At 65.1% G+C, this 922,746-nt stretch carries 792 protein-coding genes, 13 tRNA genes, 3 rRNA genes and 12 pseudogenes (2 of these 820 only partly in view); 562 read left to right on the top strand and 258 right to left on the bottom strand.

Going from position 1 to position 922,746, the window contains the following annotated elements:
- The 4 genes from HF684_RS13180 to speB (HF684_RS13165) form a co-directional block, all read right to left on the bottom strand.
- Positions 1–1,583, bottom strand: the 5' portion of a protein-coding gene (locus HF684_RS13180; protein WP_169252826.1) for a thiamine pyrophosphate-binding protein. 94 nt of this gene lie to the left of the window's left edge; the window shows 1,583 of its 1,677 coding nt (coding positions 1–1,583); the start codon lies at positions 1,581–1,583; its stop codon lies beyond the left edge, outside the window.
- A gap of 293 nt (positions 1,584–1,876) precedes the next feature.
- Positions 1,877–3,403 carry a sodium:solute symporter gene (locus HF684_RS13175; protein WP_211167996.1) on the bottom strand — a complete coding sequence of 509 codons (1,527 nt, stop codon included), beginning with the start codon at positions 3,401–3,403 and terminating at the stop codon, positions 1,877–1,879.
- Positions 3,404–3,427: 24 nt separating this feature from the next.
- Positions 3,428–5,131, bottom strand: a complete 1,704-nt coding sequence (locus HF684_RS13170) for a thiamine pyrophosphate-binding protein (RefSeq protein ID WP_169252825.1) — start codon at positions 5,129–5,131, stop codon at positions 3,428–3,430.
- Between the two features lie 2 nt (positions 5,132–5,133).
- Positions 5,134–6,144, bottom strand: coding sequence for an agmatinase (gene speB / locus HF684_RS13165; RefSeq protein WP_169252824.1), 1,011 nt, complete (start codon positions 6,142–6,144; stop codon positions 5,134–5,136).
- Between the two features lie 144 nt (positions 6,145–6,288).
- On the opposite strand from speB (HF684_RS13165), the gene HF684_RS13160 reads away from it, so the two are divergent.
- Positions 6,289–7,710: a PucR family transcriptional regulator gene (locus HF684_RS13160; RefSeq protein WP_169252823.1), complete on the top strand. Its 1,422-nt coding sequence runs from the start codon at positions 6,289–6,291 to the stop codon at positions 7,708–7,710.
- A 69-nt stretch (positions 7,711–7,779) separates the two neighbouring features.
- Here HF684_RS13160 and HF684_RS13155 read toward each other — a convergent pair whose 3' ends face one another.
- From HF684_RS13155 to HF684_RS13125, 7 genes are all read right to left on the bottom strand, one after another.
- Complete coding sequence (locus HF684_RS13155) at positions 7,780–8,967, bottom strand: histidinol-phosphate transaminase (protein WP_169252822.1); 1,188 nt, start codon at positions 8,965–8,967, stop codon at positions 7,780–7,782.
- A 70-nt stretch (positions 8,968–9,037) separates the two neighbouring features.
- Positions 9,038–9,817 carry a hypothetical protein gene (locus HF684_RS13150; protein WP_169252821.1) on the bottom strand — a complete coding sequence of 260 codons (780 nt, stop codon included), beginning with the start codon at positions 9,815–9,817 and terminating at the stop codon, positions 9,038–9,040.
- Positions 9,814–11,004: a VWA domain-containing protein gene (locus HF684_RS13145; RefSeq protein ID WP_169252820.1), complete on the bottom strand. Its 1,191-nt coding sequence runs from the start codon at positions 11,002–11,004 to the stop codon at positions 9,814–9,816. The genes HF684_RS13150 and HF684_RS13145 overlap by 4 nt, the downstream gene beginning before the upstream one ends.
- Positions 11,001–11,966: a VWA domain-containing protein gene (locus tag HF684_RS13140; protein WP_248278941.1), complete on the bottom strand. Its 966-nt coding sequence runs from the start codon at positions 11,964–11,966 to the stop codon at positions 11,001–11,003. Before HF684_RS13140 ends, HF684_RS13145 begins: the two co-directional genes overlap by 4 nt.
- Positions 11,966–12,418: a hypothetical protein gene (locus tag HF684_RS13135; protein WP_169252818.1), complete on the bottom strand. Its 453-nt coding sequence runs from the start codon at positions 12,416–12,418 to the stop codon at positions 11,966–11,968. The genes HF684_RS13140 and HF684_RS13135 overlap by 1 nt, the downstream gene beginning before the upstream one ends.
- Positions 12,405–13,289 (bottom strand): DUF58 domain-containing protein, encoded by an 885-nt coding sequence (locus HF684_RS13130; protein ID WP_169252817.1) that lies wholly within the window; start codon positions 13,287–13,289, stop codon positions 12,405–12,407. The genes HF684_RS13135 and HF684_RS13130 overlap by 14 nt, the downstream gene beginning before the upstream one ends.
- 12 nt (positions 13,290–13,301) lie before the next feature.
- On the bottom strand, positions 13,302–14,297 hold the full coding sequence (locus HF684_RS13125; RefSeq protein WP_025778733.1) for a MoxR family ATPase: 996 nt from the start codon (positions 14,295–14,297) through the stop codon (positions 13,302–13,304).
- A gap of 258 nt (positions 14,298–14,555) precedes the next feature.
- Between HF684_RS13125 and HF684_RS13120 the strand changes: the two genes are divergently transcribed.
- From HF684_RS13120 to HF684_RS13095, 6 genes are all read left to right on the top strand, one after another.
- The gene (locus tag HF684_RS13120) at positions 14,556–14,711 is read left to right on the top strand and encodes a hypothetical protein (protein ID WP_169252816.1); all 156 of its coding nucleotides are present in this window, start codon (positions 14,556–14,558) and stop codon (positions 14,709–14,711) included.
- Positions 14,712–15,132: 421 nt separating this feature from the next.
- A complete protein-coding gene (nrdH, locus tag HF684_RS13115; RefSeq protein WP_025778731.1) occupies positions 15,133–15,378 on the top strand; it encodes a glutaredoxin-like protein NrdH in 246 nt (81 codons plus the stop codon).
- Between the two features lie 2 nt (positions 15,379–15,380).
- Entirely contained in the window at positions 15,381–15,794 is a 414-nt protein-coding gene (gene nrdI, locus HF684_RS13110; protein ID WP_169252815.1) for a class Ib ribonucleoside-diphosphate reductase assembly flavoprotein NrdI, read from the top strand.
- A 5-nt stretch (positions 15,795–15,799) separates the two neighbouring features.
- Complete coding sequence (gene nrdE, locus HF684_RS13105; RefSeq protein WP_248279217.1) at positions 15,800–17,926, top strand: class 1b ribonucleoside-diphosphate reductase subunit alpha; 2,127 nt, start codon at positions 15,800–15,802, stop codon at positions 17,924–17,926.
- Positions 17,927–18,072: 146 nt separating this feature from the next.
- Positions 18,073–19,044: a class 1b ribonucleoside-diphosphate reductase subunit beta gene (gene nrdF / locus HF684_RS13100; RefSeq protein ID WP_062862062.1), complete on the top strand. Its 972-nt coding sequence runs from the start codon at positions 18,073–18,075 to the stop codon at positions 19,042–19,044.
- A 219-nt stretch (positions 19,045–19,263) separates the two neighbouring features.
- Complete coding sequence (locus tag HF684_RS13095) at positions 19,264–21,618, top strand: FdhF/YdeP family oxidoreductase (RefSeq protein WP_248278940.1); 2,355 nt, start codon at positions 19,264–19,266, stop codon at positions 21,616–21,618.
- Positions 21,619–21,823: 205 nt separating this feature from the next.
- Here the strand turns inward: HF684_RS13095 and HF684_RS13090 are convergent, their stop codons facing one another.
- The 6 genes from HF684_RS13090 to sdhC all read right to left on the bottom strand — a co-directional run bounded on the left by HF684_RS13090 (position 21,824) and on the right by sdhC (position 27,578).
- Positions 21,824–21,994, bottom strand: a complete 171-nt coding sequence (locus HF684_RS13090; protein ID WP_164742818.1) for a hypothetical protein — start codon at positions 21,992–21,994, stop codon at positions 21,824–21,826.
- Positions 21,995–22,361: 367 nt separating this feature from the next.
- Positions 22,362–23,588 carry a serine hydrolase gene (locus HF684_RS13085; RefSeq protein ID WP_169252813.1) on the bottom strand — a complete coding sequence of 409 codons (1,227 nt, stop codon included), beginning with the start codon at positions 23,586–23,588 and terminating at the stop codon, positions 22,362–22,364.
- 603 nt (positions 23,589–24,191) lie between these two features.
- Positions 24,192–24,980: a succinate dehydrogenase iron-sulfur subunit gene (locus tag HF684_RS13075; RefSeq protein WP_169252812.1), complete on the bottom strand. Its 789-nt coding sequence runs from the start codon at positions 24,978–24,980 to the stop codon at positions 24,192–24,194.
- Positions 24,980–26,740, bottom strand: a complete 1,761-nt coding sequence (gene sdhA / locus HF684_RS13070; RefSeq protein ID WP_169252811.1) for a succinate dehydrogenase flavoprotein subunit — start codon at positions 26,738–26,740, stop codon at positions 24,980–24,982. The genes HF684_RS13075 and sdhA overlap by 1 nt, the downstream gene beginning before the upstream one ends.
- 9 nt (positions 26,741–26,749) lie before the next feature.
- Positions 26,750–27,199, bottom strand: a complete 450-nt coding sequence (locus tag HF684_RS13065) for a succinate dehydrogenase hydrophobic membrane anchor subunit (RefSeq protein WP_025778711.1) — start codon at positions 27,197–27,199, stop codon at positions 26,750–26,752.
- Between the two features lies 1 nt (position 27,200).
- Positions 27,201–27,578 carry a succinate dehydrogenase, cytochrome b556 subunit gene (sdhC, locus tag HF684_RS13060; RefSeq protein WP_081770431.1) on the bottom strand — a complete coding sequence of 126 codons (378 nt, stop codon included), beginning with the start codon at positions 27,576–27,578 and terminating at the stop codon, positions 27,201–27,203.
- Positions 27,579–27,923: 345 nt separating this feature from the next.
- On the opposite strand from sdhC, the gene HF684_RS13055 reads away from it, so the two are divergent.
- The 5 genes from HF684_RS13055 to HF684_RS13035 all read left to right on the top strand — a co-directional run bounded on the left by HF684_RS13055 (position 27,924) and on the right by HF684_RS13035 (position 33,292).
- A complete protein-coding gene (locus HF684_RS13055; protein ID WP_025778708.1) occupies positions 27,924–29,033 on the top strand; it encodes a mannose-1-phosphate guanylyltransferase in 1,110 nt (369 codons plus the stop codon).
- Between the two features lie 223 nt (positions 29,034–29,256).
- Positions 29,257–30,429, top strand: a complete 1,173-nt coding sequence (locus HF684_RS13050; RefSeq protein ID WP_169252810.1) for an amidohydrolase — start codon at positions 29,257–29,259, stop codon at positions 30,427–30,429.
- A gap of 120 nt (positions 30,430–30,549) precedes the next feature.
- Positions 30,550–31,716, top strand: a complete 1,167-nt coding sequence (locus HF684_RS13045; RefSeq protein WP_248278939.1) for a BMP family ABC transporter substrate-binding protein — start codon at positions 30,550–30,552, stop codon at positions 31,714–31,716.
- A gap of 35 nt (positions 31,717–31,751) precedes the next feature.
- A complete protein-coding gene (locus HF684_RS13040; RefSeq protein WP_169253924.1) occupies positions 31,752–32,855 on the top strand; it encodes an adenosine deaminase in 1,104 nt (367 codons plus the stop codon).
- Complete coding sequence (locus tag HF684_RS13035; protein ID WP_248278938.1) at positions 32,852–33,292, top strand: hypothetical protein; 441 nt, start codon at positions 32,852–32,854, stop codon at positions 33,290–33,292. Before HF684_RS13040 ends, HF684_RS13035 begins: the two co-directional genes overlap by 4 nt.
- A gap of 284 nt (positions 33,293–33,576) precedes the next feature.
- On the opposite strand, the gene HF684_RS13030 is transcribed toward HF684_RS13035, so the two are convergent.
- The 4 genes from HF684_RS13030 to HF684_RS13015 all read right to left on the bottom strand — a co-directional run bounded on the left by HF684_RS13030 (position 33,577) and on the right by HF684_RS13015 (position 37,122).
- Entirely contained in the window at positions 33,577–34,884 is a 1,308-nt protein-coding gene (locus tag HF684_RS13030; protein ID WP_169252809.1) for an FAD-dependent monooxygenase, read from the bottom strand.
- A gap of 149 nt (positions 34,885–35,033) precedes the next feature.
- The gene (locus HF684_RS13025) at positions 35,034–35,744 is read right to left on the bottom strand and encodes a hypothetical protein (RefSeq protein ID WP_169252808.1); all 711 of its coding nucleotides are present in this window, start codon (positions 35,742–35,744) and stop codon (positions 35,034–35,036) included.
- Positions 35,745–35,934: 190 nt separating this feature from the next.
- Positions 35,935–36,624, bottom strand: a complete 690-nt coding sequence (locus HF684_RS13020) for a GNAT family protein (RefSeq protein WP_169252807.1) — start codon at positions 36,622–36,624, stop codon at positions 35,935–35,937.
- Between the two features lie 3 nt (positions 36,625–36,627).
- Positions 36,628–37,122, bottom strand: a complete 495-nt coding sequence (locus tag HF684_RS13015; RefSeq protein WP_025778695.1) for a MarR family transcriptional regulator — start codon at positions 37,120–37,122, stop codon at positions 36,628–36,630.
- A gap of 197 nt (positions 37,123–37,319) precedes the next feature.
- Between HF684_RS13015 and sucC the strand changes: the two genes are divergently transcribed.
- The 3 genes from sucC to HF684_RS13000 all read left to right on the top strand — a co-directional run bounded on the left by sucC (position 37,320) and on the right by HF684_RS13000 (position 40,887).
- Complete coding sequence (gene sucC / locus HF684_RS13010; RefSeq protein WP_169252806.1) at positions 37,320–38,489, top strand: ADP-forming succinate--CoA ligase subunit beta; 1,170 nt, start codon at positions 37,320–37,322, stop codon at positions 38,487–38,489.
- 18 nt (positions 38,490–38,507) lie between these two features.
- Entirely contained in the window at positions 38,508–39,404 is an 897-nt protein-coding gene (sucD, locus tag HF684_RS13005) for a succinate--CoA ligase subunit alpha (protein WP_169252805.1), read from the top strand.
- A 403-nt stretch (positions 39,405–39,807) separates the two neighbouring features.
- Positions 39,808–40,887, top strand: a complete 1,080-nt coding sequence (locus HF684_RS13000) for a beta-eliminating lyase-related protein (protein ID WP_169253922.1) — start codon at positions 39,808–39,810, stop codon at positions 40,885–40,887.
- Between the two features lie 6 nt (positions 40,888–40,893).
- Here the strand turns inward: HF684_RS13000 and HF684_RS12995 are convergent, their stop codons facing one another.
- Positions 40,894–42,210, bottom strand: coding sequence for an amino acid permease (locus HF684_RS12995; protein ID WP_169252804.1), 1,317 nt, complete (start codon positions 42,208–42,210; stop codon positions 40,894–40,896).
- Positions 42,211–42,291: 81 nt separating this feature from the next.
- Here HF684_RS12995 and HF684_RS12990 point away from each other — a divergent pair, with 81 nt between their 5' ends.
- Positions 42,292–43,266: a helix-turn-helix domain-containing protein gene (locus HF684_RS12990; protein ID WP_169252803.1), complete on the top strand. Its 975-nt coding sequence runs from the start codon at positions 42,292–42,294 to the stop codon at positions 43,264–43,266.
- Here the strand turns inward: HF684_RS12990 and HF684_RS12985 are convergent.
- Positions 43,238–43,648, bottom strand: a complete 411-nt coding sequence (locus HF684_RS12985) for a universal stress protein (protein WP_025778682.1) — start codon at positions 43,646–43,648, stop codon at positions 43,238–43,240. The two genes, HF684_RS12990 and HF684_RS12985, sit on opposite strands and share 29 nt — an antisense overlap.
- Positions 43,649–43,945: 297 nt before the next feature.
- On the opposite strand from HF684_RS12985, the gene HF684_RS12980 reads away from it, so the two are divergent.
- The 6 genes from HF684_RS12980 to HF684_RS12955 all read left to right on the top strand — a co-directional run bounded on the left by HF684_RS12980 (position 43,946) and on the right by HF684_RS12955 (position 51,478).
- Positions 43,946–44,740, top strand: coding sequence for a DeoR/GlpR family DNA-binding transcription regulator (locus HF684_RS12980; protein ID WP_169252802.1), 795 nt, complete (start codon positions 43,946–43,948; stop codon positions 44,738–44,740).
- Positions 44,737–45,996 (top strand): PfkB family carbohydrate kinase, encoded by a 1,260-nt coding sequence (locus HF684_RS12975; protein ID WP_169252801.1) that lies wholly within the window; start codon positions 44,737–44,739, stop codon positions 45,994–45,996. Before HF684_RS12980 ends, HF684_RS12975 begins: the two co-directional genes overlap by 4 nt.
- Positions 45,993–48,035: a fructose-specific PTS transporter subunit EIIC gene (locus HF684_RS12970; protein WP_169252800.1), complete on the top strand. Its 2,043-nt coding sequence runs from the start codon at positions 45,993–45,995 to the stop codon at positions 48,033–48,035. The genes HF684_RS12975 and HF684_RS12970 overlap by 4 nt, the downstream gene beginning before the upstream one ends.
- A gap of 38 nt (positions 48,036–48,073) precedes the next feature.
- Positions 48,074–49,744 carry a phosphoenolpyruvate--protein phosphotransferase gene (gene ptsP / locus HF684_RS12965; RefSeq protein ID WP_169252799.1) on the top strand — a complete coding sequence of 557 codons (1,671 nt, stop codon included), beginning with the start codon at positions 48,074–48,076 and terminating at the stop codon, positions 49,742–49,744.
- 121 nt (positions 49,745–49,865) lie between these two features.
- Entirely contained in the window at positions 49,866–50,147 is a 282-nt protein-coding gene (locus HF684_RS12960; RefSeq protein WP_169252798.1) for an HPr family phosphocarrier protein, read from the top strand.
- Positions 50,148–50,200: 53 nt separating this feature from the next.
- The gene (locus tag HF684_RS12955; protein ID WP_169252797.1) at positions 50,201–51,478 is read left to right on the top strand and encodes a methyltransferase; all 1,278 of its coding nucleotides are present in this window, start codon (positions 50,201–50,203) and stop codon (positions 51,476–51,478) included.
- Between the two features lie 76 nt (positions 51,479–51,554).
- Here HF684_RS12955 and HF684_RS12950 read toward each other — a convergent pair whose 3' ends face one another.
- The 4 genes from HF684_RS12950 to HF684_RS12935 form a co-directional block, all read right to left on the bottom strand.
- Complete coding sequence (locus tag HF684_RS12950; RefSeq protein ID WP_169252796.1) at positions 51,555–52,526, bottom strand: hypothetical protein; 972 nt, start codon at positions 52,524–52,526, stop codon at positions 51,555–51,557.
- Positions 52,523–52,870, bottom strand: a complete 348-nt coding sequence (locus HF684_RS12945) for a PadR family transcriptional regulator (RefSeq protein ID WP_169252795.1) — start codon at positions 52,868–52,870, stop codon at positions 52,523–52,525. Before HF684_RS12945 ends, HF684_RS12950 begins: the two co-directional genes overlap by 4 nt.
- Before the next feature lie 226 nt (positions 52,871–53,096).
- The gene (locus HF684_RS12940; RefSeq protein WP_169252794.1) at positions 53,097–54,452 is read right to left on the bottom strand and encodes an amino acid permease; all 1,356 of its coding nucleotides are present in this window, start codon (positions 54,450–54,452) and stop codon (positions 53,097–53,099) included.
- A 10-nt stretch (positions 54,453–54,462) separates the two neighbouring features.
- Positions 54,463–56,145: an amidohydrolase gene (locus HF684_RS12935; RefSeq protein WP_169252793.1), complete on the bottom strand. Its 1,683-nt coding sequence runs from the start codon at positions 56,143–56,145 to the stop codon at positions 54,463–54,465.
- A 128-nt stretch (positions 56,146–56,273) separates the two neighbouring features.
- On the opposite strand from HF684_RS12935, the gene HF684_RS12930 reads away from it, so the two are divergent.
- The 4 genes from HF684_RS12930 to HF684_RS18825 are packed head-to-tail and all read left to right on the top strand — an operon-like array spanning position 56,274 to position 57,923.
- The gene (locus tag HF684_RS12930; protein WP_169252792.1) at positions 56,274–56,936 is read left to right on the top strand and encodes a TetR/AcrR family transcriptional regulator C-terminal domain-containing protein; all 663 of its coding nucleotides are present in this window, start codon (positions 56,274–56,276) and stop codon (positions 56,934–56,936) included.
- A complete protein-coding gene (locus tag HF684_RS12925; RefSeq protein WP_169252791.1) occupies positions 56,933–57,439 on the top strand; it encodes an ASCH domain-containing protein in 507 nt (168 codons plus the stop codon). The genes HF684_RS12930 and HF684_RS12925 overlap by 4 nt, the downstream gene beginning before the upstream one ends.
- Positions 57,436–57,741, top strand: a complete 306-nt coding sequence (locus HF684_RS18830) for a maleylpyruvate isomerase family mycothiol-dependent enzyme (protein WP_248278937.1) — start codon at positions 57,436–57,438, stop codon at positions 57,739–57,741. Before HF684_RS12925 ends, HF684_RS18830 begins: the two co-directional genes overlap by 4 nt.
- The gene (locus tag HF684_RS18825; protein ID WP_248278936.1) at positions 57,738–57,923 is read left to right on the top strand and encodes a hypothetical protein; all 186 of its coding nucleotides are present in this window, start codon (positions 57,738–57,740) and stop codon (positions 57,921–57,923) included. The genes HF684_RS18830 and HF684_RS18825 overlap by 4 nt, the downstream gene beginning before the upstream one ends.
- Positions 57,924–57,927: 4 nt before the next feature.
- Here the strand turns inward: HF684_RS18825 and HF684_RS12915 are convergent, their stop codons facing one another.
- A complete protein-coding gene (locus HF684_RS12915) occupies positions 57,928–58,368 on the bottom strand; it encodes a DUF1772 domain-containing protein (protein ID WP_169252790.1) in 441 nt (146 codons plus the stop codon).
- 114 nt (positions 58,369–58,482) lie between these two features.
- Here HF684_RS12915 and HF684_RS12910 point away from each other — a divergent pair, with 114 nt between their 5' ends.
- Positions 58,483–59,130 (top strand): MerR family transcriptional regulator, encoded by a 648-nt coding sequence (locus tag HF684_RS12910; RefSeq protein WP_211167995.1) that lies wholly within the window; start codon positions 58,483–58,485, stop codon positions 59,128–59,130.
- Here the strand turns inward: HF684_RS12910 and HF684_RS12905 are convergent.
- The 9 genes from HF684_RS12905 to HF684_RS12865 form a co-directional block, all read right to left on the bottom strand.
- Positions 59,108–59,449, bottom strand: coding sequence for a hypothetical protein (locus tag HF684_RS12905; protein ID WP_169252789.1), 342 nt, complete (start codon positions 59,447–59,449; stop codon positions 59,108–59,110). The genes HF684_RS12910 and HF684_RS12905 overlap by 23 nt on opposite strands.
- 35 nt (positions 59,450–59,484) lie before the next feature.
- Positions 59,485–59,949 (bottom strand): GNAT family N-acetyltransferase, encoded by a 465-nt coding sequence (locus HF684_RS12900; RefSeq protein ID WP_169252788.1) that lies wholly within the window; start codon positions 59,947–59,949, stop codon positions 59,485–59,487.
- 273 nt (positions 59,950–60,222) lie between these two features.
- Positions 60,223–60,307, bottom strand: a tRNA-Leu gene (locus tag HF684_RS12895).
- A 142-nt stretch (positions 60,308–60,449) separates the two neighbouring features.
- Positions 60,450–60,923: a thioredoxin-dependent thiol peroxidase gene (bcp, locus tag HF684_RS12890; protein ID WP_169252787.1), complete on the bottom strand. Its 474-nt coding sequence runs from the start codon at positions 60,921–60,923 to the stop codon at positions 60,450–60,452.
- A gap of 161 nt (positions 60,924–61,084) precedes the next feature.
- Positions 61,085–62,854: a biotin carboxylase N-terminal domain-containing protein gene (locus HF684_RS12885; RefSeq protein ID WP_169252786.1), complete on the bottom strand. Its 1,770-nt coding sequence runs from the start codon at positions 62,852–62,854 to the stop codon at positions 61,085–61,087.
- A 3-nt stretch (positions 62,855–62,857) separates the two neighbouring features.
- Positions 62,858–64,546, bottom strand: coding sequence for an urea amidolyase family protein (locus HF684_RS12880; RefSeq protein ID WP_169252785.1), 1,689 nt, complete (start codon positions 64,544–64,546; stop codon positions 62,858–62,860).
- Entirely contained in the window at positions 64,543–65,358 is an 816-nt protein-coding gene (locus tag HF684_RS12875) for a putative hydro-lyase (protein WP_211167994.1), read from the bottom strand. The genes HF684_RS12880 and HF684_RS12875 overlap by 4 nt, the downstream gene beginning before the upstream one ends.
- Positions 65,355–66,146, bottom strand: coding sequence for a 5-oxoprolinase subunit PxpA (locus HF684_RS12870; RefSeq protein WP_211167993.1), 792 nt, complete (start codon positions 66,144–66,146; stop codon positions 65,355–65,357). Before HF684_RS12870 ends, HF684_RS12875 begins: the two co-directional genes overlap by 4 nt.
- On the bottom strand, positions 66,143–67,315 hold the full coding sequence (locus HF684_RS12865; protein ID WP_348981452.1) for an NRAMP family divalent metal transporter: 1,173 nt from the start codon (positions 67,313–67,315) through the stop codon (positions 66,143–66,145). The genes HF684_RS12870 and HF684_RS12865 overlap by 4 nt, the downstream gene beginning before the upstream one ends.
- A 338-nt stretch (positions 67,316–67,653) precedes the next feature.
- On the opposite strand from HF684_RS12865, the gene HF684_RS12860 reads away from it, so the two are divergent.
- Complete coding sequence (locus HF684_RS12860) at positions 67,654–68,292, top strand: GntR family transcriptional regulator (protein WP_169252784.1); 639 nt, start codon at positions 67,654–67,656, stop codon at positions 68,290–68,292.
- 347 nt (positions 68,293–68,639) lie between these two features.
- Here the strand turns inward: HF684_RS12860 and HF684_RS12855 are convergent.
- From HF684_RS12855 to HF684_RS12830, 6 genes are all read right to left on the bottom strand, one after another.
- Positions 68,640–68,715 (bottom strand) — tRNA-Lys (locus HF684_RS12855).
- A 224-nt stretch (positions 68,716–68,939) separates the two neighbouring features.
- Complete coding sequence (locus HF684_RS12850; protein WP_135808739.1) at positions 68,940–69,260, bottom strand: co-chaperone GroES; 321 nt, start codon at positions 69,258–69,260, stop codon at positions 68,940–68,942.
- Positions 69,253–69,537, bottom strand: coding sequence for a DUF3618 domain-containing protein (locus HF684_RS12845; RefSeq protein ID WP_025778633.1), 285 nt, complete (start codon positions 69,535–69,537; stop codon positions 69,253–69,255). Before HF684_RS12845 ends, HF684_RS12850 begins: the two co-directional genes overlap by 8 nt.
- Before the next feature lie 96 nt (positions 69,538–69,633).
- A complete protein-coding gene (locus HF684_RS12840) occupies positions 69,634–69,816 on the bottom strand; it encodes a hypothetical protein (protein ID WP_169252783.1) in 183 nt (60 codons plus the stop codon).
- Between the two features lie 6 nt (positions 69,817–69,822).
- Positions 69,823–71,442, bottom strand: coding sequence for a hypothetical protein (locus tag HF684_RS12835; RefSeq protein WP_169252782.1), 1,620 nt, complete (start codon positions 71,440–71,442; stop codon positions 69,823–69,825).
- Between the two features lie 210 nt (positions 71,443–71,652).
- Entirely contained in the window at positions 71,653–73,323 is a 1,671-nt protein-coding gene (locus HF684_RS12830) for a hypothetical protein (protein WP_169252781.1), read from the bottom strand.
- 227 nt (positions 73,324–73,550) lie between these two features.
- Here HF684_RS12830 and HF684_RS12825 point away from each other — a divergent pair.
- The 4 genes from HF684_RS12825 (at position 73,551) to HF684_RS12810 (ending at position 78,098) form a co-directional block, all read left to right on the top strand.
- A tRNA-His gene (locus HF684_RS12825) sits at positions 73,551–73,623 on the top strand.
- Between the two features lie 184 nt (positions 73,624–73,807).
- Positions 73,808–74,653: a PfkB family carbohydrate kinase gene (locus HF684_RS12820; RefSeq protein WP_169252780.1), complete on the top strand. Its 846-nt coding sequence runs from the start codon at positions 73,808–73,810 to the stop codon at positions 74,651–74,653.
- A gap of 108 nt (positions 74,654–74,761) precedes the next feature.
- A complete protein-coding gene (locus HF684_RS12815) occupies positions 74,762–75,679 on the top strand; it encodes a dihydrodipicolinate synthase family protein (RefSeq protein ID WP_248278934.1) in 918 nt (305 codons plus the stop codon).
- Positions 75,680–75,893: 214 nt separating this feature from the next.
- Complete coding sequence (locus HF684_RS12810; RefSeq protein ID WP_169252779.1) at positions 75,894–78,098, top strand: choice-of-anchor I family protein; 2,205 nt, start codon at positions 75,894–75,896, stop codon at positions 78,096–78,098.
- A 157-nt stretch (positions 78,099–78,255) separates the two neighbouring features.
- Here HF684_RS12810 and HF684_RS12805 read toward each other — a convergent pair whose 3' ends face one another.
- A complete protein-coding gene (locus HF684_RS12805) occupies positions 78,256–79,074 on the bottom strand; it encodes a siderophore-interacting protein (protein ID WP_169252778.1) in 819 nt (272 codons plus the stop codon).
- A gap of 193 nt (positions 79,075–79,267) precedes the next feature.
- Positions 79,268–80,599, bottom strand: a complete 1,332-nt coding sequence (locus HF684_RS12800) for a glutaminase (protein ID WP_169252777.1) — start codon at positions 80,597–80,599, stop codon at positions 79,268–79,270.
- An 89-nt stretch (positions 80,600–80,688) separates the two neighbouring features.
- Between HF684_RS12800 and HF684_RS12795 the strand changes: the two genes are divergently transcribed.
- Complete coding sequence (locus HF684_RS12795; protein WP_169252776.1) at positions 80,689–81,552, top strand: hypothetical protein; 864 nt, start codon at positions 80,689–80,691, stop codon at positions 81,550–81,552.
- A 5-nt stretch (positions 81,553–81,557) separates the two neighbouring features.
- Positions 81,558–82,283 (top strand): hypothetical protein, encoded by a 726-nt coding sequence (locus HF684_RS12790; RefSeq protein ID WP_169252775.1) that lies wholly within the window; start codon positions 81,558–81,560, stop codon positions 82,281–82,283.
- A 94-nt stretch (positions 82,284–82,377) separates the two neighbouring features.
- Here HF684_RS12790 and nhaA read toward each other — a convergent pair whose 3' ends face one another.
- From nhaA to HF684_RS12775, 3 genes are all read right to left on the bottom strand, one after another.
- On the bottom strand, positions 82,378–83,634 hold the full coding sequence (gene nhaA, locus HF684_RS12785; RefSeq protein WP_248279216.1) for a Na+/H+ antiporter NhaA: 1,257 nt from the start codon (positions 83,632–83,634) through the stop codon (positions 82,378–82,380).
- 525 nt (positions 83,635–84,159) lie between these two features.
- The gene (locus HF684_RS12780; RefSeq protein ID WP_169252774.1) at positions 84,160–85,743 is read right to left on the bottom strand and encodes a SulP family inorganic anion transporter; all 1,584 of its coding nucleotides are present in this window, start codon (positions 85,741–85,743) and stop codon (positions 84,160–84,162) included.
- Positions 85,744–85,809: 66 nt separating this feature from the next.
- The gene (locus tag HF684_RS12775; RefSeq protein WP_169252773.1) at positions 85,810–86,544 is read right to left on the bottom strand and encodes a DUF2993 domain-containing protein; all 735 of its coding nucleotides are present in this window, start codon (positions 86,542–86,544) and stop codon (positions 85,810–85,812) included.
- A 132-nt stretch (positions 86,545–86,676) separates the two neighbouring features.
- Between HF684_RS12775 and HF684_RS12770 the strand changes: the two genes are divergently transcribed.
- The gene (locus tag HF684_RS12770; RefSeq protein ID WP_169252772.1) at positions 86,677–87,597 is read left to right on the top strand and encodes a hypothetical protein; all 921 of its coding nucleotides are present in this window, start codon (positions 86,677–86,679) and stop codon (positions 87,595–87,597) included.
- A 5-nt stretch (positions 87,598–87,602) separates the two neighbouring features.
- On the opposite strand, the gene orn is transcribed toward HF684_RS12770, so the two are convergent.
- Positions 87,603–88,238, bottom strand: a complete 636-nt coding sequence (gene orn / locus HF684_RS12765; RefSeq protein WP_282433902.1) for an oligoribonuclease — start codon at positions 88,236–88,238, stop codon at positions 87,603–87,605.
- A 167-nt stretch (positions 88,239–88,405) separates the two neighbouring features.
- On the opposite strand from orn, the gene HF684_RS12760 reads away from it, so the two are divergent.
- The 3 genes from HF684_RS12760 to HF684_RS12750 all read left to right on the top strand — a co-directional run bounded on the left by HF684_RS12760 (position 88,406) and on the right by HF684_RS12750 (position 92,983).
- Positions 88,406–90,025 (top strand): hypothetical protein, encoded by a 1,620-nt coding sequence (locus HF684_RS12760; protein ID WP_248278933.1) that lies wholly within the window; start codon positions 88,406–88,408, stop codon positions 90,023–90,025.
- 157 nt (positions 90,026–90,182) lie between these two features.
- Positions 90,183–91,136 carry a tetratricopeptide repeat protein gene (locus tag HF684_RS12755; RefSeq protein WP_169253913.1) on the top strand — a complete coding sequence of 318 codons (954 nt, stop codon included), beginning with the start codon at positions 90,183–90,185 and terminating at the stop codon, positions 91,134–91,136.
- Between the two features lie 194 nt (positions 91,137–91,330).
- Positions 91,331–92,983: a hypothetical protein gene (locus tag HF684_RS12750; RefSeq protein ID WP_248278932.1), complete on the top strand. Its 1,653-nt coding sequence runs from the start codon at positions 91,331–91,333 to the stop codon at positions 92,981–92,983.
- A gap of 148 nt (positions 92,984–93,131) precedes the next feature.
- Here the strand turns inward: HF684_RS12750 and HF684_RS12745 are convergent, their stop codons facing one another.
- Both HF684_RS12745 and HF684_RS12740 read right to left on the bottom strand, forming a co-directional pair.
- Positions 93,132–93,524 (bottom strand): hypothetical protein, encoded by a 393-nt coding sequence (locus tag HF684_RS12745; protein ID WP_025778594.1) that lies wholly within the window; start codon positions 93,522–93,524, stop codon positions 93,132–93,134.
- A 149-nt stretch (positions 93,525–93,673) separates the two neighbouring features.
- The gene (locus HF684_RS12740) at positions 93,674–94,024 is read right to left on the bottom strand and encodes a hypothetical protein (RefSeq protein WP_139468900.1); all 351 of its coding nucleotides are present in this window, start codon (positions 94,022–94,024) and stop codon (positions 93,674–93,676) included.
- Between the two features lie 114 nt (positions 94,025–94,138).
- On the opposite strand from HF684_RS12740, the gene HF684_RS12735 reads away from it, so the two are divergent.
- The 10 genes from HF684_RS12735 (at position 94,139) to HF684_RS12690 (ending at position 107,283) form a co-directional block, all read left to right on the top strand.
- A complete protein-coding gene (locus HF684_RS12735) occupies positions 94,139–95,350 on the top strand; it encodes a cysteine desulfurase family protein (RefSeq protein ID WP_169252771.1) in 1,212 nt (403 codons plus the stop codon).
- Complete coding sequence (gene mnmA, locus HF684_RS12730) at positions 95,347–96,561, top strand: tRNA 2-thiouridine(34) synthase MnmA (RefSeq protein WP_169252770.1); 1,215 nt, start codon at positions 95,347–95,349, stop codon at positions 96,559–96,561. The genes HF684_RS12735 and mnmA overlap by 4 nt, the downstream gene beginning before the upstream one ends.
- 66 nt (positions 96,562–96,627) lie before the next feature.
- Positions 96,628–98,679, top strand: coding sequence for a prolyl oligopeptidase family serine peptidase (locus HF684_RS12725; RefSeq protein ID WP_169252769.1), 2,052 nt, complete (start codon positions 96,628–96,630; stop codon positions 98,677–98,679).
- A complete protein-coding gene (locus HF684_RS12720; protein WP_248278931.1) occupies positions 98,672–99,760 on the top strand; it encodes a hypothetical protein in 1,089 nt (362 codons plus the stop codon). Before HF684_RS12725 ends, HF684_RS12720 begins: the two co-directional genes overlap by 8 nt.
- Entirely contained in the window at positions 99,757–101,985 is a 2,229-nt protein-coding gene (ligA, locus tag HF684_RS12715) for an NAD-dependent DNA ligase LigA (RefSeq protein WP_169252767.1), read from the top strand. The genes HF684_RS12720 and ligA overlap by 4 nt, the downstream gene beginning before the upstream one ends.
- 124 nt (positions 101,986–102,109) lie before the next feature.
- On the top strand, positions 102,110–102,595 hold the full coding sequence (locus tag HF684_RS12710) for a hypothetical protein (protein WP_169252766.1): 486 nt from the start codon (positions 102,110–102,112) through the stop codon (positions 102,593–102,595).
- 153 nt (positions 102,596–102,748) lie between these two features.
- Complete coding sequence (gene gatC, locus HF684_RS12705; protein ID WP_169252765.1) at positions 102,749–103,054, top strand: Asp-tRNA(Asn)/Glu-tRNA(Gln) amidotransferase subunit GatC; 306 nt, start codon at positions 102,749–102,751, stop codon at positions 103,052–103,054.
- A 1-nt stretch (position 103,055) separates the two neighbouring features.
- On the top strand, positions 103,056–104,558 hold the full coding sequence (gatA, locus tag HF684_RS12700; protein WP_169252764.1) for an Asp-tRNA(Asn)/Glu-tRNA(Gln) amidotransferase subunit GatA: 1,503 nt from the start codon (positions 103,056–103,058) through the stop codon (positions 104,556–104,558).
- Complete coding sequence (gene gatB, locus HF684_RS12695; RefSeq protein WP_169252763.1) at positions 104,555–106,036, top strand: Asp-tRNA(Asn)/Glu-tRNA(Gln) amidotransferase subunit GatB; 1,482 nt, start codon at positions 104,555–104,557, stop codon at positions 106,034–106,036. The genes gatA and gatB overlap by 4 nt, the downstream gene beginning before the upstream one ends.
- 212 nt (positions 106,037–106,248) lie before the next feature.
- Positions 106,249–107,283 carry a hypothetical protein gene (locus tag HF684_RS12690; protein WP_248278930.1) on the top strand — a complete coding sequence of 345 codons (1,035 nt, stop codon included), beginning with the start codon at positions 106,249–106,251 and terminating at the stop codon, positions 107,281–107,283.
- Positions 107,284–107,297: 14 nt separating this feature from the next.
- Here the strand turns inward: HF684_RS12690 and def are convergent, their stop codons facing one another.
- Positions 107,298–107,870, bottom strand: coding sequence for a peptide deformylase (def, locus tag HF684_RS12685; RefSeq protein ID WP_169252762.1), 573 nt, complete (start codon positions 107,868–107,870; stop codon positions 107,298–107,300).
- A gap of 383 nt (positions 107,871–108,253) precedes the next feature.
- Here def and cysK point away from each other — a divergent pair, with 383 nt between their 5' ends.
- The 11 genes from cysK (at position 108,254) to HF684_RS12630 (ending at position 121,934) form a co-directional block, all read left to right on the top strand.
- A complete protein-coding gene (cysK, locus tag HF684_RS12680) occupies positions 108,254–109,180 on the top strand; it encodes a cysteine synthase A (RefSeq protein WP_025779366.1) in 927 nt (308 codons plus the stop codon).
- 147 nt (positions 109,181–109,327) lie between these two features.
- Complete coding sequence (gene epsC / locus HF684_RS12675) at positions 109,328–110,005, top strand: serine O-acetyltransferase EpsC (protein WP_248278929.1); 678 nt, start codon at positions 109,328–109,330, stop codon at positions 110,003–110,005.
- A 342-nt stretch (positions 110,006–110,347) separates the two neighbouring features.
- A complete protein-coding gene (locus HF684_RS12670; protein WP_169252760.1) occupies positions 110,348–111,547 on the top strand; it encodes an LLM class flavin-dependent oxidoreductase in 1,200 nt (399 codons plus the stop codon).
- Positions 111,547–112,257: an NAD(P)H-dependent oxidoreductase gene (locus HF684_RS12665; RefSeq protein ID WP_248278928.1), complete on the top strand. Its 711-nt coding sequence runs from the start codon at positions 111,547–111,549 to the stop codon at positions 112,255–112,257. Before HF684_RS12670 ends, HF684_RS12665 begins: the two co-directional genes overlap by 1 nt.
- A 1-nt stretch (position 112,258) precedes the next feature.
- A complete protein-coding gene (locus tag HF684_RS12660; RefSeq protein WP_169252759.1) occupies positions 112,259–112,726 on the top strand; it encodes a MarR family transcriptional regulator in 468 nt (155 codons plus the stop codon).
- A 110-nt stretch (positions 112,727–112,836) separates the two neighbouring features.
- Entirely contained in the window at positions 112,837–113,781 is a 945-nt protein-coding gene (locus HF684_RS12655) for a 2-hydroxyacid dehydrogenase (protein WP_169252758.1), read from the top strand.
- Between the two features lie 190 nt (positions 113,782–113,971).
- Entirely contained in the window at positions 113,972–115,684 is a 1,713-nt protein-coding gene (gene ilvD / locus HF684_RS12650) for a dihydroxy-acid dehydratase (protein WP_169252757.1), read from the top strand.
- Positions 115,685–116,183: 499 nt separating this feature from the next.
- Positions 116,184–117,167, top strand: a complete 984-nt coding sequence (locus tag HF684_RS12645; protein WP_169252756.1) for an ABC transporter permease — start codon at positions 116,184–116,186, stop codon at positions 117,165–117,167.
- Between the two features lies 1 nt (position 117,168).
- Positions 117,169–118,086, top strand: a complete 918-nt coding sequence (locus tag HF684_RS12640) for an ABC transporter permease (protein ID WP_169252755.1) — start codon at positions 117,169–117,171, stop codon at positions 118,084–118,086.
- Positions 118,079–120,184 carry an ABC transporter ATP-binding protein gene (locus tag HF684_RS12635; RefSeq protein ID WP_248278927.1) on the top strand — a complete coding sequence of 702 codons (2,106 nt, stop codon included), beginning with the start codon at positions 118,079–118,081 and terminating at the stop codon, positions 120,182–120,184. The genes HF684_RS12640 and HF684_RS12635 overlap by 8 nt, the downstream gene beginning before the upstream one ends.
- Positions 120,185–120,236: 52 nt before the next feature.
- Positions 120,237–121,934 carry an ABC transporter family substrate-binding protein gene (locus HF684_RS12630; RefSeq protein ID WP_169252753.1) on the top strand — a complete coding sequence of 566 codons (1,698 nt, stop codon included), beginning with the start codon at positions 120,237–120,239 and terminating at the stop codon, positions 121,932–121,934.
- 120 nt (positions 121,935–122,054) lie between these two features.
- Here the strand turns inward: HF684_RS12630 and HF684_RS12625 are convergent, their stop codons facing one another.
- Complete coding sequence (locus tag HF684_RS12625) at positions 122,055–122,636, bottom strand: PH domain-containing protein (RefSeq protein ID WP_169252752.1); 582 nt, start codon at positions 122,634–122,636, stop codon at positions 122,055–122,057.
- Positions 122,637–122,692: 56 nt separating this feature from the next.
- Here HF684_RS12625 and HF684_RS12620 point away from each other — a divergent pair, with 56 nt between their 5' ends.
- Positions 122,693–123,634, top strand: coding sequence for a D-2-hydroxyacid dehydrogenase family protein (locus HF684_RS12620; protein ID WP_169252751.1), 942 nt, complete (start codon positions 122,693–122,695; stop codon positions 123,632–123,634).
- An 85-nt stretch (positions 123,635–123,719) separates the two neighbouring features.
- Positions 123,720–125,366 (top strand): benzoylformate decarboxylase, encoded by a 1,647-nt coding sequence (gene mdlC, locus HF684_RS12615; protein ID WP_169252750.1) that lies wholly within the window; start codon positions 123,720–123,722, stop codon positions 125,364–125,366.
- Positions 125,367–125,494: 128 nt separating this feature from the next.
- Here mdlC and HF684_RS12610 read toward each other — a convergent pair whose 3' ends face one another.
- Entirely contained in the window at positions 125,495–126,316 is an 822-nt protein-coding gene (locus HF684_RS12610; protein WP_169252749.1) for an aldo/keto reductase, read from the bottom strand.
- A gap of 133 nt (positions 126,317–126,449) precedes the next feature.
- A complete protein-coding gene (locus HF684_RS12605) occupies positions 126,450–127,820 on the bottom strand; it encodes a PTS transporter subunit EIIC (RefSeq protein ID WP_169252748.1) in 1,371 nt (456 codons plus the stop codon).
- Positions 127,821–127,936: 116 nt separating this feature from the next.
- Between HF684_RS12605 and HF684_RS12600 the strand changes: the two genes are divergently transcribed.
- Positions 127,937–128,170 (top strand): PTS glucose/sucrose transporter subunit IIB, encoded by a 234-nt coding sequence (locus tag HF684_RS12600; protein WP_169252747.1) that lies wholly within the window; start codon positions 127,937–127,939, stop codon positions 128,168–128,170.
- 123 nt (positions 128,171–128,293) lie between these two features.
- On the top strand, positions 128,294–128,746 hold the full coding sequence (locus HF684_RS12595) for a PTS glucose transporter subunit IIA (protein WP_169252746.1): 453 nt from the start codon (positions 128,294–128,296) through the stop codon (positions 128,744–128,746).
- Between the two features lie 56 nt (positions 128,747–128,802).
- Here the strand turns inward: HF684_RS12595 and HF684_RS12590 are convergent, their stop codons facing one another.
- On the bottom strand, positions 128,803–129,321 hold the full coding sequence (locus tag HF684_RS12590; protein ID WP_169252745.1) for an adenine phosphoribosyltransferase: 519 nt from the start codon (positions 129,319–129,321) through the stop codon (positions 128,803–128,805).
- Positions 129,322–129,408: 87 nt separating this feature from the next.
- On the opposite strand from HF684_RS12590, the gene HF684_RS12585 reads away from it, so the two are divergent.
- Positions 129,409–130,023 carry a protein-L-isoaspartate O-methyltransferase gene (locus HF684_RS12585; protein ID WP_169252744.1) on the top strand — a complete coding sequence of 205 codons (615 nt, stop codon included), beginning with the start codon at positions 129,409–129,411 and terminating at the stop codon, positions 130,021–130,023.
- A 2-nt stretch (positions 130,024–130,025) separates the two neighbouring features.
- Here HF684_RS12585 and HF684_RS12580 read toward each other — a convergent pair whose 3' ends face one another.
- The gene (locus tag HF684_RS12580) at positions 130,026–131,879 is read right to left on the bottom strand and encodes an ABC transporter ATP-binding protein (RefSeq protein WP_169252743.1); all 1,854 of its coding nucleotides are present in this window, start codon (positions 131,877–131,879) and stop codon (positions 130,026–130,028) included.
- Complete coding sequence (locus HF684_RS12575) at positions 131,876–133,666, bottom strand: ABC transporter ATP-binding protein (RefSeq protein ID WP_248278926.1); 1,791 nt, start codon at positions 133,664–133,666, stop codon at positions 131,876–131,878. Before HF684_RS12575 ends, HF684_RS12580 begins: the two co-directional genes overlap by 4 nt.
- 391 nt (positions 133,667–134,057) lie before the next feature.
- On the opposite strand from HF684_RS12575, the gene HF684_RS12570 reads away from it, so the two are divergent.
- The 4 genes from HF684_RS12570 to HF684_RS12555 all read left to right on the top strand — a co-directional run bounded on the left by HF684_RS12570 (position 134,058) and on the right by HF684_RS12555 (position 139,174).
- Positions 134,058–135,992: an acetolactate synthase large subunit gene (locus HF684_RS12570; protein WP_169252742.1), complete on the top strand. Its 1,935-nt coding sequence runs from the start codon at positions 134,058–134,060 to the stop codon at positions 135,990–135,992.
- Positions 135,989–136,504, top strand: coding sequence for an acetolactate synthase small subunit (ilvN, locus tag HF684_RS12565; protein ID WP_025779412.1), 516 nt, complete (start codon positions 135,989–135,991; stop codon positions 136,502–136,504). The genes HF684_RS12570 and ilvN overlap by 4 nt, the downstream gene beginning before the upstream one ends.
- 124 nt (positions 136,505–136,628) lie before the next feature.
- Positions 136,629–137,660, top strand: coding sequence for a ketol-acid reductoisomerase (ilvC, locus tag HF684_RS12560; protein ID WP_169252741.1), 1,032 nt, complete (start codon positions 136,629–136,631; stop codon positions 137,658–137,660).
- A gap of 344 nt (positions 137,661–138,004) precedes the next feature.
- The gene (locus HF684_RS12555) at positions 138,005–139,174 is read left to right on the top strand and encodes an IS30 family transposase (RefSeq protein WP_169253832.1); all 1,170 of its coding nucleotides are present in this window, start codon (positions 138,005–138,007) and stop codon (positions 139,172–139,174) included.
- Between the two features lie 147 nt (positions 139,175–139,321).
- Here HF684_RS12555 and HF684_RS12550 read toward each other — a convergent pair whose 3' ends face one another.
- The 6 genes from HF684_RS12550 to HF684_RS12525 form a co-directional block, all read right to left on the bottom strand.
- Positions 139,322–141,037, bottom strand: coding sequence for an ABC transporter ATP-binding protein (locus HF684_RS12550; RefSeq protein WP_169252740.1), 1,716 nt, complete (start codon positions 141,035–141,037; stop codon positions 139,322–139,324).
- A gap of 3 nt (positions 141,038–141,040) precedes the next feature.
- Positions 141,041–142,714, bottom strand: coding sequence for an ABC transporter substrate-binding protein (locus HF684_RS12545; RefSeq protein ID WP_169252739.1), 1,674 nt, complete (start codon positions 142,712–142,714; stop codon positions 141,041–141,043).
- Between the two features lie 115 nt (positions 142,715–142,829).
- Positions 142,830–143,828, bottom strand: coding sequence for an ABC transporter permease (locus HF684_RS12540; protein WP_169252738.1), 999 nt, complete (start codon positions 143,826–143,828; stop codon positions 142,830–142,832).
- Entirely contained in the window at positions 143,825–144,814 is a 990-nt protein-coding gene (locus HF684_RS12535; protein WP_169252737.1) for an ABC transporter permease, read from the bottom strand. Before HF684_RS12535 ends, HF684_RS12540 begins: the two co-directional genes overlap by 4 nt.
- A gap of 224 nt (positions 144,815–145,038) precedes the next feature.
- Positions 145,039–145,938 (bottom strand): LysR family transcriptional regulator, encoded by a 900-nt coding sequence (locus HF684_RS12530; protein WP_169252736.1) that lies wholly within the window; start codon positions 145,936–145,938, stop codon positions 145,039–145,041.
- Positions 145,939–145,966: 28 nt separating this feature from the next.
- The gene (locus tag HF684_RS12525; RefSeq protein ID WP_169252735.1) at positions 145,967–147,148 is read right to left on the bottom strand and encodes an NAD-dependent formate dehydrogenase; all 1,182 of its coding nucleotides are present in this window, start codon (positions 147,146–147,148) and stop codon (positions 145,967–145,969) included.
- 246 nt (positions 147,149–147,394) lie between these two features.
- Here HF684_RS12525 and HF684_RS12520 point away from each other — a divergent pair, with 246 nt between their 5' ends.
- Together HF684_RS12520 and serA are read left to right on the top strand one after the other, a co-directional pair.
- Positions 147,395–148,687 (top strand): GNAT family N-acetyltransferase, encoded by a 1,293-nt coding sequence (locus HF684_RS12520; protein WP_169252734.1) that lies wholly within the window; start codon positions 147,395–147,397, stop codon positions 148,685–148,687.
- A 127-nt stretch (positions 148,688–148,814) separates the two neighbouring features.
- Entirely contained in the window at positions 148,815–150,407 is a 1,593-nt protein-coding gene (serA, locus tag HF684_RS12515; protein WP_169252733.1) for a phosphoglycerate dehydrogenase, read from the top strand.
- Positions 150,408–150,430: 23 nt separating this feature from the next.
- On the opposite strand, the gene HF684_RS12510 is transcribed toward serA, so the two are convergent.
- Positions 150,431–151,147, bottom strand: coding sequence for a phosphatase PAP2 family protein (locus tag HF684_RS12510; protein WP_169252732.1), 717 nt, complete (start codon positions 151,145–151,147; stop codon positions 150,431–150,433).
- Entirely contained in the window at positions 151,144–151,995 is an 852-nt protein-coding gene (locus HF684_RS12505; protein ID WP_025779420.1) for a CoA ester lyase, read from the bottom strand. Before HF684_RS12505 ends, HF684_RS12510 begins: the two co-directional genes overlap by 4 nt.
- 301 nt (positions 151,996–152,296) lie before the next feature.
- Here HF684_RS12505 and HF684_RS12500 point away from each other — a divergent pair, with 301 nt between their 5' ends.
- The 11 genes from HF684_RS12500 to HF684_RS12450 all read left to right on the top strand — a co-directional run bounded on the left by HF684_RS12500 (position 152,297) and on the right by HF684_RS12450 (position 165,041).
- Positions 152,297–153,334 carry a 3-isopropylmalate dehydrogenase gene (locus HF684_RS12500; protein WP_169252731.1) on the top strand — a complete coding sequence of 346 codons (1,038 nt, stop codon included), beginning with the start codon at positions 152,297–152,299 and terminating at the stop codon, positions 153,332–153,334.
- A gap of 177 nt (positions 153,335–153,511) precedes the next feature.
- Entirely contained in the window at positions 153,512–154,603 is a 1,092-nt protein-coding gene (locus HF684_RS12495) for a branched-chain amino acid aminotransferase (protein ID WP_169252730.1), read from the top strand.
- A 264-nt stretch (positions 154,604–154,867) separates the two neighbouring features.
- Positions 154,868–156,358 (top strand): MFS transporter, encoded by a 1,491-nt coding sequence (locus HF684_RS12490; RefSeq protein ID WP_169252729.1) that lies wholly within the window; start codon positions 154,868–154,870, stop codon positions 156,356–156,358.
- A gap of 69 nt (positions 156,359–156,427) precedes the next feature.
- The gene (locus tag HF684_RS12485) at positions 156,428–158,110 is read left to right on the top strand and encodes a DUF222 domain-containing protein (RefSeq protein ID WP_169252728.1); all 1,683 of its coding nucleotides are present in this window, start codon (positions 156,428–156,430) and stop codon (positions 158,108–158,110) included.
- A 78-nt stretch (positions 158,111–158,188) separates the two neighbouring features.
- On the top strand, positions 158,189–158,851 hold the full coding sequence (locus tag HF684_RS12480) for a GNAT family N-acetyltransferase (RefSeq protein ID WP_169252727.1): 663 nt from the start codon (positions 158,189–158,191) through the stop codon (positions 158,849–158,851).
- 74 nt (positions 158,852–158,925) lie between these two features.
- Complete coding sequence (locus HF684_RS12475) at positions 158,926–161,133, top strand: prolyl oligopeptidase family serine peptidase (RefSeq protein ID WP_169252726.1); 2,208 nt, start codon at positions 158,926–158,928, stop codon at positions 161,131–161,133.
- Between the two features lie 10 nt (positions 161,134–161,143).
- Positions 161,144–162,223, top strand: a complete 1,080-nt coding sequence (locus HF684_RS12470; protein ID WP_169252725.1) for a biotin/lipoate A/B protein ligase family protein — start codon at positions 161,144–161,146, stop codon at positions 162,221–162,223.
- Positions 162,202–162,990 carry a peptidase E gene (locus HF684_RS12465; RefSeq protein ID WP_248278925.1) on the top strand — a complete coding sequence of 263 codons (789 nt, stop codon included), beginning with the start codon at positions 162,202–162,204 and terminating at the stop codon, positions 162,988–162,990. The genes HF684_RS12470 and HF684_RS12465 overlap by 22 nt, the downstream gene beginning before the upstream one ends.
- Before the next feature lie 130 nt (positions 162,991–163,120).
- Positions 163,121–163,906 (top strand): FAD-dependent thymidylate synthase, encoded by a 786-nt coding sequence (gene thyX, locus HF684_RS12460; protein WP_169252724.1) that lies wholly within the window; start codon positions 163,121–163,123, stop codon positions 163,904–163,906.
- Positions 163,907–163,966: 60 nt separating this feature from the next.
- Positions 163,967–164,545, top strand: coding sequence for a hypothetical protein (locus HF684_RS12455; RefSeq protein WP_169252723.1), 579 nt, complete (start codon positions 163,967–163,969; stop codon positions 164,543–164,545).
- A gap of 61 nt (positions 164,546–164,606) precedes the next feature.
- On the top strand, positions 164,607–165,041 hold the full coding sequence (locus HF684_RS12450; protein ID WP_169252722.1) for an HIT domain-containing protein: 435 nt from the start codon (positions 164,607–164,609) through the stop codon (positions 165,039–165,041).
- A gap of 74 nt (positions 165,042–165,115) precedes the next feature.
- Here HF684_RS12450 and HF684_RS12445 read toward each other — a convergent pair whose 3' ends face one another.
- From HF684_RS12445 to hrpB, 3 genes are all read right to left on the bottom strand, one after another.
- Positions 165,116–166,171, bottom strand: coding sequence for an alcohol dehydrogenase catalytic domain-containing protein (locus tag HF684_RS12445; protein WP_169252721.1), 1,056 nt, complete (start codon positions 166,169–166,171; stop codon positions 165,116–165,118).
- Between the two features lie 115 nt (positions 166,172–166,286).
- Positions 166,287–167,291, bottom strand: coding sequence for a 3-methyladenine DNA glycosylase (locus tag HF684_RS12440; protein WP_248278924.1), 1,005 nt, complete (start codon positions 167,289–167,291; stop codon positions 166,287–166,289).
- Between the two features lie 61 nt (positions 167,292–167,352).
- A complete protein-coding gene (hrpB, locus tag HF684_RS12435; RefSeq protein ID WP_169252720.1) occupies positions 167,353–170,145 on the bottom strand; it encodes an ATP-dependent helicase HrpB in 2,793 nt (930 codons plus the stop codon).
- Between the two features lie 129 nt (positions 170,146–170,274).
- Between hrpB and HF684_RS12430 the strand changes: the two genes are divergently transcribed.
- The 5 genes from HF684_RS12430 (at position 170,275) to HF684_RS12410 (ending at position 174,336) form a co-directional block, all read left to right on the top strand.
- Positions 170,275–171,081, top strand: a complete 807-nt coding sequence (locus tag HF684_RS12430) for a fumarylacetoacetate hydrolase family protein (RefSeq protein ID WP_169252719.1) — start codon at positions 170,275–170,277, stop codon at positions 171,079–171,081.
- Positions 171,082–171,152: 71 nt separating this feature from the next.
- Positions 171,153–172,619, top strand: a complete 1,467-nt coding sequence (gene gltX, locus HF684_RS12425) for a glutamate--tRNA ligase (RefSeq protein ID WP_169252718.1) — start codon at positions 171,153–171,155, stop codon at positions 172,617–172,619.
- Between the two features lie 2 nt (positions 172,620–172,621).
- A complete protein-coding gene (locus HF684_RS12420; protein ID WP_169252717.1) occupies positions 172,622–173,950 on the top strand; it encodes an alpha/beta fold hydrolase in 1,329 nt (442 codons plus the stop codon).
- A gap of 204 nt (positions 173,951–174,154) precedes the next feature.
- Positions 174,155–174,226 (top strand) — tRNA-Gln (locus tag HF684_RS12415).
- Positions 174,227–174,263: 37 nt separating this feature from the next.
- Positions 174,264–174,336 (top strand) — tRNA-Glu (locus HF684_RS12410).
- A 163-nt stretch (positions 174,337–174,499) separates the two neighbouring features.
- Here HF684_RS12410 and HF684_RS12405 read toward each other — a convergent pair.
- Both HF684_RS12405 and HF684_RS12400 read right to left on the bottom strand, forming a co-directional pair.
- Positions 174,500–175,222 carry a DUF4282 domain-containing protein gene (locus HF684_RS12405; RefSeq protein WP_169252716.1) on the bottom strand — a complete coding sequence of 241 codons (723 nt, stop codon included), beginning with the start codon at positions 175,220–175,222 and terminating at the stop codon, positions 174,500–174,502.
- Positions 175,223–175,440: 218 nt separating this feature from the next.
- Entirely contained in the window at positions 175,441–176,469 is a 1,029-nt protein-coding gene (locus HF684_RS12400; RefSeq protein ID WP_169252715.1) for an aldose 1-epimerase family protein, read from the bottom strand.
- A gap of 120 nt (positions 176,470–176,589) precedes the next feature.
- Between HF684_RS12400 and galT the strand changes: the two genes are divergently transcribed.
- The 3 genes from galT (at position 176,590) to HF684_RS12385 (ending at position 180,045) form a co-directional block, all read left to right on the top strand.
- Entirely contained in the window at positions 176,590–177,780 is a 1,191-nt protein-coding gene (gene galT / locus HF684_RS12395; protein ID WP_169252714.1) for a galactose-1-phosphate uridylyltransferase, read from the top strand.
- A complete protein-coding gene (locus tag HF684_RS12390; protein ID WP_169252713.1) occupies positions 177,777–179,087 on the top strand; it encodes a galactokinase family protein in 1,311 nt (436 codons plus the stop codon). The genes galT and HF684_RS12390 overlap by 4 nt, the downstream gene beginning before the upstream one ends.
- A 118-nt stretch (positions 179,088–179,205) precedes the next feature.
- On the top strand, positions 179,206–180,045 hold the full coding sequence (locus tag HF684_RS12385) for an alpha/beta hydrolase (RefSeq protein ID WP_169252712.1): 840 nt from the start codon (positions 179,206–179,208) through the stop codon (positions 180,043–180,045).
- A 100-nt stretch (positions 180,046–180,145) separates the two neighbouring features.
- Here the strand turns inward: HF684_RS12385 and HF684_RS12380 are convergent, their stop codons facing one another.
- The 4 genes from HF684_RS12380 to HF684_RS12365 form a co-directional block, all read right to left on the bottom strand.
- The gene (locus tag HF684_RS12380; RefSeq protein WP_169252711.1) at positions 180,146–180,424 is read right to left on the bottom strand and encodes a hypothetical protein; all 279 of its coding nucleotides are present in this window, start codon (positions 180,422–180,424) and stop codon (positions 180,146–180,148) included.
- Positions 180,425–180,441: 17 nt separating this feature from the next.
- Positions 180,442–182,139 carry a sodium:solute symporter family protein gene (locus HF684_RS12375; protein ID WP_169252710.1) on the bottom strand — a complete coding sequence of 566 codons (1,698 nt, stop codon included), beginning with the start codon at positions 182,137–182,139 and terminating at the stop codon, positions 180,442–180,444.
- Between the two features lie 149 nt (positions 182,140–182,288).
- Positions 182,289–183,047 carry a DeoR/GlpR family DNA-binding transcription regulator gene (locus HF684_RS12370; RefSeq protein ID WP_169252709.1) on the bottom strand — a complete coding sequence of 253 codons (759 nt, stop codon included), beginning with the start codon at positions 183,045–183,047 and terminating at the stop codon, positions 182,289–182,291.
- 7 nt (positions 183,048–183,054) lie between these two features.
- Complete coding sequence (locus HF684_RS12365) at positions 183,055–183,771, bottom strand: IclR family transcriptional regulator (protein ID WP_025777351.1); 717 nt, start codon at positions 183,769–183,771, stop codon at positions 183,055–183,057.
- A gap of 175 nt (positions 183,772–183,946) precedes the next feature.
- Between HF684_RS12365 and leuC the strand changes: the two genes are divergently transcribed.
- The 7 genes from leuC to HF684_RS12330 all read left to right on the top strand — a co-directional run bounded on the left by leuC (position 183,947) and on the right by HF684_RS12330 (position 191,136).
- Positions 183,947–185,431 (top strand): 3-isopropylmalate dehydratase large subunit, encoded by a 1,485-nt coding sequence (gene leuC, locus HF684_RS12360; RefSeq protein ID WP_169252708.1) that lies wholly within the window; start codon positions 183,947–183,949, stop codon positions 185,429–185,431.
- A gap of 17 nt (positions 185,432–185,448) precedes the next feature.
- Entirely contained in the window at positions 185,449–186,048 is a 600-nt protein-coding gene (leuD, locus tag HF684_RS12355; protein ID WP_169252707.1) for a 3-isopropylmalate dehydratase small subunit, read from the top strand.
- A 205-nt stretch (positions 186,049–186,253) separates the two neighbouring features.
- Positions 186,254–187,570, top strand: a complete 1,317-nt coding sequence (gene murA, locus HF684_RS12350; RefSeq protein ID WP_169252706.1) for a UDP-N-acetylglucosamine 1-carboxyvinyltransferase — start codon at positions 186,254–186,256, stop codon at positions 187,568–187,570.
- On the top strand, positions 187,567–188,340 hold the full coding sequence (locus HF684_RS12345) for a lysophospholipid acyltransferase family protein (protein ID WP_169252705.1): 774 nt from the start codon (positions 187,567–187,569) through the stop codon (positions 188,338–188,340). The genes murA and HF684_RS12345 overlap by 4 nt, the downstream gene beginning before the upstream one ends.
- A complete protein-coding gene (locus tag HF684_RS12340) occupies positions 188,337–189,350 on the top strand; it encodes an NAD(P)H-dependent glycerol-3-phosphate dehydrogenase (protein ID WP_169252704.1) in 1,014 nt (337 codons plus the stop codon). Before HF684_RS12345 ends, HF684_RS12340 begins: the two co-directional genes overlap by 4 nt.
- Before the next feature lie 45 nt (positions 189,351–189,395).
- Positions 189,396–189,929, top strand: coding sequence for a YbhB/YbcL family Raf kinase inhibitor-like protein (locus tag HF684_RS12335; protein WP_025777345.1), 534 nt, complete (start codon positions 189,396–189,398; stop codon positions 189,927–189,929).
- Between the two features lie 91 nt (positions 189,930–190,020).
- Positions 190,021–191,136 (top strand): D-alanine--D-alanine ligase family protein, encoded by a 1,116-nt coding sequence (locus tag HF684_RS12330; RefSeq protein ID WP_169252703.1) that lies wholly within the window; start codon positions 190,021–190,023, stop codon positions 191,134–191,136.
- Positions 191,137–191,177: 41 nt separating this feature from the next.
- Here the strand turns inward: HF684_RS12330 and HF684_RS12325 are convergent, their stop codons facing one another.
- On the bottom strand, positions 191,178–191,702 hold the full coding sequence (locus HF684_RS12325) for a DUF3515 domain-containing protein (RefSeq protein WP_169252702.1): 525 nt from the start codon (positions 191,700–191,702) through the stop codon (positions 191,178–191,180).
- A gap of 32 nt (positions 191,703–191,734) precedes the next feature.
- On the opposite strand from HF684_RS12325, the gene thiL reads away from it, so the two are divergent.
- Genes thiL through rsmD form a run of 4 tightly spaced genes read left to right on the top strand, consistent with a single transcriptional unit; the run spans position 191,735 to position 197,123 of the window.
- Positions 191,735–192,769 (top strand): thiamine-phosphate kinase, encoded by a 1,035-nt coding sequence (gene thiL / locus HF684_RS12320; protein ID WP_169252701.1) that lies wholly within the window; start codon positions 191,735–191,737, stop codon positions 192,767–192,769.
- Between the two features lies 1 nt (position 192,770).
- The gene (locus HF684_RS12315; protein WP_169252700.1) at positions 192,771–194,387 is read left to right on the top strand and encodes a DAK2 domain-containing protein; all 1,617 of its coding nucleotides are present in this window, start codon (positions 192,771–192,773) and stop codon (positions 194,385–194,387) included.
- Positions 194,384–196,531: an ATP-dependent DNA helicase RecG gene (locus HF684_RS12310; RefSeq protein ID WP_169252699.1), complete on the top strand. Its 2,148-nt coding sequence runs from the start codon at positions 194,384–194,386 to the stop codon at positions 196,529–196,531. Before HF684_RS12315 ends, HF684_RS12310 begins: the two co-directional genes overlap by 4 nt.
- 10 nt (positions 196,532–196,541) lie before the next feature.
- Positions 196,542–197,123, top strand: coding sequence for a 16S rRNA (guanine(966)-N(2))-methyltransferase RsmD (gene rsmD / locus HF684_RS12305; RefSeq protein WP_169252698.1), 582 nt, complete (start codon positions 196,542–196,544; stop codon positions 197,121–197,123).
- A gap of 85 nt (positions 197,124–197,208) precedes the next feature.
- Here the strand turns inward: rsmD and ehuA are convergent, their stop codons facing one another.
- The 4 genes from ehuA to ehuB are packed head-to-tail and all read right to left on the bottom strand — an operon-like array spanning position 197,209 to position 200,388.
- Entirely contained in the window at positions 197,209–198,015 is an 807-nt protein-coding gene (gene ehuA / locus HF684_RS12300; RefSeq protein ID WP_169252697.1) for an ectoine/hydroxyectoine ABC transporter ATP-binding protein EhuA, read from the bottom strand.
- A complete protein-coding gene (gene ehuD, locus HF684_RS12295) occupies positions 198,002–198,661 on the bottom strand; it encodes an ectoine/hydroxyectoine ABC transporter permease subunit EhuD (RefSeq protein ID WP_169252696.1) in 660 nt (219 codons plus the stop codon). The genes ehuA and ehuD overlap by 14 nt, the downstream gene beginning before the upstream one ends.
- Positions 198,658–199,488 (bottom strand): ectoine/hydroxyectoine ABC transporter permease subunit EhuC, encoded by an 831-nt coding sequence (gene ehuC / locus HF684_RS12290; protein ID WP_169252695.1) that lies wholly within the window; start codon positions 199,486–199,488, stop codon positions 198,658–198,660. Before ehuC ends, ehuD begins: the two co-directional genes overlap by 4 nt.
- A gap of 21 nt (positions 199,489–199,509) precedes the next feature.
- Complete coding sequence (gene ehuB, locus HF684_RS12285; protein ID WP_169252694.1) at positions 199,510–200,388, bottom strand: ectoine/hydroxyectoine ABC transporter substrate-binding protein EhuB; 879 nt, start codon at positions 200,386–200,388, stop codon at positions 199,510–199,512.
- 116 nt (positions 200,389–200,504) lie between these two features.
- On the opposite strand from ehuB, the gene HF684_RS12280 reads away from it, so the two are divergent.
- The 9 genes from HF684_RS12280 to HF684_RS12240 all read left to right on the top strand — a co-directional run bounded on the left by HF684_RS12280 (position 200,505) and on the right by HF684_RS12240 (position 206,795).
- Positions 200,505–201,263 (top strand): GntR family transcriptional regulator, encoded by a 759-nt coding sequence (locus HF684_RS12280; protein WP_169252693.1) that lies wholly within the window; start codon positions 200,505–200,507, stop codon positions 201,261–201,263.
- A gap of 116 nt (positions 201,264–201,379) precedes the next feature.
- Positions 201,380–201,841 (top strand): hypothetical protein, encoded by a 462-nt coding sequence (locus HF684_RS12275; protein ID WP_169252692.1) that lies wholly within the window; start codon positions 201,380–201,382, stop codon positions 201,839–201,841.
- Between the two features lie 25 nt (positions 201,842–201,866).
- Positions 201,867–202,373, top strand: coding sequence for a pantetheine-phosphate adenylyltransferase (coaD, locus tag HF684_RS12270; protein ID WP_169252691.1), 507 nt, complete (start codon positions 201,867–201,869; stop codon positions 202,371–202,373).
- A gap of 3 nt (positions 202,374–202,376) precedes the next feature.
- Complete coding sequence (locus HF684_RS12265) at positions 202,377–203,564, top strand: MFS transporter (protein WP_169252690.1); 1,188 nt, start codon at positions 202,377–202,379, stop codon at positions 203,562–203,564.
- A 74-nt stretch (positions 203,565–203,638) separates the two neighbouring features.
- Positions 203,639–204,202 (top strand): DUF177 domain-containing protein, encoded by a 564-nt coding sequence (locus HF684_RS12260; RefSeq protein WP_248278923.1) that lies wholly within the window; start codon positions 203,639–203,641, stop codon positions 204,200–204,202.
- 2 nt (positions 204,203–204,204) lie between these two features.
- Positions 204,205–204,408 carry a 50S ribosomal protein L32 gene (gene rpmF, locus HF684_RS12255; RefSeq protein ID WP_025777330.1) on the top strand — a complete coding sequence of 68 codons (204 nt, stop codon included), beginning with the start codon at positions 204,205–204,207 and terminating at the stop codon, positions 204,406–204,408.
- A gap of 4 nt (positions 204,409–204,412) precedes the next feature.
- Positions 204,413–205,117, top strand: a complete 705-nt coding sequence (gene rnc, locus HF684_RS12250) for a ribonuclease III (RefSeq protein ID WP_025777329.1) — start codon at positions 204,413–204,415, stop codon at positions 205,115–205,117.
- Between the two features lie 60 nt (positions 205,118–205,177).
- Positions 205,178–206,113 (top strand): bifunctional DNA-formamidopyrimidine glycosylase/DNA-(apurinic or apyrimidinic site) lyase, encoded by a 936-nt coding sequence (gene mutM, locus HF684_RS12245; RefSeq protein ID WP_169252689.1) that lies wholly within the window; start codon positions 205,178–205,180, stop codon positions 206,111–206,113.
- Positions 206,114–206,399: 286 nt separating this feature from the next.
- Complete coding sequence (locus tag HF684_RS12240; protein ID WP_169252688.1) at positions 206,400–206,795, top strand: DoxX family protein; 396 nt, start codon at positions 206,400–206,402, stop codon at positions 206,793–206,795.
- Between the two features lie 240 nt (positions 206,796–207,035).
- Here the strand turns inward: HF684_RS12240 and HF684_RS12235 are convergent, their stop codons facing one another.
- From HF684_RS12235 to HF684_RS12225, 3 genes are all read right to left on the bottom strand, one after another.
- Positions 207,036–207,518 (bottom strand): hypothetical protein, encoded by a 483-nt coding sequence (locus HF684_RS12235; RefSeq protein ID WP_169252687.1) that lies wholly within the window; start codon positions 207,516–207,518, stop codon positions 207,036–207,038.
- A gap of 385 nt (positions 207,519–207,903) precedes the next feature.
- On the bottom strand, positions 207,904–209,727 hold the full coding sequence (locus HF684_RS12230; RefSeq protein ID WP_248278922.1) for a BCCT family transporter: 1,824 nt from the start codon (positions 209,725–209,727) through the stop codon (positions 207,904–207,906).
- Between the two features lie 139 nt (positions 209,728–209,866).
- A tRNA-Asn gene (locus tag HF684_RS12225) sits at positions 209,867–209,939 on the bottom strand.
- Positions 209,940–210,026: 87 nt separating this feature from the next.
- Here HF684_RS12225 and smc point away from each other — a divergent pair.
- From smc to HF684_RS12135, 18 genes are all read left to right on the top strand, one after another.
- Positions 210,027–213,572, top strand: a complete 3,546-nt coding sequence (smc, locus tag HF684_RS12220) for a chromosome segregation protein SMC (protein ID WP_169252686.1) — start codon at positions 210,027–210,029, stop codon at positions 213,570–213,572.
- 238 nt (positions 213,573–213,810) lie between these two features.
- Entirely contained in the window at positions 213,811–214,212 is a 402-nt protein-coding gene (locus tag HF684_RS12215) for a hypothetical protein (RefSeq protein WP_025777325.1), read from the top strand.
- 159 nt (positions 214,213–214,371) lie between these two features.
- The gene (gene ftsY / locus HF684_RS12210; RefSeq protein ID WP_169252685.1) at positions 214,372–215,514 is read left to right on the top strand and encodes a signal recognition particle-docking protein FtsY; all 1,143 of its coding nucleotides are present in this window, start codon (positions 214,372–214,374) and stop codon (positions 215,512–215,514) included.
- Between the two features lie 162 nt (positions 215,515–215,676).
- On the top strand, positions 215,677–216,897 hold the full coding sequence (locus HF684_RS12205; RefSeq protein WP_169252684.1) for an ammonium transporter: 1,221 nt from the start codon (positions 215,677–215,679) through the stop codon (positions 216,895–216,897).
- 387 nt (positions 216,898–217,284) lie between these two features.
- Positions 217,285–218,898, top strand: a complete 1,614-nt coding sequence (gene ffh, locus HF684_RS12200) for a signal recognition particle protein (protein ID WP_169252683.1) — start codon at positions 217,285–217,287, stop codon at positions 218,896–218,898.
- A 157-nt stretch (positions 218,899–219,055) separates the two neighbouring features.
- Positions 219,056–219,487, top strand: a complete 432-nt coding sequence (gene rpsP / locus HF684_RS12195; RefSeq protein ID WP_169252682.1) for a 30S ribosomal protein S16 — start codon at positions 219,056–219,058, stop codon at positions 219,485–219,487.
- A 1-nt stretch (position 219,488) separates the two neighbouring features.
- The gene (locus tag HF684_RS12190; RefSeq protein WP_039210974.1) at positions 219,489–219,719 is read left to right on the top strand and encodes an RNA-binding protein; all 231 of its coding nucleotides are present in this window, start codon (positions 219,489–219,491) and stop codon (positions 219,717–219,719) included.
- 178 nt (positions 219,720–219,897) lie between these two features.
- Positions 219,898–220,398: a ribosome maturation factor RimM gene (gene rimM / locus HF684_RS12185; protein ID WP_169252681.1), complete on the top strand. Its 501-nt coding sequence runs from the start codon at positions 219,898–219,900 to the stop codon at positions 220,396–220,398.
- Positions 220,399–220,499: 101 nt separating this feature from the next.
- Positions 220,500–221,318, top strand: coding sequence for a tRNA (guanosine(37)-N1)-methyltransferase TrmD (trmD, locus tag HF684_RS12180; protein WP_169253903.1), 819 nt, complete (start codon positions 220,500–220,502; stop codon positions 221,316–221,318).
- A 173-nt stretch (positions 221,319–221,491) separates the two neighbouring features.
- The gene (rplS, locus tag HF684_RS12175) at positions 221,492–221,833 is read left to right on the top strand and encodes a 50S ribosomal protein L19 (RefSeq protein WP_025777317.1); all 342 of its coding nucleotides are present in this window, start codon (positions 221,492–221,494) and stop codon (positions 221,831–221,833) included.
- A gap of 31 nt (positions 221,834–221,864) precedes the next feature.
- Positions 221,865–222,488, top strand: a complete 624-nt coding sequence (lepB, locus tag HF684_RS12170) for a signal peptidase I (protein WP_169252680.1) — start codon at positions 221,865–221,867, stop codon at positions 222,486–222,488.
- A gap of 313 nt (positions 222,489–222,801) precedes the next feature.
- Positions 222,802–223,509 (top strand): signal peptidase I, encoded by a 708-nt coding sequence (gene lepB, locus HF684_RS12165; RefSeq protein ID WP_169252679.1) that lies wholly within the window; start codon positions 222,802–222,804, stop codon positions 223,507–223,509.
- Positions 223,509–224,321: a ribonuclease HII gene (locus tag HF684_RS12160; RefSeq protein ID WP_169252678.1), complete on the top strand. Its 813-nt coding sequence runs from the start codon at positions 223,509–223,511 to the stop codon at positions 224,319–224,321. Before lepB (HF684_RS12165) ends, HF684_RS12160 begins: the two co-directional genes overlap by 1 nt.
- Complete coding sequence (locus tag HF684_RS12155; protein ID WP_025777313.1) at positions 224,318–224,635, top strand: DUF2469 domain-containing protein; 318 nt, start codon at positions 224,318–224,320, stop codon at positions 224,633–224,635. The genes HF684_RS12160 and HF684_RS12155 overlap by 4 nt, the downstream gene beginning before the upstream one ends.
- Positions 224,636–224,858: 223 nt before the next feature.
- A complete protein-coding gene (locus HF684_RS12150; RefSeq protein WP_248278921.1) occupies positions 224,859–225,224 on the top strand; it encodes a YraN family protein in 366 nt (121 codons plus the stop codon).
- Positions 225,221–226,867: a YifB family Mg chelatase-like AAA ATPase gene (locus tag HF684_RS12145; RefSeq protein ID WP_169252676.1), complete on the top strand. Its 1,647-nt coding sequence runs from the start codon at positions 225,221–225,223 to the stop codon at positions 226,865–226,867. Before HF684_RS12150 ends, HF684_RS12145 begins: the two co-directional genes overlap by 4 nt.
- On the top strand, positions 226,864–228,093 hold the full coding sequence (gene dprA / locus HF684_RS12140; RefSeq protein WP_248278920.1) for a DNA-processing protein DprA: 1,230 nt from the start codon (positions 226,864–226,866) through the stop codon (positions 228,091–228,093). The genes HF684_RS12145 and dprA overlap by 4 nt, the downstream gene beginning before the upstream one ends.
- A 27-nt stretch (positions 228,094–228,120) precedes the next feature.
- On the top strand, positions 228,121–229,191 hold the full coding sequence (locus HF684_RS12135) for a tyrosine recombinase XerC (RefSeq protein WP_169252675.1): 1,071 nt from the start codon (positions 228,121–228,123) through the stop codon (positions 229,189–229,191).
- Positions 229,192–229,254: 63 nt separating this feature from the next.
- Here the strand turns inward: HF684_RS12135 and HF684_RS12130 are convergent, their stop codons facing one another.
- Positions 229,255–230,322 carry a D-alanyl-D-alanine carboxypeptidase family protein gene (locus tag HF684_RS12130; protein ID WP_248278919.1) on the bottom strand — a complete coding sequence of 356 codons (1,068 nt, stop codon included), beginning with the start codon at positions 230,320–230,322 and terminating at the stop codon, positions 229,255–229,257.
- Positions 230,323–230,871: 549 nt separating this feature from the next.
- On the opposite strand from HF684_RS12130, the gene rpsB reads away from it, so the two are divergent.
- From rpsB to HF684_RS12085, 9 genes are all read left to right on the top strand, one after another.
- On the top strand, positions 230,872–231,780 hold the full coding sequence (gene rpsB, locus HF684_RS12125) for a 30S ribosomal protein S2 (protein WP_169252674.1): 909 nt from the start codon (positions 230,872–230,874) through the stop codon (positions 231,778–231,780).
- Positions 231,781–231,813: 33 nt separating this feature from the next.
- Positions 231,814–232,641, top strand: coding sequence for a translation elongation factor Ts (gene tsf, locus HF684_RS12120; RefSeq protein ID WP_169252673.1), 828 nt, complete (start codon positions 231,814–231,816; stop codon positions 232,639–232,641).
- Positions 232,642–232,853: 212 nt separating this feature from the next.
- Entirely contained in the window at positions 232,854–233,606 is a 753-nt protein-coding gene (pyrH, locus tag HF684_RS12115; protein ID WP_248278918.1) for a UMP kinase, read from the top strand.
- A 209-nt stretch (positions 233,607–233,815) separates the two neighbouring features.
- Complete coding sequence (frr, locus tag HF684_RS12110; RefSeq protein WP_169252672.1) at positions 233,816–234,373, top strand: ribosome recycling factor; 558 nt, start codon at positions 233,816–233,818, stop codon at positions 234,371–234,373.
- Positions 234,373–235,395 carry a phosphatidate cytidylyltransferase gene (locus tag HF684_RS12105; RefSeq protein ID WP_169252671.1) on the top strand — a complete coding sequence of 341 codons (1,023 nt, stop codon included), beginning with the start codon at positions 234,373–234,375 and terminating at the stop codon, positions 235,393–235,395. The genes frr and HF684_RS12105 overlap by 1 nt, the downstream gene beginning before the upstream one ends.
- 111 nt (positions 235,396–235,506) lie before the next feature.
- Positions 235,507–236,811 (top strand): 23S rRNA (adenine(2503)-C(2))-methyltransferase RlmN, encoded by a 1,305-nt coding sequence (gene rlmN, locus HF684_RS12100; protein ID WP_348981380.1) that lies wholly within the window; start codon positions 235,507–235,509, stop codon positions 236,809–236,811.
- 100 nt (positions 236,812–236,911) lie between these two features.
- Entirely contained in the window at positions 236,912–237,472 is a 561-nt protein-coding gene (locus HF684_RS12095) for a DivIVA domain-containing protein (protein ID WP_025777300.1), read from the top strand.
- Complete coding sequence (locus HF684_RS12090) at positions 237,465–238,139, top strand: hypothetical protein (RefSeq protein ID WP_169252670.1); 675 nt, start codon at positions 237,465–237,467, stop codon at positions 238,137–238,139. Before HF684_RS12095 ends, HF684_RS12090 begins: the two co-directional genes overlap by 8 nt.
- Before the next feature lie 109 nt (positions 238,140–238,248).
- Entirely contained in the window at positions 238,249–239,226 is a 978-nt protein-coding gene (locus HF684_RS12085; protein WP_248278917.1) for a putative protein N(5)-glutamine methyltransferase, read from the top strand.
- Between the two features lie 126 nt (positions 239,227–239,352).
- Here HF684_RS12085 and HF684_RS12080 read toward each other — a convergent pair whose 3' ends face one another.
- Positions 239,353–240,552, bottom strand: a complete 1,200-nt coding sequence (locus tag HF684_RS12080) for an acyl-CoA dehydrogenase family protein (protein WP_169252669.1) — start codon at positions 240,550–240,552, stop codon at positions 239,353–239,355.
- Positions 240,553–240,721: 169 nt separating this feature from the next.
- Between HF684_RS12080 and dxr the strand changes: the two genes are divergently transcribed.
- Both dxr and HF684_RS12070 read left to right on the top strand, forming a co-directional pair.
- A complete protein-coding gene (gene dxr / locus HF684_RS12075; protein ID WP_248278916.1) occupies positions 240,722–241,942 on the top strand; it encodes a 1-deoxy-D-xylulose-5-phosphate reductoisomerase in 1,221 nt (406 codons plus the stop codon).
- A complete protein-coding gene (locus HF684_RS12070; RefSeq protein ID WP_169252667.1) occupies positions 241,939–243,492 on the top strand; it encodes a site-2 protease family protein in 1,554 nt (517 codons plus the stop codon). Before dxr ends, HF684_RS12070 begins: the two co-directional genes overlap by 4 nt.
- Before the next feature lie 120 nt (positions 243,493–243,612).
- Here the strand turns inward: HF684_RS12070 and HF684_RS12065 are convergent, their stop codons facing one another.
- Positions 243,613–245,013 (bottom strand): serine hydrolase domain-containing protein, encoded by a 1,401-nt coding sequence (locus HF684_RS12065; protein ID WP_169252666.1) that lies wholly within the window; start codon positions 245,011–245,013, stop codon positions 243,613–243,615.
- A gap of 294 nt (positions 245,014–245,307) precedes the next feature.
- On the opposite strand from HF684_RS12065, the gene ispG reads away from it, so the two are divergent.
- Positions 245,308–246,471 carry a flavodoxin-dependent (E)-4-hydroxy-3-methylbut-2-enyl-diphosphate synthase gene (gene ispG, locus HF684_RS12060; protein WP_169252665.1) on the top strand — a complete coding sequence of 388 codons (1,164 nt, stop codon included), beginning with the start codon at positions 245,308–245,310 and terminating at the stop codon, positions 246,469–246,471.
- Between the two features lie 81 nt (positions 246,472–246,552).
- On the top strand, positions 246,553–247,434 hold the full coding sequence (locus HF684_RS12055) for a DUF4081 domain-containing GNAT family N-acetyltransferase (protein ID WP_169252664.1): 882 nt from the start codon (positions 246,553–246,555) through the stop codon (positions 247,432–247,434).
- 122 nt (positions 247,435–247,556) lie between these two features.
- On the opposite strand, the gene HF684_RS12050 is transcribed toward HF684_RS12055, so the two are convergent.
- Together HF684_RS12050 and HF684_RS12045 are read right to left on the bottom strand one after the other, a co-directional pair.
- Positions 247,557–247,973 (bottom strand): RNA-binding S4 domain-containing protein, encoded by a 417-nt coding sequence (locus HF684_RS12050; protein WP_169252663.1) that lies wholly within the window; start codon positions 247,971–247,973, stop codon positions 247,557–247,559.
- Complete coding sequence (locus HF684_RS12045) at positions 247,973–248,863, bottom strand: NUDIX hydrolase (RefSeq protein ID WP_248278915.1); 891 nt, start codon at positions 248,861–248,863, stop codon at positions 247,973–247,975. Before HF684_RS12045 ends, HF684_RS12050 begins: the two co-directional genes overlap by 1 nt.
- Positions 248,864–249,069: 206 nt before the next feature.
- On the opposite strand from HF684_RS12045, the gene HF684_RS12040 reads away from it, so the two are divergent.
- Positions 249,070–250,917 carry a proline--tRNA ligase gene (locus HF684_RS12040; RefSeq protein WP_169252662.1) on the top strand — a complete coding sequence of 616 codons (1,848 nt, stop codon included), beginning with the start codon at positions 249,070–249,072 and terminating at the stop codon, positions 250,915–250,917.
- A gap of 51 nt (positions 250,918–250,968) precedes the next feature.
- On the top strand, positions 250,969–251,736 hold the full coding sequence (locus HF684_RS12035) for a TSUP family transporter (RefSeq protein ID WP_169253897.1): 768 nt from the start codon (positions 250,969–250,971) through the stop codon (positions 251,734–251,736).
- A 68-nt stretch (positions 251,737–251,804) separates the two neighbouring features.
- Here the strand turns inward: HF684_RS12035 and HF684_RS12030 are convergent, their stop codons facing one another.
- The gene (locus tag HF684_RS12030) at positions 251,805–252,824 is read right to left on the bottom strand and encodes an aminoglycoside phosphotransferase family protein (RefSeq protein WP_169252661.1); all 1,020 of its coding nucleotides are present in this window, start codon (positions 252,822–252,824) and stop codon (positions 251,805–251,807) included.
- Entirely contained in the window at positions 252,821–253,816 is a 996-nt protein-coding gene (locus HF684_RS12025) for a hypothetical protein (RefSeq protein WP_169252660.1), read from the bottom strand. Before HF684_RS12025 ends, HF684_RS12030 begins: the two co-directional genes overlap by 4 nt.
- Before the next feature lie 179 nt (positions 253,817–253,995).
- Between HF684_RS12025 and HF684_RS12020 the strand changes: the two genes are divergently transcribed.
- The 21 genes from HF684_RS12020 (at position 253,996) to HF684_RS11920 (ending at position 277,464) form a co-directional block, all read left to right on the top strand.
- Positions 253,996–254,460: a ribosome assembly cofactor RimP gene (locus tag HF684_RS12020; protein WP_169252659.1), complete on the top strand. Its 465-nt coding sequence runs from the start codon at positions 253,996–253,998 to the stop codon at positions 254,458–254,460.
- Positions 254,461–254,597: 137 nt separating this feature from the next.
- Entirely contained in the window at positions 254,598–255,560 is a 963-nt protein-coding gene (nusA, locus tag HF684_RS12015) for a transcription termination factor NusA (RefSeq protein ID WP_169252658.1), read from the top strand.
- Between the two features lie 73 nt (positions 255,561–255,633).
- A complete protein-coding gene (locus HF684_RS12010) occupies positions 255,634–255,909 on the top strand; it encodes a YlxR family protein (RefSeq protein ID WP_101553794.1) in 276 nt (91 codons plus the stop codon).
- 130 nt (positions 255,910–256,039) lie between these two features.
- Positions 256,040–258,943: a translation initiation factor IF-2 gene (gene infB / locus HF684_RS12005; RefSeq protein ID WP_169252657.1), complete on the top strand. Its 2,904-nt coding sequence runs from the start codon at positions 256,040–256,042 to the stop codon at positions 258,941–258,943.
- 190 nt (positions 258,944–259,133) lie between these two features.
- Positions 259,134–259,568, top strand: a complete 435-nt coding sequence (gene rbfA, locus HF684_RS12000; RefSeq protein ID WP_169252656.1) for a 30S ribosome-binding factor RbfA — start codon at positions 259,134–259,136, stop codon at positions 259,566–259,568.
- Positions 259,569–259,759: 191 nt separating this feature from the next.
- The gene (locus tag HF684_RS11995; RefSeq protein WP_169252655.1) at positions 259,760–260,635 is read left to right on the top strand and encodes a ligand-binding protein SH3; all 876 of its coding nucleotides are present in this window, start codon (positions 259,760–259,762) and stop codon (positions 260,633–260,635) included.
- A gap of 12 nt (positions 260,636–260,647) precedes the next feature.
- Complete coding sequence (truB, locus tag HF684_RS11990; RefSeq protein WP_169252654.1) at positions 260,648–261,616, top strand: tRNA pseudouridine(55) synthase TruB; 969 nt, start codon at positions 260,648–260,650, stop codon at positions 261,614–261,616.
- A gap of 100 nt (positions 261,617–261,716) precedes the next feature.
- Complete coding sequence (locus HF684_RS11985) at positions 261,717–262,337, top strand: hypothetical protein (RefSeq protein WP_169252653.1); 621 nt, start codon at positions 261,717–261,719, stop codon at positions 262,335–262,337.
- Complete coding sequence (locus HF684_RS11980) at positions 262,327–262,698, top strand: hypothetical protein (protein WP_169252652.1); 372 nt, start codon at positions 262,327–262,329, stop codon at positions 262,696–262,698. The genes HF684_RS11985 and HF684_RS11980 overlap by 11 nt, the downstream gene beginning before the upstream one ends.
- A gap of 101 nt (positions 262,699–262,799) precedes the next feature.
- Positions 262,800–263,738: a bifunctional riboflavin kinase/FAD synthetase gene (locus tag HF684_RS11975; protein ID WP_169252651.1), complete on the top strand. Its 939-nt coding sequence runs from the start codon at positions 262,800–262,802 to the stop codon at positions 263,736–263,738.
- A 91-nt stretch (positions 263,739–263,829) separates the two neighbouring features.
- Positions 263,830–264,099: a 30S ribosomal protein S15 gene (gene rpsO / locus HF684_RS11970; protein WP_169252650.1), complete on the top strand. Its 270-nt coding sequence runs from the start codon at positions 263,830–263,832 to the stop codon at positions 264,097–264,099.
- Positions 264,100–264,487: 388 nt separating this feature from the next.
- Positions 264,488–266,710 (top strand): polyribonucleotide nucleotidyltransferase, encoded by a 2,223-nt coding sequence (locus tag HF684_RS11965; RefSeq protein ID WP_169252649.1) that lies wholly within the window; start codon positions 264,488–264,490, stop codon positions 266,708–266,710.
- Between the two features lie 62 nt (positions 266,711–266,772).
- Complete coding sequence (locus tag HF684_RS11960) at positions 266,773–268,086, top strand: pitrilysin family protein (RefSeq protein ID WP_248278914.1); 1,314 nt, start codon at positions 266,773–266,775, stop codon at positions 268,084–268,086.
- Positions 268,087–268,162: 76 nt separating this feature from the next.
- Positions 268,163–268,768, top strand: a complete 606-nt coding sequence (locus HF684_RS11955; RefSeq protein WP_169252648.1) for a TetR/AcrR family transcriptional regulator — start codon at positions 268,163–268,165, stop codon at positions 268,766–268,768.
- Between the two features lie 114 nt (positions 268,769–268,882).
- Positions 268,883–270,079 carry a Glu/Leu/Phe/Val dehydrogenase dimerization domain-containing protein gene (locus tag HF684_RS11950; RefSeq protein ID WP_169252647.1) on the top strand — a complete coding sequence of 399 codons (1,197 nt, stop codon included), beginning with the start codon at positions 268,883–268,885 and terminating at the stop codon, positions 270,077–270,079.
- A 4-nt stretch (positions 270,080–270,083) separates the two neighbouring features.
- On the top strand, positions 270,084–272,186 hold the full coding sequence (locus HF684_RS11945; protein WP_169252646.1) for an acetate--CoA ligase family protein: 2,103 nt from the start codon (positions 270,084–270,086) through the stop codon (positions 272,184–272,186).
- Between the two features lie 2 nt (positions 272,187–272,188).
- Positions 272,189–273,823, top strand: coding sequence for a thiamine pyrophosphate-binding protein (locus HF684_RS11940; protein ID WP_169252645.1), 1,635 nt, complete (start codon positions 272,189–272,191; stop codon positions 273,821–273,823).
- Between the two features lie 70 nt (positions 273,824–273,893).
- Entirely contained in the window at positions 273,894–275,060 is a 1,167-nt protein-coding gene (locus HF684_RS11935; RefSeq protein ID WP_169252644.1) for an acyl-CoA dehydrogenase family protein, read from the top strand.
- Between the two features lie 211 nt (positions 275,061–275,271).
- A complete protein-coding gene (locus HF684_RS11930; RefSeq protein ID WP_101553700.1) occupies positions 275,272–275,898 on the top strand; it encodes a superoxide dismutase in 627 nt (208 codons plus the stop codon).
- A 361-nt stretch (positions 275,899–276,259) separates the two neighbouring features.
- Positions 276,260–277,006: a 4-hydroxy-tetrahydrodipicolinate reductase gene (gene dapB, locus HF684_RS11925; protein ID WP_101546919.1), complete on the top strand. Its 747-nt coding sequence runs from the start codon at positions 276,260–276,262 to the stop codon at positions 277,004–277,006.
- Complete coding sequence (locus HF684_RS11920) at positions 277,006–277,464, top strand: tetratricopeptide repeat protein (RefSeq protein ID WP_127364576.1); 459 nt, start codon at positions 277,006–277,008, stop codon at positions 277,462–277,464. The genes dapB and HF684_RS11920 overlap by 1 nt, the downstream gene beginning before the upstream one ends.
- Here HF684_RS11920 and HF684_RS11915 read toward each other — a convergent pair.
- A complete protein-coding gene (locus HF684_RS11915; RefSeq protein ID WP_169252643.1) occupies positions 277,427–278,707 on the bottom strand; it encodes a heparan-alpha-glucosaminide N-acetyltransferase domain-containing protein in 1,281 nt (426 codons plus the stop codon). The genes HF684_RS11920 and HF684_RS11915 overlap by 38 nt on opposite strands.
- Positions 278,708–278,775: 68 nt before the next feature.
- On the opposite strand from HF684_RS11915, the gene HF684_RS11910 reads away from it, so the two are divergent.
- On the top strand, positions 278,776–279,657 hold the full coding sequence (locus HF684_RS11910) for a neutral zinc metallopeptidase (RefSeq protein WP_169252642.1): 882 nt from the start codon (positions 278,776–278,778) through the stop codon (positions 279,655–279,657).
- Between the two features lie 48 nt (positions 279,658–279,705).
- Here the strand turns inward: HF684_RS11910 and HF684_RS11905 are convergent, their stop codons facing one another.
- Entirely contained in the window at positions 279,706–280,449 is a 744-nt protein-coding gene (locus tag HF684_RS11905) for a class I SAM-dependent methyltransferase (protein WP_169252641.1), read from the bottom strand.
- Positions 280,450–280,599: 150 nt separating this feature from the next.
- On the opposite strand from HF684_RS11905, the gene HF684_RS11900 reads away from it, so the two are divergent.
- Entirely contained in the window at positions 280,600–282,636 is a 2,037-nt protein-coding gene (locus HF684_RS11900) for an FAD-dependent oxidoreductase (RefSeq protein WP_169252640.1), read from the top strand.
- Positions 282,633–283,256, top strand: coding sequence for a TetR/AcrR family transcriptional regulator (locus tag HF684_RS11895; RefSeq protein WP_169252639.1), 624 nt, complete (start codon positions 282,633–282,635; stop codon positions 283,254–283,256). The genes HF684_RS11900 and HF684_RS11895 overlap by 4 nt, the downstream gene beginning before the upstream one ends.
- A gap of 38 nt (positions 283,257–283,294) precedes the next feature.
- Here the strand turns inward: HF684_RS11895 and HF684_RS11890 are convergent, their stop codons facing one another.
- A complete protein-coding gene (locus tag HF684_RS11890) occupies positions 283,295–284,608 on the bottom strand; it encodes an AAA family ATPase (protein WP_169252638.1) in 1,314 nt (437 codons plus the stop codon).
- 175 nt (positions 284,609–284,783) lie between these two features.
- Between HF684_RS11890 and dapA the strand changes: the two genes are divergently transcribed.
- Positions 284,784–285,707 carry a 4-hydroxy-tetrahydrodipicolinate synthase gene (dapA, locus tag HF684_RS11885; RefSeq protein WP_169252637.1) on the top strand — a complete coding sequence of 308 codons (924 nt, stop codon included), beginning with the start codon at positions 284,784–284,786 and terminating at the stop codon, positions 285,705–285,707.
- A 34-nt stretch (positions 285,708–285,741) separates the two neighbouring features.
- Complete coding sequence (locus tag HF684_RS11880) at positions 285,742–287,388, top strand: ribonuclease J (RefSeq protein ID WP_169253895.1); 1,647 nt, start codon at positions 285,742–285,744, stop codon at positions 287,386–287,388.
- A gap of 321 nt (positions 287,389–287,709) precedes the next feature.
- Here HF684_RS11880 and HF684_RS11875 read toward each other — a convergent pair whose 3' ends face one another.
- A complete protein-coding gene (locus HF684_RS11875; protein WP_169252636.1) occupies positions 287,710–289,581 on the bottom strand; it encodes an L-lactate permease in 1,872 nt (623 codons plus the stop codon).
- Between the two features lie 281 nt (positions 289,582–289,862).
- On the opposite strand from HF684_RS11875, the gene aceB reads away from it, so the two are divergent.
- Positions 289,863–291,467 (top strand): malate synthase A, encoded by a 1,605-nt coding sequence (gene aceB / locus HF684_RS11870; RefSeq protein WP_169252635.1) that lies wholly within the window; start codon positions 289,863–289,865, stop codon positions 291,465–291,467.
- Positions 291,468–291,627: 160 nt separating this feature from the next.
- The gene (locus tag HF684_RS11865; protein WP_169252634.1) at positions 291,628–292,782 is read left to right on the top strand and encodes an FAD-binding oxidoreductase; all 1,155 of its coding nucleotides are present in this window, start codon (positions 291,628–291,630) and stop codon (positions 292,780–292,782) included.
- Positions 292,783–292,784: 2 nt separating this feature from the next.
- Here HF684_RS11865 and HF684_RS11860 read toward each other — a convergent pair whose 3' ends face one another.
- Together HF684_RS11860 and HF684_RS11855 are read right to left on the bottom strand one after the other, a co-directional pair.
- Positions 292,785–293,246: a universal stress protein gene (locus tag HF684_RS11860; protein ID WP_169252633.1), complete on the bottom strand. Its 462-nt coding sequence runs from the start codon at positions 293,244–293,246 to the stop codon at positions 292,785–292,787.
- Positions 293,247–293,259: 13 nt separating this feature from the next.
- Entirely contained in the window at positions 293,260–294,765 is a 1,506-nt protein-coding gene (locus HF684_RS11855; RefSeq protein ID WP_211167991.1) for a CitMHS family transporter, read from the bottom strand.
- Positions 294,766–294,908: 143 nt separating this feature from the next.
- Between HF684_RS11855 and HF684_RS11850 the strand changes: the two genes are divergently transcribed.
- Both HF684_RS11850 and HF684_RS11845 read left to right on the top strand, forming a co-directional pair.
- Entirely contained in the window at positions 294,909–296,681 is a 1,773-nt protein-coding gene (locus HF684_RS11850; RefSeq protein ID WP_169252632.1) for an ATP-binding protein, read from the top strand.
- Positions 296,681–297,337, top strand: coding sequence for a response regulator (locus HF684_RS11845; protein WP_169252631.1), 657 nt, complete (start codon positions 296,681–296,683; stop codon positions 297,335–297,337). The genes HF684_RS11850 and HF684_RS11845 overlap by 1 nt, the downstream gene beginning before the upstream one ends.
- A gap of 244 nt (positions 297,338–297,581) precedes the next feature.
- Here the strand turns inward: HF684_RS11845 and HF684_RS11840 are convergent, their stop codons facing one another.
- Positions 297,582–298,835, bottom strand: a complete 1,254-nt coding sequence (locus HF684_RS11840; protein WP_282433938.1) for an MFS transporter — start codon at positions 298,833–298,835, stop codon at positions 297,582–297,584.
- Between the two features lie 234 nt (positions 298,836–299,069).
- Here HF684_RS11840 and HF684_RS11835 point away from each other — a divergent pair, with 234 nt between their 5' ends.
- The 14 genes from HF684_RS11835 (at position 299,070) to dapF (ending at position 312,755) form a co-directional block, all read left to right on the top strand.
- Positions 299,070–299,654: a winged helix-turn-helix domain-containing protein gene (locus HF684_RS11835; protein ID WP_169252629.1), complete on the top strand. Its 585-nt coding sequence runs from the start codon at positions 299,070–299,072 to the stop codon at positions 299,652–299,654.
- On the top strand, positions 299,644–300,447 hold the full coding sequence (locus HF684_RS11830) for a class I SAM-dependent methyltransferase (protein ID WP_169252628.1): 804 nt from the start codon (positions 299,644–299,646) through the stop codon (positions 300,445–300,447). Before HF684_RS11835 ends, HF684_RS11830 begins: the two co-directional genes overlap by 11 nt.
- A gap of 429 nt (positions 300,448–300,876) precedes the next feature.
- Positions 300,877–303,657, top strand: a complete 2,781-nt coding sequence (locus HF684_RS11825; protein WP_348981379.1) for a DNA translocase FtsK 4TM domain-containing protein — start codon at positions 300,877–300,879, stop codon at positions 303,655–303,657.
- 125 nt (positions 303,658–303,782) lie between these two features.
- On the top strand, positions 303,783–304,475 hold the full coding sequence (gene pgsA / locus HF684_RS11820; protein WP_169252626.1) for a CDP-diacylglycerol--glycerol-3-phosphate 3-phosphatidyltransferase: 693 nt from the start codon (positions 303,783–303,785) through the stop codon (positions 304,473–304,475).
- The gene (locus tag HF684_RS11815) at positions 304,468–305,010 is read left to right on the top strand and encodes a CinA family protein (protein WP_348981378.1); all 543 of its coding nucleotides are present in this window, start codon (positions 304,468–304,470) and stop codon (positions 305,008–305,010) included. The genes pgsA and HF684_RS11815 overlap by 8 nt, the downstream gene beginning before the upstream one ends.
- Positions 305,011–305,187: 177 nt before the next feature.
- Positions 305,188–305,517 carry a helix-turn-helix transcriptional regulator gene (locus HF684_RS11810; RefSeq protein WP_062244061.1) on the top strand — a complete coding sequence of 110 codons (330 nt, stop codon included), beginning with the start codon at positions 305,188–305,190 and terminating at the stop codon, positions 305,515–305,517.
- Complete coding sequence (locus tag HF684_RS11805; protein ID WP_025779743.1) at positions 305,517–305,744, top strand: DUF3046 domain-containing protein; 228 nt, start codon at positions 305,517–305,519, stop codon at positions 305,742–305,744. The genes HF684_RS11810 and HF684_RS11805 overlap by 1 nt, the downstream gene beginning before the upstream one ends.
- Positions 305,745–305,807: 63 nt before the next feature.
- Complete coding sequence (locus tag HF684_RS11800) at positions 305,808–306,215, top strand: VOC family protein (RefSeq protein WP_169252624.1); 408 nt, start codon at positions 305,808–305,810, stop codon at positions 306,213–306,215.
- A 191-nt stretch (positions 306,216–306,406) separates the two neighbouring features.
- Complete coding sequence (gene recA / locus HF684_RS11795) at positions 306,407–307,498, top strand: recombinase RecA (RefSeq protein ID WP_025779746.1); 1,092 nt, start codon at positions 306,407–306,409, stop codon at positions 307,496–307,498.
- Positions 307,479–308,546 (top strand): regulatory protein RecX, encoded by a 1,068-nt coding sequence (locus HF684_RS18820; protein ID WP_248278912.1) that lies wholly within the window; start codon positions 307,479–307,481, stop codon positions 308,544–308,546. The genes recA and HF684_RS18820 overlap by 20 nt, the downstream gene beginning before the upstream one ends.
- Positions 308,547–308,581: 35 nt before the next feature.
- A complete protein-coding gene (miaB, locus tag HF684_RS11785; protein WP_169252623.1) occupies positions 308,582–310,078 on the top strand; it encodes a tRNA (N6-isopentenyl adenosine(37)-C2)-methylthiotransferase MiaB in 1,497 nt (498 codons plus the stop codon).
- A gap of 1 nt (position 310,079) precedes the next feature.
- Complete coding sequence (locus HF684_RS11780) at positions 310,080–310,745, top strand: hypothetical protein (RefSeq protein ID WP_169252622.1); 666 nt, start codon at positions 310,080–310,082, stop codon at positions 310,743–310,745.
- Positions 310,746–310,751: 6 nt separating this feature from the next.
- On the top strand, positions 310,752–311,672 hold the full coding sequence (miaA, locus tag HF684_RS11775) for a tRNA (adenosine(37)-N6)-dimethylallyltransferase MiaA (RefSeq protein ID WP_169252621.1): 921 nt from the start codon (positions 310,752–310,754) through the stop codon (positions 311,670–311,672).
- Positions 311,673–311,765: 93 nt separating this feature from the next.
- Positions 311,766–312,755, top strand: coding sequence for a diaminopimelate epimerase (gene dapF / locus HF684_RS11770; protein ID WP_169252620.1), 990 nt, complete (start codon positions 311,766–311,768; stop codon positions 312,753–312,755).
- A 2-nt stretch (positions 312,756–312,757) separates the two neighbouring features.
- On the opposite strand, the gene HF684_RS11765 is transcribed toward dapF, so the two are convergent.
- Positions 312,758–313,372, bottom strand: coding sequence for a methyltransferase (locus tag HF684_RS11765; protein ID WP_169252619.1), 615 nt, complete (start codon positions 313,370–313,372; stop codon positions 312,758–312,760).
- A 131-nt stretch (positions 313,373–313,503) separates the two neighbouring features.
- Here HF684_RS11765 and hflX point away from each other — a divergent pair, with 131 nt between their 5' ends.
- Positions 313,504–314,976, top strand: coding sequence for a GTPase HflX (gene hflX, locus HF684_RS11760; protein ID WP_169252618.1), 1,473 nt, complete (start codon positions 313,504–313,506; stop codon positions 314,974–314,976).
- The gene (locus tag HF684_RS11755) at positions 314,973–316,943 is read left to right on the top strand and encodes an ATP-dependent DNA helicase (protein ID WP_169252617.1); all 1,971 of its coding nucleotides are present in this window, start codon (positions 314,973–314,975) and stop codon (positions 316,941–316,943) included. The genes hflX and HF684_RS11755 overlap by 4 nt, the downstream gene beginning before the upstream one ends.
- Positions 316,944–317,036: 93 nt before the next feature.
- On the opposite strand, the gene lexA is transcribed toward HF684_RS11755, so the two are convergent.
- The gene (gene lexA, locus HF684_RS11750) at positions 317,037–317,792 is read right to left on the bottom strand and encodes a transcriptional repressor LexA (RefSeq protein ID WP_025779759.1); all 756 of its coding nucleotides are present in this window, start codon (positions 317,790–317,792) and stop codon (positions 317,037–317,039) included.
- Positions 317,793–318,026: 234 nt separating this feature from the next.
- Between lexA and HF684_RS11745 the strand changes: the two genes are divergently transcribed.
- From HF684_RS11745 to HF684_RS11695, 11 genes are all read left to right on the top strand, one after another.
- On the top strand, positions 318,027–318,365 hold the full coding sequence (locus HF684_RS11745; protein ID WP_025779760.1) for a LysM peptidoglycan-binding domain-containing protein: 339 nt from the start codon (positions 318,027–318,029) through the stop codon (positions 318,363–318,365).
- A 129-nt stretch (positions 318,366–318,494) separates the two neighbouring features.
- Positions 318,495–319,673 carry a histidinol-phosphate transaminase gene (locus HF684_RS11740; protein WP_248278911.1) on the top strand — a complete coding sequence of 393 codons (1,179 nt, stop codon included), beginning with the start codon at positions 318,495–318,497 and terminating at the stop codon, positions 319,671–319,673.
- The gene (gene hisB / locus HF684_RS11735; RefSeq protein WP_169252615.1) at positions 319,670–320,266 is read left to right on the top strand and encodes an imidazoleglycerol-phosphate dehydratase HisB; all 597 of its coding nucleotides are present in this window, start codon (positions 319,670–319,672) and stop codon (positions 320,264–320,266) included. The genes HF684_RS11740 and hisB overlap by 4 nt, the downstream gene beginning before the upstream one ends.
- Positions 320,263–320,865 (top strand): hypothetical protein, encoded by a 603-nt coding sequence (locus HF684_RS11730; RefSeq protein WP_169252614.1) that lies wholly within the window; start codon positions 320,263–320,265, stop codon positions 320,863–320,865. Before hisB ends, HF684_RS11730 begins: the two co-directional genes overlap by 4 nt.
- Positions 320,862–321,563, top strand: coding sequence for an imidazole glycerol phosphate synthase subunit HisH (gene hisH, locus HF684_RS11725; protein ID WP_169252613.1), 702 nt, complete (start codon positions 320,862–320,864; stop codon positions 321,561–321,563). Before HF684_RS11730 ends, hisH begins: the two co-directional genes overlap by 4 nt.
- A gap of 58 nt (positions 321,564–321,621) precedes the next feature.
- On the top strand, positions 321,622–322,359 hold the full coding sequence (gene priA / locus HF684_RS11720) for a bifunctional 1-(5-phosphoribosyl)-5-((5-phosphoribosylamino)methylideneamino)imidazole-4-carboxamide isomerase/phosphoribosylanthranilate isomerase PriA (RefSeq protein WP_169252612.1): 738 nt from the start codon (positions 321,622–321,624) through the stop codon (positions 322,357–322,359).
- A gap of 4 nt (positions 322,360–322,363) precedes the next feature.
- Positions 322,364–323,218: an SseB family protein gene (locus HF684_RS11715; protein ID WP_248278910.1), complete on the top strand. Its 855-nt coding sequence runs from the start codon at positions 322,364–322,366 to the stop codon at positions 323,216–323,218.
- A 46-nt stretch (positions 323,219–323,264) separates the two neighbouring features.
- Positions 323,265–324,611 carry a M20 family metallopeptidase gene (locus tag HF684_RS11710; RefSeq protein ID WP_169252610.1) on the top strand — a complete coding sequence of 449 codons (1,347 nt, stop codon included), beginning with the start codon at positions 323,265–323,267 and terminating at the stop codon, positions 324,609–324,611.
- A 63-nt stretch (positions 324,612–324,674) separates the two neighbouring features.
- Positions 324,675–326,327 (top strand): AbgT family transporter, encoded by a 1,653-nt coding sequence (locus HF684_RS11705; protein ID WP_169252609.1) that lies wholly within the window; start codon positions 324,675–324,677, stop codon positions 326,325–326,327.
- A 13-nt stretch (positions 326,328–326,340) separates the two neighbouring features.
- Entirely contained in the window at positions 326,341–326,715 is a 375-nt protein-coding gene (locus HF684_RS11700) for a VOC family protein (protein ID WP_169252608.1), read from the top strand.
- A 15-nt stretch (positions 326,716–326,730) separates the two neighbouring features.
- Positions 326,731–327,294 (top strand): GNAT family N-acetyltransferase, encoded by a 564-nt coding sequence (locus tag HF684_RS11695; protein WP_169252607.1) that lies wholly within the window; start codon positions 326,731–326,733, stop codon positions 327,292–327,294.
- A 72-nt stretch (positions 327,295–327,366) separates the two neighbouring features.
- On the opposite strand, the gene HF684_RS11690 is transcribed toward HF684_RS11695, so the two are convergent.
- The gene (locus tag HF684_RS11690; protein ID WP_348981377.1) at positions 327,367–328,392 is read right to left on the bottom strand and encodes an NAD-dependent epimerase/dehydratase family protein; all 1,026 of its coding nucleotides are present in this window, start codon (positions 328,390–328,392) and stop codon (positions 327,367–327,369) included.
- A gap of 65 nt (positions 328,393–328,457) precedes the next feature.
- On the opposite strand from HF684_RS11690, the gene HF684_RS11685 reads away from it, so the two are divergent.
- The 3 genes from HF684_RS11685 (at position 328,458) to HF684_RS11675 (ending at position 330,112) form a co-directional block, all read left to right on the top strand.
- Positions 328,458–329,144: a TetR/AcrR family transcriptional regulator gene (locus HF684_RS11685; RefSeq protein WP_169252605.1), complete on the top strand. Its 687-nt coding sequence runs from the start codon at positions 328,458–328,460 to the stop codon at positions 329,142–329,144.
- Between the two features lie 135 nt (positions 329,145–329,279).
- Positions 329,280–329,753 carry an SRPBCC domain-containing protein gene (locus HF684_RS11680; protein WP_248278909.1) on the top strand — a complete coding sequence of 158 codons (474 nt, stop codon included), beginning with the start codon at positions 329,280–329,282 and terminating at the stop codon, positions 329,751–329,753.
- Positions 329,750–330,112, top strand: coding sequence for a metalloregulator ArsR/SmtB family transcription factor (locus HF684_RS11675; protein ID WP_169252604.1), 363 nt, complete (start codon positions 329,750–329,752; stop codon positions 330,110–330,112). The genes HF684_RS11680 and HF684_RS11675 overlap by 4 nt, the downstream gene beginning before the upstream one ends.
- Before the next feature lie 158 nt (positions 330,113–330,270).
- On the opposite strand, the gene HF684_RS11670 is transcribed toward HF684_RS11675, so the two are convergent.
- Positions 330,271–330,642: a DUF1844 domain-containing protein gene (locus HF684_RS11670; RefSeq protein ID WP_025779781.1), complete on the bottom strand. Its 372-nt coding sequence runs from the start codon at positions 330,640–330,642 to the stop codon at positions 330,271–330,273.
- A gap of 300 nt (positions 330,643–330,942) precedes the next feature.
- Here HF684_RS11670 and infC point away from each other — a divergent pair, with 300 nt between their 5' ends.
- The 4 genes from infC to HF684_RS11650 all read left to right on the top strand — a co-directional run bounded on the left by infC (position 330,943) and on the right by HF684_RS11650 (position 333,408).
- Positions 330,943–331,572 carry a translation initiation factor IF-3 gene (infC, locus tag HF684_RS11665; RefSeq protein WP_169253891.1) on the top strand — a complete coding sequence of 210 codons (630 nt, stop codon included), beginning with the start codon at positions 330,943–330,945 and terminating at the stop codon, positions 331,570–331,572.
- Between the two features lie 100 nt (positions 331,573–331,672).
- Positions 331,673–331,879: a 50S ribosomal protein L35 gene (gene rpmI, locus HF684_RS11660; protein WP_101553737.1), complete on the top strand. Its 207-nt coding sequence runs from the start codon at positions 331,673–331,675 to the stop codon at positions 331,877–331,879.
- 127 nt (positions 331,880–332,006) lie between these two features.
- Positions 332,007–332,396 (top strand): 50S ribosomal protein L20, encoded by a 390-nt coding sequence (gene rplT, locus HF684_RS11655; protein WP_025779787.1) that lies wholly within the window; start codon positions 332,007–332,009, stop codon positions 332,394–332,396.
- Positions 332,397–332,586: 190 nt separating this feature from the next.
- Positions 332,587–333,408: an RNA methyltransferase gene (locus HF684_RS11650; RefSeq protein WP_169252603.1), complete on the top strand. Its 822-nt coding sequence runs from the start codon at positions 332,587–332,589 to the stop codon at positions 333,406–333,408.
- Between the two features lie 153 nt (positions 333,409–333,561).
- On the opposite strand, the gene HF684_RS11645 is transcribed toward HF684_RS11650, so the two are convergent.
- Both HF684_RS11645 and HF684_RS11630 read right to left on the bottom strand, forming a co-directional pair.
- Positions 333,562–335,007: a sodium/solute symporter gene (locus HF684_RS11645; protein WP_169252602.1), complete on the bottom strand. Its 1,446-nt coding sequence runs from the start codon at positions 335,005–335,007 to the stop codon at positions 333,562–333,564.
- Positions 335,008–336,158: 1,151 nt separating this feature from the next.
- Positions 336,159–337,403, bottom strand: coding sequence for a membrane dipeptidase (locus tag HF684_RS11630; protein WP_248278907.1), 1,245 nt, complete (start codon positions 337,401–337,403; stop codon positions 336,159–336,161).
- A 204-nt stretch (positions 337,404–337,607) separates the two neighbouring features.
- Here HF684_RS11630 and HF684_RS11625 point away from each other — a divergent pair, with 204 nt between their 5' ends.
- Positions 337,608–338,633 (top strand): AsnC family transcriptional regulator, encoded by a 1,026-nt coding sequence (locus HF684_RS11625; protein ID WP_169252599.1) that lies wholly within the window; start codon positions 337,608–337,610, stop codon positions 338,631–338,633.
- 228 nt (positions 338,634–338,861) lie between these two features.
- A complete protein-coding gene (locus HF684_RS11620; RefSeq protein WP_248278906.1) occupies positions 338,862–339,230 on the top strand; it encodes an RNA methyltransferase in 369 nt (122 codons plus the stop codon).
- Between the two features lie 500 nt (positions 339,231–339,730).
- Here HF684_RS11620 and HF684_RS11615 read toward each other — a convergent pair whose 3' ends face one another.
- The gene (locus HF684_RS11615) at positions 339,731–340,849 is read right to left on the bottom strand and encodes a TIR domain-containing protein (protein WP_169252598.1); all 1,119 of its coding nucleotides are present in this window, start codon (positions 340,847–340,849) and stop codon (positions 339,731–339,733) included.
- Between the two features lie 462 nt (positions 340,850–341,311).
- Between HF684_RS11615 and HF684_RS11610 the strand changes: the two genes are divergently transcribed.
- Positions 341,312–341,971 (top strand): pentapeptide repeat-containing protein, encoded by a 660-nt coding sequence (locus HF684_RS11610; RefSeq protein ID WP_169252597.1) that lies wholly within the window; start codon positions 341,312–341,314, stop codon positions 341,969–341,971.
- A gap of 21 nt (positions 341,972–341,992) precedes the next feature.
- Here the strand turns inward: HF684_RS11610 and HF684_RS11605 are convergent, their stop codons facing one another.
- The 3 genes from HF684_RS11605 to HF684_RS11595 are packed head-to-tail and all read right to left on the bottom strand — an operon-like array spanning position 341,993 to position 345,283.
- Positions 341,993–342,466 (bottom strand): hypothetical protein, encoded by a 474-nt coding sequence (locus tag HF684_RS11605; RefSeq protein WP_169252596.1) that lies wholly within the window; start codon positions 342,464–342,466, stop codon positions 341,993–341,995.
- A gap of 54 nt (positions 342,467–342,520) precedes the next feature.
- Positions 342,521–343,615, bottom strand: coding sequence for a MerR family transcriptional regulator (locus HF684_RS11600; RefSeq protein ID WP_169252595.1), 1,095 nt, complete (start codon positions 343,613–343,615; stop codon positions 342,521–342,523).
- 33 nt (positions 343,616–343,648) lie between these two features.
- The gene (locus HF684_RS11595) at positions 343,649–345,283 is read right to left on the bottom strand and encodes an acetolactate synthase large subunit (RefSeq protein ID WP_169252594.1); all 1,635 of its coding nucleotides are present in this window, start codon (positions 345,281–345,283) and stop codon (positions 343,649–343,651) included.
- A 248-nt stretch (positions 345,284–345,531) separates the two neighbouring features.
- On the opposite strand from HF684_RS11595, the gene pheS reads away from it, so the two are divergent.
- The 7 genes from pheS to HF684_RS11560 all read left to right on the top strand — a co-directional run bounded on the left by pheS (position 345,532) and on the right by HF684_RS11560 (position 355,308).
- Complete coding sequence (gene pheS, locus HF684_RS11590) at positions 345,532–346,575, top strand: phenylalanine--tRNA ligase subunit alpha (RefSeq protein ID WP_169252593.1); 1,044 nt, start codon at positions 345,532–345,534, stop codon at positions 346,573–346,575.
- A gap of 1 nt (position 346,576) precedes the next feature.
- Positions 346,577–349,162, top strand: coding sequence for a phenylalanine--tRNA ligase subunit beta (gene pheT / locus HF684_RS11585; protein ID WP_169252592.1), 2,586 nt, complete (start codon positions 346,577–346,579; stop codon positions 349,160–349,162).
- A gap of 216 nt (positions 349,163–349,378) precedes the next feature.
- On the top strand, positions 349,379–350,230 hold the full coding sequence (locus tag HF684_RS11580) for an SDR family oxidoreductase (protein WP_248278905.1): 852 nt from the start codon (positions 349,379–349,381) through the stop codon (positions 350,228–350,230).
- A gap of 142 nt (positions 350,231–350,372) precedes the next feature.
- Positions 350,373–350,903, top strand: coding sequence for a GIY-YIG nuclease family protein (locus HF684_RS11575; RefSeq protein ID WP_169252590.1), 531 nt, complete (start codon positions 350,373–350,375; stop codon positions 350,901–350,903).
- Between the two features lie 16 nt (positions 350,904–350,919).
- Positions 350,920–351,612, top strand: a complete 693-nt coding sequence (locus HF684_RS11570) for a DUF6308 family protein (protein WP_169252589.1) — start codon at positions 350,920–350,922, stop codon at positions 351,610–351,612.
- Between the two features lie 418 nt (positions 351,613–352,030).
- On the top strand, positions 352,031–354,457 hold the full coding sequence (gene pabB, locus HF684_RS11565) for an aminodeoxychorismate synthase component I (protein ID WP_211167989.1): 2,427 nt from the start codon (positions 352,031–352,033) through the stop codon (positions 354,455–354,457).
- Positions 354,454–355,308 carry an aminotransferase class IV gene (locus HF684_RS11560; protein ID WP_169252588.1) on the top strand — a complete coding sequence of 285 codons (855 nt, stop codon included), beginning with the start codon at positions 354,454–354,456 and terminating at the stop codon, positions 355,306–355,308. Before pabB ends, HF684_RS11560 begins: the two co-directional genes overlap by 4 nt.
- On the opposite strand, the pseudogene HF684_RS11555 reads toward HF684_RS11560, so the two are convergent.
- Together HF684_RS11555 and HF684_RS11550 are read right to left on the bottom strand one after the other, a co-directional pair.
- Positions 355,206–356,011, bottom strand: a pseudogene (locus HF684_RS11555) (transposase); the annotation flags it as partial. The gene HF684_RS11560 and the pseudogene HF684_RS11555 overlap by 103 nt on opposite strands.
- Positions 356,012–356,383: 372 nt before the next feature.
- On the bottom strand, positions 356,384–356,695 hold the full coding sequence (locus HF684_RS11550; protein ID WP_062861908.1) for a hypothetical protein: 312 nt from the start codon (positions 356,693–356,695) through the stop codon (positions 356,384–356,386).
- A 107-nt stretch (positions 356,696–356,802) separates the two neighbouring features.
- Between HF684_RS11550 and HF684_RS11545 the strand changes: the two genes are divergently transcribed.
- A complete protein-coding gene (locus tag HF684_RS11545) occupies positions 356,803–357,744 on the top strand; it encodes a helix-turn-helix domain-containing protein (protein WP_169252587.1) in 942 nt (313 codons plus the stop codon).
- 365 nt (positions 357,745–358,109) lie between these two features.
- Here HF684_RS11545 and HF684_RS11540 read toward each other — a convergent pair whose 3' ends face one another.
- Positions 358,110–358,823, bottom strand: a complete 714-nt coding sequence (locus HF684_RS11540; protein WP_169252586.1) for an amino acid racemase — start codon at positions 358,821–358,823, stop codon at positions 358,110–358,112.
- A 110-nt stretch (positions 358,824–358,933) separates the two neighbouring features.
- Here HF684_RS11540 and HF684_RS11535 point away from each other — a divergent pair, with 110 nt between their 5' ends.
- From HF684_RS11535 to dctP, 4 genes are all read left to right on the top strand, one after another.
- Positions 358,934–359,971 carry a LysR family transcriptional regulator gene (locus HF684_RS11535; protein WP_169252585.1) on the top strand — a complete coding sequence of 346 codons (1,038 nt, stop codon included), beginning with the start codon at positions 358,934–358,936 and terminating at the stop codon, positions 359,969–359,971.
- Positions 359,971–360,468 (top strand): TRAP transporter small permease, encoded by a 498-nt coding sequence (locus HF684_RS11530; protein WP_169252584.1) that lies wholly within the window; start codon positions 359,971–359,973, stop codon positions 360,466–360,468. The genes HF684_RS11535 and HF684_RS11530 overlap by 1 nt, the downstream gene beginning before the upstream one ends.
- Positions 360,465–362,069: a TRAP transporter large permease gene (locus HF684_RS11525; RefSeq protein ID WP_169252583.1), complete on the top strand. Its 1,605-nt coding sequence runs from the start codon at positions 360,465–360,467 to the stop codon at positions 362,067–362,069. The genes HF684_RS11530 and HF684_RS11525 overlap by 4 nt, the downstream gene beginning before the upstream one ends.
- 141 nt (positions 362,070–362,210) lie before the next feature.
- Positions 362,211–363,488, top strand: coding sequence for a TRAP transporter substrate-binding protein DctP (gene dctP, locus HF684_RS11520; protein WP_169252582.1), 1,278 nt, complete (start codon positions 362,211–362,213; stop codon positions 363,486–363,488).
- A 390-nt stretch (positions 363,489–363,878) separates the two neighbouring features.
- Here the strand turns inward: dctP and HF684_RS11515 are convergent, their stop codons facing one another.
- The gene (locus tag HF684_RS11515) at positions 363,879–365,168 is read right to left on the bottom strand and encodes a hypothetical protein (RefSeq protein ID WP_169252581.1); all 1,290 of its coding nucleotides are present in this window, start codon (positions 365,166–365,168) and stop codon (positions 363,879–363,881) included.
- 473 nt (positions 365,169–365,641) lie between these two features.
- On the opposite strand from HF684_RS11515, the gene HF684_RS11510 reads away from it, so the two are divergent.
- Entirely contained in the window at positions 365,642–367,657 is a 2,016-nt protein-coding gene (locus tag HF684_RS11510) for an AarF/UbiB family protein (protein WP_169252580.1), read from the top strand.
- A gap of 55 nt (positions 367,658–367,712) precedes the next feature.
- Here HF684_RS11510 and HF684_RS18815 read toward each other — a convergent pair whose 3' ends face one another.
- From HF684_RS18815 to xsc, 8 genes are all read right to left on the bottom strand, one after another.
- A complete protein-coding gene (locus HF684_RS18815; protein ID WP_248278904.1) occupies positions 367,713–368,609 on the bottom strand; it encodes an ATP-binding cassette domain-containing protein in 897 nt (298 codons plus the stop codon).
- Positions 368,609–369,523 carry an ABC transporter ATP-binding protein gene (locus tag HF684_RS18810; protein ID WP_248278903.1) on the bottom strand — a complete coding sequence of 305 codons (915 nt, stop codon included), beginning with the start codon at positions 369,521–369,523 and terminating at the stop codon, positions 368,609–368,611. Before HF684_RS18810 ends, HF684_RS18815 begins: the two co-directional genes overlap by 1 nt.
- Positions 369,520–370,434 carry an ABC transporter permease gene (locus tag HF684_RS11500; protein WP_211167988.1) on the bottom strand — a complete coding sequence of 305 codons (915 nt, stop codon included), beginning with the start codon at positions 370,432–370,434 and terminating at the stop codon, positions 369,520–369,522. Before HF684_RS11500 ends, HF684_RS18810 begins: the two co-directional genes overlap by 4 nt.
- Positions 370,431–371,471: an ABC transporter permease gene (locus tag HF684_RS11495; RefSeq protein ID WP_211167987.1), complete on the bottom strand. Its 1,041-nt coding sequence runs from the start codon at positions 371,469–371,471 to the stop codon at positions 370,431–370,433. The genes HF684_RS11500 and HF684_RS11495 overlap by 4 nt, the downstream gene beginning before the upstream one ends.
- Before the next feature lie 2 nt (positions 371,472–371,473).
- The gene (locus HF684_RS11490) at positions 371,474–373,042 is read right to left on the bottom strand and encodes an ABC transporter substrate-binding protein (RefSeq protein WP_169252579.1); all 1,569 of its coding nucleotides are present in this window, start codon (positions 373,040–373,042) and stop codon (positions 371,474–371,476) included.
- Positions 373,043–373,144: 102 nt separating this feature from the next.
- On the bottom strand, positions 373,145–374,089 hold the full coding sequence (locus tag HF684_RS11485) for a GTP-binding protein (RefSeq protein ID WP_169252578.1): 945 nt from the start codon (positions 374,087–374,089) through the stop codon (positions 373,145–373,147).
- Positions 374,090–374,093: 4 nt separating this feature from the next.
- Positions 374,094–375,743, bottom strand: a complete 1,650-nt coding sequence (locus HF684_RS11480) for an amidohydrolase (protein WP_169252577.1) — start codon at positions 375,741–375,743, stop codon at positions 374,094–374,096.
- Positions 375,744–375,938: 195 nt separating this feature from the next.
- Positions 375,939–377,759 (bottom strand): sulfoacetaldehyde acetyltransferase, encoded by a 1,821-nt coding sequence (xsc, locus tag HF684_RS11475; RefSeq protein ID WP_169252576.1) that lies wholly within the window; start codon positions 377,757–377,759, stop codon positions 375,939–375,941.
- Positions 377,760–377,966: 207 nt separating this feature from the next.
- Between xsc and HF684_RS11470 the strand changes: the two genes are divergently transcribed.
- The 3 genes from HF684_RS11470 to HF684_RS11460 all read left to right on the top strand — a co-directional run bounded on the left by HF684_RS11470 (position 377,967) and on the right by HF684_RS11460 (position 381,517).
- Positions 377,967–378,785, top strand: a complete 819-nt coding sequence (locus HF684_RS11470; protein WP_169252575.1) for an IclR family transcriptional regulator — start codon at positions 377,967–377,969, stop codon at positions 378,783–378,785.
- A 63-nt stretch (positions 378,786–378,848) separates the two neighbouring features.
- A complete protein-coding gene (locus tag HF684_RS11465) occupies positions 378,849–379,799 on the top strand; it encodes an AAA family ATPase (RefSeq protein WP_169252574.1) in 951 nt (316 codons plus the stop codon).
- On the top strand, positions 379,799–381,517 hold the full coding sequence (locus HF684_RS11460; protein ID WP_169252573.1) for a cobalt chelatase: 1,719 nt from the start codon (positions 379,799–379,801) through the stop codon (positions 381,515–381,517). Before HF684_RS11465 ends, HF684_RS11460 begins: the two co-directional genes overlap by 1 nt.
- 145 nt (positions 381,518–381,662) lie before the next feature.
- Here the strand turns inward: HF684_RS11460 and HF684_RS11455 are convergent, their stop codons facing one another.
- The 8 genes from HF684_RS11455 to HF684_RS11420 all read right to left on the bottom strand — a co-directional run bounded on the left by HF684_RS11455 (position 381,663) and on the right by HF684_RS11420 (position 391,860).
- Positions 381,663–383,234 (bottom strand): APC family permease, encoded by a 1,572-nt coding sequence (locus HF684_RS11455; protein WP_169252572.1) that lies wholly within the window; start codon positions 383,232–383,234, stop codon positions 381,663–381,665.
- Positions 383,235–383,249: 15 nt separating this feature from the next.
- On the bottom strand, positions 383,250–384,329 hold the full coding sequence (locus HF684_RS11450; protein WP_248278902.1) for a phosphotransacetylase: 1,080 nt from the start codon (positions 384,327–384,329) through the stop codon (positions 383,250–383,252).
- A 10-nt stretch (positions 384,330–384,339) separates the two neighbouring features.
- A complete protein-coding gene (locus tag HF684_RS11445; RefSeq protein WP_248278901.1) occupies positions 384,340–385,731 on the bottom strand; it encodes an aspartate aminotransferase family protein in 1,392 nt (463 codons plus the stop codon).
- Positions 385,732–385,888: 157 nt separating this feature from the next.
- Positions 385,889–387,397 (bottom strand): PLP-dependent aminotransferase family protein, encoded by a 1,509-nt coding sequence (locus tag HF684_RS11440; protein ID WP_169252570.1) that lies wholly within the window; start codon positions 387,395–387,397, stop codon positions 385,889–385,891.
- A gap of 12 nt (positions 387,398–387,409) precedes the next feature.
- Positions 387,410–388,303, bottom strand: a complete 894-nt coding sequence (locus HF684_RS11435; protein ID WP_169252569.1) for a universal stress protein — start codon at positions 388,301–388,303, stop codon at positions 387,410–387,412.
- Between the two features lie 122 nt (positions 388,304–388,425).
- A complete protein-coding gene (locus HF684_RS11430) occupies positions 388,426–389,208 on the bottom strand; it encodes an IclR family transcriptional regulator (protein WP_169252568.1) in 783 nt (260 codons plus the stop codon).
- A 13-nt stretch (positions 389,209–389,221) separates the two neighbouring features.
- Entirely contained in the window at positions 389,222–390,592 is a 1,371-nt protein-coding gene (locus tag HF684_RS11425; protein ID WP_169252567.1) for an MFS transporter, read from the bottom strand.
- On the bottom strand, positions 390,589–391,860 hold the full coding sequence (locus HF684_RS11420; protein ID WP_169252566.1) for a hydroxyacid-oxoacid transhydrogenase: 1,272 nt from the start codon (positions 391,858–391,860) through the stop codon (positions 390,589–390,591). Before HF684_RS11420 ends, HF684_RS11425 begins: the two co-directional genes overlap by 4 nt.
- 271 nt (positions 391,861–392,131) lie before the next feature.
- On the opposite strand from HF684_RS11420, the gene HF684_RS11415 reads away from it, so the two are divergent.
- A complete protein-coding gene (locus HF684_RS11415) occupies positions 392,132–393,052 on the top strand; it encodes a patatin family protein (protein ID WP_169252565.1) in 921 nt (306 codons plus the stop codon).
- An 81-nt stretch (positions 393,053–393,133) separates the two neighbouring features.
- Here HF684_RS11415 and speB (HF684_RS11410) read toward each other — a convergent pair whose 3' ends face one another.
- Together speB (HF684_RS11410) and HF684_RS11405 are read right to left on the bottom strand one after the other, a co-directional pair.
- Entirely contained in the window at positions 393,134–394,090 is a 957-nt protein-coding gene (gene speB, locus HF684_RS11410; RefSeq protein ID WP_169252564.1) for an agmatinase, read from the bottom strand.
- 49 nt (positions 394,091–394,139) lie between these two features.
- Positions 394,140–395,483: an MFS transporter gene (locus tag HF684_RS11405; protein ID WP_169252563.1), complete on the bottom strand. Its 1,344-nt coding sequence runs from the start codon at positions 395,481–395,483 to the stop codon at positions 394,140–394,142.
- A 117-nt stretch (positions 395,484–395,600) separates the two neighbouring features.
- Between HF684_RS11405 and HF684_RS11400 the strand changes: the two genes are divergently transcribed.
- A complete protein-coding gene (locus tag HF684_RS11400; protein WP_169252562.1) occupies positions 395,601–397,121 on the top strand; it encodes a PucR family transcriptional regulator ligand-binding domain-containing protein in 1,521 nt (506 codons plus the stop codon).
- 322 nt (positions 397,122–397,443) lie between these two features.
- On the opposite strand, the gene HF684_RS11395 is transcribed toward HF684_RS11400, so the two are convergent.
- Positions 397,444–398,214, bottom strand: a complete 771-nt coding sequence (locus HF684_RS11395) for an IclR family transcriptional regulator (RefSeq protein WP_169252561.1) — start codon at positions 398,212–398,214, stop codon at positions 397,444–397,446.
- 76 nt (positions 398,215–398,290) lie between these two features.
- Here HF684_RS11395 and HF684_RS11390 point away from each other — a divergent pair, with 76 nt between their 5' ends.
- Genes HF684_RS11390 through HF684_RS11375 form a run of 4 tightly spaced genes read left to right on the top strand, consistent with a single transcriptional unit; the run spans position 398,291 to position 402,377 of the window.
- Positions 398,291–399,271, top strand: a complete 981-nt coding sequence (locus HF684_RS11390; protein ID WP_169252560.1) for a 2-dehydro-3-deoxygalactonokinase — start codon at positions 398,291–398,293, stop codon at positions 399,269–399,271.
- Positions 399,264–399,878, top strand: a complete 615-nt coding sequence (locus HF684_RS11385; protein ID WP_169252559.1) for a 2-dehydro-3-deoxy-6-phosphogalactonate aldolase — start codon at positions 399,264–399,266, stop codon at positions 399,876–399,878. The genes HF684_RS11390 and HF684_RS11385 overlap by 8 nt, the downstream gene beginning before the upstream one ends.
- Positions 399,879–399,913: 35 nt before the next feature.
- Complete coding sequence (dgoD, locus tag HF684_RS11380; protein ID WP_169252558.1) at positions 399,914–401,062, top strand: galactonate dehydratase; 1,149 nt, start codon at positions 399,914–399,916, stop codon at positions 401,060–401,062.
- Between the two features lie 10 nt (positions 401,063–401,072).
- On the top strand, positions 401,073–402,377 hold the full coding sequence (locus HF684_RS11375) for an MFS transporter (RefSeq protein WP_169252557.1): 1,305 nt from the start codon (positions 401,073–401,075) through the stop codon (positions 402,375–402,377).
- 3 nt (positions 402,378–402,380) lie between these two features.
- Here the strand turns inward: HF684_RS11375 and HF684_RS11370 are convergent, their stop codons facing one another.
- The 4 genes from HF684_RS11370 to HF684_RS11355 form a co-directional block, all read right to left on the bottom strand.
- Entirely contained in the window at positions 402,381–403,073 is a 693-nt protein-coding gene (locus HF684_RS11370) for a hypothetical protein (RefSeq protein ID WP_169252556.1), read from the bottom strand.
- A gap of 114 nt (positions 403,074–403,187) precedes the next feature.
- Positions 403,188–403,871 carry a hypothetical protein gene (locus tag HF684_RS11365; protein WP_039206751.1) on the bottom strand — a complete coding sequence of 228 codons (684 nt, stop codon included), beginning with the start codon at positions 403,869–403,871 and terminating at the stop codon, positions 403,188–403,190.
- Between the two features lie 128 nt (positions 403,872–403,999).
- Entirely contained in the window at positions 404,000–405,049 is a 1,050-nt protein-coding gene (gene mcrC, locus HF684_RS11360; protein ID WP_169253885.1) for a 5-methylcytosine-specific restriction endonuclease system specificity protein McrC, read from the bottom strand.
- Positions 405,046–407,271: an AAA family ATPase gene (locus HF684_RS11355; protein WP_248278899.1), complete on the bottom strand. Its 2,226-nt coding sequence runs from the start codon at positions 407,269–407,271 to the stop codon at positions 405,046–405,048. The genes mcrC and HF684_RS11355 overlap by 4 nt, the downstream gene beginning before the upstream one ends.
- A 125-nt stretch (positions 407,272–407,396) precedes the next feature.
- Here HF684_RS11355 and HF684_RS11350 point away from each other — a divergent pair, with 125 nt between their 5' ends.
- Together HF684_RS11350 and HF684_RS11345 are read left to right on the top strand one after the other, a co-directional pair.
- Positions 407,397–410,273: a PD-(D/E)XK nuclease family protein gene (locus HF684_RS11350; RefSeq protein WP_169252555.1), complete on the top strand. Its 2,877-nt coding sequence runs from the start codon at positions 407,397–407,399 to the stop codon at positions 410,271–410,273.
- Entirely contained in the window at positions 410,270–413,725 is a 3,456-nt protein-coding gene (locus HF684_RS11345; RefSeq protein ID WP_169252554.1) for a UvrD-helicase domain-containing protein, read from the top strand. The genes HF684_RS11350 and HF684_RS11345 overlap by 4 nt, the downstream gene beginning before the upstream one ends.
- A 740-nt stretch (positions 413,726–414,465) precedes the next feature.
- Here HF684_RS11345 and HF684_RS11340 read toward each other — a convergent pair.
- The 6 genes and pseudogenes from HF684_RS11340 to HF684_RS11315 form a co-directional block, all read right to left on the bottom strand.
- Positions 414,466–415,653, bottom strand: a complete 1,188-nt coding sequence (locus HF684_RS11340) for a GIY-YIG nuclease family protein (RefSeq protein WP_169252553.1) — start codon at positions 415,651–415,653, stop codon at positions 414,466–414,468.
- Positions 415,650–417,611, bottom strand: a complete 1,962-nt coding sequence (locus tag HF684_RS11335; protein WP_248278898.1) for a DEAD/DEAH box helicase — start codon at positions 417,609–417,611, stop codon at positions 415,650–415,652. The genes HF684_RS11340 and HF684_RS11335 overlap by 4 nt, the downstream gene beginning before the upstream one ends.
- A gap of 8 nt (positions 417,612–417,619) precedes the next feature.
- A complete protein-coding gene (locus tag HF684_RS11330) occupies positions 417,620–418,432 on the bottom strand; it encodes a type IIL restriction-modification enzyme MmeI (RefSeq protein WP_348981373.1) in 813 nt (270 codons plus the stop codon).
- 75 nt (positions 418,433–418,507) lie between these two features.
- Positions 418,508–419,902 (bottom strand): annotated as a pseudogene (locus HF684_RS11325) (IS1380 family transposase).
- 144 nt (positions 419,903–420,046) lie between these two features.
- On the bottom strand, positions 420,047–422,044 hold the full coding sequence (locus HF684_RS11320; RefSeq protein WP_169252550.1) for a DNA methyltransferase: 1,998 nt from the start codon (positions 422,042–422,044) through the stop codon (positions 420,047–420,049).
- A gap of 163 nt (positions 422,045–422,207) precedes the next feature.
- The gene (locus HF684_RS11315) at positions 422,208–423,182 is read right to left on the bottom strand and encodes a quinone oxidoreductase (RefSeq protein WP_169252549.1); all 975 of its coding nucleotides are present in this window, start codon (positions 423,180–423,182) and stop codon (positions 422,208–422,210) included.
- Positions 423,183–423,226: 44 nt separating this feature from the next.
- Between HF684_RS11315 and argC the strand changes: the two genes are divergently transcribed.
- The 7 genes from argC (at position 423,227) to argH (ending at position 430,803) form a co-directional block, all read left to right on the top strand.
- A complete protein-coding gene (gene argC / locus HF684_RS11310) occupies positions 423,227–424,336 on the top strand; it encodes an N-acetyl-gamma-glutamyl-phosphate reductase (protein ID WP_248278897.1) in 1,110 nt (369 codons plus the stop codon).
- Positions 424,333–425,511, top strand: coding sequence for a bifunctional glutamate N-acetyltransferase/amino-acid acetyltransferase ArgJ (argJ, locus tag HF684_RS11305; protein ID WP_169252547.1), 1,179 nt, complete (start codon positions 424,333–424,335; stop codon positions 425,509–425,511). Before argC ends, argJ begins: the two co-directional genes overlap by 4 nt.
- Positions 425,508–426,536: an acetylglutamate kinase gene (gene argB, locus HF684_RS11300; protein WP_248278896.1), complete on the top strand. Its 1,029-nt coding sequence runs from the start codon at positions 425,508–425,510 to the stop codon at positions 426,534–426,536. The genes argJ and argB overlap by 4 nt, the downstream gene beginning before the upstream one ends.
- Complete coding sequence (locus HF684_RS11295; RefSeq protein ID WP_169252546.1) at positions 426,533–427,783, top strand: acetylornithine transaminase; 1,251 nt, start codon at positions 426,533–426,535, stop codon at positions 427,781–427,783. The genes argB and HF684_RS11295 overlap by 4 nt, the downstream gene beginning before the upstream one ends.
- Before the next feature lie 29 nt (positions 427,784–427,812).
- Positions 427,813–428,733, top strand: a complete 921-nt coding sequence (argF, locus tag HF684_RS11290) for an ornithine carbamoyltransferase (RefSeq protein WP_169252545.1) — start codon at positions 427,813–427,815, stop codon at positions 428,731–428,733.
- Positions 428,730–429,254 (top strand): arginine repressor, encoded by a 525-nt coding sequence (locus HF684_RS11285; RefSeq protein WP_211167986.1) that lies wholly within the window; start codon positions 428,730–428,732, stop codon positions 429,252–429,254. The genes argF and HF684_RS11285 overlap by 4 nt, the downstream gene beginning before the upstream one ends.
- A 127-nt stretch (positions 429,255–429,381) precedes the next feature.
- The gene (gene argH, locus HF684_RS11280) at positions 429,382–430,803 is read left to right on the top strand and encodes an argininosuccinate lyase (RefSeq protein ID WP_169252543.1); all 1,422 of its coding nucleotides are present in this window, start codon (positions 429,382–429,384) and stop codon (positions 430,801–430,803) included.
- 93 nt (positions 430,804–430,896) lie between these two features.
- Here argH and HF684_RS11275 read toward each other — a convergent pair whose 3' ends face one another.
- Positions 430,897–431,853 (bottom strand): LysR family transcriptional regulator, encoded by a 957-nt coding sequence (locus HF684_RS11275; protein ID WP_169252542.1) that lies wholly within the window; start codon positions 431,851–431,853, stop codon positions 430,897–430,899.
- A gap of 103 nt (positions 431,854–431,956) precedes the next feature.
- Here HF684_RS11275 and HF684_RS11270 point away from each other — a divergent pair, with 103 nt between their 5' ends.
- From HF684_RS11270 to HF684_RS11245, 6 genes are all read left to right on the top strand, one after another.
- Positions 431,957–432,991: an MBL fold metallo-hydrolase gene (locus tag HF684_RS11270; protein ID WP_169252541.1), complete on the top strand. Its 1,035-nt coding sequence runs from the start codon at positions 431,957–431,959 to the stop codon at positions 432,989–432,991.
- 70 nt (positions 432,992–433,061) lie between these two features.
- A complete protein-coding gene (locus tag HF684_RS11265; RefSeq protein WP_248278895.1) occupies positions 433,062–434,378 on the top strand; it encodes an MFS transporter in 1,317 nt (438 codons plus the stop codon).
- Between the two features lie 123 nt (positions 434,379–434,501).
- Positions 434,502–434,873 (top strand): helix-turn-helix transcriptional regulator, encoded by a 372-nt coding sequence (locus HF684_RS11260; RefSeq protein WP_169252539.1) that lies wholly within the window; start codon positions 434,502–434,504, stop codon positions 434,871–434,873.
- Entirely contained in the window at positions 434,848–436,080 is a 1,233-nt protein-coding gene (locus HF684_RS11255) for a HipA domain-containing protein (protein ID WP_169252538.1), read from the top strand. The genes HF684_RS11260 and HF684_RS11255 overlap by 26 nt, the downstream gene beginning before the upstream one ends.
- 166 nt (positions 436,081–436,246) lie before the next feature.
- Positions 436,247–437,533, top strand: a complete 1,287-nt coding sequence (gene tyrS / locus HF684_RS11250; RefSeq protein ID WP_169252537.1) for a tyrosine--tRNA ligase — start codon at positions 436,247–436,249, stop codon at positions 437,531–437,533.
- A 315-nt stretch (positions 437,534–437,848) separates the two neighbouring features.
- Complete coding sequence (locus HF684_RS11245; RefSeq protein WP_169252536.1) at positions 437,849–438,250, top strand: YccF domain-containing protein; 402 nt, start codon at positions 437,849–437,851, stop codon at positions 438,248–438,250.
- Positions 438,251–438,259: 9 nt separating this feature from the next.
- Here the strand turns inward: HF684_RS11245 and HF684_RS11240 are convergent, their stop codons facing one another.
- Positions 438,260–439,102, bottom strand: coding sequence for a formate/nitrite transporter family protein (locus HF684_RS11240; RefSeq protein WP_169252535.1), 843 nt, complete (start codon positions 439,100–439,102; stop codon positions 438,260–438,262).
- A gap of 626 nt (positions 439,103–439,728) precedes the next feature.
- Between HF684_RS11240 and HF684_RS11235 the strand changes: the two genes are divergently transcribed.
- The 6 genes from HF684_RS11235 (at position 439,729) to HF684_RS11210 (ending at position 448,553) form a co-directional block, all read left to right on the top strand.
- Positions 439,729–441,257 (top strand): 16S ribosomal RNA (locus HF684_RS11235).
- 417 nt (positions 441,258–441,674) lie between these two features.
- Positions 441,675–444,794 (top strand): 23S ribosomal RNA (locus tag HF684_RS11230).
- Between the two features lie 188 nt (positions 444,795–444,982).
- Positions 444,983–445,101 (top strand): 5S ribosomal RNA (gene rrf / locus HF684_RS11225).
- Together the 16S, 23S and 5S rRNA genes form the textbook arrangement of a ribosomal RNA operon.
- A gap of 67 nt (positions 445,102–445,168) precedes the next feature.
- Entirely contained in the window at positions 445,169–445,570 is a 402-nt protein-coding gene (locus tag HF684_RS11220) for a hypothetical protein (protein ID WP_169252534.1), read from the top strand.
- 244 nt (positions 445,571–445,814) lie between these two features.
- Positions 445,815–446,423: a hypothetical protein gene (locus HF684_RS11215; protein ID WP_169252533.1), complete on the top strand. Its 609-nt coding sequence runs from the start codon at positions 445,815–445,817 to the stop codon at positions 446,421–446,423.
- A gap of 324 nt (positions 446,424–446,747) precedes the next feature.
- The gene (locus HF684_RS11210; protein ID WP_169252532.1) at positions 446,748–448,553 is read left to right on the top strand and encodes a BCCT family transporter; all 1,806 of its coding nucleotides are present in this window, start codon (positions 446,748–446,750) and stop codon (positions 448,551–448,553) included.
- 123 nt (positions 448,554–448,676) lie between these two features.
- Here HF684_RS11210 and HF684_RS11205 read toward each other — a convergent pair whose 3' ends face one another.
- The 3 genes from HF684_RS11205 to HF684_RS11195 form a co-directional block, all read right to left on the bottom strand.
- A complete protein-coding gene (locus HF684_RS11205; RefSeq protein WP_169252531.1) occupies positions 448,677–450,239 on the bottom strand; it encodes a GMC oxidoreductase in 1,563 nt (520 codons plus the stop codon).
- A 46-nt stretch (positions 450,240–450,285) separates the two neighbouring features.
- Positions 450,286–451,764 (bottom strand): aldehyde dehydrogenase family protein, encoded by a 1,479-nt coding sequence (locus HF684_RS11200; protein WP_169252530.1) that lies wholly within the window; start codon positions 451,762–451,764, stop codon positions 450,286–450,288.
- A gap of 813 nt (positions 451,765–452,577) precedes the next feature.
- Positions 452,578–453,204, bottom strand: coding sequence for a hypothetical protein (locus HF684_RS11195; protein WP_169252529.1), 627 nt, complete (start codon positions 453,202–453,204; stop codon positions 452,578–452,580).
- Positions 453,205–453,384: 180 nt separating this feature from the next.
- Between HF684_RS11195 and HF684_RS11190 the strand changes: the two genes are divergently transcribed.
- The 24 genes from HF684_RS11190 (at position 453,385) to HF684_RS11075 (ending at position 478,566) form a co-directional block, all read left to right on the top strand.
- Positions 453,385–454,365: a hypothetical protein gene (locus tag HF684_RS11190; RefSeq protein ID WP_211167985.1), complete on the top strand. Its 981-nt coding sequence runs from the start codon at positions 453,385–453,387 to the stop codon at positions 454,363–454,365.
- On the top strand, positions 454,362–455,339 hold the full coding sequence (locus HF684_RS11185; protein WP_248278894.1) for an HAD-IIA family hydrolase: 978 nt from the start codon (positions 454,362–454,364) through the stop codon (positions 455,337–455,339). The genes HF684_RS11190 and HF684_RS11185 overlap by 4 nt, the downstream gene beginning before the upstream one ends.
- The gene (locus HF684_RS11180) at positions 455,336–455,566 is read left to right on the top strand and encodes a hypothetical protein (protein ID WP_169250775.1); all 231 of its coding nucleotides are present in this window, start codon (positions 455,336–455,338) and stop codon (positions 455,564–455,566) included. The genes HF684_RS11185 and HF684_RS11180 overlap by 4 nt, the downstream gene beginning before the upstream one ends.
- The gene (locus HF684_RS11175; RefSeq protein ID WP_248278893.1) at positions 455,563–456,369 is read left to right on the top strand and encodes a TlyA family RNA methyltransferase; all 807 of its coding nucleotides are present in this window, start codon (positions 455,563–455,565) and stop codon (positions 456,367–456,369) included. Before HF684_RS11180 ends, HF684_RS11175 begins: the two co-directional genes overlap by 4 nt.
- The gene (locus HF684_RS11170; RefSeq protein ID WP_211167984.1) at positions 456,366–457,307 is read left to right on the top strand and encodes an NAD kinase; all 942 of its coding nucleotides are present in this window, start codon (positions 456,366–456,368) and stop codon (positions 457,305–457,307) included. The genes HF684_RS11175 and HF684_RS11170 overlap by 4 nt, the downstream gene beginning before the upstream one ends.
- Entirely contained in the window at positions 457,308–459,011 is a 1,704-nt protein-coding gene (recN, locus tag HF684_RS11165; protein WP_169252527.1) for a DNA repair protein RecN, read from the top strand.
- 15 nt (positions 459,012–459,026) lie between these two features.
- Complete coding sequence (gene steA / locus HF684_RS11160; RefSeq protein ID WP_169252526.1) at positions 459,027–460,262, top strand: putative cytokinetic ring protein SteA; 1,236 nt, start codon at positions 459,027–459,029, stop codon at positions 460,260–460,262.
- On the top strand, positions 460,259–461,251 hold the full coding sequence (locus HF684_RS11155) for a copper transporter (protein WP_169252525.1): 993 nt from the start codon (positions 460,259–460,261) through the stop codon (positions 461,249–461,251). The genes steA and HF684_RS11155 overlap by 4 nt, the downstream gene beginning before the upstream one ends.
- On the top strand, positions 461,248–462,117 hold the full coding sequence (locus HF684_RS11150; protein ID WP_169252524.1) for a hypothetical protein: 870 nt from the start codon (positions 461,248–461,250) through the stop codon (positions 462,115–462,117). Before HF684_RS11155 ends, HF684_RS11150 begins: the two co-directional genes overlap by 4 nt.
- Positions 462,114–463,892: a lipid II flippase MurJ gene (locus HF684_RS11145; RefSeq protein ID WP_169252523.1), complete on the top strand. Its 1,779-nt coding sequence runs from the start codon at positions 462,114–462,116 to the stop codon at positions 463,890–463,892. The genes HF684_RS11150 and HF684_RS11145 overlap by 4 nt, the downstream gene beginning before the upstream one ends.
- Positions 463,889–465,037, top strand: coding sequence for a glycosyltransferase family 4 protein (locus HF684_RS11140; RefSeq protein ID WP_169252522.1), 1,149 nt, complete (start codon positions 463,889–463,891; stop codon positions 465,035–465,037). Before HF684_RS11145 ends, HF684_RS11140 begins: the two co-directional genes overlap by 4 nt.
- A gap of 33 nt (positions 465,038–465,070) precedes the next feature.
- Positions 465,071–466,207 carry a glycosyltransferase gene (locus tag HF684_RS11135; RefSeq protein ID WP_169252521.1) on the top strand — a complete coding sequence of 379 codons (1,137 nt, stop codon included), beginning with the start codon at positions 465,071–465,073 and terminating at the stop codon, positions 466,205–466,207.
- A gap of 26 nt (positions 466,208–466,233) precedes the next feature.
- Positions 466,234–467,895 carry a CTP synthase gene (locus HF684_RS11130; RefSeq protein ID WP_211167983.1) on the top strand — a complete coding sequence of 554 codons (1,662 nt, stop codon included), beginning with the start codon at positions 466,234–466,236 and terminating at the stop codon, positions 467,893–467,895.
- A 118-nt stretch (positions 467,896–468,013) separates the two neighbouring features.
- Positions 468,014–468,796: an NUDIX hydrolase gene (locus HF684_RS11125; RefSeq protein ID WP_248278892.1), complete on the top strand. Its 783-nt coding sequence runs from the start codon at positions 468,014–468,016 to the stop codon at positions 468,794–468,796.
- Positions 468,797–468,802: 6 nt separating this feature from the next.
- Entirely contained in the window at positions 468,803–469,753 is a 951-nt protein-coding gene (gene xerD, locus HF684_RS11120) for a site-specific tyrosine recombinase XerD (protein ID WP_169252519.1), read from the top strand.
- 38 nt (positions 469,754–469,791) lie between these two features.
- Entirely contained in the window at positions 469,792–470,661 is an 870-nt protein-coding gene (locus tag HF684_RS11115; protein ID WP_169252518.1) for an AAA family ATPase, read from the top strand.
- A gap of 62 nt (positions 470,662–470,723) precedes the next feature.
- A complete protein-coding gene (locus HF684_RS11110; RefSeq protein ID WP_169252517.1) occupies positions 470,724–471,626 on the top strand; it encodes a ScpA family protein in 903 nt (300 codons plus the stop codon).
- The gene (scpB, locus tag HF684_RS11105; RefSeq protein WP_101546246.1) at positions 471,623–472,276 is read left to right on the top strand and encodes an SMC-Scp complex subunit ScpB; all 654 of its coding nucleotides are present in this window, start codon (positions 471,623–471,625) and stop codon (positions 472,274–472,276) included. Before HF684_RS11110 ends, scpB begins: the two co-directional genes overlap by 4 nt.
- 17 nt (positions 472,277–472,293) lie before the next feature.
- A complete protein-coding gene (locus tag HF684_RS11100) occupies positions 472,294–473,154 on the top strand; it encodes a pseudouridine synthase (protein ID WP_169252516.1) in 861 nt (286 codons plus the stop codon).
- Positions 473,151–474,239: a prephenate dehydrogenase gene (locus HF684_RS11095; protein WP_169252515.1), complete on the top strand. Its 1,089-nt coding sequence runs from the start codon at positions 473,151–473,153 to the stop codon at positions 474,237–474,239. Before HF684_RS11100 ends, HF684_RS11095 begins: the two co-directional genes overlap by 4 nt.
- Positions 474,236–474,895 carry a (d)CMP kinase gene (gene cmk, locus HF684_RS11090; protein WP_169252514.1) on the top strand — a complete coding sequence of 220 codons (660 nt, stop codon included), beginning with the start codon at positions 474,236–474,238 and terminating at the stop codon, positions 474,893–474,895. The genes HF684_RS11095 and cmk overlap by 4 nt, the downstream gene beginning before the upstream one ends.
- Positions 474,892–476,403, top strand: coding sequence for a ribosome biogenesis GTPase Der (gene der, locus HF684_RS11085; protein WP_169252513.1), 1,512 nt, complete (start codon positions 474,892–474,894; stop codon positions 476,401–476,403). The genes cmk and der overlap by 4 nt, the downstream gene beginning before the upstream one ends.
- A complete protein-coding gene (locus HF684_RS11080; protein ID WP_248278891.1) occupies positions 476,404–477,798 on the top strand; it encodes an AI-2E family transporter in 1,395 nt (464 codons plus the stop codon). It abuts the gene before it with no gap.
- Between the two features lie 141 nt (positions 477,799–477,939).
- On the top strand, positions 477,940–478,566 hold the full coding sequence (locus HF684_RS11075; protein WP_169252512.1) for an L-threonylcarbamoyladenylate synthase: 627 nt from the start codon (positions 477,940–477,942) through the stop codon (positions 478,564–478,566).
- Between the two features lie 183 nt (positions 478,567–478,749).
- Here HF684_RS11075 and HF684_RS11070 read toward each other — a convergent pair whose 3' ends face one another.
- From HF684_RS11070 to HF684_RS11050, 5 genes are all read right to left on the bottom strand, one after another.
- The gene (locus HF684_RS11070; RefSeq protein ID WP_169252511.1) at positions 478,750–479,454 is read right to left on the bottom strand and encodes an ABC transporter ATP-binding protein; all 705 of its coding nucleotides are present in this window, start codon (positions 479,452–479,454) and stop codon (positions 478,750–478,752) included.
- Positions 479,454–480,221 carry an ABC transporter ATP-binding protein gene (locus tag HF684_RS11065; RefSeq protein ID WP_248278890.1) on the bottom strand — a complete coding sequence of 256 codons (768 nt, stop codon included), beginning with the start codon at positions 480,219–480,221 and terminating at the stop codon, positions 479,454–479,456. Before HF684_RS11065 ends, HF684_RS11070 begins: the two co-directional genes overlap by 1 nt.
- Positions 480,222–480,223: 2 nt before the next feature.
- Positions 480,224–481,339, bottom strand: a complete 1,116-nt coding sequence (locus HF684_RS11060; protein ID WP_169252509.1) for a branched-chain amino acid ABC transporter permease — start codon at positions 481,337–481,339, stop codon at positions 480,224–480,226.
- Complete coding sequence (locus HF684_RS11055; RefSeq protein WP_169252508.1) at positions 481,336–482,202, bottom strand: branched-chain amino acid ABC transporter permease; 867 nt, start codon at positions 482,200–482,202, stop codon at positions 481,336–481,338. Before HF684_RS11055 ends, HF684_RS11060 begins: the two co-directional genes overlap by 4 nt.
- An 87-nt stretch (positions 482,203–482,289) precedes the next feature.
- A complete protein-coding gene (locus tag HF684_RS11050; protein ID WP_169252507.1) occupies positions 482,290–483,504 on the bottom strand; it encodes an ABC transporter substrate-binding protein in 1,215 nt (404 codons plus the stop codon).
- Positions 483,505–483,951: 447 nt separating this feature from the next.
- Here HF684_RS11050 and HF684_RS11045 point away from each other — a divergent pair, with 447 nt between their 5' ends.
- Together HF684_RS11045 and HF684_RS11040 are read left to right on the top strand one after the other, a co-directional pair.
- Entirely contained in the window at positions 483,952–484,695 is a 744-nt protein-coding gene (locus HF684_RS11045) for an SDR family oxidoreductase (RefSeq protein WP_169252506.1), read from the top strand.
- Between the two features lie 51 nt (positions 484,696–484,746).
- Positions 484,747–485,946 (top strand): acetyl-CoA C-acyltransferase, encoded by a 1,200-nt coding sequence (locus tag HF684_RS11040; RefSeq protein ID WP_169252505.1) that lies wholly within the window; start codon positions 484,747–484,749, stop codon positions 485,944–485,946.
- A 247-nt stretch (positions 485,947–486,193) separates the two neighbouring features.
- On the opposite strand, the gene HF684_RS11035 is transcribed toward HF684_RS11040, so the two are convergent.
- The gene (locus tag HF684_RS11035; protein WP_248278889.1) at positions 486,194–489,157 is read right to left on the bottom strand and encodes an HNH endonuclease signature motif containing protein; all 2,964 of its coding nucleotides are present in this window, start codon (positions 489,155–489,157) and stop codon (positions 486,194–486,196) included.
- Positions 489,158–489,451: 294 nt separating this feature from the next.
- Between HF684_RS11035 and HF684_RS11030 the strand changes: the two genes are divergently transcribed.
- Together HF684_RS11030 and HF684_RS18805 are read left to right on the top strand one after the other, a co-directional pair.
- Positions 489,452–490,768: an MATE family efflux transporter gene (locus HF684_RS11030; protein WP_169252504.1), complete on the top strand. Its 1,317-nt coding sequence runs from the start codon at positions 489,452–489,454 to the stop codon at positions 490,766–490,768.
- Positions 490,765–491,685: a GNAT family N-acetyltransferase gene (locus tag HF684_RS18805; RefSeq protein WP_248278888.1), complete on the top strand. Its 921-nt coding sequence runs from the start codon at positions 490,765–490,767 to the stop codon at positions 491,683–491,685. The genes HF684_RS11030 and HF684_RS18805 overlap by 4 nt, the downstream gene beginning before the upstream one ends.
- Before the next feature lie 94 nt (positions 491,686–491,779).
- On the opposite strand, the gene HF684_RS18800 is transcribed toward HF684_RS18805, so the two are convergent.
- Together HF684_RS18800 and HF684_RS11010 are read right to left on the bottom strand one after the other, a co-directional pair.
- Entirely contained in the window at positions 491,780–493,255 is a 1,476-nt protein-coding gene (locus tag HF684_RS18800) for a M1 family metallopeptidase (RefSeq protein ID WP_248279212.1), read from the bottom strand.
- Complete coding sequence (locus HF684_RS11010) at positions 493,248–497,273, bottom strand: Pls/PosA family non-ribosomal peptide synthetase (RefSeq protein WP_211167982.1); 4,026 nt, start codon at positions 497,271–497,273, stop codon at positions 493,248–493,250. Before HF684_RS11010 ends, HF684_RS18800 begins: the two co-directional genes overlap by 8 nt.
- A 257-nt stretch (positions 497,274–497,530) precedes the next feature.
- Between HF684_RS11010 and HF684_RS11005 the strand changes: the two genes are divergently transcribed.
- The 5 genes and pseudogenes from HF684_RS11005 to HF684_RS19005 all read left to right on the top strand — a co-directional run bounded on the left by HF684_RS11005 (position 497,531) and on the right by HF684_RS19005 (position 502,235).
- Entirely contained in the window at positions 497,531–498,745 is a 1,215-nt protein-coding gene (locus HF684_RS11005; RefSeq protein ID WP_169252502.1) for an amidohydrolase family protein, read from the top strand.
- A 223-nt stretch (positions 498,746–498,968) separates the two neighbouring features.
- The gene (locus HF684_RS11000; RefSeq protein WP_169252501.1) at positions 498,969–499,472 is read left to right on the top strand and encodes a VTT domain-containing protein; all 504 of its coding nucleotides are present in this window, start codon (positions 498,969–498,971) and stop codon (positions 499,470–499,472) included.
- A 195-nt stretch (positions 499,473–499,667) separates the two neighbouring features.
- Positions 499,668–500,669: pseudogene (locus HF684_RS18950) on the top strand (sodium:proton antiporter); the annotation flags it as partial.
- Positions 500,670–500,703: 34 nt separating this feature from the next.
- A complete protein-coding gene (locus tag HF684_RS18945) occupies positions 500,704–501,063 on the top strand; it encodes a sodium:proton antiporter (RefSeq protein WP_348981451.1) in 360 nt (119 codons plus the stop codon).
- The gene (locus HF684_RS19005; RefSeq protein ID WP_348981450.1) at positions 500,970–502,235 is read left to right on the top strand and encodes an MFS transporter; all 1,266 of its coding nucleotides are present in this window, start codon (positions 500,970–500,972) and stop codon (positions 502,233–502,235) included. Before HF684_RS18945 ends, HF684_RS19005 begins: the two co-directional genes overlap by 94 nt.
- Before the next feature lie 84 nt (positions 502,236–502,319).
- On the opposite strand, the gene HF684_RS10985 is transcribed toward HF684_RS19005, so the two are convergent.
- Positions 502,320–502,396 (bottom strand) — tRNA-Pro (locus HF684_RS10985).
- Positions 502,397–502,626: 230 nt separating this feature from the next.
- On the opposite strand from HF684_RS10985, the gene gcvH reads away from it, so the two are divergent.
- The 4 genes from gcvH to HF684_RS10965 are packed head-to-tail and all read left to right on the top strand — an operon-like array spanning position 502,627 to position 506,035.
- Positions 502,627–503,031 (top strand): glycine cleavage system protein GcvH, encoded by a 405-nt coding sequence (gcvH, locus tag HF684_RS10980; protein ID WP_169252499.1) that lies wholly within the window; start codon positions 502,627–502,629, stop codon positions 503,029–503,031.
- Positions 503,031–504,134, top strand: coding sequence for an FHA domain-containing protein (locus tag HF684_RS19000; RefSeq protein WP_169252498.1), 1,104 nt, complete (start codon positions 503,031–503,033; stop codon positions 504,132–504,134). The genes gcvH and HF684_RS19000 overlap by 1 nt, the downstream gene beginning before the upstream one ends.
- 10 nt (positions 504,135–504,144) lie before the next feature.
- Positions 504,145–504,630, top strand: coding sequence for a bifunctional nuclease family protein (locus HF684_RS10970; protein WP_169252497.1), 486 nt, complete (start codon positions 504,145–504,147; stop codon positions 504,628–504,630).
- A 10-nt stretch (positions 504,631–504,640) separates the two neighbouring features.
- The gene (locus HF684_RS10965) at positions 504,641–506,035 is read left to right on the top strand and encodes a 3-deoxy-7-phosphoheptulonate synthase class II (protein WP_169252496.1); all 1,395 of its coding nucleotides are present in this window, start codon (positions 504,641–504,643) and stop codon (positions 506,033–506,035) included.
- 114 nt (positions 506,036–506,149) lie between these two features.
- Here HF684_RS10965 and HF684_RS18940 read toward each other — a convergent pair whose 3' ends face one another.
- Positions 506,150–508,264 carry a PASTA domain-containing protein gene (locus HF684_RS18940; protein ID WP_169252495.1) on the bottom strand — a complete coding sequence of 705 codons (2,115 nt, stop codon included), beginning with the start codon at positions 508,262–508,264 and terminating at the stop codon, positions 506,150–506,152.
- Positions 508,261–509,364, bottom strand: a complete 1,104-nt coding sequence (locus HF684_RS10955; protein ID WP_169252494.1) for a LysM peptidoglycan-binding domain-containing protein — start codon at positions 509,362–509,364, stop codon at positions 508,261–508,263. Before HF684_RS10955 ends, HF684_RS18940 begins: the two co-directional genes overlap by 4 nt.
- Positions 509,365–509,490: 126 nt before the next feature.
- Here HF684_RS10955 and HF684_RS10950 point away from each other — a divergent pair, with 126 nt between their 5' ends.
- Positions 509,491–509,841 (top strand): Rv2175c family DNA-binding protein, encoded by a 351-nt coding sequence (locus tag HF684_RS10950; protein WP_169252493.1) that lies wholly within the window; start codon positions 509,491–509,493, stop codon positions 509,839–509,841.
- 42 nt (positions 509,842–509,883) lie between these two features.
- Here HF684_RS10950 and HF684_RS10945 read toward each other — a convergent pair whose 3' ends face one another.
- Together HF684_RS10945 and HF684_RS10940 are read right to left on the bottom strand one after the other, a co-directional pair.
- Positions 509,884–511,158, bottom strand: a complete 1,275-nt coding sequence (locus tag HF684_RS10945) for a polyprenyl synthetase family protein (RefSeq protein WP_169252492.1) — start codon at positions 511,156–511,158, stop codon at positions 509,884–509,886.
- Positions 511,155–511,721: a hypothetical protein gene (locus HF684_RS10940; protein WP_248278886.1), complete on the bottom strand. Its 567-nt coding sequence runs from the start codon at positions 511,719–511,721 to the stop codon at positions 511,155–511,157. The genes HF684_RS10945 and HF684_RS10940 overlap by 4 nt, the downstream gene beginning before the upstream one ends.
- A gap of 60 nt (positions 511,722–511,781) precedes the next feature.
- Between HF684_RS10940 and dinB the strand changes: the two genes are divergently transcribed.
- From dinB to HF684_RS10925, 3 genes are all read left to right on the top strand, one after another.
- Complete coding sequence (gene dinB / locus HF684_RS10935) at positions 511,782–513,017, top strand: DNA polymerase IV (RefSeq protein ID WP_169252491.1); 1,236 nt, start codon at positions 511,782–511,784, stop codon at positions 513,015–513,017.
- Between the two features lie 131 nt (positions 513,018–513,148).
- On the top strand, positions 513,149–513,556 hold the full coding sequence (locus HF684_RS10930; protein ID WP_169252490.1) for a DUF3040 domain-containing protein: 408 nt from the start codon (positions 513,149–513,151) through the stop codon (positions 513,554–513,556).
- 49 nt (positions 513,557–513,605) lie between these two features.
- Entirely contained in the window at positions 513,606–514,304 is a 699-nt protein-coding gene (locus HF684_RS10925) for a YdcF family protein (RefSeq protein WP_169252489.1), read from the top strand.
- A gap of 181 nt (positions 514,305–514,485) precedes the next feature.
- Here the strand turns inward: HF684_RS10925 and HF684_RS10920 are convergent, their stop codons facing one another.
- The 3 genes from HF684_RS10920 to HF684_RS10910 are packed head-to-tail and all read right to left on the bottom strand — an operon-like array spanning position 514,486 to position 519,285.
- On the bottom strand, positions 514,486–517,014 hold the full coding sequence (locus HF684_RS10920) for a DUF3488 and transglutaminase-like domain-containing protein (RefSeq protein WP_169252488.1): 2,529 nt from the start codon (positions 517,012–517,014) through the stop codon (positions 514,486–514,488).
- Positions 517,011–518,291, bottom strand: coding sequence for a DUF58 domain-containing protein (locus HF684_RS10915; protein ID WP_169252487.1), 1,281 nt, complete (start codon positions 518,289–518,291; stop codon positions 517,011–517,013). Before HF684_RS10915 ends, HF684_RS10920 begins: the two co-directional genes overlap by 4 nt.
- 4 nt (positions 518,292–518,295) lie before the next feature.
- Positions 518,296–519,285 (bottom strand): AAA family ATPase, encoded by a 990-nt coding sequence (locus HF684_RS10910; RefSeq protein WP_169252486.1) that lies wholly within the window; start codon positions 519,283–519,285, stop codon positions 518,296–518,298.
- A 460-nt stretch (positions 519,286–519,745) separates the two neighbouring features.
- On the opposite strand from HF684_RS10910, the gene mraZ reads away from it, so the two are divergent.
- The 22 genes from mraZ to nrdR all read left to right on the top strand — a co-directional run bounded on the left by mraZ (position 519,746) and on the right by nrdR (position 545,701).
- Positions 519,746–520,177: a division/cell wall cluster transcriptional repressor MraZ gene (gene mraZ, locus HF684_RS10905; protein ID WP_101553353.1), complete on the top strand. Its 432-nt coding sequence runs from the start codon at positions 519,746–519,748 to the stop codon at positions 520,175–520,177.
- A gap of 180 nt (positions 520,178–520,357) precedes the next feature.
- On the top strand, positions 520,358–521,323 hold the full coding sequence (gene rsmH, locus HF684_RS10900; protein WP_169252485.1) for a 16S rRNA (cytosine(1402)-N(4))-methyltransferase RsmH: 966 nt from the start codon (positions 520,358–520,360) through the stop codon (positions 521,321–521,323).
- Positions 521,320–521,886: a hypothetical protein gene (locus HF684_RS10895; RefSeq protein ID WP_169252484.1), complete on the top strand. Its 567-nt coding sequence runs from the start codon at positions 521,320–521,322 to the stop codon at positions 521,884–521,886. The genes rsmH and HF684_RS10895 overlap by 4 nt, the downstream gene beginning before the upstream one ends.
- Positions 521,887–521,961: 75 nt before the next feature.
- On the top strand, positions 521,962–523,743 hold the full coding sequence (locus HF684_RS10890) for a penicillin-binding protein 2 (protein WP_169252483.1): 1,782 nt from the start codon (positions 521,962–521,964) through the stop codon (positions 523,741–523,743).
- Positions 523,743–525,314 carry a UDP-N-acetylmuramoyl-L-alanyl-D-glutamate--2,6-diaminopimelate ligase gene (locus HF684_RS10885; protein ID WP_248278885.1) on the top strand — a complete coding sequence of 524 codons (1,572 nt, stop codon included), beginning with the start codon at positions 523,743–523,745 and terminating at the stop codon, positions 525,312–525,314. Before HF684_RS10890 ends, HF684_RS10885 begins: the two co-directional genes overlap by 1 nt.
- Position 525,315: 1 nt before the next feature.
- The gene (murF, locus tag HF684_RS10880; protein ID WP_169252481.1) at positions 525,316–526,779 is read left to right on the top strand and encodes a UDP-N-acetylmuramoyl-tripeptide--D-alanyl-D-alanine ligase; all 1,464 of its coding nucleotides are present in this window, start codon (positions 525,316–525,318) and stop codon (positions 526,777–526,779) included.
- Positions 526,779–527,867, top strand: coding sequence for a phospho-N-acetylmuramoyl-pentapeptide-transferase (mraY, locus tag HF684_RS10875; protein WP_169252480.1), 1,089 nt, complete (start codon positions 526,779–526,781; stop codon positions 527,865–527,867). Before murF ends, mraY begins: the two co-directional genes overlap by 1 nt.
- Entirely contained in the window at positions 527,860–529,383 is a 1,524-nt protein-coding gene (murD, locus tag HF684_RS10870; protein WP_169252479.1) for a UDP-N-acetylmuramoyl-L-alanine--D-glutamate ligase, read from the top strand. The genes mraY and murD overlap by 8 nt, the downstream gene beginning before the upstream one ends.
- Position 529,384: 1 nt before the next feature.
- Complete coding sequence (ftsW, locus tag HF684_RS10865) at positions 529,385–530,926, top strand: putative lipid II flippase FtsW (protein ID WP_169252478.1); 1,542 nt, start codon at positions 529,385–529,387, stop codon at positions 530,924–530,926.
- Between the two features lies 1 nt (position 530,927).
- A complete protein-coding gene (gene murG, locus HF684_RS10860; RefSeq protein ID WP_169252477.1) occupies positions 530,928–532,028 on the top strand; it encodes an undecaprenyldiphospho-muramoylpentapeptide beta-N-acetylglucosaminyltransferase in 1,101 nt (366 codons plus the stop codon).
- Between the two features lie 2 nt (positions 532,029–532,030).
- Positions 532,031–533,446 (top strand): UDP-N-acetylmuramate--L-alanine ligase, encoded by a 1,416-nt coding sequence (gene murC, locus HF684_RS10855; protein ID WP_169252476.1) that lies wholly within the window; start codon positions 532,031–532,033, stop codon positions 533,444–533,446.
- 5 nt (positions 533,447–533,451) lie between these two features.
- Positions 533,452–534,207, top strand: a complete 756-nt coding sequence (locus tag HF684_RS10850) for an FtsQ-type POTRA domain-containing protein (RefSeq protein WP_169252475.1) — start codon at positions 533,452–533,454, stop codon at positions 534,205–534,207.
- A 238-nt stretch (positions 534,208–534,445) separates the two neighbouring features.
- Complete coding sequence (ftsZ, locus tag HF684_RS10845) at positions 534,446–535,633, top strand: cell division protein FtsZ (protein WP_169252474.1); 1,188 nt, start codon at positions 534,446–534,448, stop codon at positions 535,631–535,633.
- Position 535,634: 1 nt separating this feature from the next.
- Positions 535,635–536,393 carry a peptidoglycan editing factor PgeF gene (gene pgeF / locus HF684_RS10840; RefSeq protein ID WP_169252473.1) on the top strand — a complete coding sequence of 253 codons (759 nt, stop codon included), beginning with the start codon at positions 535,635–535,637 and terminating at the stop codon, positions 536,391–536,393.
- 78 nt (positions 536,394–536,471) lie between these two features.
- Complete coding sequence (gene sepF, locus HF684_RS10835) at positions 536,472–536,993, top strand: cell division protein SepF (protein ID WP_169252472.1); 522 nt, start codon at positions 536,472–536,474, stop codon at positions 536,991–536,993.
- Between the two features lie 95 nt (positions 536,994–537,088).
- Positions 537,089–537,388, top strand: coding sequence for a YggT family protein (locus HF684_RS10830; protein WP_169252471.1), 300 nt, complete (start codon positions 537,089–537,091; stop codon positions 537,386–537,388).
- 303 nt (positions 537,389–537,691) lie between these two features.
- Positions 537,692–538,492: a DivIVA domain-containing protein gene (locus tag HF684_RS10825; RefSeq protein ID WP_169252470.1), complete on the top strand. Its 801-nt coding sequence runs from the start codon at positions 537,692–537,694 to the stop codon at positions 538,490–538,492.
- Positions 538,493–538,616: 124 nt separating this feature from the next.
- Positions 538,617–539,153 carry a signal peptidase II gene (locus HF684_RS10820; protein ID WP_169252469.1) on the top strand — a complete coding sequence of 179 codons (537 nt, stop codon included), beginning with the start codon at positions 538,617–538,619 and terminating at the stop codon, positions 539,151–539,153.
- A complete protein-coding gene (locus HF684_RS10815; RefSeq protein WP_169252468.1) occupies positions 539,146–540,069 on the top strand; it encodes an RluA family pseudouridine synthase in 924 nt (307 codons plus the stop codon). Before HF684_RS10820 ends, HF684_RS10815 begins: the two co-directional genes overlap by 8 nt.
- A gap of 191 nt (positions 540,070–540,260) precedes the next feature.
- A complete protein-coding gene (gene dnaE, locus HF684_RS10810) occupies positions 540,261–543,818 on the top strand; it encodes a DNA polymerase III subunit alpha (RefSeq protein WP_169252467.1) in 3,558 nt (1,185 codons plus the stop codon).
- Positions 543,819–543,890: 72 nt separating this feature from the next.
- Entirely contained in the window at positions 543,891–545,201 is a 1,311-nt protein-coding gene (hisD, locus tag HF684_RS10805; protein WP_169252466.1) for a histidinol dehydrogenase, read from the top strand.
- Positions 545,202–545,203: 2 nt separating this feature from the next.
- Complete coding sequence (gene nrdR / locus HF684_RS10800) at positions 545,204–545,701, top strand: transcriptional regulator NrdR (protein ID WP_025777954.1); 498 nt, start codon at positions 545,204–545,206, stop codon at positions 545,699–545,701.
- Positions 545,702–545,952: 251 nt separating this feature from the next.
- On the opposite strand, the gene HF684_RS10795 is transcribed toward nrdR, so the two are convergent.
- Complete coding sequence (locus tag HF684_RS10795) at positions 545,953–548,184, bottom strand: ATP-binding domain-containing protein (RefSeq protein ID WP_169252465.1); 2,232 nt, start codon at positions 548,182–548,184, stop codon at positions 545,953–545,955.
- A 188-nt stretch (positions 548,185–548,372) separates the two neighbouring features.
- Positions 548,373–549,125 (bottom strand): fused MFS/spermidine synthase, encoded by a 753-nt coding sequence (locus HF684_RS10790; protein ID WP_248278884.1) that lies wholly within the window; start codon positions 549,123–549,125, stop codon positions 548,373–548,375.
- A gap of 288 nt (positions 549,126–549,413) precedes the next feature.
- Between HF684_RS10790 and HF684_RS10785 the strand changes: the two genes are divergently transcribed.
- On the top strand, positions 549,414–550,586 hold the full coding sequence (locus HF684_RS10785) for a DUF4192 family protein (protein WP_169252463.1): 1,173 nt from the start codon (positions 549,414–549,416) through the stop codon (positions 550,584–550,586).
- A gap of 237 nt (positions 550,587–550,823) precedes the next feature.
- Positions 550,824–552,254: an RNA polymerase sigma factor gene (locus tag HF684_RS10780; RefSeq protein WP_248278883.1), complete on the top strand. Its 1,431-nt coding sequence runs from the start codon at positions 550,824–550,826 to the stop codon at positions 552,252–552,254.
- 72 nt (positions 552,255–552,326) lie between these two features.
- Here the strand turns inward: HF684_RS10780 and HF684_RS10775 are convergent, their stop codons facing one another.
- Entirely contained in the window at positions 552,327–553,175 is an 849-nt protein-coding gene (locus HF684_RS10775) for an N-acetylmuramoyl-L-alanine amidase (RefSeq protein ID WP_169252461.1), read from the bottom strand.
- A 126-nt stretch (positions 553,176–553,301) separates the two neighbouring features.
- On the opposite strand from HF684_RS10775, the gene HF684_RS10770 reads away from it, so the two are divergent.
- The gene (locus tag HF684_RS10770; RefSeq protein WP_169252460.1) at positions 553,302–555,413 is read left to right on the top strand and encodes a DNA topoisomerase IV subunit B; all 2,112 of its coding nucleotides are present in this window, start codon (positions 553,302–553,304) and stop codon (positions 555,411–555,413) included.
- Positions 555,414–555,488: 75 nt separating this feature from the next.
- Here the strand turns inward: HF684_RS10770 and HF684_RS10765 are convergent, their stop codons facing one another.
- Positions 555,489–556,382, bottom strand: coding sequence for a M56 family metallopeptidase (locus tag HF684_RS10765; protein ID WP_169252459.1), 894 nt, complete (start codon positions 556,380–556,382; stop codon positions 555,489–555,491).
- A gap of 18 nt (positions 556,383–556,400) precedes the next feature.
- Positions 556,401–556,763, bottom strand: a complete 363-nt coding sequence (locus HF684_RS10760) for a BlaI/MecI/CopY family transcriptional regulator (RefSeq protein ID WP_039210305.1) — start codon at positions 556,761–556,763, stop codon at positions 556,401–556,403.
- Between the two features lie 243 nt (positions 556,764–557,006).
- On the opposite strand from HF684_RS10760, the gene HF684_RS10755 reads away from it, so the two are divergent.
- From HF684_RS10755 to cydC, 3 genes are read left to right on the top strand one after another with little or no spacing between them, the layout of a single operon-like run.
- On the top strand, positions 557,007–558,578 hold the full coding sequence (locus tag HF684_RS10755; protein WP_248278882.1) for a cytochrome ubiquinol oxidase subunit I: 1,572 nt from the start codon (positions 557,007–557,009) through the stop codon (positions 558,576–558,578).
- A gap of 12 nt (positions 558,579–558,590) precedes the next feature.
- Entirely contained in the window at positions 558,591–559,613 is a 1,023-nt protein-coding gene (gene cydB, locus HF684_RS10750) for a cytochrome d ubiquinol oxidase subunit II (protein WP_169252458.1), read from the top strand.
- Positions 559,610–563,215, top strand: a complete 3,606-nt coding sequence (cydC, locus tag HF684_RS10745) for a thiol reductant ABC exporter subunit CydC (protein ID WP_169252457.1) — start codon at positions 559,610–559,612, stop codon at positions 563,213–563,215. Before cydB ends, cydC begins: the two co-directional genes overlap by 4 nt.
- Positions 563,216–563,217: 2 nt before the next feature.
- Here the strand turns inward: cydC and sepH are convergent, their stop codons facing one another.
- The gene (sepH, locus tag HF684_RS10740; RefSeq protein WP_169252456.1) at positions 563,218–564,339 is read right to left on the bottom strand and encodes a septation protein SepH; all 1,122 of its coding nucleotides are present in this window, start codon (positions 564,337–564,339) and stop codon (positions 563,218–563,220) included.
- A gap of 283 nt (positions 564,340–564,622) precedes the next feature.
- Between sepH and HF684_RS10735 the strand changes: the two genes are divergently transcribed.
- Entirely contained in the window at positions 564,623–565,735 is a 1,113-nt protein-coding gene (locus HF684_RS10735) for a ferrochelatase (protein ID WP_169252455.1), read from the top strand.
- 67 nt (positions 565,736–565,802) lie between these two features.
- Here HF684_RS10735 and HF684_RS10730 read toward each other — a convergent pair whose 3' ends face one another.
- A complete protein-coding gene (locus HF684_RS10730) occupies positions 565,803–566,030 on the bottom strand; it encodes a hypothetical protein (RefSeq protein WP_169252454.1) in 228 nt (75 codons plus the stop codon).
- A 286-nt stretch (positions 566,031–566,316) separates the two neighbouring features.
- On the opposite strand from HF684_RS10730, the gene HF684_RS10725 reads away from it, so the two are divergent.
- Entirely contained in the window at positions 566,317–566,616 is a 300-nt protein-coding gene (locus HF684_RS10725) for a DUF4193 domain-containing protein (RefSeq protein WP_039210296.1), read from the top strand.
- Between the two features lie 139 nt (positions 566,617–566,755).
- Here HF684_RS10725 and HF684_RS10720 read toward each other — a convergent pair whose 3' ends face one another.
- Positions 566,756–567,211, bottom strand: a complete 456-nt coding sequence (locus HF684_RS10720; RefSeq protein WP_169252453.1) for a DUF3093 domain-containing protein — start codon at positions 567,209–567,211, stop codon at positions 566,756–566,758.
- Between the two features lie 64 nt (positions 567,212–567,275).
- On the opposite strand from HF684_RS10720, the gene dut reads away from it, so the two are divergent.
- Genes dut through HF684_RS10705 form a run of 3 tightly spaced genes read left to right on the top strand, consistent with a single transcriptional unit; the run spans position 567,276 to position 568,988 of the window.
- Positions 567,276–567,749, top strand: coding sequence for a dUTP diphosphatase (gene dut / locus HF684_RS10715; protein ID WP_211167981.1), 474 nt, complete (start codon positions 567,276–567,278; stop codon positions 567,747–567,749).
- 6 nt (positions 567,750–567,755) lie between these two features.
- On the top strand, positions 567,756–568,604 hold the full coding sequence (locus tag HF684_RS10710) for a DUF3710 domain-containing protein (RefSeq protein ID WP_169252452.1): 849 nt from the start codon (positions 567,756–567,758) through the stop codon (positions 568,602–568,604).
- 6 nt (positions 568,605–568,610) lie between these two features.
- Positions 568,611–568,988 (top strand): OB-fold nucleic acid binding domain-containing protein, encoded by a 378-nt coding sequence (locus HF684_RS10705; RefSeq protein ID WP_169252451.1) that lies wholly within the window; start codon positions 568,611–568,613, stop codon positions 568,986–568,988.
- A 69-nt stretch (positions 568,989–569,057) separates the two neighbouring features.
- Here the strand turns inward: HF684_RS10705 and HF684_RS10700 are convergent, their stop codons facing one another.
- Entirely contained in the window at positions 569,058–569,744 is a 687-nt protein-coding gene (locus HF684_RS10700) for a TrkA family potassium uptake protein (RefSeq protein WP_169252450.1), read from the bottom strand.
- The gene (locus tag HF684_RS10695; RefSeq protein ID WP_169252449.1) at positions 569,741–570,415 is read right to left on the bottom strand and encodes a TrkA family potassium uptake protein; all 675 of its coding nucleotides are present in this window, start codon (positions 570,413–570,415) and stop codon (positions 569,741–569,743) included. Before HF684_RS10695 ends, HF684_RS10700 begins: the two co-directional genes overlap by 4 nt.
- Before the next feature lie 136 nt (positions 570,416–570,551).
- Here HF684_RS10695 and HF684_RS10690 point away from each other — a divergent pair, with 136 nt between their 5' ends.
- Both HF684_RS10690 and HF684_RS10685 read left to right on the top strand, forming a co-directional pair.
- Positions 570,552–572,462, top strand: coding sequence for an APC family permease (locus HF684_RS10690; RefSeq protein ID WP_211167980.1), 1,911 nt, complete (start codon positions 570,552–570,554; stop codon positions 572,460–572,462).
- Positions 572,463–572,469: 7 nt separating this feature from the next.
- Positions 572,470–573,855 (top strand): TRAM domain-containing protein, encoded by a 1,386-nt coding sequence (locus HF684_RS10685; RefSeq protein WP_169252447.1) that lies wholly within the window; start codon positions 572,470–572,472, stop codon positions 573,853–573,855.
- Positions 573,856–573,870: 15 nt separating this feature from the next.
- Here the strand turns inward: HF684_RS10685 and HF684_RS10680 are convergent, their stop codons facing one another.
- Positions 573,871–574,065, bottom strand: a complete 195-nt coding sequence (locus HF684_RS10680; RefSeq protein ID WP_101553389.1) for a hypothetical protein — start codon at positions 574,063–574,065, stop codon at positions 573,871–573,873.
- 311 nt (positions 574,066–574,376) lie between these two features.
- Here HF684_RS10680 and acnA point away from each other — a divergent pair, with 311 nt between their 5' ends.
- Both acnA and dxs read left to right on the top strand, forming a co-directional pair.
- Positions 574,377–577,061: an aconitate hydratase AcnA gene (gene acnA / locus HF684_RS10675; protein WP_169252446.1), complete on the top strand. Its 2,685-nt coding sequence runs from the start codon at positions 574,377–574,379 to the stop codon at positions 577,059–577,061.
- A gap of 660 nt (positions 577,062–577,721) precedes the next feature.
- Positions 577,722–579,662, top strand: coding sequence for a 1-deoxy-D-xylulose-5-phosphate synthase (gene dxs, locus HF684_RS10670; RefSeq protein WP_169252445.1), 1,941 nt, complete (start codon positions 577,722–577,724; stop codon positions 579,660–579,662).
- 60 nt (positions 579,663–579,722) lie between these two features.
- On the opposite strand, the gene HF684_RS10665 is transcribed toward dxs, so the two are convergent.
- Entirely contained in the window at positions 579,723–580,874 is a 1,152-nt protein-coding gene (locus HF684_RS10665; RefSeq protein WP_248278881.1) for an HRDC domain-containing protein, read from the bottom strand.
- Between the two features lie 17 nt (positions 580,875–580,891).
- Positions 580,892–581,506, bottom strand: a complete 615-nt coding sequence (locus tag HF684_RS10660; protein ID WP_169252443.1) for a DUF3000 domain-containing protein — start codon at positions 581,504–581,506, stop codon at positions 580,892–580,894.
- A gap of 168 nt (positions 581,507–581,674) precedes the next feature.
- Here HF684_RS10660 and hemE point away from each other — a divergent pair, with 168 nt between their 5' ends.
- From hemE to hemQ, 3 genes are read left to right on the top strand one after another with little or no spacing between them, the layout of a single operon-like run.
- Positions 581,675–582,721, top strand: a complete 1,047-nt coding sequence (hemE, locus tag HF684_RS10655) for a uroporphyrinogen decarboxylase (protein WP_169252442.1) — start codon at positions 581,675–581,677, stop codon at positions 582,719–582,721.
- A 4-nt stretch (positions 582,722–582,725) separates the two neighbouring features.
- Positions 582,726–584,165, top strand: coding sequence for a protoporphyrinogen oxidase (gene hemG / locus HF684_RS10650; RefSeq protein ID WP_169252441.1), 1,440 nt, complete (start codon positions 582,726–582,728; stop codon positions 584,163–584,165).
- A gap of 22 nt (positions 584,166–584,187) precedes the next feature.
- Positions 584,188–584,898 carry a hydrogen peroxide-dependent heme synthase gene (gene hemQ / locus HF684_RS10645; RefSeq protein ID WP_169252440.1) on the top strand — a complete coding sequence of 237 codons (711 nt, stop codon included), beginning with the start codon at positions 584,188–584,190 and terminating at the stop codon, positions 584,896–584,898.
- Between the two features lie 125 nt (positions 584,899–585,023).
- Here hemQ and HF684_RS18775 read toward each other — a convergent pair whose 3' ends face one another.
- Positions 585,024–585,311, bottom strand: coding sequence for a hypothetical protein (locus HF684_RS18775; RefSeq protein ID WP_248278880.1), 288 nt, complete (start codon positions 585,309–585,311; stop codon positions 585,024–585,026).
- 142 nt (positions 585,312–585,453) lie between these two features.
- Here HF684_RS18775 and HF684_RS10635 point away from each other — a divergent pair, with 142 nt between their 5' ends.
- Positions 585,454–585,930, top strand: a complete 477-nt coding sequence (locus tag HF684_RS10635) for a MarR family transcriptional regulator (RefSeq protein WP_169252439.1) — start codon at positions 585,454–585,456, stop codon at positions 585,928–585,930.
- 4 nt (positions 585,931–585,934) lie between these two features.
- On the opposite strand, the gene HF684_RS10630 is transcribed toward HF684_RS10635, so the two are convergent.
- The gene (locus tag HF684_RS10630) at positions 585,935–586,468 is read right to left on the bottom strand and encodes a GNAT family N-acetyltransferase (protein WP_248278879.1); all 534 of its coding nucleotides are present in this window, start codon (positions 586,466–586,468) and stop codon (positions 585,935–585,937) included.
- Between the two features lies 1 nt (position 586,469).
- Positions 586,470–586,919, bottom strand: coding sequence for a peptide-methionine (R)-S-oxide reductase MsrB (gene msrB / locus HF684_RS10625; RefSeq protein ID WP_169252438.1), 450 nt, complete (start codon positions 586,917–586,919; stop codon positions 586,470–586,472).
- A 156-nt stretch (positions 586,920–587,075) separates the two neighbouring features.
- On the opposite strand from msrB, the gene HF684_RS10620 reads away from it, so the two are divergent.
- Positions 587,076–588,275, top strand: a complete 1,200-nt coding sequence (locus HF684_RS10620) for an alpha/beta hydrolase (RefSeq protein ID WP_169252437.1) — start codon at positions 587,076–587,078, stop codon at positions 588,273–588,275.
- 10 nt (positions 588,276–588,285) lie between these two features.
- Here the strand turns inward: HF684_RS10620 and HF684_RS10615 are convergent, their stop codons facing one another.
- Entirely contained in the window at positions 588,286–590,991 is a 2,706-nt protein-coding gene (locus HF684_RS10615; RefSeq protein WP_169252436.1) for a penicillin acylase family protein, read from the bottom strand.
- Between the two features lie 33 nt (positions 590,992–591,024).
- Complete coding sequence (locus HF684_RS10610) at positions 591,025–591,879, bottom strand: DUF817 domain-containing protein (RefSeq protein WP_169252435.1); 855 nt, start codon at positions 591,877–591,879, stop codon at positions 591,025–591,027.
- A 138-nt stretch (positions 591,880–592,017) separates the two neighbouring features.
- Here HF684_RS10610 and HF684_RS10605 point away from each other — a divergent pair, with 138 nt between their 5' ends.
- Both HF684_RS10605 and HF684_RS10600 read left to right on the top strand, forming a co-directional pair.
- Positions 592,018–593,868, top strand: a complete 1,851-nt coding sequence (locus HF684_RS10605; protein WP_169252434.1) for an N-acetylmuramoyl-L-alanine amidase — start codon at positions 592,018–592,020, stop codon at positions 593,866–593,868.
- Positions 593,869–593,925: 57 nt separating this feature from the next.
- A complete protein-coding gene (locus HF684_RS10600; protein WP_169252433.1) occupies positions 593,926–594,600 on the top strand; it encodes an NAD(P)-dependent oxidoreductase in 675 nt (224 codons plus the stop codon).
- Between the two features lie 9 nt (positions 594,601–594,609).
- On the opposite strand, the gene HF684_RS10595 is transcribed toward HF684_RS10600, so the two are convergent.
- Together HF684_RS10595 and HF684_RS10590 are read right to left on the bottom strand one after the other, a co-directional pair.
- A complete protein-coding gene (locus HF684_RS10595; RefSeq protein WP_169252432.1) occupies positions 594,610–595,203 on the bottom strand; it encodes a hypothetical protein in 594 nt (197 codons plus the stop codon).
- A 31-nt stretch (positions 595,204–595,234) separates the two neighbouring features.
- Positions 595,235–596,077 carry a L,D-transpeptidase family protein gene (locus HF684_RS10590; protein WP_169252431.1) on the bottom strand — a complete coding sequence of 281 codons (843 nt, stop codon included), beginning with the start codon at positions 596,075–596,077 and terminating at the stop codon, positions 595,235–595,237.
- Between the two features lie 60 nt (positions 596,078–596,137).
- Between HF684_RS10590 and HF684_RS18665 the strand changes: the two genes are divergently transcribed.
- From HF684_RS18665 to HF684_RS10570, 4 genes are all read left to right on the top strand, one after another.
- Positions 596,138–597,358 (top strand): DUF6636 domain-containing protein, encoded by a 1,221-nt coding sequence (locus tag HF684_RS18665; protein ID WP_211167979.1) that lies wholly within the window; start codon positions 596,138–596,140, stop codon positions 597,356–597,358.
- A 220-nt stretch (positions 597,359–597,578) separates the two neighbouring features.
- Positions 597,579–599,354 carry a 2-isopropylmalate synthase gene (gene leuA, locus HF684_RS10580; protein ID WP_101553407.1) on the top strand — a complete coding sequence of 592 codons (1,776 nt, stop codon included), beginning with the start codon at positions 597,579–597,581 and terminating at the stop codon, positions 599,352–599,354.
- A gap of 86 nt (positions 599,355–599,440) precedes the next feature.
- On the top strand, positions 599,441–600,169 hold the full coding sequence (gene recO, locus HF684_RS10575) for a DNA repair protein RecO (RefSeq protein ID WP_169252430.1): 729 nt from the start codon (positions 599,441–599,443) through the stop codon (positions 600,167–600,169).
- Positions 600,166–600,942 carry an isoprenyl transferase gene (locus tag HF684_RS10570; RefSeq protein WP_169252429.1) on the top strand — a complete coding sequence of 259 codons (777 nt, stop codon included), beginning with the start codon at positions 600,166–600,168 and terminating at the stop codon, positions 600,940–600,942. Before recO ends, HF684_RS10570 begins: the two co-directional genes overlap by 4 nt.
- Before the next feature lie 183 nt (positions 600,943–601,125).
- On the opposite strand, the gene HF684_RS10565 is transcribed toward HF684_RS10570, so the two are convergent.
- Positions 601,126–602,928 (bottom strand): DEAD/DEAH box helicase, encoded by a 1,803-nt coding sequence (locus HF684_RS10565; RefSeq protein ID WP_169252428.1) that lies wholly within the window; start codon positions 602,926–602,928, stop codon positions 601,126–601,128.
- A gap of 395 nt (positions 602,929–603,323) precedes the next feature.
- Between HF684_RS10565 and HF684_RS10560 the strand changes: the two genes are divergently transcribed.
- From HF684_RS10560 to HF684_RS10545, 4 genes are all read left to right on the top strand, one after another.
- Positions 603,324–604,706, top strand: a complete 1,383-nt coding sequence (locus HF684_RS10560; RefSeq protein WP_169252427.1) for a glycine--tRNA ligase — start codon at positions 603,324–603,326, stop codon at positions 604,704–604,706.
- A gap of 99 nt (positions 604,707–604,805) precedes the next feature.
- Positions 604,806–605,375, top strand: a complete 570-nt coding sequence (locus HF684_RS10555) for a transposase (protein ID WP_169252171.1) — start codon at positions 604,806–604,808, stop codon at positions 605,373–605,375.
- Between the two features lie 8 nt (positions 605,376–605,383).
- Complete coding sequence (locus HF684_RS10550) at positions 605,384–606,250, top strand: IS3 family transposase (RefSeq protein WP_248279204.1); 867 nt, start codon at positions 605,384–605,386, stop codon at positions 606,248–606,250.
- A 162-nt stretch (positions 606,251–606,412) separates the two neighbouring features.
- Entirely contained in the window at positions 606,413–607,732 is a 1,320-nt protein-coding gene (locus HF684_RS10545; RefSeq protein ID WP_169252426.1) for a YibE/F family protein, read from the top strand.
- A 79-nt stretch (positions 607,733–607,811) separates the two neighbouring features.
- Here the strand turns inward: HF684_RS10545 and HF684_RS10540 are convergent, their stop codons facing one another.
- Positions 607,812–609,203, bottom strand: coding sequence for an aspartate aminotransferase family protein (locus tag HF684_RS10540; RefSeq protein ID WP_169252425.1), 1,392 nt, complete (start codon positions 609,201–609,203; stop codon positions 607,812–607,814).
- The gene (locus tag HF684_RS10535; protein ID WP_169252424.1) at positions 609,200–609,685 is read right to left on the bottom strand and encodes an Lrp/AsnC family transcriptional regulator; all 486 of its coding nucleotides are present in this window, start codon (positions 609,683–609,685) and stop codon (positions 609,200–609,202) included. The genes HF684_RS10540 and HF684_RS10535 overlap by 4 nt, the downstream gene beginning before the upstream one ends.
- Positions 609,686–610,110: 425 nt before the next feature.
- Here HF684_RS10535 and HF684_RS10530 point away from each other — a divergent pair, with 425 nt between their 5' ends.
- Positions 610,111–611,439, top strand: a complete 1,329-nt coding sequence (locus tag HF684_RS10530; RefSeq protein WP_211167978.1) for a M24 family metallopeptidase — start codon at positions 610,111–610,113, stop codon at positions 611,437–611,439.
- A gap of 19 nt (positions 611,440–611,458) precedes the next feature.
- Here the strand turns inward: HF684_RS10530 and HF684_RS10525 are convergent, their stop codons facing one another.
- Positions 611,459–612,847 carry an L-lactate permease gene (locus HF684_RS10525; RefSeq protein WP_169252423.1) on the bottom strand — a complete coding sequence of 463 codons (1,389 nt, stop codon included), beginning with the start codon at positions 612,845–612,847 and terminating at the stop codon, positions 611,459–611,461.
- A 61-nt stretch (positions 612,848–612,908) separates the two neighbouring features.
- Between HF684_RS10525 and HF684_RS10520 the strand changes: the two genes are divergently transcribed.
- From HF684_RS10520 to HF684_RS10480, 9 genes are all read left to right on the top strand, one after another.
- Positions 612,909–613,457, top strand: a complete 549-nt coding sequence (locus HF684_RS10520; protein WP_169252422.1) for an XRE family transcriptional regulator — start codon at positions 612,909–612,911, stop codon at positions 613,455–613,457.
- 234 nt (positions 613,458–613,691) lie between these two features.
- Complete coding sequence (locus HF684_RS10515) at positions 613,692–615,368, top strand: ATP-binding cassette domain-containing protein (protein WP_169252421.1); 1,677 nt, start codon at positions 613,692–613,694, stop codon at positions 615,366–615,368.
- Positions 615,369–615,457: 89 nt separating this feature from the next.
- Positions 615,458–616,645, top strand: a complete 1,188-nt coding sequence (gene dusB / locus HF684_RS10510) for a tRNA dihydrouridine synthase DusB (protein WP_169252420.1) — start codon at positions 615,458–615,460, stop codon at positions 616,643–616,645.
- Between the two features lie 2 nt (positions 616,646–616,647).
- Complete coding sequence (locus HF684_RS10505; protein ID WP_169252419.1) at positions 616,648–617,955, top strand: deoxyguanosinetriphosphate triphosphohydrolase; 1,308 nt, start codon at positions 616,648–616,650, stop codon at positions 617,953–617,955.
- Between the two features lie 3 nt (positions 617,956–617,958).
- A complete protein-coding gene (gene dnaG / locus HF684_RS10500; protein WP_169252418.1) occupies positions 617,959–620,013 on the top strand; it encodes a DNA primase in 2,055 nt (684 codons plus the stop codon).
- Positions 620,014–620,091: 78 nt separating this feature from the next.
- Positions 620,092–620,736 carry a TetR/AcrR family transcriptional regulator gene (locus HF684_RS10495; RefSeq protein WP_248278878.1) on the top strand — a complete coding sequence of 215 codons (645 nt, stop codon included), beginning with the start codon at positions 620,092–620,094 and terminating at the stop codon, positions 620,734–620,736.
- Positions 620,737–620,747: 11 nt separating this feature from the next.
- The gene (locus HF684_RS10490; protein WP_169252416.1) at positions 620,748–622,544 is read left to right on the top strand and encodes an MDR family MFS transporter; all 1,797 of its coding nucleotides are present in this window, start codon (positions 620,748–620,750) and stop codon (positions 622,542–622,544) included.
- Positions 622,486–623,451, top strand: coding sequence for a D-2-hydroxyacid dehydrogenase (locus HF684_RS10485; RefSeq protein ID WP_169252415.1), 966 nt, complete (start codon positions 622,486–622,488; stop codon positions 623,449–623,451). The genes HF684_RS10490 and HF684_RS10485 overlap by 59 nt, the downstream gene beginning before the upstream one ends.
- On the top strand, positions 623,448–624,035 hold the full coding sequence (locus HF684_RS10480; RefSeq protein WP_248278877.1) for a hypothetical protein: 588 nt from the start codon (positions 623,448–623,450) through the stop codon (positions 624,033–624,035). The genes HF684_RS10485 and HF684_RS10480 overlap by 4 nt, the downstream gene beginning before the upstream one ends.
- A 287-nt stretch (positions 624,036–624,322) precedes the next feature.
- Here HF684_RS10480 and HF684_RS10475 read toward each other — a convergent pair whose 3' ends face one another.
- Positions 624,323–625,750 (bottom strand): glyceraldehyde-3-phosphate dehydrogenase, encoded by a 1,428-nt coding sequence (locus tag HF684_RS10475; RefSeq protein ID WP_169252414.1) that lies wholly within the window; start codon positions 625,748–625,750, stop codon positions 624,323–624,325.
- 55 nt (positions 625,751–625,805) lie between these two features.
- A complete protein-coding gene (locus tag HF684_RS10470) occupies positions 625,806–626,843 on the bottom strand; it encodes a YhjD/YihY/BrkB family envelope integrity protein (protein ID WP_169252413.1) in 1,038 nt (345 codons plus the stop codon).
- A gap of 126 nt (positions 626,844–626,969) precedes the next feature.
- Between HF684_RS10470 and HF684_RS10465 the strand changes: the two genes are divergently transcribed.
- Entirely contained in the window at positions 626,970–627,764 is a 795-nt protein-coding gene (locus tag HF684_RS10465; protein WP_348981371.1) for a DedA family protein, read from the top strand.
- A 15-nt stretch (positions 627,765–627,779) separates the two neighbouring features.
- Here HF684_RS10465 and HF684_RS10460 read toward each other — a convergent pair whose 3' ends face one another.
- Together HF684_RS10460 and HF684_RS10455 are read right to left on the bottom strand one after the other, a co-directional pair.
- A complete protein-coding gene (locus HF684_RS10460; RefSeq protein ID WP_169252412.1) occupies positions 627,780–628,823 on the bottom strand; it encodes a glutathione S-transferase C-terminal domain-containing protein in 1,044 nt (347 codons plus the stop codon).
- A gap of 238 nt (positions 628,824–629,061) precedes the next feature.
- Positions 629,062–630,870 carry an AMP-dependent synthetase/ligase gene (locus HF684_RS10455; protein ID WP_169252411.1) on the bottom strand — a complete coding sequence of 603 codons (1,809 nt, stop codon included), beginning with the start codon at positions 630,868–630,870 and terminating at the stop codon, positions 629,062–629,064.
- 189 nt (positions 630,871–631,059) lie between these two features.
- On the opposite strand from HF684_RS10455, the gene leuS reads away from it, so the two are divergent.
- On the top strand, positions 631,060–633,975 hold the full coding sequence (gene leuS / locus HF684_RS10450; RefSeq protein WP_169252410.1) for a leucine--tRNA ligase: 2,916 nt from the start codon (positions 631,060–631,062) through the stop codon (positions 633,973–633,975).
- A gap of 101 nt (positions 633,976–634,076) precedes the next feature.
- Positions 634,077–634,910 (top strand): ammonia-dependent NAD(+) synthetase, encoded by an 834-nt coding sequence (gene nadE, locus HF684_RS10445; protein WP_169252409.1) that lies wholly within the window; start codon positions 634,077–634,079, stop codon positions 634,908–634,910.
- Positions 634,911–634,913: 3 nt separating this feature from the next.
- Here nadE and HF684_RS10440 read toward each other — a convergent pair whose 3' ends face one another.
- Positions 634,914–635,630, bottom strand: a complete 717-nt coding sequence (locus tag HF684_RS10440) for a hypothetical protein (RefSeq protein WP_169252408.1) — start codon at positions 635,628–635,630, stop codon at positions 634,914–634,916.
- Between the two features lie 96 nt (positions 635,631–635,726).
- Between HF684_RS10440 and HF684_RS10435 the strand changes: the two genes are divergently transcribed.
- The 5 genes from HF684_RS10435 to holA all read left to right on the top strand — a co-directional run bounded on the left by HF684_RS10435 (position 635,727) and on the right by holA (position 642,279).
- On the top strand, positions 635,727–637,034 hold the full coding sequence (locus tag HF684_RS10435) for a UDP-glucose/GDP-mannose dehydrogenase family protein (protein WP_169252407.1): 1,308 nt from the start codon (positions 635,727–635,729) through the stop codon (positions 637,032–637,034).
- Positions 637,031–637,906, top strand: coding sequence for a DegV family protein (locus HF684_RS10430; RefSeq protein WP_169252406.1), 876 nt, complete (start codon positions 637,031–637,033; stop codon positions 637,904–637,906). The genes HF684_RS10435 and HF684_RS10430 overlap by 4 nt, the downstream gene beginning before the upstream one ends.
- A gap of 127 nt (positions 637,907–638,033) precedes the next feature.
- Positions 638,034–638,912, top strand: a complete 879-nt coding sequence (locus HF684_RS10425; RefSeq protein WP_169252405.1) for a ComEA family DNA-binding protein — start codon at positions 638,034–638,036, stop codon at positions 638,910–638,912.
- A 112-nt stretch (positions 638,913–639,024) separates the two neighbouring features.
- A complete protein-coding gene (locus HF684_RS10420) occupies positions 639,025–641,235 on the top strand; it encodes a ComEC/Rec2 family competence protein (RefSeq protein ID WP_169253868.1) in 2,211 nt (736 codons plus the stop codon).
- A gap of 60 nt (positions 641,236–641,295) precedes the next feature.
- The gene (gene holA / locus HF684_RS10415; protein WP_169252404.1) at positions 641,296–642,279 is read left to right on the top strand and encodes a DNA polymerase III subunit delta; all 984 of its coding nucleotides are present in this window, start codon (positions 641,296–641,298) and stop codon (positions 642,277–642,279) included.
- 130 nt (positions 642,280–642,409) lie between these two features.
- Here holA and rpsT read toward each other — a convergent pair whose 3' ends face one another.
- The 3 genes from rpsT to HF684_RS10400 all read right to left on the bottom strand — a co-directional run bounded on the left by rpsT (position 642,410) and on the right by HF684_RS10400 (position 644,397).
- Positions 642,410–642,670 carry a 30S ribosomal protein S20 gene (gene rpsT, locus HF684_RS10410; RefSeq protein WP_025777880.1) on the bottom strand — a complete coding sequence of 87 codons (261 nt, stop codon included), beginning with the start codon at positions 642,668–642,670 and terminating at the stop codon, positions 642,410–642,412.
- A 246-nt stretch (positions 642,671–642,916) separates the two neighbouring features.
- The gene (locus HF684_RS10405; RefSeq protein WP_169252403.1) at positions 642,917–643,531 is read right to left on the bottom strand and encodes a type II toxin-antitoxin system PemK/MazF family toxin; all 615 of its coding nucleotides are present in this window, start codon (positions 643,529–643,531) and stop codon (positions 642,917–642,919) included.
- A 101-nt stretch (positions 643,532–643,632) separates the two neighbouring features.
- Entirely contained in the window at positions 643,633–644,397 is a 765-nt protein-coding gene (locus tag HF684_RS10400; RefSeq protein WP_169252402.1) for an endonuclease/exonuclease/phosphatase family protein, read from the bottom strand.
- A 184-nt stretch (positions 644,398–644,581) separates the two neighbouring features.
- On the opposite strand from HF684_RS10400, the gene lepA reads away from it, so the two are divergent.
- Positions 644,582–646,450, top strand: a complete 1,869-nt coding sequence (gene lepA / locus HF684_RS10395; RefSeq protein ID WP_248278876.1) for a translation elongation factor 4 — start codon at positions 644,582–644,584, stop codon at positions 646,448–646,450.
- Positions 646,451–647,680: a radical SAM family heme chaperone HemW gene (hemW, locus tag HF684_RS10390; protein WP_169252401.1), complete on the top strand. Its 1,230-nt coding sequence runs from the start codon at positions 646,451–646,453 to the stop codon at positions 647,678–647,680.
- An 86-nt stretch (positions 647,681–647,766) separates the two neighbouring features.
- On the opposite strand, the gene HF684_RS10385 is transcribed toward hemW, so the two are convergent.
- The 3 genes from HF684_RS10385 to HF684_RS10375 form a co-directional block, all read right to left on the bottom strand.
- Positions 647,767–648,468: a DUF4870 domain-containing protein gene (locus tag HF684_RS10385; RefSeq protein WP_169252400.1), complete on the bottom strand. Its 702-nt coding sequence runs from the start codon at positions 648,466–648,468 to the stop codon at positions 647,767–647,769.
- Positions 648,469–648,553: 85 nt separating this feature from the next.
- A complete protein-coding gene (locus HF684_RS10380) occupies positions 648,554–649,246 on the bottom strand; it encodes a DUF4870 domain-containing protein (protein ID WP_169252399.1) in 693 nt (230 codons plus the stop codon).
- Between the two features lie 151 nt (positions 649,247–649,397).
- Positions 649,398–650,261, bottom strand: a complete 864-nt coding sequence (locus HF684_RS10375; protein WP_169252398.1) for a DUF3097 family protein — start codon at positions 650,259–650,261, stop codon at positions 649,398–649,400.
- Positions 650,262–650,421: 160 nt separating this feature from the next.
- Here HF684_RS10375 and hrcA point away from each other — a divergent pair, with 160 nt between their 5' ends.
- The 8 genes from hrcA to zapE all read left to right on the top strand — a co-directional run bounded on the left by hrcA (position 650,422) and on the right by zapE (position 658,489).
- Complete coding sequence (gene hrcA / locus HF684_RS10370; protein WP_169252397.1) at positions 650,422–651,462, top strand: heat-inducible transcriptional repressor HrcA; 1,041 nt, start codon at positions 650,422–650,424, stop codon at positions 651,460–651,462.
- A 127-nt stretch (positions 651,463–651,589) separates the two neighbouring features.
- The gene (gene dnaJ / locus HF684_RS10365) at positions 651,590–652,705 is read left to right on the top strand and encodes a molecular chaperone DnaJ (RefSeq protein WP_169252396.1); all 1,116 of its coding nucleotides are present in this window, start codon (positions 651,590–651,592) and stop codon (positions 652,703–652,705) included.
- Positions 652,702–653,463 (top strand): 16S rRNA (uracil(1498)-N(3))-methyltransferase, encoded by a 762-nt coding sequence (locus HF684_RS10360; RefSeq protein WP_169252395.1) that lies wholly within the window; start codon positions 652,702–652,704, stop codon positions 653,461–653,463. Before dnaJ ends, HF684_RS10360 begins: the two co-directional genes overlap by 4 nt.
- 100 nt (positions 653,464–653,563) lie before the next feature.
- Positions 653,564–654,598, top strand: coding sequence for a PhoH family protein (locus HF684_RS10355; RefSeq protein ID WP_211167977.1), 1,035 nt, complete (start codon positions 653,564–653,566; stop codon positions 654,596–654,598).
- The gene (gene ybeY / locus HF684_RS10350; RefSeq protein WP_169252394.1) at positions 654,595–655,083 is read left to right on the top strand and encodes an rRNA maturation RNase YbeY; all 489 of its coding nucleotides are present in this window, start codon (positions 654,595–654,597) and stop codon (positions 655,081–655,083) included. Before HF684_RS10355 ends, ybeY begins: the two co-directional genes overlap by 4 nt.
- A gap of 8 nt (positions 655,084–655,091) precedes the next feature.
- Entirely contained in the window at positions 655,092–656,399 is a 1,308-nt protein-coding gene (locus HF684_RS10345; protein WP_248279209.1) for a hemolysin family protein, read from the top strand.
- Position 656,400: 1 nt separating this feature from the next.
- Positions 656,401–657,339, top strand: coding sequence for a GTPase Era (era, locus tag HF684_RS10340; RefSeq protein WP_169252392.1), 939 nt, complete (start codon positions 656,401–656,403; stop codon positions 657,337–657,339).
- Positions 657,340–657,481: 142 nt separating this feature from the next.
- Positions 657,482–658,489, top strand: a complete 1,008-nt coding sequence (gene zapE / locus HF684_RS10335) for a cell division protein ZapE (protein WP_169252391.1) — start codon at positions 657,482–657,484, stop codon at positions 658,487–658,489.
- Positions 658,490–658,563: 74 nt separating this feature from the next.
- Here the strand turns inward: zapE and HF684_RS10330 are convergent, their stop codons facing one another.
- Positions 658,564–659,040 carry a TIGR02611 family protein gene (locus tag HF684_RS10330; RefSeq protein WP_248278875.1) on the bottom strand — a complete coding sequence of 159 codons (477 nt, stop codon included), beginning with the start codon at positions 659,038–659,040 and terminating at the stop codon, positions 658,564–658,566.
- 136 nt (positions 659,041–659,176) lie between these two features.
- On the opposite strand from HF684_RS10330, the gene HF684_RS10325 reads away from it, so the two are divergent.
- From HF684_RS10325 to HF684_RS10245, 17 genes are all read left to right on the top strand, one after another.
- Positions 659,177–659,249, top strand: a tRNA-Gly gene (locus HF684_RS10325).
- A gap of 26 nt (positions 659,250–659,275) precedes the next feature.
- Positions 659,276–659,346, top strand: a tRNA-Cys gene (locus HF684_RS10320).
- 30 nt (positions 659,347–659,376) lie between these two features.
- A tRNA-Val gene (locus HF684_RS10315) sits at positions 659,377–659,448 on the top strand.
- Positions 659,449–659,485: 37 nt separating this feature from the next.
- Positions 659,486–659,557 (top strand) — tRNA-Val (locus tag HF684_RS10310).
- A gap of 357 nt (positions 659,558–659,914) precedes the next feature.
- A complete protein-coding gene (locus tag HF684_RS10305) occupies positions 659,915–661,219 on the top strand; it encodes a DUF4190 domain-containing protein (RefSeq protein WP_169252390.1) in 1,305 nt (434 codons plus the stop codon).
- 196 nt (positions 661,220–661,415) lie between these two features.
- Positions 661,416–663,422, top strand: a complete 2,007-nt coding sequence (thrS, locus tag HF684_RS10300; protein WP_169252389.1) for a threonine--tRNA ligase — start codon at positions 661,416–661,418, stop codon at positions 663,420–663,422.
- Entirely contained in the window at positions 663,419–664,024 is a 606-nt protein-coding gene (locus HF684_RS10295; RefSeq protein ID WP_169252388.1) for an HIT domain-containing protein, read from the top strand. The genes thrS and HF684_RS10295 overlap by 4 nt, the downstream gene beginning before the upstream one ends.
- Entirely contained in the window at positions 664,021–666,063 is a 2,043-nt protein-coding gene (locus HF684_RS10290; RefSeq protein ID WP_169252387.1) for a S9 family peptidase, read from the top strand. Before HF684_RS10295 ends, HF684_RS10290 begins: the two co-directional genes overlap by 4 nt.
- A 130-nt stretch (positions 666,064–666,193) precedes the next feature.
- Positions 666,194–666,673 (top strand): NUDIX domain-containing protein, encoded by a 480-nt coding sequence (locus tag HF684_RS10285; protein WP_169252386.1) that lies wholly within the window; start codon positions 666,194–666,196, stop codon positions 666,671–666,673.
- Between the two features lie 113 nt (positions 666,674–666,786).
- The gene (locus HF684_RS10280) at positions 666,787–667,539 is read left to right on the top strand and encodes a YebC/PmpR family DNA-binding transcriptional regulator (protein ID WP_169252385.1); all 753 of its coding nucleotides are present in this window, start codon (positions 666,787–666,789) and stop codon (positions 667,537–667,539) included.
- Positions 667,539–668,135, top strand: coding sequence for a crossover junction endodeoxyribonuclease RuvC (gene ruvC / locus HF684_RS10275; protein WP_169252384.1), 597 nt, complete (start codon positions 667,539–667,541; stop codon positions 668,133–668,135). Before HF684_RS10280 ends, ruvC begins: the two co-directional genes overlap by 1 nt.
- Positions 668,136–668,199: 64 nt before the next feature.
- Positions 668,200–668,796: a Holliday junction branch migration protein RuvA gene (gene ruvA / locus HF684_RS10270; RefSeq protein WP_169252383.1), complete on the top strand. Its 597-nt coding sequence runs from the start codon at positions 668,200–668,202 to the stop codon at positions 668,794–668,796.
- Complete coding sequence (ruvB, locus tag HF684_RS10265; protein WP_248278874.1) at positions 668,793–669,869, top strand: Holliday junction branch migration DNA helicase RuvB; 1,077 nt, start codon at positions 668,793–668,795, stop codon at positions 669,867–669,869. Before ruvA ends, ruvB begins: the two co-directional genes overlap by 4 nt.
- A gap of 81 nt (positions 669,870–669,950) precedes the next feature.
- Positions 669,951–670,526: a preprotein translocase subunit YajC gene (yajC, locus tag HF684_RS10260; RefSeq protein ID WP_248278873.1), complete on the top strand. Its 576-nt coding sequence runs from the start codon at positions 669,951–669,953 to the stop codon at positions 670,524–670,526.
- A 38-nt stretch (positions 670,527–670,564) separates the two neighbouring features.
- Positions 670,565–672,706: a protein translocase subunit SecD gene (gene secD, locus HF684_RS10255; RefSeq protein WP_248278872.1), complete on the top strand. Its 2,142-nt coding sequence runs from the start codon at positions 670,565–670,567 to the stop codon at positions 672,704–672,706.
- Positions 672,703–673,719 carry a protein translocase subunit SecF gene (gene secF, locus HF684_RS10250; protein ID WP_169252382.1) on the top strand — a complete coding sequence of 339 codons (1,017 nt, stop codon included), beginning with the start codon at positions 672,703–672,705 and terminating at the stop codon, positions 673,717–673,719. The genes secD and secF overlap by 4 nt, the downstream gene beginning before the upstream one ends.
- Before the next feature lie 20 nt (positions 673,720–673,739).
- On the top strand, positions 673,740–676,037 hold the full coding sequence (locus HF684_RS10245; protein ID WP_169252381.1) for a bifunctional (p)ppGpp synthetase/guanosine-3',5'-bis(diphosphate) 3'-pyrophosphohydrolase: 2,298 nt from the start codon (positions 673,740–673,742) through the stop codon (positions 676,035–676,037).
- Here HF684_RS10245 and HF684_RS10240 read toward each other — a convergent pair.
- Both HF684_RS10240 and HF684_RS10235 read right to left on the bottom strand, forming a co-directional pair.
- Positions 676,016–676,570, bottom strand: a complete 555-nt coding sequence (locus HF684_RS10240; protein ID WP_169252380.1) for a hypothetical protein — start codon at positions 676,568–676,570, stop codon at positions 676,016–676,018. The two genes, HF684_RS10245 and HF684_RS10240, sit on opposite strands and share 22 nt — an antisense overlap.
- 122 nt (positions 676,571–676,692) lie before the next feature.
- Entirely contained in the window at positions 676,693–678,045 is a 1,353-nt protein-coding gene (locus HF684_RS10235; protein ID WP_169252379.1) for a DUF349 domain-containing protein, read from the bottom strand.
- 119 nt (positions 678,046–678,164) lie between these two features.
- Between HF684_RS10235 and HF684_RS10230 the strand changes: the two genes are divergently transcribed.
- The 51 genes and pseudogenes from HF684_RS10230 to HF684_RS09980 all read left to right on the top strand — a co-directional run bounded on the left by HF684_RS10230 (position 678,165) and on the right by HF684_RS09980 (position 736,610).
- Complete coding sequence (locus HF684_RS10230) at positions 678,165–678,809, top strand: MBL fold metallo-hydrolase (protein ID WP_169252378.1); 645 nt, start codon at positions 678,165–678,167, stop codon at positions 678,807–678,809.
- Positions 678,810–678,960: 151 nt separating this feature from the next.
- The gene (hisS, locus tag HF684_RS10225) at positions 678,961–680,295 is read left to right on the top strand and encodes a histidine--tRNA ligase (RefSeq protein WP_169252377.1); all 1,335 of its coding nucleotides are present in this window, start codon (positions 678,961–678,963) and stop codon (positions 680,293–680,295) included.
- A 58-nt stretch (positions 680,296–680,353) separates the two neighbouring features.
- Positions 680,354–682,135: an aspartate--tRNA ligase gene (gene aspS / locus HF684_RS10220; RefSeq protein WP_169252376.1), complete on the top strand. Its 1,782-nt coding sequence runs from the start codon at positions 680,354–680,356 to the stop codon at positions 682,133–682,135.
- Positions 682,135–683,538: a replication-associated recombination protein A gene (locus tag HF684_RS10215; protein ID WP_169252375.1), complete on the top strand. Its 1,404-nt coding sequence runs from the start codon at positions 682,135–682,137 to the stop codon at positions 683,536–683,538. Before aspS ends, HF684_RS10215 begins: the two co-directional genes overlap by 1 nt.
- Before the next feature lie 66 nt (positions 683,539–683,604).
- Positions 683,605–685,194, top strand: coding sequence for a cation:proton antiporter family protein (locus HF684_RS10210; protein WP_169252374.1), 1,590 nt, complete (start codon positions 683,605–683,607; stop codon positions 685,192–685,194).
- Between the two features lie 315 nt (positions 685,195–685,509).
- Positions 685,510–686,109: a 30S ribosomal protein S4 gene (gene rpsD, locus HF684_RS10205; protein WP_101553457.1), complete on the top strand. Its 600-nt coding sequence runs from the start codon at positions 685,510–685,512 to the stop codon at positions 686,107–686,109.
- 206 nt (positions 686,110–686,315) lie between these two features.
- The gene (gene alaS, locus HF684_RS10200) at positions 686,316–688,970 is read left to right on the top strand and encodes an alanine--tRNA ligase (protein ID WP_169252373.1); all 2,655 of its coding nucleotides are present in this window, start codon (positions 686,316–686,318) and stop codon (positions 688,968–688,970) included.
- Positions 688,967–689,443: a Holliday junction resolvase RuvX gene (gene ruvX, locus HF684_RS10195; protein WP_169252372.1), complete on the top strand. Its 477-nt coding sequence runs from the start codon at positions 688,967–688,969 to the stop codon at positions 689,441–689,443. Before alaS ends, ruvX begins: the two co-directional genes overlap by 4 nt.
- Complete coding sequence (gene mltG / locus HF684_RS10190; protein ID WP_169252371.1) at positions 689,440–690,576, top strand: endolytic transglycosylase MltG; 1,137 nt, start codon at positions 689,440–689,442, stop codon at positions 690,574–690,576. The genes ruvX and mltG overlap by 4 nt, the downstream gene beginning before the upstream one ends.
- Before the next feature lie 3 nt (positions 690,577–690,579).
- Positions 690,580–691,500 (top strand): shikimate dehydrogenase, encoded by a 921-nt coding sequence (locus tag HF684_RS10185; protein ID WP_169252370.1) that lies wholly within the window; start codon positions 690,580–690,582, stop codon positions 691,498–691,500.
- Between the two features lie 13 nt (positions 691,501–691,513).
- Complete coding sequence (locus HF684_RS10180; RefSeq protein WP_169252369.1) at positions 691,514–692,293, top strand: prepilin peptidase; 780 nt, start codon at positions 691,514–691,516, stop codon at positions 692,291–692,293.
- A 10-nt stretch (positions 692,294–692,303) separates the two neighbouring features.
- Positions 692,304–693,503: a chorismate synthase gene (gene aroC, locus HF684_RS10175; RefSeq protein ID WP_169252368.1), complete on the top strand. Its 1,200-nt coding sequence runs from the start codon at positions 692,304–692,306 to the stop codon at positions 693,501–693,503.
- Positions 693,500–694,138, top strand: coding sequence for a shikimate kinase (locus tag HF684_RS10170; protein WP_101553463.1), 639 nt, complete (start codon positions 693,500–693,502; stop codon positions 694,136–694,138). Before aroC ends, HF684_RS10170 begins: the two co-directional genes overlap by 4 nt.
- 171 nt (positions 694,139–694,309) lie before the next feature.
- On the top strand, positions 694,310–695,431 hold the full coding sequence (gene aroB / locus HF684_RS10165) for a 3-dehydroquinate synthase (protein WP_169252367.1): 1,122 nt from the start codon (positions 694,310–694,312) through the stop codon (positions 695,429–695,431).
- 148 nt (positions 695,432–695,579) lie between these two features.
- Positions 695,580–696,140 carry an elongation factor P gene (efp, locus tag HF684_RS10160; RefSeq protein WP_025777834.1) on the top strand — a complete coding sequence of 187 codons (561 nt, stop codon included), beginning with the start codon at positions 695,580–695,582 and terminating at the stop codon, positions 696,138–696,140.
- Positions 696,141–696,551, top strand: a complete 411-nt coding sequence (nusB, locus tag HF684_RS10155) for a transcription antitermination factor NusB (protein ID WP_169252366.1) — start codon at positions 696,141–696,143, stop codon at positions 696,549–696,551.
- A gap of 108 nt (positions 696,552–696,659) precedes the next feature.
- A pseudogene (pyrR, locus tag HF684_RS10150) lies at positions 696,660–697,210 on the top strand (bifunctional pyr operon transcriptional regulator/uracil phosphoribosyltransferase PyrR).
- The gene (locus tag HF684_RS10145; protein ID WP_169252365.1) at positions 697,207–698,187 is read left to right on the top strand and encodes an aspartate carbamoyltransferase catalytic subunit; all 981 of its coding nucleotides are present in this window, start codon (positions 697,207–697,209) and stop codon (positions 698,185–698,187) included. Before pyrR ends, HF684_RS10145 begins: the two are co-directional and overlap by 4 nt.
- Positions 698,180–699,493: a dihydroorotase gene (locus HF684_RS10140; protein WP_169252364.1), complete on the top strand. Its 1,314-nt coding sequence runs from the start codon at positions 698,180–698,182 to the stop codon at positions 699,491–699,493. The genes HF684_RS10145 and HF684_RS10140 overlap by 8 nt, the downstream gene beginning before the upstream one ends.
- Entirely contained in the window at positions 699,478–699,972 is a 495-nt protein-coding gene (locus HF684_RS10135; RefSeq protein ID WP_101553468.1) for a hypothetical protein, read from the top strand. The genes HF684_RS10140 and HF684_RS10135 overlap by 16 nt, the downstream gene beginning before the upstream one ends.
- Entirely contained in the window at positions 699,969–701,129 is a 1,161-nt protein-coding gene (gene carA, locus HF684_RS10130) for a glutamine-hydrolyzing carbamoyl-phosphate synthase small subunit (RefSeq protein WP_169252363.1), read from the top strand. Before HF684_RS10135 ends, carA begins: the two co-directional genes overlap by 4 nt.
- Positions 701,130–701,141: 12 nt before the next feature.
- Positions 701,142–704,417 (top strand): carbamoyl-phosphate synthase large subunit, encoded by a 3,276-nt coding sequence (gene carB / locus HF684_RS10125; RefSeq protein ID WP_169252362.1) that lies wholly within the window; start codon positions 701,142–701,144, stop codon positions 704,415–704,417.
- Complete coding sequence (gene pyrF / locus HF684_RS10120) at positions 704,417–705,262, top strand: orotidine-5'-phosphate decarboxylase (protein ID WP_169252361.1); 846 nt, start codon at positions 704,417–704,419, stop codon at positions 705,260–705,262. Before carB ends, pyrF begins: the two co-directional genes overlap by 1 nt.
- A 175-nt stretch (positions 705,263–705,437) precedes the next feature.
- Positions 705,438–705,749, top strand: a complete 312-nt coding sequence (gene mihF, locus HF684_RS10115; protein ID WP_025777825.1) for an integration host factor, actinobacterial type — start codon at positions 705,438–705,440, stop codon at positions 705,747–705,749.
- A 19-nt stretch (positions 705,750–705,768) separates the two neighbouring features.
- Positions 705,769–706,332 (top strand): guanylate kinase, encoded by a 564-nt coding sequence (gene gmk / locus HF684_RS10110; RefSeq protein WP_025777824.1) that lies wholly within the window; start codon positions 705,769–705,771, stop codon positions 706,330–706,332.
- Between the two features lie 12 nt (positions 706,333–706,344).
- A complete protein-coding gene (gene rpoZ / locus HF684_RS10105) occupies positions 706,345–706,680 on the top strand; it encodes a DNA-directed RNA polymerase subunit omega (RefSeq protein WP_227492527.1) in 336 nt (111 codons plus the stop codon).
- Positions 706,677–707,957 (top strand): bifunctional phosphopantothenoylcysteine decarboxylase/phosphopantothenate--cysteine ligase CoaBC, encoded by a 1,281-nt coding sequence (gene coaBC, locus HF684_RS10100; protein WP_169252360.1) that lies wholly within the window; start codon positions 706,677–706,679, stop codon positions 707,955–707,957. The genes rpoZ and coaBC overlap by 4 nt, the downstream gene beginning before the upstream one ends.
- Positions 707,954–709,159, top strand: coding sequence for a methionine adenosyltransferase (gene metK / locus HF684_RS10095; protein WP_169252359.1), 1,206 nt, complete (start codon positions 707,954–707,956; stop codon positions 709,157–709,159). The genes coaBC and metK overlap by 4 nt, the downstream gene beginning before the upstream one ends.
- Before the next feature lie 12 nt (positions 709,160–709,171).
- On the top strand, positions 709,172–711,226 hold the full coding sequence (locus HF684_RS10090; protein WP_169252358.1) for a primosomal protein N': 2,055 nt from the start codon (positions 709,172–709,174) through the stop codon (positions 711,224–711,226).
- A 29-nt stretch (positions 711,227–711,255) separates the two neighbouring features.
- On the top strand, positions 711,256–712,188 hold the full coding sequence (gene fmt / locus HF684_RS10085) for a methionyl-tRNA formyltransferase (protein WP_169252357.1): 933 nt from the start codon (positions 711,256–711,258) through the stop codon (positions 712,186–712,188).
- A gap of 5 nt (positions 712,189–712,193) precedes the next feature.
- On the top strand, positions 712,194–713,651 hold the full coding sequence (locus tag HF684_RS10080) for a transcription antitermination factor NusB (RefSeq protein WP_169252356.1): 1,458 nt from the start codon (positions 712,194–712,196) through the stop codon (positions 713,649–713,651).
- A gap of 3 nt (positions 713,652–713,654) precedes the next feature.
- Positions 713,655–714,317, top strand: coding sequence for a ribulose-phosphate 3-epimerase (gene rpe / locus HF684_RS10075; RefSeq protein WP_169252355.1), 663 nt, complete (start codon positions 713,655–713,657; stop codon positions 714,315–714,317).
- Between the two features lie 50 nt (positions 714,318–714,367).
- Positions 714,368–715,033 (top strand): nicotinamide mononucleotide transporter family protein, encoded by a 666-nt coding sequence (locus tag HF684_RS10070; protein ID WP_169252354.1) that lies wholly within the window; start codon positions 714,368–714,370, stop codon positions 715,031–715,033.
- A gap of 98 nt (positions 715,034–715,131) precedes the next feature.
- Positions 715,132–715,395: a phosphoribosyl-ATP diphosphatase gene (locus tag HF684_RS10065; RefSeq protein ID WP_025777815.1), complete on the top strand. Its 264-nt coding sequence runs from the start codon at positions 715,132–715,134 to the stop codon at positions 715,393–715,395.
- A gap of 52 nt (positions 715,396–715,447) precedes the next feature.
- Complete coding sequence (gene hisG, locus HF684_RS10060; protein ID WP_025777814.1) at positions 715,448–716,287, top strand: ATP phosphoribosyltransferase; 840 nt, start codon at positions 715,448–715,450, stop codon at positions 716,285–716,287.
- Between the two features lie 7 nt (positions 716,288–716,294).
- On the top strand, positions 716,295–716,729 hold the full coding sequence (locus HF684_RS10055; protein ID WP_231488506.1) for a PH domain-containing protein: 435 nt from the start codon (positions 716,295–716,297) through the stop codon (positions 716,727–716,729).
- A 2-nt stretch (positions 716,730–716,731) separates the two neighbouring features.
- Positions 716,732–717,937 carry a CaiB/BaiF CoA-transferase family protein gene (locus HF684_RS10050; RefSeq protein ID WP_169252353.1) on the top strand — a complete coding sequence of 402 codons (1,206 nt, stop codon included), beginning with the start codon at positions 716,732–716,734 and terminating at the stop codon, positions 717,935–717,937.
- A 12-nt stretch (positions 717,938–717,949) separates the two neighbouring features.
- Positions 717,950–719,452, top strand: a complete 1,503-nt coding sequence (locus tag HF684_RS10045) for a carboxyl transferase domain-containing protein (protein WP_169252352.1) — start codon at positions 717,950–717,952, stop codon at positions 719,450–719,452.
- A 9-nt stretch (positions 719,453–719,461) separates the two neighbouring features.
- A complete protein-coding gene (hisF, locus tag HF684_RS10040) occupies positions 719,462–720,226 on the top strand; it encodes an imidazole glycerol phosphate synthase subunit HisF (RefSeq protein ID WP_169252351.1) in 765 nt (254 codons plus the stop codon).
- Positions 720,223–720,579, top strand: coding sequence for a phosphoribosyl-AMP cyclohydrolase (hisI, locus tag HF684_RS10035; protein WP_169252350.1), 357 nt, complete (start codon positions 720,223–720,225; stop codon positions 720,577–720,579). The genes hisF and hisI overlap by 4 nt, the downstream gene beginning before the upstream one ends.
- Positions 720,569–722,122 (top strand): anthranilate synthase component I, encoded by a 1,554-nt coding sequence (gene trpE / locus HF684_RS10030; protein WP_248278871.1) that lies wholly within the window; start codon positions 720,569–720,571, stop codon positions 722,120–722,122. The genes hisI and trpE overlap by 11 nt, the downstream gene beginning before the upstream one ends.
- Before the next feature lie 4 nt (positions 722,123–722,126).
- Positions 722,127–722,675: a Trp biosynthesis-associated membrane protein gene (locus HF684_RS10025; protein WP_169252348.1), complete on the top strand. Its 549-nt coding sequence runs from the start codon at positions 722,127–722,129 to the stop codon at positions 722,673–722,675.
- A gap of 96 nt (positions 722,676–722,771) precedes the next feature.
- Positions 722,772–723,041 carry an HGxxPAAW family protein gene (locus HF684_RS10020; protein WP_101553490.1) on the top strand — a complete coding sequence of 90 codons (270 nt, stop codon included), beginning with the start codon at positions 722,772–722,774 and terminating at the stop codon, positions 723,039–723,041.
- Positions 723,038–723,835 (top strand): indole-3-glycerol phosphate synthase TrpC, encoded by a 798-nt coding sequence (gene trpC, locus HF684_RS10015; protein ID WP_169252347.1) that lies wholly within the window; start codon positions 723,038–723,040, stop codon positions 723,833–723,835. The genes HF684_RS10020 and trpC overlap by 4 nt, the downstream gene beginning before the upstream one ends.
- Before the next feature lie 125 nt (positions 723,836–723,960).
- On the top strand, positions 723,961–725,175 hold the full coding sequence (trpB, locus tag HF684_RS10010) for a tryptophan synthase subunit beta (protein WP_169252346.1): 1,215 nt from the start codon (positions 723,961–723,963) through the stop codon (positions 725,173–725,175).
- A complete protein-coding gene (gene trpA, locus HF684_RS10005) occupies positions 725,172–725,963 on the top strand; it encodes a tryptophan synthase subunit alpha (RefSeq protein ID WP_169252345.1) in 792 nt (263 codons plus the stop codon). Before trpB ends, trpA begins: the two co-directional genes overlap by 4 nt.
- Complete coding sequence (locus tag HF684_RS10000; RefSeq protein WP_169252344.1) at positions 725,960–727,006, top strand: prolipoprotein diacylglyceryl transferase family protein; 1,047 nt, start codon at positions 725,960–725,962, stop codon at positions 727,004–727,006. Before trpA ends, HF684_RS10000 begins: the two co-directional genes overlap by 4 nt.
- Positions 727,007–727,191: 185 nt before the next feature.
- A complete protein-coding gene (gltB, locus tag HF684_RS09995; RefSeq protein WP_169252343.1) occupies positions 727,192–731,892 on the top strand; it encodes a glutamate synthase large subunit in 4,701 nt (1,566 codons plus the stop codon).
- On the top strand, positions 731,885–733,348 hold the full coding sequence (locus HF684_RS09990; protein ID WP_169252342.1) for a glutamate synthase subunit beta: 1,464 nt from the start codon (positions 731,885–731,887) through the stop codon (positions 733,346–733,348). The genes gltB and HF684_RS09990 overlap by 8 nt, the downstream gene beginning before the upstream one ends.
- Before the next feature lie 127 nt (positions 733,349–733,475).
- Positions 733,476–735,023 carry a pyruvate kinase gene (pyk, locus tag HF684_RS09985; protein ID WP_169252341.1) on the top strand — a complete coding sequence of 516 codons (1,548 nt, stop codon included), beginning with the start codon at positions 733,476–733,478 and terminating at the stop codon, positions 735,021–735,023.
- A 213-nt stretch (positions 735,024–735,236) separates the two neighbouring features.
- Positions 735,237–736,610, top strand: coding sequence for a dicarboxylate/amino acid:cation symporter (locus HF684_RS09980; RefSeq protein WP_169252340.1), 1,374 nt, complete (start codon positions 735,237–735,239; stop codon positions 736,608–736,610).
- Positions 736,611–736,993: 383 nt separating this feature from the next.
- On the opposite strand, the gene HF684_RS09970 is transcribed toward HF684_RS09980, so the two are convergent.
- Positions 736,994–737,075, bottom strand: a tRNA-Leu gene (locus HF684_RS09970).
- Between the two features lie 230 nt (positions 737,076–737,305).
- Here HF684_RS09970 and HF684_RS09965 point away from each other — a divergent pair.
- Complete coding sequence (locus HF684_RS09965) at positions 737,306–737,887, top strand: response regulator (RefSeq protein WP_025777798.1); 582 nt, start codon at positions 737,306–737,308, stop codon at positions 737,885–737,887.
- A gap of 161 nt (positions 737,888–738,048) precedes the next feature.
- Here the strand turns inward: HF684_RS09965 and HF684_RS09960 are convergent, their stop codons facing one another.
- Positions 738,049–738,510, bottom strand: a complete 462-nt coding sequence (locus HF684_RS09960) for a PaaI family thioesterase (protein ID WP_169252339.1) — start codon at positions 738,508–738,510, stop codon at positions 738,049–738,051.
- Positions 738,511–738,552: 42 nt separating this feature from the next.
- On the opposite strand from HF684_RS09960, the gene polA reads away from it, so the two are divergent.
- A complete protein-coding gene (gene polA / locus HF684_RS09955) occupies positions 738,553–741,216 on the top strand; it encodes a DNA polymerase I (RefSeq protein ID WP_169252338.1) in 2,664 nt (887 codons plus the stop codon).
- A 107-nt stretch (positions 741,217–741,323) separates the two neighbouring features.
- The gene (locus tag HF684_RS09950; RefSeq protein ID WP_169253860.1) at positions 741,324–741,755 is read left to right on the top strand and encodes a maleylpyruvate isomerase N-terminal domain-containing protein; all 432 of its coding nucleotides are present in this window, start codon (positions 741,324–741,326) and stop codon (positions 741,753–741,755) included.
- An 8-nt stretch (positions 741,756–741,763) separates the two neighbouring features.
- Here HF684_RS09950 and HF684_RS09945 read toward each other — a convergent pair whose 3' ends face one another.
- Positions 741,764–742,603: a class I SAM-dependent methyltransferase gene (locus HF684_RS09945; protein WP_169252337.1), complete on the bottom strand. Its 840-nt coding sequence runs from the start codon at positions 742,601–742,603 to the stop codon at positions 741,764–741,766.
- A 206-nt stretch (positions 742,604–742,809) separates the two neighbouring features.
- On the opposite strand from HF684_RS09945, the gene rpsA reads away from it, so the two are divergent.
- The 5 genes from rpsA (at position 742,810) to HF684_RS09920 (ending at position 750,818) form a co-directional block, all read left to right on the top strand.
- Positions 742,810–744,294 carry a 30S ribosomal protein S1 gene (gene rpsA / locus HF684_RS09940; protein WP_025777794.1) on the top strand — a complete coding sequence of 495 codons (1,485 nt, stop codon included), beginning with the start codon at positions 742,810–742,812 and terminating at the stop codon, positions 744,292–744,294.
- Between the two features lie 46 nt (positions 744,295–744,340).
- A complete protein-coding gene (locus HF684_RS09935) occupies positions 744,341–746,164 on the top strand; it encodes a hypothetical protein (protein WP_248278870.1) in 1,824 nt (607 codons plus the stop codon).
- A 9-nt stretch (positions 746,165–746,173) separates the two neighbouring features.
- Positions 746,174–747,349 carry a dephospho-CoA kinase gene (gene coaE / locus HF684_RS09930; protein WP_169252335.1) on the top strand — a complete coding sequence of 392 codons (1,176 nt, stop codon included), beginning with the start codon at positions 746,174–746,176 and terminating at the stop codon, positions 747,347–747,349.
- 90 nt (positions 747,350–747,439) lie between these two features.
- On the top strand, positions 747,440–749,572 hold the full coding sequence (gene uvrB / locus HF684_RS09925) for an excinuclease ABC subunit UvrB (RefSeq protein WP_169252334.1): 2,133 nt from the start codon (positions 747,440–747,442) through the stop codon (positions 749,570–749,572).
- 187 nt (positions 749,573–749,759) lie between these two features.
- Entirely contained in the window at positions 749,760–750,818 is a 1,059-nt protein-coding gene (locus HF684_RS09920) for a TerC family protein (RefSeq protein WP_169252333.1), read from the top strand.
- A gap of 132 nt (positions 750,819–750,950) precedes the next feature.
- Here HF684_RS09920 and HF684_RS09915 read toward each other — a convergent pair whose 3' ends face one another.
- Entirely contained in the window at positions 750,951–751,241 is a 291-nt protein-coding gene (locus HF684_RS09915) for a YciI family protein (RefSeq protein WP_169252332.1), read from the bottom strand.
- Positions 751,242–751,306: 65 nt separating this feature from the next.
- Here HF684_RS09915 and HF684_RS09910 point away from each other — a divergent pair, with 65 nt between their 5' ends.
- From HF684_RS09910 to secG, 10 genes are all read left to right on the top strand, one after another.
- The gene (locus HF684_RS09910; RefSeq protein ID WP_169252331.1) at positions 751,307–753,802 is read left to right on the top strand and encodes a DUF3516 domain-containing protein; all 2,496 of its coding nucleotides are present in this window, start codon (positions 751,307–751,309) and stop codon (positions 753,800–753,802) included.
- Between the two features lie 58 nt (positions 753,803–753,860).
- Complete coding sequence (gene uvrA / locus HF684_RS09905; protein ID WP_169253859.1) at positions 753,861–756,731, top strand: excinuclease ABC subunit UvrA; 2,871 nt, start codon at positions 753,861–753,863, stop codon at positions 756,729–756,731.
- A 5-nt stretch (positions 756,732–756,736) separates the two neighbouring features.
- Positions 756,737–758,596, top strand: a complete 1,860-nt coding sequence (uvrC, locus tag HF684_RS09900; protein WP_169252330.1) for an excinuclease ABC subunit UvrC — start codon at positions 756,737–756,739, stop codon at positions 758,594–758,596.
- Between the two features lie 78 nt (positions 758,597–758,674).
- Positions 758,675–759,571 carry an RNase adapter RapZ gene (gene rapZ, locus HF684_RS09895; protein ID WP_169252329.1) on the top strand — a complete coding sequence of 299 codons (897 nt, stop codon included), beginning with the start codon at positions 758,675–758,677 and terminating at the stop codon, positions 759,569–759,571.
- Between the two features lies 1 nt (position 759,572).
- Entirely contained in the window at positions 759,573–760,568 is a 996-nt protein-coding gene (gene yvcK, locus HF684_RS09890; protein ID WP_169252328.1) for a uridine diphosphate-N-acetylglucosamine-binding protein YvcK, read from the top strand.
- Between the two features lie 25 nt (positions 760,569–760,593).
- The gene (gene whiA, locus HF684_RS09885; protein WP_025777783.1) at positions 760,594–761,577 is read left to right on the top strand and encodes a DNA-binding protein WhiA; all 984 of its coding nucleotides are present in this window, start codon (positions 760,594–760,596) and stop codon (positions 761,575–761,577) included.
- A 9-nt stretch (positions 761,578–761,586) separates the two neighbouring features.
- Positions 761,587–762,588, top strand: coding sequence for a type I glyceraldehyde-3-phosphate dehydrogenase (gene gap, locus HF684_RS09880; protein ID WP_169252327.1), 1,002 nt, complete (start codon positions 761,587–761,589; stop codon positions 762,586–762,588).
- On the top strand, positions 762,585–763,802 hold the full coding sequence (locus tag HF684_RS09875) for a phosphoglycerate kinase (protein WP_169252326.1): 1,218 nt from the start codon (positions 762,585–762,587) through the stop codon (positions 763,800–763,802). Before gap ends, HF684_RS09875 begins: the two co-directional genes overlap by 4 nt.
- A gap of 14 nt (positions 763,803–763,816) precedes the next feature.
- A complete protein-coding gene (gene tpiA, locus HF684_RS09870) occupies positions 763,817–764,602 on the top strand; it encodes a triose-phosphate isomerase (protein ID WP_169252325.1) in 786 nt (261 codons plus the stop codon).
- A 55-nt stretch (positions 764,603–764,657) separates the two neighbouring features.
- Positions 764,658–764,903, top strand: coding sequence for a preprotein translocase subunit SecG (secG, locus tag HF684_RS09865; RefSeq protein WP_152346380.1), 246 nt, complete (start codon positions 764,658–764,660; stop codon positions 764,901–764,903).
- A 95-nt stretch (positions 764,904–764,998) separates the two neighbouring features.
- Here secG and HF684_RS09860 read toward each other — a convergent pair whose 3' ends face one another.
- Genes HF684_RS09860 through tkt form a run of 3 tightly spaced genes read right to left on the bottom strand, consistent with a single transcriptional unit; the run spans position 764,999 to position 769,808 of the window.
- Positions 764,999–766,630, bottom strand: coding sequence for a glucose-6-phosphate isomerase (locus tag HF684_RS09860; RefSeq protein WP_169252324.1), 1,632 nt, complete (start codon positions 766,628–766,630; stop codon positions 764,999–765,001).
- A complete protein-coding gene (tal, locus tag HF684_RS09855; protein ID WP_169252323.1) occupies positions 766,627–767,730 on the bottom strand; it encodes a transaldolase in 1,104 nt (367 codons plus the stop codon). The genes HF684_RS09860 and tal overlap by 4 nt, the downstream gene beginning before the upstream one ends.
- On the bottom strand, positions 767,727–769,808 hold the full coding sequence (tkt, locus tag HF684_RS09850) for a transketolase (protein ID WP_169252322.1): 2,082 nt from the start codon (positions 769,806–769,808) through the stop codon (positions 767,727–767,729). The genes tal and tkt overlap by 4 nt, the downstream gene beginning before the upstream one ends.
- 225 nt (positions 769,809–770,033) lie before the next feature.
- Here tkt and HF684_RS09845 point away from each other — a divergent pair, with 225 nt between their 5' ends.
- Both HF684_RS09845 and HF684_RS09840 read left to right on the top strand, forming a co-directional pair.
- Positions 770,034–770,591: a hypothetical protein gene (locus HF684_RS09845; RefSeq protein WP_169252321.1), complete on the top strand. Its 558-nt coding sequence runs from the start codon at positions 770,034–770,036 to the stop codon at positions 770,589–770,591.
- A gap of 10 nt (positions 770,592–770,601) precedes the next feature.
- Complete coding sequence (locus tag HF684_RS09840; RefSeq protein WP_169252320.1) at positions 770,602–771,588, top strand: heme o synthase; 987 nt, start codon at positions 770,602–770,604, stop codon at positions 771,586–771,588.
- A gap of 155 nt (positions 771,589–771,743) precedes the next feature.
- Here the strand turns inward: HF684_RS09840 and HF684_RS09835 are convergent, their stop codons facing one another.
- From HF684_RS09835 to HF684_RS09820, 4 genes are read right to left on the bottom strand one after another with little or no spacing between them, the layout of a single operon-like run.
- Complete coding sequence (locus HF684_RS09835) at positions 771,744–772,154, bottom strand: VOC family protein (protein ID WP_248278869.1); 411 nt, start codon at positions 772,152–772,154, stop codon at positions 771,744–771,746.
- 16 nt (positions 772,155–772,170) lie between these two features.
- Positions 772,171–773,073, bottom strand: coding sequence for a COX15/CtaA family protein (locus HF684_RS09830; RefSeq protein WP_248278868.1), 903 nt, complete (start codon positions 773,071–773,073; stop codon positions 772,171–772,173).
- 8 nt (positions 773,074–773,081) lie between these two features.
- The gene (locus HF684_RS09825) at positions 773,082–773,813 is read right to left on the bottom strand and encodes an ABC transporter permease (RefSeq protein ID WP_169252317.1); all 732 of its coding nucleotides are present in this window, start codon (positions 773,811–773,813) and stop codon (positions 773,082–773,084) included.
- On the bottom strand, positions 773,810–774,727 hold the full coding sequence (locus tag HF684_RS09820) for an ABC transporter ATP-binding protein (RefSeq protein WP_169252316.1): 918 nt from the start codon (positions 774,725–774,727) through the stop codon (positions 773,810–773,812). The genes HF684_RS09825 and HF684_RS09820 overlap by 4 nt, the downstream gene beginning before the upstream one ends.
- Before the next feature lie 137 nt (positions 774,728–774,864).
- Between HF684_RS09820 and HF684_RS09815 the strand changes: the two genes are divergently transcribed.
- From HF684_RS09815 to HF684_RS09770, 10 genes and pseudogenes are all read left to right on the top strand, one after another.
- A complete protein-coding gene (locus HF684_RS09815; protein WP_169252315.1) occupies positions 774,865–775,584 on the top strand; it encodes a helix-turn-helix domain-containing protein in 720 nt (239 codons plus the stop codon).
- Positions 775,581–777,011 carry a Fe-S cluster assembly protein SufB gene (gene sufB / locus HF684_RS09810; RefSeq protein ID WP_169252314.1) on the top strand — a complete coding sequence of 477 codons (1,431 nt, stop codon included), beginning with the start codon at positions 775,581–775,583 and terminating at the stop codon, positions 777,009–777,011. Before HF684_RS09815 ends, sufB begins: the two co-directional genes overlap by 4 nt.
- A 40-nt stretch (positions 777,012–777,051) precedes the next feature.
- Positions 777,052–778,227, top strand: coding sequence for a Fe-S cluster assembly protein SufD (sufD, locus tag HF684_RS09805; protein WP_169252313.1), 1,176 nt, complete (start codon positions 777,052–777,054; stop codon positions 778,225–778,227).
- A 2-nt stretch (positions 778,228–778,229) separates the two neighbouring features.
- On the top strand, positions 778,230–778,547 hold the full coding sequence (locus tag HF684_RS09800) for a non-heme iron oxygenase ferredoxin subunit (protein WP_035320342.1): 318 nt from the start codon (positions 778,230–778,232) through the stop codon (positions 778,545–778,547).
- Positions 778,548–778,574: 27 nt separating this feature from the next.
- On the top strand, positions 778,575–779,330 hold the full coding sequence (gene sufC / locus HF684_RS09795; protein ID WP_101553527.1) for a Fe-S cluster assembly ATPase SufC: 756 nt from the start codon (positions 778,575–778,577) through the stop codon (positions 779,328–779,330).
- Entirely contained in the window at positions 779,330–780,580 is a 1,251-nt protein-coding gene (locus HF684_RS09790; RefSeq protein WP_169252312.1) for a SufS family cysteine desulfurase, read from the top strand. Before sufC ends, HF684_RS09790 begins: the two co-directional genes overlap by 1 nt.
- A 16-nt stretch (positions 780,581–780,596) precedes the next feature.
- Positions 780,597–781,076, top strand: a complete 480-nt coding sequence (gene sufU, locus HF684_RS09785) for a Fe-S cluster assembly sulfur transfer protein SufU (protein WP_169252311.1) — start codon at positions 780,597–780,599, stop codon at positions 781,074–781,076.
- Positions 781,069–781,404: a metal-sulfur cluster assembly factor gene (locus tag HF684_RS09780; protein WP_025778421.1), complete on the top strand. Its 336-nt coding sequence runs from the start codon at positions 781,069–781,071 to the stop codon at positions 781,402–781,404. The genes sufU and HF684_RS09780 overlap by 8 nt, the downstream gene beginning before the upstream one ends.
- A gap of 176 nt (positions 781,405–781,580) precedes the next feature.
- Positions 781,581–782,036: pseudogene (locus tag HF684_RS09775) on the top strand (ribonuclease H); the annotation flags it as partial.
- Between the two features lie 179 nt (positions 782,037–782,215).
- Positions 782,216–783,814 (top strand): ABC-F family ATP-binding cassette domain-containing protein, encoded by a 1,599-nt coding sequence (locus HF684_RS09770; protein WP_092013696.1) that lies wholly within the window; start codon positions 782,216–782,218, stop codon positions 783,812–783,814.
- A 51-nt stretch (positions 783,815–783,865) separates the two neighbouring features.
- On the opposite strand, the gene HF684_RS09765 is transcribed toward HF684_RS09770, so the two are convergent.
- The 3 genes from HF684_RS09765 to HF684_RS09755 are packed head-to-tail and all read right to left on the bottom strand — an operon-like array spanning position 783,866 to position 785,525.
- Positions 783,866–784,771 carry an SURF1 family protein gene (locus HF684_RS09765; protein WP_169252309.1) on the bottom strand — a complete coding sequence of 302 codons (906 nt, stop codon included), beginning with the start codon at positions 784,769–784,771 and terminating at the stop codon, positions 783,866–783,868.
- A complete protein-coding gene (locus tag HF684_RS09760) occupies positions 784,768–784,980 on the bottom strand; it encodes a hypothetical protein (protein ID WP_025778416.1) in 213 nt (70 codons plus the stop codon). The genes HF684_RS09765 and HF684_RS09760 overlap by 4 nt, the downstream gene beginning before the upstream one ends.
- Entirely contained in the window at positions 784,977–785,525 is a 549-nt protein-coding gene (locus tag HF684_RS09755) for a DUF3099 domain-containing protein (protein WP_169252308.1), read from the bottom strand. The genes HF684_RS09760 and HF684_RS09755 overlap by 4 nt, the downstream gene beginning before the upstream one ends.
- 130 nt (positions 785,526–785,655) lie before the next feature.
- On the opposite strand from HF684_RS09755, the gene HF684_RS09750 reads away from it, so the two are divergent.
- The 3 genes from HF684_RS09750 to HF684_RS09740 all read left to right on the top strand — a co-directional run bounded on the left by HF684_RS09750 (position 785,656) and on the right by HF684_RS09740 (position 787,787).
- On the top strand, positions 785,656–786,366 hold the full coding sequence (locus HF684_RS09750) for a beta-ketoacyl-ACP reductase (protein WP_169252307.1): 711 nt from the start codon (positions 785,656–785,658) through the stop codon (positions 786,364–786,366).
- Positions 786,367–786,513: 147 nt separating this feature from the next.
- A complete protein-coding gene (gene fabI, locus HF684_RS09745; protein WP_169252306.1) occupies positions 786,514–787,272 on the top strand; it encodes an enoyl-ACP reductase FabI in 759 nt (252 codons plus the stop codon).
- A gap of 8 nt (positions 787,273–787,280) precedes the next feature.
- The gene (locus tag HF684_RS09740; RefSeq protein WP_169252305.1) at positions 787,281–787,787 is read left to right on the top strand and encodes a histidine phosphatase family protein; all 507 of its coding nucleotides are present in this window, start codon (positions 787,281–787,283) and stop codon (positions 787,785–787,787) included.
- A gap of 124 nt (positions 787,788–787,911) precedes the next feature.
- Here the strand turns inward: HF684_RS09740 and serB are convergent, their stop codons facing one another.
- Together serB and HF684_RS09730 are read right to left on the bottom strand one after the other, a co-directional pair.
- Entirely contained in the window at positions 787,912–788,589 is a 678-nt protein-coding gene (gene serB, locus HF684_RS09735; RefSeq protein ID WP_169252304.1) for a phosphoserine phosphatase SerB, read from the bottom strand.
- Positions 788,586–789,320: a hypothetical protein gene (locus tag HF684_RS09730; protein WP_169252303.1), complete on the bottom strand. Its 735-nt coding sequence runs from the start codon at positions 789,318–789,320 to the stop codon at positions 788,586–788,588. The genes serB and HF684_RS09730 overlap by 4 nt, the downstream gene beginning before the upstream one ends.
- 44 nt (positions 789,321–789,364) lie before the next feature.
- Here HF684_RS09730 and HF684_RS09725 point away from each other — a divergent pair, with 44 nt between their 5' ends.
- The 5 genes from HF684_RS09725 (at position 789,365) to HF684_RS09705 (ending at position 793,680) form a co-directional block, all read left to right on the top strand.
- Positions 789,365–790,150: an ABC transporter ATP-binding protein gene (locus HF684_RS09725; RefSeq protein WP_025778409.1), complete on the top strand. Its 786-nt coding sequence runs from the start codon at positions 789,365–789,367 to the stop codon at positions 790,148–790,150.
- A 2-nt stretch (positions 790,151–790,152) separates the two neighbouring features.
- Positions 790,153–790,989 (top strand): sulfite exporter TauE/SafE family protein, encoded by an 837-nt coding sequence (locus HF684_RS09720; protein WP_169252302.1) that lies wholly within the window; start codon positions 790,153–790,155, stop codon positions 790,987–790,989.
- A gap of 142 nt (positions 790,990–791,131) precedes the next feature.
- Entirely contained in the window at positions 791,132–791,896 is a 765-nt protein-coding gene (locus HF684_RS09715) for an RNA methyltransferase (RefSeq protein ID WP_169253858.1), read from the top strand.
- A gap of 33 nt (positions 791,897–791,929) precedes the next feature.
- Entirely contained in the window at positions 791,930–792,877 is a 948-nt protein-coding gene (locus HF684_RS09710) for a virulence protein RhuM/Fic/DOC family protein (RefSeq protein WP_169252301.1), read from the top strand.
- A gap of 32 nt (positions 792,878–792,909) precedes the next feature.
- Entirely contained in the window at positions 792,910–793,680 is a 771-nt protein-coding gene (locus HF684_RS09705; RefSeq protein WP_248278867.1) for a phosphatase, read from the top strand.
- 81 nt (positions 793,681–793,761) lie between these two features.
- Here the strand turns inward: HF684_RS09705 and HF684_RS09700 are convergent, their stop codons facing one another.
- Positions 793,762–794,313, bottom strand: a complete 552-nt coding sequence (locus HF684_RS09700) for a YbaK/EbsC family protein (protein WP_169252299.1) — start codon at positions 794,311–794,313, stop codon at positions 793,762–793,764.
- Positions 794,314–794,490: 177 nt separating this feature from the next.
- Here HF684_RS09700 and HF684_RS09695 point away from each other — a divergent pair, with 177 nt between their 5' ends.
- Positions 794,491–794,745, top strand: coding sequence for a type B 50S ribosomal protein L31 (locus HF684_RS09695; protein WP_009375892.1), 255 nt, complete (start codon positions 794,491–794,493; stop codon positions 794,743–794,745).
- A 152-nt stretch (positions 794,746–794,897) separates the two neighbouring features.
- Here the strand turns inward: HF684_RS09695 and HF684_RS09690 are convergent, their stop codons facing one another.
- From HF684_RS09690 to HF684_RS09680, 3 genes are read right to left on the bottom strand one after another with little or no spacing between them, the layout of a single operon-like run.
- Positions 794,898–795,722, bottom strand: a complete 825-nt coding sequence (locus tag HF684_RS09690) for a PfkB family carbohydrate kinase (protein WP_101555989.1) — start codon at positions 795,720–795,722, stop codon at positions 794,898–794,900.
- A 45-nt stretch (positions 795,723–795,767) separates the two neighbouring features.
- Positions 795,768–796,232: a tRNA (cytidine(34)-2'-O)-methyltransferase gene (locus tag HF684_RS09685; protein WP_169252298.1), complete on the bottom strand. Its 465-nt coding sequence runs from the start codon at positions 796,230–796,232 to the stop codon at positions 795,768–795,770.
- A gap of 38 nt (positions 796,233–796,270) precedes the next feature.
- Positions 796,271–796,939, bottom strand: coding sequence for a class I SAM-dependent methyltransferase (locus HF684_RS09680; RefSeq protein ID WP_169252297.1), 669 nt, complete (start codon positions 796,937–796,939; stop codon positions 796,271–796,273).
- A 247-nt stretch (positions 796,940–797,186) separates the two neighbouring features.
- On the opposite strand from HF684_RS09680, the gene HF684_RS09675 reads away from it, so the two are divergent.
- The 6 genes from HF684_RS09675 to HF684_RS09650 all read left to right on the top strand — a co-directional run bounded on the left by HF684_RS09675 (position 797,187) and on the right by HF684_RS09650 (position 807,311).
- On the top strand, positions 797,187–798,842 hold the full coding sequence (locus HF684_RS09675) for an HNH endonuclease signature motif containing protein (protein ID WP_169252296.1): 1,656 nt from the start codon (positions 797,187–797,189) through the stop codon (positions 798,840–798,842).
- A 39-nt stretch (positions 798,843–798,881) separates the two neighbouring features.
- Positions 798,882–799,700, top strand: a complete 819-nt coding sequence (locus HF684_RS09670; protein WP_248278866.1) for a DNA recombination/repair protein RecA — start codon at positions 798,882–798,884, stop codon at positions 799,698–799,700.
- Positions 799,690–801,315: a DNA polymerase Y family protein gene (locus tag HF684_RS09665; protein ID WP_169252295.1), complete on the top strand. Its 1,626-nt coding sequence runs from the start codon at positions 799,690–799,692 to the stop codon at positions 801,313–801,315. Before HF684_RS09670 ends, HF684_RS09665 begins: the two co-directional genes overlap by 11 nt.
- 47 nt (positions 801,316–801,362) lie before the next feature.
- Entirely contained in the window at positions 801,363–804,782 is a 3,420-nt protein-coding gene (locus HF684_RS09660) for an error-prone DNA polymerase (protein WP_169252294.1), read from the top strand.
- Between the two features lie 170 nt (positions 804,783–804,952).
- Positions 804,953–806,275 carry a PLP-dependent transferase gene (locus HF684_RS09655; protein WP_169252293.1) on the top strand — a complete coding sequence of 441 codons (1,323 nt, stop codon included), beginning with the start codon at positions 804,953–804,955 and terminating at the stop codon, positions 806,273–806,275.
- A gap of 1 nt (position 806,276) precedes the next feature.
- The gene (locus HF684_RS09650; RefSeq protein ID WP_169252292.1) at positions 806,277–807,311 is read left to right on the top strand and encodes a homoserine O-acetyltransferase; all 1,035 of its coding nucleotides are present in this window, start codon (positions 806,277–806,279) and stop codon (positions 807,309–807,311) included.
- A 178-nt stretch (positions 807,312–807,489) separates the two neighbouring features.
- Here the strand turns inward: HF684_RS09650 and HF684_RS09645 are convergent, their stop codons facing one another.
- Positions 807,490–809,529 carry an acyl-CoA dehydrogenase family protein gene (locus HF684_RS09645; protein WP_169252291.1) on the bottom strand — a complete coding sequence of 680 codons (2,040 nt, stop codon included), beginning with the start codon at positions 809,527–809,529 and terminating at the stop codon, positions 807,490–807,492.
- Complete coding sequence (locus HF684_RS09640) at positions 809,526–810,137, bottom strand: TetR/AcrR family transcriptional regulator (protein ID WP_169252290.1); 612 nt, start codon at positions 810,135–810,137, stop codon at positions 809,526–809,528. The genes HF684_RS09645 and HF684_RS09640 overlap by 4 nt, the downstream gene beginning before the upstream one ends.
- A gap of 58 nt (positions 810,138–810,195) precedes the next feature.
- Between HF684_RS09640 and HF684_RS09635 the strand changes: the two genes are divergently transcribed.
- The 5 genes from HF684_RS09635 (at position 810,196) to HF684_RS09615 (ending at position 815,465) form a co-directional block, all read left to right on the top strand.
- On the top strand, positions 810,196–811,485 hold the full coding sequence (locus tag HF684_RS09635; RefSeq protein ID WP_169252289.1) for an acetyl-CoA C-acetyltransferase: 1,290 nt from the start codon (positions 810,196–810,198) through the stop codon (positions 811,483–811,485).
- Entirely contained in the window at positions 811,482–812,834 is a 1,353-nt protein-coding gene (locus tag HF684_RS09630) for a 3-oxoacyl-ACP reductase (RefSeq protein WP_169252288.1), read from the top strand. Before HF684_RS09635 ends, HF684_RS09630 begins: the two co-directional genes overlap by 4 nt.
- The gene (locus HF684_RS09625) at positions 812,834–813,682 is read left to right on the top strand and encodes a MaoC/PaaZ C-terminal domain-containing protein (RefSeq protein ID WP_248278865.1); all 849 of its coding nucleotides are present in this window, start codon (positions 812,834–812,836) and stop codon (positions 813,680–813,682) included. Before HF684_RS09630 ends, HF684_RS09625 begins: the two co-directional genes overlap by 1 nt.
- An 84-nt stretch (positions 813,683–813,766) precedes the next feature.
- A tRNA-Leu gene (locus tag HF684_RS09620) sits at positions 813,767–813,854 on the top strand.
- Positions 813,855–814,157: 303 nt separating this feature from the next.
- Positions 814,158–815,465 carry a M20/M25/M40 family metallo-hydrolase gene (locus tag HF684_RS09615; protein WP_169252286.1) on the top strand — a complete coding sequence of 436 codons (1,308 nt, stop codon included), beginning with the start codon at positions 814,158–814,160 and terminating at the stop codon, positions 815,463–815,465.
- Here HF684_RS09615 and HF684_RS09610 read toward each other — a convergent pair.
- Positions 815,419–816,444, bottom strand: a complete 1,026-nt coding sequence (locus HF684_RS09610; protein WP_169252285.1) for a DMT family transporter — start codon at positions 816,442–816,444, stop codon at positions 815,419–815,421. The two genes, HF684_RS09615 and HF684_RS09610, sit on opposite strands and share 47 nt — an antisense overlap.
- Before the next feature lie 4 nt (positions 816,445–816,448).
- Entirely contained in the window at positions 816,449–816,652 is a 204-nt protein-coding gene (locus HF684_RS09605) for a DUF5703 family protein (RefSeq protein ID WP_248278864.1), read from the bottom strand.
- Between the two features lie 37 nt (positions 816,653–816,689).
- Here HF684_RS09605 and HF684_RS09600 point away from each other — a divergent pair, with 37 nt between their 5' ends.
- A complete protein-coding gene (locus HF684_RS09600; protein WP_169252284.1) occupies positions 816,690–817,403 on the top strand; it encodes a histidine phosphatase family protein in 714 nt (237 codons plus the stop codon).
- 61 nt (positions 817,404–817,464) lie between these two features.
- Here HF684_RS09600 and HF684_RS09595 read toward each other — a convergent pair whose 3' ends face one another.
- On the bottom strand, positions 817,465–818,301 hold the full coding sequence (locus tag HF684_RS09595; protein ID WP_169252283.1) for an undecaprenyl-diphosphate phosphatase: 837 nt from the start codon (positions 818,299–818,301) through the stop codon (positions 817,465–817,467).
- A gap of 69 nt (positions 818,302–818,370) precedes the next feature.
- Between HF684_RS09595 and HF684_RS09590 the strand changes: the two genes are divergently transcribed.
- The gene (locus tag HF684_RS09590; protein WP_169252282.1) at positions 818,371–819,285 is read left to right on the top strand and encodes an aldo/keto reductase; all 915 of its coding nucleotides are present in this window, start codon (positions 818,371–818,373) and stop codon (positions 819,283–819,285) included.
- Positions 819,286–819,333: 48 nt separating this feature from the next.
- Here HF684_RS09590 and HF684_RS09585 read toward each other — a convergent pair whose 3' ends face one another.
- The gene (locus tag HF684_RS09585) at positions 819,334–819,594 is read right to left on the bottom strand and encodes a hypothetical protein (protein WP_152346427.1); all 261 of its coding nucleotides are present in this window, start codon (positions 819,592–819,594) and stop codon (positions 819,334–819,336) included.
- A gap of 57 nt (positions 819,595–819,651) precedes the next feature.
- Between HF684_RS09585 and HF684_RS09580 the strand changes: the two genes are divergently transcribed.
- The 3 genes from HF684_RS09580 to mshC are packed head-to-tail and all read left to right on the top strand — an operon-like array spanning position 819,652 to position 822,354.
- Positions 819,652–820,215 carry a DUF3090 family protein gene (locus HF684_RS09580; protein ID WP_025778382.1) on the top strand — a complete coding sequence of 188 codons (564 nt, stop codon included), beginning with the start codon at positions 819,652–819,654 and terminating at the stop codon, positions 820,213–820,215.
- Positions 820,216–820,221: 6 nt separating this feature from the next.
- Positions 820,222–821,034, top strand: coding sequence for an SCO1664 family protein (locus tag HF684_RS09575; RefSeq protein ID WP_169252281.1), 813 nt, complete (start codon positions 820,222–820,224; stop codon positions 821,032–821,034).
- A gap of 60 nt (positions 821,035–821,094) precedes the next feature.
- A complete protein-coding gene (gene mshC / locus HF684_RS09570; protein ID WP_169252280.1) occupies positions 821,095–822,354 on the top strand; it encodes a cysteine--1-D-myo-inosityl 2-amino-2-deoxy-alpha-D-glucopyranoside ligase in 1,260 nt (419 codons plus the stop codon).
- A 42-nt stretch (positions 822,355–822,396) separates the two neighbouring features.
- On the opposite strand, the gene HF684_RS09565 is transcribed toward mshC, so the two are convergent.
- Positions 822,397–823,227: a PAC2 family protein gene (locus tag HF684_RS09565; protein WP_169252279.1), complete on the bottom strand. Its 831-nt coding sequence runs from the start codon at positions 823,225–823,227 to the stop codon at positions 822,397–822,399.
- Between the two features lie 22 nt (positions 823,228–823,249).
- Here HF684_RS09565 and HF684_RS09560 point away from each other — a divergent pair, with 22 nt between their 5' ends.
- On the top strand, positions 823,250–823,924 hold the full coding sequence (locus tag HF684_RS09560) for an HAD family phosphatase (RefSeq protein ID WP_169252278.1): 675 nt from the start codon (positions 823,250–823,252) through the stop codon (positions 823,922–823,924).
- Between the two features lie 3 nt (positions 823,925–823,927).
- Here the strand turns inward: HF684_RS09560 and HF684_RS09555 are convergent, their stop codons facing one another.
- Positions 823,928–824,737 (bottom strand): PD-(D/E)XK nuclease family protein, encoded by an 810-nt coding sequence (locus HF684_RS09555; protein WP_169252277.1) that lies wholly within the window; start codon positions 824,735–824,737, stop codon positions 823,928–823,930.
- A gap of 127 nt (positions 824,738–824,864) precedes the next feature.
- On the opposite strand from HF684_RS09555, the gene HF684_RS09550 reads away from it, so the two are divergent.
- From HF684_RS09550 to arc, 3 genes are read left to right on the top strand one after another with little or no spacing between them, the layout of a single operon-like run.
- Positions 824,865–826,025 (top strand): site-2 protease family protein, encoded by a 1,161-nt coding sequence (locus HF684_RS09550; RefSeq protein ID WP_169252276.1) that lies wholly within the window; start codon positions 824,865–824,867, stop codon positions 826,023–826,025.
- Positions 826,026–826,070: 45 nt separating this feature from the next.
- On the top strand, positions 826,071–827,141 hold the full coding sequence (locus HF684_RS09545) for a tRNA (adenine-N1)-methyltransferase (RefSeq protein WP_169252275.1): 1,071 nt from the start codon (positions 826,071–826,073) through the stop codon (positions 827,139–827,141).
- The gene (gene arc / locus HF684_RS09540; protein WP_169252274.1) at positions 827,138–828,790 is read left to right on the top strand and encodes a proteasome ATPase; all 1,653 of its coding nucleotides are present in this window, start codon (positions 827,138–827,140) and stop codon (positions 828,788–828,790) included. Before HF684_RS09545 ends, arc begins: the two co-directional genes overlap by 4 nt.
- Before the next feature lie 8 nt (positions 828,791–828,798).
- On the opposite strand, the gene HF684_RS09535 is transcribed toward arc, so the two are convergent.
- Positions 828,799–829,203: a DUF3054 domain-containing protein gene (locus tag HF684_RS09535; protein WP_169252273.1), complete on the bottom strand. Its 405-nt coding sequence runs from the start codon at positions 829,201–829,203 to the stop codon at positions 828,799–828,801.
- A 32-nt stretch (positions 829,204–829,235) separates the two neighbouring features.
- Between HF684_RS09535 and dop the strand changes: the two genes are divergently transcribed.
- From dop to HF684_RS09500, 7 genes are all read left to right on the top strand, one after another.
- Positions 829,236–830,765 (top strand): depupylase/deamidase Dop, encoded by a 1,530-nt coding sequence (gene dop, locus HF684_RS09530; RefSeq protein WP_169252272.1) that lies wholly within the window; start codon positions 829,236–829,238, stop codon positions 830,763–830,765.
- Between the two features lie 11 nt (positions 830,766–830,776).
- Positions 830,777–830,968, top strand: a complete 192-nt coding sequence (locus HF684_RS09525; protein WP_025778371.1) for a ubiquitin-like protein Pup — start codon at positions 830,777–830,779, stop codon at positions 830,966–830,968.
- A gap of 1 nt (position 830,969) precedes the next feature.
- Entirely contained in the window at positions 830,970–831,767 is a 798-nt protein-coding gene (prcB, locus tag HF684_RS09520; protein WP_169252271.1) for a proteasome subunit beta, read from the top strand.
- Between the two features lie 34 nt (positions 831,768–831,801).
- A complete protein-coding gene (gene prcA / locus HF684_RS09515) occupies positions 831,802–832,491 on the top strand; it encodes a proteasome subunit alpha (RefSeq protein ID WP_169252270.1) in 690 nt (229 codons plus the stop codon).
- A complete protein-coding gene (pafA, locus tag HF684_RS09510; protein ID WP_169252269.1) occupies positions 832,492–833,895 on the top strand; it encodes a Pup--protein ligase in 1,404 nt (467 codons plus the stop codon).
- 64 nt (positions 833,896–833,959) lie between these two features.
- A complete protein-coding gene (locus HF684_RS09505) occupies positions 833,960–834,913 on the top strand; it encodes an FKBP-type peptidyl-prolyl cis-trans isomerase (protein ID WP_248278863.1) in 954 nt (317 codons plus the stop codon).
- Between the two features lie 44 nt (positions 834,914–834,957).
- The gene (locus tag HF684_RS09500; protein WP_152346442.1) at positions 834,958–835,332 is read left to right on the top strand and encodes an FKBP-type peptidyl-prolyl cis-trans isomerase; all 375 of its coding nucleotides are present in this window, start codon (positions 834,958–834,960) and stop codon (positions 835,330–835,332) included.
- Between the two features lie 140 nt (positions 835,333–835,472).
- On the opposite strand, the gene HF684_RS09495 is transcribed toward HF684_RS09500, so the two are convergent.
- Positions 835,473–836,606 (bottom strand): DUF3866 family protein, encoded by a 1,134-nt coding sequence (locus HF684_RS09495; protein WP_169252268.1) that lies wholly within the window; start codon positions 836,604–836,606, stop codon positions 835,473–835,475.
- Positions 836,607–836,646: 40 nt separating this feature from the next.
- Between HF684_RS09495 and HF684_RS09490 the strand changes: the two genes are divergently transcribed.
- The 5 genes from HF684_RS09490 to HF684_RS09470 all read left to right on the top strand — a co-directional run bounded on the left by HF684_RS09490 (position 836,647) and on the right by HF684_RS09470 (position 842,463).
- Positions 836,647–837,669: a WYL domain-containing protein gene (locus HF684_RS09490; protein ID WP_248278862.1), complete on the top strand. Its 1,023-nt coding sequence runs from the start codon at positions 836,647–836,649 to the stop codon at positions 837,667–837,669.
- The gene (locus HF684_RS09485; protein WP_169252267.1) at positions 837,653–838,540 is read left to right on the top strand and encodes a WYL domain-containing protein; all 888 of its coding nucleotides are present in this window, start codon (positions 837,653–837,655) and stop codon (positions 838,538–838,540) included. The genes HF684_RS09490 and HF684_RS09485 overlap by 17 nt, the downstream gene beginning before the upstream one ends.
- Positions 838,541–838,626: 86 nt before the next feature.
- A complete protein-coding gene (gene tatA, locus HF684_RS09480; RefSeq protein ID WP_169252266.1) occupies positions 838,627–838,911 on the top strand; it encodes a Sec-independent protein translocase subunit TatA in 285 nt (94 codons plus the stop codon).
- A 56-nt stretch (positions 838,912–838,967) separates the two neighbouring features.
- The gene (gene tatC, locus HF684_RS09475; protein ID WP_169253854.1) at positions 838,968–839,750 is read left to right on the top strand and encodes a twin-arginine translocase subunit TatC; all 783 of its coding nucleotides are present in this window, start codon (positions 838,968–838,970) and stop codon (positions 839,748–839,750) included.
- Positions 839,743–842,463: a DEAD/DEAH box helicase gene (locus HF684_RS09470; RefSeq protein WP_169252265.1), complete on the top strand. Its 2,721-nt coding sequence runs from the start codon at positions 839,743–839,745 to the stop codon at positions 842,461–842,463. The genes tatC and HF684_RS09470 overlap by 8 nt, the downstream gene beginning before the upstream one ends.
- Positions 842,464–842,517: 54 nt before the next feature.
- On the opposite strand, the gene secA2 is transcribed toward HF684_RS09470, so the two are convergent.
- Both secA2 and HF684_RS09460 read right to left on the bottom strand, forming a co-directional pair.
- Entirely contained in the window at positions 842,518–844,779 is a 2,262-nt protein-coding gene (secA2, locus tag HF684_RS09465) for an accessory Sec system translocase SecA2 (protein WP_169252264.1), read from the bottom strand.
- A gap of 42 nt (positions 844,780–844,821) precedes the next feature.
- Entirely contained in the window at positions 844,822–846,534 is a 1,713-nt protein-coding gene (locus tag HF684_RS09460) for a 5'-3' exonuclease H3TH domain-containing protein (protein WP_248278861.1), read from the bottom strand.
- A 76-nt stretch (positions 846,535–846,610) separates the two neighbouring features.
- Between HF684_RS09460 and HF684_RS09455 the strand changes: the two genes are divergently transcribed.
- A complete protein-coding gene (locus HF684_RS09455) occupies positions 846,611–847,537 on the top strand; it encodes a metal-dependent hydrolase (RefSeq protein ID WP_169253852.1) in 927 nt (308 codons plus the stop codon).
- Between the two features lie 306 nt (positions 847,538–847,843).
- The gene (locus HF684_RS09450) at positions 847,844–848,608 is read left to right on the top strand and encodes a polyprenol monophosphomannose synthase (protein WP_248278860.1); all 765 of its coding nucleotides are present in this window, start codon (positions 847,844–847,846) and stop codon (positions 848,606–848,608) included.
- Positions 848,609–848,714: 106 nt separating this feature from the next.
- Here HF684_RS09450 and HF684_RS09445 read toward each other — a convergent pair whose 3' ends face one another.
- Both HF684_RS09445 and HF684_RS09440 read right to left on the bottom strand, forming a co-directional pair.
- Positions 848,715–849,056, bottom strand: a complete 342-nt coding sequence (locus tag HF684_RS09445) for an RNA polymerase-binding protein RbpA (protein ID WP_169252262.1) — start codon at positions 849,054–849,056, stop codon at positions 848,715–848,717.
- 121 nt (positions 849,057–849,177) lie between these two features.
- Positions 849,178–849,942 (bottom strand): glycerophosphodiester phosphodiesterase family protein, encoded by a 765-nt coding sequence (locus tag HF684_RS09440; RefSeq protein ID WP_169252261.1) that lies wholly within the window; start codon positions 849,940–849,942, stop codon positions 849,178–849,180.
- A gap of 56 nt (positions 849,943–849,998) precedes the next feature.
- On the opposite strand from HF684_RS09440, the gene HF684_RS09435 reads away from it, so the two are divergent.
- The gene (locus HF684_RS09435) at positions 849,999–850,328 is read left to right on the top strand and encodes a hypothetical protein (protein ID WP_169252260.1); all 330 of its coding nucleotides are present in this window, start codon (positions 849,999–850,001) and stop codon (positions 850,326–850,328) included.
- 235 nt (positions 850,329–850,563) lie between these two features.
- Positions 850,564–851,400 carry a septal ring lytic transglycosylase RlpA family protein gene (locus HF684_RS09430; RefSeq protein WP_169252259.1) on the top strand — a complete coding sequence of 279 codons (837 nt, stop codon included), beginning with the start codon at positions 850,564–850,566 and terminating at the stop codon, positions 851,398–851,400.
- 29 nt (positions 851,401–851,429) lie between these two features.
- Here HF684_RS09430 and HF684_RS09425 read toward each other — a convergent pair whose 3' ends face one another.
- Entirely contained in the window at positions 851,430–852,365 is a 936-nt protein-coding gene (locus HF684_RS09425; protein ID WP_169252258.1) for a WYL domain-containing protein, read from the bottom strand.
- 63 nt (positions 852,366–852,428) lie between these two features.
- Between HF684_RS09425 and HF684_RS09420 the strand changes: the two genes are divergently transcribed.
- The 9 genes from HF684_RS09420 (at position 852,429) to HF684_RS09380 (ending at position 861,369) form a co-directional block, all read left to right on the top strand.
- Complete coding sequence (locus HF684_RS09420; protein WP_169252257.1) at positions 852,429–853,415, top strand: SDR family oxidoreductase; 987 nt, start codon at positions 852,429–852,431, stop codon at positions 853,413–853,415.
- Between the two features lie 104 nt (positions 853,416–853,519).
- Positions 853,520–854,878, top strand: coding sequence for an NAD(P)/FAD-dependent oxidoreductase (locus HF684_RS09415; RefSeq protein ID WP_169252256.1), 1,359 nt, complete (start codon positions 853,520–853,522; stop codon positions 854,876–854,878).
- Position 854,879: 1 nt separating this feature from the next.
- Positions 854,880–856,403: an APC family permease gene (locus tag HF684_RS09410; RefSeq protein WP_169252255.1), complete on the top strand. Its 1,524-nt coding sequence runs from the start codon at positions 854,880–854,882 to the stop codon at positions 856,401–856,403.
- The gene (locus HF684_RS09405) at positions 856,400–856,807 is read left to right on the top strand and encodes a helix-turn-helix transcriptional regulator (RefSeq protein WP_169252254.1); all 408 of its coding nucleotides are present in this window, start codon (positions 856,400–856,402) and stop codon (positions 856,805–856,807) included. Before HF684_RS09410 ends, HF684_RS09405 begins: the two co-directional genes overlap by 4 nt.
- A 10-nt stretch (positions 856,808–856,817) precedes the next feature.
- Positions 856,818–857,237, top strand: coding sequence for a VOC family protein (locus HF684_RS09400; RefSeq protein WP_211168123.1), 420 nt, complete (start codon positions 856,818–856,820; stop codon positions 857,235–857,237).
- A gap of 5 nt (positions 857,238–857,242) precedes the next feature.
- Positions 857,243–859,615 carry an excinuclease ABC subunit UvrA gene (locus HF684_RS09395; protein WP_248279190.1) on the top strand — a complete coding sequence of 791 codons (2,373 nt, stop codon included), beginning with the start codon at positions 857,243–857,245 and terminating at the stop codon, positions 859,613–859,615.
- 170 nt (positions 859,616–859,785) lie between these two features.
- Entirely contained in the window at positions 859,786–860,253 is a 468-nt protein-coding gene (locus tag HF684_RS09390) for a transglycosylase family protein (RefSeq protein ID WP_282433931.1), read from the top strand.
- Positions 860,254–860,506: 253 nt separating this feature from the next.
- Positions 860,507–860,650: a hypothetical protein gene (locus HF684_RS09385; protein WP_169252251.1), complete on the top strand. Its 144-nt coding sequence runs from the start codon at positions 860,507–860,509 to the stop codon at positions 860,648–860,650.
- 200 nt (positions 860,651–860,850) lie between these two features.
- The gene (locus HF684_RS09380) at positions 860,851–861,369 is read left to right on the top strand and encodes a hotdog fold domain-containing protein (RefSeq protein WP_169252250.1); all 519 of its coding nucleotides are present in this window, start codon (positions 860,851–860,853) and stop codon (positions 861,367–861,369) included.
- Positions 861,370–861,406: 37 nt separating this feature from the next.
- Here the strand turns inward: HF684_RS09380 and HF684_RS09375 are convergent, their stop codons facing one another.
- Complete coding sequence (locus HF684_RS09375) at positions 861,407–861,919, bottom strand: hypothetical protein (protein WP_169252249.1); 513 nt, start codon at positions 861,917–861,919, stop codon at positions 861,407–861,409.
- A gap of 133 nt (positions 861,920–862,052) precedes the next feature.
- Here HF684_RS09375 and HF684_RS09370 point away from each other — a divergent pair, with 133 nt between their 5' ends.
- From HF684_RS09370 to HF684_RS09350, 5 genes are all read left to right on the top strand, one after another.
- Entirely contained in the window at positions 862,053–862,799 is a 747-nt protein-coding gene (locus HF684_RS09370; RefSeq protein WP_025778344.1) for a DUF5058 family protein, read from the top strand.
- A 9-nt stretch (positions 862,800–862,808) separates the two neighbouring features.
- Positions 862,809–863,546 (top strand): hypothetical protein, encoded by a 738-nt coding sequence (locus HF684_RS09365; RefSeq protein ID WP_169252248.1) that lies wholly within the window; start codon positions 862,809–862,811, stop codon positions 863,544–863,546.
- Between the two features lie 94 nt (positions 863,547–863,640).
- Entirely contained in the window at positions 863,641–864,882 is a 1,242-nt protein-coding gene (locus HF684_RS09360; RefSeq protein WP_169252247.1) for an amidohydrolase, read from the top strand.
- Entirely contained in the window at positions 864,879–866,312 is a 1,434-nt protein-coding gene (locus HF684_RS09355; protein WP_025778341.1) for an amidase family protein, read from the top strand. The genes HF684_RS09360 and HF684_RS09355 overlap by 4 nt, the downstream gene beginning before the upstream one ends.
- A 169-nt stretch (positions 866,313–866,481) precedes the next feature.
- The gene (locus HF684_RS09350; protein ID WP_025778340.1) at positions 866,482–866,997 is read left to right on the top strand and encodes a ferritin; all 516 of its coding nucleotides are present in this window, start codon (positions 866,482–866,484) and stop codon (positions 866,995–866,997) included.
- Positions 866,998–867,146: 149 nt separating this feature from the next.
- On the opposite strand, the gene HF684_RS09345 is transcribed toward HF684_RS09350, so the two are convergent.
- On the bottom strand, positions 867,147–868,079 hold the full coding sequence (locus HF684_RS09345) for an AEC family transporter (protein WP_025778339.1): 933 nt from the start codon (positions 868,077–868,079) through the stop codon (positions 867,147–867,149).
- A gap of 82 nt (positions 868,080–868,161) precedes the next feature.
- Between HF684_RS09345 and HF684_RS09340 the strand changes: the two genes are divergently transcribed.
- Positions 868,162–868,632 carry an Hsp20/alpha crystallin family protein gene (locus HF684_RS09340; protein ID WP_025778338.1) on the top strand — a complete coding sequence of 157 codons (471 nt, stop codon included), beginning with the start codon at positions 868,162–868,164 and terminating at the stop codon, positions 868,630–868,632.
- 51 nt (positions 868,633–868,683) lie between these two features.
- Here HF684_RS09340 and HF684_RS09335 read toward each other — a convergent pair whose 3' ends face one another.
- Positions 868,684–869,418 carry a class I SAM-dependent methyltransferase gene (locus HF684_RS09335; RefSeq protein WP_025778337.1) on the bottom strand — a complete coding sequence of 245 codons (735 nt, stop codon included), beginning with the start codon at positions 869,416–869,418 and terminating at the stop codon, positions 868,684–868,686.
- A gap of 129 nt (positions 869,419–869,547) precedes the next feature.
- On the opposite strand from HF684_RS09335, the gene HF684_RS09330 reads away from it, so the two are divergent.
- Positions 869,548–870,807, top strand: a complete 1,260-nt coding sequence (locus HF684_RS09330) for an aminotransferase class I/II-fold pyridoxal phosphate-dependent enzyme (protein ID WP_025778336.1) — start codon at positions 869,548–869,550, stop codon at positions 870,805–870,807.
- Between the two features lie 86 nt (positions 870,808–870,893).
- Here the strand turns inward: HF684_RS09330 and HF684_RS09325 are convergent, their stop codons facing one another.
- Genes HF684_RS09325 through HF684_RS09315 form a run of 3 tightly spaced genes read right to left on the bottom strand, consistent with a single transcriptional unit; the run spans position 870,894 to position 875,700 of the window.
- Positions 870,894–871,748 (bottom strand): 3-hydroxybutyryl-CoA dehydrogenase, encoded by an 855-nt coding sequence (locus HF684_RS09325; RefSeq protein ID WP_025778335.1) that lies wholly within the window; start codon positions 871,746–871,748, stop codon positions 870,894–870,896.
- Positions 871,749–871,799: 51 nt separating this feature from the next.
- Positions 871,800–872,306: a peptide deformylase gene (locus HF684_RS09320; RefSeq protein WP_169252246.1), complete on the bottom strand. Its 507-nt coding sequence runs from the start codon at positions 872,304–872,306 to the stop codon at positions 871,800–871,802.
- Positions 872,299–875,700, bottom strand: coding sequence for a pyruvate carboxylase (locus HF684_RS09315; RefSeq protein WP_169252245.1), 3,402 nt, complete (start codon positions 875,698–875,700; stop codon positions 872,299–872,301). The genes HF684_RS09320 and HF684_RS09315 overlap by 8 nt, the downstream gene beginning before the upstream one ends.
- A gap of 175 nt (positions 875,701–875,875) precedes the next feature.
- On the opposite strand from HF684_RS09315, the gene HF684_RS09310 reads away from it, so the two are divergent.
- Positions 875,876–876,721, top strand: coding sequence for a ParA family protein (locus HF684_RS09310; protein ID WP_025778332.1), 846 nt, complete (start codon positions 875,876–875,878; stop codon positions 876,719–876,721).
- Positions 876,722–876,919: 198 nt separating this feature from the next.
- Here HF684_RS09310 and HF684_RS09305 read toward each other — a convergent pair whose 3' ends face one another.
- Positions 876,920–877,471: a MerR family transcriptional regulator gene (locus tag HF684_RS09305; protein ID WP_228278467.1), complete on the bottom strand. Its 552-nt coding sequence runs from the start codon at positions 877,469–877,471 to the stop codon at positions 876,920–876,922.
- A 279-nt stretch (positions 877,472–877,750) separates the two neighbouring features.
- Entirely contained in the window at positions 877,751–878,587 is an 837-nt protein-coding gene (locus HF684_RS09300) for a lysophospholipid acyltransferase family protein (RefSeq protein WP_248279189.1), read from the bottom strand.
- 105 nt (positions 878,588–878,692) lie between these two features.
- Here HF684_RS09300 and HF684_RS09295 point away from each other — a divergent pair, with 105 nt between their 5' ends.
- From HF684_RS09295 to HF684_RS09285, 3 genes are read left to right on the top strand one after another with little or no spacing between them, the layout of a single operon-like run.
- A complete protein-coding gene (locus HF684_RS09295; RefSeq protein ID WP_169252244.1) occupies positions 878,693–879,481 on the top strand; it encodes an alpha/beta fold hydrolase in 789 nt (262 codons plus the stop codon).
- A 28-nt stretch (positions 879,482–879,509) separates the two neighbouring features.
- Complete coding sequence (locus HF684_RS09290) at positions 879,510–879,962, top strand: hypothetical protein (RefSeq protein ID WP_101593529.1); 453 nt, start codon at positions 879,510–879,512, stop codon at positions 879,960–879,962.
- A gap of 47 nt (positions 879,963–880,009) precedes the next feature.
- Positions 880,010–881,767: a DEDD exonuclease domain-containing protein gene (locus HF684_RS09285; RefSeq protein WP_169252243.1), complete on the top strand. Its 1,758-nt coding sequence runs from the start codon at positions 880,010–880,012 to the stop codon at positions 881,765–881,767.
- On the opposite strand, the gene trpD is transcribed toward HF684_RS09285, so the two are convergent.
- On the bottom strand, positions 881,735–882,856 hold the full coding sequence (trpD, locus tag HF684_RS09280; protein ID WP_101555223.1) for an anthranilate phosphoribosyltransferase: 1,122 nt from the start codon (positions 882,854–882,856) through the stop codon (positions 881,735–881,737). The genes HF684_RS09285 and trpD overlap by 33 nt on opposite strands.
- Before the next feature lie 284 nt (positions 882,857–883,140).
- On the opposite strand from trpD, the gene HF684_RS09275 reads away from it, so the two are divergent.
- From HF684_RS09275 to HF684_RS09260, 4 genes are read left to right on the top strand one after another with little or no spacing between them, the layout of a single operon-like run.
- On the top strand, positions 883,141–883,710 hold the full coding sequence (locus tag HF684_RS09275) for a heme-copper oxidase subunit III (RefSeq protein ID WP_101555224.1): 570 nt from the start codon (positions 883,141–883,143) through the stop codon (positions 883,708–883,710).
- A gap of 57 nt (positions 883,711–883,767) precedes the next feature.
- Positions 883,768–884,553 carry a cytochrome c gene (locus tag HF684_RS09270; RefSeq protein WP_169252242.1) on the top strand — a complete coding sequence of 262 codons (786 nt, stop codon included), beginning with the start codon at positions 883,768–883,770 and terminating at the stop codon, positions 884,551–884,553.
- Positions 884,554–884,602: 49 nt separating this feature from the next.
- The gene (locus HF684_RS09265; protein WP_169252241.1) at positions 884,603–885,646 is read left to right on the top strand and encodes a Rieske 2Fe-2S domain-containing protein; all 1,044 of its coding nucleotides are present in this window, start codon (positions 884,603–884,605) and stop codon (positions 885,644–885,646) included.
- On the top strand, positions 885,643–887,268 hold the full coding sequence (locus HF684_RS09260) for a cytochrome bc complex cytochrome b subunit (RefSeq protein ID WP_169252240.1): 1,626 nt from the start codon (positions 885,643–885,645) through the stop codon (positions 887,266–887,268). Before HF684_RS09265 ends, HF684_RS09260 begins: the two co-directional genes overlap by 4 nt.
- Before the next feature lie 57 nt (positions 887,269–887,325).
- Here HF684_RS09260 and HF684_RS09255 read toward each other — a convergent pair.
- Positions 887,326–887,826 (bottom strand): annotated as a pseudogene (locus HF684_RS09255) (transposase); the annotation flags it as partial.
- 64 nt (positions 887,827–887,890) lie between these two features.
- Between HF684_RS09255 and HF684_RS09250 the strand changes: the two are divergent.
- The 3 genes and pseudogenes from HF684_RS09250 to HF684_RS18770 form a co-directional block, all read left to right on the top strand.
- Positions 887,891–888,196, top strand: a complete 306-nt coding sequence (locus HF684_RS09250) for a transposase (RefSeq protein ID WP_169252239.1) — start codon at positions 887,891–887,893, stop codon at positions 888,194–888,196.
- A 42-nt stretch (positions 888,197–888,238) separates the two neighbouring features.
- Positions 888,239–888,946 carry an IS3 family transposase gene (locus HF684_RS09245; protein WP_282433930.1) on the top strand — a complete coding sequence of 236 codons (708 nt, stop codon included), beginning with the start codon at positions 888,239–888,241 and terminating at the stop codon, positions 888,944–888,946.
- Between the two features lie 276 nt (positions 888,947–889,222).
- A pseudogene (locus HF684_RS18770) lies at positions 889,223–889,321 on the top strand (IS5/IS1182 family transposase); the annotation flags it as partial.
- A gap of 192 nt (positions 889,322–889,513) precedes the next feature.
- On the opposite strand, the gene HF684_RS09235 reads toward HF684_RS18770, so the two are convergent.
- From HF684_RS09235 to HF684_RS09220, 4 genes are read right to left on the bottom strand one after another with little or no spacing between them, the layout of a single operon-like run.
- Positions 889,514–891,823 carry a heavy metal translocating P-type ATPase gene (locus HF684_RS09235; RefSeq protein WP_169252236.1) on the bottom strand — a complete coding sequence of 770 codons (2,310 nt, stop codon included), beginning with the start codon at positions 891,821–891,823 and terminating at the stop codon, positions 889,514–889,516.
- Positions 891,813–893,882 (bottom strand): cytochrome c oxidase assembly protein, encoded by a 2,070-nt coding sequence (locus HF684_RS09230; protein WP_169252235.1) that lies wholly within the window; start codon positions 893,880–893,882, stop codon positions 891,813–891,815. Before HF684_RS09230 ends, HF684_RS09235 begins: the two co-directional genes overlap by 11 nt.
- A 50-nt stretch (positions 893,883–893,932) precedes the next feature.
- Complete coding sequence (locus HF684_RS09225; RefSeq protein ID WP_169252234.1) at positions 893,933–894,709, bottom strand: M56 family metallopeptidase; 777 nt, start codon at positions 894,707–894,709, stop codon at positions 893,933–893,935.
- Between the two features lie 11 nt (positions 894,710–894,720).
- The gene (locus HF684_RS09220; RefSeq protein ID WP_169252233.1) at positions 894,721–895,071 is read right to left on the bottom strand and encodes a BlaI/MecI/CopY family transcriptional regulator; all 351 of its coding nucleotides are present in this window, start codon (positions 895,069–895,071) and stop codon (positions 894,721–894,723) included.
- Positions 895,072–895,251: 180 nt separating this feature from the next.
- On the opposite strand from HF684_RS09220, the gene HF684_RS09215 reads away from it, so the two are divergent.
- Positions 895,252–895,863, top strand: coding sequence for a DUF5134 domain-containing protein (locus HF684_RS09215; RefSeq protein ID WP_169252232.1), 612 nt, complete (start codon positions 895,252–895,254; stop codon positions 895,861–895,863).
- Between the two features lie 335 nt (positions 895,864–896,198).
- On the opposite strand, the gene HF684_RS09210 is transcribed toward HF684_RS09215, so the two are convergent.
- Together HF684_RS09210 and HF684_RS09205 are read right to left on the bottom strand one after the other, a co-directional pair.
- Positions 896,199–897,323, bottom strand: a complete 1,125-nt coding sequence (locus tag HF684_RS09210; RefSeq protein WP_169253850.1) for an IS701 family transposase — start codon at positions 897,321–897,323, stop codon at positions 896,199–896,201.
- Between the two features lie 57 nt (positions 897,324–897,380).
- Positions 897,381–898,260, bottom strand: a protein-coding gene (locus tag HF684_RS09205) for an IS5 family transposase (protein WP_169253849.1) whose coding sequence is annotated in 2 segments (ribosomal slippage) — positions 897,381–897,902 and positions 897,904–898,260 — 879 coding nt in all. Because the reading frame shifts where the segments join, the coding sequence is not laid out codon by codon here.
- An 86-nt stretch (positions 898,261–898,346) separates the two neighbouring features.
- Between HF684_RS09205 and HF684_RS09200 the strand changes: the two genes are divergently transcribed.
- From HF684_RS09200 to HF684_RS09150, 12 genes and pseudogenes are all read left to right on the top strand, one after another.
- Positions 898,347–898,655 carry a transposase gene (locus tag HF684_RS09200; protein WP_169252231.1) on the top strand — a complete coding sequence of 103 codons (309 nt, stop codon included), beginning with the start codon at positions 898,347–898,349 and terminating at the stop codon, positions 898,653–898,655.
- A gap of 47 nt (positions 898,656–898,702) precedes the next feature.
- Positions 898,703–899,137 (top strand): hypothetical protein, encoded by a 435-nt coding sequence (locus HF684_RS18660; protein ID WP_211168099.1) that lies wholly within the window; start codon positions 898,703–898,705, stop codon positions 899,135–899,137.
- Positions 899,138–899,739: 602 nt separating this feature from the next.
- Positions 899,740–900,075, top strand: coding sequence for a hypothetical protein (locus HF684_RS18765; protein ID WP_248279188.1), 336 nt, complete (start codon positions 899,740–899,742; stop codon positions 900,073–900,075).
- Positions 900,076–900,198: 123 nt separating this feature from the next.
- Positions 900,199–901,107, top strand: coding sequence for a reverse transcriptase domain-containing protein (locus HF684_RS18760; protein ID WP_248279206.1), 909 nt, complete (start codon positions 900,199–900,201; stop codon positions 901,105–901,107).
- Positions 901,108–901,213: 106 nt separating this feature from the next.
- A pseudogene (locus HF684_RS09185) lies at positions 901,214–901,357 on the top strand (IS3 family transposase); the annotation flags it as partial.
- A 96-nt stretch (positions 901,358–901,453) separates the two neighbouring features.
- Positions 901,454–902,852 (top strand): annotated as a pseudogene (locus tag HF684_RS09180) (IS30 family transposase).
- 7 nt (positions 902,853–902,859) lie between these two features.
- Positions 902,860–903,147: pseudogene (locus HF684_RS09175) on the top strand (IS3 family transposase); the annotation flags it as partial.
- Positions 903,148–903,277: 130 nt separating this feature from the next.
- Entirely contained in the window at positions 903,278–904,192 is a 915-nt protein-coding gene (locus tag HF684_RS09170) for a cytochrome c oxidase assembly protein (RefSeq protein ID WP_248279187.1), read from the top strand.
- 114 nt (positions 904,193–904,306) lie between these two features.
- A pseudogene (locus HF684_RS09165) lies at positions 904,307–905,499 on the top strand (IS3 family transposase).
- A gap of 8 nt (positions 905,500–905,507) precedes the next feature.
- Positions 905,508–905,996 (top strand): hypothetical protein, encoded by a 489-nt coding sequence (locus HF684_RS09160; protein WP_169252229.1) that lies wholly within the window; start codon positions 905,508–905,510, stop codon positions 905,994–905,996.
- Positions 905,993–906,439, top strand: a complete 447-nt coding sequence (locus HF684_RS09155) for a hypothetical protein (RefSeq protein WP_169252228.1) — start codon at positions 905,993–905,995, stop codon at positions 906,437–906,439. The genes HF684_RS09160 and HF684_RS09155 overlap by 4 nt, the downstream gene beginning before the upstream one ends.
- A pseudogene (locus tag HF684_RS09150) lies at positions 906,436–907,287 on the top strand (ATP-binding protein). Before HF684_RS09155 ends, HF684_RS09150 begins: the two are co-directional and overlap by 4 nt.
- Positions 907,288–907,627: 340 nt before the next feature.
- Here HF684_RS09150 and HF684_RS09145 read toward each other — a convergent pair.
- From HF684_RS09145 to HF684_RS09120, 6 genes are all read right to left on the bottom strand, one after another.
- Complete coding sequence (locus HF684_RS09145) at positions 907,628–908,029, bottom strand: cytochrome c oxidase subunit 4 (RefSeq protein ID WP_169252227.1); 402 nt, start codon at positions 908,027–908,029, stop codon at positions 907,628–907,630.
- The gene (ctaD, locus tag HF684_RS09140) at positions 908,026–909,720 is read right to left on the bottom strand and encodes a cytochrome c oxidase subunit I (protein WP_169252226.1); all 1,695 of its coding nucleotides are present in this window, start codon (positions 909,718–909,720) and stop codon (positions 908,026–908,028) included. The genes HF684_RS09145 and ctaD overlap by 4 nt, the downstream gene beginning before the upstream one ends.
- Positions 909,717–910,589: a cytochrome c oxidase subunit II gene (gene coxB, locus HF684_RS09135; RefSeq protein ID WP_169252225.1), complete on the bottom strand. Its 873-nt coding sequence runs from the start codon at positions 910,587–910,589 to the stop codon at positions 909,717–909,719. The genes ctaD and coxB overlap by 4 nt, the downstream gene beginning before the upstream one ends.
- 110 nt (positions 910,590–910,699) lie before the next feature.
- The gene (gene aat, locus HF684_RS09130) at positions 910,700–911,377 is read right to left on the bottom strand and encodes a leucyl/phenylalanyl-tRNA--protein transferase (RefSeq protein ID WP_169252224.1); all 678 of its coding nucleotides are present in this window, start codon (positions 911,375–911,377) and stop codon (positions 910,700–910,702) included.
- Positions 911,378–911,406: 29 nt separating this feature from the next.
- A complete protein-coding gene (locus tag HF684_RS09125) occupies positions 911,407–911,760 on the bottom strand; it encodes an iron-sulfur cluster assembly accessory protein (RefSeq protein WP_025778316.1) in 354 nt (117 codons plus the stop codon).
- A gap of 79 nt (positions 911,761–911,839) precedes the next feature.
- Positions 911,840–913,216 (bottom strand): dipeptidase, encoded by a 1,377-nt coding sequence (locus HF684_RS09120; protein ID WP_166824860.1) that lies wholly within the window; start codon positions 913,214–913,216, stop codon positions 911,840–911,842.
- 23 nt (positions 913,217–913,239) lie between these two features.
- Between HF684_RS09120 and HF684_RS09115 the strand changes: the two genes are divergently transcribed.
- Positions 913,240–913,851, top strand: coding sequence for a DUF3043 domain-containing protein (locus HF684_RS09115; RefSeq protein WP_169252223.1), 612 nt, complete (start codon positions 913,240–913,242; stop codon positions 913,849–913,851).
- Here the strand turns inward: HF684_RS09115 and HF684_RS09110 are convergent.
- Entirely contained in the window at positions 913,826–914,932 is a 1,107-nt protein-coding gene (locus HF684_RS09110; protein WP_169252222.1) for a quinone-dependent dihydroorotate dehydrogenase, read from the bottom strand. The genes HF684_RS09115 and HF684_RS09110 overlap by 26 nt on opposite strands.
- A 122-nt stretch (positions 914,933–915,054) precedes the next feature.
- Between HF684_RS09110 and HF684_RS09105 the strand changes: the two genes are divergently transcribed.
- The 3 genes from HF684_RS09105 (at position 915,055) to sucB (ending at position 919,965) form a co-directional block, all read left to right on the top strand.
- A complete protein-coding gene (locus HF684_RS09105; RefSeq protein WP_101555234.1) occupies positions 915,055–916,530 on the top strand; it encodes a leucyl aminopeptidase in 1,476 nt (491 codons plus the stop codon).
- A gap of 153 nt (positions 916,531–916,683) precedes the next feature.
- A complete protein-coding gene (gene lpdA, locus HF684_RS09100) occupies positions 916,684–918,072 on the top strand; it encodes a dihydrolipoyl dehydrogenase (protein WP_169252221.1) in 1,389 nt (462 codons plus the stop codon).
- Positions 918,073–918,093: 21 nt separating this feature from the next.
- Positions 918,094–919,965 carry a 2-oxoglutarate dehydrogenase, E2 component, dihydrolipoamide succinyltransferase gene (gene sucB / locus HF684_RS09095; protein ID WP_169252220.1) on the top strand — a complete coding sequence of 624 codons (1,872 nt, stop codon included), beginning with the start codon at positions 918,094–918,096 and terminating at the stop codon, positions 919,963–919,965.
- A gap of 61 nt (positions 919,966–920,026) precedes the next feature.
- Here the strand turns inward: sucB and HF684_RS09090 are convergent, their stop codons facing one another.
- The gene (locus tag HF684_RS09090) at positions 920,027–921,436 is read right to left on the bottom strand and encodes a hypothetical protein (RefSeq protein WP_169252219.1); all 1,410 of its coding nucleotides are present in this window, start codon (positions 921,434–921,436) and stop codon (positions 920,027–920,029) included.
- 158 nt (positions 921,437–921,594) lie between these two features.
- Here HF684_RS09090 and lipB point away from each other — a divergent pair, with 158 nt between their 5' ends.
- Positions 921,595–922,233 carry a lipoyl(octanoyl) transferase LipB gene (gene lipB, locus HF684_RS09085; protein WP_169252218.1) on the top strand — a complete coding sequence of 213 codons (639 nt, stop codon included), beginning with the start codon at positions 921,595–921,597 and terminating at the stop codon, positions 922,231–922,233.
- Positions 922,234–922,243: 10 nt separating this feature from the next.
- Positions 922,244–922,746 carry the 5' portion of a lipoyl synthase gene (gene lipA, locus HF684_RS09080; RefSeq protein WP_101555239.1) on the top strand. It continues 550 nt past the right edge of the window, so the window shows 503 of its 1,053 coding nt (coding positions 1–503); its start codon is at positions 922,244–922,246; its stop codon lies beyond the right edge, outside the window.

Genomic DNA, 922,746 nt, shown 5'->3' with positions numbered 1-922,746 from the left:
GGACGAGCCTTCCACTCCTCGACGATCTCGAGATCGGACAGGGATCGGACGACGACGCCGTGTCCGCCGGCGGCCGTGGCCAGGGCCGCGAAGTCGATCTCGTCGATGAGCATGGGTGACTTCTCCAGGCCCTTGAGCCCGTACAAGTTGACCTCGGCGCCATAGGCCGCGTCGTTGAAGACCACCGCCATTCCGCGACCGTCGGCGACCCGGATCGCGGTGTCCAGGTCGGACAATGCCATGGCTCCGCCTCCGTCACCGCTGGTCAGCACGATCGTCGACTCCGGGTTCGCGCGGGCGGCTCCGGCGACGGAATGCCAGCCGAGTCCGATCGATTGGAACGCGGTGCCGACCATCGCCAGCCGGTCCGGTGCGCTGGGTTCCCAGAACATGTTCGCCCAGGCGATGAAATGTCCGCCGTCGGAGACGACGACCCGATCCTTCGGCAGAATCTCGCCGAGGCGGCTCGCCGCCGCACGAGGATCGAGCCGTCCGTCCCCGGCGAGCTCCGACCCGACGACGTAGGCACGGTCGGCGGTGGTGTCGACGGAGTCGTGCCAGCGCGGAGCGCCGCTGTCCGAATATTTCGCACCGTCGATTCCGGTCGACTTCAGCCGTGCCACGAGCTCGGCGGCAGCGAGCGTCGCATCGGCTCGGATGAAGCCGCCGACGCGGGCGTTCGTGGCACGGTCGTCGGTGTCGATCTGCCACACCGTCGTCGAGGGATGGAAGAGGTCTCCGAAACGCATCGTGAACTGATTGAGCGAGGCTCCGAAGACCACGGCGACATCGGCCTCGCGGACGCGGTCCATCGCGGCCGGGGCGCCGAAGCCGCCGGCGACTCCCAGGTCGTGTTCGGCAGCCGGGAAGATATTGCGGCCCAGCGCGGTCGTCACACTCAGCGCACCCGTGAGCTCGACGAGTTGACCGAGCTCGTCACTGGCTCCGGCCAACCAGGCTCCGCGACCGGCGAGCAGCAGCGGTCGATTCGCCGCGGCCAGATCTGTGGCGAGACGATCAATGGCCGCATGAGCGAACTCCCCGGTCGGAGCCGTCGGTGCCGGACGACTGGGACCGGGGACGGCTGGAATCTCACCGAGCTCCAGAGTCGCGACATCGTAGGGGATCGCGAGCACCACGGGCACCCGGTAGGTCTGCGCGTGCTCGATCGCGGTCACAGTTGCGGCGGCCGCATCGACCCGACCGACGGTGTACGTGCGCACACCCACCGCCGAAGCCATGGCGATCTGGTCGACGTCCCACGGCCGCGGACCCGATGTCGGCTCATCCCCGACGACGAGGACGAGGGGAACTCGGGCTTGGGCCGCCTCGGCGAGAGCGGTGAGCGTATTCGTGAACCCGGCACCATAGGTCGTGGTGGCGGCGGCGATCCGCCCGGAGGTGCGGAAGTGGGCGTCGGCGGCGACGACGGCTCCGGCTTCGTGGCGGACGGCGGTGTAAGTGGCAGAAGTGCCGCGCAGCAGGGCGTCGAGGAAGTAGGCGTTGCCGTTGCCCATGAGGCCGAAGACCTCGTCGATGTGGGCGGCGAGAGTGTGCGCGACGTGCGCGGAAGTATGAGCCATGGCTGGCCTTTCGCGAATGAGATATGGAAACGAGGGATCCATATATGTCTCACACGCGCGACTCGGCGGCTTCGTGCCCCTTTTTCGGACACCGGCTGAAGAGCCGCTCGCCCTGGGCGCCCTTTTCCGGGGGCTGTTGCGGACGGCTCAGCCTGACTCTTCGAATATAGGTGACTGTGGCCTGAGGCACCAAGTCGAGCGACGTCCCGGCACGCAGATCGCACCCGCCCAGAACTACCTGACGGCGGCCCAGCAACCTCGCGCGAGGTTGCTGGGCCGCCGTCAGGTAGTAATCAGCGGTTGATGCGTTCCTTCCAGGCGGCCATGACCTCGGGGGAGGTCGGCTTCGATGCGAAGGACCCGACGAGGTAGCCGACCAGCGAGGCGATGAGGCCGAGGTAGATCGCCTCATTCGAGTAGATGCCCATCGTGATCATCACGACCACGGTGGTCACGGCACCGAGGATCATGCCGGCCATCACGCCGACGATCGTGCCGCGCTTGAACACGAGGCCGCCGAGAATCGGGATGAACAGGCCGGCCACCAGCAGGTTGTACGCCACGGTGAGGGCTTCGACGACGCTGGGCATGATCATCGCGAGCACCAGGGTGACGACGCCGAGCACGATGAGGTAGATGCGCGAGTCGCGCACCTCGTCACCGGTCTCGCGCACCAGCGACCGCACGAGCGTCGACCTCGCACTCGTTCCCGAACCGGTTCCATTCGCCGAGGCGGCCGACCCATCCGTCGCTGCGCCGTCCGCAGACGATCCGGTCGAGGCCGGCACGATGTCCTTGCGGGCGAGGATCGGTTCGACGATGTCCTGGCGGCAGACGGTCGAGGCGGCCATGAGCGAACCGGACGCCGTCGACATCATTGCGGCCAGCGCCGCAGCCAGCACGATTCCGCCGAGCACCGGCGACATGGAGGCATCGACGACGGCGGCGAACACATCGTCCTGGACCTCGATGCCGGGCACGATCGTCGTCGCGGCCATGCCGATGAGCGCACCGGCCGCGGCGTAGAGCAGGCAGTAGACGCCTGCGGAGAATCCGCCCCACCGGGCCACACCCGGGCTGCGGGCGGTGAACACGCGCTGCCAGATGTCCTGGCCGATGAGCAGACCGAGGGTGTAGATGAGGATGTAGCCGAGGATCGCCTGCCAGCCGATGCCCACCGGTGAGGTGTGCGATTCGGGCAGCGAGGAGAACAGCTGACCGATGCCCCCGGACTTCGAGAGCACGAGCGGCAGCATGATGAGGAAGATGCCGATCGTCTGGATGAAGAACTGCACGAAGTCCGTCAGCGTGATCGACCACATTCCGCCGAGCATCGAATAGAGGATGACGATGCCGCCGCCGATGAGCACCGACCACACCTTGTTGAGGTCGAACAGGGTATGGAAGACCGTCGCGTAGGCGACCGTCGACGTCGTCGAGATCATCAGACCGTAGGCGGTCATGATCGCTCCGGAGACGAACCGGGAGCCCCTGCCGTAGCGGAGTTCGAGCATCTGCGAGACCGTGTAGATCTCGAGCTTCTGAATCTTCGGCGCGAAGAACAGCGACAGCGCGATGATGCCCAAGCCGATCGACAGCACGAGCCACATGCCCGACAGTCCGGCCGTGTAGCCGAGGCCCACACCGCCGATCGTCGACGCGCCGCCGAGGACGACGGCCGACATCGTGCCGGTGTAGAGCAGCCCGCCGAGGCGGCGCCCGGCGACGAGGAAGTCCTCCTGGTTATGGGCCTTGAATCGGCCCCAGACTCCGAATCCCACCATGGCGGCGAGATAGATGATGACAATTGCAGAGTCCACGGTGACCCTCTCTGTTGGATCGGCTCAGTGACCGACGGTGATGTGAATGGCGGTGGGCACCCGGCGATCGAGCGCCTCGGCGATGGCGGCAGGCAGGGCGGAGTCGATGTCCGCCTCGGCGATCGTCACCCCGGCCCCGCCCATGGACTGACCGAGCTTCGCGAAGTCCGGGCGGGCGAGCCTGACGGCGAAGGGTTCGATGTCGCGGTCGACCATCTGTCCTTCGATCTCCGCGTATCCGCCGTTGTCGACGACGACGAAGGGGATGCCCAGTCCCAGCTCGGCCGCGGTCATGAGCTCCTGGATGGAGAACATGGCCGCACCGTCGCCGAGGATGCACACGACCGGACGTGCAGGGTCGGCGAGCTTCGCCCCGAGCGCGGCGGGAATGCCGTAGCCCAGGGTGGCGAATCCGGGCATGTAGAGCAGCTGGTCGGGTGTGCTCGCCGTCAGGGCGTGCACGGTGCCGTCGTAGGTGACCTGCGAGGAGTCACCGGAGATGACGACGGTCGATCCCGCTCCCTCTTCGACGAGCCGGGTGACCCTGGCGCCGATCGCGTCGAAGTCGAAATCGGTGGCCCAACCCTCCCGGATCCGGGCGACCCGAGCGGCCCCGGATTCCTTCGCCGAGGCGGCCGATCCGTGTCGTTCGGACGCATCCGTCCCGGCATTCCTCGCCGAGGCGGCGGTGGCCGGTGCGGACTCGAGCGCGCTCATGAGCGCGGTGAGGAACTCGCCTGCGTCCGCGCAGGCGAGGATGTCCCCGGGCAGGTTCTTGTTCAGCTGGTCGGGGTCGATATCGCAGCGTATGACGGTCTGTGAGACCGAGTCATCACGGACGCCGATGTGCGTCTGCGCGCCGATGACTCCACCCCACAGATCGGAGTCGGCCAGTTCGGATCCGAGCACGATGAGCACATCGGCAGCCGCGGACTCGGCCTGCACGCTGGGGAAGCGCACGTTCGAACCCAGTGACAGCGGATGCGTCTCGGACACGATGCCCTTGCCGTTGGCCGTCGTCGCCAGGGGAGCGTCGAGGGCCTCGATGAGACGGGCGACCTCGGCGTGAGCGCGCCGGGCTCCGCCGCCGGCGATGACCAGCGGGCGCGTGGCCGCACTGATCGCCTCGGCGGCGCGGGCCACGACATGATCGTCGAGTCCGGGGCGGCGTCCCGCGAACGGGACCGGAACGCTGCCGTTCCATGCCCCCTCGAGCACGTCGAGGGGTACCTCGATGTGCACGGGTCCGGGACGGGCCGAGTCGAACATGGCGAACGCCTCGGCGACGGCCTGAGCGGCGCCTTCGGCGGTGCGGGTGCGCTGGGAGGATACGAGGAGGTGACCCACCGCCCCGGAGGAGTCCTTCGTCTCGTGCAGCATGCCGACGTCGGCGCGTTCGAACCCGGTGGGCACACCGGGGGAGAGGATGAGCATCGGGCGGGACTCGGCATAGGCGGTCGCGGCGGCGGTGATGACATTCGTCAGTCCCGGCCCCGAGGTCGTGATGACGACCCCGGGCTTGCCGGAGACGAGGAAGTACCCGTCGGCACCGTAGCCGGCTCCCTGCTCGTGCCGCGGTGTTACGGCGCGGATCCCGAACTCCGGCAGATGCCGATAGAACTCGAGATTGTGGGTGCCGGGGATGCCGAAGATCGTATCGACACCGTGGGCGGCCAGCGTCGCCACCACCGCGCGACCGCCGTTCCGGACGTTGTGTTCGTCGTTCATGCTCAGACTCCGAGTGCGCTGCCGGACGGGCCGGAGGGCGCCGTGATTCCGTTGTTCTCCGCCGCCCACAGGGACAGGATCTCGTAGCCGACATGGGCGGCGGCGAGTCCGGTGACCTCGGCGTGATCGTAGGCCGGGGCGACCTCGACGATCTCGGCGCCGACGACACCCAGTCCCTGGAGTCCGCGGATCGAATTGAGCAGCTCTCGGCTGGTCATTCCGCCGGCCTCGGGGGTGCCGGTGCCGGGAGCGGCCGCCGGATCGAGGACGTCGATGTCGACGGAGATGTAGACAGGGGCATCACCGAGTCGCTTGCGCATGCGGGCGACGACGTCGGCGACAGAGGTGAACTGGTAGTCGTCGCTGCGGATGATCTGGAAGCCGAGCACCTCGTCGTCTTCGAGGTCCTTCTTCCCATAGAGGGGACCGCGGATGCCGATGTGCATCGACGCGGTCATATCGATGAGACCCTCTTCGCTGGCACGACGGAACGGAGTGCCGTGAGTGTAAGGCGCACCGAAGTAGGTGTCCCAGGTGTCCAGATGCGCATCGAAGTGGAGGACGGCGATCTTCCCGTGCGTCTTGTGCAGGGAACGCAGGTTCGGCAGCGCCAGGGTGTGATCCCCGCCGAGGGTGAGCAGCTTGGCGCCATCGGCGCGCATCGCGTCGGCGTTGGCCTCGACGGTGGTGATGGCCTCTTCGATGTCGAAGGGGTTGACGCCGAGGTCACCGCAGTCGGCGACCTGCTGCCAGGTGAACGGGTGGACGTTCGTGGCCTGGTTGTAGGGGCGCAGCAGCTTCGAGGACTGGCGGATGTGAGCGGGTCCGAAGCGGGCGCCGGGACGGTAGCTGACGCCGGCGTCGAAGGGGATGCCGATGACCTTGACGTCGATCTTCTCGCCGGGACGCTCGGCTTCGACCTCGTCGATGCGAGGCAGCAGTCCGAACGTCGGGGGGCCCGCGTAGCGGGGCGTCTTGCTGTAGTCGGCAGGGCCGAGCGGCTGAGACGTCACTGGCTTCTCCTTCGTCGTGGCGGCTGACCCGACCCCGATGGGTCGGAGGTTGTGTCCTCAGCCTAGGACCTGGGTCACACAACACCGATATCCAGAGCGGCGCAATTGAACTCAGTGCTGTCCAGCGTGGATAGAATCGGGTGCATGGTCACCTTGGAACAGATCTGGTCACGCACAGAACTCGCGCTCGACGTCATCGTCGATTCGCCCACCGCAGCTGAGCAGAATGTCACGATCGTCCATTCCTCGGAGCTGCCGGAGGTCGACGAATGGCTTGCCGGCGGTGAGGTGCTGCTGACGATCGGGGTCGGCCAGGACCTCGGCGGGGACACGGTCGCGGACTATGTGCGCCGCCTCAAGGCTGTCGGCGTGCATGCGCTCGGCATCGGTCTGGGCTCCGACCTGCCGTGGCAGCAGGTCCCGCCGAAGCTCGTCGCCGCCGCGCAGGAGGCGGGGCTGGCGCTGTTCGGAGTGCCCGAGCCTGTGCCGTTCGTCGCCGTCGTCGATGCCTTCACCCGGATGCGTGAGGCCGAGACCAACAGGGAGTTGACCCGGGCGAGCAGCGCCGCACGTCGTTTCGCGACCGCGTTGGCCGGTGAGGGGCCTGCTGCTCTCGTGGCCGATCTGGCGGAGACGCTGGAGGCTCCGGTTCGGTTCGTTTCGCCCACCGGGCGGGCGTTGAGTGGGGACGATGCCGAGGCCGACGTGCGTTCGGCGCTCATCGAGGAGTCATTGAAACCGACGGCGGGACCTCGACTGATCCGCACCGGTTCGCGGATCGTCGAGGCCGTTCCGATCGGCGGTGACCAGCCGCTCGGGTGGATTCTCACCCCCGCCGAGGCGGTCGGATCTCCGAAGACACGTGCCCTGCTGCTGTCGACCGCCTCGGCGCTGTTGGCGATGTCGTTGGCGGATCTGCCCGTTCCCTCCGGTCGGTCGCTGCTCTTCGACACCGATCTGGCCGATGGTGAGGCGCGCGGGGAGTGGACGCGGGTGACGGGTCTGGCGCCGGTGGCGACGGTGGGGATGCTCATCTTCGGCGGTGTCCGCGGCGACTCCGCCGAACGCCTCATCGCCGATATCGTCGGGCGGAGTCTGCTCACCCGCACCGGTTCGCTGCTCGGGGTCGTGGGGGCGCAGGAGCGCGGGCTCGATGAGCTGGTGGCGAAGGCAGCCGAGGTCACCGGCCTGGACGTGCTTGCGGAGAAGAGACTTCCGTTGGGGCAGCTCCATCACACGTGGATGCTGTGGCGGACGCAGCACGAATCCGAGGCGTCCGAGGTCAGGGCGCTGCTCTCGGCCGTCGATCAGGAGGCTGCCGACCGGTTCGTCGATCGGGTTCTCGGCGAGCTCTTTCGGGCCCGTGGTGGTCAGGAGCTGTTGGAGACTCTGCGGGTGTTCATCGCCGCCTCCGGGGCGCGGGAGCGCATCGCCGCCGAATTGGGAGTCCACCGGCATACGGTGCGGGCACGGTTGGTGAAGATCGAGAAGCTGCTCGGCCGTGACCTCTCCCGTGCCGAGACGCGGCAGGCGGTGTCGATGGCCCTCGAACTCGCCGAACTCTAGGCTCACCTCTCACAGACTGCCCGGCACAGTGTTCTGTGCGGCAGTGTTCTGCACGGCTGTGCTCGCTGACTACTCCTCGAAGTGTTCGATGCGGAAGCGTTCGGCGATCTCAAGCACCCGGGCCAGCGCTTCGTCCTCGCCGATGCTGATGCGCACACCGGCACCGAGGTTGCGCACCGCCACGGCCTGCTCGACGCAGGCATCTTCGAAGGCATCGGATTTCTCACCCAGCGGCAGCCAGACATAGTTCGCCTGTGCTTCGGGCACGTCCCACCCCTGTTCGCGCAGAGCGGCGGCGAAGGCATCGCGGGTCTGTGCGATCTCGCCGGCCCGCTCGAGCACGTCGTCCCAGTGATTGAGGGATTCGAGGGCGGCGGCCTGGCTGAGGTCGGTGACGCCGAAGGGGATGACGGCCTTGAGCAGTCCTGCTATGACCGGCGGATGGGCGACGGCGTAGCCGACGCGCAGTCCGGCTAGTCCGTGGGCTTTGGAGAAGGTGCGCAGCAGTACGAGGTTCGGATAGTCGCGGACAAGACCGAGTCCATCGGCTCGCCCGGGTGCGGTGGCGAACTCCCAGTACGCTTCGTCGAGGGCGACGAGGACGTGGGCAGGCACTGTGTCGAGGAAAGCGCGGACCTCGTCATCGCGCAGCACCGGGCCGGTCGGATTGTTCGGTGAGCACAGGATGATGAGGCTGGTGGCCTCGGTGATCGCCGCCGCCATCGCGGCGAGGTCGTGACGGCCGTCGGCTGTCAGCGGAACTTCGTGGCGGGTCGAACCGGCGAGCCCGGTGGTCTGCGGGTACATCTCGAACGACGGCCACGGATAGATCGCCTCGGTGGTGGCGTCCGAGGTGATCTGGGTCAGCGCGACGAGCAGTTCGCTGGCTCCGGTGGTCACGACGAGCTGATCGAGTCCGACCCCGAGGCGGTCGGCCAGTCCCTGACGCAGGGCCCGTGCGGCATCGTCGGGGTAGAGCGCGGGGTTCGTCGCGTGAGCGACCATGGTCTCGAGGACCGCCGGCAGGGGAGGCAGGAAGTTCTCGTTCGAGGAGAGCTTGAACGACTCGAGACCCTCGACCCGGCGGGGAGGCTTGCCCGGAATATAGGGCGGGAAGGTCTCCAGAGCGGCCCGCAGTCGCGGTGACGGTGCCGAGGGAGCGGACGCCGAAGCGGCGGAGCCGGATGCGCTCGAGGACGACGATCCGGGCGCAGAGGACGAAGCAGGATCTGAGGCGGCGGGGTCGGAGACGTTCATGAACTCATGATGTCACAGGGCAGCGGTGCCGCAGCCTCTCGCCCGAGCGACCGGAGGCCCGCGCCGGCGATCACCAGGGTTTCTCCGGGGTCGACCGGCCGCCGTCGCCGCCTGGGCCCTGCTGTCGCTGTTGCCGTTCGGAATCCTCACGGCGTTTCTCCAGCTCGTCACGCTTCTTCTCACGTTCGGACTTGCCTGAGGAATCGTCCGGTGTCTTCTCCTCGTCGGAATCCTGGCCCTCGTCTCCGGAGGATTTGTCGTCGGAGTCCTGATCATGCGAATCCTCGTCATCGGACTCGCTGTCGTCGGTTCCCTCTTCCTTGGCCTTCTCGCCCTGCTTCTTGTCCTCGACGCGTTCCTTCGCCTGGTTGCTCTTCTGCTTCTCTTCGCTCTTCTTCGGCTGGCATTCCTCGGGTGCGTCCTCGAGTGTCTTCAGCGATCGGTCGTAGAGCTCCTGCGACTGGTCGGGGTCCTGCGAGGCGATCTGATCTGCCTGCTTCTCGTAGACATAGGACAGGTTGACCCGCACCGCACACTCGGCCGAGGTCGGAGCGATCTCCAAAGCGGATTCGAGGTCGGTCTGGGCAGCATCGAAATCGCCGACGGCCGCCTCGGCGGTGCCGCGGTTGAAGTAGCCGATGTGACGTTGGAACGGGCTGACCCGAAGGAACGCCGTCGCCGCCTTCTTCGCACCGGGGAAGTCATTCGAGGTGTATCGGACCTGCGAGGCCGTTCCGAAATAGGTGGCCATCGCGATATAGCCGAACACCAGGGCGAATATGGTGCCGAGGATGAGGTTGATCTTCGTGATCCGGCGCCGCCGTGACCACAGGTTCTTCACACGGTTCATCGCGGACCTCTCCGGTAGGGCGCCGATTGGTGAGGCGACGGCCCATGAGGAACCGCCTGATGGGGAACGGGCTGCTGGGGGACCTGCTGGTAGGGAACTGGGCCGCCGGAACCGGGCGGACCGCCTCGGCGAGGGCGCTTCGGGGTGATCGCCTTGAGGCGAAGATATTCGCGGACTCCGAAGACGAGCTCCACGGTGATCCACGCGAAGACGAGGATGAGCGGGACCCAATAGTATTCGTCGACGGTGACCCGGCCGTCCTTCTTCACCAGGGCCTGATCGTATTTCGGAGCGGTGTAGACGCTGGAGATCGCACCTGTTCCGTCGCGGTGGTGGTAGTCGACGCCGAGGTCCGAGGCGATCCGGCGCAGGTTGCCCTCGTCGATCATCGAGATCCCGGGTTCGCCGTTGCGGTCCTCGATGTATTCGGGTGGTGCCTGATCGTCATCGGGGTCATCGGGGTCGCCGATGCCGGGCGCAGTGCCGGGATCACCGACTCCGGACCCGTAGCCGAACGGCTGGCTGTCGCGCATCTTCCCGCCTTGTTCGGTCCCGTATCCGAAGACGGCTCCACTGTCGATGCGGGAGGCGAACGATGACCACGACTCCGGATTCTCCGAGACGGTCTGCTCACCGTCGCCGAAGTAGAATACGACGTTCTTGTTCTCCGGGCGGTCCTCATCGTTCGACGTCATCCGCTTCTCGAGCTCCTCACCGGCCTCGGTGATCGATGAGCCCCTCGAGTTCATCGACGACTCGGGTTCGAGGACGTCGACGGCGGAGGCGAAGGCGGCGTGATCGGTCGTCAGCGGCATCACGGTGGCTGCGGTCGACGCGAAGGTGATGATGCTCAGCCGGGTGCCGGGGAAGGCATCGGCGAGTTCGAGCATGTCCTCCTTGACCCCGGTCAGGCGTGTGTCGTTCCCGTCGAAGTCCTCGGCGGCCATCGACGTCGTGACGTCGACGACGAAGTACACATCGGCTCGCGCCTCGTACTCCTCGGTCGAGGATTTGATGGGGGCGCCGGGGCGGGCCAGAGCGAGCGCGAGCAGGGCGACGACGCCCATGCGGGCGAACCACCTCCAGCGCGGACCGTCGCCGCGGATGGCCGGGATGATGCACACGGTGAGCAGGGCGAGGACGAGGACGCCCCAGCCGAACCAGGTGAACACGGGATCGAAGATCATGATTTCGTCCTCCATGCCAGCACGAACACTCCGGCGAGGCCGAAGACGGCGATGCCGAGCGGAACCATCGGCATGTCATGGACGATCGTGTACGACCGCCCGGGGGTGTTCGCCGCTTCCTGGCTCTGGATCTCCTCGACGATGCGGTCGATCGTCGAGGCCGAGCCCATGTCGAACTGTTCGCCGCCGGTGCGGTCGGACACGGAACGCAGCTCCTTCGTCTGAGTGGTCGTTAGCACCGAGGGAGGGGAGAGGCTGTAGACGCGGACCTTCGCGTCGACGGCGATATCGGCGGCTTCGTTGAGTTCGAAGAGCGGCTCACCGGCGAGCATATTGTCCGTGGCGAAGATGATCGACCGGGACCGGTCCTCGTCCTGCCGGTCGAAGTTGTCGACGCAGCTGACGAGCCCGTCGCCGATGAGTGAGGAGCCGCCGATGTTCGGGGGCGAGGTCGACCATGAGTAGTCGGTGCCCTCGGCGCCCCAGGTGCGGAACCCCTCCTCGGCCTCGGCGAGGTAGTTCTGGACCATGTCGTAGTCGTCGGTGAGCGGGAATGCGGAGACCGCGGTGGCGTTGAAGACGGTCAGTCCGATGCGTTCGCCGTCGAAGCGGTCGACGAGTTCCTGGTAGGACTCGAGCAGATCGGCATCGTAGCCGAGCATCGAGCCGGACACGTCGAGGCAGAGCATGACATCGCGCATCTTCCGTTCCGGGTTGACCGTCTCGATCCAGGCCGGGCGAGCGATTCCCGCCAGCGCGGACAGTCCGGTGAGGACGACGACGCCGAGGAGGGCGACCGTGGTCACCAGCCGTCTGCGCATGGCTCTGCGGAAACTCGGCAGGCTCGTCATCCGTCCGCTGTGGGCCACGGCCAGTGAGGACTCCGTCTGCTTCGGACGGCGGAAGAAGTAGACCGCGGCTGCGGCGAGGACCAGCAGGATGAGCGCCAGCCACCAGAACATCAGGACCATCGTGCCACCAGCTTCCTGGCTTCGGCGATCTGCGGCTGCAGGCCCGCCGGCTCCGCTTCGGCGAACTCCGCCTCGTAGAGGCCGAGCAGGCAGTCGGCGAGGTCGTCGAGACCGGCGACGGCCGCATCGCGGTAGGTCAGATGTTCGGCTTTGACGCCCCACGCATCATGGGCGAATTCGCGCACGATCACTGCCAGCTCCTGTGCCGATTCGCGCACGTCCGCGGACTCGTCGCTCAAGCCCGTCTCCACCGCGCCGATGCGGGAGAGGTAGGTGCTGCGCACGGGAATCGGGATGCGCGGGCCTGCCGCTGCGGTGACTCCGGCCGCGGCGCGGAAGAGCGGGGCGAAGAAATTTCCGAGCACCAGCAGCAGCACGAAGCAGGCCGCCACGTACCACGCCGGTGAGACCTCCAGGGGCCCGATGAGCTCAGCGGGGCCCACGGCGGTGCCTCAGCAGAAGAGTGTGCAGTCGGCCGAGGGCCGACTTCGGATGGTCGATTTCGATATGGGAGATCCCCAGTTTCGCGAGAAGGTCGTTCCGCTGCTGACGGCGGGCCGCCTCGGCGAGGGCGAATTCCTGTCGGACCTCCGGTTTCGTCATCACCGAGGTCGGCAGCCCGCGGTCGGGGCGGGCGACGTCGAACGGCGCCGAGGCGGCCGGCAGACCCGCGAGGTCCGCGTCGGTGATCGTGATCCACAGGACCTCGTGTTGGGCGCGCAGTCGGCGGATCGTCGCTTCGGCCTCCGGCCCCAGCGGAGCCTGATCGGAGATGACGACCAGCAGCATCCGATGGTTGATGTGGCTGGTGATCCACTGCAGCTGGGTGTTGATCGACCCGGGGGAGGCGGTGCCGGTCTCGGCGAGGATCTGCTGCAGGAGGTGCTCGAGGTGGGCCTCGCTGCCTTTCCGCGGGGAGGCGGTGGTGTGACCGGCATGTCCGTGGATGAGCATGACGTCGTCGGCATGACGGACGGCGAGGTAGCCGACCATTCCGGCCATCAGGATGGCCAGGTGGCGTTTGTCGGCACCGGCGGAGGTCACGGCGTCGAAGTTGCGGGAGGTGTCGACGACGAGTCCGAGGATGTGCCTGCGGTGGGCGACATAGCGTTTGACCAGGGGCTCGGTGTGCCGGGCCGTGGCTTTCCAGTCGATGTCGCGGATCTCGTCACCGGGGATGTAGTCGCGCAGATCATCGAAGTCGAGGCTGTGGCCGTGGAAGACCGAGGAGTAGTCCCCGTCGAGGAGGCGCCGGGTCCGCCGGTGGGCGTGGATGGTCATCCGCGCCTTGATGCGATTGAGCAGGACAGTCATGGGTATCGCCGCTCAGGGGGTGGGCACGGCCATGAGGAGGGCATCGACGATCTGGGCGCTCGTGATGTTCTCGGCGGCGGCTTCGAAGCCCAGTTGGATGCGGTGGGCCAGTACTCTGTGGGCGAGGTCCTTGATGTCTTCGGGGATGACGTAGTTGCGGCCGCGGATCATCGCCAGCGCCCGGCCGGCGTTCGTGAACGCGATGGAGGCACGCGGACTGGCTCCGTATTCGATGTATGGGGCGAATCGCCCGAGGTACTTCGTCGTATTGCGGGTGGCGTGGACGAGCTCGACGAGGTAGCGGGTGATGGCCGGGTCGATGTAGACGGTGCGGGCATAGCTCTGCATGGTCACGACATCGTCGAGGGTGCAGGCCGGATCGGGCACCGAATCCTTGTCGAAGACTCCGGAGTCGAGGCGGGAGAGGATCTCGACCTCCTCGCCGGGGTTCGGGTGGGTGAGCAGATCCTTGATCATGAACCGGTCGAGCTGGGCTTCCGGCAGCTGGTAGGTGCCCTCCTGCTCGATCGGGTTCTGTGTGGCCATGACGAGGAAGGGGCGGGGGAGTTCGAAGCGTTTGCCCCCGATCGTCGTCTGCTTCTCCTGCATGGCCTCGAGCATCGCCGACTGAGTCTTCGCCGATGACCGGTTGATCTCGTCGAGGAGGACGATGTTCGCATGCACGGGGCCGAGCACCGTATTGAACGAGCCCTCATGCGCGTTGTAGATCTGCGAGCCGATGATGTCGGCCGGCAGCAGGTCAGGAGTGCACTGGATGCGGGAGAACTGTCCGTCCACGGCATTGGCCAGCGCGGCAGCGGCCGTGGTCTTCGCCAGACCCGGCACGCTCTCCAACAGCAGGTGACCGCTGGAGAGGAGCCCGATGAGCAGGGATTCGCGCAGGCGCTGCTGCCCGACGACGAAATGGTCGAGGTAGGACTCCAAGGCCTTGAGGATCGTCTGTGCGTGCGCGATCTCCTGCGTGTTCGCCGGTGCCGTTGCCGTCATGGTCCCTCAGTCTCTCGGTGTCACTGGTCGCTCGGTGTCGCTGTGGTCGTCAGTCACGCAGTGCGGTGCGTTTCTGTGGTCTCCAGCATATTGGGTGGCGCTGACACGCAACAGCCGTCGACGTTGCAGTGCTGACACACTTCCGACTCCGGCTCGGTCGACCGCCCGGTCGCAGAGCCGGTCGCAGAGGATCTGCCACTGCCCGTTCACAGCCGGGCCATCTCATGTCAGGACCGATCTGTAATGTCGATGAGACAGATGACGGTCAGGGAGGAGGTGCGAAGCGAAACCCGGAGAAATCCGGAGGAGATCACCGTCACCGAGGCGGCCGACCCGGTCCGTACCGAGGTTGCCGACCCGGTCCGCACGACAGGCGGTGCCTCGGTCCCTGCGACCGGTGACGAAGCGATGTGATGATCGCCTCCGCTCCGACGTGACCGGTGCCGCACGAACGAGTTCGGAATCGTCGGACGAGGGGTCCGCGACATGCCCACAGGCAAAAAATTTTCCTGTGGAAAGCGGTGGATAACGCGGGCGGAACAGCGGCCGAAAATCGGCCCGGAAGCCGCCGATGCCAGCGTCCGCGCAGGTGATCGAACTACACGAGTGTCGTTCACAGCCTGTGGACGAATGTGGACGGTGATGACACAGGGTGTGGAACCTTCGAATGACACTGGTGTAACACTGGATATAGGGGTAAGGTCTAACCCGAACACAACATCTAGTGGTCACCCCTGAGCCTGCGCCTGGTGATATTCATCATGATCGAGCAGTTGACGGGACACGGTCACAGCCATCAGAATGCCGAACTGCACAGCAGATTGAAGGAGTCGTCATGATCACCGTGTACACCAAGCCAGCTTGCGTCCAGTGCAACGCCACCTACCGTGCTCTCGACGCCAAGGGCCTGAAGTACAAGTCGGTCGATCTCAGCGTCGACGAGAACGCCCTCGATGTAGTCAAGGCGATGGGCTACATGCAGGCTCCCGTCGTCGTCACCGACAACGACCACTGGTCGGGCTTCCGCCCGGACAAGATCGCCACCCTGACCGGCGAACAGTCTGCGTCCGTCGTGGCCTGACAATGCTGCTGGTCTACTTCTCTGCCAACTCCGAGTACACGCACCGCTTCGTCTCGAAGCTGCGTCACCCGGCAGTGCGGTTGCCGACGTTGACCACGGAGCCGACGCTGCGAGTGGATGAGCCGTTCGTTCTCGTCACCCCCACCTATGGGGCCGGTCGCAATCGCGGGGCTGTTCCCAAGCAAGTCATCAGATTCCTCAATGTCGAAGAGAACCGCCGTCATCTCGTCGGTGTCATCGGCGCCGGAAACACGAACTTCGGCGAGGACTACTGCCGCGCGGCCTTCAAGGTCGCGGCAAAGTGTCAAGTACCCCTCATGTATCGAGTCGAACTCCTGGGCACTCAGGAAGATGTCGACGCTGTCAACCTAGGATTGGACAAACTGTGCGCGAGCTCGCTGAAGACCGCAATGTAGAGGACATCATCCGCGAAGAGACGGATCTGGATTACCACGCGCTCAACGCGATGCTGAACCTGTACGACGAGGACGGCAGGATCCAGTTCGAACGTGACAAGCAGGCTGCCCGTCAGTACTTCCTGCAGCACGTGAACAACAACACCGTCTTCTTCCATAACCTCAAGGAGAAGCTCGACTACCTCGTCGAGAACGACTACTACGAGCCCGAGGTCCTGGACCAGTATTCGTTCGAGTTCATCGAACAGCTGTCGACACGCGCCTATGATCAGAAGTTCCGCTTCCAGACCTTCCTCGGTGCGTTCAAGTTCTACACCTCCTACACGCTGAAGACCTTCGACGGGAAGCGCTACCTCGAACGCTTCGAGGACCGTGTCGTCATGGTCGCTCTCTTCCTGGCCCGTGGCGACGAGACGCTGGCCACCCAGCTCGTCGACGAGATCATCGCCGGGCGGTTCCAGCCGGCCACCCCGACGTTCCTCAACGCAGGCAAGAGGCAGCGTGGTGAGCTCGTCTCCTGCTTCCTGCTGCGCATCGAAGACAATATGGAGTCGATCGGCCGCTCCATCAACTCTGCGTTGCAGCTGTCCAAGCGCGGCGGCGGTGTGGCCTTCGCTCTGACGAACATCCGTGAGTCCGGTGCCCCGATCAAGAAGATCGAGAACCAGTCCTCCGGCGTCATCCCCGTGATGAAGCTGCTCGAGGACTCGTTCTCCTACGCCAACCAGCTCGGAGCGCGTCAGGGCGCCGGTGCCGTGTACCTGCACGCCCACCACCCCGACATCTACAAGTTCCTCGACACCAAGCGCGAGAACGCCGATGAGAAGATCCGAATCAAGACCCTGTCCCTGGGTGTTGTGATCCCTGACATCACCTTCGAACTGGCCAAGCGCAACGAGGACATGTACCTCTTCAGCCCCTACGACGTCGAGCGCGTCTACGGTGTGCCCTTCTCCGACATCAATGTCACCGAGAAGTACACCGAGCTCGTCGACAACGCGGCGATCAAGAAGAAGAAGATCAACGCCCGTGAGTTCTTCCAGACTCTGGCCGAGATCCAGTTCGAGTCCGGGTACCCGTACGTGATGTTCGAGGACACCGTCAACAAGGCGAACCCGATCGACGGCAAGATCATCATGTCCAACCTCTGCTCGGAGATCCTCCAGGTCTCCGAACCCAGCAAGTACGACGATGATCTCGGCTACGACGTCGTCGGCAAGGACATCTCCTGCAACCTCGGTTCGCTCAACATCGCACTGACGATGGACTCGGACAACTTCGGTCAGACCATCGAGACCGCGATCCGGGGACTCACCGCTGTCGCCGAGACCTCGAACATCCAATCCGTGCCCTCGATCGCCCGCGGCAACGACATGTCGCATGCCATCGGCCTGGGGCAGATGAACCTCCACGGCTATCTGGCTCGGGAGCACATCTACTACGGCTCCGATGAGGGCCTGGACTTCACGAACATGTACTTCTACACCGTCGCCTACCACTGTGTGCGCGCGTCGATGGAGATCGCGAAGGAACGCGGTGAGACCTTCGCCGGCTTCGAGCGGTCGAAGTACGCCACCGGCGAATACTTCGACAAGTACACCGATGAGGCCTGGCAGCCGCGCACCGCTCGTGTGGCCGAACTGTTCTCCGCAGCGAACGTGCACATCCCGACGCAGGACGACTGGCGAGAGCTCAAGGCTCAAGTGGCCGAGCACGGCATCTACAACCAGAACCTCCAGGCCGTGCCGCCGACCGGTTCGATCTCATACATCAACAACTCGACCTCGTCGATCCACCCGGTGGCCTCGAAGATCGAAATCCGCAAGGAGGGCAAGGTCGGCCGCGTGTACTACCCGGCTCCCTTCATGGACAACGACAACCTCGAGTATTACCAGGACGCCTACGAGATCGGCTACGAGAAGATCATCGACACGTATGCCGAGGCCACGAAGCACGTCGACCAGGGCCTGTCGCTGACGCTGTTCTTCATGGACACCGCTACCACTCGTGACATCAACAAGGCGCAGATCTACGCCTGGCGCAAGGGAATCAAGACCATCTACTACATCCGGCTCCGGCAGCTTGCTCTGCAGGGCACGGAGGTCGAAGGCTGCGTCTCCTGCATGCTCTGATCAACGGAATCGGCGGACCGATGTGAATCGGTCCGCCGGCTTCATGCGGGCCCCATATCACCGGCCGGGCCCGCGCATATGACTTTCGTCTGCCGCGCAGACAACTCGTACTCACGACGAACAGCACTTTGGGAAGAGAGAAAGCGTTGGAGAATCTGACTCTGGCATCGCATGTGGACGCCATCAACTGGAACCGCGTCGTCGATCCGATCGATGATGAGGTCTGGGATCGCCTGACCGGCAACTTCTGGCTGCCGGAGAAGGTCCCGCTGAGCAACGACATCCAGTCCTGGGCGACTCTGACCGATGATGAGAAGACGCTGACGATGCGTGTCTTCACCGGTCTGACCCTGCTCGACACGATCCAGGGCACTGTCGGTGCGATCTCGCTCATCCCGGATGCGGTGACCCCGCACGAAGAGGCCGTGCTGACGAACATCGCATTCATGGAAAGCGTCCACGCGAAGTCGTACTCCTCCATCTTCTCGACCCTGTGCTCGACGAAGGAGATCGACGAGGCCTTCCGCTGGTCGCGTGAGAACAAGTACCTGCAGTCCAAGGCAGACATCATCCTCAGCTACTACCGGGGTGACGATCCGCTCAAGCGCAAGGTCGCCTCGACGCTGCTCGAGTCCTTCCTCTTCTACTCCGGCTTCTACCTGCCCATGTACTGGTCGGCACACGCCAAGCTGACGAACACCGCTGACCTCATCCGTCTGATCATCCGCGATGAGGCCGTGCACGGCTACTACATCGGCTACAAGTACCAGAAGGGTCTGGAGTCGCAGTCCGAGGAGCGCAAGCAGGAGCTCAAGGACTACACCATGAACCTCATGTTCGAGCTCTACGAGAACGAGGTCGCCTACACCCACGACATCTACGATCCGGTGGGCCTGTCGGAGGACTGCAAGATGTTCCTCCACTACAACGCCAACAAGGCGCTGATGAACCTCGGATACGAAGCGATGTTCCCCAAGGAGGTCACGAAGGTCAATCCTGCGATCCTCGCGGCGCTCTCGCCCGGCAGCGATGAGAACCACGACTTCTTCTCCGGTTCGGGTTCGTCCTACGTCATCGGCAAGGCCGAGAACACCGAAGACGACGACTGGGACTTCTGAGTTCTCGGTCCCGACCTCGCGCGGCCCATCCAGGCACAGAATGCTTGGGTGGGCCGCTTCTGCATTCCCAGTCGTCGAATCGCCCAGGTGCGCGACCCAGGAGCGTATTCCCGAGAGTCTGACCGGAATGCGAGATTATCGCTCCGTGGCTCTGAGCCGCCGACCGTGCTCGGATAGGATCGTTCAACAGTTGTTCTCCGAGGTCAGAGGTGATCGTCAGTGTCGAACGTGCGTGGACGTCGAGTCGAATTCGATGATATTGACGAGAACGACCTCGTCATCAGCGAACCGAAGACTGCGGCAGCCGGACTCAAAGCCGTCGAAGTGGCTTTCGAACGCGGACTCAGACAAGGCGGTGCGAGCCGGACCGTACGGTCGATGTTCCGGGTCAACCAACCCGACGGCGTCGACTGCCCGGGATGTGCGTGGCCGGAGTCGATCACCGGTGATCGGAAGAAGATCGAATTCTGCGAAAACGGCGCGAAGGCTCTCGCCGAGGAGAACACGACCCGCGTGGCGACACCCGGTTGGTGGGAACAGCACCCGATCTCCGTGCTCGAAGAGAAGACGGAGTACTGGCTCGGCCAATCCGGTCGCATCACTCATCCGATGATCATCCGCGAAGGCGAGTCGCACTATTCGCCGATCTCCTGGGCCGAGGCGTTCGAGACCATTGCCGACCACATCCGTGCCACGGAGCCCGATCGGTCGGTCTTCTACACCTCCGGTCGGACGCCCAATGAGACGGCATTCCTCTACCAGCTGTTCGCACGCAGTCTCGGCACGAACAATCTTCCCGACTGCTCGAACATGTGCCACGAGTCCTCAGGAACCGCGCTGTCTCCGACGATCGGAATCGGCAAGGGAACCGTGTCACTCGAGGATCTTGAGCAGGCCGAACTCATCTTCGTCGTCGGACAGAACCCGGGGACGAACCATCCGCGCATGCTCGGTACGCTCGCTGAATGCCGGCGCAACGGCGGCAAGGTCGTCGCGGTCAATCCGCTGCCCGAGGCGGGGCTTCTCCGCTTCAAGGATCCGCAGACGCCCAAGGGCCTGCTGGCCGACGGGGAGAGGACGAGTGACGAATTCCTCCAGATCCGCGTCGGGGGAGACCAAGCGCTCTTCCAGGCGCTCGGTCATCTGCTGCTGAAGAAGGAAGCCGAGGCCCCGGGGACAGTCATCGACCAGGAGTTCATCGAGTCCTCCACCGACGGCTTCACCGCCTATGCGGAAGCCAGACAGGAGCTCAACTGGGCGGAGATCGAACTCGCCACCGGTCTTGAGCGCGCCGAGATCGAACACGTTGCGGACCTGCTGGCGAAGTCGCGGGCGACGATCTTCTGTTGGGCCCTGGGCATCACACAGCAGCCGCATTCAGTCGACACCATCAAGGAGATCATCAACCTGCTCCTCCTCCAGGGCAACTTCGGGAAGCCCGGGGCCGGGGCCTGCCCGGTGCGCGGGCACTCGAATGTCCAGGGCGACCGTACCTTCGGGATCTGGGAGAAGCCGAAAGAGGACTTCCTGCAGCGCCTCGATGCCGAGTTCGGCATTGAGGCTCCCCGGAAGCACGGCTATGACTCCACAGAGGCGATGCACGCCATGGCCCGCGGAGACGTCGACGTGTTCGTGTCCTTGGGCGGGAACCTGGCCATGGCCAACTCGGATACCGCGGCCATGGAGGCCGGACTCAGACGCACCGGACTCACCGTGCATATCTCGACGAAGCCCAACCGCTCTCATGTCGTCCACGGCAAGACATCGATCGTCCTCCCCACGCTCGGACGCACCGACAAGGATGACAAACATCCTTCGGGAGCACAGTTCCTCTCGGTGGAGAATTCGATGTCGGTCGTCAGCCGCACCCAAGGTCGGCTCGAACCGGTCTCCGATCACCTCCTGGCTGAACCGGTGCTGCTCGCCCGGATCGCCGAGGCGGTCTTCGGACCTGATCACGTCATCGACTGGAAGGCGATGGCTGAAGACTACGATGTCATCCGCGACCGCATCTCGCGGGTCGTGGAAGGCACCGAGGAGTTCAACCGGCGAGTGCGGGACAAGTACGGCTTCGTTCTGCCCAACCCGCCCCGCGACACACGGACTTTCGCGACGGCCGAAGGACGGGCGCAGTTCAGCACCCGCGAACTCGAGTATCTGCTGCCGCCGGAGGGGCACCTGGTGCTGCAGACGATGCGCTCACATGATCAGTACAACACGACGTTCTACGGGCTCGACGATCGCTATCGGGGCATCTCGGGCGGGCGCAGGGTGATTCTGATCAATCCAGCCGATCTCGGCCCCGCCGGTGTCGACGACGGTCAGCTCGTCGACGTGATCTCGGTCTTCAACGGGGAGGAGCGACGGGCGGAGAAGTTCCGGATGGTTGCCTATCCGACAGCGCGCGGCTGCGTCGCGGCCTACTATCCTGAGGCGAACGCGCTGGTTCACCGGGATCTCGTGGCCAGAGAGTCGAACACACCAGGATTCAAAGCCGTGATGGTGCGGTTCGAGCCACGCGCCGATGAGGAAGAGTCCGCAGAGATCCACAGCGTCGTCGACGCGCAGGCGTGAAATGCAATCGAGCCGACGGGTCTGCAGGTCTGCGTGAGCGCCGCTGTCGCCCGTCGCCGGGTCCAGACGACTCCCGGGTGAATGACAGACGCCCACCTGCTGCGTAAAACCCGGCAGCAAGTGGGCGTCTTCTCAATCAGTCCGGATCAGGCCGACCCGATCGGGGTCGTGCCGATCCCGGCAGATCAGAATGACCGGGGTCCGGTCAGGCGGCGGCCATCGGCGTGATCTCACGCAGCGAGGTGCCGGTGAACAGCACGAGACGGCCGGTCGCATCTTCGATCGTGATCTCACCAGGAGCCTGACGGCTGATCCGGGGATCGATCATTCCTGCGTGTGCGAGTCCGCGCTGGACCCACTGTGGGAACTCAGACATGGTTCCCTCCTTTCTTCAGTTGTGAATAGCAGGCATCGACGCGCGCTATTCTTCAGGTTCTCGATACGGCGATTGGGTGATCGCCATGGGGATCTGCGATTCGAAGAGACACAGTGTCCGGAACATTCATCTGCAAAGTCGAACCACGATCGGGGCCTGCGACTTCAAAAGCTTGTCGTCAGGAGCAACGCAACGATCGGTTCGATGAATGCGGACAACTTCGAACGCAAAACACAATCGTAACGCGCCCAAGATCAGGTTGTCCAATTGGGGTCAGAGAGTTCGACTCAGGTTCGCGAATACCCTCGCCGAGGCGGCACCGAGTCCGCGCTCCGACCGACCCCTGACGAGGTCGGGCATCGCGTCGTCAGCGACGGCCCTGCATCCGCGCCCGGACTCGCACCCACAGCACGACGGTGGCGATGAACAGCACGGTACCGCCGGCCAGAAGGACGAGAGCCAGGGGATTGTCCAGCGCCACACCAACAGCCTGGGACGTCATCGACGGCTGCGGATCATCTGACTCCTGGGAATCCGCCGCACCGCTCGCATCCGAATCCGCGCCACCGGCATCACTCGAGCTGCCGGTGGCGGTCGGGACCGCCTCGGCGGTGGCCTGAACCCCGACGGGAACGGTCTGCAGCGATTTCGGGTTCTTCTGGGCGAAGTCCCATTCGAGCAGGTCGACGGCGGCCTGACGCGAGTTGTTGTCGATGCCGAGCATCGTCGCGACCACACGGTGCCCGTCGCGCTCGGCCACGGCCACATACGAACCCTTCGCGGCCCGGGTGAACCCGTTCTTCAGACCCAGCCCGCCGTCGACCTGGCCGACGATCTTCGTGTGATTCTGGATCTCGTAGCCTTTGAACTTCTCTTTCGTCTGCGGGTTCTTCCCGCCCGGGAACTTGTATGTCTCCGTGCCGATGACCTTCATCAGGTAGTCGTCCTCGCACACCGCCCACGCGAGCTTCATGAGGTCTTCGGCGGTCGTGTACTGGCCTTTCGCGTCCAGGCCCGAGGTGTTCTTCGCCTGCGTGTTCGACATGCCCAGTTCCGCGGCCTTCTCGTTCATCAGCTTCACGGCCTTGTCCTGCCCGCCGGCTGCCCGTCCCAGAGCATTCGCCGCATCATTGGCGCTCGACATCAGCATCGCGTGGAAGAGCAGATCGATCGAGTACTTGTTCGTCTGCATGAGACCGACCTTCGTCCCATCGACTTCCATGTCCTCGAACTCCGCGGTCACCTTCTTCTTCTTGTCAGCGAACTCGTCGACGAGCGCGAGAGCCGTGAGCAGCTTGATCGTCGACGCCGGAGCGTGCCGCTTCTCCACGTTCTTCGCCACGTGCAGCTCCCCGGAATCGAGGTCGCCCACAAGCCAGGACGTGCCCGTCGGCTTCGGGGGCTTCGCGCCGTCACCGAGGTCGTCGGGACTGACATACGCCGGTGCTGTCGACTCCGCCGGCTGGGACACCGCCTGCGCGGGTGCGGGGGAGTGGACGAGCTGGGCGGCGAGCACCAGCAGTGCGGCAGCGAAGCCGAGGACGCGCAGGAGCACGGCGCGTGGTGAGGAAGCAGTCGAGCGGGTGAAACGCATGCGCCCCAGTCTACTTTCGCCTCAGGCAGCTCGTCCTCAGGATTCCCTCACAGGGACGAACCGTCACCGAGGCGTCTCCACCGGCGCGGCCTCCACCGGCGCGGCACCCGCCGGCGCGGCACCCGCCGGCGCGGCACCCACCGGCGCGGCACCCACCGAGGCGTCTCCACCGGCAGAGGTGCCCTCCCTGCGACTCGAGTGAGCTTTTGGTACAGATTCTTTCGGACTGCTCAGGTTCCTCACTGTGCATTTGAGAGAACTGTGGACCGTAATCCGGCTGGAACGCTGTCGAAGCGGCTGGACCACTTCCGCAAAAGCACAGTTGAAGTCCAGTGGCACATGTTCAAATCAGTGCTCTCTGACTTCAACCGTGTATTTGAGGAAGTTGTCCCCTCCTCACCGCGGCCGCACCCTCACCGTGGCGCCCGACCCACCGCAGCGGCACCCCACCCAACGAGGCGGCGCCTCTCCCCGAGGCACCCCACCCACCGAGGCTGTACCCCACCCACCGAGGCTGTACCCCACCCACCGAGGCCGGGCAGACGAAAGCGGCCCCGCACCGTGTGGTGCGGGGCCGCTGCAGTCTGACTTGCGCTTACGCGATCAGAATGCGCGCTGCAGGATCGCCTGCTTCACCTCGGCGATGGCCTTGGTGATCTCGATGCCGCGAGGGCAGGCCTCGGTGCAGTTGAAGGTGGTGCGGCAGCGCCACACGCCTTCCTTGTCGTTGAGGACCTCGAGGCGCATGTCTCCGCCTTCGTCACGCGAATCGAAGATGAAACGGTGCGCATTGACGATCGCGGCCGGACCGAAGTACTGGCCGTCGGTCCAGAACACGGGGCACGAGGAGGTGCAGGCTGCGCAGAGGATGCACTTCGTGGTGTCGTCGAAGGCCTCACGCTGTTCGGCCGACTGCAGACGCTCACGCGTGGGCTCGTGTCCCGAGGTGACGAGGAACGGCATGACCTCGCGGTACGACTGGAAGAAGGGCTCCATGTCGACGATCATGTCCTTCTCGAGCGGAAGGCCCTTGATCGCCTCGACGGTGATCGGCTTGGACGTGTCGAGATCCTTGAGCAGCGTCTTGCAGGCCAGGCGGTTGCGGCCGTTGATGCGCATCGCATCGGAACCGCAGACGCCGTGGGCGCAGGACCGGCGGAAGGACAGCGAACCGTCGATCTCCCACTTGATCTTGTGGAGGGCATCCAGCACTCGGTCGGTGCCGTACATCGTGACGTTGTATTCCTCCCAGTGCGGCTCCGAATCGACCTCGGGGTCGAAACGAGCGATCCGGAAGGTGCAGTCGAAGGACGGGATGGACCCGCCTTCGCCGGACACGTGGGTCGGCAGGTCGATCTTCGACGCTGGCTCTGGGGTGGTATCGGTGCTCATCAGTACTTACGCTCCATCGGCTGGTAACGGGTGACGATGACGGGCTTCGTCTCCAGACGCATGCCCTTGATGCCGTCGGTCTCCGCTTCGGGATCGAGGTAGGTCATCGTATGGTGCATGAACTTCTCGTCGTCACGATCCGGGAAGTCCTCGCGGAAGTGTCCTCCGCGCGATTCCTTGCGGTGGATGGCGGCGACAGAGATGACCTCGGCGAGCTCGAGCAGGAAGCCGAGCTCGACGGCCTCGAGCAGATCGAGGTTGTAGCGCTTGCCGCGGTCCTGGATGCCCACGTTGTTGTAGCGCTCGCGCAGCTTGGCGATCTCGTCGAGAGCCTCACGCAGCGTCTCATCGGTGCGGAACACCTGGACGTTGGCGTCCATGATGTCCTGCAGGTCCTTGCGGATCGCCGCGATGCGCTCGGTGCCGTCCGAGGTGCGCATCTTCTCGAGCATCTCGACGACGTCGGTCGCCGGGCTCTCGGGCAGCTCCACGAACTCGGCGGTCTGCGCATATTCCGCAGCGGCGATGCCGGCACGCTTGCCGAAGACGTTGATGTCGAGCAGCGAGTTCGTGCCCAGACGGTTCGAACCGTGCACGGACACGCAGGCGCACTCACCAGCGGCGTAGAGGCCGGGGATGACGGTGTCGTTGTCGGCGAGCACTTCGGCTTCGATGTTCGTCGGGATGCCGCCCATCGCGTAGTGCGCGGTCGGGAAGACCGGCACCGGCTCCGTGTAGGGCTCCACACCGAGGTAGGTGCGGGCGAACTCGGTGATGTCCGGCAGCTTCTCGTCGATGTGGGAGGGCTCGAGGTGGGTGAGGTCGAGCAGGACGTAGTCCTTGTTCGGTCCGCAGCCGCGGCCCTCGCGCACCTCGTTGGCCATCGAACGAGCCACGATGTCACGCGGAGCGAGGTCCTTGATCGTCGGGGCGTAGCGCTCCATGAAGCGCTCACCCTCGGAGTTGCGGAGGATGCCGCCTTCACCACGTGCCGCCTCGGAGAGCAGGATGCCCAGGCCGGCGAGACCTGTGGGGTGGAACTGGAAGAACTCCATGTCCTCCAGAGGGATCCCGCGGTTGTAGGTCACGGCCATGCCGTCACCGGTCAGGGTGTGCGCGTTCGAGGTGGTCTTGAAGACCTTGCCGACACCGCCGGTGGCGAAGACGACCGACTTGGCCTGGAAGACGTGGATCTCGCCGGTGGCCAGTTCGTAGGACACGACTCCGGCCGGGCGCTTGACCCCGTCGACCTCGGTCATGAGGAGGTCGAGGACGTAGAACTCGTTGTAGAACTCCACGCCGTGCTTGACGCACTGTTGGTAAAGGGTCTGGAGGATCATGTGACCGGTGCGGTCTGCGGCGTAGCAGGAGCGGCGCACGGCGGACTTGCCGTGGTCGCGGGTGTGTCCGCCGAAGCGACGCTGGTCGATCTTGCCCTCGGGGGTGCGGTTGAACGGCAGCCCCATCTTCTCGAGGTCGAGGACGGCGTCAATGGCTTCCTTGGCCATCACCTCCGCGGCGTCCTGGTCGACCAGGTAGTCACCGCCCTTGACGGTGTCGAAGGTGTGCCATTCCCAGTTGTCCTCTTCCACGTTCGCCAGTGCGGCGCACATTCCGCCCTGGGCGGCACCGGTGTGCGAACGGGTGGGGTAGAGCTTCGTGAGAACGGCGGTGCGGGCGCGTTGGCCCGACTCGATCGCCGCACGCATGCCGGCGCCGCCGGCGCCGACGATGACGACGTCGTAATGATGTACCTGCATGTTTCTCCTTTAGGCCTTGCAGAACTCAGCCAGGACCGAGGGGTCCGCTCCGGCCGGGCAGGGATCGAACGTGAAGATGACGAGCGTGCCGAGCACGATGACGATGACCGAGGCGATGTAGAGGATCACCTGCAGGGACATGCGTGTGCCGGGCTTCTCGGAGTAGTCCATGATGATGGTGCGCAGACCGTTGGTGCCGTGCAGCATCGCCAGCCACAGCATGAGCAGATCCCAGATCTGCCAGAACGGGCTGGCCCACTTGCCAGCGACGAATCCGAAGTCGATGGCCTGGACGCCGTCGCCGGCCCACAGGTTCACGAACAGGTGGCCGAAGATGAGGATGACGAGGACGACGCCGGAGATGCGCATGAACAGCCATGCGAACATCTCGAACTTCGAGCGCGTCGACTTGTGCCGGGAGTAGCCGGTCCGCGGAGCCGGAATGGATGTTGTGCTCATGTCAGCCTCCGAAGGTGTGCATCAGCTGGCGGGGAATGAAGGCGATCATGATGATGAGCCACACAACCATGACTCCCCAGAACAGCTTCTTCTGATTTTTCGGGCCACTCTTCGAGAAATCGACGAGAATGACGCGCAGACCGTTGAACGCATGGAATGCGATTGCGGCGACGAGCGCGATCTCACCGAATGCCATGACCGGTGTCTTGTAGGTTCCGATCACTGCGTTGTAGGCCTCGGGCGAGACGCGGACGAGGGCAGTATCGAGCACGTGGACCAGAAGGAAGAAGAAGATTCCGACGCCTGTGACGCGATGCGCGACCCAGGACCACATTCCTTCGTTTCCTCGGTACAGAGTGCCCGTAGACGCTTTGGCCACGGAGCATCCTCCATCTTGATAATTCGGGTGTGTACGTCTAGAAACTACGCCGAAGACCGCTTCCGTGCCAGTCGAGACACGGCTGAGCGTCCCGGATCACACCGCAACCCTGGCAATTCCCTCAAAACTGGGATTCACCGTCTCACGGAATTTCATTTACATCACAGTCGTGTGCTCTAAATTGTCTCGTTCTCGTTCTGACCTGGACGGCCCGGGAACCCGGGAGCACCATCGCCGAGGCGGTCCTGAGGTGGGGAGATCCCCACCGGGTGCCTGTGGTTCGGCTCATCCGACACGGCGGGCAACCTCGGGGAAGGCGTGCCCGAACTCTGAGACACTGAATCCGTGAACACGCACTTCCACGCCATCATCCCCGCCGGCGGATCCGGAACGCGCCTGTGGCCGCTGTCTCGCCGGGCGACGCCGAAGTTCCTCCACGATGTCCTCGGTCTCGGTCGCAGCCTCATCCAGGCCACCTGGGATCGGGTCGCGCCGATCGTCGGCGACGACAGAGTCTGGGTGGTCACCGGCGAGAGCCACTTCGATCAGGTCGCCGAACAGCTGCCGCATATCGCCCGCGGCCAGATCATCGCCGAACCCTCACCGAAGGATTCCGCTGCCGCCATCGGGCTGGCCGCCATGCTCATCGCCCGCGAGGATCCCGAGGCCATCGTCGGATCGTTCTCCGCCGATCATTCGATCACGAACGTCGACGAATTCCGGCTCGTCATCGATCAGGCCGTCGCGGCCGCGGAGACCGGAGACATCGTCACGGTCGGCATCATGCCCCGCAATCCCGCCACGGCCTACGGCTATATCGAGACCGGTGACCTGCTCGGACTCGACGGGGCGCCCACGGCCCGGCGGGCGCTGGCATTCGCGGAGAAGCCGGAGGCGAGCACGGCTCGTCAGTATGTGAACTCCGGACGCTACCGCTGGAACGCGGGCATGTTCATCGCCAAGGCCTCCGCCCTGCTCGACATCCTCGCCGAGGAGGACCCGCCGCTCTATTCGGGGCTGGCCCGGATCGCCGAGGCCTGGGACACCCCAGATCATGACGAGGTCCTCAGTGCCGTGTGGCCCGGACTGGAGAAGCGAGCCATCGACTATGTGGTGGCCGAACCGGCAGCCGCAGCCGGTCGTGTCATCGTCATCCCCGGTGACTTCGGCTGGGACGACGTCGGCGACTTCGATTCGGTGGCCAGGCTGCGCCAGCCGGTGCCCGGGGAACCGCGGGGAGTGATCTCGATCGGCGGGAACACCGACCTGCTCGAGGTCGATGCCTCGGGAGTCGTGTTCTCCGAAGGACCGCGGACGGTGGCCATCGTCGGGCTCGACGACCTCGTCGTCGTCGACACCGACGACGTCCTGCTCATCACCTCCCGCTCACACGCCCAGGATGTGAAGAAGGCCGTGTCCCTCGCCGGTGAGCGCGGACTCGACGAACTGCTCTGATCCTGGAGGGCCGTCTCCGGAACCGGGCGGATCTGTACCCTGTCGTGCACGGCAGGGGTGGGCGGACGTGAACGGGGCGGTCGCCTCGGCGAGGGTGGGAAAGCAGGACGCGAAGTATGTCGAAATTGGTCGCAATGGGCACATTTATGACATCGAGTGCCTAACATGGCTTGAAATGTTCGACATCGCCCATCCCCGACCTCCCCGCTCTGAAGGACCCGACGTGATCAGCTCGACAATCGCTGAGATCGGTGCTGAACTCATCGATTTCCGCCGCGACATCCATGCCCATCCGGAACTGTCCTTCCAGGAGTTCGAGACCACCGACAAGATCGTCGCCCGCCTCGAGGCCGCCGGCCTCAAGCCCCGGCGCCTCGAGAGCACCGGAGTCGTCTGCGACATCGGCGACGGGCCGGTGGCCGTGGGGCTGCGCGCCGATATCGACGCCCTGCCGGTCGATGACCTCATCGATGAGGAATTCCGGTCCACCGTGCCCGGCGTCGCCCACGCCTGCGGCCACGACGTCCACCTGACCTCCCTCATCGGTGCCGGCATCGCCCTGCAGAAGATCCACGAGACACGGCCCGGCGGACTCGGCGGCCGGGTGCGCCTGATCTTCCAGCCCGGTGAGGAAGTCACCCCGGGCGGTGCCCTGCGCGTGATCTCCCAAGGCGTGCTCGACGACGTGCCCGAGGTCTACGCCGTCCACTGCGACCCGAACGTCGACATCGGCAAGGTCGGTTCGCGCATCGGCGCCATCACCGCCGCCGGCGACACCGTCATCATCCGCCTGTCCGGTCACGGAGGGCACACCTCGCGTCCGCACCTGACCGAGGACCTCGTCTACGCGCTGGGCAAACTCGCCACCGATCTGCCCTCGACCCTGGGCCGGCTGATCGACCCGCGCCACGCGATCTCTCTGGTGTGGGGCGAGATCAGCGCCGGCCATGCCGCGAACGTCGTCCCCAGCGAGGGGATCCTGCGCGGAACTCTGCGGTGCCTCGACGTCGACGGCTGGAACCAGGTCGCCGAGGTGCTGCCCGAGCTCGTCGACCGCATCGCCGGACCCTACGGAGTCGAGGTCGACCTCGAACATCGCCGAGGCGTCCCACCGGTGGTCAACACCGAAGACCAGGTCACCCTCATCGAATCCGCCGTCCGCGGGGAACTCGGCGAGAACTCGGTGCAGCTGACCCCGCAGTCCATGGGCGGGGAGGACTTCGCGTGGTACCTCACCCACTGCCCGGGAGCGCTCATCCGTCTGGGCACCCGGACACCCGGCGGCATCACCTACGACATCCACCAGGGTGATCTGCTCATCGACGAACGTGCCGTGGAGATCGCCGCCCGCGTGTTCACGGCCACCGCGCTCAAGGTCCTCGACCGCGACCGGTGATGGCCCGGCGGCTGATCGCCCGCACGCGGTCGGCCGCCGCTGCCCTCTGACCTGCCACGTGATCTGCCACGGACGATGTCTGATTACGCCGTGTCAGGGTGGGCCGATAATCTTGGACCCATGAGGATGAGAGCCCGAACCACGCAGATCGCCGCGCTCGCCGCGGTCGGCGTCCTCACGCTCAGCGCCTGCTCCGTCACGGCCCCCGAAGCCCTCGAAGAGGAACGGCTGGGCTGCCTCGTCTCGGCCCCGGCCGGCTTCGACGATCACTCCGCCGGTGCACTCACCCTCGAGGAGACGGAACTGGCCCGCGGGGCCGGGGTCTTCTCAGGCACCTCGAGTCAACGCGTCTCGGGTGGGTCGGCCACCTCGGCGGCATTGGATCGGATGCACGGGCACGACTGTGCACTGACCACGGTCATCGGCCCCGGCGGAGCGGACGAACTCGCGGACTTCGCCGCGGCTCACCCCGACGACCTGTTCCTCGGGGTCTCGCCCGGCACCGACGACCTGCCGAAGAACGTGCTGAGCATGGATTTCGACCTCGTCCCACCGGCGTACATCGCCGGCTTCACCGCGGCCACTGCCTCGGAGACGGGAAAAGTCGGCATCGTCGTCTCGCACGGATTCCCGCAGGCCGACCGCATCCTGGCCGCCTTCGACGCCGGTGTCGATCTGTACAACAAGGAGAAGGACGAGGACCTGCCGAAAGCGGAGTCCTACCATCCCTCCTCGGACCGGGCCGCCTCGGCGAACGGTTCGCCGCGGGCGATCGACGACACCCGCGACGCCGGGAAGGACTACTTCGAACGATCCTTCGACGCCGATGTCGACGTGCTCGTTCCGTTCGGATCGGCGGCCGCGATGGGAGTGGTCACCTCGGCGGATGAGAAGCGGACCGACCTGACCGCGGCCACGGAGGACCCGGAGAGCGGGGACGATGGGCCGAGCCTGCCGAAGGTCATCTGGTACGGCACCGCGGGCGGGTTCTCGAAGGCGATCGTGGCCACCGTGGAGCCGAACGTGCGCCGCGGACTGCGGACGATGTTCCCCGATTGGCCGCAGAGCAGGAACCCCGACGAGGTGGCCCCCGCCCCGAAGACGGAGCCGGAGGAGATCGGCGGCTTCGAAGTCAGCGAGCGACGGTACGAGGGCACGATCGACAACGGCGGGGTGCGGATCGTCGCCGAGGACGGATTCCTCTCCCGTGTCTCCGACGCCGGACGGGGGATCACGGACCTGCGGGAGCGGATCAAGAGCGGGGAGATCGACCCGGAGAAGGGATGAGGGGCGCACGCCGCATCGGATAAGCTGAGACGGTGATGAATGTACCCGCCGGCGTCGCATCGGACGACCCCATCCTGCAGCTGCCCAAAGTCTCCCTCCACGATCACCTCGACGGCGGTCTGCGCCCGTCGACGATGCTCGAGCTGGCCGACTCGATCGGCCACACCCTGCCCGCCACCGATGCCGAGTCGCTGCGCCGGTGGTTCTCGGAGTCCGCGAACTCCGGTGACCTGGTCCGCTACCTCGAGACGTTCTCGCACACCGTGGCGGTCATGCAGAGCGAGGACAACCTGCGCCGAGTGGCCAAGGAATGGGTCCTCGACCAGGTGGCCGACGGCGTCTTCTACGCCGAAGCCCGGTGGGCTCCCGAACAGCACCTCGAAGGCGGACTCGAACTCGACGCCGTCGTCGAAGCCGTCCAGGACGGTCTGGAGGCCGGCGTCTCCGAGGCCGCGGCCGAGGGCAAGTACATCCGCGTCGGCCAGCTCATCACGGCCATGCGGCAGGCCGACAACTCCCTGGCGATCGCCGAACTGGCCATCCGCCATCGCGAGAAGGGCGCGGATTCCGGTGTCGTCGGATTCGACATCGCCGGACCCGAGAACGGCTTCCCGCCGTCTGCGCACCTCTCCGCCTTCAACGCCCTGCATCAGGCGTATGTGCCGGTGACGATCCATGCCGGTGAGGCCGCCGGCAAGGAATCCATCCACGAGGCGGTCACCATCTGCCACGCCCAGCGTCTGGGCCATGGTGCGCGCATCGTCGAGGACATGGACATCGTCGACGGTCAGGGGCAGCTCGGCAGCCTCGCCGCCTGGGTCCTCGACCAGCAGATCCCGCTCGAACTGTGCCCGAGCTCCAACCTGCAGACCGACATCGGCGGCACCATCGCCGGACACCCGATCACAGGACTGAAAGACCTCGGCTTCGCCGTCACCATCAACCCGGACAACCGCCTGATGTCCGGCACGTCGGTGTCACGAGAGATGCGTCTGCTCGTCGACGAGGCCGGCTGGAACCAGACCGACCTCGAATGGGCGACGGTCAATGCTGTGACCGCGGCCTTCCTGCCGTTGGATGTGCGTGAGCGCATGCTCGATGAGATCCTCATCCCCGGATTCGCCCGGGTGACCATTTGAGCTCACGCAATGGCCGGACCGCAGGCTCCGGTGCCTCACCGGAGCCTGAGGGGCACGGGATTCCGACCCCGCAGGCGATGCTGCTGCCCGTCATCGTCCTCGGCATCCAGGCACTGGCCCTGATCGGTGCGGCGGTGTCGTTCGTCATCACGGCGATCACTGCCGGACCGCTGGCGGCCTCGCTGATCGGTCTGGCCGTCATGTTCCTCATCTTCGCCGCCGGTGTCGGCGCCGCGGCCCGGGGCGCCTGGCGCCTGCACCGGTGGGCGCGTCCGGCGGCGATCGCCTTCGAACTGCTCGTCATCGTCTTCGCCTTCAGCGTCATCGGCGGTTCCCTGCTGCTGGGACTCGCCTGCCTCGTCACCGCGATCGCCGTGATCATGGGCTTCTTCCTGCCCCCGGTCGTCGACGCCTACAACCGCGCCCTGACCGATTGAGCCGGTTCAAGCAGGTGCTCGTCCGAACATAGGTCGCTTTCGGATACTTTTCTCGCGGCGAAAGTATCCGATAGCGACCTGAGTTCTGCGCTGAGTATCTGTTGGCGACCCAAGTTTTTTCGAGTTCGAGCAGCTGGGGCGGCCCGACGCTGCTGGGAGAATGCGTTAACTGTGCGCAGATTGCCAAAATCCGGCGGTCTGACGGGCAATCTGCGCACACTTAACTCGCGTCAGCGGGGCTGACCGCAGCAACGGATCCGCGGTCAGGTCAGAGCCCGGCAGCATCACACCTGCGGCGGCGACCATTTCTGGACGCTCGCAGCCTGAGCGGCGATGAGTCGTGAGGGAATCGCTGAGAAGATCGCATTGCGCAGCCTCGCCAGCAGCGGCGATTCGAGTTGGAACATCTGCCCCATGAGGCGGGACTTCTGTGCGATCGACTGCGTCCGCGGGCGGCGCAGGGAGTCATAGCGGCCCAGTGCTGCAGCGAGGTCTGGCGGTATTGAGACGCTCGGGCTCGCACTGTGGTCCGGTTCCTCACCGTTGCGAGTGCGCGCACTGTGGTCCGGGTTCACGCCGGCGCGAGTGCCCGCACCTGTGGCCGCTTGCTCTTCAGCTCGTCCGAGCCGGCTCGCCCCAGATCCCGGAGACTCCCCGAGCAGCGGGGTGAGCAGGACAGTGAGCGTCGCCGCATCTTCGAGAGCCTGGCCTCCGCCTTGGCCGAGGTTCGGTGTCATCGCATGTGCGGCATCCCCGAGCAGCACGACGCGGCCGCGGTGGAACCTGGCCAGCCGGCGGGAGAGGTCGGAGATCGCGGTGCGGCGGACCGCCTCGGCGTCGGTGGCGGCGATGAGCTCGGCGATGGGGGAGTGCCAGCCGGTGAACATCTGCAGCGCGGTGGCCTTCTCGTCGGCGGAGATCGCGTTCTCGGGCATGTTCGCCACCGCGAACCAGTAGACACGGCCGTCGGCCAGCGGGGCGATGCCGAAGCGGCGTCCGCGCCCGACCGATTCCCCGGCCTCGCCGGACAGCGCCACCGGCACCGAGGTGATGCCCCGCCACGCCGAATATCCGGAGTACCGCGGTGCCACCGGTTCACCGTCGACGACGGTGCGGATCCGGCTGTGCAGACCGTCGGCGCCGATCACGAGGTCGAAACGTGCAGGTGCATCGAGGTGCGAGGATTCGGGTGTGACAGTCAGCGTCCCATCGAATGCTGCCGAGGCCACCTCGGCGTCGGTGCGCACAGTCCCAGGAGCCAAAGCATCGAGGAGGATGCGGTGGAGGTCGGCACGGTCGACGATGCGCAGCGCACCGACGGCCTCGTCGGGCACCTGCACGATCCAGCGTCCATCGGCGCGGCGCTGACCTGCAGCGAAGCCTTCGACACTGGAGTCGGTCACGGCGTCGAAGGCTTCGCGCAGGCCGAGCGTCTCCAGCGCGGCGAGACCGTTGGCGAAGATCGACAGCCCCGAACCGCCGGCTCGCACCTCGGGGGCACGTTCGAACACGGTGACCTCGGCGCCGGCTCTCTGCAGTCCCACGGCCGCCGAGAGCCCGCCGATTCCAGCTCCGATGACAGCGATTCTCATAGAGTCATCGTCGCATGCAGGGCGGTGGGTGGTGACGCCGCCGGCTGATCATTGGTACGCGTCAAGTGTGCGCAGATTGCCCAAAACCGGCCTCAGAATGGCAATCTGCCACCACTTGACTCGTACCGAGGCGAGGCGGAGCCCCGAGTTTACTGGAGGAACTCTCCGCAGGCTTCGGTGAGGAAGTCGCCGGCGACTCCGCCCTCTTCTCCGAGGCTGATGGCGGTCTTCTGGATGCCCCACCACACGCGAGGCGAGCCGCCCCACTGCTGCCGGAATTCTTCGCGACGGCCGGGATCCTCGGCGAGGTCATCGGCGGCCAGCCCGATGCGGTCCTGAGCGTCATCGGCGGTGCAGCGCTTCTCGTCGTCCGGGCCCCTCGGGTCGAGCTCGGGGATGTCCTCGTCATCGACGGTTGTCAGCGTGTACGCCGAGTTGCCGATCTCTTCGACCTCGAAGGTGCCGTGGATGAGCAGGAACGGGGACGCCTCGTCATCGACGTTCTTCGCATCGACGGTGACGCTGACGCTGTCGGGGCTGTCGGCAGTCACTGTCGTCTCGCCGGAATCGGGGACCTCGGGGTTGCCGGTGTGCACGTAGACCTTGAGGTAGGCCTCGGTGTCCTTCTCGGCCGCCTCGGCGAGGCCCTGCCACAGCGGGTCGGTGTCCTTCGCCCCACCCGGCGAGGAGTCGACGATGGACACCTTCGGCGCATCGTCCGGCGTCTCGATCGGGGTGACTTCTTCCTTGCTCACCGAGGGGCGCGGCTGGGGCCGGGTCTCGTTGGGTGTCGCCACGCAGGCCGTCGTCGTGGCGGCAAGCGCAGCGGCGGACAGCAGGGCAAGGGGGCGAAGTCGCATGGTTCCTCGAGGTGTCGTCAGCGTCCAAGTGATATTGCTTCCAGCCTAATGTGCGCGAGGGCCCGCGCCGAGGTGGACGCGCGGCGAGGCGGCGAAAGCGGCGCGGGCGCGAGGCTGCTGCGCCGGAGCGCGAGGCTGGGTCCTGACGCCACAGACCTGAAGTCCGGCCGCGCCGTCCAGCCCTGCCGACTCAGCCGCGGCGTGCTGCGGCGATGAGTTCGCGCAGGCTCTGCCGCTGGGCACCTCCGGCATCGAAGTTCGCTTCGTCGAGCCACTTGTCATATGCCGATCGCAGGGCCGGCCACTCGCTGTCGATGATCGAGAACCATGCGGTGTCGCGGTTGCGGCCCTTGTACACGAGGTGCTGCCGGAACACCCCTTCGAAGGTGAACCCGAAGCGTTCGGCGGCCATCTTCGACGGAGCGTTCGCGTCATCGCATTTCCACTCGAATCGACGGTAGCCGGAGGCGAAGGCGAGATCGGCGCAGAGGAAGAGCGCCTCGGTGGCCGCCCGCGTCCGGGCCAGCCCCGGGCCCCAGAGGATGTGCCCGATTTCCATGACGCCGTTGACTGCGTCGATGCGCATGAGCGCCTGCCGGCCCTCGGCCCGACCGGTGGATCGGTCCACAACGGCGAAGAAGAGGGGATCGGACGAGGTGGCCGCCTCGTCGATCCAGGAATCGAAATCGCTGCGTTCGGTCTGCGGTGTCTGCGGCAGGTATCGGAATCGCTCCTCGATGCCGTCGGGTGCCGAGACCGCAGAGAAGAGCGCATCGCCGTGGACGGTCGGATCGATGGGCTCGAGGTCGACATATCGACCGTGGACGGGTTCTCGCCGAGGCGGCTGTGCGCCCGGGAAATTCGTGAGGTCGTCGTGCATGGCTCAATCCTCGCTGCCGTCGAATCCGGTGGACAGCTCGCGCAGAAGTCCGGCGAGTTTGCGGCTGCCGGCGGGGGTGAGTCCGCTGAGGATCTCTCGCTCCTTCACCAGCAGATCGGCCAGGGCGGAATCGACGGTGGCACGGCCGCTCTCGGTGAGGTGGACGAGCACTCCGCGCCGATCGCCGGGATCGGGGCGGCGTTCGACCCAACCGCGGGCGACGAGCCGGTCGATGCGATTGGTCATGGTGCCGCTCGTGACGAGTGTCTCCTGCAACAGAGTCGAGGGGGAGAGCTGATAGGGCTCACCGGCTCGACGGAGGGCGGAGAGCACGTCGAAGGCCCAGCCCTCGATTCCGTAGTCGGAGAAGCTCGACTTCCGTGCCAGGTCCAACTGTCTGGCCAGACGCGAGACGCGGGAGAGGATCTCCATCGGGGAGACGTCGAGATCCGGACGCTCACGTCGCCAGGCTGCGACTATTCGATCCACTTCGTCCATGAATCGATTTTACGTCCATATCAAGAATCTTGAGAGCAAAGATACTTTTTGACGAGAGATTCCTTACTCTCAGGGTCCGTTTAACCTGCAGGTTTGGATGGACGGGTGCGTTTGGGAATATGGTTGTCCTTGGTTGTTGCATCCGTCAACGAACCTGCAGGGGCCAACCACCCGGCAGCAGAAACGAAGGAATACACGTGGATCTTTTCGAGTATCAAGCACGTGACCTGTTCGAGAAGCACGGAGTGCCCGTGCTCAAGGCCCAGGTCGCGACGACGCCAGAAGCAGCGAAGAAGGCAGCCGAGGATCTTGGCGGCGGAGTCGTCGTCGTCAAGTCACAGGTCAAGATCGGCGGCCGTGGAAAAGCCGGCGGCGTCAAGGTCGCCAAGAACCCCGATGAGGCCGAGGCCCGCGCCAAGGACATCCTGGGACTCGACATCAAGGGCCACATCACCGAAAAGGTGATGATCGCCGAAGGTGCCGACATCGCTGAGGAGTACTACTTCTCCGTCCTCCTCGACCGGTCCAACCGCACCTACCTGGCCATGTGCTCGAAGGAAGGCGGCATGGAGATCGAGCAGCTGGCCGTGGAACGTCCGGAAGCGCTCGCCAAGATCCCCGTCTCCGCCATCGACGGCATCAACGATGCCAAGGCAGCAGAGATCGCCGAGGCGGCCGGCTTCGACGCCGACACCGCCGCGAAGATCGCCCCCGTGCTGACCAGCCTGTGGACCGTCTTCGAAAAGGAAGACGCCACCCTCGTCGAGGTCAACCCGCTGGTCAAGACCGGTGCCGGTGACATCATCGCCCTCGACGGCAAGGTCTCGCTCGATGACAACGCCGACTTCCGCCACAAGGAGCACGAGGAGCTGCGCGACATCAGCGCAGAGAACCCGCTGGAACTCAAGGCCAAGAAGCTCGACCTCAACTACGTCAAGCTCGACGGTGAGGTCGGAATCATCGGCAACGGCGCAGGACTGGTCATGTCGACCCTCGACGTCGTCGCCTACGCAGGTGAGAACCACAGCGGCGTCAAGCCCGCGAACTTCCTCGACATCGGAGGCGGCGCCTCGGCTGAGGTCATGGCCAACGGACTCGACGTCATCCTCGGCGATGATCAGGTGAAGTCCGTCTTCGTCAACGTCTTCGGCGGAATCACCGCCTGTGACGCTGTGGCCGACGGCATCGTCAAGGCCCTCGAGATTCTCGGCGACCAGGCCACCAAGCCGCTCGTCGTCCGCCTCGACGGCAACAACGTGGAAGAGGGACGCGCCATCCTGCAGAAGGCAGCGCACCCGCTCGTCACGCTCACTGACACGATGGACGGTGGAGCCGACAAGGCCGCCGAACTGGCTGCTGCCAAGTAAGGAAAGGTCTTTACAACAATGTCTATCTTCCTGAATTCCGATTCGAAGATCATCGTCCAGGGCATCACCGGCGGAGAGGGCTCGAAGCACACCGCTCGTATGCTCGCCGCCGGGTCGAACGTCGTCGGCGGTGTCAACGCCCGCAAGGCCGGCACCACCGTCAAGCACAACGACCAGGCTGGCAACGAGGTCGAACTCCCCGTGTTCGGGTCCGTCGCCGAGGCGATGGAAGCCACCGGCGCTGACGTGTCCGTGGCCTTCGTGCCCCCGGCGTTCTCCAAGGACGCCGCGATCGAGGCCATCGACGCGAAGATCGGTCTGCTCGTCATCATCACCGAGGGCATCCCCGTGCAGGACTCGGCAGAGGTCTGGGCCCGTGCGCAGGCGGCCGGAAACGCCACCCGCATCATCGGACCAAACTGCCCGGGCATCATCACCCCCGGTGAGTCGCTGGCCGGCATCATCCCGGCCAACATCACGAAGAAGGGCAAGCTGGGCCTCGTCTCGAAGTCCGGCACCCTGACCTACCAGATGATGTACGAGCTGCGTGACCTCGGCTTCTCGACCGCCATCGGCATCGGCGGAGACCCGGTCATCGGCACCACGCACATCGATGCGCTCGAAGCCTTCGAGGCCGATCCTGAGACCGAAGCCATCGTCATGATCGGCGAAATCGGCGGAGACGCCGAAGAGCGCGCCGCCGCCTTCATCAAGGAGAACGTGACGAAGCCGGTCGTCGGCTACGTCGCAGGCTTCACCGCTCCCGAGGGCAAGACCATGGGCCACGCCGGCGCCATCGTCTCCGGCTCCTCGGGAACCGCTCAGGCCAAGAAGGAAGCCCTCGAAGCCGCAGGCGTCAAGGTCGGCAAGACCCCGACCGAGACCGCCGAGCTCATGCGCGGACTCCTCGCCTGAGTCGCGTGAGACACAACCGCTGCTGAGGGCGGGCCAGCCGATTTCGACCGGCTGGCTCGCCCTCAGTGCATACCAGCTGGCTCAAAGTGCAGGCGCACGGCATAAATGCTCTGCTCCTGCACTTTGAGCCAGCTGCTGTCTGCGGAGGATGAACTGCGCCGATTGTGGCGGTGCGCAACAGCTGGTTCAACGTGCGGGCGCAGAGCACACATGCCCTGCGCACGCACGTTGAACCAGCGGGTGTATGCAGAGGAGCGTGCCGCCGGTGACTCCACTCCGGACAAGTCGCCGCGCGCGGACCGCACTGCACACCTCGCGCGGCACGTACTAGTCTGAGATCGTGAACTCCCAGACACCTGATCAGACAACGCCGTCGACGAACCCCGCGGACACTCTCCCCGACATCGGCACCGCCGCCCCGCCCGTCGACACCAGACCGGCCGCGCACCCGCGCAACTTCGGCTCCGACAACTGGGCCGGAGTCCACCCCGAAGTCATCACCGCCATCGCCGAGGCCAACGTCGGCCACACACCCGGCTACGGCGGCGACCCGTGGACGCAGCGTTTCCACGACATCATGGCCCACCACTTCGGGCCCGAGGCCCAAGCGTTCCCCGTCTTCAACGGCACCGGCGCCAATGTCCTCGCCCTGCAGTCGGCGCTGCCGCGCTGGGCCGCGGTGATCACGGCCGCCTCGGCGCATATCAACTACGACGAAACCGGAGCCCCGGAGAAGGTCGGCGGGCTCAAGATCGTCGGTGCCGCCACCGAGAACGGCAAACTCACCCCCGAGACCATCACGGGGGCGATCATCGGCCGTGGCCACGAACACAATGCGCAGCCGCTGGCCGTAAGCATCTCCCAGTCCACCGAATGGGGCACGACCTACACCCCGGAGGAGATCGCGGCGATCGCGGCCACCGCGCACGAGAACGACATGATCCTCCACGTCGACGGGTCCCGACTCGGCAATGCCGCCGCCCACCTCGGCGTCGGCCTCGGTGACATCACGACTTCGGTCGGAGTCGACATCCTCAGCCTCGGCGGAACGAAGAACGGCCTGCTCGGTGCCGAATCGGTCGTCATTCTGAACCCCGACATCGGCCACGGAATGCGCTTCCTGCGCAAGATGAACCTGCAGCTGGCCTCGAAGATGCGCTTCCTCTCCGCTCAGCTCAACGCGCTGTACGAGGGCGACCTGTGGCGCAACTCCGCCACCCGGTCGAACACGATGGCGCAGCACCTCGCCCACAGACTCGCCGAGGCGGCCGAGCGCGGCCGTGTCCCCGGGCTCGAGATCGTGCAGAAGGTCGAGTCGAACGTCGTGTTCGTCCGGATGCCCGCCGAGGTGGCCGCGCGGGCCCGGCAGACGTTCGCCTTCGCGGACTGGCCCTTGGAGAGGGACATCGTCCGCCTCATGTGCGCGTTCGATACGACGACCGAGGACGTCGACGCCCTCGTTGCCGCCATTGTCGGGGACTGAAGGACCTCACGCTCGGCTTCGGGCCCGGGCGAGCGTGACCGCACCTGCGACGAGGAAGACCGCGACGGGAAAGATCGCGCGGGGCCCCGATGCGATGAGCGACCACGCCATGAGCGGGATGAGCGCGAGATTGGCTGCACTCCACACCCGCAGTCCTGCGGTGCGGACGTAGGCGAGGATGCACATGATGTAGATGATGACGAAGACACCGCTGGCCGCACCGATCATGTCGACGACGAGATCCGGCTTCACCAGGAGAATCACCAGCGACACCGTGAATCCGACGCTGAGGACCAAGGTGGCCCGACGCGGCGTCGCACCGGATTCGACGGCCAAGGACCGGGGCAGAATCCGCTCCGTCGCCGCCACAGCGACGATGGTGGCCACGCCCCTGGTCCAGGCCACGGCATTGAGCGTGATCGCCAGGATCCCCATGGCGGCCAGGACGCTTGCGGCAACTCCTCCCCACGGCGTTGACCGCAGAGCGTCGACGATCCCGGTGACCGGATCGACCTGGCTCGACTGCGCCTGAACGGCCACGGTGAGGGTGAGGACGAGGACCAGCAGAAGGACCAGCGAGATGATCGCCACCGGGGCGAAGTCACGCCGTGGATCCGGCAGCTCACGGGCGAGGAAGGTGAGATTCTCGAAGCCGATGAAAGCCCAGAACGCGATGAGCGCCCCGGCAGGGACGAGAGCCAGCTCGGGTATGTCGGGGACGACGTCGGGCGTTCTGCTCGGGTGCAGCAGAGACCAGGCGACGACCGCGACGATGGCGATGACGAGGACCACCGCGCCGACGCGCTCGACAGTGCTGCCCAGCGACCGGCCGCGCAGATTGACGATGACGGCGAAGGCCATGAGCACGGCGGCGATCGCGATCTCGGGAACGTCGATGGCCAAGATGGCCGTGAGGTTCCGCGCCGCCATCACGGACCCTGAGGGCAGTCCGACGACTACGACCATCGAGAACATGAGGGGGACCATCGCCGCGGGACGACGCCCCAGCCCGGTCCTGATCGTCTCGCGAAGAGGATCGGCGCTGTGCCCGGAGACGATGACGGTGTCGCGGAAGAGCATGAGCATGGGCAGGCAGACGAGCGCCGCGATGATCCAGGTGAGAGCGGCCGCGGCTCCGGACTCATGAAGGACAGCGGCCGGCACCGCGATGAGTCCGGCTCCGACGACGGATGACAGACCTGCGGCGACTCCCGGTCCGAGTGACCAGATCCTGGCCCACCCCGTCGAGTGCCCGTCGGGGGGCCTCGGCGCGGACGATTGTGATGCTGCGACCGAGGTCGAAGAGGTGCGTGGTGAAGTCATGACTCCACTCAACCGTCGATCGCAGAGAACCACGAGTGTCTTAAACGACACGTCTCACCGGTTTTCGGTCATAATGGGACGATGTTCACCGCAGCAGTGCTCATCAGAGACGGACTCTCCCTCTTCGAATTCGGCGTCACGGCCGAGGTCTTCGGGATCGACCGCACGGAAGTCGGGTCACCGCCGATCGACTTCCGCGTCTGCTCGGAGGGCGGACCGCGCTGGTTGGAGACCAAGCACGTCTCCGCAGTGAGGATCGAATCCACGCACGGTCTCGAGGGCCTGAGCGGAGCCGACGTCGTCATCGTCAGCGCCAGCCTGCCCCACACCGGCACCGAGGCGGAACGGGCGGCCCTCCGCCGTGCCCATGCGGAGGGAGCTGTGATCGTCTCACTGTGCAGCGGTGCCTTCCTTCTCGCCGGTGCGGGTCTCCTCGATGGGAGTCAGGCGAGCACCCACTGGCTGTTCGCCGACCAATTGGCACGGGATTTCCCACGCATCGACGTCGTCGAGGCCAACCTATTCACCGATGCCGGGCAGATCGTCACGGCCGCGGGCACCGCTGCGGCGATCGACGCCTGTCTGCACATCGTCCGACGCGAGATCGGAGCGACGACGGCGCGATTGATCGCGCGGAGGATGGTCGTCGCACCGGCCCGCAGCGGAAACCAGCTGCAGTTCGTCGAGCGGCCGGTTCCCGCAGCCGCCGATCAGGGGCTCTCGGCCACGCTCGAGTGGGCGGCGAGCCGCCTCGGCGAGGACATCGACGCACCCGCCCTGGCCCGGCACGCGAACGTGTCCGTACGGCAGCTGGGCAGGCGGTTCCAGCAGGAGCTCGGAACGACACCGCTGCAGTGGATCACCCAGGAGAGGATCCGCGCAGCGCAGGAGCTGCTCGAGGTCAGCGATCTGTCGATCGAGGCGATCGGGCGGAAGGTCGGCTATTCGTCGGCGACCCAACTGCGTGAGCACTTCCGCCGCTCGGTCGGGACGAGCCCCTCGCAGTATCGGGAGTCCTTCGCCGCGGCTACTTCTTCTTCCGTCGGTCGACCTTGACGGAGACGACGGGGACATCGGAGTCGAGGATTATGCGCTGAGCAGTCGAGCCCATGATGAGCTTGCCGACGGGGGAGCGGCGGCGTGATCCGATGACGATCATGCGGGTGTCGGAGGTCGCCTCGGCCAGCGCCAGCAGCTCTTCGACGGGATCGTTGCCGCGGAGGAACTGAAGGATCTCGTGGGAGACCTCGGAGGACTTCAGAGTCTCCTTGAGCTCCTCGATGTCTTTGCTGGTGGCGACGCCGCGTTCGTCGGGGGTCTCACCGATTCCGGCATTGAGCACGACGAGGACGTCGTCGAATGCGCGGGCCTGCTCGATGCCGAATTCGACAGCGGCCTTGCCTTCGGGCGAGGGGGAATAACCGACGAGGATTGTCATGATCTCTCCTGGTGCGACATTGGACGAAGCTCTCTCAACTACTAGCATATCCGCCCTGTTCGGACGGGTGGCTGTTCACTCCGCAGGGAGGGGCTCCGCAGCTGATCCGCCGACTGCCGATCCCCTCGCCGACGCTACTCTGCTTCGTCTGCATGAACGAAATGTTGGAATAATTGGGTATATGTTGGTACGTGATTGACAGCACGTGAATAGAGTCCTACGATCAGTCAAACCAACAGATAGCCACGTGGTTATTCGCCCGAACGGCGATGAGCCGCGAGTAGGAAAGGGCCGGACGTGTTCGCTGAAGAACGGCAACGACGCATCGCTGAGCTGGTCAGCGAAGCAGGCCGGGTCAATGTCACCGATCTGGCCGCCGATTTCGACATCACCACCGAAACCGTCCGACGCGACCTCGCCGCACTGGAAAAGGCCGGAGCCCTCCAACGCGTCCACGGGGGAGCCGTGCCGTGCCGTCCCCACAGCCTCGAAGAGCCGACCTTCGGCGACCGTGAGATCCACAACCTCGATGAGAAGACCGCGATCGCCCGGTCCGGACTGAGCCTGCTGGAGGAGACGATGAGCATCTCCCTGGACGGCGGCACGACCTGCGCGGCCCTCGCCCGGGCGATCGCAGACGAAGCCACCGCCCGCCAATCCGCTGGACAGTCCCCACGACAGCTGCGCGTGATCACCAACTCCCTGTCCGCCATCGACAGTCTGGCCGGTGCTCCCGGCGTCGAGATCTTCGTCCTGCCGGGCCGATTCCGCCCGGTCACTCGGGCCATGGTCGGACCGCAGACGATCACGGCCATCGAAGGCCACCGAGTCGATCTCGCGGTGCTCGGGACCAACGGTCTCAGTCACGACGGCGTCTCCACGCCCGACCACGATGAGGCGGCGACGAAATCGGCGTTCGTGCATTGCGGACGCAGGGTCGCCGTACTCGCCGACTCCGCGAAGTTCGACGCCGTCTCCCTGGTGCGGTTCGCCGAACTCGACCAGATCGACGTCCTCATCACCGACGACGCGCCGGAAGAGCCGTTGGCAGCCCATCTGGAGACCGCGGAAGTCGAGGTCGTCACTCCATGATCCTCACCCTCACAGCCAACCCGAGCCTCGACCGGACCATCGAGCTGTCCGGGCCGGTCCACCGCGGCCAGGTGCAGCGCGCCGTCTGGGCCGGACAGCAGCCCGGGGGCAAGGGAGTCAACGTCTCCCGCGCCGTGGCGGCCGCCGACCGTGACACCTTGGCGCTCCTGCCCGGAGACAACGACGACCCGGTGCTCACCGGCCTCGACGCGATCGGACTGGCCCATCGCTCGGTTCCCACCGGCACTCCGCTGCGGTCCAATATCACCGTCACCGAACCCGACGGCACGACGACGAAGATCAACGAACCAGGCTCGCCTATGAGCCTGCAGACCCAGAACGCACTGCTCGACCTCGTGGCCGATCAGGCCGCCGACGCGAGCTGGGTCGTCCTGGCCGGTTCGCTGCCGCCGGGAGTCGACGATGACTTCTACGCCCGCGCCATCGAGCGCATCCGGCAGCTTCCTCAGCCGCCGCTGATCGCCGTCGACACTTCCGGCGCTCCTCTGGCTGCGGCCCTGCTGGCCTCACCGGATCTCATCAAACCGAATGCCGAAGAGCTCGCCGAGCTCCTCCACGCCGCAGGGCTCCTCAACGCCGCAGGGCTCCAGCGCGATGCCGGACTCCTCCACGGCGCGGGATTCAACGACGATGCCCGGGCGCACGGCGACAGCGGAGTATCCGATCCGAGCAACTCGGCCGAGCCGCACCAACCCGTCGGCTGTCGCGACGCGGCCCAACCTCTCGGGACCACAGAACCGCTCAATACCGCAGACCTGCACGCGATCGCCGACCGGCTGGAATCCTCACCGCAGCTCACGGCCCGCGCCGCAGCGACCCTGCTCACGGCGCGCGGCCCCCACCCACGATCGATCCTTGCGACCCTGGGTGCCGGCGGTGCGGTTCTCGCTCAGCCGGGGACTGCATGGCATGCTCAGCATCCGCCGATGGACGTCGTGAGCACCGTGGGCGCAGGTGACTCCACTCTGGCCGGGTACCTGCTGGGACTGACCGGCGGTTGCGAACCCGGTGCGGCCCTGGCACAGGCGGTCGCCTATGGAGCCGCGGCCGCCCGCCTGCGCGGCACCGGAGTGCCGAGCCCGGAGGATGCCCGGATCGACGCGGTGACTGTCATGCCGCTGACGGCATCCGCAGCAGCACCTGCGGGCAAGCCCACAGCACCGGCAGGCATCCCCGCCGACGCATCTTCCCATCGACATGAGGGCACAGCCCCCGACGCCGAGGAGGCACGATGACATCGCTCATCACAACAGAACTGGTGATCCTCGACGCGGATCAGGGGACGGAGTCGTCCGCTGTCATCCGCGCTCTGGCCGCCGCGATCGCCGAACAGGGGCGTGCGAACTCCGCAGACGGACTCGCGGCCGCGGCGATCGCCCGCGAAGAGAAGACCCCGACAGGTGTGCCCGGCGGCATCGCCATCCCCCATGCCCGCACCGAGGCGGTCACCGAGCCCAGCCTCGCAATGGCCCGGCTGAATCCGCCGGTCGACTTCGGTGCCAAGGACGGCCCCGCGGACCTCGTGTTCATGATCGCCGCCCCCGAGGGTGCCGGGAAAGACCACCTCAAACTCCTGTCGACACTCGCTCGGTCGCTGGTGAAGAAGGACTTCGTCGCCTCCCTGCGCGCCGCCGCGACCGCGCAGGAGATCGTCGACCTCGTCGAAACCGCCCTCGGCATGCGTGAGACGCCCGAAGAGCAGACGACCACCACCGAGGCGGACCACCCCCGCCGGGTCATCGCCGTCACCGCCTGCCCGACGGGAATCGCCCACACCTATATGGCTGCCGACGCCCTTGCCCAGGCCGGGTCCGAGATGGGCATCGACGTCGTCACCGAGACCCAGGGATCGAGCGGCACGACCCCGATCGACCAGTCCGTCATCGATGCCGCCGATGCCGTCGTCTTCGCCGTCGATGTCGACGTCCGCGACAAGGCTCGGTTCGCCGGCAAACCCTATGTGCAGGCGCCGGTCAAGGCCGGAATCGATGATCCTCAGGGCCTTGTTCGCAAGGCCCTCGCCGAGGCGGACGCCCCGAACGGCCACCGGCTCACGACCGCTCACGCCGCCGACGACTCTGCCGACGCGCAGTCCGGCTCCCGTGAAAGCGTCGGCGCTCACCTCAAGCGCGTGCTGCTGACCGGTGTCAGCTATATGATCCCCTTCGTCGCCGCCGGTGGTCTGCTCATGGCCCTGGGGTTCCTCCTCGGCGGATTCGACATCCCCGACTACGCCGAGGACATCGTGCTCGGCAACTCCCTGTGGAACCTCCCCACCGAATACGGTGACCTGGCGCTCGGACCCGTCGGCGCCTACCTGGGCGCCGTGGCCTTCCAGATCGGCAACTTGTCGATGAGCTTCCTCGTCGCCGCTCTGGCCGGATACATCGCCTACGGCATCGCCGACCGTCCCGGAATCGCTCCCGGCTTCACCGTCGGCGCCGTCGCCGTGCTCATGGGCGCCGGCTTCATCGGCGGCATCATCGGCGGACTGCTCGCCGGCTATATCGCCCACTGGATCGGCTCCTTCGCCGCACCGAGGTGGCTGCGCGGGCTCATGCCCGTCGTCATCATCCCTCTGGTGGCCTCCCTCGTCTCTTCCGGCCTGATGTTCATGGTCCTCGGTGGACCGATCAGTGCCCTGACCACGGGCCTCGACTCCTGGCTGAGCTCGATGACCGGAACCGCCGCCGTCGTCCTCGGGCTCATCCTCGGCGCGATGATGGCCGTCGATCTGGGCGGACCCGTCAACAAGGTCGCCTACTCGTTCGCGGTCGCCGGTCTCGCCGCCGGCTCCGTCGACAACCCCGTGCCGTGGGAGATCATGGCCACGGTGATGGCCGCCGGAATGGTTCCGCCCCTGGCCATGGCGCTGGCCACCGCCGTGCGCCCGCGCATCTTCTCTCAGGCGGAGAAGGAGAACGGAAAGGCCGCCTGGCTGCTCGGCGCCGCGTTCATCTCCGAAGGCGCGATTCCCTTCGCCGCCTCCGATCCACTGCGCGTGATCCCCGCGTCGGTCGTCGGCGCCGGCGTCACGGGCGGCATGACGATGGCCTTCTCCGTCACCAGCCAAGCCCCGCACGGCGGAGTCTTCGTCTTCTTCGCCATCGACTCGTTCCTGCTGTTCCTGGTCTCCATCGTCGTCGGCACGATCATCAGCGCCGTGCTGGTGCTCGCGCTCAAGATCCTCGTCCGCAGGGGCGGAGCGTCTGGCCCCGACGAGGCGAAGCCGGCCGAACCGGTATCGTCGAACGCTGACGCCACACGAGTCTGAACGCTCTCACCGAAGAGGCAAGACAGGAAGGAATGGGGATGTCCGCAGAGTTCTCAGGCATCGGAGTCGTACCCGGACGGGTCATCGCCCCGGCGCTGACCATGCCCGACCCCGTGTCCGCACCCGTGGCGAAGCCCGCCCCGGCCGATCCCGAGGCGGAGGCGAACAGGATCCGAGAGGCCTCGGCCGCCGTCCACGCCGAACTGCGTGAGCGCGCGGAGTCCGTCACGGGAGATGCCCGTGACGTGCTCAAAGCCACGGCACTCATGGCCAAGGACCCTGCCTTGGTGAAGACGGCGATCAAACGCCTGTCCGAGACCGATGCGGAGACCGCGATCTGGACGGTGGCCGCCGAGACCGCTGCGCAGCTGGAGAAGCTCGGCGGCTATATGGCCGAACGCGCGGCCGACGTCCTCGATGTCCGTGCCCGCCTCGTCGCCCATCTGCGCGGAGTGCCGGCCCCGGGCATTCCGCATTCGGTCGAGCCCTTCGTGCTCATCGCCGCCGATCTCGCTCCCGCCGACACCGCGACTCTCGACCCGGAGCTGGTGGTCGGACTCGTCTGCGCAGAGGGCGGACCGCAGAGCCACACGGCCATCCTCGCCCGGTCGATGGGCATACCCGCAGTGGTCGCGGCCGCCGGTGTCCGCGAGATCACCGACCACACCCCCGTCTTCGTCGACGGCGGCGCCGGCATCCTGCGCACCGAACCCGGAGCGACGGAGACCGGCCTCGTCGAGTCATGGACGGAGACGGCCGGCCGGCTGCAGTCCTTCACCGGACCCTGTCTCCTGAGCGACGGCACCCGGATTCCACTGCGTGCGAATGTCGGCGACGGCGCTCAGGCACAGTCTGCGGCAGCCGCCGGTGCCGAAGGCGTCGGTCTGCTGCGCACCGAGTTCTGCTTCCTCGACCGTGACACCGAACCCAGCATCGAAGAGCAGGCCGAGGCCTATGGGCAGGTGTTCGCGGCCTTCGACGATCACAAGGTCGTCGTGCGCACCCTCGACGCCGGAGCCGACAAACCTCTGCCGTTCCTCACCGACGCCGATGAACCGAACCCGGCCCTGGGCGTACGCGGATTCCGGACCAGTCGCCGGGCTCAGGGCGTCCTCGAACGTCAGCTCGAGGCGATCGCGCTCGCCGCCTCAAGGCATGCGGTGACCGTCCACGTCATGGCTCCGATGATCGCCACCGCCGAGGAGGCCCGACAGTTCGCAGACCTCGTTCGTGCGGCAGGACTCCCCACCGCCGGTGTCATGGTCGAGGTTCCCGCGGCAGCGCTCCAGGCGGCCACGATCCTCCAGGAAGTCGAGTTCGCGTCCATCGGCACGAACGATCTGACCCAGTACGTCATGGCCTCCGACCGCATGCTCGGCGGTCTGGCCGAACTCAGCGACTCGTGGCAGCCGGCAGTCCTGCAGCTCATCGGCATGGCCGCCGCCCAAGGTGCTGTGGCGGAGAAGTCGGTGGGCGTGTGCGGTGAGGCCGCGGCCGATCCGGCGTTGGCCGTCGTGCTCGTCGGCCTCGGAGTCACCAGCCTGTCCATGGCACCGCGGGCCCTGCCGGCTGTCGCCGAGGTGCTGTCCGGTGTCACCCTCGACCAGGCGCAGCAGATCGCCCGCCGTGCACTCGCGGCTCGCAGCGCCAGCGATGCGAAGGCCGCGGTCCGAGCCGAACTGCCGATCCTCGACGAACTCGGATTGTGAGTCCGGCCGTCGGGCGAGTGACCCCGTGACATACTCAGCACCACCACAGACACTACCCACAGGACATGCCGAACCACCGGTCCGGCCGAACCACGGTCGGACTGACAAGGAAGGACAGAAAATGGCAGAGACCATCGCAACAGTCGGAAGCACCGTCGGCCTGCACGCCCGTCCAGCAGCTCTGCTGGCCGAAGCCGCCGCAGACTATGACCTCGAGATCACCATCGCCCTGGAGGGCGAACCTGCCGAGGACGCCCTCGACGCGGCCAGCGTGCTCTCCCTCATGGGCCTCGGCGCGGAATACGGTCAGAAGGTCGTTCTGCGTACCGAAGGTGACGGAGCCGACGAGGCGCTCGCCAACCTCAAGCAGCTCATCGAGACCGATCACGACGCCGAAGGCTGAGCGGCACGCAAGCGAGGAGGCGGCAACCGGTCCGCTCAGTCTAGACTGAGCGAATGCCCGCCTCCCTGCTGCCCTCTGACTCCGCCGCCGCCCACCGCAGCCGGGATCTGCTGGCGGTATTCCCTCAGCTCAGCGATGTGCCCGGTCTGCCGCAGGCGCGCATGCTCATCGACTACGTCATCGGTCGCCGCCTCGGAGTCCTCGACGTCTCGGGCCGGGACACCGAAGGCACCTTCGTCGCCGCCGAACTCTCAGCCGAGGTCCCCGAGAACCTCATCCTCGTCGATGATGCGCACGGTCTGCAGGCGACCCTGCTCAGCCGTCTGACCCAGGTATGCACATACAACGACCGGCTCGACGAGGCACGGACTTTGGCCGCAGCGGTCGAGTCCCTGGCCGGAGCCGGCGAATCCGCGGGAGTCGCCGGAGAGGCCGGTGCCGAAGCGGCCCCCGTACTGGCGGTGAGCGAGCTCAATGAGATCGCGGGACTGGCCGAACTCGCGGTGGGGGAGACGTGGGCAGTCGTCAACGCTCCGAAGGCGGTGAATGCGCTCACCGAGACGATCGCGGTGCTGCAGCCGTTGGCGAGCACCATCATCGTCATCGGCCGCAGCGATGCGATGAGCCGCGGCGTCAACAAGGAACTTGCCCGCGGCTTCGGTCGGGTCGATGTCTCGCCCGGGGTCGGCAAGCACCGGATGATCATCGGCAGCCGCCCCCTGTCCTCTCCGAGCCTGCCGGAATTCCCACGCCGCGGAGTGATCACCCATCGCGGTGTCGGTGAGCTCGAAGTCCGCGCACATGGGGCCTGCTTCTCCGGGACGAAGAGCGATGAGGGCTCGGAGCTGCTCATCGACTCACTGCTGGGACTGCTCCCAGGTGGGGCGCCGGAATCTGTGCTCGACCTCGGCTGCGGCAACGGCTGGCTGCTCACCGCGGCCATTCGGGCCTCGGGGGCGAATACGGGACTCGGCGTCGATGTGTCGAAGGCGGCGGTCGCCTCGGCGAGGGCCACAACGGAGGCGAACGGAGTCGACGTCGACATCATCCTCGGTGACGCCGCAGATCCGGGAGAACCGGCGCTCGCGAACTTAGGCGAATTCGATGTCATCCTGCTCAATCCGCCGTTCCATCAGGGAACGGCCATCGAGACAGAGACGGCCGCGGCGCTCATGGCCACGGCCGCCGAGCATCTGGCTCCGGGCGGGCAGGCGCTCACGGTGTTCAATTCGCACCTGCGCTACCGGGAGCGCCTCGAATCGATCATCGGACCGAGTCGGCAGCTGGCCCGGAACAAGAAGTTCACGGTCATCGCCAGCCGCCGCGACTGAGACCTCTCGGTAACTGTGCGACCGGGACGGCTGGTGTGCGACCGGGACGGCAGGTGGCCGTCCCGATCGCACAACGTCACCGACGATTGCGGCGATAGATCCGCCAGGTGCTCACCTGATCCCAGACGGTGATGATCCAGATCGCGATGACCGTGATGATCTGCTGGATGTCGGCGTTCGCGGTGTTCGTGAGCTCGGGGTGGAGGACCGGCTGAGTCAGCAGCGCGATGGTGAGGAAGACGGCCATGGCGACATCGACGATCCCGCCGATGATGGCCACGGACGGTTTCGCCGAGGCGGTCGTGAACTTGATGATCTCGACTGCGGCCATGAGCGCGAGGAAGGCCCAGTAGCCGAGCAGCCAGCCGACGCCGAGGTCGGGGTTGACGAACGTCTCCCCATCGTTGAGGTGGCCGACGTAGAGCAGAGTCGTGGGGATGAATGGGATGGCTGCCAGGGCGACGATGAAGACCAGCCCGAGCCCCGCCTCGGCGCGGATCTGCTTGCTGTGGGAGTCACGTCGGTCGAGGTCATCGATCGTCCATGTGCCCGACTTCCGTTTGCGCATCGCCTCGGCTGCGCCGCCGTCCGAACTACGGTCGCCGAGGCCGATGATGATCGTGATGACGGCGAAGGCGGTCAGCAGCGCGGTGACGGTGCTGCCGACGGTCTTGCCGATCAGTTCGCCGATCTGGACGTCGGGGGAGGTGGCGAGAGTGACCACGACATTCGTGAGAATGGCCAGCAGGCCGACGGCCGGCAGGATCCAGCGCAGGCTCCAGAGGAAGAGCGGGTACGATTTCGGGCCGATGAAGTGCTGTGGTGAGTTCGAGTACTCCCGCGACAGCGCGACGGGATCGCCGAGCTCTTCGAGGACCTCGCGTTCGATGGCGGCAGTGTGGTCCGGGGACGTGTCCGCATCCTCGCCGAGGCGGGCGTCGACCATGTCGTCGATCGTGGCGGTGATCTCGGCGGCGATGTCCGGGCGGGACTCTTCGGGGAGGTGGCGGGTGACGTTGTCGACGTAGATTTCGGTGAGCGCACTCATGGTGTGCCGTCCTTCCAGAGCTTGGTGATGCTGGAGTCGAGTTCGAGCCAGTGGCTGTGCAGTGCGGCGGCGACTTCGGCGCCGCTGTCGGTGAGTGTGTAGTACTTGCGGGGGCGGGCTTGTTCGGTATTCCAAACCGATGTGAGCAGCCCCTGCTTCTCGAGCCGCCGCAGCAGGGGGTAGAGGGTGTTGGCTTCGGTGGCGATGCCGGCTTCGGTCAGCGTCGTCAGCAGCGAGTAGCCGTACTGCGGCCGTCGACAGGCGACGAGGCTGGCGAAGACCACGGTGCCGCGTCGCAGCTCCTGTTCGTGGGTGGCCAGAGCCTTGTCTTCATCCTCGTTCATGCATCACACGATAGTGTGTGTCACACACTATTACAAGAGGCGGGGTATGAGGAATGTGGCAGAAGCATCGGGCCGACAGTGCGCCGAGCGCGGATCTGATGTGTCCGTGCGCCGCACTTCGCTATTGACCGGAGGGGTGGAGAGTGAGTGCTGCAGTCATTGAACTGAGCACGGCGACGGCGGTGAGGGCCGGCGCTCCATCGGCGGAGCAGGGCCTCAGTGATCGCTATTCCGTCAGATCGAGCATCGGCGTCGAGCGCCGGAACCCGCGGGTGACGACGGCGAGATAGGCGATGCCGATGAGCAGCCAGATCGCACCGATCAGCAGAGTCCGGGGCGAGAGGCTCGTCCACAGCCACAGCGTGAGGCAGAAGCCGATTCCCGGCAGCACGATGAAGCTGAAGACTGCGGCGCCTCCGCGCCTCTTCCCATCGATGACGAAGTGCTTGATGACGGAGAGGTTGACTGCAGAGAACGCGATGAGCGCGCCGAAGCTGACCATCTCCGAGATGAAGCCGAGATCGACGGCAAGGGCGAGCAGAGACACCAATCCGACCGCGAGCGTGGCGAGAACCGGGGTGTGGAATCGAGGAGAAAGGCGACCGAAGAACGACTTGGGCAAGACTCCGTCGCGTCCCATGGCATACAGGATGCGGGAAACCGAGGCCTGCGAAGTCAGAGCCGAGCCACAGGCGCCGGCGACGTAGGCGGCGGTGAAGAAGATTGTCAGGAACTGGCCACCTGCGGCCGCCATGACGTCGAGCGCGCCGGAGTCGACGTCGGTGAAATCGTTCGATGGGTAGGCGAGTTGAGCGAGGAAGGACAGGGCGATGTAGATGAGTCCGCCGGTGACGGTGGCGATGATGATTGCACGAGGTACAGTGCGCTTTGCGTCTTTCGCCTCTTCCGACAGCGTCGACACGGCGTCGAATCCGAGGAAAGACAGGCACAAGATGGCCGCACCGGCCATCACATTGCCGAAGCCATCGGCGGTTCCGTCGCCGGTGAACGGCGCTGCGAGATCGACAGTTCCCGTCCCGGTCATCGACGCAATCCCGAGCCCTGCGAAGGTGAAGATGAAGATTGTCTGGGCGGCGATGATGACGACATTCGCCCTTGCTACGGACACGATGCCGATGATGTTGAGGACAGTGACGAGGGCGATTGCGGTGACGACGAAGATCCATGCCGGGATCATCGGGAATGCGGCCGAGAGGTAGATGCCGATGACGAGGTAGTTGATCATCGGCAGGAACAGGTAGTCGAGCAGCAGTGCCCACCCGGCGACAAAGCCGATACCCGCCCCGAAGCTCTTCTGCGTATAGGTGTAGGCGGATCCCGCGAATGGAAGTTCGGCTGCCATCTTCGCGTACGATCTGGCGGTGAATACCATCGCAAGCAGCGTGATGACATAGGCGAGGGGAACTCGGCCTCCGGTGACCTGGGTGACGATGCCGTAGGTCGTGAAAACCGTGAGCGGCACCATGTAGACGAGTCCGAAGAACACCAGGGAGGGGACTCCGAGTGCTCGTTTGAGTTGACCTTGGCCGTCCGTTCGGTGGTCGGTTGTGTGTTGGGGCATGATGGTCCTTTCAGGCCCTCGAATACACGGCAGTGCCGCCGAGGTAGGTGGTGCGGACCGGCAGCAGTGCCAGTTCGCGCGGGGTCAGGTCACGCGGATCGAGGTCGAATCGAATGAGATCGGCGCTCGCTCCGACCTGAATGGCTCCCCACGGTTCGGGGGAGGCGTCGGCGAAGGCCTGGTGAGCCACGGCCGCCGAGTAGGAATCGAGAGCACGGTCGACGTCGACGATCTCCTCCGGAATCCATCCGCCGTATGGTTCTCCCGCCTCGTTCTGCCGGCTGGTGCCGATTGCCAGCCCTTCGACGGGTGTGCCAGAGGTGCACGGCCAGTCCGAGCCGAAGGACAGGTGCCCGCCGCTGTCGAGGATCGTTCTCATGCGGTACTGCTGCCGGGCCCGATCCTCGCCGAGGCGGGGGACCGTGAGCACAGTCATGAGGTCATCGAGTTGTGCCCACAAAGGCTGCATATTGGCGATGACCCCAAGGTCTGCGAACCGGTCGAGATCAGCCGATTCGACGAGTTGAGCGTGGGCGATGACCGGCCGTCGGTCGCGTGGCCCGTTGGCGGCGATGGTGGACTCGATGGCGTCAAGGGCCTGCCGGACGGCGGCGTCGCCGATAGCATGGATGTGAACTTGGAAGCCAGCGGCGTCGACGGCACGAACCGCCTCCGCGAGAGTGTCTGCCTCCCACACCCGCAGACCGTGGCTGTGCAGGGAGGAGCAGTACGGTTCGAGCAGCGCTCCGGTCTCGTTCTCGACGACGCCGTCGGCGAAGAACTTCACCGTCTGGGCAGTGAGCATCTGATCGGCGAGTTCGTCCACGCGTAGTCGCGCCTCGATCATCGCCGGCAGCTGCTCGGCGAAGCGGCGAGGGTCGGCATAGAAGGCGAGATTGAATCGGATCGTCAGCCGCCCCTGCCTGGCAGCCGCAATGTAGGTTTCGACATCGGCTGGCTCGACCCATGCATCCTGGACCCACGTGACTCCGCGCTGCAGATAGTAGTCGGCCGCCCGTTCGAGGGAGCGCAGGCGCATCGACTCGTCCAGCGGCGGGCGGACGGCATCGACGAGGTCGACGGCTCCCCATTCCCGCAGTGTTCCCAGAGGTGAACTGTCACCTCGACGGGGGATCTCACCGAGTTCGGGTTCGGGCGTGCTCGCGGTGATGCCGGCGAGTTCGAGGGCGCGAGAATTGCACCATACCGTGTGGTAGTCCCAGGCGCGCAGCACGACGGGACGATCGGACACGGCCTCGTCGAGCCAGCGGGCGTCGAAGAGCCCGCCGTCGACGAGGCTGCCGTCGTAGGAGGCGCCGGTGATCCATTCGAGGTCAGGGTTGGCCTCGGCGAAGCGTCGCACTTCGGCGATGATCTCGGCGACGCTGGCGCACGAGCGCACCTGCGGACCTTCGGCTTCGAGCCCGCCGAAGATGGGATGGGCATGACCATCGGCGAAGGACGGCATGAGGAAGCCGCCGCGAAGGTCGACCGTTTCGATATCGACTGACTCGCCGGCCACAGGCTCGTGTGGGTCGGCGAGCGACGGAGACGATGGGGGAGTGCTCAGCTGTCGGGCCACCTCGGCGGATCCGATCGCGATGATGACACCGTCGTGGACCAGCAGTGCGTCAGCGGGCTCTCGTCCGGCCCCGAGCCAGATGGTGCCGTTATGGAAATGCGTCGATGCCAATTCGGTTCGTCCCCGCTTCTCTGCGTGTGATCTCTGGTCCACTGCCGAATACGAACAGTGTTCGTATCTGTGACTGGGAACACGATACACTCTTCGAAAGGTTCGGGGAAGAGGAAGTCGAGGCCAGTGTGAGACTCAATCGGGAGCGGCTCGTCGATGCTGCGCTCGCCCTCGTCGATGAGGAGGGCGCCGAGGCGCTGTCGATGCGGACTCTGGCGGCTCGGGTCGATCGTCAGGTGTCATCGCTGTACAACCATATATCCGGTCGTACCGCACTGATCGAGGCGATGCGGGCCCGCATCGTCGCCGAAATCGACGTCACGCCGTTCGCCTCGGCTGAGCAGACTGCGTTGGGGACGACCGAGTCGAGGCAGACTTCGGAGTCGGTCCCGTGGGATGCGGCGCTCGAGTGCTGGGCACGCTCGTACCTGCACGCTTTCTCCGCGCATCCGAATCTCATCCGCCTGCTCGCGACGACGTCGATCGGCGATCTGTCGACGTATCGGATGTACGACACTGTGGTGGCTGGACTGCGCCGAGGCGGCTGGCCCGAGTCGAGGACCGTGGCGGTCATGCGCACGGTCGAGGCTCACATCCTCGGGTCGGCGCTCGACATCATCGCCCCCGCCGACCTCATTGCTCAGGACTCGGCTGACGAGCGGTTCGCGTCGATTCGTGCGGCGCTCGATCCGGGGTTCGCGGGCACCTCTTCGGCGACGGCCGCGTTCGAATTCGGGCTGCGCGCTCTCATCGACGGGCTGCGGCTGCAGCTGGAGGCGATTGCATCGTGATCGGTGAGTCGCCCGAGCAGTTCTGGGAGCTGGCGCAGAAGACCCGGCCCGACCTTCCCGGCGAGATTCCAGAAGCCTGGGCCTTCGGTGCGACTCCCGAGCATGCGGATGACCTCCTCGCTCTCGTGCTGTCCGGGACGAAGACGGGCACCGCCTCGGCGCTGTGGGACATCGAAGCCGACGGCGATTCCGTCCCCGAGGTGGGCGAACTGAGCATCATCCTCGACGGCCGGGGCCGACCGAGAGCCCTCATCGAAACCACGGCGATCGACATCGTGGCCTTCTCCGCAGTGACCGCCGAGCATGCCCATGCGGAAGGGGAGGGCGACCGAACCCTGGCTGCCTGGCGCGACATCCATGAACGCTTCTGGAGCGAGCACGGACGGCGTGGATTCTCGCCCGAGATGCCGGTCGTGTGTGAACGTTTTCGGGTGCTCTTCGGAACGGCCTGCGATGCGCCTGACGGCGAGTCCGGCGACTGCTCACGTGGGAAGAGCGCATGAGCGAAACCGAATACTGGGACCTCATCCACGCGGAGCGCGCACGCCTGGCCGATCTGCTGACGACTCTCGGAACTGAGCAGTGGGCGCACGCCACCCTGTGCACGGAATGGTCGGTCGAGCAGGTCGTCGCCCACCTGACCGCCGCGGCAAACACCGGGCGGTGGGCCTGGATCCGCAGCATCGCCCGAGCAGGTTTCGACCCTGCAAAGCACAATGCGCGACTGCTCAAGCGCCGCCTCGGTGGCTCACCGGGGGAGACTCTTGCGAAGTTCCGCGACTCGCCTCGAAGGATTTCGCTGTGAACTCGAAGACCCTGGTCAAAGGGCTGAGACTCAGCGCGGTCGACGCCGACTTCGAATGCGGAAGCGGGCCGCAGGTGGCTGGTCGTCTCCTCGATTTCGTTCTGGCCATGGCCGGCCGTCCGGAGGCATTGGCAGACCTGACCGGAAGCGGGGCCGCCGAACTCCGGCGACAGATGGACTGAAACCTCAGTCGAATCCGACGACTCCGACCGTGACAAGGACGAAACCGAGCAGCTGCAGAGTTGCGCGCACGATCTGGAAGACGTCCCACCGTCTGCGCATGGCGATGAATCCCTCGGGAGCGGTCTCCTCGGTGATCCGTCCCGTTTGGGAATTGATCGGGACGTTCCCGACGATCGTCACGACCAGAGCGACGCCGAGGCTGATTGCAGCCGAAACCAGCCAGGCGTTGGGCTCATCGATGGCGACGATGATCGCCAGAGCAGTCGCCGCGGTCATCCCCACCGGCATCACCCGGCCGAATGTCTTCAGCAGGCCCTTCTCCATGATGAGCTGATCGTCCGTCGCCAGCCGACGGATCACCGGGTGGACCAAGGCGGCCGACCCGAACTCCGCTGAGCCGACGAAACCGGTGACGAGGACCGCAGCCAATGCGAAAGCGTCCATGGCCCCTCCTTCTAATAGGTAGTTGGACTATCCATAATAGATAGTAGAGGTATCTGCTAAGGTCGAGCAAGATCAGACACACAAAATTGCTGGCGGTGCCGGGAGGAGATGGCGATGCAGGAGCCGACGGACAGGCCGGAGATGAGGATGGCGGAGCTGGCCCGCCGTTCGGACCTCAGTGTGCCGACCATCAAGTACTACCTGCGAGAAGGGCTGCTGCAGCCGGGACGACGGACGAGCGTGAATCAAGCCGTCTACGATCGAACTCATCTCGAGCGGCTGCGCCTCATCCGGGCCATGACGTCGGTGGCCGGACTGCCCTTGGCGAAGGTGCGAGCCGTCGTCGGTGCGGTGGACGGACAGGCTTCGGAGATCGAAGCGATGGGCGTCACCCAGGACGCGCTCGTCGGCGAGGCCGAGACGGACGATGCCGCTGCCTCGGCGATACTCGACCGTGCGATCACCGCGCGAGGATGGCGCTGCGCGTCCTCATCGCCGGCTTATCGGGCGGCTGTGAACGCGGTTGCCATGTTGTCCGAAGAGGGCCTGACTCCGCTCCTCGATCGGCTCGATGCCTATGTCGAGGCGGCAGAAGACGTCGGCCGGACCGACCTCGATGCGATCGGCGACGCAGTCAGCATGGAGGAACGGATTCGCGGAGTCGTCCTCGGCAGTGTGCTGCGCACACCGTTGCTCGAGGCGTTGGTCCTGCTTGCCCAGCAGCACTTCGCGCAGGATCTCACTCGCTCGGAAGAAAGCTGATCGGGAACAGCTCCGTCCTGGCGATGACGCGGTCGCGATCGGCGGCCTGCGCCTGACGTCGCGGATCGGCCAGGTAGGAATCGAGCGCTCCCGGGGACTCGAACCGATAGAACTGCACCTCGTCGGGACGCCCTTGGGCCCCGTCGCTCTTGGCACGATTGACGACGCGACCTCCGTGCTCGGAAATCAGCGCGAGAACATCGTTCTCGTAGGCTGTCAGTGCCTCAGCCTGCCCTTCGCGTGCCCACAGCAGGCAGCACAGAAGCACCTCGCGGTCAGCGCCGGTTTTCGCTGAGCTTGCCTGTTCTTCCGGCTCCACCGAGTTCGGCCTCTCCTCACCCGGCAACTCCGTGCTCACGACTCCGTCGGCTTCGCGTCGTAGGTGAGCCAGTTCGTCTTCGCTGCGACATCGTCGTAGAGCACCTGAGCCTGAGCGTTGTCATCGGCGGTGATCCACCGGACCACCGAACAGCCTTCGGACGAGGCGATCACCTGCAGTCGGGAGATCAAGGCACGGCCGACACCTCGGCCGCGCGCATCGGGATCGGTGAAGAGATCGTCGAGCCAGATGCCGACGCTGCCTGTCGATGGACGCGAGAAACGACGGTAGTCGGCGATTCCGACGATCATTCCGTCCGCCTCGGCGACGAGTCCCTGGCACTCGTGTGCGGGGTCGGTCAGCCACGACCACACGCGGGAGACGACCTCCTCGGATGGTTCCAATCGGTAGAACTCGCGGTAGGCACGGAAAAGCTCTTTCCACCGGGCCTCGTCGGCAGGCGCGGTGGGGCGGATCGTCGGAGCCGGGGACGTCGTCATCGGCAGTCCTCTCACTAGGTTCGGTGCAGCACTGACCACATTACGTTCTCCGCATCTGTTCGCGTACAGGCGTCAGGAACTGGTTCTGGGCGGCGATGCACGAAATGTGGCGTGGCGCCGCTGGCTCGGTCGGCAAGCGGAGTTCCGGACGATGTGTGCTGAAAGTGTGCGGCAGATTCCGCACGGATCGTCCGGAACTCGCCGCATGCGGCTCACTATGAGACAGAAAAGTGCCCCGGGGCGGAAGCGTGTCGACTTCCGCCCCGGGGCCCGTGGTACGCGAGAGGGGACTTGAACCCCTACGTCCGAAGACACTGGAACCTAAATCCAGCGCGTCTACCAATTCCGCCACTCGCGCTCTAGCCACCGCGGATGCGGCCGCGCCGCCCTCAAGATTAGCAGGGGCGGCCCGAGTTGCTGAAAACTCGGGCCGCCCCGATGCTCAGGCCACGATCGCGCCGGCGCCGCTGCCTGGGCAATGCGACGAAGTCGCGGTCGACTCAGGCTGCGTCGATGCCGAGCTCCTTGCGCACGCGGGCGACGTGCCCGGTGGCCTTGACGTTGTACTGGGCGAGTTCGACCTTGCCCTCGGCATCGACGACGACGGTCGAGCGGATGACGCCCTGGACGACCTTGCCGTAGTTCTTCTTCTCGCCGAAGGCACCCCACTCGGTCATCATCGTCTTGTCCTCATCAGAGAGGAGGTCGAAGTTGAGCCCCTCCTTGTCGATGAACTGCTGCAGCTTCTCCGGCTTGTCCGGGGAGATGCCGACGACGGCGATGCCGGCGGCCTTGAGTGCCGAGAGCGAGTCCCGGAAATCGCAGGCCTCAGTCGTGCAGCCCGGGGTCATAGCGGCCGGGTAGAAGTACACGACGACCCGCTGACCTCGGAAATCGCTGAGGCTCACGGACTTTCCGTCCTGGTTGACGAGGGTGAACTCCGGGGCGGTGTCGCCGACCGACAGACGTGACATGAATGCTCCTCCTGGTTGGGGTGGTCTCCGACTTGGAGAACCATCGCTGACCACCACTCTATTCCGTTGCCGGGCCCGATGCCTCGACCGATGCACGCAATCACCTCGACCGATGTACGCAACCACCTCGACCGATCCTTTCGCCGAGGCGGCCCGCCGACTCAGTCGACCCGTGCGATGGTCTGTCCGACCGCCACGACGTCGCCGACGGCCGCGACCTGGCGCAGCGTTCCCGCGACCGGGGCTTCGACCCGGGTCTCCATCTTCATCGCCGACAGCACCGCGACCTCGTCACCGGCCGCCACCTGCGCGCCGTCCTCGACGAGGAAATCCACGAGGCTGCCCGGCACGGGCGCGGTGACATCCCCGGCACTCGCCGAGGCGGCTCCACCATTCCCAGCAGCACCGACCGCACCGCCCTGGCCGGTGTTGCCCTGACCGGTCCCACCGACCGAGCCGAGGGCTGCGAGCAGCCCGGCGGGCAGTCCGATGGTGGTCAGCTTCCCGTCGATCTCGATCGACATGCGCTGCATCTGACCGTCGGCCACCGGGGCCGGGCGTTCCTGGGTCTCGAAGCGCGGCAGCAACTCGGCTTCGATCCACTGGGTGTGGATGCCGTCGACACCGGCGACGCCGAGACCGGTGAATGCCTCATCACGCAGGATCGCCAGAGAGCACGGCACCACTGTGGCTGGGCCCTCGACGTGGAGCTCCTTCGCCGCTGTCACGGTGCGCGCGATCGCCTGCTCACGGTCGGGACCGTGGACGATGAGTTTCGCGAAGAGTGAGTCGAAGGCCGGCTGCACGGTGTCACCGGCACGCACACCGGAATCCCAGCGCACACCGAGGCCGCCGGGCACATCGAGGACATCGATGCGTCCCGGAGTCGGGAGGAATCCGCGGCCGGGATCCTCGGCGTTGATGCGCAGTTCGATCGCATGACCGACCGGCTGCGGGGTCGACTCCAGCGACAGACCGTGGCCGAAGGCGATGCGGAACTGCTCGGCGACGAGATCGACCCCGGAGGTCACCTCGGTGACGGGATGTTCGACCTGCAGTCGGGTGTTGACCTCGAGGAACGTCATGGTGCCGTCGGCGGCGAGCAGGAATTCGACGGTGCCGGCACCGCGGTAGTCCACCTCGGCGCAGATGGCTTCGGCCGAACGGTGCAGACGTTCGCGCTGCTCATCCGTCAGCCCCGGGGCAGGTGCTTCCTCGATGAGCTTCTGGTTGCGTCGCTGAGCGGAGCAGTCGCGGTCACCGACGGCCACGACCCGGCCCCGACCGTCGCCGACGATCTGGACCTCGACATGGCGGGGACGTTCGAGGTACTTCTCGACGAAGCATTCGGGTCGACCGAAGGCCTCGACGGCCTCACGGGTGGCCGATTCGAAGGCATCGGCCACCTCGGTCAGCTCGTGGACGATCTTCATTCCGCGCCCACCGCCGCCGTGGGCGGCCTTGATGATGATCGGCAGTCCCGCCTCGGCGGCGAAGGACTCGACCTCGGCTGCGTTCTCCAAAGGGCGGTCGATGCCCGGCGCCAAGGGGGCGCCGACCTTCTGCGCGAGCTGACGGGCGGTGACCTTGTCGCCGAGGGCGGTGATCGTGTCCGCGTTCGGCCCGATCCAGATCAGCCCGGCGGCTTCGACGGCGGAGGCGAAGTCGGCGTTCTCGGACAGGAATCCGTAGCCGGGGTGGACGGCATCGGCGCCGGCGGACTTCGCAGCGGTCAGGATCGCATCGATGTTGAGGTAGGTCTCACCGGCTGTCGTCCCGGGCAGGGCGAATGCTTCGTCGGCGAGGCGGGCATGCATGGCGTCGGCGTCCTGATCGGCGTAGACAGCCACCGAGGTGTGCCCGTGCTGGGCGCAGGCGCGGATGATGCGGACGGCGATCTCGCCGCGGTTGGCGATGAGGATTCTCGACATTGTTCAGCCTTCGTTCTCGTTGGTGCGGGGTGCTGCTGAGGTGCGGGGTGACTCGGCCGGGCGGGTGTTCGGCGTCGGTCGGGCAGAGGTGGTGAACCGCAGTTTCACACCCGGAGGCAGCTGTGCGGCGAGGTCGAGATCATCGACGCTGGCGATGATCGGGTACCCGCCGGTGAGCGGATGGTCGGGGCCGAAGAGGACCGGCTGACCGTTCGGCGGAACCTGCAGGGCACCGGTGACCGCGCCCTCGCTGGGCAGCTCACCGGTGCGGGCCCGCTCGAGCGGAACCTCACCGGACAGGCGCAGGCCCACCCGGTCGGATTCGTGGGTGACCGTCCATACCTGTGACAGCAGCGTGTCGATTCCGGCCTCGGTGAACCAGTCCTCACGCGGTCCCAGGGTCACCGTGAGCGTCACCGTTTCACCCGGCTGCGGAAGGTTCCGCGGCGGTGTGGGAGTGGGATCGACGAGGTGGGGCGCCGTCCGCGGATCGTGCACACCCACCGTGGTGTCCTTGTCGACAGCGGCTGGACCGAGCCCGGCAAGGGTGTCGGCGGAGCTGCTGCCGAGTGCCGTGTCGACATCGATTCCACCGCGCACGGCGAGGCAGCGGCGGACTCCGCGCTCGGTCGGTCCGAGTTCGAGTTCGTCCCCGTCGGCCAGGGCAAAGGCCTCGCCGAGGCGGGGTGTGAGAACCGTGCCATCGGCAGCGGTGACGGTGATCGTTCCGGTGGCGCCGGTGACCGCGGCGACGCCGTCACCCGCTGAGCGCAGGAGCACTCCGCCGCCGAAGCTCTCCAGTCCGGCGGCGGTCTTAGCGTTGCCGACGAGACGGTTGGCGTCAGTCAACGCGGAGCGGTCGGCGGCACCGGCGGCGGAGACGCCCATCGAGGCGAAACCGGGCCGCCCGAGATCCTGGACGAGCAGCTGCAGACCGGGGCGCAGGATCTTCAGGGAGTGTGGGGTATCAGCGCTCGCCGCCGAATCCGACGGTGAATCTGTCGCCGAAACCGCATCTGCATCCGATGCGTCCGTCGCAATCTCGACGATCTCCCGCCCCGCCTCGGCGAACTTCACGATCGTGCCGGGTACGAACAGGGCTGGGGGCTGTCTGTCGAGATCCCACAGTGTCGCATCGGTGCGTCCGATGAGCTGCCAGCCGCCGGGGGAGGAGCGCGGGTAGACGCCGGTGAACTCGCCGGCCAGAGCCACCGAGCCCACGGGCACACGCGTGCGAGGGGACGAGCGGCGGGGAACGTCGAAGAGCTCGTCGTCACCGGCGAGGTAGCCGAAGCCGGGAGCGAAGCCGGCGAACGCGACCTGCCAGGTCGCGGCCTGGTGGCGGTTGATCACCTCGGCGGGGGAGACGGAGAGGAGGTCGGCCACCTCGGCGAGGTCGTCCCCGTCGTAGCGGACTTCGATCGTGACCTCCCGGGCCGTATCCGAGACCGACTCGGTGTGCCCGAGCCCGCGCACCGCCTCGGTCAGCGTCTCGGCACTCGTGCGTGCGGGGTCGAAGCTCAGCAGCACTGTGCGGGCGGCCGGGATGAGTTCGGTGACGCCGGGCAGATCAGCGGCTTCGAGGCTGTGGTGCAGGGCCATCGTCGCGGGCAGGTCGGCGCACTCGACGAGGAGGTGGCGCCTCGAGGCGGTGTGGAAGGTCAGGGTGTTGGCCAGCGGGGTCGAGGTCATTGGCGGTAGGTGTCTTCCGGCTCGTCGGTGATGAACATCTTCCCAGGTGAGTGTGTGATCGCGAAGGGAATTCCCGAGGCCTGGATGGCTGCCTGCGGGGTGACTCCGCAGGCCCAGAACACGGGAATGTCGCCGTCGTGGATGACCGGGGCGTCACCGAAATCGGGCGCGTCGAGGTCAGCGATGGCGATCTGGGACGGGTCGCCGATGTGGATCGGGGCACCGTGGACGGCGGGGAAGCGATCGGTGATGCGCACCGCCTCGGCGACCTGGGTTGCCGGGATCGGGCGCATGGACACGACCATGTCTCCGCTGATCCGGCCGGCCGGGCGGCAGGCCGTGGTCGTGCGGTACATCGGCACATTGCGACCGGCTGCCTGGTGGCGGATCGGGATGCCCGCCTGACTCAGACCGTTCTCGAAGGTGAACGAGCAGCCGATGAGGAACGACACGAGGTCCGGGTGGGTCTCCCAGGCCCCGGTGGCGTCGGTGACTTCGTCGGTCAGGGCGCCGTTCTCCCAGATCCGGTAGCCGGGGATGTCGGTGCGGATATCGCTGCCCGGCGCCAGCGCGGATGCCAGCTGTCCGGGTTCGAGGACGTCGACGACCGGGCACGGCTTCGGGTTGCGTTGGGTGAACAGGAGGACGTCGAAAGCCCAGTCCGCGGGCACGGAGATGAGGTTGGCCTGGAGGAGTCCCGGTGCCATCCCCGAGGTGGGGCCGTCGAATCCTGCCCGGATGCGGGCACGGGCTTCCGCGCCGGCAGCCCGCATCGTGTCCATGGCGGTGGTGCCTGTGGCGGCAGCGTTCATCGTCCGGCTCCGGCGAAGGCGGCGATCGCAACACCTTCGGATTCGAGGAGGTCGCGGGCGGCTCGGGCCATGTCGATGGATCCCTGGCTGTCGCCGTGGAAGCAGATGGACTGAGCGTCGACGTCGACGAGGCTGCCGTCGATGGCTTCGACCTGTCCGGTCTGGACGAGCCGGAGGACGCGGGCGGCCACGGCTTCGGGGTCGTGAAGGACCGCGTTCGGCTCCGACCGGGAGACCAAGGACCCGTCGGGATTGTAGGACCGATCGGCGAAGGCCTCGGCGGCGACGGTCAGTCCGGCTTCGGCGGCGACGCGGTTGGCCACGCTGCCGGCGAGTCCCAGAAATACGAGGGAATCATCGATGGCTTTGACGGCGTCGACGACGACCTTCGCCTGCGCCTCGTCGTGGACGATCGCGTTGTAGAGACCGCCGTGGGGTTTGACGTAGGAGACATCTCCGCCGACGGCCGTGGTCAGTCCGATGAGCGCACCGATCTGGTATTCGACCTGGGCCTGCAGGGTGGCTGCGGGCACGTCGAGGGCGCGACGACCGAAGCCTTCGTAGTCGTCGTATCCGGGGTGGGCTCCGATGGCGACTCCGCCCTTCGTTGCGGCGTCGACGGTGGCGCGGATGCCTTCGGGATTGCCGGCGTGGAACCCGCAGGAGACGTTGGCGCTGGTGACGAGGCCGAGCATGGCCGCATCGTCGCTGACGACGCGGTCGGGCACGTTCTCCCCGAGGTCAGAGTTGAGGTCGATTCTCAGTTCGCTGTTGACAGACAATGTCATCCTCCGATTCCGATCATGGCGAAGATGGGGCCGATGGACTGTGTGGCCGTGTACCACGTGACCAGTGTTGCTGCGGTGCCGATGATGAGCAACCACTTCGGGTACTTGTCAGTGCGCAGCAGGCGCGGCCTGAACCAGCCGATGTACATGAAGATCGTCAGACCGATCGGCAGGATGAGGCCGTTGAAGCCGCCGACGAAGACGAGCAGAGTGGCGGGTGCCGTGCCGAGGGCGAGGTAGACGATGAGTGAGACGACGATGAAGGCCACGGTCGCCAGCTGCAGCGGCCAACCGCCCTTGAGTCGCGTGGAGAAGGCGGAGAGGAAGGTCGCGGAGGTGTAGGCTGCGCCGATGACCGAGCTCAGTGCCGCGGCCCAGAAGATGGCGCCGAAGATGCGCATTCCCGCATCGCCGAGGACTGCGGCGAAGGCCTGACCGGCGGGGTTCGCCACGCTCGAGTCGAGGTCGAGGGCGACTCCGGAGGCGACGACGCCGAGGATGGCGAGGAAGAGGACGTAGCGCATGACACCGGTGACGATGATGCCCGACAGCGCCGAACGCATGACCGAACCGGCGTTCTCCGGGCCGGTTTTGCCCGAGTCGAGGTAGCGGTGGGCACCCGAGTAGGTGATGTAGCCGCCGACGGTGCCGCCGACGATCGTGGTCACGGTGGCGAAGTTGATGGTGTCGGGTGCGATCGACTGTCTGAGCGCCTCACCGACGGGCGGATTGGAGACGATGGCGACGATGCAGGTGAGGATGATCATCCCGATGCCGAGGACGAGGACGACGGTGTCGACGACCTTTCCGGCGCGTTTGAACAGGAAGATGCCGATCGCGAGCACGCCGGTGAGCAGTCCGCCGAGTTTCGGGTCGATGCCCAGCAGTGCGTTGAGGCCGAGCCCGCCGCCGGCGATATTGCCGATGTTGAAGGCCAGTCCGCCGATGACGATGAGGACGGACAGGAGGATGCCTGACCCCGGCACGGCCGAGGAGGCCAGCTGGGCCGCGCGCTTGCCCGAGGAGGTCACCATCCGCCAGATATTGAGCTGGATGGCGATGTCGATGAGGATCGAGGCAAAGATCGCGAAGGCGAAGGCCGCCCCCATCTGAGCCGTGAAGGTGGCCGTCTGGGTGATGAAGCCCGGACCGATCGCCGAAGTGGCCATGAGGAAGATGGCCCCGACGATCGCGCTGCGGCTGATCTTCGAGCCGATCTCACTCGAGGCATTGCCGCGTCCCGACGCGGTCGCGTCCGACGAGCTCGATTCCGGCGGTTGGGATTCCGGTGCGTGTGACATGGGAGTCTCCGACTGTCTGGTGGTCATGAGGTCCTTCGCGTGCGCCGATGGGGTGAGGACAGCGATGTCTGTGTCCTGGCACACGTGAAGTGGTAAACAATCTAGCACTTATTGTTGAACAAACATAGACGGAGGTCACATTTTTCTTCGTGAGATTGTGGACGGGCATATGGGAGTTTGCGGCGGCGGTTCAGTAGGATGGAGAGGTGAATCACGATTCGTCCCTGGTCAACAGGCTCACTGACCGTCTCATCGCGGGAGAGCTGCGCCCTGGTGAGCGGCTGTCCGAAGCTGCGCTGGCGAAGGAGTTCGATGTTTCGCGCAATACCCTGCGCGAGGCCTTCCGAGTGCTCGGGGAGCAGGGCCTGGTCACGCACATCCCGCACCGTGGCGTCTCCGTGGCGTCGCCGAACACGGCCGATGTCGTCGATATCTACCGAGTTCGCCATCACGTCGAGTGCTCTGTGCTCGAGCACGCTCCGCGCAACCATCCGAACGCCGTGAGGATGGAGGCGGCTGTCGACGCCGCCGAGAAGTTCGCCGCCGAAGAGAACTGGCTCGAGGTCGGGACAGCGAATATGGAGTTCCACAATGCCGTCGTTTCGCTCTCGGACAGCCGGCGGCTGATGCAGTCGTTTTCCAATGTGCTCGCCGAGCTGCGATTGGCGTTCCTCAAGGTCGAGGTCCTCGACTTCCTCCATGCACCGTTCATCGGTCGCAACAAAGAGGTCGTCGAGGTCTATCGCACGGAGGGGTCCGAGGCTGCGGCGACGATCCTCGGCGCCTACCTCGGAGATTCCGAGCGGCAAGTGCTCGGCGCCTACGCCCGCGCGGGACAGGACTGAACCGGGCCCGGCCCGTGCCGAGAGCCGCTCGTCCTGCCCCTGACCGGAGCCGAATCTGCTGGCAGCCCACCTGAAGTCAGACAGCACAGTTTCAAACATGGGCCTTTCGACTCAAACGGTGCCGCCGCCATCCAAGGGCCGGGCCGTGCGGCTCGCGAGTGGTCCCCAACCAGGACGCCGCCGCAGCAGGTGCAATCCGGCGAATCGGTCCACCCTGCTCTGGATGGCACATGGAGGAACCTGGTGACGTGAGAGCAGGGTGAGTCGAACTTGAAAGCAGGGTGGCCGACAAGGGTGAATGCGAAAGAACCGCTCCCGACGTGATGTCAGAAGCGGTTCTCAGTCTGTGGTGCGCCCCCCGGGACTTGAACCCGGAACCCACTGATTAAGAGTCAGTTGCTCTGCCAATTGAGCTAGAGGCGCGTGCCGCGCACGTTGCGCAACGAGAATTAATATTACTCAGGTGTCGACCGATCATGCAAACCGAGATCGGCCCATATTCGATTTTGTGATGAAGGTCGCAAACCCCTGGTCAGAGTCCCTGTTCCAGCGATCTCTGCGACTCGGAACCCACTGATTGAGAGTCTAGTTCCGGGCCCAGCCGGCGCGGCGTTCTCATCACCGACGCTCGTACGCCCGGCGGCATCTCAGAGATACATTCCGGAACTCGACTGCTCGGCCGGTTCGGAGATCGCGTGGACGTCGCGCTCACGCAGCAGCACATACGCGCGTCCCTCGAGCTCCACCTCAGCGAGTTCCTCAGGGTCGTAGAGGACGGTGTCGCCGAGGTTGGCCTGCCTCACATGCGGGCCCGCGGCCACGACCTTGCCCCACACGAGGCGTCTGCCCATGCTGGCGGTGGCGGGAATGACGATGCCCGCCGAGGATTTGCGTTCCCCGGCTTCCTCGCTGGGTTCGAGCAGGATCCGGTCATGGAGCATCCGGATCGGAAGTGCGGCATCAGCCACGCTTGCGACCGGAGAGTCCGACGACGAGGGCGGCCACACCGAGGACGGCGCCGGCGCCGAGTGCGATGATCTCGGGCTTGGGGGAGCCGTCTTCCTCGACGACCTCGGACTTCGCCTTGTTGACGGCGCGCGTCGCCAGCACCTTCGGGTGGATGCGGCCGACGAGCTCGTCGATGTTCTCGGCGATGCGCTCTTCGCGCAGTCGGATCGACTCCGCGAGCTGCGCGGTTGTCGCCTGGTCGACGGTCACATCTGAGGTGTAGACGTTGTCAGTCATCGGGTCGAGTCCTCCCGGTCGAGAATGCTTTGCTGCGTCTGTGACCTTGTGCCACAGTGCTTCGCTGTCCAGCTTAGCGGCTGGGCACTGCGAGTGTCAGATATCGGCCGCGGTTCGACGGAATCTTACGATCTCGACGTTCGCGTCGGCGGGCATCGTCGGGTAGTGGCCGCGGAGACCGGCGATATACCGCTCCAGCCCACCCGAGCGGGTGAGGTCGAGATCCTCAAGCCGCAGTTCGTCGATTCGCTTCACCATCACCGAGGCGAAGAGGTCCATCCGGCCTCAGTCCTGTTTTCCGCGGCGACCCATGAGGTAGATGATGAACCCGACCGCGGCCATGCCGGAGGCGGCGAGGACGAAGACGGGCCAGGAGCTGACGATCGTGGAGATGATGGATTCGCCGAACGAGGTCGCCGGATTCTGATTGGCCCGCGGAGACGGCTGATCTCCACCCGTGATGAGATCCGTATCGTCTTCGGGTGCCGGCTCCTCGGGGTTGCGTGGCACCGGGTCCGAATAGTCGGGGCGCTTGGTGTTCTCGCCGTCACCGGGCAGCCATTCGTCACCGGCGTTGCCGGGAATGGTTTCGCGTTCGTCGTCCGGGGAGCCATTGCCGTTCGACGGGTCGGGGGTGGTGCCGTCGGCGTCGGAGGCTCCGACCGATGAACCAGTACCGTCCTTGTCCGAATCCTTCTCTTCGTCCTCGTCGGAATCCGAGCTGTCGGAATCGCTGCTGCGAGAGCCGTCGGAGCCCGAACCGGTGTCGGCGTCGGTTTCTCTGCCGCCGGAGTCCGAGTCGCCCGAGGTGTCCGCACGATCGTTCGATCCCGAATCCGATGAGGTGCCGCCATCGGTCGAGGTGGTGCTGTCATCAGAGGTGTCGCTGTCCGACGACGCCCCGTCCGTGCCGGCGTCGCGGTCGCTCGTGGAGCCGTCGTCGGAGGTGACACCGTCCTTGTTGGCGGTCTTGCTGCCACCGGTGTCGCTGTCGGCAGTGTCGCCGTCGGACGAGGTCGAGCCATCCGCCGTCGGAGCGGTATCGCTGTCTTTCGAGCCGTCCTCATCGGCGCCGGCGGTCGAATCGGCGGAGGACGAGCCATCCGGGTTGCTCGATGCTTCGGCGCCGTCGTCGTCGGGGTACTGCTGACCGTCGGCGACTATCTGGCCTTTGTCATTGACCGTGAAAGTCCATTCGGGTTCCGGCCCAGAGGGAGCGAACTCTTCGAAGTCCATCGCATCGGTCTGACCGTCGGCAACGATCTGACCTTTGTCATTGAAATGGTATTCAGTGGGTGCTGCTGCAGCGGTCGCTTCTGCAACGGACTGCCCGCTGTCGTCGGTGTCCGAATCATTCATAGCCGATTCAGCGGCATCGCCGGTGGACGATTGCGCGGGAATCCGCTTCATCTCCTGTTTCGGAGCTTCGAAGGACTTCCCGACCCAGCTCTTCGGCAGGGTACCGGCGCCTTCTTCCTGGTCGTTGGCCGGAACGGACAGTTGATGGCCGACGATCTGCCATTCGGCGGTGAGTTCACCGTCGATTTCGCAGGGTTCGTCCGAGGTCCACTCCTGATCCTTGCAGGCCTTGTCACCGTCGTCATCGGGACCCGGATCTGGGTTGTCGTCGGCCTCACCCGAGACGTCGGTTACACCGTTGTCGGCGCTGCCCGAATCGGCGTCGGTGGCGTCCACGCTGTCTGCCGTCGAATCTGCGTCATCACCTGAAGCGGAATCTGTTCCCGCAGAAGCATCAGCCTCGGAACTCGTACTGGCGTCGGCCGTGGGGGTGGGACTCGGTTGGGCGAGTGCGGGAGAGAACGTCGCCGAGATCGGCAGTGCTGCCAGGGCAAGCGCGGCGCCGATTGCGGCGGCTCTGCGGCTGAACCTGAGTGAGACTGGCACTACGTTCCTTCGCGGTGGGGATTCCGACTTCATTGGGTCAAGGGGACATGACGTTCAGACACATCGGGCACTATCTTAATGTCTTGGCCAGATGTGTTAAAGCCGTAGGCGTGTTTCGCCGTGGCGCGGGATCCGTGACAGGACGGCGGTTCAGAGCCGAAGCCCCGTGGCCGACGTTCCCTCCCGGGAACCGGCGACCTGTGCCGGGAGCTAGCGATCCTGCGTCTCGGACTTCTTGGTATAGGCCCGAACGGTCGAGTCGTTGCCGAGGACCAGAGCCTCGTTGCCTTCATCGACGACGGCCAGCAGGTCGGTGTCTGTCTTGAACGCCTGCTTTCCGGCGAGCAGGCATGAGGTGTTCGTGTCCATCGTGCAGGGCACGATCGTTCCGCGCGGTTCGGAGAGATGGATGTCGCGGCTTGAGACGTCCATGAGCAGCAGACCCGACTCGAGGTCGAAGAGATAGGGACCGATATAGGCGCGCTTTCCGGCTTGTCCGCGCACCCAGGACTGCTCGCCGACGATGTCGGTCGTCGTGGTCACGGTCGAGAGGATCGACCCGTCGTCGAGGGAGTGGACGACGAGTTGGATCCTGTGGCCCGAATTCGTCGAAGCACCCTGCTCGCCCCACAATGTGATCGCCTTGCCGTGGCCGGCCGAGATCCAGTCGATGATCTTCAGGTCGTCGCCGGGGCTTTCGAGTTTGATGCTGCGCTCGTCGCCGGTCTTGATGTTCTTCGCCTTGACCGGACCGTTCCAATCCGAGCTGAAGAGTTCATCGTCGTCGATGGCCATCGGTGTCGAACCGGCCTGCGGGGTGGGCACGTCTTCCAGTCCGTCGGCGCCGAACGTCGAGAGCTTGTTGCCCGATTTGATGAGCACGCTCTTGCCGGCCGAAGTGATGCGTGCGTTCTCCGGCAGCTGGTAGGTCTTCGGCTTCGACTTCCCGTCGAAGAGCGCCTCGGCGGTATCGCCCGACTGCCACAGCAGGGCCGGCCGCCCGTCGATGACGGTGTCGACGGCGAAGGTCGGGGACTCGTCGATCTTGGCCTTGTACCGAGACCGGCCGGTGTCTGCATCGAGGACCTCGAGGCGGTTGTCGTTGACGAGGAGGACTCCGCGGTCGGAAGCCGTCACGGAGGCGCGTTTGGGCACCTCGGCTTCCCATGCCGGGGAATTGTCGTAGCTGGGCACAACGTCTTGGGTCTTGTCGACGGAGAGTTCGGAGGCGGGGTTGACCTGCTGTTCCGAGCCGATCGTCTGCGGGGTGTCGGGGGAGTCGACGGGGACGATGTTGGGAACGACGAATGCGCCGATCATGAGGATCGCCAGACCGATGAGCACGAGCCCGGGGACGGTGATCTTCTTCAGCCGCTGCGGACGTTTGCGGGCCGACCGTCTGCGCACCGGGGTCTTCTTCACCGTCGGCGTGGCCGGCGCGGCCGGTCCGGAGAACGGGGTGCCCAGCGGGTAGCTGTCACCGTTCGACCCCGGTGAGTCGTCCTGAGGCGCGAAGCCGTTCTGCCTGCCCGCGGGCTGGCCGTTCGTGCTCTGGTCCTTCGAATTCCGGTCGGAACGCTCCGGAAGTCCGGCCGACTGCGCCGAACCATCCGCGGACGCCACGGTGGACGATTGGTCCATGGTCGCCTCGGCACCGGTGTCCTGCGTGGGGGCTGCCCCGACTTTCCCGTTCTCATCGATGCCGATCTCGGTCTTCTTCGACCCATCGTCGATCGTCACGGTTAGGGGAGTCGCGGTCTCTTGGGCATAGTCGCCGAGGTAAGAGATGGCCTGCCCGGTGTCCGAATAGCGACTCGTCGCCCCGTTGAGGGTGATGTAGGTGAACCCGTCGTCAGAGACGGAGATCAACGCACGAGGCATGTACAGGGTTCCTTGAAAATTATCGAGGACAGGGCCGAGTCAATACTAATGAATGTCTGGGGGTGCTCCTACCCGTTGTCCGAAACCGTTATAGATCGCTACTGAATCGTTGCACGTAATGAGATCTGCGTCTCATCGGGCTCGAGGGGCGATTCTGGTTTGCCCGGGTCAGGCGGGAGCGGTTACGATATATCTTGCTGTCTGCGCCTTGAGGCGCAGCGCATGTGGTGGGTATAGCTCAGCTGGTAGAGCGCCGCGTTGTGGTCGCGGATGTCGCGGGTTCAAGTCCCGTTACTCACCCCGATCGGAAAGCCCCGTGATCTGTGCGAACGGATCACGGGGCTTCTTGCATTCCCACCGTGTGCCCACGATCGGCAGCGGTTTCCCACCGTGTGCCCGCCCTTGCCGACCGGGCACCGGCACATTCCATCCTCGATCACCGACGGTCATCGTCGGCCCGCCCGCGATCGTCGATAATGAGACCATGACCATCGACTGCTCCCTGACGGTCGTCGGCAGCATCAACGCCGACATCACCGCCACCACCTCCCGACTTCCCGCCGCCGGTGAGACCGTGGGAGGCGGCCGACTGTCCCGTTCGCCCGGTGGGAAGGGCGCGAATCAGGCCGCAGCTGCCGCCCGCCTCGGTGCGCGGACCCGCATGATCGGTGCGGTCGGCCCAGACTCCGATGGCAAAGCGATGCTCGAAGCCCTTCGTGCCGCCGGAGTCCGGACCGATGACATCGCCGAGGCGACCGCCGAGACCGGGACCGCGCTCATCATGGTCGACGCCGCCGGTGAGAATCAGATCGCCGTGTGCGAAGGTGCGAATGCTTCAGCCAGCCTCGCGGGAATCGAATTCGGTGCCGACGAGGCCGTGCTCACTCAGCTCGAGATCCCCCTCGACCTCATCGTCGAACTGGCCCACCGTGTGCCCGGATTCCTCACCGTCAATGCCGCTCCCGCCCGTCCTCTGCCCGCCGAGGTGGTCGATCGTGCCGATCTCATCATCGTCAACGAGTACGAATACTCCCATCTGCCGCAGCTGCAGACCGCGCAGCTCGTGGCCGTCACCTATGGGGCGAAGGGATCGGCGCTGCTGCACAGAGGCCAACAGATCGCCTTCGCCGAGGCGCTGGAAGCGACCCCCGTGAGCGCAGTCGGCGCCGGAGACGCATACTGCGCGGCCCTCACCATCGGTCTGACCAGCGGAATCGAACCGGAACGCGCACTGCGGGCAGCCAACGCCGTGGGTGCTGCGGCCGTGGAAGTCGCCTCCGCCCAACCGGAGTTCGACATATTCGAGACGTACCTGTCCGCACTCGAGTGACCTGGCAGACTGAACGCAGACGGACCCATCCGCTGCTGCCGCCCGAGGCTCGTTGCCGCCACACAAGGTTCGCGCCATCGGTGGCCCACGTCCACCCGAGGAGGACCATTGACGAACACCCACGACCTGTCCCTGTTCACCGGGCTGAGCGCCTTCCCGCTGACTCCGCTGAAGGATGATCGCCTCGACGAGGATGCCTTCGTCGGACTCATCGAACGCCTCGTCCTCGCCGGAGTCGACTCGATCACAGCATTGGGCTCGACCGGTTCGTACGCGTATCTCGACACCGACGAGCGTGCCCGAGTGGCTGCATTGGCGGTCGAATCCGCTCTCGACATCCCCGTCTTCATCGGCGTCGGGGCGCTGCGGACGAGGGATGTGCTGGCCAATGTCGCCTCGGCCGAAGCCGCCGGAGCGCAGGGACTGCTGCTGGCGCCGGTGAGCTATCAGCCGCTGACCGAGGACGAGGTGTTCGCCCTCTTCCGCGCGGTCACCGAGGCCACCGACCTGCCCGTCGTCGTCTACGACAACCCCGGCACCACGCACTTCACGTTCACCACCGAGCTCTACTCACGCCTGGCGGCCCTCGACGGAGTGGCCTCGATCAAGATCCCCGGAACCCCGGCCTCACCTGCCGGATGGGAAGAGCGCATCGGTGAGATCCGGGCCGCCATCGGCGAGGAGGCGACCATCGGCATCTCCGGCGACGCTCATGGTGCTGAGGGTCTCATCGCCGGCTGTGATGCCTGGTACACGGCCGTCGGCGGCACCATCCCCGAGCCGCTGCTCGAGATCACACGAGCCGTGGAACTCGGCAATGCGCAGCTGGCCCGCGAACTCTCCGCCGAGCTGCAGCCGCTGTGGGATCTGTTCACCGAGTTCGGCGGAAGTCTGCGCGTGAGTGCCGCCCTCGCCGACCATCTCGGGCTCGTGGGTTCAGACAGCCTGCCGCTGCCGGTCCGCGATCTCGACGCCGCAGCGAAGCGGAAAGTCGCCGAGGTGGCCGAGCGCCTCGATCTCGGCTGACCCCGAACCGCGCCGAGCGCTGACGTCTCCGCCGACCGCGCACCGCACACCCTGGTACAGCGATGGCAACGTGAGCGCTCGGCGAGACTTCGCCGCGCCGGACGAGTTCACCATCCGTCCATCTGCGGTTCGGAACCGGTCCACTCCGGGTGACTACGAATGAGTGCTTGCGGGTTCAATCGGCCCGCGACGCCCAATCGATCCCGGAGAACCGATGACGATCCCACTGTCCGCGAAGTCGCTGACGGCTTCGACCGCCGCCCTCCTGATGGCCACCGGCTTCACCGTCGGCGGCACGGTGCCAAGCACGAGCCCAGTTCACGCCGCGGAAGTGGACTCTCCGATCAGCTCCTCGGCCTCGGACGCGCAGATCGACATGGGTTTCCTCGGCTCCCATGAGACCGGACAGTTCGACGAATCCGCCGCTGAGATCACAGCCGTCCACGGTGACACGGTCTTCACCGTGAATGCCCAGGCCGCCACCGTCGACGTCATCGACGCCTCGGACCCGACAAGCCCGACGAAGGTCTCCGAGATCACCGGCACGGGAGTCGCGAACTCGATCTCCGTCCGCGAGGACGGCCTCGGCGTCATCGCCCTCGAGAACGAGGACAAGACGCAGTCGGGAACCGTGATGTTCTTCGACGCGAACGACCCCGCGGCGGACATCCTCGGCGAGGTTCCCGTCGGATCCCTGCCCGATATGGTCACCGTCACCCCGGACGGCACCCACGCCCTGGTCGCGAACGAGGGCGAACCGGCCGACGATTTCTCGACCGACCCGGAGGGCTCGGTGTCCGTCATCGATCTCCCCGCCGAGGTGGCCGCCCCGTCGGAATCGGACGTGCACACTGCGGACTTCCACGAGTTCGAGGACGGCGGTGCGAAGACGCTGCCCGAGGATGTGCGGATCTTCGGACCCACACCCGAAGACGACCTGCCGATCTCGCGCAATCTCGAACCCGAGTACATCACTGTCGCAGGTGAGAAGGCCTACGCCACTCTGCAGGAGGCGAACGCGATCGCGGTCGTCGACATCGCCACGGCCGAGGTGGAGGAGATCCTCCCGCTGGGGTTGAAAGACCATGGTCAGGCCGGCAACGGTCTCGACTCCTCCGACCGGGATCCCGAGGATGCCCCGACCGTGAACATCACCGAATACGAGGGTCTCAAGGGTGCGTATATGCCCGACACGATCTCGACGTTCACCTCCGGCGGCACCGACTACCTCGTGACCGCGAACGAGGGCGATTCGCGGGAGTGGGGTGAATTCGTCGACGCGGCCAGGGTCAAGGACCTCGGCGAGGACGGACTCGCGCCGGTGTGCGAGACCTCGCCGCTGGCCGACAAGCTCGGCGACGAGGATCTCGGGCGACTGAACATCATCACCGATCTGGGCCTCAACGACGCCGGTGACTGCTACGAGGAACTCGTGGCCTTCGGCGCCCGCTCGTTCTCCGTGTGGACGACCGATGGGAAGCTCGTCGCCGATTCCGGGGACGAGTTCGAGAGGCTGACCGCCGAGGCGGTGCCCGAGTTCTTCAACTCCAACCATTCCGAGTCGAACCTCGAGGGACGCAGCGACGACAAAGGCCCCGAGCCCGAGGCGCTGACCATCGGTGAAGTGGGGGAGAGGACCTACGCTTTCGTCGGCTTCGAACGCATCGGCGGAATCGCCGCCTTCGATCTCAGCGAGCCGAGCGCACCGAAGTTCGCGACCTACTTCAACAACCGGGACTTCTCGGTCTCTGTCGAGGACGAGATCGAGGACGCCTCGGATCCGGCCGCGCTGCTCTCGAGCGCCGGTGACCTCGGGCCGGAGGGCATCACGTTCCTTAATGCGGACGAGTCGCCGACGGGAGAGGCTGCGCTCGTCGTCGGCAACGAGGTCTCGGGCACGACGAGCCTCTACTCGGTCGCCGATCTCGCGAACGACGGGGGCGACGGCGACGACGAGAATGCCGGCGCTGATGACGCTGCCGGCGCTGATGCTGCGGGCGCGAATGTGGATGCGAGCGCGAATGACACCGCCCAGGCCGATGCCAGCAGCGAATCTGACTCGGGCAGCGAATCGGACTCGGCCGCCGACGGGACGGGCGCTGACGGGACGGAGTCGGACAGCGGCTCGAACACCGGGGCTGGCAGCGGCTCGAACACCGGCGCCGGCAGCGACTCGGCAACCGGCTCGAACACCGGCGCTGGCAGCGACTCGGCAACCGGCTCGAACGCAAGCGCCTCCGACGCAGGCCCGAACGCAGATAGCTCCGAAGCCTCCAGCGCATCCGACGCTGACGCCGACGGTGGCCCGCTGCCACGCACCGGCGCTGACCTCGGCCAGTACCTCATCCTCGGCGGCATCGCTGTCGGTCTCATCGCACTCGGCGCAGCGGCCTTCTTCCTCGCCCGCCGCCGCAGCTGACACCCGGTCGCACACGACCGCCGACCGCTCAGCTCACCGCCGACCGCTCGCCCTGTGCCGTGGGCTGTCGACGGCAACTCGAGCGGTCAGCGGCGGCGCTGACGCTGACTCGAGCGGTCGACGGCAACTCGAGCGGTCGGCGTGACCGACAGGGAAATCAGTCGATCTGGCCGATGGGTTCGCGCTTCTCGGCCTGGAACTGGTCCTCGGCGCGGCCGCGGGCCCAGTAGGCGGAGATCGACAGTGACTCCCGCGGCACTTCGCGGTCCTTGAGGATCGTGCGGATCGACTTGATCGTCTCGCGCTCGCCGTGGGCGAAGACTTGCGGAGCGCCAGCGCGCCATTCGAGCCCCTCAACTGCGGCAATGAGCTCTTCGTCCGAGTCCACCCATCTCACTTCGATGCCCGCGGGTGCTGCGGGCAGAACGCGATCGGCTTCGTCGGTGACACACGCGAGAACGACCCCGGTGGCTCCGGCAGGCATCGCCTCGAGGGCAGAGCTCACGGCCGGGATCGCGGAATGGTCGGCGATGAGCAGATGCCAGGCGGACTCGGCAGCGGGGGCGTACTTTCCGCCCGCTCCGGAGAGGACGAGTGTGTCCCCGGGCTGCGCGCTCTTCGCCCAGGGCCCGGCGATTCCGTCATCGTCGTGGATGACGAAGTCGATGCTCAGCCACTTCTCCTCCACGTCGATCTCCCTCACCGTGTAGGTGCGCCGGCTCGGCAGCTTCTCGGGAGACTGCTCGCGAAGCTGCGCCAGATCATAGGGCGGGGCGAGCTCATGCGCCGGATCGGCGAAGAGGAGTTTGACGTACTTGTCGGTCGCATCGTTCGAGCTGATGTTGTCGAAGGTGTCGCCGCCGAGGCGGAGCCGCACCAGATGCGGGCTGACCTCGGTCCTGTCGAGGACGGTGAGCACCGCCTGCCCGCGGGCGGGGCGTGCGGTGCGTTCGGGGGTGTCGGGTGCGGTCGTCACAGGCGGCCTTTCTCAAACGGGGTGCCCCTGAACGCTCACGGTCGGTCTCTGAGTGCGGAGCCGCCTCGGCGCAGGGGTTCGGTAAGGCTCACCTTATCAAATCCTTGCGGGCCGTCCAGAGCCGCCGTCAGCCGGGCCGGTCGACCAACTGCCGTCGCCGTCAGGTGGGTCAATCGACCGCCCAGAGCCGCTGTCAGTGTGCCCGGTCGGCCATCTCCCGTCGCCGGTCGTCGCGGATGCGTTTGAGTCCCTTGACCGATTTGAGCGAATCGAGGATCTGCACGCCCGGAAGTGCGGAGTTCGGTCCCTTGCACTGCATCATGTCATCGGGGTCGAGCAGCACCACGCGGATCCCGTCGTCCTTCATGCGCGACAGCGCTTCGGTGAGCATGCTCCGGGCCACGGAGTTGATCTCGTTGACTCGGCGCAGGTCGAGGACGAAGGTGTTCGTGCTGGAGCCGGGTTCGTCCATCGTGCGCAGGACGTTCTCCGAACCGCTCCACTGGATGAGGCCCTGCAGGCTGCAGATGCGGACCATCTTGCCCTGTGCGTCGACGAAGCGACGGTCACGGCGGATGATCGACCGGGCCGGTTCCGGCGCATCCATGATGTGCAGACTCAGACGGTCGGAGAGGTCCTGGAAGATCTTCGCTCCGCGGACGCTCGTGCCGTGCCTGTCCAGGCGCGGGGAGAACGTGGCGATGCCGACCTGACCGGGCATGACACCGAAGACACCGCCGGACACGCCGCTCTTGGCGGGAATCCCGATCTCCGTCATCCAGTCGCCGGCTGCGTCGTACATGCCGCACGTCATCATGACTGCGAGCACCTGCCGGTTGACCCTGGGTGAGAGCACCTGTTCGCCGGTCAGCGGGTTGATGCCGCCGCCGGCCAGCGTCGCGGCCATGATGGCGAGGTCTTTGACGGTGACGGTGATCGCGCACTGTTCGATATAGCCGCGGACCACCTCGTCGGGGTCGTCGTAGAAGATGTCGTAGGAGCGGAGCATGTTCGCAATGGCGACGTTGCGGTAGGCCTCACGCCACTCCCCGTCGGCCACCGATTCGTCGATCGACAGCTCCCGGCCGGCGAAGCGGGAGAGACCCGCGCGCACGATCTCGGTGCGTTCGGCCAGTCCTGCACCGGGATCGCCGAGGAGTGAGTGGATCGTCATGGCCCCGGCATTGATCATCGGGTTGAGCGGGCGGCCTGACTTCTTGTCCAGCGAGAGCTCATTGAACTTCTCACCGCTGGGTTCGACGCCGACGTTCTCCAGCACTCCGGCCAGGCCCTCCTGTTCGAGGGCGAGACCGTAGATGAAGGGCTTCGACATCGATTGGATCGAGAACTCGAAGTCGGCGTCGCCGGAGGTGTATTCGAGGCCGTCGAGGGTCGAGATGCAGATCGCGAGCTTCTCCGGATCCGCTGCGGCGAGGTCCGGGATGTAGTCCGCATTCTCGCCGGACCGGTCTGGTCGGAAACGGTCGAGCGTCTCATCGAGGAAATCCGGGATGGGCGATCGCATGGCACCTCCTGCTTAAGTTGTGGTCGGTTGTTCCAGGACTGGCACCGCTCGTGCCTCCGCTGACACCGGCCCGATATTACGTTGGAACCATGACACGGACCAAGTTGCTCCTCCTCGTCGGCCTCGCATTCACCGCGGTCGCTGTCGTCGTCATCGGCGTGATCGTGACCGCGCTGGTGCTGCGGTCCACACCGCCCCACCGTGGGACCACGAGGCTGTCCGAGCATGCGCTGACCCCGCAGGAGACCATCACCGAGGTGGCCCCGCACAGAGACGGGACCGTGCAGATCCGCCAAAGGCTGATCTTCGAAACCCCACCCGAGAACGGACAACCTCTCGGTCTGTGGATCAGTGATGCAGGAGTGGGAGAAGATCCTCGGACCGGCCGCCGGCTGGCGATGATGCCGAAACTGTCGTCGCTGAGCGCAGTCGAGTTGAGCACTTCCGACGATTCGACTCAGGACTCACCGAAGACCCTCGGAGAGCTGAACATCGACGTCGACGAGTCGGAGCGGAAAGGCTTCGACCATCCGGCGGTGCACGTCGAATTCACCCCGCAGGATTCCGACGGAGGGTCCGTGCAGTGGAGTGAAGGCCGTCATGTCGTCGAGTTCGAATACGCCCTCGACGATGTGTTCATCTCCGCTGCCGACGAGGAGTTCTTCGCCGTGCCCGTCCCCTCGATCGGCAATGGTCAGCCCGCGCAGCAGACGCATACTTTCGACATCGACACCGGCGGTCCCGTCTACTGTCCTGCCGACAACGTCGACTTCGACCTCGGCGACGGCTGTGACGCTGAAGCATTCGCTCGGGTCGATGATGCTGATGACTCTGGTACCGGCGCGCACGTGGTCTGGCGGGAGTTCCTGACCGACAGCCACGAAATCATCGCCTTCACCCCTCCTGCAGGAATGACGGCGTCCCCGATCCCCGCATATGAAAGGCAGGGCTGAGCGAGATGAGGCAGAGATTCGGACGCCGTCGCGCGTTCTCCATTACGGCGGCGCTCGCAGCGGCCGTGACGATCACGGCTGTGATCGCAGCGCCCGGCGGTGTGGACGCCGCGCCGAACCCGCTGCGCAGCAAGTCTGCTGTGCACACCGTCAGCATCGCCGCCGATGGCAGCTACTCGGTGCGGATGGACACGAAACTCGAGCTCGCGCTCGATACGGCATGGGGGTTCGGCGGGGAAGTCCACGATGGATTCCGTCTGCCCGACACCGAGTCCCTGCTGCCTCCGTACCTGCGGGCACAGTATTCGATTCCGCAGGGAACCATCGATTCGACGGCAGGCGAGGCGCACATCGACAAGGAGCTGCATTCCGTCGATATCGACTTCTCCACGGACAGGCTCCCCGCAGGATCTCACCGAGGTGTCCTCGACTACGAGGTTGCCGGAGCAGCGGTGCCGGCCGCGGACCTGAACGGAGAACAGGACAGCGGCGTCGTCGTGTACGTCCGTCCCCTGGACCGCGGAGACCTCGTCATCGAGTCAGCAGCACCGATCACCGCCGTCGACTGTGAGGTCTTCGCTCCGCGCGGCCAGTCATGCGGAGAGAAGAAGGGAGAGTCCTGGACAGTGTCGGGTGAGGAGCTGCTGCGCGATCACACTGTCATCGACGCAGTCCGGATCACGATCGACGCCGACCCGACAGCAGTGCCGACGCCGGACATCGATTCCTGAGGCGGCATGGCCGGCGGCGCTGTCGAGGACCGTGTCGAATTCCAGTGCGACAGTCTGTGACGGAACCGGCGATCGTCCGATGCGCATTTGCAGGTCAACGGGCTCGCTCACGCCTGAGACCGGCAAGGAGCGCCTGAGACCGGCGACGGTGGTGGGCGTTTCGGGCCGTGAGGATGAGCGCGGCGAGTACGGCCGAGAGCAGCGAGGCGCTGAGAACGGCGACCTTCGCAACGTCGTGTTCGACCGAACCGGCGGTGAAGCTGAGTTCGGCGACGAGGAGTGAGACGGTGAAGCCGATGCCGGCAAGCAGCCCGATGCCGGTGAGGTCGGCCCAGCGCAGACTGGGGTCCACACCCGCGGTGAACCGGGTGACCAACCACGTGGAGGCGAGGATGCCGACCGGCTTGCCGACGATCAGTGCCGTCATGATCCCGTAGGTCAGGGGATGGGAGAACGCGGAGGCCAGACCGTGGAATCCTCCGATATCGACACCGGCGGCGAAGAAGGCGAAGACCGGAACGGCGAAACCGGCCGACAGCGGTCGGATACGGTGCTCGAGCGCCTCGGCGAGGTCGATGGAGCGAGCGTGTTCGTCACCGGCCGTGCGTGTCGAGCTGCGACCGACGACGGCGGGGATCATGAAGCCCAGCAGCACTCCGGCGATGGTCGCGTGGACACCGGAGGCGTGCATGAGCGCCCAGGCGACGAGGCCGAGTGGGAGAAGAACGACCCATGCTGCCCAGGCCCGGTCGACGAAGACGCGACGGAAGCGGTGTGCGACGAGTCCGAAGACGATGGCGACTCCGAGTGCCGCGGCGAGGGGGAGAATCGCGATGGTCTCGGTGTAGAAGATCGCGATGATGGTGATCGCCAGCAGATCGTCGACCGCGGCCAGGGTGAGCAGGAAGAGGCGCAGCGCCTTGGGCAGGTGGGAGCCGACGATCGCGAGGACGGCAACGGCGAAGGCGATGTCGGTCGCGGTGGGGATGGCCCAACCGCGCAGCAGCTCCGGACGGGTGAGCAGAAAGGCCGCGCAGATGAGGGCGGGGACGAGGACTCCGCCGGCCGCCGCGGCGATCGGGACGACGGCGGTGCGGAGACGCCGCAGGTCACCGCGGGTGAATTCCGCCTTGAGTTCGATGCCGACGAGGAAGAAGAAGACTGCGAGCAGTCCGTCGGCGGCCCATTGTCCGATGCTCAGACGCAGGTGCCAGGGCTCATAGCCGAATTCCCAGTCGCGGATTGCGAAGTATGCAGCCGATGCGGGTGAGTTCGCCCAGATCAGAGCGGCAGCAGCGGCGATGAGGAGCAGCGCTCCGCCGACGGTGTCGCGGCGGAGTGCCCGGAACAGCTGCTGTCCCGGGGTGTTCGGTGAGGCGGATCGTGAGGTGGTTGCAGAGGTGGTGGTCACAGGGATCCCGTTCGTGGTCGGCAGACAAGAGAGTTCGACCCGAAGAGTGGATGTGCAGACAGAGCTCAGTTCGGCGACGCTGAGCGTACGTGCGTGATTCGAGCGGACGTCGTCGGCTCGGCAGATGAGAACTGTCGGAGCGTCACATCAAGGGTCGGAGCGGAAGATCTCCGCGTGCGAACGGCTGTGTGCCCGACTGCATCTCGCCCCACGAAGTGATGTAGCCGTTGGTGCCCGAGTGCGGGAGAACCCACACTTTCGGGCGGAAAGCGGCATTGCGCATGGCGGGAGACATCTCCCACAGTGTAGCCGACCGGCGGCGCGCCGTGCCAACGAGACTTAAGTGGGTACAGATTGCTCGTTTCGGGCGCGAAAATGGCAATCTGGCCCCACTTATCCTCGGGAACCGGGCCCTGTACCGGAGGGAACCGGGCTCGGGTGGCCGGATTCCGCCTCGACGGGCAGCTATCCCAGCCCACCGGAGAGCCGCGCGTGAAGCGTCTCGGTGTACGCGTTCATACCGGTGATCTCCACACGCGTGCCCATGGCTTCGTACTTCGTGACGATCGCATCGAGGGCGGCCACGGTCGACGCGTCCCAGACATGCGATTCGCTCATGTCGATGACGACCCGATCGGGATCATGCGTATAGCGGAACTGAGTGGTCAGATCATTCGAGGAGGCGAAGAAGAGTTCGCCGCGGACCGCATAGCGGGCGACCGCTTCGGCGGAGGCGGAACCGGTCTCGTTGCGCTGGGCGACCGGAGATTCCGCATCGACCTGATCGTCCGGGGCACCTGCCACGACCGTGCGTTCGACCGTGACGAAGTGTGCCACCCGCCGAACGAAGAGCACACTGGCCACGAACACGCCGACGACGACGCCGATGGCCAGGTTGCCGGTGGCGACGACGACCGCGACGGTGGCGATCATCACGAAGGTCTCGGACTTCGGCAGCATCGTAAGCGTCGAGGGGCGGATGGAATGCCAGTCGAAGGTGTCGACGCAGACCATCATCATGATCGCCGCGAGCGCGACCATCGGGATCATGCCCACGATGTCGCCGAGCACGACGACGAGGATGAGCAGGAACGCACCGGCCATGAACGTCGAGATCCTGGTCCTCGCCCCCGAGGCGCGGACGTTGATCATCGTCTGCCCGATCATCGCGCAGCCGCCCATGCCGCCGAAGAGACCGGAGATCATGTTCGCGGCTCCCTGACCCCAGGACTCGCGTGTCTTGTTCGAGTGCGTGTCGGTGATCTCGTCGACGAGTTTCGCCGTCATGAGCGACTCCATGAGGCCGACCAGAGCCATGGCCAGCGAGTAGGGGGCGATCGTCGTGAAGGTCTGCCAGGTCAGCGGGATGTCAGGAATGAAGAGTTCGGGCAGGCTGCGCGGCAGTTCGCCCTGGTCACTGACGGTGGGAACATCGATGGCGAAGACGATGACGATGCCGGTGATGACCACGATCGTGATCAGCGGTGCCGGTACGACCTTCGTCAGCTTCGGCATGAACACGAGCACGACGATGCCGATGGCCAGGAGCGGGTAGACCATCCACGGCACCCCGATGACGTGGGGGACCTGGGCCGCGAAGACGAGGATCGACAGGGCGTTGACGAACCCGACCATGACGCTGCGGGGGATGAATCGCATGAGCTTCGCGACCCCGGCCACGGCCAACAGGATCTGGAATATGCCGGCGAGCATGACGGTGGCGATGAACATGTCCATCCCGTGCTCGCGGGCGACGGGGGCGATGACGAGCGCCACCGCTCCGGTCGCCGCGGAGATCATGGCCGGACGTCCGCCGAGGAACGCGATCGAGGTGGCCATGACGAACGCGGAGAACAGCCCGACCTTCGGGTCGACCCCGGCGATGATCGAGAACGCGATCGCCTCGGGGATGAGGGCCAGCCCCACGACGAGTCCGGCCAGAACCTCACGGGTGAGCAGCCTCGGAGAGGTCAGTGCGGTGAGGACGGTCGGATCGGGTCGGTAGCGGTGGGAATCGTCGGCGGTTTCGGCGGGAATGGGAGTCGTCACGACCGGAACATTACCCGATCGCCGAGGCGGCCCGACCCGACCGTGGTCGCCCAGGTCCGCAACCGGTCACTGCAGGCTGACCCCGGATCCGTGGAGGCTCACCTGCAGTCCCGCCTCGGTGGCGGTGATGTCGGTGAGCTCGAGACCGGCGGGCAGGAAGTCGAGATCGATGACGATATCGGAGATCTCCGAGGTGAGGAACCCGGGCAGGCGGTCGAGGGAGAACTCCGCCGAACCCAGCTTGATCGTCGTCGCATCGACGACGGCCCGTCTGCCGTCGGCCTTCGGGTCGATGCCCACGAGCAGATCCTGACCGAGCATCGACCCCTTGAGGAAGAGCTCACCGTCGACGGTGGTGAATGTCATCCCCTCGGGCAGGTTCGCATGCTCGGCGGCGAGCTCGTCGAGGGTCGAGTGGGGGAGCACCGCGGTGCCGTCGACGGTGCCGATCGGCTTCGACCCGTTGGTCGGAACGTCGTAGAGCTTCGCATCGACGTCGGTGAAGTCGACGCCTTCATAGGTGGCCTCATCGGCGGTGACATGCACGGAGTTGAGTTCCCTCGACGCCAATTGGGTGAGGATGGGGAAGCCCTCGACGGAGACCTCGGCGTCTCCGTAGTCGGCAAGACCGTCGGCGATGCGCTGCTCCGTGGTGTAGTCGACGATGCGGTCGGCAGCGATGATGCCGATGATGAGGGTGAGGACGACGACGACGGCGGAGACGATGAACGTCGTCCGCCGGCGGCGACGTCGAGGCCGCTCGTTCGGCTGCGGGTACTGAAGAGTCTGCGCCGTGGTCATGGGCTCCATTGTTGCGCACTCGCCGACGAGTCCGGCAATCGTGCTGCGCCGGCCCCGGTCTGGTTCGCATGGCGCCGACGGTGGACGCGCATACCCATTTACCTGGGACGGGACCGCCCATAGGATCACGATATGGATTCCCAGCGCACACAGAACATCAGAACGGTCTCGTCCCGCATCAACTCCTTCCACTCGTCGATGTACTTCTCACAGACGGTCGGCGCCGAATATGCCAAGTACGGGCTCGAACCCGGTGTCGAAGGCAATATGGCCGCACGTTCGGCTCCGCTGGGACGGGTGAATCCCGGAGTCGTGTCCGCCGCGTACTACAACTACTCCGCGAACTTCGTCGCCGGAATGCTGCCGCGCCTGTGGGAGACGGTGACCCCGGAGCAGATGGTCCAGGCCCGCTTCGACGCCGTGAGCGCATACATGGCCGAACTCTTCGACGATCGTGACGACATCGCGCTGCTCACCGAGGCGGCCGACCAGATGACCCAGACTCTGGCCCCCGTGCTCGCCGCCATGGACTTCTCCGGCCGCACCCTGGCCGCCGCCACCGCCGATGTCATCGGCAGCCACCAGGGGCGCACCGCGTTCGAGAAGTTGTGGGACGTGGCGACCATAGCTCGCGAATTCCGCGGCGACGGCCATGTCGCCTCACTCGTCACCGCTGGTGTGCCCGGAATCGACGCCCTCATGCTCGACGTCGCCACCGGCGCCGGATTCCGCCCGCGGGCGGCGCAGAAGACCCGCGGCTACACGGATGAGGAATGGCAGACCGCGCAGACGAGGCTCGCCGAGGCGGGGCTGATCACCGTGGACAAGGACGACCGCGGGCATGACCTGCCCACCATCACCGAGGCGGGGCGTGACCTGAAGGAACAGGTCGAGGCCCTCACCGACGGTACTGTTGCAGCCGCGTGGTCGGTCCTCGACGATCGGACGATCGAATCGCTGCTCTCGCCGAGCCGGGATCTGCTGCGCGTCATCGCGAAGTCAGGTGCCTTCCCGTCGAACATCTTCGCCCGCCCCGAGAAGAAGGCCGGCTGAGATGGTCAGCCCTCGTCGGACGCGTTCGCCTCGGTGAGGGTCGAAAAGCTCTCGGCCACCTCGGCGGCGATCGATTTCGCTTCATCGGAGCTCGGTCCCTCGGCGGAGAACACGGCCTTCCGGTAGTACTGGAGCTCGATGATCGAATCGATGATGTCCCCGAGTGCGCGGTGATTGCCGTGCTTGGCCGGCGCCTGGAAATAGGCGCGCGGGAACCACTGCTTGGACAGTTCCTTGATCGAGGAGACGTCGATGATCCGGTAGTGCAGGTAGTCGACGAGTTCGGGCATCTGCTTGGTCAGGAAGACCTTGTCGGTGCCCACGGAATTGCCGCCGAGCGGGGCCTTGCCCGCCTCGGGGACATGCTTCTTCACGTATTCGAGGACCTTCGCCTGCGCCTCGGCGGCGGTGGTGCCCGCGTCGAGTTCGGTGATCAGCCCCGAGGTGGTGTGCATATTCGTGACGAACTCGTTCATGTTCGCCCGTGCATCCGCCGAGGGCCTGATGACGATGTCGATTCCCTCGTCGAGGGGGTTGAGCTCGAAGTCGGTGACAATCGCGGCCACCTCGATGAGTTCGTCCCGCACCTCGTCGAGGCCGGTCATTTCGCAGTCGATCCACACAATTCTGTCGTTGCTCACCCGCCCAGCTTAGGCCAGGGGCAGGTGATCGGGACATTCCGGGGTGGGCGTGTGAACGTCGACACACACTGAGCGTGCGCACAAAGGCGATGTCCGGCATGTGACTTAAACTTGAAAAGTCCCCGAACTGGGGTGCCATTTTTGCTCGGCTGAGGGAAGGTACGCACGTGCGTTACACATTCGCTGTGATTCTCATGGTGGTGGGTGTCGTCGTCGGTGGCCTCGGCATCCTGCAGAAGACCCTGTGGGCGCCGGAGGATACGATCACTGCCACCGCGCAGATCGACGCCGACAAACCGGCGGTCATCGTCGACCCCGGAATGCTCAACCTCTACGAAACCCCGACCACACTGACGGCCAAGGGCAGCGGCGACCTCACGATCGCCCAGGCACCGATCGAGAACGTCGAAGCTTGGGCAGGACAGTCCGCCTATGACCGCATCACCGGACTCGCCGAAGGCGGCAAGCTCACGACCAAGGCGACCGACGGTGAAGGCACGGTGCCCAACCCGGCGGGGGCCGATCTGTGGCAGTCGGAAGTCACCGGCACCGATTCGGTGGAACTGGAATGGAATGACGACGCCAACCGGACCGGCTTCCTCATCGCCGGCGACGGCGAAGCCGGAGCGGTCGAATCCGTGACGCTGACCTGGCCCAACCACGCAGATACCCCCTGGGCGCTGCCGCTGATGATCATCGGCGGTGTCGCCTTCATCAGCGGCGTCGTCCTCCTCGTCCTCGGCGCGAACAATTCGAAGAAGGAAGCGAACCGACGCAAGGCACGGCAGGAACGTCGCCGCAAACTCGCCGAATACGGCACCGCCTTCGCCGTCGTCCCCGTGCTCGCGCTCAGCGCCTGCGGGCCCGAAGAGCTGCCGAAGCCCGAACCCTCCGAGGCGCCGAGTTCAGCGGCCGCGGGAGTCACCGACGACCAGGCCAAGCGGATCCTCGACTCTGTCGCCACCGACATCACGGCCGCGGACAAGAAGACCGATAAGAAGGCGCTGGCCGAACGTGCCGCCGGCCCCGCTCTCAAACAGCGTGAAGACCTGTACAAGGTCAAGGAGAAGGTCGAAGACCAGAAGATGGCACCGGCCGTGGCCAGCGACGAGATCGTCGCCAACTACACATCGGCCACCGACGCCTGGCCGCGCGTGACCAGCCTGATCACCTCTGCCGGAGGGAGCTCGCAGCTGCTCGTGCTGACCCAGGAGGACCCGCGCAGCGACTACAAACTGTGGTCGCAGACCCAGCTGACAGCCGGCACGAAGCTGCCCGAACTGCCCGACTCGCGTCAGGGCGCGACGATGCTCGAGCCCGGATCCAAGGACTTCGTCACGACTCCGGAGAAGGCCGTCGCCGACTACGCGAAGGCCCTCGGCAGCGGAGCGGACTCGAAGGAAGCGAAGAAGTTCGACTCCGATGACTTCTCGAAGTCCATCTGGAAGAACCAGAAGGAGCAGAAGGCCAGCGCCGAAGAAGGCAAGGCCGAGGTGAAGTACAAATACACTCCGGGCAAGGAACTCGTCGCTCAGGGCACCGCCGGCGACGCCGCCATCGTCACCGGAGTCATCGACGCCGAATCGACGATCAGCCCCGAATCGAAAGAGGGACGCACCGGCACCCTGACCCTGTCATCGCCGCAGAAGGAGCTCGTCGGCTCCGCGTCGACCAAGCAGCCCGTGACGACGAAGACGACCCAGGTGCTCACCTTCCTCGTGCCCAAGGACGGCAAAGTCAAACTCATCGGCGGACTCGAGACTCTCGCCGGAGCCGAAGCAGGCTGAGGCGGCAGGGCCGGCACCGTGGCGTCCTTTCCCCGACGGCTGAGGAAATAGCCGCAGACGCACCGGTGTTGATACGTTCTGTTGGAAGAGCATGGACCAGGTGCGTCACGGTATTCGCCGAACCCACCGACCGCGTCACAAAGGAGACCACGTGTCAATGGATCCCTCGCAGGAGAACGCACAGCCCGATCAGGGACTCGACCTGTCGGCGGTGCGCAGCAAGAATATGCCGGCCGGACAGGGCGGGCAGGCCGGTAGTGCGGGTGCCGGCGGTGGCCAGGCTGGAGGGGACCCGAACGCGGTCGCCGTTCCGGGACTGGTCTTCGACGTCGACGAATCGACCTTCACCAGCCTGGTGGCGATGTCCGATCGCGTGCCCGTCGTCATCGACCTGTGGGCCGAATGGTGCGAACCCTGCAAACAGCTCTCTCCGATCCTCGAACGCGTCGTCACCTCCTATGGGGGACGTCTGGTGCTGGCCAAGGTCGACGTCGATGCGAACCCGCGTCTGCAGCAGGCCTTCGGAGTCCAGTCGATCCCCACGGTCGTCGCGCTCATCAAGGGCCAGCCCGTCCCGCTGTTCCAGAGTGCTCTGCCAGAACCGCAGGTCCAGGCTTACTTCGACGAACTGCTCAAACTCGCCGGTGAGAACGGCGTGACCGGGCACGCCGTCACCGGGGAAGCCGAATCCGAACCGGCCGGTCCCGCCCATCCAGAGGCCGAAGATGCACTCGCCAAGGGCGACTTCGACACCGCCGAGAACCTGTTCAAGGCCGCGCTGGCGAACTCACCGGCCGATGAAGAGGCGAAGTTCGGTCTTGCCCGGGCCGGGTTGGGACGCCGTCTCATCGACCAGGAGCCGGCCGACCTCATCGCCGCCGCCGATGCCGATCCCAAGGACGTCGAGGCCGCGAAGGCAGCCGCTGACGCCGAAGTCGTCAGCGGCAATGCCGCCGGTGCGTTCAGCCGACTCATCTCTCTCATCCGCACCACCACGGGCGAAGAGAAGGAATCCCTGCGACTGCGTGTCCTCGATCTCTTCGAGGTCCTCGGCGCCGATGACCCAGCCGTGACCAAGGCACGGACCGCACTCATGAGGGCACTGTTCTGATCCAGCGAATCCGACTCATCACCGCCATTCTCTTCGGCGTAGCGGCACTCACGCTCGCCGGACTGGTCATCTCTGCGCTCTCGGTCGTCGGCACCGACGAGATCACCGAGACGCCGGCCTTCACAGTCAGGGACGGGGCCTACGCCGTCGTCCTCGACGAGGCGATCGTGCCCTACTCGGGTTCGAGTGTGACCGTGACGGCGAAGAACTCGAAGGGCACGGAACTGTTCGTCGGAACCGCCAGCGGGGTCGACGCCGACAGCTACCTCGACGGAGTGGCGCAGGAGCAGATCAGTGATGTCTCGTTCCCGAACTCCGCCTCCCATCGGTTCACTCCCGGTGATGAGAAACCGGAGGCCGATATCGCCGACCGCGACTGGTGGATCAGCACCGATACGGGACAGACGGTCGCGAAGACCTTCGACCTCGATGCTCAGCCGCAGGTGCTCGTCATCGCCCCTGCGAACTCCGATGACAGTCTCGAAGGAACGACGGTGAGCCTCCAGATGCGCGTCAAGGGTGTCTTCGCCCTCAGCCTGCTCGGCATCGCCGGCGCGATCATCCTCGCCGGGTTCTCCGTGTTCTTCTTCATGCGCTGGTGGGCCTCACGCATCCGCCCGCCGAAGAAGGACGCCGGACGGCCGGACATCAGCGGACCGGAGGGTGGCGGGCCCGCGGGCGGCGGCAGCGGACCCCACGACGGCGGCGAAAACGGTCCCTCGGGCGGCTCCGGCCGCAGCGGCCGGGGACCGGCCGCTGACCACGCGGTCAAGGGCGAGCCGGGACCGGCGACTCAGCCGATCTCGACGGTGCAGCCGGACACGGCCGGCCAAGCGCCGCCTCGGCGACGGGATCTGCGGAACCGACGGTCCTTCCGCGCCGTGACGGCCTCCGTCTTGGGCACCGGACTCGTGCTCAGCGGCTGTGCGAACATGCCGATCGCCAAACCCAGCAGCCCGGACACCACCCCGTACGAACGCACCGCGGTGCGACCCGGCGAGGCCGGGAAGTTCATGACGAACTACACGGAATCGCTGGACAAGACCCTCGGGGACAAGGGCACCGACCTCGATAAGATCCAGGCGGCACCGCTCATCGACCACACCCGCGCGCAGATCCAGATCGCGGACAAAGCGAAGCAGAAGCTGCGTGCGCCGAACTTCACCGAAGTCGTCGCCGGCAGCCCGAACTTCACCGAATACCCGATGTGGTTCTACGCCTTCGGCACCGCGGACAAGAAGTCCACGGACGGCGACAAGCAGCTGACCCAGGTGATGCTGGTGACGCGGGAGTCGGCATCGACCGATCCGCTCGTGCGCTCGGCATCCTATATCCCCGCTGACCAGATGCCGACGCTGATGGCCGATGACAGCGGAGCCGTGGAGGAGGGCCCCGAGGACTTCGCCGACGATATGACGACCGCCTCCGATGACGTCTCGTCGTTCCTCGTCGACGGCAAGGCGAAGTCAGGTGGCCCCGACGGACTCAAGGAGGGCGGTTTCAAGGGATTCCGCGACTATGTGGGTGACCTGCGGGACAAGGACTCCGGCTTCGATAAGGTCGACGTCGACTGCAAGCCCTATGAGGACCTCAAGTTCGAGGACATGACCTTGAGCACCGAAAACGGCGCGATCGGAATGGGCGAAGTTCGCTGCACGCTGACGATCAAGGCACCGTCGGACTACGCACTCGACCTCGGCGACACCGTCGAGGCCGTGAAGACGAACGACAAAGAGGGCGACACCATCAAGGTCGACACCGCGCACCCCTATGTGCTGATGAGGACCGGTGACGAGCTCACCGCCGTCGCCACCGACTGGAACGTCCTGTCCTCCAAGGTGGAGTGACCCGCGCTCAGCCGCGGTGGGCGTGGTGCGTCAACACCAGCGGGTTCGAAATTCATACGCACTGATCGAGATCACGGCATATGCACTTTGAACCCGCTCATGCGCGATTCAGCCGCGGCTTGCGCGACTCAGCCGCGGCTTGCGCGATTCAGCCGCGGCTGGCGCGGCGGCCGACGCGCAGCAGCCACCACAGACCGATGAGCGGCAGGAGCAGCGGAATATAGCCGTACCCGCTGCCGAAGTTCGACCACACCGACGGCTTCGCGAAGTCCTCGGGATGGGTATGGCTGAGGATGCCGACGACGATGACACCGACGAATTCGATCGCGCAGGCGGCGACGGCGATTCGGTGTGAGACCCGGTTGCCGATGACCAGGCAGACCGTGGCGAGGATGTAGATCACCGCAGCCATGGCGGACAGCGAATACGCGATCGGCGCGACGTCGAACTCGCGGATGAGCTGGTAGCCCGCCCGAGCGGTGGCCGAGAGCGCGAAGACCCCGTACACCGCCGTCAGCGCCCGTCCCGGTCCGGTATGCATCGCTGAGTACGGCGACCGTCCGGTCTTTCCCCTCGCCGAGGCGGCCGTGGAGTCCGCATCGTCTGCTGACTTCGCGTTGCCTGCCGTGTTCGCGTTGCCTGCTGAGTTCGCATCGTCGGCGGAGTCCCCGCCGAACCGATTGCGCCTGGTCACTGCCAAATCTGGTCCAATCTCTCGATCATCACGATCACCGTCAGTCCTGCCGCGGCCAGGACTCCCGGCCCCCAGCGGCTCAGTTCCGCGAACGCCCAGAACCCGGCCAGCGCCATGACCATGATCGCCGTGATGATGTAGCCGAAGTAGAGCAGCGGGTCGACATCATGTGTGGAGCCGAAGGTCGCGATCGAGATGATCAGCTGCACGATGAGCAGCAGCAGAAGCAGAGCGGCACCGCCGAGCAGGGCCTTGCCCGCCGGACGGTTGCGGATGGTCTCGACGATCGACCACAGGGTCAGGATGCCGGTGGCGGCATAGAGGACGATGGTGAAAACGGTGAACACCCGACCCAGTTTAGTCGGCCATGCCGGCGGGCAACTCGTCCGGAGGTGCCGCTTGGCGGGTGAGATGCCGCACGGATCCTGGCCGTAGCGCGGCTCACGCCCTAAAATTGCAGGGTGCCCATCTATCTCGATCACGCAGCCACCTCGCCGATGCCCGCCGAGGTGCTCGAGGTGTACACGAAAGAGCTGGCCCGCCGCGCCAACCCTTCCGCCCTGCACGCGGTCGGCCAAGCCGCGCGGATGCGCATCGAAGAGGCACGCGAGGTCATCGCCCGCGCGGTCGGTGCGGCCACCTCGTCGGAGGTGATCTTCACGTCGGGCGGCACCGAAGCGGACAATTTCGCCCTCAAGGGCCTCTACCTCGCGCGCAACAACGGGACGTTCACGGAGCCTGCGCGCCCGCGGGTGCTGACGACGACGATCGAACATCCCGCGATCCTCGAGACCGTGGAGTGGCTGGAGAGCCTCGGCGCCGAAGCCGTCTACCTCGACGTCGATGAGACCGGACGACTCGACCTCGACGCGGCACTGACCGAACTGCGCCGCGACCCAGAACGCACCGCGCTCATCAGCGTGATGGCCGCGAACAACGAGATCGGCACTCTGCAGCCGATCGCCGAGATCGGGGAAGCCGCCGCCGAACTCGGCATTCCTTTCCACATCGACGCCGTGCAGGCGCTCGGGCAGATCCCGCTCGACTTCGCCGCACTCAAGGCGACGGCGATGACGATCACCGCGCACAAGATCGGCGGCCCCGTCGGCATCGGCGCACTCCTGCTCGACCGCGCGGCGTCCCCGACGCCGATCCTCCACGGTGGGGGACAGGAGCGCAGCGTGCGCTCGGGCACCCTCGACGTCGCCGGTGCGGTGGCCTTCGCCGCCGCCGTCGATCTCGTCACTGCAGACCTCGAGCCCCGGGCGGCACGACTGTCGGGGCTGCGCGACCACCTCATCGACGGAATCGAATCGAGCATCGACGGGGTCAGGCTCTCCGGCCCGCGCGGAGCGGACCGCCTGCCGGCCAACGCCCACTTCACGTTCCCGGGATGCGAAGGCGATTCTCTGCTGTTCGGCCTCGATGCCAGGGGATTGGCCACCTCGACGGGTTCGGCCTGTTCTGCCGGTGTCTCCCGTCCCTCCCATGTCCTCTTGGCCTGCGGTCTGGATGAGGACAGCGCCCGCACCACCCAACGCTTCACACTCGGTCACGATACGACCGAAGCCGATGTCGACGCCCTGCTCGCGGCCCTGCCCGAGGTCGTCGACCAGGCACGCCGAGCCGGGATGGTTTCGGCAACACCCCGATGGATGCAAGGAGCATCATGAGAGTACTCGTCGCCATGTCCGGCGGAGTCGATTCCTCCGTCGCAGCCGCCCGTGCCGTCGACGCCGGACACGAAGTCGTCGGCGTTCACCTCGCCCTGTCCCGGATGCCCGGGACCCTGCGCACCGGATCGCGCGGCTGCTGCACGATCGAAGACTCCCGCGACGCCCACCGCGTGGCGGGAATGCTCGACATCCCCTTCTATGTCTGGGACTTCTCCGAGAGGTTCAAGGAAGACATCGTCGATGACTTCATCGCCGAATACGCCGCCGGACGCACCCCGAACCCGTGCATGCGCTGCAATGAGCGCATCAAGTTCGCGGCCCTCCTCGACCGCGCCCTGGCGCTCGGCTTCGACGCCATCGCCACCGGCCACTATGCCGAAGTGCTCCGCGATGACGAGGGCCGGCCCGAACTCCATCGCGGTGAGGATCTGGCGAAGGACCAGTCGTACGTTCTCGGTGTGCTCACCTCCGACCAGCTCGAGCACTGCTACTTCCCGATCGGGGCGACCGCGTCGAAGGCCGAAGTGCGCGCCGAGGCGGCCGAGCGCGGTTTCTCCGTGGCCAACAAGCCCGACTCCTACGACATCTGCTTCATCCCCGACGGGGACACGAAGGCGTGGCTGGCCGACAAGATCCCGATGCGTCCCGGACTCATCAAGGACTCCGAAGGTGAGGTTCTCGGCGAGCACGACGGGGCGATGACGTACACGATCGGTCAGCGCAAGGGCCTGGGCATCGAGAAGCCCGCTCGTGATGGCAAGCCGCGGTTCGTCACCGGCCTCGACCCGGCGACGAACACCGTCACCGTCGGGTCGCGCGCCGACCTCGCGGTCTCGCATCTGACCGGCATCCGCACCTCCTGGGCCGGAGCCGCACCCTCGGACATGGGGGACACCCCGGAGACCGGCATCGACTGCGAAGTGCAGATCCGTGCCCACGCCGATCCGGTGCCGGCCCGTGCCTGGCTCGGCGAATTCGTCGCCGAGGCGCCCGAGCATGAAGTCAACCCCATCGTCGACGAGGTCGAGGTGCCTGCCGCACGTCCGGCCGGGCAGCTCATGTACGTCGACGTCGATGAGGAGCTGTCCGGAGTGGCTCCAGGCCAGACCGTGGTCATCTACCGCGGCACCCGTGTGCTCGGCCAGGCCACCATCGACTCTACGGCGAAGGACCGCATCACCCCGGCACCCGAGTTCGCCGGAGCCTGAGCCGCTTCCGCAAGTCGAGGCGAGGGCTTCGGGGCCGATGTCGGCCACTGGCGATACTCTGGGGGCATGAAGGAAAGTCCCCAAGATGTCGTCACGGCACCTTATGGAACCTGGTCTTCACCTCTGGGCGCTGCCGAGGTGGCGGCCGGTGCCGCTCCGATCTTCGATGCCGCCTTCCGCGGAGACGAGGTCTTCTACTCGACGAAGATTCCCGCCGAGAAGGCCCGCACCGGCCTCGTCCGTACGTCACTGTCACGTCCGGGAGAGCGTGAGCAGGTCATTCCGACCGGGTTCAACATCCGCTCCGCCGTCCACGAATACGGGGGAGCCTCGTGGGCTCTCGACCAGAGCAGCGAGGTCATCTACTTCGTCAACGCCGCTGATCAGCGTGTCTGGCAGATCATTCCCGGGCGAGCCCCACACGCGCTGACCCCGGACACCTCGGGGCGGATCCGCTACGGGGATCTGCACATGAGCCCGTGGGGGCTGCTATGTGTGCGCGAGGACTGTCGGTCCACCCGTCGTGAACGCGCCATCGTGCTGCTGACCAAGCACGGGACGACGAATGTGCTCTCGACCCACTCGCATTTCATGGCCTGGCCCAGGCTCTCACCCGACGGCAGCACCTTGGCGTTCATCGGCTGGGAGCACCCGAACATGCCGTGGGACGGAACCACCCTGTGGCTGGTCGATGTGCGCACCCCGGCCACACCTGCGGTCGCCGTGCTCAGCGGTGACGGGATCGAACGCCCGCGCAGGTCCGATCCGGGATTGCCGAGTCCGACCGACCCGGGAATCTCGCTGCTCCAGGCGGAGTTCACGTCAGATTCGTCTCTCCACGTCATCTCCGATCACGAAGGGCACTGGGCGCTGTACGGCCTCGACATCGACCCCGTCGCCGTGCGTCCCCTGGTCACCGACGACCGTCAGGCGCCGGCGCCCGAAAGAATCGGATTCGACCGGCTGCGACCGGTCATCGACACCGGCGAGGAGATCGGCGGCGCCCTCTGGCAGCTGGGCACCCGGTGGCACCTCAACGACGGAGATGAGGTGTGGGCGCATTCTCAGGCGGCCACCGCAGCACTCGTGCGCCGCCCGCTCAGCCCTTCCGCCACAACGATGAGTCCTTCCTCCCCGCCCTGGGAGACCATCGACACGACGGGGGAGACCTTCGGCACGATCGAACTCCTCGACCTCGGACGCACCCACCTGCTGCTGACGGCGAAGTCGACCAGGCGTCCTGGCGTCCTCTACGCCGTCGACCGGGTGACCGGACTGTTCACGGAGATCGCCAGCGAACGCCTCGACACCCATCAGGGCTACTATTCCCGCCCGAGCGTCGGCGAACTCGGGGGAGTGCCCGTCGTCATCCACCCTCCCCACAATCCTCGCTTCGCCGCCCCCGTCGACGAACTCCCGCCCTTCGTGGTCTCGATCCACGGCGGACCGACGGGACAGGCGACCCCGGAGATGACAGCCCGCACGAGCTTCTTCACCTCCCAGGGCATCGGCGTCCTCGAGGTCAACTACGGCGGGTCGACCGGATTCGGCCGCGCCTGGCGTGACCGACTGCGCGGCGGATGGGGAGTCGTCGACGTCGAGGACACCGTCGCCGCCGTCAACGGTCTCATCGCAGCCGGACTCGCCGACCCGAACCGCATCGCCATCTCCGGAGCCTCATCGGGCGGATGGACGGTGCTGTCCGCCCTGGCCTCGACGAACGTGTTCGCCTGCGGCACCTCGTATTTCGGAGTCACCGACCTCATGCGCTTCGTCGTCGACACCCACGACTTCGAATCCCACTACATCGACGGCCTCGTCGGACCCTGGCCCGCAGCCCAGGACGAATACATCACCCGTTCGCCGATCCGCCGGACCAGCGATATCACCGTGCCCGTGGCCGTCATGCAAGGCGACCGCGACCCGATCGTCCCACCCTCACAGGCCCAGGAATTCGTCGATACACTTCAACTGGCCGGAGTGGAGTACATTTACCGTCTGTACAAGGGCGAATCCCACGGCTTCGTCCGCGCCGAAACCATCATCGATTCCCTGGAAAGCGAGTTCGGATTCTATGTCGACGTCTTCGGAATCCCCCGCGCCCACCAGCATGGCTGACCGCGTTCTGCCCGCCGCCACGACCCCGGGAATCTGGCTGCCCGGAGCCCGTGATCCGCACCGTAGCTATATTGCGACCAGCCCGGTCCGAGAGGCCGCGGCCGCCGGCTTCGACATCCTCGCCGACCAGCTTCCGCCGGTGCCCCTGACCGCCCACCGGTCCGAAGACCGGTGGGGCGCCGATGCCATCGGCCGCGCCGTCGGCCTACTCACCGAACTCCACGTCGACCGCACGTCCTACGGGTGGCGGCTGACCGCCTCGGCGGGCAAAGACGAACGGCTCGAGGACTCCGCCCTCATCGAAGCTTTCGACGCGATCGCCGAATACGGTGGGTCCCGGCCCGGGCAGGTCCAGATCAGCCTGCCGGGACCGTGGACGCTCGTGACCGCGCTGAGCCTGAGCTCCGGTGCCCGCGTCCTCGGCGATTATGGGGCCCGCCGCGATGTCGTCCAGGCCTACGCCTTCGGCATCGCCGCCTTCACCGATCGCATCGCGGGCTTGGGCATGCAGCCGACCGTCCGCCTCGTCGAAACCCGTCTGACCCCGGTCCTCACCGGCACCTGGCCGACCGTGTCCGGGTGGGCGAGCCTGCCCGCCATCAGCGAAACCCAGGTGTGGGCAGCGCTCGAATCCACACTGCGCCACCTCCCTCCCACCGTGCTCGCCCTGCCGGACCTCGAGCCCTTGCGCCTGCAGGGCAAGGAGATCCCCGCCGCCGAGGCTGTCCGCCGCACCGGCGTCCGTTCCGTGTCAGTGCCGTTGGCTAGCCTGAGACCACACAGCTGGGAGCAGCTGGCGATTCTCGCCGAGGCGGGGCTCGGCACCTGGATCCACCTGCCGACCGAGGCCGGTGGGCGATCGGACGCGGTCAACCATTGGTGCGAACGGATCCGCACTCCTTGGTCGCGCATCGGCATGGGGGCCGCGAGTCTGCGCGAATTCGGGATCATCGCCGGGCCCGAACTGCCGATGACCCACCCGCCGCTGCTGGAGGACCAGCTGGGGATCGGACCCGAGCACAATCGGGGAACCATGACCATCGCCGCCGGCCTGCGGCGGGCTCTTGAGGAGATCGAATGACCACGACACCGGAGAACGCCGACTCATCGACGCCCGAGCACCAGACCTCGGATTCGACCACACTCGACCTGGGCGGCGTCGACCTCACCGACGCGACCGCTCGCGCTCAGGCTCATGCCCAGCTGACCGAGAAGATCGAGGAGCTGCGGGCCGCCTACTATCAGGACTCCCTGCTCGTCTCCGACGCCGAGTATGACGAACTCGTCCATCGTCTCGAAGACCTCGAGGCGCAGTTCCCCGAACTCGTCACCGACACCTCGCCGACGCAGACAGTCGGCGGCGTCGTCGATACCTCGACCTTCGACCCGGTCGAACACATCGGTCCGATGTACAGCCTCGACAACGTCTTCGACTACGACGAACTGCGAGCTTGGTACGAGCGGGTGCGGTCGGCCACCTCGGTGAAGTCGAAGTTCCTGTGCGAACTCAAGATCGACGGACTCGCCGTCAACCTGCTCTACCGGAACGGCGAACTCGTGCGGGCGGCGACCCGCGGCGACGGACGCATCGGTGAGGACATCACCGCGAACGTGCGCACGATCTCCGATATCCCGCACCACCTCGATACCGAGCACCCGCCGGCCGAGGTGGAGATCCGCGGTGAGGTGTTCTTCCCCGTCGAGGACTTCGCCGAACTCAATGCCTCGCTTGTCGCCGAGGGCAAGGCCCCCTTCGCGAATCCGCGGAACTCCGCGGCCGGTTCGCTGCGGCAGAAGGACCCGGCCGTCACGGCGCGTCGGCCCCTGCACATGCTCGTCCACGGAATCGCCGTGTGGACGCCGGCCGACGATTCGCATCCCGAGCCTGCCCACCAGTCCGAGGTCTACGAACAGTTCCGGTCGTGGGGTCTGCCGATCAGCGACTATTTCAAGGTTCTCGACACCGTCGATGAGATCGAAGACTTCATCGCCTTCTACGGCGAACACCGTCACGACGTCACCCACGAGATCGACGGAATCGTCATCAAGATCGACGATATCGCCGTGCAGGAGGCGATGGGCTACACCTCTCGCGCACCGAGGTGGGCGACCGCATTCAAATACCCGCCCGAGGAGGTCACGACGAAGCTCATCGACATCCAGGTGCAGGTGGGTCGGACCGGGCGAGTGACCCCATTCGCCGTGATGGAACCGGTGACCGTGGCCGGGTCGACCGTCGAGCGGGCGACCCTGCACAACGGATACGAGGTCAAACGCAAGGGTGTGCTCATCGGCGACACCGTCACCCTGCGCAAGGCCGGCGACGTCATCCCCGAGGTGCTCGGCCCGGTCGCTGCCCTGCGGGACGGATCCGAACACGAATTCGTCATGCCCACCCACTGCCCGTCCTGCGGGACCGAGCTCGGTGAGCAGAAGGAAGGCGACAAGGACCTGCGGTGCCCGAACTCACGGTCCTGCCCAGCGCAGCTGGCCAATCGCATCTTCTACCTCGCCTCCCGTGCGGCCTTCGACATCGAAGCCCTCGGCGAGGAGGCCGCGCTGGCGCTGACGGCACCGGCCGAACCGGATACACCTCCGCTGACCTCGGAGGCCTTCCTCTTCGACCTCACTCCCGATGATCTGCGTGATGTCAAGATCTGGCGGAACAAGAAGTCCAAGGGTGTGGAGACCGGCGAACGAGAACTTGTGCCCTACTTCTTTACCCGTGGAACCGCGAAGAAGCCGAGCGCTCCGAGCGCGAACACGAAGAAGCTCTTCGACGAATTGGAGAAGGCAAAAGATCAAGAACTGTGGCGGGTGCTCGTCGCCTTGTCGATCCGCCATGTCGGACCGACAGCCGCACGGACCCTGGCCGCGAACTTCCGCACCCTTGAGGCCATCCGTGAGGCCAGCCTCGAGAAGCTGTCGGCCGTCGATAGCATCGGTCCGACGATCGCACAGAGCATCCGCGATTGGTTCGAGATCGACTGGCACAACGAGATCGTCGACACTTGGGCGGCAGCCGGGGTGCGGACGGAAGACGACGAAGTCGAGGCCGCCGCGCAGACCCTCGAGGGGCTGACGATCGTGGCGACCGGATCGCTGAGCTCGTTCACCCGCGATGGCATCAAGGAGGCGATCCTCGGCGCCGGCGGCAAGGCAGCGGGATCGGTGTCGAAGAAGACCGACTATGTCGTCGCCGGTGAGAACGCCGGGTCGAAGTTGGACAAGGCGGAGTCGCTGGGCGTGCCCGTCCTCGACGAGGACCAGTTTCGGGTGCTGCTGGAGACCGGCAGCCTCGACTGAGGGAATACATCTCGGTTCCCGGAGGTTCCAAGGTGCGGCTGTGTGCTCATTCGTGACCGAACTCGAAGTCGGGGTTCAGACTCAGTCAAGCTCAGAGACAGCTTCGAGTGGAAGAGTGTGGGACATGAGATGGATCCCCAAAGTCCTCGCCGGTACCTGCGTGGTCGTCGCCGCGGCCCTGACCGCGGTTCCCGTGACTGCGGGCCTGGCCGACCTGGTGCTGGGGCCGGGACCGAACAGCACCAAACGCAATGCTCAGCCCGCTCTGACGTCCATGCGCACTCCGGGGCCTTCGGTCACCGGCCGTACCGAGGAGTCGGCGACTGCGTCCGACCCCGTCTCGACGGATGGCCATGAGGTCATCGAAGGCACCATCGTCGACGATTCGAGTCCGGCCGGTGCCCTGTCGTCCGGCTCATTGTCGACCGGCACGGAACTCGTCGCGGCCACCGTGGCCGACGCCCGGACCCGCATCGCCGATCTCGCCGCCGACCTCCAGGCCGGAGTCTCAGCCGGAGAGTTCACCCAGGCCGACGCCGACCGCGTCGTGGCCGACATGGCCGGATACATCCACGGCACCCGCACCTGGCCCGAACGCCTCACCCCCTGACAATTACTACCTGACGGCGGCCCAGCAACCTCGCGCGAGGTTGCTGGGCCGCCGTCAGGTAGCAATGGGGGAAGGTCACAGCGGGGCTTCGGAAGGGCGCCCCGCGGAGAGACTAGACTGGGGGCGAGTGAAAACGACGATGAAAGGCAGGGAATGACGGAGTCTTCCGCAATCACCCCCGAACAGGTGGAGCATCTCGCTTCACTGTCTCGGATCGCCATGAGCGAAGACGAGCTGAAATCGCTCGCCGGTGATCTGAGCACAATTCTGGGAAACGTCGCCAGGGTCAACGAAGTGGCCGGCGACGATGTGCCCGCAACCAGCCACCCCATCCCGCTGACGAACGTCATGCGCCCCGACGTCGTGGGCGAGACGCTGACCAGTCAACAGGCTCTGGCCTCGGCCCCGGCCGCCGAGGACGACAAGTTCCTCGTCCCGCAGATCCTCGGGGAGGAATGAGATGACCGCACTGACGAACAAGAGCGCCCTCGAACTCGCCGCAGGACTGAAATCCGGCGAGTTCTCCTCCGTCGAGGTCACGCAGGCTCACCTCGACCGCATCGCCTCCACCGAGGATGACTTCAACTCCTTCATCACCGTCACCGACGAACTCGCCCTGGAGACGGCGAAGACCGTCGACGCCAAACGCTCCGCCGGTGAGGACGTCCACGCCCTGGCCGGTGTTCCGGTGGCGCTGAAAGACCTCGTCGTCACCGAAGGCACGCGTACGACCGCCGGGTCGAAGATGCTCGAGAACTGGGTTCCGCCCTACGAATCGACCGTGCACACCTTGGTCAAGGCCGCCGGCCTGCCGGTGCTCGGCAAGACCAACCTCGACGAATTCGCCATGGGATCGACGACCGAGCACTCGGCCTTCGGCAACACCCGCAACCCGTGGAACCTCGACCACGTGCCCGGCGGTTCCTCGGGAGGCGCGGCCGCAGCACTGGCCGGTTTCCAGGCCCCGCTGTCCGTGGGCACCGACACCGGCGGATCCGTCCGTCAGCCCGCCGCGTTCACCGGCACCGTCGGCGTCAAGCCGACCTACGGGTCGATTTCGCGCTTCGGCATCATCGCCATGGCCTCGAGCCTCGACCAGGTCGGACCGATGGGGCGCAACGTCGCCGACGCCGCCGCCTTGCACGAACTGCTGGCCGGACACGATCCGCTCGATTCGACGTCGCTGCCCGATGCGGTCGGCGGGTTCCTGACCGCCGCCCAGACCGGCGAGCTCAAGGGCAAGAAGCTCGGCGTCATCAAGCAGCTGGCAGGTGAGGGATACCAGGACGGAGTCCGCACCGCGTTCACAGCGGCGCTGGAAACCGCGGCCGCAGCAGGTGCCGAGATCGTCGAGGTCGACTGCCCGTCGATCTCCTACGCCCTCGACGCCTACTACCTCATCATGCCCTCCGAGGTGTCGTCGAACCTCGCCCGCTACGACGGCATGCGCTACGGCCTGCGCGTCGAACCCGAGTCGGGTCCCGTCACCGCCGAGACCGTCATGTCGGCCACTCGTGCCGCCGGCTTCGGCGATGAGGTCAAGCGACGCATCATCCTCGGCACCTATGCTCTGTCGGCCGGTTACTACGACGCCTACTACGGTTCGGCGCAGAAGATCCGCACCCTGGTCCAGAACGACTTCGCCAAGGCCTTCGCCGCGGCAGACGTCCTCGTGTCCCCGACCGCTCCGACGACCGCACTGAAGTTCGGTGCGGAGAAGGCCGCCGACCCGATGGCCCTCTACCTCGGCGACGTCGCGACGATCCCCGCGAACCTCGCCGGAATTCCCGGACTGTCCCTGCCCGCGGGCCTGGCCGATGGTCTGCCCGTCGGCTTCCAGATCCTGGCTCCGGCCCGTGAGGACGTCAAACTCTACGAGGTGGCCGGCCCCCTGGAAGCCGCACTCGAATCCGTCGGCGGACGCGTGCTCGACACTCTTGCGGAAGGACTGAACGCCAAGTGAAATACGAAGACGCGATCAAGAAATACGATCCGGTCATCGGCATCGAGGTCCACGTCGAGCTCGGCACCGCGACCAAGATGTTCGACGCCGCCCCCAACACCTTCGGCGGGGGACCGAACACGAACGTGACCCCCACGTCGCTCGGCCTGCCCGGGTCCCTGCCCGTGGTCAACGAGAAGGGTGTCGAGTACGCGATCAAGATCGGTCTGGCGCTCGGCTGCGAGATCGCCGAGACCTGTCGGTTCGCCCGCAAGAACTACTTCTACCCGGACGTGCCCAAGGACTTCCAGACCAGCCAGTCCGATGAGCCCATTGCGGCCGAAGGCCAGGTCGAGGTCGAGCTCGAGGACGGCACCATCGTCACCGTCCCCGTCGAGCGCGCCCACATGGAGGAGGACGCCGGCAAGAACACCCACGTCGGAGGGGCCACCGGCCGCATCCAGGGCGCCGACCATTCGTTGGTCGACTACAACCGCGCCGGTGTGCCGCTCGTGGAGATCGTCACCCACCCGATCACCGGGACAGGGGAGAGAGCCGCCGAGGTGGCCGCCGCCTATGTGCGCACGCTGAGGGACATCTTCCGCGCCCTCGACGTCTCCGAAGCCCGCATGGAACAGGGCAACGTCCGCGCCGACGTCAACGTGTCGCTGCGGGAGAACCCCGAAGCACCGCTGGGTACCCGCACGGAGACGAAGAACGTCAACTCCTTCCGCTCGATCGAACGCGCCGTGCGCTTCGAGATCGCCCGCCAGGCGACCCTCCTCGAGGCGGGGGAGAAGGTCGTCCAGGAGACCCGTCACTTCCACGAGGAGACCGGAGAGACCTCGTCGGGACGACCGAAGTCCGACGCCGACGACTACCGCTACTTCCCCGAGCCGGACCTCGTTCCGCTGCAGCCCTCCCGCGAATGGGTCGACCAGCTGCGGGCGAGCCTGCCCGAGCTGCCGGCGCAGAAGCGTCGCCGCCTCCTCGGGGAATGGAAGTTCTCCGACCTGGAGATGCGCGACATCGTCAACGCAGGACTGCTCGAAGCCATCGAAGACACCGTCACCGCCGGAGCGAAGCCGGCCGCGGCACGCAAATGGTGGACCGGTGAGGTCGCCCGCCTGGCCAACCAGGAGGACAAGCACCCCACCGAGATCGTCACACCCGCCCAGGTGGCAGGACTCGTCGATCTCATCGATGAGGGCAAGCTCAACGACAAGCTGGCCAAGGAAGTGCTCACCGGAGTCTTCGCCGGCGAAGGCGAGCCCGCCGAGGTGATGAAGGCCCGCGACCTCGAGATCGTCGAGGACACCGGGGCACTCGAAGCCGCCGTCGAGGAGGCCATCGCTGCCAACCCCGATGTGGTCGAGAAGATCAAGGGCGGAAAGATGCAGGCCATCGGTGCGCTCATGGGCCCGATCATGAAGGCCACCCGCGGACAGGCCGATGCCGGAAAAGCCAAGGACCTCATCCTCTCCAAAATCAATGGCTGAGTTCAGGTCCGAACTGATCCTGGTCGACGTCGGCGCCTGACAGTGCCGAGCAGGACTCAGGATTGATCCAGCCACACCCTCTAGACTGTGCGTCCAAGGGAGCCGACCGGGTTCCCGAGCATGGCGGAGGGTGTGGCTGTTCGCATTCCCCGCAGCCGATGGCCCGCCAGGACAGGGCCAAGAGCGTGACCCACACGCGTGGAGGTGAAGCGGTGTCTGAGTGGAAATCGCTGTGGAAGAGCGAATGCGGGAAGTCCGCGCCGATCTACCGGGTGCTCGTGCCCGACAGCGTCAACGAGGCGGTGCTGCGCGCTTGGAGTGCCCGCGGATACCGCTACACGGCCGGAGCCCCGAGCGCGATCATGCTCACCGGTGGGATGAGCCGGAACTTCTTCCGCTCCAGCGTCCTGTTCAAGGGCGGCACCGCCGCCGGCACCGCCGTGACCGCGGGATTCGCGGCTCCCGGAGGACTGGCTCTGGTCTCGGGATTCGCCGATGCCGCACTGACCTTCGGCGGGATGGGTGCGGCCACCGCCCTGGGGACCGGAATCTTCGCGGCCGTCACCGGCCCCAAATACTTCCGCGATCCGAAGCGTCTGAGCCGGAAGAACCGACGCAAGGTCGCCGCCGCCCAGTGGGTGACCCCGGCCAGCCTCGGCTATCTGCCCGGGCGCAAGGAAGGCCGCGACACCGACGAGCAGCGCCTGTTCCATCTCGCCGTCACGATCGCCCGCAAGATCGTGCGCACCCGCGCCTGGACCCATCCGATACTCAAAGACCACGTCTCCCGCGTCGACCTCGACCATGCGGTGGCCTCCATCGGCGTGCGGCTGCAGGAACTCGTCAGCCTCCGCGAGGAGATCGAGGGCATCCGTGATGCGGGGACCGCGAAGTCGGTGGAGACCTATCTGTCGAAGCTGGCCGTCGCGTTCTCGTCCATGGCACGCCGCGTGGAGTCGATGCACGACTACTACGAGCGCCTCCTCGAACTCGATCAGCAGCTCATGCTGCTGCACAACTCCGAACGCTCCCGCGAGCTCGGTGACCGGGTGCTCGACGTGCTGTCTCGCACCGCCGCGGACGATTCCGCCGATTGGCAGTTCAGGGAGCTGCGCATCGACGCGGACTCGCAGTCGTCGATCATCTCCGGACTCGTTGCCGAACTCGATCAGACCGCCGATGACTTCGACGACTTCGACACCCGGTTGGCCGCAGCTCAGAAGTCCGTGGACGAACTCGAGGCTTAAGCTCGGCTCCCGGTTCAGTGACCGAAGGGGTCGGGGTCGACTCCCGGCATCCATGACAGGCCCGGCTGGTTGTAGCCATGCGCTTCCTGGGCCTTCTTCCACTTCTTCGACCAGCGCTTATCGAGGCGGTCGACGTAGAGGGTTCCCTGCAGGTGGTCGTATTCGTGCTGCATGATGCGCGCGAACCACCCGTCAGCGCTCAGGGTCACCGGTTCGCCTTTCTCATCGAAGCCGTTGACGGTGACTCTGTCGGCACGTTTGAGGGGGAAATCGAGACTCGGCACCGACAGGCACCCTTCGGTCTCATCGTCGGGATCGGGACGTGTGTCGGGAACCTTCGAGGCAATGAGCACGGGATTGACGAAGGTGCCGCGACGACGCACACCATAGTCGTCATCGGCGTTGTACACGAAGATGGACTTGCCGACGCCGATCTGCGGTGCGGCCAGTCCGACACCGTTGCTGGCGTCGAGTGTCTCGTGCATGTCCGCGACGAGTTCGGCAAGGTCCTCGTCGAACTCGACGATCTTCTCGGCACGACGATGCAGAACGGGCTCGCCGCAGACGACGATGGGATGAATAGCCATGAGGATAATCGTATCGGTCACCGGAGACCGTCTCAGCCTCAGCCTGACGGCCATGGTCGGGCATGAGCGTCAGGGAGAGCCGCCTCGGTGATCATGTCCGCCGATTGCTCAGCGGTTGTTGCGAATCGGACCTGCGGCAGATGGATAGATATGCGACCGCTCCCAGCCTGTGATAGGGAACGTCATATAGTTTCGCCGCCAGCGAACACAGATTGTTGAGCAACATATCTGGGAACACGTTCAGCGTCGGCGTGGTTATGATGAAGACAAGCCGTCTCGGACCACGAGATGAAAGCTGTCGCTCAACGCTTGCCGGAACAGCTCTGCCGAGTGGTGAGAGGCCTGTGACGGCGGGTGCACACAGAAGCGTGAAAGGACTTACTTTGACCATCTTCAACAACGTCTCCGATCTGGTCGGCCGTACTCCGCTGATCCGCGTCAACAAGGCCAGTGAACGCTCCGGCGCCGAAATCGTTGCGAAGCTCGAATCGTACAACCCGGGCAACTCCGTCAAGGATCGCATCGGTGTGGCGATGATCGACGCAGCCGAGAAGTCCGGCGAACTGCAGCCCGGCGGCACGATCGTCGAAGCCACCTCCGGCAACACCGGCATCGCTCTGGCGATGGTCGGCACCTCCCGCGGCTACAAGGTCAAGCTGACGATGCCCGAGTCGATGTCGAAGGAACGTCGCGCCCTGCTGCGCGCCTTCGGTGCCGAACTCGTCCTCACCGACAAGGCCGAAGGTATGAAGGGGGCAGTGGCCAAGGCCGAAGAGCTTGCTTCCGACGGCGCCGTCCTCGTGCGCCAGTTCGAGAACCAGGCCAATGCCGAGATCCACAAGGCCACCACCGGTCCAGAGATCCTCGCCGACACCGACGGCAAGGTCGACATCTTCGTCTCCGGCATCGGCACGGGCGGAACCATCACCGGCGCGGGAGCCGCGCTGCGTGAGGCCAACCCGGATGTGAAGATCATCGCCGTCGAGCCCGCCGCTTCGCCGCTGCTGACCGAAGGCACGGCCGGACCGCACGCGATCCAGGGCCTCGGCGCGAACTTCGTGCCCAAGGTGCTCAACACCGATATCTACGACGAAGTCGTCGATGTCGACAACGACGACGCCTTCGAGCGGGCTCGCGCCGTCGCTCTCGAAGAGGGCCTGCTCGTCGGCATCTCCTCCGGCGCCGCACTCTTCGCTGCCGAGAAGGTCGCGTCTCGACCGGAGAACGCCGGCAAGCGCGTCGTCGTCATCATCCCCAGCTACGGCGAGCGGTATCTGTCTACTCCGCTGTTTGCCGAGTACATGGACTGACTCCATGGCAGCGGCACGAGGGCGTCAGACTTCGGTTTGGCGCCCTCGCTGTCTGCAGAGTCCGATGTCGGACCGCTGCGGGAATTCTTCCGCCCGGATCCGACTTGCACGAGACAGACCGAGACGAATGAGCAGGGGGAGTCAACGATGAAGGCACTGTGGGCAGCGGCCGCGGCGGCCGCCGGTGCGGCAGCCTATGGGCTGAGCCGACCCGGTGTGCGCGAGACGCTCAAAGAAGACCTTGAGACGGTGAAGCGGCGAGATCCGGCGGCGCGCAATGATTTCGTCTCATTGGTGTCCTACCCGGGGATGCATGCCATCTGGGCCCACCGCGGACTCCACCGCCTGTGGCAGCACGATGCTGGAAAGGTGCCCGCGCGACTGATGTCCCAGCTGGTGAGGACGCTGACCGGTGTGGAGATCCACCCGGGGGCGCAGATCGGGCGTCGCTTCTTCATCGACCACGCCAACGGCGTCGTCATCGGCGAGACCTCGGAGATCGGCGACGACGTCATGCTCTATCACCAGGTGACCCTCGGCGGCACATCGATGGCACAGGCGAAGCGCCACCCGACGATCGGCAACCATGTGCTCGTCGGCGCCGGGGCGAAGATCCTCGGCCCGGTCGTCGTCGGCGACAACTCCGCGGTCGGAGCCAATGCCGTCGTCGTCAAGGACGTGGCGGCCGACTCGAGTGCCGTGGGCATTCCCGCGACCGTGCGCCCGAAGAAGAAGGTCGGCGCCGCCTCGGCGAAGGCATCTGCGGATGACGGTTCGGTGAAACACCCGGATTTCGTCCTCGAGGACCCCGCGCTCTGGATCTGAGGCGGCTCCTGCTGCCGGACAGACGGCGGCTCCTGCCTGCGGGCGTCAAAAGCGGCTCCTGCCTACGGGCGTCAAAAGCGGCTCCTGCCTACGGGCGGGAGCCGCTTGTCGTGCATTGTCGGGTCGATCCGCGGTGAGAATCGGGCTGGAACCACCGGGGATCGACCCGACAATCGACCGCTTGTGGTCATGGCCACGCCACCCACCCAGGTGGCTGCCCGCGGCCGGGAATACTTTTGACACCACTTCTGTTAATATTTCAACTAGTTACTTCAAAATTGAAGTGAGTTCGATCAGCAGGGCGGCCGCTCAAGCCGCAGGAGCTCAGACGCAGGAGGCGCCATGGAATTCGGAATCTTCACAATCGGCGATGTCACCACCGACCCCACTGACGGCACCACCGTCAGCGAACACCAGCGGATCAAGAACACCGTCGAGATCGCCAAGAAGGCCGAGGAGGTCGGACTCGACGTCTTCGCCACCGGTCAGCACCACAACCCGCCCTTCGTGGCGCCGGCGAATCCGCCGATCCTGCTGGCCAACATCGCCGCGCAGACGCAGACACTCGAACTCTCCACGGCGACGACGCTCATCACCACGACCGATCCCGTGCGCATCGCCGAGGACTACTCCTACGCTCAGCACCTCTCCGAAGGTCGCATCAGCCTGATCATGGGCCGCGGCAACACCGGTCCCGTCTACCCGTGGTTCGGCAAGGACATCCGTGCCGGCATCCCGCTGGCGGTCGAGAACTACAACCTGCTCTACCGTCTGTGGCGTGAGAAGAACCTCGACTGGGAAGGCAAGTTCCGCACTCCTCTCAATGGCTTCACCGTCACCCCGACCCCTCTGGACGAGGTCCCGCCGTTCGTGTGGCACGGGTCGATCCGCAGCCCCGAGATCGCCGAACAGGCCGCCTACTACGGCGACGGGTTCTTCCACAACAACATCTTCTGGCCGACCTCGCACACCGCGCGGATGGTTCAGCTCTACCGTCAGCGCTATGAGTACTACGGTCACGGCACGGCCAGCCAGGCGATCGTCGGCCTCGGCGGTCAGGTGTTCATGCGCAAGAACTCCCAGGACGCCGTCCGCGAGTTCCGTCCCTACTTCGACAACGCCCCGGTCTACGGCCACGGACCCAGCCTCGAGGACTTCTCGACGCAGACTCCGCTGACCGTCGGGTCGCCCCAGCAGGTCATCGAGCGCACCCTGAGCTTCCGCGACTGGGCCGGAGACTACCAGCGTCAGCTCTTCCTCATCGACCATGCGGGACTGCCGCAGAAGACGGTACTCGAGCAGCTCGACCTCCTCGGCGAAGAGGTCATCCCCGTTCTCCGCGAGGAGTTCGCGAAGGGCCGCCCGGCAGACGTCCCCGATGCCCCGACGCACGAGTCCCTCGTCATCCGCCACCGCGAAGGCCGGGATCCGATCCCCGGCGGCGGAGAAGGATCACGCGCCTTCGAGGACCGGCAGGCACGCGCTGGCGAATCCGCCGGGAACGACGCCCAGAATGCGACACGGGAAGGAGCCGACCGCTGATGAGCACGAAGACGATGAACATCGTGGCCGTGACCACCTCGCTCAGCGAGGATTCGACCACGCTCAAGCTCACGAACCGGATCCTCGGTCAGGCCGCCTCGGCGGGGGAATCGGTGGGCATCGACGTGACCACGGACGTCATCAACGTCCGCCGCCTCGCCACTGCGCTCACGGACATGACCCTGACAGGGTTCCGCTCCGAAGCGCTGGAGACGGCCTTCGAGACCATCGCCGCGGCCGACGCCATCGTCACCGTCGCGCCGGTGTACAAGGCCGCCCCCGTCGGTCTGCACACCCTGTTCTGGCAGCTCATCGACGACAAGGTGCTGAGCCGCAAACCCGTGCTCATCGCCTCCACCGGCGGCACTGCCCGGCATTCCCTGGCCGGAGACGCCGTGCTGCGGCCGATGCTGTCCTACCTCAAGGGCATCGTCGTGCCCACGACGGTCTTCGCCGCGACCGACGACTGGGGAACCGTCGAAGGCGGCCGGGCGCTGACCGCCCGGATCCGTCAGGCGGGGGAGGAGCTCGTGTCCCTGACCGCAACGATCAGCGGGGCCGGAAACGACGACCTCGCCGAGGTGGCCGACCCCGATCCGCGCGATAGTGCAGGGGCGGGTGCGGCCCCGGGTGCCTCGGCGAATCGCGGATTCGTCGACGAATTCGACCCCGCGAACGTCACCCCGTTCGCGCAGCTGCTCGAGGGCTGAGATGACGGAGATCAGATTCGGGCTTGGGAGGGAGGCGCTGGCGCAGAACGCGTGGCGAACCTATTTCGAGACTTCGCAGCGCCTGCGTCAGGCCCTCGAGGCCCAGCTCAAGGACGATGCGGGCCTCGATGTCAGTGACTACAACACTCTGCTCCTGCTGTGGGAGGCGCCGGAGCGGACGCTGACGATGAGCGCCCTGGCGAAGAAGCTCGTCTTCTCACCCTCGCGGCTGAACTATCGGATCAAGGTCCTCGTCGAGGCGGGACTGGTGACGAAGACTCAGTGTCCCGGGGACGGGCGTGCTCACAATGTGGCGCTGACCGAGGCGGGAGCGCGGGCGTTCCTGTCCGCCGGCTCTCAGCACAAGAGCTATGTCGACGAGGTCTTCTTCGACCATGTCAGCGACGCCGAGCTAGAGGTGATCGAGGCCGTCTTCACTAGGATCGGGAAATCGCTGCCCGAGAACTGAGGACGGTGTCGGCCGAGGGGTGAGGTGGGCCCCGCCCGAGAACTGAGGCCGGTCATCTCAGAGTGACGAACGTCTCGGCATGGTCCGAGACTGCGTGCCACAATGAGGGCATGTCCATCACCACAATCGCCTTCCCGAACTCCGAGCTCCGCAATCGTGTGATCGCTCAGATCCCCGCTCACCAACGTGCCAACGTCGACCTCGTCGTCTTCTCCGACGCCGAACGGTCGGCCAAGCTCAGCCGTGACGATGTCGACGTCGTGATCCTGCCATACCTGAATTCTGGGCCGACGATCGAGCTGCTCGACGAGCTGCCCAATCTGCGTATGGTCATCACGCAGACGACCGGATACGACCCCGTCGCCCACCTGCCCGAGCGTGGAATCCAGGTCGCGACCGCCTCCGGTGTGCATACGGGAGGCACCGCCGAGCTCGCGCTGGCGCTGACCCTGGCCAGTCTGCGCGGAATCGACGACGCCGTGCGCTCGCAGGTCTCGCGGGTGTGGGAGCATCACCGCTACCGTTCGCTGCAGGACCGACGCGTGATGATCATCGGCGTCGGTGAGATCGGCTCGGCCATCGCCGACCGCTTCGACCCCTTCGAGGTCCAGCTCACCCGCGTCGCCTCGACCGCGCGTGAGGACGAGCGCGGGAAGATCCACGGCGTCGACGAGCTGCCGAGGCTTCTGCCCCACACCGAGGTGGTCGTGCTCATCACGCCGCTCAACGAAGGGACGCACAACCTCGTCGACGCGGAGTTCCTCAGCCTGCTTCCCGACAATGCGCTCATCGTCAACGTCGCCCGCGGCAAGGTCGTCGATACGGACGCACTCGTGGCAGAGCTTGCCACCGGACGACTCCATGCCGCACTCGACGTCACCGACCCGGAGCCGCTGCCGCGCAACCACGCGCTGTGGGGGACCCCGAACACCCTCATCACACCTCACGTCGGAGGCGATACCTCGGCGTTCGAACCACGAGTCGTGAAGATCCTCGCCGCGCAGGTCAGGCGGATCAACGACGGTGAGCAGCCGGTCAATCTCATCAAGGCCTGAGGCGCGGTCAACAGCAGGCCAGAGCTGCCGCGCACAGCAGGCCTGAGACGCGGTCAATAGGTCACGCGGATCTGACCTAAGCAGGACCCTGACATAGCTCTGCGGTCGGACTCCCGCATGGTGCCCAGAAGAGGTTCCACCATGCGAGAGTCCGGCATGCGGATGCTGAAATCGGGCGTAGCATGCCTGCATGAGCATCGATACAGACACCACCACTCCCGACATCAAACCCCGTTCTCGCGATGTCACTGACGGTCTCGAAGCCACCGCGGCACGTGGAATGCTTCGCGCCGTCGGCATGGGCGACGACGACTGGGTGAAGCCGCAGGTTGCGATCGCGACCTCGTGGAACGAGATCACCCCCTGCAACATGTCGCTGCAGCGTCTCGGTTCGGCCGCCAAGGAAGGCGTCCACGAGGCCGGTGGCTTCCCGCTCGAATTCGGCACCATTTCCGTCTCGGACGGAATCTCGATGGGCCACGAGGGAATGCACTACTCGCTGGTCTCACGTGAGGTCATCACCGACTCCGTCGAGACCGTGATGAGCGCCGAACGACTCGACGGCTCCGTGCTCATGGCCGGCTGTGACAAGTCGATCCCCGGAATGCTCATGGCATCCGCCCGCCTGGGACTGTCGAGCGTCTTCCTCTACAACGGTTCGATCATGCCCGGAACCGCGAAGATGGAGGACGGCTCGGAGCGGGAGGTCACCCTCATCGACGCCTTCGAAGCAGTCGGTGCCTGCCGCGCCGGCACCATGTCCCAGAAGGACGTCGACGCCATCGAGCGCGCCGTCTGCCCCGGCGAGGGTGCGTGCGGCGGAATGTACACAGCGAACACGATGGCCTCGGCTGCCGAGGCCATGGGCATGTCACTGCCGGGTTCGGCCGCTCCGCCGGCCATCCACCGCAACCGCACGATGTTCGCCCGCAAGTCCGGCGAGGCAGTCGTCAACATGCTGCGCCAGGGCATCACCACGAAGGACATCATCACCCGCGAATCGCTCCACAATGCGATCGCCGTGGTCATGGCCTTCGGTGGTTCCACGAACGCGGTTCTCCACCTGCTGGCCATCGCGCACGAGGCCGGAGTGACGCTGGAGCTCGACGACTTCAACCGCATCGGCGACAAGGTCCCGCACCTGGGCAACGTCAAGCCCTTCGGCCAGTACGTGATGAATGACGTCTTCAAGATCGGCGGCGTTCCCGTGATCATGAAGGCCCTCCTCGACGCCGGTCTGCTCAACGGCGACTGCCTGACCGTGACCGGCAAGACCGTGGCCGAGAACCTCGAGTCGATCAACCCGCCGGACCCCGACGGGAAGATCCTGCGTGCGCTCAGCAACCCGATCCACGCCACCGGCGGCCTCACCGTGCTGCAGGGATCGCTGGCTCCCGAAGGTGCCGTCGTGAAGTCCGCGGGCTTCGACGCCGACGTCTTCGAAGGCACCGCTCGCGTCTTCGACCAGGAGCAGCCGGCAATGGACGCCGTGCTCAACGGAGAGCTGAAGAAGGGCGACGTCGTTGTCATCCGCTACGAAGGGCCCAAGGGCGGACCCGGAATGCGCGAGATGCTCGCGATCACCGGCGCCATCAAGGGCGCGGGCATCGGCAAGGACGTCCTGCTGCTCACCGACGGTCGCTTCTCCGGCGGTTCGACCGGTCTGTGCATCGGCCACATCGCCCCCGAGGCGGTCGACGGCGGTCCGATCGCGCTCGTCGAGGACGGGGACAAGATCACCGTCGACATCGCGGCACGCTCGATCGAACTCCACGTCGACGAGGAGGTGCTGGCCGAGCGTCGCAAGTCCTGGACGCTGCCCGAGAACCACCGCCTGACCGGTGTGCTCGGCAAGTACGCGAAGCTCGTGCAGTCGGCGTCGAAGGGCGCGGTCTGCTTCTGAGCCAGTTCAAGGCCTCTTGCTGACGCAGTCCGCTTCCGGGTGACGCTCGGCGGCACGGGCCGAATCCACCATCGCCGAGGCGGTGCAGACGTGAAGTCTGCACCGCCTCGGCGATTTCGTTGGGGAACGCCGCCGATCACAGCATGGGCCGACATGACCGTGCGACACGGAACGACAGTTACCGAAAAGTTACTTCGGCGTGTCGCGCGGATTTCCGGGGGACACGCGGCCTTGTCGCAATCGGTACTGCAGGAGACGTTTGTGCGGTGGGTCACATGGGGATACAGTGCGAAATATGCTCAGTCGTTTATGAGGAGCCATTGAGGCTCCTCACATCTCGACTGGCCTACGCACCGAATACCCCAAAGGACCCTTGATCGTTGATGATTGTCACTTCCTTCCCGATTCGCCATGAGATCTATTCGCAGCTTCCCGGCCCGATGCACCATTCCGCGGACCACAGTGAGGACAGCCTGATCGCGGTGTCGTAGTCGGCACCATGGGAAAATACGTTCTGCGGCGGTTCATCAACTACTTCATCCTCGCGTTCATCGCGACGGTCACCGCCTACATCACCTCCAGCTCTTTCATGGATCCGGCCTCCCGGTACCGCGGTCAGAATCCGCCGCTGTCGGAGGCATCGATCCAGGCCATCCTCAACAGCCACGGCACGAATCCCGACGTCCCGGTCCTCGAGAGAACATGGGACTGGCTGACGAACATCTTCCTCCACGGTGACTTCGGCACCACGGTGCACAACTCTCCGGTGCTGCAGGAGATCCTCGTCCGCGCCGGTGTCAGCCTCAAGCTCCTGCTCATCGGTTCGATCATCGGAGCCCTGCTCGGTGTGATCCTCGGCGTGTGGGGAGCCGTCAGGCAATACAAGGCGTCTGATCAGACAGTGACCTACGCGTCCTATCTCATCATCGCCACTCCGACGTTCGTCATCGGTGTGCTCCTCATGATCATCGCGACCGGTTTCAACAATATGATCGGCACGACGCTCATCCGATTCTCGGGGGACTATTCGGCGAATATCGACCCCGGGTTCCTCCCCTGGTTCACCGACCAGGTGTCACATATGCTGCTGCCCACGTTGGCACTCGTGCTCATGGGCGCCGCGACGTACTCGCGCTACCAGCGTTCGGTCATGCTCGACGTGCTCGCCTCCGACTTCATCAGAACCGCACGCGCCAAGGGGCGCACTCGCAAGACCGCGCTCGTCAAGCATGGAGTGCGCGTCGCGCTCATTCCGATGTCGACCTACTTCGCCTACGCTTTCGGCACGCTGGTCGCGGGCTCCTCGATGCTCGAGGTCGTCTTCTCCTGGAACGGTATGGGCCAGTTCACCATCAACTCCATCCTGCAGTCCGATATCAATGCGGCAGCAGGCTCCGTCCTCTTCGTCGCAGTGCTCACGCTGCTGGCCTCGACCCTGTCGGAGGTCCTCTACGCCGCACTCGACCCGAGAGTGAGGATCTGAAATGGCAACAGACATCCCGATCTCCACGCAATCCGACGCCGAGGTGGTGCCGAAGCGTGCGAAGCCGACCTCCCGGGCGATGCTCATCTGGCGGCGGCTGCGCTCGACCCCGCGTTTCTGGGTCGGTGGAATCCTGCTCGCGTTCTTCGTTCTCTTCGCCCTGTTCGGCAACACCATCAACATCTACTCGCCGACGGACCAGGACGTCTTCGCCCTCAACGAAGGCCCGAGTGCCCAGCACTGGTTCGGCACCAACACGATCGGTCAGGACATCTACGCCCAGACCGTGGTCGGACTGCAGAAATCCCTGCTCATCGGCATCATCGCCGGTCCGGCCGCGAGCATCCTGGCAGCGATCATCGGCTCTGCGGCCGGGTACTTCGGCGGCCGCGTCGAGGCGGTCATCGTGTGGTTCATCAACCTTCTGCTCGTGCTGCCCTCGTTCTTCATCCTCGTGCTCATGGCACCTCTGCTGCGGCAGCTGTCCTGGATGGCCATCGTCGTCTTCCTCGTACTCTTCGGATGGATGATCATGGCTCAGGTCGTCCGCAACCAGACCAAGGCGATCAAGGACCGCGACTTCGTCCGAGCCGCTCGATACATGGGGGTGTCGACGCCGAAGATCCTCAGCCGCCACATCATCCCGAACGTGGCCTCGATCCTCATCGTCGATGCGACCCTCGGCGTCGTCTCCGCGATCATCGCCGAGACCTCGCTGAGCTATTTCAACTTAGGGATCCAGAAGCCCGACGTTTCGATCGGCACGCTGCTGGCCGACGGTTCAGGGGCCGCTGCCACCCGCCCCTGGCTGTTCGTCTTTCCCGCAGGCGTCCTCGTGCTCATGCTCTTCGCCATCAGCCTGATGGCCGATGCCCTGCGCGATGCGATCGATCCGACCTCAGGAGCCAACCGTGACTGAAACACTTGACATCGATCTCAACTCCGTCAACGCGGCTGAACCGATCCTCGAGGTCAGGGATCTGACCGTGACCTTCCCCAACACCAAGGGCGACGTCCACGCCGTCCGCGGGGTCGACTACGAGGTCAGACCGGGCGAATTCCTCGGCATCGTCGGCGAATCCGGTTCCGGCAAATCCGTGTCCTCGATGGCAGTGATGGGGCTTCTTCCCTCGACCGCACAGATCGCCGGCTCCATCCGGTACCGCGGGCAGTCGCTGCTGGATATGAGCGACCATCAGATGTCGCAGCTGCGCGGCCGCGAGATCGCGATGGTCTTCCAGGACCCGCTGTCGGCTCTGACCCCCGTCTATACGATCGGCGAACAGATCTGTGAGGGGCTGCTCATCCACGACCCGGGCCTGTCGAAGGAAGCGGCGAACGAACGAGCGATCGAACTGCTGGAGATCGTCGGCATCCCCGGAGCGCAGCGGCGGGTGAAATCGTACCCGCACGAGTTCTCCGGAGGCATGCGTCAGCGCGCGATGATCGCCATTGCGATCGCCAATGACCCGGACCTCATCATCGCCGATGAGCCGACGACCGCCTTGGACGTGACGATCCAGGCTCAGATCCTCGACGTGCTGCAGAAGGCGCGCGAGATCACCGGTGCCGCGATCGTGCTCATCACCCATGACCTCGGTGTGGTAGCCGGAAATGCGGATCGGATCGCAGTCATGTACGCCGGTCGGCTCGTCGAGACCGGGGGAGTGGAGCAGGTCTTCCACCGCCCGCAGATGCCCTACACGACAGGACTGCTGCGGTCTGTGCCGAACCTCGCGACCGCGGGCACCCAGCGACTCGTTCCGCTGGAGGGCAAACCGCCGTCGCTGTCGAATCTGGCCCCGGGGTGCCCTTTCGCACCGCGCTGCCCGATCGCGGTCGACAGGTGCCGCGAGGTCGAGCCCGATCTCGTCGAACACGGAACCCCCGGAGTGCAGGCCGCCTGCCACCGTGCTGATGAGATCGCCCGGGGCGATCTGGCGGCCAAAGACATCTACCCGCGTCCCGACCCGGTGGCGACTCGGGTGAGAGACGATTCGGCGCCGAACATCCTTGAGGTCACCGGTCTGCAGAAGCACTTCCCGCTGCTCAAGGGTGCAGTGTTCAAACGACAGATCGGCACGGTGAAGGCCGTCGACGGAATCGACCTCGAGATCAGGACCGGTCAGACTCTCGGCCTGGTCGGCGAATCCGGCTGTGGGAAGTCGACGACGATCGGCGAGGTTCTGGAGATGGTCGCTCCGCAGAAGGGGAGGCTGGTCATCAACGGCATCGACGTCGCGGACCTGAATAAGCGCGAACGTCTGGCCATGCGCAAAGACGTCCAAGTCGTCTTCCAGGATCCGATGGCCGCGATCGACCCGCGTCTGCCGGTCGGCGAAGTGATCGCCGAACCGCTGACCGTGCATAAGGTGCCGGCCAAGGAGCGCAACGACAAGGTTGCCGAGATGCTCGAACTCGTCGGTCTCGATGCGTCCATGGCCGAGCGCTACCCGCACGAGTTCTCCGGCGGTCAGCGGCAGCGCATCGGGATTGCTCGGGCGCTGGTGACGAATCCGAAGCTGCTCGTCCTCGACGAACCCGTCTCGGCCCTCGACGTCTCCGTCCAGGCCGGTGTGATCAATCTGCTCGAGGACCTTCGAGACACATTGGGACTGTCCTATCTGTTCGTCGCCCACGACCTCGCAGTCGTCCGACAGATCTCGGACTTCGTGGCCGTGATGTATCTCGGTCGGATCGTCGAGTACGGCGAATCCGCTGCTCTCTATCGTCACCCGCAGCACCCCTATACCAGGGCGCTGATGTCGGCGATTCCGGTACCCGACCCCGAGGTCGAACGCTCACGCGAACGGGTGCTGCTCACCGGCGACCTGCCGAGCCCGACCGATGAGATCTCAGGGTGCAACTTCCGCACCCGCTGCCCGCTGTTCACCCTGCTGCCGGAAAGCGACAGACAGCTGTGTCTGAACGACGACCCCAGTCCTCGTCCGCTCGAAGGCGGCCTCGTCGCCTGCCACCACGCGGAACGGAGCCGAGAACTCGAGTCTGCGGACTGATCTCACCCCACCAACCCACCTCGAGGAACACAACACAGGAAATGAGGAACTCATGAGAATGAGGAACAAGGCGACAATGGTCGTCGCCGCGACCGCCGCACTGGGCCTGGCACTGTCCGGCTGCCAGCAGGCGAACAAGGACTCCGGCGGCGTCGACAGCGAGCAGGCCGACAAGGAGATTTCCGGGCTTCCGACCACCGACTATCAGAAAGCCGCCTACGACGAGGTCAAGGACGGTGGAACGCTGACCTACCCGATGACCGAGATCCCCGCGAGCCTCAACTACTACCACGCCGACGGCGCGCACGTGGACAACAACAACCTCTACGGGACGTCATTGGGCGGACCGGTCAGGATCAAAGACGACGGCACGTGGGAAGTCGACAAGAACTACGCCGAGAGCGTCGAGGTCGCCAGCGAGGATCCGCTGGTAATCGATGTCAAACTCAACAAGGACGCCGTCTGGGAAGACGGCACCCCGATCGACGTCGATGACTACAAGGCCTTCTGGAAGACTCAGAACGGTTCGAACAAGAAGTACGAGGTCGCTTCGACCAAGGGCTTCGAAGACATCGAGAAGATCGAATCCGGCGAGGACAAGTACGATGTCAAGGTCACGTTCAAGACACCGAACATCGACTGGCCGAACTACATCGGCGCGTTCCTGCCCGATGAGATCTCCGAGGACGTCGACGCGTTCAACAAAGACTATGTGAAGAAGGTCCTGCCCTCGAACGGCCCATTCAAGGCGAAGAAGGTCGACAACAAGTCCGGTGTCATCACCATGGTCAGGAACGACGAATGGTGGGGCCAGGAGCCGAAGCTCGACAAGGTGATCTTCAAGGTCGTGTCCCAGGCGCAGCAGGCTCAGGCCTACGCGAACAAGGAGCTCGACCTCGTCGACGTGGGAACCGACGGCGACTCCTACACGACCGCCGGCAAACGTGACGACGGCGAGATCTACAAGTCGCAGGGAATGCAGTGGACTCACCTGACGATGAATGCCGAGAAGGGGGCGCTCAAGGAGCAGGAGGTCCGCGACGCAATCGGACACGCGATCAACCGCGAAGCCATCGCTCAGGCCGCCATCGGTCCCGTCGAAGCGCCCGTGACTCTGGTCAACAACGTCACCTTCATGCCCGGCCAGGAAGGCTATCAGGACAACACCGACGGCAGCCTCGAATTCGACCAGGAGAAGGCGAAGAAGATCCTCGACGACGCCGGCTGGACCGAAGGCGATGGAGGCGTGCGTGAGAAGGACGGCGAGAAGCTCACGTTCAAGATCGTCGTCCCGGCCGATACCGCCTCGAACGCACAGCGTGCCGAACAGGTGATGAAGGACCTCAACGAGATCGGCTTCAAGATCGAAATCGAGACCGTTCCCGTGGCCGCCTACTTCGCCGACCACGTGCTCAACGGCAACTTCGAGATGGCCACGTTCACCTGGGAGGGCACGGCTTTCCCGATCTCCTCGGGATCGAACCTGTTCTACCCCGCGGACTCGGAGCAGAACTTCTCGAAGATCTCCAGCGATGACATCGGTGAGAAGTTCAAGGAAGCGACGAAGACTCTCGACCCGGCCGAATCGAAGAAGCTGGCCAATGAGGGAGACGCCGCCGTACTCAAGCTCAAGCCTCTCATTCCGATCTACCCGACACCTTATGTCTGGGGCGTCCGGGATGACGTCGTCAACCTCGGTCCGCGGCAGCTCGAAACGCCGGACTGGACGACGATCGGCTTCAAGAAGTGATGCACTCGGCTTCACGAAGTGATGCACTGATCGATTGAAGCCATCCGAGACTGCCGGCCCCGTGGGATCACGTTCCCCACGGGGTCGGTCTTTCTGTGCCCGGCTGACAGCCGAGCGGGATCAGATGAATCCGATCGCCACCAGCAGCACGAGCACCAGAGTCACCCCGATGACGCCGAGGCTCCACCGAGTGCGCACGTCCTCGGCATCGGCGGACAGGCCGTTTCGCACGGCCGTTCCGGGAGCATCCGCGAGGGTCTGCTCCCAGCGGCGCAGCAGCTCGAACGCCGGATGATTGTCCGGAGACTCCGGTCGAGTTCCGCCGGTCAGCCCGGAATCGATCTTCCTCCGCGGCAGTCCGGGGGCGTTCCACGGGCGAATGGTGCGCGTGGCCCCGTCCGCCGAAGCTGTTTCGATCGTCACGACAGACCCCAGCCGAATATCACGGATTCGGGTGTAGGGCACCGATGTCGTGCGCAGGATCTCTCTGACCTCGACTTCGTCGGTTCCGACGACGAGTGCCGGCCGCCAGAGCACGGCGAATGCGACCCAGCCGATGAGCACAAGGCCGGGCCCGAAGCGACCGACGGTCTCCCACGCTCCGCGCAGGAGAGCGTCACCGAGGAGGAAGGCGAGGAACGCCCACACGATGACCGTGATGATAGGGCCGCTGCGTTGTCTCAGGATGATCGGTGCACTCACCAGCCCAGCCTATCGGCTCTAGGATGTAGGTCACACGACTTCAGGAGAGGAACACAATGCGCATCGTCGTTCTCGATGATTTTCAAGAGGTGGCAGCCACATTCGCGGACTGGAGCGGTCTCGACGCCGAGGTCGAGTTCATCTCGCGCCCGATCGTCGACGACGATGACCTGGTGCAGGTCCTCACCGGCGCCGAGGTGGTCGTGGCGATGCGGGAGCGAACCGCCTTCACCGCCGGTCGGCTGCAACGTCTGCCGGATCTGCGTCTGCTCGTGACCACGGGGCGGGTCAACGCCTCCATCGACGTGCAGGCGGCGCGTGCGCTGGGGATCGTGGTCTGCGGAACCGAGTCGACCACCTCGGCGACACCTGAGCTGACCTGGGGACTCATCCTCTCCGTCCTGCGCAGCATCCCGGCCGAGGATGCCGCCGTCCGAGGCGGCGGCTGGCAGTCGAGCGTCGGGGGAGACCTCGACGGGCACCGCCTCGGCGTGGTCGGTCTGGGACGACTGGGAACGAAGGTCGCGCGGGTCGGCGCTGCCTTCGGCATGGACGTCGTGGCGTGGAGCCAGAACCTCGATGCCGAACGGGCCGACGGCCTGGGCGTGCGCTCCGTGAGCAAGGACGAACTGTTCTCCACCGCCGACGTGGTCACGATCCACTACAAACTCAGCGACCGCAGCCGAGGACTCGTCGGCGCCGCCGAGCTCGAGACGATGAAGCCGGGCAGCATCCTCGTCAACACCTCGCGTGCCGGTCTCATCGACACCGACGCACTCATCGCCGTGTTGGAAGCAGGTGGGATCCGGGGCGCCGGACTCGACGTCCACGACGAGGAGCCGCTGCCGGTCGATCACCGTCTGCGCAGCACCCCGCGGACCGTGCTCACCCCGCACCTGGGATACGTCACGGAGGACACGTATCGGATCTTCTTCACGCAAGCCGTCGAGGACATCGCCGCCTGGATCTCAGGAGAGCCGATCCGCGTGCTCGGCTGATGCGCCGACGGCTATGGTGAGCAGAGAGGGACGCCACACAACTCGGCCCCTCCGCGCGAGAACTATGAACGAAAGCAGAGGCACAATGGCCGATCAATCCGACAGCGGCGCCGGTGAAAAGACAGTCCTCGACGCGAGTCTGGAGGTCTTCCGCGCCCACGGGATGACGACGATCTTCGGCAACCCGGGCTCGAACGAGCTGCCGTTCCTCGCCGGACTCGGCGACGACTTCCGATTCGTCCTCGGTCTGCATGAACAGGCCGTCGTCGGCATGGCCGAAGGATACGCACGCGCCACGGGAGCCCCGGCGCTGGTGAATCTGCACGCCGCCTCGGGGTCGGGCAACGGCATGGGCGCCTTGACCAACGCTCACTACGGCCACGTTCCGCTGGTCGTCCTCGCCGGTCAGCAGGTGCGCCGCACCGTCGGACAGGAGACGATGCTCGCCAGCGTCGATGCCTCGACGCTGCCCGCCCCGCTGGTGAAGTACGCGCACGAGCCGCTGTCGGCACTCGACGTGCCCCGCACGCTGTCGCAGGCGGTCTTCGAGGCAACCACACAGCCGAGTGGTCCCGTCTACGTGTCCGTTCCGCTCGACGACTGGGACCAGTCGGCGCTTCCCGACGACGAACTGTTGGCGCAGCGGTCGGTGACGACGACGGGCACCATGCCGGAGTCGCTGCGCCGCGAACTCACCGACGTCCTCGACGAGGCACGGAACCCTGCCCTCGTCCTCGGGCCGCAGGTCGATGCCGCCGCCGTCGCTGATCCGACGGTCTATGAGGACGCAATGGTGCTGGCCGAGCGCCTGAACGCCTCCGTCTACGTCGCACCCTCACCGACTCGCTGCCCGTTCCCGACCACCCATCCGAACTTCGAAGGCGTCCTCGTCCCAGGTATCAAGTCAGTGCGTGACCGGCTTGCCGGCCACGACGTCGTGCTCGTCATCGGAGCCGCCACCTTCCGTTACCACCGCTGGGAGCCGGCGAACTATCTGGAGCCGGGCACCGAGGTCATCCAGATCACCCAGGACCCGCGGGAGGCGACACGCGCACCGTTCGGCCGCGCCGTCGTCGCGGATACCGCAACCGCGCTCGCCGACCTCGCGGCAGCGACGACGGACCGAGGAACTCGCCGAGGCGATCGCGGGTCCCGAGTCGTCACCGCCCCACCGCGGTCAGAGTTGGGAATGTCCGGCACCGAGGTGCTCGCCGTGCTCAACGATCATGTCGACGACAGCGTCGTGTACGTCAATGAGACGACCACCCTCGACCTCGACTACCTCGAGCGGATCGTCATCGACAGGCCGGGCATGTACCACTTCCCGGCCTCGGGCGGACTGGGCTTCGGGTTGCCAGTCGCCGTGGGGCTGGCCATCGGCGACCCGGAGAAGACCATCGTCGCCACCGTCGGTGACGGCTCCGCGAACTACGGGCTCACCGCTCTGTACACGGCGGCTCAGTTGGGCACGAAGACGATCTTCGTCATCGTCAACAACTCCGGCTACGGTGCGCTCTCCGGATTCGCCGAGCGCATGGGAGTTCCTGACACCCCGGGCCTGACCTTGGGCACGATCGATTTCGTCTCCCTGGCACAGGGGTACGGAGTCCCAGCCCGCCGGACCACGACGCGGGAGGAGTTCGAGACCGCCTATCGTGAGGCGCTGCATGCCGACGGACCGGTGCTCATCGATGCCGTCGTCCTCGGCGTCGACGGCCGACCGGTGGAGTGACAGAACGACGAAGCCGCCGGAGAGTCGGAACTCTCCGGCGGCTTTCGCTTTGCTCAACCGGGCTCGTCGGGCACGACCGAGGGTCGGGGAGGGCCGCCTCGGCGAGGTATCGGTCGAACCCGACTCGGTCAGTTCACCTCGGCAGGATCGCCGGAGACGCGGCCGCCGTTTTCGAGCGCGTCGATGGCTGCCACCTCGGCGTCGGTGAGTTCGAAGTCGAAGACGTCGAAGTTCTCATGCATGCGGTCGCGGTTGTTCGACTTCGGGAAGACGACGTGGCCCTTCTGCAGGTGCCAGCGGATGATCGCCTGGGCCCAGGACTTCTCATGGGCGGCGGCGATCTCACCGATGACGGTGTTCGCGTAGTCGACCTTGCCCTGGCCCAGCGGACCCCAGGCTTCGATCTTGATGTCGTGCTCGGCCAGCAGCGGACGGGTCTCGACCTGCTGGAACTGCGGGTGGACCTCGATCTGGTCGACGGCCGGGATGATGCCCGTGTCGAGGATCTCCGGCAGGAAGCGGTGGTCGAAGTTCGAGACGCCGATCGAGGTGGTCAGACCCTGATCCCGGTAGCCGGGGAAGGCCTCCCAGGTCTCGACGGAGTTCTTGTTCGCCGGGGTCGGCCAATGGATGAGGTAGAGGTCGACGTGGTCGAGGCCGAGCTTCTCCAGGGATTCTCCGAGGGCCCGCTTCGATTCTTCCGCGCCGTGGCGGTCGTTCCACAGCTTGGTCGTGATGAAGAGTTCGTCACGGGCGATTCCGGACTTCGCGATGGCCCGGCCCACGCCTTCCTCGTTGCCGTAGACGGCGGCGGTGTCGATGTGGCGGTAGCCGACCTCGAGAGCGTCGGTGACGATGCGTTCGGTCTCGTCGGGGTCGACCTTGAAGACGCCGAAGCCCAGCTGCGGGATCGTCTTGCCGTCGTTGAGAGTGAGTGTGGGAACCGTCAAGGTGTCCGCCTTTCGTCACGTGTGCACTGGTCAGGACGGATCCGAAGCTGATCGGGTCCGCCGGTTCGGCACCCGGTGAGAGCGCCGAACCGAGACTATAACGTCACCGGGACCCGGAGCATTCCATGGACGGTCAGCTTCGGCCCTCGTCCTGTGCACGCTTCTTGCCCGTGGACTCCTCGGCGGCGATCTGAGCCTCGTCGAAGACCGACGGGGCCTCGGTGCCGGACTCGGATTCATCCTCGCGACCGGGGGTATGCAGATTGAATTTGATGATCGCCCACCGGAAGAGGAAGTAGTAGATGACGGCGTAGCCCAGACCGATGACCAGCAGGAGCAGGACGGGGCCGATGCCGCCGGACAGTTCCGACGCCCGGCCGAGATTGAGCAGATAGTCCAACGCACCGGCGGAGAACCCGAACCCGGATTTGATGCCGAGCGCATTCACCAGCGCCAGTGATGTGCCGGTGAGCACGGCGTGGACCGCGTAGAGCGGGAATGCGACATAGGCGAAGGCGTATTCGAGCGGCTCCGTGATTCCGGTGATGAAGGCCGTCAGCGCCACCGAGAGCATGATGCCGCCGACGACCTTGCGGCGCTTCGGGTGCGCGGTGCGGTAGATCGCCAGAGCCGCAGCGGGAAGCGCGAACATCATGATCGGGAAGAAGCCGGTCATGAACGACCCCGTCCAGTCTGCCGTGCCGTCCACACCGGAGAAGAAGCAGGTGATGTCGCCGTGCGCGGTGTCCCCCGAGGAAGTCGTGCACGAACCCAGCTGGAACCAGGGCAGATTGTTCAGCAGGTGATGCAGCCCGAACGGGATGAGGAGTCGGTTGATCGTGCCGAAGACGAACCCGGTGCCCGGATTGGCTCCGTGCTCCATGAGGAAGCCGCCCACGCCCTTGTTGATGAGGGCGTCGAAGACGGGGTAGATGAGCGCCATGATCACGGCGATGACCATCGACGCTACCGCAGTGACGATCGGGACGAAGCGGCGACCGCCGAAGAAGCCGAGGTAGGTCGGCAGTTTGATCCGGTGATAGCGCTGATAGAGCAGGGCGGTGATGATGCCGACGACGATTCCGCCGAGCACTCCGAAGTTGATGACGTTCTCACCCTCACCGTTGTCCGAGCCGAAACTCGGAGCCATGGCCGTGAAGACTCCGGTGAGGACCATATAGCCGACGACGGCGGCCAGTGCCGTGGAGCCGTCGGCCTTCTTCGCGAAGCCGATGGCCACACCGACGGCGAAGATCAGCGGCAGGTTGTCGAACAGAGCCGAACCGGCGGCCGCGAAGACCGTCGCCACCGGCAGCAGCCAGTCGGCGAACTGGCCGAGCCCGTCGGCGCCGAGCATGTCCGGCTGGCCGAAGCGCATCAGCAGAGCCGCGGCGGGCAGCACGGCGATCGGGAGCATGAGGGAGCGGCCGACGCGTTGGAGCTGGGCGAACCCTGGTATCGCCTTCCTGCGCTTCTTCGGTGCCTCAGCGGATGCGGTGGTCATCGGGTTCCTCCTCGGAAGTGGGGTCGTCGGGCACGAGTCGACGTAGACTTGTGAGCCAGATCGCAGAACGTGAAATCGACGCCGGCGCATGGGTGCCGGAGATGAAGGTGACAGACATGGACAAAGCAGCGCAGATCCTCGCCGGACTGGGCGGTGCCGACAACATCGACGACATCGAAGCGTGCATCACTCGCCTGCGCGTCGAGGTCGACGATGACTCTCTCGTCGACGAACAGGCGCTCACGGCTGCCGGCGCCTTCGGCGTGGTGGTGCAGGGAAGCGCGGTCCAGGTCGTCGTCGGTCCGGAGGCGGACAACCTCGTCGATGACATCGAAGACCTCATGGGCTGAGTCACGTCTTCGTCTCCTCTGCTCGCCGGTGAGCATCTGCTGGTCGACAGTGATCCTTGTCTGTAGTCTGAGGTCAGTCTAGGCGAAGTACAACTGATTTTGGAGAAAGGCGGCCTGCTGACTATGGCAGTCACGATCGCTGCACCCATCACCGGCACGGTGATCCCATTGACGGAGGTTCCCGACCCCGTCTTCGCGAAAGCGCTCGTCGGCCCCGGAACGGCCATCGACCCCGGCGAGGCCACGACCCTGACGGTCACGGCTCCTGTCGCGGGAAAGCTGACGAGTCTCAAACCCCACGCCTTCGTCATCTCCCACCGGCCCGATCAGGGTGTGCTCGTTCACCTGGGCATCGACACCGTTCACCTCAAGGGCGCTGGTTTCACGCTCCGTGCCGAGGCCGGGCAGCAGGTCGAGGCCGGCGAAGAGATCATCGTCTGGGACTTGGCAGTCGCACGGGAGGCGGAGAAGTCCGTGATCGTTCCGGTCGTCGTCCTCGAAGCCGACGCCGAGAACCTGACCCTCACCGAGGCGGGGCCGATCTCGACCGGAGACACCCTCATCCGAATCGGCTGAGGATGTCCGAGTCAGCTGCGCCGCATCTACGACACGTGCAACTGACTGTGCTCTCCTCACTCGACGAAGAGGGTGTGAACCTCGCCCGTATGCTCGCGCCCGCCGAGCGCAGTGAGCTCAAGGACGACGGCTGAGCCGATGACTTCGGCGCCGAGATCGGCGACCAGTGACTGAGCAGCTGTGAGCGTCCCGCCGGTGGCGAGGATGTCATCGATGAGGAGGACGCGCTCGCCCTTCTCCAGGACATCGGGCCCTTCGATTGTGGCGGTGCCGTATTCGAGGGTGTACGACACGGCAGCCGCCGGGCGGGGGAGCTTTCCGGCCTTGCGGATCGGCAGGATTCCGACTCCTGTCATCGCGGAGATGGCACCGGCGAAGAGGAAGCCGCGGGCCTCGAGCCCGCCGACGATATCGAACTGACCTGCGAACGGTTCGATGAGCGCCTCGGTGACGGCCCTCATCGCCGGACCATCGGCGAGCAGCGGAGAGATGTCGCGGAAGTCCACTCCCGGTTCGGGATAGTCAGGAATCGAGGTGATGAGGCTCTGGGCGCGGGAGAGATCAGATTGGGTCACGGCACAACGATACTCGGTGGCCATTGTGCCCTCAGCGCAGATCGGCAAAATGGGAGGTACCGAAGACGGTGGTGGATCGGAGGAGCAATGACATCGGATGCGACGTACGACCGAATCGCCGAGGCGTTCGCCCGGGTTCCGCGCGAACCCTTCCTGCCGGTGACGGAACGACAGAACGCCTCCGGCAACGTGCCCCTGCCGATCGGGCACGGACAGACGAACTCGCAGCCGAGCACCGTCGCGGACATGCTCCGGCTGCTTGATCCGCAGCCGGGTGAAACCGTCCTCGACCTCGGATCAGGCTCCGGGTGGACCTCGATGCTGCTCGCCGTCCTCGTCGGGCCGGCCGGGCAGGTGCTCGGGGTCGAACGGCATCCCGAGCTCGTCGACTCCTCGCAGGCGGCCATCGACGCCGTCACCGCTGAAGCCCCAGACCAGGAGACCCTCGCCGAGGTGGCCATCCACGCAGCCATTCCGGGTGCCCTCGGTCTCCCGGCTGAGGCCCCGTTCGACCGGATCCTCGTCTCCGCCGGGACAGAGACACTGCCCGACCAGCTCGTCGATCAGCTGGCCCTCGGCGCCACGATGGTCATTCCCGTCGCAGGGGAGATGCTCCGAGTCGTCCGTGACGGGCCCGGTGCCGACGAGCTGACGATCACTCGTCACGGGTGGTATCGATTCGTGCCGCTGATCAGCGAGTGACCTCACACGAGGGAGTCTCGCCAGGCCTGGTGCAGCTGCGCGAACTTCCCGGTGCCGGAGATGAGTTCGTCGGGTGTCCCGTCCTCGATGATCCGACCGGATTCCATGACGAGCACGCGGTCGGCGATCTCGACGGTGGACAGGCGGTGGGCGATGATGATCGCGGTCCTGCCCTCGAGCACCGTGGCCAGAGCGTTCTGCACCAGCCGCTCGGACGGGATGTCGAGGTGAGCGGTCGCCTCATCGAGGACGACGACATCCGGATCGGCGAGGAACACCCGGGCGAACGACACGAGCTGACGCTGTCCCGAACTCAGTCGGCCGCCGCGCTTCTTCACATCCGTGGCATAGCCGTCGGGCAGTCGGCGGATGTACGCATCCAAACCGACGGCGGTCGCCGCCGCCACGACTGCCTCGTCGCTGGCACCAGGATCGCCGATGCGGATGTTGTCGGCGATCGTGCCGGCGAAGAGGAACGACTCCTGAGTGACCATGACGACCGACGACCGCAGCTGTCCGTCATCGAGGTCACGCAGATCCACCTCGTCGAGGGTGATCCGTCCAACGCTGGGGTCATAGAACCGGGTGACGAGCTTGACCAGGGTCGACTTGCCCGCGCCGGTGGCGCCGACGAGCGCGACGATCTGCCCGGCGGGGATGTGCAGATCGAAGCGGGGGAGGACATCGGGTCCGTCGGCGTAGGCGAAGCGGACGCCGTCGAGATCGAGGGAACGACCAGTGGCGGGACGCGTGGGTGCGGCGTCATTGTCCGCAGACGGTGAGTCACCGTTCGCGTGCGTAGGCAGAGCCTGCGGCTGGGTCGGCTCGACCACCTCGGGGTCGGTGTCGAGGACCGCCGCGATCTTCTCCAACGCCGCCGAGGCGGACTGGTAGAGATTGAACGCCTGGACGAGTTCGTCGAGCGGGCCGTAGAAGCGGCGCAGGTAGAGGATGAACGCGGCGAGCACGCCGATCTGCGTCCACCCCTCGATGACGAGCCACGCACCGATGACGATGATCACCGTCTGGGTGATGTTGCCGATCAGCCGCGTCCATCCGGCGAACCAGGCCACCCCACGCAGGGCATCGGTGTTCGCATCCCGATACCGCGCATCCTGATCGCTCAGCGTCCCGCGCCGCTCGGGCTGACGGCGGTACGCCTGCACGGCGCGGATGCCGCCCATCGTCTCGACGAAGTGGACGATGACCTTCGCGATCGACGTCCGCGTCCGCCGGTAGGCGCTGCGCTGAGTCGAATGTGCGGCCTTCGTGATGAAGAACAGCGGCACGAAACCGGCGAAGACGACGATCGCCAACGGCACATCGAGGACGACGAGTGTGACGGCGATGAACAGCATCTGCAGCACCGCCAGCGCCGTCTCGAACAGAGAATACGACAGGAACTGCTGCACCGATTCCATGTCCGAGGTTTGCCGGGACACGAGCCGACCCGAGGTCGACTTCTCGTGATAGCCCAGGTCCAGACGCTGCACATGAGTGAACATCCGCTCGCGCAGGGTGAAGAGGATCTTCTGTGCTGTGATCCCGACGAGCCTCGTCGAGGTGAAAGCCAGAATCGCCGAGGCGACCGCGGAGACCACGAAGAACGTGACCGCCCGAATCAGCGGACCCATTTCTCCGTCGATGGCGGCGGGCACGCCCTGATCGAGGGCATCGGCGATGAACACCGGCCCGATGACCATGAGGGCCGCGGTGAGGACGACGATGACAGCGAGGAAGATGATCATCGCCGAATGCGGCCTGACCAGCGACATCAGCAGGGCGCGGGCCTTCTTCGCAATGTCCGGCGGAAGAGACTCGATCTCGTCGTCGCTGTCGAGACGGGGCATGCTCATGGTGTCCCTCCTTCCGTCGCCGAGGCGGCCGCCCCCGGATGCGTGTGCGCCTCGGTGTGCGCGCTCGCCCCCATGAGTTCGCGGTAGAGCTTCGAGAACTCGAGCAGCTGTTCATGGGTGCCCAGGGCCGCGATCCGGCCCTCATCGAGCACGGCCACCGCATCGGCCAGCGCCGCAGTGGAGGGGCGGTGGGCGATGATGAGAGTCGTCGAATCCGGCAGGATCTCCCGCAGGGCTCGCTGCACCCGATCCTCGGTGTCGACGTCGACGGCCGAGAGCGGGTCGTCGAGGACGAGGATGCGCGGACGGCCGATGACAGCGCGAGCCAGGGCGAGGCGCTGACGCTGACCGCCGGACAGTGACAGACCCTGTTCGCCGACCTGCGTATCCAGCCCCTCGGGCAGGCGGGAGACGAAATCCTTCGCCGCCGCGATCTCGAGGGCCTCCCAGATCTCTTCCTCGCTCGCCCCCGGGGCGCCCATCTCGACGTTCTCGGCAACCGAGGTCGAGAACAGGATCGGATCCTCGAAGGACACGGACACGAGGTGGCGCAGCTCATTGACCGGCATGTCCCGGATGTCGACGTCGTCGATGCTCACCGTGCCGGCGGAGACGTCCTGGAGCCGGGGCACCAGCGACGCCAGCGTCGTCTTGCCCGAGCCCGTCGCCCCGACGAGGGCGAGGGTCTGACCGGGTTCGATGGTGAGATCGAGGCCCCGCAGGGTCAGTCGCTTCGTATCGGCGAAATGGAAATCAACATCGGCGAAGCGCAGCCTCCCGCGGTAGTGGCCGACTTCGGGGGCATCGTCGACACCGCCGTCGGTGTCTGTGATGTCGTGGCGGATGTCGATGACCTCCCAATACCGACCGGCGGCGGTCAGCGCCATGAGTGCATCGGCGAGCAGGAAGCCGAGCATCTCGATGGGCATCCGCAGCACCATCGAAATCGTCACCGCCGCCACGACCGTGCCGATCGTCGTCCAGCCTTCGATGACACCCCAGGTGCCCACGGCGACGATCGCGGCCTGAGCCAGGGTCGGCAGCAGCAGGAGCACGCTCCACAGCCAGGAGTCGAGCTTCGCTTTGCGGACCTCCAGGGACTTCAGCCGGGTCGAGATCTCGGCGAAGCGCTCGGCGGCCCAGGGGGAGCGGCCGAAGGACTTGAGGATGCGGATGCCCTGGATGGACTCCTCGACGTCCGTGGTCAGTTCGCCCATGGTGTCCTGCGACCGGCGGGAGGTTTCCCGATAGTGCTTCTCGAAGACGGCGACCGCGATGATCGCCGGCACCGCCATGAGGATCATGATCAGACCGAACACCGGTTGCATGATCACGAGCATCACCGTGCCGACGGCGAGCACGATCGGTGTGGACAGGAGGAAGGGCAGCCCGAATGCGAAGAAACGTCGCAGCTGGGACAGATCATTCACCGCGCGTGAGAGCAGCTGGCCGGACTCCCAGGAATCATGGATCGCCACCGAGGTGTACTGGAGACGATCGAACAGGCGCGAACGCCACGTCACCTCCCAGTGGGAGACGACGGGAGCGACGACCATGCGTCGGGCCCACATGCCGACCGCCTCGGCGATGCCGATGAGCAGCACCCCGAGGACCGGCAGCCACAGGGCGGACAGATCTCGATGGGCGATGGGGCCGTCGACGATGTGGCCGGTGATTACCGGGACGACGAGCTGGATTCCGTTGGCCAGGAGAGTGAGGACGAGCACGAGGACGTACACGCCGATGCGGGAGCGGAGATCAGGCCAGAAACGGAGGAGGGGGCGCACGAGAATCCAGCCTAGTCGCAGACTGTGACCTATTCCACGAATCCGGCAAACGGACTTCCCGTTTCTCTGTGCGCTGAATATCACCGGGTGCGCTGAACATCGCTGGCCGACCGACGGCCGGTGGGGAGGTGTCGATGCAGCGCCGCCTCGGCGAATCTCGCATGTCAACCATTTTCAGTCTTGAATGTTGGGACGAACGATGACGAGGTTTGACACCCTCGAGTGCTGCGGGGAACTATTGAGGCATGACTCACCTTCTTGTCGTCGTTATTCACCAGCGCGCGGATCTTCCGTAGCCTGTCGAGACGACACGTTCCGCGCGCCCCTACCGAATCCGGAGGGGCTTTTTTCATGCGGAGATGAGAAGGAAACCTAGGAAGGATAGGAATCGATGGCAGCCAAGCCCTCGACCGCGAAGGACACGGGCACTCAAGCCGCGTCCGCGCCGGTCACAGCCACACCGTCCAGCATTCGCCGCAACACCGGCCCGGAGGTCCTGACCGGCGCGCAGGCGATCGTCCGCAGCCTCGAGAAGCTCGAGGTCGACACGGTATTCGGGCTTCCCGGCGGCACCATCCTTCCCACCTATGACCCGCTGTTCGAGACGGAGAAGATCCGGCACATCCTCGTCCGCCATGAGCAGGGCGCCGGCCATGCGGCCGAAGGCTATGCGGCGGCATCGGGCAAGCTCGGCGTGTGCATCGCCACCTCCGGCCCCGGCGCGACGAACCTCATCACGGCCCTGGCCGATGCGCACATGGACTCCGTGCCGATGCTCGCGATCACCGGTCAGCAGGCTTCGTCGCTGCTCGGCACCGACGCCTTCCAGGAAGCCGACATCGTCGGCATGACGATGCCGGTGACCAAGCACAGCTTCCTCGTCACTCGCGCCGAGGACATTCCGGCGGCGCTCGTCAACGCCCACCACATCGCGACCACCGGCCGTCCCGGCCCCGTGCTCGTCGACATCACCAAGGATGCGCAGACCGGCACGGCTCCGTTCGTCTGGCCCGAGGAGCCGGTGCTGCCGGGATACCGTCCGATCCTCAAGCCGCACGCCAAGCAGATCCGCGAGGCCGCGCGCCTGATGTCCGAGGCTCAGCGCCCCGTGTTCTACATCGGCGGCGGAGTCATCCGCTCGGAGGCGGAGAAGGAGTTGCTGCGCCTGGCCGAGGCCACGAACATCCCCGTGGTCACCACGCTCATGGCGCGCGGCGCCTTCCCCGACTCGCATCAGCTGCACCTGGGCATGCCCGGAATGCACGGCAGCGTGCCGGCCGTCACCGCGTTCCAGAAGGCCGATCTGCTCATCGCGATCGGCGCCCGCTTCGACGACCGCGTGACCGGAAAGCTCGACTCGTTCGCCCCGAACGCCCAGGTCATCCACGCCGATATCGACCCGGCCGAGATCGGCAAGAACCGCGAGGTCGATGTGGCCATCGTCGGCGATGCCCGCGAGGTGCTCTCCGAGATGCTCGCAGAGATGCGCAGCAAGTTCCCCAAGGCCCTGGAGCGTCAGCGCGAACCGTGGTGGCGCTTCCTCAACCGTCTCAAGCAGACCTATCCGCTCGGCTACGAGACGCACGGCGAACTGTGCGATCCGCAGTACGTCATCTCCCGGATCTCCGCGCTCACCGGCCCCGAGGCGGTCTATGCCGCAGGAGTGGGACAGCACCAGATGTGGGCGGCTCAGTTCGTCGAATTCGAGCGCCCCAAGTCCTGGCTGAACTCCGGCGGACTCGGCACCATGGGCTATTCCGTGCCCGCGGCCATGGGTGCGAAGGTCAGCCAGCCCGACCGTGTGGTGTGGGCGATCGACGGAGACGGCTGCTTCCAGATGACGAATCAGGAACTGGCCACCTGCGCGCTCAACAACATCCCGATCAAGGTTGCGATCATCAACAACTCGTCGCTGGGCATGGTTCGCCAGTGGCAGACCCTGTTCTACGACGGCCGCTACTCGAACACCGACCTCAACACCGGCCACGAGACGATCCGCATCCCCGACTTCGCCAAACTGGCCGAAGCCTACGGCTGTGAGGCGATCCGCGTGGACCGCAACGAGGATGTCGATGCCGCGATCGAGAAGGCGCTGTCGATCAACGACCGGCCGGTCGTCCTCGACTTCACGGTCCCACCGGATGCGATGGTGTGGCCGATGGTCGCGGCAGGCGTGTCGAACGATGAGATCGAGTACGCCCGCGGCATCCGTCCCGAGTTCGACGGAGAGGGCGAAGAGGAAGCCGAGGCCGCGATCGCCGAGGCCGCAGCGAACGAAGACGGCACGGTGCGTTCCGTGGCTCAGATCGAAGGAGGCCTGGAATGAACAACAGCCGGCACACACTCTCTGTCCTGGTCGAGAACAAGCCCGGCGTGCTCACCCGGTTCACCGGGCTCATCGCCCGCCGCGGCTTCAACATCCACAGCCTCGCCGTCGGCGTCACCGAGCACGAAGAGCTCTCGCGGATCACCGTGGTCGTCGACGTCAACGATGTTCCCCTGGAGCAGGTGACGAAGCAGCTGAACAAGCTCGTCAACGTCATCAAGATCGTCGAGCTCGAACCCGAGTCCTCGGTGCGTCGTGCGCACATCATCTACAAGGTCAAGGCGAATGCGGCGACACGGCCGCAGGTCGCCTCGGCGGTGGAGATGTTCCGAGCGAAGATCGTCGACGTCGGACCCGATTCCGTGAGCATCGAAGCCACCGGTGAGCTCGGCAAGGTCGAAGCGCTGCGCGAGGTCCTCGAGCCCTTCGGGATCAAGGAGATCGTGCAGTCGGGAACCGTGGCCATCGGCCGCGGGGCGAAGTCGATCACCGACCGTGCCCTGCGCAGCTGACGAACACCGCGCAGCTGATTTCGCGTTCCAACTTGTGGAACCCCGCTCATCTCAAAACGTGAGCAGCAATACCGAACTGTGAAACAATGGGGACATCACCCCGTAATCCGAAGGAGCTAGAACTATGGCAGCAGAACGCTATTACGACGACAATGCAGACCTGTCGATCATCCAGGGCAAGAAGGTCGCCGTCATCGGCTATGGCAGCCAGGGCCACGCCCACTCGCTGAGCCTGCGCGACTCCGGCGCTGAAGTCCGCATCGGTCTCAAGGAAGGCTCGCCCAGCCGCGACAAGGCCACGGCCGAAGGCCTCGAGGTCGGAACCCCCGCCGAGGTGGCCGCATGGGCCGATGTCATCACCATCGCCGCACCCGACCAGGTTCAGGCCGAGATCTTCAACAACGAGATCAAGGATCAGCTGGCTCCCGGCAAGACCCTCGTGTTCATCCACGGCTTCAACATCCGCTACGACTACATCAAGGCTCCCGAGGGCGTCGACGTCATCATGGTCGCCCCGAAGGGCCCGGGCCACGTGGTCCGTCGTGAGTTCGTCGACGGCCGCGGTGTGCCCGTGCTCGTCGCCGTCGAGGTCGACGCCTCCGGCAAGGCCTGGGACACCGTCCTGTCCTACGCCAAGGGCATCGGCGGCCTGCGCGCCGGCGGCATCAAGACCACCTTCACCGAGGAGACCGAGACCGACCTGTTCGGTGAGCAGACCGTGCTCTGCGGCGGCGTCTCGCACCTCGTCCAGTACGGCTTCGAGACCCTGACCGAGGCCGGCTACCAGCCCGAGATCGCCTACTTCGAGGTCCTCCACGAGCTCAAGCTCATCGTCGACCTCATGGTCGAAGGCGGCATCGCCAAGCAGCGTTGGTCCTGCTCCGACACCGCTGAGTACGGCGACTACGTCTCCGGCCCGCGGGTCATCACTCCCGAGGTGAAGGAGAACATGAAGGGCGTCCTCGACGACATCCAGAACGGAAAGTTCGCCGAGCGCTTCATGAACGACCAGAAGAACGGTGCACCGGAGTTCAAGGAGCTGCGCGCCAAGGAAGAGCAGCACCCGATCGAGTCCACCGGCCGCGAGCTGCGCAAGATGTTCGCATGGCTCAAGGACTCCGACGACGACTACACCGAGGGCACTGCCGCTCGCTGATCCCTTCGCCGAGGCGGACCTCCCGATTCCTCCGCCGCAGGCTCCGCACAGGGCAGAGGTGCGAAGAAGGAGCCCCGGACACCACGGGCGGGTTCTAGCGATCCCCGCAACACCTTGAACTTCAAGGAGTTGCGGGGATCGTGTCGTTCAATGAGTTGAAAGAGAAGTTTCTCGAGACGCTGAGGCGTTCGGACATCGGGATCTCAGCCGCCGCTCGCGAGGTCGGTGTCAACCGGAACACCGCGTACGGGTGGGCACGGCGGGTCGGGATCCGTGGACGTGGGGTCAGGGGAAACGGTCCTCACCCTCGTAAGTCTGAGTACATGCAATTACGCGCCGATGGCATGTCGCAATCAGAAGCAGCGGCCAGAGTTGGCGTCAACGTGCGCTCAGCGCGGGACTGGGACCAGGGTGTCCGGCATGTGAGTAACTCGCGTATCTATCCCGATGGCACCGTAATCGATTACAACACCGGTATGACTATGCAGGTAGAAGTTCCCGCCCTGCCGGCGGTGGAGGCCGTGCTCCATCCCCGGTATCTCTCGCTCGAGGAGCGGGAGACGATCGCTGACCTGTATCGCAGTGGCATGAGTCTGCGCGCGATCGGTCGCGTGCTGGGAAGACCTGCCTCGACGATCAAGCGTGAGCTCGATGCTCGTTCTGAGGAAGGCCGCTATCAGCCCTACGTCGCCCATCGTGCCTGGGCAGCGTCGAGGTCCAGGCCGAAGTCCTCGAAGCTCGTCACCCACGTGTCGTTGCGGGAGTACGTGCAGGAGAAGCTGTCGGTACGGTGGTCGCCGGAGCAGATCAGCCACACTCTAAGGAAGGAATTTCCCGACGACGAGAGTATGAGAGTGAGCCCGGAGACGATCTATCAGGCGTTGTACATCCAGGCCCGCGGTGGGCTCAAGCGCGAGGTCGCGGAGGCACTGCGGACCGGGAGGACACGCCGGAAGCCGCGCAAGCATCCCGGCCAGCGCACGCCCAGATTCATCGACGAGATGGTGATGATTTCGGAGCGGCCGCCCGAGATCGAGGACCGCGCGGTGCCTGGCCATTGGGAAGGCGATCTGATCGTCGGGCCAGGCAGTGCTTCGGCGATCGTGACGCTGGTGGAGCGAACGACTCGATACGTGCTCCTGGGGCATCTACCCGGCGGGCACACCGCCGGGGAAGTCCGTGACGTGCTCACCGGGTTGATCGGTACGCTGCCAGAGCATCTGCGGGGGTCACTGACCTGGGACCAGGGCACCGAGATGGCAGCGCATAAGCAGTTCAGCATCGCGACTGGGGTTCCGGTCTATTTCTGTGATCCGCACTCACCCTGGCAGCGGGGCAGCAACGAGAACACAAACGGGCTTCTGCGCCAGTACTTCCCGAAGAGCACGGACCTGCGGCCGTACGGGCCTGAAGACCTTGAGCACGTCGCTCAAGAGCTCAATGGTCGTCCACGCAAGACGCTCGACTGGGATACCCCAGCCGAGCGTCTTCGTGATTTACTGATGATGTCTTAACCATCAGGTGTTGCGAGGACCCCTAGAAACTGCCACGAGGTGTCCGGGGCTCCTTCGCATCCATGCCGGCAGATTCCGGGAGATGGGCCCGATCGTTGTCGTCCGACCTCGCCGAGGCGGCCGTGCCCTATGCGGCCAGTCGAGACCCTATGCGGCCAGTCGGGCCGCACGTCTGGCGGCCTGGATCTCCGGGTCGGGGACCGGTGCGGAGTCGATGAGTTCGCGAGTGTAGCTCTGCTGAGGGCGCGTGAGCACCTGGGAGGCAGAGCCCTGTTCGACGATGTGACCGTCCCGGAGCACGACGACAGTGGAGGCGAGCTGTTCGATGACCGCGAGGTCGTGGCTGATGAACAGGCACGCGAACTCGTGGGCGTCGTGGAGTTCGGCAAGCAGCCGCAGCACGCCGCGTTGGACGGAGACGTCGAGGGCCGAGGTCGGTTCATCGGCGATGAGCAGCTTCGGCTCCAAGGACAGGGCACGAGCGATGGCCACGCGCTGTCGCTGTCCGCCGGAGAGTTCGTGCGGATAGCGGGAGGCGAAGTCCGCCGGCAGCTGGACGTCATCGAGGAGTCCGGCCACTCGTGACCTGATCTGCGCGTGGTCGAGGCTGCGGTGGACGCGCAGCGGTTCGGCGATCTGCGCTCCGACCGTCCGCCGCGGGTTGAGCGAGCCCCGCGGATCTTGGAAGACCACGCCGATATCGGCTCGACGCCGGCGCTGCCGTCGGTTCGGGCGAGTGCTCACCCGTTGACCGTCGACGAAGGCCCGACCGGTCGTCAGCTTCTGCCCGCCGGTGAGGACGGTGGCGATCGTCGACTTGCCCGACCCGGATTCGCCGACGAGTCCCGTGATCGAACCCGCCGGGATCTGCAGGTCGATGTCATCGACAGCAGTGAACGGTCCGGCCGAGGTCCGGTGCACGACGCTCGCGGAGCGGAGTTCCGCGGCAAGCGGGGCAGGCCCTGTTACGGACGGCGTCTGTCCGCTCGGTGCCGACTCACGGTCGGTCAGAGCAGCGGCGCCGAGACGGGGGACAGCGGCGAGGAGCTGCTTCGTGTACTCCTCCCGCGGGGCGGAGAAGAGCCTGCGCACCTCACCGGTCTCGACGATCCGTCCGTCCTTCATCACGGCCACTTCGTCGGCGATGTCGGCGACGACGCCCATATCGTGGGTGATGAGCAGGACGGCCTGCCCTTCCTCGCTGGCCTGCCGGCGCAGCAGGTCGAGGATGCCCGTCTGCACTGTGACGTCGAGGGCCGTGGTCGGTTCGTCGGCGATGAGCACGCGCGGTGCATTGATCGTGGCCAGGGCGATCATCGCTCGCTGCAGCTGACCGCCGGAGAGTTCGTGCGGATAAGCCCTCATGACCCGCTCCGGGTCGTCGAGTCCGACCTTGGCCAGTTGGGCGCGCACGCGGTCGGTGACGGAATCTCCCGCAGCGGGTGTCGCTCCACCCGTCGAGGAGCCCGCGTGGGGACGGTGAGCGCGGACCGCCTCGGCGATCTGATGGCCGAGGCGGAACATCGGATTGAACGCGCTCATCGGCTCCTGGAACACGATCCCGATCTCCGCACCGCGCACGGAGCGCAGCCGGTCCGCATCGATTCCCACCAGGTCGATCCCCTCCGACCCGGTCCTGGCAAGTCGTACGGAACCGGTCTGTTCGGCCGCCCCGGCCAGCCCGAGCGCGGCCAGCGCGGTCACGGACTTGCCGGATCCGGACTCGCCGACGAGGGCCAGGATCCGTCCCGGCACGAGGTCGAAGGACACATCCCGGGTGATCACACGGTCGCCGAAGGATACGGAATGCCCACGGTAGGACAGGGCCGCCTCGGCGGGGGAGAGTTGCGGATCGGCAGCCATGGATCAGCCCTTCAGCGAGGCCTTGAAGTAGACCGGGTAGGCAGGGAAGTCGCCGATGACGAAATTCTCCACATTCGATCCGTGCAGGTAGGAGTTCTTGTTGTAGGTCAGCGGCACGATCGGAGCGTCCTCCATGATCGTCTTGTCGGCCTCGGCCCAGATCTTCTGCGCCTCGGTCGGATCGACGGTCTCGGTGGCCTGCTCGATGAGGGCATCGACCTTGTCGTTGTCGTAGTGCGAGATGTTGTAGTTGCCGTTGCCGATCTGCGAGGAGTCGAACAGCGGGGCGATATTGCCGTTGGCCGAGGGGAAGTCCGGCTGCCACGAGCTCAGCGCGAGATCGAAATCGCCCTTCGCATCCGTGGCGTCGGCGGAGAACGTATTCGAGTCGACGGACTTGATCGTCACCGTGATGTCGACACGGGCCAGAGCCTCCTGGATCGCCTGGGCCTCGGAGACCGAGGTGGCGTCATTGGCGACGAGCAGCTTGAGCGTGCCGAGCTTCGCACCCGATTCCTTGAGCAGCGACTTCGCCTTGGCCACATCGCCCTTCGGGTCGGCCTTGTACAGGTCGTACTCCTCACGTCCGGGAATGCCCGGAGTGATGAGTGTTGTGGCGAAATCGCCGGAGATCTCACCGCCGGCGGCGATGCGGAAGGTGTCCTTATTCACCGCGTAGTTGATCGCCTGGCGGACCTTGACGTCGTCGAGGCCCTTGGCGTCGTTGTTCATCGCGAGGTAGGACAGGGCTCCGGGGCCGGAGGTGACGAGGCGGGACTTCGCGCTCGGGTCATTCTGCACCTGCGCGAGCTGGGCGGCGGGCACGAAGCTGGCGGAGAAGCCGTCCTTCGCATCCCCGGAATCGGAGATGAGCGCCTGCGCGGTCACCGAAGCATCCTGGCCGAGCTTGAACACGACCTCATCGGGACCGGCGGTGCGCACCGGGTCGGTCTTCTCGTCCCAATTGTCGTTGCGGGTCAGCACCGCCTCGGCGCCGGACTTGTTCGATTCGACCTTGTACGGTCCGGAGGCGATCGGGTCGAGCCCGTACTTGCCGGGATCGTCCTTGTCCTCGGGCACGGGAGAGAAGGCCGGCATCGAAGCGATCCACGGGAAGTCGCCGAAGGCCGAGTCGAGGTGGAAGACGATGGTCGTGTCATCCGGGGTTTCGACCGAGTCGAGTTCCTTGCCCTTGAACGGGCCCGTGTAGTCATCTCCGCCCTGCAGCAAGGTCTTGTGGTAGCTGAGACCGCCGGAGAGCTCGGTGGAGAAGGAGCGTTCGATGCCGTACTTGATATCGGCCGAGGTGATGTCCGAGCCGTCCTCGTACTTCAGTCCGTCCTTGAGTGTGAAGGTCCAGGTCTTTCCGTCGTCGCTGGACTTTCCGGTGTCGGTGGCGAGGTCCGGCACGACTTTCGCCTGCTTCCCGGGCTGGATGTCCCAGGTGGTCAGACGGCGGTGGACGAACGACAGGGACGTGATCGCCAGGCCCTGGCTCTTGCCCGGATCGAAGTCCAGGTCAGGGGCGTCGGAGAAGATGTTGAGAGTCCCGCCCTTGGTTGTGTCGCCGAGGGTATTGGACTCTCCGCCGTCTTCGTTGAGCTCGGGGTTGGCGTTGCACCCGGTGAGGATGAGCCCGAGGGAGAGGGTCGCGGCGATGAGTGCCGAGCGTTTCATGATGTGCCTTTCGATGGTGTGCGAAGCGCGATGAGTGATGATGGTGCGGCGATGGTCGGGTGGTGCGGACATCGGTGCCGAGGCGGCCCTGTCCGCATGTGCACACGTGACCCGATCATCGGCTCGCCTTGATCCGTGGGTCGAGGACCGAGTAGCTGAGGTCGGCGATCAGGTTGGCGATGATGACGACGGCCGCGGCGAAGAGGGTGACGCCGACGATGACCTGGATGTCGAGGTTCGTCACCGCCTCGAGCAGGAGGGTGCCGACCCCGCCGAGACCGAAGACCTTCTCCGTGATCACGGCCCCGCCGAGCAGGCCGCCGATGTCGATGGCGAAGAGCGTCGTCAGCGGCAGCACGAGGTTGCGCAGACCGTGCTTGCCGATCACCGTCGACTCGCGCAGACCCTTCGCCCGGGCGGTGCGGATGAAGTCCTGGCTCATCACCTCGAGCATCTGCCCGCGGGTGAGCCTCGCGTAGATCGCGCCGTTGGCGATCGCGAGGACGATCCAGGGCAGGATGAGGTGGAACGCCCACATTCCCGGATTCTCCGTGAACGGCACGTAGCCGCCGATCGGCAGCACGTTGAGGGTGAAGCCGAAGAGGAGGATGCCGAGCAGCCCGAGCAGGTAGGTCGGCGCGGAGATGCCCGTGATGGCCGCACCCATGACGGTGCTGTCGATGAGCGTGCCGCGCTTGAGGGCGGCGATGAGACCTGCGGCGATGCCGCCGAGGCCCCACAGGACGGCAGCGCCGAGGGTGAGAGAGAAGGTGATCGGCAGCCGCTCGAGGATGAGGTGTGTGACCGAATCACGAAGACGGAAGGAGTAGCCGAAGCACGGGGCGTTGCAGTGGATCGCTGCCTGGCCCTCACCATACGTGCGGCCGCCGACGATGCCGCCGAGGAAGTCGACGAGCTGCTTCCACCAGGCCTGGTCGACCCCGAGGTAGCGTTCGACCTCGGCCAGACGCTCGGGTGAGCAGGGCTTGCCGCACGAATACTGTGCCGGGTTCGCGGGCATGAGGTAGAAGATCGCGAAGCACGCGGCCGCGATGATGAGCAGGACGAGGATGGCGCCGAGGAGGCGGGAGCCGATGAATTTCGCGCGGATCATGCCTGCCCTCCCGCGCTCAGGGGATCGGTCGATACCGGCGCAGCGGTGGGGGCCGCCTCGGTGCCGGTGGTCGTGGAGGTCTCCGCCTCGGACGGGTCGAGGGCATCGCGGAGCCCGTCGCCGAACATGTTGAAGCCGAGTGTGACGAGGAAGAGCGCCATACCGGGGAAGATGAGGTACATGGGATCGACCTGGACCCAGCTGATGGCATCGGAGATCGATCGCCCCCAGGACGGGGTCGGCGGATTGACGCCGACGCCGAGGAAGGACAGAGCCGCCTCGGCGCCGATCTTGCCCGGGATCGACACGGTCGTGAAGACGATGACGGTGGCGAGGATGTTCGGGGCGATCTCGCGGACGATGATGCGGATCGTGCCGGTGCCCTGTGCGGCTGCGGCGCGGACGAATCCGCGTTCGCGCAGGGACAGGGTCTCGCTGCGCACGACGCGGGCGACCTGCGGCCAGCCGAAGAAGCCGATGACGAGGATGAGCAGGAGAGGTCGGGGCACGCTGGCGGGCACGGTCGCCGACAGGGCGATGGCGAAGATGAGGAACGGGAAGCCGAAGATGATGTCGGTCAGCCGCGAGAGCAGCCGGTCGGCGATGCCGCCGTAGAAGCCGGCGGCGAGTCCGACGATGACGCCGATGACGATGGACACCGCGGTGGCGGCGAGCCCGATGAGCAGGGACACCTGCGCGCCGTAGCTGACGATGGCGAACAGATCCCGGCCGGTGCGGGGTTCGACACCGAACCAGTGTTGAGCACTTATGCCGCCCAGCGGCCCTACAGGGGCGGTGTCGGGACCGAGGGCATCAGGGTGGTAGGCGTACGGGCTGTTGCCGGTGATGGCGGAGAAGAGAGGTGCGAGGAGCGCGAGGGCGACGAAGACGATGACGAGCACGAGGCCGATGACGGCGGGGCGTGATCGCCTCAGGCGCGTCCATACGGAGCTGCGTCGAGCGCGCGGCGGTGTTGCCTGGGGCATATCCTTCTTCCTGCTGGATGAGCTCGTACCCTCGTGGGACCGAGAGGTCCGAATGATCGGAGGGTGCCCTCAAGCGAACGGAGTGGTAATTTAACTGCTCAACAATTATGGCCCCTGAATCATTCCTGGGCAAAGTCTGAGGTCAGGCTCAACGGATGGGGCTCTGCGGTGGGCCGGGACGCATGGTGCACCGCAGTCGGTGCTGTGGCGGGTGCGGGGGAGTTTCAGCGTTGGAGCGTGGCCGCGGACTCCAGGGCGGCGACCACCGCGGGCAACGGGTGCGCCGCGAGACGGACGAACGCCAGCGGCATCGTCACCGACGGTGACGTGAGCGGGAGCGACAGGATGGGAGAGTCCGAATCGACCGAGTCGAGCACCGACCTCAGCGCGGTCGTTTCGGGGACGACCGCAGCCCAACGGCCGGTGGCGACGAGCGCCAGAAGCGCCTCGATCGAGTCGGCTTCGACGGTGGGCTGAGGTTCGACTCCGCGGCCGAAGAGCGCGGAGTCGAGGATCTGGCGTGCCCGCATCGCAGGAGTGAGCAGGCACAGCGGCACATCGGCGAGCATCGCTCCGGTGACGATGCGAGTGTCGACGGGGAAGAGTCCGGGGGAGGCGATGATCACGCTGGCCACCTCGGGCAGCGGGGTGGAGACGATATCGTCCCCGTCGGCGGCGGAAGGGTGGATGATTCCGCCGTCGATGTCGAAGGCGCGCAGCTTCGCCACGACCTCGGCACTCGACATCCCGGTCTGCAGGCGCGTGTGCACGAACGGATGGTTCGCCCCCAGCGTGGAGACGAGCTGCGCCGAGGCGGCCGTGCCCGAAGGGATGGAGGCGATCGTCGCCTGCCCCGTCAGACGTCCGCGAGCGGCGGTGAGCTCAGCTGCGAGAGCGTCCCGGTCGGCGACGAGGCGCTGTGCCCAGGGTAGGGCGAGTTCGCCCTCGGGAGTGAGGCCCTCGTAGTTGTGGCCGCGACGCACGAGCGGGACCCCGAGCTCACGTTCGAGTTTGCGCACTGCATCGGACAGCGTCGACGGCGAGACATAGCAAGTCGCCGCCGCTCGCCCGAAGTGCTCTTCCCGGGCGAGGGCGACGAAGTACTCGAGTTGGCTCAGCAGCATGGCGCAAGCCTAAGTGATCTCACCGCTCTCAGACGGCGGCAACCTCCTGCTGGGCGTAGGAATGCGCGCCGGTGCCGGCATAGTGCCCGCCTTCGACGATGAGGTACTCGGGGCGGATCGGACGGTCGGCGAACCAGTCCTCGAGGATCTCGCGGGTGCCTGCTGCGTATTTCGCTTGCGACGGCAGAGATGCCCCCGAGGTGTGAGTCGTCATCGCATTGTGCGCCATCGACCGCCACGGATGGTCGGCCGGGGCCGGCTGCGGATCCCACACGTCACCGGCATAGCCGGCGAGCTGTCCCGATTCGAGGGCGCGGACGACAGCGTCCCGATCGGCGATCGCGCCGCGGGCCGGATTGACGATGTAGGAGCCGCGGCGCATCGTCGCCAGCAGCTCATCGTTGAGCAGACCGCGGGTCTGCTCGGTGAGCGGAGCATGGACGGTGAGGACGTCGATGTGTCTGACGAGGTCCTCGATGCTCTCGTGGAAAGTCAGTCCGTACTGCTCCTCGTACTCGGCCGGCAGACGGTGACGGTCCGTGTAGTGGAGGCGGACGCCGAACGGAGCGAGCCGCTCGGCGACCGCCCGACCGATGCGCCCGGCGGCGAAGATGCCGACGTCGAGGCCTTCGACGTCGTAGGAGCGTTCGACGGCATCGGCGATGTTCCAGCCGCCGTCGACCGAGATCTCGTGCTGCCGGACGAAGTCGCGGACGAGGACGAGGATCTGCATGACGGCATGTTCGGCCACGGCGATCGAGTTCGAGTAGGTCACCTCGGCGACGGTGATGCCGAGCGCGTTCGCCGTATCGAGATCGACGTGATCGCTGCCGATGCCGGCCGTGACGGCGAGTTTGAGGTTCTTTGCCTTCGCCAGTCGCTCCGGGGTGAGGTAGGCGGGCCAGAAGGGCTGGGAGATGATGACATCGGCGTCGACGAGTTCACGGTCGAACACGGAACCCTCACCCTCCTTGTCGCTGGTGACGACGAGTTCGTGGCCGGCACCTTCGAGATACGCGCGCAGGCCCAGTTCGCCGGAGACGGAGCCGAGCAGCTGACCGGGCACGAAGTCCGTGCCCTCGGGGCTCGGCAGCGTCTGGCCGTTGGGATAGTCGGGAAGGGCGGGAATGGTGTCCCTGGCATAGTCCCGAGGAAACTGCGGGTACCCGTCGACCGGGTCTGGGAAAAGGACGAGCAGCACTTTGGCCATGATTCTTCTTTCGCATATCGGCGTGACTCTCACGTCGCATTGTCACGCTAAGTCCGTCGGCTGCGGATGTTCCAGCGGTTATCTCCGGTCGATCATTCGGTGCCGCCGGATGAGGGCATGGCTGTTCGGATCACATCGGAACTGTCGAGCGAGGGCGGCGCGGTCGAGGCGCGGCGGATGCGCGGCGGATCGCAGATGCCGAGCGGCAGAGGAGCCAATCACTGTGATGTGAACTACTGTGGACACGTGACGAACTACAGATTCGAAGACTTCAAGCCGACCATCGACGCGTCCACCGGCGAACCGGACGAGCGCACGAAGGGCTATTTCGCCTCGACGAGCGTGGGCTTCCATGACCCCAGGTCGACCGATGCGGCCCTGCTCAACCGGGTCGAGCGGGCGATCGCCGATGGGCGCAACCTCACCGCCGTCTACGCGGATCAGGAGTTCGAGCACGGCCTCGACGCCTCGATCCCGGTGGCGACGTTCGCGTGGTTCGAGAAGCTCGTCAACGTCGGCGGGGGACGGCTGGTGCCCGGGCACCTCATCACCTGGATCACGGTGCGCCCGACCCATCGCCGGCGCGGTCTGCTGCGGTCGCTGATGACCACGGACCTCGCCGAGGCGAAGGCGAACGGCTACCCGTTCGCCGCACTGACCGCCACCGAAGGCGGAATCTATTCGCGCTTCGGCTTCGGTGTGGCGACCTGGCTGCGTTCGATCGAGGTCGACACCTCGCCCGGCTTCAAGATGGTCCGCGAACCCGATCGCCGCGTCGAGATGTGCCTGCTCAGCGAGCTGCGCGAACTGGCTCCGAAGATCTACGGCGAGTTCATGCGGACCTCACCCGGTGCCATGGAGCGTCAGCAGACCTACATCGAACGCGCCACCGGTGCCCTCAATACTGAGACCGGCGAACAGGACCGGGGTGTGCGCGCGGCCCTGCACTTCGACGAACAGGGCGAGCCCGACGGCTATGTGTCCTACAAGTTCGCGGGCTGGTCGAAGACCCCTCCGACCGTCGACATCATCGACTTCGTGGCCGTCACCGATGCGGCCTACGCCTCGCTGTGGTCATTCCTCGCCGCCATCGACCTGTCGACCCGCGTGACCTTCGGCGAGTCCGCCGAATACTCGCCGCTGCCGTGGCTGCTCACCGATTCCAGGCGTGTGAAGACCGTCGCGAGCGAGGACAACATCTGGATCCGCATCCTCGACGTCAAGGCTGCGCTCGAGGCCAGGCCCTGGTATGTGCCCGGGACGCTGACGATCGACGTCGACGATTCCCTCGATCTCGCCGGTGGACGCTTCACGATCACCTCGGACGGTGAGAACGCCGAGGTGACCCCTGCCTCCGATTCGACTCCGGCTGACCTGGGACTCGGCATCGCCGAGCTCGGGTCCCTCTACCTCGGCGGCGCCGATCCCGTCATCCTCGCCCGGGCCGGGCGCATCGAAGAGCAGACACCGGGGTCCGCTGTACTGGCCAGCGCCATGTTCAGTCTGGGCCGGGCGCCGTATTCGCCGAACGGCTTCTGAGCGCGCCACGGATTCTGAGCCTGCAGCACTGTCTGTTGAGCGATTGTTCCCAGAATCTGAGACCTTGTGAAGGATTCCTGAAAGTCTCATAAGGTGGACACGTCCCGGACGCAACAGGAGGAAATCAGTGCCCAAGCCCGTCGTGCTCATCGCCGAAGAACTGTCACCGGCCACCATCGAAGCTCTCGGAGGAGACTTCGAGATCCGTCACACCGAGGGCGCCGACCGATCCCAGCTCCTGCCCGCCATCGCCGACGCCGATGCGATCCTCGTCCGGTCGGCCACGCAGGTCGACGCCGAAGCCATCAACGCTGCGAACAACCTCAAGGTCATCGCCCGCGCCGGAGTCGGACTCGACAATGTCGACGTGCCCGCCGCCACCTCGGCGGGTGTCATGGTCGTCAACGCTCCCACCTCTAACATCATCTCCGCAGCCGAGCTGACGATGGCCCACATTCTGGGATCCGCGCGGTACTTCGGCGCCGGCAACACCTCGCTGAAGGCGGGGGAGTGGAACCGGAAGAAGTACACCGGCGTCGAACTCTACGAGAAGACTCTGGGCATCGTCGGCCTCGGCCGCATCGGCGGACTCGTCGCCGAACGCGCGAAGGCCTTCGGCATGCGTCTGGTCGGCTACGACCCCTACATCACTCAGGCCCGAGCGGCTCAGATGGGCGTCGAGGTCCTCGACCTGCCCGGCCTGCTCGCCGTGTCCGACTTCGTCACCGTGCACATGCCCAAGACGCCGGAGACGGTCGGCATGATCAGCACCGAGGAGCTCAAAGCCGCCAAGCCCGGCGCCCGGTTCATCAACGTCGCCCGCGGCGGCATCATCGACGAGGCGGCCCTGGCCGAGGCCGTGGCCAACGGCGAGGTCGGCGGCGCCGGAATCGACGTCTGGAACGTCGAACCGCCGGAGCACTCGGCACTCATGGATCTCGACGCCGTCAACGTCACCCCGCATCTGGGCGCCTCGACTCATGAGGCCCAGGAGAAGGCCGGCGTCGCCGTGGCGAAATCTGTGCGCAAGGCCCTGGCCGGGGAACTCGTCCCCGATGCCGTCAATGTCGCAGGCGGCGCCATCCACGAGGATGTGCGTCCGGGTATCCCCCTGGCCGAGCGTTTGGGCCGTGTCGTCAACGCTCTGGCCGACTCCTCGGTCACGCACTTCAAGGTCGAGGTCAACGGAGAGATCGCCGACAAGGACGTCTCCGTCCTCAAGCTCTCCGCGCTCAAGGGCCTGTTCAAGGACGTCGTGTCCGACCAGGTCTCCTATGTCAATGCTCCGCTGCTGGCCGAAGAGCGCGGAATCGGCGTCGAACTCGTCACGGATCCGTACTGCGAATCGTTCCGCAACATCACCCGCCTGACCGCGACGACGAGCACCGGGCAGCGCATCTCGGTGTCGGGCACCGTGACCGGTCCGAAGCTCGTGCAGAAGCTCACCGAGGTCGACGGCTACTCGCTCGAGATCGAGCTGACGGACAACCTGCTCATCTTCCGCTACGAGGATCGGCCGGGAATCATCGGTCAGCTGGGTCTGGCGCTCGGCGCGAACAACGTCAACATCGCCGGAATGCAGGTCTCGCCCGCATCGACGAGCAACGAGGCGCTGTCCGTCCTGGCCGTGGATTCGGTCGTCTCGGACGAGGTCGTCAACGCTGTCGCCGGTGCTGTGAACGCCTCGGCCTTCACCGGCGTCTCACTCCAGGAGGACTGAGACCCTCACACAGGAGGACCCGTTCACCCCGCAAGCCAGAGAGCGAAGCGGGGTGAGCGGGTCCTCTGTGCTGTCAGGGTCCAGAACTCGTCGACGAGAACGGCGACGGCGATGCCGATGAACGCGCCGGCGATCGTGTCGGTGAGCCAGTGGACCTGGAGCGCGGTCCGCGACCACATCATGGCAAGGATCCAGACTGCGGCGAGGATGAACGACCAGTGGAAGCCCATCCTCGGTGCCCGAGCTGCCGGTGCCTGAGCTGCTGGTGCCTGGGCGGCTGATCCGCGCAGCTGATGGCGACGGCAGGCGATGATCGCCAGGCTCATGGCCAGTGCGGCAGCGCCCATCGAGTGTCCCGAGGGGTAAGAGAAACCCAAGGACTCGTAGAGCTGATCGCCGGGGCGCAGGCGGGTGACGACGGCCTTGAGGATCTCCGAGGCGGCGATGCCGGCCAGCATCGTCGTGACGAGGACGATCGCCGTGCGCAGGCGTCTGCGCAGGATGAAGAAGCCCGTGAGCAGCGTGGTGCAGATGACCACGCCGGTGCCGCCGCCGACCTCGGCGAGGACGACGGCGATCCAGTACGGCACCGAGCCCTCAGTGAGGCCGACGAGTTCCAGCCAGGACTGATCGATCGGGGTGGGTCCGATGCGCTCGAGGTGCAGCCACAGTCCGAAGGCGATGACGAACAGGACGGCGGGCAGTGTTGCCCACAGCAGCCAGGACTGCTGTCGGCTCAAGCGTTCCAGAGGCCGTAGGTATCAGCCAGGGACGCGATCTTCTTCGCACGGGCCAGGCGGGGCAGGTAGGAGCCGTCGGTGATCTCGGATCCGCCTTCGGCGGCTTCGAGCATCTGGCGGGCCCAATCGCGTTCGTCCTCGCTCGGGCTCATCGCCTCGTTGAGGGTGTTGACCTGGTCGACTGTGAGCACGAGCTTTCCGGTCATGCCCATCATGTGAGTGACCTCGGCATCGGCCCAGACCTTCTCATCATCGGCATCGGCGGCCGATGGCCCGTCGATGGGGCCGGGCAGGCCGCCCATGCGGGAGGCGATCGTCAGGCGCGAACGGGCATAGGCCAGGGCCATCGGGTCGCCGGAGAAACCCGTGTCCTTGCGGAAGTCGTTCGTGCCGAACGCCAGACGGAAGGTGCCGGGCGCCTCGGCGATCTTCGTGGCGTTCTCCACTCCGCGGGCCGATTCGAGGAGTGCGATGACCGGCAGGCCCGCCTTCGCCCGCATCGCGGTATAGGAGACCTGCTCGGGCCGTTCGGTCTCCGGGAGCATGACTCCGCGCAGACCGGGCAGCATGGCGATCGCGGCGAGGTCATCGTCCCAGAATTCGGATTCCATCTTGTTGATGCGCACCCAGGCCGACATTCCGTTCTTCAGTGCGCGCACGACATTGTCACGTGCCGCAAGCTTCTTGTCGTCGGCGACGGACGCTTCGAGGTCGAAGATGACGGAGTCCGCTTCCGACGTCTGCGCGGGAGTGAAGATCTCCTCCTTCGCAGCGTTGACGAGCAGCCAGGACCGGGAGAGTTTGGCGGGCAGAGCTGCGGCACGGGCGTTGCGGATGGTCTCGGTCAATGATCGACTTTCTCTCGGGGCTGTTTCTGCGTGGCCCCCACGGGGTTTGGGGTGCTGTATCCATCTTCGTCCCTGCGGCGCCGGATGTGTAGCCGAAAACAGGGTTTGAGACGTGAAATTGTTCATGACCGCACACGGATCGCGGGGTCTGCGCAGGGGACGGCAGGCTTGGCCCGTTGGAGAGGCGCCGCGTTCGGGTGCCGGAGGTCGCTCCGCCGCCGTGCCCGTGAGCGCCGCTGACGATGGTTCACATTGTAAGACGCCGTAGTTGCATCGTGAGATGGGGTCGTATTCTGTGAGCATGAAGTTCTCAATCGCAGTCATGCCCGGAGACGGAATCGGCAACGAGGTCGTCCCCGAAGGCCTCAAAGTCCTCCGCCGCGCCATCGAGGTGTCAGGCGAGCCCGTCGAGCTCGAGCTCACAGACTACAAGGTCGGCGCCCAGCGCTTCCACGAGACCGGTGAGACGCTCACCGACGACGAGCTCGAGTCGCTGCGTGGACATGATGCCATCTTCTTCGGCGCCTGCGGAGATCCGTCCGTGCCTTCCGGCGTGCTCGAGCGCGGAGTGATCCTCAAGATGCGCTTCGGGCTGGGGCATGCAGTGAACCTGCGTCCCTCGAAGCTGTTCTCCGGAGTCACCAGCCCGCTGGCCGATCCCGGAAAGATCGACTTCGTCGTCGTCCGCGAGGGCACCGAGGGCTCATACACCGGATCCGGCGGATCGGTGCGCACGGACACCCCGCAGGAGGTCGCGACCGAGGTCTCGGTCAACACCTGGTACGGCGTCGAGCGTGCGGTCCGCGACGCCTTCGCCCGGGCTCAGGCGCGGAGCAAGAAGCTCACCTACGTGCACAAGCACAATGTCATGGTCCATGCCGGTCACCTGTGGCGTCGCGTGGTCGAGAAGGTCGGGCAGGAATTCCCCGAGGTGGCCGTCAACTACGAGCACACCGATGCGTGCACGATCTACATGGTCACGAATCCCGAGCGCTACGACGTCATCGTCACCGACAACCTCTTCGGGGACATCCTCACCGACCTCGCAGCCGCGGTCACCGGCGGAATCGGTCTGGCCGCCTCGGGGAACCTCAACGTCGAAGGAACGGCGCCGAGCCTGTTCGAACCCATTCACGGTTCGGCTCCGGACATCGCCGGCCAGCAGATCGCGGACCCGACCGCGTCGATCCTCTCGGGGGCGCTCATGGCCTCCCACCTGGGACTCGAGACCGTGGCCAAGGCGATCGAGACGGCCGTCGAAGCCGACCTCGCCGAGCGCGACGGAACGAAGCGGTCCACCTCCGAGGTGGGCGACGCGATCGCGGCACGCCTCGGCTGACCGGATCGACCGCCTCGGCGAGCGGCGGATGGGTGACGACGGGGTCACCTCTGCGAGGATGAACCCAATCGAGCGACACCCGTGTTCAGGGTCGACGACATCACCCCGGTGCGGCGAGCGCCGGGGTGATGGACTACCCTGAAAGTGTCACTCATCACAAGTGAGAAGAGAGTTTTCATGACAGATTTCACCGTTCTTAAGAACCTCCAGCCGCAACCCGAGCTGGTGCGCGAGAACATCAAGAAGGATCCCGGCTTCGGCCAGTACTTCACCGACCATATGGCGCACATCCGTTACACGGTCGATGACGGTTGGCAGGGACACGAGGTCCGGCCCTACGGGCCGCTGCTGCTCGACCCGGCGGCCGCCGTTCTCCACTACGCCCAGGAGATCTTCGAAGGGCTCAAGGCCTACCGTCATGCCGACGGTTCGGTATGGACGTTCCGACCCGAGCGCAACGCCGCGCGCATCAACCGCTCCGCCGAGCGTCTCGCGCTGCCGCAGCTGCCCGAAGAGGACTTCATCAACTCGCTCAAGCAGCTGGTCAGCCTCGACCAGGCTTGGGTTCCGACGCCGGAGTCGGACGCCGATGAGTCGAGCCTGTACCTGCGGCCGTTCATGATCGCCACGGAGCGGTTCCTCGGCGTGCGGGCCAGCCACGAAGTCGACTACTACGCCATCGCATCCCCGGCCGGGCCCTACTTCTCCGGCGGCATCAAGCCGGTGTCGATCTGGCTCTCGCCGAAGCTCAAGCGCGCCGGCGCGGGCGGCACCGGCTTCGCCAAGTGCGGCGGCAACTATGCATCGTCGCTGGTGGCGACCAATGAGGCGGCTGCAAAGGGCTGCCAGCAGGTCCTGTTCACCGACTCGGTGGAGAACAAGTACATCGACGAGCTCGGCGGCATGAACCTCATGCTCGTGACGAAGAGCGGCAAGCTGCTCACCCCGGCGCTGAGCGATTCGATCCTCGACGGCGTCACCCGTCGTTCGCTGCTCGAACTGGCACCGCAGCTCGGACTCGAGGCCGAAGAGCGTCAGATCTCCATCGAGGAGTGGCGCGAGGGGGCGGCCAGCGGCGAGATCGTCGAAGCATTCGCCTGCGGCACCGCTGCCGTCATCACGCCGATCAGCAAGCTCGTCAGCGAAGACTTCACCATCGACCACGGTGAAGAGGCCGGTGAGAAGACCATGGAGCTGCGCAGGACGCTGCTCGGCATCCAGTACGGGCGTGTCGAGGACACGAACAACTGGCTGGTGCGTCTGGCCTGATCAGACGGACCTCGCTGGTCTGGCAGGCGTTGTCTGATCCGATAGGCAGCGTCTGATCTGGACGGCAGTGTCTGATTTGGACAGCATTGTCTGATCTGGACGTCGGTGTCTGATCTGGACGTCAGCCGGGCACGCTCTTGAGGCGGGCCGCTGCGAAGAGATTCGCGGCGGCCCGCCTTCTGCTTTCCGCTCGTCGCTCACCCGCTGTCCACTGCGCCGCGGATGTTTTACTCAGTTGTGCGTAAATTGCGGTACTGTGGCCTCGTGCACACGACCACCTCGGCGTCGGTTCCGACAGCCTCCGAAGTCATCGCCCACCTGCCATGGAAGTGGCGCACCCAGGGTGCCATCTTCATCATCGGCGGGCTCGGTTTCATGTTCGACGCCTGGGACGTCGCTCTCAACGGATTCCTCATTCCGCTGCTCAGCGACTATTGGAGTCTCAGCCTCGGCCAGGCCGCATGGATTGCGACCGCGAACCTCATCGGCATGGCACTGGGTGCCTTCATCTGGGGCGGCATCGCCGATGTCATCGGGCGCAAGAAGGCGTTCACTCTCACTCTGCTCGTCTTCTCGATCTTCACGGTCGCCGGAGCATTCGCCCCCGCATATGGTTGGTTCATCCTCTTCCGCTTCCTCGCGGGATTCGGTCTGGGCGGATGCATCCCTGTCGACTACGCCCTGGTCGGGGAGTTCACGCCCAGCCGACATCGCGGACGCGTGCTCACCGCAATGGACGGCTGGTGGCCGATCGGCGCCTCGCTCTGCGCGTTCGTCTCCGCCTATCTGCTCGGTTTCGGGGACTGGCGGCTGATCATGCTCGTCATGATCGTTCCCGCCCTGCTCACCGTCGCCGTGCGTTTCGGGATTCCGGAATCACCTCTCTATCTCGCATCGGTCGGCCGGTACGTCGAAGCCGACGTGATCATCAGACGACTGGTCGAGCGCACGGGCGCCGACGTCACCGAGTGGACCCACGAACCGGTCGGCGATGCTGCCGCGACGCCGGCGGCCGGTGACGATGCAACCCCGGCGCATGCTGAGCCCGACGCGGATCGGAGCACGGCGAGCCCTGCCGCGGCGCGGACAACGCCGACCTCGGACGCGGGACCCAAGGTCAGCGGGCAGCTGCGAGCAGCCAGCGGTCAGCTCGTGCAGCTGTGGCAGCACTCAGCCAAGACGACCCTCGTCGCGTGGTCGCTCTTCGTCTCCGTCCTCCTTGTCTACTACGCGGCACTGACATGGCTTCCCGGAATCCTGAAGAAGCAGGGGCTAGCCGATCAGGCGGCGTTCCTCGTCACCGGGTCGATGACTGCTGTCGGCATCCTCGGTGTGATCGTCTCCGCGCTCATCGTCGAACGATTCGGTCGCAAATGGGTGCTCGGAGTCTCGGCGATCGTGGCCGCGATCCTCCTGATCGGATCTGCCGTATTCATCGAAGCCTCCGGCGCCGAACTCACCTGGACGGCGAAGGCCGTGATCATCGGCTTCGGCTTCGTCATTCAGATCGCGATCCCGACCCTGTACACCTATGTCTCCGAGCTCTACCCGACCCGACTGCGCGGTTCTGGTTTCGGCTGGGCTTCTGCGGCGTCGCGTCTGGCCACGGGAATCGCCCCGATCGTGTTCGGGGCGTTCATGTGGCCGGTGCTGGGCCTGACCCTGACGTTCGTCCTCACCGGAGCTCTTGTCGTCGTCGCCGTGGTTCTGATGAGCTTCATGGCACGAGAGACGACCGGCGAAGAATTGAGCTGACTAGTGGTCTGACCAGTGTAGATGCGTTCGGCAAATGTCGTGTCAGTGCCGACAGGTAGTGTTCTGGACATGGAGGCAAAGCAGGTTCCAGACGCACTCACCGAGATCCTTCGGTGGCGCGACTGCCTGTCCGAAATGCCTCCGGCCGCGACCGAGGAAGAAGCGATCGATCGCATCACGGCTCTTGAGGAACTGACCTCCGCATGCGCCGCCGCACAGGCCCGCGAAACCCTGACATTCGATATGCACCGAAAGAATCGGGAGGCCGAAGACGGTGTCCCGAGCAAGAAGCAAGGACTCGGGGTCGGCGCGGAGATCGGCCTGGCCAGAAAGGTCTCCCGACACCGCGGCAACGCGTTGCTCAAATTCTCACGGACCCTGCTCCTGGATCTGCCCAATGTCTACTCGGCAATGAAGGGCGGAGACATCTCGGAGGAGAAGGCACGCACTGTCGCAAAGGAGTCCGACTGGCTTCCACGTGAGAAGAAGCACGAGCTCGACGAGCGGATGGCCGAACGCCTGGCCGAGGTGGGAGTCAGACGACTGGGCAACGAGGTGAGGGCCCTGGCACAGAAACTCGACCAGCAGGCGGCGGTCGACCACCTCGAACGCTGTGTTGGAGAGCGCTCGGTCAGCGTGCGTCCGGCACCGGGAAACATGGCTTATCTGACCGCTCTGCTGCCGATGTCGCAGGCCGTTGCCGCATTCGCCAATCTCAAGAAGTCGGCTCAGACCGTGACCGCCACCGGCAAAGCCGACGGCCGTGGTCAGAATCAGATTGCTGCGGATCTCTTGGTCGAGCGACTGACAGGGCAGGCTGCCGCTGCGGCCGTGCCCACAGAAGTCCACCTCATCATGCAGGACAGCAGTCTGTTCGGGCCCGGAGAAGAATCGGCATGGTTCCCCGGGGTCGGCCCGATCCCGGCCCAAGCCGCCAGGAACGTCGTTGCCGAGAACGAGGCCGCCACCTTCATCCGCAGGCTGTACACGCGGCCGGAAGACGGTCAGCTCGTGCGGATGGACTCCCGCCGCAGGGAATTCTCCGGGCTGCTTCGACGCATGGTCGTCTTCCGCGACGACGTCTGCCGTTCGCCCTGGTGCGAGGCACCCATCCAGCACGCCGATCATGTCGACGCGGCCGCTGCCGGCGGGGAAACAGACTGGGACAACTCTTCTGGATTGTGCGCCGCCTGCAACTATCTCAAGGAACTCAGCGGGTGGCGCCATAAGGCGACAGCCGAGGCCCTCGAGGTCGTCACACCGACCGGTCACCACTACAGGACCCGAACCAAACCGCTCAGCGGTCCCGATCCCGGGTGCGCCTCTGGTCAGGACGAAGGTCGTGGTGCGAGGCATGGCCCCGGCGAACAGGATCCTCCTGATCAGCAGCATGATCGGGAACGGCAGCAACTTCCCGGCCGACAACATGGCCCCGAACCGGGACGAGATACCGGGGAAGCAGCGGCAGAGAGGACGGCGACACCGGGCGACGGGGCTCGCGCCGCGCCGCCGGGCGACAGCGACTGTGCCGGAGCGCCGGATGACGAAGCCCGCGCCGTACTGCCGAGTGCCGATCCCGAATTTTCGGTGATGATCCCATGGCGATACATTCGCCGGACCTCGCAGCCGACAACCATCGATATCGGTGGGTCGAGTGTCGGAATCGACATCGTCGATGCCGATGAACGGCCGATGAGCCCAACCGAAGAACTTCTCCGCGCCGCAATCGTCGAACACAGACGCAGGCTGTGAACCGAGTCTGCCGCGGCGACGGCAAGTGGTCACCGAAAGTTCAACTGCCCGCTCCATGACGAGACTATAGTGATAGTCATGAACGACCTCACCGGGCAGCCGTCGCCCGCCGGCCATTGCGCGCGGTCCGGCCACGCGGACGACCCCGCGGTCGAAATCGTGTGGGGGATGCCGGCGGGGATGGGTCCACTGTGGCAGGGCGTGCCCTCGGGGCCGGGAATCCGCGGTGTCCTGCCACCCCGCAGCGAGGTCGAAGCGCTCTATGGGGCCGCTGCCGCCGAGCCGCCGCTGAACGAGGACCCGAGGTTTGCGGCACTGTTCGCCGATGTCTACGACGTCTCCGTCCGCAAGGGACAGGTCCTCATGACGTTGACCCGGACCCAGCCCGACGGGCAGCTGAGCTCATTCGCCTACGGCCACCATTGGAGGTGGGAGGAGCAGAAGTATCCGTGGGCATTTGAACTGCAGAGCCGCCTCGGCGAGGCTTCGACCGAACTCGAAGCGACCTTCGCACTCAACCTGCTCGCCCGTGATCCGAAGCGGCGCGATCAAGGTCTGGGACGGCGCACCCTGCAAACCTGGATCGGAGAGGTCGGTCACTACGGCTGCTGGCTGCAGACCGACGATATCGACAGTCCGGCACGCCGCCTCTACGAAGAACTCGGCTTCTCAGAACTCGGTCACGGCCCCGAAGCCCCCAACGGTCAGCCCGGCCTGGTCATGTTCCGCAGCCCGCGGTGAGAACTGCACGTGAGAAGAATTCCTCGTCAGCGGCACCACGTGGCTGTGTCAGCAGCGGTCACTAGGATGGGACCATGCGCGAAGAAGACTCACCGACAGCGGCCCCGACGACGAGTGCCGAACTGCCCGACGACGAAAACCTCTGGCTCGAAGACATCTCCGGCGAGCAGCAGATCGCCTGGGTGAAGAACCAGAACACGAAGACCCTTGACCGATTCCACGACGATCTCTTCGACACCATCTCCGGCGAACTGCGCACCGCGCTGGACTCCGATGATCGCATTCCGATGGTCACCAAACGCGGCGACCACTTCTTCAACTTCTGGCGCGATAAGACCAACCCGAAAGGTCTGTGGCGACGCACCACATGGGAGAGCTACCGCACGGACTCACCCGCCTGGGATGTGCTGCTCGACCTCGACGAACTGGCGGCACAGGAAGACACAGCTTGGGTCTGGTCAGGAGCGATGGTCCGGCGCAGCGACAATCGGCGCGCCCTCGTCCTCTTGTCCCCGGACGGAGGCGACTCCCACCGAGTCCGCGAATTCGACCTCGACGACCGCACCTTCGTCGACGGCGGCTTCGACATCCCCGCCGCCAAGACACGACTGGCCTGGCTCGACGATGACACCGTCCTCGTCGCCACCGAGACCGACGCCGACTCACTGACGACCTCGTCGTATCCTCGCCAAGCCAGAGCGCTCCGCCGCGGTCAGAACATCGACGAGGCCCCGATCGTCGCCGAAGTCCCACGTGATCATGTGGCGATCTTCGTCGGCAGCGACATCCGCCCCGACACCGGGGCCACCGACCGCGCCGTCATCATCGACGCCATCGACTTCTTCAACTCGACGATGAGCTTCCTCGACCTCGCCGACATCACCGGCGCAGACGGTTCGCTGTCAGCCGAACCGACGACTTGGGCCGACGCGCTCAACCGAGTCGACGTTCCCACCGACGTCGAAGTCGGCTTCGACCGCGACCTCGTGCTCTTCCGTCCGCAGTCGAGGTGGAAGTCCACCACCACCGAGGTGGCCGCCGGCGGCCTGGCCATCGCCGATATCGATGCGGTCAAGGCAGGCGAGATCACTCCGCGCGTGATCTTCACCCCGGACGCCCGCACCTCGCTGCAGTCCTTCACCTTCACCCGCGACTACCTCGTCCTCGAGCTGCTCGCCGACGTGCAGTCGAAACTCACGGTCCTCGACCTGAACAACGACTTCGTCGAGTCCACCCTGCCCGGGGTGCCGGCCAACCATATGGTCGGACTCGGCGCGGTCGACAAATACGATCCGGCCACCGCCAACGACTTCTGGATGGTCAGCACCGGCTTCCTCACGCCCTCGACGCTGTCGTACGGAACTCTGGGCCCCTCTGACGAAGCTGCGGGAACGGACTCCGAGAAGTCCACCGCCGAGGTGATCAAATCGGCGCCGGCGATGTTCGATGCCGAAGGGCTCAGCGTCGAGCAGCACTTCGCCACCAGCGCCGACGGAACGACGATCCCGTACTTCCAGATCGGATCCGACGACCTCGTGCTCGACGGCGACAATCCCACACTGCTCGACGGCTACGGCGGATTCGAAGTCAGCCGCACACCCGGATACTCACCCGTCGTCGGCATCGGCTGGCTCAGCCGCAGCACCACCGGAAGTGCCATCCCGACAGGCCGCCGAGGCGTCTATGTCCTCGCGAACATCCGCGGCGGAGGGGAATACGGGCCTGAGTGGCACACCTCCGCGATGCGAGAGAACCGCATGCGCTGCTATGAAGACCATTCGGCCGTGGCACGCGATCTCATCGCCCGCGGAGTGACGAGCCCGAAGAGGCTCGCCTGTGCCGGCGGATCCAATGGGGGTCTGCTGGTCGGCAATATGCTCACCCAGTATCCCGAGCTCTTCGGCGCAGTCTCCTGCGGAGTTCCGCTGCTGGACATGGCCCGGTACACGAAGCTCAGCGCCGGCTATTCATGGAAGGCCGAGTACGGCGACCCGGATGTGGCCGAGGACTGGGCGTTCATCAGACACTTCTCGCCCTACCACCTCCTCGAGGACGGACAGGACTATCCGCCGGTGCTGTTCTGGACGGCGACGTCGGATGACCGGGTGGGACCGGTGCAGGCGCGGAAGATGGCCGCCCGGATGCAGGCGCAGGGAATCGAGAACGTGTGGTTCTTCGAAGACACCGAAGGCGGTCATTCTGCGGCTTCGGACAATGAGCAGACCGCATTCACCCGGGCGCTGAGCTACCGGTTCATGTGGAACGCACTGACAGGGGAGTAGGTTGGCAGATATGACGAACGAGACGCAGCACTTCCACGGCGAATACAAGGTCATCGGCGGCAAACTCGTCGTCGCCGATGTCACCACCGACGGTAAGACCATCACCGAGGTGAAGATCTCCGGTGACTTCTTCCTCGAACCCGAGGAAGCCTATTTCGACCTTGCCCCGGCCCTCGTCGGCGCCAGCGTCACCGCCGACAATGCGGCGCTGCGCGGCCGCCTCGACGAGGCTCTGGCCGGATACGGAGCGGATCTGGCGATGCACGGCTTCTCCACCGCCGATATCGCCACGGTCGTCCGTCGCGCCCTCGGCTCGGCCGCGAACTTCACCGACTTCGACTGGCAGGTCATCCGCGGAGAGGTGCTGCCCACTCAGCTCAATGTGGCGCTCGACCAGGTGCTGCTCGAAGAAGTCGCGGCAGGTCGTCGGCAGCCGACCCTGCGGTTCTGGGAATGGGAGGACACAGCCACCGTCATCGGGGCCTTCCAGTCCTACGTCAACGAACTGCGCCCCGAAGGTGTGGACAGGCACGACGTGCAGGTCGTCCGCCGGATCTCCGGGGGCGGAGCAATGTTCATGGAAGGCGGCAACTGCATCACCTATTCGATGTTCGTCCCGCCTGCCCTCGTCGCCGGTCTCGACTACGAGGAGTCGTATGTGTTCCTCGACCAGTGGGTGCTCGCGGCGCTGAAGACTCTCGGAGTGGAGGCGTTCTACAAGCCGATCAACGACATCTCCTCGACCGGAGGCAAGATCGGCGGTGCCGCACAGAAGCGCAATCGCGACGGCACACTGCTCCACCACGCGACGATGAGCTATGACATCGATGCGGACAAAATGGTCGAGGTGCTGCGCATCGGCGAAGCGAAGATCTCCGACAAGGGAGTGGCGAGTGCGAAGAAGCGCGTCGATCCGCTGCGGAGTCAGACCGGTGAGGCACGCAAGGACATCATCGATGTCATGGCCGACACCTTCGCCACCCGCTATGGGGCCACCTACGGTACCTACACCGAGGAGGAGCTCAAGCGGGCCCAGGAACTCGTCGATGAGAAGTTCGGGACCGAGAAGTGGACGCACCGGGTGCCGTGACGGCGGGCCCCGGCCCGATCGCCGCGGCGGTCGAACCGTTCCGCGGCACGATCGTCGCCCTCGGCGGCGGTGGGTTCTCGATGTCCGAGACCGGGGAATCGGCCATTGATGACGAACTTCTGCAGATGGCGAGTCGGCGAAGCACCGCATCCGATCTCCCAAATGTCTGCTTCGTCCCGACGGCATCCGGCGACAGCCGCGATTACATCGACAGGTTCGAAGCGGCTTTCGGAGGACGAGCCCAGACCCATGTCCTCTCCCTGTTCGGGCAGGCTCCGTGGGACTACCAAGATCCGGCGATGCTGCTCGACATGGACCTCATCTACGTCGGCGGCGGCTCGACGGCGAACCTGCTCAGCCTCTGGCGGCGGCACGGCGTCGACCAACGGATGAGAGAAGCGGCTGCCGGCGGCACGATCCTCGCCGGCATCAGCGCCGGAGCGAACTGCTGGTTCGAGGCATCCTCGACGGACTCGTTCGGTCCGCTGGCCCCGCTGGACGATGGGCTCGGATTTCTGCAGGGGAGTGCCTGCCCGCATCTCCACGGCGAACCCGGCCGGGAAGCCTCCTTCCGGAAATGGATCGCCGACGGCATCCTGCCGGGCCCGGGAACCGCCATCGACGACCATGCCGCGGTCGTCTACGTTGACGGCAGAGCCACCTCGGTGATGGTGGAATCCGACGGCGCAGCCGCGTATTCGGTCGACGAACACGGCCGACTCCGGGCCTTGAACGAATACGCACGGCCGCGGGCCGCCGAGGAATGAACGGCGAGAGCTCCCGGGCTGCCACCACTGACTGACGAATCGAGAAGAGTTTCGGGACGGACGGGTGCGGAATCAGCGGCGGTGGTCTGTAGGATTGGGAACCAATCACGTCCCCTGCACAAGGAGAGCCATGCGCCAGGTCGAACCGTCCGTTGAACTGCTCGCCAAGCCCGATATCGATTGGGAAGCGATGAGGACTTACCTCGATGAGGTGGGCGGAACTTCCTGGGCCGATCGCGTCGAGGATGCGGAATCTCCCGACGCCGAGGATCTCCTCGAGTTCTCCGGACGCATGTGCTACCGCTCGTGGGAGCCGGGCCTCAACCCGAACGTCTCTCGCGTGCGCACCGATTCCGCGCAGTACCTCGGCAATGTCGTGAAGTCCCAGCACGGATCCGTTCTCGAACACGCGAACTTCACCTTCGTCCTCCACAACGTCTCGCGCGTGCTCACCCACGAGCTCATCCGCCACCGCGCGGGGTCGGCGTTCTCGCAGGAATCGCTGCGTTACGTCCGCCTCACCGACATCCCGTTCTGGTTCCCCGAGTGGGCACGCGAAGACCCCGAACTCATGGAACGCAGCCTCCAGGTCCTCGACACCCTCGAGGAGCACCAGAAGTGGATGGCCGAGCACTTCGAGCTCGACGAGGAGGGTACGAAGTTCTCGCACAAGAAGCACATGACCTCGTTCATGCGCCGCTTCGCCCCCGAGGGACTGGCTACCGGCATCGTCTACACCGCGAACCTGCGTTCTCTGCGCCACGTCATCGAGATGCGAACTGCGAAGGGCGCCGAAGAGGAGATCCGCCTCATCTTCAACAAGATCGGTGAAGTCATGCGCGAGGAGGCTCCGGCGGTCTTCGCCGACTACGAAGTCGTCGACGGAGAATGGATCCCCGGCACCCGCAAGGCCTGAGGCTCGCCACCACCAGCCGCACCTGACGCCGACGTCAGACAGATTCCAGGAGGACATGCCATGGCAGATATCTACGCAGCTCAGCTCAACCCCGGCAAGCTCGACGTCGTCAGCGACTGGGTGGCCGAGCAGGATTGGGCCGCTGAGCTCGATCTCGAGGCGAATCCGCTCGAGGCCGTCACGGCGTACCGTTTCGACGACCCCATCGGAGAGGTGGGCATCGAGGTGCACATCGTGCGCAGCGGCGATCAGCTGCTGCAGGTGCCGCTGACCTACCGTGGGGCACCGCTCGACGGCGCCGACGAAGCATTCGTGGCGAACATGGAGCATTCGGTGCTCGGCAAGCGGTGGGTCTACGCCGGCATGGGCGACCCGCTGTTCCGGCAGCGCCTCGACCACACCATCGCCACCGCATCGACCGCGGCGAAGCAGTACCGCGTCGACGCTGAGGGCAATCGGGGAGAGGAGATCACCGATGTGGCCCACGCCTTCGGCACCGGACCGCTGCCGGGTGCCGGCGACGTCGAGATCCTCTACCGCCTGTCGCCCGAATCGCCGGCGGAGAAGTCCGACGCCGGTCTGCTACTCGGTCGGTGGGAGGGCCAGGACACGAACGTCGTCCTCGCCATCATGGTCTGACGGGGATCGGCACTGCCTGATACGGCCCAATCAACTCACCGCGGGGGAGGAACCGGAAGCGATGAGCAGCGACTGCATCTTCTGTCAGATCGTCGCAGGTGACGCGCCGAGTGCGCCGATCGCCGAGACCGCAGCGACGTTGGCGTTCATGGACATCCAGCCAGGGTCGGACGGGCATCTGCTCGTCGTGCCGAAACGGCACAGCACTGATCTGCGGGACATCCCGGCAGACGACCTGGCGGCGGTGGCGCTCGAGTCTCAGCGCATCGCCAAGCACGCCTATTCGGCGTGGGATGCGGACGGCGTCAATCTCCTCAACTGCTGCGGTGCCGATGCCTGGCAGTCGGTCTTCCACTTCCACATGCATGTGATTCCGCGCTACCGGGACAAGGGCAAGGACCGCCTGCGGCTACCGTTCGAACCCGGCGTCCGCGGGGATCAAGAGCTCATCGGCTCCCTGGCCGCGAGCATGCGGGAGTCGCTCGACGCGGAGTGAGTCATTGCCGTGATCGCCGGCGTTGTGCTCGACCTCGCCGAGGCGACGCACAGTGTCCGAGTCCCCGGCCGTTCTCACCGCGCCAGGTCGATGATCGTCATCCCCGCCGCAGCGGCGGGGGAGCCCATGGCCTCCATCGCCGCCGGTGCCTCGTCGAGTCCGATGACAGTGGTGACGAGATCCTGCGGGCGCAGCCGTCCCTGCACGACGAGGTCGACGAGCTCCGGGTACTCGGCCGCGGCCATTCCGTGCGAGCCGAGCACGCTGAGTTCGAGCGCGATCACCCGCGGCAGGTCGACGACCGGTTGGTCGGGCAGCAGACCGATCTGCACGTGCCGGCCCAAGGGTGCCAGAGCTCCGATCGCCGCCCGGATCGTGTCCTCCCGGCCCAGCGCATCGACGGTCACGGCCACCCCGTCAGGATCGGTCGACGCGAACTGCGCGACCACCTCGGCGCTCAGCTCCTCGGGACTGAGATCGCGAGCGTTGACGGTCCGCGCGGCACCGAACTCACGGGCGGACTCCAAGGCCGCATCGCTGACGTCGACGGCCACGACCGTCGCACCGAGGGCACGGGCGATCATGATCGCAGACAGTCCCACCCCGCCGCAGCCGAACACGGCGACCGTCTCGTCCGCGGCAAGCCGAGCCCGTACGCGCAGACCGTGGAAGGCCGTGGCGAATCGGCACCCGAGACCGACGACGGCCGCGGCAGGCAGATCCTCGGGCACGGCCACGAGGTTCGCATCGGCATTGTGGATGACGACCCGCTCCGCCCACGACCCGAAATGCGTGAATCCCGGCTGCGTCTGATCGGGGCACACCTGCGCATTGCCCGAAATGCACCACCGGCAGCTCCCGCACCCGCACACAAAAGGAACGGTCACCCGCTGGCCGGGGCGGAACTGCTCCACACCGACCCCCGCCGAGGCGACCCGACCCACCAGTTCATGCCCGGGTACGTGGGGGAGAGTGATCGTCGAATCGTGGCCGGACCACGCGTGATGATCGCTGCGGCACACCCCGGTGGCTTCGACGTCGATGACGACGCCGGCATCGGGGGCAGTGGGAGCGGGAATCTCCTGCAGCCGAGGGCGGACGGAGAACTGATCGAAGACGATGGCGCGCATAACGCCGATCGTAGGCCGCGTGCCCTGCGCAGGCCGAGCCTGTCCGCTCTGTGGCGGGCGGAGTGACGAGGCGCCTCCGACTCAGCGCTGATGGCTTCCGGCAGCCGCCGACTTCTCAGCGCGGATGAACTCCGGCGACTGCCAAAGCATCGAGCAGTCGAGCCCGCAGCGCCTGCGCCCTGGCCGAAAACGCGCGTTGCCGCTCCATGTACTCGGCCTTGCCCGCCGCGGTCTCGACGGCGACGACCCCGTAGCCCCATCCGCGCAGGTCATAGGGAGAGGCCTCCATGTCCAGAGTGCGGATATCGAGGGCCAGATCGAAGCAGTCGACGACGAGGTCCGAATCGGCGACCGGTGAGATCTTCATCGCCCACTTGTACAGATCCATCCCCGCATGCAGACACCCGGGCTGCTCGTTGCCGACCATGCCCTCACGGCTCGGCTGCAGGGTGTTGAGCGGCCGGGCCGGTGCGGTGAAGAAGCGGAACGCATCATGATGCGAGCACTGGATGCGGTGGCCTTCGACCACGGCATCGGTCTCGGCGGGGCTCAGACGCAGCGGCACCTGCTGATGACGGCGCTGCTCCTCGGTGAGTCGGTAGACCATCGCCCACTCGTGAATGCCGAAACACCCGAAATTCGCCTCCCGATTCAGCGTCGACGACAGCAGGGAGGCGATGAACTTCGCCCCGTCCCCACGATCGGTCCGCCAGGACTCGAGGTCCACCTCGGCGAGATTCCGGTCCTCGTCGATGAGGTACCAACGCCGGTCGAAATATCGGTGATCGGCCGCCTCGGCGAGTTCGACGCGCACCCCCGGCCCGGGATGCCATTTCTTCAGCTGCCCGACCTTGAACGGGTAGTAGGTGAAGAGGAAATCCTCGACCGGATGGGACTCCTGCCGCATCCGCCGTTCGATATGGGCATCCGTGCGTTCGGCGATCCGATCTTCGTGCTCATCACGCAGCCCGCGCCAGTGAGAGGCGGCAATGACACCGTCACCGAGGCGGCCGGCCGGTTCGTCGGTGCGCTTGTTCGCCGCAGCGATCGGGGCCACCGCCGACGAGGCGGTCGCCGCAGCGATCGGGTCGGCAGTCGTGGTCGATGGCGCGGAAGTCACCGCACCATTGTCCCAGACGACGGCCGGGCCCGCATGCGCGCCGGGCCCGGCGATGAGTCGGTCAGCGGCCCGAGCGCTTTGTGCCCTTCGCCGCTGGAGCGTTGAACGGGTCCTCCGGCCACGGGTGCTTCGGGTAGCGACCCCGGTTCTCGGCTCTGACATGGGCATACGCGTTCGCCCAGAACGATGCGAGGTCGGTCGTCACGGCCAAGGGCCTGCGCGCCGGGGAGAGCAGATACATGGTGACCGGCACCCTTCCGTCGCAGATGCGCGGCACTTCGGTCCAGCCGAAGCATTCCTGGAGTTTGACCGCGAGGATCGGGCTCGGGATCTCGGCGCGCTGGGGTGAGGTCGGAGACTCATCGTCGGCTCGGGAGTCGTCGTCCGCTCCGGACGCGGCCTGCGGCTCGATGAGATCGGGGTCTGAGTACTCGAGGCGGATCGCGGATCCGCTGGGCACTGTGATGTGGGTCGGGGCCAACTCGTCGAGCCGGGCCGCTTCGGGCCACGGCAGCAGGCCGCGCAGGGCGGAGACAAGATCGACCCGGGCAGGGTCGGAGCCCTTCGCGATGCGGTCGAGCACATCCGGGCACCACTGATCGAGCGTGGCGGACAGGTGCTCCCACGTCACCTCCGGCCAGGGCTCCCCGACGACCGCGCGGAGCAGACCGAGCCTGGCCCGCAGGTTCTCGAATGCCTCGGACGGCAGCAGAACCTCGCGGGCACCTCGTTCACGCACTGATGCGGCGATGGCGCGGCGTGCGAGCTCGGGCCCGGCCTGGATCGGGGTGGACGTCAGTTCGATCCCGCCGAGGCGGCTGCGCCGAACCGCGCGGACCTTCCCGGACTCGAACGTCGCCGACTCCTCCGTGTGCAGCAGCCCGGCACCGGCGAGTTCCGCGGTATCGACGTCGATGGGCACGGCAGATCGGATGATCGCACGCGAACCGGCCAGACCCACCTCGGCGATGGCCAGCCACCGACTGCCCTGCAGAGAGGAGTCACGCGGCAGGCTCGCCGCAGTGCCCGAAGCCAGCAGATAGTCGGAGTCCGAAGCACTGCGCAGCCGTGCGATCTGCAGGGGATACGACAGTGCCGTGACGAGTCCGAGATCCTCGGGTGTCAAAGATGTGGCGGAATTGCCGCCGCAGTCTCCCGAGCCTCCGCCATCGCCGTCCGAGGCGAATTCGCGGGCGATCGACGCGAACCGTCTGCGGTCCTGAGCGAATCGGGCATCTCTGCTGCGCCGCAGTTGACGCATCAGAGCGGAGAGATCGGCGCCGGGAGCCCGCTGATCGGATTCGATGACGGCGATCGCCTCGGCCGCACGAACGGGGTCGAGCAGCGCTGCCCCGTCGAGGAGGCCGCGTGCCGCCCACACCGAGGCGGGAATCGCCGCGATCACCCGCCCGGTCTCGGTGACGCGGAGATCCGAGACTTCAATTTCCGAAGCATCTGTGGCCACCTCCACGGCCCCCAAAGCCACAAGATTGTCGACCGCCTGCCGCTTGGGGCCGGCCGGCAGCGGATCGGGCAGGAGGGCCTCGTCGCCGCCCCACGTGGCTAGGGCCAACACCGCGGAGGTGAGATCGGAGGTCGCGATTTCGGGTGGAGTGTGCTCGGGCAGGCTCGCCCAACCGGACTCTGACATGCAGCGATACGCGACGCCCGGTCCCTGCCGAGCGGCACGGCCGGAACGCTGCGTGCCCGAAGCCTTCGACTCGCGCATCGTCACCAGCCCCGACATGCGCCGCCGCGTATCCAAGCGCGGCCCCCGGGAGAGCCCGGAATCGACGACGATGCGCACTCCGTCGATCGTCAGCGCCGATTCGGCCACCGACGTCGAGACGATGACCCGCCGGTTCCGCCCCACGCCGGTCGAGCCCGGATCGACCGGGCGCAGGATCGCATCCTGCTCCTTCGCAGGCGTTCGGCCCGTGAGAGTGTGCACCTCGATCGCAGCAGAATCCGAACCACCACCTGCGCTCGCCTCCAGACCTGTGCCCGCCTCGGCACCTGTGCTCGAGCCCACACGACGCCGCACCCGGGAGGCCACCTCGTCGACCTCACGTGCCCCTGGAGCGAAGACGAGCACGTCCCCGGCGACGTTCTCCTCGAGCGCGCGCACCGTCACCGCCGCCAGATGATCAAGGAAATCCCAGGTCACACCTCGCGCATCGAGCGACCGTTCCTTCGCCGGTGCCCACCGGACCTCCAAGGGATGAGTCTCGGCGGCCACCGACAGCAGAGTCGCCGGTGCCTGCGGCCCGTCCCCGAGGCGCGCGGCCCACAGTCGCGCATCCAAGGTCGCAGACATGATGACCACAGCGAGGTCCTCACGCAGATCTGCCAACTCCCGGCACATCGCGAACGCGAGATCCGTATCCAACTGCCGCTCGTGCACCTCATCGAGGATGACTGCCGCGACGCCGGTCAGTTCCGGATCGCGCAGCAGCCGTGACAGGAGCACACCCGTGGTGACGAATTCGATGCGCGTCGCGGTCGTCGTCCGCGACTCACCGCGGACGGTGAAACCCACCACCTCGCCGAGGCGGGTCCCCGTCAACGATGCGAGCCGCCTGGCCGCGGCGCGGGCAGCCATCCGCCGCGGTTGGGTGACGATGATGCGGCCCGGGAGTTCGGCACCAGCCGAACCTCCGGAGAACCGGGCCACGTGCTCGGCGATCATCGGCGGCACCACGGTGGTCTTACCGGTTCCGGGAGGAGCCTCCACGACCACTCGCGGGAAGGGGGCCGCCTCGGCGAGGCTCAGCTCTTCGATGAGCGCGGCGGCGGGCAATCCGGCCCCGATGCGGGCGAGATCGAAGGTGTGCGGGACGTGCGGATCGGGCATGACACCAGTCTCTCAGCAGGGCGGTCAGGCCCGCACATGGGACGCCGCCTGAGGATCTGCGGGGACCCGATCACGGTTCGAGGTGCACCGACGCGCGGAAGGCACCAGGCACTGACTAGACTGGGGCACATGCGTATCGCCAGATTTGTCCATCAGGACGAGCCCAAATACGGAGTCGTCGAAGGTGAAGTCCCGCCGATCACCGACGGCAGCTGGGACACGTCGGGTCTCGAACTCGCCGTTCTCGACTCCGACCCATTCTTCTCTCCGGCCCAATCGACAGGGGAGAGGCTGAAGATCGAGGATGTGCGTCTGGTCAGCCCCATCCTGCCGCGTTCGAAGGTCATCGGCGTCGGCCGCAACTTCGCCGACCATGCCGCCGAGCTCGGCAATGAAGTGCCGGTGTCCCCCCTGACCTTCTTCAAACCCAACACCGCCGTCATCGGCCCCGGCGACCCCATCCGCCTGCCCGCCATCAGCGAATACGTGAGTTATGAGGCCGAACTCGCCGTCATCATCGGCCGGGTGGCCAAAGGTGTGAAGGCCGAGAACGCCAACGACCACGTCCTCGGCTATACCGCCGGAAACGATGTCACCCTGCGCGACATCCAGAAGGCCGACAAGCAGTGGTCACGGGCGAAGGGCTTCGACACCTCCTGCCCGCTGGGCCCGTGGATCGAAACCGAACTCGACGTCGACGACCTGAATATCCGCTCCTGGGTCGACGGAGACATCAAGCAGGACGGGACCACCGCCGACTTCATCTTCGATATCCCGACCCTCATCGAGCACCTGTCCGAGACGATCACCCTGCTGCCCGGCGATGTCATCCTCACCGGAACCCCGGCTGGCGTCGGCCAGATCGTGTCCGGCAACCGCGTCGACATCGCCATCGACGGGCTCGGTGTCCTGTCGAACCCGGTCATGGACGCCTGAGAGCACCACACCAGCAGCGCCACCGCGCACACCACAGACTCACACCCGAGAAGATCACGCAAAGGACAATCGTGAGCGTCACAGTTCGTTTCTGCCCATCACCCACCGGCACCCCGCACGTCGGCATGGTCCGCACAGCCCTATTCAACTGGGCCTACGCCAAGCACACCGGCGGCAAGTTCGTCTTCCGCATCGAAGACACCGACGCGGCACGTGACTCCGAAGAGAGCTTCGGACAGGTCGTCGAGGCCCTCAAATGGCTGGGCCTGGACTGGGACGAAGGCATCGAGGTCGGCGGCGTCAACGGACCCTACCGCCAGTCGCAGCGCGGCGAGATCTACGCCGAGGTCATCGAGAAGCTCAAGGCCGGCGGCCATATCTACGAGTCGTATTCGACGAACGAAGAAGTCGAAGCCCGTCACAAGGCGGCAGGCCGTGACCCGAAGCTCGGCTACGACGGCTACGACCGCGACCTCACCGACGAGCAGAAGGCCGCCTTCCGCGCCGAGGGGCGCGAACCCGTGTGGCGCGTGCGCATGCCCGATGAGGACATCACCTTCACCGACCTCGTGCGCGGAGACATCACCTTCAAGGCCGGAACCGTGCCCGACTTCGTCGTCGTCCGCGCGAACGGCCAGCCCCTGTACACCCTGGTCAACCCCGTCGACGACGCGCTCATGGGCATCACCCACGTGCTCCGCGGCGAAGACATCCTGTCCTCGACCCCGCGTCAGATCGCTCTCTACGAACACCTCAAGGCCATCGGCATCGCCGAGGCGACCCCCGAATTCGGCCACCTGCCCTACGTCATGGGCGAGGGCAACAAGAAGCTGTCGAAGCGGGACCCCGAATCGAACCTGTTCCTCCACCGCGAGAACGGATTCATCCCCGAGGGGCTCATCAACTACCTCGCGCTGCTCGGCTGGTCCATCGGACCCGACCGCGACGTGTTCAGCGTCAAGGAATTCACCGAGGCTTTCGACATCCACGATGTCCTGCCCAACCCGGCCCGCTTCGACGTGAAGAAGGCCACCGCCATCAACGCCGACCACATCCGCCTCCTCGAGCCGGGTGACTTCCGTGACCGTCTGGTGCCCTACCTCCAGGCCGCCGAGGTGCTCCCGGAGTCCCCGACGGATGCTCAGCTGCAGGTCCTCGACGAGGCGGCACCGCTCGTGCAGACCCGCATGAAGCTGCTCGGCGAAGCTCCCGATCTGCTCGCGTTCCTCTTCACCTCGGACACCGACCTGACCATGGCCGAAGACGGACTGAAGACGCTCAAGGACTCCGCCCCCGAGGTGCTCGCCGCCTCCATCGAGGTCCTCGAAGGACTCGACGAGTGGACGACGGCGAAGCTCGAAGAGGTGCTCTCAGTCAAGCTCGTCGACGAGATGGAGATCAAACCGCGCCTGGCCTACGGACCCCTGCGGGTGGCCGTGTCCGGACGCAAGGTCTCCCCGCCGCTGTTCGAGTCGATGGAGATCCTCGGCAAGGACTCCTCGCTGACGCGCCTCAAGGCACTCGCGGCGCAGCTGTGACCATGGTCGAGCAGAAGAACTGGACCCGTGGGGGACTGCACTTCCGTGACGTGACGGTCACCGTGCCCTTCGACCATTTCGGACGGGCCGGGGACGCCGCCTCGGCGGGGGAGAACGCTGTGCCGGCCGCCTCGGGGACGGTGAATCTGCCGGACACGATCGACGTGTTCGCCCGGATCATCGCCACCGAGGCGGACAGCCGGAAACCCTACCTCGTGTACCTGCAGGGCGGGCCCGGCGTGGAAGCCCCGCGCCCGGGCATCGCCGGCGGAGCCAGCGGTTGGGTGAAGCGTGCCCTCGAGGAGTTCCAGGTCGTCATGCTCGACCAGCGCGGAACCGGACGATCGAATCCGATCGGCTCGGTTGATGGGGCCATCACCGGACTGGACACGGTGGGGGAGGACCCGGCCGCGATCGCCGAGGCGCTGTCGTTCTTCCGCGCCGATTCGATCGTCGAAGACGCGGAGATCCTGCGCGGCCACCTCGGGGCGGATACCTGGTCCCTGCTGGGGCAGTCCTTCGGCGGCTTCACGACTCTGCGCTATATCTCCGCGCATTCGAGTGCCCTTCACGAGGTGTACTTCACCGGCGGTCTGCCGGCGATCGGCCTCGATCCGGCGACCGTCTACGGACGGACGTGGGAGGGCATGATCCGCAAGTCCGAGCAGCACTATGCGGCGTTCCCCGGTGACCGTGAGAAGATGCGCAGTCTCGTCGAGCTCGCGTCCGTCGGGGACGGGCTCGCCCTGCCCGGGGGTGCGCGTGCGACTCCGGAGCGGATCCGTCTGCTCGGGCACTTCCTCGGTGCCTCCGATGGTCCGGAGAAGCTGCACTATCTGCTCGACCTCGATTTCTCTTCGGCAGCGTTCCGGCACGACCTCGCCGCGTCTCTGCCGTTCTCGGGGCGCAATCCGCTCTACGCTGTCATCCATGAGTCCTGCTGGGCCGACGGCACGGTGACGAACTGGGCGGCCAGGCGGGCGATGCCCGATGCCGTCCGTGAGGATCCGACGCTGCTGGCCGGCGAACACGCCGGGCCGGAGTCGCTGCACGAAGACCCGGAACTCGCCCCCTTCGCCGAGGTGGCCGAGCTCGTCGCTGCACGTCAGTGGCCTCGTCTCTACGATGTCGACGCTCTGCGGGCCGCCTCGGTGCGCGGTGCTGCGGCAGTCTACTTCGACGACGCCTACGTGCCGGTGGAGTATTCGCTGGCCACGGCCGAGCACCTGTCCGGGGTGCAGCCGTGGGTGACGAACGAGTACGAACACAACGGCCTGCGCGCCGACGGGTACCGAGTCCTCGACCGGCTCATCGGCCTCGCCCGCGGGTGAGGCCGGGGCCCGCCGGGGCAGGCAGACCGAGCCTGCGCGCGCGGGACTACAGGGCCTGTCGGCAGACCGGTCCCGATGAGCGTGGTGTGTTAAGAAGGTCACACTGAAAATGACCCTCTGAGATTTGTCCGGAGGCGGGGTGCTTGTGTAGAGTTATATCTCGTTGCTCAGGGAAATCTCCTCGGGGATGACCTTGAAAAACATTGGGCTATGGTGTAATTGGCAGCACGAGTGATTCTGGTTCATTTAGTCTAGGTTCAAGTCCTGGTAGCCCAGCGGACACAGTCTGGATCAGTCCAGGAGTGTTGTTCTGGCCCCCGTCGTCTAGTGGCCTAGGACGCCGCCCTCTCAAGGCGGTAACGGCAGTTCGAATCTGCTCGGGGGTACGGTTGAGCCCCGCATCGAATTTCGGTGCGGGGCTCACTCTAATTCACGGGCTTTCCTGCACCGTGTCAGCATCCGCGGGTTCAAGATTCATATGCACTGATTGAGATCACCACTTCTGCACATTGAAGCCGCTCCTGCGCCAGAAATACAGGGCGCAGCGAGTCAGCGGGAGACCGAGTCGGCGATGCGCTTCGTGTGCTCGGCCGTCTTGATGTTGGAGACGATGAGCTCGAGCACGAGACGGACGCCGATGACCCACAGCGCCGGAATGATCCAGCCGAAGATGATGGCGATCAGCAGCGGCCAGATGCTGAAGCTCGGGCCGCCGGTCATATATGCCGAGGCCGTACCTGCTGCGATTCCCGTGGTGATGCCGGCGATGATCGTCCCGAGGTACGACAGGACCGCGACCACGATCGCGATGATGTAGATGAAGCCCGCCCACTTCACCGCGATGAAGTTGTCGAAGCGGATGTCGAACAGCGACTTGAAGAACCCGGCCTGCTGGGGTGTCGACTGCGGAGCCTGACCATACGCTGGCTGACCGTACGCGGGCTGACCGTAGGCCTGCTGCTGTGCCGCTCCCTGCGAGTAGGCGCCCTGCTGATAGGGATCCTGCTGGTAGGCACCGGGCTGGGAATATCCGCCCTGCTGGTACTGCTGCCCCTGTGCCTGATAGGCATTGGGATCGTAGGTGCCCTGCTGATAGGTGGGCTGGTCGGGCTGGAACTGTGCGTTCTGACCCTGTTGCGCTGCCTGATCGTCCTGGCCTGGCTGGTCGGGCTGGGCGTTCTCAGGCTGGTCTCCCGCGCCGGGGTTCTGGCCGTCGAGGTTCTGCTCAGCCGAGCTGCTGTTCGGGTCGTTCGGGTTCTGTGGTGTCGACATGGTGTCCCTCTCGAGAATGGAACGCACCCAGGGCAGGGCACGCTCGCCTGATATCTGCCTGTCATCGCAACCTATCAGGATGCGCCGATCCGCGGCAGGGCGACTGTCATTTTGGAAGGAAGCACGAAGTGTTGACTCAGCCCGTAGCTCGTAGCTCGTAGCTCGTAGCCCGTAGCCCGTAGCCCGTAGCCCGCAGGTCGAGGCTGAGGTGGGAGGTGCTAGGTGTCGGAGTCGGCAGAAGCACCGTCAGGAGCGGCCGAACCGCTGCCTGAGATAGGCGAGCCCGAATCGGCAATCCCGTCGTCGACCCTGGTCAAAGCGATGCTCCACTCGACGGCAAGCTCGTCACCGGGGGCGACGACGTCGAAGGCCTCGCCGGCCGCGCCGGCGGCGAACGCATTCGGAGGGCACGTCATCGGCTCGATCGCAATCGCCCGACGAGCCAGATCCTCATTCAGGCCGTCGCCCGTGCACGCTTGCCAGGTGCGGAACCCCGGCCCCATCCCGACGACGACCTCGCGCAGATCGGCACCCTTCAGTCGTGCCCGAGACCACCCGTCGTCCCCGCGCCGAGGTGAGTCGTACGCATCATCGAGGATCGTTCCGCCGATCAGGCGCAGCGCCCGGAAGTCCTTGCACACCATGCACGCGGAATCACCGGAGGCATGATCGGCCGGAACCGCGGTGCCGTCATCGAAGGGGCGCACGGCGGTGGGGATGAGCCGCTCATCGGTCTCATACCAGTGGGCAGCGGGAATGACGAGCTGAGCCTCGTCGACGAGTTCACCGTCCCCGGGCGAGAGCCACGGGTGAAATCCGAAACCGAACGGCGCGGGAGCCGACCCCGTGTTGCGGGCACGTGCGCGCATGCGCAGCTCCGCCTCGGCGAGTTCGACATCCACCCGCAGGCCGAACGCGAAGGGATACCCCTCTGTCGGCTCCAGCGAGTATTCGAGACTGACCGTCGACTCGGTGCGCTCGACCACGGACCATTCGACGTCGGCGACGAGGCCATGCAGAGCAGTATCCCGCTCGGGCTCGGTGATCGGCAGCCGGTGGCTGTCGCCGGCGAAGTCGTAACGACCCCCATCGATCCGATTCGGCCAGGGAGCGAGCACGGCCCCGTCGAAGGCATTCATCGGCACCACGATCGGCCGATCGCCGACGCTGAAGCGAACCAGGCTCGCGCCGATGGGGGACATGACCGCCGTTGACTCGCCACAGGCGAGTTCGATGGTGGCGGTCATGGGTCTCCAAAGGGGCTCGAGTGCGGGAGGTGCGGTTGCAGGTATTGTACGCCGACCGCGCCCAATCGAGCCGCCAGGTGTTAGCATTATGATCGAAAATGATAACTTTTGGGAGGTCTGATGCCGGCGTCGCATCAAAAGGCGAACCTGTCCGATGGTCGTGAGATCCTGTTCTTCCAGGACCCCGACTCACATGTACCGACGATCGTCGCTGACCCCCGGCCGAAGGATTCGCGACCCGACAGCGGCACCCTGCGCTTCGACCTCCTCACCGGAGAATGGGTCGCCGTGGCCACGCACCGGCAGACCCGCACCCACCTGCCCGCCGCCGCCGAATGTCCGCTGTGCCCGTCGACGCCGGACCGTCCGACGGAGATCCCGGCCGCGGAATTCGACGTCGCCGTCTTCGAGAATCGCTTCCCCTCCCTCGGCCCCGGCCTCGGTGATGTTCCGTCCCATCAGGAGGTCGACACCGCTTTCGCCGAGGCGGCCGCCGACTCCGCCGAAACCGTGACCTCTGCGCTGTCGGGACCGGGATACGGCCGCTGCGAAGTCGTCGTCTTCTCCGCGGAGCACACCGGCTCCTTCGCAGGACTCGGCACCGCACGCGCCCGCACCGTCATCGACGCCTGGGCCGACCGGACCGCAGAACTCTCAGCCCTGCCGGGCATCGAACAGGTCTTCATGTTCGAGAACCGCGGGGAGGAGATCGGGGTGACGATGAACCATCCGCACGGACAGATCTATGCTTACCCCTATGTCACCCCGCACACCGCGATCACCTCGGCCCGGGCGCATGACCACCTGCGCCGGACCGGACGACCGCTGCTCGGCGATGTGCTCGCCTTCGAACGCGAGGCGGGGGAGCGGATGATTCTTGAGACCGATCACTTCTCCGCGTTCGTGCCCTTCGCGGCCCGCTGGCCGATCGAAGTCCACCTCGTTCCGCACCGCCAGGTGGGAAGCGTCGACGAGCTCGACGACACCGAACGCGACGACCTGGCGCGCGTCTATCCGGAGGTGCTGCGACGCATCGACGGACTCTACCCGAGCCCCACACCGTATATCGCGGCCTGGCACCAGGCGCCGGTCAACAGTGCCGACCGCAGCGCCGAATGGCTCCGCCTCGAGATCACGAGCCCGCGGAGGGCTGAGAACAAGCTGAAGTTCCTCGCCGGTTCGGAGGCAGCGATGGGCGCCTTCGTCGGCGACGTCTCCGCCGAGGAGACCGCAGCCAGGCTGCGTGCGGTGACCCCGGATCCCCTCGCCGGACCCGCGGATTCCCTCGCCGAGGCGGAGGCCGGTCGATGAACGCCGAGACGTCGACGACGGTGGCCGCGCCGACCCCCGAGCACCTCGCCGAGGAGTTCGAGGCCCTGTTCGGGTACCGGCCGCTCGGATCCTTCCGTGCGCCCGGGCGGGTGAACGTCATCGGCGAACACACCGACTACAACTTGGGCTTCGTCCTGCCCATCGCCATCGATCGGGCCGTGTACGTCGCCATCGGCCGGCGACCCGACAACTTCGCTGACGGGCGAGACGTGGACGTGGCGGGTCGCCGGGGCGAGCACAACGCAGAGGACACGGGAACCGTGGAGCCGCCTCGGTGCGGGGAGAGCATCCGCATCGTCTCCGACCATCGCGATGACACCGGCCAGCGTCTGTCCGGCCAGTTCGCGGCCGCTGACCTTTCGCCGGGTGCCCTGCCCGGCTGGCTGAGCCACCCCGCGGGCGTCGTCGACGAGATCGCGAAGACCACGGGCACGATCGTCGGCGGAGTCGACCTCTATATCGAATCCACCGTGCCCGTCGGTGCCGGACTGTCGTCATCGCACGCACTCGAAGTTGCGGTGCTCATCGCCCTCGACGAGGTGTTCGGCCTCGGCCTCGACGACCGAGAGAAGGTCCTGCTGACACAGCGAGCCGAAAACGACTTCGTCGGTGCGCCGACGGGAATCGTCGACCAAGCTGCGTCGATCATGACCGAGGCCGGGCATGCGCTCTTCCTCGACTGCCGTGACCTCAGCGCTCGCCAGATTCCCTTCGACCTCGACGCCGAGGGGCTGCGACTCCTCGTCATCGACTCGAAGGTCTCGCACTCGCACAGCGAAAGCGGGTACGGCGCCCGGCGGAGGACCTGTGAGGAGTCCGCCGCGATCGTCGGCGTCGACAGCCTGCGGGAACTCGCCGACGACGTCGACCTGAGCGAACTGACCGAGGAGCAGCGCAAGCGCGTGCGACACGTCATCGCCGAAAACGCTCGGGTCCGCGCCACCGTCGAACTGCTCGAGGACAACGAGCGATCAACCGGCGACGAACATGACGCGCGCATCCGTGCCCTCGGCGATCTGCTGGTGGCCTCCCACGAATCCCTGGCACACGACTACGAGGTCTCCTGCGTCGAACTCGATGTGGCGGTGGCGGCCGCGATGGGAGCGGGGGCACTCGGAGCGCGGATGATCGGCGGCGGCTTCGGCGGTTCGGCGATCGCGCTCATCCACGCGGACCGGGTCGACGCAGTCGGCGACGCGGTCACCGCGGCATTCGCCGAACACGGCTACCGGACGCCGGACATCTTCGCCGTCAGCGCGGGGCGGGGCGCGGCTCGGTTCGACTGAGCGATGATCCTTCGGGGACGCTGGCTGTTGTGGTCCGGGCAGGCGTTGACCACCCGAACCTCCACGGTTCATGCTTGAACCTCAGGTGAGGATGGACTCGGAGGGGCGGGGGAGCGGCATGGATAACTGCGACGTCAATGGGGTGAGCCTCGGCGTCGAGGAGTTCGGCGAGGCTGATGCGCCGCTGGTTCTCTGTCTCGGCGCTCCGACGATGCTGTCCTGGCCCGATGCCCTGTGCGTGCAGCTGGCTGCGCAGGGACGCCACGTCGTGCGCTGCGACCTTCGCGATGCCGGAGCTTCGAGCCATGGTGACCTCGAATCACCGGACTACACTCTGCGGGACCTCGCCGCCGATGCCGCCGAGCTCGCTCGGGCCTTCGACGGCCGACCCGCTCATCTGGCGGGAATCGGCATCAGCGGAATGGTTGCGCAGGTCGCGGCTCTCGACCATCCGGATGCGTTCTCGGCACTCACTCTCATCGGCACCCGACCGGTAGCGCCCGGGCCCGTCGACGACGATCTGCCGGATCATGATGAGGCCACGATGGGCCCGCTCTTCGCCCGACCGCAGCCGGACTGGACGGACGTCGACTCGGTGGCGGACTTCATGGTCGAAGGTGCGAAGATTCTCGGCGACGACCCCGCGGAGGCCCGCGACGTCGCAGCCCGGATCTGGGGACGGACGCAAGGCGATGACCCGGAGTCTCACTTGGCCGATCAGCTGGGAATGGTGTTCTCCCGCCTCGACTGCCGGCCACGCTGGCGAGAACGACTGCCGCAGCTGCGGGTGCCGACGTTGGTCGTGCACGGTCGACTCGATCCGTTCTTTCCTGTCGGCAATGGAGAGGCGCTCGCACGGGAGATTCCCGGGGCCCGACTGCTGACCCTCGAGAATGCCTCGCGGGCCGTTCCGGCCGCGGACGTCCCTGAGGTCGTCGGCGCGATGGCCGCGCTCTGATCCGTTGCCTGCGCCCTGAGCCCGCACCACCTGGACTCGGGCTTGGGCCGCCTCGGCGACGGAGTCAGTCTGGTCCGATCTCCGAATGCGAGGGCGGGTGTCAGTCGGTGCCAGGCGCGCCTGCGGCGTCGTCGGGTGTCTCGACGATGCGGAGCGGACGCAGCCGCGCCCAGATGAGGAAGACGGCCGCGGCGATGACGAGACCGATCCCGGTCCATAGGTTCGCATCGACCCCGCCGGTGCGCTCGGCTTCGTCGGGAGTGAAGCCGACGATTCCGGCGATCGTGAGGATGATGCCGAAGATCGCCAACAGCGCACCGATGAAGTTGCGGACGTCGAAGGCGCCTGCGGTCTTGGTCTGTTCGTTGGAATTGCTCATGGGAATCACGGGCTCCTTCAGCCGAATGTCACGTTGAGGATGATGACGAGCACCAGGGCGACACCCGCGACGGGCACGGGGCGCTTCCAGAACGGCGCCTTCGGTTCGCCGAGGTCCTCGAAGTCGGACTTCGGGGTCTCCGAGTAGACGAGTCCGCGCAGCTCCGCAGCCGGCTTCGGCGTGGTGAACAGGGTGACGATCACCGACAGGACGATGTCGACGACGAACGCCGTGCTGGCCGCGAGGAATGCGGCACCCTGACCGGGCAGGTCGAGGACTCCGGTCTCGGCGAGGATGAACACGAACACGGCAGACAGCGTGCCGCCGACGAGGCCGACCCAACCGGCGGTCGCCGACATCCGCTTCCAGAACATACCGAGGATGAACGTGGCGAACAGGGGGGCGTTGAAGAAGCCGAACAGCGTCTGCAGGTAGTCCATGAGGTTGGAGAAGTTGCCCGCGATGAGAGCGGTGAAGATCGCCACGACGCAGGCGCCGATCGTCGCCCACCGGCCGATCTTGAGGTAGTAGTCGTCCTCGCGGTCCTTGACCACGTACTGCTGCCACAGGTCGTAGCTGAAGACCGTGTTGAACGCGGAGATGTTCGCGGCCATGCCGGCCATGAACGCGGCGAGCAGGCCGGCGATCGCCACACCGAGGAGACCGTTGGGCAGGACCTCGCGCATGAGCAGCAGGAGCGCATCGTTGTACGTCACGCCCGTCTGTTCGAGCGCGGTCGCCTCGTCGATGGAGGCCGAGATCTCCTTGAACTGCGTCATCTGCGGCACGAGCACCGCGGCGATCATGCCGGGGACGACGACGATGAAGGGGATGAGCATCTTCGGGAACGCGCCGATGATCGGCGTCAGGCGCGCGGCGTTGATCGACTTCGAGGCCATGGCGCGCTGGACCTCGACGAAGTTCGTCGTCCAGTAGCCGAAGGACAGCACGAAGCCGAGGCCGAAGACGATGCCGACGACCGAGAGCACGGGGTTCGAGAAGCCGGAGAGCTGCTCGCCCGGCCAGCTGCTCAGCTGTTCGGCGCCGAGCATTCCGTCATTGCTCACCTTGTCGACGAGTCCGTCCCAACCGCCGACGCGGTTGAGGCCGATGAGGGTGAGCGGCAGGAGAGCTGCGACGATGACGAAGAACTGCAGCACCTCGTTGTAGATGGCCGCGCTCAGCCCGCCGAGGGTGATGTAGGACAGGACGATGGCGGCGGCGACGATGAGGGTGATCCACAGGGGCCAGCCGAGCAGGCGGTTGACGATCGTGCCCAGCAGGAACAGGTTGACGCCGGCGATGAGCAGCTGTGCGACGGCGAACGACAGGGCGTTGACGAGGTGGGCGCCCGTGCCGAAGCGTCTGCGCATGAACTCCGGAACCGACCGGACCTTCGAGCCGTAGTAGAAGGGCATCATCACGACACCGAGGAACAGCATCGCCGGGACCGCGCCGATCCAGAAGTAGTGCATCGTCGGCATGCCGTATTGGGCGCCCGTGGCGGACATGCCCATGATCTCCACGGCGCCGAGGTTGGCCGACACGAACGCGAGAGCCGTGACCCAGGCCGGAAGGCTCCGTCCGGAGAGGAGGAACTCGATGCTCGAGGAGATCCCGCGTTTGGCGAACCACCCGATGCCGAGGACGAAAATGAAGTAGATCGCTATCAGCAGATAGTCGATCCACTGTGCGTCCAAGCGGATTGCTTCCAAGGTTCCTCCATATGCGTCAGTGCACGGCTTCAAAATGCGTCAATGCATGGATGCGTGTGGTGTGCGACACCCGAGTGGACACTTTAGAGGATTGTGAGCCTGATCGCTAGTGATCGAACTTGAACATTTCTGATCGTTTGCCCGGCTGGTCAGACGACCTCGACCTCGACGCCTGCCTCGCGCAGGGCCGTGAGCTCGGATTCAGAGCTCTTCGAATCGGTGATGAGCTGCTGGATCTGTTCGGTCGGGACGGTGAGCACCGACGACCGGAGCCCGACCTTCGTGTGATCGACGAGCGCGGTGACGCGTCCCGCCCCGGCGGCCATCGCCCGATCCGTGTCGGCGACGGGGAACGCCGGCGTCGACAGACCGAAGTCCGCGGCCAGACCGTTGCCGGAGAGGAAGACGGTGTCGGCGCGCAGCCCGAGCAGCTGAGACACCGTGCCGCCGCCGACGAAGGCGCGAATGGAATGGCGCAGCAGACCGCCGACGACGATGACCTCGTTGTCGGGGGAGGAGACCATGGCCTCGGCGACGAGCAGCGAATTCGTCACCACGCGCAGACCCGAACGCGTCACGAGCTCCTTGGCCAACAGCTCGGTCGTCGTTCCCGGCCCGAGCGCCACGACATCGCCGTTGCGCACCTGCGCCGCCGCAGCGCGCGCGATCGCAGTCTTCTCGGCCAGCGCCTGCTCGAGCTTCTCCGCATAGCTCGACTCCCGCGCGCTCGAGGCAAGCACGGCACCGCCATGGGTGCGAATGAGCCTGCCCTCCTCGGCGAGCTGATCGAGGTCACGGCGGATGGTCACGGCCGAGGTGTCGAGCTTCTCCGACAGGGAGGTGATGGAGACGGCGCCGTCTCTCTCGATCGTGTCGACGATGATATTGCGCCTCTGGGCGGCGATCATGGGCCGCTCAGCCGCGCACGAGTGCTTCGGTCAGCGCACGCGCGGCGTCGATGACCGACTTCGCGTGCAGCCGACCCGGCTGGCGGGTGAGCCGGTCGACCGGTCCGGAGATCGAGACCGCGGCGACCACGCGGTTGCTCGGCCCGCGCACGGGGGCCGACACCGAGGCGACGCCGCGCTCGCGTTCGGCGATCGACTGAGCCCAGCCTCGGCGACGGACCCCGGAGAGCATGGTCGCGGAGAACCGGGCACCGCGCAGGCCCGTGTGCAGACGGTCCGGCTCCTCCCAGGCCAGCAGCACCTGAGCGGCAGAGCCGGCGCGCATCGACAGGGTCGCACCGATCGGCACGGAGTCGCGCAGACCCACGGGGCGCTCGGCCGCGGCCACGCACAGACGCAGATCGCCCTGGCGGCGGAAGAGCTGAGCGGACTCACCCGTCTGATCGCGCAGCTGACCCAGAACGGGCCCGGCCGCGGCCAGCAGGCGGTCCTCGCCGGCGGCCGAGGACAGCTCGGCCAGGCGCGGCCCGAGGACGAAGCGTCCCTGCAGGTCGCGGCCGACGATGCGGTGGAATTCAAGGGCAACAGCCAGGCGGTGGGCAGTGGGGCGTGCCAGTCCGGTCAGCGTCACCAACTCGGCGAGAGAGGCGGGGCCGGCCTCAAGTGCGGAGAGAACCATTGCGGCCTTGTCGATGACCCCGACGCCGCTACCATTGCTTGTCATAGGCACCATTGTGCGCGTCTCAGTGGGCGAGATGCAAGTTCGCATTGCGATACGGGCGAGTAGATTTCGAATACGCACTCACTCCAGTGCGCACATCGCAATTCATCGACGCGCCGTACCTCGGCCCGTCAGGTCTACATCGGGTGCAGAGATCCCTGCACCGGCGGGAGGAACCATGCCACGCACATTGGCCGAGAAGGTCTGGGCCGATCACGTCGTCTCACGAGGTGTTGACGGTGCGCCGGACCTTATCTACATCGACCTCCACCTCGTCCACGAGGTGACCAGCCCGCAGGCCTTCGACGGACTCCGACTCGCCGGGCGCCCCGTGCGCCGCCCCGACCTCACCATCGCCACCGAGGACCACAACACCCCAACGTGGGACATCGACAAGCCGATCGCCGAACCCACCTCGGCCACGCAGATCAACACGCTGCGCAAGAACGCTGAGGAATTCGGCATCCGCCTGCACAGCCTCGGCGATGCCGACCAGGGCATCGTCCACGTCGTGGGACCGCAGCTGGGCCTGACCCAGCCGGGCACCACCGTCGTCTGCGGCGACTCGCACACCTCCACCCACGGCGCCTTCGGTGCGCTCGCCTTCGGTATCGGCACCTCCGAGGTCGAACACGTGCTCGCCACCCAGACGCTGAGTATCAAGCCCTTCAAGACGATGTCGATCACCGTCGACGGCGATCTGCCCGAGGGCTCGAGCGCCAAGGACATCATCCTCGCGATCATCGCGAAGATCGGCACCGGCGGGGGACAGGGCTACGTGCTCGAATACCGCGGTTCGGCCATCCGCCAGCTGTCGATGGAAGCCCGGATGACGATCTGCAACATGTCGATCGAAGCCGGCGCCCGCGCCGGAATGGTCGCCCCCGATGAGACGACCTTCGACTACGTCAAGGGCCGACCGCATGCCCCCGAGGGCGAAGACTGGGACGCGGCCGTCGAGTACTGGAAGACCCTGTACACCGACGAAGGCGCGGAATTCGACGCCGAGGTGGTCCTCAAGGCCGAAGACATCGAACCGTTCGTCACGTGGGGCACGAACCCCGGCCAGGGCCTGCCGCTGTCGGCTTCCGTGCCCAGCCCCGACGACTTTCATGATGAGAACGACAAGGCGGCCGCAGCCAATGCGCTGGCCTATATGGGGCTGACCCCGGGCACGCCGCTGCGCGAGATCGAAGTCGACACCGTCTTCCTCGGCTCCTGCACGAACTCCCGGATCGAAGATCTCCGGGCCGCCGCCGAGGTGGTCCGCGGACGCAAGAAGGCCGAGAACGTCCGCTTCATGGTCGTCCCCGGCTCCGCGAAAGTCCGCCTCCAGGCCGAAGACGAGGGCCTCGACGTCATCTTCAAGGACTTCGGCGGCGAATGGCGCTTCGCCGGCTGCTCGATGTGTCTGGGCATGAACCCCGACCAGCTGGCCGACGGCGAACGCTGCGCCTCGACCTCGAACCGCAACTTCGAGGGCCGCCAGGGCAAGGGCGGACGCACCCACCTGGTCTCCCCGCTCGTGGCCGCGGCCACCGCAGTGCGCGGCACCCTGTCCTCACCGGGTGACGTCGCCGACCTCCCGCGGGACGCCGAACCCGTGGAATGGGCCGACGACCGCCTGTCCCTGACCCTGACGCCCGTCTCGACGAACGACTGAAGTAGGAGGAGACCGCCATGGAAGCGTTCACCACCCACACCGGCATCGGCGTTCCTCTGCGCCGATCCAATATCGACACCGACCAGATCATCCCCGCGAAGTTCCTCAAGCGCGTCACCCGCACGGGCTTCGAAGACGCCCTGTTCTACCGCTGGCGGACCAGTGACGACTTCGTCCTCAACGACCCGAACTTCGCGTCCGGCTCCGTCCTCGTCGCCGGCCCCGATTTCGGCACCGGATCCTCGCGTGAACACGCCGTCTGGGCGCTCAAGGACTATGGCTTCCGCGTCGTCCTGTCCTCTCGCTTCGGCGACATCTTCCGGGGCAACTCCGGCAAGGAGGGCCTGCTGGCCGCCCAGCTGGAACAGGCCGACATCGAACTGATCTGGAAGATCCTCGAGAACCATCCCGGCACCCCGATCACCGTGGATCTGAACGAGAAGACCGTGACATGCGACACCGTCACCGTGTCCTTCCAGATCGACGACTACACGCGCTGGCGCCTGCTCGAAGGTCACGACGACATCAGCCTCACCCTGGCCAGGGAAGACGAGATCGTCGCCTACGAATCCTCCCGCTTCGCCTTCAAGCCCACGACCCTGCCCGCCAAGGTCTGACCCTCGCCGAGGCGGCCCACCGCCGCCATCGGACCCCCACCGAGGCGGCCCGCCGCCACGGTCGGACGCGACCTCGGCGCCGGCTCAAGCGAATCGGTGGGATACCGTCGGCTGGGTTAGTCTAGGACGGTGCCCGCCGCAATCAGCGGGCACCGTCTCCGGGTGGAAGCCCGCCCGGATCCGATCATCGGAATCAGGGAGGAACATGCTCGAAGTACGTGGGGGAAACCCGCTGGACGGCACCGTCCGCGTCCGCGGCGCCAAGAACCTGGTGCCCAAGGCGATGGTGGCCTCTCTGCTCGGCGAGACCCCGTCCGTGCTGCGCGGCGTGCCCCAGATCCGCGACGTCGAGATCGTCACCGGACTCCTCGAACTCCACGGAGTCCGCGTCACCTCCGGCCCCGACGGAGACCAGCCCGACGGCGAACTCCATCTCGACCCGGCCGAAGTGGCTCAGGGCTCGATCGTCGACATCGACGCCCACGCCGGATCCTCACGTATCCCGATCCTCTTCTGCGGACCTCTCCTGCACAGCCTCGGCCAGGCATTCATCCCCGACCTCGGCGGCTGCCATATCGGCGACCGCCCCATCAACTTCCACCTCGATGTGCTCCGCAAGTTCGGAGCCGAGGTCGACAAGACCCCCGGCGGCATCATGCTCAAGGCGCACAGCCGCCTGCAGGGAACCAAGGTCGAACTGCCCTATCCCTCCGTCGGAGCCACCGAACAGGTGCTGCTGACGGCGGTGCGCGCCGAAGGCGTGACCGAGCTGCGGGGTGCGGCCATCGAACCGGAGATCATGGATCTCATCGCGCTGCTGCAGAAGATGGGCGCGATCATCACCGTCGACACCGAGCGTGTGGTGCGCATCGAAGGCGTCGACACCCTCCGTGGGTTCATCCACCGCGCCCTGCCCGACCGCAACGAGACCGCGTCCTGGGCCTCGGCGGCACTCGCCACCGGCGGAGACATCTTCGTCGCAGGCGCCAGCCAGCCGGAGCTCATCACCTTCCTCAACGTCTTCCGCAAGATCGGCGGCGAATTCGAGGTGCAGGAGAACGGCATCCGCTTCCGCCATCCCGGCGGCAAACTCCGATCCTTCGCGTTGGAGACCGACGTCCACCCCGGCTTCATGACCGACTGGCAGCAGCCGCTGGTCGTCGCGATGACTCAGGCCGAGGGGCTGTCGATCATCCATGAGACCGTGTACGAGAACCGGTTCGGCTTCACCGACGCCCTGCGTGATATGGGTGCGCAGATCCAGCTCTACCGCGAATGCCTCGGCGGCACCCCCTGCCGCTTCGGGAGGCGGAACTACCAGCACTCGGCCGTGATCTCGGGGCCCACCGGCCTCACGGGCACCCGCATCGACGTCCCCGATCTGCGCGGCGGCTTCAGCCACCTCATCGCCGCGCTGGCCGCCCGTGGCACGAGCGAAGTCCATGGCATCGAACTCATCAACCGCGGCTACGAGAACTTCCTCGACAAGCTCATCGGACTCGGCGCCGAGGTGTCCGCATGAGGGCTGAACCCTCGCCCCGGGCCGCCCACGAGCCGAAGCCCCTCGTCGCGTTCGACCCCGCCTCGGTGCGCTCGCAGAACCGGGCGGGCACCGTCGCCGCCACGGCGGCCTTCGGACTCATGCGCACGGCCACGAGGATGAGCGTGCGGGGGACCGAGCACCTGCCGCCGGCCGGGACGGGCATCATCGCCGCCGCGTACCACGCCAACCATCTCGACCCGATCCTCGTGGGACTGGCGCTCAAGCGCCACGGACGGATGCCGCACTTCCTCGCGAAGTCGACACTGTTCACAGGTGCCCTGGGCGTCATCCTCAAGCGCATCGGGCAGATCCCGGTGCTGCGCGCCTCGGCGCAGGCCGGGGACTCCCTGGCATATGCGAAACAGGCCCTGGCCAACGGGCAGACCGTCGTCATCTATCCCGAGGGCACCTTGACGAAGGACCCGCAGCTGTGGCCGCAGCACTTCAAGACCGGCACCGCTCGGCTGGCGCTCGAGACCGGAGCCCCGATCATCCCCGTCGCCCATTGGGGACTGGACACGGTCTACCCGCGCGGACAGAAGAAGGTCCGCTTCCGTCCCTTCAGCCACGACTCGGTCGTCGCCTTCGGTCCCGCCATCGACTATTCGGATCTGTGGGATCGCCGGGATGAGAAGAAGACGATGGGCGACCTCTCCCAACGAGTGAAGAACACCGTGGCGGCGATGGTGGCCGAACTGTCCGAACGCGAACTGCCGCAGCGTTTCACAGCTAAGGAGTCTGGCGAATGAGCGTCGACAAGATCACCGTCCTCGGAGCCGGATCGTGGGGAACCACCTACGCCGCGGTCATCGCCGACGCCGGTTTCCCCGTCACCCTGTGGGCTCGCCGCCCCGAGGTCGCCGCGGAGATCAACTCCACGCACACCAATGAGCGCTATCTGGGCGAACGGGTTCTGCCCGAGGGGCTGAGCGCCACCCCTGACGACATCGCCGCCGTCACCGATGCCGAGGTCATCGTCCTCGCCGTCCCCGCCCAGACCCTGCGGGAGAACCTCACCCGCTGGAAGCCGCACCTGCGTGAGGGGGTGAAGCTCGTGAGCCTGATGAAGGGCATCGAGGTCGACACAGGAAAGCGCATGTCCGAGGTCATCGCCGAGGTCGCCGAGGTCGCCGAATCCCAGATCGCCGTCGTCTCGGGCCCGAACCTCGCCCGTGAGATCGCCGACCGGCAGCCCACCGCCACCGTCGTCGCCTCGTCCGACATCACCACCGCCGAGGTGGTCGCGGAGATCAGCGCGAACGCGTACTTCCGGCCGTATACGAACACCGATGTCGTCGGCGTCGAGATCGGCGGTGCGATCAAGAACATCATCGCCCTGTCCGTGGGCATCGCCGACGGGCAGAAGCTCGGCGACAACTCGAAGGCCTCGATCATCACCCGCGGTCTCGCCGAAACCTCTCGCCTGGCCGCGGCCATGGGCGCCGAGGCGCACACTCTGTCCGGGCTCGCCGGACTCGGCGACCTCGTGGCCACCTGCGCCTCGCCCCTGTCACGCAACCGCACCTTCGGGCGCCACCTCGGTGAGGGAATGAGCCTCGAGGACGTCATCGCCCACACCTCACAGACAGCCGAGGGTGTGAAATCCGCCCCCGCCGTCCTCTCCCTGGGCCGACGCAACGGCGTCGACCTGCCCATCACCGAGGCGGTCTGCGCAGTGCTGAACGGACAGCTGCAGGTTGACGAACTCGCCGGATTGCTGTTGTCTCGGAAACGTAAGCACGAAGGACCGCCAGCCTGAGGCGAAGCCCGTCTCAGGCCGATCGCTGGACAATAAGGAGCACCCATGAGCGCCAACTCACCGTTCTTCAACCTTCCCGAACTTCCGACCTTCACGCTGACCAGCACCGACATCGACGACGGTGGAGTGCTCAGCGGCCCCCAGCTCTCCGGCGCCATGGGCGTGCCCGGCGGTGAGGACGTCTCCCCGCAGCTGTCGTGGTCCGGTTTCCCAGCAGAGACCAAGGCCTTCGCCGTGACCTGCTATGACCCCGACGCTCCGACGGGGTCGGGCTTCTGGCACTGGGTCGTCACGGACCTCGACGCCTCGGTGACGAGCCTGGAGGCCAATGCCGGCGATCCGGCCGCCGACCTCCTGCCCGGCGGAGCCGTGACTCTGCGCAACGATGCCGGCGAACCCCGCTTCGTCGGTGCCGCCCCGCCGCAGGGCCACGGACCGCACCGTTACTTCTTCATCGTCACCGCTCTGGCCGAACCGCTGGGCATCGACGAATCCGCGTCACCTGCCTTCGCCGGCTTCAACATGTTCTTCAAGGGCATCGGCCGCGCGTGGCTGGAATGCACGTTCGAGGTCAAGTGAGCTAGAGTCTTTCAGTCCGCGCACACCTGACCTTCTGTGCGCACCCCGTGTCCGGTCCCAGTGCGCGGGAGTACCAGTTCAAAGGAAACTCATGGCAGACAACGATCACCGGCCCCGTGTCGCAGTCCTCTTCGGAGGCCGTTCGAGTGAGCACTCCGTCAGCTGCGTCACCGCGGCCGGAGTGATCGGTGCCATCGACTCCCAGGCCTTCGACGTCCTGCCGATCGGCATCACGAAGACCGGCGTGTGGCGAGTCGTCGACGACTGGGCGAGCATGCGCTTCGATCCCGAAGCCATGCCCGAAGTCACGGACGACGGCACCGAGGTGATTCCTCCGGTCTCCGCCGACGGGGCTCCTTTGCTGCACCGGGATGCCGAGGGCACCTACACCGAACTGGGTGCGGTCGACGTGTTCTTCCCTCTCCTGCACGGACGCTTCGGTGAGGACGGAACCCTGCAGGGACTGTTCGAACTCAGCGACACGGCGTTCGTCGGCTCCGGAGTGTTCTCCTCCGCTGCGAGCATGGACAAACACTTCACGAAGTCGCTCATGGCTCAGGCCGGCATCCCCACCTGCCCGTGGGAGCTTGTGACCGAGACGATGTGGGCCGCAGACCGCGCCGAGGCGGAGAACCGTGTGGCCGGGCTCGGCCTGCCCGTCTTCGTCAAACCCGCCCGCGCCGGATCGTCCATGGGAGTCAGCCGGGTCGCCGAGGCCGCCGACCTCGAAGCCGCCCTGCTCGGTGCCTTCGAACACGACTCCAAAGTCATCGTCGAACCCGAAGTCAGCGGCCGTGAGGTCGAATGCGCCGTGCTCGGTTCCGTCTATGACACGGAGCTGCGCGTGTCCGCACCGGGGGAGATCCGCGTGAGCGGAGATCATTCCTTCTACGATTTCGATGCCAAGTACCTCGACCTCGCCGCCGCTGAGGTCACGTGTCCGGCCGACCTCGACGAGACGGTGACGGCCCGGGTTCGGGAGCTGGCCGCCTCGGTGTTCCGCCTCTTCGACTGCACCGGACTCGCCCGCGTCGACACTTTCGTCACGGACACCGGAGACGTCGTCATCAACGAACTCAACACCCTGCCCGGGTTCACCCCCACCTCGGCGTACCCGTTCATGTGGGCGCAGTCGGGACTCGACTACTCCGAACTCATCGGCGAACTCATCTCGATCGCCCTGATCGACCACTCCCGCGCGAAGTGAGGCGCCCGCCGCGGCGCAATCGCGTCCGCGGCGGGCGGGCTCTAGTCGGTGATGTCCTCCGCGCCGACGCATTCGTGCTCCGGCGGGATCTTCGACAGTGTCGGTGAGATCGCGGCGAGCACATCGTTGCCGGACTCGGCCTTGCGGTTGACGAGCACCTCGACGGCCGGTGTGCGACCGTAGCTGGTGAACCTCCACGTCGAATCGTCGTCGTCCACCGGCTTCGAGATCCAGTCGACCCCGGACACGCTCACGCACTGATCGGTCGTCGGGCCGGGAGGAGTGACTCCGCAGCGCAGCACCGCGACATTGGGATCTCCCCACGCCTTCGTGCCCTGCGAAGAGGTCGTGCGAGCCTTCTGACCAGAGATCTCATCGGGAAGGGTGAGCATGATGTCGGCACACTTCGGATTCGCCGCGTCCTCGGCCGGTTCGACGATGACGGTGCGCGAACACCCGGTGACTGCGAGTCCGGTGAGCACCGTGGCCAATGCGACGACGGTGAGAGAACGACGACGGTGCGCGGGTTGGGCGTTACGGCGCGTCGAAGCAGAGCGAGATCTCATAGGACTACCGTATCGCCCGATAACCTGGAGCCATGACCCGACTGTCCGAACTTGGCGAATCACACATCATCTCCCGCGTGCTCACCCGCAATCCCAGCAGCACGCACGTGATCGTCGGACCCGGAGACGATGCGGCCGTGACCGCACCGGACGGTCGGCTCGTCTCGACGGCGGACATGCTCGTGGAGAACGAGGACTTCACCCGTGAGTGGTTGGACTGGGGGCGGCTCGGAGTCAAGGCAGCGGCCCAGAACCTCGCCGACGTCTGCGCCATGGGTGCGACCCCGCACGGACTGCTCGTGTCCCTGGCCGTTCCCGATGACACGGACATCGCCTGCCTCGAGGCCCTGTACGCCGCTCTCATCGACGAAGCGGCACGAGCGGGGACGGCTTTGGACTGCACCGTGCCGATCATCGGCGGGGACCTGTCCTCGTCGAGCCTCATCGTCATCGCCATCACCGCGCTCGGGACGGTGGACGAAGACCACGAGATCCTGCGCTCCGGTGCCCAACCCGAAGACGCGCTCTACCTGGCCGGGACCGTCGGGCGAGCGGCCGCCGGGCTCGACCTGCTCTTCGCCGGAGCGCGACGCGACACCGTCGGACCTGAGCTCCGCTCCCTCATCGAGACCCAACTGGCGCCACGGCCCGACTACGCGGCACTGGCCACGATCGGAGCCTCGGCGATGATCGACGTCTCCGACGGACTCAGCCTCGACCTCGCCCGAGTGGCGACCGCCTCGGGGGTGGGAATCGACCTCGAGTCGGCCCTGCTCCGCGACCTCATCGACCCGCTGCTGCCGGCGGCCGAATTCGTGCTCGACGCCCGAGCGGCGAGTGGGCCAGGCGATGCGAACGGTACGGCCGGTACGGCCACGACGGCGGAGGACCTGGCACTGTCCTGGGTCCTCGACGGGGGAGAAGACCACGGCTTCGCCGCGTCGGCGCCGTCGCGTCAGGACCCTGGAGTAGGCTGGCGGAGAATCGGAGCGATCCGCACCGGAGACGATGTCAGCCTCGACGGCACCCCCGTGCCGGCGAGCGGTTTCAGCCATTTCGGGAAGTGACATGAGCAACGCCATCAGCCTCAACGGTCGTCTGGCCGCGCGCTGGGCCCGCCGCGCGGTCGACCGGCTGCGCAAGGAGCGCACCGAGATCGACGAGCTCAACGTCTTCCCCGTCCCCGACGGCGACACGGGCACGAACATGTACCACACCCTGCGCGCCGCCTACCTCGCCGTCGAAGAGCTCACCGGACCCGTCACCCTCCCCCAGGTCGTCGCCGCACTCGCCGCCGGAGCCGGACGCGGCGCCCGCGGCAACTCCGGACTCATCCTCGCCGTCGCCCTGCAGGGAGTCGCCGATGCCCTGGCCGGGGTCACCGTGGCCACCGCCGACGCCATGGCCACCGCCCTGGAGACCGCCTCCGACCGGGCCCGGGCCGCCGTCGCCCGCCCCGTCGACGGCACCATGCTCACCGTGCTCGACGCCATGGCCACCGAGGCCCGCGAGCGCGCCGACGACGGAGCCGAGCTGATCGACGTCATCGCGGCCGTGCGCGAACGCTCCCGGTCGGCCCTGCGGGAGACCACCGGACAGCTCACCGTGCTGCGCGAGGCCGAGGTCGTCGACGCCGGATCGACGGGAATCGTCGAACTCTTCGACCTCCTCTACGCCACCGTCACCGGCCGCACCCCGCAGGATTCGATGCTCGCCGAGGTGGCCCGCGCACCGAAGATCATCCACGAAGCCACCGCGGACGAACTCGAGATCGTCGCCATCCTCGCTGATACCCCCGCGGACTCGCTCGCCGAGGATCTCGACCGCCTCGGCGGGACCTCCATCGTCATCAACGCGGCCAAGGTCCACGTCCACGTCGCCGACGAGACGACCGCCGCGACCGTCATCGACCGCCTCGGCGAATATGGGATCGCCCGGCTCGATATGGAAGACCTGCGGATGCACGAGCAGGAAGGGGAGACGAAGCTCATCGCCCTGGTCAAGGGCACGGGGCTGCTCATGCACACTGCGCTCAACGGAGCCACGGCGCTGACTCCGGAGGTGGGGGACCTGTTCGAGACGATGTCCGAACTCGTCGCCGCCGAGGACCGGGAGGTCATCGTCATCCCCGGCTCCACCTCGGCGCTGAAGTCCCTGACCGGGCTGGGCGCGCATGTCGTGCGCTCCCGCAACGTCGGCACCCTGCTCTCGGCACTGGCCGTCTACGATCCCTTTGCTCCGGCGGCGGAGATCTTCGCGGACATGACCGAAGCCGCCGCGGGCACGAGAGTGGGCACGATCTATTCGGCCGATCAGCTCGCCTCCGACCCGCCGACCGGCATGCTGCCGGTCGTTGCCGAGGAGAGCGCGGGCGCGGGTCCGGGCACGGGTGCTGGCCCGAGCGGGGGCACGGCGGTGGCGGCTCATCCGGCGCAGTTCTACCGGGTCTTCATCGAAGGCCGCGCGAAGACCCAGAGCACGGAGCTGCGGACCTTGGTCGAGAAGCTCGCCGATCGGCTGCTCGGGGCCGGGGGAGAGCTGCTCACCGTCGTTTACGGACCCGACTGCGCACCCGAAGTGCTCGACCATCTGCGGGACTGGATCCAGAAGTCACATGAGACCGTCCACTTCCAGGACATCGCTGCCCGAGACTCCGGGGTGCTCGTGATCATGGGGGTCGAATGAGGACCCGGCTCGAAGACAACTTCCGGCCGGCCGATCGGAAGAACCTGGCCCAGCGTGGGGTCCATTCGGTCACCGACCTCTTCCGCTTCTTTCCCCGTCGCTACCTCGTGCCGGGGGAGCACACGGAGCTCGGAGATCTGCCGCTGGGTGAGACCGCGATCATCCAGGCCGAAGTCATCAAGGTCGAGACGCGGCGGATGAAGCAGCGGAAAGGCACGATCACCGAAGTCATCGTCCATGACGGAACACAGTCGATGAAGATTGCGTTCTTCAACCAGCATTGGTTGGGGAAGGCGCTGAAGCCGGGACTGACCGTCGTCTTCGGCGGCAAGGTGGAATCGTTCCGTGGGCAGCTGACCCTGGCGTCTCCGGTGTGGCTCAACCGCACCGAGGATGACCATGAGTGGACTCCCGAGGACCTCAACTCGCCGTTCCCCATCTACCCGGCCGTGAAAAAGATCGCGCAGTCCCGGCTGTGGAGTTCGATCAAGACCCTGCTCACCGTCGCCGGTCCCGAGGAGTTCGAGGATCCGCTGCCGAAGGGGCTGCGGGACGCTCATGAGCTGCCGGATCTGCGCACCGCGCTGGAGGACATGCATCGGCCGCGGACGATCGATGACGTCGAGCGGGCCCGGCTGCGGTGGAAGTGGGAAGAAGCGCTCGCCCTGCAGACCGAGTTCGCCGCCCGAAAGGCGAAGCTGGCTGACGAGAAGGCGACACCGCTGCTGACCCAAGGCGCGAAGAGTCGCCGCTTCGATGCAGACCTGCCCTTCACTCTCACCGCATCCCAGATCAGAGTGGGTGAGGAGATCGCTGAGGACATGGCCGCGGACCGGCCGATGCACCGGCTCCTCCACGGTGATGTCGGCTCCGGTAAGACCCTCGTGGCGCTGCGGGCTATGCTCACCGCGGTCGATTCCGGCGCCCAAGCCGCCATGCTCGCACCCACCGAGGTGCTCGCCACTCAGCATTTCCATTCGATCCAGACTTTCCTCGACGAGCAGATGGCGCTGTCTCCGCTGCTGTCCGATGATGATCAGGTGACAGTGGCGCTGATGACCGGGTCGATGCCGGCGAAGGAGCGTCGCGAACTCGCCCTCGACCTCGTCGCCGGCAACATCGACCTCGTCGTCGGCACGCATGCGCTGCTGTCGGAGTCGACGATGTTCTCCGACCTCGGCCTCATCGTCGTCGACGAACAGCACCGGTTCGGTGTCGAACAGCGGGAAGCGCTGCGGGCCAAGGGCGGGGACACGACCCCGCATACGCTCGTGATGTCGGCGACGCCGATCCCGCGCACCGTGGCGATGACGGTCTTCGCCGACCTCGACATCTCGACTTTGAAGGAGATGCCGGCCGGTCCGAAGGACATCGCCACTCATGTGGTGCCGATCGTCGACCATCCTGCATGGTACGTCCGGGTGCGGGAGCGCATGCGGCAGACCGTCGAGGCGGGGAAGGGAGTCTTCGTCGTCTTCCCGCGAATCGAACCGACGGACATCGAGGATCCGGAATCCGGGGACGTCGTCGGACAGAAGCAGGGCATCGAGGACATCACGCGGAAGCTGTCTGAGACCCCGGAATTGGCTGGTCTGACGTTCGGTCTGCTGCACGGGCGGATGTCGACGGCGGAGAAGGACCGGGTGCTTGCGGACTTCGTCGGAGGCGACATCGAGATCCTCGTCTCGACGACGGTCATCGAGGTCGGCGTCGACGTGGCGCGGGCGACGATGATGGTCATCATCGAAGCCGAGAACTTCGGTGTCGCACAGCTGCACCAGCTGCGCGGACGCGTCGGCCGTGACGGCAGCTCTGCCATGTGCTTCCTGCTCACCGAGATGAGCGCTGAGGATGAGAGCTATGGACGGCTGCAGGCCGTGGCCGAGACGCTCGACGGATTCGCCCTGGCCGAATACGACCTCGACTCCCGCGGCGAAGGCGATGTGCTCAGCGGCTCCCAATGGGGCGGATCCTCGCTGCGGCATCTGTCCATCCTCCGCGACTCCGAGATGGTTGCCGAAGCGAAGACGATCGCCGAGCAGATCGTCGCCGTCGACCCCACCCTCGAGGCGGTGCCTGCGCTCAAGGCCTTCATCAGGCGCGTCCTGCCCGAGGACGACGCGCACTTCATCGAGGCAGGCTGAGGAGGCAGACATGAGAATCATCGCCGGAGCACACAAGGGCGCCAGACTGTCGTCACCGTCGGGTGCGAACACCCGACCGACGTCCGACCGGGTCAAGGAGTCCCTGTTCTCCATGCTCGACGGCTACGGGGTCGTGCCGGCCGCGAACGTCCTCGACCTCTTCGCCGGTTCCGGAGGGCTGGGCTTCGAAGCGATGTCGCGGGGAGCCGCACAGGTTGACTTCGTCGATTCCTCGCTCGCTTCGATCCGCTCGCTGCAGGCCAATGCGGACAAGCTCGGCCTCGACCACTCCGCGACAGTCCACGCCGGGGACGTGCTCCACTTCCTTGCCGGGCTGCCCGGACCGGAGAATCCGGAGTCGCGGGTCTTCGACCTCGTGTTCATGGACCCGCCCTACCCGTTGGGGGAAGACGCTGTCACGCAGATCCTCAGGCGTCTGCGCACACACCTGGACATGGAGTCCATCGTCGTCGTCGAACGTGCCGCGCGCTCGCCGGAGCCGATGATGCCCGACGGGCTCGAAGTCTTCCGCGCGAAGACCTTCGGCGAGACCGCGATCCACTTCGTCCAGCTCGCCGGCGAGGCGGACTGATCTATCAGCTTGGTGAACCTGCAGCAGCTCGGCGCAGGGACCAAGCTGCTGCAGGTTCACCAAGCTGGCACTGAAGTTTCAGGGCTCAGAGCACGCTGGAGAGGAACTTGCGGGTGCGTTCGTGCTGCGGGTTGTTGAAGATCTGATCCGGCGGACCCTCCTCGAGCACCTGACCGCCGTCGAACATCATCACCCGGTGTGAGACGTCGCGGGCGAACTGCATCTCGTGGGTGACGAGCAGCATCGTGATGTCCGTGGTCTCGGCGATATCGCGCAGCACTTCGAGCACGTCGCCGACGAGTTCCGGGTCGAGCGCCGAGGTGACCTCGTCGAGGAGGAGGATCTCCGGGTTCATCGCCAGGGCCCGGGCGATCGCCACACGCTGCTGCTGACCGCCGGAGAGGCGAGTCGGGTGCGCCTCGGCCTTGTCGGCCAGGCCCACGCGTTCGAGCAGCTCCTTGGCTTCTTTGGTCGCGTCGGCCTTGGACTTGCCGAGCACGTGGACGGGGGCTTCGATGATGTTCTCGAGCACGGTCATGTTCGGGAACAGGTTGAACTGCTGGAAGACCATGCCGATGCGCGTGGTCATCTCACGGGTGCGCTTCTTCGGCAGCTCGACCCGCTTGCCGTCGCGCTCTTCGAACGTCAGCGGCTGACCGTCGACGAAGATGTATCCGCCGGTGAGCTCTTCAAGTGTCATCACCAGGCGCAGGATCGTCGTCTTGCCCGAACCGCTGGGTCCGATGAGGGTGACGCGTTCGCCGGGAGCGACCGTGAAGTTGAGATTCTTGAGCACGGTGGTCGGACCGAAGCTCTTCTCCACGTCGGTGAACTCGATCGCCGGTGTGCCGGGGTTGGGCGATGTGGCTGGGGTGTTCTCAGTAGGTGGCAAGGCGTCGATCCAATCTCTGAATGAGCAGTGAGGTCGGGTAGCTGGCGGCGAGGAAGATGATTCCGGCCAGCGTGAAGGCTTCCGTGTAGGCGAAGGTCGAACCGCCGAACTCCTTCGCAGCCGTGACGAGCTCGACGACGGAGATCGCGAACAGGAACGGTGTGTCCTTGAACATCGCGACCGCGTAGTTGCCCAGCGACGGGATGGTTGCCCGCAGCGCCTGCGGGAGCACGATCGCGGTGAACGTGCGCACCGGCGGCAGCGACAGGGCGGTGGCCGCCTCGAACTGTCCCGGCGGCACCGCATCGATTCCGGCTCGGTAGCTTTCGGACATGTAGGTCGAATAGTGGATGCCGATGACGATGAAGCCGACGACGAGAGCCGGGATATCGACGAGCCCCGGGATGTCCGAGAACGCGTAGTAGACGAACAGCAGCTGGACGACCAGCGGGGTGTTGCGGATGAACGCGACGATGAGACGGACGAGCCAGTTGATCCACCGTGGCAGTCCGCGGATGGCGACGGCGAGGATGAGGCCGAGGATCGCGGCGATGACGGTGCCGACGACGGTGGCGATGAGCGTGTTGACGAACCCGCGCAGCAGGATCGGCAGCGCTTCGGCGGCGAATTCCCAGTTCCAGATCACAGGTTGCCTCCCTGACCGGAGAAGGGTCCCTTGGTGGGATCCGTGCCGGTGCCGTGGTTGGCACCCTCATTCGCTGCAGCGTGCGAGGCGAGCCGGTCGCGGCGCACGGCATCGGCGCGAGCCGCACGCCTGGCGTCGCGACGATCGGTGCGCGAGTTCGGGCGCCTGCGACCCAGCGCAGCTGTGGCCCTGCGTTCGAGGAAGTTCATGAATTCCTGGAGCAGCCAGGCCAGCACGAAGTAGATGAGGAGACCGATCGAGAACGCGAACATCGTGTCACCGGTCGACTGGCGCAGCTGGCCGACCTTGTCGGTGAGGTCGGAGAGAGTGATGAAGGAGACGACCGCCGTGCCCTTGAGGAGTTGGATGAGCAGGGTTGCGATCGAAGGGATCATGAGCGCCCAGGCCTGCGGGAAGATCACACGGATCATCCGGCGGGTGGGGGAGAGGCTGAGTGCGATCGCGGCTTCCCACTGCCCGGGGGCCACGGTCTTGATGGAGGACCGGACCACCTCGGCGGAATAGGCTCCGTAGTTGAGCGCCAGCGCGCCGATGCCACAGGCCATGGGGTCGAGGTCGGCGCCGAGGAGCGGCAGCACGTAGAACAGCCAGAACAGCTGGACGAGCAATGAGGTGCCGCGGAAGAATTCGACGATGATGCGCGCCGGGATGCGCAGCCAGGCACTCGGCGAGGTCATCGTCAGACCCAGGATGAGGGCGATGAGCACGGCCCCGATGCTGCCGAGAACCGTGAGGATGATGGTTGTCTGAACTCCCTCCCACAGCTGTGGGAGGAAGTTCAGCAACGTCGTGATGTTGTCGTTCATGGTGCTGGAGTAGGTGCCGACTCAGGAGTCAGCGGTGGGAAGTTCGCCCTTGCACAGCTGATCGGTCGTGATCGAACCGTCGGGGCGCTCCTCGGCCGTGAACCCGTAGTCGCCGACAGCGTCGAGGTAGGCGTCCTCGTCGGAGATGATCTTGTCCAGCCCCTTGTTCCACTCGTCGCGGAGTTCGTCGTCATCGGTGCGGAAGACTGTGGCGCCGGCACCGACCTGCGGGACCCCGTCGATCTCCTGGACGAAGGATTCGCTGACTTCGACACCGGCATCGGCGTTGTTCTTCGCCATCCAGTTGAGCGAGATGGCGGTCAGCGCAAAGACGTCGGCGCGACCGGTGGTCACTGCGTCCATGCCGTCCTGCGGGGTGCCGACCTGCTGGGTCTTGATGCCGAGGTCTTTCGCATAGTCGGACTCGATGGCGCCGGTCATGGTGGCGAGCTTGACGCCTTTGTCCTTGACGTCGTCGAGGTTCTTCATGCCGTCGAGCTTGCCCTCCTTGGTCATGAGGGCGGTGGTGTACATGAACTCGGGATCGCCGAAGGCGGCCTGCTCGCAGCGGTCGGGCAGGATCGACATACCGGCCGAGATCGCGTCGAAGCGATCGGCGTTGAGACCGGGGATGAGGGATCCGAATTCGGTGTTGACGCCTTCGACGTCGTCGACGCCGAGCTCCTTGAACACGGCCTTCGCCAGGGAGACGGAGGCGCCCTGGAGCTCACCGCCCTCTTCGAAGCTGTATGGGGCCTCACCGGCGAAGCCGACAGTGATCTTTCCGTCGTCGATGGCCTTCTGCAGAGTCGACTTGTCCGAGTCGCTTCCGCCGCAGGCACCCAGTGTGAGCGTCAGCGCGAGGATCGAAGTCGCGGCGGCCAGTCCTTTGAGTTTCATATGCTGTTCCTTCCTTGAACGTCGACACATCAACGTGACGTGCGTCTCTGGAACAGTATTCAATACTCATGTTGTCCGAATGTCACACTGTCTGACAACGTTATATGATCGTGACCGTGACGAATTCTCCTACTTCCGAGCTGCCGGTGCTGCGCAAAGTGGTCCGGGCCTCGACGATCGACCTCATCGTCGACCAGATCCGCAACGCCATCTACTCCGGGTCGCTCGAGCCCGGTCAGTCGATCAACGAAGTGCGCACGGCCGAGCTGCTCGAGGTGTCACGGCCGTCTCTGCGGGAGGCCCTGCAGCGACTCATCAGCGAAGGCGTGATGACCCATGCTCCGGGGCGAGGTGTACATGTGAGGCGGATGCGCACCGCCGATATCGACGATGTCTATGCCGTGCGCGAGGCCATCGAATCGCAGGCGGTCAAGCTCGTCATCAGGCAGGGTCGGTCCACGTCACGGATCGGTACGGCGCTGCGAGAGCTCGAGCACGCCATCGAGGACAACGTCGCGCGCACGATCGGCGACGCCGACCTCAACTTCCACCATTCGATCGTCGCGTGCTCCGGATCGGCGCGGCTGACCGACCTCATGAAGGTCTCGATGGTCCACACCCGGCTGCTGTCGCTGTCCGATAAGCGCGGCTACGAGGTCCGGTGCGATCTCGGCGACAGCCACCGCAAACTCGCCGAGGCGGTCGCCGCCGGTGACGAGCCCCGTTCCCTGGCCATCGTCGCGCGGATCATGGCCGAGGCCGCCTCCCGACTGCACGGGCCCGGTGACGGTTTCGACGCTCGGCTCGTCAGAGGCCACGACGATGAGTCGCCCGCCGACGACCAGTGGCTGCGACTGCGCGAGCGGACGCAGTAGGCCATCACTTCCGCAGGCGGCTCCGGGGTTCTGCGCAAAGGCGGCCGAGTCCTCACGTCCGGATATGGCGTACCGTAGAAACAGGCAACGTTGCTTCATTCCGGACGGAGGTGCCCGTGACTGCGCGAACGAGTTCGAGTTACTGGTCCTTTGCCACAAGGGCCTGGCTCATCACCGTCGCAGGCATTGTGATCGGACTCCTGGGCGCGTGTTTCGTCATGGTCGCGTGGGCGGTGATCATGGTCTGGTTCGGCATCATCTACATCATCGCCTTCACCCTGGCGCTGGTCATCGTGCTGCTTGTGCCGACGAAGACCCGCGACGAGTCGCGGGCGGCGCGACAGTTCTGGTGGTTCGTGGCAGTCAGTGCGATCGCAGTGGTCCTGACTCTGATCTACTCTGCAGTCAACGGTGCGCTCTTCAGCGGCACTCCGACCGGTACGGTAGTCGCGATCCAGTTGGCTCACTCGGGGATCTTCATCGTCGCCTCGGTCCTCGTCGCAGTGGTCTGCACTGTGGTGCGGGCGCGCAGGGCCGTTCGGCTCGAGCGCTCACACCCCGAGACCACACGCGCCTGATCGGGGCAGACGATACGATGAGGGCATGAAGGTCGTCTGCCCCGGTTCCTATGACCCGATCACCATGGGTCATCTCGATATCATCGCCCGCAGCTCTCGGATGTTCGAAGAGGTCGTCGTTGCGGTCGTCCACAATCCTTCGAAGTCCGGTCGCTTCGACCCGGAGGTCCGCGCGGACCTCATCCGTCGATCCCTGACCGAGGACGAACGCACTCAGGGCGCACAGAACATCACGATCGATCTCGTCTCCGGAGGCCTCCTCGTCGACTACTGCACGAGAATCGGCGCCCCCGCCGTCGTCAAAGGCCTGCGCTCGGGCACCGACTTCGCCTACGAACTGCCGATGGCGCTGATGAACAAACACCTGTCCGAGCTCGAGACGATCTTCGTCCCCGGCGACCCGAAGTTCGAACACGTCTCCTCCTCACTCATCAAGGAAGTCCACGGAGGCGGCGGGGACATCGAAGGCCTCGTCCCCACCTCGGTGCTCGACGCCCTGCGGGGAGACATTCCCGGCGACGGCGCTCGCTGAGGGATGGGCGCGGCGACTCCAGCCAACCGGGCGTGGTTTCCCGGCCTCGTCATCCATACCGTGCTCGCGCACGCCACCTACAACGGCGTCCGCGTCCTCATCTCCTACCGCACCCTCGAACTCGGCGGAACGGGGTTCGTCCTCGGTCTGATGACGGCCGTGTACTCGCTCGTCCCACTGCTCACCGCCCTCTTCATCGGCCGCCTCGTCGATCGGGGCTACGCCACCGCGGTGCTGTGGACGGGAACCGTGCTGTCCGTCCTGCCCGTCGCGCTCGCGGCCATGGCCCCCAACCTCGGCGTGCTGCTGGTCGCCACGATGAGCCTCGGCGTCGGACAGCTGCTGACCACGGTCGCCTCCCAAGCGCTCATCCCGCAGAGTTTCCCGGCGGCCCAGATGACATCGAAGTTCGGCCACCTCACCCTCGGCGTCTCGATCGGGCAGACCATCGGACTGCCCCTGGCGGGAATGGTCGCCGACGCGACCTCCGGGCAGGCACACATCACGAACGCCCTGTGGTTCATGACCGCGGTCTCCGCGCTCACCCTCATCGCCGCCGTCATCGTCATGCTCCGCGGCAGGACTCCGCACGTCTCCCGCGCCGAGGCGGCCGAAGGGGCGCAGACGCCGTGGGCGCTCCTGTCGATCCGGGGGATGAAACCGGCGATCTTCGCGTCCATGGCCACGCTCGCCGCCGTCGATCTGATGACCGCCTACCTGCCGCTCATCGGGCAGCAGAACGGACTGTCCGTGACCACGGTGACCTGGCTGCTCGCCCTGCGCACCCTGGCCTCGGTGGTCTCACGGCTCTTCATCGGAAGCCTCACGGCCAGGTGGCGGGACCTGTCTCTGCTGTGGACCGCCTCGGCGATAGCCGGCATCAGCGTCGTCCTCATCCCCGTGTTCAGCCAACCGTGGACGCTCGGGGTGCTGCTCGCGGTCGCGGGATTCTGCTTCGGGCTCACCCAGCCGCTGACCATGTCGTGGGTGTCCGCGCTGGCCGATGCGAAGAATCGGGCCGCGGTGCTCTCGATCCGCCTGGCGGGCAACCGACTCAGCCAGGTCGCGATCCCCTCGGCCGCCTCGGCGCTGACGATCGTCGCCGGCTCCGGGATCGTGTTCACGATGTCCGGAGCGCTGCTCCTCATCGCCGGGGCAGTGACCTGGCGCAATCATCACGAACGATGGTGACGAGGAACACCTGCACGGCCGATGAAGACCGATTGGTAATGACCGCTGACAATGATTAGAATGGTGAGTCGCGTGTGAACGCAGGAGCGACATCCTCAAACGCACCAGGAGGACAGGGCATGAAGGACAGATCTGAATTCGTCTATGATCTCAGATCCATGGGATTGCTCGGTCATCCGGGTGAGTGGGAACGGGTGAACACCACCTTGTCGGCTCCAGCGGATCTCAAGATCGAAGTGATCGGGGTTGCGGAAGGTTCACCACTGACGCTCGAGCTGATGTTCGAGAGTGTGTCGGAGGGAATCTACGTGTCGGGCACAGTCTCGGCGACGGCCCGCGGCGAAGACGCGAGGACGCTCGAACCCATCGAGCTGCCTATAGATGTGGACATCCAGGAGATGTACGTCTATGAGCAGGCCGAAGGGGACGAAGACTCCTACGTCATCGACCGGGATCAGCTCGACCTCGAGCCCGCGATCAGAGACGCCGTCGTGATGGCTCTGCCGTTCAATCCCTCGCGGGATGAGAGCGAGGAGTTCAGCTACACCCTGGGGGAGGACCTCGAGGTGGACGAGGACGAATCCGAATCGCCGTTCGCATCATTGAAGAATCTGTTGGAAGAGAAGAAAGAGAGCTAGACGTGGCTGTTCCGAAGCGTAAATTGTCGCGCAGCAACACCCGCCACCGTCGTTCGCAGTGGAAGGCCAAGGCTCCGAACCTGGTCAAGACTGTGGAGAACGGTCGCGTTGTGTACTCGCGCCCCCACCAGGCCAAGGTCGTCGAAGACGCAGCCGGCACCCCGCTGTACCTCGAGTACAAGGGCCGCAAGGTCGCTGACGTCTGAGACTGTGGACACTGACACCACAGCAGCACTGAAGAAGAGTCTCGGGATCGATATTGATCCCGAGACTTTTCGTCTCGCGCTCACGCACCGCTCCTTCGCCTTCGAGGCCGGTGGCATCCCCACCAACGAGCGCCTCGAGTTCCTCGGCGACTCCGTTCTGGGCCTCGTCGCCACCGAGTCGCTGTTCTACGACAACCCGGACCTGCCCGAAGGCCAGCTGGCCAAGATGCGTTCGGCCGTCGTCAACACGCGCGCCCTGGCATCGATCGCCCGCCGACACGGCATCGGCGAGCACATTCTTTTGGGCAAGGGTGAGGAGCTGACCGGAGGCCGGAACAAGGACTCGATCCTCGCCGACACGGTCGAGGCCCTCATCGGCGCGACCTTCGTCTCCCGCGGACGCGAAGAGGCATTCGCCTTCGTCCACCGACTCATCGACGGAATGCTCGACGACGCGGTCAACCTCGGCGCGGGGATGGATTTCAAGACCACCCTGCAGGAAGCGGCTGCCGACCTCGATCTCGGTGCGGTGAGCTACGAGATCACCTCGGCCGGGCCCGACCATGCGATGGTCTTCACCGCCACCGCGATGCTCGGGGCGAACAACTGGGGCGCCGGCGACGGATCCTCGAAGAAGGCCGCCGAAGCCGCGGCCGCCGAGGTGGCCGTCAAAGCCATCCGCACCATCTACCCGGACTACCGGCGCTGAGACTCACCGTGTACGTGAGGTCTTTCTCGGGTCTTCGCGCTCTGCTGGGGCAGCCATCTGATGCCTGAGCTTCCCGAGGTCGAAAGCGTCCGTCGCGGCGTCGACGAATGGACGGCCGGAACCACGATCACCGGCGCCGAGGTGGCCGACCCCCGAATTCTGGGCACGACGTCCCAGCGGCGCATCGATCCGTCCGCGGTCTCCGGGTTCGTTTCGGCCGTGACCGGGGCGCACATCCTCAAGGCCGAACGGCGCGGGAAGTTCATGTGGCTGAGCCTGGGGGAGGGGACTGTGCTTGCCTCTGAGCCGGGCTCGGGGGCCTGCTCGCCGCCGAGGCCCGAGCTCGGCATCCTCGTGCATCTGGGCATGAGCGGCCAGCTGCGCGTCCATTCGCCCGGCGAGGAGCTCCACCGGCACACGCGCGCGGTTCTGCACCTCGACAGCGACCGCGAACTGCGCTTCGTCGACCAACGGATCTTCGGCCATATCGGCGTCCAACCTCTCGTCCACGGGTACGGGCGCCTCGTCCCCGCCTCGGCGATCCATATCGCCCCCGATCCGCTCGAACCCGCGTTCGATCCGGAACGGGTCGTGGCGGAGCTTAAGAAGAAGCGCACGGCGATCAAGGCCGCGCTGCTCGACCAGACGGTGGTCAGCGGGATCGGAAACATCTACGCCGACGAGGCGCTGTTCCGGGCGGGGGTCCACCCCTTGGCGGTGCCGACACGGACACGGAAGAGCCGCCTGACCGCGGTCCTCGAATCCGCAACGAAAGTGATGAGCGACGCCCTGGCCGTGGGCGGGACGAGCTTCGACGCTCTCTACGTCAACGTCAACGGCGAATCCGGGTATTTCGATCGGGCTCTGCTCGTCTACGGGCGCGGCGGACAGGAATGTGTGCGCTGCGGGACCGAGATCGTCAAGATCACCGTCGGCGGGCGCGGAACCCACTACTGCCCCGTGTGCCAGAAGGCCCCACGGTACCGTCTGCGGTGAGGACGCTGGGGTGGCCCGGCCTCCGTGTCTCCGGCGCGCTGCACCCCAGCTGCCGAGAGCATCCCGCACCGTTGCTCGCAGTCCCTCGCCTTCGCCGCAAGTCCTACAGGCAACGGTCCATCGGTCACCGGCAGGGGCATTATGCACCGCTGCAGCGCGGTGCAATGAAACTCAGGGTGATGGATGCCGGGCAGGAGAGGCTGTCGAGACCTCCGGCTTCAACGCAGTGAAGCGTAGACTCGGGCGAGAAGTCGCCACCTCGGTGCTCAGGCGGAGAGGAATGCTCATGTTCACGGTTCCAACGATCGTTGCAGGGATCGTACTCCTGCTCGTCAGGGCGGTTCTGACCGTGGCTTTCGTCCGCGAGTTCATGGTCAAGGCCAAGGATATTCCGCGGTTCGCCGAGGCGGATGGGCTCAACGTTCCGACCGCATGGTTCGTCGCCATCGCCGAGCTCGCCGCCGCAGTCTCATTCGCCACCGGCGTCCTCGCTCAATGGGCCGGTCTCGGCGTGGTCGTGCTCATGCTCATCACGACGAGCCTGCACGTCTTCAAATGGCACTCGAAGTACTGGGCCTCGGCGGGTGGTCCCGAATACGACCTGCTCCTGTTGGTGCTGGCTGCCGTCATCACTGCATTCGGTGCCGGACCGATCGCCATTCCGGCACTGTTCGGGATGTGACAGCGACGGGATTCGGCCGGCTCAGGACGAATGTGTCGGCCGTTCGGATGCGATGGTGCCCTGTTCGTTGAGGATGTCGCCGAGCATCGCATAGAGACGCGCAGCGCACGGACGGTGCCTCGAGTTCTTGGCACCGATCATCGATCTCGTCGAGTGCCTCTCCGCGGCAGCGCGCCACGAAGAGGATGAACTCGACGAACACGGACCAGGTATCGTCGGCTTCGGCAGGACGCTGTCCCGCTATGGAGCCCAGGGCGTCCTCGCGAGATACGCCTTGTGGCCGTCGATGAGAGCTCTCTGCGCCTCGCAGTGGTCGGGCGGGGTGAGTATGTTCGCAGGGTTCGTCGGAGACAACCACAGCGAGTCGACCTCGACGATCCGACCGTTTCTGAGCCGCGCGGCCGCTGCCAGCCGAGGACGAGACCCTGGCGCGGGGATGAGAATGCGGTCGAGATCCCGCCAGGCAATCCGGCGGGGTCTGCCGGTGAATCCGCACCAGATGAACTCCTCAGGTGTGATCTCGAGTCGGGCACGAGCACCCAAGTGGAAGTTCACCCAGGCGCCGATGAGCAGGATGACCGGGCCGAAGAGGAAGAGGAGAAGTGCCGGTTCGGCGAAGATCGCCAGGATGATTACCGTGATGAACGCGAGAATGGCCATCACGACGAGCATCCAGCCGATGAACTTCGAGATGTTGCCCTCGCGTCTGATGACAACTTTCATCTGATCAGGCTTCGCCCTTCGCTCGGGTCATGGCGGGCAATCTGCAGCGTCGATGTCGTCACGATTCGATATCCTATCCGGCTGGGGCGCGAATCTGTCGACCAGGAGGCGTTTGTCTTCCCGGAAGCATCGGGCACCGACGGTCTCATGTCCTACAGCTGCGAGCGCATCCGTCACCGTTCGCGGCAAATCGCACCGATGCAACGCGGTGATTGGGCGCGAACGGTGACGGATGCCTCTGGCCGGCCGCGGAGATGGCGGTGCGTACCCGGCGCGCACCTCGGCGACGAGAATACGGCAACTTCCTCCCCTCCAAACTACCTGACGGCGCCCCAGCAACCTGGCGCCAGGTTGCTGGGGCGCCGTCAGGTAGCAATTGGGGGTGTCAGCTGTTGGTGGTGGACTTGTCCGCCGACTCGGTGCTGGAGTCAACACGCGAATCGCCGGCGGCATCCTCATCCTCGTCCTCGACCTGGAGTTCCGAGGTCTCGAGTCCGAAGATCTCGCCGTCGTACGCGTCGACCGCGGTGGCCACAGAGGTCTCGAGCACGTGCGCGGCCAGCTGCTCCTGGATGATGAGCGGATCCTTCGACAGGTCCTTCCAGACCGCCACGCACAGCAGCAGCATGACGATGACGAACGGCAGGGCGGAGACGATCGTGATGTTCTTCAGTCCGTCGAGTGCCTCGGCGGGATCGTTGCCGCCCGCCAAGAGCATGACCGCAGCGACGGCACCTGTCGCGGTGCCCCAGAAGATGACGAGGCCCTTGCCCGGCTCCTGCATGCCGTTGGCCGACAGGGTGCCCATGACGATCGACGCGGAGTCCGCGCCGGTGACGAAGAAGATCGCAATGAGGAGGACCGTGACGATCATGAGGATGATCGCGATGAGGTTCGGCAGCGGCAGAGCGCCGAGGAGGTCGAACAGGATCGTGTCCATGTTGATGTCCGGTTCGCCGTCGACGACCGTCGCCAGCGCCTTGACCGTGCTTTCGCCGCGCTCGGCGCGTTCCTGGATGCCGATGGCGCCCCCACCGAAGATCGCGAACCAGATGGTCGAGACGACCGAGGGAACGATGAGCACACCGGTGACGAACTGACGAACGGTGCGTCCGCGGGAGATGCGGGCGATGAACAGGCCGACGAAGGGCGACCATGACACCCACCAGGCCCAGTAGAAGACCGTCCACGACGACAGCCACTCGTTGACACCCTGACCTTCGGCGGCGGTCCGGGACGCCAACTGGGGCAGATCCTGGATGAACGAACCCACCGAGGAGGGGACGACGTTGAGGATGAACAGCGTCGGTCCGCCGATGAAGACGATGAGGGCGACGATGACCGCGAGCACCATGTTGATGTTCGACAGCCACTGGATGCCCTTCTCCACACCCGAGACCGCGGAGACGACGAATGCAGCGGTGAGAATTGCGATGATGATGACGAGCACCGGGGAGGAGACCTCGGACATGATGCCCGCCGACTCGATGCCGCCGCCGATCTGGATGGCGCCCAGACCCAGCGAGCAGGCCGAGCCGAACAGAGTCGCGAGGATCGCAAGGATGTTGATGACCTTGCCGCCGATTCCGTTGACTGCGCGTTCGCCGAACAGCGGGGTGAACATCGAAGAGAACAGCTGTGAGCGTCCCAGACGGAACGAACCGTAGGCCACGCCGAGACCGACGATGGCGTACATCGCCCACGGGTAGAGGGTCCAGTGGAACAGCGTCGTGCCCATGGACGTGCCCATCGCCTCAGGAGTGGAGCCGTCGACGGTGTTCGGGGGAGGGGACATGTAGAAGAACAGGGGTTCGCCGACCGCGGAGAACACGAGGCCGATGCCCATGCCCGTGGCGAACATCATCGCTATCCACGAGGAGGTCTTGAACTCCGGCTTCTCATCGTCGCGGCCCAACGGGATCCGGCCGAAGCGCTTGAGCGCGACGACGATGACGAAGATCGTGAAGATCGTGGCGGCGATGACGAAGAGCCATCCGAAGTTGTCCATCACGCCCGTCAGCAGCGTGCCCGCCACATTGCCGAGGCTTTCGGGGGAGACGAAGCCCCAGATGACGAATGCGACGGCGAGGATGCCGGCCGCGAAGAAGACCACCCTGTCCAGGCCCTCACGTTTGAAAGGGCGGAGCGCGGTCGTCGGATTCTTCAGATGCTCGATGAGCTCTTGAGTCTTTGAGTGTTCACTGCTCATAGTGATGAGCCGATCGGAGCAGGCCCTCGGTGGAGCAGTGGAGGACGGGCCACCGCCTCGGCGTTCCTTCCTTGACGGGACTGCATCGGACAAGTGGTACAAGCAAAGGCCCTGTCGGTCACGACAGGGCCTTTCCCAGCTCCCCCGGCTGGGCTCGAACCAGCGACCCTTCGATTAACAGTCGAATGCTCTGCCAACTGAGCTACGGAGGAAAAATGCGCAGTCGTCCACGCACGAGGAGAAACTCTACCAAAAGATTCGGGATCTCGCCGCCGCCTGCGGATATGCTGGGTGCCAATATGCATCTCAAAAGCCTGACACTGCGGGGATTCAAGTCCTTCGCCTCGGCGACGACCCTCCGATTCGAGCCGGGAATCACCTGCGTCGTCGGACCCAACGGCTCGGGCAAATCCAACGTCGTCGACGCCCTGTCCTGGGTGATGGGCGAGCAGGGTGCGAAGAATCTGCGCGGCGGAAAGATGGACGACGTCATCTTCGCCGGAACCTCGAAACGCCAGGCCCTGGGACGCGCCGAGGTGACTCTGACCATCGACAACACCGACGGAGCCATCCCCGTCGACTACACCGAGGTGACCATCTCGCGGACCCTGTTCCGCACCGGCGGATCCGAATACGCCGTCAACGGTGCCCCGGCCAGGCTGCTCGACATCCAAGAGCTGCTCAACGACTCCGGCCTGGGCAAGGAGATGCACGTCATCGTCGGTCAGGGCCGCCTCGATGCGATCCTCCACGCCGACCCGCTCGAGCGCCGCAGCTTCATCGAAGAGGCGGCCGGGGTGCTCAAGCACCGACGCCGCAAGGACAAAGCGGTCCGCAAACTCACCGGACTGCAGACGAACCTCGACCGGCTCACCGATCTGCGCACCGAACTCAACCGGCAGTTGGGACCCCTGGGGCGGCAGGCCGAAGCCGCCGCGAAGGCCGCGACCGTCCAGGCGACCCTGCGTGACGCCACGGCCAGGCTGCTCGCCGACGATGCCGTGCGGATGCAGTCCTCCCTGGCCTCGACGAGCGAGGGCGAAGACCACAGCGACCGCATCACCGAACTCGACCACCGCCGCACCCGCACCGAGGCGCGCCTATCGGAGATCGAAGCCCGTCTGTCCGAACTCGACTCCGAACTCGACGTCCAACGCACCGCCGAATCGCGGACACAGACACAAGTCGTGCGCGCCCAGGGACTGAGCCGACGTGCCGAGGACAAACGCTCCCACCTGCTCTCGGAAGTCACTAGCTTGGGGCAGAGGGAAGCGAAGTCACCCGAAGAGCTGCGCGCCCAGGCCGAACGCAACCGTTCCGAACTCACAGAGGCCGAAGAGGCCGTGACCGAGAGGGCGACTGCGCTCGAGGCCAGCCAGCAGCGGAAGGACGAGCTCACCCAGGCGCTGCGCAGCGCCGAAGACGAGGTCAAGGCCGCACAGATCGCCATCACTGAAGCGGTGAAGAACCGCTCCGCCCTGCAGTCGAAGCAGACCCAGGCGGCCGAGCGGATCACCGACCTCAAGTCCCGGATCGAAGCCAACCGTGCAGAGATCGACACCGTCACCGACCGCATCGCCGAGCGCAGCAGGGACCTCGAAACCGCGGAGACCGGAGTCGAGGACGTCGAGGCCGGTGAGACCGAACTCGACTCCGCGTACGAGGCGGCGCAGGAGAGCCTCGAGAAGTTGGAGACCGAACGCACCGGCCTGCAGGAGCAACGGGCGCAGGTCGCGTCCGAACTGTCCTCGGCGAAGGCCCGTGCGGAGGCCCTGGCCCTGGCCCTGGGCACCGCCTTGGAAGCCGACCTCGACGACATCGTCAACGCCGAACTGCCGGGGGTGCGCACCGCCGTGACCGAACGGCTGAGCGTCGAGCACGGCTTCGAAATGGCCGCGGCCGCCGCGCTGTCGACCACGGTCTCCGGCGTCATCGTCGATGACAGCGACGTGGCGCTGGCAGTGCTCGACCACCTCGGCGAGGACACGAACGTGTCACTGACGATCCCCGCCGGGGTCGAATCAGCGACCGGGAAGGGCGGTGGAAGTGCCCTCGAGGCGCTGCCGGAGCTGCCTGCCCTGGGCGACCTGCGCTGGCTCTCCGAGGTCGTCGACAGTGACGTCCCCGAACTGCGGACTCTGGTGGCGCGGGCCCTGCACGGAGTCGTCTGCGTCCCCGACGCGCGCACCGGAATCGAGCTGACCGAATCCCGACCGGAACTCACCGCCGTCACCGTCGCCGGGGAAGTGCTCACCGCGACCCGCATCAGCCGGGCCCGCACCGCCTCGGGCACACGCCTGGCCTCACAGACCGCGCTCGAGGACACCCGGTCCCAGATCACCGACCTCGAGGACCGGGCAGGCAAGCTCGACGCGTCCCTGCAGGAACTCGAACCGCGCTTGAGCGCAGCGCGAGAGGAATCGGCCGCGGCGCTCGACGCTCTCCACTCCTCCGATGCGAAGATCATGGCCGCCGCCGAGGAGGTCTCTCGCATCACCGGTGAGATCGGCGTGGCCCGCACTCGACTGCAGCGCGCGCAGGAGAACGCCACCGAACTCGACGCCCGCCTGACCGCCGCAGAACGCGACTCTCAGTCGGCCGCGGCGGCACTGGCGTCCGCCGCCGAGGTCGACGAAGTCGTCGACACCGCTGCCCGGGACGAACTCAGCGCCCAGGTCGCCCAGGCCTCGGACGACCTCGTCGAAGCCCGCATCAGCCACCGATCGGCTGCCGACCGGGCCCGGTTCCTCAGCGACCGGGTCGACTCCCTCCTGCGAGCGGCGAAGGCCGAAGAAGCGGCGCGGGAGCAGACGCAGCGCGCGATCGCGAAGAAGAAGCGCGCGGCCGCCTCGGTGCAGCTCATCGCCGAGACGGCGGCCGACGCCGCCGAGCTGGCCACCTCCACGGTGGCCGAACTCGGTGAGGCGATCCAGGTCCTCGTCGACGAACGCGGCGGTCTGCGCGAAGAGAAGGGCCGCCTCGGCGAGGAATTGGGGTCGACGCGAACCCAGCTGCAGAAGCTCAAGGACGCCGCCGCCGAGGCGGAACTGGCGAAGGAGCGATTCAGGCTGAGACTCGAGGAGATCGCACACCGGTCCGAAGAGGAGACGGGGTTGGGCATCGACCGCCTCATCGACGAATTCGGGCCGCATCTGCCCGTCCCGTCATTCGATGAGGACGTCGAGGATCGTCCGTATGTGCGCGCCGAGGTGGAGAAACGGCAGAAGCAGGCGGCCTCCCAGCTCAAACGCATCGGCACGGTCAATCCGCTCGCGCTCGAGGAGTACGAGGCGCTGAAGGAACGGCATCAGTTCCTCGAGAAGCAGATCGCGGACATCGAATCCTCGCGCAAGGACCTCATGCAGCTCGTCGAGGAGGTCGACCGGCACGTCGAACGCGTCTTCGCCGAGGCCTATGCGGACACGGCGCGGGAGTTCGAGGACATCTTCTCCCGTCTCTTCCCCGGTGGTGAGGGCGCACTGAGCCTGACCGATCCGAACGATATGCTCACCACCGGCGTCGACGTCCACGCCCGCCCGGCCGGCAAGAAGGTCAAACGCCTGTCTCTGCTCTCCGGCGGCGAGCGGTCGCTGGTCGCCGTGGCCATGCTGGTCGCGATCTTCAAGGCCCGGCCGAGCCCGTTCTACGTCATGGACGAAGTCGAAGCGGCCCTCGACGATCTCAACCTCTCGCGGCTGCTCACGGTGTTCAAGGAGCTCCAGGACTCCTCGCAGCTCATCGTCATCACCCACCAGAAGCGGACCATGGAGATCGCCGACGCCCTCTACGGCGTGACGATGCACGGCGACGGAGTGTCGAAGGTCATATCGCAGCGGATTCCGTGAACCACGGCACCCGGTCTGCCCGCCGCGCCCGAGGTGACGGGCCCGCCGTGAGGACACAAGGCCGTTTGACGGTGACGTCCAGGACAGTCCCAGCGAATTTTGCAACAGCGCTCCGGCGGGCGAGCACAATTGTCGTCGCCGGGGACTATAGACTTGGGCCGAGACACAGGTAATCGAAGAACGTGAGGAGCGAGACGTCCATGGCCGAGGCTGCTGTGCTGCGAGGTGGCTCGAGGGCATGAATTCGGTACTTGTCGTCATCGTCGGACTGGCGATCTCCTTCGCTCTGGCACTCGTCGTCGTCCTCCTCGTGGCTCTGCCCGGCCTGCGCGCCGAAGGACGCCTGCGGTACTCCTCCGACGTGCAGCGTTTCCGCCTGCCGCCCGAGTGGACCGGCTACGACGACGAAGTCCACGAGTTCTTCGGCCACGACGACGGCACCTCGCACCTGGCGACGAGAGAGCAGGCGGCGGTGACCGCGATCCGCGACCACTCCTATGTGCTGCGCCCCCAACCCCGACGCCACGCCGCACCCTCACTCATCACGGTGCGCCCGCGCACCCGCCACTGGAAGATCCCCGAATCGGGAACCGGGTGGAAGACCACCGCCGGGCTGCTCTTCGGCAGCCGCGGGTCCTGACCTTCGCACCCACGGTCTCGAGCGCTCGAGGCCGACGACAACGGAGACCGCGCCGACTGATTCCGGCGCGCTCAACAACACACAGACACCACCGGAAGAATCCGGGAACTCGAGTGCCGGCGGACTTGACGGCGGCGCTCAAAGGAGGACGGAAGAACCATGGATCAGCCGATCATCTTGCTCATCGTCGCGGCGATCGTCTTCGCTCTCGTCGTCGCGCTGGGCATCTCGCTGCGCGTCAACGCCCGGAAGAAGGGGCTGGATGAGCGGCGCGGCATCGATGCGGAGGTCACCGGTGAGCTGAGCATCGATGACGTCGCCGAGGCGGTCGAGAAGGACAGAGCCGAAACGCGCGGATCCGAGGTTCCCACCGAACCTGCCAGCCGCCTCGTCCGACTGCGCGAGCGCCTGGCGAAGTCGAACTCCGGTCTCGGCCGTGGGCTGCTCAACCTCCTCTCACGCGACAACCTCGATGAGTCCGCCTGGGAGGAGATCGAGGACACGCTCATCCTCGCTGACGTCGGCGTCGAACCGACGACCGAGCTCGTCGATCGCCTGCGCGAGCGCGTCAAGGTGCTCGGCACCCGGGATCCCGAAGAGGTCCGCGGGCTGCTGCGCGAAGAGCTCATCACACTCGTCGACCCGACGATGGACCGGTCGCTGGCCGACACCGGCAAGGGCGACGACCCCTCCGTCATCCTCGTCGTCGGAGTCAACGGCGCGGGGAAGACGACGACGGTGGGCAAGATCGCCCGCGTGCTCGTCGCCGAGGACAAGTCCGTGCTGCTCGGAGCCGCGGACACCTTCCGTGCCGCCGCAGCCGAACAGCTGGCCACATGGGGCGAACGCGTCGGCGTCGAAACCGTCCGCAGGGACGAAGGGGCCGACCCCGCCTCGGTGGCGTACTCAGCCGTCGAGAAGGGGCAGGCCGACGGCACCGACGTCGTCCTCATCGACACCGCCGGGCGTCTGCAGAACAAACGCGGACTCATGGATGAGCTCGGCAAGGTCAAGAGAGTGGCCACCCGCCCGCTGGGGGAGGGCCACGAGATCGACGAAGTGCTCCTCGTCCTCGACGCGACCACCGGGCAGAACGGCATGCAGCAGGCGAAGGTCTTCGCCGAGGCGGTCGACATCACCGGAATCGTGCTCACCAAGCTCGACGGCACCGCGAAGGGCGGAATCGTCGTCGCCGTCCAGCGTGAGCTCGGCGTACCGGTCAAGCTCATCGGCCTCGGCGAAGGCGCCGACGACCTCGCACCATTCACCGCCGAAGGATTCGTCGACGCGCTGCTCGACTGATTCCGTCGTCATTTCTCGGCCGGGTCTCACCCTTGTATCTGCTGGGTGAGACCCGGCTTGTCACATATCGGAAACATGAACGACTCACCTCTGTGACATCCGTCATGGAGACTGTGTCTGCCCGGTTCGACCCGGAACCGGCATAGACAGATAAGAGACGACATGGAACTCGATGCAGTGAATGTATGGATGATGGTCGCCGCGGGTCTGGTTCTGCTCATGACCCCCGGTGTGGCCTTCTTCTACGGAGGAATGACGCGAATCACCTCCGCCATCAACATGATGATGATGGTCTTCTCCGCGATGGCCGTCGGCGGCCTCGTCTGGGTCCTCTTCGGATACGGGCTCAGCTCCGGGGACTCCATCGCCGGGATCGTCGGCGATCCGCTGTCCCAACTGGGTCTGGCCGATGCCGTGGCCAATGAGCCCGAATCGCTCATCTCGATCGGCTACGGTTCGACCTTCGCGATGATCGCCATCGCCCTCATCGCCGGAGCCGTCGCCGACCGCGCGAAATTCTCGACCTGGCTGGTCTTCTCCGCCGCGTGGGTGACCCTGGTGTACTGCCCGCTGGCCTTCATGGTCTGGGGCGACGGACTGCTCACCGAATCCGGTGCCATCGGCAGCCTGTTCGGCCCCGCCATCGACTTCGCCGGAGGCACGGTCGTGCACATCAACGCCGGCATCTCCGCGCTGGTCCTGGTCGTGGTGATGGGCCGCCGGGCCCGGTTCTCGACCCCGCACAAGCCGCACAACATCCCGATCACCGTGCTCGGAGCCGCCCTGCTGTGGTTCGGCTGGTTCGGCTTCAACGGCGGTGCCGCCTCGACGATCGAACAGGGCGGCCTGATCTGGATCAACACGCTGGCCGCACCGGCCGCCGGCATGATCACCTGGATCATGATCGAACGGATGCGGGCCTCGCGGCCCTCGAGCATCGGCAGCGTCTCCGGTGCCATCGCCGGACTCGTCGCGATCACCCCGGCATGTGCGAATGTCGACCCCTACGCGGCCGTCCTCATCGGCGTCGCCGCCGGCGCGGGAGCGATCTTCGCCGTCGAAGCGAAGAACCGTCTGCGCTACGACGATGCACTCGACGTCGTGGCCGTCCACCTCGTCGCCGGAGTCATCGGCACCGTGATGATCGGCTTCTTCGCCTTCCCACACGAGGACGGGCCGGCCGGCCTCTTCTACGGCGGCGGTCTCGAACTCCTCATCGCACAGGTGCTCGCCTGCCTTGTCGCGGTCGTCTTCGCCGGAGTCGTCACCCTGGCCATCTCGCTGGTCCTGCGATCGACGATGGGTCTGCGGATCGACCCCCGCGAGGAACTCGAGGGAATCGACGCCTTCGAACATGCCGAACAGGCCTATTCGTTCCGCTGAACACCCCAGACGCCCGTCAGGGGGCCGGTCGGTCTCGCCGGCCGCCTCGGCGGGGGAGAGTGCGAAGTCGTGCTCAGCGAATGCCTCGGCACAGGTGGAAGCAGACCGCCTGAGCCGAGGCATTCGGCCGTCCACACGCCCGCGGACGGCAGGGCCGCCTCGGGGTCGGCATCTGTCACCGGTAGTGGCACCTCCTACAGGTGCTGCGGCATCTGTCACCGTTGGCACCACAACACCCCGATGCAATGGGGCGATTCAGCGGGAACGGTGAGGGATGGCCGCAAGCGGGGCCGGTTCGGGGAATTGTCAGCGGCCGCGGTTTCAGCCGGACCCGGGTGACTTGCTAGTCTAGAGAGTCGACCAAACCATCGTGAAGAAGGCTTGTACGTGTTTAACTCTCTGTCCGACAGGCTCACCGCGACTTTCAAGAATCTGCGCGGGAAGGGCCGGCTGTCCGAAGCCGACGTCGATGCCACCATCCGTGAGATCAGACGTGCCCTGCTCGACGCCGACGTCGCCCTGCCTGTCGTGCGTGCCTTCACCGGCCGGATCCGCGAACGCGCCCTGTCCGAGGAGGTCTCGGCCGCGCTCAACCCCGGCCAACAGGTCGTCAAGATCGTCAACGACGAACTCGTCGGCATCCTCGGCGGGCAGACCCGTCGCCTCAACTTCGCCAAGCGTCCGCCGACGGTCATCATGCTCGCCGGCCTCCAGGGTGCCGGTAAGACCACCCTGGCCGGAAAGCTCGCCCACTGGCTGAAGTCCGAGGGCCACCGTCCCATGCTCGTCGCCGCCGACCTGCAGCGGCCCAACGCCGTCAACCAGCTCCAGATCGTCGGCGAACGTGCCGGTGCCGTGGTCTATGCCCCGGAGCCGGGCAACGGCGTGGGCGATCCGATCCAGGTCGCCACCGACTCGATCGAGGTCGCGAAGTCCAAACTCCACGACGTCGTCATCGTCGATACGGCCGGCCGCCTCGGCATCGACGAGGAGCTCATGGCCCAGGCCGCGGACATCCGCAGCGCGGTCAACCCCGACGAGGTCCTCTTCGTCATCGACGCGATGATCGGTCAGGACGCGGTGAAGACCGCCGAGGCGTTCCTCGACGGCGTCGACTTCACCGGCGTCGTGCTCTCGAAGCTCGACGGTGACTCCCGCGGTGGTGCCGCGCTGTCCGTCGCCGAGGTGACCGGGAAGCCGATCATGTTCGCCTCGACCGGCGAATCGATGAAGGACTTCGAACAGTTCCATCCGGACCGGATGGCCGACCGGATCCTCGATATGGGCGACATCATGACGCTCATCGAGCAGGCCGAGAAGAACTTCGACGAAAAAGAGACCGAGAAGCTCAAGAAGAAGGTCGAATCCGGCGAGGACTTCGACCTCAACGACTTCCTCACGCAGATGGCGGGCCTGAAGAAGATGGGCTCGATGAAGAAGATGCTGGGCATGATGCCCGGCATGAGCCAGTACAAGGATCAGCTGGCGAACTTCGACGAGCGTGAGGTCGACCGGGTCGAAGCGATTGTGAGATCGATGACACCGCAGGAGCGCTCCAACCCGAAGATCCTCAACGGCTCCCGTCGTGCCCGCATCGCCAAGGGCGCCGGCACCACGGTCACCGCGGTCAACCAGCTCATGGAGCGCTTCACTCAGGCGCAGAAGATGATGCGGTCGATGACCCGTGGCGGCGGCGGAATGCCCGGAATGCCCGGTGGCGGCGGTATGCCGCAGATGCCCGGAATGGGCGGAATGCCTGGTGCCGCGGGTGGAAAGAAGAAGAAGCCCGCAGGGAAGAAGAAGGGCCGCAAGGGCGGTCAGTCGGGCAACCCGGCCAAGCGTGCGCAGGAGGCGCAGGCGCTGGCCGATAAGAAGGCGGGCAAGACCCAGGACCCGGTCGGTTCGGCCTTCGGCGGAGTCGACCTCGGCGCCGATGAGGAATTCGACCCGGCGAACCTGCCCAAGGGCTTCGGGGGAATCTTCCCAGGTGGCAAGAAGTAGAGGCTTCTGGCACAATTGACTCTTGTACTTTTGCTCTCGGTCCGGGCCCTCTCATCCGCGCCGAAGTGATAGTCCGAGCCGCGGCTTCCAGCAGATCAACCCCACGATTCTTCTGGTACAGCTGTGCACACAGAACACAAAAGGAGACACCACTAAAGTGGCAGTCAAAATTCGTCTGACCCGCATGGGCAAGATCCGTGCACCCTTCTACCGCGTCGTCGTCGCTGATTCGAAGACTCGTCGTGACGGTAAGGCCATCGAGCAGATCGGCATCTACCACCCGACCCGTGAGCCTTCGGTCATCGAGATCGATTCCGAGCGCGCACAGTACTGGCTGTCGGTCGGCGCACAGCCGAGCGACCAGGTCAAGGCTCTGCTCAAGCTCACCGGTGACTGGCAGAAGTTCAAGGGCGAGGGTGAAGCGGTCAACACCGTCAAACCGCAGCCGGAGAAGGAAGCCTACGTGGCCCCCAACGCCGAATCGGTGATCAAGGAAGCCATCACGCAGAAGGGCGGCAAGTCCGCTGACGTTGCCGAGGCTCCGGCCGAGGAAACAGCTGAGGCCGCTGAAGAAAGCGCTGAAGCCTGAGATGTTGCCTGATTCGCTCGAGCATCTGGTCCGCGGAATCGTCGATCATCCCGACGACGTCTCCGTTCGTTCGCGTTCGTCGCAGCGCGGTACGACCCTCGAGGTCCGGGTTCACCCCGAAGACCTCGGCCGGGTCATCGGCCGTGCAGGCAGGACCGCCAAGGCCCTGCGCACCGTGATGAACTCGCTGGCCGGCCGTGAGTCGGTGCGAGTGGACCTCATCGAGGCGTAATTCCGACATCCGAGAGGGGATGCAGTGCCGATGCGCTGCATCCCCTCTCGTGCATTCATCCGCCGGTCGCCGACTACACTGGTGCCAGAACACGGCGGTCCGCCGGCTGACCGCAAGAGAAGTCATCCGGGCGCATGATCGGCCGGACAGACAGTGACAGCACACTTCGAGGAGCAGTATGGACACGGTGATCGCCCGGCTGGGCAAGCCGCACGGAATCAAAGGCGAATTCACCGTCGAGGTGCGCACCGACCGACCCGAGGAACGGCTCAACCCCGGTGAGACCTTCGCCACCGATCCCGATATCGGAGTGCTGACGCTGAAGTCGGCTAGGTGGCACCGCGACCGCCTGCTCTTGGCCTTCGACGAGGTCCCCGATCGCAATCGTGCCGAGGAGATCCGCAACACCCTCATCCTCGCCGAGGCGGACGACGTCGAGGACGAAGCCGATGCCTGGTACCTCGATGACCTCATCGGGCTCAAGGTCTATGAGAACGACGCCCTCGTCGGCGAGATCGTCGACGTCACCAACGGCACCGCCCAGGATCTGCTCCATATGAAGCACGCGGACGGACACGTTGTGCTCATCCCCTTCGTCACCGAGATCGTGCCCGACGTCGACATCGACTCCGGCCGCATCAGCGTCACCCCGCCCGCCGGCCTCTTCGACGCCGAATGAGCGAACTGTCCCCGATGACCGACGACGACACCCCCGCCGAGGCGGTCGGACCGGACCCTGTGACCCAGGGTGCGGCCCCCGCCGAAGCGGTCCGACCTCAGATGTCGATCGACGTCGTCTCGATCTTCCCCGAATACCTCGCCGGTCTGCAGCTCTCGCTCATCGGCAAGGCCGTCGACCGCGGCCAGCTGAGCCTGGACGTCCACGACCTGCGGGACTTCACCTTCGACCGGCACAACACCGTCGATGACTCGCCCTACGGCGGCGGAGCGGGAATGGTCATGAAGGCCGAACCCTGGGCCCTGGCTCTCGAGCACATCCTGGCAGGTCGCGGTAGCGCTGCGGAGGGCGAAGGCCCGGAAAGTGCTCAGACTGCGGGTCCTCCAGCCGGCGGCAAGCCGACGCTCATCGTGCCCAGCCCTGCCGGGCAGGTGTTCGATCAGCGCATCGCCGAGGATCTCGCCGCCCGCGACCACCTCGTCTTCGCCTGCGGACGCTACGAAGGAATCGACCAGCGCGTCATCGATTGGGCTGGGGAGCACTTCGATCTGCTGCCGATGAGCATCGGCGACTATGTGCTCAACGGCGGCGAAGTCGCTTCGATGGTGATGATCGAAGCCGTCAGTCGCCTCATCCCCGGCGTCATCGGCAACCCCGAGTCGCTGACCGAGGAGAGCCATGAAGACGGACTGCTCGAATACCCGATCTACACGAAGCCGGCGAACTGGCGCGGACGTGACGTGCCCGAGATCCTGCTCAGCGGCAACCATGCTGCGATCGCCCGGTGGCGACGTGACCGACGTCTCGAACGCACCGCAGAAGTCAGACCTGATCTGCTCGAGAGACTCGATGACCTGAGCAAGGACGACCTTGCGGCGCTTCAGCGGTTTGAGTCTGAGCGCTCAACCGTGACAGAATAGAGCGTCGCGTTTGTTGGCACTCACCTGCTTCAGGGGGATGAGTGCCCACGGTGGCCCGCCGCATCGTTTCGGCGGGTCGACGGGGAGAGATCCCGACAGACGATCCAGCTACCGGTTCACCGGTCCGATATGCGTGTCCTCGACCTGAAGCAGGGGCCACAGGAGAAACCACAATGCAGAAGCTCGATGTTGTAGATGCAGCCTCGCTGAAGTCTGACGTTCCCGAATTCCGCCCGGGCGACACCCTCAACGTTCACGTCAAGGTGATCGAAGGTTCGCGCTCGCGTATCCAGGTCTTCAAGGGAATCGTCATCCGTCGCCAGGGCGACGGCGTTCGCGAGACCTTCACCGTTCGTAAGATCAGCTTCGGCGTCGGTGTGGAGCGTACCTTCCCGGTGCACTCGCCCAACGTCGACAAGATCGAGGTCCTCACCCGCGGCGCAGTGCGCCGTGCGAAGCTGTACTACCTGCGCGAACTGCGCGGCAAGGCTGCTCGCATCCGCGAAAAGGCCTGATTTGCCCGGCACTGTGGGAGATGATCACACGGTGCCGAACAGACATGAAGACGCGACCTTCGGGTCGCGTCTTCTGTCTTCGGCACGGTTCTGGAAGACGATTGCTGCGATCGCCGTCGTCATCATCGTCCTCGGCGGATCGATCCGCGGGTTCGTCATCCAGCGCTTCACCATTCCGAGTGCTTCGATGGAGCCGACGCTCAAGGTCGACGACTCGATCACGGTGTGGCGTCCGGATGCCCTGCGGGGTGACCTCCAACGCGGAGACATCGTCGTCTTCGACGGTCGCGGATCGTTCGTCGACGATGCGCTGCCCACACCTCTGCAGAAGATCGGCTCGTGGGTCGGACTCGGCCCCCGGGACGTCTACTACGTCAAACGCGTCATCGCCGTCGGCGGTGACAGCCTCGAATGCTGCGACGCGAAGGGGCGTCTGCTGCTCAACGGCAAACCTCTGCGCGAAGACTATGCCCCCACCCCAGCCTCGGCGGTGGAATTCTCCATCGAAGTCCCCGACGGCACCATGTGGGTGATGGGCGACAACCGCAATGAATCCGCCGACTCCCGGTCGCTGCTGGGACGGCCCGGTGGGGGATTCATCCCCACCGATCGGGTCATCGGCCCCGTGATCGGACACGGCTCCTCGATCGACTGAGCGCCGCCTCGGTGAGGGCGGGTCCAAAGTGCAAATGCGGTGATTTCGATCGGTGCGTATGATCTTCGAACCCGTGGGAGCTGACACGCGGTGCTCATACTCCCGTCCCGACCTCTGACACGCGAGGTCGGGAGCCCGCCTCGGTGAGGGGAATTCGGCGTCATCTGAGCCTTGCGCGGACGGCTGAGCGTTCGCACTCAACTGCACTGCGGCTGAGCGTGAGGCTCCGGTCGTGCTGATACGCTCGGTTCAGTCCGCAGCCGCAGTGCTGATCCGAACAGCCGCAGTCCTGGTCCGATGTGAAAGCGAACGAATGACAAGCGAATCCGAAGCTTCCCCGCCACCCGCCTCGAAACGGTTCGCGCGCGGGCTGCTGGAGACCCTGGCGATCATCGTCATCGCCCTGCTCATCTCGACGGCGCTGAAGACGTGGGTCGTCCGCGCGTTCTACATCCCGTCCGAATCGATGATGACCACCCTCCAGGTCGATGACCGGGTCCTCGTCAACCAGCTGGCTCACCGCTTCGGACCCGCCGACCGCGGCGACATCATCGTCTTCGACGACCCCGATCATTGGCTCTCGGCGGCCGAGACCGCCGAATACACGCCCAACCCGATCCTCGAATTCATCGGATTGGCCCCCGCGGACTCGGGCAATCAGCTGATCAAACGCGTCATCGGCGTCGGCGGTGACACGATCAAGTGCTGCGACGCCGAAGGTCGCCTGCTGGTCAACGGCGAACCTATCGACGAATCCTACCTCGATGCGGGCACCGCCCCCTCGGAGGTCGAATTCGAAGTCACCGTGCCCGAGGGCCACTACTGGGTGATGGGCGACAACCGCGGCAACTCCGCCGATTCCCGCTACCACATGGACACCGACCCCTATGTGGCCGAGGAGGACGTGGTCGGCACCGTGTTCCTCATCAACTGGCCGTTCAAACACTTCAGCTGGGTCTCGACCCCCGACGAGGTCTTCGCGGACGTGCCGGACACCGCCGAGGGAATCACCGGGAACTGATGGCCGCACGTGGACTGACCGACCTCAGCGTCGAACGCGGACTGCTCAGCGAGGGATTCGATTTCGTCATCGGCGTCGACGAGGTGGGCCGCGGCGCTCTGGCCGGGCCCGTCGGTGTCGGTGTCGCCCTGTTCGATCTGCGCGCCCTCACCGCCGCCGAGGTACCCGCCGGCATCCATGACTCGAAGCAGCTGAGCGCGCAGTCGAGGCAGGAGGCCACCGAGCGAGTGCGATCGTGGGCGACCGTCGCGGCGGTGGGGTCGACGACTCCTGCCGAACTCGACGAGGTGGGGATGACGATGGCCCTCAACCTCGCCGGACGCCGCGCCATGATGTCGATGCTCAGCGATTGGGCGGACCCGCGTTCCGAGGGTCATTGTTCGATCGGTTCCGAACAGAACGGTTCGGGCGGAGTCGATGTCGATGGCAGAGCCGCCTCGGTGGGCGAATTCCCTGACCGTACGATGGTGCTCCTCGACGGCCGCCACGATTGGCTCTCGGCCCCACTCACCCTCGATTGCCTGGGGATATTCGGAGACTGTGCCGACCTCGAACTGCCGCCGGTGCGCACCGTGATCAAGGGCGACGGCTCGGTTCCGGCGATTGCGGCGGCAAGCATCGTGGCGAAAGTGGCACGCGACGAGACGATGATCGCCCTCGCCGAGGCTCATCCGCACTATGGTTGGGAATCGAACGTGGGATACGGGACGGTGAAGCACCGACAGGGCATCGCCGAACTCGGCCCCAGCATCCACCACCGGAGAAGCTTCCGCCTGAGCGCGGACTCAAGAGCGAAGGAGGGCCTGTCATGAGTGCCGATGATCTTGACGACTACGAAGCGCAACTCGAACTTGCGCTGTACAAGGAATACCGGGACGTCGTCGGTCTCTTCGCCTATGTCGTCGAGACCGAGCGTCGGTTCTACCTCGCCAACCACGTCGACCTCAAGGCCCACAACGACGCCGGCGACGTGTACTTCGAACTCACCCTGCGCGACGCCTGGGTGTGGGACAGCTACCGATCGGCACGGTTCATCAAGACCGTGCACGTGCTGACGTTCAAGGACGTCAACATCGAGGAGATCGCGAAGTCCGATCTCGAACCGCCGACGGCGATCCGCGGCTGAGGCGGCTTCCTCACATCATCGGCGGAGCCTGGGCTCGACCACTCGCGCACCGATCGCTGTGGACGCCGCTCTGACTTGACCGTCGTGGGCCTGTGGACGGTCGGGCGCCGTCCACAGGCCCATTTTCTGCTCTTCCGCACAGCCACGGCGTCGTGGTCATCTGACCGACATGGGACGGATACGAACACCCGGTCGGACACGAGCGTCGAAGAGCACGCGGACCGTGAAGGGCCTGCGTAAGCAGGCGCTCGGCAGCAGGGGAGAGGACCTCGCGGTCGCATTCTTGGAGGACGCCGGTCTGGTCGTTCTCGAACGCAACTTCCGGTGCGCGCGAGGAGAGCTCGACATCATCGCCCGCGACGGTGACACCGCGGTCTTCGTCGAGGTCAAGACACGGCGCACCGCACTGCTGGGATCACCGCTGGAAGCCGTGACCCGAACCAAACTCGTCCGCATCCGCACACTGGCCGGGATCTGGCTGAGCGGGCAGGACGAATACTTTCCGGCCACGCGCATCGATGCGCTCGGAATCATCATGGAACCGCGCGTCCAGTACTTCCACTGCCCGAACATCCAGGTCGACTCATGAGCGAGGGGGTCCCGGGACAGGAGGAACCGCCGTTCGAGCAGGCCGAGCCGGTCGAACCGCTCGAGCCGGACGAACAGGCCGGGGCCGACGATGTCGAACCCGCCTCCTCGGCGCACACCATCGGACGGGCCTCCGCCGTGGCACTGTGGGGGCTGACCGGGAAGATCGTGTCGATCGAAGCCAGCGTCAGCGCGGGGCTGCCCGGAATCGACATCGTCGGACTGCCGGATGCCTCGGTGAGCGAATCGCGCAAGCGACTTCGGGCGGCCCTGGCCTACCTCGGAGAACCCGTCGCCACAGAACACCTGACAATCAATCTCACCCCTGGAACAGTGCCGAAGATCGGCACCGGATTCGACCTCGGCATCGCCGTCGCCGTGCTCAGAGCACTGTCCCTGATCACCACCGAGGACACCGGCAGCGTCATCCACTGCGGTGAGATCGGGCTCGACGGCAGAATCCGTCCCGTCACCGGGGTGCTCCCGTCCCTGCACACAGCGCTGCAGGCCGGTTTCGACCGGTTCGTCGTCCCCATCGGCAATGCCGACGAGGCACGGCTCATCGGACGCGCCAGAGTCCTCCCGGTCGCCTCTCTGGCCGAGGTGGTCAATGCCTATGGCGGATCGATGGCCGTACCTGCACTGCCGGCGGTCCTCGACATGGACCAACCTGTCCCCGTGGCCCCGGAACTCCACGATCTCTGCGAAGTCCAAGGACAGGCCGAAGGGCGATTCGGCCTCGAAGTCGCCGCCGCGGGCGGGCACAACCTGCTCATGCGCGGCACACCCGGAGCGGGCAAGACCCTGCTCGCCCAGTGCCTGCCCGGAATCCTGCCGCCGCTGAACGACGATGAAGCCGTCGAGGTCGCCGCCGTCCGCTCGCTGCGCGGCGAACTCGACGGCATCGACGGACTCGACCACCGGCCCCCGTTCGAAGCACCCCACCACCGCAGCACCGCCTCGGCGCTCATCGGCGGACGCCGACCCGGAACTGTCGGAGTGCTGAGCCGCGCCCACCGCGGGGTGCTGTTCATGGACGAAGCTCCCGAATTCTCCCGCGACGTCCTCGAAGCCCTGCGGCAGCCGATGGAATCCCGTCGCGTCCACATCCACCGTGCGTGGGGATCGATGGTGCTTCCGGCCTCGTTCCAACTCATCATGGCCGCGAACCCCTGCCCCTGCGGGGTCGGGATGGCCGGGGTCGGTGCGGACTGTCGATGCACCCCTCTGGACAAACGCCGCTATCGCAATCGGCTGTCGGGGCCGCTGCTCGACCGAGTCGACCTGCAGCTCGAACTCTTTCCCGTCTCCCCGGCCGACCTCCGCCTCGGCGGGGACCAGGAGACGAGCGCCACAGTGGCGGCCCGCGTACTCGACGCGCGGAACCGGCAGGCCGAACGCTTCGCCGACTGCGACTGGAGGCTCAACGCCGAAGCGCCCGGAACCTGGCTGCGCGACCACTTCGCACTCACACCGGCAGACCTGTCCGATCTCGACCGGGCGCTCGACACGGGCCGGATCACCATGCGCGGCTATGACAGGGTGCTGCGTGTCGCCACTACTCTGGCTGATCTGGCCGGGAAACCCGGTCCCGACCCCGACACGATGAGAACGGCGCTCGCCCTGAGGACGCAGGAGTCATGACCATGAACACTGATGAGGACGTCCGCGCAGCCATCGCCTCACTGCTGCGCATCGGTGAGCCCGGCGACGGTCTGCTCAAACGGCTCGTCGACGGAATCGGTCCGGTCGCCGCCCAAGGGATCATCATGGCCGTCGGCCGCGGTGAGACCACCGCTCACGAAGCCGTCCACGGTCTGACAGTCACCGGCACCGAGGCGGCCGAACACGGGCAGATGCCCGAGGCCATCGACCGGTGGGCGGTGCGAGCCGGGGACGTCGAGACGAGAGGGGATGATCTGGACAAGATTGCGAGAATCGGCGGCCGACTGGTCATTCCCGATGATGACGAGTGGCCCCGAATGCTCGACGACCTCGGTCCCGCAGCACCCTTGGGTCTGTGGGTGCGGGGAGCTGCCTCCCTCAGCACCGTCCTGGCTCGAGCCGTTGCCGTCGTCGGGGCCAGAGCGGCCAGCAGCTACGGAACCAAATGCGCCTCTGACCTTGCATGGGACCTGGCGGCTCGCGGAATCACCGTCGTGTCCGGAGGCGCATTCGGCATCGACGCAGCCGCCCACCGAGCCGCCATCGCCAGGGAAGCGCCGACGGTGGCATTCATGGCAGGGGGAGTCGATCGCTTCTATCCGGCGGCGAACGCCGACCTGTTCGAACAGATCCTCTCCACCGGCGCCATCGTGTCCGAGACGGCACCGGGAATGACGCCGATGCGCCACCGGTTCCTGCTGCGCAACCGACTCATCGCCGCCTCGGCGCAGGTCAGCGTCATCGTCGAAGCCGGTTGGCGCAGCGGAGCACTCAACACCGCGCGGCATGCCCTCGAACTCTCCCGGCAGGTCGCGGCCTTCCCCGGGTCCGTGTACTCGGCGTCGTCGACCGGGGCCCACAAGCTCGTGCGCGAGCACGAAGCAGAACTCGTCACCTGCAGCGACGATGTCATCGCACTCATGGACGACGAGACTCCGGCGCTCTTCGACGCGACCGCGGCGGGCGCCGCCGCAGAGAACGGAGAACGTCCGCCGCCTCCCGACCCCCGTGAAGCGCTTGATGAGCGGGAGAAGATCTGCCTGAATGCGCTGACCGTATCGAAGCCGCTCGACGTCGGGACCATCGCCTCTCGGGCAGGACTGACGATCGCAGATGCGCTCAATTCGCTGACTACTCTCGACCTGGCCGGAATGGCCGAACGCCGCGACACCGGGTGGGTGAAACTGCGCACGTCCCGCGGCTGAGCCCGACCGTCCACGTATCCTGGGGGCGTGAGCACATCTTCGACCGTCGCCGAGGTGGTGACAGGCTATGCCGACCACCTGCGGTCTCGTGACGTCTCCGAGCACACTGCTCGTGCCTACGTCGCCGACGTCTCCGACTTCCTCGACCACGCCGTGCACTCGACGAAGCTCCGGCGCGGGACCGAGGGTGGACACCCGTCGACGACGTCCGGCGCACGCATCGATCTCGCCTCCGTCGAACTCGATGATCTGCGTTCCTGGCTCATCACTCTCGACGACGCCGGTGCCGCGAAATCGACGGTGGCTCGCAAGATCGCCGCTGTTCGCTCCTTCTTCGCCTACGGTGTGAGCAACCTGGGACTGTCGAACAACCCGGCGGCACGTCTGCGGACTCCGAAGAAGGACTCCCGGCTGCCCACCGTGCTCAAACCGCAGCAGGCCGCCGACCTCATCTCCGCTGCCGAAGGCCCGCGAACCGGAGACACCGACGCGAGCGATTCGGCGGCTGGAGGCGCCACGACGGGCGCCACGACGGGCCCCACGACGGGCGACACGGCACAGGGCGACACGGACAAGAGCGACCCGCTCGACGCGGCCAAACGCATCCGCGATGCCGCGATCCTCGAAATGCTCTACGCCACCGCGATCCGCGTCTCCGAACTGACCGGACTCGACCGCAGCGACATCGACGACCGCGCATCGATGATCACCGTGCTCGGCAAAGGCGACAAAGAACGTCGCGTCCCATTCGGCGCCCCGGCACGCAGAGCCCTCGACGACTGGCTCGCCACCCGCGACCTGTTCGCCGGTCCCCACAGCGGCGACGCACTGTTCCTCGGCGTCCGTGGAGGGCGCATCGGTGCGCGGCAGGTGCGCGAACTCGTTCACCGCTACGGCTCCGACGACCCCAGTGCTCCCGACATCGGACCGCACGGTCTGCGGCATTCGGCGGCCACGCATATGCTCGATCGCGGGGCCGACCTGCGACAGATCCAAGAGCTGCTCGGCCACTCCACGATGAGCAGCACGCAGATCTACACCCAGGTGTCCATGCAGCGGCTGCAGGACACCTACAGGCGCGCTCACCCGCGAGCCTGAGACCCACCGTGACGCACTTGGCCGGCAGAGCCATGGCGGAAGCGTCGGCCTGACCGAGGCGCTCTACTTCCGGAATTCCCAATGCCACGGCTCGGGCAGCGACCCCGTCTGCCGCGCCCAACCGGGATGGATCCACCCGAACCTCGGCGCATTCGTCCGCATCCACTGATGTTGCGCGGTGCCGAAGGAATTGATCCCGCTGCCGAGGTCGACCGCCAGCGCCCACCCATGATTCGACGTTCCCGGTGTCGCCGCCATCCGCCCTTTCCGCCGTTTGAGGATCACCTGCGTGGCGTAGTCCCGGTAGGCGTCGGTGACCGAGATCGGGGCACCGAACCGAGCCTCGAACGCTGTCGAGAGCCGATCGAAGGCCGCTTGAGCATCGCAGCGCAGCATCTGCCCGGGAGCCGACTCCAACGCACACATCGCCGAGGCGGGAATCCGCCCATTGCGGTGACCGCCCCACGCTCCGGCACCGGAGGCGGTCGAATCCCCGCCTCCTCTCGGTTCTTTCGCAGGCTTCCGCGACAGAGGCAGCAGCGCAGACTTCTCCTGACCGAAGAACTTGCCCGGATCGACGTACCTCTTATCGCTCGCGGCCGGCCATGCTCCGATGTGCAGGCACGAACGCCGACAGTGGCCACCGCTGCCCACCGTGCCGATCTTCTCGCCGGCGGCAAATCCCTGACCCTTCTCCAACGACGTCGCGGCCGGCTGGAACGTGAGCACATGACCGGACTCGGTGAGAATGCTGACGGTCGCAGTCCCCGCCACCGTGCCGGCAAAGCGGATCGTCCCTCCCGTCGGTGCCCGCAGCGGTTCGCCAACGACTGCGAGCACGTCGATTCCGCGATGGCCGGTCAGCCACGGCTTGTCCGGAGGATCGAATGCTTCGATGATCTCCATCGCCGGCACCGGTGTGACCCAATTCGTCGGAGCACTCCTCGGCATACCGCCCTGCTGCATTGTCGACGTAGGGGCCGCGGCGCTCGCCGTCGGGGGAGTGCCCGTGAGCACAAGTGCCGTTGCGATGATCGCGGCAAGAAGCAGTGACTGCGGTGAGCGCAGGCTTGAGCGTCTCGCTCGAAGGCGGAACAGCAGGCGGAGGCGGTCGAGCGCGAAGTGAGTCATGGGAGCATGCAAACCCGTCGCGCAAGGTCGTGTCATCCGCGAGTATCACCCCTGTGGACGATCCGCCTCCCTCCACAAGGCGCCGACGTTCGAGTCGCACGCCAGTCCACAGGAAGCGATGGTCGAGTGCACCGAATCGACGGCGATTCAGGTCCCCACGACCGACGGGACCGGTCGCCGCGGCTCCCACTCCACCGAACGATCCACAGCTGCCGACGCACGAGTCGATGCGTTGATCCGCATCGGTGGGCCGCCTCGGCGGGGGATCGACCGTGATTGGAAATGACTTGCCCAACCGGGATAGACTAAGTCCAGCAGAAGCGTGTCTTCTGACTACGCGTATCCGAATTCTTCTCCTTCCCGTGGTGCAGGCAGCCGTCAGGTGTGCCTGTGGGGCGGACGAACCGGGTACCAGGAATCAACCGAAAATGTCATCGACGCATCCCGTCGATCGAATCGACGCGGACCATTAGGGGTTCGCTGTGAGCACGATCGACGCGCGCGTGACGTAAAAGCACCCCGAGGGTGCACAGAAAGGAGGGCGTCGGCATGGCCGTCGTCACCATCCGCCAGCTGCTCGACAGCGGCGTTCACTTTGGACACCAGACCCGTCGTTGGAACCCGAAGATGAAGCGCTTCATCTTCACCGAACGCAACGGCATCTACATCATCGACCTGCAGAAGTCGCTGGGCTACATCGACAACGCCTTCGAATTCGTCAAGGAGACCGTTGCCCACGGCGGCTCGATCCTCTTCGTCGGCACCAAGAAGCAGGCCCAGGAATCCATCGCTGAGCAGGCTCAGCGCGTGGGCCAGCCCTACGTCAACCAGCGTTGGCTCGGCGGTATGCTCACGAACTTCCAGACCATCTCGATGCGTCTGCGCCGGCTGAAGGAACTCGAAGAGATCGACTTCGACGACGTTGCAGGTTCCTCGCACACCAAGAAGGAACTGCTCATCCTGCGTCGCGAGAAGGACAAGCTCGAGAAGACCCTCGGCGGCATCCGCGACATGCAGCGCACCCCGTCGGCCGTCTGGATCGTCGACACCAAGAAGGAACACCTCGCGGTCGACGAAGCCAAGAAGCTGGGCATCCCGGTCATCGGCATCCTCGACACCAACTGCGACCCGGACGACGTCAACTACCCGATCCCGGGCAACGACGACGCCATTCGCTCGGTCTCGCTGCTGACCCGCGTGGTCGCCGACGCCGTGGCCGAGGGCCTCATCGCCCGCCACTCCTCGGACGACGCCAGCGGAGAGAAGAACGTCTCCGCCGTCGAGCCCATGCCCGAATGGGAGCGCGAGCTCCTCGAAGGCAAGACCGAAGAGGAGCCCGCCGAGGCTGCCGCTCCGGCTGCCGACGCCGCTGAAGCCGCTCCTGCCGCTGAAGCCGAGAACGCTGAAGCTGCTCCTGCCGCTGAAGCCGCCGACTCCACCGAGTCGACCGAGTCCTGATTTCGTTTAACTCCACCATCCTGAGGAGAAAGAATGGCAAACTACACTGCCGCTGATATCAAGGCACTGCGCGAAAAGACCGGCGCCGGAATGATGGACGTCAAGAAGGCTCTCGACGAGGCCGACGGCGACCAGACGAAGGCCATGGAGGCCCTGCGCATCAAGGGCCTCAAGGGCGCCACCAAGCGCGAAGGCCGCTCGACCTCCGACGGTCTGGTCGCGACCTCCGTCGAAGGCGGAGTCGGCACCATGATCGAGCTCAACTCGGAGACCGACTTCGTGGCGAAGTCCGAACCGTTCGTCAAGCTCTCCGAAGAGGTCCTCGAACTGGCCGTGGCGAACAAGGCCGATTCTGCCGAAGCGCTGCTCGCCGCCGAGACCGACGGCAAGCCCGTCTCCCAGTTCATCACCGAATCCGGTGCCTCGCTGGGCGAGAAGGTCGAACTGCGTCGCGTGGGCCGCGTCGAAGGCTCCAAGGTCGCCTCCTACCTGCACCGCACCAACAAGGACCTGCCCCCGCAGGTCGGCGTGCTGCTGGCATTCGAGGGTGACGACGAGACCGTGGCACACGATGTTGCCGTGCACATCGCCGCCATGGCCCCGAAGTACTTCTCCCGCGAAGACGTTCCCTCCGATCTCGTCGAGAACGAACGTCGCATCGCCGAAGACACCGCGAAGAACGAAGGCAAGCCCGAACAGGCTCTGCCGAAGATCATCGAGGGTCGCGTCAACGGCTTCTTCAAGGAGAACTGCCTGCTCGACCAGGGATTCGCCAAGGATCCCAAGCAGTCCGTGGCCAAGGTGCTCGAGGCTGCGGGCGTCAAGGCCACCGGCTTCCTGCGCTTCCGCGTCGGAGCCTGATGCACCACTGACCGTGAAGCAGACTGATCTCTGCTTCCCAGGTTCACCGAGTGAGTGAGAACTCACCGGCGAAGCGGGGTCGGACCAATCGGTCCGACCCCGTTTTTCGCTAGACTGACCCAGACGCCCGATCACAGGCACCCGATCAGCGAGGCCCGAACACAGTGACGATCCCACCGGGTACAGACCTGCCCGCACGGAAGAAGGACTTTATGACAAGCACCCCTGTTCACGAATCCAGCTACGCCAGCCGCGCGGTGCGCACTCATCGCCGCCGTGTTCTGCTCAAGCTCTCCGGCGAGGTCTTCGGCGGCGGCAAGATCGGCGTCGATCCCGACGTCGTGGCCGCAGTCGCCCGCGAGGTCGCTCCCACCACCGAGGATGTCGAGGTCAGCATCGTCGTCGGCGGCGGCAACTTCTTCCGCGGAGCCGAACTCTCCCAGCGCGGCATGGACCGCACCCGCGCCGACTACATGGGCATGCTCGGCACCGTGATGAACTGTCTGGCCCTGCAGGACTTCCTCGAACAGGCGGGTGTCGACACCCGCGTGCAGACCGCGATCCCGATGTCGCAGGTCGCCGAATCCTATATTCCCCGCCGCGCCATGCGGCACATGGAGAAGAACCGCGTCGTCATCTTCGGCGCCGGCGCCGGACTCCCGTACTTCTCCACCGACACCGTCGCCGCCCAGCGCGCACTCGAGGTGCACGCTGATGAGGTCCTCATCGCCAAGAACGGTGTCGACGGCGTCTACACCGCCGACCCCAAGGTCGACCCGAACGCCGAGAAGATCGCCGAGATCAGCTACCAGGACGCCCTGCAGCGCGGTCTCAAGGTCGTCGATGCGACCGCCTTCAGCCTGTGCATGGACAACAAGCTGCCGATGCACGTCTTCGGGATGGAAGGCGACGGCAACCTGCGCAAGGCCATCATCGGTGAGAAGATCGGCACGGTCGTCCACTGAGACACGGACCACCGAGGCGGACATCTCCGCCGAGGTGGCCCGACACCGAACGCAGGCGGGTCCTCACAGCGTGGAACCGTCGCCATCGTGGCGGCCGGCCGCCTGGCATCCACGCAGGTGAGAACATTCCTGTGATGTTTCGGTGCGGCATTTTTCAGTGATGACCCATAGAATGAACCCAAAGCTTTAAGAGATGGAAAGAGGCAACCGTGATTGAAGAGACACTGGCCGAAGCCAGAGAGAAGATGGACAAGGCCGTCGAATTCACGCAGGAGGACTTCGCGTCGATCCGCACCGGACGCGCCAATCCCGCACTGTTCGCCGATATCGAGATCGACTACTACGGTGCTCCGACGCCGCTGCAGCAGCTCGCCTCGTTCCAGACGCCCGAGGCTCGCACGATCCTCGTGACCCCCTACGACAAGGGCACGCTGACCGATATCGAGACCGCTCTGCGCAACTCCGACATCGGCGCGAACCCTGCCAACGACGGCAACGTCATCCGCGTCGTCCTCCCGGACCTCACCGAGGAACGCCGTAAGGAGTACGTCAAGATCGTCAAGGGCAAGGCCGAAGACGGCAAGGTCTCCATCCGCAACATCCGCCGTCACGCCAAGGAGACGCTCGAACGCATCAAGAAGGACGGCGAGGCCGGTGAGGACGAGGTCACTCGCAGCATCTCCGAGCTCGACGATCTGACGAAGAGCAAGGTCGACAACGTCGACAAGCTGCTTGCGCAGAAGGAAGCTGAGCTGCTCGAGGTCTGATGATCGCCGTGACTGGGTCCGACAGCCCCGCGACTGATCCGGCTCCCCTCGGGGAGCCGGATCAGTCGGGCGAGGCCGCGCGGGTTGAGACCCCTTTCCCCAAACGTCGAGACCTGCGCAATTCGGACAAGCCGTATTCGCCCGACGATCCGGAGTCGAACCCCACCGCCGAGGCGGCTGCCGCCGACGCCGATCCGGAACCGAAGGACTACGGACGGGCCGGACGGAACCTGCCGGCCGCGATCGGCATGGGACTGCTCATCGGCGGCGTAGTGCTCGCGTCCCTGATCTTCCTGCCGATCTCCTTCCTCTTCATCGTCCTCGTCGGCATCGTCGCCGCCATGTGGGAGCTGGCGAACGCGCTGTCACGGTCCGGCTCCCTGGTCTCCCGTGTGCCGACTATGGTGTCGGCCGCCTGCATGGTCGTGGCCACCTTCATCGGCGGCCGTGAAGCCCTCTGGGTCACCTTCGCCGCCAGCGCCGGAGCAGTCATGCTCTTCACGATGGTCGAGCGTCGGAAGAACGCAGTCAAAGACGTCTCGCTCTCCCTCTTCGCTCTCACCTACGTCGGCCTCATGGCGTGCTTCATCGTCTACATCCTCACCCAGCCGGACGGCAACTTCTACGTCATCATCTTCCTCGCCGCCGTCGTCGCCTCCGACACCGGCGGCTACGTCTTCGGCGTGCTGTGGGGCAAGCACCCCATCGCACCGCGGATCTCTCCGAAGAAGTCCTGGGAGGGCTACCTCGGCTCCACCGTCTTCGCCGCAGCGGTCGCAACGGTCCTGGCGATCACGGTCGTCGGCGCCCCGTTCTGGACCGGGCTCGTCATCGGCGCGGTGATTCCCGCTTTCGCCACCCTCGGCGACTTCAGCGAATCGATGATCAAGCGCGACCTCGAACTCAAGGACATGGGCACCCTGCTGCCCGGCCACGGCGGTGTGATGGACCGACTCGACTCGATCCTGCCGACCGCCCCCGTCGCGCTCGTCCTCTTCTCGGTGCTGCCGGGCTACCTCTGACCGGCCCGCGGCGCAGATCGTGCAGGCGTCCTCTGACCCGCTGGGTTCGGGCCCGCCCGACGTGGCGGCTCGCACACGACAGGCGCGCGCCGAACATGAGACAATGGCCGTGTGAGTTCTCAAGCAGGCAGAAGGCAGACCAGGCCCGTCGTCGAACATGCCGACGGCACGACATCGAAGACCCCGATGCGCGATGGCCGTCCCCTTCTCAACTTCAAGTCCGCACGGGTCAAGCAGCCGCCTCAGCATCTGGCCGATATGACGATGGACGAACGCATCGCCGCGGTCACAGAGATGGGACTGCCCGCCTTCCGGGCCAAGCAGATCTCCACCCATTACTTCAGCCACTACGTCACCGACACCGAGGCGATGACGGACCTGCCCAAGGACAAGCGGGCAGAGATCCAGGAACGGTTCTTCCCGCACCTGCTCACCGAGGTGCGCCGCCTGCGCACCGAGAACGGCGACACCATCAAATTCCTGTGGCGCCTCTTCGACGGGGCCCTCGTCGAATCTGTGCTCATGCGCTATCGCAACCGTGTCACCCTGTGTGTGTCCAGCCAGTGCGGCTGCGGAATGAACTGCCCGTTCTGCGCCACCGGCCAGCAGGGCCTGACCAGGAACATGTCCACGGCCGAGATCGTCGAACAGGTCGTCCGGGCCAACCAGGTCATCGCCGCCGGCGAACTCTCCGAGGCTCCGACGTCGGATATGCCCGGTGCCGGCGAGACCGCGCTCGGTGCGGAAGCCGACGATGACGATGCGGCGGGGGAGTCCGCGTTCGACCCGGAGGCGACGGCCGCCTCGGCGAACGGACCCGAACGGGTCTCGAACATCGTCTTCATGGGCATGGGCGAACCCCTGGCCAATTACAAGCGCGTGATGAACGCGGTGCGCCGGTTCGTCGGACCGAGCCCCGAGGGGCTGGGCATGTCGGCCAGGCGGATCACGATCTCCACGGTCGGGCTCGTGCCCGGCATCAACAAACTCGCTGCCGAGGACATCCCCGTCACCTTCGCACTCAGCCTGCACGCTCCCGATGACGAGCTGCGCGATGAGATGATCCCGGTCAACACACGGTGGAAGGCCGACGAGGCCATCGACGCCGCCTTCAACTACTACCAGGTGACCGGACGGCGGGTGAGCATCGAATACGCGCTCATCAAGGACATGAACGACCACGCCTGGCGTGCCGAACTGCTGGCGAAGAAGCTCAACGCCCGCGGACGCGGCTGGGTCCACGTCAACCCGATCCCGCTCAACCCGACCCCGGGGTCGGTGTGGACGGCCTCCGAACCGGACGTCGCCGACGAATTCGTCCGCCGCCTCATCGATCAGGGCATTCCGACGACGATCCGCGATACCCGCGGCTCCGATATCGACGGCGCCTGCGGACAGCTCGCCGCAGCCGACTGATCGACGCCCGGATCGGCACCCGCCGACCGCGGCCACGCAATTTCTGCGGCTTCCATCTATCATGGTGGAAACACCACAGCCACTCGCTTCTGGAGGAGACATGGCGGACACGACTTTCCCTCGAATGTCCGGATGGAAGAACGGATACGACCCCAAGCAGGTCGACAGCTTCTTCAAACGCGCACGTGAGTCCTTCGAACGGCCGACGCCGCAGCCCGGCGACCTCGACTCCCGGGCGGTGCGCACGGTCGGCTTCGACCTCGTCCGCAAGGGCTATCACGTCGCCGTCGTCGATGCCGCGCTCGACCGTCTCGAAGACGCATTCGCCAAGCAGGCCCGCGACCGCCTCATCGCGCAGTCCGGTCAGGACGCCTGGGTCTCCGAACTCACCCGGGTGGCCGCGTCCCTGCGGGGACGCCTCGTCCGTGAGCCCGGGGAGCGCTTCGACAACCCGCCTCCCGGAGTCATCGGCTACGACATCACCCAGGTCGACGACATGTGCGACAAGGTCAACTCGTACTTCACGCAGGGAGTGGCGATGAGTGTTGACCAGGTCCGCCGCGTGCTGTTCAAGACCGCGAAAGGCAAGAAGGCGTACAACGAGGACCAGGTCGATGCGTTCATCGACCGCGTCGTCGAAGTGATGGCCTCCGTTGACTGATTTCCACTACTTCGCGGTTCCGACCGCGACCGATCCCGGCACGCTCAACCCGGTGTACGAGCTTCTCGACTTCCCGATCGCGATGGGCCGGGCCGAGGACATCGTGCTGACCGGTCCGGCACCGGAGAAACCGCTCGTCGACGGTCGTGAAGTCACCGATCCCCGCCTGGTCAAGGCCCTGTCCGTCCCGGTCGAGCTCGACCGCGCCGAGGTGCTCGACCGCAGTTCGAAGCTCGCCGGAGTGCTCCGGGCCATGGGTGTGGTGCCCGAATCCGGAGCCCGGCTCACCTTCGCCGAGGATGTCCCGCCGTTGGCGCGGGCGCTCGGTGTTCTTGCTGCCGCCCGGATCGGGCTGGTCGTGGATCTGCGAGCAGGGGCTGCGTCTGACTCTGCTTCAGACTTGGTTGTTCTCCATGCCATCGAAGACGCACCGAACGAGCCGGGTCGCGCCTCGGTGCGCGTCACCCGTTCGCGCTTCGAAGGCGTCGGCGTGACCATCGGCTCCGAGACCGCGAACCTCGACCAGGCGATGCGCGACTCCCGCGTCGAATTCGCAGCCGTAGTGCCGCTCGACCCGCAGCGCACTCTGCTGCTCACCGACGACGGTGATCTTGAGGCGGCTTCGAGCCTCGACTGGTACCGCGCCGAGGTCCTCTCTGCTTCCTGAGCCCCGGACGTCTGGGGGCTTCGACACCGATGATGGTGTCGACGATCCGGCCTCTGCGGACCCGCGGCCTGCGGACCCGCGGTCTGCTGATCTGCGTTCGGCTGAGACGGTGGCTGCCCTGCGCGCGGCCGGCTGTGTCTTCGCCGAAGACGAAGCGGCGATCCTCCTCGAGGCAGCGACCGCGTCTGCTGTCGACTCGCCCACGGTCGACGGGCCCGCTGTCGACGGGTCTGCTGTCGACGGGTCTGCTGGCGCTCATGCTGCGCCGAGACTCGGTGAGCTGGTGGCTCGTCGCGTTGTCGGCGAACCCCTCGAGCAGATCGTCGGTTGGGTCGATTTTGCGGGCTTGCGATTGAACGTTGAGCCCGGAGTGTTCGTGCCGCGGCAGCGGACCGCTCTGCTCGCGACGGACGCGGTGTCCGCGGTTCAGCGGATGGTGGACTCACGAGGGAACAGGCCGGAGACCAACTCACGAGTGAACGGGGCAGAAGCAGAAGCCGGCGTCGCGGCAATGCGACCTGTTGTGCTCGAAGCGTTCTGCGGTGTCGGTCCGGTCGCCTCGGCGGTGGCCGCGTCGGTGCCGGGGGTCGATATTCACCTCGGTGATGCGCAGGCGGAGGCTGTGGGTTGTGCGGTGGGGAATGCCGAAAGCTGTGTTCACACGGGGGAGTTCGGCCGGGCAGGCGAATCAGTGCCGGCACTTGAGTCCGGCACCACCGTGAGGGGCCATCTCCTCGACTGCCTGCACGGACTGCCCGACTCACTGCACCAGTCGATTTCGGTGATCGTGGCCGTCCCGCCCTACGTTCCTGAAACTGCGGCCGATTTTCTGCCCCATGAGGCCCTCGACTTCGAGCCGCGCACCGCTCTATTCGGCGGACACGACGGACTCGACCTCGTGCGCCGGCTCATCACGGAGTCACTCGACTGGCTGGCCCCTTACGGAGTGCTGCTCATCGAACTCGGGCAGGATCAGGCTGCCGAGGCCACCGGCCTCGCTGCCGAGCGGGGGCTGGAAGCCCAGAGCCACCTCGGCGAGGACGACCACACGGCCGTCCTCGAACTGCGCCGGGGCCACTGGAACTGACAACGGCCGGTTGCGTTCCGACTGGCTCAAAGTGTCCGTGCAGTGCATTAGGGCTGTGCGCGCGCACTTTGAGCCAGTCGGTGGGTGGGTGCCGCCGGCGCCCCGGCCCACCCCTGGAATTGAGGTTCAGTTCGCGAAGGCGTTGATTCCGGTCATCGTCCGACCCAGGGTCAGCTGGTGCACCTCGTGCGTGCCTTCGTAGGTGAGCACGGTCTCGAGGTTGACCGCGTGACGCAGCGGCGGGTACTCGCTTGTGATGCCCGACCCGCCGAACAGGGCGCGCAGGTCACGGCAGACGTTCATCGCGGTATCGACGTTGACCATCTTGCCCAGGCTGATCTGCTCCGGACGGACACCCTTCTCCGAGTCCTTGAGCTTACCCAGATGCGCGGCGAGCAGAGTGATCTGCGAGTACTGGCCGAAGGCCTTCGCCAGCTTCTGCTGAGTGATCTGGAAGGAGGCCAGAGGACGATCGAACTGCACACGGGTGCCGGTGTACTCCAATGCGGAGAGCAGGGCATCACGGGCCGCGCCGGTGACACCGAAGACGATGCCGTAGCGAGCCTCGGACAGGCAGGACAGGGGTCCCTTGAGTCCCTTGGCCTTCGGCAGCATCGCGTCCTCGGGCAGACGGACGTTGTCGAGGACGATCTCACCCGTGATGGATGCGCGCAGCGAGATCTTGCGGTGGATCTCCGGGGTCTGCACACCCTCGGTGTTCGAGGGGACGACGAAGCCGCGGACGACGTTCTGGCCCTTGTCGTCGACCTCCTCGGTCTTGGCCCAGACGACCATGACGTCGGAGACCGGGGAGTTCGTGATCCACATCTTCGCGCCGTTGAGGATCCAGTCGGATCCGTCCTTCTTCGCGGTCGTCTTCATCCCTGACGGGTCGGAGCCGACATCGGGTTCGGTCAGGCCGAAGCAGCCGATGGCCTTGCCGGCGGCCATCTTCGGCAGCCATTCTTCCTTCTGTGCTTCCGATCCCCAGTGGTGGATGGCGAACATCGCCAGCGAGCCCTGCACGGACACGAGCGACCGCAGACCGGAGTCGACGGCTTCGAGCTCCCGGCAGGCCAGTCCGTACTGAGTCGCCGTCGAACCGCCGCAGCCGTAGCCGTCGAGGTGCATGCCGAGCAGACCGAGCTCGCCGAGTCCTTCGGCCAGTTCGCGAGCGGGGATGGTGGCGTCGAGGAAGTAGTCGCCGATCTTCTCCCGGACGTTCTCGTCCAGCCACTTCTTCACGATCGACGCGAATTCGAGGTCATCGGGCTCGAAGACCGAATCCAGTCCAAGAATGTCGTCAGGGCTCAGCGTTGTGCTCATATCCATCTCTTTCGCCATTGATTCTTCTCACTCACTGTTTCACCGGAGCGCGGTGGACAACCGGCGCATCCGAACCACAAGATTTCCGCGGCTCCCTGGGTGGAGATCGATGCGACACACACGAACGTGTCGAGTCATTTCCCAGAGAACTTTGGCATCATCGGTTGGCGTGAGTAAACGTGGTTTCATTGTAGTCGGCTCAACCGGTTCGGTCGGCACCCAGGCCCTTGACGTCCTTGCCGAACACCGGGACGAGCACGCGATCGTCGGCTTGGCCGCCGGTTCCCGGCTCGACCTTCTCATCGAGCAGGCCCTCGATTTCCACGTTCCCGTCATCGGGCTCACCACGCCTCCCGCCGGAGGAGAGACCGAGGTGCGTGCGCGACTGACCGAGTTGGCTGCCGAGCGGGGGATCGCCGATCCCGTCGACGCCATCCACCTCGGTGACGACGCCGCCGAGGCGGTCGCAAGCTTGACCGCGGACATGGTCCTCAATGCGATCACCGGTGCCGCCGGTCTCGGCGCGACCCTGGCCGCTCTCGAGCGTGGCACGGATGTGGCCCTGGCGAACAAGGAATCCCTCATCATCGGCGGGTCCATCGTCCTCGACGCCGCTCGTGTCTCCGGGGCCCGGCTGGTGCCGGTCGACAGTGAGCACTCCGCCATCGCCCAGGCGCTGCGCGCCGGCACGTATGGGGAAGTCAGCAAGCTCATCATCACCGCGTCGGGCGGACCGTTCCGCGGAATGACCCGCGATGCCCTGCGTCGGGTCACTCCCGCCCAGGCGCTCAACCATCCCACCTGGTCGATGGGGTCGATGATCACCATCAACTCGGCGACCCTGGTCAACAAGGGCCTCGAAGTCATCGAAGCCCACCTGCTCTTCGGCATCGACTTCGACCACATCGAAGTCGTCGTGCATCCGCAGTCGCAGATCCATTCGATGGTCGAGTTCAACGACGCCTCGACGATCGCGCAGATCTCCCCACCGGATATGCGCCTGCCGATCTCCTATGCTCTGGGCACCCAGGACGACGGAACGACGAAGCGACTGACCTCGGGCGCCGTGCCGCACAATTGGGGCCAGCCCATGCACTGGTCGTTCGAACCGGTCAACCATCTCGCCTTTCCCGCGCTCGGCCTGGCCATCGACGCCGGTAAGAAGGGGCGCAGCTACCCCGCGGTGCTCAACGCCGCCAATGAGGAACTCGTCGCCGCGTTCATCGCCGGTGACATCGCCTTCACCGGAATCGACAAAGGTCTGGCCCGAGCCCTGGCCGCCCACGAACCTGCGGCCGAACACACGGTGGAGACCGTGCTGGCCGCCGACGCCTGGGCCAGGGACTTCGCTCGCGCCGACGTCGCCGAACAGAACGGGGGCCGCCGATGACCGTTGTGCTCTACATCGTCGGGATCATCCTGTTCCTCATCGGCATCTCGATCTCGATTGCGCTGCACGAACTCGGCCACCTCACTCCGGCGAAGAAGTTCGGAGTCAAAGTCACGCACTATATGGTCGGCTTCGGACCGACCCTGTTCTCCTTCCGCCGCGGTGAGACCGAATACGGCATCAAAGCGTTCCCCCTCGGCGGGTTCATCGCGATGCCGGGAATGTACCCGCCGGAAGGGGCCACGAAGTCCCGCCATGAGACAGCCGCCGCTGGACAGAGAGGCGGTGCCGCCGGCATCGTCGTCGACGGCGGGGTCGACGGAACGGCGGGCCGCCTCGGCGAACCGGACGGGGCGCTGGACTCAACGGACAACGAAACGGCGGGCCGCCTCGGCGAGGGGACGGATGACGCCGACGCCGCACCGCTGCGTCGGGACCGGAAGAAACGGAAGGGGCGGCTGTTCGAGGACACGATGGCCGATGCCCGGGAGTTCTCGAATCAGGAGATCGAGCCGGGGGAGGAGCACCGGACGTTCTATGCGCTCAGCGTGCCCAAACGGCTCGTCGTCATGTTCTCGGGTCCCTTGGTCAACCTCGTCCTGGGCATCCTCATCATGGCGATCTCGCTGCTGGGCATCGGTGTGATCACTCCGACGACGACTGTCCAGACCGTCGTCGAATGTGCGGTGCCCGCCTCAGAGGCGCAGCAGCGTCCCGCGTCGGAGCAGAACACCTGCCGTGACGACGATCAGCTCACACCCGCGTGGGAGGCCGGGATCAAACCGGGGGACGAGATCACCGCGATCGCCGGCGTCGAGACGAAGGACTGGGACCAGCTGTCCTCGGTCATTAAGGACCATGCCGGCGAACGCGTCGACGTCGACTTCATCCGCGACGGTCAGGCCGAGACGGTGACGGTGCCGATCATCGCCACCGAACGGCCGAAGGTCGACGACGCGGGCAAGACCATGCTCAACCCGGACGGGACTCCGCAGACCGAGACCCAAGGATTCTTCGGCGTCGGACCGGTGCAGAAACGCCAGTCCCTGCCGCTCGATGAGTTCCCCGGCGCCGTGTGGGACCAAGTCTCGGGAGTCTTCCATGCGATCCTGACGCTGCCGGTCAAACTCGTCGATATCGGCGAGGTGGCCGTCGGGACGAAGGACCGCGATGCCGAGGGACTCGTCGGCATGGTCGGCGTCGGCCGCATCGCCGGTGAGATCGTGTCCACCGACCAGATCGACGTCGTCGACAAGGCGCAGATGGGGCTGGGCATGCTCGGCTCGCTCAACATCTTCCTCTTCGCGTTCAACATGATCCCGCTGCTGCCCCTCGACGGCGGACACATCGCCGTGGGCCTCTACGAAGGTGCGCGCCGCCGCATCAACCGGTGGCGCGGACGCGGGCTGGTCGGTCCCTTCGACACGGCCAAACTGCTGCCGCTGACGTATGTTTGCATCGGACTGATGCTGTGCATGACGGCGCTGCTCGTCTACGTCGACCTCGTCAAACCCATCACCCTCGACGCGATCTTCAACTCCGGCGGGTAGGTCGGGCCGCTCCGGCGGGTAGGCCGGACTGCGCCGGCAGGTAATCCGGTCCGGGCTGGCAGAGTGGGCTCATGGGACGCTCGGGCGAGTGGATTCACGGGCCGGCGCGGGCTGTCGAACTCAGGAACTGAGGGTGATCGCCTGCACCTCGCCGAGGTGATTGAGCCCGACCGTGATCGTGGACTTCGCCTCGGCTGTGCCCGGCACCGTGACCACTCCGCGCAGCGGGGAGACCATCTCGAGGTCCGCCTCGGCGAGGGGACGGTCGAGCTGCTTCTCCGCCCGCCACCGGGCGAAGCGCTCCCGCCGCTCGTCACGGGGCTCGTCGAGGTCCATGTTCACCCCGAAGATCGCCTCGGCGACGGTGTCGTCGAAGTCGTTGACGAGGTTCGCTGCGGCCATCACGGTGTCGATCTGGGCTCGGCCTGCGGGGCAGCGGGGCACCGGCCCCGAGGTGGCCCGCCGTTCCAGCCTTATGCCGTGGTGTCCTGTGGCTGCCGCCCAGCCGAGGTCGAGCGCGTCTTGGACGACCCGCTGCGCCGGATAGTACGTGGTGTTGCCGAGGACGACGAGGCTCAGCCCCAGGTCGGGGAACCAGCGCATATGTGAGCCGTACCCGGGGTAGCCTCCGGAGTGACAGACGACGCGGCCCAAGCGCGTGTCCAAGCGAGTTTCGAGCCCATACCCGTAGCTGAGAGTCTCCGCGTGATAGTCGCTCGTCTGGATCTCCATGGTCCGTCGTGGCTGCTGGTCGTCGGTCAGTATCCGCGACAGGGACCCGGGAGCGTAGGAGTCCACGCGATCAAGGGCGTCGAGATGCGCGCCCATCCATGTGCCGATGTCGTTCACGGTGGAGATGATCCCGCCGATGGGGGAGAAGATCCCGGGCCCGGTGAGTTCGGCCGGGTGGAGGCCACCGCCCAGATCGACTCGGTGACCGGGCGCCAGGTCCGGGAAGTCGTTGTGGTCGAAACCGGTGCGAGTGAGTTTCAGGGGATCGACGATCTCCGCGGACACGAGTTCGGTGAACGCCCTGCCTGTGACCGCCTCGGCGACCATGCCGAGAAGCGCATAGCCGAGGTTCGAATACTCATAGCCGGTGTCGGCTGGGGCGCAGGCGATGGCGCCTCTGTGCAGCCATTCGGTGAGCTCGGCCGGAGTCATCGCCTCCATCCGGTCGGCCCACGGGTCGTCCTTCGTGAAACCGGTGCTCATCGTCAGGGCCTGCCGGCAGGTGCGGTCGGCGATGGCCGTGTCGGCCAACTCGGGGAGCAGGACAGAGAAGGGAGCGTCGAGATCGAGTCCGTCGGCGGCGAGGACCCCGATGGCCGCGGCCGTGAAGGACTTCGTCATCGAAGCGATCCGGTACGGAACGTCGGCGTTGACGGTTCGGGCAGGGCCGCCTCGGCGAAAGATTCCCCACGCCAGGGATCCACCCTGGTCGTCGAGCTGCTGTGCTTCGGCATCGAGAGCCGCAGACATCGCCTCGACATCGGGTTCGACGAATCCGGGTGTGCTCACAGGGCTGCTCCTTCGTGCCGATGTCAGGTCACCTTCACACTACCGTCAGCCGGTGACACAAGTGCGGGGCAGTCGGACGCGGAAGCGGTGCGGCCGAAGTCGTGTGTCACTGGGTGCGCCCCGCGGACAGGCACGGGTCGCGCCCTGCGGACAGGCACGGGGTGCGCCGCGCGGACGGACAGCTCTGTGTCAGTGCGAGGTCCTACAATGGTGATGGTTCGCACAATCCGGGTCCCGCATCGGCGCCGGCTCGGACATTGTGGCTGGTCACCAGCCTGACTGAAGGGATCCTTCGTGACATCGGTCAATCTCGGAATGCCCGCACCGCCGCCTCCCGTGCTCGCTCCGCGGAGGAAGACGAGGCAGATCAACGTCGGAAAAGTGGGCGTCGGGTCCGAATCCCCGGTGAGCGTGCAGTCGATGACGACGACGCAGACGACGGACATCAACGGCACCCTGCAGCAGATCGCCGAACTCACTGCCGCCGGCTGCGATATCGTGCGCGTGGCCTGTCCCACCGCCGACGACGCCGCGGCCCTGCCGATCATCGCCGGCAAATCCCAGATCCCCGTCATCGCCGACATCCACTTCCAACCCAAATACGTCTTCGCTGCCATCGACGCCGGCTGTGCGGGAGTGCGCGTCAACCCCGGAAACATCCGCAAGTTCGACGACCAGGTCAGAGAGATCTCGAAGGCCGCCGCCGAGGCGGGCGTGTCCATCCGCATCGGCGTCAACGCCGGCTCCCTCGACAGACGGCTGATGGACAAATACGGCAGAGCCACGCCCGAAGCGCTCGTCGAATCCGCCTTGTGGGAGGCGTCCCTGTTCGAAGAACACGGATTCTATGACTTCAAGATCTCCGTCAAACACCATGACCCGGTGATCATGGTCCGCGCCTACGAGCTGCTGGCCGAGCGCGGCGATTGGCCGTTGCATCTCGGCGTCACCGAGGCGGGGCCCGCCTTCCAGGGCACGATCAAATCCGCCACCGCCTTCGGACACCTGCTGGCCGAAGGCATCGGGGACACCATCCGCGTCTCCTTGTCAGCTCCTCCGGCCGAGGAGGTCAAGGTCGGCAACCAGATCCTCGAATCCCTCAACCTGCGGCCCCGGAAGCTCGAGATCGTCTCCTGCCCGTCCTGCGGGCGTGCGCAGGTCGACGTGTACACGCTCGCCGAACGCGTCACCGCCGGACTCGAAGGCATGGAGGTGCCGCTGCGGGTGGCCGTCATGGGGTGTGTGGTCAACGGCCCCGGTGAGGCCCGAGACGCCGATCTCGGTGTGGCCAGCGGCAACGGCAAGGGGCAGATCTTCGTCAAGGGCGAGGTCATCCGAACCGTGCCCGAATCCGAGATCGTCGAGACCCTCATCCACGAGGCCAACCGGATCGCCGAGGAGGCTGCGGGGCAGTCCTCCGGTGCTGCGTCGGGGCCGCCTGAAGTCACCGTCGGGTAGGTGCGATACCTTGTGAGGACGAACAGATACATGGTCCACCCATTGGCCCATGCTGATGGCTGAGAAAGAGTTCAGGGGCACATGGCGCTGAGGATCGCACGACTGGAACATCAGCACACCCGGTGGCTGACGGACCTGCTTGCGCGCAACCCCTGCGAGAACGTCTACCTCATCTCCCTGCTCGAAGTCACAGGTACGGCCCGCTTGGGCTCCCCGGCCGGCACGCTGTACGGAATCTTCGACGGTGACCGTCCCGTCGCCGCCTACTGGGTGGGCGGCAACATCATCCCGGTTGCGGCGACTCCGGCGACGAACGAGGTGCTTGCCCGCAAGCTCGATGCCGACGGGCGCGTGTCCTGCTCACTCATCGGCAACCGGTCGGTCATCCTCGACCTCCAGCAGCGACTCAATTGGGGGCGTCCGCGGGGAGTGCGCGAACGGCAGCCTCTGCTGGCCATCAGCTCCGACCCTCAGGTCACCCCCGACGAGCACGTGCATCGGGTGACCCTCGACGACCTGGGTGCGGTGTTTCCCGCCAGCGTCGACATGTTCACCAAAGAGGTCGGATTCTCACCGATTGAGGACGGCACCGCCGGATACCTCTCGCGGGTGCGCGGGATCATCCGAGGCAAGAACTGCTATGCCCGGATCTCTGCGACCCTGCCCCAAGGAGGCGCGGTGCCGAGGTGGCCGGCCGAAGAGCAGGACGAACAGGTGCTGTTCAAGGCCGATATCGGCATCCGTGCCCGCCGCATCGTCCAGGTCCAAGGGGTATGGGTCCATCCCGCGGTGCGCAATCAGGGGCTCGGGGCCGCGGGCATGGCCGCAGTCGTCCAGCGCACCCGTGACAAAGGCCATTCCACGGTGAGCCTGTATGCCAATGACTACAACGAGACGGCGCTGCGCATGTACGCCCGTGTCGGCTTCGAACAGGTCGGCACCTTCGCCACCATCATGTACTGACCTTTCGGGTGATGTCACCGACCGCTCGAGTTACCGTCGCTGTATCACGTTATGCGGTGAGCGGTCGGCGGTAACTTGAGCTCTCGGCGGGCGGGGACGATCCGCGGTGAGCTGTCGGCGGATCAGTCGCGGCGGTTGCGCGACCGGGGCTTGGCCAGATCGCCGAGGAACTTCTCCATCTCCCGGCGGTCCTTCTTCGTCGGACGCCCCAGCCCTTTGTCGCGTCGGGGCACGAAGCCGCGCAGCGCGGGATCGGGCGGGGGAGTGAGGTCCTCATAGCACTGTACGGCGATGGAGGCCTGCATCCGGGTGGGGATGAACCCGGTGATCTTCCAGATGAACTCGGACCCGGCCTTGCGCACCCGCACCTCTTGGCCGATCGTTACTTTCTGCGCGGCCTTGACCCGCTGACCGTCGACCTGCACATGTCCGCCACGACACGCCTGAGTGGCGAGGTTGCGGGTCTTGAACATCCGCGTCGTCCACAGCCATACGTCGACGCGCATGTGCTTGCCCGCATCTCGGTTGATCTCGGTCATCAGCGAAGACCGTCCGGAGAATTCGGGCCGGCAGGGCGGGTATCGGCAGTGTGCGTGACCGATGAGTGCACGCCGGCAGAGGCATCGTCGGGGGACTGGATCCGGGTGTCGGCACGCAGCGCCAGAGCCGACCGTCGGGTGAATGTCTGCGCCGGACGTCCTCGCCCCTGGCTGACGGCCTCCCCGGTGGGATCGAGCAGAGGCAGCATGGTGCGACGGAACGTATCGGCCTGCAGGCTCTCCCCGGCGACGATCTCATGGAGTTCGCGCAGCTGCCGCAGCGAGAACTCCTTCTCCAACAGCCCGAAAGGATCCGGGGTGCGCTCGTGAAAGGCCCGCAGGCGGTGCACGGCCACGCGCACGATCTCCTGATGTTCGGCACTGAGCTCATGAACGTCGTGGACGGGCACGAGCTTCCTGCTGTGGACGGGGGAGTCCGGGTGATCGGAATCCGACTCCGCAGACTCAGGGTCGGCGGCCTCGGGGAGGGCTGCCTCGGTGGGGGACGTCTGGGCTCCCTCGGTCGCAGCATCCGGCACGGCCGCCTCGGTGGGGGTGTCATCCTCGGCGAGCCCGACGTCGGCGGCGGAGAGCACATCGAGATGGGCCACGGAGATCACCCAGCCGCGATCATCACGGTCGGGCTGGTCGAACACGTGCAGCTGGACGGGGGCGCGGTCGACCAACCGGGCCTTCTCACGCAGACAGCGGGCGACGGCCTCGGCGAGGCGTTCCTGCGGACGCAGAATCGACCCGGGCAGCTGCCACACCCCGTCGCCGGGATGGGTCATGAGAACATGCAGGCCGCGGCCGGGCACGGGGCAGAGGACCGCGGTGTCGACCGCGACCGAGGGCCGCGGGAACTGCGTGAGTTGGCTGGGATCAGGCATGCTCTTCGTATCGTTCGGACTCGTCATTTCAGCGGGGACCGGGCGGGGCACCGGACGGCCCCGACCAGTGCTGGACTTCGGTGCTGCAGCCCCCAGTCTAATTCTCTTCCCCCAGGTGACGAATCCGCGCCCGTACCGATTCCCTCCGCTTCGCCCGCGTGCGATAGTGTTCGATCTGAGTCTTGACAAGTTGAGGAGATTTACCCATGGCCCTGCGCATGTCGTCCCTGTTCGTGCGAACCCAGAAGGAGGACCCGGTCGGCGCCGAGGTGGCCAGCCACAAACTGCTGCACCGTGCCGGATACATCCGCAGGTCGGCGCCGGGAATCTACACGTGGCTGCCGTTGGGCCTGGCCGTGCTGGGCAAGATCGAAGCGATCGTGCGCGAAGAGATGGCGCTCGCCGGCTCCCAGGAAGTCCACTTCCCGGGGCTGCTGCCCGCCGATCCGTACAAGAAGTCCGGCCGGTGGGAGGCCTTCGGGCCCGATCTCTTCCATGTCAAGGACCGCCGCGAGAACGACTACATCCTCGCGCCCACCCATGAGGAGGTCTTCACCCTCCTGGTCAAGGACCTCTACTCCTCGTACAAAGACCTGCCGCTGTCGATCTACCAGATCCAGACGAAGTACCGCGACGAAGCCCGCCCCCGCGCCGGCCTGCTGCGCGGACGCGAATTCATCATGAAGGACGCCTACTCCTTCGACATCGACGACGCCGGACTCGACGCCTCCTACGAGGCCATGCGCGTGGCCTACCTGCGGGCCTTCGCCCGCCTCGGCCTGCCGTGCCTGCCGGTCAAGGCGACCCCGGGCGCCATGGGCGGCTCCGGAACCGAAGAATTCATCTACCCCTCCGAGGTCGGCGAGGACACGTTCGTGAAGTCGCCTGGCGGATACGCCGCGAACGTCGAGGCCGTGACCTCGATTGTGCCCGAGGCGATTCCCTACTCGCAGTCGCCGGCCGCGCATGTCGAGGACACCCCGGACACCCCGACGATCGAGACCCTCGTGGCCGCGGCGAACGCATCGCACCCGCGCTCCGATCGCGAATGGACGGCCGCAGACACGCTGAAGAACGTCGTCTGCGCCGTCACCCACCCCGACGGCACACGCGAGATCATCGTCATCGGCCTGCCCGGTGACCGCGAAGTCGACCTCGACCGGGCCGCCGGCACCGGAATGCTCGGCGACGGTGAGGTCGACCTCGAGGCCGCGACCGCCGAGGATCTCGCCGCCCATCCGGAGCTCGTCAAGGGCTACATCGGACCCGGCAACTCCCTCGATGCGCCGGTGCTCGGCCTCGAATCTGCCTCGAAGATCCGCTACCTCCTCGACCCCCGCGTCGTCGACGGCACCCGCTGGATCACCGGCGCCAATGAGCCCGGCCGCCACGTCTTCGACCTCGTCGCCGGACGCGACTTCACCGCCGACGGCACCATCGAAGCCGCCCAGGTCGTCCTCGGCGATCCGGCGCCGGACGGCTCCGGTCCGCTGGAGCTGGCCCGCGGTGTCGAGATCGGTCAGATCTTCAAGCTCGGCCGCAAATACGCCGAATCCCTCGACCTCAAGGTGCTCGACCAGAACGGCAAGGCGACCACCGTGACCATGGGCTCCTACGGCCTCGGCGTCACCCGCGTCATGGCCTGCATCGCCGAGGAATACCATTCCGAGGACGGACTCCTGTGGCCGCAGCACCTGGCCCCGGCCGATGTGCACATCATCGTCGCCGGCAAGGGAGAGGAGATCGCCGCAGCCGCCGAGAAGATGACGACCGAACTCGAAGCCGAAGGTGTCAGCGTCCTGCTCGATGACCGCCACAAGGTCTCGCCCGGGTTCAAGTTCGCCGATGCCGAGCTCATCGGCATTCCCACCGTCATCGTCGCCGGCCGCGGTCTGGCCGACGGCGTCGTCGAGGTCCGCGACCGTCTGGCCGGGGAGAAGTCCGACCAGCCCGTCGCCGAGGTGGTCCCCGCCACCGTGGCACGGGTGCGTGAGGCGTATGCGAAGGCCGCAGCCGCAGCCGACGCGGCGGTCAGCGCCGACCAGAACGCCTGAGCCGCCTAGGTGTTCGACGCCCTCGCCGGAGGCATCGACGTCACCTGGACGATGCTCCTGTGGCTGCTCGCCGCGGGAGTCCTGGCCGGGTGGATCGATGCCGTCGTCGGCGGGGGCGGGCTGATCCAGCTGCCCGCGCTGCTGCTCGTGCCGGGGATGAGCCCCGTCCAGGCGGTCGCGACGAACAAGATCGGGTCGATTGCGGGCACGACCGCCTCGGCGATCACCTATCTGCGCACGATCACCCCGGACCGGTCCGCGACGATCCCGGCCGCGGCCTCGGCGTTCGTGGGCGCCGTGCTCGGGGCGAAGCTCGCGACCTTGGTGCCGGCTGAGGCGTTCACCCCGATCATCCTGGTCGCGCTCATCGGGGTCGGGATCTTCACCGTGCTCAACCCGAGCCTCGGGGCCGACGCCACCCTGCGATTCGGGGAAACGTCGAAACGCCACCATGCCCTGTCGTGGCTGATCGGGCTCGTCATCGGCATCTACGACGGGGTGCTCGGACCGGGCACGGGATCGTTCCTCGTCATCGCCTTCGTCTCGATCATCGGATTCTCATTCCTGCAGGCCTCGGCGACGGCGAAGGTCATCAACTGGGCGACGAACTTCGGAGCGCTCGTCTACTTCATCCCCGACGGCCAGGTCGTCTGGCTGCTGGGCGTGGTCGTGGCCATCGGCAACGTCACCGGCGGAATCTTCGGCGCCCGCACCGCGCTGGCGAGGGGCTCCGGGTTCGTCCGTGTCATCTTCGTCATCGTCGTCTCCGTGCTGATCCTCAAGCTCGGCTTCGACGTCATCGCCACCCTCATCCACTAATTGCTACCTGACGGCGGCTCAGCAACCTCGCGCGGGGTTGCTGAGCCGCCGTCAGGTAGCAAGTGGGGTCAGCCGATGGGTTTGAGGGCGTGGGCGTTGACTCCGGCGACATCGGCGCCGGACAGGGCGCGGGCCACCCACAGGGAACGAGCCGCATCGGCCAGGCTCGAATTCGACCCGCCGGAGGCTGCGCGCAGGTACCAGAACATGTTCGTGACCTCACGAGCCACGGTCGCACCCATCCCGTACTGCGGATCGACGCCGGCACACAGTGCCAGGTCCGTGGCGAAGCCGCGCAGCCACGCCGCCTGCGCCTGCGGATGATCCGAGGGGATCTCGGCCAGGCGGTTCCACAGGATCGGGGCCAAGGTGTACGCCGTCGGACCGGCCAAGGGCTGCGGATCGATGGCCTTCCATGTGGAGATGCCCGTCGGATCGGGATTGCCGGCGAGGATGTTGTAGTAGTGCAGATCGGCATGGATGAGCCAGCTCTCATCCGACGAGGCCAGGGTCTGCATCCAATTGCGGGCGAACGACAGCAGCAGGGAATCGTGCGGACCCGCCTCAGACCACCCGGTCAGCAGCGCGGCATCGGCATCGAACGAGTTCAGCCACCCGGCCACGACATCCTGGACGCGCAGGAACTCCGAGGTCGCCGGAATCTCCAGGGACCGCTGCAGGGCACCCCAGATCGGTGGCACATCGGCTAAGGGAAGCACCGAGAGATTGTCCTTCGTACGCAGCCGCTCCTGCAGAGTGACCCGGAAGCTGCGATCATCCCGGATGACCCGCACCGCCCCGTGCCCGTTCCACATCTTCAGCGCCCGCAGCACCTGCGCATGCGCTGCCGTATGCGCCGAGGTGGGAGCCGCGAACCGCAGCACCCCCTGATAGTTCTCCTGCGTGAGCACCGGAATCACCAAGGACTCGCACCCGGCCCATGGGGCGCCGGGCACATCGTCGAAGCGCAGCTTCCACCGGTCGAGGAGCTCATTGGCCATATAGTCGAGCGCCGCAACCCACGAATCGGTGCGGTATTCGCCGATGATCTCGCGCGTCGCACGGTAGAGAACCGGTGGAACCTTCACTTGTGCACCTCCGCCTGCCCGGGTTCGTCGTAGGTGAAACGCAGCGGCTGCGGATCGGCGAATGCCATCCGTGTCCGGGCCGATTCCCACAGCCGCAGAATCGCCGAGGCGTCCGCCTCCAACCAGGGCAGAAGTGCCGACGCGATGCCGTCCTCGAGGGAGAGTGCGAGGTCCTTCGCGGAGTCCGCGTCCGTCGGGGTGGGGTCGAGCTTCCACGCCGAGGCGGCCGGATCGGCCGTGTGCTCACCGAGGCGTTCGAGCATCTCCCCGGACAGAGCACCCAGGGATTCGAGCCGAGCCAGCGCAGCTGTGCGTTCGTGTGACTTCGAGTCGAAGTTCACGGCGAGCCGCTCATAGCCGTACGCGGCCGCCCGCGACTGGTTGAGGATCGCGTTGTACATGTCTGCCTGCCCCGCGGGCACTTCGCTTTCGGAGTCGTTCGTCCCAGCATCCGCGTCGGCCTTGCCGGTGGCGCTGGGCGACGCCGTCGACTCATCGCCGCGGTCCGAGCCGTCGAGCTCCTCACGCCCGGCGCGGATGAGTTCGGCGGCGGTGGTGATGATCTCCGGCTTCTTGGCCCCGGCGACCAGGGCCAGACCTGTGGCCACATCGGCCAAGACCGGAATGAGACCCGATCCCAGGGAAGTCGAGGCCTCGAACACGACGCGGGAGGCCACCTCGGCGGCTTGGACGAAGGTCCGTGCATCCTCGGTCGGGGGTGCCTCGGTGGCGAATTCTGTCGGCGGATTCCATTCGGGACCGATCGCCGCAGCGAATGCGGCGAGGTCCTCACCAGCGGTTTCGGGATCCCCTGCGCCGGGGGAGGCGGAGTCGAAGATGCGGGCGAGACGATCGCGCAGCTGCTGGGTGGCATCCAGCGTGGGGATCTCCGGATCCTGATCGAGTCGCAGGCCGCAGGCGGTGAGCAGGCCCAGGCTCAACCCGCCGACGCCGGCAGTCAGCAGGCCGCGGCGACTGACGGGAAAACGCATACGGCAATCCTATCGGATGCCCCGTCAACGCCGCGGGACGCCCGAACCAGGTCGAAGGCTTAACCTCGACGGCGCCTGTCGCTTAGGGTGGGTGAGAACACGGCGGTCGCACACGTGCACGGTGCGCCGGCCCCGCGCCCCGCCTCGGCGAGGGGAGAGGCCAGAGAAATGGAGGAGACATGGACGAAGACGTCGAGCGGATCAAGGGCCTGCTCGCCCCGCCCCTGCAGGATGCGGGATTCCACCTCGAGACCGTCAAAGCCGTCGCTGCCGGACCACGGCGCACGCTCACCGTCGTCGTCGACCTCGACGAATCGAGCACCGATCCGATGTCGATGGAGAAGATCGCCGAATCGACGAAGATCGTCGGCGACGCCCTCGATGAGGTCGAGATCTTCCGGGACAAGCCCTATCAGCTCGAGGTCACGAGCCCCGGTGCCACCCGGAAGCTCGAGACCCCCCGCCACTTCCGACGCGTCATCGGCCGGCGCCTGGAGATCACGACGAAGAAGGACACCTTCAAGCTCGACCTCGCCGAGGTGGGGGAGAGTTCGATCACGGGCACGGACCCCCAGCGCAAGGAGTCGAAGACGGTCGACCTCGGCGAGATCCGCAAGGCTCAGGTGGAACTGAAGTTCCGCTGAGGCGAACCTCACGCTCCGCCGGCGGCGAGGTCGCCCCAGCACGGACAGAGTGCGGGCGCGGACTGGGATAGACTGTTACGCCTGCATAAGTGAACACAGACAATTCAATGCTCGGTTGAGCGAGAGAGGATTTAGACATGGACATCGACCTCAATGTTCTGCGCGTGATCGAACGAGAGCGTGAGATTCCGCTGGAAACCCTCATCGAGCTCATCGAACAGGCGCTCTTCCTCGCCTACCAGAAGACCGAAGGAGCCTGGCCCGACGCCCGTGCCGAACTCGACAAGTCCACCGGTGAGGTGCGCATCCTCGCCGTGGAGTTCGACAACGACGACAACCCGATCGGCGAGTTCGACGACACTCCCACCGGCTTCGGCCGCATCGCCGCCCAGACCGCCCGACAGGTCATCCACCAGCGGCTGCGCGATGTCGAGGACGAGACCCTGCTCGGCACGTTCAAGGGCCGCGAGGGCGAGATCGTCTCGGGCATCATCCAGCAGGGCCGGGACCCGCAGATGGTCCAGGTCGACATCGGCGACGTCGAGGCGGTGCTGCCCCCGCACGAACAGGTCCCCGGCGAGACCTACGCCCACGGCACCAGACTGCGCGTCTACATCGCCGATGTGCACAAGGGCACGAAGGGCACCTCGGTCACCGTCTCCCGCACCCACCCGAACCTCGTGCGCCGACTCTTCGCCCATGAGGCCCCGGAGATCGCCGACGGCACCGTCGAGATCGTGTCCCTGGCCCGCGAGGCCGGCCACCGGACGAAGCTCGCCGTGCGCGCCACGAAGCCGGGAGTCAACGCGAAGGGATCGTGCATCGGCGAGCTCGGCTCACGTGTGCGCGCGGTGATGAACGAACTCGGCCAGGAGAAGATCGACATCGTCGACTACTCCGACGACCCGGCGAAGTTCATCGCCCACGCGCTGTCCCCGGCCAAGGCCAGGAGCGTCGAGATCCTCGACGCCGCCGCGCAGGAATCCCGTGCCGTCGTCCCCCTCGACCAGCTGTCCCTGGCGATCGGCAAGGAAGGGCAGAACGCCCGCCTGGCGGCCAAGCTCACCGGTTGGAAGATCGACATCGTCGCAGGCGAGTAGCCTTTCGCAGTGATCGGCACCACTGGCCCCCCTTGGCGCGAGCGGGGGTGCCGGTGCTGTAGAATCATTCATTGTGAATGTTGGTGATGGACCCGTAAGGACGTGCATCGCCTGTAGGCAGAGGGCCGGTCGGGACGAGCTGACGCGCTTCGTGTTCCGCCCCGATCAGCATCCCGCCGTCGTCCACGACGTGTCAGCGACACTGCCGGGACGTGGTGCGTGGGTGCACCCCGATGAGAAGTGCCTGAACAGGGCCCTGACCACTGCCGCCTTCGCTCGATCCTTTCGAACGAAGATCACCGCCTCGGACCTCCCGAGGCCGGACACCGAACCCAAAGAGAACGGGTAGCCGAATGGATGACAAGTTGTGAGTGTCGCACGATGACACCCAGACGGAATTCGAGAGAGCAGTGAAATGAGTACTGCTCTTCATTGATGAGGTTCTTTCCTGACCGGGAAAGAACCCGGACAGGAGAACTGTGGCAAAGCCCCGTGTCCATGAGCTCGCGAAAGAGCTCGGCACAACAAGTAAGAACGTCCTCGAAAAGCTCCAGGACATGGGCGAATTCGTTCGCTCCGCCTCTTCGACGCTCGAAGCGCCCGTCGTGCGCCGCGTGAAGGAGGCATTCGCCGAATCCGCTTCCGCCGACGGTGGGAAGTCGACCGGCGCGAAGAAGGCCACCAAGCCGGCCGCGAAGCCCGGAGCCCCGAAGCCCGGTGCGAAACCCGCACCCAAGCCCACCGCGAAGTCGGCTGCCAAGCCGGATGCTGCGAAGTCTGCCGGCTCGGCGAAATCGGCCCCCGCCGAGGATGCCGCCCCCGCTGCGAAGTCCGCACCGAAGCCCGGCGCCAAGCCGGCCGCTCCGAAGGCCGATCCGACCGAGGCTCCCGCGGCCAAGCCGGCTGCCTCCTCGGCGCCGAAGCCCGGCGCCCCGAAGCCGTCTGCCGCGCCCAAGCCCGGCGCCCCGAAGCCCGGAGCACCCAAGCCGGGTGCGGCGAAGCCCGGCGGCCGCGGTGCCGGACGTCCCGGCAACAACCCCTTCGCCTCCTCGCAGGGAATGCCGAAGCCCGGCCGCGGACCCAAGTCCGGCGGTCGCTCCGGCGGTCAGGGCGGCCAAGGCGGTCAGGGAGGCCAGGGCGGCCGCCCCGGCAACAACCCGTTCGCCCCCTCGCAGGGAATGCCGAAGCCCGGTCAGAAGCAGCGCTCCGGCGGTGACGAGACCTCCGGCGGCCCGCGTCCGGCACCACGCCCGGGCGCACCTCGCCCGAACCCGTCGATGCTGAAGAACTCGGCGCTGAACAAGCCCGCTCCCGGCCGCGGTCGCGGCGGCGGACGCGGAAATGCGCCCGGCGGTGCACCCGGTGCACCGGGCGGCGCTCCCGGCGGTCCTCGTCGCGGACCCGGCGGCGGTCCAGGTGGTCGTGGTTCAGGTCGCGGTCGCGGAAGCACACAGGGTGCATTCGGCCGCGGCGGCGGTCCCCGTCAGAAGGGACGCAAGTCGAAGCGGGCGAAGCGCGCAGAGCTCGAGCAGATGCAGGCTCCGTCGGTCGGTGGCGTCACCGTTCCGCGCGGAGACGGCAACACTCCGCTGCGTCTGCGTCGCGGCTCCTCGCTGGCCGACTTCGCCGAGAAGATCAACACCGATCCGACGAACCTCGTGACCGTGCTCTTCCACCTCGGTGAGATGGCCACGATCACCCAGTCCCTCGACGAGGCGACCTTCGAGGTCCTCGGCGAAGAGCTCGGCTACAAGATCGAGATCGTCTCGCCCGAAGACGAAGACCGTGAGCTGCTGGAGACCTTCGACATCGACCTCGACGCCGAAGCCGCAGAAGAAGACGATGAAGACCTGCAGGCACGTCCGCCGGTCATCACCGTCATGGGTCACGTCGACCACGGTAAGACCAAGCTGCTCGATGCGATCCGCTCGGCCAATGTCGCTTCCCGCGAGGCCGGCGGAATCACCCAGCACATCGGTGCCTACCAGGTCGAGGTCGACCACGAGGGCCAGGAGCGCAAGCTCACCTTCCTCGACACCCCCGGTCACGAGGCGTTCACCGCCATGCGTGCCCGTGGTGCGAAGTCGACGGACCTCGCGATCCTCGTGGTCGCCGCCGATGACGGCGTGATGCCGCAGACGATCGAAGCTCTCAATCACGCTCAGGCGGCCGACGTGCCGATCGTCGTGGCCGTGAACAAGGTCGACAAGGACGGCGCCAACCCCGCCAAGGTCATGCAGCAGCTGACCGAGTACAACCTCGTGGCCGAGGAATACGGCGGCGAGACCATGTTCGTGCCGATCTCCGCGCTCAAGCGCGAGGGCATCGACCAGCTGCTCGAGTCCGTGCTGCTGACGACCGATGCTGCGCTGGACCTGCGGGCGAACCCCGACAAGTCCGCTCGCGGCATCGCGATCGAAGCCAAGCTGGACAAGGGCCGCGGTGCGGTTGCCACCGTCCTCGTCGAGTCGGGCACCCTGCGTCAGGGCGACGCCATCGTCTGCGGCACCGCCTACGGACGTGTACGTGCGATGTTCGATGAGAACGGCAACGTCGTCGAGGAGGCCGGACCCTCCCGCCCCGTGCAGGTGCTCGGTCTGTCGTCCGTCCCGCGTGCCGGTGATTCGTTCATCTCCACCGACGACGATCGCACGGCCCGTCAGATCGCTGAGAAGCGTGACGCCATCGAGCGCAACGCCGCTCAGGCTCGCGGTCGCAAGCGCATCAGCCTCGAAGACTTCACGAAGGCTCTGGCCGAGGGCAAGGTCGACATGCTCAACCTCATCCTCAAGGGTGACGTCTCCGGTGCCGTCGAAGCACTCGAGGATTCGCTGCTCAAGATCGATGTGGGCGACGACGTCGACCTGCGGATCATCCACCGCGGCGTCGGTGCGATCACGGAGAACGACATCAACCTGGCCACGGTCGACAACGCGATCGTCCTCGGCTTCAACGTCCGTCCGGAAGCGAAGGCTCGCGACCTGGCCGACCGCGAAGGCGTCGACGTCCGCTACTACTCGGTCATCTACCAGGCGATCGACGACATCGAGTCCTCGCTCAAGGGCATGCTCAAGCCCGAGTACGAAGAGGTCCAGACCGGTACTGCGGAGATCCGCGAGGTCTTCCGCTCGTCGAAGTTCGGCAACATCGCCGGTTCGATCGTCCGCGACGGCCTCATCAAGCGGAACTCGACCGCTCGCGTCACCCGCGACGGAATCGTCATCGGCGACAACGTCCACATCGAATCGCTGCGCCGGTTCAAGGACGATGCGACCGAGGTCCGCGAGGGCTACGAGTGCGGTATCGGACTCGGCAAGTTCAACGACCTGCGCGTCGGCGATATCATCGAGACCTTCGAGATGCAGGAGAAGCCGCGCGACTGATCGGTCGCCGCGCGAGTCACATCCGCCTGATCGGAGCGCAGCAGCGCACCCGAGGAGACGGATGGGACTGACACCGTGAGTCGACGGCTCCGGTCGGCCCCCGAACGGGGACCGGCCGGAGCCGGTTCGATTCCACCGCTAATATAGGGCCGGAAGAGTTGTTCCGGCCCCGAACAGAAGGACACGTACCATGGCAGACTCGACACGGGCCCGCAAGATCGCCGACCAGATCAAGGTCATCGTCGCCAGCACCATCGAGCGCAAGCTCAAGGACCCCCGCCTCGGCTTCGTCACCGTCACCGATGTGCGCGTGACCGGCGATCTGCAGCACGCCACCATCTTCTACACCGTCTACGGCGACGACCAGGACCTCGTCGGCACCGGTCATGCCCTCGAGTCCGCCAAGGGGTTCATCCGCTCCGAGGTCGGCAAGGGACTGACGATCCGTCTGACCCCGAGTCTCGAATTCATCGCCGATGCCGTCCCCGAGGCGGCCGCCCGTCTCGACGGACTGCTCGCTCAGGCCGCCGCCGACGATGCCCGCGTGGCCGGGCTGGCCAAGAACGCGCAGCATGCAGGTGAATCCGACCCGTACAAGAAGACCGACGACGCCGACGAGGAGTGATCGCTGCATCCGGCTGGCCAGATCATCGCTCCTGGTCATCGGGGGAGAGCGGCAGAACGTCGGCCGAGGGTCGGATTTGAGCTTCGTCACGTCGCGAAAAAAGTTCTCGTAACAGTTTTGTTATCTTTCCGAGATGTCGTAGACTTTTTGCGGTAACGAAATGATTACGACTCTGTTAAGGGAATTCTGCATTGGGTAAGCACTCCTCACCGAAGCCGTCGTTCGCGAAGCAGCTGATCCGGGACCTGGCTCCCGGCAAGCGCCCCGCCGGCCGACGCGCAGCGAATGCGCCGTCCTCGGCGACTTCCGTGCTGGCGACTGTCAAGCAGCGTCCCGTCGTCGCCGCGATCGCCGTCCCGGCAGCCGCGACCGCCGCCGTCGTCGGTTCGACCGTCGTCATGGGACCGCCCGAGTCCGGCAACGTCACCACCGAGGCAGCATCGACGACTCCGGAGGAGTCGACCACTGCCTCGACCCCGAGCCAGAAGGAACTCGACGCCGAACGCAAGAAGGCCGGCGAAGAGTACCTGGAGAAGGTCAAGGACGACCCGAAGTACAAGAACAAGACCTCGAAGACCGACCTCGAGGTCAAGGCTCCGCCGAAGCCCGAGCCGACCGCCGAATCCTCGGCCGCTGAGAAGAAGAGCGACGATTCGTCCTCCGCTGAGAAGTCGGGCGATGAGAAGTCCTCCGGCGGCGGCACCTCCTCGGACACCTCGGCTCCGCCCTGTAGCGTGTCGTCGTCGATCGAGTCCGGTCTGCTGCCGAACGCCGTCAACGGCTACCGTGCCGTCTGCGCGAAGTTCCCCGAGGTCAAGACCTTCGGCGGGCGTCGACCCGGCACCGGTTCGGACCACAACACCGGAGAAGCCGTCGACATCATGATCACCGGCTCCACCGGCGACCGCATCGCCGATTACCTCATCCAGAACCAGGGCGCCCTCAACGTCAAGTACGTCATCTGGAAGCAGCGCATCTGGATGCCCGGACAGGGCTGGAAGGGCATGGAGGACCGCGGAGACGCGACCGCCAACCACTTCGACCACGTGCACGCGTCCTTCAACTGATCGTCGGACCCAGTGAGCGATTCTTCCCCACAGGGCGTCCTCGTCTGCGACAAGCCGCAGGGGCTGAGCTCCCACGGTGTGGTCTCCCGCATCCGCCGCTGGTTCGGGACGAAGAAGGTCGGCCACGCCGGTACTCTCGACCCGATGGCCACGGGCGTGCTCGTCCTCGGCCTCGGCCGCGGCACCAAGCTGCTCACCTATATCACCGGAGTCTCGAAGACCTATTTCGCCACCATCCGTCTGGGGTCGTCGACCCCGACCGATGATGCGGATTCCGACCCCGATCGCTTCGCCGACCCGGCCGACCTCGCTCGTGTCGACACCGCGGCCATCGAAGCCGCCGTGGCCAGGCTGCGCGGCCCCATCGACCAGGTGCCCAGCGCCGTCTCGGCGATCAAGGTCGACGGCAAGCGCTCCTACGCTCGCGTCCGCGCCGGCGAGGACGTCGAACTCAAGGCCCGTCGCGTCGAGGTCTCGGAATTCCAGATCATCGACCTCCGCTTCGCCGCGGAAGAAGGGCACATCGACGTCGATGTCGAAGTCGACTGTTCGTCCGGGACGTATGTGCGCGCCCTGGCCCGCGATATCGGCACCGACCTCGGCGTCTTCGGCCACCTCACCGCGCTCAGGCGGACGCGCGTCGGCGATTTCCACATCGACCAGGCCGTGACCCTGCCCGAGGACCTCGACGTTCCCGCGCCCGCTCTCATCTCCCTCGCCGAGGCGGCCCGCACCCTGCTGCCGGTCGTCACCGTCGACGCCGGTCGGGCCAGGGCGCTCATGCAGGGGAAGACTGTTCCTGCCGGCGACTGGCATGCCGACCCCGCCCCCGACGCTGTTGGCCGGGCCGCCGCCGACACCGGCGGCTCAGAGAACCGCGAAGTGGCCGTCGTCTGCGACGATGCGCTCGTCTCCGTGGCCGAAGTTCGTCGCAGCGGCGGGCTGAAGTCACTGACCGCCTTCGCCATCGACCTCGCCTGAACGGGACCCGGCTGATCCACTGAAACAACGAACAATGTTGTATTGGATGAATACAATCAAAATGCTTGTATCTTTCGGTGTCATCTGATCTACTTGTCCTATGTTCGTCTTGACCATCGACCAGCAGGACTCGCGCTCACACGCCGACGCGGTGCCCCGAATCCTCGAGGTGCTCTCGCCGATCGAGGCGATCGTCCCCTTCGCCCGCACCATCGGTGACGAGGTCCAAGGGGTTCTCGACGACCCTGATGCCGTCGCCGAGGCGGTCCGCCGCATCGGCATCGACGCCGGCTGGCATATCGGGATCGGAATCGGCGAGGTCGAACGGCCCCTGCCCGAGACCACCACCGAGGGCAGGGGAGCGGCGTTCTACGCCGCCCGTCAAGCGGTCGAGGCGGCGAAGTCCGCACCTGCAAACCTCGTCGTGAGTGCCGACCCGGACAGTGACCATCGCGGCCTGGCGGAGGCGGCCCTGCGCCTTCTCATCAGCACGCTGACCGAGCTGCGCAGCCACTCCCGCGGCTACGTCGGATACCGCCTCGACCACCCCGACGCGACTCAGGCCGAGATCGCCGCGGAGTTCGACGTCTCCCAGCAGGCCGTCTCCCGCGTGCTGTCGGCCGGTCCCGCCGACATCGTCTCCGGCGCCGAACACCTGGCTCGGCATCACCTCGACCGCCTCCAACGAGGCCTGTCGGAAGGTGCCGCACATGTGGACTGAGGTGCTCGTCGCCATCGCCGCCGCCCTCGTCGCGGCGCTCATCGGCTGGCCGCTCGTGCCGCTCCTCCTTCGCCTGACCCATTCGGGTCCGGGAGCCAAACCCGAACGGACCGGGGCCGAGGATGTCGAAGTCCTGCGCGGCGGACTGTGGATCGGCATCGTCGAGCGTGCACTCATCGCCGGAGCCATCGTGCTCGGACGGCCCGAACTCATGGCCGTGGTCATCGCGGTCAAAGGACTCGGTCGCTTCGCGGAGATCAAATCCTCGGCGGCAGCGGGGGAGCGGTTCATCATCGGCACGTTCGTCTCCATCGCCCTGGCCTCCCTCCTCGGCGTCATCGGCTGGGCGATCGTGGCCTGACCAGGGTCTCCCGAGTCTTCCCCGCCTCGGCGAGGTCCGGGTTAGGAGGCGGAAGATGTCTGCGATAATCTGAATCGGTGCACGGAAGGAGCGAATGTCTGGTGGAGCTGTATCACGGACTCGGTGAGGTCGAGGTCGACGCTGTCGGCACCGTCGTCACCCTCGGCAACTTCGACGGCGTGCACCGCGGACACCAGACGGTCCTTGCCGCCGTCGCCGCCCTGGCCAGGCAGGATGGCCTGCGCTCGATCGCGATGACCTTCGACCCGCACCCGCGCACGGTCCACCGCCCCGATGACCCGACCGTGATGATCACCTCGACCCGGCAGCGCGCCGAGCTCATCGCCGCCACCGGAATCGACGGCCTCCTCATCCAGCCCTACGACCTCGACTTCGCCGCCCAGTCGGCCGAGGAGTTCGTGCGCAGATATTTCGTCGAAGCCCTGCGCGCGAAGATCGTCGTCGTCGGCGACGACGTCCGCTTCGGGCGTGACAACGAAGGCACGATCGAGACCCTGCGCAGCCTCGGCGAGAAATTCGGCTTCCGAACCGAGACGATCGACGAGGTCGGGCGCGGGGGCCGGTATTCGTCCTCCCGGATCCGGGAACAGCTCACCGCCGGTGATGTCGCCGAGGTGGCCGATCAGCTCGGCCGCTACCATGCACTTCACGGCACCGTCGTCCACGGTGATGCCCGCGGACGCGATCTCGGCTTCCCGACGGCGAACCTCTCCGAGAATCCCGACGGGCTCGTCCCCGCCGACGGCGTCTATGCCGGATGGGCGACGTTCAACGGTGAGGACCAAGCGTACCCGGCAGCGATCTCCGTCGGCACGAACCCGACCTTCCAGGGGCAGGTCCGACGGGTCGAGGCGTACGTGCTCGACAAGGAATTCGGCGAATTCGACGTCTACGACCGTGAGATGACTCTCGAATTCGTCTCCCGCATCCGCGGGCAGGTCGCGTTCACCGGGATGGACGACCTCGTCGTGCAGATGCATGAGGACATCGCCGATGTGCGCGAAGTCCTGCATACCTGATAAGCTGATCTCTGCCGTTTTCACCGGCCGCGGTCCCATAGTGCAGTGACTTCAGGTCCCTGCGCCGCGCAACGACACGAAGGAGAACTCCATGGCTCTCGATACCGCTGTGAAGCAAGAGATCATCAAGGAATATGCAACTCATGAGGGCGACACCGGTTCTCCCGAGGTCCAGGTTGCACTGCTGACCCGCCGGATCACCGACCTGACCGAGCACTTCAAGGATCACAAGCACGACCACCACTCGCGTCGTGGCCTGCTGCTGCTCGTCGGCCAGCGTCGCCGCATGCTCAAGTACCTGCAGAACGTCGACATCGAGCGTTACCGTTCGCTCATCAAGCGCCTCGGCCTGCGCCGCTGATTCGACTCTGCTGATCAGCCCCGTCTGATCGGATCGTGTCGAACAGTTCGGAAGCGTCCCACCTCTCGGTGGGGCGCTTTCGTGCTTCTGCGGTAGACTCATGCGTGGACGCACATGCCATGGACGTTTCGGTCTTCGGTAGTGGCCTCCGGAGGAATGCGCGCCGACACCGACTTGCAGACGCAAGCGGCTGCCGGCACCGGTTCCGTGGGCCCCGATCGATGACCGGCGTGGATCCATGCATCGTCCACTGCCAATATCCCGCCGGAAGGGCGCGGGGTCTCGCACTGCGCAACGCAGTGCGCTGCCTCGTGGCGTCGAGGGACCACCCTCGAGCGCTGCAGATCGTGCGATGACCGCCGCGCACCGGCACAAACTAGGAGACTACGTGGGACTCAACCCTGAATCCGCCGTTGCCCATATCGACAACGGCAGCTTCGGCAAACACACCATTCGCTTCGAAACCGGTCGGCTGGCCCAGCAGGCCGCCGGCTCCGCCGTCGCCTACCTCGACGACGACACCATGCTGTTCTCGGCCACCTCGGCCGGCAAGAACCCCCGTGAGGGCTTCGACTTCTTCCCCCTGACCGTCGACGTCGAAGAGCGCATGTACGCCGCCGGCCGCATCCCCGGCTCGTTCTTCCGTCGCGAGGGACGCCCCTCGACCGACGCGATCCTCACCTGCCGCCTCATCGACCGCCCGCTGCGTCCGTCCTTCGTCAAGGGCCTGCGCAACGAGGTCCAGGTCGTCGTCACCGTGATGTCGGTCAACCCCGACCACATCTACGACGCCCTGGCCATCAACGCCGCTTCGATGTCGACCCAGCTGTCCGGTCTGCCGTTCTCCGGCCCCATCGGCGGTGTGCGCATCGCGCTCATCGACGGCCAGTGGGTCGCGTTCCCGAACCACTCGCAACTTCAGGACGCCGTGTTCAACATGGTCGTCGCCGGTCGCGTGGTCGGTGACGACGTCGCCATCATGATGGTCGAGGCCGAAGCCACCGACAACGCCATCGACAAGATCAAGACCGGCGCGCAGGCCCCCACCGAGGAGGTCGTGTCCGAAGGTCTCGAAGCCGCGAAGCCGTTCATCGCCGAGCTCTGCCGCGCGCAGTCCGAACTCGCCGATCGTGCCGCGAAGCCGACCGTCGAATTCCCCGTCTTCCGCGACTACGAGGACGACGTCTACGAGGCCGTGAAGGAACTCGCCGAGGCGAAGCAGACCGAGAACTTCACAATCGCCGACAAGCAGGAGCGCGAAGCCGCCGGCGCCGCCCTCCTCGACGAGCTCTTCGAGAAGCTCGGCGAGCGCTTCGAAGGCCGTGAGAAGGAGATCGCGAACGCGCTCAACGCGCTGACCAAGCAGGTCGTGCGCAAGCGCATCCTCACCGAGCAGGTCCGCATCGACGGTCGTGGGCTCAAGGACATCCGTCCGCTCACCGCCGAGACCAACGTCATCCCGCGCGTGCACGGTTCGGCCATCTTCGAACGCGGCGAGACCCAGATCCTGGGTATCACCACGCTCAACATGCTCAAGCTCGAGCAGACGATCGACTCGCTCTCACCCGAGACCTCGAAGCGCTACATGCACCACTACAACTTCCCGCCCTATTCGGTCGGTGAGACCGGTCGTGTGGGCAGCCCGAAGCGCCGCGAGATCGGCCACGGAGCGCTGGCCGAACGCGCCCTCGTGCCCGTTCTGCCCAAGCGTGAGGACTTCCCGTACGCGATCCGCGAGGTCTCCGAGGCCCTCGGTTCGAACGGTTCGACCTCGATGGGTTCGGTCTGCGCCTCGACGCTGGCCATGCTCTCGGCCGGTGTGCCGCTGCAGGCGCCCGTCGCCGGCATCGCCATGGGACTCGTCTCCGATGTCATCTCCACCGACCAGGGTGAACAGACCGCGTACGCGGCTCTGACCGACATCCTCGGTGCCGAAGATGCCTTCGGCGATATGGACTTCAAGGTCGCCGGTACGCGTGACTTCGTCACCGCGATCCAGCTCGACACCAAGCTCGACGGCCTTCCCGCCTCGGTGCTCGGTGCCGCACTCAAGCAGGCCCGCGAAGCACGCATGGTCATCCTCGACGTCATCGCTGAGGCCATCGACGCCCCGGCCGAGATGGCACCGACGGCACCGCGGATCATCTCCGTGAACATCCCCGTCGACAAGATCGGTGAGGTCATCGGGCCCAAGGGCAAGATGATCAACCAGATCCAGGAGGACACCGGCGCGGACATCAGCATCGAAGACGACGGAACCGTCCTCATCGGTGCCACGGACGGACCGGCCGCCGAGGCCGCCCGCTCGATGATCAACGCGATCGCGAACCCGCAGGTTCCCGAGGTCGGCGAACGCTACCTGGGCACCGTGGTCAAGACGATGAGCTTCGGCGCATTCGTCTCACTGACCCCGGGCAAGGACGGCCTGCTGCACATCTCCGAGCTGCGTAAGCTCAACGACGGCAAGCGCGTCGAGGATGTCGAGGACGTCGTCGGCGTGGGCCAGAAGGTCCAGGTCGAGATCACGAAGATCGATGACCGCGGCAAGCTCTCGCTGGCTCCGGTCACCGACGAAGACGAGAAGTCGGACGAAGAGGGATCAGACAACTGATACTGAAGAGTTCGCACACCGGGGAGGGCAGCCGAATCGATCGGTCCGTCCTCCCCGGTGGTTTGACGCTGACCACCGAACACATGCCGGGCCTGGCCTCGGAGACGATCGGGATCTGGGTCGCCGCCGGGTCCCGCGACGAATCCGCCGAGACCGCCGGCTCGACGCATTTCCTCGAACACATGCTGTTCAAGGGCACCGGGTCGAGGGATGCGAAGTCCATCGCTGCGGCCTTCGACCGCACCGGCGGGGATTCGAATGCGATCACCGCCAAGGAGCTCACCTGCTACTACTCCCGGTGCCTGGTCACGGACCTGCCGAACATCACCGGGCTGCTCGTCGACATGGTCTCGAACTCCCAGCTCGATACCGAGGAGTTCGAGCGCGAGCGCGGAGTCATCATCGAAGAGCTCGCCATGTCCGCCGATGATCCCGGGGACGTCCTCTTCGACGACTTCGATTCCCTGGTCTTCGGCACGCATCCGCTGGCCCGGCCCGTGGGTGCGACGAAGGATCAGATCCGCGTGCTCGGCCACCACACGGTCATCGACCACTATCAGTCGACGTACATTCCGCCTCGCCTGGTCATCGCCGCCGCGGGCGGTGCGACTCATGAAGAGGTCCTCGCGATGGTTGAGGATGCCCTCGCCGAGGCGGGGCTCGGGTCCCGTGCCGATGTCTGGTCGGGTGCGGGGAACGGCATTCACGGTGGGGACTCGGTGGACACCGGCGACGCGGACGGCGGGGCCGCCTCGGTGGCGAAAGGCTCGCACCTCGGTGGGGCCGCCCGGGTGCGTCCTGAGTTCCACTCCGGGAAGTCGCATACGGTCAAGGACATCGAACAGCTGGGCATCATGCTCGGCTGCGAAGGTCTGGAAGAAGGCCATGACGACCGGTTCATCTACTCGGTCATGCTGACCATGCTCGGCGGCGGAATGTCGTCGCGGCTGTTCCAGAGCGTGCGCGAGGAGCGTGGACTGGCCTATGCCGTGAACTGTGTGGCCAGTCAATTCACGGATACCGGCACCTTCGGCATCTACGCCGGCTGTACGGCCGAGAACGCTCAGGCCGTCGTCGACCTGGCCATGAGCGAATGGGACCGTTTGGCGCAGGAGACGCCGAGCCAGTTCGAGCTCGACGAGATCGTGTCCCAGCTCTCAGGCTCGATGGTGCTCGGTCTCGAGTCCTCTGCGGCGCGGATGAACCGTCTCGCGCGGTCGGAGATCTTCGGGCTGCCGCTCGAATCGCCGATGGACCTCATCGAACGTGTCCGCTCGGTCACGGCCGAGGACGTCAGCGAGATGGCCGGGCGGCTGCTGTCGCGGCCCAAGGCTCTGGCCCTGGTCGGACCGGCTGCCGAGGTCGAACTGCCCTGAGCGCGTCGCCGCGTCCAGAGCTTCGGCTCTCGGACGCGGGACGCCCGCCAGCAGGAACGTAGAGGGGACAGGCGAGATGGCGAGGAAGAACGCAGCGGTCCGTCGGGAGGAGATCCTGGCGGCCACGGTCGAGGAGATCGAGGCGACGGGTCTGCGCGGGCTGCGCGTCTCCGACGTCGCTGCCCGTCTGGGTTTGAGCGCCAGCCTCGTCATCTACCACTTCGAGACGAAGGAAGCCCTCGTGGCCGAGGCCTTCGACTTCGCCGGGCGCCAGGACATCGACCACGCCAGGGAACTGGCGGCCGGGGCTGCCTCGGCGAGGGGGAGTGCATCCGCTCTCCAGCGATTGCGGGACGTCGTCGGCTGGTACCTGCCCCGCGGGTCCTCGCGCAGCTGGAAGATCTGGATCGACGGCTGGTCGGCCGGACTCGTCGACGACGCTCTGCGGTCGACATTCGCCGCTCTCGACCAGGAGTGGAAGTCGATCCTCGTGGGCCTCATGGACGAGGCCATCGCGGCAGGCGAATGCTCGGCCCCGGACGGCGGCACCGAGGCGGGTGCGACCCGGGTACTGGCCTTCCTCGACGGTCTGGCGATCCAGGTGATGGTCAATTCGCAGGCCGTCGACACTGAGGCGCTGAGCGCCTGGGTCGACGACTTCCTCCGCCGCGAGCTCGGGTGAGCACGCCCCTTGACGTGGTGGGCATCGCGCCGTCAGACTTGAGTCGTACACGTTACTGAATAGCGATTCAGTAAGACTTGGACGTCATCTGCTCCCGACTCTCCTGGAGGCCCCATGTTCATGGACATCACCTGGCAGGACTCTGTCACCGGCGCGGCAGGCTATGTCGTCATCGACACCCTCGTGCGCGGCACCGCGTCGGGCGGACTGCGCATGCGCAAGGGCTGCTCGCTCGACGAAGTGCGCGGACTCGCCCAGGGGATGACCCGCAAGGAAGCCATCCACCTCCGCGAGGGACGACACTATGTGCCCGTCGGCGGTGCCAAGGGTGGCATCGACTTCGACCCCCGCGCACCCGGAGCCAAGGACGTCCTCGAACGCTTCCTCGTCGACATCAATCCGATCATGCACGCCTACTGGGCTCTCGGCGAAGACCTCGGTGTCCGCCAGGACGACATCGACGAGATCCTCGACCGCCGCGCACTCGGCTCAGGACTGTCCGCCGTCGACAAGCTCGTCGACGATCCGGCCGCCGTCGAAGCCCGCGCGGACAAGGCGTTCTCCACCATCGTCGACGGCCTCGCCCAGGACGAACTCGTCGGCGGTCTCGGCGTGGCCACCTCGGTGCTCGCCGCCCTGCACGACGCCGGCCGCGACCCCGGCGAATCCACAGCCGTCATCCAGGGATTCGGCTCCATGGGCGGAGCCACCGCCCGCTACCTCGCCGAGGCGGGACTGCGCATCGTCGGCATCGCCGATGCCGACGGACTCGTCACCAACCCCGCGGGACTCGACGTCGAAGCGCTGCTGACCACCCGCGACCAGTTCGGCGGCATCGATCGCGCAGCGCTGCGCCCCGAGGACCGTGTCGGCGATCGTGACGACTGGCTCGCCGCCGCCGCCGACGTCCTGATCCCTGCTGCGGTGAGCTACTCGATCACGCCGGACAACTGCGACCGCATCACCGCCTCACTCATCGTCGAGGCCGCGAACATGCCCGTCCTGCCCGCAGCCGAAGAGACGCTGCTGGCCCGCGGCGTCACCGTCATCCCGGACTTCCTCGCGAACTCAGCGACGAACGCCTGGTGGTGGTGGGTGACCTTCGGCGATGTCGACGGCAGTTGGGACGACAGTCGCGCCATCGTCACCACCACCCTGTACGACCTCACCGCCGAAGTCCTCATCGCCGCCCGCGACCAGGGCATCAGCCCCCGGGCGGCAGCCCAGGCGAAGGTCGATGCGAACCTCGCCGCACTCCACGCGGCCTCTGCCGAAAACACCGCCGCCCCCGCCTCGGCGCTGGAAAGCTAGCGACATGGACGCGTTCTTCGATCCCGGCAGCGTCGCCGTCCTCGGGGCCTCGAACGATTCCAGCAAATGGGGTTTCTGGCTCGCCGCCGGAGCCCTGCGCGGATCCGAGCGCCGCCGCGTCTACCTCATTAACGCCACAGCCGCCTCGATCCAGGGCCGGCCGACGTCCGCTCGCCTCAGCGACCTGCCGGAGACCCCGGAGCTGCTCGTCATCTCCGTGCCCGGCCCGACCGTCGGGGGAGTCGTCGCCGAAGCACTCGAGAACGGAGTGCGCGCCTTCCTCATCATCTCCGCCCGCGTCCCCGACGCCGACGCATTGGCTGCCACGATCCGTGAAGCCGGCGGCCGCCTCATCGGCCCGAATTCCTTAGGTCTCGTCGACTCACACGCTGATCTGCTCCTGGCCTGGGGCAATTTCACCCCCGGAAGTCTCGCCGTGGTCACCCAGAGCGGACAGCTCGGCACGGAGATCGCCACCCTCGCGGCCCGCAGCGGACTCGGCATCTCCCGGTTCGCGTCGATCGGCGGCCAATCCGACGTCCGCGCCGCCGAGGTGCTCACCACCCTCGTCGACGACCCCGCCACCGCTCAGGTCGCGCTCTACCTCGAATCCTTCACCGGCGGCGGCGCCCTCGTCTCGGCCCTCAAAGCCCTGCGCGCCGCCGGGAAGCCGACGATGATCCTGACCACCGGAGCCTCCAGTGCAGGAGCGCGACTGGCACGATCCCACACCGGGTCGATGACCACGGCCATGGACACCATCGACGCCGCCTGCCGGGCCGCCGGCTCCATTCGCCTGACCACCCCCGGCCAGCTCGTCGAACTCGCCGGATTCTTCGCCTCGGCCTGGTTGCCGAACGGCCCGCGCATCGGTGTGCTCTCCGACTCCGGCGGGCAGGGAGCGATCGCCGCCGACACGGCCGAGAGCTGGGGTCTCAATGTCACCGAGCTGACCCCGACCACGCGACAACGTGCCGCCGGAATCCTCACCGACGCCGACCACATCGACAACCCCATCGACCTCGACGGCGCAGGGGAGAAGAACCTCGACGTCTACGCGGACCTCGCCGAGGTGCTGCTGGCCGACGCGGACATCGACGCCGTCGTCCTGTCCGGATACTTCGGCTGCTACGGCGAGGACGTCCCCGACCTCATCGACCGGGAACTGGCCGTCGTCGACCGGTTGGGTGACCTCGTCGCCGAGGCGAAGAAACCCGTCATCGTCCACTCGATGAGCGCATCCTCGCCGGCCGTCACCCGACTCTGGGAGCTCGGCGTCCCCGTCTGCACCTCCATCGAAGCGGCCATGCGCGTGCTCGCCCGCGCCGGCTTCTACGCCGCCCATTCGGGCCGGCTCACCGAATCACTCGAACTCACCGGCCCCGTCACCCCGTGGGGCACCGGATACGCCGCTGCCCGAGCGGTGATCGAGGACGCGGGGATTCCCGTCCCTGCCGCTGTGACCGTGGGCAGCGTGGGCCCGGGGGAGACCCGTGCACCCGCCGAGGCGGTCCTGGATTCCGGACTCAATCCACCGTTCGCGCTCAAGGCCGGATGGCCTGCCCACAAGACCGAGGTCGGGGGCATCGCGCTGGGGCTGAACGACCTCCACGCGGTCGAAACGGCGTATGCGGACATGGTGGGCCGCCTCGGCGAGGGTGAGTACATCCTCGAGGAGATGGACACACGTGACCATGTCGTCGAGATCCTCGTCGGGGGTCGGCAGGACGAGAACTTCGGGCCGCTCGTCATCGTCGCCGCCGGCGGGACGGAGACCGAACTCTTCGCCGACACGTGGCTCGAACTCGCCCCCGTCACCCACACCGAAGCCGTCGACATGATCGCGCGGCTGAGCTGCTCGCGGCTGCTCACCGGATGGCGGGGCAGGCCCGCCGCGGACATCGACGCCCTGGCCGAGGTCATCGTCGCGGTGTCCCGACTGGTGGCCGGGAACAACGCCATCGCCGAAATCGAGATCAACCCGGTGCGAGTCGCCCCGGACGGCGCCCTGGCTGTCGACGCACTCGTCGTGACGACGGACAACCCGCCAGCGGAGAACGTGTCAGCAGCCTACGTGTCAGCAGAGAACCCGAACAGCGAGGACTGAGAATGGACCAGACGACCATCACCGGCGGGGCGCATCTGGCTCGCGCACTCCAGGCCGAAGGGATCACCCGTGTCTTCGGTATCCCCGGCACCCACAACCTCGAGATCTTCGCGCAGCTGAGTGCCGCCGGAATCGACATCGTCTCACCCCGCCACGAACAGGGCGCGGGCTATATGGCCGACGGCGCCGCCCGCGTCACCGGCGAGGTGCAGGTCGTCGTCACGACCACCGGACCGGCCGCGCTCAATGCGCTCACCGCACTGCTGCAGTCCTTCACCGACTCCGTACCCGTCCTCCTCATCACGCCGGGCATGCCGCTGACCCACCCCGGCCGCGGCAACGGGCTCCTCCATGAGGTCCGCGATCAGTCCGCGGCTCTCTCAGCCGTCCTCACCGAGGTCATGCGGGTCACGAGCCCCGGCGAGGTGTCGCTGGCGGTGGGGCAGACACTGTCGGCGATGCGTTCGGGGCGGACCCGTCCGGCCGCAATCGAGATCCCGCTCGATCTCATCGAAGCCGCCGGCCCCGGAACACGCCACCCGTCCGTGACCCGGGCACTGCCGGCTCCCGTGCCCTCAGCGATCGATGCCGCCGCCGAGGCGATCGCCGGTTCGACGCGACCGCTCATCATCGCCGGCGCCGGAGCTCACGGAGCAGGAGAGGAGGTCGCAGCGTTGGCGGAGACGCTCGGAGCGGGAATCGTCCTGTCGTCGAATGCGAAGGGACTCGTCGATGACCGCGCCGAGACCACCATCGGCGCCATCGGGGTCCTCGAACTGCTCCCCGAGCTCACGGGCGATGCCGATGCGGTCATCGCGATCGGCACCGAACTGGCCCCCAGCGACTTCTGGCCGGAACCGCTGCCGCTGCCCGACACCGTTGTGCGCATCGACATCGACGAGGTGCAGATGCTCACGAACGCTGACGTCAGCCATCCGATCCTCGCCGCCGCGAAGGACGCGACTGCGGCATTGAACGAGCGGATGTCCGTGCTGCGGACGGAGTCCGCGACCTTCGCCGCACGGGACTGGAGGGCCGGCTGGAAAGCAAGGGCCGCCTCGGCGATGGAATCCGACGGCCGCCCCTGGGCCGATCTCTCGACGGCGCTCACCGCGTTCGCGGAGACCGACGACTCTCCGCTCATCGTCGCGGCGGACTCGACGATGGCCTGCTACTACGGGGTGCAGACCGGATGGAAAGCTCGCCCCGGTGACCGGTTCCTCTACCCGGCAGGGGCGGGCACGCTCGGCTTCGGTCTGCCCGCCGGAATCGGTGCGAAACTCGCTGCTCCACGGGCCAGAGTGGTCGCGGTCGAAGGCGACGGGGGATCGATGTTCACGATCGCCGAACTCGCCGCAGCCGTCCAGGCAGGCGTGCGGATGAGCCTCATCATCGTCGACAACGGCGGGTACGGGGAGATCCGCAACGAGATGGACGACCGCGGGGACACCCCGTCCGGGGTGAGGCTGACCGGACCGGACTTCCCGGCGCTGGCGCAGGCGATGGGGGCGCGCGGGGTCCATGTCGACGGGGCAGATGCGCTGCTGGCCGCTCTCACCGAGGCGGAAGCAGCAAATGGTCCGACACTCATCCACATCACCGAGGATTCCCGGGCCGGAGCGGACATGCTCGACTGACTGGGGACGAGGGACGTCAGTCGGGCGCAATGGGGCGCCCGACCTCCACTGACAATGCGAAGGAGAACCGATGAACTACACACCGTGGCCGCTGACCGATGAACAGCACGACATCCTCGACCTCGTGCGCGGATTCGCTCACGACACGATCCGACCGGCCGGTCGCCGCGTCGACGAAGCCGACACCGAATCGCCCGTCGACATCTTCACCGCCGCCGCGAAGCTCGGGATCACCGACTTCATGATCCCCGAGGAATTCGGCGGCGGCGGATTCACCGATGTCTTCACCCAATGCCTCGTCCAGGAGCAGCTGTGCTTCGGGGATCCGGGCATCGGGAACTTCGTGTGCTCGAACGGCTTCTTCGCCGACCCGATCCTCGCATTGGGCACGCCGGAGCAGAAGGAGGAGTGGCTGCGACCTCTCACGGGGCCGGAGCCGAAGATCACGGCGCTGGCGACGACGGAACCCGGCTCCGGATCGGATTCGGCGTCGATTATCACCCGGGCGGATGCCGTCGACGGCGGGTACGTGCTCAACGGGCAGAAGGCCTGGATCTCGAACGCGGGGCTCGCCGACTTCTACGTCGTCTTCGCCAAAACCGACTCCTCGCAGCGTTCGCGCGGGATCAGCGCATTCCTGCTGCCGCGGGAGACCGAGGGGATGGAGTTCGGGGCGCCGATGAAGAAGATGGGACAGCGGGCCATCGTGTGTCGGGAGATCTTCCTCTCCGACGCATTCGTGCCCACTTCGGGCCGCCTCGGCGAGGAAGGGCAGGGCTTCTACGGACTCATGCGCACCTTCGACATCTCACGGGTGGTGCTCGGGGCTGCGGCGCTCGGCACGGCACGGGCGGCCTTCGAATATGCGCGTGACTATGCGCGAGAGCGCACGCAGTTCGGGACGAAGATCATCGATCACCAGGCCGTGGCGTTCCGGCTGGCGGATATGTCCTCGCGGATTGATGCGGCGTGGCTGCAGGTGCTCAATGCGGCGCGGATGCTCGACGCCGGTGACGCCGTGGATCGGCAGCAGATGACGGCCGCGGCGGCCATGGCGAAGCTGAATGCCTCGGAAACGGCGATGTTCTGCACGTGGGCGGCCGTGCAGACCCTCGGCGGATGGGGGTATTCGCGAGAGCATCCCGTTGAGCAGTGGATGCGCGATGCCAAGCTCGAGGAGATCGAGGAGGGCACCTCGGACATCATGCGGCTGCTCATCTCACGCAACCTCGGGTGAAACCGTCACCGGCACGCAGGTGACGGTGGCAGGCTGACGTCGGGGCCGCCTCGGTGAGGGTGTCAGTCTTTCCGGACGGGTGTCGAGGTGTCACCTCGCGTCATATGGAATAGGTTGTCGGATCCCCTTGTTGTCCGAGATGAGACCCTGGGATAGGGTCGAAATGAAGCCACCGATGTGGTGGTCATCAAATCTGATCAGGAGGAATCTCATGGCTGAGCAGTACACACTTCCGGAACTGCCCTACGACTACTCCGCTCTTGAGCCGCACATCTCGGCTCGCATCATGGAGCTGCACCACGACAAGCACCACGCCACCTACGTCAAGGGCGCCAACACCGCCGCCCAGCAACTGGCCGAAGCTCGCGAATCCGGCAACCTCGCGAATGTGCCGAAGCTGACCCGCGACCTCGCGTTCAACCTGGGCGGTCACGTCAACCACTCGATCTTCTGGAACAACATGTCCCCGGACGGTGGAGACAAGCCGGTCGGTGAACTCGCCGCAGCCATCGACGACCAGTTCGGTTCGTTCGACAAGTTCCGCGAGCACTTCACCACCGCGGCCACCACGATCCAGGGCTCCGGCTGGGCCGTCCTCGTCTACGACCAGCTCGGCGGGAACCTCTTCATCGAACAGCTCAAGGACCAGCAGTCCGACATCCAGCTCGGCGGCACCCCGGTTCTGCAGCTCGACATGTGGGAGCACGCCTTCTACCTCGACTACCAGAACGTCAAGCCCGACTACGTCAAGGCTTGGTGGAACATCGTCAACTGGGCCGACGCCGGCGCACGTTTCGACCGCGCAGTCGCTCAGACCAAGGGCCTCCTCCTCGGCTGACACCCCAATTGCTACCTGACGGCGGCCCAGCAACCTCGCGCGAGGTTGCTGGGCCGCCGTCACGTTGTTCGGGGGCGCGGAACGGGCACCGGCGGAGCGGCGGCTGGACCCCCAACCGCGGATAGGGTGACCGAATGAGTGCAACCCTCCGACCGAGCTAGAACTACCCGACGGGGGCCCAGCAACCTCGCGCGAGGTTGCTGGGCCCCCGTCAGGTAGTAACAAGAGTGTTCGGAGGGTCACAGGATGTGATGAGACCCGTTCAGGGTCGCTAGACTGGCTGGCGGAGATCTTACCGGTCGTCTCGCCTCGTTCCGACCGGCACTTCTCACAGGGATCATCGCACAAGGAGTCACAGCATATGAGCATTCGCGTAGCCGTCATCGGAGCCAAGGGTCGGATGGGATCCCACGCCGTCGATGCGATCAACGACGCCGAAGGACTCGAACTCGTCGCAGCCCTGGGCAGCAGCGACTCGCTGGAGACCCTGCTTGAGCAGAACATCGACGTCGCCGTCGAACTCACCGTGCCGAAATCCACCGAGGACAATGTCCGCTTCCTCGTCGAGAACGGCATCGACACCGTCGTCGGCACCACCGGCTGGGACAACGACCGTCTGGCCCGTCTCGAGGACACACTGAAGGATCACCCCAAGACCGCGGTGCTCATCGCCCCGAACTTCTCGATCGGTGCCGTCCTGGCCATGCGCTTCGCCGAACTTGCGGCCCCCTACTTCGACTCGGCCGAGGTCGTCGAGATCCACCACACCCGCAAACTCGACGCCCCGTCCGGCACGGCGAACCACACGGCCCAGCGCATCGCCGCCGCCCGCAACGCCGCCGGCCTGCCGGCCGTTCCCGACTCCACCGAATCCGATCCGCAGGGAGCCCGCGGCGCCGTCATCGACGGAATCCACGTCCACGCCATCCGTCAGCAGGGCATGAACGCCCACGAAGAGATCCTCTTCGGCTCCGACGGCGAAGCCCTGACCATCCGCACGGACTCGCATTCCACCTCGGCGTTCATGCCCGGCATCGTCACCGCCGTGCGGTCCATCGCCGACTACACGGGGCTCATCCACGGCCTCGAGAACATGCTCGACCTCTGATGTCGAAGGCCAAGATCGGGGCGATCATCGTCTCCGTCGTCCTCGTCTTCTACTTCGTCCTCATGGGCCAGCGGGCGTGGATCCTCGTGCGCGAACCCGCGATGATCCCCACGATCATGGGCATCGCCCTGTTCGTCCTGCCCGTCATCGGCGCCTGGACGCTCATCGTCGAACTCGTCTTCGGTGCCCGTACGGAGAAGCTCGCGCGCATCCTCGGGGAGGAAGGCGGACTGCCCGTCGACGACCTGCCCAGGACACCGGGCGGGAAGATCATCCGCGAGGCCGCCGACAGGGAATTCGTGAAGTACCAGGCCGAAGCCGAGGCAGCCCCCGAGGACTGGCGGTCCTGGTTCCGGCTCTCGTGCGCCTACGACGCCAGCGGCGACCGCAAACGGGCCCGCGCCACGATGCGCAAGTCGATCAGTCTCTTCCGGGATGGTCAGAAGCAGGGGGCGTAGGCCCCGGCGACGCCGCCCGAATGACCGCTGCGATCCCGCCCTCGAGCGGGCCGCGTGTGTTGACGAACGCTTTCCACACCAGCGGCAGCAGCACGAACGTGAGTGCGTGGATGACGTACTCGAGCGTCTGTTCGCCCGTCGTTGCGGACTCTTCCATCGGATTGCCGACGATCTGCGACCGCGTGATCTCCAACAGCACCACGTGTGCCGAATAGACACTCAGCGGCATCGACCCCGGTGCCGACAGCGGTGCAAGCACCCACGACCGGCGACCCAACAGCAGCGCCGCAGCTTGGCAGGCGGCGATCGTCATCATCGCGGTGCCTCCTGTGGAGAGCAGATCGAACGGCGTGCCCGAATGCGGACCGGCGATCGCCAACCACCACCATGACGTTGCCGGAGTCACCCCGTAGCTGCCGGTGAACAGGGCCGCCGTGAGGTCCGTGCCCCACATCTGCGACACCTCCACGAGCGCGGCATCGCCGCCGAAGACATTGAGCAGAATCCACGAGGCACCGCGACCGGCGACGTAGAGTCCGAGTCCGGCCGTGAACAGCGCGCGCAGGTGCTGGCCGATGTCGAGCTTCGCCACGGCCATGCCGAGCAGAATGTATGACAGCCACTGCAGCACCGGGTAATAGCCGGTGAGGAACAGGTCGGTGAGCATCGTCCCTGGTGTTGCCAGGTCGAAGAATCCCATCGGCAGGTAGCTCGGTTCGAGGAGGAATGTCGAACGCACCCACATCGACACGATCGGGGAGACGACCATCCAGACTCCGGCGATCGCGAACAGCGCACCGGCCCGCAGACGCAGGAAGAACAGCGCAAGCGCGAACATGATCCCGTAGTTGACGAGGATGACCGCGAGCAGTCCGGAGATCGACCCGAGGCACAGCCCGATGAGGACGATGGCCGCCGCCCGGATGAGCACGCTCGGCGCCGCATCGCGCAAGCGGCCCGATTCCGCCATCCGTGACCGGGTCGAGAGCACCAGAGAACAGCCGGCGAGGACGGCGAACAGCGCCGAGGCGCGCCCGGCGAAGATCGCTGCCCAGGTCGGCATCCCCGTCTCGTCGCCGAGCGCGAAGATGTGCGTGACCATCATCGCCAAGAGTGCGATCCCGCGGGCGACATCGAGTCCGATGAGGCGACCGTCGGGGCTGAGCCGACGGGCAACCCTCGCCGAGGTGGCCGTGGAGTCTGCGTCGTGCGCTCGGTGAGGTTCCGCCGGGTGAGAGCTCATGGAACGATTCTCACACGACTTCACATCTGCTCGCCTGCCCTTGTCCGCTCCCGGGGTATCTTTATGCCATGACCTTCAACCCGAACGCCGATATCAGCGGCAACAGGACGAGCAGACGCGGTCGCAACACCGCGATCGTCGGGGGTGGCGGCGTGGGCATCGTCGGCTTGCTCGTCTTCCTCATCGGACCGCTGCTCGGCGTTGATGTCACCGGGCTGATGGGTGGAATCACTCCGGACGACGGCGGCAGTCAGAATCAGTCGAGCGGGGCGAGCATGTCCCAATGCGATACGGGTGAGGACGCGAATACGAACATCGACTGCCGAATGGCCGGAGCGCAGGTCGTTCTCGACGACTATTGGGCTCAGCAAGTGGACGGCTACGAACCGCCGGCGATGACACTGGTCGACGGTCAGACCTCGACGGCCTGCGGAACCGCTTCGAACCAGGTCGGGCCGTTCTACTGTCCGGCCGATCAGGGCGTCTACATCGATCCGAGCTTCTTCGACATACTGCGTCAGCAGTTCGGTGCCTCGGCCGATGAGCTCGCCCAGCTCTACATCGTCGGTCACGAATGGGGTCACCACATCCAGAACATCACCGGCGTGATGAGCGAGCACCCGAACAACGGCACCGGACCTGCGAGCAACGGCGTGCGCACCGAACTCCAAGCCGACTGCTACGCCGGTGCCTGGCTCGGCAAGGTCACCACGCTCACCGACGACAACGGCACTGCGTACCTTGAAGAGCCCACGAAGGAACAGCTCGACGATGCCCTTAATGCGGCCTTCGTCGTCGGCGACGATCACATCCAAGAGCTGTCCGGTTTCGTCAACCCGGAATCGTTCACCCACGGCTCGAGCAAGCAGCGCCAGAACTGGTTCACCACCGGCTACAACGAGGGTCTGAACAGCTGCGACACCTTCGCCGTCTCCGGCGATCAGTTGTGATGCGCAACTTCGCGAAGTGTGATGATCCGACTGCTGCTGGCGGCATCATCAGGAACCGGCAGTGGCGATGAACAGCCATCCGCGGCTAGGAGCGTAGGGGAGATCGTGTACCTCGACCCTGGTGAATCCTGTTTCCGATAAAGTCTGTCCGAGCACAGATCTTGGTCTGAACCGCAATGTGGACGTCGAATCGATGCGTTCCCCGTCGAGGTGGAAAATCGTTGGTGAAACAAAGGTGACGAACTCACGTTCCACATTCGTCGTCTCGATCCATTCCTCGACCACGCCCAAATCCCCGAGTTCGACTGTGCGGTGAGTGGCTTCTTTGGTCCACCGCTCCCAAGCTCGGTCCGCTGGATCACGTGTTTCGAACACCAGCCTTCCCCCGGTTCGAAGGCACAATCGGATTGCGCGCAGTGTGGAAAGCCACTCTTCGTTGTCGAGGAAGACCTGTGCGACATTCGCGGTCATCGTCGCCATATCGAAGGAGTGCCTCCGGGCGTTGTCGTCGGCCACGTCGGAAGCTGTACCGATGACAAGCTCGGCTGAACCGGGTTTCAGTTTTGGCTGTGCGACCTGCAAGGATGCTGCAGCCGGATCGACGCCGAGAGCACTGACATCCATGTCGACGAGCCGAGCGATGAACTCCCCGGTGCCGCACCCCACGTCGAGCACAGTTTCCGCTCCGAATTCGGTTGCCAGGTTCACATACGTTTCCAGGTCCGATCGGTCAGGATCAAGAGGGTCATAGACCTGGGCTAGCCGGGAATGTGAAAAGCAGGCGTCAGGCATAGCTTCAGGGTAACTGCAGGAAGCAAGTGAAGCACTCGATTTACGTGAGCCAACCCTTGCCCGCGTTCGTCATACGGTGATATGAATAACTGAGTCGGCCCCGTCGAGGGGCAGTCACCCGGCCCCACCCGCAAGTGATCAAGGATGATCATGTCTCAGCTGTTCCCGCACCTCTTCGAACCCATCACCATCGGCTCCACGACGATCCGCAACCGCATCGTCTCCTCCGGCCATGACACCGTCCTCGACGATCACGGCCACATCGGCGACGACCTCGTCGCCTACCATGAGGCCCGCGCGAAGGGTGGAGCCGGACTCATCGTCCTCCAGGTCTCCGGCGTCCACGAAACCGCCCGCTACACCAGCCACGTGCTCATGGCCACCGACGAATCCTCCGTCCCCGGATACCGGGCCGTCGCCGAGGCGGTCCACCGTCACGGGGCCACGATCGTCGCTCAGCTCTTCCACCCCGGCCGCGAAGTCATGGACGGCGAGCGCGGAATGGCACCGCGCGCCAAGGCCCCGAGCGATGAACCGCAGGAACGCTTCAAGGTCGTCCCCGAAGCGCTGACCACCGCTGAGGTCAGAGACATCATCGCCGGCTACGGGCATGCCGCGCGGCGCATCGTCGAGTCCGGAATCGACGGCGTCGAGATCGTCGCCAGCCACGGCTACCTGCCCATCCAGTTCTTCAACCCCGCCGTCAACACCCGCACCGACGAGTACGGCGGCAGCCCGGAGAATCGTCGCCGGTTCCTCGCCGAGGTGGCCCAGACCGTCCGCGCCGCCGTCGGACCCGACATCGTGGTGGGCGTGCGGATCTCCGGTGAGGAGAAGACCGAGGGCGGCCTCGTCGCCGCTGAGATCCTCGACCTCATCGACCACCTCGACTCCCTGACCGCCGACGTGGCCGACGCAGCCGACGTGGCCGACGCCGTCGACGGCGTCGACTGCCTCGACTACTTCTCCATCACCGCCGGCGATTCCTCCACCCTGCAGGGCGCCGTCCACATCGTTCCCTCGATGCAGATCGACCCCGGATACGCAACGAACCTGTCCGAGCAGGTCAAGAAGATCACCGACAAGACCGTCATGGTCGCCGGCCGCATCAACCAACCCCACGAAGCCGAAACCGCGATCGCCGAAGGCCGCACCGACATGGCGATCATGACCCGCGCGATGATCTGCGACCCGGAGATCGCGAACAAATCCGCAGCCGATGAGGTCGATGAGATCCGCGCCTGCATCGGCTGCAACCAGGCCTGCATCGGCCACTTCCAACAGGGTGTGCCGATCTCGTGCATCCAATACCCCGAATCAGGTCGTGAGCTGACCTTCCTGCCCCGCCCGACGGTGCGCACCCGACGCAAGGTCCTCGTCATCGGCGGGGGACCGGCCGGACTCAAAGCCGCAGCGGTCGCCGCCGAACAGGGCGACGACGTCGTGTTGTGCGAGAAGGAGCCCCACCTCGGCGGGGCGGTGCTGCTGGCTCAGGAACTGCCGTACCGGTCCGAGTTTGGGGGAGCGGCGACGAACCTGTCCGCCGAGGCGGCCCGCGCCGGCGTCGACATCCGCACCTGCGTACCAGCCACCCAGGACCTCATCACCGAGGTGGCCCCCGACCATGTCATCATCGCCACCGGTGCCGAACAGCGCATGCCCGCCCTCGAGATCGCCGACGACGCGTTCGTCATCGGCGCCCGCGACTATCTGCGGGAGTCCCCGGACCTGCCGGTCGGGCGCGTGCTCGTCACAGACTGGAAGGGCGACTGGATCGGACTCGGCATCGCCCTGCGCCTGGCCGAAGCCGGACGCCAGGTGACTCTGGCGACCGCGGCGAACTTCGCCGGTGCCGCGATCCAGCAGTACACCCGCACCCTGCTCGTGTCCCAAGCGCTGCGGACCGGTCGGGTGCAATTCGTCAACGACGCTCGCCTCGTCGGCGTCGATGCTGACACCGGCTACCTGCAGTCGACGCTGTGCGAGGTCGTCCACGAGGTCGACGGCGTCGCCGCGACGATCGTCTCCGGTGCACCGCGATCGGTGCCGGTCGACCTCGACTTCGGGACCGCCTCGGTGACGGTGATCGGCGACGCCCTGGCCCCGCGCACGGTCGAGGAAGCCGTGTACGAAGGTCTGACCGCGGCGACCGATCTGGCCGAACGACGAGAACCGGTCACGGCATGAGCCCCCGTCCGGCTCAGCCTCCCGAGCAGGCCGAGGCGAAGAAGTTCGCGATCATCCAGGCGACCCTCGACGCCATCGTCGCCAAAGGTCCCGCCGCGGTCCGGCTCGGGGACGTGGCGAAAGCAGTCGGCATGTCCATCGGCACCGTGCAGTACTACTTCGAGTCCCGGGACGACCTGCTCGCCCAGGCGTTCTCCTTCCATACCGCGACGGTGCTGCTGCACCTCGAGGAGATGGCGAAGCCAGGCGATGACCCTCGCGGTCGACTGGCTCGCTATCGCCTGCACGATGCGTTCGCGGCAGTCCATGGGGTGGGAATGCACGAGCAGCGGTCGCGGATCTGGCTCGAACTCGTCACCGCCGCGCGCACGGACGAAGGCCTGCAGAACTGTGTCGATGCCGTGTTCGACGGATGGCGGAAGCTGTTCCGGACGGTCGTCGATGATGGGCTGAAGAGGCACGAATTCGGGCTCTTCCAGCTCTCCGCCGCCGAGGTGGTCGACACGTTCGTCGCCATCATCGACGGATTCGACCTGGCCACCGTCGCCGGTCACGGTCCCGATCCGTCCACGATGACGCGGATCCTCATTGAGACCGCGGACCGCCTGCTCGAAGGGTAGGGGGCACCGCGCCCGCGCGACGGGTGGGCGCGGCCGTCTCACAGCCGCGCGATCGTCTCCACGTCTTCGCCGAACTCCCGGGCAGTCTCCTCGGACACCGTCGCCCGCGTCGCCCGCAGTGCCTCGAGATAGTCATCGGTCGAAAGCACATCCGACCGAGAGGAGATATCGACCTGCTGCTGCCGCAGTGACGAGGCCAGAGCTTCCTGCGAAGCACGCCGGGCAGCGTATTCGATATCGGCCGGGGTCAGACCGTCACTGGCATTGACGAGCACGTCGAGATCGACACCGGCGATCGTGTGCTCGGGAATGTAGCGCGACCAGATCGCCTCCCTGGCGGTGGCATCGGGCAACCCGATGGGAATGACGTAGTCGAAGCGTCCATGCCGCAGGAACGCCGCATCGAGGGCGCGGACGAAGTTCGTCGCACAGATGAGCAGCCGGCCCTCCCGATCTCGAAACTGACCGACCTGCTTGAGCAGCTCATTCGTCACACCCTGCGTCGGCGACGGCGGCTCGCCCCCGCGCTTCGACGCGATCTCCTCGACCTCATCGATGAACACGACAGCATGCTCGAGCTCATTGATCTGCTCGAACGTTGTCCGCAGACCTGCGGCCACACCACCGGGCTCACCGGACAGACGCGACGGGAACACCTCGACGAACGGCCAGTCCAACCGCGACGCCACCGCCTTCGCAAATGTCGTCTTCCCCGTCCCCGGCGGACCGAAGAGCATCACCGCCCGAGGCGGGACGACCCCGAAATGATCGGCGAGATCCGGTTCGGCCAAGGGCACGACGAGGCGGTCCTCGAGCATGTCCTTCTCCTCCTGCATCCCGCTGACCCCGTCCCAGAGGTGGCGCGGCAGGATGCGTCCGCCCACCGTTTTGAGACAGTCGAGCTCACGACGTTGGACGGGCAGGTGACGCTCGACGTACTTCAGCCCGGACCGGGCCTCGAAACCGTTGGCGACCAGACCATCGCAGGCCGACGTCCCCGCGGGAACGAGCATCGACAGCTTCCCCAAGCCCAGCGGCATGAGACGGCGTTCGAGCGCATCGAGCAGCCCCGCCTCGGCGCGGGTGCCCTGCTCCGGATCGGCACGGACCGCCTCGAGGACATGGAAGAACACGAGAACCCCCTGCCCGTGGGCGGCGCGGCCGACGGCGGCACCGACGATCTCCTCATCGCGGACAGCCACGACGGCCTGATTGCGCTGGCAGGCGGCCAACACCTCGGAGAGCGGATAGAGCGGGGGAGCGGCCGAGGATTCCGGGACGGCGGCTTCGAAGAGACGGATGATTCCGTCGAGATCATCATCATGGAAATCGCGGATGCGGGTGCGGGTCATCGAAAACTCCTGTGTTTCGGTGGCGGGCAGGGCACAAGCGTAGACGATCAGACGGACACAGGTGTGATCCGTCTCTCACCGTGACCGCATGAGCGCCGCAGACGAGGCGAACGACACCCGCAACGCGGGTGGACCACTGCACTGATGAGACGACGTGGGCGGTATCCTTGGGTCTATGGCGATTCTCGGTGATCAGGCAGCAGCGACTGCCATTGACGCGTTCGGTTCCGTCGGCACGGCAATGGTGACCCCATTCAAGCGCGACGGCAGCATCGACTATGCGTCCGTGGAGAAGGTGGCGAACCACCTCGTCGAGCTCGGCAACGACATGCTCGTCGTCTCCGGCACCACCGGCGAATCACCGACGACGACCGACGACGAGAAAGTCGAACTCATCCGCGTCGTCCGCGGAGTCATCGGCAAGCGGGCGAAGATCGTCGCCGGCACCGGCAACAACGTCACCGCACACACCATCGACCTCTCCCGCCGCTCGGCCGATGCCGGAGCCGACGGGATCCTGCTCGTCACCCCGTACTACTCGAAGCCGACCCAGCCGGCGATCGAAGCCCATATGCGCGCGGCCGCCGACTCCACCGACCTGCCGGTCATGCTCTACGACATTCCCGGCCGCGCCGGTGCCCCGATCATCACGGACACCCTGCTGCGACTCTCGGACCACCCGAACATCCTCGCGGTCAAGGACGCCAAGGGCGACCTCTTCGCCTCCTCGTTCGTCATGAACAACTCCTCGCTCGTGTACTACTCCGGCGAGGACGCCCTCAACCTGCCGCTGCTGTCCCTCGGCGCGCTTGGACTCGTATCCGTGGCCGGGCACGTCTGCTCGGACCGGTTCGCCGCGATGGTCTCCGCAGTGGCGAACAACGACCTCAATACCGCCCGCACCCTCTCCCGCGACACCGCGGACGTGGTGGATGCGCTCATGAACCACATGCCGGGAGTGATCTCGGCGAAGGCCGCTCTGCAGGCCCAAGGAATACTCGACAACCGCGACGTGCGTATGCCGCTGCTCCCAGCTGATGAGGATCAGATGGCGTTCGTCGCCGCCCAATTGACCAGGAGTGGTTACCTCAGTGAATAATGCATTGACCCAAGAACTGTCCCTCCCGCCGAAGATGGACAGAGAAGCCGTCCGCATCGTCGCGCTCGGCGGACTCGGCGAAGTCGGCCGCAACATGACCGTCTTCGAATACCACGGCAAACTCCTCATCGTCGACTGCGGTGTGCTCTTCCCTGAAGAGGACCAGCCCGGCGTCGACCTCATCCTCCCCGATTTCTCCTACCTCGACGACCGCCTCGATGACATCATCGGCCTCGTCCTGACTCACGGCCACGAAGACCACATCGGTGCCGTTCCCTACCTGCTGCGCCGCAAGGGCGACATCCCGATCCTCGGTTCGCAGCTGACGATCGCGCTCATCGAAGCCAAGCTCAAAGAGCACCGCATCAAGCCCATCACCCGAGTGGTGGCCGAAGACGATGCCGACCAGCTCGGTCCCTTCGACCTCGAGTTCGTCGCCGTCAACCACTCGATCCCCGACGCCCTGGCCGTGTTCATCCGCACCGGCGCCGGCAACATCCTGCACACCGGTGACTTCAAGATGGATCAGCTGCCGCTCGACGGCCGCATCACCGACCTGCGCGCCTTCGCCCGCCTCGGCGAAGAAGGTGTGGACCTGTTCATGACGGACTCGACGAACGCCGAGGTCCCCGGCTTCACTGCGCTGGAGAAGGACATCGGGCCCGTGCTCGAGAACCTCTTCGGCACCGCCGAGCGCCGGATCATCGTCGCCTCGTTCTCCTCCCACGTCCACCGCGTGCAGCAGGTGCTCAACGCCGCCACCGCCCACGGCCGCAAGGTGGCCCTCGTCGGCCGCTCCATGGTGCGCAATATGAAGATCGCCGAAGACCTCGGCTACCTCAACGTGCCAGCCGGAACGCTCATCGACATCAAGAAGGTCGACGACTACCCCGAGGACCAGATCGTCCTCATGTGCACCGGCTCCCAGGGTGAGCCGATGGCCGCCCTGTCGCGCATGGCCAACCGCAACCACCGCGTCGACGTCGGCGACGGCGACACCGTCATCCTCGCCTCCTCGCTCATCCCCGGCAACGAGAACTCCGTGTTCAAGGTCATCAACGGCCTGATGAAGCTCGGCGCGCGAGTCATCTCGAAGGCCGACGCGAAGATCCACGTGTCCGGCCACGCCTCCGGCGGCGAGCTGCTCTACTGCTACAACATCGTCAAACCCCGCGGCGTCATGCCCGTCCACGGCGAATGGCGTCACCTGCTGGCCAACGCCCGCCACGCCGAGGCGACCGGAGTCGACCCGAACAACATCGTCCTGGCCGATGACGGCTGGGTCGTCGACCTCAAGGACGGCCACGCCGAGGTCGTCGGCGCTGTCGACTGCAACTACGTTTTCGTCGACGGTTCGTCGGTTGGTGAGATCACCGAGGCGGACCTCAAGGATCGCTTGGTCCTGTCCGGCGAGGGCTTCGTGACGATCTTCATGGCCGTGAACTCGCAGACGAAGTCGCTCATCGCCGGACCCGAGATCCACGCCCGCGGTGTAGCCGAGTCCGATGACGTCTTCGACTCGATCGTTCCGAAGGTGCAGAAGGCCGTCGAGGATGCCCTGCGTGACGGCACCACCGATCAGTACCAGCTCCAGCAGGTGGTGCGCCGCACCATCGGCCGCTGGGTGTCGTCGAAGCTGCGCCGCAAGCCGATGATCGTCCCCATGGTCGTCATCGTCTGAGACTCCGTCGGCGGTCGGCTCCGTCGGCGGTCGGCTCGACTGTCGGTCTGCTGCGCCGACGAACCCACGAACGCCCGCAGGTGCCTGAAGGCCCTGCGGGCGTTGTCGCGTTCCGGACGAATCGCCTTTTGATCGGCACATCGCGTTTGAACCCGATGACTGGATCAGAAGGCGATGACTCCTGTGCCAAAAGGCGATGACACCCGGTGCGGGAACGATTCGCGCGGACGGCAGCGTCAGGTGCGGGAACGATTCGCGCGGACGGCAGCGTCAGGCGCGGGAACGATACGCGCGGACGGCAGCGTCAGGCGCGGACGGCAGTCAGGTGCGCGTGGTGGGCTCCGGATCGTCGTCGGCCGTGCCTTCGCTGCCACCGGCCGCCGCCCCGACGCCGACCCCGGGAAGCGGCTTGCCCGGTGAGCGGCGGAGCATCACCACGACGACGGCGAGGCCGACGATGATCGCGGTGAGGACGACGGTGCCCGCATTGAAGCCCAGGCCGTTGAGGCCGATGAACGCCAGAGCGCCCGCAGTCAGCGAATAGACGAGCATCGGGATCGACGTCCGCCGGATGAGCTCGCCTTCCCGACCGATGAGTCCCACCGTCGCCGAGGCGGCCACGACGTTATGGACGGCCACCATGTTCCCAGCGGCGCCGCCGACCGCCTGAGCCGCGACCACGGTCTCGGGACTCGCCGCACCGATCGCGGTGCCGGTGGAGAACTGGAACTGGGAGAACATGACGTTCGAGACGGTGTTCGAGCCCGCGACGAACGCACCCAGAGCACCGACGAAGGGGGCGACCAGCGGCCAGGCGTCGCCCACGGAACTGGCGGCTGCCTCGGCGAGGGTGACCGGCATCGAATCCAGGCCGGCACCGTTGTAATCGGCACCGGAGTTGATGAACACGCGCACCAGCGGCAGGGAACACAGCAGAGCAACGGCAGCGCCGGCGATCTGCGAACCGGCGATCTGCCAGGAGCCTGCGATCTGCTTCCTCGTCATCCGGTGGATGAAGTACGTCAGCCCGCACGCGAGGACGAAGATCGCCCCCGGCGACCACAGCAGATCCATGTTCTGACTGATCGGGGTGCCGAAGATGTTATCGATCTTGATCACGGCCGGACCGGTGAGGAACTCCTTGATCGCGGGCACATTGCGTGTGACGAGCAGCAGAGCGACGACGATGAGATAGGGCGACCAGGCGCGGGCCAGTGACATCTTCTTCGTCAGCTGCGCCTTCTCCTTGTTCGGGTCGACGGTGCCCATCCAGATCGCCGGCCACGCCTCACGCGGAGCGAAGTCCCAGGTCTTCTTCGGCATGAGGAAGCCCATCCGCGAGGTCGTCACGACGATGGCCAAACCGATGAGTCCGCCGAGCAGCGACGGGAACTCGGGTCCGAGCACATTGGCCACGATGAGATAGGGGACGATCATCGCCACGGCTGCATAGATCGCGAACGGGGCGATGGCCAGACCGTCGGCGAAGCGCCGATTGGCACCGAAGAACCCAGTCATCAGGCACGAGAGCAGCAGCGGGATGAGAATGCCGCAGCAGGCGTGGATGAGCGCGACCTGGGTGGCGGTGTGAGCGACGAACTCGGCCTGGCCGAGGCCGAGCTGACCGGCGCGTTCGGCGACATCGGCCGACATCGAGCCGTCCTCCTGAGACAGTCCGGTGCCGATGCCCACGACCATCGGGGTGCCCACGGCACCGAAGCTGACCGGAGTCGACTGAATGATGAGACCGGCGAGGACCGCGGCGATCGCAGGGAAGCCGAGGGCCAGCAAGAGCGGGGCGACCACGGCCGCCGGAGTGCCGAAGCCGGCGGCACCCTCGATGAAGGAGCCGAAGAGCCATGCGACGATGATGACCTGCACGCGCCGGTCCGGGGAGATCGCGATGAAACCGGAGCGGATCGTCTCGATCGCCCCGGACCGGGTGACCGTAGCCAGCAGCAGAAGCGCGCCGAAGACGATCCACAGCAGTCCGATCGCGACGAGGAGGCCCTGGACGACCGATGCGCCGATCGTCACCCACTCGATCTGCCAGGCGAAGTTCGCCACGAGCGCGGCAGCGATCAGTCCGATCGGCATGGCGTATTTCGCAGGCCAGCGGAAACCGATGAGAAGGATTCCGGCCAAGAGAATGGGGGAGAGGGCCAAGAGAGCTGCAACAGCGAGGTTGTCCACTTTTCAGTCCGATCCGCGGCGTCGTTGCCGCATCGGCGAGTCCATGAGCGATGTCCCCCTTATCCTCTCCAGCCGCCTGGGCAGAGTCAATGAACACACGGTCTCGAATGCAGGATAGGGTTTGACGAGACGTGCATCACCTCATATTCTTTCGTGGTGTGAACATACATTTTCACAATGTGAAAGTTTCGCAGTCAAAACCCCGTTGACCAGCGAACATATCGCATCACCAGATGTGGATAAGGACGCAGCACCGATGTGCTGACTAAGGAGAACCATCGATGACCGCTCATATCGAAAACCTGGACATCCCGGCCGGGATGGAGATCACCGGTGAGCTGCCGGACGGGGCTGAGAAGGTCCTCACGCCCAAGGCGCTTGAGCTCATCGTCGATCTGCACCGGAAGTTCAACGGCGACCGCCTCGAGCGCCTCGAGGCTCGCAAGGTACGCCAGGCCGAGATCGCCGCAGGCAAGGATCTCGACTTCCTCGAAGAGACCGCTGAGATCCGCAATGATCCGTCCTGGCAGGTCGCACCCCCGGCACCCGGCCTCGAAGACCGCCGCGTCGAGGTCACCGGCCCCACCTACAAGAAGATGACGATCAACGCGCTCAATTCCGGCGCGAAGGTGTGGCTGGCCGACCAGGAAGACGCGAACACCCCGCAGTGGGATTCGGTGATCCAGGGTCAGATCAATCTGCTCGACTCGCTCAACCGTGAAATCGACTTCACCTCGCCCGAGGGCAAGGAATACACGCTCGCTCCCGATGAGGAGCTGCCGACCATCGTCGTGCGCCCCCGCGGCTGGCACATGCCCGAGAAGCACATCCTCATCGACGGTGAGGAGACCTCCGGTTCGCTCGTCGACTTTGCCCTGTACTTCGCGACCGCCGGTCAGATCCAGATCGAGAAGGGCCGCGGCCCCTACTTCTACCTCGCGAAGATGGAGAGCCACCTCGAGGCCCGCCTGTGGAACCAGGTCTTCGAACACGCCGAGGATGCCTTCGGCCTGGCCCGCGGCACCATCCGCGCCACCGTGCTCATCGAGACCTACACCGCGGCCTTCGAGATGGAGGAGATCCTCTTTGAGCTGCGTGAGCACTCCGCCGGACTCAACGCCGGCCGTTGGGACTACATCTTCTCCGTGATCAAGAACTTCCGCTCCCGCGGCTCCGACTTCCTGCTGCCGGATCGTTCGGACGTGACGATGACGGTGCCGTTCATGCGCGCCTACACCGAACTGCTCGTGCGCACCTGCCACAAGCGCGGGGCGCACGCCATCGGCGGAATGTCGGCGTTCGTCCCCTCGAAGGACGAAGCCGCGAACAAGGCCGCCTTCGACAAGGTCCGCGAGGACAAGTCGCGTGAGGCCTACAACGGCTTCGACGGCTCCTGGGTCGCCCACCCCGGAATGGTTGCGCTCTGCAAGGAGGTCTTCACCGAGACCCTCGGCGACAAGCCCAACCAGATCGACAACAAGCGCGAAGACGTCGACGTCTCCGCCGCCGATCTGCTCGACGTGAAGTCGACCCCGGGTGCGATGACCGAGGCCGGCCTGCGCACCAACGTGTCCGTCGGCATCCAGTACCTGCGCGCCTGGCTCGAAGGCAACGGCGCGGTCGCCATCAACGGACTCATGGAGGACGCCGCGACCGCCGAGATCTCCCGCTCCCAGGTGTGGCAGTGGCTCGACGCCGGAATCACCCTCGACTCCGGTAAGAAGGTGACCAACGAGCTCGTCGAGCGCATCGTCGCCGAGGAGGTCGCCAAGCTGCCCGGTGACGACGCAGGCTGGAAGGACGCCACCGACACGTTCGTCTCGGTCGCCCTCGACCCCGAGTACGTCGACTTCCTCACCCTGCCGGCTTACGCCCGCATGCCGTGACCTGGCGCCGCTGACGACACCGAACGCCCTCGAAATCTGTGCTCCGAGCACCGATTTCGAGGGCGTTCTTCGCTAAGCTCGACATACACACGCAAGCGACGGTTCCGGATCGACCCGCAGGTGGGAGGTGCCGATGACGGATGGATTGACGGAGGTGGGGATGAGCCTGAGCACAGACGAACTGCCCCGTCTGGCCAGTCCCAGGGGCATCGCGGAACTCTCCGAACTCATGGCCCGCGCCCACGCCGAGCACCGCACCGTCGCGGTGTTCGGCGGCGGCACCGCCTTCGATGACCATCCGCCTGTCTCCACTCCCGGGCTGCTCATCGACCTGACATCGATCGCCGAGGTGGGCGACCATTCCGGCGACACGATCCGGGCCGGAGCCGGAACCCGGATCAGCGCCCTGACCAGGTTCGCCGCCCAATCGGGACAGGAGATCCTCGCTGATCTTCCCCGCGACCGCATCGACGCCGGCGCCACGCTGGGCGGAATGATCGCCACCGCGGCCACCGGGCCCCGCAGTCTGCGCCGCCCCCGGCTGGTAGAGACCGTGGAATCCGTGACGGTCGTCGCCGCCGACGGGACCATCGCCCGCACCGCCGAAGGGCTCCACCCGGATCTTGGCCGTCGCGCTCTGCCGCGCCTGGTCACCGGATCCTGGGGGACCCGGGCGATCATCGCCGAAGCCGAGATCCGTCTGACCGGGCGGCCCGAAACGCAGGGATTCGTATGGATTCCCGGCACCGAGGCGGCCTGCGACCTTCTGACCGCCCGTCGCGTTCCCGACGCGGTCGTCATCGAACGCCCACCCGGTTCACCTGTGGCAACAGTGGTTCTCATCGAAGGGGAGACCGACGACGTCGTCGGCGAAATCGACCACCTCGCAGACCGGATTCCCGGCGCGACCCCGTGCGCGGAACCGGAATGGTGGGGTCGCAGAGCGCGCCTGGCCGCGACCATCGAGCTGTCGGTGGCACCGAGCTTCATTCCGACCCTCATCGATGCCGTGACCCGCCTGGAGACGACGATCGGCTATCCGCTGCAGCTGCGCGGCAGCGCGACCGGCGTGTTCGAACTGGGCATCGGAGCGCCGGAATCCGAACCGGGAGTGGCCACACGCGTGGCCCTCGAGCATCTGCGCAGCTTCGGCCTGCACTGCATCGCCGCCCGGCTGACCCACGCACCCGCGCCGGTCTGGGACGAGGTCGACGCGTGGGGTCCGCAGCCCGGACGGGCAGGTCTGCGCGAGATCAAGACTCTGATCGACCCGCACGGAATCCTTGCCCCGGGCCGCGGAATCGCCGGGATCTAGCCTTATTTCACCAACAGCACCGGGCACTCGGCTTCGAGGATGACCTGCTGTGCGCTGGAGCCGAGCAGCAGCTTGACCACCGGCGAGCGTCGCTTCGTGCTCATGACGATCAGCGCCGCATCGTGGTCGGCGGCGAGACCGAGGATCTGCTCGGCCGGGTCGGGACCGGCACGGTGGACGGCATAGTCGAGCTCCGCCTCGGCGAGGGCGGCACCCAACTTCGTGCACTCGGCCAGGGGAGAGGTCGACGGGGCGGTCGTCGTATCCGTGCCGAACACGACGGCCTGCACCGCCGCGTGCTCGCGGCGTGCCGCGGCGATCGCCTGCTCGAGCACTGCGTCAGAGGAATCGGGACGCAGCGCCAGGACCACGGTGCGAGACGCCGAACCGATGCCCGGTGACGCGGTGACCTGCCGAGACGGAACGGGGAAGCGGGGCTGTGAGGTCGAGTAGAGATCAGTCATCTGGGGCCTCCGCTCAGCCGATTCCGATGACGCCGACGGCCACACCGACTGCGAGCATGACGAGGGCGACGATGAGCGCCCGCCACAGCACCTTCTTGTGGTGATCGCCGAGTTCGACGCCGGACAGCGACACGAGCAGCAGGATCGCGGGCACCAGCGGTGACTGCATGTGCACGGGCTGGCCGGTGATCGAGGCGCGGGCCATATCGGATGCGGAGATGCCGAAGTGGGAGGCGGTCTCGGCGAGCACGGGCAGGATGCCGAAGTAGAAGGCATCGTTGCTCATGAAGAACGTCATCGGGATCGACAGCAGACCGGTGATGACGGCCATGTAGGGTCCCATCGAGTTCGGGATGACCTCGACGAGCCATTCGGCCATCGCGTCGACCATCCCGGTGCCGGACATGACGCCGGTGAGCACGCCTGCGGCCATGACCATGGCCACGACGGAGATGATCGCAGTGGCGTGGGAGGCGAGCTCCTCCTGCTGGTCCTTCATCTTCGGGAAGTTGACGATGAGTGCGATGACGGTGCCGATCATGAACAGGTACGGCAGCGGCAGGATGTCGATGATGAGCAGGACCATCACGGCCACGGTCAGGGCCAGGTTGAACCAGAACAGCTTCGGCCGCAGGGTTGCGCGGTTGGGATCGAGTGCGGTGTTCGTCAGGCCCGAACCAGTTCCGGCGGATCTGTCAGCGTCGCTTCCGGAGGCGGGTCCCGCCTCGGTGGTGGTGTCATCGTGCGCCGAGGCGGCCGACCCGAATCCGTGTCCGTGTCCAACCGTGGTCGCACCGTTCCCGGTGCCCGCGGACGAACCCGCGGTCGTGCTGGCTCCGGCCACGGCGCCGACGAGGTCCCTGCGACGGTTCGATCCGCGGTCGGAGGCCCAGGCGACTCCGTTCTTGGCCAGGCGGCGGCGTTCGGAGATGCCGAGCACGTAGGCGAAGACGAAGCAGACGAGCAGGCCGGCCACCAGGGAGGGGACCATGGGGACGAAGATCTCGTTCGCGTCGATCTGCAGCGCCGAGGAGGCTCGGGCCGTCGGTCCGCCCCACGGGACGATGTTGAGGGTGCCGTTGATGAGACCGGCCACGCAGGTGAGCACCACCGGCGACATCTCGAGGCGCTGGTAGATCGGCAGCATAGCCGCGGTGACGACGATGAACGTCGTCGATCCGTCGCCGTCGAGCGACACGGCACCGGTGAGCAGCGCAGTGCCGAGGACGACCTTGACGGGGTCGTTGCCGGCAACCTTGAGGATGAACTCGACGAGCTTGTCGAAGAGGCCGACGTCGATCATGATGCCGAAGTAGATGATGGCGAAGAGCAGCAGCGCTGCCGTCGACGACATCGAGGCGATCGCGTCCATGACCATCTCTCCGATGCCCAGACCGGCCCCGGCGAAGAGGCCGAAGATCGTGGGCACGAGGATGAGTGCGAGGATCGGCGAGAGTCGTTTGGTCATGATCAGTGTCATGAAGACGGCGATCATGGCGAAACCGAGAATGACAAGCACGAGCTTCTCCTTCGAAGGCGAATGTGAGGCTCGAAACACCGTAGGGCCCAGATCACGGGCCGCGCGCGCTTGTGTGCACTGATGGCGTTTAGATCGTTGACCGCCTTTTGCGCATTTCGCTCAAACGCGGCTACGCTGAACGCGTGTCCCGGCCCCACCGTTCGTTCTCCCGACGTGTGCTGATCTCTCAGCTCGCGCTCGTCATCGTGATCCTCGCCCTGGTCACCGGGGTGTTCGCGTGGATGGGGGCGCGCACCGTCACCGAGGTGACCGAGACGAAGGCGCTGGCCACTGCCCGCACGCTGGCGATCGATCCGGACGTCCGAGCCGCCGCCACGCAGGCCTCGGCCGAACACGCCGATGAGCCCGATGAGCAGATCGTGGAATCGATGTTGGCGATCACCGGCGATCTGCGCGACCGCTCGGGGATCAGCTTTGCCGTCATCACCGACGATCGCGGCATCCGACTCACCCACCCCGACAGGTCGAAGATCGGGCACAAGGTCTCGACGTCGCCGGATGAGGCGCTGGCCGGGCGCGAGAACGTCTCCCACGAATCCGGAACTCTGGGCGAGACGGTGCGGGCGAAGGTCCCGATCTATTCGACCGAGGACGGAGAAACTGTCGTCGGTGAGGTCTCGGTGGGCATCTTCGCCTCCGTGCTCGATGCCGATGTCCGCCGCGAACTCATTCTGCTCGGCACTGTCGCCGTGCTCGCTTTGGCGCTCGGCGGAGTCGTGTCGGTCATGCTCGGACGCCGGCTGCGCAGGGAGACGCTCGGCGTCGGACCCGAAGAGCTCGCCGAGATGGCCCGCGACCAAGGAGCCGTGCTCCACGGCCTCGACGACGGAGTGCTCGGATTCGACACGAACGGGAAACTCACCCTGAGCAATTCGAATGCGAAGGAGCTGCTCGGCGCCGCCTCGGTGAGGGAGAACATTGCGGCCGAGGCGATCGACGTCCCCGACGAGATCACCGCGCTCATGGCCGAAGCCCCGGCGGACGGGGCGCTGCGGCGGCGGATCACGATCGGCGACCGGATCCTGCTGGCCACAGCCGTGAGGGTCCAGCGCGACGGGGTCTCCGTCGGCGGGGTCGTGACCGTCCGCGACGAGACCCAGATGCTGACGATGGCGCGCCAGCTCGAATCCGTCACCGCCATGGCCCGGGCCCTGCGCACTCAGCGTCACGAGTTCGCCAACCGGCTGCACACCGTGCTCGGCCTCGTCGACACGGGCGCGACCGATGAGGCCCACACCTATCTGTCCTCCCTTTTGGGCACCGGACCGATCACGACCCCCGTCGAGGACATCGACCTCATCTCCGACCCGTACCTGCGGGCCGTCCTCGAAGCGAAGGGGACGACCGCCGCGGAGGCGGGAGTGACCCTGGCCGTGACACCGGACTCCCTTGCCGTGGGCGCGGTCCGCGACCCGGAAGCGGTCACGCTCATCCTCGGCAACCTCATCGACAACGCCGTGCGCGCGGCCGTGGCGGGGCAGCGATACGCCGGGGACGGGGGCCGGGTCGAAGTGGAGGTGCTCAGCTCCGGGACGGAACTCCACGCGGTCGTCACGGACACCGGCGACGGGATCGACGACGAGGTTGCGGGACGGATCTTCGACGAGGGTTTCACGACCTCGCCGGCCGCCTCGGCGCCGGACTTCGGGATCGGACTGACCACGGGAACCGGCACCGGGGACGGTCACGGGCTCGGCATCGGACTTGCGCTCTGCCGCCGGGTCGCGCAGAAGGGCGGGGGAGAGGTGTGGCTCATCGACGGACACGATCCGGGCCTCGGAGGGGCGAGCTTCGGCGTACGCCTGCCCGATGCGCTCGACGACCCAGCCGACGTCGGCGACGCGGGCGATGTGACGGCCGCCGACGATGATTTCCCAACTGATGAGGAGAGATGATGGTCAACGTTCTCGTGCTCGATGACGACTTCTTCGTCGGGCAGATCCATGCCCGCTATGTGGACGAGGTGCCCGGCTTCACGGCGCTCGAACCCGTCCGCGACCTGAAGACAGCGCGCGAGATCATCGCCGAGCATGACGTCGACCTGCTTCTCGTCGACTATGTGCTGCCCGAGGGTACCGGTGTCGACCTCATCCGCGAGACCGATATCGATGCGATCGTGCTCTCGGCGGTCACGGATCCGCAGGTGGTCCGCTCGTCGCTGCGGGCGGGAGCGATGACGTACATCGTCAAGCCCTTCGCGGCCGAGGTGCTGCAGAACTTCCTGCGCCGGTACGCGAGGTTCCTCCGCTATTGGGAGCGGGAGAAGGTCGGTCAGGCCGACCTCGAGCGGCAGCTTCGCAACCTCCATGATGCTGCGGCCGTCGGCGGAACCGGGGCGAGCCCGGCGGGATCGTCGACGACGACGCGGATCCTCGCCGCACTCGAGGAGGCGAGCGGTCCGATGACGGCACTCGAGGTCGCCGAGGCGGTCGGTGCCTCCCGGGCGACCGCGCAGCGGCATCTGGCGAAGCTTGCCGAAGCCCGCACGATCACGGTGTCCCTGCAGTACGGGTCGACGGGTCGGCCCGAGCACCTCTACTCGACCCGCTGAGGTGGGGCGGGCTCGTCTCGGTCACTCTCGATCAGCGGCTTCGGCGCTGCCTGGCCGGAGTGCTTCTGCCGCGAACGGACTGATTCTTCCCCCGAACGGCTTGATTCTTCGCCGAACGGCAAGTTAAGTGTGCGCAGATTGCCAAAAATGCGCCGAAAACGGGCAATCTGAGCCCACTTATCTCGCTCAACGCCAGGAGCGTTTCGCTCTCAGGGAGATTCGACCCCGTCAGACGTGCCTCTTCTCACTGTCGTGCGGTTGTTTCGTCGCTGTTGAGCAGATCGAGTTCGCGGGGAAGTTCGCGCATCCGCAGCAGGCGGGAGGCGAGCACCGGAAGTGAGCCGAGCAGCGCACAGGCCGCCAAAATCCACATCGTCGTCGTCACCCCGAGCCAGTCGCCGAGGATGCCTGCGAGGAAAGCGCCGAGCGGCATCGGCCCCCACACGAGGAAGCGGATGGAAGCGTTCATCCGGCCCAGCAGCGGCTTCGGGCACAGACGCTGGCGGAAGCTCACCTGCGCAATGTTGTAAACAACGACCGCCCAGGTCACAAGGAACCAGCTGATCAGCAGGGTCGGCAGTGCGGGCAGAACGGTCGCGAGCGGGACACCGAGGAAGCAGAGGCCGCCGATCAGCGCGGACAGGGCGATGCTCGTTCCTTCGCCGAGGATCTTCTGCACCCATGCGGCAGAGAGCGCACCGAGGATGCCGCCGGCCGAGGCGACGGACATGATGATGCCGAGCTCGACCTGGTGGAGTCCCAGCGTGGTGAGGGCGTACAGCACGAAGAGAGCGAAGATGCCCGACGACGCGAAGTTCGTCAGACCTGTGCACGCGGTGATCCGGCGCAGCAGCGGGTGGCCGATGACGAAACCGAGTCCCTCGCGGATCTCGGCGACGAGTCCGGCCCGCACCTCGGCCGGCCGTGGGGTTTCGCGGTGTCGGATGAGCCCGACGAGGATGCTGGAGAGTCCCATGCAGATGCTCGTCAGTCCCACGGTGAGCGGGGCCCCGATCGCGGTGACCAGTCCGGAGGCAAGCGTAGGGCCTGCGACTCCGGCAGTCTCCTGGCTGGCTTGGAGCTTGCCGTTGCCGTCGGAGATTGCCTCGCTGTCGACGAGCTCGGGCAGATAGGACTGATTGGCGATGTCGAAGAAGACACTGACGATTCCGACTCCGGCCGCGACGAGGTAGAGCTGGACCATGCTCAGGGCGCCGACCATCCAGGTCACCGGGATGGTCAGAAGGATGGCGGCGCGGATGATGTCGCCGGAGACGATGACCAGTCTCTTCGGCAGACGGTCGACCCAGGCCCCGGCGGGCAGGCTGATGAGCAGGAACGCCGCAGTTTCCAGGGCTGCGAGCACTCCCATTTCGAAGGCGTCGGCGTGGAGGATCTGCACGGCGATGAGGGGCAGGGCAAAGAGGACGAGCTCGGATCCGAACACAGAGACCGTGTCGCCTGCCCACAGCTTCATGAAATCGCGGTGTCTCCACAGCGAGACGTGTTTCGGCCGCTGCGATGAAGCGGGACCGTGCTGCTGTTGTGGTTCGCTCGACGGCGGTTGGTCGGATGTGGCCATGGCTCTTCCTCGAGACGGCGGGCGGAGGATCAATGATTGAGCGTCAGTGATTGAGGGTTGCCAATCAGTAATGCTCCATGATCGATTGGGAAAAGTCAATCACTTTAGGGGATTGATTGACTTCTCCCGATCACTCGCTAGCGTTGAGGCATGAACGATGACACTCCTGCGGCCGGGCAATCGCCCGACCCGAGTTCGACAGGGCAGACACCCGCCGCGGCCTCCCTCGCCCGAGCAGTCGAGCGCCGGGACGCCACCGAGGCCGAGGCCAAAACGCTGGCCTCGAGTATTCGCATCCGAATCCTGCGGCTGTGCCTGGACGAAGCCCTGAGCAATCGTGAGATCGCCGAGGCGACCGGCCTCAATCCCGCGACCTCGCTCCACCACGTGCGGATGCTCGCCGACACCGGCTTCCTCGAAGCGCAGGAGGCGCGGCGGGGCAAGCGCGGGTCCAGGGAGATCCCGTACCTCGCCACGGGCAAAAGCTGGTTCCTCAACACCGGCGATATGACGACCGAAATGCTCGAGGCCTTCACCGCCGAATTCACCGCCGCACCGTATGAGGAGCGGACGATGGGGCGGATGGCCGCGATGCTCACCGAGGATGAGGTTGAGGAATTCCGGTCGCGGATCGATGAGCTGTTCGAAGAGTTCCGCAGTCGGCGCAAGAAGGACGGCGCCACTCAGTGGGGTCTGTTCATCGCCATGCATCCGAGTGATCCGCATGCCCGCTGACGGCGCTCGGAATCCCGCTGATGACGCCGGGGACAGCTATGTCGACGCGCGCTGTGCGGCCGTCTATGACATCTTCGAAGGGCCCGAACGGGACGACCTCGACGTCTACGCGGCGATGGTCGAGGAGTTCGGGGCCGCCTCGGTGGTGGATGTGGGATGCGGAACGGGCACGTTCGCCACGATGCTCGCCGGTCGGGGAGTGGAGGTCGTGGGCGTCGATCCCTCGGCGTTGGCGTTGGACGTGGCGCAGTCGAAACCCCATGCCGGCAAGGTGACGTGGGTCCACGGGATCGCAGCGGACCTGCCTCCGCTGCAGGCCGACATGGCTTTCATGACAGCCAACGTGGCGCAGGCGATGCTCGGAGATGAAGCCTGGCCGGAGACGTTGACGGCGATCCGCCGGAGACTGTCGCCGGGCGGACTCCTCGTCTTCGAATCACGCGACCCCGAGAGGCAGGCGTGGCGGGAATGGACGAAGGTGAACACCTATTCGACGGCCGAGGTTGACGGTGAGGGGACAGTCGAGTCGTGGGTGGAATTCGACGCCGCGCACGGCGCGTTCGTCGACTTCTTCGGAATGTTGGTCTTCGAACGGGACGGCCGCCGCGTCGAACAGCAGAGCCGCCTGAGGTTTCGTGACCGCGCTGAACTGACGAAATCACTGGAGGACGCCGGATTCGTCGTCGAAGAGATCCGTGATGCACCGGACAGACCGGGCCGCGAGTTCGTCTTCATCGCTCGAAAGACCCAATGGAACTATCTGCAGGATGTCGACCTGGATCAGCCACGCTGATTCTGCCGCGAACGGCAAGTTAAGTGTGCTCAGAATGCCAGAATGTCTAGGAAAACGGGCAATCTGAGCACACTTAACTCGCTCACGGCCGCGAAATCGCACTAGGCGAGCCGTCTCGGCCACGTCGGCCCGCCGGTGGCGGAGACGATCGAACCATCGAAGGAGCGAGCTCTTGCAGGCGTGGAGCCGGGTTTGGGCGGTGACACGCGGGGCGGAACATCGCCCCTGGTGGCACGCCGAAACCTGCGGATTTGCTGGGCAGGAGCGCAATATCGTCCTAAGATGAGAGACATGGCGACCAGAACGACTTCCCCCGCTTCTGGTTCCGGGAAACGCACAGCGCGCAAAAACGCTGGTCGGTCCGGTCAAGCGGGGACCGAAGAACCCGGGACAAACGTTGTCACCGGTGCATGGAGGGGAGTGGCCCACATGGCCGGAAACCGTGCGCGAAAGACTCTCAGCGACGAACCGACCGATCAATCACCGACGAAGCGGGACGGCACCGCGTTCTTCCTCATCGGACTCTCGATCATCATCGCCGCCTTCGAATGGTGGAACATCCCCGGCGCGATGAGCGACGCCGTCCGCGGAATCGTCGAAGGCACCTTCGGCCGAGTGGCACTCGCCCTGCCGGTGGTCTTCACCTGCTATGCGATCCGCCTGTTCCTGCGCGGCGACGACAACCGCGGCAACAACCGCATCCTCATCGGGATGATCTTCGGTCTGCTCGCCGCCTCGGGGCTGGCCCATATCGCCGCCGGCAACCCGACCTTCACGAACTCCCGCGAAGCCATGGCCAACGGGGGAGGCGCCCTCGGATTCGTCGTGTCCTCGCCGCTGGTCGTCGCGACCACCGTCTACGTCGCCGTGCCGCTGCTCGTCCTCCTCGGGCTGTTCTCCCTGCTCGTGGTCACCGCAACCCCGGTGCGCGCGATTCCCCGCCGACTCACAGACCTGTACTACCGACTCACCGGCGGTGCCCGACCCGCCACCGACGCCGAGGCGGCCGAGACCAAACAGTCCGACCTCGTTGCCGAGAACGGCCGCACCTCCGACCTCAAACCCGTGATGGGCGCCAAGCGCCGCAGTCGGAAGAAGAAGACCGAGATCCCCGATGCCGACTCGGATGCCGCCGACGACGACACCGCTACGAAGGCCTACGACAAGGCCTACATCCACGAGGACGACGTCAGCGACGAAGAGGCCGACACCACCCGGATCGAGACCAGCCCGGAGCCGAAGCTCAAGCCCGGCCAGCGCCGCCCCACCAAGGCCGAACGCGAGATGGCCGAGCTGAAGAAGACCATCGGGATGGACGACGACGCCGCGAACCAGGCGAAGAAGTCCGAGCCCGCTGCCGCCTCGGCGCCGGTGCCGATCACGAACGCACCTGCACCTCCACCCACGGAGCAGCTGCCCGAACGCGTCGAGCAGCTCACCCTGGCCGGCGATGTCACCTACACCCTGCCCGCCTCCGACAACCTCCAGCCCGGACCTCCCGCCAAGGAACGCTCCGAGGCCAACGACCGTGTCGTCGAAGCCCTGCGCGATGTCCTCGAGCAGTTCAAGATCGACGCCGAGGTCACCGGGTTCTCCCGCGGACCGACGGTCACCCGCTACGAGGTGGAGCTCGGCGCCGGTACGAAGGTCGAGAAGGTCACGGCCCTGTCGAAGAACATCGCCTACGCCGTGGCCAGCGCAGATGTGCGCATCCTCTCGCCGATCCCCGGCAAGAAGGCCATCGGCATCGAGATCCCGAACACCGACCGCGAGAACGTCGCCCTCGGCGACGTGCTGCGTTCGAAAGCCGCCCGCAAGACCGACCACCCCATGGTCATGGGCGTGGGCAAGGACGTCGAAGGCGGATTCGTCGTCGCCGATCTGTCGAAGATGCCCCACCTGCTCGTCGCCGGTGCCACCGGTGCCGGTAAGTCGAGCTTCGTCAACTCCATGATCACCTCGATCATGATGCGCGCGACCCCCGACGAGGTCCGCATGATCCTCGTCGACCCCAAGCGCGTCGAGCTGACGATCTACGAAGGCATCCCGCACCTGATCACCCCGATCATCACGAACCCGAAGAAGGCCGCCGAGGCGCTCGAATGGGTCGTGCGCGAAATGGACGCCCGCTACGACGACCTCGCGAACTACGGCTTCAAGCACGTCAAGGAGTTCAACAAGGCCGTCCGCGAGGGCCGCATCCAGCCGCCCGCCGGGTCCGAACGCGTCCTCCAGCCCTACCCGTACCTGCTGGTCGTCGTCGACGAGCTCGCCGACCTCATGATGGTCGCCCCGCGCGACGTCGAAGCCTCGATCCAGCGCATCACTCAGCTGGCCCGTGCCGCCGGCATCCACCTGATCCTCGCCACGCAGCGACCCAGCGTCGACGTCGTCACCGGTCTCATCAAGGCGAATGTGCCCTCGCGTCTGGCGTTCGCAACCTCATCGCTGGCCGACTCGCGAGTCGTGCTCGACCAGCCCGGCGCGGAGAAGCTCATCGGTCAGGGTGACGCCCTGTTCCTGCCGATGGGTGCGGCCAAACCGATGCGCGTCCAGGGAGCCTGGGTCAACGAATCCGAGATCGAGAAGGTCGTCGAACACGTCAAGAGCCAGCTGACCCCGAACTACCGCGAAGACGTGGCCGTCGAAGCACCGAAGAAGCAGATCGACGAGGACATCGGAGACGACCTCGAACTGCTGCTCCAGGCGATCGAACAGGTCGTGACCACGCAGTTCGGATCGACCTCGATGCTCCAGCGCAAGCTGCGCGTCGGCTTCGCCAAGGCCGGTCGCCTCATGGACCTCATGGAGTCCCGCGGCATCGTCGGACCGTCCGAGGGATCGAAGGCCCGCGATGTGCTCGTGCGCCCCGACGATCTGCCCGGCACCCTGGCCATCATCAAGGGCGAGACCCCGCCCGACGGTGATTCGTCCGGCGCGGCGGCCGACGCCCCGACCGACGGGGGCCAGGGCCACGGCCAGTCCGGATCCGGGCACGCCTCGGCGGCCGGGGACTACGACGAGGAGTTCGACGACGACTACGGGGACACCTCCCACGGCTCGGCGTCGTACAGCTCAGCATCGTCCGACCGATACGCGAACGGAGTCGGCCATGCCGGCGACCTCACCGTCGGCGACGTCGACCCGGAGACCGGGCTCGAGGTCGTCGAAGCCGCAGGAGAGGACGCCTGGCAGCTCACCGGCCGCTGATCTGATCCGAACCCCACCCCTCGCCGAGGCGGCTCACCGTTGCGACGGTGCGCCGCCTCGGCGATTGTCGTCGTCATTCCCACGGTTGGAATGATCTGCTCAGCTCACTCCGATAGGCTGGATGCGTGAACGATCGAGTCGAGGCCGGAGCCTCCCAGCAGCCCGCAGCAGAACCGAGTCCGTGGAACATTCCGAACGCACTCACGGTGCTGCGCATCCTCATGGTGCCCCTGTTCCTCGTGCTCCTGCTGACCGACGGCGGCAACGATGTGACCCTGCGCTGGTGGGCGCTCGTCGTGTTCCTGCTGGCCATGTTCACCGACTTCGTCGACGGCTACCTGGCTAGGCGGAACAACCTCATCACGAACTTCGGCAAGATCGCCGATCCCATCGCTGACAAATCGCTCATGGCAGCCGCACTCATCGGTCTGGCGATCATCGCCGAACTGCCCTGGTGGGTGCCCGTGATCATCCTCGTGCGCGAATTCGGCATCACCGTGCTGCGGTTCTTCATGATCCGCATTGCTGTCATGCCCGCCTCGCGCGGCGGCAAGATCAAGACCGTGCTGCAGACGGCGGCGATCGGGCTGTTCCTGGTGGTCTTCCCGCTCTCGGACGTGCTGCCCTCCGTCGTCTCCGTCATCCTCCTCGTCGTCGCCTGGATCATCATGGCCGCGGCCATCGTCGTCACCATCGTCACCGGCGTCGACTACTGCGTGCAGGCGGCGAAGCTGTACAAGGACGCGAAGAACGGCAACGGCGGGGATGCGCCGAGCGCTGGGGACACTCAGACCGGCGGGGACACGCAGCGTGGCTGAGTCCGAGCTCATGGCGACCGCGCGTCGCATCATCTCCACCTGTTCTCAGCTGGGGATCTCGCTGGCGTCGGCGGAATCGCTGACCGGCGGACGCTTCGTCGCCTCGCTCGTCGACGTGCCGGGAGCTTCGGCAGTGGTGCGCGGGGGACTGGTCACCTACGCCACCGACCTCAAGGCGAGCCTGGCCGGAGTGAATGCCGACCACCTCGAGGAGACCGGACCGATTGACCCGGTCGTCGCCGCACAGATGGCTGTCGGCACGGCCGTGCAGTGCGTCGCCGACATCGGGATCTCCTGCACCGGGGTCGCCGGTCCCGATCCGCAGGACGACAAGCCCGTCGGACTCGTCTACACCGCGATCGCCTTCGGCGGGAAGGCGAAGGTCTTCGAACACGAGTTCACCGGTGACCGCGATGCTATCCGCAGCCAGACGGTACAGGCGATGGCGGTCAACCTCGACGAATTCGTGCGCGAACTCGCCTTCGGGCCCGAGGCCGGGCAGGCGTCGAATGCTGGCGAGGACGCCGCGGAATAAGTTCGTCTGCTGTGGGGTTGACCGGGTGATGACCATCGGACGAAAATTCTCCAAAGTCTTCGAATGGACTGGCAATACCATCCGCTCGGGGCACCAGGTTGGTGCTGTGTCACGGCCAGGTTGTAAGGTTGTTGGAACTACATTGACGGGACGCGCTGACAAAGGGAGGGCCGCGTTATGTTACTGAGAGTCGAAATCGGCGACGCACTACGTTCCGCCCGCCGTCGTCAAGGACGCACCCTTCGCGATGTCTCGACCGGGGCCAGCGTTTCGCTGGGCTACCTCAGCGAGATCGAGCGCGGACAGAAGGAAGCCTCATCGGAGCTGCTGTCGGCGATCTGTGAAGCACTCGATCTGCCGCTGTCGGCACTGCTGTCGTCCGTGTCCGATCGCTTCGCACTCGAAGAGGGCGTGCAGATCCCCGACACCATTCCGCAGGAGCTCTCGGACAAGATCCTCGGTCACCCCGAGGGATACTCTTCTCCGCGGCTGGCTGCCAAGCCCTGATGCGGCACACGCTCTACTGGATCCTCATGAACGAGGAGTTCGGTGAGGCTCGTGCCGCCTCCCTGCACACCGACCTCACTCTGAGCTCATTGGGCTCACGAACCGCGGCGCAGGCATTCGAAGCCGGCGTCGAACCCCGCGATATCTGGATCGCCGTGTGCGACTCCATGGGCGTTCCCGAATCCCGTCGCCTGGGCAAGGAGAAGCCGCGCTCGACTCCGTTCTGATTTCTCGCAGCTGCGCGAAACCTTCTCTGTCGGCGCGATGTCGGCCGAGTGTAGACTGACCGCATGAATCAGGCCGTCCCGTTCATCACCTTCCAGCCCAGCCGCGGCCAGAGCGCCGCCGAAGCCATGGAAACCTATGTCGAACTCTTCGCGGACGGGCGAGTGATCCTCGACAATCGCTACGGTCCCGAGGGACCGGGTGCCGAGGGCACGGTCATCATGTCCGAGATCGAGATCGCGGGGCAGAGACTGCGGTTGAGCGACAGCTTCGTCGCTCACGAGTGGGACATCACCCCTGGTGTCTCGCTCATGGTCGACTGCGAATCGGCCGAGGAGCTCGAACGCCTCTTCACCGCACTGAGCGCGCAGGGGACTGTGTTCATGCCGCTCGACGACTACGGGTTCGGACCGTTCGGATGGGTGGGCGACCGCTTCGGTCTCACCTGGCAGCTGGGCCTGGCGTCGGCCTAGATTCCGCGGAGACACGCGACACACCCGAATATATAGAACACCTGTTCCCATGTGGGTTATCCTGGTGAGGAATCACGGGACCTGTGACCATGAGTGGCTGGTTATCCACGGGGGAATCGCTTCCTCTGTCGTTATGTCAGTGCCATCTTCTAGCCTTGGTCTCAAAGGAAAAGCAACGAAGAGGAGACGTCATGGCACGTACACCCAAGAACCTTCAGGTTCCCACCGGCGGCGACAAGTCGAAGGCACTCGAAGCCGCAATGGGCCAGATCGATCGCAACTACGGCAAGGGCGCGATCATGCGCCTCGGTGACGGTGTGCGTGAGCCCATCGCCTCCATCCCGACCGGCTCGGTCGCACTCGACATCGCGCTGGGCATCGGCGGTCTGCCGCGCGGTCGCGTCGTCGAGATCTACGGTCCGGAATCCTCCGGTAAGACGACCGTGGCTCTCCACGCCGTGGCGAACGCTCAGAAGGCCGGCGGAATCGCCGGGTTCATCGATGCCGAGCACGCACTCGACCCCGAGTATGCGAAGAAGCTCGGCGTCGACACCGATCAGCTCCTCGTCTCCCAGCCGGACACCGGTGAGCAGGCACTCGAGATCGCCGATATGCTCATCCGCTCCGGAGCGCTGGACATCATCGTCATCGACTCCGTCGCAGCCCTGGTGCCCAAGGCCGAGATCGAAGGCGAGATGGGCGACAGCCACGTCGGTCTGCAGGCCCGCCTGATGTCTCAGGCCCTGCGTAAGATCACCGGTGCCTTGGCCCAGTCGAAGACCACCGCGATCTTCATCAACCAGCTGCGTGAGAAGGTCGGCGTCTTCTTCGGTTCCCCGGAGACCACCTCGGGCGGTAAGGCACTGAAGTTCTACGCCTCCGTGCGCATCGACGTCCGCCGCATCGAGACCCTCAAGGAAGGTCAGGACGCGGTCGGCAACCGAACCCGTGCGAAGATCGTGAAGAACAAGGTCGCTCCGCCGTTCAAGCAGGCCGAGTTCGACATCCTCTACGGCCACGGCATCTCCCGCGAAGGCAGCCTCATCGATATGGGCGTCGACAACGGCATCGTGCGCAAGTCCGGTTCCTGGTTCACCTATGACGGCGATCAGCTGGGGCAGGGCAAGGAGAACGTCCGCAACTTCCTCCGCGACAACCCTGGCCTGGCCGAAGAGATCGAGCTGAAGATCAAGCACAAGCTGGGTCTCATCCAGGTCGACGAACCCGAGGACGGCGCCGAGGCGGCCGGAGAAGCACAGACGGATGACGTCGAAGTCTCCTGACGCCTCGTCGACTGACGACGAGTACACCGGCCACGAGCCCACCGCAGCGACTGACACGGTCGGTGCGAGGGACTCCGGTCGGAACGACTCGACTCAGACCGAGACGCTCTCGCAGCTGCGCAGCGCAATCTCGGAGATCGACCAACGTCATGCCGAAGGGGAGGCCGGATTCTTCGCCGGTCTCTCCGGCCTCGACGACGATGATGTCACCGGCGGCAATGGTCGATCCGGCAGCCGAAAGAGTTCGGCGTCGCGTTCCGGAGGGGGCTCGGGGACGCAGTCGGGGAAGTCTTTACGAGCGGGGTCGAAGGTCGGCACGACAGCCGGTTCCACGGGCAAGAAGAACTCCAGCGGCTGGAAGCGACAGCAGCAGGAACCGGACAACGGGTGGGTCGAAGGCGGTACCGACTCGACTCCGGACTTCATCGACGTTCCTGATTTCCTTGCCGCCGAGAATGATGGTCCAGATCTCCTGGCGAGCGATGGCAATGCCGCGACAGACTTTCTGGATGACAGCGACGGCCCACCCGACTTCGCTTCCGGTCCCGGGCTGAGCTTCGATGAGGACGAGGACGAGGCACCCGACTTCGATGCGGACTACGCCCAGGCGAAGAAGACTGCGATGAACATGCTCGCCATGCGCGATCACTCCAGCGATGAACTGCGCAAGAAGCTCCTCAAACGCGACCTCATGCCCGAAGCGATCGATGTCCTCATCGAGAAGCTCAAGAACTCGCGGCTGCTCAACGACGAAGAGTTCGCGCACCGTTTCGCACGGGCACAGCGCGAGAACCGGAAACTCTCCCGGTCCGTGCTCAAACGCGAACTGAGCAAGAAGGGCATCAGCCCCGAACTGGCCTCCGAGGCCGTGGCCGACATCGACGGCGAGGAAGAGCTCGCCCGCGAAGTCGCCGAAAAGAAGGCCGCCTCCACGCGGCGTCTCGACTATGCGGTGCGGGAGCGTCGGATCCTCGGCATGCTCGCCCGCCGCGGCTTCCCCTCGGCGATCTGCATCAAGGTCACACGCGACGTGCTCACCGACGACTGAAACGGCACCCGGGGAACGGCTAGAATAGGTGCGCCATGACTGAACTGATTGAATCCCCGACGACATCCGGTGCCACCCCTCGCAGCTACGAGGTCAAGACCTACGGATGTCAGATGAACGTGCACGACTCCGAGCGTCTGTCCGGACTGCTCGACGACGCCGGCTACGTTCAGGCGAACACCGACGACCAGGCCGACGTCGTCGTCTTCAACACCTGCGCCGTCCGCGAAAACGCGGACAACCGCCTCTACGGCAACCTCGGCCAGCTCGCGAAGGTCAAGGAGAACCATCCCGGTCTCCAGATCGCCGTCGGCGGATGCATGGCACAGAAGGACCGCGACACGATCGTGAAGAAGGCCCCCTGGGTCGACGTGGTCTTCGGCACCCACAACATGGGTTCCCTGCCGGCTCTGCTCGAACGCGCCCGCCACAACGAGGAAGCGCAGGTCGAGATCCTCGAAAGCCTCGACGTCTTCCCCTCCACCCTGCCCAGCCGGCGCGAATCCCAGCACTCCGGGTGGGTGTCGATCTCGGTCGGCTGCAACAACACCTGCACCTTCTGCATCGTCCCCAGCCTGCGCGGCAAGGAGAAGGACCGCCGTCCCGGCGACATCCTTGCCGAAGTCGAAGCACTCGTCGCCGACGGAGTCGTCGAAGTCACTCTGCTCGGCCAGAACGTCAACTCCTACGGTGCCGAATTCCGCGACAAGGGCGCGTTCGCGAAACTGCTGCGCGCCGTCGGCAACGTCGACGGGATCGAGCGGGTCCGCTTCACCAGCCCGCATCCGGCTGCCTTCTCCGACGACGTCATCGACGCAATGGCAGAGACCCCGACCGTCATGCCGCAGCTGCACATGCCGCTGCAGTCCGGTTCGGACACGATCCTCAAATCCATGCGGCGGTCCTACCGGACCAAGCGGTTCATGAACATCCTCGACACCGTGCGCGAGCGCATCCCGCACGCGGCCATCACCACCGATATCATCGTCGGCTTCCCCGGAGAGACCGAAGAAGACTTTCAAGGCACGATGGACATCGTCCGCCGTGCCCGGTTCTCCCAGGCTTTCACCTTCCAGTACTCCATCCGCCCCGGCACACCCGCGGCGACGATGGACAACCAGGTGCCGAAGGACGTCGTTCAGGAGCGGTTCAAACGCCTCACCGCACTCCAGGACGAAATCGCCTGGGACGAGAACAAAGCCCAGATCGGCCGTGAGGTCGAGGTGCTCGTGACCAAACTGCCCCACGCCGATTCCCCCAGGCTGAGCGGTCGTGCCGAAGACAATCGACTCGTCCATGTCGGAATCCCCGACGGCGCCCAGATGCCTCGGCCCGGCGACTTCGTCACCGCGACCGTCACCGAAGCGAAGCCCTACTTCCTCCTCGCCGATTCCGGGTTCTCCGTGCGCCCTTCCCGCGCCGGTGATGCCTACGACCGGGCACAGGCCGACAGCTGCGGTGCACCGAGCCCCGGCCAGAGTGCTGCCGGCACGACGAATCTCGGCATGCCGACCATCCGCGCCCGCGGCTGAGATGGGCGCCTTCGCCGTCATCCCGGCAGCTCCTGTGCTGCTCGAGAACATCGACCGCAGCGAAACCACTCGTATGGTCGAACTGCGGACCGCGCTCCACAACACCGTGAGGTCGCAGTCCGACTGGGCGCTGCCCATCGAGACCCTGCCGCCCGTGGCCGGGCTCGGCGGTTGGGGGATCGACCGTGGAGTCGATACTCGCACAGGTCGGTTTCTGGCCGGAGCCGACTGGGTCGACACCGTTGACGCCCTGACGGGGGAAGAACGCAGACTCGCCGAGGCGGCCGACCCGGCCATCATCGTCGCGATCCTTCACGCTCACGCCGCCGGCGTCGGCACCGGCCCACTCGGATCGAGCGAGAATCTTCTGCTGCCCATCGACCTGTCGGGAGCCGCAGCTGAGGACGCACCCCTGGCCCCGATCGACGGCGCCGCAGACTTCGATGACGCAGTCGTGGAGACACTCACCTCCGGGCCCACGCTCGACACCGCAAGACTGGTCGAACTCAGTGAGCGCGCGGAGACCATGGCCGCGAATCTCAGCGTGCTTGCCGCAGGAATCCGCCACGTCGTCGACCACGGTGCTCGGGTGTCGACGCTGGAACCGGTTGTCGACGAACCCGTTCACGACGTGCGGACACTCTGCGGCACCGGAATCTGGGCATGATCGCCGATGGCTGAGGATAACGCGCCGATCATCACCGTCGTCGGAGCCACCGCCACCGGGAAATCGGACCTTGCGCTGGATCTGGCCGGCCGCCTCGGCGGGGAGATCATCAACACGGATTCGATGCAGTTCTACCGAGGGATGGACGTCGGCACAGCGAAGCTGCCGGTCGATGAGCGGCGGGGGATTGCGCACCATCTCATCGACATCCTCGACATCACCGAAGAGGCGAACGTCCAGGACTTTCAGACGCGTGCGCGGGCGGCGATCGCGGACATCCGGGGGCGCGGACTGCGCCCGATCCTCGTCGGCGGGTCCGGGCTCTACGTGCGTGCTGCGGTCGACCATATGGAGTTCCCGGGCACCGACCCTCAGCTGCGGGCCCGCCTTGAGGCCGAGGTCGCCGTCGACCGGTGGGCGCTGCATCAGAAGCTGCGCGAACTCGACCCGAAAGCGGCCGAGAAGATCACCGTCAACGACCAACGACGCATTGCGCGAGCCCTCGAAGTCATCGAACTCACGGGGCGTCCGTTCAGCGCTCAGCTGCCGGACTACCAGGAGATCGAACCGACCCTGCACCTGGGTTTGAACATGGACCGAGCCGTGCTTCACGAGCGCATCGCCACTCGCGTCGACCTCATGTGGGATCACGGGTGGGTCGACGAAGTGATTCGGCTCCTCGACGCCGGACTGGCCGAAGGCAAGACGGCGTCGCGCGCCATCGGGTACGCACAGATCCAACGCCACCTGTCCGGAGAGCTCACCGCCGCCGCGGCGAAGGACGAGACGACGATCCGCACCCGGCAGTTCGCACGTCGACAGGACACCTGGTTCCGTCGTGATCCGCGCATCCACTGGATCGACGGCAGCGCCGCCGACGCCGAGCAGAACCTGGCGGCCGCCCTCGACGTCCTGGGCGGGCACTGACGACATAGCGGCCGAGCTCGATGTGGCGGCCGCGCTCGACGTGCTGAACGGGCACTGAAGACCTGAGCCGACCGTCCCCGATAGGATGGAGTCATGAGCACTCCGGATACCCCGTTCGCCGCCTGGTCCGATGTCACCTTCGTCAAGGGGCACGGCACCCAGAACGACTTCGTTCTGCTCTCCGACGACGACAGCAGGCTGGAGATGCATCCGGAAGCCGTCGCCACACTCGCCGACCGGCGGGCCGGACTCGGCGCCGACGGCATCATCCGCATCGTCCGCTCCGCCGCCAGCGGCATCCCGGGGGCCGCCGAACAGGCTGACGCCGGTGCCGAATGGTTCATGGACTACTACAACAGCGACGGCAGCCTCTCCGAGATGTGCGGCAACGGCGTTCGCGTCTTCGCCCACGCGCTCGTGGCCAGCGGCCGCGTCTCCGCCGAGGCCCGCGACATCCTCGTCGGCACCCGCGACGGAATCAAGACCGTGCGCACCACCCTCAACCCGGCTCTCGGCGTCCAGACCGGAGACGATGTCGTCGACACCGGCACGCCCGGGCCCGGATCTGCCAGCGACGCCTGGTACACGATCGACATGGGGGAATGGTCACTCGACCCGTCAAGCAGCGTGCTCGTGACCACCGGAGGCATCGAGGTCGCCCGACCCGGATTGCGCGTGTCCACCGGCAATCCGCACACCGTCGTCGCTCTGGCCGAGAATTCCGAACTCGCCGCCGCCGACCTGCGTGATGCCCCCGTCCTCGACCCCGTGCCCGCACAGGGCTCGAATGTCGAATACATCGTCATGGAACCGGCCCGATCCGATGTGGCCGGGGGAGAAGGCGCCCTGCGCATGCGCGTGTTCGAACGCGGCGTCGGCGAGACCCGCTCCTGCGGAACCGGAGCCTGCGCGGCAGCGATCGCAGCCCACCACTGGGCCGGCGAGCAGTCACCTCTGCAGTGGAGAGTCGACGTGCCCGGCGGTCAGCTGCGCATCGAAATCGAACCCGATGCCGAAGGAACGAGCGGGCGCGTCAGCCTCGCCGGACCCGCGGTCCTCGTCGCCAGCGGCACGATCAGCTGAGCTCAGCCGCGCTCGACCGTGAGCACGCGGAAGCCCTTCGACGATCCCGTGCGCACGACCTCGAAGCTGTCACCGAGCATCCCGGCGATCCACTTCTGCAGGGAATCGGCACCGAGGTTCTTCGACACGACGAGATCGGCGCGACCGCCCGGCGCCAGACGCGGCAGCCAGGTCTCCAAGAGCTCATGCAGCGCCTCCTTGCCGATGCGGATCGGGGGATTCGACCGGATCGCGGCGAACTGCAGGTCGGCGGGAACATCGGCGGCGGTGACGGTGTTGATCGAATCGAGACCCAGCCTGCGCGCATTCGCCGCGGTGGTCTCCAGGGACCGGGAGTTGACGTCGAGTGCCCACACTCGCACATCCACCTCGGCGTCCTGGGCATCCAAGGCCGTGTGCAGGGCGATCGGCCCCCACCCGCAGCCGAGGTCGAGGATATCGCCGGCCGGCGGCTGCGGCAGATGCCGCAGCAGCACAGCCGTGCCGAGGTCGAGGCGGGTGGGTGAGAACGTGCCGGATACGGTTTCGACGGTGACGGCGCGGCCGGCCAGATCGAGGTTGAGTTCCCGCGACTTGGCCTCGCTGCTCGGCGATTCGGTGAAATAGTGCTCTGACACCGTTTCAGTGTAGACGGCTGTGGGAGAATTGATGGACACCACCGTCGGTGCGCACCGGTGCGAGACCGGTGCGAGGCATGACGACGTCGGCACGAGAAGTCCCGTGCGGACGGCAGAGAACAAAGGAATGAATGACGTCTGAAGACAAAGAGCGTCGCAATGCGATGCTCGACCGTGTGCTCTCCCGAGGCGCCCAAGCCCTCGACGATCACGACACCACCCCCGAGGACGACCAGTTCGACCTCGCCGAGCGCGCCGCGCTCACCCGCGTGGCCGGGCTGTCCACCGAACTCGAAGACATCACCGAGGTCGAATACCGTCAGGTCCGCCTCGAACGCGTCGTCCTCGCCGGGATCTGGAACACCACCCAGGCCGAAGCCGAGAACTCGATCCGCGAACTTGCCGCGCTGGCCGAAACCGCCGGTTCCGACGTCCTCGACGCGCTCATCCAGCGCCGCGACAAGCCGGATCCCGGCACCTTCCTCGGCAAGGGCAAGGCCGCCGAGCTCGCCGAGGTCGTCGCCTCCGTCGGCGCCGACACCGTGATCATCGACTCCGAACTCGCTCCCAGCCAGCGGCGTGGACTCGAGGACGTCATCAAGGTCAAGGTCGTCGACCGCGTCGCGCTCATCCTCGACATCTTCGCCCAGCATGCGAAATCCCGCGAAGGCAAGGCCCAGGTCGAACTCGCCCAACTCGAATACCTCCTGCCGCGTCTGCGCGGTTGGGGTGAGTCGCTGTCCCGGCAGGCCGGCGGTCGTGTCGCCGGCGGTGCCGGAATCGGCTCTCGCGGGCCCGGTGAGACGAAGATCGAACTCGACCGTCGCCGCATCCGTGCGCGCATGTCGAAGCTACGCCGGGAGATCAACGCGATGGCGCCGTCTCGAGAGACGAAGCGGAAGAACCGCGCCCGCCACCATGTGCCGTCCGTCGCGATCGTCGGGTACACGAACGCGGGCAAGTCCTCCCTGCTCAACCTGCTCACCGACGCCGAGGTGATGGTGCAGAACGCCTTGTTCGCCACCCTCGATCCGACCGTCCGGCAGGCCAAGACTGCCGACGGCATCGTCTTCACCTACACCGACACCGTGGGGTTCGTCCGCAACCTGCCCCACCAGCTGGTCGAAGCCTTCCGTTCGACCCTGGAGGAGGCCGCCGGTTCGGATCTGCTCCTCCACGTCGTCGATGCCTCCCACCCGGATCCGCACGGTCAGATCCAGGCCGTGCGCAATGTGCTGGGGGACGTGGAGACCGGGGACATCCCCGAACTCCTCGTGTTCAACAAGGCCGATATCGCCGAGGAGGCTGTGATCACCGGCCTGCGCGCGGAGTACCCCGACGCCCAGTTCGTCTCCGCCGTCTCGAAGGAAGGGATCGACGACCTCATCGAGGCCATCGAGAACCGCCTTCCCGTCCCGGATATCGACATGACCGTGCTCATTCCCTATGAACGCGGTGACCTCGTGTCGAAGATCTACGCCCTCGGCACGGTCGAACACGAATCGCACGGCACGGAGGGCACCAGCCTGCAGGCGAAGGTGCCGACCGAACTCGTCGACGAACTGCGCGAATTCCAACGTCCGGACCTGGTCATCGACGAGTGAAAGCAGTCGAGAACCTCCTCGAATCCGCTGTCGGCGCCATCGGCGGATCGCCACGCGAGGGTCAGCAGGAGATGGCGCAGGCGGTCGCCTCGTCGCTGGACAAGGGAATCCATCTGCTCGTGCAGGCGGGAACGGGCACCGGCAAATCGCTGGCGTACCTCGTCCCGGCGGCCGAATACGTCACCCGCACCGGCGGGAAGGTCGTCGTGTCCACTGCGACCCTGGCCCTGCAGACTCAGATCATCCACCGCGACCTGCCCCGGCTGTTCAAGGCCGTGAAGAAGGACCTCGACCCGCTGCCCCGAGCGGCACTGCTCAAGGGGCGGCGGAACTATGTGTGCAAGCACAAGCTCGCCGGCGGATACCCCGACGAGGGTGAGGGCATGCTCTTCGACCTCGGGGCCGACGCCGAGGCGGGACGCAAACCCACCGAACGTTCGGGTCTGGGGGAGGAGATCCAGCGGATCCGCACCTGGGAGAAGACCACCGACACCGGCGACCGTGACGACCTCCTGCCCGGTGTCAGCGATCGCGCCTGGTCACAGGTGTCCGTCAACGCCTTCGACTGCCTCGGATCGAACTGCCCGCTGTTCACCGAATGCTTCGCCGAAATCGCCCGGAACAAAGCCGCCGAAGCCGATATCGTCGTGACGAACCATGCCCTGTTGGCCATCGACGCCTTCGGGGAATCGAACGTGCTGCCCGAACACGATGTCATCATCATCGACGAGGCCCACGAGCTCAAGGACCGGGTGACCAGCGCCCTGTCCGGGCAGATCAACACGAGCATGCTCTCGGCGGCGACGAGCTCCGTGCGCAAACACACCACGGTCCAGGACGGGGTCGTCTCGCTGCTCGATTCCGCCGCGGCGGCACTCGAACGCGCCCAGACCTCGGTGCCCGAGGGACTCATCCTGCATATGAGCGAGGCGCTCGGACTGGCCCTGGCGCAGATCCGCGACTCCGCCCGCCAGATCATCAACGACATCGGCGGCAAGACCGACGACGCCGATGCCGGACGGCAGATGGCCAAGGCTCGCTGTCAGGAGATCTTCGAACTCGCCGAACGCTTCTGCGACCCGGGCAAGAACGACGTCATCTGGCTCTCCCGGTCGACGTTCAGAGAGAAGGAGACGACGAACCTGGTCGTCGCACCCTTGAGCGTGGCCGGCACCATGCGCAATGGGATCTTCGAGGAATCGACGGTCGTGGCCACCTCGGCGACCCTGTCCCTGGGCGGGAACTTCGACGCGGTGGCCGCTTCGTTGGGACTCTTCGGACCCGACGCCCCGAAATGGGACAGCCTCGATGTCGGATCACCCTTCGACTACGGCAAGCAGGGCATCCTCTATGTCGCCTCCCATCTGCCCAAACCCGGCCGCAGCGGGCTGAGCGAGGAAGCGCTGACCGAGCTCGCAGAACTCGTCGAGTCGTCGAACGGCGGTGCCTTGGGGCTGTTCTCCTCGCGGGCGGCGGCCAATGCGGCAGCCGAACACCTGCGGACGAAGTTCGACTTCCCGATCCTGCTCCAAGGCGACGACGGACTGCCCGCGCTGGTCTCACAGTTCACGGCCGATGATCAGACCTGCCTGTTCGGGACGATGTCCCTGTGGCAGGGAGTCGACGTGCCGGGACGGACGAACCGCCTGGTGATCATCGATCGTCTGCCGTTCCCACGTCCGGACGACCCGCTCATGCAGGCACGGGCACGCGATGCCGACCAGCGTGGAGTCAACGGCTTCATGGCGGTGTCGGCCACGCACGCCGCCCTGCGGCTGGCTCAGGGGGCCGGTCGCCTCATCCGCTCGACCGGTGACAGGGGAGTGGTGGCCGTGCTCGACTCGCGGCTGCGCTCGGCCCGGTATGCCGGGTTCCTCGTCAATTCGATGCCGAGGATGTGGCCGACGACGAACTCCGGCCTCGTCCGCACAAGCCTGGCCAGACTGGCCGAAGCTGACGAGAAGTGAGGCAGACGGTGCTGAGCTCCGCCGGATGACGCAGAAGCGCCCGCGACCAACCGTGGTCGCGGGCGCTTCTCAGTTCGAAGGCGGGGCGGAGGATCAGAGGCGGCGGATGACCGCGACGACGAGGCCCATGATCTGTGCGTAGGTGCCGTCGATGGGTTCGTAGTTCTCGTTCTGCGGCATCAGCCACTGCTGACCGGCCTTGCGCTTGAGCGTCTTCACCGTGGCCTCGCCGTCGAGGAGGGCTGCGACGATCTGACCGTTGTCGGCGGTGTGCTGCTTGCGCACGACCACCCAGTCGTCGTGGCAGATGGCGGCTTCGATCATCGAATCGCCGACGACCTTGAGCAGGAACATCTCTCCGGAGCCGACGACCTGCGTCGGCAGGGAGAAGACATCGTCGACCTCCTGCTCGGCCAGGATCGGGCCGCCGGCGGCGATGCGTCCGACGACCGGGACCTGCACGGTGTTGTTGGCCAGCTCCTCGTACTTCGCGCGCTCGGCCTCTTCCTCTTCGAACGGATTGACCACTTCGATGGCACGCGGGCGCTTCGGGTCGCGGCGGACATAGCCGAGGCGTTCGAGCTGGGAGAGCTGGTGGGCGACGCTGGAGAGGGACGCCAGTCCGGCGGCTTTGCCGATCTCGCGCATGCTCGGCGGGTAGCCGTTGGCTACGACGGCGCGTTCGATGGTCTCGAGGACGAGACGCTGGCGGGGAGTCAGGCGGAAGTCGCCCTCACCGGATGACCCCTCAGGGATCTGGACCACGTCGTCATCGCTGCGAGCGGCTGCGATCTCGGTGGCAACATCTTCGTTGCGAGGCCTGCCTCTGCCTCGTTTGTTCTGAACCACTGCTCGTTCCCCTTCGTTCTATTCCCTGCCGCTGAACGCCGTGATCTCCGCTTCGAAGATTCTCGTGTCAGTGCCGACTGAGATGGTTCTGACAGATCAATCAACAACGCTGGTTCCCTCTCATTGTCGCATAGATGTTCGAGTTGGACTGGACATTTGTTCGATTGGCATGTTGAATAGAACAGACGTTCTACCGATTACTGGTGGAATCGTACGAATGAAAGAGGTAATGCGATGTCTGCACAGAACACCGAGCTGCGCCTGACCACTCGTGGACGCCAGGCTGTGCGCCTTCTCCGGACCCTGCTCGTCGCTCTCGTCGTCATCGGCGGAGCGGTCCTCCTCGCCACCCAGTCGTTCTCGGCCGCTGCCGTCGCCGAATCGGAGACGGAGAGCATCGGCATCGACGCCGAGGCGGTCGTCGTCGGTGAAGGCGAATCGCTGTGGACCGTAGCGACGAGTCTCGGCATCGACCGCGACACCCGTGATGTCGTGGCCGACATCGTCGAGATCAACCACCTGGACACCCCGACCGTTCACCCCGGCCAGACCCTCGACGTCCCCGTCCGCTGAGGTCGAGGCCGGCTCGGCCGGCAGGGCGCCGGCCACGGGCCGACCCGTCCGATCGGGTGAGCCGACCGGCGCACCTCGATGCCCGACCCGCCGCCCGGGCGGCGGGGGCCTCTCGGTAGAATGGTCGCCGTGGGAAACATCGAATCTCTGCCAGTGCGCTCCGACCTCGTCGGCCAAAAGCCCTACGGGGCTCCGCACCTCAATGTGCCGGTCCAGCTCAACGTCAACGAGAACGCCTATCCGCTGCCGGACGTCGTTATCGACAGCATGCGTTCCGCCATCGACGACCATTTCGCGGGACTCAACCGTTATCCCGATCGCGAATTCACCGCACTGCGCGAACATCTCGTCACCTATTTGGACGGTGTGAACGAACGTGCGGGGGACACCGTCGACCTCGACCCCTCCATGATCTGGGCCGCCAACGGTTCGAATGAAGTGCTCAGCCATATCGTCCAGGCCTTCGGCGGACCGGGCCGCACGGTCCTCGGGTTCACCCCCTCCTATTCGATGCACCCGCTCATCACTACGGGCACGGGTGCCGAATGGCAGCACGTCGAACGCAAGGACTATTTCACTCTCGATGCCGAGACGGTCGCCGCCGAGGTGGCGCGGGCGAATCCGGACATCGTCTTCCTGTGCACTCCGAACAATCCGACCGGCACCTCGATCGGCCTCGACGTCATCGAAGCCGCCTACGACAATTGCGCAGGGATAGTCATCGTCGATGAGGCGTACGCGGAATTCTCCCGCCCCGCCAAGTCCTCGGCGATGACTCTGCTTGACGGCCGGCCCCGCCTCGTCGTCTCCCGCACCATGAGCAAGGCCTTCGCCTGTGCCGGACTGCGTTTGGGCTACGCCATCGCCGCCCCCGAGCTCATCGATGTCCTCCGCCTCGTCCGCCTGCCGTACCACCTGTCCGAGGTCACTCAGGTGCTCGCCTGCACGGCACTCGAACACGCGGAGCTGCTGCTGGGCAACGTCGACCGACTCATCGACTCGCGCAACCGCATGTCGAGCCACCTCGCCGAGGCGGGCTTCACCGTCCACGACAGCGATTCGAACTTCGTCCTCTTCGGCAACATCGCCTCACCGGCCGAGCTGTGGCAGAAGCTCCTCGACCGCGGAATCCTCATCCGCGATATCGGCATCACCGGCCACGCCCGCGTCAACGCCGGCACCGAGGACGAGACCGAAGCGTTTCTGACCGCCATCGACGAGATCCTCGCCGACGACCCTGACCTCCTCGCGGACCGTCCGCAGTCTCCGACCCCGTCATCAGCCGCCCCGACGAAAGGCACTCCATGAGGCAGGCCCAGAACTCACGCACCACCTCCGAGTCAACGGTGTCCGTGTCCGTCAACCTCGACGGCACCGGCACCTCGAACATCTCGACTTCCGTGCCGTTCTTCGACCATATGCTCACCGCCCTGTCGAAGCACTCGATGATCGACCTCGACATCACCGCCACCGGCGATACGCACATCGACGTCCACCACACCGTCGAGGACACCTCGATCGTCCTCGGCCAGACCATTCGCGAAGCACTCGGCGACAAGGTCGGCATCCGCCGCTACGGCTTCGCCGCCGTACCGCTGGACGAAGCACTGGCCCAGTGCGTCGTCGACGTCTCCGGTCGACCCTACTTCGTCCACGAAGGTGAACCCGAAGGCCAGCAGTACCACCTCATCGGCGGTCACTTCACCGGTTCGATGACCTCCCACTCACTGGAATCCATCGCCTTCAACGGCGGACTGACCGTCCACCTCGACCTGGTTCGCGGCCGCGACCCGCACCACATCGTCGAAGCCGAATTCAAGGCCTTCGCCCGCGCGCTGCGGCAGGCCGTCGAGACCGACCCACGGAGCAACTCCGTTCCCAGCACCAAGGGAGTCCTGTGAGCACGACCGTCATCGTGACCCCATTCGGGGTCGCCCAGCAGCTGGCCGCCGCCTGCGTGCTGTCGAACATCTCCGGCACCATCGTGCCGATCGGCGAGTTCAGCGGCATCGTCCTCGCCGACACCGATGTCAATGCCGGCAACGAGGCGGCCGCGGCGATCTCGAAGCTCGCCGGCAAACATGAGGTCCTCCTCCTCGTGCGCAGCGAAGAGCAGATCGACGCCGGCCACTTCCGCCACGGCGCCCGAGAATCCGATGTGCCGGCCGGACTGGCACTGAAGAACCTCCCCGATGTCCTCGAAGGGCTGCTGCTCGAAACCGTTGCCGCAGACGACGTCGAAGGCAGCATCAGAACCGATTCGATGACGAAGCTGCAGGCCAGTGCGGCCACGATGAGTCCGGGCCGGGCGGCCATGGCGCGCACGGCGCTGCTGTGGATCATCGCTGCCGTCCTCGCCGGACTCGTCACCGCCTTCGGCATTGCGTTGGCACTGGGCGGGAACACCATCGCCTGGGTCGTCGCCGCGCTCAGCGTCATCGTCCTCGGGTTCTCCCTATGGAGGATCTGGTCGGTGCTGAGCAAGGGGGCGAAGCGATGACGACGGTCGCCGTCCTCGACTACGGAGCCGGCAATGTCCGCTCCGCCGTGCGTGCGGTCGCCGCGGCCGGTGCCGAGGTCACGCTCACGGCCGATCACGATGTCATCAACGACTCCGACGGACTGCTGGTCCCCGGCGTCGGCGCGTTTTCGGCAGTCATGGCCGGACTGGAGAACGTCGGGGGAGTCGACCTCATCCGGGACCGCCACGAACAGGGGCGACCGCTGCTCGGCATCTGCGTCGGCCTCCAGGTGTTCTTCGCCCGCGGCGTCGAACACGGAGTCAGGACCGAGGGCATCGGTCTGTGGCCCGGTGCCGTCACAGGGCTCGAAGCACCGGTCATCCCGCATATGGGATGGTCGAAGGTCAACGCTCCCGCAGACTCGGCCATGTTCGCCGGCATCGGAGACGAACGCTTCTACTTCGTCCACTCCTACGCCGCGACCGAGCCCCCGGCGAACGCGACGGTGACGACCGCCCGCCACGGCAACGACTTCATCGCCGCTGTCGAAGACGGAACCACCTGGGCAGCACAGTTCCATCCCGAGAAATCCGCCGAGGCGGGCGCCAGGCTGCTGCGAAACTGGCTCGCCTCGTTCGCCGCCGACAGCAGCACCGGTGGTGGTTCCGGCAGCACCAGCGATTCCGGCAGCACCAGCGATTCCGGCAGCAACCCCACAGACCCACTCAGCTCCTGACCGAGCACACCGACTATGGTTGCCTCAAACCCCGTGGCACCCTGGCAGAAAGGTCACAATGACAGACAGTTCGAACAAGCTGGTCCTCCTCCCCGCCGTCGACGTCGCCGACGGCAAGGCCGTCCGCCTCGTCCAGGGCGAAGCCGGAACCGAAACCGACTACGGCTCACCCATCGACGCCGCCCAGGACTTCGAGAGCCGTGGCGCCGAATGGATCCACCTCGTCGACCTCGACGCCGCCTTCGGACGCGGATCGAACTCGGATCTGCTCAACCAGGTCGTCAAGGCTGTGGGGATCAAGGTCGAACTCTCCGGTGGAATCCGTGACACCGAAAGCCTCGAACGCGCACTCGACACCGGAGCCGAGCGCGTCAACATCGGCACTGCCGCCCTGGAGAACCCCGACTGGACCGCGGAGATGATCTCGCGCTTCGGCGATCAGGTCGCCATCGGCCTCGACGTGCGCGGAACCACCTTGGCCGCCCGCGGCTGGACGAAGGACGGCGGAGACCTCTACGAAGTCCTGAACACCCTCGAAGCCGCCGGCTGCTCCCGCTACGTCGTCACCGATGTGCGCAAGGACGGCACCCTGAAGGGTCCCAATGTCGACCTGCTCAAGGACCTGGCGCAGAAGACGGACTCTCCGATCGTCGCCTCCGGCGGAGTCTCGAGCCTCGATGACCTGCGTGCCCTCCGCGAACTCGTGCCCTTCGGCGTCGACTCCGCGATCGTGGGCAAGGCACTCTACGCCGGCAAGTTCACCCTGGAAGAAGCCCTCGAGGTCGCAGGACGGTGAGCCGGTGAGCACGCACTCGCACGAGCCGCGCCAGCCGGACGAGCCGGGCCACTCGCCCGAGCCGCACGAGCCCCGGTCCGCCGCATCTGCCGACCAGGCAGGCGACGCCCACGCCCCGACGGATTCCGCCGGTCAGGCGTGGGCGGGCCGGGACCTCAAACCCAACCCGTTCTCCGGTGACACCGGGCTGGCGGATGCGGCCCTGCTGGAGGCCCTGACCCAGGTCGCTCAGGCCCCCCTGGATCCCGCCGCACACCAGCAGGTCGTCCGGGCTCTGTCCGGGGCCAGGCTCTACGCCCCGATCGTGCCGATGGCTCTCGACCAGGAGATCGGGGAGAACGGGCTGATGGCCGACAACTCCTCGGAGATGGCGATGGTCCGTCTGCAGGCCGAGGACGGACGCGAGTGCACCCCGGGATTCTCCGGAATCCCACCTCTGACCGCGTGGCATTCGGGCGCCCGTCCCGTGCCGATCGAGTCCGAACGGCTCGTCCTCGGGGCGATCGAGGCCGAATCCCAGCTCGTCGTCCTCGACCCCGGGGCCGAGTCCTCATTCCTGCTGCGCCGTCCGGCGATGTTCGCGTTCGTGCAGTCCCAGCCCTGGACTCCGTCCTGGGCCGACGCCGAGGTGGCCGGGCGTCTGCGTACCATCGCCGAGTCCTTTCCCTGGTTGGCTCGGATCGGTGTGAGCCCCGGCAGCAACAGCGTTCACCTCGGTGGGCCGGAGCTCGGCATCACGCTCGGCGTCGAGTCCGAGGTGGCCCCTGTTGAAGTGCGCCGGTTCCAGGAGGCCGTCGCCGGTGACGAGGACCTCGTCGCGAAGATCGATTCCCTGGCCATCCGCGTCGTCGAAGTCTGACTGTTTCGGGCGTGTCAGATCGGCAGGGCACCTATGCTTATGACCCATGAGCGAAATCCGTGACCTCAGCCACTCGACCGCGCCGGACGACAGCTACCTCGACGAGATGGCCCGGCAGACCCGGGCTCGGGCCGAGCAGGCCGCCGAGTGGACCTCCGACTTCACCGGCGCCTCGGAGACGAACCGGTCGGGCATCGCTGCGGGTCTGAACGCAGCCGAGGACGACCTCACGGACCTGCTCCACACCATCCACGGCCTCGCCGAGACCGCCTTCGAAGAATTCGATTCGGTCGCCGCGATCGCCTCGGTGCTGGACAATCACGGAGTCGACGTCGAGACCGGCCTCTACGGTGTGACGACGACCCTGCGCGCCACGACCGGTTCGGGTGACGGGCGCACGATCGCGATCCTCGCCGAATACGACGCCCTGCCCGAGATAGGCCACGCCTGCGGGCACAACATCATCGCCACCGCCGGAGTCGGTGCCTTCCTCGCCCTCCACGCCCTGTACGAGAAAGACCCTGCAGCCGTGCCGGGCACCGTCGTGCTGCTGGGCACTCCGGCCGAGGAAGGCCATTCGGGCAAGGAGGTCATGGCCCGGGCCGGTGCCTTCGACGGCATCGACGCTGCCATCATGGTCCACGGCTACGGATACGACTGCGCCGACCAGGTGTGGCTGGGACGTCGCCTGCTCAAGGTCACGTACTCAGGGGTGGCCGCCCACGCCTCGGCGCAGCCCTTCATGGGGCGCAACGCCCTCGACGCGGCGAACCTCTTCTACCAGGGGCTCGGTCTGCTGCGGCAGCAGATGCCGCCGATCTCCCGCCTGCACGCGGTCATCACTGACGGCGGAACGAGACCGTCGATCATCACCGAATCCGCGACCGTGCAGTGCTACGTCCGCTCGAAGTTCCCCGAAACGCTCAAAGAGCTCTCCGACCGGGTCGAGGACGCGGCGAAAGGTGCCGCACTCATGACCGGAACCGGCGTCAGGGTCGACTGGGACGACCACCCGCCCTCGCTGCCCGTGCGCACGAACCAGGCGCTGACCGCCCGTTGGGCCGAACACGAACAGACCCGCGGGCGCCAGCCGCTGCCCGCCGGCGTCCTCGACGAATCGATTGCCGCGTCCACGGACTTCGGCAACGTCTCCTACAGGATTCCCGGCATCCATCCGCTGATCAAGACCGCCGACGCCGAGGTGGCCCTGCACACCCGTGAATTCGCCGAGGCAGCGCAGACCCCGGCCGCCGAATCCGCGGCACTCGACGGGGCCTACGGACTTGCGTGCACCGCCCTGGACTTCCTCGCCGACGATGCCCTCGCCGCCGAGGTGACCGCAGAGTTCGACCGTGAGGGCGGAGCGATCGATGTCGAACACTTCTTCGACTGAACTCGCCGCGTCACCGCGCGCAGCACACCATCGAGCCCTTTCGATCGATAAGAAGGACTGATCATGTCAACGACGACAAACGGCAGAGTCGGCTTCGGCCAGAGAACGCTCGACTGGATCGAACGCATCGGCAACAAGCTGCCCGAACCGTTCACCCTGTTCCTCGGGCTGTTCATCCTCACCGGGCTCGTCTCCACCGCCATGGCCCTGGCCGGAGTCTCCGTGTCCATCCCCGGCACCGAGGACACCGTGGCGATCAAGGGCCTGTTCACCGGTGAGGGTCTGGCATGGCTGACGACGACGATGGGGGAGAACTACATCGGGTTCCCGCCGCTGGCGACCGTGCTGCCGATCCTTCTGGCCGTCGGCGTCGCCGAGAAGTCGGGGATGCTGGCCGCCGCCGTGCGCATCGCGTTCGGCAAGAGCCCGAAGTGGCTGCTGCCCTATGTCGTCGGTTTCGTCGGCGTCGTCGGCTCGATCATGGCCGATTCCGCGTTCGTCATCATCCCGCCCCTGGCCGCGCTCGTGTTCAAGGCCGCGGGACGGCACCCGATGGCCGGCCTTATCGGCGGGTTCGCCGCCACCGGAGCCGGCTATTCGACGTCGATCGTGCCCACCAGCCTCGACGCACTGTTCGCGGGCATCACCACCTCGGTGATGGATACGCTGCCGAACACCGACTACACCGCGGTCAACCCGGTGTCGAACTACTACTTCAACATCGCCTCGTCGATCGTGCTGGCAATCATCGCCGGCTTCATCATCGACCGGCTCATCGAACCGAACATGGTGCGCAAGGGCGTGCCGCGTGAGTATGCGAGCGCCTCGGGGAGCGGCTTGGCGCGGGAATACCGGGCGCCCGACAGCCCCTACGGGGACACCTCGGCGACATCAGAGGATCAGTCCTCGGGCGATTCCCATGAGTCCGAGACCACCGAGATCAAAGCGGAACTCGAGCCGGAGGAGAAGAAGGGGCTGATCTGGGCGGTCGTCGCGGCGCTCGTCCTCACCGCGGTGTTCCTTGTCGCATTCCTCCTCCCGGCCTCGCCGTGGCGCAATGAGGACGGCGGATTCCTCCCGAAGTCACCGCTGCTGTCGTCGATCGTCTTCATCGTCTTCGCCTACTTCATGCTCATGGGCGTCGTCTACGGCTTCGTCGTGCGCACCGTGCGTTCGATGAACGACCTGGTGAGGATGATGAGCCAGTCGATCATCGACATGATGTCTTTCCTCATCCTCGCGTTCATCCTCGGCCAGTTCATCGCCCTGTTCAATTGGACGGGCATCGGTTCGTGGATCGCCGTCGCCGGAGCCTCGGGGCTCGAGGCGATCGGCCTGACCGGGCTCGCGGCAGTCATCGGGTTCATGCTCCTGGCCAGTGTGCTCAACCTGTTCATCGTCTCCGGGTCGTCGATGTGGACGCTCATGGCTGCGGTGTTCGTCCCGCTCTTCGCCCTGCTCGGCTACGAACCGGCGTTCATCCAGGCGGGATTCCGCGTCGGCGACTCGGCCACCCAGGTCATCACCCCGCTCAACCCGTACATGATCGTCCTCCTCGGCCTCGTCCGCCGCTACGAACCCAATGCCGGACTGGGCACGGTGATCTCACGGATGTTCCCGTTCGTCATCCCGTTCTGGCTGGCCTGGGCCGTGCTGCTGACGATCTGGTTCGTCTTCGACCTGCCGCTGGGTCCGGGCAACGGGATCCGGCTGTGAGTTTCGGTTGCCCATGGTGAGTCGAATCAGCGATCTTATCGTCAAAACCCCGGACCCGGCTCGGTTGAGCCGATTCTGGTGCGCAGCTCTGGGGTATGAGGTGACGGCCACAGACGAAACCGGAGTCGCGATCTCCGGAGCGTCGAATGCACCGACGATTCTTTTCGAACGATCGAGCGATTCGTTTGGGGACAACAATCTGCATCTCGACCTTTGTCCGACTGACCGCAGCCAGGCGGACGAGCTCGAAAGACTTATGGCTTTGGGTGCGACGAAGACTGATGTCGTGCCACAAGGAAGCTGGCAGGTCCTCGCGGATCCGGACGGCAACAAGTTCTGTCTTATGGCGAAGCGCATCCCAGCGGAGCCGGACGACTTTCACCATTGAGGAAGAGTCCTAACTGTGGGTGAAACCGAAGTCGAATACACGATACTGAGATCAGCCAGCGAGATGCCGTTGCCCGCGGAAGTTCGTGACCTTTATGCCGCCGCTGCTGCGAAGCCGCCATTGAATGAAACATCACAGACAGCGCAAGTGTTCGCAGCTCTCTTTGCCAACGCGCTGGACCGCAATGATGTCGTAGCCGTTTCAGCGCGACGTCACGATCAGCTTGTCGCCTTCGCTTACGGCCACCCGTGGAGATGGAAAGAACAGCACGACGAATGGGGAGAAGACCTCAGGGTCCGTCTCGGCCAACAGGCGTCTGCCATCGACGACTCCTTCGCCCTCTTCCTTCTCGCGTGTGACCCATCTGTACAGCGACGCGGTCTCGGTCGGAAGCTTCTCCTGAAATGGCTCGGCGCGATTGAGCAAGTGTCGGTATGGCTTCAGACGACTGACATCGATACTCCAGCGCAACGGCTATATCGCTCTGTCGGCTTCGAGGCGATCGGGAATGGTCCGAAAGCCCCGAACAAACTGCCGAGCTTAGTCATGCTGAAGCCACTATCATCGAGTACCCGGTGAAGTCTTCGGCTCAGCCACTGACGTTCAAAAGGTGTTTGACCTGGCTTCAAGAACGCCGTCTGACGCTGGAGATCACAGACCTTGCTGGGGCAGATGGACTGATTCGCCGCGAGACAATGGCCCGAGCATCTGCCGCACGCCCTCCCGCCAGTCGGTTGTGCCGACCTTCTCTGCCAACTCGCTGGAGGAGATGACACAGGGTTCGTACCAGATCGGGGCCAGAGCGTTGAGCTCGTAGAAGGAACGTTCGAACACTCCTGCCGCACGGGTCGCCCAGCGCGGCACCGTGGTCGGGCGCTTGTGCTTCTGCCCGAGGGCATCCGCGGTGAAATCGGCGATCTCGGCCAGAGTCGGGTTCGACGCCGGGGCGATCCGCAGCTGATGCGTCCCCGCGGGGACGTCATTCAGATCCTCTGCCGCTTGGATCATGGCGGCCGCGTAATCGGCGATGACGGTGATGCCATGCGGCACGTCCGTGCGTGCGGGCACATAGACCCGGCGACCCTGACCGATCGGGTCCGTGATGCACATGCGCACCACTGACGACCACTTCTCTGCAGTTCTGCCGAGCAGGTCCCCGGCGATGACGCTTGCACAGGTCGCCGGATGGGTTTCCCGTGCTTCGATCAACCGCTGCCGAATCCGTCCCTTGTCGTCGACCGGGGCAAAAGGGGAGTCTTCGGTGATTGGGGAGTCGAGGCCGGCGAAGGCATAGACCGACTCCGGGAAGACCACAGGAATGTCGAGTTCGGCCGCAGTGTCGAGGACCGCCGCATCGAGCCGGGGGAGGATCTGCTCCCACTTCCGACTGTCATAGGGCGCATGCGCGCAGGCGAAGATCACATCGACACCGGCGGCGGCCTTGGCCAACTGTGTGCGGTCACTGGCATCGGCCCTGATATGGGTGGGGGTGCCGGATGAGTTGCTGCCGGAGCGGGTGGCGATGCGGACGGTGACTCCGACGTCCGTGAGTCGGGCGGCGATCTCTGAACCGATCTGTCCGTTTCCGATGATGAGTGCTGTTCTCATAGCGAGTCCTTCCGATGATGTTCTCATGATTGAGAGAGCGGTGCTCTCGGAATTCAGCGTAGGCCGCATGCGTCGACAATTCAAGAGCAGTGCTCACTATTGTTATCTTTGCTCTCGGATCGTAGGGTGAGGTCATGACAGAGACGACTCCACGACAGCGAGCCCGAATCGAGACGGAAGCCCAGATCACCGCGATCGGCAACCGGATGGTCGACGACGACGGAGTCGACGGGCTGTCGCTGCGCGCGATCGCGCGAGAGCTCGGGGTCGTCTCCAGCGCGGTCTACCGCTATGTGAAGAGCCGGGATGAGCTGCTGACCATTCTCATCCGCGATGCCTTCACGCAGATCGCCGATGCCGTCGATGACGCGCTGGCGGGGGAGCGGAGCGTGAAGGCCCTCGCGCTGACCATGCTCGAATGGTCGCGCGCGCACCCGAATCGGTGGGCGCTCATCTACGGCACCCCGATCGCTGACTACAAGGCTCCGCGAGAGGAGACCGTGGTGCCGGGGACGCGCATCATGGTCGCGCTCGCGGAGCTGGTGGCGGAGGATGGTCGAGTGTCGGAACGGGCATCCGCGCCCCAGTCGGGCAAGGCCGGTTCGGTGACTCAGGGTCCTGAGAGTGCACTTGCGCCGCTGCGTGCGGGCCTCGAGGAGCTCGGCCTCGACTACTCGGACGGGACGATCATGAGAACCGTGACCATCTGGGTCGCTGTCATCGGTCTGATCAACGGTCTTCGGTTCGGCCAATTCGGTCCGGGGTTCGACGAAATCGAAGGTGAACTCATGCGCGGAGTCATCGGCAACCTCGGTGAATGAACCGCGGGACGGGGTGGGAATCGGCGGCCGATCGATGTATGAGGGTGCAACTGAATGGTTGCACTTTGGCGGGGTGCGAGATAGAGTCATCGCCAACGGGGCCCAGTGCCGATCTCACCGACGAGAGGAACCATCGTGACCGAGGACGACGTACCCATCACTGCGGATGATGTGCCTGACGAGATCGTCCGCAGCATCCACATCGACGCTGACGCGCGAACTGTGTGGGACATCATCAGCGAACCCGGCTGGTTCATCAATGACGGCAACTACACCGAGCATGACATCAGTTCTGAGGGCGGTGTCTCTCGGGTGGTTGACCCGAACGTCGGCGAATTCGCCATCGGCACGGAGGAGCTCGACCCGCCTCGTCGTGCCGTATTCCGCTGGCTCGGCGGGACACCCGGACCGTTGGAGGACTTTCCCAACAACACGATCGTTTTCACCATCGAGCCAGAGGGGCAGGGCGTCCTGCTCACCGTCCGTGAGAGTGGGTTCGCCCGGCTCAGCGACGATGCCGCCGAGCGACGCCGGCGATTTGAGGAGAATGCCGAAGGCTGGGTCGAAGAGCTCGCGGTGGCGAGGGGACTCGCCGTGTCGGCGAGATGAATTCTGCAGACGATTCCGTTCAGCACAGATTGCTGTCGGACGAGGCGGATCTCGTCTTCAAGGCGCTGGCCGACCACACGAGACGCCGCATCCTGGTACGGCTGTCCCAGTCGCCCGATGACGCCGGCGCCGTGGCACGTGATCTCGGGCTGAGCCGACAGGCCGTGTCCAAGCAGCTGCGGATTCTCGAGAGCGGAGGAATTGTGAGTTCGGCGACCCGATCATCCCGACGCGTGCACTCGGTGAGTCCGTCGCAGATCCGCGAAGTATCCGATCTGCTCGGTGTCGTCGCCCAAGGATGGGATCGTCGCCTCCGCGGCATCAAGGCGCAGGCGGAGCGAATAGATGAGGATCCCTGATCCGTCAACAATGCTTCGTCTTCGGAGTCACCTCGTAGCCGAGACGCTGCACCGGAGATTCGGCGGACTCGGTGGGCCATCCTCCCCGGCGATCGGCTGGGCCACAGACGAAGGCGGCCCCCGACGAATGGTCGGGGGCCGCCTCGGTGATGGATGTGTCAGCGGACGGGGCCGGTGAACTTCTCTCCGGGGCCTTCGCCGGGGGCGTCGGGAATCTCCGAGGCCTCGCGGAATGCCAGCTGCAGGCTGCGGAGTCCATCGCGCAGCGGGCGGGCGTGGTGGTCGCCGATCACGGTGGCGGCACCGGTGACGAAGCCGGCCAGCGCGGTGATCAGCTTGCGGGCCTCATCGAGGTCCTGGAGGTCGGCGCCGTGGCCTTCGGCGGTGTCCTCGGCCAGGCCGCACTTGACGGCGGCGGCGGACATGAGGTGGACGGCACTGGAGGTGATGACCTCGACAGCGGGGACCTCGGCGATGTCGCGCGTAACGTCGGCGATCGCCTCGGCGGGAACAGATTCTTCAGAACTCATGCCATAAGCTTGACATATAAATCAACGCGGCGATCACACCAGGGCCTCGATGTGCGAAGAGTCATGAAGCGTAGTACACTGGTAGCTGGTGCGAAGCGGAGTCTGTCTCCCACCTTGATCGCGAAGAGCGATCGGGTCCAAAGATCTGTCCTTCGGGCATTGTCCGAAAGGCTGCAGATCGAGGTGTATTCACTGAACGTACGTCTACCGTACTGCTCGTGTGTGCAGGCTCCCTTGGCATGTGTCAACGGGAGCCTTTTTCGTTGCCACGACCACATTTGAGCAAAAAGGAGTGAACACATCAGCGAGACGCGCATCAATGACCGGATTCGGGTTCCCGAGGTCCGGTTGGTCGGACCCAATGGTGAACAGGTCGGTATCGTTGCCATTCGCAAGGCACTCGATCTCGCCGCTGAGGCAGGTCTCGACCTCGTCGAGGTAGCCCCACAGGCGAAGCCACCCGTAGCCAAGCTCATGGACTACGGAAAATTCAAATATGAATCTGCCCAGAAGGCCAGAGAAGCTCGGAAGAACCAGGCGAACACTGCGCTGAAGGAGATCCGCTTCCGTCTCAAGATCGACGAACACGATTACGAGACGAAGAAGGGCCACGTCACCCGCTTCCTCGAAGGCGGCGACAAGGTCAAGGTCATGATCATGTTCCGCGGACGTGAGCAGTCCCGCCCCGAGATGGGCATCAAGCTGCTCAACCGCTTGGCCGAAGATGTGTCCGACCTCGGCTCCGTTGAGTCCTCACCGCGAGTCGACGGACGCAACATGGTGATGGTCATCGCCCCGCACAAGTCAAAGTCTGACGCCAAGGCGGAGGCCCGGAAGGCATCGGCTGGTGCCAAGGGCAAGTCCGCTGAGGTGAAGTCCCGTCGCGATCGGGTCGCTGCCGAGAAGAACTCAGCTCGCCCGGACGCGTGAAAAATTAAGTACGTCGCGTTCCAGGCCCGTCCTGGACTGTGCGTGTGAAGTAGTTGCAGGCGGTCGACGTCGGCAACGAATTGCAAAGGAGAACGGCACTATGCCGAAGCAGAAGACGAACAGCAGCGCCAAGAAGCGCATGCGCGTGACTGGCAGTGGCAAGATCATGCGTGAAGGCGTGAACAACCAGCACAAGTTCGAGGGCAAGACCTCGGCTCGTAAGCGCCGCGTGTCCACCGACCAGGTCATCACCGGTGGCGACCGCGCCAAGGCCCGCAAGCTTCTGGGCAAGCTCAAGGGCAGGTGAGACCCCTTTCGGGTCTTCGCTTTCCGGCAGCAGCCGGGAACTCCCACGGGCAGTCGACATCGGCTGTCTCAGCTTGAACCAGAGTCCGGCACCGCCGGCAGATACGAACTTTTCAAAGGAGTAACACGTGGCACGTGTGAAGAGAGCGGTCAACGCTCACAAGAAGCGCCGGGTCATCCTCGACCGGGCAAGCGGCTACCGCGGACAGCGCTCGCGCCTGTACCGCAAAGCCAAAGAACAGGTCATCCACTCGCTGGTCTACAGCTACCGTGACCGTCGCAAGCGCAAGGGCGACTTCCGTCGTCTCTGGATCCAGCGCATCAACGCCGGCGCCCGCGCCAACGGCATGACCTACAACCGTTTCATCCAGGGCCTCAAGGCCGCTGGAGTCGAGGTCGACCGTCGCATGCTCGCCGAGCTCGCCGTGAACGACTCGGCCACCTTCGCGCACCTGGTCAAGGTCGCCAAGGATGCTCTTCCTGCTGACGTCAACGCAGCGAAGACCGACGCCGCCTGAGCAGCGTCGACTCAAGACTCCGGTCACACAGTGACTGACCGATCGCCTCGGTGATCGACGACGGCCCCGAACTGCAGGTTCGGGGCCGTCGGTCGTTCTGTCGGGGCCCGCCTGGTCCCCAGATCGGCTCCTGTCTCCTCAGCCACCACTTCTTCCACTTCAGCACTCAACGGATCGAGAACACGGTTTCATGAAACTCCCTGACGTCATCTCCTCGCCTCAGTCGAAGCGGATCAAGAACGCCGCGAAGCTGCTCAAGCGTCGCGACCGCAAGGCCACGGGGCAGTTCCTCGTCGAGGGTCCGCAGGCCGTGCGGGAGGCACTGGCGCGCAAGGGCGCTGTCGTTGAGCTCTTCATCACCGAGGAGGCCGCCGCGGAGCATCCCTCGTTCGTCTCCGCGGCGAAGCACGGCCGCATGCAGTGCAGCATCGTCACCCCCGAGGTACTCACCGAGCTCGCATCGACCGTGAACTCCCAAGGTGTCGTGGCCGTGTGCAAGACCCTGGACGTGGAGCTGACCTCGGTGCTCGACAAGGAAGCTCAGCTTGTCGTCGTCCTGTCGCAGGTGCGTGATCCGGGCAATGCCGGTACGATCATCCGACTGGCCGATGCCGCGGGAGCCGATGCCGTGGTGCTGACGTCGTCGTCGGTGGATGTCTACAACGACAAGGTCGTGCGCTCGACTGCCGGCTCGCTCTTCCACATTCCCGTCGTCACCGGAGTCGGCCTGTCCGAGGTCACCGAACTGGCCCGTGCCCGCGGCCTGCAGGTGCTCGCCGCCGACGCCAACGACGAAGCCCACGATCTTCACCACCCGTGGGATACAGGCCTGGATCTCACCGCACGGACCGCCTGGGTCTTTGGAAACGAGGCCTGGGGGATGAGCGCCGAGGATCTGTCGTTGTGTGATGCGTCTGTCGCTGTTCCGATCTACGGCTCGGCCGAAAGCCTCAACCTCGGCACCGCTGCCGGGGTCTGCATTTACGAGAGTGCTCGCAACCAGCGGATGTGAACGGCTGGGCGGAGGCATCGAAACCAATTCGTGGTGGTACCGAGCAGAATCGGAGGAGGGATCAAGCTCTGGGTTTTCGCAGGCGGATTCCGCCTCCCGATCGGCGGACTTCCTCGCCAGACCTGCAACGTCTTCTAAGCTATCGGCGTTGTATTAGGTTCGAACTTTGTCTGGTTGGTCGAAGAAGGGTTCCAATGTCTGTGGCTCTGGCCTCTTCGTTAGCGGCGACACAATCGCCATAGCTAGCACGTTGACGATGATTCCTGGTACCACTGGCGCGAAATACGGCTGGCCGATGAGATACCAGATCAAACAGACCGAGAATCCACCCACCATGGCGGTCATTGCCCCCGCAGTGTTCGCTCGTTCCCAAAAGATCCCCAACACTAGGGGAGCGAACACTGTCGAACCGACTAGCGCAGCATAGGCAAGAACAATGAATTGCACTACATCGAGTTGCATGAATGTGAGGAGAATCGGTAGCGCTCCGAAGACGATCGTGGCTATCCGTGCCGTTCTTAGGCGTTGTCTCTCTGTGGCTTGCGGACGCAGAATCTTCCCATAGAGATCATGGGAGAATGCCGGACCGATCACTAGCAACACCGAGTCAACGGTGCTGAGTACAGCAGCCAGTACTGCGGTGAGCATCAATGCGCCGAGGAAGCTCGGCAACACCTCAGTGGCGAAGACGCTAGATGCTAGGTCGGGCGATTCTAAATCGGGGCTGATGATTCGCATTGACATGCCGATTATTGCCACGCAACCGAATGTGATCATTGTGAAGAAGACGGCGACGAGTGAGCCACGAGCACATGTTTTCGCATCCCTCATCGCATAGAACCGCATGAGGAGGACCGGGGCCACCATTGCTGCAAATCCGAATCCCATGACAAAGCCCAACAGATCGACCCAACTATAGTTCCAACCAGCGAACTCAGCGCCAATGTCGTTAAACTCTGTTGGTAGTTCGCCGATGCCACCAGCCGCGTGGATGGCGACTGGTACCCCAATGACAACGGCCAGGCTCATTACGATCTGCTGGACGAAGTCGGTCCGCATCACTGCGGTCATTCCGCCCACCACGGTGTAGATCACGATGAAGACCATGAGAATCGTTGACCCCCAGTAGAAGGGGATGTCAAAGATCTGTTGGAAGACGATTCCTCCTGCCTGATACTGCGCAGACAGGAAGATCAGATACGACCCGATCAGCAGTACGGTGATTACAACGCGAGGTAGTTTCTGTCCATACCGGTCACCGATGAAGTCAGGAAAGGTCAATGCCCCCGTTTTATCGATGTATCGGTGGAGACGCGGCGCGATGACGAATCCGGCGAATATGAAAGCTAGCCAGATTCCAATAGTGGGCATGAGGAACGATGAACCGGTGAGATAGTGGATCCCCATCGTTCCGACGAACGTTCCTGCGCTCATTTGGGTCGCGGCGATGCTCGCTCCTCCTACCCACGCTCCCATGCCTCGCCCCGCGACAAGGAAATCTTTCTCTCCTGATTGGGACTTCGCGCTTCGCAGCCCTTCAATGAGGACGACGATCACGAAGATCGCAAAGACGATGATGAAGACTGTCGTAAAAGACATGATCAGGATTCCAATTCGTTGTGATCATCGGCCGATCGAGACTTTGGTGTCTCACCGGTGGAAGGCTGATTGGACGAGCCGTTGAAATAGATCGATTGGAGGATGAGTCCTCCGATCATGATTGCGAACCCGAAGAACATCCAAATGACAACAGGTTGGCCAAATGTTTGTAGTAATTGCATGGCAGTGACTTCTCTTTCTGATGTGGTCAATCGTTTATCGGTTAGTCGTCATTGACCAAAGCTAATCGACCGCAAGGACAATTCTTCCGAATCCCTCGGAGGGAGATAGTCGTTGGTGAGCCCTCTGCACAGAACCGAATGAATAGGTGGAATCTACCGTCGGTTTCAATCTTTTAGTCGAGACCATTCTCGTCGCAGCGTGAAACTGCCGTATGCCGTTCATCGGCGCCCCGACGATCGAACGGTGGTGCTGATAAATTTCGCGGATGCTGATCTCGACAGAGTCTCCGGTTGCTGCACCGCACGTGGCTAGGCGACCACCGGTGGAGAGGGCATTGATAGAGCGTTTCCAGGTCGCGGCTCCGATAGGGTCGACAACAACATCTACTCCACGACCCTGTGTGAATACAGCCAACTCACTCACCCAATCGGGATTTGAAGTGTCGACCACGATCTCGGCTCCCATCGCGGCGAGACTGAGCTCGGCCTTACCGCGATGACGGGTCCCAGCGATGACCTTCGCCCCGGAAGCGACAGCGAGATGTATCGCAGCTTGTGCGACACCGCCCCCTGCACCCCATCGACATCCTCACCCATCAATTTGTAGTGTCCACACATCGTTGTGTCACCTGAGCGGCATCTCGCACAGGCATCGCACGAGAGGCCGGGATATATGACGACAGGTTCACCCACCTGGAGATCTGTGTTTGCAGTCTTGCCGACATAGACAACAGTGCCTGACGTGTCAGCGCCCATGACGTGGGCAGCCTTTGTGGTAGCCGGATCCCAGGTCCTGAAATTCCTTGGCGGATCGCGATATCTAACCAATTTAACGCTGCATGCGAAATGTTGACGCTTACCTGTGAATCATCGCCGGTACTAGCAGGAATGTCAGCGATTGTTAGTACGCTTGGACTTCCGAACTCGAATATCTGTATCGATTTCATCAATATCGACGATGTCCGACGTTCACCAGATGAAGTTTAGCGCCCGCAGGGTATTGCTGCTGATCACCTTGACGATGTCCTCATCTGAGTACCCATGCTTGACGAGCCAGCCGACGATGTTGAAGAAGCATTCAGTAGGGTTTTCCATTCCTGATACGTAGGGCATCTTGGGATAGTCCGGTGCGGCAGTGGCATTGTGAACTCCGAGGTTGGAGGCGAACTCATCATGAAGCCCGACGTGGTCGCCATACAAAGTGTCCGGCCCAAAGGACACGTGGTCGATCCCCATGAGTTCGACGCAGTACTCGAAGTGATCCATCACCGAGTCAATCGAATGCTCAATATGATCATGAGAGAGTGAGGTGTGGGGCGCAGCTTCAAGACCGATTACTCCACCTGACTCTGCGCACGCCTTGAGCACCTCATCCGGCTTCATGCGTTTCGTTGGCCAGATTGCCCGTGCGCCGGCATGAGTGATGAGCACAGGTGCCTCAGAATGTTCGATGGTGTCGAGGCACGTTTGGTCGCTCGAGTGGGATACATCAATGGCGATGCCGAGCTGATTCATACGTTTGACTGCCTGACGGCCGAACATGGTCAGGCCGCCGTCCCCGGGCTCTTTGAGTCCGCTGCCTAGTGCATTCGACTCAGAGTAGGCGATCCCCATCGAGCGGATTCCGAGGCCGTAGAGGATGTCGAGACGGTCTAATTCGTTCTCGATTGGTGTCGCGGCCTCAAGGCTCATTACGAGAGTCACGTTGCCGGTTTCATGAGCTTGGTTGATGTCTTCAGCGTTCCGACACAAGGTGACGAAGTCCTGGTGTGCGATATCGCTCAGTCGCATTCCCAAGTCATAGATGACGTCGTCGAACTTCCAGCCGAACTTGCTCGTCACACAGGCTGTTCCGTCCATCATGTTGTCGAACACAACAGTCATCCCTGATTTGGCAAGCCCCGCGTAGCCGGTCCGCTGGCGACCGGTGCGGTTGTATGCACGAGTCTCAGACATGTCTTCTGGAAATACAGTTGGATGATCGTGAAGACTAATCACGATGTTATCCCTGAGCAGCTGCGCCGTACGCTGCGCCTCGACGTCGTCAAGATCTAGGTCGTGCTTTGGTGCTCGATCGAATTCGGGCGCGAGTTTGAAATCGATGTAGTCGACTCCGGCTTCTAGGTACTCGTATGACTTGTATCCGCCGTATTTCTTCAATTCGAAGACTGACTCTTTCTTGTCGTGCGAAATCATGTTGTCTTCTTTCTCCATTTCCCCTGCGCCAGTGCGTGGGTGTCGGCGGTGACCGTAGCGTCGGCCACCTGCGTGATGTGCGTTCCCTTGTGGGACCGCAATCCGGAACGACGGATCGTCCTGAGAGGTGTATTTACGTCTCATAGACGATTCGGATGACGGACCGGATTCATAAAGCATTACTGAAAGACTGATTCCTGTCAATGGTGTGAGTATGGGAACATGATTGTCATGGTTCGAAATGACACGATGGCCCGTCTTCATCCGCATCGTCCGCGAGCAGGGAAATCGGGGGAGTCGGCCGTCCTTGATGAGGTCGACAGAAAGATCGTGGCTGCCCTGCAGGTTGCTCCCCGTGCCTCGTGGGCGCGAGTGGCCAATGTTCTAGAACTATCTGAGTCGGTCGTATTCCGGCGAGGGAAGAAGCTACTTGATTCTGAAGTCGTACAGGTTTCGGCGTTGCCTGATCCGACTCTGACTGACCGCGGCTTTCCGGTCCTGGTTCGCCTGCGGTGCGAGGTCGGGGAGGCTTACTCAGTGGCACGAGCCATGGCTGCCAGGCCCGATACGCGTCTAGTTCTTGCGCTGGCCGCCAGCTATGACGTTCTGGTCGAATTGATCGTGCCGACTCGGCATAGCCTTGGGGACGTGCTGCAGGAGGGTTTCAAAGACGTATCGGGAATAGTCGAGAGTGAGAGTGCAACGGTAATACGCAACTTCAAGACCTCATTCGACTGGGCGCGCGCATCTGTTGGAAGTGATCTAAGCCAGCTTGACGAGAAACGCGCGTGCTCGGAACTCAATCGCACCGTAGACGAGAGCGATTTGAAGATCATCGAGATTCTGGCTGGCAATGGTCGCCTGAGTTATAAGACGGTAGGCGAGATAGCCGGTCTGAGTGAATCTTCAGTGCGGCGAAGAGTCGACGCGCTACTGGACAACGGTGCCTTTCAATTTGCGACATATGTTGAGCCTGATCTACTTGGGTTTAATGCTCCGCTGTTCGTGTGGTTTGACGTTGACGCTCGTGATCTGGAGGGCGTTGCCGCCAGACTCAGCGCATTGCCCGAGGTTAGGTATGTGTCTGCCACGACAGGGAAGTCTCAATTGGCCGCTGAGATTCTCAGTCGGGGGATTGACGATATATATGATCTGACCACCTCAGAGATCCTGGGAGTCGACGACGTCAAGCGCGTGGACGTGGGGCTAGAGGTGCGGTCGTTCAAGCGAGGGTTTATGATTCGATGAATCATCGATGACTGAATCAAGCATTGAGGTTGGCTTTTTGTCAACTGGACTTTTGTGCCCGGTCCAATTGGCGCCTTGGTCGGATGCCCACTGCGTCCTCTTGTTCAGCCTTGTTGCCCGCTGGTACTTTCGGGAATTGATGACAATGTTCGTACTTGCAGTTTTCTCGGTTGCATGGCTTCCGAAGAGCTTATCGATAGTCGTAGTTTTGTCGTCGTCCTGTCATAGGTGTGCGACCCCGGCAATGCGGGAACGATCATTTTACTCGCCGATGCAACTGGCGCTGATGCTGTGGTGCTGACGTCGTCGTCGGTGGATGTTTACAACGACAAAGTCGTCCGCTCGACCGCCGGTTCGCTCTTCCACATTCCCATTGTCACCGGTGTCGGTCTGTCCGAGGTGACCGAGCTGGCGCGGGCCCGTGGACTGCAGATGCTCGCGGCCGACGCCAATGACGAAGCGCACGATCTTCACCACCCGTGGGACACCGGCCTGGATCTGACCGCACGGACCGCGTGGTGCTTCGGCAACGAAGCCTGGGGGATGAGTGCGGATGATCTGGAGCTGTGCGACTCATCTGTTGCCGTCCCGATCTAGGACTCGGCTGAGAGCCTCAGCCTCGGCACTGGCGCAGGCGTGTGCATCTACGAGAGTGCGCGCAACCAGCGCATGTGAAGGGTTCTAGGAATAGGCTTACAGCCTTTGCTGGTTGGGCTTTTCGGGACCGGGCCAGAGGTTAATGATCGAATGAGTCGGTTCCTTGGAACGCTGCGCAATTTGATCCTCGATCCACACCTCGTGATTTTCCAGGATCTCCTTGTCCAGAACATGGAGATTAAATTGACTCAGCATCGGCTATTTGTCTTGGCCCGACGTTCCTCCACTAGCCAGTCCTGCAGCTACTCCGCCAGTCCACGGTCTGTTGTACAGAGGTACGTTAAGCGACTGGAACATCCTGTCGCGTGTTTGTTCCTCTTCATGGGTGAAATTACAGCCAGAGGATCAGTGCTCGCGGCAATTTGTGGTAGTCCCTAGGTTCTTGAAGGTCCGGTTCACCTGAATCGCTGGGTACGCGTAAGTTGGCAGTTGTTCTGGACTCATATCACGCCTTCGCGATGTAGGACCTGACGGATCTCGTCAAAGGCGGCTTTGATATTCCCCTTCGGGTAGCGAATTTGGCCGATTCCCTCGATATTAGAGAACTCTTCACACCCCTCTTCAAGAAGAACGATAGCCTTCATCCAACCCAGTCGTCCCTGGAACAGTCCAACTTCGTGAATGACATTCGCGCGAGCTACGGCTTTCCCTTCGGAGTTCTCGTCCTCGGGAGTCATTACAAGGAAAGCAATACTTGCATTATCGAGCATTTCTAGTAGACGTTCTTTTACGCTCATGCCCGCGGTCGGTTTCCTATCAAAGACCTCCCAACCAAGACCCTGGCCACTGAGCCAAACACCCAGCTTGAGGTACTCAGCCGAGGCTCCACCATGTCCTATGAAGACTTTGCTTCCCAGCTGGATGACCGCTCTTTGAGTCGTTGCTTCGTCGCCTTCGAGGTGCTTCCCGAGTCTCTTGCAGACTGTAGCAAGTTCTCTCGCCACCAAGAACGGTGACTTGAGTTTCCGTACGGTTGCAAGTGCGATCTGGTGTCCTGCTGGCTGGGCTCCACCTTCTAGTGCCTGTGCATCCCGAGTCATGATTTGGCCCGTTACTCCGCGCATCTGGAGTCGAGCTAAAGAATCTGCGTCTGGAAGTATGATGTGCTGCAGCTCCTCGACGTTCTCTTTCACATAATCGTCACAGGGGATCGGAACCTTCGCCGCAACTGATCGAGCCCGTTGAATGAGTTCCTCCACTTCCGAACCGGTTGCGTCAGACTGCTCTCTAAGCCTGTTGAGATCGGGATTACCAGCCCGCTCCTCAATCTTGGCCACCACCTCATCAACCTGGTGGATCTCCCACTCGCCCGTGGTGCCTTGGAACATGCCGAGCAAGCCCCATTCACGACTAAACATCGCGCCATTCGGCGGAGCCTCGAAGCCTTGGTAATACACATTCGCTTGGTAGCCCAAATTGGACTTCGACCAGGACCTCCCGATCTCTTTCGCAGCATTTTCGAGGGCATCAAGTGGTTGAGTATCGAGGCTAGACTCTCGATCGGCAATTTCGGATGCTTCTTCAGCGATCGCGATAAACTCAGCGCTACGATCAGTCATATTGTGCAGTCTACTCGTGCGGAGAGCTTGTGCAGCAGGGTTACAAGACGCTCCAGATGGAGTCGTTGCCGCATCCACGATCTGGAGCAAACCGTTGTGTATTAGTATCCTTATTCCGTGACGCTAATGTGACCTGATGTTTTCTGGCACACGGCAGTGCCCCGATAGCCTAATCGAGCACGATCAGCTCGGGCAGCGGGGACTTGTTCTCCCCTCGAGGTGTACGTTCCATTCCGCGAAGGGTTCCCAGGTGTAACCGTCAAAGCCAGCGAAGCAGCTCATATACGAACCGTCGACCTCTTGACCGGCATCGGCTGATTCGTCGGCGGCGACGGGCATCGACAGGATCGTTGTCAATGGCTACATGGTTGCCGTCTAGTGGTGGCGAAGTCTGCAAGACAAGAGACTGCGGTTGAAGACATTGCACGTGGCAGTGTCGGAAATAGCGGTTAGGGTGGGCGCATGGTGACTTCAGCTCCGCGCCCACCGAAGCTCAGCCTCGGTGACCTGGTCCCGGGATATCTCGGCGATTTCGGTCCAGAGGAATTCCTCGAAGGCATGGAGTTCACCGACCTCGACCTCGCCGAGGCGGACGCCACCCAAGCGACGTTCCTCGACTGTCGAATGACGAACGTGAACTTCGGCGATGCCGAGGCTCAGATCGACCTTAGCGGAGTCAGGATCTCCGGAACGGAGATCACGGACTGCCGCGCCGACACCTGGACGATACCCCGTGGAAACCTGCTGCACACTGACGTTTCCGGTACGCGGATCGGTGCCGGCGTTGCCTATGACAGCGTGTGGGAGAAAGTGCGATTCACCAACTGCCGCATCTCCTACCTCAACCTGCGGGAGTCGAAGCTCACCGACGTCGAATTCCGGGACTGCAAGATCGACGAGATCGACCTCGACCGAGCGAAGGCCAGCCGGGTCGCATTCCCGGGAAGCAGCGTCGGCGTCTTTCAGTGCGAAGGCGCCACCCTCGGCAACGTCGACATCCGGGGACTGGAACCGCACAAGATCTCCGGAGTCCATTCCTTGCGCGGAGCGATCATCGACGACACTCAGCTCATGCTCTTCGCTGAACTCTTCGCTTCTGAACTCGGTATCTCCGTGGAGTGAGCACCCACAGGCCGGCGAGCACTACGAACCACCGGGCGCCGAGTCGCGGCGAGCGGTCTCGCGCCGGTCGATGGCTGCACGTACCTCGTCGATCGCAGTGCGGATCATTCGTCCGTAGCCATCATCGGGCAACGCCTCGCTGCGTTCCTCGGCGGCGCAGATGTGCTCCGCCGCGGCACCGAATGCACTCAGGCAACGGAAGTTGTCGGCGATATTGAGGTGGAGGCTGGGGTAGAAGCCGGCGACCTGGAGCGACTGGTGGTGGGCCTGTGCACGTTCATCACTGAGCGAAGCTGCGGCGTCGAGAGCACGAATGTCCCAGATGAGGGCCTCAGCAGGATGATCGAGGAGATCAGCGAGATAGTGCGCAAGCGTGCAGTGATGGAACGGATCCCCGGTGGGGCCGACCTCTTGCCAGAGGCTGACCAGCTGGCGCTGAGCCGTGCCGACGTCGCCGGATCTCCCGAGTTCGACGGCTCGGCCGATCGTCTCCATCGTCGGCTCGGCCGATCGTCTCCATCGTCGGGTCGGGTGCGGCTGGTGTGGAGTTCATGGTGGTCTGTTCCTGTCTGTGTCAGTGGGCGGGGCCTGGCACGGCATGAGGACGGTGGTGAAGTCTCCGTCATCAGCTGAGCGCAGGACGACCGGTTGATCCGACGCAGTGACGTCGAGGATGAGATCGTTTCCGAGCGCATTGGCCACGGCCGGATGCAGCGTCGTCAGCTCGAACCACAGCGTGAGTTCAGAGCCGTCACCGGTGCCGTCGATGTCAACGGAGTCGGCAGGGTGTAGAACCCGCACCCCGCTCGCAGAGAGTCGCAGACCGACCTTATCCGGGGCCTGCCGTTCCATCGTCTGCAAGAGCTGCCGGCGGTCGACCATGCAGTGGTGGACAGCTGTCGGCAGGGACGAAAAGAAGTCGGAAGTATCCGGAAACGGCTCATCGATCAACGTGCACTGGCTCATAGTGCCGTCATCGAGCACGACGCGCAGGACATCGTCTCCTGCCTCGAGAGTCACTGTGGGGCTTCTGCGGATCGCCGAAACGGCGGTCCGCAGGGCATGGCCCGATACGGTGCCGGCCCATGTCGTGCCCGCCGACCGGCTCGGCACCAGTGTGCGACTGGTGAAACGATAGCGATCCGTCGCCGCCAGAGTGAGGGCATCCGGTTCAATGCTGAGGCGAACACCGTTGAGGACGGGGAAGTCGGGGTCATCGGCAGTCGTCGCCAGAAGCTGGTCGACAGCCGCGGCGAAGACGGGCCCGGAAAGAGTGCACAGTGATGTCGAAGCCTCCGACTGCAGAGACTCGGAGAGGCGCGCGGCCACATGCTGCAACCGCGCGTTTTCAGCCGACACCCTGCGCAAATGGTCGTTGAGAAGCCTCAGCGATTCCGTCGAATCCGACGCAGATTCGGCCGCGAAGAACCGAGAGACGTCGGACAACGGCATTCCGAGCTCACGCAGCTCTCGCAACCGCTGTGCAGCAGCCACCTGCGCATCACTGTAGAAGCGATATTCGGTCTGGGCGTCGACATGGTCAGGGCGGAGGACGCCGGCATCGTCGTAGAATCGCAGCGCGCTTGCCGTCAGCCCCACTATTCGGGCGAACGTCCCGATTGGCATCAAGTCAGAAACAGTCACCCGAACATTGTCCGGCTTCAACTGACTTGAAGGTCAAGACCGCTGCCCCAACTCATCGATGAGCACCCGCTTGTTCTCCGAATAGTCGACGGGCACGACGACAATGTGCACACCGCCGACAGAGAACGCGTGCTCCAAAGCATCGCTGATGCTGTCGACATCCTTAACGCGGGTGCCGGTGGCCCCATACGATTCCGCATACTTCACGAAGTCGGGGTTGTCGAACGTCAGACCGAAGTCCGCCATCCCGTCCGCGGCCTGCTTCCACCGGATCATGCCGTAGGCGTTGTCCTCGAGGATGACCACGACGAGGTCTAGCCCGAGCCTGACAGCGGTCTCCATCTCCTGACTGTTCATCATGAACCCGCCGTCGCCGACCACGGCCATGACCCGACGCTCCGGGTAGGTCAGCTTCGCCCCGATCGCCGAGGGCAGCCCGGCGCCCATCGTCGCCAGAGCATTGTCGAGCAGCAGGGTGTTCGCCCTGGTCGTGCGGTAGTTGCGAGCGAACCAGATCTTGTACATCCCGTTGTCCAGGGCCACGATCCCATCGGTGGGTACGACGTCACGGACTTCCTGGACGATCCGCTGCGGGATGAACCGATCCTCATCGGCTCCCTCGTGGATCTTGATGAGGATCTCATCACGCATCGGCAGGAGCGCCTCGGCGGTGGGCACGGGACCGTCGAGCACCTCGGCGAGCTTGTCCAGGGACGGTGCCAGGTCACCGATGACCTCGAACTGCGGGAAATACACCTGCTCGACGATGGCGGGACGATACCCGATGTGCACGACCGTCGGCCCGTTCTCATCCATCGTGAACGGCGGCTTCTCCGTTGTATCGTGGCCGATGGTGACGATGACATCGGCGGCATCGATCGCGTCGTGGACGTAGTCACCGGACGTCAGCGCCGCCGTACCCATGTACAGATCCGACGCGCCCGTCACCGACCCCTTGCCCATCTGCGTGGTCACGTAGGGGATGCGCATCCCGGCGACGAAACGCGACAGAGCCTCACTGCACGACGCCCGGGACGCATCCGCACCGAGCATGAGCAGCGGGTTCTTCGCCTCCCTGATGACGTTCGCGGCGTTCGCGATCGCCGTGTCCCCGGCGACGGGCCGACTGTTCGTATGCGGTTCGATGAGCTCGAATCCGTCGACCGGCATTCCCGCGATATCCTCGGGCAGTTCGAGATGCACCGGTCCCGGACGCTCGGCCTGGGCGGCGCGGAACGCCTCACGGACCATCGTCGGAATCATCGCCGCCGAGCTGATCTGCTTGCTCACCTTCGTCAGCGGATCCATCGTCGCCACCGTATTGACCATCTGGAACGCCGCCTGCTCGGCCGTGCGGATGCCCTTCTGCCCGGTGATCATGATGACCGGCATCCCGCCGAGGTGGGCGTACGCAGCCCCGGTCGCCAGGTTGAGTGCCCCCGGCCCCAAGGTCGTGAGCACGACCCCGGGTTTGCCGGTCAGCCTGCCGTAGGTGGCGGCCATGAACGCGGCCGCCTGCTCATGCCGGGTGAGGATGAGTTCGATCGATGAGTTCCGCAGGGAGTCGACGAAGTCGAGGTTCTCCTCGCCGGGAATGCCGAAGATCCGCTCGACGCCTTCGTTCTCCAGGGCTCTGACCATGACATCTGATGCACGTTGTGTCGTCATGTGCCCGACCCTACGCCTCACGCGGCTCGATCCCTATGACCGACCCCACACCACCGTCACCGAGGCGGCCCACCCACCCAGCGGACGTGCGGAACCGCGGGGCCACCTCGGCGAAGGGAACGCCCACCGAAGCGGCCCACCTACCCAGCGGACGCCGCCCCAGGTCCCGGCGGGGGAGACGATAGACTGGCAGTCGAAGAGAAACGACGTCCCCTCAGCTGCGGGCAAGTACGGACAAAAGGACATTGATGACAGACCAACTCGACCCCTTGGACGAGTCGGCCGTGAAGCAGGCCGTCGACGCGGCACTCAAGGCTTTCACGGATGCGACGACTCTCGACGAGCTCAAGCAGGCGAAGATCGACCACACCGGCGACAAAGCCCCGCTGGCGCTCGCCAACCGAGCCATCGGCTCACTCGACAAGGCCGATAAGGCCGCCGCCGGCAAGATCGTCGGCAAGTCCAGGGGAGCGGTCAAGCAGGCCCACGACGTACGCCTGGCCGAACTCGAAGCCGAACGCGATGCGGCCGTGCTCATCGAAGAGGCCATCGACGTCACCCTGCCCACCGACCGTCGCCGCCTCGGCGCTCGCCACCCGCTGTCCCTCATCCAGGAACAGGCCGCGGACTACTTCGTCGGCCTCGGCTGGGAGGTCGCCGAAGGCCCCGAGATCGAATCCGAGTGGCTGAACTTCGACGCGCTCAACTTCGGCCCCGACCATCCGGCCCGCCAGATGCAGGACACGTTCTTCGTCGATCCCGCCGACGCCGGACTCGTCCTGCGCACCCACACCTCACCAGTGCAGTCACGCTCCCTGCTGCAGCGCGGCGTGCCGCTCTACGTCGTGTGCCCGGGCAAGACTTTCCGCACCGATGAGCTCGACGCCACCCACACCCCGGTCTTCCACCAGATCGAAGGCATCGCCATCGACAAGGGCTTGACCATGGCCAACCTGCAGGGCACCCTCGACGGCTTCGCCCGCGAGATGTTCGGCCCGGAGTCGAAGACTCGCCTGCGCCCGAGCTTCTTCCCGTTCACTGAACCGAGCGCGGAGATGGACTTCTGGTTCCCCAACAAGGTCGGCGGACCCGGTTGGATCGAATGGGGCGGCTGCGGAATGGTCCACCCCAACGTGCTGCGCGCCGCCGGCATCGACCCCGACGTCTACCAGGGCTTCGCCTTCGGCATGGGCATCGAGCGCACCCTGATGCTGCGCGAGGGAATCAACGATATGCACGACATGGTCGAAGGCGATGTGCGCTTCTCGGCCCGTTTCGGAATGAAGGCTTGATATGCGCGTCCCACTGAACTGGCTGGCCGACTACGTCGATCTCCCAGCCGAGACCGATCCCCATGCCCTCGCCGCCGAATTCGCGTCCATCGGACTCGAGGAAGAGGACTTCTTCGGACCCGAGATCACCGGCCCACTCGTCGTCGGCCGGGTCCTCGAACTCGTCAAGGAAGAGCACTCGAACGGCAAGACCGTCAACTGGTGCCGCGTCGACGTCGGCCCCGAACACAACGAAGCCCAGGATGATCCGAAGGACCCGCAGCCCGGTCCCGAGGTGCCCAGCCGCGGCATCATCTGCGGTGCCCACAACTTCGTGCCCGGCGACCTCATCGTCGCCTGCCTGCCCGGAGCAGTCCTGCCCGGTGACTTCAAGATCGCGGCACGCAAGACCTACGGCCACAAGTCCGATGGCATGATCTGCTCGGCCAAAGAGCTCGGCCTCGGCGAGGACCACGACGGCATCATCGTCCTGACTGACCTCGGCCTGACCGGTGAGCCCGGCGATGATGCGATCGCGCTGCTCGGCCTCGACCAGGTCACCCTTGACGTCAACGTCACCCCCGACCGCGGCTACCAGCTGTCGATTCGCGGCATTGGACGCGAATATGCGCAGATGAAGGGGCAGAAGTTCACCGATATCGGTTCCGCCGAGGTGGCTCCCACCAACGCGGCCACCGACGATGGCTTCCCGGTGTCGGTTGAGGACAACAACCCCATCAACGAGGTGGCCGGTTGTGATCAGTTCACCGCCCTTCAGATCACCGGTCTGGATCCTCAGGCGAAGACTCCGTTCTGGATGCAGCGTCGCCTGCAGCAGGCGGGAATGCGTCCGATCAGTCTGACCGTGGATGTCACGAACTACGTCATGCTCGAACTCGGCCAGCCTCTGCACGCCTACGACACTGCGCTGCTCGGTGACGAAATCGTCGTCCGCCGTGCCACCGCCGGCGAGAAGTTCACGACCCTCGACGATGTCGAACGCAAGCTTGACCCCGAGGACCTGCTCATCACCGACCGCGGTTCTGGTGCGACTGGCAAGGCTGGAAAGATCATCGGTCTGGCCGGCGTCATGGGCGGCGCCGAGGTTGAGGTGAACGACCAGACGACCGACGTCGTCATCGAGGCCGCTCACTTCGACCCGATCTCCATTGCTCGCACTTCGCGTCGACACAAGCTGTCCTCGGAGGCCTCGCGTCGTTTCGAGCGCGGAGTCGACCCGAGGCTCGGGCCTGTGGCCGCACGTCGGTGCGCGGACCTGCTCGTCGAACTCGGCGGCGGAACGCTCAGCCCTGCGACCACGCAGGTCGGGCAGGCTCCCGAGCCGACCGTCATCGAACTCCCGGTCGAGCGCGTGGACTCGCTTGTCGGTGTCGACTACACCACCGCCGAGGTGACCGGACTGCTCGAAGGCATCGGCGCGACCATCGATGTCATCGGCAAGGACCGTCTGGCCGTGACCGTGCCCAGTTGGCGCACGGACATCACCGACGCTGTCGACCTCATCGAGGAAGTCGCCCGTACCGGCGGCTACGACCGCATCCCATCCATCCAGCCTGCCGCCAGGGCAGGCAAGGGACTGACAGTGGCGCAGAAGACCCGCCGTCGGATCTCGAACCTGCTGGCCGCCGACGGGTTCACCGAGGTGCTGTCGTACCCGTTCACGAACGAAAAACGCGACGATCAGCTGCGGCTGGATGCCGACGACGTGCGGCGCAAGCATGTGCGTCTGGCCAATCCGATGTCCGAAGACCTGCCGCTCATGCGCACCAACCTGCTCTCGACGCTGGTCGACCTCGTGGTTCGCAACCAGGGCCGCGGAGCGAAGGACGTCGCACTCTTCGAGGCCGGACTCGTGTCCACCTCGGCAGGTCTGCCTGAGGGCCCCGGGCCGCGTCACCTGCCCGGATACCACCCGAGCGATGACGAGCTCGAGGCGATCTACGCCTCGGTGCCGCACCAGCCCTACCACTACGCGGGCATCATCTCCGGCAATGCGGAGATGCCCGGCGTCTGGGGCAAGGGCCGTAAGGCCGAGGCCACCGACGTCATCGACACCGTCCGTCGGATCGCTGAGACAAACGGCCTCGAGGTCACCGTCGAGGCCGACCAGATCGCTCCGTGGCATCCGGGACGGGCTGCGAAGTTTGTCCTTGCCGACGGTCAGGTGCTTGGCCATGCAGGTGAGCTGCACCCGAAGGTGTGCGAAAACCTCGGCCTGCCGGCGCGGACCGTCGCCTTCGAGATCGACCTCGACGCACTGCTGGCCCAAGACGACCTGCGAGCCTGGGACGGCGCTCTGTCGACCTACCCAGTCTCCCGCCAGGACGTCGCGCTCATCGTCGATGCCGAGCTGCCGACGCAGACTCTGGCCGCGACGCTGCGTGAAGGTGCCGGGGAGGAGCTCGAACTGCTAGAGACCTTCGACCTCTACACCGGTGACCAGCTGCCCGAGGGCAAGAAGTCGCTGGCGTTCCGCCTGACCTTCCGGGCCCCGGATCGTACGCTCAAGGCCGATGAGGCCTCGGCGATGCGTGAAGCGGCGACGAAGCTGGCCGCCGAGCGTCACGGCGCTGAAGTCCGCAGCTGAGAACAGTGCGTCACAGAGCCCGGTCGACCGTTACAGTGGTTCGACCGGGTTCTGTCGTATCCGCGCCGCGCGCCGCGCGCCGCGGCATCGAGCCCGAGAGCGACCGACCACGCGGCGGTGTGAATCCGCATCGCGCGCCACGACAACTGACCACCCGCAGTCGACCAAGAAAGTGGAGTCCCGACCATGTCCGAGAAGCTGCCTTACGGAACAAACATGCCGACCACCGACGGAACCTCTGAAGCGACCGCGGTTCCGTCCGAGACGATCGCGCTCATCACCGGCGGCGCCCGCGGAATCGGGCGTCATCTGTCCGAGGCGTTTGCGAAGGCTGGCTATGACGTGATCGTCACGGCCACCTCGGCGGAGAAGGCGGAAGCTGCTGCTGATGAGATCGCTGAGGCGACCGGGGGAGCGGTGACCGGTGTCGGTCTGCGCACTGATGACATCACCGCGGTGAACCAGCTGCGTGACTCTGTCGCCGAGCTCGAGAAATCGACGGGGAAGCGTCTGCAGGTGCTCATCAACAATGCCGGGCGCATCGAGTCGACCGAGGGGCCGTTGTGGGACGCCGATCCGGAGAGCCTCAAGGACGTCGTCGACGCGAACGTGCTCGGCGTCGCGCTCATGATCAACGTCTTTGCACCCGTATTGATGGCGGGCGCCCAGGCGACCGGCCGTCTCAGCCGCATCATCGACCTCAACTCGGGATCGGGGGCGAAGGGCACGCCGGCGTATGCAGTGTACTCGGCGTCGAAGGCAGCACTGTTCCGCATCGCCGACTCGGTCGTTCACTTCGGGCATGACAAGGGACTGCGTATCTTCGAGATGGCGCCGGGCGTCGTCGAGACAGCCATGACGAAGTCGATGCCCGTCCACGATTTCCGCCAGGGTGACGACTGGACCTCAACCGAGCAGGTCACCGGACTCGCGCTGGCTCTCGCATCGGGAACCTTGGACGCGTTCACTGGGCGATACGTCCGTGCCGGTGCGGATACGGAGGAGTCACTCCTCGTCGAGGCAGCCGATGGCCTGTCGGACACGACTCGACGGCTTGTGCTCGGCTGAGGCACTCATAGCTACGTCGTCGATTGCCGGTAATGAACGGACCGGGAATCCTCAGACAACTACACATTCTGCGCTCAAATATGGTTAGTCTTGAGCCAAGGTGAGGCCAGGACTGAAGACAACTCAAAGGAGAGTCGAGTTTATGATTATTGGGGCGTACGGACTGTTCTGGGAACAAGGGTTAGTTGAATGGGACGCTCGACCTTGGCGACTTCTAGGACGGCGAGGTCTGAACTCGGGAAGTCTCCGGATTGTTGATTTCAGGAGAGCGCGAGGTGTCTACATTCTTTATAACGACGTCAATGTCTACTATGTGGGGCTCGCAGTTGGAGCCAACGGTATTGGAAGTCGAATCCGCGACCATCTCGATGATGAGCATTCTCAATTGTGGAACCGGTTCTCCTGGTTTACCTTTGATTCTCCTGATGGCGAAGGAGCTATCGGTGACGACGGCGTAGAAACTGTGACTCAAACCTACAACGGAGTGGAGAATCTTGATACCAAAGATTTGATTCGCGATCTGGAGGCACTGCTACAGCAGGCGATGCAACCCCTGGCGAACAAAGCGATGACCAAGTTTGCTGATGGCGAAGAATGGTATCAAGTCGCCAGCCGTGTTCCTGAAGTCCTGTTGTTCGAACACTTGGCTCCACGGCTTCGACCGCGTCTCTGAAGAAAGCGAGTGTCTCATGGCCGACATTGACAGCGCCTTCCCCGAAGTCAGTTCCGACACGATAGATTTCGCTAAGAGTAAGTGTCTACTAGTTCTCCGGGACGATTTGACCCCTGGACGAGTCCGTCGGTATTACGACGCTAATACAAATTACGCTGGTTCCACCTTTGCTGGTCTTGAGCCAAATGTCTCGGACACAATCACTGCGACCGATCTGTTGGCGGTAACCACGCTGTCAGTTGACATTCCGGTACTAGCAGTGCGGCGAATTCTTGAAGACGAAGCCACCCAGAACGAACTCCGTGTTGCACTTGGGTCTCTCCCCACCTGTTCGCTTGAGGACACAGTTGAGCACGACTTTCCAGCAATGCAAGTATTTTACGACTTGGTCAAGTCGCTGCTGGCAAGAGCGGATACCAAAAGTTCGAATGCATGGGTGACAGCTAGCAAGATCACTGCACGAAAACGGCCAGGCTTGTTTCCGGTGCGAGATAACGTCGTGTGCAAGTTGCTGGGAATCGATCGTCTTGGTGATCGTGCGAAGGACTGGATTGTATTCCGTGAGTTGATGCGGGATAAGGAAGTACGTGCGGCTCTGACTGCCACAGTGTCAAAGGCAGAAGCTTTGAAGGACGAGCGGGTAGTTAGGTTTGACGTTCAACCGCTGAGGCAATTGGACGTAGCCCTCTGGACAGCCGAATCAAAATAGTCGGCTCGGGCTTCGCCGGTGAAGCGGGTAGAGCCCTCGTCGTGAAGGCTTAAATACCGACTATTTCAATGGTGGCTCTTGCCAAAGTGACCTATTGTGGCTTCCGTCGGCGGTTGCGGAGAATCGGAATCATCAGAACGAGTGCGCCGATGATGGGCAGCAGTGCCCAAAGCGGGTACCGGCCGCTGTTCGGGTCGGCCAGGAAAGCCACGTTCACGATCAGCCCGATGCCGAGAAGAATCCACCCAGTCAATTTCAAAGCTGTGAACACCGACGTCCTCCTGTCTCATTGGGTGTGATCGTGAGCGACGCTACCAGCTGCGCTTGTCTGTGGAATACGATTATTCCTGCCTCACATCCACGACGCACGGACGTCTGGATTCGATGAGGTGCCAGAGCTGCGTATGAGGAGGCAGGCGTGATCCGGACTCTGCTCATCGACAATGCCGATTCGTTCACGCTCAATCTTTTTCACCTCCTCGCCGAGGTGAACGAATGTGCGCCGACGCTTGTGCCCAATGATTGGACCGAGTTCGAACTGAGCGTCCTCGACGAATTCGACAATGTTGTCATCTCGCCTGGGCCAGGAACACCAGAAAGATCGGCAGACTTCGGCATTTGCGCCGAGGTGATCGAGCATTCCACGATCCCGGTACTTGGCGTATGCCTCGGCCATCAAGGCATCGCTCATGTGCACGGGGGAGCCGTGGTGCACTCTCCGGAGCCTAGACACGGTCGGGTCTCGGCGATCCGGCATACCGAGACCGAGTTGTTCGCCGGGATCCCCTCGCCGTTTTCGGCGGTGCGGTACCACTCCCTCGCAGTGACCGACTTGCCCGATTGTTTGGAGGCAACAGCGTGGTCCGAAGACGGAGTCATCCAAGCGCTCCGGCATCGGTCCAGGCCACAATGGGGAGTCCAGTTCCATCCGGAATCGATCGCCTCCGATGAGGCTCGGACCCTGCTGCGGAAATTCGCCGAGCTTACTGCGGCATGGAACCGGGGGACTGAGCATCAGGATGACGGTTCGGTCAATGAGGCGTGGGATGGCGAGGAGATTGTCTCGAAATCTGACCTCCTTGCAGGGACGTGCGCAGCGCTCAATCGGTCCGAAGCGACTCCCCACCCTGCTGACGATCGGCACCACTACATTCTCGACACCGATGTTCTCCCTCAGACATTCACCGACGAACGTCTCTTCGCCGAGCTCTTCGGTGACGAACCTGAGGCAGTTTGGCTCGACGGAAATTTACCTGGCAATGACTCGTCCCGGTTCTCGATCATGGGTGCGCCGTCCGGTCCGCTGAGCAAAGTAGCGACTGCCTCTGTGTCGGAAGGGACTGTCGAAGTCCGATCGGCCAGTGGCGAATCAAAGAGCTTCATTCAGTCGTCCGGATTCTTCGACTGGCTCGATATCGAGCTCGCTAGCACGACTGTCTCAGTGTCAGGCACAGAGGATGAACCGCCCAGCGCAGGATCCGAAACCCCCGACATACGTGCGGACAACCACGATCTGCCGTTCGATTTCCATCTTGGGTGGGTCGGCTATCTCGGCTACGAGCTCAAGACCGAGGTCGGCTCGCCGAACCAGCGCGAATCCGACCTGCCTGACGCCGTCATGATGTTCCTCGACCGCGCCCTCATCATCGACCACGAGACCGAGCGCATTCACCTTTTAGTGCTGCGTCGTGACGACGACCCCGCAGGCCGCGCGACAAACCAGGAATGGCTCGACTACACACGCACGCGGATCGCATCGATCCCCACCGATGAGGTCACTGGCGCTCATCAGCCGAGCACCGCCTCGGCGAAGGCGGACATCACAAACCCGGCGAAACGCCGCGATCCAAACCTCGTGGCACGGAACAGTCGGCACGAGTACCTCGACCTCATCGACCAAGTGCAAGAGAAGATCACCGATGGCGAGACTTACGAAGTCTGTCTGACGAACATGCTCGAGGGCACCGTCGATCCGCATGCGTCACCACTGGAGATGTATCTGCGGCTGCGTGAGGACAATCCGACGTCGTTTGGGGCGTTCATCCGCACGCGAGAGGCGGTGATTCTCAGCACCTCACCTGAGCGGTTTCTGCGGATTGGCGCAGACGGCCGGGTGGAGTCGAAGCCGATCAAGGGCACTCGTCCCAGGGGAGCGACACCGGCCGAGGATGAAGCGATCAAGGCTGAGCTGGCCGCTTCGGTGAAGGATCGGTCGGAAAATCTCATGATCGTCGATCTCGTGCGGCACGACCTCGGACGCACGGCCGAGCTGGGATCGGTGCAGGTGGACACGTTGTTCGGGATCGAGTCGTATGCGACGGTGCATCAGATGGTCTCGACGGTGAGTTCACGCTTGGCCGAGGATGCTAGCCCGGTGGCGTGTGTGCGGGCGGCGTTCCCACCAGGGTCGATGACTGGGGCGCCGAAGCTGCGGACGATGACGACCATCGAAGAGCTCGAGGCCGGCCCGCGTGGGGTGTACAGCGGAGCAGTCGGGTATTTCTCGCTCGGCGGTGCCGTCGATCTCAGCGTCGTCATCCGCACGCTCGTCGTTCAGGGTGAGACTCTGAGTTACGGGGTCGGCGGAGCGATCGTCGCACTCTCGGATTCCGAGGAGGAGTACGAGGAGACAGTGGTGAAGGCGGCTCCGGTGCTGAGGTTGCTCGGTGGAGTGGAGTTCCCCGGCGAGGTTGTCGTTCATGCGAACGCCCCGTCCGAACTGAGGACACATATCCATTCGACTGAGCAGATAGGCGATGCTGACGTCCACACCATGATCCCCGCCGAGGAGGCCGGACCGACCGATACCGCTGTGGCCGAATACTCGGGTGGAGTTGAGCGATGAACGTGTGGCTGTGGAATCAACAGGATCACCGTTTCGAGGAGCCTACGACGGATATCAGCTCATCGAAGCTGATGGCCGCCGATTCGTGGCTTGTTGAAGACGGGCGGGTACGAGCGTTCGACCTCCATCGGACACGGTTCGGTGATGCTGCTGCGCAGGTGGGGATGGGTGATGCGATCACCGACGAATTTTGGGCGGCAGTGGTCGAGAAGATCTCGGCGAAGGGGGAGTGGTTTCCGCGCGTAGATGTCCTCGACGTTTCTCCTGACGCCGAACGTGAGTTGGCATTCCGGTTGCGACCAGCACCGACTCGGACGCAGGAGTTGAAGGTTCTCATCCCGCCATATTCCGACCCGCGAATCACTCCGAATCGGAAAGGCCCGGACATCGCTTTGCTTGAGCGTGTGCGGGAGGAAGCCGGTGAGCAGTACAGCTGTGACGAGGTATTGCTCATCAACGGGGACGGGTACGTCATCGAGGGAGCGACGACGAGCCTGCTGTGGTGGGATGAAGAGACGCTCTGTGCACAGGACCCGGAGTTAGGCGCACTGCCGGGAGTCACCTCGGCGGTGATCCTCGAGGAGGCCCGCGCTCGGTCGGTTCCGATCGAGTTGCGGCGAGTGCGGCCCGAGGAGCTTATGGAGCACGAAGCATGGCTCGTCAACGCGCTCCACGGGATTCGGCGAGTGAGCGAACTCGTTGACGGGCGTGACCTTCACGACAGCGTGCAGCGCGGCGATGAGCCGAATCAGATTTGGGCTGGGCATAGAGGCGGGCCCCATGCGGATGCGGTCCGGCTCGGCCGTTGGCGTGAATGGTTGGAAACGATTAGGGTCGCTCCGGGCATGTGAAGGCTCCGGGCGATGTAGTTGGTCAGCTTGCGGAACCCGAGTGCGGAGCCGCGCAGGTGTTCGAGCCGTCCGTTGAGCGCCTCGGTCGGCCCGTTGCTGGTGCCGGGTCGTTCGAAGTAGGCGAGCTGGTAGACGCCCCAGGCCGCCTCGACCTCGACGTGAGCGTCATCAACGAACAGCGCGCGTAGCCTGTCGCTCTGCTTGTCGGTGAGCAGGTCCGCGCCGGTGTGCAGCGTGCGCCGCGACTTGTAGAGCGGGTCGTCCCTGAACCCACGGTGCCCGTGGATCGCGGGTTGGACCCGGCGCCGGCACCTGTCGAGGGCGTCACCGGCCAGGCGCACGACGTGGAAGGGATCCATCACCGTGACCGCGTCCGGGATCTCCTCTGCAGCGGCGGTCTTGAACCCGGTGAAGCCGTCCATCGCGACCACCTCGACCGCGTCACGGAAGGCGTCGTCGCGGTCGGCGAGCCAGGTCTTGAACGCCGCCTTCGACCGGCCCTCGACCATGTCCAGCAGCCTTGCTGGGCCGGCGCCATCGCGGACCGGGGTGAGGTTGATGATCACGGTGACGTACTTGTCGCCACGCCTGGTGTGGCGCCAGACGTGCTCATCGACGCCAATGACCTTCACGCCCTCAAACCGCGTGGGTCGTTGATCAGCAGCCGCTTGCCTTCAGCCGGGACCGCGTTGGTGGCGGTGTCCCCCATTCTCGGCATTTGCGCAGGTCAGCGGCTCGTTCGCCCAGGGGAAGCATCAAGCGATAGACGCAAAGCCGACGTGATTAGGTCGTCGGTTCGATTCCGACAGGCGGCTCCGGCGAACAGCCCCTGACCTGCGGAAACGCAGGGCAGGGGCTGTTCGGTTCTGGTGGTTGCGCGATGCGCTGGCCTCACGGCTCTGCCCGACACCGACGTCGCTCTCCTCTGCGACGGACCCCTCGCGGGCTGAGCGCTCGCGGCCGCCATCCTGTCCGTGTGCCGATAGGCCTCGCACCGCTCGGCAACGCAGCATGGCGTTGCGTCGCGACCTGGCGACGGGCTCGGCGGGGCGCGATCGTCTCGTGCGTTGGCGGACTACGGGAGCTTGGACGCGAGGACGTCGGCAGCCAGGATCTCGGGTGCTGCGCTGAGGAGGTGCTGGTTGGCCATCAGGGCTGCGACGATGGCGCCGTTGGCGTGGGCGTCGCGAGCGGCCTCGTCGGGGAATGCATCGAAGATCCAGAAGGTGTCGGCGTCGGTCCTGACCGCGAACCAGACAATCGTTCCTACTTCTTCGTTGGCGAGTGCGACAGCGCCGGCGAGCAGATCGGCGACCGCGTCGTGCTGTCCATCGGCCGCGACGATCTTGGCGACGAAGGCATACGGAAGTGATGCGGGTGTTGACATGAGGGACTCTCCTTGAAGTCGTGTTTCTTCGTGTGACGAGTTCAGCTTATGACGAGCGAGGGTCGGTGGGTAGTGGCGTATACGGCAGTATTGCTATTGTTTACGTCATGCGTATTGGACTGATCGCGATTGACGGCTGCTTCGGTTCGGCTATCGCGTCGATCATCGACATCGTGCGGGTGGCCGACGGAGCCCGCGGCGATGTCGACCCGCGGATCGACCCGATCGAACTCGCTATCCTCGGACCGAAACGGCGAGTGGCCACGACGGCATCGATGACCCTGTCGGTGGACCACCCACTGTCGGAGTCCGCAGAGTTCGACGTGGTCATCGTCCCTGCGCTTGGAACCCTTACGGCCGCCGCTACCAACGACGCCCTCCAGAGCCGAGATGCTCGTTCGGTCATCGCCTCGCTCGGGCGCCTCGACGAGGCGACCACCCGGATCGCCGCGGCGTGCACCGGCGTGTTCGCTGTCGCCGAGACCGGACGGATGCATCATCGGCGGGCGACGACCAGCTGGTTCCTGGGGCCGGAGTTCCTGAAGCGCTATCCGACCGTCGCCCTCGATCTCGACACCATGGTCGTGGCCGACGGGAACCTCGTCACCGCCGGCGCCGCGTTCGCCCACATCGACCTCGCGCTCTCACTCGTGCGATCGATCAGCCCCGACCTGGCCCAACACGTCGCCAAGCTCCTCATCATCGACGAGCGCCCGTCGCAGGCGGCCTTCGTCGCCTACGAACATCTCCGGCACGAGGACCCGATCGTCGTTGAGTTCGAACGCTTCGTGCGCGCCCGCCTGGACGAACCGTTCAACGTCGCCTTCGTCGCGCAGTCGCTCGGCACCAGCCGGCGCACACTCGAACGACGAGTCCGTGCGGCGCTCAACCTCACTCCGCTCGGCTTCGTCCAACGGCTTCGCATCGAACGAGCTCGGCACCTCTCAGCAACCACGGACCTCACCTCCGCCGAGATCGCGCTACGGGTCGGCTACGCGAACGCCGAGACTCTGCGCTCCCTCCTGCGTAGGGAGCGACGCCGTTCCTGACCTATCGCCATGCCTGTAGCCGGTGTGCTAGTGCTCGACTGGAACCACCTCTCAGCACGTCGCGTAGCCGCTCCTGCGTCGCCCCTGGACGACCCACTCGACACGCCCGCAGCACAGGCCATGTGACGTGTCCCGGCTTCCGGAACGGTCGGGGTCGGGTGGCTGTGATGTCGCTGCGTTCTCGTCGAGAGGATCAGCAGACCCGATCAGAGTCGATTGGGATAAAACGCGAAGGAGGTCAGGTCAGGGCGGCCGAAGCCGGCCGGCGGGGCAGCGTCGGACACTCCATTTGAAGGCGCACCGTTCTTGACCGATGCGTTTTGGCTCGTGGCGATCACCGTTCCGATCGTCGCAGTCTCCGATGTTCAATGCCGAATGGTTACAGGCTCGTCCGCCATTATCCACTCGACGATTGCGGAAACATGAGCATCGACCGAGTCGAGGGCCGGTAGGGGAGCGGTCTCCGGTGGGACGAGCAGGCCGATCTCCGTGCACGACAGGGCCACAGCGTCAGCGCCACGAGCCTTGAGGTCGTTCATGATCTCGACATAGCGAGCGCCCGATTTGTCCGTGAAGATGCCTTGGGTGAGCTCATCCCAGATGATCTGGTCGACCTCAAGGCACGTCTCCTCATCGGGTACCAGAGTCTTGATACCCTGCGCTTCGAGCCGGCCCGTGTAGAAATCCTCCAGCATGGTCCATCGGGTGCCCAGAACGGCCAAAGTTGAGTATCCCTGTCGCTTCGCCATCGTCGCGATCGAATCGACCATGTGAATGAAAGGCGCATCGACTGAGGCCTCGATCGCCGGGGCGCACTTATGCATGAGATTGGTGGCAATCGCGACAGCTTCGGCGCCGCCATCGACTAAACGCTTCGCCGTCGCCGTCAGGGATGCATCATTACCTGCCCAATCGTTGGCCTCCTGCAGCTCCCGGATGTCCGCGAAGTCGCACGAGTCGAGGAGGATCTGCGCGGAATGATGACCGCCGAGCTTTTTGGCCACGGCATCGTTGATCTTCGTGTAGTACTCGATGCTCGAATGCCAGCTCATTCCACCCAGCAGACCGATCCTGCGCATACTCGAACTCCTCAACTCGGCAATGACTTCAACGCGACTGCTTCCAGTGTGGTGCGCATCATCCACCTCCGGTAGACCCAGTTCCCTCTGCTCTGACATAAGCTGGACTTATGTCTACTGTCTTCGAACAGGCTCTCGACCTCGGCGAGCCCAAACGTCTCCTGATCTTCGGCGCCATCGCCGAATTCGGCAGCATCGGTGGCGCCGCCCGTGAACTCGGCTGGTCCCAACCAGCACTGTCCCAGCACATGACTGCGCTGGAGAAGGACCTCGGGGTCACCCTCTTCGACCGCACCCCGCGAGGCATCCGCCTCACCACCGCCGGCCAACTTGCCCGCATACGCGCCAACGAGGTGGCCGCCTCGGTGACGGGGTTGCGCAGTGACCTGGCGAAAGCCTTCGGACTCGGTGGACGCAATGTCCGCCTTGCAGGCTTTCCCAGCTTCGTCATCGGTCCACTGGCCGCGGCGCTCGGCAGGCTCGAAGCCAATGCGGGCACAAGTACGGACTCACCGCTTCACCATTCGTACGAAGTCTCCGAGGCCGAACCGCCCGAAGCGCTGCGTCTGCTCGATGACGGTGACATCGACATTGCCTTTCTCTTCCATCACGAAGACGAAGTCCCGCCCGAGCTGGCCGGACACATGACCGTCGACCTCGGCGCCGATCATCTCGACTTGCTCGTGCCCGAACGCTGGAATCGTGCCGGGCAGATCCAACACCTCAACGATGTTGCCGAACTGCCGTGGATCATGGGATGCGTGCGGTGCCGATCTACTGCCGAACGCCTCTGCCGCACCGCTGGTTTCGAACCCCGGACCCGGCACATCACCGATAACCCGGGCGCCATCCAGTCCCTCGTCTCCAATGGACTCGGTGTCGCGCTGCTGCCCCGCAGCGCCCGCCGCTACTCCCAGATCCCCGGCATCGACCCGATCGCCCTTGCCGAGGCCGGTGCCCGCAGAGTCACGGCGATGATCCCCGATGGACTGGCAGCCACCTCCGAAGTCGTCGACCTGATCGATGCGCTGCGGGCTGCCGACGTCACCGGCGGTGGGGCAGACGCTGCGACCAGCACCCAAGCAGAAGCATCAGCGACCGGTACTACCGCCACCAGCACCTTGACCGACGGCTACAGTGACTCCTGATGAGTACGTTCACCAAAGTCCTCGATAGGTGGCTGACGGTCACCACGGCCGCGGCGATCATCGTGATGATGCTCCACACCGTCACCCACGCCCTGGCCCGGTCGATCTTCCACGCCCCGATCTACGGCACCAACGAGATCGTCGAATACTGGTACCTGCCCATCGTCGCGCTGCTCGGCATCCCGGCCGCGCAGCTGCAGAAGGAACACATCACCGTGACCATGGCCATCGAGCGTGCGAAGCCGGCCACCGCCGCTCTCTTCACCGTGTTCGCGTGCATCCTCGGTGCCCTCGTGTCCGCGGCCTTCGCCTGGTTCGGGCTGATGAAAGCCCTGGAGAACACGGCGATCGGATCAACCGCCGACGTCTCCGCCGTCATCACCTGGCCCGTGTACTACCTCGTGCCGATCGTATTCGTCCTCCTCGTCGTGCTCTATATTCTCGATGCCGTCGCCATCCTCCGCCGCCGGCGCACCGAAACAGGGGAGGAGCAGTGAACGCCAACACCGACCTCACCGGTGCATCCCTACCGCCAGAAGACTCAAACACATCGAACTTCACCGGCGCCACCACCCAGAAACCAACGACAGCGCTCCTCCCAAGTGGCTCCCGCCGCGATCGCCCCGGCGCTCTCGCCCTGACCATCGGATTCGGGCTTGTCGCCGTCTGCCTCGTCGGTCTCTTCACCAGCCCGAGCGCGGCCATCGGGGGAGCCTGGTGCATCGGAATGATGCTCGTCCTCCTCTTCCTCTCCGTACCGGTGGCCATTGCATTGTCCGTGCCGTCGATCATCGGCGTCTACGCGGTGTCCGGCATCCCGGCGACGATGAACATCCTCTCCACCGCCCCGTTCAGCGCCGTCTCCGATTGGTCGATGAGCGTGCTGCCCATGTTCATCTTCATGGGCATGGTGCTCACCCAATCAGGACTCTCCGGCAAGGTCTACCGCGTCGCCGACCACTGGTTCTCCTGGTTGCCCGGAGGAATCGGCATCGGCACCACCTTTGCCGGGGCAGGACTGTCCGCGGTCACCGGCTCGACCATCGGCATGACTTACGCTCTCGGCCGGGCAGGCATCCCCGAAATGCTCAAAGCCGGCTACGACCGCCGCATGGCCGTCGGCACGATCATGGTCTCTGGCATGACCGGCAACCTCATCCCACCGTCGATCCTCATGGTCGTCTACGCCGGCATCGCCTCCGTCCCCGTCGGCCCCGCCCTCATGGCCGGAGCCGTCCCCGGAATCCTGCTCGCCGTCTGCTTCGCCGTCTTCATCTTCGCCATCGGCGTCATTGCCCCGAAACTCGTCGGCCGCGGCCAGAACGCCCAGACCGCCACTGACGCAACAGACTCAACCGACACCACCCGCCCCACAACCACCTGGCGCGACCGCTTCACCTCCCTGACTAGCGTGTGGGGCTTCGCCGTCATCCTCGTCGTCCTCTTCGGCGGCATGTTCTCCGGCATCTTCACCCCCACCGAGGCCGGAGCCGCCGCCGCACTCTGCTCCCTGCTCCTCTGCTTGTGGGAAAAGCGAAACCAGAATCCGTGGCGAAAGATCGCGGAATCGGCCATGGATACGGTGGCGGCCACCTCGGCGATCTTCTTCATCATGATCGGCGCGACCATGCTCACCAGCCTGCTCGCCATCACCGGACTCGCCCCCATCCTCACCGGCCTCATCACGGACCTCGGACTGTCGCGGATCGGATTCCTGCTCGTCCTCATCGTCCTCTACATCGTCATGGGCATGTTCTTCGACACCCTGTCGATGATGCTGCTGACTATCCCGATCCTCCTGCCCGCCCTCGAGGCGATGGGCGTGAGCCCGCTGTGGTTCGGAGTCTTCGTCGTCCTCCTCGGCGAGTTCGCTATGGTCACCCCGCCGGTCGGCATCATCCCCTACATCGTCCACTCGATCGCGAAGAACCCCGAGGTCAACCTCGGTGCCACGGTCACGCTGCGCGACATCTTCACCTCCCTGCTGTGGTTCTTGCCCGTGGCCGTGGTCTTCCTCATCCTCATGATCACCGTGCCCGGAATGACCGAATGGCTGCCCGACCTCATCAGCCGCACCAGCGGCGGAATGGCCGGATAACCCTCGCCGAGGCGGCCGTGCCCATCCGTGCCATGTGTCGTCTGTGTGGCTGCCGCAGGGTGTGAGCGGACTCATGGTTAGGGTGACCTCATTCAGGCATATGATTGGAGGGAATTCTCAGCTCTCGTTCAAAGGAGTCCCATGAAGCGCATCCGCACGGCAGCACGCCCCGCCAAGGCCATCGCGGCGGTCGCATCCCTGGCACTGTTGGCCGGGTGCGCCGGTTCCGTCGGCGGCGACGGCTCGGGTTCAGGAGACTCCGCGGGGGAGGGCTTCGCCTATGACGCCTCCCAGGATGAGATCGATGAGGCTCTGGCCGATCTTGACCCGGTGACGATCAAGTTCCAGCCTTCGGCGATGTCGGAGAAGTCGATCCTCGCGCCGAACGGACTCGACGTGAAGAAGGCGATCGAGGAACGCTCGGGCGGAAAGATCACCGTCGACATCGTATGGGGCCAGGCGATCGCCAGCTACGCCGACGTCGATGACGCTCTGGCTGATGGGCGAGTCGATCTCGCGTTCACTCTGCCGTCGTACACCCCGGCCGAGTACCCGGCCTTCGACGCGATCGGCACGGCCATGTCGACGTTGCCGTCCTCGCCGGTGGCCAGCGATCTGGCGGCGAACGCGGCTGGCGTGCAGGCTGCGTGGGAGACGCCCGAAGTGCTCGAGGAGTTCGAGAAGAAGAACCTCGTTCCGCTCATCCCGATGCTCGCCGCGGGTGGGTACTCGACGATGTGCTCGAAGCCGATGACCTCGCTTGATGATTGGAAGGGCAAGCAGGTGCGTGTCGGTTCGGCTGCAGCGGGCAAGCAGGTGACCGATCTGGGCGCGACTCCGGTGTCGCTGTCATTCCCCGAGACCTATGAGGCGCTGCAGCGCGGAACCGTTGACTGCGATCTCGGTCAGTTGGCTCCGAACGTCGAGGCCGGCACCTTCGAGGTGGCCCCGAACATCGGTGTCGCCTCGGATGCGGGCATTGCTCGCTCGGCCGGAGCGATCACGGCGGGAAAGAAGTATTCGGACCTGCCGGTGGCTTACCAGCAGGTCATCTTCGACTCGATGTCGACGACGCTTAGCACGATGATGGAGGTCGTCATCGGAGCGAAGGCGCAGGCCGTCGAGCAGGCGAAGGACAACGACGGTTCGGTCGAGCCCTTCGACGATGACGTGCAGAAGCAGATGGCGAAGTACGCGAAGACCCTGTCGGATAAGACGGCGGAGAAGGCAGGCGTCGCCGACGCGCCGAAGACGCTGGGCACCGCTGGTTCGGAGTGGGCGAAGTCCGTGTCCGAGCTCGGCTACGACGACAAGGGCGACTTCGCCTCACTCGATGAGTGGTATCCGGAGGACGCGAACTACGACAAGTTCGGCGACGAGCTGTTCGAGAAAGTCATGGCCGAGCATCGGCCGGGGTAATTAGCCGAGTCTAGAGTTCGGCGACCCGCGCCTCGAGTTTGAGCTGGGCCCGTTCGAATTCGGTCCCTTTGTTCGCGGAGTGTGCAGTTGAGATGAGACTTGGGAATCATGGTCGGCCATCCACGGACAAAAGCGGAATCATTCAGACCTGTCTTTGCAGTCAAATTTTCGCAAGACAAAGCGGATGTGTCGGTTCCTATGGAAACGATGAATGCTGTCGGCGCCCACCAGGGGGGAGAACTCGAATTTGCCACAGTTTCTTCACGATAGCGGAACGTATGACCTATCAGGCGAATAGTTCGGCATTGCTCGGAGCTTGAGTCATCTTGTGGACCCCATGGCCGGGTCTCAACTAAATTTTCGAGTTTGATTCGATCTGTTGATGACTGGTCATAGTTGAAACCAACCTATTTTGGGGCCGTAGAAAGCTACCAGCAGCAGCGCCAAAGCTTCCACGATGGCCACAAGTATTGGAATTACCCAGCCCGCAATGTGCAATCCTCCCGAACGGTCAGAGGAGTACTTTCGATGCCAAGTAGCACTTGCGGACAGAAATAAAGCTACGAACGGTATGGGACTGAATAGGATTGCCGATCCTGCCAGAATTCTCCAGGTCTCGCTATCCGAGCGATGGTGCTCCTTCTCCCGCTCATATCGTTCTCTGAGAAGTCTAATTTGGGTACGTGCGAAGTCCAACATGGCTGCGGGGTAGTCTCTTTTGATTCGCAGCGTGCAGAGAAGTGTCACTGTGGCAAATGACGGAACTGCAACCAGCATTCCGTAGGCGATAGGCGGTATGTAATCCTCTGGTCCAGCGGACGATCTTACAAAGGGCAAAGCAAGGATTATGGACTGTATGGAGACGAGCGTAATTGCAAGCACCGGGAGGAGGACCTGGAAGATTGCTTCCATGACCCTGCCCCGAAGGATTGTCGGTATTGCCTGAGTACTGACAATGATTAGACCTGTTGTGCATAGGCTCGACAACACTGCAAATGCGAACGTAAGCAATCGTTGCTCAATGAGCATCCAGGCAACCCCAGTGCCAACCGCGACAAGTAATGAACCGAAAATTATACTGTTCAAGATCAGTGCTGCACGCGGCCTGTTCCGAGCCATTCCGTGAATTTTCACCTCTGTGGCCCTCAGGGAATCGATTCTTGCCTGTCTAAGTTTCTGAGCGAGTCGTTCCTTGCGGGCTTCTTCTGAAACTATGGTTACTGCATCAGAAGCAAAGATCAGTGCAAGTACCGCCACAAGTGGAATCCCGATGGCTGAGGCAAGGTTCAGGGTCCCCGAGGACGTCGACGATACAATGCTGTCAATTAGCACGTAGGGGACAAGGAATGCCGAGCCGACTGCGATTAAGGTAGCGACGGGTCCCCAGAATTGGCGTTGTGAGACGGCGTCGTCCTTTGTGAATCTCTCAGGGTCGCGAGGAAGTCGTAGGAAGACTTGGACCGCAACGGCGGCAGTGATTAAGAGAGTAACAGCAACCCCTGCGGCTTCAAGATTTGCTGAAGGGTACGGGATTGTGGGCGTCGATGTGCTCGCACTTGTCTTGTTTGAAATCAATGCAAGAAACCACTGGATGGCATATAGCGTTCCAGCTGCCACGCCAACAAATCGGAACGTTGAATACATCGACCGCGAGTACTGATCAATCTCGCTGTCTGGCAATTGAGACTCCACCCGGCTGGGGTTGGTCGATCGCTTTGCTCTACGGCGTCTTTTCAAGATGTATCGCTGTCCCCCTGTCATCCAACCAGTATATACAATGTGACTTGTGCTCTTGCTCGTCCGAGCGTCGAATACCATCAGCTCTGTGAAGTTCTATGAGGCGGACGCTACAGGTTCGACAGCTGCGCGGCTGTCTGCAAAAGTCGAGCGAAAGGTCCGATCCGCGAATGAGCATATGAGAGGAAATGCGGCTAGCGCGCGAGCTGCCGGCGCGGACAACAATCAGCATCACGAGATCTGGAGACGTTGGATTGCCACTTGGCATTAGCGATGTTCACGTCTACTGGTCAGCATGCTCCAATGCAAATTTCCGTTGGGTTGTTCCGGCATCTATTAGGCTGGTCACTGTGTCCAGCTTCGGCCCGCCTCCCGTGGACGGCGGCGCGGACCACACACGACGGAAGGGCTGACGGGTGACGATCCTCTACACCATCGGACTGGGCGTCCTCAGCGCGCTCATCGTCGGATTCCTCGTCCGGCGGATGATGATCACCGGCACCGGGGCCGCCCGCAACACCATCGTCTCTCTCATCATGGGCCTCTCGATCTGGCCGATCACCCTCCAGGCGTACAAACTCCTCGGCATCTCCGAGTCCGATCAGTACCCGAACCTGTCGATGAGCTTCCCGGCGATCATGGTGTTCCTGCTGCTCTTCGCGTGGTTCATCGTCATCCAGATGTTCGTCCTCCTGGCGATCGAACTCATCATGCCCTCGGGTACCCTGAGCTCACTCATCCGCAACGCGCCGAAGATCCCCACCTGGTACCGCCGCGTCAACCGCCTGGCCCAGATCCAGTCGATCCTCATCAAATTCGGCCTCTCCCGCTACCTTCGACCCAGAATCCCCACCCTCCGTGTCTCCCTCCGCGAGATCGCCGCCACCACTCGCGACGCCCTGGCCGCCTCGGGGGTCACGTTCATCAAGCTTGGCCAGTTCATCGCCACCCGCGGTGACATGATCCCGCACGAATTCGTCGAGGAGTTCTCCACCCTCCAGGCCGGGGTGAAGCCCGTTCCCTTCGCCGAGGTGAAGGACCAACTCGAGGCCGAATGGGGCCGTCCCGTCGCCGAGGTGTTCGCCGAGTTCGACGAGAAACCCTTCGCAGGTGCCTCCGTCGCCCAGGTCCACCGCGCCGTTACCTGGGAAGGTCGTGTGGTCGCGGTGAAAGTGCAGCGACCGAAGATCCGCAAACAGGTCCGAGCCGACTGCGATATCGTCCTCACCCTGGCCGACCGGCTCGACCGCACCACCGACTGGGCGAAGAAGATCGGCATCGCGAAGCTCGCACGCAGCTTCGTCGATTCCCTGCAGGGTGAGCTCGACTACCGCGGCGAACTCGCCCACATCGAAGCCCTCCGCCTCGCCGATGAGACCGGTCGGTCGACGACGAAGACCGAGTCAGTCGTTCAAATCCCTCACGTGTACAAGGAGCTCTCCGGCCAGTTCGTCATCGTCATGGACCTTGTCGAAGGTTCCCCTCTGTCCCACGGCGCCGAGGTGGTCGACCACCTCTCCGAAATCGCGCGCAGAGAGATCGCCCAGGACCTCTTCCTCATGGTCGTCCGCCAGGTGCTCGGCAAGGGCATCTTCCACGCCGACCTCCATGCCGGAAACATCGTCGTCTCGAGCGCGGGCCGTGCTGGCCTCGTCGATTTCGGTGCCGTCGGACGCATCGACAAACGCGATCGCAGGGCAATCGCACTGCTGCTCATGGCCTTCGATTCGCAGAACTCACAGGCGGCGACCGCTGCAATCCTCGAACTACTCGGCACGCCGAGTGAGGTGAACCTGCGCGAGCTGCAACGTGAGATCGGACAGATCATGCTCAAGTATGGCGATGGTGCCCCTGGCTCGACCTCAGCGGCGCTGTTCGGCGAGCTCATCGATTTCGTCGTCGACTTCGGATTCCCGATGCCGGCCTCCGTGGCGACGGCGTTCCGTGCCATCAGCACCCTCGAAGGGTCAATCACTCGCCTCGTGCCGGAGCTCAACCTGCTGGCGCTGGTGACTCAGAACGGTAAGACGTTGCTGCGCGAGGTCGGGGGACTGGGAGTCGACCGACACGAGATGACGCTCTACGCTGCTGCGACCGCACCGCAGATCGCCGAGCTGCCCGGCCAGATCTCGCGCATCGCCGGGCATCTGCAGGACGGTACTCTCGACGTCGGCACGAGCGGACTAAACATTTCAACGATCAAGAATCTGCTGGTCTCGACCGTCGAGCAGTTCATTCAAGTGATCGTCTCGACCGCTCTCATCCTCGGCGGAGTGATCCTCATGGCCGCCAACTTCGGGCCGGCGTTGGCACCAGAACTCAAACTATTCACGTACTTTGGCGCCTGGATGCTCCTTGCCGGCAGCGTCATCGCGGCGCTGGTTCTCGCGCCGGCGCTTAGACAGCGCATGACGTGGGAAGGGCTGGGGTAGCCGCCACCGGCTGAGGACTCCCCACCAGTCCTCCGCGTCGATGGCACTTGGGCACCTATTCGGTTGCCACGAAGTGGCCGCCTCCCAGATCCTGAAGTGTCACCTTTTCAGGTCCTTGATCCTCGGGCCAGACAGGGCTGGGAATTTCGCCGGCGATGAGGGCGCGCTCTCGTCGTTGTCCCGGGTCTGCGATCGGGGCGGCATCCATGAGGCGCTGAGTGTACGAATGCTGAGGGTTCTCGAATACCTGTCGTCGCGGGCCCATCTCGACGATCTGCCCGAGGTACATGACGGCAACGCGATGAGCGATACGTTCGACGACTGCCAGATCGTGGCTGACGAAGAGATATGACAGGTCGAGATTCTGCTGCAGTTCGATCATCAGGTTGAGCACCGTAGCGCGCACAGACACGTCGAGCGCGGAAACCGCTTCATCGGCGACGATGAGGCTCGGATTGAGTGTGAGCGCACGAGCGATGCAGATGCGCTGCCGCTGCCCGCCGGAGAACTGGTGCGGGTACTTCCGCATGTCGTCGGCACTGAGCCCGACGAGTTCGAACAGCTCGGCGACACGGTCATCGGGATGGCTGTTCGACGAGGCCCGGTTCAGTCGCAGCGGATCGCCGACGATCTTGCCCACGGTCTTGCGTGGATTCAGACTGGCGAAGGGGTCTTGGAAGATCATCTGGAGATGACGACGGTGCGGCCGCAGACCCTTCGTGCCAAGGTCGGTGATATCAGTGTCGAGCAGTCTGATCGTTCCGCTGTCGGGTTTCTGCAGTCGCATTGCCAGATTCGCCAATGTGGTTTTGCCGCACCCGCTCTCACCCACGAGGGCGAAGGTCTCTGCTTTGCCGACATGGAAGCTGACATCCTCGACGGCGTGGACGCGCATACCGCCAGAAATCGAGAAGCCCTTGATCAGATTTTCGACTTCGAGAATTCTCGCCATCAGGAGACCTCTTCCTTATCGAGATGAAACAGCGCGGGGGAGTCGGTGCCGTTCATCGAGCCCAGTTTCGGAACAGCGCTCAAAAGCTTCTTCGTATATGGATGCTGAGGATTGTGGAAGATGTTCTGCACGCTGTCGGTCTCGATCTCATGTGACTTCCGCATGACCAGGACCCGGTCGGCGATCTCGGCCACGACACCCATATCGTGGGTGATGAAGATGATCCCAGCGTCGAGGTCGTCCTTGAGCTCGCGCAGCAGAGCGAGGATCTGTGCTTGGATCGTTACATCCAAAGCGGTCGTCGGCTCATCTGCGATGAGGATTCGTGGTTGGCATGCGAGAGCCATGGCAATGACCACTCGTTGCCTCATTCCGCCTGACATCTGATGGGGATACTGGCGAGCGCGTCGCTTCGGTTCAGGGATGCGCACTTTTTCCATGATTTCGATGACGCCCGTCTTGGCTTCACGGCGAGACATTCCCTTGTGGACCCGGAGAACCTCGGCGAGCTGATTGCCCACCGAATAGACCGGATTTAGCGAAGTCAACGGCTCCTGGAAGATCATCGAGATGTCATTGCCGCGGATAGTGCGCATCGTCCTTTCCGCCGCAGTGCGCAGATCGACGGTGTCACCGTTTGCTCGAGAGAACCTCATCTGGCCGTCGGTGACCTTTCCCGATGACGACAGCTCGACGAGACGCATGATGGCAAGGGACGTGACCGACTTACCCGATCCTGATTCACCGACGATGGCTAGGACCTCTCCAGCACTGACGTCGAAGGATATGTCATCGACGGCAATGTTGTCCTGGAACTTCACGGACAAGTTCTTCACGGACAGAATCGGTGTATCACCCCCGCCGTGTTCGTGTGTGGCTCCGATGGAATCAGCAGTGAGCGTTGCGGTGTTCATCGTTCACGTCCTTTGGGGTTGAGGGCGTCGTTGAGGCCGTCGCCGGAGAGGCTGACACTGAGGACAGCAAGGAAGATTGCCAAACCGGGGAACGCCACCGGCCACCACGCAGTGAGCATCTGTTCACGGTTGTTGCCGAGGATCAGTCCCCAACTCATCGTGTTCGGATCACCGAGACCAAGGAAGCTCAGCCCTGCCTCAAAGAGCATTGCCTGACCGATGACGAGGGTGGACATGACGACGATCGGCGGCAGAGCGTTGGGCAGGATCGTCTTCATGATGATCCAGAAGTCCCCGGCACCTGCAGCACGATCATTCCTGACATAATCGAGTTCGCGAATCCGCAGGAACTCCGCTCGAGTAATGCGCATCGTCGCGGGCCAACTGACGACTCCGATAGCGATAGTGATGGTCAAGAGGCTCGGACTGAACAGAGTGACGAGGACCATGGCGAGCAGCAGCGGCGGCAGGACCTGGAAGAACTCGGTGATGCGCACAGCGACAGAGTCTGCCCAACCGCGATGGTAACCGGCGAATCCCCCGAGGATGATTCCAATGGTCGTCGATAGGATGGCGGCCACCACACCGACGAGCATGGTGGCTCGTCCGCCGTAGAGGAGTTCAGCGAAGAGATCACGTCCCAAGGCGTCAGTTCCCAGCAGCAGATCGGACTCTCCGGGCGCTTCCATCGGGATGCCGACGATTTCGAACGGATTGTTCGGATAGATCATCGGCCCGAAAGTAATGGCGAGCAGGATGATTGCGAGGAGTGAAAGGCCGACGAGGGCCACCCGGTTGCGCCGGAACAATGTCCACGCCGTCGTCGGACGTTTCCTCTTCTGCGTCGCCGCGGTGGGCGGCTCTTCGGGCTGGTCTTGACCGGTGCCCGGCAATGACATGATGTCGGTCATTGTGGCCCTCCTGAGATAGCGATTCTGGGATCGATGATGCGGTAGGCCACATCTGTGACCAGATTGGCGATGATGACGAGCACGGAGCTGGCCAGGAGGATCCCGAGAATCACGGGCGTGTCTCTGCGGAGGATCGATTCGAGCAGGAGTGAACCGAGTCCCGGCCAATTGAATACGACCTCGATGAGTACCACGCTCGAAAGCAGCGCACCGACATGGAGTCCGAGCAGAGTGACGACTGGCAGCACAGCATTACGCAGCGCATGCTTGAAGATGACGACTTTGCCTCCCAATCCTTTTGCCCAGGCCGTGCGGATGTAGTCGGAGTCGAGGACCTCGAGCATGCTCGTGCGTGCCGTGCGGCTGTAGAGCGCCACATAGATGAGTGCCAAAGCAGTGGCCGGGAGGACAAGATGCATCGTCGTATCCCACATCTGCGGAAGGGTATGCGGGGAGACAATGATCGAGTTCATTCCCTGGATCGGGAAGATGGGAATGGCGATCGACAATGCCAGGAGCAGGAGCACTGACGTCCAGAACACCGGAGCGGCAAAGCCGACGAGGGCGATGACCGTGACGAAGTAACTGAGAATCCCTTGTGGTTTGATCGCGGCGACGACTCCGAGCAGCGTGCCGATGATGAGTCCAGCGAGCATTCCGGTTCCGGCGAGGAGAACCGTGGGGTACAGCCGCTCACCGATGAGAGCCGTGACGTCCTGGCCGAAGTAGAACGAATAGCCGAGGTCGAAATGGGCGATCTGGACCAGGTAGTGCCAGAGCTGAACGATGAGCGGATCGTTGAGCCCGTAGGCTTCTCTGATCGATTCGAGCTGTTCGGGAGTCGTGCCGCCGGATTCGCCGGCGATGACGGTGGCAGGATCGCCCGGAGCGAGGTGAATGAGGATGAAGTTGAAGATGATGACTGCGAGCAGGAGGAGGACAGCCTGGGCGATACGGGAGGCAATCGAGCGGCCTCTGGCCAGCGCCATGCTCCTGCGTCCCTTGAGCTTGATCTTCGGTGGGGCGGTCAATGACATGGTCAACCTTCTATCGAGGTGTCGAGCAGCGGCGACATGATGCCGAACGGGCCATTGGGTGGATTCTTCACAGCGTTCGAATAGATGTTGCGGTACGTCTGATTCTCAAGTGGAAGCACGGGAAGCTCATCGGTGAGAATCTTCTGGACCTTCGAATAGTCGTCTTTGCGTGTCTTTTCGTCAGGCGCGGCGGCGGCCTTCTTGAATAGCCGGTCGACGTCCTTATTGCAGTACTGGGACATGTTCGCCCACAGAACACCCTTCTTGATGTTGCTGCACACGTAAGTGCGTTCGACTCCGACTGCCGGGTCGCCCCAGTTCCAGACATTGTCGAGCGTCATATCGTAGTCGTAGTTGGACACACGACTGCCCCACGTCGGTTCGTCTGCGGAACTGCGGATTCTGACGATGACTCCGACTTCTTTGAGATTTGCTTTGATGGTCTCGGCCACACTCGACGCCATCTCGGCGCTTCCAGGAAGGTAATCGAGCTGGATGGTGAATCGCTTGTCGTTTTTGTCGAGCGGGTATCCGGCGTCGTCGAGTAGGTCCGCTGCTTTGTCGAGATCGCGGTCATAGCGCGGCATCGATTCATCGAAGTAGGGGCTGCCGCTGGCGATCGGACTCGTTGCAGGCTCGAACTGTCCGCGGTGGAGTTTGTTGGTGAGATAGTCACGATCGATCGCGTAGGCGATCGCCTGCCTCACCCGCTTGTCGGAGACATACGTGCTCTTCACATTGAACCCGAGCCAGGAGATCGAGCCGATGCCCTCGTACCCCTTGTCCGCGACCGTGATGTCATCGACGTTCCCCAGGCGGGAGAGAACAGATGGGGTGTTCGTGACCATCATGTCGACCTCGCCCTTCTCCGTAGCCAGGGCAAGAGTGTTCTCATCGCCGATGATCTCGAAGAGCACCTGTCTGGGTGCATCGTCGTTGGGCAGGAAGAAGTTATCGACCTTGTCGAGCACGATGCGTTTGCCTTCGATATTGCTGGACAACCGGTAGGGGCCCGAGCCGACCACATCGTGCGCGTTCTGCGGATGGTCGGCCACCGTGTCATCGCTGCCGTAGACGTGCTTGGGGATGATGGGAAGGAATGGCGGGCTCATCGCCATCATCAGCGCGGGATGCCGTCGGGACATCTTGATCACCACGGTGTGTTCATCGGGGGTCTCGACCTTTGTGACTGGTCCGAAGAGGTTGGCGCCGAACGGGTGTTCCTTCTTCACCACACCGAGCGAAAACGCCACATCCTCGGAAGTGATGGGCTGTCCATCGTGGAATTTCGCATTCTCGACCAGATGGAGGGTCATCGTCTTCCCATCAGCTGATTCCTTCCAGGACTTCGCGAGATACGGCTCGGGTTCGAGCTTGTCGTTGAGTCGAATCGGGCTGGCGAACAGCTGCGTACCAGGGGTGGCTGTCGCCAGCCCGGATTGGACAGCAGGATTGAGGACACGTGGTGCCGACCGGGTGCCGAAGATGAAGGTGTCATCGCTGGTGCCGACCAGTGCTGACGGCGCGGCGCAGCCGCTCGCCGTGAGTGTCAGCGCTGCGGCGATCGCCAAGGCCGGCGTGATCCTGCGGGCCGTCGGACGCCGTCGCGGTCTGTCCGCGTGGTTCCTTCTCCGGATGAACTTCATTGTTCCCTTTCTCACGGTTGTCAGCGGCTATTCGCCGACCTGTCCGTGAAGTGCTCGTGCCAATTCGTTCACTGGTGCGGGAGTTTCGGTATGGCTGCCGACGGCTATGAGGACGAGGTGCCCGGGTTCCGTCGAGTCGGCGCCGCCAGAGGCGACCTCATCGGTCGCGCATCGCGTACCGTCGTATTGGATGAGGAATCGGCGTCCTGTGTGCCGGCTGTCGGGAAAGATTCCCTTGGCGCGGACGAAAGTCTCCGGAAGTCTCTGCACCAGTGCACAGAGTCCGTCCGGATCGATTGCCGAAGCGGTCGTGATCGTCCACGAACTGTGGTCCTGTCCGGCATGGTCAGAGGCAGACGCATGCTTGGAAACCGTTGGATCCTCCGCTGGGCCTTTCCGCTGCTGCGTCGGCTCTCCAGGCAGGAGTTCACTGCGGTCGATGACTGCGGCATCGATTCCAGGCTGAGAGGTCAGCCATTCCGTGACTTCTTGCACCCTCTGGTCGTCGACGAGGTCGGTCTTCGTCAGCAGCAGCCTGTCGGCGCCACGCAATTGTGAAAGCACTGTTTCGCCCACCCATTTGCGGTTGACGTCCCGGCGAATCGACGTGACATCCGCACAGACGACGACGCCGCCCCTGGAGAAACCTGGATGATCTCCCCAGCGTGCTACGACATCAGGTTGGCCTACTCCACTGACTTCGACGAATACAGATGTCGCCGGGGGAGTCGCGGACTTGATTGCCTCGATAGCTGCAGCCATTCCATCTGAGAGATCGCAGCAGATGCAACCGTTGGAGATCTCCACCATTCGGCCGTCTCTGGAACCGACGATCTGGGCGTCGATATTGACGGTGCCGAAGTCATTGACGATGACGGCTGTGCGCTCGCCGTCACGCCGATCAAGGATCTCGTTGAGGAGGGTCGTCTTCCCCGCACCGAGGTAGCCTCCGATCACTGTCAACTCGGTCACGGGTTCACCTGACCGCCGAGAAATGTCGACCGGCAACGACGGTGCCGCGGACCGTGATCTCACGCAGTTCTGATGGTGAGCATTCGTATGGATCTCGATCGAGGATTGCGAAGTCCGCGAACTTACCTGATTCCAACGTGCCGACGAGGTGGTCGAGCTTGAGCATGTAGGCTGCACCGATCGTCACAGCGTCAAGAGCATCGGGCACGCTGATTCGTTCGTGTTCGCCGAGGATCCTGCCGCTGGGCGTGGCACGTTCGGCTGCGTAGGACGCCGTCGCCAAGGGATCAAGTGGAGTGATAGGTGTATCGCAGTGGAACGAGATCGGCACTCCGATGCGCAGCGCGGTGGCCGCGGCATCCATCCGCTCGGCACGGTCGGGTCCGAGGATGAGATCGCGGTGCTGGTCGCCCCAGTACCAGATGTGGTTCGAGAAGATGTTCGCACACATGCCCAGTGCCTTCATCCGGCGATACTGCGCAGGTGTGGACAACTGGCTGTGTGTGACCGTGTGGCGGTGGTCCCAACGTGGAACCTCCCGCAGTACTTGTTCGACGGTGTCGAGGTAGAGCTCGGTCGCCTCGTCGCCATTGCAGTGGACATGCACGAGTGCACCGGCCGCGTGATAAGCGCGGAACGCTGTGTAGAACTGTTCGGGGGAGGACAGCCAGATGCCGTTGTCGTCACCGGAGATGTAGCCGGGATCTTGGAGTCGCGCGGTGAAGCCCTGGATGGATCCATCGAGGAAGAGCTTGACCCCGCCGAGGCGGACCTTGTCGGTGCTCGTCGTCGCCAACTCCGCGACTCGCTCGGCTTCGTCGGCGGCGTCTCCGTTGCCGCCCATCCCACCCCCGCGGTGGAACAGGGACAGCCGAACTGGATATGACTCATCATCGATGATGTCGCGATGTGCCTCGAGATCTCTTGTGAGCACGAACGGATTTCCGAGGTCGGCAGCTGTTGTGACGCCGTGGTTGCAGGCGTCGGCTCCGAAATTCCGTAATGCGGACGCGCTGAATTCTCCACCCAGAACTGACGTGGCGCTCTTAACGAGAGCGATCGCCGGCGGCTCCTGCAGCTCACCTGTGGGCTCACCGGCTGAATCTTTGACAACTCCCTCGACAGGGCAGTCTCGGTCGATGCCTTCCTGCCTGAGCATTTCGGAGTTGACGGTGGCGAGGTGACCGCTTTGATGCATGATGAAGATCGGACGCGTATTCGACACGGCGTCGAGGTGTCGGCGGTCGAGTCGATCGCCAGGCAAGAAGATCGGATCGAGGCCCCAGGCGCGCAGAACCTCGCCCTCGTCGAGTTTCGAATCGGCTTCCCATAGCCTCTCTTGGACTTCTTCGATGCTCGTGCAGCCGGTCCAGATCTTTCCGTCAGGTCCCTTCCGCGTGAAAAAGCCGATGTAGGTCTGCTCCCACATTCCGCCGCTTTTCGCATGCGCGTGGGCTTCGACCATTCCGGGGAAGATCACCGAGTCCGCGTAGCGATCGTCGATGCGTGACGGTCCATGGGCCTCGAGTTCGTCCAGCGAGCCGATGGCTCGGATACGGGAACCGCGAACCATGATCGCTTCGGCGCTCGGACGCGCGGGGTCAAGCGTCCGCACCAGTTTTGCGGGATAGATGACTTGCTCGGACGAATCCATCTTTGTGGCCAGCCTTCTGCGGACTCGTCGTCGACGAACCGCGGTTTGGAATTAGAGAGGTTAAGCATTCGTTTCGGCAGTGACGCCAGACCTGGGGTCATGAGTCGACGTCACCAGGGGTGATGGTGTTCGGGCACCGAAATGTAGGCGGCGCCCGAACACCACCGGCCAACAACGGCCATGGCGACTACACGATCACACGTAGTCCTTGTACTTATCGAGGGTGCGAACCGGCTTGCGCAGAGCATCGCGGCGGAAGGGATCGCCGAGCTCCTTCGTGCACATGATCTCGATGACCGTGGTCTTGCCTTCGTTCATCTGAGCGTCCACGGCCTTCTGCAGGGCCGGGCCCACCTCGGCGAGATCGTCGACGACGATGCCGTCGGCTCCCATCGACTCGGCCATGGCTGCGAAGCTCTCACCATTGTCGAGCTCACCGGCGATGAAACGATGACCGTAGAACTCCACCTGATTCTTCTTCTCCGCACCCCACTGCCGATTGCGGAAGACCACTGCGGTGACCGGAATGTCGTGGCGGACTGCGGTGAGCACCTCGACCATGCTCATCGCCCAGGCGCCGTCACCGGCGTAGGCGATGGCCGGACGTTCGGGGGCGGCGCGCTTGGCACCGATGATCGTCGGCAGCGCGTAGCCGCAGTTGCCGAAGCTCATCGGAGCGAAGAAGCTGCGGGGGCGTTCGAAACGCAGGTAGCTGTGGGCGACCGAGTTGATGTTGCCGATGTCGGTGGAGACCATGACGTCGGCGGGCATCGCCTTCTCGAGCTCGCGCAGCACCTGACGTGGATGCAGCCAGTTGCCCTCCTCTTTCTCCGCCTCACCGATGGCGTCGAGAGAGAACTCGTCCTTCTCATGAGTCCAGGAATCGAGCTCGGCCTCCCAGGCATCTTTCTCCGCCTTGATGAGGCCGGCACGCTGGTCCTTCGTGGCGTCGCAGGCAACCTCGCGGGCGTTGAGACGGGCGAGGAGATCCTCGGCGACGGCCTTGGCGTCACCGCAGATGCCGACATCGATCTTCTTGACCAGACCGAGCATCTTCTGGTCGGCATCGACCTGGATGATCTTCGCATTGGTGGGCCAGTAGTCGAATTCGTACTGGGGCAGTGTGCCGAACGGTCCGAGACGGGTGCCCAGCGCGAGGACGACATCGGCCTGGTTGATCAGCGTCATCCCGGCCTTCGAGCCTTGGTACCCCAACGGTCCGGCCCACAGCGGGTGGCTGGCGGGGAACGAGTCGTTGTGCTGGTAGCTGTTGACCACGGGCGATCCGAGGCGCTCGGCCAAGGCGATGCACTCATCGACGCCGTCGGCCATGACGACACCGCCGCCGGAGACGATGACGGGATTCTTCGCCGAGGCGAGCAGTGCTGCTGCCTCTTCGAGGGACTCCGTACCACCGGGTCCGCGGTCGATCTTCTGCGGCTGGGGAATCTGCGGATCGCATTCCCCGTAGAAGAAGTCACGGGGGATGTTCAGCTGGGTCGGACCCATCTCCGACTTCGCGCGGTCGAAGCAGCGGGCGGTGAATTCGGACATGCGGGACGCATTGGACACATGTCCCTGGTACTTCGTGAACTCCTGGAACATCGGCAGCTGATTCGCCTCTTGGAATCCACCGAGTCCGATCGAGTTCGTGCCTGCCTCCGGGGTGACGATGACGACCGGCGAATGTGCCCAGAAGGCAGCGGCGATCGCTGTCACGCAGTTCGAGATGCCCGGCCCGTTCTGACCGGTGACCACCCCGTGACGTCCCGATGCGCGGGCGTAGCCATCGGCCATGTGCGCGGCTCCCTGTTCATGGACCACGGGAATGAAGTCGATTCCGGCGGGGGCGAAGATGTCCATTGCGTCCATGAACGCCGAGCCCATGATGCCGAAGATATCGGTGACACCGTTGGCCACCATCGTTTCGACGAAGGCCTCTGAGGAGGTGATCTTCTGAGTGGTGACCGCGTCGCTCAGCGCCGCACTCTCGGTTCGATCGGCCAGTTCCGTCATCGCAACGTCTCCTGTTCGTCCTAGGACCACTGCCTTGTGGTCTCGGTTTTGTGTTCATTTCACTTTGAAAAGCGGAACACCTCGAATCTATGAGTCGAGCTCCTCGGGTGTCAATAGAGTTCCGTAAAAGATTTCATTTGGTACGATAATTCGAGACAGGGTGATTTTCGGGACGTGGCCGACAGCGGGCCGGAGAGGTAGGAGACCATGGATGATCTGGCTGAGCCTGGGTTCGACGAAGGCGTGTCACTCGCCGGTGAGACTCCGGCACTGAGGCTGGTGTCGCTGTTGGAGTTCATCTCTACCCGCGACCAGATCTTCACGCTTCAGTCTCTCGTCGTGCAGACAGGGCTGCCCAAACCCACCCTCCACCGGATGCTCCAGCAGCTCGAGGGTGCGGGACTGCTCACCCGGCACAGCGACGGCCGCCACTACGGCACCGGAGCGAGACTGCGGAGAATGGCTGAGGACGTTCTGCTCAATGACTCGAGACAGGGAGCGCGGCGGATGATCCTCTCCCAGCTGTCCGAGGAGGTCGGTGAGAGCTGCAACCTCACCGCAGTCTCCGGCGATGAGGTCATCTACCTCGACCGGGTTGAGACCTCACACCCGCTGCGCGTGCATCTCGAAGCCGGCAGCCGTGTGCCGATCCATGCCTCGGCCAGTGGGAAGATGATCGCCTCCCAGTACGGGGAGACGCCGCGCCGCAGGCTGCTGACCAGTTCACTCTTGAGGGAGTTCACGCCGCACACTCTCACCGATCCCGCAGAGATCGAGGCCGAGCTCGATGCGGCTCGACGCACTGGGTATGCCCTTGATCGGCAGGAATACCTCGAAGGTCTCGTCTGCCTTGCCGTGCTCATTCCCACCGACATCGGTCGGTCCAATCAGGCACTGGCAGTTCAGGCCCCCGTGATCCGAAAGTCGATCGACGATCTCGTCGAACTCCTGCCGGTGGTCCGAGAAGCCGCTCAGCGCATGGCTGTGCTCGATGAGATCGATCGCGCCGACGAGAACTCGGCCTGAACCGCGGCCGGTCGACCGGCTGCCACAGTGAGGCTGAACCACAACCAGGAAAGGACGGCGCTCATGGCCGACGTTTCAACACTGCGAGAACTGTTCGGCATCGATGCCGACATGCCCGTGCCGATGCTCGAGGACGACAGCGATCTGATCCCGCGCATCGATGAGAACTACCGCTTCGACCCTGAGGTGACTCGAGCGATCCTCGCCGGGTTCTCCCACGGATCCCGTGTGCTCGTGCAGGGACTGCACGGGACAGGGAAGTCCACGCACATCGAACAGATCGCCGCCCGCCTCAACTGGCCGCTCATGCGCGTCAACCTCGACGGGCAGATCTCGCGGTCCGACCTCGTGGGCAAAGACCAGGTCGTCATCGAGGACGGCCAGCCCCGCACTGCCTTCGAAGAAGGTGTGATCCCCTTTGCGCTGACGAGGCCGATGGCGCTGGTCTTCGACGAATACGACGCCGGCCGCCCAGAGGTCATGTTCATCATCCAGCGCCTGCTCGAACGCGATGGCCTGTTCACCCTCACCGAGCAGAACCGGGTCATTCGGCCGCATCCGCACTTCCGGCTCTTCGCTACGGCGAACACGGTCGGCCTCGGCAACGTCAACGGCCTCTATCACGGAGTCAATCGGCTCAACCAGGCTCAACTCGACCGGTGGAACATCATCGCCTCACTTGACTATCTCGACCCCGCCGAGGAGCTCCTCGTCGTCACCGGACAGGTGCCGGAGGCAGCGGCGAAGCTCGGCGAGGAGACGGTGGCGACGATGATCGAGGTGGCGCAGCTGACGCGCAGCGGTTTCGCCGCCGGCGACGTCTCCGCTCTCATGTCACCGCGCACAGTCATTTCCTGGGCGGAGAACTCGGTGATCTTCGGTGATGTCGAATTGGCGTTCCGGTTCTCCTTCCTCAACCGCTGCGACTCGACCGAGCATCCACTCGTCGCGGAATACTACCAACGCTGCTTCGGCGGTGAGCTCGACCTCGACCACGCGGCGACGGCAAGCTGATGACTGATCTCGGTCAGCAGTCGGCGATACCGCGTTCGGCCCGAGAGGAACACGACCTCGAACGGCGGCTGGCCTCGGTGTTCAGGGCGCTGAGCCAGGACGCTGACGTCGACCTGTGGGCGCACCGACCTGCCGATGCGAACGGTCTGCTGCCGATGAACGCGCCCCATCTCTACCCTGACCCTGCCCGATCCGAGCTGCCCTCCCTGCGCGGAGCCACGGACGCCATGGCCATGCGTCGAAAGTGGAGTGATCCCGAACTTCACCGACAGATGCTCCCCGCGGCGCGGGAAGAACGCCTCATCGTCGAGATCCTCGAACAGTTCCGGTGCGAATCCCTGGCTCGACAGGCAGGCGTCTGCAGCAACCTGTCTCAGCGACATGCGCACTGGCGCAGCGAGTATCTGCGCAGCCGTCTGCACGAAACCCACCTCGGCATGCTTCTGTACACGGTCATCCTCGTCACCCGGTCGGTCGTGAATCGCGAGCCGATCGGTCGGGAGGACTCCGACCTGGTCGAAGAGTCCCGGTTCGAACTCTCACCCGATCTCGGGCCCTTCCTCCTTCCCCTGCGCAATAGCCGACACGATCAGCGGGCCTTCGCCGAGGTGGCCCGCGACCTCGCGCGCACGCTCGCCGGCCGGATCGCCGCCGTCGAAGAGCGAGAAGGCACGCGGTCCGGGGCGCGCGAGCGTCACGCCGCCCCGAGCCTGCCGTTGGTCTTCGACATCGCCGAGGATCTGTTCGCTCCCGTCCCGGAAGAAGGCGGTGGGCAGCTCCACCTCGCCCGCGGCTACCGGGCGTGGACGACGCGGTTCGACCGTGAATCGACCATCGCCGAGGTGGTCCGGACGGAGAGTCTGCGCAGCGGCCGGACCGCCATCGCCGCCGAAACGGCACGTCGGTCGGTGCCGTTGGCGCCGGTCGTCTCCCGCCTGCACGGTGTCGTCGAGGCAGCCAAGGAGGCTCATGAACTCGTCGACTCCGAGGACGGGGTCCTCGACCCCTCCCGGCTGACTCGGCTGATCACCTCTCCTGGCGACCCGCGCGTCTTCCGCGGACGTTCGCAGCGGGCCGAGGCCGATTGCGCCGTAACTTTCCTGCTCGATCTCTCGGGGTCGATGAAACCTCATGCGCTCGGACTCGGCGCGCTTCTCGACGTCCTCGTCAGGGCCCTCGACCGGTTGGATGTGAGCACGGAGATCCTCGGGTTCACCACCAACGCGTGGAACGGCGGACGCGTGAGAAACGAATGGAAGAAGGCCGGCTCGCCCGAGCGGCCGGGGCGGCTCAACGAACTCCATCACCTCGTGATCAAGTCCGGAGCGTCCTCGTGGCGGCGGACACGCACCCACCTCGGCGGGCTGCTCAAGACCTCGCTGTACCGGGAGGGCATCGACGCCGAAGCCCTGCGTTGGGCGGTCGACAGACTCCGCAGTCAGCAGGCGGCGAAATCGGCCGTGGTCGTCATCAGCGATGGTCTGCCCGCCGACTCTGCCACCGCCGTCGCCAATGGTGACGACTACCTCGCCCGGGACCTCGAGACGACGGTGGCCGGTCTGCGACGGGCCGGCGATATCGGCATCCTCGGCGTCGGCATCGGCACGGACCCCGGTCTCATCTACCCCACCAGCGTCGAACTCGATGCCGAGTCTCTGGGGGACCGGGCCTCGGTGCGGGCGATCGTCGACGGACTCTGCACCGTCCTCAGTCGCTGAGTCCACGCCGAGCCGGACGAGACGTCGGGTTTCCTGGTCTGGACACCCACCTCGGCGATCGAACCGACGACAGCGGTCGGCCCGCTGCCAGTGATTCCTGGCAGCGGGACGACCGCTGTGCTGTCCGGGGCTGTCCGGAATCGTCTCAGCCGTCCGCGGACAGGCGTCCTTCGCGGCGCAGCTGAGCGCGTTCGCTGAACCGGGTGACGGCTGGGCGATCATCACCGAAGACGAGGCGATCGACCTGATGATCGGTGAGTTTCCTGTTGTGCCGGATCCGGGAGAGGAAGAACACGACTCCGATGACGATCCAGACGGCCAGGGCGATGAGCGACTGCGGTCCCAGCGCACCGGGAGACCCCGGGATGAGCAGGAGCAGCATGAAGACGATCGCGATGACCGCGCCGACACCGGAGAGCACCTTCTTCGTCGTCGAGTACATTCCCGGCAGAGCCTTGGGATCCCGCGCCTCATGGGTGGGGCGGAAGATCCGGAATGCGCACAGACAGGTGTAGAGGTAGGCGATCGTCACGCCGATCGAGGACATGTCGACGACCCACGTCAGCGCCGCGCGTCCGAACCACGGGCTGATGAGGCAGACGATGAGGACCGCGATGATGCCGACGTAGGGGGTCTTGTGCTTCGAATGCAGGCGGGCGAAGATCGGCGGGATCATCTGTGCGCGTCCCATGGCCATGAGCACTCGGCTGGCCGAGACGTAGAAGCCGTTGAGGCCGGTGCTCACTCCCATGGTGATGGCGATTGCGAGCAGCAGCAGCCCGGAGCCGCCGATGACGCCGGTTACCGCGTCGGCGGTGCCCCAGGCCGATCCTGAATTGGCCAGGGCCTGCCACGGTTCGGCCATTGATACGGACACGATCATCGCCATGTAGAGGGCCGCAGCGGTGACGATGGCCAGGACGATGAGGCGCAGCGCCTTGGACGGTGAGAAGTCGAACTCTTCGGCCGCCTGCGGAACGTTGTCGAAGCCGATGAAGGCCCAGGGAGCGATGGCGACGATCGCGATGATCGCCGCGACTGGGCTGACGCCGTCGGGCAGCGCGGGAGACATATTGCCGAAATGGGTCGTCGGGCTGGCGATCACGGAGATGATGATCGCAGCGACCGCGATGATCATCAGCACGCAGGCCCAGTACTGGACACGACCCGACAGGGCCGTGCCGCGGATGTTGAGGACGGCGAAGACGACCAGTGCTGTCACCGAGATGATGATCTCCGGCAGATACACGTCCCACCCGGCGACCGTGTAGAGATAGCCCTGCTCGATGACCGAGGGCATGATCTTGCGGAACAGCAGGGCCAGGGCGGAGGCATTGAGTGCGACGATGCAGACGTAGCCGAGTGTGAGGAACCACCCGGCGAAGAAGGCATGCACGCGTCCGTAGCCGATGAGTGCATAGGCCAGCTCACCGCCGGAGACGGGGAAGGTGCGGATGAGGAAGCCGTAGCTGACGGCGATGACGAGCATGAGCCCGGCACCGATGGTGAATCCGGCGAGTGTGCCCAGTGGACCGCCCATGGCCAGCCAGTCGGTGGGGAGGATGAATGCTCCCCACCCGACCGCCGAGCCCAGGGCGATGGCGAAGACCCAGCGAGGCTTGAGCGTCTTCGCCATCCTCTCCGGCTGCTGACCGTCCCCGGCCCCCGGCGGTGAGGAGGCGACGTTCTGGGGTGGGTTCTCTATTGATTTCGACATGGCACCTTACTTTCGTCACTTCGTTGTGAAGGTATGGGCAGTGGATGTGGTTCGCTGTTGGGCGTCTGCCGCAGGAGTGAGCGCCTGCAGGCAGGTGATGAGACCGACGTTGACGATGTCGGAGACGCTCGCCCCTCGAGACAAGTCATTGATCGGGGCGGCGAGGCCCTGCAGGAGGGGGCCGAAGGCGGCAGCTCCGCCGAGGCGCTCAGCGATCTTGTAGCCGATGTTTCCGGCTGCGAGATTGGGGAAGACGAGCACGTTCGCGTGGCCGGCGACTGCGGAGTCGGGGCACTTCGACTTCGCCACGGATTCGACGATGGCTGCGTCGAACTGCAGTTCGCCGTCGACTTCGAGTTCGGGGCAGCGGCTGCGAATGTGCTCGATGGCCAGTCTGACTCGATCGATGTCGGAGTGTTGGGCCGAACCGGCCGTGGAGAACGAGAGCATCGCCACGGACGGATGCTGATCGGTGATGGCAGCGAAGGTTCTCGCTGTGGCGATGGCGATCGCCGAGAGCTGCTCGTCGTCGGGGACCGGGATGACCGCGCAGTCCCCGAAGCCCAGATACCGTCCGTCGCGCAGGCGCATGAGGAACGAGGAGCTGAGCAGAGACGAGTCCGGAGCGAGCCCGACTATCGACAGCCCGGCCCGAATGACATCGGCGGTGGGCCGGTCCGCGCCGGCGACCGCCGCATCGGCCAGTCCTTTCTTGACGGCGGCGGCGGCGAGGAAGACGGGATCGGTCAGCCACTGCTCGGCGAGTTCGGGACGCTTCCTCTCTGCGCTGCTGCGGATTCTCTCCCCGGCCGGGCCGGCGGCGAGCCTTGCCGGATCGTCGACGGACCAGCCGTCGGCATCGGTGATGCCGAGTTTCCTCGCGCGGTTCCTGACCTCGTTCCCGTCGCCGATCAGGATGGGCTGGACGCCCACCCCGGCGAGGGCGCCGGCAGCGCGGAGGACACGCTCGTCGTGGGACTCGGCGAGGATGATCCTCGGTCGAGACCCGCGACTGCGCAGCCCGAGCATCCGATCGCGAAGCATCGGGTCGATCGCCACGGGCTCGAGCTCGCGCGCTGCCGGCGTCTTCAACATGGTGCGTGCCTCAGACCGCGGCCGACAGGGCAGATACGCCGAGGTGCTTGTCGACGGCCCCCATGACGTGGTCGACCTTGTCGAGCAGGTCGTCGAGGACGGTCTGGTCGGCGACAAGCGGCGGCGAGAGGACGAGCATCGTGGCCCCGCGGTTGTCCGGGCGGGTGATGAGTCCGACTTCCTTCATCGACGTCGGGATCACTTCGGTGAGCACCTGCTTCGAGGCTTCGGGAGTCAGCTCGGCCCCGGTGTCGCGGTCGGCCATCATCTCGATGGCGTAGAAGAATCCGGTGCCGCGGTATTCCCTGATGCACCGGTAGGATTCGGCGATCCGGTCCAGACCGTTCTGAAAATACGGCTCGAGGCTGCGGACGTTGCCCGGAATGTTCTCCGTCTCCAGCGCCGTGAGGTTCGCGCTGGCGACAGCAGTGGCGACCGGATGACCGCCCCACGTGGCACCGTGGGTGAAGACCCCGGCACCAGGGGAGTCGAGCAGCGCCTCGGCCAGGGGCTTGCGGATGATGACTCCGCCGAGGGGGAGGTAGCCCGAGGTCGAGCCCTTGGCGAAGGTGATGAGGTCGGGGACGACGTCGAACTTGATCGAGCCGAACCACTCGCCCAGACGCCCGAATCCGGTGATGACTTCGTCGGCGACGAGGAGGATCCCGTGTTCGTCGCAGATCTTCCGCAGCTCCTGCCAGTAGCCCTCGGGCGGGACGAGGGCTCCGCGTGAGTTCTGGACGGGCTCGGCGAAGAGGGCGGCGAAGGTGTCGCCACCCTCCCTGTCGATGAGTTCTCTGATGGCCTGGATCGAGGGCAGATCAGCCGCGGTGCCCCCTGCCGGAACCTTTTCGCCGAGGGTGTTGGGCACGTGGAAGACGCCGGGCATGAGTTCGCCGAAGGGCTCCTTGTACGCGGGGATGCCTGTGACGGCGAGAGCTCCGAGGGTGGTGCCGTGGTAGGCCATGTTTCGGGCGATGATCTTCGTGCGTTCGGGCTGTCCCTGCGACCGGTGGTATTGGCGCGCGAATTTGACGGCGGATTCGACTGCTTCGGAACCCGAGTTCACGAAGAAGACGGTATCGAGGTCGCCGGGGGCATGGCCGGCGATGCGGGTCGCCGCATCCACTGCGGCAGGGTGGGCTGAGCCCCAGTTGGTCCAGTAGGACAGACGACTCATCTGCTCGTAGGCGGCAGTGGGGATGTCCTGGCGACCATGCCCGATGTTCACGCAGAACAGTCCGGCCAGACCGTCGAGGTACTTGTCGCCCCGCTCATCGGTGAGGTAGCTCCCGTGGCCTTCGACGATGATCGGGAGATCAGCGTCGTTCCACACCTTGCCGGTGGTGAAGTGGGGAAAAAGGTGCTGCTGGGCACGATTTGCATAATCCGAGATCGTCACGCGAACCCTCCATTCGAACTGTCTGGGTCGGTACGTCGAGGCGTCCCGACTCCGGCACTCCTTCGTTGGTGTGCTTGACATCACTCTCGCGATTATCTGGTTCCGAATGAAGTCCCAGTCCGTTGCGAGTTATTTGGTGCCAGTTGGCAGGGGAGGGTCAGTGGTCGGTGAGGGTTGCGTCGATCGCCTCGGCGAGAAGTCGCACACCGGGTTCGATGGACCGGAGATCGATGGCCGCGAAGCCGAGTCTGAAGTTGTTCCGGTGGCATTCTGGGGAGAGGAAGAACGGATCACCTCTCTCGATCACGACGCCTCGGCGCAGGCATTCGTCGGCGAGGATCTTCGCGTCGAGGCGGGCAGGCGCTTGGACCCAGACGCTGACACCGCCGGCAGGAAAGGGCACTTTCCACGGCAGATGCTCATCGAGCGCGGATGTGAGCGTTTCCCATTTGGTGCGCAGTTGGGTGCGGCGGCGCGAGATGGTCCGGTGGTACTGGCCGGAGTCGATGAGCAGCGCCATTGCGCGTTGAGTGTGCCCGGGGACGTGGCGGATGGAATAGCGTCTGTGGGTGCGCATACGGTCGATGAGCTCCGGTTCTGCGACGATGTAGCCGAGGCGCAGGCCGGGGGCGAGGAATTTGGAGAATGAGCCCAGGTAGATCACATGCTCGGAATTGGGCAGGGCCCTGAGCGCCGGCGTGGGTTTGCCTCGGTAGCGGAATTCCGAATCGTAGTCGTCTTCGATGATGAGCGAGTCGGTCTCGCGCATGGTCGTCAGCAGCTGGGTGCGGCGCGACGAATCGAGGGTGACGTTTGTGGGGCTGTGATGGCTGGGGGTGACATAGACGAGGTCGAGTCTGTTCGGGGGCGGGATCATTCCACGATCGTCCACCTGCAGCGGGAACAGCTGCCCGCCGACGCGGGCGAAGGCGTGTTTGGCATCGACGTATCCGGGGTCTTCGACGCCGACGGTGGTATTCGGTCCGACGAGCAGCTGCGCCAGAAGGTCAAGTCCCTGTTGTGAGCCTGCCGTGATGAGGACATTGTCGGGATCGACGTGGATGCCGCGACTGGGCAGCACACGTTGACACAGCAGCCTGACCAGCAGCGGATCATCCTCGTCGATGGCATCGCGGACCGAGAACTGCAGATGTTCGGGTTCCATGGCGGTGCGCAGGGCTCGGGCCCAGGCGAGTCGTGGGAATTCCTCCGCATCCACCTGTCCGGCGACGAACGGGTAGGGGTAGGTCTGCCAGTTCTTCGTCTTCGTGATCTCCGGTAGGTGGATATCTCGGACAGGGCGAATCTTCTTCTCCCAATCGATGGGCGCATTCGTTCGGCGGGTGCCGTCGCCGTCAGTGATGGCATCGTCGAGCAACTTGCTGTTGATGAAGTGCCCGCTGCGGGGCCGTGCTTCGATGAGCCCCGTCGCCACGAGTTCCTGGACGGCTGCGTTGACGGTGTTGCGTGAGAGCCCGAGCTCATGTGCCAGGTCTCGGGATGACGGGAGCGCCACATCGGGGCTGTAGGCGCCGGAGAGGATCTGGTGTTCGAGCGCTCTGCGCAGCTGCCGGTAGAGCGGCTCCTTCGACCGATGTGAGATCTCGATGGGGGCTCGCAACGGCGCTTGGTCGTGGCTGCGGTCGTTGTCGGAAGGTGGTGTCATTGCTCGGAGGGTCTACAGTGCCAAGGTGTTCGTGTTCTCGCCGTACCCGACCGGGTAGCGAGGAATCACGACCATGGGAACGGGAATGCTGCGTAGCATCTTGTTGGCGGTGGCGCCGAGGAACAGCGACTTCGGTTGTGCGAGTCGGCTCGAACCGATGATGACGATCTCGCTGTCGTCCCAGCTCAATCTCTCGACCGCGGAGTCGACGGATCGCCCGTGGGCGACATCGACCATGACTTCGACCGCATCGTCGACCTGCTGGGACGCGCTCAGCAGCAGCCCTCGGGCATGGTCGGACGGTGAACGTCCGTCCGGTGAATGAGGCGGTGCGTCCAAGCCGATGAGCGAGACGAGTCGGAGCGGAACGTCGTGACGGACCGACGAACTGACGGACACGTCGAGGACTGCCTCGGCGCCGACTCGCGTCCCCATCGCACATGTGAGCCGTGTCAGTCTGCTCGGAGGGAGATAACCCGACGGAGCGAGCGCGACGGGGACCGACGCGGAATGCAGCAGGGCATTGGCCACGGACCCGACCGTGAACCTTCTGAGCGGGCCGCGGCTGGCTGCCCCGACGATGATGAGGTCGCACGGTCCGGCGGATGCGATGTCGAGCAGGCCTTCTGCCATCGAATCGGCGAAGTGGATGGTGGCTGTGGACGTGATCGTCTTGGGGATGAGGTCGATGACCTTCGACAGACCCTCCTGCGCTGTGTCCTTGCGCAGCTGTTGGAACTCTCGCTCCTGAGCTGTCTGCGCGTGTTCAGGCTGTGGCCCCCGGATCACGTGGACGAGTTCGATTGCGACTCTGTGCGGAGCGACGACTGAGCGTGCCAGAGTGAGGGCCAAAGAGACGGCGTCTCTGTCGCGTCTGTCCAGAGTGATTCCGACGACGTAGCGCATTGAGTCTCCTTTGACCTGGTGCTCTGTATCTGTGTGGGGCGCGTCTTCCGCGTCCCGATTCGACTATAGGTCAGCCCCCTGGCCGCCGACAAAGCGCAGGTCAGAGACTTGAAGAGTGGCTCTCACATCGACAGCGGATGGTCGACGGGTAGGAACCGGGAGACCTCTTGAGCGGCTCGGACTGCATCGGCTCCGAGCCGATGGAGGCGGTCGTCGTCCATTCTCACCGTCGGGCCCTGGATCACGATGGCGGCCTGCGCCTGGCCCTTTGCGTCGAGGACCGGGGCGCCGACGCAGCGGACGCCGTCGACGTTCTCCTGGTCGTCGATGCTGAAGCCGCGGGTTCGAGTGGAGCGGATCTCGGATCGCAGATCCTCGCGTGTGCTCAGCGTCCGGGATGTGACCGGTTCGAGCGCCTCGGGCAGGGCGTCCAGATAGTCGCCTGCATTGTCGGAGAACGCAAGGATCACCTTGCCCGAAGCGGTGGCGTACAGAGGAAAGCGGGCACCGACGCGTTGGACGAAGCGCAGGGGAAGGGTGGATTGGACACGTGTCATGACAACGGATTCGGCCCCGTCGCGGATGGCGAGGTTGATGGACTCCTCAGTCATCTCGTTGAGCCGTTCGAGGAACGGGATCATCTTGTCGATTCCGAAGCTTCGCTGCGCCGCTTGACCGAGAAGCACCGCACCGCTGCCCAGGTAGTAGGCGTCGTTCCACGGGTTCTGAGCGATGAGACCTTCGGCCAGCAGCGCTCTCGCGATGCGATACACGGTGCCGGAGGACAGCCCCAGCTCCTCGGCGATTGAGGAGAGGGGCAGATCCGCCTCGGTGTCGGCGAGGAGCTTGAGAATGTTCAGCGCACGTCCGACAGCCTGAGTGCCTGCTGGATGCCCATTCACCATGCGCGTGAGCCTATCAGGGGCCGACCGTCTCCTGGGGGCTGCGCTCAACGTGTCTGTTATCTTCCCCATCGTCGGTGAACATGTCTCTGCGTCGGATCAGTATGGCCGAGACCGCACTGATGACGGTGACGGCAAGGACGTAGGCCATGATCGAGCCAAGGTGGCCGTCACTTTCTCTGAGGAGGAAGGAGAGGATGAGCGGTGTCATCCCCGAGGCGACGATGCCCGAGATCTGATAGACGACCGAGATTCCGCTGTAGCGGATCCAGGTGGGAAACAGTTCGGCGAAGAGTGAGGCTTCCGGCGCATAGACGACCGGATAGACGACGCCGAGCACGACACCGATGGTGATGAAGATGAGCACCGGGTTGCCGGTGCCGATGAGCAGGAGGGCCGGGTAGGTGAGGACGCCCAGTGCGATGACACCGAGTGCGTACATGCGCCGTCGGTCGAAGCGATCGGAGAGTCTGCCCATGAGCGGGATGACCCCGACCATGATGACCGCACCGACCATCACCGCCGTCAGGATCGTTCCTTGTCTGACGGCAAGGCTCGTCGTGGCGTAGGTGATGATGAAGACCGCCCAGAGGTTGAAGGCGACGCCTTCGGCCCACCGTGCGCCCATTCCCAGCAGGATGTTTCGCCGGCTCTGCCTGTCTTTGGCCAACTCCATGGCGGGAATCACCGCGCGGGCTTCTGCCTTCTCGAGCTTGGCGAATGCGGGTGTCTCCATGACTTTCAGCCGGATGAAGAGTCCGACGCCGACGAGGACGGCGCTGAGCATGAAGGCGACTCGCCATCCCCAGCTGAGGAATGAGTCATCGGACATCACTGCTCCGAGAAGGGCGAACACACCTGTGCCGAGGACCAGACCGACCGCGAGGCCGATCTGCGGGAAGCTGCCGTAGAGGCCGCGTTTGCCTTTCGACGCGTATTCGACCGCCATCAGCACAGCTCCGCCCCACTCGCCTCCGACGGCGACGCCTTGGGCGATTCGACAGGTGACGAGGAGCAGGGGAGCGGCGAAGCCGATCGTTGCGTGGGTGGGAATGACGCCGATGAGGAAGGTGGCGATGCCCATGATCATCATGGTGGTCACCAGAGTCTTCTTCCGCCCGACCCGATCGCCGATGTGGCCGAAGACCAGTCCGCCGATGGGCCGTGCGACGAATCCGACGGCGAAACTGGCGAAGGCGAGAATGGTGCCGATGAGCGGATCGTCGTTGGGGAAGTAGAGTTTGTTGAAGACGAGCCCGGCGGCCATTCCGTAGAGGAAGAAGTCGTACCATTCGACGGTGGTTCCGACGATGCAGGACATCATGACGACGCGGATGTCCTTCTTCGTGAATGAATTGACGTCAGTTGGTCGGGGACCTGTACTCATAGTGACTCCCGGAAGATTCCTGTCAGCGCTTCGCGAGTGACCGGACGGGGCACGACGGCCATCTGTCGAGTCTGTTTGAGCGTGCCGTCGACGAGTTCGTCGATGTTGTCTTCTGTGTATCCGAACGTGCGCAGTCCGCTCGGCATGTCGATGTCGCGCATGAGTTCGGAGAGAACGTGGGCAAGAGCTTCTGCTCCATCAGTGCGTGTGAAGGTCTGACCGCTCAGCAGCTCTGCGGCACGAAGGTGCCGGTCGGGGTCGGCCGGGTAAGTCCAGCGGAAGACGGCGGGGGCGGTTGCCGAGACGGCTTGGCCGTGGGGGACCATGACCATCTCGGGATACCCTTCGGCCTGATAGTTCTCGACGGCCCCGGCGATGGGGTAGGCGTTGGCGTGGGGGAGATGAGTGCCGGCGTTTCCGAATCCGGTTCCGGCGGATGCCGAGGCCAGGGCCATCTGGCTTCTCGCGTTGATGTCGCGGCCGTTCATCACGGCTTTGCGCAGGTTGCGTCCGACGAGTCTGAGCGCCTGTTCGCACCAGATGTCGCTGATGGGGTTCGAACCGCAGAAAGCCGGTCGTTTCGTGGGGTCGTTCGGGGCCGGTTTCGCGTCGAAGGCAACGCTTGTGTAGCTTTCGAGCGCATGAGATAGGACGTCCATTCCGCTGGCCGCTGTGACCTGGGAGGGAAGGGAGACTGTGGTCAGGGGATCGACGATCGCCATCGATGGGCGTAGCCGGGCATGGCTGATCGCGGCTTTGAGGTGCATGTTCAGAAAGTCGATGACGCAGATCGTCGTTGATTCGGAGCCGGTGCCTGCAGTGGTCGGTACGGCGATGAGGGGTTTCAGCGGCAGCCAGGGAGCGGTGCCTTCGCCGATGGGCGGTGTCACGTAGTCGAGAAGTTCGCCGGGGTGTGTTGTGAGCAGATTGACGGCTTTCGCTGTGTCGATCACGGATCCACCGCCGATGGCGACGTAACAGTCCCAGTCCTTCTGTCGCGCCCACTGCACTGCGTAGTCGATGCTTTCGTTGGTCGGTTCGATGCCGACCTCGTCGAAGATGTCGGCCGAAATGTCTTTGTCTGCGAGCTGCTGGACGACGTCATCGGGTATGCCGGTGGCGCGGACGTGAGTGTCAGTGATGATGAGGCATGAATGTGCGCCGAATGTCTTGATGTCTGAGTAGAGCTCGTTGAGAGAGCCATTTCCGAACTTCAGGGGTGGGGCGGCCCACGTAAATACGGATTCGTTCTGCTGAGATGTGCCCATGCTGATGCTCCTTTGCATTCACATGTGGGAAGATTCCCCACATTGTGTAACGACCTTAGAAGTTGAGAGCGAGAATGTGAAGCACTTCACAAGAGAAATTGGGCTGTTCGACCGCGAGCGAGGCAGACAGAACGGCATCGGTAGCCGTCTGACCAGCTGATTTCTCCGTCACCGGAAACAGGGGAGAAGCCGGGAAATTTCGGTGGCGACCACTTGGCTTGGCATGCTGGCGAATGAACTCGACCGGATGATCATCGTTAAGATGGCTGGCATGAAGGAAGCCTCGACCTTGACGCGAATCAGCGATACCGCTCTCATTTTCGAAGGTGGAGGCATGCGAGCTTCGCTGACCAGTGCCATGGTCGTCACACTGCTCAAAGCAGGACTGTCCTTCGACTGGGTCGCCGGAATCAGCGCCGGAGCATCGAACACGGTGAACTATCTGTCTGGCGATGCGTGGCGGGCCCGCCGGTCTTTCGTCGAGTTCGCTGCCGACGAGCAGTTCGGAGGCTTCCGGTACTTTGCGCGTGGCCAGGGCATGTTCAATGCTGAGTACATCTACCAGCAAGCTGGTGGGCCGAACGAGGCATTGCCGTTCGACTGGGAGGCGTTCCGGGCGAGCACAGGGGATATGCGGATCGTCGCGTTCGATTCAGAGTCCGGCGAGGACGTGGTGTGGTCGAAGGAGGACACACCGCACATCGATGACCTCATGGTTCGAGTCCGTGCTTCGTCAACGATGCCGGGTCTCATGCCTCCGGTGCACCTCGATGGGCACGTGTACGTCGACGGCGCGATGGGCGAGGACGGCGGAATCGCGTTGAGCCAGGCTCAGCGCGAGGGTTTCGAGAAGTTCGTCATTGTGCTGACCCAGGAACGTGGTTACCGGAAGGAGCCGCAGCGGTTCCCCGCAGTCTTTCGCGGCATCTTCCGAAAGTATCCGGCCTTGGCTGATGCGCTGCTGACGAGGTGGAAGCGCTACAACGAAACCCGCGAACGCATCTTCGAGCTCGAAGCGGAGGGCAAGGCACACGTCTTCGTCCCCGACCGCATGCCGGTCGACAACAGTACGCGTGACCTCTCGCGGCTAGCTGCTGCTCATCGGATGGGGTTGTCGCAGGCACGAGGGGAGTTGTCGGCGATGTTGGAGTTCATTGGGGTGACACTTCCGGCAGCCGAAACCGGCAGATGAGCCGACCCGTCACCGGGCAGTGCCGCCGACGGGCCGATTCGGTCTGAGACGTCCTCAGAACCGAGTGCTCATCCAGAGACGTCAGTCGCTCGGAACGTGACTGAGCAGTCCCATAATGTCGAAGACGACAGTGGCAGCAGCCAACGATGTAGTGTCGGCGTGGTCGTAGGCGGGGGAGACTTCGACCACGTCTGCGCCTACGATATTCAGCCCCTTGAGCGACCGAAGCATTCTCAGCAGCTCGCGAGAATGCAGACCGCCCATCTCCGGTGTCCCGGTACCAGGGGCGAAAGCGGGATCGAGCACATCGATGTCGATCGACAAGTAGACAGGGGTATCGCCGATTCGCTCTTGGACTCGACGGACCGCCTCGGGGACTCCGATGTCGTCGATGTCCGAACAGCGGATGATTTGGAAGCCGAATTCGTGGTCGCGGACGAAGTCTTCCTGGTCATAGACCGGACCGCGAATGCCGACATGCATCGACCGGTCCTCGATGAGGAGGCCCTCTTCGAATGCACGGCGGAACATCGTGCCGTGGGTAATCGGCTCGTCGAAATAGGTGTCCCACGTGTCCAGGTGGGCGTCGAAATGCAGCAGTGCGACAGGGCCATGCACCTTCGTCGTGGCCCGAAGCAGGGGAAGCGCCACGGTGTGATCGCCGCCGAGGGTGATCACCGTCTTGTCCTTGCCGACAAATCGGTCTGCCGCTCTTTCGATCTGCGCCACGGCCTTCTCATTGTCATAGGGGGTGCAGGCGATGTCCCCGGCGTCGACGAACTGCGCGGTCTCGACGGGAGTGCAGTCGAGTTCGACATGGTAGCCCGGACGAAGGAGTCGGGATGCCTCCCTGATAGCAGACGGGCCGAAGCGAGCGCCCGGTCGAAATGATGTTCCGCCGTCGAACGGGACTCCGACGATGGCGACGTCGTAGTCGGGCACCGCTTCGAGCTGGGGGAGGCGGGCGAACGTGCCGAGACCGGCGTAGCGCGGAACTTCGGTTGCCTCGACTGGGCCGATTGGGGTATGTGTGACCATGAGTGTCTCCTTTTTTGGGTGTGCTTCGATGGGTTCTGGGGTGTTCGTTCTACGCTGCGGACTCGTGGGTTGCCGTCGAGGACAATGAGCGATTCGCAGTCTCGGGAGCGAGGATGATCGTCGCGATAAGTCCGATGAGGCTGATGCCCGCCCCGATTGCCAGCGACCCCGACGCTCCGAAGTTGATGATGGCCAAGGGCATGAGATACGTGCTGACGGCGCTGCCGATCCGGCTGACAGACGTGCCTATGCCAACGGCCGTCGCTCGGACCTCGGTGGGGAACAGCTCATTGGGGTAGACGATCTGGAGGAAGTTCGCCGATCCGGAGGCGATTGCGAAAATCGCGAGCATCACGAACAGAGTCACCGAACCTGCTGCCGGGATGAAGATCGGGATGGCCAAGACCACTGTGGCGAGGAGGAACGAGTAGAGCAGCAGCTTTCTGCGCCCGATCTTCTCCACCAGCCACAATCCTGGAATGCCTCCCACGACGAAGAGGGCGGAGATGATCAGCGAACCGCCGTAGAGATTGGCGTCTCCGGTCATTCCGAATGATGCCAGAAGTTCCGGGGCGAATGTGTAGACGGCGAACATGGGGATGACCTGCATCGTCCAGAAGACAGCGACGAATACCGTGCGTTTGAGATATGGGTGGCGGAAGACGGTGAGGAAGTTCGCCCTCGGGGCATCGTCTTCGACGGTCTCTCCCAAGTCTTCCAGCTCGTACTGCTCACCGTAGACCTTCTTGACCACGGCGCGTGCTTCGTCGTTTCTCCCCTGAGACAAGAGCCATCGGGCCGATTCCGGTGAGCCGAGGCGGAAGAGGAGTGTGATGATGGCGAAGAGCGCAGGAGAAATCAGGAGGTACCTCCAGGCATCTGGACCGATGTCCCGGAGGAGGAAGGCGACGAAGAATGCGAAGGCGGCGCCGATCGCCCACATCACGAAAGTGAATCCCAGGAAGCGGCCCCGATGCCGGCGGGGAAGGTATTCGGCCAGCAGTGAGGTCGCTATCGGATAATCGGCGCCGATCGCCGCGCCCAGCAGGAATCTCCACAGCACAACCTGCCACACTTCCGTCGACAGCCCCGACAGCAATGAGAAGACGGCCAGTGCGAGAAGATCGATGACGTACATCTTCTTCCGCCCGATCTTGTCGGTCACCCAGCCGAAGACGGCCCCGCCGGCGAAGATGCCAATGAGGCTCGCCGCTCCGAGCAGCCCTACTTCGGCGGGGGACATGTTCAGTCCCGGCTGCAGGGTGATGAGAGCGATCCCGACAATGGAGAGGGCGTAGCCGTCGAGGAAGGGTCCACCCGACGAGAAAAGCGTGAGCTTGTAGTGGAATGCCGTCAATGGCGCGTCGTCAACCGACCGAGCTGTCATGGACATGTGATTTCTCTCTCTTCGGGGTGTGTCTTAGTCCAAGGATGTCGAGTGTGGCGGCAACACGAAAGAATCGCGAGTATACAAATTAGACTGTCTTGTAGACATATGTATAGTGCTTTCATGGCTATCACTGTCGGCGAGCTCATCGCACTGCCCGAACTCCAATTGACCCTGCTTGCGGGCAAGGGAGGAACCGAGCGCACGGTCGAATGGGCTCACACCAGCGACCTCCCCAACCCGTGGCGATGGGTGGGTGCACGCCAGGCTCTGCTGACCAATGGCGGCGCGATACCGACCGCCGCCGACGACCAGATAGCGTGGGCACGGAGTCTCGCCGAGCGCGAGGTCTCGGGAGTCGGCATCGGAGCCGAGATGGGCGGTTCTGATCTCACCGATGAGCTGCTCGAGGTCTGCGACGACCTCGACCTGCCCCTCTTCTCCATCCCTTACCCATTGCCGTTCGTCGCTGTCGCCCAGGCAGTGGCCGAATCGGCGACGCTGGCCCAGACCCACCGTCTGCGGATCATCTCGCGACTCTACGATTTCATGAGCCGTGACCAGACGGAGTCTCTGACCGGTGCCGAGGCGGTGTCCACCGTCGCGGACATCATCGGTCACGAGATCGCGATCATCGATGACCATTGCTGGGACTCCTGGATTGCCAGCGAAGCATTGCCCGAGTGGGTTCCGCAGCTTGTCGAGCAGCGCGGGAGGTCAAAGCGGATCAATGTGCCTACGGTGTGGGAATCCCCATCGGCTGAGGTCGCTCATCTCGTGCCGCTGGGCACACTTCCGGGAGCCTTGGCGGTTTTCAGACGAAGCCACACCTCGAGTTCGGATCAATCGACGCTCTTGCACGCCGCCTCTGTGCTGGGGACGGCGCTGTCGCGCCGGGAACTGCAGGCGATGCACGTCAATCGTGTGCACAGCGAATACCTCAGCCGCATCCTCATCGATCAGAACCGGTTCGGCTTCGAGAGCTCCGGCTGGATGCATCAGCTCGGCTATTCGGGGCAGGTGGAGGCGGTCACTCTGTTGGGTCCTCCGTCTCGACGTGAGTCCACGGTGTCGCGACTTCAGCGGCACGGTGTCCGCTTGGAGGTGACCTTGCAGAACGAGCGGCATCTGCTCGTAGTTCAGCACAACGATTTGGCCACGACTCTCGAACATTGTTTGGAACCGCAGGTTCGCGCCGGGATCGGGCTCGCGGTCGACACCGGCGTAGTACATGAGTCGCTCAAGCAGTCGCTGTGGGCAGTCAAAACTGCTCCCGCCGACGCGTCCGCGTCGATCGTTCACTATGATCCGGCAACGCCGTGGATGGGATTCCACGACCCGCAGGCGGGAGAGGACTTCGTCAATCGGATCCTCGGACCTCTGCTCGACGACACACCGTCCCACGCCATGCTCATCGAGACCTTGGACGTATATCTAAAAGAGAACCGTTCACCGCAGAAAGCGGCGCAGCACCTCGTCGTTCACCGGCAAACCGTCATCCAGCGGATGAAGAAGGTCGAGGCGGCACTCTCGGTCGACCTCGCTGACACGGCAGTCATCGCTCAGTTGTGGGTGGCGATGACGGTCTACCGTGCTCTTGGAGACTCGAGGGCCTCGGGTCAGTTTCATAGAAGTAGGCGGTGAGCGTCTCGGTGGCGGACCCGGTCGATCGCACGATTCGTGTCGGTGACCTGCGTGATCTCTTGTTCGTCGACGGTGTGAATTTCTGAGGACTGCGATATTTGACTGTCAGGGGTCATCGCTATCGACTTTGCTTCTGGTGTTGAAGTGATGTGGTTGGACGGGCAGGTGTACGTGGCTGGTCATTTGGGAGTACCGGGAGTTCCTGGAGGACGGGCGCAACGCGAAGGCCTCGAGAGACTTGCGATTGCTCTGATCCTGGTGTCCAAGTATCGGAGTTCCTGCGCCGATATTTCGGGGCCAATCGAGGAATTTTCCAATACCGCTACCTGTACCCCAGTTTCACCGAAATCTCTCGCGCAGCCGACTTCATCACCGGAACCAGCGCCTGCATTCGATCCTTCGGCATAAATGGACGTGTGGCTGACAGCGAGATTCCAGCGACGATCTCCCCGCTGCCGTCTCGAATTGGAGCGGCCACACACCGGATGCCTGGTTCATTCTCTTCCAGATCGAACGAAGCCCCATCGCGCGTATAGCCGTGCATTCGTTGGATGAACGACTCCACCGCAGACGAATCTGCCTCAGGATTCTCCGCAACAAAGAGCCGCTCCCATCGATCTTCCTGTCCTAGCAACAGCGCTTTCCCGACGCCAGTCCGGGTCAATGGCATCCGGTGGCCGATGCGCGATCGCATCTCCGCCCCACGCGTGCCCGGAATCTTGTGGAGATAGAGCACCGACTCCCCATCCTCGACCGAGAGATGGATGGTGTCCTGCGTCCGTTCGGCCAAAGCCTCGAGGCTCTCTCTGGCGACTACTGGCAGTGGATCCTGGTTGAGCGCGGTGAAACCAAACTCGATGAGCGTGGGCCCAAGCCGGAACTCCCCAGGCGACCCATGACGCAGATAGCCCATCTGTACCAACAGCTGAATCATGCGGTGCGCGCTCGACCTGCCAAGACCCGTTGTCTCGACCACGGCTTTCAATGTCGTCGAGCCGTGCGCCACTGCACTGATGATCTGAAGGCCCCTGGCCAGGGTCTGTGTGCCCTGCGGAATGGTGTCACTCGAACGTGTCCCAAAGTTCTCGGTCATTCCACCAGTATGTCATCTATCCCACATATAGGGACAACGGTGGCGCATGATGGAACACCACCCCATAGTGACTTCTATGGCAAACCTGGCACCACCTGAGGCCCCGCAGATGATCGGCCTCGACTGGGGGACAAGCTCACTGCGAGCATTCCTCATCGGCAACGGCGGAGAGATCCTCGCCGAACGCACCGGCCCAGACGGAATCATGGCCGTCGGCCCGGACTCCACCGACCCGCGCGGCGACTTCTCCCACATCGCGGAATCCATCATCGGTGACTGGCTCGCAGACTTCGGCCAACTCGCGGTCCTGGCCAGCGGCATGATCGGCTCAACCCAAGGAATCGCCGAGGCGGGCTATCTCGATCTGCCGACCGATCTGGGAGATCTCGGCAAGCACCTCACGACAGTTGAACTCGGCACCATCGACCTCCGCATCGTCCCCGGCCTGCAGAAGACCGCGAGCGAGACTGACGCTCCCGATGTCATCCGCGGTGAAGAGACCCAGCTGCTCGGACTGCTCACTCCCGAACTCACAGAACAGCGCACGGTGGTCCTTCCCGGCACCCACACCAAATGGGTGGCCTGCGAGGGAACTCGCGTCACCGATTTCTCCACCTCGATGAGCGGCGAGATCTTCGGCCTGCTGAGCACCTCGTCGATCCTCGCCCGTCTGGCCGAACCCACCGAGGGCTTTCACCTCGAAGCCTTCGACTGGGGAACTCAGGTCGGTGCTGATGACCCCGCCGCCCTCACCTCGTCACTCTTCTCCGCCCGCACCTGGGCCCTCGAAGGGCGCCTGCGAGCCGACGAGGTCAACGACTACCTGTCAGGAATGCTCATCGGCGCCGAGGTGGCCAGCCAGGTGACGCCGAACACCGAATCTCCCGCCCCGGTCATCATCTGCGGATCAACGAGCCTCACCCAACGCTACTCACGCGCACTCAACCGACTGGGCCGGGAAACTGTCGTCGCGGATCCACGCGCGGCCGCCACCGGACTCTTCCGCATCGCCGAACACTCCGGCCTCGTACCGACTAAGGAGAACGCCCATGCCTGACTCTGTTCCCACCGGCCTCATCGCCATCCTCCGCGGGGTCCGCTCCGACGAAGTCCTCGACATCGCCGAAGGCATCGTCGACGCCGGCTTCTCCGCCATTGAGGTCCCACTCAACTCGCCCGACCCGCTGGCTTCGATCTCCGCCCTGGTTGAAAAGTTCGGAGATTCGGTTGAGATCGGCGCCGGCACGGTGCTCACCGCCGACCAGGTCCGCGAGTGCCGACAGGCCGGTGCCCGCATCATCGTCGCCCCCGACACCGATCGAGACGTCATCACGACCGCGCTCGAGCTTGGGCTCACCCCATACCCAGGTGCTGCGACCCCGACCGAAGCGTTCGCCGCAGTCAAAGCCGGCGCCACCAACGTCAAGCTCTTCCCCTCCTCGGCGGTGGGAATCAGTGGAATGAAAGCCTGGCGCGAAGTCCTTCCCAGCGGCACCGAACTCTTCCCAGTCGGGGGAGTCGGAGCCGACAATGCAGCCGAGTGGCGAAAGGCTGGCGCAGCCGGCCTCGGCCTCGGCTCCTCCCTTTATCGCCGAGGCGACCGCCCCGACGACGTCCGCACCCAAGCCCAGGCGATCGCCTCGGCGTGGGCCCAATCCATCTGACATCAACGACGATCACCGAACGAAAGGCAAGAACAATGAAGATCACGTCGATGACGACGTACACCGTGCCGCCGAGGTGGCTGTTCCTCAAGATCGAAACCGACGAGGGGATCGTCGGTTGGGGTGAGCCGATCATCGAGGGCAAGGCAGCCACCGTGGCCGCCGCCGTCGATGAGCTCTCCGATCTGCTCATCGGCAAGGACCCCGCGAACATCGAAGACCTGTGGACGATCATGTACCGCGGCGGCTTCTACCGCGGCGGGCCGATTCTCATGAGCGCGATCTCTGGCATCGATCAGGCACTGTGGGACATCAAGGGTAAGGCGCTTGGCCAACCTGTGCATCAGCTCCTCGGCGGGAAGGTCCGGGATCGGATCCGCACGTATTCATGGATCGGCGGTGATCGTCCCGGCGATACGGCGGCGGCTGCGCTGGAGACGAAGAACCGCGGCTTCACAGCGGTGAAGATGAACGCCACCGAGGAGCTGCAGTTCATCGATTCCTACACTAAGGTCGATCAGGTCCTCGAGAACGTGCAGGCGGTTCGCGAGGCCACGGGTGATGACTTCGGCATCGGCATCGACTTCCACGGTCGCGTGCACAAGCCCATGGCCAAGGTGCTCATCAAGGAACTCGAACCGTACCGGCTCCTCTTCATCGAAGAACCTGTACTGTCCGAGCACTTCGGTTCGCTGCGTGATGTCATGGCGAATACACCGACGCCAATTGCATTGGGGGAGCGGCTGTTCTCCCGGTGGGACTTCCGCGAAGTGATCGCTTCCGGTGCCGTGGACATTATTCAGCCTGATGTCTCCCACGCCGGTGGCATCACCGAGACGCGGAAGATCGCGATGATGGCCGAAGCCTACGATGTGGCGCTCGCTCTGCACTGCCCGCTCGGGCCGATCGCGCTTGCCGCTTGCCTCCAGGTCGATGCCGGCAGCTACAACGCCTTCATTCAGGAGCAGAGCCTGGGCATCCACTACAACACGAGCAACGATCTGCTCGACTACGTCACCGATGCCTCGGTCTTCGACTATGACGACGGCATGATCACGATCCCGAATGGGCCCGGACTGGGCATTGAGGTCAACGAGGAGTACGTCATCGAGCGCTCGACCGAGGGCCATAGGTGGCGCAACCCGATCTGGCGTCACGCCGACGGCTCCTTCGCGGAATGGTGAGGAGAAACCAATGCCGAAGCTCGACAATCTCACAGTCACCAATCCGACCCGAATCCGCTACATCATCGCGGTTCTGCTCTTCATCACCGTCGTCATCAACTACATGGACCGCGCAAACCTGTCCATCGCGATGCCGGCACTGTCCCAGGAATTCGATCTCACCACGGGGCAGCAAGGTCTGCTGCTCTCGGCGTTCGGATGGACCTACGCGGCTATGCAGTTGCCCGGCGGGTGGCTCGTCGACCGAGTCCGGCCACGTGTCCTCTACGCCTCCTGCCTCGTGCTGTGGTCGCTGGCCACATTGTTCATGGGCATGTCCGGCGGCTTCGTCGCACTCATCATTCTGCGACTGATGGTCGGCGGCTTCGAAGCACCCGCGTACCCGATCAACAACAAGGTCGCGACCGCGTGGTTCCCCGAGCGTGAACGCGGACGAGTCATCGCTTTCTACACGTCCGGTCAGTTCATCGGGCTCGCGCTGCTGACCCCGGTGTTGTCGTGGCTGCAGACAGTGCTGACTTGGCATTGGGTGTTCATCCTCACCGGAGTCGTCGGCATCATCTGGGCGGCGATCTGGTGGTTCGTCTACCGTGAGCCGCGCGACAAGGCCGGCGTTAACCAGGCCGAGATCGACCTCATCGCCTCGGGCGGAGGACTTGTCGATGTCGAGAGTGGGGTGAAGAAGGAGGCCAAGCCAAAACTCAAATGGTCTGACGTCAAGGTCGTGCTGACGAGACGGAAACTGTGGGGAATCTACCTCGGGCAGTTCTGTCTGACCTCGACATTGTGGTTCTTCCTCACCTGGTTCCCGACCTACCTCGTCGACTACCGCGGAATGGACTACATCGAATCAGGCTTCATGGCATCGCTGCCGTTTGTTGCCGCGCTCGTCGGTGTGTTGCTTTCCGGTACGGTTTCGGACCTCATGGTCAAGCGGGGTCTGTCGCTGGGGATGGCACGAAAGCTGCCGATCATCATCGGTCTGGCGATGACGGTGTTCATGCTCGGCGCCAACTACACGGACTCGTCAGCTCTCGTCATCGTGTTCATGTCGATCGCATTCTTCGGCAACGGCTTCGCGTCGATCACCTGGTCGCTGGTATCAGCGTTGGCACCGGAACGACTCTTGGGTCTGACGGGCGGCATGTTCAACTTCATCGGCAACCTGTCATCAATCGCCACTCCGATCGTCATCGGATTCCTCGTCACTGACGTCGACTTTGCGCCGGCGTTTGTCTACATGGCCGCGATTACGATCGTGGGCGTGCTGTCGTACGTGTTCCTCGTCGGCAAGGTTGAGCGCGTCGAAGAATAGGGACTACTTCAAACTCCGGGCGATCCGTCGGTTGCGGGCTTCAATGAACTCATTGTTCGCCTGCAGATAGTCGATGAGGTCGCCCGGAGTCTTTGGCACAGCCGGGGTCGAGAAGTCATCGAAATGATGAAAAAACCTGATCCGCGAAGCTCGGCTGTCCCAGAGGTCGTCGAGAAGGAAGAACTCGACGTACTCGTGGAAACTCGAGAACAACGCGAAGAAGTCGGCGTATCGCTGCAGTGCGGCTGACAATGGGCTCGCGTCACCACGATAGTGACGGCGGATGCACTCGAGAGTGAGGTCGAAGCGGTCGGCGATGCGCGGGTGGAATCCCCGGGCACCGTTGATTGTGGCAGCCCCATCGACGCGATTGCCAGGAAAGATGATCGCACTGCCGATCGTGTAACCGAGATCAGGTGGTAACGATTCGGACGGAATCTCCTTCAGAATTTTGGCGGCGCGCCCCTTCAACCATGTAGTAATTGCGTCACTGGAAAGCGGGAATCGTCCGAGCCTTGACTCGTGCAGAAGATAGACGCTTTCACTCTTCGTGAGTGTGAAGGTATGGCCTGACGACAGTTGCTTGCTCCAGAGAATTTGGTGATATTCGCGCAGCGTCGGGCTGAGGAGGTCGGGGTCCTTTCCTGCTGGCGTGTCATCGCGAAAGTCAAAGGTGACGTCAATCTGAGTTGTCATGTTTCAGGTCGCAGTCTTGGTTGTCGGTGTGCAACTGGTTCCTAAGACGCCAGTTTCGGCTGGTTGCACTGTGCCGATGCGAAGGACAGCAACAATCCGTCCAGTTTGGCAGACTCAGTCAGTGAGTTCCCGTCCAGATGCGGCCCTCCACGCAATGTGGTCAAGTGCCCGAGGGTCGACGTTCATAGTTTTCGCCGTTTCCGTAATCAACTCGACTGCGCGCCGGCCATCCAACTCGGTCTCTTCACCAAGGGCGTGCGCAAGGAATCGGAGGATCATGCGGTCAGGTTTGACTGAAGGCATCCCCGCGAGAATGAGCAAGTAGTTATAGGTGACTCCCGAGCTTTGGCTGGGCAGACGCTTCCACTTCCGCATGACGTCATTGTCGAGTGGGTTGTCCTCCACTTTGGACCTCAAGTCGGGGACCGTATCGATACCGAGTTCGGTCATGAGTCCGGCAGCTTGTTCGATGATCTCAGCCTTCAGCTGAGCACCGGGCCGAGTATTCGCAGGCTTGAGGTTATGCGCGATCGTTGTTGCCCACTCACGAGCGCCTCCGGCCTCCTTGATAGACCTAGTAAGCGCCTGCGCCCCGTCATTCTCACCACCCGATTCTTTGTATCGTTCGATCACATTGACCACTGATGAGTAATGGGAACCCGTTGAATAGATAGAGTCGATGATGCACAATGCCAGGCTGTTCGGATATCCGTCGGGAGTCGTCCACACAGTCGGATCACCAAGGTTGGTCTCGCAGTACGTGACCAGCGTTTTGATCTCAGCGTCGGTGACAGTCATGTTTCAATCCATTCTCTTGGAAGCTCGATGTCTATAACACTACAGCTGGCCTCTGGCACACGGACATGAAGCGCGAATCAACGTGCTTGAACTGGCTTGTTTTTCGAGAGGACAACTGCTCACACGAATCAATCTAGCCAAGTCGTGAGCTCTTCAAGCTGCGCACGAAGCATGTCCCAGCGCAATTTGAGGTCCAAGGTACGTGCGGCTATTCGATTGCCTTGAATGGTGACGTTGAGGTCGGGTTGTAGACCCGCATCGGTTCTTGCGTAGAGCAGTATTCCGCTGACTGATCCGTTTCGACTGACATCTGCGTTCTTCGTGTACGCCAGGATCTGATAGATATTAGCTGAGTGGATGGAGCTTTTGCCGTAATGGCTCACCTGCATAGTTTTGGAATAGTACTTAGCATCGATGATGACCGTGCGGCCCCCTCGCCGCAGCGTGATGTCCGTATACATCGCCGGCAACTGGTCTGTCCCTGACGCGTGCTCGCCGTCGATATCCCATCTAACCTTTGCCGCCGCCGGCGAGAGCTCGGGATGGTGAAGTCGGAAATACTCCAGGAGGAAACGCTCATACAGGCTGCTCATCGCCTCGTCGGTCACCCAGGACAAAAGGCTATTGGCCCCAGGCTCCTCAGTCGGCAGAAGTCCACGAATGACGAGTTCACAAGTGCCCATAAGCATGCGATAAGAGGCACTGGAACGACTGAAACTCAGTTGGTTCCAACGAATGCTCGCAGGCGCAACCTGATCGACTGAATCGAAATACGGCAATAGTCGGCGAAGAGCGTCCTGCCGTTCTCTCGAAACCGAACCCTTACGGATCAAGAGAATCATGACGCATTTGAGAATCCGATTGTGGAGCGTGTCGAGCTCATACTCGTCGAATTCGCAAACGACGCGTCCGCGAACCATCGACAGTGCCGCCGAGGTGCGAGTGAGGTCGATCCGGCCCCGGACGGTGGCGAGTTCCTCCGATCGACGACGGTAATCACGATGAAGACCTCGTTTGACCTGGGAGCCGATACCGCGAATGAGAATCTCGGCGAACAGATCATGGATGGTATCGAAGTCCTCACCAGCGAATCGATCCCGACCGTTTTGGTGTATGTCTCTGAACGCGTACGCCATCATCACGTACACATTCCGGACGACGATGGATCGGTCTCTCACTCGATTGCGGCTCTCAGCGCGATAGCCCACTGGTCAGCCTTGGAGGGTTCGTCGAACCAGTATTCTTCGAGCAAAGGAACAAGTTCATCTTCGACAACCGACTGCAGCCAGCCCGCAAGCTCCTCCTCATCTGATTCGAGCCCAGGAGGAATCGACAAGTAGCTGTGACCGATTGCGAAGCCGTGGCCAAGGGCCGGATCAGCGGTGATTTCGGCATTGAGCTCAATGACTCGCTCAACGAGCCGGTCGAACGGCCGGCTAGCAAGTGCTTTCTGGCGACTAGCGAACCCCTCGGTTCGGAAACCTGGGGCCATTTCGAAGAACCCGAAGCGGCGACGCAACGCATAGTCGAGAACAGCGAGGCTGCGGTCAGCAGTGTTCATCATGCCAATGATGTGAACGTTGGGTGGGACCGAGAAACTCTCGTCTTTGTAGAGAAGCCTGAGCTCAGTCCCACGTTTATCGCTCTCGATGAGCATGAGCAGTTCTCCGAAGATCTTGGAGATGTTGCCTCTGTTGATCTCGTCGATGATGAAGAAGTAGGGGCGGGTTGGATCGTCTGCTCTCGCGTCTTCGCAGAATCGGTAGAACGGTCCTTCGGTGAGAGTGAACCCGCCGGATTCTCTCGGACGATACCCCATGAGGAAGTCCTCATAGGAATAGCTCTGATGGAATTGAACGATTTGGACCCGGCTGCGGTCCTGTTCTCCGATTACTGAATATGCAAGTCGTTTCGCGGCGTAAGTCTTTCCCACCCCAGGAGGTCCGGCAAGAATGACGTTCTTTTTGCGAATCAGCAATGACCTGAGTCTTAAATACCGCTCTTCAGGCAGGAAGACGTCCCTGAGGAAGTCATCACGGGTATACGCGCGGATGTCCTTTGGCTGGTCGCGTGCCTCCGGCTCGTCTTCACCGACGATGAGTGCTTCCAGCTGTTCAATGAGGTCATGCTGTGAAGTGATGTCGGTGAGAGTCTTCAAAGGCGCGTCTCGCGTGAGCGCCCATTGTCCTTTATGCGTCCAGTCCACTGAACGAACGTGTCGATATTCGCTGCGGTCATGATCGTATCGAGCTTCCGAAGTGACCTGGCCGCGCCCGAGAACCTCACGTCGCCCACTCTTGACGTAGACCACGTCGCCAATCTCGATCTCGTTCTGAAACTGCCACAGCGCAAGGACACTATTCTTCAGAGAACCCCCGGTGCTGTCGGCATCAAGTGCATGACGGATCTCTTCCCGGTTGCTGTATGCGGAAAGGTTTCCGAGGTCATCCCAGCCGATGGCCATGATCTTCGTCGAGTGGAATTCGTTCCATTTTGATGCCTGACGGCCCGGCGCATAAAGCCAATAGCGCCGAGGTCGTGGTTCCGTCAACTCGTCTGCAGACTGGTCTGAGGCAGCCACATTTGGCGCGGGTTTCCACTTGTCCTTGACACCATCGCTCCAGAAGTCGAACTCCCCGTCGATCTCCTTAGCCAGTGAAGTGCGGATCGCGAGGAGGTCTCGGTCAATGTGAGCGGGAGTGTCTCCGCTGGCGCCGTTGACCCGGTCGGCAAAGGCATCCCGAATCTGTTTCTTCTGGTTGGCAGATGGGATTGGCTCGAAAAGCTCCGGATGAGCGAGGAACTGCAATGTGTTGCGCATGTCAGTACGGTTGTCGCCGGAGTCGATCATCACCTGTTGCAACTGCCACGGATCTGAATGAGCGGCGGCACGGTCGTCTTCGGAGAGTTTGTTCCAATGGATGATGAAATCGGCTACCCAGGACAGATGGTCACTGATGGCACTGAGGTAGTAAGTACTGGGTTCGAACCCACCGATTTCTGACGGGCGAGCCAACCATTCGGACATCGGTTCGGGGATGTGCGCTGGGGGATCCAGCAATGCAAGGAGATCCTCAACATGTTTTCGCCTGGTCGCAGGAAGGATTCCGTTCAATGGGAGTTCGCGGAGAAATACGAGCTCGGCAGCCAGCAGTACCACTGCACGCGAAGCTCCGGCGAGCTGTACACCTAACTTGTCCCACTGGGACATATTGCTGCCGGGACTCGGATCAGTCTGGACCCTTGACCGAAGGTCCTCCGCCGCGGCCGCGGTCCAGATTTCTACCGTGGGGTCGATGACTGACTGCTTGTCACCGAGCATATGGGAGATCAGCTCACCGGCTTGGTGCGCAATATTCATGTCGAGCTGACGGCGGGAAGCGGCGGTGTCGTTGTCCATAGCTCAACTGTAGTGCTTGGCGAACGGTCTGCCGCATACGTACAAAACGCGATTCGCGAGTGGCCGTTTGGTGAAACCCCACGCCCCTACTACTGTCGTGATCAAGTAAGCCGGAAGGAGCAGGGATGCGCATTGAGTTTGGCTGTACCCTCGACCGAGCACCATGGCAGTCACATAGCAGTACGCATGACTCAAGCAACGCCGGCACCACCGTCGTCACCGGCCCGCTCGGTCTCTTCGGCATCCTCCAGACTCGGCTCGGGACGACACGCCCTACGGTCGAGCGACCGGTGCGGATCGCGCAGTACCGCTCCCTTCTGGCTCAGGCTGACCACTCCTGGTATCGACGGTCATTCGCTAACGATCCATGGAACACCGCCCACCACCTCCTGCAGCTGCGCGACGACGCGATCGAAGCCGGATGGCACCCGACCTCCGACGACCAGGAATACACCGCCCACCCGCGCCTAGACGCCTTGGCCACCGTCGAAAAGCGCGTCGTCCTCGGGTCGCCCCACGACCCGACCGCGACTCTGGCACCGGGCCGCGCGGACGACCTGAGAGAAGTCCTCGAATTGCTCCGATTCCACGGCACGAACTGGCCTCTTGGCATCGACACGATCGAGCTCCGCGACCGACGCAGCGACCTCCCACCGGTCTGGAAGAACATCGTCGCAGCTCTGAACGGCGCCGGCGTCACTATCGCCGATGCCGGCCCCAGTACCGAGACTCCGAAGCTCACTATTGTCCGTGGCCGGGAAGAATGGTCTATCGCCGAGGCGGCCGCTCGCTACCTCGCGAATGTGCCCGACCGTGAGCGGATCTGCATCATCGCCGGTGATTCCACCACGGTCCTCGACCAGCAGCTGGCACGCCGGCAGGCTCCGGCACTGGGTGTGCCGAATTCGTCGCCGACGACTCCGTCAGCACAGGTTCTGCCGGTCTTTCTCAGCGCCGTCCTGCCCCCGACAGACATTAGACGAGTCGCCGAATTCCTCCACCTCTCCTTCGGCTCCGACGGCGCCGAGACACCGGCGCTGACTCTCGTGCCGCGATCGGTCTCGTCCACGCTGCTCGGCGCACTGACTCAAGAACCCGGAATCTCCGGGGACCCCGCGTCGGCGTGGATGAAGGCGCTCGAGACACTGAAGGCTCGCGCGTACGAGGACCCCGACACAAGCGCGACAGCGAGGGAGACCGCGCAGACCCTCGACAGCATCCTGCGAGTCTCCCCGCCAGAGATCGTCGAAGACCACCTCACGCTCGACTCCTTGCAGCCAGCCCTCGACTGGCTGAGCACCCGTCTACGCAAGCTCACTCTCCGCCAGCAGCAGACTGCCCAAAGCTCACACAGCACGACCGCTACATTCCTCGCCGAGGCATCGAACCATATCGCTTCTTTCCGTGCCGTTCTCACGGCACTGGACGTCGACACCCTGCGGGTCCGAGAACTCTTCGACATCGCTGAATCGTGCGCCCCGCAGTCGGCTCATGCGCCGGCCAGTGCTCACGCCGCCGCATGGACCGTGGTTAACGACCCGTCTGAGGTTCCCGCTGACGCAGAGACGATCGTCTGGTGGTCATCGCGCCGCACCACACAGTCCGAGGCCGAGACCTGGGACCCCGCAGAGGTCGAGGCCCTCACCGCGGCAGGCTGCCAGATCTCGCCGACCACCGAACGCGAACGGCTCCGTCAGGCAGCCGAACTCAGAGGACTCCGCTCGGCCCAGACGCTCCTGTGCTTCTGCGCCGACACAATCCGCGGAGAAGTAGTCCCCCTCCACCCTGTACTGTCCCGACTTGCCGAAAACCTGTCGGCCGCCGATCTCGAGCAATTCGAAACGCAGTCCGTCGATGCGGTTCTCACCCATCCCACGATCGCTAAGCCGGTGGCCACACTGATCGACGACGAATCATGGCGGCTGAACAACATCACCGTCGCGACCGACCGTGCCGCACCGGAACACATCGAACCGCCAGAGAAAGTCTCGCGCACCCTCGACGGCGACTTCACTCACCTTCTGCCAGAGACGCTCTCCTACACGCAGATCGATCAGCTGCTCAGTGACCCCCTCGAGTGGACACTCAACCGAGCACTCGGTCTTTCACACGGGTATACGTTCGACATTCCCACTGACAATCGGATGATCGGCACACTTGTCCACGCTGTCGTCCAACATCTCGTCGACGCAGGAGAAACGCGCGGCGACAGTATCCCCACACTCCCGGCGATTGCAACGACTTTCGACCAACTGGTCCCGAGATTCGCCTCGGAGCTCCTCCTGCCCGGCCAGCTCACCCGCAGAAACACGATCCGTTCCACAGCGCTCGCCTCACTCACACACCTGTTCACAGCGCTGCAGGACAGGAGAGTACACCTCACCGCCGCCGAGGCAGAATTCACCTATGACTGGACCCTCATCATTGCCGGCACTCCAACAGTGATTCCCCTGCGCGGCCAACGTGACCTCGAAGGAACATTCGACGACGGGCGTCTAGCAATCGTCGACCTCAAATGGGCGAACTTTGATAAGAGATACCGGACGATGCTCGACGACGGTGAAGCCGTCCAGCTCAGCGTCTACTCCCGCACGGCTGATACCCCGACCGGAGCGAAACCGCTGACCTCGTATTTCATGCTCAAACAAGGCCGATTCGTTTCGACAGACTCCGCTCTCGACCCGAACTTCACCGGGGGAGGAGCCGACAGCTTTGATGACAAAGGGAACGGCCTCGGCGGAGACCCCGCCGGACTCTGGCCAATCATCCAACGGTCGGTCGAAGCAGCGCTGACACACATCGCCACAGGACGCTTCGGTTCGCCGAGTGGCGACGTCCACGCCGAGCTGCAAACCGCGCCAGGAGTGAAAAACACCGAGGTCGACAAGGCTCTCAAAGCTCTCAAGAAAGCGGAACTGGCCGAGCAGCGACTCTTCGTCATCAAGCCGCAGTCCTATAGCGACTTCAACCTCATCTATGGCATCGCGGGAGACTACTCATGAGCGTCCACGTCATCACCGCCTCGGCGGGATCTGGCAAGACCTACCGCCTGACCGAGGTGCTCTCGCAACGGCTCTCACAACCAGCGACGCCAGGGGAGTCCCCACTACGAGCGAGTGAAGTCATCGCCACCACCTTCACCGTCCGTGCCGCCGCCGACCTCGTCGAGAAGACCCAGAAGCGCCTGCTCGATGACGGCAACATCGCTGCTGCCGAAGAGATCAGCACCGCACTCATCGGCACCATCAACTCGATGTCCGGCCGGCTCGTCACCGACTACGCCATCGATGCCGGCTTCTCCCCAGAACTGCGCGTCCTCGACGAAACCGAACAGGAGATCGTTTTCGCCGCCGCGGTCGACGAAGTGGTTGCCGAAGCCGAAGCAACTCACCGGGACCTCCTCCTGCGCACAGGGCACAACGGCGGCCCTGAGGACCAAGGCTCCTGGGGCCACGGTCCGATCGTTTGGTCACGACTGGTCAAGGCAGTCGCAGAGGCTGCACGGGCGAACCACCTCGGAGAGGATGAACTGCGGTCCTCCGCCTGCGCCTCGGCGGAACTGTACCTTTCGGCACTGCCGGAGAGACGTTCCGACGAACGACAGACCTGGCGTGATTGTCTGGCCAGCGACATCGAGGAACTTCGCACCGCGCTCAACAGCGCTCTAAACGATGTGCCGCAGCCGGACGAATCTCGTGTGACCGTGAAGAAGGGCAGCATCGCCAACGTCGAGGGCAGCCTCATCACGCTCGATCATTTCCTGCGCGACGTCGATTCCCACGCCGAGGAGGCCGACCCCTTCGCACGTATCCCGTGGTCGACATGGGCGAAGGTGGCAGAGGCGAACTATCCGACCGCGCCGGGCGGAAAGAAACCGGGCAAGGTCCCGCTCGAGATCCTCGAAATCTCCAGCGGTCCACTCGTGTCCGATCAGCTGCTGGCCAACAGCGCCTTTCACAATGACATCGAGGCGCTCATCAACCTGGTCATCGACACCGCGATCGCCTCACTGAGCGCATACGAGGAACAGAAGAACCGCCTCGGCGTGATGGATTTCGTCGATCAAGAAGTCCGCGCGCTCCACCTGCTCCAGTCGAACGAGCGGGTGCGATCATCGATCGCCTCCCGGTACCGTCTGCTGGCCGTCGACGAGTTCCAGGACTCTTCTCCCATTCAGCTAGCGATCTTCATGGAGCTGGCCGACCTCGTCGACGAGGTCATCTGGGTCGGGGACCGCAAACAGGCCATCTACGGCTTCCGCGGTGCCGACCCGGACCTGATGAATGAGGTCTTCTCCGCACTCGTCGACGGCACGACGGAACTGGGCACGGCCACCTCGGAGAACCTCGGCGCCTCGTGGCGATCAACGGATGCGCCCCTCGAACTGTCGAATACTTTGTTCGGTCAGGTGTTCTCCGACCAAGCGATCAACGAAGTGACACTGAGCATCCCACCGCAGCGCGAGCACCTGCGCAGCATCGGTAGCAGAGAACTGTGGGTTCCGAACTCGGACAAAGGAAAGGACGCGCAGTCGGACAGTCGGATGGTGCGAACCATCGCCGAGGGAGTCACCGACCTTCTCCGGCGCTCGCCTCAGCTGCCGGATGGTCCTGTCAGCCAAGGCGATATCGCGGTCCTCATGCGAACGAACTCGCAGGTGGCTTCCGTCGTCAGCGAGCTTCGAGCGCGAGGCCTCCGCGCGGTCGGGTCGACGACTGATCTGCTCTCGACGAGGGAAGGGCAGTTCGTCGCCGCCGGGCTGGCCGCAGTCGTCGATCCCGACGACAGTGTGGCTCTGGCCGAGCTCGTCACCCTGATGCCCGACCACAGCAGGCACGACACGTGGTTCGAGGACATGGCGAGGATCACCGATAAGGAACAGCGACACAAGCATCCGCAGGAATGGTGGCTTGATCCGACTCTGACCGCCCTGTCCGATCTGGCTGTCAATGCCGCCCACCACTCGTCGGTCGAACTGCTGCTCGCGATCATCGACTCGCTCGACCTCCCGCAGAGAATCAAGTCCTGGACGACTCCGGAATCGCGTTTGGCGACACTGGATGCGTTGTGCCAGATCGCGGGCGAGTACGAGGACGCGGCTCACCAGACACGGATGCCGGTGACGCCCGCAGGACTGCTGGATCATCTCAAGGAAGCAGCTACAGCCTACGAGCAGACCTCGGCTCACGACGCCGTGCTGGTGACGACCATGCACCAGTCCAAAGGGCTGCAGTGGCCGGTCGTGGTCGTCGGCATTCCGATCCAGAAGGACTATGGGCACCGGGAGATCAATGTGGAGAAGGCCCCGGTCTTCGACGCCCGACGACCCCTGGCGAACCGCTCACTGCGCTACCTGCCGGGAGTGCTCAAGAACTATGGGCCGCTGAAGCAGCGACTCGGTGAACTCGACGTGGTCAGCCGAGCACAGGAAGCTGAAGATCGAGAGACGGCACGTCTGCTCTACGTCGCGCTCACCCGGGCTGAGTGCCACAGCATCATGGCATTCGGCGATCCTTTGGGCAGGCGGAACGTACTCAGTGCATCGGTGGACGACGAGCTCCTGCAGTGGGACGTTCCTACAGCCACGGGAGGCGATTCCATTACTGTGAACGAAGCCGGCACGATGCAGATCGCTGCCCGGCACCGAACAGACGCCGATGGCAGCGCAAACCCGGATACTCTGCCGATTCGTATCAATGCATATTCACTCGAGGCTGAGGACGACAGCGAGCAGTCGCTCGAACCGTCGGCTCCGTCCTTCTACGCAGCTACGGACATCCCTGCCCGGCGACCGGCTGAGACGCTGCTCCATCTTCCAGCACGGTTCACCGCCAGCGGGGTACCTTCCGACGGTGTCAAAGCTGATGTGGCACTCATTGCCGACCTGGGGGCGCCGTTAGTCGCAAAGGGAGGCAAGGATTGGGACCGGATCGGTGATGCCGTGCATGCCTATCTTGGTCTGCCGCTGAGCAAACTGCCGCACGAAGCCGCTTACGAAGCGGCCGAACGGATCCTGTCCCGGTGGGACGCAGGCCGTGTGCTAAATCCCGAGACTCTCATTGAGGTGGGACGCCGGTGGACTGGGTGGATCGCATCAACGTACCCCGACGCCGAGGTGGCCACGGAGTCCCCAATCGCGTGGCGCAATGATGATCGCCAGGTAATGGAGGGGTGGATCGATGCCCGGTTGGTGCTGCTGAATGGCGAACACATCCTCGTCGATCACAAGACCTATCACGGTGCGGACCCGGTCGGACATATCCGCGAGAACTACCTCGGCCAGCTGGAAGTATATGCGCAAGCATTGCATGCGACTGTCGGCCGAGTCCCCGAGCGGGTTCTCATTCATCTGCCGCTGCTTGGTGCCATTGCCGAGGTCCGCTTGCCCGTTGCGCAGGCAGTTCCGAGCACTAGCGGTACCCGCATAAATTTTGACACTTGGAAACGTGATTAGTTGGCACTGGTGATACCGATTGTCCTCGCCTTTTTCGTAAGCGAGAAGGCCACTGCCAAGATCCGTAAAGAATGTCGCGAGTTCTTCCTCCCATCCGGCAACGCGGGATCGGCCCGTTCAGGCTCCGAGTTCGAAATCAGGCTGTGTAACAAATCGATACAACGGGCCATCGCCAGCAAATGCGTCGATTGGGGCCGCCACGAGGTGATATTCCGTTCCATTCCAACCGGAAATTCAATGCAACAGTTCGTAGTTTTCGAAGACACAGCGATTACACGCCCAAATATTAACCAGTATAGACCTCGGGCATGGACGCGATAATGCTTTGTTGAGCTTCGCCAACCGTATCGACGATTCACTAATGACAACGTAATACATGAAATTGTTCGACGGGGTCTGAGGCAACACCGTTGAGCCTGACGAAGTCAATCTGACCGTCCACGTTCAAATCGCTAGCGTCTACGCAAAGAACTTCGTTACACAGGTGCTACCGAATACCGCTTGCGAACACGACAGGGATTTTTCCCCATGATAAGTCTCAATTTTGTTACCCAAATCCGAGACACTTAACACACTGACCAATAACAACATGCTCGGTAACCCCGAAAACCTCACCTACTAGTGCAAGTCTGGTTCAACGATATGGGCTACGATAGCCTATCGACGAATCTCCGGTGGATCGATGCGGGATCTGGGAAGAGCTCCTGCATTACATAGTGTGGTTGGGCCGGAGGCGGGCGTCAGTTGCGCTCCACTAGTCGTTGGGATGCGGCGTCGTAGGAGCAATTGACGATCTCGCCGGAACCGATAAGGTCGATTGCCTGGTTGATTACAGGCAGCGGCACGCTGAACCATTCTGACGGCTCGTACACCCGACCTTCCTTACCGACCTGACTGACCCGTAGTCGAGACGGCGCAAAGACTCGGTGCAACAGATGCTCGAGGGTCGAGGTTTTGAGGTTGTACGTGCGGTAACTAGCGACGATCTCTACAGGGGCCATCAAGTAGGTTGGCTCGTGCTCGGCTCGGGCAATGCGCTTTTCAACCGGACCGCGAGAAAAGCCGATTTTGTAGAGATTTGGGATGTTGGTGATCTGCGGGTCGTCGCTAAGGGATCGCAGCACGTACACGTACCCAGTCTGGACATCTTCAGCAAGCACCGATTCGAACGAGGTCGGCACAACGGCCTGTCCGTCCTTCTCACCCATTCGGATACCAAGCGACTGCCGATACATCGATGACTCAGTGCCGTTTTCGAATATAACACGCAGGCGTTCGCGCCGGTTCTCTCGAACTGTGGACTTCTTGTACTCCGGCTCACCAACCTCTGCGACGAACAGCATCACCCCGCGTAATATGAAGAACGAGCCCTCGACGATGTGCTGTTGCCCGGGGAACGGAACGAGCTTCGCCACGCCATCAGCTAGTTCACGGTGCTTTGCCTTAAACAAGTGCTCGAAGTTCTCGAAATCTGTTGCCTTCTTTCGCTTCGCCGCGTCGAAATCTTCAGCAGGACGCTTCCGCGCAGGCAAGGTAGAGACATCGAGAACTCCCGACTCGTCTTCGAGCAGGTCGAGCTCATCTCCGTCGAGCAGGTCATCGAGTGATGCGGGTGGCTCGGGTACCGAGAGTAGATCGAATTCGTCGAGATGTGTGAGCGCTTCGTGCTTCTCGTCGTTAGCCAGGATTCCATCGAGTCTTGCTCCAAGCTTGCGCTCGGCGATTTCTCGAGTGGTTGAGCTCGGAGCCCGCCCCTGTCGGCGGCGAAATTCCACGATCTCCAGGAATGCTCGCTCGAGGCGGTCGTTGGAGGTGACCTTGGCTGTCTTCTCCGGAGTATCGAGCAGTCCGTCGGTGTCGGAGTCGAAAAGTGCTGCAAGAGCATCTTCAATCACGGATGTGGACGCCGTGTTGTCCCGCTTGCTCATTGGTCGCCTTCCATTTCCTCAGTGCGTTCTTGGGCTCTTCGCTGTTGCTTAAGCCGTTGAAGGAATAACAGCACTTCTGCATAGTGTTTCTCTTTGGGATCGCTAGATTTGCGGTCGGGCCGACGGCCGTTTACCTTGGCCCACTGTTGAATTTTCGGCCATATTGCCACGGCTTCCTCTTCGCTTATGTCCACCCGTGTCGCGGCGATCGCGCCTTCGATAATCCGAAGCACCGAAGGCGTCACGGATTTCGATATGACCTCGAACGCGCGCTGGAACGGGTTCACGGAGTCGATGAGGTTGATGCTCATATCGTCGATGTTGACGAACTTCTCGGCCATCTTCACGAGCCTCTTGTCTCCGAACTCTCGGATTTCACCGTTCTTGATGACGGAGTCCACAACCACCTGCTGGCGTAGTTCTTCGACTTGAGCCTCGTCCAGGTCAGGATAGCGGTCACGGATGATCTTCGGAATGAGGACTTTGTTCGTCGTCTCCGGGTCGACGTGTCCTACGGCGGCACGGGCAAAGGTCTCGTCTTGCAGGATGTTCGCCTTAAGGTCGTTTAGGTCCGTCTCGACAATCTGCTTGACCCGCTCGGACGAGGGCTCCTTAAATCCTTGGATTTTGATCGTGCCGGGTTCGGCTAAGTCCTCGTTGCCGCGTTTGGTCATGAAGTCGAGGTTCGGAGCAAGCACCTGCTCCATTAGTAGCGAGGCTGTGATTGCTTTGAGGATGTTGTTCACTGACACGGTCACTTCACCCTGCTCTGCATCAGGCTGGGCGATGAGGTTTGTGAACTGAGCATGGCTCTTGCCTGGGCTATCGCGGGTGACACGGCCGATGATCTGGATGATCTCGGTCAGCGAGGCCCGGTAGCCAACGGTCAACGCATGTTCAGCGTACGGCCAATCGAACCCTTCCTTCGCCATACCGAGGGCGAGGATGATGTCTGTCGCATCACGGTCCTTCGACGCTATGGACGCGAGATAGTGAAGTGTGTTCGCGCGTCTCTTCGGGTCGGAGTCATCGACGAGATCCGCGACCCTCAGTATCTTCCCGGTGTCTTTCCGGCGGATGTGGATGATTCCGGTGTCATCTTCGGTGTCGAGGTAGTCGCCGATTGTGTCGATAATCTCCCCGACCTCGTTGATCTTATCCTTCGTTGATTCACCGCTATTGACGTTGGGGATATGGACGATTGTCTTCTTATCCAGGTCCAGGACCTCGTGGATCGCCTCAGTATAGCGCCCCTGGTAGAAATGATGCCCTATGCCTAGTGACTTGAGATGCTGGTAGCCATTGAGTTGATCGTAGTAGTTGAACGTGACCGCGGTGAACTTGGCTTCATCCTGAGCTGCAAGGACGGGAATGGAATCACCGCGGAAATACGAGCCGGTCATCGCGACGATGTGCACGTCAGAGCCGGCCATGACTTCTCGCAACAGTGCTCCCAGCCGGCTGTTCTCGGTGTCGGCGGAGACATGATGGAATTCGTCGATCGCGAGCACAGCACCGTTGAAGGCGTCGGGTGCAAGTCTCTCGAACGCGAACCGTAACGTGGCGTGGGTGCAGACCAAGATGGCGCTTGGGCCGTTCAGGAAGTCCACGAACGCATCGACCTTGCCCGCCGGTGACCCAGGGGTACACAGGTTATGCTCGGGCTTGATCTCCCAGTCTGCGAAGAAACCGTCGGCCGTCAGCTTCGTGGAGGAGAAAGACGCGCCGATCGACCGCTCGGGAACGGCGACAATCACCCTATTTCGGCGTTGGTTGTATAGCTTGTCCAGAGCGACGAACATGAGCGCACGGGATTTTCCCGAAGCTGGTGGTGCTTTAATCAGTAGGTGTTGGGCGCCACGCTTTTCAAAAACGCGGCGTTGCATCTCGCGCATGCCGAGCTCGTCGGTGTGCACCGAGGAGCCTGTTTGGGCATACGTTACATCGACAATGTTCACGCTGGCTCTCACTTCCGACGTTTCTTCTTAGGGTTCTTTGTCTCTTCCTCGGCGGACTTCTTTTCGTACAGGGCGAACAAGTCGGAGAGCCGCTCTTCGTCTGTCTCGTACGGCCTTTTCGAGTAAATCGAGTCCACTAGATCGTCGACGGTCTTGTGAGCTGCGCGAAGGTCATCGGGCATCTTGTCGGGGTCATAGAGCACCGCGAGAGTCTTCTCACAGTGGTACTCACGTACATCCAGCACACGAAGGGCCGCCGTGGTTAACTCCTCCTTCATTCCATTTGAGACGGGCAACATTGGAAAGGTGTTGTACACGAGTGTGTTGGAGTAGCGAGGGTCTTCTTTAAACTTTCCGCCGACAGAGCGCGCCCAGGCCATGTGCATTCGGGAAGTTATGAGGGAAAACAACCAAAGCTCCGCCCCATAGACTGCGAATGCCAGATCGGATATTAGAGTATCTGAATCCATCATACCTATTGGTAGGTAATCACGGCGTTCCGAAGAAGACTTCGGAACAAGAATAAATGGTTCTGGTGAGTAACTCCTGAATCCGAACCGCCATGGCGTTTGAGCTAGTTTTTGCGTTTCTTTACGGTCGCGACCCTCGCGAAATTCCTGGACCCTTGAAATACGTTGTGAAATCTCGGGGACTCTGAGTGCATCCGCCTTAGCTTCATCAGGGATCCAGAGTGCGAACCGGTCGAGTCCTTCCACAAACTCCTTAGCCTTGATCCACCGATCTGCTTGATGTCCGGGGGCTCGCTCGGATTCGAGCGCGGAATCGGTGAGCGGGCAGGAGACATTGCCCCGGTCTCTCACCAGTCTCTTCCACAAAAGTTTCCGAAAGTCTCCTCCAGACCTCGCGGCATCGCGCTCGAAGCAGGAGCGAATCGGTCAGGACAATTCTGTCCTTGGTGGGCTCAACGCTGCTTGCCAGAGTCGTGAGAATTCTTCTGCCCACGGCCACTTCGTCGGCAGATGCAGGATCAGTTTCCTGGCCCGGTGAGCTATTCGAGCCGGAATGCTGATGATGCGTGCCCGCAGCGTCGGGGCGCGGACTTTGCTCATCCGTCCACCGATGAGTCCGGCAGCGGCTCGCAGCAGGTTGTGAGTGATCGCTGCGATCGTCACCCACGCCGCGTTGGCGTTGAACACTCCGGAAGGCATATGCGCCAAGGCCCCGTTCTTCAGCTCTGCATTGATCTGCTCGATGATCGCGTGCTTGCGGTGCATGTGATCAGCAGCAACAGTGTCGAATCGATCTTGGTCGACGGTGGTGAAGAATGCGTGATACCGGAACAAGTCGAACAATGGGTCTTGCCCACTCATGCGTTTGGTTTCGTTGAGTTCAGGGATACGGCGGACCACCAAACGCCCCGTCGTTTGCAGTGCCTTTTCTTCGAGGTGAACGCGGTGAACGGGACCTCGGCGACTTCAGCCTTGCTGATCCAGGCCCCGGAGTCCTCGTCGTAGATCGCTTCGGGGTATTCGATGCCAGTCCATGCGTCGTCGCCGATCGCCCCGATCGCTGCCTTGACCCTTTTGTCCATGCGCACGGTGATCGACAACATCAGCCCCGGCATCCCGAGCGGCCTTGGTCACGGACGAGGAATAGTACGCCGAATCAGCACGCACCAGCACCGAAGCACCAGAGTTGATTCGGATTGTGGTCGCCACGGCATCGGAGACGAATTTGTCAGCACCCCGGGCTGACGAGGTCGAACCCTTGCGCAGGCGTTGACCGACGATGATCTGGCTGGAGTTGTCGGTTGAGGCTGTCGCCAACAGTGCGTTGAGTCCGCGGCTGCCTTGGTAGCCGAACCCGGCTCCCTGCTTCGACGCGGAGTGAACGTCGATGACTGTGTCATCGACATCGACGACGATCATCGACGCCTGCGCGTTGCCCCGGTCGGTGGGTAGCAGTGGTGTGTGCGCGTTGAGGTTGGTCAGGAAGCGGGAGGAGATCGCGTCGAGTTGCCTCACGTGGCCGAAGGCGAACGAACGCAGAAACGACCCCAGAGTCGAGGGAGCGTAGACACGGTCAAAGAGGTGTTTCATGCCGCCGTGGCGGAGAATGTTCATATCATCGATCGAGTCAGCCCCAGCAGCCATTCCCGCGACCAGTGTGGCCAGCTTCGGTGCCGGGTTCGCGCCCTTATCAGCCCCGGTCGTCGTCACGGTCAGACGGTCTTCGGCGAGGTCTGGCAGCCCGGCCTTCTGGGCAAGGCCCATGATTGGGACCAGCCCGGTGGTCGCGGTGAGATTCGCGTCGTCGAAGGAATGGGACACAGACGCGGGTGTGTGATTGAATAGCACCTGAGAGGTGCCCCTTTCTGGGCGGGATTGGTTGACTTAGAACATCACCATTTTCCCAGTTCAGGAGGGGCATTTCCATTTCATGCGCGGCTTGATCCGACTACTCGCATCGGTGGATCAAGGCTTAGTCCCAACAAACTTCTTAACGAAACCTGCGGCGGCGGGATCCGCCATCAGATTGTCCGCTTCCTTTCTGCTGAGTATGAGGTTTCCATCATCGATAGGCATGCTTCCCGAATGCATAGGGGGGAGGCCATTCCGGGGCTTTGTGGACTTTTCGACTACTATGTTGCTGGCGTCCACTAGGTACCCATTGATGTTACCGGCGCTTACTCGCAGGCCGTCGATGTAGAGGAACTTTGAGGCCTTGGAAATATTTCTAAGACTGATAACGGCCACCGTGACGCCAGCATTTCGTTTGGCATTATTCTCCCACTTAAACGGGGTGTAGGCATAGCCGATCTCAAGTCCCTTGGCAAAAAGCGCGGGGAACATCATGCCGACGTGCTCGCCTTGGACTACTGAGTCAGTTGTGACGAAAGCTAGCTCGGCTCGAGAATTCCTAATATAATCTGCGCCTTTCGTGAACCATAATGCTACGTAATTCAGATTTTTGGGGTATGAATTACCTGCGAATGCGAAGGCATAATCTGCCTTCTGATCGGCGGTCTGCTTTTTGGCTCCGTAATACGGAGGGTTACCAATTAGGTAAATTTCTGATTTGCGGTCATTTGGGCAGATCGAGTTCCATTCGATTCTGTTCGCGTTTCCCGCCGTGATATTGCCTGCTTCCCGAAGTGGGATGAGTGGGATTGAGACGTTGAACTTCTCCCTGAACTCCGCGTTCATCTGGTGTTTGGCGATCCACAACGACAGTATCGCGACCTCTGCTGCGAAGTCGTCGATCTCGATTCCGTAGAAGTTTTCGATGTTGATTCTGGATTCTGCAAAGAGCACCTGGTGCTTGCTGTCAAGCTCGGCGAGCCGCTCTAGGATTGCGTGCTCAAGCTTGCGCAGTTCCTTGTAGGCGATGACAAGGAAGTTTCCCGACCCGCAGGCAGGGTCGAAGATCTTGATCTCGCTAATTCGGTCGAGGAGCATCTCGAGCTTTTTAACCGAATCGAATCCGAAGTCCAGCTGCTCTTTGAGTTCATCGAGGAACAGCGGTTCTATGGTCTTGAGGATGTTCGGCACTGAGGTGTAGTGCTGACCGAGGCCGGAGCGTGTTCCTGGGGTGACGATCGACTGAAACATGGAGCCGAAGATGTCAGGGTTGATCTCCCGCCAGATGAGTGTGCCCAAGTCGATGAGCTGCTGGCGGGCCGTCTTCGTGAAAGCAGGGACGTTCTCTGAATTTTTCACAGCGAACAGCCGCCCGTTCACATACGGGAAGTCAGCCAGGTATGGCGGTTTGTCAGCCCGGTTCTTTGTGTCCAGCGCGGTGAATAGATCGGAGAGGAACTCATCGACGTCGGAGCCATCGATCTGGGTGTGCGATCCGACAGCATTCGTGAACTGATTGGCCGTGAAGATGCCGGTGTCTTCGGCGAAGAAACAGAATAGCAGTCTGGTGAAGAAGACGTTAAGTGCATGCCTGCCGTGCGGGAGGGCCATCAGGTCGGGGTTGGCAGCCAGGAGTTCGTCAAACAGCTTCCCCATCCGTTCGGCGGCCTTGACGTCCGCGTGTGCTTCTGCGACATATTGTGCCTTCTCCATTCCAGCCCACGGGAGAAAGAAGGTGAAGTGCTTGTCGATATCGTGGATCGGGATCGCCAGATTATCGCCGGTCTTCATGTCGACGGCGACGAATTCGGCGTAGTTGGTGACAACGACAAACCGGGGGTTAAACCGGACTACGTGAGCCGCTTTGCGCAGTTCCTCGATCTCGGCAAGGGGGTCACCGGTTGCCTCACGGAAGTAGACGACGTTTTTCTGCGCGATCTCGCAACTTGGGTCCGCTGCGACATTGAGCGAGCCGTTCCGCAACCTGGTGACGTTTCCCTTGGGTTTGCCGTACGCTAGCAACAAGTCGAAGACTATGTCGCGATCGTAGGACTCCTGCGCGCCCAGTCGAGCAACCCGTTCCTCGACCGTCTTGAGGTTTAACCTCGCCACACTAGACCACCTGTTCAACGACGTACATGTCAGTTCATAGAGTATCCGCTGGTTGACATGTTTGGGGCTGCTGTGTGAGCCAGCGCCAGGGTCTGCCGCCGGTCGTCGGGGTCTGGTGCGATTAGTAGTTTCACAATTTAAAGGCTTCGCTCTCCCCGTTGAATCACACCGTCAACACAACCTTGCCGGTCGTCTTTCGACCCTCCAGGGCCCGATGCGCATCCGCAGCATCGGCCAGCGCGAACGTTGCACCGACGCGGAAGTTGAGCCAGCCGTGTTCGATGCCGTTGAAGAGCATCGCCGAACGCTTCGCCAGTTCCTCCGAGCTGCGGACGAACCATGCCAGCGACGGTCGCGAAAGGAAGATTCCGCCCGAAGAGTTCAAACGCTGAATGTCGAACGGCGGCACCTGTCCCGACGCCCCTCCGAAGAGCACCATCGACCCCAACGGCTTGATCGACGCCAGCGACGCATCGAACGTGTCCTTGCCGACACCGTCGTACGCGACATCGACGCCCTCACCATCGGTGAGCTCCTTGACCTTCGCCGTGATGTCAACGCCCTCGCCGTAGAGGAACACGTCATCCGCGCCAGCCTTGCGCGACAGCTCCGCCTTCTCGTCCGTGCTCACCGTCGAGATGACATTGCCACCCAAATGCTTGATGATCTGTGTGAGCAGCAGACCCACACCACCGGCACCCGCGTGAACGAGCGCCGTCTGTCCCGGCTTGATCTCATGCGAACTCGTCGCCAGGTACTGCGCCGTCAGACCCTGCAGCGGCATCGCCGCAGCCACCTCGGCGGATACACCCTCCGGCACGCGCAGAAGAAAGTCCGACTTCACGACGACCTGCGTCGCATACGAACCCGGGCCCTCGTGCCATGCCACACGGTCACCGACCTGCCAGCTCTCAATGCCCTCGCCCACCTCGGCGATGTATCCCGTGCCCTCGACGCCGACGACATGCGGGTACTCCATCGGATACACACCCGAACGACGGTACGTGTCGATGAAATTCACGCCCGCAGCCTCGACGTTGACGAGCACCTCACCGGGACCGGGCTTCGGAGTCTCGATCTCACCGAACTCCAGGACCTCCGGTCCACCAGCCTGCATCGCACGAACTGCCTGGGTCATGACGCCTCCTGCATATAAATTAATTGCCTGGTATGGTTATACATATGAACGATCTTACGGTTGCCGTCTCCGGTGCCACCGGATACGCCGGGGGAGAGGTCCTCCGGCTGCTGAGCACTCACCCCCACTTGAACGTCACCACGGTGTGCGGACATTCCACCGCGGGTGAGAAGCTCGGCCGACATCAACCCCATCTTCCCCGATTGTCTGACCTCGTGGTCCAGGAGTCCACCGCCGAGGTGCTCGCCGGCCACGATGTCGTCATCCTCGCGCTCCCGCACGGACAGTCCGGACAGATCGCCGCCGAACTCGAATCCACGAGCCCGGACACCCTCATCATCGACCTCGCAGCCGACCACCGGCTCATCAGCGCGGCTGCTTGGGAGAAGTTCTACGGCTCCGCGCACCAGGGCACCTGGACCTACGGTCTGCCCGAGCTGCTCACCGCCGGCGGCACCAAACAGCGCGAGGCGCTCAAGTCCACGAAGCGCATCGCCGTGCCCGGCTGTAACGTCACCGCCGTGAGCCTCGGACTCGCACCGCTCATCCAGGCCGGACTAGCGGCGCCCGCCGGACTCAACGCGGTGCTGGCCAATGGTGTCTCCGGTGCAGGCAAGGCGCTCAAGCCGCATCTCACCGCCGCCGAGGTCCTCGGCAATGCCTCGCCCTATGGCACGGGTGGCACGCACCGGCACGTTCCCGAGATCGAACAGAACCTCAACGGCGTCCTCGGCGTCGACGCCGCCGACGGCCCCACCCGCATCTCATTCACCCCGACACTCGTGCCCATGGCCCGAGGCATCCTCGCGACCATCACCGCCGACGCTGGCGAAGCCGCACCACGCAACGCCGAAGGCCTCCTCGACGCTGCGGCACTCAAGGAGCAGCTGAACGCTGCCTTCGACCAGGCCTACGCCGGCGAAGCCTTCGTCCGCGTCCTGCCCGACGGCCAGTGGCCACAGACCGCTGCCACCACCGGATCGAACGTTGCGCAGATCCAGTTCACCGTCGACGAACGCGCGGAGAAGCTCCTCGTCGTTGTCGCACTGGACAACCTTGTGCGCGGCACGGCCGGACAAGCCATCCAATCCATCCACCTGGCCCTCGGTCTCAACGAGACCACCGCCCTTCCCCTCGAAGGAGTCGCCCCATGAGCGTGACCGCCCCACTCGGCTTCACCGCCGCCGGACTCACCGCCGGACTCAAACCCTCCGGCACCAAAGACCTCTCCCTGGTCGTCAACAACGGACCCGACACCGTCGTCGCCGCCGTCTACACCTCCAACCGGTGCAAGGCCAACCCCATCCTGTGGTCCCAGAAGGCCTCCGCTAACGGGCAGGCACGCGCCGTCGTCCTGAACTCCGGGGGAGCGAACTGCTACACCGGCGACTTCGGCTACGGGACGACGACCCTGACCGCGCAGACCACCGCCGAACTCCTCACCGAATCCGGCATCACCACCCCAGCTGAAGACGTGCTCGTCTGCTCCACCGGACTTATCGGCGTCGGTGGTCAAGACTTCCGCGACTCCATCGTGAATCACCTCGCCCCACTAGTCGCGGCCGCCGACACGAGCGTCGAAGCCGGTCAGTCCGCTGCCGAAGCGATAATGACCACCGACACCGTCGCAAAAGTTGCCACCCGCACCGGTTCCAGCGGGTACACGATCGGCGGCATGGCCAAGGGCGCGGGCATGCTCGCACCGGGGCTGGCGACCATGCTCGTCGTCATCACCACCGACGCCAAGCTCGACCAAGCGACTCTCGACCAAGCGCTGCGGGCTTCGACGAGCCAGTCCTTCGACCGACTCGACACCGACGGCTGCATGTCGACGAACGATACCGTCATCCTCATGTCGTCGGGCGCCCACGAAGCCGCCGTCGATACGGACGAGTTCACCACCCTGCTGCGCGAACTCTGCCTCGACCTCATGCACCAACTCCACGTCGACGCCGAAGGCGCCCACCACGACATCGCCATCACCACCAAAGGTGCTGCCAGCGAAAAAGACGCCGTCGAAGTCTCCCGGTCCGTGGCCCGCTCGGCCCTGTTCAAGGCCGCGATCTTCGGGGAGGACCCGAACTGGGGTCGCGTCGTCGCTCAGGTGGGAACCACCTCGGCGGATTTCGATCCCACACAGATCGACGTGATCATCAACGGCGTCCAGGTGTGCACGGCATCTGGCCCCGACGAAGACCCCGCGAACGTCACGTTCGAGCGCACCGTCGACGTCGTCATCGACCTCCACGCCGGCGACGACACCGCCACCGTGTGGACCTCGGACCTCACCCACGACTACGTCGAAGAGAACAGCGCCTACTCCTCATGAACACCCCCGTCGACATGTCCACGAAATCCACGGCCGCCCGGCTCGCCGCCGCCCAGGTCAAGGCCGAGGCCCTGACCGAGGCACTGCCCTGGATCAAGACCTTCGCCGGTGCCACGATCGTCATCAAATACGGCGGCAACGCCATGGTCTCCCCGGAGCTGCAGCAGTCGTTCGCCGATGACATCGCGTTCCTCCGCTTCGCCGGCATCCGCCCCGTCGTCGTCCACGGAGGCGGCCCCCAGATCTCTGCCATGCTGAAACGCCTGGGCATCGAATCCGAGTTCAAGGCCGGACAGCGCGTGACCACCGAGGAGGCCGCCGAAGTCATCCGCATGGTCCTGTCCGGCCAGGTCAACCGCGACATCGTGTCCCGGATCAACCAGAACGGTGACGCCGCGATCGGCCTGTCCGGTGAAGACGCCGACCTGCTGCTGGCGAACAAGGCCACCGCCGAGGTGGACGGGGAGACCATCGACCTCGGCCGGGTGGGCGAGATCGCCCAGGTGAATACGACAGTGCTCACCGAACTCCTCGATGCCGGACGGGTGCCCGTCATCTGCTCGATCGCCTCGGAAATCGGGGGAGAGGCGGGGAAGCCGCTGAACATCAATGCGGACCTGGCCGCCTCGGCGGTGGCGAAGGCGCTCAAGGCACACAAACTCATCATGCTCACCGATGTGCCCGGCCTCTACGCGAACTGGCCGGACACGTCCTCGCTCATATCCCGCATCGACCCGGACAAGCTACGCGAACTCCTGCCCTCGCTCGACTCGGGCATGATCCCGAAGATGACCGCGGCGCTCGAGGCGATCGAGCACGGGGTCAAGCAGGCCCACATCATCGACGGCCGGATGGCGCATTCCCTCCTCCTCGAGGTCTTCACCTCGGAGGGCATCGGCACCATGGTCGAAGACACCATCGTCGAACCCGCACCGCTGGGCGACGGGCACCAGGCGAACCCCGCCGAGGCGGCCCCGACGGACGGTTTGAACGCTAGCAACGACAGCAATGGAGGACGTTCATGACCGAGACGACCGATCAGACTTCGACCGGGCAGGGTTCCGATCAGGCCCAGACGTGGCGGGACGATTTCTCCCGTGTGCTGTCCCCGGTATTTGGGTCCCCGCAGCTCGACATCGTCCGCGGCGAAGGCTCCTATGTGTGGGATGCCTCGGGCAAGCAGTACCTCGACCTGCTCGCCGGCATCGCCGTCAACGCCCTCGGCCACTGCCATCCCGCGTGGGTCAGCGCCATCACCGAACAGGCCTCGACGCTCGGCCACATCTCGAACTTCTTCACCTCCCCGGCCCAGATCGGCCTGGCCGAGAAACTCCACGAGATCCTCGACCTGCCCGCCGGATCTGCCGTGTTCTTCTCGAACTCGGGGACCGAAGCCAACGAGGCGGCCTTCAAGATGGCCCGCCGCGCCGCCGGCGGGGGACGGCCCTTCATCATCGCCGTCGAAGGCGCCTTCCACGGCCGCACCATGGGCGCCCTCGCGCTGACCGCGAAGGAAGCGTACCGCGCTCCCTTCGCTCCCGGTGTCCCCGGCGTCGTGCACGTGCCCTACGGCGATGTCGAAGCACTCGAAGCGGCGATCAATGAGAACACCGCCGCTGTGTTCGTCGAACCAGTCCAGGGTGAGGTCGGCGTGCGGATGCATCCGGCCGGCTACCTCACCGCGGTGCGCGAACTGACGACGAAGGTCGGGGCGCTCATGGTCCTCGACGAGGTGCAGTCGGGCATCGGCCGCACCGGTTCGTGGTTCGCCCACCAGGATCCCGAGATCGGCGAGGGCGTCACCCCGGACATCATCACCTCGGCGAAGGGGCTCGGCGGCGGCATGCCGATCGGCGCGACCATCACCGTCGGCGACGCGAATACTGGTCTGCTCGAAGCCGGACAGCACGGCACGACCTTCGGCGGCAACCCTCTGTCGTGCGCCGCCGGACTCGCCGTGCTCGAGACCATCGAGAAAGACAACCTCCTCGACCACGTCACCGAGATCAGCGACTGGCTCAAGCCTCAGCTGGCGAAGGTCGACGGGATCGGTGAGATCACCGGTAAGGGACTGCTCCTCGGGCTCGAACTGACACCTGGCGAGGACGGCCAAGTTCCGGATTCGAAAGCCGTGGCTGCCAGGGCACTCGAGGCCGGGTTCATCATCAACCCCGTCGCCCCCGGTCGCTTGCGCCTCGCCCCGCCGCTGACCATCACCACGGACGAGCTCACTCCGTTCGTCGACGCCCTGCCCGGGCTCATCGCCGGCTGAGACCCACCCAGACTTTCGAAGGACACCTCATGACACGCCACTTCCTCAAGGACACGGACCTCAGTCCGGCCGAGCAGACGCAAGTCCTCGACCTCGCCGTCGAGCTCAAAGCCGCTCCCTACTCGCGGACCCCGCTGGCCGGCCCGCAGACCGCCGCGGTCATCTTCGACAAGACCTCGACGCGCACCCGGGTGTCGTTCGCCGCCGGCATCGCCGCGCTCGGCGGGCAGCCGCTCATCATCAACCCCGGTGAGGCGCAGCTCGGGCACAAGGAATCCATCGCCGACACCGCCCAGGTGATGTCGCGGATGGTCTCGACGATCATCTGGCGCACCTACGCGCAGGCCGGCCTCGAAGAGATGGCCGAATACTCCTCGGTGCCCGTCATCAACTCGCTGTCCGATGACTTCCACCCCTGCCAGATCCTGGCCGACCTGCTCACCATCCGCGAACACCGCGGCGACGTGGCCGGCCAGACCATGACGTACTTCGGCGACGGGGCGAACAACATGGCCAACTCCTACGCCCTCGGCGGAGTCAACGCCGGCATGCACGTGCGCATTGCCGCCCCCGCCGGATACCAGCCCGACGCCGCCATCGTCGCCGAAGCCGACGCACTCGCGGCCGACACCGGCGGATCGCTGACCGTCACCGACGATCCCGTTGCCGCCGCCACCGGCGCCGACGTCCTCGTCACCGACACCTGGGTGTCCATGGGCCAGGAGGCCGCCGGCCGCGACGACGAGGCCTCACCGTTCACGAAGTTCCAGGTCAACCAGGAACTGATGAACTTGAGCAACGACGCGATCTTCCTCCACTGCCTGCCCGCCTACCGCGGCAAAGAGGTCACGGCCGAGGTCATCGACGGCCCCGCCTCGGTGGTCTTCATTGAGGCCGAGAACCGCCTCCACGCGCAGAAGGCACTCATGACCTACCTCCTGGAGCGATGATGGCCGAGCCGAACAGCAGCGCCCCGCTGACGAAGACCGCCCGCCAGCAGAAGATCATCGATCTCATCACCCGCCAATCCGTGCGGTCCCAGATTGAACTCGCCGAGGCGCTCGCGACGCAGGGCATCACCGTCACCCAAGCGACCCTGTCGCGCGACCTCGCCGAGGTGGGGGCCGTGAAGATCCGGTCCACCGCGGGATCCGTGTACGCCGTTCCCGGTGAAGGCGGGGACCGGTCCCTGCAGCAGTCGACGGGGGAGAGCCTCGATGCGAAGCTGCCGCGGATCCTCGAGGAGCTGCTCGTCTCCGCGGTCTCCCAGGACAACACGGTCGTGCTGCGTACCCCGCCCGGGGCCGCACAGTATCTGGCCTCGGCGATCGACCGGTCGTCGATGGTCGGCATCTTCGGCACTCTGGCCGGCGACGACACGGTCCTCGTCATCGCCGATGCCGCCGTCGGGGGAGCGGCCGTGGCCGAGACCTTCCTCGAATACGCGGCCGGAGGACTGGCCGAGGGGTGAGTCTCGGCCAGTGCGGCCGGGAACCAAGCCGGCCGCCTCGGCGAGGCAAAACTGGAACAATGACAACTGAGTTTCTTCATTTCAAAGAACGGGCCGGCGCATTCGTGCTGGTGGGAAAGGACGATCTGTGAGCGAACGACTGAGCCTGTGGGGCGGACGATTCTCCGACGGTCCGGCCGATGCGCTGGCCGCACTGAGCAAGTCCACGGACTTCGACTGGCGCCTGGCGAAGTACGACATCGCCGGTTCCAAGCCCCACGCGAAGGTCCTCCACCATGCGGGACTACTCACCGATGACGAGCTGTCGGGGATGCATTCGGCTCTCGACGAGCTGCTGCGTCAGGTTGAAGCCGGCGAATACGTGGCTGCCGAATCTGACGAGGATGTGCATTCGTCGCTCGAGCGCGGACTCATCGAGATCGCCGGTCCCGAGCTCGGCGGGAAGCTGCGTGCCGGACGGTCCCGCAACGACCAGATCGCGACGATGGGTCGGATGTACCTGCGCGACCATGCGCGTGAGGTCGCCGGTCTCGTCCTCGACACTGTCGAGGTGCTGGTCGCTCAGGCAGAAGAGCATCCCGAGGCGCCGATGCCTGGACGCACGCACCTCCAGCACGCTCAGCCGGTGCTGCTGGCGCACCATCTGCTTGCCCATGCGTGGCCGCTGCTGCGCGATGTCGCCCGCTTCGTCGATTTCGATGCGCGCGCCGGTGTCTCTGCGTATGGTTCGGGTGCTCTGGCCGGGTCGTCGTTGGGGCTCGATCCGCAGGCTGTGGCCGCGGATCTGGGGTTCAACGATTCGGTGGAGAACTCCATCGACGGCACGGCGTCGCGTGATGTCTTCGCCGAGTACCTGTTCATCACGACGATGATCGGAATCGACCTCTCGCGTCTGTCCGAGGAGGTCATCGCGTGGGCGACGAAGGAGTTCTCGTTCGTCACCCTCCACGATGCGTATTCGACGGGGTCGTCGATCATGCCGCAGAAGAAGAACCCCGACGTCGCCGAGCTCACTCGCGGTAAGTCGGGCCGTCTCATCGGTGATCTCACCGGTCTGCTGTCGACGCTCAAGGCGCTGCCGTTGGCGTACAACCGGGACCTGCAGGAGGACAAGGAGCCGGTCTTCGACGCCACAGACACTCTCGAGCTGCTGTTGCCGGCGTTCACCGGGATGGTTGCGACGCTGAAGTTCGATACCGAGCGCATGGCGTACCTTGCTCCGCGCGGATTCGCGCTGGCCACGGACATCGCCGAGTGGCTTGTGCGCGAGGGCGTGCCGTTCCGTGTCGCGCATGAGCTCTCGGGAGCGTGCGTGCAGCTGGCCGAGTCGCGGGACATCGAGCTGTGGGATCTCTCCGATGAGGACTTCGCGGGGATCTCACCGCACTTGACGCCTGACGTGCGCGAAGTGCTCACGACGCTCGGATCGATCGATTCGCGGTCGGCAAAGGGTGGCACGGCTCGCTCGGCCGTCGATCAGCAGATCTCCAACGCGAAGGCCGAAGTTGCTCGCCTGCGCGAGTTCGCGGGGTCGGCTCGCAGCGTGTGAGTTTGCAGCTCGGCGTGTACCGGGCGGTGCATCGGATCTGAGTGCCGTCCAGCCCGACCGTCGGCCGGGGGACTCGGCGCGTTCGAATGATGCTCAGCCCTTTACGCGGCCCGGTTCATCCGCGTCGTTCCACCGGTGGGGATCGGTTTCGGACGCGGTCCTGCGCAGGATGTCCAACGCCGCAGTGAGCTTCTTCGACAACCTCGCTCCGGCCATCGTCGCTCCGACGATCGTGTTGGCGAATTCCGGGTTCGTCACCGGCAGATAGCGCACCGGCATGCCCTGAAATGTCCGCGTGTCAGGGTGAGGAACGGCATTGGCCAGGGAGAATCCGAGGCCCCAGCCCACCATCGACCGGATCGTCTCCGCGTTGGGGATCAGCCAGCGCACGGTCGGCTCGTAGCCGACCCCACGGATCTGACTGACGAGCAGGTCGGCTGTCGGCGGAGAATCGAGCAGGATGAGCGGGTCGTCGATGAGTTCGGCGATATCCACTCCATCCTTGCTCGCTGCAGGATGATCGGCGGAGACGAGGGCATGCAGCTGCACATCGGCGAGGTCGTGTCGGGTGATCCCCTCGATCTGAATCTGCTTGCGATACATGACAGCGACATCGACCTCCCCGTCGAGGACCATCTGCTGCATGGTCATGGGATGAGCCTCGACGAAGCTGAGATCGATCTGCGGATGCCGCCTGACGAAATGAGAGGCAGCGCCCGGCAGCATCCGAGGCGCTGCCGTCGGAATGCAGCCGATACGCAGAGGCCCCTGCAGGAGAGACGACTCGTCATTGAGCGATTCGACGGCATCCGAGACGGTCGACAGGATCTCCCTGGCGTGCATACCGAACTCCCGGCCGGCACTCGTCGGGCGGGCACGCCGCGCGGGGCCGCGTGCGATGAGCGTGACTTTGAGCTTCTTCTCCAACTGCGCGAGTGCCGCAGAGACCGTCGCCTGAGACACGCGGCACTCCTTTGCCGCTTCGCTCACCGAGCCGCGGTCGAGAACGGCGAGAAAGTACTCGAGCTGGCGAAGCGTGATGTCAGTCATAGCTTGAGTCTATATTGAAGCAAGCAAAAATTTGCTTTTCTTTTTGATTCCGACGGAGAAGACTGGAGAGGTCAAAGACGCAACAAGTCGAAAGTGCCAGCTCATGAACGATTCGAAGATGAAGATAGTCACCCTCGGTACCGCCGGTGGCCCACGCTGGTGGAAGGGCGACGCCAAAGATCGAGCAGGGATCTCGACCGCGATCGTCGTCGAAGACCGCTTCTACCTCGTCGATGCCGGCCACGGCGTCGGACGCCGCACACGTCAGGCCGGTCTCGAACTCGGCGACCTCGGCGGAGTCTTCATCACCCATCTGCATTCGGACCACACCATTGATCTTCCGTCGCTGGTGGTGTTCGGAATGCACGAACTCCAGCACCGAGTCGACACCCCGGTTCCCCTCCTCGGGCCCGGCGACCGCGGCGCGCTGCCTCCGACCTCGCCGCGCGCAATCGTCCCGCCCACGCCCGTCGCGTCGGCGAACCCCACCCCAGGCATCACGGACATGTTCACCAACATCGTCGCGGCCTTCGCCACCGACCTCAACGATCGCGTGCTCGACTCCCTGCGACCATCGCCGGAGAGCCTCTTCGACCCCCGCGATATCGCGATCCCACAGGACATCGGATACCACCCCAATACGGCTCCGACCCCGGAGATGGAACCCTTCGTCATCTTCCAGGACGAACTCGTCACGGTGACCGCCATCCTCGTCGAACATCCGCCCGTGGCGCCCGCCTTCGCCTTCAGGTTCGACAGCGAACACGGGTCGGTGACCATTTCGGGCGACACCTGCGAAACCGCCAACCTCGTCAGACTTGCACAAGGAACGGACCTGCTTCTCCACGAAGCAATCGACTTCGACTGGGTCGACCAGATGTATGCGCACCGTGACGACGACGAAGGCAGAGCCTCCAGAGACCACCACTACAAGTCCCACACCTCTGTCGCCGGAGCGATTCGAGTCGCCAACGCGGCACAGGCGCGAACGCTCGCTCTCCACCATCTGGTGCCCGGGTCCGCCGATGACTCCGTCTGGCACAAGGGGCAGACAGAATTCGCCGGAACCTTCCTGGTCCCCGAAGACCTCGACACCATCAATATCGCCACTGTGGCCCAACCAGCACTGAGGAGCTGACTGAAATATGCACGACAACAAAGATGTTGTTGACAGAGACGGCCTCCAGACCTCGTTGAGGACGCCCGAGATGAGACGAATCCTCACCTCGAGCTTCGTCGGCTCGGCCATCGAGTTCTACGACTTCATCCTCTACGCCACCGCCTCCTCGATCGTCTTCGCTCAGCTGTTCTTTGCCGGTCTCGGTCCCGGACTCTCACTCTTCGCCTCGTTCAGCACTCTCGCGGCCGGCTACTTGGCACGCCCGCTCGGCGGAGTGATCTTCGGCCACTTCGGCGACCGGGTGGGTCGGAAGAAGGCCCTGATCGTCTCCATGGTGATGATGGGGGCGGTCACCGTGGTCATCGGACTCATGCCGCCGACCGCATCGATCGGAATGATCGCTCCGGTATCGCTGTTCACACTGCGCATCATCCAGGGAATCGCCGTCGGCGGCGAGTGGGGCGGCGCGGCACTGATGGCACTCGAGCATGCGCCGAAGAAACGGCGCGGTCTGGCCGCGGCGTTCGCCAATGCCGGTGGTCCGGCGGGTGCGATCCTGGCGACGCTCGTGCTGTCGCTGACAGCGACACTGACCGGTGAGAACTTCGTGACATGGGGCTGGCGTCTGCCGTTCCTGCTCTCGGCCGTGCTCATCGTCGTCGGTCTCGTCATCCGTCTCAAGGTCAGCGAAACGCCTGCCTTCCAGCAGCTCGAACACGAGAGCGAAGAGAGAAAGGTCCCGCTGCTGACAGTGTTCAAGGACTACAAGCGGCAGGTCCTCATCGCTCTCTTCGCGACGATGACCATCTATGTCACCCAGGGTCTGACGACCGTGTGGGGCGTATCGGTCGCGGTCGCCGCAGGAGAAGACAAATCCGACGTACTCAACTGGAAGGCAGTCGGAGCGCTGACCACTCTGATCGTGACGTTCGTGGTCGCACGACTGAGCGACAGGATCGGACGAAAGCGATCTCTCATCGGCGCCCACATCGTGGCTGCGGTCCTCGCCGTGCCGATCGTGATGCTCATCGTCAGCGGTGAGCTCCACCAGTACGCTGCCGCAATCATTCTCGGCAACGGGATTGTGCAGGGCTTGTGCTACGGGCCGATTGCGGCCTATGTCTCCGAACTCTTCCCGCCTGCCGTACGATACACCGGCGCATCCGTCGGCTATCAGCTCGCCGCAGCGCTCGGAGCGGGACTGTCACCGATGATCGCCTCGGCCCTCATCATGGTTCCGGGAGCCGGGCCCTACCTCATCGGTGGGGTCTGGGCACTCTTCGCCGTAGTCGGAGCAGCAGCCGTTCTGGTCAGCCGTCCCTTTCCGGAAAGTGACCGGAACCCCGAGCCGCCGGTCGGAGAATCCGACGTCGAGCCGGTGCTCGGACGGACTGCAAACAGCTGAGTCAGGGCAGTGAGGATGTGGGGCACGAGTGCGTGAGTGGGCAGGTGGGCGGAGGTTCTCGGCCCGGGTGCCAGATGCGGCAGCAGTGTTCCCATACGGGAACACGGCGACTAAAATCGGGGTATGGAGACTCGTCCGTTCATCGACACCCCGGAACGACTCGCGACAGTCGTTCATCGGGCGCGGACGGAACTGGGGTGGACTCAAGCAGAGTTGTCCCAGCGCGCCGGTGTCGGTCGACGTTTCATCGTCGATCTGGAAGGCGGTCACCCCCGGGCCGAGATCGGTTTGGTGATGACCGTACTGAAGACCCTCGGCCTGTCGCCTCGAGCAGTGCCTGCTATTCCGCTGTGGGCGTTCCATGACGACGGCACGCTTAAGGATGAATACCGGAGATTCAGCGAAGATTCCGGGGGACAGCACTTACACCATCAAGAGCACGATGATTCCAACGTCTCTGAGTTGACGCGTGCACTGGGAGCCAGCCATCGCTGAGACTGCGCTGGAAGTGTTCAAGGATGGTCGCCATCTGGGGCAATTCCGGCGCGGTGCTTCGGGGCCCGTCAGCTTCGCCTACGATCGAGACTACGAGGGTCCGCCGATTTCGCTGTCCCTGCCGCTCGACGGCGGAGCGACCAGGAACGCTGCCGAGCGGTTTCTCGACAACCTTCTTCCAGACAATGTTCGGGTTCGCGGCCGCTGGGCCCGACAACTGGGAACGACCGAAGAGCCATTCGAGTTGCTGGCTCATATGGGCGAGGATCTTGCGGGTGCTCTTGTCCTCAACCCTGAAGGTCAAGCGCCTGACTCAGGATCCGCAGGCGCCGTCATCGCAACTGACGACCAGATCGCCGATCGCATCGCATCGATCATTCACGACCCTGACGCCTGGCTTGCCGCGGAACAAGTTGGGTCGACACGTCTGTCCCTGGCCGGAGCGCAGGGAAAATTCACACTGGCTCGTATCGGCGACGATTGGTTCTGGCCTTCTGCCGCCGTGCCGTCTACCCACATTCTCAAACCGGCGATGCAGCGACTTGAACAGGTGCCCGAGGCAGAAGCTGGTGCGCTCACTCTGGCTATTGAACTCGGCCTGGATGCTCCGGTCGCCAACGCAGTGAAAATTCGTGGGCAGTCGACATTCATCGTCGAACGTTTCGACAGAGATACGGCGCAATCGGTCGCTCGTCGCATTCACACAGAGGACTTCGCCCAAGCCGTCGGGCGCTCACCCGATCAGAAATACGGAATGTCACCGGAACAGATCATCGAGGTGCTCGGACGGCATGCGGCAGAATCCGAGAAGTATCGTTTCATCCGGTTGTTGGCATTCAACGTCTACCTCGGCAACGCCGATGCGCATGCCAAGAACTATTCGGTGTTCCTCGACGATGAGATTCGTCTGACTCCGCTTTACGACGCGGCGCCGACACTCGTATGGCCGACCTTGACCGACGATCGACTGGCGATGAAGGTCGGCGGCGCGTTGCGCAGCTCTGAAGTGCAGTTCGCCCACTGGCGGAAGCTCGCGAACAGAACTGACCTCGACGAGGACACGGTTGTCGGCATCGCCGAGGAGATCGGGCGAGGAATCAGGGACCGTTCCTCCGCAGTCTTCGAAGGTGCTGGCATGTCGGCGGAGATGCTGCACCGATTGGAGTCAGTGGTACGCAGCACAACCCGCCACCTTCCCAGAGGATGACGAACATCGCGAAGATCTCTTCGCAGATCAGCCCGACGAGTGGGGTCCGGGCTGAAGGGCCGCTTGGTGATTCAAGGAGGACGCGGGAACAGCCGCCTCGGCGAACACGTAGAATTGACCCCGTCGGTTCCGCGCCGGCACAGACCACAGATTCGAAAGGACCGAAGTGACCGACATCTTCAGTGAACTCAAGGCCCGCGGGCTCGTCGCAGTTTCCACCGACGAGACCGCCCTGCAGAAAGCCCTGGCCGAGGAGTCGCTGACCTATTATGTCGGTTTCGATCCGACGGCCCCGAGCCTGCACATGGGCAACCTCGTCCAGCTGCTCACCGCCGCTCGCCTCCAGCGGGCCGGACACAACCCGCTCGCCCTCGTCGGCGGCGCCACCGGCCTCATCGGCGACCCCCGCATGTCGGGGGAGCGGACGCTCAACCCGCGTGAAGTCGTCGAGGAATGGGTCGCGAAGATCCGCACCCAGGTCGAGAAGTTCCTCGACTTCGACGGACCCAACGCCGCCCAGATCGTCAACAACCTCGACTGGACTTCGAAGCTGTCGGCCATCGACTTCCTCCGCGACATCGGCAAGCACTTCCCGGTCAACCGGATGCTCGCGAAGGAATCCGTCTCCGCCCGCCTCAACAGCGAAGCCGGCATCTCCTTCACCGAGTTCTCGTACCAGATCCTCCAGGGCAACGACTACCTCGAGCTCAACCGCCGCTACGGCTGCTCTCTGCAGACCGGCGGCTCCGATCAGTGGGGCAACCTCACCTCGGGCGTCGACCTCATCCGCCGCGTCGAGCAGAAGTCCGTCCACGCCCTGGCCACCCCGCTGATCACGAAGGCCGACGGCACGAAGTTCGGCAAGACCGAATCCGGCACCGTGTGGCTCGATTCGTCGCTGACCAGTCCGTACGCGTTCAGCCAGTTCTGGCTCAACGCCGACGACCGCGACGTGGTGAAGTACCTCAAGGTGTTCTCGCTGCGTCCGCTCGACGAGATCGAAGCCATCGAAGCCGAGTTCACCGCCGCCCCGCACACCCGTGTGGCGCAGAAGGCCCTCGCCGAGGATGTCACCACCCTTGTCCACGGACGCCAAGCCTACGAGCAGGCCATCGCTGCCGCCTCCGCCCTCTTCGGTGGGGGAGAGCTCGCCGGCCTCGACGCCTCGACGCTGGGTGCCGCAACCTCCGAGCTGCCCCGCGGTGAGGTGTCCGCGACTCAGTTGGCCGAAGGGCTGCCGATCGCCGATGCCTTCGTCACCGCCGGCATCGTCAAGTCCAAGGGCGAGGCCCGCCGTGCCATCAAGGACGGCGGCGCCTACATCAACAACGTCAAGGTCGCCGACCAGGAGCAGACCCTGACCTCGGCCGATGTGCTCTCCACGGAAGCCGGGGGAGTCGTTCTCCTGCGCCGCGGCAAGAAGACCCTCGGCGCCGTCGATATCGTCGGCTGAGCAAACCGCAGACCCTGACAATGCCGCGTCCTCCTCTGTCGGAGGGCGCGGCATTGTCATATTCACGACGATTGGATCCGTCCGACAACGGGAAACCTTGTCATCGGCGAATACAAATTAGCGGGTTGTAGAGGCAACGTCGGCTGCGGCATTGCGGCTAGGGGAATGCAGTCAGTCAGCGTGCGCCCTGGCAGCCTGCGGTCAACCGGACCGGCGATGTGGGGCCATCACCATGGAAAAGCATGCGGTCATCGAGCAGACTGGCAGATGACGGACAACCGCACGAATACCGACTGACGAACGCACGAGGAGATCATGCGCACCCTGCTCAACATCATCTGGTTCATCTTCTCCGGCCTCTGGCTGGCACTCGGGTACTGGGCCGCCGGCATCATCGCCTGCATCTTCATCGTCACCATCCCCTGGGGCATCGCGTCCTTCCGCATCGGCAACTATGCACTGTGGCCCTTCGGACGCGAAGTCATCGAGACCCGCCCGGCGGGAGTGGCGACGACCCTGGGCAACATCATCTGGCTCATCGTCGCCGGAGTTTGGCTGGCCATCGGCCACGTCATCACCTCGATTCCTCTGTTCATCTCGATCATCGGCATCCCCCTCGGCTGGGCGAACATCAAACTCATTCCCGTCTCGCTCATGCCCTTGGGCAAGCAGATCGTCGACAGTGATCGGCTCATGCCCGGCTACCGGGGCGTGTAAGACAGGGGCTTAAGAACTCTGCTCCTCGAGTTCCTCGAGAGAGATGCTGCCTTTGCGGACTGCCCACAGCACGCGACGAGTGCGCACAATCCGGGGCAGGGTGATGATCAGCAGACCTCCGAGCATGTTGAGCGGGATCACGATTGCGAACCACTGCAGGAAGTCGAAAATCGAAATATCCGCGCCCGCCATCATGGCGGCGAAGATGACGATCGCATTGATGGCTCCGTGCAACATGCTGACTCCGATCACCAACAGGCCGGTGATCATACAGACGATCGCCTTGACGACATCATTCGACGTTCCCTGCTGCATACGGGTCGACAAAGTGATCGTCGCGCCGGCGAGAAGTGAGAGAGCGAGCATGACGATGAGCGAAGACTGGTTGATATAGCCGAGCGCCATATCCGCGATCGTCTTGTGATAGTCCGGGAGGGCGATGACGATCAGCCAGGCGAAGACCGCGCCGCCAATCAGGTTTGTCACGAGGGTGGTCAACCAGAGGCGAAATACCTGTACCCAATTCGCCTGGCCGGCGATGACGGCGTTGATCGGGAGGAGGAACTCTTCGGTGAATAGCTCCGAATGCGCGAGCTTCAAAGCCAATAGGCCGATGCCGAACGCCATCCCTGCCAGAATCTCCGACCCGGTTGCTTGCTTGACGAGCACCATGGCCAATATGCCGAGACCGACATCGATGCCGCCGAAGAGCCCGGTGACTATGAGTTCCGGCCACTTCCGGTTGAGCCGCTTGGCACCCTCCGTGACTGTATTTGCCGCCTCGTCGATGAGGGCGTCTTCAAGATCGAGGTCGTTTCGGCCAAGTCGTTCTCGCTGCTCTTTCTGAGTCATCCCGTCAGTGTAGGGGCTGGGACGACCCGAAACGCTGGGAATCACCTGCACGGCGAGGGCCAGGGACTGCCGTCGGCGAGAACCTGGCGGGGCTCGGGAGCCGTGCTGCTGTGCCTGTGGAAGTAGGTGTGAAACCGGGTGTATACACCCGGTGACGGGTGTCACAGCAAGATTTCCGTTCTCGAGTTGCACGTCGCCTCTGGGGTGGTCTAGAGTTATATCTCGTTGCCCCGCCGGAAACGAGGTTCACGGAACACCGTTTCTACCGGGTCTGACCAGGACAAACACAGTTTGATCCAAGTGTTCAGGCGATCGGGTGGGTGACAGGAAAATGAAACTGATACCCCCAGTGAACACACTGTCTTTGTGGTGTGGTGATGGGTGTGTGTTTGTGGTTTGAGAATCCAATAGCGTGTTTGTTTGAACAAGTTGTGATGCCAGAACAATTTATTTTCTGGTAAGACAATCACCTGGCCAAACATTGGTTCACTCCTGGTGGGTGGTTCTTCGCCGAACCATCTGCTGTGTGGGGTGGATGGTGTGTTTGGTCAGTAATTTTATGGGTCAACCTTCTCACCCCGTGAGGGGTTGGCTGTCTTGCTGGGATTCATTCGTGACATAAGTTTTTTATGGAGAGTTTGATCCTGGCTCAGGACGAACGCTGGCTGCGTGCTTAACACATGCAAGTCGAACGCTGAAGCCAGAAGCTTGCTTCTGGTGGATGAGTGGCGAACGGGTGAGTAACACGTGAGTAACCTGCCCCTGATTTCGGGATAAGCCTGGGAAACTGGGTCTAATACCGGATACGACCATCCCTCGCATGAGGGTTGGTGGAAAGTTTTTCGATCGGGGATGGGCTCGCGGCCTATCAGCTTGTTGGTGGGGTAATGGCCTACCAAGGCGACGACGGGTAGCCGGCCTGAGAGGGCGACCGGCCACACTGGGACTGAGACACGGCCCAGACTCCTACGGGAGGCAGCAGTGGGGAATATTGCACAATGGGGGAAACCCTGATGCAGCGACGCAGCGTGCGGGATGACGGCCTTCGGGTTGTAAACCGCTTTCAGCAGGGAAGAAGCCGTAAGGTGACGGTACCTGCAGAAGAAGTACCGGCTAACTACGTGCCAGCAGCCGCGGTAATACGTAGGGTACGAGCGTTGTCCGGAATTATTGGGCGTAAAGAGCTCGTAGGTGGTTGGTCACGTCTGCTGTGGAAACGCAACGCTTAACGTTGCGCGTGCAGTGGGTACGGGCTGACTAGAGTGCAGTAGGGGAGTCTGGAATTCCTGGTGTAGCGGTGAAATGCGCAGATATCAGGAGGAACACCGGTGGCGAAGGCGGGACTCTGGGCTGTAACTGACACTGAGGAGCGAAAGCATGGGGAGCGAACAGGATTAGATACCCTGGTAGTCCATGCCGTAAACGTTGGGCACTAGGTGTGGGGGACATTCCACGTTCTCCGCGCCGTAGCTAACGCATTAAGTGCCCCGCCTGGGGAGTACGGTCGCAAGGCTAAAACTCAAAGGAATTGACGGGGGCCCGCACAAGCGGCGGAGCATGCGGATTAATTCGATGCAACGCGAAGAACCTTACCAAGGCTTGACATACACTGGACCGTTCTGGAAACAGTTCTTCTCTTTGGAGCTGGTGTACAGGTGGTGCATGGTTGTCGTCAGCTCGTGTCGTGAGATGTTGGGTTAAGTCCCGCAACGAGCGCAACCCTCGTTCTATGTTGCCAGCACGTGATGGTGGGAACTCATAGGAGACTGCCGGGGTCAACTCGGAGGAAGGTGGGGATGACGTCAAATCATCATGCCCTTTATGTCTTGGGCTTCACGCATGCTACAATGGCTGGTACAGAGAGAGGCGAACCCGTGAGGGTGAGCGAATCCCTTAAAGCCAGTCTCAGTTCGGATCGTAGTCTGCAATTCGACTACGTGAAGTCGGAGTCGCTAGTAATCGCAGATCAGCAACGCTGCGGTGAATACGTTCCCGGGCCTTGTACACACCGCCCGTCAAGTCACGAAAGTCGGTAACACCCGAAGCCGGTGTCCCAACCCCTTGTGGGAGGGGGCCGTCTAAGGTGGGACTGGTGATTGGGACTAAGTCGTAACAAGGTAGCCGTACCGGAAGGTGCGGCTGGATCACCTCCTTTCTAAGGAGCACACATCAGAACCCCAACAACAGAAACCGTCCGTGTTTCTGGTTGGGAGCTCAAGGGTGGAACATCACTTCTTTCGCTCATACCTTCCAGCGTGGTGTGGCCTGTGTGCCATGACGACGGTGGTGATCGGGTGGGCTAGAACTGACACGTTATTGGGTCCTGGAATCACAAACCCCAACCATGGGTTGGGTGTGGTTTCAACCAACAGGACCAACCCGACGGCCAAACAGCAGCGAAATGGTGTTGTGTGGTGGCCGGTGTTTGGTAGTGGTTTGAGAATCGTATAGTGGACGCGAGCATCAAACAACACAAGTGTTGTTGATGTAATGTGATTTTTCTTGTCATCATCTAGTTGAGGTGAATGAAACAATTTTTCGCGCACACGAAGCCAATTCCTGAAAGGGGGTTGGGTGAGTGTGTAAGAGCGCATGGTGGATGCCTTGGCATCAGGAGCCGATGAAGGACGTGGAAATCTGCGATAAGCCTCGGGGAGCCGATAAACAGGCGTTGATCCGAGGGTCTCCGAATGGGGAAACCCCGCCACTCGTGAGGGTGGTGACCCGTGTCTGAATATATAGGGCATGTGGAGGGAACGCGGGGAAGTGAAACATCTCAGTACCCGCAGGAAGAGAAAATAACAATGATTCCGGGAGTAGTGGCGAGCGAAACTGGATGAGCCTAAACCTTGTCAGTGTCAAGCGTGCTGGTGTTGCTGTCAGGGTGTTGTGGGGTGTGCATGGTCCGGTTCAGCATGACTGGTCCGCGATTGGTGTTGGTGTAGTCGAACCTGGTGGGAAACAGGACCGGAGTGGGTGAGAGTCCCGTAGACGAAACATTGACCTGTCGTGGTGTGTGCGTTGCCCGAGTAGCACGGAACTCGTGGAATTTCGTGTGAATCTGCCAGGACCACCTGGTAAGGCTAAATACTTCCTGATGACCGATAGCGGAATGAGTACCGTGAGGGAATGGTGAAAAGTACCCCGGGAGGGGAGTGAAAGAGTACCTGAAACCATGTGCTTACAATCCGTCAGAGCAGTATCTTGATGACTGTGATGGCGTGCCTTTTGAAGAATGAGCCTGCGAGTTAGCGGTGCGTGGCGAGGTTAACCCGTGTGGGGTAGCCGTAGCGAAAGCGAGTCCGAATAGGGCGAATTGAGTCGCGTGTCCTAGACCCGAAGCGGAGTGATCTAGCCATGGGCAGGGTGAAGCGTGTGTAAGAGCGCGTGGAGGCCCGCACCCACTTCAGTTGAAAATGGAGGGGATGACCTGTGGTTAGGGGTGAAAGGCCAATCAAACTCTGTGATAGCTGGTTCTCCCCGAAATGCATTTAGGTGCAGCGTTGCGTGGTTCTTGCTGGAGGTAGAGCTACTGGATGGCTGATGGGCCCTACCGGGTTACTGACGTCAACTAAACTCCGAATGCCAGTCAAGGTTCAGCGTGGCAGTGAGACAGTGGGGGATAAGCTTCATTGTCGAGAGGGAAACAGCCCAGACCATCAACTAAGGCCCCTAAGCGTGTGCTCAGTGGGAAAGGATGTTCAGTTGCGAAGACAACCAGGAGGTTGGCTTAGAAGCAGCCATCCTTGAAAGAGTGCGTAATAGCTCACTGGTCAAGTGATTGAGCGCCGATAATGTAGCGGGGCTAAGTACACCGCCGAAGTTGTGGCAGCACCACGGTTAGCCGTAATGGTGTGGTGTTGGGTAGGGGAGCGTCGAGTTGCCGGAGAAGCTGCCGTGTGAACGAGTGGTGGAGGCGATTCGAGTGAGAATGCAGGCATGAGTAGCGAAAGACGGGTGAGAAACCCGTCCACCGGATGACCAAGGGTTCCAGGGCTAGGCTAATCCGCCCTGGGTAAGTCGGGACCTAAGGCGAGGCCGACAGGCGTAGTCGATGGACAACCAGTTGATATTCTGGTACCGACACACAACCGACAGTACCAAAACACACGATACTAACCCCGTCGCTCACCCCTGACATCTTCGGATGTTGGTCTGGGTGAGAAATGGGGGACCTGAGTGTGGAGTCGGTAAGCGTGAGGTGTGACGCAGAAAGGTAGCCAGGCCGTGCGATGGTAGTCACGGTCTAAGGTTGTAGCACGTGGGGGTAGGTAAATCCGTCCCCACAAGTGTGTGAGAGCTGATGGGCGCCCCACAATTGGTGGGGTGATCTGGTGATCCTCTGCTGCCGAGAAAAGCATCGACGTGAGGGTGTGTGTTGCCCGTACCCTATAACCGACACAGGTGGTCGAGTAGAGAATACTAAGGTGATCGAGAGAATCGTGGTTAAGGAACTCGGCAAAATGCCCCCGTAACTTCGGGAGAAGGGGGACCATCCCGGTGAACCCAACTTGCTTGGGGATGTGCTGGTGGTGGTCGCAGAGGCCAGAGAGAAGCGACTGTTTATTAAAAACACAGGTCCGTGCGAAGATGTAAGTCGATGTATACGGACTGACGCCTGCCCGGTGCTGGAAGGTTAAGAGGACCTGTTAACCCTTTGGGGTGAAGCGGAGAATTTAAGCCCCAGTAAACGGCGGTGGTAACTATAACCATCCTAAGGTAGCGAAATTCCTTGTCGGGTAAGTTCCGACCTGCACGAATGGCGTAACGACTTCTCTGCTGTCTCAACCACGAACTCGGCGAAATTGCATTACGAGTAAAGATGCTCGTTACGCGCAGCAGGACGGAAAGACCCCGAGACCTTCACTATAGTTTGGTATTGGGATTCGGTGTGGTTTGTGTAGGATAGGTGGAAGACTGGGAAGCCTCGACGCTAGTTGGGGTGGAGTCGATCGGTGAAATACCACTCTGACCATAGTGGATTCCTTAACTTCGGACCCTGATCGGGTTCAGGGACAGTGCCTGATGGGTAGTTTAACTGGGGCGGTTGCCTCCTAAAGAGTAACGGAGGCGCCCAAAGGTTCCCTCAGCCTGGTTGGCAATCAGGTGTCGAGTGTAAGTGCACAAGGGAGCTTGACTGTGAGACGGACGTGTCGAGCAGGAGCGAAAGCTGGGACTAGTGACCCGGCCATGGCTTGTGGAAGCGTGGTCGCTCAACGGATAAAAGGTACCTCGGGGATAACAGGCTGATCTTGCCCAAGAGTCCATATCGACGGCATGGTTTGGCACCTCGATGTCGGCTCGTCGCATCCTGGGGCTGGAGTCGGTCCCAAGGGTTGGGCTGTTCGCCCATTAAAGCGGTACGCGAGCTGGGTTTAGAACGTCGTGAGACAGTTCGGTCCCTATCCGCTGCGTGCGTAGGAAATTTGTGGAGGTCTGTCCTTAGTACGAGAGGACCGGGACGGACGAACCTCTGGTGTGCCAGTTGTTCCGCCAGGAGCATGGCTGGTTGGCTACGTTCGGGATGGATAACCGCTGAAAGCATCTAAGCGGGAAGCCGGCTCCGAGATGAGATTTCCAACTGACTTTTGTCAGGGGAGGTGTCCTATAGATGATGGGGTTGATAGGCCGGGTATGGAAGCACTGTGAGGTGTGGAGTTGACTGGTACTAATACACCGATCACTCATCAACTTTTCCCTTTTGTGGGGTTGGTGTGTGCGAGAGAGTGTTTCTGTGAGTAATCTTTTCTGGTTGTGATGAGAGAATGCGCCCTTGTGGGGTGCGCATGACATTGTTTTTGGTGTTCGCGTTCGCTGTGCGGTTCTTGGACCACTACCGCTGACAATCCTTGTGGGTTGTGGTGGTGGTCTGTGTGGTTTTGCGGTGGTGATAGTGGTGGGGAAACGCCCGGTTAACCGTTCCGATCCCGGTAGCTAAGCCCATTCGCGCTGATGGTACTGCAACTTGGTGGTTGTGGGAGAGTAAGTGACTGCCGCAATAATTTTTGGGGTGATGGCCTCGTTCGATCCTTCGTGGGTTGGGCGGGGCCATCACTGTATTCACGGATGGACACGATGACGATGACAATTGACGCGCTCAAGGCCGAACTTGCTCGCACCGGCGAGGTCGCGATCGGCTTCAGTCGCACGAAGCAGTTTCTGCGCAATCCAGCTGCTTTCCTCCGATCGCCTCGGTCCGGCCGTCCCGCACCTCAAGTGATCGTCAATGACTTCGGGCTGTGGGCTGCTGTCGACGGCTTTCCCGATGGAGGCGTGCCATGGAGTCGGATTCTCGAAGTCCACATCGCCAAGGTGAATGTCAGCGCCTACATCGACGTGAGCATCAGGACACCGGATACTCCCGACCGGCGACGGACGCTGCGCCTGCCGCACATGCTCACGATTGACCCGGAAACCCTCGCCAAATGGATTGTCATGGAACTGATGGAGCGCGGAAACCCGATCTGAGGGCCGGGCGTCGAGTCCACGCTGGACCCACTGAACCAGTGTCCGTGTACTGCTGAACTTCCGCGTACTGCTGAACGGGCAGTGCCGGAATGTTGAACGTGTTCCGCTCCAGAACGTGCGAAGTGTTCTTCTCCCGAGTTGCAGGTGCTTGTCGACGGGCGTGTGTCGTGTCACGATGAAGCTGTCCGCTGGGCCGGATGCAAGTGAATAGCGACATCCGAATAGACAGCAAGGGAGACACCGCATGAACGCAACAACCATGATCTGGATTGTCGTCGCGATCGTCGTGGTTCTGATCATCGTCGGGATCATCATCGCAGTCAGCCGCAAGGCGGCAGTGAAGAAGCGCGAACACCAGCGGGAACAGGCCGCGCAGATTCGGCAGGAGGCTGCCGAGTCCGAACACGATGTTCGTGCCCGAGAGGCCGAGGTCGAGAAGCAGAGAGCTGAGGCCAAACGCGCGAAGGCTGACGCCGACGCACGGGCGGCTGAGGCTGATCGTCAGGCTGCACAAGCCGAACAGCTCGACTCGGAAGCGGCTAAGCGGGAAGAAGCTGTGAGAGCAGAGCGTCTCGAGCATGAACGCCGACTGCAACGTGCCGACGAGCTGGATCCGGATGCACCAGAGGCCACAGCCGACTCCCGCCGGTCGGATGACCCTGTCCAACAGCACGACGTCCGTGCCGACGGCTATCCGCCGGAACATGGTGTTCACCCACGGGCCGAAGACTCGGTGGCCGACGAGCACGGACCTCGCGCCGACCGTCATAGCGCGCGAGACCCCTACGTTGGGAACGACCGACGACTGGACCCTCCCGAGGGCCATGGAGATACCGACACGCCGAAACACTGACACACCTGCCTGCAGAGCAGACAAGCCATCTTGAGTCTGACAAGCCATCTGAGGCAAATATGCCATCTGAGGCAGGCCAGTCATCTCCGGCACACGAACAACCGGAGACAGAGCAGACGGTGCCCGAACCCCATACGGTTCGAGCACCGTCTCGTCGTTCTCGGACTGCGGGGCGCACCAGGCCATGGGGGAGTGTACAGGGTGGGCCGCCTCGGCGAGGGAATGCGCCCGAACGCAACGACACGGATTTGTGACAACCGATTTTGTTGATACGGTGCGACGCTTCTGTAGTGTGGGCGGCAACAACTCTACGGAAGGTACGCCATGCTCGACAAACTGCACGATGCATTGAGACTTCGCACCAACCCGGCCATCTTCTTCTCCTCAGCGGCCGTGATCATCATCTTCGTCCTCGGGACGATCTTCTTCACCGATCAGATCGACGCCGGCGTCTCGGTCGCCTCCGACTGGCTGCTGACGAACCTCGGCTGGTTCTACATCCTCGGCGTCACCGTCTTCGTCGTCTTTCTCATCTACATCGCCGCATCCCGATACGGACGAGCGAAGCTCGGCCCCGACGACGAACCACCGGAGCACTCCAACGGTGCCTGGTTCGCCATGCTCTTCGCCGCCGGAATCGGTTCGATCCTCATGTTCTGGGGCGTGGCCGAACCCGTCAGCCACTTCGGCGACCCGCCCCGTGCCTCCCTCGGAATCGAACCCGGCACGCCGGCCGCAGCCGTCGACGCCATGAACTTCACGTACTACCACTTCACCCTGCACACCTGGGCGATCTTCACTCTGCCCGCACTGTGCTTCGCCTACTTCATCCACAAGCGGAACCTGCCGCCGCGCGTGAGCTCGATCTTCCAGCCCATCCTCGGTGAGCGCATCCACGGACCCATCGGCAAGACGATCGACGTCGTCGCCATCATCGGCACCGTCTTCGGCATCGCCGTCTCGATCGGCCTGGGCACACTGCAGATCAACGGCGGGCTGGCCCAGGTCATCGGCATCCCCGAGAACGCCCTGTGGCAGCTGATCATCATCGGCGTCGTCTGCGGGCTGGCCACGATCTCGGTGTCGCTCGGCCTCGACAAAGGCATCAAGATCCTGTCGAACCTCAACATCGTCGTGGCGGTGCTGCTGCTCGTCTTCATCATCGCCTTCGGACCGACCCTGTTCATGGCCAAAGGCGTCTTCGAATCCCTCGGCACCTACATCCACCAGCTGCCCGAACTCGCACTGTGGAACGACACGTTCGCGAACACCGGATGGCAGAACACCTGGACGGTCTTCTACTGGGCGTGGACGATCACCTGGTCGCCGTTCGTCGGCATCTTCATCGCCCGCATCTCCCGCGGACGCACCATCCGCCAGTTCGTCATCGGCGTCCTCGCCATTCCCTCGGCGTTCTCGATCCTGTGGTTCGGCATCTTCGGCTACGCCTCCTTCGACATCGAGCTCAACCAGGGTGGGGGACTGGTCGACCGAGTCGTCGATCAGGGAGACATCCCAGGTGCGCTGTTCGCGTTCCTCGACCACTACCCGCTGGCCGGCCCCATATCGGTGATCGCGATCGTCCTCGTGATCATCTTCTTCGTCACCTCGGTCGACTCCGCGGCGCTCGTCGTCGACACCATGAACAACGGCCACGAAGACTTCAACCCGCTGCCGCAGCGGATCTTCTGGGCCCTTGCCGTCGCCGTCGTCACCGCGGCCCTGCTGGTGTTCTCCGGCACCGGCGGACTCGAAGCCCTGCAGTCGACGATCATCCTCGTCGGGCTGCCGTTCTTCATCATCGCCTACTTCCAGATCTACGCTCTCATGCGCGCCCTGCGTGAAGACGCCGGCATCCTGCCGCGCGTGCGCATGCGCCGCTGGAAGAAGGTCCTGCCGCCCGAAGAGGTCGAACGCCGACAGGGCGATGACGAACAGTTCGGACACGAATATGACGACGATGAGGAAGTCGTCACCGAACCCGAAGCGGTCGAACCGGCACCGAAGTTCCGGGACCCCTACGTCGAAATCGGTCGAGAGAAGAAGGGCCGGCGCGAGGGGACACTGGCCAGTCGCACAGGCAGCCGCTCGAGCAGTCGCGGACAGGGAAAGGGAGATGACGCGGACTGAGGCTGACCGGTCCGAACGCGACTCTGATCGTCGCGGCCGGATATGACGAAGGGGGCGCTGCACTGGCAGCGCCCCCTTCTCATGTCTTGAGGTCAGATGAAATGGTCAACCGACCGGCTCAGATCACTGACCGTTCTTGATCATCTCTGCGCACTTCTCACCCATCATCATCACGGTGATGTTCGGGTTGACCGTGGTGATCTCCGGCATCGCCGAGGCGTCGACGACGCGCAGACGGTTCACACCCTTGACCCGAAGCTGCGGATCCAGCGGCGACATCTCGTCATCAGGTGCTCCCATGCGCACCGTGCCGACCGGGTGGTAGACGGTGTTGTGGGTGCGGGTGATGTAGTCGGCGATCTGCTCGTCGGTCTGGACGTCCTTGCCGGGGAACAGCTCCTCGCCGGCCCATTCGGACATGGCGTCCTGGGCGACGATCTCACGGGCCTTCTTGATGCCGGCGACCATGACGCGCATGTCGTGGCCCTCCGGATCGGTGAAGTAGCGGGGATCGACCTTCGGCTTGTCTCGGAAGTCCTTCGAGCGCAGACGCACGGTGCCGCGCGACTTCGCATGTGTGACATTCGGGGTCAGGCAGAAGGAGTTCTCCGAGGTGTTGTAGCCCTGGCGCAGGGTGTGCATGTCGAAGGGCACCGAACCGTAGTGCATCATCAGGTCGGGACGGTCGAGCCCCTCCTCGGTGGGGGAGAAGATGCCGATCTCCCACCACTGGGTGGAGTCCTCGACCATGGGCTTCTTGGCCTCCCACGAGATGACACCTTCCGGGTGATCGCCCAGGTGCTCGCCGACTCCCGGCGAGTCGACGCGGGCCTCGATGCCGACCTCGGCGAGGTGGTCCTTCGGGCCGATGCCCGAGAGCATGAGCAGCTGCGGGGTGTTGATGGCGCCGGAGGAGACGATGACTTCCTTCTTCGCCTCGATCCGGTTGGTCTTGCCGAAGGCGTTGTTGACCACGAGCACGGCCGTGCAGTTGTCGTTCTCGTCGAACTCGAGCTCCTTGGCCTGAGTGTCGGTGAGGATCGTGAGGTTCTCGCGGTCGAGGATCGGGTGGAGGTAGGACACCGAGGACGACGAGCGGGTGCCGTCGTCCTTGCGGTTGACCTGGAAGAAGTTCGCACCGTTGATGACGGTCTGACCCTCGTTGAACTGCACGCGGGGGATGCCGGCCTGCTCGCAGGCGTCGAGGAGAGCGATGCCGCAGGGGTCGACCGGGGGCACGTTCATCAGGCTGACCGGGCCGTCGTGGCCGTGGTGGTCGCCGGGCAGCTCATTGTTCTCGAGCTTCTTATACAGGCCGAAGGTGTCCTTCGAACCCCACCCGGTCGCGCCGTGCTTCTCTTCCCAGTCGTCGAGATCCTCGCGCGGAGCCCAGAAGGCGATGCACGAGTTGTGGGAGGAGCAGCCGCCGAGCACCTTGGCGCGGGCGTGGCGCATATGCGAGTTGCCGTTCTCCTGCTCTTCGATCGGGTAGTCCCAGTCGTAGCCGGATTCGAGGAGCTCCATCCAGCGGTTGAGCTGAAGGACGACGTCCTTGTCCGTGTCGGTGGGGCCGGCTTCGAGGAGTCCGACGGTGACCTCGGGGTCCTCGCTCAGCCGGGCTGCGACCGCGGCACCCGCGGAGCCGCCGCCGACGACGACGTAGTCAAAGCTATGAGTAGTCTTCACTGTTCATCTCTCCTTGTTGAGGTAGGCGTCTGCAGGCTGCGACTGATCACTTGGTGTGGTCGGGGAACCAACCGGTGACTGCCGGTTCGAGGTTCTGGTAGATGTGCTTGGCTTCCTGGTACTCGGCGAGACCCGTGGGTCCGAGCTCGCGACCGAAGCCGGACTGCTTGTACCCGCCCCATTCGGCCTGCGGCAGGTAGGGGTGGAAGTCGTTGATCCAGATGGTGCCGTGGCGCAGACGCTGAGCGACCAGCTGGGTCTTGCCCGCATCCTGGCTCCACACGGCTCCGGCGAGACCGTAGTAGGTGTCGTTGGCGATCTCGACGGCCTCGTCGACGGTGGAGAAGGTCTCGACGGTGACGACGGGACCGAAGGCCTCATCGGAGACGACGGACATTCCGCGCTTGACCTGGTCGAGCACGGTCGGCAGGTAGTAGAAGCCGTCGGCCAGATCGCCTTCACCGAACTTGCCGCCGCAGCGCAGTCGGGCACCTTCGGCCACACCCTTCTCGACATAGGCATGCACCTTGTCGCGGTGTGCCGCAGAGATGAGGGGACCGGTCTCGGCGTTCTCATCGAAGGGGCCGCCGAGGCGGATCTGCTCGGCACGTTCGACGAGGCGGTTGACGAATTCCTCGGCGATGGATTCTTCGACGATGAGTCGGGCACCGGCCGAGCACACCTGACCGGAATGGACGAACGCGGCGTTGAGCGCATTGTCCAGGGCCGCCTCGAAGTCGGCATCGGCGAAGACGACGTTCGGGTTCTTGCCGCCGAGTTCGAGGGCGATCTTCTTGATCGTGTCCGCGGCATTGCGTGCCAGCAGGCGACCGGTGACGAGCCCGCCGGTGAACGAGACCATGTCGATGTCTTCGTGAGTCGACAGCGGGGCACCGGCATCGGCACCCGCACCGAGGATGAGGTTGCCGACTCCGGCCGGCAGCCCGAGCTCGTCAAGCACCTGCATGGTGAGGATCGCGGTGTGCGGGGTGAGCTCGGCCGGCTTGAGGACGAAGGCGTTGCCGGCGGCGATGGCCGGAGCGATCTTCCACGCGGCCTGCAGCAGCGGGTAGTTCCATGGGGTGATGAGTGCGCAGACGCCGAGGGGTTCGTGCACGATCTTCGAGGCCACGGTGTCGGTTCCGGCATCGACGACGCGTCCGGCATCGTTTGCGGCGAGCTTGCCGAAGTAGTCGAAGCAGTTCGCGATGTCGTCCATGTCGATCTGCGATTCGACGAAGCGCTTGCCGGTGTCGAGGGACTCGGCACGCGCGAACTCGTCCTTGCGCTCACGCAGCACGGCGGCGAACTTCAGCAGCAGGTCGCCGCGTTCGCTGGCAGGAACCGATGACCAGACGCCGGAGTCGAAGGCACGGCGGGCGGCCTTGATCGCCAGCTCGGTGTCCTCAGGGCTGGCTTCGTCCACCTCGGCGACGAAGCTGCCGTCGGCTGGATTGTGGATCTTCCGGGTTCCACCGTTGACGGCTGAAACCCACTGTCCGTCGATGAAGAGTGTGTTCGGCACGATTTCTCCTTTTCCTAGCGGGTGAACGAGTAGCAGTTCTGTTGAGTCGAGCGGTCTGTGCCGTCCGAAGTCACGGCGGTGCATCCCAGCCTGGTTCGGCTCCGAGGATTCGGAGCGGCGGTTCCAGGCCGTGCGGGTGCAGGCCGTGTGAGTCCGGGCCGTGCGGGTGCAGGCCGTGCGGGTGCAGGCCGTGCGGATGCAGACGTAGCAACAGCTGCAGAGCCGACTGCCGGCGTGTGCCGGCCGTCTGACCTGCGCGGCGACTGGGCTCTGGGGTACCGACTCGCATGCTTCCGGCAATCACAATAGGCGAAGACCGGGGCCGAACGCGCAATCCGATGATGCTGGTCACACAGGCCAGTGAGATTGGTCATCGCCTCATGGGAGATTATCGCCACATGGGAGATTGCGGGGGACAGCCGAGCATCCAGGCCGAAAATTCTGATCGTGGAATCGCGGAGACATCCGTCATCCGCACAATGAGCTTCCACGTCAGGTGTCATTCATCCCCTGGTGTCGAGGCGGCGCGGGCACCCGCTGCCGCCGGACGTCTTCGATTGCCGTCGGCCGTTCCACTGGAGTCGCCTTGATTCTAACAGAGCGCTGAGGCGGTGACCTGGGCCTCGACGTGCACAGCAGCGGGCACGACGATGAGCGTGAACGGACCGCCGACGTGTCCCCGCCCACACGGCGACGAAGCAGTATGTGGACTAGAATAGAGCGGAACACCGAAAAGACTTCATAGGGAGAATCGTGGCCCAAGGGGATTCGCGAGACAGCCAGGACAACCGCCGCGCAGATGGCGGTCGCCGCTCAGATCGCGACAACAATCGCAACCGTCGACCGGACAACCGGGACGGCCGCGGGCCACGCCAGTCCGACCGCCGAGGCGGTTACCAGGGCAACCGTCGCAACGACGATGACCGTCGCGGCGGCTTCAACCGTGACCGTCGCGATGGCGATGACCGCCGTGGTGGGTTCAACCGTGACCGCCGTGACGACGATCGTCGGGGCGGATTCAATCGAGACCGCCGTGATGACGACCGACGCAGCGGCTACCAGGGCAATCGTCGCAATGACGACGATCGACGCGGTGGCTTCAATCGCGACCGTCGCGACGGGGACGACCGTCGTGGCGGATACCAGGGCAACCGTCGGAACAACGATGACCGCCGAGGCGGTTACCAAGGGAATCGTCGTAACGACGACGATCGCCGAGGCGGCTTCAATCGCGACCGCCGGAACGACGATGACCGTCGGGGTGGCTACCAGGGCAACCGCCGGAACGATGATGACCGTCGTGGAGGTTACGGCCAGAACCGCCGGAACGACGATGACCGTCGGGGCGGCTTCAACCGGGACCGCCGTGACGGTGACGACCGTCGAGGCGGCTACCGCGGAAATCGACGGGACGACAACCGTGGAGGACGCGGCGGCCACGGCCGGGGCGACAATGATCGTCGTGCCTCTCGCAAGACCGACACCGGCGACTACGCACGCGAACAGCGCGCCCGCCGCCCGCGGATCCAGGAACCCGAGATTCCCGACGGCGTCACCGGTCGCGAACTCGACAAAGAGATCTCGTCACAGCTGCGCACCCTCGACAAAGAGAACGCCGACATGGTCGCCAAGCACCTCGTCGCCGCCGGCGGGCTGCTCGACCTCGACCCGGAACGCGCCCACGAGCACGCCAAGGCCGCCATGGCCCGCGCCGGCCGTGTCGCCGTCGTCCGCGAAGCACTCGGCATCGCCGCGTACTACGTGGAGAACTACGACGAAGCCGTCCGCGAACTGCGCACCCACCGTCGCATCTCCGGCTCGAACGACAACATCGCGCTGATCGCCGACGCCGAACGCGGCCGCGGCAAGCCCGAGAAGGCCCTCGAGCTGCTGAAGACCTCCGAGGAGCTCGACCTCGACGCCGACACCCGCACCGAACTCGTCATCGTCGCGGCCGGCGCCAAATCCGACCTCGATGACATCGCCGGAGCGCGCCGACTCATCGAAGCCGAGGACTTCACTCAGAAGCCCAGCGGCGGACTCGTCCGACTCATGGCCGCCTACGCCGAGGTGCTGCGCATCGACGGCGAAGGCGAACTCGCCGACAAGTACGAAGAGCTCTCCCGCCGGACCGCCAAGGCGACAGGCACCCTGTTCGGCGACGAGGTGCCGGACCTCAACGCCGGCGTCGAGATCGAAACCGTCGACGAGGTCGACGACGAACCCGCAGCTGCCGAAGCCCAGACCTCCGAAGCCCAGACCTCCGAAGACGCCGACGGTGAAGCCGCCTCCGAGGAAGCCGCCGAAGAGGCAGCAGAGGCTGAGACCGCTGAAGCTGCGACCGACTCGGCGCCCGAAGCTGATGTTGCCGACTCGGCATCCGAATTCGATTTTGCCGAGGACGCCGAGCCAGAGACCGAAGCTCCGCCAGCAGCACCGAAGTCGAAGACGCATGTCTCGGCGAAGGAATTGAAGTCGGTCACAGTCACCGACGATGAGATCGAAGCCGAACTCGACGAGATCCTCGCCGACGCCGGTTCCGACGCCGACGCAGACGCCGAGTCTGGGACGACAGCAGCCGAGGCCGACGGAGACCAGTGACACTGACCGCCGAACAGGACAGCACAGCAGATGGGCGCCCGCCCGAGTCCCCGGGTACGCCCATCGACTGCGTCCTGTTCGACCTCGACGGAGTCGTCTACCACGGCACCCACGCCATCGACGGAGCCGCCGACGGCATCAACTGGCTCCACTCCCAGTCGATCCCGGTCAGCTACGTCACGAACAACGCCACCCGCACCGCCGTCGCCACCGCCGAGAAGATCACCGGAATGGGTGTCGATGCCTCCGCAGACGAGGTGACCACCTCGGCGCAGGTGCTCGCCGAACGCCTGGCCGAACGCTTCGGACCCGGTGCGCGCGTCCACCTCCTCGGCACGACCGGACTGCGCATCGCACTCGACGATGCCGGCCTCGACATCACGGACTCACCGGACGCGGAACCCGTCGCCGTCGCCCAAGGACTCGACCCGGAGATCGACTACGCGAAGATCGTCCGCACCTGCGAGATCATCCGCTCCGGCGCCGAATGGTGGGCGAGCAACCCCGACTTCTCCCTCCTCACGGAGACCGGGAAAGTCCCCGGCAACGGTGCCTTCGTCGAACTCATCGCCCGACTCACCGACTCCACCCCCGTCATCGTCGGCAAACCCGCCCCGCACATGATGGACTTCGCGGCCGGCCGCCTCGGTGCGCACCGCCCGCTCATGGTCGGCGACCGCCTCAACACCGACATCGAAGGCGGCTGTGCCGCCGGAATCGACACGGCCCTCGTCCTCACCGGAATCCACGACATCCACGATGCCCTGCGCACAGGACCCGAGAGCCGACCGACCTTCATCCTGCCGAATCTGCGCGGACTCGAAGCCCTCATCACCGGAACCGACCGCGGTGAGTCCGCCCGGATCGAAGCCGAACTCCAGCGTGCATGGGCAGCCATCGATGCAGGGGAGACCGACGCCGAGGCGGTCCTGGCCGACGGTCGCCTGCCCCGCCGGATCGGTCAGGACTCATGAGCGAAACCCCGCGACCGACCCCGACACCCGGCCCGACACCGACCCCGACACCGAACCCGACACCCGGCACTAACTCCGCGCCGACCCCCGCCTCGGTGAGTGGGGACGTCCCGGTCGAGACATGGCGGGCCGGCCTCGCCGCAGCCAGAGAGGCACCGGCAGCCGAGCGCCACGGACAGCTGAACTCCCTGCTCGACGACCTCGACGCCCAGGTGGGCTCCTTGTGAGCAGACTCGACCGGGCACTCGTCGACCGCGGGCTGCTGAACTCCCGCTCCCGCGCCGCCCGCGAAATCGCCGCCGGCCGCGTCAGCGTCAACGGCCGCTCCGCGACCAAAGCCTCCCAGGACGTGAGAGACGTCGACGACATCACCGTCACCGAACCCGACCCCTGGGTCGCCCGCAGCGCCCACAAACTCCTCGGCGCCCTCGACGCCTTCGACCTCACCGACCGACTCAAGGGTCTGACCGCCCTCGACGCGGGAGCCTCCACCGGCGGCTTCACCCAAGTCCTCCTCACGCACGGAGTCGCGCACGTCTGGGCCGTCGACGTCGGCCACGACCAACTCGCGCCCATACTCCGCGACGACCCGCGCGTCCACGTCCGCGAAGGACTCAATCTGCGCGAACTCGCCGACTCCGACGTGCCCACCGTCGACCTCGTCGTCGCCGACGTCTCCTTCATCTCCCTGCGCCTGCTCATCGGCCCGCTGCTGGCCGCCACCGCTGCGAGCGGGGAACTCCTCCTCATGGTCAAACCCCAATTCGAACTGGCCCGTGCGTCCCTGGACAAACACGGAGTCGTCACCAGCCGGGACAGACGCCGCCGCGCCATTGACTCCGTCCTCGAGGCGGTGACCGACAACGGCGCCCGCGTCACCGACATCGCCCCCTCACTCCTGCCGGGCCCGAGCGGGAATCGAGAGTACTTCCTGCGTGTTCGCCCAGGCCGAACACACCACCAGTCCGATAGGCTCGACCAAGCAGACATCCCCGCCCACCTGGACGAAATGATGAGAGGAGAGTCGTGACCAGACACATCATGGTGCTGCTGCACCCCCAACGTGATGAGTCGGCCGTGGCCGCCGTCAGTGTGTTCAAGGCCCTCCTCGACGACGGCGTCACCCCCGTCGTCCTCTCCGACGAGATCGTCGGCATCCGCGCCCGCCAGGCCGAAGCCGTCGACGACGAACCCATCCTCAACCACTGCACGATCATCGACCCCTCCGAACTGGGGGAGTGGAAGAACGCCTGCGAACTCGTCATCGTCCTGGGCGGCGACGGCACGATCCTGCGCGCCGCCGAACGCTTCCACGGTTCCGGCGCCCCGCTCATGGGCATCAACCTGGGCCACGTCGGGTTCCTCGCCGAAAGCGAGAAGGAAGACCTCGCCGAGGCGGTCCACCGTGCCTCCCAACGCGACTACTCCGTCGAGGAGCGGCTCGCCCTCGACGTCTCCGTGTGGCACGAAGGCGAGAACATCTTCAACGCCTGGGCGCTGAACGAGGCGACCATCGAGAAGACCTCGAAGTCCCGGATGATCGACGTCGTCCTCGGCGTCGACGCCCGCCCCGTGTCCTCCTTCGGCTGCGACGGCGTCATCCTCGCCACCCCCACCGGCTCGACCGCGTACTCGTTCTCCGCCGGCGGACCCATCGTCTGGCCCGAGGTCGAAGCGCTCATCCTCGTGCCGATCTCCGCCCACGCCCTGTTCTCCAAACCGCTCGTCGTCAACCCGACCTCCCGCCTCGGCGTGGAGATCTCCCAGATGAACCCCGAATTCTCCGCCGTGCTGTGGTGCGACGGCCGCCGCGCCCTCGAACTGCCGTCCGGGGCCCGCGTGGAAGCCACCCGGTCGAAGTCGCCGATCCGGCTCGCCCGCCTCCACACCGGCCCGTTCACCGACCGACTCGTCGCGAAGTTCCGCCTGCCCGTCTCCGGCTGGCGAGGACCGATCAAGGAGGCCTGAATGATCTCCGAACTGCGCATCTCCCACCTCGGTGTCATCGCCGAAGCCGCCGTCGAACTCGACACCGGCTTCACCGTCGTCACCGGTGAGACCGGTGCGGGCAAGACCATGTTCGTCTCCGCCCTGTCCCTGCTCATGGGCCGCAAGGTCGGCTCCGGAGTCGTGCGCAAAGGCGCGGAGAAGGCGGAGGTGGAAGGCATCTTCACCGGAGTCTCCGAACCCGTGCGCGAGCGCATCGAGGAAGCCGGCGGCAGCGCCGACGACGAGGCGATCATCTCCCGCACTGTGGCGCTGAAAGGCCGCGCCCGGGCGACGGCCGGCGGGCGCACCGTGCCGATCTCCGTGCTCACCGACATCTCCGCGGACCTCATCACCCTCCACGGCCAGTCCGAACAGCTGCGCCTCAAGGGCGCCGCCCAACAGCGGCAGCTCCTCGACGCCGCCGGTGGTGCTGCTCTCGCCGAGGTGGCCGAGCGCTACCGTGCCGCCTTCGAGACCTGGCGCGAGACCGAGGCCCGCGTCAGCCGCATCAAGGACTCCACGGCCGCCCGCCGCGAACGCATCCTGTGGCTGCGCGGCTGCCTCGAGGCCATCGACAAGGTCCGCCCCGAACCCGGTGAAGACGAGACCCTGGCCGCACAGTCGGCGAAGCTCGGCGCCGCCGCCGAGATCACCCGCGCCGTCGGCGCCGCCCACGACCTGCTGCTCGGTTCGGAGATCGACGATGCCGGAGCCGCTGTCGACCTCGTCCACCAGGCCATCAGCACGATCACCGATGTCGAAGGCTCCGACAAGGATCTCGTCACCATCCGCGAAGCCCTGGGCGACGCCGTGCTGCGGCTGTCCGACTCCGCCGCGGAACTGTCGAACTACCTCTCCGGATTCGACGAACTCGGCGAGACCTCGCTGGAGGAGACCGAGGCCAGGCGCGCGGAAATCGGGACTCTGGCCCCCTACGGTCAGGACGTCGCCGAAGTCCTCGACTTCGAAACCCGATCGGCCGCGGAACTCGCCGAACTCGAAGCCGAGGACCGTGATCTCGACGGACTCGACGCCGAGCTCGCTGAAGCCCGCGAGACCATGGAGGCGGCCGCCTCGGCGCTCACCGAGATCCGCAAGGCCACCGCAGACGAATTCTCCGCCGCCGTCAGCGAAGAACTCGCCGCCCTGTCGATGCCGAAGGCCTCGGTCGCCTTCGAGATCTCCGAACGCGAACCCACCACCCACGGGGCCGACGAGGTGCGGCTGACCTTCGCCGCCCACGAATCCTCCCTCCCCGATGACATCGCGAAGATCGCCAGCGGCGGTGAGCTCTCCCGCGTCATGCTCGCCATCGAAGTCGTCCGCGCCGCCAGCGAATCCATCCCCACCTACGTCTTCGACGAAGTCGACGCCGGAGTCGGCGGCAAGGCGGCCGTGGAGATCGGCCGCCGCCTGGCCAAGCTCGCCCGGGGTGCCCAGGTCATCGTCGTCACCCACCTGCCCCAGGTCGCCGCGTGGGCCGACACCCACGTGACCATCGTCAAGGACGATGACGCCGAGACCGTGCGCTCAGGTGTGGCGGAACTGACCGATTCCGAACGCGTCGTCGAACTCTCCCGCATGCTGGCAGGCATGGACGACTCCGCCTCGGCGAAGGCCCACGCGGCCGAACTGCTCGACAACGCACGGCAGGTCAAGGAGGCCGGCGTTGGCAGCAGATGAGAGAATGAGCGGACCATGAAAGTGCGCAGACACCGTGAGAACCTCACCGCACCCACCCGGTCCGGTCCCGCCCCTGCCCGTCTGGACCGACGCACAAAGGATCTGACGAAGCGCCTGCAGGCCGGCGACATCGCCGTCATCAAACACTCCGATATCGACCGCATCTCCGCCGAAGCCCTCGTCGCGTGCCGGCCGGCAGCGGTGATCAACGCCGACAAATCGATCTCCGGCCGCTACCCGAATCTGGGCCCGAGCATCATCGTCGACGCCGGCATCCCCCTCATCGACGCCGCCGGAGCCGAGATCTTCGACACGGTCGACGAGAACGCCGAGATCTCCATCGACGGCGCCACCGTGTACGCGGGCGAGACCGAGGTGGCCACGGGCGTCCTGCAGACGGCCGAGACGATCGCCGAGGATATGCACGCCGCCGAGGCGGGAATGAACTCCGTGCTCGTGGACTTCATCGACAACACGGTCGAATACATCCGCAAGGACTCCGACCTGCTCTCGGCCGAACTCGTCGTGCCCGAGGTGAAGACGACGTTCACCGACCGGCATGTGCTCATCGTCGTCCGCGGATACCACTACAAGGAGGACCTGGCGATGCTGGCCTCCTATATCCGCGAATACCGGCCGCTGCTCATCGGCGTCGACGGCGGAGCCGACGCCATCATCGAAGCCGGCCACCGGCCGGACATGATCGTCGGAGACATGGACTCCGTGTCCGACACCGCCCTGACCTCGGGCGCCGAGATCGTCGTCCACGCCTACCGTGACGGCACGGCACCGGGCACCGAGCGGGTCGAAGCCCTCGGAGTCGACTGCGTGGCCTTCGCGGCCTCGGGCACGAGCGAAGACATCGCCATGCTCCTCGCCGATGACAAAGGGGCCGAACTCATCGTCGCCGTCGGCACCCACGACACCGTCATGGAGTTCCTCGACAAGGGTCGCAAGGGCATGGCCTCGACCTTCATCACCCGCCTGCGCGTGGGATCGAAGCTCATCGACGCCAAGGGCGTGTCCCTGCTCTATCGGCAGCGCATCTCCAGCCTGCAGCTGGCCGTGCTCGTCGTCGCCGGGCTCGTCGCCCTCGGAGTGGCGATGACCGCGACCTCGGCCGGACAGACCTTCCTCGGCCTCATCGGCGCCCAACTCGACGGCCTCTTCGGCTGGATCGGCTCCCTCTTCGGCGGCGACCCCGCAGCATCGACCGACTCCGCCGGCCTCATCCAAGGAATAGACCCGTGATTGATTTCCGCTACCACCTCGTCTCCCTCGTCTCGGTGTTCCTGGCGCTGGCCGTCGGCATCGTCCTCGGCGCGGGACCGCTGAAGGAACCGATCGGGGAGTCCCTGCAGAGCCAGGTCGACGCCCTGCGCACCGACCGCGACAACCTGCGCTCGGATCTCGACGCGGCCAAGGGCAATATCGACAAGCAGAACGAGTTCGTCACGGCCGCGGCCCCGGAACTCATCGGCGGCATCCTCGACGGGCAGGAAGTGAGCATCATCGCCGCCCCCGACGCGGACTCCGAACAGGTCGAAGAGGTCAGCAACCGGGTCAAGGAAGCCGACGGCACCATCGCCGGTGACGTCTCGTTCGTACCGAACACGCTCAGCCTCGCCGATTCCACACAGTTCCTCAAGACGCTGCGGACCCTCGTCCCCAGCCTGCCGAAAGATGACTCGACCGCGATCCGCGCCGCCCTCGTCATCGCCCTGACCGGTGACGCCTCGATGCTCGAGGACGAGGACAACCAGGCGGATGCCGAGAAGCAGGCGGCGAAGCTCTACGACGCCTTCGTCGAAGCCGACCGTCTGCGCACCGACACGGACCACAAGACGACCTCGCTGTTCATCGTCATCGACGATGAGAACTCGACCCTGGCCGAGGACACCGAGCCCAGCCCGCAGAACTCCGACGACAAGGGCACCCGCACCCTCGTCACCGACTTCATCACCGCACTCACCGCCGAAGCCACCTCGGTGGTCGTCGCCGGCGACGCCGGATCGGCACAGAACGGACTCGTCAACGTGCTGCGGACGGAGAAGTCCCGCGCCAGCACGGTCGACGGACTCGGCCTCGGTGCCGGCCCCGTCATCACCGTCCGGGCCCTGGCCTCCGGAGAGGCCGGAACCCACGGACACTTCGGATTCGCCGAGGACGCCGAAGGCATCCTGCCGGGCAAGACCGAAGAGACGTCGTCCGAGGACACGCAGAAGGGAGACGAGAAATGATCCGCTCCATCGTCAGCACCGCCGTCGCCGGACTCGTCGGCTTCACCGCGACGAAGGCCGTGCTCGGCTCGCGGCTGCGCACCCACGACTCCGTGGTGCGCACCAACCACGCCGGACGCGACGTCTCACTCGCCGAAGGACCCGCCGTCGCGACGGGACTGCTGGCCGGCAGCCTGCTCATCGAAGACTCCCGCCAGAAGGCGGCGACCCTGCTGGCCACGGCCGCGGCCGGCGGTCTCGGCGCGGTCGACGACTTCTGCGAATCCGGGTCCTCGAAGGGACTGCGCGGTCATCTGTCCGCACTGGCCCGTGGTCAGATCACGACCGGGACGATCAAGATCACCGGCATCCCACTCGCCTCGATCGCTGCCGCCGCGATCCTGCGCAGCCGCACTCGCCCGGCCGGGCTCTTCGGCTCCACGCACTCGACAACCGACCGCCCCTGGTACGCAGCCGCCGCGGATGTCATCGTCACCGGGGGAGTGATCGCGGGCTCGGCGAACCTGTTCAACCTCCTCGATCTGCGTCCCGGTCGGGCACTCAAGGCCGGAGCGCTGACCCTGGCGTTGACCGAGCACGACCGCCGCGTGTCCTGGGCACCTGCCGGGGCGATAGCCGGAGCCACAGCCGCCGCGTGGCCCGACGACCTCGCCGGTGACGCGATGCTCGGCGACACCGGCGCCAACGCCCTGGGCGCGGCGATCGGCGTGATCCTCGCCGAAACCGCCACCCCGGCACAGCGACGCCTCATCCTCGCCGTCCTCGCCGGACTCACCCTGGCCAGCGAGAAAGTGTCCTTCACCTCCGTCATCGAATCGACCCCGGGACTGCGGGAGATCGACTCGTTCGGCCGCGAGGTTCAGTGAACAAGCTCGTTCGAGTCCTCGCCGCCACGGCGCTGCTCGTATCGATCATCACCCTGCTGACCCGACTGGTCGGCTTCCTACGCTGGCTGGTGTTCTCGGCAACCGTCGGCGCCGGCACCGTCGGCACCGCCTACCAGAGCGCGAACCAGGTCCCGAACATCCTCTTCGAGGTCGTCGCCGGCGGGGCCCTGGCCGGGGCGGTCATCCCGCTGCTCGCGGTTCCCCTGGCCAGATCGGATCGAGAGACCGCCGGACGCATCGCCTCCGGCCTGCTGACCTGGGCGATCAGCGTGACCCTGCCGCTGTCGATCCTGCTGGCCGTCTTCGCCCCGCAGATCGCGAGGATCCTCGTCGATGAGAAGACGAGCGCCGCGGGAGTGCAGGCGACCGTCGAGCTGCTGCTCATGTTCTCCCCGCAGCTCGTCCTCTACGGAATCGGCGCCGTGCTCACCGGAGTGCTGCAGGCCCACCGCAAGTTCCTGTGGCCGGCGTTCGCTCCGCTGCTGTCCAGCCTCGTCGTCATCGGCAGCTATATCGCCTACAGTGCCGTCGGCGGCAGCGACGACACCTGGCAGACCCACCTCGGTTGGCTCGGCTGGGGCACCACCGTCGGTGTCGCCGCCCTCGCCCTGCCGCTGGCACTGCCGATGGCCTCGACCGGGCTGAAACTGCGCCCCACCTTCTCGTTCCCTCCCGGCGTCGCCCACCGTGCGCTGCGCCTGGCCGGAGCCGGAATGTCGGCCCTGCTCGCCCAGCAGGCTGCCGTGCTCGCGACCCTGAGCCTGGCGAACCATTCGGGCGGGGACGGCACGCTCGTGCTCTTCAGCTACATCAACGCCGTCTACCTCCTGCCCTACGCCGTGCTCGCCGTGACCGTGGCGACCGTGATCTTCCCGACCCTGTCGACCTGGGTGGGTCGATCCTCCGACCCCGAGGCGACCGCTGAGCGACGTGGACAAGCCGGGGTGCGCCTGCGCTCGGTGACCTCGACGACGACGGCTCTCATCATCGCCATCGGCGGACTCGGCGCGGTCATCCTGCTCTCGGCAGCAGGCCCCCTGCAGACCTTCTTCATCGCCATCGACGCCGAAAGCGAATCCGCCGCCCCCTTCGACTCGATGGCCACGGCGATCATGGTCATGGCCCTGGCCGTGCCGGGCTGGTCCTTCGTCGCCTGGGGCACTCGCGTCTTCTACGCCCTCGAACGCTCCCGCCACTCGGCCGCCGCCACGACGACGGGGTGGATCCTCGTCATCGTCGGCATGATCGGAGCCATCCTGGTCGCCGGTGCGAACGGGAACCCCGGTCTGACCCTCATCTGCATCTGCAGCGGCTATGTGCTTGGCATGACCGTGGCCGGAGTGTTCCTGCTCGTGAATATGCGCCGCGTCCTCGGTCCCACCGGACTCGCCCTCGTCGGGCGTCGGTCGCTGCTCGCGCTCGGGGCCGCCGTCGTCGCCGGCACCGCCGGAGTCGTGACCTCGCAGTGGCTCGGGGGACTCTTCGACAACTCCGCGAGCTCGGCCGTCATCGCCGGAATCGTCGCCGCCCTCCTCGGCTGCGTGGTCTTCGGACTCATCGTGCTCGTCATCGACCGCGGATTCCTCGGCGAAGTCCGCCGTCTGCTGGCCGACCGCAACCGGGCCGGCGCCAACGACGAGACGACCGCGCATGCGACCGGCGCGCACAACAGCGACCACGGATCCAGTCGCAGTGACCCTGGAAGCAGCAGCGACCACGGACCCAACGACACCGACAGGGAGGAAGACTCATGAGGATCGTCTTCGCCATCGGCACCTCGACCGGGGGAGTCGGCACCCATGTGCACGCACTCGCCCGTGACCTCGCCGCCGCCGGCCACGAGATCGGCGTCATCGGACCGGCCGCCACCGACGAACACTTCGGCTTCTCCCTGCTGCCCGGAGTCCGGTTCGGCGTCCTCGAACTCGGCACCGGAATCGGCGCCTCCGACGCCGCCCTCGTCCGCCGACAGCGCACACTCCTGCGCAGCTTCGCCCCGCAGATCGTCCACGCCCACGGTTTCCGGGCCGGGCTCATCACCCTGCTGACCCTGCGCACGCTGAAGACCCGCCCAAGGTTCGTCCTCAGCCTCCACAACCAGGCCAGCGGACAGGGACTGCGCGGTCGGGTCGAAACCCGGGTCGAGACGATGCTCGCCCGCGGAGCCGACCTCGTCCTCGGCGCCAGCGCCGACCTCGTCGACCGTGCCCGCGAACTCGGTGCGCAGACCGCCCGCTTCCTCCCCGCCGCCGCTCCCGAGCTGACTCAGGTGTCCGCCGAGGCGGCCGCCGCCACCCGTGCGGGACTGGCCGAGGAATTCGACTTCGACTCCGGGGCACTCATCGTCCTCGCCGTCGGTCGCGTCGCCGAACAGAAGAACTACCCGATGCTCGTGCGTGCACTCGCCCGCCTCGGGGCGGGGGACCGGCAGGGCGAGATCGTCGCCCTCATCGCCGGTGCCGCCGACGATGAGGTGCTCGCCGATGTCCGCGCCCAGTACGCCGACGCGGCAGCCGCTTCGGCGATTCCGGCCCTGCATTTCCTCGGACCCCGCGACGATGTCGCCGAACTCGCGGCCGCCGCGGACATCTACGCACTCACCAGCGTCTGGGAGGCCCGGGCACTGGTCCTCCAGGAAGCGCTGATGACGGGCAAGGCGATCGTGGCCACCGCCACCGGCGGCACCGCCGAACTCGTCGGCGACGCGGGGATGCTCATCGACCATGATGACGATGCCGCCTTCGCCGCAGCCGTGGCCGAACTCGCCGTCGATCCCGCCCGCCGCGCCGAACTCGGGACGAGAGCCCGGGCACGCGGAGCGGAGCTTCCCGATGAGAGGGAAGTCGCCGAAGAACTCGCAGGTCTTTACACGGAACTCGTGTCTGCCCAGGTAGGCTAGAACCAGCGTCGAACGAAAGAAGAGGATGAGGAAATGAGCGAATCCGGCGAGGTCAACCCACTGAGCGCAGACACCAGGATTCTGCACGTGCTCGCCGATACCACCGGTCCCGTCGTCGAAGTGGCGAAGCTCGCCGTGCTCGGTCACCTCCGGGCCGGTTTCAAGGTCGCCGTCGCCGCGCACCGGTCTCTGCTGGGGACCTTCGGAGTCCCGGAGGAGCTGGCCGGCGAATTCCGCGAGATCGAGCTCACCGCCCGTCGTCGACTCACGACCGCTGACCCCGGTTCCGCCTTCACCCTTCACAAGTACTACCAGCACGTCGACATCGTCCACGCACACGGACTGCATGCGGCGACGCTCGCCGGGCTGGCCTTCACCGGTCTGCCCGCCCGCCTGCACCCGAAGGTCGTCGCCACCATCGAATCCTTCGACTCCGCGAACGTCATCGAGAAGACCGGAGCCGAGATCGTCGGCCGCACGGCCACCGCGGTCCTCGGCACGACCGAACCCGTCGTCGACTACTACGGCGGCCGCGTCCCGGTCGTCGAACGCGCCGAACTCGTCCACCCGGACATCGACGTCGACCTCACCGTGCGCACACCGCGCGCCGAGGTCCGCCGCGAACTCGGGCTCGCGCAAGGCACCTGGATGGTCGCCAGCCCAATCGCGCTGCGCGACCACACGGCCCTGGCGACCGTCCTCGACGCCGCCGACCAGATCAACCAGCGCCGCCGTGACCGCAAGGTCGTCTTCGTCCTCACCGGCACCGGCAAGGACCGCTCGACGATCTCCCGCGAATTCGCCGACCGCGGCGTCCTCGTGGCACCGGCCGGAGACCTCGTCGATGTCGCGGCCGCCGCCGATGTCGTCATCGCCAGCGAGACGATGACCGGTCTGTCCCACGAAGACCTCATGCAGCTGTCGAAGCCGGCGGTCTTCATCGGCAGCGAACGCCGCGCCGGAATCTGGGGAGAGGCCGCGCAGGCCGTTCCCGCCGACGACACGGAGGCGCTGCTGCGTGAGATCAATCATCTTCTCGATGATCCGGCCGGACGCGGAACCTCCGCCGTGGCGGCGAAGAAGCGGGTCATCGACGTGAGCAACGGTGCGGCGATCTCCGAGACGCTGCTCGATCTGTACGCCGAGGTCGACGCAGTCTCGGATTCGTGAGCCGGACTTTGATAGAATCAAATCCCGTGGTGAATCGAACTGGCCCTGGCGGCACACATACGGCAAAGCACATCTTCGTCACGGGAGGCGTCGCCTCTTCGTTGGGCAAGGGTCTGACGGCATCGAGCCTCGGCCATCTGCTCACTCAGCGCGGCCTCACCGTGGCCATGCAGAAGCTGGATCCCTACCTCAACGTCGATCCCGGCACCATGAACCCCTTCCAGCACGGTGAAGTCTTCGTCACTGAGGATGGTGCCGAGACCGACCTCGACATCGGCCACTACGAGCGCTTCCTCGACAATGACCTCGACGGTGCGGCGAATGTGACCACCGGGCAGATCTACTCCTCGGTCATCGCGAAGGAGCGTCGCGGCGCGTACCTCGGCGACACCGTCCAGGTCATCCCGCACATCACCGACGAGATCAAGGCGCGGATGCGCGCCCAGGCCGAACGCCCCGAGGCGGACCGTCCCGATGTCATCATCACCGAGATCGGCGGCACCGTCGGCGATATCGAATCCCAGCCCTTCCTCGAGGCGGCCCGCCAGGTCCGTCACGACATCGGCCGGGACAACGTGTTCTTCATCCACGTCTCCCTCGTGCCCTACCTCGGGCCCTCCGGAGAGCTGAAGACGAAGCCGACCCAGCACTCGGTGGCCACCCTGCGCTCCATCGGCATCCAGCCCGATGCGATCGTGCTCCGCTCCGACCGTGAGCTGCCGGATTCGATCCGGGCGAAGATCGCCGGCGCCTGCGACGTCGAGACCGACGCGGTCGTGTCCTGCGTCGACGCCCCGAGCATCTACGACATCCCGAAGGTCCTCCACGACGGCGGCCTCGACGTGTTCGTCATCCGCAGCCTCAACCTGCCCTTCCGCGACGTCGACTGGACGAAGTGGGACTGGGTACTCGAACGCGTGCACAACCCGTCCCGGGACGTCACCATCGGCATCGTCGGCAAGTACATCGACCTGCCCGACGCCTACCTCTCCGTCACCGAGGCGCTGCGCCACGGCGGCTTCGCCAACGACGCGAAGGTCAGGATCAAATGGATCCAGTCCGATGACTGCTCCACCGAAGCCGGCGCGGAGGCGGCCCTGTCCGGCCTCGACGCGATCTGCGTGCCCGGCGGCTTCGGCATCCGCGGCATCGAAGGGAAGCTCGGCGCACTCGAGTACACCCGTACCCACGGTATTCCGACCCTGGGCCTGTGCCTGGGTCTGCAGTGCATGGTCATCGAATACGCACGCAATGTCGCCGGGCTCGAGGCCGCGTCGTCGTCCGAGTTCGACCCCGAGACCACGGTTCCGGTCATCGCGACCATGGCCGAGCAGCTCTCGATCGTCGAAGGCGAAGGCGACCTGGGCGGCACCATGCGCCTGGGCACCTACGAGGCGAAGCTCACCGAAGGCAGCGTCGTGGCCGGCGTGTACGGGGAGACGACGATCAGCGAACGGCACCGTCACCGCTACGAGGTCAACAACACCTACCGCGAGCAGATCGCCGAGGCAGGACTCGAGTTCTCCGGAACCTCACCGAACGGTGAGCTCGTCGAATTCGTCGAGCTCCCGCATGATAAGCACCCGTTCTACGTCTCCACGCAGGCGCACCCCGAGCTGAAGTCGCGGCCGACCTCACCGCACCCGCTGTTCGCGGGTCTGGTCGCCGCCGCACTCGAGCGGCAGTGACCCTTGTCCATCCTCACAGCGAATGCCGTCGGCGCCAGCGCCGGCGGCATTCGCCGTTCCACCACCGTCGAGTTCAGCACCGTCGAGTTCAGCACCGTCGATTTCAGGGAGAGCGCCGATGAGCACAGACCATGAGATGAGCACCGACCATGAACAGCCCCTCGCCGACGAACCGGTGATCCCGCCGATCACCTCCTCCGCGGTCGTCTTCGAAGGCGCGGTGTGGGACATCCGCAAGGAGACCTTCGACCTGCCCGAGGCCTCCGGGCTCGTCCGCGATCTCATGGCGCACACCGGCGCTGTCGGCATCGCCGTCGTCGACGACCACCAGCGGATCCTGCTGGCCCAGCAGTACCGGCACCCCGTCCGCGCCCGACTGTGGGAGGTTCCGGCCGGTCTGCTCGACATCCCCGGCGAGGACCCGCTCGACGCGGCGAAGAGGGAACTCATCGAGGAGGCCGACCTCACGGCCGCACACTGGGACGTGCTCAGCGACTCGTGCCTGACCCCGGGCGGCAGCTCCGAGACGATGCGCCTCTACCTGGCACGTGGGCTGTCCTACGTGCCCGAAGCCGACCGTCACGAACGCGGCGAGGAAGAGGCAGGGTTCCGCTTCGCCTGGGTCGGCATCGACGACGCACTCGAGGCCGTGGCCGACGGGCGGATCACCAACGCGATCGCTCAGCTGGCGATCTTCCAGGTCGACCGGGTGCTGCGCGCCGAAGCAGCGGGAGCACCGGTCAAGCTGCGTGCCGTCGATGCGCCGAGGCGACTCGTCGACGGTCGCCCCGACTTCGGCCGCGGTGCCACCGTCGAGACGACCGGTTCGGCCACGACGGAGACGACCGGTGCCGGTGACGGGGAGAGACCGTCAACACAGACCGGCGCGGGCGAGGACTGAGACCCTATGGCTCGGCACGGCGCCGAACTCCTGCCGGACGACCTCCCCGAGGACCTGCGGCGCGCATTCGAGTCCTATCTCGCCTCCCTGCGCTTCGAACGGGGACTGTCGATGAACTCGATCGACGCCTACGCTCGTGACCTCGCCCGGTACGGAACCTGGCTGACCGACGACGGGGTGGGCCGCCTCGGCGAAGTCGATCGACAGAAGGTGGAGAACTTCGCTCTTCACCTGCTCGATTCGGGACTGGCACCGCGGACTCGGGCACGCGCGCTGGTCGCGGTGCGCCGATTCCACACCTTCGCACTGGGGGAGAACCTCGCGCCGACGGATCCGGCCTCCGAGGTCAGTCCACCGCAGGAAGGACTGCGGCTGCCCAAGGCTCTGGCGCTCGACGAGATCGAAGCGATGATCGCCACCACCGACGGTGAGGAACCGGTCCAGATCCGGGCCGCGGCCCTTCTCGAACTCCTCTACGCCACGGGGGCGCGCATCTCCGAAGCCGTGGGCGTCGACCTCGACGATCTCGACCTCGACTCCGGGCTCGTCCGGCTCTACGGAAAAGGCGGGAAGGAGAGGATCGTGCCCTTCGGATCCCACGCCGCCCGAGCCCTGGGTGCCTGGGTGTCGCGGGTGCGGCCGTCGATGGCGGCGAAGGCGAGATCCTCGGCTCCCGCCGGGGCTCTGTTCCTCAACGCCCGCGGCACCCGACTCTCCCGGGTCTCGGCATGGCAGATCGTCAAGGACGCCGGTGAGGCGGCGGCCATCGGGGCCGAGGTGTCTCCGCATACGTTTCGGCACTCGTTCGCCACGCATCTGCTCGAAGGCGGAGCGGACATCCGCGTCGTCCAGGAGCTGCTCGGCCATGCCTCGGTGACGACGACGCAGATCTATACGAAAGTCTCCGAGGAGACACTGCGGGAAGTGTACGCGACCTCGCACCCTCGGGCGCGGTAGGGTTGGACGTAGAGCAACGAAAGGTGGCCATCCGAGAGATGAATACGCAAGAGGCGTTGGATATCCCCCAGCAGAGGTCGGCAGCAGGCGAGCCCCAGGACTTCCCGGAGCCGGCACCCCTGGCGTCGCACGGACCCGCCCGCATCATCGCGATGGTCAACCAGAAGGGCGGGGTCGGCAAGACCACCTCGTCGATCAACCTCGGTGCGGCCCTGGCCGCGTACGGCCGCAAGATGCTGCTCGTCGACTTCGACCCGCAGGGCGCCCTGTCCGTCGGACTGGGACTCAACCCCTATGAACTCGACATCAGCATCTACAACCTGCTGATGAACCCGCGACTGGACCCGCACGAAGTCATCGTGGGAACGGATTTCGACAACATCGACATCCTGCCGGCCAATATCGACCTCTCCGCCGCCGAAGTCCAGCTCGTCGGCGAGGTCGCCCGCGAGCAGGTGCTCGCCCGCGCTCTGTCGAAGGTCGCCGACGAATACGATGTCATCCTCATCGACTGCCAGCCCTCGCTGGGGCTGCTCACCGTCAACGCCCTGACCGCCGCCCACGGCGTCGTCATCCCGCTCGAGACCGAGTTCTTCGCCCTGCGCGGTGTCGCCCTGCTCGTCGAGACCATCGAGAAGGTCCAGGACCGACTCAACCCCTCACTCGAGGTCGACGGCATCCTCGCCACGATGTTCGACTCGCGGACCCTGCACTCGAAGGAAGTCATGTCGCGAGTCACCGAAGCCTTCGGCGACAAGGTCTTCGAGACCGTCATCAATCGCACCGTGAAGTTCCCCGACGCCTCCGTGGCCGCCGAACCGATCACGAGCTTCGCCCCGAAGCACGCCGGATCCGAAGCCTACCGTCGACTGGCCCGGGAGCTCATCGCCCGCGGAGGCGCACCCTGAGCGACTCCGCAGTCCACGAGGAGGGGGCGGCCCTCGTTCCGACCGAGGCCGACTCCGGCGAGGTGGTCGACGCAGGCGATGCGTCCGCAGGCGCAGACTCCGGCGATGACGCCGCGCAGGGATTCCAGGTGCGGTTGGAGAACTTCACCGGCCCTTTCGATCTGCTGCTCGGTCTGATCTCGAAACGCCGTCTCGACGTTACGGAGATCGCGCTGGCCGAGGTGACCGATGAGTTCATCGCCTACACCACCGAGCTCAAGGATCAGGCGAACCTCGCCGAGATCTCCCAGTTCCTCCTCGTCGCCGCGACCCTGCTCGACCTCAAGACGGCCCGGCTGCTGCCGCACGAAGAGGGTGAAGAGGTTCTCGACCTCGAGCTGCTCGAGGCCCGAGACCTCCTCTTCGCGCGACTGCTGCAGTACAAGGCGTACAAGTCCGTGTCCGGTTATCTGGCCGAGGCGATGGCCGCCGGTTCCATCCGCGCCCCACGCGATGTCGACCTCGAGCCCCAGTTCCAGGACGTGCTGCCGCCGCTGGAACTGAACATCGGGCCCGGTGAACTGGCCGGAATCTTCGCCACCGTGCTCCAACGCGATCACACCCCGCCCAGCGTCGCCGTCGACCATATCCACTTACCGCTCGTGAGCGTCTCCGAGCAGCGCGGGCATATCCTGTCCCTGCTGCGCGTCGGAGACGTCGACTTCCAGGACCTGCTCGAAACGGCCGAGAACACCCTGGTCGTCGTCGCGAGATTCCTCGCCCTGCTCGAACTGTTCAAGGTCGGCCTCTGCGACTTCGACCAGCCCGAACCCCTGGGGCGGCTGCTCATCCACCGGACCGAGATGAACGAAGACGGAGTCGACCTGCGCACCGAAGGCGACTGGAGCGGCGACGAAGCCGCAGATCGCGACCAGGATGCGAACGACGACCTGGCTGCGACCAACACTGGGGGGAGCGCAGAATGATCGATGACGAGATCCTCGCCGGCATCGAGGCCGTGCTCATGATCACCGATTCGGCCGTGACCGCCGACGACCTCGCAGGCTCCCTCGGCCTGGACGAAGACACCGTCCTCGAAGCCATCCGCATCCTCAAGGCCGACTACGACGGGGATGAGGACCACCGCCAGCGCGGGTTCGAGATCCGTCACGTCGCCGGCGGTTTCCGCATCTTCTCCCGCGGCGACTACCACGAAGTCGTCAAGGACTTCCTCACCGCCGGGCAGAGTGCGAAACTCTCCCAAGCCGCACTCGAGACGCTTGCGGTCATCGCCTACCGGCAGCCGATCTCCCGGCCCCGCATCGCCGCCATCCGCGGAGTCAGCGTCGACGGCGTCATCCGCACCCTGCTGCTGCGCGGACTCATCGTCGAAGCCGGCAAGGAGGCGACCACCTCGGCGCTGCTCTATGCCACCACGCCGCAGTTCCTCGACACGATGGGGATGAACGCGATCGACGATCTGCCGGACATCGCCCCTTACCTGCCCGAAGACGCCGACGTCGCCGAACTCGGCTCACAGGACACCGAAGTGCTCGCCGAGATCGACGGCGCCCTCGACGACGATCTCGACGACGATTCCGATTCGACCGCCGAGATGTCACGAGTCGCTGATTGATTTGAGAGAATGGATGTATGAGTCCCTACCGTGATCACCGCGCCCCCGGCGGGCGCCAGAACCGACCCAGCCGAAAACAGCGCGCAGCGACGGCCAATCAGGCCTCCAGCAGCGGCGGGTCGGGAGCCGGTCAGACATCGGACGCCCACGTCAGCGGGGGTGTGCGGCTGCAGAAAGTGCTCGCCGAGGCGGGCCTGGGATCACGTCGTGCCTGCGAGCAGCTCATCGTCGACGGCCGCGTCGAGGTCGATGGCAGCATCGTCACCGAGCTGGGCACCCGGATCGACCCGGAAACGCAGTCCGTGTACGTGGACACAGTGAGAATTTCGACACAGACCAAGAAGGTCTACCTCGTGCTCAACAAGCCCGCGGGAGTCGTGTCGACCATGAGCGACCCCGAGGGCCGGCCCTGCCTGGCCGACTATGTGCGCAACAACAACGAGCGCCTCTTCCATGTCGGCCGCCTCGACACGGAGACCGAAGGCATCATCCTGCTCACCAATGACGGGGAGCTGAGCAACCGGTTGGCCCACCCGCGCTACGAGATCCCGAAGACCTACCTCGCGAAGGTCAAGGGCCAGTTGGCGAAGGACGCCGGAGCCATCCTCAAGGCCGGAATCGACCTCGAGGACGGCTTCGTCAAGGTCGATGATTTCAAGCTCGTCGATTCGACTCCCGGCAAGTCCGTCGTCGAACTCACCCTCCACTCCGGCCGCAACCGCGTCGTGCGCCGCCTGCTCGCCGAGATCGGCCACCCGGTGGAGCGCCTCGTGCGGCTGAAGTTCGGACCGATCGTCCTCGACGAGCAGAAGCAGGGCAAGATCCGCCCGCTGCGCTCCGATGAGGTCGGCGCACTGTTCGAGGCCGTCGGTCTGTGAGAGTCCATATCATCGGCACCGGCCTGCTCGGTGCCAGCCTGGGGTTGGCGCTGAGCGCCGAAGGCCATCAGGTGACCCTCGAAGACACCTCGCCGACCGCGCAGCAGCTCGCCGCGGACCTCGGTGCCGGTCAGGTCGGTGCACCCGAACACCCGGACATCGTCGTCGTGGCCACCCCGCCCGACGTCGCCGCGCGCGTCATCGCCGCAGCACTCGAGGACTACCCGAACGCCACGGTCACCGATGTCGCCAGCGTCAAGACCCGCCTGCTCGAAGCGGTGCGAGAACTGGTCACGGGCACTCAGCTCGATCGCTACATCGGCTGCCATCCGATGGCCGGACGCGAGAAGTCCGGGGCGATCGCCGCCCAATCGGACCTGTTCACGGCCCGACCCTGGGTGATCTGCTCGGATGAGGACACCCCGGCCGACCGCCTCGGCGAGGTCATCGCCATGGCCGAGGACTCCGGCGCCTCCGTGCTCCACCTGGATCCGCGCATCCACGATGCCGCGGTCGCGAAGGTCTCGCACGTGCCGCAGATCATCTCCTCCCTCGTCGCCTCGCAGCTGCGGCATGCGCCCTTGGAGGAGATCTCGCTGGCCGGACAGGGACTGCGCGATGTCACGCGCATCGCCGCCTCGGACCCGGGGCTGTGGACGCAGATCCTGACCGGGAACGCCGAGGAGGTCCGTTCCGTACTGGTCGATCTGCGCACCGAGCTCGACGAGGTCATCGGCGCTCTCGAACTCGGCCCCGGGTCGACGGGGCTGCTCGCCAAGGCGATCGCTTTGGGCAATGAGGGACACGACCGGATTCCCGGCAAGCACGGGCAGCCGCCGACCACCTATGCTGTTGTCACGATCCTGGTTCCGGATACGCCCGGAATGCTGGCCCGGCTGTTCAAGGACATCGGCGACCTCGGCGTCAATGTCGAGGATTTCCGGATGGATCACGCCTCCGGTCGGAAACTGGGCATGGTCGACGTGTCCGTGGTCCCGGCCATCCAGCAGGAGCTGGAGATCGGATTGCTGTCGAAGGGATGGCAGATCCCCGAATCCGCCATCGAGAAAGAAGGAACTGCATGAGCGTCGTAGCCATTGACGGACCGTCCGGAGTGGGCAAGTCGAGCACCGCCAAGGAGGTGGCGCGTCGGCTGGGCTGCCAGTACCTGGACACCGGTGCGATGTACCGGGCGATGGCGTGGCTGTGCCTCAACCGCGGGGTCACCGACCCCGTCGACGTGCTCGAGCAGGTGCGCGGTGCGGATCTGGAGATCTCGCTCAGCCCCGACGAATTCTTCGTCTCCGTCGACGACATCGACGTCACCGAGGACATCCGCGGTGCGGACGTGTCCGCGAACGTGCAGACGGTCTCCGGCGTCATCGACGCCCGCGAGGAGCTCATCGACATGCAGCGGGCCTATATCGCCGCCGCACCCGAGGGCATCGTCGTCGAAGGCCGGGACATCACGACCGTGGTGGCCCCCGACGCCGATGTGCGCATCCTCATGACCGCCCGCGACGAGGTCCGTGTGGCCCGTCGGGCGAAGGAAGTGCACGGCAATGCCGACGCCGAGGCGATCGCCGCCACCCAAGACCTCGTCACGGGCCGTGACGCCAAGGACTCCGCCACGACGAGCTTCCTCGAGGCCGCCGACGGAGTGTACACACTCGATACCAGCGACATCGACTTCGACCAGGTGGTCGAGACGGTGCTGCAGCTGGTGAAGGACTCACAATGAGCGAATCCGAATTCCATGAGACACCCGACGACGACCTCGTCGACCGTGTCGAGAGCATCAGCGACGAGGAGGCCGAGCAGCGGGCGACCGCGCTCGAGGCCGGACTCGAAAGCTATGAGCTCGAAGACGAGGACCGTGCGCTGCTGCGCGCCTACGGCTTCGACGAGGACGAAGACGAGGCCCTCGGCGCCGCACCGGTGCTGGCCGTCGTCGGTCGCCCCAACGTCGGCAAGTCGACGCTGGTCAACCGCATCCTCGGCCGCCGCGAAGCCGTCGTCGAGGACGTTCCGGGCGTCACCCGTGACCGGGTGAGCTACCGGGCGGAATGGAACACGAAGGAGTTCACCCTCGTCGACACCGGCGGGTGGGATCAGGACTCGAAGGGCATGGCCTCGCGGATTGCGATCCAGTCCGAGATCGCCGTAGACATGGCCGATGCGGTCCTCCTCGTCGTCGATGCCACGACCGGTCCGACCTCGACCGATGAGATGGTCGTGAAGATGCTGCGCCGGAAGAAGAAGCCGGTCCTGCTGGCCGCGAACAAGGTCGACGACGAACGCGGCGAACTCATGGCCGCAGAACTCTGGGGCTTGGGCCTCGGCCAGCCGTGGACCGTCTCGGCTCTGCACGGTCGGGGAGTCGCCGACCTGCTCGACGAAGTGCTGACGATCCTGCCCGAGGTCTCGGCCGTCGACACCCGTGTCGAAGAGGGCGGACCGCGTCGGGTGGCCCTCGTCGGTCGTCCGAATGTCGGCAAATCCTCCCTGCTCAACCAGCTCATCGGTACCGACCGGGTGCTCGTGGACAACGTCGCCGGCACCACGCGTGACCCCGTCGACGAGCTCATCGAGCTCGGTGGGAAGCAGTGGCGCTTCGTCGACACCGCCGGCATCCGTCGTCGAGCCCATCAGGCCAGCGGCGCCGACTTCTATGCCGCGCTGCGGACACAGACCGCGCTCGAACGCGCCGAGGTGGCCCTCGTCCTCCTCGAAGTGCAGGAGCCGCTGAGTGAGCAGGACGTCCGCATCGTCACGACCGCCGTCGAGGCGGGACGCGCCGTGGTGCTGGCGTTCAACAAGTGGGATCTGCTCGATGACGAACGTCGCTTCTACCTCGAACGGGAGATCGAACGGGACCTCGGCCATGTGGCGTGGGCACCGCGCGTGAACATCTCGGCGAAGACCGGACGTCACGCGGAGAAGCTCGTGCCGGCGATGGAGACCGCTCTCGACGGCTGGGACACTCGCATTCCGACGGGACGGCTCAATGCGTTCCTCGGTGAGCTCGTCGCAGCCAACCCGCACCCGGTGCGCGGTGGTAAGCAGCCGCGCATCCTCTTCGGCACTCAGGCGCAGTCGCGTCCGCCGAAGTTCGTGCTCTTCACCACCGGTTTCCTCGATCCCGGTTATCGTCGGTTCATCATCCGTCGTCTGCGCGAGACCTTCGGCTTCAAGGGCACCCCCATCGAGGTGTCGATGCGCATCCGTGAGAAGCGTCGGGGACGCTGAATGAACGAGGACGAGCAGACGACGGCATCGGGCGCCGCTGACAGTGCGGCCGGATCGCCCGGCGATGCCGCAGGCCCGGTCGAGTCTGCGCCGTCCTCACGACCGGTGACCGGATCGAATTCCGAGCCCGCGGGCCCGGTGGCGGGGACGGCCGCCTCGGTGGGGAACGCTCCCGGTTCGGCCGCCTCGGTGACGGTGGGATCTTCCTCCTCCGAAACCGAATCGAGCGCGGCACTCACCACAGCGCCCGGAGTCGCACCCGGCTCCGAGCCTGGCTCCGAACCCGGCATGGCAGGCGAGGCACGACCCTGGCATGCGCGGCCGCCGGCGCGAGCGCTGATGATCGCGGTGACGCTGGCGGGGCTGGCCTATGCGCTGATGTTCGTCCGCGGACTCCAGGACATCGTGGCTCCGGTCTTCCTCGCCCTGAACTTCTATATCGTCGTCTACCCGGTGCAGCGGCTGCTCACCAGGATCAAAGTGCCGCGGGCGATCGGGGCGTGCATCTCGGTCGTGCTCGTGCTGTGCATGATCTTCGCGTTCTTCGGCCTCACCGCGTGGTCGGTCGCCGAACTCGTCATCCTCATCCCCAGCTACAGCTACGAACTCGCCGCCACGTACCAGAATGCGCTGGCGCTGCTGTCGGACATCGGAGTGACATCCTCGGTGATCCAGCAGCAGCTCTCAGGTTTCGACGTCCGCTCCGTTCTCGACGCCATCTACCCGCTGCTGACGAATCTGTCGTCGGTTGCGGGCCTGCTGACCACGGTTATCATGGCCGTGTTCTTCGTGGCGATGGATTCGATGGGCATCGACAAGCGGATGGCGATGCTGCTCGACGTCAAGCCGTCGCTGTCGGCGTCGATCGGCGACTTCGCCAGCGGTGTCCGCCGATACTGGGTGGTGGCGACGGTCTTCGGCCTCATCGTCGCATTCCTCGACGTCATCGCCCTGGCGATCATCGACGTCCCGCTCATCTGGGTGTGGGGCGTGCTCGCATTTCTGACGAACTACATTCCGAACATCGGTTTCGTCATCGGTCTCGTCCCGCCCGCTCTGCTGGCGCTGGTCGACAGCGGTTGGCAGTCGGCGCTGTGGGTGGTCATCGCCTACAGTGTGCTCAACTTCGTCATCCAGGCGATCATCCAACCGAAGTTCACCGGCGAGTCGGTGGGTGTGACCCCGCTGATCTCGTTCCTGTCCCTGCTGTTCTGGGTGTGGATCCTCGGCTGGCTCGGCGCCCTGCTGGCGCTGCCGGCGACCCTGCTGATCAAGGCTCTGCTGGTCGACGCGGACCCGAAGGCCAGATGGGTCAATATCCTTCTCGCCTCCGATCCGGACACCGGACGCGCCGAACTGGTCAAGGGCCGGAGGAAGCATCAGGCTGCGCACTGACGAGCCAGCGGGGGCGACAAAAGCGTTCGGCAGATGCGGTCTGAGACTGCCCGCGGTCCGGCGAATCCCACATTCTCGCTTTTCCCGTCCCTAGTCGCCTCGACCCCTCGCACTGTGGCGGCAGAGTGGTTAGCATGAAGTATGGCGACACTACTGAATATCCATCCGGAGAACCCGCAGGACCGACTGATCGAGAAGGCCGCTGAGTCACTCAGGAACGGTGGCCTGATCGCCTATCCCACGGATTCCTGTTATGCCCTCGGCTGTGCCTTGGACAACAAGGACGGCATCGAGCGGATCACTCGCATCCGACAACTCGGTTCGAAGCACCATTTCACACTCATGTGCCACGACTTCGCCCAGCTGGGTCAGTTCGTCATCGTCGACAATTCCGACTTCCGTGCCATCAAGTCGATGACGCCGGGACCGTACACGTTCATCATGAAGGCGACGAAGGAAGTTCCGCGCCGGATGATGCACCCGAAGAAGCATTCGGTGGGAGCTCGGATCCCGCAGAATGTCACGGCACTCGCACTCGTCGAGGCGATGGGGGAGCCGATCCTGTCCTCGACGTTGCTGCTGCCCGACGATGAGGATCCGCTGACCCACGCCGAGGATGTCATGGACCAGCTCGGCAATGACCTCGACATCGTCATCGAGTCCGGAGCCCCCGGAGTCGTGCCGACTTCGGTCATCGACTTCACAGGCAAGTACCCCGAGGTGGCTCGCGTCGGAGCCGGAGACGTCTCGCGGTTCCTCGACGAGTGAGCCGCCAAGGTCGGTCGCACTGAGCTGGCCGGAGTGCCGATTCACGGCTGATCACACGCCGGATCGACGGACCGGAACGATCCGGCAGACGAACTCAGCGAAATCTCGCCGAGGTGGCCGAGCCGCCTCGGCGAGATCTCATCCGCACCGGTGTCCTTCTCAACGGGTGGGACCCGTGCGCCGTCAGAGTCCGAGGTAGGCCGCCTGCACGTCAGGATTGTCGAGCAGCCGGGAGGCATCATCGGCGAGGACGATCCGCCCCTCAGCGAGAACGTATCCCCTGTGGGCGATTGCCAACGATGCCTTCGCGTTCTGCTCACTGAGCAGAACTCCGATGCCGTTGCGATTGATCTGGGCGACCGACTCGAGGACCTGCTCGACGACGATGGGAGCCAGGCCCATCGACGGCTCATCCAGGATCAGCAGGCTCGGATCCGACATCAGTGCCCGACCGATCGCGACCATCTGCTGCTGTCCGCCGGACAGTGAGCCTGCCGGCTGTTTGGCTTTCTCCTTGAGGATCGGAAACATATCGAGCACGTCAGCGTAGATCTCTTCGGTACGAGAACCGTTCCGGTGAGGATATGACCCCAGACGCAGATTCTTCTCCACCGACATCTTCCCGAACAGGTGACGGCCCTCGGGGCAGTGCGCGATACCGGCCTTGACGATGGCATTCGCGCGAGCTCGATGCAGCGGCTGCCCCTCATAGGCGATCGAGCCGGTACGGACCCGCATCAGTCCGCTGATGGTCTTGAAGAGAGTCGTCTTGCCTGATCCGTTCGCTCCGAGGACCACGGTGAGCTCTCCGGGCTGCGCAGTGATGCTCACGCCGTGGAGCACATCGGCGGCATCGTATCCGGTGCTGACATTGTCGAGCGTGAGCATCAGTTCTCCTCCTGTGCTGTCGAACCGAGATAGGCGCGGATGACATCCGGATTCGACTGGATCTCCGCCGGTGCACCGAGCGCCAGCTTCTGGCCGTGATCGAGAACGAGGATCGTGTCCGCGAGGTCCATGATCATCGTCATCTTGTGTTCGACGAGCAGGACGGAGACCCCTCGCTGCGGCAGGGAGCGGATGAGGTTGCCGAAGTCGACGGTCTCCTCTTCGGGGATGCCGCCGGCCGGTTCGTCGAGCAGCAGCAGCTCAGGCTCCGTGGCCAGGGCCATGGCCACTGCAGTGCGCTTCTGCACCTCCTGCGGAACATTGGACGCCAGATCGTGCCGATACTCCGCGACCCCGCAGAACTCGAGAGCTTCCATCGCCTTGTCCTCGTTGATGCGCGATTCACGACGGTGGCGAGGAGTGTGGAAGACAGCGTCGAAGACATTGGACTTCGAACGGACGATCCGACCGGCCAGGACGTTCTCCAACAGGGTGCTGTCATCGAACAGATTCGTCGTCTGGAATGTGCGCGCGATACCGCCGGCGACCGTACGGTGCGGGGACGAATGAGTGATGTCCTCACCCTTGAAAGTGATGGTCCCCGCGGTGGGCCGATAGAAGCCGTGGACGAGGTTGAACAGCGTTGACTTGCCTGCTCCGTTGGGACCGATGACAGCGGTGATCTGGCCTTCCTCGACGTCCAGGTCGACGTCCTTGACCGCATCGAGTCCGCCGAAGCGCTTACCGAGGTCTCGTATTTCAAGCATTGTCATTTCGTCTCCTCGGAAGAGGGGGAGCCTCCGGTCCGGCCGACACCCGAGTCGACCCCGTCGGCGACGGTCCGTGCGCGGTGGTCGCCTGTTCCGCCGGGGGCCGAACCACCTGTCGAATCGGGACCGTCGTCGGCGCCGCGGGCAACTTCGGCCCTGCGTCGTCGATTTCGTCTGTCGACGAACCCGCCGAGGTAACCGACGATTCCCCGCGGTGCGAAGATCACGAGGGCGACGATGATGGGGCCCAGAACGATGAATCGATACGCCTGGAAGTCCTGGAACAGTTCGAACAGGAATGTCACGATCATGCTCCCGAGCAGGGGACCTGCGACAGTGCCCATTCCTCCGACGAGGATGAACATGAGGAATTCGAAGGTCTTGTCGATCGTCGCCGAATCGGGTCCGATGAAGCCGACCACGGATGCGTAGAGACCTCCGCCCATCCCTCCGAAGACAGCGGATGCCGCGAAGGCGAGCTGTTTGCTGAAGCCGACACGCACACCGATCGCATCCGCGAGATCTTCACTCGTTCTGATGGTCAGCAGCGTGCGGCCCACGCTCGAGCGCCGAACCGCGTACGTCGTGTAGACACAGACGAGCAGAACGGCGAAGACGAGGTAGAACATCGCAGTGGGCGATTCGAAGTCGATGAGTCCTCCGCCTTCGGGGAACTTCACATTGTTGACTCCGGAATGTGCATGAGTGACGGACTCCCAGCGGCTGATGACGAGGAAGATGATGAAGCCGATGGCCATGGTGAAGATGGCGAAGTATTCGTCCTTGGTCCGCAGCGCAATCAGCCCGCAGAGGTAGCCGATGACAGCGGTGCCGATCACGGACACGCAGAAGGCAGCCCAGAAGGACCAATCGTAGTCGGTGGTGAGCAGCCCCACCCCGTAGGCGCCGATGCCGAAGAATCCGCCTTGAGCCAGATTCAGCTGACCGGTGAAGCCGAGGATGATGTTGAGACCATAGACGGCGATCGCCGCACACATGCCTACGGTGATCACCCGCATCGTGTAGTTCTCCTGCCCGAACGCCAAGGGTGTGAGGCCGAGCAGGATGATGACGGCGATGGTGCCGATGATTCGAGGGTTCTTCACTGAGTTCATCGCTGCACCGCCTTCGTGAACAGTCCGTTGGGCTTGATGGCCAGCACGGCCACGAGAACGACGAATGCCACGGCCTCGCCGACCGCGGAGGAGATGTAGGTCGCTGTCATCGTTTCGGCGATCGCGAGTGCGAATCCGCCGACGATGGCCCCCGGAAGAGATCCGAGTCCGCCGAGGATGATGATGGCGAACACCTTGAGGTTGAGGGCGTCTCCCATCGTCGGTGACAGGAGGTTGATCGGTGCGACGAGTCCCGCCGCGATGGTTGCGAGCACGGCGGACAGGCCCAGCGTCAGCATCGCGACCATCGACGGGTTGATGCCGACGAGCGATGCACCGACGCGATCCTGTTCGATCGCTTCGATCGTCTGACCGTGGATGGATCGTTTGATGAACCACGCCAGCAGCGCCAGCACGATCACAGCGGTGACGATGATGACGATGCGCTGGGCAGAGATCTCGGCGCCGAGTATTCGCAGTTCGCCGGTGATCGGAGTGTCCATGCGGCGGAAGTCGGCGCCCCAGATCGCTTGAGCCAGTGCCTGGAAGAAGAACATCGCACCGACTGCCGCAATCATGTGGTGAGTGTGCGGGGAGTTGCGCAGGGGGTGGAATACGAGACGTTCGAGCCCGACGCCGACGATGAAGAGCATGAGCGCCGCGATGCCGATCGCCGCGATATAGGGGACACCGACGGTTGTGAGGAAGAAGTAGGTGATGTAGGCGCCGAGCATATACAGCGCACCGTGAGCCAGGTTGGGAATGCGCAGCACTCCGAATACCAAGGTCAGACCGATCGCGGCCAGGCAGTAGACGCCGCCGAGCGCAAGGCCGTTGAAGAGCTGTTGGATGAAGAGGGTCATGATGATTCGGGTCCTCTGCAGGCATGAGTGCGGCCCGGGTGAGGCGCACGGACGCGCCTCACCCCTGAGAGATGCCGCTGGCGGAGATTACTTGTCGTCGGATGCCTGTTCGATCGGCACCTTCGTGTATTCGCCGTCCTCATCGAGGAAAGTTGCCTCCAGGTCGGGGTTGAGGAGGTGACCCTGCTCCGTGATCTCATCGGGGAAGCCATTGACTCTGTATTTGTCATCGACATCCGGCAGTGCTTCTCCGATGGCTTCCCTGATCTTCTCGGGGTCGTCCGTCGTGCCTGCAACCTCCATCGCCTTGGCGATGATCGCTATTCCTTGGTAGTTCAGTGCCGTTTCGCTGGTCGGGACCTTCTTCTCTCCGGCCTTCTCGGCGAACTTCTTCAGGAAGTCTTCGGTGCCCGGATCCTGATATTCGGAGACGGGCAGAACTCCGACCGAGTTCTTGAGATTGTCGAGCTCCGTCACCGTCGCCATCTCATCCAGTTTCGCCTGGTCCATGACGAGGAAGCTGCCTTCGAAGCCCTGCTTGCGAGCTTCTTCCATGATCAGAGCGGTCGGCTGGGATGGTCCGCCGACGAAGATCGCGTCGGGCTTCTCGGCCAGGGCTTTCGAGACGGGCCCCGCGAAATCGGACACGGTGGCATAGTCGATGCTGTTGTCTCCGCCGACCTTTCCGCCGGCGTCGCTCCACGCGCCTGTGATCGACTTGGTCCACTGCTGCCCGTATTCACTCTGAGTTCCGAGCAGAGCGAGCTTCTTGCCTCCGTGTTCCATGGCGGTTTCGGAGAACTCCGTCGCGTAGGATTCGAAATTCGGGGGAATCATCATCGTCAGAGGATTGTCCGCCTGCACGATCGCGGGATCCGAGGTGTACGCGGAGATGAGGAAGTTCGATCTGCCGCTGTTGATCTGCTGAATCGCCTTGATCGCTCCGGCATTCGGGGAGACGACCACCGGGGCCTTGTCCTGGTCGGCCAGTCGTTGAGCATTGCTGGCGGCAGTCGACGGTGCGTATTTGTCGTCGAGGGACTTGAGCTCCAGAGTCACGGGCTCGCCATCGACCTCGACACCGTCCGCATTGAGATCGGCGATGGCCATTTCGAGGCCGATCTTCACGTTCTCACCGTACGCGGCGCCTCCACCGCTGAGCGGTCCGGTGTAGCCGATGACGACTGAGTCGCCCTCACCCGAGCCGCCACCGCCTCCGCACGCTGTGGCGGTCAAGGCGATGGCACCCATGATTGCGGCTGCCGAAAGTCTGCGGCGGCAACTTCGCGAGACAGAGTTCATCTTTTCTCCTTTGAAAAGCTCTTGGAACACGTTTGCTCCACACGTTGCCCGAGCGGTCGTCAGTGACGGTACTCGGAGTCGTCGTCAATCCGTAATGGACTTCGACTGATGTGAACACTTCCAAATCACTCTGGTGAAGTCAATGGTTTTGAGATAGATTTTTGAACGTTCGATAATCTTCGGGTGCGGGCCTGGCCTGGAGGGCATAAGGCGAGGTCGGGCGACATGTGCGCAGAATCGTCGGGAGCTGTTTCGGGTCGCTGACGCGTTCGAGGCGGGTCTCTGTCTGAAAGGTGAGCAAACAATCGTTCAGTGGCGGATCTGGTCTACAGTGGGCATAACTGCATGCGAGATCTGTGTCACATCAGGTCCGATGCGGACGCGAACCGCAGTTGATGACTCGGTTCCCCTCGGCAATGACGCAACATCATCTTTAGGAGCGTGTTCATGACTCGTACAGCAATCGTCACCGGCGGAGGCCGCGGCATCGGAGCCGCCATCGCCAAGCAGCTCGGAGCCGACGGACTCAAGGTCGCCGTCCTCGATATGGGTCCGACCGACGAGACCGTCGCCGCCATCAAGGGCGCCGGCGGCGAAGCTCTCGGCCTCGAGGCCGATGTCTCCGACGAAGATTCGGTCGATGCTGCGGTCAAGCAGGTCGCCGAGACCCTCGGTGCGCCGACCGTGCTGGTCAACAACGCCGGCATCCTGCGCGACAACCTCCTGTTCAAGATGACGCACGAGGAGTTCAACAAGGTCCTCTCCGTCCACCTCGGCGGAGCATTCCTCATGGCGCGGGCCGTGCAGTCCTACATGGTCGACGAGAAGTTCGGTCGCATCATCTCGATGTCGTCGACCTCGGCTCAGGGCAACCGCGGACAGACGAACTACTCCGCCGCCAAGGCCGGTATTCAGGGCATCACGAAGACCTGGGCGATCGAGCTCGGCAAGTTCGGCATCACCGCGAACGCCATTGCCCCCGGCTTCATCGAAACCGACATGACCAAGGCCACCGCCGAGCGCGTGGGGATGGGCTTCGAGGACTTCGTCGAAGCTTCGGTCAAGCAGATCCCCGTGGCCCGTTCCGGAAAGCCCGAGGACATCGCTCACACGGCATCGTTCCTCGCCTCCGAAGGCGCCGGATTCGTCTCCGGTCAGGTCATCTACGTTGCCGGCGGTCCGAAGGACTGATCGCCGCCGTCCTCGCGACGGGTTCACGAACATCTTCGAAAGGTGAGAACTATGAGAGAAGCAGTCATTGTGTCGACGGCCCGCACGCCGATCGGCAAGGCCTACCGTGGTGCCTTCAATGACACCCAGGCTCAGGAGCTGGCCGGCCACGCGATCAAACACGCCGTGGAACGGGCCGGTCTCGAAGGAGGCGAGGTCGAAGACGTCGTCTTCGGTGCCGCTCTGCAACAGGGCAGCCAAGGAACGAATGTCGCTCGGCAGGCGGCACTGCGAGCCGGCCTTCCTGTCACGGTTCCCGGAATGTCGATCGACCGGCAGTGCTCATCCGGGCTGATGGGCATCACGACCGCGGCGAAGCAGGTCCTCTTCGACGGCCAGGAGATCGCCGTCGGCGGTGGCGTGGAGTCGGTGTCGCTGGTCCAGAACGACAAGATGAACATGTTCCGGGCCAAGGATCCGTGGCTCGAAGAGCGCATCCCGGGTATCTACTACCCGATGCTGGCGACCGCCGAGGTGGTCGCCGAACGCTACGGTGTCAGCCGTGAGGCGCAGGACGAGTACTCCCTGTCCTCGCAGCAGCGCACCGCCGCTGCTCAGGAAGCCGGTCGGTTCGATGACGAGATCGTGCCCCTGCCGACGACGAAGGTCGTCGTCGACAAGGAGACGAAGGAGACCTCGCGTCAGGATGTGCTTCTCGAAGCAGACGAGGGCAATCGGCCGTCGACGACGCTCGACAGCCTTGCCGGACTCAACCCGGTTCTCGAGCCCGGTGTGGCGTCGAAGGTTCCGAGCATCACCGCCGGCAACGCCTCTCAGCTCTCTGATGGAGCCTCCGCTTCGGTGGTCATGTCGAGCGAAGAAGCCAGCCGTCGCGGGCTCGAACCGTTGGGCATCTATCGCGGCATGGCCGTGGCCGGCTGCGAGCCGGACGAGATGGGCATCGGTCCTGTGTTCGCCATTCCGAAGCTGCTGAAGACCCATGGTATGTCGATCGATGACATCGGGCTGTGGGAGCTCAACGAGGCGTTCGCTGTCCAGGCACTGTACTGCCGTGACCGGCTCGGCATCGACCCGGAGAAGTACAACGTCGACGGCGGCGGCATCTCTGTGGGGCACCCCTACGGAATGACCGGTGCCCGGCTTGTCGGACACGCCCTCATCGAGGGACGTCGTCGCGGAGTGAAGTACGTCGTCGTCACGATGTGCATCGGCGGGGGACAGGGAGCTGCCGGACTGTTCGAAGTCTGCTGAGGCATTCCCTCGGCCGCTGCGCAAGAGCGAAGGGCCGACGATATTCGAGTCGATTCTGACCGGATGTCGTCGGCCCTTTCTGCGTCGACGAGCGGTGTGGATGCCGACTTCTCGCCGGTGGTCTGCCGACAGTGAGCCGTCAGCGGTGATGAAGTCGTCGTAGTCGGACGTCAACGGAGGCTCGTTGCGCAGGACACCTTGCCCACTGCGCAGGACACGAGTCCTTGTCCACAGCGCAAGACACCTTTCAGAACGGTGGAGGTTCGCCGGAGTCCCAGAACCAATCGCGCAGCTCCGAGCCGTCCTCATCGTCTGGCAGGGCGCCGGACGTTTCGCCGGTTCTGCTCGGCGCAGACACCGGTGTGAATGCGCAGAGATCCCCGGCAACGAGTTCCCTCCAGCCGGGGGTGCCTTCGGTCGCCGCTGGTTCAGGGCATTCCCGCGCCCGTTTTCGATCGCCGGGAGCCGGGTGCTTCGCGTCTGCACCGCCGCTCTGGGCCGTCGATGGCTCAGTGCCAGATCCCCGCTCAATGTCAGATCCACGCTCAGTGTCAGAGTCACGCTCAGCGCCAGTATCACTTTCGGGCGCTGTCGCATGGTCGTGGGCAGATGGATCCTCTGTGCTCGACTGCTCCACTGTGACCGCTCGGCACTGTCGTGCGAGGCCACTGCCGAATCGTTCGAGGAACAACCGGGCATGCTCGACGCTGATGGGGTTGTCCGGTGAGACGACCTCCACGGTGACACCCTTGCGGAAGACATACTCAAGGTGGCCGGGCTCGGTCATCCGCACGTCGAAACTGCCGTTGGTCTTCTGCTGGTGATGCGCCTTGCAGAGACAGTGGAGGTTGCCGAACCGGGTGAGACCGCCCTGGGTAGGGTCGGAGTGATTGAACGGGTCAATGTGGTCGACCTCTGTCACCTCAGCTGGTTGAGTGCAGCCGGGGAATGTACACGTCACGAACTGGGCGACGAGCGTCTTGCGCACGCTGTTGGGAATCGCGTAGGACGTGGCCTTCGCGTCGACAGGTGTTCCGGTCGCCGGGTCGGTGAGCAGCCTGGTCCATGTGGTGGAGTAGCCGGCGACTCGTCGTGCCATGTCGGCAGGGATCGGCGACCCGTTTGGAAGCATGCCCGCCAGATCACACACCTCACCTGAGGTCAGCGGTACGTCAGAGCCTGTGGGCTGTGCTGTTGGGGTGATCGGGGGCGCCGGTGACTCGGTGAGAAGCGGCGGAGCTGAGGCGTCCGTCGTCGGTGGCGGTACCTCGACGGCTGACGGCGGATCTGAGGATTGCCCGGTCAGTAGTGGTGCACCTGGGGAATCGCTGCTCAGCGGCGATGCACCCGGGGGATCCGTGGGCGGCAGCGGAGGACTGCCGTCTTCCGACTGGAATTGGCTGAGCAGCGTCAGCAGAGGAACGGTGATGAATGTGCTGGCCTGATTCGCGAGCCAATACTCGCTGGTCGGCATGTCCAGGAGGAATTCGAAGCTGATGCGGCGCTCGCCGGCATCGAGGACGGGACTGCCGAATGCGTCGACAGCGCCGGCTGCTGCAGCAGCGGGGCCCTCGGCGGCGGGGCGAGCTCCGCCGGCACGAGAGCCGATGAGAGCCGAGAGCGATTCGGCAGTGTCGTGATCCGTCGTGCTGTTGCAGCCGAGGATGGCCTCGAGCAGTTGGGACTCGAAAGTGCGACCTGCCGGAGTGATAGGCGCATTGGAGCCGGACTCGCTCTGTGCTGTGGCTCCCGAATCGGTCGACGCAGCTTGCGTCGGTGCCTCGTAACCGTTTTTGTCCATGTCGTCGAATACCCGCTCGATGTAGTCGAGCAGGGCCTCGCCTTCGTGCATCGGGGTGCCGTCGGGGCCGGCGAAGAGGCCGTCGAGAGAGAAATCGGAGCTCGTCGACGAACCGTCTGCGTCATTGGTGCTGATGATGCGCAGTTTCAGCTGAGGACGCGTGCGCGTAAGGATGTCGAACATCAGGGCAGAGATCGACCGTTCCTCATCAAAGCAGTCGCCTGCCTTGAGCTGGCTCGAGAACGCACTCGTATTGTTCTTATGGACGGCGCGGCAGAACGCGTCGAGCCTACGGAAGCACGCTTGAAGCTCCGGAGCGGGACCGGTCAGAGTGAGGTAGGCAGTTCCGTCATCGCCGGTGCTGAAGTCGACTCGACGCCGCAGCGATACGCTCTTCAATGTATCCTCGGCCGGCTGAAGCGCGGCGATCTTCAGCACGACCGAACGTTTGAACGTCTCGATCGTGATGTCGGCGCGCCTGTGGGCCAGATAGTCGTCGAGCGCCGGCAGATGCTCGAAGTGCAGGTCTCGGCACGCGCGAGTCACACAATCGACATGCTCGATCGTGAAGTCTCCATCCAGGCAGCGTTTGAGGAATCGCGGAAGCCCGTGCGCCAGCGTCATCGACGACGTCATGTGCTGGAGCGACCTGCTCGTGGTCGCGCCGAGCAGGCTCGAGTACACGCCAGCCTCAGTCGGCTCGATATTGCTGCGCAGCCATGCGAAGAAGGTCATTTCCGGGTCAAAGCCTGGAAAGTCAGGCAACAGAGCAGGATCGGACAGGAACTCCTCGGCCAACTTCCGGACTCGACGGAGACGGCGACCGGCGGCACGGTCCTTCTTCGGCCCAGCGCTGATGCCGATCTTCGTTCCCGATTCGGCTTCGACCTGAGCCACAGCTTGTGTCCACGCCAGATTCTCTCGGTTGGTCCAGGCCCTGCGAGGGGAGAAGAGGTCGTCGGAAGGGAGGTCGACTGCGCAGATCTTCTGGTCGATGGCGTCCCAGTCGTGGCTTCGGTGCGAGCCGACGGCACCGCCGGCCGCTTGAGTCTGAGCCCTCTTCTCGCCGAGGGCAGCAGATGTTCTGCCGGTTTCAGGCGAGGAGTAGCGGGTACAGGTCTCGGTGAATGATGCGAACTCATAGACTGCGTCCGGATGGCATCCCAGGAGCCCGAGAGCATAGGCAACATCCTGTGCAACGGCACGACTGGTGGCGACCATGGAGTGGATCTGCGCGAGGCTGCTCTGCGTATAGGCATCCAGCAGGTCGACGAGGTCACTGTCTTCGGCCTCTTCCATGCGACGCCCGTGCGCACGACGGTACTGGGACAGGGTCCGACTGTCTGCCTCGGGTGAGGGAGCGGCAGGCAGGAGCGACGTCCGTCCGTCGTTGTCTCCGAAGTTCTTCATCGGTTTCTCACCTCTCCACGCCTCTGTGGAAGTCGCTCGTCGGGAAATCGCCTATCTCAATTATATGATCTGCAGCCACATATTGATGTCACAATACGACTACAAATAGAACAAAAGGCGATTATTGATCGACCATGACCTATTCATTCTCATCCTCGGCGATGCTGCTCTGTTTGTCCTCCGACTCTACAGTTCGGCACTGACACGACAGTGCGATCGAGGTGAGACCGCCTTCGCGCAGGGGCGATCCTCGGCACTCGGGCCCAGCGAGACCGGTTCGCTAGAATCAGGGACGTGGCAGCGATCGACAAAGACATTCTCCGTTTGGCTCTTCCCGCGCTCGGGGCCCTGATCGCCGAACCCATCTTCCTGCTCACGGACACGGCCATGGTCGGCCACCTCGGTGCCGGTGCATTGGGATCGCTGGCGATCGCCTCCACAATCCTGCAGACGGTGCTCGGTCTGATGATCTTCCTCGCCTACGCCACCACACCGCGTGTGGCCAAACGGATGGGATCGGGGGACCGGCCGGGCGCGATCACGGCCGGGTTCGACGGAATCTGGCTGGCACTGGGCACGTCCATCCTGCTCATCATCGTCGGAATGCCCCTGCTGAGAACTGCGATCGAGGCGTTCGACCCGGATCCGGCGATCACGGAGGGCGCACACTCCTACCTCGCGATCTCATGGTGGGGTCTGCCATTCATGCTCATGGTCATCGCGGCCACCGGACTGCTGCGCGGACTCCAGGACACGAAGACCCCGCTGGTCGTCGCCGCTGCCGGGTGCATCGCCAATATCGGCCTCAACGCCTTCTTCATCTACGGGCTCGACATGGGGGTCGCGGGATCGGCGATGGGCACGGTCCTCGCGCAGGCCGCAATGTGCGCGGTCTACCTCACCATCTCCGTCCGCGCGGCCCGCCGCCTCCACGCCGGCATCCGCCCCGACTGGACCGGCGTGTTCACTTCGGCGAAGACCTCCGGGTGGCTGCTGGTGCGCAATGCCTCGCTGCGTGCCGCCCTCATTCTGCTCGTCTTCCAGGCCACGGCGATGGGCACCACGGACCTCGCCGCGATCCAGGTCGCTCAGAGCATCTTCTTCGCGCTTGCGCTCGCCCTCGACTCTTTGGCCATCGCCGGCCAGGCGATGATCGGCCTCGAGCTGGGCGCGAAGAACACCGCGGCGGTCGCCGCGATCAACCGCCGCCTGTGCCTGTGGGGGATCGTCTTCGGCATCGTCGTCGGCGTCGTCCTGTTCGCTGGGTCCGGGATCATCCCCCGTGCCTTCGCCTCCGAACCTGCCGTGGTGTCGGCGCTGGCCGCACTCTTGCCGGTGCTGGCACTGAGCATGCCGATCGCAGGCTTTGTCTTCGTCCTCGACGGCGTGCTGATGGGAGCCGAGGACGCGAGATACCTGGCTCTGGCACAATTGGTCGCTGTGATCGGATATGCGATTCTGCTCATCCCGATCATCAGCATCTGGCCGGGAGCAGCCGGGCTCTGGGCCGGATTCTGCATCGGATTCGTCGGTTTCCGCGCCCTGACCCTGGGCTGGCGAGTACGCAACCGGGCGTGGATCGAACGCGCCGTCGAGAAAGGAATCTCATGAACGCTGCCCACACTGACGCTCATGATTCGCAGGACACCTCCGCCGACTCGCGGAACACCCCCGCCGATTCGCAGAACACCTCCGCCGAGGCGGTCGCCGCCTCCCTGCGCGGACGGATCCGTCCGCTTCCCGCCGAGACCGATGACGAGACCTTCCTGCCGTTCCTCGACCTGTGCTTCAACTGGTCGATGGACAAACCCCGAATCGAACTCGAGGACCTCCGATACCGCAGCGATGCCGTCTTCTACTACCGCGGCTGGGGCCGCGAGGGAGATATCGCCGTCGCCGCACACGCCGAAGCCGACGCGCAGTCGCCGATCGTCGGACTTGCGTGGGTGCGTCTGGCAGATATCGAGGACGTCGTCGGCAAAGCCGATGAGCGGGTGGGCGGAGACTTCGCCTCTGCCCTGGACAAGACCGGCACCGAGGTGGTCCGCAGCGAAGTCGTGCCCGACGGCGAAGCCGGGGCGACGGCTGAGGACCAGCGCGATCCAGAGGCCCAGAACGATGCGGAGGCCCAGAACGATGCGGAGGCCGGGGCCGGCACCGAAACCGGTCAGGGCGGTCAGGCCGACGACTCAACTGCCGAGCCGACTGGCTCCGATCCGGCAGCCGCCGAACCGACACCGTCGGATGAACAGGCGCCGTCGGATGAACAGACGCCCTTCACCGGCTACGGCTGGGTGGCGGCGGACATCCCCGAACTCTCGATGGCAGTGCTGCCCGACCACCAGGGGCAGGGCATCGGCGGAGCCCTTCTCGACACGGTCTGCGCGCTGGCCCGGATGAGCGGCTTCCCTGCGGTCAGTCTGTCCGTCGAAGACGGCAATGGGGCGGCGAAGCTCTACGCCGACCACGGATTCGAGCCCGTCGGACGCAACGGCGACTCGGACGTGCTCGTCCGCAGGCTCGGCTGAGGCGCAGTCAGCGCCGCCCGAAGCAGGCGGGCCTCGGCCGAGGTGCAGCCAGCTCTTCAGCCATTGACCCCTCTAGGGAAGCTCCGGATCCCCTCTACGGAAGCTCGGGAAGTTCGAGCTCCTCGAGCCAAGGGCGGACCACCTCGGCGATGTCGCGCTCTGTCGTCTCGGAGAAGCAGCGGATGAACTCCTCGGTGCTCACCGACGAATGCCGGTACCGCTTCGTCCACTCGCCGACGGCGGCGAAGAAGTCCGCATCGCCGAGCTCACGGCGCAGGGCATGCAGGCACAGCGCGCCGCGCTTGTACACGCGGTCGTCGAACATGTCCGGCCCGCCCGGGTCGCCGAGCAGAATATCCTGCGGCTGAGCGGACAGCTCCTCCCACCACTGCCTGGCACGTTCATCGGCACTCGCCCGCCCGGACTCCTCCGACCACAGCCATTCTGCGTAGCAGGCGAAGCCCTCGTTGAGCCAGATGTCGCGCCAGCGAGATGGGGTGAGCGAGTTTCCGAACCACTGGTGCGCCATCTCGTGGGCGACGAGGCGCTCGGCCTCCCACTCGGGACCCAGATGATTGGGCCCGAGCACGGACAGGGGCTGCGACTCGAGCGGAATCTCGAGCACGTCATCGGTCACGACCACGTCGTAGACGTCGAACGGGTAGGGGCCGAAGCGTTCGATGAACAGGTTCATCATTCCGTGCTGGACACCGAGGCGCGCGACGGCCACATCCCAATGATCGTCGGCATAGACGCCGAGGGGAACGGGGGACTCGGTCCGGCTGTGCGTCGAGCGCCCGCCTGAAGAATCGTGAACAGACAAGTCCTTGCCGGCAGCGTCGGCGACTCCTCGGGCAGCACCGGCGACTCCTCGGGCGGCGCTCGACAGGGCATCTCCGGCCGATCCCGCGACGGCGTCCTTCGCAGCGCCGAGGACTGCGGCGCCGACCCCGGTGGCTCCGGAGCTCAGCGGGATCTGACCGTACCGGTACCGACCGATCTGCACCGTCGCCAGGTAGGTCGCCAGGGGAGTCGTCGATTCATACGTCCACCGTGTCCGCCCGGCCTTGCGGGTCTTCTTCGTCAAGGACCCGTTGGACACCACCGTGTACTCGGACTCGACGAGCACCGAGATGCGGTACTGGGATTTGTTCGAGGGATGGTCATTGCACGGGAACCAGGTCGATGCGCCGACGGGCTGACCGGCCACGAGCACTCCGTCTTCGAGCTCCTCCCAGCCGATGTCACCCCAGGTGCCGATCGCCGGTTCCGGATTGCCCGTATAGCTGATGTCGATGACCACCGGCTGGTCGCTGCCCAGCGTCGGGGTCGTCAGTCGCAGCTTCTTCCCCCGGGCGGAGAAGCGGACCTTCTTGCCGTTGACGCTGGCCTTGGTCACTCGCAGTCCCGTGAGATCGAGGACGATCGATGAGGTGTCCGTGAGCACCCGGCCCTTGAGCACCGCCCTGGCCGCCAGCCGGTTCGGGCCGATGCGGTAGTCAAGGTCGAGATCGTAGTGGTCGATGCGAAGGTCAGCGTTGCCGACGCCCTGGGTATAGGAATCAAGCATGCGATCGGCTCGATCGGAGTCCGTCGGGGCCTGCGGCGTCCCGGCCGGTGTCGCAGCCTGCTTCTTCGCGGCCGTCGCAGCCTGCTTCTTCGCGGCTTTCTTCGCTGAGTGAGGGAAGTTCTGGGGCATCCACCCAGGGTATGACAGGATTGCCGCTGAAATAGGCATGGGCCGGCACGAACTCCCCGCGCATGACCAGAGACGTCGCTCCCACCGTGGCGTTCTCACCCAGCGTGGATGCCGGGAGGATGACGCTGTTGGGCCCTAAGGTGGCGCCGGGATCGAACCGAACGGAATCGAGGCTCATCACCCGATCATGGAACAGGTGAGTCTGGACCACACATCCGCGGTTGACCGTCGAGTTGTCCCCGAGTTCGACGAGGTCGGCCTCCGGCAGCCAGTAGCTCTCGCACCACACACCGTGACCGATCCTCGCGCCCATCGCCCGCAGGTACCACACGATCGCCGGCGTCCCCACGGCATTCCGAGTGAACCAGGGGGCGGCCACGAGTTCGACGAAGCAGTCGGCGACCTCGTTGCGCCAGATGAATGACGACCACAGCGGATGCTCCCCGGGACGGATGGGGCCGACGAGGATCCATTTCGCTGCCACGGCCAGTCCCGCCGCCACAGCACCTGCGGCCATCATCACGATGCCCGAGGTGAGCAGGGCCAGCAGCACCGAGGCGAGGAATGTCGTCGACTCTGCGGCCACCCCGCCCGGCAGCCCGAGGAAGAACCAGATGGTGAGGACGACCCCGGTGATGAGCACACCGCCGGCGATGATCGAGGAGATCCGCAGCGTCTCCCAGAAGGCACGCGCGGCCCTGACCCCGAAGGTCGGGGCATAGGTGAGCGACTCGTCGGATTCCACGGCCGCGCGGCGCAGCTGCACCGGGGGAGAACCGAGCCACGACGACCCCTTCTTCGCCTTCGCCGGCGTAGCCGAGAGCACCGCGACCAGGGAGTTCTTCGGCACCCTGCGGCCGGGGGAGGCGATGCCCGAGTTGCCGAGGAAGGCGCGCTTGCCGACCTTCGCGCGACCGGCCCGCATCCAGCCGTGGCCGAGTTCGTAGCTGGCGACCATGGTGTCATCGGCAAGGAAGGCGCCGGCGGCGATCGTCGTCATCTTCGGAACGAAGACGACCGTCGAGATCTCCGTGCCCGGCCCGACCTTCGCACCGAGGAGGCGCAGCCACCACGGGGTGAGCATCGACGCGTAGAGGGGGAACAGGAGGTCCCGGGCCATGTCGAGCAGACGCTCGGTCGCCCACACCCGATAACCTCTGGCCGAACGGACGGGGAACTCGCCTTCGTCCATGCCGATCGCCAGAATCCGCACCGCGATGAGGACCAACAGGGCCGTGGTGACGAACCACAGACAGGCGACCACGGGCGACCACGCCGCGAGCAGCCAGGGAGACTCGACGACCTCGATCCCGGAGACCCCGAGCATGAGGGCGATGCCCGGCACCACAGCCAGGTACGGCAGGAGCGCATTGATCTGGGAGCCGACGGCATAGAACAGGAACGGCAGACGTCGCCTCGGCGGGGGAGCCGGCCAGGACTTCTTCGCCTTCCCGACGCGCACGGCCGGTGAACCCGAGTAGATCTGGTTCTTCCGCACCCGCCCGGTCACCGCCGATCCGGCTTCGACTAGGGCCCCGACACCCACCTCGGCGCCGGGCATGAGCGTCGATCGGGCACCGATCGTGGCATTGCGACTGATATCGATGCGTCCGATGCGCAGCAGATCCCCGTCGACCCACCAGCCCTTGAGATCGACCTCGGGTTCGACGGCAGCGCCTTCGCCGAGGGTGAGGAAACCGGTCACCGGCGGCACCGAATGCAGATCGGCATCGGGCCCGATTCGGTTGCCCAGCAGCTTCGCGTACCAGGTCACCCAGGGTGCGCTCGCCACCGAGACCGCCGCAGCGAGATCCGCGATGTGTTCGGCCAGCCACAGGCGCTTGTGCACCCAACCCGAGCGCGGATAGACACCGGGTCGGATCCCGATCATGAGCAGCCGTGCCGCTCCTGCCGAGATGAGCATCCGCCCCCATGCGGTGACGAAGACGAGGAAGAGGACGGCGACGACCGGCCACGGAGTCAGCGGCAGATCCGCGCCCAGACTCACGCCGAGGTTGGCGAGCACCATCGCCAGCACCACCCACCGGACCCCGCCGAGGATGTGCACCGGAATGCCGAGCAGCACCTGGAAGGCCTGCATCCCCCGGGAGGTCCGGGTGATCGTGCGCTTGGGACCCGTCGGTCCGATCCCGGAGCCCTCCTCACCGAGGCAGAGCCCGGCCAGGGCACCGAAGCGCGGATGGGCGTAGACATCGCCGACGGTGACGCTGGGATGGCGAGTGCGCAGACGGGACACGAGCTGGGCCGCACCCAGGGAACCGCCGCCGGCGGTGAAGAAGTCCGTATCGCTGCCCGGACGGGCACCGAGGACCGCGGCCCACTGCTGCCCGACCCACTCCGTGTCCTGGTCGAAGACCTCATCGGATCCGGCCGCCTCGGCGCCGGCATCGAGCGGCCAGGGCAGGGCATTGCGGTCGACCTTGCCGGAGGTCTTCGTGGGCAGGTCCGCGACGAGAGCCAGACGGGGAACGAGCGCGGCAGGCAGTTCGTCGCGCAGCCGCGCCTCCCAGGAGGGAAGATCGGCTTCACCGGCACCGGCGCCGGGGGCGAGATAGCCGATGAGGACGTCCGTGCCGGCAGCGGTCTTCTTCACCGCGGCTGCGGCACCTTCGACACCGGGCAGGGCCTGCAGGGCGGCATCGATCTCGCCGAGTTCGATGCGCCTGCCGCCGAGCTTGATCTGCTCATCGGCACGGCCGACGAAGATGAGCCCGGCCGGATCGTTGACGACGAGGTCGCCGGACCGGTACGCCCGGTCCCAACCGAGACTCGGCATGGGGGCGAACTTCTCGGCGTCCTTCGCCGGATCGAGGTAGCGGGCCAGTCCGACCCCGCCGATGATGAGTTCGCCGGTCTCGCCAGCGGCGACGGGCACTCCCTCGGCATCGACGACGGCGAGGTCCCACCCTTTGAGCGGCAGGCCGATGCGCACCGGCTCGGACCCGTCGAGCATGGCCGCGCAGGCGACGACGGTCGCCTCGGTGGGACCATAGGTGTTCCACACCTCGCGGTCGTCGTCGCGCAGCCGGCGGCCGAGATCGGGCGGACAGGCCTCTCCGCCGAAGATGAGGAGGCGGACATTGTCGAGACTCTCCGCCGGCCACAGTGCGGCCAGGGTCGGCACCGTGGAGACGACGGTGATCTGCCGAGACGACAGCCACGGGCCCAGATCCATCCCGGACTTCACCAGTGCACGCGGGGCCGGGACCAAGCACGCGCCGTGCCTCCACGCCAGCCACATCTCCTCACAGCTGGCGTCGAAGGCCACGGACAGTCCGGCCAGCACGCGATCGCCGGGACCCAGCGGCTCCGCGATACAGAACAGGGCCGCCTCGGCGTCGACGAAGGCCGCCGCCGAACGGTGAGTGACGGCGACGCCCTTCGGGGTGCCCGTCGATCCGGAGGTGAAGATCACCCAGCAGTCGTCATCGGGGGTGGGGGAACGCAGCTCCGAGCGATCGCGGGGCCCTCGACCGGTGCGGGATTCGATGTGTGGTCCGGCGGTGATCACTCCGGTCACGGCCGCCTCGGCGAACACGGTGCGCGCGCGTTCATCCGGGTCGTCGACGTCGACGGGAACGTAGGCCGCGCCGAGCATGAGCGTGGCCAGGGTCGCCAGATACAGGTCCACGGACCCCGAGGGGACACGGATGCCGACCTTGTCCCCGGGCCCGATTCCGGCTGCGGCCATCTCCAGTGCGAGATCGCGGATCGCGGTGATGAGCTCGGAGTAGCTGAGCACGCGAGCGCCGTCGTCGAGGGCAGGCTGATCGGGATGAGCAGCGGCCGACTCGAGGAGGACGTCGATGAGGGTGCGGTCCTCACGGGGCCGTACGGGGGACGGGAACTGCGGTGCGTATTCTCTCACGTGTCTTCCGGGTCGATCGGGAGCTGACTGGTGCCGGGCCGACCGGCATCGCCGGTGACCGTAGCCGACGAAGGTGTCGCGGACGTGAATTCGGGTCGGGACGCGAATGGTGCGCATTCCGGTCCAACTGTCCGATCCTATCGTCAGCGTTCTCGTGATCAGCGCGCAGATCGTCACGGAGCGGGCGTCCGTGATAGATGTGAGTAGACGACCGTCCACGGTCGACCAGCTGACTTTCAATGATGAGGAGCACGCCCATGGTCACAGTTCTCACCCACGCCACAGTCTTCGACGGAACCCGCTTCCTGCCCGGCACTCGGGACGTCGTCATCGACGGAGGACGGATCGCCTCGGTGACCGAAGGAGGGCAGGGCTCGCACAACGCCGGAGACGAGCACATCGACTGCACGGGACAGACGATCATTCCCGGAGTCATCGACTGCCACGTCCATCTCACGAGCTCCGGCGCGGCAGCCACCTCGAACTTCCACGACCCGTTCTCGCTGCAGTTCTATAACTCCGTGAAGAATATGGAAGCCACCCTCAAGGGCGGAGTGACGACCGTGCGCGACGCCGGCGGCACCGACCTCGGCGCGAAGGTCGCCATCGAGACCGGCGTGGTGCGCGGTCCGCGACTGACGATCGCCGTGAACATCATGTCCCAGACCGGCGGGCACGGGGACTTCCACCTCGTCTCCGGAGCCGAATCCCCGTTCCTGGCCCCGCACCCGGGCCGTCCGTCGGGAGTCGCCGACGGACTCGAAGAGGTGCAGAAGAAGGCCCGGGAGCTGCTGCGGGCCGGAGCCGACCACATCAAGATCTGTTCGACCGGGGGAGTGCTGTCCCCGCGGGACGACCCGCGGCACTCGCAGTTCACAGAAGCCGAGATCTCCGTCATCGTCGCCGAGGCGGCCGCCCAAGGTGCCCATGTGATGTCCCACGCGCAGGGCGCACCGGGAATCAAGAACGCCGTGCGCGCCGGGGTGCGCTCGATCGAACACGGCATCTATCTCGACGACGAAGCCATCGACCTCATGCGTGAGCACGGCACCTTCCTCGTCCCCACCCTGCAGGCCCCGCAGGCCGTCATCAAGGCCGCCGATGCCGGTGCCGGTCTGCCTGCCTCCGTCGTGGACAAGGCCCGGCGCGTCGTCGACGCCCACCAGGAGTCGATCGCCCGGGCCCACGAGGCGGGAGTCCCGATCGCCCTGGGCACCGATGCCGGAGTCGGCCCGCACGGGCAGAACCTCGAAGAGATCAGCCTGCTGGCCGAGGTGGGACTGTCCACGACGGAGGCGCTCGCCGCCGGAACCTCCGTGGCCGCCCGTCTGCTCGACGACGATCGGGTCGGGCGGATCGGTGAGGGCGGGCTGGCCGACCTCGTCGTCGTGGACGGTGACCTGCGCACAGCCGACGTCCGCGGAATCGAGGACCGAGTCAACGCCGTCTACCTCGACGGTGCGCTCGTCTGAGCGGTTGATCGACGAGCAATGTCGCCGAGGAACGCCGCCGAGGCGGTACGCCCGGTTCGTCCGTCTGCGTGGGCACGGCCGCCTCGGCGAGTGAGATCGGTCTCGACCGAATGCTCAGTGAGGCAAACCTAACCTAATGAGGTTATGATGGGAGCGACCGATCCATCAGTCCGCAGCACGTCACTGCGGCGGGAATGCCCAGAGGGAGGAGTGCCGCGCACCGATGAATCCGCTCGACTGGTCGTTCCCGATCGCCGTGACCTGGCTGATCATGTTCGGCATCATCATCTGCCGCGCCGGCGGCACCTTCCTGCTCGGTCGCTTCGCACGCAGGGGAATCCGCAGATTCGCCCGGGTCGAGAGAATCATGGCCGGACCCAAATACCGTCGCGCCGAGGACACGATCGACCGCTTCGGGGCTCCCGTCGTGGCACTGAGCTTCCTCACCGTCGGACTGCAGACGGTGGTCAACCTCGCTGCCGGAACCACGGGGATGCGTTACCGCCGCTACATACCGGCGCTCGTCGTGGGCGGATCACTGTGGGCGCTCATCTACTCGACCGTCGGGTTCCTCGGCTTCACAGCGGTGGCCCGGGCCTACCAGGCCGAACCGGGACTCACCGTCGGGCTGGGGCTCGTGTTCGTCATCGCGATCATCGGTCTGCTCATCGGACTGCGCAGGGACCGAGACCCCGCCGAGGAGTCGACCTCCGCCTCGGCGAACTGAACGGCACCCCTGCTGACTTGCCGACCGCTTCGGCGAACTGAACGATCTTCGTCCGAGGCTCTCTGCGTCCGTGCGACAAGCAGCGTCCGTGCGGCAGACCGTGATCCGAAGCGGTGTACGAATTCAGTAGAGTGAGACTGCGTCAAGGTCGACGGGACGAGGCTGCTCGTCGACAGTGAGTAAAGGAGTCCTCGGATGGTCGTGGCCTGGTGGAGCATCATTCCGTTCGTTCTGCTTCTCGGATGCATCGCGGTGCTCCCGCTCATCCCCGCCACGGAGAAGATCTGGGACCGCAACCTCGTCAAGCTCATCGTCGCCCTCATCCTCGGCGTGCCGATCGCCGTGTGGTTCCTGCTCAGCGGGGAGACGACGACCGTCATCCACGCGCTGCTCGAGTACTTCCAATTCATCATGCTCATCGGCAGCCTCTTCGTCGCCTCGGGCGGGATCTTCCTCGTCGGCGACATCAAGGCGACACCGCGGAACAACACGATCTTCCTCGCCGTCGGCGGTGTGCTCGCCTCGTTCATCGGCACCACCGGCGCGGCGATGCTGCTCATCCGCCCGATCCTCAACACGAACCAGGACCGCAGGCACCGCACTCACACGGTCATCTACACGATCTTCATCGTCGCGAACTGCGGTGGTCTGCTCACCCCACTGGGCGATCCGCCGCTGTTCCTCGGCATGCTGCGTGGAGTCCCCTTCGAATGGACGTTCGGGCTGTGGCCGTACTGGCTGTTCGTCAACGCTCTGCTGCTCATCAGCTACTTCGCCCTCGATACGAAGATGTATGCGAAGGAACCGGTCGAGGCCCTGGCCAAGGACGCCGAGCATGCGACGAAACTCGGCCTGCGCGGTGCCAGCGGTCTGCTGTTCCTGGCGATCATCATCGTCGCCGTCGCGTTCGTCCCCTCGGTCGACCTGCACGCGATCGACATGGGACATGCGAGTGCTTCGGACTTCGTGCCGTGGCGCGAACTCGTCATGCTCGTCTCCGCGGCGACGTCGTTCCTCGTCGGTGATCGCGGTGCCCGGTTCAACCTCAACAAGTTCACGTGGACGCCGATCCTCGAGGTCGGAGCGCTCTTCATCGGCATCTTCCTCACGATGATGCCGGCCCTGGCCTACCTCGGCCAGGTCGCCCACGCCCACAAGATCCCGCTGGGCGAGATCTCCCTATTCGTCTTCACCGGCGGTCTCTCCTCCGTCCTCGACAACGCCCCGACCTATGTCACCTTCTTCGAGATGGCCGCTCAGGTGCCCGGCGAACCGAGAGTGGCGGGTGTCCGAGACCCTGCTCATCGCGGTCTCGCTCGGAGCCGTCATGGGCGGGGCCATCACCTACATCGGCAACGGACCGAACTTCATGGTCAAATCCGTCGCGGATTCGGCGCACGTGGCGATGCCGAGCTTCGGCGGCTATGTGTGGTGGTCGCTGCGCCGCCTCGCACCGATCCTCGCCTCGATGGTGCTCGTCTTCATGGCCGACTCGCTGTGGTGGAGTCTGCTCGGAGTCCTACTCGCGCTCGTGATCCTCGGACTGGCCGGGCGAGACCTGCGCGCAGCGAAAGCCGCGAAGGCCGCGTGAGGGCCGCGGCCGGAGTCGGCCTCTACTTCACCGGCAACGGGGCCGTCTTCGCGGCTCTCCTGCCGTGGTATCCGCTGCTGGTCGACCGACTCGGGCTGAGTTCCTGGCAGTTCGGCTTCGTGGTCGCCTGCTTCGCCGCCGGATCGCTGCTGTCCTCGGCCCTGCCTGCCGCGCTCATCGCCCGATTCGGAGCCCACCGAGTCGTCATCGGAGGGACTGTGATGCTCGGTGCGGCCGCTGCGGCGACGGTCTGGTCGGTCAATGGTGTGATGATGGCGAGCTGCCTCCTCCTGCTGGGCTGCTGCGATGCGATCGTCGACGTCGCGCAGAACGTCGTCGGCATCTCCATCCAGGAGAGATCAGGTCGCACGATCCTGTCATCGATGCATGCGCTGTGGAGCCTCGGGGGACTGCTCAGCGGAGCCGCTGCGACCGCAGCCGCCAGCTCCGGCGCCGACATGCGGGTGTGGCTGGCGCTCATCGGCGTCGCGACCGTGCTCATCACCATCGTGGGACGTTGCCTCATCGGCGGCTCTGCCTCACCGAGACGGATCGCCGGCTCCGACGCCGACGATGGGAGAGGCGGCAAAGATGGGGCGGCCCGCCCGAAGCGAGCGATCATGGTGGCGGCGCTGCCGTTGGCGATCGTAGCGATCTGCGGTGCCTCGGTCGAAGATATTGCGAACAACTGGGCGGGGCTGGCCGCGGTCGAACTCGCGGACGTTCCGGCCGCCTCGGCGGGGATCGCCTTCAGTATCGTCATCGGCAGCCAATGCCTCGGACGGTTCAGCGGGGACGTGCTCGTGGCGAAGTTCGGGGCCGGCCGGATCGCGCGCCTCGGGGGCGGCCTCATCGCTCTGGGCGGGGTCGGCGTCATCGCGGCCCCGGAGCCGATTCTGCTGCTCGTCTCGATGGGGGCGCTCGGATTCGGCTCGGCGACGCTCGTGCCCGGTGCACTCGGCGCGGCCGGTCGACTGTCCGGCGTCGGCCGGGCCGGGGGAGTGACGCTGGTGAACTGGCTGATGCGAGTCGGCTACCTCGGCACGAGTCCGCTGGTCGGGGTCGTCGCCACGGGAGCCGGACTGCGATGGGGTCTGGGCATCCTCGTGTTCATCGGCATCCTGACGATGGTCTTCGCGCGCCGTTTGGACGTCCGAAGCGATGAGCGATGATCTTCTCAGGCAACGAAAAATGTGCCGCACCTTCGTATGAACGAAGTGGCGACACATTCTCTCAGAAGCGGGTGGTGACCCTGGTGGTCGGGCTAGCGGGATTTGAACCCACGACCTCTTCACCCCCAGTGAAGCGCGCTACCAAGCTGCGCCATAGCCCGTTACCGTACTCCCTCGTGGGCAACGAGAACTAGCTTATACCGATCGGGGGTCAACTGCCAAAACCGCGTTCCGTGACCTTCGAAAAACAGGTATCATCCCAGGTAGATACCGAAGAAGCGGGACGTGCAGAGGCCTGTCAGGGTGACTCAGTAACATTTCCGTTTCGTGATTGTTATGAACGTGGCCCAGGCGGCTATGCTTGGTACACCGACAAACTAGAGGAGTCGACATGGCAGATCTGGATTATCCAGTATCTTTGCGGTACTCGCGCGACCACGAGTGGGTTGCGACCACGGAAGACAATGCAGTAGTCCGTGTGGGTATCACTGATTTCGCCCAGGAACAGCTGGGTGACGTCGTCTATGTCGACCTGCCTGAAGCCGGGGACTCGGTCACCGCAGGGGAGTCCTGTGGCGAAGTCGAGAGCACGAAGAGCGTCTCGGACCTGATCGCACCTGTGTCGGGGACCATCACCGAGGTCAACGACTCACTCGACGATTCACCTGAGACCGTGAACTCGTCGCCTTTCGAGGACGGGTGGATGTATCTCGTCGAACTCAGTGACCCCGCACAGCTCGAATCGCTGATGGACAGCGAAGCGTACAAAGAGCTCATTCAGAGCGAGGAGGCGTAATGTCGCAGAATCACGATCAGAATCGTCCGACTCCCTCGCAGCCCTGGTATGACAACGGACAGGTCCCGCAGTCGAAGAAGTTCCCATTCGGAGCCGGAAACGGCAACGGCGGTGACGAGTCGGCAACTCGGATGAACCCTCAGGTCGACCAGAACGGCCAGGGGAACACTCCGCCCTTCGGGCAGCAGCCGGCCGACGGAGCCCCGCAGGCGCCGCAGTACGGCAACGGTCAGAACTACGGCGGCACCCCGCAGGGCGGACAGAACTACGGCGGCACGCCCCAGGGCGGACCACAGTACGGTAACGGTCAGCAGTTCGGCGGCACCCCGCAGGGCGGACAGAACTATGGTGCGTCCCAGCCGGCCAACCAGCCCTATGCCGGACAGGGTCAGGGCAGCCAGGGCCAGCCCCAATATCAGCCTCAGCAGAATCAGTATCCGCCGCAGAACTTCGGCCAGCCGCAATCCGGTCAGCCGCAGGGCAGCCAAGGTCAGCCGCAGTACGGAAACCAGCCGCAGCAGGGTGGCCAGCCGCGGCAGGGCGGCCAGCCGCAGCAGGGCGGCCAGCCGCAGTACGGCTCGAACGGCGCCGGCCAGTACGGTCAGTTCGATCCCAACCAGCAGCAGGGAAGCCAGCCCGGCCCCGGTCAGTACGGTCAGCCACAGTCCGGTCAGCCCCAGGGTGCGCCGACGGGCGGCGGTCAGGATCCGATGAATGATTCGGGCAGCCAGCAGTTCCAGGGAATCCTGGATCCGCATACCGGTGAGATCCACCCGGTGCCCGACCTCGAAGGTCTGCAGGACGCCGATGCTCTGCTCGTCGTCGTCTCCGGGCCGGACTCCGGTTCGCAGATTCTGCTCGACACCGATGTGGTCACCGTGGGCCGCAGCCCGAACGCCGACATCTTCCTCGATGACGTCACCGTCTCGCGCAAGCATGCCGAGTTCATCCGTACGCCCAGCGGTTTCACGCTGCGCGACACGGGCTCGCTCAACGGCACCTATGTGGGGCGTCAGCTCATCGACTCCATCGAACTGCAGAACGGAGCCGATGTGCAGATCGGCAAGTTCCGAATGATCTTCCAGCAGCGTCCGCGCTCCTGACCGGGGGATAATGTCAAAAGTCGAAGTCGAGGTTGTCGGCGTCCGCATCGAAATGCCCGCCAACCAGCCGATTCTGCTGCTCAAGGCCAGCGAACCTGCCTACTACCTGCCGATCTGGGTCGGAGCGATCGAGGCCAATGCGCTGTCGATCGCACAGCGGGGGCTGACCCCGCCCCGCCCCATGTCGCATGCTCTGCTGCTCGACGTCCTCGAGAAGTACGACGCCGAGCTGCAGGATGTGACGATCACCGGCAAGGACGGTCAGATCTTCCTGGCCGAGCTGCACACGAACGACGGGAAATCGATCTCCGCGCGCCCCTCGGACGCGGTGGCTCTGGCGTTGACAGCGCACTGCCCCGTCTTCGTCGAAACACAACTGCTTGAAGAATCCGGAATCGAAGCCCCCGAGGCCGATGAAGAGGAAGTCGCACAGTTCAGAGACTTCCTCGACAACGTCTCGGCCGAGGACTTCGAGACCGGTACCGAAAATCCATGAAAGTGAAACAGTGAGTCTCCACACCGATCCGGTCCTGTCCAACAGAGAAATCGCCGCTGCCGGCCACGACAATCTCCGCGGTCTCGACGACTGGCGAGAAATGGATCCGAAGCAGCAGCCGACGTATCTCGACAGCGCCGCCCTCGACGAGGTGCTCACCGATCTGCGCAGCTCGCCTCCGCTGGTCTTCGCCGGAGAAGCCGATGTGCTCAAGCAGCGGATCGGCGCCGCCTCACGCGGTGAGGCCTTCGTCCTGGCCGGAGGAGACTGCGCCGAATCCTTCGACGGAGCCCAGGCGGACAAGATCCGGGCTCGAGTCCAGACGGTTCTGCAGATGGCGGCCGTGCTCACCTACGGCGGTTCGATGCCCGTGGTCAAGATCGGCCGCATGGCCGGTCAGTTCGCGAAGCCGCGTTCGGCCGATATGGAGACGCGTGATGGGGTCACCCTGCCGTCGTTCCGCGGCGATATCGTCAACGGCTACGAGTTCACGGAGGACTCCCGCCGTCACGATCCGGAACGTCTGCTCAAGGCGTACCATATCTCCGCCTCCACGCTGAATCTCATCCGTGCGTTCACCCAGGGAGGCTTCGCCGATCTGCGGTTCGTCCACGATTGGAACCGCGGTTTCCTCGCCTCGAACCCCGGCTACCAGCGCTACGAACAGACCGCTGCCGAGATCGACCGTGCCATCCGCTTCATGGATGCCTGCGGAGCCGACTTCGACGCGCTCAAGACCACCGAATTCTATGCCGCCCACGAGGCGCTGCTGCTCGAATACGAACGGGCACTGACCCGCATCGACTCGCGCACCGGTGACGCCTACGACGTCTCCGGCCACTTCCTGTGGATCGGTGAACGCACGCGCGAGATCGACGGTGCCCACGTCGACTTCCTGTCGAAGGTGCGCAACCCCATCGGCGTCAAGCTCGGGCCGACGGCCACGGCGGACGACGCTCTGGCGCTGGCCGAGAAGCTCGATCCGGACGCCGAGCCTGGCCGCCTGACCTTCGTCACCCGTATGGGTGCCTGTCAGATCGGCGAATCGCTGCCGGCCCTGCTGTCGGGAATCGGCGACCGCCTGCCGCACGTGACCTGGGTCTGCGACCCGATGCACGGCAACACGATCACCTCGAACACCGGGTACAAGACCCGCCGCTTCGAAGACGTCATGGCGGAGGTCGAGGGATTCTTCACCGCCCATGCCGACGCGGGCACGATCCCCGGCGGACTGCACATCGAACTCACCGGTGATGACGTCACCGAGATCATGGGCGGAGCCACGGAGATCGACGACGAAGGTCTGCGTCGCCGCTATGAGACCCTCGTCGACCCGCGCCTCAACCACGATCAGTCGCTGGAGATGGCGTTCCAGGTCGCCGAATACCTGACTCGCCGGAAGTAACAGCCACAGCTGACAATGCCGGGGGCTCCGCAGAATCTCTGCGGAGCCCCCGGCATTGTCGTCGGACCGACGGCATACCCCGTCCGACCGACCGTCGTGCCTGACCGACGAGTCCTATGTGTCCGAGTCGTCCTTCTTCTCGTCGTCGGACTTCTTGTCCTTGGAATCGTCCTTTTTCTCATCCTTCGAGTCGGAGTCGTCCGTCTTCTCCTTGCCCTTGGACACGCGGACGATGATGAGCGAATTCGCCGGCTTCGCCTCGGTGCTCTTCGGGAACTGCGAGACGACCTTGCCCTTGGGCACGTCATCGGAGAACACCTCGTCCTTGCCGACGCGGAATCCGCGCTTGGCCAGGGTCGCATAGGCAGCGTCGAAGGTCAGTCCTTCGACGTTGGGAACCGGGATCGGAGCGACACCCTTGGACACGACCAGATCGATCTTCTCGCCCTTCGACAGCTTCGTCCCGGCTTTCTGCGATGCCGAGATGACGGTGTCCTCGGCGACCGTGTCGCTGTACTCCTCCTCGACCTTGCCGACGGAGAGGCTGACCTTCTTCAGCGCGTCCTCTGCTTCGTCGCGGCTCATGCCTGTGAGCTTCGGCACAGCGAATTTCTCCTCACCCTTGGACACGACGACCGTGACGGACGAGTCGGGGGCGAGTTCCGCTCCGCTGACGGGTTCGGTGCCGATGACCGTGCCGGCGGGCACCTTGTCGTCGAAGACTTCCTTCGGCTCGGCCCTGAGGTCGTTGTCCTCCAACTGCGAGGTGACCTCGTCGACGGGTTTGCCGGCGAGTTCGCCGGGGACGATGGATGTCGGTGCCGGCAGGTTCGCGATGACGAACCAGGCGACCAGAGCGAGAACCGCGACCACGGCGACGAGTCCCGTCAGCATGCGGCGTCGGCGGCGTCGGACAGGGGAGGGACTCGCCGAGGCGGCCGCGGAGCCGGCGACGATCATGGCCGGGCCGCGGCGATCGGATTCCGAATCCTTCGATTCCTGTTCGTCCTCGGTGTCCTCTCGATCACCGGAATCGTCCGAGTCTGCAGGCTCGTCGGAAGCGGCGGAGTCCGCAGCATCGGCGTCGGGGGAGACAGCGGTGGCGCTGACTCCGGCCGCGGCCGCTGCGGCACCGCCACCGAGGACTCCGGCTCCGGGCGCAGCCGTGGCGGCCGCACCGGCGACATTGTCCGGGTCGTCGTCTTCATCGTCGAGATCAGCTGCACCGGTGTCCGCCTCGGCGTCGTCCTCTTCGCCTTCGAGATACGGGATCTCGTCGGTGCGGGAGCGCTTCTCCTTCGGCGCTTCCTCGCCGAGATCGATGCTCGCAGTGAGCATGGGGGAATGCTCACCGGCCGCGATCTGCGGATCTCCGAGGTCGAGCTCGGCCTCGGTCATCTCCGCACGTGCTTCGGCCAACGCCAGTCGGAACTCGGCGGCATCGGCAGGGCGGTCCTCGGGATCCTTCGACGTCGCCCACAGCACGAGTGCGTCCAGGCGCGGGCTCAGTCGGGCGACGACCTCCGACGGCGGCGGAACCGTGTCGTGGACGTGCCGGTAGGCGACCTGGATCGGCACATCGTCGGGGTAGGGCTGTGCGCCTGTGAGCATCTCGTAGAACATGATGCCGACCGTGTACAGATCGGTGCGGGCATCGGCCCCGGCCCGGGTGACGAGTTCGGGAGCAACATAGCCGACGGTGCCGATGAGGGTCTTCGTCGTCGTCGCCGTGGTCACGGCGCGCGCCAGACCGAAGTCGGCGAGCTTGACCTGACCGTCGGTGCCCAGCAGCACATTGTCGGGTTTGAGGTCACGGTGGATGATGCCCGTCGAGTGCACGGCCTCCAGTGCGGCGAGGATCGCGTCGAGGACGACGATCGCCTGTCTGGGGGTGAAGGTGCCGCGGTGCTTGAGCTCACGGCGCAGCGTCACCGACGGCAGGTATTCCATGACGAGGTAGACGATATCGCCGTCGCGGGCCTGATCATGGATGGCCACGAGGTTCGGGTGGGTGAGGCGACCGGCGTTGATGGCCTCTCGGCGGAAGCGTTCGACGAAGGTGTCATCGGAGATGAGGTGTTCGTGCATGACCTTGATCGCGATCTCACGGTCGAGACGCAGGTCGGTGCCGCGGTAGACCATGGCCATGCCGCCGCGGGCGATCTTGGCATCGATGCGGTACCGGTCGTTGAGCACCGTGCCGATGAGGGGATCTCGGCGGGCGGTCACAGGGCCTCCTGCAGACGTGCACGCTGCAGCTGGACACCGCGGACGAAGGCCTTCGTCTCCGGCAGCAGTCCGTCGGCGCGAACCGAGCGCAGGTCCTGGTAATAGCCGGCGATGGCTTCGTTCTCCGATTCGGCGGTTTCCATCAGCCAGCCGAGGATGACGGTGCCGGCGACGATATTGTCGTCGATATCGAGCAGATCGAGTCCGCGGCCGACGATATCGGACGCCCAGCGACCGGATCGGGGAGTGATCTGCATGATGCCGATCGCATTGCCGGCCGAGACCGTCGTGTGCTGGAAACCTGATTCCTGTGCGGCAACGGCCTGCATGAGGGCAGGATCGGCGCCGAGTTCGACGGCCAGTGAAGCGACGAGCAGCTTCGCCTGCGCCGGTGCCGGATGGCGGCGGTGCAGCAGGGTGTATTTGTTCAGCCGTGCCGCGTGGAGCACCGCGGGGCGGATGCCTTCGACCTGCGCGCTGGCGGCGACGCGGGGGATGTCACGAGGCGCTTCGGGTGCGGTGCGACGCGGGCGGGCCGTCGACGGGCGAAGCAGGAGGAGCTCGCCGACCGTGATGAACGAGTCATCGCCCATGGCGTTGGCCCGCCGCAGGGTCGCCGGTGAGATTCCGTGGCGTGCGGCGATTCCCTGCAGGGTCTCACCGGGGGCGACGACGTGAGAGGGATCATCATCGGGCAGATCGTTCTTCTCCGGCAGAGACAGGACCTGCCCTTGATGAAGGTTCTGACGCGGCGAGATCCGGTTGAGTTCGGCCAGTGCAGGCACGGAGACGCCGTGTTTGCTGGCCACAGCGTAGAGGGTGTCGCCCTGCTTGACCTTGTAGGTGCGGCCGCCGTGGGTGACGGGCACGGTCGCACCCGCGGTGCCCGAGATCCACTGTGGGCCGGTGCTCGAAGCGACCGCCGTGTCCGCGTCATCGGAGTCGTGGTCGGATTTGGTGGTGGGTGCCACCTCGGTGGGGGATTCGTTTTCGGGGTCGACTCGTTCGGCTCCTGGGATCGGACCGGTCGAATTCACCTTCGATGCGGCGCGGATGTCAGGAGCGGCGGTGACGGGCCTGTGCCGTCGCGGTCGTGTCATCTGTCACCTGTTGACTTCATGTCGAGTGGGGATACGATCCCCAGCCTAACGAGTGGGCGGGCTCGACCCGAGCATTCGGCACCGCATGGCGGGGTGTTTCTGCCGAATATTGCTACGCTTGAGGGTGTGAATACCGAAGAACTCGTCCAGGACTGGGCCCCGCTGCCCGACATCGCAGAACTCACCGGGCTCGGCATCTCCCAGGTGCGGAGGCTGCTCGAAGACGGCGCCATCTGCGGAATCAAGATCGGCGATCCGAAGGTTCTGCGGATCCCGTTGGCCTTCTTCGTCGACGGTGAGGTCGTCAAACCGCTCAAGGGCACCCTGCATACCCTCTACGACGCCGGATTCGATTACGAAGAAGCCATCGTGTGGCTCTTCACCCACGACGAATCCCTGCCCGGCCGGCCCATCGACCTGCTTCGCGCCGGCAACAAGAAGGAAGTGCGCCGCCGCGCTCAGGCCCTCGCGTTCTGATCTGCGCCGCGCACTCGAGGTGCGCAGGACCGTTCGTCGGGTTCAGCTGGAGCGGTAGCTCAGCGCCCTCGCGAATCCCTTGAGTCGCTGCTGCGCGGCCGGACCGATGCGCACTCGCGCCGAGGCGGCCGCCTCGGACGGTGAACCGGTCGCTACGCCGACTCCTGCCCACGTATCGACGATCGTCGCTGCGTGGAGATGTTTGTCCGCGATGAAGGATTCGACGGCGGCGAGACCGCCCGAGTCCGAGATCATGCCAACGCATTCGGCCACCTCGGCGTCGGTGAGATCCGGATCGCCCAACCGTGCGGCGAGGACCTCGAGCCGGTCCGCTGGGATCCGGGAGGCCGTCTCGGCGATGAGCACGGTCCGCTTGCCCTCGCGGATGTCGTCGCCGGCGGGTTTGCCCGTGGCCTCTGGGTCGCCGGCGATGCCGAGGACGTCATCGCGCAGCTGGAATGCCTGACCGAGGGGAAGACCGAAAGCGGAGATCTCCTTCAGCTGCTCGCTGTCCGCACCTGCCAGGGCCGCTCCGAGCAGGAGCGGCTGCTCGACCGAGTACTTCGCGGACTTGAAGCTGAGCACCTCCCACGCACGATCGGCGATCCGGGCGTCGCCGAGGGGGATGACCTCGGCGAGCACATCGAGGTACTGGCCGACCATGACGTCGCGGCGCACGACCCCGCGCAGTTCGCGAGCCGAGCGGCTGTCGCCCAGGGTCTCCTGCGAACGTTCGAAGAGCTCCTCGCTCAGTGCCAGACAGATATCGCCGATGACGATGGAGGCGGAGACACCGAAGGAGGCGCCGTCGCCGTGGAAGCCGGAGCGCTGGTGGCGGGCCTCGAACTGACGGTGCAGGGCGGGCCGGCCGCGCCGGGTGTCCGAATTGTCGATGACATCATCATGGATGAGCGCGGCGGCGTGGAGCAGTTCGAGTGAACCTGCCGCCTGGGCCAGACCCGCGATGACGTCGGCGGAAGGGCCCGTGTCCGTGCCGGCACGGACGTCTCCGCCGGCGAGCTGGAAGCCCCACCACAGCAGGACGGGACGGATCCTCTTGCCGCCGCGGGTGAACTCGATGAGAGCGTCGCCGATCGCCGTCGCATCGGGTGAGATCGCCTCGAACTCTGCGGCCTTCTCGGCGAGGAAGGCCTCCAGCTGGATAGACACCTCGGCGGCGATGGATTCGGGAGAGTCGAGAGCCTCGACGAGGGCAGGAGGGGCAGTCGTCGCGGCGGATGACGAGGGCACGGCCGCCGGCGAGGGCACGGCGGGGTCGGCGTTGTTGCCGGGCGTCGCAGAATGATGTGAGGTCATGAACCGATGTTTCCGCCGACGGTGACGATCGAATTCGCTTTGTCCTCGGAATCCTCGGCGACTGTGACGACGAGGACGCTGTCATTGTCTTCGTGCTTGAAGTTGACCACACGGGCGCTCTTCGTCTTCACCTCATCTCCGAGGCGTTCGAAGTCGGCCTTGCCGAGCTCCTTCTCGTAGAACGCGAAGACGTCCTTGGCATCGGCCTCGGCGCGCAAGGTGAGGCTGACCTGTTCGGGCAGCTTCTTGTCCTTGTCGTTGTGGGCGTTGACGATCGACGCGGAGAGCACCTCGGAGTCCGGATACGGCTTGATGTATTCGGGCAGATCCTTCACATCGTTCGAAGTACCGGGGTCCGAGCCTGTGGCCTCGGTCGATGCTTCGGCCGAAGCAGCCTCGGACTCGGCAGAAGCGGCTTCGGACTCGGCCGAGGCCGCGGAGGTCGAGGTCTCCTGGGAGGCCGAAGGGCTCGATTCGGCCGTGTCTCCACCGGTTCCCGAACAGCCCGCAAGTGCGAGAGCGGCGACGATGGGCAGTGTCATGACAGCGGTGCGCGATACCATGCTTCAAGAGTACCTGGACTGTTCGGCGGAGCCGAAAGGAACGAGCGCGAGGAGCAGGCGATGAGTCGGAAGCAGCTGGCACGATCCGGAGGTGATCTGAGCCGACTGGGCACGGACGACGCCGGTGCCACCATGCTCCACCTCGACATGGACTCGTTCTTCGTCTCCGTCGAGCTGCTCAGCCGTCCGCACCTCGTCGGCCGTCCCGTCATCGTCGGCGGGCGCAGCGGCCGCGGAGTCGTCGTCTCGGCCAGCTATGAAGCGCGAGAGTTCGGGGTGCACGCGGCGATGCCGATGTCGCGGGCCATGAATCTGTGCCCCGTCGCCGAGGTGATTCCGCCCTCCCATGGCCAGTATTCCTCCTACTCCCGCCAGGTCTTCGATCTCGTCGCCGAGGTCACCCCCGATGTGCGTCAGGTCAGTGTCGACGAAGCCTATATCGACGTTGCCGGAGCCGTGCGACGGCTCGGCTCTCCGGTGGAGATCACCACGCAGCTGCGTGCCCGGATCCGGGAGCGGACGGGTCTGAGCGCCTCGGTCGGCATCGCCGTCAGCCGGGTCGTGGCCAAACTCGCCTCGACCAGGGCGAAGCCGAACGGTCAGCTGCTCGTGCCCGTGGCTGCGACCCAGGAATTCCTCGACCCGATGCCGATCGAAGCTCTGCCGGGAGTGGGGGAGAAGACCCAGGCAGGATTCTCCCGCTACGGAATCCGTCTCATCGGCGACCTCGCCGCCGTGGACGAGGACTGGGCCGCACGCGTCTTCGGCGCCCACGGCCATCAGCTGTGGCGGGCCGCCCACGGACGGGACTCCTCCGGTTTCGACCAACAGGCCAGAGAACACTCGATCAGCGCGGAGAACACCTTCGGCGAGGACATCTGGGACATCGCTGTGCTCGAACACGAACTGCTGCGCCTGGCCGACAAGGTCGCCTACCGGGTCCGTGCGGAGGGAAAGGTGGCCACGAGCCTCGGACTGAAGTACCGCCTCGGCGATTTCACCACCCTGTCGAGATCGGTGACCCTGGCGGCTCCGACGGATCTGGCCAGGGAGATGTACGAAGCTCTGCGCCCCGCCCTGCGCACGTTGCGCGAACAGCGCTCTCAGGGAGTCAGACTGCTCGGAGTCAGGGCTGCCGGGCTCAGCGATTTCGCCGTCACGGGACGACAGGCCACCTTGGACGAACCAGTTCATTCCGGACGCGACGCCGAGGTCGCCCTCGACGAGGTGAGACGCCGATTCGGCAGCGAAGCGATCTCGCAGGCCTCGCTTCTGCGCAAGCGTCCCGACGGCTGAGAGCGGGTGAGCGGGAGCACAGTCTGAAGACCCCGTGGGAATCCGGCCCCTGACGGCCCCCGGAGATGTTTTTTCGAGCCTCAGAGACTATGATTGAGTGAAAGACTTGAGTAGCGAAACGGGGGTTCGAGATGCCACTCTCCGATCACGAACAGCAGCTGTTGGACCAACTGGAGAAGCAGCTGCGCAGTGAAGACCCTCGTTTTGCCCGGAATATCTCGGAAACCCAGGCCGCAGCCACGGGGCCCGGGTTCTCCGCCAAGCGCTTCGTCCTCGGGATTCTCGTCGCTCTCGCCGGACTGGCCGCGACGATCCTCGCGATCTCGCTCGTCTCCAGTTCCGTCTGGTGGATCGCACTCGGCGTCGTCGGGTTCGGCCTCATGGTCGCCGGAATGTACTGGGCGTTCAGCCGTCCCGGTCATGTGCACACGACTCAGACGGACTCTCGGAATTCCGGAGGCAAGAGCGGCGCCAAGGGCAACTCCGGGTTCATGGGCCGGATGGAAGACCGGTGGGAGAAGCGCCAGCGCGGCGAATGATCCCGATCTCGGCGATCAAGGCACTCTCGATATGAGGGTGCCTTTTTCAATGCCGATCCGCTTGCTCGTGAGTGCCGGTTCAGTCCTTGCCGTCAGTGCCGGTGTCTTCGTCTTCGCCGAGGCGGCCCACTGGCGATCGAGTCACCGCCGACTGGGAGACTACGACGTCGCCGGTCCCCGCAGGCGCCGCAGCGGCCGGCACGCGAGTCGTCACACAGAGACCATGCGGACGGCGGGCAGCGACCAGATCATCGTGGTCCTCGGGTATGCCAACCGCGGGCAGCGGCCGAACGGAATCAACCGATTCCGGGCTCGGGCCGGTCTGCGATCGATCGATCCGAGGGCACACTCGACCCTCCTCATCTTCTGCGGGGGAGCCGTCGCGGGCAGAACGTCGGAGGCGCACATCGTGGAGAGCTTCGCCCGTGAGGAACTCGGCTTCACCGACAGATCGGTTCTGGAAGCGCAGAGCACAACCACGTGGGAGAACATCGCCAACGCGCTCCCGATCATCGATCGGGAACTCACCCCTGCCACGACGATCAGCATCGTCTCGAACTCCCACCATGCCGAGAAGGCGCGCGACCACCTGTGGCAGATGCGCCCGGACCTGGCACGACGACTGGTCCGCGGCGGAGACTACCGATTCGGAGAACATCCGCTGGTGAAGCCCATCGCCGCCGTGCGCGGCCTGCTCGCCCTACGTGCGCACGATCGAGAGAACGCGAAACACGCGGCAGGGCACTGAGGTCCCACGCTCTCGCACTGAGCTCCCAGGCTCTTGGAGTCTGCGACGAGCCGCCTCGCGGGGACGAGAGAGCGGCGAGCCTGTCGTGGAGGATGAGGAAGCGCAGAGGCGGCCCCGCAGGACCGCCTCTGCGCTCACCGGCCAGGATCGTCAGGTATCGGCCAGGATCGTCAGCTCATCGTCATTTGGGACGATTGAACAGGCTGGCCGGCCAGATCTTCGCCGAGATCCGACTGCCCGGCGTGGCCCGCTCCGACAGGTCCGTACTGACCTCGTCGACGAGCGCGCGTACCTCCGAGTCATCGAGGGACTCGGTCGAGGCACCGTAGCGCTGGGCTTCGAGAGCATCGACGAACGCTCCCAGGGCCGAATCATCACGGCCCGTCTCGGTCGGTGATGACGGAGCCGGACTGCTCAACCGTCGCAGCCGTTCATCCGAACGATCAAACGTCGAGGAGCCGGCGCCTTCTGCGCTCTGAGCGGCGGCACCGGAACCGGCACCCGCCTCGGCGGCGGACTTGCGCACGGGTTCGCCGGTGTACGGATCGATCTCCGGCGCCGTGGAGCCGGCATCCGTACCGGCCGAGCTCGAAGCATCGGCGCCCCCGCCGCCGGCGCCACCGGCAGCTCCGGCCGCTGGGACGGCACCGGCGAGCACGAGCTCGTTGAAGCGCAGAGTCCGACTCGAATCCAAGCTCTGCCCGTAGTCGGTGGCCAGAGCACGGACCTCTGTCCACACCGCTTCGAGGTTCTGCGGATCCTTCGTGCGGCGTGAGCGCAGGATCGAACGCCAGATCGCGGGCAGTGCGGCGAGCAGCAACAGGACGAGCACGATCACTGCGCTGCCGATGACAGTGCCCAGGTTCGAACCTGCCGGCTCCGCGGCCTGAGTGCTCGTCTCCTCCTCGGTGGGCTCGTCGGAGCCACCGGTCGGCGAGGCGGACTCGGTCGGCTCCTCGCTCGGGCTCGCCGACTCCGATTCCTCGCTGTCCTCCTGCTGGCCGGCTCCATCGGCGAGAGTCCACTTCGGCGGATCGCCGGCCGGCCCGCCTGGAGTGGGTTCGAAACGCACCCAGCCGGCGCCTTCGAAGTACAGTTCCGGCCAGGCATGCGAATCCTGCATGCTCACATCAGTGCCGTTCTCGGACTCGTCCCCGCCGGCGTATCCGACGCCGATGCGGGCCGGAATCCCCATCGTCCTGGCCATGATGGTCATGGCCGAGGAGAACTGGACGCAGTAGCCCTGCTTCTCGGCCAGGAAGTCCGAGATCGCATCGCCGCTGGCCCGTTCGGGAGCATCGAGCGAATACTCGAAATCGCCGCCGCGGAAGTACGCCTGCAGCAGGACCGCGGCCTCCCACTGGTTCTCGGCATCGGCGGTGACCCGCTCTGCCGTCTCCTTCACGCTCGGCGGCAGGGAATCGGGGACGGCGAGTTCGGTCTCGAAATCGCTCTCGGACACCGGAGTCGCCGACTGCAGATCCTCGACATCGGGATTCGGGGACAGATAGTCCATCGAATACTGCAGACCACCGGTCTTCTCACCGTTGCCCACGATCGTCAGGGTCTTCTCGTCGAAGATCCACCGACGGCCCAGATCCTTCGGCTGCTGCGGGGCATACGGAGACGGCAGGTACTGCTGGTCGTAGTTGTCGCCGACGGCGACGTTGATCGTCTCTTCCGTGAAGTTCGTGTCCCTGGGCATCCCCGCCGGCCACGGCATGCCGTCACTCGCGATCGCGAAGGGGTCGAGGCTGAATGGACTCGGTGCCCAATTCTCTCCGTCGAAGTCGTCGATCGAAGTCAATCGAATCGGATCGGCGTCCTCGTCCGTCGTCTGATAGCTGAAGAGGGTCGCATCATCACGATCACCGAGGTTCTGGCGCAGGTTGAGGAACGGGTTCGTCACCGTCAGATCGCCCTGGCCCTTCGACGCCCGATCGGGCAGGGTCGGCACCGGCGGCAGCAGAACGGGCAGGCCGATGCCGATGGCCAGAGCCACAGCACCGGCGAGGATCGCCGTCATCCCTCCCCGCCACCGGGTCGCGGGCAGATAGGGGCTGAGCATGAGCAGCAGGAACGCCGCCAGGATGGCGACCACATGCCACCATTTCACTTCCTGCGCGGCGAAGTAGACGGGGATCATCCACAGCACGAGCAGCAGCACGCCACCGACCTTCGGCGCCCGCAGATCCGAGACGAGACCGTCGATGAGGATCGTGATGAGGGTGAAGGCGATCGTGAGCATCGCGATGAATCCCGGAGTGCTCGCGGCCGGGGGAGCGGTGGCATAGAGGTCGCTGACCCCTTCGGAGAGCAGATCGATCACCGCCCCGAAGGACCCACCGGTCGGGATGAACCCGAGCAGCAGCGAATCCCCGGCGCAGACGACGAAGACCGCAATGAGGCCGGCCACGCACTGGGCGATGACCGCGGTGCCGGTCGAACGCAGTGCCGGGACGGTGCGGAACACGGCGCCGACGATGACGACGACGGCGACGGCGACCAGCACTGGCGGCAGCCAGGCGAAGTCCCTGAACACCGCCGACACGGCGAGTGCGGTCAGAGCCATGGCGATGAAGACGACGATCGCTTCGAGCCAACCGGTGCTCGGCCGCTCATCGCTGGTCGACACCGGCGCCGAACGATCCTGCGCCGGGGGGCCGGAATCGGCTCCGTACGGACGGGTGTCAGGAGTGTCGAGGCTCATCGGCGCACCCCCTGCGGTGTCGCGCGCGCACCTCTGGGAGTCGCAGCTGCGCCTCCCGGCGTCGAGGAGGCGCCGCCGGCACCGGTTGTGCCCGGTCCGGGGTCGGCCGAGGTCCGTCCGGTGCCGCTGCGAGAGCGCTTGGTCTCGAAGGTCGTCCACGACTCCGGCAGATCTTCGCTGAGACCGAGCATCGTCAGATCGTCGATCTCGCTGAGCGTGCGCAGAGTCACCGGCACACGACGGGAGAAGTGGGAGGCGAGTTCCTGTCCGCGCTGATCACCGACGGAGCAGATGACGATGTGATTCGGGTTGTCGTGCGACGGCAGTTCGACCCTGCCCGGGCGCACAAGGGCGGTCAGAAGACGCAGCTTGTCGATCTCGCGGGCTCCTTTGAATCTGATCTGGTGTCCGGGAGCGACGACATTGACCTCGTAATCGGACTTGAGGAACGCGGTTCCGGCTGCGGTGGCCGCGGCGAGCAGGAACTCGATCTCGAGATCGCTCGGCTCCTCGGCACCCTCATCGGCGACGAGGTCGATGAGGATGAGCGCATGGAGCGTCTCCTCATCGGCTTCGTGTCGGACCATGAGCTCGCCGGACTTCGCCGTCGAGGGCCAATGCACATGCCGCAGGTCATCGCCGGGCACGTACTCACGCGTGTGGAAGTCCCGGGTGGTGTGTCCGGTGCGGACCTTGCCGTCATCGAGGCGGGCGGGCCGGATCGACGAATCCTGCGGAATGCGCGCGGCCAGGATCGGCACGGACACGGCCACGGGGAAGGCCCCGTGGACCTTCTTCTTCATCTTCACCAGGCCGAAGGGCCCGAACACGGTGATGAGGACCGCATCGATCCCGGTCACGCCGCGGCGGTTGGGGGTGAAGGACGTCAGCACCGTCTGCGAAGCCCCATGAGCCAGAGCCGGAACATCACCGGAGGTGGAGTCGCCGAAGCCTTCGGCCGGAACGAAGTCGATCGTCGCGGCCGGCATCGCGAGCTGACCGATGTTGGTCACGCGCGCCTGCACTTCGACTTCTTTGCCCTCGGCGGCCAACGGGTAGCGGTTGTGCGAGGGCGACAGCGCCACCTCGTGGAGGTTCGTGCTCATCGTGATCGACACCCGCCGGGTGCCCCACAGGATGAGCAGCGCCGAGAGCAGGACCAGGCCGAGCAGCAGCAGACCGGCCGGAAGCAGACCGGGCAGCGCGAAGCGGTAGGCCGTGATGATGAGGGCCGCCCCGGCCAGGACGAAGATGATTCCCGAAGTGCTCAGTCGCATGCGGTCACTGGTTCGTCGAGACGGGCACGCGGGACAGCACCCGACCGATGAGGTCGGCAGCCAGCTCCGCGTCGTCTCCGTCGCGGGGGATGATGCGGTGGGCGAGGATGTACGGGGCCAGAGCCTGCACATCGTCGGGGGTGACGAAGGTGCGTCCCGACAGGGCCGCGCGAGCCTTCGCCGCGCGCAGCAGGTGGACACCGCCGCGCGGGGAGCTGCCGAGCAGGATCGCCTGATCGCCGCGGGTGGCATGGAGGATCGCCACGATGTATTCGCGCAGCGCCCGGCTCGCCGAGACGTGGCGGACGATCGTGCGCGCCTGGGTGATCTGCTCGAGGTTCGTCACCGCGGCGGCGGTCTCGAGGGGATCGTTCTGGATCTGGTTGTCCAACAGGTCGACCTCATCGGACGTCGCCGGGTATCCCAGGGAGATGCGGGTGAGGAAGCGGTCGCGCTGCGCCTCGGGCAGAGCGTAGGTGCCCTCCATGTCGATCGGGTTCTGAGTGGCGACGACGATGAACGGAGTGGGCATCGGATAGGTCTGCCCGTCGATCGTCGCCTGGCCCTCGGCCATGCACTCGAGCATCGCCGACTGCGTCTTCGGGGACGCGCGGTTGATCTCATCGGCGATGACGATGTTCGCGAACACCGGGCCCTGCCGGAACTCGAAGTGGCGAGTCTCCTGGTTGAACAGGTTCACGCCCACGACGTCGGTGGGCAGCAGGTCCGGCGTGAACTGGATGCGGCGCACGGAGCCGTCGACGACCTTGCCCATGGCACGGGCCAACAGGGTCTTGCCGACGCCGGGGACGTCTTCGAGGAGGACGTGTCCGCCGGCGAGCAGCGCGATGAGCGAGAGCCCGACGGCCTCATCCTTGCCTTCGAGGACCGCGTTCATCGCTGTGCGTGCCCGCGAGGTCAGATTCTGCACCCACTCGATGTGTTCGGCGCCGATCACGGAATTGGTCTGTGTACCTTCTTGGCTGGTCGACATACCCTCTATTGTCCCTGAAAGCCGGCACCCCAGCCACACGAGATTCTTTCAGCTTCGTCACCCCCGTCTCCGGCCTCTCCCAGCTGCTCCCCGAGGCGACCCCCACTCCACTCCCCACCCACCTCCCCACTTTCCTCCACGCGGACCCTCCACTTTCCTCCCCGTTCGCCTCCACCTCGGTGCGGGGGATCATCCGCGATCCGCGGATTCTCGCGGATCCCTGCCGTTCTCGCTGCTCTCGCCGAGGCGGACCACCCCTTGTGTGAACGCACTGAATCCCGCCCGTCCGACACTCTCGCGACGCGCCTTCGGGAAATTTTCCCCACTTTCCTCCACCTATCTGACCTGGGAAAACGTTCGTTTCGTCGTATCGTTTGGATCAGAAGCTGGAATCCGTGGAGGGAAGTGGAGTACTGTGGTTGCTATCGGAGCCGATGGGTTTCGAAAGGGGTGAGACGACATGTTCTTGGGCACTCATATGCAGAAGCTCGACGACAAAGGTCGCCTCATCCTGCCCGCAAAGTTCCGCGAGGAGCTGTCGCCCGGACTCGTTCTGACCCGTGGCCAGGAGAACTGCCTCACCCTGTTCCCCACCACGGAGTTCGAAGCCGAGCACGCGCGAATCCAGAACGCGCCGAAGACGAATAAGGAAGCCCGCGATTACCAGCGTGTGTTCCTGTCGGCGGCATTTGCGGATCAACCGGACAAACAGGGACGCATCACGGTCCCGAACATATTGCGGCAGTACGCATCACTGACCAGGGAAGTCGCAGTGATCGGCATGGGAAACCGAGTCGAGATCTGGGATGCACCGACCTGGGAGGACTACCTCGTCGGCGCTCAGCAGGCCTTCGCCGAACGCGAAGAGGAGGTGATCCCCGGAGTGATCTGATTCTGCTCGGGCTTGATCCTTGCCCGCCGTGCTCGAGTTTCGGGGAACTTCCCCGTTTCCGAAGCTCGGACGTCCTGACACACTTCCCCGGTGGCAGGGCCACGGCGGTCAAGGTTCTGGCTCCAGCAGCGCACACGCAGCACACGCCCCGAAACACGCACCCACACGAAGGACCCACGCATGACAGCTCAGCAGCACGTACCGGTGCTCCTCGAGCGCGTGGTCGAACTCATCGGCGTCGGCGTCGAAGCCGCTCGCAGAGCCGGGCTCGCCCCGGTCGTCGTCGACGGCACCCTGGGAATGGGCGGGCACGCAGAAGCCGTGCTCACGGCCTTCGACGATGTCCACCTCGTCGGCATCGACCGGGACCTGCAGGCCATCGACATCGCCACCGAACGTCTGGCCCCCTTCGCCGATCGCACCGACATCGTCCACGCCGTCGACGATGAGCTGCCCGACGTCCTCGCCGACCTCGGCATCGAATCGATCAGCGCGATCCTGCTCGACCTGGGAGTCTCCTCCCTGCAGCTCGACGAAGACGAACGCGGCTTCTCCTATTCCCGACCGGCGCCCCTGGACATGCGCATGGACCGCACCCAGGACCTCACCGCCGCGACAGTGCTGGCGACCTACTCCGAAGCCGAGCTGCGCCGCATCCTGCGCGAATACGGCGAGGAGAAGCTGGCCGGCAGGATCGCGAAGATCCTCGTCACCGACCGGACCCACACTCCATGGGAGACCTCGGACCAGCTCGCGGCCATGCTCTCGCGGGTGATCCCGCAGACGAAGAAGCGCTCCCACCCCGCCAAACGCACGTTCCAAGCCCTGCGCATCGAGGTCAACGACGAACTCGGAGTGCTGCGCACCGCGCTGCCTGCGGCCCTGGAAGCGCTGCACCTCGGGGGAGTGGCCGTCATCGAGTCCTACCAGTCGCTGGAGGACACGATCGTGAAGAAGACCTTCCGGGCGGCCACGACCTCCTCGGCACCGCCGGACCTGCCGGTCGTCCCCGAAGAGCACCAGCCCTGGCTGGCGGAGATCATCAGAGGCGCCGAAATGGCCGATGAGCACGAAGCAGAGACCAACCCGCGGGCGGCGAGCGTCCGCCTGCGGGCAGTGCAGAAGATCAGGGAGGCACGATCGTGAGGAATTCTCAGGCGACCGCGGGTCAGCCCCACTTCACCGAACGCTCCCGCCGGCTCGAAGAAGCCGGTGGTCAGCAGGGCGGAGCGAAGCTTCGGCTGCTCAAGTTCGAACTGCCGAAGTCCCGTCTGCCCTTCTCGATGCTGTGCGTGGGGATCCTGTTGGCCGCCCTGGTGGCCGTGCTGCTGCTCAACATCTTCGTGGCCAACACCTCCTACAAGGTCGACCAGCTGACGAGTCAGAAGGAAGCCCTGGCCGAACAGAAGGACCGCCTCGTCGAGGACAACTCGTATCGCGAGTCCCCGCAGAACATCGCCCTGGCCGCCGAGGAGCTCGGCCTCGTCAGGGATTCCTCCCCGGAGTTCCTCGATGCGAAGACCGGGAAGATCATCGACGCACCCGGCATCGACGTCAGCGGTGAGAAAGAGCCCACAGTCGTGCCCGGCCCGCGCGCCGATACACGCGATGACATCCGACCCAATCTACGATCGGATGAGAAGCTCCCGGTCGTCGGGGGCAGCCCGAGCCAGGACGTGGCGGCTCCGAGCCAGGAGGCACCGAAGTAGTCCGAGCTCACCGGGACCGGGGAACGGCCTGACCGAATCATTCGCCGACCACACCAAGGACCGAGGACTCAAGCAATGGGCTCACGCACAACCCGACTTAAGAGGAAGCGCAAGGGCGATGGCCCCAATCTGCGCCTGCGGATGGGCTTCATCGCCGCAGTCTCGATCCTCGTCCTCCTCATCACCTCCGTCCGGCTTGTGTCGATCCAGGGCATGGACTCGATGAAGCTGGCAGAGAAGGCACTGTCGAACCGGCTGGTCACCCGGACGCTGCCGGCCGATCGCGGACAGATCCTGGCCGCCGACGGCACCGTGCTCGCCGACAGCGTGTCCCGCTACCAGCTCGTCGTCGACCAGCAAAACGTCGCCCAGTACGAAGTCGACGGCGAACTCGTCGGGGCCTGGGGAGCAGCCGAAGCCCTGTCGAAGCCGCTGAACACCGACCCCGGTCTGCTCTACCCCAAACTCGTCGGCGACAAACGCTGGAACCCCGTCGCGAAGGGACTGACCGCGGAGACCTGGCGTGAGGTGAAGAAGCTCGAAGTCCTCGGAATCTCCGCCGAGGAGTACTCGGTGCGTTCGTACCCCGCCGGCGGAGTCGCCGGCAACCTCGTCGGCTTCCTCAGCTCCGACGGCACGGCCCAGGCCGGACTCGAGATGGCCTACGACGAACAGCTGTCGGGCACGGACGGCCAGCAGCAGTACGAGCGCGGTGCACGCGGAGAGATCATCCCGCTCGGCGACAACAACATGAAGGACGCCGTCGACGGCCAAGGTCTGCAGACAACCATCGATCCCGCGATGCAGTACTACGCCCAGCAGGCCATCGAGGAGCAGCGGAAGAAGCACAAAGCCGAATCTGCATCCATCGTCATCAAAGAGGTCAAGACGGGACGCATCATCACCGCCGCAGACGCTCCCACGGTCGACCCGAACTCGCCGGGCAAGGTCGACGGCAACGACCGCGGTTCGCGCATCTTCACCGATGTGTTCGAACCGGGTTCGACCGCGAAGATGGTCACCGCCGCGGCGCTGCTCGATCAGGGGCTCGTCACGCCCGAACAGGAATTCACCGTCCCGGACAAGTGGAAAGCGCCGAATGACGAAGAGTTCCGCGACTCCCACGAACACCCCGATGAGAAGCTCACCTTCGCCGGGATCCTCGCCGAATCCTCGAACACCGGCACCATCCTGGCCGGAAAAGAGCTCACCGAAGCCCAGCGCTACGCATACATGAAGAAGTTCGGCTTCGGTTCCGGTTCGGGCATCGGCTTCCCGGCCGAGACCTCGGGCATCCTCCACCCGTACGAAGAATGGGACGGACGCACGAAGTACACCGTGATGTTCGGTCAGGGAGTGGCCGCGAACGCACTGCAGACCACCGACGTCATCTCCACCATCGCCAACGGGGGAGTCCACGTCCCCTCTCGACTCGTCGACGGAATGATCACCCCCAACGGCCGCACCATCTCCACCCCCGCCGGAGAGAAGGAGCGGGTGGTGAGCAAGAAGGCCGCCGACGAGACCCTGCGGATGCTCGAAGGCGTCGTCGCCGAAGGCACGGGCAAGTCCGCCCAGGTCTCGGGCTACCGCGTCGCCGGAAAGACCGGTACCGCGCAGGCACCGGCAGCAGAAGGCGGAGGCTATGACGGCTACACCGCCTCGTTCGTCGGCGTCCTGCCCGCCGAAGATCCCGAACTGGCGATCTCCGTGACTTTGCAGCGGCCTCGGAACGGCTACTACGGTGGACAGGCCGCCGCTCCCGTCTTCTCCGATGTCGCGGGCTTCGCGATGCGGCATCTCAAGATCCCACCGTCGACGCAGAAACCAGATCTGCCCGCTCGAGAATGGAAATGATGCGCTTCTCACAGCTGCTGCCGATCGCACCCGGCACCCTCCACGGTGACCCCGAGACAGAGGTCACCGGAGTCTCCCATGATTCCCGAGCGGTCTCACCCGGTCAGCTCTACGCCGCCCTGCCGGGCGCGAACGTCCACGGTGCGAAATTCGCTCCCGAACTCATCCGCGGCGGGGTCGACGCCATCCTCACCGACGACGCGGGCTGGCAGCTCATCACCGATGCACTGAGCGCGGACGAGGCCGGCCGGCAGCTGCTCGAAGGCGTCACCGCTCTCATCGTCGAAGCCCCCCGCGCCGTGCTCGGATTCGTCTCCGCCGCCGTCTACGGGACCACCTCGGTGCCGGAGCTCATCGGTGTCACCGGAACGAATGGAAAGACCACGACGACCTATCTGGCCGACGGGATGCTCGAGGCACTGGGGCACCGCACCGCCGTCATCGGCACGGTCGCCATCCTCATCGCCGGGGACACCGTGCCGAGCGTGCGCACGACCCCCGAAGCCCCCGAACTGCACGCTCTGTTCGCGAAGATGCGCGCGGCCGAGGTCGACACCTGTTCGATGGAGGTCTCCTCCCACGCGCTCAGCCAGCATCGTGTCGACGGGGCGCACTTCCGCGTCGCCGGGTTCACGAATCTGTCCCAGGACCATCTCGACTTCCACAACACGATGGAGGAGTACTTCGAGGCGAAGGCACAGCTGTTCACCCGCACCTTCTCCGATCAGGCCGTCATCGTCGTCGAGGACGAATGGGGTGAGCGGATGGTCGAGGCCGCGCAGGTGCCCGTGCGCACCTTAGGACGCGACGACCGCAGCCGATGGCGCATCGAACACACCCCGGGCGTCTCCGACTTCGTGCTCCATCTCGACGACGGACGAAGCATCCGTCTGCGTTCACCGCTGCCCGGTGACTTCAACGTCACGAACACGGCCCTGGCCGCTTCGATGCTCATCGAAGCCGGTATCAGTGCCGCGGACATCGATGCGATCGGCCGCAGCTTCGCGGTCACGGTGCCGGGACGGATGGAGATCATCGACGTCTCCGGACCGCGGGCCCTCGGCGAATCCCACCCCGAGCTCCTGCCGCGGGCCATCGTCGACTATTCCCATACCCCTGATGCGATCGCGAAGGCGCTTGCGACCCTGCACGCCGACTCCGACGAACTCATCATCGTCTTCGGCGCCGGAGGCGACCGGGACCGCGGCAAACGCTTCGGCATGGGGCAGGCGGCGGCACGCGAGGCCGATGTGATCGTTCTCACCGACGACAATCCGCGCACCGAGGATCCCGACACGATCCGCGCCGCCATCAGGCAGGGAATCGACGCCGAGGTGGATGCGGGCCGGGCCCGTGTGAAAAAGATCATCGAGGTCGCCGACCGCGGTGCCGCCATCGATGAGGCGATCGCGAAAGCAGACCCCCGCGCCACCGTGCTCATCGCGGGAAAGGGGCATGAGACAGGCCAGACCGTGGGCACCACGGTCACCGATTTCGACGACCGGGCCAGGACACGCTCAGCGCTGTCCATGCGACTGGGCGACGCACAACCAGGTAAAGTTCACAGATGATATGAAGCGACTGACTGCAGCCGAGATCGCAACCGCCCTGAGCGGCGAGTTGTACGGCATCGACCCCGAGACCCCATTGACCGCCGGTGTGGTGACCGACTCGAGAGAAGTCGGACCCGGCGATATCTACGTCGCCCGCCGAGGCGAAAGCTTCGACGGCATCGAATTCGCTGCCGCCGCCGTCGAGGCGGGAGCGGCCCTGATCATCGGCGAATCCGTCCCCACCATCGACGATGAGCCGCTGCCGGTCGTCGTCGTCGCCGATGCCACCGAAGCGCTCGGCCAGCTGGCCAAGCACAGCATCGAAGGCCTGCGCGCAGACGGCGAGATCACCGTCATCGCGATCACCGGCTCCGTCGGCAAGACCACCGTGAAGGACCTCGCCGCCGACCTCCTCGCAGGTGCTGCCGAGACCGTGTGGCCGCCGAACTCCTACAACAACGAGGTCGGCGTCCCGCTGACGGCCCTGCGGGCGGTCGAGTCCACCCGTTTCCTCGTCCTCGAGATGGGAGCCCGGTCGATCGGCAACCTCGCCTATCTGACCAGCCTCATCCGGCCCGATATCGCCGTCGAACTCGCCGTGGGCACCGCCCACTCCGGAGTCTTCGGGTCGATCGAGAACACCGCTCGGGCCAAGGCCGAGCTGGTCGAGTCGCTGACGGCCGGATCCACCGCCGTGCTCAACGCCGACGACACCCGCGTGTCCGCAATGCGTGAGGTCCTCGCTCCCGACGTGTCCACCCTGTGGTTCTCACAGCGTGAGTCCCTGCCCGAATGGGTCGGGGCCGACGACCGGGTCGTGCGCGGCACCTCTGTGTCCACGGATTCCTCCGGTCACCCGACGTTCACCCTCACCCTGCCCGGTGAAGAGCCGCGGGATGTACGACTGGCGCTCATCGGCGAACACCACGTCGGCAACGCTCTGGCGGCAGCCGCCATCGCCCACGCCTGCGCAGTGTCGACGAAGTCGATCGTCACGACCCTGTCGACCTCCTCGGCGGCCAGCCGCTGGCGGATGGAGCTCATCGACTCGCCGACGGGTGTGACCGTGCTCAACGACGCCTACAATGCGAACCCCGAATCCATGCGAGCCTCCCTGAAGACCCTGGCCTCGATGGGCCGCGGTGACGAGGAGACGAGCCCGCGTCGCACCTTCGCCGTGCTCGGCGAGATGCTCGAACTCGGTGATGAGTCGGTTTCCGCGCACTCGGACATCGGCGAACTCGTCGTGCGCCTCAACATCACTCGCACCATCGTCGTCGGTGACGGCGCCAAGCCGATCTTCAACGCTGCGAACCTCGAGGGCTCCTGGGGCAACGAGGCGGCCTGGGTCGCCACCGCGGCCGAGGCGAGGGATCTTCTCAATTCCGAACTCGCACCCGGCGACATCGTCCTGTTCAAATCCTCCCGCGACGCCGGTCTGCGCTACCTGGGAGACGAAATCGCCGGAGTATCGGGGGCCTGATGATTGCCGTACTGCTCGCAGCCTGCCTGGCTCTCATCTTCGCGCTCGTCGGCACCCCGCTGTTCATCCGGGTGCTCGTCAGGAAGGGGTACGGCCAGTTCGTCCGTGACGACGGTCCGACCTCGCATGCGACGAAGCGCGGGACCCCGACCATGGGCGGCGTCGTCATCATCGGCGCCGCGGTGCTCGCCTACCTGCTCGGACATCTGTTCACCGGTTCCGTGCCCACGGCATCGGGTCTGCTCGTGCTGTGGCTGGCTGCGGGACTGGCGGTCGTCGGGTTCCTCGACGACTTCATCAAGATCAAGAAGCAGCGGTCGCTGGGCCTGCGCCCGACACCGAAGCTCATCGGCCAAGCCTTCGTCGGAATCTCCTTCGCCGTCCTCGCCCTGCAGTTCCCGAACTCCTTCGGCGAGACCCCGGCGTCGACGAAGGTCTCGTTCATCCGCGACACGAACCTCGACCTCGCCTTCGGCTCAGCGATCCTCGGGCTCATCCTGTTCGTCATCTGGGCGAACCTGATCGTCACCGCCGTCTCGAACGCGGTCAACCTCACCGACGGGCTCGACGGTCTGGCCGCCGGTGCCTCGGTGGTCGTCTTCGCCGCCTATGTCGTCATCGGCACCTGGCAGTCGACGCAGAACTGCAACCTCATGTCCGAGGCCACGAATGCCTGCTACTACATGCGCGACCCCCGTGACCTCGCGATGGTCGCCGGGGCCATGGCCGCGGCCTGCTTCGGCTTCCTGTGGTTCAACACCTCCCCGGCGAAGATCTTCATGGGCGACACCGGTTCGCTGGCCATCGGCGGTGCCTTCGCCGGACTGGCGATCATGTCGCGCACCGAGCTGCTGCTCATCGTCCTCGGCGGACTCTTCGTCATCATCACCCTGTCGGTGATCATCCAGGTCGCTTCCTTCAAGACCACCGGCAAGCGCGTGTTCCGAATGGCGCCGCTCCAGCACCACTTCGAGCTCAAGGGCTGGGCGGAAGTGACGATCGTGGTGAGATTCTGGATCATCGCCGCCCTCTTCGTCATCGCCGGAATCTGCCTGTTCTACGCCGACTGGGTGGCCCGCGTTGGCTGATGACCCCACCACCCCCAAGGAGATCCCGGCCGCGCTCAGTGGCCCGAGCTCATCCTTGGCCGGACTGCGCATCCTCGTCACCGGCCTCGGCGTGACGGGATTCCCCGCCGCCGTCCACCTCGGCGAACGCGGCGCCGACGTCATCGTCATCGACGGCGACGACACGGCCGATGTCAGCGAGAAGGCGCAGATCCTCGAGGTCTTCGACGTCGACATCCGCCGGGGTCCCGAACACGTCGAGACTCTGCCCGAGGGCGAGCTCGACCTCGTCGTCACCTCGCCCGGATGGCGCCCCGACCAACCCGTGCTCGCGGCCGCAGCAGAGGCCGGCATCCCCGTCATCGGTGAAGTCGAACTCGCCTGGCGGATCCGCGGGACGAACGATGCCAAATGGCTGGCCATCACCGGCACGAACGGCAAGACGACGACCACGACGATGCTCGAGTCGATGCTGCTGGCCGCTGGGCTCAAGGCCAAGGCCTGCGGCAACATCGGCACCCCGCTGCTCGAGGCGGTGCTCGAACCCGGGCTCGAGGTTCTCGCGATCGAACTCTCGAGCTTCCAGCTGCACTGGCAGGAGTCGATGAGCGCCGACGCCGCGGCCGTGCTCAACATCGCCCCCGACCACCTCGACTGGCACGGCAGCGCCGAGGCCTACGCGGCAGACAAAGCGAAGATCTTCCACAATGCGAAGCTCGCCTGCGTCTACAACTGCGCCGACGAGGTGACCCTGCACATGGTCGAGGACGCCGACGTGATCGAAGGAGCCAAGGCCATCGGCTTCACCACCGGTGTGCCTCGCCCCGGCGAACTCGGCGTCGTCGACGATCTGCTCGTCGACCGGGCCTTCATCCCGCAGCGCTACTCCTCGGCCGCCGAACTCGCCTCCCTCGACGATGTGGCGGCCTCCACCGGCGTCGCGGGGTCGCGGCCGGCCCCGCACCAGGTCGCCAACGCTCTGGCCGCCGCCTGCCTGGCACGCGCGATCGACGTGCCCGGTCAGGCGATCGCTGCGGGACTGCAGAACCATTCGCTCGGAGCGCACCGCATGGTCACCGTCGCCGACGCGGACGGCATCCGCTGGGTCGACGATTCGAAGGCGACGAACACTCACGCCGCGAATGCCTCACTGGCCGCGTTCGACTCGATCATCTGGATCGCCGGGGGGCTGCCCAAAGGCGCGGACTTCACTTCTCTGTTCGCCGACCACCGCGACCGGCTCAAGGCGCTCGTGCTCATCGGCTCCGACGACTCGGCCTATCGCGAGGCCATCGCCGCGACCATCCCCGGCCTCGACGTCGTCCGCATCGAACCGGCCCTGGCCGTGGATTCGGGAGTCCCGAAGCGCCGCGGCGAGGCGGTCGCCGCGGCCGCCGTCGACGCTGCCGCGGCCTTGGCCGAACCCGGCGACACCGTTCTGTTGGCACCGGCGGCCGCGAGCATGGACCAGTTCCTCAACTACAACACTCGCGGCGAACTGTTCACCGAGGCCGTCAACACGCACCTGGAGCGCTGAGATGGGACGGCAGGCCACCGCGAAGGCGGATGAACGTCGCCGCCGCAAGCGTGCGAAGACGACTGTCTCCGCAGCGACTCCGTCGACGTCGAAGAGCCTCGGAGCGACCGCGACGAAGCCTGCGGACGTGAAGTCCGCCACACGGACCCGTGCGGGGAAGTCCGCCGCCACGGAATCTGCCACGAAGACCGCCACGAGGAAAGCCGCCGGCGGGAAGAATCCGGCGAAGGCAACCGGGAAGAAACCTGCGAGGAAGCCGGCGAAGAAGCCTGCGAAGGTCGTCGGGAAGAACACGACCGCCTCGGCGATCCGGAACGCATGGGATCATGTGCGCGGTGACGTCTCCGGACTCTCCGCTCATCCGCTGACGACCTACTTCCTCATTCTCGTCTCCGTCGTGCTGCTCACGGGGCTGGGCCTGGTCATGGTGCTCTCCGCCTCATCGATCACCTCCTACGACGGGGGAGCAGGCTCATCGTTCGCCTATTTCAACAAACAGGCGATGTTCGCCGGCGTCGGCCTCGTCCTCATGTACATCGCGAGCCGGATGTCGCTGCAGTTCTGGAAGCGGACCGCCTGGTTCGCGATCATCGGCGGCCTCGCCATGCAGGCAGCGGTCTTCATCCCGGGCCTCGGCAAGGAGACGAAGGGCAACGCGAACTGGATCGGCGTCGGCGGATTCCAGATCCAGCCCTCGGAGTTCCTCAAGGTCGCCCTCGCCCTGTGGCTCGGCTTAATCCTGGCCCAGAAAGCCGGGAAGATGACCACCTTCGGCCACGCCATGATCCCCGTCGTTCCCGGAGTCCTCGCCGCCGCCGGACTCGTCGTCGCCGGCAACGACCTCGGCACCGGCCTGGTCATCATGGCCATGGCGATCGTCTGCCTGTGGGTCGGTGGGTTCCCGATGAAGTACTTCCTGCTCCTGGGCAGCGTGCTCGCTGCGGCGGTCACCTTCTTCGTCCTCAGCTCCCAGAACCGTCTCGACCGCATCCAGGCGATGCTCACCGGACATGCCGATCAGTCCGCCGCGGACACCATGGGGCAGGCGTGGCAGTCCAACCACGGACTGTTCTCCCTGGCCTCGGGCGGATGGCTGGGAGTCGGACTCGGCGCCAGCCGTGAGAAATGGTCCTGGCTGCCCGAAGCCCACAACGACTTCATCTTCGCCATCATCGGAGAGGAGCTGGGCCTCGTCGGCACCCTCGTCGTCATCCTCATCTTCGCCGTCCTCGGCTTCGGGATGGTCCGGGTGGTGATGCGCTCGAACAGCCTCATGGTCCAGGTCGCCACCGCCGGCTTCTTCGCCCTCATCATCGGCCAGGCCGGAATCAACATCGGCGTCGTCACCGGAATGCTGCCGGTCATCGGTCTGCCTCTGCCGTTCGTGTCCTACGGCGGCTCCTCGATCATCGCCTCGCTGCTCGCCGTCGGTGTGGTGCTGTCGTTCGCTCGCACCGAGCCGGGCGCCGAGGCGGCCATCGCCGCCAACAGGGATCGCCTGCGATCCTCGCTCGCCGTGCTTGCCCGCAAGAAAAGGAAATGAGATGACGAACATCCTCCTCGCCGGTGGAGGCACCACCGGCCATATCTCGCCGATGCTGGCGATCGGCCGTGAGCTGGCCCGGCAGCACCCCGATTGGGATGTCGTGGCGCTGGGCACCCCCGACGGGCTCGAGGCCGAAATCGTTCCCCGCGCCGGATTCGAGCTGCTCACCATCGACAAGGTGCCCATGCCTCGGTCGCTCAGTCCCGCCCTGCTGAGGTTCCCGTTTCGCTTCCGCGGCAATATCTCCGCCGTCAAGCAGATCATCTCCTCCCGCGGCATCGACGCCGTCGTCGGCGTCGGAGGCTACGTGTGCCCACCGGCGTTCCTCGCCGCCAAACAGGCGAAGATCCCACTGATCGTCCACGAAGCCAATGCGAAGCCGGGAATGGCCAACCGCCTCGGCGCCCGACTGACCACAGCGGGTCGCGTCGGCATCACGTTCCCGGACACGCAGCTGCCGGGTTCGACTCTCGTCGGCATGCCCATGCCCACCGAGATCACCGATCTCGACCGTGGCGACGAAGGACGGCGTGCAGGATTCCGTGCCGATCTCGGTCTGCGCGATGACCGCCCTGTCCTCGTCGTCACAGGCGGCTCCTCCGGGGCACGAAAGATCAACGAGGCCTTCCTCGCCACCGCGACCGCATGCCAGGAGGCCGGCATCCAGGTCCTCCACATCACGGGAGCCGGAAAGGGCGAAGCGCTGCGCGAGGTCGCATCCGAACTGAGCGACTACCACGTCGTCGATTATGTCGACGGAATGCACCGAGCCTACGCGGTCGCCGATCTTCTCGTCGCCCGCTCCGGAGCAGCCACGGTCTCCGAAGCCACGGTCGCCGGCGTCCCCGCTCTCTACGTGCCCCTGGCAATCGGCAACGGCGAACAGCGCCTCAACGCCTCCGGCAGCGTGAGCGCCGGCGCCTCGCTCATGGTCGACAATGCCGACTTCTCACCGTCGACGGTCGTCGAGACCATCCTGCCGCTGCTCGCAGACGAATCGCGACTCGCGCAGATGAGCCGAGCGGCACTGAACCTCAACTACCCCACCGATGCCGCGGCCCGCATGGCCGCCATCGTCAATCGCGCGTTGGAAGGCTGATCATGACCTCTGCGAACACGAGCCCTGCGAGCATCGTTCCCGTCGGCGAGCTCGGAGCCGTCCACTTCATCGGCATCGGCGGTTCGGGAATGTCCGGAATCGCCCGGATCATGGTCATGAACGGGGTCGACGTCTCCGGCTCCGACGCGAAGGAATCCAACGTCGTCGATGTTCTCCGGACCTTGGGCGCCACGGTCACGATCGGACATTCGGCCGAGAACCTCGGGGCAGCCGACACCCTCGTCATCTCCTCGGCCATCCGCAAGGACAACCCCGAACTCGTCGAAGCACAGCGACGTGGGCTGCGCATCCTCCACCGCTCCGGGGCTCTCGCCTCTCTCATGGTCGACCGGCGAGCCGTGGCCGTGGCCGGCACCCACGGGAAGACCACGACCACGTCGATGACCACCGTGGCACTGCAGGCCTGCGGAGTCGACCCGTCCTTCGTCATCGGGGGAGTGCTGTCGACGACGGGCACGAATGCCCACCTGGGCACCGGAGACGTCTTCGTGGCCGAGGCCGACGAATCCGACGGGTCGTTCCTCCTGTACGAACCGGCGATCGGCATCCTCACGAACGTCGAAGCCGACCACCTCGACCACTACGGGACTCCGGAGAGGGTGCGCGAAGCCTTCATCGAATTCTGCGACGGCATCCAAACCCGGGGCGGAACGATCATCGCCTGCGCCGACGACCCGGGATCCCGTGATGTCGCCCTGCACTCCCGCGGCCAGGGCGCCGACGTCGTCCTCTACGGCACTTCCGTCGACGCCGATCTCGTGCTGCGCGACCTCGACTCCGGAATCGGCTCGACCTTCGTCCTCGACCTGCCCGGCCGCGACGACGAGCTGCGGGTCGAACTGCGGCAGCCGGGCATGCACAACGCGCTCAACGCCACCGCCGCGATCGCCGTGGCCCACAGCCTCGGCGCCGATGTCGAACGCGCGGCCGCCGGGCTCGCCGGCTACGGGGGCACGCGCCGGCGCTTCGAAGAACGCGGCATCGCGGCCGGAGTGCGCGTCATCGACGACTACGCCCACCACCCGACCGAGGTCCGTGCGGTGCTCAGCGCCGCCCGCGGAGTCGTCACCGACGGCGGACGGGTCTGGGCGATCTTCCAACCGCACCTGTATTCGCGGACGATGGAATTCCGGGAGGAGTTCGGACAGGCCCTCGGCCTGGCCGATGAGGTCGTCGTCCTCGACGTCTTCCCCGCCCGCGAAGATCCCGTGCCGGGAGTCACCGGAGCGCTCATCGCCGACAGGGTCCCGCACGGGAACGTGACCTTCTTGGAGTCCTTCGCCGAGGCGGTCCCGTTCGTCGCGGCACGGGTGAAGCCCGGTGATCTCGTGCTCACAGTCGGAGCCGGCGACGTGACGATCCTCGGACCCGAGCTGCTGAGCGCACTGGAGGGCTGAGGCCCATGGTGCCGCTTCCCCCGGCCCGGTCCGGAGACAACTCCACCGCCGACCTCACCGGAGTCATCCGGGCCCGCCGCCGGCAGACCTGGCGTCGACGCCTCATCGCCATCGGCATCGTGGCCGCGCTGATCGCCCTCGTCGCCGTCGCCTGGTTCTCACCCCTGCTGTCCCTGCAGAAGGTGCAGGTGAGCGGCAGCGAGCTGATCGACACCGACACGGTCAGCGATTTCGTGCTCGACGGTCAAGGCGGCAGACCCCTGCCGCAGGTGCGCCCGGGTGCGGTCGAGGACTCCGTGCTGGGGGAGTTCCCGAAAGCCGAAGCCGCCTCCGTCCACTATGCCGGCCCCCGGGCCCTGAAGATCGACATCACGGACCGCACCCCCGTCATCGCGATCGAAGGCGCATCCGGCTACCGTCTCTACGACTCCGAGGCCGTCGATCTCGGCACGGTCGACACAGCGCCCAAGAAGCTCACCGTGCTCAGCGGCGGCGGACACCAGCCGGACCGAGAGACCGTCGCCGCGGTGATCCGCTTCATGGGCGATCTGCGACCGGAGCTCAGGCGTCAGCTGGTGACGATCGAGGCCGAGGACTCCATGAGCCTCAAGGGGCGACTCGACACCGGCAAGCAGAAGGCCACGGTCGTCTTCGGCGATTCGACCGACTCCAGCCTCAAGGTGCGCACCGCCGCCCAACTCGCTGCCGAAGGCCGTACCGAGATCGACGTCTCCGTGCCCTCGGTACCCGTGACCGACTGATCCTCGGTGCGCACGAGCAGCGGTCCGGGACGCCGCCCGTTCGCACCGCACGGGGCAGCCACTGCGATTGCCGCCGTTTGGCCCCGACACACCGGGTGTGAAGTTTGGCCGAACCCCGACACTCCGGCGAGAATGGTTGCAGTGAGATTGCCCCGCCCAATAGCCTCAGGGCAGAGAACACAGACCGAATGCGCACGCAGACCCTGCGGAGCGCAAGCGCTTGAGACGAGGAACCGACTTGGCTGAATTCCCACAATCCGGAGCGGACATCAAAGTTGCCGGAACCGGCGGCGGCGGTGTCAACGCTGTACAGAGGATGATCGACGTCGGCCTGCGCGGCGTGGAGTTCATCGCAATCAACACCGACGCCCAGGCTCTCGTCCTCTCCGACGCCGATGTCAAGCTCGAGATCGGCCGTGACCAGACTCGCGGACTCGGCGCCGGCGCGGACCCGGAGATCGGCAAGAAGGCAGCCGAATCCTCCGAAGACGCCATCCGCGACGCACTCGAAGGTGCGGACATGGTCTTCGTCACCGCCGGCGAAGGCGGCGGCACGGGAACCGGCGCCGCCCCCGTCGTGGCCCGCGTGGCCCGCTCGCTCGGCGCACTGACCATCGGCGTCGTCACCCGACCGTTCACCTTCGAGGGACGCCGTCGTTCCGCGCAGGCAGAAGCCGGAATCGCGGCTCTGCGCGAAGAGGTCGACACCCTCATCGTCATCCCCAACGACCGTCTGCTCTCGATCTCCGATCGCAGCGTCTCCGTCGTCGAAGCATTCCGCTCCGCCGATGAGGTCCTGCGCTCCGGTGTCCAGGGCATCACCGACCTCATCTCGGTCCCGGGACTGATCAACCTCGACTTCGCCGACGTCAAGTCGGTCATGCAGGATGCCGGCACTGCGCTCATGGGCATCGGTGCGGCAACCGGCGACGACCGTGCCGTGCAGGCCGCCGAATCCGCCATCGCCTCCCCGCTGCTGGAAGCCAGCATCGACGGCGCCCACGGAGTGCTCTTCTGCATCACCGGCGGCGGCGACCTCGGACTCTTCGAGGTCAACGAGGCTGCACGCCTGGTCCAGGAGGCCGCGCACCCCGAAGCGAACATCATCTTCGGCGCGGTCATCGACGACAACATCGGCGACGAATGCCGAGTGACCGTCATCGCCGCCGGGTTCGACAACACCTCCCCGAATGCGGAGGTCGCCGGATCCGATCAGATCCCCGCGCCGATCCCGGCCGCCGCTCCGGCCGAGCCCGAGACAGAGTCGCCCGTCGTCGCCGAACCCGAGACCGAAGCGCCGGAGGCCGATGAGCCGGCACCTGCCCCCCGCCGCAGCGAGGAGCACCAGATTCCTGCCTCCCTGCCGGGCGAACGGAGCAGCTCGAACTTCGACTCCGACCTCGATATCCCGGATTTCCTCAAGTAATATGCTGCGCTCGAGGTTCGTCATCCCGGGCGGACGCACCGCCCACGTCGCCTTCACCGATCGGCACGGCGGCTATTCGAGCGGGGACTTCTCCTCGTTCAACCTCGCCCGCCACGTCGGAGACGATGACGAACTCGTCGCAGCCAACCGAGCCGCTCTCGCTCAGGTCATCGGCCTGAGCGGCGAGCGGCTCTCGTTCGTCTCCCAAGTGCACGGAACCGATGTGCACATCATCAGCGACGAAGCACAGCTGCGGCAGGAACCGGTCGAGGCCGATGCCCAGCTGACGACCGTGTCCGGAGTGGGCCTGGCGATCATGGTCGCCGACTGCACCCCGGTGATGCTCGCCGACGCCGAGGCGGGCGTCATCGCCGCCGTCCATGCGGGACGCCCGGGAATGGCCGCGGGTGTGATCGGCTCGACGATCGCCGCAATGCGCGACGCGGGCGCTCGGGACATCCATGCAGTCATCGGACCGTCCGTCTGCCCTCGCTGCTACGAAGTCCCACCGGAGCTGAGGAGCGAGGTCGCGGCGATCGAGCCGACAGCCGCCTCGGTGTCGGTCACCGGCACACCGGCCCTCGACGTTGCCGGAGCGGTGGCCGAACAGCTGCGCCGGGCCGATGTGGCCATCGATCACTTCTCACGCACCTGCACGAAGGAATCCGAGGATCTCTTCTCCTACCGCCGGCAGAAGCGCACGGGGAGGTTCGCCGGGATCATCTGGCTGCAGGAAGAAAAGACCGCGACACACCCATAGGACTCACCGGACCGGATGCCCGGGTGCGATAGTTTGGGCGACAGGTGAGCAAGTGCCGAAGTCCGAGGAGCTTTAGACATGTCAGCAATCAAGAAGACGCTGGAATACCTGGGTTTCGTCGAAGAAGAGGACGAGACCACCACCCAGCACACCGACCGTCGTGAACCGGCGCGCCGCGACCGCGAGGTCGTCGAGACCTTCGACGACGTCGACGACTCCGACGCCCCGGCGGCAGCGGAAGAACGGACCCCGGCCCCGGTGACGCCGATCCATCCGTCACCGATCCGTCCCGTAGACACCCCGGCGCCAGGAACCTCAATGAATCGCATCAGGACCATCCACCCCCGCAGCTACAACGACGCCATGGTCATCGGCGCCGCCTTCCGCGAGGGCACCCCGGTGATCATGAATCTCTCGGAGATGGACGAGAACAACTCCAAGCGTCTCGTCGACTTCTCCGCCGGCCTCATCTTCGGTCTGCACGGCTCGATCGAACGGGTCACGAACAAGGTCTTCCTGCTCACCCCCGAGAACATCGAGGTCGCCGGCGAGAACGAAGCGGATTCGGACACGCAGGCCAGCTTCTTCAACCAGAGCTGAACGGCGCCTGGACACTCTCAACTCGTCCTCAGCTGGAGCCGATAGGCTGAAGCCTCAGAACTCTCAAGCAACAACGAAAGGCGCGGGGGACCCACGTGGCCATCATCTTCTACATCCTCGGTACAGCGCTGAGCCTCTATGTGTACGTGCTCCTGGCGCGCGTGGTGCTCGACCTGGTCCAGGTGTTCTCCCGCGACTGGCGGCCCACCGGCTTCCTCCTCGTCCTCGCCGAGATCGTGTACACACTCACCGATCCGCCGCTGAAGCTGCTGCGCAGGATCATTCCGCCGCTGCGTCTGGGGCAGGTCTCGCTCGACCTGGGATTCATCGTCCTGCTCATCGGCATCCAGATCATCGCGTCGGTGTTCTTCAACCTCTCGCACACCTCCGCCTGATGCCCTCGCCGCGGTGACCTCGGCTGACGAATCACTGTGAATGGGCACCGGGAATCGCCTCCGGATCTCTTCGGTCGGCTATCGTGAATCGTTTGCGTGATGACCGGATGGATGGTGAATATACTCACCATAATTGGCTGTCCGCGTGCTCGGCTTGTTAGCCTCGGATGCGGAAAACTTCGTCATTGAATGCGAGACACGCCATTACTGCGGGACAAAACTGCAGGTGTTACGCTAATGTGACGTTGAAGCCGTCCTTCGGGGCGGCAGCGTAATGAATGTAGATCGACTGAAGGTGACCTCATGGCGCTCACGCCTGAAGACGTAGTAAACAAGCGGTTCCAGCATGTGAAGTTCCGCGACGGGTACGACCAGGACGAAGTCGACGATTTCCTTGATGAGGTCGTCGTTGAGATTCGCCGTCTCTACCAGGAGAACGACGAGCTGCGTCAGAAGCTCTCCACCGCCGAACAGCGTGTGAAGGAACTCGAAGCCGGCGGCGCCTCCGCGGCACCGGCAGAGGACATCGACGCCACTCAGGCGATGCCCGCAGCCGTTCCCGCACCCGAAGAGAAGGAAGAGGCTCCGGCTCCGGCCGAGGCACCTGCCGCTCCGGCACCGGTCGAAGAGACCCCGGCCCCGGCCGTCAAGGAAGCCGCTCCGGCCCCCAAGGACAGCTCTGCTGCACCTGCTATGGCAGCCGGTGCCGCCGGTGGAGCCGCGGGTGCCGGTCTCGGCGCTGCCGTAGCGGGCGACGGAGACGCTCATGGTCTCATCGCTCTGGCTCAGCGCGTCCACGACGAGCATGTCGCCGAAGGTGAGCGCAAGCGCGACGAGCTCATCAAGGGCGCTGAGAAGGAAGCAGCCGACATCGTCGGCAAGGCCGAATCCAAGCGCGACGAGACGCTGTCGACCCTCGAATCGCAGAAGTCGACGCTCGAGCGTTCGATCGACCAGCTCTCGAACTTCGAGCGCCAGTACCGCACTCGCCTCAAGAGCTACCTCAACGATCAGCTGCGTGACCTCGAGAACTCCACGAGCCTGGCTCCGGAGACCCTCGACGGAAACGGCCCGCTGGGCGGTTCCTCGAACCACAAGCTCTGATCCCAGCGCACCAGCGACCGAGGTCCGGGAACTCTGCGGAGTGCCCGGGCCTCCGTCGTGTCCGCACACTCCGCCGCCACACGCCTGCATCCGGCACCGTCGGCAGTGGTCTAGAATGAACCAAATGAACGATCCTGCCTCACGGGTGAAACGACCTCGCGCCGCCATGATGGTCCTGCTGTTCACAATCGCAGCATCAGTGCTCGTGATCGATCAGTTCACCAAGTTCCTCGCCGTCACCTTCCTCGAAGACGGGCCTCCGGTTCCGGTGATCGGCTCCCTGGCCGGATTCACCTTCTACCGCAACCCCGGAGCCGCGCTCGGCCTCGGGTCGAATGTGACGTGGATCTTCCCGATCATCGCCGTCGGCGTCTTCATCGCCATCCTCGTGATCTCTCGCAAGCTCGGGTCGCGGGCCTGGGCGATCGGCCTCGGTCTGCTCTTAGGCGGACTCTTCGGCAACCTCGTCGACAGGCTCTTCCGCGAACCGTCGTTCCTGCACGGCGCCGTCGTCGACTTCATCGATCTGTCTCTGTTCATCTGCAATGTCGCGGACATCGCGATCTCCGCCGCCGCAGTGACCCTCGTCATCGTCAGCCTCAGGGGCATCGACATCGACGGATCGGACTCCACCCGCGTGAAAGAGGACTCTCATGACTGAACGTTCCATCCTCGTCCCCGAGGGACTCGACGGCCAGCGCGTGGACGCTGCGATGTCGAAGCTGCTCGGTCTCTCCCGCACTGCGGCCGCCGATATCTGCGCCGACGGGGGAGTGGAGATGTCCGGGCGCCCGGTCATCAAATCCGATCGCGTCATCGCCGGTGAACGACTCGACATCATGATGCCCGAGCCGAAGAAGCCGCTCGAGGTCGTGCCCGATCCCGTGCCGGGAATGCGCATCGTCCACGACGAAGATGCATTCGTCGTCGTCGACAAGCCCGTCGGCGTGGCAGCACACCCGGCCCTCGGCTGGACCGGACGCACCGTCGTCGGCGGTCTCGCCGCAGCAGGATTCCGCATCGCCACCTCCGGCGCGCCCGAACGTCAGGGCATCGTGCAGCGACTCGATGTCGGCACGTCGGGACTCATGGTCGTGGCGAAGAGCGAATACGCCTACAGCGTGCTCAAACGCGCCTTCAAGGAACGCACGGTGGAAAAGACCTACCATGCGGTCGTGCAGGGACTGCCCGACCCTGTGCTCGGCACCATCGATGCCCCGATCGCCCGGCATCCCAAACACGACGGACTCTACGCGGTGCGCACCGAAGGCAAGAACGCGATCACCCACTACGAAGTGATCGAAGCCCACCGCCGTGCCGCACTCGTCGAGGTCCACCTGGAGACCGGACGCACTCACCAGATCCGCGTCCATTTCTCCGCCACCAAACATCCCTGCGTCGGCGATCTGCCCTACGGCGCCGATCCGGTGCTGGCGAAGGAACTCGGACTGGAACGCCAATGGCTGCATGCCGTCAAGCTCGGTTTCCACCACCCCGATACGCAGAAGTGGGTCGAATTCGAAAGCGGGTACCCCGAGGACCTGCAGACCGCGCTCGACCGCATCCGGCCGCGCTGACACCGGTGGCCGGCCCCGCCGCCCACTGCCTGTGCCGGATCCCGGCTGCTGCGCGACACGCCGCGCTGAACTGCGCGAGCAGGAGCCCCGGTGCCACGTGCCGGGAACAACACTTCCGGGAGCCGTCTTCCGAACGGTCGATGGACTAAGCTGGAACGGCAACACCGGCAACTTCAGGAAGGCGGCGCCCAGTGCCGAACGAGGACTTCGTCCACCTCCACGTCCACACCGAATACTCCATGTTGGACGGTGCGGCGCGCCTCGCCGATCTGATGGCGGCGACGAAGGCATCGGGGATGTCCGCGATCGCCACGACCGACCATGGATACCTGTTCGGCGCCTTCGACTTCTGGTCTCAGGCGACTGCCGCCGGAATCAAACCCATCATCGGCGTCGAAGCCTATGTCACCCCCGGCACCGACCGCCGGGACAAGACGCGCGTGAAGTGGCGCACCGACGAATCGCAGAAGAGCGATGATCTCTCCGGCGGTGGTCTCTACACGCACATGACTCTGCTGTCTCGGAACAATACGGGCATGCGCAACCTGTTCAAGGCATCATCGTATGCCTCCCTGGACTCGGTGACCGCGAAATGGCCCCGACTGGACCAGGATCTGCTCGAGAGCTATTCCGACGGACTCATCGCCACCACCGGCTGTCCCTCGGGCGAGGTGCAGGTGCGGCTGCGGCTGGGGCAATACGAAGAAGCCAAAGCGGCGGCCGGGAAGTACCGTGAGATCTTCGGCAGGGACAACTACTACGTCGAACTCATGGACCACGGCCTGTCCATCGAGAAGAGGGTGACGAAGGACCTCATCCGACTGTCGAAAGAACTCGACATTCCGCTGGTCGCCACCAACGACCTCCACTACACGCACGAATCCGATGCGAAGGCGCACGAGGCCCTGCTGGCCATCCAATCAGGTTCGAAACTCATCGAACCCACCTACGATCAGGGCGGATCGCGCTTCGCCTTCTCCGGCTCCGGCTACTACCTCAAGACTCCCGCAGAGATGCGGTCACTGTTCAGGGAATTCCCCGAGGCCTGCGACAACACCCTCGAGATCGCCGAGAAGTGCGAAGTCTCCTTCGACACCTCGGCGAACTACATGCCGAAGTTCCCGTGCCCTCCCGGCGAGGACGAGACCTCGTGGCTGATCAAGGAGGTCGCGAAGGGACTCGACTACCGGTACCCCGGCGGTGTTCCCGACGACGTCCGCAGGCAGGCCGACTACGAACTCGACATCATCATCTCGATGGGCTTCCCCGGCTACTTCCTCGTCGTCGCCGACTTCATCAACTGGTCGAAGGACAACGGCATCCGCGTCGGGCCCGGCCGTGGTTCGGGTGCCGGCTCCATGGTCGCCTACGCGATGCGCATCACCGATCTCGATCCGCTCCAGCACGGACTGTTCTTCGAGCGCTTCCTCAACCCGGACCGTGTGTCCATGCCCGACTTCGACGTCGACTTCGATGATCGTCGCCGCAGCGAGGTCATCGACTATGTGACCGAGAAATACGGCGACGAGCGTGTGGCGATGATCGTCACCTACGGCACGATCAAGACGAAGATGGCACTGAAGGACTCCGCTCGAGTCCTCGGCAAACCCTTCTCCATGGGTGAGCGGCTGACGAAGGCTCTGCCGCCTGCGGAGATGGCCAAGGACATTCCGCTCAAGGACATCGAGGACCCGGAGTCCAAGCGCTATAAGGAAGCCGGGGAGTTCCGCGAACTCGTCGACGCCGATCCGGAGGCCCGGGAGACCTTCGAGACCGCCAAGGGCCTGGAAGGGCTGAAGCGACAGTGGGGTGTCCACGCCGCCGGTGTCATCATGTCCTCGGACCCGATCATCGACGTCATTCCGATCATGCGGCGGTTCCAGGACGGACAGGTCATCACCCAGTTCGACTATCCGACCTCTGAGGGCCTCGGGCTCATCAAGATGGACTTCCTGGGGCTGCGGAACCTCACGATCATCTCCGACGCAGTGGAGAACATCAAAGCCAACCGGGACCACGAACTCGACCTCGAGCACCTTGCCCTCGACGATCCTGCCGCGTACGAGCTGCTGACCCGGGGTGACACCCTCGGTGTGTTCCAGCTCGACGGCGGCGGCCTGCGTGCCCTGCTGCGGATGATGAAGCCGGACAACTTCGAGGATATCTCCGCGACCCTGGCGCTCTACCGCCCCGGGCCGATGGGCGCCGACTCGCACACGAACTATGCCCTGCGCAAGAACGGTCTGCAGGAGGTCACCCCGATCCACCCGGAGCTCGAGGAGCCGCTCAAGGAGATCCTCGACACCACCTACGGTCTCATCATCTACCAGGAGCAGGTGATGGCGATCGCACAGAAGGTCGCCGGCTACTCGCTGGGACAGGCAGACATCCTCCGCCGCGCGATGGGCAAGAAGAAGAAGTCCGAGCTCGACAAGCAGCAGGTCGGATTCTTCGGCGGAATGAAGGAACGCGGCTATTCCGAAGCCGCTGCCCAAGCCCTGTGGGACATCCTGCTGCCGTTCTCGGACTACGCGTTCAACAAGGCGCACTCGGCCGCCTACGGCGTCGTGTCCTACTGGACCGCCTATCTCAAAGCTCACTACACCGCCGAATACATGGCGGCCCTGCTGACCTCGGTCGGTGACAACAAGGACAAGCTCGCGATCTACCTCAACGAGTGCCGCCGGCTGGGCATCACCGTGCTGCCTCCGGACGTCAACGAATCCGCGCTCCACTTCACCCCGGTCGGCACCGATATCCGCTTCGGCATGGGCGCGGTCCGCAACGTCGGCGCGCACGTCGTCGAGGGCATCGTCGAGGCCCGCGGCGAGAAGGGCGCCTACACCTCGTTCACGGACTTCCTCGACAAGGTGCCCAGCCACGTGTGCAACAAGCGCACGATCGAATCGCTCATCAAGGCCGGCGGTTTCGACTCGCTCGGCCACAGCCGTCGCTCACTCGTCGAAGTCCACGAGGAGGCCGTGGACTCGGTCATCGGCGTCAAGAGGCAGGAAGCCAACGGACAGTTCGATCTCTTCGCCGGGCTCGGCGGGGGAGACGACTCACCGGGCTTCTCCGTGACCATCCCGGACCGTCCGGAGTGGGAGAAGAAGGAGAAGCTGTCCTTCGAGCGTGACATGATCGGTCTCTACGTCTCCGACCACCCGCTCAACGGGCTCGAAGGTGTGCTGGCTGCCGAATCCGATGCCTCCATCGCCGAGGTGGTCGATCCGGAGTCGCACCGCCATGACGGATCCCAGATCAAGGTCTGCGGAATGATCACCCAGGTCACCCGCAAGGTGTCGAAGAACTCCGGGCGTCCCTATGCGATCGTGACCGTGGAGGATCTCGAAGCCGAGATCGAGGTGATGTTCTTCGGCGACACCTACGAGCCGGTGGCGAGCCTGTTGGCGACCGACCTCGTGATCTCCCTGACCGGTCGCATCCGCACCTCAGATGACCGTCCGACCTCGCTGATGGCGATGTCGATGACGATTCCCGATGTCACCGACCCCAACGATCGGCCGCTCAACCTCATCATGCCGATGGAGAAGGCAACCGAGGAGATGGCGTCGAAACTCAAACGGATCCTCGAATCCAACAAGGGGCAGACGGACGTCCACATCACTCTTTCTCAGCCGGGACGGCAGACGATCATGCGCCTGGATCGGTCGATCCGAGTCGATCCGAACCCGAGCCTCTACGGCGACCTCAAGGCTCTGCTGGGCTCCCGCTGCTTCAGCGTCTGAGGCGCGACCGCCGAGACCGCCCTCGTCCGCACTGCGGGCCGGGGGGCCTGCAGTGCTGCTGCGGAGACTAGAATGGTGCGGGTGAACATTCTGGACTTCCGTGGTGAGACCCTCAACAAGCGATTCCTGGCGCAGAAGCTGCCTCGGGCCGCCGAGACCCATGCCGATATCGAACGACGAGTCGCCGACCTGCTCGACACCGTCGCCGGCGGGGGAGCAGCCGCGGTGAAGGACTTCACCGAACGCTTCGACGGGGTCCGTCCCGAGGCTCTGCGCGTGCCGGCCTCGGCGCTGGCCGAGGCCGCAGCCGAACTCGATCCCGCGGTCAAGGCCGCACTCGTCGAATCCATCGCCCGGGCCCGGACGGTCGCGGCCGATCAGCGTCCCGACGACGTCCGCACCGAACTGGCCTCCGGCGCCTTCGTCACCACCCGCCACCTGCCGGTCGAACGAGTCGGACTCTACGTTCCCGGCGGACTGGCCGTGTACCCGTCGACGGTGATCATGAACGTCGTGCCGGCACAGACCGCCGGTGCACACTCATTGGCGATCGCGAGCCCGCCCCAGAGCAACGGCCTGCCGCACCCCACCGTGCTCGCCACCGCACACATCCTCGGCGTCGACGAAGTGTGGGCGATGGGCGGAGCACAGGCGATCGGCGCCCTGGCCTACGGCTTCGACGACGGTGAGGAACTCGAACCCGTCGACCTCATCACCGGTCCCGGGAACGCCTATGTGGCTGCGGCGAAGTCCCTGGTCCGTTCCCGGGTGGGCATCGACGCGGTCGCCGGACCCACGGAGATCATCATCCTCGCCGACGACCAGGCCGACCCGCGCTTCGTCGCCGCCGACCTCATCAGCCAGGCCGAACACGACGAACTGGCCGCCTCGGTGCTGGTCACCGACTCCGTCGATCTCGCCGAGGCGGTGCAGAAGGAGCTGGACGTGCAGGTGCCGCAGGCGATGCACACCGAACGGATCGGGACGGCTCTGGCCGGTCGACAGTCAGCGATCGTCCTCGTCGACGATCTCGACGCCGGGATCACCGTGGTCAACGGCTACGCCGGAGAGCACGTCGAGGTCCACACGGCCGATGCGGAAGCGGTCGGGGCACGGATCACGAACGGCGGAGCGGTCTTCCTCGGCGATTGGGCACCGGTGTCGCTCGGTGACTACTGCGCCGGGTCGAATCACGTGCTGCCCACGATGGGCACCGCCGCTCACGGTTCGGGGCTGGGTGTGCACTCATTCATCAAGGTCAGCCAGGTCATCGACTATGATCGACAGGCACTGTCCGAGGTGGCCGGGCACATCGGTGTTCTCGCCGCCAGCGAACAGCTGCCGGCCCACGGGCGGGCTGTCGACATCAGGTTCGAGGAGTAGAGATGCGCTGTCCGTTCTGCCGTGAGTCCGATTCGCGGGTTGTCGATTCGAGGACCAGCGAAGACGGCGCAGCGATCCGTCGGCGTCGGCAGTGCCGTCACTGCGGTCGTCGCTTCACCACGATGGAAGCCACGAGCCTGTCGGTGATCAAACGCTCCGGAGTCACTGAGGAGTTCTCCCGGCAGAAGATCATGTCCGGTGTGCGCAAGGCCTGCCAGGGACGCCCGGTCAGCGACGATGATCTCGCGAAGCTCGCACAGCGGGTGGAGGAGAACATCCGGTCGCGCGGAATCGCGGAGATCGACGCCGATGAGGTGGGGCTGTCGATCCTCGAACCGCTGCGGGAGCTCGATCAGGTCGCCTACCTGCGCTTCGCCAGCGTCTACCAGGGATTCGATTCGCTCGAAGACTTCGAGGCCGCGATCGATTCGCTGCGTGCCGATGCGCTGCTGCAGTCCGGGCAGACCCGCGAACCCACTCCCGACGACTTCGCCGACTGAGCGTCTGAGGTCTGCGCGCGACCGGATCCTGAGACAGCTGAGATTTCTGTCGGAAATCTCCGTTTCGAGTACCGCGGTACAGAAATAGTTGTGTAGTATTGAAAGTGCGCGCTACGGCGCGCGGCCGCTTGCGGTTCGGAGGGGAAGCCGAACCCAAGCGGCCTTTCACTTTCACCCCTATTGCTACCTGACGGCGGCCCAGCAACCTCGCGCGAGGTTGCTGGGCCGCCGTCAGGTAGCAATAGGGGTGGTCAGCCGGCTCGGCGGATCGCCTCGGCGGAGAAGAGCTCGGTCAGTTCCGTGGACACGGACGCCAGCACACGCAGACGTTCCGTCGTTCGGGTCAGCGCCACATAGAGGCCGCCGACGCCTTCCTCACCGCCGACCGGGGAGATGCGGCCGGGCTCGACGATGATCACCGCATCGAACTCGAGGCCTTTGGCCTGCTGCGGGGTGATGAGGGCGATCTGATGGTCCAAGCCCGTGACCGACCGTCCGAAATCGAAGTCCGCGATCGCCTCGGCGATGGGATCGATGAGCGCCTCATCAGCGATGACGGCGATCTTCCCACCTTCGGCGGCGGACACCTCGGCCGCGACCGCGCCGGGGAGGGCGGCCAGCAGCTCGGATTCGTCGGCGAAGGAGTCCAGCTGCGGATCCGAACCGCCCTGACGCACCGACTCGACGAGCTCGAGCTGCGGGAAATGCCGATGCAGGTAGCGGTTGGCCAGATCCATCACCGACTGCGGAGTGCGGTAGGAGACCGTGAGCACCTGGAGAGCGAAACGGTCGCCGACGAACTCGGTGAGGATCGATGACCAGGTGCGGGCGTTGTCGACCTGCGAGGACTGTGCGAGGTCGCCGACGACGGTGGCCGACTTCGACGGCACGCGGCGGAAGAGGACCCGCCACTGCATCGGGGACAGCTCCTGCGCCTCATCGACGACGAGGTGGCCGTACGTCCACTCCCGGTCCTCGAGGGCGCGTTCGGCCAGGGTCATCGCCGGGCCCTGCTCCTCCCAGCGGGACGCGAGCGTCTCGGCGGAGACCATTCCGCCGGTCTCGGTCATATCGACGACGGCTTCGGCGTATTCGCGAGCCGAGTCATCCCGCGCCTGAGTCTGCTGAGGCGCGGAACCGAGAAGCTCGGCAAGCTCGTCGAGCAGGGGCACATCGTCGACCGTGAACTCATCCCGACGCTGCTCGAGCAGAATCGACTGTTCGGCGGGTGTGAGGAGTTTGCGAGCCGCGGCCTGGAGTTTGTGCGGTCTGCCCAGCAGAGAACGCAGAGCAGCCGCGGGACCGATGGGGAACCACGCGAGGTTGAGGGCGCGCCGGACGTCGACGGACGACCGCAGGTCCTCAAGCAGTTCGGGCAGCCGCTCGCCGGCCGCATCCATCCCCATCTCACGGGCGAGATCCTCGGCGAGGATCTTCAGCAGCCCGGTGACGAAACCGGTGCGGGCGGCATTGTGCGGATCTCCGCTGCGACGAGCCCGATCGCGCGCGGACTGCACATCCTTGCGACGCAGCACGATCGTATGCGAACGCACCCGCATCTCGACGTCGTTGTCGGGGATGCGCTGATAGTTCGCAATATGGTTCTTCAGCACCCGAGCCATGACGGAGCGGCCCTTGATCTCGGCTGCTGCCGGTGCATCAGCGGCATCCGTGTCGAGTCCCGGATACAGCTGCCCCGGGGTGAGCAGGACGGCCCCTGTCTCGCCGAGGCTGGGCAGAACCTTCTCGATGTACTTGAGGAACACCGTCGACGGGCCGACGAGGAGGACACCGGACTTCGCGATGCGCTCCCGATGACGGTAGAGCAGGAACGCGGCACGGTGGAGAGCGACGGCGGTCTTGCCGGTGCCCGGACCGCCCTGGACGACGAGGACGCCGGAGAGCGGACGGCGGATGATCGCGTCCTGTTCGGCCTGGATGGTCGCGACGATATCGCCCATCCGACCGGTGCGGTGGGTGGTCAGTGCTGCGAGCAGAGCACCTTCACCCTGCAGGTTCGACCGCTGAGTGTCATCGAGTGCGTCGATGTCGAGCACATCGTCTTCGATGCCGGTGACCAACCGGTTGGCGGTGACGAGGTGACGGCGGCGGGCGATGCCGTCGGGATTGGCGGCCGTCGACTGGTAGAAGCGTTCGGCGGCCGGAGCCCTCCAGTCGATGAGGATCTGCTGACGCTGATCGTCGGTGAGTCCGATGCGGCCGATATAGGTGGGGCCGTCCTCATCGACGATGTCGAGGCGACCGAAGCACAGTCCCTCCTCGGCGCCGTCGAGACGGATGAGCTGATCTTCGTACAGCGTCGCGAAGGCATCGCGTTCGGTGCGGTGCTGGTGATTGCCTCCGACCTCGGAGATCCTCACCGTCCCCAGGCGGGCTGTCGTCTCCTCCCGGAGCTCATCGAGGCGGGCATAGAGCTCGTCGAGCTTGGTCTGCTCGACTCGAATTTCTGAAGTTTCGGTCATCTCACCTTCTTGGGTCGGCATTCAATTATGCCGAACTTTGCCCGGTGTCTGTAGTCGCAGCGTCATTTCGGACCGGGGCGTACCTCACAATCGGGCCGTGGGCACGCGCGCGGCGTCAGAGACGCAGGCGGGAGCGCAGGCAGTCGAACGAGTCAGAGCCCCGAGGGAGAACGCCGGCGTGTGCGAGGTCATATGCCCAGGCGGGAGCGCAGGTCGGTTCCGGCCAGGAAGGTCGCGGAGGAGGCGGCGGTGCGCAGACTCCGGTCGAGGCCGGCCGTGTCGAGTTCGGAGTGGGAGGCGAGGACGACGACATTTCCGCGCCGACGTCCCTTGAGGATCGCCGGTTCCGTGGCGGCGGCAAGATGGGCGAAGTGCTCGCCGAGGCCGCGGAGTTCGGCCCTGAGAAGACGGTGGTCGCCGGGGTCGGGCACATTCGCGACGTAGAGGCCGGAGTCCTTGACCGCCTCCGCGCAGGAGGTGAAGAACTCGAACGTCTGCAGGGTTGTGGGAACCGAGTCGTGGTCGAAGGCATCTCGGACGAGGACGTCGAGGGTGTCGGCTCTGAACTTCCCGATCTCCACCGCTCCGTCGCCGGCGCGCAGGGCCAGGGCGGGGGAGCGGGGCAGGTCGAACCAGTCGCGGGCGAAGTCGAGCAGCTTGGCGTCGATGTCGATCGCCGTCTGCTTCGACCCCGGTCGTGCCGAGTTCAGCGCCCGGGCCAGAGCGCAGCCGGCGGCACCGATATGTGCGGCCCGGAGAGTGCGGTGAGGGAGCTCGACGTCGATGATGCGTCGCATCCAGTCCAGGTACTCGAAATCCAGACGCTGCGGATCGGACAGAGTGATCGACGACGACGGGACTCCGTTGACATGGAGCACATAGGAATCGGCCTCGCCGTCGAGCTTCTCCAGCCGGGCCTGACCCGTCGAGATGTCGACCACTTGAGAACCAGGTGCTGTGTATATCCGTCTCTTCGCCACCCCTCACTTGTATGCCAGTGAGGCGATTGAGGCAATTCGGCGCAGATTCTCGTGGGGACGGCGGTCGTGACTCATCCATCTGCGCCCTGTGGACAGGATCTTCGTCTCCACAGGCGCCGGACGGGGCCTGGAGGAACGGCCTCGGGATCGGCTGGAGTGGGGGTCAGACAGGAGGCCCTCTCATGGGCCTCATCGCAGGCACGGGAACCGCCGCAGCCGGCAGGTTCCGACCCGACCAAGGAGGACGCAGTGAAGACACCGGCCCGCACGCCCGAGGACATCATCGGGATCATCCCCCACACCCTCGGCTACACCCCGCAGCGCAGTCTCGTCGCCGTCATCGTCGGCACCGAGAACAACGGGGCCCAGACCAGTTCGACGACGCTGCGCATCGACTTCGACCGGGAGAGCGCGGCACAGACGCTGTCCGAAGGCGGCGGCTGGTACGCCGACCTCATCATGCGCGCGGGCACGGTCAGCGGCGTCTTCCTCGTTCTCTACGATGACGACTACCAGCCGGTCAGCGCCTTCGGCCTCGGTGCCGACGCGGAATACGCCGAGGTTCACCGTGGTCTCATCCGGGCGGCGATCGACGAGTTGGCCATGACCTTCGCCGCCAGAGGCGTCGACACTCTCAGCGCCTGGTGGGTCAACCAGGAGCACTTCGGACGCATCGACGAGGACGGCTATGACTGCACACCGCTGATCGACGCAACCACCTCGGCGTGTGCCACGGAGCTCGTCGCCGGCGGATCCAACCCCGTCGCCGATCCGGTGGATCTCGTCATCTCACCCATGCCCGCCGAGGCCTTCGCCGACAGCCGCCGCGGACACGCCGAGGAGTGGATGGGCACGGACGAGGCCTTCGTGGTCCTTGCCGAGGTCTATCCGCGCTTGGATGTGATGCGGTGCGAGGAGGAGGCGATCGACGAGGCGCGCATCCACGATCTGATGGACCTGCCGACCGTCATGGCGCTCGACACTCTGCTCGTCGAGATCTGGTCACGGGACGCCCTGGAGATGATCCTGAGCTTCGACCATCCGGATTTCCCGCCGTCGGTGGTCAACGGTCTCGACGGGGAGGAGCTGTGCACGATGAGTCGGCGCATCGTCTCCCAGGCGCAGGCTGCGCAGCAGCTCGTCGGCCTCTCCTCGCGTGCGCCGCGGCCGCGAGACATCATGCTCACCATCGCCTTCCTCAAGGACTACCTGCAGGCCGGGCACCCGCAGGCGAGGGCCAACGCCTATGCCGTCATCGCCTGGTTCGAATGGGCGCTGGGCGGATCGACGATCGCGCTGAATTATGCTCGTGCCGCGATCGAGCTCGAATCCGAACACGGACTGGCCGAACTCATCGTCGGCGCGGTCGACATGGGGTGCCTGCCTCGTTGGCTGACTGAGACACAGCGCACGACCATCTGAACGATGCTGTGTGATCGCCGCGGTCACCGAGTGAACGGCCCGGACGGATCGCCGCGGAGCCTTCGAGGTCCGATTCGCAAAGCAGGGAATAACGTGAGAAAATTAAGCGTTGACCCAGTCATTGCATGATGGGCGAGCTATGCGTGCCCGCCCCGGACCGTACGCGGACCACTTGACTTGGGTCTTAGTACTGTCCGAATGCATGGGGAAGTTTCAACGCTCGCGAAAGGTGAACACGTGCCCAGAGTCGACAAGGAATCCACAACGGTGACGGAGAAGTCGGAGGGAACGGCCGGCACGACCTCGACCGGTGGATCCAAGACCACTGCGGCGTCGAAGTCCACTGCGAAGAAGACGACCGCTGCCGGAACCAAGAAGTCCGCGACCGCGAAGTCGACGACCGCGAAGTCGGCTGCCGCAAAGACCGAGGCAGCTGCGTCGAAGAAGACGACTGCTGCGAAGAAGACGACCGCAGCGAAATCGACGGCTGCGGCGAAGACGACCACGACGGAGTCCACCGCCGCCAAGGAAGCCACGAAGGCGACCAAGGCGAAGAAGGCCGACGACGTCATCGACACCACCGAGGAAGTCGAACCGGCCGCGGACGCTCTGGCTACAGAGGAGAGCCCCGCCGAGGCGACCGAGACGAAGAACTCGGAAGAGAAGGAGAAGAACGCCGCCGTGGCCGAGGCCGGAGGCTTCATCGTCTCCGACGCCGACGAAGAGGATGCGCCTGCCCAGCAGGTCGTCTCCGCCGGTGCGACCGCGGACCCGGTCAAGGACTACCTCAAGCAGATCGGCAAGGTGGCGCTGCTCAACGCCGCCGAGGAGGTCGACCTCGCCAAGCGCATCGAGGCCGGAATGTACGCCGAGCACCTGCTCGACGGCGGAGAGGTGACCGAACCTCGCGAGACGATGGACTACAAGTGGATCATCCATGACGGTCGCATCGCGAAGAACCACCTGTTGGAAGCCAACCTCCGCCTCGTCGTGTCCCTGGCCAAGCGCTACACCGGCCGCGGCATGCTCTTCCTCGACCTCATCCAGGAGGGCAACCTCGGCCTCATCCGCGCCGTCGAGAAGTTCGACTACACGAAGGGCTTCAAGTTCTCGACCTACGCCACGTGGTGGATCCGCCAGGCCATCACCCGTGCGATGGCCGACCAGGCGCGGACGATCCGCATCCCGGTGCACATGGTCGAGGTCATCAACAAGCTCGCCCGTGTGCAGCGCCAGATGCTGCAGGACCTCGGTCGCGAACCGACCCCGGAAGAGCTCGCGAAGGAACTCGACATGACACCCGAACGTGTCGTCGAGGTCCAGAAGTACGGCCGCGAACCCATCTCACTGCACACCCCGCTGGGTGAAGACGGCGACTCGGAGTTCGGTGACCTCATCGAGGACTCCGAAGCCGTTGTGCCCTCGGACTCGGTGAGCTTCACCCTCCTCCAGGAGCAGCTGCACTCCGTGCTCGATACGCTCTCGGAACGTGAGGCAGGAGTGGTGTCCATGCGCTTCGGACTCAATGACGGGCAGCCGAAGACCCTCGACGAGATCGGCAAGGTCTACGGCGTCACCCGTGAGCGCATCCGCCAGATAGAGTCGAAGACGATGGCCAAGCTGCGCCACCCGTCCCGCTCGCAGGTGCTGCGCGACTACCTGGACTGAGGCCAGTCTCGAGGTCTGCTCGAGGTGAGAAGAGCGGAACGCCCCTGGGAACTTCCCAGGGGCGTATCCGGTTCAGAACCAGTCGACGACGCCGTCGAACAGGGCGTCGGCGTACTTCTCCTGCCCGGACTTCGACTCCATGAGCTTCGCCTCAGACGGGTTGCGCATCTCTCCGCATTCGACGATGACGGCGGGCACCGAAGCATTGTTCAGACCGGCCAGGTCCGGCCTCCGGCTGATCGCGTCCTGTCCATAGGCCCTGTTCGGGGTGAACTCCTCACCCATCGACCTCCCCACCGATTTCGCCAGATCCACGGAAGCCTTCTCGGTCTTCTCATTCTCACCGGGATCGGCGACGATGATGTGGAAGCCCTTCACCGCACTGGACTCGCTGCCGTTGGCGTGAATGCTCACGAGCAGATCCGCATCGTCGGCGAACGTCCCGCGCTCGTCCACACACGGTCCGACTCCCGTGTTGTCCTTGCGGCTGAGCACGACTTCGGCCCCGGCATCCGTCAGCGACTTCTCCAGCTTCCTCGCCACGGCCCACGTGAAATCGGCTTCCGGATAGTCGGAGCTCGTCGACGTGCCCGTGGTGTTGCACGCCTTCGTGCCTCCGCGACCGTCGGGCACCTGCCGATTGATCGTCTCCGGATGGTCCGCATTGCCGCCGTTGTGCCCGGGATCGACCGCGATGACCTTCCCTGTCAGGTCCGCATCGTCGGCCCGCGCCGAGGCGGTCTCCGACTCTGGACTGTCGTCGCCGTCTGCGGCGTCGTCGGCTGATGCGGACTCACCGCTGGACTCGGCTGCCTGAGTGGTCCGTCCGGGAGCGGCCGAATCCTGGGAGCAAGCCGACAGGCCGGGCAGACAGAGAGCGACAGAGGCGAGGAGGCTCGGCACGAGGAGACGATGGCGCATGGCTCCATTCTTCCAGCTGCGGGGCGCCCATGGTCGAGCTCGTCCGGATGGATTCCCGACACGAGCCGCAGAGAATAGGGTCCTGCGCGCGCAGCGATTAGAATTTAATCGAACGAGAGGAATTGTGTGGAAGACGAAAGCTACGGCGCCAGGCACCTGTCCGTCCTGTCCGGTCTTGAAGCGGTACGCAAGCGACCCGGCATGTACATCGGCACGACCGACTCCCGCGGTCTCATGCACTGCCTGTGGGAGGTCATCGACAATTCCGTCGACGAGGCCCTCGGCGGATACGGATCCGAGATCCTCATCGAGCTCGCCGCCGACGGCTCGGTGGCGGTCACCGACAAGGGCCGCGGCATCCCCGTCGACATCGAACCGAAGACCGGGCTGACCGGCGTCGAGGTCGTCATGACCAAACTCCACGCCGGCGGCAAGTTCGGCGGCACGTCCTACGCCGCTTCGGGCGGACTGCACGGAGTCGGCGCCTCGGTCGTCAACGCCCTGTCCGCTCGCCTCGACGTCGAGGTCACCCGCGGATCGAAGGTGCACAAGATGTCCTTCCGCCGAGGCGTTCCCGGACGCTTCGACGACTCCTCCGGCACCCCGAGCCCGGACAACCCCTTCGAAGCCTTCCAGGAACCGACCGGCCTCGACATCGTCGGCAAGGCCAAGCGCGGAGCCACCGGCACCCGTGTCCAGTATTGGGCGGATCCGCAGATCTTCCTGTCCAAGGCCCAGTTCGACTACCCGCATCTGGTCGAACGTGCTCGTCAGACCGCCTTCCTCGTTCCCGGACTCGAACTGCGCATCGTCGACCGGCGTGGTGTCGTCCGTGACGAGACCGGCGCCGTCATCGAGGAGCGCGAAGAGGTCTTCAAGTTCGACGGCGGAATCACCGAATTCGTCGACCATCTCTCCATCGACCCCCCGATCACCGACACCTGGCGTCTGCAGAACACCGGCACCTTCAAGGAGACCGTCCCGGTCCTCAACTCCTCGGGTCACCTCGAATCCAAGGAAGTCGAACGGGAGGTCGGCGTCGATATCGCTCTGCGCTGGGGGACCGGTTACGACACGAAGCTGAAGTCCTTCGTCAACGTGGTCGCCACCCCGCAGGGCGGCACCCACCTCGCCGGGTTCGAGCAGGCCTGCCTGAAGGCGATGCGCAAGGCCGTCGACGCTAACGCGCGCAAACTCAAGGTCGGCAAGGACAAACTCGAGAAGGACGATGTGCTCGCCGGCATCACCGCCGTCGTCACCGTGCAGCTGGCCGAACCCCAGTTCGAGGGGCAGACGAAGGAGGTCCTCGGCACCGCCGCGGTGCGCCAGATCGTGGCCAAGACCGTCGAGACCCAGCTCGGCGAGGTGCTCGCGTCGACCAAGCGCGCGGAGAAGCAGCAGGCAGCTGTGCTCATGGAGAAGGTCGTGGCCGAGATGAAATCGCGCATCTCTGCCCGCACCCACAAGGAGAACCAGCGACGCAAGACCGCGTTGGAAGCCTCCTCGCTGCCGGCGAAGCTCTACGACTGCCGCGACAACGGAGTGGAGAACACGGAGCTGTTCATCGTCGAGGGCGACTCGGCGATGGGCACGGCGAAGGCCGCCCGCAACTCCGATCATCAGGCCCTGTTCCCCATCCGCGGGAAGATCCTCAACGTCCAGAAGGCGACCTTGGCCGACATGCTCGCCAACGTCGAATGTTCGGCGCTCATCCAGGTCATCGGCGCCGGTTCGGGACGCAGCTTCGATATCGACGCCGCCCGCTACGGGCGCGTCGTCATCATGACCGACGCCGATGTCGACGGCGCGCATATCCGCACCCTGCTGCTGACTCTGTTCTTCCGGTACATGAAGCCGCTGGTCGAGGCCGGTCGCGTCTTCGCCGCCGTGCCGCCGCTGCACCGAGTCGAGGTCGTGACGAAGCGCGGAACGCCCAATGACATCGTCTACACCTACACCGAAACCGAGCTCCATGCTCTGCTGAAGAAGCTCGAGAAGCAGAAGAAGGCCTATAAGGAACCGATCCAGCGGTACAAGGGTCTCGGCGAGATGGACGCCGACCAGCTGGCCGAGACGACCATGGACCCGAGCATGCGCACCCTGCGTCGGGTGACGATGGCCGATGCCGAGATGGCGGAGAACACCTTCGAACTCCTCATGGGATCATCGGTCGGACCGCGCAAGGAGTTCATCGTCTCCGGCGCCGCCGTCCTCGATGCCGAACGCATCGACAGCTGAGAGTAACGACCGAGTCAGCACCGATGCTGAGTCAGCACCGACTCATCTGAGCCCGGGCCGAACGCCGGCCCGGGCTCAGATGCCGAATGCCGAGGGCGTGACGATGAGCAGGGTCGGCAGGAGCAGAAGCAGAACTGCCAGCCCGATCGACATCAGGCGCACGGGGATCCGCGCCGGATCCAAGGGGCGTGACAGGCGCAGGATGCGCTGAGCGGACAGGTCGCTGCGATGCTCGGGACTGATCGCTGCGGCTGAGCTGACCGCCCGGGCCAGGATCTGCGGATCGACATGGTCACGCGCCTGATCATCGGCCATGAGCTCGATGAGTCGATTCACCGAATTCAGCCCGATGGCCGTGGCCGAGAAGTACGGCAGGGCCCGATGCCATGCGGCAAAGGGGATGACGAGCACATCGTGCCGGAAATCCAGATGGGCCCGCTCATGGGCGATGACGGCGGTGCGTTCGTCCTCGTCGAGGGCCTTGAGCAGACCGGTGGACAGGACCGCGGTGCCCTTCCGCGGCCCCTTGGGCAGACAGTAGGCGACGGCTTCATCGGTGGTGATGATGCGGGTGTCAGGGTAGGCGATCGACGGTTCGCTGAGCAGATGGAGGATCTCGTCGTGGCGCAGGCGGGTCTTCCGCGCCGAATAGAACGTGAGGACCAGACAGCCGAGCAGCCGAGCGATGAGGACTACGGCGATGACGAGGAAGATCCACGCCAGGAGCGACAGCTGGGTGTGGTCCTTGCCCCGCATGAGATCGAAGAGTCCCTGGGGGAGACTCGTCGTGCCCGGGGCGACGGCGAAAGCGAGAGCGGCGCCGATGAGCGACAGGCCACCCGAGAGTCCGACGGCCTGCCACAGGACGACCTCGGAGATCGGATCACCGCGGAAACGAGCAAGTGCCGCAGGAACAGGCCATGCCAGCAGAAAAGCCAGCACGGCCAGAATGATTCCCACGATGGTCATTGAGGTGACCGGCCTGGGTCAGGACTGCGTCGAGTGATTGCGCCCGAGCAGATTGCGCAGCGCCTTGGTGTCGGCCTCCGAGACGGTGCCGAGGAAGCGGGCGAGCACAGCCTGACGATCCGGTGCCTGAGACAGCATCTCGGTCATCAGCTCCGCCACGTGATCCTCACGGGTCGAGACCGCGATGTAGCGGTGCGGACGGATGCTGCGATCGCGAGTGACGAATCCCTTCTTCTCGAGCCGAGACAGAACCGTATGGACCGTCGTCAGCGCGAGCTCGCGGTCCGAGAGGACTTCGCGGAGCTCGGCGGCACTCAGCCCGTCATCGTGGACCCAGATGGCGTCCATGACGCTGCGTTCGAGTTCACCCAGTGTTCCCACAGTTCTTTCGCCCTCAATTTCTTTGTCGGTCTGATCGCCCCAGTATATCTCTACAGTCTGTCGAATTCCACACAGACACCTGATCTTCGGCCCAGTTGCGGCCCTGGCCAGGCGAACGTGCCCCAGCGCATAATTGGAACCGGGAGTCTTGAATGATGAAACCGTGACAGCGGCGTTTCTACGAACTGTAGAATTCTACGTGACGTAGAAACGCTGCTCGCGTGAAACCTGAATGGAGCACCCATGGAGCTGGACCCGGTCCTCATCGGACGGTGGCAATTCGGAATCACAACGGTCTACCACTTCTGGATGGTGCCGTTGACCCTGGGGCTGGGCATGCTCGTGGCGATCCTGCAGACGATCTACCACCGCACCGGCAACGAGGTGTATCTGCGGAGCACGAAGTTCTTCGGCAAGCTCTTCCTCATCAACTTCATCATGGGAGTGGCCACCGGCCTGGTCCAGGAATTCCAGTTCGGCATGGCGTGGAGCGAATACTCCCGCTTCGTCGGCGACGTCTTCGGCGCACCTCTGGCGTTGGAGGCCCTGCTGGCCTTCTTCCTCGAATCGACGTTCCTCGGCTTGTGGATCTTCGGCTGGGGCAGACTGCCGCGGGCGGTCCACCTCGGTTCGCTGTGGCTGGCCGTCATCGGCACGTGGGTCTCGGCCTATTTCATCATCGTCGCGAACTCCTGGATGCAGCATCCCGTCGGCGTCGAGATGGTCGACGGCCGGCCGGTGATGACCGACGTCTGGGCGGTGCTCGGCAACAACACCGCCATCGCCGCCTTCACGCACACGATCTTCGGCGCCCTGGCCGTCGGCGGTTCCTTCCTCCTCGGCATCTCGTGGTACCACCTCTACCACCGGCGCAAGGACGGAATCGACACCGTCGGAGCCGACGGCAAGGTCATCGTCGGTTCCTCGAAGAAGATTCCCGGACGGGACAAGACAGACCATGCGGTGTGGATCAAGTCCCTGCGCATCGGTGCGATCGTCGGTGTCCTCGCCTTCGCCGGCGTCTCGATCACCGGTGACGTCCAAGCCAAGCTGATGTTCGAGCAGCAGCCCATGAAGATGGCCTCCGCCGAGGCGGCCTGCCACGACGGCACCCAATTCTCCGTTCTCACGATCGCCGACCCCTCGTCGAATGACTGCGACGGCGTGGAGAACATCTTCGAGATCCCCGGTCTGCTGTCGTTCCTGGCCAATGGGGACTTCGACACCCCCGTCCACGGTGTGACGACGCTGCTGCCCGAATACCAGGAGCGCTATGGCACCCACATCCCCGACGACCCGCGCTACGGCGAACACGCCGGCGAACCGATCGACTACCAGCCGATCATGATCGTCACCTACTGGGGCTTCCGGATGATGATCGGCTTCGGCGCCCTGGCCGCCGGGGTCTGCGTCATCGGACTGTGGCTGGCCCGCAAGGGCACGGTGCCCGAGTCCAAGTGGCTCAGCCGCGGCTTCGTCCTGGCCATCACGACACCGTTCCTCGCGAACTCGGCCGGATGGATCTTCACCGAGATGGGCCGTCAGCCCTTCGTCGTGGCCCCGAACCCGGCCCAGCTCGACGGGGTGTATATGTACACCCAAGCGGCGCTGTCACCCGAGGTGACACCGGCAATGCTGCTGTTCTCACTGATCAGCCTGGCCACCGTCTACGGAATTCTGATGGTCGTCGAACTGCGACTGATCACGAAGTACGTCAAGGGCGGAGTCGCCTCGGCGATGCCCGAACTCGACCAGACGAATACGAAGCCCACGATCACCGACAACGGCGACGACGTCCTGTCGTTCGCGTACTGAGGGAAGGTCACGATGGAAATCCTCGCCACAATCTGGTTCGTCCTCATCGTCGTGCTCTGGATGGGATACCTCTTCCTCGACGGCTTCGACCTCGGTGTGGGCATGATGATGCCCTTCCTCAGTCGCAGCGAACGCAGCAAACGCGTTCTGCTCAACTCGATCGGCCCGGTCTGGGAGGGCAACGAAGTCTGGCTGATCACCGCGGCCGGAGCGATGTTCGCCGCCTTCCCGCACTGGTACGCCTCACTGTTCTCCGCGCTCTACATTCCCCTGACGATCTGCCTGCTCGCACTGATCTTCCGCGCCGTGGCCATCGAATACCGCGGCAAGGGGCACTCGCAGCGGTGGAAGTCCTTCTGGACCTGGGCCGTGGCCGTGGGCTCGGCCGGAACTGCCGTCTGCATCGGAGCGATGCTGGCGCTGACGACCATCGGGCTGCCGCTCAATGATCACGGCGATATGGTCGGCGGCCCCTTCGCCTGGATGTCGTGGCCGGCGCTCGTCGGCGGCCTCGGCGGACTCGGCTTCTCCCTGGCCCACGGGCTCATCTTCCTCGGACTCAAGACCCAGGGCGAAGTCCGGGCACGGTCGCGGCGCTGGGCCGGGAGGATCATGCTGCCGGCGGCGATCCCGTTCCTCATCTGGTTCGCCTCCTCGATCACTCAGCGGACCTGGCTCGTCGTTCCGGTGCTCATTGCGATTGCCGCGCTCATCGCCGCGTACTTCGCGGTGCGCGCCGGAGCCGAGAAGAGAGCGTTCATTCTGCACGGGATCTATCTCATCGCAGGACTGGCAGCGGTCTTCTCCGGTGCCTTCCCGAACGTTCTGCCCTCGACGCTCGACCCGTCGAACTCGCTGACGATCGGTGCAGCCTCGTCGTCGGACTACACCCTGAACGTCATGCTCATCGTGACGATCGTGATCCTGCCGATCATCATCGCCTACCAGATCTTCAGCTACCGGATGTTCCTCGGCCGCATCGCCGAGACCCACATCCCCGAAGCGCACAAGCTGCCGGTGGCGATCCGATCGTGAGCTCGCCCCTGTCGATCCTGCTCGAACTGCCGACCGGTCGGCGGGGGCTGGCACTCTCGGTGTTCTCCGCCCTGTGTCGGGCGGTGGGGATCGTCCTCATCGCCGAAGCGCTGGTGCGCGCCATCATCGGCCACAGCGTACCCGGGGTGTGGGTGTTCCTCGGCGCCCTCGGTGCACTGCTGCGCGGCGGCGGTCTCTGGCTCGACCGCAGTTTGGGCACCACCTTGGCCGCTGAATCGAAACAGGGTCTGCGTCGCTCGATCCTTTCGGGTCTGCTTCGCGGGCGGGGACGCCCGCGGACGAATGCGGCGGTCACGGTCACCCGCGGAATCGACGATCTCGATGACTACTTCACCACGGTGGTGCCGGCCCTGACCGCGGCCGCCGTGGTGCCCATCGTCCTGCTGGTGCGCATCGTCTTCAGCGACGTCCTCTCCGCGGTCATCATCGCGGTATGTCTGCCGCTGGTTCCGGTGTTCATGGTGCTCATCGGCCGTTATACGGCGGAGTCGACCTCGGCGACGCTGGCGGCTCTGGAGCGGCTGTCGGATCATCTGGCCGAACTCGCCGAAGGGCTTCCCGCGCTCATCGGCCTCGGGCGTTCACGTGATCATGCGGCTCGGCTGCGGGAACTGGGGCAGCGCTACCATGCGGCGAACCTGTCGACGCTGCGCATCGCGTTCCTCTCGAGTCTGGCGCTCGAGCTCATCGCCACGATCTCGGTGGCACTCGTCGCCGTGGTCATCGGTCTGCGCCTGGTCAACGGGACGATGGACCTGGGCGACGGCCTGCTGGTCCTGCTCATCGCGCCCGAATGCTTCATTCCTCTGCGGGAGCTCGGCGCCGGCTACCACGCGAGCGAGAACGGTCGCGAAGCGCGGGGGAGAGCCCAGGCGCTGATATCAGAGACTCAGACGGCAGCCAGCCGACCGACGACGGCCGCTGCCACCGAGGCGACGGCTGCCGCTGAGGCGACGGCCGACCGGGGACATGCGCTCAACACCACCGGTCGGCCGGGTGAGCAGCGCGTTCTCTATGCCGACGGCACGCTCATCACCTGGTCGGGCGCCATTGACGCTCAGCCGGGCGTGACGACGATCAGCGGCCGGTCGGGGACAGGCAAGACCACTGTGCTCGGTGCGCTGGTCGGCAGCCTGCCGGCCGATGCGCACTCCACTGTCGTTCCCGTTGCTGCAGCCTATGTGCCGCAGGCTCCACGGATGTTCGCCGAGACCATCGGTGCCGAACTCGCCCTCTTCGGACTCGACGAGGACAGAGCGCGGTCGGCCCTGTTCGCCGCGGGGCTGCCCACCGATCTGCGGGTGCAGACTGCGGCGCTGAGCCCCGGCCAGCAGCGCCGGCTGGCGCTGTTGCGTGTGCGGCACCGCCTCGGTGATGGGGGCGGGCTGCTCGTCCTCGACGAACCCACCGCCCACCTCGATGCCGACAATGCCGACATCGTCATCGCCATGATCGCCGAGGCGGCCGCCACCAACCGGGTGGTCCTCGCCAGCCATGACGTACGGGTTCGCGCCCTGGCCGACACCGAGATCCGCCCGGAGAAATCACGAATCGACGGGGCCGAGACTGCGGAGTCGGCGACGGCGGCGGAGTCGGCGGCTGCGGCGGAGACCGCAGCCGCAGGTCAGCGGTGGAGCTCCGCTGCGGAGGCTCCCGCTACACAGACCAGGGACGACTCCGGTCCGAAAAGTCTGCTGGGTTCGGGCAGCGGGCAGCGAGATCGGACGCGTGCGAAGCCGCAGTCGCGAGACCGAACCGATGCCGAGCGGCAGTCGGGCACACAAGCACGGACGGGAACCGAAGCCCGGACAGCGGCACTGCGCCGGCGGTGGTCTGTTCTGAACTCGAGTCTTCCGCTCTTCACCCCGACCATGCTGGTGGCCGCCCTGACCGCGTGCGCGTCCAGTCTCGCGGCCATCGCCTTGACCGCGGTCTCTGCATGGCTCATCGTCGAAGCCTCCTACCAGCCGCCCATCATGCTGCTCATGGTCGCCATCGTCGGCGTGCGCTTCTTCGGGCTCAGCCGGTCCGTGCTCCTCTATGCCAGCCGACTGAAGCTGCATTCGGCGATCTTCGCCGCCCTCACGCGACTGCGCACCCGACTGTGGGAGCACTTCGAGCGTGTGGGCATGAGTGATCGGCGTCTGCTCACCTCGGACTCGGCGCTGCGCGCCATGGTCGCTGACGCCGATGACGTCCGCGACTTGGTGCCCCGGACTCTGTTCCCGCCTCTCGTCTCCGTCCTGGTCGTCATGGGTGTGAGCATCACGGCGGCACTTCTCCACGTGGAGTCTCTGGTCTGGCTCGTCCTGCTGGGCGCCGTCAACCTCATCATCGTCCCGATCATCGTGATACGGGCAGAGAGCCGCTTGGCGCACGGAATCCGGGAGGGGCGCAATCAGATCCTGTCCGCACTCACGCGCGCTCTCAACGCGAAGGACGATCTGCGTACGAACCGGGTCGACACTGAGGTGATCGGCCAGTTGGCGGAGCTCGAACACGATCTCGCAGCGAAGCAGAAGGCGTCCGCCCGCAATTTCGGCCTTGCCCAACTGTGGCTGCAGCTGAGCACCTTCGCCACCGCAGTCATCCTGGCGGTGTCCACGGACGCTCCGACCGAGATCGTCGCCGTGCTCTCGCTCATGGCGCTGGGACTGGGCGAAGTGTTCGCCTCGGCGCTCGAGGCATTCCGCCAACTTCCCGCCCTGGGATCGGCACTGGACTGTCTGCCCGATTCAGACAATGCGGAGGCCCGCGAAGCGGAGGTGTCGGGACCCGACGCCGAGAGAACAGCTCCTGCCGCCGGAACGACGGCCGAAGAGATCGACGATTCGTCCCGCCACTGTGACCCCGCGGCCGAGCTCGTCGGTGTCGACGCCCTCGAATTCGATGAGATCACCGTCGGATGGGACGACCGGGCGGTCGTCGCAGGGCTCGGCCTGCGAGCCGAACGCGGACGGTGGACCGTGCTGTGCGGCGACAGCGGAACCGGAAAGACGACGAGCCTGAGCGTGCTCCTGCGGTTCCTCGACCCCTGGTCCGGAAGCTACCGTGCCTGTGACCGGACCGGGGTCGGCCACGATATGCTCACACGCTCACCAGCGGACCTGGTCGGCCGCATCGCCTGGTGCCCGCAGGAAGCACATGTCTTCCGATCCACCGTGCGCGGCAATCTCGCCCTGGCGAGGCAGACGGTGCCCGGAGACGACGAGATGGCCATCGCGCTGAGAGCGGCAGGGTTGGGCGACTGGGCCGACGCCGCGGGGCTCGACCGGTGGGTCGGCGATCACGGTACGGAGATCTCCGGTGGTCAGCGCCAGCGATTGGCGGTGGCCAGAACCCTGCTGACCGGTGCCGACGTGATCGTCCTCGACGAGCCGACGGCACACTTGGACGATGAGACGGCACGGCTGCTCATCGACGACCTGCGCGAGAACCTCCGCGATCGCACGGTCGTCATGGTCACTCACGACAGGCGACTGATCGCGGATGGCGATGAGGTCGTCGACCTCGGCACAGTCGAACCGGGTGCAGCGGACCTCGGCTCACGCGATCCCGAGGGCGAACACTCGAGAGTCTGAGGTCAGTCCCGCTTCGACCCGAACATGATCTCGTCCCAGCTCGGGATCGAGGCTCGCGAATTCTTCTTCGACTTCGGCTTCGAGTCCTTCGCCGACGCAGAGTCCTTGAAATCATCGGAGTGATCGCTCACCCCGGGCTCATTGAGCAGCGAGAGCTGATTCTCATCATCGAAGACACCGACCTTCTCAGTCGGCTCCTGCGGTTCCTCGGCAGAGGCAGCCGCATCCTCGAAGGCGAAGACCTCGTCATCGGCGGCGGCTTCGGGCTGACCGGGAGCGGTGTGCGCCCCCTGCGGGTGAGTCTCGGGATCCTCGGTGACCGCACGCAGACGGGTCCGCGGCTCCTCCTCGGTGTGGCGACGCTTGCGCAGGTTCTCCAGAATCCGGCCGGTCTCAGCTTGGTGATCGCGGGCCTGCTGCGACGGAGCCGAACCGGCGGTGGGGCGGACCGGTCCGTCCGCGGCGATCGACGCGGACGACTGATCGGTGCGCGGGAGGACATCGACCTCCTCGGTGCTCCTCTGACGCTCCGCACCGCTGCCGTAGTTCGGGATCGGTCCGGTGTCGGTGGGGCCGGAATCGGCGAGCCACTTCGCCTCGTCGTCGATCGGGGTCAGCGATCGGCGGTAGTAGTGCCAGCTGGCGGTGCGGACTCGATCAGCGGCAGTGAAGCTGAGCTGGATGTACCAGTTGCCGTCCTGCTGCTTCCAGGAATCCCATTCCATCGTCTCGATATCGACATCACGCATCGCCAGACGTTCCTGGCACAGCTCGATGAGCGGAGTCGGCTCACCGTTGGGATCGTGGTCGGAATAGATGGGATGACGGCTGGCGAGGTAGGCGGTGCGTTCGCGTTCGGCCATCGCCGGACCTACGTAGGTGCGCACATATTCGAGATCGGCTCCGGTGGTGGCCACGACCTCTTCGGCGTCCATGCCGCCGCGGATCATGGCCTGGATCTCCTTCGGGCGCACGGGAGCCTCGGGCTTGGACTGGGAGCGGTCCCTGCGGACCGCGGCGATGAGAGCCTCATCGAGGACGACTCGGTACTGAAGCCCGTTCTCGTCGTTCAACAGCAGATGAGTGCCGTCTGCGTTGACTCCGTTCAAGATCAGTTCACGCATTGCCTTAAGCTCCTTTGTCGCGTCTCTTGAAGATCGTGTCACGTTCGGCGCGTCGCGCCGGGCAGATTTCCGCGCGAGTCGCGAAATCACAGGCCGGATCGACCGCCGGCAGAGGGAGACTGTGAGACCGGCCACGGTTGAGTCGGGCGTGAACCCGGGGCCTGAACAGTTGACAGCGGCACGGCAGGCGTGGTCCGACCCGATCCGGTCTGCACCGTGAGTGGGCACGGCTCACTCTGTGGACAGCGGGCCGAGTTGAGGTGCAGTCTGTAAGATCGAAACCGTGAAAACGACTGCACCCATCGACGCCCTGGTCCTCATGTCATTCGGCGGACCGGAGGCCCCAGAAGAAGTGGTTCCATTCCTTCGCAACGTCACCGCCGGCCGCGGGATTCCCGAGGAGCGGCTCGAGGAGGTGGGGGAGCACTATTTCGGCTTCGGAGGGAAGTCTCCGATCAATGATCAGAACAAGGCGCTGCTGGCCGCGCTGCGCGACGAACTCGATCGTCGCGGGATCGAGACTCCGCTGATCTGGGGAAACCGCAACTGGGACCCCTATCTCACCGATGAGGTCCGCACCCTGGCGAAGGACGGTGCCACACGGTTCCTCTCGATCGACACCTCCGCCTACTCGTCCTACTCGTCGTGCCGTCAGTACCGTGAGGACTTCGCGAAGACGATCGACACGCTCAAGGACGAGGGCCTCACCGTCTCGATCGACAAGATCCGTCAGTTCTACAACCACCCCGGCTACGCCGACGCTTGCGCGGACTGTCTGAACGAAGGACTCACCGACTTCCGGAGCAAGGTCGGACAGATGGACTCGGCCAAGCACCGGATCCTCTTCGTCACCCACTCGATCCCCAACGTCATGCAGGACGCCTCCGAGGTGACGACCAACGGCTACCGTGCCCAGCACGAAGAGCTCATCGACCATCTCGTGGGGCGCATCGATCAGGCCGATCGTGTTCCGGCCGAACTCGTCTACTGTTCGCGTTCGGGCTCGCCCGAGGTGCCGTGGCTCGAACCCGATGTCAACGACCGGATGACCGAACTCGCCGAGGAGGGGGTGACCGGTGTCGTGCTCGTGCCCATCGGCTTCATCTCCGATCATATGGAGGTCGCCTTCGACCTCGACACCGAGGCGAAGGAGACCGCCGCAGAGCTCGGGCTCGACTTCACCCGAGTGGCGACTGTGGGCACCCACGACGCCTTCGTCAAGGGCCTCGTCGATCTCGTGGAGGAGCGTATCGCTCAGCTGCGCGGAGATGACATCGACGCTCCGGCCCTGCCCGGGACGAAGGCCCTGGTGCCCGGCAGCGGAGCCTGCAGCATCGCCTGCTGCCGCGGTCGCATCGAACGCGCGACCTATCCGAACTGGGCCATGGCGAACTGAGGCCCGGAGCCGAAAGAGCCCTCCCTCACCGAATCGGTGAGGGAGGGCTCTTTCTCTCGATGTTCTCTCAGTTATCCTCGGGGGCCGGGATGACCGGCAGGGCACCTGTCTCGGCCTGGATCACCTCGGCGATGGGACCGGTGTCGACATCGTTGCGACCGGCCAGTTCCATGAGGTTCTGCAGGTCGTCGATGAGGTTTTCGACGAGGAAGTCGTCACCGGCAGACCGGGCCTCGTGAATGCGATGACGGACATCATCGATTCGGGTGTCGAGCTGATCAGCGAATTCACTCATTGTGGATCCGTCCTTCCTCGGGCCGCCTCCACAGGGGACGAACCCGGTAATCTACCGACAGGCAGTGCTGTCGGTGCTGTCCATCACAAGCATTCTTGCAGAGCTCTTCGTGAACTCTATGTGTGCTCTGTCCATGCAGACAAGCTGGTGACGAGAATCACCGCATCCGGTGTTCATTCCATCTTGCCAACGGCAAGCATACAGTGCACAATGCTGGGGACACATCTCGGAAGAGGAGAATAGTTCCTCTTCGGCACCCCCTCCGGACAGAGAGCGATGAGGCCATATGGCAACAGACTACGACGCACCTCGCAAGCAAGACGATGAGATCAAAAGCGATTCGATCGAGCAGCTCAAGGCCCAGCGTTCCCAGGCTCAGGCGAGCAAGATCGACGAAGACGAGACTGCAGTAGCCGAAGGCTTCGAACTTCCGGGTGCGGACCTGTCGAACGAAGAGCTCTCCGTTCGGGTCCTGCCCAAGCAGAACGATGAGTTCACCTGCATGGAGTGCTTCTTGGTCCGCCATCGTTCGCAGCTTGCGACGGAAGAGGGCGGGATCCCCATCTGCACGGACTGTGCAGGCTGAATCGCTTCTCTTCTCGAAAACGGACCGCGCCCTCAATTGGGTCGCGGTCCGTTCTTCTTCTCCAATTGCTACCTGACGGCGGCGCAGCAACCTCGCGCGAGGTTGCTGCGCCGCCGTCAGGTAGCAATAAGGGGCGGGGTTAGGGGGTGAGGGCGGCTGCGAGTTCGTGGGGGCGCCGTGATGAGACGAGCCAGTACGGGGTGGGGTCCGTATCATCGTCGAGATCGATGCGGACGACGGACTTCGCCCACGGGCGGATCTTGAGGAAAGCGCGCGCATCGAGATCGACACCGCGGGCCCGGCGGGCCTCCTCGCCGTCGAAGGCGACCGCGCGAGGGACGAACCTGCGGTCGATATGCGCTTCGCCCACGAACAGCTGACGTTCGGTGACGATGATCGACAGCGTCAGCGAGTTGAGCCACCAGGCGAAGAGGATGAAGCTGATGACGGGAAGGATGACGGTGCCGAGCTGCCAGACGGGCATGACCATGAGCGCCGTCGACAATGCGGCCACCACGACGAGGATCCACATGCCGATCGAGGGACGGACCTTCTCCTGAAAGACCACATGGGTTCCGGATTGAGTTGCTGCCATGGGGCCATTGTCCCATAGCGAGAAGTTTGGCCACGCTCAGGCTGGAGCGTTAGAGTGCTTCTTTGTGACGGAAACCGTGAAGATCAACCTCCAGCTCCTCGACGCGGGCATGAGCGCACCCGCCTACGCGCATGCGGGCGACGCCGGGGCGGACCTGCGTTCGACGATCGACTTCGTCCTCGAACCCTTCGAACGCCGTGTCGTGCCGACCGGAATCGCGATCGCCCTGCCGGAGGGCTATGCGGCCTTCGTCCACCCGCGTTCGGGGCTGTCGAGCAAGCACGGGGTCACCGTCGTCAACGCTCCTGGCACCATCGACGCCGGATACCGCGGCGAGATCAAGGTGCCGCTGATCAACCTCGATGCGAAGACCCCGCTGCGCGTCGTCCGCGGCGACCGCATCGCCCAACTCGTGATCCAAGCGATCGCCCACGCCGACTTCGACATCGTCGAATCCCTTGATGACAGCGCCCGCGGCGCCGGGGGATTCGGATCCACCGGCGGAATCGACGCCGGCCTCAGCGAAAAGGAGAAGTGAGGACTCATGGGACTGTTCTCCCGGTTCAAGAAATCCACACCGACGACCGATGACGACGTCCGTACCGACGACGAACTCACCGACGACGATGAGCTCGACGCCCAGGACGCCGACACCGACACCGAGGCTGTCGACAGCGCAGACGAAGACGCCGATATCGACGCGGCCGAGTCCGACGACGCGGCCGAGTCCGACGACATCGACGAGGAAGAGGCGCTGCTGGAGAAGTCAGCACCCTTCGACCGGTCCGACAACGGCCCGTTCGACATCTCCGAGGAGTATCCGGAACATGACCGCCTCGACCTCGGCGCACTCAAGGTGCCCGTCGTCGACGGAATGCAGGTGCGTCTGGACACGGACGATGATTCTCAGCGCGTGCTGGCAGTGACTCTCATCCACGACGGCGGAGGCATCCAGTTGCAGGCGTTCGCGACACCACGGTCCGAGGGCCTGTGGAACACGGTGCGCAGTCAGCTCGCCGAGTCCGTGACCAAACAGGGCGGGGAATCGACCGAGCTGCACACCTCGCTCGGCAGGGAACTGGCCATCGAAGTTCCGGCGAAGACGGAATCCGGCCGTCCCGGCAAACGCGCCATGCGCTTCGCCGGCATCGACGGACCACGCTGGTTCGTCCGCGCCGTGTTCTCCGGCAAGGCCGTGACCGATGACGAGGTGCGAGCCGAACTCTCCGCACTCTTCCGCGGAGTCGTCGTCGACCGCGGTCAGGAGGCCATGGCTCCCCGCGAGCTCATCGCCCTGACCGCCCCGCAGGTCGACCAGGGCGAGACGGAGGAGAAGCACGAAGACGAGCTCAACCCCTTCGAACGCGGGCCCGAGATCACAGAGGTCCGCTGAGCGGCGATGCGGAACCTCATTCCCCGCCTCGTGCGCGAGTTCGGATCCCGTGAGGCCGAGGCTCGGGCCGATCTGCGCCTGGTCAGTCAGATTCCCGGCGTCATCCCGGTCGAAGAGTTAGAGGCGCGAAAGACCTCACGCATCGCCGGAGTCGTCTCGGCGACGACCCAGTCATGCAGCGCCGACAGTCCCAGGCTCGATGTCACCGTGGCCGACGGCACCGGCGAAGCCCGCGCCCAATTCCTCGGACGTCGCGAGATCAGCGGCATCCGTCCCGGATCCCTGATCGTCTTGGAAGGACGATTCTGCGGAAAGGACGGAGTGCTCACCGCACACAATCCCGTCTACGAACTCGTGCAGACGCGCGACGACTCCGAGGACTGACCGGTCTGCAGCCACCAGACGGTCTCCACCGCCGAGTCGTCGCGGACGCTCGCGGATGACTGAGCCGCCTCAGCCCTCGGTGTTCTCGTCGGCTGTCGCGGTCTCCTGCAGCAGCGCGAGCAGCGCCGACTCCTGATCGGGGGAGGAGAGGAAGAACAGTTCGTCTCCGGCTTCGATGACGTCATCGGCACTCGGGGCGAACGCCCGCGAATTGCGGATGATCGCCACCAGCACGGTATCGAGCGGGAAGGTGATCCCGCCGACGCGCTCGGCCACGAGCTCGGCGTTCTCGTGCACGGTGAACTCGAGCAGCCCTGCCTGACCGCGTTCGAAGCTCATGAGGTGGACCAGTCCGCCGACCTCCACTGCTTCCTCCACGAGTGCGGTCATCAGGCGCGGAGTCGACACGGCGACATCGACGCCCCAGTTGTCGTCGAAGAGCCATTCGTTCTTCGGGTTGTTCACGCGCGAGACGGTCCGCGGCACCCCGAACTCGGTCTTCGCCAGCAGGGAGAGCACGAGGTTGGTCTTGTCATCTCCTGTCGCGGCCACGACGACATCGGCCTCCTCCAGCCCCGCCTCGGCGAGACCGGCGAGCTCGCACGCATCGGAGAGCAGCCATTCGGCGCCCGGAATGCGCTCATGCCCCAGCGCCTCCTTGCTCTGATCGATGAGGAGGACCGTATGGTCCTTGTCCAGCAGCTCCCTGGCCACCGAGCGTCCGACGGAACCGGCACCGGCGATGATGACTCTCATTCTTCTTCCTCCACGGTTCGCACGGGCTGATCGAGGATCCGTTCGATCTCGCCGAGGCGGTCGACCGGAGCCATGAGATGAACGAGATCTCCGTCCTGGAGGAGCAGATCATCATGGGCGACGATGCCCTCGGACAGACGGGTGACATAGGCGACCCGCGCCTTGGTCCGTGTTTCGATCTCCTTGATCGGACGCGCCACCCAGCCAGGATCCAGATGCACCTCCGCCAGGACGAGTCTGCCCGAGGGGTCACGGTATTCGGTGATCGACCCCTGCGGGACGAGCTTGCGCATCACCTGCTCGGCCGTCCACCGCACGGTGGGCACGGTGGGGATGCCGAGCCGTTCGAAGACCTGCGCCCTGTTCGGGTCGTAGATGCGGGCGGCGACATTGCTCACGCCGAAGGTTTCGCGAGCGACACGCGCGGCGAGGATATTCGAATTGTCACCGCTCGAGACGGCGGCGAAGGCGAAGGCTTCGGCGGTCTTCGCCTGGGACAGGGTCTCACGGTCGAATCCGACCCCCGTGATCGTCGAGCCGCTGAAATCCCGACCGAGCTTGAGGAACGCGTCGGGATTCCGGTCGACGACTGCGACGGAGTGCCCATTCGCATCGAGGGCTTTGGCCAGGGACGCCCCGACTCGGCCGCAGCCCATAATCACGAAGTGCATGGGTAATCCTTCCCGCAGTGATCTACCATTGGTTGCCGTGGCCAGCAGTTTTTCTGATGCCGTCAAAAGACTACTCGTTGGACGGCCCTTCCGCAGTGAGGACAGGCGTGCGCCTGCGCTGAAGAAGCGCATCGCGATGCCCGTCTTCGCCTCTGACATGCTCTCATCGGTGGCCTACGCCCCCGATGAGATCCTGCTGGCACTGTCACTGACCTCACTCGTGGCCCTGACCGTGGCCCCCTGGATCGGTGTGGCCGTCGGCATCGTCATCCTCGTGATCGTCGCCTGCTACCGCATCAATGTGCGTGCTTACCCCTCCGGTGGGGGCGACTACGAGGTGGCCTCGAAGAATCTCGGCTCCGGGGCCGGTCTCGTCGTGGCCGCGGCTCTCCTCGTCGACTACGTGCTCACCCTGGCCGTGTCGATGACGGTCTTCGCCGCCTATATCACCACGGCCTTCCCGATGCTCGCGCCCTACCGTGTGCCCGTGGCCATCGTCGGCATCCTGCTCATCTGCTTCGCCGGTCTGCGCGGCTCACGAGCCACTCCGATGCTGCTGGCCGTGCCGACCTACCTGTTCCTCGGTGCCGTGTTCCTGACGATGTCGGTCGGTCTCATCCGGGTCGGACTCGGCGACACTCCGCACGCTCAGACCGCCGACTACACCGTCGTGCACAGCAACATCGGCGACCAGGCGACTCTCGGCCTGGCCACGGTCCTCATCGTCCTCCGTGCGTTCTCCTCCGGAGCCGTCGCTCTGGCCGGAGTGCAGACCGTGGCCACAGCGGTACCGGCCTTCAAGAAGCCGCGCGGCAAGAACGCCGGCAACACCCTGCTGCTGTCGGGGCTGCTCGCGGCCCTCATGCTCACGGGGCTGACCTATCTGGCATCGGTCACCGGCATCAAATACGTCGACGACCCGCATATCTACCTCGTCCGCGCAGACGGCAGCCCGGTCAGCGCCGAATACGAACAGGAACCCGTCCTCGCGCAGCTCGCACACGCGATCTTCGACAACGCGCCGGCGATGTTCTTCATCGTCGTGCTCATCACCGCGCTCGTGCTCATCGCCGCGGCGAACACCGCGGTCGAGGGCTTCCCCGGACTGGCCTCTCGACTGGCCCGCGATGAATTCCTGCCGCGGCAGCTGGCGACGAAGGGCGACCGCCTCACCTTCTCCAACGGCATCCTGCTGCTGGCCGCGGCCGCGATCGTCCTCGTCATCGCCACCTCCGCCTCGGCGACGGTGCTCATCCAGCTCTACCTCGTCGGGGTCTTCGCCAGCTTCGTCCTCGGCCAAGCGGGCATGGTCCTGCACTGGCGCAAACGCCTGCGCCTGGTCATCGACTCGAAGACCCGGATGCGCATGCACCTCAACCGGGTCGTCAACGCCGTCGGCTGTGTGCTCGCTGCCGGTGTCCTCATCGTCGTCATCGTCTCGAAGTTCCTCGCCGGAGCCTGGCTGGCCGTCGCCGCCATGGCCGGGCTCTACCTCGTCATGGGGGCCATCCACCGTCACTATTCGCGAGTGGCCCGCGAGCTCGCCCCCGACGCTGATGTCAACTCGCGGACGATTCCGTCGAACACCCACGCCATCGTCGTCGTCAGCGAAATCGACAAACCGACGATGCGGGCGCTGTCCTACGCTCGGGTGACCCGGTCGAGCCAGCTCGAAGCCGTCACCGTGGCCGTGGACGAAGAGGCCGCGGCCGGTCTGCAGAAGAGGTGGAACGAGATGGAGCTGCCGGTGCCGCTGACGGTGCTCGGCTCGCCTTACCGCGAACTCGTCCGCCCGATGCTCGCCCATATCCTCGCCATCCGCCGCAGATCGCCCAGGGACCTCGTCATCGTCTACATCCCGCAGTTCGTCGTCGGTCGTTGGTGGGAGCACATCCTGCACAACCAGGTGGCTCTCAAGCTGCGCACCCGACTGCTGCTGGTGCCCAACGTCGTCGTGGTCTCCGTACCCTGGCGACTGAAATCCTTCTCCCGACAGTACGGCGGAGACGGCCCAGATGCCGACACCTCGCTGTACAGACAGGCATAGAACACGCATGAGCGACACCTCGTCTCCCGCCCGGGAACTCAACCTCGACATCGAGGCACCGGCGGCCGGCGGCACCACCATCGCCCGCCACGATGGCCAGGTCGTCTTCGTCACCGGTGCCCTGCCCGGTGAGAAGGTCCGAGTCCGCACCGAGGCGGGACCGCCCGCCCGATTCCTCCGTGCGACCGTCACCGAGGTGATCGAGGCCTCTGCCCATCGCGTGCCCGACCGTCGCCTCGACTACGCACCCGGCGATTCGGCCGACGGCTCCGGTGCGGGATCCGCTGCGGGCAACGGTGGACGGCCCGTGCCGGGGTCGGCCGGATTCGGCGGCATGGAATTCGCCCATGTCGACCTCGCCTACTCCCGCACGCTCAAAGCCGAGGTGCTTCACGACCAGCTCAAGCGCATCGGCCACATCGACGCCGACCCCGAGGTGCTTGCCGCACCGGGTGAGACCGACGGCACGGACTGGCGCACACGCGTGCAGCTGGCCGTCGACGATGCCGGCCGCGCAGGAATGGTCGCCCCCCGATCTCACGAGGTCATCCCCGTGACCGCGCCGCCCCTGGCCGCCGGGCCCCTGCACGAGCTCGACATCGCGGGGCTGCATGCGCCTGGGGCGCGCCGGCTCGAATTCGCGTGGGCCGGTGACCGCGGTGCGCTCATCGTCCGCGGGCAGCCCACCGCGCAGGTCCTCGACGCAATCGAATCCTGGCTGCCGACCTCCTTCTCACTCCTCGCCGAGGCGGCTGAACCCGAGAGCGGCCATAGCCGTGGCCGCGGTGGTCGTCACCGTGGGCGCAGGCGCGCCCAAGCGCCTACTCGTCCGCTGCGAGTCCTCCGCGGTGAGGCCACCCTGACCGAAACGGTCGACGGTCATGACTTCACCGTCGGCGCAGACGGCTTCTGGCAGGTCCACCGGAGCGCAGCCGCACTGCTCAGCTCGGAGGTCGTCACAGCACTGCCTGCCGATGTCGAGGCGATCACCGACCTCTACTGCGGGGTCGGACTCCTCGGCATCACTGCCGCCCGGGACACCGGTGCACCCCTGTTCGGGGTCGAAGGGGTGGAGGCGGCCATCGCGCATGCGCGCGAGAACGCCGCCGATCTCGAGTCCCGCTTCCTCGCGCTCAGCGTCGATCGGGCCCGACTGCCCGATTCGGACGTCATCATCCTCGACCCGCCACGGGCGGGTGCTGGGAGGAAGGCCACCTCGGCGATCATCGAATCCTCCGCCCGCACCGTCGTCTACGTCTCCTGCGACCCGGCCACGCTGGCCCGGGACCTCGCGGCTCTCACAGGCGGGGGATTCGCGATCGAGAGCCTCACCGGATTCGACCTCTTCCCGCTGACCGCGCACCTGGAGACCGTCACAGTCCTCAGGCGGTGACCTCAAGCGGTGACCTCATGCGGTGACCGGGCGGCGGGGGAGGAGGACGAGCGCGATGAGGGCGATGAACGTCGTGAGGAAGCCCCACAGTCCCCACCAGCCGCCCGACCGGCCCTTCTCCTTCGCGAACGAGCTGCAGACGACGGCGAAGATGATGCCGACGAGCAGTGCGCCGAAGCCGAATCCGGCGCCTAGGGTGAACGGGTCCATGGGAACTCCTCGGTGGTGACACGCTGGTGCGATGCCTCGTGTGACTGTGCTTCTCACGCTAGGCCGTCAGACCCGGCCACGGCCCTGGTGATGCCCGCACGAGGACGTGCGGAAAACCCGATCGACGGGCGCCGTTCGTCCGTGTGCCATGGTGGTCAAAGCCCCTCAAATGCGATAGAATTTATCTTGACGTCAAGATACTTTTGGAAACATATGTGTCGCGTAAATCGGTGCGCGATGCAAGGGTCCGACCGCCGAGTCGGACGGGCCCGGTTTCGTGGATGAGTATCGGATGAAACAGGAGAATCACGATGAGCAACGTCGATACGTTCAAATCGAAGAGCACCCTGACCGTAGGCGATAAGGATTATGAGATCTATCGCCTGGACCAGGTCAAAGGGTCGGAGAAGCTTCCCTTCAGCCTCAAGGTGCTGTTGGAGAACCTGCTGCGCACGGAAGACGGCGCCAACATCACTTCGGAACATATTCAAGCCCTCGGCAGCTGGGACCCCAATGCCGAACCCGATACGGAGATCCAGTTCACCCCGGCCCGCGTGGTGATGCAGGACTTCACCGGCGTGCCCTGCATCGTCGACCTCGCCACCATGCGTGAGAAGGTCGTCGAGCTCGGCGGCAGGCCTGACCAGGTCAACCCGCTGGCTCCGGCCGAGCTGGTCATCGACCACTCGGTGCAGATCGACCGCTTCGGCACCGCCGACGCCGTCGAACTCAACATGGACATCGAATACCAGCGCAACGGTGAGCGCTACCAGTTCCTGCGCTGGGGCCAGACCGCATTCGAAGACTTCAAGGTCGTGCCTCCGGGCATGGGCATCGTCCACCAGGTCAACATCGAGCACCTGGCTCGCGTGGTCATGCCGCGTGAGGTCGACGGAGTCCTCCGGGCCTACCCGGACACCCTCGTCGGCACCGACTCGCACACCACGATGGTCAACGGCCTCGGTGTGCTCGGTTGGGGCGTCGGCGGCATCGAGGCAGAGGCCGCCATGCTCGGCCAGCCCGTGTCGATGCTCATCCCGCGCGTCGTCGGCTTCAAGCTCACCGGTGAGATCCCCTCCGGCGTCACGGCCACGGATGTCGTCCTCACGATCACCGATATGCTCCGTCAGCACGGAGCCGTCGGCAAGTTCGTCGAGTTCTACGGCAAGGGCGTCGCCGAGGTGCCGCTGGCCAACCGTGCGACCATCGGCAACATGAGCCCCGAGTTCGGTTCGACCGCCGCGATCTTCCCGATCGACGAAGTCACCATCGACTACCTCAAGCTCACCGGCCGCTCGGACGAGCAGATCCAGCTCGTCGAGGACTACGCCAAGACGCAGGGACTCTGGCACGATCCGGAGAACGAAGTCGAGTACTCCGAGTACCTCGAACTCGACCTGTCCACCGTGGTGCCCTCGATCTCCGGACCGAAGCGCCCGCAGGACCGCATCGAGCTCTCCGACGCCAAGAACCAGTTCGCCAAGGACATCCACAACTACGCCGCTCCCGGCGAGGAGTCGAAGTCCGTGGACGTCAGCACCGCCGACGGACGCAACTTCGAGCTGGCCAACGGTGCCGTGGCGATCGCTTCGATCACCTCCTGCACCAACACCTCGAACCCCTCGGTGATGATGGCCGCCGGCCTGCTGGCACGCAATGCCCGCAAGCGCGGACTCAACTCGAAGCCGTGGGTCAAGACCTCGATCGCACCGGGTTCGAAGGTCGTCACCGAGTACTACAACAAGGCCGGCCTCATCGAGGACCTCGAAGCCCTGAACTTCTACATCGTCGGCTACGGCTGCACCACCTGCATCGGCAACTCCGGTCCGCTGGACGCGGAGATCTCCGACAGCATTCAGGACAACGACCTCTCGGTCACCGCAGTCCTGTCGGGCAACCGCAACTTCGAGGGCCGCATCAGCCCGGACGTGAAGATGAACTACCTCGCTTCGCCTCCGCTGGTGATCGCCTACGCCCTGGCCGGCACCATGGACTTCGACTTCGAGAACCAGCCCCTGGGCAAGGATTCCGACGGCGTCGACGTCTACCTGGCCGACCTGTGGCCCTCGCCCGACGAGGTCGAGTCCGTCATCGCCGATTCGATCTCGACCGATATGTTCGACAACGAATACGGTCGCATCTTCGACGGTGACGAGCGCTGGCAGCAGCTCGACACCCCCGAAGGCAAGGTCTTCGAGTGGGACGACGAGTCGACCTACGTGCGCAAGCCCACCTTCTTCGACGGCATGGGTCTCAAGCCCGAAGCCGTCAAGGACATCAAGGGCGCCCGCGTGCTCGCGAAGCTCGGCGACTCGGTGACCACCGACCACATCTCGCCCGCAGGTTCCTTCAAGGCCGACACCCCGGCCGGCAAGTACCTCGTCGAGCACGGCGTCGAGCGCAAGGACTTCAACTCCTACGGCTCGCGTCGCGGCAACCACGAAGTGATGATCCGCGGAACCTTCGCGAACATCCGTCTGCAGAACCAGCTCCTCGACGGAGTCCAGGGTGGCTTCACCCGGGACTTCTCGCAGGAGGGTGGACCGCAGACGACGATCTACGACGCCTCCGTGAACTACCAGGCCGCCGGCACCCCGCTGGTCGTCCTCGGTGGCAAGGAGTACGGCTCGGGATCCTCGCGTGACTGGGCCGCCAAGGGCACGAAGCTGCTCGGCGTCGAGGCCGTCATCACCGAGAGCTTCGAGCGCATCCACCGCTCGAACCTCATCGGCATGGGCGTTCTTCCGCTGCAGTTCCCCGCCGGCGAATCCGCTGATTCGCTCGGACTCGACGGCACCGAGACCTTCTCCATCGAAGGCGTCACGGAGCTCAACGAGGGCACGACTCCGGCGACCGTCAAGGTCACCGCTGAGAAGGAAGACGGCACCAAGGTCGAATTCGACGCCGTCGTCCGCATCGACACCCCGGGTGAAGCCGACTACTACCGCAACGGCGGCATCCTGCAGTACGTGCTGCGTCAGCTCGCAGAAGCCTGATCGCAGGAGACGAGGCCTGAGCGGCGACTTCGCCGCACCAGGCTGAGCCGTGAGTCTGCGACTCGCGGCAGCCGGTTCGCGCTGAAGCGCTGAACGGGAACCGAATGAGGGCCGGTGGGATTCTTCCCACCGGCCTTCGTCGTCCCCGGATGCGTGCGGCGGTGCCGTTGACAGAGCATCCCTCACCGTTCGCGTTACGTCCTCCACACAGTTCGGCATCCCTCACCGTTCGTGACAAACCACACCGCTGCCAAGGAATCCGTCACCGTTCGTGACAAATCGCCCCGTTGCAGCGGGGTGGTGTGCGGCGAAGGGTGAGGGACGGTCGCTGTCGTGCGGGATTGTCAGGGAGCGTGAGCGCGCCCGCGGGAATCCTTGCGCTGGTGGTCGGCCGCCTCGGCGTGGGTGGGGGTGGGCGCGAATGCGACCATCACTCATCGGCAGTCTCTCAACACCGTGCAGCAACGGGGTGGTGTGCCACGAACGGTGAGGGGCGCTTTCGCAAGGGTGTGAATTGCCAGCGCCGAGGTGGTGTGACGGGAAGGATGAGGGGCACTGCAGCGCGGAGAAATGCAGCGAAGGGTGAGCGACGCATCTGTGAGCGATAGGATGGGGCGAATGGAATCTGTCCGCCAACGATGACGTCAGAACTGAGGCCGCATGACCTTTCTCGAATCCCTCGGCTCGCCGGCCGATCTGCGTCGACTCGACGCGTCGGAATGCGACGTGCTGGCCAAAGAGATCCGCGACTACCTCATCACGACCGTGTCCGGCACGGGCGGACATCTGGGTCCCAACCTCGGCGTCGTCGAACTGACCATGGGCATCCACCGCACCTTCGACTCGCCACGCGACACCATCATCTTCGACGTCGGCCACCAGACGTATGTGCACAAGCTGCTCACCGGCCGCCGCGAGGAGTTCTCCACCCTCCGGCAGCGCGACGGGCTCTCCGGCTATCCGAGCCGGTCCGAGAGCGATCATGACGTCGTCGAGAACTCCCACGCCTCGGCCTCGCTGTCCTGGGCCGACGGCATCGCCAAGGCCCGCCAGCTGACAGGCGAGGACGACCGCCACGTCGTCGCCGTCATCGGCGACGGGGCTCTGACCGGGGGAATGGCCTGGGAAGCGCTCAACACCATCGCCGCCGACACCTCCACCCCGCCGCGGCGGCTGGTCATCATCGTCAACGACAACGGCCGCTCCTACGCCCCGACCGTCGGCGGATTCGCCGCCCACCTCGACGAACTGCGCACCACCTCGAGCTACGAGAGGCTCCTGAGCTGGGGCAAAGAGACACTCCGCCAATCCGGCCGACCCGGCCGCGCCGCCTACAGCGCCATCCACGGCGTCAAACGCGGACTCAAGGACATGGTCAGCCCACCCGAGACCGGAATGTTCGACGAACTCGGCATCAAATACCTGGGTCCCGTCGACGGACACGATCAGTCCTCGGTCGACAAGGCCCTCCAGCTGGCCAAGCAGTTCGACGGCGGTCCTGTCATCGTCCACATGATCACGCAGAAGGGCCACGGATTCGACCCGGCCGTCAACGATGACGCCGACCAATTCCACTCCGTCGGCGTCATCGACCCCGTGACGGGCAAGTCGACACCGTCGAAATCGACATCATGGACCTCCGTGTTCGGCACCGAGATCTGCGAACTCGCCGAAGAGCGCGAGGACATCGTCGCGATCACCGCGGCCATGCTCCTGCCCGTGGGACTGGCGAAATTCGCCGCGGAGTTCCCCGACCGCGTGTTCGACGTCGGCATCGCCGAACAGCATGCGGTCGCCTCCGCCGCGGGGCTGTCCTACGGCGGCCTCCACCCCGTCGTGTGCATCTACTCGACGTTCCTCTCCCGGGCCTTCGACCAAGTGCTCATGGACGTCGCTCTCCACCGTCAGGGCGTGACCTTCGTCCTCGACCGCGCCGGAATCACCGGCCCGGACGGAGCCAGCCACCACGGAATCTGGGACATCGCGATGCTGCGCGTCGTCCCCGGACTGCGCCTGGCCGCACCCCGCGATGCCGCCCGGCTGACCGAAGAGCTGCGCGAAGCCGTCACCGTCTCCAACGCCCCGACCGTGGTGAGATTTCCCCGCGGCAGCGTCGGGGCCGACATCCCGGCGCTGAGGCGGCTCGACGACGGCGTCGACATCCTCCGTGAGTGGCCGGCCGGGTCGAAGCCCCATGTGCTCATCGTCTCCGTCGGACCCTTCGCCACGTTGGCCGGGGACGTCGCCGACCGTCTGGGCGAGCAGGGGCTGAGAGCCACGATCGTCGATCCCAGATGGGTGCTGCCCGTGCCCGGATCCGTCGTCGACCTCGCCGCCGACCACAGCCTCGTGGCCGTCATCGAAGACGGAATCAAGATCGGCGGTGTGGGTTCGCAGATCCGCTCCGACCTGCGCGAAGCCGATTCGCGGATCGGGGTGATCGAACTCGGCGTGCCCGATGAGTTCCTGCCGCAGGGAACACGCGACGAGATCCTCGCCGAGGTGGGCCTCGACGTCGACACGATCGTGGCCGAAATTCTCAAGGCCCTGCCCGCCGAGGTGGCCGATCGAGCCGATCGGAGTTCCCGCCGCGCGGTGTGAGTCCATGCCCTCAGAGGCGACAGAGGACCGACGCTCGACCCGCGGGACTTGAGGGTGAGCTCAGGCCTGGGGGAGTCCGGCCAGGGTCTTCTTCAGCACTGGGGCGCTGAGCTCGATCTGCCAAGGCCTCGCCCCCGCCTCGGCGAGGTAAGCCTCGACATCGACGCTCGACTCCGCGGCCAGCGACTTCACGAGTGCCGGCTGGAGGAGAACATCGTGGGGGATCGTCAGCTCCTCGGAGAGCTGTGACATCGCGGACTTGAGAGCGGCCACCCGCTCCTTGAGTTCCGCCGGGTTGAACTCGCTGCGCTTCGACCGTCCGCGCTCGGACCGTCCCGGCAGCTCGTCGGCACCCAACCGGGAGGCCTTGCGGTAGGCACGGAAGAGTCGGGCCGCCTCGGCGCGGGAGAGCCTGCGCCACTGAGCCAGGATGTCGTCGCTGGACTTCACACCGGATTGAGCGAGGGCGACGAGCTCACGATCGCGCAGGATCTTCGTGGGAGCCAGATCGGCCTCACGCGCCATGGAATCCCGGGCCTGCCAGAGCTCGCGGACCCGGGCGATGTCGCGGCGGGACCTGATCTTCGACAGTCCATGCGTGCGTCGCCACGGCTCATCGAAATGCTTCGGCGTGAAATCGAGCAGGTGGGTGAACTCCTGCTGCGCAAACTCCCACCGGTCGGAGTCGAGAAGCTGCTGGTGGAGGATATCGCGGATCGGCAAGAGCACTTCGACGTCGAGGGCGGCATAGTTCAGCCACTCCTTCGGCAGCGGACGTGTCGACCAATCGGCGGCCGAATGCTCCTTCGCCAGCCGCACACCCAGGGTGCGTTCGGCGACCGCGGCCAGACCGAACTTCTCCCACCCGAGCAGTCTCGCCGCCAGTTCGGTGTCGAACAGAGCGGCCGGGCGCATCCCGCGCTCCTGCAGACACGGCAGGTCCTGCGTCACCGAATGGATGACCCACTCATCGGTTCCGAGGGCCGGGTTGAGGCCGCTGAGATCCCCGAGCGTCTCGGAATCGAAGAGGAATGTGCCTGCACCCTCACGGCGCAGCTGCACGAGGAAGGCGCGCTGACCGTATCTGATTCCGGAAGCACGTTCGGCATCGATGGCGATCGGACCCTGGGCGGCGGCCAGACCGGCGATCGAGGAGGAGAGGTCCTCTGGGGTGTCGACGACGTCGGGGATGCCGTTCGCGGGTGTTTCCAAAAGCGGTAGTTCAGATGTCATCGACGGCGCCCGGGCAGGGCTGTGACTCCTTCAGGAAGTGGTGGCAGTCCGGCGACTGTGCTGAGCAGATCGATCCAGGCTTCGAAGTGATTGCCGATCAGATCCGGCTCGTCAATCACGGGTGTCCACGAAGCGCGCAGCTCCAAGTCTATCGTGGCCGGGCGATCAGCCAGGGTGCCGAAGCTCTCGGACAGGACCCGAGTGGTCGTCCCACCGGCGGCGAGCACCTGGCAGTCGTTGGAGTCGAGGGCATCTTCGAGCCAGCTCCACGCGACGTGCCCGAGCATCGTCTCGTTGCCGAGCTCGTGTTCGAGCTCGGCACGGATGTAGGAGACCACCCGGAACGATCCTTCCCACTCCTCCGGGGCGGCGGGATCGTAGAGGACGACGATGCGGCCGGTCGCGAGTTCGTCGATGGTTTCGCCGCTGGCCCGCAGGAACGTCTCATCGGCGCTGACCTCGGCCCCGAGAGCATAGGAGTAGGGGGCCAGTCTGGCCGGAGCGGGGATCTCGGAAATCGACACGTTGTTCGTGCTGCGCGCCTGACGCAGCACCGACGTCACGGCGGAGAACTCCGCCGGAATGCGATTGAGAGGTGAGGTGTTGACCACAGTTGCCACGATAGATCAGCCATGCGGACAGGGGAATCATCCACGCCGAGGCGGCCCCGGACATTCCTGCGGCCCGTGTCCTCGGCCGCATGCTGAGACGGCAAGACGAGCCGTCTTGAAACCGCTGCCGAGTGGGCATGAGCGATCGAAGAATGGGAAGATGGCCCCATGACATCACCCCTGTTGGCTGCCCTGCGTTCGGAGCCGGTTCCGCACACTCCCGTCTGGTTCATGCGGCAGGCCGGCCGCTCCCTGCCCGAGTACCGCACGCTGCGCGAAGGCACGCAGATGCTCGATGCCTGCCGCGACCCCGAGATGGTCTCCGAGATCACTCTCCAACCGGTCCGCCGCCACGGCGTCGACGCGGCCATCTTCTTCTCCGATATCGTCGTCCCGCTCCAGGCCGCCGGTGTCGATGTGGAGATCGTTCCCGGCGTCGGTCCGGTCATCGCCTCCCCGGTGCGCTCCCGCGCCGATATCGACGCCCTGCCCGAACTCGACGCCGCCGATATCCCCGATATCGCCGAATCGATCCAGCGGGTGACGGCCGAACTCGGCGAGGCCACCCCGCTCATCGGCTTCGCCGGCGCTCCGTTCACCCTGGCTAGCTACCTCATCGAAGGCGGTCCGAGCAAGAACCATGAGAAGACGAAATCACTCATGGTCTCCGACCCCGAGGCGTTCTCGACACTGCTGAGCAAGCTTGCGCAGATGTCGGCGACGTTCATCGACGTGCAGCTGAACGCCGGCGCCGAGGCCTTCCAGCTCTTCGACTCCTGGGCCGGCTACCTCGCTCGGGAGGACTACGAGAACCACGTCCTCGAACACTCGACCGCGGTCTTCGACGCACTGTCCGGACACGATGTGCCCAGCATCCACTTCGGAGTGCAGACCGGTGAGCTGCTCGGCTCCATGGCACAGGCCGGATCGACGACCGTCGGCGTCGACTTCCGCGTCGACCTCGCCGATGCCGCCACTCGCGTCAACCCCGGTCAGGCGCTCCAGGGCAACTTGGACCCGGCCCTGCTCTTCGCCCCGTGGGAGGCACTGTCCGCCCGCGTCGAGGCGATCGTGCGCAAGGGGCTCGAACTCGACCGCGGATTCGTCTTCAACCTCGGCCACGGCGTCCTGCCCGACACCGACCCCGAGGTGCCCGGACGCGTCGTCGACCTCGTCCACCGCGTCTCGGCAGAGATCCTCGGCGGTCGCGGCTGATCCGATGAGTGAGATCACCGTCGTCGGGGGAGGGATCTCCGGCCTCGTCGCCGCCTACCGGCTCTCCGCCGACCACCGAGTCACCGTGCTGGAAGCCGGTGACCGCCTCGGCGGCTGTCTGAAAGCAACCACGCTTGATGGTGCCGTGCCGGTGGGCATCGACACCGGAGCCGAAGCGAGCCTCAACCGTCGTCCGGAGACCAAGGGCCTGGCCGCCGAACTCGGCCTCAACCCCGTGTTCCCCTCGACTCAGCACAGTTCGCAGGTGCTCAGCCGGGGAAGCCTGCACGCGATCCCCAAACGGACGATCATGGGGGTGCCCGCCGAGGCGTCCGAGGTCGAAGCCCTCATCGGCGCCGAGGCGGCCGCCCGCTTGGCGGCCGAACGGATCACCCCGCCGATCGAGGGTGATGACGTCTCGCTCGGGGACTTCCTGTCCGCGCGCCTCGGCGGCACCATCGTCGACGCACTCGTCGATCCTCTGCTCGGCGGGGTGTACGCGGGCCGCTGCCGGGACCTGTCCCTGGCCGAAACGGTGCCCGCACTGCTGCCCGCCGCCGTCGAGGGCACCTCGGTGCTCGACCTCGTCGCGCAGCTCCTCGCCGCCCGCGACGCCCAGACCGCGTCGGCAGGGAACCCGGAACCGGTGTTCATGAGCTTCGAAGGCGGAATCAACCGCCTCATCCCGGCCCTGCACGAGGCGATCGTGCTGGGCGGCGGGACGGTCCGCCTCGGCGCCGGTGTCACCGGGATCGACCGCGACGGTGAGAGGTGGATCGACCGCGACGGTGAGAGGTGGATCGTCCGCGGTGAGGGGGGCGACATCGAATCCGATGGGCTCATCCTCGCCACGCCCGCGTATGTGACCGCCGGGCTGCTGAGGCCTGTGGCCCCGGAATCGGCGGGTCGCCTCGGCGAGATTCCCTACGCCTCCACCGCCTTGGTCGCCGCTCTCGTCGACCTCGGGGGAGTCGAGCTGGAGGGGTCAGGGTTCCTCGTGCCCGCGACCGAGGGCACATTCATCAAGGCCTCGACATTCGTGTCGAACAAGTGGCCGTGGACGGCTGACCGCATCCCCGCGGGGACGGCCCTGGTGCGGATGAGCATCGGACGCTTCGGCGACGGGCCCGATGTGTGGAGCAGTCTGACCGATGAGGAGATCATCGGACGAGCCTTCGCCGATTGGCAGTCGATCACCTCCCGCCCGGAGTCGCAGCTGGTCGGCTCGGAAGTCCAGCGCTGGGACTCCGCACTGCCGCAGTACCTGCCCGGCCATGCCGGACGCATCGCCGCCATCGACTCGGAGATCGCGGGCCTGCCCGGCCTCGAACTCGCCGGATCCGCCTATGGGGGAGTCGGCATTCCCACCTGCATCGCTCGCGCGGACGCAGCTGCCCAGAGACTGAACCGACCCGCCGATGACGACCGTGACACGTCAGAATGAAGAGAAGACAGAAGGAGCAGATATGAGCGAATACACTCAGCCCACCGACGCCCAGATCGAAGAAGCGAACGAGCAGACGCGGTATATCGCCTACTCCGTCTTCGCCTCAGCCGGAGAGCTCGGCGATGCCGACCGCAGGGAACTCGCCGATGAGCTGCATGCGGCTCTGGCGCCCTTGGCCGAACGCGGCCTCATCGTGCGCGGAATCTATGACGTCTCCGCTCTGCGCGCCGATGCCGATGTCATGTTCTGGTACCACGCCCCCGAGATCGAGGTCGTTCAGGCCGCGTACTCGGCGATCCGCCGCAGCCTCATCGGCGGAGTGCTCGAACCCGTCTGGTCCGTCGTCGGAATCCACCGCCCGGCCGAGTTCAACAAGGCGCACCTGCCGGCTCTGCTGACCGATCCGGAACCCGGCGATTACATCTGCGTGTACCCGTTCGTGCGGTCCTACGACTGGTACCTCCTCGACCCCGCCGAACGGGCGACGATGTTGCGCGACCACGGCATGGCCGCCGCCGGGTACAAGGACATCAAAGCGAACACGATCGCGTCCTTCGCACTCGGCGACTACGAATGGCTGTTGGCCTTCGAGGCCGCCGAACTGCATCGCATCGTCGACCTCATGCGCGACCTGCGCAACACCGAGGCACGCCTGCACGTGCGCGAAGAGGTTCCGTTCTACACCGGACCGCGTCGCGAACTCGTCGACATCATCTCCGACTGGCGCTGACCGAGCGTCGTTCGCCCCGCCGGGTCCGAGAACGGGCCCGAGGCCGGCAGAACCTGTGGCAGAGAAAGGGCCGCCGCACCGATCCGGTGCGGCGGCCCTTCGCGTGGTCGGGGAGTGACCGGCGGCTATCTGCTGCCCTTCTTGACCACATAGGAGTGGCCGCTGGCGTCGGTGCGCATCTCCAGGCCCATGGCATCGAGCTGCTGATGCCGCAGAGTCTCGTCCTCGTAATAGCCGCCCGGACGAGTGTTGTCGACCTGGGCCGGGCCGACGATCTTGCGGAAGAAGTTGTTGAGCCAGCCCACCCCACGCTGAGACCCCGGATACTCATCGCCCTTCCGCGCCGAACGTGCAGGCTTCCGGTCCTGCTTGCGTTCGGAACCATCGGCGGAAGGCTGCGAGGAGGACGACATAGAGGGGATCCTATCGACGTGGTGCCGCATGGGCTCGGACGGTCAGACTTCACCAACAGTGTACACTAATCATTAGTGCACTAAGTAATTCCTGAGGAGGGTGCACGCCCTGATTGCCGAGGCGGAGGATCGACGACGCACGATGCTGGAATCTCAACGTTCGACAGAGCAGCTGGACAATCCGCTGGCGCTCGAGAGCCAGATCTGCTTCGCACTGGCGGTGGCCTCCCGCGGGGTGATCGGTGCCTATCGGACCGTGCTCGAACCGCTCGGCCTGACCCATCCGCAGTATCTGGTCATGCTCGCGCTGTGGCAGCACGAGAGGCTGCCTGTGCGTGAGATCGCCCGGCTGCTGCGTCTCGAACCCGCCACAGTGTCCCCGCTGGTCAAACGCCTCGACGCGCTGGACTATGTGACGAAGACGCGCAGCGGCAGCGACGAGCGGATCGTCGAGGTCACGCTCACCGACACCGGCCGTGAGCTGCGCAAGACCGCCGAGGCGATCCCCGGGACGATGATGGCCAAGCTCGGCATGGACGTCGACGGAGTGCGCGAACTGCACGCGGTGATGCAGAAGATCATCGCCTCCGTCGACGCCGCCGCCGAGGCCGACGACTGAACGATCAGCCGGCCGGGCGCTCCATCGGGGTGTGCTCGATCCCGTCCTCGTCGAAGCGGGGACCATTCGGGACGAAGCCGAAGGACGAGTACAGCCGGCCGAGGTGGGACTGCGCATTGAGCGTCAGCGGTGTGGCCGACCAGGCGTCGACGATGTCGCCGAGCAGTCGCCGGCTCCAACCCTGACCGCGGGCGTCGGGGTGGGTCGCCACACGACTGATGCTGCGCGCTCCGGGGCGGGCGGCCGGTCCGTCGGGAATGTCAGCCGGGAGCAGCCTGGCGTAGGCCCATGGTGAGAGATCGCGTCCGTGCTCGGCACCATGAGTGTCCGACATCACCGCCTCCGGACGCGGGTAGAAGAAGTGCAGCGTCTCCGGCAGGGTATCGACTCCATCGGCGTCGAGGAAGACGCATTCCTGTTCGACGACGAAGGCGAGGGAGCGCAGCTGGAGGATTCCGTAGAGCTCTGCCGGCAGGAGCTGGTCGAAGGTCTTCACGACCGGTTCGGTCGCCTCGCTGATGCGAGGTTCAGCTGTCACCTCAGCTGTCCGCAGCGTCGGTGTTGAGCTTCAGAGAGATCGAGTTGATGCAGTAGCGCTGGTCGGTCGGAGTGCCATAGCCCTCGCCCGAGAAGACATGGCCCATGTGCGAATCGCAGTTCGCGCAGCGGACCTCGACCCGTTCCATACCCAGCGAGTTGTCGCGGATGTAGCGGACCCGGTCTTCGGCCAGAGGCGCGTAGAACGACGGCCAGCCGCAGTGTGAGGCGAACTTCGTCTCCGACGGGAACAGGTCGGCTCCGCAGGCCCGACACTGGTACATCCCCGAAGTCGTCTCATCGTTGTACTCACCGGTGAATGGGCGTTCGGTCCCGCCCTGGCGCAGCACTGCGAACTCCTCGGGCGTGAGCACGTCCTGCCAGCGGATCTCCTCGGCCGCTGCCCCCTTGTTCGTCGACGTTCCAGCGTTGATATCGGATGACTGAGTCATCGTGACCTCCGGTCTCTGTCCTTCACGGTGATTGCGGTGCGGGGGAGATGGTCTCCGCCCTTGGTGAGTGCGACTGCGAGCGGCACTCGCCCATTCCGCACAACAGCGTTTGGTGCCTGATCATTCCGTAGGCAACAATGAACACAGGAGGTTTTCATGGTCCGCGACACGAAGTTCCCCGCCCGCCTGCTCGCCGCCGGTATCGGCGTCGGCGCCGGACTCGGTGCCCTGATCTCTGTGGCGTCGTCGGGCTTGGCCGCCTACTTCGCCCGGAAGATCATCGTTCCGGAGAATGCGCCCGAAGAACTCGACATCCTGCACATCGACGGTTTTCCGCCGAATATGCGCATCCACCTGCCCGCCGATGAGGAGACCACGGTGCCCGGCACCTATGGGCTCTACTTCAATCAGGGGTCGGGGCACGCGGTGATCGGCGACATCGTCGAATACGATCCGCGCTCACGCACCGTCTCCCGGGAGATCCTGTCCGTCACCCGCGGTGATATCCGCCGGGCCTGGCGGGGACGCTGGACCGGCGTCGTCTATCCCGATCCGATCGCGGCCGGCGTGAACTTCGAGGACATCGAGATCCGCTCCGATGCCGGGAGCCTGCCCGCATGGCTGCTGCCGACCGATCATCCCGAGCCTCAGGACACCTGGGCGATCCTCATCCACGGTCGTGCGAGCACCCGCGCCGAAGGTCTGCGTGCCGCCCCCGTGCTCAACACCCTCGGTGTGCCCGCGATCGCCATGTCCTATCGCAACGACGCCGAGGTGCGGGTGGAGACCACATCACGCTACGGACTCGGCGACACCGAATGGATCGACGTCGACGCGGCCATCGACTTCGCCGTCTCACACGGGGCGAAGAACATCGTGCTCTTCGGTTGGTCGATGGGCGGGGCCATCGCCCTGCAGGCGGCCTCCCGCGGACGCAATCGCAGATTCGTGACCTCACTGGTCCTCGACGGACCGGTCGTCGACTGGGTGAATGTGCTCGACGGGCAGGCGAAGAAGAACCTGCTGCCGACGCCGATCGCCAAACTCACGCTCGAGATGATCACGCAGCCGTGGGCACGTCCGATCACCGGCCTGGAGACCCCGCTCGACCTCGATCGCATGGACTGGGTGACCCGTGCCGCCGAACTCGACGTGCCCGTGCTGCTCATCCACTCCGACGACGACGAATTCGTCCCCTCCGGACCGTCTCACGCTCTGGCCGGGGTCAGGCGGGACCTGGTGACGATGCCCTCATACAGCAAGGCCCATCACACGAAGGAATGGAACATCGACCCGGTGCGCTGGGAAGACGATGTCGCGAACTTCCTCGAGGCGAAGATCCTGCCCAAGGACTGAAACCCCGCCCTCACGGTTCGAGCGTGAGCGTGTCCTCAGCCGCCGCGGCCACCGCCTGCTTCGAATACGGCCAAGGGCGATTGACATTGGCCGCCCAATCATTCGTCTGATCGTCGTAATGCGGGTGGAAGGCATGCCCGGATGCTCCCGTGAGGTTGATCCAGTTCGACGCGTCGAAGTTCGACAGATCGACCGTCTGCCGCATCGACGGCACCCAGTTCGTCTCATATCCGACCGAGGCGTCCCAGCCGGTGGCATGGACGACTCCCGAGCCGCCCGAGACCTCGTAGGGGCCGCGGTTGAACAGCTTCTCCACCGGCGTGATCCCGGATTCGCCGAGACTCGCGTTGCGGATCGTCAGTCGGTGCAGGATTCCCCACCGCCAGGTCACGGGCTCCGGTCCCAGCAGGTCCTCCGTCTCCGCCCACGCCGTCTTCATAGCCTTGCGCAGAGCCTCGTCCCGACCTTCGACGCCGTGGCTCGACCACCACCTCGAATCCGGGTCCTCGAGGAGGTCCGCGAGCACGAGGTACCACCGCGATCCGCCGCCGGGGGACACCCCATCGGGCAGCTTCGAACTGATCGTCTGTTCGAGCAGCGTCTTCGTGAGCACGTTGAAGTAGGCGGCTCCGGCACTGCTGGCGGCATCAAAGCCGTTCCACGCCTTGAGCAGCTTCTTGGCTTCGAGGATGTCCTCATCACCGTGGGAGTGGATCTTGACGGCTTCGGGCACGAGTTTCGCGGCAAACGGATTCTGGTCGTCGTTCTGGATCTCCGCCATGTCCGTCGGCCGCAGCTTCCGGCCCTCGGCGACGGCATCCTTGATGCGTTTCGTGATGCGGCGGGCACGATCTCCGTAGTCGAAGTCCTCACCCAGCTGCACGGTCTCGCCGGGGGAGGCGACCGGGTTGTTCGCGGTGACGATCCACCCGCGCTCCGGGTTGTACAGGCTCGGCAGGTCGTCGAAGTCGACCCAGCCCTGCCAGTCCTCGTCGGACTTCCAGCCGCGACGGGGCACGGTGCCGTCGGCCTGTCCTCGACGCGGGATCATCCCGGGGGCCTGATAGCCGATATTGCCGGCGACATCGGCGTAGACGAGGTTCTGGGAGGGCACGTCGAACAGGGACGCCGCATGCCGGAACTCCTGCCAGTTCGTGGCCTTGTTGATGGCGAACACCGCCGAGGCGGTCGTGCCCGGGCGCAGAGCCGTCCAATCGAGGGCGAGACCGTAGTGCTCCTCGGCCGGTCCCGATTTCGGATCCTGCGAATCCGCCCCGGTCGTCGCATCGAGGACCTTGCGGTAGGTGCCCTCGAGCTTCGATACGAGAGGGCCGTTGCGGGTGGAGCGGATGGTGATCTCGCGCGGGTCCTCGCCCGCGACCTCGATCGTCTCCTTGCGGACCTGCAGCGGTTCGTCACCGTCGTCGTGGATGACCTTCCCGTCGCGGATCTTCTCCACCACGAGGTCGGTGACATCGGCGCCGAGATTCGTCAGTCCCCAGGCGATCGACTGGTTGTGGCCGATGACGACGCCGGGCAGTCCGGAGAAGGAGAACCCGGTGACATCGAAGGGGCACTCGTCGGTGACCTTCTTGCATCGCAGGCCCACCTGGTACCAGACCGAGGGCATCGCCGGGGCGAGGTGCGGGTCGTTCGACAGCAGCGGACGACCGGTGCTCGTGTGCTCCCCGGAGATCACCCACGAGTTCGACCCGATATCGTCGCTGTTCTGTCCCAGCATCGGCGGCAGCGAATCGAGCGTGTTCCGCAGTTCGAGGAGATCATCGGTGGGGACGGCAGCCTCGGTGTCGGTGCTCCCCGTTCGGGGTGCCTCGGTGACGGTGCCTCCGGCCCGTGCCTCATCGTCCTCCCGTGCACGGTCGTCGACATGGGACTCGTCGTCGGCGTCATCGCCGCTGCGGTTCTTCGGGGCCTTCTGGCCGGCCTTGCCGCCGAGGATCGTCGGACGGGTGTCGTACGGATAGTCCGGATAGAGATCGGCCATCTGCTCGTCGGTCAGCTCAGAGCCGAGAATCGACCGGTCGATCTCGTCTTCGAGATTCGATCGCAGGTCCCAGGCCATGGCCTTGAGCCAGGCGACACTGTCGACCGGGGTCCATTCCTCGACCTCGGTGCTGCCGGACTCGATTCCGAGGACGGCGTATTCGAGGGACAGCTCTGTGGGGGACTTGTCCTTGAGATAGGCGTTGACTCCGTCTGCATAGGCCTCGTAGTAGCCCAGGCTCGTCTTATCGAGCTTCCTCACCTCCTGCTCGGCGACCTTCCGCCAGCCGAGAGTGCGGATGAAGGTGTCGGTGCTCAGCTGGGATCTGCCGAAGAGCTCGGAGAGCCGTCCCGAGGTGACATGCCGGCGGAAATCCATCTCCCAGAACCTGTCCTGAGCGTGGACGAATCCTTGGGCCAGGAACAGGTCGTGCGCGGTTTCGGCCTCGATGGTCGGCACACCCGATTCGTCACGGTGGACGGTGACCGGTGCGTCGAGCCCCGGCAGCGAGATCTCACCATCGGTGGTCGGGAAGGACCGACGGACGAGGAACAGTCCGACGAGGGCGAGGATGAGGGCGAGAACGAGAACTCCGGCGATGACGCGCAGCAGCACACGCGCGCTGACCGACAGGGTGGAACCGCTGGATGGGCGGAGCACCTTGAGCAATGCGCTCGATTCTGTCTCATTCTGCGCATCGGGTGCCGCCATGAGTCTCCTTCGGCCGTCCTGAATGTTTCGGTCTCAGCAAGTATAGGTGTCAGGTGGCTTGGGTCTGTGGACGAAGGTCACGAGAACGACGGAGATCATCATGAGCAGGAACCAGGCCACCAGCTTCGTCAGCGGCACCAGGTGCCAGCCGTCGTCCTGACTCGGGTACAGCCAGGCACCGGCCGCGGTCCCGATGTTCTCGGCCACCCAGATGAAGAAGGCGACGAGGACGAAGGCCAGCAGCACCGGCATGGTCAGTGTTCTGCGGTGGACGTGGAAGTACATGCGGCAGCGGAAGAAGACGATGACGGTGGCCAAGACGAGGAGCAGTCGGAGGTCGAGGATGAAATGGTGGGTGAAGAAGTTGACGTAGATGGCGGCGGCGATGATCACGGTCAGCCGCCTCGGCGGGTAATGGCAGAAGCGCAAGTCGAAGAGACGGTACACGCGGGCGATATAGGAGCCGACTGCTGCGTACATGAACCCGGTGAACAGGGGCACGGCACCGATGTGCAGGACCCCGCCGGGGGCGTAGTTCCATGAGCCCACGGCGGTTTTGAAGACCTCCATGCCGGTGCCGACGACGTGGAAGACGATGATGACGATGAGCTCGCGACCGGTCTCGAGCCGAGCGACGAGCATCCCGATCTGAACCAGCACGGCGAGGATGACGAGGAAGTCGTTGGCGGCGATGGCCGCGTCATCGGGATAGAACAGTGAAGTGGCGATGATGGCGGCGAGCATGAGGGCGCCGAAGAGGCAGGCCCACGCCTGTTTGACTCCGAAGGCGAGGAACTCCCGAATGCCGGCGGGAACCCGGGGGAGCAGCCTGTCGGCAAAGGCGTCGAGGACCGCCTCGAGTGTGGTGAGTTCGCCGCGATCAGCCATCTGCTGAAGTACCCACTTCCGAAAATCTGAGAATGACCTTACGATATTCCTGCGGTCACACTGGGTGCCCGTAATCCGGCCCCCATCCAGTGAGAAGAACGCTCACTTGGTCATGGACGACCTCAAGGACCTCACCTGATGAAACCGCTGCCATTCCTCGCCTCGGCACTCACCGGAATTCTCCTCACTGCGACCCTATCGGGACCGGCGCTCGCGGCCGCACCGGACACACTCACGAACACGAACGGTGCCTCTGCGGCGAACGTGCCGACAACGGCACCCGGCCTCGGCGACTCAGAATCCGGGGAGGGCGACAGCGGGTCCTCGCGCACCGACGAGGACTCGGCCCAGGACGCCGCCGCCGGCGCAGACACCGAAGGCGCTCCTGCGGAGACGACCGTCGACGCCCAGACCGATGAGGTCACAGCGTTGCCGCTGGATTCCTCGGACGTGACAATCGTCGGCGCCACCTGGGAAGGCGACGATCCCGAGCTGGAGATCCGCACCCGCGATGGGAACGGCTGGTCGGCGTGGGAGACCCTGCCCACGGACGACGAAGGCGGACCTGACCTCTCTTCCGCAGAAGCAGCGCAGATCCCTGCTGCCTCACACCAGTCGCAGTCCGTGGCTGTGCCGGTGCTCGACTCCGATGCCGTCGAAGTCCGCGCCGCCGACCCACAGGCCGCTACCGATGATCTGCGGATCACCCGGGTGTCCACTGCGGTCACCAAGGCTGATGCACAGGTCGCGAAGTCCGCCGGCGGCCTGACCACACAGGCAGCCACGGGATCGGGCGTCGACGCGCAGATCTCGGCCGCGGACCTGCGCGCGAAGATCGTCACGCGCAAACAGTGGGGTGCCGATGAGAAGCTCGTCCGCTGTGCCACGGACACGACGCCATCGGCCACAGGCGTGTTCATCCATCACACAGCGGGTTCGAACTCGTACTCGAAGGCACAGGCACCGGCAATCATCCGCGGCTACCTCACCTATCACACTCAGAACCGCGGATGGTGCGACCTCGGGTACAACTTCCTCGTCGACAGATACGGCACCATGTATGAAGGTCGTGCCGGCAGCCTCGACAAGGCAGTGACCGGAGCTCACGCGTCCGGGTTCAATTCCTGGACCATCGGTATCAGCGTGCTCGGCACCTACTCCTCGGCGGCCCCGAGCGCGGCAGCACAGACCTCGGTCAAACGCCTCGTCGCGTGGAAAGCCGGACAGTACGGCTTCAACCCGACCGGGAAGATGACTCTGACTTCAGGCGGGGGTGGGACGAGCAAGTACGCCCTGGGCAAGAAGGTCAGCCTCAACGTCGTCGCCGGACACCGGGACACCAGCTACACCGAATGCCCGGGACTCGCGTTCTACAACAAGCTCGGCAGCATTCGCACAGGAGCCAAGTCACTGGTGCCGGAGCTGACCCCGCCGCCGACCACAAGTCCGGCCCCGAAGCCCGCGCCCAAACCCGCGCCGAAACCGAAGTCGTATCCGACGAAGGGCGCAATCGGTTCGTACTATCAGAAGAACGCGGCGAAGACCGGCAAACCGGTCGGCTCGGAGAAGAAGCTGACGAACCCGAACGGTGCTTACCAGTCCTTCGCCAAGGGCACCGTGTATTGGTCGAAATCAACCGGTGCTCACTTCCTCACCAAGGGCCAGATCCGTGTCGCCTACAAACGAGTGAAGTATGAGAAGGGCGTCCTCGGGTTCCCCAGCAGCGATAAGCAGACCTTCAAGCACCGGAAGAGCGCTCGATACCAGAGATTCCACTCCGGAATGATCACCTGGTCACCGCAGACCGGCAGCGATGTCATCTACGGCGGCTTCCTCACGAAGTGGAAGAAGATGGGCTATGAACGCAGCACGCTCGGACTGCCCACCGCTGACCGGACAGTGAAGAACGGCGTCAAACGCCAGAACTTCGAACGCGGCTATATGACGTACACGAAGAAGACCGGAATCAGGGTCCATATCCGCAGATAGCGCTGTCCTCCACTGAGGAGGTGGGTCGCCGACGCGGACGGGACATAGACTGCCGTCATGCACATCCTCCTCTTCGGCGCCTCCGGCCACGTCGGAACCGGACTCGCCCAGCTGCTCGGTCCGCACCACACAGTCACCGGGATCGTCCGCCGCCCTCCGGATACGAAGACGGCCTACACACCTGTGACCGTGCCGGACTGGGTGGACGAACCGGAGGCGGTCACCGCGGCGCTCGCCACCGCCGGCCTGCCGCCGGTCGATGCCGTCATCGCCGCCATCGGCGGGTGGTACATCGACGAACCGGTGCTCGACCGAGGTCTGGCGAAGTTCGATGCGGACTATGACTCCTACCTGCGCGGGCACTTCACCGCCTGTGCGCTCTCGCAGTCCCTGGCGTCGGGCCGGAAGAGCGGAGACCAGGGTTTCGTCCACCTGGCCCTCAACGGCGTCGCCAGCGTCGAGGCTCTCGCCGGGTCCGGGGCGATCAGCGTCTTCGGTGCCGCGCAGAAGATGCTCATCGAGGTCGCCGCGGCGGAATCGACGGGCGTGGCCTTCCGCGAACTGCGGATCATGGCCCCCATCGGCGGCGATGATCGCAATGACCTGGCCGGGGGAGTCGACACCGTCCCCCTCGCCGAGGTGGCCGATGCCCTCACCGCGATCCTCGACTCACCCGATCGCTTCGACGTGAGCACGGAGATCCGCGCGAACGAGGGAACCTCGGCCGGCTGAGCGTCCGGCTCAGGCGCGATCATAGCGGAGGAAGACCTGGCCGTCCTCCGCGCGGACATCGATGAGGTGCAGGTCGATCTCGGCCTCGAGCCCGGAGAAATGGCTGCCGGGAGTGCGGAGATAGCGCGGACTCACGCTCAGATGCAGTTCCGCGCCCGGATAGTGCTCGAGCAGCCGGAAAGCGAGATTCGGGCCCGATTCGCACAGCAGCACCGCCTCGTCGGTCGGTGCCGCCTCGTCGGTCGGTGCCGATTCGGGGGACGGTGCCGTGCTCAGGGAGGCGGCCACCTCGGTGATGGTGTCCGGACTGAAATGCTGAGCATGATAGTCGAGACCGCGGGCATCGAGCTCGGCCTGCAGGGACGTCGGATCGGACTCGGTGAGCACATACACGGGTGTGTGCTCCAGGGTTTTGCCGGCGGCGTTGATGACAGGCAGCTGCGGATTGAGCGCGGTGCGCCGGTCGATGATGATCGCGTTCGCGCTGCGGCGCAGGGCGAGGAAGCGCCGGAAGTCAGCGTCCGTGGACACCCCGGTCGACCAGCCGTCCTCGGCGAACGAGCCGTTGATCGACTGGACGAGGGAGATGATGAGACGGCGCACGGGATCCTGCTCTCCTGCTTCTTCGGCTCGGCTATTTCTTCAGCTCGGGTGCCGGCCCCATGGCGATGCGCGGATGGGCCTCGGGATCGAGGGTGCGCATGATCCACTTGAGGTCCGCCTCGTCGAGGGTCACGCAGCCGTTCGTGCCCGAATCGTGGTCGAGGTGCAGCCAGATTCCGCCGCCCTTGTCCCAGCCCATCGGTCGCGTCTTGTCCGTCGGCGGGGTGCCGGGCTTGCGGTTGTAGTCGATGGCGATGATGTAGTCGAAGACCGACGCATAGTCCGCCCCATAGGCCACCGTCGCCGAGGAGGGCAGCCGATCGTCCTGGGTGTAGGGGAGGTCGGTGCCCGGGTCGGCTTTGAACCCGCCCGCGTCGCTGAGCGAGAACACACCGATCGGAGTGGTCTTGTCGCCCTCATGGCGGTCCTTCAGCCACCCCTTCGAGCCGTTGTGGGTGTCGAAGGTCTTGAGCTTCTTCCACTTCTTGTCAGTGAACTCATAGAAGCTCAGGCTCGACTTCTCCGAATCGGCCGTCGGCGAGGTCGCGACGAGGACCTGCGAGGTCTCTGCCGGGATCTGGTCGGTGTACTCCTTCGCCAGACCCGGGACAGGAACGGGATTCACCGGGCCGGTCGCCTCGGCGCCGGACGCGTCGGATGCGGGCGATGCGGGCCCGGTTCCGCTGGGAGAATCCTGGGCCGGGGCCGCGAAATCACCGACGTTCGTCTGCTGCGCGGGCGCGGCGAATCCTGGGGATCCGACGGTCGCGGACTCGTCCGTGCCGTCGTCGGAATCGGCGCCGCAGGCGGTCACGAGCAGAGCGCAGGCGAGCAGCGCGGGAACTCCCGCGCGCCTGAGGACTCCATCGGACATACGGCCATCCTCTCATGAGGGATGGGAACTCGCCGGCAGCGACTATGCGAAAATGACCTCATGAGCATTCCACCTGTGCCGAACCATCCTCCGCGCCCCGGGCGTCGGAAGCCGGCCGAGGAATCTCCCGAGTCGATCACAACCCAGTTGTTCATCGGCGAGGATGATTCCGCGGCCGATGGCTCCACCCAAGCGCTGACCCCCGCAGAGCTTCAGAGGCTGCGGTCGATGGTCGAATCCGACGGCACCGATGCCACCGAGGTTCTCAGCCTCGAAGAGCTGCGCGGGCTCGCCGCCGCCGAAGGATATGAGACCGGCGGACTGCCGGCCGCGCCGCGCAAAGTGAACTCCGACGACATCGCCGCTGCTGAGGCGCCCTCGGCTCCGAAGCAGTGGAACCCGCAGCCCGCACCCCACCCCCATCAGGGACAGTGGGGCGGCGAATTCGGTGCCGCAGGTCAGGCCCCGGCACCGCAACCGCAGTCCACCGGGCCGGTGCAGTTGCCGGGGGTGCCCGATCACGCTCAGCCCGGCACCAGTCGTCCCGGTGGCCCCGGTTACGGGCAGGCCGGCCACGCTCCCGCGTACGCCGCCCCCGCAGGCTATGCCGCCGGCTATGGGCCGGGCGGACCTGCCGGTTCCGGGGGACCTGGTGGGCCCGGCGGGCCGGGTGGGCCTGGCGGGCCCGGCGGTCCGGGGAATCCGGGCGGCCCGCACGATCCCTATGGTCGGCGCGGAGACACGAAGAAGGTCCCCGCGTGGCTCTGGGTGCTTGCGGCCATCGCGCTCATCCTCGCCCTCGGCATCGTCGGCTATATCGTCTGGGACTCCACTCAGGGGGAGGACACCACCACGGTCGGGCCCACGGACGAACCCTCGATCGGTCAGACCGATGATCCCGAGCCGTCCGATTCCGGCAGTTCGACGGCTCCCGTCGCCGAGGAGAGCTTCGCCTCTCCGTCGGGCAACATCGCCTGCACCATCGACTCCGAACGGGCTCGCTGCGTGATCAAGGACTACGAGTTCTCACCACCGGAGAAGCCCGACGACTGCCGACTCGACGACTGGGGCTCCATCGTCGTGGCGAACAGGGACGGCGCGGGATTCTCCTGCCTCGACGCTCCCGAGAGCAACGGCCCGGCACGCGTCCTCGGCTACGGGGACTCGATCTCCGCTGAGGGAATGACCTGCACCTCCAGCAGGGAGGGCATGACCTGCAAGTCCGACGACACCGGAGTCGGCTTCAACGTCCGCCGCGCCTCGGTCGACTTCCTCAAATAGGGCGGCCTCAGACAGGGCGGCGGAGGATCGGGCGGTGTCGCCTCGGCGTTCTCAGGATGTGGACCGGATTCGGACGCAACGAGGGAGGGGGACTACGGTGGCCGTGTGGCTCACAGGATCCTCCTCCTTCCTTGCCGCGACGAGTCCTGAACGGACAGCACGCTCGTCGCGGAGTCCTCGTATGCTGGTCAAGCGCTGAGAAACTTAAGTTAGAGGAACAATGAAACTGCAGAAGCCAACTCCGATGCCGTTCGGCAAGTACAAGTCGTTCCAGGACCGCATCGCGCTGGATATGCGCGATCGCACCTGGCCGGATCAGATCATCAGCAAGGCGCCTCGCTGGCTGAGCACCGACCTGCGCGACGGCAATCAGGCGCTCATCGACCCGATGACGCCCGACCGCAAACGCAAGATGTTCGATCTGCTCGTGCGGCTCGGGTTCAAGGAGATCGAGGTCGGATTCCCCGCGGCCAGCCAGGTCGACTTCGACTTCGTCCGCGAGATCATCGAACAGGATGCGATCCCCGATGACGTCCGCATCTCCGTGCTCACGCAGGCTCGAGAGGACCTCATCGAACGCACCGTCGAATCCCTCGTCGGCGCGAAGATGCCCACCGTGCACCTCTACAATGCGACGGCTCCGGTCTTCCGCAAGGTCGTCTTCGGCTTCGACGGTGACGGCTTCGATCAGACCCGCGATATCGCGCTGCAGGGCACTCAGGCCGTGATGAAGCACGCCGAGACGCTGCTGTCCGATGCGGACTTCGGCTACCAGTACTCGCCGGAGATCTTCGTCGACACCGAACCCGAGTTCGCCCTCGACATCGTCGGCAGCGTCCTCGACATGTGGCAGCCCGCCGACGGTCGCGAAACCGTCGTCAACCTGCCTGCCACCGTCGAACGAGGAACCCCGAACACGTATGCGGACCAGATCGAATGGTTCTGCCGCAATATGCCCTACCGCGACGAGGTGGCCGTGTCCCTCCACCCGCACAACGACCGGGGCACCGGCGTGGCCGCGGCGGAGATGGGGATGATGGCCGGCGCCGACCGGATCGAAGGCTGCCTGTTCGGCAACGGTGAGCGCACCGGAAACCTCGACCTCGTCACCGTCGCCCTCAACCTGTACACCCAGGGCATCGATCCGGAGCTCGACTTCTCCGACATCGACGAAGTCATCCACACCGTCACCGAATGCAACCAGATCGGCGTCCACGAACGCCACCCCTACGGCGGCGACCTCGTCTTCACCTCGTTCTCGGGCTCGCACCAGGACGCGATCAACAAGGCCTTCGCCGATCGAGAGAAGAAAGCGAACGCTCAGGGCACCCCGGTCGACCTCATGGAATGGGACATGCCCTACCTGCCGGTCGACCCGAAGGACCTGGGCCGGTCCTACGAGGCGATCATCCGTGTGAACTCGCAGTCCGGCAAGGGCGGAGTGACCTACCTGCTCAAGAGCGAGCACGGACTCGACCTGCCGCGTCGCATGCAGGTCGAATTCTCCCGCGCCGTGCAGCAGCACACCGAGGCCGGCGGTGAGGTCACCGCCGAAGAGATCCGCCGCATCTTCAACTACGAATACCTGCCCGCCGACGACCCCGAGAAGGCGTGGGGCCGCTTCCAGATCGTCGGTCTGCGCACCGAGTCGGGCAACGTCGACGCTGCCGGCTCGTCGGCCGAGCGCATCGAGGTCGACCTCATCGTCGATGGCCAGGAACGCACCTACGAAGGACGCGGCAACGGACCGATCGACGCGCTCGTGAAGATCCTCATCGACCAGTTCGACGTCGACGTCCGTCTCCAGGACTACTCCGAGCACGCCATCGGCTCCGGCGCCGACACCAACGCCGCTGCCTATGTCGAACTCGCCGTCGAAGACCGCGTCGTGTGGGGCGCGGGACTGCACCCGAACATCACGAAGGCCTCGCTCAAGGCCGTCGTCTCGGCCGTCAACCGCGCCGCCCGTGACCGTGACCGGGACCGCCAAGCCTGAGCACCATCGCCTCGGCGGCCGATCTCACAGCAGTCGCCTAAGCGCGGCGGGATGATTCCCCGCCGCGCTTGAGCGATAATGGGCGAGTGCACAACTATCGTGATGAAGGCATCGTGCTCGGCGGGCACAAGCTCGGCGAAGCCGACCGCATCGTCACCGTGCTCACTCGCAGCCACGGCCTCATCCGCGCGGTCGCGAAGGGGGTGCGACGGACGAAATCACGGTTCGGCTCCCGCCTCGAACCCTTTATGCTCGTCGATCTGCAATGCCATGTCGGCCGCAGCCTCGACATCGTCACCCAGGTCGAACTCATCGAACCCTTCGCCCGCGGAATCGCCACAGACTTCGATGTCTATTCGGCCGCCTCGGTGATGGCCGAGACGGCACGCAGCATCACCGAAGCCGAACCCCAGTCGCGCACGCATTTCCTCCTCCTCGTGTCCGCGATCCGCTCGCTGTGCAATCGCGAACACCCGCCGAGGCTGTCGCTGGATGCGTACCTGCTGCGCGCGATGTCCGTGGCCGGGTGGGCACCGAGCCTGCTCGACTGCGCCCAGTGCGGGAGCCCCGGACCTCACCGGGCGTTCTCCGCAGCACTGGGCGGGGCCGTGTGCACGAACTGTCGTCCCTCGGGGGCGGCGCTGCCCGACACCGATGCGCTCGAACATATGGCCGCGCTTCTGTCCGGTGACTGGGGGCGGGCCGAGGACTCAGACCTGCACGATCAGATCGACGGGTCGAAGCTGGTCTCGGACTGGGTGTCGTGGCACCTCGAGCGCAATATCCGATCTTTAAGAGTTCTGGAGAGCACATGAGCTACCCCGCACCACCGGCCCACCCCAGCGGAGCGACACCTCCGCGCATCGACGCGAAGTTCGTGCCCAGGCACGTCGCGATCGTCATGGACGGCAACGGTCGGTGGGCGAATCAGCGGGGGCTGGCGCGTACGGAAGGGCACAAGGCCGGTGAGGCGTCGCTGCTCGACGTCATCCACGGCGCGATCGAGATCGGCGTGGACTATCTGTCGGCGTATGCGTTCTCGACCGAGAACTGGAAGCGCTCACCCGAAGAGGTGCGATTCCTCATGGGCTTCAATCGCGACGTCATCCGTCGCCGACGCGATGAGCTCAACGCACTCGGCGTGCGCATCGTGTGGTCCGGGCGGCGCGGTCGCCTGTGGCGTTCGGTCATCGACGAGCTCGAGACCGCCGCCGAGATGACGAAGCACAACACGGGACTGGTGCTCCAGTTCTGCGTCAACTACGGCGGACGGTCCGAGATCGTCGACGCGATCAATGAGATCACCGCCGAGGTGGCCGCCGGGAAGCTCAAGCCCGGCAAGGTCTCGGAGAAGACCGTCCGCTCCCGCCTCTACGCACCCCTCGTGCCCGACGTCGACCTGTTCATTCGGTCATCGGGGGAGCAGCGGACCTCGAACTTCCTGCTCTGGCAGTCCGCCTATGCCGAAATGGTCTTCCAGGACGTGCTGTGGCCCGATGTCGACCGGCGCACCTTGTGGGCGGCGATCGAGGAGTACGCCCGCCGCGACCGTCGCTTCGGCGGCGCCGTCGATACGCCCACTGCCTGACGCGAAGGCTGAGGACTGAGTCGCAGCTTCCACGGGCTTCTGAGGCTCGGCCGGCCCGTTCCACTCTGCTGACGACGAGGGCCCCGCAGCATCTTGCTGCGGGGCCCTCGTCATGGTTTCGGCCGGATCGGCGCTTCACCGTTCTCACGACTCCGGGGGAGTCACGGTCATGACGCGATCGGATCAGTAGCGGTCGCGGGGACGGTCGCCCCGCCCGCCGAACTTCTTGCCGCCCCGGCGATCACCGCGGAAGTTGCGGCCGTCACCGGGCTGCTTGTCGAAGTTGCGCTTCTTGAACGGGCGTCCCGGGCGACCCGAATCCGGACGGATGTCGATGGGACGGCCCTGGATCTCGGTGTGGGAGAGCTTGCGCAGCACCGACGGATCGAGGTCCTTGGGCAGGTCGACGAGCGTATGGTTCGAACGGATGTCGATATGGCCGATCTGCTTCGAGGTGATTCCGCCTTCGTTCGCGATCGCTCCGACCACGGCGCCCGGCTGGAGACGCTCGTTGCGCCCCAGGGCCAGACGGTAGGTCGTCATGTTCTCATCGCGGGCGCGTCCGCCGCGGCCCGGACGACCGCCGTCACGACCACCATCGCGGTCGCGGTCACGGCCCTGACGGCGCGCCGGCTCGGGCATCGGCTCGGCCTTGAGCGTATTCGACTCGAGGACGAGGGACGCGAGAGCGGCCGCGATGTTCGAGGCCGGCACGTCGCGGGAGAGCGAGTACGCCTCGATGACCTCGGTGAGTTCGGACAGTTCGGTGGTAGCGAGCACATCGTCGATGCGCTTCGTGAACTTCTCGACCCGAGTGTTCGTCAGCTCCTCGACGCTGGGCAGGGTCAGCGGTTCGACCTTCTGCTTCGTGGCGCGCTCGATCGAGCCGAGCATGCGCTGTTCCCGCGGGGTGACGAAGAGGATCGCCTCACCGGAACGTCCGGCACGACCGGTGCGACCGATGCGGTGGACGTAGGACTCGGTGTCGTGCGGGATGTCGTAGTTGACGACCAAGGTGATGCGTTCGACGTCGAGACCGCGGGCGGCGACGTCGGTGGCGACGAGGATGTCGATCTTGCCTTCGCGCAGCATGTCGATCGTGCGCTCACGTGCCTGCTGGGGGATGTCGCCGTTGATCGCGGCGGTCTTGAATCCGCGGGCGCGCAGCTTCTCGGCCAGTTCCTCGGTGGCCTGCTTCGTGCGCACGAACATAATGATGCCCTCGTACTCCTCGACCTCGAGGATGCGGGTCAGAGCGTCGAGCTTGTGCGAATGCTGGACCATGAAGTAGCGCTGGCGGATATTCGCGCCGGTCTGCGACTTCGCAGCGACCCGAACTTCCTGCGGGTCGTCCAGGTACTTGCCGGTGATCCGGTGGATCGAGGTCGGCATGGTGGCCGAGAACAGAGCGACCTGACGGTCCTCACCGACCTGGCTGAAGATCTCTTCGATGTCTTCGGCGAAGCCCATCTTGAGCATCTCGTCGGCCTCGTCGAGGATGAGGTGACGCAGGCTGCCGAGCTTGAGCGAACCCTTCTTCAGGTGGTCGATGACACGACCCGGAGTGCCCACGACGACCTGCGCACCACGGCGCAGACCCGCCAGCTGCGGGCCGTAGGCCTGTCCGCCGTAGATCGGGAGCACGGAGAAGTCGGGAAGTTCCGTGGCATAGGAGGTGAACGCCTCGGCGACCTGGATCGCGAGTTCGCGAGTGGGGGTGAGGACGAGAGCGAACGGGCCGTCCTCAGCGCGCCCCGCCTCGGCGAGGTCGGACAGAGCCGGCAGGGCGAAGGCCGCGGTCTTTCCGGTTCCGGTCTGGGCGAGACCGATGACGTCACGGCCCGACAGGAGGGTCGGGATGGTCTCGGCCTGGATGGGTGTGGGGATCTCGTAGCCCTGTGCCTCTACGGCCTTGAGCACGAGCGGGTGGAGTCCCAGTTCGGAGAATCTCGGAGTGGTTTCGTCGTTTGCGGACACATCGGTCATGAGTGATCTCTCTCACGTCGGCACACACTTGATCGCAGATGACTGTAGTGGCGATCTACCCTGCGGCCGCTTGTGCAATCATCGTGAGCAATCCGGGCCGAAACCGTAGTGATCCAAGAACTCGCTTGGACAGACGTGAAGACGTCGGTACGGAGAAAGGTTTGGGTGTACCCCAAGTTTACATGCCGTGCCCTCGCCGAGGCGGCCCCGGAGTGGGAAACCGAGTGTGAGATCAGTCGCCTCCCAAGGTGTCCGTCGCAGTGTGTTGTCGTCGTCGAAGGCGGGCGTCCCGGCAGGTCGGGCCGGTGTTGAGGACACGGCCACGTGACCGGTTAGGCTGGTACCTGCGAGCCACGGCAGCCGGCCGTCGGCGAACTGAAACAAGGAGAGAACTAGTGGCACAGTCCAAGTTGGATGCCGTCATCGCCCTGGCCAAGCGCAGAGGATTCGTCTTCCAAGCAGGAGAGATCTACGGCGGTTCCCGCTCGGCATGGGACTACGGGCCGTTGGGCGTGGAGCTCAAGGACAATATCAAGGCCCAGTGGTGGCAGCAGTTCGTGCGCGGACGCGAAGACGTCGTCGGCCTCGACTCCTCCATCATCCTGCCCAAGCGCGTCTGGGAAGCCTCCGGCCACGTCGCCACCTTCGTCGATCCTCTCGTCGAGTGCCTCAACTGCCACAAGCGCCACCGCGAAGACCACCTCGTCGAGGCGTATGAGGCGAAGAACAAGAAGGCCCCGGAGAACGGAATGGCCGATATCGTCTGCCCCGACTGCGGCACTCGTGGTCAGTGGACCGAGCCGCAGGAGTTCTCCGGTCTGGTCAAGACCTTCCTGGGCCCCGTCGACTCCGAAGCCGGACTCCACTACCTGCGTCCGGAGACCGCGCAGGGCATCTTCGTCAACTTCAACAATGTGCTCACCGCTGCCCGGAAGAAGCCGCCGTTCGGCATCGGCCAGATCGGCAAGGCCTTCCGCAACGAGATCACTCCCGGCAACTTCATCTTCCGCACCCGCGAGTTCGAGCAGATGGAGATCGAGTACTTCGTCCACCCGGACGAGGCCGACGACTACTACAAGCAGTGGGTCGAAGACTGCTGGTCCTGGTTCCTCGACCTCGGCATCTCTGCCGATAACGTCCGCCGCCTCGACGTCCCCGCCGAGGACCGTGCGCACTACTCGGCCGGCACCATCGACATCGAATACCGCTTCGGCTTCCAAGGATCCGAGTGGGGCGAGCTGATGGGTGTGGCCAACCGCACCGACTACGACCTCGGCACTCACACCGAGGTCTCGGGAGCGAAGCTGCAGTACTTCGACCAGGCCAGCGGAGACCGCTACACCCCGTATGTCATCGAACCCTCCTTCGGCCTGACCCGGTCGATGATGGCATTCCTCGTCGAGGCCTACAGCGAGGACGAGGCGCCGAACACGAAGGGCGGAGTCGACAAGCGCGTTGTCCTCAAGCTCGATCCGCGCCTGGCCCCGGTCAAGGCCGCGGTGCTGCCGCTGAGCCGCAATGAGAAACTCACCCCTGCGGCCAAGGATCTCGCTGCGACGCTGCGCCGACGCTGGAACATCGACTTCGACGATGCCGGCGCCATCGGACGCCGCTACCGTCGCCAGGACGAGATCGGCACCCCGCTGTGCATCACCGTCGACTTCGACACCCTCGATGATCAGGCCGTGACGATCCGCAAGCGTGACGATATGAGCCAGGAACGCGTGAGCATCGACCAGGTGGAGAAGTACCTGGCCGACCACCTCGCCGGCGCCTGACCCCAATTACTACCTGACGGCGGCCCAGCAACCTCGCGCTGGAGTGGTCCCCGAAAGTTGGACTGTGATCAACACAAACCAACTTGAAGGGACCATTCCATGCGTCAGGACTGTCTGATCACCAACGACCAAGCCAAGGCCGCGATCGAACTCTTCGACCAAGGGCACGGCTACGCCGCGGCAGCCACGAAGCTCGATGTCCACAAACCCACACTCAAACTTCTCCACGACCGGTGGCTGGTGCGTGGAACAATGTCGGTCATGGAACCGCACCAGCGCCGCCGTATACCAGCAGAGCAGAAGATCGCGACTGCGAAGCGATACCTCGACGGCGAACACAAAGTCGAACTCGCCAAGGAACTCGGCCTGGCATCGTCGCGTCCGATCCTCGACTGGGTCAAGGAATACCGGGACAAGGGCGATCAGGCATTCACCTCGCCCCCGGCATCAGGCAAGGGCACAACAGCCCGGATGCGCGCCATTGACAGCGGTCAGGACCCGGATGCTGATCCGGCCCCGTCTAAGCCGGACCTGATGGCGAAGAAGACCCGTGCCGAGGACATTAGTCTGGCGGAGTATCGGCAGCTGCAAGACCGGCTGTTGCGGGCGGAAGCGGAGAACGCGTACTTAAAAAAACTGAAGGCCTTGAGGCAGAACGGGCAGCTGTAAAAGCACGCATAGTTGCCAGTCTCAAGGCGAACTACCCACTGTCACTGCTGCTGAGCATTGCGGGCCTGGCACGGTCGACGTTTTTCTATCACCAGAAACGCTTCGATCAGAAACCTGACCCATACGAGCAGGTCAGGCCCCGGATCCGGGAGATCTTCACCGACAGCCGCGAATGCTACGGGCACCGCAAGATCTGGGCAGTCTTGGTCAAAGAAGGCATCACGATCGCGAAGAAGACAGTGCTGCGGTTGATGCAGGACATGAACATCAAGACCAAGGTGCGCAGGAAGCGGTATAACTCCCACCGTGGCACGATCGGCCGTGTTGCCGGCAACGTCCTCAACCGGGAGTTCACCGCTGAGGAACCAAATGAGAAATGGGTCTCTGACGTCACCGAATTCGCTGTGGCGGATCAGAAACTGTATCTGTCACCGGTCATCGATCTCTTCGATACCAGTGTGGTGTCGTACTCGATGTCGACGTCACCGAACACGGCGTTGACGAACAAGTCACTGACGAATGCGTGTCAGGGGCTTCGGCCCGGTCAGAAACCATTGGTGCACACGGACCAGGGGTTTCAGTACCAGCACGTGTCGTGGGCGGCGATCCTGACCAAACACGGTGCCACACCGTCGATGTCGCGGAAGGGAAACTGCTGGGATAACGCGATGGCGGAGAACTTCTTCGGGCAGTTGAAAACCGAGATGTTCTATCTGCAGAAATTCAACACGGTCGAGGACCTCGAGAAAGCGATCGATGAGTACATTCATTGGTATAACTTTGAGAGGATCTCGATGCGACTCGGCGGTCTTGCCCCGATGGAGTATCGGACCAAGACCGCCACAGCCGGACAGCCGGCAACTGCTTTATGCTGACCTCACAGCAGTCCAACTATTGGGGACCACTCCACGCCAGGTTGCTGGGCCGCCGTCAGGTAGTTCTGATCACGGCTGGCCGCCACGGCGAGCATCCGCCGCCAATCCGGCCTGGTTCACCGCCCCGCATCTCTGCGATCAGCCACCTCCCGAAGGACCGCCATGCATATGACGTCCCACCACGAACCGAGGGCCTCGCCGAGGGTTCGCCTGATCATGCTCGCCTGCATCATCCCGCTCATCGTGGTCACGATCGCCGGGCTCTTCGTGCTGTGGCCATCAGGACCGGACAAGGACCTGCCCGGCGGCGGGCCGACGACGAACTCGGCCGAGGGGACCACCGATACGAAGGTCACCGTCACCGCTGTCGACGCCTCGGACTGCGAGCCCGGCGAGACGGACCCGATGGTCCGCGCCGACTGCACGACCTACACCGTCGAGGCGGACGGGCACGAAGGCAACCTGTACGTCACCCCCGACGCGGTCAAGGCCGGCGTCGACGTCGGCGACACGATCAAGGTCCTCGACTTCACGCAGTCGCCGGACCGGGCGGAGATGGGCACCGATTACGTGTTCATCGATTTCGACCGCAACGTTCCGATGCTGGCCCTGGCGATCATCTACGCGATCGTCGTCCTCCTCGTCGCCGGTCTGCGGGGACTGCGCGCGCTGATCGGGCTCGGGTTCGCCGGTGCCGTGCTGTTCGTCTTCATGCTCCCGGCCATGCTCGACGGCAAACCGCCGGTGCTGGTGGCGATGGTCTCGGCGAGCCTGATCATGGTCATCGCGCTCTACCTGGCGCACGGAATCTCGACGCGGACGTCGACGGCACTGTTCGGAACGGTGCTCGGCATCGTCATCACGGGCATCCTCGGTGCGTGGATGACGTCCTGGGCGAATCTGGGCATCGCCTATTCGGAGGACGGGTACCTGCTGGTCGATACGACGGATCTGGGGATGACCGACATCATCGTGTGTGCGATCCTCATCACCGGGCTCGGGGTGCTCAACGATGTCACGATCACTCAGGCTTCGGCGGTGTGGGAGCTGGCAGCCGCCGCTCCTGAGATGAAATCGGCGCAGCTGTTCGCTCGGGCGATGCGCATCGGCCGGGACCATATCGCCTCGACCGTCTATACGATCACGTTCGCCTATGTGGGCTCGGCGCTGATGACGCTCATCATCGTCTCCGCGCATGATCAGCCGCTGTTCGACACGTTCACGCTCGGGGACATGTCGGTGGAGGTGGTGAGCATCCTCGTGTGCTCGATCGGTCTGGTCGTCGCGATTCCGCTGACGACCGGACTCGGCGTCCTCGTGGTGAAATCGGGAGTGCGCCCGCCGAGGCGGCCCACCGGATCCGCTGCCGCGCCCGGCGCGATCACGGCTGCGGACCCAGGCACGATCACGGCTGCCCACCCTGCCGAGGAGCGGCCGCCGATGACCCGTCGCGAGGCCCGTGAGCGCGACCAGAACCGCTGAATGTCGCCCCAGAACTACCTGACGGCGGCTGAGCAACCTCGCGCGAGGTTGCTCAGCCGCCGTCAGGTAGCAATTGGGGTCAGAACATTGTCCAGGCTTCCTGGAGGACGCCGCGGATGATCTGCTCCATCTCGTCGAACTCGTTCTGACCGACGGTCAGCGGAGGCGAGAGCTGGATGACCGGGTCGCCGCGGTCGTCGGCGCGGCAGTACAGGCCGCTGTCGTACATCTTCGCCGACACGAAGTTCTTGAGAATCCGCTCGGACTCCTCTTCGGTGAACGACTCCTTCGTGTCCTTGTCCTTGACGAGTTCGATTCCGTAGAAGAACCCCTCACCGCGGACATCACCGACGATCGGCAGGTCCTTGAGCTTCTCGAGCGTGAACTTGAACGCCGCAGCGTTCTCGTGCACGTGGTCGTTGAGCTTCTCCTCTTCGAAGACGTCGAAGTTCGCCATCGCGGCGGCACAGGCGACGGGGTGACCGCCGAAGGTGTAGCCGTGGTAGAAGGTCTCATCGCCGCCGGGGCCGAAGGGCTCGAAGAGCCGATCGGAGGCGATCATCGCACCCAGCGGCGCATAGCCGGAGGTGATGCCCTTGGCCGAGGTGATGATGTCGGGAACATAGCCGAAGTCGTTGCAGGCGAACATGTCGCCGATGCGACCGTAGGCGCAGATCGTCTCGTCCGAGACCAGCAGCACATCGTATTCGTCGCAGATCTCGCGCACCCGCTCGAAGTATCCGGGAGGCGGCGGGAAGCAGCCGCCGGAGTTCTGCACGGGTTCGAGGAAGACGGCGGCCACGGAGTCGGCACCTTCGAACTCGATGGCCTCACCGATGCGGTCGGCGGCCCAGCGGCCGAAGGCCTTCTCATCATGGGCGAGGTGCTCCGGTGCCCGGTAGAAGTTCGTGTTCGGCACCTTGTGAGCACCGGGGACCAGCGGAGCGAACTGCTCCCGCAGACCCGGCAGCGAGGTCACCGACAGCGCACCGTGCGGCGTGCCGTGGTAGGCGGTGGCCCGCGAGATGATCTTGTGCTTGCCGGGTTTGCCGACGAGCTTGAAGTAGTTCTTCGCCAGCTTCATCGCCGACTCGACCGAGTCGCCGCCGCCGGAGGTGAGGAAGACCCGGTTGAGATCGCCCGGCGCATAGCTGGCCAAACGCTCCGAGACCTCGATCGCCTGCGGGTGGGCGTACGACCACAGCGGCATGAACGGCAGCTTCAGCGTCTGGTCGTACATCGCCTTCGCGATCTGCTCACGACCGTGACCCACCTGGACGGTGAACAGGCCGGCGAGACCGTCGAGGTACTTCTTGCCCTTGTCGTCGAAGATGTGGTGGCCCTCACCGCGGACGATGACCGGCGCCTCACCACCGTTGAACAGTGCTTGGTGTGGTGACATGTGCATCCACACGTTGTTGCGGATGGCATCCTGATAAGGAGTGCCGGCCCTGGTGACATTGTCTGTCATCGCGTCCCCCAGTTGTATTTCTGCTTTTCGAGTGAGAGGTACATGAAGAGCTCCGTATCCACGACGGCATCGATCGAGCGGAGCTCCTCATTGACGAACTCGATCAGATGCCGATCCGATTCACACACGATCTCGACCAGCAGGTCGAACGAACCGGCGGTGACGACGAGGTAGTCGATCTCGTCGTAGTCGTGCAGCTTCTCGGCGACCGCGGAGATGTCTCCGCGGACCTTCAGCCCCACCATCGCCTGCCGCGCGAATCCCAGACTCAGCGGGTCGGTCACGGCGACGATCTCCATGACACCCGACTCGATGAGCCGCGACACCCGCTGGCGCACGGCGGCCTCGGACAGGCCGACGGACTTGCCGATGGCCGAATAGGATTTCCGTCCGTCGTGCTGCAGTTCGACGATGATCGCCTTGGACTTCTCGTCGAGATTCCCCAGTCGGGAACCGCTGCCGTTCGGCAGGAGCGGGTCCATTCTTCACCTCCGTGATGTGCGTCTCAGGACAATCTATCACCGAATCTGCTGAAATGCGCTGTTTCGTTTGCGAATTCCGTCGAAACTGAAATTGTTTGGTTCTGGATTCGTCAGAAATCGCCGAGGCGGCCGACGAGTATCCGTGCCGAGCGCCGTTTCCGCGACGCCAGGATCCGCCGGTGGTGACCATTCGAATCGGCTGTCCGCCGACCGCCCGAAACCGCCGTTCGCGGACCGGCCGGGTCGGCCGTTCGGGGATCGCTGAGGCCGCTGTCGGCAGCCGTCCGAATCCCTGTTGAGAAGCACTGCGAATCGCCGCTGCGAAAGCCCGCGGATTCCCGCTGCCGCGCGGATCGGCGGACCCGCGGCAACACGCGCGGTGACAGTGATTGACAGTATGTGAGCGGGGTCACCACACTGGGATCATGAATGAGGGGGAGCTGTTCTACGGCGGCGAGGATAATCGCCCGGATGTGTACGGGATGCGTCCCGGAGCCGAGCAGGGGCAGGCCGGCAAAGAGGTCAAGGCGCGCCCGCAGCCGGTTCCCGGCGAGGTCGATACGATCGGCGCGAACGAACTGTCGTTCAGCGCCGAGGAGTACCTCGGTCGGATCGCCTCGGTGCGCAACCGCATGCTCGACCAGGGCCTGGCCGCGCTCATCGTCACCGACCCGGCGAACATCTACTACCTCACCGGCTACAACGCGTGGTCCTTCTACACCCCGCAGCTGCTGTTCGTGCCCTCGTCGGGACCGATGACGCTGTTCATGCGCGATATGGACGCCCGCGGAGCCTCGCACACCTCATGGCTGCCGCCCGAGGACATCGTCGGCTATCCCGAACGCTATGTGCAGCGCCCCCATATCCACCCTTTCGACTGGGTCGCCTTCGCCCTGCGCCAGCGGTGGGAGGTCGCCCGAGCATCGACCATGCCGGTCGGAGTCGAGATGGATTCGCATTTCTTCTCCCCGCGAGCCTTCCGCGCACTCGTCAATGGTGTGCCCGAATGGCGCCTCGTCGACTCCTTCGAGCTCGTCAACTGGATCCGTGCGGTCAAATCTCCGGCTGAGGTCGCGCTCATGCGCAAGGCTGCGAAGGTGACCACCGCGGCCATGGACGCGGCACTGGGCACGATCGGCGTCGGAGTCGGTCAGAACGAGGTGGCGGCCGCGATCTCCGAAGCTCAGACCCGCGGCGGCGACGGGGTCTGGGGCGACTACCCCTCGATCGTCCCGCTCATGCCCACCGGCGAAAGCGCGGACACCCCGCACCTGAGCTGGACCGATCGGAAGTTCGAACGCGACGAATCGGTGAGCATCGAACTCGCCGGTGTTCACCGCCGCTATCATGTTCCGCTGGCCCGTACGGCGGTGACCGGGCGGCCGAAGCAGGAGCTCGTCCGCCTCGAGGGGGTCGTCGCCGAGGCGCTGTCGGCAGTCCTCGACGTCGCCGCTCCCGAGGTGCCCACCGCGGAGCTCGCCCGCACCTGGAATCGGGTGCTGGCTCTGTCGGGACTCGAAAAACCCAGTCGCCTGGGGTACTCGATCGGGATCGGCTACCCGCCCGACTGGGGCGAGCGGACGATCTCGATCCGCACCGAGGACGACCAGATCCTCGAAGCGGGAATGACCTTCCACCTCATCGGCGGCATGTGGATGAACGGCTACGGAATCGAGCTGTCGGAACCGGTGCTCATCACCGACACCGGCTGCGAACCGTTCACGAACTTCCCCCGTGAGATCATCCGCGTCTGAGGCGAAGAACGTCGGCCCCTCAGGCGAAGAGCTGGATCCACAGACCGAGGGCCAGGGCGTTGATCCCGGCCACCGCGAGTGCTCGGCCCTGCACCCAGGAGATGTCCTTCGCCGAGGCGGCCACCGAGGAATCCGCGATCTGCACGGCCATCGCCACCCGTGGGGGAGCGGCGAGAGCGGCCAGCGAGCCGGCCGCATTTCCGGCCGCGACGACCGGCAGCGCCGAGACATGCGATGATGCCGCGGCCGCGGTCAGCGTGCCGGTGAACATCGAGTTCGCTCCCGTGTTCGAACCGGTGAGCACCGCGCCGATGGAGTTCAGCCATGGAGTGAGCAGGATGAGCCCGGCCGGCAGCAGTGAGCCGATCGTCTCGCTCATCCCCGTCGTCGTCATGATCCAGCCCATGAGCATGAATGCGGCGGTGCCCACCCCGATGGGAATCCAGGCACGCACTGCCGTGACCGTGACGTCGCGTCTGCCGGCGACGGCGGTGGCGGCGATGAGGCAGGCGGCGGCCAGCCAGAACGGGGGAGAAGCGACGATCTGCGTGATGATCGACGGCAGCGCGGCGTGCAGAGCCCGGGCCAACAGCAGACCGACCGTGAGCACCCCGTAGGGCAGAACGGCCACGCCGAGGCGGCGCGTCAGGCCCGTGGTCTTCTTGCCGACCATGAACAGCGCACCGAGGACAACGATGACGATGAGCGAACCGATGATTCCCGACGGGGCCATGCCGATGACGGAGCTGGAGGCGAGGATCCCCGCCCACATGAGGGTGCCGGAACCGATGATCCCCAGCGCCGAGGCGGGAGACGGGCGCATGATCGCGACCACCGCGATCGCGACGATGATGACCGGGATCGCATTCATCCACGCCGTGGCCAGACCGAGTTCGTCGACGTCGAGTCCGGCCAGCGCCGCTGCGACGGTGGTGCCCGGACCCAGGGCACCCCATGGAACGGCGATGAGGCCGAGGAGACCGAGGATCGCCGACTGCCGCAGAGTGCAGCCGAGGTGGGTGAGGATCGGCACCCCGACGGTGACGCCGATGCCGAAGCCGGTGACCGATTCCGCGAAGGGCACGATCCCGAACACGACGAGCGCGACCCCAAGCGGGCGACTCGGTGACAGTGCTTCGACCCAGGCCGAGATCTGCGACATCGACCCGGCGGATTCGAGCAGCCGGGCGAGCAGCATGCCGAAGAGCAGGATGAGCGCGACCTCGAGGATGAGCGGAAAGTAGTCGATCCCCGATTCGACCAGCACCGAGACGGGGGTGGGGAAGGCGACGGTGACGAGACCGGCCGCGAGCACCGCTCCGGCCAGAGCCGCGACCCAGGAGCTCCGCTTGAACAGGAGCAGGAGGATGGCAATGAGGATCGGGGTGAGAGCCAGCACTGCCACCATGGAGATGTGTTTCCTTTGTGAGAGAGGATTCTACGATCCAAGAATAGTTTATGATGCTCCAATGGTGAAAGAAGAGGATCTCGGCGCTCGTGTCTTCGGCGCCCGCATCAGAGCACGGCGCAAATTCAACAACCTCACCCTCAATGAGCTCGCGGTCCGGGCAGGACTGTCCCGCGCGGCTCTGTCGAAGATCGAACGCGGTGAGCAGGATACCTCCGTCTCGAACGCCATGGGCCTCTCCCGCGCCCTCGGCGTCGACGTCGGCGAGCTCCTGGCCGCCCCGGAAGTGACGATCACCCGCAGCGAGGCGATCCCTGCGACCTCGACCTTCGGGAAAGGGGTCTGGCGTCGGGACCTGCCGTCGGCGATCGAGAACATGGACGTCGTCCACTACCGTCTCGACCCGCGCAGCGAGACCTCGGCCTTCGCCGCGCACCGCAGCGGATCGCGTGAGAGCTTCTTCGTCCTCACCGGCAGCATCGAAATCGTCACCATCGACCGCCGCACCACTCTGCACTCCGGCGACTGTGCCCAGGCTCCCGGCGACGTACCGCATCAGTTGGCCAATCCCCACGACGAACCCGCCGAACTCATGCTCATCATCGTCTGAACCCGCCCCACCCCTTCTTACTACCTGACGGCGTCCCAGCAACCTCGCGCGACGTTGCTGGGACGCCGTCAGGTAGTAAGAAGGGGTGGTCTTGACCGGACGAGCCGCCTCGGCGATCATGGACATGTTCTATTTCCGACGAAAGACGTCTCTGCTGTGAAGTGAATCCTCATGCCGTGACTTGCGGGTGCCACGGGCCCGCAGCGCTTCTGCGTACACGAAATGAGGACCCTCATGCCCACAGCCATCACTGTCTCCGAACTGGACTACCGCCTCGGCGACGATACCGAGATCTTCTCCGGACTCACCGCCGCCATCCCTGCCGACCTCGTCGGACTCGTCGGCGACAACGGGATCGGCAAAACCACCTTCGCCCGCATCCTCGCCGGTCGGCTGCGCGCCTCGGCTGGAACCGTCACCGGTGCCGACGGCGCCGTCTACATCGACCAGCTGCTGCCGCATTCGACGCAGAAGGTCGACGCCGCACTGGGCATCGCCCCCGTCCGACTGGCGCTGGGCCGCGCCCTGGCCGGAGAGGCGACCGGGGCCGACTTCGACCTCATCGGCGACGATTGGGACATCGAAGAGCGGGCCCTGGCCGCGCTGTCCGAACTCGGTCTGCACCTGAGCGTCAGCGACCTCGACCGGAGTCTGCGCAGCTTCTCCGGCGGACAGGCGACACGCATCGGGCTGGCCCGAGCGGCGCTGGTCGGCGACGCCTGGCTGATCCTCGATGAGCCCAGCAACAATCTCGATGAGGACGGACGGACGCTGCTGACGACGCTGCTCACCGACCGGCGTGGGCCCACCCTGGTCATCTCCCACGACCGAACTCTGCTCGAACAGATGACCTCGATCATCGAGATGACCGACCGACTGCGCGTCTACGGAGGGAACTTCGACGACTTCGAAGCCATGGTCGCCGCGGAAGAGGAAGCGAAGCAGCAGAAGGTCACCGATGCGAAGAAGTCCCATCGGATCGAGAAGCGACAGCGGATCGAACTGGAGACGAAGCTCGCCCGCAGCGAACAGAAAGGGGCGAAGGACAAACTCAACAGACGGCGGCCCCGGATCGCAGCCAACGCCATGGCACATTTCGCCGAGAAGTCCGCGGCGAAGCGACGCGGCGACAAAGCCGCCGACGAAGCGGCCGCCCGGGACGACCTCACCGCCGCCAAGGATGCGCTGCGCCGGACCTCGAGCGTCCGCCTCGACCTGCCGGACACCCAGATCCACGCGACCAAACGGGTCCTCGAGATCTCCACGGCCGCCTCGGCGAGGTCCGAGCGAAACCAGACGATCGTCGGCCCGGAACGGATCCGACTGACCGGACCCAACGGGGCAGGGAAGTCGACCCTGCTGGCCGCGATCCTCGCGGCCGCGAACGAACGGGACCCGCACGGCGAGGACACGGGCGACACGGGTGGTGGACACGCGGGGGCCGAAACCGGCCCGCCGATCGCCGAACTCTTCGGCGACCTCGCCATCACCGTCGCAGCAGCCACGGCCCACCTCGACCAGCAGTACCGACTGCCGGGGGAGCTGACGGTGATGGAGGCGGTGCGCGCAGGCAACCCGCGGCTCGACCCGCACCGCGTCCACGAAGTGCTCGCGGCCATGGGACTGCGCGCCGGACGCACCGACCAGATCTGTTCGACCCTGTCCGGTGGGGAGCGCTTCCGCGTCGCCCTGGCCTCAGGACTGCTGCAGGATCCGGCCCCGCAGCTGCTCATCCTCGACGAACCGGGCAACAATCTCGATCTGTCATCGCTCGAAGCACTCGTGACCGCCCTCGACGGATTCGGCGGTGCCATGGTGATCGTCACCCACGACGACCGGCTCGCCGCCGAACTCTCCGTCGACACCGAATGGGACGTGCGGGAATTTCTGCGCACGGCAGCCGTTGATTGAGTCGAGACGAAAGGGGCGAGCCGAGGCGGCGAACCAGGCGGGAGAGACAGACGAATGTGCGATTTTGACTTGACTGGGATAATGGTTGCGTGAGTGTCATCAGCCCTGCCCCAGAAACCGCATCCCCGAAGCCCGAAACCGCCCTGCGCATCGGGCCGATCGAGCTGTCCTCGCCCGTCGTGCTCGCGCCCATGGCCGGAATCACGAACACCGCCTTCCGCCGCCTGTGCCGCGAATACGGGGCCGGGCTGTACGTGACCGAAATGGTCACCACCCGGGCGCTGGTCGAGCGCAATCCGAAGACGATGCGCATCATCCACCACGAACCGTATGAGACTCCGCGCTCCGTCCAGCTCTACGGAGTCGACCCGGTGACCATGGGCCAGGCCGTGCGGATGCTCGTCGAAGAGGACCGCGCCGATCACATCGACCTCAACTTCGGATGCCCCGTCCCCAAGGTCACCCGCAAGGGCGGCGGCTCCGCGCTGCCGTGGAAGCAGGACCTGTTCACCTCGATCGTGACAACGGCCGTCACCGAGGCGGCCCGCCGGGACGTGCCCGTGACCGTGAAGATGCGCAAGGGCATCGACGCCGAGCACACGACCTTCCTCGACGCCGCCGAAACCGCTCGCAACGCCGGCGTCGCCGCCGTCGCCCTGCACGGCCGCACCGCCGCGGACCTCTACTCGGGGACCGCGGACTGGGATGCGATCGCCCGGCTCAAGGACCACCTCGGCGATACCGTTCCGGTGCTCGGCAACGGGGATATCTTCGCCGCCGAGGATGCCCTGGACATGATGGCCAAGACCGGCTGCGACGGCGTCGTCATCGGTCGCGGCTGTCAGGGACGGCCGTGGCTGTTCGGTGACCTCGCGAACGCGCTGAACGGCAGCGACGAACGCCATCGTCCCGGTCTCGCCGAGGTGGCTCGCGCGGTGTACAAACACGGCGAGTACCTCGTCGATCATTTCGAAGACGAATTCCTCGGCGTCCGTGACTTGCGCAAACACATCGCCTGGTACTTCAAGGGCTACCCCGTCGGAGGAGAGCTGCGCAGTCAGCTGGCCATGGTCTCCTCCCTCGAGGAACTTGCCGGACTGCTCGATCAGCTCGACAAGGACGCCCCCTATCCGGGAGCAGCCGCCGAAGGGTCCCGCGGCCGCACCACCCGGCCGAAGAAGCCGCACCTGCCCGAAGGCTGGCTGGACTCCCGCATCTTCGATCCCAGCGGGAAGTCGCTGCTGTCGGAGGCCGAACTCGACATCTCAGGAGGATGAGAATGCCCTTCGACACTCACCCGCACGCCTCGGTGCGGACGGGTACCGTGGCGGTCTACTCGCCCTGGGACGAGGAGCGGTGGGTGAGCGAACCGGCGAAGAATCCACGACGCTCGGCCTTCCAGCGTGACCGTGCCCGCGTCCTCCATTCCTCGGGCCTGCGCCGCCTCGGTGCGAAGACCCAGGTCGTGTCCCCGGGCACAGACGATTTCGTCCGCACCCGCCTCACCCACTCGCTCGAGGTGGCCCAGGTCGGACGCGAACTCGCCCGCTACCTCGGCTGCGATCCCGATATCGTCGACACCGCCTGCCTGTCCCACGACCTCGGGCACCCGCCCTTCGGCCACCACGGAGAGACGATCCTCGACGCCCTGTGCGCCGACATCGGCGGCTTCGAGGGCAACGCCCAGACCCTGCGCCTGGTCACCCGCATCGAACCGAAGGTCATCGCCGACGACGGCCGTCCGGCCGGTCTCAACCTGTCCCGCGCCAGCCTCGACGCACTGACGAAGTACCCGTGGCCGCGAGCCGAAGCCACGGCCGGTCGCCGCGACTCCGGGGTGCGCAAATTCGGTGTCTACGATGACGACCGAGCTGTCTTCGACTTCTACCGCGACGGCATCGACAACGGCCAGAGATGCATCGAAGCCCAGGTCATGGACTTAGCCGACGACATCTCGTACTCCGTCCACGACGTCGAGGATGCCATCGTCGCGGGCCACCTCGACCTCGCCGACTTCGCCGCCGATGACCGCCGGACCGAACTCTTCGATATCACCCGTCAGTGGTATCTGCCGGAGACCACCGATGCGGAGATGGACAAGGCGCTCGGCCGACTGCAGGCCGCCGCCTACTGGCCCAAGGAGGCCTTCGACGGATCCCGTCGGGCTCAGGCCGGTCTCAAGCACATGACCAGTCAGCTCATCGGCCGGTTCGTCGGTGCCGCGGAATCCGCGACCCGTGAGGAATTCGGGTGGGAACCACTCGCCCGATACTCCGCCTCACTCGTCGTGCCCGAGACGACCACCGTCGAGATCGCCGTGCTCAAGGGCATGGCCACGCTGACGGTGATGGTCGCCGAGGATCGACTGCGACTCCATGACATCCAGGCGGCGGTCATCAACGAACTCGCCGAATGGTATTCGCAGTCACCGGACAAACTCGATCCGATGTTCCGCGCCGACCACGCCGAGGCCGCCGACGACTCCGCACGCCGGCGCGTCATCGTCGACCAGATCGCCTCCCTGACCGACCATTCCGCCTGGGCTCTGTACCACCACCTCAACGCCGGAGCGGAGGATCGGCTCTAGACCATGGCCGGACTCATCAAGCGCGAGGACATCGACGAACTGCGCAGCCGCACCCGCATCGACGAGGTGATCGGGGAATTCGTCACCCTCAAGACCGCAGGCATCGGATCGCTCAAGGGCCTGTGCCCGTTCCACGACGAGAAGACTCCCTCGTTCACGGTGCGCCCTCAGGTCGGGATGTACCACTGCTTCGGCTGCGGTGAGTCCGGAGACGTATTCACCTTCCTGCAGAAGGTCGAACAGCTCAGCTTCGTCGAAGCCGTCGAGACCCTGGCCGGCAAGGCCGGAATGCATCTGCGCTACGAGGACGGGAAGGGACCCGACCGGGAACAGGCCAGCCGCAGGCAGCGACTGCTGGAGATGCACGAAGTCGCGGGGCACTTCTTCGCCCAGGCCCTGGAGTCCGAAGCCGGGCAGATCGGTCGCGAATTCCTGTCCGGCCGCGGCTTCCCCGCGGAGTCGAGCCGAGAGTTCGGCATCGGGTTCGCCCCGAAATCCTGGGATGCCCTGACGACCCACCTGCGCCGGGCCGGCTTCACCGATGAGGAGATCCTCGCCGGCGGCCTGGCCAGCGAGGGCGGACGCGGAATCTACGACCGGTTCCGCGGTCGGGTGATCTGGCCGATCAAGGACATGACGGCCCGGACCATCGGCTTCGGCGCCCGCCGACTCTATGACGACGACAAGGGACCGAAGTACCTCAATACCCCGGAGACCGCGCTCTACCACAAGAACCAGGTCCTCTACGGGCTCGATCTGGCGAAGAAGTCGATCGCGAAGACCAAGCGCGTCGTCGTCGTCGAGGGCTACACCGACGTCATGGCCGCCCACCTCGCCGGAGTCGACCAGGCCGTGGCCACCTGCGGCACGGCCTTCGGCGCCGAACACGTGAAGATCATCCGACGCCTCCTCGGCGACGACCCGACCGGACAGGTGATCTTCACCTTCGACGGAGACGCCGCCGGTCAGAAGGCTGCGCTCAAGGCCTTCGAATTCGAGAGCCTGTTCAGCGCCCAGACCTTCGTCGCCGTCGAACCCGACGGCCTCGACCCCTGTGACCTGCGCATGCGGAAAGGTGACGCGGCCCTGCGCGAACTCATCGACGGGTGCAAGCCGCTCTTCGAGTTCGTCATCACCACCGCGATCTCCCGCTTCGACCTCGACACCGTCGAGGGTCGGATCTCCGCGGTCCGCGCCGCCGCCGAGGTGCTCACCGACATCCGCGACCGTAACAGCCTTTCGCATTACTACCGGTTCGTCGCCGGCCGCATCGGCGTCGACATCGATGAGGTGGAGGCCGCGGTCCGCACCGCAGCCCGCCAACCGAAGCAGAACAGACGGCCCGCCGAGGCGCCCGCCCGCCAGTCGTCCTACCGCGACGGCCCACCGCCGGCACCGAGCGCACCCGCACCCTCGACGTCAGCCGTACCCGGTTCTGGATCAGGGTCCGGTGCCGGGACCGGACCGGGGCACGCCCCGGTCGAGGACGCACGCGATCCCGGTCCCGCCTCGGCGCCGGAGGTCTCCGACGAACGCAGCCTGGAATACGTCTACGAGGAGCGCCCCGACGTCTCGAACCTCTCGGCTCCGATCAGCCCTGCACGGCTGAAGACGGAGAAGGGCGCCCTCATGGTCGCCCTCCAACATCCGGAGGTGGTCAATGCCAAGCTCTTCGACTCGCTGTCCGCGAAGGCCTTCGAACACCCCGGGTATCGGCGGATCCAGGACGCGATCAGACAAGCCGGGGGACTGGGGGCCGCCGGCCCCGCCCAGTCGAAATGGGCCGAGCGCGTCCTCGACGCCGCTGCCGAGGACCTCAAACCCTATGTGGCTCAGCTGCTCGTGACCCCGTTGCCGGTGATCGAAGGGGACGGGATCGACCGGTTCGCCCGCGGCATCGTCGCCCGCCTCTTCGACTACGACCTCGAACGCATCGCCAAGGAACTCCACTCCCGCCTGCAGCGTCAGGACACCGCCGACGGAGCAGGCCAGGCCGCACTGCTCGGCCAGCTGCAGACCCTCGAACAGCACCGGGCACGGCTGAAGACGCTGATGTAGAACACTGCACACAGTGAAATAGTGCACAATTGCAGATTTGCAGTTGGTGAAAGTTTGCATATGGTGCAAACTGTACCTATGCCCGTTGAAGAATCCCTGCGCTCGAAAAAGGCGCGGCTGACCCGCAGCGCCCTCCACGAGGCGGCGATCACCCGCGTCCTCGAAGACGGCCTGGCCTGCGCCACCGTGGCGACGATCGCCGCCGACGCCGGTGTGTCCACACGCACCTTCTTCAACTACTTCGAGACGAAAGAGGACGCGATCGTCGGCCTCGGATCCGAGGTCAGCGTCGATGAGGGCCTTGCCTTCGACTACGTCCACAGCCCCGCCGGGCTCGACACGCTGGCCGAGGACACGGCGCGCTTCGTCCGCGAAGCGCTGCTCGTCGGCTCCGTCGATCCCAAACTTCCGGCTCGGCGCCGCCGCCTCTTCGCTCTCTACCCGGAACTCGTGAGCAAGAGCTTCGACCGGGCAGAAGAGCTCGAAGAGATCGTCACCGGTCACGTGCTTGAGCGACTGCGCCACCTCGGCCAGGAGTTCTCCTCCGAGGAGTCCGCCTGGCGCAGCGCGCGGATGCTCACCCAGCTCTGCCGCGTCCCGCTCAACCATGCGGGACAGACGATCAAAGCCGATCCCGAAGCGGTCGAGGGCAAAGGCGGAACCCAAGCGATCTTCGAAGACTCCCTGAGCCTGTTCCGCAAGGTATTGGACCGACTGCAATGACGAAAGCTGTGATGAGAAGCAACCACGAAACCGATGAGAAGACGATGACGGCAACCACCTCGAAGAACTCCGCACCCACGGGACCCGACGCACAGACCGAGCCGATGGCCACCTCGGCGATCATTCTGCTCTTCGTGGGCCTGATGATCGCGATGTTCATGTTCTCCCTCAACCAGACGGTGCTGGCGACCGCGTTGCCGACCATCGTCGGCGAACTCGACGGCGTCGACCAGATGCTGTGGGTCTCCACCGCGTTCATGCTCGCCTCGACGATCATGATGCCCGTCTACGGCAAGGTCGGTGACCTGTTCGGACGCAAACCGCTGTTCATGTTCGCCATCTGCTGCTTCCTGCTGGGATCGGTCTTCGCCCTCATCGCGAACGAGATGTCGACGCTGATCCTCGGCCGCGTGCTCCAGGGCATCGGCGGCGGCGGAATGATGATCCTCTCACAGTCGATCATCGCCTCCGTCGTCCCCGCCCGCGAACGCGGCAAGTACATGGGCATCATGGGCTCGGCCTTCGCCGTGTCGTCCGTGGCCGGACCGCTCATCGGCGGCTGGCTGACCGAAGGACCCGGCTGGCGCTGGGCGTTCGCCATCAACTTCCCGCTGGGCATCATCGCCCTCATCGCCGCCGCCGTGTTCCTCAAGGTGCCCAAGCATGACAAGGGCGCGGGCCGGCGTCCGAAGATCGATGTCATCGGCATGGCGCTCGTCTCCATCGTGACCTCCTGCATCGTGCTCACCTCCGCTTGGGGCGGACATGACTACGAATGGGGATCATGGCAGATCAACGGGCTCATCGTCACCGGAATCATCGCCGCAGTCGCCTTCGTCTTCGTCGAACTCAAGGTCAGCGAGCCGGTCATCCCGATGCACCTGTTCACCAACCGCGACTTCCTGCTGTGCACGATCGCCGGTCTCTTCGTCGGCATCGGCATGTTCGGTGTGCTCTCCTACATGCCCACCTACCTGCAGATGGTCCACGGCATCGATGCCACCGTCGCGGGACTGATGATGGTGCCGATGATGGGCACCATGCTCGTGTCCTCGACGCTCGTCGGATTCATCGTCTCCCGCACCGGCAAGTACAAGAAGTACCCGCTGACCGGCATCCTCATCATGGCCGCCTCCCTCGTCCTGCTCTCCCAGCTCAAGGCCGAGAGCTCGGCCTGGGAGACCATCGGCTGCCTGGCGCTGCTCGGACTCGGACTGGGCTTGAGCATGCAGACTCTCGTCCTCGTCGTCCAGAATGCCTTCCCGGTGTCCATGGTCGGCACCGCGACCGCCTCGAACAACTACTTCCGCCAGGTCGGCGCCACCCTCGGCATGGCCTTCATCGGATCCGTGTTCACCCAGCGGCTGATGGACAACATCAAGTCCGGAATCACGGAGATCGCCAAGGCCTCCCCGCAGGGTCACATGCCCCAGGTCTCCTCGACCGGGCTGACCCCGGAGATCGTGTCGAAGCTGCCGGAGCCGATGCATTCGCTCATCATCACCTCCTACAACGATGCCCTCGTGCCCCTGTTCCTGTGGGTGGCTCCGCTGGCCGTCCTCGGATTCGTCTTCCTCTGCTTCCTGCCCAACACTCCGCTGGCGCAGACGCTGAAGAACGAACCGGCGAAGCGGGAGAACCTCGACGTCGCAGCAGAGAATGCGGGGGCCGTGTCCGCGTCGGTTTCCACCCCGGTCGAGGCTTCATCGGTTAGTGTGGCAGAAAGCCCACTGTCCAAGGAGCCGAGGAATGACGGTACTGACCATACTCAACTCACCCGGGACCGAGATCCCCGAACTGATCACTGATCTGGGGGAGCGGGACGGGATCGAACTGCGCATCGCCGAGGCGTCGACCCTGTCCCAGGCCCTGCCCGGCACCGATGTGCTGCTGATGTGGGATTTCTTCTCCACCGCACTCAAGGATGCCTATGCACATGCCGACCGGCTCGACTGGGTCCATGCCGCCGCGGCGGGCGTCGATTCGCTCCTCTTCGATGAGCTCGTCGACTCGCCGGTGACGGTGACGAACGCTCGGGGGATCTTCGATCGACCGATCGCCGAATTCGTCCTCAGCTACATCCTCATGCACGCGAAGAGCTCGATCGGCTCGCTCAACGACCAGGCGGAGGGGAAGTGGAACCGCCGGTCGACCCGCGATATCGCCGGCACCAAGGCGCTCGTCGTCGGCACCGGTGCGATCGGCCGGGGCATCGCCCGCCTGCTGAAGGCCGTCGACATCGAGGTCACCGGAGCCGGGTCGCGCGCCCGCAGCGGCGACGCCGACTTCGGTGAGGTCATCGACTCCGCCGCCCTGCCTCAGCATGTGGCCGGATTCGACTGGGTCATCGACATCGCACCGCTGACGGAGAAGACCGAGAGGCTCATCGGCGCCGAGGCATTCGCCGCCATGGATGACTCCGCCGTGTTCATCAACGTCGGACGCGGAGACACCGTCGACACCGACGCGCTCGTCACTGCGCTGCGCGACGGGCAGATCGCCGGGGCCGGGCTCGACGTCTTCGACGAAGAGCCGCTGCCCGCCGACCATCCCCTGTGGGCGATGGACGATGTCATCATCACCCCGCATATGAGCGGTGATACCGACGGCTGGAGAATGCGGCTGGCCGAGCAGTTCCATCGCCTGTTCGAACAGTATCTGGCCGGAGAGCGGTTCCCGCACACCGTGGACAAGAAGCTCGGGTACGTGCGGTGAGCCTGGCCGACGACCCCACGGCGCAGCGGGCGTTCCTGGCCAGGGTGATCGCCGAACTCATCGCTGTGCGCCGTGCCCGTCTGCTGAGCATGCTGGTGCTCGCCCTGGCGATGCTCGTCGCCGGTCTCGGGGCCGCCGTCCAGGCTCAAGGCGATCACATCGATGCGGTGCTGCTGTTCTCGGCATTCAGCCTCATCATGATCGGCATCGTCTGTGCGCTGGGCGCGATCATCGCCTGGACGCGGATCAACCGGGACGTGCTCGATTCGATCGCGGCCACCCGTCCGGCGCGGGCCAAGGCGCCGCGGACGCGCAACGCCGGACTCGCCGTGGCCCTCGGCTTCGCTGTCGTCGGGATCCTGTTCGGCATCCTGCTGTGGGCCGAGACTCCGATTCTGGCCGGCGCCGTCGTCATCGCCTGCCTGCTGCTGGCCTGCCTGGGGCCCATCTGGGCGAATGAGCTGGCCAACGCCGACGATCGACTCGCCGTCATCCTCGACAGCGACGACGAACTGGCTGACCGATTCGCCAGTTTCACGCCGATCTGGCTGCATGAAGCCATGGAGTCCGATGCCGCGGAGTGACTGATTCCTCCCGCTGCTGATTAAACATCCCGAAACCGGCAGAACCTCCCGTTCCTGCGGGAGGTTCTGTCGTTCCCACGGGGTTGCGGCACGAAGCGGAGGGCATGCGGCCCAGGGTGCGGGATGGCGCCGAGGATGTGCTGAACCACTGGCGCAAGGCCCGGCGGGGACGGCGACGGACGTGATAGACGAAGGCGCCCGGAGTCGTGAGACTCCGGGCGCCTGTCTCAGCCGGTCATCGAACGCTCATCCGAGCGTTGCGGTGGGCCGCCTCGGCGATATCGATATCAGGGAAAGGCCGGGACGTCGACGTCGGCCATCTTGGCCACGCAGCGCACGACCTGGCAGGAGTAGCCGAATTCGTTGTCGTACCAGACGTAGACGACGACGCGGTCCTCATCGACGATCGTGGCCAGACCATCGACGACACCGGCGCGCTTGGAGCCGACGAGGTCGGTGGACACGAGCTCGGGAGAAGTGACGTAGTCGACCTGGTTGCGCAGCGGCGAATGCATCGACACCTCACGCAGGAACGTGTTGAGCTCGTCGACCGTGGTGGCGGTGTCCAAGTTGAGGTTGAGGATCGCCATGGACACATTCGGGGTGGGTACGCGGATCGCGTTGCCCGAGAGCTTCCCCGCCAGTTCCGGCAGAGCCTTGGCCACGGCCTTGGCGGCGCCGGTCTCGGTCAGCACCATGTTCAGCCCGGCCGCACGGCCGCGGCGGGAGCCCTTGTGGAAGTTGTCGATGAGGTTCTGATCGTTGGTGAACGAATGGACCGTCTCGACGTGGCCGTTGCGGACACCGAACTTGTCGTTGATGGCCTTGAGCACCGGAGTGATCGCGTTCGTCGTGCACGAAGCCGCCGAGACGATGGTGTCCGAGTCGAGGATCGCATCGTCGTTGACTCCGAAGACGATGTTCTTGACATCGCCCTTGCCGGGAGCCGTGAGCAGGACCTTCGACGCACCGGGGCAGGCGAGGTGCTTGGACAGGCCCTCGTCGTCGCGCCACTTTCCGGTGTTGTCGACGATGATGGCATCGTTGATTCCGTAGGCGGTGTAGTCGACCTCGGAGGGGTCATTGGAGTAGATGACCTGGATGAGGGTGCCGTTGGCCTGGATGGTGCTGTTCTCTTCGTCGATGACGATGCTGCCGTCGAAGGCTCCGTGGACCGAGTCGCGGCGCAGCAGGGAGGCGCGCTTGACGATGTCGTTCTCCCCATTGCGGCGCACGACGATGGCGCGCAGACGCATACCGGTGCCGCCGGCACGATCGATGAGGATGCGGGCGAGAAGACGGCCGATGCGACCGAAGCCGTAGAGGACGATATCGCGGACCTCGCCCTTGCCGGACTGTGATTCGACGACATCGGCGAGCTCGGAGGCGAGGAAGGCGTCGACATCGGCGGTCGGATCATCGAGCTTCTCGATGAGGCGGCCCAGATCGATGCGGGCCGGTGCCAGGTTGAGCCCGGACAGCGCCTTGACGATGCGGTGGGTGATCTGGATGTCGAGCTCTTCGCCGAGGAAGTGGCGAGCATAGCGGTGGGCCTTGATCATGCCGGTCACCGACTTATTCAGCAGCGACCGCCCGAACAGGGTCAGCAGCACGTCGTTCTCACGGTACAGGCGTCCGACTAGCGGAATGAGTTCTTCGGCGGCGGTCTGCTTCTTCGCCCAGTCGTCCAGGCGAGCAGTCGTAGCGTCAGTCAAAGGTCGTGTCCCCTCGGTCAGTTATAACGGATGCGCCCACAGTCTACCGTCTCGCCTATTCGCGATCGGACCGGCGTTCCTCGAACCGTTTGAAGCCCAGCAGGGTCAGTGCCACGATTCCGGCACCGGTGATGAGCGCGCCGAGGCTCTGCGCCTGCACCTTCGGTTCGACGAACCGGTATTCCTGCTCCTCTTCGCGCGGCCGAGGTGGTTTCGCCGTGCCGATCCACGCGGCGATGAACAGGACGATGCGGGCGAAGACGTTGAGGGTGAGCATGATCGCGATGATCGATCCGAACACACCGGCGGCCTTGTTTCCGGAGAAGAGATTGACGAGCACCGTGGAGAAGTTGATGAGGATGAGGAACGCGGTCGCGCCGATGAGCGAGCCGCGGTTCTTCGCCTGTTTGTCGACCGGCCTCTCCGGCAGCATCGTGAATAGGAACCAGAAGATCATCCAGGCGGCGCCGAAGGTGAGGATGACCGGAACGATGAACAGCAGGCTCTCGGCGATGCCGGAGAGTCCGAGCAGATCGACGATCATCGACCGCAGACCGGTGCCGACGACGGTGAGTGCCACAGCCAGGAGGAGTCCGATGATGAGGCCGATGAGAGTGATCACGTTATTGATGACCTTGCTGACGAAGGACTTCTCCGGCACGGCATCGTCGAAGTCGTCGTGCAGCTGGGCTCGCACTGCGGCACCGAGGTTGCCGATGAATCCCTGCCCCGTGTAGAGACCGGTGAGAATACCGATGATTCCGACTGCCTGCCACTGCAGCAGATAGCTCTCGAGCTGTTCGGTCAGGGATTCGTTGCCTGCGGTGAACGTCTCGATCTGCTGCGTGACCTCGGGCAGGAGCTCGGGGCGGGCGACGTCGAGGACGAAGCCGATGCTCGCGAGGCTGACCATGGCGATGGGCATGACCGCGAGAACGAGGAAGTAGGTGATCGCGGCACCGAACTGATTGCCCAGACGCTGTCCGAAACGCTGGACCGCGCGCATGAGGTGGGCAGGTCCGGGTCGGTTGACGGCATTGTGGCCGACCTCAGCGACGGTGTTGCGCGAGGCCAGTACTTTGGCAGGTGCCACGTGTGTGCTCCTTCGATGCGTATCCGCAAGGTGCGTTCGTATTCCGGTCTGAGGTGTTCGTTTCCACACTAGCCGCTGTGAGCGTACTGTGAGGGGCGGGCCGCGCCCGTATCTAGACTTTTGACCATGCCGATCCCTGATTCGCACTCCCTCGCCGCCGCTTTCGCGACCGCGGTCACAGGCGGACTCTCAGGCAGTCTGCCTTCCGGTGCGGCTTCTGCGGAACTGGTCTCAGCCGGCGGCAGCGCCGCGGACAACCTCAGCGGGTTCTCGGCCTGGACCGTGACGATCATGGAGACCCTGGGACCGGCAGGTGTCGGCTTCATGGTCTTCCTCGACAACATCTTCCCGCCGATCCCCAGCGAGCTCGTCCTTCCGCTGGCCGGATTCACCTCCAGCCAAGGGCAGATGAACATCGTGGCCGCGATCGTCTTCGCCACGATCGGCTCGGTTCTCGGCGCAGTTCTGCTGTGGGCTCTGGGCAAGTGGATCGGCATCGAACGCATCGCCCGAATCGCGGTGAAGATGCCGTTGGTCGACGTCGATGACGTGCACAAGACCGTCGATTGGTTCGACAGGCACGGGGACAAGGCTGTGTTCTTCGGGCGGATGATCCCGATCTTCCGGTCGCTCATCTCCATCCCCGCAGGCATGCGGGACATGCGGCTGGGCACGTTCCTGCTGCTGACCACGGCCGGCAGCGCGATCTGGAACACGATTCTCATCGTCGCAGGCTTCACCCTCGGTGAGAACTGGTCGGTCGTAGAGACCTACGCCGGCTACTTCCAGAACCTCGTCATCGTCGCCGTCGTCGTCTTCGTCATCGTGTGGATCGTGTTCAAGATCCGCAGACAGCGGCGGAAGACGGCCGCCGGGCTCGACACGACCGAAGACGATCATATCGAGCCCGGACAGTCCTGAGGCCGAGTCCTCGGCTCAGCTCACCCAAGCCGCCGCGGTATGTGCGGGGATGACCTCTTCGCCGGGCTTGACGGGTCCGGGAGCCGTCCCGTCGCCGAAAGGCGACCCGCCGAACTTCCGGTCACGACCGTGATCGCTGAGCCACCCCGAGAGGTCAGGGCCCTTGGGCACGATCTGCGTCGGATTCACATCCTGGTGGACGATGTAGTAGTGCTGTTTGATCTGCTCGAAGTCGACCGTGTCCCCGAAGCCCGGCGTCTGGTACAGGTCGCGGGCGTAGCCCCAGAGGTTCTCGAACGCCGTGAGCGGCTGACGGTTGCACTTGAAGTGACCGAAGTAGACGGGATCGAAGCGCACGAGCGTGGTGAACAGTCGCACATCCGCCTCGGTGATGGTCTCTCCCATGAGGAACCGTGACCGGCCGAGCCGATCCTCGACGATATCGAGCGCGTTGAATAGGCGATCGAAAGCGGCATCGTAGGCGTCCTGGGAACCGGCGAATCCGCAGCGGTAGACGCCGTTGTTGATCTCCGTATAGATATGACGCATCACCTTCTCCATCTCCTCCCGGGATTCTTCGGGCCAGAGATTCGGGGCACCCGCACGGTGGTAGTCGGTCCACTGAGTGGAGAAGTCCTCCGTGATCTGCGGGAAGTCGTTGGTCACGACGACGCCGGTGGGCACGTCGACAACGGCAGGCACGGTGATTCCGCGCGGATAGTCCGGAAAGCGGGCGAAGAATGCCTGCTGCAGCCGTTCGATGCCGAGCACCGGATCCACCCCGCCCGGGTCGAGGTCGAACGTCCACGACCTGGCATCGTGGGTGGGGCCGGGCATGCCGAGGGAGATGACGTCCTCGAGCCCGAGGAGGCGACGGACGATGATCGTCCGGTTCGCCCACGGGCAGGCGCGGGCGGCGACGAGGCGATATCGGCCCGGTTCGACGGGCCATTGAGCGTTCGGATCGTTGAGGATGCGATCGTCGATGTAGTTCGTATCGCGGTTGAACGCCGCGCCTTCGGTCACGTAGCTGGGAGTGTGATCGGCGGACTCGGACATGACGCTGCCTCCAATGAGATCGATGAGTGCGACTTCTGTCCTCAGCTTACGACGCGGTGGCAAGCCCTCGCCGAGGCGGCCCGCCGTCACCGTCGCCCGTCCTCCCGGAATGGGGAGGGGCCCATCCGCCACCGAGGCGGGACGACGACGGCCCGGGACGGACCGTTCGAGTCCGTGCCCGGGCCGTACCCCGCAGGCTGAGTTCGGCGACTGTGCCTCAGCCGGCAGCGACTGTGCCTCAGCCGGCGTAGAGCGCGTCGATCTCGGCGGCGAAGTCCTTGTTGATGAGGTGACGCTTGACCGACTGCTTGGCCGAGAGGTAGCCGTTGTCCTCGCTGAGTTCGATCGGCAGGATCGTGAACTTCTTGACCCCCTCGGCCCGCGAGACTGTCTTGTTCATCTGTTCGACGGCCTTGGCCACTTCGGCCTGGATCGCATCGTCCTCGGCGGCCTCGGGCAGATCCATCTGCGGCAGATCGTGGTTCTTCAGCCAACCCGGCAGCATCTCCGAATCGAGGAAGATCAGCGCCGAGACGAACTTGCGGTTCTCCCCGACGAGCACCGGCTGGCTGATGATCGGGTGGCGCCGCAGCACGTCCTCGAGGGGAGCCGGGGCGATGTTCTTGCCGCTGGAGGTCACGATGATCTCCTTCTTGCGGCCGTTGATCGTCAGATACCCGTCGTCGTCGAGGGATCCGAGGTCACCGGTGCCGAACCAGCCGTCGTGGAACTCCTTGGCCGTGGCCTCGGGGTTGTTCCAGTATTCGCGGAAGACCGGCACGCCCTTGGCCAGAATCTCACCGTCGGGAGCGATCGCCACCGAGACTCCCGGCAGCGGCACACCGACGGTTCCGATCTTCGACTTCTCCGGAATGTTGACGGTGATCGGCGCCGTGGTCTCGGTGAGCCCGTAGCCCTCGAGGACGATGATGCCCAGTCCGCGGAAGAAATGGCCGAGGTGAGAGCCGAGTGCGCCGCCGCCGGAGACCGCGTGAGTGACGTTGTCGCCCATGACCGCGCGCAGCTTCGAATAGACGAGCTTGTCGAACAGAGCGTGCTGGAGCTTGAGGCCGGTCGGCACCTTGCCGGTGTCGAGCGCCTTCGAATACGCGACGGCAACCTGCTCGGCGCGGCGGAAGATCTTCTCCTTGCCGCCTGCCTGAGCAGTTGCCAGTGCGGAATTGAAGACCTTCTCGAAGACGCGGGGCACACCGAGGATGAACGACGGGCGGAAGCTGCCCATGGCGTCGGTGAGCTTCGTCAGATCCGATTGGTGGGCGAGCAGAGCGCCGTTGCTGATGGCCAGAACCTCGATGAACCGGGCGAAGACATGGGCCTGCGGCAGGAACAGCAGGCAGCGCATGTTCGTGTCCAGGACGCTGGGGATCTGGTGGCGCGCGGCCTGGGAGGTCTGCACGAAGTTCGCATGGGTGAGCACGCAGCCCTTGGGCTTGCCGGTGGTCCCGGAGGTGTAGATGATCGTGGCAACGGAATCGGCGTCGACCTGCGAGCGGGCGGCTTCGAGCTCATCGTCGCTGATGTCTTTGCCCGCCTCGGTGAGATCGGCGAAAGCGCCGTCGTCCCAGACCCGCAGCGCCGGCTCGTCGCGTCCGGCGGCCTTGGCCGCGGCACGCACCCGATCGGCATGGTCGCGCGAGGAGACGAGCCCACGGGTGACGTCGGCATCGGTGAGCATCCAGCTCAGCTGTGCCTCCGAAGAGGTGTCGTAGAACGGCACGGAGATCCCGCCGGCATACCAGATGGCGTAGTCGCTGAGCGTCCACTCATAGGAGGTGGGGCCGAAGATCGCGATCCGGTCACCGACTCCCACACCCAAGGCGATGAGTCCCTTCGCGGCCGCCTTGACCTCTGCGAGGAATTCGGCCGCGGTCAGTTCGTCCCAACCGTCCCCGTCGGGTTTGGCGACCAGAGGGCGAGAGGGGTTCTCAGCGACTGTGCTGAGGAAGATATCGGTGGTCGACGAGGCGGTATCGACCTCGAAACCGACGACGGGTGTTGACGACTGCGGCATGGTCGTTGAGCTCATGAGTCTCCTTCGAGGACGTAAGTTACTGCTCGGTTATCCTACAGTTCGGCCGGGTCTCAGTGAAATCGATCACGTTTGCCGAGATAACCGGCGTCCGCTGACCTGTGAGCAGTCTAACCAAGTCGAATCAGGGGGCGTTCAGAGTACGATGGTCAGAACCCGCTCACGTCTGTTCAGCGAAGGAAGGTAATGACGACGAACCCTGAGGAGACCGGTTTCCGCTATGACGCGGCGCTGGCCGAAAAGATCGAGAAGTCTTGGCAGCGCACGTGGGAGGAATCGGGCACGTTCCACACCCCGAACCCCACCGGAGACCTCGGCGAGCTCGACTCCCAGGACGCTTCGTCGCCCTACGGTCCGCCTGCCGACCTCAGCCGGCGCGAGTCCCTCTACATCATGGACATGTTCCCGTACCCCTCCGGTGCGGGACTGCACGTCGGCCACCCGCTGGGCTACCTGGGCACCGACGTCTACGGTCGTTACCAGCGGATGCGCGGGCACAACGTCATGCACGCCCTGTCCTATGACGCTTTCGGGCTGCCCGCCGATCTCTACGCGGTGCAGACCGGTCAGCACCCGCGCATCACCACCGACGCCAATATCGCGAACATGACCGAGCAGCTGCGTCGCCTGGGGCTGGCCCACGATGTGCGTCGCCGCTTCGCCACGACCGATGACGACTTCGTCAAATGGACGCAGTGGATCTTCCTGCAGATCTTCAACTCCTGGTACGACCCCGAGGCGACCACTCCCGACGGCGAGGCCACGGGGGCTGCTCGTCCGATCGACACGCTCATCGAGCAGTTCGCCTCCGGTGCACGGCCCACCCCCGACGGTCGCGCCTGGTCGGATCTGAGCCCAGCGGAGCGCGAGAACGTCCTGCAGGGCTTCCGCCTCGCCTACGTCTCCGAATCCCCGGTCAACTGGTGCCCGGGACTCGGCACAGTGCTGGCCAACGAAGAGGTCACCGCCGAAGGTCTGTCCGAACGCGGAAACTACCCGGTCTTCACCCGCCGGCTGCGTCAGTGGAACATGCGGATCACCGCCTACGCCGACCGCCTCATCGATGACCTCGACGTGCTGGACTGGCCGCATGCGATCCACGCGATGCAGGTCAACTGGATCGGCCGGTCGAAGGGCGCCCTGCTGCGCCTGCCCGTCGCCGGTGATGAGTCCTGCGACATCGAGGTCTACACCACCCGCCCGGACACCCTCTTCGGCGCCACGTACCTCGTGCTCAGCCCCGAACATCCGCAGGTCGCCGACCTGACCGCAGGCGCTTGGGACGAGTCCACGCCTGAGTCCTGGCGCGGGGGAGAGGCCACTCCCGCCGAGGCGATCGCCGCCTACCAGAGAGCCGCCGCGGCCAAGACCGACGCCGACCGGCAGCAGAGCCGTGAGAAGACAGGCATCTTCACCGGCTCCTACGCGCTCAATCCGGCCACCGGGGCGCAGGTTCCGATCTTCATCGCCGACTATGTGCTCATGGGCTACGGCACCGGAGCGATCATGGCCGTACCCGCCGAAGACGCCCGCGACTGGGACTTCGCGAAGACCTTCGGGCTGCCCTATATCCGCACCGTGCAGCCGCCGGCCGACCACGATGAGGACGCTCCGTTCACGGGCGCCGGCGTGATGATCAACTCGGCCAATGCCGAGATCGACATCAACGGCCTCGAGATCGACCAGGCGAAGGCCTCGGTCACCGCATGGCTGAAGGACAAGGGCCTGGCCACCGAGTCCACTCAGTACCGTCTGCGCGACTGGCTGTTCTCCCGCCAGCGCTACTGGGGCGAACCGTTCCCCATCGTCTACGACGAGAACGGCACCCCCATCGCCCTGCCCGACGAGATGCTGCCCGTCCAGCTGCCCGAGGTCGACGATTTCGCGCCGCGGACCTACGCGCCCGACGATGCCGACAGCCGTCCCGAACCGGCTTTGAGCCGGAACCAGGAATGGACGAGCATCGAACTCGACCTCGGTGACGGTCCGAAGACCTACCAGCGGGAGACGAACACGATGCCCAACTGGGCCGGATCGTCGTGGTACCAGCTGCGTTACGCGGACCCGCACAACGACGACCGCCTCGTCGATCCCGCCAACGAGAAGTACTGGCTGGGACCGCGGGCCTCGAAGCCGCGCGGCGGGGCCGACCTCTACGTCGGCGGGCAGGAGCACGCTGTGCTCCACCTGCTCTATGCCCGCTTCTGGCACAAGATCCTCTTCGACCTCGGGCACATCTCGTCGTCCGAACCGTTCCACCGCCTGGTCAACCAGGGATACATCCAGGCTTACGCCTACACCGATTCCCGTGGCGTCTACGTTCCCGCCGCCGAGGTGGAGGAGAGGACCGAATCGAACGGTGAGCTGACGTTCTGGTTCGGCGGCGAACAGGTCAACCGGGAGTACGGAAAGATCGGCAAATCGCTGAAGAACTCCGTCATGCCCGACGAGATGTACGACGCCTTCGGTGCCGACACCTTCCGCGTCTATGAGATGTCGATGGGCCCGCTGGAGCAGGACCGTCCCTGGGACACCCGCGCCGTCGTCGGTGCGCAGCGGTTCCTGCAGCGTGTGTGGCGGCTCTTCGTCGACGAGGCCACCGGCGAGTCCGTGGTCGCAGACGGCGCAGCCGACGCCGAATCGCTCAAGGTCCTCCACCAGGTCATCGACGGTGTGCGCGAGGACATGGACCATCTGCGGTTCAACACCGCGATCTCCAAACTCATCGTGCTCACCAATCACGCCACCAAACAGGGTGGAGCGACCCGGGACGTCCTCGAGCCGCTGACGATCATGCTCGCGCCCTTCGCCCCGCACCTGGCCGAAGAGCTGTGGTCGCGGCTCGGTCACGAGTCGACGGTCACCTACGCGGCCTTCCCCGAGGCGGATCCGAACCATCTCGTCGCCGAGACCGTGACCTGTGTCGTCCAGGTCAAGGGCAAGGTGCGTGCACGGCTCGAAGTCGCCCCCGACATCTCCGCCGACGAGTTGGAGACGCTGGCTCTGCAATCTCCGAACGCCGTCAAGGCCCTCGGCGGTGCCGGAGTGCGCAAGGTGATCGTGCGCGCCCCCAAGCTCGTCAACATCGTCCCCGACGCCTGAGCCCCCCGGCCGATACTTCGCCGTAACACAGCATCTGGGAGACTGCATGGGTACGGGCGCCGGACGGCGGCGCCCCTTCTTCGACTACGACTGGTGAGAGCATGACGAACGACAGAGTCCAGGACGAGATCCGACACGCCCTCGGCGTGCGACCGCAGATCGACCCGGCGACGGAGATCGCCCGCCGTGTCGAATTCCTCGTCGACTATGTGCTCACCACCGGTGTCAGAGGCCTCGTGCTCGGCATCAGCGGCGGACAGGACTCCACCCTGGCCGGCAGGCTCTGCCAGCTGGCAGTGGAGGATCTGCGCCGCCGCGGGGCCGATGCCGAGTTCTGGGCCGTGCGCCTGCCCCATCATGTGCAGACCGATGAGTCAGACGCCCAGGATGCTCTGTCGTTCATCGCCGCCGATCATGAGCTGGCGATCAACATCGGCGCCGCCACGGATGCGGCTGCCGAGGAGTACGAGAAGGCCACGGGAGAGCCGATCACCGACTTCGGCAAGGGCAACGTCAAGGCCCGGATGCGGATGATCGCCCAGTTCGAGCTGGCGGGGGAGAAGAAGGCCCTCGTCGTCGGCACCGATCACGCCGCCGAGGCGGTCACCGGGTTCTTCACCAAGTTCGGTGACGGTGCGGCCGACGTCATCCCTCTGGCGGGCCTGAACAAACGACAGGGACGGGAACTGCTGCGCCACCTCGGCGCTCCCGAACATCTCATCGTCAAGGCTCCCACTGCGGATCTGCTCGATGACGAACCCGGACAGACGGACGAATCGTCGCTGGGACTGACCTACGACCAGATCGATGACTTCCTCGAAGGGAAGGAGATCGAGCCGGCTGCCGCCTCGGCGCTCATCGAGAAATACCGCCGCTCAGAGCACAAGCGACGGACCCCGGTGGCTCCGTTGGACACGTGGTGGATCCGGCACTGAGCCTCAGTCGTTGAACGGCGGGGTGCCCGAGACGAGTCCGAGTTCGAGTGCTGTCTGGTTGAACTCCCACCGGGAGGAGACGAAGTCGTCGCTGAGGCGTTCGCCGCGGCTCTGGGCTTCGGTGTAGCCGCGCCAGCCGTCCTTGCGGGCATCACCGGGACGGATCTCACGGGTGCCGGAATCATCGGGAGAGACCTGGGTCTCCTCCTTCACCCAGATCGACAGCCCCTCGGCGGCCCGATAGAGGTTCATGAACGCCGCGTGCGAACGCGGGTTGTCGAAGCTGGCCTTCTTGAACTCGGCACAGAAGGTGGTCAGCGGTTCGAGTTCGTCGACGGCGACGGTCGCGAAGGTCGCATCGAGTCGCAGGGACTGGACGATGCCCGACGAATCCGGGATGAGCTCGAGAATGCGGCGGGCGCGACGCTCATCGGGAAGCAGCTCGACCGTGTTCTCCACCGGGGTCAGCCCGAGGGTGTCCATCCGACCGCGTTCGACGCTGAGCTGCTGGCGCAGCGCGTCGATCTGCTGCTGAGCACGGCGCCATTCGCCGTGGAACATCAGCAGCGCGGCGATCACGCCGAGGCACAGCACGAGTCCGATGATCCAGGCGGCAGGGTGCAGCCCGGGGACGGCGAAGGCCACGATGCCGAGCACGGTGAGCACCGCAAACGTCACGGCTGCCGGTGAGTTGGTGAGGAAATCAAGGAAACGCTTCACAATTCCAAGCCTACTGTTTCAACCTCCACATCTCGTGCAACCGGGTGGCATATAGTGTGGTGCGAAAACGCATGCCAATTCCCAGGAGAGCTCGGTTTGAAGATTTCAGTCATCGGTTGCGGATATCTGGGTGCGGTCCATGCGGCGGCCATGGCGTCCCTGGGACATGAGGTCACGGGAGTCGACGTCGACACCGCGAAGGTCGAGGCACTGACCTCCGGCCGTCCGCCCTTCTACGAACCGGGACTGAGTGAACTCCTCGTGAAGGCTCAGGAGCGGGGAAAACTCGAATTCACCACCGACGTCTCCCGCGCCGCCGAGGCGGCCGTGCACTTCGTGTGTGTGGGCACTCCGCAGAAGCCCGGCGAGTTCGCCGCCGATGTCACCTATGTCGATGCGGCCGTGGAATCGCTGCACCCGCACCTGACTGCAACGTCGGTGGTTGTGGGTAAGTCGACCGTTCCCGTGGGCACCGCCGAGCGTCTGGCCGGGATCATCGCCGGCACCGGAGCGGCGATGATGTGGAATCCGGAGTTCCTGCGTGAAGGGCATGCCGTCGAGGACACCCTCCACCCGAACCGTCTGGTCTACGGCGTCGCCGACGGTGAGGCCGGGCAGGCCGCGGCCGCGGCCCTCGACGAGGTCTACGCTTCGATCCTGACCGACGGCACTCCCCGGATGATCACGGACTTCGCGACCGCCGAGCTCGTCAAGACTGCGGCGAACTCGTTCCTGGCCACGAAGATCTCCTTCATCAACGCGATGGCCGAACTCTGCGAGGCCTCGGGCGCCGATGTCACCCAGCTCGCCGATGCGATCGGCATGGACGACCGGATCGGCCGCAAATTCCTCAATGCCGGACTCGGCTTCGGCGGCGGCTGCCTGCCCAAGGACATCCGCGCCTTCATGGCCAGGGCCGGAGAGCTCGGCGCCGATCAGGCGGTGGCCTTCCTCAAGGAGATCGATTCGATCAATATGCGTCGGCGTGTGCGCATGGTCGACATCGCCCGTGACGCCCTGGGCGGGTCGTTCATCGGCAAGAAGATCACCATCCTCGGTGCCGCTTTCAAACCCGACAGCGACGACGTCCGCGACTCCCCGGCTCTGGCCGTGGCCCGACTCATCGCCACCCAGGGCGGGCTGGTCACTGTCACCGACCCGCAGGCGATCGGCAATGCGCAGAAGTCGTTCCCCGAACTCGACTACGTCGCCGACACGACCGAGGCGATCACCGGGGCGCAGGCCGTGCTGCTGCTGACCGAATGGCGCGAATACCGCGACCTCGACCCGGCGGCGACCGCTGAACTCGTGAGCGGGAAGGTGCTCGTCGACGGCCGCAATGTGCTCACCCCCGAACTGTGGCGGGCAGCGGGCTGGACCTACCGGGCGCTGGGCCGTCCATGAGGATCGGGCTGGTCACCGACTCCACGGCACAGCTCTCCGCTGACGAACGCGATGAGCTGAGCGAGGCCACCGGCGGCCTCTTCGCCGTGGTGCCGCTGACCGTGCTCATCGGCGGAGTCGCCTTCGCCGACGGTGAGGTCGATGCCGGGCACCTGTGCGCGAAGATGACCGACGGCACCGAGGTGACCACATCCATGGCCACCCCGGCTCAGTTCTCCGACGCCTATGCGCGGCTGCGCGAGGACGGGGCCGAAGCCATCATCGTCGTGACCATGTCCGCGGAGCTCTCGGGCACCCGCGATTCTGCGGTCACCGCCGCCGAAGCCGAGGACATCCTCATCGACGTCGTCGACTCGAGGACCACCTCGGCGGGATTGGCCGGGGCGCTGTGGGTGGCTGTGGCCGGGATCCGGCAGGGACTCGACGTCGAATCGATCGCCGGGACCATCGCCGACTGGTGCGCGGCCGAGACCCGTTCCGTGTTCGCCCCCGGCAGCCTCGAACACCTGCGCCGAGGCGGCCGGATCGGTGCCGCATCATCGCTGCTGGGCAGGGCCCTGCAGATCGTTCCCGTGCTCGGTCTCAACGCCGGAATCGTCGTTCCGCTCGCCCGGGTGCGCACTCGCTCCAAAGCACTGGAGAAGATCGTCACTCTGGCCGCGCAGGCCGCCGCCGAGGTGGCTGACCCCGAGGACACCGTGCAGGTCGAGGTGCAGAACGCCGAAGGGGAGATGGACGCAGCCGATGCCGAACTGCTGAGCTCACGGCTGCGTGAGCTCGGATTCGACCCCTCGTTCAGGACGCTGTCGACGATCATCACCGCCCATGTCGGGCCCGGCACGGTCGGCGTGACCGTGCAGACCCAGCCCTGACTCACACACCCTGGCCCGGGGACGCTCGTGTGACTTGACCACCTCAGCCCTGTGGACGCAGAACCCTTGTCCACAGGCAGGGGCGCTGTCATGGCCGTCGTGTGTCAGCAGAGCTTACCGTCGGGTCATGGCTGTGTCTCCGGATGATCGTTTCGCGGGTCTCCTGGGTGCCAGTGCCGAACGCGGCGGTTGGGTGCCGGGCGACATCTATACAGCCGACACCGCCGGTGACGAAGAACCCGTCGAGCCCCGACGGGTGCGGCTGCCCGTTGTGGTGGCCCTGGGCATCGCCACGGTCGGCATCCTCTGCCTCGCCTTCTTCCTCTTCCGGCCCGCGACACAGCATTCGCCTGTGGGCAGCGGTGACGACCCCGGCTACGGTGCAGAAGCCGGCCAGTCGCCTGCTGTGTCCGAGGACGGATTCGAAACAGGGACAACCGCTGCGGCGAAGGCCGGGGAAGCGAACGGGAAGGTGATCGTCCACATCACCGGGGCGGTGAACGATCCCTCGGTGGTCACCCTGAAGGCGGGCGCCCGGGTCCAGGACGCCGTCGAAGCCGCCGGAGGACTGAGCGCCGGAGCCGACGGCGAAGCGGTGAATCTGGCGCGCGTGCTCGCCGACGGTGAGCAGATCCATATCCCGGCAGAGGGAGAAGAACCGGCAGCCGGCGTCGATGGTGCGGGCGCAGATGGCACCGGTCAGGACGGAACCGGTTCGTCTGGAACTGGGGGAGCGGGCGCGGGAGGTGGCAGCGGTTCACCGGGAACCGCGGATTCTTCCGCAGCCGCGAACAGCGGAGCACCCGGTCAGGCGGGGAAGGTCGATCTCAACACCGCCGATGCCACGACCCTCGAGACCCTGCCCGGGGTCGGGCCCGTCACAGCCGAGGCGATCATCAGCCACCGCAGCCAGCAGCCGTTCGCGAGCGTCGAGGATCTGCTGCTCGTCAAAGGCATCGGGCCGAAGACCTTCGAGAGCCTCAAAGACCTTGTCACCGTCGGCTGACCCTGGCCCCGCAGCGGCGCACACCCGACTGCGAACGAGGCGAACTCGGCGGCATGCGTGGGAGCGCAGACTGATTGCCCTGCGTGAACGGTGCGCGTCGGCGGTCGCCTTGATGCGGGAACACGCGGCACTGTGGCCGGGCTCCGTCCGGCTCCTCTGCTGTGCCGCGGGCCTCTGGGCCAGCGCACTCCTGGCACCGGGGCCGTGGGCGCTGTACGGCATCCCCGTGCTCGGGCTCGCCGGGGTCGTGATCCTGCGACGGCGCCACCACCTCGGTGTCGGAATCCTCGTCTTCACCTGTCTGCTGACCATCCAGATCACCGCCCTGGCTGCCGCCCACGGTCCGGATGAGGCCGCCGAGACCACGGGCCTCGTCGTCGGCCACAGCGAACCCGGAGCCTCCGGCTGGACGCGACTGATGCTGGTCACCCCCACAGGGTTCACCCACGTGCTCAGCCCCGACGCCGTTGCGGACGGGGCGACGGTGCGGATGCGCACGACGCGCCTCGATGACATCCGCGCCACCGATGCAGAACCACACGCGCTGACAGAACCGAACGCACTGTGGCAGTGGCGAGAGACGCTTCGCACCGAACTGCGCAAGCATTCGGTGGCCGCCGGCAACGACGGCGGACGGCTGCTGCCCGGACTCGTCGTCGGCGACACCTCACCGCAGGACGACCGGATGGTCGACGATATGCGCGTCGTCTCCCTCACCCACGTCTCGGCCGTATCGGGCAGCAACGTCACGATCGTCAGCCTCGGTGCCGGACTGCTCGCCGGAGCCTGCCGAGCCGGACCACGGCTGCGTGTGAGCATCGGGGTGCTGACCTGCCTCGGCTACGTCTTCATCGTCGGCTTCGAACCCAGCGCCATCCGCGCCGCCGGAATGGCGATCGCGGCGGCCCTCGTGTTCCTGCGCGGCGGCGGGATCTCCCCGGTCGCGGTCATGTGCTCGACAGCGAGCCTGCTTCTGGCCTTCGTCCCCGTGCTGGCCACCTCGGTGGGCTTCGTCCTGTCCGTGGTCTCCACGGCCGCGATCATATTCGTCGTCCCGGTCCTGCTGCGCCGCCTCGCCGTGCACCTGCCTCTGCTGCCCACGGTGCTCGTGACCGCACTCATCGTGCCCTTCGTCGCCCAACTCGCGTGCACCCCGGTGCTCGTGGCGATCGATCCGCGCATCGGACTCTGGTCGGTCGCCGCCAACGCCGCGGCCGCACCCGCGGTCATGCCGGCGACGGTGGCAGGATTCCTCAGTCTCGTGACCACCGGCATCGCGACGACTGGACTGCCCGGAGGCGATTTCGCCTCGACCCTGCTGGCCTGGATCGGATCGTTTCCGGCCTGGTGGATCGTCCTCGTCGCCCGAGTCTGCGCCGCCCTGCCCGGTGCGGCGCTCGACTGGCCGATGCCGCCGGTCGGAACGCTGCTGGCACTCGGGCTGCTCGGCCTGGCCGTGGTCGGAACCGGGATGCTCGTGCGTCGCAGGCTCTGGGGTCTGCCCGTGGTCGTTCTGTGCTGCCTGCTCACCGCCGTCGTCATCGTCACGGTGAGGACGAAGCCGCCGGCCGCGGACTGGCTGGTGCTCGTCTGCGACGTCGGTCAGGGTTCGGCTGCGGTGGTCAACCTCGGTGACGGTCGCGGTGTCGTCGTCGATACCGGGCGCGAGCCGAAACCCATCGACACCTGCCTCGACGCATCCGGGATCGAGGACTTCGACCTGTTCATCTCGCACTTCGACGCCGACCACTTCGCCGGATACGCCGGCACGACGTGGGAGCGCACGATCGACCGGCTGTTCGTCTCCGCGAATGTGGTGACCTCGCCCGACGCGCAGCGCGTGATCGCTGACACCGGTGCGCAGGCGGTCCCCATCCACCGTGGCCAGACGCTGACCTTCGACACGGCGAGACTCGAAGTGCTGTGGCCGCCGCTGCGTTCGGTTCCGGCCGCGGACGACGAAGAGCTGCGCAACGAGGACTCCCTGGTGGTGCGGGTCGACCAGGAGGGACTGAGCACGCTGCTGCCCGGCGATGTCGGAGCCGAGGAGCAGTCTGTGCTCGCCCAACAGGTACAGCCGGTCGATGTGCTCGTCGCACCTCACCACGGCTCCTCCGATCTGGCTCCTGAGTTCTTCGCTGCCGCGGCGCCGGGCCTCGGCGTCATCTCGGTGGGGGAGAACAGCTACGGGCACCCGACTGAGAAGTCGCTGCGATCCTTCGGTCCTGTGCCCGTGCTGCGTACCGATCACTGCGGTCCGGTTGCCCTCTATGCGCAGAGTCGATTCAGCACCGGGCAGGGCTGTGCCGAAGGCCAGAGGTGAGATCGCGGATGCCGGTCCGCCGTATCGGTCATGTCGGACGGCCGCGATAGGCTGGGGTCCATGGCAGTGAAGAAGACCCTGATCCCCTGGAGCTCGGCGAAACCCGCCCCTGTCGTCATGATCTCCGGCGGTGAATCGGTGCTTGTGCGCATGGCCAAGGATCGCATCGTGTCGGCCGCGCGGAAGCAGGACCCCGAAGAGATCGAGTTCGATGCTGCCGGATACCAGGCCGGTGAGTTGGCGATGGCGGCTTCACCGTCTCTGTTCTCCGCCTCGAAGCTCATCGTCGTCGATGCCGTCGAGAAGTGTTCGGAAGACTTCCTCAAGGACGCGCTCGACTATCTGGACGCCCCGAACGATGACGCCGTGGTGGTGCTGCTGCACGCCGGCGGCAATCGGGGAGCGAAGCTCATCAAGAAGCTCGACTCCGCCGGGTTCCCGCGCGTCGACGCGGCGGTGCTGAAGAACGAAAGCGATCGGGCGAAGTTCGCTCAGACCCGGTTCAAGACCGCGAAGCGACGCATCGACGAAGCGGGAATGGCCGCGCTCATGTCGGCGCTGGGCTCCGATCTGGCCGAACTCAATGCCGGAGTCGACCAGCTCATCGAAGACACCGAAGGCACGATCACCGCCGAGGTCGTCGACCAGTACTACGGCGGGCGGGTCGAGGCCACCGGCTTCAAGGTCGCCGATGCGGCCGTGGCCGGTGATGCGAAGAACGCGCTGAGTCTGCTCAGGCATGCGCTGTCGACCGGGTCCGATCCGGTCCCGCTCGTGGCGGCAGTGGCGATGAAGCTGCGCGGCATGGCGAAGGTGCAGGGATTCTCCGGCACCAGCGGGGAGCTGGCCTCGGAGCTGAAGATGGCGCCGTGGCAGGTCGACCGTGCCCGCCGGGAGGTGAGGCGGTGGAACGAGGTGGCACTGGGCCAGTCGCTCATCGCCGCGGCCGAGGCCGACGCGGCCGTCAAGGGCGGAGGGCGCGACCCCGTCTACGCTGTCGAATGGTTCGTCTCAGAAGTCGCCCGCCTCGCCCGCCTCCGCTAATTACTACCTGACGGCGGCCCAGCAACCTCGCGCGAGGTTGCTGGGCCGCCGTCAGGTAGCAATAGGGGACGAGAACGGGGTCCGAACCGTGTGGTTCGGACCCCGTGAAGCTATAGCCTCAGTCGTGCGCTCAGAGAGCGTTGATCTGCGTGGACAGGCGCGACTTGCGGTTCGCAGCGTTGTTCTTGTGCAGAACACCCTTCGAAACAGCCTTGTCGAGCTTGCGGGCAGCCACAGCATAAGCCTGCTGTGCCTCTTCCTTGTTGCCGGCAGCAATGTTCTCGCGAACGACGCGGACGTAGGACCGAACCTCGGACCGGACAGCCTTGTTGCGCTGACGAGCCTTCTCGTTGGTCTTGATCCGCTTGATCTGGGACTTGATATTAGCCAATTTCAACACTCTTTCGTGTTAGTGGTACATGGTCGTGAGGGCGCATCGAACCGACAGGATCATCTCCGCGGGGAAACACATCGACGACATCGAATCCGACGGCATCTTCACCCGACCTCGGCGAGACACACGCCTTGATGAAGACACAATCACCTATGATACAGCCTCGAGTCCCGGGCCGGAAATCCCTTTGCCGCCCGCCCGCTCAGGCAACACCAGGCCTCGGCCCGGCAGGTGTGCCGGGTCTCAGCCGGAGATGTGCTCGGCCACCCGGTCGAACACGTCACGGGGCATGATCGCGCCCTCTCTGCGGATCGAATCGGGGTCGAGCCGAATGATCCGATCGAGACGGAGCTCAGAGGGCCGGCCCTGTGAATCCCAGTCCCCGGTACCGATGTTCATCCATGTGGCGTGCCGGTCCTGACGAACCTCGCCGACGCCGCCGGGGATGTGATCTTTGCTGGTGAGCATGAGTGCGAGCACCCATCGGCCGTCACGGCCGACGATCAGCGAGGGCCGATCCTTGCCCTGCGTATGGTCCTCTTCGAACGGCACCCATCCCCAGACGACTTCTCCCGGATCGGCATCGCCGTCGAGATCGGGGGAGTAGCTGACCGTGATCGAGCCCGTGTAATCGCCGGGGTACGAACCCGATCCGCCCTGGCCGCTCGAGGCGGAACGATCGGCAGTACCCGCCGAGGCGGCACCTCCGCCGCCCGACCGTGCAGTATCCGGCCGGCGGGCATCCGTGGGCTGCGATGCGCCTTTTGAGTTCTTCTTCGACTGTGACTGCCGCAGGTAGCGCAGCCCCTCCCGGACTCCGATTCTCGCGGCCCGATTGACCAGTGATTTCCAGTTCATGTCTCCAGCCTAAACGAGCAGGCTGTCACAGGCTGCAAGAACTGTGTGCCGACCCGGTCAAGCGAACGAGCCGTAATGGGCGGGCGATCGAGCCGCCACGGTCACGAGAATTCGAGGACCGCCTCGACGGGGAAGTGGTCGGAGGGGTACTTCCCGTCGATGTCGAACGTGTCGATGCGAGTGGACACCGTGCGCAGGCCCGGGGTGGTCAGGATCCAGTCGATGCGCGGCTCACCGGCTTTCGGGCCTGTGTAGCGATGGAAGGTGCCGATATCCTCCCCGGGCACTTCCGCGGCGGTGTCGGTGAGGCCGAGTTCGGTGCAGAAGAAGTCGTAGACCGGGGAACCGGTGGCGACATTGAAGTCACCGGTGACCACGCAGGGATGGGCCGCCTCGGCGATGGACTCGGCCATGATCCGACCGGACTCGAGACGCGCGCGCTCGGACTTGTGATCGAGGTGGGTGTTGAGTACACGCAGCCGTCGTTCGGAGTCGAGGTCGCGGACATCGACCGTAGTCAGGGTGCGCGCGTGGGAGACTCCCCATGACTCCGAGGCGACCGTGTCGGGCTGTTCGGACAGCCAGCTGATGTCGACGGCTTCGACGTCGAAGCGCTTCGAATCGAGGATCACGGCTGTGAACTCGCCGGAGTTGCCGCCGGAGTGGCCCTCTCCGAGCCAGATGTACTCCTCGGGCAGCAGTCTGATGAGCGTCTCGAGCTGGTCGAGTTCGCCCTCCTGGGTGCCGATGAGGTGCGGACGTGCGCGCCGGATGAGCTCGGCGGCGATCGGCAGCCGCTCGGCCACCGGATGTCCGTCCATGGCGGGATAGCGGAGGTTGAAACTCATGACCCGGAATTCGCTCATGCCACCATCTTCCCCGATCGGCACGGTCCGGCACATGCATCGGCACGCCTCAGCGGAGGCGAATCGCGAAAGACCCGGGCGATCAGGGCGTGCCCGCCCGTGGATTCCAGGTCCGTGCACAAGTCATGAAACAATAGGAGATCGGGTCTGTCCGGGGACTCGGTCTGTCGAAGGAAGGGCGTTCATGTCACCTCAGGTGAATAAGGAAGCTGCACAGCGGATCTCACCGTCTGCCACCTCACCCGAGCTGATTCGCAATTTCTGCATCATCGCTCATATCGATCACGGCAAATCGACCCTGGCCGATCGCATGCTCCAGATGACCGGCGTCGTCGAGAACCGCGATATGCGTGCCCAGTACCTCGACCGGATGGACATCGAACGCGAACGCGGAATCACCATCAAGTCCCAGGCCGTGCGCATGCCGTGGGAACACGCGGAGACCCCGTACGCGCTCAACATGATCGACACTCCCGGCCACGTCGACTTCAGCTACGAGGTCTCGCGATCACTGGCCGCCTGCGAAGGCGCACTGCTGCTCGTCGACTCCGCTCAGGGCATCGAAGCCCAGACGCTGGCCAACCTGTACCTGGCCATGGAGAACGATCTGACGATCATTCCCGTGCTCAACAAGATCGACCTGCCGGCCGCACAGCCGGAGAAATACGCGGAAGAGCTCGCCAACCTCATCGGCTGCGAACCCGAGGACTGCCTGCTCGTGTCCGGCAAGACCGGTGAAGGCGTCGAGGAGGTCCTCGACCGCATCATCACCGATATCCCCGCACCCGTCGGCGACGCCGACGCCCCGGCCCGTGCCATGATCTTCGACTCCGTCTACGACACCTACCGCGGTGTGGTCACCTACGTTCGGCTCGTCGACGGTTCCCTCAAGCCGCGCGAGAAGATCGAGATGATGTCGACCGGCAGCACTCACGAACTGCTCGAGATCGGCGTCTCCTCACCAGAGCCGAAGGCGACGAAAGGCCTCGGCGTCGGTGAGGTCGGCTACCTCATCACCGGCGTCAAAGACGTCCGGCTGTCGAAGGTCGGCGATACCGTCACGCTGGCCGCGTCTCCCGCACCGGAACCGCTCGAGGGCTACAAGGAGCCGCAGCCGATGGTGTATTCGGGTCTGTTCCCGATCGACGGCTCCGACTACCCGGTGCTGCGTGACGCGCTGGACAAGATCAAACTCAACGATGCCTCCCTGGCCTACGAGCCCGAGACGTCCACTGCGCTGGGCTTCGGCTTCCGCTGCGGCTTCCTCGGCCTCCTGCACCTCGAAGTCCTCCGCGATCGGCTCGAGCGCGAATACAACCTCGACCTCATCTCGACGGCACCGAGCGTGATATACGACGTGACCATGGAGGACGGGACCGAGACGACGGTGACGAACCCGAGCGAATTCCCCACGGGTAAGGTCAAGGAAGTCAGAGAGCCCATGGTCCGGGCGACGATCCTCACTCCGAGCGACTACATCGGTGCGGTGATGGAGCTGTGCCAGACCCGTCGGGGCAACTTGCAGGGCATGGACTACCTGTCCTCGGACCGCGTGGAGATCCGCTACCGCCTGCCGTTGGCCGAGATCGTCTTCGACTTCTTCGACCAGCTCAAATCACGGACCAAGGGCTATGCGACGCTCGACTACTCCGATGACGGGGAGGATCCGTCGGATCTCGTCAAGGTCGACATCCTGCTGCACGGCGACCAGGTCGATGCGTTCTCCGCGATCGTCCACCGCGACAACGCCTACTCCTACGGTGTGGCGATGGCCGGGAAGCTGCGCAAGCTCATCCCGCGCCAGCAGTTCGAGGTGCCCATCCAGGCGGCCATCGGCTCTCGCATCATCGCCCGTGAGACCATCCGCGCCATCCGCAAGGACGTGCTGTCGAAGTGCTACGGCGGCGACATCAGCCGTAAGCGCAAACTGCTCGAGAAGCAGAAGGAAGGCAAGAAGCGGATGAAGGTGGTCGGCACCGTTGAGGTTCCGCAGGAGGCGTTCATCGCGGCCCTGTCCTCCGACGAGCCGGAGACGAAGGACAGCAAGAAGTAAGTGCCCGCACAACCGACCGGTGAGGTCCCTCCGCGCGACGGTTCGCTGCCGACATCGGTGGGGATCGGGGCCGCCGAGCGGGGGCTGAGCCTCTACATCCACGTCCCGTACTGCCGGGTCCGCTGCGGCTACTGCGACTTCAACACCTACACCGCCGACGACCTCGGTCCAGGCGCGTCCCGCGAGGATTACCGCAGCAATCTCGCCCGTGAGCTCGATCTGTCCGTGTCCACCCTCGCCGAGGCGGGGGCGGGCAATCGTGAGGTCTCGACGATCTTCTTCGGCGGGGGCACCCCGACCTTGCTCGCAGCCGACGTGCTCGCCGGGGTGATGGACGATGTCCGCGCCCGCTTCCGCTTGGCCGGGAATGTCGAAGTCACCACCGAAGCCAACCCCGACACCTTGGACCCCGCCTACATCGCGACCCTCGCCGGAGCCGGTTTCAACCGCATCTCCATGGGGATGCAGTCGGCCGTGCCGCACGTGCTCGCGACCTTGGACCGCACCCACGATCCGGAGAAGATCCCCGAGGTGGCCCGCTGGGTCAAGGATGTCGGCTTGGAGCTCAGCCTCGACCTTATCTACGGCACCCCGGGGGAGTCGATCGACGATTGGCGTCGCTCTCTCGACGTGGCCCTGTCCAACGAGGTCGATCACATCTCGGCGTATTCCCTCATCGTCGAGCCGGGAACGAAGATGGGCGCGATGGTTCGTCGCGGCGAACTGCCGATGCCCGATGACGACGACTTAGCCGATAAGTACGAGATCGCCGACGCCGCGATCTCCGCTGCCGGTCTGCAGTGGTACGAAGTGAGCAATTGGTCGACCGGTCCCGATACTCGTTGTGAGCACAATCTGGCCTATTGGCGCAATGCCGACTGGTGGGGCTTCGGACCCGGAGCCCACTCACACGTCGGGGGAGTCCGGTTCTGGAACGCCAAACATCCGCGTGCTTGGGCTGATCGGTTGGTGGCGGGAGAGTCCCCGTCGATCGGGCGGGAGGTCCTCGATGACCAGACCCGGGAGATCGAACGGATCATGCTCGCAGCCAGGATCGACCGGGAGCTGCGCCTGGACTCTCTGGCACCGGGCAGCCAGCAGGCGATCAGGACGTTCATCAAGCAGGGACTGCTCGACGCGGATGGCGCAGCGGCCGGCTGGTTCCAGCCCACCCTGCAGGGGCGTCTCATGGCCGACTATATGGTGCGCATCCTCACCGAATACGTGTGAATGAGTCTCGCCCCGCCGTCCGGATCGGGTGGCGAGGCGAGCTGCTCAGCGAATCTGCGCCGGTGGGACCATCGGGCAGCGCCAGATCACTTGATCCAGTTCGGCGTCATCGGAATGCGGTAGCCCTCGCCGCGGTTGGCTGCCATTCCGGCGATGATCTCGATGACGATCATGTAGATCGAGAGCACCGGCAGGAGCAGCAGGATGAGGAGGCCGATGCCGACGATCGTGAGGATTCCGCCGATCAGGCCGATGCCGAATCCGGCGATGACACCGATGATCAGCAGATTCAGCGACTGCGCGCCATGATGGCGGAGGAACGGCGACTTGTCCTTGTTGATGATGAAGAGGATGAGGGTGACGATCCAGCCGACGCCGACGACGTAGGTGGCGGCGTGCGCGAGGTGTGACCACAGTGCAGTGGTGCGTTCGCTCTGATCGGCGTTCCAGAATCCGAGTGTGTTCGGACCGTAGGCGGCATCCGGAAGTTCTGCTCCCATGGGAACACCGGCGGCAGCCGACTGCGCCGAGGATGCTCCTTGGAAACCGTATCCCGCCTGCGGCTGTCCCTGGGGAGCGCCGTAGGGCTGCTGCGAGCCGTATCCGGGCTGAGATCCCCGCTGAGGGTTCGGCGGCTGAGAGCCGTACTGGGCCGGACCACTCTGCTGCGGCTGCGAACCCTGCGGTGGCTGCTGGGTATACGGCTGCTGCGAGCCCGACTGCGGGGAATAGTTCGGAGGCATCGGCTGTGACTGTCCGTTGCTCGGCTGCTGCGGGTTGTCCGACATGAGAGTCCCTTCAGAGTGTGCGATCACTCCACATTAGCCCAGGGAGAGCGGGCTGTCCCAGAGTGCGCGGGATGACGGGGGATGGTCACTTCACGAAGTTGAAGGTGAGCGGAAACTTATACCCCTCGCCCCTGTTCGCTGCGACGGCCGCAATGATGTAGAGGACGCAGTAGACCAGTGGGACGATGAACGCTGCGTACATGATGATGATGCCGATCCCGAAGGTCACCAATGCCAGGATGAAACCGAGGATGCCGAAGACGAAGAGGGCACCGACGGTGACGATCGTGTTCGTGATCAGCGCATTGAGCCCCTGACGCGAATGCTCGCGGACGAACGGCGACTCGTCCTTCTTCACGAGGAACATGATGAGCGGCATGAAGCCGAAGAGAAGCGCGCCGAGGTGGGTCCACAGAGCCGTGGTCCGATCGGGTTCGGGGGCCATCCAGAACTGTTCGGAGCCGGGTCCGTACGCCTGCTCGGGCAGAGAGCGGGAGTCGAACATCGCCGGGTTGTGCATCTGCGGCATGCCGAAACCAGGCTGCGCGCCATATCCAGGCTGTGCGCCGTAGCCCGGCTGCGCGCCATATCCAGGCTGTGCGCCGAACGAATGATGTGAGCCGTACCCCGGCTGCCCACCATATCCCGGCTGCCCACTGTGCGTCTGCGGCTGAGAATACTGCCGGCCCTGCGACGCGTAAGGCTGCTGCGGGCCGGAGGCCTGAGAGTAGTTCGGCGGCATCGGCCGGCTGCCCGGCTGCTCGGGGTGGTGCGACATGGGGATCCTTTCGAAGAACGTCTGCCATTCACACTATCCGAGCCGGGTGTCCCGAGGATGTCGGGGAAGCCTCACTCCTGTGACAGTTTCGGCACACGTCGACAGATCCGCGTGACCACCGCGGGCCACCGCGCCGCACCACCGAAGTCACTCAGCCGACGGTGACGAAATCGATGAGTTCCTCGACCCGACCCGACAGCGTCGGTTCGACATCGGCGATGGTGCTGACCTTCCCGAGGATGCGCACCCAGCCGCGAGCGACGTCCCGATGATCGGCGTGCGGCCATCCGATGCGACGCAGTATTCCCGTCTTCCAATCCTCACCGCGGGGGACGACCGGCCATTGCCGGATGCCGACGACATGGGGCTTCACCGCCTGCCAGATATCGACGTAGGGGTGGCCGATGATATGGACGACATCGCGGTAGCGCGGATCGGCACGGACCGCCTCGGCGATCTTCGATTCCTTCGTCCCGGTCACCAGATGGTCGGCGAGGACACCGACCCGATGCTCGCGATCCGGACCGAAGGCTGCGAGCTTGTCGGCGACGTCGTCGAGACCGCCCAGGGGTTCGACGACGACGCCTTCGATGCGCAGATCATCGCCCCAGATCTTCTCGACGAGCTCGGCATCGTGCTTGCCCTCCACCCAGATCCGCGATCCACGAGCCACCCGGGCCTTCGCCCCGACCACGGCGCGAGACCCGGAAGCCGTCCGCCCGGGCTGCTGCGCCTCCTTCTTCGGCAGCTGCACATCGACGGGCTGACCTTCGAGGAGGAAACCCGGTCCCAAGGGGAAGGCCCGGACCTTGCCGACGCGGTCCTCGAGCTTGACGACGACACCGGCCGTGGTCTTCTCCGCGCCGACGACCGCACCGACATAGCCGCTCATCGCATCCTCGAGAACCATGCCCAGGCCGAGCTCGACCTGGCGGGACTTCTTCGGACGGTGCGACGACGGCGAGGAACCGGAGAGCACATCGGGGCCATAGCGATCAAAAGCATTCACGGGCACCCACCTTAATCAAGGACGGTCCCGCAGGCGCGCAGACCCGCAGGTCACCCCAGAAATGAATTCCGGGGACGAGAAGCGTAGAATTGGCACTCAGGCTCAAGGAGTGCCAAGTATCGGCACGGGACCGCGATCGGCTGAAGAGACGGAGAGGAGAACCGCGATGAACGACAGCAGACGTGCACAGGTGCTGCGCGCCATCGTCGAGGACTTCGTCGCCACCAACGAACCCGTGGGATCGAAGGCGATCGTCCAGCGCCACACCCTCGGCGTCTCCCCGGCCACGATCCGCAACGATATGGCCCAGCTCGAGCAAGAAGGCTATATCGCCCAACCCCACACCTCGGCCGGTCGGATCCCCACCGATCTCGGCTACCGGATGTTCGTCGACCGCATCGACGAGTTCAAACCGCTGACCACGGCTGAACGCCGCGCGATCTTCCAACTCATCGACGGCGATGTCGATCTCGACGAGATGCTCGACCGCACCGTCCGCGTGCTCTCCGGCCTCACCCGCCAGGTGGCGCTCATCCAATACCCGACGGTGTCGCGGGCGCGCATCAAACACGTCGAGATCGTCGGCCTCGGCCCCGGCCGGATCCTCGTCGTCCTCATCACCGACGCCGGTCAGGTCGAGCAGAAGTCAGTGATCACCCCGACCCCGCTCGACGAGGACGCCGTTCGCGGGCTGCGCGACCAGATCAACGCCGAATTCGCCGGGCGCACGCTTGCGCAGGTCTTCGGTTCGGCTCCCACCGCCGAGGCGGTCGCCGCCGAATCGAGTGAGGCGGCTGGGCGTGACGAGTCCGGACTCACACAGATCAGGGCCGCCGTGGTCGACCTCGTCGCCGCGACCCGCGAAGAACGCATCATCATGGCCGGAACTGCGAACCTCGCCCGTTCCGGCAGCGAATTCGGAGAGAAGATGGCCCCGATCCTCGAGGCCTTCGAGGAGCAGGTGGTCCTGCTCCGGCTGCTCACCTCGATGGCCGAAGACCATGAGGGGATCAGCGTGCGCATCGGGCGTGAGAATACTCACGAATCATTCAGCTCGACTTCCGTCGTCGCCGCCGAATATGGTCATGACGCGGGTTCGTCGGCCAGACTGGCGGTGCTCGGCCCGACCCGGATGGACTATCCGACGACGATCTCGGCAGTCCGTGCCGTCGCGAAGTACGTGTCCTCGATCCTCGACCGAGGGTAGGGCCGGTGCAGTGACGACGACCAGGGGTGCCCGCAGTCGGGCAGCACACAACCGGTGAGCACCGCGCAGCAGCGCAGCCACCACCACGAACAGAGAAGACCACTACGTCAGGGAGAGAGAAGTTTCTGTGGCCGATCACTATGAAACACTCGGAGTGTCCAAAGACGCTTCCGCGGCTGAGATCAAGTCGTCGTACCGGAAGCTGGCACGCAAGTACCACCCGGACGTCAATCCCGGTCACGAAGACGAATTCAAAGCCATCTCACTGGCCTACGATGTGCTCTCCGACCCGGAGAAGCGCCGCAACTACGATATGGGCGGCGGCGAGAACGGTCAGGGCTTCCCCGCCGGCGGCGGCTTCGGCGGATTCGGAGACATCTTCGAGACCTTCTTCGGCGGTGGCGGCGGACAGGCCGGAGGCCCGATCCCGCGCACGCAGCGCGGCAAGGACGCCCTCGTCGGCGTCAACATCGACTTGAAGACTGCGGCCTTCGGCGGCACCGTCGATCTCGACGTGACCACTGCGGTCGTCTGCGACACCTGTTCGGGTGCCGGCACGCAGGAGGGCACGAAGATCGAGACCTGCTCGCTGTGCCACGGCGCCGGCAGCGTCCAGCGCATGACGCGGACCCTGCTGGGCCAGATGGTCACGAACCAGACCTGCAACTCCTGCCACGGCTTCGGCACCGTCATCCCCAACCCCTGCCTCAACTGCCAGGGCGACGGACGCGTGCGCAAGCAGCGGACCATGAAGATCCGCATCCCCGCCGGAGTCTCCGACGGCACCCGCATCCAGCTCGGCAGCCAGGGTGAGGTCGGTCCCGGAGGCGGCCCCGCCGGTGATCTCTTCGTCGAGGTCATGGTCACCCGCCACGACGTGTTCCAACGCGACGGCGATAACCTCCGGGCTGCGGTCTCGGTGCCGATGACCGCAGCGACCCTGGGCGCGACCATCCCATTCGAGACCTTCGACGGCACTCAGGACCTCACCATCGCCGCCGGCACCCAGTCCGGCACCGTCGTCAAACTTCCCGGACTCGGCGCCTCCCGCCTGCGCTCGGAGACTCGCGGCGACCTGCTCATCACCGTCGACGTCCTCACCCCGGACTCGCTCGACGACGAACAGCGCGAACTGCTCGAGAAGCTCGCCGAACTGCGCGGAGAAGAGGCGCCGCGGGCCCAGATCTCGACGGAGAACCGCGGCATGTTCTCCCGTATGCGTGAGAGGTTCGCCGGTCGGTGAGTCTTCCCGTCTTCCGCTCCGCCACCGCCGCCGAGGCGGTCGTCGGATCCGCTCTCACCTTCGGTGAGGACGTGGCCGGGCACGCGGTGCGGGTGCGTCGGATCGGTCCCGGCGAAGGCATCGACATCGTCGATGGAGACGGCACACGTGTGCGCGGAACCGTCACGGCCGCCTCGGCGAATGAGCTGACGATCGACGTCACCGCGGTGACGAACGAGGACAGCACCGGCCCACGCCTCGTACTCGTCCAGGCCCTGGCGAAAGGCGACCGAGACCTGCAGGCCATCGAAACGGCCACGGAGATCGGCGTCGACGACGTCATCCCCTGGGCCGCCGAACGTTCGATCGCCGACTGGCCGGCGAAGAAGCGGGAGAAGATGGCCGCGAAATGGGAGAACCTGCTGAACGCGGCCTCCCTGCAGGCCAGACGCTCCCGGTTTCCGGTGCTGCGCGAACTCGTCCGCGGGGCCTCCCTGGCCACAGTCTTCGACGAGTCCGATGCGGTCTTCGTCCTCCACGAGACCGCTCAGCGCAGACTCTCCGCAGCGCTGGCCGATCTGATCGCGGACGGTTCCTCGCCGCTGCCGAAGCGCATCGTCTTCGTCGTCGGCCCCGAAGGCGGCATCAGCGACGGCGAACTCGAAGCCCTGACCGGCCGTGGAGCGAGACCGGTGCTGCTGGGACCGACGATCCTGCGCTCGTCATCGGCGGGACCCGCCGGTCTCGTCCTGGCCCAGAATTCATTGGGCCGTTGGTGAGGCATCGGACTAGGATGGAAGCACACTCAGGCGCTGCCGGTGACGGTGCGCTCGCTTGCAAAGGAACATTCTGGACATCACCCCACCGAACTCGAACCCCATGAACCCGACCGACTCGGACACCGGCGCAACCGGCGACGGTGCCGCAGCCGGTGATGCCGTGACGGACACCCAGGGTGCCGATCGTGACACCGTGCGACTGGTCATTCCCGACTCCATCGACCTCGTCGCCTTCTTCGGCCCCGGAGAGTCGAACCTGCGCGCCCTGGAGAAGACCTTCGACGACCTTGACATCCACGTCCGGGCCAATCAGGTCCAGGTCACCGGAGATCCCCAGCGCGTCGAAGCCTTCGTCAGCGTCATCGGGGAACTCAAGAAGCTCCACGCGGCCGGCCATCGCATCAACGAAGAGACGATCGAGAGGGTCACGACGTTCTCATCCGAGGGCGCGGCCGCCTCGGCGGTGCTCGGCACGAACATCCTCTCCACCAGGGGAAAGTCGATCCGTCCGAAGACGATGGGCCAGCACGACTACGTCAGGGCCATCCGCAACCACACGATCACCTTCGGCATCGGTCCGGCCGGAACCGGCAAGACCTACCTGGCGATGGCGATGGCCGTCAACGCCCTCCAGCACAAAGAGGTCTCGCGGATCATCCTCACCCGACCTGCCGTCGAAGCCGGCGAATCCCTGGGCTATCTGCCCGGCACGCTCAATGACAAGATCGACCCGTATGTGCGTCCGCTCTATGACGCCCTCCACGACATGGTCGACCCCGAGTCGATCCCGCTGCTCATCGAGACCGGCACGATCGAGGTCGCTCCCTTGGCCTATATGCGCGGGCGCACCCTCAACGACGCCTTCATCATCCTCGACGAAGCCCAGAACACGACGGCCGAGCAGATGAAGATGTTCCTCACCCGCCTCGGCTTCGGATCGCGCATGGTCGTCACCGGCGACATCTCTCAGATCGACCTGCCGGGCAAGACCCGCAGCGGACTCAAGGTGGTCCGCGACATCCTCGACGGGATCGATGACCTGCAGTTCTGCGAACTGGGCAGCAAGGACGTCGTCCGGCATTCGCTGGTGACGAAGATCGTCGAAGCCTACGACCTGTGGGGGAGTGCCGAATGAACACCGAGATCCTCAATGAGACCGACGCCGAGGTGGACCTCGACGAAGTCGTGGCCCTGACCGAATACTTAGGCGGTGCCCTGCACATGCATCCCGGGGCAGAGTTGGCGGTGACGATGGTCGATTCGTCGGCGATGTCCGAACTCCACGTCACCTGGATGGATCTCGAGGGTCCGACCGACGTCATGTCCTTTCCCATGGATCAGCTCCACCGCGGCGAGCCGGGGACGCCGACCGAAGGCCAGATGGGCGATGTCATCATCTGCCCCGAGGTCGCCGAAGCCCAGGCCCGGGCGGCCGGTCATTCGACGATGGACGAGATCCTGCTGCTCACCGTCCACGGTTTTCTCCACCTGCTCGGCTACGACCATGGTGAGCCCGAGGAGCGCGAGGAGATGTTCGCCCTCCAGCGGCATCTGCTGCTGACCTTCTTCGCGGCCCGCTACGACGGTCGCACCGACATCCCCACCCCCACCGAGGTCTGATCGTGTTCATGTTCTTCCTCGGTGCGGCACTGTGCCTCATCATCGCGGCCACCCTGTCTGCCGTGGATGCCGCACTGCTCAACGTCTCCCACCATGCGGTCGAGGAGGCGAAGGAGGACGGCAAACGCTCAGCTGTGCGCGTGGAGCGGATCCTCGCGGACCTGCCGACGAACATCAACGTCATCATCTTCGTCCGCAACTTCCTCGAAGCACTCGCCACGGTCTTCATCGCACTGGCCTATGACTCCTACTACTCCGTGGGTCCGCTCATGGTCTTCCTCACGGTGATCACCGCCTCGGTGGCGGTATTCATCATCGCCGGAGTCTCCCCGCGCACGATCGGCAAACGCCGGTCCCTGGCCGTGAGCCTCAACCTCAGCTGGGTCGTGCGCATCGTCCTCGTCGCGCTCAAACCGCTGGCCCGCATCCTCGTCGTGCTCGGCAATCTGCTCACCCCGGACAAGGTGTACAAGGACGGTCCGTTCGTGACCTCCGAACAGCTGCGCGACCTCGTCGAGCGTGCCAGCGAATCCGACATCATCGAAGACGGCGAACGCGAGATGATCCAGTCCGTGTTCAACCTCTCGGACACCTCGGCGAACGAGGTCATGGTGCCGCGCACCGACCTCATCACCGTCGACGCCGACGTCAGCCTGCAGAAGACGATGAACCTGTTCTTCCGCTCCGGCTTCTCCCGCATCCCCGTCTGCGGGGAGGATCTCGACGACGTCCGCGGAGTCGCCTACCTCAAGGACGTCGCCCGGCGTCTCCACCTCCATCCCGAGGAAGCCGAACGGCCCGTGGGCAACCTGGCCCGCACCGTCCTGTTCGTCCCGGAGACGAAGCCGGCCGATGACCTGCTGCGGCAGATGCAGCTGGACTCGACGCATCTGGCAATCCTCATCGACGAATACGGCGGCACCGCCGGGCTCGTGACCATCGAAGACATCGTCGAGGAGATCGTCGGCGAGATCGAAGACGAATACGACAACGGCGATGACGAACTCGTCGCCGGCGACGACGGATCATTCATCATCAGCACCCGCATGTCGATCTCCGACTTCGCCGACTATTTCGATGTGCGCATCGACGAGGATGACGTCAACAGCGTCGGCGGACTGCTCTCGAAGCTCATCGACCGGGTGCCCATCGATGGCTCGCATGCGTCGATCGCAGGCCTCGAGATCGAAGCCATGGAGGGTCAGGGCCGCCGCCACCGGATCACCCACGTGCGGGTGACCCGTACCCACGAGGACAGCAGAGACGACGCACAGACCGCCGCAGCCGGTGGTTCGGGGACGAAGGAAGAGGACTGAGATGGAATTTCGCACCGACTACCCCGAGGACTACCGGGCGGGCTTCGCCTGCTTCGTGGGACGGCCCAATACGGGCAAATCGACGCTGACGAACGCTCTGGTGGGGGAGAAGGTCGCGATCACCTCGGCCAAACCTCAGACGACCCGTCACACGATCCGCGGGGTCGTTCACAAGGACGACCACCAGCTCATCCTCATCGACACCCCCGGACTGCACAAACCGCGCACCCTCCTCGGTTCTCGACTCAATGATCTTGTGGCGTCCACGCTGGGTGAGGTCGACGTCATCGGCTTCTGCCTGCCCGCCGATGAGCCGATCGGACCCGGTGACCGCTATATCGCCTCCCAGCTGGCTCTGCTGGACGGGCGGACCCCGATCGTGGCGCTCGTGACGAAGGTCGACCGGGTGCCCAAGGACAAGATCGCCGAGGCGCTGCTGGCCGTCGGCGAGCTCGCCGACTTCGCCGACGTCGTCCCCGTCTCCGCAGTCGAGGACTTCCAGGTCGACACCGTCGATTCGGTGCTTGCGGCACACCTGCCGAAATCTCCTCCGCTCTATCCCGACGGTGACCTCACGGATGAGCCGGAGGAGAAGATGATCGCCGAGCTCGTCCGCGAAGCGGCCCTCGAAGGTGTGCGGGACGAACTGCCGCATTCCCTGGCTGTGCAGGTCGAGGAGATGTACCCGCGGGAAGGCCGCAGCGAGGACAATCCGCTGTGGAACGTCCACGTCAACCTCTATGTCGAACGTCCCAGCCAGAAGGCCATCATCATCGGCAAGGGCGGCAGCCGGCTCAAAGCGATCGGCTCGGAATCCCGCCAGGGCATCGAACGGCTGCTCGGCACGAAGGTCTACCTCGACCTGCATGTCAAGGTGGCCAAGGACTGGCAGCGCGATCCCAAGCAGCTCGGTCGACTCGGCTTCGACTTCAACAGCTGACCGCCCGGTTCGTCCGCCGCCGATGGTGCGAACAGCACGCCGGCGGACGACGGAGACGGCGCGGTTGCGCCCTCTGTGACGGGCGCCTCCTTGTGAGTTGCGAGTTGAACCGGGCACTCGGGCCTGCCTTAGACTAGGCCGAGTGAATGCCGAGCAGACTCTGGTCGCACTGAGCGACCGATCCCCACAGGTTGCCCCCGAAGAGCTCATCGCAGGTCTCGTGCCGCCGCCGCAGTTCGAGGACGTGTCCTTCGACAGCTACCGCACCGACCCGGCCGAGCCGTCGCAGGAAGAGGCGCGGAACAGACTGCGGGAATTCACCGAGCGTTCGACCGGCCAGGGATTCTTCGGCAAGCTGTTCTCGAAGGGCAAGTCCGGTGCCAAGGGCGTCTACCTCGACGGCGGCTACGGTGTCGGCAAGACGCACCTGCTGGCTTCGGCCTGGCACGCCAATGAGAAGCCTGCGACCTTCGGCACGTTCGTCGAATACACGAACCTCGTCGGAGCCTTGGGTTTCGCCCGGGCCCGCGACGACCTGTCGGCGATGAAGCTCGTCTGCGTCGACGAATTCGAACTCGACGATCCCGGCGACACCGTGCTCATGTCGCGGCTGATGCGCGAACTCACCGACGCCGGGGTGAAGATCATCGCGACGTCGAACACTCTGCCCGGGTCTCTGGGGGAGGGGCGCTTCGCCGCTCAGGATTTCCTGCGTGAGATCCAGGCGCTGGCCGATCAGTTCGAGGTCTATCGCATCGACGGCAAGGACTACCGTGCCCGTGAGCTCACCGCTCCGGCCGATCCGCTGCCGGAGTCCGAACTCGATGCGGCTGCGAGCCGGCTCGACGGAGTCGTCGCCCGCGACGACTTCTCTCAGCTGCTCAGCCACCTGTCCACCGTCCACCCTTCGCGCTACGGGCGGATGGTCGACGGCATCGACGCGGCTGTGTGGGAGAACGTGCGCACCATCGACAACGAGAGCGTGGCGCTGCGATTCGTCGCGCTCGTCGACCGGCTCTACGATCGCAATGTGCCGATCATCAACTCCGGTGCGGCCCTCGACAAGGTCTTCACCGACGAGTCGCTGGCCGGCGGGTACAAGAAGAAGTACATGCGCTGTCTCTCACGCCTGACAGCACTGTCGTCCTGAGCCCGGATCGGGGCCCGACCCGACGATCGACGCCCGTGAGACCTCCGAACGAGGTCTCACGGGCGTCGGTCTTTTCAGCTCAGGCCGATCACATCGAAGATGCGCAGGTCCGGGACCCAATCGGGCAGGCCGGTGAGTCGGAGGGTCAACCACACGATGGCGGTCACGAACGCCGCCGTCACCGCGCCGACGGTCCATCGCACCCACAGCCTCTGCGCCATGATCCAGTGGGTCCACCGTTCGACGTTCACGCGCACGAAGTGCAGCAGCCGCCGAGCCCAGTGGAATTCGCTGGAGATGATGAACAGGCCGATGATGACGATGAGCCAGCCCGGGCCGGGCAGCGGAACGAGAACGAGTCCGATGAGCACGATGAGTGTGCCGAGGCCGCCGACGATGCTGCGATACAGCCGTGCCGTGTGCGGATTGGCCAGCACTGTTCGGCGCCACCGGAGGAAGCCCAAACGCAGCTTGCGCCACGGTCGGGGACCTTGCCGGTGGTGGCGTGACAACCAGCCTTTGGGGCGGGTCTGCGGACTCTCTGCGTTCACCCCACCACTATAGGATGGTGACCCTGAAAGCTTGATCGACGGGTGTGACCACGATCACCCGATTCTGATTTTGCGTAAGCCGCCACCTGCGTATAGAGTTATATCTCGTTGCCAGGGAAACCGGGCAGCGAGAAATGCGGATGTGGCTCAGTTGGTAGAGCATCACCTTGCCAAGGTGAGGGTCGCGGGTTCGAGTCCCGTCATCCGCTCGGAGGCGTCATGGCACTGCCTTGGCGGTGGCGTGGCCGAGAGGCGAGGCAGCGGCCTGCAAAGCCGTATACACGGGTTCGAATCCCGTCGCCACCTCGGATGACCGGCAGGAATGTCGGTTGACCAGCGCGATTGGCGCAGCGGTAGCGCGCTTCCTTCACACGGAAGAGGTCACTGGTTCGATCCCAGTATCGCGCACAGGGACCCTCGGGTTCCGGTGCAACAAATGAATAGAGCGCGATTGGCGCAGCGGTAGCGCGCTTCCCTGACACGGAAGAGGTCACTGGTTCGATCCCAGTATCGCGCACAGAAGAAGCCCCGAGTGATCCACTCGGGGCTTCGTGCATTCACGCTCGCGCAGGCGTCTGTCTATGAGGCGCTTTTTTCGCAATAGCTCACTTTTGGGTGAATAGCCCATGTTTGAAACAGGGCTGTTCACTCTAAGCTGGGCTGAACCCGCGAAGTATGGCTGCGGCCGCCAGCGGCGGGGAAGCACGATGGTGGGCGCGGCGAGGCAGTGGCTCCCGAGGTTCATGGTCCTGATGTGGATAGTGTGCGTTTCGTTCACTATGTTCCAGGACTGAAACGCGGTCAGCATGCGGTAACAAAGGGGTTTGCTAGTACGCTAGGTGTTGTACTAAACGACGATGACTTCGGAGCACCTATGTCTACTCCTCAGAACCCGTACGGTTCGGGTGACGGTTCGCCCAACGACCCCAACGGGCAGAACCCGAACAACCAGCCGCCGAATGCCCCCAACTACGGCAATGGTCAGAATTCCGGCCAGCAGCCGGGCCAGTCCGGCTCGGAGCAGTCCGGTCAGCAGTACGGCTCGGCGGGCAACCAGCCCTACGGTTCGCAGCCGAACTACGGCCAGGGCGGCAACGACGGCTCGCAGCAATACGGACAGCAGGCTCCCCAGTACGGTTCGCAGCCCAACTACGGTGCGTCGAACGACCAGAACCCGTACGGTCAGAACCAGTACGGTCAGGACCCGAACAACCAGTACGGCCAGGGTCAGGGCGACCAGAACCCGTACGGAGACAACCAGTACGGGCAGAACCCCTATGACGCCAACGCGCAGTACGATGCCAACCAGTACGGTCAGCAGCCGGCCTACGCAGGTGCAGACGGTTCCTCCGATCAGTTCATCCCGGCCAATCCGAACGCCGCCTACGGTCAGTACCCGTCTGGCAGCGGCGGGAACACGTCGAAGAACATCTGGGGCATCCTCGCCCTCATCGGCGGCATCGTCGGCGTCCTCGGATCGTTCTTCTTCGGTATCGGCGCGATCTTCGGCATCGCAGCGATCATCTTCGGCTTCGTCGGGCTTTCTGCGGTCAAGAAGAGCTTGGCCAGCAACAAAGGTCTCAACATCACCGGCATCATCCTCGGTTTTCTTTCGGTCGTCATCGCGATCGTCGCGATCGTCGCGACCGTCATGTTCGGTGCCTTCATCTTCAACGCGGCCGAAGAAGCTGCCAGCTCCTCCGCGTCACCGGATTCGAGCCAGGGGGCCGGACAGGATCCCAGCCAGGGCTCCGATGGCTCCGATGGAGCAGGCGCCGCACCTGCTCAGGCCGGCGAGGTCGAGATCGGCACCGACGTCACTGCACAGATCAACGTCCGCGAGGGCACCGCAGGAGAGTACGCTTCAGGCGCTGAATCGACCAATGGTGAGATCGCGATCGTGACGATGACCGTGAAGAACAACTCGAGTTCCGACCTGGAGATGACTCTCACGAACCTGTCCGCCAACAACGGCGGCAGCACGGAATACGACGACGTTTTCGACGGCGGAAACTACAAGGGCTCCCTGGCCTTCACCGATCCGGTTCCCGCCGGCGGCGAAACGACCTATGAATTCGCCTTCGCTGTCCCCAAGGCCGAAATCGATGGGATGCACCTCAAGCTCGAACTCGTCGACGACCTCGGCAAGGGCAAGGACTTCGAGTTCTACAAGCAGTGACACTCTGTTTCCCGAGGTGACAGGGCCCATGCGGCCCTGACGCCCCCGGGCACAGGGTTCACCGGACTCAGTATGGGTGGCAGTCTTCGGACTGTCACCCAACTGATTTGTCGCAACCGAATTGGTACTAGAATCTGAGGGTGAGTCGCCCACCGAACGGGCTGCTCGAATGAACACGGAACGAACGGAGAAATCAGTGGCAGACAGCATTGACTGCGCGGGCGAAAGCATTCCTTTCACAGAGGGGCTGACCGGAACGGAGATCTTCTCCACCGACCGCACGGTCGTTGCCATGTGGCTGAACGGCGAACCCGCCGACCTCAGCCGCGAGCTGCAGTCAGGGGATCGGATCGCCCCGATCACCATCGACTCCGATGCCGGACTCGATATCCTGCGCCACTCGACGGGTCACGTCACCGCTCAGGCCGTCCAGGAGCTCTTCCCCGGGACCAAGCTCGGCATCGGTCCCTACATCACCGACGGCTACTACTTCGACTTCGACGCCGCCGAGCCCTTCACTCCTGAGGACCTCAAGGCGATTCAGAAGAAGGCCGCCCAGATCGTCAAGTCCGGCCAGACCTTCAACCGCGTCGTCGTCACCGAGGACGAGGCACGGGAGCGGATGGCGAACGAGCCGTTCAAGCTCGAACTCATCGACGACAAAGGCAAAGGCGGCGACGAAGAGACCTCCGTGGAGGTCGGCGGCGGTGAACTCACCGTCTACGAGAACGTCGACCGCAAGGGCGAAGTCGTGTGGCAGGACCTGTGCCGCGGTCCCCATCTGCCCAACACCAAGCTCATCGGCAACGGCTTCGCCATCACCCGATCCTCGGCCGCCTACTGGCGCGGCGACCAGGCGAATGCGAGCCTGCAGCGCGTCTACGGCACCGCCTGGGCTTCGAAGGACGACCTCAAGGCCTATCAGGACCGCATTGCCGAAGCCGAACGTCGCGACCATCGCAAGCTCGGCGCCGAAATGGACCTGTTCTCCTTCCCCGAGGAGCTCGGCTCCGGTCTGCCCGTCTTCCACCCCAAGGGCGGGGTCATCAAACGGGAGATGGAGGACTACGTCCGCGCCCGTCACATCGCTGAGGGCTTCGAATACGTCGGCACGCCGCACATCTCGAAAGAGACCCTCTACTACACGTCAGGACATCTGCCTTACTACGGCGAGAACATGTTCCCGGCGATGTCGGTCGACGAGATACGCGACGAGTCCGGCCAGGTCGTCAAGGAGGGCACACCCTACCGGCTCAAGGCCATGAACTGCCCGATGCACAACCTCATCTACCGGTCCCGGGGCCGGTCCTATCGCGACCTTCCGCTGCGCCTGTTCGAGTTCGGCACCGTCTACCGCGATGAGGCCTCGGGTGTCATCCACGGCCTCACCCGCGTTCGCGCACTGACTCAGGACGATTCGCACTCCTACGTCGCCCAGGAAGATGCAGGGAAGGAGATCCGCCATCTGCTGAACTTCGTGCTCAGCCTCCTGCGCGACTTCGGCCTCGACGACTTCTACCTCGAGCTCTCCACCCGTGACGAGGACGGGAAGAAGGCGGATAAGTTCATCGGCTCCGACGAACAGTGGGCCGAAGCCACCAGCGTGCTCGAGGAGGTCGCCCAGGAGACGGGACTCGAACTCGTTCCCGACCCGGGCGGCGCGGCCTTCTACGGCCCGAAGATCTCCGTCCAGGCCCGTGACGCCATCGGCCGCACCTGGCAGATGTCGACCGTCCAGCTCGACTTCAATCAGCCCGAGCGCTTCGGACTCGAATACGTCGCCGCCGACGGCTCCCGCAAACAGCCGGTGATGATCCACTCCGCGAAGTTCGGTTCCATCGAACGCTTCCTCGGCGTGCTCACCGAGCATTACGCCGGCGCCTTCCCCGTGTGGCTGGCGCCCGTGCAGGTGACCTGCATCCCCGTGGCCGATGAGTTCAACGACTACCTCGCCGAGGTGGCCGACCAGCTGCGCAGGTCCGGAGTCCGGGTGGAGCTCGACGACAGCGACGATCGGTTCCCGAAGAAGATCCGCAATGCGTCGAAGTCGAAGGTGCCCTTCACCCTCATCGCCGGAGGAGAGGACCGCGACGCCGGGGCCGTGTCCTTCCGCTTCCGCAGCGGTGAACAGGAGAACGGCGTGCCCGTCGCCGAGGCGGTGCGACGGATCCTCGACACGATCGAGACCAAGGCTCAGGTATGAGCGGAGGCGACGACGACCGAACCGCTCAGGAGAACTCGGGCGGCCGCCTCGGTGAAGGGATTGCCTACCCCGAGGCTGCCGCGGGGTTCCCCGGGGAACCCGACGGATTCCAACGACTGTGGACCCCGCACCGGATGGTCTACATCGACGGTCAGGACAAACCCAAGGACGATCGAGCCGACGAATGCCCGTTCTGCACGGCACCGTCGAAGACCGACGCGGACGGTCTCATCGTCGCCCGCGGTCAGCACGTGTACGCGGTGCTCAACCTCTACCCGTACAACCCGGGCCATCTGCTCATCTGCCCCTACCGTCACGTCGCCGACTACACGGACCTGAGCCACGACGAGACCGTCGAACTCGCCGAATTCACGCAGAAGGCGATGCGCGTCATCCGGGCCGTGTCCGGACCCCACGGTTTCAACCTGGGCATGAACCAGGGACCGGTGGCCGGCGCGGGAATCGCCGCCCACCTGCACCAGCACGTCGTCCCGCGCTGGGGCGGAGACGCGAACTTCCTGCCCGTGATCGCTCAGACCAAGGCCCTGCCGCAGGTGCACGCCGATGTGCAGGCACGGCTGCAAAAGGAATGGAACAGATGAATCCTGAAGACCTCGGCACTCTCGCCGAGTACTCCTCGCCCATGCTGCGCGGCAGCGACACCGTCATCACGATCCGGCGACCCGACCTCGAGACCAACAGCTACCTCGCCCAGCTGTTCTCCCTGGATGCCGACCGCTCCAGACGGCTGACACACTCCTGGTCGGATTCGAACCCGCAGTGCGGCCCGAACTGGTCGGGATATCTGAGCGCGGAGAAGAAGGCCGCCCCGCAGCTCTTCGCCGGCGACAGCCTGGAGACGGCACACCAGATCACGGACAACCACCTCGGGGTGGCCGAATTCGCTCTCGACGACTCCCGCGCCAGGGCGCTCTACGTCGCCCGTGTCGCCGAACCAGGCCGCTACGGACTCGACGATGCCGTTCCGGCGGCCGAAGAGGCACCACGTCGAATCACCACGGCGTCCTACCTGGCCAACGGACTCGGCTACACGAACGACCGTCCGGCCCGTGCCTTCCTCGTCGACCTCGCCGAACCCGGGATCGGCACCGTCGGCCTGCGCGGAGCCTCCGAAGTCCCGCTGTCGACGCTGCTGACCACCCCGGACACCGACGTCCACGATCCGCGATTCTCCCCGGGCGGGCACTGGGCGAGCGTGATCGCCGCGGCCGAACCCGATCGCGGGCGACCCGACCTGCGCAGCACCGTGTGGCTGCTCGGCCGCGAGGAGTCGCACCCGCTCGACCTGCCGCCGATGAGCCTGAGTCTGCATGTGTGGATCGACACCGAACGGGTGCTGCTGCTCGGCAACGCGCTGAGCCGGGACGAACTCGACTTCGTCGGGCAGATGCCCGGTCTCTTCCTCCACGACATGACGACCGGCTCCACGACGCGGCTGACCGACCCGGAGACCGTGGCCCTGGCACCGATCCGGCCTCAGATCTACGGGGGAGCGGTCGTCGCCGCCGTCGACACCGACGGAGCCACCCGAATCGTCCGCATCGGCCTCGACGCCGCGCAGGTCGCTCTCGACGACCTCGAATTCCTCACCGACGACACCACCGCCGTCAACGGCTTCGACCTCGACGAGGAGACCCTCGTCTTCACCGGATCGACTCCACGCTCTCCGGCCGTCCTCGGCCGGATCAGTCTCGACGCTCGCGCGGACTCCGGGGCCGCCTCGGTGATGGGTGAGACGGTCATCGTCAAGGAGCATCCGGCACCGGCGAACTCCGTCGAACCCCAGGTGCTGCGGGTGCCAGGCGTTTCCGGGACGATCACCGGCTGGCTGGCCAAACCGCACGGGGAGGGACCCTTCCCCGTCATCCTCAACATCCACGGCGGGCCCTTCGCCCAGTACACCCATTCGTGGTTCGACGAGACCCAGGTGCTCACCTCCGCAGGATATGCCGTCGTGTATTCGAACCCGCGCGGATCCGGCGGCCGCACCCGCAGCTGGGGGACCGCTGTCCAAGGCGATATGGCGGCACCGGCGATGGCCGATGTGCTCGCCGTCCTCGACCACGCCCTCGACTCCGATCCCACCCTCGACCGCAGCCGGCTGGGCATCCAGGGCGGATCGTATGGGGGATATCTCACAGCCATGACGATCGCCGCGGACCATCGCTTCCGCGCAGCTATCGTCGAACGCGGCTACCTCGATCCCGACAGCTTCGTCGGGACCTCCGACATCGGGCGCTTCTTCACCGAGGAGTACACAGGCCGCAGCCGAGAGGCCATCGCCGCCCAATCACCCCTGGCTCACGCCCCGCAGGTCGGCACACCGACCCTGGTGATGCACTCGGAACTCGATCTGCGCTGCCCGCTGGAACAGGCCCAGCAGTACTACGCTGCCCTGCAGCGGGCCGGAGTCGACACCGAGATGCTCATCTTCCCCGGCGAGAACCACGAACTCTCCCGGGCCGGGCAGCCCCGCCACCGCAGGCAGCGCTTCGAAGCCATCCTCGACTGGTGGGATCGGCACTTCAGCGGCGGGATTCGGACCCAGCCGGAGGGCGAGCGACATCGCTCGGACGCGGCTGATCCTGGTGCCGCCTCCGCGGCCGACTCCGCCTCATGAGCGTCGAGTTGGTGGGGAACGCGCAGAGCCGATATCGTTCTCTGGGCCGCTGTCGTGCTCTTGCCGAAATCCCCCAGCGTCATTATTCTGCAAACACTTGCCTCCCTTCGCCGCCGACCACTGGAGAAACATGAAACCTCGTAAAGCCTCACGGGTCGTTTTACTCAATGAGCGCGACGAGGTTCTCCTGATCAGGGCCCAGGACCTGCTGACACCCAGTCACCAATGGTGGATGACCTGCGGCGGAGGTTCCGAACTCGGTGAATCGGCCGCGCAGACGGCGGCCCGGGAACTGGCGGAGGAGACCGGGATCGAATGCGAACCCCACGAACTCATCGGCCCCTTGGCCACCCGTGACGAGGTCTTCGAATTCACGGAGAAGTCACTGCGCCAGGTCGAAACCTATTTCGCCTTCCGCACCACCGAGGACATCGAACTCGAAGACGCGGTCTGGACGGACATCGAGAAACGCAGCCTGCTCGAATTCCGCTGGTGGACCCGGGAGGAGCTCCTGGCCACGACGGAGACGATCTATCCGAAGAATCTGCTCGGCCTCATCGACCTGGCCACCGCCGGGTCCGTTCCCGACGTGCCGCTGGTCATCGACTGAACTCGCAACTGCGCACCGAGGCGAGTCCGCACGGAATCGCCTCCGGTCGTCTGCATGGGTCCGGGCGATCAGCGTATAGAATTGAGAGGCTGTAACTACAGGAAGGAACACCAGTGTCAGGTCATTCCAAATGGGCAACGACTAAACACAAGAAGGCTGCCATCGATGCCAAGCGCGGCAAACTCTTTGCCAAGCTGATCAAGAACATCGAGGTTGCCGCTCGCAACGGTGGACCCGACCCCGACGGCAACCCGACGCTGTTCGATGCGATCCAGAAGGCGAAGAAGAACTCGGTGCCCGCCGACAACATCACCCGCGCGGTCAAGCGCGGCGGCGGTCTCGACGGCTCCGGAGTCAACTACGAGACGATCATGTACGAAGGCTACGCCGCCGGCGGTGTGGCTCTGCTCATCGAATGTCTCACCGACAACCGCAACCGTGCCGCCTCCGAGGTGCGCGTGGCCGTGACCCGCAACGGCGGGTCGATGGCCGATCCCGGTTCGGTGACGTACAACTTCAACCGCAAGGGCGTCATCACCGTGGGCGCCGAGGAGACCGACGAAGAGGCCATTCTGCTGGCGACCATGGATGCCGGGGCCGAAGAGGTCAAGGAAGTCGGCGAGAAGTTCGAGATCATCTGCGAGGCCACCGACCTCGTGGCCGTGCGCACCGCGCTCGTCGACGCCGGGATCGACTACGACTCGGCCGAAGCCTCCTTCGTGCCCGAGCTCGAGGTCAGCCTCGACGCGGAGACCGCGCGGAAGGTCTTCTCCCTCATCGACGCGCTCGAAGACAGCGACGAGGTGCAGAACGTCTACTCGAACGCCGATGTCAGCGATGAGGTCCTCGCCGAACTCGATGCCTGATGCGCATCCTCGGTGTTGACCCCGGACTGACCCGGTGCGGGCTCGGTGTCATCGACACCCTGCCCGCCCGGAAGGCGACGATGGTCGCCGTCGACGTCCTGCGGACTCCCTCGGCCGATTCCGTCGACCTGCGACTCGGTGCCATCGCCGAGGCGTTCGACACCTGGTTGGACACGTATCGTCCCGATGTCGTCGCCATCGAACGCGTCTTCGCCCGCAATGATGTGTCCACGATCATGGGCACCGCCCAGGCATCGGGACTGACGATGGGGCTGGCCGCCCGCCGCGGACTGCCCGTGGCCATGCACACCCCGTCCGAGGTCAAGGCCGCGATCACCGGTTCGGGACGTGCGGACAAGAAGCAGGTCACCTCGATGGTGACACGGATCCTCGGGCTCGAGGCGCCGCCGAAGCCCGCCGACGCCGCCGACGCCCTGGCGATCGCGATCTGCCATTCCTGGCGCGGGGCGCTGGCGGCCCAATCGACGCCGGGGAAGAACAAGGACCTCACCGAACGCAAGTCCGGCGGTCGGCAGGGCAGCGGACTGACGAAGGCTCAGCAGCAGTGGGCCGAGGCCATGCGGCGCGCCAAGTGAGCATGGGGCAGAGGGCGCCTGCTAACCTGGATTCGTACACGTGTTCCCCTAAGAAAGGCTGTCCGTGATCAGTTTCCTCAGCGGTACGGTGCATCGGATCGCAGCTGACCACCTCGTCGTTCTCACCTATGGTGTCGGCCGCAAGGTCCATGTCACCCCCGACACCCTGGCCGGCACCCGGCACGGCGCCGAGATCGAACTGGTCACCAGCCTCGTGGTGCGCGAAGACTCGATGACGCTGTTCGGCTTCACCACCGAAGACGAGAACCATACCTTCGAAGTGCTGCTGTCGATCTCTGGAATCGGCCCGCGCCTGGCGATGGCGATCCTGTCGGTGATGGGGCCCGACGAGCTCGCTGCCGCGATCACGAATCAGGACGCCAATGCGCTCACCCGGGTGCCCGGAATCGGGAAGAAGGGCGCCTCACGCATCATCCTCGAACTCGAGAACAAGCTGCCGAAGCTCACCGCTGCCGCTCCCGGACCGACCCTGTCCTTCGGCGGCGGAAACCAGCAGGTCGTCGACGCCCTCGTGGGACTCGGGTGGAAGGAACCGCAGGCCGAGGAGGTCGTCGCCGAGGTCGTCAAGGAGACCGGTGCTGACGCCGGCACCTCCGTGATCCTCAAGGCCGCACTGAAGGTCCTGGGTGCGAAGCGATGACGAGCTCCTTCGACCCTGACTCCTACGAGATGGACTTCGGCGATCAGGACCTGACCGGAGCCGAACAGGAGAGGCTCGTCTCGGGACGCGCCGAGACGGCCGAACGCGATGCCGAGGCAGCGCTGCGACCGAAGGGCCTGGCCGACTTCATCGGCCAGCCGCAGGTACGGGAGCAGCTCTCCCTCGTCCTCGACGCCGCGAAGGCCCGACAGAAGGCTCCCGACCATGTGCTGCTCTCCGGTCCTCCCGGACTCGGCAAGACCACTCTGGCGATGATCATCGCCCATGAGATGAACTCGAGCCTGCGGGTGACCTCCGGCCCTGCCGTCCAGCATGCCGGTGACCTCGCCGCGATCCTGTCCTCCCTCGAGGAGGGCGAAGTCCTCTTCATCGATGAGATCCATCGGATGGCCCGTGCCGCGGAGGAGATGCTGTATGTGGCGATGGAGGACTTCCGAGTCGATGTCATCGTCGGCAAGGGCCCGGGCGCGACCGCTATTCCGCTCGATCTCCCGCAATTCACTCTCGTCGGTGCCACCACCCGGTCGGGTCTGCTTCCGGCGCCGCTGCGCGACCGCTTCGGCTTCACCGCCCTGCTCGACTTCTATTCGAGTGCCGACCTGCTCACGGTTCTTCGGCGTTCGGCCAAGATGCTCGGCATCGAATCCGAACTCGCCGGGCTCGAAGAGATCTCCACACGTTCGCGGGGCACCCCGCGAATCGCGAACCGCCTGCTGCGCCGCGTCCGCGACTGGGCACAGGTGCGGGGGAGCGGAATCATCGACGAGGAGGCCGCCACCAACGCCCTGCGCGTCTACGAGGTCGATGAGCTCGGTCTCGACCGCCTCGACCGATCGGTTCTGCACGTGCTGTGCCAGCGCTTCGGCGGTGGCCCGGTCGGGCTGGGAACCCTCGCTGTCTCCGTGGGCGAAGAAGCCGACACCGTCGAAACCGTGTCCGAGCCCTACCTCGTGCGGGAGGGGCTGATCAGCCGCACCCCACGGGGACGTGTGGCCACCTCGGCCGCCTGGAATCACCTGAAAATGCAGATCCCAGCAAACTATGAGTTCTGAACCCCGCATTTGAGTTCGCTATGAGAGGTGAGGACGAACTAAGCTGGTTCACTGATTCATTCATATGAAAGGCTGATATCTGTGGATTTGCTGATCCCCCTTGCGCTTGCCGCGCTGCTGATCTTTTTCCTGTTCAATTCTCGGCGTAAGCAGAAAGCGCGTGCGGAGCAGATCAAATCGGGTCTCGTGCCCGGCGCAACCGTGATGACGACCTTCGGTGTCTTCGGCACCGTGCTCTCCATCGACGAAGAGAACAACCAGGTGACCATCGAATCGGGACCAGGCACGGTTCTGCGCGTCCACCGTCAGGCCATCGGCCAGATCGAGAACAATCAGGCCGCAGCGCCCGTCGATGCCCCCGGCGCCGACGCCCCCGCCGCCGATGTCGATGCCGCCGCCGATGACGAGAAGCCGGCCATCACCGACGCCGAGCTCGACGCCATGAACGAACGCAAGCGCGCCGAGAAGGACACTGCGGACGACGAGACTGCTGAGGACATCAGCGCCGATGAGTCCGCTGCGAAGACCGAGGACGCCGACGCAGTCGCTGAGGCCGAGGACGTCGACATTGATGCCGCAGAGACCGATGCCGACTCCGCAGCTGCCGATGATGATTCCACGGACTCGACTGATTCGGATTCCGACAAGAAGAACTGATCCGTTCTCGCACTCTTCTCCCGACTGAAAGCTGAAACGTGTCCGATATCGAAGAAAAACCACGCCCTGGTTTGCGCTTCCTGTGGCTGACGATCATCACTGTGGTCCTCGCCGCTATCATCGCCGGCGGGGTCATCTGGTCGAATGCCACGACGACTCCGAAGCTCGCGCTCGACCTCGAGGGCGGAACCTCGATCATCCTGGAGCCGCAGGTGTCCGAGGGCACGGACATCAGCAAGGAGCAGCTCGATCAGGCCGTGGCGATCATCCGCCAGCGCGTCGACTCGACCGGTGTCTCCGAAGCCGAGATCACGACGCAGGGCGACCGCAACATCGTCGTCAACCTCCCGGGCAACCCCGACGAGGAGACCCGCAACCTCGTCCGTTCATCTGCTCAGCTGGTGTTCCGCCGCGTGGCGCTGGTCGGTGACCCGCGTTCACAGGAGCAGATCCAGAAGGAACAGGAGAAGAGCGGCGAGGAATCGGGTGCCGATGACGGGCTGAGCGACGAAGAGCGCAAACGCCTCGAGGATCTCACCGGCGCCGACTCACAGGGTGACGGACAGGGAGAGGATCAGGCTCCGTCCGGCGGCGGCGATGTCGTCGAGGCCGGCGGCTCGGCGACGAAGACGGACGAGTCCACAGAGGAGACGAAGTCCTCGGAGTCGGCGAGCAAGGACGCGGAGAAGTCCGGAGAGGGCAGCGGCTCGAGCGAGGGCTCGAAGGTCACCGACTCGACACCGCGGCCTCTCTTCGATCCCGAGAAGGACGCCTCCGAATGGCAGACCGACGCAATCATCAAGGAATACACGGAGCTCGACTGCACGAACAAGAAGAATCGGACGGGCGGGCAGCAGCAGCCCTCGGACGAACCGGTCGTCTCGTGCTCCGAAGACGGACAGGCCAAGTACATCCTCGGGCCCGTCGAACTCTCCGGTGATCACCTCGCAGATGCGAACGCGGGCTATGCCGCGGGAGCCAACGGCGTGCAGACCAACAATCCTGCCGTCAACCTCTCCTTCGATTCGACCGGGCGTGAGATCTTCAAGCAGATCACCTCGGACATCACCGGCAAGCAGCAGCCGTACAACCAGTTCGCTATCGAACTCGACGGCCTGGTGCTCTCGGCTCCGTCCTCGAACGCGGTGATCACCGACGGCAACGCTCAGATCACCGGCAATTTCACTCTCGACGAGGCACAGACTCTGGCCAATCAGCTCAAGAACGGTTCGCTGCCTCTGAGCTTCCAGGTCCAGAGCGAGGACCAGATCTCTCCGACCCTGGGATCGAACTACCTCAAGATCGGCCTGCTCACCGGACTCGTCGGACTTCTGCTCGTCGTCGTGTACTCGCTGCTGCAGTACCGAGTGCTCGGCCTCGTCACCGTCTCGAGCCTCGTCGTCGCCGGTGTACTCACCTACCTGCTGCTGTTGCTGGCATCGTGGAGATACGGCTATCGACTGTCACTGGCGGGTGTCGCCGGTATCATCATCGGCATCGGCATGGCCGCGGACTCGTTCATCGTCTACTTCGAACGTGTGCGAGACGAACTGCGCAGCGGGCGCAATCTGCTCTCCGCCGTCGAGGTCGGCTGGGACCGAGCCAAGCGCACGATCTACGCCTCCAAGGCCGTGAACATGCTCGCCGCGGTCATCCTCTACATCCTGGCCGTCGGCTCGGTGCGAGGCTTCGCCTTCACCCTGGGCCTGACCGTGATCATCGACGTGCTCATCGTCTTCCTGTTCACCCACCCGATGCTGCAGTTCCTGGCACGCACGAAGTTCTTCGGCGAGGGCCACCCGATGTCGGGCATGGACCCGCGTCTGCTCGGGGTCAAACCCGCCGCATACCGCGGGGCTCTCAATCTGTCCATCGACGACCAGGACAAGTCGCCCGAAGCCAAACGGCGTGAGAAGGCGCGTCTGCGCAAGGCCGGGATGACAGCCGAGGACGGTTCCGACACCACCGCCGCGGCTGCCGCGTCCGAGTCGGAGGAGACCACGACCGACGAGTCGAAGGCGTCCACGGCCGCGAAGTCGAAGTCCGCCGAATCGAAACCGGCGAAGACCGCGACGGGCGGAATGACCATCGCCGAGCGGAAGGCCGCGGCTCGACGCGCCGAGGAAGAGCATGCCGCCGAGGACTCGGCAGCAGCCGATGGCAAGGAGGATGACAAGTGAAACGGTTCTTTGCCTGGGGCAACCGGCTGCACAGCGGCGAATCATCGATCCCCTTCGTCGGCAAGGCGAAGCTGTGGCTGAGCATCGCCGGAGTCCTCGTCCTGCTGTCTCTGCTCGTCCCGCTCATCTTCGGCTTCAACTTCGGAATCGCTTTCAAGGGCGGTTCGCAGTTCCAGGTCGACCACGTCACCGACACCTCGGCGGCCAAGGGCGAAGGGATCATCAACGAGGTGGTCTCCGGATCCGAGCCGCGCCTGACGCCGACCAGTGACACGGCCGTCGAGATCGAGACGAACCAGCTCACCGATCCGCAGATGCAGGATGTCCGCGACGCACTCGTGTCCGGATACGATGTGAAGGTCGAAGACGTCACCTCGACATTCGTCGGTCCTGAATGGGGACAGGACGTGACGTCGAAGATGATCCGTGCGCTCGTCATCTTCGTGGCGATCGCGCTCGTCGTCATGGCACTGTACTTCCGCACCTGGAAGATGTCGGTCGCGGCGATCGTCGGACTCTTCGTCGTGATGATCGTGACGATGGGCATCTACTCGGCCACCGGCTTCGAAGTCACTCCGGAAGCCATCATCGGATTCCTCACCGTGCTCAGCTTCTCGCTCTATGACACGGTGGTCGTCTTCGACAAGATCCGAGAGAACACGACGAGGTTCGAGGAGAAGCGGAAGCTCAAGTTCTCCGAACTCGTCAACCTCGGTGTGAATCAGACGACGGTGCGTTCGATCAACACGTCGGTGGTGTCCGTGCTCCCGATCGCCTCGATCCTCTTCATCGGCGTGTTCCTGCTCGGCGCGGGAACACTGGTCGATATCTCGCTGTCCCTGTTCATCGGTACTATAGTGGCAGCCGCTTCGACGCTGTTCGTCGCGAGCCCCCTCTACGCCGTCCTCCGGGCGAATGAACCGGCGGTCAAGGCACAGGAGGAGGCCGTGCGTGAACTACGCTTGAAGGACGGGGGAGCAGACGTCCCACCGGTGACTCACGCCGAAGTCTGAACCCCGAGAGAGGAGATGGTGTGGCATCGTCGGCTGATTCGCGTCGTCCGCGAGGCATCTCCCGCTTAGCCTGGTGGGCGGCCAGGGCGCAGAACAACCCTGGCTACCCGCGAGTGCTCGGCCCGATGATCCGGGCCCTGCAGTCGAACCATCCGAAGGCGGACATCGACCTCGTCGTCCGGGCCTACAAGGTCGCCGAGGAGGCCCACCGCGGGCAGACCCGGAAGTCCGGTGACGCCTATATCACCCATCCCATCGCTGTCGCGACGATCCTCGCGGAGATCGGCATGCTGCCGGTCACCCTGGCCGCCGCACTGCTGCACGACACGGTCGAAGACACCTCGTATTCGCTCGACGAACTCACCGAGGAATTCGGTTCCGAGGTCGCAGCCATGGTCGACGGGGTGACGAAGCTCGACAAGCTCACCTACGGGCAGGCCGCGCAGTCCGAGACCGTGCGCAAGATGATCGTCGCGATGGCCAAGGACATCCGCGTCCTCGTCATCAAGCTCGCGGACCGCCTGCACAACGCGCGCACCTGGCGCTTCGTCCCGGCCTCGTCGAGCACGAAGAAGGCCCGCGAGACCCTCGACATCTTCGCCCCGTTGGCACACCGATTGGGCATGAACACGATCAAATGGGAGCTCGAAGACCTGTCCTTCCAGGTTCTCCATCCCAAGGTCTACGACGAAGTGGTCCGACTCGTCGCCGACAGGGCTCCCGAACGCGAGAAGTATCTGGCCACCGTCTCCGAGGAGCTCCAGGGTGAACTCAGGGAATCCGGGATCGACGCCTCCATCACCGGTCGGCCCAAGCACTACTACTCGATCTATCAGAAGATGGTCGTGCGCGGACACGAGTTCGCAGACATCTACGATCTCGTCGGGGTCCGCGTCCTCGTGGAATCCGTGCGCGAATGCTATGCCACCCTCGGCATCGTCCACGCCCGTTGGAACCCGGTTCCCGGGCGGTTCAAGGACTATATCGCGATGCCGAAGTACAACATGTACCAGAGCCTGCACACCACGGTGATCGGGCCGGCCGGCAAACCCGTCGAGATCCAGATCCGGACCCACGAGATGGATCGTCGCGCAGAATTCGGCGTCGCCGCTCACTGGAAGTACAAGGATCTGAATAAGTCCTCGAAGGCCGTGACCTCGAACACCGCCCGCTCTGTGAAGGTCTCCGACGCCGGAGAGGTCGACGACGCAGCCTGGCTGCGACAGCTCCTGGACTGGCAGCGCGAGGTCTCCGATCCCGACGAATTCCTCGACAGCCTCCGCTACGAGGTGAACTCGAAGGAAGTCTACGTCTTCACCCCCAAGGGCGAGGTGATGAGCCTGCCGGCGGGAGCCACCCCCATCGACTTCGCGTACGCCGTGCACACCGAGGTCGGACACAAGACGATGGGCGCGCGAGTGAACGGTCGCCTCGTCGCCTTGGACACGGAGCTGAAGAACGGGGATTCCGTCGAGGTCTTCACCTCGAAGGATGAGAATGCCGGCCCCAGCCGTGACTGGCTCGGCTTCGTCAAGAGCCCACGTGCCCGCAGCAAGATCCGCCAGTGGTTCTCGAAGGAGCGCCGCGAAGAGGCGATCGAGAACGGTCGCGAACAGCTCGCCCGTGCGATGCGCCGCCATACGATCTCCGCCGCCTCGCTGATGAGCCAGGAGGCCCTCCAGGTCGTCGCCACGGAGATGCGGCTGCCCGATGTCAGCGCCCTCTACGCCGCGATCGGCAACGGCGTCTCCTCGGCTCAGCACGTCGTCGATCTGCTGGCCAAGGAAGTCGGGGAGGACGACGACTCGGTCGTGCTGCCGCCCGAGCCGCGCAACCGGACCGGCCAGTCCTCGGGACATCATTCCTCGTCCGAAGGCGTCATCGTCAAAGGCGTCGACGATGTGCTCGTCAAGCTCGCCCGCTGCTGCACCCCGGTGCCGGGAGACGAGATCCTCGGCTTCGTCACCCGCGGTTCGGGCGTCTCCGTGCATCGCGTCGACTGCCCGAACGTCACCTCACTCAAACGGGAGCCCGAACGTATGGTCGAGGTGTCCTGGGGCGAGAAGACAAGCGGAATCTACCTCGTCCAGATCCAGGTCGAAGCCCTCGACCGTTCCGGTCTGCTCTCCGACATCACGAAGGTGCTCACCGAGACCCATGTGAACATCCTGTCGGCGTCGGTCGGCACCTCCCGGGCACGGGTGGCCCAGTCGAAGTTCGTCTTCGAGATGAGCGACGCCAGCCATCTGGACACGGTGCTCTCCGCCGTGCGCAAGGTCGAAGGGGTCTTCGACGTCTACCGGATCTCCGGCGGCTGACCCTCCCGGTCCAAGGCCCCGCGCATCTGGGCGACGAACGGGCGGCGGGCCACCTCGGTGAGGTAGTCCCGGAGGCGATGGCGCAGTCCTGCGGGGATCTCCGCGATGATGCCCTTGAGCGCCCGCGGGGACTCTGCGGACCAGTTCCGGAAATGCGGGAAGAGCAGATCGTAGAGTGTGCGTTCCTCAGTGGTGATGGGCAGCCCGTCGATGAGGCACCAATCATCGTCGGCCAGGGCCGTCTCGTGGACGTCGAAACCGTCATCGGCGATCCACCGGCGCCTGGGCAGCGTGATGAAGTTCAGCGGAGCGGGAGCCCGGCCGAGTCCGCGGTGCACCCACCAGGCGCTGTCGTGGGAGAGCGCGAGTCCGGGTGGGATGAGCGAATGCAGGGCGGCCATCCGCTCTGCGGGGGAGAGGATCGCACCCGTGCGCACCCATGTCGATTCGGTCAGTCGGATGAGCAGTCCGTCGAGGGTGAGCTCGGTGAGCTGCTCGTACCCGAAGTCCCGCAGATGAAACAACGCCTCCATACCCGAACTATCGTCGGATGTGGAGGCGTTGACAAGACTTCGGAGAGCGCCTGTGGACAGGTGCTGACTCGAACGTCAGAAGCTGTGGACGCGCGCCGCGGCCTCAACCGAGCACTGCGGTCTCAGTCGAGTTCTGCGGCTGTCTGGGCGAGCTGATCCCGCCAGGCGCGGCGAGCGTCGAGAGCTTCCTGCGCCGCGGCGACGGTCTTCTCATCGCCGCCGGACTTCGCGGCCTCGAGCTTCTTCTCGAGATCGACGATCGACTCGTCGAGCTGACTCAGCGCACCCGAGGTGCGGGCCTTCGTCTCCGGGTTGCTGCGCTGCCACGCGGCTTCCTCGGCATCGGCGAGCGCGCGTTCGACTTCGCGCAGTCCGTTCTCCATCCGGGAGATATCGGCGCGAGGGACCTTGCCGGCGTCCTCCCACTGGTCCTGGATGGTGCGCAGCTCGCGCTTGGCCGCCACCGGGTCGGTGATCGGCAGCAGCGCCTGAGCCTTCTTCAGCAGCTCTTCCTTGACGACGAGGTTTCCCTTGAACTCCTCGTCCAGAGCGGCATTCTCCGCATCACGGGCGGAGAAGAACACGTCCTGTGCTGCACGGAACCGGGCCCACAGCGCATCATCGTCCTTCCGGGAGGCACGCGGGGCGCGCTTCCACTGGCTCATCAGGTCTTTGTACTTCTGGGACACGGTGCGGAAATCGGTCGAGGCCGACAGCGATTCCGCCTCGGCGACGATCTTCTCCTTGATCCTTCTGCCTTCGGCATTGACCTTGTCGAGTTCGGCGAAGAACTCTTTGCGCTTGTGTTCGAAGGTGTTCCGGGCCTGGGAGAACCGGCCCCAGAGCTCCTGATCGACGGCACGCGGCAGACGGGGTCCGCTGCGCTGCATGTCCTTCCACTGGGCGAAGAGCTCACGCAGACGCGCGCCCGACTGCTTCCACTGGATCTTCGACGGATCCTGCTTGGCCAGGGTCTCGGCCTCGACGACGAGAGCCTCACGGTCCTCGGCGGCTGCCAGCTTGGCGGCCTGGGCCCGGGCAGCCTGCCGGGACTCTGTGGCCTCGGCATCGGAGATGAGTGTGTCGAGAGTGGCGCTCAGCCCCTTGAGATCTCCGACGACGTTGGCTTCCGGCAGCGACTCCTGCAGCGTCTTCGCCGCAGACACGACCTCACGGCCGGGAGCGCCGGCGGAGAGACGGTTGCGCAGCAGGACCGCGCTCTCGGCGAGTTCGACGTACTTCTTCGCGAAGTACTCGAGGGCCTCCTCGGGAGTGGCGTCCGGGTACTGACCGACGGCACGCTCGCCCTCCGGAGTGGTGACGAACACATTGCCGTCCGCATCGGCACGACCATGAGTCACCGCGCGAGCGACCTCGGCGTCGTGGTCGATATGGCTGGCATTGACCACCTGTGCCGCCTGCGGACGCGGCAGCGACGACGGACGGGGGGTCGGCTTCGGTGTCGGGGTCGACATGGTTCTCACCTTGTTTCCATCGGTCGAACCGGCAGGTCATTCCACCCGCCGATCACTCGATTGTGGGATAGACGTTATCCCAGCATAACCATCGGCGAGCGTGTAGATAGACTTTGCACATGGATGTGTTCTCGACCAACGCCGAATTCCTCGACGTCAACTGCTATGCCGTGCGCGCAGACGGCTCCAGCGACTGCATTCTCATCGACTCCGGATACGACTGCGCCCCGGGCCTCGAGAAGCTGCTCAGCGAAGAGGGACTCGAACCTCAGGGGATCTTCCTCACCCACGGCCACCCCGACCATATTCTGGGCCTGACCAACGTGCTCGCCCGCTGGAACGTGCCCGTCCACCTCGGTGCCGCCGACCGTTACCGCCTGGATTCACCGGCCACGACGCTCAACCCGCAGTTCGCGGCAATGCTGGCGCCGCTCGTCGCAGACTGGAACGCCCCGGCAGCCATTGACATCAGCGACGGGCAGAGCTTCGAGATCGCCGGACTCAGTGTCACGGCAGTCTCCGCGCCCGGGCATACGGAAGGTTCCATGCTGCTGCGAGTGAAGGACGGGGACGAAGAAGTCATCTTCACCGGTGACGTCGTCTTCGCCGGAGCCATCGGCCGCGTCGACCTGCCCGGGGGAGACCCCCAGGCGATGTCCGAATCCCTGCGGGCATTCGCGACACTGCCGGACGTGCCGATCTATCCTGGACACGGCCCTGGCTCTCGGGTGAGCACAGAACTCGCGACGAATCCGTTCTTCTGAGGTCTGAGTGACCGAAGTCTCGGGTCTTCCTGCCCGAGGCGTTCGCGCAGTCCCGGACGACACCACACTATTCAGACCCCACCCGATACAGACACGACACGATTCAACGGCGCCGCATGGCACCGCAACCGCACCGAAAGCAAGGAGCACCATGGCGAAGTCAGCCCGTCTGTCCGGATTCCCGGAACGACTCCCGGCCGAACGCGTGATCGAGAAGGCCATCATCGACACGCTCGAACACACCTTCGCCCTGCACGGGTTCTCCGCCCTCAACCATCGCGCCGTCGAACCGATCAGCCAGCTGGCCAAGGACGGAGAGATCGACAAGGAGATCTTCGCTGTCTCCCGCCTTCACTCCGAAGGTGCCGAACGCAACCCGCTCGGACTCCACTTCGACCTCACGGTGCCCCTGGCCCGCTACATCGCCGACAATGCGAACGACCTGAGCTTTCCGTTCAAGGCCGCCCGCGTCCAGCCCGTCTGGCGGGGCGAACGTCCGCAGGCCGGTCGGTACCGTGAGTTCATCCAGGCCGATATCGACGTCATCGCCGATGGGGAGCTGCCCGGACACTTCGAGGTCGAGATCCCCTTGGCCGTGGCCGATGCGTTCTCCCGTCTCGCCCCGCTCGGTGTGCCCGGAATCAAGATCGTCGTCAACGACCGCAGGCTGCTCGAAGGCTTCGCCCGCGGAATCGGACTGACGAACATCCAAGCAGTGCTGCGCTGCCTCGACAAATACGACAAGATCGGCCCCGCCGAAGTGGCGAAGCTGCTGGCTGCCGAAGCGGGCGCCGATGAGGAGCAGCAGCGGCTGTGCCTGGAGCTGGCCGCCATCGAATCCGACTCCCCGGACTTCGCCGACGAGGTGCGTGCCCTCGGCGTCGACCACCCCCTGCTGGAGACCGGACTCGAATCGCTGACGACGCTGCTGCGCGCCGCAGCCGTTCGCGCACCCGGAGTCGTCGTCGCCCAGCTCAAGATCGCCCGCGGCCTCGACTACTACACCGGAGCGGTCTATGAGACCCAGTTGATCGGCCACGAAGAGCTCGGCTCCGTATCCTCCGGCGGTCGCTACGATTCGCTCGTGACCGTGGGCAAGAAGAACTATCCCGGGGTGGGCATGTCCATCGGCGTCTCCCGCCTCATGGCGTTCATCCTCGGCGAGGAATCACAGATCCGCGCCACCCGCGGGACCCCCTCGGCCGTCGTCATCGCCGTCACCGAGGAGGCCCGACGGGCTGATGCCGACGCCGTGGCCGCGCAGCTGCGGTCCCGGGACATCCCGTGCGAGGTCTCGCCGAGCGCGGCGAAATTCGGCAAGCAGATCCGCTACGCCGAACGCCGCGAGATTCCGTTCGTCTGGTTCACCGACGGTGAGTCCGGCCACGAGGTCAAGGACATCCGCTCGGGGGAGCAGACCACGGCGGATCCGGACACATGGACTCCGGTGGACGACGACCTCTGGCCCCGCGTGTACCGGAGCTGAGCGCAGGGCGACTATCATTGATCAGGCGCTAGACCACAACATCACAAAGGAGCCCTAGGTGCTGCGAAGCCACGAAGCCGGAAGCCTGCGAGCCGCGAACGCAGGAGAAACCGTCACCCTCACCGGGTGGGTCGATCGTCGTCGCGATCACGGAGGTGTCGCCTTCATCGATCTGCGTGACGCTTCGGGAATCGTGCAGGTCGTCGTCCGTGAGGACGATGCCCACCAGCTGCGCAACGAAACCGTCGTCAAGGCCACCGGAACCGTCTCGGTGCGCCCCGACGGCAATACGAACCCGAACCTGCCCACAGGTGAGATCGAGGTCATCGACACCACCGTCGAGGTGCTCTCCGAAGCAGCGGCCCTGCCGTTCCAGGTCTCCGACCATGCCGAGGACTCCGGTGCCGTGGGCGAAGAGACCCGGCTGCGCTACCGGTACCTCGACCTGCGCCGTTCGGGCCCGGCCAAGACGATCCGTCTGCGCTCCGATGTCAACAAGGCCGCACGATCCGTCCTCGACGCCCACAGCTTCGTCGAGGTCGAGACTCCGACCCTGACGAAGTCGACTCCGGAAGGCGCCCGCGACTTCCTCGTCCCGGCCCGCCTCAAGCCCGGCTCCTGGTACGCCCTGCCGCAGTCCCCGCAGCTGTTCAAGCAGCTGCTTCAGGTCGCCGGCATGGAACGCTACTACCAGATCGCCCGCTGCTACCGCGACGAGGACTTCCGCGCCGACCGTCAGCCCGAGTTCACCCAGCTCGACATCGAAGCCTCCTTCGTCGAGCAGGAGGACATCATCGCGCTGGCCGAAGAGATCCTCACCGCGCTGTGGAAGCTCATCGGCTACGACATCACCACGCCGATCCCGCACATCACCTACCACGAGGCGATGGAGAAGTACGGTTCGGACAAACCGGACCTGCGCTTCGGCCTCGAACTGCACAACCTCACCGAATTCTTCGCCGACACCCCGTTCCGCGTCTTCCAGTCGCCCTATGTCGGCTCCGTCGTCTACCCCGGCGGCGGCTCGCTGCCCAGGCGTCAGCTCGACGGCTGGCAGGACTGGGCCAAGCAGCGCGGGGCGAAGGGCCTAGCCTATGTGCTCATCGGCGAAGACGGCACCCTGTCCGGTCCGGTGGCCAAGAACATCTCCGATGAGGAGAAGGCGGGGCTCGCCGAGGCAGCCGGAGCGCAGCCGGGCGATGCGATCTTCTTCGCCGCCGGTGATCGCAGCATGCGTGCCCTCCTCGGTGCCGCCCGCAACGAGATCGCCGAACGCACGGGTCTGATCAAGGACGGCGACTGGGCGTTCGTGTGGGTCGTCGACGCACCCCTGTTCGAATCGGCCGCCGAGGCGCAGGCTGCCGGAGACGTCGCCGTCGGCGGCGGACAGTGGACCGCCGTCCACCACGCCTTCACCGCTCCGAAGCCCGAATTCCTCGACACGCTCGAGGAAGACCCGGGCGCGGCCCTGGCCTACGCCTACGACATCGTCTGCAACGGCAACGAGATCGGCGGCGGCTCGATCCGCATCCACCGCAAGGACGTCCAGGAACGCGTCTTTTCGATCATGGGCATCTCCGCCGAAGAGGCCGAGGAGAAGTTCGGCTTCCTTCTCGAAGCCTTCAAGTTCGGTGCACCCCCGCACGGCGGCATCGCCTTCGGCTGGGATCGCATCGTGTCCCTGCTGGCCGGCGTCGACTCGATTCGTGAAGTCATCGCCTTCCCGAAGTCCGGCGGCGGATTCGATCCGCTGACCCAGGCACCTGCCCCGATCACCGACGCCCAGCGCGCCGAGGCCGGAGTCGACTTCGAACCGGAAGACGACGACGCCGAGGCCTGATGAGCCAAGAACCCAATCTGTTCTCCGACGGCCCGGACCAGGAAACACCAGGTCCGGGCTTCGCCGGTTCCTCCGGGACCTCCTCGGGGCGGGCCCTGGATCCCCTGGCCGTGCGGATGCGTCCCCGGACCCTGGACGAGGTCGTCGGTCAGGAGCACCTGACCTTCCCCGGTTCCCCCCTCAACCAACTCGTCGAAGCCAGCGGGGGAGACCGGGCGGGAGCCTCCTCGGTGATCCTGTGGGGTCCGCCCGGAGTCGGAAAGACCACGCTGGCCCATGTCATCTCGCATGCCCCGGGCCGCACCTTCGTCGAACTCTCCGCGATCACCGCGGGCGTCAAGGACGTGCGCCAGGTGATCGAGAACGCCCGCCGGGAACGGGAGATGTACTCACGGACCACCGTGCTCTTCCTCGACGAGATCCACCGGTTCTCCAAAGCCCAGCAGGATGCCCTGCTGCCGGCGGTGGAGAACCGGCTCGTCGTGCTCGTGGCCGCCACCACGGAGAATCCGTCGTTCTCGGTCATCTCACCCCTGCTGTCGCGGTCGCTCATGCTCACCCTGCGTCCGCTCGACGACGAGGCGGTCGGCAATCTGCTCGATCGTGCCGTCGGATCCGATCGCGGGCTGGCCGGACAGTTCACGCTCACCGAGGAGGCTCGGAACTTCATCGTCCGCATCGCCGGAGCCGACGCCCGCCGATCACTGACCGTCCTCGAAGCCGCCGCCGGAATCGCCGCCGCGCAGTCGGAGGAGTCGAGCGACGAACCGATCTCGATCACCGAATCCGCCTGCGCGGAGGCGAGCAGCGAAACCGTTCTGCGCTACGACAGGAACGGCGACCAGCACTACGACGTGATTTCCGCGTTCATCAAATCCATCCGCGGCTCCGACGTCGACGCGGCCCTGCACTATCTCGCGCGGATGATCGTCGCCGGTGAGGACCCGCGCTTCATCGCCCGTCGCGTCGTCATCTCCGCGGCCGAGGACATCGGCATGGCCGACCCGCAGGCGCTGCCCATCGCCGTGGCCGCCTCGACGGCGGTTGCCAACATCGGCATGCCCGAAGGACGGATCCCGCTGGCCGAAGCGGTCACCTACCTCGCGCTGGCCCCGAAGTCGAACGCGAGCTACCGCGCCCTGGATGCCGCGATCGCCGATGTGAAGAACGGATTCGCCGGGCAGGTGCCGATGCATCTGCGCGACGCCCACTACCCGGGGGCGAAAGAACTCGGCCACGGCGAGGGCTACAAATATTCGCACGACTATCCGCACGGGGTCGCCGATCAGGAGTATCTGCCGGAGACCCTGCGCGGAAAGCGCTACTACACTCCGACGGGCAACGGGATGGAACGATCCATGGCCGACAGGCTGGAGAACCTCCGGAGACTCCTGCGGCCCTGATAACTTAGGTGACAGACGCGGTGGCGGGCTGAGCCGTCGCGGGCGGCGCCGAGCGAGGAGGACGGCATGGCGGACATCGTCATCACCATCGCCGCCGCGCTGGCGCTCGGACTGATCGCCCATGAGCTGCGCATCCCTCCGCTCGTGGGATTCCTCGCCGCCGGATTCGGTCTGCACGTCTTCGGCTTCACCGCCTTCGCGGGACTGCAGCAGGTCTCGGACATCGGAGTGGTTCTGCTCCTGTTCACCATCGGACTGAAGTTCGATCTGCGCTCCCTGCTCCAACCCGAAGCCCACGGCACCGCTGCGCTGCACATGATCACTGTGGTCCTCCTCGGCGCCGGGACTATCGGAGCCGCCGCCGCCATCGGCCTCGTCAGCGTCGGCGGGGGAGTCGGCACCTTGGCGCTGCTCGGATTCGCCCTCTCGTTCTCCTCCACGGTGCTCGTGGTCAAAGTGCTCGAAGACCGCTCCGACGACGGGTCCTACTACGGCCAGATCGCCATCGCGATCCTCGTCCTCCAAGACCTCGCGGCGGTCGCCTTCATCTCGATCGCAGGCGAAGAGCCGCCGAGCCTGTGGGCCTTCGCCCTCGTCCTGCTCGTTCCCGCGGTCTGGGTGCTGCGGCGGATCCTCGACCGTGTCGGACGCGGTGAGCTGCTCGTCCTCTTCGGCGTCGTCATGGCCTTGGGGCCCGGCTACGTCGCCTTCGAATCCGTCGGCATCCACGGCGACCTCGGAGCCTTGGTGCTCGGGCTGTTCTTCTCCACCCACCCGCGTGCCGGGGAGTTGTCGAAGTCGCTGTTCAGCGTCAAGGAGCTCTTCCTCGTCGGATTCTTCGTCGTCATCGGGCTCCAGGCGGTGCCCACCTGGTCTGATCTGTTCATGGCGCTGGCCCTGTGCGTCGTCCTGCTGCCGTTCAACTTCGCGAGCTTCTACCTCATGGGACGGCTCTTCGGTCTGCGCAACCGCACGAGCGTGCGCACCAGCCTGGCTCTGAGCAACTTCTCCGAATTCGCACTCATCGTCGTCGCCGTCGGCGTCGACAACGGGCTCTTCGAGGACAACTGGCTGACCATCATCGCCCTCGCCGTGGCACTGGGGATGATCGGATCCTCCCTGGCCAATGCCTACAGCCTTCCGATCGTGGCGAGGCTCGATGCGATTCTGCCGGATGAGAACGAGAGTCGGCTGCGGGCGAGTGACCGGCCGTTGGACACCGGGGACGCGGAAGTCGTCGTCCTCGGCATGGGCCGCATCGGCCGCGGCGCCTACGAGCGCTTCGTCGAGCGCGGCGACCGGAGCGTCATCGGCGTCGACAACGACCTCACCGTCGTCGAGGCTCTGCGCGCCGACGGGTTCACGGTACTCGAAGGCGATGCCACCGACCACGAGTTCTGGCACCGCCTCGTCGTCGGCGGCAGCGCCCACACTGTCGTGCTGGCCATGGCACTGCACGATTCGAACACCTTCGCCCTCGAACAGCTGCGCATCGCCGGGTTCCCCGGGACCATCGCCGCGGTCGTCCAACGCCCCGATCAGGCCGAACATTTCGTTCGTGCCGGGGTTCACGCGGTGATCAACATCTACGGCGGGTCCGGAGCCGCCGTGGCCGATGCCGCCATCGACAGCCACGAAGACGGCTGCCGGCAATGACCGCAGTGCTTGCGGACACGTCGGCCGGCAGGGGCGGACGGTCGGAATCAGTCGGGTCGTCGGAAGCAGTCGGGAAGTTCACAGATGCGAGCGCGCCGATCCGCTTTGCGACAGTCGCCCCGCACCCGCTAAGATTGACAGCTGTTGTGCCTGCACTCTAAAGGCGGTCGGTGCGAGCGGATCTCGACGCTCAATCCCTCTTTCCCATCCGGGGAAACAACAGTCGCGTTCGGGGCGAGAACCCTGCCGGGCCCTTCGTGACAGAACACATTGATGAAAGGTAATACAGTGCCAGCACCAGCACGTAATCGCCGCATGACGCGCCTCTCGCGCGCCCTCGGCATTGCTCTGACACCCAAGGCCGAGAAGTACTTCGAGCGTCGTCCGTACCCTCCAGGTGAGCACGGCCGCGCCCGCCGTCGCAACGACAGCGACTACTCGGTCCGCCTCAAGGAGAAGCAGCGTCTGCGCGCGCAGTACGGCATCCGCGAGGCCCAGATGCTCAAGACCTACAAGGAAGCCAACCGTCTGCCCGGTCTGACCGGTGAGACGATGGTCGAGCTCCTCGAATCGCGTCTCGACGCCCTCGTCCTGCGCTCGGGCTTCGCCCGCACCATGGCCCAGGCCCGTCAGTTCGTCGTCCACCGTCACATCACTGTCGACGGACAGCGCGTGGACCGTCCCTCCTTCCGCGTGAAGGAAGGCCAGACCATCCAGGTGCACGAGCGTTCGGCTTCGATGGATCCGTTCCAGGTCGCCGCCGCCGGTGGTCACAAGGACGTCCTGCCCGCAACGCCGGGCTACCTCAACGTGAACCTCGAGGGCCTGCAGGCAACCCTGCTGCGCACCCCGAAGCGCGAAGAGGTGCCGATCACCTGTGACGTGCAGCTCGTCGTCGAGTTCTACTCGCGCTGATCGGCTGACCACAGCGCATCGCGCCGCCGCGACTGCCCGGGACCGCACGGTTCCGGGCAGTCGTGCATTCACGGCGCGCCGCGTCACCTCGCATATTGCGACGGAGCCATTAAACTAGTCCCTGTTAAGTGCGGGTACGCACGAGTAAGTGTCGCGTCAGGCGCAACAGCCGGGCGGAGCACAAGCAATATCTGAAAGGCCTTGGATTGAAGACGGCAGAGATCAAACAACGCTGGTTGGACTACTTCGAAGCGAACGGGCACACCGTGGTCCCCTCGGCGTCGGTGATCAGCTCCGATCCGTCCATCCTGTTCAACATCGCGGGAATGGTCCAGTTCATTCCCTATCTCACCGGTCGTGAGCCGGCGCCGTTCAACCGGGCCACCAGCGTGCAGAAGTGCGTGCGCACCGGAGACATCGAAGAGGTCGGCAAGACGACCCGCCACGGCACCTTCTTCCAGATGAACGGCAACTTCTCCTTCGGCGACTACTTCAAGCGCGATGCCATCAAGTTCGCCTGGGGACTGCTGACGACCCCCGTCGCTGAGGGCGGGCTCGGCTTCGACCCGGAGCTGCTGTGGGCGACCGTGCACGAGGACGATGCAGAGACCATCGACATGTGGCTCGAGGAGACCTCCGTTCCCCGTGAGCGCATCCAGCTGCGCGACAACGAGGACAACTACTGGCACACCGGCCAGCCCGGCCCGGGAGGCTACTGCTCGGAGATCTACTTCGACCGCGGCCCCGCCTACGGCGTCGACGGCGGACCCGTGGCCGACGAAGACCGCTACATCGAGATCTGGAACCTCGTGTTCATGGAGTTCGAACTCTCCGAGGTTCGCTCGAAGGTCGACTTCGACGTGGCCGGCGAGCTGCCGGCGAAGAACATCGATACCGGTATGGGACTCGAACGCGTCGCCTTCCTGCTCCAGGGTGTGGAGAACATGTACGAGATCGACGAGGTCTTCCCCGTCATCGAGGCCGCCAGTCGTCTGGCCGGTCGGACCTACGGCGAGGACGAGCACGCCGATGTGCAGCTGCGCGTCGTCGCCGACCATGTCCGTTCGGCACTGATCATCATCGGCGACGGGGTCCGTCCCGGCAACGAAGGCCGCGGCTACATCCTCCGCCGGCTGCTGCGCCGTGCCGTGCGCGCCATGCGCCTGCTCGGAGTCAAGGAAGAAGTCCTGCCCGAGCTGCTGCCCGTGTCCATGCAGGCCATGAAGCTGTCCTACCCGGAACTCGAAACCGACTTCGACCGCATCTCCCGGGTCGCCTACGCCGAGGAGAAGGCGTTCCTGCGCACCCTCGAATCCGGCACCCAGCTGTTCGCCAATGCCGCACAGTCGCTGGGCGGCGGAGACAAGACCATCAGCGGAGACATCGCCTTCGCCCTCCACGACACCCACGGGTTCCCCATCGACCTCACTCTCGAGATGGCCTCCGAAGCCGGACTGAGCGTCGACGAGGCCGGGTTCCGTGAGCTGATGAGTGAGCAGCGCACCCGCGCCAAGGCCGATGCCAAGGCGAAGAAGGGCGGCGGCCACACCGACCTGTCCGCCTATTCGGCGCTGCTCGACGAAGGCACGAGCGAATTCGTCGGCTATGACCGGCTCGAATCCGACTCGCGCGTGCGAGGAATCGTCGTCGACGGGGTCGCCGCCGAGGTGCTCACCGCCGGCCAGAGCGGTGACGTCGTCCTCGACCTGACCCCGTTCTACGCCGAATCCGGCGGTCAGCGCGCCGATGTCGGCCTCATCTCCGGCCACGGCTTCACCGCCCGGGTCAGCGATGTGCAGAATCCGGTCAAGGGACTGCCGGCTCACCGGGTCGAGGTCATCGACGGAGAGCTGCGCGTCGATGACGAAGTGCTCGCCGCCGTCGACCACGATCACCGCTTCCAAGGTGCCCAGGCCCACACCGCCACTCACCTCGTCCACGCCGCGCTGCGTGAGATCCTCGGCAGCCATGCCGTGCAGGCCGGTTCGCTCAATCAGCCCGGATACATGCGCTTCGACTACTCGTTCCCCGAAGCCCCGAGCACGCAGATGCGGTCCGAGATCGAAGAGGTCGCGAACCTGGCGGTGCGCTCGAACTACGAAGTCGGCACCGAGTACATGTCCTTCGACGACGCGAAGAAGTCCGGTGCCATGGCGCTCTTCGGCGAGAAGTACCCGAACGTCGTGCGCGTCGTCGACATCGGCGGACCCTTCTCGCGCGAGCTCTGCGGCGGCACCCACGTCGGCGCCTCCGCCGAAGTCGGCCCGATCTCCGTGCTCTCCGAAGCCTCCGTCGGCTCGGGAGTCCGACGCATCGAAGCCGCCGTCGGCATGGACGCCTTCCGGTCCCTGGCCGCCGAGCGGACCATCGTGTCCTCCCTGTCGGAGATGCTCAAGGTCCCCGGCACCGATGTCACCTCGCGGGTGTCCGACCTGATGAGCCGGCTCAAGGACGCTGAGAAGGAGATCGCCCGGCTCAACGCCCAACAGCTGCTCTCCTCTTCGGGCAAGTTCCTCGATGAGGCACAGACCGTGGGCCGGACGCTCTTCGTCCAGGCCGAACTCGGCGATATCGCCAATGCCGGAGACATCCGCACACTGGTGACCGACCTGCGCAACCGGGTCGCCGACCGTCAGGCCGTGATCGTCGGCATCGGCGTCAGCAGCGGAAAGCCCGTCGTCGTCATCGCCACCACCGAGGAGGCCCGCACCGCCGGACTGCAGGCCGGCAAGCTCGTGTCTCTGGCCTGCGGTGAACTCGGCGGCGGAGGCGGCGGCAAGCCCGACCTCGCCCAGGGCGGCGGCAGCAACCCCGCAGCGATCCCATCGGCCATCGCGGCGGTCAAGGCAGCCATCCAGTGAGTTTCCGCCGAGGTCGCCGACTGGGTCTCGACATCGGTTCCGTGCGGATCGGCGTCGCCTCCAGCGACCCCGACGGGATCCTGGCCACCCCGCTCACCGTCGTCCGACGCAGCGACGAACCGGCGGCCCTGAAGCAGCTGCGCGCCATCGTCGACGAATACGAACCCATCGAACTTCTGGTGGGGGACCCGAAATCCCTCGACGGCGCCGCCCGAGCCGCGGCCACCTCGGCGTTGGAGTTCGCCCGTCGGGTCGCCGCGGCCACCGGCACCCCGGTCCGGCTCGTCGATGAGCGCTTCACCACGGTCGAGGCCCACCACGCCCTCGCCGCTGCCGGGAAGTCATCGCGTCAGCGACGCGAGATCGTCGACGCCCAAGCCGCCGTGATCATCCTCCAGAACGCCCTCGAATACGAACACAACACCGGTGTTCCCGCCGGTCGTGAGATGCCCGACGAGGAGTACGACGTATGAGCCCCATCACCGATGAGTTCTCGTCAGACGACGGACTCACCCGCGCAGAGGTCCGCGCGAAGAAACGGCGCAGAATGCTGCGTCGGCGGCGGACGACGACGATCGTGATCATCTGCATCCTCGTCTTCGGCATCGGAGGATTCTTCGGTGTGCGCGCGGCCGGTGGAGTCTTCGACGACCTGTTCGGCCCCAAAGGCGACTATGAAGGTCAGGGAACGAACGAGGTCTCGATCGAGATCGCTCCCGGCTCCTCCGCCCGCACCGTGGCCAACCAGCTCGTCGAAGCCGGGGTCATCATGAATTCCGAACCCTTCCTCGACGAGATCGAACGCCGTGAGGCGACCATCCAGGCAGGAACCTGGACGATGCGGGAGAAGATGAGCTCGGAGGCCGCGGTCGAAGCGCTCATCAACCCCATCGCCCCGCCGAAGATCACGGTCGCCGAAGGCAAACAGGTCGAAGAGATCAAGGCGATCATGATCGAGTCGGGGATGAACGCCGATGAGGTCGACAAAGCCATCGACGACAAGACCCCGAAGGACTACGGACTCGATATCGAGGCCCCGAGCCTCGAAGGCTACCTGTATCCGGCGACGTATGACCTCAACAAGCAGAAGACCGCAGAGGACATCGTCCAGGAGATGGTCGACAAGACCGAGACCGAACTCGACGAACTGGGAATCGAGAGCAAGGACGCCAACCGCATCCTCACGCTGGCCAGCCTCGTGGAGAAGGAATCCCCGGGAGATCCCGAGGTGCGATCGAAGGTGGCCAGGACATTCCTCAACCGCATCTCCGAGAAATCGAAGACCGGGGGACTGCTCCAATCGGATGCGACCGTGGCCTATATCCACGGCGCCCGCTCCGACCTGACGACGACGAAGAAGGAGCGCCAGTCGGACTCGCCGTACAACACGTACAAGAAGAAGGGCCTGCCTCCCGGGCCCATCAACTCGCCGAGCCGGGGAGCCGTCGAAGCAGCGCTCGAACCCGCCGACGGCGATTGGCAGTTCTTCGTCGCGACGAATCCGGACACGGGGGAGACGAAGTTCGCCGACAACTACGAGGACCATAAGAAGAACGTCGAGATCTACCGCAAATGGCTGCGCGAGCACAGGAAGGACAACGGATAGCCGGTGAGGATCCTCGCCGCAGTGCTCGGTTCGCCGATCGCACATTCGAAGTCCCCGCTGCTCCACCGTGCCGCCTTCGCAGCGCTGCACATGGAGACCAGCGAATACTCCCGATTCGAACTCGCCGCCGACGAGCTCGAGGGGTTCCTCGACTCCCATCCCGAGCACATCGGGTTCTCGCTGACGATGCCGTTGAAGGACCGTCTCGTCACACTCGCAGCCGAACGCGGATGGGACGTCGATGAGACGGCCGCACTGACAGCGGCCGGCAACACCCTCATCCGGCGCAGCGGTCGGGTGCAGGTGGCCAACACCGACGTCCGCGGCATCGTGCGGGCGATCGCCCCGCACAGAGAATCGGGACCGGCCGGGGCCGGTGGTGCGGGAGCCGGTCGGGCGACGATCCTCGGCGCCGGAGCCACGGCCGCCTCGGCGCTCGTGGCCTGCCGCGATCTCGGGATCGCACACGTGGACTTCCGCGTCCGCAACCCTGACCGTGCCCGGCGGGTTCTCGATCTGGCCGAACGGATCGGATTGAGCGCCTCGGTGGGGGATCTGAGACGGATCGGTCCGTCGGCGATCGTCATCTCCACCCTGCCCGCCGAGGCGGCCCCCGACCCGATCTGGGACGAATCCTTCGCCCCCGGTGCCATCGCCCTCGACGTCGCCTACGCCGCCGATTCGACCTTCCTCGCCGCGGCCGCCGCGCACGGTCTGCGCCCCGTCGCCGGAACCGCCATGCTCGTCGAACAGGCCGTCGCCCAGTTCGAGATGTTCCTCGCCGCGGCCAGGGCCGACGACCCAACCACGACGGAGACCCTGCCGACGTCGACGACCCTGCCGGCAGCAGACGACCTGACCGCGCGGGTCGCGTCGGCCATGTACGCAGCACTCGAGGGCCCACCCGCCCGGGTCCACGACTGAACCGGGTATCGAGATGGGCGCCGGAGTGCTGCACGGGATGACCATCGGTGTCACGGTGCTGACCGCTCTGGCCGGCGGCCTCATCCTCGCCGTGACCCCACGGGTCTGGCTCAACGACTCCGCGCACCTGCAGCGGTGGCAGTCATCCAGATGGGCTCGCGGAATGGGACCGATGCTGCTCGGCCCCATCATCGCCGCAGCGGCCGCCGTCGTCTTCACCCTCACTGTGCTCGCACCACCGGGTACCGGGTGGAGCGCATATGCGCCGCTGAGCGGGACAACGTTCGCCCCGGCTGAGCCGAACTCGGCCGATCGCATCGTCTCCGCACTGCTGCTGGGCCTCGTCTCCGGCGCCACACCGTTCCTCGCCACCGCGGACGTCAGCGTACGCAGACTGCCCGATCGGATCGTCATCCCCGTGTCGATGCTGGCCCTGGGACTCATCATCACAGGCTCCGTGCTCGGTGACCTGCCGATGTGGTTCTCTTCATTCTTCGCCGGACTCTTCGCCCTCGTCTTCTTCACAGCACTCCACCTGGTGGGTCGTGTGCTGCGGGTGCGATCGATGGGGCTCGGGGACGTCAAGCTCGCGTTCATCGTCTTCGCCGTCGCCGGTCTCTTCGACCCGTGGGCACCTGCGCTCGTGCTGGTCGCCATGATGCTCATCAGCGGGATCTGGGCGCTCATCGCTGCGGTCCGAGCCGGTCGGGTCCGCGGGGTGACCATCGCCTTCGGACCGGCGATGCTTTCCGGCATGTGGCTCGGGTGCCTGTTCGCCCCAATACTTTTGTAGAATCGGTGGAATGTTGAGATGGCTGACTGCAGGCGAATCCCACGGCGAAGCGCTGACCGGGATTATTGAAGGGCTTCCCGCCCATGTACCGATCACCAGGGACGATATTCGTGCGAGCTTGGCTCGCCGCCGACTCGGCTATGGCCGCGGTGCGCGGATGAAGTTCGAAGCCGACGAGGTGCGTCTCCTCGGCGGTGTCCGTCACGGGCAGACCTTGGGCTCACCCGTGGCGATCGAGGTCGGCAACACCGAATGGCCGAAATGGGAGTCCGTGATGAGCCCGGACCCCGTCGACGCCTCCGAGCTCGAGGGACTGGCCCGCAACGCCCCGCTGACCCGACCGCGTCCGGGGCATGCCGATATCGTCGGGATGCAGAAGTACGGCTTCGCTGAGGCTCGTCCCGTGTTGGAGCGCGCTTCGGCACGTGAGACCGCGATGCGTGTGGCGCTGGGCACTGTGGCCGCGAAGTTCCTCGGCGAACTGGGCATCACCCTCGTCTCCCATACCGTGGCCATCGGCGGTGCCGAACACTCCGCCGATGCACAGCCCGCACTGCCGACCGCGGCCGATGTCGACGCCCTGGATGCCGATCCTGTCCGTTGCTTCGACGCCGATCTCTCGGCGGCGATGGTCACCGAGATCGACGCGGCGAAGAAGGCCGGGGACACCCTCGGCGGAGTCGTCGAAGTCCTCGCCTACGACCTGCCTCCGGGGCTGGGTTCCCACGTGCATTGGGACCGTCGTCTCGACTCCCGCCTGGCCGGTGCCCTCATGGGCATCCAGGCGATCAAGGGAGTCGAGGTCGGAGACGGGTTCCTCACCACGAAGCGTCCCGGCTCGCGGGCCCACGACGAGCTGGAAGTCGGGCCCGACGGATTCCGCCGCACGAGCAACCGCGCCGGCGGCACCGAAGGAGGCATGTCCACGGGCGGTCCGCTGCGCGTGCGGGCGGGAATGAAGCCGATCGCGACAGTCCCGCGCGCCCTGGCGACGGTCGACGTCGAGTCCGGAGAGGCCGCGAAGGCGAACCATCAGCGCTCCGACGTCTGCGCGGTGCCTGCCTCCGGCGTCGTCGCCGAAGCCATGGTGGCACTCGTGCTCGCCGAGGCGGTCGTCGAGAAGTTCGGCGGAGACTCCGTGGCCGAGACGAAGCGGAACCTGGACGCCTATGTCGCGGCCATTCCGGAGAACCTCCGCATCGGACGATGAACCACCCCCCGCTGCCCAAGCCGGTCCCGCCCCTGGAACCGGTCCCCGCCGCGCTCTCGCGCATCGTGCTCTCCGGTCCGCCGGCGGCAGGGAAGTCGACGATCGGTCGGCTTCTCGCCGACCGGCTCGGCCTGCCGCTGACGGACACGGACGCGAACATCGTCGACAAGTACGGGGTCATCTCGGAGATCTTCGTCGAACGCGGCGAAGATCACTTCCGACGCATCGAACGCGAGGTCGTGCGCAGAGCACTGCGTCGTCTGCTCGACCGTCCGGGCATCGTGTCCCTGGGCGGAGGAGCGATCCTCAACCCCGGCACCCGTGCCCAGCTGCGACACCCGGCGATCAAAGTCGTGCACATCGATATCGATGTCGACACCGTGGCACAGCGACTGACCGCCCCGCACCGACCGCTGCTGCGCGGTGCCGGCAGCCCGGTGGAGAACTGGCTGGCCCTGGTCAGCGAACGTGAACCGCTCTACGAACAGGTCGCGACCTTCCGGGTCCAAGCGTCGAACTCACCGCCGTCGACGGTGGTCAACCGAGTCGTCGACGTCCTCACCGGTCTGCAGCGAGCCGAAGAGTACGCGAAGTACGCCGATCCCGACGACGACGGCTCCGGTCAACAGCGCTGAGCACAGCCTCGGCGGTGAGACGTCTGCGACCACATCGGTCACCCGTTTCGCCGCCGGGCACCGGTGAGAGCTAGGCTGGATCCGGCCCACGGAAGCCGTGCCTCGACTCCGAGCACTCACCGGGCGGCCGAGCCTTGAGAGAAGACGATGAACGATCAGGAAGACGGACGAATGAGCCTCACACGCATCAATGTGGACGCCGGCGGGAACTACCCCGTCCTCGTCGGCCAGGGACTGCTCGGCGAACTGCCCGAGCTGCTCGGAAACCGCGTCGAGAAGGTCCTCGTCATCCATCCCCGCGCCCTGCGGACGACTGGTGAGACCGTTCGCGACGACCTCGCCGCGGCCGGCCTCGAAGCTGTGGCCGCGGAGATTCCCGATGCCGAAGAGGCCAAGCACGTCCAGGTCGCCGCCTTCTGCTGGCAGGTCCTCGGCCAGTCCGACTTCACCCGCACCGACGCGATCGTCACCGTCGGCGGGGGAGCGGTGAGCGACCTCGGCGGATTCGTCGCCGCCACCTGGCTGCGCGGAATCACGGTCATCCACATCCCCACCACCGTCCTCGGGATGGTCGATGCCTCCGTCGGCGGCAAGACCGGGATCAACACCGCCGAAGGCAAGAACCTCGTCGGCTCCTTCCACGCACCCGCCGGAGTCCTCGTCGACCTCGACACGCTCGGGACGCTGCCGGAGAACGAACTGTTCACCGGACTCGCCGAAGTGGTCAAGACCGGATTCATCGCCGACCCCGCGATCCTCGACCTCGTGTCGAACCATTCGAAGGACGAGATCGCCGATGTGCACGGACCCGTGCTGCGCGAGCTCATCGAACGCTCCATCCGGGTCAAGGCCGAGGTCGTCTCCGGAGACTTCAAGGAATCCGGACGCCGGGAGATACTCAACTACGGTCACACCCTCGGCCATGCGATCGAACACAAGGAGCGCTACCAGTGGCGCCACGGTGCCGCCGTGTCGGTGGGCATGGTCTTCGCCGCCGAGGTGGCGTCGATGATCAAGAGCCTGCCCTACGAAGTCGTCGACCTCCACCGCGAACTGCTCGGCAAGCTCGGACTGCCCGTGGGGTACCGCTCCGACGTCTGGCCGCAGCTGCTGGACACGATGAAGCGGGACAAGAAAGCCCGCGGAGCGATGCTGCGGATGGTTCTGCTCAGCGACATCGGCGAACCGAGCACCGTCGAGATCCCCGATGCCTCCATCCTCTTCACCGCCTACCAGGAGATCGGTGAGGATTCGCCGACGGTTCCCCTCGGCATCGGACTCGGCCTCGACTGACCCCGCCCAAATGGAAGCGTCCCGCTGAAGCTTGCTAGACTTGCCCAGTGGCGCATTCGTCGACCCCGAACCGCGGGGCTGGGCGGCGCGCCGTGCCGACTGCGATCACCATTCGGTGATCAGGACTGAACCGAAGAAGGACGAATTAGTGGCGACAACGAACGACCTGAAGAACGGCCTTGTGCTCAACCTCGACAACCAGCTGTGGCAGGTGCTCGAATTCCAGCACGTCAAGCCCGGAAAAGGACCGGCCTTCGTCCGCACCAAGCTGAAGAACGTCATCTCCGGCAAGATCATCGACAAGACCTTCAACGCCGGCACCAAGGTCGAGACCGCGAATGTCGACCGCCGCGATATGCAGTACCTCTACCATGACGGCACCGACTACGTGTTCATGGACGCCAAGGACTACGACCAGGTCAACATCTCCGCAGAGCTCGTCGGCGACGCCGCGAACTACATGCTCGAGAACCAGGATCTGCAGATCTCCTTCCACGAAGGCACCCCGCTGTCGGTGGAGCTGCCGCCCTCGGTCGAGCTGACCATCACCCACACCGAACCCGGACTCCAGGGCGACCGTTCGACCGGCGGATCGAAGCCGGCGACTCTCGAGACCGGCTACGAGATCCAGGTGCCCCTGTTCCTCGAAGAGGGCGTGAAGGTCAAGGTCGACACCCGCAGCGGCGACTACCTCGGTCGCGTCAAGTAAGTGGCATCCGCACGTACCCGAGCCCGTCGTCGGGCTCTCGAGCTGCTCTTCGAAGCCGGGCAGCGTCGACTGGCCATGGACGAACTCGTCACCATGCGGTCGAACGATCCCGACTACCCGATGAAGGAATACGCGGTCGAGATCGTCACGGGCATCACCGAGAAGCAGGCGGAGATCGATGAGATCATCTCCACCTACTCAGAAGGCTGGACCCTGGACCGGATGCCGGCCGTCGACCGGTCTCTGCTCGAGATCGGAACCTGGGAGATGCTGTTCAACGACGAGGTCCCCGACAAGGTGGCCATCGACGAAGCCGTGTCACTGGCCAGACAGTTCTCCACAGATGACTCACCCGGTTTCGTCTCGGGACTGCTCTCCCGCATCCTCGACGTCAAACCGACACTCATCTGACGGCGGGTCCGCACTTCGGACCCGCCCGCCGGTGGGCACCCCACCGGGTCTACAATCGAATCGAACCACTCCTTTAACCACCGTCCAGAGAGGCGGAGAAGGGGAAATATGACACAGCGAACAGTGCTGGACGCCCCCGATATCTCGCGGGCGATCACCCGGATCGCCCATGAGATCATCGAATCCAACAAGGGCAGCGACGACCTCGTGCTCCTCGGCATTCCGCGCCGCGGAGTCCCGCTCGCGCACCGACTCGCCGAGGCGATCGCCTCGATCTCGGGAATCCCGAGACCGCTGCCGAACTCTCCGGCAGCCTCGACATCACGATGTACCGCGACGATCTGCGCGGCGGCTCCTACCGGACACCCGAACCCACCTCCATCCCGAGTGCGGGAATCGATGCGAAGACCGTCGTCCTCGTCGACGATGTGCTCTTCTCCGGGCGCACCATCCGTGCCGCCCTCGATGCCCTCGCCGATGTCGGCCGGCCCGCCAAGGTCCGGCTCGCCGTTCTCGTCGACCGCGGCCACCGGGACCTGCCGATCCGTGCCGACCATGTCGGCAAGAACCTGCCGACATCGAGCAGCGAACGCGTCAACGTCTCCCTGACCGAAATCGACGGAGACGATTCCGTGAGCATCTCGGGGGGCCGCGAATGAAGCATCTGCTCGACACCGCGACGCTCAGCCGAGACGACGCCATCGGCATCCTCGACATCGCTGAGGAGATGACGCTGGTCTCCGAACGCGAAGTCAAGAAGCTGCCCGTGCTGCGCGGACGCACGGTGGTCAACCTCTTCTTCGAGGACTCCACACGCACACGCCTGTCCTTCGAAGCCGCAGCCAAACGGCTCTCGGCCGATGTGCTCAACTTCTCCGCCAAGGGCTCCTCCGTGTCGAAGGGCGAAAGCCTCCAGGACACCATCCAGACGATCTCGGCGATGGGAGCCGATGCCATCGTCGTCCGCCATTCCGGAGCTGGCACCGCCCACCGCCTCGCCCATACCGGGTGGATCGACGTCCCCGTCGTCAACGCCGGCGACGGCACCCACGAACACCCCACCCAGGCGCTCCTCGACGCGTTCACCCTGCGTCGGGCACTGGCCGGAGTCCCCGCCTCGGGGCCGGTGGCCGGGGGACCGCGCGGTCAGGGACTCGACGGAGCGAAGGTCGCCATCGTCGGGGATATCCTGCATTCCCGTGTGGCCCGGTCGAATGTGCACCTGCTCGCCCGCCTCGGCGCGGATGTCCACCTCATCGCCCCGCCCACCCTGCTGCCGTGGGGGGTGGAGGACTGGCCGGTGACCGTCCACTTCGACTTCGATTCGGCCCTGAGCGCGGTGGACTTCGCCGCCGTGATGATGCTGCGGGTCCAGCACGAGCGGATGCACGAATCCTTCTTCCCCAACGAACGCGAATACGCCCGCTTGTGGGGACTGAGCGCGGCCCGGCTGGCCACACTGCCGGCCTCGACCTTCATCATGCACCCGGGTCCCATGAACCGCGGTTTCGAGATCTCCGCTGCCGCAGCGGATTCACCCCGCGCCCTCGTCCTCGACCAGGTCGAGAACGGAGTGAGCGTGCGCATGGCGGTCCTCTACCGTCTGCTGACCGGTCAGGAGGAGACCAATGACTGATTACCTCATCCGCGGAGCCGACGTCCTCGGACGCGGAGTCGCCGATATCGCGATCCGTCACGGACGCATCGTCGATCCCGAGCTTCTGGGCACAGACGATCACGAGACCGTCGAGGCCCCGGGCCTCGTAGCTCTGCCCGGCCTCGTCGACATGCACACCCACCTGCGCGAACCCGGCAAAGAGGACGCCGAGACCGTGCTCACAGGGTCCCGATCGGCGGCGTCGGGCGGCTACACCTGCGTCCACGCCATGGCCAACACCGCGCCCGTGGCCGACACGGCAGGAGTCGTCGAACAGGTCCACCGCCTCGGCCGCGCCGCCGGATTCACCGAAGTCGTGCCCGTCGGCGCCGTGACCACCGGCCTCGAGGGCCGTCAGCTCGCCGAATTGGGCGCCATGGCACGTTCGGGTGCCCGCGTGCGCATGTTCTCCGACGACGGCATCTGCGTCTCCGATCCGCTGCTCATGCGCCGCGCCCTCGAATACGTCAAGACCTTCGACGGGATCATCGCCCAGCACGCACAGGAACCGCGCCTGACCGAGGGCGCACAGATGAACGAGGGAACGGTCTCGGCCGAACTCGGACTGCCCGGCTGGCCCGCCGTGGCCGAGGAGTCGATCATCGCCCGTGATGTGCTCCTGGCCGAACACGTCGGGTCCCGGCTGCACATCTGCCACGTCTCCACGGCCGGCAGCGTCGACCTCATCCGGTGGGCCAAGGCCCGGGGGATCGCCGTGACCGCCGAGGTGACACCGCACCATCTCATGCTCACCGACGAACTCGTACGCACCTTCGACCCCGTGTACAAGGTCAACCCGCCGCTGCGCACCGACCGTGACGTCCAGGCGCTCCGGACTGCTCTGGCAGACGGCACGATCGACGTCGTCGGCACCGACCACGCCCCGCACACCGCCGAACACAAGTGCAGCGAATGGACCGCCGCGGCCATGGGCATGGTCGGCATGGAATCCGCGCTGTCCATCGTCGTCGCCGCCATGGCCGACCACGACTTCGACTTCGGCGATGTGGCCCGTGTGATGTCGTCGGCCCCGGCTCGGATCACCGGAGCCTCCGGGCACGGCAGCCTCGAAGTCGGGGCGAGCGCGAACATCGTCCTCGTCGACCCGGCCGCACCGCACCGCATCGAACCCGCCGACCACGCCACGAAGGGACGGAACAACCCCTTCGCCGGCGTCGAAGTGACCACGCAGGTCACCGACACCTTCTTCTACGGCCACCGGGTCTTGGCCGCAGGGGCACTGACCACACCCCACCCGGCAGGAGCAACATGGACACCACAGTAGGCACACTCATCGTCGCCGCAGTCATCGTCATCGTGATCGTCGCGATCGCCTGGGGATGGAGCCGACGCAAACAGGCCCAGGCGGAAGTCGTCACCCCGCCGAAGCCCCATATGGGCATCAAAGCCGTCGCCGAACCCGTCGAAGGCTCCTATGTGTCGACGACGAAAGCCGGCCATCCGCTCGAACGCGTCGCCGTCCACGGCCTGGGCATCCGCACCACCGGGGAACTCGTCGTCACCGACGGGGGAGTGATCATGGACCTGGCCGGACGCGACGACTTCCTCATCCCGCGCCGAGACATCGTCTCCGTGGACACCACGAACGGGATGATCGGCAAATTCGTCGAACGCGGAGGCATCATCCGCATCACGTGGCACCTCGGCGACACCCTCGTCGACACGGGCTTCCGCGCCCGCTACGCCGCATCCACCACCCCCACCGTCGACCGCATCCGCGAAATGATCGAAGAGGCACAATGAGCTTTTCCACCACCCCCGCCGTCCTCGTCCTCGAAGACGGCCGGACCTTCCACGGATCCGCCTACGGACACCTCGGCGAGACCACCGGTGAGGCCGTGTTCGTCACCGCCATGTCCGGATACCAGGAGACGCTGACCGACCCGTCCTACCACCGGCAGATCATCATCCAGGCCGCTCCGCACATCGGCAACACCGGCGTCAACCGCACCGATGACGAATCCGCCAGGATCTGGGCGGCCGGCTACGTCGTCCGCGACGCCTCCCGGATCTCGTCGAACTGGCGATCCGAAGGCGACCTCGTCGACTGGCTGACCGAGTCCGGGATCGTCGGCATCTCCGACGTCGACACCCGAGCCCTGACCCGCCACCTGCGCGACAAGGGAGCCATGCGCGTGGGCATCTTCTCCGGCCCCGCCGCCGAGGCGCCCGAGTCCGAACTCCTCGCCCGTGTCCAGGCCTCCCCGCAGATGGCCGGAGCCAACCTCGTCGACGAGGTCTCGATCACCGAACCCACCCTCATCCCCGCCCGCGGGGAGAAGAGGTTCAGCGTCGCCGCCGTCGACCTCGGCATCAAATCGATGACCCCCGAGCGACTGTCCGAACGCGGAATCGACGTCCATGTGCTGCCGTCGACGATCAGCTTCGAAGAGATCCGGGCCCTCGGCGTGGACGGAGTCTTCTTCTCCAACGGCCCTGGCGACCCCGCCACCGCAGACGACCAGGTCGAACTGCTGCGCGCCGTGCTCGATGCCGGCATGCCGTTCTTCGGCATCTGCTTCGGCAACCAGCTGCTCGGTCGGGCACTGGGCTTCGGCACGTATAAGCTGCCCTTCGGCCACCGCGGCATCAACGTGCCCGTGATGGACCGGACCACGGGCAAGGTCGAGATCACCTCGCAGAACCACGGCTTCGCCGTCGACGCTCCGCTGACAGGTGAGACCATCGCCCCGCACAAGGCCAACTACGGCCGGGTGACTGTGTCCCATGTGTGCCTCAACGACGATGTCGTCGAGGGACTCGCCTGCCTCGACATTCCCGCCTTCTCCGTCCAATTCCACCCCGAGGCTGCGGCCGGCCCGCACGATTCGAGCTACCTGTTCGATCGCTTCGTCGACCTCATGTCCGCTTCCCAGGCCGATTCGGCTGCCCAGGCCTAAGGAGAACACCCAATGCCACTGAGACACGACCTCACATCCGTCCTCGTCATCGGCTCCGGCCCCATCGTCATCGGCCAGGCCTGCGAATTCGACTATTCGGGCACCCAAGCCTGCCGCGTGCTGCGCTCCGAGGGCCTGCGCGTCATCCTCATCAACTCGAACCCGGCGACCATCATGACCGACCCGGACATCGCCGACGCCACGTATGTCGAACCGATCGATCCGGACGTCATCGAGACGATCATCGAGAAGGAGCGCCCCGATGCGCTCCTGCCCACCCTGGGCGGACAGACCGCACTCAACGCGGCCATCGCCCTCCACGACGCCGGAGTGCTCGAGAAGTACGGCGTCGAACTCATCGGGGCCGACGTCGACGCCATCCAGCGCGGTGAGGACCGACAGAAGTTCAAGGACATCGCCGAGGCCTGCGGCGCCGAGGTGGCCCGGTCCGCCATCTGCCACACCCTCGACGAAGCCCTGGCCGCGGCCGAAGAACTCAACTACCCGGTCGTCGTGCGCCCCTCATTCACCATGGGCGGCCTCGGCTCGGGCATGGCCTACGACGAAGCCGATCTGCGCCGCATCGCCGGCGCCGGCCTGTCCGACTCCATCACCCACGAGGTGCTGCTCGAGGAATCGATCCTCGGGTGGAAGGAATACGAACTCGAGCTCATGCGCGACAACAAGGACAACGTCGTCGTCGTGTGCTCGATCGAGAACGTCGACCCCGTCGGCGTGCACACCGGCGACTCGATCACCGTGGCCCCGGCGCTGACCCTGACCGACCGGGAATACCAGTCGATGCGCGATATCGGCATCGCCATCATCCGCGCCGTCGGCGTGGACACCGGCGGCTGCAACATCCAGTTCGCAGTCGATCCCAAGACCGGACGCATCATCACCATCGAGATGAACCCGCGCGTGTCCCGGTCCTCGGCGCTGGCGTCGAAGGCCACCGGCTTCCCGATCGCGAAGATGGCCGCGAAGCTCGCCGTCGGCTACTCGCTCGACGAGATCCCCAACGACATCACGAAGGTCACCCCGGCCAGCTTCGAACCGACGCTGGACTATGTGGTCGTGAAGATCCCGCGCTTCACCTTCGAGAAGTTCCCGGCCGCGGATCCGACCCTGACGACGACGATGAAATCCGTCGGCGAAGTCATGGCCCTGGGCCGCAACTTCACCACCGCGCTGCAGAAGGCGATGCGCTCACTCGAGCAGAAGGACTCCTCGTTCAGCTGGACCGACCTGCCCGACGTCTCCGACGACGACGTCCGCGAATCCGTCCTCGAAGCGATCTCGCACGCCACCGCTGACCGCATCCACTCGGTCCAGCGCGGACTCGCCGCCGGGCTGAGCGCGGCAGAGGTCTTCGACGCCTGCGAGATCGACCCCTGGTACCTCGACCAGATCCAACTCATCAACGAGGTGGCCGCCCATATCCGCGACGCCGACGAACTCGACGAGCACGTCCTGCGGGTCGCGAAGAACCACGGCTTCTCCGACGAGCAGATCGCGGGGCTGCGCAGCCTCGACACGAGCGTCGTCACCGGCATCCGCCACGCCCTGCGCGTGCGCCCGGTGTTCAAAACAGTCGACACCTGCGCCGGAGAATTCGAAGCGAAGACTCCGTACCACTACTCGAGCTACGACTCCGAGACCGAGGTCATGAGACGCGACCGCCCGGCCGTGATCATCCTCGGCTCGGGACCGAACCGGATCGGCCAGGGCATCGAGTTCGACTATTCCTGCGTCCACGCCACCATGGCGATCGGCTCGGCCGGATACGAGACGATCATGGTCAACTGCAACCCGGAGACCGTGTCGACCGACTACGACACCGCCGATCGCCTGTACTTCGAACCCCTCACGTTCGAAGACGTCATGGAGGTCTACCACGCCGAACTCGCCGCCGGTGAGGTCCTCGGCGTCGTGTGCACCCTCGGCGGGCAGACGCCGTTGGGCCTGGCCGACAAGCTCAAGGCCGCAGGCGTGCCGGTGCTCGGCACCCAACCCGAAGCCATCGACCTGGCCGAGGACCGCGGAGAGTTCGGAACCGTGCTGGAGAGGGCCGGACTCACCGCTCCCAAGCACGGCACCGCGGTGACCTCTGCGGAAGCGGCAGCGATCGCCGAGAACATCGGCTACCCGGTGCTCGTGCGGCCCTCCTACGTCCTCGGCGGACGCGGAATGCAGATCGTCTACGACCGCACTCAGCTGCTCGACTACATGGCCAGCGCCACGGAGATCTCCACCGATCGTCCGGTCCTGGTCGACCGGTTCCTCGAAGACGCCATCGAGATCGACGTCGACGCCCTCTACGACGGCAACGAGGTCTACATCGGCGGAATCATGGAGCACATCGAAGAAGCCGGAATCCACTCCGGCGACTCCGCCTGCGTACTGCCCTCGCTGACGCTGGGCGAGGACGTGCTCGAGCGCGTCCGCCAGGGGACGAAGGCCATCGCCGAAGGGGTGGGCGTGCGCGGACTGCTCAACATCCAGTTCGCCATCGCCGCCGACGTCCTCCACGTCATCGAAGCCAACCCACGGGCCTCGCGGACCGTGCCGTTCGTCTCGAAGGCGACGTCGACCCAGCTGGCCAAGGCCGCGGCGCTCATCGCCGTGGGCCGCACGATCGAGGATCTGCGCGGTGACCTGCTGGCCGCAGAGGGCGATGGCTCGACCCTGCCGCTCGACCATCCGATCGCCGTCAAGGAGGCGGTCCTTCCGTTCCGTCGGTTCACCACCGTCGAAGGAAAGATCGTCGACTCGATCCTCGGTCCCGAGATGCGCTCGACCGGTGAGGTCATGGGCATCGACCACAACTTCCCGACCGCGTTTGCGAAGGGACTGCTCGGGGCATCCGTGAAGCTGCCGACCTCGGGCACCGTGTTCGTGTCGGTGGCCGATCGGGACAAGCGGGCCATGGTGCTGCCGGTCAAAGAACTCGTCGACATGGGCTTCGACGTCGTCGCGACCACCGGCACCGCGGCCGTGCTCTCCCGCTACGGGATCAAAACCACTCAGGTGCACAAGCACTTCGAGGCCGATGCCGAAGACCGCACGGTCATCGACTACCTCACCGCGGGCACCATCGACATGGTCATCAACGTGCCGTCGGGTCGGCAGGAACGCGCCGACGGCTATGAGATCCGAGCCGCGGCGACCGCGAACTCCGTGCCCCTGATCACCACGCTCGCCGAATTCGCCGCCGCAGTGACCTCCCTCGAGGTGATCCGCGACTCGAAGTTCGACGTGCGCAGTCTGCAGGACTGGAGCGCCTGATGTTCGGCACTCGGCTGGCAGCCGCCATGGAACAACACGGGCCGCTGTGCGTGGGCATCGACCCGCACGAGCATCTGCTGGCCTCCTGGGGGCTGCCGGCCAGTGCTGCAGGCGTCCGCGAGTTCGCCCTTCGTACGGTCGGGCAGCTCAAGGGATCGGTGGCAGCCGTGAAACCGCAGTCCGCGTTCTTCGAACAGTACGGTTCCGCCGGAGTCGCCGCTCTCGAAGAGACCCTGGCCGCGGCCAAGGACGCCGGTCTGCTCACCGTCCTCGACATCAAACGCGGTGACATCGGCTCGACCATGGGTGCCTACGCGAGGGCCTACCTCGACCCCGCCTCGGCGCTGGCCGCGGACTCGATCACGGTCTCGCCCTACCTCGGGTTCGGAGCCCTGGAGCCGGCGTTCGAACTCGCGGCCGCTCACGGCAAGGGCGTCTTCGTCCTGGCGCTGACCTCGAACCCGGAAGGGGCGGAGGTCCAGCATGCCGTGCGAGACGGCGAATCGGTGGCCGCAGCGATCGTGTCCCGAGTCCGGCAGCGCAATGCTCAGGCACTGGACTCGGCCGAGGTGCTCGGTTCGTTCGGACTCGTCGTCGGAGCGACAATCGGCACCGCAGCAGCGGACCTGGGATTCGATCCCAGCGACTGCGGGGGACCGATCCTCGCTCCCGGCGTCGGCGCACAGGGCGCAGGTCTGGCTGAACTGCGCGCCGTCTTCGGCGACCGGGCCCTGGAATCGGGACAGGTGCTCGCCACCGCCTCCCGGGCGGTGCTCGGTGCCGGTCCCGACGGATTGGCCGACGCCGCAGCCGCACTCAACCGTGACCTGACGGCAGCGGACTGAGCACCGGTGTTCGGATCGCGAGGGCGGTCCGAACACCGGATTCGGCGTTCCGTCGGTGGGCCGATTCCGGCTCGCCACGCCACAAATTTCTGCTCATATCGCCTCTCGGCAGGGATTGTGTCTTAGACTGAGACAACTTCCCTACCTGCCCGTTCATGGTGACAGAGGAGACAAAGTGGCACTCGAACCGTTGACCCCGCAACAGCGTTCCGCTGCGTTGGACAAAGCGTTCAAGGCACGTCAGGCACGAGCCGAAGTGAAGTCGGCGCTCAAGACCGGCGATACCGATCTCGCGGCCGTGCTCAAGAAGGCAGCAGACGACGAAGCACTGGCGAAGATGCGTGTGCTCGATCTGCTCAGGGCCCTGCCCGGAGTCGGCGACCGGCGAGCCGAAGCCGCCATGGAAGAGGTCGGCATCGCCACCTCCCGGCGGATCAAAGGTCTGGGTGTGCACCAGAAGTCCGCCCTGTTGGAGAAATATTCCTGAGTGTGACAACCTCAGACCTGTGAATAATCGACTCACTGTCCTCGCGGGTCCGACCGCCGTCGGAAAAGGCACCATCAGCACCTATATTCGGCAGAACCACCCCGAGGTCTGGTTCTCCGTGTCGGCCACGACCCGCCCCCGGCGCCCCGGTGAGATCGATGGTGTCCATTATCACTTCCTCACCGACGACGCCTTCGACGCTCTCATCGCCGAGGATCGGCTGCTCGAATATGCCGTCGTCCACGGGCGCCACCGCTACGGCACGCCTTCGGCTCCGGTGGAGGAGAAGCTCGACCAGGGGATTCCCGCACTGCTCGAGATCGACCTGCAGGGCGCCCGTCAGGTCAAAGAGAAGATGCCCGATGCCCGCTTCGTCTTCCTCGCCCCGCCCAGCTGGGAAGAACTCGTCTCCCGACTGACCGGCCGCGGCACCGAAACCGAAGAGGAGCAGGAGCGGCGACTGGCCACCGCGAAACGCGAATTGGCCGCCGAATCGGAGTTCGACGTGACCATCGTCAACGACCACGTTCGCACTGCGGCCGAAGAACTCCTATCATTGATGGGTATAGCCACTTCCGATTAGATGGGAATCTCCTTGCCCGCACAGCCTGAAGGCATCACCAACCCTCCGATCGACGATCTGCTGAGCGTGACCGGTTCGAAGTACGAACTGGTCTCGATCGCGGCAAAGCGCGCCCGTCAGATCAACTCGTACTACGCCCAGCTGCAGGAGGGACTGCTCGAGAACGTCGGTCCGCTCGTCACGCCCGGCACCAACGAGAAGCCCCTGTCGATCGCTCTGCGTGAGGTCAACGAGTCGAAGATCGTCGCTCGCGAGGTCTCCGAAGCCGACTTCATCCAGGCCGCACCCGAGGCCGAAGCCACCGCTCCTGTGAGCAACGACGGCGCGATCGACTTCAGCGACCAGTGAGAATCGTACTCGGCGTCGCCGGTGGGATCGCCGCCTACAAGGCGGCACACATCATCCGGCGACTCCGGGAACTCGACCACAGCGTCAAGGTCGTTCCGACGGCCAACGCACTGAAATTCATCGGTGCCCCCACTCTTGAGGCCCTGTCCGGCCAGACCGTGACCACCGATGTCTTCGACGAGATCGACACCGTCAATCATGTGCGCATCGGACAGGACGCCGAACTCGTCATCATCGCCCCGGCGACCGCCGATCTGATCGCGAAGATCGCCGCCGGCCGAGCCGATGATCTGCTCACCGCCTCCGTGCTCACCACGACCGCTGAGGTCGTCGTGGCTCCGGCCATGCACACGGAGATGTGGCTCAATCCCGCCACAGTCGCCAATATCGCGACCCTGCGCTCGCGCGGCATCCATGTCCTCGATCCTGCTGTCGGGCGCCTCACCGGACCCGACTCCGGTCCCGGACGACTGCCCGAACCCGAAGAGATCGTCGACTTCGCGCTCTCGGTCAAGGACGGCACCGCCGACGACTCGGCAGACGCGCTCAACCGCCCCAGCGGTGCTCTGTCCGGTCGCCGCATCGTCATCAGCGCCGGCGGCACGCGGGAGCCACTCGACCCCGTGCGCTTCCTCGGCAACCGCTCCTCAGGCAAACAGGGCATCGCCCTGGCGAAGGCCGCGCATGCCGCGGGCGCATCCGTCGAACTCGTCGCTGCGAACATCGACACCGGTCTGCTGTCGGGACTGCCCGCTGACATCACGGTCACCCCGGTCGAATCCACTCTGGAGCTGCAGGAGGCGATGCATACCGCCCAGGCGCGCGCCGATGCCATCATCATGGCCGCCGCCGTCGCCGACTACCGGCCCGCCGAGACCGCGGACTCGAAGATGAAGAAGTCCGGAGACGACGGTCTGACCCTGCGCCTGACGCAGAACCCGGACATCCTGCGCGGACTCGTCGCCGAGCGCTCTGGACAGACCGGCCTCCGCCGTCAGATCATCGTCGGGTTCGCCGCCGAGACCGGTGACTCCGACACGACCGCGCTCGACTACGCTCGAGCCAAGTTCGAGCGCAAAGGCGTCGACCTGCTCGTGTTCAACGACGTCTCGGACGACCGCGCCTTCGGCCACGATGACACCATGGTCCAGATCATCTCCTCCGATCGCGGCGACATCGTCGTCGGTGAGGAATTCCACGGGTCGAAGGACCATGTTTCACAAAAGGTCATTGCGGCCGTCTCCGACCAAATCACCCACGTAGAATCGACAACGTGACACACACAAATCTGCGTTTCTTCTCATCCGAGTCCGTCACCGAGGGACATCCCGACAAGATCTGCGACCAGATCAGCGATGCGGTGCTCGACGATCTGCTTCGGCAGGACCCCAACGCCAAAGTGGCCGTGGAGACCATGGTCACCACCGGACTCGTCCACGTCGCCGGTGAGGTGAATACGGCCGCCTACGCCGATGTCGCCGGCATCGTGCGCAGCCTCATCACGGGGATCGGCTACGACTCCTCGGACACCGGCTTCGACGGACACTCCTGCGGAGTCTCCGTGTCGATCGGCAGCCAGTCCACGGACATCCACTCCGGTGTGACGAACCCGCTGGACTTCCGCGAAGCCGTCGAATCCTCCGACCACGGCACGAGCCTCGGAGCCGGAGATCAGGGACTGATGTTCGGCTATGCCGACAACTCCACCGATGTCCTCATGCCGCTGCCCATCCACCTGGCCTCCCGGATGGCCGAGCAGCTCTCTCAGGTGCGCAAGTCCGGTCGGCTCGACTATCTGCGTCCCGATGGGAAGACGCAGCTGACGCTGGGCTATGACGGCGACGAGGCAGTGTCGATCGAGAACGTCGTCGTCTCCACCCAACACTCGGCGGAGACCAGCCAGTCCCAGCTGCACACGGAGATCAAGGAACTCGTCATCGATCCGGTGATCGCCGACTCCGGTCTCGACGTCTCTGGCGCGAACATCCACATCAACCCCGCCGGTCCCTTCGTCACGGGCGGGCCGATGGGCGATGCCGGTCTGACCGGTCGGAAGATCATCGTCGACACCTACGGCGGGTTCTCCCGTCACGGAGGCGGCGCGTTCTCCGGCAAGGATCCTTCGAAGGTCGACCGTTCCGCGGCCTACGCGATGCGCTGGGTGGCGAAGAACGTCGTCGCCGCCGGTCTGGCAGACCGGGCCGAAGTGCAGGTGTCCTATGCGATCGGCCGAGTCGACCCGATGGGCCTGTACGTCGAGACATTCGGAACGGAGAAGGTCGATCCGAACGCGATTTCACGGGCCATCCGCGAGGTCTTCGACCTCCGCCCGGCGATGATCATCGCCGAACTCGATCTGCTGCGCCCGATCTACTCGCAGACCTCGACCTACGGCCACTTCGGCCGCGAACTGCCCGACTTCACCTGGGAGGTCACGGACCGCGCCGAGGATCTGCTGCGCGCCGTGTCCTCCAACTAGTCTGCCACCGGCGTGGACGAACCCCTCCCGATCGACACCGGAACCTCGGCCGAGGGCCAGGTGCCCCTGGCCCCGACCGATCCGGTCGCCCGCGTACTCATCGACCATCCCGTCCCGCACCTGGCGCGGGCCTTCGACTATGCGGTCCCGGACAAGCTCGCCGAGGCGGCCCTGCCCGGTGTGCGCGTGCGCGTGAAGTTCGCCGGGAAGCTGCGTGACGGCTATCTGCTCGAACGCGTCGAATCCTCGGACCACGTCGGGCCGTTGGCGACGATCCAACGGATCAGCGGACCCGTCCGAGTTCTCAGTGAGAATCTGCTCGCGTTGAGCGAAGCGGTCGCCCGTCGCTACGGCGGGACGCTCGCCGATGTGCTGCGCCTGGCCATTCCTCCGCGCCACGCTCGCGGCGAGAGAGCCGTGCTCAAGGACGAGAAGACCGGGACGGCTGCGAACGAGTCCGATGCGGCGACCGACCATCCTGTACTGAGCCCAAACGACGGTTCGGCGGATGATCCGCAGCTGCTCGGCCGCCTCGGCGAGTGGGTTCTTACGGCGGGGGAGGAGCCGAGGGCCGACGATGTCTCCGGGCCGCCTCGGCGCCGGGCCATGGCGTGCACACCCGGGCCGACGCCGGGACTCAGCTGGATCCGTGCCGGACTCGATGCTGCGCGGACGGTGCTCGGGGCCGGCCGGTCCGTGCTCTGGCTCGTGCCCGACCATCGTGAGCTCGCCGTGCTCCATTCGGCGCTGACCCACGCCGGGATCGCGGAGGTCTCGGTACTCAGCGCCGAGACGTCACCGGAGCTGCGCTGGCAGGCCTGGCTGCGCGGACTGCTCGGACACACGCGGATCACGATCGGCACGCGTGCGGCGGCCTTCGCCCCCGTCGCGGACCTGGGGCTCATCATCTGCACCGACGACGCGAACCTCAACTATCTCGATCAGCACGCCCCGTACCCGCACGCCAGGGAGGTCTGCCTGCTGCGGTCGACGATCGAGGACACCGAACTGCTCTTCGTCTCCACCGACCGCAGCGCCGAAGTCCAGCGCCTCGTCGAGATCGGCTGGCTGGCCGACGTCACTCCGGTCGGTCCCGCCAGGCGGCATGCCGCTCCGGTCGTCTTCGTCCCCGACGAGGATCGGGACCCCTTCGCCTGGCAGCGTATTCCCAGCCGCGCCTGGCAGATCATGCGCACGGCGCTGCGTCCGCGTCCCCGGGACGGGGGAGTGCCCGGTCCGGTGCTCGTGCAGGTGCCGCGATCCGGGTACTATCCGGTCTTCGCCTGTGCCCGCTGCCAGGAAGTCGCCCGCTGCCCGCAATGTCAGGCGACGCTGACCACTCAGTCGGAGGTCGGTCCCTTCGCCTGCCGGACCTGCGGCTATCACTCGGAGACCTTCAGGTGCCTGCGCTGCCGCTCGAACCAGGTGAGATCGATCGTCCGCGGCCGGGCCCGCACCGTCGAAGAGCTCGCCCGTGCACTGCCGGATGTCGAGATCGTCGAATCCGGAGGCGATCACATCACCACGGTCCTCGACGAGACCCCGCGCCTCGTGGTGGCCACGACCGGAGCCGAACCCTATGTGCTCGGCGGCTTTGCCGCGGCGATCCTCTTGGATTCGCTGTGGCCGGGTCCCTGGATGCGCTCGATCGACGAAAGTGTGGCACGCCGACTGCGTGCCGCCTCACTCGTGCGCTCCCGTGATGACGGGGGAGCCGTCTATCTCGGCGACGAGGACGAAATCATCCGGCAGACCCTGACCGCCTTCGACCCCACGACCTTCATGTCACGGCAGCTGAGCGACAGAAAGGTCCTCGGCTTCCCGCCCTACCGACGGATCCTCGAGCTCACGGGAGCCGGCGCCGACATCGACGAGGTGCTCAAGCAGATCGGCGAGGTCGAGGAACTCCTGCGTGAGGACGCCGCGGACGGTCAGCGCAGCGTCAGCGCCTACCCGTTCTCCGCCGGAGACCGCGTCGGGACGAAAGTGACCGAGATCATCGCGTCCCGCTCGGCCAAGAAGCAGCCGCTGGTGCGAGTGCGCATCGATGATCCCCGGTCGCTGTGACCGCGCGGCGAACCAGTAGAATCCAAGTCGTGGATATCGTCTTCGCCGGCACCCCTGATGTCGCAGTACCCGCCCTCGAGGCCTTGGCCGTCTCGGACCACCGCATCCGTGCGGTGCTCACCCGACCCGATGCGCCCGTCGGACGGAAGAGAGTCCTCACCCCGTCACCGGTGAAGACCCGCGCTCTCGAACTCGGACTGCCCGTCATCGAAGCCGCTCGTCTGCGCGGAGACGTCATCTCCCAGCTGCGGGCACTCGATGTCGACGCCGTCGCCGTCGTCGCCTTCGGAGCCATCGCCGGACCCGCCGCACTGGACACGGCCCGCCTCGGCTGGTTCAACCTCCACTTCTCCCTGCTGCCGGCCCACCGCGGGGCCGCTCCGGTTCAGCGGGCACTCATCAACGGTGAGACCACCAGCGGAATCAGCGTGTTCCGCATCGATACCGGCATGGACACCGGGCCGGTGCTGCGCCGGTTGGAACTGCCGCTCGACCACGCGGACGTCGCCGAGGCTCTCGACGACTATGCCCACCGCGGGGCCCCCGAACTCGTCGCCGCCTTCGACGATCTCGCCGCCGGCACCGCCGCCCTGACACCGCAGACCGGTGAGTCCAGCCACGCCGAGAAGATCACCGTCACCGACGCCCACCTCGACCTGTCCGCATCCACGACCGAGGTCATCAACCGGGCCCGCGGGACCAGTCCCGCACCGGGACCGTGGGTGGAACTCGACGGCAAGAGGACGAAGCTCTTCGGACTCTCGCCTGCACCCGAGGTGACGGCCTCCGGCGCGATCGGCGAACTGACCACCTGGCAGCAGCAGCCGGTGCTGCGCTGCGGTGACGGGTGGGTCCGGGTCGAGCAGATCCAACCCTTCGGCAAGGCCCGGATGGCCACGGTCGACTTCCTGCGCGGCCGTTCAGACGTGACCTTCGACCCCTATACCGAGAGGCAGGCATAAGAGCCATGGCTGAGTCAGCAGGCAGAGACCGCCGTCGCGGCAGAGGCGATCGCGGCCGCCCACCTCAGAACCGCGGAGCACCGCAGGGCGAACGGATGGGTAAGAACCTGCCGCGGCGCATCGCCTGGGAAGTCCTCCTCGACGTGGCGACGAAGGACGCCTACGCGAACCTGCTGCTGCCGGCCAAGCTCTCCCGCACCCATATGGGCGCTCAGGACGCCGCCTTCACGACCGAACTCACCTACGGTGCCCTGCGCCGACAGAAGTTCTACGATGCGGTCATCGAAATCGCCTCATCCCGGACCGTCGACAAGATCGATCCCGAACCCCTGGCCGCGATGCGCCTCGGCGCCCACCAGCTGCTGTCGATGCGGGTGCCCAACCATGCGGCACTGTCCGAAACCGTGGCCGTGGTCAAACGGACGGCTGTGAAGACCGCCGGATTCGTCAACGCCGTGCTCCGCCGCATCTCGGAAGCCGAAGCCGACGTGTGGCTCGACCGTGTCACTGCCGAGGCTGACGAGACCACCCGACTGGCGATCGAACACTCCCACCCCGAATGGGTCGTCCGGGCACTGAACCAGGCGCTCAAGGGTCACGGCCGCGACGCCTCCGAGCTCGAAGCCCTGCTGGCAGCCGACAACGCGCCCGCAAAGGTCGGTGTGTCCGCCCTGCCCGGGCTCATCGACCGCAGCGAACTGCCGGGAGAGCCCACCCCGCTGTCACCGATCGGCGTCACCCTGGACACCGCGGTGCCCCGGGACGTGGCAGCCGTGGCCGACGGGCGTGCCCGCGTCCAGGACGAAGGATCGGCCCTCGTCGCCCTCGCCCTGGCCGAGGTCGACGCACCCACCGGAACCTGGGCCGACCTGTGCGCCGGACCCGGCGGCAAGGCCGCCGTCCTCGCAGCCAGAGCAGCCGGAGAATCGACAAACCTCGAAGCCTTCGACTCCAGCGAACACCGTGTCGACCTCGTCCGCGACTCCACCAAGGCGCTGACCAACGTCACCGCCGCCGTCCGCGACGGACGCGACGCCCGCGGACCCTACTCGAAGACCCTCGTCGACGTGCCCTGCTCCGGACTCGGTGCCCTGCGCCGCCGCCCCGAAGCCCGCTATCGCAGACGGCCCGAGGACATCACGGCGCTGACCGGGCTGCAGAGAGAACTGCTCGCCGCTGCCCTCGATGCCTGCGCGCCCGGGGGAGTGGTCGCCTACTCGACGTGCTCACCGCACTACGCCGAGACCGTGCTCATCGTCGACGAAGTGCTGCGCCTGCGCGCCAAGGCCGTGAGCGCTGACGTGGAGATCCTCGACACACCGGCCGTGCTGTCGGCGATCACCGGCACCGAGGCGGAGTCGTTCGCCTCGGTGACCCGGGCGGGCGGGCGATACGCTCAGCTCTGGCCCCACGTCCACAACAGCGACGGAATGTTCCTGGCCCTCCTGCGAAAGGCGAAATGACCCATGTCGATCGACATCAACCCCTCCATCCTGTCCTCGGACTTCTCCGATCTGCGCGGTGAGCTGACGAAGATCAGCACCGCCGATATGGCCCATATCGACGTCATGGACAACCATTTCGTGCCGAACCTCACCTTCGGTCCGCCCGTCGTCGAACGCATCCAGGCGATCTCGCCGATCCCGCTCGACGCCCACCTCATGATCGCCGACGCCGATCGCAACGCTCCCGTGTACGCGGAGATCGGCTGTGCCTCGGTGACCTTCCACGCCGAGGCGGCCGCCGCCCCCGTCCGTCTCGCCCGGGAACTGCGCCGCCTCGGGGCCAAGGCCAGCCTCGCACTCAAACCGGCCACCCCGATCGAACCCTTCATCGACCTCCTCGGCGAATTCGATCAGATCCTCATCATGACCGTCGAACCCGGATTCGGCGGGCAGAAGTTCCTCGATGTGTGCCTGCCGAAGATCAGACGGACTCGTGAAGCGATCTCGGCTGCCGGACTCGAGATCCGGCTGCAGGTCGACGGGGGAGTCTCCGCGGCGACGATCGACCGCGTCGTCGATGCCGGCGCAGACGTCCTCGTGGCCGGCTCCGCCGTCTACGGCGCCGACGATGCCGCAGCGGCGATCAGCGAACTGCGCACCCTCGCCGCCGCACACGCCCACTGACCGATCCGGGCCGAATGCTGCTTGCGGCCCACACCTGAAGAGAGCCTGCGATGGACCTGTTCGACTGGTTGAACACCCCGGCATTCGAACTGCTGGGCAAACCCGTGCCGTACTCCGACCTGTTCGGCAACATCTGCGCGCTGGCCACGGTCGTCTTGGCGCTGCGGCGGAACATCCTGTCCTGGCCGGTGCAGATTCTCGGTTCCATCCTCCTGTTCTCCGCCAGCCTTTCCGCCGGCCTCGGCGGCAATGCCTCTCGGCAGGTCGTCATCATCGTCGCCGCGGTCTGGGGATGGACGCAGTGGAAGAAGTCCAAGGCCGCCGCCGGCGAAGTCCTCGTCCGCTGGGCGACCTGGAAGGAACGGGCGATCCTGCTCGCGGCTCTCGTCATCGGCACCGGAGTCTTCGGCTGGGTCCTCGCCGCAGGCGGGTGGTCCTGGAACCCGTACCCCGACGCGTATATCTTCATCGGCTCGATCGTGGCCATGTATGCCCAGGGCCGAGCCATCGTCGAATTCTGGTTCGTCTGGCTCGCCGTCGACCTCGTCGGCATTCCGCTGGCGATCTCCGGCGGGCTCGTCTTCTCCGGAGCTGTGTACCTGTTCTTCCTCGTCATGGTCATCCTCGGACTCGTCGACTGGTCGAAGCGCTCCCGCCAGACGATCTCGGCACCCCATCGTCCGGCCACCGACATCGGCCGCGATCCCGAGGACTGAGCGCAGGCGGCCGCGGGGCACTCGGCTGCCAGCCTGGCGCGTTTTGGAACGTGAGACCCCGTACGCTGCGGCGAATGCGGATGCATTAGGCTGGAGAAGTGAAGACCTTTGATTCTCTCTACGCCGAACTCCAGCAGAAGTCCCTCGATCGCCCCACCGGTTCGAAGACCGTGGCCGAACTCGACGCCGGAGTCCATGCGATCGGCAAGAAGGTCGTGGAAGAGGCCGCCGAAGTGTGGATGGCCGCCGAATACGAGACCAAGGACGAGCTCGCCGAGGAGATCTCGCAGCTGCTCTACCATGTGCAGGTGATGATGATCGCCAAGGGACTGACCCTCGACGACGTCAACACCCACCTCTGAGACCTTTCCACGAATCCGACCGACCCGACGCCATCGAACTCCAAGGGACCCCATGCTGCGTGTAGCCGTGCCCAACAAGGGCGCACTGTCCGAAGCCGCCTCCGACATGCTCAGCGAGGCCGGATACTCCACTCGACGCGGAACCAAGACACTGGTCCATCAGGACGAGGTCAACGGAGTCGAATTCTTCTACCTGCGTCCCCGCGACATCGCCATCTACGTCGGCTCCGGCATCCTCGACGCCGGAATCACCGGCCGTGACCTGCTGCTCGAGTCACAGGCCGAAGCCGATGAGGTGCTCGGGCTCGGGTTCGGTGCCTCGCGCTTCTTCTACGCCGGCACCACCGGCTCCTTCACCTCGCCCGACCAGCTGGCCGGTGCCCGCATCGCCACGAGCTTCCCGAATCTCGTGGATGCCGATCTGCAGCGACGCGGCATCGCCGCAACGACCGTGCAGCTCGACGGAGCGATCGAGGTCTCCATCCAGCTCGGAGTCGCCGACGCCATCGCCGATGTCGTCGAGACCGGCTCCACACTGCGCGCCGCGGGACTCGAAACCTTCGGCGAGCCGCTCCTCGAATCCGAGGGTGTGCTCATCCAGCGCGACGGCGCCGAATCTCGCATCGGCGTGCTCAAACGCCGCCTCGAATCGGTCATGGTCGCCCGCCAGTACGTGCTCGTCGACTACAACATCGAACAGCGCCTGGTTCCCGAGGCGATCTCGCTGACCCCGGGGCTCGAATCCCCGACCGTGTCTCCGCTGCAGGAGACCGGGTGGGTCGCCGTGCGCGTCATGGTCGAAGCGAAGGAAGTCAACAACGTCATGGACCGACTCTACGGAGTCGGGGCGCGTGCGATTCTGGTGACGAACATTGGCGCCTGCCGAATCTGATCTTGCCGTGTTCCGGCCCCGACAGGTGCGCATCATCAGCATCGTCGGTGCCGTTGCTGTGACCGCGGGGTTCGCGGTCCTGTCCGTGGCGCTGTTCGTCGTGGACTGGGAACCGTGGACAGTGCTCGACATGGTATGGATGAACCTGCTGGGCATTCTCTTCGGAGCTGCCCTGCTGCGCATCTCCGATATTCAGGCTCGGCCCACCGAGGAGGGCCTGGTGGTCAAGAACATGGTGCGCACTCGTCGACTCGACTGGGGACAGATCCTCGGTGTGACGTTCTCACCCGAGGGCGATGACCCGTGGCCCCTGTTGGATCTCACCGACGGCACCACCTGTGCGGTGATGGCGATTCAGCATGCAGACGGTCGCCGCGCCCATGCGGATGTCGCACGATTGCGTATGCTCATCAACAGACGCACCCACTTCAAGGAGGACTAGGAATGGCGAACGAGACACCCGAGACCGCGGCGGGACCCCTGACCGGATATACCGTCGTCGACCTCTCCCGAGCACTCGCCGGCCCTCATGCGGGAATGATGTTCGGCGACCTCGGTGCGCGTGTCATCAAGGTCGAGAACCCCGGCAAGGGCGACGATTCGCGGTCCTGGGGTCCTCCCTTCGTCGGACCTGCGGACAACCCTCAGGCCACCTACTTCTTCTCATGCAACCGCAACAAGGAATCCATCGCCCTCGACCTCAAATCCGAGACAGGCAACGACACCCTGACCGGACTCATCGCACGCGCCGATGTGCTCATCGAGAACTTCCGCTCCGGAGTCCTCGACCGACTCGGCTTCTCCACCGCCCGCTGCATGGAGATCAACCCGCGCCTGGTCATCCTCTCCATCACCGGCTTCGGCCATGACGGCCCCGAAGCCTCCCGTGCCGGCTACGACCAGATCGCCCAGGGCGAAGCGGGCCTGATGTCGCTGACCGGCTCGGGGCCCGATGATATGCAGCGCGTGGGTGTGCCGATCGCCGACCTGCTCGCCGGAATCTACGGCTCGTACGGCGTGCTGGCGGCTCTGCTCGAACGCGAACGCACCGGAAAGGGCAAGGTCGTGCGCACCTCGCTCATCGCCGGAATGGTCGGCGTCCACGCCTTCCAGGGAACCCGTGCCACGGTGGCCGGTCAGGAACCGCAGCCGGGCGGCAACCACCACCCGTCGCTGTCGCCCTACGGACTCTTCACCTGCCGCGACGGCGCCGTGCAGATCTCCGTGGGCAACGAGAACCTGTGGCAGAAGTTCTGTGCGGCCTTCGACATCGATCCCGCCACCGAGGGCATGGCCGTCAACTCCGAGCGCGTGGAGAACCGCCCCGCAGTCATCGAACTCATCGAAGACCGCTTCTCCGCCTACGACGCCGCCGATCTGCTGCACAGACTCACCGAGGCGGGAATCCCGTCCGGCACGGTGCGCACCCTGCCCGAGGTCTACCAGTGGGATCAGGCACTCAGCCAGGGACTCAAGGTCTCCGTCGACCACCCGGTGCTCGGCGACATCGACCTGCCCGGACCGCCGCTGCGCTTCTTCGACGCCGATGCCTCCGGTGAGGTCGAAACCACCCGCACCGCTCACGACGCCCCGCCGCTGCTCGACGAAGACGCGGAATCCATCGTGGCGTGGCTCGCCGACGGAAACTGAGGGGGAGACCTCATGTCGCGTCTCAACGCCTTCGAACTCGTCGACATCGTCCTCGACGAAGGCTCCTTCCTGTCCTGGGACTCCGCCCCCATCCGACCCGCCGGCGGGATCTCGGCCGCTTACTCGGCTGAACTCGATGCCGCTGCGCAGAAGTCGGGCGTCGACGAATCCATCATCTCCGGTGAAGGCACCATCGACGGCCGCCGAGTGGCCGTGATCGCCGGCGAATTCCGGTTCCTCGCCGGCTCGATCGGCGTGGCCGCGTCCGAACGCCTCGTCGACGCGATCGAACGCGCGACCCTCGAAGGGCTGCCGCTGCTGGCCGGCCCCGCCTCGGGCGGCACCCGCATGCAGGAGGGCACGATCGCCTTCCTGTCGATGGTGAAGATCACCAACGCCGTCATCGCCCACCGCAAGGCCGGACTGCCCTACCTCGTCTACCTGCGCCATCCGACCACAGGCGGCGTCTTCGCCTCCTGGGGATCGCTGGGGCATGTCACCGTGGCTGAGCCCGGATCCCTCATCGGATTCCTCGGCCCCCGAGTGTTTGAGGCGATCTACGGGGAGACGTTCCCGGAGAACGTGCAGACCGGGGAGAACCTGCACAAGATGGGCATCGTCGACGCCGTCATCGGTCCCGAACGCATCGCCGGCACCGTCTCCCGCGTCCTCGATGTGCTCATGGGCGCCCAGGAGGTCCCGAGCCAGGTGCCGAATCCGGACACGGCCCCGGCGACCGTCGACCCGAACTCCGATGCCTGGGCCGCGATCACCAGCTCGCGCCGTCCCGAGCGGCCCGGAGTCCGTGACCTGCTGCGGACCGCCGCGAACACCGTGCTGCCGCTCAACGGCACCGGCGAGGGCGAGAAGGATCCCGGACTGCTGCTGGCGCTGGCGAAGTTCGGTTCCGCACCGTGCATCGTCCTCGGCCAGGACCGGTTCCGGCAGGACTCCCGGGCCCCCATGGGACCGGCGGCTCTCCGTGAGGCCAGACGCGGAATGCGTCTGGCAGCGGAACTGCGCCTGCCGCTCGTCACCGTCATCGACACCCCTGGTGCGGCCCTGTCGAAGGAAGCCGAAGAGGGCGGAATCGCCGGTGAGATCGCCCGCAGCCTCGCCGACCTCGCGAACCTCGACGCCCCCTCCGTCTCGCTCATCCTCGGTGAGGGCTCCGGAGGCGGCGCACTGGCACTCATCCCCACCGACCGGGTGCTCAGCGCCGAGAACGGCTGGCTCTCGCCGCTGCCGCCCGAAGGCGCCTCGGCGATCGTGCACCGCACCACCGAGAGAGCCGCCGAAATGGCTCAGAACCAAGGTGTGCACGCCCCCATGCTGCAGGCCAACGGAGTCGTCGACCGGATCATCGCCGAACACCCCGACGCCAGCGACGAGCCGTTGGACTTCGTCGCCCGGGTCGGTGAGACACTCGAATACGAACTCATCTCGCTCATGCGCGAACCATCGGCCAGACGCCTGGCCCGCCGGATGGATCGCTATCGGGGCCTGGGAATCTAGGAGGACTGCGTGGTAGCTGTCAGAGTCATCCCCTGTCTGGACGTCGACGGCGGACGCGTCGTCAAGGGAGTGAAGTTCGCCGACCTCAAGGACGCCGGCGACCCCGTCGAACTCGCCCGCCGCTACGGCGAATCCGGAGCCGACGAACTCACCTTCCTCGACGTCACCGCCAGCAGCGGAGACCGGGAGACCGTCCACGACGTCGTCCGCGCCTGCGCCGAAGAGGTCTTCATCCCGCTGACCGTCGGCGGCGGAATCCGCAGCGTCGCCGACGTCGATCGTCTGCTGCGCGACGGAGCCGACAAGGTCTCGGTCAACACCTCGGCGGTCGAGAACCCGGAGCTCATCAGCGAGATCTCCCGACACTTCGGCAACCAGGTCCTCGTCCTCTCCCTCGACGCGCGCCGCGCACAGGGGGCGAGCACGGAATCCGGGTTCGAAGTCACCACCCGCGGCGGTCGTCAGGGCACGGGCCGCTGCGCGATCGACTGGGTCCGGGAAGCCGCCGACCGCGGGGTCGGCGAGATCCTGCTCAACTCCATCGACGCCGACGGCACACGTGAGGGGTTCGACCTCGAACTCATCAGCGCCGCCCGCGCCGCCGTCGACGTGCCGCTCATCGCCTCGGGCGGAGCCGGCAGGGTCGAACACTTCGCCCCGGCGGTGGAAGCAGGAGCCGATGCGCTGCTGGCCGCCAGCGTCTTCCACTTCGGCACACTGAGCATCGCCGAGGTCAAGGACGCACTGCGTGCGCAGGGAATCGACGTCCGATGAGCAGCGATATCGACGCCACCCCGGGCAACTGGCGGGAGATCATCACGCTCAATGACGACGGGCTCATCCCGGTCATCGTCCAAGAGGCGACGAGCCGAGAGGTGCTCATGCTCGCATGGATGGACATCGAAGCCGTCTCCCGCACACTGGACACGAAGCGGGCCACCTATTGGTCACGCTCCCGTCGAGAATACTGGGTGAAGGGGGAGACCTCGGGCCATGTCCAGCATGTCCGCTCGCTCGGCCTCGACTGCGATGCCGACGCTCTGCTCATGCTCGTCGACCAGACCGGGCCCGCCTGCCATACGAACACCCCGACCTGCTTCACCGGAAGGACCATCAGTGTCGACTGAACCAGCGGCGAACCCGACCGACCTGCCGATCCGCCCCAGCCTCGACCAGTTCCGGGCCCTCGGCGCGGACCATCGGCTGGTGCCGGTCCACACCCAGGTGCTCGCGGACTCGGAGACCCCGCTGAGTCTCTACCGCAAACTCACCGACGGCGGACCGGGAAGCTTCCTGTTCGAATCCGCGGTCGCCGGGTCCTGGGCGAGATACTCCTTCATCGGATCGGCACCCGTGGCCACCCTCATCTCCACCGAGGACGGATTCCACTGGACCGGCACTCCGCCGGTGGGCATCCCCACCGACGGCGACGTCCTCGACGCGGTCACCGCCACCCTCGACCTCCTGGCCGTGGCCGAAGCGGAATCGGAGCTGCCGCCGATGGTCTCGAGCTTCGTCGGCTACTTCGGGTGGGACATCGTGCGCCGCTTCGAGCGGCTCGGCCCGCCGCGACCCAACGAACACCACCTGCCGACCGTGCAGCTGATGATCCCCGGCGATATCGCCGTCTTCGACCACTATTCGGGAATGGTCACCCTCGTGGCCAACGTGTTCAACGTCAACGGCGCCGATACCGGCATCGACGACGCCTACGCCTCCGGAGTCGAACGCATCGCCGCGATGTGCGACCGCCTCCGGCAGCCCAGCCCGGCCGATGTCCTCCGCCCCCGGAAAGCCGATCCCGAGGTGGTCACCCGCACCCAGCCGCAGGTGTACCTCGACGGTGTGGAGACGGCGAAGCAGAAGATCGTCGACGGCGAGATCTTCCAGGTCGTCGTCGGTCAGCGCTTCGACACCCCGTGCGACGCCGACGCGCTGAGCGTCTACCGGATGCTTCGGCATGCGAACCCGAGCCCCTTCATGTACCTGCTCAACCTCCACGACGACGGAGGCGAGCCGGTGAGCATCATCGGCTCCTCACCGGAGGCACTCGTCACCGTCCGGTCCGGAGAGGTCATCACCCACCCGATCGCCGGTTCGCGCCCCCGCGGCACCACTCCGGAAGCCGATGACTCCCTGGCCCGGGAGCTCTTGGCCGATGAGAAGGAGCGAGCCGAGCACCTCATGCTCGTCGACCTCGCCCGCAATGACCTGGCGAAGGTCTGCGCGGCCGGCACCATCGACGTCAGCGAGTTCATGGACATCGTCCGCTACAGCCACATCATGCACATCAGCTCGACCGTGCGGGGCGAACTCGAACCCGGAACCACCGCCATCGACGTCCTGCGGGCGACTTTCCCAGCCGGGACGCTCTCGGGTGCGCCCAAACCCCGGGCGCTGCAGATCATCGACGAACTCGAACCCGTCGGTCGCGGAATCTACGGGGGAGTGGTCGGCTACATGTCCTTCACCGGTGATCTCGACCTCGCCATCGCCATCCGCACGGGAGTGCTCCGCGACGGCACGATGAGCGTCTACGCCGGAGGCGGGCTCGTCGCCGACTCCGTGCCGGAGACCGAATACCAGGAATCGGAGAACAAGGCCGCGGCAGTGCTGCGTGCCGCCGCCGCTGCCGATGCGCTGGATTCGACGGAAGGAATCCGGAGGTGAGGCCATGACGAAATCACGCGGAGTCCTCATCGTCCTCGTCATCGCCGCCGCCATGTGGGCGCTGACGATCTCCGCCTGGCAGGTCGGCGCCGGCGGCGACACACTCGGACCCACCGGTGTGGCGAAGGTCACCGAGGATGCGAGCTCGCAGTCCTCGCCCGTGGCCACCGCCTGTGTGGCGATCATCGCGGTCTCGGGACTGCTCGCCGCGATGCTCGGGCGGATCGGACGCTTCGTCGTGCTCGGTCTGGCCGGGATCGCCGGCATCGGCTACGGGATCACGGCCCTGAGCGCAGCCTCGGCGCCGGGAGCGACTTCCTGGGCGATCATCGCGGCAGTGGCCGCGGGCATCGGCGTCATCGGCATCATCTGGGTCGCCGTCGCCTCGAACGGGTGGACGAACTCCAACCGGTACGCCCGCACCGCCGAATCCGCCGGCGGGGAGTTCGATTCGGCCGCGACCTGGGACGCCCTGTCCCGCGGGGACGACGTCGAGGACGCCCCCGACGATGAAGAGCCGAACGGTCCCGATGCCGAGCGGGATTCGAAATGACCTTGTGACCGGGTCGGTGTCCGGTCAGCAGACGAAGCGTGACACAATGGAGGAAAGATTCCACACGCGTGTCACGCACTCACACTAAGGAGCGCCATGTCGCAGTCCATCGCCCGCAACGGGGCCGCAGATCTCGACAAATCCACGATCGACTACGCAGCGATCGCCGATCCCGGTCACGGCAACTCGGTGGCGGGATGGACCGGAGTCATCATCATGCTCATCGGCGTGAGCGTCGGCTGTGTGGGCTTCACGATCCACAACCCCACGATCACGTACATCGCCATCGGCATCGTCGCCCTCGGCGTCGTCGTCGGACTGATCCTGCGTGCCGTCGGGCTGGGCAACAAGCCGAAGAAGAAATGACAGTTCTGGGCGACATCATCTCCGGTGTGCGGGACGACCTGCAGGCACGCCGGAGAGAGGTTCCGCTGAGCGAGATCACTGCTCTGGCCGCGGCCGCCGAGCCCGTCCGCCGCTTCGACCTGTCTGCCGACTTCGGCGTCATCGCCGAGGTCAAACGGAAATCGCCCTCCCGTGGGGACCTCGCCCAGATTCCCGACCCGGGCACCCTCGCGGGTCTCTACGCCGCCGGCGGAGCCCGGGCCATCAGCGTGCTCACCGAGGCCCGCCGCTTCAACGGCAGCCTCGCCGACCTCGACTCCGTACGGGCAGCCGTGGACATCCCGGTCCTTCGCAAGGACTTCATGGTCGACGAATACCAGTTCCACGAGGCCCGTGCCCACGGTGCCGATATCGTGCTGCTCATCGTCGCGGCCCTCGACCCCATCCAGCTGGGCGACTTCCATGCCCTGGCCACGGAGCTGGGGATGACCGCGCTCGTCGAGACCCACAACCGCGAAGAGCTGGAGATCGCTGCCGCGCTCGGTGCCGAACTCATCGGCGTCAACACCCGCAACCTCAAGGATCTCAGCGTCGACACCGACCGGTTCGCGCCTCTGGCCGATCTCGCCCCTGACGGATGCACCCTCGTCGCGGAGTCCGGTGTCGCCGGTGCCGCCGAGGTGACGAAGTACGCGGATGCCGGCGCCGACCTCGTGCTCGTGGGCGAAGCTCTCGTCACCGGCGGTCGCCCGCAGGCCGCGGTCGAGGAGTACACCGCGCTCGGCCGGGAACGCCGCTCCCTGTCCGCATCCTGAACCCACCCCCGTCGGCTGCCGGAAGTGGCCGACGATGGGCCGATACCGTACCCATCCGGTCGTCGGGCGCAGCGGGGCCCTCCGCCCCGCCCGACGACACCACGAGGAGATCGAGAAGGACCGCAATGACCGATTTGAGCCAGGAGACAGGACCGTACTTCGGCGAGTTCGGAGGCAGGTTCATCGCCGAAGCGCTGATCCCGGCGCTCGACGAGATCGAAGAGACCTGGCGCAAATCCCAGGTGGACCCGGCCTTCACCGACGAACTGCTCACCCTGCAGCGCAACTACATCGGCCGTCCCTCTCTGCTCACCGAGGCCACACGCTTCGCCGAGCACTGCGGTGGGGCACGCGTGTTCCTCAAACGCGAAGACCTCAACCACACGGGCAGCCATAAGATCAACAACGCACTGGCTCAGGCGCTGCTGGCGAAGCGGATGGGCAAGACCCGTCTCATCGCCGAGACCGGAGCCGGTCAGCACGGAGTCGCCACGGCAACAGCGGCGGCCCTGCTCGACATGTCCTGTGTGGTCTACATGGGTGAGGAGGACACTCAGCGTCAGGCCCTCAACGTCGCGCGCATGCGTCTGCTCGGCGCCACGGTCAACGCCGTGACCAACGGCACGCGCACGCTCAAGGACGCGATGAATGAAGCCCTGCGCGACTGGGTGGCCAACGTCGACGACACCCACTACGTCATCGGCACGGTCGCCGGCCCCCACCCGTTCCCGGCGATGGTCCGCTCATTCCAGAAGGTCATCGGCATCGAAGCGCGCGAGCAGATCCAGGAGCTGACCGGCCGTCTGCCCGACGCCGTCTGCGCCTGCGTGGGCGGCGGATCGAACGCGATGGGACTCTTCGCCGCATTCCTCTCCGATGCCGACGTGAGGATCTACGGCTTCGAAGCCGGCGGCGAAGGGGTCGACTCCGGTCATCACGCAGCCCGATTCTCCGGGGGACGCCCGGGCGTCCTCCACGGCTCGGCCACCTACATCCTTCAGGACTCCGATGGACAGACCCAGGCCTCCCATTCGGTCTCCGCCGGCCTCGACTACCCGTCGGTCGGTCCCGAACACTCCCACCTCCATGACACCGGTCGGGTGACATACGAGCCCGTCGTCGACGAAGAGGCGATGGAGGCGATGCGTCTGCTCTCCCGCACCGAAGGCATCATCCCCGCCATCGAATCGGCTCACGCTCTGGCCGGAGCCATCCGCATCGGTCGTGAACTCGGTCCCGAAGCGGTCCTGCTGGTCAATCTCTCCGGCCGCGGCGACAAGGACATGACGACCGCCGCGAAATGGTTCGACTACATCGACGAAGGAGCGGTGCAGGTATGACGCACTCAGGCCCACGCACAGGAACCACCCTCGACGCCGTCGCCGAGGCGGGCCGCAAGGCCGCGCTCATCGCCTACCTGCCGGTCGGCTTCCCCACGGTGGCGGGATCGACCGAGGCCATGGTCGAACTCGTCCGCAACGGCGTCGACATCATCGAGGTCGGAATGCCCTACTCCGATCCCGGAATGGACGGACCCGTCATTCAGCGTGCCGGTGAGGCTGCCTTGGACAACGGGGTGCGCACCACGGACATCTTCACCGCAGTCGAAGCCATCGCTGAGGCCGGCGGCACCGCCGTCGTCATGAGCTACTGGAACATCGTGCTCCAATACCGCATCGACAGCTTCGCCCGCGATCTCGCCTCTGCCGGCGGGGGCGGCATCGTCACCCCCGACCTCATCCCCGATGAGGCCGGACCGTGGCTGGCAGCCTCGGAGACGCACGGCCTCGACCGCATCTTCCTCGCCGCACCCTCATCGACGCCCGAGCGCCTGGCCCGCATTGTCGAGCACAGCTCCGGTTTCGTCTACGCCGCCTCGACCATGGGCGTCACCGGCGTCCGCTCCGAAGTCGACAACCATGCCCGCGATCTCGTCGCCCGGCTGAAAGAAGCCGGAGCCGAACGCGCCTGCGTCGGCCTCGGCGTGTCGAATCGCGACCAGGCGGCCGAGGTCGCCGAATACGCCGACGGCGTCATCGTCGGTTCCGCCCTCGTCCGGGCACTGGGCTCCGAGGGAGTGGCCGGAGTCGGTCGCCTCGCCGCCGAGCTCGCAGAAGGGTGTGCATGAGCTTCAGCCCGGCATGGGCCGTCTTCACCCTCCTCGGCGTCGGACTCGCCCTGTGGATGACAGCCATCCAATGGCGCACCCGCGGCGGCCATAAGGGAGACCTGTGGGCCATCACGGTCGTCGGTCTGCCTGCGGCGATCATCGGCGGACGCCTCGGGCATCTGCTCTCGGCGGCGGACACCTATTTCGGCCCGGCCGGCAGCCCGTTGCGGGCATTGGCCCTCTGGGACGGGGGATTCAGCTTCTGGGGAGCCACCATCCTCGGCTTCGTCTCCGTCTGGGTGCTCACCCGCTTCCAGGGCATCAGGTTCCGACCGCTGCTCGACTCGGTCGCACCGGGACTCATCCTCGGCCACGTCGCCGGTGCCTTCAGCGACTGGTTCGACGGTCGCCTCGAACTGGTCACGGTCCTCACTGAATCGGCGTGGAACCTCATCGCCTGCGTTGTGCTCATCATCGTCTCCAAGCGCCTCCGGCTCGGCTACGGCCAGGTCTTCGCCCTCTACCTGTGCCTGTTCGGCCTCGGCCGCATCCTGCTCGAAGCCCTGCGCGTCGGCAGCCCGGCCGCCGAGGATGCACGGCTCCTCCTGGGACTGCCGTTCAACGTATGGACGGCCGTCCTCGCCCTGCTCATCGGTCTCTGCTGGCTCGTCGTCTCCCGTCTGCGCCACCGCACCCATGAGACCGGCGTCTACGCGCACGGATCTCGCACCCTGCTGCGTCGCCACCGCCGTGGGAAGCACACCTTCGGGATCAATGCACCCAATATCGCCGAGGCGGCCGAGACCTCCGGAGCTCCGCTGCCATCCGTGGCGCGGGTGGCCGACCCCGATGACCGCGCGAGCGCGGACGTGCCCGTCGCCGCGACTGACACCGAGGCTGACGACTCGGAGATCGAGCGCGAATCAGACATCGATCTCAGCGGTCGCCACAGCTTCGGTTTCTTCGGAGCCGTGACCTCGGCGATCTCGATCGTGCCCGATGTGCGCGGAAAGTCGGCGCCCGCCTCCCACGAAGAGAACCCGCGAACGTCCAACAAATGAGACGAATTGGTTCGCTGTTCGTTCCTTTCTCTGCTTTTTCTGAAATTGCACATGGTGTAAGTTAGGACTCCGGCTGTGAGAGTGATCTCACAGCCGGGTTCGGAAACGCTGTTTTTCGGACTCGTCCACACCGCAAGGGACAGCGCCGTCTTTTCGGGAAGCACTCAACACCGAGAAGGCAGGATATGAACCACAGCGCTCAGTCGACCCCCAAGACCACGGCCCCGCCTGGCCGCATCGGTCTCTACGATCCGGCGCTCGAACACGACAACTGCGGCCTCGCCCTCATCGTCCGCTACCGCGGATCTGCCGACCACGAGGTCGTCGAACAGGCCCTGACCGCTCTGCGCAAGCTCGAGCACCGAGGCGGCATCGGTTCGGACGAGGGCACCGGCGACGGTGCGGGCATCACTCTCCAGGTGCCCCATGACTACTTCGCCGAGGTGCTCGCCGCCGACGGCATCGACCTGCCCGAGCCCGGCGCGTACGCCGTGGGCATCGGATTCTTCGCCCAGGACTACGGGCGCGATCTCAAGGCCGCAACCCCGCCGCTGTCGGAGAACGTGTCCCCGGACTTAGGCGACGGCGCCGCGGCCGGCGACGAAACCCAGGACGACCTCGTCGCCCGGATCGCCGCCGAGGAGGGCCTGCGCGTCCACGCGGTGCGGGATGTGCCCCACGATGACAGTGTGCTCGGCGACATCGCCCGATCGACCATGCCGCGGATGCGCCAGGTCTTCCTCGCTTGCGACGAGCGCTACCCGGCCCGTGACGATGCGGACCTCACCCGTCGCGCCTACATCGTGCGCAAGCGCCTCGACCACGCGGGCATCTACTTTCCCTCGCTGTCCCCGGGGACCATCACCTATAAGGGGATGCTCTCGACCGGTCAGCTCTCCTCGTTCTACACAGAACTCCGCGACGAGCGGCTGACGTCGCGGATCGCGCTGGTCCACTCGCGCTTCTCGACGAACACCTTCCCGTCGTGGCAGCTGGCCCAGCCATTCGGCACGATCGCTCACAACGGCGAGATCAACACCGTGCGCGGCAACCGGAACTGGATGCAGGCCAGGGAATCGAAGCTCGCCTCCGAACTCCTCGTCTCTCCCGTGCCCGAGACCTCGCGCAGCCTCGACCGGCTGTGCCCGATCGTGCCGCCCGGTGCCTCCGACTCGGCGTCGTTCAATGCCGTCGTCGAGCTCATGGTCGCCTCCGGACGATCGCTGCCGCAGGCGATGCTGATGATGATCCCCGAGGCCTGGGAGAACAATCCGGGCATGGGCGAGGAGCGTCGGGCCTTCTACGAATATCATTCGCTGCTCATGGAGCCCTGGGACGGTCCCGCCTGTGTGGCCTTCACCGACGGCCGGCTCGCCGGCGCCGTCCTCGACCGCAACGGTCTGCGCCCGGCCCGGTACGTGATGACCGAGGACACGGTGGTGCTCGCCAGCGAGGTCGGAGTCGTCGATCTGCCCGAGTCCGAGGTCGTCGCCCGCGGCCGCCTCACCCCGGGCCGCATGTTCCTCGTCGACACCGAGTCCGAGCGCATCATCTCCGACACGGAGATCAAGAACCAGCTCGCCACCGAGCACCCCTATTCCGACTGGGTGGACAGCTGCTCGAAGCGATTGAAGGATCTGCCCACCCGCGTCCACGTCACTCACCCGCAGTCCTCGGTCAGGCGCCGCCAGCGCACCTTCGGCTACACCGAGGAGGAGCTGCGAATCCTCATCTCGCCGATGGCCGAGACCGGGGCCGAACCGCTGGGTGCGATGGGCACGGACACCGCGATCGCAGCGCTCAGCCAGCGACCTCGCCTGCTCTTCGACTACTTCCACCAGAACTTCGCTCAGGTGACGAATCCGCCGCTCGACTCGATCCGCGAGGACATCGTGACGAGCATGGCTGCCGGGATCGGCCGAGAGGGCAATCTGCTCGAGTTCTCGAAGCCCGACTCCGCGCACATCCTGCTCGACCAGCCGGTCATCGACAACGACGAGCTCACGGCGATCGCGCACGTCAAGGGCAGCCACCTCGGCGTGGAGAACGCACACCCCTCCGTGATCCTCTCCGGCCTCTACTCGGTCAACGGGGGAGAGGACGCGATGGCCGAGCGTCTCGAGGCGCTGTGCGCCGAGGCGAGCGCGGCGATCGAGGCCGGCGCCGTGTTCATCATCCTCTCCGACCGGGACTCGACGGCCGATCTCGCTCCGATCCCGTCGCTGCTGCTCACCTCGGCGCTGCACCACCACCTCGTCCGCGAACGCTCGCGGACGAGGGTGAGCATCATCGTCGAGGCCGGTGACGTCCGCGAGGTCCACCACGTCGCGACCCTCGTGTCCTTCGGGGCGTCCGCGGTCAATCCGTACCTCGTCATGGAATCCGCCGAGGCGCTCGTCCGCTCGGACCGGATCCGGGGAATCAGCGAAGAGGCCGCAGTTGCCAACGTGCTCACCGCGCTCAACAAGGGACTGCTCAAGATCATGTCGAAGATGGGCATCTCGACCGTGCAGTCCTACCACGGGGCGCAGACCTTCGAGGCTCTGGGACTGTCCGAGGCATTCATCGACAAGTACTTCACCTCGACTCCGCACCAGCTCGGCGGCAGGGGCATCAGGGAGATCGCGGCGGAGACGAGTGCCCGCCACGGGGACTCCTACCGCGATGATCACCCCCGCCCCTCGCACCGGAACCTCAACGTCGGCGGGGAGTACCAGTGGCGTCGCGAAGGGCCGGAGCATCTGTTCAACCCGGAGACGATCTTCAAGCTCCAGCACTCCACCGCCACGGGACGCTTCGACATCTTCGGCCAGTACACGGCACAGATCAACGAACAGTCGCGCGAGCTCATGACGCTGCGCGGTCTCTTCGACCTCGTTCCACGCGAATCGGGCCCGATCGACATCTCCGAGGTCGAACCGGCCGAGGAGATCATGAAGCGGTTCTCGACCGGAGCGATGAGCTACGGTTCGCTGTCCCAGGAGGCCCACGAGACCCTGGCGATCGCGATGAACCGGATCGGCGGCAAGTCGAACACGGGCGAAGGCGGCGAGGACACCGAGCGGCTCATCGACCCCGAGCGCCGTTCGGCGATCAAGCAGATCGCCTCGGGGCGCTTCGGCGTCACGAGCCACTACCTCACCGAGGCCGACGACCTGCAGATCAAGATGGCGCAGGGAGCCAAGCCCGGCGAGGGCGGGCAGCTGCCCGGGACGAAGGTCTACCCGTGGATCGCGAAGACTCGCCACGCGACTCCGGGCGTCGGGCTGATCTCGCCTCCGCCGCACCATGACATCTACTCGATCGAGGACTTGGCCCAGCTCATCCACGACCTCGGCCGCGCCAACGCCAAGGCCCGGGTCCACGTCAAACTCGTGTCCGCGATCGGTGTGGGCACGGTGGCTGCCGGAGTGGCGAAAGCCGGTGCCGACGTGGTCCTCATCTCCGGGCACGACGGCGGAACCGGAGCGAGTCCGCTCAATTCGCTCAAGCACGCGGGCACTCCCTGGGAGCTCGGCCTCGCCGAGGCCCAGCAGACCCTCGTGCTCAACGGTCTGCGCGAGAAGGTCAGCGTACAGGTCGACGGTCAGCTCAAGACCGGCCGGGATGTCATCATCGCAGCCCTGCTCGGCGCGGAGGAGTTCGGGTTCGCGACCACGGCCCTCGTCGTCTCCGGCTGCATCATGATGCGCGTGTGCCACAAGGACACATGCCCGGTGGGTGTGGCGACCCAGAACCCGAAGCTGCGCGAGCGCTTCCACGGTCAGGCCGATCACGTCGTCAACTTCTTCACCTTCATCGCCGAGGAGGTCCGCGCCTACCTGGCGGCGCTCGGCCTGCGCAGCCTCGATGAGGCCATAGGCGCGGTCGAGCGGCTGAGAATCGACGAGGAGCGGGCGGCCGCAATGGGGCTCGACCTCGATCTCGCCTCGATCCTCAAGGTCCCAGTCGACCTCCACGGCAGCTCCGACGTCGCACGCAAATGCGGTGAACCCGTCGACCGCGACTTCGCCGAAGAGCTCGACCTCCGCCTGCTCGAGCAGGCCCGAGACGCCATCTCTCAGGGCACGGAGACGACGATCACCTCGGCGATCGAGAACACCGACCGCTCGGCGGGCACCCTGCTCGGCCATCACGTCACTCTCGCCCACGGGCAAGCGGGCCTGCCGGAGCACACGATCCGGCTCGAGCTGCGCGGAACTGCCGGACAGTCCCTCGGCGCCTACCTGCCGCAGGGGGTCAGCATCGAACTCCACGGTGATGCGAACGACTATGTCGGCAAGGGCCTGTCCGGAGGAATCGTCAGCGTTCGGCCGCATGCTGAGAACCCCACCCGACCCGAACACAACGTCATCGCCGGCAATGTGCTCGGCTACGGGGCGACGGCTGGCAAGCTGTTCGTCTCGGGACAGGTGGGGGAGCGGTTCCTCGTCCGCAACTCCGGCGCCGAGGCGGTCGTCGAGGGCATCGGCGACCACGGCCTCGAGTACATGACTGGAGGTGTGGCCGTCATCCTCGGCGGCACCGGCCGGAACTTCGCCGCAGGCATGTCCGGCGGCACCGCCTATGTGCTCGACTTCAATCCGGCCCGACTCAATCCGAAGGAGCGGGCGGCCGGCGTCTTCCGCTTCACCGGTGTCGGCGTGGACGATATGGAGATCCTCGAGCGGCTGCTGCGTGAGCATGTCGAATGGACTGCCTCACCGCTGGCCCGCGAGCTCCTCGACGGACTGCGCCGAGGACAGGACGTCCTCTCCCGCTTCACGAAGATCATCCCCGTCGCCTACGCGACGGTCAAAGACATCCAGGACGAGTTCGTCGCGGCCGGCAAGGCCGTCGACTCGGACGAGGCCTGGCACACGATTCTGGAGGCCACCAATGGCTGATCCGCACGGATTCCTCACCGTCGAACACCGGGAGCTGCCGAAGCGGCGCCCCGTCCCGATCCGTCTCATGGACTACAAGGAGGTCTACGAGGCGGGTGATCCCGAGCAGCTGCGACGGCAGGCATCACGCTGCATGGACTGTGGCATCCCCTTCTGCCATCAGGGCTGCCCGCTGGGCAACCTCATCCCGGAATTCAACGACGCGATGTACCGCGGCGAGCTCCCGCGCGCCGTCGAACTGCTCCACGCGACGAACAACTTCCCGGAGTTCACCGGGCGTGCCTGTCCGGCCCCGTGCGAGAACGCCTGCGTCCTCGGCATCAACCAGCCGGCAGTGACGATCAAACAGGTCGAGGTCACGATCGTCGATCAGGGCTTCGAGGCCGGTCTCATCCAGCCGATCATCCCCGAGCGGATCACGGGCCACACGGTCGCCGTGATCGGATCCGGTCCCACCGGGCTGGCCGCGGCCCAGCAGCTGACCCGAGCCGGGCATACGGTCGTCGTCTACGAACGCGCCGACCGCCTCGGCGGACTTCTGCGCTACGGCATCCCGGACTTCAAGCTGGAGAAGCACCACATCGATCGTCGACTTGATCAGATGCGTGCGGAGGGCACCCGCTTCAAGACCTCGGTCGAGGTCGGACGCGATGTCACGCTCGAATCCCTGCGTTCGAGCTTCGATGCCGTCATCGTGTGCACGGGTGCGACGGTTCCGCGCGACATGCCGATCCCCGGCCGCGATCTCGACGGGGTCGAATTCGCCATGGACTACCTCGTGCCCTCGAATCGGGATCAGGCGGGCGATCATCGCGGACCCGAGGCCGACTCGTCGGCGTTCATCGATGCCGCGGGCAAACACGTCATCATCATCGGCGGCGGGGACACGGGCGCCGACTGCCTGGGCACGGCCCTGCGCCAGAAGGCGGCCTCTGTGACGACGCTGGCGATCGGCGCCCAGCCGCCCGCCGAACGCAGTGAGAGCGATCCGTGGCCGACCGTTCCTCGCGTCTTCGAAGTCCAGTCCTCGCACGAGGAGGGCGGAACGCGGAAGTACCTCGCCTCGACCACGCGCTTCGTCGGCGACGACACCGGCCGCGTGAGCGGGATCGAGGTCGCCGAGACCCAGTTCGTCGACGGCCGCCGGATTCCGACACCGGGCACCGAACACGTCCTCGAGGCCGATCTCGTGCTGCTGGCGCTGGGATTCTCCGGACCGGAGTCGGAATCGTTCGGTCTCGACGTCGCCGAGACCGGAGCCTTCACCCGTGATGGCTCCTACGCTTCGGAGACCCCCGGAGTCTTCGTCGCCGGCGATGCCGGACGCGGACAGTCGCTCATCGTGTGGGGCATCGCCGAGGGGCGCGCCGCGGCCGCCGAAGTCGACCGGTTCCTCACCGGGTCGACGAGGCTGCCGGCACCCGTGCAGCCCACCGACGAAGGGTTCAAATGCTAAGATAGTTCATGTCAGACACTGAGAAAGGGTGGTGAGTGCGGCACAGTGAAGTGCCGCACCCGCACCGCCCGTGACCAGCGAAGAGCGGTGGAAACCGCCGGCTGAGACTTTAGGTAGGGTGGAGCGTATGAGGCGTGCAAAGATAGTCGCAACTTTAGGTCCGAACCAGAACTCCTATGAAGAGATCCGCGAGCTCGTCGATGAAGGCGTCGATGTCGCCCGATTCAATCTGAGCCACGGAAAACGAGAAGAGCACGAAGAGAAGTTCGCCTGGGTCCGCCAGGCCGCACTCGACACCGGACGCCCCGTCGCCGTCCTGCTGGACCTCCAGGGTCCGAAGATCCGCGTGGGCACCTTCGCCAACGGGAAGGAAGAGCTCGTCGAAGGGGCCGCCTTCACCATCACCAGCCGTGATGTCCCCGGCACCGCGGATCTCGTATCCACGACCCTGCCGACCCTGGCAGAAGACGTGTCCGTGGGAGATCCGCTGCTCATCGACGACGGGCGCCTGCGCCTGCGCGCCACCGAGGTGACCGCCACCGACGTGGTCACCGAGGTCGAGATCGGCGGAACCATCTCCAACCACAAGGGCATCAACCTGCCCGGAGTCCCGGTCTCCGTTCCCGCTCTGTCGGAGAAGGACGTCGACGACCTCAAGTGGGGGCTGCAGCTCGGCTTCGACTGGGTCGCCCTGTCCTTCGTCCGCAGCCCCGAGGACATGAACGATGTGCGTGCGGTCATGGACGAGGTCGGAATTACCGCTCCGGTCATCGCCAAGCTCGAGAAGCCGCAGGCGGTCGACCAGCTCGATGAGATCATCGACGCCTTCGACGGAATCATGGTCGCCCGCGGCGACCTCGGCGTCGAGCTGCCGCTCGAGCAGGTGCCGATCGTGCAGAAGCGGGCCGTCGAGATCGCCCGTCAACAGGCCAAGCCCGTCATCGTGGCCACACAGATGCTCGAGACGATGATCGACGCTCCGCGGCCCACCCGCGCCGAGGCCAGCGACTGCGCGAATGCCGTCCTCGACGGCGCGGATGCACTCATGCTCTCCGGCGAGACCTCGGTGGGTGCGCACTGGGTCGAAGCGATCCGGACGATGAGCCGGATCATCGGCTCCACCGAGGAGCACGGTCTCGAGCGGATTCCGGCGCTGGGCACCGTCCCGCATACCAAGGGCGGAGCCGTCACCGCGGCGGCCGTGCAGATTGCTCAGCAGCTGGATATCGATCTTCTGTGCACCTTCTCGCAGACCGGCGACTCCGTGCGGCGCATGTCGCGTCTGCGCCCGGCCTGGCCGATCCTCGGCTTCACGCCCGACCCGCAGGTCCGTCACCAGTTGGCGCTGACCTGGGGAGTCCGGCCGTACCTCGTGAAGACCGTGCGGCACACCGACCAGATGGCACGGCAGGTCGACGCCGTTCTGCTCGCCGACGGCACGGCCCGCGAAGGCGATCAGAGCATCCTCGTGGCCGGTTCGCCTCCCGGGATCCCCGGCTCGACGAACGCTCTGCGCATCCACACCATCGGCGACGCCGCCAAGGGTGTGACGGCCGCATACCAGGACGCCTCGGACTCGGAAGAGGATCCGCTGGCCGGATATGGGGTCGTCGCCGAAGCGCCGATCACCCGTGAGGTGCCGATCGTGCGCGAAGGCCACTCGCCCCGCCACTGATCATGCGGTCCGAAGCGCCGGCGGCACCCGCCTCGTTCCCACGGGGCAGGTTCCGCCGGCGTCTCTGTGTGTTCGGGTCGCGAACTGGTTCCGGAGTGCGAGGCAGCTCACAGAGGATCGAGGAATTTCGCGGATTGCTCAACAGTTGTGCTCTCTGTTGCCCAATCCTCCCTGCGGATCACAGAGGGGAGGACCCGCTAGGAGAGGAATTCAATGAGACTGCCCGCGTGGAGCAAGTCCTTCGGAGTGCAGGTGACCATCGCACTCATCGCCGGTGTCATCCTCGGGCTCATCGCCCGCTCATGGGGACCGGTCAGCGACAGTGCTGACAACTGGCTCGGCCAGACCCTGGACACCATCGGCTCGTCGTACGTCACCCTGCTCAAGGCCGCCGTCGTACCGCTGGTGATCACTGCGATCATCGCGAGCATCGGCAACCTGCGCAAGGTCACCAATGCCGCCAGGCTTGCGGTGTCGACCCTGCTGTGGTTCGCCCTCACGGCGCTGATCGCCGTCATCCTCGGACTCATCATCGGCATCGTCATGCAGCCCGGCGCCCATGCCGATGCTGCGTCGCTGAGCACCGGCGCTCCCGATTCCCAAGGCAGCTGGCTGGCCTTCCTGACCGGACTGATCCCGGTGAACTTCCTCGGACTCGAGGTCGCCACGTCGGCGGATGAGGCCGGAGCGCTGACCTCCGATGTCAACTTCAACATCCTCCAGCTCATCATCGTCTCCGGCGCCATCGGCATCGCCGCGGTCAAGGTCGGCAAGGCCGCAGAGCCGTTCCTCCAGTTCACCGAGGCGGCTCTGGCCGTGGTTCAGAAGGTCGTCTGGTGGATCGTGCGGATCGCTCCGATCGGTACGCTCGGCCTCATCGGCAACGCCGTGAACTCCTACGGCTGGTCCACGATGGGATCGCTGCTGTGGTTCGTCGTCGCCGTCTATGTCGGCCTCGCGATCGTCTTCTTCGTCGTCTACCCAGCCCTGGCTCGTGCCAACGGCCTGTCAGTGCGCCAGTACTTCTCCGGAGTCTGGCCGGCCACGCAGATGGGCTTCGTCTCCCGGTCCTCGATCGGCACCATGCCCGTGACGCAGAAGGTCGCCACCGACAACTTCGGCGTGCCCCATTCCTACGCCGCCTTCGCCGTGCCCTTCGGCGCAACGACGAAGATGGACGGCTGCGCGGCGATCTACCCGGCGATCGCGGCGGTGTTCGTCGCTCAGTTCTTCGGCATCGACCTCTCTCTCATCCAGTACCTGCTCATCATCTTCGTCGCCGTCATCGGTTCGGCCGCCACGGCCGGCACGACCGGGGCGACCGTGATGCTCACCCTGACGCTGTCGACGTTGGGTCTGCCGCTCGAGGGTGTCGGTCTGCTGCTGGCCATCGAACCGATCGTCGACATGGGCCGCACCGCGCTCAACGTCTCCGGCCAGGCACTCGTGCCGGCCATCGTGGCCAAGCGTCATGAGATCCTGGACGTCGAACGCTTCGATGCCCCGCGCATCAACGGCTACGTTCCGACCGAGGAAGCTGCCGATGTCGACGAGACCCGCACCGAGGATGCCCACAGCCGGAGTTGATCTCCTCTCAGCCGAGGGACCGGCCGAGCCCGATGTCCTGCAGGTGACATCGCTGCTCGGCCGCCTCGTCGAGGGCCGGCCTTCCGACCCCATGTCGACAGCGAAGAGGTCGCAGTCGCCCCGCAGGCGCAGGGCAGTGGAGTGGGGAAGGGGCTGATGGCAGCGCTCATCCGGGCGGCGCGTGAGAGCGGGACGGAGGTCGTCACCCTCGGCGTGCGGCGCTGAATCGGCCGAATGAGCCGAACCGTGTGCACGAGCGGGTTCGAAAATCATAGGTAGTGATCTTGATCAGTGCGTATGAACTTCGAGCCCGCGGGTGCTGACACCCCCGAGGGAATGCAAGAAGGCACTGTCGACAACATGGTCGACAGTGCCTTCGTCTGTACCGGATGCGGGACTCGAACCCGCACGTCTTTCGACAATGCATTTTGAGTGCACCGCGTCTACCGATTCCGCCAATCCGGCTCGTCACGAGCTGTCCTGTCAGGACCGCCTGTGCAACGGGACGATTCTACTGCGCGCGCGGACCGATTGCACATTCGCCACCCGCCGAGGATGCCCGCCGGTGGCCACCGTCACCGGCCGTGGCCACCCTCACAGAAGAAACTTACCGGTCCGCTGGCCACGACGCTGAGCGCCTGGTCTAGACTGGTGACGTGCTTTCAAACAGCGAAGAATCAACTTCAGATGAGTCCGTGCCGGTCCGCCGCGTAGTCGTGGCCGAAGACGAGGCCGTGATTCGTCTCGATATCGTAGAAATGCTCCGCGAAGTCGGCTATGACGTCGTCGGTGAGGCTGCGGACGGCGAATCCGCCATCCGCCTGGCCGAGGAGCTGCGCCCCGACCTCGTGGTCATGGACATCAAAATGCCCATCCTCGACGGAATCTCCGCGGCCGAGCGCATCGCCCGCGCCCGCATCGCGCCCGTGGTGCTGCTCACCGCCTTCTCGCAGAAGGAGCTCGTCGAGCGTGCCCGGGATGCCGGTGCCATGGCCTATGTCGTCAAGCCGTTCACCTCGGCCGACCTCATCCCGGCATTGGAGATCGCGCTCTCGCGTCACGCCGAGATCAGCTCGCTCGAGTCCGAGATCTCCGATCTCACAGAACGTTTCGAGACCCGCAAGCTCGTCGAACGCGCCAAGAGCCTGCTGCAGACGTCCATGGGGCTGAGCGAACCCGAGGCCTTCCGCTGGATCCAGAAGACCTCGATGGACCGCCGACTGACGATGCGCGAGGTCGCCGAGACCGTGCTCAAGCAGATCGGCAGCAAGAAGTAGCCACCTTCCGGACCAGGCAGGTCCGGACCCGGAACCCAAGAAGGCCGGCGAATCCCGAGATGGATTCGTCGGCCTTCTGCGTTCGCTGCGGAGGGTCCTGTCTCGGCCCTTCGCCTCGGCCCTTCGCCTCGGCCCTTCGCCTCGGCCCTTCGGTTCGGACCTCAGCCCTTCGGCTCGGTCTTCAGGATCATGTTCGTGATCCGCACGATCGAGAGCAGCCGCCCCGCCTCGTCGGTCATCTTCACTTCATGGGAGACGATCGTGCGTCCCTGGTGGAGCACCTCGGCGCGACCGGTGACCACGCCCTCACGCGCAGCACGCAGGTGAGTGGCATTGAGATCGACTCCGACGACGTTCCTACCCCCGGAGAGCAGGTACGAATGCATCGATGCCAGCGACTCGGCGAGTACGACGTGGCCGCCTCCGTGGAAGAGTCCCATCGGCTGCCGATTGCCGACGACCGGGGCCGTGGCCACGACATGGTCATGGGCGAGCTCGACGAATTCGATTCCCATCCTCTCGGCCAGCTCACCACCGGAGCCCGGCCCACGCAGCTGCTCGAGCAGCGTGTCGATCTCCTCAGATGTGGTGTGAGTAGTCAGGGACACGTCGGGACGCAGCATCGGTTCTCCTTCAAGTCAGCTTCGAACGCTAGGCTATGCCATGTGAGTCACTCAAACGAATCCCTCCTGCTCATCGACGGACACTCCCTGGCCTACCGGGCTTTCCATGCCCTGCCGGTCGAGAACTTCTCCACCAGCACCGGTCAGACGACGAACGCCATCTACGGCTTCATCTCGATGCTCATCAACGTCCTCCGCGACGAGGAACCCAGCCATGTGGCCGTGGCCTTCGACCTCGGCCGCCAGACCTTCCGCCTCGAGGAGTACCCCGAGTACAAAGCCGGCCGGGCAAAGACTCCGCCCGAGTTCCATCCGCAGATCGACCTCATCAAGGACATCGTCACGGCGATGGGCATCCGGGTCGTGACGAAGGAGGGCTTCGAAGCCGACGACGCCCTGGCGACGATGGCGAAGATGGGCACCGAGGCCGGCTCGTTCGTCGAGGTGATGAGCGGAGACAAGGATTCGTTCCAGCTCGCCTCCGACCGGGTGACGGTCCTCTACCCGAAACGCGGAGTCAGTGATCTCAACCGGATGACTCCTGCCGCGGTCGAGGAGAAGTACGGGGTCAGCCCCGCGAACTACCGGGGGCTGGCCGCGCTCGTCGGTGAGAAGGCCGATAATCTGCCCGGCGTGCCCGGAGTCGGTGACAAGACCGCTGCCAAATGGCTCACCGCCCACGGCGACCTGCCCGGCGTGCTGGACAACGCCGACAAGATCGGCGGCAAGGTCGGGGAGAAGCTGCGCGACCATATCACCGAGGTGGAGCGGAACTACCGTCTCAACCGCCTCCTCGACGACGTCGACCTGGGACTGGAGTTCGACGACCTGGCCTGGGGCGAAGGCGACCCGGCCGAACTGTCGAGCCTGTTCGATCAGCTCGAGTTCCAAGCCCTCGGCAAGCGTCTGGCCGCGATCTTCCCGGAGGCCGGAGACGATTCCGAGCCGGCCCCGGCCCGCGAGACCACCATCGAGACCCTCGACATCGACACCCTGCTGTCGAAGATCGCCGACCACGATGTGCTCGCGCTCGATTCGGATGCCTCCTTCGAGCTCGGCCACGGTCAGGCCCGGACCCTTGCGGTCTCCGCCGAACCTGGGCAGGCGTGGGTCGTCGACCTCGCCGAGGCGGGGCAGAAAGCCGTCGGCAAGCTCGGTTCCGCCCTGGGCGGGCATGCGCTCATCCTCCACAGCTCGAAGCTGCAGATCAAGGCGTGGGAGTCGATGGGGCTGTCCGTGACCGATGTCGCCGGGGACACGGCTCTGGCCGCCTACCTCCTCGTTCCTGATGCCCGTTCCTACGAGCTCGGGCAGATCGCCGCCGACCGCGCCGGCATCGACCTCAGCGAACCCGAAGCCGATTCCGGACAGCTCGCCCTCGACCTCGATTCGGATGCCGCGGTGACCACGCACGGTCAACGCGCCGCCGCTCTGCTCGAAGTCCACGAGGTGCTCGCCGCCGCCGTCGACGACGCGAACATGACGCAGGTGTACCGCGAGATCGAGCTGCCGCTCGTGCCCGTGCTCGCGCGGATGGAAGCGACCGGAATCGCCGTCGACGAGGATGGACTGTCGAATCTCATCGACGAATTCACGAAACAGGCCGAAGCCAGCGCGCAGGAAGCCTACGACGCGATCGGCCACGAGGTGAATCTCGGTTCTCCCAAGCAGCTGCAGACCGTGCTCTTCGACGAACTCGATATGCCCAAGACCAAGCGGACGAAGACCGGCTATACGACGGATGCCGAAGCCCTGGCCGAACTGTTCGTCAAGACCGAACATCCCTTCCTCCAGCATCTGCTGGCCTACCGGGATTCGACGAAGCTCAAGCAGACCGTGGTCGGACTGCTGAAGACCGTCGCCGACGACGGCCGCATCCACACCACGTACCAGCAGACCGTGGCTGCCACGGGACGGCTCTCCTCGCTGGATCCGAACCTGCAGAACATTCCGGTGCGGACCGAATCGGGTCGACGCATCCGGGAGATCTTCATCGCCGATCCCAAGGTGTCGGGCGGGACTCTGCTCACCGCCGACTATTCGCAGATCGAAATGCGGATCATGGCTCACCTGTCCGGCGACGGCGCGCTCATCCAGGCGTTCAAGGACGGCGAGGACCTCCACTCCTATGTCGGCTCGAAGGTCTTCGGCGTCGGCATCGACGAAGTCGACTCCGAGATGCGTTCGAAGGTCAAGGCCATGTCCTACGGGCTGGTGTACGGACTCTCCGCCTACGGACTCTCCCGGCAGCTGGCGATCGGGGTCGATGAAGCCAAGGGGCTGATGGACCAGTACTTCGAACGGTTCGGGGCCGTCAAGGACTACCTCGACGACATCGTCGAACAGGCCCGCGCCAAGGGGTTCACAGAGACCATCATGGGCCGCCGCCGCTATCTGCTGGCGCTGCACAGTGACCGCCGACAGCTGCGGGACATGGCCGAACGCGCCGCACTCAACGCACCGATCCAGGGGTCGGCCGCCGACATCATGAAGATCGCCATGCTCAGGGTCGCCGCGCGGTTGCAGGACCTGCACTCGCCGATGCTGCTGCAGGTTCATGACGAGATCATCGTCGACGTCCGGCCTGATGAGATCGACGAGGTGACGACGATCGTCACGGAGGAGATGGGGTCGGCGTTCGAGCTCGATGTGCCCCTCGACGTCAACGTCGGCACCGGCCGCTCCTGGCACGCCGCCGCCCACTGACCCTGCCGCGTCGGGCCGGCAGCGCGTGTGCTGAAAGGGCGGCACGGTGATAGCGGCACACTCATCGCGATCCGCCTGGGCTGACGACATGACGAGCGAATCCGAACCTGGGCAGTCCCGAGGACTACTTCCGGGAGGTCCTGTCCCAACCGGGAGTCGATGCCGTCGTCCTCGCGCGCGGCGTCGCCTCGGGGGAGGCTCTCGGGCCACGGCCCGCGGACGCGTTCGCATCCCTGTGCGACTCTGCACTGGCCACGATCTCCGCGCTGAGCCCCGCAGCCGCGGATGCGACGATCATGACGATCGGCGGGGGAATGCGGGCCGGAGACTATGTGCGCACGCGGACCTTCGAACTCGTCGTCCACGGAATCGACATCGCCGCCGCACTCGGAGTCGAACCCGCAGTCCTCGCAGCTGCGCTCCGGGACTCGTTGGCGATCGCCGTGGAACTCGCGGTGCAGGGCGGAACCGGAAACGCCGTCCTGGCAGCGCTGACCGGGCGCGGGGGACTGGTCGGAGACTTCAGCGTGCTCGGCTGAGCGGCACCTCAGTCCTTGGTCAGCGTGGTGGAGAAGATCACGGTGCCGGGCATCAGCGCTCCGCGCAGCGGTGACCAACCGCCCCAGGCGGTCCGATTCTCTTCCGGCCATTCGGGTTCGGTCACCGAATCGATCGTGAAGCCAGCCTCGACGAGCAGTCGGACCCAATCGCTCATCGTGCGGTGATGCTCGGCGTAGACGGGCTGACCGTCGGAGGACAGCTCGACGTACGGTGTGCGGTCGAAATACGAGTACTCGACGGTCAGTCCGGCCTCGCCCGGAACATCGGGGAACATCCACCGCATCGGGTGAGTCGTCGAGAAGACCCACTGTCCGCCGGTGCGCAGCACTCGTGCGACCTCGGCGAAGACGACCTCGGCGTCCTTGACGAAGGGCAGAGCGCCGTAGGAGGAGAACGCACCGTCGAAGCTGTTCGAGGCGAACGGCAGCTGCCTGGCATCGGCGAGGAGGAAGGTCGGAGGAGTCGCCTCGGTGCTGAGGGGATGTTCGCGCTGCAGACGCGAGGCCTGCTCGAGCATCCCGGCCGAGACATCGACGCCCGTGGTGATCGCGCCCTGTTCGGCCAGCCACCGGGAGCACTGGCCGGCACCGCAGCCGACCTCGAGCACCTGCTTCCGGTCGACATCGCCGAGGAGGCGCACATCGGATTCGTGAATTCCCTCGGGACACCAGATGAAATCCGAGGCGCCGAGGAACGTGCCGTGCTCGGCCAGATACTCCTCGGCCGAGTTGTCCCAATAGCTGCGATTGGCCCGGACTGAAGCCTCTTCGTCGATCGGGAGATAGCCACCGCTGATGACCTCGGCTCCGTCAGTTCCTTCGCTCATGGTTCCTCCGTGGCCCCAGGTGGTGATGATTCGTCTCTTCGGCGTGCATTCACGCCCAAGAAGGTGCTAGCATTGACAACCGTATGCGCCTGTGCATACAAGTCCAAATTCGCAATCGAGACCGGATTCGGTTCTTGCGGCTACTCACACGACCTGCCGCCAGGGTACCGGATCTGGACCAATATTCCATCGGAGTCCCTACCTATATGACCACCACCACGCCGGAATCGGTGCAGCCGAAGCAGGTCGCTGTCAACGACATCGGAACCGCTGAGGATTTCCTCGCCGCCGTCGATGAGACCATCAAGTACTTCAACGATGGCGACATCGTTGAGGGCGAAGTCGTCAAGGTCGACCGTGACGAAGTCCTCGTCGACATCGGATACAAGACGGAAGGCGTCATCCTCGCGCGTGAGCTTTCCATCAAGCACGATGTCGATCCCGGCGAAGTCGTCGAGGTCGGGGACGAAATCGAAGCCCTCGTTCTTCAGAAGGAAGACAAAGAGGGTCGTCTCATGCTGTCGAAGAAGCGTGCTCAGTACGAGCGTGCCTGGGGCGACATCGAGAAGATCAAGGAAGACGACGGCGTTGTCACCGGCACCGTCATCGAGGTCGTCAAGGGCGGCCTGATCGTCGACATCGGACTGCGCGGCTTCCTGCCCGCGTCCCTGGTCGAGATGCGTCGCGTCCGCGACCTCGCCCCCTACATCGGCCAGCAGGTCGAAGCCAAGATCATCGAACTCGACAAGAACCGCAACAATGTGGTCCTGTCGCGCCGTGCCTGGCTCGAGCAGACCCAGTCGGCCGTGCGTCACGACTTCCTGCAGACCCTGCAGAAGGGCCAGGTCCGTCCTGGTGTCGTGTCCTCCATCGTCAACTTCGGTGCGTTCGTCGACCTCGGTGGTGTCGACGGACTCGTCCACGTCTCCGAACTGTCCTGGAAGCACATCGATCACCCGGGTGAGGTCGTCACCGTGGGTGACGAGGTCACCGTCGAGGTCCTCGACGTCGACATGGACCGTGAGCGCGTCTCGCTGTCGCTCAAGGCCACCCAGGAAGATCCTTGGCAGCACTTCGCTCGTACGCACGTCATCGGACAGATCGTGCCGGGCAAGGTCACCAAGCTCGTTCCGTTCGGTGCATTCGTGCGCGTCGAAGACGGCATCGAAGGCCTCGTCCACATCTCCGAACTGGCCGTGCGCCACGTGGATCTGCCCGAGCAGGTCGTCTCGGTCGACGAGACCATCTACGTCAAGGTCATCGACATCGACCTCGAACGCCGCCGCATCTCGCTGTCGCTGAAGCAGGCGAACGAAGGCGTCGATCCCGAGGCCGAGGAGTTCCTCGACCCCGCTCTCTACGGCATGCCGCAGGAGTACGACGAGGACGGCAACTACAAGTACCCCGAGGGCTTCGACCCCGAGACCAACGAATGGGTCGAGGGCTACGAGGCTCAGCGCGAGACCTGGGAGCAGCAGTACGCCGCCGCTCAGGAACGCTGGGAAGAGCACAAGAAGCAGGTCGCCAAGGCCATCGCAGCGGACGCCGAGGCCTCCGCAGCCGATGCCGTCGGTTCTGCCGAAGCCGCTCCGGCCACCGGATCGTTCTCCTCCGAAGAGGCGAACGACGAAGGCACCCTGGCCAGCGACGAAGCTCTCGCAGCTCTGCGTGAGAAGCTTGCAGGCAGCTGATAGCAGCCATCACTTGGGCTCCCGGTCGGAAGGCCGGGAGCCCTTTGTGTATGCCCCCACGACTCGAGAGCGCCTGCGCCCCTGGCTGTGGTACGCCCTCCTCCTCTGCGTCGGCAGCCTGACCGTCTTCGGCTCCGTCGCCGCGGACCCCGGCGGCAGCGTCGTCGCCTCCAACGACGACACCTCCCTGTTCATCTGGTGGCTCGGCCACGGCGCACACGTGCTCGCCGACGCCCTCGGGTTCGGAGCCGGTGAGACCGGCGGTCTGCTGTACACGGAATCGATGAACACCCTCGGTGGGGGAGTCAACGGGGCGTGGAACACCTCCTTGGTCGGCTTCGCGATCCTGCTCGCCCCCGTCACGTGGGTGGCCGGCCCCATCGTGAGCTACAACCTGCTCGTCCTCGCCTTCCCGGTGCTGGGCAGCCTGGCCACGGCGGTGCTCTTCCGCCGCTTCCTCGACCATCTGCCCGCTTTCCTCGCCGCTGCCGGTGTCGGCTTCTCCAGCTATGTCATCGCCCAGCTCGGCGGACACCCGAACCTCGCCTATATCGTCACCCCGCCGCTGACCGCCTCGGCGCTCCTCGCCCTCCTCGACCTCGGGCGGACCACCGCCGCGCGTGGCCGTTCCCTTCTCCGCGACCGCCGCCTCTGGATGCTCGGCGGAGGCTTCGGGCTCCTCCTCGGCTTCCAGTTCTACGTCTCCACCGAAGTGCTGGCCGGAACATTCCTCGCCGCGCTTTGCTTCCTGGCAAGCCTCGCTGTGTTCGGGCGGGGTCTCCACCGCGGCCGATCGTGGCTGGCTCTCGGACTCGGGTCCGCTGTCGCCGGGATCATCGCCGTGCTGTGTGCGATCCCGCTGCTGGTGACCATGTCCGGCCCGAACGCCCCACACGGCGCCATCCGCCCGCACGGAGTGTGGAACACCGACCTGCTCGATCCGATCCTGCCTGCGGCCCCGGCCTGGCTGAGCTCCGGGGTCTCCCCGCTGCCCCGGATCATGGAGATCGACCCGGCCGAACTCGGCGCCTACGTCGGCGCACCCGCGCTGGTGGCGGCCGTGCTCATCGTCTGCGGCCTCGGCCGCCGCTCCGTGTATGCGGTCCCGGTGCGCATCGCGGCTGCAACCGGTTTCCTCGTCTTCCTGCTGGCGTTGGGTTCCCCGATCCTTCTGGCCGGCCGGGTGCTTGTCGAGACCGGTCCGTTCGCACTCGTCGAAGCCGTCCCCGTGCTCAACAACATCCTGCCCATGCGTCTCGTCCTCCACTCGACGATCGCCCTGTTCGCCGTGCTCGGCATCGGCCTCCAATGGGCGCTGAACCACCACAGACTGCGTCGCGCCCGCGCCCTCCTCATCCTGCTCGTCTTCGCTGCCGTCGTCGTCCTCCCCGCTCCGCAGACCGCCCACGAGGTGACCGTTCCGGCTTTCTACGAGGAATCGATCGCCGAGGTGGTCCCCGCCGGATCCGTGGTCAAGACCTTCCCCCGCCCCCTGGCGTGGGCTGAGCCCCACGCCGACGAAGCCATGGTGTGGCAGTCGGTCAGCGGATTCCGCTACCGGGAGACCGGTGGCTACTTCATCGGTTCGAGCCCGAATTCGCCGGTGATCTACTCCGCCCCCGAGGATGCCCTCGACGAAGTGCTCCACGCCTCCGTCTTCGACGGTGAGCCCATGCCGAACGCGGACAGCCGGGAAGTCGCCTCGGCGATCGCCGAACTGCGGAAGGCCGGGGTCGACTTCATCGTCCTCGCCCCGGACGCCCCGCTCCTGCCGGGCGGTGACGGAGAGTATGCGGAATTCCTCGATGCTGCTGTCGGCGATCCGATCTTCGCCGATGACGGAGTGCGGGTCTACCGCCTGGATCAGTAGGATGAGGCCATGCTGAGAATCGGTCTCACCGGCGGAATCGGCGCCGGAAAGTCAACGGTGTCCGACATGCTCGTCGAGGGCGGGGCAGCGCTCGTCGACGCCGATGCGATCGCCCGCGAGGTCGTCGAACCCGGACAGCCACTGCTCGCTGACCTGGCGGCGGCCTTCGGCCCTGAGGTGCTGGACGCCGATGGCTCGCTCAACCGACCGGCACTGGCATCGGCTGCCTTCGTCGATGCCGAGCACACGGCACAGCTCAACGCACTCATGCATCCGGCGATCCGCGACCGCACCGCCGAACACTTCGCCCGGCATGCCGATGCCGAGATCGTCGTCCACGACGTCCCGCTGCTCGTGGAGAACGCCATGACCCCTGCCTACCACCTCAATCTGCTCGTCGACGTGCCCGCCGAGGTGCGGCTGGGCAGGCTGATGGATTCCCGTGGAATGGACCGCGATGACGCCGCCGCACGGATCTCCCGCCAAGCCGACGACGAGACGCGCCGTGCCGCCTGTGATGTCGTCATCGACAACTCCGGTCGTCTCGAGGCGACGAAGGCCGCGGTCGGCCGACTCATCGACGAACGGATCCGACCCTTCGCCGCCAATCTCGGCGCGGGTCTCCGAGCCCCGAGAACAGCCCTCGAACTCGTCGATCCGGAGCACACGGACCGGACCGGTGACGCGCAGCGAGTGCTCGCAAAGCTGCGACACGGCACAGGCGACGATTTCGCCATCGAGCACATCGGCTCCACCTCGGTGCCGGGACTGCCCGCCAAGGACGTCATCGATCTGCAGCTCATCGTCCCCGATCTCACCGCCGCCCGAGAACTGGCGCCCCGTCTGGCCGACCTCGGCTATCCGGGAGAGGAGATGAGCGACCACCTCGGCGAGAGTTCGACCGAGGGGAAATGGTTCCACGCGAACACCGACCCTGGCCGGGCCGTCAATCTGCATGTGCGCACCGCGGACTCCGTCGGTGCCCGCTTCGCCCGCGCGTTCCGGGACCTGCTCATCCAGGACGCGGGGGAGAGAGACCGCTACCTGCGGGTCAAGCGCGAACTCGTCGCCGAGGCGAAGGCGGACGGTGGCACGAACGCACAGATGATCCGGACATATGCGGAGTCGAAGGAACCGTACTTCCTGCAGATGCGTCGCAGGCTCGTCCCCGACAGCTTCGACTGACTCGGTGAGACTCGTCGGCCGACACGTCGCGGGCGGTGTCGAACCGGTGCCGGCCTGCCCAATGTCAGGGGCGGGGGCTAGGGTTGGACCATGAGCTCAGAACGCCCCCTGCCAGCGATCGGCCACCGCCCCGACGTCACCCGCGAGGTGGCGCCCTTCGAGGTCGTCTCCGAATACTCGCCCTCGGGTGACCAGCCGACGGCGATCAATGAGATCTCCGACCGGCTCGACGCGGGGGAGCGGGACATCGTCCTCCTCGGTGCCACCGGCACGGGCAAGTCGGCGACGACGGCATGGCTCATCGAGCAGGTGCAGAGACCGACGCTGATCATGGCGCCGAACAAGACCCTGGCCGCGCAGCTGGCCAACGAATTCCGACAGCTGCTGCCCAACAACGCGGTCGAGTACTTCGTCTCCTACTACGACTACTACCAGCCGGAAGCCTATGTGCCGCAGACGGACACGTTCATCGAGAAGGACTCCTCGATCAACGACGAGGTCGAACGGCTCCGGCACTCGGCCACGAATTCGCTGCTGACAAGGCGTGATGTCGTCGTGGTCTCGACGGTGTCGTGCATCTACGGTCTCGGCACACCCGAGGAGTACGTCGACCGGATGGTCACCTTGCACAAGGGGGACGAATGCGATCGGGACGAGCTGCTCAAACGCTTCGTGTCCATGCAGTACGCCCGCAATGACATGGCCTTCACCCGCGGCACCTTCCGTGTGCGCGGAGACACCGTGGAGATCATCCCGCAGTACGAGGAACTCGCGCTGCGCATCGAGTTCTTCGGCGACGAGATCGAATCGCTGCAGACTCTCCACCCCCTGACGGGTGAGATCGTCCGCGACGAGGAGACCATCCACGTGTTCCCGGCCAGCCACTATGTCGCCGGTGAGAACCGGATGGCGAAGGCCATCAGCGGGATCGAGGACGAGCTGCAGAAGCAGCTGAGCGATTTCGAATCTCAGAACAAGCTGCTCGAAGCACAGCGGCTGAAGATGCGCACGACCTATGACCTCGAGATGATGGAATCGATGGGCTTCACCTCCGGCATCGAGAACTACTCCCGGCATATCGACGGTCGCGCACCCGGCTCGGCACCGAACTGTCTGCTCGACTACTTCCCCGAGGATTTCCTCCTCGTCATCGACGAATCCCACGTCACCGTCCCGCAGATCGGCGGCATGTACGAAGGCGATATGTCGCGCAAGCGCACGCTCGTCGAACACGGATTCCGCCTGCCCAGCGCCATGGACAACCGGCCGCTGAAGTTCGACGAGTTCCGGGAGCGGGTGGGACAGAGCGTGTACCTGTCCGCGACCCCCGGCAACTTCGAACTCGGGAACTCCGACGGCTACGTCCAGCAGATCATCCGCCCCACCGGCCTCGTCGACCCGGAGATCAAAGTCAAACCGACGAAGGGGCAGATCGACGACCTGCTCGACGAGATCAGGACACGCGTCGATGCGAACGAGCGTGTGCTCGTGACCACGCTGACGAAGAAGATGGCCGAAGATCTCACCGACTATCTGCTCGAACACGATATCCGGGTCCAGTACCTCCACTCCGACGTCGACACTCTGCGGCGTGTGGAACTGCTCACAGAGCTGCGCGCCGGTGAGTTCGATGTGCTGGTCGGCATCAACCTGCTGCGGGAGGGTCTCGACCTGCCCGAGGTCTCCCTCGTGGCGATCCTCGACGCCGACAAGGAAGGCTTCCTCCGGTCGTCGACATCGCTCATCCAGACGATCGGTCGTGCCGCTCGCAACCTCAACGGCCAGGTGCACATGTACGCCGATACGATCACGGATTCGATGCGCACGGCCATCGATGAGACCGACCGCAGGCGCGCGATACAGACCGCCTACAACGAAGAGCACGGCATCGATCCCGCCCCGCTGGTCAAGCGGATCGCGGACATCACCGAGCGTCTGCAGCGTGAGGACGAGGACACTCGCGAGCTGCTCACCGAGTTCGACTACGGCAAGGGAAAGCGCGGCTACAACTCGACCCTGACCGACGAACAGAGGGAAGCCGCGGGCAAACCCGGTTCGCTCCGTCCGCCGGCAGCCGACCTCACCGAGCTCATCGAATCGCTGACCTCGCAGATGCATTCGGCTGCCGCGGAACTGCAGTTCGAGCTCGCCGCACGTCTGCGCGATGAGCTCTCCGACCTCAAGCAGGAGCTGCGTCAGATGAAGGAGGCCGGGCACGCCTGAGCCGTGCCGGTGACGCGTGAGCGATGCTCGCGTGTTTATACTGGTGTGCTGGCGAAAGGGAGTATCCCGTCCATCCGCGGTCGTCACCACGACCCCACACCGGGGTCCGGACGCGGAGCGCACGCAGATTCACCGCGTGGGAGAGACTTTCGACCTGGATACATCCTATTCACCACGAAAGGCATCCATGGATATCCTGTCCTCCACGCTGGCCGCCGGCGGCAACGCCGCTGCAGCGAGCGAATCTCCGATTCCCGTCTGGTTCATGATCACCTCGGGAATCATCGTCGTTGCGATCCTCGTCTTCGACCTCCTCCTCGTCGTCAAACGACCACACACCCCGTCGATGCGCGAAGCGAGCATCTGGGTCGCCTTCTACGTCGCCCTGGCTCTTGTCTTCGCCGGTGCGCTGTTCGCCATCGGCGATGCCCAGCACGGCAGCGAATTCCTCACCGGTTGGCTGCTCGAGTACTCGTTGAGCATCGACAACCTGTTCGTCTTCATCATCATCATGGGCAGCTTCTCGGTACCGCGGAAGTACCAGCAGGAAGTGCTCATGGTCGGCATCATCATCGCCATCGTCTTCCGCGGCATCTTCATTCTCGCGGGTGCGGCGATCATCAGCGCCTTCGTCGAAGTCTTCTTCATCTTCGGCATCTTCCTCCTCATCGTCGCCTACCGACAGGCCTTCAGCTCCGAAGACGAAGGAGACGGCGAGAACGGCCTCATCCGGTTCCTGCGGAAGCGGATCAACGTCGTCGACGAATATCACGGCAACAAGCTGCGTGTGACCCTCGACGACAACAAGAAGTACTGGACCCCGATGTTCATCGTGTTCATCGCCATCGGCTCGACCGATGTGATGTTCGCGCTCGACTCGATCCCCGCGATCTTCGGCGTCACCCAGAACGCGTTCCTCGTGTTCACCGCGAACGTGTTCGCCCTCATGGGACTGCGTCAGCTGTACTTCCTGCTCGGAGGGCTTGTCGACAAGCTCGTGTACCTCCACTACGGAATCGCTGCGATCCTCGGCTTCATCGGCGTCAAACTCATCATCCACGCGCTGCATTCGAGCGATTGGGAGTTCCTCTCCTGGGGTCATTCGATCCCCGAGGTGCCGACCTGGCTGTCGCTGACCTTCATCGTCTTCGCCATGGTGGTGGCCACCCTGGCCTCACTGATGAAGATGAAGAAGGACGGCATCTCATTCCGAGACATGAGCTCCGAGGAGTCCGAAGGGGCCTGAGCCGACCGGACCCGGTCATGCGGGCGCGGACTCGGTGTCGGCACAGAACGAGCGGGGTCCGTCTCGATCTCTCGAGACGGACCCCGCTCTTCTCTGCTCTGTCGGGGCAGACCCGGACGGGCGGTGCGGCTCTCAGCCCTGGGCGAAGGGACCGAACACGGGCGTCCATTCGCGGATGTCCGTCGATTCGATGACACCGAGTGACGCATAGGGATCGGCAGCGAGGTGGCCCTCGACCTCTCTGCGGTCGGCGGCGCTGAGGATCAGCAGTCCTCCCGGCTGGGGATCGTTGTCCAGGGGGCCGGATGCCAGGATCGTCCCGGCCTCATTCATCTCCGCCTGCCAGCGGCGGTGCGCAGGGCGGTGCTCCATCCGCGTATCCGTATCGGGACCATAGTGATAGGTGACGGCGAAGACCGGCATATGTGACTCCTCGGTGTCGAGCAATAGGATGGAACCAGTCTAATCGGAAAGGTCTGTGCATCAGCGTGGCCAGATTGCAGGAGATCCCAGCGGAATTCGCGGACGACGACACGATCTATGAGTCCTTCGGCGAATACTGCGCAGAGATCGGAGTCGAGCCGTACCCGGCTCAGGACGAGGCGTTCCTCACGATCCTCGCCGGCGACAATACGATCATGGCGACCCCGACCGGTTCGGGGAAGTCGCTCGTCGCCCTCTTCGCCCTCTATCAGTCCTTCACTCGCGGGATCCGGTCGTACTACACGGCTCCGCTCAAGGCCTTGGTGAGCGAGAAGTTCTTCTCGCTCATCGACGCCTTCGGAGCCGAGAATGTCGGCATGATCACCGGCGACTCCACCGTCAACCCGGATGCTCCCGTCATCTGTGCCACGGCGGAGATCCTGGCCAATCAGGCGCTGCGCGAAGGCGGACTGCTCGATGCCGGGATGGTCGTCATGGACGAATTCCACTATGTCGCCGATCCTTCCCGGGGCTGGGCCTGGCAGGTGCCCCTCCTCGAGATGCCGCAGACCCAGTTCGTCCTCATGTCCGCCACCCTGGGCGACACCGCCGACATCCGGCGAACCATGACCGAGACGACCGGACGGGACTCCTCCGTGGTCACCTCGGCGACCAGACCCGTCCCACTCGAGTACGAATATTCGACAGAGACGCTCTCGGACACTCTGCGCGGACTCGTCCGCAACGACAAGGCCCCGGTCTACGTCGTCTCCTACTCTCAGAACGGTGCCATCGACCTCGCCACCAATCTGCTCTCGGTCGATCTTGCCTCCAAGGAGCAGAAGGCCGCGATCGCCGCCGCCATCAAGGGCTTCTCCTTCGGCAAGGGATTCGGGACCAGCCTGCGCAAACTGCTGCTGCACGGCGTCGGCGTCCACCACGCGGGGATGCTGCCGAAGTACCGCCGACTCATCGAACAGCTCGCGCTGAAGGGTCTGCTGCTCGTCATCTCCGGCACCGACACCCTCGGTGTGGGTATCAACGTGCCCATCCGCTCCGTGCTGCTGACCGGACTGACGAAGTTCGACGGGCGGAAGATGCGCAGGCTCAGCGTCCGCGAGTTCCAACAGCTCGCCGGGCGTGCCGGTCGCGCCGGATTCGACACCCGCGGCTACGTCATCGCCCAAGCCCCCGAACACGTCATCGACAACCTCAAGGCCGAAGCGAAGGCCGCGAACGATGAGAAGAAGAAAAAGAAGAAGGTCAAGAAGAAGGCCGCCCCCGTCGGCTTCGTCGGCTGGTCCGAAGAGACCTTCACGAAACTCATCGAGGGCGAATCCGAGACCCTGCGGCCGCGGATGAATATCGACCATTCGACGATCCTCAACCTCGTCGCCCGCCCCGGCTCCGATGTCTCGACAATCAGTGACTTCATCGACAAGACGCATGAGAGCAGGGACCGCCGACTCGACCTCAAACTCACCGCGATCAGCATCGGACGCTCCCTCATCGACGCCGGTCTCATCGAGGTCCGCGGCAGCGAGCTCGTCGCCACCCAGGACCTCGGACCGCAGTTCGCGCTCAACCAGCCCCTGGCGCCCTTCGTTCTCGCCGCACTCGACCTTCTCGACGAGGACGACGACACCTACGCCCTCGACGTGGTGTCAATCGTCGAGGCGACCACCTCGGTGCCGTTCCAGATACTGAAGGGCCAACTCGACCGGATCAAGGGGGAGACCCTCGCCGAGCTCAAAGCCGAAGGCGTCGAATACGCCGAACGCATGGCGATCCTCGACGAGATCGAAAGCCCCGCACCCCTGGCCGAGTTGCTCGACCCGGCCTTCGACCATTTCGTCGAGACTCATCCCTGGCTCCACCGGGGCGGCTTCGAACCCAAATCCGTCGTCCGCGACATGATCGAGCAGGCCATGGGCTTCACTCAGTTCGTCGGCTACTACAGTCTCGCCCGGGCCGAGGGCAGCCTGCTGCGCTACCTCACCGACGTCTACCGCGCGCTGCTCCACAACGTTCCCGCGGAGAACCGGACCGAGGAACTCGAGACCATCATCGAATGGTGTGGTGAGACCATCGCGCGGACGGATTCGTCGCTGCTCGACGAATGGCGCACCCTGCAGGGTCTCGACCCCACTCAAGCTGCCGACGATCTGCCGGCCCTCGACCGCCGCTTCTCCGAGAACACGAAGGTCTTCACCGCAGAGATCCGCAATGCTCTGTTCCACCGAGTCCTGCTGGCCGAACGTGCGAACTACACGGAGCTCGGCCGTCTCGACGCCGAATCCGGGTTCGACTCACGGGCCTGGGAGGACGCGATCGAGGACTTCTACGACGAATACGGGGAGCTCATCGTCGACCAGAAGGCCCGTGGCCGGGAATATATCGACATCAGCCCCGGTTCAGACACATGGAGCGTCCGACAGATCCTCGCCGACCCCGACGACAACAGGGACTGGGCCATCGACGCCGAGGTGGACGTGGCCGCCAGCGACGAATCCGGAGACATCGTGCTCCGCATCCTCTCCGTCGGAGAGATCGGCGGATGAGTCTTCGAACCGCTGCGAATACAGCAATGTCAGTGCCGAGTAATACAGTGGTCAGGTGATGAAAACCAATAACGGTGAGCAAGTGACAGGCGTTTCCCATCTCGACACCCTGTGGGTCAAGGGAGCCCGAGCGCACAATCTCAAGAACGTCGAGATCGCGCTGCCGCGCGACTCGATGGTCGTGTTCACCGGCTTGTCCGGTTCCGGCAAATCCTCGCTGGCCTTCGACACGATCTTCGCCGAGGGGCAGCGACGCTACGTCGAATCCCTGTCCTCCTATGCCCGGATGTTCCTCGGACAGATGGACAAACCCGACGTCGACTTCATCGAAGGGCTGTCCCCGGCGGTGTCCATCGACCAGAAGTCGACGTCGCGCAATCCGCGTTCGACCGTCGGCACGATCACCGAGGTCTATGACTTCCTCCGCCTGCTGTGGGCACGGATCGGCACCCCGCACTGCCCCGTCTGCGGTGAGGTCATCACGAAGCAGACACCGCAGCAGATCGTCGACCAGCTGCTCGAACTCGAGGAGCGCACGAAGTTCCTCGTCCTCGCTCCTGTCATCCGCTCCCGCAAGGGCGAATTCGTCGATCTCTTCACCGACCTGCAGTCCAAGGGCTTCTCGCGGGCCATCGTCGACGGTGAGCAGATCAGCCTGAGCGAACCGCCGACGCTGGAGAAGCAGTACAAGCACACGATCTCCGTGGTCGTCGACCGCCTCGTTGCGAAATCGGGAATGCGCCCGCGGCTGACCGATTCCGTCGAAACCGCCCTGGGGCTCGCCGACGGACGCATCGACGTCGAACTCGTCGACGCGGGCACGACCCGCACATTCTCCGAGCATATGTCGTGCCCGAACGAGCACCCCCTGACGATCGACGAGATCGAACCCCGCTCGTTCTCCTTCAACTCGCCGTTCGGCGCCTGCCCCACCTGCGACGGCATCGGCACCCGCCTGCAGGTCGACGAAGATCTCGTCGTCCCCGACGAGGACCTCAGCCTCGGCTCCGGGGCCATCGCGCCCTGGTCGGGCGGCAAACAGGTTGCGAAGTACTTCAACCGTCTGCTCAAGGGTCTCGGCGACGAACTCGGCTTCGATATGAAGACGCCGTGGAAGAAGCTGCCGAAGACTGCGAAGACCGCGATACTCACGGGCAAGGACTACAAGGTCCATGTCAAGTACAAGAACCGCTTCGGTCGTGAACGCACGTACTCGACGGGCTTCGAAGGCGTCTATCAATACATTCAGCGCAAACACGAGGAAACCGAATCCGAGTGGTCGCGGGAGCGCTACGAGTCCTATATGCGGGAGATCCCGTGCGCCAGCTGCGACGGTACGCGCCTCAAACCGGAGATCCTCGCCGTCAAGGTCGGGGACAGGTCCATCGCCGAGGTCTCCGAACTCGCCCTCGACGAAGCGGCTTCCTTCCTCGGTTCCCTCGAACTGAGCTCCCGGGACGCCGCGGTGGCGGCGCAGGTGATGAAGGAGATCAACGCCCGTCTCGGCTTCCTCCTCGACGTCGGCCTCGACTACCTCAGCCTCAACCGGGCCGCCGGTACGCTCTCCGGTGGTGAGGCCCAGCGCATCCGTCTGGCCACTCAGATCGGCTCCGGCCTCGTCGGCGTCCTCTACGTCCTCGACGAGCCCTCGATCGGTCTGCACCAGCGTGACAACCGCCGGCTCATCGAAACGCTCAACAAACTCAAGGATCTCGGCAACACCCTCATCGTCGTCGAACACGATGAGGACACCATCGAATCCGCCGACTGGATCGTCGACATCGGACCCGGTGCCGGCGAGCACGGGGGAGAGGTCGTCTACTCCGGTCCTGTCACCGGCCTGAAGGATGCCGACGGATCGATCACCGGAGACTATCTCTCCGGTCGACGAGCGATCCAGATCCCGCCGACCCGCCGTCCCGTCGACAAGGAGCGGATGGTCACCGTCGAGAAGGCCGTGGAGAACAACCTGCGCGACGTCACGGTGTCCTTCCCCCTCGGTGTGCTCACCGCGGTCACCGGAGTGTCCGGGTCGGGCAAATCGACTCTGGTCAACGAGATCCTTTACACGCAGATGGCGAACGTCCTCAACGGTGCCTCCCGGGTGCCGGGACGGCACAAACGCGTGACCGGCCTGGACAACCTCGACAAGGTCGTCCACGTCGACCAGTCGCCGATCGGGCGCACCCCGCGGTCGAACCCCGCAACCTACACCGGCGTCTTCGACCATGTGCGCCGGCTGTTCGCCGAAACCGAATCGGCGAAGGTCCGCGGCTATCTGCCCGGACGATTCTCGTTCAACGTCAAGGGCGGACGCTGCGAGAACTGCAGCGGCGACGGCACGATCAAGATCGAGATGAACTTCCTGCCCGACGTCTACGTGCCCTGCGAAGTCTGCCAGGGCGCCCGGTACAACCGCGAGACCCTGGAGGTCACCTTCAAGGGCAAGAACATCGCCGAAGTCCTCGACATGCCGATCGAAGAGGCCAACGACTTCTTCGCCGCGATTCCCGCGATCTCACGCCACCTCAAGACTCTCGTCGAAGTGGGGCTCGGCTATGTCCGACTCGGACAGCCGGCCACGACTCTCTCCGGCGGTGAGGCCCAGCGTGTCAAGCTCGCCGCGGAACTGCAGAAGCGCTCCCGCGGTCGCACCGTCTACGTGCTCGACGAACCGACGACCGGTCTGCACTTCGAGGACATCTCGAAGCTGCTCATGGTCCTCCAGGGACTCGTCGACAAGGGCAATACGGTCATCGTCATCGAACACAACCTCGACGTCATCGGCAACGCCGATCACATCATCGACCTCGGCCCGGAGGGCGGTCGCGGTGGTGGGCAGATCATCGCCCAGGGCACACCCGAAGAGGTCGCCGAGGTGGCCGAATCCCACACCGGACGGTTCCTCAAACCGATGCTCAAATCCTGATTCGAATGCCTGATCCATCCACCTACCGTCCGGCCACCGGGTCGATCCCCACCTCGGCCGGGGTCTACAAGTTCCGGGATCCCGACCGGCGGGTGATCTATGTCGGAAAGGCGAAGAACCTTCGCAATCGACTCAACTCGTACTTCGCCAATCCCGCCCAGCTGCATCCGCGCACGTCGACGATGGTCCACACCGCGAACTCGGTGGAATGGACCGTCGTCGACACCGAGGTCGAAGCGCTCCAGCTCGAATGGACGTGGATCAACGAGTTCAATCCGCGGTTCAACGTCATGTTCCGCGACGACAAGTCCTATCCGTATCTGGCGATCACGATGAACGACGAGGTGCCTCGCGCCTTCATCACCCGCGGAAAGCGACGCAAGGGCGTGAAGTACTTCGGTCCGTTCGCTCAGGTGTGGGCGATCAAGGACACGCTCGATCTGCTGCTCAGGGCCTTCCCCATGCGGACCTGCACACCGGGGGTCTACCGTCGGGCCGAACGCAGCGGCAGGCCATGCCTGCTCGGATACATCGACAAATGCGCAGCCCCCTGCGTCGGCCAGATCAGCAAGGGCGATCACAAGGATCTGGCCCGCAGCATCTCTGATTTCATGTCCGGCAACACCGGCCGATTCATCAGCCACCGGCAGAAGGAGATGGCCAGCGCCGCGGCGGAACTCGACTACGAGCGCGCGGCCCGTCTGCGCGACGAGATCTCCGCGCTGCAGAAGGTCCTCGACAAATCGGCTGTGGTCCTGTCCGTGAGCGCCGACTGCGACATCTTCGCCCTCGTCACCGAGGAACTCGAGGCCTCCGTCCAGGTCTTCCATGTGCGTCAGGGCCGTATCCGCGGTCAGCGCGGCTGGATCATCGAACGCTCCGACGATCACACTCCCGCCGAGCTGACCACCGACTACCTGCGACAGGCCTACTCGGGACTCGATGCCGATGCCATCCCGAAGGAGATCCTCGTCGACTCCCTGCCGGCGGATCTGGATTCGCTGGAGGCCTGGCTGAGCCAGCAGCGTGGTTCCCGAGTGACCGTGCGGGTACCCGAACGCGGTGAGAAGAAGGCCGCCTTGGAGACCGTGGGCAAGAACGCGAAGGAAGCGCTCGTCCAGCACAAGCTCAAACGCTCCTCCGACCTGACGACCCGCAGCCAGGCTCTCAAGGAGATCCAGGAGCACCTCGACCTGGCGGAAGCACCGCTGCGCATCGAATGCATCGACATCTCCCACACTCAGGGATCGAACGTCGTCGCCTCCCTCGTCGTGTTCGAGGACGGAATGGCGAAGAAGCGCGACTACCGACACTTCGCCATCCACGGTGACGCCGCGGCCGACGATACGGCTTCGATGTACGACGTCGTCTCCCGTCGGTTCAGCCGATACCTCGAACAGATGACCTCCGAAGAGCCCGATGAGCGCTTCGGCTACCGACCCAGCCTCCTCGTCGTCGACGGCGCCGGCCCGCAGGTCGCGGCCGCAACGCGGGCACTGACGGATCTCGGCATCGTCGACATCTCCGTCGTCGGTCTGGCCAAACGGCTCGAAGAGATCTGGGTTCCCGACGATCCGTTCCCCGTCATCCTCCCGCGCAACTCCGAAGGGCTCTTCCTCATGCAGCGTCTGCGTGACGAGGCCCACCGCTTCGCCATCACCTACCACCGGTCGAAACGCGCGAAGGCGATGACTAGTTCGGTGCTCGACGATATCCCGGGTCTCGGCGAGTCGAAGCGCACCGCTCTGCTGCGTCATTTCGGATCCGTGAAGAAGGTCCGCGCCGCCACCGCCGAGGAGATCTGTGAGGTCAGGGGAATCGGTCCCGCCCTCGCTGCGAAGATCGTCGCGGCTCTGGCCGACTGAGCTCTGCGATTCTGCCCTAGAGTAGTGCCGAGGGACAGTGTGCCCACCGACCGAACGGGCACGAGCAGAGGAGGACGCGTGAGCGTGCAGGCCGAATCGAACGGATCCGACCACCCCATCGAGGTGGTGCTCGTCACCGGCATGTCCGGAGCCGGCCGCACCACCGTGGCCAATGTGCTCGAAGACATGGACTGGTACGTCGTCGACAACCTGCCGCCGCAGATGATGCGTCCGCTCGTCGAACTCGTCGCTCGGGCCGACGGTGCCCTGCCGAAGATCGCCATCGTCATCGACGCGAAAGGGCGGACGAAGTACACCGAGCTGCAGGAGACGATCAGCGATTTCGTCGATCAGGGTCTGTCCCTGCGCATCGTCTTCCTCGACGCCTCCGACGAAGTCCTCGTCCGACGGTTCGAATCGACGAGGCGACCCCATCCTCTGCAGGGGGAGGGGACCCTGCTCGACGGCATCGAAGCCGAACGTGCCGAGCTCGAATCCCTCAGACACCGCGCCGATATCATCGTCGACACCTCCGAACTCAACGTGCACCAGCTCTCGGCGGAGGTGCGCAAGCGCTTCAGCGACGACGACACCCCGCCGCTGCGCCTGACGGTGATGAGCTTCGGATTCAAATACGGACTGCCCAAGGACGCCGACCACATCGCCGACGTCCGCTTCCTGCCCAACCCGTACTGGATTCCCCACCTGCGCGGACACAACGGACTCGACTCCGATGTCGCAGACTACGTCCTCGAACAGAACGGCGCCGAGGAATTCATCGAACGCTATGCCGCAACCCTGTCCACCGTCGCCGAGGGCTATCTGCACGAGGGTCGCGGCTACGCGATGATCGGCATCGGCTGCACGGGCGGCAAACACCGTTCCGTGGCGATCAGCGAACGCGTCGGACGACTGCTCTCGGCCCAGACCGGGATCCCCGTGGCTGTGCGTCACCGCGATCTGGGAAGAGAATGACATGGAGACCGAAGATCTGCCCGTCATCTCCACGGGCGCACAGAAAGACGGTCCCAATATCGTCTCCTTCGGCGGAGGCCACGGACTCTATGCGGCGCTGAGGGCGTTCCGCCTGCTCACCGAAGACCTCACCGCGGTCGTCACCGTCGCCGACGACGGCGGCTCCTCCGGACGACTGCGCGATGAACTCGGCGGACTGCCTCCCGGCGATCTGCGGATGGCGTTGGCCGCGCTCTGCGATGACGGCACGTGGGGCCAGACCTGGCGTGATGTCATCCAGCACCGCTTCGAATCGACGGGTGAGCTGGACGGTCACGCGGTGGGCAATCTGCTCATCGCAGCACTGTGGCAGATCCACGGCGACCATGTGGCCGGCCTGGACTGGATGGCCCGGCTGCTGCGTGCTCATGGACGCGTGCTGCCGATGTCCTCGGTGCCGCTGACGATCGAAGCCGATGTGAAGTTCCCCGGCTCCTTCCAGGTCGTGCGCGGCCAGTCCGTGCTCGCGTCCACGATCGGCCACGTCGAGACCGTGCGCCTCGATCCGGCGGCCCCACCGGCCCGCTACGAGACAGTCGAAGCCGTGGAGGAAGCCGATGTCCTCAACCTCGGCCCCGGCTCCTGGTACACCTCAGTGATGCCGCACCTGCTCGTGCCCTCCCTCGCGGAGGCGATCGTGGCCTCGAATGCGGTGAAATCCCTCACGCTCAACCTCAGCTCCACCGACGGTGAGACGAGGGATCTGAGCCTCGGCGAACACCTCGTCTCCCTCCACCGCCATGCCCGCTCACTGACCTTGGACTATGTCCTCGTCGACGAGGCGGCTACCGAACTCGAACCCGATCTGCCGCAGCGGGCCGAAGACATGTTCGGGGCGAAACTCTGGGAACGTCCCTTGCGCTCACGGCGGCAGGGTCAGCATGACAGTCTCAAACTCGCGGCATGCTACCGTGACATGTTGTTGGACGCCGGGATCGGCGTCGCCGAGCAGTGGTAGAACTTCAGGTGCAGGAGGACGAGCTATGGCACTGACCGCTCAGGTCAAGGACGAGTTGGCGCGTGTGACGATCACACGCACCTCCGCCCGCAAGGCCGAGGTGTCCTCGATCTTCCGCTTCTCGTCGGCACTGCACCTCGTCAACGGCTCGATCGTCCTGGAGGCCGAACTCGACACCGCTCAGGCCGCCAAACGACTGCGTGCGGAGATCAAGGACCTCTACGGTCAGCACGCCGACATCGTCGTCATCAACGCCGCCGGGATCCGCCGCTCCAACCGCTATCTGCTGCGTGTCACCCGTGACGGGGGAGCGCTGGCCCGCCAGACCGGACTCGTCGACAACCGCGGCCGGCCCGTGCGCGGGCTGCCCTCGGCCATCGTCAACGGCTCCGTGGCCGATGCCGAAGCCGCCTGGCGCGGAGCCTTCCTCGCCCACGGCTCACTGACCGAACCGGGACGTTCCTCGGCACTCGAGGTCACGTGCCCGGGCCCCGAGGCGGCTCTTGCCCTCGTCGGTGCCGCTCGCCGCCTCGGACTGAGTGCGAAGGCCCGGGAGGTCCGCGGAGTCGATCGCGTCGTCATCCGCGATGGCGACGATATCGCCGCACTGCTCACCCGCATGGGCTCCCACAGTGCCGTGCTGGTCTGGGAGGAACGGCGGATGCGCAGGGAAGTCCGCGCGACCGCGAACCGTCTGGCGAACTTCGACGATGCGAACCTGCGCCGCTCTGCCCGTGCCGCTGTGGCCGCCGGCGCCCGGGTCGAACGCGCACTGGAGATCCTCGGCGACGAGGTCCCCGAGCACCTGCGCTATGCCGGTCAGCTGCGAGTGACTCACAAACAGGCGTCCCTCGAGGAACTCGGTCAGCTCGCCGACCCGCCGATGACGAAGGACGCGGTCGCCGGCCGGATCCGCAGGCTGCTGTCGACTGCGGACAAGCATGCGGAAGAACTGGGAATTCCCGGCACCGAAGCCAGTCTGACCCCGGAAATGCTCGAGGATCGCTAAGATCGAGGCATGAGACGAATCGCCATCAACGGCTTCGGCCGCATCGGTCGTGCCCTGTTCCGTCTGTCCCTCGAACCCGATGCCGATTTCGAGGTCGTGGCCATCAACGATCTCACCGATACGACGACCCTGGCCCATCTGCTCTCCCACGATTCCGTCTGGCCGCGGTTCGACCATGACGTCGAGGCCGCCGACGAGGTGATCATCGTCGACGGACGCGAAATCGCCGTGACCAGCCAAGCCGAGCCGGCCGCCATCGACTGGAGCTCGCACAAGGTCGAACTCGTCGTCGAATCCACCGGACGCTTCACGCGTCAGGACCAGGCCGAGGCCCACCTCGGAGGCACTGTGAAGACAGTCGTGCTCTCCGCCCCCGGAAAGGACGTCGACGCCACCCTCGTCATGGGAGTGAACGAAGACACCTTCGACCCGAGCGTGCACTCCGTGGTCTCGAACGCCTCGTGCACGACGAACTGCATGGCCACCGTCGTCAAAGCACTCGACGACGCCCTCGGCGTCGAATCCGGTCTGCTCAACACCGTCCACGCCTACACCGGCGATCAGATGCTCGTCGACGGACCCCACCGGGATCTGCGTCGTGCTCGCGCCGCCGCCGTCAACATCGTGCCCACCACGACCGGAGCTGCTCGCACCGTCGGCCGCGTGATGCCCCACCTCGAGGGCAAGCTCGACGGACTGGCCGTGCGCGTGCCCGTGCCCGCCGGATCGATCATCGATTTCACCTTCACCACCTCCACGAGCGCCGACCGCGACGAGGTCAACGCAATCCTCGCCTCCGCGGCGGATGAATCACCCTATCTCGACTTCTCCACCGACGAACTCGTCTCCAGCGACATCGTCGGCACCACCGCCTCGGCGATCGTCGATTCCAAGCTCACGATGGTTCTGGGAGACCAGATCAAGGTCGTGGCCTGGTACGACAACGAGTGGGGCTACACGAACCGACTCACAGACATGGTCAGCTACATTCTCAGCGAAAGGGACTCATGAGGACATTCGACGATGCGGGCATCTTCGCCGGCCACACGGTGCTCGTCCGCAGCGATCTCAACGTGCCGATGGACGACGGCACCATCACCGACCGGGGGCGCATCCTGGCCTCGGCCGGAACCATCAGGTCCCTCGCCGAGGCGGGAGCCAAGGTCATCGTGATGTCGCATCTGGGTCGGCCCAAGGGAGAACCGGATCCGCAGTTCTCGCTGGCCCCGATCGTCCCCGAACTCGCCGACGCCATCGGCCGCCCGGTCGCCTTCGCCGCCGACACCGTCGGTGAGGATGCGCAGACGAAGGCCGCGGCCCTGTCCGACGGTGAGGTGCTGCTGCTGGAGAACCTCCGCTTCAACCCCGGCGAGACGGCGAAAGACGATGCGCAGCGCCAGGAGTTCGCGTCCCGCCTGGCCGGACTGGCCGACGACTTCGTCTCCGACGGTTTCGGCGTCGTCCACCGCAAGCAGGCCTCGGTCTACGACATCGCCGGACTCCTCCCGCACTATGCCGGTTCGCTGGTGCGCGCGGAAGTCGAAGTCAGCGACCGGCTGCTCAACGATCCCGCCTCACCGTTCACCGTCGTCCTCGGCGGGTCGAAGGTCTCGGACAAACTCGGCGTCATCGACAACCTCATCGACCGTGCCGACAATCTGCTCATCGGCGGGGGAATGGTCTTCACCTTCCTCGCCGCGCTCGGCCACGACATCGGTTCGAGCCTGGTCGAGAAGGACCGCATCGACGATGTCAGGGGCTACCTCGAACGCTCCCGGTCCGGAGGGGCCCGCATCGTCCTGCCCACGGACATCGTCATGGCCGCCTCCTTCGCCGCCGACGCCGAGCACTGGGTCCGGCCCGTCGCCGAACTCGAAGACACTCCGGCCGGAGCCAACGGCCTCGGCCTCGACATCGGACCCGAATCGGCCCGCACCTACGCCGAGATCATCGCGGGCTCGACCACCGTGTTCTGGAACGGGCCGATGGGCGTCTTCGAATTCCCTGCCTTCGCTGCCGGAACCAAGGCCGTCGCCCAGGCACTGACCGATGACGCCAGCGGTCGGGGACAGCGCCTGACCGTGGTCGGCGGCGGCGACTCCGCGGCCGCCGTGCGCAGCCTCGGCTTCGCCGACGATGCTTTCGGCCATATCTCCACCGGCGGAGGTGCCAGCCTCGAATACCTCGAAGGCAAGACCCTGCCCGGACTCGACGCACTCGGATGAGGAAGACACACACCATGAGCGACCGCACCCTGCTGCTGGCAGGCAACTGGAAGATGAACCACGATCACCTGGAGGCGATCTCCGCTGTCCAGAAGCTCGCTTGGGCTCTCGAAGACGCCAAACTCGACGACAGCCATTGTGAAGTCGTCGTCATCCCGCCGTTCACCGACATCCGTTCGGTGCAGACTCTCGTCCAAGGCGACAAACTGTGGCTGAAATACGGCGCCCAGGACGTCTCCCAGCACGCTCCCGGAGCACATACGGGAGAGATCGCCGCTTCGTTCCTCTCCCGCCTCGGCTGCAGCTACGTGGTCATCGGACACAGCGAACGCCGCGCGGACAACCAGGAGACCAACGAGGTCGTGGCCGCGAAGATCAAGGCCGCACTGTCGGCCGAACTCACCCCGATCCTCTGCGTGGGCGAGTCCCTGGAACAGCGGCAGGAGAAGAGCCACATCGAGTTCACGCTCAGGCAGCTCGACGAGTCCCTGGCCGGCTTCGACGCCGCTGATCTCTCCGGCCTCGTCATCGCCTACGAACCCGTGTGGGCGATCGGCACCGGTGAGACCGCCACGGCCGCCGATGCCGCCGAGATGGCGTCGGCGATCCGCGCACGCATCGGTGAGAAGTACGGCGACGCTCTTGCCCAGACCACCCGCATCCTCTACGGCGGATCGGTCAAGGTCGACAATGTGGCAGAGATCGTCGCCTCCGCGGACGTCGACGGCGCTCTGGTGGGCGGTGCGAGCCTGAGCGGCCCGGACTTCGCCGCTTTGTGCAAGGCCGCAGTCGCGAAGTAGACTGACAGACGCATCATTCGACGAAACACTCGACGAAACATAGGTTGAATCCGACGTGGAAATCCTCAACATCATTCTCATCGCTCTGCTCGTGCTCACGAGCATCTTCCTCACCCTGCTGATTCTCATGCACAAGGGCAAGGGCGGTGGCATGTCCGACATGTTCGGCGGCGGAATGTCCTCGTCGCTGGGATCCTCGGGCGTCGCCGAGCGCAACCTCAACCGGTTCACGACGCTCATGGCGATCATCTGGGCGGCCTGCATCATCCTGCTGGGCGTCCTCACCCGCTTCAACGCCTGAGCAGACGAACGAGAAGGACCCCGACCATTCCGGTCGGGGTCCTTCTCGTCCGTGGTCTGCCCGTCGTTCCGGCGGATCAGTGCCGCTTCAGGCGATCAGTCGTGGCCGAAGTGGTGCCGGGGGCTGATCGATCCGATCGCCTCTCGCAGCTGGGAGAGGCCACGAGAACGATCAAGCAGGTGCAGGCGCAGCACGGGCCGACCCTTCTCGGTCAGCACTGCTGCATCTCCGGCGGCCTGGGCGCGCTGCAGCTGTGCGAAGCCGAAGTCGCGTCCCGGCACCAGCAGGTCGGTGCGAGCCTCACCGGTGATCTGAAGGAACACCCCGTTCGGGTGACCGCCCTTGTGGTACTGACCGGTCGAATGCAGGTAGCGGGGTCCGAAGCCGAAGGTCGTCTGCACTCCGGCGTGTGTGGACACGAGCGGTCGCAGATCCTCAGCCTCGGCATCGGCGATCCGATCGAGGTAGGCCTGAATGCCGACATACCCGTACTCGTCGACCCGCGAGAACAGCTCCTCCAGGGCTCCGACGAGATCGGTGGCCTCGCCGACGACCTCGAGGACGTCGATGGCTCCCTCACGGAACTGCGGCTGTCCTGCAATTGCCGAGTCCGGCCCGTCGAGCAGATGCCGGGCCTGCGCCTTGGCCGCCTCCACATCGGGCTGGTCGAAGGGATTGACCCCGATGCCGTATCCGGCGATGGCCGTGGCGAATTCCCAGAACAGGAACAGCTCGCCCAGTCCACCCGTGATGCTCGCTTCGAATCCGGACGGGGCGCCCAGCTCTGAGCCATCGGCTGCCGGCCCGAGCAGGCACAGGAGAGCGTCCGCGCGGGCATCGGAGAACCCGATGTCGGCGGGGGAGTCGACGACGACGGGAAGGATGCCCTGACCGTCCTTGCCGAGGGACTCGGCGATGAGCTGCTCGACCCAGGCGCCGAGGCCGGCCAGCTGCCCAGAGGTCTCGGCGAGGACGAGCTTCTCAGTCGTTCTCGCGTGCGCGATGCTCAGCCACGCGCCGAACCGCAGTGCCGGGTTGTCCACGCTGTCTGCGGACAGTTCCGCGGTTGCCGCAGCGGCTTCTGCGACGATGCCGCGCACATCGGCACCGGCCAGACCTGCGGGAACGAGCCCGAAGGCCGAAAGCGCACTGAAGCGTCCGCCGACAGTGGGGTCGGCGAGGAAAGTGGCGAGGAAGCCCTGATCGGCGGCCAACGCTTCGAGCTCCGTTCCCGGATCGGTGATCGCGATCATCCGGGACGCGGGATCGACGTCGATCGATTCGAAAGCCGCAGCGAAACTGCGTCGGATCGAATCCGTCTCCACCGTGGTGCCCGACTTCGACGCGATGACGAGGACAGTGTGCTCGAGGTCGGTGCCGATCGCCTCGGCGACCTGATTCGGATCCGTCGAATCGACGATCTCGAGTCGGACACCCGCGGTCTGAGCCATCACCTCCGGAGCGAGCGAGGATCCGCCCATTCCGGCTAGGCTGATCGTGCGCAGACCCTGCTCCTGCAGGTCTGCCCGCAGGGACTCGATCTCATCGAGCAGCTCAGCAGCCTGCTGCGGAAGGTCCACCCAGCCCATCCGGTCCGCGGCATCGGCGGCTCCGTCGAACAGCTCCGCATCCTTGTCACTCAGTCGGGAGGCCAGACCGGTGTCGATGAGACGCGCGGCCTCGGCCTCGAATTCCTCGCCGACGGGAACAGAGAGTGAGAGCCTCATGAGCGCTCCAGAGCCGTCCGGATCGTGTCCTGGAGTTCGGTCCAGCTGACATCGAACTTCTCCAGGCCCTGTTCTTCGAGCACGGTCATGACCTCGGCGTAGTCGATGCCCAGTCGAGCCAGGGCGTCGAAGACCTCGTCGGCGGCACGGTAGTGCTCGGACGTGATCCGGCCGGCAACCTCACCGTGGTCGGCGAAGGCCTCCAGAGTGGGTTCGGGCATCGTGTTCACGGTGTTCTGCGCGACGAGTCCGGTCACATACATCGTGTCGGCATAGTCGGGGTTCTTCACTCCGGTCGAGGCCCACAGCAGACGCTGCGGACGCGCGCCGGCGAGTTCGAGGACCCGGAAGCGTTCGGAGGTGAACAGCTGCGAGTGGATCTCATGGGCGAGCACGCAGTTCGCAATGCCCGCCTTGCCCTTGAGCTCGGCGGCCTTCGGGTCCTCGATCGAGTCGAGACGGGAATCGATCTCCGAGTCCACACGGGAGACGAACACCGAGGCCACAGACCGGATCGTCGAGAGGTCGTGACCGGCGGCGCGGGCCTTCTCCAGACCCTGGAGGAAGGCTTCGACGACATGGCGGTACCGGGTCAGGGAGAACACGAGGGTGACGTTGACGCTGATCCCGGCGGCGATCGTCTCGGAGATCGCGGTCAGCCCCGCCTCGGTGGCGGGGATCTTGATCATCGCATTCGGTTCGCCGACGCGTTCCCACAGGGACTTCGCCGAGGTGACGGTCCCCTGCGAATTGTGGGCCAGCGGGGGAGCGACCTCGATCGACACGCGACCGTCCTGACCATCCGTGGACTCGAAGACCGGACGGAACAGGCGCGCCGCCTCGGCGACATCCGCGGTGGTCAGTGCCTCGATGGCCTCATCCACATCGGCACCGGAGGCGCCCAGATCGGCGACCGCAGAATCGTAAGCGTCGGAACTGGAGATCGCGTTCGCGAAGATCGTCGGATTCGTCGTCACACCCATGACGGAGGAGTCCTCGATGAGGCGCGCGAGATCCCCGGATTCGAGTCGGGTGCGGGAGAGGTCGTCGAGCCAGATCGAGACTCCGGCCGCGCTGAGCTGCTGGAGACGTTCACTCATGCTTCCGCCTTTGCTGCGTTGATGGATTCCTTGGCTGCGTCGACGACGGCCGAGGCCGTGATGCCGAACTTCTCGTACAGGGTCTGGTAGTCCGCGGAGGCGCCGAAGTGCTCGATGGACACGGCACGTCCGGCATCGCCGAGGTACTTGTGCCAGCTCATCGCCGAGGCGGCTTCGATGCTCACGCGGGCCCTCAGCGTACGCGGCAGCACCGTAGCCCGGTAGTCCTCCGGCTGCGCGTCGAACCATTCCTGGCACGGCATGGAGATGACGCGTGCTGCTGTGCCCGATGCCTGCAGAGTCTCGGCTGCTTCGAGGGCGATGGCGACCTCGGAACCGCTGGCGATGATGGCCACCTCGGGCTGGTCGCCGGTATCGGTGAGCACATAGCCGCCGCGTGCGGCTTCGGAGGCGGGAGCGTACTTCTCACGGTCGAGGACCGGCACGGCCTGGCGGGTGAGAACGAGTCCGCTGGGTCCGTCCGTACGGTCGAGGATCTTCCGCCATGCGACCGCGGTCTCGTTCGCATCGGCCGGTCGGACGACGTCGAGGCCGGGGATGGCGCGCAGTGCGGAGAGGTGCTCGATCGGCTGATGGGTCGGTCCGTCCTCGCCGAGGCCGATCGAATCGTGCGTCCACACGAACAGGTTCGGCAGCTGCTGGAGAGCGGCCAGACGCACGGCCGGACGCTGGTAGTCGCTGAAGACGAGGAACGTGCCGTTGTACGGGCGGGTTCCGCCGTGGAGGGCGATGCCGTTGCCGATGAGACCGGCGGAGAACTCGCGGACGCCGAAGTGGATATTGCGTCCGTACTCATGTCCGGAGAAGGCACCGGTGGACCGGTGAGCGGGCAGGAAGCTCGGCTCACCCTTGACCAGAGTGTTGTTCGAACCCGCGAGGTCGGCGGAGCCGCCCCACAGCTCGGGCATGGTCTCGGCGATCGCATTGAGCACCTGACCGGAGGCCGCACGAGTGGCGATGCCCTTCTCGCTGGCTTCGAAGACCGGGAAGGCCGCATCGATGGCGGCGGGCAGTTCGCGCTTGGACAGACGGTCGAAGAGTGCGGCGTTGTCCGGGTTGGCGCTGCGCCATTCGGCGAAGGACTTGTCCCATTCGAGGTGGGCGGCGCGACCCCGCTCGAGGGCCTGACGAGTGTGGGCGAGGACCTCGTCGGCGACGGCGAAGGTCGCCTCCGGGTCGAAGCCGAGGATCTCCTTGGTCGCCCGGATCTCGTCCTCGCCGAGGGCCGCGCCGTGGGATCCGCCGGTGTTCTGGGCGTTCGGGGCCGGCCAGGCGATGATCGTCGACAGGCGGATGAACGAGGGGCGGGAATCGGCGCGAGCGGCTTCGACGGCGGAGTGGAAGGCTTCGATGTCCTCGTGGTAGTCACCGCCGGCGGTGAAGTCGACGTGCTGGACGTGCCAGCCGTAGGCGGCGTACCGGGCGGCCGTGTCCTCGCCGAAGGCGATCGCGGTGTCGTCTTCGATGGAGATCTTGTTGTCGTCCCAGATCACCAGCAGGTTCGACAGCTCCTGAGTCCCGGCCAGCGAGGAAGCCTCACCGGAGACTCCCTCTTCGAGGTCGCCGTCGGAGGCGAGCACGACGATGTTGTGGTCGAACGGTGAGGTGCCGGGAGCCGCCTCGGGGTCGAAGAGTCCGCGTTCGCGACGCGCGGCCATGGCCATGCCCACGGCCGAGGCAAGTCCGGAGCCGAGCGGCCCCGTGGTGATCTCGACACCGGCGGTGTGGCCGACCTCCGGGTGGCCCGGGGTCAGCGAACCCCATGTGCGCAGGGCCTTCAGATCGTCGAGTTCGAGCCCGAACCCGGCCAGGTAGAGCTGGACGTACTGGGTGAGCGAACTGTGACCGCAGGAGAGGACGAAACGATCTCGGCCGACCCAAGTCGGGTCGGCCGGGTCGTGAGTGAGTCCGTGCTGATACAGGTAGTGGGCGATGGGAGCCAGGCTCATGGCGGTGCCCGGGTGCCCGTTCCCGGTCTTCTGCACCGCATCCGCGGCGAGGAGGCGGGCAGTGTCGACTGCGCGATTGTCGAGTTCAGTCCAGGACAGAGTTGTCATGTCGTCGAGCGATCCTTCGTTCGTCTGAAGAGCGTGCATTCAAACTCTACCCGTCGGACGCCTGAAGCGCCGCCCCTGTTCATCTGCCGTGCTGGCAGGGAGCGAGACATTTAGGCTACCGACGGGTAAAGTGTGGTCTCGCGCACAGCTGTGGTTCGACATTCAACAACTGCGGTGTGCCGAAGAGACTGAGAATGGGCCGTGCCTGACTGGAGGGATGACAGGGTGAGCAAAGAGGCTGATCCCATGATCGATGCCGCCGTCGCAGACAGCGGAGACCGTCGACCCGGAAGGCTGACGGGAAGGCGACCCGACCTCGCCGAGGTGGCCGAACAGACGAGAGGGTTCCGTCGGCTGATCTCCCGGATCGGCACGGCGTGCCCGGTGTTCTTCGCCGTGGCGACCGTGTCCGTGTCGTCGGCGATCGCACAGCCGCTGCGCGGCAGCGTCGACATCGAGGAGCTCGGTCTGTGGACGTTGGGTACTCTCCTTCTGCTCACCCCCTTCGCAGCAGCGCTGGCCGTGATGCTCAACGCGCGGCGCGGCGGACTGGTGTGGACGACCGCCCTCGTCTATACCGTCATCGCCGGAATCATCGGCCTGTGCGTCGATGTGAATCTCCTCCGCACGGATTCGCAGTCGGCCTCGCTGAGCTTCATCTCAATGCTCGTCGTACAAGTCGTCGTGCTTGCTCCCGTGTGTGCCGCAGTGGCCTTCCTCGTCCGCATCGTCAGTGACTCGACTCGCCTGCGCGCGACTGGCAAAAACTTCGACAACAGGTAGAATCTAGGGCGTGAGCAAACTTCGTCAGAACCGGGAAGAGCAGAGTGAACGACCTCTGCAGAGGGCCATCGACGAGCAGAGCCTCTCCACCCGACCGCGTTCGATCATCAGCGCATATATCGCGCTGACCAAACCGCGCGTCATCGAGCTGCTCCTCGTCACGACCGCGCCCGTGATGTTCCTGGCCGCTCAGGGAATGCCGAACATCTGGCTCGTCATCAACACGCTCATCGGCGGAGCCGCCGCTGCCGCCTCGGCCTCGGTCTTCAACTGCTACGTCGACCGTGACATCGACGCGAAGATGGAGCGGACGAAGGACCGTCCCCTCGTCACCGGAGAGATCAGCCCCCGCTCTGCGCTGGTCTTCGCCTTCGTGCTCGGCATCGGATCGATCTTCTGGCTCGGCGGCTTCACGAACTGGGTCACGGCGGGGCTGACCGCCGCGGCGATCCTGCTCTATGCCGTCTTCTACACCCTCGTCCTCAAGCGTCGCACCTCACAGAACATCGTCTGGGGCGGCGCAGCAGGCTGCATGCCGGTGCTCATCGGCTGGTCGGCCGTGACCGGAGGAATCGCCTGGGAGCCCGTGCTGCTCTTCCTCGTCGTCTTCTTCTGGACCCCGCCGCACTACTGGCCGCTGGCGATCAAGTACAAGGCCGACTACGACGCCGCCGACGTGCCCATGCTGCCGTCGAAGGTTCCGCCGACATCCGTCGGCCGACAGATGATCCTCTACACGTGGGCGATGATCGCCTGCTCGCTCGCACTCATTCCCATCGCTCCGATGGGCCCGGTCTACACGATCGTGGCCGTGGGCGCCGGCGTCTGGTTCCTGTGGTCGTGCTACTCGCTGGTCTCCCGTGCCAAGCAGGGTAAGGACGGCACGTCGCTCAAGGCGATGAAGGTCTTCCACGGGTCGATCACCTACTTGTCGCTGCTCTTCCTGGCAGTGGCCATCGACCCGTTCGTGCCCACCCTGATCCCCGGGATCTGGTGAGGCCCACGGATTGACCGCCTCAGCTGCCGCAGGATGCGCATGAGCGGTTACGAAATTCATACGTGGTGATCTTGATCAGGACGTATGAATTTCCAACCAGCGGTTGCTGACACGGACCTGCCCATTTACCCCTGCTTCAGCCTCACCGAGGATGCTCAGCCGGCGTTCACGAGGTCGTCGATGACGATCTTCTTCATCTGCATGAGCGCCTGAGTCTGTGCCGGACCGGTCATCAGCTCGCCGAGGTTCGCGGGGACGATCTGCCAACTGACTCCGTAGCGGTCCTTGAGCCAGCCGCACTGTTCGTGCTCGGGCGACGCCGACAGATGTGACCAGTAGTGGTCGATCTCGGCCTGGTCCGCGCATTCGACGGTCAGCGAGATCGCCTCGTTGAACGTGAACACCGGTCCGCCGTCGAGGCAGATGAACTCAGTGCCGTCGAGGACGAACCGGCCGCTGATGACCTTCCCGCTCATCCCTTCGAAGTGTTCGTCGAGGGATTCGTCGGGATAGCGTTCGATGGACAGGATGCGCGAATCGGGGAAGACGGAGCAGTAGAACTCCATGGCCTCCTCGGCGCAGTCAGGAAACCACAGACACGGAACGATCGGGACTGACATCGGTGCTCCTCGGGTATGCGCTGTCGAGGACGGCAACGCTTGCCGCAATCGTAGCCGACAGGCCGACCATGTGTAAGGCCACGAGCAGTTCGGGAACACCGAGGAAGTACTGGACGTAGCCGATGACTCCCTGGACGACCTCGACGAGGAGCAGCACGGCCAGCGGTGCGACCATCGCCGATTGTGCCTTCTTCCGCGCGACGACGAGCGCAGAGAGCGTGGCGACGACGAGCAGCCACACCGGCGCGGCATGCAAACGGGTGACCCAGATGTTGTCGAGGTTGTTGCGGGTCGAGATCGTCGAACCCGAATGGGGCCCGGCCCCGGTGGTGAGCACGCCGAAGACGACGATGATCGCGGTGAGGCCGAGGATGATCCAGCCCAATGTCGGCAGCGGAGCCGGGGCCTTGGTGCCCAGCCGCACGCCGGTGTCGTAGGTGCGGCGGACGAAGTAGGCGGCGACGCCGACGGCGACGGCCGAGGGGACGAAGTGTCCGGCGACGACCCAGGGGTTGAGCTTCGTCCACACGGTGATTCCGCCGACGACGGCCTGGACGGGCACGATGGCCAGCAGTCCGATATTGAGCCAGAACAGATCCGGGCGCTGCTTCCGAACCCTCCACAGCATGAGCGCAATGCACACGCCGAGGATCGCCAGCGCCACGGCCAGCAGGCGGTTGCCGAACTCGATGGCACCGTGGATGCCCATCTCGCTGGTGGCCACCAGCGAATCCGGGGTGCACTTCGGCCAGTCCGAACAGCCGAGCCCCGAGCCGGTGAGCCGGACGATTCCGCCGGTCAGGATGATCCCTGCCTGGGCGATGAGCATGGCCCAAGCGGCGATGCGGATCTTCTTCGTGACCACTTCACTCCTCATTCGAAACGGAACCACCTGCGTGCCGCAAGCGTTCCCACAAGCCCCCATACCAGGAGCACGATGATTGCCTTGATGTCTGTGCCGCCGTCTCCGATGACGGACCGCATGGCGTCGCCGAGCGCACCGGAGGGCAGGTAGCCCACAACCGTTCCCCATTCTCCCGGATGTGCGATGACGAGGCCACCGACGCCTGCCATGAGCACCCAGATGAGGTTCGTCGCCGCCAGGGTCGCCTCGGCGCGGACGGTGCCGGCCATGAACAGACCGAGCGAGAGCAGCGCTGCGGTGCCCAGCAGTGTGGCCAGGATGAGTCCGAGGACGTCGACGGGACCCCGGAAGCCGAGAATCGCCGCCGCGGCGAAGACGAGTGCGTACTGGATGAGGACGACGACGATGACGGCGCCGAGTTTGCCGAGGATGAGTCCGTTCGTGCCCAGCGGAGTCGTCGCCAGCTGCCGCAGCACTCCGTAGCGGCGGTCGAAGGCGGTCGCGATCGCCTGACCGGTGAATGCGCTGGAGGCCAGGCTCAGGCTCAGCGCTCCGGGGACGGCGATCGACAGCGGATCGGCCCCGGCGTCGATGACTCCGAGGCCGGTGAGCAGGGGAGTCTTCGCGAGGAAGACGAGCAGGCCCAGGGGGAAGATGACCGAGAGCAGCAGCTGTTCGCCGTTGCGCAGAACGGACAGGGTCTCGAACTTCGTCTGCGAGATGATGCGTGCGGCTGTCATCGCAGCGGCCTCCCGGTCAGTTCGAAGAAGACGTCGGACAGGGACTGTCTCTGCATGCCGATGTCCGTGATCTGTCTGCCCGCCTCGGCGATGGCCGTGCACGCGGCCGCGATCTGGCTCGCCGTCGGTGCTCCGTCGATGATGATCAGGGAGCCCTGCGCCGAGGCGGGACCGAGCTCGGTGAGTCGATCGACGAGAGCGGCGGGGACGGGGGAGTCGAGCCGGATCGTCAGCGCCCGCGACCCGGCGGAGGCGCTGCGCAGCTCCTCGGGCGCTCCCTGGGCGATGATCCGTCCGCGATCGATGACGACGACCTCGTCGGAGAGCTCCTCGGCCTCGGTCAGGTCGTGGGTGGTGAGGACGACGGCGACCCCGCGGTCGGCAAGATCTCGGATGAAGCTGTGGACGACCTCACGAGCCTGGGGGTCGAGGCCGGCGCAGGGTTCGTCGAGGAAGACCAGACGGGGCCGACCGATGAGGGCTGCCGCCAGCGCCACCCGCTGCTTCTGTCCGCCCGAGAGTCGGCGCATCGTGCGTCCCGCGAAGTCGTGGAGGCCCAGGGGTTCGGCGAGTTCGTCGACCGGAAGAGGGTTCTCATAGAGGGAGGAGAGGTGGCGAAGCACCTCCAGCGGCTTCGAGCTCATCGGCAGTCCGCCGTCCTGGAGCATCACCCCGGCCAGCTGCGAGGTCGTGGAGTGGGCGGTGACGGGGTCGTGGCCGAAGATCTCCACCGTGCCCGCATCGGGACGGCGGGTGCCCACTGCCAGGGAGATGGTCGTGGATTTGCCCGCGCCATTGGGTCCGAGGACGCCGAGGACGGATCCGGGCTCGGCCGTGAGGTCGATTCCGTCGACGACACGGTGGGAGCCGTAGGAGTATTGGAGACCGCGGATGGTCAGGGCCGGAGATGACACCAGACTATTCTACGACGCGTCGAAACTGGTGTCGAAACCGCAGGCGGCGGGCGCCCGATCGGGCGGTGGTTAGGCTCACCTAGTTTTACGAAACAAATTACGCAACAATATTGTTGTGTTAGTCAAGGAGGTGGATTATGGCTGCAAACGACACGGAAGATCGCCGCACCCGGCAGAAGGTCTTCCAGTCGGTGCTCGACGAAGGGCCGATCACTGCTTCGTCTCTGGCCAAAGCCCTCGAGCTGACTCCCGCGGCGATCCGTCGTCACCTGGACGCACTGGAGAGCGAGGGCCTCATCGAGGTCCGTGAACTCGCCGGCAAACAGGCGGGCAGGGGCCGACCGGCCCGGCACTATGTGGTCACGACGGCCGGACACGATTCGGTCAGTCATTCCTACGACGAGTTGGCCGTGAACATCCTGCGCTTCATGGAGGACAAGCACGGCAAGTCGGCTGTGGAGGACTTCACCGAAGACCTCGTCGGCCGTCTGCGGGACCGCCTCGGACCGGAACTCGAGAAGCGCGGCGGCACCACAGTGGCGTCACGCTCACGCGCTCTCGCGGCAGCGCTGACACGGGAGGGGTACGCCGCCTCGGCGACACCGGTTGCGGCCGGGACCCCGTTGGAGGCGATGCAGCTGTGCCAGGGACACTGCCCGATCCAGGCCGTGGCGGCGGAGTACCCGGAGATCTGCGAAGCGGAACTCGCGATGTTCTCCGACTACCTCGGCGTCGACGTACGCCGGCTGTCCTCGTTGGCGCAGGGCGACCATGTGTGCACCACCCACATTCCGACTTCGGAACTGACCAGACCACTCATCCACAGCAATGATCGACCTCAAGGAGGTTCACGATGACTGACACAGGAAATCGGATCATCGATGCGAATCCCGAGCTCAAAGACCTCGGGCAGTACGCATACGGTTGGCACGACGAGAACGACGCCGGCGCGACCGCGCAACGCGGCCTGAGCGAGGAAGTCGTCCGCAACATCTCGAAGCTCAAGGACGAACCCGAGTGGATGCTCAAGCGTCGGCTCAAGGCTCTGCGCCTGTTCGACAAGAAGCCGATGCCGAACTGGGGTGCCGACCTCACCGGAATCGACTTCGCCGACATCAAGTACTTCGTCCGCTCCACCGAGGGACAGGCGACGTCCTGGGAGGATCTGCCCGAGGACATCCGCAACACCTATGACAAGCTCGGCATCCCCGAGGCGGAGAAGCAGCGCCTCGTCGCCGGCGTCGCCGCACAGTACGAGTCCGAGGTCGTCTACCACCAGATCAACGAAGAGCTCGAGGCTCAGGGCGTCATCTTCATGGACACCGACACCGGTCTGCGCGAGCACCCGGAGATCTTCGAAGAGTACTTCGGCTCGATCATTCCCTCCGGTGACAACAAGTTCGCCGCACTGAACACCGCTGTCTGGTCCGGCGGCTCGTTCGTCTACGTCCCCAAGGGCGTCCACGTCGAGATCCCGCTGCAGGCCTACTTCCGCATCAACACGGAGAACATGGGCCAGTTCGAGCGCACGCTCATCATCGCCGACGAGGGGTCCTCGGTCCACTACGTCGAGGGCTGCACCGCACCGATCTACAAGACCGACTCCCTGCACTCGGCCGTCGTCGAGATCATCGCGAAGAAGGATGCGAAGGTCCGCTACACGACGATCCAGAACTGGTCGAACAACGTGTACAACCTCGTCACCAAGCGCGCCATCGCCGAAGAGGGCGCCTCCATGGAATGGGTCGACGGCAACATCGGCTCGAAGGTGACCATGAAGTACCCGGCCATCTGGCTCACCGGCGAGCACGCCCGCGGTGAGACGCTGTCCGTGGCCTTCGCCGGCGAGGGACAGCACCAGGACACCGGTGCGAAGATGGTCCACGCCGCTCCGCACACCCATTCGTCGATCGTGTCGAAGTCCGTGGCCCGCGGCGGCGGCCGTGCCGGCTACCGCGGACTCGTCCACGTGCACCCGGGTGCCGAAGGCTCGTCGAACAACGTCCTCTGCGACGCTCTGCTCGTCGACAACGTCTCCCGTTCGGACACGTACCCCTACATCGACATCCGCGAAGACGACGTCACACTCGGCCATGAGGCCACCGTGTCCAAGGTCAGTGAGGATCAGCTCTTCTACCTCATGTCCCGCGGCATGGAGGAGACCGAGGCGATGGCGATGATCGTGCGCGGCTTCGTCGAGCCCATCGCACGCGAGCTCCCGATGGAGTACGCCCTCGAACTCAACCGCCTCATCGAACTGCAGATGGAAGGCGCGGTCGGCTGAGACCCGACCCCGCGCCCACTGCACTCAAAGGAGTAAATCTGTGACTGATACCACCAATCCGCTTGGCCTTTCGGAGCACTCGCACGGTTCCGAGGTCCAGGTGCCCGATTCGAAGCGCGATGCGCGCACGCGCAGCTTCGATGTCGCCGACTTCCCCGTGCCCACCGGCCGGGAGGAGGAATGGCGCTTCTCTCCCGTCCGCAAGTTCAGCGAGTTCTTCGAGGACACCGCCACCGAGGCGACGCTGAAGTTCGAGTCGGATCTGCCCGCAGGCCTGTCCGTCGAGGAGATCTCGCTCGAGTCGGCTCAGGAACTGGGCATCCTCGAACCCGAGGACCGCGCTGCGGCCGTCGCCGCCAACCGCGCCTCTGCGGTGACGCACTACTCGATCCCCGCGGACACCGAGCTCGAGCGGGCCGCGATCATCCACGCCGACGGCACCGGTGAGGCACTCGGCCACGGCCATGTCGTCGTCACGGTCGGAGCGAACTCGAAGGCGACCATCGTCGTCGAACACGAGGGACTGGCCCGGTACTCCGAGCTCGTCTCCCTCGTCATCGGCGATGGCGCGGACGTGACCTTCGTATCGCTGCAGCTGTGGGACGACGGCTCTCAGCACCTCGGCCAGCACGATGCGATCGTGGGCAAGGACGCGAAGTTCAAGCACATCCACATCACCCTCGGCGGCGACGTGGTGCGCCTGAACACGAACGTGCGCTACTCGGCAGCCGGGGGAGAGGCCGAACTGCTCGGACTCTACTTCGCCGATGCCGGTCAGCACCTCGAGCACCGCACCTACATCGACCACAACACACCGAAGGCCCAGTCGAACGTCCACTACAAGGGCGCTCTGCAGGGCAAGGACGCGCGCAGCGTGTGGATCGGCGATGTGCTCATCCGTCCCGAAGCCCTCGACATCGACACCTACGAGCTCAACCGGAACCTCATCCTCACCGACGGCGCCCGCGCCGACTCGGTGCCGAACCTCGAGATCGAGACCGGCGACATCGCCGGTGCCGGTCACGCCTCCTCGGTGGGTCGCTTCGATGAGGAGCACCTGTTCTACCTGATGAGCCGCGGCATCCCCGAGGACGTCGCCCGTCAGCTCGTGGTCCGCGGATTCTTCAACGAAGTGATCCAGAAGATCCAGGTGCCCGAGATCGAAGACGTGCTCAACGAACGCATCGAAGACGAACTGTCCCGGAGTGTTCTGTGACCATGATCGACGTGGCGGCCGCCGACGAGGTGGCTCCCGGCGGCACCATGCGCATCGAGGTCGGCGAGTATGAGATCTGCATCGCTCGCGACTCCGACGGCACCATCCACGCCATCGACGACCTGTGCACCCACGGTGAGGTGTCGTTGGCCGAAGGAGACGTCGAGGACTGCACAATCGAATGCTGGCTGCACGGCTCGCAGTTCGACCTCACAACGGGCAAACCGGTGAATCCGCCGGCGTTCGAACCCGTCGCGGTCTATGACTGCAAAGAGATCGCCGGTCGCATCCTCGTCGACCCGAACACCACCCTGAACTGACCTCAAGACCGAAGAAGAAGGATCATTATGTCCACTCTCACAATCGAAGACCTGCACGTCGGTGTCAACACCGATACCGGTCTCAAGCCCATCCTCAACGGCATCAACCTCGTCATCAACACGAACGAGACCCACGCCATCATGGGCCCCAACGGCTCCGGCAAGTCGACCCTGGCCTACGCGCTGGCCGGCCACCCCAAGTACGAAGTGACCTCCGGTTCGGTCACCCTCGACGGTGAGGACGTCCTCGAGATGTCCGTCGACGAGCGTGCCAAGGCCGGACTGTTCCTGGCCATGCAGTATCCCGTCGAGGTTCCCGGCGTGACCGTGACGAACTTCCTCCGTTCGGCCAAGACCGCCATCGACGGTGAAGCTCCGAAGCTGCGCAATTGGACCAAGGACCTCAAGCAGGCCATGGAGAACCTCCGCGTCGATCCCGCCTTCGCTTCGCGCAACGTCAACGAAGGCTTCTCCGGTGGCGAGAAGAAGCGTCACGAGATCCTGCAGCTCGAGATGCTGAAGCCGAAGTTCGCCGTCCTCGACGAGACCGACTCCGGCCTCGACGTCGACGCGCTGCGCATCGTGTCCGAAGGCGTCAACCGCGTCAAGGACGCCACCGACGTCGGCATCATGCTCATCACCCACTACACGCGCATCCTCAACTACATCAAGCCCGATCACGTCCACGTGATCATCGAGGGCAAGGTGGCCGAGGAAGGCGGACCGGAACTGGCCGAACGCCTCGAGAACGAAGGCTACGACCGCTTCTTCCAGAAGGCCTGATGTTCTCACGTCTGAGGGGCGACTTCCCGATCCTCGATGTGAGGGTCGGGGAGTCGCCGCTGTCGTATCTCGACTCGGGCGCGACATCGCAGAAGCCGCAGTGCGTCATCGACACCTTCGTCGAGTACTTCCAGCAGCGCAACGCCGCCGTCCACCGGGGCGCACACTCCCTGGCCGTCGAGGCCACGGACGCCTTCGAGAACGGTCGGATCGCGGCTGCCGGACTCGTCGGCGGGACACCGGAGCAGGTGTGCTGGACGAAGAACGCCACCGAGGCGCTCAACATCGTGGCCCTCGGCATGGATCGGGCCAGCCACGGCTTCGGGGGAGACGACGCGGAGCGCTTCGCCCTCGTCCCCGGTGATTCGATCGTGGTGACCGAGATGGAGCATCACGCGAATCTCGTGCCGTGGCAGCAGCTGGCCGCCTCCACAGGAGCACAGCTGCGCTGGCTGCCGGTCACCGATTCCGGTGAACTCGATCTGACCGACCTCGACACGATCGTCGACGAATCGACGAAGGTGCTCGCGTTCACGCACGTCTCCAACGTCCTCGGCACGATCAACCCGGTCGACCGCCTCGTCGAACGGGCCCGCGCCGTCGGAGCCTACGTCGTGCTCGACGCCTGCCAGTCCGTACCGCATATGCCCGTGGACTTCGTCGACCTCGACGTCGACTTCGCCGCCTTCTCCGCCCACAAGGCTCTCGGCCCCACCGGTCTGGGTGCGCTGTGGGGCAAGGCGGAGCTGCTCGACGCTCTGCCGCCGGTGCTCACGGGCGGATCCATGATCACCACGGTGACCATGGACGAGACCGCGTTCATGCCCGCTCCGCAGCGGTTCGAGGCCGGCACGCAGCCGGTCGCCGAGGTGGCGGCATTCGCGACAGCGATCGGCTACCTCACCGAGGTGGGGCTGGACAATGTTCTCGAACATGAGAAGGAGCTCGCCCGAGTCCTCCTCGACGGGATCGGCCAGATCCCCGGAATCCGCATCCTCGGCGAGGCCGAAGACCGGATCGGGACGGTGGCCTTCGACGTCGACGGCGTGCACGCCCACGACGTCGGACAGTATCTCGACTCGCAGGGCATCGCCGTGCGGGTGGGCCACCACTGCGCTCAGCCGCTGCACCGCCGCTTCGGGGTCACCGCCTCGACGCGGGCGAGCACGTATCTGTACAACAACGTCGAAGACTGCACCCGCTTCCTTTCTGCTCTGGCGGAAGTGCGGCCCTTCTTCGGAGCCGCATGAGGAGGGGAGCGAACCGATGAGCACACAGATGCAGCAGCTCTACCAGCAGGTCATCCTCGACCAGTCGCGGGCACGCATCGGCAACACCGAACTGCTCCGTGACGCAGCAGAGTCACCGCACGGACATTCGCATCAGGTGAACCCCACGTGCGGCGATGAGATCGAACTCGAAACCGAACTGCGTGATGACGGCACGATCGCGGTGCGGTGGACCGGAGACGGCTGTTCGATCTCGATGGCCTCGGCCTCAGTGCTGTCCGAACTGGCCGCCGATTCCTCCGTGTCGCAGATGCTCGAGATCGAAGGCGCGTTCCACGAACTCATGCATTCCCGTGGGACAATGGACGCGGATGAGTCGATTCTCGGGGACGCCGCGGCGTTCACCGGAGTGTCGAAGTTCCCGGCCAGGATCAAATGCGCTCTCCTGGCATGGATGGCGTTCAAGGACGCACTCAACCAAGCACAAGCAGCTCGTGAGGAGAAACACAATGCCTGAAGTCATTGACGCACCGCAGAATGCCAGCGTCGACGAAGTGCGCGAGGCGATGATGGACGTCGTCGATCCCGAGCTCGGTGTCAACATCGTCGACCTCGGCCTCGTGTACGGACTCTCGGTCGAAGACGACGGCACCGCCGTGATCGAGATGACCCTGACCTCGGCGGCCTGCCCGCTGACCGACGTCATCGAGGACCAGACCGCACAGTCGCTCGAGGGGATCGTGCCGGCCTACCGGATCAACTGGGTCTGGATGCCGCCATGGGGTCCGGAGAAGATCACCGAGGACGGCCGCGAACAGATGCGCGCCCTCGGATTCAACATCTGATCCAAGACTGAACACCATCGCCGAGGCGGGGCTGACCTTCTCAGGTCGCCCCGCCTCGGCGATCGTCGTCCGATCCGGCCATCGTCTCCGGGCAGGGTCGCGGAGATCACCGCCCCGCGGCCGGAGATCCCGAGTGCGGCGTGAAAGAATGGAATCCGACTTTCCAAGGAGACCCATTGACGATCATCGCTGCCGCCGACGGATCCGCACTCGGCAACCCCGGACCCGCCGGGTGGGCCTGGTACATCGACGACACCTCCTGGCATGCCGGCGGGTGGAAGAACGCGACGAACAACCGCGGTGAGCTCATGGCCGTCCTCGACCTGCTCCGGTCGACCGCGGACAGCGATGACGGGCTGAAGATATACTGTGATTCGCAGTACGTCATCAACGCCCTGACCAAATGGATGCCGGGGTGGAAGCGCAAAGGGTGGAAGAAGGCCGATGGAAAAGAAGTCCTCAACAAGGACCTCTTAGCGTCTCTCGATGAGGCATTGAGCGGGCGGACGGTCGAGTTCGAGTGGGTCAAGGGCCACAACAACCACGAACTCAATGAGGCTGCGGATGATCGCGCCCGCGCGGCCGCCACCGCCTTCCAGAAGGGCACGCCCGTGCCGGAGGGCCCCGGATACGTCCCCGCGGGCACGTCGACCGCGACGGCAGACGACGAACCGGCAGAGCCGAACTCCACCGTCGTGTCCTGTCGCGTCCCGTCCTCAGTCGCGGATGAACTCGTCGCCCGGGCACAGGCCCGCGGCATCCACCCCCAAGAATTTCTGGCCGAACTCATCGGCCGCAGTTTGGAGACAGAATGATTCAGGCCTCCGGCCTCGAAGTCGCCGTCGGCGCCCGCACACTCATGTCCGAAGTGTCCTTCCGCGTCGACAAGGGCGACCGTGTCGGTCTCGTCGGCCGCAACGGCGCCGGCAAGACGACCCTGACCAAGGTGATCATGGGCGGACACCCGGCTCAATCCGGATCCGTGTCGATCTCCGGCACCGTCGGCTATCTGCCGCAGGATCCGCGCAGCGGTGACCTCACCGCCACCGGAATGGAACGCATCCTCTCGGTGCGCGACCTCGATGTCCTCGTCAAGCGTCTGCGCAAGGCCGAACGGCAGATGGCCTCTCCGGACGAGAAGGTGGCGACGAAGGCCATCGACCGGTACCCGCGCATCGAAGCCGAGTTCATCGCCGCCGGCGGCTATGCAGCCGAGTCCGAAGCCTTCGCCATCGCCGCGAACCTCGGCCTCGACGAGGCACTGATCAGCCAGGAGATCGGGACGCTGTCCGGCGGTCAGCGCCGGCGTGTGGAACTCGCCCGGATCCTGTTCTCGGCTCCGGACACGATGATCCTCGACGAGCCGACGAACCACCTCGACGCGGAATCCGTGCTGTGGCTGCGCGACCATCTCAAGGCCTACTCCGGTGGTCTGATCATCATCAGCCACGACCTCGACCTCATCGACGAGGTGGTCAACAAGGTCTTCTTCCTCGATGCCACGCGTCAGACCATCGACATCTATTCGATGGGCTACCGGCTCTACCTCAAACAGCGTGAGGACGATGAGCGGCGTCGCCGCCGCGAACGTGCCAATGCCGAGAAGAAGGCTGCGGCGCTCAACGCCCAGGCGAACAAGATGATGGCGAAGGCGACGAAGACGGTCGCCGCCCAGCAGATGGCCAAGCGCGCCGACCGACTGCTCGCCGGGCTCGAGGACGAACGCGCCACGGAGAAGGTTGCGAATCTGCGCTTCCCCGCCCCGGCCGACTGCGGTCGTGTGCCGCTGACGGCCGAGGGACTCTCCCGCAGCTTCGGCTCGACCGAGGTGTTCACCGGTGTCGACCTCGCAATCGACAAGGGCACACGAGTCGTCGTACTCGGCTACAACGGGGCCGGCAAGACGACTCTGCTGCGACTGCTCGCCGGACTCGACGAACCCGATTCCGGAGAGGTCGTGCCGGGACACGGTCTCAAGCTCGGATACTACGCGCAGGAGCACGAGACTCTCGACCTCGAGCGCACCGTTCTGGAGAACATGTCGAGGAACTCCCCGCATCTCGATGACACCGCGGTGCGCAATGTGCTCGGATCGTTCCTGTTCAGCGGTGACGATGTGCACAAGCCTGCCGGAGTACTCTCCGGTGGAGAGAAGACACGTCTGGCGCTGGCCACTCTTGTCGTCTCGAGTGCGAACGTGCTGCTGCTCGACGAGCCGACGAACAACCTCGATCCCGCCTCCCGTGAGGAGATCCTCTCGGCGATCCGCCGCTACGAAGGTGCGATCGTGCTCGTCACCCACGATGAAGGTGCGGTGTCCGCGCTCGATCCCGACCGCGTGCTCTTGCTGCCCGACGGCGACGAGGATCTGTGGAACGACACGTACCTCGACCTCGTCACGCTCGCCTGAGCCGGTTCAACGCACTCGGCTGAGCCGGTCGGCCTCACCCGGCTGATCGGCTCACTGGGAACGGAAGCGCTCCTCGAACAGGGCATCCTCGTCGGCTTCTGCCTGCCCGCGCACGGTGGGCGAGGCCCAGCGGTTGCGGCCGTAGCGGCTGCCCGGCTGGCTGATCTTCGCCCCCGCATCGAGCGCGGCTTTGTCGATGACGACCATGTCATTTTCGGCAGCAGCGCCGTGTTCGACCGCCTCGGCGGCGGCCTTGCGTTCACGGCGGGCCGAGATGACCACGGCGATGATGATCATGATCCCGAAGGCGAACCACTGGAGCATATAGGACAGGTGGTTGCCCGGATCGAGCTCGGGCATCGGCAGCGGGGTCAGTGCTTCTTCCGGGGAACCGCCGGTCTCCGCTGGTGAGGCCTCGACATAGACATGCGAATAGGCGTCATCCATTCCGGGAATGCGCGCGGGATCGATGGCTTTGATGAGGCCCTTCGGGTTCTCATCCTCGGACCCGTCCTGAGCGGGACGCAGATGAGCGACCACGGTCTGCTCACCCTGCGGCGCCGGCGGCACGGAATCCTGTTCGGCGGTGAATCCGCGGACGACGGCGATCGTCGAACCGCCGCTGATCTCGAACGGAGTCACCACATAGAAGCCGGGTTCGTCTCCGACTGTGCGGTTGCGCGCGAGGACGGTGTCGGAGTCGGAGTACTCACCGGTCAGTTCCACCTGGGTCCACTCATCGGTGGTGCCCAGCGTGGAATCCGGTGTCGAGAGCACCGAGGTGATGTCGACGGGGTCGGCGGAGTAGTTCGCGGTGATCGTCGCGATCTCCTGCTCGCGCTGATCGCGGCGGTCCTTCTGCCACAGGGCGAGGAACACGCAGGCGATGATGACGATGATCGCCATGGCGATGTATTTGAGCCAGCGTGCGGAGAAGAGGAAGGAATAACGGCTCAACCTGCATCCTCTGGAATCTCGTCGACGGAGACGTCGGTGATGAAGAAGTCGCGCAGCGTCAGAAAGTCACGCAGATAGACGAGATGCTCATCACAGGCCAACCACGTCTTCTTCCTCTCAGGGGTGTGGACGCGGGGGTTGTTCCACAGCAGGGCGCGGGTCGCGAACGCCCGGCATTCCTTCGCGGAGCACTGCAGCTGCTCGCTCAAACCTGGTCCCTCCTGTCGTCGTCGTTGTCGTCGACGGTCTCACCTTGGACGGTTTCTCCCGGGATGGTCTCTCCCGGGACCGTCTCGCCCCGGATCGTTTCGTGCTGGTGATCCGCGCCTGAATCGGTCGCGTCGGGGTCGGTCCCGTCCGGGTCGCCGCCTCGGGGATCTGCGCCGCCTCCGGGATCTGCGTCGTCGACTGTTTCCTCTTCGACGGTCTCCCCGTCGAGGGTGTCGCCGGAGATCGTCTCACCGCGCGCCGGCGGCAGCTCCGCCAGCGGGGCCGGTTCGAGCAGTGCGGAACGATCATCGCTGGTGCGTTCGCGGCCCGCATTGGCGAAGATCACCGCAGGGTAGGGGAGGACGACGGCACCTGCCACGCAGATCCACATGAGGATGTGCAGATCGGCGACGAAAGCGAAATAGGCGGCCACGAAGCAGACCGTCCTGATGCCCATGGTGATCGAATACTTGATGATCCGAGACCGCATATCGTCATCAAGGGCGGTGTCTGCCGTTGTGATCTGCTGAGCGTGCCTGACCATATCCTTCTTCGATCGATGACTGCCAAACATGATACTCGTCCTTTGTGAGAGTCGTATCCATGGGCCGAAGAACAGGATAGGTTTGTCCACGACAGATGTGAAGAACACAGTCGATCAACAGGAGACCCACGTGTCAGAACCACGCACAGTCCTCGTCACCGGCGGCAATCGCGGAATCGGCCGCACCATCGCCGAGGAGTTCCTCGCCCAAGGGGACAAGGTGGCCGTCACCTCCCGCAACGGTCAGGCCCCGGAGGGTGCTCTTGCCGTGGCCGCCGATGTCACCGACAGCGAATCGATCGATCGGGCGTTCACCGAGATCGAGGAGAAGCTCGGCCCCGTCGAGGTCGTCGTGGCCAATGCCGGAATCACCGCCGACAATCTGCTCATGCGGATGAACGATGACGAATTCGAATCCGTCATCGACACGAATCTCACCGGTGCCTTCCGCACCGTCAAGCGCGGAATCACCGGGATGATCCGCGCGAAGAGGGGCCGCATCGTCCTCATCTCGTCGGTGTCGGGACTCTACGGCGTCCCCGGCCAGGCGAACTACTCGGCGTCGAAGGCCGGTCTCGTCGGCTTCGCCCGCTCCATCACCCGCGAGGTCGGCTCCCGCGGAATCACCGCGAATGTCGTCGCCCCCGGCTTCATCCGCACGGATATGACCGATGAGCTCAGCGAGAAGCAGCGATCAGAGTACCTGTCGACGATTCCGGCCAAACGCTTCGCCGAGGCCGACGAGGTCGCCAAGGTCGTCCGCTGGGTGGCCTCCGATGAAGCCGCGTACATCTCCGGTGCCGTCATCCCCGTCGACGGCGGACTGGGAATGGGCCACTGACCCAGACGGTGCTGGGCCGGTCACAACCGGATCCTGGGCCGCAGACGATGCGGCCCCGCCGGGCCACAGCCCGTAGACTTCGATACAGAGACACCGCCCGAAGCGGCGTCATGCACACGCAACCACCTTCCTTTCGAAAGGACCACCATGGGAATTCTTGACGGAAAGCGCATTCTCGTCACCGGCGTGCTCACCGAGGCTTCGATCGCCTTCGCCGCTGCTCGCATCGCACAGGAGCAGGGAGCCGAGGTCATCCTCTCGAGCTTCGGCCGCCAGATGAAGATCACTCAGGTGATCGCCGAACGTCTGCCGCAGACCCCGCAGGTCATCGAACTCGACGCCACGAACGAAGAGGATCTGAACGCCCTGCCCGAGCGCCTCGGCGGCAACATCGACGGAATCGTCCACGCCATCGCCTTCGCACCGAAGGACGCCCTCGGCGGAGTCTTCCTCGACACCCCGTGGGACTCCGTGTCCGCGGCCATCCACGTCTCCGCCTACTCGCTCAAGGCCATCGCCGTGGCCGCGAAGCCCGTGCTCAACAAGGGCGCCGGAATCGTCGGGCTGACCTTCGATGCGACCATCTCCTGGCCTGTCTACGACTGGATGGGTGTGGCCAAGGCCGCCTTCGAATCGACCGCCCGCTACCTCGCCAAGTACGTCGGCGAAGACGGCGTGCGCGTCAACCTCGTCTCGGCCGGACCGCTGAAGACCACCGCCGCCACCTCCATCCCCGGTTTCGGAACGCTCGAAGACATGTGGGGCGACCGCGCACCCCTGGGCTGGGATCAGACGGACACCACCCCTGCCGGCAAGGCCATCGTCGCCCTGCTCTCCGACTGGTTCCCCGCCACCACCGGCGAGATGATCCACGTCGACGGCGGATTCCACTCCACCGGAGCCTGAGACATCCCATGCCTGTGCTCATCCTCGCCCGCCACGCCAAGGCGGAAGCGCATGGTCCCACCGACTTCGAACGGTCCCTGGATGCCAAGGGCCTGGCTCAGGCCGTCGAAGCCGGAGCCGAGATCGCCGAGCGCTGGTCACCCGATGTGGCCATCGCCTCGGCGGCCAGGCGCACCGTGCAGACCGGTCAGGCCGTTGTCGAAGCGGTCAACCGCGCTCATGGAGGTAACCTCGACGAACCGGGTGAGCTGACCCTGAGTGAGGATCCCTCGCTCTACGCCGGGTCCGTCGACGACTGGCTGGATGCGATCAATTCAATCCCCGCGGATGCGCAGTGCGCGTATATCGTGGGCCACCAGCCCACCGTCGCCGAGGTGGTCGGCCACCTCAATCCGGAAGGCGGGGTTCCCGATACGTTCCGTCCCTCCTCGATCGCGGTCTTCGACCTCGAGAGCTGGGACGTGGAGCCGGGGCACTTTCCTGCCCCGCAGATCCGGGTCTTCCACGGAGTCTGAACGCTCCGCCTGAACGACGCGATCTCAGACGCCTGTGGCGCTGACGAAAGATTCGTCAGCGCCACAGGCGTCTTCGGTCAGTCAGCGGCCGATGGCACCGGTGCCACACCCTCGGCGGGATCGTTCACACGTCTGCACGGGCAGCGACAAGGTCGATCACGGCACGCAGGTCACGTGTCTCCACGGACGCGTCCGCTGCGGCGACGAGAGCCGGCTTCGCACAGAAGGCGACTCCGAGACCAGCGGCCTCGATCATGCCGATGTCATTGGCGCCGTCCCCGACCGCCACCGAGGCGGCACGATCGTATCCGCCGGCAGCGAGCAGGTCCTCGAAGATCTCGGCCTTGGCGCTCGGGTCGATGACACGGCCGTTCGTCCGCCCGGTCAGCAGCCCGTCATGGATGTCGAGTCCGTTGGCGAAGACGTCGGTGATGCCCAACTGTGCGGCGACGGGAGCGATGATGGCGGTGAAGCCGCCCGACACCAGCGCCACCTGGCCACCTGAGGCGTGCACGGCCGAGACCAGGTCGGCGGCTCCCTCGGTGAGGGTGATCTGCTCCCGCACCTCATCGAGCACGGTCTCCGGCAGCCCGGTGAGCAGGGCGACCCGTTCGGCCAGGGATTCGGCGAAGTCGAGCTCACCGGCCATGGCGCGTTCGGTGATGTCGGCGACCTGGTCTCCGACCCCGGCATGGGCGGCGATGAGGTCGATGACCTCTTCGTTGATGAACGTCGAATCGACGTCCATGACGAGCAGTTGGACGGGGATCTGGGAGGCTGTGGCCTCAGGCGTCTCATTCACCCCTTCATCGTAGCCACCGCCATGATGTAGTCCGCGGCGGCGGGGTGCAGCTGAGACAGCAGTGCACCGAACTCGGGTGGGGCGACCGTCGCAGGGGCGAGCACGCTGCGCATCCGGTGGTGGATGTCGAGGGCGGCGTAGATCGCTCGGGAATCCGCCTCGGTGGGGATGAGTCGGGAGATCGGATGCATCGTCGACAGCTCCTCCTGCCAATCCCGCCACGGTCCCTGCCGCCAGTCCTCGGGGACGTCGATGGTCTCGATGAGGCGCAGGCCCTCCATCACCAGCAGGCGCAGCCGCCGCAGCGCCTCCGGAGCGGTTCCGACCGAGACGGGGCGGAAGACGGTGGGCGCACAGGCGAGGATCTCCACGTTCGCTTCGGCGCCGATGAGGGCGATCGCCGCCTGCTCGTCACCGCGGTGGAGGATGACGGGGGCGGTGTGGCGTCCGACCTTCGTTCGGGCGGCGCGATCGACCGGGGGCGTCGTATGCGGCAGGGATGGGTGGTGGAGCGCCAAGCGCGCATGAGTGATTCCGGCGGCGGCCGCCTCGGCGATGAAGAGCAGAAGCCCGGTGGGCACGGACGAGTCGAAGACCTCATCGGAGACGATGAGAGGAACATCACGATCATCGTCGAGGAAGGCAGAGGTCACCTCGTCAGGGGGCAGGGTCGAGCGCAGTCGGTGGTTGAGTGCCAGGGTCAGCAGCAGTGAGTCGGTCGTCAGGTCCATGTCGAACCAGGATAGACGGCCCGTCTGCGATAGAGTCTGAGGATATGAGTGAAGTCCTGAATCTGGATTCTGTGTCCGTGCGCCGGGGGACCAATTTCCTCCTCGACGATTTCTCGCTGACCGTCGCCGAAGGCGAGCACTGGGCGGTGCTCGGACCCAACGGTGCGGGCAAGACGACCCTGCTCGAACTCGCGGCCGGTCGCATGCATCCGACAAAGGGGACGGTCAGCATCCTCGAGGAGCAGCTCGGGCGCGTCGACGTGTTCGAACTGCGGCCGCGCATCGGCTATGCCTCGACGATTCTGGCCAACCGCATTCCCAGTTCCGAAGCGGTCCTCGACACCGTGCTCACCGCCGCCTACGGCGTCACCGGACGTTGGGTGGAGGAATACGAGCAGGACGACATCGACCGCGCCCGCGATCTGCTGGCCGCGTTCCACATCACGCACTTGGCTGATCGCACCTTCGGCACGCTGTCCGAGGGCGAGCGCAAGCGTGTGCAGATCGCGCGTGCACTCATGACCGACCCGGAGCTGCTGCTGCTCGACGAGCCGGCGTCCGGACTCGATTTCGGTGGGCGTGAGGAGCTGCTCGGTGCGCTCTCGGAGATTCTGTCGTCGAAGTGGGCGCCGGCCACGATCATGGTCACCCATCATGTCGAGGAGATCCCGGAGGGCATCACGCACGTGCTGCTGCTGTCCGAAGGCACCGATCTGGCCGCCGGTCCGATCGAGGAGACCCTGACGGCGGAGAACCTTGCGGCGACCTTCGGCATCGACGTCAAGCTCACCCGGGACGGTCAGCGCTACCACGCACGTTCCGCCCTCTGAGCATGGAGTTCCTGGCGAACCTGAGCCTCGAACCGTGGCAGATCCTCCTGGTCATCGTCGCCGGAATCGCGGCAGGTGGCATCAACGCCGTCGTCGGCTCCGGAACGCTCATCACCTTCCCGGCGCTCGTCGCCTTCGGAGTGCCGCCGGTGGTGTCGACGATGAGCAACGCAGTCGGGCTCATCCCCGGCAACATCGCTTCGTCGTTCGGGTACCGTGAAGAGCTGCGCGGACAGTGGAAGCGGATCCTCGGATTCGTTCCCGCCTCTCTGCTCGGGTCGCTGACCGGGGCGTATCTGCTGCTGCACCTGCCCGAGGATGCCTTCGAGACGATCGTGCCGGTCCTCCTCGTCGTGGCTCTGATCATGGTCGTGGGGCAGCCGTACCTCTCCCGCTACCTGAAGAGCCGGTCCCTGCGCCGTGCCGAGGCCGCCGGGGTCGAACATCGGGCTGCCTCGGCGGGGGATCGCCTGTCCACCGGCCGGTACATCGCCGTGCTCACCGTCGTCTTCCTCACCGCAATCTACGGCGGTTACTTCGCGGCCGCCCAGGGCATCATCCTCATCGCCCTGCTCGGTCTGCTGCTGCCCGATGATCTGCAGCGACTCAATGGGCTGAAGAACGTCCTCGTCCTCGTCGTCAATACGGTTTCGGCGAGCACGTACATCATCGTCGGCCACGACCGCATCAACTGGATCGCCGTCATCTGCATCGCCATCGGCTCCCTCATCGGCGGGTACTTCGGGGCCCGTATCGGGCGGAAGTTCTCACCCGTGCTGCTGCGCACCGTCATCGTGGCCCTCGGCCTCGTGGCGATCTGGAGGATCCTCACACTGTGAACGGACGTGCGTTGTGAATACTCCGGCCAAGGCTCCCTTGACTCGGCAGCAGGTCATCGACCGGTCCGCTGAACTCGGGATCGCCGTCGAGCGTCTGCGCTTCTTCGACGAAGCGGATCTGGCCGTCGGCGGCTTGGATGAGATGCGCGACTATACGCAGCTGACCGATGTCGCCCTGCGCAGCGTGCGCGAACCCGCCGAGGGGCTGTTCATCGCCGAATCCTCGAAGATCATCCGCCGCGCTCATGCTGTCGGAATGTCGCCCCGGTCGTTCCTGACCAGCCCGAAATGGCTGTTCGACTTGGCCGACATCATCTCTGAAAGCGATGTGCCGATCTTCATCGGCACGGATTCCGCTGTCGAAACACTGACCGGATTCCACCTCCACCGAGGGGCGCTGGCCGCGATGGCCCGACCTGTCCTTGCCCCGGTCGCCTCACTGCTCGCCGACGCCAGGCGCCTCGTCGTCATCGAGGACATCGTCGATCATACGAACGTCGGTGCCATCTTCCGTTCTGCGGCCGCGTTCGGCGCCGATGCCGTGCTCGTGACCCCGCGGTGTGCCGATCCGCTCTACCGCCGGTCGATCCGCGTGTCGATGGGCACGGTCTTCCAAGTCCCGTGGACCCGCGTCGAGTCCTGGCCAGGCGGGATCGTAGAGCTCCAGGACGCCGGATTCCATGTGGCGGCTCTGGCGCTTGATGATGATTCGGTGAGCCTGCGCGAGTTCGCCGCCACCGCACCCGAGCGCACTGCTGTGGTCTTCGGCACCGAAGGCGACGGACTGAAGCGATCGACGATCGCCGCCTGCGACTCGACCGTGATGATCCCCATGAGCGGGGGAGTGGACTCCCTCAACGTAGCGGCCGCCTCGGCGGTGACCTGCTTCGCCCTGCAGGAAGAGTGAGTCTACGTCAGTGGCGCACTTTAGCGTTTGATTATGAGCAATTCGATTGAGCTGTATACGACCGCTGACGGTGACACCGCGCTCGAGGTGCGCACTGATTCCGATACCGTTTGGCTGACACGGCATCAGCTTTCGCATCTGTTCGGACGTGATGTGAAGACGATCGGCAAACATATCAACAACGCTCTGCGGGAGGAACTCGACGGTGAGCCAACTGTCGCAAAATTTGCGACAGTTCAAAAAGAAGGCGCCCGAACCGTCACACGTATGGTTGAGCACTACAGCCTCGACATGGTCCTGTCGGTGGGATTTCGAGTGAAGTCGTCGGAAGGAGTGCGATTTCGCCGTTGGGCAAACGATGTCCTTCATCGCTATGCGATCGAAGGAGCCGCCGTCAACCAACGGCGGTTGTCAGAATTGGGAAAGATTGTCAGCGTGCTGACGAGGTCGCAGGACGAATTGGTTGCGGGGGTTGCCGACGTACTGTCAACGTACCTGCCGAGTCTCACCATGCTCAGAGATTATGACGAAGGAAACTTGTCGTCGAAATCGAGCTCCGTGCCTGGATGGGAATTGACCCTGGAAGAAGCACGCAGAATCATCGGCGGACTGTCATTGGCATTTCCCGACGATAAATTGCTGGGGAGGGAACGAGGCGATGCTCTAGGGGCTGTCATCGGGGCGATCTATCAGGGGTTCGGAGACCACGAACTCTATCCGACCGTCGAAGAGAAGGCGGCCCACTTGCTCTACTTCGTCGTCAAAGACCACCCCCTCTCCGACGGCAACAAGCGCAGCGCCGCGGCGCTGTTCGTCACCTTCCTTGACCGCAACGGCGCGCTGATCGACCCCGATGGCAACAGGCGAGTCGACAACAATGCGCTGGCAGCGATGACGCTGCTGGTCGCGATGAGTGAACCTTCCGAGAAGGAACTGATGATCGCGCTCGTCATCCGTATGATCGTCTCAGAAAGACAGTGATCATTCCCGCAGTCATGACGGAGAGGACCCCAGTGGACCGCAGCACCCTAGCCCTTGCTCTTGAAGTCGGACGGATCACCGGTGAGGTCGCCACCCCGAGAGAGAACAACCTTTCGCACATCCACCGGTTCCTCGACCAGGAACGCCAATTCGACTTCGGTGTCGAACTCACCCGCGACTGGGACTACGACTCGGTGTTCGCGCTCATGGTTGAGCGTTGCGGCCTGCGGCCCGACCCCGAGTTCGTCGAAGGCGTGGACACGATCTCCACCGACGCCTGCATCGTCGCTCTGGAGAAGCTCGCCGAGGCTGTCGGTGAGGTCACACGGTCGGGAGGTCGGCTCCTCTTCGCCACCGGGCACCCGGCGGGCCTGCTGCCCGTCCATATGGCGATTGCCGACGCGGCGAAGGACGCGGGCGCGGTCATCGACGTCCGTGACCACTTCATTCCGGTCCCGGAGATCGGTGGCGACGTCCGCCAGATCAACAATGTGTGGACTTGGCACCAGCATGGCGGCAGTCCGCACACGCACCTGGCCGAACCGATGCATGCGCTGCTCGATGATTTCGCCGCCCGCGGCGGCAGCGCCCCAGACCTCGTCGTTGCCGACCACGGGTGGGCCGGAGCCGCGTCGAGCAGGGGATTGCGGACCATCGGCTACGCCGACTGCAACGATCCGGCGCTCTTCGTCGCCGAGGCGCAGGGGCAGATCGAAGCGACCATCCCGCTCGACGACGACGTCGTCCCGAACCTCTATGCCCCACTCATCGACTACGTCATCGAGCGTGCGGGACTGAGCTGACGAGCAGCGCTCGGCAGACGGGGAGCATCGGACCGACAGGCGGTGCTCGACCGACTGTCGATGCCAGACCGAGCGACTCGGTCAGCCGATCTCGGTGGCCAGGTCCTCGATCACCTCGGCGCCGGGCAGAGACGCGAGGGCGGAGCCGGAGAGTATCAGCTTGGAGCCGCGGATACCGGAACCGATGATGAGCTCCTCGGCCGCGGCGACGCGGGAATCGATGAGCACCCGGTAGTTCTCCGGCAGGCCGATCGGTCCGATGCCGCCGTACTCCATCCCGGATTCGTCCACGGCGCGCTCGAGCGGGAGGAACGATGCCTTGCGGACGTCGAGGAGCTTCTTGACCCGTTTGTTGACATCGGCGCGGGTGTTCGCGAGCACCATGCACGCGGCGATGCGCTCCTCACCGCCCCGTGAACCGGCGACGAGGACGCAGTTCGCCGAGGTGGCCGGGGGCAGATCCGTGGCATCGAGGAGAGCCGCGGTGTCTGCGATCTGGGGATCGATGGCGAAGACGTCGACCTCGCCGGAGACCGTCGGCAGGGCGGCGGCCGTCGACTCTGCCATGAGCTCCGGAGCAGTGGCGGCGGGCTGGAGAGTGAACTGAGCGGAGAGGCGCTGTTTCGTGGTCATGGCCACAGTTTAGGAGATCCGTGTCGAATCGCTTTGTCCGGGCCCATCAGTTAGAATCGATTGTCGCTCCGTGTCCGGTTCCTACGGTTCGGAGCGTGTCCAGCAGACGAATTCGGGCACTGGCAGATGAGTTCAACTCATATCAGGCGCCTGAAAGAATTCAGCAGAGGTAAGAAAATGAAGAAGGACATCCACCCGGAATACGCACCGATCGTGTTCAACGATCTGGCTTCCGGCACCAAGTTCCTCACCCGCTCCACCGCTAAGAGCGACAAGACCATCGAGTGGGAAGACGGCAACACCTACCCCGTGATCGACGTCGAGATCTCGTCCGCTTCGCACCCGTTCTACACGGGCAAGCAGCGCATCCTCGACTCCGCCGGCCGCGTGGAGAAGTTCAAGGACCGCTACAAGGGCTTCGGCAAGCGCTGATCTCGGGAGTTTCCAACTGCTTCATACAGATTGCCCCGCACACCGAATCGGTGTGCGGGGCAATCTGCTGTCTGCAGGTCGACTGACTCTGATGCGACGTCCCGACTGTGACTGGGTGCGTCCTCGCGGGGACGCAACCGAAGCACCGGTGATCAGTCGACGGTGACTGAGACCTCGGAGGAGGGGCTCACCCGTGCCGCCGGGTGGTAGAGCGAGGCGACTCCGGTGGCATTGTCGAGGCAGTTCGCGATTCCGTGTGCGACCTTCTCCTTGGCGGAGACGACGGCGTCCTTGATGTCCAGACCGGTGGCGATGCCCGCCGCGATCGAGGAGGCGAACGAGCAGCCTGCCCCGTTGACGAGCTTGTCATTGACCTTGCGCGAGCGCAGAGTCGTCACGGTCTCACCGTCGAAGAGGATGTCGATGGCATCGTCTCCGGCGAGGCGCGCCCCGCCCTTGACGACGACGTTCTTCGCGCCCTGCCCATGGATGATCTTCGCGGCCTCGATCATGCCCTCGACGGAGTCGATGGGGTCGACCCCGGCCAGAGTGGCGGCCTCTTCGAGATTCGGGGTGACGACGGTGGCCAGGGGCACGAGGTTCTCGACGAAGAGATCCTTGAGATCGACCATGGTGCCTGCGCCCTTGCACACGAGCACAGGATCGAAGACGTACGGCAGATCATTGGTCTTGAGTTCTTCGGCGAGGACCAGTGCCGAGTCGACGGAGCCGAGCATTCCGGACTTGATGGCGGTGAATTCGTGCACGGCCAGCGTCGACTCGAGCTGGCGGTTGACGACCTCGGGTTCGATGAATTCGAGGACGTGGGCGAATCCGTCATTGGGATCGAAAGTGACGATGCAGGTGACGACGGCAGTGCCGAAGGCACCGTATTCGTCGAACATCTTCAGATCGGCTTCGAGTCCGGCTCCTCCGGAGACATCGGATCCGGCGACGGTGAGCACCTTTGCGGTCATAGTGGTCCTTTCAGGTAAAGCGTTCGCGAAGAATTCTACGCGGGTTCAGGCGCCCGTGTAGCCGTGTTGGCGCCAGGCTTCGTAGATGGCGATGGATGCCGAATTCGCCAGGTTGAGCGAACGGCGTGCCGGCAGCATCGGGATCCGCACCGTCATATCGACATGGTCGTCGGTGACGACCTCGTCGGGCAGTCCCGTCGACTCGCGTCCGAAGAGGAGGACGTCTCCGTCTTGGTACTCCACCTCGGCGAAGGAATTGTCCGTATGCGTGCTGAACGCGATCACCCGACGCTCACCGAGGTGGCTCCAGAGCACGTCGATCGATGGATGGACGGTGACATGGGCGAGGTCGTGATAGTCGAGACCGGCTCGGCGCAGCTTCGCGTCGGAGAGGTCGAAGCCGAGGGGCTCGACGAGATGGAGATGGGCTCCGGTGACCGCGGCGAGCCGGATGGCATTTCCGGTGTTGCCGGGGATCTCGGGAGTGTGGAAGACGATGTCGATATTCATATCCCTCTCATCTTCTCACCTCTTTCCAGGGAAGGACCTCATCGGCTGTCCCGGCGGACGAGGAGGTAGCCCTGCCTGGTCGCCTCCGGGAAGCGGCCGGCCCGGTCGGGTTCTCGTTCGAGACGGGCGGCAGGGGTGAAACCATGCGGTTCGAGGGCGGTGAGAACGTCATCGATCGAACGGCGGTGGAAGTCGAGGTCGACGTCGAAGCCGGCGAGATCGGAGAAGTGATCGACCCGGTCGCCGAGCTGAAACGCCAGCTGGAACCAGCCTCCCGGACGCAGGACACGGGCCGCCTCGGCGAAGGCGAGGGCAAGCGCATCCCCGGGGACGTGGATGGTCGAGTACCAGGCGACGAGACCGGAGAAGGACACATCGGCATAGGGCAGAGCGGTCATCGACCCGACGTCGAACTGATGGGTCGGATAGAGGCCCTTCGCGAGTTCGATCATGGCAGGGGAGAGGTCGAGTCCGCGCGGTTCCAGCCCAAGGGCGCCGAGGAACGTAGTGATGCGACCGGGCCCGCAGCCTATATCGAGGACCTCCGCTGAGCCGGTGCCGAGGACGAGCTCGGAGAACGCCCCGAGCACGGCTCGGTCATGAGGTTTCGCAGTGAGCTCGTCGGCGACCCAGTCCGTGTAGGTTCGGGCGATCGCATCATAGGAATCACGCGTGGCCGCTTCGCGGGTGCGGGCTTCGTCAGTCATGACCGTCACCTTACCCGTCGGCGCTGACACGGCAGGCAAGAGCCAGTTCGGCAGTCTTCGGGACACATGTGGTTAGGCTTGGTCACCTGCAGAAACGAAACTCAATCGAATCTCAGCGGTGATTCATTTCTGAAGATTGCCTTCGATCGAATTCTCGTGTCAGTGCCGAGCCCTAGAGTGGAGGCACGGTTGGTGGTCATGGGGATCGCCGGACCGGAGGGCCGACGGGCCGCGGGAGGGGAGCACCATGAGAGACGATGAGCCGATTGCAGCGGAGGCGGCCGACCTCGCAGGGCTGAGTGTCGATCCGAAGGACTATGGAGGGGCTGACGCCGATGTGGACCCCAGCACCCTCACCTGTGAGCAGATCGTGACGGATATCCGGCGCAACATCTCATGCATCTCCTTCTGCCACGCTCGCGTCATCACCCTCATCGACGAGGTCGAGAGGCGGGGACTGTGGACGGAATGGGTCGGTGTGAAGACCCTGACCGAGTGGGTGATGCATGTGGCGTCGGTGAGCATGCACACGGCTCGCGAGTATGTTCGCGTGATGAGGGCGCTGCGGGAGATGCCGAAGGTGAAGAAGAGTCTGGCGGGCGGTGATGTCAGCTTCTCAAAGGTGAGGGAAGTGACCCGACTGGGGGAGCGGATCGGCGACGATGAGGCGCTGCGTCTGGCCACCCTTGCCACCGGCAGCCAGATCAGCCGGATCTCGCAGAACTACCAGCAGCTGGCCGACAAGATCGACAACGGCCCGTTCCCGCTGTACCTGGCTGAGGACAGTGTGAACATGCGTCAGGTGGCACCCGGTCGGACCCGGATCACGATCGAACTCGAGGAAGACGATGCCGCAGAGATCGCCGCGATGCTCGACGCCGCCCGCCAGGTTCTCGAGCGTCCCGTCCATGACGGTGGTTCCGCTGAGGAGGGGGCTGCGGGCGAAGGCGACACAGTGGACGAGGCTCCTTATGAGCCGGTCTCCCAGGTCATGTGCCTGATGGAGATCATCCACGCCTTCCCCCGTGCCGAGCCCGCGGGTTCGATCGACGCCGATCGTGCCCGGCTGCTCGTCCATGCCTCCGCCGAGGTGATCACTCGCAGCGGAGCCACGGTGGAAGCCGCGCCCGCGTTCAAGCCACCTCTGCTCAGTATCCCCGCAAGACCAGCGGCCGACGCAGGCGTCCCCGCGGGGACGAAAGGCGAATCGGACGGTCCGGCAGAAGAGGGGATTGGGTCAGACCGTGCGGAAGGAGCCGAGGGAAGCGTCCCCGCGGGGACGTCGGGCGGACGGGCGGATACGACCTGCCGGATCGAAGGGTTCGGCGGCATCACCGCGGCGACGGCGGAGCGCCTGAGCTGTGAGGCGCTGATCAGCGGGGCGGTCAAGGATGCCGGAGGCGACGTCCTCATGCTCGGGCGCTCGAAGCGTCTGGTGAGCAGACGACAGCGAATGGCGCTGAGTGTGCGTGATGTCTGCTGCCAATTCCCCGGCTGCCGAGCCCGCAGGCGATGCGATGCCCACCATATCCGTCCCTGGTCGCAGGGTGGGAGGACCGATATGGACAATCTCATCCTGCTCTGTCGCCGACATCACACCGTGGTGCACAAATACCAGCTGCGCATCGAACGCACCGGAGCGGATTTCGCCGGAGCGATGCGCGGTCCCGCTGCCTTTGCCTTCTACATGCCCGACGGTTCCCAGCTGCTTCCGCTGGAAAGTCGGGTGAGGGGGCGGATGATGTTCAATACCGCGGTTCGCGTCGCCGAGGTCAAGAAGATCACGAAAGCGGCCGATCCCGGCACCGTCGGCGGCGGTTACGGCTTTGACCTCGGCCTCTGTATCGCATGGATGTTCGAAGCCGAATGGCGACACGACCGGGAGGGCAGAGCTGTTGTCTGAATCTTGCCAATTTAGAACACCAGTTCGATAATGGATGTCATGTCAGCAGCACCGGTCATCGAACAGCTCAGTCGGGAGACGGGGGTCTCCACGGCTGCGGCGCTGTTCGATAAGATCCCACCCCATCCGGTGGATCCTGTGCTCTCTCCGCTGTTCCGGCGCGGCGGTCTGCCGCGCGGCGAACTCGTCACCGTCACCGGTGAGCTGTCGCTGAGCTGCGGCCTGGCGGCGATCGCTGCGGCGACCCGGGAGCAGAAGTGGTGCGCCGGCATCGGGCTCGGCGAACCGGCCGTGTCCTCGATCGCCGACCTCGGCGTCGACCTCGACCATTTCGTCAACCTCGCGACCCCCGGCGAGGACTGGCTGCGAGTGGCTTCGATCCTCATCGAATCCTTCGACATCATCCTCGTCGACCCCGGCTTCGCCCCGAGCGCTTCGGAACGGGCCCGACTCCTGGCGAAGATCCGCGAACGACGGATGAGCCTCATCAGCCTCCGTCCCGTGTCCGGCAGCACAGAGCAGATCGAGATCACCGACACCCGCTGGTCGGGTGCCGAACACGGCCGCGGACGCCTGCAGTCCTGCCTCGTACGTGCCCGGTCGCAGACGGGAAGCCACCGGTTCCTGCTGCCCGGGCCGTCGGGAACTCCCGCCAGCGTCCCCGCAGGGACGCTGGAAGTCGTGACAGGCGGCGTCCCCGCAGGGACTGCGAACGCTGCAGCCGAAGCACGCACTGTCCCGGCCACAAGCCCGGACACAGATCCGGACATGGGCACAGATCCGGGCACGGATACAGCCGACGATCCTCGGTGGTCGACGATCACACAGCTGCGGCAGGTGATCAGCCATGTCGGATGAGTCCGGCCGCACCCTCGTGCTCACCGTGCCCGACTGGCCGGCGGTGGCCGCAGCGGTCGAACACGACATCGCACCGGGCTGCCCTGTCGCAGTCCTCCATGCCGGCAAGGTCATCGCCGCCAATGCTCCGGCCCGTTCCGCCGGCATCACCGCCGGAAACAACAAACGCGCCGTGGGATACCGCTGTCCGGAAGCCCACGTCGCGGTCTGGGACGAAGAGGCGGACAACCGACATTTCAGTGCCGGGGTCGGTGCCCTCGACAACCTCGTCGCCCGGTTCACCCTGCTCAGCCCGGGAACATTGGCGCTCCCTCTTGACTCGCTCAGACACGGCTACACCGACGAAGCCGATGCCGTCGAGACACTGGTCTCGGCTCTCGTCGATGACACCGGGTGGGAGTTCTTCCCCGGAATCGCCGACACCGTCTTCGCCGCGGTCCTCGCCGCCGGGCAGGCGCGCCGGGTCGAACCCGGGCAGACCGTGGACTTCCTCTCCGCCCAGCCGGTCACCACCCTGGAATACGCCGGCGCCGAGGCGACCGCGCTGATCGAGGTCTTCTGGCAGCTGGGGCTGCGCACCCTCGGTGACCTCGCCCGCCTGAAGACCAAAGACGTGAACGCACGCTTCGGCGCCTTCGGCCGACATCTGCACGACCTGGCCTCCGGGCGGGCAGGAGCCCCGCTCGCCGATCATGTCCGCGGTGAACAACTCGACGTCGAACTCACTCTCGATGCCCCGACGACCCGCAGCGACACCCTCGGCTTCCTCGCCCGCCAGCTCGGTGCCGATCTGCTGGCCAAGGTGCGCAGACAGGGGCTTGTCTGCACCCAGATCACGATCGAGCTCGATGCCGCGGCCGGCCAGTCCTCGTCCCGGACCTGGCGGATCGAAGACATGCAGGAGAACGCGATCGCCGACCGTCTGCGGTGGCAGGCAGAAGGCTGGCTGGCAGGAGTGGGCCGGGGCTCTCGTCCGGGCCCGGATCCCCGCACGGCACAGCCCGACCCGCAGGAACTCGACATCGTCGACGAGCCGGCTCCCGATGCCGAGGACTTCTCCGACGACGGCATCATCGCGCTGCGTCTCATCGCAGCCGAACTGACCACCCCGATCGGTGCCACGCGCAGTCTGTTCGACGAGAACACCGGGCAGATCACCCATACGCTCGAGCGTCTGCAGGGGCTGTTCGGTCCCGATGCCGTCCTGGTTCCGGGCCTCCAGGGCGGGTGGGACCCGGCAGAGACGAACCTGTGGACCCCGTGGCAGCAGGCGGCCGTCCCCGAGCGCAGCCCTGCCGCACCCTGGCCCGGGGCCCTGCACGCACCGCGTCCGACGACCGTCGAACATTCCGCCGTCGACGTGCTCGCCGCGGACGGCTCACCGGTGGAGGCTCGCCCCTCGGGACTGGGGGCGGTGCCGGCGACGATCAGATTCCCCACCGGGCAGACCGAGGCCATCGCCGACTACTCCGGTTCCTGGCCCATCGAATCCGGGTGGTGGGATCCGAACCGAGCCGTCTACCGGACCCGGCTGCAGGTGGTCACCGATGCCGGCCGTGCCCTTCTGCTGAGCAAAGAGCACGGTCAGTGGTACCTCACCGGCCGTTACCGCTGACGGGCAACCTGCTGACCAACGACCCCATCTGAGAGGAGGAGGTCCCGATGGGATTCTCGAACCCGCGCACACCGTGGTCGAAGCTGGCGCGCCGCCTCGAAGGCAAGGACATCCCGTCCTCCCCGGCGGACAAACAGCCTGCTGGCGAGAACCCGGCAGGAAAACAGCCTGTCGACAAGCATGCCGACGGCTCCGATGCCCCGGCGTTCTCCCGCCCCGACCGTTACCAAGTCTCGGTCGGCCCCGGCGGTTCGGACGGACGCGGCCGCTATCAGGAGCCGACAGGCGCCGGCAGCGCTCAGGGGATCGGCAGCGGACCGGGACTGCTGCGTCAGAGCGGCGTGGACTGGGCGGAGCTGCATGTGCATTCCCAGTTCAGCTTCCTCGACGGAGCCTCCGACCCCGAAGAGCTCGTGGCAGCCGGTGCCGCCGCCGGGCTGAGCTCTCTGGCGCTGACCGACCACAACGGACTCTACGGAGCCGTCCGCTTCGCCCATGCCGCCGCCGAGGTGGGGCTGGACACCGTGTTCGGCTCCGAACTGTCCGTGGGGCTGGCCGAGAAGATCCCAGGACAGACCGACCCCGATGCCACCCACCTGCTCGTCCTCGCCCGCAGCGTCGAGGGCTACCACCAGCTCTCTCAGATCATCACCGAGGCGAACCTGCGCGGTGAGAAGAACCGTCCGCTCTTCGACCTCGACGAACTCGCGGCCGAGGACGGAGACTGGATGATCCTGACCGGCTGCCGCAAGGGACCGCTGCGACGAGCGTTGGGCGACGACGACGGCGGGCTCAGCGCTCTGCGCGAACTCACCGCACTCTTCGGACCCGACCGAGTCGCCGTCGAACTCAGCCGAGACGGAACCCCGGATGACGACGAGAGGCTGCGCCACCTCGGCGATCTGGCCCAGCGGACGGGACTGCCGATCATGGCCAGCAACGCCGTCCACTTCGCCACCCGCGCCCAATGGAAGTCCGCGCAGGTGAGGGCCTCGGTGCGGTCGCGGCTCTCGCTGGATGAACTGGCCGGGTGGCTGCCGGCGACGGCGAGCGCACGCATCCACACCGGGGAGGAGATGCTCGCACGCTTCCCTCGGCAGGCTCTGGACAATGCGGTGCGGATCGGTCGGGACTGCTCCTTCGTCCTCTCCTCGGCCCGCCCCGACCTGCCGAAGGCGCCGATGCCCGATGAGACCGAAGGGGAGACGTATCTGCGCGGCCTCATCGCCGAACGCGGACGGCACCGCTACGGAACGAGAGCCGAGAACCCCCGAGCTTGGGAGCAGCTGGACCGGGAGATGGACATGATCGCGCAGCTGGGGTTCTGCGGATACTTCCTCATCGTCTTCGACATCACCGAATTCTGCCGCCATATGGGCATCTTCTGCCAAGGGCGGGGATCGGCGGCGAACTCCGCGGTCTGCTTCGTTCTGGGCATCACCGCCGTCGACGCCGTCAAACACGGACTGCTCTTCGACCGGTTCCTGTCCCCGGACCGCAAGGGGTACCCGGACATCGACATCGACATCGAATCCGGCCGCCGCGAAGAGGTCATCCAATACGTCTACGACCATTTCGGCCGCGACCGCGCCGCCCAGGTCGCCAATGTCATCACCTACCGGGCGAAATCGGCCATCCGGGACGCCGCCTTCAGCCTCGGCTACGCCCCCGGACAGCAGGACGCGTTCTCGAAGTCGAGCAACCGGTGGTCGAGCCTGCCTGATGCCGAGGACTCCCCGGTGCCCGCCCCGGTGCTCAAGGTCGCCGAGGATCTGCTCGGCTCACCGCGCCATCTGGGCATCCACTCCGGTGGGATGATCCTGGCCGACCGTGCCATCGGCGAAGTCGTGCCGATCGAGAAGGCGACGATGGGCCACCGCACCGTCGTCCAATGGGACAAGGACGACTGCGCGGCCATGGATCTGGTCAAGTTCGACCTGCTCGGTCTGGGCATGCTCACCGCCCTGCACGAGATGGTCGGACTCGTCCACCGACACACCGGGGTCCTCATCGACCGAGCGGAGATCGATGACGACGACGCAGCCGTCTACGAGATGCTCTGCCGTGCCGACGCGATCGGGGTCTTCCAGGTCGAATCCCGCGCCCAGCTGGCGACTCTGCCCCGGCTGCGGCCGGAGACGTTCTACGATCTGGCCGTGCAGGTCGCGCTCATCCGCCCCGGCCCCATCCAGGGCGGCTCCGTCCATCCCTACATCCGTCGTAGGCAGGGCCTCGATGAGGTCGAATACCTCCACCCGCTGTTGGAGAAGTCCCTGGCCAAGACCTATGGGGTGCCGCTGTTCCAGGAGCAGCTCATGCAGATGGCCATCGACGTCGGCGGGTTCACCGGGGCCGATGCCGACCGGCTGCGGCAGGCCATGGGCTCACGCCGGTCTGAGAAGCGGATGGCCGAACTCGCGGAGAAGTTCCGGACAGGTGCCCTGGCTCGCGGGGTCGCCGAGGACACTGCCGAGGCGATCTTCGCGACCATCGCGGCCTTCGCGAACTACGGGTTCCCCGAATCGCATGCCATCAGCTTCGCGAACCTCGTCTATCAGTCTGCTTGGTTCAAATACCATCACCACGCGGCCTTCACCGCCGGACTGCTGCGCAGCCAGCCGATGGGCTTCTACTCCCCGCAGTCGCTCATCGCCGACGCCCGTCGGCACGGGGTGCCGATCCTGCCCGTCGACATCCGGTGGTCACAGGCGGCCACAGACCTCGAACGGGTCGCCGAGGCGGGGGAAGGGGGCACCGCCTCGGCGGGGGAGCTGGGGATCCGTTTGGGACTGGACACGGTCGCCCATGTCGGCTCCTTCGCCGAGGTGATCGTGACCGAACGTGAGAACGCACCGTTCACCTCGGTGGCGGATCTGGCCGAACGCACCGGAATCGGCAAGCGGGCCATGGAATCGCTGGCCACGGCCGGAGCCCTGTCCGGATTCGACCTCGACCGACGGCAGGCGCTGTGGCTGGCCGGGGGAGTCGCCGGTGCTCATCCGGGACTGCTGCCGGGAACGGCGAGCGTGGACTCGGCCCCGACCCTGCCGACCATGGACGCCTTCGATGTGACCTTGGCCGAACTCTTCTCCACCGGGATCACCGTCGACGGCTACCCCACACAGATGATGCGCGAGTCGCTGAGCGCCCGCGGATACTCATCGACTGCGGATGCGGCGCGTGCGGCGGACGGAACCCGGATGACGGTGGCCGCGATCGTCACTCATCGGCAGCGCCCGGCGACCGCCTCGGGCATCACCTTCATCAACCTCGAAGACGAATTCGGGATGCTCAATGTGGTGGCCACGGCGGGGCTGATGAAACGCTTCCGTACGGTTGCGACCTCCCGCAACGCCCTCGTCGTCACCGGGCTCATCCAGCGCGGGGGAGACGTGGTCAGCCTCTACGCGCACAAACTCATCCCCCTCGAGGTGCAGCTGCCGACGAAGGCGCGGAACTTCCGCTGATCGTCGGCGCTGCACATGTGACAGCTGCACGACACGGTGTGACGAAACATGACACATGATGACGCCAACATGACACACAGCGGGTGCAAGCCGGCGAAGTCGATGACAGTGGACACATCACATCGCCTCAACCAGCGACACCGCCACCGCACTCACACAGGAGAGTCACCATGACCCAGGCATTCGAAACCCGCCAGATCCATGCCGGACAGGTACCCGACCCGGTCACCGGTTCCCGCGCCCTGCCGATCCATCAGACGACTTCGTTCGTGTTCAACGATGTCGACCACGCCGCAGCACGCTTTGCGCTGACCGACGTCGGCCCCGTCTACAGCCGCCTGACGAACCCGACGAACGAGGTCGTCGAGAACCGCATCGCCGATCTCGAGGGCGGCGTCCACGCCGTCCTCACCGCCTCGGGCCAGTCTGCGGCCTTCCTCGCGATCACGAACGTCGCCGGAGCCGGTGACCACATCGTGGCCAGCTCCAGCCTCTACGGCGGAACCGTCAACCTCTTCGACGTCACCCTGCGCAAGCTCGGCATCGAAACGACCTTCGTCGACGTCGACGACCACGAGGCGTGGAAGAACGCGATCCAGGACAACACGAAGCTCCTCTTCGGTGAGGTGGTGTCGAACCCGCGCTCGGACATCCTCGACATCGAGGCGATCGCCGGAATCGCTCACGATGCCGGTGTGCCGCTCTTCGTCGACAACACCCTCGCCAGCCCCTACCTCGTGCGTCCGATCGAACACGGTGCCGACGTCGTCCTCCATTCCGCCACGAAGTACCTCGGCGGCCACGGCAACTCCGTCGCCGGAGTCCTCGTCGACAGCGGCAACTTCGACTACGGCGCAGCGCCGGAGAAGTTCCCCGGCTTCAACGAACCCGACGCTTCCTACAACGGACTCGTCTTCGCCCGCGACCTCGGTGCCGAGGGAGCCTTCGGCGTCAACGTGTCCTTCGGCCTCAAGGCCCGCGTGCAGGGACTGCGCGACCTCGGGCCCTCGCTCAGCCCCACGAACGCATTCCTGCTGGCCCAGGGCATCGAGACTCTGAGCCTGCGCATCGAACGCCACGTGGAGAACGCGAACAAGGTCGCCGCCTACCTCGAGGCCCACAGCCAGGTCGACCGCGTCGCCTACGCCGGACTCGAGTCGAGCCCCTGGAACGGTCTGGCGAAGAAGTACCTGCCGAACGGCGTGGGTTCGGTCCTCGCCTTCGACATCGCCGGCGGCTACGACGCGGCAGTGGCCTTCGTCGACGCCCTCGAACTGCACTCGCTGGTGGCGAACATCGGCGACGTCCGCTCGCTCGTCATCCACCCGGCCTCGACCACGCACGCTCAGCTCGACGAGGAAGCCCAGAAAGCCGCCGGAGTCAACCCGGCCCTGGTGCGCCTGTCAGTGGGCATCGAAGGCATCGACGACATCATCGGCGACCTCGACAAGGGCTTCGCGGCGGCTGCGGCGAAGGCGCAGACCGCGGCCTGAGATGACCACCCAGAGCACTTCCGTCGAACGGATCCTGGGCTTCGGCACGGACTCCGGGCATACGTTCGGCACGGTCGAGATCGCCTATGAGACCTTCGGCACCCTCAACGCCGACCGGTCCAATGCGATCCTCATCGAGCATGCTCTGACCGGCGATACCCGCGTCACCGAATGGTGGGCGGGTGTCGTCGGCCCCGGGGAGGCCATCGACACCGACAAGTACTTCGTGGTGTGTGCGAACTCCCTGGGAGGCTGCTCGGGAACGACCGGGCCGCAGTCGTCCTATGATGACGGCCTGGCCTACGGCTCCCGATTCCCTCGGGTGACTATCCGCGACATGGCACGCCTGGAGCACAATCTCGCCCAGATCCTCGGCATCGACTCCTGGGTCGCCGTCATCGGCGGCTCCATGGGGGGTGCGCGAGCGCTCGAGTTTGCTCTGTTGGACAGTCGGAAGGTCCGCAAATGCGCGGTCATCGCCGCACCGGCCTTCTGCGAAGCAGATCAGATCGCCTGGGCGATGATGCAGGAACGCGCGATCGAACTCGACGCCGACTACTATTCCGGAGACTATTCGGCCGTCGGCAGCTTCCCCAGTCATGGCCTCGGCCTGGCTCGGCAGATCGCGCACCTGACGTATCGCAACGATGTCGACCTCAATGAACGCTTCTCTCGTCGGATGCGTTCGGAGGACTACTACGAGGTGACCTCGTACCTGGACCATCAGGCCAAGAAGCTCACCGCCCGGTTCGACCCGCACAGCTACATCGTGCTCACGCGTGCCCTGCGCGACCATGATGTGCGACGCGGCCGCTCCTCCGACCTCACGGTCGCACTGGCCGATGCCTGCACCGACAACCTCGTGATCTCCGTGTCCTCGGATCGGCTGTTCCCGCCGGAACAGGTGGGCATCCTCGCCGAGGCGCTGCCCGGAAGAGTCCGACACCACATCGTCGACTCCCCGGTCGGCCACGACGGGTTCCTCACCGAGACCGAGAAGATCTCCGCGGTCCTCGCCGACTTCCTCGCCGACTGAGGCCGACTCGCCGACTGAGGCCGACTCGCCGACTGAGGCCGAGGGGAACGTCAGACGATCTCAGGCGTCAGACAGGACCACTGACAGCCGCAGGCACCGTTCACCCCAAGCACCAGAAGACCCCCGCAGACCGTTCGCTGCGGGGGTCTTCTGGTGTGCCCGGATCACGGACCTGCGGTCACCGTGCGGCGGCCTTCGCTTTCTTCTTCGCGGCCTTGCGCAGCTGCTTCTCGTCGACCGGGAAGTCCTGACGGGCACGCGCCCGACGGTAGTAGTCGGCGGCCTCGGCCTGACGCTCGGCTTCGACACCGGAGGCGATGGTGGCCCGACGGTGGACATCCGAGTAGCCGAATGCTTCGACGAGGTCGTGGGCGTTGGCCGCGAGCTTCTGGCACAGACGGTTCAGCGTCTCGTTGATCTGGCGTGCGCGCGACATCGGCAGGCGACCGTACATGAGGTGCCAGGCCATATGCTTCTCGATCAGTCCGAGACCGTAGGTGTCACGCAGACGACGGAAGGCCTTGGCCTGATCGGCGTCGGTCTGCTCCCTCATCTTCTCGTCGAGTGCCTTCCACTTCTCGAGCTCGACATAGGCGCGTGCCATCTCGATGAGCTCGTGCTGGTGGACGTTGAACAGATCGGCCGCCTGCGCGGCCGGCATCTTCGTCGCCGGACGCAGTGCCTGGGCCACTCCGGAGACCATGACCTCCAGACGCGTCTCGAGCAGGGTCCGCTGCAAGCGTCCCGACCGGATCCGTTTGTCACCGAGGTTCGGGGTCAGCGCGTCCGAGATCGCCCGTCCGGCATTGGCCAGACCGGTGCGGTAGAGCGTGTGCTCGGCGGCCTGGGTGCCGATGAACCGGGCGGCACCACCGACGTCGAGATTCGCGAACTCCTTGGCATAGTCACCGAGGAGGCGCTTGGCCACGAGCTGCAGCAGCACCGTGTTGTCGCCTTCGAAGGTGACGTAGACGTCGAGGTCGGCGCGCAGTCCCACGAGGCGGTTCTCCGCCATGAAACCGGCACCGCCGCAGGCTTCACGGCATTCCTGGATGACGTCGAGCGCCATCCAGGTCGAGTCGGCCTTGAACGCTGCTGCCCGGGTCTCGAGCAGAGCCCGGTTCTCCTCGGAGTCGTCGGCTCCGGCGAAGACCTCCTCGAAGGAGGTCAGCAGCTTCTCGTGTGCGAACGCTGAGGCGTAGACGGCGGCGAGGGCAGGCATGAGGCGACGCTGATGCTGGCCGTAGTCGAGCAGGGTCGTCTCGGCGAAGTCGTCGCCGGCCGTGAACTGCTTGCGTTCGAGTCCGTAGCGCACGGCGATGTCGAGGGCGAGCTTCGAGGCGACCACGGAGGCGCCGTCGAGCGAGACGCGGCCCTGGACCAGGGTGCCGAGCATCGTGAAGAAACGGCGTCCCGGTGATTCGATGGGGGAGGAGTATGTGCCGTCGGCGGTGACATGTCCATAGCGGTTGAGCAGATTGGTGCGCGGGATCCGCACCGAGTCGAAGGCGAGGCGACCATTGTCGACGCCCTTGAGCCCGCCCTTGTAGCCGTCGTCTTCGATCGAGACTCCCGGCATCGGCTCACCGGACTCGTCGCGGACGGGCACGAAGAAGGCATGCACCCCGTGCTTGACTCCCTTGGTGATCAGCTGTGCGAAGAGAACGGCGGCCCTGGCATCGCGGGCGGCGTTGCCGATGTATTCCTTCGTTGCGGCCCGGAAGGGAGTCTCGATGACGAACTCTTCGGTCGCCTCGTCGTAGGTGGCGGTGGTCGCCACGTTGGCGACATCGGAGCCGTGTCCGATCTCCGTCATCGCGAACGAACCCAGCAGGCGTCCGGACTGAGCGTCGAGCAGCCACTTGTGATGCTGCTCCTGATCGCCGAGGTGGAGGATCGCTCCGCCGAATAGCCCGAACTGGACGCCTGCCTTGATCTGCAGGCTCGGGTTGGCGGTGACGGTCTCTTCGAACCCGGCGACGTTCGTGGCGTGTTCGTTCTTTCCGCCCATCTCCGGTGACAGCCCGGTCATCGGCAGTCCGGTCTCGGCCATCATCATGACCCCGTCGAGGGTCTTCGCCCGTGCGGTGTCGAGATCATCGGCCGGATCGTCGTGGGTCGACGGTTCTTCGGCCAGGGTTCGCCCGCGTCGGCGAGCGTCTGCCCACTGTCCGTCGAGGACGGTGTTGATGGCTTTCGGATCAAGAGACAGCTTCATTGTTCTACTCCTCGTTGTTCGGGCAGGGTTGCCCAGAGCCAATGGGTGATGGTGGTGGCGAATTCCTCGGGCCGGTCCGGTCGGGACAGCCAGGACTCGGTGGCGGCGCGGACGAATCCGATCGCTCCGGCCGACCACAGCCGAGCCTGGTCCCCGCTCAGGCCGAGGCGTTCGGCCAGCTGCCCGGCAATGGAATTGAAGAAACCGCCGGTCTCCTCGGGCGCGAACCGGTTGACTGCGGTGTCGCAGAAGCGATACACGTTCGGGGAATTCGCGGCGAGCGTGACGAATGCGCGGATCATCGCGGCCAAGGACTCCTTCGCCGCTGGTGAGCCCTCACCCTTCGCCGAGGTGGCCGCGGCCTCATCGAGAGACCGGATGATGACGCCCATCGCCCATTCGCCCATGGCCGCCTGGAGACCCGCTCGATCGGTGAAATAGCGGTAGAGGACCGACTTCGACGTCCCGGTCGCGTCCGAGATCTGCTCCATCGACATGCCGTCGCCGTGCTCGTCGACGACGAGCCGCACGGAGCGCAGAAGTTCCCGACGACGCTCGTCGCGATGCTTCTGCCATCTCGTCGAGCGGCCGTCTGTGATCGATTTCATGTAACCGACAGTATCAGGTACTGTCGGTATCAGCTAAATCAACCACCCGGAGGTGCACATGTCCGCTCCCAACAACCGCGCCGTCATCCTCGGCGGCAACCGAATTCCCTTCGCCCGCTCGAACAAGCAGTACTCGAAGGCCACGAACCTCGATATGCTCACCTCGGCCATCGACGGGCTCGTCGCCCGCTTCGGACTGGCCGGAGAGAACATCGGCGAAGTCGCCGGAGGTGCAGTCCTCAAGCACTCGAAGGACTTCAACCTCACCCGGGAAGCCGTGCTCGGCTCCGCCCTCGCACCGACGACCCCCGCCTTCGATCTCGGTCAAGCCTGCGCCACGGGGCTCGAAGCCGTGGTCAGCCTCAACAACAAGATCAATGCCGGGCAGATCGAATCCGGAATCGCCTCGGGTGTGGATTCGACATCCGACGCTCCGATCGTCATCAACGATTCGATGCGCGAGATCCTCCTCGAGCTCACCCGTGCGAAGACGATGGTGCAGAAGGCGAAGATCGCTTCCCAGATTCGCCCCGCCTACCTCGCGCCGCAGGCTCCGAGCACGGGTGAACCGCGTACGGGCTTGAGCATGGGCGAGCACCAGGCGATCACCACCGCGGCCTGGGGCATCAGCCGACAGGCTCAGGACGAACTGGCCGTGGCTTCCCATAAGAACCTCGCCGCGGCATGGGATTCGGGCTTCTTCGATGACCTCACCACCCCGTACCTCGGGGTCAGCCGCGATACGAACATGCGTGCCGACTCGACCGTGGAAGCGCTGGCGAAGCTCAACCCCGTCTTCGGCAGGAAACTTGCCGCCGAGGCGACCATGACCGCCGGCAACTCGACTCCGCTGACCGACGGCGCATCCTCGGTGCTGCTGGGCAGTGAGGACTGGGCCGCCGAACACGGCTTCACCCCGCTGGCGCGCCTCGTCGATGCCGAAGCCGCCGCCGTCGATTTCGTCGACGGTGACGAAGGGCTGCTCATGGCCCCCGCCTACGCCGTTCCGCGGCTGCTGGCCCGCAACGGCCTGACCTTCGACGACTTCGATGTCTTCGAGATCCACGAGGCCTTCGCCTCCACTGTGCTCTCGCACCTGGCCGCCTGGGAGTCCGAAGAGTTCTGCAAGGACAAGGCCGGACTCGATGCGGCACTGGGCACCATCGACCGCGACAAGCTCAACCCCCTGGGGTCGAGCCTGGCCGCCGGCCACCCCTTCGCCGCCACCGGCGGACGGATCATCGCCAGCACCGCCAAGCACCTGAAGACCACCGGCAAGAAGCGCTCCCTGGTCTCGATCTGCGCCGCAGGCGGACAGGGACTCACCGCGATCGTGGAGGCAGCATGAAAGACACCTATCTCTCCCTCGTCAACGGACCGCTGAAGCAGGTGGCCAAATCCCTCGGTCTGCCGCAGCCGGTCGAACTCAACCGCTTCGGCTCCACCCCGGCGTCGTATGAGAACAAGCCGGTCCTCGTCCTCGGCACCGGCCCGGGTGCTCAGGGCTTGGCCGATCAGCTGCTGGAGAACGGACTCGAGGTCCGCCGCAACGCTCAGACGGGTGAGAAGCTGCGGGCCGTCATCGCCGTCCTCGACGATGCACAGTCCCCGGCCGACCTGTCACCGGTCGTCCTCGAGATCGGTGCCGCCCTGCGCTCCCTTGCCGTCTGTGGTCGAGTGATCACCATTTCGACGGCACCGGATGCCCGAAACCAGACACCGGAGCAGGCCGCCACCACTCAGGGCATCACCGGCTTCACCCGGTCGGTCGCCCACGAGATGCGCGCCGGCGCCACCGCCAACGGGATCCTGCTCGACGGCGTCGACCTCACCGCACCCTCGGTGACGGCGGCTCTGTGGTTCCTGCTCTCCGGCAAGTCTGCCTATGTCTCCGGCCAGTTCCTCACGGTGTCCTCGGACGCCGGCCAGCGGCTGAGTCTGGACGAGTTCATGTCCACCGGTGAGGCCGGCCCGCTGGCCGGACGCGCAGCCGTGGTCACCGGTGCCGCACGCGGGATCGGAGCCGCGATCGCCGAGAACCTCGCCCGCGACGGCGCCTACGTCATCGGCGTGGACATGCCGCAGGCGGGGCAGGCGCTGGCGCAGGTGATGAACCGGATCGGCGGCAAGTCGCTGCAGCTCGACATCACCGCAGCAGACGCCCCGGACAAGATCGTCGAGGCGCTCGGAGCACCCGTGGACATCCTCGTCCACAACGCCGGCATCACTCGAGACAAGATGCTGGCGAACATGGACGCGGCCAAGTGGGATTCGGTCATCGCCGTCAACATCGCCGCGCAGACGATGATCAATTCTGATCTCGCGGAGAAGGGACTCTTCGCCGACGGCGCCCAGGTCGTCTCCCTGGCCTCGACCTCGGGAATCGCGGGCAACCGCGGTCAGACGAACTATGCGACCTCGAAGGCCGGAGTCATCGGGCTCACTGCCGCCTCGGCGGAGGACTTCGCCGCCCGCGGGGGAGCGATCAACGCGGTGGCACCCGGATTCATCGAAACGGATATGACCGCGAAGATGCCCACCCTCACACGGCAGGTCGCACGCCGGCTCTCGAGCCTGCAGCAGGGCGGACAGCCGGTCGACGTCGCCGAAGCCATCGGCTTCCTCGCCTCCAGCGGCGCCCGCGGCATCAACGGTCAGACGCTGCGTGTCTGCGGTCAGAACATGGTGGGTGCATGATGGCGGATTCGATGCTTCCCATCTATGCCCGTGCCCTGCTCAAGACCCTGCCGGTGGGCCCGCGCACCGGTCCGGAGCTGCCGGAGCATGCGATCGATCGCAGCATTCCGCTCGAACCGGTCGCCTATGCGGGATTCGCCCACGTCGTCGGTCATGGCCTGGACGACATCGTCCACCCCGGCTATCTGCACATCCTCGGCTTCCCGCTGAGCATGCAGCTGCTGGCCGACCCCGAGGTGCCGCTGCCGATGATGGGGATGGTCCACATCCACAATCGCGTCGACATGCATTCGCAGGCCCGCCTCGGCGAGGTTGTGGACTTCCACCTCGAGCTCGCCGGTCCGTTCGAGCACACGAAGGGCACGACGATCGAGGTTCGGCTCGAGGCGAAGGTCGACGGACGTCCCGTGATGGACGAGGTGTCCACGTATCTGGCGAAGGGGCGCAAGCTCTCCGGAGCCAAGCCGAAGTCACAGGTTCCGCACCTCGAGTTCACCGCACCGCAGCCCAGCGCGGTGTGGCGTCTGGACCCGATCATCGGCCAGCGCTATGCGAAGGTCTCCGGTGACTACAACCCGATCCACCTCAACGGTCTGGCCGCGAAGGGATTCGGGTTCCCGAAGCAGATCGCGCACGGGATGTACAGCGCCTCTCGGGCGTTCGCGGCGATGGATCCCCGGCTCGAGTCCTACCGCTGGGATGTGTCCTTCGCGAAGCCGATACTGCTGCCCGGCACGGTCGGCTATGCGCTGACCGAGGGACGTCGCCACGAGGCTGCGCAGTCGGCCGTCTTCGATCTGAAGAACGGCAAACCCCACGTCCTGTCGCAGGTGGCACACCTCGACTGATGGCCTGATAAGTGCAGTGCGTCACAAAAGCCGATTTCGATTTTGCGACACCGTTTCGCGCATGTAGAGTTATCTCTGTTGCCAGCGCGAGTGGCGGAATTGGTAGACGCGCTAGCTTGAGGTGCTAGTGCCCAACTTATCGGGCGTGGGGGTTCAAGTCCCCCTTCGCGCACAACGAGGAGATGGCCTCCGGATTTCGGTCCGGAGGCCATTTTCGCATTCAGCCGTCGGAGTCGTCTGCGGCACAGGGGCATCCGGCTTCCGCGGGTCGAAAGTGTACACGCCCTGATCGAGATCACCCCGCATGAATTTCGAACCCGCGGGTACGGGGTGCAGGCCGAAATGTGTGTGCTGGCCGATCCGCTGGTACACACCGTGTGGCCGGTCAGGAACGCCCGCCGGTGGGATACGGTGGTGATTGTCAGACCGATCACAGCACCGCCGCGTGATCGAACCACCACCGAGGGGAGCCCCCGTGTTTGATTTCAGAGCCGCAGAGGACGAAGTCGTCGAACTGTGCCGTCAGCTCATCCGCATCGACACCCAGAACTGGGGCGGGAACACAGCGAACCCGGAGCTGCCGGCGGCCGAACTCATCGCATTCTGGCTCGCCGAGGTGGACCTGAAATCCGAAATCGTCGAATCGTCGCCGGGAAGGGCCAACCTCGTCGCCCGTGTGAAGGGCTCCGACCCGGAGGCTCCGGCACTCGTCGTCCACGGCCACACGGACGTCGTTCCGGCCGCGGCCGAGGACTGGAGCGTCGACCCCTTCGAAGGCGTCATCAAGGACGGGCTTCTGTGGGGCCGCGGGGCGGTGGACATGAAGGACATGGACGCGATGATCGTCGCCTCCGTCCGTGCCATGCTCGCCCAAGGGCTCACCCCTCGTCGGGACCTCGTGATCGCCTTCTTCGCCGACGAGGAGGCCGGAGGCAATTACGGCGCCCGCCATATGGTGCGCAACCGTCCCGAGCTGTTCTCCGGAGCCACCGAGGCGATCTCGGAGGTCGGAGGCTACTCCGTGGATGTCCGCGGGCAGCGCGTCTACCTCATCCAGACCGCCGAGAAGGGCTTGGCCTGGCTCAACCTCATCGCCCACGGCACAGCCGGACACGGATCCCAGCGCAATGACGACAACCCGGTCACGCGTCTTGCCGCAGCCATCACCCGGATCGGCAACCACCCGTGGCCCCAGGAGATCCCGCTGGCCACGCGGAAGCTGCTCGAAGGCGTCTCCGAACTCACGGGAATCGAATTCACGGCAGAGACGATCCCGCAGCTGCTCGCCGAACTCGGTTCGGTCGAGAAGTTCGTGGCACCGACCCTGCAGAACACCTCCAATCCGTCATTCCTCGACGCCGGTTACAAACACAACGTCATCCCCGGCACCGCGACCGCTTATGTCGACTGCCGGACTCTGCCGGGTCAGCATGAGGACGTCATGCTCAAGATCAAGGAACTCGCGGGAGAGGGCATCGACATCTCCGCCGAGGATGAGGGCGAGGCCCTCGAGTCGCCGTTCGACACCCCGCTGGTCGCGCAGATGCGCAAGAGCCTCCTCGCCGATGATCCGAGCGCGAACGTCCTGCCCTACACTCTCTCCGGGGGCACGGACAACAAGTCGATGGCCGAACTCGGCATCACCGGCTACGGTTTCGCCCCGCTCCAACTCACCGGCGACCTCGACTTTCCGGCTATGTTCCACGGCGTCGACGAGAGAGTGCCGATCTCGGCGCTCAAGTTCGGGACGCGGGTCCTCGGCGACTTCCTGATGAGGGCCTGAGCGCTGATGAGAGTCTGACCGCTGATGACGGTCCGACCGGCACCGGCAGCACGGTCACGACGATCCCGACGAGCACTCCGACGGCGCTGAGCACCGTGATCAGCGTGACATCGGAGCCGGGAATCGGCAGCAGTGCATCGAGTGCCAGTGCCCCGACCAAATTCCCGAAGAGGGCGAACAGGCTGAGCAGCAGCACGCCCAGCCTCGCCACGGTCACCGTGGTCAGAGCGATGAAGACCACCCCGAAGGCTCCGCCGAGGAGGGTCCACCACTGATCCGGTGCGGTCGGGAATCCGCGCCAGGCAACGCCGGTCATGAGCAGGACGACCGTGCCGATGCCGAGTGCTGCGAAACCGACGGTGAAGTTCACCGTGGTCGCGACCACCGCCGATTCGGTGGCGGCACGGATATGGCCGTTGAACGCCTGCTGCACACTGGTCAGTGCCCCGGAGACGAACGGAAGCAGGGGAGTCCACAGAGGTATACCCGAATGCAGGCGGTCACCGGCGGCGAAGGTCAGAGACGCGAGCACGATGAGCACGCCGAGGATGCGAAGCACATTCAGACGCTGTCGCCCTCCCGGCGGCAGTTCGGTGGAATCGACGATGAGTCCGCCGGTGACCTGACCGGAGACGAAGGCCATCGTAAATATAGCCACTCCCAGCAGGGGAATGGTCGTGGCCTGCGCGATGACGACGAGCCCGCCGCTCAAGCCCCCGAGGAGCATCCACCAGGGAAGGCTGCGGTCACGCAGCAGTCCGAAGAGCCGGCGGGCGGAGGCTCGAGAGCGGGCCGAGACCGCCAAGGCGATGCCGACGCAGAGGAGTCCGACGAGGAATGAGATGAGTGCGGCGAAGACGGCGTGGCCGAGCACCTGACCGAGCAGCCCGTTCGCCCGACCCTGCAGGGACATCGCCGCCCCCGCTGCGATCGTGACGAGGCCGGCGGTGAGGACCGGGACGAGGGAGGGAGACCTCAACCGATCAGTTGCTGACCGCCAGCGGCATGATCTTGCGGCGCAGCCACACGGTGCGGACTCCGCCGACGGAGATGCGGGTGCGGGCGAGCTCCCACTGTCCGTATTCCGCCTGGTCGTTGAGTTCCTGCAGGCTGACCGACCGCGGCACATCCCGGGAGAACGAGACTTTCCGGAACTCGTAGGTCATACGTGGACGCTGACGTTTCATAGCCTCACCCTAGACGATCTGGGCTAATCTTGACGGTATGCCCGTCATCGTTCTGCTGCGGCACGGTCTCTCCAGCGCCAACGTCTCCGGAATCCTGGCCGGACGCGCGCCCGGCGTGTCCCTCACCGATGAGGGAACACGGGCGCTGCGGGCCAACCTCGAGCTGCTGCCGCACCGGCATTTCGCCCAGCTTCTGCATTCGCCCCTGCAACGCTGCGAACAGACCGCGACCATCGCGGCGGAGGCAGCCCGATTCGAGCGCATCGACGTCGCCGATGCCGTCATCGAACTCGACTACGGCGAGTGGACGGGCCGATCGCTCACAGAGCTTGGGGAGGAGCCCCTGTGGGCGACCGTGGTGAAGACGGCGTCGCAGGCCAGGTTCCCCGGAGGGGAATCCATCACCGAGGCGGCCGAGCGCTCGACTGCCCGCGTCCGTGACCTCGTGGCTCAGCTGCGCGAAGAGGAGCGTGCCGATGCGGAACTCGAGTCCGCCGCGGATTCCGGAACCGACGCGGGGAAGTCGGCGCCGCCTCGGTGGGCGATGATTGTCTCCCACGGAGACATCATCAAGGCGATCATCGCCGATGCGCTGGGAATGCCGCTGGACGATTTCCAACGGCTGAGCGTCGCTCCCGGGTCGTTCACGGTCATCGACTTCTCCGGTGACAAGCCGGTGCTCGCCGCGATGTCGGTGACAGCCGCCGGACTCGCCCAGTCGGCCGCGGTCGGCGGCGGCGGAATGCGCTGATCCCGGCACTCGTGGGCGAATGCCGGGATCAGGGTCTGTCGCAACAGGTCGCGATGTCGACTCAGACTGCGGCGAGGACTCCCGTGCCGAGCAGGATGTAGAGGACGATGCCCAAAGCCACGCGGTACCAGACGAAGATGGCGAACGACTTCGTCTCCACATACTTGAGGAACCAGTGGATGACGACGAGGCCGAGAGCGAAGGAGATGACCGTGGCCAGTATCGTCGGTCCCCAGCCGAGCACCATGGCCTCACTGCGACCGAGCGTCTGCGCCACGCCGTAGAGGCCCGACCCGACGACAGCGGGAATGGCGAGCAGGAACGAGTAGCGGGCCGCGGAGGGACGATCGAAGCCCATGAACCGGCCGGCCATGATCGTACCGCCGGAGCGTGACACGCCGGGGATGACGGCGAGCGCCTGAGCAAAACCGAACAGGATGCCCTGACCCCAGTTCATATCCTCGAGGGTGCGTTCGCGTTTCCCTGCCCAGTCGGCGAGGCCGATGATGAGACCGAAGACGATGAGCATCGTCGCCGTGATCCAGAGGCTGCGCAGAGCACCCTCGATGTAGTCCTGGAAGAGCAGGCCGATGATGACGATGGGGATCGAGCCGACGATGATGAGCCAACCCAGGCGCACCTCGGGGTCCTTGCGATCATGCTTGCCGACGAGTGCTTTGCACCATTTCGAGATGATCGTGACGATATCGCGCCAGAAGTAGACGACGACGGCCGCCTCGGTGCCGATCTGGATGATGGCGGTGAAGAACGCACCCGGATCGGACCCCGGAAGCATGAGTTCGCCGACGATGCGCACATGCGCCGACGACGAGATCGGGAGGAACTCGGTGAGTGCCTGAACGATTCCGAGCACGGCGGCGACCAGCCAGTCGTACATACGACTCCTTGAGATTATGAGGTGGGAACGAAACCACGGTAGTCGCAGCATCAGGTAACCTCAAGAAGCATGAAGCACCAACGCCTCGGCACCACCGGTCTGGAAATCAGCGATGTGGGTCTCGGGACCTTCGAGTGGGGGCACCGGGTCGATGACCAGGTCGCCCAGCTCCTCGTCGACAGCTACATCGACGCAGGTGGCAACCTCATCGAGCTGCCGAGCTCGGCCACAGCCTCCGCAGAGGTGCTCGGGCGGCTGAGACTTCCCGAAGAGATTCTGCTGCTGTCCCGAGTGGGCGTGTCCATGAGTGAGCCCGACCACATCGAGGTCGGGCTCGGGCGTTCGAGAATCCTCAGCCAGGTCGACACGCTCCTGCGCACGGTGGGACGCGATCACCTCGATGTACTCGTCCTCGATGTCTTCGACGCCGAAGTCGACCGTGCCGAGACCGCCTCGGCCGTTGAGACGCTGCTCACGCTGGGGAAGGTCCGCTACGTCGGGGTGTCCCACCACACCGGGTGGCAGCTGGCGGAGATGCGCGGAGCCGGAATTCCGGTGGCCTGCGCCGTCGCCGAATACTCGCTGCTCAACCGCGAGGCCGAAGCAGAGCTCATTCCCGCGGCCGACTATGCGGGAGTCTCACTCATCGCCGGAGCGGGACTGGGCCGCGGAGTGCTCACCGACAAATACCGGAACGCGACTCCGCAGGATTCCCGCCTGGCGGGGGAGCTGAGCGACTACGCCGGTGCCTATCTCGACGAGCGCTCGAACCGGGTACTCGCAGGCGTCCGTCGTGCCGCGACCGCGTTGGGTGTGTCGACAGTCGACATCGCCTTGGCCTTCAACCGGCAGCACGGAATCGCGAGCACTCTGGTCTCGCCCCGCACTCCGGCACAGCTGGCCGAGGTCACCGGCAGCGAGGTCGAACTGGCCGCGGAGATCGCCGAGGTGCTCGACCAGATCTCATGGAGTCCGTCCGCCTAGAGACTCGGCTCGGGTCCTGTCGGGTCCTGCGCGAGATTCTCGAGCTTCTCAGTCATCCTCGTCGTCATCGTCGAGGACGAACTCGTCATCGTCCTTGGCATCCTCGACATCATCGAAGAGCTCGAACGGGGTGACTTCGTCGAACGCAGTGTAGATCGCGTCTTCGTAGATTTCGAAGGCATCGGCCAAAGCCATATAAGCGGCTTCGACTCGGGGGTCTTGGTCACCGTTGCGGTGTGCGGATGCAGCGTAGTGCTCTCTCACTGCTTCGAGGAATGCGTCCAGGGCCTCACGAGGATCAGTGCTCATGACTCAAATGTATCCCAGGCCGGACCGACATGTAAGTCTTTGAACTAGGCTGAAGACATGGCAGCTCTGTACGACCACCCCACGCCCGATCGTTTCGTCGTCGGCACAATCGGACTTCCCGGCGAGAGGACATTCCTCCTCCAAGCGAAGTCCGGCACCGCGCTCACGACGGTGGTCGTCGAGAAGGAACAGGTCGAGATCCTCTCCGACCGGATCACCGAACTGCTCGACATGGTGATGATCAAGGACCCGGCCGCTCGGGTGCCGCAGACGGCGCTCGACGATCTCATCGACAACGCCGGGCTCAACGTTCCCATCGAACCGGAGTTCCGTGTCGGCACGATGAGCCTGGGCTGGGACACCGTCAAACACGAACTCGTGATCGAGTGCTTCGAACTCACCGAGGCGGACGCCCAGGCCGGAACCTCTGCCGACCCCGATGACGACGAGGTCGAACGAGAGGTCCTGCGCATCGTCCTCGACGCCGCGGCCGCCCGCGAGTTCGCCCGGCGCGGCGAACAGGTCGTCAGTGCCGGACGCGGAGACTGTCCGTTCTGCTCCCTTCCGCTCGAACCCGACGGCCACCTGTGCCCCCGTGCCAACGGGATCCCACGCGCCTGATCGGTGATGGACCACGGGTTTGTCCTCGACGCACTGTCTGCGGGGGACTGGACGGAGATGGGAGCGATCCCACGCGCCAGCAATGACACCCGACTGCTCGTGCTCGAACACGAGGGCCGGGCGATCAAGGCCGTCTACAAACCCATCTCCGGCGAACGGCCCCTGATCGACTTCCCAGAGCAGACCCTGGCCCTGCGCGAGGTCGCCGCCTACCGGCTGTCGTCCACGCTCGATCTGGGAGTGGTCCCGCCGACGGTGCTGCGCGACGACCTGCCGGCCGGTCGCGGATCCCTGCAGGCCTACGTCGAAGCCTCCGACGATGACGAAGCGGTGACCCTGTCGACGGTCAACGCGATCCCCGTCGACCACACCCCGATCTTCGCGCTGCGCACCGAAGACGGCCGCGACCTCGTGCTCTCCCACTCCGTCGACGGTGCCCTGCGCACCATCGCCTTCTTCGACCTGCTGGCCAACAACGCCGACCGCAAAGCCGGTCATGTCATCACCGGCAGCACGCTGCCGAGCACCGCCGCGGCCGACATCGGCGTCTTCGGCATCGACAACGGACTGACCTTCCACCAGGAGGAGAAGCTGCGCACCGTGCTGTGGGGTTTCTCTCGCACCTCGTTCTGCGCCGAAGAGATCGATGCTCTGCAGGAAGTCGCCGCCATGGACGAAACGCTGCGGACGCAGCTGAGCGACTGCCTGTCGGCCGACGAGATCCAGGCCCTCAAACACCGGGCGAACCGGCTTCTCGCCGCCGAGTTCTTCCCCGAAGCACCGGATGATCGCACCGTCATTCCCTGGCCGCCGATCTGAAACCGGCATCACGTCAACCCGGAAGTGCCGAACGCCTGCCTCTCGGTTAGGCTGGGTGCCGTGAAGTCATGGCCCGAACCTCAACTGCCCCGTCTGACCAGCACCGGCAAGGTGCCTACGGTGTTCGATACGAGCACCCGCAGCCCGCGTAGGTTGCGCGGATCCGAGCAGACCGCTCGACTCTACGTCTGCGGCATCACCCCCTATGATGCGACGCACCTCGGGCACGCCTCCACCTATGTCGCCTTCGATCTGCTCAACCGGATCTGGCGCGATGCGGGACTCGAGGTCGACTATGCACAGAACACCACTGATGTCGACGACCCGCTGCTGGAGCGCGCCGACGCCACGGGAGTCGACTGGCGCGAACTCGCCGCCTCCCAGATCGAGCTCTTCCGTGAGGATATGGAAGCCCTGCGGGTGCTTCCGCCGGCCAGCTTCATCGGCGTCGTCGAATCCGTCGACGAGATCGCCGCCGGAGTCCGCGATCTCGTGGACAGGGGAGCCGCCTACACCCTCGACAACGGTGACGTCTACTACCGGGTGTCGACGCAGATCACCCCACCGTTCGGCACCGTCAGCCATGACGATGCCGAAACCATGGCCGCGCTGTCGGCCGAACGCGGCGGAGACCCCGAGACTCCGGGCAAAGACAACCCCATCGACCCGCTGCTGTGGCGGGCCGAACGCGAAGGCGAACCGTCCTGGGACGGCGGAGCACTGGGTCGGGGACGACCGGGATGGCATGTCGAATGCACAGTCATCGCCGATCGGTATCTCGGCTTCCCCGTCGATGTGCAGGGAGGCGGCAGCGACCTCATCTTCCCGCACCACGAGATGAGCGCCGCCCATGCAGCTGCCTGGCGGGACACGCCGATGGCGAAGACCTATATGCACACCGGAATGGTGGGCCTCGACGGCGAGAAGATGAGCAAGTCCAAAGGCAACCTCGTCCTCGTCTCGAAGCTGCGCGAGCGTGGAGTCGATCCCATGGCCATCCGCACCGTGATCCTGTCCAACCACTACCGCAGCGACTGGAGCTTCACCGAAGAGCAGCTGTCCATCGCCGAGGCACGCCTCCAGTCATGGAGGCACGCGGCCAAATGCGAATCCGAATGTCGCCAGGGTCTGCGCGAGCACATCATCGGTCTGCTGCGGGAAGCACTCACCGATGACCTCGACAGCCCGCGGGCTCTGGGGATCCTCGACGAGTGGGCCGAACACTATGCGGACTCCGAACCCTCGGAGACAGCGGGCATCACCGGCGACCGAGTCGCCGACGCCGTCGACGCCCTCCTGGGCATCCGTCTGCTGGACTGACACCGTTCGGCGTCGACCGCCTGACCACCGAATGACTGTGGTTCACTTATCGCGGCCGCGTTTGCGCAGATAGCGTTCGAACTCGGCCGCGATGGCGTCTCCGCTGGCCTCCGGCAGGTCCGCCGAATCGTTCTGCTTCTCCAGCGCCTTGACGAGCTCTGCCAGCCGCGGGTTGAACGAGACGAGTTCGTCGGCGCCGAGCTCCCAGGCCCGGCTCTCCTCTTCGAGCACATGGATGTCGATCTCGATGCCGACATAGCGCTCGACCGCCTTCGCCAGAGCGAGCTCGGCCTTCGGCGACGGAGACTCGGCGAGATAGTCCGGCACGCCCACCCACAGGTTGATCGCCCTGATTCCGCGCCAGCGGCACGCGACTCCGAGCAGCCCGAGAATGCCGATGGGTCCCTCATACCCGTTGGCGTCGATGCCGAGACCGGACGCGAGTTCAGCGTCCTCCGTGTTGGCCACCACGGGCAGGGGCCGCGTATGCGGAACCTCGGCATGGAGCCCTCCGAGGAGGACGACGGTATCGTCAGCACCGACGTGAGCGAGAATGAGGGTGAGGAACTCCCGCCATTTCAGGCCCGGTTCGTGCCCCTGGATGACCGTGATCGGCAACTCGCCGAGGCGGCCCCGGTGCACCGCGACACCCGGCCAGGCGATCGACGCCGTGCCGGCCTCGTCGCGGATGATCTCGGGTTCGGAGAAGCGGAATTCGTAGAACCCATCGGTGTCGAGGATCTCGGAGTCGTCCAGCTGCCAAACCTCGATGAGATCCTTGGCCAGCGAACTCGCCGCTTCGGAAGCATCGGCATCCTGACCTTCGAAGGCGATGAAGACGAGTGCCCCGGACCCGGATGGAAGAATACTCATGGTTCCAGACTACGCTGGGCCTATGACGAACCACGCATCAGCCGACCCTTCCGCCGTCCTGTGGGACATGGACGGAACCCTCGTCGACACCGAGCCGTATTGGATCCGCGCCGAGACCGAACTCATGAACGCCCACGGGCTGTCCTGGTCGGAAGAGCAGGGGCTCGAATTCGTCGGCAACGAGCTGATCGTCTCCGCCCGAATGATGCGCGAGGCCGGTCTCGACCTGCCCGCCGAGGAGATCGTCGAGACCCTGATGGGCAACGTCATCGGACAGATCCGAGCATCCGTGCCCTTCCGCCCCGGTGCACTGGAGCTGCTGGCCGAACTCAAGGCCGAGGGCATCCCGAACGTCATGGTCACGATGTCCTACCGACCACTGGCCGAGGCGGTCATCTCCAGCTGTCCGCCGAACAGCTTCGCCGGTCTCGTCTCCGGCGACGAGGTATCCGCCGGCAAACCGAACCCCGAGCCGTATCTGCGCGGAGCCGCTCTGCTCGACCTCGACCCGGCCGACTGTGTGGCCCTGGAGGATTCGAAGCCGGGTCTGGCCAGTGCCGAGGCGGCGGGAACCATTGCCATCGGGATCCCGCATTTCGTCGACCTCGAGCCGCGTCCGGGCCGGATCCTGTGGGACAGCCTCGAAGGCCGCGGAGTCGCCGACCTGCGACGTCTGCGCGCTCAGCAGAGCGCCTGAACCCTAAGCCCCGACGATCTTCGTGATCTCCGGGGTCGGGGGAGCGGTATTGCCCCAGGCCGGGCACAGCGGCTTGAACGTGCACCAATTGCACAGCGGTGACTTCTTCGGCCGCCACCGATCCGACTCGGCCGAGGCGATGATGTCCTTCCAGATGGCATCGATCTCGAACTGCGTCTGTTCGACCTCAGCCATCGTCGGGTGGGATTTCAGCACACTGCGCGAACCCAGGTACATCAGCTGCAGAGTGTGCACGAGTTCGCCGGAGAGGCGGTAGACGACGAGAGCGTAGAAGCCCATCTGGAACTTCGCCTCCCGCCCGTACTGAGGTTTCGGCTGCTTGCCCGTCTTGTAGTCGACCAGCCGCCGCTCGCCACCCGGGGCGACGTCGACCCGGTCGATGAAACCGCGCAGTTCGAGACCGTTGTCGAGTTTCGTCCGCACGAACTTCTCCGTCTCCTCCGGTTCGAGATGTTCCGGATACTCGAGAACGAAGTAGGAATCGATGAGCCGACGCGCCGATGTGAAGAACGTCTCCTTCTCGGCGTCGTCCCCGAAGATCTCGAGCACCTCCGGATCCTTCTCGACGAGTTCCTCCCACGCCGGCATGAGCATCGTCTGCGCGAGTTCGGCCGTGCGTTCGCCTGCCGGTGCGGTGAACAGCTTCTCGAGCACCGAATGGACCACCGTGCCGCGGAACGCGGCCTGAGAGGGCGGCTCCGGCAGCTTGTCGATGCTGCGGAAACGGAACTTCAGAGGGCATTGGATGAAGTCGTTGGCCCGCGAGGGCGAGAGACTGGTGAGCTCGGCCATAACTCCACTGTAACGACCTGCACGGACACGACGTGGCGACCAGCGGTCGGAGCGTCGTCGCTGTTAGGCTGAGTAACCGACCCTCAGTGGTCCGCTGACCACGACATCGACCGGAGGAACCCCTTCAATGGCCGCGAAAAACCACCACCCCGGTGCGTCATCGGGTCTGCGCTTGGGCACCGTCCTCGGCGCTCCGGTGATTCTGGCGTGGTCGTGGTTCCTCGCCGCCATCGTCATCACCATCCTCTTCACTCCGTGGCTCAACCAGGTCCGACCGGATCTGGGCATCGGGGCCTGGTTCGTCGCCTTCGCCTACGCCGTGCTCCTCTTCGCCTCCGTCTTCCTCCACGAACTCGCTCACGGCGTCGCCGGTCAGTTCTACGGGCAGAAGGTCGCCGCGATCGAGCTGAACATCTGGGGCGGGTTCACCCGGTTCGAACCGCAGATGGACAACCCGCGTGACAAAGCGGCGATGACGAGCTTCGTCATCTCCATCGTCGGCCCCATCGTCAACATCGTTCTCGCCCTGCTGGGATGGTGGTGCCTCAGTGCCGCCAGCCCCACCTCGGTGCCGTGGCTGCTGCTCATCGCCGTCACCTTCGCCAACGTCGCCCTCGGCGCCATCAACCTGCTGCCGGGCATCCCGCTCGACGGCGGCTGGGCGCTGCAGGCGATCATGTGGCGCATCACCGGGTCACAGTTTCTGGGCACGATCGTGGCCAGCTGGGTCGGCCGCATCATCGCCGTCGGCTTCATCGGCTGGTCGGTGATCACCCCGCTGCTGGCCGGCGATCGACCCGACCCGCTGACCGTCGCCTGGATGTCTCTCATCGCGATCATGCTGTGGTTCTCCGCCGGAGATGCCGCAACCCACGCCAAACGGGCCCGGAAGATGGAGACCTACGACCTCGCCCAGGTCATCCAACCGGCGATCGCCGCCACCTGGGACGCCGACCTGGCCGACACACTCGACTATGCGAACACGCTCGGGAATGCGAAGGAGCGCACACTCATCGTCGTCCTCGATCAGAAGGGTCTGCCGTACGGTCTCGTCGACCGACACGCCGCAGCGGGTCGACTCGCCGAGACCCTGGACGCCGTTCCCGCCGGTGAGGTCGCCCGCCCCCTGGCCGGGTGGATCGGCGTGCCGAAGGACATCACCGCCCCGCACCTGCTCGAATCGCTCACGCACCGACCCAAGGCGCAGTTCAGCCTGGTCATGGACGGCAACACCCTCGTCGGAGTCATCGACCTGCAGGAGTTCTTCGACGAGCTGCTCGCAGCCTGAACCGGTTGTGTGAGGCAATCCTCACCAGCGTAGAGTGGACTCATCATGACTCAGCCACTCCATTCCCGGCCCCCGCGCGTTCTGGGCGCCGGAGAGAAGGTCCAACTCACCGATCCCAAGGGCCGGATGCACACCTTCGTGCTCTCCCCGGGTGAGCACTTCCACACGAACAAGGGCCTCATCAGCCACGATGACATCATCGGGCGCACCGAGGGAATCATCGTCGCGAACTCCGGGGGAATCGACTTCCAGGTCTTCCGCCCGCGCTACGAAGACTTCGTGCTCTCCATGCCCCGTGGCGCCGCAGTCGTCTACCCGAAGGATTCGGGTCTCATCGTCACCCTCGGCGATATCTTCCCCGGCTCAGTCGTCGTCGAAGCCGGCGTCGGATCCGGAGCCCTGTCGATGGCGCTGCTGCGAGCCGTGGGCCCGAACGGATCCGTCCACTCGTTCGAACTGCGTGAGGAGTTCGCGACGATCGCGGCCGGCAACATCGCCGACTTCTTCGACGGCGAACCGGACAATTGGTCGGTCACCGTCGGCGATCTCGCACAGACCCTGCCGCAGACGTTCGGCCCCGGCAGCGTCGACCGCGTCGTCCTCGACATGCTCACCCCCTGGAACACGCTCGAGGCGGTCAGCGAAGCCCTGACACCCGGGGGAATCGTCATCGCCTACGTGGCCACCGTCCCGCAGCTCTCCCGCTTCGTCGAAGCCCTGCGCGCTTCCGGCAAGTTCGCCGAACCCGAGTCCATGGAGGCCATGGTCCGCGGCTGGCATGTCGACGGACTCGCCGTCCGCCCCGACCACCGGATGATCGCCCACACCGGGTTCCTCATCATGGCCCGCCGGATGGCCGATGGCATCAGCCCGCTGGAGAAGAAGAAACGTCCCCAGGGAGCCACCGCGGCCGCCGAGGATGTGGCGGCGTGGACGGAACCGGAAGTCACCGAGGCAGCCATCGGCACCCGCACCGCACACGGGAAGAAGCTGCGCCGGGTGATGCGCGAGGCCGGCAGACGCCTGCGCACCGACCCCGCAGGCTCCGCAGACGCGCAGCCCACAGATGTCACAGACAGCCCGACCAGCAGCACAGGGCCGAAGGAGGATCGATGACAGAGACCACGACCGAAGTGAAGAAGCTGCGCGAGGACACCGCGTCCCTGCGCCAGCAGCTCTACACAGCGGGAAAACGCAATGAGGCACTGTCGAAGACTCTGCGCACGGCCCGTGATGAGCTCGGCAGGATCAAGGAGGAGGCCAGGCGCCTGACCGAGCCGCCGAACAACTGGGGCACACTCATCGCCCTCGGCGAGAACGCGGTGACTGCCGATGTCATCGTCGGCGGTCGCCGGATGCGTGTGGCCGTCGCCCCCGAGGTCGAGCCCGAGAGTCTGCGGGCCGGAGCCGATGTGCTCCTGTCCGAAGGTCTCGTCATCATCGGCACCGGCGACTTCCCGCCCGTGGGATCGGTCGTCAACGTCCGCGAATTCGTCGATTCCCAGCGGATCCTCGTCGGAGCCCCCGGCGATGACGAGCAGGTCTTCACCCTCGCCGCCGATCTCGTCGACGCAGGGCTGCGCGTCGGCGATGCCGTCGTCGTCGACACCCGCACCCATTACGCCCTGCAGGTCGTCGAGAAGCCCGAGGTGTCCTCGCTGCTGCTCGAAGAGGTCCCCGACATCACGTACTCGGACATCGGCGGACTGGCCGACCAGATCGAGCAGATCAAAGATGCCGTCGAACTGCCCTTCGAACATCCCGAGCTCTACACCGAGCACGGACTCAAACCGCCCAAGGGGATTCTGCTCTACGGGCCTCCCGGCTGCGGAAAGACGCTCATCGCGAAGGCCGTGGCGAACTCCCTGGCCGATCGCACCGGGACGGTCCGCACGAGCAAGACCTACTTCCTCAACATCAAAGGCCCGGAGCTGCTGGACAAGTACGTCGGCGAGACCGAACGCCAGCTGCGCCTGATCTTCGCCCGGGCGCGGGAGAAGGCCTCAGCCGGGTTCCCGGTCGTGGTGTTCTTCGATGAGATGGAATCACTGTTCCGCACCCGCGGCACCGGCAAGTCCTCGGACGTGGAGACGACGATCGTCCCGCAGCTGCTCACCGAGATCGACGGCGTCGAACAGCTCGACAACGTCATCGTCATCGGCGCCTCGAACCGTGAGGACCTCATCGACCCCGCGATCCTGCGCCCCGGCCGACTCGATGTGAAGATCCGCATCGAACGCCCCGACGCCGAGGCGGCCCGCGACATCTTCGAGAAGTATCTGACCGCCGAGCTGCCGCTGCACTCGAGCGTGCTCGCCGGTCACGATACGCCCGCCGAGGCGGTCTCGTCACTCATCGACAGCTGCGTCGAACGGATGTTCGCCGAAACCCCGGAGAACGAATTCGTCGAGGTCAGCTACGCCGACGGGTCGAAGGAAGTCCTCCACTTCTCTGCGTTCGCCTCCGGGGCGATGATCCACAACATCGTCGACCGGGCGAAGAAGGCGGCGATCAAGTCGCTGCTCGACACCGGAGAACGCGGTCTGCACCCCGGGCATTTCGAGGATGCGATCGCCGAAGAGTTCAGCGAACACGAGGACCTGCCGAACACGACGAACCCCGACGAATGGGCACGGATCTCCGGGCGCAAGGGCGAACGGGTCACTCATCTGCGGATGATGCACCTCGACACGACCAGGGGAGCCCCGACCGTGCCGTATGAGACCGATATCGCCGAGGTGCGGCCGAATTCCGATCTCGTCTGAATCGGGGCTCAGCGGCTGCGCTTGCGGCGGCCGGAACCACCGGAGACGGCCGTGGCGATGAGACGCCAGCCGACCAGAGTGATGAGATTGAGCGAGGTCGCGACGATCATGAAGCTCACCGGCACCGAACCCGGATCGCCGCCGGCTCCGGTGATTCCGCGCAGGACGAGTCCGACGAGGACGGTGACCGCCCAGACCCCGGTGCCCGTGGCCAGCGGAGCGATCGGCCGATCCCAGACGGCCGTGAGCAGCCAGGCGATGACGAGGGCGGCCACGAACGGCCACGCCGTGGTCATCAGCCCCTGCGGATCGAAATTGTGAGAATGTGTGTAATGACCGACGATCGTGAACAGAACCACGAGGATGAGGTCGACGATCAGTGCGATGGGGAGATGAGATTTCTTCGTTGCCACGTCCCCGAGTCTAGACCGTGGAGGAGAATCAGATGCTCAGAGTCAGACGCGTCATGGGAGCCGAGACGGAGTTCGGCCTCAGCCAGCCCGGCAACCCGCGGGCGAACCCGATGCGGGACTCGGCTCGTGTCGTCGACGCCTATGCCGGTCCGCGCGGACTGAAGTCGTCCCAGAACTTCTGGGACTTCGCCACCGAGTCTCCGCTGGCCGACGCTCGCGGCTTCTTCATGAACATCGCCGATGCGGACGTCTCGCAGCTGACCCATCTCCCGCAGGACGATGTCGAAGCCCAGTACCTGGCGAACGTCGTCACGGAGAACGGCGCCCGCTACTACGTCGACCACGCTCATCCCGAATACTCCTCCCCGGAAGTGCTCACCCCTCGCGATATCGTCACCTTCGACCGGGCCGGCGACCTCGTCGCCCTCGAATCGGTGCGGACGCTGGAGAAGAGCGCGGAACCGGTCAATCTGTACAAGAACAACACTGATTCCAAGGGAGCCTCCTACGGCACCCATGAGAACTACCTCGTCGACCGGTCCACCGACTTCGGCGACCTCGTGGCCGGCCTCGTCCCCTTCTTCGTCACCCGGCAGATCCTGTGCGGATCGGGACGGGTCGGCATCGGCCGCGAAGGCGAGGGCAAGGGCTTTCAGATCTCATCCCGAGCGGACTTCTTCGAAGCCGAGGTGGGACTCGAGACGACCCTGCGGCGTCCGATCGTCAACACTCGTGACGAACCGCACGCCGATCCCGCGAAGTACCGTCGGCTGCACGTCATCATCGGCGACGCCACCTTGGCGGAGCCCGCCACGTTCGTCCGCTTCGGCTCGACCTCCCTCGTCCTCGGCCTCATCGAAGCGGGGCTGGCACCGCGGATCGAACTCGCCGATGCCCTGCAGTCGCTGTGGGATGTCAGCCACGACCTCAGCCTGACCGCCCCGCTGCCGCTGACCGACGGGACGACGGCAACGGCGCTCGAGATCCAAGAGGCCTTCTATTCAGCCTGCCTCGAACACGCGGATCCCGATGATGCCGAGACGAGTCAGGTGCTCGCCGAATGGCGCCGATTCCTCGACGGTCTCTCGACCGACCCGAGGACTCTGGTCGACTCCATCGACTGGGTCGCCAAATGGGTCCTGCTCGAGGGCTACCGCTCCCGTGAGGGAATCGACTGGGACCATCCGAAGCTGGCCCTCATCGACGTCCAGTACCACGATGTGCGCCCGGAGAAAGGGCTCTTCCACAAGCTCGAACGTGCCGGGCGCATCCGGCGGCTGACCACCGACGCCGAAGTCGAAGCCGCCGTGACCAACGCTCCCGACGGGACCCGCGCATTCCTGCGCTCCGTGGCGGTCAGCCGCCTCGGGGACGATCTGGTGGCCGCGAGCTGGGATTCGCTCGTGGTCAACGCGGAATCCCTCGGGGTGGTGCGTCTGCCCATGCACGAACCTCTCAAAGGCACCCGGGAGCTGCTCGCCGATCGGGTAGAGGGAATCGCGACCGCCGAGGGCCTGCTGAAGGCACTCGGAGTCGATAGACTGAATTCGAAGAACGACTGAAGGAGTGTGAGATGAGCTCGCAGGAACAGGTCCAGAGAGACAAATCGTCCGGTGGGGGAGATGCACCCGTCGATCCGCCGGAGGCCGTGCAGGGACAGATCAACACTCAGAACGTCGATTCCATCCTCGACGAGATCGACGGTGTGCTCGAGTCGAACGCGGAGGAGTTCGTCAAGAACTTCGTGCAGAAGGGCGGCCAATGAGATGGCAGGATTCCCTCCTGCATTCTTGAGTTCGACGAGCAACTCCTTCGTCGAACTCGCCCGCTCCCTGGCGCCCGAAGCGCTGCCGCACCCCGGAGCCCGGGATCTGGCCGAACAGTCCCCGGAGGGCACGACCATCATCTGCTTCCGCACGGCCAGCGGAATCCTCATGGCCGGTGACCGGAGAGCGACCATCGGCAACCTCATCGCCTCGCATTCGATGGAGAAGGTCAAAGCAGCCGACGACTACTCCGTCATCGGCATCGCCGGCACCGCCGGGGTCGCACTCGACCTCATCCGGCTCTTCCAACTCGAGCTCGAACACTACGAGAAGATCGAAGGCGCCCGTCTCTCGCTCAACGGCAAAGCCAACCGCTTGGCTGCGATGCTGCGCGGAAACCTCGGCCTGGCGATGCAGGGACTCACCGTCGTCCCGATGTTCGCCGGAGTCGACGACTCCACACGACAGGGCCAGATCTTCAGCTTCGACGTCACCGGCGGAAAGTACGAAGAGCACCGATTCCATTCCATCGGGTCCGGTTCCCGTTTCGCCCGCGGGGCGCTGAAGAAGCTGTGGAGGGCCGACCTCGACACACCCTCGGCGATCTCCGTGGCCGTCGAGGCTCTCTTCGACGCCTCCGACGACGACTCGGCGACGGGCGGACCGGATTTCGTCCGGCAGATCGCCCCGACGATCGTCACCGTCGACCTCGAGAACGGGGTCACCGAGGTCGATTCGGCCACCGTCTTGGACACCGCCACCGAGGTCGTCGACCGCCGCACGGCCAGCGCCCGGTGATGAGTGCGGCACAGTCACCGCGAAAGGATCGTCGATGAGTCAGGCACCGTTCTACGTCTCGCCCGAGCAGCTGATGAAGGACCGGGCCGACTTCGCCCGCAAGGGCATCGCCCGCGGTCGGTCCGTCGTCGTCATGCGCTTCGACGCAGGCATCCTGCTGCTGGCGGAGAACCCGTCACCGACGCTGCACAAGATCGCTGAGATCTACGACCGGATCGGCTTCGCCGCCGTCGGCAAATACAACGAATTCGAGACCCTGCGGCAGGCCGGCGTCCGCTACGCCGACCTGCGCGGATACTCCTACGACCGCACCGACGTCACCGCTCGCGGGCTGACGAATGCGTACGCGCAGACCCTGGCCGGAGTCTTCACCACCGAGTCGAAGCCCTTCGAGGTCGAACTCGTCGTCGCCGAACTCGGACTCGCACCGGAGACCGACCAGCTCTACCGGCTCAGCTACGACGGATCCGTCATCGACGAGACCGAACATGTGGCCATCGGCGGCCAAGCCGATGCGATCACGGCATCCCTGGCCAGGGTGCGCAGCTCGCAGATGACACTGCGCGAGGTGTTCAACCACGGTGTGACCGCGTTGGGTGCCGCGAGCCAGGCGATCGTGGCCACCGACGCACTCGAGGCCGCCGTCCTCGACCGCACGACGACCAAGCAGCGCACGTTCCGCCGCCTCGACGATGCGGCGATGAGCGCACTGCGGGAGGACTGAATGGCACGCATCTACGGGCTCGAAACCGAATACGGACTCGCCCACACCGCCGACCCCGAGGGTCGGCGCATCGGCCCCGAGGAGATCGCCCGCTATCTCTTCCGCCCAGTGGTCGAATGGGGCAGGTCGTCGAACGTGTTCCTGCCCAACGGGTCGCGCCTCTACCTCGACGTCGGCTCCCACCCGGAGTACGCGACCGCCGAATGCGATGACTTGGGCGACCTGCTCGCTCAGGATCGGGCCGGCGAAGGTCTGATGATCGACCTGCTGGACAAGGCGCAGGCCGCCCTCGACGCCGACGGCATCGGCGGACGTGTGCACATGGTCAAGAACAACACGGATGCGGCTGGCAACTCCTACGGGTCGCACGAGAACTTCCTCATCCGCCGCACCCTGGACTTCAACCGGCTGACCACGGTGCTGCTGCCCTTCCTCGTCACCCGGCAGCTGCTCGTCGGGGCCGGAGCCGTGATTCCGCGCCGTTCGGCCTTCACCCCCGACGAGGAAGCCGACCGGTCGGAGATGATGTTCGGCCTCTCCGGCCGATCCGATGTCATGTGGGAGGGACTGTCGTCGGCGACGACACGGTCGCGTCCGATCATCAACGCCCGCGACGAACCGCACGCCGATGCGGAGAAGTACCGGCGGCTGCACGTCATCGTCGGTGATTCCTCGATGTCGACGGCCACCTCGGCGCTCAAGATCGGATCCGCGGTGCTCATGCTCGACCTCATCGAACAGGGGGCGCGGATCCCGGAGAACGGGCTGCGCCACCCGGTGCGCGATATCCGCCTCGTCGCCCGCGATCTCACGGGACGGGTCGTGCTCGAACGCACGGACGGAACCACGACGACGCCGCTGGGACTGCTCGCCGACTACCGGGACCGGGCACAGCGGATCGTGGAATCAGGGGAGCACAGCCTCGGCGACGACGAACTCGCCCGCTACATCATCGACCTGTGGACGCGGATGCTCACCGCCGTCGAAGCGCAGGACTTCTCGACCGTGGACACGGAGATCGACTGGGTGATGAAACGCACCCTCATCGAACGGTCCATGCAGCGCGGAATCACCGATATCGCCGATGCGCGCATCCACCGCCTCGACATCGCCTTCCATGACATCACACCCGCAACGGGGCTGTTTCCCAAGCTCGAAGCCGCCGGAATGGCGAAGAGCCTCGTCCCCGCCGAGGCGGCCGAACGAGCGAAGGACACGCCCCCGGCGAGCACGCGGGCGGCGATCCGCGGCGAATTCGTCCGCGCAGCCCATGCCGCCCGACGCGACTACACCGTCGACTGGGTGCACCTGCGTCTCAACGACGAATCCGGTCGAGCAGTCGCACTCAAGGACCCGTTCGCCACGACGCACCCGCAGGCGGAAACACTCATCGCGGGCCTGTAAGATCGCCCTGTGATCCGGTCTGGCCCCTATCCGGGCACGGCCTTCGCGTGACGAAAGGAAACCAGTGCGCACCAAAGTGCTCAGCGCCATCGCGGCGGGCCTGTTGCTGCTCTCGGCCTGCGGGCAGGGTGATGAGTCCGAGGACTCGACCACACCTCCGCCGTCGGTGGCCGCTCAGGACGCGAAGTCGACCAGCCTCGACGACATCACCGTCGACGGCAAGATCGGGAAGAAGCCCGAGGTCAGCTTCGAGGCACCGCTGGTCATGGACAAGACCGAGAGGAAAGTGCTCACAAAGGGCACCGGCGACAAGATCGCCGACGGCGAACAGGTCACGGCACAGATGACGCTGGTCTCCGGCACGACCGGCAAGACCGTCGAATCCAGCTACGACTCGGACGCCGCAGCCGGTTTCCCCATGGACAAGTCCCAGATCTCCGAAGACCTCTACAACGCACTCATCGACGTCAAGGTCGGATCACGCGTGATGATGTCGCTCAACGGCAGCGCCCAGCAGGGCGAAGCCTCACAGACGCTCGTCTACGTCATCGACATCGAGGACGCGAAGAAGCCGCTGACCCGGGCGCAGGGCAAGAAGGCCGATCAGTCGGACAACCCCGTCACCGTGAAGTGGGGCGACGACGGTGCACCGTCGATCTCGAAGCCGAAGGGCAAGAAGCCGACCGAACTTGAGACCTACACGACGATCGAAGGCGAAGGCGACGAGGTCAAGAAGGGCCAGAGCGTCGCCGTGAAGTACTCCGGCTGGCTCTGGGACGACACGTCGAAGACCTTCGACTCGAACTGGAAGAAGGGCGGACAGCCCTTCGTCGTCGCCCCGGTCGGCGAGGCTCAGGTCATCGACGGCTGGAACGAGGGACTCGTCGGGCAGAAGGTCGGCGACCAAGTCGTCCTCGTCGTCCCGCCGGACAAGGGGTACGGCGAACAGGGCAATGATTCGATCCCGGGGAACTCGACCCTGATCTTCGTCGTCGACATCCTCTCGGCCCAGGGCTGAGAACCGGTCCGATATCTCACCAGAACCGACACCAGGAGGAACACATGAGCAAGCAGAAGCCCGAAGTCGATTTCCCCGGCGGCGACGCCCCGACCGAGCTCATCATCACCGATGATGTCATCGGCACCGGCGCCGAGGCGGGACCCGGCGACACCGTGAGCGTGCACTACGTCGGAGTCGCCTATTCCACGGGCGAGGAGTTCGACGCCTCGTACAACCGCGGCACCCCGCTGGAGTTCCGTCTCGGATCCGGAATGGTCATCTCCGGCTGGGACCAGGGCATCCAGGGGATGAAGGTCGGCGGACGCCGTACCCTGCAGATCCCGCCGCACCTGGCGTACGGCGACCAGGGCGCCGGCGGAGTCATCCAGCCCGGCGAGTCGCTCATCTTCGTGTGCGACCTCGAGAACGTCCGCTGAGCATCAGCAATAGGATCAGCACGCGCTGACTCTGCGTGAAACGGCTGTGGCCGGGTTCGTCGGAACCCGGCCACAGCCGTCTTTCCCGACGCGGAGGGGAATTCTGCGAAGAGCGGCGGTTGCCTGTGTGTTCGCCGCGCTCAGCTGTGGACGAGCCGGGCGGCGCAGCGTCCAGCGGCGGCCGCGGCGAGGAACGATGCGGCATCGGCCGGCAGCTTCCTGCCCATCGTCGACAGACGTACAGGTGAGACACGCAGCGCATCCCACAGTCCCGTCAGATCGACGTCGACGAGTTCATGCATCTGGAGTCGAGACAGCTGCTCGGCCACGGTCGCGGTCACGACTTCGGGATCCGGGTCCATCTCGGCTCGCTCCGCCTCGGTGAGGGTGGAGAAGTCGGGCACCGGCACGGTCATCCCCGGTCGAGCGATCTCAGTCAACGGCGTCAGCGAATGATGGGAGATGCCGAAATGACGGCCGCGGGCGTCGGCATTCGACATCCGCAGCAGGCCGATCGGGCGCCCACCGAGCAGGGCTGCGGCATTGAGGTGCTCTCCGGTGACCAGGCCCGAATAGCCGTACTTCGTGCCGGTGCCGAGGTTCCCGGGACCCTGTGCGACGATGGCGATGTCGGCGTCCATCACGTGCTTGGCCGCGAGCAGTCCCGTATGGATCGTCACCGCTTCGAGGTCTCCGCCCCAGGCCTGCCCGGTGCTGATCACCCCCGTCAGCCATTTCGCGTCCTTGAGTCCGGCGACGGCCTGCGAGAACGGGGACGGCAGAGCCGCACCATCGCTGAGCACATAAGCCACCGACAGTGATGGGTCGACGACGCGGATACCGGCGATCGCTGCGGGCAGAGCCGAATGCAGATCGGCGACGATCACGGGCATGCCGTCGAGGTGCTCCGCCTCGGCGAGAGTGGCGTGATGCTGCGATTCCTGATCGTCGACGCCGAGGACCATCGTCTGCAACGGTGAATAGCGGTCCTTGACGAGATGGCCCGGACCGTCCGGAGGATCGGTCGGCAGCGCTTCGGGCAGGGCGACGATGAGCCCGAACCCTCCGGTGCCCAGCCTCTTCGCCAGAGCCGAGACATTGACGATGACGGTGTCCTGGTTCTGCGGCTGCCCGACGGCATCGGTGTAGGCGATCGCCCGGATGGATCTCACATCAGTTCCCGGCACAGCCTCGTGCAGGTCGACGTCGAGCTCTGTGTATCCTGGCCGGGTGGAGCGAATCGCTGCGACGATTCCTTTGCGCCAATGAATCATGGTCCCAAGACTATCGCCCGGCCTAGGTTACGGTGGAATCGTGAATACACCCCGCACCAGCAGACAGAGACAGCAGACCGAACGTCTGATGAATCTGCTGATCGCCCTCCGCGCTTCCCGCGGCTGGGTGTCGCGCAAGACGCTGATGAGCGCCATCGACGGCTATTCCGGGCTCGACGAGGTCGCCTTCGACCGCAAGTTCTCCCGCGACAAGGAGCTGCTGCGACACATGGGCATCACCATCGCAACCCGAGCCGAACACGATGCCTACGGTGATGTGGGGGAGACGGGCTATCGGATCTCCACCGCCGACTATGCGATGGGCGACGTCGACCTCACTCCCGCCGAGGTGGCCGCTGTGACCGTGGCCGCCGCATTCTGGTCCGAGACCGAGCTCGGGGCATCCTCGTCTCAGGCCCTGACGAAGCTGCGCGCACTCGGCATCGACCTCGACCAGTCCGCCGACGGCCCGGGAAACGTCGATCCGGGCACCGCCGCACACCGGCTGGCCAGCGCGAACTTCGCCACCGCTCTCCATCACATCAATGCCCGCGAAGCCATCGGCTTCCGGTATCACAAACCCGGTCAGAGCGAGAGGAAAGTGAAGCTGGAACCCTATGCGCTGCTCAGCCGCGGCGACCGTGTCTACCTCTTCGGCTTCGACCTCGACCGCGAGGCCCGACGCACCTTCCGGCTCTCCCGCGTCGAAGGTGGGATCGCGAAGCTCAGCGGCCGTGAACCCGGCGACTATGAGATCCCCGAGGACTTCTCCCCGCAGCTGGCGCTGCAGTCGAGTTCCGAGATGGCCGTCGTCGCCGAGGCGAGGCTGCACATCCGTGCTCACCGGGCCGATCCGCTGCGCCGTCGACAGATCCGCAGCGATGGCGACGAGGTGGTCATCGGCTATTCCGATGCCGATGCCCTCGCCGCCGAGATCGTCGGCTTCGGGGACGCCGTGGACGTGGTCGATCCGCCCGAACTCGTGCGCGCCGTCGACCGCAGACGCGAAACGATTCGCCGATCGCTCGACCGTTTGGGAGGCTCCAGTGTCCTCAGCGCGTGAACGGCTCACCCGACTGCTCAGCCTCGTCCCGTACCTCGACGCCCATCCGGGCGCGGATCTCGAAGAGACCGCTGCCTATTTCGGCATCGACTCCGCCACCCTCATCGACGATCTGCAGCTGCTCTTCGTCACCGGTCGACCCGGACATATGCCCGATGACCTCATCGATGCCTCGTGGGAGGGCGGGCAGATCTTCGTCTCCAACGCCGAAGAGGTCTCCGTGCCCGTGCGGCTCAGCGCCGAGGAGGCCGGAGTCCTCGTACTCGCTCTCGACATGCTCTCGTCCCTGCCAGGGCTCGATTCCGCAGCGGTGGCCACGGCCGCGTCCAAATTGCGCGCAGCTGCAGGAGAGAACCTGCGCACGGCCGTCGACGTCAGTCCCATCGACGCCGACGAGGAGCTCCTGACCGCTCTGCGCAATGCGGTGGAAGAAGGCACGGCGCTGCGGATCGACTATTACGTGGGCTCCCGTGACGAACTCACCACGCGGACCATCGCCCCGACCCGACTCGTCCCCGGTGCTGACTGGTACGTCGATGCGTGGTGCTATTCGGCCGGAGCGCCCCGGCGGTTCGCACTGGGTCGCATCCGGTCCTGGGAATCGGCCGCGCATCCGCCGATGTCGGTCAGCGAGTCGATGACCACCTCATACGAAGTCACCCTCGGTCTTGCGGCCGCGGGAGCATGGCTGGCAGATGAACTCGACGTGACGAATCGGGAGTACCTCGACGGTGGTGACACGAGCGTGCGCATCCGCTTGCTCGTGCATTCTGTGGATTGGCTCAGCCGGTTCCTGCTCTGTCATGCCGATGTCATCACCGAGATCGACGACACCGAAGCCGTTGCGGGCGCCCTGAACAGGCTCGGCTGAGACGAAGGCCGCGTCCGGAAGTGGATGAAAGGCTCAGCCGCAGCGCGTAGACTCTTCCACAGCATCAACAATCCAAGGAGCTCCCCATGAGACCAAGTTTCGTGCAGATCGCGATCGTGATCCTCATCATCGTGATCATCTTCGGCGCACCCAAACTGCCGCAGCTGGCCCGAAGCCTGGGACAGTCGATGAAGATCTTCAAGTCCGAGGTCAAGGATCTGCGCGGCGATGAGGACGAATCCGGCAAGAGCACCGAGCCGGGAGCGCTCAACCAGAACTCCTCGACCGAATCCTCCACGGCCACCGGTGAGACCACTGGCACCGAGGAGTCGCGGCGAGAGAAGCAGGACCCGCAGTCTCACGAGAAGTGAAAGAGAACAGTCAGCGCAAGCCCTCTCGATCACGGAAGAACAATCCTGAGAAGAAGATGCCCGTCGTCGGGCACCTGGTCGAGTTGCGCAACCGCGTCATCATCTCCGCCATCGCCATCGCTCTGGGTGCGGTGGCAGGCTGGTTCCTCTACGACCCCGTCCTCGATATCCTCCAAGAGCCGATCCGCACGATCCGCGACAACGGCGGACGGATGGCCGAGATCAACTTCGCCGGAGTCGCTTCCCCCTTCGATCTGAAGATCAAGCTCTCGTTCTTCATCGGACTCTTCCTCTCCTGCCCGATCTGGCTCTACGAGGTCTGGGCTTTCATCGTGCCGGGGCTGAAGCGGAAGGAGAAGCTGTACTCTCTGGGATTCCTCGGGGCAGCGATCCCGCTGTTCCTGGCCGGGTCGACGATGGCGTTCTTCGCTCTGCCCAATGCGGTGAAGGCCCTGACCTCGTTCACTCCCGAGGGCGGCACGAACATCATCCCGGCACAGGACTACCTGAGCTTCGTGATGATCATCATCGTGGTCTTCGGTCTCGCCTTCGTCCTGCCGGTGCTCATGGTGGGACTGAACATGCTCGGAATCCTGTCGGCGGAGCGGATCCAGAAGTCATGGCGGATCATCGTCATGCTCGTGTTCCTGTTCGCCGCGATCGCCACCCCGACTCCGGACGCCATGTCCATGTTCTTCCTCGTCATCCCCATGATGACCCTGTTCTGCCTGGCCTGGGTGATCTGTGTGTTCAATGATCGCCGACGAAAGAAGCGCCTCATCGCGCAGGGCCTGTGGGTCGACGAGGACGAACTGACCGACGAAGAGAAGAATGACTGACCCCACACCGCTTTCGACCGATACTCCTGCGGAGGAGTCACCGAGCCCCTCCGCCGCCTATGCCGACTTCAAGGCGCGCGCGGATTTCGCCCGCACCCCCTTGGGACGGTTCATGGAGCGCACGGAGTTCGCCCTCGACGACTTCCAGGTCGAAGCCTGCAGCCACCTGCAGCAAGGGGAGGACGTGCTGGTCACGGCGCCGACCGGCGCAGGCAAGACGCTCATCGCGGAGTTCGCCGTGGAGCTGGCCCGGGGCGAGGGCAAACGGGTCTTCTACACGACACCGATCAAGGCGCTGAGCAATCAGAAGTTCAACGACCTCGCAGAGGTCCATGGGGCTGAGAACGTCGGGTTGCTCACCGGTGACACGTCGATCCGCCGGGATGCGCCGATCATCGTCATGACCACCGAAGTGCTGCGCAATATGCTCTACAACGACGTGGCGGGACTGTCGGATCTCGGATTCGTCGTCCTCGACGAAGTCCACTACCTCGCCGACCGGTTCCGCGGGCCGGTGTGGGAAGAGGTCATCATCCATCTTCCCGACCGTGTGCAGATGGTGTCGCTGTCGGCGACGGTGTCGAATGTCGAGGAGTTCGGTGCCTGGCTGCGTGAGGTCAGAGGACCGACGACGATCGTCTCCACGAGTCACCGGCCGGTGCCGCTGGTCAACCATGTCCTGGTCGGCCACCGGATGTACGACCTGTTCACGCACAGCGATTCCGACCGTATCGATCCGGCTCTCAACCACGCCACTCGCACGCACGGAGGACCACGGTCGAAACGTGCACGTGCCACCCGGGCACGATTCCGCCGCCCCAGCCGCACCCAGGTGGTGGCATCACTCGCCGAGGCGGCCATGCTGCCGGCGATCATGTTCATCTTCTCCCGCAACGGCTGCGATGAAGCCGTCGAACAGTATCTGAGCACGGGCACCGACCTCAACTCCCGGGAGGAGAAGACGATCGTCAATGCCGCTCTCGAAAAGCTGCGCGATGACCTCGCCGACGACGATCTCGGCATCCTCGGCTATCACACCTTCCGTGAGGGTCTGCTGCTCGGAGTGGCCGCGCACCATGCGGGGATGATCCCGCAGTTCAAACAGCTCGTCGAAGAGCTGTTCTCGCAGGGAATCATCAAGGTCGTCTTCGCCACGGAGACGCTGGCGCTGGGCATCAACATGCCTGCGCGCACCGTCGTGCTCGAGAAGCTCGTGAAGTTCAACGGCGAAGCACATGTGATGATCACTCCGGGGGAGTACACCCAGCTGACCGGGCGAGCAGGTCGCCGCGGAATCGACCGCATCGGCCATTCCGTCGTGGTGTGGCACCCGACCATCGAGGTCAGCGAGCTGGCGGCCCTGGCCTCGAACCGTTCCTACGCGCTGAACTCGGCGTTCGGACCGACGTACAACATGACTGCGAATCTGCTGTCGCGGATGAGCTCTGAGGAAGCGGCCAAGGTGCTCGAGACCTCGTTCGCCCAGTTCCAGGCCGATAAGGCCGTGGTCGGCCTGGCGCGGAAGGTACGCAAGAACGAAGCCACGATCGAGGCGTATGAGAAGTCCATGCACTGCGATCGCGGTGACTTCTCCGAGTACGCCGGGCTGCGTCGGGCGATCTCGGACACGCAGAAGCAGGAGACCAGGACGAAATCGCGGAACAGGCAGCGCGATATCGTCGAGTCCCTCACCGCGCTCAAGATCGGCGATGTGGTGACGATGCCGGCCAAGCGGGTCGGTGGTCGCGCGGTCATCATCGCTCCGATGAGCAACAAGGACGGTGTGTCCCGACTTCCCACCGTCCTCACCGAGCAGGGCAAGGTGTGGCACCTGCGCCCGCACGAGGTGACCGAACCCGTCGCCTCGTGCGGGCGAGTCCGGGTGCCGAAGAAATTCAACCATCGGCAGGCAGGCGACCGCAGACAGCTGCTGTCCATCCTCGAGGCCGCCATTCACGACGGCCGAGTGGATTCCGAAGCCCACTGGGAATCGAGCCGACAGCATCAGGGCGAGAGCACCACAGTGGCCGAACTCCAGGCGCAGATGCGGGCACACCCCTGCCACGACTGCCCGGATCGGGAGCTCCACGCCCGCTGGGCCAACCGTGCCGACAAGCTCATCCGGGAGAACGAATCGCTCATCGCCCGCATCGAAGGACGCACCACCTCGATCGCTCTGGTCTTCGACCGGGTCCAGGACGTGCTGCGGGGCCTCGGGTTCGACCCCGAGCATTCGACGATGCTGCGTCGGATCTACGGCGAACGGGATCTCCTGGTGGCGCTGACGATCCGCGCCGGGCTGTGGGACCGACTCAATGAGCCGGAGCTCGCAGCGTTCGCATCGATCTTCGTCTTCCAATCGCGCAGAGACACCCTGACCGCGCATCGGGCGCCGAGCGCCGACCTCAAGACCGTCTGCGATGAGTCCGAGACGATCTGGCGTCGACTCTTCCACCTGGAAGAGCAGCATGCACTGAATACGACTGACGAACCGGATCGCGGGCTGATCAGACCGATGTACCGGTGGACCGAAGGCAAAACCCTGTCGGAGTCACTGCGGGGCAGCGATATCGCCGCCGGAGACTTCGTCAGATGGGCCAAGCAGAGTCTCGATCTGCTCGGTCAGGTCGCTGAGGTCATCGACCCGCAGACCGCAGTGCGTGTGCGTCGTACGATCGAAGCGATCCGGCGCGGAGTCGTCGCCGACTCCTGAGCGTCACCGCGTCTGCGCTCTCCGCCGGGGGAGCGCAGACGCAGCGTCATCGTCTCAGCGACGGACCTTCTTGACGATGTTCTCGATATCGGAGCCGAAGGCGTTCTCCGTCGTCAGATAGGTCCACGTCGACGACGGACGCTTCAGCCCATGCGATTCGAGGTCGATTCCCTCCTCGGTGATCGTCGCCTCCTTGATCGTCGCCGTCGAATCGTCGATGACATCGGACCAGAACGATGAGAAGACGCGGATCGATTCGGTGTTGAACGCTTCGTGCGGCTTCTCCCTGGCGAATGTGCGCAGGTGGATGCCCTCACGCAGGTCGTTGAGGAAGGCGAGGTGATCGACCCACCGTGCGTCGAGGTGGAAGAGCATGACAACGCGGAGCACCGAGTCCAGCAGCTCCTCCGAGTGCTCCTGCGCGATCTCATCGGCACGGTCGCCGAGTTCTTTGCGCAGCTGTTCGACGGGTTCGTCGTCCTTGCGGATCTCGGCTCGGCGGTCGAGGACGAGCTCACGCTGTTTGGCCATGAGCTCATTGAAGCGCCAGGTGTCGCGATGCAGTGCGGTGTTCTGGCCTTCGGCGATGCGCTGAGCGTGTTCGACGAGGCCGAGTGCGCGCTTGGATTCGATGAGCCCGGTCTCATCACCCTCGGAGACGAAGCGTTGGATCTCGGGAACCCTGGTGACCAGTTCGTCTTCGAGGCTGGTGAAGAACACAGACGTGCCGGGATCGCCCTGACGACCCGCGCGACCGCGCAGCTGGTCATCGAGTCGGGATGACGGATAGCGACCGGCACCGATGACGAGGAGGCCTCCGGCATCGGCGACGTCGTCATCGGCCAGTCGGATGTCCGTACCGCGACCGGCCATCTGCGTCGACACCGTCACGGCGCCCGGCGCTCCGGCCTTCGCGATGATCTCGGCTTCTCGGGAATCGTCCTTCGCGTTGAGAACGGCGACATCGATTCCGCGTTCGGTCAGCCGTTCGGCCAGGGACTCGCTCTCGGCTACCGATGAGGTGCCGATGAGCACAGGACGTCTGCGGGCGTGATTGTCGACGACTTCCTCGACGATCGCGCGTTCCTTCGACTCCTGATAGGTGAACAGGCGATCGGGTTCGTCGATGCGGATCACTGGCAGATGAGTGTCGATGGGCACGATCTCGAGCCCATAGAATTCGCGCAGATCGTCACCGACGGCCAGGGCGGTGCCGGTCATACCGCACACGGTCGCATAGCCGTGGATGAGCTCTTCGACCGTCATCTGGTCGAGGATCTCCCCGCTGTCGGTGGCGTCGAGGCTCTCCTTGGCTTCGACTGCGGCCTGGAGCCCGTCGGGCCAGCGCTGGAGTTCGGCGACGCGACCTCGGGAGGAGGAGATGAGTTTGACGCGTCCGTCGACGACGAGGTAATCGACATCGCGTTTGACCAGCGCCCGGGCATGAAGAGCGAGATTGACGGCGGCGAGCGTCTCGGAGTCCTCTCCGAAGAGTTCGACGTCGAGCTCGTCCTCGACCCTATCGACTCCGGCATCGGTGAGTGAGACGGCATGGCGGTCGGCACTGACCTCGAAGTCGGTGTCCGGGCTGAGTCGGGACACGAGCGCTGCGATCGCAGCATCGGTGTCCTGGACGCTGGCCGAACCGGCGAGGACCAGCGGCACACGTGCCTCGTCGATGAGCACGGAATCGGCCTCGTCGACGATGACGACATCACGTTCGGGCACCCGCTGATCGGCATCCTCGGTGAGGAACCGGTCGCGGAGAACATCGAAACCGACCTCGGTCACCGACGCATAGACGACTTCGGCACGGTAGGCCTCACGGCGTTCGTCGTCGGCCTGTGCGCCCGAGATCGCAGCGGACCTCACGCCGAGGAGGTCGAACAGCGGCTTCATCCAATTGCGGTCTCGAACGGCGAGGTAGTCATTGACGCTGACGACGTGCACGCGTCGTCCCTGCAGTGCGTAGCCGGCTGCCGCCAGAGCGCCGACGAGAGTCTTACCCTCACCGGTGGCCATCTGCACGATGCTGCCCTGCAGAAGCCCGACGAGCCCTCGCAGCTGAGTGTCATAAGCACGTTCGTCGAGGACCCGCTCACCGGCTTCGCGTGCCAGAGCACAATAGCGGATGAGGGTCTGCTGCTGGCTGCCCGATGCGAAGACCTCACCGGCGGCCTCTGTGAGCTCGGCATCGCTGAGTTCGGAGAATTCGCGCCCGGCCGCGTCCAGATCGTCGACGGCGCGCTCGAACCAACCTGTCGTCTTCTCCGCATGAGAGCCGGGTCGGTTGAGCAGGCGAGAAAAGAATCCCATTGTCGTCCTTCGTCGTTGGTGCGTCGGTGTCGAGTCTAGCGTTCAGGACATCGGCCACGAACCGTCGACGACGGCCTCGGCGTTGCCCTTCTTCCGCAGCCAGGCCTGCAGTCCTGCCGCCTGTGAGCGCTTCCAATCGGCCTGTGCGGCCATGATCTCGTCGTTGCTCAGCGCGGAGATTTCCGTGGACTTTTCGGCCAATGCTCGGGAAATGTCCAGAGCGGCCAGGGCGTCGGCGGCGGCATCGTGGGCGTCGAGGAGTTCGATGCGGTAGGTCTTCGCCGTCTCGATGAGCGTCCGTTTTCCCCTGCGATAAGGGTCGATCTGCTTGTCGACGACGAATGTGTCGACGATCGTCGGAATGATCGAGGCGAAATCGATGTCCGGTCGATGGCGGGCGACTTCCGCTGCCATCACACTGAGGTCGTAGACGACGTTGTGCCCGACGACGACGGCGCCTTCTTCTCGGAGCGCGGCGAATTCTGCACACAGTTCGCTGACGACCTGGACGGCGGGCGCACCATTTGCCCGAGCGAATTCGGTGGTGATGCCGTGGACGGCACGCGCCGATTCCGGGATCTCGATACCCGGATCCGCCAGCCATGTGCGCACCTGAGCAGGCGTGTCGACGAAGGCGGCGGTGACGATGCGGGCGGTGGCCGGTTCGACTCCGGTGGTCTCGAGGTCGAAGCCGACGAGCCGTGACTGCACCCACGAAGCGGTCCCGGCCGACCGTGGCGCCGACTCGGCGGACTCGGTCGACCTCCTGGGCTGCGCGATCGTGTCGGTCTGTGCGGCCGCCTGAGAGGCGGCCTCATGCGAGGCTGCGACAGCGTCGGCTCCTGACACGGATTCGAGCGCACTGGTGAGGTTGTCGACGGAACGGCGGATGTTCTGCCCGTCGGCGGCGTCCTCGACTGCGGCGCGGTCAAGGCCGTTCGGGACGCTGTCGAGGTCGATGCCGTGGTCGACGTCGGTCAGGCAGCGCATGACCTCGAGCGTCTTGTGCAGGGTCTCTTCGACCTCAATGATCGTTGCGGCCCGCTTCGGGCTGAGGCCACCGGTCTTCACGCCGGCTTTGGCGGCTTTGATGATCGATTCGAGGGAACCGAAGTTCTCCAGCAGGGTCGCCGCAGTCTTCTCCCCGATCCCGGGGGCCCCGGGCAGCCCGTCGGACGGGTCGCCGCGCAGAGCTGCCAGCTCACGGTAGCGGGTGCCGTCGGGCACTCCGTAGGCGTTCGGCAGATCCGCCTGGGTCAGAGCCTCCCACTCGCCGCCCTTGCGGGGGCGCAGAACACTGACGTCGGTGGACGAGTCGAGCAGCGCCAGCAGGTCCCGATCGGGGGAGACGATGATCACGGGGGTCGTCGATTGGGCGGCCATCGTGGCGATGACGTCATCGGCTTCGGTTCCGGCCACCTCGGCGATGGGGATTCCGGCAGCGGTGAGGACACGGTTCATGATCGGCAGCTGCACTGCCAGCTCGGGAGGGATCTCCGTACCGGCTTCCTCATCTTTGACGCGTGCCGCCTTGTATTCGGGCATGATCGCAGTGCGGAAGTCCGGACGCCAATCGGCGTCCATCGTCGCGATGACACGATCGGTGTCGAAGCGGCGCACCATCTGGGCAACGGTGTCGAGCACCCCGCGCACGGCGTTGACCGGATGACCGTCGGCATTGACGATCGAATCCGGCACCGAATAGAAGGCGCGATAGTACAGAGCTGGCGTATCGAGCAGAACCAAGGGCTTCACAATCGATGACGATACCTGACCCTCCTGACACAGGTGTAGCCGCCACTGCCGACGGTGTAGCCTGTCGGCTGTGACTATGTACTTTGGTGGAGATGTTTACAGCAGTGTCGACCCTTTTGCGACGGCACTGGGGCATGCGGACGGAAAGGTCTCGTTCATCGGTTCGGATGAAGCGGCCAAGGCCCTGGACCCGGAGGCGATCGACCTCGGTGAGGACTTCCTCACACCCGGTTTCGTCCACGCCGGTCTGATCGTCGACGAATCAGTCCCGACGGCGGCCGACCTGTACGCGCAGGGGTTCACCCATGTGCACGCGATCGGCAGCGCCGAGCAGATTGCGCAGTTCGCTGCCGACGCCCCGGACGGACTGTCGATCGTCGACTACCCGCAGCTGGGCTCCGGTTCCGTCGAAGCCGGACGTGCTTCGATCGCCGCAGCGGATCTCCTCGCGCTCGAGGAGCTGCCGGCGCTGAGCCTGTTCATCCTCGTCGATTCGAATGAACTGCTCACCGGCGTGCTCGAGGTCCTCCGTGCCGATGCCGCCCATGCCCAGCGTCACGGTTACCGTCTGCGATTGGACTTCGCCGTTCCGGACGAGCAGGTGCAGTCCCTCGGCCGCAGCGGTATCGCCATCACGCTCGACCCCGCACAGCCGCAGCCGCTGGCACAGCTGCTGGCGGCCGGGGCGCAGGTGTCCTTCAGTCATTCCGAGACCTCACCCTGGGCAGGAGTGCGGGATGCCGTCGTCGGCGACGGAGGCATCGGTGCGCGCGCGGCGTTCAACGCGGCGACCCGCTTCGCTCATCGCGCGGCCGGACACCCGGAAGGGGGAGTCCTCGCGCCCGGAGCCGATGCCGATATCGTGCGGTGGAAGGTCGAACGTCTCGTCGTTCAGGTCGCCGACCCGCGCGTCGCCGCCTGGAGCACCGATCCACGGTCCGGGACTCCAGGACTTCCCGAGCTGTCTCCGGACGTGGCTCTGCCCACCCGGGTCGAACTCTGAACCGGAGCTGCAGATGCGGGAGGGCCCGCTGACTTCAGCCGGGTCGGGCCTGTCCAGCCGACACGCCGATAGCGCGAAATTTTCTTTCCTCTGTCTGAGCCTGTGACCTGCGGTTTCAGTTATCAGCCCAGGTCACGGCGATTTTGCGAAGTCTCGATGGGCCACTAGATTCGACGTGAGCATTCCGCTTGATGCGGGATGGAGTCGGCACTCCCGTCAATAGATAACTCGCTGCCGCGGCAGCGTGGTCCGAAGGCGGGGGTGTCGACTCATTGTCTGGGGCGACTACCGCGTATCGTGGAGTGCGTGCTTTCCAAGATTCTTGTCGTCATCCCCACATTCAACGAACGTCTCGCCCTCCCCGTGACTCTGGCCGGACTGTTCGAACAGCAGCCCGATGTCGACGTCCTCATCGTCGATGACAGCTCCCCGGACGGAACGGGGGAGTGGGCCGACGAGCAGGCTGCGGCAGATCGCCGGATCAACGTCCTCCACCGCACCGAGAAGTCCGGACTCGGCAAGGCCTATATCGCCGGATTCGAATGGGCGCTGGAACGCGACTACGAGATCATCTGCGAGTTCGACGCCGACGGCTCTCACCGCTCCCTCGACCTGGGGCAGCTGCTCGACGCCGCCGCGGAGGGGCGAGGAGACCTCATCATCGGATCCCGTTGGGTTCCGGGCGGAGAGATCGTCGACTGGCCCAAATCCCGGTTCTTCCTCTCCCGCGGCGCGAACGTCTATGTCAACGCGGTCATGGGATTGGGAGTCAAGGACGCAACGGCGGGATTCCGTGCCTACAACCGGGCTGTGCTCGAGGCGCTCGATCTCTCCGACGTCCAGTCGCAGGGATACTGCTTCCAGATCGACATGACTTATCGCACCGTCGAGGCCGGGTTCCGGGTCGCCGAGGTGCCCATCGTCTTCGTCGAACGCGAGCTCGGCGAATCGAAGATGAGCGGCTCGATCATCACCGAAGCGTTCACGAAGGTCGCCGGCTGGGGTCTGACCCGCCGTCGCAATCAGCTCCGTCGCCTCCTCACCCGTTCCACCTCCTCAATTGCTACCTGACGGCGGCCCAGCAACCTGGCGCGAGGTTGCTGGGCCGCCGTCAGGTAGCAATAAGGGGTGCGGGTCTGTTGACCTGCACCCCTTATGGGTTCCTGTTGCGGCTGGTTCAGCTCTGGGCCGGAACCTCACCGCGACGGATCGCGAGGCGCTCATCGAGGAGCACCTGGAGTTCGTCGAAGGACCGGCGTTCCAGGAGCATGTCCCAATGGGAGCGCACGTGCTTCACGGGCTCACCATCGGGCTCGTTGACTCCGACGCGGACGCCGATGCCGTGGATACCGGAATCCCAGGCCGAGGGAACCTCGGCTTCGATCGAGAACGGCACCTTGAAGCGGGTCCCGTCTTCGCATTCGAATTCGACCATCTGGCGGGGTGCCGGCTCGACGCCCTCTTCGGTTTCGAGGCTGCGCGAGCCCAACTGTGTTCCGCGGAGACTGCGTTCGCTCATATCTAAGACCTTCCGACTCGACTGCACACCTTGGACGCAATGTAACAGTCTACCGTGCCCGGATATTCCTCGCCGACAGCCCCGGAGCGGCATGCACGAATCGACGAGGAGGAAGGGCCAGTCACCCGCGCCGATGCCCCAGGATCTGGAGACCGAGCTCGATATCATCGGTGACGATTCCGTCGACTCCGAGGTCGAGCAGCGACTGCATCGCCGGCGCATCATTGATCGTCCAGACATGAACGAGCAGGCCCGAGCGGTGAGCTCGGGAGACGAAGTCGGCCGTGACCACTGGAATCGTCTTGAACGACGCCGGCACCTGCAGTGCGTCGACTCCCGGAGGCAGGGCAGCGGCCCCGTGATCAGGGAAGCCCGGCAGTCGACCGAGGGCGAACAGGGCTGTCTCCGTCGTGCCTGTCGACGTGCGCACTCCGGGCAGGGCGGTGCGCAGCCGTCGCAGGGTTCCCGAGTCGAAGGAGGCGAGGCGGATCCTGTCGACGGCATGGAAATTATGCGCGAACCGGATCATGGGGCCGATGCTGTGAGCGGCCTTGACATCGATATTCCACTGCACCTCGGGCAGCGCCTCCACCAGCGCTTCGAGACGGGGGAGTCGACCCCCGGCGAGGAGTTCGACCTCGTCGAGCTCGGATGCCGGCAGTTCGCGAATGGTGTGGGACAATCCGGCGATGCGGTTGAGGTCGGCATCATGAGCTGCGAAGAGGATGCCGTCTGCGGAGGCGTGGACGTCGGTCTCCATCCACTGCACCCCAGCAGCGGCGGCTGCGGCGAATGCCTCGAGGGTGTTCTCGCTCATTCCGGGCCACAGCCCGCCTCGGTGAGCGATGATCTCTGGGTCTGCGGTGACCTCCCGCTGGGAATTCATGATCCAATCCTAATCAGGGTGTTGATTTCACCGAGGCACTGCTCAAGGATGGAGTCATGAGCTCACACCGCGAACCCCTCGAACCCGACGATGTCATCGACGCGACCGCGAAGACTCCGACCGAACGCGCACGCCGGGTTGCCGGACGCGCATACAGTGCAGCGAGCTCCGGTGTGCGGAATGTGCGTGAGGCGACATCGACCTCTCGCCTCATCGAAGCCGGCGAGAACGGTGTCAACCGGGCTTTGGGAAGCATTTCGCATGCGATCGATGAGGCTGTGCGCAGCGGCAAGGTCGAACGGGCCTTCGACCGGGCGCAGGAGACCGTGACGACCGGAGCCGACGGCGTCCGGAAACTGGTGACGCGCAAGCCCCGCCGGCCCTGATCGGATCCGTCCGCGAACCGGTTCGCAGGATCTGCGACTCGGCAGTCGACCGACGTTGCCCGTGAGCAGAGTCTCAGCAATGTGGCACACCCAAACGGTGCGCCACATTGCTTTTGTAACAGTTCCTTAACTAGAATCTGTGAAGATAACGATCAGATAACTTGGAGCCAATCCTCGAGCGCACTGGTGCGAGAGGTCTTCCCATTGCATCTCCGAGTTGCCGAGACACTCTGCGATGACGACGAGGAACACCACTGTGGGCAGACACTCAGCACCGAGCACCAAGAAGACCGGCTCGATCTTCTCCGCGCTGACGGCGAAGAAGAAGACCGGACGCCACGCACCGACCGACCGCCCGAACACCGCTGGGGGAGTGCTGGCAGCAGTCCGCACCCGTCCGGTGCTCTCTGCCTTCATCGTGCCGACTGCCGCGACGGCGGCCGTCGTCGCCTCGAGCCTCGCAATGGTTCCCAACGACTCTTCCACGGGCGGCCAGGTCGTGGCCGAAGCGCCCGCTGAAGCCCCGGCCGTCGCTGTCTCCGAACCGACGCAGGTCGCGGATGAATTCCTCGCCAAGGCGAAGAAGCAGGCCAAGGAGAAGCCCGCAGAAGTCACGATCGACACCCATATCGAGACGCCCAGCCCTGAGCCGTCGAAGACCGCAGACACTAAGGATGAGGCCTCGACCGGCGGCGGAGAATCCTCCGGCAACAAGGGATCGTCGGGAGGGTCCGCTGATGAGAACGACGGACCGTCGAACTCCGGCAAGTCGGCAGGCGAATCCGGCAGTTGCCCGATGTCCTACTACGGCGGCGGTGACGGATTCGACGGTAAGCAGACCGCCAACGGTGAGATCTTCGATACCAATAAGCTCACCGCGGCTCACAAGACCCTGCCGTTCGGCTCGAAGGTGAAGATCACGAACACCGCCAATGGCAAGTCCGTGACCGTGCGCGTCAATGACCGCGGTCCCTACCACGGCAACCGCTGCTTCGATCTGTCGAAGGCCGCCATGGAAGCCGTCGGCGGCGTCGGCGCCGGGCAGATCAACGGCAAGTACGAGGTCCAGTGACGCCCATCCGAAGCTGCTGACCGTTCACCTCACTCATTGAGCTCCGCCGCGGCCCGTGCCCGATCGTGCAGGCCGCGGCGGAGCTCTATCGGCGAGAGGACTTCGACCCCGGGCACGGTGACGAGCTGACTGACGGCCACCTCGTCGGATTCCATGGGAAGGTCGATCTCGATGATGCCGCGATCCGTCCGGCCCGAGTCGATGGCCTCCTCGGTGAGTCGGCCCGGAATCGCGTGCAGAAGATCGTCGATCTGCGCGACAGGCAACCGCAATCTCACGTGAATCCGGCGGATCGAGGCGTCGAATTCGCTCTGTGCGTTCCTCCAGTATTCGGCAAGGTCGAAAGACGGTGGGGGAGTGATGCCGAGGAATCGCACCTCGGCGGAGACGATCCGGGAGACTCGGTAGGTTCGGGGACTGCCACCAGGCGGCTGAGCCGCGAGATACCATCGACCCGCTTTGACGACGAGCCCCAAAGGCAGAAGCGTTCGCAATCGCCGACCCTTTCGCCCGCGATACGTGATCTGCAGGCCACGCTGGGAGCGTAAGGCAGCGGCGACGGTGTCGAGCTGCTCCGGACTCTCCTGTGCCATGAACCAGTCGGGTCCGTCGACGAGGATGAGTCGCGAGAACGCCGACGCGGATTCGGTGAGCACCTTTGCGCGTGCCGTCGCCAACTCGGATGAGAAGCCGAGATCGGCCGCGGCGGGGGAGCCGATGAGCAGCGAGTCCAGCTCGTCGCGAGTGAGACCCGCCACAGGCGAGACCCAATCGCCGAGGAGGCTTACCCCGCCGCCGGGGCCCGCCTCGGTGATGATGGGAACGCCCATCCGCGAGAGCTCACCGAGGTCGCGGTAGATCGTCCGCTCGGTGACCTCGAGACGTTTGGCGAGTTCCGATGCTGTGATCGGCCGAGAACGCGCACCGAGGATGACGATCTCCGAGACGAGGCGAGCAGCTTTCATAATTGCGAGAATAGTGAAGGACACTGACACGAGATGTCAGTGGAAGGCGCTGAGACTGGACTCATGAATGAACCGACACCGGAACCAGCCCACATCCCAGATCCGTCCGACTTCGCACCGTTCTCCCGACGGGTTCTGAGCGGCAAGGTCGCCCTCGTCGCCGGGGCCACCCGAGGAGCAGGCCGCGCCATCGCTCGCGATCTCGCTCGTGCCGGGGCCTATGTCCACTGCACCGGCCGCTTGACCAGCGAGCGGCCCTCCGACTACGGCCGAAGCGAGACGATCGAAGGCACCGCATCTCTCATCGCCGGCGACGGCGGCCTGGCCGAGGCTCACGTCTGCGACCACCTGCAGCCCGCTCAGATCTCACACGTGCTCGACCGGATCGAAGCCGGCCACGGTCGTCTCGACATCCTCGTCAACGACATCGGGGGAGAAGCCTACGTCGACTGGGGCACACCGTTCTGGGAGACCGAGCTCGATACCGAGATGCGCCTGTTCCGGGCGGGTCTGCTCACTCACCTGCACACCGCACACACCGCCCTGCCCCTGCTCACACGGAACCCGGGCGGACTCCATATCGAGATCACCGACGGCACCGCGACGTACAACGCGAACCATTATCGGCAGAGCATCTTCCTCGATCTCACGAAAACGGCTGTTAGCCGACTGGCTTTCGGACTCGGCCACGAACTCGAAAAGGCGGCAGCGACCGCGGTCGCCGTCACTCCTGGTTGGCTGCGATCGGAGATGATGCTCGATCACTTCGGTACCACAGAGGACAACTGGATGCGTGATGCGTTCGACGAAACCCGCACCGGACCCCCACGCGATTTTGCGATCTCGGAGACTCCTCATCTGCTCGGGCGCTCCGTCGTCGCACTGGCCGCCGATCCCGACAGGCACAGGTTCAACTCGACGACGCAGGACACCCACGGATTGGCCGTTCACTACGGATTCAATGACCTCGACGGATCACGACCCGATTCGTGGCGCTTCATCACCGCCCTCGAGAACGATCCGGCGGCGGATCCTCGCGAGTTCCGCTGACCGCCCGGGCGAGTGCGGAATCCGCACTCGCCCGATCCGCCTTGGCACGGGCGCGGGACCTCGTTAGTCTGAAGCCACCCCAACCGCTTCAGGAGGAGTCCGCCATGTCCGCAGAAACCTGTGACGTCGTCATCATCGGAGCAGGCCCATCGGGTCTGAGCGCGGCCCGTCGCCTGCGGAAGTCCGGACACAGCGTCATCGTCCTCGAAGCTCGTGATCGTGTGGGCGGACGCACCTGGACCGAACACATCGACGGGCAGATGTTCGAACTCGGCGGACAGTGGATCTCTCCGGACCAGACCGCGCTGCTGGCCCTCGTCGACGAACTCGGCAAAGAGACCTACCCTCGCTACCGCGACGGCGACAGCGTCTACATCGCACCCGACGGAACCCGCACCGTGTACTCGGGCGAGATGTTCCCCGTGGGGGAGTCGACCCGGGCCGAGATGGAACGCCTCATCGGCCTCCTCGACGAACTCGCTGCCCGGATCGGACCGACGGCCCCCTGGGATGCCGAAGACGCTGCCGAACTCGACACGATCTCCTTTCACCACTGGCTGCGTGAGCAGTCCGAGGACGAACTCGCCTGCGAGAACATCGGGCTGTTCGTCGCCGGTGGCATGCTGACCAAGCCCGCCACCACCTTCTCAACGCTCCAGGCCATCCTCATGGCTGCCTCGGCGGGATCATTCACGAACCTCGTCGACGATCATTTCATCCTCGATCGTCGCGTCGTCGGCGGGATGCAGTCGGTTTCGGTGCAGATGGCTGAAGAACTCGGTGATGACATCGTCCGTCTGCAGCAGCCGGTGCGTCGGATCGAATGGTCGGAGACCGAAGTCCACGTCTCGACCGACGAACTGAGTGTCAGCGCCCGGTCCGCGATCGTCGCCGTCCCGCCGAACCTCTACTCACGCATCAGCTATGACCCGCCTCTGCCGCGGCTCCAGCAGATCTTCCACCAACACCAGTCGATGGGACTCGTCATCAAGGTCCACGCCACCTACGACACTCCGTTCTGGCGTGAGGACGGTCTGTGCGGAACCGGATTCGGCGCCTCCCGTCTCGTCCAAGAGGTCTACGACAACACGAACCACGGCGAAGAGCAGGGCACCCTCGTCGGGTTCATCTCCGATGTCAACGCCGACGCCATGTGGGCCCTCGACGAGGAGACCCGCCGGGCGACGATCCTCGAGGCGCTGGCCGAATTCCTCGGCCCGAAGGCTCTCGACCCCCGCGTGTTCTACCTCTCCGACTTCGGCGCGGAGGAATGGACTCGCGGTGCCTATGCGACCAGCTACGACCTGGGCGGTCTGCACCGGTGGGGGCCGTTCCAGAACGACCCGGTCGGACCGATCCACTTCGCCAGCTCCGATATCGCCGCCGAAGGCTACCAGCACGTCGACGGAGCAGTGCGCATCGGCACCGCCACCGCCGAGAGGATCCTCGGCGAGATCTCCTGAGATGAGCAGCACACAGCCGTCACCGTCGACGAACACGAGCGGACTGAGCGCCAAGGGACTCTCCGCCGGCAAGATCGGAGCCATCGGGGGAGCCGTCATCGGCATCTCCTGCATCGCCCCGGCCTATACGCTGACCTCAGGATTGGGCCCGACGATCTCCGAAGTCGGGGTGCACACCCCAGCCGTGCTGCTCATCGGCTTCGTGCCGATGCTCCTGGTCGTCTTCGGCTACCGGGAACTGAACACGGCGATGCCCGACTCGGGAACCACCTTCACCTGGGCGACCAGAGCATTCGGGCCCTGGCTCGGATGGATGGGCGGCTGGGGACTCGTCGCCGCCACCGTCCTCGTGCTGTCCAATCTCGCGGCCGTGGCCGTCGACTTCCTCTTCCTCCTCCTGTCGCAGGTGTTCTCCGATCCGTCCATCGCCGAACTCACCCGGGTTCTGTGGATCAACATCCCCGTCACGATCATCCTCACCGCCGCCGCGGCCTGGGTATCGTATCGGGGAGTCGAAGCCACGGAGAAGCTGCAGGTGTGGCTGGTCGCCTTCCAGGTGCTGGCGCTGGGATGGTTCGTCATCGCCGCGATCGTGCAAGTGGCGAACGGCACCGCCTTCGACCCGACCCCGGTCTCATTCGACTGGTTCAACCCGCTGTCGGCCGGCGACTTCTCCACCGTCGCGGCTGCCGTGTCACTGTCGATCTTCCTTTTCTGGGGCTGGGACACGGTGATCACGATGAACGAGGAGGCGAAGGATCCGGAGAAGACCCCGGGCCGGGCCGCCATGCTCACGATCATCGCGATCGTCATCATCTACATCGCCTGCACGATCGCGGTCATCTCGTTCGCCGGCATCGGCACCGAGGGGCTCGGGGCAGGCAATCCGGACAACCAGGAATCGATCTTCGCCTCACTCGCCGGCCCTGTCATGGGTCCCTTCGCGGTTCTCGTATCCATCGCGGTGCTCTCCTCCTCTCTGTCGTCGCTGCAGGCGACGATGGTCTCGCCCTCCCGGACGATCCTGGCGATGGGCCACTACGGAGCACTGCCGGAGAAGTACGGTCGCGTCTCCCCACGGTACAAATCGCCGTCCGTGGCCACCGTCACCTCGGCGGGAGCAGCGATCATCTTCTACGTCGTCATGCGTCTGCTGTCCGAGAACGCCCTGTGGGACACGATCACCGCTCTGGGCCTTATGGTCTGCTTCTACTACGGCATCACGGGTCTGGCCTGCATCTGGTACTTCCGCCGCAGTCTGTTCGCCTCGACCCGCACGTTGTTCTTCCGGTTGCTGTTCCCGCTCATCGGCGGCGTGACCCTGCTGGTCATCTTCGTCACCACCGCGATCGACTCCCTCGATCCCGACTACGGATCGGGCTCCTCAATCTTCGGCATCGGACTCGTCTTCGTCCTCGGCATCGGAGTACTGGCCCTGGGCGTGGTCATCATGATCATCCAATCCATCCGCCACCCCGACTTCTTCCGCGGACGCACCCTGAAACAGGGAGTCGACGAGGGGTGAATGAGCAACTGGTGGCTCTGCGCCGAGTTCGGGACCGCATCGACCGCGAATTCGACCAGCCCTTGAGCGTAGAGGCCCTGGCCACAGGCGTGCACATGTCCGCCGGGCACCTCAGCCGTCAGTTCAGAGCGGCCTTCGGCGAATCGCCCTATTCGTATCTCATGACGCGCAGGATCGAACGCGCCATGGCCCTCATCCGCCGCGGCGATCTCACAATCACCGAGATCTGCTTCACCGTCGGATTCTCCTCCCTGGGCACCTTCAGCACCCGCTTCAGCGAACTCGTCGGACTCTCACCGACCCGCTACCGCGACGAAGTCGCCGCAGGCGAACACCGGCTGCCGACGATCGTAGTGAAGAATGCCCTGCGACCGGTCAGGAATCGAGAAGTCCCACCTGACTGAGCAGTCTACGATTGCTCACATGGACATCTCGATCAACGCCAGCTTCCTGCCGCACACCGATGCGGACGAATCATTGACCTTCTACCGTGACATCCTCGGCTTCGAACTGCGCCTCGACGTCGGTGCCGGACGCATGCGCTGGCTGACGGTGGGACCGGTCGGCCAACCCGACACATCGATCGTGCTCACCCCGCCCGTGACCGACCCGACGATCAGCGACACCGAACGGGAGACCATCGAGGCACTCATCGCCAAGGGCAGCTATGCCGCGATCGTGCTCGCGAGCCCGAACGTCGATGAGGCCTTCGCCGAGGTGGAGGCCAAGGGCGCCGATATCGTGCAGGAGCCGATGGACCAGCCCTACGGTCTGCGCGACTGCGCCCTGCGGGATCCCGCCGGAAACATGATCCGCATCCAGCAGAGAGGCTGAGACCTGTGCACACCGCAGACAGCCATGACCTCATCCGCGTCAGCGGAGCCCGGGAGAACAATCTCAAGAACTTAAGCGTCGAGATCCCCAAACGTCGCCTGACGGTCTTCACCGGAGTCTCCGGTTCCGGCAAGAGTTCGCTGGTCTTCCACACCATCGCCGCCGAGTCCCAGCGGATGATCAACGAGACCTATTCTGCGTTCGTCCAAGGCTTCATGCCGGCGATGGCCCGACCCGAAGTCGATGTCCTCGAGGGGCTGACGACGGCCATCCTCGTCGATCAGGAGCGGATCGGAGCGAACCCGCGATCCACCGTGGGTACGGTCTCGGACATCAATGCGAAGCTGCGCACCCTCTTCGCTCGTCTGGCAGAACCGAACCTCGGGTCGACCAACGCCTACTCCTTCAACGTGGCCACCCTGAGCGGGAAAGGCGCGGTGAGTATCGACAAGGGCGAGGGCAAGCAGGTCGAGCGCAGGTCCTTCTCCGTCAACGGCGGAATGTGCCCGCTCTGTGAGGGCATGGGTACAGCCACGGACATCTCCATCGCCGAGGTGGTCGATGAGTCGAAATCCTTGAACGACGGAGCCATCACGGTCCCCGGGTACAAACCCGGCGGTTGGTCCGTGCGCATGTTCTCCGAATCCGGCTACTTCGACCCGGACAAACCGATCGCCGACTTCGATGAGAAAGAGCGACACTACCTTCTCTACGCCGAAGGCGAGAAGGTCAGGATCAATGGCACGAACATCACCTTCGACGGGCTGATCCCGCGGATCCAGCGGTCGTTCCTGTCCAAGGATCGAGACTCGATGCAGAAGCACATCCGGGAATTCGTCGACCGAGCCGTCGTCTTCACCACCTGTCCCGACTGCGAGGGCACTCGTCTCAATGCGGCCGCGCGGTCCTCCCTGATCGCCGGTCGGTCCATCGCCGATGTCTGCGCCCTGCAGATCTCGGACATCACGGAATGGCTCGACCAGGTCACCCCGGGGGCCGCCTCGGTGCTGCTCGAGTCCCTGCGTGCGGATGTGCGCGCCTTCAACGACATCGGCCTCGGATATCTGTCGCTGGACCGATCGGCGGGATCGCTGTCCGGGGGAGAGGCGCAGCGGATCAAACTGGTCCGCCACCTGGGTTCGTCGCTCACGGACGTCACCTATGTCTTCGACGAACCGACGATCGGCCTGCATCCGCACGACATCCGCGCGATGAATGACCTGCTGCTGGCGCTGCGGGACAAGGGCAATACGGTCCTCGTCGTCGAACACAAGTCCGAGACGATCCTCATCGCCGACCACATCGTCGACCTCGGTCCCGGCGCGGGCAGCAACGGGGGAGAGGTCACCTTCACCGGCACCGTCGACGGTCTCCGGGAATCGGACACTCTCACCGGTCGCCACCTCGGATACACCGCCGCACTCAAGGACACGGTGCGGGAGTCGGCAGGGGCACTGGAGATCCGCGGTGCCGGATCGCACAATCTGCGCGATGTCGACGTCGATGTGCCCCTCGGCGTGCTCACCGTCGTCACCGGAGTCGCCGGTTCGGGCAAGAGCAGCCTCATCGAAGGGTCCCTGCGGGGACGCGAGGGCGTCGTGATGATCGATCAGGCGCCGATCAAGGGATCCCGGCGCAGCAACCCGGCCACGTATACGGGGATGCTCGAGCCCATTCGGAAGGCGTTCGCGAAGGCCAATGGGGTCAAACCCGCCCTGTTCAGCGCGAATTCCGAAGGCGCCTGCCCGGTCTGCAACGGCGCCGGGATCATCTATTCGGATATGGCGCTTATGGGCGGCGTGTCGGCACCCTGCGACGAATGCGAGGGCAAGGGGTTCCAAGCCGAGGTGCTCGATTTCACCTTGGGCGGACTGAATATCCGTGACGTCCTCGACCTGCCGGTGGATTCGGCGATTACGCACTTCAGTGCGGGGGAGTCGCGCATTCCCGCGGTCGTGAAGATTCTGAAGATCCTCGCCGAGGTGGGACTCGGCTATGTCAGTCTCGGCCAGCCGCTGACGACGCTGTCCGGGGGAGAGCGCCAGAGACTGAAACTGGCGGTGCACTTATCGGCGAAGGCCGCCGATGCGGCGCAGGTGATCATCCTCGATGAGCCGACGACCGGACTGCACCTGGCCGATGTCGAGAACCTGTTGCGTCTGCTCGACGGACTTGTCGACTCGGGTCGGACCGTCGTCGTCATCGAACACCATCAGGCCGTGATGGCTCATGCCGATCACATCATCGACCTGGGACCCGGTGCCGGACATGACGGAGGTTCCATCGTGTTCGAAGGCAGCCCGGCCGAACTGGTCGCAGGAGTCAAGACGAACGGTTCGCTGACCGCCGAGCACCTGGCCGCATATGTGAATGCCTGACCGGGGGAGCCGCTTGTTATCACGCTTCGCTCAGAGAGCGCGGAGGCGATTCGGATGCTGAATTCACGGTCTCGGGTTCAAATGCGGCAGTTGATTCGTTACGGTGTATAACGGCTCGGTAACGACCGGGTTACAGAACCGAAATGCAGTCGTACTTTGGAGAAGACACAGTGAACCTCTACAGCACAAGCCTCCGCAAGGCCGCCCTGCTCGTCGGCGCCGGCGCTGTCGCAGCCGCCGGACTGACCGGAATGAGCGCGGCGCAGCCGGCACAGGCATCTGAGAAGGGCGTCTGGGACAAGGTCGCCGAATGCGAATCCGGCGGAGACTGGCACATCAACACCGGAAACGGATACTACGGCGGACTGCAGTTCTCCAAGCAGACCTGGAACGCCTTCGGCGGTTCGGGCACCGCGGACGAGCACAGCAAGGAATGGCAGATCCACATCGCTCAGAAGGTGCTCAAGGAGCAGGGTCCGGGCGCGTGGCCAGTGTGCGGCGAGAAAGCCGGACTGACGAAGTCCAACGGTGCAGCCGATGACGGCGGCGGGTCCGGAGATGACGGCAAGAAGGACGATGGCGGCTCGGACGACAGCGGCAAGGTCGGCCTCGGCGGCAACGTCACCGTCGGCAGCTGATACCGCACGATGATCTGACGATCACTGAGCACGAACACGTGGGCTGTGATCGTGAAATGGCCGCGAGCGATACGTGCGTCGCTCGCGGCCATTTCCGTACACCTATTTCTGTGCACTGCCGCGTCTCTCGTGAGCAACGCCGATAATATACATTATGTTAAGCACAGATATGGAGCAACTCCCCGGGGTGTCTGAATACAGTTGAATTCGACGGTTCGCGTTGGGATCCGTCAGTCCGACATAAGGAGACGGAATGGCGACGAGGCAGCCGGCGATGCGAACGACAGGTGAACCCGTCGATGAGGTGCTCGACCATGCAGGCGGCCCCAGGCGCGCCGAGGCCGATCGCCTGTGCGAGATCCTCGCAGAGATCTCCGGCGAAGTACCCGTGGTGTGAGCTTCGCGCAATATCGGGTTCGGTGAGGTCGAGTATCGCTATGAGTCCGGACATGGCGGCACAATGCCGGTGCTCGCCTACTCCCCTGCTGCACGCCAACACACGATCTATCTCACCGGCGACTATGAAGAGCGCGGGCCGAATGGGGCGAATGCTAGTCTGTACTGAACAGTAACTCAGCTCACAGCAGAGGTGCACCCATGAACGCAGACACCGCAGCCGCGCAGAACACCGACCCGGCACCCACCTTCAAGCTCTGGAAGAAGATGCAGGAGATGCCGCTGGGCGGTCGCGTGGGCTCCTGGCTGTTCTCTCAGGCCATCTCCTTCAAGGCACCCTATTTCCGCACCGTGCGACCGCAGATCAGAGAGCTCCGCCCGGGCCTGTGCCGCGTCACTGCACCGAACCGTCGCGGAATGCACAACCACATCGGCACCTATCATGCGATCGCATCGTGCAATATGGCCGAGGTCGCCGCCGGTGTCATGACCGAAACGACCGTGCCGCTCACACACCGCTGGATCCCTGCGGGAATGACCGTGGAGTACAACGCCAAGGCCAGCAAGGGAGAGATTACGGCCGTCACCCGCCTTGAGGCGATCCCTGAATTCGGCGACGAGAAGTTCGACATGGTCGTCCCCGTCGACGTCATCGACGCTGAGGGCACCGCATTCGTCACGGCACGCATCACCATGTACATCTCACCGAAGAAGCGCTGAGCCATCCCGCCTCCATCCGGTGACGGGTTTGAACCGGTCACCGACCCGACAGCAGCACCCGCTGAGCGGCCGAGGCGCCCTTGTCGAGCGGGCGCGGCGGCCTGTATCCGCCCTCGGCGCCGAGGGCGATGATGAGATCGCCGAGTTCCTCGACGATGAACGCGGCGAGGCTCTCGTCGACCGGCCAATCGTGACCGGTGCCGCGTGAGAGATCTGCGGCATGTTGGGCTAGCTCGAGGATGCGCATCTGCACCAGCTGCGCGCCGGGAATGTTCCCGATCCGATGTGCGACCGGCACCTGCAGATCGCACTCCTCAGCGAGCGTTCTGAATGCTGTCTCGTGAGCCCAGAATGATTCGAGCCTGTCGTTGCCGAGGTGATCGACTCCCCTGGTGGCTTCGACCTTCGCAGTGCTCGCCTGCCCCAGCAGCAGCGTATAGAGGACTCCATCGCCGATCAGGTGATTGATGAGCTCGGCATTCGTCCACTCTCCGGCACCGCTCGTCCGATTCAGATCGGAAGCACGGACTCGCCGCAGCGTCTCGGACAATGAGATCTTCCGGCCAAACGGTGGCCCTGCCCGTTCGGTCAGTATATGTTGTCCCTGCGTCCCGCGTGATGGTATACCAATGTGACCTGCCACTCGGGCCCCTGCTGCTCGACAATGAAGTGAGGAGCTGACCATGACAGTGGCCAGCGGTTCGGCCGACTACATCGGCCTCGCAAATGCACCGATTCTCTGGATACTCGCGTTGGCGGTGATGGCTGTCGTCGTCGTCCAATCGCTCATCTACATGACCGCCGTGAAGAAGAACGCCGAGTCGGCGGGAATGAGCCAACAGGAGGTCAGGTCGGCCTTCCGCGCCGGTGGTGTCGCCGCAATCGGACCGTCACTGTCGGTGGTCCTCGTCGCCATCGCCCTGCTGCCGCTCTTCGGCACTCCCCCGGTCATCGTCAGGGTCGGGCTCATCGGCTCCGCCGCCACCGAGGTGGCCTCTGCGTCGCTGGCTGCAGGCACCATGGGCGCCAACCTCGGTGATGAGACCTTCACCCGCGGGGTCTTCATCGTGGCTCTCATGGCGATGAGCCTCTCGGGAGCCGGCTGGATGATCTCCACTCTCATCCTCACCCCGATCTTCAAGCGCAGCTCCCACAAACTCGAGAAGGTCAATCCGGCACTCATGTCGATCATCCCGGGCGCGGCACTGCTCGCGGCCTTCGCGGCCCTGACCTTCCGTGAGCTGCCGAAATCGCCGGCGCACGTCATCGCCGTCATCGTCTCGGCAGTCGTGATGAGCATCTGCCTGCTGCTGGCCAAGACACTCAAACAGAACTGGCTGAAGGAATGGGGACTGGGATTCTCCCTGCTCATCGGCCTCGTCGCCGCGTATTTCGCCCACTATGCCGGGCTCGGACTGCCCGAAGCCTGAGGAGAGAATATGTCATCGATCATCACATCACCCTCGCACGCGGCGTTCGAGCGCACCACCAGCCGGTGGGGCTCGATCACGCTGTTCATCGGATTCCTCATCGCCACCTCGGTGCCGTTCTATCTGATCTTCGTCGCAGACGCGAACATCGACCTCGGTGAGATCCTCACGGGGTTCCTCGCCGTGTTCGCCGTCTACGGCGTCTTCTACATCGTCGAACCTCTCACCTACTTCCCGATCCTCGGACCCGCCGGAATGTACCAGGCCTTCATGATCGGCAACGTCTCGAACAAGCTGCTGCCCTCGGCCATCGTCGCTCAGGACGCGATCGGGGCGAAGCCCGGCACCCGCAAGGGCGAATATGCGGCGACGATGGCCATCTGCGGGGCGGCGATCATCCACGTCACCTCGATGGTCATCTTCGTCGGCATCCTCGGCACGTGGCTCGTCACCCTCATCCCCGAGTCGGCCACCCTCGTCGCGAAGCTCTACATCCTCCCGGCCATCCTCGGCGGTGTCACCGTCCAGCTCATCGCGTCCCTCAAGCAGCTCAAGTCGACGCTCATCGCCCTCGGTATGGCGGCTCTGGTCATCCTCGTCCTCGTCCGGCTGGTTCCCGTGCTCGCGCCCGGCGACGTCGCGATCGTCGTGTTCCTGACCATCCTCATCACCTGGTTCACCCGCAACAAATCGGTCACGGACAAGAGGTCGGGCGGCGACGGCACCGATACCGTCGGCATCAACTGACGACACCATGCCCCTGTCGCTCAGTCTCCGAGACTGACCTCCGCATTCGAGAATTCCTGCCAAGATGGCACCACACCACTGCCGAAAGGACATCATGTCGCTCAACCCCGCTCTCCGCGCGTCGATCAGCGCCGATCTCGACCAGACGATTGCCGACTACAAACACTTCCACCGCACTCCCGAGCTGTCGATGCAGGAGACGAACACCGCCGCCGAGATCGCCTCCCGCCTCCACGCCCTCGGACTGACCACCCGCACCTTTGGCGGAACCGGCGTCGTCGCCGTGATCGACAACGGCGACGGGCCCGTCATCGGCTACCGCGCCGACATCGACGGCCTGCCGATCAGCGAGGACACCGGACTCGACTACGCCTCCGCTGCAGAGGGCACTCTGCCCGACGGGGAGACCACGAAGGTCATGCACGGCTGCGGCCACGACACGCACATCACCGTCGGGCTCTACCTCGCCAAGCACCTCGTCACACACAAGGACCTGTGGTCGGGCACGGTCGTCATGATCTTCCAGCCGGGGGAAGAGACCGGCCAAGGTGCGCGGGCCATGCTCGACGACGGACTCTGGGATGAGATCGTGCGCCCCGAAGTCATCTTCGGTCAGCATGTGTGGCCCGGAACGGCCGGCCACATCTACGCCAGCAGCGGCACCGCCATGGCGATGTCCGACTGCCTGCGCGTGATCGTCAAGGGCAAACAGGCGCACGGATCCCAACCGGAGAATGCGATCGACCCGATCGTCCTCGGCGCCTATATGATCACCCGGCTCCAGTCGGTCGTGTCCCGTGAGATCTCCGGCCGCGACATGTCCGTCGTCACCGTCGGCACGTTCCACGGCGGGCTCAAGGAGAACATCATCCCGGACTCCGCCGAGTTCAAACTCAATATCCGCACCTTCACCGAGGAGGTCCGCGCAGTCGTCCTCGACCGGGTCCGCCGCATCATTCTCGCCGAGGCGCAGGCTTCCGGCGCCCCGGAACCGGAGATCGAGGAGATGTATCGGTTCCCGCGCTGCTTCAACGACCCCGACGAAACCGAGTCGTTCCTCACTCACGTCGGAGCCGAGCTCGGTGCCGAGCAGGTCCACCTGACCGAGCCTGCCACCGGCAGCGAGGATGTCGGAGCGTTCGGAGATGACATCGGTGTGCCGTACGTCTACTGGTTCTTCGGCGGCTACTCCCCTGCGAAATTCGAAGGCGGACAGACCCCGGCCGGCAACCACTCCCCGTTCTTCGCTCCTGACGATGTCGAAACCACGCTCGAGACGGGCATCCGAGCCGCGCTGTCAGCAGTGCTGAGCAAGGTCGGAAAGGACCGCGCATGAGTGAGGAGATGCTGTGGTGGTCGACCCGTGAACTGGCCGCCCGGATCGCCGCCAAAGAGGTCTCCGCCCGTGAAGCACTGCAGGTCCACCTCGACCGCATCGACGCAGTCAACCCCGTCCTCAATGCCGTCGTCACCCGTGACGACGAGGCCGCGTTCGCCCAGGCCGAGGCGGCGGACTCAGCGACCGCTCGCGGTGAGAGCTTCGGGCCCCTGCACGGGGTGCCGATGACGCACAAGGACACTCACGACACTGCGGGAATGCGCACGACTTGGGGATCGCCGCTCATGGCCGATCGGGTTCCCGAATCGGATGCGCTCATCATCGCCCGACTCAAAGCCGCCGGGATCACGACGACGGGCAAGACGAATGTCCCCGAGTTCGCCGCCGGTTCGCACACCTTCAACGAGGTGTTCGGCACGACGGTGAACCCCTACGACCGAACGAAATCGGCATCGGGGTCCTCCGGCGGAGTGGGGGCGGTGCTCGCGGCCGGGATCCAAGCCTCCGGGGACGGATCGGACATGGGCGGATCACTGCGTTCGCCCGCATCGTTCAACAACGTCGTCGGGTTGCGACCGAGCAACGGCCGCATCCCGCACACTGCCCCGGGCAACCCCTATGCGTGGCTTGGGCAGAGCGGGTTCATGGCACGCACGGTCTCGGATGTCGCACTACTGATGTCGGTGGCCTCAGGGCCGCACCCCTCGGCGCCGGCATCGATCCTGGAATCGGGCAGAGTCTTCGACCTCCCGGAATTCGCTCGTGCCGCCGACCACTCCCCCGACCTCACCGGTCTTCGGGTCGGATTCAGCCCCGACCTGGACGGACTGCTGCCTGTCGAGGCCGAGGTGAAGGACATCGTCGCCTCCACGGCTCAGGTGTTCAGCGGTCTCGGCGCGCAGGTGGACGCGGAGATTCCGAATCTCACGGACGCCGATGAGGTATTCAATGTGCGCCGTGCCCTCGACTTCGTCGGGTCCTGGGGCGGGCTGTATGAAGCGCACCCGGAGCACATCAAGGAATCGGTCAGGTGGAATATCCGCATGGGCCTCGATCTCACCGGCGCCGAGGTGGTTGCGGCCGAATCCGCACGCACCCGCCTCCACGGTGAGATCGACCGATACTTCGCCGGACACGATGTCCTCGTGCTCACTACCTGCCAGGTCCTGCCGTTCGATGCCGACATCGAATATCCGACGCAGATCAACGGTGTGCAGTTGGAGAACTACCTCGATTGGATGCGGGCCCTGTGCCTGATCTCGGCGACCGGGTGCCCCGCGATCTCGGTGCCGGCAGGATTCTCGGCCTCCGGCCTGCCGGTGGGTGTGCAGATCGTGGCGAAACCGGGCGCTGACGTCGAACTGCTCCGAGTCGCTCATGCCTTCGAATCGGCGACCGGTCACCACCGTCGGCGGCCGGAGCTCTGAGCGGAACGTCGCGCCGGAGTCGGCGCAGCGCGGGACGGACGGGGACAGGTATGGCAAACCTGGGCAGAGTTTGCCGAGCCTTTCCACACTGGAACGGTTCTAGAAAAGGTGTCAGGATATTCTCTAAGCAGGCGGAATGGATCCGCCTCGAACAGCAAAGGAGTAACAGATGCACCTGAGCCCCGCTATGCAGAAGGTCCTCAACGAGCAGGTCACCCTCGAACTCGAAGCCTCGTTGGTCTACCTCCAGCTCTCCATCCAGCTCGACGATCAGGATCTGCCCGGAATGACGCGCTGGATGCGCGCCCAGTCCGAAGAAGAGCAGGTGCACGCCGCGAAGTTCACCCAGCACTGCCTCGACCGCGGATTCGCCCCTCAGATCGGTGATATCGCCGCTCCGAAGGTCTCCGGCTCGCAGCCGATCGACTTCTTCAAGGCCGCTCTGGCGCACGAGGAGAAGGTCTCGGAATCCATCCGCAATCTCTACCGCACCGCCCAGGACGAAGCCGACCTCGACGTGCTGCCGCTGCTCCACTGGTTCATCGACGAGCAGGTCGAGGAGGAGTCGAGCATCTCGGAGATCATCGGTCGCCTCGAGCGTGTCGGCACCGACGGTGCCGGTGTCCTGCGCATCGATTCCGAACTCGGCTCACGCCACCCCGATATCACCGCCGACGGCGAGTGATATCTGCAGACCGACCACTTGAGGCTCAGCGCTCATCTCGAGTCGCGTGAGTCGAGGGTGGACTCGAATCGAGTACTCAGCGGCCGATCCCAGTGCGGGGTCGGCCGCTGTGCTGTCGGCCCCTATGACGTCGGCACCGGACTCCGTACTCAGCCGAGCACCGACTGGCCGATGAGGAGGACGACCGGCAGAGTGACGAGCATGATGACGGTCTGTCCGGCGATGAGTGCGGCCATGAGCTTCGCGTCTCCCCCGAGCTGCCTCGCCATGACGTAGCCCGAGCTCGCCGTCGCAATCGACTGGAAGACCAATCCGACCAGTGCAGGCACCGTCGGGACGCCGAAGAGGGCCAGGGCTGCCAGCGACAGGCCCGGCAGCAGAAGCAGCTTGATCGCCGTTGAGGCGATGATGGCCCGGGTATGGGAGCGCAGCGAGAATGTCTGCAAGCCGGCACCGACGCACAGCAGACCGATGGGCAGCGAGGCCGACGCCAGGGGATCGAGAACCGTGGACGCCACGTCGGGCAGGCCCAGCCCGCTGACGTTGGCAGCAGCTCCGGCGACGCAGCCGAGCACGAGAGGATTCGTCACGATCGCCCTCAGCAGCGCGAACAGCGAGCTCGGCCCGGTGCGGAGGAACTCGAAACCGAGACTCGAGACGACGTTGACCGTGGGGACGAGGATCGCTGCGACGATCGCGGCAACGGCGCTGCCCTCGGAGCCGAACAGGCTGCCCGCCAAGGACAGCCCGATATAGGTGTTGAAGCGGATGCCTCCCTGCAGAACAGAGGTGAAGGCGGGAAGATCACGAGCGATGACCCGACGGGTCACAATGATGCCCACAGAGACGACCGCGGTGGGAACGACGAGCGCCGCCGCCAACCGCACGAGCGGGACATGGGCCACATCCACCTCGGCGACGGAGGTGAAGAGCAGCACCGGAAGCAGACAGTAGTACGCGAGCTTCTCCGCGCCCGACCAGAACTCGGGACTCCGAAAACCCGGCAGTCTCTTCAGCACCAGGCCGAAGGCGATGAGCACCGTGACGGGAAGGAGGGCGAGGAGTATGGGAACCAGGCTCACAGACTGAGAATTTCATGAGTTCGGAATCAATTCAAAGTTGAGTGTGTTTGACTCAATGTAGGACCCGAACGAAAGGAAGCACATGGCTACACGTTTCGACCCCATCCGCGACCTCGACCGATTCTTCTCCGAGGTCACCCGCACCCCGAATGCCACCACTCTGCCGATGGACCTCTACCGTGACGGCGAAGTCTTCATCGCCCGCATCGACATGCCCGGAGTCGATCCGAGCAGCATCGACGTCGACGTCGAAGACCGCACGCTCACGGTCCGCGCCCGCCGCGAATCCGAGGTCGCCGACAAGGACGTGAAGTGGCTGACCAGGGAACGCACCAACGGCACCTACGCCCGCCAGCTCACGCTCGGCAACCGGGTGGCCCTGGATCGCATCCGCGCCGACTACAGCGACGGCGTCCTCACACTGACGATCCCCGTCGCCGAGGAGGCCCGTCCGCGGAAGATCTCCGTTTCGCACGCTTCCGGACAGACCGCCCCCGAAGTGGTCGAATCGTCCTCGGCGGACGAACCCCGCTCCCCCGGCGCCGGCAGCTGACTCCGTGAGCGCGGGCCCCACCCGAACGCGGGTGGGGCCCGCTTCGTGCATTCAGCGGCGCTGAAGGAGGTAGGCCAGACACATGTACGGCAGCTCCGCCCTGTCCGGGATCGGATGTTCGACACGGAGATATTCGCGCAGATTCGATTCGACTCTGTTCCGGGTCTTCTCGTCCGAGCGCAGCCAATAGGAGCGTGTGCGAGCGAGGTCGACGATTCCATCGACGGAGACCTCCGTTGCGAATTCGACGAGTCTGTTCTCGTTGAGAGTCAGACCGCTGCCGGGCTGAGGCCGGTACTGGGGCCGGTACACGTCTCCTGCGTGCATGATCCGGCTCAGGCGCAGCACCCAGTCGACACGGACATCGAGCTGGTTGATGAGGATGAGCAGTCGGCCTCCCGGACGGAGGATGCGGGCCACCTCGGCGGCGGCTCTCGACTCGTCGAACCAATGCCAGGCCTGTGCGACCGTGACGAGGTCGAAGCTCTCGGCTTCCAGGCCCGTGGCCTCGGCCGTGCCGACCATGGTGGGCGCAGGATTGCGCTCGAGCGCGGCCGTGTCGGGATCGACGGCGATGAGATCGGTGCCGAGGGCAAGCAGCCGACGGCTGAGGATCCCGGTGCCCGCACCGAGGTCGCAGACCTGCAGATCGGACCAACTCCGGTCCCAGCCGGTCAGCGCCAGATCCAGAGCCGTCTGCGGATAGCCGGGGCGCACCTCGTCATAGACTCCGGCCTGAGCACCGAAACGGCGCCCGTGTGCGGCCTGCGCGCGTGGTCGCACCATGTGCCCCTGCCTTTCACCGAACTTATGTCGGTCGTTCTGGCGACCGCTGCAGACCACTCTAGCGTCGTTGTCAGCCAGCGAGTCGATAGGATGGAGTCAACGGCCCGTTCCCAGCCCTGAGGAGTCAGCATGTCCGCACCGTCCGATCTCCAGTCCCGACTGGATGAGGCCTCCGCTGCCTACGAGGAATTCGCCTCACGCGGCCTCGACCTCGACATCACCCGCGGCAAGCCCGCACCCGAGCAGCTCGACCTCGCCGCCGATCTGCTCACCGCGGTCAGCGGTGACGACGTGTTCACCCCAGGTGGTGTCGACGCTCGCAACTACGGTGGGCTCGACGGGCTCATCGAACTGCGTGAGATCTTCGCCCCGCTGCTCAAGGTGCCGGCGAATCAGCTGCTGGCCGGAGGCAATGCGTCGCTGACCTTCATGGCCCAGGCCCTGACCTTCGCACTCATGCACGGCACAGCAGTCGACGACCGCCCGTGGGGTCGGGGACCGCACAAACTGCTGTGCCCCGTGCCCGGCTACGACCGTCATTTCACCCTGGCCGAATCCCTCGGATTCGAGCTTCTGACCATCCCGATGGACGACGAGGGACCGGTCATCTCCGAGGCGCAGCGTCTGGCCGAGGACCCGGCGGTCAAAGGCATGTGGTTGGTGCCGATGTATTCCAATCCGACCGGAATCACCATCACCGAGGCGCGGGCACGGGAGCTCGCGGCCATGCCGACCGCGGCGGACGATTTCGCTCTGCTGTGGGACAACGCCTATGGGGTGCACCATCTGCGTGAGGACCATCCGGACAATCTCGACATCCTCTCTCTGTGCGCCGAGGCAGGCAATCCCGAACGAGCATGGATCTTCGCTTCGACATCGAAGATCACGCATGCCGGTGCCGGTGTGTCGTTCTTCGCAGGCGGCCCGGCCACGGTCGACTGGATGCGAGCGAACCTCGGGAAGGTCGCGATCGGCCCCGACAAGATCAACCAGCTGCGCCATGTCCGGTTCTTCTCCGAACCCGCCGGGGTCGAAGAGCATATGCGCAGGCATGCCGAAATCGTCGCCCCGAAGTTCGACGCCGTACTTGCGGCGCTGGAAGACGGCCTCGGATCAGATGAACTGGCACAGTGGACCTCACCGGACGGGGGCTACTTCATCACTCTGACGACGATGGAGGGCATCGCGGATCGAGTGGTCAAACTCGCTGGGGAGGCGGGTGTGAAACTGACGCCGGCCGGAGCCACTCACCCGTACGGACTCGACCCGCACAACAACACCATCCGCATCGCCCCGACGATGCCGACACTCGATGAGGTCGAACTCGCGGCTCAGGGTCTCGTGGCATGCGTGCGACTGGCCAGCTATGAGAAGCTGCTGGCCGGCTGAAAGACCTACGCTGCCTGCAGACTTAAAACAGGTCCGCCCCGAACCGAATGGTTCGGGGCGGACCTGTCTGGTCCATGGTCGCCGGCTCAGTAGTCGTAGAAGCCGCGTCCGGACTTCACACCGAGCAGACCGGCATCGACCATACGCGACAGCAGGATCGGCGGTTTCGCGGCCGGATCACCGGTCTCCTCATACATGCTCTGGGCAGCGTAGAGGCAGGTGTCGAGACCGACGAGGTCGGCGAGCTTGATCGGGCCCATCGGGTGGGCACAGCCGCCGACCATGCCTGCGTCGATGTCCTCCTTCGTCGCGAACCCGGATTCGAGCATCCTCACCGCGCTGAGCAGGTATGGGATGAGCAGGGCATTGACGATGAACCCGGGGCGGTCATCAGCCTGGATCGGGTTCTTCCCGAGCACCTCGGCGACGAACGAGGTCACGGTGTCACGGACGTCGTCGGCGGTGAGGACCGAGGAGACGATCTCCACCAGCGGCTGCACGGGTGCCGGGTTGAAGAAGTGGACGCCGAGTACGCGTTCGGGACGCGCCGTCGACTGCGCGAAGCGGATGATCGGCATCGACGAGGTGTTCGACGCGAGAATGGCCTCCGGGTCGGTGACGACCTGGTCGAGTTCGGCGAAGATCGACTTCTTGATGTCTTCGTTCTCGCTGGCTGCTTCGATGACAAGCTGACGGTCGGCGAGATCGCCGATGTCGGTGGTGAACCGCAGGCGGCCGAGGGTCTCGTCGCGGGCAGCGGCATCGAGCTTTCCCTTGTCCACGGCGCGGGCCAGGGACTTCTCGATGCGGGCCCGACCGGCGGCCGATGCCTCCTCGTTGATCTCACGGACGATGACGTCGAGACCGGACTTCGCCAGCACCTCGGCGATTCCGGCTCCCATGAGTCCGCTGCCGATGACGGCTGTGCGCTGAATGCTCAAGAACTTCTCCTTCTCAGGTCATTGTGGTCGATGGTGTGCGTATCGATGTGCTCAGGACATCCGCGCGAGGAACCAGTCGGCCGAGCGGATGGCCTTCATAGCTTCCCGCCGGCGCTGACCGGGCAGAGTCTGGATGTAGACCTGCCCGTCGAGGTGACCCACCTCGTGCTGGAGCATCTGGGCGAAGACCTCCGTGCCCTCGATCTCGATCGGCTGGTTCTGCGCATCCACCCCGCGCACCCGAGCGAACTCGTAGCGCGGGGTGGGGAAGAACAGTCCGGGCACGGACAGGCAGCCTTCTTCGATGTCACGCAGCTGCCCGCCGAGCTCGACGATCTCCGGGTTGATGACATAGCCGGTGCGACCGTCGAGGTCGTAGCCGAAAGCCCGCAGGCCGACCCCGATCTGCGGGGCGGCCACGGCCGCACGGCCCGCGGGCCGTGCGGTGTCGACGAGGTCGGAGGCCAGGGATTCGACGTGATCGTCGAAGACGGTCACCGTCTCACACCTGCTGCGCAGCACGGGGTCGCCCCATAGCCGGATCTCGCGTTCAGGCATCGATCACCACGACGAGGTCTCCGCCTTCGAGCTGCTGGACATCAGCGATGGCCACGCGGGAGACGGTTCCGGCCGTCTGCGTGGTGATCGTCGCTTCCATCTTCATGGCTTCGATCGTGGCAATGGTGTCTCCGACAGCGACCGTGTCACCCTCGTGGACCTGCATGGTCACGACGCCGGCGAACGGGCTGCCGACATGACTGCGGTTGTTCGGGTCGGCCTTCTCCGCCGTCTTGACTTCGCTTTCGACGGACCGGTCGCGCACCTGCAGCGGACGCAGCTGTCCGTTGAGGGTGAACATGACCGAACGCATTCCGCGTTCGTCGGTTCCGCCGATGGCCTGGACGCCGATGAGCAGGTTCTTGCCCTTCGCCAGTTCGACGGCGTGTTCTTCGCCGCCGGTGAGGCCGTAGAGGTATTCGGAGGTCTCGACGACGGACAGGTCCCCGTAGTTCGAGCGCATCGTCCGGAATTCCTTCGTCGGTCCGGGGAACAGCAGCTCGTTGAGCTTGTCCTTCCGCTCCCGTCCCGGTGACTGCAGGGCTTGGGCATCCGCGGGTTCGAGGTGTTCGACGAGCGGCTTGGCGGAGCGGCCGGCGAGAGCCTTCGTGCGGAACGGCTCGGGCCATCCGCCCGGAGGGTCACCGAGGTCGCCGCTGAGGAAGCCGATCACCGAATCCGGGATATCGAACTTGTCCGGGTTCTCAGCGAATTCCTCCGGTGAGACGCCGGCACCGACGAGATGGAGCGCCAGATCGCCGACGACCTTCGACGACGGGGTGACCTTGACGAGGTGGCCGAGGATCGAATCGGCGGCCGCGTACATGTGTTCGATGTCTTCGAACCGCTCCCCCAGCCCGAGGGCCACGGCCTGCTGCCGCAGGTTCGACAGCTGACCGCCGGGGATCTCGTGGCGGTAGACGCGACCGGTCGGTCCGGCGAGACCGGATTCGAAGGGTGCGTAGAGTTTGCGCACCGACTCCCAGTAGGGCTCGAGATCGCTGACGGCGTCGAGACTGATGCCTGTGTCGCGGTCGGTGTTCTCGAACGCGGCGACGAGGGCGGAGAGACTCGGCTGGCTGGTCGTTCCGGCCATGGCCGCCGAAGCGGCATCGACGGCATCGGCCCCGGCAGCGGCCGCAGCATAGAGGGTGGCCAGCTGGCCGCCGGCGGTGTCGTGGGTGTGGACGTGGACGGGCAGATCGAAGTTCTCCCGCAGAGCCGTCACCAGCTTGGCCGTGGCAGCAGGGCGCAGCAGACCGGCCATGTCCTTGATGGCGAGAACATGGGCTCCGGCCTCGACGATCTGCTCGGCCAGGCGCAGGTAGTAGTCGAGCGTGTAGAGCTCTTCGGTCGGGTCGAGGATGTCCGAGGTGTAGCACAGAGCCACCTCGGCCAGCGCCGAGTTCGTTCCGCGCACGGCTTCGATCGCCGGGCGCATCTGCTCGACGTCGTTGAGCGCATCGAAGATGCGGAAGATGTCGATGCCCGTGCGAGCGGCTTCGTCGACGAAGGCGTCGGTGACCTCGGTCGGGTACGGGGTGTAGCCGACGGTGTTGCGGCCGCGCAGCAGCATCTGCAGATTGATGTTGGGCACCGCGGCGCGCAGAGCCTCGAGGCGTTCCCAGGGATCCTCACCGAGGAAGCGCAGAGCCACATCATAGGTGGCACCGCCCCAGGCCTCGATGCTCAGCAGCTCGGGCGTCATCCGGGACACGTGTGAGGCCACGGCCATCAGATCGCGGGTGCGCACGCGGGTGGCGAGCAGTGACTGGTGAGCGTCACGGAACGTCGTATCGGTGACGCCCAGCGCGGTCTGCTCGCGCAGGGCACGCGCGAAGCCCTCCGGACCGAGCTCGGCGAGGCGGTCGCGGCTGCCGGGGGCGGGAGCCTGCGAGAGGTCGATGTTCGGGAGCTTGTCGCCCGGGCGGATGCGCAGCCCCGGTTCGCCATGGGGCCGATTGACGGTGACGTCGGCGAGGTAGTCGAGCAGCTTCGACCCGCGGTCGGCGCTCACGCGTGCGTCGAAGAGCTGCGGGCGCTCTTCGATGAAGGACGTGGAGAGGTCGCCGGCGACGAATGCGGGATCGTCGAGAACGGCCTGCAGGAAGCCGATGTTCGACGACACCCCGCGGATGCGGAACTCCGCCAGCGCCCGCTTGGCCCGGCCGACGGCCTGAGCGAAGTCCCGGCCGCGGCAGGAGAGCTTCACGAGCATCGAGTCGAAATGGGGGCTGACGGCGGCACCGGCGTGGACGGTTCCACCGTCGAGGCGCACGCCGGCACCGCCGGCCGAGCGGTAGGCAGTGATCGTTCCGGTGTCGGGACGGAACGAGTTGGCAGGATCCTCGGTGGTGATGCGGCACTGGAGGGCGGCACCCTTGATGCGCATCTCTTCCTGTCGCAGGCCGATCTCTTCGAGGCCGGCTCCGGCGGCGATGCGCATCTGAGATGCGACGATGTCGACATCGGTGATCTCTTCGGTCACGGTGTGTTCGACCTGGACGCGCGGGTTCATCTCGATGAACACATGCTTGCCTGCGCGCGGTCCGTCGGTCTCGAGGAGGAACTCCACGGTGCCGGCGTTCTGATAGCCCAGCGCCTTTGCGAACTTCAGGGCATCGGCGTGCAGGGCTGCCGCGATCTCGGGGTCGAGGTTCGGCGCCGGAGCGATCTCAACGACCTTCTGGTGGCGGCGCTGCACGGAGCAGTCGCGTTCGAAGAGGTGGATGGCGTTCGAATCGTTGTCGGCCAGCACCTGGACCTCGATGTGTCGGGGGCGCTGCACGGCCTGCTCGATGAAGACCGTGGGGTCGCCGAAGGCGCCTTCGGCCTCGCGCATGGCGGCCTTCAGCGCATCCTCGAGCTCGGTCGCCTGAGCCACGCGACGCATTCCGCGGCCGCCGCCGCCTGCGACGGCCTTGACGAAGAGCGGGTATTCCATCGATTCGGCATCGGCGAGCAGCTGCGCGATATCGGCCGAGGGTCGTGTCGAGTCGAGCACCGGAATGCCCGCATTGCGTGCGGCCGCCAGCGCCTGGACCTTGTTTCCCGCCAGTTCGAGCACATCGGCCTTGGGCCCGATGAAGGTGATGCCCGCGTCAGCGCAGGCACGTGCCAGATCGGGGTTCTCGGAGAGGAATCCGTACCCGGGGTAGATGGCGTCGGCGCCGCTCTCCTTCGCCACCCGCAGCATCTCTTCGACACTGAGGTACGCGCGGACGGGGTGGCCCTCCTCGCCGATCATGTAGGCTTCGTCGGCCTTCATCCGGTGTTCGGAGTTGCGATCCTCATACGGGAAGACTGCGACGGTGGAGGCTCCGAGCTCATAGGCGGCACGGAAAGCGCGGACGGCGATCTCTCCGCGGTTGGCCACGAGGACTTTGGAGAACATAGGTGTCTCTCACTTCTGTATCGGCCGCACTGGGCGACTGGTCGACAAGCTGTCGGAAACATACTCTACAAGTGACCTGGAACACCCCTGCGCCCGGGGGTCGACTTTGGACTGAGACGTGAGTCTCGGCGTGGTCGGCACGGCTCGGCAGCCGCCGATACGTTAACGTAGGAGCGTGCTTGTCCTCAGTATCAGCAGCCTCAAAGGCGGAGTCGGTAAGACATCCGTGACGCTCGGCCTGGCCTCGGCGGCCTACAACAGAGGAATTCCCACTCTGGTCGTCGACATGGACCCGCAGGCGGACTCGTCGACCGGCCTCGATGTGCCGACCTCGACGCGTGTCGACATCGCCGATGTGCTCGCTGCTCCGAAGTCCCAGAAGATCCTGTCCGAGGCGATCATCCCCTCCGGGTGGGTCGGAGACCGGCTCGGCCACCTCGACGTGATCTCCGGTTCTCCGCGCGCTGCGGAATTCGATCGGCCTTCACTGTCCGAGCGCTATCTGCGCCGACTCGAAGACGCCCTGACGCGGATCGCCAAAGGCTACCGGCTCGTCCTCATCGACTGTCCGCCCAGCCTCAACGGCCTGACCCGCACGGCGTGGACGGCGAGCAATCGCGTCGCGGTCGTGACCGAGCCCAGTCTGTTCTCCGTCGCGGCCGCCGATCGGGCCCTGCGTGCGACCGATGAGCTGCGGCAGCGCGGTGCCTCCGACCTGCAGCCTCTCGGACTCGTCGTCAACCGGGTGCGGGCCGGTTCGACCGAACACGACTACCGCATCCAGGAGATGCGTGAGATGTTCGGTCCGCTCGTGCTCAATCCCCCTCTGGCCGAACGCGCGGTCATGCAGCAGGCTCAGGGTTCGGCGCGACCGATCCACTCCTGGCCCGGCAAACCGGCTGAAGAGGTCGCCGGCTCGTTCGACGCTCTTTTGGAGCGTGCGCTGCGCTCGGAGAACATCCGGGGCCGACGCGGTGCGGCCCCGGCCAAGAACGGCGCTCAGCAGACCGAGAAGAAGTGAGCGCTTGAGCCGCTGCTCCCCCAGCAGATCGTCGACTGCCGCCCCGAACCCAGGTTCGCGGCGGCAGTTCTGCAGTCGATGAAAACTCTCAGGTCGCGATCGGAACGACCGCGTTCGGAACGACCCAGCCAAGAACCGAGGCGGCCCGCTCAGATCGAGCGGGCCGCCTCGGTGATGGTGCAGAAACTCTGTCGGCTGTCAGCCGGACTTGCGTGCGCGTCGTGCTGCGAGTTCGTCCATGGCTTCGAGCGCCGCATCGTCTTCGGGAATGCGTTCGCTCGGGAATTCGGAGAGCGTTCCCTCGACTTCGTTCCAGACGCGCCCCACGGCGATCCCGAAGACGCCCTGACCACCCTGGAGGAGGTCGACGACCTCATCGGGTGACGTGCATTCGAAGACGCTCGCGCCGTCGGACATGAGAGTGATCTGGGAGAGATCCTCGACGCCGCGGGAGCGCAGGTGCTCAACCGCCGTGCGGATCGACTGCAGCCCGACGCCGGTGTCGAGGAGTCGCTTGACGATCTTGAGGACGAGGATGTCACGGAAGCTGTAGAGCCGCTGGCTGCCGGATCCGGTCGCATTGCGGATCGACGGGGTCACCAGATCGGTGCGCGCCCAGTAATCGAGACGACGATAGCTGATGCCGACGACCTTGCAGACGGTGGGACCGCGGTAGCCGGCCTCTTCATCGAGCACGGGCAGATCATCATCGAACAGCAGGCCCTGGGCCGCTGACGGCATCGGCGTCATGTCGACGCTTTCATGACTTGAGCGGTTCACACCGACTCCTCCTTTAAGTCCCTGGGGGAAGCGAAGGTCGCTTGGAAGGACCGAGAACATAGTCATTCTAGCCCTCTTCCCAGCGAACCTACAGTGGGATTCAACAACTCCAAGTTATTCTGCCGTCCCGGCCAGGACAAACACCCCGAGGTAACAATTTCCGCGTGTCGCTGTTACCGCAGTATTCGAACATGTCACATGGATGTCATTCAGGCGGCTGAGGGTGGGCCGAGGCGAGGAATCAGGGAATCAGGCCGACGGCGACGGCTCGTCGCTGTCGGATTCGGGCGCGCCCCGGCCGGAGGATCCCTGCGTCTTCGCCTCTCCATTGCCTGTCGCGGCATCGCCGTCCTTGGACGCGCCCGTGGCCGCGTCCTTATCGGATTCCGACTTCTTCGGCTTCGCGCTCGTCAGCAGCTTGGTCTTGACCGTCGACGCATAGGTGTCGACGTATTCCTGACCCGACAGGCGCATGATCTCGTACATGATCTCATCGGTGACCGACCGCAGCATGAAACGGTCGACCGGCAGTCCCGCATACTTCGAGAAGTCCATCGGTGTGCCGAAGACGACGCCGACACGCCGGAGCTTGGGGACGAGGCGACCGGCCGGCTGCAGCTTGTCCGTGCCGATGATCGCCACCGGAACCACGGGAGCCCCCGACTCGAGGACGAGGCGTGCGATGCCGGTGCGTCCGCGGTAGAGCTTGCCGTCGGGCGAGCGGGTGCCTTCGGGGTAGATGCCCAGGGAATTGCCTTCGCCAAGGACCTTCAGCCCGGATTCGAGAGAGGCCTGCGATCCCGATCCGCCGCCGCGGTCCATGGGCAGCTGGTTGTTGAGCTTGAAGAACCAGCGCGTCACCGCGCCCTTGATTCCGCGACCGGTGAAGTAGTCCTTCTTCGCCAGGTAGACGACGGGGCGCGGAGCGAGCAGAGGAACGAAGATCGAGTCCATGAAGTGGTTGTGGTTTCCCGCGATGATCGCCGGGCCCTCGGCAGGAAGATTGTCCAGGCCGCGCACCCACGGACGGAAGAGAATACGCAGGATGGGTCCGGCGAGAATTCGCTTGAGAAACCAGTAGAACACGCGCACCCTTCCGACTACGACTCTTTGTCGTCCTCGGCAATCATATATCGACGACAACGGTGAACAGCGAAGTCCGCTGCGACACATCCGTGCCATGCTGGGATCATGGAGATCGATTTCACACTCAGAGCGGATCCGACGGCCGCCTACTGCAGCCGCGGCAACGGCTCCTCCACCGCGGTCCTGTTCCTGCACGGACTCACCGGCTCGCCGGTCTCCTGGGTGCCCATCGCCCGTGCGGTCGAGGGTCGGGGCATCGACGTCAGCGTTCCCCTGCTGCCCGGTCACGGCACCTCATGGCAGGACATGGACGCCACCGGGTGGTCCGACTGGTTCGGCGCGGCGCGCACCGAGCTGGGTCGTCTGCAGGCCGACCATGACAGGGTCATCGTCGCCGGGCTGTCGATGGGCGGGTCCCTGGCATTGGCGCTCGGCGCCGCGGAGGGGCGCCCCGATGAGATCATCGTCGTCAATCCGGCCCTCTTCGTCGACTCCCCCTTCGCTCCCCTGCTGCCGGTCCTCCGGCATGTCGTGCGGACGATTCCGTCGATCGGCGGCGATATCGCCCACCCGGACCGCGACGAGTGCGCTTACGAGCGGACCCCTGTCGCTCCCCTGGCGACGTTCCATCGTGCGCTGAAGACGCTGCGCGACGATCTGTGGAAGGTCGACCGCCCCGTGACCGCAATGATCTCCGGTGAGGACAATGTCGTCGGCCCGCGGACGCTGCGTGTGCTGCGTTCGGACCTTCCGCAGCCGCCGAGGATCGTCGCCCTGCGGCGGTCCCGGCATGTCGCCACCCTCGACTTCGATGCGCACACCATCGCCGAGGCGGTCCTGGAGTCAGCTCGCACCGGAGCGGCCGTGCCGTTCCCGTCGGAGACCGGGGAATAGCCGAGCTCACGGAATTGCTGATGCAGATATGAACGACGACGGCAGCGCTTCGACTCCCGACGACGAAGGTCGGGAGGATTGGCGAGGAGACGTTCCCGACCCGGAGAAGATCGGGCACGACCGATCGCGCATCAGCGACGAGGAATGGGACGACCTCGTCCGCCAGATCGCCGAACCCTCCGCCGCCATGGGCGATATGCCCGCCGAGGATGTTCGCGACGCGCTCGAGGACACCGAGCACTGGGAACCCGAACCGGCGGAGCCCATCGGGTGGCGCACCGCGTCGCCCACTCTCGTGCTGTCCTGGGCCGCCGCCCTCGGAGCAGTCGTGCTCCTGCTCATCGGCGTCATCTTCTTCCGACCGTTGCCGGAATGGTACCTGCTCATCGGACTGGCCGTCGGCATCGGCGGAGCGGTCGGACTGTTCTTCCACCTGCCGAGCCACCGGTCCGCCGACGACGGCGACGGATCCTCGGTGTGAATGGTGCTGATCGCTTCGCGTCAGCCGCACCTGAGAGACTGAACGTCATGACCGTCCCGTTCGACCGCGCCCCCGGCGCATTGCACAACTCCCAGCTGTCGTTCGACAGCCTCGGCACTCCTCTGTCCGATGTCACCTTCGTCATCGTCGACCTCGAGACGACCGGCACCCGGGCGGGGCAGTCGGAGATCACCGAGATCGGTGCGGTCAAGACCCGCGGCGGTGAGGTCATCGGCGAGTTCCAGACGCTGGTCAAGCCGGAACACTCCGTGATCAGCCCCTTCGTCGCCCGGCTCACCGGCATCACCCATGCGATGGTCGATGACGCCCCGCCGATCAGCTCGGTGCTGCCGAGCTTCCTCGAATTCTCCATCGGTGCGGTGCTGGTGGCCCACAACGCTCCCTTCGACATCGGCTTCCTCCGCTCGGCCTGTGAACGTCTCGACTATCACTGGCCGGCTCCGACGGTCCTCGACACCGTCACGCTGGCCCGCCGCGTCGTCGGTCGTGACGAAGTGCGCAATCACAAGCTCTCGACCCTGGCCGCTCATTTCGGCACCCAGGTCGAACCCGACCACCGTGCGCTCTCCGATGCTCGCGCGACCGGCGAGCTCCTCCACCATCTGTTCGAACGCTTCGGCGGCTACGGTGTGACGACTCTCGAGGAGCTGTCCACCGTCAGGCAGTCGGGGTGGGCGAAGCGTCAGGCCAAATCCCATCTGGCCAAGGGCGTTCCCGCCGAACCCGGCGTGTATATGTTCCTCGACGGCACTCGCCGTGTCCTCTACATCGGCAAGTCGGGGAATATGGCCCGACGGGTCCGCGGGTATTTCAACGCCTCGGAGAACCGCGGACGCATGGCCGAGATGATCACCGCGGCACAGGAGGTCAGCTGCCTGCCCTGCGCGCACGCGCTGGAAGCCGAGGTCCGCGAGATCCGCCTCATCGGCGAGCTGGCGCCTCCGTACAACCGACGATCGAAGAATCCGGACCGCAATTCCTGGATCGTGCTCAGCAATGAGCTCTTCCCGCGATTGTCGGTGGTCCGGGCGAATTCGGCCCTGGAACGCTCCCCCGCGCCGCCGCTGGGACCATTCCGATCGCGGAAGTCCGCACAAGCCGTCAAGGAGCTCCTCGACACCCTCTACCCGGTCAAGAGGTGCACGACGACGATCAGGAAGCGCAGCCTCGGCGAGCATCGTCCGTGCGTGAGCGCCCAGGTCGGTCAGTGCGGCGGCCCATGTGCGGGGATCACGGACGTCGATGACTACCTGAGCTCCATCAGGGAGCTGTTCGAGCTCGTCGCCGGGGATCTGTCGTCTCTGCAGCGATTGGCCGCAGAACGGATGCGGCGACTGGCCGGTGAGGCTCGTTACGAAACGGCGGCCGAGGTCCGTGACGCGCTGCGCACGGCGGTGTCGATCGCTGCTCGGGCCGAGCAGGTGTCGGCTCTGCGCAGGATTCCCGAACTGGTTGCGGCGGCGCCCGGATCCGAGGCCGGCTGGGATCTGGCGATCATCCGGCACGGCAAACTCGCCGGTGCCGGCCATGTGTCGGCCAGACCGGCCATGGCAGATTCGCTGGCGGTGCTGGCCCCGACCGCGGAATGGGTGCCTGCTCCGGGCTCGCTGCCGCAGGAGACGGACTCTCTGCCGGAGGAGACGCGACTGCTGGCCGGCTGGTTGGAGACTGCCGAACTCATCTCCGTGACCCCCACAGACGACCGTGGCTGGTCGCTGCCTCGACAGGGAGCGACCAGCCACGCTCAGTCATCAGGAGCGGTTCGTCTCGGCGACCCGATGTGAGACGTCGATGAGCTGTTGGAGTTTGTCCGCACCGCCGCCGTTGTCGATCGTCTCCACCGCAGTCTCGAGCTTGAGCGCCAGGCGCTCGGTGAACGTGCCCACAGCCGATTCGTCGGCGGCCACGAGAGCCGCCGCGGCATTGATGGCCACGATGTCGCGCACGGCTGATCGCTCACCGTCGAGGACAGCCCGGGTGATGGCGGCATTCTCGTCCGGACCGCCTCCGCGCAGATCGTCCTTCGTCGCCCGCTCGATGCCGAGGTCGAGTGCGTCGAAGGTGGTGTGCTCTATCTCGCCGTGACGGACCTCCCACACATCGTTGACGGCAGTGTTGCTCAGCTCGTCGAGTCCGTCTTGAGAACGGAACACCACGGCCTGGTGACCGCGCTTGGCCAAGGTTCCGACGACGAGCGGGGCCATCTGGGCGTCGGCGACTCCGATGGCCGTATGCCGCGCCCGGGCGGGGTTCGTCAGGGGTCCGAGGATGTTGAACGCTGTGGGAACGTTGATCTGTCGCCGGACTGCCGCGACGAACTGCATCGAGGGATGGAAGACGTTGGCGAAGCAGAAGGCCAGCCCGACCTCTTGGGCGATCTGACCGGTCTGCTCGGGTGTGATGTCGAACCGCACCCCGAGTGCTTCGAGCACATCGGCGGAGCCGGACGCCGAGGACGTCGCACGGTTGCCGTGTTTGACGACGCGCTGCCCGGTCGCGGAGATGATCATGGCCGCGGTCGAGGAGATGTTCGCCGTCTTCGCACGGTCCCCGCCGGTGCCGACGATGTCGACGGAGTCTTCGAGCCCGGGAAGGGGCACAGCGTGGTCCATCATCGCCGCCACCAGCCCGGCGATCTCTTCGACCGTCTCGCCCTTTGTGTGGTGGGCGGCCAAGAATGCGGCCATTGTCACATCGGGGGTCTTGCCCGACATGATCTGATCCATCGCCCACGCTGCCTGAACTCCGTCGAGGTCCTGCTGATGCATGAGTGCCATCAGCAGGTCGGGCCAGTTCTGAGTGGCTGCCGCGACCTCGCTGCGGGACTCCGACACGTGCGGCGCCGGGGTGGTCAGGGGCGTGGAATCAGTCATCCGTATGAACTCTCACTAGGCGTTCTCACCGTCCCGCAGAAGGGGACGTTCCTTACCTGCGGAATACTATCGCGACTTCGACACGCGGGCAGAAGCTGCCCCCGGAACGAGATTTCGGCACCAGATCGCGGTTTTTGCTACGTCGTGTAGAAATTTCTTTCCCGAAACCTGGGTAAAAGATGAAAACTCACCCCGAGACGGGTAATAATGGGGTTGTGTCAACTGCCACTGCATCTCAAACAGCGCCAGCACATCCGGTTGTCAATCGTCCGAATGTGACCACGGTGGGCTTCATCGTGTTCCTCGCGAGCGACCTGATGTTCTTTGCCGCGCTCTTCGCCATGTACTTCACCATCCGGTCCGTCGTTCCGGAGCTGTGGGAGACGAGGACCGAGATCCTCGACATCCCCTACGCTCTCGGCAACACGTTGATCCTGGTGTCGTCTTCGTTCACCTGCCAGCTCGGTGTGTTCGCAGCCGAGAGGTTCCGCCCCCGGCGGACCGGCTCGCTGTTCAACATCGCCAAATGGGGAATGGTCGAGTGGTTCTACCTCACCTTCGCCCTGGGCGCCATCTTCGTCTCCGGACAGGTCATGGAGTACGCGACCCTCGTCAGCGAGGGCATCTCGATCAACACCGATGGCTACGGTTCCGTCTTCTACCTGACCACTGGTTTCCACGGTATCCACGTGACCATCGGTCTCATCTGCTTCCTGCTCGTCATCGGACGCGCCTACGGGGCGAAGAAGTTCGGTCACCACGAAGCCACCTTCGCAATCTGCGTGTCCTACTACTGGCACTTCGTCGATGTCGTCTGGATCGGTCTGTTCGGCGTCATCTATCTCCTCCAATAGGCGGACTGAGATGCTCGGCCCCCAGGACTCACACCACTTCAAGCAAAGGACGATCAAGTGAAGCTTCTAGCAGATCGCCGCAGACATCCCATGGCGCTGGTCGCGCTGCTGCTCGTGGGACTGCTGCTGACCGGCGGAGCCTATGCACTCTTCACGCAGACTTCGAGCGCCAAGGCGGACACAGCCAGCGCCTCTGACATCAAAGAGGGCGAGAAACTCTTCTTGGCCAACTGCGCCACCTGTCACGGCATGAACGCCGAAGGCTCGAAGGCCGGCCCCGGCCTCATCGGCGTCGGCGCCGCTGCTGTCGACTTCCAGGTCGGCACCGGACGCATGCCGCTGCAGGCCAACGGCCCGCAGGCTCGCGTCAAGGAACCGCAGTTCGACGAAGAGCAGACCGCCCAGCTCGCTGCCTACGTCGCTTCGCTCGGCCCAGGACCGGCAATCCCCGAGGACGAGTACCTCGATGCGTCGAAGGGCGACCCGGCTGCCGGCGGCGGTCTGTTCCGCACCAACTGCGCCATGTGCCACAACGTGGTCGGCGCCGGCGGTGCGCTGACCCGCGGCAAGTACGCACCGGACCTGTCCGAAGTCTCCGAGAAGCACCTCTACGAAGCGATGCAGACCGGCCCGCAGAACATGCCGATCTTCAACGATGCGAACCTCACTCCCGACGACAAACGTGATGTCATCGCCTACGTCAAGGAAGTCTCGGACAATCCCTCCCCCGGCGGCTTCAAGCTCGGATCGCTGGGCCCGGTGGCTGAGGGCCTGTTCATCTGGTTCTTCGGTCTTGCTGCCGTCATCGGCCTGACAGTGTGGCTGTCTTCGAGGGCCAAGTGAGTCCGACAGTGTCGTTCACCATCAATTACGAGAATAGACGGGGAATTCAATGACCTCGAAAGAGCACTCCGGCGGCGGCAGCCAGCTCGAGGAGTTGAACGGGTTCACGAACCCGGGCCTGCCCGAGCACAAACCGCGGCTGGCCGACTCGGACCCACGCGCCGAGAAGGTCGCCGAACGACAGGTGGCCGCCTGGTTCATCCTCTCGATGATCGGAACCATCTGGTTCATCGTGGCGTACTTCCTGTTCACCCCGGGCGAATCGATGCAGAGCATCCGCCTTCACAACATGTTCGTCGGCCTCGGCGCCGCTGTCGCGATGTTCTCCATCGGTTTCGGCGCTGTGCTCTGGGCCAAGAACCTCATGAGCGATCACGAGGGCATCGACGAACGCCACGACATCGGCGGCAGCGAAGAAGATCAGGCGATTGCGCTCGAGATCCTCCACCAGGCCAAGGAAGAGTCGGGCATCGCCCGACGTCCCCTGCTGCGCAATACGCTCATCGCCGCTCTGGCGATCGCGCCGCTGCCCGCAGTCCTCGTCTTCCGCGACCTCGGTCCGCTGCCGGGCGACAAGATGTTCAACACGCTGTGGCAGAAGGGCACTCGCCTCATCCGCGATGTCGGCGGAATCCCCTCGGTGGATTCCGAACGTCCGATCAGGGCTGAGGAAGTCACGATCGGCTCGGCCTACCACGTCCTGCCTTCGGGCATCGGCGACGAGGAGGCCAGCGAGCACCCGCTGAACGAGAAGGCCAAGGCGGCCGTGCTTCTCATGCGCATCGATCCCAATCAACTCAAAGAAGATCCGGATCGCAAGGACTGGTCGCACGACGGAATCGTCGCCTACTCGAAGATCTGCACCCACGTCGGCTGCCCCGTCGCACTGTACGAGCACCAGACACACCACCTGCTGTGCCCCTGCCACCAGTCGACCTTCGACGTGACGGAACACTGCAAGGTCATCTTCGGCCCGGCCAAACGACCGCTTCCTCAGCTGCCCATCACCGTGGACAGCGAAGGCTACCTGGTTGCCCAGTCGGACTTCCCTGAGCCTGTCGGACCTACGTTCTGGGAGATCAACCACCCATGAGTACTACACAGCCAACCACCACCATCGGGAAGGCGGCGAACTTCGCCGAAACCCGCGTCGGGGCATCCGCCCTCGTGCGCGAGTTCGGTCGCAAGATCTTCCCCTCCCACTGGTCGTTCATGCTCGGCGAGGTTGCTCTCTACAGCTTCATCATCGTCGTTCTGTCCGGAACGTTCCTCACGTTCTTCTTCCAGCCGGCCATGGGCGAACTGCACTACGACGGACCCTGGCTGCCGCTGCGCGGCGTCGAGATCTCCGAAGCCTACGACTCGACACTCGCGATCTCCCTGGAGATCCGCGGCGGTCTGTTCATCCGACAGATGCACCACTGGGGCGCGCTGCTCTTCGTCGCTGCACTGAGCGTGCACATGCTCCGCGTGTTCTTCACCGGCGCCTTCCGCCGTCCGCGTGAACTCAACTGGGTCGTCGGCGTCCTGCTCGTCATCATGGGCATGGCTGCCGGCTTCACCGGCTACTCGCTTCCTGATGATCTGCTCTCCGGCAACGGACTGCGAATCATCGACGGCATCCTGAAGTCGCTGCCGCTCGTCGGAACCTACATCTCGTTCTTCCTCTTCGGAGGCGAGTTCCCGGGCATCGACATCGTGGCCCGTCTGTACACCCTGCACATCATGATCGTGCCGGCCCTGCTCATCGCGCTCATCGGCATCCACCTGATGTTCGTCGTCGTGCACAAGCACACCCAGTACCCGGGTGCCGGCAACACCGAGAAGAACGTCGTCGGAGAACCCGTTCTCCCGACCTTCGCGGCCAAGGGCGGAGGATTCTTCTTCCTCATCTTCGGACTGCTCTCGCTCATCTCGGCGCTGTTCACGATCAACCCGATCTGGAACTACGGTCCCTACGATCCGTCACCCGTCTCGGCCGGTACACAGCCTGACTGGTACATCGGTTGGGCCGATGGGTTCCTCCGCATCGTCCCGGGCTGGTTCGAGTTCTACATCTTCGGATGGCCGATCTCGTTCAACATCAACAGCGCCGTGATCGTCATGGGCGGCGTGTTCGCTGTCATGTTCATCTACCCGTTCTTCGAGGCGTGGCTGCAGAAGGACCATCGGGAGCACCACATTCTCGATCGCCCCCGCAACAACCCGACTCGGACGGCCATCGGCGTTGCCGGAATCATCTTCTACTGCAATATGTGGGCAGCTGCATCGGGCGACATCATCGCAGTGTTCTTCCAGATGTCGCTCAACGACATGATCTACATCTTCCGATTCCTGTTCTTCTTCGGACCGATCATCGGCTACATCATCACCAAGCGCATGTGCCTGGCGCTCCAGCGCAAGGACCGCGAGATCGCTCTGCACGGACGGGAGACGGCTCATATCATCCGTCTGCCCCACGGTGAGTTCCTCGAACGCCACGAGGCTCTTCCCCCGCACAAGCTGTGGAAGATCACCGCGTTCGAATCGCCTGCCTACGTGCCGGCTCAGCCGAATGCCGAGGGCAAGATCACGGGCATGGAGAAGCTGCGTGCGCGACTGTCACGTTTCTTCTTCGAAGATCGTGTGGCTCCGGTGTCGAAGCAGGAACTCGAAGCTTCGCACCACGAGCACGACGCGGTCGAGGGCTCGAACAGCAATCAGCTCGGACACTGATCGATCTGACCGGCCACAACCGAGGGGCTGAGCAGTACAACTGCTGAGCCCCTCGTTCTATTCACCAGCTGGGTGAGTGGTGTGAAACTGGCTCTTCGCGTTTAGGGGGTGTAATCGGGGCCTGAACCCTCCGGCCTCGAGCAAGCTCCGGGCGATGTAGTGGGCGAGGTTCCGGAACCGCAGCGCTGATCCACGCAGGTGTTCCAGCCTGCTGTTGAGTGCCTCTGTCGGACCGTTCGACGTCCCCGGTCGATCGAATTACGCCAACACATCCACAGCGCGCTTCTTCAATGTCCTCCCCAGCCGGCGCAGCCCAACAAGACCGGCAGGCACCCCCGACGAGATGGACTCGATGGTCGACTGCAACGACTGCTTCCTCACGGCTCTGTCTGGGTTGCGGTAGACGGTGATGATGTCCTGGAACACGCTCCAGGCCACCTCAACATCAGCATGATTGTCATCAGCGAACAGCGCGACGATTCGTTGTTGCTGCCGCTCGGCGAGTAGCTGACATCCTGTGTGCAGAGTCCTCCGGGCCTTATACAACGGGTCACCCTTCTTGTGAATCGCCCCGGGGATAATAGAGGCAGGGAGATTGGAAGAAGGAGATTCTCTCTTGCCAGTGAAGTACACCGACGAACTCAAGGCTCGTGCCGTCGATCTCGTCATCCACGCCCAGGCCGATCCCGACACTGCGAACGGAGCGATCACCCGTGTCGCGAACGAGCTCGGTCTGAGCAAAGAGACCTTGCGGGTCTGGGTGCGTAAGCATAGGGAATCCGGCAAAGCTACGCCGGCCGAGTCGGTCGACCTGGAAGCGGAGAACCGTCGGCTCCGGGCTGAGTTTGCTGAAGCGAAGCGGGCCAACGTGATCTTGAAGAGAGCGTCGGCTTTCTTCGCGGCGGATCTCGACCGCCCATCGAAGTGATTGTCGTCTTCATCGACGACAATCGTCACGAGTTCGCCAGTTGTGCCAATCGTACGCGCCCTGTCCGGGACTGCGGCACGGATTGCTGTGAGCTCGTATTACGCGTTCAAGAAACGGGAACCATCGGCCAGGGCCCGCCGGGACCAGGCGCTGATGGTCGTCATCCAGGATGTCTATGAGGCGAACTACTCGTGTTACGGGGTGCGGAAGATGTGGAAGGCGATCAACCGCGAGTACGCCGATCAATTTGGTCCGGTGGCCCGCTGCACGGTGGAACGGTTGATGCGCCAGTTGGGTATCGACGGAATCCGTCGGAAGCGGAAGCGTCCGAAGACGGCCTCAGCACGTGCTGAGGAATGTCCGGATGATCTCGTCGAACGCGAGTTCGCAGCACCGGCCCCGATTTGTTTGTGGGTCGGGGACATCACCTATGTGCCCACGCAAGCTGGATGGGTGTACACGACGTTCAGCCTCGATGTCTTCCACCGGGAAATCGTCGGTTGGCAAGTGACGAACCATATGCGGGAGTCCCTGGCCAGGGACGCTCTGACGATGGCTCTCGCTGCGAAATACCGGGCCGGTGAAGACCTCTCCGGGGTCGTGCACCACTCGGATCGCGGGGTGCAAGGCGGATTCAATTGGTCGTTGCAACACCCTGAGCGAAAGGACGACCATGGGTCGACCAGCAGGGTGGCTGAAGGAATTGACCGGCAGGGATCCGATGCTCTCGCCAGGTGCTCCAAAGAGTAGGCGCAGCGTCGACCGGAAGGTGTGGTCGGGGTTGATCGAGGTGATGGCGGAGACGTCAAAGTGGGTGGCTTGGTACGACCAGTCCAGGTTGCATTCAGCGATTAACTACCGACCGCCCGTCGAGGTCCATTCCGAATGGATCAACCAGTCCGGGTCAGAACTCGCGGCTGCTTAGGAAACCAAGAAAAGGAGCCTCTACGAAACCCGGGGCTTGACAAACGATGTTTCTTTCCCGGAGGTATGCAAAAAGGCTTCAGTGGTTCTTCTGCTTACTTCAAGCAACGGCGAGGAGTAGCAACGAGATACCCCAAACTCGCCATCACCTATCGAGCAGTTAGCGTGATCAGCGCGATTCTGGCATGGTTGCGCCAATAAATGAGCCATACCCTAGTAAGAGCGGTGGCCATCGCGAGTTGCACGCCAATCTGGTTTTCGTGAGGCTGATATGTTGGCCTTGGAAATAGTGGAACTTGAAGAACGCATCAACTCTCAACGGGTAGGGGGACCTGCGGAAACGAAGCTGGTGAAGCTGAGACGCTACGGTTTTGCCGTGGCGTCCCAGCGGGGTCACCGGCCGACCGAGCGTGGCTGCAGCAACAGCTTCACTCGCTGCAGACGGAGGCTGTTGTAGACGACGAACACCGAGGACATCGCCATCGCGGCCGCCGAGATCAGGGGGTTGAGCAGGCCGAACATCGCAATGGGAATCGCCAGGACGTTGTAGCCGAACGCCCAGACCAGGTTGCCACGGATGGTCCCCAGAGTCTTACGGGAGAGTATGATCGATTCGGCGATGGCACCGAGGTCGTCGCGAACAATGATGATGTCGGCCGACTTCATCGCGATGTCCGAACCGGTGACCACGGCGATGCCGAGATCCGCGGCAGCCAGTGCTGACGCGTCGTTGATCCCGTCTCCGACCATCGCGACGCGGTGTCCGTCCTCCTGCAGGGAGGTCACGACCGCTGCTTTGTCATTGGGAAGGACCTCCGCGATGACATCGTCAGTGCCGATCCTCTCGGCGATGACACCTGCGGGAGCGGAGCCGTCGCCGGTGAGCAGGACGGTGCGCAGTCCGAGACTGCGCAGCTGCGCCACACTGGCTGCCGCGTCGGGTTTGATGTCATCACTGAGCGCCAGCGCCGCAACCGGCGCTCCGTCCTCGATGACGATCACAACAGTGCGCTGCGCCTCCGTCTGGTCACGGGCCCAGCCGTCTGTCTCCGAACCCAGTTCGATGCGCTCGGCAGCGGCGGAGTGGCTGAGGACGGCCATCGCCCTCCCGTCGACGACTCCCTCGATTCCGACCCCGGGAAGCACCTCCACATCCGAGATTTCGGTGGTGGTACCGACGGCCCGTTCCTCCACCTCGGGGTGGGAAAGGACGAAGTCGACGATTCCGCGGGCAACCGGGTGCTCCGACCGGGCCTCGAGGGCGGCGATCCGTTCGAGCAGCTGGCTGCGGTCCGGTTCGGGCAGCCACGCCCCCGCGACCTGCAGGGAGCCTGTGGTCACAGTTCCGGTCTTGTCCAGCAGCACCGTGTCGATTCGGCCGCTGGCCTCCAGCGCGGTGTGGCCCTTGACGAGGACGCCCGAACGGGCACCTCGACCGATGCCGACCATGAGCGCGGTCGGGGTGGCCAGCCCGAGTGCGCAGGGGCAGGCGATGATGAGCACGGAGATGCCGACTCCGATCGCCCGCGATGGCGTGTGCCCCAGCGGCAGCAGCCACACGAGCAGGGTGACGAGGGCGAGGACGAGGACGATCGGCACGAAGACCGCTGTGATCCGATCGACGAGGCTCTCGACCAGAGCCTTCTGCGACTGCGCCTTCTCCGCCATCGTCGCGATCTGCGCCAATTGGGTATCGGCACCGACGGCCTCGGCCTCGACGGTGATCTGTCCATTGGTCGCAAACGAACCGCCGATGGCGCGATCGCCGATGATCACGGGCACGGGCACCGGTTCGCCGGTGAGGCTGCTGGTGTCGAGTTCGGCGGTTCCCTCGACGATCGTCCCGTCGACGGGCACGGTCTCACCGGGACGCACGAGCACGATGTCGCCGGACCTGACCGATTCGATGGGGGTGTCGACAAAGGCTCCGTCCGCACCGCGGACGCGGGCGGTCTTCGGAGCCAGATCGCTGAGCGCGGCCAGCAGGTCACCGGCCTTGCGCCGCGACCGGGTCTCGAAGTACCGGCCAGCCAGCTGGAACGTCGTCACCCCGGCGGCCACGTCGAGGTAGAGGGCGTCGGCCCCCTCGGGGACGAGCCCGAACCCCAGCCAGGCATCGGGTCCGCTGAAGCCGAAGGCCGCTGTCACCACGGCCCAGCCGAAGGCGGCGATGATGCCCAGGGACACGAGCGTGTCCATGTTCGTCGTCCGGTTCAGCAGGTTCTTCCACGCCGAACGGTGGAACGGCCAGGCGGCCCACGTCACGATCGGCAGTGCCACGAGGACGCAGACCCATTCCCAGCCGGGGAACCGCCACGCCTCGACCAGTGCCAACGCGATCGTGGCGTCCATCAGGGGAATCGTGAGGACAGCGGCGAGAATGAGGCGTCGGCGCAGGGAACTCAGCCGCACCTCGGCGGCCCGCTGAGACCAGGCATCGTCTCCGGCTCTGTGGATCTGGGCCCCGTATCCGGCCTTCTTCACCGCGCTCAGAGCCGCCTCGGGATCGTCGAGGCCGGTGACGCGAGCACGTTCGGTCGCGAAGTTCACCCACGCCGTGGCCCCCTCGATCCGGTTCAACGACTTCTCGACCCGGCGAGCGCAGGCGGTGCACGTCATCCCGGTGATGTCGATGTCGACCCCGCCGGTCAGTCCGGGAGACTGTGCCGAGCTGTCCTCACGAACCGTGCTGTCACTGCTCATTCTTTCTCGTTCCTTCCTTCGCCGCGCTGCTGGCGGCAACGACTCCGTCTCTTTCGGCCAGCTTTCGCAGCATGTCGTTGTAGGCAGAGAACTCATCGCTCAGACCCGTGTCCTCATGGCGGTCGAAGCGTTGCGCATCGCGCTTGTCCTGTTTGGTCCACTGCACGGCGAGGACGATTACCACTCCCAGCAGGGGAAGCTCTCCCCCTGCCCAAGCGATGCCGCCAGCGAAATACTGTTCGGCAGCGATGTCGAGCCAGGGTAGGTCGAGAGTGCGATAGAAGTTCTGAGCTACGGGTGTCTTCGTCATCATCAGAACGATGCCGAAGAACGCGTGGAAGGGCATGGCGGCAATGACATAGCCGAGTCTGCCGATGTGCGGCAGTTCGATCGGAAGCTTGTCGACGCCGATGACGAGGGAGAAGAACATGTACCCGATGATGAGGAAGTGCACGTTCATCAGCTGGTGCCCCCAGTGGTACCGGATGAGTTCGCCGAACAGCGGGGTCAGGTAGAGAGCGTAGTACGAGGCGATGTAGACAACGAAGACGACGAGCGGGTGGAGCAGCATCCGCAGTCCGGGCCAGTTGATGAGCTGGTTCACACGGCTGTGGACCTGCTGCCCGAGTCGACCAGTGCCGGTGGTCGCTCGCAGCAGGAGTGTGATCGGCCCGCCCCCGACGAGGAGGGCCGGGATGAGCATGTTCAGCGACATGTGCACGACCATGTGAATGCCGAAATCGGCCGGAGAATACTTGCCCAGGCCCGAACCCATGAGCACGATGGTGACGATCCACCCCGTAAACCAGCAGATCGTCCGGATCACCGGCCAGGAGTCGCCTCGGCGGCGGAGCCTGAGCACACCGAGGCCGTAGGCGGCCATGGCGGCGACCGCGACCGCGGTGAGCAGGAGGTTGATCCGCCAGTGCGTGAGCAGCACGAGCGGGTCGGGTGCGGCCTCGACAGTGTAGCCGAGGAAGACGGAGACGATGCTGTTTGGGGCGAAGTAGTTCGGCGAGGGGACGAGGATCATCGCGGCCGTGATCGACGCCCATGCCGTGAATCCGACGAGAATGCCGACGCGGGCCACGGCCATTCGCACCGAGGCGGTCTTCGCCGCCCGGGCACGCACATCTGCCCGTGCCCGAACGAACCGCGCCGAGGAAGCCGTCAGCACCGCCATGATGATGACCGCCAGTCCCGCCCAGCGTGCGAGCAGCTGCCATCCGGTCAGCGACTCGAGCAGCGGGGTCCCGGAGAGTTTGAAGACCGAGATCACCACGTCCGCGGAAACGATGACGATGACTCCTGTCCACAGGGGTTTCGAGCGCACCATCCGACGGAGAGCCCCACAGCGAGGATGGGCGAATTCGAGGAGCACCCCCGCGGCCAGCAGCCCGAGAACAGCTGTCGCCACAGGAGTCTGGATGATCGACGCGTCCTCTCCCAGATCGTGGTTGGGCCCGACGAGCACCTGGGAGATGACGACGGGAGCGAGGATCGCAAGCAGCCCGATCCACAGGCTCACGGCGTGAGCGGCCCAGGATTCGGCGAAGAGCGAGACGGTGAAGACAGTGAAGGCTGCGATGAAGACGACGAGCCAGGCGGCGGGGTAGAAGGTGCCGGTCAAGGCGAACCACAGTTGGTCCGGATGGTTGATCGCCGCCAGTGACAGGCCGTTGGTGTTCAGTCCGTCGACGACGGTGAGCAGGAGTGCCGCCGTCGCCCAGATCGCGCCGAATATCCTCAGCAGCCCCCGCGCAGTCTCACTGGTCGACGACCACCCGGGACGGGAGGTGCGTGAAGTGAACATGAGCACGAGCGCGAGCATGCCCAGAGCCAGGACCGAGAAGACCTCGTGCACAGCGCGCAGCACGGCGACGAAGACGACGACCCCGGATCCGGGGAACTCCCGGGCAATCGAGGTATAGGCCTCGGGACCGACGTTGACTGCGGTGACGATTGTGACCGTCACGGCAACGACCGCGACCGCGAGCACTGCCGCTGCCGCCTTGGCTGTTTCGGATCCACCGACAGACCTGCCGCGGACCTCTGTCACACTCCCCATCATATTACGCAACAGTGTAGTAGAAGATTTTCGACGGCCATTCAGTCCACTGTCAGGTAGAGCCGCTGCACCCTGCGCGAACGCAGGCGCAGGGAGGCCTCACCGCTGAATCCGCCTATCGCGTCGAGGGCGCCTCGCACGACCACTGCCGAAGTCGCCTGCACTGCGTCGTCGTCAGCGATCATCTCGACGAGGGTGAGCACACTGATCCGGAACCTCTGGGAAACGCTCAGTCGCCGCGGCAGACAGGCGGAGTTCACGGCCGCCACCCACAGAACAAGACTGTGCCGCCGTAGCACGTGGGACTTCTCATGGGCGATGATCGCCGCGAACTCGTCCTCACCCAGAACCCGACGCATACCCGTGCTCAGATAGATCTCGGGCGGCCGACCAGCCAGTGAACAAGCGTAGAGTGCATCGTCTTCGACAGTGACGATGCGAAACGGCGAATCAACATACCAGTCGGTCCACCGTGAGCGCAGAACCCGAGCCTCGCCTTTGAGCCGACGCCCGAAGTCGTCCGATGCGCTGAGCACGAGAGCGAGCACCACCCCGGCGGCAGAGAGCGCCGCCCACCCGACGATCCACGGAACCAGCACTTGGGGGCCGGCTTCATCACGCTGCACATCCAGTGCGCCGGTGACGAGGGCGATAACAGCGGCCACGCTGAGCAGCAGACCGCCGATCAGTGCGGCCAACCAGGCATTGAGCGCAAGGACCGGCCGCCTCGACTGCCACCGACCGAAGGAGAGAACGACCGGCGAGAGGAAGAACACCGCGGCCGCCGCGGCCAGGAGAATAATCGCCGTGACAAGCATGCCGGGTCGGTTCAGTCGCCGACGAAGGAGCGAAGCACTTCGATCTCGTCATCATCCAACGAGCCGATGAACGACATTAGCACCTCACGGGAATCGGTCGAGTCGCGCAGCGTCTGCGACATCCGAGAGGCCGCTGTCGCGGCCTGAGAGCGCACCGGGCTGATCATCAGCGACCGTGAGACCCGATCGCGAGTGATTAGGCCCTTGTCCTCCATCCGGGTCAGGACCGTCATCATCGTCGTGTACGCAGGCATCGGCGGAGAGACGGCCGACTGCAGCTCAGCGACCGCCATGGGCTCGCCGCGCTCCCACAGTGCCGTGAGAACCGCATTCTCCAGTTCGCCGTTGCTCCTGCGCCTCATCGTCCGCTCTCGCTCGCCGGTAGGTCGTATCACCGAGGATACCCGGTCGACTTCCTGATCGGCATGCGTGTCGCCAGGACCTCGGCTCCCACCTCAGCACCGACCAACCGCACGCGCCGCCACAGAGCACCGCAGTGCCGCCGCTATGCATCAAACTACTACAATGTGTAGTATTTCGGGATGATCTCATTTCCCTGGTCTCTCCTCCTCACTACGGCGTTCGCATTCACCGGCCTCGTGTGCCTCATCCACGTGGCCAGGCACTGGAACCAGACTCGGAGTCGGACATGTCCGGATGTCGACGCAGCCAGGATGGATCTGGTCGTGCACGGCAACCACCTCGTGATGAGCATCGGCATGATCGCCATGGTCTGGGTCAGCACGGGAACGCTCGCCACTTGGGCCCAGGTCGCCTTCTTCACGATCCTCGCTGCGGTCATGGTGATCGGAGCCATCAGGATCGAGGGACGGACGCTGAGGATCAGCCTGGCCTCACACATCGTGCTCAATGCTGTGATGGTGTGGATGCTCTTGGCGATGCCTCTCCTGATGGCCCACCAGATGGATGGCGGTGCACACGACCACGGTCACTCCGACGGATCCGACATGGCGCAGGCGATGGCCCAGACTTCCGACTGGGCAGCGGCCGTCAACGGGGCCGCGATCGCCCTGTCCGCACTCGCCGCAGTCTGGTGGCTCGCCCTGCTCGTGCGTTCGCGTCGAATCGGAATCCACACGCTCTGCCATGCGGTCATGGGCACCGGCATGGCAGGCATGCTCGCGCTCATGTGAGCAACTCAGGCCACGACGACGATGCCCCATCCACAACGAGCAGGGGGAATACCTTGGTAATGATGCCCAAGCCCCGGTTTTGATGGAGCACAGGCTCGTGCGCGAGCTACGCAACTGGTCCCATCGTGCTGAAATGATTTGCTCGAAACCCGGTGGGAGTCGCACCTCCTAGTACTACAGTCGCGTTTATTAGGTGTGTCCGCGGCGTCGGTAGTGGTATGTCCGGGCAACGTGCTGGTGTCTTCGTCGCCAGCGTGAGCGTTGCAGCACCCGTCCCGCGTAGGCGGGTCGGTCCAGGACGAGAGTGGCGATGAGGTAGCGGATCTCGGGCAGGCTCAGCCCGATGAGTTCGGCGTCGTTTCCGACTCGAGCCCCCTTTTTGAGCGTGTGACGGTCAGGAAGGCATGGGCGAGCATGGACAAAGTGATGTGTCGATACCAGCCTGTGTATTGACGGACTTGGTAGTGGTCGAGCCCGGTGTGGCCTTTCGCGGTCTGGAAGGTCTCCTCGATGGCCCACCGAGTGCCGGCGACCCGGGCCAGCTCAGCCAGACTCACGCGTTTGGGTGCATGGCAGAGGTAGTACGCGAGGTCTGCCGGATCAGCGAGACTGCGATGGGCCAGGAGCCAGTATTCGGCATCGGGATCACGGTGGCCGTTGATACGAGCACGCGCCCGCGCGTAGCGGCGGTCGCCTTTCGTTCCCTGCCCAGCGGAGCGAGTACGCCACGCGGCAGCCGGCAGTGCTGCGATGAGCGCGTCGGCGCGATACTCGATGCCGATGACCGATGCCGAGGTCTTCGCGATCACGTGCTGATTGGACGCGACGGCGAGCACGTAGTTCACCTGGCGGTCTTCGAGGCACTTGCGTAGCCGGTAGTGACCTCCGTAGACGGCGTCGCCGGTCACCCACGACGCGGGGACCCCGCCGTCGATCGCTCCGGCGATCATCTGCATCGCCAGCTCTGGTTTGGTGCGAAAGCCGCGTTCACTGGGTATCCCGGCACCTCGGCACCGTTGCAGATCGCCGGTCCATGACTTCGGTAGATACAGCTCACGGTCCAGGAAAGTCCGGCCCTCGGACGTCGCGTAGGTGAGGAACACCCCGACCTGCGCATTCTCGATCCTGCCCGCCGTGCCCGTGTACTGCCGCGCCACCCCGGCCGACCGGTCGCCCTTCTTCACAAACCCCGTCTCATCGACGATGAGGACCCCGTCCCGGTCACCGAGATGGTCGACGACGTACGAACGCAGGTCATCACGAACAGCGTCGGGGTCCCAATCCGTCGTCGACAGCAGCCGCTGCATCGGATCCGGCACCGCCTGCCCTACCTGCTCGGACAGTGTCCACGAGTTCTTCCGTTCCCGCTCCGACAGCAGCCCCTGCATGTAGGCGACCGCGTTCTTCCTCGGCTCCGAACGCGCGAACCGCGGCCCGATCAGCGCCGCGATCTCATCCAGCCCCGCCGCCCAGTCCTGTACATCCGCCACAGCAATATCGTCACCCATTGCCCAGGACTAGGGCGTGTCTGATAAATGCTGTAACCAGGCGATCACACCGTTGAGCACGACAGCTGCTCGGTAGACGATGCCGAGTTTGTCATACCTCGTGGCTAGTCCGCGCCACTGCTTCATACGGGCATAACCGCGCTCGATGACATTGCGGCCCTTGTACTTGATGGCGTCGAACTTCGGTGGCCGGCCACCCTTGGACCCACGCCGGAGCCGATGACCCTGCTGATCCGACGGTTCGGAAATGACGGCCTCGATCCTTCGCGACCGCAGCAGCGCGCGATTGGCTTTCGACGAGTACGCTTTGTCGCCAAGGACCGCGTCCGGGCGGGTGCGACGACCGACTTTCAGATGCTCCAACAAAGGAGCAAACATCGGGCTGTCGCCGTCCTGGCCAGCCGTGCAGAGCGACACCAGCGGCAGTCCGTGGCCATCGACGAGCTGATGAGTCTTCGTCGACAGGCCCCCGCGGGACCGACCGAAGGCGTGGTCAGGCGACTCGGCCAGCAGATCCTTGTAATTCGACGAGTCCCTTTTTTACGCGGCTGATGTTCGTCGCGTGTTGGTGCGCGCGAGCGATCGTGGAGTCGACCGAGACGGTGAAGTCGACTTTGTCATTCTGTGCTGCGTAGGCAGTCAATGCCTGGTGGATAGCATCCCAGGTGCCGTCGGCGGCCAGGCGGCGGTGCCAGGTCCACACGGTCTGCCATCTGCAGAAAGTCACAGGCAGATCGCGCCAGGCGATGCCGGTGCGGTAGCGGTAGATGATGCCCTCGATCATCTGTCTGGGGTCGGAGAAGGGCCGGCCCCGCCTACCTGTCGGTGTTGGTAGGTAGTCGGCGATGAGTGCCCATTGGTTGTCGGTGAGTAGTTGGAATCGAGACACGATTCCAGGGCGGGACTGATGCAAGGTGAGGTGACACCTTGACCTGACCTGGCTTGTCTCAAGGCAAGTCTGGAAGGATGGACACCATGCCACAGCCGTATCCGAAAGAGTTCCGCGACGACGTCATCCGCGTCCTGCAGACCAGGGATTACAAGACCACGATCGGACAGATCGCCAAGGACTTCGGAGTCCACGAAGGCAGCCTCGCGAAATGGCTGCGCCAAGCAGAGATCGAAGCCGGCAACAAACCCGGCAACACGACCGACGAATCGGCTGAACTGCGCGAGATGCGTCGGCGCAATCATCTGCTGGAACAAGAGAACGAAGTCCTGCGCCGCGCAGCCGCGTACTTGTCGCAGGCGAATCTACCGTCAAAAGGCTCTACCCGCTCGTAAGCGAGCTCGCCACCGACGGGGTCCCCGTGGCGGTGACGTGTCGGGTCTTGAAGCTCTCACGCCAGCCCTACTACCGGTGGCTGGCCGCACCTGTCCCTGCAACCGAGGTTCGTGAAGCGTATCGGGCCAACGCATTGTTCGACGCTCACCGGGATGATCCCGAATTCGGGTACCGGTACCTCGCCGATGAAGCCGAAGCCAGCGGACAGCCGATGGCGCCACGCACCGCCTGGCGGCTATGCTCAGACAACGCCTGGTTCTCCGCCTTCGGCAAGGGCCGGGCGAAGAACGGTAAGCGGCCGGGCCCGGCCGTTCATGACGATCTGTGCGTCGTCATCGACGGTGATGGGAAGTCGCGGCATGAGTTCCGCGCTACCGCCCCAAACGAATTGTGGTTGACCGATATCGAGCGCCACGAGGCGCTTCTGAACCTTGCGGTGGTGAAAGGACACCGCCTCGCGTCTGTCGCAGCAGGTGTGTGATAGCTGGAGGACGATCTGCCGTGCTGGCGTGAGCTCGGTGGGTGGAGCAGTCCTCGACAACGACGAGTCGCATCAGTACTGCCAGATGGTGCGGGCTCGGCTAGCGAGACGGAGAGGCATACGAATAGGAACCAGTGGCTGAAAGCCCCTCGATTGAAGACCACCGACTCCAACCTGGTGGATGTGGGTCGGGTCGCATCGCGCATCCTCGCCGCTTCGGTGGCGGGGAGAACTCCTGGGCCGGGTGATGTCGCCGGTTGGGAGGCCACGGTGAATGCCTGGGGCGTAGCTGTGGCGAGGATGGTGGGGCATAACTGGATGCCGATCCCGTCGAATGGTTCGCAAGTGAACGTGGGAACCATCCTGGCCCCGCCGGAGGAACGTCGCCGCCAGCGACGAAGCCAACGGCTGAGTGCACGGTCTGCTGTTCGGACCGGGATGGGGCGGAGGGCCTGTAGTAGTCCGAGACCGGGAAAGCCGGTCACATGGCAAAGAGGCCCAGTGTGATCGCAGGATCGAGAAGCAGTAAGGGAGATACAGCCGTGAATGCGGATGTTTCGTGGCCAGTTGACTCAACAGAGGCGTGGTCACGAGTACTGACGATGCAGACGAAACTGCACCAATGGGCGACGACCGATCCTGGTCGTCGTTTCGATGATGTGTTCAACCTGGTCTATGACCCGGGATTCCTGGTTGCGGCGTGGACCCGGGTGCAGGGGAACAAGGGAGGTCGCACCGCTGGAGTCGATGGGATCGCACCGCGATCTGTGACGCCGCACCGTATGCACGGGATGCTCGCTGAGTTGCGCGAGAGCGTGCAGAGCGGCGGGTTCGTTCCGGAGCGGGTGCGTCAGAAGTCGATCCCGAAGGCGAATGGCAAAGTCCGGCCGCTGGGGATCCCGACGATGACGGACCGGATCGTTCAAGCCTCCCTCTAGCTGGTGCTGGAACCGATCTTCGAGGCGGACTTCGTGCCGTCCTCGCATGGGTTCCGGCCACGCAGGCGGGCGCAGGACGCGATCGCGGATATCCACTAATACGCCTCACGTGGCTACGTGCAGATGTTCGAAGCGGACATCACCGCGTGCTTCGACGAGATCGACCACGGCGCTCTCATGCAGCGCGTCCGCGGTCGGATCGCGGACAAGCGTGTGCTGCGGCTGATCCGCGGGTTCCTCAAAGCGGGCGTCCTCAGCGAGGACGGCGTGAACAGGGAGACCTACACCGGCACCCCGCAAGGCGGGATCCTCTCGCCGCTGTTAGCGAACATCGCCCTGTCCGTGGTGGACGAGCACTTCCAACGCAAGTGGGACGCGCTCGGGCCGCAATGGTCGCGCACGAAGCATCAACGCGCCGGGGGCGCGACGATGAAGTTGGTCCGCTACTCGGATGACTTCGTCGTCCTCGTCCGCGGGTCCCGCGCCGTTGCTGAAGCGCTCTGGGACGAAGTCGCCGCAGTGCTCGCGCCGATGGGTCTGCGCCTGTCGGTCGAGAAGACGATGGTCACGCACATAGACACCGGAATTGATTTCCTCGGGTGGCGTATCCAGCGCCGCCGGATCAGAGGCCATGGCGGGAAGAGAGCGACGTACACCTATCCGTCACGGAAGTCGATAGCTTCCATCAAGGACAAGGTGCGAACGCTGACCCGCCGGGCATCCCATCGAACGCTCGCTGATCTGTTGCGCCGGCTCAATCCGGCGCTGCGGGGCTGGTGCACATACTTTCACCACGGTGTCGTGAAACACCTCTTCAGCTACATCGACCACTTCGCCTTCTGGCGGATCGTCGGATGGTTGAAGAAGCGACACCCGAAACTGAGAATGCGCACCCTGGTGCGTCGCCATCTGCCCGGTTGGCAGATCCGCGACCAAGGAGTTGAGTTCTTCCGATGCCAGCAGGTCACCGTGGCCCGCTACCGGTATCGCGGAACCCGTATCCCCACACCATGGACGAGTGCCTTGGCGTGATCACATGGAGAGCCGGATGTTCAGGAATGGGCACGTCCGGTTCGGAGGGCGGCCAGCAGAAACCCACCAGTTCAAAGACTGGCAGGGCGCTGCTGGCCGACCCTACACCGAGCACGACACGGATGAGGGCAAGCTGTACATGTGCGCGGTCAAGGACGTCTACTTGTCGCGGATCGTCGGTTACTCGATCGGACCGCGGATGAAGGCGCGCCTGGCCGTGGATGCGCTTGAGATGGCCGTGGCCCGTAGGGGTGTGTGATGTGGGCGGATGCGTGACGCACTCAGATCGCGGAAGCCAAGCCGAATTCAAGTGGTCGTTGCAACACCGACGTCAGGGAGGTGTTCGATGGGAGTCCGTGGAAGACAGCAACGGGTCCAAGCGTATCGGGGACAGATCGTGTCGCCAGGCCGTCCGACCGTGGCCTGGAGGCAGGACCGCGTAGAGTTCTGGCAGGCTATCGCACGAGGAGCAAAGACCCGAGAAGCAGGCAATGCAGCGGGTATTTCCGAACCCGTCGCCCACCGGTGGTTCCGGCATGCTGGTGGTGTGAATCCACAGTTGACCCCAACCGTGTCAGGACGGTATATCTCCTCGTCAGAGCGAGAAGACATTGCGTTATGGCGAGCCCGGGAAATCGGCATTCGGGAGATCGCTCGTCGATTGGGCCGCAGTCCTTCGACGATCTCTCGAGAACTGCGACGTAACGCCTCGACGAGAACGTATCACCTGTCATACAAGGCCTCGACAGCCCAATGTCATGCTGAACGCCGTGCCCGGCGTCCGAAGGTCGCGAAAATGGTGACCGATGACAGGCTGCGCCAGTATGTTCAGGACAAACTCAACGGTGACATTGTCACTGCTAATGGCGAGATCATTGACCCCGAAGGGCCGGCATGGGATGGGAAGAACAAACCCCACCGTGGGGACCGCGAGTGGGTCACAGCGTGGAGTCCGCAGCAGATCGCGAATCGGTTGCCCGTGGACTTCCCTGATGATCCGACGACGAGAATTTCGTATGAAGCGATCTATCAGGCCCTTTACATCGAATCCCGCGGTGGTCTTGACCGCAAACAGTCATGGCACCTGCGTAGAGGCCGTACCAAGCGGATGCCGAGAGCTCGGACGCGCCAACAGACGTGGGCACACGTCACCGCCGAGACTGTGCTGTCCAAACGGCCAGAAGAAGCCGAGGACCGCAAGACTGCCGGCCATTGGGAAGGAGATCTGATCATCGGTTTGAAACGTTCAGCAGTAGCCACCTTAATCGAGCGCACCACCCGATACGCAATACTCGTTCACCTACCGCGACAAACCGGATATGGGCTCATTCCTCCGAAGAAGAATGCGCCTGCAATGGCTGGCTACGGGGCGTTGACAATGAAGGATGCACTGATCAGGGCGATGATTCCGGTGCCACCGTCGTTGCGTCGATCGCTGACCTGGGACCGCGGCAAGGAGCTGTCAGCCCATGAACTGTTCACTGATGCCACGAAGACCCCCGGTGTACTTCGCCGATGCGAAGAGTCCGTGGTAACGCGGTAGCAACGAGCACCTCAACGGGCTACTGCGCCAATACCTTCCGAAAGGTACTGATCTCTCGCGGTGGAGTGCCGCCGAGATCGCTGCGATAGCGACAGCGGTTAATAACCAGCCACGTGGCGTCCTTGGATGGAAAACTCCTGCTGAGACCTTCGAGGACCAGTTACGCTTAGTCCAACAACCAACTGTTGCAACGACGAGTTGAATACGGCCAATTCAGATCGAAGAAATTCACGCGAGCCCTGGACCGCCACAGCATCGTCGGATCGATGGGCCGAGTCGGCGCGGCCGGTGACAACGCGGCCATGGAATCGTTCTTCGCTCTGTTGCAGAAGAACGTTCTTGACCGTCATCGATGGGCCACGCGAGACCAGCTGCGAATCGCGATCGTAACGTGGATCGAGCGGACATATCACCGGCGTCGGAGACAAGTTCGGTTGGGCCGATTGACACCGGTCGAGTACGAAGCAATCATAGAGCCAGCTGCACTCGCAGCTTGACACTCACACTGTCACCGATCCTCGCATCAGTCCCGAGTTGATGACGCGAGTGGCGGAAGACTGGATGGTTGGATGAGATGAGGTTTAAATTGTGGCAGAACTGATATGGACACCAACTCGGGCTCCGTCTATGGAGGCCTTCTTCGGGTTTGACTTACAACCCATTCCGGTCATTCCTCTCATCGCCGGGATACTTACTCTGGCCTACACTGCCGGGTGGATCCGACTCCGAGTCAAGAAACGACCGTGGCCGGTCTGGAGAGGCACACTGTTTCTGCTTGGATGTCTTCTCCTCGCAGCAGTGATGGGCTTGGCCATTGAAGGCTACGGACAACTCATGTTCTCGGTCTTTATGTTCCAGCAGATGACGCTGATGATGGCCGTGCCTCCACTGCTTCTCCTCGGCGCGCCGGGAACACTGTTGTTGCGCGCCACCCCCCGCAATCTTCCAGGACGCATTGCCCTCAAAGTCGCGATCTTCGGTCTCCGATCATGGGCGGGAAAGATCATTGTCCACCCGTTTTTCTCGATCCCCCTCTTCCTTGCCCTCTTCTACGGCCTCTACCTTTCCGGCGCTGCGAGCACGCTTCTGGGCATGGGCATGGTCGGACACGTCGGATTGGAACTGGTCTTCCTCTTCACCGGCGTTGTGTTCAATGCCACGCTCATTCCTGCCGATCCTCTACCAGTCCCCGAATCACATATCGTGCGCATCTTCCATTCCTTCCTCGAAGCCGGTCTCCACGCCTTTTTCGGTGTCATCGTCATGATGGCGACACTGCCCCTCGTCGACCGCTTTGCTCAACCACCGGGAGCGTGGGGAATCGACGTCATGGAGGACCAGAAGCTCGCTGGAGGGATTGCCTGGGCTTATGGTGAGGGCCCAGCTGTGCTGATTTTGGTGGTCGTGCTCATCACATGGTTCCGGCAAGAAGATAGAAACAATCGAATCAGAGACCGACACATCGATGCCTTTGGCGACAAAGACCTCGACGCTTACAACGCTTACCTGGGGCGACTCGCCAGCGGTGAGGAACGAATCTGACTCCAGCCCACGATCCATCTCGAAAGCGGATAAGCCCGACACACAGTGACTGATGCAGGGTTTGGTGACACCTTATCTGACTTGTTCTCAGGCAAGCCTGGAAGGATAGACACCATGCCCCAGCCCTACCCGAAAGAGTTCCGCGATGACGTCGTCCGTGTGGCTTTGAACCGCGACGAGAGGACTACGATCGCCCAGATCGCCAAGGACCTCGGAGTCCACGAAGGCACCATCGCGAAATGGCTGCGCCAAGCAGACATCGATGCCGGCAACAAGCCGGACAAGTCCACGGACGAGTCCGCCGAGCTGCGAGAGCTGCGGAGGCGGACTCGTCTGTTGGAGCAGGAGAACGAAGTACTGCGTCGTGCCGCCGCGTACTTGTCGCTGGCGAACCTGCCGTCAAAAGGCTCTACCCGCTCGTGAGATAGCTCGCCGCCGACGGGATCCCCGTGGCGGTGTCGTGCCGGGTTCTCAAGCTCTCACGCCAGCCCTACTACCGATGGCTGGCCGACCCTGTCCCCGAAGCCGAGGTGCTCGAGGCGTATCGGGCCAACGCCCTCTTCGACGCCCACCGGGACGACCCCGAGTTCGGGTACCGGTACCTGTCCGACGAAGCTGAGGCTGCCGGTGAGTCCATGGCAGTGTGCACCGCATGGCGGCTGTGCTCGGATAACGCCTGGTTCTCGGCCTTCGGCAAGGCCCGAGCCAAGAATGGGAAGAAGCCCGGCCCACCTGTTCACGACGACCTGTGCGTCGTTACCGATGCCGATGGGCGGGTTCGGCACGAGTTCCGTGCTGAGTCCGTCAACGAGCTGTGGTTGACCGATATAACCGAGCACGACACCGATGAGGGCAAGCTGTACATGTGCGCGATCAAGGATGTCTATTCCTCGCGGATCGTCGGCTACTCCATCGGGGCCCGAATGAAGGCGCGGTTAGCTGTTGATGCCCTCGAGATGGCCGTGGCCCGTCGCGGTGGTGACGTGGCCGGGTGCGTGACGCACAGCGATCGCGGCAGCCAATTCCGGTCGAAGAAGTTCACCCGTGCTCTGGCCCGTCACGGCCTGGTCGGGTCGATGGGCAGAGCCGGCGCGGCTGGTGACAATGCTGCCATGGAGAGCTTCTTTGCTCTGGTACAGAAGAACGTTCTCGACCGTCGCCGGTGGGCGAGCCGGGAGCAGTTGAGGATCGCGATCGTGACGTGGATCGAGCGGACGTATCACCGGCGTCGACGGCAAGCCCGGTTGGGTCGTTTGACACCGATCGAGTACGAAGCAATTATTGAGTCACCTGCAGTCGCAGCGTGAGACCCCGAATGTCACCTCGCCTTGCAGCAGTCCCCTACAACACCGCAGCCGTCCCCACCCGGGCTTACAAACCGAAGGAGAAAGCCAACGTCGAATCCGGCGTCAAGATCGTCACGAACTGGATCATCCACTACCTCGCCGACCGACACTTCGCCGATATCGACGACCTCAACGCGGCCGTCGCCGACCGGGTCGAGTGGATCAACGACCGCACCCCGTTCCGCAGCCAACCGCGATCCCGGCGGGACTGGTTCACCGATGGCGAAGCCGGCGACCTCATCAGCCTGCCCGACCAGCCCTGGCAGGACGTGACCTGGAAGAAAGCGAAAGTCTCCCGCGACTGGCACATCCAGATCGAAACCATCAAATACTCCGTGCCCGCCGCCTTCGTCGGCACCACCGTGGATGTACGCATCATCGGCAACCGACTCGACTCCTCGCCGCCGGCGACATCATCGCCAACCATCGAGTGGCTGCGAAGAAGCATTCGTATGTGACCGACGCCGACCACGCCCCAGCCTCTCAAGGCGAGACTGCTGGGTTGTGGACTCGCGGCTACTTCCTCCGCCAAGCCGCGAAGACGGGACCGAACACGGTCGAGGCGCTCACCCGACTGCTGGACACCAAGAAGATCGAAGCCCAAGGGTTCAGAGCCTGCATGAACATCCTCTCCCTGGGCAAGGGCGATAACAGGCCCCGGCTGGAACAAGTCTGCCACACCCTGTGTGCCGATGAGCGCCGACCGATCAGCTACACCGCGGTCAAACACCAGCTGACAGCTGTTCGGGCTCAGGCGAAGCAACGACCGGCAGTCGCACCACCACCATCACCGGCCCCGGTCCCTGCAATGTCGAGGGATACCAGCCGGGCTCACCTGAGCGGTGTTAATCAATTCCGGCTGACGGCGCTGACGAACGATGAGGAAGGATCCGACCAATGAGTAATCACCTGACGACTGATGAAATGGCGACGTTCACCCAGCTGCGGATGACCGCGTTCGGACAGGCCATGATCGATATCGCCAACGATTCCGACTACGACGACTGGACGTTCTCAGCGAAGATCCACCACGCTCTCGATATCGAGCTCGCTGCCCGGGCAGAACGCCGCGTCCATAAACTCCTCAAAGCCTCACACACCCCGAATCCGGCAGCCTGTGTCGAAGACGTCCGCTACTTGCCCGATCGGACGCTGACTTGCGACGTTGTTGACCGGCTCGCCTCATGTGCCTGGATTGAGAATGCGACGAACGTGATCATCCTCGGCAAGACCAGTGTCGGCAAGTCCTACCTGGCGCAATCCCTGGTCAACGCTGCCTGCCGGAAGGACTACACCGTCGCCTACTGGCGGTTAGATGACCTGGGGAACCGTCTGATCCTGGAGGATTGCGATTCCTCGACGGTCTGCAAAACTGCGACGTCCTCGTCCTCGATGACTTCCTCACGAACCCGATCTCGATGGACACGACAGCGAAGATACTGAACATTCTTGCCAGCAGAGAAGGCCGCGGAGCCACGAACGTCACATCCCAGTTCGACCCCGAGGACTGGTACAAATCACTCCACGATGCTGTCATCGCCGAGTCAATACTCAGCCGGCTCGTATCCGTCAGCGAGATCGTCCAACTCGATGGCCCGAACATGCGGAAGAAGACAAGACAACAATCCGAAGCCGGTAGTCCGGCGTGACCGTAAGCTAGGAGTGCGGGGCGCCGGAGTGGTGCTACCGGATCCCCGCGCTCCTGCTACCACTTCGTTCCACGCGTGCTACCGAATGCCAATTCCCTAAAACAACCACCATGTGCCGTTCATCATTGTCGACTCCGTCGTCAACGGCCAGCGAAGATCGATCCCTGAACTGTCCACCCCCGCTTGCTGATGGTCCACGACAGCGCATCTTCACCCCTGAGCAGTTGCTTGCACACCTCGCCGACGACGAAGAAGCCGGCGAGCAACAGCAGGGCGGGCCTATCGGACCAGCGAGGGTCTAGACTCCTCGCTGCTCATCGATTGGCGCTGGACGCGTGAGGCCACACCGGAAGAGGGCGGCAGAGATGGTTGTGAATAGACCTGTGGCCCGGACTCAAAATGAGTCCGGGCCAGGGTGACTAGGCGATCAGATCAACGTATCAGTGCGCGAAGTCGCCGCGATCGTGTTCATAGGTGAGGCCGACGAGTGCGATGATACCGACCACAACACCGAACGGGAAGATCCACCAACCCATGGCGATTCCGTAGAATGCGACGGCGGCGGCTCCCGCGCTGACGATCGGCCACCAACTCCACGGGCTGAACATACCGTAGTCGGCATCAGCGTCCGAGATCTCGGCGTCGTCGTTGTCCTGTGGCTGACGGCCGACACGACGGTCTGTCATCCACAGGTAGATGCCGATAATTCCGGACATTCCCCCTAAGAGCACTAGCGCGGGGAAACCAGCCATCTCCGTGAAGTCGGTATAGAAGCCGTAGACGATGCCTACAACCACGAAAAACACGGCGGAGAAGTTGAAGACGAAGATCGAAGCTCTCATTTGACTGTGCCTCCTGCCAGCTGTTCAACATTGGAGTGACCTGCGTATTCAAGCAGCTCAGGATGATTGAGGTCGAAGGCAGGACGCTCTGAACGGATCCGCGGCAGAGAAGTGAAGTTGTGACGCGGGGGCGGGCAGGAGGTAGCCCATTCGAGCGAACCTCCGTAGCCCCACGGATCGTCGACAGTCACCTTTGGTGCGTTGCGGTATGTGATCCACACGTTCCAGAAGAACGGAACCATCGACAGACCCAGCACCAGCGAGCCGACCGTCGACACCTGGTTCATCCAGGTGAAACCATCCTGCGGCAGGTAGTCGGCGTAACGGCGCGGCATGCCTTCGACACCGAGCCAATGCTGGACGAGGAACGTACCGTGAAAGCCGATGAACAGCATCCAGAAGTGGATGTGTCCGAGCTTCTCGTTGAGCATCTTGCCCGTCCACTTCGGCCACCAGAAATAGAACCCGGCGAACATCGCGAACACCACGGTGCCGAAGACCACATAGTGAAAGTGAGCAACGACGAAGTAGGTGTCGGACACCTGCTGGTCGAGGGCTGGGCTTGCCAGGATGACTCCGGTGAGACCACCGAAAAGGAACGTTGCGAGGAAGCCGATCGACCACACGATCGGTGTCTCGAAGGTAATCGAGCCTCTCCACATCGTGCCGATCCAGTTGAAAAACTTCACCCCGGTCGGGATCGCGATGAGCATCGTCATGAACGCGAAGAACGGCAGTGCCACAACCCCAGTCACGTACATGTGGTGGGCCCATACCGTCACGGACAGTGCAGCAATAGCGACTGTCGCGAAGACGAGTTCCTTGTAACCAAAGACAGGCTTGCGGCTGAATACCGGCAAAATCTCTGTGACGATGCCGAAGAATGGCAACGCGATGACATAGACCTCCGGGTGTCCGAAGAACCAGAATAAGTGCTGCCAGAGAATCGGTCCGCCGTTGGCCGGACTGAAGACATGCGATCCGAGGATCCTGTCTGAGGCGAGGACGAGGAGCGCCGCAGCCAGCGGCTGGAAGGCCATTAAAACGAGGATACCGGTGATGAGTACATTCCAGGTGAAGATCGGCATCCGGAACATGGTCATGCCGGGAGCACGCATCGTGATCACAGTGGTGATGAAGTTGACGGAGCCGAGGATGGTTCCGAAGCCCTGCAGGGCGAGTCCGAGCACCCACAAGTTGCCACCGGCGCCCGGTGTGAACGTCGTATTGCTCAATGGCGCGTAGGCGGTCCAGCCGAAGGATGCCGCACCCTGAGGGGTGAGGAATCCGGAGATGGCCACAAGGCTGCCGAAGAGGTACATCCAGAAGGCGAAGGCATTCAGCCGCGGGAAAGCCACGTCCGGAGCGCCGATCTGCAACGGCATGATGACGTTGGCGAAGCCGGCGAACAGCGGGGTGGCGAACATCAGCAGCATCAATGTCCCGTGCATGGTGAACAGCTGGTTGTACTGTTCCTTGGTCTCAACGATCTGCATTCCGGGCTCGAAGAGCTCGAGGCGAATGATGAGCGCCATCACACCGCCGAGGCAAAAGAAGAAGAACGAACCGATCAGATACATATAGCCGATCGTCTTGTGATCCGTCGACGTGATCCAGTCGACGATGACCTTGCCCTTGCTCCGTGGAACTACCGGAGCATCAAGAGCTGCCTGATCCATCGTGGCGGTCATTTCTCAGCACCTTCTTTCGGGTACCAGTTGCGATCATACTCCGATCCCAGCTGTCCTGTGTTGCCCTGATCGGCAAGCGACTGCGTGTACTTCGTGAACTCTTCCTTGGACACGACCTTGACGTTGAAAAGCATCTCCGAGTGGTATTCGCCGCACAGCTCGGCACACTTGCCGACATACTCGCCCTCTTTCTCGGCGCGCAGATGCAGACTCTGATCACGGCCGGGAATCATATCACGCTTCTCCAAGAAGGCGGGGACCCAGAAGGAGTGGATGACGTCACGCGAATGCAGGCGGATCTCGAGATCGGTGTCGACCGGGAGGTAGAGGACCGGAGCGGTCTTCTCCGGCTCCTCGGTGCCGTCGAGAGCGACCTGAGTGCCGGCGTAGTAGACGTTCTCTGTTTCGTAATTGAAGTCCCAAGCCCACTGCTTGGCAGCGACCTCGATGACCTGCTCGCCCGGAGTCCTATCATCCGTCGTCTGCTCCATGACCTGGATAGTCTGGAAGAAGAAACCGAGCACGAGGACGAGCGGGGTCACGGTGAAGAGGATTTCGATCGGCATGCTGTAGCGCATCTGCACCGGCAGTCCGCGATCGTTCTTGCGGCGGCGGTAGGCGACCATGGCCCACAGGATGAGTCCCCACACGATGAGGCCCACGATGAGAAGGGCGATCCAGCCGCCGTTCCACAGCGCTGTATAGGCATCCGTGTGGTTCGTCGCGCCTTGCGATTCGACGGGAAAAAATCCTGTGGCGATCTGCTCTTTAGTGCAACCCGATAGCAACGCCGGTATCAACACGGCGCTCAGAATGCCGAGCCGCTTCGCCCAGGACCGCTGCGGTCCTGACTGATTCGGAGAATCCACGTGCAGCCTTTCACAACGTTCTGCGTCTCCAGGTCAGGCCGAGAGACGTGTACTTACTCTGTCACTCATAAGACTACCGCTACACGCGGTAGAAATTCACCTGCAGATGTTCATTTGTTGAGAACATGCTGACAGACACTGCCCCTGAGCGCGGATTCTAGGTGCGCGGAGTATTCGAGGCCGCTGATCTCCGACACGCCGAGGCTCGCGAGATGTGATGTCTGCCACTGGGTGTCGATGAGCCAGTCCCTCTGTCCCGCTTCCTCATCCGCCGAGGTGGATCGGCTTTCTCTGGTGTCGACGTCGGTGCCGTCGAAGAGTCCGACGAGGTGGGCCAGCGCGGCCTTCGAGGCGTCCCGCTGAGTGTGAAACATCGATTCGCCGGCGAAGAACGAACCGATGGCGACTCCGTAGAGTCCGCCGACGAGCTCATCGTCGTTCCAGACTTCGACCGAATGCGCCCACCCGTCGTCGTGGAGGCCCTGGTAGAGCTCGATCATCTCCTCGGTGATCCAGCTGCCCGTCCGCGCTGGGTCGGCACACGAGCGGATGACGTGCATGAAGGCGCGGTTGGTGGTGAAGGTGAAGTGCTTCATCGATTTGCGCAGGCTCTTCGTCACGCGCAGGTCACCGGGAAACAGAACTCCACGTCGTCGTGGCGCCCACCATCCCATCCGACCGGTGCCCCCGTGGCCGACCCCCATGGGGAAGAGTCCGGCCCGATACGACAAAAGGACCTGGGGCTGCGTTGCCGTATATGACACGGCACGCAGATCCTCCAGGTCCATGAGAAGCGCTCCTCCTCAGCCGAGGCTGATCAGTGGAACGAGTCTCCGCAGGCGCAGGATCCGCCGGCGTTGGGGTTGTCGATGGTGAAGCCCTGCTTCTCGATGGTGTCGGAGAAGTCGATGGTCGACCCGCTGAGGTAGGGAACGCTCATCCGGTCGACGATGACCTCGACGCCGTCGAAGTCGCGGACTGCGTCTCCGTCGAGGAAACGCTCATCGAAATAGAGCTGATAGATCAGTCCGGAACATCCGCCGGGCTGGACAGCCACGCGCAGGCGCAGGTCGTCACGACCTTCCTGTTCCAGCAGGCTGCGGACCTTGTCGGCAGCGGTCGACGACAGCTCCACCTCGTGGGTGGCTTCTGCTTTTTCGGTCACAGTCATGGTTACTCCTTTTCGCGTTCCTGTCCCCAGGCTACACCGGTGACAACGTCGGTGCCCGGCAAGCTATTCCCCGTTCGTGTCATCCTTGGTCGCCGAGGCGCTGCAGCAGCAGTGCTTCGGCGACGATCGCGGCCTTGAAATCGGGCAGGTAGAGCGATTCGTTGGCGCTGTGGGCCCTGGCGTCGGGATCTTCGACGCCCGTGACGAGGATCGATGCGCTGGGAAACACATCGAGCAGATCGGCGATGAAGGGAATCGATCCGCCGATGCCCATCGTCACCGATTCGGTGCCCCAGGCATCGGTGAGCGCCTGACGCGCGGTCCGCACGACGGGGTCGTTCTCGTCGGCCTGCCAGGGGCTTCCGCCCTCGGTCTCACCGATGCTCAGCTGCGCGCCGAAGGGCAGATTCGCGCGCAAGTGCTCTTCGACGGCCTTGACCGCCGAGGCGGGGGTGTCCCCGGGCGCGAGTCGGATCGAGAGCTTGGCCTTCAGTGAGGACTGCAGGGTATTCGAGGAGACCGCCACATCGGGAATGTCGAGGCCGATGACGGTGATCGACGGCTGGGTCCACAGACGGGAGGCCAAGGTGCCTGCGCCGATGAGCTCGGTCTCCGCGAGCACTCCGGAGTCGGTGCGCAGAGTCGCCTCGTCGTAGTCGATGGACGTCTCCGCGCTCGAGTGCAGGCCGGCGACAGCAACGGAGCCGTTGTCGTCGTGGAGGGTGGCCAGCAGCTTCGTCATCGCGAGCATCGCATCCGGTGCCACTCCCCCGTACATTCCCGAGTGCACGGCGTGGTCGAGCGTGGAGACCTCGAATTCGACGGCGCACATTCCGCGCAGACTCGTCGTCAGGGCCGGAGTGCCCGCGGCCCAGTTGCCCGAATCGGCGACGACGATGACATCGGCACGCAGACGGTCCCGGTAGGTCTCGAGGAAATTGCGGAAGCTCGGGCTGCCAGCTTCTTCCTCGCCTTCGAAGAAGAGCGTCACACCCACACCGAGGCGGTCGGCCAGCAGCCGCAGAGCCGTGAGATGGACCATGATCCCCGCCTTGTCGTCGGCGGCTCCACGGCCGAAGAGACGGTCGCCCTTCCGGGTGGCGACGAAGGGTTCGGTGTCCCAATCCTCGGCGCGTCCGGGCGGCTGCACGTCGTGATGGGCGTAGAGGAGGACGGTCGGGGCGCCTTCGGGCGCCGGCACGGAGGCCACGACGGCCGGGTATCCAGGGGTTCCGTCGGGCTGGTCGGCGCTGAGGATGTCGACGTCGAGGCCGAGGTCGCTGGCCAAGCCGGCGACCGCCTCGGCGCTGGCCGTGACATTCGCGGCGTCGAAGCTCGGCCAGGCGACGGAGGGAATGGCTACGAGATCCGTGAGATTGCCGAGGACCTCCTCGAAGATGGCGTCCAGTTCGGCATGCAATTGTGCACTGTCAAGTGCTGAAGTCGATTCGCTCATTCTCCAAAGGTAGTATTCATCTCGTGTTCGGAAGCAAAAAATCTCGCGCGGAGGACGAAACCTCTGCCTCTCAGCCAGTCCATGACGACCTCTCCGCAGAAGCCGACGCCCGTCGCGATGCGGAAGCGAAGAAGGGACGGCCCACGCCCAAGCGCAGCCAACAGGAGTCTGCGCGCCGTCAGCCATTGGTGAACAAGGATCGCAAGGTTGCGAACCGACGAGCCAAGGAGCAGCAGAGGCAGGAGCGTGATCGCGCGCGCATCGGAATGATGAACGGTGAGGAGAAGTATCTCACCCGCCGCGACAAGGGACCTCAGCGCCGGTACATCCGTGACTACATCGATGCCCGCTTCTCGGTCGGGGAGATCTTCATCCCCGCCGCGATCCTCATCCTCGTCATCGCGTTCACGCTGCCGGTGCAGATTCAGCAGTACTTCACGTATGCCGTCTGGGGCCTCATCGCACTGATCATCCTCGACGGGTTCGTGCTCAACTACATCCTCAAGAACCGACTGCGCAACAAGTTCGGAGAAGTCGAACGGGGAATCACCTTCTATGCGGTCATGCGCAGCATCCAGCTGCGTCCGCTGCGCATGCCCAAACCGCAGGTCAAGCGCCGTCAGTACCCCGAGTGAGCAGTCTGCTCGGCTCGAGGCCGCGGACGATGCGGCCGGGGAAGAACGGACCGGAGTAGATCATCTCCGAATAGACCTGAACCAGATCGGCGCCCGCGGCCAGTCGTGCCCGGGCGTCTTTCGCATCCGCGACTCCCCCGACGGAGATGACGGTGAGCTCATCGCCCACATGCCTCTTCACCAGACGCAGCACCTCGAGTGAGCGTGCGGCCACCGGACGTCCGGAGATGCCGCCGGCCTGACCTTCGGCGAATTCCGCCTCGGCACCGGTCAGCACGGACCGGTCGATCGTCGTATTCGTCGTGATGAGCCCGTCGACGCCGGTGCGCAGGGCGAGGTCGCAGATCTCAGCGACATCCTCATCGGCGAGATCCGGGGCGATCTTGACCAGCAGCGGCACATGACCCAGCGATGAGCGCGGACTGCCCACCACCTCGGCGGCGGTGTCTCGGACGGCGGTGATGATCGGCTCCAGGCTGCCCACGGACTGCAGGTCGCGCAGACCTGGGGTGTTCGGCGAACTGACATTGATCACGAGGTAGTCGGCCAATGGAGCCAGCGCCCGGGTCGAAGCGGCGTAGTCGGACACCGCGTCGGCCGCCTCGACGACCTTCGTCTTGCCGATGTTGATGCCCACGATGGGACGCAGGCGCTGCGGGAGGGATTCGACCTTCGCCCGTTCGGCGGCGATGTTGAACGATGCCTGACGGGCTCCGTCGTTGTTGAACCCCATCCGATTGAGCAGGGCGAGGTTCTGCCGCAGACGGAACAGCCGCGGACGATCATTGCCCGGCTGAGCATGTGCGGTGATCGTTCCCACCTCGATATGGCCGAAGCCCAACGTCGACAGCGCGCGGACTCCCACACCGTTCTTGTCGAAACCGGCGGCCAGGCCGACGCGGTTGGCGAAGGGCAGTCCCATCACCTCGATGGGCCGGACGGTGCCGCGGGCGCAGACGAACCGGAGCAGACGCCCGAGCAGAGGAACGGAGTCCAGGAGCCGCAGAGCGGAGAACGAGATGTGATGGGCCCGTTCGGCATCCATCGGGACGAAGAGGAGTCTGAAGATCAATGAGTACACGCACTCCAGAATATGTCAGAGTCCCTCACGGCATCAGCAGGCGCGTGCCGCACCGCTTCAGCAAGTCGGCGTGTTAGGCATTAGGATCGAACCAACGTTCGACGACGACTGAAAGGGAACTCATGGCTGGTGCATCCACCCTCAGCAGCTACTCCACGACCTCACCGGCGAAGGCCACCGCCTCCGTACTGGTGCTGGCGGCAGCAGATTCGACGGTCCTCGGGCTCGCAGGCGCGAAGGCGGCGAAGACCGCTCTCGACGACGCCGCGCGGGCCATCGGGTTCAGCGGAAAGGCCGGATCCACCGCTCGGGTTCCCGCTCCGAAGGGTATCGCCGCGGACTCCGTGCTGCTCGTGGGACTCGGCGATTACGATGCCGACGACTCCGATGTCGCCGCCACGGCCGAATCGCTGCGCCGAGGCGCGGGTGCCGCACTGCGCGCGCTGGATGGAGCCGAGTCGATCGCGCTGGCCCTGCCCGCCGCCACTCCGGCCGAAGTCGAAGCGGTCACAGTCGGCGCCGGACTCGGCGCCTACCGCTTCCTCGACTACCGCAGCGAAGACAGGACGCCGGGAGTCATCACCGTCATCGGCCCGAAGGGCAAGACCTTCGCGGCGGCCCATGGCGCCGGCGAAGTCATCGCCGCAGCGACGAACAGGGCACGCGACCTCGTCAACACTCCCCCGCTGGATCTCTATCCCGAGTCCTACGCAGAGATCGTCAAGGACCAGGCCAAGGACCGCAAGCTCAAGGTCACCGTCCTCGGTGAGAAGGAACTCAGGGCCGGAGGCTACGGCGGAATCATCGGCGTCGGCCAGGGTTCGACCCGCGGGCCTCGACTCGTCAAGGTCGAATACGCCCCGCGTGGGGCGAAGCGCCATCTCAGCTTCGTCGGCAAGGGCATCACCTTCGACTCCGGTGGAATCTCGCTCAAGCCCGCGAAGAGCATGGAGGACATGAAGTCCGATATGGCCGGTTCCGCGGCCGTCGTGCAGGCGCTCTTCGGCATCGCCGACCTCAAACTGCCCGTGCGGGTCACCGCGTGGCTGCCGCTGGCCGAGAACATGCCCGGATCCTCGGCGCAGCGTCCCAGCGATGTGCTGAAGATGCGCAGCGGCAAGACCGTCGAGGTCACGAACACCGATGCCGAGGGCCGACTCGTCCTCGCCGATGCACTCACCGACGCCGGGGAGGAGAACCCGGACCTGCTCATCGACGTGGCCACCCTCACCGGTGCGCAGATCGTCGCACTCGGCGAACGCACCTCCGGCGTCATGGGCTCCGAAACCGCACGGGCGGAGGTCATCGCCTCGGCGTCCGTGGCCGGTGAGCAGATGTGGGCGATGCCGATCCCCGAGGAGATGCTCTCCGGGTTCGACTCCACCGCCGCCGATCTCACGAACTCCGGACCGCGTCCCGGCGGCATGCTCGCCGCAGCCGCGTTCCTGCGGGAGTTCGTCGGTGAGGATGCGAACTGGGCGCATATCGATATCGCCGGACCGAGCTTCAACGGGTCCGCACCCTTCGGCTACACGCCGAAGGCCGCAACCGGAGCCGCGGTGCGCACCCTCATCGAAATCGCGAAGGCACAGGCCTGAGCACAATGGTTCTACACGCTGTCGAGGGCAACGTGATGATGCCCACCTGTGTCCAATCAGACAGCATTTTTCTTCGCCCCGGCAAAGAAAAGTGGAAAGATATGACTGAAAGCTGCGTACTGCAGGCTTATTCACAGCTACGAGGAGAAATCCGTGAGTGACGAATTGACCTACGACCTTGTCGTTCTGGGCGGCGGAACCGGTGGCTATGCCGCTGCTCTGCGAGCCGCGGAGCTCGACATGAAGGTCGCTTTGATCGAACGCGACAAGGTGGGAGGCACCTGCCTGCACCGCGGCTGCGTGCCGACGAAGGCTCTTCTGCACGCCGCAGAAGTCGCCGACTCCGCCAAGCACTCCGAGACCTTCGGCATCGAAGCCGAGTTCAAGGGGATCGACATCGCCAAGGTGCTCGAGTACAAAGACGGCGTCATCACCCGCAACTACAAGGGTCTGCAGGGTCTGGTCAAGGCTCGCGGAATCGACACGTACTTCGGCACCGGCAAGCTCGTCGGCAAGGACACCGTCGAGGTTACCGGCGAAGACGGCAACCACACCGTCAAGGGAACGAATGTTCTGCTCTCGACCGGTTCGACGTCGAAGACCATCGGACTCGAGATCACCGACCGCGTGATCACGAGCACCGAGGCGCTCGAACTCGACAAGGTCCCGAACTCCGCCATCGTGCTCGGCGGCGGCGTCATCGGCGTCGAGTTCGCCAGCGTCTGGAACTCCTTCGGAGCCGACGTCACAATCGTCGAAGGACTCAAGCACCTCGTCGCCAACGAGGACGAGACCATCTCGAAGAACCTCGAGCGCGCCTTCAAGAAGCGCAAGATCAAGTTCAAGCTCGGAGTCATGTTCAAGGGCGTCGAAGAGACCGCAGACGGTGTCAAGGTCACCCTCGAAGACGGTTCGACGCTCGAAGCCGAGTACCTCCTCGTGGCCGTCGGCCGCGGTCCGGTCACCGAGGGCTTCGGCTTCGAAGAGCAGGGCATCCCGATGGATCGCGGATTCGTCCTGGCCAACGAACGTCTCCACACCGGCGTCGGGAACATCTACGCCTGCGGCGATATCGTCCCCGGACTCCAACTGGCCCACCGTGCCTTCGGCCAGGGCATCTTCATCGCCGAGGAGATCGCCGGACTCAACCCGGCACCGGTCGTCGAATCCGGCATCCCCCGCGTGACCTACTGCGAACCCGAGATCTTCTCCGTCGGGCTCTCGTCGGCTCAGGCCGAAGAGAAGTACGGCAAGGATCAGGTCGAAGCCCTCGAGTACAACCTCGGCGGCAACGGCAAGTCCGTGATCCTGAATACGACAGGTCTGATCAAGGTCATCCGGGAAAAGGACGGTCCGGTCGTGGGCGTGCACGGTATCGGCGCGCGCCTGTCCGAGCAGGCCGGTGAAGCTCAGCTCATCGTCAATTGGGAAGCATTCCCCGAGGAAGTCGCGCAGCTCATCCACGCGCACCCCACGCAGAACGAAGCACTCGGCGAGGCCCACCTGGCTCTGGCCGGCAAACCCCTGCACTTCCACTCATAAGATCCGAGGAGACGAATACTCATGTCGAATTCCGTTCAGATGCCGGCTCTCGGAGAGTCGGTCACCGAGGGCACTGTCACTCGCTGGCTCAAGGAAGTGGGCGAAGAGGTCGAGGTAGACGAGCCGTTGCTCGAGGTGTCGACCGACAAGGTCGACACGGAGATCCCCAGCCCGTATGCCGGCACCCTCGAGAAGATCCTCGCCGAAGAAGATGACGTGGTCGAGGTCGGCGGCGACCTCGCCTATATCGGCGACGGCAGCGGCGCGTCCTCCGACGAGGAAGCACCGGCCGAGGAACCCGCCGAGGAGCCTGCTGAGGCACCTGCCGAAGAAGCCCCTGCTGAAGAGGCTCCCGCTGACGAAGCACCGGCAGCCGATGAGGCACCGGCGGCGGATGAGGCACCGACGGAGGAATCCGCTCCTGCCGCTTCTGATTCCGGTTCCTCCGAAGGCACCGAGATCACGATGCCCGCGCTCGGCGAGTCCGTCACCGAAGGCACCGTGACCCGTTGGCTCAAGGAAGTCGGCGAAGAGGTCGAGGTCGACGAACCTCTGCTCGAGGTCTCCACCGACAAGGTCGACACCGAGGTCCCCTCCCCCGTCGCCGGAGTCGTCCAGGCTCACCTCGCGGACGAGGACGACACCGTCGAGGTCGGCGCGCCTCTGGCTCGCATCGGTTCCGGTGCCCCGTCCGAATCCGCGCCGGCCGAGGAAGCCCCCAAGGACGAAGCTCCCGCCGAGGCTGCCCCGAAGCAGGAGGCTCCCAAGGAGGACGCTCCTGCCGACGAGGCACCGAAGCAGGAAGCCCCCAAGGAGGAGGCCCCGAAGCAGGAGTCGGCTCCCAAGCCGGCCGCAGCCGCATCGGCGCAGTCGGCTTCCGCCGCTCAGGCCGAAGAGCCTGTCGACGCCGCGGCTCAGGCCCCTGCCGCCGCCGACACCGTGGGCGAGAACGCCGCCTACGTCACACCGCTCGTGCGCCGCCTGGCCCGCGAGAAGGGTGTCGACCTCTCGCAGGTCACCGGCACCGGAGTGGGCGGACGCATCCGCAAGCAGGATGTCGAGGCGGCCGCGAAGAGCGCTCCCGCCGCGGCCCCCGCTGCACAGTCCGGCGCACCGGCCGCCGCGTCCAAGGCTCCGTTCAAGGTCGAGATCCCCGAGGAGGTCGCGAAGCTGCGTGGCACCACGGAGAAGGCTTCGCGCATCCGCCAGACCATTGCCAAGCGCATGAGCGAGTCCCTCGATGTCTCTGCTCAGCTCACGCAGGTCATCGAAGTGGATATGTCTCGCGTCGTGAAGCTGCGCAAGGCCAACAAGGAGGCATTCCAGGCCAAGCACGGTTCGAAGCTGACCTATCTGCCGTTCTTCGCGAAGGCCATCGTCGAGGCGCTTCAGGTGCACCCGAAGGTCAACGCGCAGTACGATCTCGAGTCGCAGCAGATCACCTACTTCGATCACGAGCACCTGGCCGTCGCGGTCGACACTCCGCGCGGACTGCTCGTTCCCGTGATCAAGGATGCCGGTGACCTCAGCGTGGCGGGCCTGTCCAAGGCCATCGACGACGTCGCTGACCGGACCCGCAGCAACAAGATCATGCCGGATGAGCTCTCGGGCGGAACGTTCACGGTGACCAACATCGGTTCCGTCGGCGCGCTGTTCGACACGCCGATCATCAACCAGCCGCAGATGGGCATCATCGGCACGGGTGCGATCGTGCGTCGTCCCATCGCCGTGAAGACGGCCGACGGCGACGAGGCAATCGCCATCCGTGACATGGTGTACCTGCCGTTGACCTACAACCACCAGCTGGTCGACGGTGCGGATGCGGGACGTTTCCTGCAGACGATCAAGGCACGTCTGGAAGAAGGCAATTTCGAGGCCGATCTCGACCTCTGAACCTGACTCTTCCACACACCTTTCGAGGGGCCGACCACGCATGGTCGGCCCCTCGGGGCATTCACGGCTCGGCGATCTCGCGGACCTCTGCAACGAGCCATCTTCCCTCGACCTTCGCCAGCTCGAATTCGACCGACTGGGCGGCGAACTCCTGCAGAGCGTCACCGCTGCTCGCGCTCGAACGCATGAGCGCCGAGGCGACCACCCGGTCATCGTCGGCGGCAACGATCGTCACGTCCTCGATATCGATCGAATAGTCCGAGTCGGCATATGCCGATGGATCGATGAGCTCATCCGCCGCCGCGGCAGCGGACTCGGGGACCGTCAGCGCCTGCAGAGCTTCGCTATCGCCGTCGCTGAGCGCGGCTGCTCGGGACTCACACAGATCCCTGAGAACACCGGTGACCTCGTCGACGCCGAGAGACGACGCCTGCTCGGGTGACGGGCCGGACCCCTGGCCGGACGACTTTTCCTCCCGGATCGAGGACGCGCTGGACGACCATGATGACCAGACGACGATTCCGCCGAGCAGCGTCAGAGACACGGCGAGGCCGATGAACAGCGTGCTGCGTCCCAGTACTCGCGACAGGGCCATGGCCCTCAGCCGTGACCGCAGTGAATCCAGAGCACCCAGGATCTGAGTCAGCAGTCTTCTTCGTGCCTCCGCTCGCTTCCGCCTCGAACGCCGCGAGCTCTTCGCCCCAGCACGCAGCGGTGAGACTTCTCCGCCGCGCAGAGGCGGAGCCGGAGACCCGAGGTTCGACTCGACATCCCCCGTCGAACCCCGACTCGGCCTGAGTCCGGAGGCCACACGCAGACGCGCCGTGAGCGCCGATTCGGGTGCCGTTGCACTCTCGGCGGGAACCAGCGGCAGCGCAGCGGGTCGGTCGAGGCTACGCAGCGACTCGGCCGCCTCGGCGAGGGCGGTTTCCAACCCGACATCGGACGCCGCGGCGTCGAGGAGACCGGCGACGAGCGAACGCAGGGCCGACGATGATTCGGCAAGTGCCAGGTCCACCGGCAGCAGAGCCTCGGCCCATGGCCTCCCGAAGACGGCATGGTAGATCATCTCCCCCACGGCTCGCCGCGGCGTCGTCGTTCTCGGCGCGCAGACGCCGGGAACGATCACCGGCCGGCCTTCGGCATCGAGGGCGAAGGACGACAGAGCCAGACGCTCCTCCGGGCGCGTGCAGACCCGCAGTTGTTCGACTATGCCGAGGAACAGCGTGCACAGCTCGGGCTCGGTCAGACCCTGATAGGCGCGGACGACGTCGAGGACGAGCCCACCGGGTGAAGCGGGGACGATGAGAAGGGAACGGGGGCCGTTCGGAAGTGCCACCTCGGCGAGGGCGAGAACACGGGGATGATCGGCATCGAATTCTCTGTGCACGACGCCCCACGCACTGCGACCGTCGGAATCGCGGACACGATGGATATCGTCCGCGATCGTTGCTTGGAACTCCCATGTCATCGTTCGTCATCTCCGTTGATGAAGCTGGATGCCGTTTATTGTCGTTTAATGATGCTCGGTGAAGTCGTTCTGTGTCAAGGGCCACAGCCTCGGTGACGGCCTGCAGATGCGAGTGGGAACAAATTGAACACCGACGGCAAGAGTCATAGTGTGGAGCCATGCCCCTGGCCACTGAAACGCTCGGGTTCGCCCCAGTCCTCTCGGACTATCGGCAGACTTGGGAATTGCAGAAGAAGTACCACGACGACGTGCTCGCAGGTGACCGTCCTTCGACGATCCTGCTCCTCGAGCATTCACCGGTCTACACGGCCGGCAAGCGCACCGAGGACTTCGAGCGGCCCACCGACGGCACCGATGTCATCGACGTCGACCGCGGCGGGAAGATCACCTGGCACGGACCCGGACAGTTGGTCGCCTACTGCATCTACAAGCTCAACGATCCCAAAGAAGTCCGACTCTTCGTGTCCCAGCTCGAGGACGCGATGATCCGACTGCTCTGCGAGTACGGGATCGAAGCGACCACGATCGAGGGACGTGCCGGCGTCTGGCTGCCGGCCGACGGTCTCCGGCGCGACCGCAAGATCGGCGCCATCGGCATCCGCATCCACGAAGGCGTGACGCTGCACGGTCTGGCGCTCAACTGCAGCAACGACCTCGGCGCCTACGAATCCATCATCCCCTGCGGGATCACCGACGCCGACACCACGACCATCAGTGCCGAGCTCGGCCGCACGGTCACTCCCGAGGACGTGGCATCGCGACTCGACGAGATCCTGCACGAGACCATCACCGCATAGGAGAACTCAGATGACGATCGCACCAGAGGGCCGCCGCATGCTCCGCGTCGAGGCCCGCAACTCCGAGACTCCCATCGAGGACAAGCCGGCCTGGATCAAGGCGAAGGCCCATATCGGTCCCGAATACACCGCGCTGAAATCGCTCGTGCGCAAGCAGGAGCTGCACACGGTCTGTGAAGAGGCCGGATGCCCGAACATCTTCGAATGCTGGGAAGATCGCGAAGCGACCTTCCTCATCGGCGGCGAACAGTGCACCCGACGCTGTGACTTCTGCCAGATCGACACCGGCCGACCGGCCGAATTCGACGCCGACGAGCCGCGCCGCGTGGCCGCCTCGGTGGCGGAGATGGGCCTGCGCTACTCGACGATCACCGGTGTGGCCCGTGACGACCTCGACGACGGCGGAGCCTGGCTCTACGCGGAGACCGTGCGCCAGATCCACGACCTGTCCTACGTCGACGGTCGCGGCACCGGCGTCGAACTGCTCATCCCCGATTTCAATGCCAAACCGGA

Origin of the sequence: Brevibacterium sp. 'Marine' (assembly GCF_012844365.1) — a bacterium.
GTDB lineage: Bacteria > Actinomycetota > Actinomycetes > Actinomycetales > Brevibacteriaceae > Brevibacterium.
This window is presented reverse-complemented; position numbering and strand designations above follow the sequence as displayed.

Bases quoted from the DNA above. Each gene is read 5' to 3' on its own strand.
- xsc (WP_169252576.1), bottom strand. From the start codon at position 377,759: ATGACGGAACTGGCCGATCGAACCGAGAGTGCGGCGCTGAGCGACGCG.
- HF684_RS12020 (WP_169252659.1), top strand. From the start codon at position 253,996: ATGGACGAAGACGTCGAGCGGATCAAGGGCCTGCTCGCCCCGCCCCTG.
- HF684_RS12775 (WP_169252773.1), bottom strand. From the start codon at position 86,544: ATGACCACGGCGCAGACTCTTCAGTACCCGCAGCCGAACGAGCGGCCT.
- HF684_RS11340 (WP_169252553.1), bottom strand. From the start codon at position 415,653: ATGAGCAAGCGGGACAACACGGCGTCCACATCCGTGATTGAAGATGCT.
- mutM (WP_169252689.1), top strand. From the start codon at position 205,178: ATGCCTGAGCTTCCCGAGGTCGAAAGCGTCCGTCGCGGCGTCGACGAA.
- hflX (WP_169252618.1), top strand. From the start codon at position 313,504: ATGACGTCTGAAGACAAAGAGCGTCGCAATGCGATGCTCGACCGTGTG.
- der (WP_169252513.1), top strand. From the start codon at position 474,892: ATGAGCGAATCCGAATTCCATGAGACACCCGACGACGACCTCGTCGAC.
- HF684_RS09305 (WP_228278467.1), bottom strand. From the start codon at position 877,471: ATGACGCCGATGCCGTCAGCGGCCCAGGGCCTGCTGTTCGATGATGAT.
- cydB (WP_169252458.1), top strand. From the start codon at position 558,591: ATGGAAATCCTCGCCACAATCTGGTTCGTCCTCATCGTCGTGCTCTGG.
- HF684_RS10295 (WP_169252388.1), top strand. From the start codon at position 663,419: ATGAGCGGAGGCGACGACGACCGAACCGCTCAGGAGAACTCGGGCGGC.
- HF684_RS11385 (WP_169252559.1), top strand. From the start codon at position 399,264: ATGCCTGACTCTGTTCCCACCGGCCTCATCGCCATCCTCCGCGGGGTC.
- cmk (WP_169252514.1), top strand. From the start codon at position 474,236: ATGAGCGTCGTAGCCATTGACGGACCGTCCGGAGTGGGCAAGTCGAGC.
- lipB (WP_169252218.1), top strand. From the start codon at position 921,595: ATGCCCCTGGCCACTGAAACGCTCGGGTTCGCCCCAGTCCTCTCGGAC.
- HF684_RS11050 (WP_169252507.1), bottom strand. From the start codon at position 483,504: ATGAACTCTGTCTCGCGAAGTTGCCGCCGCAGACTTTCGGCAGCCGCA.
- coaE (WP_169252335.1), top strand. From the start codon at position 746,174: ATGCTGAGAATCGGTCTCACCGGCGGAATCGGCGCCGGAAAGTCAACG.
- HF684_RS09170 (WP_248279187.1), top strand. From the start codon at position 903,278: ATGGAGGCCTTCTTCGGGTTTGACTTACAACCCATTCCGGTCATTCCT.
- HF684_RS12570 (WP_169252742.1), top strand. From the start codon at position 134,058: ATGGCAGCCAAGCCCTCGACCGCGAAGGACACGGGCACTCAAGCCGCG.
- rimM (WP_169252681.1), top strand. From the start codon at position 219,898: ATGGACACGGTGATCGCCCGGCTGGGCAAGCCGCACGGAATCAAAGGC.
- HF684_RS12345 (WP_169252705.1), top strand. From the start codon at position 187,567: ATGAGGGCTGAACCCTCGCCCCGGGCCGCCCACGAGCCGAAGCCCCTC.
- HF684_RS09500 (WP_152346442.1), top strand. From the start codon at position 834,958: ATGAGCAAGCAGAAGCCCGAAGTCGATTTCCCCGGCGGCGACGCCCCG.
- HF684_RS12910 (WP_211167995.1), top strand. From the start codon at position 58,483: ATGCAGGAGCCGACGGACAGGCCGGAGATGAGGATGGCGGAGCTGGCC.
- pheS (WP_169252593.1), top strand. From the start codon at position 345,532: ATGACAGACCAACTCGACCCCTTGGACGAGTCGGCCGTGAAGCAGGCC.
- whiA (WP_025777783.1), top strand. From the start codon at position 760,594: ATGGCACTGACCGCTCAGGTCAAGGACGAGTTGGCGCGTGTGACGATC.
- HF684_RS11295 (WP_169252546.1), top strand. From the start codon at position 426,533: ATGACCGAGACGACCGATCAGACTTCGACCGGGCAGGGTTCCGATCAG.
- HF684_RS12915 (WP_169252790.1), bottom strand. From the start codon at position 58,368: ATGGACGCTTTCGCATTGGCTGCGGTCCTCGTCACCGGTTTCGTCGGC.
- yvcK (WP_169252328.1), top strand. From the start codon at position 759,573: ATGGAGACCGAAGATCTGCCCGTCATCTCCACGGGCGCACAGAAAGAC.
- HF684_RS11435 (WP_169252569.1), bottom strand. From the start codon at position 388,303: ATGCGCTACGTCGTCGGAATCACTCTGGACAGACGCGACAGAGACGCC.
- HF684_RS12055 (WP_169252664.1), top strand. From the start codon at position 246,553: ATGGCGCTGAGGATCGCACGACTGGAACATCAGCACACCCGGTGGCTG.
- HF684_RS10525 (WP_169252423.1), bottom strand. From the start codon at position 612,847: ATGGTGGCAGTGCTGGCTCTCACCCCGATCCTCATTGCCATCCTCCTG.
- HF684_RS10705 (WP_169252451.1), top strand. From the start codon at position 568,611: ATGCGGAACCTCATTCCCCGCCTCGTGCGCGAGTTCGGATCCCGTGAG.
- HF684_RS12315 (WP_169252700.1), top strand. From the start codon at position 192,771: ATGAGCAACGCCATCAGCCTCAACGGTCGTCTGGCCGCGCGCTGGGCC.
- HF684_RS10925 (WP_169252489.1), top strand. From the start codon at position 513,606: ATGCCGATCCGCTTGCTCGTGAGTGCCGGTTCAGTCCTTGCCGTCAGT.
- prcA (WP_169252270.1), top strand. From the start codon at position 831,802: ATGAGTCAGGCACCGTTCTACGTCTCGCCCGAGCAGCTGATGAAGGAC.
- speB (WP_169252564.1), bottom strand. From the start codon at position 394,090: ATGGTCACACATACCCCAATCGGCCCAGTCGAGGCAACCGAAGTTCCG.
- HF684_RS09385 (WP_169252251.1), top strand. From the start codon at position 860,507: ATGGCGACGAGGCAGCCGGCGATGCGAACGACAGGTGAACCCGTCGAT.
- HF684_RS09640 (WP_169252290.1), bottom strand. From the start codon at position 810,137: ATGAAATCGATCACAGACGGCCGCTCGACGAGATGGCAGAAGCATCGC.
- HF684_RS09670 (WP_248278866.1), top strand. From the start codon at position 798,882: ATGTCAGCAGCACCGGTCATCGAACAGCTCAGTCGGGAGACGGGGGTC.
- HF684_RS12970 (WP_169252800.1), top strand. From the start codon at position 45,993: ATGACATCGCTCATCACAACAGAACTGGTGATCCTCGACGCGGATCAG.
- HF684_RS10885 (WP_248278885.1), top strand. From the start codon at position 523,743: ATGCGCTTCTCACAGCTGCTGCCGATCGCACCCGGCACCCTCCACGGT.
- HF684_RS11835 (WP_169252629.1), top strand. From the start codon at position 299,070: ATGAACGATGACACTCCTGCGGCCGGGCAATCGCCCGACCCGAGTTCG.
- HF684_RS10720 (WP_169252453.1), bottom strand. From the start codon at position 567,211: ATGGCAGCAACTCAATCCGGAACCCATGTGGTCTTTCAGGAGAAGGTC.
- tpiA (WP_169252325.1), top strand. From the start codon at position 763,817: ATGAGCGACCGCACCCTGCTGCTGGCAGGCAACTGGAAGATGAACCAC.
- HF684_RS09650 (WP_169252292.1), top strand. From the start codon at position 806,277: ATGACCACCCAGAGCACTTCCGTCGAACGGATCCTGGGCTTCGGCACG.
- HF684_RS18665 (WP_211167979.1), top strand. From the start codon at position 596,138: ATGAGCATTCCACCTGTGCCGAACCATCCTCCGCGCCCCGGGCGTCGG.
- HF684_RS13015 (WP_025778695.1), bottom strand. From the start codon at position 37,122: ATGGACGAAGTGGATCGAATAGTCGCAGCCTGGCGACGTGAGCGTCCG.
- HF684_RS11945 (WP_169252646.1), top strand. From the start codon at position 270,084: ATGGACGCGTTCTTCGATCCCGGCAGCGTCGCCGTCCTCGGGGCCTCG.
- recA (WP_025779746.1), top strand. From the start codon at position 306,407: ATGGCACGTACACCCAAGAACCTTCAGGTTCCCACCGGCGGCGACAAG.
- HF684_RS11880 (WP_169253895.1), top strand. From the start codon at position 285,742: ATGGACAGAGAAGCCGTCCGCATCGTCGCGCTCGGCGGACTCGGCGAA.
- HF684_RS10490 (WP_169252416.1), top strand. From the start codon at position 620,748: ATGAGAAGCAACCACGAAACCGATGAGAAGACGATGACGGCAACCACC.
- HF684_RS10555 (WP_169252171.1), top strand. From the start codon at position 604,806: ATGCGTCAGGACTGTCTGATCACCAACGACCAAGCCAAGGCCGCGATC.
- HF684_RS09320 (WP_169252246.1), bottom strand. From the start codon at position 872,306: ATGCCTGAACGCGAGATCCGGCTATGGGGCGACCCCGTGCTGCGCAGC.
- HF684_RS09580 (WP_025778382.1), top strand. From the start codon at position 819,652: ATGGCAGCTCTGTACGACCACCCCACGCCCGATCGTTTCGTCGTCGGC.
- HF684_RS12795 (WP_169252776.1), top strand. From the start codon at position 80,689: ATGACACGGACCAAGTTGCTCCTCCTCGTCGGCCTCGCATTCACCGCG.
- smc (WP_169252686.1), top strand. From the start codon at position 210,027: ATGCATCTCAAAAGCCTGACACTGCGGGGATTCAAGTCCTTCGCCTCG.
- HF684_RS10180 (WP_169252369.1), top strand. From the start codon at position 691,514: ATGGGCGCCGGAGTGCTGCACGGGATGACCATCGGTGTCACGGTGCTG.
- HF684_RS10690 (WP_211167980.1), top strand. From the start codon at position 570,552: ATGCCCGTCTTCGCCTCTGACATGCTCTCATCGGTGGCCTACGCCCCC.
- HF684_RS09555 (WP_169252277.1), bottom strand. From the start codon at position 824,737: ATGGCCGAGCTCACCAGTCTCTCGCCCTCGCGGGCCAACGACTTCATC.
- HF684_RS12405 (WP_169252716.1), bottom strand. From the start codon at position 175,222: ATGTCGACACCACAGAACCCGAACGACCCGAACAGCAGCTCGGCTGAG.
- HF684_RS10540 (WP_169252425.1), bottom strand. From the start codon at position 609,203: ATGACAGACAATGTCACCAGGGCCGGCACTCCTTATCAGGATGCCATC.
- HF684_RS10170 (WP_101553463.1), top strand. From the start codon at position 693,500: ATGAACCACCCCCCGCTGCCCAAGCCGGTCCCGCCCCTGGAACCGGTC.
- HF684_RS09655 (WP_169252293.1), top strand. From the start codon at position 804,953: ATGACCCAGGCATTCGAAACCCGCCAGATCCATGCCGGACAGGTACCC.
- pyrF (WP_169252361.1), top strand. From the start codon at position 704,417: ATGTTCGGCACTCGGCTGGCAGCCGCCATGGAACAACACGGGCCGCTG.
- HF684_RS10290 (WP_169252387.1), top strand. From the start codon at position 664,021: ATGAATCCTGAAGACCTCGGCACTCTCGCCGAGTACTCCTCGCCCATG.
- HF684_RS11530 (WP_169252584.1), top strand. From the start codon at position 359,971: ATGAGTACGTTCACCAAAGTCCTCGATAGGTGGCTGACGGTCACCACG.
- rsmD (WP_169252698.1), top strand. From the start codon at position 196,542: ATGAGAATCATCGCCGGAGCACACAAGGGCGCCAGACTGTCGTCACCG.
- uvrA (WP_169253859.1), top strand. From the start codon at position 753,861: ATGAAAACCAATAACGGTGAGCAAGTGACAGGCGTTTCCCATCTCGAC.
- miaB (WP_169252623.1), top strand. From the start codon at position 308,582: ATGACTGAACTGATTGAATCCCCGACGACATCCGGTGCCACCCCTCGC.
- HF684_RS09755 (WP_169252308.1), bottom strand. From the start codon at position 785,525: ATGGTCAGGCACGCTCAGCAGATCACAACGGCAGACACCGCCCTTGAT.
- HF684_RS11375 (WP_169252557.1), top strand. From the start codon at position 401,073: ATGCCGAAGCTCGACAATCTCACAGTCACCAATCCGACCCGAATCCGC.
- HF684_RS09920 (WP_169252333.1), top strand. From the start codon at position 749,760: ATGGATATCCTGTCCTCCACGCTGGCCGCCGGCGGCAACGCCGCTGCA.
- HF684_RS10930 (WP_169252490.1), top strand. From the start codon at position 513,149: ATGCCACTCTCCGATCACGAACAGCAGCTGTTGGACCAACTGGAGAAG.
- thyX (WP_169252724.1), top strand. From the start codon at position 163,121: ATGCGCCAGGTCGAACCGTCCGTTGAACTGCTCGCCAAGCCCGATATC.
- HF684_RS11810 (WP_062244061.1), top strand. From the start codon at position 305,188: ATGTTACTGAGAGTCGAAATCGGCGACGCACTACGTTCCGCCCGCCGT.
- HF684_RS12335 (WP_025777345.1), top strand. From the start codon at position 189,396: ATGAGCGCCAACTCACCGTTCTTCAACCTTCCCGAACTTCCGACCTTC.
- HF684_RS09440 (WP_169252261.1), bottom strand. From the start codon at position 849,942: ATGAATTCCCAGCGGGAGGTCACCGCAGACCCAGAGATCATCGCTCAC.
- dapB (WP_101546919.1), top strand. From the start codon at position 276,260: ATGAGCATTCGCGTAGCCGTCATCGGAGCCAAGGGTCGGATGGGATCC.
- HF684_RS10710 (WP_169252452.1), top strand. From the start codon at position 567,756: ATGGGACTGTTCTCCCGGTTCAAGAAATCCACACCGACGACCGATGAC.
- HF684_RS11685 (WP_169252605.1), top strand. From the start codon at position 328,458: ATGACAGAGACGACTCCACGACAGCGAGCCCGAATCGAGACGGAAGCC.
- HF684_RS12945 (WP_169252795.1), bottom strand. From the start codon at position 52,870: ATGAACGAGGATGAAGACAAGGCTCTGGCCACCCACGAACAGGAGCTG.
- galT (WP_169252714.1), top strand. From the start codon at position 176,590: ATGCCGGCGTCGCATCAAAAGGCGAACCTGTCCGATGGTCGTGAGATC.
- HF684_RS12530 (WP_169252736.1), bottom strand. From the start codon at position 145,938: ATGCTGCTGAGCCAACTCGAGTACTTCGTCGCCCTCGCCCGGGAAGAG.
- HF684_RS13045 (WP_248278939.1), top strand. From the start codon at position 30,550: ATGAGGATGAGAGCCCGAACCACGCAGATCGCCGCGCTCGCCGCGGTC.
- hisI (WP_169252350.1), top strand. From the start codon at position 720,223: ATGAGCAGCGATATCGACGCCACCCCGGGCAACTGGCGGGAGATCATC.
- HF684_RS12725 (WP_169252769.1), top strand. From the start codon at position 96,628: ATGAAGGAAAGTCCCCAAGATGTCGTCACGGCACCTTATGGAACCTGG.
- HF684_RS11905 (WP_169252641.1), bottom strand. From the start codon at position 280,449: ATGCCTGACGCCTGCTTTTCACATTCCCGGCTAGCCCAGGTCTATGAC.
- HF684_RS12095 (WP_025777300.1), top strand. From the start codon at position 236,912: ATGGCGGACACGACTTTCCCTCGAATGTCCGGATGGAAGAACGGATAC.
- era (WP_169252392.1), top strand. From the start codon at position 656,401: ATGGAATTTCGCACCGACTACCCCGAGGACTACCGGGCGGGCTTCGCC.
- ftsY (WP_169252685.1), top strand. From the start codon at position 214,372: ATGGATCAGCCGATCATCTTGCTCATCGTCGCGGCGATCGTCTTCGCT.
- HF684_RS11365 (WP_039206751.1), bottom strand. From the start codon at position 403,871: ATGACTGTCACCGACGCTGAGATCAAAACGCTGGTCACGTACTGCGAG.
- HF684_RS10850 (WP_169252475.1), top strand. From the start codon at position 533,452: ATGGTGCCGCTTCCCCCGGCCCGGTCCGGAGACAACTCCACCGCCGAC.
- HF684_RS11275 (WP_169252542.1), bottom strand. From the start codon at position 431,853: ATGACTGACATCACGCTTCGCCAGCTCGAGTACTTTCTCGCCGTTCTC.
- hemG (WP_169252441.1), top strand. From the start codon at position 582,726: ATGAGTGAGATCACCGTCGTCGGGGGAGGGATCTCCGGCCTCGTCGCC.
- holA (WP_169252404.1), top strand. From the start codon at position 641,296: ATGGCAGTGAAGAAGACCCTGATCCCCTGGAGCTCGGCGAAACCCGCC.
- prcB (WP_169252271.1), top strand. From the start codon at position 830,970: ATGGCAGGATTCCCTCCTGCATTCTTGAGTTCGACGAGCAACTCCTTC.
- HF684_RS12070 (WP_169252667.1), top strand. From the start codon at position 241,939: ATGACCGTTGTGCTCTACATCGTCGGGATCATCCTGTTCCTCATCGGC.
- tal (WP_169252323.1), bottom strand. From the start codon at position 767,730: ATGAGTGAACGTCTCCAGCAGCTCAGCGCGGCCGGAGTCTCGATCTGG.
- argC (WP_248278897.1), top strand. From the start codon at position 423,227: ATGAACGATCTTACGGTTGCCGTCTCCGGTGCCACCGGATACGCCGGG.
- HF684_RS11260 (WP_169252539.1), top strand. From the start codon at position 434,502: ATGGAGACTCGTCCGTTCATCGACACCCCGGAACGACTCGCGACAGTC.
- dxs (WP_169252445.1), top strand. From the start codon at position 577,722: ATGACCTTTCTCGAATCCCTCGGCTCGCCGGCCGATCTGCGTCGACTC.
- priA (WP_169252612.1), top strand. From the start codon at position 321,622: ATGACAGACAGTTCGAACAAGCTGGTCCTCCTCCCCGCCGTCGACGTC.
- HF684_RS11000 (WP_169252501.1), top strand. From the start codon at position 498,969: ATGAATCCGCTCGACTGGTCGTTCCCGATCGCCGTGACCTGGCTGATC.
- HF684_RS10465 (WP_348981371.1), top strand. From the start codon at position 626,970: ATGCCGATCCCTGATTCGCACTCCCTCGCCGCCGCTTTCGCGACCGCG.
- rplS (WP_025777317.1), top strand. From the start codon at position 221,492: ATGCAGAAGCTCGATGTTGTAGATGCAGCCTCGCTGAAGTCTGACGTT.
- epsC (WP_248278929.1), top strand. From the start codon at position 109,328: ATGAAGGCACTGTGGGCAGCGGCCGCGGCGGCCGCCGGTGCGGCAGCC.
- sufB (WP_169252314.1), top strand. From the start codon at position 775,581: ATGACTGACACAGGAAATCGGATCATCGATGCGAATCCCGAGCTCAAA.
- HF684_RS11710 (WP_169252610.1), top strand. From the start codon at position 323,265: ATGAGCGAAATCCGTGACCTCAGCCACTCGACCGCGCCGGACGACAGC.
- HF684_RS09430 (WP_169252259.1), top strand. From the start codon at position 850,564: ATGACGACGAGGAACACCACTGTGGGCAGACACTCAGCACCGAGCACC.
- HF684_RS11265 (WP_248278895.1), top strand. From the start codon at position 433,062: ATGAGACGAATCCTCACCTCGAGCTTCGTCGGCTCGGCCATCGAGTTC.
- HF684_RS13120 (WP_169252816.1), top strand. From the start codon at position 14,556: ATGACGGTCAGGGAGGAGGTGCGAAGCGAAACCCGGAGAAATCCGGAG.
- mnmA (WP_169252770.1), top strand. From the start codon at position 95,347: ATGAGAGTACTCGTCGCCATGTCCGGCGGAGTCGATTCCTCCGTCGCA.
- HF684_RS13090 (WP_164742818.1), bottom strand. From the start codon at position 21,994: ATGTCTGAGTTCCCACAGTGGGTCCAGCGCGGACTCGCACACGCAGGA.
- ehuC (WP_169252695.1), bottom strand. From the start codon at position 199,488: ATGAACGACAACATCACGACGTTGCTGAACTTCCTCCCACAGCTGTGG.
- HF684_RS13155 (WP_169252822.1), bottom strand. From the start codon at position 8,967: ATGAACGTCTCCGACCCCGCCGCCTCAGATCCTGCTTCGTCCTCTGCG.
- HF684_RS09435 (WP_169252260.1), top strand. From the start codon at position 849,999: ATGAGCTCACACCGCGAACCCCTCGAACCCGACGATGTCATCGACGCG.
- HF684_RS10530 (WP_211167978.1), top strand. From the start codon at position 610,111: ATGAATGAGGGGGAGCTGTTCTACGGCGGCGAGGATAATCGCCCGGAT.
- HF684_RS09675 (WP_169252296.1), top strand. From the start codon at position 797,187: ATGAGAGACGATGAGCCGATTGCAGCGGAGGCGGCCGACCTCGCAGGG.
- HF684_RS18805 (WP_248278888.1), top strand. From the start codon at position 490,765: ATGAACGCTGCCCACACTGACGCTCATGATTCGCAGGACACCTCCGCC.
- mraZ (WP_101553353.1), top strand. From the start codon at position 519,746: ATGTTCTTGGGCACTCATATGCAGAAGCTCGACGACAAAGGTCGCCTC.
- pyrH (WP_248278918.1), top strand. From the start codon at position 232,854: ATGACAAGCACCCCTGTTCACGAATCCAGCTACGCCAGCCGCGCGGTG.
- HF684_RS09800 (WP_035320342.1), top strand. From the start codon at position 778,230: ATGATCGACGTGGCGGCCGCCGACGAGGTGGCTCCCGGCGGCACCATG.
- HF684_RS10235 (WP_169252379.1), bottom strand. From the start codon at position 678,045: ATGTCGACCCCGACACCGAAGCCGACCCCCCGTCCGTCGTCGCTGCCG.
- HF684_RS13075 (WP_169252812.1), bottom strand. From the start codon at position 24,980: ATGAGCACCGATACCACCCCAGAGCCAGCGTCGAAGATCGACCTGCCG.
- HF684_RS11055 (WP_169252508.1), bottom strand. From the start codon at position 482,202: ATGACCCTCTTCATCCAACAGCTCTTCAACGGCCTTGCGCTCGGCGGC.
- HF684_RS12230 (WP_248278922.1), bottom strand. From the start codon at position 209,727: ATGAGCAGTGAACACTCAAAGACTCAAGAGCTCATCGAGCATCTGAAG.
- HF684_RS11075 (WP_169252512.1), top strand. From the start codon at position 477,940: ATGGCGACACTACTGAATATCCATCCGGAGAACCCGCAGGACCGACTG.
- HF684_RS11005 (WP_169252502.1), top strand. From the start codon at position 497,531: ATGGTCACAGTTCTCACCCACGCCACAGTCTTCGACGGAACCCGCTTC.
- HF684_RS11450 (WP_248278902.1), bottom strand. From the start codon at position 384,329: ATGTTGAAGACGCCGGCAGCGCGCGAGCTCGAGCCCGTGGCGATCGAC.
- HF684_RS11615 (WP_169252598.1), bottom strand. From the start codon at position 340,849: ATGACTGATCGTAGCGCTGAGTTTATCGCGATCGCTGAAGAAGCATCC.
- HF684_RS11125 (WP_248278892.1), top strand. From the start codon at position 468,014: ATGAGCACAGACCATGAGATGAGCACCGACCATGAACAGCCCCTCGCC.
- HF684_RS09315 (WP_169252245.1), bottom strand. From the start codon at position 875,700: ATGTTCTCCAAAGTCCTCGTGGCCAACCGCGGAGAGATCGCCGTCCGC.
- HF684_RS12670 (WP_169252760.1), top strand. From the start codon at position 110,348: ATGGAATTCGGAATCTTCACAATCGGCGATGTCACCACCGACCCCACT.
- HF684_RS09665 (WP_169252295.1), top strand. From the start codon at position 799,690: ATGTCGGATGAGTCCGGCCGCACCCTCGTGCTCACCGTGCCCGACTGG.
- HF684_RS12525 (WP_169252735.1), bottom strand. From the start codon at position 147,148: ATGGCCAAAGTGCTGCTCGTCCTTTTCCCAGACCCGGTCGACGGGTAC.
- HF684_RS12325 (WP_169252702.1), bottom strand. From the start codon at position 191,702: ATGAGATCTCGCTCTGCTTCGACGCGCCGTAACGCCCAACCCGCGCAC.
- HF684_RS11495 (WP_211167987.1), bottom strand. From the start codon at position 371,471: ATGTCATTGACCGCCCCACCGAAGATCAAGCTCAAGGGACGCAGGAGC.
- sepH (WP_169252456.1), bottom strand. From the start codon at position 564,339: ATGCGTGAACTGATCTTGAACGGAGTCAACGCAGACGGCACTCATCTG.
- HF684_RS12645 (WP_169252756.1), top strand. From the start codon at position 116,184: ATGGGAAAATACGTTCTGCGGCGGTTCATCAACTACTTCATCCTCGCG.
- HF684_RS10145 (WP_169252365.1), top strand. From the start codon at position 697,207: ATGAAGCATCTGCTCGACACCGCGACGCTCAGCCGAGACGACGCCATC.
- rpsB (WP_169252674.1), top strand. From the start codon at position 230,872: ATGGCCGTCGTCACCATCCGCCAGCTGCTCGACAGCGGCGTTCACTTT.
- HF684_RS09330 (WP_025778336.1), top strand. From the start codon at position 869,548: ATGTCCGCACCGTCCGATCTCCAGTCCCGACTGGATGAGGCCTCCGCT.
- rpsO (WP_169252650.1), top strand. From the start codon at position 263,830: ATGGCTCTCGATACCGCTGTGAAGCAAGAGATCATCAAGGAATATGCA.
- HF684_RS12630 (WP_169252753.1), top strand. From the start codon at position 120,237: ATGAGAATGAGGAACAAGGCGACAATGGTCGTCGCCGCGACCGCCGCA.
- HF684_RS12265 (WP_169252690.1), top strand. From the start codon at position 202,377: ATGGGCGCGGCGACTCCAGCCAACCGGGCGTGGTTTCCCGGCCTCGTC.
- HF684_RS09335 (WP_025778337.1), bottom strand. From the start codon at position 869,418: ATGGTGCGACCACGCGCGCAGGCCGCACACGGGCGCCGTTTCGGTGCT.
- HF684_RS12450 (WP_169252722.1), top strand. From the start codon at position 164,607: ATGAGCAGCGACTGCATCTTCTGTCAGATCGTCGCAGGTGACGCGCCG.
- HF684_RS09425 (WP_169252258.1), bottom strand. From the start codon at position 852,365: ATGAAAGCTGCTCGCCTCGTCTCGGAGATCGTCATCCTCGGTGCGCGT.
- HF684_RS11285 (WP_211167986.1), top strand. From the start codon at position 428,730: ATGATGGCCGAGCCGAACAGCAGCGCCCCGCTGACGAAGACCGCCCGC.
- HF684_RS12620 (WP_169252751.1), top strand. From the start codon at position 122,693: ATGCGCATCGTCGTTCTCGATGATTTTCAAGAGGTGGCAGCCACATTC.
- pyk (WP_169252341.1), top strand. From the start codon at position 733,476: ATGAGGCGTGCAAAGATAGTCGCAACTTTAGGTCCGAACCAGAACTCC.
- HF684_RS09695 (WP_009375892.1), top strand. From the start codon at position 794,491: ATGAAGAAGGACATCCACCCGGAATACGCACCGATCGTGTTCAACGAT.
- HF684_RS12205 (WP_169252684.1), top strand. From the start codon at position 215,677: ATGGAACTCGATGCAGTGAATGTATGGATGATGGTCGCCGCGGGTCTG.
- HF684_RS09710 (WP_169252301.1), top strand. From the start codon at position 791,930: ATGAGCAATTCGATTGAGCTGTATACGACCGCTGACGGTGACACCGCG.
- HF684_RS13140 (WP_248278941.1), bottom strand. From the start codon at position 11,966: ATGTTCTGGTGGCTGGCGCTCATCCTGCTGGTCCTCGCCGCAGCCGCG.
- gltB (WP_169252343.1), top strand. From the start codon at position 727,192: ATGAACCACAGCGCTCAGTCGACCCCCAAGACCACGGCCCCGCCTGGC.
- HF684_RS10080 (WP_169252356.1), top strand. From the start codon at position 712,194: ATGGCTGAGTCAGCAGGCAGAGACCGCCGTCGCGGCAGAGGCGATCGC.
- hisD (WP_169252466.1), top strand. From the start codon at position 543,891: ATGGTGCGGGTGAACATTCTGGACTTCCGTGGTGAGACCCTCAACAAG.
- HF684_RS12025 (WP_169252660.1), bottom strand. From the start codon at position 253,816: ATGCGTTTTCCCGTCAGTCGCCGCGGCCTGCTGACTGCCGGCGTCGGC.
- HF684_RS09730 (WP_169252303.1), bottom strand. From the start codon at position 789,320: ATGGACCTGACGACCGACTCACTGCTGCTGACCCTGGCACTCAACCAC.
- ilvD (WP_169252757.1), top strand. From the start codon at position 113,972: ATGAGCATCGATACAGACACCACCACTCCCGACATCAAACCCCGTTCT.
- HF684_RS13065 (WP_025778711.1), bottom strand. From the start codon at position 27,199: ATGAGCACAACATCCATTCCGGCTCCGCGGACCGGCTACTCCCGGCAC.
- sepF (WP_169252472.1), top strand. From the start codon at position 536,472: ATGTCAGCAATCAAGAAGACGCTGGAATACCTGGGTTTCGTCGAAGAA.
- ilvN (WP_025779412.1), top strand. From the start codon at position 135,989: ATGAACAACAGCCGGCACACACTCTCTGTCCTGGTCGAGAACAAGCCC.
- HF684_RS09360 (WP_169252247.1), top strand. From the start codon at position 863,641: ATGTCGCTCAACCCCGCTCTCCGCGCGTCGATCAGCGCCGATCTCGAC.
- arc (WP_169252274.1), top strand. From the start codon at position 827,138: ATGACAGAGACCACGACCGAAGTGAAGAAGCTGCGCGAGGACACCGCG.
- trpB (WP_169252346.1), top strand. From the start codon at position 723,961: ATGACCGATTTGAGCCAGGAGACAGGACCGTACTTCGGCGAGTTCGGA.
- HF684_RS09680 (WP_169252297.1), bottom strand. From the start codon at position 796,939: ATGACTGACGAAGCCCGCACCCGCGAAGCGGCCACGCGTGATTCCTAT.
- HF684_RS11440 (WP_169252570.1), bottom strand. From the start codon at position 387,397: ATGACACCACCTTCCGACAACGACCGCAGCCACGACCAAGCGCCGTTG.
- dnaG (WP_169252418.1), top strand. From the start codon at position 617,959: ATGGCCGGACTCATCAAGCGCGAGGACATCGACGAACTGCGCAGCCGC.
- HF684_RS12550 (WP_169252740.1), bottom strand. From the start codon at position 141,037: ATGGCTGCCGATCCGCAACTCTCCCCCGCCGAGGCGGCCCTGTCCTAC.
- HF684_RS11650 (WP_169252603.1), top strand. From the start codon at position 332,587: ATGAAACTCCCTGACGTCATCTCCTCGCCTCAGTCGAAGCGGATCAAG.
- HF684_RS12710 (WP_169252766.1), top strand. From the start codon at position 102,110: ATGAGATGGATCCCCAAAGTCCTCGCCGGTACCTGCGTGGTCGTCGCC.
- HF684_RS09145 (WP_169252227.1), bottom strand. From the start codon at position 908,029: ATGAGAGCTTCGATCTTCGTCTTCAACTTCTCCGCCGTGTTTTTCGTG.
- HF684_RS11465 (WP_169252574.1), top strand. From the start codon at position 378,849: ATGGCCGACGTTTCAACACTGCGAGAACTGTTCGGCATCGATGCCGAC.
- HF684_RS09200 (WP_169252231.1), top strand. From the start codon at position 898,347: ATGCCACAGCCGTATCCGAAAGAGTTCCGCGACGACGTCATCCGCGTC.
- murG (WP_169252477.1), top strand. From the start codon at position 530,928: ATGACGAACATCCTCCTCGCCGGTGGAGGCACCACCGGCCATATCTCG.
- HF684_RS11355 (WP_248278899.1), bottom strand. From the start codon at position 407,271: ATGGACAACGACACCGCCGCTTCCCGCCGTCAGCTCGACATGAATATT.
- HF684_RS11430 (WP_169252568.1), bottom strand. From the start codon at position 389,208: ATGGTGAATGGGCATCCAGCAGGCACTCAGGCTGTCGGACGTGCGCTG.
- murF (WP_169252481.1), top strand. From the start codon at position 525,316: ATGAAGCGACTGACTGCAGCCGAGATCGCAACCGCCCTGAGCGGCGAG.
- HF684_RS12720 (WP_248278931.1), top strand. From the start codon at position 98,672: ATGGCTGACCGCGTTCTGCCCGCCGCCACGACCCCGGGAATCTGGCTG.
- HF684_RS10680 (WP_101553389.1), bottom strand. From the start codon at position 574,065: ATGGACCCGTTCACCCTAGGCGCCGGATTCGGCTTCGGCGCACTGCTC.
- HF684_RS09625 (WP_248278865.1), top strand. From the start codon at position 812,834: ATGGCGGATTCGATGCTTCCCATCTATGCCCGTGCCCTGCTCAAGACC.
- ilvC (WP_169252741.1), top strand. From the start codon at position 136,629: ATGGCAGCAGAACGCTATTACGACGACAATGCAGACCTGTCGATCATC.
- ctaD (WP_169252226.1), bottom strand. From the start codon at position 909,720: ATGACCGCCACGATGGATCAGGCAGCTCTTGATGCTCCGGTAGTTCCA.
- HF684_RS12050 (WP_169252663.1), bottom strand. From the start codon at position 247,973: ATGACCGAGATCAACCGAGATGCGGGCAAGCACATGCGCGTCGACGTA.
- HF684_RS12500 (WP_169252731.1), top strand. From the start codon at position 152,297: ATGAAGTTCTCAATCGCAGTCATGCCCGGAGACGGAATCGGCAACGAG.
- HF684_RS11705 (WP_169252609.1), top strand. From the start codon at position 324,675: ATGTCAACGACGACAAACGGCAGAGTCGGCTTCGGCCAGAGAACGCTC.
- HF684_RS12960 (WP_169252798.1), top strand. From the start codon at position 49,866: ATGGCAGAGACCATCGCAACAGTCGGAAGCACCGTCGGCCTGCACGCC.
- HF684_RS10590 (WP_169252431.1), bottom strand. From the start codon at position 596,077: ATGTCCGATGGAGTCCTCAGGCGCGCGGGAGTTCCCGCGCTGCTCGCC.
- dapA (WP_169252637.1), top strand. From the start codon at position 284,784: ATGGCGATTCTCGGTGATCAGGCAGCAGCGACTGCCATTGACGCGTTC.
- HF684_RS12790 (WP_169252775.1), top strand. From the start codon at position 81,558: ATGAGGCAGAGATTCGGACGCCGTCGCGCGTTCTCCATTACGGCGGCG.
- leuA (WP_101553407.1), top strand. From the start codon at position 597,579: ATGAAACTGCAGAAGCCAACTCCGATGCCGTTCGGCAAGTACAAGTCG.
- tsf (WP_169252673.1), top strand. From the start codon at position 231,814: ATGGCAAACTACACTGCCGCTGATATCAAGGCACTGCGCGAAAAGACC.
- HF684_RS11150 (WP_169252524.1), top strand. From the start codon at position 461,248: ATGATCCGCTCCATCGTCAGCACCGCCGTCGCCGGACTCGTCGGCTTC.
- HF684_RS13025 (WP_169252808.1), bottom strand. From the start codon at position 35,744: ATGCGACTTCGCCCCCTTGCCCTGCTGTCCGCCGCTGCGCTTGCCGCC.
- HF684_RS11470 (WP_169252575.1), top strand. From the start codon at position 377,967: ATGGATGATCTGGCTGAGCCTGGGTTCGACGAAGGCGTGTCACTCGCC.
- HF684_RS09980 (WP_169252340.1), top strand. From the start codon at position 735,237: ATGAGACTGCCCGCGTGGAGCAAGTCCTTCGGAGTGCAGGTGACCATC.
- HF684_RS11035 (WP_248278889.1), bottom strand. From the start codon at position 489,157: ATGAAGAACTTCGGAGACAACGACGGACGGACGTCGCTCCTGCCTGCC.
- HF684_RS18775 (WP_248278880.1), bottom strand. From the start codon at position 585,311: ATGTCGTCCTCCTCGCAGCCTTCCGCCGATGGTTCCGAACGCAAGCAG.
- HF684_RS09340 (WP_025778338.1), top strand. From the start codon at position 868,162: ATGGCTACACGTTTCGACCCCATCCGCGACCTCGACCGATTCTTCTCC.
- HF684_RS11570 (WP_169252589.1), top strand. From the start codon at position 350,920: ATGGCCGACATTGACAGCGCCTTCCCCGAAGTCAGTTCCGACACGATA.
- aceB (WP_169252635.1), top strand. From the start codon at position 289,863: ATGACCGCTCATATCGAAAACCTGGACATCCCGGCCGGGATGGAGATC.
- HF684_RS12420 (WP_169252717.1), top strand. From the start codon at position 172,622: ATGGTCGAGCAGAAGAACTGGACCCGTGGGGGACTGCACTTCCGTGAC.
- leuS (WP_169252410.1), top strand. From the start codon at position 631,060: ATGACGACGAACCCTGAGGAGACCGGTTTCCGCTATGACGCGGCGCTG.
- HF684_RS12475 (WP_169252726.1), top strand. From the start codon at position 158,926: ATGCGCGAAGAAGACTCACCGACAGCGGCCCCGACGACGAGTGCCGAA.
- HF684_RS12370 (WP_169252709.1), bottom strand. From the start codon at position 183,047: ATGATCGCCGCCCAGAGGCGCAATATCATCGTCGACACGATCGAGAGA.
- aat (WP_169252224.1), bottom strand. From the start codon at position 911,377: ATGGACCTGGAGGATCTGCGTGCCGTGTCATATACGGCAACGCAGCCC.
- HF684_RS09380 (WP_169252250.1), top strand. From the start codon at position 860,851: ATGAACGCAGACACCGCAGCCGCGCAGAACACCGACCCGGCACCCACC.
- HF684_RS10345 (WP_248279209.1), top strand. From the start codon at position 655,092: ATGTTCTTCCTCGGTGCGGCACTGTGCCTCATCATCGCGGCCACCCTG.
- dctP (WP_169252582.1), top strand. From the start codon at position 362,211: ATGAAGCGCATCCGCACGGCAGCACGCCCCGCCAAGGCCATCGCGGCG.
- pheT (WP_169252592.1), top strand. From the start codon at position 346,577: ATGCGCGTCCCACTGAACTGGCTGGCCGACTACGTCGATCTCCCAGCC.
- HF684_RS12045 (WP_248278915.1), bottom strand. From the start codon at position 248,863: ATGCCTGATCCCAGCCAACTCACGCAGTTCCCGCGGCCCTCGGTCGCG.
- HF684_RS09815 (WP_169252315.1), top strand. From the start codon at position 774,865: ATGGCTGCAAACGACACGGAAGATCGCCGCACCCGGCAGAAGGTCTTC.
- HF684_RS09225 (WP_169252234.1), bottom strand. From the start codon at position 894,709: ATGCTTGTCACGGCGATTATTCTCCTGGCCGCGGCGGCCGCGGTGTTC.
- HF684_RS12040 (WP_169252662.1), top strand. From the start codon at position 249,070: ATGGCCCTGCGCATGTCGTCCCTGTTCGTGCGAACCCAGAAGGAGGAC.
- HF684_RS10380 (WP_169252399.1), bottom strand. From the start codon at position 649,246: ATGTCGCACCACCCCGAGCAGCCGGGCAGCCGGCCGATGCCGCCGAAC.
- HF684_RS11675 (WP_169252604.1), top strand. From the start codon at position 329,750: ATGAATTCTGCAGACGATTCCGTTCAGCACAGATTGCTGTCGGACGAG.
- rbfA (WP_169252656.1), top strand. From the start codon at position 259,134: ATGGCAGACTCGACACGGGCCCGCAAGATCGCCGACCAGATCAAGGTC.
- HF684_RS12310 (WP_169252699.1), top strand. From the start codon at position 194,384: ATGAGGACCCGGCTCGAAGACAACTTCCGGCCGGCCGATCGGAAGAAC.
- HF684_RS09455 (WP_169253852.1), top strand. From the start codon at position 846,611: ATGTACTTTGGTGGAGATGTTTACAGCAGTGTCGACCCTTTTGCGACG.
- HF684_RS11245 (WP_169252536.1), top strand. From the start codon at position 437,849: ATGCGCACCCTGCTCAACATCATCTGGTTCATCTTCTCCGGCCTCTGG.
- HF684_RS11865 (WP_169252634.1), top strand. From the start codon at position 291,628: ATGAGCCTGAGCACAGACGAACTGCCCCGTCTGGCCAGTCCCAGGGGC.
- HF684_RS09595 (WP_169252283.1), bottom strand. From the start codon at position 818,301: ATGTACGACTGGCTGGTCGCCGCCGTGCTCGGAATCGTTCAGGCACTC.
- mdlC (WP_169252750.1), top strand. From the start codon at position 123,720: ATGGCCGATCAATCCGACAGCGGCGCCGGTGAAAAGACAGTCCTCGAC.
- HF684_RS19000 (WP_169252498.1), top strand. From the start codon at position 503,031: ATGTCGCAGAATCACGATCAGAATCGTCCGACTCCCTCGCAGCCCTGG.
- dapF (WP_169252620.1), top strand. From the start codon at position 311,766: ATGAGCACTCCGGATACCCCGTTCGCCGCCTGGTCCGATGTCACCTTC.
- rsmH (WP_169252485.1), top strand. From the start codon at position 520,358: ATGACAGCTCAGCAGCACGTACCGGTGCTCCTCGAGCGCGTGGTCGAA.
- HF684_RS10355 (WP_211167977.1), top strand. From the start codon at position 653,564: ATGAACCCGACCGACTCGGACACCGGCGCAACCGGCGACGGTGCCGCA.
- HF684_RS10920 (WP_169252488.1), bottom strand. From the start codon at position 517,014: ATGAGCCTCGACACTCCTGACACCCGTCCGTACGGAGCCGATTCCGGC.
- mltG (WP_169252371.1), top strand. From the start codon at position 689,440: ATGAGCCCCATCACCGATGAGTTCTCGTCAGACGACGGACTCACCCGC.
- HF684_RS18810 (WP_248278903.1), bottom strand. From the start codon at position 369,523: ATGAACACCGCAACGCTCACTGCTGATTCCATCGGAGCCACACACGAA.
- HF684_RS10535 (WP_169252424.1), bottom strand. From the start codon at position 609,685: ATGGACCCGCTCCTGCCGAACGGCAGCGGTTCCCGACTGGGGAATCTC.
- HF684_RS11605 (WP_169252596.1), bottom strand. From the start codon at position 342,466: ATGGAGACGATCGGCCGAGCCGTCGAACTCGGGAGATCCGGCGACGTC.
- HF684_RS11080 (WP_248278891.1), top strand. From the start codon at position 476,404: ATGAACGAGGACGAGCAGACGACGGCATCGGGCGCCGCTGACAGTGCG.
- gatA (WP_169252764.1), top strand. From the start codon at position 103,056: ATGACCGCACTGACGAACAAGAGCGCCCTCGAACTCGCCGCAGGACTG.
- HF684_RS10230 (WP_169252378.1), top strand. From the start codon at position 678,165: ATGGATGTGTTCTCGACCAACGCCGAATTCCTCGACGTCAACTGCTAT.
- HF684_RS11065 (WP_248278890.1), bottom strand. From the start codon at position 480,221: ATGCTTGAAATACGAGACCTCGGTAAGCGCTTCGGCGGACTCGATGCG.
- argF (WP_169252545.1), top strand. From the start codon at position 427,813: ATGACACGCCACTTCCTCAAGGACACGGACCTCAGTCCGGCCGAGCAG.
- HF684_RS11405 (WP_169252563.1), bottom strand. From the start codon at position 395,483: ATGTCCATGACAGCTCGGTCGGTTGACGACGCGCCATTGACGGCATTC.
- HF684_RS11550 (WP_062861908.1), bottom strand. From the start codon at position 356,695: ATGTCAACACCCGCATCACTTCCGTATGCCTTCGTCGCCAAGATCGTC.
- HF684_RS09105 (WP_101555234.1), top strand. From the start codon at position 915,055: ATGGCTGGTGCATCCACCCTCAGCAGCTACTCCACGACCTCACCGGCG.
- HF684_RS12365 (WP_025777351.1), bottom strand. From the start codon at position 183,771: ATGACAAGCAATGGTAGCGGCGTCGGGGTCATCGACAAGGCCGCAATG.
- HF684_RS09635 (WP_169252289.1), top strand. From the start codon at position 810,196: ATGTCCGCTCCCAACAACCGCGCCGTCATCCTCGGCGGCAACCGAATT.
- HF684_RS11070 (WP_169252511.1), bottom strand. From the start codon at position 479,454: ATGCTCACGCTCGACAATGTCAGCACCGGATACGATGCCGCCGATGTG.
- bcp (WP_169252787.1), bottom strand. From the start codon at position 60,923: ATGTCACGTCTGTCGGTCGGCGACACCGCCCCGGAGTTCACCCTCGTC.
- carB (WP_169252362.1), top strand. From the start codon at position 701,142: ATGCCACTGAGACACGACCTCACATCCGTCCTCGTCATCGGCTCCGGC.
- HF684_RS12470 (WP_169252725.1), top strand. From the start codon at position 161,144: ATGACGAACGAGACGCAGCACTTCCACGGCGAATACAAGGTCATCGGC.
- HF684_RS13020 (WP_169252807.1), bottom strand. From the start codon at position 36,624: ATGCACGACGACCTCACGAATTTCCCGGGCGCACAGCCGCCTCGGCGA.
- HF684_RS11915 (WP_169252643.1), bottom strand. From the start codon at position 278,707: ATGAGCTCTCACCCGGCGGAACCTCACCGAGCGCACGACGCAGACTCC.
- argJ (WP_169252547.1), top strand. From the start codon at position 424,333: ATGAGCGTGACCGCCCCACTCGGCTTCACCGCCGCCGGACTCACCGCC.
- HF684_RS10210 (WP_169252374.1), top strand. From the start codon at position 683,605: ATGGCGGACATCGTCATCACCATCGCCGCCGCGCTGGCGCTCGGACTG.
- HF684_RS12160 (WP_169252678.1), top strand. From the start codon at position 223,509: ATGGCCGCACGTGGACTGACCGACCTCAGCGTCGAACGCGGACTGCTC.
- HF684_RS09860 (WP_169252324.1), bottom strand. From the start codon at position 766,630: ATGAGGCTCTCACTCTCTGTTCCCGTCGGCGAGGAATTCGAGGCCGAG.
- HF684_RS11210 (WP_169252532.1), top strand. From the start codon at position 446,748: ATGCTCGACAAACTGCACGATGCATTGAGACTTCGCACCAACCCGGCC.
- HF684_RS10425 (WP_169252405.1), top strand. From the start codon at position 638,034: ATGGCTGTGTCTCCGGATGATCGTTTCGCGGGTCTCCTGGGTGCCAGT.
- HF684_RS12455 (WP_169252723.1), top strand. From the start codon at position 163,967: ATGGCAGATATCTACGCAGCTCAGCTCAACCCCGGCAAGCTCGACGTC.
- HF684_RS11535 (WP_169252585.1), top strand. From the start codon at position 358,934: ATGTCTACTGTCTTCGAACAGGCTCTCGACCTCGGCGAGCCCAAACGT.
- HF684_RS11500 (WP_211167988.1), bottom strand. From the start codon at position 370,434: ATGACCGACATCATGTCATTGCCGGGCACCGGTCAAGACCAGCCCGAA.
- HF684_RS09355 (WP_025778341.1), top strand. From the start codon at position 864,879: ATGAGTGAGGAGATGCTGTGGTGGTCGACCCGTGAACTGGCCGCCCGG.
- HF684_RS12875 (WP_211167994.1), bottom strand. From the start codon at position 65,358: ATGAACGCTGCCGCCACAGGCACCACCGCCATGGACACGATGCGGGCT.
- tkt (WP_169252322.1), bottom strand. From the start codon at position 769,808: ATGACAACTCTGTCCTGGACTGAACTCGACAATCGCGCAGTCGACACT.
- HF684_RS12235 (WP_169252687.1), bottom strand. From the start codon at position 207,518: ATGAAAGTTGTCATCAGACGCGAGGGCAACATCTCGAAGTTCATCGGC.
- HF684_RS13160 (WP_169252823.1), top strand. From the start codon at position 6,289: ATGGTCACCTTGGAACAGATCTGGTCACGCACAGAACTCGCGCTCGAC.
- HF684_RS13130 (WP_169252817.1), bottom strand. From the start codon at position 13,289: ATGACTGTCCTGCTCAATCGCATCAAGGCGCGGATGACCATCCACGCC.
- msrB (WP_169252438.1), bottom strand. From the start codon at position 586,919: ATGACTCAGTCATCCGATATCAACGCTGGAACGTCGACGAACAAGGGG.
- HF684_RS11220 (WP_169252534.1), top strand. From the start codon at position 445,169: ATGGACACGATGACGATGACAATTGACGCGCTCAAGGCCGAACTTGCT.
- HF684_RS10910 (WP_169252486.1), bottom strand. From the start codon at position 519,285: ATGTCGACCAGCCAAGAAGGTACACAGACCAATTCCGTGATCGGCGCC.
- HF684_RS10695 (WP_169252449.1), bottom strand. From the start codon at position 570,415: ATGCACTTCGTGATTATGGGCTGCGGCCGAGTCGGGGCGTCCCTGGCC.
- HF684_RS11115 (WP_169252518.1), top strand. From the start codon at position 469,792: ATGAATACGCAAGAGGCGTTGGATATCCCCCAGCAGAGGTCGGCAGCA.
- HF684_RS11930 (WP_101553700.1), top strand. From the start codon at position 275,272: ATGGCTGAGCAGTACACACTTCCGGAACTGCCCTACGACTACTCCGCT.
- HF684_RS13170 (WP_169252825.1), bottom strand. From the start codon at position 5,131: ATGAACGACGAACACAACGTCCGGAACGGCGGTCGCGCGGTGGTGGCG.
- rpmI (WP_101553737.1), top strand. From the start codon at position 331,673: ATGCCGAAGCAGAAGACGAACAGCAGCGCCAAGAAGCGCATGCGCGTG.
- murA (WP_169252706.1), top strand. From the start codon at position 186,254: ATGCTCGAAGTACGTGGGGGAAACCCGCTGGACGGCACCGTCCGCGTC.
- HF684_RS12035 (WP_169253897.1), top strand. From the start codon at position 250,969: ATGCTCCTGTGGCTGCTCGCCGCGGGAGTCCTGGCCGGGTGGATCGAT.
- HF684_RS12330 (WP_169252703.1), top strand. From the start codon at position 190,021: ATGGCAGACAACGATCACCGGCCCCGTGTCGCAGTCCTCTTCGGAGGC.
- HF684_RS11595 (WP_169252594.1), bottom strand. From the start codon at position 345,283: ATGACGACACAACGTGCATCAGATGTCATGGTCAGAGCCCTGGAGAAC.
- HF684_RS09780 (WP_025778421.1), top strand. From the start codon at position 781,069: ATGCCTGAAGTCATTGACGCACCGCAGAATGCCAGCGTCGACGAAGTG.
- HF684_RS09715 (WP_169253858.1), top strand. From the start codon at position 791,132: ATGCGCGACTATACGCAGCTGACCGATGTCGCCCTGCGCAGCGTGCGC.
- secA2 (WP_169252264.1), bottom strand. From the start codon at position 844,779: ATGGGATTCTTTTCTCGCCTGCTCAACCGACCCGGCTCTCATGCGGAG.
- lepB (WP_169252679.1), top strand. From the start codon at position 222,802: ATGACAAGCGAATCCGAAGCTTCCCCGCCACCCGCCTCGAAACGGTTC.
- HF684_RS09945 (WP_169252337.1), bottom strand. From the start codon at position 742,603: ATGAGCGAAGGAACTGACGGAGCCGAGGTCATCAGCGGTGGCTATCTC.
- HF684_RS09605 (WP_248278864.1), bottom strand. From the start codon at position 816,652: ATGAAACGTCAGCGTCCACGTATGACCTACGAGTTCCGGAAAGTCTCG.
- HF684_RS10570 (WP_169252429.1), top strand. From the start codon at position 600,166: ATGAGCTACCCCGCACCACCGGCCCACCCCAGCGGAGCGACACCTCCG.
- HF684_RS12080 (WP_169252669.1), bottom strand. From the start codon at position 240,552: ATGAGCACAACGCTGAGCCCTGACGACATTCTTGGACTGGATTCGGTC.
- HF684_RS11480 (WP_169252577.1), bottom strand. From the start codon at position 375,743: ATGGATTCGTCCGAGCAAGTCATCTATCCCGCAAAACTGGTGCGGACG.
- HF684_RS10600 (WP_169252433.1), top strand. From the start codon at position 593,926: ATGCACATCCTCCTCTTCGGCGCCTCCGGCCACGTCGGAACCGGACTC.
- HF684_RS13030 (WP_169252809.1), bottom strand. From the start codon at position 34,884: ATGAGAATCGCTGTCATCGGAGCTGGAATCGGCGGGCTCTCGGCGGCC.
- hrpB (WP_169252720.1), bottom strand. From the start codon at position 170,145: ATGCCCGATCCGCACGTCCCGCACACCTTCGATCTCGCCCGCATCGGG.
- fabI (WP_169252306.1), top strand. From the start codon at position 786,514: ATGGGAATTCTTGACGGAAAGCGCATTCTCGTCACCGGCGTGCTCACC.
- trmD (WP_169253903.1), top strand. From the start codon at position 220,500: ATGTCGATCGACGTCGTCTCGATCTTCCCCGAATACCTCGCCGGTCTG.
- ruvC (WP_169252384.1), top strand. From the start codon at position 667,539: ATGCGCATCCTCGGTGTTGACCCCGGACTGACCCGGTGCGGGCTCGGT.
- HF684_RS10455 (WP_169252411.1), bottom strand. From the start codon at position 630,870: ATGAGCTCAACGACCATGCCGCAGTCGTCAACACCCGTCGTCGGTTTC.
- HF684_RS12950 (WP_169252796.1), bottom strand. From the start codon at position 52,526: ATGAGTGCGCTCACCGAAATCTACGTCGACAACGTCACCCGCCACCTC.
- dinB (WP_169252491.1), top strand. From the start codon at position 511,782: ATGAGTCGGAAGCAGCTGGCACGATCCGGAGGTGATCTGAGCCGACTG.
- HF684_RS09630 (WP_169252288.1), top strand. From the start codon at position 811,482: ATGAAAGACACCTATCTCTCCCTCGTCAACGGACCGCTGAAGCAGGTG.
- HF684_RS12880 (WP_169252785.1), bottom strand. From the start codon at position 64,546: ATGACCTCGACCCCGCTGGCCAACACCCTGACCTTCCACACCGCCTCG.
- HF684_RS12605 (WP_169252748.1), bottom strand. From the start codon at position 127,820: ATGACCACCGCATCCGCTGAGGCACCGAAGAAGCGCAGGAAGGCGATA.
- HF684_RS12380 (WP_169252711.1), bottom strand. From the start codon at position 180,424: ATGAGCAATTCCAACGAACAGACCAAGACCGCAGGCGCCTTCGACGTC.
- HF684_RS12400 (WP_169252715.1), bottom strand. From the start codon at position 176,469: ATGACCGCCACCATCGAACTCGCCTGTGGCGAGTCAACGGCGGTCATG.
- HF684_RS12955 (WP_169252797.1), top strand. From the start codon at position 50,201: ATGCCCGCCTCCCTGCTGCCCTCTGACTCCGCCGCCGCCCACCGCAGC.
- HF684_RS11920 (WP_127364576.1), top strand. From the start codon at position 277,006: ATGTCGAAGGCCAAGATCGGGGCGATCATCGTCTCCGTCGTCCTCGTC.
- tatA (WP_169252266.1), top strand. From the start codon at position 838,627: ATGAGACCAAGTTTCGTGCAGATCGCGATCGTGATCCTCATCATCGTG.
- HF684_RS10460 (WP_169252412.1), bottom strand. From the start codon at position 628,823: ATGTCCGAGTCCGCCGATCACACTCCCAGCTACGTGACCGAAGGCGCG.
- HF684_RS11670 (WP_025779781.1), bottom strand. From the start codon at position 330,642: ATGAGTTCTGAAGAATCTGTTCCCGCCGAGGCGATCGCCGACGTTACG.
- HF684_RS13145 (WP_169252820.1), bottom strand. From the start codon at position 11,004: ATGATCTTCGATCCCGTGTTCACCTGGTTCGGCTGGGGCGTCCTCGTC.
- HF684_RS12595 (WP_169252746.1), top strand. From the start codon at position 128,294: ATGGCAGTCACGATCGCTGCACCCATCACCGGCACGGTGATCCCATTG.
- HF684_RS11040 (WP_169252505.1), top strand. From the start codon at position 484,747: ATGAGAGAAGCAGTCATTGTGTCGACGGCCCGCACGCCGATCGGCAAG.
- HF684_RS09590 (WP_169252282.1), top strand. From the start codon at position 818,371: ATGAAGCACCAACGCCTCGGCACCACCGGTCTGGAAATCAGCGATGTG.
- dprA (WP_248278920.1), top strand. From the start codon at position 226,864: ATGACCATGAACACTGATGAGGACGTCCGCGCAGCCATCGCCTCACTG.
- HF684_RS09565 (WP_169252279.1), bottom strand. From the start codon at position 823,227: ATGAGTATTCTTCCATCCGGGTCCGGGGCACTCGTCTTCATCGCCTTC.
- HF684_RS11845 (WP_169252631.1), top strand. From the start codon at position 296,681: ATGGTCAACGTTCTCGTGCTCGATGACGACTTCTTCGTCGGGCAGATC.
- HF684_RS09350 (WP_025778340.1), top strand. From the start codon at position 866,482: ATGCACCTGAGCCCCGCTATGCAGAAGGTCCTCAACGAGCAGGTCACC.
- gap (WP_169252327.1), top strand. From the start codon at position 761,587: ATGAGACGAATCGCCATCAACGGCTTCGGCCGCATCGGTCGTGCCCTG.
- recN (WP_169252527.1), top strand. From the start codon at position 457,308: ATGATCTCCGAACTGCGCATCTCCCACCTCGGTGTCATCGCCGAAGCC.
- HF684_RS12385 (WP_169252712.1), top strand. From the start codon at position 179,206: ATGGATAACTGCGACGTCAATGGGGTGAGCCTCGGCGTCGAGGAGTTC.
- HF684_RS12885 (WP_169252786.1), bottom strand. From the start codon at position 62,854: ATGTCGAGAATCCTCATCGCCAACCGCGGCGAGATCGCCGTCCGCATC.
- HF684_RS10140 (WP_169252364.1), top strand. From the start codon at position 698,180: ATGACTGATTACCTCATCCGCGGAGCCGACGTCCTCGGACGCGGAGTC.
- HF684_RS10605 (WP_169252434.1), top strand. From the start codon at position 592,018: ATGAAACCGCTGCCATTCCTCGCCTCGGCACTCACCGGAATTCTCCTC.
- HF684_RS09990 (WP_169252342.1), top strand. From the start codon at position 731,885: ATGGCTGATCCGCACGGATTCCTCACCGTCGAACACCGGGAGCTGCCG.
- HF684_RS09235 (WP_169252236.1), bottom strand. From the start codon at position 891,823: ATGAGCAGTGACAGCACGGTTCGTGAGGACAGCTCGGCACAGTCTCCC.
- HF684_RS11985 (WP_169252653.1), top strand. From the start codon at position 261,717: ATGTTCGTCTTGACCATCGACCAGCAGGACTCGCGCTCACACGCCGAC.
- HF684_RS10305 (WP_169252390.1), top strand. From the start codon at position 659,915: ATGTCTACTCCTCAGAACCCGTACGGTTCGGGTGACGGTTCGCCCAAC.
- rpe (WP_169252355.1), top strand. From the start codon at position 713,655: ATGTCGATCGACATCAACCCCTCCATCCTGTCCTCGGACTTCTCCGAT.
- HF684_RS09160 (WP_169252229.1), top strand. From the start codon at position 905,508: ATGTCACCTCGCCTTGCAGCAGTCCCCTACAACACCGCAGCCGTCCCC.
- HF684_RS09265 (WP_169252241.1), top strand. From the start codon at position 884,603: ATGACCTCGAAAGAGCACTCCGGCGGCGGCAGCCAGCTCGAGGAGTTG.
- HF684_RS11135 (WP_169252521.1), top strand. From the start codon at position 465,071: ATGAGCGAATCCGGCGAGGTCAACCCACTGAGCGCAGACACCAGGATT.
- HF684_RS11415 (WP_169252565.1), top strand. From the start codon at position 392,132: ATGAAGGAAGCCTCGACCTTGACGCGAATCAGCGATACCGCTCTCATT.
- HF684_RS10215 (WP_169252375.1), top strand. From the start codon at position 682,135: ATGAGCCAAGAACCCAATCTGTTCTCCGACGGCCCGGACCAGGAAACA.
- HF684_RS09585 (WP_152346427.1), bottom strand. From the start codon at position 819,594: ATGAGCACTGATCCTCGTGAGGCCCTGGACGCATTCCTCGAAGCAGTG.
- HF684_RS10045 (WP_169252352.1), top strand. From the start codon at position 717,950: ATGTCGCGTCTCAACGCCTTCGAACTCGTCGACATCGTCCTCGACGAA.
- HF684_RS12445 (WP_169252721.1), bottom strand. From the start codon at position 166,171: ATGCGCGCCATCGTCTTCGATCAGTTCTCCGTCCGCCCTCGGCTGCAG.
- sdhA (WP_169252811.1), bottom strand. From the start codon at position 26,740: ATGCAGGTACATCATTACGACGTCGTCATCGTCGGCGCCGGCGGCGCC.
- HF684_RS13125 (WP_025778733.1), bottom strand. From the start codon at position 14,297: ATGACGGCAACGGCACCGGCGAACACGCAGGAGATCGCGCACGCACAG.
- HF684_RS09600 (WP_169252284.1), top strand. From the start codon at position 816,690: ATGCCCGTCATCGTTCTGCTGCGGCACGGTCTCTCCAGCGCCAACGTC.
- HF684_RS12540 (WP_169252738.1), bottom strand. From the start codon at position 143,828: ATGATCCGCGCGAAATTCATCGGCTCCCGCCTCCTCGGCGCCATCCTC.
- HF684_RS09220 (WP_169252233.1), bottom strand. From the start codon at position 895,071: ATGAGGCGCAGGAGCAACGGCGAACTGGAGAATGCGGTTCTCACGGCA.
- HF684_RS11345 (WP_169252554.1), top strand. From the start codon at position 410,270: ATGAGCGTCCACGTCATCACCGCCTCGGCGGGATCTGGCAAGACCTAC.
- leuC (WP_169252708.1), top strand. From the start codon at position 183,947: ATGCCACGCACATTGGCCGAGAAGGTCTGGGCCGATCACGTCGTCTCA.
- HF684_RS09915 (WP_169252332.1), bottom strand. From the start codon at position 751,241: ATGCCGGTCTTCGCCGTCACCTATCACTATGGTCCCGATACGGATACG.
- dgoD (WP_169252558.1), top strand. From the start codon at position 399,914: ATGAAGATCACGTCGATGACGACGTACACCGTGCCGCCGAGGTGGCTG.
- HF684_RS09690 (WP_101555989.1), bottom strand. From the start codon at position 795,722: ATGACCGCAAAGGTGCTCACCGTCGCCGGATCCGATGTCTCCGGAGGA.
- HF684_RS12810 (WP_169252779.1), top strand. From the start codon at position 75,894: ATGACGATCCCACTGTCCGCGAAGTCGCTGACGGCTTCGACCGCCGCC.
- HF684_RS09215 (WP_169252232.1), top strand. From the start codon at position 895,252: ATGATCTCATTTCCCTGGTCTCTCCTCCTCACTACGGCGTTCGCATTC.
- HF684_RS10515 (WP_169252421.1), top strand. From the start codon at position 613,692: ATGCCCACAGCCATCACTGTCTCCGAACTGGACTACCGCCTCGGCGAC.
- HF684_RS11610 (WP_169252597.1), top strand. From the start codon at position 341,312: ATGGTGACTTCAGCTCCGCGCCCACCGAAGCTCAGCCTCGGTGACCTG.
- HF684_RS18800 (WP_248279212.1), bottom strand. From the start codon at position 493,255: ATGCTTGATTCCTATACCCAGGGCGTCGGCAACGCTGACCTTCGCATC.
- HF684_RS09415 (WP_169252256.1), top strand. From the start codon at position 853,520: ATGTCCGCAGAAACCTGTGACGTCGTCATCATCGGAGCAGGCCCATCG.
- HF684_RS18820 (WP_248278912.1), top strand. From the start codon at position 307,479: ATGACGTCGAAGTCTCCTGACGCCTCGTCGACTGACGACGAGTACACC.
- rpsA (WP_025777794.1), top strand. From the start codon at position 742,810: ATGACCACCACCACGCCGGAATCGGTGCAGCCGAAGCAGGTCGCTGTC.
- HF684_RS11955 (WP_169252648.1), top strand. From the start codon at position 268,163: ATGGCGAGGAAGAACGCAGCGGTCCGTCGGGAGGAGATCCTGGCGGCC.
- HF684_RS12390 (WP_169252713.1), top strand. From the start codon at position 177,777: ATGAACGCCGAGACGTCGACGACGGTGGCCGCGCCGACCCCCGAGCAC.
- HF684_RS11045 (WP_169252506.1), top strand. From the start codon at position 483,952: ATGACTCGTACAGCAATCGTCACCGGCGGAGGCCGCGGCATCGGAGCC.
- HF684_RS11350 (WP_169252555.1), top strand. From the start codon at position 407,397: ATGCGCATTGAGTTTGGCTGTACCCTCGACCGAGCACCATGGCAGTCA.
- HF684_RS12145 (WP_169252676.1), top strand. From the start codon at position 225,221: ATGAGCGAGGGGGTCCCGGGACAGGAGGAACCGCCGTTCGAGCAGGCC.
- HF684_RS11540 (WP_169252586.1), bottom strand. From the start codon at position 358,823: ATGCGCAGGATCGGTCTGCTGGGTGGAATGAGCTGGCATTCGAGCATC.
- HF684_RS10420 (WP_169253868.1), top strand. From the start codon at position 639,025: ATGCGGGAACACGCGGCACTGTGGCCGGGCTCCGTCCGGCTCCTCTGC.
- HF684_RS10495 (WP_248278878.1), top strand. From the start codon at position 620,092: ATGCCCGTTGAAGAATCCCTGCGCTCGAAAAAGGCGCGGCTGACCCGC.
- aroB (WP_169252367.1), top strand. From the start codon at position 694,310: ATGAGCCTCACACGCATCAATGTGGACGCCGGCGGGAACTACCCCGTC.
- HF684_RS12840 (WP_169252783.1), bottom strand. From the start codon at position 69,816: ATGGACCTCTTCGCCTCGGTGATGGTGAAGCGAATCGACGAACTGCGG.
- hemE (WP_169252442.1), top strand. From the start codon at position 581,675: ATGACATCACCCCTGTTGGCTGCCCTGCGTTCGGAGCCGGTTCCGCAC.
- nrdI (WP_169252815.1), top strand. From the start codon at position 15,381: ATGCTGCTGGTCTACTTCTCTGCCAACTCCGAGTACACGCACCGCTTC.
- HF684_RS11830 (WP_169252628.1), top strand. From the start codon at position 299,644: ATGCCCGCTGACGGCGCTCGGAATCCCGCTGATGACGCCGGGGACAGC.
- HF684_RS13150 (WP_169252821.1), bottom strand. From the start codon at position 9,817: ATGAACCGTGTGAAGAACCTGTGGTCACGGCGGCGCCGGATCACGAAG.
- HF684_RS09560 (WP_169252278.1), top strand. From the start codon at position 823,250: ATGACGAACCACGCATCAGCCGACCCTTCCGCCGTCCTGTGGGACATG.
- HF684_RS09495 (WP_169252268.1), bottom strand. From the start codon at position 836,606: ATGATTCATTGGCGCAAAGGAATCGTCGCAGCGATTCGCTCCACCCGG.
- uvrC (WP_169252330.1), top strand. From the start codon at position 756,737: ATGCCTGATCCATCCACCTACCGTCCGGCCACCGGGTCGATCCCCACC.
- sucD (WP_169252805.1), top strand. From the start codon at position 38,508: ATGTCTATCTTCCTGAATTCCGATTCGAAGATCATCGTCCAGGGCATC.
- nusA (WP_169252658.1), top strand. From the start codon at position 254,598: ATGGACATCGACCTCAATGTTCTGCGCGTGATCGAACGAGAGCGTGAG.
- HF684_RS12495 (WP_169252730.1), top strand. From the start codon at position 153,512: ATGACAGATTTCACCGTTCTTAAGAACCTCCAGCCGCAACCCGAGCTG.
- HF684_RS11900 (WP_169252640.1), top strand. From the start codon at position 280,600: ATGTCTCAGCTGTTCCCGCACCTCTTCGAACCCATCACCATCGGCTCC.
- HF684_RS11425 (WP_169252567.1), bottom strand. From the start codon at position 390,592: ATGAGTACAGGTCCCCGACCAACTGACGTCAATTCATTCACGAAGAAG.
- HF684_RS11950 (WP_169252647.1), top strand. From the start codon at position 268,883: ATGTTCATGGACATCACCTGGCAGGACTCTGTCACCGGCGCGGCAGGC.
- HF684_RS09685 (WP_169252298.1), bottom strand. From the start codon at position 796,232: ATGAATATCGACATCGTCTTCCACACTCCCGAGATCCCCGGCAACACC.
- HF684_RS10955 (WP_169252494.1), bottom strand. From the start codon at position 509,364: ATGACACGACCGCGACGGCACAGGCCCGTCACCGCCGCTCCTGACATC.
- HF684_RS10945 (WP_169252492.1), bottom strand. From the start codon at position 511,158: ATGACCTCACATCATTCTGCGACGCCCGGCAACAACGCCGACCCCGCC.
- HF684_RS11580 (WP_248278905.1), top strand. From the start codon at position 349,379: ATGCCGACCACCGACGGAACCTCTGAAGCGACCGCGGTTCCGTCCGAG.
- HF684_RS10635 (WP_169252439.1), top strand. From the start codon at position 585,454: ATGCTGGAATCTCAACGTTCGACAGAGCAGCTGGACAATCCGCTGGCG.
- trpD (WP_101555223.1), bottom strand. From the start codon at position 882,856: ATGACTGATTCCACGCCCCTGACCACCCCGGCGCCGCACGTGTCGGAG.
- HF684_RS11100 (WP_169252516.1), top strand. From the start codon at position 472,294: ATGAGTCCCTACCGTGATCACCGCGCCCCCGGCGGGCGCCAGAACCGA.
- HF684_RS12660 (WP_169252759.1), top strand. From the start codon at position 112,259: ATGACGGAGATCAGATTCGGGCTTGGGAGGGAGGCGCTGGCGCAGAAC.
- HF684_RS12240 (WP_169252688.1), top strand. From the start codon at position 206,400: ATGTTCACGGTTCCAACGATCGTTGCAGGGATCGTACTCCTGCTCGTC.
- ruvB (WP_248278874.1), top strand. From the start codon at position 668,793: ATGACGAGCTCCTTCGACCCTGACTCCTACGAGATGGACTTCGGCGAT.
- ybeY (WP_169252394.1), top strand. From the start codon at position 654,595: ATGAACACCGAGATCCTCAATGAGACCGACGCCGAGGTGGACCTCGAC.
- HF684_RS11180 (WP_169250775.1), top strand. From the start codon at position 455,336: ATGAGCGAAACCCCGCGACCGACCCCGACACCCGGCCCGACACCGACC.
- HF684_RS12865 (WP_348981452.1), bottom strand. From the start codon at position 67,315: ATGGCCACTTCGGCGATCGGTCCGGGCTTCATCACCCAGACGGCCACC.
- HF684_RS12940 (WP_169252794.1), bottom strand. From the start codon at position 54,452: ATGCCCCAACACACAACCGACCACCGAACGGACGGCCAAGGTCAACTC.
- HF684_RS10685 (WP_169252447.1), top strand. From the start codon at position 572,470: ATGAGCGACACCTCGTCTCCCGCCCGGGAACTCAACCTCGACATCGAG.
- HF684_RS12900 (WP_169252788.1), bottom strand. From the start codon at position 59,949: ATGACGACGTCCCCGGCTCCGACGATCCGCCCCACCGCGCCTGCCGAC.
- HF684_RS11560 (WP_169252588.1), top strand. From the start codon at position 354,454: ATGAACGTGTGGCTGTGGAATCAACAGGATCACCGTTTCGAGGAGCCT.
- HF684_RS11455 (WP_169252572.1), bottom strand. From the start codon at position 383,234: ATGTCGAAATCAATAGAGAACCCACCCCAGAACGTCGCCTCCTCACCG.
- HF684_RS11575 (WP_169252590.1), top strand. From the start codon at position 350,373: ATGATTATTGGGGCGTACGGACTGTTCTGGGAACAAGGGTTAGTTGAA.
- HF684_RS18765 (WP_248279188.1), top strand. From the start codon at position 899,740: ATGCAGACGAAACTGCACCAATGGGCGACGACCGATCCTGGTCGTCGT.
- HF684_RS09365 (WP_169252248.1), top strand. From the start codon at position 862,809: ATGTCATCGATCATCACATCACCCTCGCACGCGGCGTTCGAGCGCACC.
- HF684_RS12430 (WP_169252719.1), top strand. From the start codon at position 170,275: ATGCGTATCGCCAGATTTGTCCATCAGGACGAGCCCAAATACGGAGTC.
- HF684_RS09260 (WP_169252240.1), top strand. From the start codon at position 885,643: ATGAGTACTACACAGCCAACCACCACCATCGGGAAGGCGGCGAACTTC.
- HF684_RS12535 (WP_169252737.1), bottom strand. From the start codon at position 144,814: ATGCCCCAGGCAACACCGCCGCGCGCTCGACGCAGCTCCGTATGGACG.
- HF684_RS10430 (WP_169252406.1), top strand. From the start codon at position 637,031: ATGAGGATCGGGCTGGTCACCGACTCCACGGCACAGCTCTCCGCTGAC.
- HF684_RS11860 (WP_169252633.1), bottom strand. From the start codon at position 293,246: ATGACTGATCTCTACTCGACCTCACAGCCCCGCTTCCCCGTTCCGTCT.
- HF684_RS10545 (WP_169252426.1), top strand. From the start codon at position 606,413: ATGCATATGACGTCCCACCACGAACCGAGGGCCTCGCCGAGGGTTCGC.
- HF684_RS12640 (WP_169252755.1), top strand. From the start codon at position 117,169: ATGGCAACAGACATCCCGATCTCCACGCAATCCGACGCCGAGGTGGTG.
- steA (WP_169252526.1), top strand. From the start codon at position 459,027: ATGAAAGTGCGCAGACACCGTGAGAACCTCACCGCACCCACCCGGTCC.
- nrdR (WP_025777954.1), top strand. From the start codon at position 545,204: ATGCGCTGTCCGTTCTGCCGTGAGTCCGATTCGCGGGTTGTCGATTCG.
- rpsD (WP_101553457.1), top strand. From the start codon at position 685,510: ATGACGCGCCTCTCGCGCGCCCTCGGCATTGCTCTGACACCCAAGGCC.
- HF684_RS11140 (WP_169252522.1), top strand. From the start codon at position 463,889: ATGAGGATCGTCTTCGCCATCGGCACCTCGACCGGGGGAGTCGGCACC.
- HF684_RS10050 (WP_169252353.1), top strand. From the start codon at position 716,732: ATGGCGAACGAGACACCCGAGACCGCGGCGGGACCCCTGACCGGATAT.
- HF684_RS09285 (WP_169252243.1), top strand. From the start codon at position 880,010: ATGACCGTCCCGTTCGACCGCGCCCCCGGCGCATTGCACAACTCCCAG.
- coaD (WP_169252691.1), top strand. From the start codon at position 201,867: ATGAAGGTCGTCTGCCCCGGTTCCTATGACCCGATCACCATGGGTCAT.
- HF684_RS10820 (WP_169252469.1), top strand. From the start codon at position 538,617: ATGAACGATCCTGCCTCACGGGTGAAACGACCTCGCGCCGCCATGATG.
- HF684_RS09770 (WP_092013696.1), top strand. From the start codon at position 782,216: ATGATTCAGGCCTCCGGCCTCGAAGTCGCCGTCGGCGCCCGCACACTC.
- HF684_RS10615 (WP_169252436.1), bottom strand. From the start codon at position 590,991: ATGGCGGCACCCGATGCGCAGAATGAGACAGAATCGAGCGCATTGCTC.
- scpB (WP_101546246.1), top strand. From the start codon at position 471,623: ATGATCGATGACGAGATCCTCGCCGGCATCGAGGCCGTGCTCATGATC.
- HF684_RS12990 (WP_169252803.1), top strand. From the start codon at position 42,292: ATGTTCACCGCAGCAGTGCTCATCAGAGACGGACTCTCCCTCTTCGAA.
- HF684_RS10070 (WP_169252354.1), top strand. From the start codon at position 714,368: ATGGACCTGTTCGACTGGTTGAACACCCCGGCATTCGAACTGCTGGGC.
- HF684_RS12190 (WP_039210974.1), top strand. From the start codon at position 219,489: ATGTTGCCTGATTCGCTCGAGCATCTGGTCCGCGGAATCGTCGATCAT.
- acnA (WP_169252446.1), top strand. From the start codon at position 574,377: ATGAGCAACGTCGATACGTTCAAATCGAAGAGCACCCTGACCGTAGGC.
- HF684_RS12580 (WP_169252743.1), bottom strand. From the start codon at position 131,879: ATGAGCATGCCCCGTCTCGACAGCGACGACGAGATCGAGTCTCTTCCG.
- HF684_RS11390 (WP_169252560.1), top strand. From the start codon at position 398,291: ATGGCAAACCTGGCACCACCTGAGGCCCCGCAGATGATCGGCCTCGAC.
- sucB (WP_169252220.1), top strand. From the start codon at position 918,094: ATGTCGAATTCCGTTCAGATGCCGGCTCTCGGAGAGTCGGTCACCGAG.
- HF684_RS13085 (WP_169252813.1), bottom strand. From the start codon at position 23,588: ATGCGTTTCACCCGCTCGACTGCTTCCTCACCACGCGCCGTGCTCCTG.
- HF684_RS09790 (WP_169252312.1), top strand. From the start codon at position 779,330: ATGTTCTCACGTCTGAGGGGCGACTTCCCGATCCTCGATGTGAGGGTC.
- hisG (WP_025777814.1), top strand. From the start codon at position 715,448: ATGCTGCGTGTAGCCGTGCCCAACAAGGGCGCACTGTCCGAAGCCGCC.
- HF684_RS12800 (WP_169252777.1), bottom strand. From the start codon at position 80,599: ATGCGATCGCCCATCCCGGATTTCCTCGATGAGACGCTCGACCGTTTC.
- HF684_RS09125 (WP_025778316.1), bottom strand. From the start codon at position 911,760: ATGACTGTGACCGAAAAAGCAGAAGCCACCCACGAGGTGGAGCTGTCG.
- ehuB (WP_169252694.1), bottom strand. From the start codon at position 200,388: ATGAAACTCAAAGGACTGGCCGCCGCGACTTCGATCCTCGCGCTGACG.
- HF684_RS12870 (WP_211167993.1), bottom strand. From the start codon at position 66,146: ATGACATTGTCTGTCAACAGCGAACTGAGAATCGACCTCAACTCTGAC.
- HF684_RS10240 (WP_169252380.1), bottom strand. From the start codon at position 676,570: ATGGAGGCGTTGTTTCATCTGCGGGACTTCGGGTACGAGCAGCTCACC.
- HF684_RS12340 (WP_169252704.1), top strand. From the start codon at position 188,337: ATGAGCGTCGACAAGATCACCGTCCTCGGAGCCGGATCGTGGGGAACC.
- HF684_RS09550 (WP_169252276.1), top strand. From the start codon at position 824,865: ATGGCCGCGAAAAACCACCACCCCGGTGCGTCATCGGGTCTGCGCTTG.
- HF684_RS09835 (WP_248278869.1), bottom strand. From the start codon at position 772,154: ATGGAGTTCTACTGCTCCGTCTTCCCCGATTCGCGCATCCTGTCCATC.
- HF684_RS18815 (WP_248278904.1), bottom strand. From the start codon at position 368,609: ATGGCGAGAATTCTCGAAGTCGAAAATCTGATCAAGGGCTTCTCGATT.
- HF684_RS12555 (WP_169253832.1), top strand. From the start codon at position 138,005: ATGTCGCAATCAGAAGCAGCGGCCAGAGTTGGCGTCAACGTGCGCTCA.
- leuD (WP_169252707.1), top strand. From the start codon at position 185,449: ATGGAAGCGTTCACCACCCACACCGGCATCGGCGTTCCTCTGCGCCGA.
- HF684_RS12130 (WP_248278919.1), bottom strand. From the start codon at position 230,322: ATGACTCACTTCGCGCTCGACCGCCTCCGCCTGCTGTTCCGCCTTCGA.
- HF684_RS09525 (WP_025778371.1), top strand. From the start codon at position 830,777: ATGAGCTCGCAGGAACAGGTCCAGAGAGACAAATCGTCCGGTGGGGGA.
- HF684_RS11690 (WP_348981377.1), bottom strand. From the start codon at position 328,392: ATGCGGCCTACGCTGAATTCCGAGAGCACCGCTCTCTCAATCATGAGA.
- nrdH (WP_025778731.1), top strand. From the start codon at position 15,133: ATGATCACCGTGTACACCAAGCCAGCTTGCGTCCAGTGCAACGCCACC.
- HF684_RS09545 (WP_169252275.1), top strand. From the start codon at position 826,071: ATGACTCAGCCACTCCATTCCCGGCCCCCGCGCGTTCTGGGCGCCGGA.
- HF684_RS12755 (WP_169253913.1), top strand. From the start codon at position 90,183: ATGGATCCCTCGCAGGAGAACGCACAGCCCGATCAGGGACTCGACCTG.
- dop (WP_169252272.1), top strand. From the start codon at position 829,236: ATGCTCAGAGTCAGACGCGTCATGGGAGCCGAGACGGAGTTCGGCCTC.
- HF684_RS09090 (WP_169252219.1), bottom strand. From the start codon at position 921,436: ATGACATGGGAGTTCCAAGCAACGATCGCGGACGATATCCATCGTGTC.
- HF684_RS11215 (WP_169252533.1), top strand. From the start codon at position 445,815: ATGAACGCAACAACCATGATCTGGATTGTCGTCGCGATCGTCGTGGTT.
- HF684_RS10765 (WP_169252459.1), bottom strand. From the start codon at position 556,382: ATGACCATCGTGGGAATCATTCTGGCCGTGCTGGCTTTTCTGCTGGCA.
- xerD (WP_169252519.1), top strand. From the start codon at position 468,803: ATGGCTCGGCACGGCGCCGAACTCCTGCCGGACGACCTCCCCGAGGAC.
- HF684_RS10825 (WP_169252470.1), top strand. From the start codon at position 537,692: ATGGCGCTCACGCCTGAAGACGTAGTAAACAAGCGGTTCCAGCATGTG.
- HF684_RS12770 (WP_169252772.1), top strand. From the start codon at position 86,677: ATGGATTCCCAGCGCACACAGAACATCAGAACGGTCTCGTCCCGCATC.
- HF684_RS11645 (WP_169252602.1), bottom strand. From the start codon at position 335,007: ATGTCTTTTACGACAGTCTTCATCATCGTCTTTGCGATCTTCGTGATC.
- HF684_RS12975 (WP_169252801.1), top strand. From the start codon at position 44,737: ATGATCCTCACCCTCACAGCCAACCCGAGCCTCGACCGGACCATCGAG.
- HF684_RS10520 (WP_169252422.1), top strand. From the start codon at position 612,909: ATGGTGAAAGAAGAGGATCTCGGCGCTCGTGTCTTCGGCGCCCGCATC.
- HF684_RS09720 (WP_169252302.1), top strand. From the start codon at position 790,153: ATGGAGTTCCTGGCGAACCTGAGCCTCGAACCGTGGCAGATCCTCCTG.
- HF684_RS12485 (WP_169252728.1), top strand. From the start codon at position 156,428: ATGGAGGCAAAGCAGGTTCCAGACGCACTCACCGAGATCCTTCGGTGG.
- HF684_RS12820 (WP_169252780.1), top strand. From the start codon at position 73,808: ATGACCATCGACTGCTCCCTGACGGTCGTCGGCAGCATCAACGCCGAC.
- HF684_RS12480 (WP_169252727.1), top strand. From the start codon at position 158,189: ATGAACGACCTCACCGGGCAGCCGTCGCCCGCCGGCCATTGCGCGCGG.
- argB (WP_248278896.1), top strand. From the start codon at position 425,508: ATGAACACCCCCGTCGACATGTCCACGAAATCCACGGCCGCCCGGCTC.
- HF684_RS11315 (WP_169252549.1), bottom strand. From the start codon at position 423,182: ATGACCCAGGCAGTTCGTGCGATGCAGGCTGGTGGACCGGAGGTCCTG.
- HF684_RS12830 (WP_169252781.1), bottom strand. From the start codon at position 73,323: ATGCCTCGTGCGTTGATCTCCGTCTCTGACGACGGGTTCACCTACATC.
- uvrB (WP_169252334.1), top strand. From the start codon at position 747,440: ATGAGCTCAGAACGCCCCCTGCCAGCGATCGGCCACCGCCCCGACGTC.
- HF684_RS11625 (WP_169252599.1), top strand. From the start codon at position 337,608: ATGATTGTCATGGTTCGAAATGACACGATGGCCCGTCTTCATCCGCAT.
- HF684_RS12665 (WP_248278928.1), top strand. From the start codon at position 111,547: ATGAGCACGAAGACGATGAACATCGTGGCCGTGACCACCTCGCTCAGC.
- HF684_RS11190 (WP_211167985.1), top strand. From the start codon at position 453,385: ATGGTCGCCAAGCACCTCGTCGCCGCCGGCGGGCTGCTCGACCTCGAC.
- HF684_RS10000 (WP_169252344.1), top strand. From the start codon at position 725,960: ATGAGCTTCAGCCCGGCATGGGCCGTCTTCACCCTCCTCGGCGTCGGA.
- HF684_RS12655 (WP_169252758.1), top strand. From the start codon at position 112,837: ATGTCCATCACCACAATCGCCTTCCCGAACTCCGAGCTCCGCAATCGT.
- HF684_RS10940 (WP_248278886.1), bottom strand. From the start codon at position 511,721: ATGGTATCGCGCACCGCTGTCATGACACTGCCCATCGTCGCCGCTCTC.
- HF684_RS11980 (WP_169252652.1), top strand. From the start codon at position 262,327: ATGTGGACTGAGGTGCTCGTCGCCATCGCCGCCGCCCTCGTCGCGGCG.
- HF684_RS10400 (WP_169252402.1), bottom strand. From the start codon at position 644,397: ATGAGCGAATTCCGGGTCATGAGTTTCAACCTCCGCTATCCCGCCATG.
- HF684_RS12105 (WP_169252671.1), top strand. From the start codon at position 234,373: ATGATCGCCGTGACTGGGTCCGACAGCCCCGCGACTGATCCGGCTCCC.
- HF684_RS11395 (WP_169252561.1), bottom strand. From the start codon at position 398,214: ATGACCGAGAACTTTGGGACACGTTCGAGTGACACCATTCCGCAGGGC.
- HF684_RS12545 (WP_169252739.1), bottom strand. From the start codon at position 142,714: ATGAAACGCTCGGCACTCATCGCCGCGACCCTCTCCCTCGGGCTCATC.
- HF684_RS12585 (WP_169252744.1), top strand. From the start codon at position 129,409: ATGACATCGGATGCGACGTACGACCGAATCGCCGAGGCGTTCGCCCGG.
- HF684_RS11940 (WP_169252645.1), top strand. From the start codon at position 272,189: ATGGACCAGACGACCATCACCGGCGGGGCGCATCTGGCTCGCGCACTC.
- HF684_RS09120 (WP_166824860.1), bottom strand. From the start codon at position 913,216: ATGAGCGAATCGACTTCAGCACTTGACAGTGCACAATTGCATGCCGAA.
- HF684_RS09660 (WP_169252294.1), top strand. From the start codon at position 801,363: ATGGGATTCTCGAACCCGCGCACACCGTGGTCGAAGCTGGCGCGCCGC.
- HF684_RS09370 (WP_025778344.1), top strand. From the start codon at position 862,053: ATGACAGTGGCCAGCGGTTCGGCCGACTACATCGGCCTCGCAAATGCA.
- tatC (WP_169253854.1), top strand. From the start codon at position 838,968: ATGCCCGTCGTCGGGCACCTGGTCGAGTTGCGCAACCGCGTCATCATC.
- HF684_RS11800 (WP_169252624.1), top strand. From the start codon at position 305,808: ATGAATCAGGCCGTCCCGTTCATCACCTTCCAGCCCAGCCGCGGCCAG.
- HF684_RS12845 (WP_025778633.1), bottom strand. From the start codon at position 69,537: ATGACTGACAACGTCTACACCTCAGATGTGACCGTCGACCAGGCGACA.
- HF684_RS12745 (WP_025778594.1), bottom strand. From the start codon at position 93,524: ATGCATACCGGACCGGGACGGGCGCTGACGGCGGTGTACGGGGTCTTC.
- HF684_RS18760 (WP_248279206.1), top strand. From the start codon at position 900,199: ATGTTCGAAGCGGACATCACCGCGTGCTTCGACGAGATCGACCACGGC.
- HF684_RS11745 (WP_025779760.1), top strand. From the start codon at position 318,027: ATGTCTGCACAGAACACCGAGCTGCGCCTGACCACTCGTGGACGCCAG.
- HF684_RS09960 (WP_169252339.1), bottom strand. From the start codon at position 738,510: ATGCTGCGTCCCGACGTGTCCCTGACTACTCACACCACATCTGAGGAG.
- HF684_RS09575 (WP_169252281.1), top strand. From the start codon at position 820,222: ATGGACCACGGGTTTGTCCTCGACGCACTGTCTGCGGGGGACTGGACG.
- ptsP (WP_169252799.1), top strand. From the start codon at position 48,074: ATGTCCGCAGAGTTCTCAGGCATCGGAGTCGTACCCGGACGGGTCATC.
- HF684_RS12995 (WP_169252804.1), bottom strand. From the start codon at position 42,210: ATGACTTCACCACGCACCTCTTCGACCTCGGTCGCAGCATCACAATCG.
- HF684_RS10915 (WP_169252487.1), bottom strand. From the start codon at position 518,291: ATGCGACTGAGCACTTCGGGAATCATCTTCGTCCTGGCCGGGGCGGCC.
- HF684_RS10385 (WP_169252400.1), bottom strand. From the start codon at position 648,468: ATGTCGGACAACCCGCAGCAGCCGAGCAACGGACAGTCACAGCCGATG.
- HF684_RS10725 (WP_039210296.1), top strand. From the start codon at position 566,317: ATGGCAACAGACTACGACGCACCTCGCAAGCAAGACGATGAGATCAAA.
- thiL (WP_169252701.1), top strand. From the start codon at position 191,735: ATGACCCGACTGTCCGAACTTGGCGAATCACACATCATCTCCCGCGTG.
- HF684_RS10610 (WP_169252435.1), bottom strand. From the start codon at position 591,879: ATGGCTGATCGCGGCGAACTCACCACACTCGAGGCGGTCCTCGACGCC.
- HF684_RS10485 (WP_169252415.1), top strand. From the start codon at position 622,486: ATGACGGTACTGACCATACTCAACTCACCCGGGACCGAGATCCCCGAA.
- HF684_RS12155 (WP_025777313.1), top strand. From the start codon at position 224,318: ATGAGTGCCGATGATCTTGACGACTACGAAGCGCAACTCGAACTTGCG.
- miaA (WP_169252621.1), top strand. From the start codon at position 310,752: ATGGCTGAGGATAACGCGCCGATCATCACCGTCGTCGGAGCCACCGCC.
- HF684_RS11270 (WP_169252541.1), top strand. From the start codon at position 431,957: ATGAACGATTCGAAGATGAAGATAGTCACCCTCGGTACCGCCGGTGGC.
- HF684_RS09700 (WP_169252299.1), bottom strand. From the start codon at position 794,313: ATGACCACGAAACAGCGCCTCTCCGCTCAGTTCACTCTCCAGCCCGCC.
- HF684_RS11825 (WP_348981379.1), top strand. From the start codon at position 300,877: ATGGCCGGAAACCGTGCGCGAAAGACTCTCAGCGACGAACCGACCGAT.
- pgeF (WP_169252473.1), top strand. From the start codon at position 535,635: ATGCTGCGCTCGAGGTTCGTCATCCCGGGCGGACGCACCGCCCACGTC.
- HF684_RS09470 (WP_169252265.1), top strand. From the start codon at position 839,743: ATGACTGACCCCACACCGCTTTCGACCGATACTCCTGCGGAGGAGTCA.
- carA (WP_169252363.1), top strand. From the start codon at position 699,969: ATGAGCTTTTCCACCACCCCCGCCGTCCTCGTCCTCGAAGACGGCCGG.
- pafA (WP_169252269.1), top strand. From the start codon at position 832,492: ATGGCACGCATCTACGGGCTCGAAACCGAATACGGACTCGCCCACACC.
- HF684_RS09725 (WP_025778409.1), top strand. From the start codon at position 789,365: ATGAGTGAAGTCCTGAATCTGGATTCTGTGTCCGTGCGCCGGGGGACC.
- HF684_RS10020 (WP_101553490.1), top strand. From the start codon at position 722,772: ATGTCGCAGTCCATCGCCCGCAACGGGGCCGCAGATCTCGACAAATCC.
- trpA (WP_169252345.1), top strand. From the start codon at position 725,172: ATGACGCACTCAGGCCCACGCACAGGAACCACCCTCGACGCCGTCGCC.
- HF684_RS10620 (WP_169252437.1), top strand. From the start codon at position 587,076: ATGGTCCGCGACACGAAGTTCCCCGCCCGCCTGCTCGCCGCCGGTATC.
- HF684_RS11545 (WP_169252587.1), top strand. From the start codon at position 356,803: ATGCGTATTGGACTGATCGCGATTGACGGCTGCTTCGGTTCGGCTATC.
- HF684_RS12215 (WP_025777325.1), top strand. From the start codon at position 213,811: ATGAATTCGGTACTTGTCGTCATCGTCGGACTGGCGATCTCCTTCGCT.
- HF684_RS12600 (WP_169252747.1), top strand. From the start codon at position 127,937: ATGGACAAAGCAGCGCAGATCCTCGCCGGACTGGGCGGTGCCGACAAC.
- gatC (WP_169252765.1), top strand. From the start codon at position 102,749: ATGACGGAGTCTTCCGCAATCACCCCCGAACAGGTGGAGCATCTCGCT.
- HF684_RS09825 (WP_169252317.1), bottom strand. From the start codon at position 773,813: ATGACAGCCGCACGCATCATCTCGCAGACGAAGTTCGAGACCCTGTCC.
- hisS (WP_169252377.1), top strand. From the start codon at position 678,961: ATGGCGAAGTCAGCCCGTCTGTCCGGATTCCCGGAACGACTCCCGGCC.
- trpC (WP_169252347.1), top strand. From the start codon at position 723,038: ATGACAGTTCTGGGCGACATCATCTCCGGTGTGCGGGACGACCTGCAG.
- HF684_RS09295 (WP_169252244.1), top strand. From the start codon at position 878,693: ATGGAGATCGATTTCACACTCAGAGCGGATCCGACGGCCGCCTACTGC.
- HF684_RS10815 (WP_169252468.1), top strand. From the start codon at position 539,146: ATGACTGAACGTTCCATCCTCGTCCCCGAGGGACTCGACGGCCAGCGC.
- hisB (WP_169252615.1), top strand. From the start codon at position 319,670: ATGAGGCAGGCCCAGAACTCACGCACCACCTCCGAGTCAACGGTGTCC.
- HF684_RS11895 (WP_169252639.1), top strand. From the start codon at position 282,633: ATGAGCCCCCGTCCGGCTCAGCCTCCCGAGCAGGCCGAGGCGAAGAAG.
- HF684_RS10890 (WP_169252483.1), top strand. From the start codon at position 521,962: ATGGGCTCACGCACAACCCGACTTAAGAGGAAGCGCAAGGGCGATGGC.
- HF684_RS09290 (WP_101593529.1), top strand. From the start codon at position 879,510: ATGAACGACGACGGCAGCGCTTCGACTCCCGACGACGAAGGTCGGGAG.
- aroC (WP_169252368.1), top strand. From the start codon at position 692,304: ATGTTGAGATGGCTGACTGCAGGCGAATCCCACGGCGAAGCGCTGACC.
- lepA (WP_248278876.1), top strand. From the start codon at position 644,582: ATGTCACCTCAGGTGAATAAGGAAGCTGCACAGCGGATCTCACCGTCT.
- HF684_RS09875 (WP_169252326.1), top strand. From the start codon at position 762,585: ATGAGGACATTCGACGATGCGGGCATCTTCGCCGGCCACACGGTGCTC.
- hisH (WP_169252613.1), top strand. From the start codon at position 320,862: ATGACGACGGTCGCCGTCCTCGACTACGGAGCCGGCAATGTCCGCTCC.
- HF684_RS10025 (WP_169252348.1), top strand. From the start codon at position 722,127: ATGACGAAATCACGCGGAGTCCTCATCGTCCTCGTCATCGCCGCCGCC.
- hrcA (WP_169252397.1), top strand. From the start codon at position 650,422: ATGAACGACAGCAGACGTGCACAGGTGCTGCGCGCCATCGTCGAGGAC.
- HF684_RS11700 (WP_169252608.1), top strand. From the start codon at position 326,341: ATGGTGAGTCGAATCAGCGATCTTATCGTCAAAACCCCGGACCCGGCT.
- HF684_RS11780 (WP_169252622.1), top strand. From the start codon at position 310,080: ATGGGCGCCTTCGCCGTCATCCCGGCAGCTCCTGTGCTGCTCGAGAAC.
- HF684_RS11935 (WP_169252644.1), top strand. From the start codon at position 273,894: ATGAACTACACACCGTGGCCGCTGACCGATGAACAGCACGACATCCTC.
- nadE (WP_169252409.1), top strand. From the start codon at position 634,077: ATGACGAACGACAGAGTCCAGGACGAGATCCGACACGCCCTCGGCGTG.
- HF684_RS11400 (WP_169252562.1), top strand. From the start codon at position 395,601: ATGGCTATCACTGTCGGCGAGCTCATCGCACTGCCCGAACTCCAATTG.
- HF684_RS11240 (WP_169252535.1), bottom strand. From the start codon at position 439,102: ATGACTCAGAAAGAGCAGCGAGAACGACTTGGCCGAAACGACCTCGAT.
- HF684_RS18945 (WP_348981451.1), top strand. From the start codon at position 500,704: ATGTCACCTTCTTCGAGATGGCCGCTCAGGTGCCCGGCGAACCGAGAG.
- HF684_RS09445 (WP_169252262.1), bottom strand. From the start codon at position 849,056: ATGAGCGAACGCAGTCTCCGCGGAACACAGTTGGGCTCGCGCAGCCTC.
- def (WP_169252762.1), bottom strand. From the start codon at position 107,870: ATGGCTATTCATCCCATCGTCGTCTGCGGCGAGCCCGTTCTGCATCGT.
- HF684_RS11890 (WP_169252638.1), bottom strand. From the start codon at position 284,608: ATGACCCGCACCCGCATCCGCGATTTCCATGATGATGATCTCGACGGA.
- HF684_RS11805 (WP_025779743.1), top strand. From the start codon at position 305,517: ATGCGGCACACGCTCTACTGGATCCTCATGAACGAGGAGTTCGGTGAG.
- hemQ (WP_169252440.1), top strand. From the start codon at position 584,188: ATGAGCGAATACACTCAGCCCACCGACGCCCAGATCGAAGAAGCGAAC.
- HF684_RS13040 (WP_169253924.1), top strand. From the start codon at position 31,752: ATGAATGTACCCGCCGGCGTCGCATCGGACGACCCCATCCTGCAGCTG.
- mraY (WP_169252480.1), top strand. From the start codon at position 526,779: ATGATTGCCGTACTGCTCGCAGCCTGCCTGGCTCTCATCTTCGCGCTC.
- HF684_RS11370 (WP_169252556.1), bottom strand. From the start codon at position 403,073: ATGACAACTCAGATTGACGTCACCTTTGACTTTCGCGATGACACGCCA.
- HF684_RS09420 (WP_169252257.1), top strand. From the start codon at position 852,429: ATGAATGAACCGACACCGGAACCAGCCCACATCCCAGATCCGTCCGAC.
- HF684_RS10285 (WP_169252386.1), top strand. From the start codon at position 666,194: ATGAAACCTCGTAAAGCCTCACGGGTCGTTTTACTCAATGAGCGCGAC.
- HF684_RS12985 (WP_025778682.1), bottom strand. From the start codon at position 43,648: ATGACAATCCTCGTCGGTTATTCCCCCTCGCCCGAAGGCAAGGCCGCT.
- HF684_RS11060 (WP_169252509.1), bottom strand. From the start codon at position 481,339: ATGAACTCAGTGAAGAACCCTCGAATCATCGGCACCATCGCCGTCATC.
- HF684_RS18830 (WP_248278937.1), top strand. From the start codon at position 57,436: ATGAGCGAAACCGAATACTGGGACCTCATCCACGCGGAGCGCGCACGC.
- ftsW (WP_169252478.1), top strand. From the start codon at position 529,385: ATGGGACGGCAGGCCACCGCGAAGGCGGATGAACGTCGCCGCCGCAAG.
- HF684_RS10565 (WP_169252428.1), bottom strand. From the start codon at position 602,928: ATGACCGATGTGTCCGCAAACGACGAAACCACTCCGAGATTCTCCGAA.
- HF684_RS11910 (WP_169252642.1), top strand. From the start codon at position 278,776: ATGACCTTCAACCCGAACGCCGATATCAGCGGCAACAGGACGAGCAGA.
- HF684_RS11460 (WP_169252573.1), top strand. From the start codon at position 379,799: ATGACTGATCTCGGTCAGCAGTCGGCGATACCGCGTTCGGCCCGAGAG.
- sufC (WP_101553527.1), top strand. From the start codon at position 778,575: ATGTCCACTCTCACAATCGAAGACCTGCACGTCGGTGTCAACACCGAT.
- HF684_RS09645 (WP_169252291.1), bottom strand. From the start codon at position 809,529: ATGAAGCTGTCTCTTGATCCGAAAGCCATCAACACCGTCCTCGACGGA.
- murC (WP_169252476.1), top strand. From the start codon at position 532,031: ATGACCTCTGCGAACACGAGCCCTGCGAGCATCGTTCCCGTCGGCGAG.
- HF684_RS10755 (WP_248278882.1), top strand. From the start codon at position 557,007: ATGGAGCTGGACCCGGTCCTCATCGGACGGTGGCAATTCGGAATCACA.
- HF684_RS10135 (WP_101553468.1), top strand. From the start codon at position 699,478: ATGGACACCACAGTAGGCACACTCATCGTCGCCGCAGTCATCGTCATC.
- HF684_RS09740 (WP_169252305.1), top strand. From the start codon at position 787,281: ATGCCTGTGCTCATCCTCGCCCGCCACGCCAAGGCGGAAGCGCATGGT.
- HF684_RS09410 (WP_169252255.1), top strand. From the start codon at position 854,880: ATGAGCAGCACACAGCCGTCACCGTCGACGAACACGAGCGGACTGAGC.
- HF684_RS10795 (WP_169252465.1), bottom strand. From the start codon at position 548,184: ATGACCGAAACTTCAGAAATTCGAGTCGAGCAGACCAAGCTCGACGAG.
- sufU (WP_169252311.1), top strand. From the start codon at position 780,597: ATGAGCACACAGATGCAGCAGCTCTACCAGCAGGTCATCCTCGACCAG.
- HF684_RS11630 (WP_248278907.1), bottom strand. From the start codon at position 337,403: ATGGAGAAAGAAGACAACATGATTTCGCACGACAAGAAAGAGTCAGTC.
- HF684_RS10775 (WP_169252461.1), bottom strand. From the start codon at position 553,175: ATGCGCCATCGTCTCCTCGTGCCGAGCCTCCTCGCCTCTGTCGCTCTC.
- HF684_RS10730 (WP_169252454.1), bottom strand. From the start codon at position 566,030: ATGAGTGAATTCGCTGATCAGCTCGACACCCGAATCGATGATGTCCGT.
- HF684_RS10700 (WP_169252450.1), bottom strand. From the start codon at position 569,744: ATGAGAGTCATCATCGCCGGTGCCGGTTCCGTCGGACGCTCGGTGGCC.
- gcvH (WP_169252499.1), top strand. From the start codon at position 502,627: ATGGCAGATCTGGATTATCCAGTATCTTTGCGGTACTCGCGCGACCAC.
- HF684_RS10405 (WP_169252403.1), bottom strand. From the start codon at position 643,531: ATGAACTGGAAATCACTGGTCAATCGGGCCGCGAGAATCGGAGTCCGG.
- HF684_RS11420 (WP_169252566.1), bottom strand. From the start codon at position 391,860: ATGGGCACATCTCAGCAGAACGAATCCGTATTTACGTGGGCCGCCCCA.
- HF684_RS10970 (WP_169252497.1), top strand. From the start codon at position 504,145: ATGTCAAAAGTCGAAGTCGAGGTTGTCGGCGTCCGCATCGAAATGCCC.
- HF684_RS10505 (WP_169252419.1), top strand. From the start codon at position 616,648: ATGCCCTTCGACACTCACCCGCACGCCTCGGTGCGGACGGGTACCGTG.
- ligA (WP_169252767.1), top strand. From the start codon at position 99,757: ATGACCACGACACCGGAGAACGCCGACTCATCGACGCCCGAGCACCAG.